This is a genomic window from Streptomyces sp. NPDC044044 (assembly GCF_056434405.1).
In genome coordinates this window covers 502,273-1,195,118 of sequence record NZ_JBWKFG010000001.1, presented here as the reverse complement: position 1 = coordinate 1,195,118, position 692,846 = coordinate 502,273, and the positions used below count along the sequence as shown (strand labels likewise).

Sequence of the window (692,846 nt, the reverse complement as noted above, 5' to 3'; positions counted from 1 at the left end):
ACGCCCTCCATGTGCTTGTCGGCCGTGATGTCCGCGATCCGGCCCACCGCGTGCCGCGCCGCCTCGACGGCGACCACGAACAGGATCGGGATGACGGCGTGCATGCCCACGCCCAGCGGGTCGGGCCAGGCCGCCGCGCCGTTGAAGGCGATCGTCGCCGCCGTCAGGAGCCACGCCGTCTGGCGCAGCAGCGGGAAGGGGATGCGGATCCAGGTGAGGAGGAGGTCGAGCGCCAGCAGGACGCAGATGCCCGCGTCGATGCCGATCGGGAAGACAGCCGAGAAGCTGCCGAAGCCCTTCTGCTCGGCGAGTTCGCGCACGGCCGCGTACGACCCCGCGAAACCGATGCCGGCGATGACGACCGCACCGGCCACGACCACACCGATCAGGATCTTGTGCGTCCTACCTAAGACAACAGGCACCTCTTGCCGCCCCCACTCACACACGACTCCCCTACCCCGACACGCACACGAGGAAAGCAAATCACATCCGCACACGATTGGTCAGCACCGCAGAATGATTGATTACGCCAACTGCCCACAACAAGGCTTGCCTGTATGGCTGTTAGCGCTGACCCCGAACAGAGCAGCGTGCCCCCTCCGACGATTCTCTGGTCACATTCGAAAAGATGATCTATCTCGTCAAGGTCTCTAAAGCGAGGGGCCGCCAAAGCGAGCAACGCCGCTGTTTGGGGAGGCCACGCCCGCCCAGCCGTAGAGGGAAGCCAGCTCGGAGCACCCACTGCCGCAGTCGCAGAAAACATCGCCGAGGAGATCACTGAAAATGTTGGGCTGTTCTGGTCCTGGATCATGCGGTCCGGGGCCAGTCCGGTGGGTATGCAGGGTGAGTGGACCGGAGTGCCGGTGGGACCTGATGTATGGGAAACCTGCCGGGAGTTGATACCTGAGCGGAGTGTGTTCGCGTTCCGGGCCGAGCAACGGGAGGCACTGTTTTCGGCGGGGATGTTCGAGGACATGTACCGCTCGTCTAACGGGCGATCTACGACGAGCAGAGCGCCCGCGCCGTCGCAGACCGGATCCGCGACTTCCAGGAGGCCATGACCGCGGTCATGCGGGCCTACGCGGAAGCTGCCCGGCCGCTCCTGGAAGAGGTCGGCCAGACGTTCCCGACCATGCGCGAAGCGGGACTCGTCGAGGACGACGGCACGCCAGCCAAGCGCCCGGACCGGCCCGCCTGGCAGTCGCCGTACGGGCCCCCTCCCGCCGCCGCTAGCCATGACGAAGGGGCGCCCTCACAGTCTCCCCAGAGCAGGACGCCCCTCAGGTGCTGATCACCGTACCGCCCCAGCCGCCGCAGGAGCAGCGATGACCACCACCGCCACCCACCTCCGCCCCATCGCGTTGCACTGGCGAGACCTCCACGACGCCCTCGGCGCCCCCACCGTCCACAACGGATTCGGCATCGGACTCCGCGGCCACCTCGTCGCCCTCTACCACCACGACGACGAACAGGCCACGTACGAGCGGCACATGGCCGCACACCTCCGCTCCCAGGAACGCGACCCGATCCAACTCGGCGAACGGCCGGCCCCGTTGCGCATCCCGATCCTCGACACGCGCACTCGTCGACTGTGCCGACGTCACCGCGGCCGAGGTGCAGCGCTCACTCCTGCCCAAGACCTACCCGTCCTCGGACCGCATCCGCCGCGAGCTCCTCGCCATGAAGGACGCCGCCGACCCCCACCGTTGGCGGTACAACGGAGCCCGCTCCGCGCCGAACACCGCACTCTGGCTCCTCGCCCGCATCGAAGGCGCGGGAGGCCCGTTCACCGCTCTCACAGACGAGCAGCGGGCCCACGTCGGCACCGTGGCGGCAGGAGCGTCCGAGCGTGTGGAGCGGGCCCTCGACATCGCCGCGCAGCGTCGCACCTTGGAACGGGCGTGCGGCTGCGGAGGGAAGATCGACATTCACGGCGGCGAGGGCCGACCACCGCTCGCACACTGCACAGGGTGCGAGCGGATCTGGACAGAGACTGGCAGCTTTGCCGCATACCTGTCACCAGTGCCTCCCCTCGATAGCCTCGAAAGCAGGGCGTTCTGGCTATACGGGGAGGGGAAGGCGCATATGGCGGCGGGAACGACTGATCCACCCAGCCCGGGGGGGGCCAACTCCACCTGATGGAGGCTATTTGGGTTGTTGTGGCAATGCGGTCATGCGCATCAGTGTTAGACCGTCGAAGTCAGCAGGCACCCGGCGGCGCGTTCCGGCCGTGCGGATGGCGTATCCCTGTTCGGTGGCAGAGGGGTGGACGAGGACGGCGGCGCCATCGCCGACTGCGTCTGTGACGGCTTTCCAGAGTTCTTCGCGTACGCGGGCAGAGACAGTGCCGACGAAGATGCCGGGGACGACCTCGGTGGTCCAGCGGCTGAGGGCGCCGCGCAGGTAGTCGGGGACGGCTGTGGTGGCGATGACCAGCATGGCGGGCATGTCAGGTGTCCTCCCCGGCGTAGTTGACACCGGCGGGGAGGGTGCCCGTCTGCGGGTCCCACAGGTACACCATGTCGACATCCTGCTGGTCCAGCCGATCCGTGATGTCCGCTCCAGGGGTCAGAAGGGTTTGGAGGTCCTGGACGATACGGGGCAGGAGGCGAACAAGGCGGAGCTCTTCGCGGAACTTGCGGCGGGCTTCTGGCTCGGGATTGTCCGATTGGTGCAGGGAGAAGGCAACCGGCAGGGTGATCTGCGCCTTGTATAGGTCAGCGATGTCGTAGACGAAGGCGTGTTGCTTGCCAGCGTGGACGAAACCGAGTGCGGGTGAGCAGCCAAGGGCAAGGACGGCGGCGTGGACGATGCCGTAGAGGCAGGTGTTGGCAGCGGACAGAGCGAGGTTGACGGGGTCCTGCTCGTGCCACTGGTCGGGGTGGTAGTTGCGGCGAAAGCGGCCGATGCCATGTTGCTGGGCAAGGATGCGGTAGAGGGATTTCATCCGGTGACCCTCCATGCCGCGCAGTTTGGCAAGGTTCACGTTCTCGGGTATGTCGTCGTCGAAGCGCATCGCGTACATGCGGATGGCCACGTCGAGGTGGCGGTCCGGGTCGCTCCAGGCACGCACCTGCTGCTCGAGCCAGTGGGTGGTCAGGGAGTCGGCGAGGATCGCGGCGTAGGCGCGGACGCCTCCCGATCCGGTGCAGAGCACGCTGGTGCCGTGACGGGCTAGGGTCGCCAGCGCTCTGGTGGTGATGGAGACGCCCGGACCCAACAGGAGGCAGGAGAGGGCGGCGGTGGGGATATAGACGGTGTCGGTGTGGTCGTCGTCGACTTGGATCTGAGCGCAGACGCCTGTGTCGTCCTGGACGACGCGGACCATATCGAGGTAGAGGAAGGAGAGGTTGTCGGCGACGCGGGGCAGCATGGCGAGGGTGGGGGCGGCGAGTCGTTTGCGGGCGTCGCCGCCGCGTCCGGGGGCGCTCACCCGCTGTTGGCAGGGGCCAGGCTGAGCAGGCCCGCGCCATAGGACTTGCCGCGTCCGATACCGGTGAGCAGCGCGGTGGCAAGGGCTTCGGGATCGGTGACCGTGGCGGTGCCGTCGTAGCGGATGAGGCTGTGGCGCATGGAGGCGGCGACCGTCGTGCGGGGCCGTACGGGGCGCTGGGGTGTAGGCAGCATGGCGTTGAGGTGCAGGCCAGCTTCGGTGGCGCGGCGGGTCCACCACTGATCTGCTTCTGGCCCGGCCAGCGGCACGATCTTGCCGCATTGGTTCTTCTGGTCCCGTGGCAGGCGTTCGCGCTTGGCGGGGTTGACGGTGATGCGGTAGCGGACGGCAAGTCCGGTGCGCAGGGCAGCAAACAGGGATGTCAAGGTTTTGACCTCGGTGTGGCCGTATCCCGTGGGCAGACGGCTGGGATCGAGGCGTGTGCTGGCCTGGACGAGCAGGGTGCTGTCGTCTTGGGTTTCGTCCAGGCGGAAGAGCAGTCCGGTGTCCTGGCGTGGGGTGGCGCCGAGGGCGTCGGGGACCAGACGCATGAGGGTCTTGTGCATCTGGGTGGCATCGCGCAGATCGCGCTGGACCTCTCGGCTGTGCGGGTTGAGGCGGATGCGGGCAAGGTTCGCGGTGATGTTCATGCGTCCTTCTTGGCGTAGTCGATCAGCCGCTGGTGCAGGGTGGCGTGGTCGCCGTACAGGTCGGCGGGCAACGGCTCGGTGGTGCGGTGAATGCTGCGTTTGCCGTGGCTTCGGTGGTGCTGGGCGAAGCTGACCGGGATGTCGTTGGCGGTGAGGGTGACGGCGTCGTCGGGCAGCTGACGGTGTCGGTAGCGCTCCCAGAGGAAGTCCACCGGGATGTCCGCCCCCTCGAAAGGCGGGGTGTACTCGCTGGCCTTGGGGAGGCTGAGCGGGACGCGTTCCATCAGTTCGCGCACGGGATCCTCCACACGGGCGCGCAGCAGGAACGGCTCGTCGGGCACGCAGGAGCCACGCCCCAAGTAGGGTGCCCAGCAAGGCTGGTGGAGGGCGGCGGCGATGCGGGCGATGTCATCGTCCGGGCCGGTGACGGCGAGGGTGAACACTGCGTCCGACAGGTAGTGGCGCCGGGTGATCACGGCATCACCTTTGTGGTCGCCGCCGCTGGTGGCGGCGGTCAGGTGCTTGGGCTGGCCGCCGCCGACGGTGTGATAGTCGATCATGCGGACGCCGGGGCGGTCGATGCGGATGGTGAACTCCAGGCCGGCGCAGCGGGCCAGCTCTTCGTCGCACGCATCGCGGCTCAGCCCTTGAGCCGCGCAGAACATGCCGATCAGCGCGGAACGTGTGGGGAAGGACGCCGTGTCGCGTACGGGGGTGAACGCCGAGCGCTCACCCCACGATTGCAGAGGTCCGGCCAGCCGCAGCAGCATTCCGCTCACTGCTGCTCCCCCGGCTCGGGCAGCGCGGCTTCGGTGGCCGCCTCGATCAGGTCGGGGAAGGACTCATACGCACTCCCGAGGCCCTCCAGCAGGGGTGCGCTGATGCCGGCGTGGCCGTGGAAGGGCCGGTTGCGGTTGCCTGTCAGGCGGTTGATGTCACTGGCGTAGGCGGCCAGGGCCTGGCGGGAGCGCGCGGAGTAGCCGCCGGCGCGATCGGCAGTGACGGGTGTTTCGAAGGCTGCGGCCAGCGAGATGGGCCGCTGGGTGCGCACGGCGAGGTAGGCGAGGTCGGGAATTGTGTGGGGTGCCGTGCTGTTCTTCTTGGCCTGCGGCAGCGACATCAGGAACTGATCCGCGAAGGACGCCAGAACGGTCCGAGCGGCCTTGAGGTCGCCCTCCAGATTGGTGAGCAGGTCGGTGACGTTGACGGTGGCGAAGCGGTAGAAGACACCTGCGCTGAACTCGGCCGTGTCCAGGTGGCCGCTGCCGGTCTCGCTCTCCCCCAACCAGTCGTCCACTGCCGTGAAGTAGTCCCGCTGGGGTTCGCTGGCGTGGGTGGTGAAGGCGTGGGCGACCTGGGCGGCTCCGTCGACGTTGGCGCCCGGGAGCTCGGCGAGCATGCGGCCGAGCAGGCTGATGGAGGCGGTGCGCCGTTTGAGGATCCCCTCGATGCGGGCGGTGGGCAGCAGCGCGCCGGGGTTCTTCTTGCTCAGTCCCTTCTCCAGCCCATCACGGTGTTCGGAGCACACGGCGGTCAACTCCTCGATGCCGGTCTCCGGCAGGAAGAGCAACACCGAGGTGTGCCCGGCTTTCTCCGTCTTGAGGGGCTTCTTCCCTGCGCTCGCGGCGACTTGGGCGCCGGCGAACTCGGCCAGCTCCGCCGGCCAGCCCTGCCTCTGCAGCGCTTCCTTGACCTTGATCGGCACCAGGCGGGTGCGGGCAGCTCGCTCCCCCAGATCCTGCTCCACGCCGTGGCGGATGACCCGCTTCCAGGACTGGCTGGAGACGCGGATGCGGGAGGCGTTGCCGTAGGTCACGGTCTTCGGCGAGCCAAGATCGTCACGGTTGAGGTTGGCGGCCGGGACCGCCTGAACGGCGCTGAAATCAACGAACAGTGACACTAGTGGTGCTCCTTGGCTGAGTCGTCGAGGTCTTCGAAGGTGCGCGCGCGGAAGTAGCTCTCCAGCCAGCGCGTGGCGATCCGGTCCCGGTCCTGGTTCCACCAGGCCAGGTCATCGAGCAGGACGGCCCAGTCCACGCTCGCCCCGCTGTTGAGCAGGTGCCGGGTCAGCGCGGGTAGTCGCGGGTGGATCGCGTCGCTGCTTTGGCGGGTCATCAGGTGCAGATCGCCCTCGGCCGACGCGGGCTTGAGGGCCTGCTTGTTCACCACGTGGGCCAGCGAGGCTCCCAGGTTGGGCCGCTTCCACCACTCCTGGACGAGCTGGGTATCGGAGGATTCCGCCGCGGCCGCAACGGCGGCTGCATCGGCGTCCCGCGCGCTGCGCGGCCGCCCAGCAATGAGTGCCGCAACCGCGTAGTGTGCCCGCCGGACATCCGCTGGCTGCCCCTCCTGAGGCAGCCGGGGCACGAGGTAACGGTGCAGGTAGTTGCAACGCTCAACGGGCAGGCCGAGCCCGGTACGCAGGTCGGCCTGCGTCTTCTTGTCCCGGCACAGGCCAAGGACATAGCCGACGAAGTCATCGCAGCGTTCGATCCGCTGCTGCTTCGCTGTCTTGGGCGGCGCGGTGGATGAAGTCATCTCACGTCCTCAGTTCGCTGGGAGAGCTGGCGGGAATGAGCGAACGGAGCGTGGCGCGGGCGCGGCTGCGTGCCCGCGCTGTCCGCACATCGGCTCGCGCGGATCCCAGCGCCTCATCGAGCGCGTTCAGCGCGGCCCGCACGAACGGAGCATGAGGCGGGACTTCGCACTGCTCTGGACGGGCCAGCTGCCAGAACACGCCTTCGGCGGCGGGCCAGTAGCGGGCAAGCGCCTGTCCGGCCCACGGCCCCGGCTTCTTGGCATCCAGCCGCACCTTCGCCGACGGGTCATCTCCCGCATCGGTGGTCAGCTTCCAGGCCAGCCGGGCCGCATACTGCAGCCGCCCGCCTACCTCCTCGGCGGCCTGGTGACAGCGGGCCACATGCAAGGCCATCTCCTCGTTGGTGTCCTGCTGCCAGCCCAGGACCGGCGGCGTAGTCGCCTCATACCAGCCGTGGTCCTTCTGCTGCCCGTCCTGGTCAAAGCCGTAGGCGCGTACCCGCAGGGCGGGGCGCAGCGCGCGGGGCAAGTCCTCGAAAATGTAGGGCCGCTTTGCCTGAGGGCTACCCGTCAGCAGTAGCGCGTCCAGGTCCCTCCACAGAGCGCGCTGCCCATCGGCAGGCCGGGCATAGGGGGCACCGCCGGCCTTGGGCATGTCCAGCACCACGTACGGGTCCGGGGTCGCGGGCGGGGGTTGATGGGTGGACCACGTCACATACGCGTCGCTGACCGAGGTGTGGTCGCCGGAGGGCATCAGCAGGGCGGCGTGCCGCGCCCGGCCGGTAAGCAGCCGGCCTGGCCAGCTCAGTGCGGTGGGGGCGGCAGGATCGGGGAGCGGGCCCTCCCACGGGCAGAGGTCCTCGCCAGAGTGGGAAGGCGTATCCAAAGGGGCGGGGACCGCGAGGACCAGCGTGGTGAACAGTTCCGGCGCCCAGACGTGGAACGACACGCTCTTGCGCAGCGGGCCCGCATCGCCGTTTCCCGGCTTGTGGGGGGTGATCCGGCGCGGTGTGCACTGCCCTGAGGGCCCGTAGTACAGCTGCGCGATCAGATGCCACGCTGCCTCCGCAGCCGCAACCGGCACTGGATCGCCGTCGGTGAAGTGACCGAACAGCACCGCCCCGTTGACTCCGGTGGGGCGGCCGAGAACGAGCTTGTTCACACCGGACGGATTGGGCTTCCCCCCGGCATCGACACACTCTGCGACCAGCCGCGGATCCTGGAGAAAGGGCCGCTGAGTGTCGAAGAGGTCGAACCGGCCGACCAGTGCCTCCTGGTCGAAATAGACATCCACCGCCTGCGGATCGAAACGCTTGCGCGCCAGGATCGTCGACCGCAGGGCGAACCAGTCCTCGATGTCGTCGGCGCCTGCCTCGTCGCCTAATCGCACACCACCGTCGTGAGCGATGCGCGCGGTCAGCGCGGCCAGGATGCGCAACAGCCCGGAGGCGGCCGGCGGCACCGGGAGCTCTACATCCTCGATCTCGTGCGCGCGTTGAAAGAGCTCTCGCAAACCCACCCGGACCGACCTCCCGGCCAGGCGGACGGGAATCCACGGTTGATCCCGTAGATCAAACCCCACTAGCCCTCACCCCTCCCCTGCCAGCCCGGCAACGGGCATGGCCATGCACATCGCTTCGCGTGAATAACCTCACTGCGAGAGTCAAACAGGCGCCACTGACAACGGCCCCACTCCGCATGCGTGACTGACAGTTGAGCAGACGTCACCGCCTGCCGTGTCCTAAAACGGGAAGGTGTTCAGCACCTTTCAACGACGCCATTCCAAGCCCAGATTCGGCATAACTCGCGCTAGCCGCAATGTTCTTGGGCTGTAGCCTTCTGCTTGCTGCCACTGCGGATACGGGATGAGCCGCGCCGCACCCCATCATTCCCGGACGAGCCCCAACTCCTCATCCATCCGCAGGCTCTTCCCGCGGACCCGGACCGCCTGGACTAGCCCATCGCGTACCGGCTGAGTGAGGACCACGAGGTCGCCGAGCATGGGATGGTCGGCCCAAGCAGCCGGGGGCCGGTGAGCTTTTTCCTCACCCTGGAACCAGTCCCCCCGCACCGGAATGGTCTTGCCCATCACGTGCCGTACATCATCGATCCCCATCTGACCGCCGGCGGCAGGCACCGGCCACGGGTCGGTGCCTGCCGTGTCGAGGGTGACCGCGCCATCGCGGTGCTCGTAGACGCACAGCAGGCGAACGGAGTCCGCCCCTAGCCGCGTCGCTGCCTCCCACTCGTCCTCAGTGCCATCCAGATGGTGCAGCCACCGCAGTCCCTTGACCCTGCGGGCCTGGGGAATGACGACAGCGCTCCCGGCGGTTCGGTGAGCAAGGCGCTCCCCGGCATAGGCCGACCAGGCCGCAGACTGCTCGGGGTGCTCCCAGTCGAACCGATGTGGGCAGTCCCCGTGTACCTCCTCTACCAGAGCTTGGACCTCACCGGGCACGGAGACGGGCCGCGTCCCCTGCCGTTTAAGCACCTGCGAGGTCTCCATCAGCAGGAACTCCGCATACACCGTCCCCCACTGCTTGGGGACCGCGCCGCCGCCTGCCAGCGGATCCAGAACGACGAGCCGGGGACCGGATGCGGCGGCCCAGGCGGGACGCGGCCGTCCGTCGGGCCGCCCGTGCCGGGCCCACCAGGTCTCGTGGCGCCAGCACCGCCCGGCCCGCTGCAGGAGAAGAGCCAGGGGGGCGAGGTCGCTGATCACCACATCGGCATCGAGGTCGAGCGACTGCTCCACCACCTGTGTAGCCACGATGATCCGGCGCCGCGGCCGCGGTCCGCCACGTCCCATCCCAGAGGTGACGCCCTGTGTCCGCGCCTCTCGCACATCGCCCGGGAACCTAGCGTGCAACAACTGCAAGTCCTCGCCGGCCAAACGCTGCCGCTCAAAGCGGGCTCGGAGCCGGGTGTACGTCGCCTGCGCCTCCCCCACCGTGTTGCACACCACGAGCGCACAGCCGCCCTCCGTGACCACCGGCTCCAGGCAGCGCTCGATGATCTCCAACCGGGCCCGGGCGCCACCGAAGGAGCTGTCCACCACGGGCTCCACCTGAATCTGCAGATCCATGGACCGCTGGGCAGCCTGCTCTGCCTGGCGGACCTTCGACATCTCCACACAGGAGACCGTGCGCTCTGCCGCCCCCTGGGCATCTACGTACAGCCAGCCCGGATAGGGGGCTGTGAACGACTGCCTTTTGAGGTCGGTGGCCCGGTGTCCGGCACCCTGCAGGTATTCCTTGATCAGCCGGTCGCTGACCGAAGCCGGCAGCGTCGCGGACAGCAAGATCACCGGAACCCCGTACGCACCCAGCCAGTTCAGCAACCGTCCGAGCAGCACCTGCATGTACGGGTCGTAGGCGTGCGCCTCATCGACAATGAACGTCTTGCCCGAAAGGGCCAGCAGCCGCAGTGCGTTGTGCCGTACCGGCAGCACCGCCATGAGCGCCTGGTCCACGGTGCCCACCGTGTACTGAGCCAGCAAGGGCCGCTTAGTCCCACGCAGCCACCGGCGTGGCCTCATCCGAGCCTGATCCCGACCCGGGCCACCGCCTGGGCTCTCCTCCCCGTCACAGACCAGCACCCGCGGGCCCTGACGGAGGTCATCGTCCGCGTACGCGCTGCTGAGCCAGGCCATGCTGTGGGTCAGGGTCAGCCCGGCGCCGCTCGCGTTCTGCCGAGCCAGCACTCCGGCGACCCGCGCATGCATCTGATCGCTGGTGGCCATGGTCGGCAGCAGGAACGCAAAGCCCTGTGTCCCAAAGGCGGCAGACAGCACCCGCTCCGCCTCCAGGGCCGCCTCGCTCTTCCCGTCCCCCGGCGCCGCGGTGACCAACAAGACCCCCGCCTTCCTAAGTGCCTCCCGCCGCTCAGGAATGGCAATGGCCAGCTCCTGGGCGATCGATCGCTGCAGCGGATTGGGCTCCCCGTCAATTGCATACGCCGCCGCGAACTCCTTGCGCTCCAGCTCCACCGGCAGCAGGCCAGCTTCCCGCACGAGTTGTGCCGCCTCAGCGCCGACCTCGGCGAAGTGCCGCTCCAGCGGGACATCCAACCGGCGCTGCCGGCGCTTGAGGAAGTCCTCCTGGCTGACCAGCCAATCGGCGAGGATCACCACCCCCGTCACCAGCACCGCCACGGGCGCCTTGAACTGCGCCGGCGGAAGGGGGGTCCGCAGCGCCCTGAACACCGCCGCCGCGTGAGCAGCGCGCTGCCGCACCCACGTTGAGCCGCCCAAGAGAGCCTGATAGTGCGGGGCATCGGTGACGTCGCGCTCCAGACGGTAGAACCGCCCGTGATGCCCCCCGATGATCTCCGCGACCCGGTCGGTCGCCCCTCGTTCGGTCATGCCGTCATCGAACCCGAGCGCCGCAAGCACCGCCGGTGCTGCCACCATGCCGGCCACATCGTGCGCCAGCTTCTCGACCCCGACGTTCCCCGGATCCTGGACGAGTTCCTCGCTCAGGTGTTCACGGCCGCGGGCATCACAGAACTGGAACCCGGATAACTTGCCGATGTCATGCAAGCCCGCACACAACCCCACCAGGGCCCGCGCCCGTTCAAGGTCATCCGCCAGCCCCAGCCCTTCGGCGATGCACCGCCGCTGGCTGTCGGAGAGATAGCGATCCCACAGGCACAAGGCCATCGCCGCAGCATCCAGCAGATGCCGCACCAGCGGATACGGCGGAAGCGACGGATCAAGACCACGCAACTTGGCCCACACCGACTCATCCGGAACCTCACACGACCCACGCGTCATCCCGCAGCCCTCACACCCTCGCCTCGAATCCAGTGCACCCCGACTCAATCAGAGGCCACTGACAAAACCCCCTCACAACCCCTTGTACGGTGAGCACATGGCCCACCGCCGCCCAGCATCCACCTCGGCAAAGAACCTGCAAAGCACCTCTTAAGGTGCAGGTCACAAAGTGTCCTCCCCACCGGCGTGGGGGTGTTCCGACGGGCGGTGCCCTGACGGGACGCTGTACGACGTCCTCCCCACCGGCGTGGGGGTGTTCCGGTCGCGGTCATCATCGCAGCGACCGGGATGATGTCCTCCCCACCGGCGTGGGGGTGTTCCGCGGGTAGAGCTCCCGCGCCTCCTGGACGTGGAGTCCTCCCCACCGGCGTGGGGGTGTTCCGTAGTTGGGGGCGGTGTCGATCCAGCCCGGCGGAGTCCTCCCCACCGGCGTGGGGGTGTTCCGTGGACGTGCCAGCCGTTCTCTCCGTGGGTGACGTCCTCCCCACCGGCGTGGGGGTGTTCCGGCATGCACCGCCTCAAGCGGCGCATGGAACACGTCCTCCCCACCGGCGTGGGGGTGTTCCGCTCAGAGCCTGGCCGAGCACCTGGAGGCCGCCGTCCTCCCCACCGGCGTGGGGGTGTTCCGCTTGCGGGGCTTCTCGCACCCGCAGATGGCCGGTCCTCCCCACCGGCGTGGGGGTGTTCCGGAGGAAGACGACGAGGAAGGCACCGGGCGCGGGTCCTCCCCACCGGCGTGGGGGTGTTCCGGCGAGTGCGTGAACCGCGTGCGGACCGTCCAGGTCCTCCCCACCGGCGTGGGGGTGTTCCGCACCACCCGCCGCCACCCGCGACCACACAGCAGTCCTCCCCACCGGCGTGGGGGTGTTCCGTCCGCCGGGCTGCCCCTTGGAGTCGAGGATGTGTCCTCCCCACCGGCGTGGGGGTGTTCCGGACTTCACGACCGATCGATCCCGTCGTCATAGGTCCTCCCCACCGACGTGGGGGTGTTCCGCAGAAAGCTGGGAATCGGGACCACCTCCGCCCGTCCTCCCCACCGGCGTGGGGGTGTTCCGGGGTGGGCATGGGCGCGAGAGGGTCGGCCGGAGTCCTCCCCACCGGCGTGGGGGTGTTCCGTCGTGGGCAGCGTCCATCTCGAAGAGCACGTCGTCCTCCCCACCGGCGTGGGGGTGTTCCGGCTCCGGCCCCGGTCGCAAGCTCCTCACCGCCGTCCTCCCCACCGGCGTGGGGGTGTTCCGGACGCCCGCCGCATCGGCAGCCTGCCCGCTGAGTCCTCCCCCACCGGCGTGGGGGTGTTCCGGTCGACGAGGCGATCCAGGACGCGCACGAGCCGTCCTCCCCACCGGCGTGGGGGTGTTCCGACCTGATGTGCGGCGTGGACGAGCTCACCGAAGTCCTCCCCACCTGCGTGGGGGTGTTCCGACACTTCCGCTGAACTCTTCAGACACGGTGCACTCCTCCCCACCGGCGTGGGGGTGTTCCGTTGTTGATGCTCGCGGCCTTGGTCATGTCGCTGTCCTCCCCACCGGCGTGGGGGTGTTCCGCCGTCCCCGTCCGCGTCCGTCTCGGACGCACCGTCCTCCCCACCGGCGTGGGGGTGTTCCGTCCTTGTAGGCGCCGTTGGTGTACGTGCTCCAGTCCTCCCCACCGGCGTGGGGGTGTTCCGGCTGGCTGCATCGTGGTCGCCGGGCTGAACCCGTCCTCCCCACCGGCGTTGGGGTCCGTCGGCACCGTGGGAGGTGACGAGGCTTGCCTCATCCTCCCCACCGGCGTGGGGGTGTTCCGTTCCCGTGGAAGATGGTCACCGGCCTGAAGGAGTCCTCCCCACCGGCGTGGGGGTGTTCCGAACTCGGAAGAGGATCTCTGGAGGCAGGGGGCGTCCTCCCCACCGGCGTGGGGGTGTTCCGAACTTCTTGTTATCGGCGTCCCCACCTGCGATGTCCTCCCCACCGGCGTGGGGGTGTTCCTGTGTATCTCGGTCCGAGGACTGCCCAGGCTGGGTCCTCCCCACCGGCGTGGGGGTGTTCCGGAGTTCACCCCGGCCACCGCTCCGCCCATCCCGTCCTCCCCACCGGCGTGGGGGTGTTCCGGCCCAGTTGGAGGCGGCGGCGAACGCTGCGGCGTCCTCCCCACCGGCATGGGGGTGTTCCGGCTTCGCGCTGGCCTTCGCGTTCGGTGCCGCAGTCCTCCCCACCGGCGTGGGGGTGTTCCGGCCAACGCCGAGGCCGTCACCGTCCCGCCGATGTCCTCCCCACCGGCGTGGGGGTGTTCCGCTCGCCGGGCAGCGCGACGCGATCGCCAAGAAGTCCTCCCCACCGGCGTGGGGGTGTTCCGGCTGCGGCGTAGCCCTGGCGCAGGCGCGGGTAGTCCTCCCCACCGGCGTGGGGGTGTTCCGAATAGGGGGCTGGCGTGCCCGAGAATGACCCGTCCTCCCCACCGGCGTGGGGGTGTTCCGGAGACCTCGCCGCTCCGCAGCAGCATGCTGATGTCCTCCCCACCGGCGTGGGGGTTGTTCCGACGTTGACCGCAGCGCAAGCCGTCACGCCCGCGTCCTCCCCACCGGCGTGGGGGTGTTCCGACGCTGCTCTCTGACGAGGAACACGCCCTCGTGTCCTCCCCACCGGCGTGGGGGTGTTCCGTTGCGGGGCTAGCCCCCCGAGCCCCGATCGTTGTCCTCCCCACCGCCGTGGGGGTGTTCCTGCGTTGTCGATGCTGCCGAGAACGTCGAGTGCGTCCTCCCCACCGGCGTGGGGGTGTTCCGTCGAGACGGCCATCCACCCAGACGACTGCCTCGTCCTCCCCACCGGCGTGGGGGTGTTCCGAGACGCGATGGGCTCACGGGGCTCGGGGGTGAGTCCTCCCCACCGGCGTGGGGGTGTTCCGTCGTCGCCGGTCATGATCAGGGCGAACTCGTCGTCCTCCCCACCGGCGTGGGGGTGATCCGGATCTGGTTCAAGTCCCGTCACTCACCCTGAAGTCCTCCCCACCGGCGTGGGGGTGATCCGCCGTCCGGTGGGATGACACGGCGCTGGACGCGGTCCTCCCCACCGGCGTGGGGGTGTTCCGCCGGGCGTGCTCACCTTCGGCCCGATGTCGGAGTCCTCCCCACCGGCGTGGGGGTGTTCCGCTGCCCTTGCGGACGGCTCCGTCCGGAGTGCCGTCCTCCCCACCGGCGTGGGGGTGTTCCGGGATCGGTGTACTTCGGTGGCTTCGGACCTGGGAGCGGGGCGACAGGGATCAGACAGCCCGTGTGTGGGAGATCCCAGCCGTCCGACTTATAGATCGGCGCTTGCCCGGGTCGCACACCGCGGCCGGCGTTCTTCGCCAGTTTTTGAATTGGATCACGCCAATCTGTACGTCTTGCCCCTCGGCAGTTGAGTCGCCTGTTAAATGTGGTGCTCCCGTGCCCCACGAGGAGAGTGCGGCGGAGCATTGAGGGGGGACGAGGCCGCCTCAGAGATCATCACCACCAGCGGGCCCATCGGGGCCAAGACGCCGGACCTCGCTGAACTGAGGAAGCCGGCGCCTGGGACAGGTACCTCAAGAAGGCCGCGGCTGCCGAGGCGCAGCCAACGGTGCCGCACGAAACGGTCGGCCCCGCGCGCTCTGGCGCAGCCCGGTCGCCCGAGGAATCGGCAGTGCCCCCTGCACAGCAGGACCCTGTATCCGCGCCACAGGTATCGCTGCCCGAGCCCTCTCACACCATGTCCAAGGTTGAGTGTCTCGAAGGTCTGGGGAGCAAAAAGTTCTTCATCAAGAGCCGCTTTGCCGTGTGCTCAGGACGCGAGTTCACCAACACGTGGTTCACGAACCGGGAACCGCTGGGGGTGAGCCATTTCACGGTATTGGCCATCGGGACCATTGCGAAGAACAGTCGCACCATGACCGTCACTTATCACTTCGTCTCCTTCAATGCTTCGAGGCGGCAGAATGCGGCTGCTCTGGGTATCACGACGAGGGCGAAGGTCGCACAGAGCTGGCCGAGCACCGCGAAGTACAAGCTCGGCGGGACTACCTTGCCCCTGAAGAAGACGTGGTCACAGCTCGTTGCTTTGGGCAGCTTCAAGCACACGGTTTATGCGGCCGCCGACCAGGGCTCCAGCGGATCCACGGACACCATATTTGCCGCCTACCAGCCCAACATCAAGTTGTCACCCCCGCCAGGTTGGACCATCGGCCTGCCCGGCAGCAGCGACATCTTCATGCTGCCGCCCCGCTGGGACAAGGCCACGTACCTGCCGAACAGAGCAAAGAGCTCGTAACGGGATCTTGCTGAACGGCCTGCTCGGGCGTGCCTGCTGTGACCATCTGACCATTTAGGTAGGTGTGATACGTCGCCGAGCAGACCTTCACCCTGCTCCACCATCAAGCTGCTCACGGTCCGGTGGGAGCGACGTGCCGAACTCCACGACGCCCTACTCTCGTTGGCCTGTAGCCCCATCTACTTGAGGGCGCCTTGAGAAGGCCAACTCATGATCCATTTACGAGCCCTATGCAGCCGTGCCGAGAGCCGCCCGCATAGCATCCCGCAGAGACTCGATAGCTCGGCGAAGCGCCGCTTGGACTGGGGACCGGGTGCCGCATTCGTCGCCGCTGATAAGCGCGTCCCGTAGGTCCCGCAGCTTATGCTGGGCGTCTTCGGTGACACGGACCACAGAATCCGGCGCAGTGATAGAGATCCGATGGGCCAGCTCGTAGGTGCCACCTTCACGGAAAGCGTCGCGGACCTGGCGCGCCCGCTCGTCGGGGCCTGGGTCCGGTAGTCGACGAAGGTCCTTGAGGTGGGTACGTGTGCGCTCTAGAGCAGCCAGGTAGTCCCCGTACAATTGCCGCTCGATCTCCCCCTGGCGAGTGTCCTTTTCCCGGCGCCAGCGGACCCGGTCGGCGAGCAGTGTAGAGCCGACGCCGACAATGGCGCCAAGTCCCGTACCGATAAGCGTTTCCCACCCCACTCGGCTACCGTACAGCTCGTAAAGCGATCTTGAGCGGATGTACTGGTCGAGCGTGCCCGATGTGATGATCTGACCGTTGGTGGCCATGTGAGTACTCGGCCGTGGATCGTGGACAATGCCCTATGGGAGCTGATCGAGACGTTGCTGCCGCCCTGGCCGGAGAGGTCGCCGGGGCCGAAACCGGTGGACGACCGGTTGTGCCTACAGGGCATCTTGTACGTCCTACACCAGGACATTGCCTGGCAACTCCTGCCGCTGGAGCTGGGGTTTGGCTCCGGGCAGACCTGCTGGCGCCGTCTGGACCGCTGGCAGCAGGCGGGAGTCTTCGAGCAGTTGCACCGGATCCTGCTCGCGAAGCTGCACGCGGCCGGCGAACTCGACTGGTCGCGTGCTTGCGTGGACGGCTCCCACGTCCGCGCGAAAAAGGGGGTGCCGCAACCGGTCCGTCGCCGGTCGATCGGCGCAAGACGGGCAGCAAACACCATCTGATCTGCGACGGCCGCCGCACCCCGTTGCACGTCATCACCACCGCCGCGAACGTCAACGACATCACCCAGACCCTCGCCCTGGTCGATGGGACCCCGCCGGTGGCCGGACGCCCCGGTCGTCCCCGCCGACACCCCGATGCCGTGCTCGGTGACAAGGCGTACGACGCCCGGGCCGTACGTCGCGAACTGCGCCGACGCCGGATCCTGCCGGTGATCTCCCGCAAGGGCTATCCGAACATCAAGGGCCTGGGCAAGCTCCGCTACGTCGTCGAGCAGACCTTCGCCCTGCTTCACCAGTTCAAACGCCTTGCCGTCCGATGGGAACGACGACTCGAACTCCACGACGCCTTCCTCTCATTGGGCTGCAGCCTGATCTGCTGGCGACGCCTCAAGAAGGCCAGCTCATAATCCTGTTACGAGCTCTAAGCGCGGCGAAGACTGATCTCGACGCTCGTCGCATAGGTGTAGATTCCCCCGTCTCCCGGCACCATGGAGAACGGGTCAGCATCACCCTTGGGGCAGGCCTTAGGCGAGAAGTCCGTGTCGAAAGTCCCTCCTCGCTTCCACTTGACCACGACTTGGGCGCAGCGTCCATCATCATGCAAATCCTGAACAGCGCCCTTGACTTGGGTTAGGCTCCACGTTCCAGCCGCCTTACCCCAGTCGTAGTTGATGCGCCAGTTCGTGGCGGCATTCGCCTGAGAAGGCAGAGCCAGAGTGAAGGCCAGCGCGGCGGGTACCGCGAGCAGAGCAGACTTGCGTGCGAATCGCACGTTCAGTTCCCCCTTAGACGTCGTTTCTGTTGGCGTGATCATTCGTTGGGCCATGTGTGACAGATCTGGTTGAGCGGTTGGTGCCGGACGAGTTGTGGATGCTGTTCCGGCGCGTGGTACCGCCCACTGAGGTGAAGCGTCGGCAAGGCGGTGGCCGGCGTCGGGCCGGTGACCGTGAAGCTCTGGCCGCGATCATCTCCGTGGCGACGTCTGGCTGCACCTGGTGGCAACTGCCGCCGGTGTTCGGACCGGCCTGGCCCACGGTCTACCGGCGCTTCGCCCAGTGGAGCCGGGACCGCGTCTGGGCCCGATTGCACCGGGTCGTGCTCGACGAACTCGGTGCCCGGGGTGAGCTTGACTGGTCGCGGTGCGCGATCGACTCGGTCAGTGTCAGGGCTGCAAAAGGGGGCCTTGACGGGACCGAATCCGACCGATCGCGGCAAGCTGGGATCGAAGATCCACCTGGTCACCGATCGCAACGGTCTGCCGCCGTCCCTGGGTATCTCCGGTGCAAACATGCACGACAGCCTGGGCTTGGAGCCGCTCGTGCGCGGGATCCCGCCCATCCGTTCCCGCTGCGGGCCGCGCCGTCGGCGTCCGGCGAAGCTGCACGCCGACAAGGGTTACGACTACGACCATCTGCGTCGGTGGCTTCGCAACCGTGGCATCTCCCACCGCATTGCCCGCAAGGGCATCGAGTCCTCGAAGCGGCTCGGCCGTCACAGGTGGGTAGTAGAGCGGACCGTGTCCTGGCTGGCCGGATGCCGACGGCTCCACCGTCGATACGAGCGCAAGGCCGAACACTTCTTGGCCTTTGTCGGCATTGCGGCAGTCCTCATCGGACATCGCCGCCTCGCACGCTGATCTGCCAGATCAGTCCGTCAACGGAGTCAGAGCATCCGGTCGGGACAGCGCCTCGGACAGCGCCAGTCCGTCTCTCGCGGCAATCGTCCGACGAACCCGAAGCTCAGCGCGTGTACGCGGTCGGTACTTGGGTTCCTTGCCGCACCCGCAGACCGACAGCCCTTCGTAGCGAAGCCCTTCGCCCAACACCGCTGCCACTACGGACCATCGGCGAACATCACGCCTGGGTGGCGGCGCGAAGTCATGACCAGCGCAAATGAGCGGCTGGGAGCAGTTCGGGCATAAGTGCTCCCGCTGCGGATGGGCGTGCTGCTTGAAGCTGACACGGCATGAGACGCACGCATAGTGCAGCTTGTAGTAGGTCATGGCGTAGAAGCACACCGGATCACCGTACCGAGCACTCCTCCAGGCGGACCACCTCTTTCAAGCAGTCAGCAGTCTGCCATCAGAAACGATGTCTTATTCCTGCATCAACATGCCGCGAACACCGGAGCGCAGAATTCGCTCCGGAATCAAGTAACTGCAGGGGCATGGCCTGTGAAGCCAGCGTCGCCTCCGAAGCCCCCGCCACCATGCCTGAGCGCCACATCCGCAGGGGCAGGATTGGCCAAAGCTACACAAGCGGGGGCGCAGCATCAGTCCAGCACCCCGAGCTCAGTGTCCGGTCGGCCTTGGAGGCAGGCGCGGATACCGCGGGCTAGCTCCCACCGCGCCTCGTCGCATGTGACGGCCGTGCGGCGTTTCCCTGCTTCGCCACGCCCGCACGCCAAACGTAGAGGGCAAACGATCAACTACGCGCAGGCCGGCCGCTCGGGTCTGGTTCACCTTCTGTCCCGCGGAGTGCGATGCGTGCCCAGACAGTCTTTCCGTGTCCGCCGGCGTCAGTGGTCCATCCCCAACTGACGGCGAGTGCTTCGACGATCGGCAGACCGCGATTGCGTTCCGACAGGGGTGCCGGTGGCGCGTACCGGGGGCGGCGGCGACTCGAATCGCGGACGACACAGAGAAGGGTGCGAGGGCGGGGGGCGAAGGCGAGCCATACCCCTGCTCTCCTGGCCGAGGTCGTACGTCCACGGCCGTGGCGGACGGCATTGGCGACGAGCTCAGAGGCGATCTGCACGGTGTCGTCGCCGACCGCCTGAAGGTTCCAACGCTGCAGGACGCTGCGCGTGAACTGGCGGGCGATGAAGCAGCAGTCGGTGGTGGCAGGGATGTTCCGGGCAGCGAAGGGGGTGCTGCCGAGACCTGCGTCGACGGCAAGGTTCGTCGTGGTGGCCACGGGCTCTCCGAGGAACAGCGGCGTGTGTCCGCTCACGGGCTGGGTGAATGCCGGTTGCGGCCACAGTGCGCCGCTCTGATGTGGCGTCATCGTCCGTCCCCCAGGAGCGTTGCCGCGCGTCGAGCACGACGTGCTGTCGCTGGCGTCACTATTCCGGCCGAACGCTCGTTACGGCAAGTGGGTCCCTGCAATTGCAGAGACCAGCAATTCGCACACTCGACCGACTTCGGCGATCGGTGACGGATCGCTCTAGCGGAGCAGCCGGAAAGAAGGGGCAAGACCGATGCAGCAGGTACACAACGGCATGGTTGCGAGCTCGATCGAAGGCGCCGCCTGGCGCAAGACCGCGCGCAGCGGAGGGAACGGAAACTGTGTAGAGGTCGCCAAGCTGCGCAGCGGTGAGGTCGCGTTCCGCAATTCGCGCTTCCCCGAGGGCCCTGCCCTGATCTTCACGCCCGGGGAGATCTCGGCGTTCCTGGGAGGGGCTAAAGACGGTGAATTCGATTTCACTCTCTAGTTACTTAGGGCTAGGTCATGGTTAGTTCCTGACGCGCCCGGCTCGCGCTGCCATACTCGGTCTTCTCGAGAGATCACAGAGGAGATTTCGGTATGGCAGCCGAACGGATGGCGCCGTCGATTCTTGGTTTTCCGCATCGACCGCAGTGGGGGCCAGGTGCGCATCGCAAGGCGCTGGCAGGGCACTTGCGGCGTTGTCGCGACCATGCAGGGGTGACTTCCCGGCAGGCCGCCCAGTGCGTTGAGACGTCGGAGTCGACGCTCAGCCGCATGGAGACCGGCCTGGCAGCGCTCAAGCAGGGAGACATCGAGCGGCTCCTGGACCTATATGGGGTGAGGGACCCGCACGAGCGGCAGCGGATCGCGCTCTTGGTGCACCAGGCGGCGCAGCCAGATGCGTGGCAGCCTCTCGCGCAGGCCGCGGCGCCGCATCTGCGGCCGCTGTTGGCCATGGAACCTGCCGCCCGGCGCATCATCTCCTACGAGCCCCAACTGGTGCCAGGGTGGCTACAGACCGAGGAATACGCACAGACCGTGATCCGCGCCTCCCACCCCACGGCGCCGGCCCGTGAGATTGAGGAGCGGACCCGGCTGCGGCTCCAGCGGCTGCAGATGCTGCGCCGGCAAGGCGATGCGCCGGTGCTCTTGGCGGTCATGGACTCCGAAGTGCTCCGCCGTCAGGTCGGCTCGCCAGGGGTGATGTTCCGTCAGATTCAACACCTGCTGGGCCTCCTGGATGAGCTGCCTTACCAGCTGCATCTGCGGATCGCCCCGCTGGAAGCAGGGGCTGCGGGCGCCATCGGACATCCCATCGTCCATCTGCGGTTCTTCGCTTCGGACTATCTGCCCGACATGGTGTACCTCGAGCAGTACGAGGGAGCGCTCTACGACGAGAAGCCGGCAAACTCCGAGCGGTACCTGGCAGTGCTCAACAACCTGTGCGGCGTGGCCTCGCTCGCCCAGCACACACGTTCCCTGCTGGCGGAGGCGTTGACCTACTGGCGCTGAGAGGTGGTCGAGCTTCGCCCAGCGCTCATCGCTTCACACAGCCGACGCCGCCGAACTCCTGCCACTCCCACGTCAGTTGTGCGGGTACGTCGTCGTTACCGGGCCGCCATGTCGAGACTTCCACCAGACCGGGGTCGAGCAAGTCCAAGGGGGCGCAGAAGTCGGCGACGTCGCTCTCCTCGCGGACGCGGCCCCAGTGCCCACGGGTCTGTTCGGCCATGAAGTCCGTGACAAACTGGCGGGTTTGAGATGAGTCGCTGACCAGCTGGCAGACCACCATCATGCTGCCGGCCGGGAGCCGGTCCGCCACGCGGGCCACCAGTTCGGCGGGCCGGTCGCAGTCGGGAATGCAGTGCAGGACGGAGACGAAGAGCACGGCGACCGGCTCGCTGAGATCGATCAGTCTGCGCACCGGTTCACTGTTGAAGATCTTCTCGGTCTCTCGCATGTCTTCTTCGAGAACGGCAGTGTTGGCGTTGCGCTCCAGGAGGAGACCGCCGATGCGGCGCACGATGGGGTCGTTGTCGATGTAGACCACCCGGCTGGCCGGGTCGACGCTCTGCGCGATCTCGTGGACGTTGTCTTGTGTCGGAAGGCCCGAGCCGTGGTCGATGAACTGGCGGATGCCGTATTCAGAGGCAAGGGTGCGCACGGCACGCCGCAGGAACTGGCGGTTGTTCAGAGCGAGTTCGCGCATGCTCGGCACCTGTTCCAGCAGGGCGTCGCAGGCGGCACGGTCGGAGGGGTAGTTGTCCTTGCCGCCCAGCAGGCTGTCGTACATGCGGGCCACGCTCGGCGTATTGACATCCACGCCGTACGGAAGGTCCATGTCCGCCCCCGATATCCCCGGCACGTCCGGTGACGTGCGCCACAGCAAAAGAGTGTAGGAGGAGGGCGACACCAGGACACCAGCTGTCGGCCAAATATCACCCCTTGGAGCAGCCGCCCGCTGCCAGCAGCCCGGCGAGATCAGCAGATCCGATCCCCATCACCTCGGCGGCCTTCTCGGAGCTGAGGTGCATCTGGTCGTGCAGCAACACTGCATCCCGCCGAAGCGCCCCCAACTCTCCCTCCTCTGCGATCCCCCCAAGCGCCCCATCGACGTGACCGTGCAGGATGCGCCACGCAATCGCTGCTGGTTCGGAACTGCGCAGCACCAGGTGCCAGGTCACTGCCAGCTCAGTGAATGCCGCGGCCACGGTTGCCTCGGCCGCATCCGTACAGCCAAGCCGTAAGAGGGTGTACCCCAGGTAGGGCTGGTAGTGACGCTGCCGGAAGGCATCAAAGGAGGCCAGTGCGGCGCGCTGCGACCGCGCTCGCCTGCTTCGGGGGTCACGCTCTGGGGGCGCGCCGCCGCCCGCTGCCGTCCTGGTCACAGGACGTGCTTGCTCGGAGGTCATCGCTGCGTCCCTCTCAGCTCGCCGATGTTCGCCGTCCCATCGGGAAGCCTGGGGTCATCGCACATCAGGAAGGCATAGTGCACCGCCTCCCACAGCGGTTTGATGTCCCCAGGGTGTCCCCCGAGAGCCGTGATCAGCGCGGCCAGCGCATCCCACTCCGGAATGTCGCGGCCCGCCAGGGTGCGGCGGGCCGCCGCCGCGCTGACCGCCCTGTAACTGCGTTGCTCAATCTGTTCCGCCGTGGGGCTGTGCGCGGCCAGGTGCAGTCCCCGCACCGCTGCGTGCAGCTGAGCGATCGCCCCGACCGCGGGCTGCCGCAGCGGCGTCGCGATGCCATGGGCCGCCTCGAACAGCACCCGCAGATCGGCCGGATCCGACTTGAAGAGCACCGCGAGGGAACACACCAGGTCCCAGGAAGGAAGCCGGTCCCCTGACAGGACCCGGGAGATGAAGGAGGGCGACAGGCGCGTGGAGTCCGCGACTTCCTTGATGGTCAGATGGCTCTCTGCCTGCAACTGGGCCAGGGCCGACGTCAGCTGGCCCACCGAATCCGCATGCCTGATGCCGCCCGGTTCCTCGGCCGGCCACAGGGATCCTCGCCCCTCCCCCTCGGCATGCCGGTGGGAGCGGCCTCTGCCTTGCCGAGCGGAAGCAATCCGTTTCTCGTTGGCGTGACGGTCTATCATCCGCACCACCCGCTCCGGCCCCCAGCGGGTCCGCGCCGTCTCCGGCGCCACGTGGGCGGCCTGTCCGACTGCCTCCCATTTCTCACCGCGGTGGCGGGCATCTTGGACCGCGGCCGCGGTGTAGATATCAAGCTCCCGCCGAATCACTTGGGCCCGCTCCAGCAGCGTGCCCAAGTCCTCTTCCCTCACTTCCCCGTCCACCAGCTGCCGCGCCAAACGCTGGACTTCCAGGGCAACCGCCTGCCCTAGCGGCCCCTGCCGCTCCGCAACCGGCGAGCTGCGCGTCTGGCGCTGCCGCTGGGCCTTGCGTCGGCATGCCGTGCTGCAATACCTGCGGCGACGCCCCGCTCCGGGCTTCTGTTCCAGCGGAGCGTCACATACGGCGCAGCTCAGCGGCTGCGACAGACCACTCGTCAAGGCGTTCTCCTCTCCCCTCCAGCCAGCGCGCGGAACCTGAGATCCAGGACCGCACCACGTCCGTCGGCGCCCTGGTGGGGGCGGGCACCTGCCCGGCCCCACCAGGCCGGTGGTCAATCCAGGCGTGCCCAGAGGAACTGGATCCTGGAGCTACGGGCTGCCGCTGCGGCAATCCCGGCAAGGGCCACGCAAGCCCCGGCCGAATACTGTGCGGCGCCGGGCAGCACAAGAGGCAGGATCACGACGGAAACGGGGCCCAGGCCGAGCGTGACAGCGAAGGCACGGAGACGTGCGGAATACCGGCCGGTATTGCTAGCGTCCAGAGGCGTCCCGGCAACCACTGCTCCGTGGACGATATTTTGCTCAGTCAATTTTCCCCTCCAAAGGAATTGACGACTGGCCAGAATACGGAGGGGCCCTGGTCGCCAATGGTGCCAACCTGAGACCGGGGCCTCCTCTCCGGCGTGACACTAGCGCCCCTCACACACACTCGGCCATCAGAGTGAGTCACTTCCGGGTAGGCGAACGCACCGGCGTACGAAATTCCTTTACCTCGCTCCTGTGCTGAACACCATTCGCACACTAAAGGCAATTTATGATCAGTCTGGATCGGCTCCGATCGCCCTCGTCTGATAAATGGTCGCCACCCTCCCTGCGCCCCAGTGTGAAAACCCAGACAATGCGCTCCGGCTCACCACAGCACCAGCCCCCCCAGGGCCAGCCTCTCCTCGCCAAAGGGCCTGCACCGATCACAGACCTCTGGCGTCGCCCCGTCATGACCGTCCGAGTCGCCGACCGATGGCGACACCGTGACCATCCGTTCGACGGCTACGCGACCACGATCGGCAAGTTCGAGACCACAATGAGAACTGCAGCTCTGGCACGGCTGCTTCGCGCATGTTCTGGATCTGCAAGAGATTGTGACCGTGCTCGAAGCGGCTGGCTCGTAAGCGCCGGCGCCGCGGACTGAACGACCGCGACGCAAGAGACCTTCCCCATCCGGGTGAACGAGGCCACAGGCCAGAAGGACCGCGAGGCTCCTGTCCGGTTCATTGCTGCTGCGGCTAACCACCGCTCCCCGGAGGCGCTTCGGCCCTCCTGTTCTCCACGCTCGGGCGAACCGGTCCCCAACCTTCCCCTTCTGCGTCTCCTTTTCGGATCCTCGGAACCCCTCCGATTCCCGCCGCCGTTTCACCGGCGCAGCAGGTCCTGGAGGTGCGGGTGCTGCTCGGCCTCCTGGGGTTCCGCAACGCCTACACGCGCTACCCGTTCGGCATCGTCTGGGTCCACCCGCAGCCGGACGGGATCGCTCTGCATGCGGAGAGCGAGCAGCCGAGATTCTGTTCAACCTGCTGCCCACCTGCGTTTCCGAGCAAGAGTTCACGACGTGCCCGGCATACGCATCACCAGGCGCAACCGCACGTCGATCGAGCTCAGCGTGCTGGGCGCCAGGGCAACGACATGGAACAGGCGTTCACCGCCCTGCGCAGCTACGCCCGCGCACACCACCGCCGTCTCTCCGACGTGGCCCGCGCCTTCATCGACGCCTCCAGCTCGCGGCCACCGGGCGTGTGCCACAGCACTTCGAGACGGTCGGGGTTGCCTGTCTGCAGTTCCATCAGCCGCTTTCCAGGGCTGACGCTGGTGCCGATCTTGACGCGGGTCGATCCAGCAGAGCCGATCACGTACACAAAGGAGTCGCCGCCCGGCGTGGACGAGGTCACGGCCGCGACTGTAGAGGGGCCCACTGACATCCCATGCCCCTCACGGGAGGTGGTTTCCGGCTTGCCGTACGTCTCCAAACCCGAGTTCGCCGTCAGGCCTGCCTCACTCTCGGCTTCGCGGAAGGGTCCAGGCTGTGTTGCCTAAGATCCGAGTAGATGGGGCTCGCGAAACAGGCTCTAACGGAGTTCCGTGAATCGACTGAATCGCCCACTATGGTGATTTCGTGACTCAATGCGGCTCGTGCGGAGATGAGTACCAAGACGCGAACGCCCACCAGTGCTCACCCGAGGGGCCGCCATGCCACCACAGCGAGTGCCGCACGAAGGACGTGCAAGCACATGCCGGGGTGGCGGAGGTCGTCGCAACGGCCGAATCCGCTTCCATTCAGACAACGACCCATCTCTGGCTGATCTGGGCCGACGTCGCGGTCGATCGCGCGCGAGCGGCACGTAGTGCCCGCAGTGCGGCGCTTCAGGCGAGTGACAGCGCGGAAATGTCGCACTGGATGCGTCGGGAGTTCGACGCATCGCTGGTCGCCGTAGCGGCCTCAGCCCATGCCCTCGATGCTCTCTACGGATCCACGGCCGTACCCCAATCGGTGCGAAACAACTGGGTCGATATGGACACTCCACGACCGGGGAAGATCCGCGAGGCGCTGAAGCTCGTCTTCGAAACAGGCCCCAGGAACACCCCATGGGTCACCGAATTCAAATGGCTTTTCAGTCTTCGGGATGCCGCAGCCCACGCAAGAGAGCGCCCGAGGCAGACGGTGCCTCACCCTCTGGGCACGGCCACCGCCGCCGAGTTCGTCGACTACTCAAAGGAATCAGCAGAGCGAGCCGTCGACCACATGATCTCGGTCCTCCGGTGGTGTGCTGACCACCCCCGGCCCTCCCAACCGACCGCCCAGCAGTGGGCAGTATCCCACCAGCCAGACATCGCTGGACTGGAAAGTCGCTGGACACAGACATAGAGCTAACGCCCCACTCCACGAGGCGGTCCGCACAGAGCCGCCGCCCCAGAAGGCCAGCCGATCAGCGGTCTCGGAGGCGACGGACACCGTCACCTCCCCCGGCGTACGGATACCCAGGTCGAGACCCATCAACGACCTGAGGCGGGTCAACTCGAGCCCCGCCAATCCCACTTCGCGCAGTCGTTCGTTGCGGTCCACATGGGGAAACTGTCCGAGAAGGCGCGAGGACCTTCCTGATTGATCGACGCCCGATATCTTGGTCAGGTGGACGATGAGGCTGGTGCATCGCAGGACGACGACCCCGTCACGAGCCGGGAGCAGGACGCCGTACGGATCCTGCTGCTGATCAACGGGGCGAGCGAGATTCCGACCGGAGCCGATCTCGCCGACCCCGGACTCGCGGGCGCGGTGGGAGTTGTCCGGACGCAGGTGAGATTGCAGAAGCTGGACTTTTGGCTACGCAATCCGGACTACCTGGCTGATGAGCTTCTCACCGACTACGAGAGCAGCCAGGAGCCGGGGCTTCTGCGATGGGCCAGCAGGATTCTGGACTCCGAGGAACCGGAAGTCCGCCGCTACCCCATGCTGCGCCATCACTTTGGTGCGTACGAACCACTCGACGATGCACTTGCTGTCCTGCGCAGTGCGGGCCTTGTGGTCCGCCGGCGCCGGGGCACCGTCAACCGTGTCCGTCAGCACGACTATTACCTGCTGGACGCCGGTCGGCAGGTCGTGCAGGACATCGTCAGCAGCGTGCCCGAATTCACGTACTACGTAGACAGAGTCGCTTTGGTCATCGCGCTCGCCGACGGGCTGGGGGGCAGCGACTTGAAGGCCCGTCAGTATCTGCAGCGGGAGTACGCCGAGACGGCCCGTGGCACGAGGATCGGCTCCGTGAGCGTACGCGCACGGGAGCGACTGGACAGATTGCGAGCGCAGGCCGAGATGAACAGCGTGGGGGCGGGGGAATCGTGAGGGACGCCGAGACTCCGCTGGAGTCCAGGATCGCCACTGCTTCGGGTGAGACCGTCGAGAGTGTCCGAGACGTCTTCAATACCTACGGCCTTCCGTTGGTGAACACCCCGGCCCGGCCGCGAGGGCTACGGCTGCATCGCCTGCGAGTGTCCGGTGTGCGTACAGGAAGCCTTGATCCAGGCCCCTTTGACACAACCCTGCACTTCGCCTCGGGGCTCACTGCCCTGGTGGCCGCGAACCTGAAGGGCAAGACCAGCGTCCTGGAACTGATCACCTGGTGCCTGCGAGGTACTCCGCGAGGCCTTCAGGCCGGAGTGCGGCACTGGCTCAGCGAGTTGGACCTCGACGTGGTCGTCGCCGGGCAGCCCATGGGCTTTCGGATCGACCTCGTTGACGGGGAGATCACTTCCGCCGTCGTTCTGATCTCCCCGGACGTCCAGGCTCTGGAGTCTGCACGAACGCCTGACCCGGCGCGCGACATCACGCCCGCTGTCCGGGCCAACAGCTCGGACAGCTTCGCCAGTCAGGTCCAGGCCCTCATGATGGACCGGCTCGATCTGCAGCCACTGGTCAACAGCTTCAACGAGACCAGTACCCAGACGCACGGCTGGCCTTCGTACTACGGATCGATCTACCTGCCCGCAGGCGGGGACAAGGCACTCCTGGGTGACCAGATCATGGGCGGTCTGCCGGGGCGGCTGCTGCAAGTGTTCCTGGATCTGCCGGCCGCAGCGACCCTGACCCGCGTCAAAACTGCCTTCGATGTCCGCAGCACCGCCTACAAGAACCGGCGAACCGCGGCAGAAGAGGCAGTCAGCGCACGCCAGGCCGAGCGGGAACAAGTCGTAGCCGACCTGGGCAGGGCTCGCGCACGACTTGAGGCCCTCGGTCCGGCGGACGAAGAAGAGTCGCTCGCCGGCCTTGCCGCAGAGGCCGCCGCACTGGCCCGCCAGGTCGCCAACGCCCAGGAATCCTGGGAAGAGCTGATGCAAGTGCACCGCCGGGCCCGCAAGCAGCGGCAGCGGGACGCCAAGATCCTCAACGATGTCACCGAGAGCGCTACGGCCCGTCTGCTCTTTCACGGCCTGGACCCCAAGGCATGCCCTCGGTGCGATCAGGAGATCGCTGAAGACCGCAAGTCCCATGAGCGGGACGCCCACGCGTGCGCCGTGTGTTCGCGGCCTGTCGCGGGGGATGACGAAATGCCTGAAGAGGTCACAGCCGAGGCCGGCCAGCGGCTGGCCGAGTCCGTCAGCGCGGAGAGCGAAGCACACGAGGCCCTGGAGGAAGCGGAGGCGACCCTCACCCGCCTCACCAATTCCCTGGCGGTCGTGGAAGACCGGCTGCGAAGCGCCCGCACCGTCACACAACTGCCTGAGCGCCTCCTGGCGCAGGAAACGGTGTTGCGCCTGGAGGGCGCGCTCTCGGTGTTCCCTCAGCTTCCGGCGGTGACGGACGATCCTGTCGAGGCAACAACCATCAAGGTCCTTGGGGCTGGCACCCGCGTACTCGAGGACGACAGCAAGAGCGCGGCCTCCCTTCTCTTCGACGAGGTCAACGAGCAGATCCTGCAGCTCGGACACCGGTTCGGCATCACCTCCCTGGAATCAGTGGAAATCAACCGTGCAGCTCAGCTGCGGGTGATCAAGGACGGCGGCGTCAAGGACACGTTCAGCAAGCAGAGTGCGGGTGAGCGCCTACGACTGCGCATCGCCGTGGTGATCGCACTGCTGCGGGTGGGAGCCAAGCACGGGATCTCCACGCATCCCGGGCTGCTCCTGATCGACAGCCCCAAGGCCGAGGAAGTCCAGGATCTGGATGCCCACACCCTGCTGGGCGAGCTGTCGTCCCTGGCCGCCGAATCTCAGCTACAGGTACTGGTCACAACGGCAGACTCGACGCTGGCCCACGACGTGCTCCGTGACGACCACATCGTGGAAGCCGCAGCAGGCAAACCCTTGTGGTGACGGTGAGACGACCGCTGAAGGAAGGTCAGCCATGACGCAACTCGCCGACCGATTGAGCGATCTGGCGGGCTCAGGCCAGACGATCAGCTTCGAAACCGTGGGTCTGCCCGAGAGCGTGGTGCACGGTGAAGTCGCAGAGGTCGCGGCCGGGCCTTATGCACCACTGCTTGCTGAGGCGATCACCCATGCCTTCGACCACGACGATCGCGCATGGGACCGGGCGGCAGAACAGTTCTCCGGCGGCTTCGCCCAGCAGCTCAGCGTCCTGCATCTGACCTCCGCTCTAGAGACGTTGCTCGGCAGTACGAACACGGCGAAGGCCCTAGCCAGGCCCCTTAACGGGGCCCTCCTGACCGGCCTCTACGAGGCTGTCCAATCCGTGCCGCTCCTGGCGGCCGCGCGGCTGGAGGGAGCGGTCCGGCTCGCGGTGTCCAAGGTCGTCAGCCCCATAAGAGTGTGGGGCACCCTCGAAGAACTGGACACGCACAGCCCGGAAGACTTCCTCGAGCGTCTTCCACGCATCCTCGGTCTCGCGCTGGACTGCTGGTCCCAGGACGAACAGCTCATCACCGAGACCGTGCGCGGTCTGCTCGCAGAGCTGGCCACCGATGAAGCCAGCGACGTCGATGCCTTCGTGGAACTCGGCTGTGATCACCTGCGGTCCGCTCTCTCCGCGCAGTCGCTGGACAAGGTCAGTGAGCACATCACCACCGCCCGAACATGGTTCAACGCGGCCGAGGCCGCCGAGGAAGCCCGCCACGATGCCCAGGCATACGCTGCCGTCTGTGACGCCGTCCTCGCCTTCACCGCCGAAGACGCAGCGGCAGTCACCGCTGCGGCGGCGCGCCTGGAAACGGCGCTGCACCTGAGGGACGCAGGGCACTGGGGCATGCACCAGCCCGTGTGGCTGCAGCCGCAACTCGCGGCGGAGGTGGCATGGGGGCGACTCGTCCTTCGCCTGCAGCGGGCCGCAGCACTCCTGGACGACGACGTCTGGATGGAGCCGTGGACGGCCCTCGACGACGTCCTGAGCGCCTACACCGCGGCCCGCACGGTGCGCCCCCTGGGAAGCCGAGACGGTTCCGGACTCGCCCTGTTGGTCGAGCCGGCATTGGAAGACTCCTTCGTGCGACGCCAGGCACTCCTGGCTCAACTGCGTCGAGCCGCTTCAGCACCGGAACAACACCCCGGCACCAGCTTCGACCACGCCACGGCTGCCGTCCTGGTGGCGAACATCGATCGCCGTATCGCCTCGGCGACGGCGCAGGCTAGCCGCGAAACCCACACCCCTGCCGGAGACGGCACCGGTGAAAGCGGCCCCTCCGAGAACGACGTCGAGCGTGCACACCGGTTTGCTCCCACCACCGTCAGAAAGCTCGGAATCGATTTCACCTCCGCCCTCGCGCGCAGCATCAGCGATGAGGACCTGGTGGCGATCGACGGTCTCACCCACACCGAAGACCTCGCCCGGCTGCGCAACTCCGATCCCGTCATCGTGCCCTTGCTCAACCGCTTCCTGAAAGAGCTGAGCGCTTTCCCTGACTTCACCGGCGAGACACGGCGCACGTTCTCTCTCCTGGTTGAACAGACCCTGTTGTTCCTCAAAGCGGCTGCTGATCTGGATTCCACCAGCGCGTTCGGCGAGGGCCGCTTCGACACCAACAACAAGAAGGTCAGAATCCGCGACTACCGGCGCCGCTTCAACAAGGCTGATGGCGATGCGGTACCCGTGGAGAACGACCTCCAACAACACTTCTTCTACTGGTTGCTCACCGGACAACTTGGCGCTCTGGTCCAGGTCGAGCCCATCAACCAGGCACTCGGCCGAGCGGACGTCCTCGTCAGCTTCGGACCCCTCCAGTACCTGACGGAGATCAAGAAGAATCACCAGAACACCGATCGGGACTACCTGGAAGGGAAGTACCTGACGCAGGCGGCTGAATACAGCAACACCAACGCCCCGTTCGGGCAGCTGCTGGTGCTCGACCTGACAGAGAAAACCAAGGCCGGCAGTCTGCGCGTGGATGAACTCGCCTGGGTGACCTCGCACCAACCGCCCGGCGCCTCCGTCAACCGTGCCGTGGTCGCAGGCATTGTCACCGGGAACCGCTTCACCCCCAGCGATTTTTCGTGACTCTGCCGACGTACGAACTCACCTGGGCGGCCCGCCGCGCGGGCCGCCCAGAACCATCGAGCCCTAGTCGCCGAGAAGCTCCTCGAAGAATTCCGCACCGTTTCCCGGACGGTCCCCTCGGCGGCACCCCGCGCGATGGAGTTCTTCAACCTGGAATCCCCGTTGCGGCCGTTGCCGTGCGGCGGGATCTCCGGAGGCTCACTGACAGGCATCGCCTCCCCCTGGCCGCTGACGGGAGGCTGAGCGAACGATCCGCGACCGAGAAGGCTCTTGATCTTGCTGAACAGGGACATGCGTCTTCCCTCGATACGAACCGAGGGGTGAGAGAAGGCGCGCTACTCGAAGCCCTCCCAGCGGGTGCGCGTGATCCCTGCCGCACCCAGGGCACGGGAAGGAAATCTCAACTGAGGGAAGCAGCAAGCCGACTGGGCTCAGGCTGTCGGAGGCGACCTCCCAGGCCAGGCGGCCAGAGCCAGTACCCGCACCTTCGGCCGCGGCTCTCGTTGATAGGGATTGCGCCCGCTGGCACGGGCCTGGACGTACCGCTTGACCGTCTTCTGTTCGTGTCTGGTCAAGGTCGCCGCTGACCAGACCGTCCCGGTCAGGTCGTACGCCGCGAGAATTTCCATGATCTCTTTGTCGGACTTCGTCACATGCCCTCTAGGCTCTGCAGATCCCCGATCACCCCTCCGCGATCATGAGCACCGTTCGAAGATCGCTGTCACCTGAGCGGCGGTGCGCGTGGCGGACGAGAACTGGGTTTCGGATCGGTCGTTTTGGGCCCAGTGGGTGTGGAAGGTGCCGGTCCGGTCGGTGCGCTGGTAAGTGCGGGACGGTGTGGCGGGCGAGGGCCTCACCCTCGACGTCGACGCGTGGCAGCAGCCGCTCCAGCGGACGCGGCAGCCACCAGGCCCGCTTGCCGAGCAGGGCCAGCACGGCGGGGACGAAGGCCATCCGGACTACGAACGCGTCGAACAGAACGGCGCTGGCCAGACCGAAGCCGACCATCATGACCATGGACTCGCCGCCGGTCATGAACCCGGCGAACACCCCCATCATGATCAGCGCGGCAGCCCCCACGACCCGGGAACTGTGGCGGAAGCCAGACACGACGGCTTCGGCGGCTCCCGGCTCGTGCTCGATCATGCCGACCATCCTCACCCGGCTTGACCAAACAGATAGGGGCCCCGCGCCAGTCACCGGGGCGAAACAACCAGAGAGCGCGGCGCGCATCAGGCCCTCCAGAGAGTGACTCAGCCGCTTCCCCCGGTTCCAGGTGCAGGCGGGGCGTGTCCGGGTCGTCGGAGCCGGTCTCAGACACGCGTGACCTGCTACTGGTCGCCTCGTTGATCTTGATGTGAAGACTCGAACTCTCCTCGGGACCGCGCTCGCCGCCGTCGCCCTGCCCCTTGCCGCCGCCTCCGCTGCCCACGCCGACCCCGCACCGCCTGCCCCTCCGGCTGCGGACTCAGCCGTCTCCGGGCTGTCGGACGCCGTCTCCTCCCACATCGGACACGTCTTCGAAAGCAACACGCAAATGTGGAGCGAAGGCACCGCCCCGGCACCGCCGCTCGACGTGCCCCAGCTCTGAACCCCCGGAGCGAGGCCCGCTCTCCGGTCAACTCGCGGCAGATCGATTACTGAGCCGACCCCCAACGGACGCGCACCACGCCCCGCCCCCTCTCCGCGGCGGGGCGTTCTCAGCACCAGCCTGTGGACGAACGGGAGATGGACCGCGATGGTTCACCTTGAAGGGCGGGCATATCCAACCCCTGCGCACTGGAGCCCTGAGTCCCGAGACTGGATCTTTCCTAACGGTCAGGTGTGGCAGTCACCCTCGGCGCATAGCTGAACTGAGTCAGTCGGCAGGTCCGGGCTACGCCGCCTCGTAGTGGTGCGCGCGCCCACCCCGCCACGTCACCCACACCGGGTCATCGAGCAGCCCCTCCACGTCCGGCAGACCGGCACGGCTCAAGAACTCGAGCATGTCGCGATCGGAGTGCGCGAGGCCCAGGATCTGCCCGCGCACCGTCACCCGTCGGCCACCCGTACCGGACGGCGGATGCACGGTTATGGGTGCGCTACTCATGTCTCCAGATTGAGCCAGCACCCTGCACGCACCCCGGCAGAGAGCCCCTGCAATACTGCTGGCGTGATGATCGCGGCGCGCTTGATCTTTGTCGTGACGGTGACGTGGACCGCTCTAATCGTGTCGTTCCTCGCGCCCTCTGCCCTGCCTGACTCATGGCAGTACTACGTGTACTCGCCGCTCAGCGCCTGGTTGTGGTTGCTCGCCATGCTCTTCGCTCCCTTTGTCGCCGTGGCAGTGAAGTGGCAGTGGATCAAGCACATGTAGCCACGGGGAACTTGGCTGCCCCTCAAGCACGCCGAGTGCTGCGTCGAGTCGGCAGTGCGAGCAGTCGCCTACCCCCTCATACAGGGCCCGGCGCGCCTGGTCCGCGATGATCCCTTTCGCGCGCGGCGGCTTGGCCGCCATGTCGCAGTGCCCCGCATGTACGTACACCGGTGGTCGCCCCTGGCCGATGCCCTGCTCGATCAGCCAGTCCGGGGCCGGCGGTCGGACTTGCTCGCCGCGGATCCGCTCGGCCTCACGATGCTCCTCGGCGGCGATCCACTCGTCGGTGCGCGCGAGGTCCCGCTCCTGCACGCATCGCAGGCCGAGGCGGGTAAGCGGAGCGTGATCGGTCACATGTTCGAGTCTGGCGGATTTCGGATCACTGGTCACGGCCTGAGGCTTGGCAGATCAAGCGCCATTGGACCCACGTGCAGGATCGACCCCCGGCGGCACCGGGGCCGAAGGGCCGGCCACCATCGCTTGAACCATCGCCGTCAGCACCTCCGCCCTCTGTTCAGCACTCAGCCCGCTTTGCATAGCGACGCGCTCCGCGGCCAAATAGCGAGCGAACTCCAATGGCTGATCAAAGTAGGCGCGCAGGTGGGATGCCGCGGCCTCCTGTGAACGCACGAAAGTCCGACTCACGTAGCCGGACAGGGCCGCAGCAACCGCACCCAAAGCACCCGCCACCACTGAGCCCGCGGTGGTGCTCGCACTAATCGCTACCAGCACGAATCCCACCAGGAGCAGGAACCCCAGAGCCATTGCCACCTGCGCGTTGCGGAACGAACGACGCGCCTGCCCCAGGGCGGTTTGGTGGTAGTGATCAAGCCGCGTATGTGTGAGCGCCCACAACGCAGGTAGCGCCATCTGGGAGGAATAGGAAATGTCGCCGGTGCGGGGACGCACGTCGTCAACGCCTTGAGTCGGCGACGGCGCCAGATCCCCAGGGGAGGTGGCCTTCGTCCCTTCTAGCCTCTCCCGCAACGCCTCCTCTACCTCCTGCTCAGCCTCGCGCACGCGAACTCGCGCTTCGGATTCCTCCGCCGGAACTGAGTGCCACCACGTCCGCACTGCCACGACAGCCCAGGCCGCTAGAAACCCTGATGCGGCGCCGATAGGCCCCGGCAGTTTTGGGTTGGAGATCAGGCTGTCAGCCGCCGCGCCTCCAGCGAAGAAGCAGAAGAGACCGATGAAGGTTGGCACCCCGTAGAGGTAGAGCAGGTTGGCCAGACGGCTGCCCGCTCGTTGGCCTACCTCGCGTACCCACCTCGGATCGATCCCCATGCCTCACAGCATGGCTACTCGGACCCAACGCTGTCTCGGCTTTGGCGCGCGAACCGGTTACTCGACCGGGTCCTCGTCCGCGTGCAGTACAGCCTTCTTCGCAGCCATCTCGACCACATGCCGCGGCTGCCCCGTCTCCGTGGCGTGCACCGTCACGGCCGTCTGGAACGCCTCGGCCGCTTCTGCCCAGCGGCGCCACTGCGCCGCATACTCCTCACCGTCGAGGCCTGCGAGTCCTGCCCGAGCTTCCTCGGAGGATCGTTCCAGCAAGATCAGTTCATCGGTGATGTCTGCCACGAGCGGATCTTAGACTCGGCTCGCGCCGATACGACTTACCGCCCATGCGGGTGACACGAACGCCATACACGGCACGTCGACCTGCCCCGGCTCGCTACGAAGATCACGACCAGTTCGCGATCTTCGAGGAGCCCCGTGCCCGCCATCACCCGTACAGCCATCCTCTTCGCCACCATCGCAGCCCTCGCCACCCCGACCACAGCCCAGGCCGCGACCCAGGCGCCCGAAGCCGGGGAGACCGTCACCCAACCCCTCCAGGCTGCCCTCAAGGCCCTCACCATCAAGGACGAGGACCGCGCCGGCTACGAACGCACGAGCTTCAAGCACTGGGTGGACGAGGACAAGGACAGCTGCTCGACCCGCAACGAAGTCCTGCTCGCCGAAGCACTCACCGAGCCCGAGCAGGGTACGAAGTGCAAGCTCACTGGAGGCCGTTGGTACTCCGAGTACGACGATCAGTACATCGACGGGCCGTCCGGTCTCGACATCGACCACCGCATCCCCCTAGCCGAGGCCTGGGACTCCGGCGCCAAGGACTGGACTGCGGCAGAGCGCCAGGCATACGCCAACGACCTCGGCGACGAGCGAGCTCTGATCGCCGTCACGGCGAAATCCAACCGCAGCAAGGCCGACAAGGACCCCTCGACCTGGATGCCGCCGGCCGAAGGCAACCGCTGCCAGTACGTGGCGCAGTGGGTCGCCATCAAGACCCGCTGGAAGCTCGCCATCGACCCGAACGAGGAGGCCGCCCTGGCCGAAAACTCCACCCGCTGCCCGAACACCCCGGTCAGGGTGCAGCTCGCCCGGTAACCCGGCCGCACGACGCTGAGCCCCACCGCCCGTGCCCGGGTGAGGGCTGGCGGTAGTGCGGTTGGGGACGCGTGGGTGCGGGAAAAGCTTGATCGCTTTATCCATCGCGGTGAAAGGAGCCCACCATGGCTAAGGAGAATCCGGAACCTGACCAGAGCGGTCCCTCGCCCAGGCAGGTGGCCGGCCCGGCGCTGCCGCGGAAGGCGAAGACCCCGGTCACGTACGCGAAGGGCCCGGCCCCCGACTCCAACGGCAGCAGCAAAAGCGGTTCCCCGAGCGGCTCCAAGAACGGCATTGAGAGCGGCGTTGGGAGTGACCCGACCGACACCGAGGAGCAGGAACAGCCAGGTGGCCGAGCGCTGCCGCGGAAGAAACGCCGCGGGAACAGCTAGCCCACGGGCAGACAGAGTGGGGGCGGGCCGCCACCCTGACCGGGCGGCGGCCCGCACTGCGTTCACTCCTCGCCGGTATCAGGGCTGCGGAGAGCCCAGCGCTGCTGTGGGGCGAGTTGTACATTCGCCCGTCATGGACCGAGCAAGCCCTCTGGGGCCTGCCGGAGTTGGCCTGGGACAGGTCCAGGGAACAGTCCGGCGCCCACGAGGTCGGGGCAGTCCTGACCCAGGTCCGCGGTGGCGACGACGGAGCCGAGGGCATCGGTGAGGTAGTAGTGCACCATTCCGTCACGGGTCATGGAATTGAGTGTGCCCCCGGGCTCCCGGTTAAAGCCCGTGTCAACACCGGCAGTTGACGTGGCCGACAGGCCACAGCGGCAGTGAGCCCAGATTTCAGGAGTGACTCTTCCGATGAGCGAGAAAGGAAAGCACTGCTAGCACCAGCCCGGATGCTACGGCAATCACCCCGAGTACGATCGGAACTGTATCGCCGGTGACTGCTCCCGCAATACACGCGCAGATTCCTCCAACAAGCGCAACTATGGAAAACCTTCGCGTCTTCGTTACAGCATCACCTATCGGCGCACTCTTCCGCTCCATAGTGCCGCTTCCCTCTCGTACCTTTGTGATGGCAGCCGGGCCGGAAGGTAGTCCCCCGGCCCGGCACTGTTGGGCTCATAGTCCAGATCTCAGGTTCCCAGTTACGTGCTAGCCATAGGTGAGGATGTCCGCACCGTAGTAGCCAGCAGTACCTCCGAGTGCGCAGCTTCCGGCCCAGACGGCGGTGGAGCATCAGCCAGCCGTAGGTCCGCTCGACCGTCCACCGTTTGGGGATCGGGATGAAACCCCTGGCCCCGGGGATGCGTTGGACGATTTCAAGGTCCATGCCGAGGGTGGCGGCGTGGTCGATGAAGTGCTTGCGGTACCCGCCGTCGACCCACACCTTGCGCAAGCCAGGGTGGTCGGCGGCGGCCTGCTCCAGGAGCGTGCGGCCGGCCGTGGAGTCCTGCACGCTCGCCGCGGTGACCAGCACCGCCAGCAGCAGCCCGAGTGTGTCGGTGATGATGCTGCGCTTGCGGCCCACGATCTTCTTGCCCGCGTCGATGCCCTGGCTGGTGGCGGGCACGGAGGTGGAGGTCTTCACGCTCTGCGCGTCGATCACGCAGGCCGACGGGTGCCTGTCACGCCCTTCCTGTTGGCGCACCAACTCCCGCAGCAGACCGTTGAGCTGGGCGAAGACGCCGTCCTTCTGCCACTTGGCGAAGTAGCCGTAGACCGACTACCAAGGCGGGAAATCGTGCGGGAGATAGGCCCACTGACAGCCGGTGCGGTCCACATACAGGATCGCGTTCATGATCTCGCGCAGGCCGTGCTGGGGCGGTCGGCCGAAGTCCAGGGCCCGGCCGCGGCGCTCAAAGCGCCAGGCGGACAGCACCGGCTCGATCAACTCCCAGCGGGCATCGGACAGATCGCTCGGATACGCACGACGGTCAGTCATGACCTGGGGATACCGCGGAGTGGGGGCGTGCGCCCAGGCGTGTGTCCGGCCTCGCTGAAGCACGGCCCAGACCAGGGCGTCCTGGAATGAGACAGGCGCAAGACGTCCGCTGCCTCAGACGCCACACCATCCGGCCCGGCATACACAGCCAGACCGACAGCCCCACCAGCACCAACCAATTGCCCAGCACAAACAAGTCAATATCACCGCACTACAGAGGAAAACGACCTCTACGAGCCCATCTTCGAACCTCTGTTGGTCTCGCACATCCGCCCCGCTGGAGGACTCCGTAGACACTGGGCTCTGCGTAGACACGGCGCTCACGCCTCTGTCACACAGCTGCGCCGGGACCTCGGCAGGGGGCAAGGATGGGTTCTGGTCAGTGGGTTGTCCACGCCTCGGGTGGCAGGAAGCTCACTGGTGCGTCCATGGCGTCTGCGGGGAGGAACACTGGTCGGGTGAGCAGGCGGTCACCTGCCCGCTGGACGCCGATCACCACGCCCAGGCTTCGTGATCCAGGTTCACCAAGGTTCACGTAGAACAGTTCGGAGAAGGGTTCGCGGATTCCGGCACGGTCGACGATCCACTGCTCGAGCTCCGACGGCGTGCGGCCGACCAACGGGACGCCGTCCGCGTAGAACTGAGGTCCCTTCAGAGCGTCGACCGATATTCCCCGCAGTCGCTCATCCAGGCCGTAGTAGAGCGTCAGCCCCAGCCCCCAGCACTCCCCCTTGACCGTGCCGTACCGATGCGGTGACAGTGCCGCACGTGTGTGGCGCTGGGGGGTCCGCGCGATGCCGCCCAGCGCTGCAGTGACCTTCTCAGGCCGCATCCCAAATCGCAGCGGCCCCACACTCACGAACGGTTCGAGTGACCAACGCCGCCGCCCGCTGTCTGCAAGCACATCCCACACGCCCCACCGGTCAAACATATGCTCAGTCCTTCATTCAAGATTCCTGCCCCCACGCGCCAGCCATCCGCATTCCGCTGCGCGGTAGTGCGAGCCGGACCCCGTGTGGGGCCTCACCCTCAACAGCAGGTCCGTCAAAGGCCCTGGCTGCCGGGAGGGACTGGCCGTGAACCTGTCCCTCCCGGTCCCCTACGTCAGTCGCCGGTCAGACGGTGTCACGGTGACGCCTGCGGGCGACGGCGGCCAGCGCTGCGCCCAGGGCGATCGAGGCACTGCCGACCCCGACCATCCAGCCGGAGGCAGCAGCGCCGCCGGTCTCGGCCAAGGTGGCACCCGTGCCGGCCCGGCCGGCGGAACCGTCGTCTGCGTCGAGCTGCCCGGTAGCCGGGCCGGCGGGGCCGCTCTTGGTGCCGGCGGCTACGGAGTCGCCGGTGACCGAAAGCTGCATCAAGTCGCCCTGCGGAGTTCGTTTGTTGCCCGGGGCCTGCGGCTTGCTGCCGAGCTCGCCCGTGACCGGCGGCTCGCTCTCCTCGACCACGATGTCGAAGTCGTAGCCCATCGCCACCGACACGCTGCGGGTGTCGTCCTCGTCGAGATATCTGCCGAGCGCCTGGGCGTAGCCGTCACCTATCGGCATGCCGCCATCGACCTTCATCCGCAACTTGATGTCGGTGTGCTCGCCGGGCGCCAACCCGGCGAGCGTGGTGAGGTAACTGAGGTCCGGATCGACCGTCTTCCAGACACCAGCGTCCTCGTCGTACCACTGCAGGGTCAGCAGGTGCCACCTGTCGCGACCACGGTGATCGATGGCCGCCAATTGGGTGTAGACCTCGACCGACCTAATCGCCTGGGCAGAGGAATTGATCGCGCGGAAGGTGAAATTCTTCCAGCCGGAGCCGGGCACGACCTTGCTGGGCAGACCGTGCAACGTAGTGCTCAGTGCCGCCGCGCCCAACTCCCCAGCATCGGCTGGGACGTTGTCGGACTCCCCAGCGGGCCTGGCGGCAGGCCGGGCCGAGGTGACGGGCTCGATGGTGCCGTCCGGGGCGGTGGCGGGGGAGGACAGCCCGGTGCCGCTGCCCGTCTCCTCTCCTGCGGCCGTCTCCACAGTGCCGGGGCCTTCGGGCTGCGCGGTGGGCGCGCCGGTCTCCACCGACCCGGCAGCGCCCGCCGTCGTTTCGGCAGGAGCCGCGGACGGGGGCGCCACCGCGCTGGTTCCTGCCTCGGGTGCCGCAGGGGCCTGGGGCGATGCCGCGGCACCGGGGCCGGCCGGATCCCCGGCCGCCGGCCCTCTTTCCCCTGTCGGGGGCTCCGGGTTCCCGGGCTCCGGAGCAGGCTCCGGTATGGAGAGGGCCGGCGGGCTGACCTCTGCCGCCGCCGCGGGTGCAGCAGCCAACAGCGTCGGGGTGGCCATCGAGACGGCAGCCAGGACTGCCATGCGTATGCACTTCAAGAGAAAACCACATCTGTCGCTATGAGTAGGAGTCACCCATCTTTCGCAGTTGCCCAGATTCCCACTACTTTGCATCAACTTATGGACTCATAAGATGCGTTTTCTACTATCGAGGTAGGGCACGCGGGGACGCGGCACTGCTGCCCATGGAGCGGGCACCGGACGCCGCGGAGCAGTCCGGTGAACCATCCGGACGTTGGCCGTCTGCGCCGTTCGATGTTGTCAGCTCCTCAACTGCATGTGCCGGGGAGCGGGTCCCATTCCGACGGAACGGCCACCACGGCTGGCTCCCCGCACAGCAGTGGCAGCAGTACCTGGAAGCGAACGGACCAGCCCTGGACGACAAGGAGCGTCCGTCCCCCATACGCCAGGGCGATCGCCACGACAAGTGCGCTGAGGACCGCTCAGCTTCCGAAGCACGGGCAGAACCGAAACAGAAGCGCGGCAGCCGCTCGACCGTGTTCGAATCCCGCCCAAAGGAAGCCGAAGCCATAGAAGTGTCGGTGGACGCGCAAGGGCAACCAATTCCGCCATGCCGCTTCTGCGGCCAACCCGCAAGTCTCCCAGGCCCGGAAGGACTACCTGAACACTTCTCATGCCGCCGAGAGTCCAAGCCATAAGCCGTCGCGCCGCACCACTGCCGCGTCGGTGCTTCCCCATGTCGGAAGAGCAACGCTGAACAAGCTCGCTCATAGCCAGCTCAGGTAGATGACCGGCCTACACCCCGATGAAGCCGTGGAATCGCGCAGGGGCCAGCCGGGGGCTCAGTCGCGGTAGCCGAGAGCGGCGCCTGAAAGGACGAGTTGGCAGATCGCGGAGGTCCTGCCGCACTGCGGCGGGACGGCTCCCTGCGCACCCCTGCCACACCTCCGTCCCCTCTCTGGCCGAACGCCCGTCCCGGCGCCGACGCGGTCGCCCGGCACGTCGCCCAACGCGACTCCGCCGCCCGAAGCAAGCGCTAGCGCCTCAAGATCATTACATTGCCGGGCGTGCCGGTGGCCTCACGGCGTCATCCACCGGACGGGACAGGGCTCGACGCGTCGCGAGTCGCACTGACACACATCGTCAACTGATTGATTCTCACGGGTCTGGTCACTGTCCCGGTCCTGCGCGAGGGTTCCAAGAAGGCGGCAGTGCGGCATGTGCGCACTCGATCTGCTGCTGCGCCGAGTGTTCAGGCGCACCCACGAGACTAGGAAGCACACCCCTTATGCGCGCCCTTGTGGTCGATCACAGTGAGGCCGGCCCCGTCCGGTTCGACGATGTCGATGAGCCCGTACCGTCCACCGGCGAAGCGTTGGTGGAGATACGGCACATCGGTCTCAACTTCGGAGAGCTGAATTACGTGCACCAGTGGCCGGCCGGCGCTGTGCACGGTCACGACGCGGCCGGCATCGTGGTGCGCGCCGCGTCCGACGGCTCGGGGCCGCCCGTAGGTACACGCGTCGCAGTGGGAATGGCTCCCCACGCGTGGGCGGAGCGGGTGGCAGTCAGCCCCGCCTCACTCGGCGCCGTCCCCGAGGGCGTGGACCTGGCCGACGCCGCCGCGCTGGGAATCGCCGGAGTCACCCCATTCCGGGTGCTGCGCACACGTTCCCTGCTGGCGCGCAACGTTCTGGTCACCGGCGCCAGCGGGGGCGTGGGGCACTTCGCCGTCCAGCTGGCGGCGCTGGCGGGCGCCCGGGTGACGGCACTCGTCGGTTCGCCGGAGCGGGCCGCCGGACTCCGTGAACTCGGCGCCGACAACGTTTTGACCGACCTGGCCGGGACCGGGGACAGGTTCGACCTCGTCCTGGACACGGTCGGCGGAACACTAGTGGCCCAGGCGTGGAGTTCGCTCGCCGAGGGCGGCACCATCCACCTGGTCGGTTACTCCTCGGGGCAGGAAACCACCTTCCCGGCAGGGGCCTTGTTCGGCTTCGGCGAACCCCGCAGCATCGCCACCTACGGGGACATGGCGCCGACCGGCGGGGAGCTGACGGACCTGTTGGGCCTCATGGCCGCCGGGAGGCTCTCGGCGCCGGTCGGACTGCGAGGCGACTGGCAGGGCGTGGACGACGCCGTCCAGGCGCTGTTCGCGCGGAAGGTGCACGGAAAGGCGGTTCTTGACGTGGCCTGACGCAGTGGACGAGGACACATGCGCCTCGCCCGCCGGTGGGCGGTTCGCGGCGGTGGAGGAGGATGGACCCATGGATGTGCTGGCGGAGGTCTTGCGCGTTTCGGGTGCGCGTGGAGGGCTCGGGGTCGTGCTGAAGGCCGGAGGAACCTGGGGCCTGCGGCTGGACTCCTCTCCAGGAGCGGCACTGCACGTGGTGTCCCGCGGCACCATGTGGCTGCACGCCACGGGCGAGAAACCTCTTCAGGTGCAGGCCGGAGACGCCGTCCTGGTGCCGCTGGGCACCGCACACGGGATAGCCAGCGGCGCCGGCATGACGATGGGTTCCTGCAACCGCGAGGCAGCGGCCCGGTCTTTTGCCGATGGCCAGGCCCTGCGGCTGGGCTCGGCGCCGGTGCAGACGGAAGTGATGGTCCTGCGCTACGAGCAGGACCCGGAGGTACGCACACCGGTGCTTACCTCCCTCGCCCGGCCAATGCATGTCACAGCCCGGGAGAACGCGCAGCTCAGAAGGACCGTCGAACTTCTCGCTGCCGAGCTCGCACAGCCGCAGATCGGCACCACCGCCGCCATCAACAGCATCGTCGACCTTCTGCTCGTCCAGTTCGTACGCGCCTGGCTGGCCCGCCACCCGCAGGAGGAGTCCGGCTCATGGCTGGGAGCGATGCGTGATCCGGTCGTGCGCGACGCTCTGGCATGCGTCCACGCCCAACCGGAACATCCCTGGACCACGGAGACCCTGGCCGCCGCTGCGAGCGTCTCCCGAGCGACGCTGTCCAGGCGTTTCCGGTCCGCCCTCGGACAGACGCCGGGCGCGTACGTGATGCAGTGGCGCATCGACCTGGCGTCGGTCCGGCTCCGCGATACCGATGAGCCGGTCGAATCGATCTCCGACGCGGTCGGATACGGCTCTCCGCACGCTTTCAGCCGTGCCTTCAGACGTGCCCGAGGCACAGCCCCGGGCGAATATCGTTCTCGACTTCGCAAGTGACCCGACCTCGACCGGTCGGGACATCGGCACAGCGGTTGGCACTGAGAACGATCATGGTCAGGGTGCGAGGGCGCTGACCCGGTTCTCGTACTCGACCGTGTTCTCGTAAAGCAACCCAGCAGCGGACCCGGCAAAGGCTGATTTTAGGTGCAGATCGCTACAGAGAGCTGCTTGTCACTCCACGGCGGCCCGGTGTCCCAGCTCAGACACCCGCCGCAAAGCGGCGATCCACTCCTAGAGGCAACTGTCGACGGGCGCCGCTGCGGCGCGGCGGACCCGGTTTCGTTGCGATCCAGGTATTGGATGCGATCATGACTATTCGACGCTGGGGCGCCCTCGCCGCCACCAACTCTGCGAAGGCGGCTGTGGTGGCCGCAGGTGTCGTGGCGGCTGTTCTGCCTCTGTCAGAGCTCAGCCCTGCGACTCACGCTGACCGGACCGCTGTTCAGGTCCTGGCAGCCCCCCCTCCCCCTCCCGGGTCTGGTTACGAGTGGGGTCACCACGTTCACGCAGACATCGACGAGAACGAAGTCCGGGTACCGACGTGTACCGAGGGCGACGAATCATGCATTGACCACATGGGTGAGGCGGCGGACGAGAGCTGATACCGCTGCACTGCCCCGTGGCGACCATTCTTGCCGCACACCTGCCCCCTTGGCGTCGGTAGGAGGATCCGAACGGTCAGTAGCGACATCTAGCCGATCTTGACTCCGGTTCGATGACTCGCCCTGTTTCCGCTGTTCAGCTGCCCTACGGTCCGGGTCATGCCAGTTGAATTTCTCTCTGATGACCAGGCCGTTATCTGGATTTCTTGCGCTCGGCTGGTGTGATGAGCTGGTCCTTTGTGTGGCTGACAGTGTCAGCCACCTCTCCTAGAGTTGCTCAGTGTCACCGGAACCGATCCGGCTGGCGCCGCACGCATGGGAGGCCTCACCCGCATGACCACCTCGTCGTCCGAGCAACTCCTCACCTACGCTGAAGACCTCCGACCCGAGGACGTTCACGCCTTGGAGACATTCCTCAACGTCCAGTTGGGGCGGGTGTACGAGGAGGTCGGCGAGGCAGGGGAGACGTCCTTCGCGATGCGGTCTTTGCTCATCCTGGTCTGCGACTCGGCCGGGCTCCTGCACACGCTGCTCGCGGTGGAGCGGCCGGAGACGTGGCAGCGGGCCGCGATCGTGCGCGAGTGGCAGCGGCTACGTAGTACGGCCCACGAGTTCAACCACTGCGAGGGCTATGACCATGACCGCTGGTGGAACCAGGTACGGCACTTCGACGCCGCCGACGAGACCGCCGAACAGGACCGGATTCGCCGCTTCACCGATGTCGGGCCGTACCCCGAGACTGATCACTAACCGCCCCCGGAATCCCAGCTCGGACATCAGGGAACAACTGACCGGCCAGTAGCTAAGGCGAAGCGGGTGTGACGCCCCGACCCTCGTATGCCGACCTGCGGAAACGACCCCAGGAGCCCGGAGACCCCCGGGCCGTTCCAGGCCGGGCGAGCGCCCCTCGGTGGGAAGCGCGGCTAGTCAGTGTTAGAGGACTGCATGACCTGCTGTGTCGCCTCCACGTAGAGAGCTGAGGATGTCTCCCAGGCCCGTATTGCCCTCAAATGGTTAGCGCGATGCTGGCCCGGAGGTTCTTCCGGTACCCGGCGCCAGGGAGGTGTCGGAAGTTCGCGCCAGACAGACACCACGCCGTACAGGGCCAGCTTCATGTTGCCTGCGCTCATGGTGACGCGTGCGGGGCCCACGACTGCGGCCGTGCGCGTGGCACGGTCGACTTCTCGGAGACCTTCATCCACCGCCTGCCAGGCCGTGATCCATGCTGCTGTCTCCTCGGCGAACGACGGCGGTCTGGTGGGTGGCTTGGTCTGGTCAATGACGATGTTCAGCGCGTCGTGGACGGCGTCGCAAGCGCTAAGCAGATTGGCGTATGCCTCATGTCTGCGCTCCCTGAGCCACTGACTAAAACCCTGCTCTGCCTGAATGCGGGACTGGCGGACCATCGCCCTTCCAGTTGCCAACGCAGCCAGGGCTGCACCACCGGCCCCCGATGCTCCCGCTATGACCGCGGCCCATCCCTCGTCCATGGGGCAGTCTTGCAGGGCTCGACTCTGTGCCGCGCGTTCTTACGGAACCCGCCGTCTTCCCAGCGGCCGGGCTCCGCCAATACGGCCCGGGGGTCTCCGGGCTCCTGGGGTCGTTTCCGCAGGTCGGCATACGAGGGTCGGGGCGTCACACCCGCTTCGCCTTAGCTACTGGCCGGTCAGTTGTTCCCTGATGTCCGAGCTGGGATTCCGGGGCCTAACCGCGCGGGGCGGGGATGCCTCGTCGAAGGTCCCGGAGCTGACCGAGGGCCACGGCAAGTTCGTTGCGGAGCCGTTCGTTCTCCTCGTTCAGTTTCCGGTTGGCGTCCCGCAGCGCTCGCACCACCGTCTCGTGCGACTTAGTGGTAATCCGCTGGTGGACTGGCAGGGCCGGTCGTCCCGTGGCGGGTTGCTTGCTCGCGAGGTCGCGCAGCCTGGCCAGCAACAGGGCCTGGGCGTCGTCGTAGAGAAAGGTGCGGGATACCCCGGCCCGGGAGGCGACCCCGGCGACGGTGACCGGGCCGCCATCGCGCTCCAGGCTGTTCAGGACTGCTTGGACGCGTTCAATGCAGTCCAGACGGCGCTGTTGAGCGGCTTCGGCCAGATGTGCCGAGGTCAGCCCGCATCAGATGCCCTCTCAGTCTCGTGGCGGACGGCTTCGCTGTCGGCCGGTGGCGGGGACAACTCGTCGTGTTCCTGGTCGGTGATGCTCGCGATGACATGCTCGACGGCGGTGGCCAGTCGCTCATTGACGGCGGCACCGCGAGGACGTTCCGCTGCCGTGGCGCTGATCTGCAGTTCGCGTGTGCGGGCGAGGGTGTCACGGTGGATCGGCAGGAACTGCCGGTCGGTTTAGAAGTCTTCGCAGAAGTAGCAACCATCGGCGGCGGTCTTGGGGCAGGGACGCGCGATGTGCCGTCCGCACCAGCCGCCGGCCACCGCGTGGAGCCGGCGCCCGATCTTCTCGGCGAGCCACTCGACGCCGGACAGGTCGGCGTCGCGGCGGACCCTGACGGCCTCGCCCTTGAGGTTGAACCGGACCTCGTACTTCTCCTCGTACTCACGGCGAAGCGTGTCGTCCGCGATGCGTGAGTAGTGCTCCTGCATCTCCCAGGAGGTATGCCCGAGGACTTCGCGGATGGTGCGTCCGGACACGCCAGCGTTCGCCATTCTGGTGCCCAGGGTGTGCCGGAACTGGTGCCAGTTGACGATGGCGGCGTCGCCGTTGGAGTCGATGAGCCGGATGCGCTTCAGCCAGGCGTCGAAGCGGGTGTCGACCGTGCCGTAGGGCATCGGATACTTTCTGTCCGGGTTGCCGCTGACCTTGGGGAACAGCCAGTGGCAGCCGTCGCTGAAGCGTCCCCGGACGCGGCCGTGCTGCCCGCGGATAGCGTCCACGACCACGAGGGAGGCTGGGATGGCGCGGAAGCTCTTGTCCTTGCTCTTGTAGTGGACCAGGGCCCAGCGGCCCGACGGGGTCTTCTTCAGGCAGTCGGTCTTCAGAGTGAGGGCTTCGCCGATGCGGAGCCCCTCGTCGCGGCAGATCAGCACCAGCGTGCGGGTCTCGGGGTCGAGCAGGGCGAGGTTCTCCTCGGACTCGATCTGCTCCATCAGGTACTCGTCGATGAAGTTGGCCTTCAGCCCGCGCTGGCGTGGGTACTCGTCCCGGTGGATCCGGGCATCGGGTGGCAGCACGGGCTGCCAGCCGTAGCGGCGCCAAGTTTCGAGCATGGTGGAGATCACCGACAGCAGGCGGATGCGGCTGCCGGGGCTCACTGGCTGCCCGTAGTAAGGGCCCTTCTTCTCTACCGTCCTGCGGCCGACCCAGCCGATGTACGACTCCAGCAACGCACGGTCCAGGACTGCCGGGTCGTTCTGCTGGTCGGGGCGGCTTTCGGCGATGAACCGGGAGAAGACGACGACGTCGTGGATGTTGCGCGCGACCGAGCGCAGTTCCGTGCGCGCGAGCCGCAGCCGCATGTAGCGCTTGGTCCTCTCCCGTAGCCAGGGCTGGGTGATGCCGGTGAAGTCCATGGGGGCGACCTGCCGCCGTTCCTCGATGCTGTAGCCGAGGCGTTCCGGACGCCACACGTCCCTGTCCCACTCCTCAGCAGGGCCGTCCAGGTCGCCGAGGGCTTCCAGCAGGTCCGTGAAGAGCTGCGGAACGGTGGTGTGGTTGAGCGACAACTGGCGCCAGTAGCAAGCGGGTTGGTCGCGTACCGAAGTGGCGCCGTCGGCGATGACGGTGTTCACCGCGCGGACCCAGGAACTGGGAACCACCTTCGACCGGCGCTGGTCGGTGCGGACCTGGAGCAGGTACTGGAACTCCAACGCCACCAGCGGCGGGAGTCCTGCAACGGAGAAGCTCGGGGTGGCGCGGCGCTCCAGTTCAGCGCGTAGCTCCGACAGAGGCGGCCGGCCGACTTTCGTCCAGCGGTAGTGGTGTCCGTCGCACAGACCGTGACGGCTGATCTCGTAGCCGCAGTCCGCGAAGCCGCACCGTCCGGCAGCAGGGCGTACGAGTACCTCCGCCGCAGCCGCGTACTGCCGGACGCTGATGCTCTGGCCGCGCGAGTGCAGACCATTACAACCGGAAAGGTGCAGTTCACACAGGCGCGACAGGCCCCCGGAGTAGGGGCATCCGGCGACCAGGCACGAAGCCACGTCCAGGCTCAGCCCGGCCGGCCTGTTCGCCGGGTCCGCGATCCATGCCTCGCGTTCGGGGCGCCCGGCTTTGCGCCAGGCCACGTCATGATCGGCGCACAAGCCCCGGGAGGCGTTCTTCCTCAAGCATGTGGTGATCACGCACGGAGTCGGGGCCAGAAGGTGTCCGGGCCGAGGGACGAACCGTTCGCCCCGGAACTCTAGCCGCACCACACCCAGAAGGGCGGCGGTTCGAGGGTCCCCCGGAAACGGGACAACGGCGGCCCTGCGGCCGCCCATGCTCACCGGGCGCCCCGGAAGCCGACACGGTCCAGCTCTTCGGCCAGGTCGTCAGCGACGAGATGGCCGTAGGTGTCTGCCGTGGTGTGGACCGAGCCATGCGTGAGCAATTCACTGGCCACCTCCAGCCGCACGCCCGCCCGCAAAAGCGCGGTCGCGTGAGTGTGGCGGAACAGATGCGGATGAAAGTCGACTCCCGCCCGCCGCCGCAGTCGCTTGACCAGGCTCATCGCAGCCCAGTACTTCATCGGTGCACCGACCGTCCCGTTCCACAGGTTCACGAACACGTAGTCGCAGTCCAGCTCTCCGTACTCGGCGAACAGGTAGTCGGTGTAGAGGTCGAGCAGCGTCTGCCGGACCGGGATCTCCTTGGGGTCCCGGCTCTTGCCGCGTGCCCGGTTGGCGTTGTTGTCCCGGGGCCGCAACGTCAGGGACCGCCGGTCCGTGTTGATGTCCTCGTGCCGCAGCCCCAATGCCTGCCCGATCCGGCAGCCGGTCTCGAACATCAAGGCCATCAGCAGCCGGTCCCGCAACCGCTCACAGGCGTCCAGAACCTGCTGCACCTCGGTATCCGACAGAGTCCCGGGCCGCCGCTTGACCTGCTTCAACCGGGTCGGCCGTCCAGTGACTTGGCGCTCGGCGATGCCGGCCAGGAAGCCACCGTGGTCGCCGATCGAGGCCGCCCGGCGATGCGTCAGTTGGGCGCCCATACCGACACCGCGGCGGGCGAGGAACTCGTAGAGCATGTAGACGCTGTTCAACGCGCGGTTCACCGTCGACGCTTCGCGGGCCGGCCCTTCATCGGTATCCGCCAGCCGCAGCCGTCCGGGCTGGATCGGGCGCCTCAGCCACCCGGCGAACTGGTCGACTTGTTCGGGGGACGCAGCCAGCAGATCGACGCCGAGGAGCTGCAGGAAGTCCAGCCACGCCTTCAGGTCGAAGGCCCGGGCGCGAAGCGTGTTCCGCGAGTGCTCCCGGTCGGTACACAGTGCGAGGTAGTCGTCCACCGGCTCGACGACCCGCCCCTCGTCGTCCACGACTGCGTACGTCTCCTGTCGCACCCCGGACCCCACGACCCGTCGCACGTACATCCCGGCCCCTCCCCACCCGGTGGATCCCTCGGATGGAGCAACGACCGTCGCGGACAACGGTCACGAGCAAGTGTCAGCGACGAAGGCAGGCACTCGGTTGGGCACTACGTGGCGTACGTCGCTGACACCGTCGGACCGGATACAGATAAAGGTCTCCCGCTGCGGCCGGTTCGCTGCCGCTCCGACGCCCGGGGAGCTGGAGCAGTTCTTCCGTCTGGACGCGCAGGCGCTCGCAGCCGCGCGGTCGAAGCGGGCGCCGGCGAACCGGCTGGGCGTCGGCGCTCACACCTCGCTCGAACGCCGGCTCGCCCAGACGGGACTGATCACTTCACTGGTACCGAATAGCGCACATCTCGAATGACGCTCCCCGCCAACTGGCGCCAAGGACTGGACTGCGGCAGAGCGCCAGGCGTACGCCAACGACCTCGGCGACGAGCGAGCGCTGATCGCCGTCACGGCGAAGTCCAACCGCAGCAAGGCCGACAAGGACCCCTCGACCTGGATGCCGCCAGCCGAAGGCAACCGCTGCCAGTACGTGGCGCAGTGGGTCGCCATCAAGACCCGCTGGAAGCTCGCCATCGACCCGAGCGAGGAGGCCGCCCTGGCCGAGAACGCGACCCGCTGCCCGAACACCCCGGTCAAGGAGCAGGAACAGCCAGGTGGCCGGGCGCTGCCGCGGAAGAAGCGCGGCGGGAGCAGCTAGCCCACGGGCAGACAGAGTGGGTGCGGGCCGCCACCCTGACCGAGCGGCGGCCCGCACCGTGTTCACTCCTCGCCGGAATCAGGGCTGCGGAGAGCCTTATCCGGCGACAGGCCACACCACGGGTGGCGCACGGTACACGCCTGCGGCTGTTCCCGGACCACGCCGCCTCGGAGATCGTCAAGGAACGCATCAACGCTTGGGCAAGTTCCCGTAGGGCGGTCCCCCCCCAATTGGAGAGGGGGACGGCCCTCTTCAAGTCCGCGTAATGAAAGCGTCGGGCGTCTCAGACCTTCTGCGGTTCAACGGGCGGATGGCGGTGGGCGCCTACGTCTTGGGCATCAGGACGGTGTCGATGAGGTTGACGGTGGCGTTGGAGGTCTTCACGTCGCCGCAGACGATGTTGGCCGAGTCGTTGATCTTGTACTTCATGTCCGACCCGGAGGTGGTGAGGTTGCTGCCCTCGAGGGTCTTGAAGGTGCCGTCGCTGAGTTTGTCGGTGGGGATCTTCTCGCCCACGACGTGGTAAGTCAGGACCTTCGTCAACTGAGCCTTGTCGGCGAGCAGTTTGTCGAGGTCCGCCTTCGGGATCTTCTCGAAGGCAGCGTTGGTCGGCGCGAAGACGGTGATGTTCTTGGCGTTGTTGAGGGTGTCCACCAGGCCGGCCTTCTTGACGGCTGTCACCAGGGTGGACAGTTCGGGGTTGTTGGACGCGGCCGTGGCGACGGGGTCATCGGCCATGCCTGAGGCGCTGCCTTCGCCGTCCTTGGGCAGAGACGAACAGGCCGGCCCGTACGCCTTGTCGGCCGAACTGGGTGCCGCGCTTGCGGCGGCTGAGCCGATGACGCCCAAGGAGAGCGTTAGGGCGGCAGCGGAGACCACAGTCGCGCGGGAAAGGGCAGTGATGTTCATGGGGAGGTTCCTCCCGGAGAGGGGCCGAACGGTGTCGTCACGCCCGGAGGAGCGGGAGACGTGTGCCAGCGGGCCTCACGCCGTGCCTGGATGCCGGTTTCCCCCGCGGCAGCCACGGCGCCACCCGATCCAGGACTTTCCCTAACAGGCTAACCACGCCTGTGGTTGTGACGCATTCGCAGCCTCATGGCCAGCACAAACGTGCTCTCTGTGCGCCTTCTTGATCTCAGCGCACCGGGCGGCGCCGACCGGAACGCCGCACGTGCAGGGCCAGGACGACGAGCGCACCGGCGAACACCACGACGCCGATGACCAGCAGGTAGAACAGCCCTTCGGCGACGACTCCGATGATGCCCAGTACGAGTGCCACAAGGACGAGGAGCAGGACGAGCGCCATGATGCCGTTGCCTCCGTTGCGGCTCAGCGACGGGCGAGCTGCCGCTCACCGTCGGCGCCGGGCTTGTAGGGCAGTTCGTAGTGCGCGAAGACCGCGGCCTCGTCTTCGGCTGGCAGAACGTCGTCCGTGCCGATCGCCGGGCCCTTCTTCACCAGCGACTTGGCGTAGTCGACTCTGACGTAGCCGGGGCCCGCGATCGCGCCGTTCAGCGGCACGAAGACCAGCTGGTGGCGTGTGGGCAGACCGATCTGGACGGTGGCCATGGCGGGCAGGTCGGTGCTGGTGTCCACGTAGACCGCTTCCAGCGTGCCGATCTTGTGACCCCCCGGGTCGACCACGTCGTGGGTCCGCCACTCACGGATGTCGGCTGCCTGGATCATCGCCTGTCCCTCCTGGACATCCTCCGGCCGACCGGGCCGCGCCACAGTCATCGCCGGGCCGCGGACCCGCGGATCCTGCTCTTCCAGGCTATCCGCAACCACCGCACAGCGCCCCCGAGCGACGGCGCCGAGGATTCGCGCAGCCACCCGACGAAAAGAGATCCTCCTGATCATCAGGTGAAGCATGCGGGTGGGGATGCGGGTGCGTCGGCATGCCGTCATGGGGGAGCGTACGTTTTTAGGGTCGGATCGGACCGTGACGACATCTCCGAAACTCTGGGTGCGCCTGCCGCTGGGCGCGTTGAGCGGGCTGCTGTCCGGGCTCGCGGCGCTAGCCGTCGCGGAGCTGGTCTCTGCCGCTGTCCGTCCCGAGGCCGGGCCGATCATCGCCGTCGGCGGAGCCGCCATCGACCGCACGCCCACGCCGGTCAAGGACTGGGCGATCCGCCACTTCGGCGAAGACGACAAGCTGGTCCTGCAGCTGGGGATCCTCGGCACCTTGGCGCTGCTTGCCCTCGTGCTGGGTGTCGTGGCGCTGCGGTTTCGGCGTATTGGCGCGGCCGGGGTGCTGCTGTTCGGTGTCATCGGCGGTGCCGCCGCCCTGTCCCGGCCCGACTCGTCGGGAGTGGCCGACGCGCTGCCCTCGGTGGCGGGCGCGGTGGTGGGCGCGGCCTTGCTCTACTTCCTCATTGGACGGCTGACCGCGTCCGCACGTCTAGCCGGCGCGGACGCGGAGCCGGATCGAGGGCCCGGTTGGGACCGGCGTGGGTTCGTCGTCACCGCTGCCGTGGCAGGCGCCGCGTCACTCGGCGTGGGTGCGCTCGGCCGCTACCTGAACGGCAATGCGGCGGAGGCGGCGGTGGAGTCGCGCAAGGGGGTGCGACTGCCGGCTCCCGCTTCTCCCGCACCTGCCCTGCCGGCCGGTGTGCAGCTCAAGGTTCCGGGCATCAGCTCGTTCCGGACCTCCAACAAGGCGTTCTACCGTGTCGACACCGCCTTGGTGGTACCCAAGGTCAACGCGAACACCTGGAGGCTGCGCATCCACGGCATGGGCGTGTCCCGCCCTCTGACCCTGACCTTCGACGACCTGCTCAAACGGGAACTGATCGAGCGTGAGATCACCCTGACGTGCGTGTCCAACGAGGTCGGCGGGCCCTACGTCGGCAACGCACGGTGGCTTGGTGCGCGGCTTGCCGACATCCTCGCCGAAGCCGGTGTACGCCCTCCCTCCAAGGGAGGCCCCGCCAATCAGCTCGTGGCACGTTCCGTGGACGCCATGACGCTGGGCACCCCGGTCGAGGCCGTCATGGACGGCAGGGACGCGATGCTGGTCGTGGGGATGAACGGGGAACCCTTGCCGTTCACGCACGGCTTTCCCGTCCGGATGCTGGTGCCCGGTCTCTACGGCTATGTCTCGGCCTGCAAGTGGATCGAGGACATCGAGCTCACCACCTTCGACGACTACGACCCGTACTGGGTCAAGCGGGACTGGGCCAAGGAAGCGCCGATCAAGACCCAGAGCCGCATCGACACCCCCAAACCACTGGCCCGCCTCAAGGCAGGAGCGGTGATGGTCGCCGGGGTGGCCTGGGCTCAGCACCGCGGCATCGACCGCGTACAGGTCCGCATCGACGACGGCCCGTGGGAGAACGCCAAGCTCGCCACGGAAGCGAACATCGACACCTGGCGCCAGTGGTCCTACGCCTGGGACGCCACGTCCGGAAGCCACACCGTGACGGTCCGGGCCACCGAACGCGGCGGCGAGGTCCAGACCGAGAAGCGCACCGGAACCGTCCCCGACGGCGCCAGTGGCTGGCCCTCCGTCGTGGTCACCGTCGAGTGACGCGAAACCCCGCTGATACAGGGGTAGACCCGGTCCCTAACCTCCGCTCCCAGGCCAGGCCGCAGCGATGGGCCCAATGACTCCACGAGCGTGCCGTGCTCTCTCCGAGGACTTATCCCCCGAACTCGGAGCCGACGATGTGCTGGAGGAACAGCACAGAGTTGGAATACTGCCTCTTCACCAGCCATCCACCGCCTCATGCCGGGCTGCCCCGCCATGGCCTGCTCCCCCGGCCTGTCCGATCATGACCAGGACCAGCAGATCGATCAGGCCGAGTGGGACCACGTCCTCGCCCAGATCGCCAAGGGGTGGGAGCGGATCGGCTTCCCGCGCCATGGCAGGTCCCTTCAGCGGAGGCGAACAAGAGATGATCACCGCTCACCGTGGGACCTGCCAGCCCTCACGTCACGTTGATCCGCGCGGCTCTCACCAGGACGGCCAAGGCAGGATCACCTGAGACAGACAACAGACCGTGGTCGGCCTGTTTGCTCGGCTGGAGACGGACCTGGACAGGTCCGGAGCACCTGAGGGACAGCCGTTCTTGATCGCTGCCGGACGGAAGCTACGAGCGCTGGCCGCTCAGGCGTCCGATCGCGCCCTCAACAGCGCGACCGTTCCCAAGGCGGCAATGCGGCCGGAGACCGTGATGAGAACGCGGGCTCCCCCCGGCTCTGCTGCCACTTCGACCAGGGCTCCGCACGCAGGCACCGGTGCACGCAGTTCCACACCCAGCCCAGCTACCCCCGCAGCGGTCATGCCGGAGGTCAGCATCGTGGCTTGTCGCACGGCTTCCAGCACCGCCAAGGCAGGCAGTTGGGCCGGACGGCCGGCGAGCAGGACGGGGTGGCCAGGATCGCGCGGGGCGATCACCAGGCGCCCCTGCGGCGCTCGTGCCAGCATGACGTCGGTGTCAGCGGCTGCGCCCACCGCGGCTGCCGGAGGGTGCATGAAAGCAAGTGAGGGCAGCGCAATCGCGTCGCGACCACCCAGACCCACCGGACATCCCAAGCGCATGGTGCACGATCCGAACGGCACTCCCTCGTGCTCAAACTCAGCAGTGATGCGGTAGGAGGAGAGTGTCCCGGCGTGTGCCGCGAGGTCACTGATACTCACCCGTGCTGCCACGTCAGTGGCGCTGTTCTGCTCCGTCGGCTGCGCCCATGCACGCAGACCAAGGTTGGCTGAGACGGGCTGGAGCGGGGCAATCGCCCCTGAGGACAGGTGGCGGCGCTCCATTGCGAGGGCGAGCTGGCGGGTGGACTCCGCCATGATCAGCGGATGGTGCGATACGGCGTTCGCGCGCTCGTTGAGCGGATGGAGACGCGGCCACTGGCACCGAGCGGTGAAGCCACGGCTGCCAAGGCGATGCAGGGACATGACGAGCAGGGACGCCATCGTATCCAGGCCGAGCGTGCGCCAGGTCAGCGAAGAGTCCGCCGGCTCAAGCTCAGGCCATTGCCGGCCGACGGTCAGAGCGTCCTGGTGTCCGGAGGCCGTCAGCGCTTGATCCCTCACCACACTGTCCATGAGTGTCTCCTGCTCAAAGAGGCCGGGGGCACCTCCCGTGGCCGGCCTGGCGCCTTGTAGGGCGGAGTTGGCGCGTGAGAACGCGGCCTCATTCATGGCGGGAACGCCAGTAGGGGTTGTCGTGGGGCAGAGTTCCGCTGACCCGGCCGTACATGCCGCCGGTCATCAGGAGCAGACCCACGGCGAAGCTGAACAGCACGTTCTGCATGCGGAAGTTGAAGATGTTGTAGCGGCCGTCCAGGGTGAACAGGCCGACGAAGCCTGCGAGAAGGAAGATGATGCCGATCGCCATGGTCAGGGCGGAAGCGGTGTTGCCTCCGCGGGCAGCGGCTGCCAGCAGGAGCGCACCCGCCGCGATGGACAGGATGCTCAGGGCTCCATTGGTGCTGAGGCCGAGCGTGGTGTGGCTGCCGGTGTCTAAAAAGCCGATGCGATGGATGAGCCCGAGGATTCCGAAGGCCATCAGAAACAGGCCCATGAGTCCTGCGGTGAACCGGTAGATCCGACTGAGGCGATGATCGACGGGCAGATGCTCGTCAAGCTTCACGTGCCCCAGCAGGTTCGGCCGGGCGTGGATGGTGGCCATGGAAGTAACCTCCTTGCCCCCTTGGGCTATGGGTGAGCGGGTCAGCAGTACGGCGGCTGCCATGCAGTGGGCTGGACGTAGGCGGCGCTGACCCAGCCGTGGGCGTTGTTGTCGAAGTACCACGTCGAGGACCCACCCATCCCGGAGCCACTGGTCTGGCAGAAGAGCTGGATGTGTGAGCCAGGGGCCAAAGTGGATGTCACTTGGGCAGTCTGGTTTGGAGCATCGCGGACTGCGGTCCATGCAGTCACCACGGCTGGCGCCTCGTGAGCGTGCGTGTCCCAACGCGATGACGCGCTGTGGCTTGCGGGGCTCGGCGCCCCGTCTGAGCCGTGGGCGCTCCCGGCGGTTGCCACAGTTCCCGCCAGAGCGAAGGCTCCTGCCATCACGGCGGTGCACCGCCCGGCACGGGATCCTCGTCTTCTCGTCATGGCCGGTCCCTTCCTTCTCCCCGTGTTCCCTCCACTCCGGGCCGACGTTGACCGGAAGCGCAGATTGAGGGCTGTTACGTCCCCCTGTAAGGAATTCGACACTGAAGGAGGTACGGATTGGAGCAAACCAAGAGAAATCCAGATATATATCTGATCGGTCCGTTCCAAGGCCACGGCGCCTTGATCGTGGCTCTGGACCCATCCGGAAAGCGTCGGGCAACGAATCACAGAGGCGAAGGCTCGTGAGGGGCCAACGCACCCAAAGCGCGGCGGGTTTTGGTGATCTCGGCCGAACGCGAGGCGACACTATTCCTCGGCCCGGATCCTGCCGCACACGTCTTCGGTCGGCGGGTGGGCTGCCGCGCGTACCACCTACGCGCGGCAGCCTCGCGTTCACCGGAGCACTACGCATCGCTCCGGTCCCGCAATGCACTGCTATGAACGTCCAGTTGGGCGGACGGAGAGAGGCGGGGCTTCAGGCCCTACGGCCAGTGGTTGTGCGCGCTACAGCCTGGTGGTTGTGCGCCCTACGGCCGGTAGTTGTGCGCACGGCGCAGAATCGAGCGGAGTTGCACTGCTGCCGAAGCCGGCGGCACACCGACGAGGTTCGCCGCCTGCCGGTAGGTGTGGCAGCCGAAGAGCACCAGCCCCAGCAACGCCTGTTCCTGGTCGCAGGGCCCACCGGACGGGTGAGCCTGGCGGCGCGTTCCATCCCCGCCCGCCAGCCGCGCAGGATCGTGAGCACATCGACGCCACAGGTCTGCCGCGAGTTGCTGGCGCTCGTTGTCCGGGGTGGCATTGGCCTCGGTTGCGCACGGCTCGGCGACGGTGGCGGCGACCGCGCCAACGGCCCTGTCGACATCTTGGCAAAGGAGCATGGCCAGGGAGAACAGGGCCTGGGCGTGGCGGTCGTACAGATCGGACGTCGAGCTCGCCCCCACCCATGCGTCTCGCGGCCCGCCAGGGCGTTGATCGGATTGGGTGGCCCTCGTAGGCGTCTGAAGAGCCATGCGGTACGCCATTGCCTTCACCCGCTTCGACCGTCCGCTCATGGACCGCCGGGGGCAGGGGCGTACTGACAGCGTAGACGTCCGCATAGGCGACGGCTACTCCGCGGACCGGGCGGAGTCCGACGCCAGACACTGAATCGACGCTCAGTGCACGCGAAATGCACTGCTGACGCGAACACAGATCCAGGTCGCATCGCAGACGCACGACGGACGGACGTGCCCAGGAAGCACGTCGCAACTGTGTTGGGGTGGGCGACTCACAACGGCGACTCACAGCTTCCCTCGGTACCTGCCGAGCAAAAACGCGACGCGCTGAGCATGCTCAGTACCGTCCTTCAGTGCCTTGTCCCCGTCGAGCCCCGGGACCAGGGATGGCGGGTCATACCGAGGGGTGTTTCAGGAAAGGGAACACGCTGACCAATCCAGCGATGCCGCCTCCTACGAATTACTGGTGAACAGGGAGGTGATGGAGATGACAGACGAAGAATTCGACGAACTGATCGCCGAGGCCCGCAGAGAGGCCCGCCGGCAGCGCTTTGCTCCGCCCCCTCCCCAAGGCGAGGACGGAGACGATACCTACGCCGCACATGCCCGGCACACGGAGTTCGGGGCGTGTGCCCACTGATACGGGTCCCGCTTCAACGGACCCCACGGCCACCCCTAGCCCAATGAAAAGAGACTACCGACTGCTCTTTCCCGACTTCACCAATCCAAGCGGCCGTGGGCAACGAATCATTATCACCACCAAGAAATGCCCGCCCTGAGTACATCCTCCTCAGGGCGGCGATGATGTCCGTAATGAAGCAAGTGGTGTTCATCGGCGGCAACCCGGCGACAAGCCAGATCTCGCCGCACTGGTGAAGCGGGTCGCTGACGGCGATGAGCGGTCCTTCGGCCGGCTTTATGAGTCTGTCGCGGTCCCTGCCTTCGGGATGGTGAGGACTGTGGTGCGTGACAGGGCACAGTCCGAGGAGGTAACGCAGGAGGTGCTGGTGGAGGTGTGGCGTCACGCCGCCGACTACCGGCCGGAACGGGGAGCAGTGATGAACTGGGTGCTCACTCTCGCGCACCACCGAGCGGTGGACCGCGTCCGCTCGGTGGTCGCCTCCACCGCCCGAGAGGAAAGGGCCGCGCTGCGCGATCGGCTGCCGGAGTCACTGGGCACGGTCAAGACCCGCATGCGGGACGGACTGATCCGGCTCCGCGACTGCCTGGGGGTGGCGACATGAGCACGGTCGAACCCCACACGCTGGGCGGAGCGTACGCACTCGATGCTCTGGAACCCGATGAGCGGGCAGCCTTCGAGAAGCATCTGAGCTTGTGCCCGGAGTGCCGCCAGGAGGTGGCGGAGTTCGCGGCCACCGTCGGCCGGCTGGCACGCGCCGTCAGCGTCATGCCGCCTCCCGCCCTCAAGCAGTCGACCCTCGGTAACATTCCCACCGTCCGCCAGGAGCCTCCGCGCACCAAACGCCAGGCACACGCAGTGGTGTCGCCCCGGAGGGTGCGCCGATTCATGCTGGCGGCCTGCGTGGCGGCCGCCGCCTCGGGCGGGGTGGCGACCTGGCAGCATCAGGAAGCCCAACAGGCCCGCGAGCAGGCAATCCAGACAGAGACCGGCATCGATCAGGTGGCGTCCGTGCTCGCCGCCGGTGACGCGCAGACGCACGCCGCGTCCCTGCCGGATGGCGCGCGTGGCGCCGTGGTCACCTCGGCGAGCCGGAACCGCGCGGTTTTCACGGCCACCGGCCTCGACGCCCCTCCCCAGGGCAAGGTCTACGAACTCTGGTTCAACGACCGCGGCACCATGCGTCCCGCGGGGCTCCTCGACCGAGACCGGAGCAACCAGATGACTCTCATGAACGGCACGCTCGGCCAGGCCACCGGCATCGACATCACTCTGGAACCTGCGGGCGGCTCCAAGACACCGACCCTGCCGCCTGTCGGTCTGATCGACTTCCCTGAATGACCGCCAGGCCGCCGCATTCAACGCCTCGCCGGAAAGACGCTGGGCCCCCTTAGGTCTACTCCTGAGCCTCACCGTAGGCGGAGACCCGTTCAATCACCCACCGTTGGGCTGAAGTCTGTAGGCGCTGATCACTCATATGCGCAGCAGGAGACCCGGGATGACGTGCCGACTCCAACCGAACCGAATACCAACCGTCGGCAACTCGGTGCGCTTTCCTGTGCGCGGTCCGGTACGGGATCGCGCCCCTTCACCGCCCTGAAGGTCCGCTTGCCACCCGAAGATTCCTTCTGGCCGAACGGCGCCGCACACTGAATGATGCGGCATGATTTCCGTCGGAGCGGAGTTACGGACGCTCGATCACGACTCGGAAGCAAATCGACGCCGAATGCGCAGGTCAGTTCCTCTGCCGCGCCGGACTTTGTGCGCATTTTGGGTGCGTGGGGGCGCTGAATCAACGGCAGTTTCCTATTAACCGATGAACACTCGGTATTACCCTGATGACATGCCGTAGGTATGTGAGATTTCAAGAGAACTTTTCGGTGCGCGCACCAATCCGGTTATTGGGCAGCCCCGAATTACCAGTGTGATAGAGGCGAGCCGGACACCGTGACTCTCTTCAGGGACGAGTCCTCATCTGGCTTCTCTCGCCCCTCAACCCACGAGCTCCACTGGAGCTCGCCTCGTCCCGAGGAGGAACTGATCATGACTACCCGGAACATGATCCGCACTGCCGCAGTCTCCGCAGCAGCGATCGCCCTGCCCGTGTCCCTGGGGCTTCTCGCCCCTGCCGTTCACGCCGACGACAGCAAGCCCTTCGGACCGGCATGCTCGTCGGTTCCCCAGGAGGGAGCCGGCAGCCTGGACGGCATGGCGAAGGACCCGGTCGCCACGGCCGCGTCCAACAACCCCGAGCTCTCGACCCTCGTGACTGCCGTCAAGAAGGCGGGCCTGGTCGACACGCTCAACAACGCGAAGGACATCACGGTCTTCGCTCCCTCCAACGACGCCTTCAAGAAGATCCCGAAGGCCGACCTTGACAAGGTCCTCGCTGACAAGGCCCAGCTCACCAAGATCCTCACGTACCACGTGGTCGGTGAGAAGGCCGCGCCGAGCCAGCTGGAGATGGGTTCGTTCAAGACCCTTGAGGGCAGCAAGCTCACCACCGAGGGATCGGGCGACAACTACAAGGTCAACGACATGGCGAAGGTCGTCTGCGGCAACGTCCAGACGGCCAACGCGACGGTGTACATCATCGACAGCGTCCTCATGCCGCCGAAGTAACAGTGGCTCTCAGGGATAGTTTCGGGCTGTGGCCTCATGAACGACGCCACAGCCCGAACCGTGCTTCGAAACTAAGTGGTCGGCTCCGTAAGTCCTTCGGGGGTTGATCATGCTGCCAGGGCAACGGAAGATTCTTGGTGTCGGTCGGTGGGTGTGTGCCGGTCGAGCCGGGCCAGCAGATCGTCCAGGTCGGAGGTGGTGAACTTCCGGCAAGAGCACCGCCGCAGCCGTACTCGTGGTTGACCCGCATCGCTCGGGCCTGGCCGGGGGCCAGGGTCGGGTGGCAGCGACAGCGGGCCTGCACAGAGGTCTTCTAGTCACTGGAGATGACATACTCGTCCGCGCCCAGCGCGACTCCGTCGAAAGTGCGGGCATACAGGTCAAGGACCCGCTGGGCCTTGGTGCGGAAGACGGGGCCGCGGATGAAGATCCAGGACCAGTACTGCCAGGGCTTGAGCGCGTCCTGGCGTAGCCAGCGGCGCACGGTGGATGCCGAGACGGTGTCGGCGATCCCGCGTGCCGTCAGCTCGGCGGCCAGGTCCGGGCACGACCAGCGCGCCAGCGGCACCCCGGTCTCGGCCGGGAGCTGGCAGGCCAGGGCCTTGGCCTCGGCGATCTGGACGGGGGCGAAGCGGGCCGGGCGGCCGCTGCGCCTGCGGTCGGCCAGGGCCGGCAAGCCGCCGTCGGCGAACCGGCCCCGCCAGGTGCGCACGGTGTCCACGTGCACACCCACCTCGACCGCGATCCGCGCGTTGGACCTGCCCCGAGTCGCCAGGAGAACGATCTGTGACCGGACCCTGGCTTGGTGCGGAGTCTTGTGACCGTGGACCGTCTTCCTCAATCGTTGCCGCTCGGCGGCCGTCAGGGCTATGGGGCGGGCAGCGGGAACAGGCAAGGCAGACAGGCCGATCAGCAGAAGTGGATCACAGCGCCATGGGGGGTCCTGCTCATGCCGTCTCGTGGTGGAGGCGGTCCAAGACGGTGAGTTCTTCCACCGACAGGCGCAGGGAGCCGGCGGCGACGTTCTGGGCGAGGTGGTCGAGGTCGCCGGTGCCGGGGATGGCCAGGACGTGGGGGCCCTGGTGGAGTGTCCACGCCAGCCGGATCTGGGCTGCGCTCACGCCGTGGGCGCGGGCGATGGCGTGCACCTCCGCGCTGTGGTCGGTGGTCGCACCAGCGGTGCGTCCGGTACCGGCGATCGAGTAGAACGGCACGAACGCGATGCGTTGTTCACCGCAGATGCCCATGAACTCCTTCTGCTCGGGCGATGCGCCGATGCCGTACATGTTCTGGACGCAGACCACCGGTGCGATGGTCTGGGCCTCGGCGAGGTGGTGGGGGCGGATGTTGGACAGGCCCAGGTGCCGGATGAGTCCGGCCTCGCGCAGTTCGGCGAGTGCGCCGAAGCGTTCGGCGATGGAGTCGGTGCCGACGATGCGCAGGTTCACCACGTCGAGGTGGTCGCGGCCGAGCTGGCGCAGGTTCTCCTCGACCTGGCCGCGGAGTTGCTCGGGGGTGGCGTGCGGCAGCCATTGGCCAGAGGGGTCGCGGCCCGGTCCGACCTTGGTGGCGATGACGAGGTCGTCCGGGTATGGGGCCAGTGCCTGGTTGATCAGCTCGTTGGCACAGCGCAGCGACGAGAAGTAGAACGCGGCGGTGTCGACGTGGTTCACGCCGAGTTCGACCGCGCGACGCAGCACACTGACCGCTTGGTCGCGGTCGCGTGGGACGGCATCGGCCGCGAATGCCTCGCCGTGCTGCGGCAGGCGCATCGCGCCGAAACCGATCCGGTCGACCGTCAGGTCGCCGAGCTTCCAGGTGCCCGATGCCGCCGCAGTGATCGTTTGTGAGGTCATGGCGGGATGATCTCCGCACGGTAGGCTGGCCCGCCATTGATTCGTACATGCCTGAATCTATTGAGGGGTGGTTGTCCTGGCAGAGCTGGCGTTCTCGACGAGCGATCTGGCGCAGGTGCGGTTCGCCGTCTCACCGATGTGGGAGGTCGCACCCAGCTTCCGGCTGCTGACGTCCGCCGCCGCGCATCCAATCCACCGGCCCTGGGCCGACCAGGTACGCCCGCGTATGGTGGCCGCCGGGCTGGACCGGGGCTGGCTCCGCGAGCTGGTCCCGCCCACCGGCGGCTACGTCCCCGACTTCCTCAACCCGGCCCCCGCCGGACCGTCCCCCACCCCGGCGGCAGAGCGGGTCACGATCCGGGCCTCTCCCGCCGACCGGGTACGCCAGGACCTCGACCACCTCGCCCGCCACCAGGGGAACCTCGGCCCCCGGCTGCGAGCCCTGCACAACGACCCGCAAGGCCTCCTGGCCAAGGTCGCAGAAGAGCTCGAAACGTACTGGGAGCTGGTGCTCGCCCCCTACTGGGCACGAATCCGGGCAGTCCTGGACGCAGACATCCTCTACCGGGCCCGCCTGGCCGCCGAGCACGGTGCGGGCCACCTCCTCAACGACCTGCACACGTCCGTGAGCTGGGACGACAACGCGCTCCGGATGTCCCGCCGAAAGCAGCCGCTGACCCGCACGACGGCAGGCACGGGACTGCTGCTGATCCCCTCAGCCTTCACCGGACCAGGGTTGCGCACCCGAACAACGCCGCCGGACCCGCCCCAACTCGCCTACCCAGCGCGCGGCGTCGGCTCACTATGGACGAAGCGCCCCGTCGCCCAGACAGACACCCTTTCCGCCGTACTCGGCCGCTCGCGAACCCTGCTGCTAACCGAGTTGGAGATCCCGGCCTCCACCACACAGCTGGCCCACCGCACCGGACTCTCCCCCGCAGGGGTATCCCAATACCTCACCGCGCTCCGCAACGCGGGCCTGGTCAGCGCCCACCGCGCCGGCCGCTCCGTCCTCTACGCCCGCACCGCCGCAGCCGAAGCCCTTCTCCAAGCAGCCTCCGCCTGACCTCATGTCAACCCCCGAAGGACTTCCGGAGCCGACCACTAAGTGGTCTGCGCAGGAAGTTCTTCGGGGGTTGATCAGGCTGCCAGGTCGACGGAGGATTCTTCTTGTCGGTCAGAGGCTGTGTGCCGATCGAGCCGGGCCAGCAGATCGTCCAGGTCGGAGGTGGTGAACTTCCGCTGGAAGGGCTGTGCCGTCGCTGTCGACGACCCAGAAGACGCGTTTCGCGCTGGCGTAGGGCTCCGTGGTCATGACCTGCCCGACCAGGTTCATGAAGGGGACGACGCCGGTCCTGGATTCGCACCGGCCGAAGACCTTCGCGCGGTGGACGTCATAGGCGGCGCGGTAGGCCAACGCACCGCCGCGGCCGTACTCGTGGCTGACGCGCATCACCCGGGCCCTGCCCGGTGCCAGTGTCGGATGACAACGGCAGCGGGCCTGGATGGAGGTCTTCTCGTCGCTGAAGAGCACGTACTCGTCCTCGCCCAGCAGGGCGCCCGCGAACGTCCGGGCGTAGAGATCCAGAACACTCTGGGCCTTGGCGCGGAAGTCGAGGTCGCGGATGAAGATCCATGACAGGTACTTCCAGGGCTCGAGCGCCTCCTCTCGCACCCAGCGGCGCACCGTGGAGGCGGAGACGCTGTCGGTGGCCCCGCGTCCGGTCAGCCCGACGGCTAGCTCCGGGCAGGACCAGCATGCCAGCGGCACGCCGGTCTCGGCGGGTAACCGGCAGGCCAACGCCTTGGCCTCGGCGACCTGCACGGGGGTGAAACGGGTCGGACGCCCGGAGCACTTGCGGTCGGCCAAGGACGGCAGACCACCTCCGGCGAACCGGCCACGCCAGGCACGAACCGTGTCCAGGTGCAGGCCCGTCTCGCGTGCGATCCGCGCGTTGGAACGCCCCCGCGCCGCGTGCAGGACGACCGGCGCGCACATCCGCAGCCGGTGCTCGGTCTTGTGGCCGTAGGCCATCTTCTTCAACCGCTCACGCTCGAGAGGCCGTGAGGAAGATCGGGCGTGCGGAACCGAGAGGCAACGCGGGAGCCGTTCATGAGAAGCGGATCGCCCTCCCCCAACCAGCGCAAGGCGCCGCGTCATGGACACGCAGGAAGCGCACTTCGACGTTGTCGCTCTCGGAGCCGGGCCCGGCGGGCGGTACATCGCTGTCGTTCTCGCCGCCGACCGGGCAGCGGGGCACCGTCGTTGAGGAGGACTACGGGTGCGGCGCCTGCCTGCACGTGGGCGGCATCCCGCAAGGCGCTGCTACCGGCCACCCGAGCACGCGCATCTGCTCACCGATGAGGTGAGACCTTCAAGTCAGTTGTTCCAGAAACCTTCTTCGGCGGCGGTGCGGGCGTCGTCGGCGAAGTCGCGGGGCCCACGGCCGAGCACCTTTTCCACGTCCTGGGTGAGCGTACCCAGGGTGCCGGAACGCACGTTCGCGTACAGTTCGACGGTCAACTGCACCCATTCCTCGGGCACTCCGCGCGCGCTGCTCGGCGGCGTATACCTCGGGGGTCAACGGCACGTAGCGAATGTCGCGACCGGTGGCATGGGCGATGTCCGCGACCGGAGACGGACCACCTCCTTGAACGCAGTGCCGAAATCGGCGCACACCACGTCGCTCGTCATCACCGAGCGATCTCGCTGCGTCGCATGAAAGCCGCCCTCTCAGCTCAGCCAGCGATTATCGCGCACGATCGCCATGCGCTCCCAGCCACGGCCCAGGCCCCACACACGGCCGGCATGGCCGAGAGCGAGCGCGATGAGGATCGCGGCGTACAGGACGTGATAGTCGACCAAGGGGTTGGACGACATGCTCGGCTCACCGTTGGAGAGGTGGCGGGCCGGCGGCCATTCGGCGGCCCACATCAGCGCCATCATCACCGTGCCGGAGACCGCTGCGAACCGCAGCGCCACTCCTGCCATCACGGCTACGCCGATGGCCAGCAGCCCGAGCATGAAGAGCCAGTTCACCCAGACTTCACCGGCCATGCTGTGGAAGGTGGACTCGAGCGGGCCTGCTGCGACGCTGCTGAGGAAGCCCTTGGTCGGTGAACCGCCCTCGATCCAGCCTTTTCCCGAGGGCGTCGCATAGCGCCACCCGAATGTCTTGTCGAGGAAGGCCCAGAGGAAGACGAACCCGGTCAGGATCCGCACTCCCGCCAAGACTGCGGCGAACGTACTCGACTGGGTGACGTCGTGTGCCGCGACTGATGCCGCTGCGGCTGGCGCCCTGTGACGCGCGGGGAACCGTACCCCCGCCCATCGGCTCGAATGATTGTGAACTGCCATAGCGATCCTGACCTCCCGGCGCCGCCACTGCGAGTGCGGTGACTCCCTCAATGTCCCGGACCCACCGCCGTCGCACTGTGGGCCGAAGGACTGCGATGGGGGCCAACCGGCCCTAAAACGAGGCGTGGTCAGGTTCTCAACACAAGCAGCTGCAGCCGTGGACTCCTGAAGTGGCACCGTGCAGCATCGATGCACAGCGAACCCTCTGAGAAAGCAGGCGCGTTCAGATGAACGATCGAGAGGTCTCGCAGCAGCACCATCCAGTCGTTGCTGCCCACCGGTCCAAGCGCGCGGGCGATACGCAGTTGCGTATCGCCGATTCGATCACCAAGTTCGCCGGCTCCATGCTCTTCGTCTATCTCCATGCGGCCGGGTTTCTGCTCTGGATGCTCCTCATCGAGGGCAATCCGTGGCCCATGCTGACTCTCGTTGTATCGCTTGAAGCGATCTTCCTGTCCACCTTTGTCATGATCGGCCAGAACCGGCAGGCAGAGTTCCAGCAGGCAAAGGCCGATCACGACTTCGTCGAGCAGGAAGTGGAGTTGAAGACAAACACCGAGCTGACCCGGGCCATCCACGCCATGACCACCGAACTCCACCGCCGTTTGGTATCAGACCCCGACCAGCACTGACCGGACTTCTCCTGCCGGACCGCGTGCAGTATCCGGGCTCGCCGAACGACCGGTTTGATGCGTCGCACTGCGGGCTGAAGGCCAGCGACTGAACTTGCCAACGCACGCCAGTACCGGAAGGGACCAACCGCCTCTCAGCGCTCTTCTTGGTGTCGCGCAGCATCCGGATCTGTGGAGTTCGATCGGGTTCATCAAGCTCTTCGCCCTCTTCTCGGGGGATCGGCCTACTGTTCAGCGGCCACTCTCCGAAGGGTCTGTTCGCGCTGGTCCTCGGCTTCAACCGCTGGGTCGTTCGCGTCACCGCGTACGCAGCACTGATGACTGATACGTATTCGCCGTTTCGCCGACATCATTGCGCAGGTGCGCGGCCCGTCGTGTGGCTGCGGCCCCACAGGGTCTCCGCTCGTGCGGCTCCGAAGCCGACGAGACCGGCCGCTGCTGCCAGTGCCAGGCCAGTTCCGGTAGGCCGCGAGGTCTCAAGGATGTCGGCCAGGAAGGGCACGTAAATCGCTGCCACACCCATCCCCGCAGCTGCCGCCACCGCTACCGGCAGATACAGGTTGCGGCGGGTGAACAACCGCTCCCTGAGGCCGAGAGACACGCCAAGCTGAGCGGCCAACAGAGCAAGGAAGAGAACGGTCTGCCAAGGCCCGCCGGTGTGCCGGACCCACAGGCTCGCGCCAAGGCTGGCCGCGGTCACCAGCACCGACAGACGCAGGACCCGTTGCCACAGCCCATCGCCGAGGATGTGCTGATGAGGCGGCCTCGGCGGCTGCCGCATGGCATCCGGCGAAACAGGTTCGGCGCCCATGGCCACACCCGTCAGGCCATGAGTGAGCAGGTTGATCCACAGGATCTGCCCCGCACGCAGGGGGAGAGCGAGGCCGAAAAGCGGTCCGGCGAGCATGACCAGGATTTCCGCTGCTCCGCCGGCCAAGGCGTAGATCAGGAAGCGTCGGATGTTGGCATAGACACGACGCCCCTCCTCCACCGCGGAAATCACCGACGGCAGTTCGTCATCCACCAGGACGAGATCAGCAGCCTGCCGGGCCACCTCGGTGCCCCGGCGGCCCATGGCCACACCAATGTCCGACTGCCTCAAGGCCGGACCGTCGTTCACCCCGTCACCCGTCATCGCGGTGACTTCGCCCCGGTCCCGCCACGCCTGGATGATGTCCAGCTTCTGCTGGGGGGTTGTCCGGGCGAAAACCTTGACCTCGGTCAGGTCAGCCACACGTCCTGCGGCCAACTCCTCTCCGGTGGCGACACGGTGGGCCGAATCGGCGTCCTCTCCGGTGAGGATGCCCACCCGGACCGCGATCGCACGCGCGGTGGCCGGGTGGTCTCCCGTGATGAGCACGGGGGTGATCCCCGCACGGCGGCAGGCTTCCACGGTGGTCACCGCGGCCGGCTTGGGCGGGTCGCTGATGGCAGTCAGACCCAGTAGCCGCAGGCCGGCCTCGGCGTCTTCGATGGGGTCAGGCACCGTGGCAAGGTCGCCGGATGCCACGGCCAGCACCCGATAGCCGTGCGCGGACAGCTCAGCGGCTTCCTCACGCGCCTGCTCCAGCAGGGCCGGGCTGTCGTCGAGCAGTGCGCTGTCGAGCACCGCTTCCGGTGCACCCTTGAGGAAGGCTCTGACTGTCCCTGACGGGGTGCTGTGTGCAGTCAGCATGCGCTTGCGGAGGCTGTCGAAGGGGACTTCGCCGAGACGTGGATGGGTGCGCACGAGGTCATCGTGCGCACAGCCCGCCTTCTCGGCGCCGGCCAGGAGGGCGGCTTCGGTGGGGTCGCCGAGCGCCGACCACTGAGGGTTGTCCGCAGTCGGCGGGATCAGCGAGGCGTCATTGCAGAGCATCGCCGCGACGAGCAGCTCCCGCGCCGCCGCCTCGGCGTTGCCGGGGGCTCGGTTGTCGCCATGGCCCAAGGCTTGGAAGTCGCCCACCGGCTCGTATCCGCTGCCACCGAGGGTGACGGTGCCGTGCGGGGTCCACACGCGTTCCAGAACCATGCGTCCCTCGGTCAGGGTGCCGGTCTTGTCGGTCGCCAGTACGGTCACCGATCCGAGTGTCTCCACGGCGGACAGACGGCGCACCACGGCGTTGCGTGCGGCCATCCGCCGGGCACCGAGTGCCAACCCGAGGGTGACGACGGCCGGCAGCGATTCGGGCACCGCGGCAACGACCAGGCTGATGGCGGTGACCGCCATGGTTTCGAGCGACTGCCCACGTACCAGCCCGAGGATCAGGACGACCAGGCACAGTCCCACCGTCACCAAAGCCAGCACGCGTCCGAGGCCGGCCAGACGCTTTTGCAGCGGGGTAAGTTGCTGTCGAGGATGCAGTGAGGCGGCAATCCGGCCCAGTGCACTGTGCGCACCGGTGGCGGTCACGGTAGCGACCGCCCTGCCTCGCAGCACGACCGTGCCGGCCTGCAACAACTCGGCCTGCGGGCCAGAGCCGTGGGCGTCCTTGTCCACGGGCACCGATTCGCCGGTCAGTGCCGATTCGTCCACGAGCAATGCGGCAGCGTAGGCAAGGGTCGCGTCGGCAGGGATGATGTCTCCCTCACCAAGAAGGAGCGCGTCGCCCGGGACCACGGTGGACGACGGGATCTGCTGTTCCGCGCCGTCGCGTGTGACGCGTGTGGTGGGGGCGGTCATGGCGGAGAGCGCGGCGACCGCGTTGTCCGCTCGTACTTCCTGCGCCACACCGACCGTGGTGTTGAAGAGGATGACCACGCAGATGACGACGGCATCGGCATAGTCGCCGGTGGCCACGGTCAAGGCCACCGCAACCAGCAGCACAAGGATCAGCGGGTCCCGCAACTGGGCGAAGATCCGGGACCGGAGTGCTGTCTTCTGCTGCTCTCCCAGCTCGTTGGGGCCGTGACGTTCGAGGAGGCGCTCGGCCTCCTGCTGAGTCAGACCGGTGTCTCGCACGTGTTCCGGAGCCGCGGCGGCGAACGGTTGCGGCGGATTCACTGCATTCCTCCTCAGAGTGACCGATCACGGCGATGCCGAAGCCCGAGCCGGCCCGGCACGTCGCCTCGGCTGGCGCCCCGTGCCGTTCGTTACTCCCTCTCCCAGGCGGTCGTTGGGCCTCAGAGGAGCGCCTCGTACGCGGTGCGGCCACCGTCACGCCCTGCCCCTGGGCAGGTGAGGGCGTGGATTTGGCCTTGCGGCGGCGCATCGCGCACCCCATGTGGCGGGTCAGTACGTGGCCAATCCGCCCTGAGGGGGAATGACGACCAGTGGGCAGGTGGCCTGATGCAGGAGAACGTGGCTCACCGAGCCGACCAGCATGCCCCGAAATCCCCCGAGTCCGCGGGAGCCGACCACCAGACACCGGGCGTGAGCGGCAGTGTGCGCGAGGGCTCGCGCCGGGTGTCCGTACTTCACCTGATACTCGACCTCCACCTGCGGGTACTTCTCCCGCCAGCCCGCCGTCGCCTCCGAGAGTTCAGCCCGGGTCTGGTTCTCCACGTCGTCCCCTTCGCCGCCGAGCGAACGACCAGGATCAAGGTGGCGCACCGCAACCGCTCTCAGCCGCGCCCCGCACACAGCCGCCTCCTCGAAGGCGAATGCCATGGCATCGCGGGAGTTGGCCGAACCATCGACACCGATGACAACGAGGTGCGGGTCAGCGGCCGGCAGCTGCGGTTGGCGTGCCACCGCCACCGGACAGCCTGCGTGCGCGGTCAGAGTGACACCCAGCGGAGAGACCGAGAACAGCTGCTCCACCACGTTCAGCGGCTTCGCCCCCACCACCAGCAGTGCCGCCTCCGCTCCTTGTTGGACCAACACGCGGGCTCGCGGACCATCAGCGGTACGCGCGTCAACCTTCAGGTCAGGATGGTGCTTGTGGACGAGCTCCGCCGCTTCGCGCAGCACCATCTCGCCACTGGAACGGAAGTGAGCGCTCCAAGTGCGCTCAGGGTGCGCCCCCTGCGGACAGGGTTCCGCTCCCGGGGGCCACTCAAGGGCGTGCACCAGACGCAGCGGCAGATGCCGCAGCACTGCTTCCTCCGCGGCCCAGGCAACGCCGATCTTGCTCGCCTCCGACCGGCTTACGCCAACGACGACAGGCTGGGGAGTCTGGGCACTGGATACGGAAGCCATCACAGGACTCGCCTTCAGTTGGCAGCGCCTACACGCCGGTCTCGTCCAGCCTCCTCACACCGAACTCCGACGACGAGGGCCGAAGGGGACACACCATGGGCCGAAGGTCCCTGGGTAAGGTCGTCGCTCCGCCCACCAGTGCGCGGGTCCTCAGGGGCCTGGGGGACGCGGGAGTGCCCCGGGCCAGATCAAGAGAACGTAAGGGCCAGGCCCAATCCGGAGGTGCCGAGGGCTCGTTCGGTGGTCCTTCATCGGGATCTCTGCCCGAAGGTAGCCGTTGAGTGACCGACAGGACTACGGTGGGAGGACTGGCCCCAGCCCCCGGCTCCGCGAAACAACCGAGCAAGGGTTGTCATGCAGCACACGTTGAGGACCTACGAGGAGCGCTGGTCTCGAAGAGAGTCGCTCGTCTGGGACGAGAGCAGTCCACCCGGCGAGATCGAGACTCTTCGCGCAGAGAACGTGGAACTGCGTCAACGGCTGCGCAGGCGTGCGGTCACCCTGCGGGCTCAGGGCATGGTTATGGGGCTCGTGCCCTGTTCCAGCGAACACGCCAAGGACTTTCTCGCTGATCTGGCCGCCCACTGCGGTCTCACGGTGCGCGACGTCGCCCGGGCCCTCGTCGGCACGTTCGAGGGCCATCCACTCACGGCGAAGATGCAGCGCGAGCTCAGCAGCGCGGTGGTGCGCCTCAAGGACAGCACTCCGGCCTGAACGGGTCAGCCGCTCCTCCTTCCGGCCGGGCACTCCTGCTCCCTCGCCCGAAGATGCACGACACGGACCAGACACGACGGCGGTGTCGGACGGACCCGCGCTGCCGGGCAGAGGCCACACCCCCCGTTGCGGCGGGGATTGGACCACGAGAGGTTCGCATGTCTGAGAATCAGATCCGTCCGCCGAAGATCGACCAGGCGTTCCGCGTTTCGGACGGTCAACCAGTGGAGTTCGAAGGCAAGACGGTGCACCTCGCCTTCGGTATTTCCATGAAATGGGCGACGGCCAGGCTGGCGATCGCCTTCACCTCTTCCGTGAGCAAACCGCCCCAGGGTGTGTGCCTGGAACTGTCGGAAGGCGAGCTGCTCGTCAACGGCTCCCGGTCGTCGGGCGTCTGCCTGTGGGCCGACTCGGCACCGCCGGTGGTACACCTCGAGCCGTTGATCAAGCCCACCTCCACCTCAACGCTGCAGGTCTGGAACTGCTGGCGAGGCGGGGACGGGGAGCCCCAGATGTGGAGGGGCAACGCCGGTCTGCTCGTCGACCTCAACCCCGGCGCCTCCTACCGCTTCAGCTGCAGCGACGGCACGGGCCATGCCGACTTCACCGATCTCATCTTCGGCCTGGAGATCCAGGAGAAGACCAGCGACCCGTGGCTGGAGCCGCTGCCGCCCCGGACATTCACCCTCGGCGCGCACTCCACCCACCCCCGCAGCGCCGACGCGTGACCGCCGGCGCCCGGCGCCTCAGTCAGCAACGTCGCCGTAGTCCTCACGCATGGGCCGCAGCCCGGAGCGCACGCCAACGGTCACCGACAGCTGATGCTCTGGCGGACTCTCGCGCGGCCTGACGGGACACCCTCAGTTCAGGGCGGGGCGCATGCTCCGAGCCTTGTCCCCTGGACGATGGCGCGAAGTGGCTCGTGCTGAACACGAGCGGGCTCCTGCTGCTGAACACGGGGATCGGCATCCTGGCCCTGTGGAGTCACCCTGCCCGCCTGCGGATGACGGAGCGTCGATCGCTTCGGCCGACCTGGACGTGCACCACGCGGCACGGCTGACCCGATGCGGGTACCGCAGGACCAGGACGCCGATCCGGTACCGAGAGCTTGTCACCGCCGAGGTAGCCCTTCAGGGCTCAGCCGGCAGCCTTCATAGGCTAAGCCCCCGCCTATTTGGGCCCACGGTCAACAACGCAATCGTCGCGGGTTCCAGCCATCGTTCACAGTCGGCGCCAGCGCGCGGAGGCGAAGGAGAAGACGCCGAAGAGGATCAGCCCGATGGCGACAGCGACCAGCAGCCACGGCCCCATGGGGGTGTCGGTGAAGCTGCGGAGTGTGCCGTCCACGCCTTTGGCCTCGTCCGCGTCGAATTGGATGGCCGCGATCAGGATGAAGATCCCGGCGGCGGCGAACACGATTCCGCGTGCCACGCCGCCACTGACGCCGAGGCCGGTGACGATCTGTTTCGTGCGGGGGCTCATGGCGGCGGTGTCCAGCTGTCGCAGGAACTTGCGCATGGCCGCCCGTGCCGCGAGGACCGCGCCGATCCCGATCAGCAGGCATCCTCCGGCGGCCACGAGGATCTGTCCGTAGGGCAGTTTCAGCACGGATGCCGTCCAGTCCTTCGACTGCGCATTACCGCTGGATCCCTGGCCGCCACCGGCGGCATAGGTGGCGGTGGCCCAGCAGATGAAGCCGTAGAACAGCGCCCGGCCGCCGTCCAGAAGCCGCGAGGGAGTCTTGCGGTCGGGGCCGCAGGTGAGCACCGCTCGGGACGCGCGCCACAGGGCCATGCAGCCAAAGCCCGCGACCAGGACCCACAGCATGATCTTCCCGAAGGGCTGTTCCGCGATCTTCGCCAGCGCGCCCTGTCGGTCGGCCGACTTGCCACCGCTGCCAAGCGCCATCTGGACAGCCAGGGCGCCGATGAGGACGTACACGACTCCCCGCGCGGAAAAGCCCGCCCCGCGGTGGACAACGTCTGGTTCTCCGCTTATGCGAACTCCCATCGGTGTCTCACGAAGCAGGTCGTCGAGCGTGAATCACCGGGTCGGGTGAGTTTGGATGGAGCTGCCCGCGAGCTCCTATTTGCCGCGGCAAGGTGAGTACGCCGCATCGGGTGAGGACGGGCAGGAGCACGCGTGACCACTTCCGTGATTGCGGATCTCTACTCCACGCGCCACGCGCGCCTGGCTCACTGCCCAGCCCTCCCGGACGTTGGAGGAGTACTTGATAGGGCTGGTGTGCGCGAGGGGCAGCCATTTGTGCTTGGCGCGAACGGTTCGTACGACGTGCACCTGAACCGCTTTCTGCGTGAGCTGCCGAGTTGGGGGGTGCGAGCAGATAACAGCGTGATGGCGTATGCCCGTGATGTGACGCTGTTCGTCCGGTTCCTGGAGACGTCTCGGCGTGGCAAGCGGATCTGGGACTGCGATGGCGAGGATCTGCGGGCATATAAGCGGGTGCGGCTGTGGACGGACGGGCCGCAGGCGGTGTCGGTGGGAACGTGGAACCGGTCGGTGGCCGCGCTGGACAAGTGGGTTGCGTGGTCGCTTGACGCCGGGCTGCTGCCGCGGGCTCCGTTCCGGTACGTCGACAAGACGGTGATGACTCCGGCGGGGCCGCGCCGGGTGCATGTGAACGCGGAGATGGAGTCGGACCCCCAGGACGAGCCGTTGCGGTCCGTGGCATTCGAGGACTACCTGCTGTGGCGGAACGTGGGGCTGCGAGGGGAACTTCCGGAAGGGCGATCGGACTCGCGGTGGCGGGGCCGGCATGGGGAGCGCAACGGGCTGTTCGCCGACGTGCTCGTACACAGCGGGATGCGTCTGGGTGAGGGGGCCAGTCTGTTGGTGCCGGAGGTGCCGCCGTTGAGCGGTCCTGGGGAGATCCGTGTGGCTGGCGCCGTGGCGAAGCGGGGCAGGGGGCGGCGGGTGTACCTGCCGCCGCGCAAGGTGCGCCAGGTCCACCACTTCCTGGCGGTCGAGCGGGACGCGATCGTGGTCCAGTGCGCGGCCGCGGGCGGATTTCCGGGCTGGTCGGACGCCCGACAGGTGGCACGGGCCGGCCGGTACACGCTGCTGGCGCAGGGCGCTCAGCGGAGCTGGCCGTATGCGAGGATCTCGCCGACTGAGCGGCGCCGGCTGGCATGGGATGACAGCGGCGTGGTCTCGGGAGAGCCGCTGTGGTTGTGGCTTGCCGATGACGGTCGGCCGCTGCAGTTCGCTGCCTGGCATGCGGCGTTCCGGCGGGCGATGCCGCTGCGGACGCCCCTGGCCGAAGGTCCGGCAAGTGCCGAGGAGCCGATGGGCTGCTGAACAGTCGGATCTGCGCTCCGTCAGCGCGGTCACCGACCGCACCATCACGTCATCGTCACCGCCGCCAAGGAGACGGGCGTGACACACCGTCCGCCATCGCCCTCGGCTCCTGTGCGTCTTCGTACAGCTAGCCATCGTGCTCGTCCTGGAGCATGTGACGACGTTCCTGTTCGCGCTTGGAGTAGGCGGCTGCTCGGATCGCCTCGTCGCTCTCCAACCCTGATCCCAGCGCGCCGCCCACTGTGGCAGTCGAAGCCACGAACCATGACAACGTCCAGTAGTCCGTTGCATTCAACGGGTCCCGTGTCATGGAGGCGAACACTTGGTCATTGAGGATGAACAGCGCCCACACAAAGTTGATGAGCATCAGGCCCACGTAGCAGACGAGCACCCCGATACCCACGGTCAGGACCGTCGAGACGTTGTAGAGCCTCGCCCTCTGCCTCGCCTCCTGCGAGCCCTGTGCTGAGCGGTGCCAAAGCTGCGCGTCAACGATCAGCCAGCCGATCATGAGCGCCACGGACCCGAGCGTGGCGAACACGAGGCGTGGCGCGCTCAGAGAGTCGGCCAGGATCCAGACGGTGGAGTTCACCGTGGCAACGGCTCCCGTGGCGAGTGCGGCCGCCAGGGCTTTCGAGAGACCCGGCACCAACCGCCACGGCCGGTTGGCGCGGACCATACCGACGAGAACCCGTAGATAACCGCGCGGCCCGCTGATGACGTACCGGAGATCAGCGCTCTCCTCCTCGCCGACCGGGCTCGGACGAACGGGTGTGAGACGGCCGTCGACGGATTCCAGAAGCTGGCTTCGTGGAGGCCCCTCAGGCGGGCCCGCCAAGCCGAGCACGGCTTCTTCCACGGCCCGGCGAGCCCTCTTCTGCAGCCGGAAGCCCCCCAGCGAAGGTAGTGACAGCAGGGCCAAGCCGTGTTCGTGGCTCACATTCGCGACAAGCTTGCGGCCGTGCGAGTGCAGCGGGAGATCGGTGAGGGCGACGATGATGTCCCAATTCTCCGCACTGCCACGGTCTATGATCCGGCGCATCAAAGCGGGCGGGTCCTCGGTTCCTGAAGTGAAGGGCTCACTGATCACTTCGATCTCGAACCGCCGCCCCTGGCCGGACTTGTCGGCGAGCCGAGCAGGGAGCGTCCGGGCCATACGCTTTGCAATGTCGGTCGGTGCGTCCGGATCCGCCAGGAGGGCCACGACCGTAACGCTCTGGGACGACCCTTGCATCACTGGCCCTTCTCGTCGGCTGTCCCCGCGATGGCACGTGCTCACAGGATGCCCCCAGGCAAAGTCGACGCTGGGATGACACGCTGTCCCCCCGTACCCGGTGGCGTGTTCGCCACGGCGCCGTTTGCTGCACGCGATCGACTGGCGTGAGACCCGTCCGATCGATCTCCTCGCCCGGGACCACCTAGTTCATTCACCTGCTTGTTCTGCGGGTTGGTGTCCGGCCGCCTGAGGGGCCGTCGAGGAGAAGTCAACGTCGTGCCACGAACCGGCCCGTCACGGGCCGAGGTCCGTCGGGGCCTGCGGTGCGGACCAGATTGCCGACACTTTCCCGGTGCTCGTGCACGAGGCGGATCGCCATGGCACCTTCACCGGTGGCCGAGGCAACTCGTTTGACCGAGCCGCTTCTGACGTCGCCGGCTGCGAAGACCCCTGGAAGGCTGGTCTCCAGCAGCAATGGACCACGGCCGAGCGAGTCCCACCGGGTCGCGTCGGCAGCAGCCTGGGCGTCCGCCCCGGTCAGGACGAAGCCCTTCTCGTCCAGCGCGAGCACGCCCCTCAGCCACTCCGTGCGCGGGCGAGCCCCGATGAACACGAACAGCGCGGCGGCCCGCAGCGTGCCGCGCTCACCATTTGCGTTGTCCTCAACGCTCAGCGACTCCAGTTTCTCCTTCCCGGAGACGCCCCGGACTTCGGTATGGAGCAGCACCTCGATCTTCGGGTGCCGTTCCACCTGGTCCACCAGGTAACGCGACATGTCCGCGTTGAGGTCGCTGCCCCGGACGAGGAGGTGGACTCCGGACGCGTGGTGGGCCAGGAACAGCGCCGCCTGTCCGGCGGAGTTGCCTCCGCCGACAACGGCGACCGGGTCCGCCTCGCAGAGACTGGCCTCGTGCACGGTCGCCGCGTAGTAGACGCTGATGCCCTCCAGGCGGTCGATGCCGGGCACCTCGAGTCTGCGGTACCGGACACCTGAGGCGAGCACCACGGCGTCCGCCCGGACTTGGGACCCGTCTGTGAAGGTGACTACGTACTCGTCGTCCTGCGGGATGAGCCTGTTGACCTCGGCCGGGACCATGAGGCGGGCACCGAACTTGTGGGCCTGGAGCACCGCGCGTTCGATGAGCTCGCCTCCGGAGATGCCCGACGGGAAGCCGAGGTAGTTCTCGATGCGGGACGAGGTGCCTGCCTGGCCTCCGGTGGCCACGGCGTCGACGGAAATCGTGGTGAGGCCGTCGGAGGCGCCGTACACGGCTGCGGCGAGTCCTGCGGGGCCCGCGCCGACGACCATCACGTCGCACTGGGCGGCCTCCGCCGTGGGGGCGGGCAGCCCGATGAGCCTGGCGAGTTCGGCGTTGCTCGGATTGCGCAGCACCTGCTCGCCCTTCCAGAGGACCACCGGAGTTTCCTCGGGGCGGATGGAGAACCGACGCAGCAACGCCTCAGCCTCCTTGTCCCTCTCCAGATCCAGCCAGCGGTGGGGCAGCCGGTTGCGGGCAGCGAATTCACGTAGCCGCAGCGTGTCCCGCGAGTAGCACGATCCCAGGATGCGGAAGCCTGCGCCGAGGCCGATGAGAAGATGCCGTCGGCCCAGATACGCGCGGAGGATCAGGTCGCCGAGTACGGGGTCGCGGCCGACCAAGGTGCGTTGGCGCTCCACCGGTACTGCCAGGATCTCACCTGCCTCACGCACCACGGCGGTGTCGAACGCCGCCTGCCCCTCCAGCATCCCCAGTTCGCCCAAGAACCTGCCGGGTCCGTGTGCCGCCACCGTGCGCTCTTCCGGCCCGCCGTGGTCCTGGAGGATCTCGACGGTCCCGCTGAGGATGGCGAGGAACTCCCGGAAGGGCTCGCCCTCCCGGTACAGCACCTCACCTTCCGTGGTCCTGCGGCGCTCACCGTGCGCGGTCAGGTCCTGAAGCTGTTCCGGTGTCAGGCGCGGGAACGCCCCGTACCGGTCCGGCGTCTCGCGCACCGCACCATTCTTGTGCTGGGCAGTACTCATCAGACCAAAGCCTCATGGACGTAGCACCAGCGCCAGTCCTCTCCCGGTTGGAAGGACTGCACGACAGGGTGCTCGGCGCTGCCCGCGTGTCGTCGGGCGTGTTTGAGGGGTGAGGAGTCGCAGCAGCCGACGTGCCCACAGGTGAGGCAGAGCCGCAGGTGCACCCACGGGGAATGCTCCCTGAGGCACTCCTCGCAGCCCTGCGGGGTACGCGGCGTCACGGGCCGCACCATTGCCAGGTGCGGATCCGGAATCGTGGCCATGACGTTCTCCTCTCGTGGATGGTTGCTCGTCCGCCGGCCCCCGCGATGGCGTCGCAGTAGACGCCGCGGATCAGATTCGGCGTCCATGGTGTTTCACCGCCCACCGGTGATGTGCCGCCCTTCCAGGGCCTGCTCGACCCACTCGCGCAAGACAGGCGCAGGTGCCGCACCGGCCTGTCGGGCGATCGTCTCGCCCTGGTCTTGAACGAGCAGCGTGGGCACTGCTTGGACCTCGAACCGCCGGCTGACTCCTGGGTTCTTGTCGATGTCGACCTTGACGAGCTTGATCTGCCCGGCGAGGTCGCGGGCGACCTGTTCGAGGGCGGGGCTGACCATGCGGCAGGGGCCGCACCAGGTGGCCCAGAGGTCGACGACGACAGGTTGAACGGCGTCGTCGGCGACTTCGGTGAAGTCATCGTCACTGGCATCGACGACCCAGGGCAGCGGTTGCTTGCAGTGGCCGCATTTGGGGCGCCCCTCGGCGGCGGCAGGAATCCGGTTGGCGCGCCCACAGTGCGGGCAGGTCACCGTCGTTGTACGGGTGGTGTTCACGCTGCCCTCGCTTCCGGGGCCTCTTCCCACTGGTCGTAGGTGACCACCAGCTCGCCGTGTTCGGCATCGACGCGGACCGTCGCGCCGTCCTGGACGTCGCCGCGCAAAAGGGCACGCCCGACCAGCGTCTCAACCTCGTGCGAGATGTATCGCCGCAGTGGCCGGGCCCCGTACACCGAGTCGTAGCCCTGGTGGGAAATCAGCTCTCGGGCCGCATCGGTGAGTTCTACGGCGATGCGGCGTTCCGCAAGACGCCGGCGCAGTTCGTCGAACTGCAGCTCCACGATTCGTTCGATCTGCCGCTCGCCCAGCGGCTTGAACAGCACGATGTCATCGACGCGGTTGAGGAACTCCGGACGGAAGTGCCCGCGAAGCTCGCCCATCACCAGGGCGCGGGCGTCAGGCTTGATCTCACCCTCGGCGGTGGCGCCATCGAGGAGGTGCTCGGAGCCGATGTTGGACGTCATGATGATCACGGTGTTGCGGAAATCGACGGTGCGGCCCTGAGCATCGGTGATGCGGCCGTCATCGAGGATTTGCAGCAGGGTGTTGAAGACGTCGCCGTGTGCCTTCTCGATCTCGTCGAACAGCACAACCGAGTACGGCTTGCGGCGTACGGCCTCGGTGAGCTGGCCGCCTTCCTCGTAGCCGACGTATCCGGGTGGTGCGCCCATGAGCCTGCTGACGGTGTGCCGCTCCTGGTACTCACTCATGTCGAGGCGGACCATGTTCTCCTCGGAGTCGAACAGCGCCCGGGCGAGAGTCTTGGTCAGCTCGGTCTTACCGACGCCGGTGGGGCCGAGGAAGATGAAGGAACCGATGGGGCGGCGAGGGTCGCGGATGCCGGAGCGGGCGCGGATGATCGCGTCGGCGACGAGCTGGATGGCCTCGTCCTGGCCGACGACGCGCTCGCGAAGGATCTCGTCGAGGCGCAGCAGCTTGTCGCGTTCCCCCTCCTGCAGGCGAGCGACCGGGATGCCGGTCCAGGCGGCGACGATCTCTGCGATCTCCTCTTCGGTGACCACTTCGCGCAGCAACCGGTTCTGTCCCTGCCTGGTGGCCAGCTGCTCCTCCTCCGCTGCGAGTCGGCGCTCCAGGTCCTGGAGGCGGCCGTATCGGAGTTCGGCGGCACGGTTGAGGTCGTAGGCGCGTTCGGCCTCCTCCGCATCGTGGCGGACCTGCTCCAGTTCCTGGCGCAGCTCCTGCACACGCCGGATCGCCTGCCGTTCGGCCTCCCACTGAGCGTGTTTGGCGTCGGCCTCACCGCGCAGGTCGGCCAGTTCCTTGCGCAGCTCCTCCAGGCGGGCCTTGCTGGCGGGGTCGCTCTCTTTGGAGAGGGCGGCTTCCTCGATCTCCAGGCGGGTGACGCGGCGGGTGACCTCGTCGAGTTCGGCAGGCATGGAGTCGATCTCGGTACGCAGCCGGGCGCATGCCTCGTCGACGAGGTCGATGGCCTTGTCGGGCAGGAATCGATCGGTGATGTAGCGGTGGCTGAGGGTGGCGGCGGCGACCAGTGCGGTGTCTTGGATCTTGACGCCGTGGAAGACCTCCAGGCGCTCACGCAGTCCGCGCAGGATGGAGATGGTGTCCTCGAGGCTGGGCTCATCGACCAGGACCTGCTGGAACCGTCGTTCGAGGGCTGCGTCCTTCTCGATGTGTTTGCGGTACTCGTCGAGGGTGGTGGCGCCGATCATGTGCAGTTCGCCGCGGGCGAGCATCGGCTTGAGCATGTTCCCCGCGTCCATGGCCCCTTCGGCGGCGCCCGCACCGACGACGGTGTGCAGTTCGTCGACGAAGAGCAAGATGCCGCCTTGTGCAGCCTTGACCTCGCTGAGCACGGCCTTGAGGCGTTCCTCGAACTCACCTCGGTATTTGGCGCCGGCGACCAGGGAGCCCATGTCGAGGGCGAACACGATCTTGTCGCGGAGCCCCTCGGGGACGTCGCCGCGCACGATGCGCTGGGCGAGGCCCTCGATGATGGCGGTCTTGCCGACGCCGGGGTCTCCGATGAGGACGGGGTTGTTCTTGGACTTGCGGCTCAAGATCTGGGTGACGCGGCGGATCTCGGCGTCCCGGCCGATGACCGGGTCCATCCTGCCTTCCTTGGCCTCGGCGACGAGATCGCGGCCGTACTTCTCCAGCGCCTCGTAGGCCACTTCAGGGTTGGCGGAGGTGACACGCTGGTTACCGCGGACCTGGGTGAGCGCGCCGAGGAACGAGTCCCTCGTGATCCCTGCCTGGTTGAGCAGACGCCCGGCGGCTGTTGATGCCCCCTCTTCAGCCAGGGCGAGCAGGAGGTGCTCCACGGACACGTACTCGTCCTTGAGGCGTTTGGCCTCCCGTTCAGCGGCGTCGAGCAGGCCGGCGAGGCGCTGAGTGACGAAGACCTGGCCGGGTGCCGCACCGGGGCCGGTGGCCTTCGGGCGGCGGGAGAGTTCCTCGCGCACGGCCGCGCGCAGTTCCTTCGGCTCGGTTCCGGCCTGTTGCAGCAGCCGTGGGATCAGACCGTCCTCCTGATCGAGGAGTGCGAGCAGCAGGTGTTCTCCGTCCACTTCGGTCTGGCCCATGCGGCCGGCCGCGGACTGGGCCTCCTGGAGGGCTTCTTGGGATTTCTGTGTGAGACGGTTCATGTCCATGGGGGTGTGTCACTCCTCGTGCCGCGGCCACGCAGGGCGGTTTCGAGCAGGCTGATGCGGTCGAGCAGGTCGAGCACCAGGCCGATGGATGCGTAATTGAGGCAGAGTCCGGAGCGCAGCCGCTGGATGCGGGCAAGTACCGCTGGGGCACCGGGGTCGAAAACCAGGTGGCCGGCGGCGTCGGGTTCGGCGTCGACCAGCCCGAGGGCGACGAACCGGCGGACCAGATCAGGATGGAGACCCGATCGACGGGCCACGGCCTCCAGGGAAAGCCTCGGGGCGGGAACAAGCGCATAGCGAGCGGCCGTCGAAGCGGTGGCGACATAGGTGACCGGCTGTACCGGACGGTCGCCTGCACCGGACCGGCTGATGCCTGCCTCTCTCGTGGGTCGGTCGTTCATCGCGTCCTCCTGGGGTCGAATGAGGAGGCCGCGGCGAGCTCCTCGAACAGTTCACGCTCCCGGTCGTCAAGCGTGGGCGGCACCATGACGCGCAGTTCGGCGTACAAGTCGCCGTTCGCACCGCGCGGGTTGGGCATGCCTTCGCCGCGCAGCCGCAGCCGACGGCCGCTGGACGAGCCGGCAGGCACTGTCACCTTGGCTGTGCCACCGCCGGGGGTGGGCACCGGCACGGTCGCACCCAGGGCGGCCTCCCAGGGGGTGACCGGAACCTGCACGTGGACATCGCGGCCGTCCAGCCGGAATCGGGGGTGGGGGCGAATCCTCACCCGCAGGTGCAGGTCGCCCGCGGGTGCGGCACCACTGCCACGCCCTCCCTCGCCAGCCAGCCGGATGCGCTGCCCGTCGGTGACGCCCGGCGGGACGTCGACCTCGTAGCGCCGCGGCTGCCCGGTGGGTCCGGCGAGTGTGACGGTACGGCGTCCGCCCTTGTACGCCTCCTCTACGGTGAGCGGCAGTTCGGCCTCCTGGTCGGCTCCCGGTACGCCTGCGGAGCCGGCGCCGGCTCCTGCGCCGAAGAGCGAGCCGAGCAGATCCTCGATGTCGACGTCCTCGGCTGAGAAGCCGTCGCCGAAGCCTGTGGTGTACCGGACTCCGGGGCCGCCTGCGCCTGCGTTCCGCCGGGTGCGGAATCCGCCACCCGCTCCGGCCCCGACCCGGTCGTCGAAGTCTTCGGGGATCTTGCGGAAGTCTTCGCCGAACCGGTCGTAGCGTGCCCGGGTCTTCGGGTCGGACAGGGCGCTGTATGCCTCGTTGAGGTCCTTGAAGCGTTCCTCCGCCCCCGGGTCCTTGTTGACGTCGGGATGGTGGCTACGAGCGAGCTTGCGATATGCCTGCTGAATCTCGTCCTGGCTCGCGGTCGGCGACACCCCCAGCACTTCGTAGAAGTCCCGTGCCATGACAGATCACTCCCGCTTCGCGACAGTCACGGTGGCGGGCCTGAGCTGCCGATCGCCGTCGCCGTACCCCGGACGCAGCACCTGGACGACGGTGCCCGGCTCGACGTCGGGGTCGTCGACCACGCTGACCACCTCATGCCGGGCCGGGTCGAAGGCGACGCCGGTTTCCGCGTGCCGCGGGTAGCCGAGCAGTTCGAGGACGTTCACCGCTTGGTCGCGGACTGCCCGGATGCCTTCCACGATCGCATCCGAACCGGCGTCGGCGTGGGACAGGGCGAGTTCGAGGTTGTCCAGGACGGGCAGGAAGGCCGCCGCGGTACGGGAACGCTCGACCGTCCGCTCCCGCTCCAGTTCCCTGGCGTGACGCTTGCGCAGGTTGTCGAGGTCGGCGAGCGCGCGCCGCCAGCGGTCCTCCAGTTCCTGCATCGCGGCTGTGTACTCGTCCTCCGCGGGTGCGGGGCGGACGGCATCGGGTCCCGTTTCGTCGTTCGCCGCGGGTGTCCAGGGAGGCGGGCCGGGTTGACGCGACTCCTCGCCCGGAAGGCGTGCGGCGCCTTCCGGGGCAGGTTCGGTCGGTGTGGCCCGGTCGGGTTCTTGGGGGTGGCGGGGCATGACGGCCTCAACCCTTGTCGAACTCGGCGTCGATGACATCGTCGTCACCGCTGCCACCACTCGGGGAAGCGCCGGTGGCGGCGTCCTGGCCCGGGCCTCCCGTGGCGGTGGCACCCTGCTGGGCAGTCAGTCCGGCGAGGACCTGCTGGAGTTCGGAGGCCAGTGGCCGCACGCGCTCCACGCCCGCCTCCTCCTTGACCGCCGCACGGGCATCGGAGACGAGCATCTCGGCGCGCGCCTTCTCGTGCGCGGGAGCTGCGTCGCCCAGTTCGGCGAGGCGCTTCTCGACCTGGTACGCGATGGCGTCGAGCTCGTTGCGGGCGTCGACGGCCTCGCGGAGCTCTCGGTCCTGGCCCTGGTTACGCTCGGCCTCCTGGACCATGCGCTCGACCTCGCTGCGGTCCAGATTGGAGCTTTCGCTGATGGTGATGCCCTGTTCCTTGCCGGTGTCCCCATCACGCGCCTTGACATTGAGGATGCCGTTGGCGTCGATGTCGAAGGTGACCTCGATCTGAGGTTCGCCTCGCGGTGCCGGCCGGATGTCGGTGAGCTGGAACCGGCCGAGCACCCGGTTGTCGGCAGCCCGCTCGCGCTCACCCTGGAGGACCACCACATCGACGGCCGGCTGGCTGTCTTCGGCGGTGGAGAACGTCTCGGTACGCCGCACCGGGATGGTGGTGTTCCGCTCGATGATCTTCGTCATGACTCCGCCGCGCGTCTCGACGCCCAGCGACAGGGGCGTGACATCGAGCAGCAGGACGTCCTTGACCTCACCCTTGAGCACCCCGGCCTGGATCGCGGCGCCCAGGGCCACGACCTCGTCGGGATTGACGCTCATGTTGGGGTCCTTGCCGCCGGTCAGCCGGCGGACCAGGGCCTGGACCGCCGGTATGCGTGTGGAGCCGCCTACGAGGATGACCTCGTCGATGTCGCTCTCACCTACCTTGGCGTCGGCCATTGCCTGCTGGACCGGCTCCAGGCACCGCTCCACGAGGTCGCCGGTGATCTGCTCGAACGTGGACCGCATGACGGAGTCGGTGAGGTGTTTGGGGCCCGCGGCGTCGGCGGTGATGAACGGCAGGCTGACCTGCGTCTGCGTCACCGAACTGAGCTCGGTCTTGGCCTTCTCCGCCGCCTCGAACAGTCGTTGCAGCGCCTGCGGGTCATTCCGCAGGTCGATGCCGTTCTCCTTCTGGAAGCCGTCCGCGAGATGGTCCACCAGACGTCGGTCGAAGTCGTCGCCGCCCAGGTGGCTGTCCCCGGCGGTGGAGCGAACCTCCACCACGCCGTCGCCGACATCGAGGATGCTCACGTCGAAGGTGCCGCCGCCCAGGTCGAAGACGAGGACAGTCTCGTGCTGCTTCTTGTCCATGCCGTACGCGAGGGCGGCCGCCGTCGGCTCGTTGATGATCCGCAGCACCTCCAGGCCCGCGATCCGACCGGCATCCTTGGTGGCTGTGCGCTGCGCGTCGTTGAAGTAGGCGGGCACCGTGATGACCGCCTCCGTGACGCGCTCCCCCATCTGCTTGGAGGCGTCGTCGGCGAGTTTGCGCAGCACTTGTGCGCTGATCTCCTCAGGCGCGTACAGCTTGTCACGCACTTTGAAGCGGGCCGCACCGCCGTCGCCCTCGACGACGTCGTACGCCACCGCTTTCGCCTCGTCGGAGATCTCGTCGAAGTGCCGGCCTATGAATCGCTTGGCCGAGTAGATGGTGCCCTTGGGGTTGAGGATCGCCTGGCGCCGGGCCATCTGGCCCACCAGGCGCTCCCCGGTGTCGGTGAAGGCAACCACGGACGGTGTCGTCCGGTTGCCCTCGGTGTTGGGCACGACGGACGGCTCGCCGCCCTCCCACACGGCGATCACCGAGTTGGTGGTACCCAGATCGATACCCACTGCCCTGGCCATGAGGAACTCCTCCCGGTGGTGCGGCCTGCGCCGATTCCCGGTTCGCTTTCGTTCAGGTGCGGATAGGACCTCCGCGAGTCGCCCTCGGCGCGCCAGGTACTGCGTCGTCGCCGCCACCTCGTACCGGCCCGACTTCGTCGAGGTACCGGCCTGGCTTCGTCGAGCGAAGCGAGGCACAACCCCGGCAACCGCACCAGCACGGCAGCGGCGTCGCCCTGCCTCTCGTGCCGGTTACGCGCGGAGGACTTCGAACGCTTCCCAGCATGGCGAAGCGCGTGGTTCCACGCCTCCGCCTGGCCTGCCAGAAATGCACGAGCCCGGTCACCCTGCGAGTACTAGAGTGGAAATACGGATATTTCATACAGGGTGGTTCATAATCGGGTGGCCGACACCGCTCGTCGCGCCCTTTGAAGGCTCGGGAGTGATCCCATGGCCAGGAGCCGGCCGCACAACCTGCACCGCCGTTCCGACCCAGCGGGCAGCATGTCCCAGGACAGCCCCCGGCCGGCCCCCGCAGCCGCGCGCGGAGAGCCCCACCTCCCGGCTCAGCCCCCCGCCGACCATGCCCTCCACGAACTCACGCTGCTGTCCTGCACCCTGTTCGACACCCCGGACGAGCACGAGATTCTGCGCCTGTCCATGGACCACATAGCCGCCATCGGGACGTACAGCGCCGAGGCCGGCTACCTCGAAGCGGACGGTGAGCTCGTCCCCAGCCCGAGGAACCGGAAGATGCACGCCTTGGCCGTGGGCCGGAGGCTGCGGGAGCTGGCTGGGCGAGACGGGTCTGTGACCGTGCCCGGCAGGACCGGGGGCCAGGCCCTGGGACTGCGCGGACTTGAGGGACTCCACGGCTACCTCGTAGTGACGTCCCGCTCCCGGCCCACCGAAGCCCAGCGGTCCCTGCTCGCCACACTCGTCCGGCACACCGCTGCTGCCCTGTCAGTCGCGGTCGCACACCGCCGCCGCCGTGAGGAGGCCCTGGAGCTGGACCGGCTGAGGGAGAAAGGCGCGGCCCTCCAGCGGCAGTTGATCACCGTCGTGGCTGAGCTGGCGTACGTGCGGACCGTTCACGCCCGCATGGCCGACGTCACCGCCTCGGGCGATGCCGAGGAGGCCGTCACCCACGCCCTGCACGGGCTGACTGGACTCCCCGCTCTGGTCGAGGACCGCTTCGGCCGGCTGAGATCCTGGGCCGGCCCCAGCCGACCCGACCCCTATCCGGAACCGGACCCCGTGCGCCAGGACGAACTGCTGAACGCCGTTGGCCGGAAGGCCGGGCCGGCGCGGATCAAGGACCGACTCGTCACTCTGGTCCGCCCGCACGGCGAGATCCTGGGCACGCTGGCTCTGGTCGACCCCCACGGCGAGGCAGACGAGCACACCGTACTCGCGCTGGAACAGGCCGCCACGTCGCTCGCCCCGGAGCTGGCACACTTGCGCAGCCTGGCCGAAGTGGAACTGAGGCTGCACCGCGAACTGGCCGACGACCTCCTGGCAGGAACGGACGAGACCAGCGCCTACGCCCGGTCTGAGGCCGTCGGACACGACCTGCACCGCAACCACTACATCGTCGTGGTGCAGTGGTCGGACCGGACGGACGATTCCTTCGCGCAGACCGTGGGCCGAGCGGCCTCTGCCGTGGGCATGCGCTCACTGCTGACCCGACGTGGCGAGAACGTGGTCCTGCTCGCTGATGAGAGGCCGCACGCCCGAGCGCTGTACGACGCGCTCACCCTGGAGACGGGAACACCGTCCGGAACCATCGGCGTGAGCGCCCGGTGCGATTCCCCCGATGACATCCCCCAGCGCTATCAGGAGGCGCAGCGCGCCCTGGAAGTGCGCCGCCACTCCCGCAAGCGATACGGCACGACGTTCTTCGACGAACTCGGCCTCTACCGCATCCTGGGGCCTGGCAACGATTACCGGGAACTGGAGGCGTTCGTCCGCGAGTGGCTCGGGCGACTCATCGACTACGACGCCCGACACAACTCCGCCATGACGGAGACCCTGGCCCGGTACTTCGACTGCGGCGGCAACTACGACGAGACCGCCACATCCCTCGCCATCCACCGCAGCACGCTGCGCTACAGACTTCAGCGCATCCGCGACATCAGCGGCAACGACCTCGCGAACGTCGAGGACCGGCTCAACCTCCAGGTGGCGACCCGAGTGTGGAAGATCGTGCTGGGCGGATCCGGCTGAGGGCTTGTGTAAGAGCTGGGCAAGCGCAGCACCCGCCCTGGAGAACGAAGGCCCAGCTCCCTCGACCGCGATGCGTGCGACCGGGCGTCGGATGCAGGCGGGCCGCGCGCTTCCGCCCCCGCCGGTCTCGTGACTGCGCAGCAGCGTGTTCGCCCGCTGCCCACGACGCCTGCGCTGTCTGCTGGTTGCGAGAGCGGCAGCAGCGCACGACCCCAGGCTGAGCAATGTTCATAGAACACGTCCAAAAGAGCTGGCACATCGTGGCCGCCGTTTGACCGGGATCCCTCGGCTTCTTCGAAGCATCGGATATCCCCGCAAGCGTCCGGCCCTGTGTGAACTCCGGACGCCGACGTGGCGGTGGCGTCGGCCCGCCTCAGCGGTGAGCCAAGAGAGCCCGGGTCTCAATGTTGATCTGCTGAGCCTCTCCGGTGGGGACGACCACGACGGGAACTCGCGCGCCGGGCTCGCTGATGATTTCGGGACGTTCGGCGACGAGTGGTCGCAGGCCGCCCGTGAGGCCGAACACAGACAGTCCGGCGCACACCTCTTCACGCACCTCAGGCTGGTCCTCGCCGATCTCGCCGGTGAAAACGAGAGCGTCCAGGCGGCTCAAGGATGCGGCCATGCCGGCGATGCCGCGGCGGCACTGGTGGGTGAAGACGTCAAGGGCGAGTGCGGCGCGCTCGTCGCCGGCCGCCCGGCTGCGGACCAGGTCGCGCGTATCGTCCGAAGTGCCGGAGAGGGCGAGGAGACCGGACCTGTGGTTCAGAGCGTCCTCGATCTCGTTCGCAGACACATTCTTCCGTGTGATCAGCCAGGTCAAGGCGCCAGGGTCGACGCTGCCGCTGCGGCGACTCATCACCAGACCCTCCAAGGGCGTAAAGCCCATAGTCGTGTCGACGCTGCGCCCATCACGCACCGCGCAGGCGGAGCAGCCACCGCCAAGGTGCACGATCACCAGGTGCAGCTGCTCGGGACGGCGGCCGAGGAGTTCAGCGGTGCGGGCCAGCGCCCAGGCGTAGGACAGACCGTGAAAGCCGTAGCGGCGCAGACCGTACTCATCGCGCCAACTGGAAGGTACCGCGTACTCCCTTGCCGCAACTGGCAAGCCGGCGTGGAAGACGGTATCGAAGCAGGCGACGTGGGGAACTCCCGGCAGTAGGTCCCGAGCCGCATCCAGAACGGTCAATGCTTGCGGGACGTGCAACGGCGCGAGGTCTGCCACCCGGTCCAGGCGGGCACGCACATCGTCGTCAAGCAGTGTGTGGCTGCGCAGCTCCGATCCGCCGTGGACGATGCGGTGACCCACAGCTGCAGGAGCCGGCCCTTCCTTCAGTAACTGCCGCAGCGATCCGGTTGCCCCCTCGTCAGGCGGAGAGTCACTGTGGTGTTCGTTAAGGACTTGACCACCGTCCCCGAAGACCGTCAGACGCAGGCTCGATGACCCCGCGTCAGTCACCAGTATCGGGCTGGTTCGTGTGCGCACACACCGATCCTCTCCCTCGTTCCGCAAACATCCCTCGAAAGAGTTTCATGACTTTCGTAGCGGGCTTCCACGACCCGGCACTGAGTACCCGATCCGATCGCACTGGAAACAGGACGGTGCGCCAAGCGAGCCCGGCAGACCAGCAATCGGCGTACCGATCAACAGGGCGCTCGGACCCACTGGCGACTTCCAATCGCCGCTACGGCCGACGTAGGGCAACGGAACAGGAGGGCAGCCCCCCTGGCCACACCTTCGTCCATGAAGGCCCACGCCGCGGTGTGCACGGCCACTGATCCATGTAGCCGAAGGACCCAACTGATCGCCCAGGCCACCACCTGCATGATCCTTTAGATCGCCCGGCCGGAGACCGGGCGGCGGAACTGCTGGCGTCGCTGACGCCGCCGGTTTCTCACCGGACCAGACGGGCAGGGCGTCACCGGTGAGTGGCTGGATCGACGGGCGGTTGTAGCTGGGTTGGCAGGGTCCGCCGCGAGTACGAAAACCGCGTCAGCGCCCTCGGAGAGTGACCTGCCCGCGCCCTACGCCCGCCTTCAGTAGCGCGACCGCAACCCGTGTAGTTACTCAGCGTTACTCGCCACTTGGATGCAGCTGTACGAGAACTGGGCCTACATCCGCGTCATCCCGGGGCCCCGGAAGGTGAGACACCAACTCGCTGAGACATACGCGCAGGTCACATAACGCCGTCGAGCGCCGGGTCGCGGCACCGCCGGTCCGCTTCTGACCAGATACTTGGGATGACGTCACGATGTCTCTCCTTGCAGCGTGGCCGGCGGTGAGCGTCTCGGCCCGCCGAGTGGCCGCTTGGTGTGTGATCAACGGCGTGCGAGTTGTCGCTCCCCGCGGGTACCCGGCTCATAGGTCAGGCCGTAGTGCTGGAAGACCGCCGCCTCCTGCTCGGCCGGCAGGACGTCGTCCGTGCCGATCGAAGGGGCCTTGCGCACCAGTGACTTGGCGTAGCGGATTTTGAGATAGCCCGGTGCGCACGGTGGCCATGGCCGGCTCGTCGGTGGTGGTGTCGACGTATACCGCTTCGAGTAAGCCGATCTTGTGGCCTTCGACGTCCAGGACGTCCCGGTCGCGCCTCTCGCGGACATCGGCTGACTGGATCATGGGCTTGCCTGCTCTGGGCGGTTGATTGGTGGCTGGCGCGGGATGTCACCGCCGGTCCTCCCCGTGAAGTCGTCGCAGTGCACGGTGCAGCTCCTTGTGCAGTGGTGCGGGGAACGCTGCGCCGTCGGCGGTGGCGACCAGGGCGGCGGCCACCTCGCGGAGATTCACGTTGCTGCGCTGCGATACGTCCGCCAGCAGACTTCTGGTCGTCCCGTTCGGACACGGAGCCGGGACCATCACCATGCCGATCGCCTGATCGGTCACCACCCGGCCGGCCAGCGCCCGCTGTAACTGATCGTTGGCTGCGCGCAGTTCCACGACGACCGGCTCCAGGGCCGCGTCACCCCAGGCCACCTCTTCTGCCCGGCCTCTGACTGCCTGGCCCATGAAGCCCGCCTCACCCCAACACGCTCGGGAATCGGATGCCCGAGTCGGCTACCGGTGGTGCTGTTCGTCCCGGCGGTCCTGGCGGTTCCAGCGCCCTCGGCGCTGGCGTCGGTAGCGGCGATCCCAGCGGTCCTGGCGATCCCGGTAGTCCCGATAGTCGCGGTACTCGGAATTGCCGCCCTGATCCCGGCTCCCCCGGCCACCCCGGCCGTAGTGGACAGCTCCGAAAATCAGCACGGCTGCGGCCGCCCACCACATGGGATTCAAGAATCCGAAACCGAGCAGAGCCACGGCAAGGATGACGAACAAGACGATCACGGCGGGCCTCCCGGGCGGAAAAGATCATCACTGCCGGGGTCCGGGGCCTTGCTTCGCAGCGTAGCCCTGTCAAGAGGTCGGGGATACCTTTCGACGGCACCACATATCGCCGTGCGCACAGGGCTACTTGACAGCTTGTCAGGAAATGAGGCGGCGATTAGCGTGCACGGTGCCGCCCCGGCCCCCGGCAGCATCGACTGGTTGCCGTGCCCCTCAGAGGCGCGGCTCGCGCACCGCAGGCGGCACCGCCGCAACACCACGTGGCCGCCTTCGCCCTCGCCGCGTCCCCACAGCGACCACGGCAACGGCTCGGTGCGCTTCACGCGGACATCCCAAGCCATGTCCGCCTCGCCGCACACGCCCTCAAGCAGGCGGTATCCATGTACGCGCTGGTCGCTCTCGTCCCCTTCATCCTGCTCGCCACCGTGATGGGACTGTCCTGGTGGGAGGACCGCATCCTGCCCCCGGCCGACCCCGCCCACGCTCCCCTCACATCGCCGATGACCTCAACAGCCCCGCATCCCGCACCCAACCCCACCCCGCTCAACGGCCGTTGACAGGAGTCATGAGCAGGCGTTGACTGACGGCACGGCATAGGGCTGTGCCACTCCGGACCGTTCGGTCGAGGCATTCCACCTTCCCGCTTCGCCCGGACCCCGCGGATACCAAGAACCTCTCCGCGCGATCTGGAGGCCCGGCGATGTTGTTCTGGATTCTTCTCCTTCTGCTGATCCTGGTGATCTTCGGGTTCGGCTTCACCATGCAGGTCCTTTGGTACGTCGCAGCGGTACTGCTGGCGGTCTGGCTCATCGCATTCGTCATGCGCGGCCGCAGCGGCCGCGGCGGCGGTAGTCGCAGCCGCGGCGGTGGCCGGGGACGGTTCAGCCGCAGCCGCGGATAGCCCGGCACTCCACCATCAAGGTCAAACAGAGGACAGCCATGAGTACAGGAAACACGTTCCGGAACAAAGTGCAGGCGCTCAAGGGCCGGGTCACTCAGCGCGTCGGCCGCGGCACCCGCAACAAGCGACTTGAGCGCGAAGGCAGGACCGACCGGATGTCGGGAAACCTGAAGCAGTCCGGCGACAAGGCCAAGAACGCCTTCCGACGCTGACCACAAACGCCCCGGGTGGTACTCACGCCACGTGGACGCCACCCGGCCGGCACCAACAGGGAGCAACTCAATAGAGGTTGAGGCAGATGAAGCAGAGCACCGAACAGAGCATGAGGCGGAGAAGGCAGCCATGTTCATCATCGTGATCATCGCTGTGGTGGTCATCGCAGCGACCGCCTTCTTCTTCATCAAGCAGACACGCACTCCCGGCGGTGGCAAGCGCGGCCTGCAGAGCCGCTTCGGACCCGAGTACCAGCGCGCGATCACTGACCACGACGGCGACGTAAAAGCCGCCGAACGGGATCTCGGCGAGCGTGTGAAGCGGCACGGTTCACTCCAGGAGATGCCGCTGTCGCCCGAGGAACGCGAGTACTACCTGGCTCAATGGGCCGACGTTCAGGATCAGTTCGTCGCATCGCCGCAGAAGGCGGTCACCGAGGCCGACATGCTGCTCGCGCGGCTGGCCAGGGACCGGGGATACCCCGATGGGGAGCAGTTCGAGGAGCGGATCGCCGCCCTCTCCGTCCACCACGCCCATTGCGTGCAGGGCTATCGCCGCATGCATACCGCGGCCCGTGGTCACAGCGGCACCGAGGAAATGCGAGAGGCCATGGTCGAGGCCCGCAGCCTCTTCGAGGCACTGGCCACCGCACAACCCACCCACAACGACCGGCACCATACGCAGTCCGTCAACGACCATGGCCGCCCGTCGCGGACACCCGGCAGGCGGCATGCCAAGGAAAGCGGCACATCATGAGGTACGACGAAGAACGCGCCCAGCAACCCTCAACCACGATCCCGGAATCCGCGAAGCAGCGCGCCCCACAGGCATCTCCGGCCGAACCGACCCGCCCCCCGCACCAGTCCGGCATCCATGCTGCCCAATCCGGTCAGACCCCGACGGCGATGCTGATCCCGCAAGGTGACCGGGACAAGATGACCATGCGCCTCCAGCAGGCCCTCAGTACCTTCGTCGAGAACCCGCACCAGGCGGTCCAAGAGGCCGACAGTGTCTTCGAGGAAGCCGCCACCCACCTGACCAACGTACTCACCGAACGACGCCACACCCTGCGCGCAAGCTGGCAGGACCAGGACACCGAAGCACAGACCGAGGAACTACGCCTCGCCCTGCGCCAGTACCAAGAGACCACGGAGCGGCTGCTGCGCATCTGAACCAGGACGGGCTGGTGGCACACAACCTTTTCGTACAGGCGCTGCGCAGCCTGCGCGTGTCAAGGCCCTTCGCCCACCGGCCTCACGGTCCAGCAGGTACCGCAGGGGGTTCCTGCTTGACCGGCGGCCGCGATGAGGAACTGCGGAGACCCGCACCTGGACGGCGATGTGGTGAACGCTCCGGCCGGACCGGAGGCTGAGGTGTGGGACACCGTTCCGGGGTCGGCGGGAGGTGCGGGTGCCTGGGCATCGAGCTTGGGGGCGGTCGGCTCCGGACCGACAGACCGGCGGGTGGAGCCCACAGCCACAGCACGTGAGCAGCTCGTGGAGCTGTATCTGGACAAGTACGAACGGTGGACCGAGAAGCCCTTCTTCAGGTCGCCGCACCTGTCCGAGAGACAGGGCGACGCCATGTTTCGGCTCAAGTGGGCAAAGGGGAACGTGTTCGCCACGGCGCCCTTGTGGAACGACGTCGTTTCCCAATGGGGTAAGCCGGGCAGGTGGCGGACGGCTGCCGCTCGTGAAGTTGCTCGCCAGGCGTTCAGCGAACGGCGGAGGCTTCGGCCCGGCCCATGGTCAACCGCCTCGCCTGCTCCACCGCGGCCGCCAGCCGGGCCTCCGGCAGCAAGACTGTGAGCGCCCGTCCTCCTCGTTAGCACCCCAGCACCGCCGCTCAAGCAGCTGGCCGGCCGGCGAATATAATCTGTCGCATGTCGAAGCCTGACGAGCTGCTCGTTAACGTCGCCGCCCTGGTGGAATCCGGGCAGAGCAACCAGATGTCCCTAACCGTGGTCACCGGTGGTGCTGTCATCACCGGCCGTCTAGCTCCCGAAGCAGTGTGGCGGCAGAGGGTGGCGGAGGTGCTGACGGACTCGGACCGCTTGGCAGAGTTCTCCGCCGTCTTCGACACCCCGGCGAAGAAGGACGGGCCGCCTACGTATCTGCACTTCCATGTCGCCCGGATCCTGCAGGGGACCGTGGGAATCCCCGAGACGGGCGGGATGTACCGCGTGGCAATCGAAGACATCAGCACCTGGACCGTGGGCGACTTCAGCTATTCCGACCACTGAACAGCCACTCAGCAAGAACCCTCCGCACGCAGTGTGGGCCCGACCGGCGCGTGCCGGTCGGGCCCACACTGCTGTCCAGGTACCGGACCCTCGCCACGGTTCAGGAAGCCCTCAACCACGAACACCGAACCTGCCATTGGCGCTCACCAAGCGGCGAGTCCCAATCGACGCGGGCATCAGGCATTGCTCGGCTATGTCGTGCCACCCTGAGATCTCGCATCCCATCTTGGTGAGGTGTTCTTGCCAGGCGGACCAGGGTTCCGCGCCGACCCTGAGTCATCCGCCTGACGATTGGTCAGAGCCTGGAGTATGAGCGCGCCCACGCACAACAGCGCGCTCAGTCCCCAGATCGTCAGATAGGCGGAGAGCACCGGGACGTCCGTATCCCCGACGACTAGGGAGCCGAGGACGACCGCCGAGCCCGCGCCCGCGACGCTGCCGCCCAGGGTCTTGAGGTTGTTGTAGACGGCGGTCGCGCTCGCCGTGCGGTCCGCGGTGCTGCGCTCCACGATCAGTGTGGGCAGGCCGCCCATGGCCAGGCCCATGCCGAAGCCGGCGACGGCGGAGGCCAGGGCGAACAGCGGCAGTGCGGTGTGGGCGGCGATCAGCCCCGCGCTGCCGCCCGCCATCAGCGTGAAGGCGAGCAGCAGGACGCGCCGGTAGCCGCAGTGGGCCGCCACCCGGGCCACAAGGCTCGCCCCGGCGAAGGCCAGGACGTGGGGTACCGCGCCCCATGCGCTGATCTCCCAGGTCGTGAGCCCGAAGCCGTACCCCTCGTCGGCCGGTGAGGCGGCAAGGTACGAGATGGCGACTGCCTGCCCGCCCAGCATCACGGCGCCGAAGATGAAACCGGAGATGTAGTACGGCGCGGACTGGGGGTGGGCCACCGCGCGGACGTCGACCAGGGCGTGCGGCCTGTCCCGTTCGAGCCGGACCCACCAGGCGAGGAGGGCCAGGGAGATGGCGAGGCCGCCCAGGGTGAGCGGCGAGGTCCAGCCCCACGCCTGGCCGCGTGCCGTCGCGCCGAGGAACAGCAGCAGCGCCAGACCGAGCAGCAGCGCCCCGGTCCAGTCCATCCGGCCGGGCGCGCGTGTGCGGGACTCGGGGATCGCGCAGTACGAGAGGGCCAGACAGGCGCACGCGATCGCGGCGAGGACGCAGAGCGTCGCCTGGACACCACCGGTGAGTTCGAGCAGAGGGCCCGCCAGACCGTGGCCGAGGAGCGAGCCGAGGGTGAGCGCGCCGACGAGAAACCCTACGGCCCGCCGCGCGCCCTCGAGGTCGAGCCGGTCCCGTACGAGACCGATCTCCAGTGGCAGCAGTGCCGCCAGCGGCCCCATCAGGGCACGGCCCACAAGGAGCACCGTCAGATTCGGTGCGAGGACCACCAGAACAGTGCCCACCGCGACGCAGGCCAGGGCGACCCGGATCAGCCGACGGTGCCCGTACAGATCGCCGAGCCGCCCGAACACCGGTACTCCCACCGCGGCGGCCAGGAATTGGACCGCCATGTACCACTGCGCCTGCGACGCGCTGATGGACTGCCAGTCCTGGACGGCCGGCACCAGCGCCGGGCCCGACCCCTGGAGGAAGCCGCTGACCAGCTCGAAGACGACCAGCAGACCGACAACGGCGGTGACCCGGGGCACCGCCACCTCCTCCGTCCCGTGCGGCGCCCTCACGCGGACGTCCCCGCGGCGAGCCGCCGCTCCGCGAGTTCGGCGAGCAGCGCCGCCTGGCGGTGGAGCACCCGGTCGTCGAACTCGGCCCGCGGCGAGTGATTCTGCGGCGCCTTCTCCACGTCCACGCCTTCGGGCGCCGCGCCGACCAGCAGCATCGCGCCGGGCACCTTGTTCAGGACCAGAGAGAAGTCCTCCGAACCGCTGGCGGGCTGCGGGGCGTGCCACACCTCGCCCGCGCCGAACAGGTCGCGTGCCGTCTCCAGGGCAAACTCCGTGGCGGCCGGCTCGTTGACCGTGACCGGGTAGAGCATCTCGTACTCCACCTCTGCCTCCAGGCCGTGCGCGGCCGCGATCCCGCGCACAAGGCGTGGCAGCCCCTGGGCCAGCCGTTCGTGGTTCGCCTCCGAGTAGCTGCGTACGGTCGCCTGGAACTCGGCCGTGTCGGGGATGACGTTCTGTTGCGTACCGGCGTGCAGCCGTCCGACGGTCACCACCACCGGGTCGAAGATGTCGAAGGTGCGCGTCACCCAGTTCTGCAGCGCGGTCACCATCTCGCAGACCGCGGGCACCGGGTCCTTGGCGTGGTGCGGAGCCGAACCGTGCCCGCCCTCGCCCCGCACCGTCACCCGCAGGACGTCGGACGCCGTCATGACGGTGCCGGGCCGGGACGCGACCCAGCCGCCCGGCAGCCGGTTGGCCGACACATGGAGAGCGAAGGCCGCGTCGAGCGGCTTATCCGCCGTGTCCAGGACACCCTCGGCTATCATCGCGCCCGCGCCGTTGTGCCCCTCCTCGCCCGGTTGGAACATGAACACCACGTCGCCCTGGAGGCTCTCTTGGCGGTCCGCGAGCAGCGTCGCCGCGCCGACGAGTCCGGCGGTGTGCAGGTCGTGCCCGCAGCCGTGCATCCGACCCGGCATCTCGGAGGCGTACTCCACCCCGGTGAGTTCGTCCACCGGCAGTGCGTCCATGTCGCCCCGCAGCAGGACCGCCCCACCGGGGCGGCCACCGCGCAGGACGGCCGTGACGGAGGACAGCTCCCGTCCGAGCGTGATATCGAGCGGGAGACCGTCGAGCGCGGCAAGGACCTTCTCCTGCGTACGCGGCAGCCGCAAGCCGAGCTCCGGCTCGCGATGCAGGGAGCGGCGCAGCCGCACGAGATCGGGCTGGAGTTCCCTGGCGCGTTCCAGTACGGACATGCTGCGTCAACCTCCTGATACGGTTCCGGCCTTCGGTGGGGCAAGACTGAAGTCCTGACCCTTCCATCGACCCCGAATCGCAGGAAACGCGCAAGGGACTTCGAATGACGCAGCATTCCGCGCACGGTCCGCTACGGACACTCGACGACGTCGACCAGGCCCTGGTGCACGCACTGCAGATCGCCCCACGGGCCGGGTGGAACGAGATCGGCGCCGTACTCGGCCTCGACGCCGTCACCGTGGCCCGCCGCTGGCACCGGCTCACCGAAGCCGGTGCCGCCTGGATCAGCTGCTCCCCGTCACCCGCCCTCGCCTCGGCGGGACAGGGACTGCTCGCCTTCGTCGAGGTGGACTGTGCCAGCGGCAGCCTGCTGACCGTGGCCCAGGCCCTCACCCAGCTGCCCCACGTCTCGACCGTCGAACACGTCAGCGGAGACCGCGACCTGCTGCTCACCGTGATGACCCCGGACCTCGCGGCGCTCACCCACTGGATGACCCGCGGCATCGGCGCCATGCCGGGCATCGTCGCCACCCGTACCCACCTCGCGAGCACCGTCTACGCGGAGGGCAGCCGCTGGCGGCTGCGCGTCCTGGACCGCACCCAGATCGCCCGCCTCGCCGACGCCGGCGCCGCCCGCGCCGAGGCCCCCGTCTTCCCGCTCACCGACCTGGACCACGCCCTCGTCGCCGCCTTGTCCATGAACGGCCGCGCCACCTACCGCGCACTCGCCGACGCCTGCGGGGCGAGCCCGGACACGGTCCGCCGACGACTCGGCCGGCTGTTCGCCGCCGGCATGCTCCAGACCCGCTGCGAGGTCGCACGCCCCTTGTCCGAGTGGCCGATCACGGTGATCCAATGGGGGCGGGCGGCCGCAGGAGAGCTGGAGCGCGTCTTCCGTGGTGTCACCGGCGCCCGTGAGGTGCGGCTGTGCGCCGGCGTCACCGGCCGGAACAACGTCCTCGTCGTCGCCTGGGTGAAGTCCCTCGCCGACGTGCAGCGCTTCGAGGTACGACTCGCCCAGCGCGTACCCGGCCTGGAGATCGCCGACCGGGCCGTGGCGCTGTGGCCGCTGAAGCTCAGCGGCCATCTGCTCGACGAACAGGGATACCGCACCGGCGGAGTCCCCCTGGACGTGCGCACGGCCGGATCGAGCCCCCGGCCACCGGAGCGTGGGGAGGACGGTTGAGGGGCGGGGCATGCAGCCCCAGCCAACGCGACGTATCAGTTCCAAAAGAGCTCGCCCTGTCCAGGTTTCTCGGCGTAGGGGAACACCCGGGTCTTCTTGGTGATACGGCGTGGGTCTGGGGTGACGGCCTTGCCATCCCGCAAGCGATGCGGTGCACGGCAGCGTTCGCCTTCCGTTCGCCGCCGTGGATGAGCCGGCGCGAGCTGTGCAACGGTTTCACCTGAAGTCACCGCACCTCGTATGTCATCGGGCCCTTTGCAGCAACCCATCGCAGACTCCCGATGTACGGAGCGTCGGTGGGGATACCCCTGAGCGGGTTCGCCCCCGCGATCGTGGTGTAACCCTTGCTCCGCAGCTCCCGGATGACGCCGTTCCAGCAAGACGAAGCGGCGTAGCCGCCGTGGACCAGCACGATGGTCGGCTTGGCACCCTGCGCGGGGCGGCTGCCGGTCGCGGCCGTGGCGCCGCTCGGGGTGAGGATCGCGGCCGACGCCGCGGCGGCCGCGCCGGTGGCGATGGCTCTGCGGCGGGTGAACGTAGGGCGGACGGACATGCGGATACTCCTGAGGTGGTGGACAGAGCAGGCGGGTACGAAGCGTCTGGTCCGGGCGGAAATGCCGCCCGGACCAAACGCGGGCGCGCAACTGCTAGGACCGGCCCTCCGAGCTCTCGGCGGCTTGTGAGATGACCGCGGCCACGACGGCCGGGCGGGAGACGTAGACGGCGTGGCTGCCCGGGGTTTCGGTGACGATCGCGCCGGCCCGTTCGGACATGCCCCGCTGCGCCGCTGGAGGGATCATGCGGTCGTCGGTGGCGACCAGGTACCAGGACGGCTTGGACTGCCAGGCCGGTTCGGAGACCGCTCCACCGAGCGCCTCGACGCCCCACGGGACCTGGGAGTCGGCCATGAACGCGGCCTGCTTCTCGGGTACGTCGGCGGCGAACGATGCCGCGAACTTGTCCCGGTCCAGGAGCAGGAATCCGTTCTGGGACGGCAGGATCGGCGGGACGGCTGCGCCGGGTGGCGGGTCGGCGATCAGCGTGCTGACCGACTCGCCCTTGTCCGGGGCGAACGCGGCGATGTAGGCGAGGGCGGCGACGTTCGGGTGGTTGCCGGCCTCGGTGATGACGGCGCCCCCGTAGGAGTGGCCGACCAGGACGGCTGGGCCGTCGAGGGTGTCGAGGACGTGCTGGGTGGCGGCGACGTCGCCGGCCAGGGACTCGGTCGGGTTCTGTACGACGGACACCCGGTAGCCGTCGGCGGTGAGGTGGTCGTAGACGCCCTGCCAGCCGGATCCGTCCACGAAGCCGCCGTGGACGAGCACGATGTTCCTGAGGGTTGCCATGGCCCGTGTCCCTTCTGACCGGACAGGCCCGGTGCCTGTCCGAGGGCTCCCATACAAGTCGTGTGCGCACCGGGTGAACACGCAGAGCAGCACGCAGAGTTGCGCACTGCCCGGCTTCCGCACCTCAGTCGCCGACCGTGGCCAGGGCGTGGCAGCGGTCGCGGGCTTCGGAGTCACCTGCCGCCGCGTACACCTGCGCCGCCCGCGCGTAGGTGTGCCGGCCCTGGTCGGTGCGGCCGTCTTCTGCGTGCAGGGCGGCCACGTCTTCCAGGGCCTGGGCCAGCCAGAAGTTCGAAACATGGAGGTCGTCCAGGAGGCCGATCGCCGCGTTGAGGGTGGAGAGGGCTTCGGGCCGTCGGCCCAGCAGGGCCAGTACCTGGCCTATGCGGATGATCACCACCGGGCGGCCGAGGGCGGCGATGTGGGGAGTCATGCCGGATTTCTCGTCCTCGACCAGGGAGCGCGCGAGAAGGTACTGCTCCAGGGCTTCGCCGTAACGGTCCTGGTCACGCAGGCAGTTGCCGATCCCGACGAGGCCCTGGGCGTGGGAGTCGATGTCGCCGAGCGCTTTGAAGGTCTCCGCCGCGCGTGAGGCTGCGTCGAGGGCCTCGTCGTGACGGCCGAGTGTGCTGAGGGCCTTCTGGCTGTAATGGTGTGACCAAGCGATTTGCATCTTCGCCCCGCTGTGTGTGGCCAGTTCCAGCGCCTGCGCGGTGTATCGCAGCACGGTGTGCGGGTCGCTGGGCGGTACGGACTGCACCCACGCCAGGTAGTTGAGTTGAGTTGCCTGTGCCGGGAGGTCGTCGAGGGCGGCTGCGGCTTGTGCTCCCAGAGTGAAGACTTCGCCCCAGTGCGGACCGTGTAGCCAGTGGTCGGAGAACCAGTGCATGGACTCCGCGCAGTCCAGGACGAGCGTGTGCCGTCCGTCGTCGGCCGCGGTGCGCATCGCGGCCATCCAGTTGCCCACGTTGGCGCGTAACCATTGCTCGGCCTCGTCTGCCGTGGCCAGGGCGGCGAGGTCTGCGGGCCTGTCGGGGCGTCCGTAGCCTGGTTCGAACCATCGCCCGGCCGTGGTGGCAGTTTGTAACAGCCACGAGGTCATCGTCGGGGTGATGGTCTCCCGGCCGGGCGAGGGTTCGTCGTGGCGGAAACGGTCGCGGGCGAACAGGCGGACCAGGTCGTGGAAGCGGTAGCGGCCCGCGGTGCCATCGTGCAACAGTCCGAGGTCGACGAGGTCGTCCAGCGCCTGCCAGGCGTCCTCGATCGGCATCCCCCCGGCCACCGCCGCCAGCGCTGCGTCGAAGTCCCGGCCCGGGATCACCGCCAGGCGCCGGAACAACCGCCGGGCACGCTCCGCGAGTTGCTCATACGACATGCCGAACGCGTTGGCGATCTTGAGGTCGCCGGCCGTGAACTGGTCGAGGCGGCTCTCCTCCCTGGCCAGCCGCCGGGCGAGTTCGTCCGCGTCCCATGCGGGTCGGCTGGCGAGCCGGTTTCCGATGATGCGCAGGGCCAGCGGCAGGCCGCCGCACAGATCGGCGATCCGGGACAGGGCCGCTTCGTCGTCGGACGCGGCACGCTCCCCCAGGATTCCGGTGAGCAGTTGCATGGACTGGGACAGCGGGAGAGGGCCGAGTACGAGTCGGCGTACGCCCTCCAGTCCGGCCAGCAGCCGCCGAGTGGTGATCAATACTCGGCCGACGCCGCTGCCGGGCAGCAGCGGGCGCACCTGTTCCTCGGACGCGGCGTCGTCGAGGACGACCAGGATCCGATTGTCGCGCAGCAGCGACCGGTACAGGGCGGCCCGTTCGGGCAGGTCGCCGGGGATCTGCTGGTCGGCGACGCCGAACGCGCGCAGCAGCATCCGCAGGGCGTCGCCCGCACCGATCGGGTGCGGGGACATGCCGAAGAGGTTGACGAAGAACACCCCGCCGGGGAAACTCGGCCGCTCGGCGTGCGCGGCCCGCACCGCGAAGCAGGTCTTGCCCAGGCCCGCCGCACCGGTGATGAGTCCCACCACCCCGACCCCCGGGGTGCTTTCGGCGTAGACCAGCTCACTCAGCCAGATCAGCTCCGTACCGCGGCCGGTGAAGTCATCGACCATCCGCGGCAGTTCACACAGACCGCCCGGACGTGACCAGTGATCCCGCAGCCGACCGCTGCGCGCCAGCTCGACCAGCTGCCGACGGGCCCCCTCGTCCAACGCGAGCGCATCCGCCAACGCCGTCACGGTGCGATGCTGAGGCCCCTTGCTGCGTCCGCGCTCCAAGTCCGACAGCGTCCGGGCGCTCACCCCGGACATCCCGGCCAACTGTTCCAACGTCAAACGTCCCGCGCGCCGGTGAGCGCGCAGCGCTTCCCCGAAACCAGGCTGTCCGGTCAACAGTCCCACCCCTCCCCTCCCAGCAGACAACGAACTGACCGCGCCGCACGCCTCCTCGCCCGCTCTGGCCACCCCGGCTGTGTACGTAATATGCCGCCCGCACACCGGCAGGGACATACCTGAGGCCGTCGTTGCCCCGCCGTGGGGTCAAGTACGCCCGTCCCCGAGCTCGCGGTATGTATGCGCAGGCACCGTCGGACAATCGTCACTACGACGAGAGCGCCGAGCAGCGGCTCGGCCAGATATCCACCGCCCATGACGCCTCGCGGCCGATCCGGATCAAACGGCCCTGTACGCGGCGCAGGTAGGCGGCGAGTTTGCGGAGTGACTAGCGGGTAAAGGGCTGCCCGAACTTGGTCGGGCGGATGGTGGCCCTCTGGACGACGACTGCGCGATCACCGGCGCCCTGCCGTACTGGGTGACTTTCCATCACATGGGGAGCGAGAACAGGCGCGCTGGCCCTGAGGGCCAGCGGGCGTCGTCGCGCAGGGGCGTCACCATAGTCCGCAGTGGCATGGTCACCAGGCGGCCTTCGGGTTGTTCGACCAGTACGACGTCGTCGAGCGGGTGCCATCCGAGGCGCCTGTAGAGCGACACGAGGGGAGGGCGGCAGAACAGGAGTGCGTGCTGAGGACCCATTGTGCGGGCGTGCTCCAGGGCAGCTGTGACGACGAGCCGAGCCAGGCCGTGGCCTTGCATGCTGGGTGCGACGGCCACCCCGCCGACGCCCACCACCTCTGTGGTGGCGCCACCAATCGCGACAGACAGTCGCAGCAGGCCAGCATGTGCCACGAGCCGGTCCTCGTGTCTGATGCCGAAGTGTTCTTCTTTCGGCAGCCAGGTCAGACCGGTCGAGGCGACACCGAAGGGATCACCACTGTTGCCAAGAATCTCTTCCTGGTTCGCCTTGGTGTATTGAGGGAGCCGCATCACAGTCGGTGTCACGGAGGGTCGGTTCTCAGACATGGCCCCATGATGATCTCTCCGCCGAGCACAGGCCAAGCGATTCTCCACCGACCTTGGGGACCCGACGTCCCTCCTTCTCCAACGATCCGCTCATTGAACTGACCCCGGCGCACCGGTCCGTCAGGACGCGCTTCACCAACAGTGACTACGACAACGGGTGCGACACCTTCGGCGGCGGATTCGACCGGCTGCCTCCATGGCGGTCGGTGGGCAACCTCCTGGCACACCGGCCGGGAGGGCACTTCGACGCCGACGAGGACCTGCAGTACCACTGCTACGACCACCCGCGAGCACTCCACATCCATCGCACCCGACACCGCCGCGGTGAAGGCCTGGCTGGACGGGCGCGAGGAGACCGCGCGCAAGCCAAGTGCCACTCTTCTCGAGATGTCGAGCGTGGACTCGTGGAAGTACCCCAAGCTGACGCCGGTCCGGCTCCGCGTCAGCTGGTCGGACGGCTACTTCTCCGACACCGCCGACTACTTGAGCGAGGCCAGCTTCGGCAAAAGCATGACTGAGAGGGTCAATGGCGCGGGAGAGATGATCTGCCGGCTCTCTGGAGCCCCGGTGCAGACCGCCAAGAACTGGACCTCTCCGCAGAGCTCGAAAGGTCCGCGATGAGTGCGTGTCTGAGAAGCCCGCTTCAGGGCAGGCGAGTTGGTCGTTCCTGCGCTGGTGGAGGCCGGGATGACCAGCGGACGACTTGCGTATCCGACGGATCTGACCGACGCGGAGTGGGCGGTGCTGGCGCGCGCCACTTGTGCCGCCGCCGAAACCGGGTGGACGGCCACCGAAGCACGAACGCCGGGAGATCATCGACGCCCTCGCGTACTGGGCGCGGGCCGGCTGTGCCTGGAGGCCGCTGCCACACGACTTCCCGCCCTACCAGACCGTCTACCACTACTGGCGGAAGTGGCGTATCGAAGACCGCTGGGAGGGGATCCTCTATGCCCTGCGGGCACGGGAAGGTACTGGCCAGGGACGTGATCCGACGCCAAGTGCCGGTGTGGTGGACAGCCAGAGCGTCAAGGCCACCGGGTGCGGCGGCTGGCACGGTTACGACGGCGGCAAGAAGGTACTGGGCATCAAGCGACACCTCCTGGTCGACACCCTCGGCCTCGTCCTGGCGGTCTGCGTCAGCCCGGCCGACGTCAGCGACCGAGACGGGGCGGCAGTGCTGCCGGCCCGGTGCGCCCACAAGTCCCCATGCCTGCAGCATCTGTGGGCTGACCAGGGCTATCGCGGCCGGGAGTTCCTGGCCTGGGTTCGCGAGGAGACCGGCATCACTGTCCAGGTTGTACAACGCAAGGACGGCTGCTTCCGCGGCACCTGGGCCAAGGCCGACGCCCCGCCACGCGAGGTGCCCATGTCCGCGGTGGTGCCACGGCGCTGGCTGATCGAGCGGAGTTTCGCCTGGCTCGGCCGCTACCGGCGACTCTCGAAGGACTACGAGTACTTGGCCGCGAGCCAGGAGAACGCGATCTACTTCGCCACGATCATGCTCTTCCTGCACCGCTCCGCAAGAACCCTGCCCTGAAGCGGGCTTTTCAGACACCCACTAGTCGCTGTCGGCGACGAGAATCGGGGGCACCGGTAGGAACTGTGTCACCAGCCGCAAGAGAACGGTCAGGGCTTCGTAGCCGCAGCCTCCTCGGCTGGGCACGGCGCGATCTTTGCTTGTCGAAGCGTGAGGAGCCCGTACCGCGCCGGGTAAATCCGTTTGCGTCCCCGGCTGGCTGACCTACTCTGTCGGAGGTCAGGTGCGGCGGGGCCACTGCCGCACCATTCGGCGCGTTCGGCGTCGATGCTTCGCGTGCCCGGCCGGGAGGAGGTGGGAAACATGGACTGGAACTGGACAACGAGTGTTGCGGCCATAGTTGCCCCCGGCCGTGTGCCCCCGTTCGGCGCGCGGTAGGACTCTCCCCCCTTGCGGCACCTCATGGTGGTGTCCGCTGCTCTCGCGATCCCTTGTGTCGCGTCCCGGGGTGTAGGACCGCGCGTCTGCTCCTACACCTCCGACACAGAATGTGATCGCCTTGACCAAGCAGTCCTCCCCCGGGGACACCGTGCCCACGCCGGTCCCCCACACCACCGCGAACGCGGCCGAGTTGCCCGATCCGAAGCGGTGGTGGGCCCTCGCCGTCATCGCAGGCGCCCAGCTCATGGTGATTCTCGACGGCACAATCGTGAACATCGCCCTGCCCTCCGTCCAGAACGGACTGGGCATGTCGGATGCGAACCGGCAGTGGGTGATCACCTCATACTCCCTGGCCTTCGGCGGCCTGCTCCTCCTCGGCGGCCGGATCGCCGACCTGGTCGGCCGCAAACGCACCTTCATGATCGGCCTGGTCGGATTCGCCGCCGCCTCCGCGCTCGGCGGCGCGGCCGACGGCCCCGGGACGCTGTTCGCGGCGCGGGCCCTGCAAGGGGCCTGCGCGGCCGTCCTGGCCCCCTCTGCACTGTCACTGCTGACGACGACGTTCACCGACCCCGCCGAGCGCGGCAGAGCGTTCGGGATCTACGGCGCGCTCGCCGGGGGCGGCAGCGCCATCGGGCTGCTGGTGGGCGGCCTGCTCACCGAGTACGCGACCTGGCGCTGGTGCCTGTACGTCAACGTCCCCATCGCGCTGGCCGCCCTCGGCGGCGCGCTGGCCCTCCTCAAGGACAGCCCCGGCCGGCGCGGGGTGCGCCTCGACGTCCCCGGCGCGCTGCTCGCCTCCGGCGGGCTCGTGGCGATCGTGTACGGCTCCAGCGTCGCCGAATCCGCCGGCTGGGCCGACCCGTTGGTCCTGACCCTGTTCGCGGCCGGTGTGGTCCTGCTCGCCGTCTTCGTGTGGTGGCAGTCCCACGCCAAGCATCCGATGCTGCCGCTGCACATCGTCAGGGACAGAACCCGTGCGGCGGCGCTCGCGACGATGGGCCTGGCCACCGTCGCCATGTTCGGCGCCTTCCTGTTCCTGACCTACTACCTCCAGGCCATCCTCGACTACTCACCCCTACGGACCGGACTGGCGTTCCTGCCGATGTCCGTCACGATCGTCATCGGCGCGACACAGATCGCCGCCCGGCTCCTGCCCCACACCGCCCCCCGCAACCTGATGGCCCCCGGCATGCTCCTCGCGGCCGTCGGCATGCTGCTCCTGACCCGCCTGAGCGTGAACTCCGCCTACGCCACAGGGGTGTTGCCCGCGCTGGTGCTGCTCGGCCTGGGCATGGGACTGACGTTCATGCCGGTCTATGCGACGGCGACCGCCGGGGTCGCCCCGAAGGACGCCGGGGTGACGTCCGCGACCGTCTCCACCTTCCAGCAGATCGGCGGCTCCCTGGGCACCGTCCTGTTGAACACGATCGCGTCGTCCGCCGCCACCCGCTACATCGACGCCCACCCGTCCCGCAGCCGGGGCCTGGGGGAGGCTATGGTGCACGGCTTCACCATCGCGGCCTGGTGGTCGGCGGGCGTCCTGCTCCTTGCAGCGCTGGTCGCGTCCATGGCCAAGACGCCTGAGAAACCCTAACGAAGTGATCTCCGAGGTCGTTGGACCACTCCGGACCGGATGGTATTCCAGTACATCCCGTTCGCCCTCCACACCGGGACCGCCTGGGAGCACCTGCCGCAGGAACTCGGTGTCGGCTCCGGCATGACCTGCTGACGCCGCTTGGCCAAGTGGTCCGAGTGAGCCGCTTGGCCGAGTGGGCCGACACGGGAGTGTTGCCCCGGCTGCACGAGGTCCACCTCGCCGAGATCCCTGCGCGAAGAACGCCGCGCCGAGATACCGGTCGGCCGCGCTCACCGCGGCGGCGAACCGCGCCACGGCGGCCGACGGCCACAGCGCGAACACCTCCTCCACCGCGTCGGCCCCGGACGGGCCGAGCGCGGCGCGCACCCGGTCGAGGAACGCGGGCGCGGTCAGGCAGGAGGGATCGAGCAGCTTCTCTCCCCATACGCCGGGCGGAACGGCCAGCACGGTCAGGTCCTCGCGCCACACGCCGGTGTGAGCCAGGGCATCGTCGGCGAACTCCGCATCCGACTCGCAGCACAGGACGAGAAAGTCGCCGGGGCGGGCGAACCAGAACAGGCGCTGGGTCAAGGCGCGCATGTCGCCGCGCGCCCGTGTAGAGGGGTCGATGTGGTTGCCGATCAGGATGCGCACGGCGGCTTCCAAGAGGTGGGCGTAAGGGTCAACGGCGGAAGGAGGACAGCGGGCAACGAGTCGCAGGCCCCGCCTGGGCGACCGTCGTCCCGATGTAGGAGTGCGGCCCCCACCCGTAGCCGAGGTGACGGTTCGGGGAGCGGTCGAGCACCAGGTCGTCCGGCCACTCGAAGGCGGCCGGGTCGCGGTTGGCCGCCGCGAACAAGGCGACGACCCTCTGCCCCGCCTCGATGTCGATGCCGCCGATCCGGCAGGCCCGCACGGCGATGCGCGTGGTGCCCTGCACAGGCCCGTCGAATTGACGTTCCTACAACACCCTGAAGTCGTATCGGTGGGTGGCCAGCCGGTGGCCTGAGCAGCACCGATGCTCTGGAATGGCGTCCAGCACCCACCAGACCCTGGCTGCGGTCTCTGACGACGAGGAACGCTGGGCGGCGATCAAAAAATCCGAGGGTCTGGCTCGTAAAACCCGGTCCGCAGGCGTCCGAGCGGTGGGCCGGGGTACACGACTGACCGGTCCGCCCATCGGCGCGGCCGAAACCCGGGAGAGGACACGATCAGCGTGAGCGACACCGAGCACCGGAAGCAGACCCCCGACGGAGCGGCCGAACTCCTGGTGCGCTGCCTGGAGAACGAGGGCGTCGAGGTGGTGTTCGGCGTGCCCGGCGAGGAGAACATCCGTTTCACCAACGCCCTCGCCCGCTCGGAGAAGATCCGCTACGTCCTCACCCGGCACGAGCAGGCCGCGTCCTTCATGGCGGAGATGCACGGCCGGCTCACCGGCTCGGCGGGTGTGATGTCCGCGACGCTGGGACCCGGCGCGATCAACCTGATGCTGGGCGTCGCCGACGCCATGACGAACAGCACGCCCGTCGTCGCGATCAGCGCGCAGGTCGGCAAGGAGCGCAACTACAAGGAGTCCCACCAGTTCGTGGACCTGGTGAGCATGTTCGCGCCGGTCACGAAGTGGTCGGCGGACGTCCCGGCCACCCGGGCCATCCCGGAGATGGTGCGGCGCGCGTTCAAGACCGCGGAGTCCGAGCGGCCCGGCGCCGTCTACCTCGCCGTGCCCGAGGATGTCGACGAGGCGACGGACGGCTCGGACCTGCGCCCGCTGCGCAGGAACGTCGTGCAGCCCGAGGCGCCGTCCCCGAATCAGATCAAGCGGGCGGCGAAGCTGCTGCGGGACGCCCGCCGGCCGGTGATCCTCGCCGGACACGGCGCGGCGCGCGGCGGCGCCGAGGAGTCGCTGACGGCGTTCGCCACCGCACTCGACGTGTCGACGGCGACCACCTTCCACGGCAAGGGCGTCCTGCCCGACGACCACCCCTGCGCGACCGGCACGTTCGGCTTCATGCGGCGCGACTACACCAACTTCGGGTTCGAGGAGGCCGACGTCATCATCGCCGTCGGCTACGAGCTGCAGGAGTTCGACCCGTCCCGGATCAACCCGGACGGCGACAAGAAGATTATCCACATCCACCGCTTCCCGGCAGAGGTGGACGACAGCTACTCGGTCGACGTCGGCATCATCGGCGACATCTCCGCCTCCCTCGACGCCCTCGCCACCGAACTCGACGGCCTGCGCTGGACGATCGACGACAAGGACACCACGGCCACCCGCGCGCTGCTGGCCAAGGAACTCGAGCAGGGCGCCGCGGACGAGCGCTACCCGCTCGCCCCGCAGCGCGTCATCGCCGACACCCGCGCCGCGCTCGGTCGCGAGGACATCGTGCTGGTCGACACCGGCGCGCTGAAGATGTGGATGGCCCGGCTCTACCCGACGTACGCGCCGAACACCTGTCTCATCTCCAACGGCTTGTCCACCATGGGCTTCTCGCTGCCCGGCGCGCTCGCGGTCCAGCTCGCCAGGCCGCAGACGAAGGTGCTGGCGGCGGTCGGCGATGGCTCGTTCCTCATGCACTCCCAGGAGATCGAGACGGCGGTCCGCGAGAACATCCCGCTGACCGTGCTGATCTGGGAGGACAACGGCTACGGGCTCATCAAGTGGAAGATGGACCTGGAGGTCGGGGAGAACTCCAACACCGACTTCGGCAACCCGGACATCGTCCAGTACGCCCGCAGCTTCGGCGCGAAGGGCTACCACATCGAGTCCGCCGGGGACTTGCTGCCGACGCTCCGTGAGGCACTGGCGGACCCGGGCGTGTCGATCATCAACTGCCCGGTGGACTACGCCGAGAACATGAACCTCATCGAGCACCTCGGGCACCTCGACTCGGCGCTCTGACCCGCCCGCGCGGCGCGGCCCGACCCCCGTACGGGCCGCGCTGCCCGGGCCGCTGTCACACCTCGCGCGCAGCGTCCCGCCCTGAGGACCGCCTCGGACAGGACTGCGCAAACTCGTCATGTCGCGTGCTGATCAGGCCGCAGTCGTATCTCCGCATCCCCGACGAGGGGGCAAGGACGTGCTCAGGCAGTGAGCAGCTCGGTGATCTCATCGGCGAGCTTGGGGCCGAGCGAGCCCCAGCCGTCCTTGTAGCCGTAGACGGTTGCCAGGGTGCGGGCGTCGTAGTCGCCGTTGAGGATGTCGATGTCGTTGGGGGTGATGAGCGAGGGATGGGCGACGCCGACGGCGCCCGAGACCCTCAGCAACTCCTTGCGCAGGGTGCGCAGGTAGCCCGCGGCCCGGATGGCCTTCGAGGGTGCGTCGATGCCGCGCGTCAGCCACGGGTTCTGGGTGGCGATGCCGGTGGGGCATGCGTCGGTGTGGCACTTCTGCGCCTGGATGCAGCCGATGGACAGCATCGCCTCACGGCCCACGTTGACCATGTCGACGCCGAGGGCGAACGCGACGACGGCGTTCTCGGGCAGGCCGAGCTTGCCGGAGCCGATGAAGGTGATGTCGTCGGTCAGCCCGCGCTCGGCGAACACGCTGTAGACGCGTGAGAAGCCCATGCGGAACGGCAGGGACACCGAGTCGGCGAAGATCAGGGGAGCCGCCCCGGTGCCGCCCTCGCCTCCGTCGACGGTCACGAAGTCGACCCCTCGATCACCTCGCTCCATCAAGGTGGCGAGTTCCTCCCAGAAGCCCATTTCCCCGATGGCGCTCTTGATCCCGACGGGCAATCCGGTCTCCGTGGCGAGCAGTTCCACGAAGTCAAGCATCGAGTCCACGTCGTGGAACGCGGTGTGCCGCGACGGCGACGCGCAGTCCTTGCCCGCGGGGATGTCGCGGATCCCGGCGATCTCGTCGGTCACCTTCGCACCCGGCAGCATGCCGCCGAGCCCCGGCTTCGCACCCTGCGAGAGCTTGATCTCGATCGCCTTCACGGGCCCGCTCGCGACCACGGACTTGAGCTTGTCCAGGTTGAACGTCCCGTCCTCGTTGCGGCAGCCGAAGTACGCCGTACCGATCTGGAGGACGAGTTCCCCACCGTTGAGGTGGTAAGGCGACAGGCCGCCCTCGCCGGTGTTGTGCATCGTCCCGGCCAGCGCCGCGCCCTTGTTGAGTGCCGTGACGGCCGCGCCGGACAGCGAGCCAAAGCTCATCGCCGAGATGTTGACGACACTCGCCGGACGGAACGCCTTCGCGCGGCCTCGTGGTCCGCCGAGCACCTTTGCCGAGGGCAACGGCGCCTGCGGGTCGTGCAGATCGGGCAGCCGACCGGCGAACGTGCGCTGCTTCACGTACGCGTGACCCTGCACGTGCTCGACGTCGTCGTCGGTGCCGAACCCGAAGTAGTTGTTCTCCTCCTTCGCCGACGCGTAGATCCAGCTGCGCTGGTCACGGCTGAAGGGCCGTTCCTCGTCGTTGGACGTCACGACGTACTGCCGCAGCTCGGGGCCGATCTTCTCCAGCAAGTACCTGGCGTGCCCCAGCACGGGGAAGTTCCTCAGCAGTGCGTGCTTCTTCTGCACGAGGTCGCGGGCGGCCACCAGCGCCAACGCCGTGGCGGCTGACGCGCCTATGTTCCGAGCACGCATGAAAGACGTTCCTCTCCTCGACTGGCCGAACCTCACCACGACCGGCTACCCCACGACAGCGAAATGTCACGGACGGCGGCGAAGGCTCTCCTCTTGCGCGCAGTCGGGGAAGCGGGCGCAGGGGCCGAGGCCGAGACCGGAGACCTTCTTGAGGGTGGCGTCCCAGCTGACCGTCAGTTGGTCGTCGTCCAGAACTCTCCAGCCGCGAGCAGATGAGCGCGGAACTCGAGGTCCTCTCCATCGACGTCTCCCAGCACCTGATGGACCACCATCACCGGCTGCTGCGCGAGCCGGCGCCACCGACGCCGTCCACCTCAAGAACCTGCACCGCGGCCAGAAGGTCCTGGTCGCTGGCGTACGCGCCTCAACTCAGACGCCGCCCATCCCCTCCAGCAAGCGGGTCATCTTCGTCACCCTGGAGACGGAGCACGGGCTCGTCGACCTTGCGTTCTTCGAGGACTCCCACGAAGCGTGCGCCCACACCATCTTCCATTCCGGATTGCTGCTGGTGCGCGGCACGGTGGAGGCGCGGGCCGCGCCGCACTGTCGTCGGCGAGATGGTCTGGGACCTGGAAAGCCGTGGCGGCCACTCGCCGTGATCACGGCCCGCAGGCCGCCCTCGACCTGCTCGGCCAGCCCGCCCTCGCCCCCACCCCGGCCCAGCCCTCCGCCCCCGCAGGCGTGGAAGAGCAGAAGCCGGGCCCGCTGGCAGCCGCTCCGCCGACCTGCGCCGCCTGGGCCACCGCTCCCCCGGCTCGGCAGGCTGACCATGAACAGCATCCCGGCTGCGGCAGGACCGCATCCTCAACGAAGCCCAGCAGACAGCTGATCCGGTCCGTCTCATGTGGTTCTTCGGTATCTCCCCAACATCCGCGGTTAAGTACGTCAACACTGCCCACCCCAAGCGGACGGGCTGCACTAGGGATCTGTCGGGGCAACCTCAATAGTCGGCCGATTTCGGTGCGGTGCTCGCCATACCCCCAGGGTGCGGCGCGCGGGCGCCTCGTGCAGGCCGGTGTCAGCCGGAGCCCTTGGGCCAGTACTCGGTGCCGAGGGCTCCGATGCTCACGTTGAGCGGGTAGTCCGGCAGCCAGCCCGCGATATCGCGGTACCCATCGGCACTGGCAGGCCCAACGCCCGAGCCCTTGGGCCAAGGTTCTTCGCCTGCGGGCGCGACGCCACCACCGCGGGGCCAGTACTCGTCGCCGAGGGCGCCCACGGTGCCGGTGAGGGGATAGTCCGGGTCAACGCCGTCAGTGACCGGAGCCACCCCACTGCCCCTGGGCCAGAACTCCTCACTTGCGGTGGCGGTGGTCGCGGTGAGCGCGAGAGCGCCACCAGCAAGAACGGCGACGACTACATACCGGATGGTGCTGCGCATGGCTTCCCCCGTGATGCTCGACGTTGCGTGCACCGCTGGAACATAGGACCGGAGCCGGTCCCTCAGAACCTCTGATGTCCGAGGGCGGCCAGTCAGCGTGCCCGCACGGCCGCCACCGTCACTCGCAGGTCCACCTGAGCTACTCCAGCGCGCCGAGCTCGGTGACAGGCCGGCAGTGCAGGCACGAGGCGGCCTGCTCATACAGCCCGGCGCGCCTGGTACTTGCGTGACGCACCCGCCCGCTCCCCCGCCTTCAAGCACTGGATCGACGAGGACAAGGACAGCGGCCGTCGGGCAAGGAGGCCCGCCGCACCGCCCAGGAACAGGCCGGTGGACGCAGCAGTTGGAACGGCGTGCTGCGGGAACAGACCCTGCTGGTCGAACAACCCGAGGATGCTGCTGAGCCGACCGGCTGAAGGATGAGCAACCTGCCGGTCTCCACCCCCATCCCTGATCTGGTGCGTTGGGCGAAGATGTGCTGGCGGATCGAGCACGATAACCGCGAGCTCAAGCACGGTCTGGGCCTGGACCACTTCGAGGGCCACACCTGACGCGGCTGGCATCACCACGTCACCCTCGTCACCGCCGCCCAAGCCTTCCTCACCCTGGGGCGCTATGGCCCAAAAGCCCCTATGGCGGCCTGAGCCTCTACCCAGTCCTCGACGCCCTCCAGGACCTGCTGCGGTGCTGGGCCGCACCTGCACGCCGCAGCCGAAGGTGCGGCAGGACCTGGACGTCAAACGATTTTGGCGCGCGTCCCTTCCCAGCGTAGAGACAGGCACGTACGGGCCGCAGGAGCCGCTGGCCCGCAACCAGGTCAACCTGAACAAGGTGATCACTCACTGGCCGGACACGCTCCGGTCGCCGGTTCCCTGGTCACCAACCAGGTCCGCGCCTACGACCTGCTGCGGATGTTCGGACGCGAGGGCCACCCGACCCCGCTGGGACAGGCGTTCGCCGAGTACGGTCGGATCGCCAAGACCGAGCACCTGCTCCGCGTCGTCGACCCGGTCGACGACACTACCGCCGCCAGATGAACCGCCAGCTCACCGTGCAGGAGTCCCCCCACAAGCTGGCCCGCGACGTGTGCCACGAGGTCCGGGACGAGGACATCGCCCGACTCTCCTCGCTGAAGCACCGCAACCTCAACGTCTTGGGCCGCTACAGCTTCACCGCCTCCGCCCCGGCAGGCGGGGCCTTGCGGCCGCTGCGCGAGCCGGACGCTGCCGGGCTTGACGATGATGACGACTGTGCAGCGGCGTGAGCGTCCCGGTCAGCTTCCGCAGCCGTAGCCGGTCGCGGACTCTGCTTCGGCGGCTGTCGCCGAAGAGTCGGTGGCCTACTCGTGGTCTGTGCAGAGCTGGGTAGTCAGGGCCACACATGCCCACTCCTCCCAGGCGTCGGGGGACCAGCCCCGGTCGCGGACGAAGATCAGGTATAGCTCCGGACTGAGCAGCCCGTACAGCAGGTCGGCGGCGCGGGCGGTATCGACGTCGGGGCGGGCGTCGGGCTTGGAGGTCAGTGCCTTCGCTGCGGCGTGCTGGACGGTATAGCGCGGGTCGGGGCCGGCGGGCCACTGCGCGGCGATCTCCGGGTCCGTGGCGGCCGCAGCCGCGATCAACGGCATGATCGGGGCGACCCGGCCGAGGATGTCGCGTACACCCCGTACGTGAGCGCGCAGTTGCCCGGCCGCGGTGGGCTCGGCGCACGCGGCGCGGAACCAGTCGCGGTCCATCGTGGCGACCGGTTCGACGTCGCCCGCGATGGACGTGTCGACGACGTCCTTGAACAGCGCGCGCTTGTTTCGGAACACGAAGTACACGGTCTGGACGGCCACACCCGCGCGATCCGCAACCTCCTGAAGGCTTGTCGCACCGTACCCCTGCGCGACGAACAGCTCCCGCGCCGCCGCAACGATCTTCTCGCGGGTACGCCGCGAGCGCTCGGCCCTCTTGTCGGGGCGCTTGATGTTCTGTCCGTCGGATCCCTTGACCGCATCCATGCCGGGAGTCTATCTCTAGAGTCAGTCACTAGAGATGAACTCTAATTTCTTGGAGGGGTAGCGATGAGTGAGACTCGGACGGCTGTTGAGCTCGAGCAAGAGGGTTATGTGCGCCGCGTGTTGGAGGACTTCTACCGGGACGGCAAGCCGCCGTGGGACAGCGGCATCACGCCGCCCGAGCTGGTGGCTCTGACAGAGGGGCCCGGTGCGCTGATGCCGGGCCATGCCCTCGAACTCGGCTGCGGCACCGGGACCAACGCGGTGTACCTGGCCCGGCACGGCTGGCGAGTGGCGGCCGTCGACCTGGTCGACCGCGCGGTACGGCAGGCTCGGGAGAAGGCCGACGCTGCGGGAGAGGACGTCACGGTGCTGTGCGGGGACGCTACCCGTCTCGACGAGGTGGGCGTGCCCGGTCCGTACGACCTGTTCTTCGACCTGAGCTGCTACTGCGGGATTCCACCGCACCGCCGCGACGCCTACGCAGCCGGCCTCACCAAGCGTGCCGCCCCCGGTGCGCGATTGCTGATGTTCGGGTACGGGCCCGGGGCGTTTGACGACTCGTGGTCCGGCGTCACTGCGGACGAACTCAGGGCCAGGTTCGCTGGGTGGCAGCTGGACGACGTGACGCCCGGCACGAACCCGGTCCCGACTTTCTGGTTCACGCTGCGCCGCGGCGCCGACTCTGCATGAGCTCAGTCGCACCGGGCAGCTTCGGGCTGCGGCTGTCGCGCGCGGCCGTTCTCATAAACGAACATCTGTGAGAGTTCTGCAAGAGCGCCGGAAGTGATCACGTTTCCGCAGGTCACCATTCGCAATGTCCTCTCGAAACCCGCGCGTTGTGCGAGGCACTTCTGAGAGACGGCCGCCATGGGGTCTCACGCCCGATCAGGCAGCATTGGCGGTAGAACATCACGAATACCCGAACTGTCTCGCCTTCGGCGCAGATCCAGAACTGCGTGATCCCTACGGGGACAGCCCGCTAGAGGTCGCAACGCAGTACGACCACCAGCCCGCGATCAAGCTGCTTCGAGAGCACATCGAGCGGCGCACCCTCGATAGCAAATGAGGGTGCTGGCGATCCCGGCGAAGGCGAGAAAGTGCTCGGGCTTGCGCTCGTAGCGGCGATGTAGGCGCCTGCATCCGTTCAACCACGACATCGTGCGCTCTACCACCCATCGGTGCCGGCACAGGCGGTTGGAAACTTCGACGCCACGGCGGGCGGTGCGGGGACCGATCTGGCGGCGGCGCAGCCAGTTGCGCAGATGGTCGAAGTCGTAACCCTTGCCTGCGTGCAGTTTGGCCGGGCAGCGACGTCGAGGGCCGTATTGGGAGCGGATCGGAGGGATGCCCTGCATCAACGGCACCAAGGCTTGGCTGTCGTGGAGATTGGCGCCGGAGACACCGACCGAGATCGGCAGCCCGTTGCGGTCACAGATGATGTGAATCTTCGACCCCCTCTTGCCGCGATCGGTCGGATTCGGTCCGGTCAGGAGCCCCCTTTGAGGGCCCCCTTTGACTGCGCGGACGCTCACGGAGTCGATCGCGCATCGCGCCCAGTCCAACTCGCCACGGGAGCCGAGTTCATCGAGCACGACGCGGTGCAGCGTGGCCCACACTCGGGCCCTGGACCAGTCCGTGAAACGTCGATGGACTGTCTACCGGGAAGCCCCGAACACCGGCGGCAACTGCCTCCAGGCACAGCCCGACGTGGCAACGAAGATGATCGCCGCCAGTACCGCACGGTCATCACACCGCCGTCGCCCGCCGCCCTGGACACGTACCGGCGACGCCGGACCTGTGAACCGGCACTCGGTGGACTCGGCGACCAGGATCCACTTTCACGACAAGCCCTAAACCTGATTCTTAACGCTGGTCTGGACCGTCACTCTTTGGGGTGACCGCCGGGCATGGAGACGACCCCCTCGTGATCCTGAACTCTGCTGGGGGCGCGGGGAGTTCACGAGGGGGTCGTGGGATGAGCGTGCTGGGACCGGTCTGCGAGGGGAAGGGATTCGCCGAACTGTTCCGGCTTCCGGACAGCCGTCTGCGGGTGTCCGTCCGCACGGGCGGATGCATTCTTCGAGCTGACCGACGCGCTGTTGTGTGCGGACGGGCCGGTGCGGACACCGGTCGAGCTGTCGCTGACGGCTGAACATCGCCGTGGCTACGGTTCGCTGTACGGCGCGCTCAACCACGGCCGCCTGGATACCGACCAGCTACGGGATCTGCTGGCATCGCTGCCGTTGCCTCGGTTCGACGGGCATCTCGTGCTCACCGTGGACGTCTCCCCTTGGTTGCGCTCGGACGCCGCCTGCGCGTCGGAGCGCCTCTTCCGCCACGTCCACGGCCGCTCGAAGGCAGCCCCACAGATCATCCCGGGCTGGCCGTACTCCTTCGTCGCCGCGTCCGTCACCGCCGACCAGCTCCGGCACATGACCGAAGGTCTCACCCTCTCCCGGCACGGGCCTCGCTTGCTCGCTCGCTCGCTCGCTAGTCAATGCGCTGAGCTGCGCCGCCGCGGAAGCGCTCCTTTCAGCGAGGTTAAAACTCAAGCTCAGTCAGGGGTGGAGGGCGTCGCGCAGGGTGCGTACCTGGTCGGTGAGGTTGTGCTCGCTGATGCGGGCCTGGGGGAAGAGAAGGTCGAAGCCGTGGACAGCACCGGGGACCTGGACGAGTTCGGTGGTGACGCCGGCGGCGGACAGGCGTGCGGCGTAGTCGCGGCCCTCGTCGCGCAGCGGGTCGATCTCGGCTACGGCGATGTAGGTGGGCGGCAGGCCGCTGAGATCGGTGGAGCAGATCGGGAAGGCGTACGGGTCGGCGTGGCCGTCCTTCGTGTAGTACTGCACGGCCAGTTCCAGCGCGCCCCGGTTGAAGACCGGGGTATCGGTGAACTCCCGTGCCGAGGCGCTGGTGAGACTGCCGTCGAGGCTGGGGTAGGTCAGGGACTGGAAGAGCAGGTGCGGGCCCGCCTGGTCGCGGGCGCGGAGCACGGTGGAGGCGGCGATGTTCCCTCCGGCGCTGCCGCCGGCCACCGCGATGCGTGTTGGGTCTCCGCCGAGTTCGGCCGGGTTGTCGGCGATCCAGGTCAGGGCGGCGTAGGCGTCGTCGGCTGCGGCCGGGTAGGGGTGTTCGGGGGCCAGGCGGTAGTCGACGGAGACGACGACGGCGTGGGCGTCGCGGGCGTAGCGCAGGGAGCGTCCCTCTTCGGCCTCGGGGGATCCGTAGGTGAAGGCGCCGCCGTGTATGTAGAGGATGATCGGCAGGTCTTCGGTGGTGTCGGGGCGGTAGACGCGCAGCCGCAGTTGTCCTGCGGGGCCGGGGATGTACAGGTCTCGCACCGTGACCTGGTCGTCGACGGGGGTGTCGGGGTGTGCACGCAGCAGTGCGTAGCGCTGGGGGTCGGCGAGGACGTCGTCCAGGCCATGGACGGGGAAGACGCCGGTGTCGGCGGTGTCGAGCAGGGTCTGGATCTCGGGATCGACAGCGGGGGCAGTCATGGCTGGATGGGCACCTTCCGGGTGTTCGACCGGGTGCTGCCCGGCCTGTTGTGCGGTCTGTTGTTCGGTCTGTTGTGCGGAACTGACATCAGTCTCTGCCGATCACGAGCGGTACAGAAGTGGCCCGAGGGCCACTATGTGCAACTATTGGGCCATGACTGTTGCGGCACCGCATCATGTGGCCGTCCTGGCCCTCGCACCGGTGGTGGCCTTCGACCTGAGCATCCCGGCCCAGATGCTTGCCTCGGTCGAAACCCGCGCGGGTACCGCGGCCTACGAGGTACGCACCCTCACCCCGGACGGGGCCCCGGTACCGACGGTGAACGGCTATGGCGTCACGCCGCAGGGCGACCTGTCCCTGCTGGAGCACGCCGACACGGTGATCGTCGCCGGCACCCGCTGCCCGGAGGTACTGGATGCCGGCGCGGTGGATGTCTCCGTCGCCGAAGCGCTGCGCCGTGCGGCCAGGCGCCGCGCCCGGGTGGTGTCCCTGTGCACCGGCTCGTTCGTGCTCGCGGCCGCCGGCCTGCTGGAAAGCCGCCGGGCCGCGACCCATTGGCGCTACGCACAGCAGTTCAGGCGGCTCTTTCCCGCAGTCGACCTCGACACCGACCCGCTCTACATCGCCGATCGCGGGATCCTGACGTCAGCCGGCGGCGCGGCCGCCATCGACCTGTGCCTGCACCTGGTCCGGGAGGACCACGGCAGTTCCGTGGCGAACCGGGTGGCGCGGTACAACGTCGTCGCGCCCATGAGAGACGGAGGGCAGGCACAGTACATCGAGCACCCGGTCCGGGAGGACGCGGGGACCTCGACGGCCGGGGCGCGGACGCTGATGACGGAACACCTGGATCGGCGGCCATCCCTCAAAGACCTCGCGGCCCACTGCCACATGAGCGTACGGACCTTCACCAGGCGGTTCCGACAGGAGACCGGACTCTCCCCGGCCGAATGGCTCGCCTCCGCCCGCTTGGCACACGTACGCCACCTGCTGGAGTCGACCGAACTGCCTGTTGACGACATCGCCGCCAGGGCTGGCCTGGGCAGCGGCACCAACCTGCGGCAGCACATGCGCACCGCTCTGGACATCACCCCGTCTGCCTACCGGAGGGCATTCCGCTCGGCCACCACTGCCTTCGCACCGCCCCTCTCCGAGGACCAGCGGGTCCCGTCCGCAGGCACGTGACGCCGTTCGGCGCGGGGTACCCCGGGAACACGACCGCTTGCACAGGGAGTCGGCGGCGCCGAGAGGCCGCGGAGCGCGGGCGGTGCGTCGGCGTTCCGGTCAGCGCGCGTGGCGCAGCGACGCGCTCTTGATGGTGAGGTGGGATCAGTCAGTCGTTGGTCAGGCTGCCCGCCAGGAGGCCGCGAACCAGCAGGCTAGACGCCCCTTCGCACATTCGATGGATGGATCAACAAGGTGTGTGACGGGTTCGTTCGCCGCGCCGACGCAGAGTAAGGAAGGGAACGGCGCGTAAGGCGGGTTGGTGACGATGACATCGTACGAACGCTGCGGCACGGCGGCGGTCAGGTCGCCCTGCCGGATCGCGACCGACTGCCACGGCTTCGCCCTCAAGAGAGATCGCCGCCCCGCACACTGCCATCTCGTGCACCCTGATGGCCTGTGCCCTTGCGGCGTAGAACCTCGCATCGCTACACCCGCCCCGTCTCGTGTGAGGCTGGCATCCGTAGCCTCCCCATGGCCATCGCCCCCACCTGCCTATGCCCGAAGCCGGGCAGGACGTCAAGTGAGGCCGACGGTGATGCAGGGCGGCGCACGCTTGCTTGCGGTCCTCACGGCAGATCGCTTCCAGCTCTCCGCTGCGTGTCCACCGACCCGTACACGGCGGCGCTTCCCTCCAAGCCAGCGACACGTTGAACTGTTCGCCATAGATCGGGTAGTTGATCGTTGTGCAGACTCACCGTCAGACTGTTCTCGCCGTCGAGGGTGGCGGCTCGCTGATCTTCCTCATCGTCGGCATCGTCGTGGTAGCAGGGCTGCTCGCCACGTTCATCAGCGGCCGGCGCCGCGCTGACCTCCGCACCGAACCAACTGCACCGCCCCACCGCACTCCCCCAGTGTCGACGATTCGAGACCGGCCGATCGTTATGCGGCACACAGGCCCACACCGTGGTTCAAGTTCGTCCACGACCGATACAGCTTCTCCACGGCTGCACCACGAGGCAGGGCACCACAGCGCGGGCATTCGGACCGATCCACAGCAGGACCCGGCCGAGTGGCTGCCTCCGGCAGCCGACGCCCACTGCACCTACGCCACCTGCAACGCCTAAGCCGGGAAGCCGCGCGACTCCCCTTCCTCATTCAGACCGTGGTCGCCGGGTTCTCTGATCCGGTGGCGCGGTGGTGTTCGGCGTTGATGCGCTGGGCCTCTTCGAGCTGGTCTTCGAGGATGACGATGCGGCAGGCGGCCTCGACGGGCGTGCCCTGGTCGACGAGTTCCCGGGCGCGGGCGGCGATGCGCAGCTGATAGCGGGAGTAGCGGCGGTGGCCGCCCGTGGAGCGCAGCGGGGTGATGAGGCGTGCTTCGCCGATGGCGCGTAGGAAACCTTGTGTCGTGCCGAGCATCTCGGCAGCTCGGCCCATCGTGTAGGCGGGGTAGTCGTCGTCATCGAGACGGCTGAACGAATCGTCTGCTGCCATCTGCACCTCTCTGTGGAACGCGTGGAGGGGCCCGGGTGCCGTACTGGCACCCGGGCCCCGAAGGAACTGCTACACCATCTGCCGACCCTGATACTGCGTCGGCCTTCTGTTTCCACAGACCCGACCGAGTGACTGTCGGGACTGCCGGGATCGCGGTTGCTTGACCGGAGACCACCTCACTATCGATGTCCTGCGGTACCCGGACTCAGAATTCCGCCCGGGCGATCCTGATGGCGCTCGGTTCCTCCGTTCTTCCCTCGGTGATCAACTGCTTACCAAGCGGGTACTGCGAACTGCACTTGCTCGTACTGCGGTACTGCTCGCGGCGGCCCCTGATCACTGCGGGCCCCCCGGTCCGGTCGTCAGTCCCGTCGCCGTCCTGCAACAGCCCTGGCTTCGAAACTCCACGACCGCACCGTCTCCTGTAACTGCAACGCACGTACCGATGCCCGGCTGTTCGTCTCTGCCAGGCGCTGCCGTGCCCTTGAGCTACGAGAGAAACCATAACCACACCACCACACAATGTCTATGCCAGCTGACATAGATTTCCGCGTGTTCGAGGGTGAGGTAGTCGACCGTGAACGGAGATGGAGGACGGGAATAGGCCGGATTAACGGGCCGCAGGCGGGGCACATGCACTTCTCAGAGACGGCCGGGCATGACGATCCAGGGAGCGGGGTGACTTGATGGACGCGATGAGCGTCAGCACCGCGGGCTTCCGCTCGGCGGCATTAATCGGCGACGCACGCGACAACACCCGGGCTTCCTTGATCGGCACGTGCCAGCGTGCGCACCCCCGGCCTGAGCGGGGCACCGGAGGATTCAGCTGGCTATGGTCAACCGCCTGCTCGCGCTCCCAGGCGCCCGACGGCAAGCCCGTAAGCGCACCCCTCGCCCGGTAGCACCAAGGACGACAACGCGTCGAGGGAGATCAGACTAGGGAGGATGGATGCTGAGCACGTATCGACGGGGTACTGACAAGGTGACCGGCTCTTGGCTTTTGTCCGGCGGTAGCGACCGCCCCCGGACGGTAGGGCTCGCCGGAGCGTTGGCCGCAGCGGAGGCTGCGCCGCCGGTGGAATCACTCGATGTCGTCGCCCATATGCTCGGGCAGCGCCTCGACGCGACCGGAGTTTCCTTCCTCATCATGGATTTCACCGGTACGTCAGTGGTACGTCTGGGCGCCGCCGGGGATGTGGAGACCGATAAACCGGCCCAGCGCATCAGCTTGACCGGGACCCTGTACGACGAGGTCATCCGCACCCAGCAGCCGGCCGCGGAGACCAAGGACGGCGGGTGCACGGTGCGGGTCATCGCTCCGGTCACCAACCGAGGGGACGCCATCGGTCTGCTGGAGCTCTTCTTGCCCTCGGCACCCGATGAGAGCGCGATGCGGGAGATCGGCGAGACCGCGCACGCACTGGCCTACATCGTCATCGCGAACCGTTCGTACACCGATGTGTACCAGTGGGGACGCCGCACCAGACCGCTGAGCCTGGCCGCGGAGATCCAGCACCGCCTTCTGCCCTCTTCTCTCGCCTGCGAAGCCGCACAGTTCACGGTCGCCGGAGCCCTGGAGCCTGCCGACCATGTCGGAGGTGACACCTTCGACTACGTGATCGACCGCGACACCGTGCAGCTGTCCGTCACTGACGCGATGGGCCACGACGTCGACGCCGCACTACTCGCCACCCTCGCCGTGGGCGCGCTGCGCGGGGCCAGGCGGGCGGGCGCCGATCTGGCCGAACAGGCCCGCCAGGCCCATCAGGCGATGCTCGACCACGGCAGACAGGCATACGTCACCGGTCAGCTCCTGCGCATCAGCCTGCTCGATGGTGCAGTCGAGTTCCTCAACGCGGGCCACCCCTGGCCGCTGCGATTGCGCGACGGGAAGGTGGAGCAGCTCAAGGTCGAGATCGACATGCCGTTCGGCTTCCCGTTCCCGCACACTTACCGGGTCCAGCCACTGGACCTGAGGGCCGGTGACCGGTTGTTCATGTTCACCGACGGCATGCTCGAGCACAACGCTGGTCATATTGACCTGGACAGCCTGATCGTGCGTACCGGCAACCTGCATCCGCGCGAGGCCGCCCGCACGGTGATCGCGAAGGTCGTCGCCGCACATGAAGGCCACCTCAGGGACGATGCCACCATCATGTGCCTGGACTGGCACGGCGTCAGGCGCTCCCGACGGCATGCCGCCACCGGGGCAGATCTCACCGGCGCATCTCCCTCACCGACACCAGAGTTCTGACCTCTGAGGAGCGCGGGCCACTTCGCGGTGACCGCCTGGGGCAGCAGCACAGATCCCATGACCGGGGGATCACACACCCTGATGGCGGGTGCGGAGTCACTCTGCCCATGGGGCAGGCCAAGGTTCTCTGCCCACCCGATCTCAGCGAGCTTGGCGGCGTCGAACACGACGAGGCCAACCACCACCGCGTACAACGGCCCCAGTTCAGGCTCGACGGCGCCGATCCACGCGCTATCTCGACAGCGAGCAGCATGAACACCGGAACGGCAGCAGTCTCATCATGAGCCAGCCCGAGGTGGGCGGCATAAGGTCACACGGTCCCGCGAGGGCCGGCACCCTGGACGCTACGACTGCAGACCGCGCGTCTGGAGTCGATTCGACAATAACGACACCGAAGCGCCGGCCAGCCGCGCCAAAAAGGACTTGCCAGCACGAGGTTCGACACCGGCGACGTGGGCGTGTTCCTCGGCCTGGACACCGGCAATACCGCTCACCCCGGCCACGGACTGCCCACGGCCGACAAGAAGGTCTTCGACGAACCGCAGCCCACCAGAGAGCCCAGGCCGCAGGCCGTGTTCGACAACCTGACCGCGAAGTACAGCACCGTTCGGCTGTGCTGCGCAGGGCCAGTAGCGATGGTGTCGTAGCCGGTGAGGCGGAGTGCGCCGATGGCCAGTTCGCGCAGCGTGGCCGTGGCCCGGCGCCCTTTCCGTGACATGAGCCGGTGCTGGCTCGACGCGAGCGCGATCGGCGGGGACATCGCAGCGCGAGGGATCAGGAGGTGAAAACCGCGTCCTCAGTGCGTGCGTGCGGGGACCGGCCAGGGGCGGCGGGCAGGTGCCCCTGGCCGGAGCGAGAGCGCGATGGTTCGCTTCGGGCAGGAAACCGGAGCGGACACGGTCAGTTGCAGGCGTGGCCCCAGCCCATGTCGGGGCGCCAGGTCTTGGTGCTCGCGGTCCCGCCCTGCTTCTTCCAGGTGAACTTCGCCTGCACCTGGAAACTGTTGGTCGGCCACCTGCACGGGTTGACCGACGAGGTGCCTGCCAGGTCTTGGGTGCGGTGCCAGCCGTCGTTGTCCTTGGCGGACTTCACCGTCAGCGTCCTGGTGCCGTTGAAGCGCAGGAGCTTCACGTCGTTGACCGCGACCGTGTAGTTGCCACCGCCGGCGGTGTCTGTGATCTTCGCCCGTGCCCGGTATGTGTCGGCCTCGTCGTCCCACCATACGGTCGCACAGCGCTTGACCTGCTTGCCGTAGCACTCCCAGGTGCTGTCCGCGGACGCCATGGACGGTGTGAAGACGATCGATGCGCCCACCGCTGCGACGGTGAGCCCACCAGCCGTACCGATCCGGCCGAGTTGCTTGAGCCTCATGAGGTTCCCTTCCAATTCCCGCGGCCGTTGGACGGCCGCCGGGTCTCCAGCGCTGGCGACGGGAACGCTAGCCGGGAATCCGGGGTGAACCGTGAGGCGTGCGGTGCTGTTGCGCAGCCGTGACAACGTCCGGATTCGGCTGCCGCCGCCAGCCGACCGAGCCCCAGATCTTCCAGGGCGCGAGCGACGGCCGGCCAGGAGGTGACGTCTGGGCAGTACCCGGTGCGGTGGTTGGTGACTTCACTCTCAGCCCACCGGCCTGCCATGCGAACGAAGCTGAGGTCAGCGGCGCGGTGTGCGCACCCCGCGTTTGGCTTCGGGCGCGGGGACGCAGCCTTCTGGGACGGCGCGTAGAGGGAGAAGGCCCGCAGCGTTGCCCGGACACCTCGTGCGGGACGTGTCGCCGCCTGCGGCGCGGGGCTCTGGGGTGCGAAAGCCCGGCCGGGCGTGGGTGCTTGGCGTCGGTGTGGCAGTCGTGAGCGTGTTGCTCGTCGCGCTGATCGTCGTCGTGGCGCCGCGCCATCTCCTGGCCCAGGACACTGCCGGCGCCCGCGTTCCAGACCGCGCGAAGGCAATCAACGACATTCGGACCACGCTGCTGCAGGGGCTGGCCGGGGTGGCATTGCTTGTTGGAGCCTTCTTCACCAGGCGGCAATTGCAGGTGACGCGGCACGGACAGCTCAGCGAGCGGTTTACCGCGGCGGTGGAGCAGTTGGGCAACCCTGGCGTGGAGGTGCGCAGCGGTCGCGTTCCTCGGCTTCGGCCTGCTGCTGGGCTGCGACAGCCCGGCTCTGACAGTCCTGGCACAGCTGCGGGTGGGGCTCGCGCGACTGACCCTCAGTCCCGTACGTCGACCGCCGCCCACCATGCGTCGGTGAACTTCCGCCGCAGTCCCTACACACCGGGCGCCAGGCTTCCCGCTCCGCGGCTTCCCGTGCCTCGCGGCGCCGTTGCTCTTCTCCCGCTTCTGCGCGGCATCGGGCGAGGGCGGCGTCCCGGCGGGGTTGCCGATCGCGTCCCGGAGCGGCTCGCGGTGGTCGCGGCCGAATCGCCAGAAGGCGGGCCCGGCCGGGCCGTGTTCGCGCAGCAACTCCAGGGCGGTCGCCGGGTCCACGGCGGGTGAGTCGACGGACCATGATGCCGATCATCGCCCAGCGGCCGAAAGCCAATGGGGCCAGGCTTGTGTGGAGTGTGACCCGAGGAATCGGCAACCGCCTGCACCGCCACCATCTGATGCCAGTAGAAAGACCGACGCGGATTCGATGAAGAGTCCCGACTGATCAGGGCCGGAGCAGGCTCGGGCCCGAGTCGGCCGGGACGGCGGCTGCGACTTCCGCATAGTCCTCAAGAATCTGCAGCAGGTGAGGTAGCGGGACCAGCTCGCGTTCGCGTCGCACGAACGGACCAATGGCCTCCCACGTGCGGACGACTCTGTTGTTGAGCGTCATCAAGTAGCGGTCGTCGATGATGCCCAGCCGCCTGAGGATCACGAAGTTATGCAGGAAGAAGGCGACGTCATAGATAGCCTCCTGTGCCTCAGCAGGCAGGCCGGAGATCCCAAGATCAGGATCGTGTTCGGCCCCGAGCCGCTGGACGACATATCTGTGGTGTTGATGGAACGTCGGTGACCGGAAATCATTGGGCAACGCCAGGTATGCCGGAAGGTAGTTGGCGCGCTTCATGGACGACACCTGCTGGAAGGCGAAGTAGGTCGAACTGAGCAGCGCCAGTACGGACAGGCCGATCGCCACAGTATTGAGAATCACCGTTCATCCCCTCGCCCGCGAACCCGTCCATCGATAGACAGACCGGGCGGGGCGCCCGGTTCCCCGAAGTGCACATGACGGCCACGCTGTGAGACGAAACTGGGAGGTCTCCGAGGACTTGGAGCCCGCGTGGCCGGTGACGACAGTCGACCAGCGACCGGTGCCGTGGCACGCGCACGCGAAAAGACCGCGGCCGCCATGACCGGCGCTGCCGCCGCCTGGCTGAGGGCTCCGAACAACGACCGGCTGCCCCTCGCTGGCGCCGGGCGCGGTCCTGGAGGGCGGTGAAGTCCAGCCGCCCGTCACGCGGCACGACGAGCTGGCCCCCGAGAACAGTCCTTGCCCCGCTCTGCCACGGCGTCGGCGAGGTCGGGGAAGCCAAGCCCGGCGATGACAACGGAGTGCGGAGCCCGCTGGAGCGACGCGGACGGGCGCGGGATTCAGGCGCCGTGGTGTGAGCGGGAGGTGGGGGGGGACGGCGAGCGGTGAGTCGGCCCCCACCCTGCCACCGGCCACCGGCCACCTGCCACCTGCCACCTGCCACCTGCCACCTGCCACCTGCCACCTGCCACCTGCCACCTGCCACCTGAAGACGGCTTCAGGTGGCTTCAGGTTGTCTTCAGGATCACTCCGTCACTGTGGATCTTGTCGAGCCCACCGCCTCGCACCAACCGACGCGCCGTCAATTGGCGTGCCAGGAGGAACTTTCCGATATGCAGCCCCTCATCGATCACGCCCGGTCCTTCTACCTACAGTCCGCGGCACGACCCGAGGAGTTTGCCCGTCTGGCCGAGGGCCAGTCCCCGCAGGTTCTGTTCATCACCTGTTCCGACTCCCGGGTCGTCCCCTCATTGATCACCGGGGCCCGTCCTGGTGAGCTCTTCGAGCTGCGGACCGCGGGCAACATCGTCCCTCCGTACGCCTCCGAGCAGCCCACGGGCGAGGCGGCCACCATCGAGTACGCGGTGGAGGTGCTCGGAGTCCAGGACATCGTCGTCTGCGGCCACTCGCACTGCGGCGCAGTGGGCGCTCTGCTACGCGGTGACGACCTGACCTCCGTCCCCGCGGTGCGCGACTGGCTCGCGCACGCGACGCCCCGGCCCGACGGGGAGGTGGAAGACCCGGCCGTCGCCCAGGCCGTGCAGAACCACGTGCTGACACAGCTGTTGCGACTTCGTTCCCATCCTTACGTCGAAAGCCGCCTCGCGCAGAACCAACTCCGCCTGCACGGTTGGTTCTACGAAGTGCACACGGGGTCCGTACTGGCCCATGACGTGCACGGCGACGCCTTCCAGGCCCTGTGAGCGCGACCATGGACCACCGGACGAAATTCCCTCATCTGCGGCAGGACTTCGCCGCCTCGCTCGTCGTGTTCCTGGTCGCCCTGCCGCTGTGCGTGGGCGTCGCCGTGGCCTCCGGTGTGCCGGCCGAACTGGGCCTGATCACCGGCATCGTGGGCGGTCTGGTCACCGGCATGATGCGCGGCAGCAGCTTCCAGGTCTCGGGCCCTGCCGCCGGACTGACCGTTCTGGTCTTCGAGGCCGTGCAGGAATTCGGGCTGCCCGCACTCGGGGTGATCGTGCTCGCGTCCGGCCTTCTCCAACTGGCCATGGGAGCTTTCAGACTGGGGAGCTGGTTCCGGGCCATCTCGGTCTCGGTCGTCGAGGGCATGCTCGCCGGCATCGGACTCGTGATCATCGCGGGCCAGTTGTACGCGGCGGCCGGCACGACGGCCCCGGCCTCCGGCCTGGGTAAGATCTCCGGGCTGCCCCGGGCACTGGTCGATGCCGCCGGGAACACTACTGCCCTCGCATCCCTCGCTCTCGGCGCGGGCACCATCGCCGTCATGCTGGTGTGGAAGCGGATGCCGCGGCCCATACGGTCCGTTCCGGCGGCACTCGCCGCGGTCGCGCTGGCCACACTGGCGTCTCTGGCATTCGCCATGCCGGTAGACACGGTCGAGGTGCAAGGGCTGGCCGGCTCCATTCAACTGCCCGGGCTCGACGCCATCGGTGGGCTCGCCGACGTGAGCGTGCTCGGGACAGTTCTGGCCTTCACCCTGATCGCGTCGGCCGAGAGCCTGTTCAGCGCGGCGGCCGTGGACCGGCTGCACGACGGGCCGCGCACCGAGTACGACAAGGAGCTCATCGCCCAGGGCACAGGCAACGTCGTGAGCGGGTTCCTCGGCGCGCTGCCGATGACCGCGGTCATCGTGCGCAGCTCCGCCAACGTCCAGGCAGGCGCGCGGACCAAGGCCTCGCGCGTCCTTCATGGCGTATGGCTGCTCCTGTTCGCGGCGTTGCTCCCCTTCGCACTGGCGCTCATCCCGATCCCGGCCCTCGCGGGCATCCTCGTCCATGCGGGGTGGAAGCTCATCCCGCTGCGTTCGACAGTGACGCTGTGGCGCGCGCACCGGGGCGAGGCGCTGATCCTGGTGGTCACCGCGGTGGCGATCGTCGCGGTGAACATGTTCGAGGGTGTTCTGATCGGCCTGGCGCTGTCCGTGGCGAAGACCGCCTGGCAGGCCTCGCACATCAGGCTGGAGGTCACCGACAAGGGCGCCGGCCCCATCGAGGCGCGTCTGACGGGCAATGCGACCTTCCTGCGGCTGCCGAAGATCCTCGACAACCTGGAGGCGCTGCCTCAAGACCGTCCCATCCGGCTGGATCTCTCGGGCCTGCACCACCTCGACCACGCGTGCGGGACGGCGCTGGAGAACTGGTCGGCGCGGCACAGTGCGGCCGGGACCGAGCCGGTGAAGGTCACTGAGCTGCCGTTGGAGCGGGCAACGTCCGGCTGACGCGCCCTCCCGCGGGAGCGTAGCGTCCCTCGCTCGGGCCCCTGTCTGACGTGGCGGGGCCCGAGAGAGGGACGCTGGTCGGCGATCGGGGCTCAGGTTCCGGGCGCCGCGGAGTGTCCTGGTGTCGCCGCTCCCCCCAGCGCCGACAAGGCGGTTCGATCGCTTTCCGGCGCCCTGACACAGTGGCGCACTGTGACAGACGTCGAGACTTTGACCGCTGCGAACGTGCAGCTCATGCAGGGCCTGGCTGGCACCCGGACGACCGAACGGACCAACCGCAGCGCTCAGTTGCAGGGCTGGCGGACGCTGGAGCGGCTGCCGGCCTACGCACCCGAACTCAATCCGATGGAACTGCTGTGGTCGGCGACACCATCTCCGGAGGGCCTGGCGACGACACCATCGACGGCGGCAACGGCGGCAACGGAGCCGACATCCTGATCGGCGGGCCCGGCAACGACACCAACTACGGCGAGACCCTCCTCGGCAGCCTGCGCTACCTGTTCGACAACGGCAACGACACCATCTACGGCGGCATCGGCACCGATACCATGAGCGGCGCCCTGGGCAACGACAACATCGACGTCCAGGACGGAGCGAGCAGCGACATCGCCAACGGCGGCCTCGGCTCCGACACCTGTGCCACCGACGCAGGCAACACCACCAGCCGCGGAAGCCGAGAAGTTCAACTTCTCGTCCAAGCCGCTCAAGGCCGCCCACAACCGTGACGCCGGACTCCTGCTCAAGAGCTTCTACGCCAAGAACAGGATGCTCGCCGACACCAAGGACGACGCGTTCCTCGTGAAGATCACATCCTGACGGCGTTGGGGGCGGCCGACGCACGGCGGCCGCCCCCAACCTCGGGTCAGCCCACGGGGAAGAACTGCACCAGATAGCACTCCACCCCAGCGACCCGCTCCTGTGACTCCCGCAGCTCAACAAGCTCGGAACGACCGGTGCAGTGCGCGCGCACCCGCCACAGGCCTTTCCTGCCGAGCTCGATCAGGTCGTCGGTGCGTCCCAACGAGGGTGTCCACACGGCGACATCACCGCTCACCAAGTCAAACCCCACCTCGCCCCGCACATCCCACGCCGCGTCATCCTCCACGGGCGGGTCCCCGTCCCAGACCTGCACCGTCACCGCCGCAGTGTGGGTGTGGCCGGCACTGCAGAGATCGAAATCCAAGCAGCCCTGCGTGAGTTCCTCAGCCACCCTGGGCCATCTCCTGGGGACTGGACCGCATTGCAGGCAATGCGGGAGCGAGTCGGTACTGCAGCCAGGGGGATTGCGGACGCGTTCCGCATTCGAGTGGCCGGCGATCTGGCCCGCATCGTCGAACAGGGCCGCACCAACTGAGGGCGAGCTGAGCTGACGGCGAACCCCGCCGCGGACACCTAACGTCCAGAGAGATCACTTGAGTCGAGGTATCCGGCCCGGATGCCTCCTTGAGTGGCGGTGCCTCGAGACAGCCAGGGCCGCACGTGCCAACCATGCGACACGCCACGTTCTTTCATCACCCCGCAGCGGTTAGACTTCACGTTGATTTCTGGATAAGCCGTCTAAGATGAATGGATAGATGGAAGGAAGGCTGCCTGCTGGGACGCGTGCCCCAGCGACACGACAGCAACTCGGAGCGAGTAGAAGCCGGAACCGCCCATGAACGCCGCACAGCAGTCAGCCCTCCCCCTCCCTGCCCTGTACGACCGTTCCGGAAAGCTCTACTCCCTGGACGATCCCCGCTGGCGCGGCGAGGATGGCAGTCCCTTGGCCGTCGATGCACTGCGGGGCCTTCGTCCCGAGCAGATCGACACCGCCGATCGGTCCCTGTGGCGTTACCACGCGGCCCTGCCCGTCTCGGCCGTCCGCCGGGTGAGCCTGGGCGAAGGGTGTACGCCGATGGTTCCGGTCGACTGGGCCGGCCGACGCGTCCACTTCAAGCTGGAGTGGTTCAACCCGACCTCCAGCTTCAAGGACCGGGGCGTATCGGTGATGATGTCGCACCTCGCGGCCCACGGCGCCGAGCGCGTATTGGAGGACAGTTCGGGCAACGGCGGTTCCGCGGTGGCCGCCTACGCCGCCGCGGCCGGAATCCGCGCCAAGATCATCGTTCCCGCCGCCACCTCGGCGGCCAAGATCCTCCAGGCCCGCGCCTACGGAGCCGAGGTCGAGCTCGTGGGCGGGACACGCGACGAAGTCTCCGACGAGGCGATCCGGCAGTCGGAGCAGATCCCCTACGCCAGCCACAACTGGCACCCCATGTTCATCCAGGGCACCAAGACCATCGCCTACGAGATGTGGGAGTCCCTCGGCTTCACCGCACCGGACAACGTAGTCCTCGTGGCCGGGGCCGGTAGCAACGTCATCGGGTGCGATCTTGCGTTCAGTGAACTGCTCGTCGCCGACCAGATCGACAAGCGCCCGCGCCTGTTCGTCGGACAGCCCGAGCACTGGGCGACCATCGCCGACACGTTCAACGGCATCGACCCGGCTGGCCACGGCGAGCGGGTGCCGACGATCGCCGAGGGCGCGTCCATCGCCCACCCGGTCCGGTTGCCCGAGGCGGTAGAGGCCATCCGCCGTTCCGACGGCGCCGCCTACGCCGTCCCCGAGGCGGAGATTCACGCCGCGGTCCGAGCCCTGAGCGCGCGCGGCCTGTACGCCGAACCGACCAGCAGCGTCGCCGCGGCGACTCTCGATCACTTCATCGCAACCGGGGAGATCGCTCCGGACGAGACGACCGTGGTCGTGCTCACCGGTGCGGGACTGAAGTCCGCCGAAAAGATGGCCGCGGTGTTCGCCGGACACGGTAACGATGCCCAGGAATCGAGCAGCACGCGATGACCCACTCCACCGGTCGGCCAGATGACGAACGCGCCAACCAGCCCGTCGTACCAAAAGACGAGCGCTTCGTACCGGAAGACGAGCACCTCGTGCGTGAGGCCGAGCGCATTGCTGTCGCCCTCGGCCGCATGTTTCCCGGTCTGTGCGAGGTCGTCCTGCACGATCTGCGCCGCCCCGACAACGCCATCCGCACCATCGAGAACAACCTGTCCGGACGGCAGATCGGCGACTCCGCCACCGAACTGGGCCTACGCCGCATCGCGGACCCTGACTATCCCAGCGTTATTCAGAACTACAGCAATCAGTTCCCCGACGGGCGCCCGGCCAAGAGCACTTCGATCGGCATCAAGAACGCCGAGGGACGGTACGTCGCGGCGCTGTGCCTGAACCTGGACGTCAGCACGCTGTCTCCGCTGGCCTTGACCCTCGCCAACCTCGTCGCCCCCGACACCGAACACCAGGGCGAGACCCTGGAGACGCTGCGTGCCCGCACCGGACGCGAACTCCGCTCGGCCATCGACTCCTTCGCGGCGCAGCGCTCCAGCACACCGCGCGGCCTGAACCGTGGCCAGAAACGCGAGCTGGTACGCCGACTACACAGCGAGGGCTTCTTCGAGACCCGCAGCTCCGCACAACTCATCGCCGACCAACTCGGCGTCTCCCGGGCGACCGTCTACAACTACACGAAGCAACCAGACCGATGAACACCCTGGCAACCGGCCGCGACATGCCCCCTGCCCCAGGAGGCGCATCCATGACGAACTCCCCGACCCACCGGACGACCGCCACCGGCAGCATCCCGCATCTACGACGACTCGACGTACGACAAGCATGGTTCGGGCAGTAGCGGGTCAGCCAAGGGCCAGAGCGGCCGCGCTCCCGCGAACGGCCAGGCTGCACTGGTCCGATCCATCCCGCTGGGCGACCCGAACAACCCTGCCAAATTCCGGCGCCTGGGCGTGGATCACGTCAACAACGAGATCGTGGTTCTTGACAGGCACGAGTACACAACCGACAAGAAACGGCAAGATCATCAATGATCAACAACCCCAAGAAGCAGAAGGTACGCCCGCCACCGTGCGACTGATTTCCGATGGAGGAGAGTCGATGCCGTCCAAGTGGGACTGGGAAAGCGGCGAGGGCGTGTCGCATATCGACGACCCCGCAGAGGTTGACGCCGCCTTTGAGCGAGGTGAGTGGCCACTCGGTTCGGCGGTGATCGGGCTGGCCTTCAACTGCTCGCTGGAGCAGGCATCACCTCGGATCGTCAGGGCGATGCAGTTGCCGGATCTCGATCAGCGCGGATTCGCGTTCACCGCAGTCGGTGCCGCGGCGCGACTCAATGGCCGATTGACCCCCGAACTGTACGCCGCGCTGGGCGCGGAGGGCCCCAAAAGCATCGCCGAGTACGCCATCAAGGACACCCTGACCTTCGTGCCGTTCCGGCAGCTGTCTCCGCGGTTCAAATGGTGGAAGGTCGCATCAGGGATCCGCAACAAGCTAGAGAGCTGGTGGCTTCGGTCCGGGGAGACGGTCGAAGACGTATGGAAGGCCCTGCGTCGACGACGCTGACATGAAGGAGCGCCGGTCGTGCCATCCGAGTGGAGCTGGGAGAGCGGCGAGGGTCTGCTGAGCCTCGACGACCCCCCGCCGAGTGGAACGCCGCGTACGAACGCGGCGAGCCGCGACTCGGTACGGCGGCCATCGGGCTGGCCTTCAACTGCGCGTTGGCAGAAGCCTTGCCGCGCATCGTCAGAGCGGTGCAGCTGGTGGACCACGGTCAGCGCGGGTTCGCCTACCCCGCGGTAGGCATGGCAGCACGCCCTATGAATCGCCGACGGCGCCAACAGAGTCGGGAATGCTGATTGAGTAGGGTCTTCAGGACGGTGTTCGCGTTGGGTGTGCGGCGTCGTAGCAGTGTCGGTTGTTGTTGATCTCGTGGCGGTGTGTGGTGGCCCATGCTCCGAGAGCGATGACGGAATCCAGGAGTGTCGCGCCGAGTTCGGTGAGCGTGTAGTCCACGCGTGGGGGAACGCTGGGGTGGACGGTGCGGGTCAGCAGGCCGTCGCGTTCGAGTTGCCGCAGTGTCAGGGTGAGCATGCGCTGGGAGATGCCGTTGACGGTGCGGTGTAGTTCGCCGAACCGCAGGGTGCGGTCGCGGAGTTGCCCGATGATCAGGATGCTCCACTTGTTGCCGATCAGCCCGAGGATCTGGAGCACCTGCCGGCACGCTTCCTCGTCCGGCTCGCGGCCGATGTCTGCTGCCGGGGGTTGCATGGAGTCGCGGTGCTGCGGGGCCGGGGAGGTGTTCCTGCGGGGCGCCAACGGTTACCTCCGTGTGCGTCACTGACATAAATGTGCCGTCTTGCTGCGGCCATCCTAGTAACAAATCATGGGGCCACGAACAGACAGTAAGTGACCGGCGCCGGGGCTAGGTAGCACCGGTCCGATCGCGGTGATCGGAGAGGATCTGTCGTGGTGAAGACGCTCGTTATTGTCGGTGCCGGTCCGGGGCTGGGGATGGGGGTGGCCCGCGCGTTCGGCCTCCAGGGGTTCCAGGTCGGGTTGATCGCCCGTACCGAGGGGAAGCTGGACACCCTGGTCGGTGAGCTGGCCGAGCTGGGCATCACCGCTGCCGCGTTTCCTGCCGATATCCGCGATCGTGACGCGCTCACCACTGCCCTCGCTGCGGCGAGGGACAGGCTGGGACCGATCGACGTGCTCGAATACAGTCCCAGCCCGACCGGACCGATCACCCACGCCGCACAGACCACGGCCGACTCCGCCTCCGCGCAGTTCGAGCTGCATGTGCTGGGCGCGGTGACGGCCGTAGGCCAGGTGCTGCCGGAGATGCTGGCCCGAGGCGACGGCACCCTGTTGCTCACCACCGGCGTCTCCTCGACGGTCCCCGCACCCTTTCTGGCCAACGTGGGCATGGCCATGGCCGGCTTGCGGAACTGGGCACACACCCTTCACGCCGAACTCAAGCAGCAGGGAATCTACGCGGGCACGGTGACGATCGCTTCCGGGGTCATCTCCGGTGGCGGCGAGGCCGACCCTGACGCCATCGGCGCCCGCTACTACAGCATGTACCAGCAGAGGAACCGCGTCGAAGAGGTCATCGGAGACCTGGACTCCTTCCGATCCCTCGTCGCCCAGACAGGTGGGCACGACACTCCGGCCGCACCGATCAGCACCGCACGCTAGGCGGCATCCTCGCCGGGGCGTTCAACCAGGCGACCGCGTTCGAAGCGGGCTCCGGTGCGGACGAGGGCGACGAGGTGGGGTGCATTCACGGCCCGGGCCTGGGCGGAACCTTGGTGCGCAGGCGGACGGTTGCAAAGGATATGTAGCTGTTGACTTCATCTTCCAGGGCGGCGGTCAGCATCCGCCGGGCGCCCTCGCGGAGGATCTCGTCGATCAGGGAGCCGTTTGGCGTGGAGCCGTCAGCATTGACTACCGTGAGCACGGGCGTGCCTTCCCTACCGACGCACCAACGTCGGACCACTCGATGACCATCACAGGATCATTCGGGAAGGTACGCCCTTCGCGTTGCGTCCCCGACACTGATCCACAGGTCATGAGCATTGCTCGACGAATTGGCTTCGCAACCCCCGTGCTGCACAGGAGGTCCTGTCTTCCTGCGCCCAACCGGCCGAAATCACCTGCCCAGGCAACCTGTTCGTCCAGAACCGCCCTCACGATCGATAGGACTACGGCTGCCGTGCAGGTTCGCCAGTGGTCGCCCACGACCGCCACTGTTGGTGTCAGCCGGTGATGTCAGCGGGCACTGGAGGCGGCCCGGGCAAGGGGGCGGAAGTTGATTCGTTCGCGCACCACGGGGAAACCGGCCTTGGTGAAGTTCGCGGCCATCGGGAAGTTGCCCCGGTCCGTGGCGCCGGTGACGACCTCCGCGCCCTGTTCCACCAGGAAGTGGGTGCACTCGGCGAGGAGGTCGTAGGCGTAACCATGGCCGCGATGCTCCGGCAGGACGCCGATGAAACCGATGGTCGGTCCGGAGGGGTTGTGCGCCGGGATGTGGATGCCGGCCAGTTCGCCTTCCGGGGTGCGGGCGAGCTGCCACCATTCCCGCGGGGACGGGCACCAGTGGAAGAATTCCAGTTCTTCCCGCGCGGCCTGGTCGAGGCCGCCCTCCTCGATGGCCTTCAGCGCGTGGGCGTCCAGCGTGGCCGCGTGGATGCGGCGCAGCGCGTCGAAGAAGAGCGCGTCGTCGGCTTCGGGGCCGAAGACGAGGCGTCCGGGCCGCTCGGGCAGCCCGCGTTCCGGGGTCCAGCGGTACAGGAAGCGTTCCACCAGAAGCTCGTAGCCGGCGGCCCGGGCGGCGGCGAAGCGAGTCTCGGCGGCCGCGGCCAGGGCGGGGTGCTCGCGCCAGTCGCCGGGCAGGTTGAGCTCGAGTTCGACCCGCCACGGGGCGGAGCGCAGGAGTTCGGCCCCCGCCTCGACCTCGCCCTCGGCGACGTCGAACCAGTTGAGGTTGATGGGTTCCTCGTCATCGGGACCGCCCCACCAGGCGCCGCGGGCGACGACGGCGCCGTCGCGCAGGGCCACCCGCTTCCAGTGGGGGCGGTGCGTGGTCCGCTGGTGCGCGGCACGGGCGTTCAATGGGTCGGGGTGCGCGTCGAACAGATGGGCGTCGCTCTCGGCGAGCGCGCGGATGACCGTATCGGTCATGGGTTCCTCCGGGATGCGTACGGCAGGAGCGCTCCCGGTCGAATCAGAGGTGCCACACCGGGGTAGCAGGGAGGGAGCGCTGGATGGTTGAGAACTGCACGGCACTCGCCTCCTTCCGTTCGCCTCACGCGGCGTGGTCCGGAGCCATACGCTACTTGGCCACCGACAGGTCCGTCCACGGAAATGGCGAACCGTGCCGACGAAGCCCCTAGCCTCGCCGTTTCACCTGGTTTGCGGCTGATGGGGCAGAAACCCGAAAGTGCCTTCCTGACCTGGGGCGATGAACTTCGCACTAGAACTGCGACAATAGGACCCCCAGGGCAGACGAGCTGGCTTGGCAACCCTAGTGCTGCAACGGAGGTCCTGCCTTCCTGCGCCCAACGGTCCCTGCATGCCGCGCACGATGGCGAGGGCGGCCTCCAGCTGACCTCGGGCGCGTCGCTGTTCATCAGGACCGTGGTCATCTCTGCCATCACGTTGTTCACGTTCGACGCCACCATGGTGTGGACCAGGCTGTTGCCCGCGAGCAGCCGCAGCGTGTCGGTGCGGGCTCGGTGCGCTTTGCGGGCGGCAGCCGCAGCCGTCCAATGGCCTGCCGCTTCTCGAGAACGACCACGTTTGCCCCGGCTGGCTTTCCCTATCCCGCCGCCCCCTTCAACCGTCGCTGCCCGAGCCGTACCCACCCCCGTTCAAGGCGACACGACGCGAAAACAACCACCCCACGTGGACCACGAGTTGGAGGATCAGGCGCCGCAACTGTGCTCCGTTGCGCGTCCGATGCGTCGTACGAAGGCACTCCTTCTGCCTCCAGCCCCGACGCTCCCACGTTAGAACTACGCAGGCCCGAAGCCCGCTTCCGCCCTGGGCACCCCCACACTGGTCCTGCGCATGCCCGCCTGGGGTTCCCGGTCCCCTCTCCCCGGAGGAAGACCGGCGTGGCCCCCCCCCGGTCACCCGGTCACCCGACGGACGGGGCTCTGCCGTCGTCGTGACAGCCCAGCCGCACTCCCTGCGAGCGTGTGTCGGCCTCCGGCCGGCAGCACACGAGATCTTGAAGCATCAGCTGTGAGCTTGCCGAACTTGAGGTACGTTCCGCCGAGTTCGCCCGCACCACCAGCTGCCCCATTGGCCACCAACTCCGCGGTTCTAGTTCGGTCATCCGCACGAAGGCGTGGGGTCGGATCTTGCGGCGTCACATGGCCCGACCGTCGCTGGACATGGAAGCGGCCCCGCTCCCCCACTGGTGCTGCGACCGGGATGGTCCAGTGTGATCGGAAGGCGGCTCGCGGGACGAGCGCACACGCAACGGCTGGTATTACTGGGGCATGCAGGAAGAGACGGCACGCTCCGCGATCGACACGTTCATCTCCGCGTTCAACGCCTCGGACGACAGCTATGTGACTGCCCTACTTTCCCAGGCCCTGACCTCAGACGTGGTCTTCTGGGGGCCGTTGGGTCGCAGCGAAGGAATCGCGGCGGTCGAGCGGTTCGTGCTGGACATCCGGCGCCACCCGGCGGGGACCGGCACGATGGTGCGCTGCTCAGCGGTGGACATGCCTGACGAGTGGGCCCGGTACCAGTGGGTCTTCACCACGCCGGATGGAGGCCCCCGCCTGGCGGGAACGGACGTCGTCCATCTGCGGCGGAGCCTCATCGACCAGGTCATCGTCTTCGCGGGGGAAATCAAGCCGTCCGCCTCCTGAGTCGTCCTTCTCTCGCTGTCCTTCTCGTGAACTTGTCCCCTTCGGCACTCCGGGGCTGCGGTTCGCGGGTCGGTCAGGCTGCGGCTTTGAGGGGGCGTCCGCCCCAGCGCATGCCCTTCTCGCTGCGGATGCGCGCGCGTTCCTTACGTTGGGCAGCAAGTACGTCGGGGTTGCGGGCGTTGGCGTTGCGCCGGCGCAGCTAGCGGTGCAGTGCCTGGGTTTGCGTGGGGTGGCTGCGGTGGTGGGAGTTGGCCAGGGCGAACTGCCGCAGCGGGCCGAAGTGGGCCTCGATCGAGTTGACCAGGGATGCGTAGGTCGGGGTGAAGCACAGCTCGACCTTGTTCTTCTTCGCCCAGCGGCGGATGTCGGGGCCGGTGTGGGCGGAGAGGTTGTCCAAGATGATGTAGATCGGGGCGCCGTCGGGTCGGGCGGCACGACTCGACTTGAGCGCGGCCAGGGTGTCGGCGGTGCCCTTGCGGTGGCGGTTGACGCCCCGCAGGCGGTCGTCGCCCACGGAGTAGCAGCCGTGGAAGTAGGTGACGCCGTGGGTGCGGCGGGGTAGGTCGCCGGCAGCCGGTTTGGCTTGCCCCGCTTCGCCCAGCAGGAGCCTGCGGTGGGCCGGATCCCCAACGGCCCGAACTCGTCGAAGGCGAAGACCTGGTCCGGAAAGCGGTCCAGAACCTGCTCGATCCGGTCGAGCTTGGCGTCGCGATGAGGGTCGGGCGATTCCTTCCATGTCTTGGTGCGCTGGAAGGTGATGCCGCGGCGCCGGAGCAGGCACCGTAAGGCTTCACGGCCGATGCGGATGACACGTCCGTGCACTTCCCGCAGGTAGGCGGCGAGTTTGCGGATCGACCAGCGGGTGAAGGGCTGGCCGAGCCTGGTGGGGCGGGTGGTGGCCGTCAGGATGACGAAGTCCTTGTCGCCAGGGGTGAGCAGGCGGGGACGCCCCCCGCCCGCTGAGGGGCCAAGCAGGCCAGGCCGATCTCGTTGAAGTGGCTTTGTTCACGAGAACCGGCTCCGGCACAGATCTTGGGGAGCCGTCGCGGAGCGTCATCGGGCAGATCGCTCCGCAGCTGAGCTCACACTTGTTCTTGGTAGATCCTGATCTGCTGGGGATGGGAGTGGCGGATGACTGTCCAGAATTCTTGGCGGCCAAGGCCGTCGGCCCAGCGGTCGAGTTCGTCGTCCGTGTCGTAGAAGAACCAGGACTCGAAGTGCCCCAGGTCCCGAAGCTGAGGGACGGGGTCGTATCGAAGTTCGCAGTGGAGCTGGATGTAATGATCATGCTCGCCGGAAGCGTCATTGATCTCGAACTGCCGGGCAAGGTCCAGCGTGAAGACGGGTGGTCCCTCGAAGGCGTGAGTCCCGTACTGGAAGAGAAGGCCATCAGCGTCCGGCGTGTCCGCGGTGTCGAATCGTTGGGAGCCGAAGCGTACGAACCTGAGCCACACCTCGTCCAAGTCCAGTTCGGCCAGGGGCTGCTGCCCACGGCTCAGCTCATGTTGAAGTCGCTCCTCGGCCCGGCCTATGGGCAGTCTCCTCGACATCCCTGTCCTTCGCGGTCTCGACGGAATCTGTGGCCTCGCGGCGATCTTCTCAGCCCACCACACTCGCTGAAGTGATCAGGGTTGGCTGCAGAACCCTGCGTCGGCCTGCATGACCAGCACCGTCACCGCTCACCGCGGTCACCGGAGAAGTCGAGCACAGATCTGACGGAGCGTCACTTCCTGCTGCAAGGCAGGAAGGCGTACGCCGTCTCACGTGAGTCTGGGTCCTTGCAATCGCCGCGGTGACGCTCCGCGACGACTCCCCAAGATCTGTGCCAGAGCCGAGAAATGACATTTGGGCGTGGGACGAACCGCTGTCCGGGGTATGCCCTGCGTGGTGACGCTGCGCGCTGTCGGTGATGCGTCAGTGGTTGATGAGAGCGGCGTGAGTGCGCTGACGCCTGCCCATGGAGGGCTTTCTGCAGCTTCACCGGTCACTTCTGGGATGCCGGGACGAGAGCGGGCGCGGCCTTGAAGGAGATGGCCTCCATGAGCGGCTTGCGCTTGGTGTTATGGAAGGCCGCGATGCGCCACTGGCCGTCCTGCTCCCGGACCAGGGTGTAGGTCTGGACCTTGGTCAGTTTCTTGGGCTTGCTGCCCTTGTAGCTGTCGCCGCGGCCGGTGATCACGGCGGTGTCCGGACCGTAGAAGCGGACGTCCAGGATCTCGTCGGCGAGCTGTGTGCCCTTGAGGAATTTGGCGAACAGCGTGCGGTGGCTGTCGGTGATGTCGCGGCGGCCCTGGTAATACGTGCCGACGAAGGTGACGTAGGTGGCGTCCTGCGTGAACTGCGCACCGTACGTGTCGGCGTCGTGGCGTCGCCAGGCGTCGATGAGTGAGGCGATCACCGTGGTGACGGCATTCCGGTCGTCCGTGGTGGGCATAGATTCTCCAGGTAGTTACACTGGTACAGATATTGCAGGTAGACAGTATCTGCACATGTGCAGCTATTTACGCAAGGGGCACCCAGGGACATGGCAGACCCGACGCCGGCAGACGAGCACTTGGCCTTCCGTCAGTACCTCGACGCAGTGGGACTCCACGGCATGGCCGGGGCGGAAGCGGTAGGGCTCAGCGCCTCCGAGTGGTATGCGCTCAGCCAGATCGCTTTGGAAGGCACGCTCACCTCGGGAGAACTGGCCGCACGCACCGGTCTCACCACCGGGGCGACCACTCGCCTGATCGACCGCCTGGAGCGAGCCGGATTCGTCCGCCGGGCCGCCGATCCGGATGATCGACGCAAGGTCATCGTCGAGCCGGTGGCCGACTCACTCGACCAGATCGAGAAGGTGATCGGGCCTGCCCGGCGCCAGATCGCCGAGGTTCTCGACCTATACACGCCAGACCAACGCGCCATTCTCTTCGACTACTTCGCTCACGCCGCCCCTGCTTTCCGAGCGGCCACCGAGGAGATCCGGGACGCAGCAGCACACGGTCGTCAGCGCAAGGGAGGCGCTGCGGCCCGCCGCTCGTGAGGGTGGCGGGCCGCCGAGTCAGAACCGGCAGGTGCCAGCTGGACTTGGCGGATCGTCGAGCGGTGGGCGCGCTGGCAGCCGCTGCGCCGCCTGCACCGGCAGACCGCGCACACCAGCCCAGGGCCACCTGCGGGATCCGGCAGGAAATTCGTTCCGTCGTCCGGCTGCTGGAATGGCTCCCAGCACAGGGCAGCAGTCAGCAGCAGTGCTTTCATCGTGTCCGTCATGTCGGTGCTCCGTCGGTTCGTGCGTGGCCACCCGTGGCGGTGGCGTGCTACCTGGCCGGCCGCACACGGTGCGAGGCGTCCGGCCAGGTTGCGGGCTACTTGCCGCTGTAGACGGGGAAGGCGGCGTGCTCGCCGTAGTCCCGCTCGTCCAGCGTGCGCAGCTCGGCCATGTCCGCTTCGGAGATCTCGAAGTAGACGTCGGCGTTGGCGCGCATATGGGCGGGATTCGCCGTCTTCGGCAGCGGCTGGGTGCCCAGCTGCAAGGCGTAGCGGATGCACAGCTGTGGGACGCTCACCTCGTACTTCTCGGCGATCTCGGTGATGCGGCGGCTGTCGAGGAGCGTGCCGTGGGCGATCGGCGAGTACGCCTGCACGAGGATGTCGCGGTCCTCGCAGAAGGCCAGCAGCTCGGCCGGGGTGTTCCCCGCGTGCAGGAGCACCTGGTTCACGTGCGGTGCCACGTTCCCGTGGACGAGGATGTTGTCCAGGTCGGACTGCAGGAAGTTCGACACCCCGATCGCGCGGATCTTCCCCGCCTTGTGGGCGTCCTCCAGCGCGCGCCACGCCTGGCGGTTGCCCTCGGTGTAGTCACCTTCACGAAAGTCGTCCCACGGCTGCGGCGCATGGATCAGCATCAGGTCGACGTAGCCGATGTCCAGCTTCGCCAGCGATCCGTCGATCGCCGCGGCCGCGGCGTCGTAGTCCTTGATCTCGGCGGCCAGCTTCGTCGACACGAACAGATCTTCGCGCGCCACACCGCTGGTGCGGATACCTTCGCCCACTCCGTGCTCGTTGCCGTACGCCTGCGCGGTGTCGATGTTGCGGTAGCCGGCCTCGATCGCCGCGCGCACGACGCCGGGTGCCTGGTCTTCGTCGATGAACCACGTGCCCAGGCCGAGCTTAGGTATCTCGACGCCGTGGGACAGGGTGTAGGTCTCGTTCAGGATGCTCATGCGTTCTCTCCGCTTTTCGGCAGCCGGCCGTACACCTCGTCGGTGACCGGCTCCAGCCACTCGTTGCTCACGTTTTCTCCCGGCGTGATGAAGGCGACGTGGGAGAACCACGCGTCGGCTTTCGCGCCGTGCCAGTGCTTGGTGCCCGCCGGGACACGAACCGTGGTGCCCGGTTCCATGCTCACCGGGGCCTGTCCTTCCGCCTGGTACCAGCCGCTGCCGGCCGTGCACAGCAGGATCTGATCCCCGCCGCCACCAGTCCCGTGGTGGATGTGCCAGTTGTTTCGGCAGCCCGGCTCGAACGACACATTGCTGACCGGGACGCTCCCCCCGGCCAAGGGAGCCAGGTAGCTCTGCCCGATGAAGTTCTCGGCGTAGGCGTCATTCGTCTCGCCGAGCGGGAAGATCTGCTCGAATCCCTGTGTGGCCATATCGGATGTCTCCTTGATCATTACAGTTCTGGTGGTGCTGCCCAGCCGCTGCGGGCTTGCCGCGGCCGGCTGGACCGGACCGGTACCGCGGCTATGCGGCGTCGGCGAGGATCGCCTTGAGCTGGGCAGCGGCACCCATCGCGTTGGGCCATCCGGCGTAGAAGGCCAGGTGGGTGATGGCCTCGCTCAACTCATCCCTGCTCAGCCCGTTGTCCAGGGCGAGCTGTAGATGGAAGCCGAGCTGGTCGGAGCGGTACAGAGCGATGAGAGCAGTGACGGTGATCAGGCTGCGGTCGCGCGGGGACAGACCGTCGCGCTCCCACACGTCTCCGAACAGCACCTCGTCGGTGAGGTCGGCCAGCTTGGGCGTGATGTCGCCGATGGCCTGCTGTGCCGCGGACTGCGTCTCCGTCATGATCTTCGCTCCCTTTTCGGTGACCTGCTGTCATGCCGAATTCCACGCTGACACGCATACCTGCATACGTGCAGAGGAGAGTGTTTTCCTGGGAGGAAAGCTTCCTGGGAAGGATTCCTCCCCCTCATGGTCGGCGTATTCACTGCCACACTGGAAATATGGCTTCCTCACCGCATCCGCACGAGCTGGGAGAGTTCCTCAAGGCGCGTCGCTCCGAGCTGACCCCTCGGGACGTCGGCCTGCCTGACAGTGCCGGCAAGCGCCGGGTGGCGGGCCTGCGCCGCGAAGAGGTCGCGCAGCTGTCCTCCATCTCAACGGACTACTACACCCGCCTCGAGCAGGGCCGCCTGCCCGCCTCTGCCCCCGTGCTCGAATCGGTGGCCCAGGCCCTCGACCTGGACGAAGACCAGCGCCGATACCTGTTTGGCTTGGCTGGAAAGGAGACGGCCAAGCCGCGCCGCCGGGCCCGTCAGAAGGTCCAGCCGCAGCTGCGCCGCCTCTTGGACGACCTCACGGCTACCCCAGCCATCGTCATGGGCCGCCGCATGGATGTCCTCGCGTGGAACCCCCTCGCTGCCGCTCTGGTCACCGATTTCGCAGCCGTTCCGGAAAAGCACCGAAACTATGTGCGCATCCTTTTCGCTGACCCGGCCATGCGAAATCTTTACGCCGACTGGAAAAGCGTGGCCCGCATGGCTGTTGCACAGCTACGAATGGAAGCGGCGAAATATCCTGACGACCCGCGGCTGACCGCCTTGGTCGGTGAACTCTGCGTTCAGGACGAGGACTTCCGCACCTGGTGGGCCGCCCACCACGTCGCCACCCTCAGCGTCGGCACCAAGACCCTCCTCCACCCCGTCGCCGGCGAACTGTCACTGGACTGGGACACCCTCACCGCCAGCACCGACCCCGACCAGCAACTCGTCGTATGGACCGCCGAAATCGGGTCCCCCACCCACGACGGGCTTCGCATCCTCGCCTCCTGGGCCTCCGACCACCACCCCACGCCCACAATCCAGTGAGCCGACCCCCGTACGAGCCTGCTCACCTGGACTCTTTTCGCATCACGCGCTGCCAAGTCAGCTGGTATTCCACACGTTGGAACATCTCGCTGTACCAGCAGCATGAATTCGCGGGTGGCCAAGCCCTCTGCTCTGTAACACTCAGCCGGATGACCAACTACCTGCGAGACAAAGGCATGGAACTGTACGGGCTCTAGGGACTCATGGCCGTGCGGCGGCTGACCTTGAGCTCCGGCTCCAGCTTGTCGCGGTGCGCCTTTCTGAGAGCTCGTACGCGCACCTGTGGGTCCAGGGCGCCTCAGCGTCAGCGGCGACAAAGCTGATCAAGGATCTGGCCAAGGCGAACCCCCACGTCACCGAGAACTAGCTCGCCGAGTTGGTGCCGCTCATCGCCCGAGTTGGGCCTCTACTGGAGAGGCGACACGGGTACGTACACGGAGCCTGGTCAGTGGACCAGAGCAATAATGCCTAGGGTCTCCGCCTCAACACTTTTCGCCGCTCTGGACCTGGGCAAGGACAAGCTCCACGGCCACGCAGCCCCAGCCCCGCCCTTGAGGCGCACGCGGTGTTGGCACCGAGGCGCAGCCCTGCGGCGCCCGCATTTTGACCCGCAGCTGGTGTTTCAGTGAGCGGACGGCGGCCGTTCAGGCAGCGCCGCCAGCCAGTCCTGCAGCTCACGGTGACGAAATTCGTAAGCGTGTCCGGACACACGCAACAGTCCTGTCTCGCATGCCCAGTCGCAGAACGCCCCGGTCCGCAGGGGTAGTCGATCACCCGCCCACAACCGGAAGGTCACAAACCACACGTACCAGCGGGCGGATTCCGGCAGCGCTATCAAGCCCAGGACGTAGAGCGGCAGCCACACAGCGAGCCTGGCCCAGAGGGGGAACACGGTGACGGCCAGGAGGGTGAGGGCAACCAGAGCGGCCAGGACAGCTGCTCCCGTCAGCAAAACACGGCGCAACGGCGCCCGCGGGTCGCTCACTTCTATGGAAGAGGACCGCGGAAGGGCGGCCACCGTTAATCGCTTGCCCGCCCGGGCGGCCACACTGCTGACGAGCAGGTAGCGGCACGCGGCCAGGAAGGCGACCAGCGGACCCCCCAGCACGAGGCCGACGACTGTCTGCAGCACCCCGTGGGGCCACAGAGGCGAATCGGCGCCGTCGAGTTCCTGTCGTATCGCCTCATGCAGGAGCGGCCAGCGGTCGTAGGCCCACACGCAAGCGGCCAGTGCCAAGGCATTGGCGATCAGCGCCACCAGGCACCACCCCAGGGCCGTTCTGCATGCCGCCACGGCCTGAGATCGTTGACCGACGCGCGTGAAATGCAGCACGCGAGGACCTGAGGGATCGAATGCGGCGAATCCTCCCAGGCCGGCGCCTGCAAGGGCCGCGATGGGGATGTCATAGCGATGAGCCAGGTATGCATTGGCAGAGCGATCGCTGGAAAAGAGCAGCAGGAGCGTCAGCGCCCCCAGGACCATGCCCACCAGGCCGGCGAGCGCTTGCGCCTTCCCTCCTCGGCTCAGGCCCCACAGTTCGTAAAGGACGATGGACTGTTTCCCGCTCTGATGGAGATAGCGGGCCAGGTGTGTCAGCCAGCGGGCGGTGTCCTGCGCGCTGTATCGGCCCTGCCGCGCGCAGGGGTGCAGGGCGACAGCCTCTGGAACGTACAAGTTCAGCAAATACTCGTCCACGCCGCCCTCGCGGTGTCGGGCAAGCAATTCGCAGGGGTCCCCGTTTCGCGCGTACACCGTCGAAACCATGGTGAGCCGCCATGGCGTGGACAGCCAGTTCGGCGGCGGCGCGTCCGCGGTCAACGTGTTCAAAAGTGCCGGCCACGGGTCCGGCCGTGCCGTATGCCTGCGCCGCTCGGAAAGATAGGTCAGGGCCTGGCCGGCGGTGACCGGTGATATCTGGATCCGGTCGGCTTCGCAGAGGCCATGGCCGGCGGCGACGAGCGCGCGGTAGCGCTGGGAGCGGCACGTGACCACGAACGGCGCCCCGTTCTTACCGTCGAGATAGCAGTTGAGCGCCTCGACGGCTGCGATGGCACGCGGAGTGGCGGCGTGCGGGTCGGCTGCCGCATCCATTTCGTCAAGCCCGTCCAGGATGGGGATGACGCGGCGCGCGGCGACCAGCTCCCGCGCACCGTGCAGGGGAACGCGGTACTCGGCGGCGATGCGCTGGGCGAGCCATGTACCGAAGTCGGTCTCGGTGTCCCAGTCCGTGAGGGTGAGACGGACGGGGACCGGATCGGCTGCGCTGCGGTCATCGCACGTGAGCAAGCCCAAAACGAGCTCGATGGCCATGAAGGTCTTGCCCGCACCCGGGGACCCTGTGATCACCAACTGGCGCGAGCGCAGGGTCTGATAGAACGCGGTGATGCTGCTCATGCACCCGTGACCGGCGACCGGAATCATCGTCCCGCGTTCACCTTCAACATCAAACGCAAGATCAATTGGAGCAATGAGCAGGGCCCGCTCACCCAGCAGCTGCCGGTGTTGTTCCCCGCACCTCAACTTCGATTCCTGCGCCAGAGCCTGCGCGAGCCTGTCCACATCCACCTCAGGCGTGCGCTGCCAGGCCCGAAGAGCCAGCCACACACCAAAAATAGCCCAGGGCAGGGCAACGACCGTGGCCACGTCCGGTGACGCCTGCCCGGCACGCCATGTCACTGCCAAGGACAACACCGCACAGCCAGCGACTGCTCCCAGCGCCCCGCGCCGGCCGCGATCTCGCTGTGCTCCCCCGGTCGGCATGAGGCGATGGTGCTACAACTGCCGCCAACCGAGCCGGGTTTCGAAGAAACTGCCCGGCCGGCGTTGATCGGGCATGGTCGCCCGGAACTTCGCCGCCACGACCCTACCGTTCGACGAGGAGATGACGCACTGCGAGGACTGGGACCTGTGGCTGGCCCTGCGCCGCACACTCGGCTACCGGTGCGAATTCCCCGGCGAGACCACCTGCGTCTACCACCAGCTCCCGCGCCCCAGCGTCGTCTCCACGGCCTACCTGAGAAGCCCCACCCCCTTCACCCGGGCCCGCACCCGCCTGTACGAGAAGTGACCGGCCGCCGATCCTCTCGCCACCCGCTACCGGACTGGTTCTGGAACTTCGACGCCCGCCTCGACGCCCACATCGAGCACCGACATCCGATCCCGCCCCACATCTACGAACACGCCGTCCGCAGCCTCCACCCGCACTTCACCACCTCCGCCCCGCCTGCGGCGCCGCTGCTCGACCCCCTCCTGCCCGCCGCAACACGCCAAGAGGGCTGGCCTCACCCGTCCAGCGGCCACGTCCAGGGAACAGCCCGTGCACAGCGGTGACGCCCGGCGCCCTATGGGCGTAGGTGTCACCGCACCTCAGATGAGCCAGAGCGAGCAGGGTCTGACGTGCCGCGGGAAGGCGCCGCCAGCGTGTCCCGATCTCCTGCCGCCTGGCTGCGAGTTGCCCGGTCAGGAACCGCAAGGTGCGGCTGGACAGATCAATCGAGGACGAGTGGACAAGCACGCGAAGCTCCTGGCAGACATGGGTGATCTTGGTCGAGAACCCGTCTACCAGGAGCTTCGTCGTTGCGCAGGACTGTTCAACTCGCGGCCAGCAACGCCAGTTCGGCAATGCCCGTCGCCCACACCGCGCCCTCGACCAAGCGGTACCGCTGCGACCGCTCCCAGACCCAGGAGACCCAGGCGGCAAGGTCACCCGTCACGATCTACTCGGCGGAGTAATCCGCCGATTTACGCAGGTCGTATAGGGCGGCCGTGTTACGGGCATCCGCACCCGATTACGCACGGCCGGTCTCATGGCTGTTTGTCAGGCGGAAGTCTCGGCGGTGGCGGTCAGGACCGCGCGGCCGAGGATGTGGCCGGCCATGGTGAAGCCGAGGGCGGCGGGGGTGGCGTCGGCGGGGACGCCGATGGTGTCGACGTCGAGGGCGTGCACCACAGTGAAGTAGCGGTGCGGGCCGTGTCCGGCCGGCGGAGCGGCGCCGATGAAGCGGGCCGCGCGGGCGTCGTTGGGCAGCTGGAAGGCGGTCTCGGGCAGGCCCGAGCCGGTGTCGTCGCCGGCACCTTCGGGCAGTTCGGTGACGGTGGCGGGGATGTCGGCGACCGCCCAGTGCCAGAACCCGGAGCCGGTGGGGGCGTCGGGGTCGTAGACGGTGATGGCGTAGCTCCTGGTGCCTTCCGGGGCGCCGCTCCAGGACAGTTGCGGGGAGACGTCCTTCCCGCCGGGAACGCCGGAGAGGCCGGAGTACTGCTCGATCGGCCAGGCAGCGCCGTCTGTGACGGTGGCGCTGACAACGGTGAATGAGGCCGCCTCGGGGAGGCGGGCGAAGGGGTCGTTGGCGCTCATGGCGTCGTTCCTTTCATGCCGTGCAGTGCTGTGGGGTGGCGGTGGTACGGCCGACGGTCCCGCCGCAGGGGCCCAGGAGGCACCGCCGTCGTTTCACTCACCACTGCGATCGACCATAACATCGATAATCGATTATCGTCTCGATCGTCTATTGTGTAGGCATGCCTCAGAAGACCCACACCTCGCCCTCGGCGGGGAAACAGATGCTCTCCGAGCAGGTCTACACACACCTGCGGGACGCGATCATGCGCGGGGACCACGCCCCCGGTGACGCCCTCAAGCCCCAGGACCTCGCCAAAGAACAGGGCGTGAGCCTGGCCGTCGTCCGCGAGGCGCTCGTGCGGGTGGTCGGCGAGGGCCTCGCCGACCGGCTGCCCAACCGCGGCTTCGCCGTCCCGGCCTTCTCCGACCGCCGCTGGCAGGAGGTCGCGGAGGCCCGCCGGACCATCGAACCGGTCATGCTGCGCCTGTCCGTCGAACGCGGCGACGTCGACTGGGAAGCCCGCGTACGAGCCGCCCACCACCGGCTGGCCCGCACCCCGGCGTACGCACCGCAGGAGGGCGAGCACTACAGCAACGCATGGGCCGAAGCCCACCGAACCTTCCACCGCACCCTGCTGGAGGGGTGCGGCAACCTCGTCCTGCTGGAGACCTTCGACCGGCTGTGGACCGCGAGCGAACTGGCCCGCCGCTGGTCGGCGCACCGCAACCCCGACCGGGACGGCGCCCTGGAACATCGCCGACTGGAGGAGGCCGCACTCGCCCGTGACGCCGACACCGCGGCTGAGGTCCTGACCCAGCACCTCACCCAGACCGCGGCCGGACTGACCGAGTCCTCCCACCACGAACCCACGGGCGAAGCCTGATGCGCCTCGCCCACCTGGCCGCACGACCACACATGATCACCGACACCGGAGCCCCAGCATGACCACTTTCGAGGCGAGCACAGGCCGCCACTGCCACAACGCCATCAGCCCCCTGCACACAGCCGTGTACTTCGCGCCGGAGCCGGCGGACGAACTCGCGGCGCTCGGGCTGGAGCGCGGAGCCATGGTCTACCTCGCCAGCCGCGCGGCACCGCTCGGGGCCGTCGATGCGGGCACCGTCACAGCGACGTTCTACAACTTCAACCACGAGCATGTGCAGCGGTACATCCCCGCCGCGTGGACCGTCACCACGCCGGAGGCGGTGCTCACGGCACGGCTCCGCGGCGCGGACCGAACGCTGCAGCGGATGCTCGGGAAGGAGACCCTCACGTCCACGGAAATGACCGAGGCGGCCGAACTGGCGCTGCACGCCACCGAAGCCTGCCGCCGAGAGGCACGGCCGCTCTACGCCGCCAACGCCGACCTCCCTGTACCCGAAGAACCGCACCTGGCCCTGTGGCACGCCGCGACGCTGCTGCGCGAACACCGGGGTGACGGGCACCTCGCCGCCCTGGCGGTCGCCGGCCTGTCCGGCATCGAGGCGCTGGTCCTGCACAACGCCACCGGCAAGGCCCCGACATCAGCACTGTTCATGCGCACCCGCGGGTGGTCCGCGCAGCAATGGGCCGCCACCCGGGACCAGTTGCGCGAGCGCGGCCTGCTGGACGAAGCAGGCAACCTCACGCAGACGGGCGCGACCCTGCGCGGCGAGGCCGAGATGCTCACCGACCGCCTCGACGCCGCCCCGTACGACCACCTCGGCCCGGCAGCCACCGCGCGCCTCACCGAACTGGCCGGCGGCTTCTCCGGAACCCTCAGAGCAGCGGGCGCCTTCCCCGCGGTGCACTTCGGCAAGGGCTGAGGGCCGGAGCCGGGAGCCCGCACCCTCGTAGTAGCTACGGCCAGGTGGCGTGCCGCGCTACGTGACGTTCGGTTCTGCAGTTGCTGCGACGGCTGGTGGCGCACCGCGGTAAACGCCGGTTTTACTGCGGCAGTGCCGGAAGGGCGGGACGGGCAGGACGGGCGGGACGATCGAACCGGTGACCGAACTCGGTGGCGGGAGCGCGTTGCAGTTGCCGCGCGCCCGCATCCTACCCATGTCCGCCCCTCCTGCGTCGTACACCGCGGCGGACGAGCGGTACCTCACCGACATGGGCATCGCTAAGTCCTCCGCGCTGATCCACCGGATCTCGCTGGCGACCGGGGGGGGGATGCTCGCCGATGAACCGGCGTCGACCAGGCCCGCCCGCCGGGGCGCGAAGCCGCCCGTCTCCCCCGTCACCGCGATTGACGCCCCGGCACTCCCGTAGGTGCTGGCCGAACTGGCGGCGGCGCGGGCGGACGAGATGGACGCCGACACCGTCAACCGGGTGCTGCCCATCGCCCGCAAGGCGTTCGGCTGGTGCGCGTCCGCCGCGCGGGCCGATGAGGCGCTGTGCCTGAACGTGGAAGACCTGCACCCGCGGAACAAACGCGGGAAGACCACCGCCAAGGGCGGGGCGGCGACCGAGTGGATGCACTGGCAGTCCGGCAGCGCCCGGCTCCTGCCCCGCCTCATCGCCCCGCCGGACCCGCGGCCCTCTGTTCCTCACCGACCGCAAAGCCCCGGCCGAAACGCCGACGCTCGACGTATGCCCGGAGACCGGCCGGGCCCGGCTCTCCTACCGCCGGGCCGAGGAAGTGGTGAAGCCCATCTTCGTCCTCGCCCTTCACCACACCTCAGCGTGAGGTTGGAAACCGCTCACTGCTGGGCGACTCAGTGCGCGGTCGGCTGCTGCGAGTCTCCACGTCGCGCTCACATCTTCTTCACTGACCTAAGCATGACTTTTTCGCCAACGCGGCTACGGCGTGGCGTACTTGACAAAGTGTCATGATCCTTTGGTGTTACAATCTCGGGCACATGCCACGTGGACTTTTTCCTCGGCTTGGCTACAGCCAGGGGGCTCTCCGGGTGGTGAAGGCTGCCCACGTCGAGAGTCCGCATGGATAGATTCCGAGAGCTGGACTCCAGCCGCTCAAAGAGAGTCACATGACAATTTTGCAGGATCCGACGGTCTGGGCGCTTGCTGCCGGCGTCCCTGTCGCCACCATGGTGGTCGTTCGCCAGCGAAAAACGAGTGAGTCGTTGCGCCGTCAGAAGCGGGGACTCGAAAGCGATCTGACCGAACTTCAGGGCAGCCACGCAGACCTCCAATCCACCATCGCAGAGCTCCGCAGGGGCTACGACGAGGTGGTCCGACAGGCAAAGGAAGAGGCGGAGAACGCCACCAACACCGTACTGAAGTCTGCGATGCAGACCCTTCAGGGCCTCGCGGCGGAACAGCAGCGGGCCATCTCCGGGCTGCAGAAGAAGTACGGCGATTCGGCCGTGCTGCGAGATCTGCTGGACGTCGACCACATGAACTCGCAGTTCAACCGGCGTGCACAGTCCATTGCCGTGCTCTGCGGCGGGTGGCTCGGCCGACAGCGGGATGCGGCATCCATCTACGACGTGATCCGCGCAGCTCAGGGCCGTATCCGGCACTACCAGCGCATCGACATCGCCTCGCGGGTGGACATCGCGGTGACCAGCCGCGCCGTCGAGCCGGTCGCGCTGACGGTGGCCGAACTGCTCGACAACGCCACCAGCTATTCGGCGCCGTCCTCCATGGTCGACGTCGAAGTGCGGACGGTGCCCAAGGGCATGTGCATCGTGATCGACGATGCAGGCGTCGGGATGAGCGAGGAAGAGAAGACGGCCGCCACAGCTCTGCTGTCCAGTGGGTCCGCGGTGAGCGTCGCCGAACTCGGCAATCCTCCCGCGTTCGGTTTCGCGGTGATCGGTGCGCTGTGTGCGCGCTTCGGGTTCACGGTCACCATCGACAGCACTTCTCCCTACGGCGGCGTCCGAGCGGTGGTGATGGTGCCGAAGGAGTTGCTGACCGACATGCCGGAACCCGTGAGGCCCGCCGCAACGCAAGGGGCCAACGCAGGTACAGGGGAAAGCGGTTCGGCTCCCGCGACGACAGCGGGCGACCTGCCCCGGCGACAGAACAAGCGCCGCGCCATGGCACTCGTGCCGGACAACCAGCCCGATGAAGCGACTGCGCCGCCGGCCCGGTCGGCGGAGGCACGGGTGGCGGCCATGGGCGCATTTCAGCGCGGCACTCTCAGCGGCCGAAGTGCGGGGGTACCGGCCGCCGAACGCGACACTCCTGCCGATACACACGAAGGATTCGATGCCCCGTGAGCGACGACCTGTCCTGGATGCTCGAGGACGCGCTGGCGATTCCCCATGCCCTGCACGCGGTCCTGATCTCTGCTGACGGCCTGCAGATGTCCCGCACCGCGGAGATCGGCCGGGACGACGCCGACAAGGTGGCCGCCGCCGTGAGCGGACTGCAGTCGCTCAGCCGGTCCGTCGGATTCTTCTGTGGTGACGACGGCACGACCTGGCGCCAGACGCTCATCGAGTTCGACGGTGGCTGGGTGTTCCTCAATGCCGCAGGAGGTGGCTCCTACCTCGCCGTGGCCGCGTCCGCCGAGGTCGACATGGGAGACATCACGTATCGGATGCAGCAGCTGGTCAGCCGACTGGGCAAGGCCATGTCGACCGGCCGCCGCACCGACACGGTCATCTCATGACGGATCCGGACCGTTCAGAGCCCGAGCTCGTGTCCGAGGCCGGAGAATTAGTCCGGCCCTATGTCATCACCCGTGGGCGTGACCTGCTCGACGAGGGCGCGTTCGCCCTCATCACTCTCGTCACGTCATCCACCGATGATCAGCAGCGTCCCCAGCGGCTCTCGCCCGAGGAGCAGCAGATCCTGGAGATGTGCTCCAGCGGCTACCTCTCGGTCGCTGAGATCGCCGCCCATTCTCAGCTGCCTCTGGGTGTCGTCAAGGTGCTGCTCAGTTCCCTCGCCGAGGGGGGCTATCTGGTCACCCGTGCGCCGGTGCCCTCGGCTCGTCTCGCCAACAAGGCCTTGCTTCAGGAGGTGCTCGATGGTCTCAAGGCTCTCTCTGTCTGAGGACGCCTACGTGCGCAGCGGTGCACAGCAGACTGCGGTGAAAATCCTGGTCGTCGGGCACTTCGCCGTCGGCAAGACCACTCTGATCGGCTCGCTCTCCGAGATCGCGCCGCTGTCCACCGAGGAGCAGATGACGAGCCTCTCGGAGAGAGTCGACGACCTCAAGGGAGTGCAGGGGAAGACCACGACCACGGTCGCCCTGGACTTCGGTCGCCTGACCCTCAGCGAGCGCATCGTGCTGTATCTGTTCGGGTCACCGGGCCAGCAGCGGTTCGTCAATCTGTGGGACGACATGGCCCGCGGAGCGCTGGGCGCCCTGGTCCTGGTGGACCCCGAGCGGCTGGCCGACAGTTTCGAGGTCATGGATCTGGTCGAGAGCTACGGCCTCGACTTCGCCGTGGCCCTCAACCAGTTCGACGGCAGCGCGGTGCACACCCCCGAAGCAGTCCGGGATGCGCTCGACCTGCTGCCCGACACCCCGGTCGTCACCATCGACGCGCGCGACAAAGCGTCGTCCGTCAACGCCCTGATCACCATGGTCCGCTATCTGCAAGAGCGCGCCGCCCTGGAGCACGCATGACAACCCCTCCCGTACCTCCGCCCGGCTGCCCCGCACACGGCAGCGGGCAGCGCATATCCCTTGACACCCCGGAGTTCGCCGCCAACCCGCACGCGTACTACCGTTACATGCACCAGCTCGGCCCCACGGCGCCGGTCACCATCGCGCCCGGCGTGGAGGCGACCCTGGTGACCGACTACAACGCGGCTCTTGGGCTGTTGCAGGATCCCACTACCTTCCGCAAGGACGCGCGCCGCTGGCGTGCGCTGAACGAGGGCCTCATCCGCCCTGACAGCCCGGTCCTGCCGTTGCTGGCCTACCGGCCGAACTGCATGTTCACCGACGGCGCCGAGCACGTGCGACTGCGGCAGGCCATCACCGAGAGCTTCGCCCGCGTCAGCAACAGCCGGCTGAGCCGCATCGTCAACCAGGCCGCCCAGTTCCTCATCAACCAGTTCAGCGCTCGCGGCAGTGCCGACCTTCTCAGGGACTACGCGCAACAGCTCCCCCTGTACGTCTTCAACGAACTCTTCGGCTGCCCGGCGGAGATCGGCGACCGGGTCCTGTTCGGCATCTCCGGCATGTTCGACGGCGTCAATGCCGAGCAGGCCAGCCAGGTCCTGCTCCAGGCGGTGGGCGAGCTGGTGGCGCTCAAGCGCGTCCATCCCGGGGAGGACATCACGTCCTACCTGATGCAGCACCCGGCACAGCTGACCGACGAGGAACTGGCGCACACGCTGGTGCTGCTCCTCGGCGCGGGCGGCGAGCCGGAAGGCAACCTCATCGGCAACGCCTTCTACACGATGCTGACCGTTGAGGAGTACGCGCGCAACGGGCAGTTCGACAAGGCCCTGGATGACACCCTGTGGCGCAACGCGCCCATGTCCAACTACGCGCCGCACTACCCGGTCTCCGACACAGACGTGGCCGGCGACAAGGTCCGCGCCGGTGAGCTGGTCCTGGTGTCCTTCGGTGCCGCCAATACGGCGCTCGCGGACCAGGGGGCCGACACCCGCGGTCACCTGGCCTGGAGCGCAGGCCCGCACGCCTGCCCGTCCAAGGAACCGGCCAGGCTCATCGCCCTGACCGGCCTGGAGGCTCTGTTCAACGCGCTGCCGGACGTTGAACTCGCGGTCCCCGCGGACAGCCTCGTCTGGCGGCCCGGCCCCTTCAACCGAGCTCTGGCCGGCCTGCCCGTCCGCTTCGGTGCGGTCACCCCGCGCCCCGCGGCCGCGCCTGAGCCGACGTCCTCGTCCCCTCGCCACCAGGCACACCCTCCCCTGGCGCCCACGCCCGCGCCCGCGGAGCCGCAGGCCACCGGCAAGCCGGCGCGCTGGAGCAGCTTCGTGAGGTGGCTGACGGGCCAGTAGCCGGTGCACCCCCTGTGATGCAGGCGACACGGGCAGTTGTTGTAGCCTGCATGAAAGATCAACTGCTGGGGTAGGACAGCGCGGAGTGTCTGGAGTGACACGAGATGAAGGAGAGGCAGTGAACCTCGCAACCTCCGCGCCCCGTTCCGCAGGCAACCGGCCGGGCCAACGGCGCACCACATCCAGCAGCAGGAACTCGTGCGGGTGCGACGACCCCGAAAAGGCGCAGGGCCGAATACCCGCGGCTTACGACGGATCGGCCCTCGTCTCCCGCCTCGTCGGCGCAGCACGTCCCCGTACCTCCGCGCCGTACAGACGCTTCTTGCGCCGTGCCGTGCGAGGAACGCGATGATGCCCCTGCCGGAGGCGGGCATACCGGCAGACGAACCCGGTGAGGCCACGCTCGGCGATCACGTGCTGGGTCAACTACAGCGCCTGGGCGCCGCGGTGGGCCTGAGTGAGGCGGACACCGCGCTGTACGGGCAGGTCCTGCTCGACTCCCTCGCGGACTGCGTCCGGCGACCGTTGTCTCTGCCCCCGGCGTCGCCCAGCTTCCTCTCCGACGACCACACCCCCGTCGAGTTCTCCCTGGCCTGCACGTCGGACGCCGCCCCGGCACTACGGGTGCTCGTGGAGCCCGGATGGACCCACGAGGACATGGGCGCCAGCGGCCGCGCCGGTCTCGAGGCCATCCACGCGATGGCCGCCCGCTGGAACTTTTCCACCGATCAACTCGACGCCCTGCACGACTTGTTCCTCCCCGCTACGGCCGAGGGGCCGCTGTCACTGTGGTACGCGCTCGATCTGCGCGCGGGAGGGGTCCCCGGCGTCAAGGTCTATCTGAACCCCTCCGCCGCCGGACCCGAGCACGCTGCGCACACCGTGCAAGAGGCGTTGCGCCGACTTGGCTACGACAAGGCCTTCGCGCAGCTTCCCCCCGCGGCGGGCTATCCGTTCCTCGCACTGGACCTGGGCTCCTGGGAGTCACCTCGCGTCAAGGTCTACGTGCAGCACCCGCGTATGTCGGCCGACGACGCCTGCGCGCTCAGCCATGCCTCCGGGGCCGCAGCGGCAGACATCCGCCACTTCTTCCACACGGCCGCAGGACCCCTCCCGGAATCCGGGCAGCAAGGGGACGGTACGCCGCGCCTGCTGCGGCGGTCCGCGCTCACCTGCCATTCCTTCACCGAAGGCGACAGCGACCCCAGCGGCTTCACGCTCCACATCCCCGTCCGTGACTACGTGCGCGACGACGAGGAGGCCCTCGACCGGGCAACCGCCCTGCTGACCCGGTTCGACATGGATCCCACGGTCCTGCGCCGGAGCCTGCGCGCTCTGACACAGCGACAGCTCACCGACGGTGCGGGGCTGATCGCCTACCTCGCTCTGGTGTACGAGCGAAACCGGCAGCCCCGCATCACGGCCTATCTGTCCTCTGAGGCCTATCTGACCAGGGCGCCGGCAGAGCAGTACGCGCAAGTCGGCCTGTTAGCTGCACAACGCACCCAGAGCGCTCCGAACTCCGGTCGCCAGGCCGCCGGTCATGCCATCCCGCACACTGCACCAAAGGAAGTCTCGTGGAACCGTATCGCATCAAAGTTGTAGAACCGATCGCGTTCACCACCCGAGCGGAGCGCGAGGCCGCGCTGAAGCGGGTCGCCTACAACCCCTTCGATCTGCGTGCCGACGAGGTCACCATCGACCTGCTGAGCGACTCGGGGACCGGTGCCATCTCCGCGGACCAGCTCGCCGCGGGCATGCACGGCGACGAGTCCTACGCCGGCAGCCGCAGCTACTACCGGTGGCACGAGGTCGTCTCCGAACTCACCGGATATCCCCACATCCTGCCGACACACCAGGGCCGCGCCGCCGAGCGCATCCTGTTCTCCGCCCTGCTCAAGCCCGGCACGAGCGTGCTGTCCAACACCCACTTCGACACCACCCGCGCCAACGTCGAACTGACCGGCTGCCAGGCCTACGACTTGCCCTGCGCCGAGGCGAAGGACCTCGACAGCGATTACCCGTTCAAGGGCAACATCGACCTGATCGCCCTTGAGCAGGCGTTGGAGAACGCGCATCAAACGCCCGTGGCGGCCGTACTGATGACCATCACCAACAATGGTGGCGGTGGCCAGCCGGTCAGCATGGAGAACCTTTACCGGACCGCCGAACTGTGCCGCCGCCACGACGTCCCCATGATCCTGGACGCCGCGCGTTTCGCGGAGAACGCCTGGCTGGTAGTCCAGCGCGAGCCCGGCTACGCCAACCGCACCCCCCGGCAGGTCGCCGAGGAAGCCTTCCGCCTTGCGGACGGCTGCGTCATGAGCGCGAAGAAGGACGGCATCGTCCACATCGGCGGCTTCATCGGTCTCAAGGACCCTGAACTCGCCGAGAAGTGCGCGGGCCTGCTCATCGCCACCGAGGGCTTCACCACCTACGGCGGCCTGGCCGGCCGTGACCTCGACATGATGGCCCGCGGACTGGTGGAAGTCACCGAATCGGCCTACCTCGCCGAACGCGCCGACATAGCCGCCTACCTCGCCGCGCGCATCCGCGAGGCCGGAGTCGACATCGTGGAGCCGGCAGGCCTGCACGCCCTCTACGTCAACGCCGGGCGGCTGTTGCCCCACATCCCCCCGCACCAGTACCCGGGCACCGCACTGGTCTGTGAGCTCTACCTGCGCGGAGGCATCCGCTCGGCGGAGCTGGGCAGCCTGTACCTCGGGGAAGAGGACGAACAAGGCAACTCCATCAAGACCGCACCTTATGAACTCGTGCGGCTGGCACTCCCCCGCCGGGTCTACACCCGCAGCCACTACGACCATGTCGCCGCCACCCTGGCCGACATAGCCAAGAACCCCGAATCGGTGCAGGGCTACCGCATCGTGGGTCAGTCGCCGATCCTTCGCCATTTCAGCATCAAGCTGGAGCCCGTGCAGTCCGGCGGCTGATCTCTACTCGACACGTCGCGTCGCGCAAGAGTGGGACCGGCAGCGCCGGCTCCCACTTCTTGTGGTCAACGGGCATGCTCGGGACCCCTACCGGTGGATCTCGCGCCAACGACAGCGGTCGGCAATGAGCCCTTCTCAAGTTGGCCACGTTGACCACGTGTTGGACGGGCTGACTGAACGAGCAGGGCAACTGGCCGCGCGGCGGCGCGAGATCGGCACTCGATGGCGACGTCCGGCAGCCGGGCGCCAGGCCCTGCTCGTCCTGGCTCATCTGCGGTGCGGTGACACTTACGCCCGGCTCGGCGCCGGATTCGGTGCCGGTATCGCGACGGTCTACCGCTACATACGCGAGGCCGTCGACCTCCTGTCCGCCCTCGCTCCCACCCTGGCCGAGGCCATGGACACGAACGCCACGGCATGAACGTCCAGGTCCTGACCGATCCGTTCGGCCGTCTGCTGTGGGCCTCGCCCGCCCTGCCCGACTCGACCCACGACCTGACGGCAGCCCGACGCCACGGAATCGTCGACGCGCTCGCGGCCGAGGGGCTCAAGTGCTGGTCAGACAAGGCGTACCAAGGTGCCGGACACCCCGTCCGCGTACCGTTCCGAGGCCGCCGGCCCAAGCAGTGGAGGCGACGCCACAACACCACCCACGCAAAGATCCGCTGCATCGACGAACAAGCCACGGCCACCCTGAAGGGCTGGCGCCACCTGCGGAAACTACACCGCAGCACGACCCGGACCACCGACATCGTGAAGACCGTCTTCGTCCTTCACCAAACACCAACGTGAGGATGAAAAAGCCTCACCGGACTGGGACACCCTCACCGCCAGCACCGACCCCGACCAGCAACTCGCCGTATGGACCGCAGAAGTCGGATCGCCCACCCACCACGGCCTACGCATCCTCACGTCATGGGCCGCCGGCCACGCCCGGCCCTCGACCGCCACGTAGGCGCGCGTGCGGCATGGCGCGGCTGTCCTACGAGGAGGGAGCTCCCGGTGTCTTCGATCCGGGAGCCGGGCTGTGCACCGGGCGGGGAGCGGCAATGTCGAGCAGGAGCAGGGCGTCGTGGTCCGGCGTCCCCGGTTCGGCGATGTAGACGCCGATGCGCTGGCCCGGCGTGCCCTCGACGTTGAGGGACTGCGAGGTCAGGGTGAGGGCTCCGACCAGCGGGTGCTGGAACGTCTTGTGGGCGGGTTTGCGTCCTGTCACCTCGTAGCGCTCCCACAGGCCCGCGAAGTCCGGGCTCTTCAGCAGGAGTTCGCCGACGAGGTTGGTCAGATCCGGCGCATCGGGTGCGGTGCCGGCGGTGGCGCGCAGGCGGGCGACGCAGGCGGTGATCTGGCGGTCCCAGTCGGGGAAGAGATCACGGGCGGCGGGGTGGAGGAAGAGGTAGCGGGCGAGGTTGCGGTGCTTGGCGGGCCAGTCCTCAAGTCCCGCGTACAGGGCGAGACCGCCGGGATTCCAGGCCAGCATGTCCATGCTGCGGCTGATCACATAGGCCGGGTTGGGGCGCAGGGACTCCAGCAGCAGCTTGAGGTGGGGGCGAACGGTACGGCTGGGCGCGGGCGGCGGTTCGGCGACGTAGCGGGCGGCGCGGGCGGCGAGCTCGCGCAGATGCTGGTGCTCCTGATTGTCCAGGCGCAGGGCGCGGGCGAGGGAGTCGAGGACGGCAGGGCTGGGGCGGGTCTCTTTCCCCCGTTCCAGGCGAACGTAGTAGTCGATGCTGATCCCGGCCAGCGTGGCCAGCTCCTCGCGGCGCAGTCCCGGGGTGCGGCGGGTGCCGGCGCCGGGCGTGAGGCCGACATGCTCGGGGCTGGTCTGGGTGCGGCGGGCGCGCAGGTAGCGGCCCAGCTCGGCGCCCTCGCTGTGTGCGCTCGTCGATGCCATGACCCCAGTCTCACCCGCCGTCCGCCCGCCGCGCAGCGGCGAGGGGGGCCCTGTCATTACCCCCGAAGAGCCCGCCCTGCCGCGCGCGCGTCATCCAGGCGAAGGTGGAGGAGCAAGACACCCCGGCCCTGCCTTTCGCCGGGCAGGCGCGACCTGCTCGGCCGGGCGAGAGTTAAAAGGGGCTGGGCACCGGCGACGCGGAAGAAGGGCGAGATGCGGTACATCAAGCTGCGTGACCTGGAGGTTTCCCGGATCGGTCTGGGCGCGATGGGCATGTCCCACGGCTACACCGGCTCCGGCTCTGACGATGCGGAGTCGATCCGGACCGTGCACCGGGCGCTGGAGCTGGACGTCACCCTGATCGACACCGCCGAGATCTACGGTCCCTATACCAACGAGGAGCTGCTCGGCCGGGCGCTGAAGGGGCGCCGGGACCAGGTGGTCCTGGCCACGAAGTTCGGCCTGGTCTCGCACGGCGGCGACGGCGTGTGGAACCCGGACTCCTCCCCGGCGAACATCCGCACGGCTGTCGAAGGCTCGCTGAACCGGCTCGGCACCGATCACATCGACCTGTACTACCAGCACCGCGTCGACCCGAACACGCCGATCGAGGAGACCGTCGGCGCCGTGAAGGAGCTGATCGCCGAGGGGAAGGTGCGTGCCTTCGGCCTCTCGGAGGCGGGCCCGGACACGATCCGCCGCGCGCACGCCGTCCAGCCGGTCACTGCGGTGCAGTCGGAGTACTCGCTGTTCACGCGCGGGATCGAAGAGCGGGTGCTGCCGGTGCTGCGGGAGCTGCACATCGGCCTGGTGCCGTTCTCCCCGCTGGGCCGCGGAATGCTGACCGGCACGGTGCGCTCCGCCGACCAGTTCGACGAGAACGACTTCCGCCGCGACAACCCGCGCTTCACCGGCGAGAACTTCCAGCGCAACCTGGCCCTCGCCGATCAGGTCAAGGCCCTGGCCGACGAGGTCGGCGCGACGCCAGGGCAGGTGGCGCTGGCCTGGCTGCTCGCCCAGGGCGACGACATCGCCCCGATCCCCGGCACCAAACGCGTGTCCCGGGTGGAGGAGAACACCGCCGCCGACACCGTCACCCTCACCCCACAGCAGATCGCGACACTGACCGCCCTCCCGCCGGCCTCCGGCGCCACCCACACCGAGGCCCAGGCCCGGATGCTGGAGCGCTGACCCCCGCACCCGCCGGAGAACCGCTCCGCCCCCTATACCTGTTTGGAGTAACACCGTCATGCGTGCAGCCGTGATGTACGGCGCCGGAGACGTCCGCGTCGAAGACCGACCCGACCCCAAGATCGACCAGCCCACCGACGCGGTCGTACGCGTCGTCGCCTCCTGCGTCTGCGGCAGCGACCTGTGGCCCTACGCCTCCCTGCCCGCCACCGACACCGGCCGCCCCATGGGGCACGAGTTCCTCGGCATCGTCGAGGACACCGGCGCGGACGTGACCGGACTGGCGGCGGGTGACCTGGTCGTCGCCCCGTTCACGTACAGCGACAACACCTGCGACTACTGCGCCAAGGGCCTGCACATCTCCTGCCGCCACGGCGGCCGGTACGGCTTCGACGGAGTCGACGGTGGCCAGGGTGAAGCCGTCCGCGTCCCGCAGGCCGACGGCACCCTGGTCAAACTGCCGGTGGGCGCGGACTCCGCGCTGCTGCCGTCCCTGCTGGCTCTGTCCGACGTGATGACCACCGGGCACCACGGCGCCGTCACCGCTGGCGTCGGCAACGGCGACACCGTGCTCGTCGTCGGCGACGGCGCGGTCGGTCTGTGCGCGGTCATCGCCGCCAAGCGGCTCGGAGCCGAACGGATCGTCCTCGCAGGACGCCACCATGCCCGTACGGATCTCGGCCGCGAGTTCGGCGCCACCGACGTGGTCGCCGAGCGCGGCGAGGAAGGCATCGCCCGCATCCGCGAGCTGACCGACGGCGTGAACAAGGTCATCGAGGCCGTCGGCACCCGCCAGACCCTCGACACCGCACTCGGAGCCATCCTGGACGGCGGCACCATCAGCCGCCTCGGCGTCCCCCAGTACGAGGAGGGCCCCATCGGCCCGGCCGTCTTCATGCGGAACATCACCCTGACCGGCGGCGCCAGCCCCGCCCGCGCCTACATCGAACAGCTGCTGCCCGATGTCATGGACGGCACCATCGCCCCCGGCCGCGTCTTCGACCAGGCCTTCCGTCTCGACCAGACCCCAGATGCCTACCAGGCCATGGCCGACCGCCAGGTACTCAAGGCCCTCATTCGCCCCTGACCACACCCGCACAGCAAAGGGCACCCCCTGATGAAGACCGTCACCCTCAACAACGGCGTCGTCATGCCACTGCTCGGTTTCGGCGTCTACCAGATCCCCGCCGAGGACACCGAACGCGCCGTCTCCGACGCGCTGGCGGCCGGCTACCGGCTGCTGGACACCGCCGCGGCCTACGGCAACGAAGAGGCCGTCGGCCACGCCATCAAGTCCAGCGGCATCCCGCGCGAGGACCTGTTCGTCACCACCAAACTGTGGGTCCAGGACGCCCCAGCCCAAGACAACACCCGCCGCGCCTTCGAGACCTCCCTGACCAAGCTGAGCCTGGACCACCTCGACCTATACCTGATGCACCAGCCCTTCGGCGACGTCTACGGCCAGTGGCGCGCCATGGAAGCCCTGAACCGCGAGGGCCTGACCCACGCGATCGGTGTCGCCAACTTCTACCCCGACCGGTTGATCGACCTGATCGTCAACAACGAGATCACGCCTGCGGTCAACCAGATCGAGACCCACCCCTTCTTCCAGCGCGCCGACTTCCACGCTCTGATGCGCGAGCACGGTGTGCAGCACCAGTCCTGGGGCGGCTTCGCCGAGGGCAAGAACGACCTGTTCACCAACCCCCTCCTCGCAGGCATCGGCAAGGAGCACGGCAAGTCCGTTGCCCAGGTCGTCCTGCGCTGGCTCACCCAGCGCGACGTCATCACGATCCCGAAGTCCGTACGCGCCGAGCGCATGGCCGAGAACTTCGACGTCTTCGACTTCGACCTGACCGACGAGCAGATGGCCAAGATCGCCACCCTCGACACCGGCGAGTCCCTCTTCTTCGACCACCACGACCCCGAGATCGTCAGCTGGCTCGCCAAGCGACGCCTCGACGCCTGAACCAAGTTCTCCGGCTACAGCAAGGGGCAGGCCGTCAGCCTGCCATCCTGCTCACTGCTCGAACCTCGTCTTGGGACCCACCTGTGATCCGAACCGACCGTCTACCGGCGCGGCGCGCACTCCTGCGGGCCGCGCTGCTGACCGGAGCTGCCGCCATGACCACCCCCGCGCTCGCCGCCTGCACAGGCGACCCCGACCGGCAGAACCCAGACCAGGCCACGACCTCCGCAGCACCCGAACCCACGAGTACGCCTCGCGGCCGGATCCTGCTCGCCTACTTCTCCCGCCCCGGCGAGAACTACTACTACGGCGACCGCACCTACCTCGAGACCGGCAACACCGAAGTCGTGGCCCGAAAGATCCAAGACCTGATCAACTGCGACCTCTACCGGATCGAGCCCGCCGACCCCTACCCCGGCGACTACGACGCCACCGTCCAACGCAATGTCCGCGAACAGGACACCGACGCCCGTCCCGCCATCAAGAACCACCTGCCTGACCTGGAGGGATACGGAACCATTCTGCTCGCCAGCCCGATCTGGAACGTCCGCGCGCCCATGATCATGACCACCTTCACCGACGGGCTGGCCTTCCGCGACAAGACCGTCCACCCCGTCACCACCTACGCCGTGAGCGGTCTGGGCACCACCGAACGCGACTACGCAGTCGCCTGTCCCGGAGCCGCCATCGGAGCCGGCCTCGCTGTCCAGGGCGAGAGAGCCAACGACGCCGAGTCCGCGATCAAGACGTGGCTCCAGCGCACCGGCCTGCTCCAGACGTAACCCCCTGCGCCATAGCGACGGCGGCCGCCCGCGGAGCGCAGCGGGGTGAGTTGCGAGAACGCCGGTCAGCCGTTCGCGAGGGCTGTCACACGGTCGAGACTGCCGTTGAACCGGTTGTGGTCACCGACGATCGCTCCCGTGGAGGTGTACTGCCACACGGTTTGGTACTTCCAGTCACCAGGCAGGGCTCCGACGGACGAACCGTAGCGCGGCACCCACAGCGGATTGGTCTTACTGAACCCGGCGTAGTTCCCTGTACAGGTCTTCCACCAGCTGGTGGAGGTGTACAGGACGACATCCCGGCCGGTCTTCGCCTTGTACGTCCTGAAGAAGTCCCTGACCCAGCTGACCATGCCCTGGTGGCTCAGTCCGTAGCAGGTGGCGCCGTAAGGGTTGTACTCCATGTCCAGAGCGCCGGGGAGGGTTTTGCCGTCCTTGGACCAGCCACCGCCGTGAGCGAGGAAATACCGGGCCTGGGTGGCGCCACTGGAGGTGTTGGGGGTGGCGAAGTGGTAGGCACCCCGGATCATGCCCGCATTGTGGGACCCGTTGTACTGCTGGGCGAAGAACGGGTTGCGGTAACTCCTGGACTCCGTCGCCTTGATGTAGGCGAACCTCACTCCGGACTTCCACAGCGGGGCCCATGCGACGTTACCCTGATGGCTGCTGACGTCCACCCCCTCGGTCCCCCCGGGCGCGGCGAGTGCGACACCGCTCTTGCTCATTCCCTCATGCTTGAGGATCTGGGAGCCGGCGAAGTCATCCTCGGGATGAGAGGGCTCGGGTGCACCAGGGACGGCGCCTGCCGTACCGGACAACACGAGGGCAAGGGCAGGAATACCCACACCCAGAGCCGCTAGAACAGTCGACATCCGGCGAGGTGCACAGGCGGACAAAGACATGAGACGCCTCCTAGGCTCGAGCTCAGCCTGAGTCCAGGCAGGGGTCAACACACCGTCAGACGCGCGAGGAGCGCGGCTCACATCACCTGATAAGCCCTACGGTGCACCGTGGCCGCAGCCCGCAACGGCCGAGGGGACGCATCGAGGAGGCTGCACCGGGCACATCCTCCGGCTCATCGAGCCCTGGGTTCAGATTCGAGAAGTTCCTCATCGCCCCCACCGGCACCGTCACCCGCACACTGCGCACCCCAGACCGAACCCGACGCCGACGCCGACGCCGACGGGGTCACTACGGCGATCGAAGCCGTCCTGCCGGTCCAGCGAAGGCCACCCATTGCCGCTCACCTTGGCCTCCGGAGTACCGGATCCAACGCGGGCCACCCCGCGCAGACGGCTCCCCTCACCGAACGCCCGCTCGCCCCGCCACGGTTCGGGGCTGTCGGCGCGCCCCCATATGATCAACATCCCGGCCGTGGCGGTGTGCCCGCGCTGGAAGCCCTGTGGGAGAGGAAAAGACGTGCGCAAGAGGGTCGTTGGAGTCGCGGTGGCCACGGCGGCTGGGCTGTTGCTCACGGGATGTGGCAGCGGGGGCGACGGCGCGAAGGCCGACGCGGGCAGCTCCCCCACTGCACCGAAGCAGTCGGCGAAGCCGACGTCCAAGTGGGGCAAGCCGAGGACCTACGAGGTGACCGTCGCGGTCGAGGGCAAAGGCAAGCCCAACGTCCTGTACATCACGGACACCAATCACTCCGCGCAGGTCTCTCTCCCCTGGAAGAAGACCACCGACGTGACGCTCGAGGGCGCCTACCTCAAGACGGGTACAACCGTGTCCGTGTCGTCCCAAGCCGTACTGACTTCCAGCGGTTCGTTCGACTTCCCGCCGTGCAGCATCAAGGTCGACGGCAAAACCGTCGCCCAGTACGCAGGGGGCGAGTCCGCGAAGGGCTGCAAGTACCACCTGAAGTAGCGGGGCAGCAGTTCGTGCGCGCAGTCACCCCGCACATCACGTCACCTAGGATCCGCCCCCGTGATCGCGAAACGAGGCGAGGCGCACGGCTGGCACTGGCCTGGGCATTTTCCGCTACGTCGTCGAACGCACCATCACCTGGCTGCATGGCTTTCCGCCGCCTGCGCATCCGCTGGTAACGACGCGACGACATCCACGAAGCCTTCCTCGGACTAGCCGTCTGCCTGATCACCGTCCGCCACGTCCAACGGCTTCGTCAGCGCCTTCAAGGGACGATCGAGCGCGGTCGGATGGCTGCCCGATCCGCACCATCTCCGAGGCGCAGCACTGAGATTCTTCGGTGCGGCACTGAAGGACGTACGAAATGAACCACGGTCGGCACGTCAGCTCTCAGGGCGTCCGCGCGGGCTCGGCAACGGACCTCGCCCATGGGGCTGCACTGACGAGGAACTGGAGAAGGGCCGGACGGTGGATTCCGGGCTCACGCGTGCCCCGGACGGTGTACGTGCGCCCTGCTCATGCCGAGCCGACGACCACGAAGGGGCCAAGACCGCGGCCCGCGGGCTTCTGAACGCCTACGGCTGGACGACGTACTCGGCTTCAGTCCCTGGTCGCGCTGGTCGGCCCGGCTGCGTCCGAGTCCGATGTGACGCGCGATCCGGGGTGGCGCAGCGCGCACAAGAACGCGATGCCGAGCGCGACGGCCATCCCGTAGAAAACCCACTGGTTTGCCTGGGCGAAGTCCATTTGGATGTCGCCCATCGCTTCGCGCATCCGTGTCGCCGCCGGTCCATCCCCGGTCGGAGCGCGGCCGTCCGCGTTCCCGGTTACCGCCTCGGCCACCGAGCGCCCAGTTTCCCGGGCCTCGTCCTTGGCCAGGCCCCGGCTCTCGAGGGTGTCCGCCACGCGGTTGGTGGTCATGTGCGTCAGCATCGTGCCGAAGACGGCGAGGCCCACGCTCGCCGCGAAGTTGCGCACCGTCTGGGTGATGCCGGTGACTTCGCCGTACGAGGCGCCGATGGCCCTGTTGACCGCGTCTGTGGAGGCCGGGGCCAGCAGGAACCCGATGCCCGCGCCGGCCAGGGCCACGTAAGGCCACTGGTTGTGCATCGACAGATCGGTCAGCTTGCCGGCCCAGAGCGCGAAACCGACCGCCCCGAGAGCCGTGCCGATCTTCAGGGCCGGTCGGGCACCCCTCTTGTCAAGGATCCGGCCGCCCCACTGGGAGGTGATCGCGAAGCCCACGAAGAAGTACAGCAAATACAGCGCCGCCTGGTTCGGCGAGGCACTGAGCGAGACCTGGGCGTACACGGAAGCGAAGAAGAACAGCGGGACGAACGCGAGCATCGCGAAGAACAGGACGAGGTTGTCCACCGTGAACGCCTTGTCCCTGAACACCTGCATCCTGATCAGGGGTTGAGCCACGGTCATCTCGTAGCGCACGAACACCGCGAGCACCACCAGGCCACCGATGATGCAGACCCAGGTCAGCACACTGCCCCAACCCCACGCCTGGGCCTGCTGGAGACCCAGCACACTCAGCCCCATACCCACCGCGACCAGCACGGCTCCCCGAACGTCGAGCTTCTCCGGCCGTCGAACGTTGGGGACGTGGGCGATGAAGGTGAGGATGAGCGCGATCACGGCGACCGGGACGTTGACCCAGAAGATCGCGCGCCACGTCCATCCGGTGAGCCAACCGCCCAGCAGGGGACCGATGGCGGTGAGAGCGCCCGACAAGCCGAAGAACAGGGCGAGTGCCCGCCCGCGTTTCTCGACCGGGAAGACGTTGACGACGACGGCGAGCGCCGCCGGGAACATCAGGGCCGCCCCCAGCCCCTGGGTGGCCCGGAAGATGATCAGCCAGGTCTGTGCGACATCGCCTTTGGGGACACACCCACAGAGCACCGATGAGATGACGAAGACGAGGGTGCCGATCAGCATGATCCGGCGGTTGCCGATGAGGTCGGCGAGACGGCCGCCGAGGGCGAAGAATGCCGCGAGGGCGAGCAGATAGGCGTTGACGACCCACTGCATCCCGGAGGATGTCAGGCCGAGCTCCTCGATGATGTCCGGCGCGGCGATGGACACGATGGTCTGGTCGATGAAGGTCATCGACACCGCGAACAGCATGGCCGCGAGCGCGAGCGTCTGGTTCGGCGCACCCGCCGACGAGGGGGCGACGGAGTCCGTCCGGGACCTTTTAGTTCCCATGTGATCAAGTCTGTACCCAACTGACGGCATACGCACGTTGCGTCGGCCGCCGCCGCCTCGGCCTGACATCTGCCGATACGCGACCGACAATCCGGCCCGTCCGGCGGGTACGAGTTCGCCCCGCGCAAGCCGCGTGAACCGGCAGGACCCGTCCGCGCCGCACAGCCCCGATGGGCGTTCGCCCCCCGAGGGCGTCGACATCGTCGTGGAGGTCGCACCGGGCACCAACACTGCCCTCGATATCGTGGCGGCCGCGCCGGGAGCTGTGGTGGCCTACTACTCGGGTGGCGTATCGCCGTACGCATCGCACCCGCCCGACGCCAACTGCGACTCGCCCAGCTCAGCACCTTGCTCGCGCAGCCGGTCGAGGTGGACGACGGCACCCTGGTCGACACCGCCGCGTCGATCGGGGCCGCCTCTCCTGACGCCATCGGCACCGACGACCTGGAGCTGCTCCAGCGTGCCGCCGACGCTGCCCTGCACGCGGGTAAGCACACCGGCCGCGCCCCCCTTGCCGGACCGCAGCACGCCGCCGTGTCGTCCATCAACGGCCGCCGCGCCGGACGGCCGGGCACCCACTGCTTGGGGCGGGTGGCATGAACGCTCCCCCGCTCCCCCAACCGGGCACCTGGATCTGGGCATTACGATCCGCCAGCCCTGGGCGACCTGCATCCTCGCCGGGAAAGACGTGGAGAACCGGCGCGCCCCTGATCCTGGCGCCGCTTGCTTCTCCTCCACGCCGGCCTGCGCATCGAACGGACCCCGCTACGTGACCCGCTGGACACTGCGGCGCCCGGTCGCGAGTAGTTGCGGTATCGAGGGTGCCGCTGAGGTTGATCTTGCTGAGCCCGGCCTGCTCTCCTGCACATCGCCGTTCGCCGGTAGCTCTGCACCGGTGATCTTGACGAGGCCGCGGCAAAGCTCGCTGGCTCATGCGTACTTGATGTGGAGTGGGTGTTACGAAACCAGCGATGGACGCCGCGCGACAGGCAGAACCGACTGATCCTCGACGGTTCGCTCCGCCCGATTGATCTGGATCTCGGCCCAGAGGGCGTCGGGAGACAGGCCGAGGGTGTCGGCGATCGCTGCGATGGCCGGGAAGGCGGGGGTGGCCACACGGCCGGATTCGATCTTCCGCAAGGTTTCCGGCGAGATGCGGGAAGCGAGCGCCACGTCCAGCATCGAGCGGCAGCCCCGGACTCGGCGGAGCAGGGCACCAAGGCGCTGCCCGCGTTCCACTTCGGCGGGGGTGAGCGGCAACCTGACCATGACCCCATTCTAATACCGGTACAGTTAGACCGGGATAGTTATTGGAAACACATGAGAGGTCCCCCATGATTGAGATCCTGAACTCCGCGCGGCTGGAGCGGGCAAGGGACACCGGCGCTCTGGTCGGAGACATCCTGCACACGCTGAAGCAGCGCAGCACGGTCGGGACGAACCTGCTGGACATCGACCAGTGGGCCAAAGAGATGATCACCGAGGCGGGAGCGCAGTCCTGCTACGTCGACTACGCACCTTCGTTCGGACGCGGCCCGTTCGGCCACTACATCTGCACGGCCGTCAACGATGGAGTGCTCCACGGGCGGCCTCACAACTACACGCTGGCAGACGGGGATCTGCTGACTCTCGACCTCGCTGTAGCCAGGGGCGGGGTGGCCGCGGACGCCGCGATCAGCTTTCTCGTGGGCAAAGCGAGGCCGGCAGAGAGCGTTGCGATGATCGAGACGACCGAACGTGCACTCGCCGCCGGCATCGCCGCCGCCAAGCCTGGGGCGCGCATCGGTGACCTCTCCCACGCCATCGGCACGGTTCTCAGCGAGGCGGGCTACCCGATCAACACCGAGTTCGGAGGCCACGGCATCGGCTCGACCATGCACCAGGACCCCCACATCGCGAACACCGGACGACCAGGCCGCGGATACAAGCTGCGCCCCGGACTGCTGCTCGCCCTGGAGCCCTGGGTCATGGACGACACTGCCACACTCGTCACCGATGCCGACGGTTGGACGCTGCGCAGCGCGACAGGTTGCCGGACCGCGCACAGCGAGCACACCATCGCCATCACCGACAACGGAGCCGAAATTCTCACCCTGCCCACGCAGGCACGGCCATAAGAGGGCGCTGTAAGCGCGTGTTTCTGATCTCCGGCACTGCTGATCAGCCATGGATTAGCCTCGGCTCCGCAGGATGTTGTCGCGGCGGAGGCCGTGATGAGTGCCGGAGAGCTCAGAGCTTTTTTCGTCCGATCCCCCTCAACCGGTTCGTGCAGGTAATAGGGCGTTCCGGATGAGCGGGACCGGCCCCGGGCCGTCGTCGATACCATCCTCGACATGTCTTCTGATGAGGTGCGCAGACCCGCAGCGCCGGTCGTGGCTGCAGTTGTGATCTATGCACTGCAGGCCACCGGACGAAACCAGCGGGACCGGTCGTAAGGGTTCACAGGGGGAGAGAAGACTTGTGATGCGGGAATGCTGGTTCTGCGGGAATGCCACACCGGCGTCGTGGCACGACCGCGTCCTTGGGCTGCACCAGGGCGCCGACACCACCATGACTCCATGGATCGTTGTTCTGCGCACCACATGGCGCCAGGAAGTTGTGCATGTGCCACGCTGCGCCCGCTGCTACACCGGACATCAGATCGAGCAGACCGCGGCGGTGCTCTCCACAGCCTCGTTGATCGCCTACGCCGCCAGCGGCGCGCTGGACCAACTCCTCGGCATTCTGCCGACTTCGGCCACAGAGCGGACGGTCGCAGCGATCTGGGCGGCCGTGGCCTGCCTGCCGGGACTCACCTGGATCGCCATCAGGCACGGTTGGCTGCCGTGGAGGTGCCTGGCACCCCACCGCCTGGGCTATGCCCGCCATCACCCGGAGTTCATCCAGCTCCTGCACGATGACTGGAAACCCAGGCCGGGCCCCTTCCCCTACTGGGGAAACCCGCAGAACCCCCATCACCCTCCGCCGCCGAGCCGATTCCGGCGACTGATCGGACGCGTCCTCGTCCTGGCAGGAACAACCTGCGTCATCGGCATCCCCATCTCCTACTTCCAGGGCTACGAGGAACTGGCCGGAGGTCTCATCGTGGCGGCGGCCGGACTGTTCTCCCTGTCCTCGAAGGTCAAACCCGACAACTGAACGCCGTCTCCGAGGCATTCTCGGCGTCGGCTGACGAGCTCATCGGTGGCCACTGCCTGTGGCAGTTCCGATCGACGCCAACAGCCTGCTGGTCGTGGCCATCGGGATCCCGCCGCAGAGGTCGGCCATCGCAGAACGCCACCAACCAAGAGATACGACACAGCTTCTTGCCGTGGCCTCCTTGTGGATCACATGAGGGCGTTATGCACAGGGACACCTGCACCAACTCCGAAGCCAGCAGCAGCTAGCAGCGCCACACGCCCCCAACTGCCTCCCCACCCTCCCACCACCACCGGCAAAAGGCTGGTGGGGCAGCGTCACGCGAACCAGTCGCCGGACAGTGCCTGCAGGGTGCAATGCGCGAGCAGGGCGCGCCGCTTGACGCATCCCCACGCCTGCGGCTGGAAGCCGGGCGAGGAGCGTAGCCGCCGCACGGCCTTCTTCGCGGCCATCTCGACCTCATGCCGCAGCTGGCTCGTTTCCTTCGCCTGCGGCCCGCTCCTGCCACCACCCCACCGCGAGCGCCCGGAGACTGGGGAGGGAGGGCGCAAGTGCCCGTCCACCGAGAATCTCAGCCCGCGGGGCTGAGACGGTAGAGCGAAACAGGTCTACTCCAGCATGCCGAGGTCGGTGTCCGGTCGGCAGTGCGGGCACGCGTCGACCCGCTCATGCGGCTTGGCGCGCCTGGTCCTGCATGATGCGTGGGACCACTTGCTCGTCATGTCGCATCCGCCGATGTGGACACAGGCCGCAGCCCTGCTCGATCAGCCAGTCCAGGCAGGAGCTCGTCCAGCAGGCTCCGAATGCGGCCCTCGATCTGATCGCGGATCGGTCGGACGGCGTTGATGCCTTGCCCGGCGGGGTCGTCGAGTTTCCAGTGCAAGTACCTCTTGCCGGGAAAGACGGGGCAGGCGTCCCCACAGCCCATCGTGATCACTACGTCCGATGCCTGCACCGCTTCACAGGTCAGCACCTTCGGTGTCTGGGCGGACAGGTCGACACCAACTTCGGCCATGGCCTTGATGACGGCCGGGTTGACGGAGTCGGCCGGATCCGACCCGGCGGAGCGGACTTCGACCCTGCCCTGGGCGAGGTGGGCGAGGAAGGCGGCAGCCATCTGCGAGCGTCCGGCGTTATGGACACACACGAACAGCACGGACGGCTTCGGAGCGGTGTCAGACACGGACGGGACCTTCCTCAGCGGCAGCAGCAGGGGCTGGCAGAGGCCCGGAATTCGGAAAGTATCGGCGGGCGGCCAGAGCGACATAGACCAGGCCGATCAGTACCGGCACCTCGATGAGCGGGCCGACTACTCCTGCCAGAGCCTGCCCGGAAGTCGCACCGAATGTCGCGATGGCCACCGCGATCGCGAGCTCGAAGTTGTTGCCCGCGGCGGTGAACGCCAGCGTCGTCGCCTTGGGATAGTCCAGGCCGACCGCCTTGCCCAGGACCATGGATCCGGCCCACATCACGGCGAAGTACACCAGCAGCGGCAGCGCGATCCGCACCACGTCGAGAGGCTTGGAGGTGATCGCGTCGCCCTGCAGGGCGAACAGCACAACGATCGTGAACAGCAGCCCGTACAGGGCGAACGGGCCGATCCTGGGGATCAGCTTCGATTCATACCAAACGCGTCCCTTGGCCTTCTCGCCGATCCTGCGGGTCGCGAACCCGGCGGCCAGCGGGATGCCGAGAAAGATCAGCACACTGCGGGCGATCTCCCACACCGAGATGTCCAGCGCGGTCTGGTCAAGGCCGAGCCAGCCGGGCAGGGCGGAGAGATAGAACCAGCCCAGTGCGGAGAACGCGATCACCTGGAACACCGAGTTCAGGGCGACGAGGACGGCGGCGGCTTCACGGTCCCCGCAGGCCAGGTCGTTCCAGATGATGACCATGGCGATGCACCGGGCGAGCCCGACGATGATCAGCCCGGTCCGGTATTCGGGCAGGTCCGGCAGGAAGATCCAGGCGAGCGCGAACATGACGGCCGGGCCGAGAACCCAGTTGATCACCAGCGAGGGGATCAGCAGGCGCTTGTCGCGGGTGACGGTGTCCAGACGGTCATAGCGGACCTTGGCGAGGACCGGATACATCATCACCAGCAGACCGAGCGCGATCGGCAGCGAGACCCCGGTGACCGTGACCTTCGCCAGCGCGTCCCCGAGCCCGGGGACCAGGCGGCCAAGTCCGAGGCCGGCAGCCATCGCGGCGAGGATCCACACCGCCAGGAACCGGTCCACCATCGACAGCCGTCCGGCCACCGAGCCGACCGGGGTGGTGGCCATGTTGCTCACGAAGCGGCCCCGGCAGGGTCAGCGAGGGGCTGAAGGGGCTGGGCATCCGGGTTGCCGGGGCGCGTCAGGATCGCGGCCAGCCGGTCCGTCTTCTCCGGCAGCAGCCGGTAATACACCCACGTTCCGCGACGTTCGGAAGCGATCAGACCGGCCTGCTTCAGCAGCTTCAGGTGATGGGAGATCGTCGGCTGCGACAGGTCGAAGGCCGGGGTCAGATCGCAGACGCAGATCTCGCCGCCCTGCTGGGAAGCGATCATCGACAGCAGTCGCAGCCGCACGGGATCGCCCAGGGCCTTGAACACCGGCGCCAGCTCGGCCGCCTGGTCCGCATCCAGCGGGGCACTCAACAGTGTCGGGCAGCACCCCCCGGCCTCATCGTCCCGGCCGAGCACCACAAGCTCTTGTTTCGACATGCTTCGATATTGACAGGCTTCGATTCAAGTCGCAAGGTTGCATCGAGGAACGTCAATGCAGCCCCTGGCGGGCTGCTCAACCCTGCCGTTTGAGGAGCCACGTCATGAGCGAGCAGAACACCGACCTGCGCGAGACCGTCCGTCAGCGCTATGCCGCGGCCGCCGTCCAGGTCACCGAAGGCGGCACCGCGTGCTGCGGCCCGGCCGCGATCGAGGTCGACGACAACTTCGGCGGAACTCTCTACGCCGCCGACGAGCGCGAGCAACTGCCCGCAGAAGCCGTCGCCGCCTCGCTGGGCTGCGGCAACCCCACCGCCGTCGCCGACCTCCACGAAGGCGAACGTGTCCTGGACCTCGGCTCCGGCGGAGGCATCGACGTCCTGCTCTCCGCGCGCCGCGTCGGCCCCACCGGCAAGGTCTACGGCCTGGACATGACCGAGGAGATGCTCGCCCTCGCACTCGCCAACCAGCAGAAGGCCGGCGCCGCCAACGTCGAGTTCCTCAAGGGCACCATCGAGGCCATCCCCCTGCCCGCGAACACCATCGACGTCGTCATCTCCAACTGCGTCATCAACCTCTCCACCGACAAGCCCGCCGTCTTCGCCGAGATGATCCGAGTCCTTGCTCCGGGCGGCCGCATCGGCATCTCCGACGTCATTGCCGACGATGCCCTCGACCCCGCTCAGCGGGCCGAGCGCGGCGATTACGTCGGCTGCATCGCGGGCGCTCTCTCCTTCGCCGAATACCGCGCCGGCCTCGAAGCAGCCGGATTCACGGCCATCGAGATCAGTTCCACCCACGCGGTCGCCGACGGCATGCACTCCGCCATCGTTCGCGCCGCCAAGTCGACTACGGCGGCCATATCGCCGCTGTTGCGGAAGCGGGTACTCCCCGCCCCGTGACGGACCGCTCCACGTCAGACGGCGGCTTTGGCCGCGACCCGCTTGAGCAGCGTTTCGCGCACAGCTGGCCACTCATCGGCGAGGAGGCCGTAGTAGAGCGAATCACGGCGCGTGCCGTCCTGGCGCATCATGTGGGCGCAGCGTTCCTTCATGGGCCAAGCTCCGCCAGGAGAACCTGGCGGGCCAGCTGATGGGCCTGAGCCCAGCCTGCGTCGGTGGACAGGGCCGTCCTTGCCCACCGGCCCGCGTTCTCTGCACCACTCATCTCGCAGAAGATCGTATCGATCTCACGCAGATCGGGCAGAGCATCAGGGCCGACTTGGTCCTCATCAGCCATCCGGAATACGTGATCGAAGTCCAAGGCGATCTCGTCCGTTACCACACGATGCATCTCCAGCCAGGCCACCTGGACAGAGGCATCAGCCGCCAGCACCGTCAGCGACTCGATCAGCAGACATCGTCGAAACGAAACGACGGACCAGGACTCTCCACCCAGCGATCGTCGCACGGAGCACCGCGAGCGAGCACTCCAATAGCGATCCAACTGAGCACGTTTATCCCTACTTACCTGAGCACCTTGCTCAGTACGCCAACAGCTACCGCGCCGGAAGGCGACGAAACCACGGAAACCCGGACTTGCATGACAGAAGGTCAACTCACGTCCGACGGACACCTGCGCCCCGCTGCGCGCCGAGCGGTGTCCATGAAGTACATCGAGGGAGTGGCGGCCACGCTTCCTGAGTGCGTGTGGAATGCTGCCAGCAGATGGGGTTGCTGTCGCGGCTCTGGGCGTGGTCTGACGAACGGCCCTCTGCATGGTGATCGTGCGACCCTTCGTTGGCCACCAGAGCCACGAGCAGAGATGAAGAACGATGGAGTACATCAACCTAGATGCGCAGGTCGGCAACATGTCAGGCGTCATATCCCCTGCTCGCTACCTGGATCGTCTGCCCTCGCTGGCTGACGATCTGCCAGCCGGAGCCCGGGACTTCGCGACTGCCCCAGGGCACTACGACTTTTCCAGCAGGCGGTGTGTGAAGGACCTGGACGTCCAGTACATCAGCACTCATAGAGCTGATGACCAGCAGGTGGAGATCCAGTTCGGGCACAACTGCTGGAAGCACGACGAAGACCTGGTCATCCGCTATGCAGGGGTCTCCAGATTCGATTCCGGAGGCGTCGAGAACAGCAACTGGGCATGCCTGGGGACCGTAGTCCTCGATGAGGTCCTGCCCCACCAGAGCGGTTGCAGCCACGAGATCGCGTTCTGGAACGGATCACTCACGGTCGTCTGTCGTGACCTCGTCGCGACCTGGACTGAGGCTGACTGCCCCGACAAGTAGGCCAGCAAGACCTCCCACTCACAGCCAACCTCCGTGTCGAAGTTTGAAGGCCCGACGTGACGGCCTGGCGCCGCCGGGCCGTCGCCGAGTACATCGTCCCCGCACCCGACCCGGCTGCGGCCGGTGTCGACGGCTTTCGCCCGCAGGACTCCTGACCTGCACTCCCCCGGCCCCGTGGGCAGGCAACGTGCGGTGACGAGGGCTCGCGCACTGCGCGATCCGCACTGGGGGCCGCTCCCGAGGAGAGCACGAGCAGACCAAAGGTCTCTGCCTCCCTTACTGGCATTCGACCAGCTGGGGGACTTCGACAGCGCAAGGCCCGGACCAGGTGTCCGGGCCTTCTGCAGGCACCCCGACAGTCGCGTGGTCGACAGCCGCACCACCGACGACGGCACCTCGATCCGCAGGCGCCGTCAGTGTCCCGACTGCTCCCGCCGTTTCACGACCGTGGAGACGTGTTCAACGCTGCTGCTGGAAGTGAACGAAGCCGGGTCCCACCACCGCACCCTGACCTCACATCGGCAGCATGGGTTCACCCGCGCATCTCACACATGAAGTACAGCATCATGCACCGTCCAACTCGTCCCCCTCTAGGACACGTTCCGGGGTATGAGAAGCGTCCCGATCCTCTTCGAGCCAGCGAACCAGCTTCGCCTGGCCGCTGAGAACCCAAGGGTGGGCCAGCCCTAGAACGCGCAGCTGGTCGGGCAGCAGCTCTTCGAGGGTGGCAACGGCGCCGGCCGAGTTTCCTGCTTTCCGCTGCCACTCCGCGAGGTTTCCACGTATGGCCAGCGTGTTGGAATGCTCCGGGCCAAATGTCTGCAGATGGTCGGCAACCAGCTGCGCGAAGGCCACTGCGGCGCCCCCTGGGTCCCCTGCCCGCCCTGTCCAAAGGGCGAGGTGGAAGCGAACGGGCAAAGTCCGGTGATGGTGAGGGCCATAGATGCGCACGGTGTCAGCCAGCAGCTCCTCGCACCCTGCCAGGGCAGCCGCCGCATCACCCGCCTCCCCCGTAAAGTTCGCAATGTTCAATCGGATCACTAGGCTCTGCGGGTGCCCAGGCCCAAGCACCCGCACTGAGTGGATCAGCAGCTCCTCGAAGGCCTGGACAGCAGCAGCCGGTTCTCCTGCATGCGCCTGCCAGCGGGCGACCTCACTACGAGTTGCCAACGTGCCCGGGTCATCCGGACCGCGCAGCCGCAACTGGTCATCTAGCAATTCGGCCAGTGCAGCCCGCGCACCGCTCATGTCCCCCGACATTGCCTGAAGATCAGTGAGATAGCGGCGGATAGTGAAGGTGTCCAGGTGGTAGCGGCCGAGATGATGCTGTGCCGCGTTGGACAGATCGCGGAAGTAGGTGAGCGCTGCGGTGGCGAGCCCGGCCTCTGCGAGGCTGGTCCCGGTTTGGATGAGCAGGGGGTGGGCGTCGGTCTGCCACAGTGCGCTCTGATCCTGGGCGATCAGGGTGTCGGCGTTGGCTCGCAGAACCTGGGCGAGGGCAGCATCCTGTTGGATTTCGGGCCACGCGCCGACGAGGGCGTCCGCGCAGGCGACCGCGAGGGGATCCCTCGCGTCAGGGGGCAGAGTTTCGCGCGTTGCCCGTTGGATGAGGCTGTGGACACGCACTGTGGGGAGAGCGGCGTCGGGAGTGTGGTCCGCAAGGCTGAGCCGGTGCAGGCAACGCAGGGCGGCGAACGCGCATTCCGCGTCTACAGCGGGCGTGCTTGAGGCGTGGTTGCCGCTCTCGTCTCGTGCACGGTGCTCGGTGAGGTAGGCCAGGGCCGCCTGGCTCGTGAGGACGGCTACAGGGATGCCGTTGGGGTCGAGCAGGCTGGCCAGGTGCAGCATGGGACGGGCCAGCCCCTTGGGCCGCAACCGGTCGGCGTGGTCGACGGACAGGGACCAGGTGGCGGCGATGGTCGTGTGGTGAGCGTCGGGCAGCGCGCCCTCTTCGGGGACCAGGTCGCCCAGGGTGCGGGTGCGGTCGGCCAGCCGGCGACGGTAGGTGCCGCAGTCCAGGTCGAGATCGATGAGGTAGGTGACAGCCTGGGCCAGGGCCAGTGGCAGATGGCCGAGATCACGGGCGAGCCCGGTGATGTGCTCGAGGTCGTCCCGGCGCTGTGCGGCATCGAGTTTGTCGGTCAGGTAGGCGCGTGCTTCGTCCGGGGTGAACGCGCCCACGTCGATGCGGCGGCCTGGAAGGGCGGCATCCCGGCGGCGGGTGGTGACGACGGTGTGTCCCTTCGGGCACGAAGGTGGCCACAGGTCGAGCTGGCCGCCCAAGCCACTCAGGTTGGCCGGGTCGCTGACGTCGTCCAGCACAATCAGCCAGCGCCGGTCGGTGCTCTGCGCCCAGGCCAGGAAACGGGCGGCTGCCTTCTCGGAAGCCTCGCGCTCGAAGCGATGCGCAGTCTCGGGGTCGGCGACGGCCAGTGCGGCTTCGGCGTAGATGCTCACGAGCATGTCTCTGCTGCTCGCGGTGGCCCAGAGCAGAAGGTCCACCGTCTGTGATTCCCAGATCCTGCGGGCCAGGTGGGCGGCAATCTGGGTCTTGCCGACCCCACCTGCCCCCGACAAGACCTGGCAGCGTGACGCCGCCTCGGTTTCGGCCATCGCCCGCTTCGCAGCGGCAGCGACATCGCGGGACTGGAAGCAGTCCGCCTGCCGGGGAACCACACCTACCCAGCGGGGCCAGGGCAGAGAGGGCCGGGGGGCGGCGTACTGCGTCACCGTCTTGGCATGGCCGACTGCTAGTCCACCGCTCTGCGCGTAGAGCGAGGAGTGCGCACTGATGCTCGGGGTCGGTTCTGCGCCGGACGCGGTCAGGCCCCTTCCGGGCCCGGCTGTAAAGGGTCTCCCACGCTGATATCCCCATGGACGACGCCACTGGCCACCGCGCCGTCCTCAGCACGGATCTCCACATTGCCCGAGACCGCCAGCCCTCCATCCCCCGCGCGGGCTTCATGGGTGACCGACGGACACAGGCCCACCAGTTCGCGCAGCTGCCCGGCCACCACCGCACGACGTGACTCGTCCGCAGATTCCAGCAAATCCTCAAACCGGGCCTGCCAGGAGGCTTCCAGACGTACCCGCGCGGTCTGCGAGCCCACACCCTCCAGTTCGGCGGCCGTCCGATCCAAACGCTCCAGCGCCACCAGACCGGCTGATGCGTCGCCGAGGCCGAAGAGGCGCGATACCCCCTCGCGCAATCCGGTCCAGGCATCAGTACCAGCCGCCTGAACCACTGCCGTTCCCGCTGCGGACGCCAACACCATCAACGCTTCTGGCAGCACGATGCCCTCCCTCGGCGCCAGCCCAAGACCACAGGCCCTGCAACTCCTTCTGAGAAAAGCGTACCGAGCCGACCACCGCACGGACCCGCACCTACGCAAGCCAGCAGCGACACCGTGCTCTGCGGGCGGCAACGGTCGGCGATCCCGATCCCGGTATGCGACGGACAGCGAACCGGGCCGGTGCAGGAACTGCGGCAGGAGGGCCTCGCCGTCCGCGATCCGGTCACGGATGGCTACGACGTCGAAGCAGGCGGCAGCCATGATCGCCTGGAACTCACGGTCGGAGTACCCGGGCTGGTCGGCCTGCTGGGCGTCCACGCCGTGCCCCGCTGCCCGACATAGTCCGCCACTTGGATGTCCAACCGGTCCTGGGTCGCAGCGCCGGCATGAGCAGCAGCGGGTCCTGCAGATTTTTGCGGGCCGACTTCTCGCTGCACGACTGTCCCCGGGGTACCAGATAACGCTGCAGATGACGCACCCGAAGCTCCTCCACGCAGTGGGCGGCTGGTCCATGAGCAGGAAGAACCGCTTGAACGACTGCCAGTGGGACGTCGCGCTCGCTGCGTACGGCGCCCGCCGCCCGGCCCGATCCGCGCACCGAGCGCGTGGGCGAAGTCCCGGTGCAGCCTCCTCCTGCGGTAGGGCGGGGCAAGAACGTCTCTTTACGGCTCTGGTGGAGGCGGCCTGACGTGCTCAGCACCAAGCCTGTGCTGCCCACCGTTCCCGGTGTCAACCGACTCCACACAGAGTGGGCCAGAGCCCTGGGGCTCTGGCCCACAAGAAGCGCCCCAACCGGCTGCCCGGCACCCACCACCGCGCCCACGGCGTGCGCTACTTCCACGGCTGCTACTCGATCAGCGACGACGCCCTGTGGGGCGTCAACCGCCGCAGAAAGGGCGCCGCCAACACGCTGGCCGCACTGAAGTCGATCCGCGCTGCCCGGCCAGACGGCGCCCCGATCTACGTGATCCTGGGCAACCTGTCCGCCCACAAAGGCGCCGACATCCGCCGCTGGGCCAGGAAGAACAAGGTCAAGCTGTACTTCACGCGACCTATGCATCCTGGGCGAACCCGATCGAAGCCCGCTTCGGACCGCTTCGGCAGATCACCATCGCCAACTCCCACCACCCCAACCACACCGTCCAGACACGGGCTCTGCACTCCTACCTGCGCTGGCGCAACGCCAACGCCAACGCCCGCCACCACGACGTCCTGGCCGCCGAACGGCGCGAACGCGAACGCGCCCGCATCCGCATCCGCATCCGCATCCGCATCCGCATCCGCAGCGAGAGAGGCATCCGCTGGGGCGGACGTTCCCTCAAGACCGCAGCGTGAGCACACTTCCCACCCAGTGCACTGCTCCTCGTGAAAGGCTGGGAGCATGATGGGTGAACCGGCTGAGAATCCAGAACTCTGGGCCTTCCTAGAATCACTGCACCGCGGCGAGTTCCTTTCCGGCACCATCACAGCGATCGAACGGTTCGGTGTGTTCGTTGCATTGGACAACGGCCCTAACCATCCGGTCTTCCCCGGCGTCGGGTTCATCTCCTTCGCTGAACTGTCCTGGCGACATTTCGAGGCAGCCTCCGATGTCGTGCAGATCGGACAGCGCGTCTCATGCGAGTTCCTCCAGTTCGACACGTGGAACCTGGAGGCCCGACTGTCCTTGAAAGCCACACAGCCAGACCCCTTTCAGATATTCGCTGACACCATCGCGGTGGGGCAGAAGCTGCCTGGCCAGGTCACCAAGCTGATCCCGTTCGGCGTCTTCGTCCAGGTCGCCGACGGAATCGAGGGACTGGTTCACCTGCGAGAGCTCGCCAGGACACCGGTGGAGACTCCATCAGATGTCGTCCAGGTCGGCGACAAGATCACGGTGGTCGTCACCGAGATCGACCGAGAGCGACGCAGGCTAGCCCTCTCCCGACGACAAGGCTCATCCCCCGGCGTGTGACGCGCTGCCTTCCTGCGACAGCTCCCTTGCGCGGGTGTTCCTGAACGTCTGCTCAGTCAAAGGAAGCGCACTCGCCAGGCCGGTGAACCTTTGTGGTCACAGCACCAGCGTGACGCCTTCGGTGAAGCCCATGGCCGCCCAGGGTCGGGAGGCGTCGATGTCGGCGGCGAGCACAGGGCTGTCCACCGGCTGGTGACCTTCCTTGTGGCTGCGACTTCCCGCCGAAACCGACGCCGATATTCCGTGTTGGTGGCGTGGTGAGGACTGATCAGCTTGACCGCTGTCATGTCACCCTGCGGCGAACGTGCGAGAAAGACGTCGCCCATGCCTCCACTTGCCCAGCCTCGCCAGGAGGCGAAAGTCGCCGGCCCACTGAGGGGCCTCGATGCGCAGGGACTGCACGTGCGGTCCTCCTTCTTCGGGTTCCACCCATCGTTGCAGGACACAACCGATTTCGTCAGGCGTACGGGTGGCCACCGTCCACCCTCCTGCTCGATCTGATCACCCGACCACAACAGGAGTTCTACGGCACCGAAGTCAGCACAGGCACCGGCCTCAAGTCAGGAACTGTCTATCCCCAGCAAGAGGCTCGAAGGAGCAGGCTGGCTCACTAGCTGACGAAGACAACGTCACCTGGAGCAGATCCACACCAGGCCGCGGACCCGGCAAACGCCGCACCTTCTACATGCTCACAGCCGAGGGCCATCGCACCGCTCGCCACGAGGCCCAACACTGCACTGCGGCCTGAAGAATCCGATAGGTCAGCCGGACAAAGCCCCGACAAGAAGCCTGGACTACACCCCGAAACACCAGGTCACGACGCCCCGACCGACAAAACAAATCGGAACCTACAGTGTTGCCGAGTATCTGAGTTGGCGGCAAAGGAACATGACGCCACCTCGTCCACCTCGACGGTCCCTTCTCCCCTATCACCAAACATCAAGGCGCCCGATGGACTCACCGCGGACGCAGACTCTCGCAACAGACCCTTCGCAGTTCCGGCCACACCGATACTCAGCTGTCGCCCCACACTGGACGTAGGGCAGGCACCAGCCGCCACGGGCACCGGCCGTCCAAGGACGCCTGGCCCACAACCGACGAATTGCAGCCTGACCTCAATAGGGTTACGTTTTCAGTTAGGCCACTTTGAGCCCTCGGGGCAGTTCAACGTCAGCTTCTTTCAAGGGAGCCATAATGACGTTCCCCGAGCTTGCTTTCGCGACTCTCGCCGTCGACCCCAGCCCCAGCCCCAGCCCCTCAGGTACTGGAACGCCCAAGAACCTTAACGACAACGGTACTGGCGGCGTAATCTGGGTTCTCATCTTCCTGCTTGTGTTCGCGGTAGTCGCCGTGATCATGGCGAAGTGGTACCAGATGGTTGCCCGCAAAGAGAATCCAACTTTCAGAAAGTCGATCGACGGGGGGATAGTCCGTGCCGCCATGGCGCTGATCTCAATCAGCGCCCTGGTCATCCTGACAGTTCTCTCCCTATACACGGGAGCGGTCGGCGACAACGAACTGAAGACAGCACTCATCACCATAACTGCGGCGATCACGGCCTTCTACTTCTCCTCGAAGAGTTCCGACTCGGCCCGGCAAGACATCATCCAGGCCATCAGGGATTACCCACCAGCGCCGGACATCACGGGAATTACCATTGCGCAAGCGCGGAAAGTTCTTGACAGCATAAATTTGCGACTCGACCCTCCTAAAGAAGCCGCAGACACGGCGGAGATAAGCAGTCAGGACCCTAAACCGGGGAACCCTGTGAGGGAGGGAAATATTCGCGTTCAGATCAAGCAGATCAAGGCATAACGACGGCCAACGTACGCGCAGGAAGATCCGGTCGAGTAGAGAGCCGGCGCCTCACGGACAGCCCTCTTTGAGCTTGGCGACGGTGAAGGTGACCGTGACACCCATATCGTGCTTCCCCGGATCTGGGGTCTGGGAGCAGACCGTCCAGTTGCGGTCCAGAACCTGGAACCGGTCTTGGCCCGTCACGTCCGTCGACTTCAAGTCATAGAAGCCGTGTGCCTGCGCTGTGTCTTGGGCCGTCTGCAAGTCCTTGCCGGTCAGGTCCGGCAGGGTCCCCTGCTCGTCGATTGTTTCGCTGCTCCCGGAAGGCTCGGCGGTTTTGGTGACGGTCTTCGTCGGAGCGGGTGACGACTCGTCGCCACCGCACGCAGTCACGCCTGTGAAGCACAGAACGAGTATCGCCGGGCCCAATGCCCACCGCCTCCGCCGCGAGGTCCGGAGGCTGTAGCGACTCGTATAACGATCGTGCTCTCAAGCCTCCGGTGACGCATCTCGAAGTCAGATCAGACTCGAGCGCGCGAACAAGCGTACTCCGCTTATCCGTCTCGACCTGCTCCGCTTCCTGCGGTGCGTGCAGGAGTGGGACCTCGCACGCACCGGCGAGTGGATCGCCACCGAGGAGCAGCGCGAGGCCGAGGGATTCCGCGGCGAGCAGGCCCGACCACCGTCCCCGGACTGGCTCGAGCAGAGCATCGGCGACGGACCGCTCGTGTGTGCAGCGAGGCGACTGCTGGAGCGGGAGGAAGCGCGCCCACGGCATCACGAGGAGCAGGCCCGACGCGCCCCGTACGGGCAGGTGCCCGCGTGCCCGCACTGCCACAACGACACGAAACTCGGCGTGCCGGAGTAGGCCCGTTTTCGCTCTAACGTCTCAGCCTCGTTGGCTTAGAGTCTCGGTAGAGGGGCACCCGTGCCCTGCCCCCAGTCCCTGGGCTCGCAGTGAAGTAAGACCCTAAGCGGCCGGGGCAACGCTTTGTAGCGAACGAAGCCCCGGCCTAATCGTCCTCACGGTTCAGCCCGGGGAACTCCCGCACCCCCGGACCCCCGAGGACGCTGGCGCGAGGGAGATGGGGGAGCCACTACCTCGCGCCTGTGCGGCCGCCGCTGTTTGGAGGAGCCCGGCGGCGGTCGCAGGCTCGCTGCCTGCTGCATTGCTCAACTGCCATATGTCATACACCGTGTGGTCGGTGACGGCTACCGCCCTCAACGCATCTCTGCCGAAGGTCTTGACTTCCGACCAGAGCAGCTTTCATTCGAAGACTCGGGCGAAGAAGGTCTGACGGTATGGACACTGACTGGTGGGCCCGAGGGGTCGCCATCGGTGCTGCGAGCGCAGCCACTGCCAACGTGATCTTTACAGGCATGACGTATCGGCGGATCCGTCCCAAGGTGAAAGTGCGGCTCTGGCGTACCGGCGTGACAACCGGTACTGAGAAAGACCCTGAAGCTACCGCGTATTGGTTCATCCTGCGGTTCACCAACTACGGAGCGACCCCGGTATCGGTGGAGCGCATGGAACTAGTTCGGTACGGCACACGGTCCCGAACCAAGACCAAAAACTTTGCGCTCGTCGCTCTCAAGAGATTCGAGGCATCCGACCCTGAGCGCCCTCTGGTCCCACCCTCGATGGAACCACGGCTCGGTTCCATGTATCTAAGGCTCACTGGCTGTCGGTGGCACCCAAGCCTCGCTGGTTGCCGGTGGCCAAGGAACACGTACACCTCAGGTGCCGCGTCCTGCTGTCGAACGGTGAGACGGCTGTCAGTCCCAAGCTCAAGGCGACGAGTGGCTTTAGCTGAGACCGGCATAGCGGCGCACTGGAACACCCCCGCCTCGCCCGGGGTACCGACAAGGGCTGACGAGATGCCCCTGAGGCCAGGGAGGCGGACATGCAGACGCCTGCGGATCGCCCCACCGTCAACGGCCCACCGGTTCGGGGTAGCGAGCGCGGCGGCGGTCCGGGGCGTCGAACCCCGCGCGGTGACGGCCGCGTTGCAGACCTCGTGCACGATCCGTACGGCCGCTCTGCGGCTGTCGGCCTGTCCGGTGAAGATGAGCACCGCGGACAGGCCGCTGTCGTGGCTATTGGGCCGTCGACCTCGAAGTAGGGCAGGGTCGTGACGTCCATCTCCTCTCGTGATTGCGGTGGTTGGGGGCCAGCGCGACCGCCCTGGCCAGGTGAGGCCGGGGCGGCACGGAGGAGCACGGCGCCGTGCAGGAGGGTCAGGGCTGGAAGGCAGCCACCCGCCGGAAGAGCTGCGGGGTGTCGGAGATCTTCACCCGCTGGCTGCCGGTGCTGCGCTTCCCGCCGTCACTGGGCGACTTGGCGCTGCCGCAGAACGCGTGGAGGAGCCGAGATGCCTGCTCCAGCGGTCGAAGTGTCGTCAGACGGTGATGGTCTGCTTCGGGGGTCGCAGTAGCGCTCGCCCTCGGGCACGTAGGACTCGATCAGGTTAAAGGTCTCGCCGATGCCCGGGGCGGATCGACTCAATGCGGCTGTACCCGGGGCCAGTTGACGGCACATCACGGCTCAGCGCTGCCAACACATTCATGACTATTTCCTGCCCCTTCGGCAGAGAAGGGTGATCAATACCACTAGGGCGAATTGATCTGTTTGCGCCTTCTATGTTGATCTTGCTCAATTCGTGATCTTCGGCGCGGGATAACTTCCCCTGCGAACACCTCCTTTCCTGACCAGATTGGGCCAATTCGCACATGCACCATCTGTAGTCCGCGCGTACGTCGCGCGGTCGCACTTCGGGCCGAATATCCCTACGCGCAGCGGCAGCCAGCAGGCTGTCCGCACTGACCGCGCTGGCCCTGCTCGGCTCTGCCACTCCCGCTCTTGCCGAGGGCACCGAAACCCCCTCAACGCCCGCCGCCCAGGAGCATGCTGATGAGAGCGGCACCACCACCGAGGCGAACACGCCCGAGGCCGCCATCGCCGCCGCTCAGGCGGGCCACCGCAAGGTAGAGGTGCTTGAACGCCGCACCGATACGTCCACGACCTGGATGAACCCGGATGGAGCGCTGACGACAACGCTCAGCGCGGGGCCCATCCGTATGGTGCGGGACCGCCCCGGCCAGTAGCAGGTCCTGCGGGTGCGCTTTCGCTGCGACGCTGCCGTCGGACTGGTGGGCCAAGGTGGCGTCGACATCGACCCACTTGGTCCAGCGCGGTAGTCACCGCCGGATACGCTGGCATGCTCTACACCTGCACAGCCGCAAAGATTCCGGCGAAGATCGCGGGTGTCACCAAGATGGTGTGCGGCGCGGCGTCCCTGAACGGCCTCAAGAACCTCTTGAAGATCCTCAAGCAGATCAAGAAGAAGAAGCTTGACTCGAAGGGCTGCTACCAGTCCAAGATCCTTCCCAGCAATGGGAAGCTGAGCAAAGTGAGCAAGAAGAAGTGCTAGCAGGTCACCGCCACGAAGGTCCTCCCGTCATCCTGCGCACACCCTGGTGGCTCAACCTGACTGCGCTGGCAACCGCGGTCGTCTCCTGTCTGGTCCTCGACCTCCCGTGGTACGTCGCCGCCGTCGCGGCGTTGATCACCGGAACCATCGCCGACCGGTCCTGGGCGGCGGTCGAACGCCGACGTAGCCAGAGAGGCTAGGCCCCAGGGCTCGCCGAACCGCCTCGGCGGTGCTGAGCGCGCACGGCCGGCCGAGGCCGCCGAGCACCCACTCCCGCCCGGCAGCCACGACCCCAGACCACAAGAGCCCCGGATCTCGTTCCCGAGATCCGGGGCCTCCGCATGCGCGCTGAGTGTGAACTTCGACATCAGCGGGCCTGCCGACTCGAGGGGGTATAGGGCTGAGCGACCACAGTGCCGCCCTGGCCATGGGAGGCCGGGCGGCACGGAGGAACGCAACATCTACGCGGGAGGGATCATTGGCCCGAGGCACCCGCAACGATATGGGCGTGGTCGAATGCGAGGGCGGGGAGCGCGTCCAGGGGCCACCAGCGGGCGGCGGTCGCGTCGTCTCCTGCCGTCGGCTGGACCAGCCTGGGCAGGGTGGCCGTGTAGGCGATGCTGACGCACGGCCGCGCCGGTCACAGCCGCGGGCGTCGAAGATGCCCACCTGCCGGAGGTCGGCGGCTGGGACGATGGTGACGGCCTCCTCCTCCAACTCGCGGGCCGCGGCGGCCTGGCTGATCTCTCCTCCCCGGTCCAGGTTGCCGCCGGGCAGATCCCACCGGCCCTTGAACGGGTCCCAGCCCTGGTCGATCAGCAGGATGTGGCGGGCGGCGAGCAGGACGACGTCAGCCGTGTGGCGAATCGGTTGCAGACCGGACATCAAGAAGGAAATCATCGGCCGCTCTCTCGACCGAGCTCCCTCCCCCAGCCTGACCGGCCGCTGTCCGGGGCGCAGTCGTGGCCGGATTCTGGTCGGGCGCTTTGTGCCCTTACCCCGAGTCCCGGCTGATCCACCGTCTCCCGTGTGGACGATCGCGTTATTCGGCTCTGTCGGCGATCTTGTGATGCGGCCTGCCCCGTCGCACGTGCTTCTACGCAGTCGGGGCATCGCGCGTTCGGCGGATCAGTAGCGGTGGCCGGGCCAGTGCGGGTCCTCCCAGCGGTCAAGTCCGGTGACCCCGAGCAGCCGTATCCGGTGAAGCAGTTCTTCGGATACGCCGATGGCACGCAACCGGGTCGGAGCATGGCGGACCAGCCAGACAGTCAGCTCGGCGCGCATCTTTTCCCCGTTCTCCCAAGCGTCCCAGGGCAGTTGGTCACCGAGCAGGTCGTACTCCCACTGTGTCGCCGCTTCGGCCAGGTGCTGGTCGGCCGCGGCTCCGGTCAGTGCTTCCCAGGTGTGGAGCCACGGGCTCAGCACGCCCGATGCCTCGGCGCACAGTATGAGGACCTCGTGCGCGGGTACGACAGGATCCGGATCGGTGAGCGTGTGCGCCCACCAGGCGTGCAGGAATTCCTCGACTGCTGCGGCCTGCTCGGCAGGCCACTGCTGCCAGTGGCCGAGTGCGAACGCGCGTCCAACCGTTTCCATGCCGAAGAGGGGCTCCACGAGGCCGCTGACGAGGGCCATGGCGAACTGGGGCAGAATCCTGCGGAGGACGGATGCGTGATCGCTCCAATCGATGGCCTCCCATGTGCGTCGCAGGAGGTCGGGGTCCAGCTCCGTGTCAGCCACCTTGAGCTGGGCAAGATCTTCCGCGCTGCCCCAGTGGCAGTCGCAGTTGTGCTCGTCGGGGTGGGCGGTCATCCCCCGGAAGGTGACTGTCAGGCCATCCATTGCGGCGTCGAGGCGTAGTCGGGCGCGGGATCGGTCGAGGTTCATCATGGACGTTCGCCTTCGAGGACTCCGGGAGGTAGCACCGCCCGAAGATCGCTAACTTACCGGGGCGAGCCGCGGCTCGCCATCAACATGACAGCATCCCGACTACTGCAGCCGCTCGCTCACCCGAGGATGGGGTCACGGACTGTGAAGGATGCGTCTGCGAAGGAGGTCGAGGTTGGCGCGTTCGAAGCCCATGCGTTTGAGGAGCTTCGCCCGGCAGACGTGACCCTCAACCTGGCCAGAACTCCAGGTAGTTGAGAGTCCGGTGGTGACCGCGTCGAAGTCGCGCTTGAGGCCCATCTGCAGGGGCACGGCACCTCCGGGCCGATCACTGGCATTCGCGCCACACCTTGGCCAAAGGCGGTCAGCGCCTCCTCCGCCCAGGGCCATCCCGACAGAAGACCCACACCCATCTACGAAACGACCTCCCGTGGTCTCGGCAACGCAGCGTCACGCCTCCACACAACCAGAGCCAGAGCCTCTGTTCTGACGTCAATCGGGGACTTGCTGCTGGACTGTGAAGTGTGACGCTGCAGCTGGGGTCTCATGGGTAAGCCGCAGTCGAAGGTCGAGCTGGCCGTGGTGATGCGCCAGGATCACCGGTTGGGGATGTCGCTGCGGGCGTTGCAGTGGTCCCATAACGTGACGTGGCGGACGGTGCGGCGGGTCCTGGACGGAAAGTGGCCGGAGCCGCACCGTACGGACAGCGATCTCCCGGGCCCTCACTCGACAGCCCCCAAACCACGCCGATGCTGTGGGTGCCGCGAGTTTGCCGGGTGTGCGGTGTCCGCCTGATGTCGGTGTGTGGCTTTGTGCCGCGGCAGTTGTCTAGGGGACATCGTTGTGGAGGTGGATGCGGCGGTCGAGGACATCGCGGGCGCAGGTGAGCAGGGTGAGGTTGTGGGTGTAGGCGTGGGCGCGGAGTCGTACGAGGGCCCTGGCGGGGGTGATGTCGAGTTGGTGGGCGAGGGCCCCGGCGGCTTGGTGGACTTCGGCGAAGTAGAGGTGTCCGCCGTCGGGGTCCAGCAGGGTGTGGGTGGCGTCGGGGCGGGCGGCGAGGTTGATGAGGAGTGCGGCCACGGCGTGGGCCAGGGCCAACGCATCGGCGAGGTGTGCTGCGGTCAGCGGGCCGCGGGTGGTCCGGTAGCCGGTGAGGACACCCAGGGCGGTCGTTCCGATCTTGAGGGGGAACGCGAAGAGTGCGGCCACGCCCAGACTCGACAGGCCGACGGGCAGGTCCGGCCAGTGCCCCGTGGGCAGGGCTGCGACGTCCGGCACCAGGATCATCTGGGTGTCCTGGGATGCCTGGACGGTAGGGCCCTGGCCGTGAATGCGTTGGAGGTCTTCCGCGGCGACGGCCAGGAGGCCGGCGTACTGCAGGAGCTCGGCGTCCTGGGCGGTGCCCAGTGTGAACGCGAGCCCGTCCAGGCCCAGCAGCCGGATACAGGACGACAAGGGCAGTAGGGGCATCCCCGCCCCCCGGTAGGTGTGCAGGGCGCGCAGGTGCAAGGACATCGGGCGGTCCGTCACCGCTACCAGCTTCTTCCCATCACCCAACGGCTCAGCTGCTGGTGGTGCCCCGCGGGGTCAGCAACGAGGGATCGATGGTGCCGTCCAGGACCTGGCGGGCCACCGCGGTGAGCGGGGCCTGCCGTGCGCGAGCGTGGGCGCGCATCAGGTGGAATGCCTCCTCGATGCCGATCTGGCGGGCGTGGGAGAGCGTGCCCTTGGCCTGCTCGATGAGGACCCTGCTGTCCAGGGCCTGTTCCAGTTGAGCGATGACGGCCATGCTCTCGTGCGCCTTCCGCTGCTGGAGGATGCCGATGGTCGCGGTGTCCGCGAGGGCCTGCCCCAGCCGGAGCCCGGCCGGCGACAGAGGCTGCACCTGGTTACGGAACAGATTCAAGGCGCCGATCACCTGGCCTCGCAGCCGCAGCGGCGCAGCCACCACCGAGGTGAAACCCGCCTGCTGTGCCCGGGGGGCGAAACGCGGCCACAGGCTGAGCGCGGCGGGCACGTTCAAGCGAGTCTCCGCCGCCGCGTCCCCGGTGCGGCAGCAGTCGTGGCAGGGCCCCTCGTCCCACTCCACCCCGGCCAGCTCCAGATCCCGCGTCGCCGCGTCCGACGCGGCTACCTCCAGCACCGGTCCCTGCGGCAGAGCGAGCACCACCCCAGCCGCTGCCACCTCCAGCAACTGCACACAGTGCTCCGTCAACTGGTGCAGCAGAGCGATCACATCGAAGTCCTGGACCAACGTGTCGGCCAAATTCACGAACGCGGCGGCCAGTTGCTCCTCGTACGAAGTTTCGGCATGGCGCTCTCAGCGCCCCTCTCCCACTCTGCGACCGGAACGAACAACGAGCGAGAGCCTGCCCGGGGTCTTCCGACCCCGAGGGCACGCCGTAGCCGTCCGGTAGAGGACCAGCCACAGGGGACCGGAGGTATTCCGCTGGCGGGATGTCACCTTCCAGAGGCCACTGCCTCCGGACACCAGGTCAATGCACGAACCTGCTGGAGGGGGGCACGGATTCTCTTCCACCGTACTCCCCTCCACCGCCGTAAAGTGGGCTTCTGTGCGGCCAGTTGCCGAAAGGTTCCGATCCGGAAGCAGTCGGGCGCGGTGCCAGAACACAGGAATATCCATGCATTCCCGTACTACGGCCAGCAACGCGATCCCGCATCCTGCCAGCAGGGCGTGATCGAACAACCCTGCGCACCCAGCTGGTTGCAGCATGCGTCAGCGGCGCAGAACCTACTGACCTATTCGAAGTGTTGTCGCAGTGGGTGACGAGTGGTGATGCCTGCGGCAGGCCGGTGGTATGCGCTAATCGCGCATCAGCCTGCCCACCAGGGCCGGTACCGTCTCGGCCCCGGAGCTGAGGCTGTATCCGATGCGCAGCGTGCCCAGTTCACCGTCCGCCGCGCTCCGGGCGGTGTCCCATGCCCGGTCCAGCGCCGCAAGCGCGGGCGGCGCGCACTCGGCCAGTGGCCGGTCGCCAGGGCCGTCACCGCCGTCGCCCCGAGACCCTCCTGGGCGACAAGGCGTACGACTCCCGGCCTGTCCACCGCGAACTGCGCAAGCGCCGGATCGTGCCGGTGATCTCCCGCAAAGGCGCCCCGAACATCAAGGGCCTGGGCAAGCTCCGCTACGTCGTCGAGCAGAACTTCGCCCTGCTCCCCCAGTTCATACGCCTAGGCGTCCGATGGGAACGCCGCCTCGAACTCCACGACGCCTTCGTCTCGTTGGCCTGCAGCCTGATCTGCTGGAAACGCCTCAAGAAGGCCCACTCATGATCCTTTTACGAGCTCTCAGGGCGCCGTCTCAGCCTGCATCGGAAGCCGTGAGCCGATGTTCTTGCCTTTCGCCAAGAGCCAGATCATGAGGATGAGTTCGCCTACACCGGTGAACACGGCCGCCTCGGCCGAGTATCCGGAGGAAAGGAAGGCGCCGAGACTGTCCACGAGGTAGCCGAGTCCCGCGAGGGCCAACAGGACGCCCAGCACCCGGGGTACGTAGCCCGACCTGAAGGCGAGCAGCCCCAACAGCAGCAGGTGGACGCCGAAGAAGATGAGCCCGGCGTCCCAGATGTCGTGGAAGGCATCGATGCGCATGACTGCTTCGGCGTCCAGTTGATCGGCGCTGTACGCCCCCAGGGACTCCGCGTGCTTGACCGGAGGCAACGCCCCGACGAGTTGGGCGACGGCGACGAGAAGCACCGCGGCGTAGGCGAGCCTGAACCAGGCCGCGAGCGTCGCGATTCCATCGTGCGCCGGTTGGAAGAAGACCCTCAGTGCCCAGGCCACCACCACATCCAGCACGGCGACCAGGAACAGGGCCACGACGCCGAAGCGGAACAGCGCCTCGGAACCGCGGATGTCCCGGGCGGTTCGTGCCGCGTCGTTCTCGGTGACAAGGTTCTCCAGCACGCCGAAATTGGCGAAGACCGCCAACGGGGCCATGGCCAGGATTCCCGTTCCCGCCACCAGAGCGGCATTGCGCACCGTCAGCGAGGTCCCACCGGGCGGGGTCATCCGCAGGCCCCCTTGGGCATCGGCCGCTCGCCACGATCGCCCGCTCCGGGCGCCGGCACGACGAGGAGCAACCCCTTGAAGATCAGCAGCAGCGGAAGCACCGCTTCGAACAGACCACCAGGAACGTAGAACGCCCTCCCGGCACCGGAGTTGATGTCCACGAGCCCCAGCAGGTCACACGCCACTCCCGTCAGCAGAACGGCGTAGCCCACGAGACCGAGTACCGAAAGCCACCGTGCGACCAGCCCGGAACGCAGCAGGAGGTAGGACAGGACCAGACCACCGGCGCCGGAGAACGCGTAGACCAGAAGATGGTAGTCCGTCAACTCGTTCTTGCTCACGAGGAAATAGCACCCGACCGCGATGATCGCAGCGCATTCCGCGCACCTGAGCATCAGATACCCGACCGTGAGGTGCCTTCCGTGCGGCTTCAGCACGGGGAACAGTGCGACACCGATCCCGGCAACCGCAAAAGCTGTATACCCCTCCAGCAGCACACCCGCAAGGAGCCCTCCCTCTCCTGAGTCCGTGCCCGAAAAGTAGTCCTCCAGGAGCGAGCTGCCGACTGAGAAGGTGAGCGTCGACGAGAGGAACAGCAATCCCACCAGCACAGCGGTCTTCCTGTACGGCATGCATCCGCTCCTTCCGTCCCGGCCCGCCGGGGGCCTGGAACCTGAGCCTTGCTGCGCCCAGGCCACGAGTCGGCCGCCGCCGAGCCATCGAGCGACGGCCTCCTGCCCGAGGAGTGTGCTTCTGGGCCCCAACTATCCTCCCTTTGCGGGCATACGCGCCGCCCGCGCGCGAGGAATCACCCCGGGCCCCACAGATGGCACGCCAACGGGGCCGGCCGATGCACGACCCCCAGCCACCTCACCCCGTGGAGTGAGCGTTTTCCAACCTCGACGAGACGTTGACCGCGAAGTGGACGCTCCTGCGGAACGACGAAGCTCCTGGTAGGCGGGTTCTCGACCAAGATCACCGTGTCCGCCAGGAGCTTCCGCCGGTCGACCGGCGACAGACCGGTCGAGGCCCCCCCGCGAGAGAGTCTTCAGGTGCGATGGAGGCCGCTTCGACGGCTCGGGCTCCGGCTCGAAGCGCCCCAAGGCGGCAGGCGAGGGGTAGCGCAGTGGCTCTAAGGCCGGTGACGGGGCAATGCCCCAGCTCGTGGTGCCGGCCGGGACGAGTGAGGAGGTGGCCGTCTATTGCCTGTTCGATGAGGCGGGCGGTCTGCTCTACCTGGGCATGGGGAGGAACCCCATGGTCCGGTGCGCCCCGCACGCGGTCCGCGGCCGGGGACGTCTTGGGCAGAGGCTCCATGGGCGAGCGCTGCACCTCGGCCGCGGTGACGTCGGCACAGTCGACGAGTGCGCTCTCGACGGCACGCATCGTGTCGAGGATCGGGATGCGCGCGGGCGACGGCCGTTCGCCGAGTTGGATCGGGGCGCGCTCCTGGGCGCGGAGGTGCGCGGTCATGTGCCGCTCGCACTCGGCCTGTTCGTCTCCTGGTGGTCGCGGGCGGCGAGGTGGCCGCGGAGCCCGATGCCGAACCCGTTGTGGACGGCAAGTGCGCCGAGGGCGTCGTGGAGGTCTCGCCAGTGGAGGGGGACGGTGCGGAGGTGGTTGGCGGTGGTTGGCGGTGGTGGTCATCGCTGCTCCTGTTGTGTCTGGGGCGGACGGTGATCAGCACCTAGGCCGCGTATCGAAAGTGGATCTTGAGCAGTGGATGATCACGGTTCATGGGTCGGGGAGATCTCACGGACGAGCAGTGGGTGGTGTTGGAACCGTTGTTGCCGAAGGGGACGAAGGTAGGGAGACCGCCCGTCTGGCCTCGGCGGCAGTTGATCGACGGCATACGGTTCCGGGTCCGGACCGGTGTTCCGTGGCGGGACGTGCCCGTCGAGTACGGGCCGTGGGGCCGGATCTACGACTTGTCCGTCGTTGGCAGCGGGACGGCACCTGGCACCAGGTCCTCACCTGCCTCCAGTCCCTGGCCGACGTGAAGGGTGCGATCACGTGGGACCTGAGCGTCGACTCCACGGTGTGCCGCGCCCATCAGCATGCAGCCGGGGCCCGCAAGCAGAGTGACTTGCAGAAGGATCCACCGGGCGGCGTCGTTGACGAGCCTCGCGATCACGGACTGGGACGCTCGCGCGGCGGGTTCACCACCAAGCTGCACCTGGCAGTTGAGCAAGGTCAGAAGCCCATGTCGATCGTGGTTACGGCAGGACAGCGCGGCGACTCTCCGCAGTTCGAACCCGTACTGGCAAAGGTCCGCGTGCCCCGCATCGGGCCGGGCCGACCACGCGTACGCCCCAACCGCGTGCGGGCCGACAAGGCGTACGCCTCCCGTAAGAACCGCGCCTATCTGCGCCATCGCGGAATCCGCTGCACCATCCCGAGCAAGGCCGACCAAGCCCGCAACCGCAAGAAGCTTGGTTCCCGCGGCGGCCGCCCGCCGATTTTTGATCTGGAGGATTACAAGGCCCGCCATGCGGTTGAGTGCGGCATTAATCGCCTCAAAAGGCACCGCGCTGTGGCCACAAGGTACGACAAGCTCGCGGTCCGCTACGAGGCGACCGTCCTCGTAGCGGCCATCAACGAGTGGCTGTGACCAGGGGGCATAAGCAGCCGGCCAAGATAGGGCGTGGGCGTCAGGAACTCATCGCGGCTCGGTCGGTCTCGCTGCGAAGAACGCAGAATTCGTTGCCTTCGGGGTCAGCAAGGACTGCCCATCCAGAGCCATCGGGATTCCTGTGATCGGTGACAAGGGTGGCACCTAGGCCGAGCAGCCGTTCCACCTCCTGCTCACGCGATGTCTCAGGGCGCAAACACAGATGGATCCGGTTCTTGATCTTCTTAGACTCGGGTACCTGGTTGAAGTACAGCACTGGGCCCTCCGCCAGCAGCACCTCGGTCTCCTGGTCGCCCGGTTTGTCCTCCAGATGCTGTGGACGGCCGGTCACTTTGCTCCAGAACCGGGCCAGCTCGTAGGCATCCGCACAGTCAATCGCCACGTTCTGCAATACCGAAACCATGCGCGCGAGCCTTCCTTACTTCCACTCCAGACGCTACCGAGTTGTGCTCAGCCTTCGCGCACACAGCTCAGGCACATGGCAGCACTTTCGATACACGGCCTAAAGGGTGTTGCAGAAGGCTCGGTTCTGGGCAATTCCCGAGTATGGGCGGGGTGTTGCGGGCTGAACCGGTGTGGGTGGAGACGTTCACAGGCTTGCGGATCGACCGGTTCGCGAAGCTGGTGAAGGTGGTGCGGGAGCGAGGTGGGAACGGGCCCGGTGGTGGCCGTCCCTGGTGTCTGCCGCTGGCCGAGCGGGTGCTGCTGGTGGCGGTGTACTACCGCACGAACCTCACGATGCGACAGCTCGCCCCGCTCTTCGGGATCTCCTCGGCCACGGTCTGCCGGGTCATCCAGCGCCTGCGGCCGCTGCTGGCGCTGGAGCCGGCCCCGCGGCCGGTCGCCGACGTGGACCGGTTGTGGATCGTGGACGGAACCTTGATCCCTGTGCGCGACCGCACGGTTGGCGCCTCGTCGAGGAACTACCGGTTCTCGGCGAACGTGCAGGTCATCATCGACGCGGACAGCCGCCTGGTCGTCGCGAGCGCCCGCCCGGCGCCGGGGAACAAGGCCGACGCTCACGTCTGGCGCGAGTCGGATCTGCCGGCTGCGGCAGCCGGAACGACGGTTATCGCGGACGGCGCCTAGCTGGGCACCGGCCTGATCGTCCCGCACCGCAGAAGGGTCGGACGGCCTCTCCTGCGCGGGCAGGAGGAGGACAACGCCGAACACCGCCGGGTCAGGGCACGCGTCGAGCACACCTTCGCCCGCATGAAGACCTGGAAGATCCTCCGCGACTGCCGCCAGAGGGGCGACGGCCTCCACCACGCCGTCCAGGCCGTCGCCACCATGCACAACCTCGCCCTCGCCGCATGAACCAGCAGGCCAGCCGCCCACATCAGGCTGCGTGATCACGGCCTTCTGCAACACCCTTTAGGGGGCGTCCTGGCCTGGGGAGACTGTGAGGGCACCGGGCGCCCCTTACTCATGTGCATTCAAATCGGGGGTAGTTGATGGCCTATGAGTCTTCCGAAACTCGTGAAGTACCTCTTGCTGTTCTTCGTGCTCTATGTGGTCGGTGTGGCCTACTTGCACTATCGGCCACGGAATCCATCAGGTTGGGGAGAGGCTTGCCTGATCTCGCTCGCCGCCACTCCTGTGGTGCTGGCGTGGTGGCGGATTCGAGACTGGATGATGAATCGCGCGCAGGAGGCCGGCGAGGGGATGCGCGAGGGGCGTCGGGCGCGAAAGCGAGCACGAGGACTCTGAGACCGTGTTTGAGATCTGTAGTGCGTAGTGGCCCGGGTGGTCGTTGAGTCTCACGTGAGTGCTGCTGAGGGTGGGTATCCGTCCGACCTGACGGATGAACAGTGGGTGCTTGTGGAGCCGTTGTTGCCGCCCGCGAGGGTGGGCTCGAAAGGCGGTCAGCGGGAGAAGCATCCGCGGCGGCGGATCGTGGACGCGATCTTCTACGTCGTGCGGACCGGGTGCGCTTGGCGGCAGATACCGAAGGACTTCGCGCCATGGCCCACGGTGTACTGGTACTTCACGTGGTGGCACGACGACGGGGCGGTCGAGCGGATCCACGACGCCCTTCGCGACCAGGTCCGCGAGGCCGAGGGCCGTGGCCCCGAACCGAGCGCGGGACTGATCGACTCGCAGTCCGTGCGCACCGCCGACACCGTCGCCGCGGCCACCAGGGGTTTCGATGCAGGCAAGAAGGTCAAAGGCCGCAAGCGGTTCCTCGTGACCGACACGCTCGGCCTCCTCCTGGCCGTCCACGTGGTCGCCGCGAACGTGCAGGACCGCGACGGCGGAAAACGCCCGCTACTGTGGGCCCGCCTCGACCATCCGAGCGTGCGGAAGATCTGGGCCGACCAAGGCATCGCCGGCCGCTTGGTGGACTGGGCCACCCAGATCCTCGACCGCGAGCTGGAAATTGTTCGCAAGGTCCGTAACCAGCGAGGCTTCCAAGTGCAACCGAAGCGGTGGGCAATCGAACGCACGCTAACGGCATCCCAGAGGGCGAGGATCTCGGCGGGTCGCAGAAGGCGAGAACGTCGACGTGGTAGCCGCCAGGTCGAACAGCGGCTCTGTCTTCGGTTCGGCACACGACCTATACGACCGGCTCGACGAACACCCCGTCCAGCAGTCGAAGAAGGCCCCCGGGGATTTCCCGGGGGCCTTCTTCGAATCCGCCGACGTCAGACCAGCGGAACGACCTCGGAGAGCGACCCTCATGCCCGCCGACCGCCGTCGACCGACATGGCGATCCCGGTGACGTAGGACGCGGCGTCCGAACAGAGCCAGACCGCCGCTGCGGCTGCCTCCTCCGGCGTGGCCAGCCGCCCGAGCGGCGTGCCCGCCTCCTGCCGCTCGGCCATGTCGGTGCCGGCCGCCACCTCCTCGAAGCCGGGTGTACGGGTCGGTCCTGGGCACACGGCGTTGACCCGGATGCCGTCCGGCGCGCAGTCGACCGCGGCGACCTTGGTGAGGCCGACGACGCCGTGCTTGGCGGCCACGTAGGCGGGGGCGGTCGGAATCGCGTACAGGCCGCCGTTGGAGGCGATGTTGACAATCGCGCCACCGCCCCGGCCGCGCAGCGCGGGCAGTTCGTGCTTCATGCACAGGAAGGTCCCAGTCAGGTTGACGCGGACCACGCGCTCGAACTCGTCCCGGGTCATCTCGTCGAGCCTGCGGCTGTGCGAGGCCAGTCCGGCGTTGTTCACCGCGAAGTCCAGGCCCCCGAACGCCGCGACCGTGCGCGCGACCGCCGCCTCGACGGCCGGTTCGTCGGCGATGTCGACGGCGAGGGCCAGCGCCTCCACTCCGTACTCCCTGACCGCCTCGGCGGTCCCGGTCGCCGCGCCCGCGTCGATGTCGAGTACGGCCACCGCGGCGCCGCTTCGGGCGAACTGCAACGCCGCCGCGCGCCCGATCCCGCTTCCGGCCCCGGTGACCAGCCCCGCCTTCGGGGAGGCGACCGGCTCCGTCCTGGGTGAGGCGCCGCTCATGCCAGCGCCTCGTGGTTGGCCCAGGCGACCTTGTACGGGTGCCGGGACTGCCAGCGGGCGATCATCTCGTGCAGGCCCGGCGCGGCGAACGCCTTCGCGAGGGCGCCGGTGTCAGCGACGGTCACCTGCACGATCGCGGTCGCGATGAGGGCCGGTATGGCCTCCTCGCCGGGGAGGGGAAGGTGGCGCCGGGCCGCGACCGACTCCACCGACCCGGAGCCGAGAAGGACTTTTTCGATATCCGCAAGATACCGATCGAGTTCGGCATCCGGCAGCGGCTGATCGAAGGAAACGAGCATCGTGTGGTGAATCATGCAGCGATTCTCGACTCCGCGCGGCGCCCACGTCCAAGACCGGTTGGCCATCCGGCGATAACCTGGAGGCATGATTGACCTGGAGACCCGCGAGCTGAGGTACTTCATCGCCGTCGCGGACGAGCTGCACTTCGGCCGGGCCGCCGTCCGTCTCTCGATCGCCCAGCCCGCGCTGTCGAAGGCCATCCGGCGCATCGAGACCCGGCTCGGCGTCCCGCTCTTCCTCCGCTCCAGCCGGAACGTCGAACTCACACCGGCCGGGGTGGCGTTGCGGGAACACGGCCGGCACGCCCTCAACGCGGTCAGCACCGCGGTCCAGCACGCCCGGCACGCCGGTGACACCCAGGCCCGTCTGCGCCTCGTACTCAAACCCGGCGGCGACGCGGGCCTGCTCTCCGATCTCATGGCCGCGTACGCGCACCAGCCCGACGCGCAGCAGGTGGACATCGTGTTCAGCGGTCCGGCCGACCGCGCCGACCATCTCCACGACGGCCGGGCCGACGTCGGCCTGCTCTACGCGCCGTTCGACGACCTCGACGGCCTGGCCCACGAGACGCTGCACACCGAGGACCGCGTGGCCATCGTCCCGGCCGGACACCGACTGGCCGGGCGCGCCTCGGTACGCATGTGCGACCTGGAGGGCGAGACGCTGCCACGCTGGAAGGGAGTGCCCGGCGGCGACGGCACAGGACCCGAGGTCGCCGACGCGGTCCAGCTGCTCCAGATGATCACGGTGGGCCGGATGATCGGGGTGCTGCCCCGCTCCCTGGTCTCGCCGGCCCCGGCTGGTCTGGTCTGCGTCCCGGTGTCCGACGCGCCGCCCAGCCGCGTGGTGCTCGCCTGGGTCGAGCAGGACCGCCGTCCGCTGGTGGCCTCGTTCGTGGCCGCCGCGGTCGCGCGGCGCGGGGATCGGCAACGGCCGACTTAATGCCGCCCCACCGGCGGGCAACTGCGGGTGGGGCGGCTGAAGTGCGCCTCATCGCCGCGGAGGGGGTCCGAACGGATACGCGGCCGGCCCGGGAATGATCCGCCACTGTCAGCAAGAGCCGTAAGAAACGACCTGCTCGACAATGGCGAGTTCACCCAGATCCTGAACCGCCTCGAAGAGGAAACTAACTGACGAGCCCCCCGGCTCATTCCGACATGATCAGTCAGTCGCCGTAACGGATGTACATCTTGTCACTGCACTTGTCGGGCCGGTTGTTGATCTGCTCACAGACCTTGATGTATTCGAGATCGCGCACAACGGCGTACGGGAAGTCACTGCTACAACCCGCAGCCGAGCCGTTCCGGTCGAAGTGTTTGCGGGATTCATTGGTCTCCGTCTTGATGTACATGTACGCCCCATGGCCGTCTGCTTCCTTGTCGCAGACTTCGATCCAGCCGTTGCTCCGGAGTTCACCCGAGTCGGCACCCTGTTTGGAGAAGGCCACCAGCGTGGACGCGTGTGCGGTGCCCGCCGTCGCGCCGAGGAAGAGCGTTGTCGCTGCCGCCCCCATCATGAGCGCTTGAAGCGAGCGTCGGTGCGTGAAGCGCCTGACAAGGCCCTCTCGGACGGTACTCATGCCATCTCCCCCATCACGACGTTCGTCTGCTTCGTGCGCCAGGTACCACCCCTCGCGCCGCGTTGAAACTGAGCATGACTGACGCGAGCATGACCGACCAGGGCATTTGGTTCTGCCTGAAAAGTGCAGGTCACAAGAGGGAAGCGAATGCTCCGAATCCACTCCACCGGTTCAGGAATCGATGTTCTCCAAGTCCGCGAGAAGGCTCGGTCGCGAGGGCTGCCAGCCGAGTATCTCGCGGGTGTGCCGGCTCGAAGCGGGCTGGTCAGTCGCGAAGACCGGTCCGAGCGGGCCGAACGTCTCCTGCGGTACGGATTTGACCGGCAGGTCGAGGCGGCGCCCGATCACCGCGGCGATGTCACGTACGGCGTCGCCTTCGTCCGCGACGGCGTGCCACGCGCTCCCGGCGGGAGCGTTCTCGAGTGCGAGCCTGAACAGGACGGCGGCGTCGAGCGCGTGCACGGCCGGCCAGCGCTGCGTGCCGTCTCCGGGGTAGCCGACGACGCCGGTGCGGCGGGCGATATCTGTGAGCAGGCCCGCGAACCCGCCCTCGCCCTGGTTGTGGACGGTGCGCGGCAGCCGAATTGCCGAGCTGCGCACCCCTTGGGCGGCGAGGTCGAGGGTGCGCATCACTGACTGGCTGCGTCCGCCTACGGGCCCGTCCGTCGGCAGCGGGTCCCCCTCGGTCGACGCACGTCCTGACGCCATCGGGGTGCCTGACACCGTGACGAGCGGCCGGTGCGTTCCCACGAGCGCGTCCCCGAGCGCTGCAAGTGCCGCACCCTCCTCGGCGATGGACCGTGTCAGCGCTTCAGGCGAACTGAAGTCGTTGCTGAAGGCCAGATGTATGACGCCATCTGCCCGTTCGGCTCCGGTCCGCAGCACCTCCAGGTCGGTGAGCTCTCCGTGAAGCGCTTCGGCGCCGGCGGCCTCGGCGCGTGCCGCCGAGGTGTCGGAGCGGGCGAGCGCGACGACCGAATGACCCGCGTCGAGCAGTTCGGTGACGACGGCCGAGCCGATCAGGCCCGTGCCACCGGTGATGAAGACACGCATGGCAAGCTCCCACAGGTGATGCGACAGGTGTCCCATCACTGTACGCCCGCGATGGGACACCTGTCGCATCACTTACGATGGACCCATGCCGAGATGGAAGCCGGATGCCCGTCAGCGCTTTGTGGTGGCCGCGCTCCACCTGTTCGCCGAGCAGGGATACGACGCCACGACCGTTGCCCAGATCTCCGAGCGCGCGGGACTCACCCGCAGCACGTTCCATCGCCACTTCACGGACAAGCGGGAGATTCTCACCGCCGGGCAAGAGACCCTCAGCCGCCTCCTCGCGGAGGGCATCGCGGCCGCGCCGGATGACGCGACACCCATGACGGCTGTCGCGGCCGGGCTTGAGCGAGCAGCGGGCGAGATGACCTCGTTCAACCGCGAACTCAGCCCGCTGCTGCACGCGGCGATCGAGGCGAACGAGGAACTGCGCCACCGGGATGCCATGAAGAGCGTCGGCATGGCCGCGGCGATGGTCGACGCCTTGACGAAGCGGGGCGTCGGCGAGATCGCCGCACAACTGGCCGCCGAACTCGGCATTCTCGCCTTCAAGATCGCCTTCACTCGATGGGCCGACCCCACCCGCGACGAAGATCCTGGCGAGCTGACCACTCACACACGCATCGCGTTCAATGAACTGCGCTCGGCGGCAGCAGAGTTGAACTAGCGCCGGATTCCTCTTTCGCTGGGTTACGTCCTGGTGGCGAGGTAGTTGACTGCGCTCGGGGCGGCCGCGTACCGGCCCCCCGCCACCGACCGCGGGCGTCTCGGCCAAGGGGGGCGAGTGGCTGAGCGGGCCGCCCGCGCCGAGGTCCCGCCGTATCACCACCCCGTATAACCACGCCGATGAGCGTCGGATTCTTCGGGGCCGGCAGAGGGCAGGGGGCATAAGAAAGCCACGACTGGTTCGGGGGATCCCCAGCCGGGGCCGATCGAGAGTGGGCGCGAAGGGCGGTCGCCTCGCGGCGGGGGCTCCATGAGGCTTCAGCCGAACGATCGTCCTCATGGGCAAAGGGTTAGGCCCGGGGTCACAGTTCCCTTCACGCCCACACACGGATCAACCGTGAAGCACTCTCGAATGTTCCCTTGGAGCGGCTCATACCGGCATACCGGGATTCTCGGGATGCCCCTTGCGCGGGGCCAGGTGGGCGCCTGTCGCGCGGTTCCCGGCGCGATCAGGTAATCAGGAACGGTGAACAAGGACACGAGCGACTCCTTCGTGCATGTCCGGGGCGCCAGTGAGAACAACCTGCGGAACATCGATGTCGACGTTCCGCGGGACGCGATGGTCGCCTTCACCGGCGTCTCCGGTTCGGGCAAGACATCGCTCGCGTTCGGCACGCTCTACGCGGAGGCCCAGCGGCGCTACTTCGAGTCCGTGGCACCGTACGTCCGAAGGCTGTTGCAGCAGGTCGGAGCGCCGCATGTGCAGGAGATCACCGGATTGCCACCCGCTGTGGCGCTGCAGCAGCGACGCGGGGCGCCCAGTTCGCGCTCGACGGTCGGCACCATCACCACGCTGTCCAATCTGCTGCGCATGCTGTACTCCCGCGCCGGCACCTATCCGCCCCGGGCCGCACGGCTGGAAGCCGAGTCCTTCTCACCCAACACCGCAGCCGGCGCCTGCCCGGAGTGCCACGGACTGGGTGTCGTGCACGACGTCGCCGAGGACCTGCTCGTCCCGGACCCCTCGCTGAGCATCCGCGAGGGGGCGATCGCCGCCTGGCCGGGCGCCTGGCAGGGTGCCAACCTGCGCAGTGTCGTGAGCGGCCTGGGGATCGACATCGACCGACCGTGGCGCAGGCTCAGGAAGAAGGACCGGGAGTGGCTGCTGTACACGGACGAGCAGCCTTCCGTGTACATCGAGCCGGAGGAGGACCGCGTCGACTACGGCTACCAAGGCAAATTCTGGAGCGCCCGCAAGCACGTCATGCACGTCCTCGCCGACTCCAAGAGCGAGAAGATGCGCGAACGGGCACTCCGGTTCGTCAGGAGCGTGCCCTGCCCCGAGTGTCACGGCAGCGGACTGCGGCCCGATGCGCTCGCCGTGACGTTCGCCGGACGTTCCATCGCCGAGATCAACGCGATGCCGCTCGCCGAGGTCGTGGCGCTGCTGCGGCCCGTCGCGGGCCGGGCCAAGGCCGACGCCACCACGTCGACCGCCCGATCCGGGGAGACGACCGAGGTCGCGGTCCGGATCTGCGGTGATCTGGTCGCGCGGGTCGACGTACTGCTCGACCTGGGCCTCGGATATCTCAGTCTGGGGCGCCGCTCGACGACCCTGTCGCCCGGCGAGGCACAGCGGCTACGGATCGCCACCCAGCTGCGCTCGGGGCTGTTCGGCGTCGTCTACGTCCTCGACGAACCCTCCGCGGGCCTGCACCCGGCTGACGCGGAACCGCTGCTGGACGTGCTGGACCGCCTCAAAGCGGCGGGCAACTCGCTGTTCGTCGTGGAGCACGACATGGACGTCGTACGGCGGGCGGACTGGGTGGTCGACATCGGCCCCGGCGCGGGCGAGGGCGGCGGCCGCGTGCTGTACAGCGGCCCGGTCGCCGGTCTCGAACGGGTCGAGGAGTCAGCCACGAGCCAGCACCTGTTCGGACGCGCCCAGCCACTCGATCACCGCCCGCGCACACCGCACGGCTGGCTGCACCTGCGCGGCGTCTCCCGCCACAATCTGCACGACGTGTCCGTCGACGTACCGCTCTGCGTCCTGACCGCGGTGACAGGCGTGTCCGGCTCCGGAAAGTCGACCCTGGTGACGCAGGTGCTCGCCGAGGTCGTCCGCGGCCATCTCGGACTCGTCCCCGAGGAGCCCGACGAGGCGCAGCTGGAGATCGACGTCCAGGATGCGTCGGGGGTCGAGTCGTTCGACCGGCTGGTCCGGGTCGACCAACGGCCCATCGGCCGAACTCCCCGGTCCAACCTGGCCACGTACACGGGGATGTTCGACGCGGTGCGCAAGCTGTACGCGGCGACGGACGAGGCCCGGGCACGCGGCTACTCGGCCGGGCGGTTCTCCTTCAACGTGCCCCAAGGGCGGTGCGAGACCTGCCAGGGCGAAGGATTCGTCGCGGTGGAACTGCTGTTCCTGCCCGGCACCTACGCGGCGTGTCCGACCTGCCAGGGCGCCCGGTACAACGCCGAAACCCTGGAAATCACCTACCGCGGCAAGAACATCGCGGAAGTGCTGGCGCTGTCCGTCGACGCCGCCGCCAAGTTCCTGTCCGCCGTCCCGGCCGCCTCCCGCAGTCTGGAGACGTTGCGCGAAGTGGGACTGGGGTACCTGCGGCTGGGCCAGCCCGCGACGGAACTCAGCGGTGGTGAGGCGCAACGCATCAAGCTGGCCACCGAACTGCAGCGGGCTCGCCGCGGACACGCGCTCTACCTGCTCGACGAGCCGACGGCAGGGCTGCACCCATCAGATATCGAGCTCCTGCTGCGACAGCTGCACCGGCTGGTCGACGCCGGCAACACGGTCGTCCTCGTCGAGCACGACCTGGCAACGATCGCCACCGCCGACTGGGTCATCGACCTCGGTCCTGGCGGCGGCGACTCGGGCGGGCGGGTGGTCGCGGCGGGCACTCCGACCAAGGTGTCAAGGTCCCGCCGCAGCGCCACCGCGCCCTATCTCGCGGCCCGGCTCGCGCGCCCCTGACGACGGCGCGAGAGCCTGAGCACCGGTCAGCCGGGGCGGAACGCAGGAGGCTGCACGCAGGAGGCGGAACGCAGGGGCGCGCGCGTCGCCATGCTGCGTTCCAGCTCGTGGCGCCGGATCTCACGGTTTGCCAGGGCGGTCAGCAGACCCAGTACGCCAGGGAGTGCGCCGAGCATGCACGCTACGTTCGCCGACCGAGCCGCACCGTCTGTCCTGTACGACAGCAAAGGCGACAGCCCCACCTTCCCCGGGAGTACGCAGGCAGGATCACCTCACAGTGCCCGCACGGAAGCGGAGCAGTTCGCGGCCGAGCAGAGCCGATGGAGGCGAGCGCCAACTCGCCCCGCCGCGCCAGAGTGGAGATGAGCCGAGCCGTCGGAGGGGCGGCTCGCGCCACAACACGATCGTCTGCTGCGCGAGTCGAGGCGGCCCTGCGCTGACTCCTCCCTACGATCAGCTGCTGTGGCACACACCTTCGAAGAGCTCGTCGAGATGCAGCGCGCAGCCGACGCGGCATACGCCCAGGCCGAGCGCCTACGGGACCAGTACGGCCCGCCGACCGCCCGCCCGTGGTCCGCACAGCAGTCACAGACCTACGAGACGGCATGGCGGGCGGCGCGTGACCTGGCCCGGGACGCCCAGAACGCGGCCACCACCTACGCCAAGGCGAAAGGCGAGGCCCGCCAGGACACCGAAACCCGGATGAAGAAGGCGGCCGGGCATCTTGAGTAGACCTGTGTGCCCCGCTACCGGACCGACTCCGCACGAAGGGCGGCGCGCGGAGTGGGTGTAGCGGGGCTGGCTGCTACGCCCCTGAGCGTCCCGTCGGCCACACCGGCGAAGTGAACTGGATGCGACCGAGCCACCTCTCCCCCGCCCGAGGCTGACAGAGGCCATCGGCACCGCCATTGGGCCGACAAATGACGGACGTTCACGCCCCGTTGACGTGTGCCGTCCAGCCCGCCAGGCTCGGAATGCACGTGCGCATCCCCCATCCCCCCCGCCCCTCATGGAGTGCTCTGATGCCCAGACGCACCGCACGACTTGTCCTATCGCTTGTCATGCTCATTGCTGCCACGCTGGGCAGTGTCGTCGCCTCCGCCGGAACCGCTCAGGCAGACGGCTGCTACACGTGGTCGCGCACCTTGTCCCAAGGCGCCTCCGGTGCCGACGTGACACAGCTGCAGATCCGGGTAGCGGGGCATGCCGGCAACGGCGCCGTGCTCGCGATCGACGGCGCCTACGGACCGGCGACGACTGCCGCCGTCAAACGGTTCCAGACGGCTTACGGACTGGCCGCCGACGGCGTTGCCGGTTCAGCGACATTCAGCAAGATCTACGCCCTCCAGGACAACGACTGCACTCCGATCCACTTCACCTACGCCGAACTCAACACATGCAACTCCACCTGGGCGGGCGGCGCAGTGAGCGCAAGCACCGCGAAGGCGAACGCATTGCGCACCATGTGGAAACTCGAGGCATTGCGACACGCACTCGGCGACCAGCCCATCCGCGTGACCAGCGGCTTCCGCTCGCATGCCTGCAACGACGCGGTCGGCGGAGCAGCCGGCAGCCGCCACCTGTACGGCGATGCGGCCGACCTCGGCGCGGGCCCGCACTCGCTGTGCCGCCTCGCCCAGCAGGCCCGCAATCACAGCTTCAACGGAATCCTCGGCCCTGGATACCCCGGCCACAGCGATCACACCCACCTCGATCACCGGGCAAGCCGCTTCTGGTCGGCATCGGCCTGCGGCATCTGAACGCGCCCGGCGGGGCATCCCCGACCTGCCCAGAGGGCGCTCTTCTCGAGTCACCTCTGGGCAGAATCGGGCCAGTTCCCTGATATAGCCGAACATCCGGCGGCCTGAGTGGCGAAGGCGCGCTGAGGCATGTCCAACGCTGGAACTGCAGTCTCCACCCAGGTGCGAAGGGCCGAGGCGGTCAGGACGGTGATGGCGCCCCGTCTTCGCTTCCAGGGAGAGCAGGAGGGGCGACGGGGCCACTGCCGGGGGTGCTGCCAGGGTCATCTGGGGACAGCTCCGCCGGGGGAAGGCCGGCGCGGGCGCGGATCATGTCGGCGTCGGCCCTTCTCATCTCGGCCTGTGCGCGGATGAGGTCGGCATCCACCTGTCCGCGGACCTGGACGATGTCGGAGGCGTTCTGCCCCCGGGCTCTGACGAACTTGGCGAGTCCGTTGAGGACGCCGCCGATGAGCACTCCGGAGGCTGTGAGAAGGCTGACGACGGCGACTACCGCCGGAGGCGCGTCGGCTGGCCCCAGTGAACTGTGTCTGGTGTCCGATAGGACCGCCCGCGTGCTGAGCCAGGCCGTCGTCAGCAACGCGATCACAACGATGGCCCACAGAATCACCGCGCTGCCTGGAACGGCCCGCAACGCCTGCCATGCTCGCTGCGGCCACGGCAACGTGGCTCGCCAGCGCCGCTGTTGAGCACGGCGGACCTGACGGGCGTCGGCGTCCTCGCCGGCGTTGCGCAGGACGGTGGCCAGCTGCTCGTACGGCTCGGGGTTGTACTCGGGGGTCGCGGCCGCCAGCCAGCTCAGCCGCCGGGACAGCGGGAAACTGCCCAGCGGGACGAGGTTCTCGTAGCTGAAGCCGCTCATCTGGAGGCCGCCGGGGCCCGGCCAACTGGTCGCCTTATCAGTGAGGTTGACGACCTTGGCGCCGGACAGAACGACCCTGCCGCGCTCGGGGGCCTCCCCCAGGAAACGGAGCTCGGGCGTTTGGAGGCGGCGCAGTGACACCTCCTGGTTCACCTCCAGGACGAAACGCGCCCGGTCCAGGTCGACACCGTCCCCGAAGACGCCGTCGTCGAGCCGTATGCCGCCCTGGCACTCGAAGGGCTGGACGCGGGTGCCGCGTGGGGAAGTCGTGCCGCTGGTCGTCAAGGGATCGCCGAGCGCGGCCGGCGTCATGCAGAGCGTGCGTGCCACGGTCATCTGCGGGGCGTTGAGCGCCCACTGGCCGTACGGATTGGCGAGCTTGCTCCCGCGCAGGCTGAAGGAGACACCGACCAACGCGCCACGCAGACTCAACTGCCCGTGCGACTCCAGCAACTCGGCCTGCAGATCCTGCCCCACCGAGAGACCGTCACCCATGATCGAGTTGCCGCGCCGGTCGCGGAACACCACGGACTGGTCGAACAGCAGGTCCCCGCCGATGCTGGCGTAGGTCAGGCAGACACCTCGCTGGAAGCGGCTGCGGGACAGGGCGAGGTCGCCCTCGGTGGAGAGGCGGTCCCCTGCCAGGCGCGGCACCGAGCAGTCCATGAGCCGCAGCGTGGTGAAGCGTGCCCTCGCGACCAACACCTCTGCCTCGAAGCGGCACTGCTTCATCTCGACGTACGGGACGACGGTGCCGCCCGCGACGTCGAGAACACCGGTGATCCGCACGCCCCTGAGCCTGAAGGAGGAGACCCTGCCCTCCACAGCGTGCGGCCGGTGGAGCAGCAGCCACGCCACGACCCCTGCACGCACGCTGCGCTCGGGGCCCCAAGGATGCTCGCCGTGCGGATCGTCGACGTCCCTCTCGCCCGTGCACAGGTCGTAGACGCTCCCCCTGCGAAACGCCTGCCACATCCCTGCCTCGGCCTCGGTCAGCCAAGCCGGTGGACCGCTGTCGCCTGCCGTGGCCATGTCCATCGTCGCGTACTTCTCCCATACTTGCCGACGTCAGTGTGTGCGCCCCATACCCATTACCGCGGGCTCGTATCAGAATGTAGTGGCAGGCTGATCAACCAACGCTCCCCCACGGGAACGGATTTGGCGGTCACCGACCTTCGGCCGGGCTCCTTGGAACAGCCTTGAGGGCTGACTGGTCTGTCTTCGTGCAGACCGTGTTGGTGTCCACTGACAGGTCGTCCGGCCGGTCGGTGACGGTCAGCTGACGGCGGAGATGACAGCGGCGTATCTTTGGCCGATCATCGAGCACCCCCCGTAGGACTCTCGCGCCATCAACCGACGACCGCAGCTGACAAGACAGCAGGACACCGATGAGCTCCACTTTGATTCGCTTGATCGAGCCGTCCGACGGCCCCGCACTGGCCGCCCTGCTCTCCCGGGACAAGCAGGCGTATGCACGCTGGCTGCCCGAGAGGCCCGCAGAGTTCTACACGCCCGACGGGCAAGCCGCGGTCATCGAATCCCTTCTTGTTTCTCATGACAACGGGCTCGCGTGGCCCGGCGTCCTGGTCTCCGACGAGACCGTCATCGGGCAAGTCAGCATCAGCTCGATCCTGCGCGGCCCGTTCCAGAAGGGATTCCTCGGCTACTGGACCTCTTCTCTCCACCAGGGACTCGGGCACACGAGCCGTGCAGTCGGCCTCGCGGTGCGGATCGCCGAGGACGAGCTGAACCTGCATCGACTCGAAGCACACACCCAGTTGGAGAACCTCGCGTCCCAGGCAGTCCTCCGCAAGCACGGATTCAGGTCCTGGGGCATCGCCCACGACCACTTCTACGCTGACGGCGCTTGGCACGATGAAGTGTTCTGGGAAAAGAAACTGACCGGCAGAACCGCCTCCTAGTGCCGTATCAGGCCACGTTCGCCCCGTTGTGGAGTGACGCGTCATCCAGGTCCTGGTCCTGGGCCTGGGCGCCCCACGGCCGTCAGGATGTGCGGGTGGCAGATCGAGTACACGTGCGTGAGATCGATGACGGTTCAACACCGACGGTTTCAACTCGCTGCATCCCAAGTACAAGGGCGGCCGGGCGAAGACCTTCACCCTGCCCGAGCGCCGCGAGATCAGTCTCTACGCGTCTCCGACGGCGAGGTCACACCTGAGGAGAGCGAGCCCGAAGTCGTCGTCTGCATGGACGAGTTCGGACCGCTCAACCTGATGCCTCACCCGGGTCGGCAGTGGGCCGAACGAGGCGGCAAGCACAAGGACCCCGACTTGCGGACCGCGCCGCAGGCGCCGGGCCACTTACAACCGCTACGGCGGAGTACGGCACCGGGGCAACCGCGAACAACGTCGAGATCGCCCACACCGCGACCCACAGCTCCTGGCTCAACCGCATCGAAGCCCAGTCCACCCCGCTGCGCTACTTCACCCTCGACGGCACCGACCACGCCGACCACAAGGAACAGGGCAGCATGATCCGCCGCTACATCATCTGGCGAAACCGCCACGCCGACGACCGACGCCTCCGCGCCGTCGTGAACAGGGTCAACGCCGCCTGATCCGGCGCTAGTCAGACCTGATGCCGAGCGGTACCGCAGTGGCGTCGCCGGGCCGCTCTGCGGCACCGGCCGCGTAGCAGGCTTCCGGACTGTCGCCTCCGGTCGGTGCCGTGGCAGCGATGACGGCGTCCAGCGAATCCCGGGCGGCCAGCAGGCCGGCCACGGCCTCGTTGATGCGTTCACGTTCCCGGTTCAGGTCGGGCAGCATGCCAGAACAGGCTGGCGCCAGGGTCTGCCCGTCGTCGACCATGCACGGCATCAGTTCGGCGATCGTGGCGGTGTTGAGTCCGGCGCCGAGCAGCATGCGGATACCCCGCACTGTCGCTATGTCCTCTTCCGTGAACTCGCGATACCCGCTTGGCCGCCGCGATGGCTTGAGCAGCCCCTGCTCCTCGTAATAGCGCAGCAGGCGCTGGCTGACCCCGGTCCGCCGAGAGAACTCCCCCATACGCATGTGACGACCACCACGTTCAGTTGACTCTCACACCGATGTGAGACAGGAGTCTATGCCGCATGACGAACCAGCGATCAGCAAGCCCGCAGCACGGACCCGTTACCGTCATCGGCCTCGGCCCCATGGGCGTCGCCCTCGCCGAGACGCTTCTGGAACACGGCCACCCCACGACCGTCTGGAACCGCACCCCGGAGAAAGCCAACAGCCTCGTCACCACGGGCGTCCACCGCGCGGCGACCGTCGCCGAGGCGGTGTCCGCGAGCCCTGTCACGATCATGTGCCTGAAGGACTACGAGACCATGTACGCGGTCCTCGACTCCGCTGGTGACGCCTTGGCGGGCCGCACATTGGTAAACCTCAACTCCGGTACCCCGAATGAGGCACACGCAGCGGTCAGTTGGGCAACCGAGCGAGGCGCCGCCTATTTGGACGGCGCGATCATGGTGCCGCCGCCGCTCGTCGGGCACCCCGACTCCGTCTTCCTCTATAGCGGTTCACAGGATGTATTCGACGAGCATCAGGCGACGCTGGCGAGCATGGGCGCCCCCCGGTACCTCGGCTCCGACCCCAGCCTGGCGGTGCTGTACAACGCGGCACTGCTCGACATGATGTACGCGACCATGAACGGCTTTCTGCACGCCACCGCGCTGGTCGGGTCAGCGAACGTCTCGGCGGTCACGTTCGCCGATCTCGCACTTAACTGGTTCATGCCCTCGGTGGTGGACTCAACCCTCACCGAGCAGGCTCCCGACCTGGACAAGGGCAACTACCCCGGCGACGTGGGCACCATGGAGATGAACCTCAACGCGCTTGAGCACATCACCCGCACTTGCGTGGAACAAGGCATTCACTCCGACCAGCCGCAGCTGATGAAGGCGATCGCTGAGCAGGCGATCGCCGAGGGCTACAGCGGCAAGAACTACCTGGCCGTGTTCGAAGTCTTCAAGAAGGCGACACAGGCTTCGTGACCTCATACGACGTCGAGGCGCACTACTGACAGGGCGAACGTTGCCTGATGCGGCACTAGCCTCGCCGTTTCGGTTGGGGGTGCGCCGACGAGCACGCTGACCGTAGATGTGTTCTTGGGCCTCGGGACTGAACCGCCTGCGCTCCGCCTCCGTCTCTCCCATCGGGCGACATCTGATCGCCCCATCGGCGTGGAAGCGAGCGGCCCCTACCGGGCCTGGATGGGTATGCAGAAAAAGACTCTGATCATCAGCGCAGCCTGCGTAGTAGGTCTCTGGGCCGTCGGCTCGGCCGTGACGCCCTTGCTGAAGGAACACAACGACGATTTCCCGGACGCGTTCAACGACCATGTGCTCCACGAACGCGTCAAGACGTTCCCCACCGAGCATGAGGCCCGAGAGTCCGCCGACGGTGAACTCATCTTCCGGCTTCCCGAGTGGGTGCCCAAGGGCGCGACGGACATCACGATCAAGGCGCAGACCACCGGCAACGCCAAGCTCATACGCTTCACGCTCGCCGACACCCCGCTGAAGCTGACCGGTGAGAAGGGCTGCTTGGAAGGCGCCTTCTCCGACGGGCCCACGCTAGTAGCGAGCTGGTGGCCACAAGACGTGGGGGCCGATGACGGAAGGCCCGACTGTTCCGGGCAGTACCAGCTACGGGTGGCAGTCAAGGGAGACAAGGTCTACGCCTGGAGCAACGGCGACATGGTCGAGAGATAGAAGGGTCGTCGGCCATGGCCAGGTAGGTCGGCGCAGCCACGCCCTTTGAGCGGGCCGGCGGGGCCCGCCTGTCCGGGGACGACGTCCTCATGGCCGCGGCACCCGAGCCGGAGGCTGGGGGTTCGCCCTCTCACTCGACGCGGCGGGACTTCTCGGGGCCGGTCTTGTCGTCGTCGTCATCGTCGTCGTCATCGGATCCCGGGACGTAGACGTCAAGAACCTTGATGTTGATCTCGACGACTTCCAGTCCGGTCATCGTCTCCACCGCGTCGGTGACATGGACACGGATCTTCTTCGCGGTCTCCGCGATGAGCGTGCCGTATTCCACCACCACATCGACGTCGATGGCGGCCTGCTTCTCACCCACCTCGACCTTCACCCCACGACCGGCGTCGTTGGAGCGGGACACCTTGCCCTTCACCGCTCCCACCGCCCGAGTGGCTCCCCCGCCCAGGGAGTGAATGCCGTCGATCTCGCGTATCGCTATCCCCGCGATCGTCGAGACGACGGAGTCGGCGATGACCGTGGTCCCCTTTGTTTCGCCCGTTTTCCTTTCGCCTGATGAGCCGGCCGAGCGGAGCGCCGTTGTGCCTTCAGTACCAATCGTCGCCATGAGTACCTCGCAGCGAGTGTTCCGTGCAGGGGCGAACCGGGTCAGCGAATTGTTCCGCCGCCCTGTGCCCCCTTTCCACACTGCTCCGTGATCCGCGCCTACGCCATTCGAGGCTGTCCCCCGGCAGCAGGGGGCCCACTGGGCGAGGCCAGGATTGAGGCCTTCCGGGCGGCCGAGACCGGAGGCCGGTGGCCGCCCGGCAGGTGGGTCAGTCGTACGGCAGCAGCGACCCGAGTGGGCCCAGGTCGAGGTTCAGATCCTCGCGGCGCAGGCCATGGCGCTCGCAGAGGTCCGTCATCCGTTCGTCGAGAAGCATGAGCGCGGTACCGACCCGCTCCTCCTGTTCCTCGGTGAGCTCGCCGGCGTCGAACCGGCGCACCGCTTGACGCTCCATCAGCTGGCGGAGCAGCTCGACGACCGTCAGGACCAAAGAGGCCAGGTCGCGGCCCACCTCCTCGGCGTCGAGGTCCACGCGGGCGGTACGACTCACAGCGGGCCCCCGTCCGCCCAGGGCGCGGGAACACGCTCGCTCACCGAGGCCAGCAGGGCATGCAACGAGATCCGTACGAGGGGGACTTCCGCGATGGCGATGACCAGATCCCCGCTGACCACCACCCCGGTGCCCAGAACCCGGTCGAGGAGGTCGACCAGGGGGACACCGATCGGGGCACCACTGTCCGGCCCCTGCCAGGCCACGGGTTGCGAGGCCGTGTGCGGGCTCATGCGCGGCTCCCCGCGGTGTCGTGAGCGCCTTGTCCGCCGGGTTGGCCGGCGAGCGCCGACCCGTCGTCCGGCGCATCGGTCACCTCCGTGAAGGAGGCGGCCTCGACGAACGAGTAGGGCACCCAGGGCCCGGTGACCTCGACCTCGGAGTCCTGGAACTCGGGCGCCGCCCGCAGCCGCTCCAGGAGTTCGAGCAGCTCCGCGCCACGCCCCTCGGGAACCAGGTAGGCGGCGTTCATGAGCTGGACGCGGTCCCGTCCGGTGATCTCCACGCTGTGTGGTCGCCGCCGTACCGTGGCGTCGGCGACCGAGAGGACCGCGCGGTCCAGCAGTTCGGCCGCTTGTACGGCCCGCTCCCTCCGCTGTTCACGATCCTGGCCTCGCTCGCGCAGTCGCGTGAGGTAGGCGCGGCCGCCGGACGGGGGCGCCTCGCCCGCTCCGGACGTGAGGGTCTGCGGGGCCGGGTCCGGGGCCGCGGCGGAGGCGGAGGCAGCGAGCAGGTTGACCTTCACCGCCCACTCCTCGCGGCCCGCGATCCGCGCCAGACTGCGCTCGAGGCGCGGCGTGTTCGCCAGCAGAGCCGACCGGGCACGCTCCTGCGAGTGGTAGAGCGTCGCCAGCGGAAGCGGGACCGCCCCACCCCGAGCGGCGAACGCCGTGACCACGGCATGGTGGGCGCGCACGCAGCGCTCGAGGGTCTCCGGCTCGGACAGCCTTCCGTGCAGCGACTCCTCCGAGTACGCGGCGGCCGGGACGTCCTGGACCACCGCCCACAACGCGCCCACGGGAACGAGTCGCAGCGGGCCGCCGCCCTCGTGACCTGACAGCTCCGGCGGCAGGTCGGGGCTGCGGCCTCGGCGGACGGCGAACACGCACACGGCGTGAGGAGTGGTCGGGATGTCGGCCATCAGCGGGGCGTCTCCTTCGTCCGGTCATGTCGCCGTAGCTCGCTGAGTCGACGGTCCGCGTCGTCGTCGGCAGGCTCCAGTTCGTCCAGCCGTTCACGCAGGCGGCGGTTCTCCTCGCGGAGGTCGTCGCGAGCGGCGCGCGAGGAGAGGGCGGGGTCCGTCTCCCACCAGTCGATGCCTGCCTTGCGCGCGGTGTCGACGGAGGCGATGAACAGGCGTACACGGATCGTGAGCAGTTCGATGTCCAGCAGGTCGATCTTGATGTCACCGGCGATGACGATGCCTTTGTCCAGGACGCGCTCGAGGATGTCCGCGAGACTGCCGTTGGCAGGGCCTGCGGTGTTCGGTGCCTCCGGGGAGCGCCAGGTGTCGAGATCGCTCATGACAGCCGGTCACCTTCTCCTTCGGGAAGGACGGGCCGGCTCGTCGTCCTCATCCTCGTCCTCGTAGTCCTCGTCAGGCTCGTCCTCGTCGTCCTGGTCCTCGGCCTCCGGGTAGTCGTCGTCCTCGGTCTCGCCGCCTTCTCCGTCCTCGTCCTGGTCCTCTTCCTCCGAGTCCGCGTACTCCTCCTCGCCCTCGTCCTCGTTGTCGGTCTCGCGGGCCTCGTCGTCCTCCAGGCCCTCCTCGTGGGACCGGACGACCTCTCCGTCACGGATCTCGCCGCGCCAGCCCTCCACCTCCTCGTCCGCGTTCAGCGTCACGTAGCGGGCGAAGTGCTTGAGGTCGAGCCGGAGGCGACGGCCCTGGGCACGCCACAGGTTGCCGGTCTTCTCGAAGAATCCGGCGGGGTAGTACTCGACGATCACGACGATGCGGGTCAGTGTCGGGGCGAGTTGGTGGAAGCTGACGGCGCCCCGGGTACTGCCCTTGCTGCCCTCTGACGACCAGACGATCCGGTCGTCGGGCAGCTGTTCCTGAACCGTGGCCTTCCAGCTGCGGTTGGACGGGCCCACCTTCAGCTTCCAGTCGGAGCTGACCTCGTCCGACGTCGACACGCTTTTGACGCCCTTGGTGAAGCCGCTGAACTCCTCGTACTGCGTCCAGTTGTCGTACGCGGTGCGCAAGGGGACGCCCACGTCGACGGTTTCCACGATGTTGGTGATTTTGGCGTCACCGCCTCCGCCTCCCCCACCCGACGAGAAGAGGTCCTTCGCCTTGCCGACGATGTTGTCCTTGATGTCCTTCGCCTTCTCCGCGAAGGCGGCCTTCGCGGGAGATTCGCCCTTCATCACCCGGGCCCCGATGCGTGGCATCGTGCCCCCGTTCTCCGCGGCGCCCTGCAGCTTGTCGGTGAGGCCGCTCAGCGCGTCGCCCGCCCGATCGGTCAGCTGCTCGGCCTGGGCCCCGAGGAAGTCCGTGAGCTCGCTGCGCAGCCGGTCCATGCCGGACTCGCTGCTGCCCTGCTTGCCACTCCTGGCACTGTGTTTCCGTTCGGCCATGGCCGGTCAGCTCCTCTGCCTCGAACGCGGCGTCGACTTCCCGGTCGCCCTCTTGCCGGCACCGGTCCTCTTGGCGGCGGTCTTCTTCGCCTGGGTGGTCTTCTTGCTCTGAGTGGCCTTTTTGCTCTGAGTGGCCTTCTTCGCCGCGGCTTTCTTCGCCGGAGCTGCCTTCTTCGCCGCGGCTTTCTTCGCCGGAGCTGCCTTCTTCGCTGCGGCCTTCTTCGCCGGGGATGCCTTCTTCGCCGTGGCCTTCTTGGCCGCGGACGTCTTCTTCACCGCGGCCTTCTTGGCCGGGGCTGCCTTCTTGCTGGACGCCGACTTCCTGCTCGTCGCCGAACTCTTGCTCGGTGTCGCCTTCTTCGCGGCCGACTTCGCCGTCCTCTTGGCGGGAGCGGCAGAGGCCGCCCTTTTCGCCGTGGTCTTCTTGGCTGCCGTCTTCTTGGCCGCGGTCTTCTTCGCAGGGGCTGTCTTCTTCGCCGTGGTCTTCTTCGCAGAGGCCGTATTCTTCGCCGCGGTCTTCGACGGGCTCGTCTTCTTCGCCGAAGCCGTCTTCTTCACCTGCGAGGAAGACTTCTTCGCAGCATGCTGACCGGAGGCCGTCCTCCCGGACCTCCCGGAGCCCCCTCCTCCGCGAGAACCGCCCGACGATTCCGCATCTGCCGATCGACCGGATGGCGACGAACGGCCGGACGCCTGCCGACCGGACTTACCCGACCTGCCTGTCTTGCCGGACGCCGACTTCTTGGCTGCGGCTCTCTTGGTCGAGCTCCGCTTCGTGGCCGAGCGCGCAGCCGAACGCTCCCGGCCCGTGTCCCGGCGCGACGCCGTCTGACGGTCCGGCTCCCTGCGCGACCGCTCGTTCCGCGCGGGAGCATGGCCGTGCCTGCGCGACGGCCCGCGACGCCTCGGTGATCCCTCGTCCTCGTCCTCCCTGTCCTCTCCGTCCTCTTCGTCCTCCTCAGGTCCGTATTCATCCTCGTCGCCGTCGTCGGAGCGGTCCTCCTGCTCGTACCGGTCCTCCGGCTCCTCGTCGTCCTCGTCGTCCTCGTACGCGTCCTGCTCGTCGTCGTAGGTGTCCTCGTCCCGCCCCGAACGCAGGGTCTGCGTACGCTCGTGCAGCATGTCGGCGAAGGACGCCAGGTGGCGGTCCGCGGCAGCCGACACGGCCGAGCGCCCGGCACCCATCAGCTCACCCCGCACCTGGTCGGTCAGGTCGGCGAACTGGGGCGTCTCACGCAGCCGTTGCACACCCTGATTGAGCAGTTCCTGCGGCGAGAGGCTGAACTTGCGACCGGCGAGGTACGTGCCCACCGCGAAGGCGAGCTTCGCCTTCTTCGTCCGGCCGAGGAGATATCCGCCCGCCACCGCGGCGCCGAGCGCGATTTTGCTTGCTTCGTTCATGAGGAAGTCCCGTATGGGTCGATGACGGACAACGTCGCGGAGACGTCAGGAGGCCGATACGTGAGGTCGCCGCTCGAGCAGGTCGAGCAGCTTCTCCTCCTCACGTTCAAAGTGGTCGAGCTCGATCTCGCCCTGGTCCAGGGCTTCGTTGAGAGCGGCGAGCCGGGCTCTGACCGCGTCCGGTGAATACAGCTCGTCCTCCGCCGCCTCGATCAGCCGGTCCGCCACCCAGCCCACGCCACGGACCGGGGCCAGAGGTAGCAGGAGCAGCCCGCTGATGAGCCCCACGTCAGGCACCCGTGGGTACGGCTTCGGCGGCCACGAAGCTGTAACAGGGCAAAGGGCCGGTGAGAGTCAGCGCGATCCGTCTCTGGTGGCGGGCCGCGAGTGTGTCGACGGCCCGCCTGAACGCGGTCTCAGCCGCGTGCGGCACCAGGAAGGAGGCGTTGAGTGCCCCACCGGTGATGTCCCGCCCCTCACTCACCTCGGCCGCCAGCGGGCGCAGTTGCGCCACCACTTCGGCGGCGGCCTGCTCGGCCCTGCGCTGCAGGCCCGCGGCCACGGCTTCGCCCAGACTCACGTTGGCCTCGTAGCCCGGCCGCCGCCGCGTGCTCTCCCGCAGGGCACGCAGGCTCGCGTCCTCTCGCATGAGGTCGGGCAGGGCCTCGGGGACGGACGCACCCTTGAGGTTCCACTCCGCCTTGCCGGCCAGCCGTTCCAGTGCGGCGAGATGGGCCGTCCTCGCGGAGTCGAGACCGGTCAGAACGGTCTCCGCGTCCGGGGCGATCACACCGAAACGCATGGGCAGAACGGGGCCGTTCGCGGCGAGCGCGCGGAGCACTTCCTGGTGAGCGCTCAGATCCCGGCGCCTGGCTCGCGGTCGGCCGTACACGCGGCTGACGACGGCGGCCAATCCGTCCTGACTCAGCAGGGACACCACGGCGTTCTCGTCCCCGACGGCTCGGCAGCGCTTCGCGTGCGCGGCCGTGTCGGAGGCAGCGATGGCGTACACATACAGGCTGTACGCGTCGGGTGGAGTCGGCACGATCAGTCCTCTTCGTCGTCTTCGTCACGGCGGCGCGAGCGGGCCCGCTGGCTGCCACCGCCGCCGGATCCACCGCGGGAGCGGGCGGACGTACGCGACGGGGCGCGTCGGCGCGGGCGGGACTCCTCGCGCTCGTCGTCCGCGTCGTCATCGTCGTCGTCCGACGCGTCGAGGCCCAGGGTGCCCTTGACCTTGTCTCCCACGGATCGTGCGGCCTTCTTGGCCCCGGCCTTGCCGATCGTCTTGGCGGCTGCCCCGCCACCAAAGAGCTCCGGGACGGTCTTGCTGCGGGAGTCGTTTTCGAGGTCGAGACGGTTGCACGCCTCGGCGAAGCGGAGGTAGGTGTCGACGGACGCGATCACGATGCGGGCGTCGATCTTCAGGATCTCGATGCCGACCAGCGACACGCGAACGAAGACGTCGATCACCATGCCGCGGTCGAGTATGAGCTCCAGTACGTCGTAGAGGGTGCCGGCGCGTGGTGCGCAGGCGACGACGTCCTCGCTGTAGGTGGTGGTCATGGCAGGCCCTGCTCCTTTCGACGGCGCACGAGAGGCTGCGCCTCAGCTGTCCGCCCAGCCGCGTCGGTAGCGGCGGATTCTGCGGTACTGCGTCAGGCGACCGTCCGCGTCCAGATCCACCTCGTAGGTGGCCAGGAGACTGGTGGTGTCGGGGATGCGCGGCACTTCCAGCACATCCACGCACACGCGCCAGCCGTCGCCCTCGGTCGGACAGACGGCGGACACCCCTTCGGCGGGGTGCCCGATGAGGTCGCTCAGCGTCTGGCAGGCGTCGCGGACCAGTTCCCGCATGTCGGCGGCGCCGCGCTCGGCGGACCGGCGAGGGGCGGCCTGGGAACGTCGTGAACGCTGCTCCGTCATGCGACCACTCTTGAACGGCGCGCCCGGGACGGCGCGGGCTGTTAGACCGAACAGGTAGCGGTCGAGTGAACGAAGCGGCGCGCGGCGTTCACACCCGCGGACCGAGAACCGAACAGGTCTGGTGGCGAGGACGGGGCAGGAATCGGCGCGTCGCTGTCCGTCAGCCGGGTGCGGTGCGGTGCGGTCGCCGAGTGGCACCTGCAGTGGCGTTCCGGGGAGCCAGTCTTCTCGGTGTCGCGGTGAGGTTTTCAGCGCTCTCTTCCTCAGGGCGCTGGAGGCCGTCCCCGAACTGCGCGCGTGCTGGCTGATGACCTGGTGGCGTACACCGTGTGCTGGGACGGGGCGCAGGGGTGTCGGTCCACCACTCGGATGTGGACCACCAGGCGGTCTTTCGCGCCGAGCCTGAGCACGCCGTGCAGGGGGCGTTCCTGTCAGGACGCGGCCGCCCGAGCTGCGGCGCAAGGAGCGCGGCCACGACTTCTACCTGGCTGGAGGGTGCCCACTGTCGTCCAGCGCCGCTGCAACCAGGCCCACGCGGTCGTCCTCGTCTACACCGCGCGGGGCAGGCGCTCTGGCCTGCGCAGCACCAAGTCCGCCCATCGAACGTGCACGGTCGAGCACGGCTTCGCCCACCTCAAGAACTGCCGGACCCTCACCAAACCGCGCGAGGGGATCAGTCCAGCCGGGGCCCGAGCCGCTCGGTCAGGAAGGCGATGATCTCGTTCTTGGCCTGCATGGTGGGGTGGCCCTCTTGGTCGACGAGGTGTGCCGTAACAACGCTGTGGGCGCAGCCGACGACCTCACGGAAGAAGGGCGGAGGGTTGGTGTTCGCTGTCTCGGCTTTGAGTACTCGGCCGTCGAATGCGTCCCCGAGCAGCGCTCGGTAGGCGGCGAACCGCTGGCCGGTGCACCAACTGTCGTTGTCGAAGCGGTAGGCGAGAACCTTCAAGCCGTCGCGCGTTACGCGGTCAGCCACCGCGGCGGCGTCTTCCTCGCTGATCTCCAGACCGCCGGGGTCGTCGAGCGGAAGGGACGGATGGTTGACGACGGGTGCGATGACAGCAGGTTCGAGCGCCATGGTCAGAGCGAAGTTTCCGGTGAAACACAGACCGACGGCGCCGACACCGGGTCCGCCGTGCTCTGCGTGCGCCAGGCGGGCGAGGCCACGCAGCCATGTGACGACGGGGCTGGTGCCGCCCCCGGCAAACGCTCGGAACTCGGCGCTGACGCAGGCGCGTCGAACGACGGTCTCGCGTGCCTCGGCGAGCGGATAAGCGCCGTCGACGCCAAAGAGGGAAGGCAGGTACACCGTGAAGCCTGCATCACGCACCCATCGCGCGAACCGGGCGACGTCAGGACTGATACCCGGCATCTCGGGCATGAGGATGACCGCCGGCCCCGACCCCGCCACGTACACGGTCTTGTCGACGTCATCGACGCTGACGTCTCTCCGCAGGAAGTCGTCGAGAGGGTCGCTCTGTTCTCGCACGATTGTCATGATCGAGATGATGGTGAGTGGCCGCCCTCCTGAGAAGCGGCGACATCGCCATGTATCCCGGTAATGTCGCCACTCTTCAAGGCGCGGAGGGGGACCGCATGAGTCCGCTACGAGTTGGTGTGCTGGCCTACCCCGGCTGCTTCGCGTCGGAGGTGTTCGGCGTGCCCGACCTCCTGACGATGGCAAGTCACGTCGCCGCGGCATACGGAGCGCACGAGCCGGCCTACGAGACGTCGGTCATCTCGCCTCGGAGGCAAGTGACCGCGTCCGCAGGCTCAGTCCTCCACGTCTCGGCGATGCGCCCCGTAGACGTCCTGATCGTGCCGGGCTTCGAGTCTTCGCCCACGACCGATCTCGATGCGACCATCGCGAACCTGAGACCGGAAGTCTCAGCGATTCGCTCACAGGCGGAATCGGGAACCGCCGTCGTCTCGATCTGCGTGGGCGCCTTCCTTGTTGCCGAGGCCGGGCTGCTCAGCGGACGCGAAGCGACCACGTCCTGGCTGTTCGCGGACCGCTTCGCCCTCCGCTACGCCGACGTCCGCCTCCGCCCGAAGAGCTTGGTCGTGACCGACCGTGGGGTCACAACCACTGCGGCCTTCAGCGCCATGTACGACTTCGCGCTGCAATTCATCCGCGAGCACGACGGCCCCCGCGTCGCCCGCGGCACCGCGCGTATCGCGCTGGTCGATGACGCACGCTCCACGCAAGCTCCCTACGTCGACTCAGGGCTCATGCCAACTCTGGGCAGGGAGTTCTCGCTCAGCGTCAAGCGGTGGCTCGACCAGAACCTCAATGCTCGCTACGACCTGCCCACGCTGTCCCAAGAGTTCCATGTGAGCACGAGAACCATGCTCCGCCGCTTTGGTCACGAAGCCGGGGAGACACCACTTGCGTACCTGCAGACGGTCCGGGTGCGTCGGGCCAGACACCTACTGGAAACCACCGACAAGACCGTCGCCGGCGTCGCTGCCGAAGTCGGATACCGCGACCCTGGAGCGTTCAGCGGCATTTTTGCCAGGCACACGGGCCAGCGGCCGAGGGAGTACCGCGCCAGATTCCATCGTCAGCACGATCACCCCGGTGCGATCCAACGACCGGAGCGTTGAGACCGGGACACAGGCCTCTCCGATCCTGCGGCCGAAGGGACGGCGGCAGCGCCGGTTCAGGTACCGATGCGGTGCCGTGCGGTGTCGGAGGAGGTCCAGTACCTGGGCGTCTTCCGTGAGGTACCCGAGTGCCAGCTCCCGTTCCCGAAGGAGGTACATTGCGTAGCGACCACCGCGGGAGCTCGGGAGTAGCCGGGCTGAGAGGGCGGACGGGACTTGATCCCCTTTCCGCCGACCGCATGAACCTGGACCGGGTAATGCCGGCGTAGGAAGGGTGTTGACGATGGATACTGCCTCCATATCTGCCCAGCACGGCTCTGCCGTCTCTCGTGATGCCGTGGCGGATGTGATCGCGGCCCTGCGGACCTCCGCACCCCTCGTGCACTGCCTGACCAACGTCGTGGTGTCGCAGCTCACCGCAAACGTGCTGCTCGCCGCTGGGGCTGCCCCCGCGATGGTGCACAGCGCGGAAGAGGCCGGAGCGCTGGCCCGGGTGGCCGGGGGCGTTCTGGTCAACCTGGGAACGGTGACCTCCGTGACGGCGGCGGCGATGCGCGTCGCGGTCACCGAAGCGGCCGGGGCCGGGCGGCCGTGGGTGCTCGACCCGGTGGCGGTCGGCCCGCTGCCCTGGCGCACCGAGCTCGCCCACGAACTGCTGGAGAGCGCGCCCCCGGCGGTCGTGCGCGGCAATCCTTCCGAGATCCTAGCCCTGGACGGCGGCACGGGCGGGCGCGGCGTGGACAGCACGGACGCCCCCGAGGCGGCGCTGGCCGCGGCGGGCGCGCTGGCCAGGCGCTACGGCTGCACGGTCGCGGTGAGCGGTCCGCAGGACGTCCTCACGGACGGGACGCGCGTGGTGCGCCTGGCCAACGGGCACCCGCTGCTGGCTCTGGTGACGGGGACAGGCTGCTCACTCGGCGCCCTGGTGGCCGCCTGCACGGCCGTCACCGGTGACGCGCTGCTGGCCGCCACTGCCGCGACCGGTCTGCTCACCGTGGCCGCGGAGGACGCCGCCACGCGCTCCGCGGGGCCCGGCTCGTTCGCGGTCGCACTCATCGACGCGCTGCACGAGCTCAGGCCGGAGCGGCTCGCCGAGGGGCTCAAGCTGCTTTGAGGGGGCGGGTGTTGAGGGGAGTTGCCGGGCTCGACGCCGGCCGCTGAACAACCCCCTCCCGCCCGGGGGGCGACCCCAACACCAAGTCTGCCATTCCCCGCAGACACACCCCCTCCCCCTGTGGACAACCCAAGGTTCCTGCACGTCAGGCCCCTCCCTCCCCATACCCCCTTCCCTCGTCCCTCCTCCCCCTCCCCCCTGTACCTCCGATGCGTTTCCCACGTCCTTCCCCGGCCGGGAGACCGCCAAGGAGCAACCCATGCGACCTCCGCTCGACTTGTCCCTCTACCTCGTCACCGACACCCGCCTCTGCGGCGAGCGCGGCGTCGCGGCCACCGTTGCAGCCGCCGTCAACGGCGGCGTCACCGCCGTCCAGCTGCGTGATCCGGACGCGGACGCCCGCACGCTGTTCTCGCTCGGCCGGGCGATTCAGGCCGAACTCGCGGGCACCGGCGTCCCCTTGATCATCAACGACCGCCTGGACGTGGCGGTCTGGTTGGACGCGGACGGCGTCCACCTCGGGCAGCGCGACGTCTCCCCCGAGACCGCCCGGCGCCAGCTCGGTCCCCATGCGTACGTCGGCCTGTCCGTCAGCCGTCCCCAGCAGCTGGCGCACGTGCCGGACGCCGTCGACCACCTCGGTGTCGGTCCGGTGTTCCCGCAGTCCACCAAGCCGGACGCGGACGCCCCGCTCGGTCTGGGCGGCCTGGCCCGGATCGTCCGGGAGAGCCCGCTGCCCTGCGTGGCCATCGGCGGGATCGGCGTGGCCGAGGCCGCCGCGGTCATGGCAAGCGGCGCGGCCGGGATCGCTGTCGTCAGCGCGGTCTGCGGCCAGCCCGACCCCGAGGCCGCAGCCCGTTCCCTCGTCCGCACCCTGCGACAGGAGATCCCCGCGTGACCAGCCCGCCCATCGCCCTCACCATCGCCGCCAGCGACCCCTCCGGCGGCGCCGGGATCCAAGCCGACCTGAAGGCGTTCTCCGCCAACGGCGCCTATGGAACAGCGGTTCTGACCGCCCTGACCGCACAGAACACTCAAGGCGTCACCGGCATCCATGCCGTCCCCCCGGCGTTCGTCACCGAGCAGCTCGACACTCTGTTCGCCGACGTCACGGTGGACGCCGTCAAGATCGGAATGCTGGCCGACGCCGCCATCGCCGCAGCCGTCGCGGACGCCCTGGAGCGGCACCGCCCCCGCAACGTCGTCCTCGACCCCGTCATGGTCTCGACCAGCGGCCACCGCCTGCTCGAGGCCGATGCGGTGGCGGTGCTGCGCGACCGTCTCCTGCCTCTCGCCGACCTCATCACCCCCAACCTCCCCGAGGCCGGCGACCTCCTCGGCACCACCGCCGCAAAGAACCGCGCCGAAGCCATCGAACAGGCCCACGCACTCCTCAAAACCGGTGCCAAGCGTGTCCTCCTCAAGGGCGGCCACCACACACACGACGCGGAATCCGTGGACATCCTCGTCGACTCCACTCACGCCACAGGCGCCTGTGCCGCGGGCGTCACCGAACTGTCCGCACCCCGCGTGAACACGCGCAACACCCATGGCACCGGCTGCACCCTCTCCGCCGCGATCGCCGCCCTGCGCCCGCAGCACGACGACTGGCACACCAGCGTCAGCGCTGCGAAGGCGTACCTGACCGGGGCCCTGCGCGCGGCCGACACCCTGCATATCGGCCGAGGCCACGGACCCGTCCACCACTTCCACCAGTACTGGAGCTGAGCCCCATGACCACGACGTTCTGCGACGAGCTGTGGACGGCCACGAACGAGATACGTGCGGCCATCGACAAGCTGCCGTTCGTCCTCGCCCTCGGCGACGGCACTCTGGACCGGGAGAAGTTCGTCTACTACCTGGCCCAGGACGCCCACTACTTGCGCGGCTACGCCCGTGCGCTGGCCAGCGCCGCCGCGAAGGCGGACCGGCCGCAGGACATCGCGTTCTTCGCGAAGTCCGCCCACGACGCCGTTGTCGTCGAGAGCTCCCTGCACGAGACCAACGTCGTCGACGTCGACGCCTGGACGCCCTCCCCCACCGGCACCGGATACACCTCCTACCTGCTCTCCGTGGCCCACACCCAGGGCTACCCGGAGCTGGCCGCCGCGGTCCTGCCCTGCTTCTGGATCTACGCCGAGGTGGGCCGAGCGCTCCTCGAGCAGGCCGGTGACCTCGCCACCCACCCCTACGGCGACTGGATCGGCACGTACGCAGACGAGGATTTCGAAGCCGCCACCGAACACGCCCGGCAGATCGTCAACCGGCTTGCGGACCAGGCCGACCCGGCCACCCGCGCACGGATGCGTACGGCCTTCACCACCGCGTCCACCTGGGAGTGGATGTTCTGGGACGCGGCCTGGCGCATGGAGTCCTGGCCCGTCGGCGCCGCTCCTGCCCAGGTCTCGGAGCCGGCGAAGTGACGACCACCACCGAACCCACCCCGAGCGCGGCACCGGCCAACGAGGCGCCGCTCACCCTCGACCAGCCCACACCCAAGGTCCTCAGCGGCCTCGACCAAGGCACCTTCTGGGCCAACCTGGGCGTCAGCCTGCTCGGCTTCAGCGGCATGCTGGTCGTCCTCGACCCCCTTGGCACCGGCAGTCCCACCCTGTCGTTCGCCGCCGCCGTCACCGCGTCCGTCGTCGGCACCCTGATCGGCACTGCCGCCCTCGGCCTCGCCGCCATCACCGGCGCCCGCACCGGCGCGCCCTCGATGGTCCTGCTGCGCGGCCTGTTCGGCGCGAAGGCGTCCTACCTGCCCACCGTCCTCAACGTCCTGCAGATGGTCGGCTGGGCCGTCTTCGAGCTGGTGGTCATCTCCACCGGCCTGAAGATCCTGGCCCGCCAGGCCTTCGGCGACCCAGGACCCGGCTGGCTGTACGTGCTCGTCGCGGGCGCGGTGACGACAGCGCTCACCCTGCGCCCGCTCGGCGCCCTGCGCATCATCCGCCGCTACGTCACCATCGCCGTCGTCCTGGCCATCTGCTACCTGGGCTGGGACCTGGCCGGCCGCGGCATTCCGATGGAGGGCGGCTCCTGGAAGGACTTCTGGTTCGCCGCCGACAGCGTGATCGCCGTGTCGATCTCCTGGCTGCCGCTGGTCGCCGACTACTCGCGGCACTCCCGCAGCGAGAAGGAGGCATTCGGCGGCCTGGTCGTCGGCCAGACCCTCGCGGGCGTCGCGGGCTCGGTCCTCGGCGTGGCCGCCCTCGCCATGATCGCGTTCGACACCACCGACCCGTACAAGGTCTTCGACCCCTTCACCGCCACCAGCGTCGGCGTGATCTGCTTCGGCGTCCTGGTCCTGCGCGAGGTCGACCAGTCCTTCGCCAACGTCTACTCCACCGCCGTCTCCGCCCAGAACCTGCTGCCCCGGGCCGACCGCCGCATCCTGTGCCTGATCAGCGGCACGCTGGCCACCGCCCTGGCACTTCTGGTGAACATGGACAGCTACGCCAGCTTCCTCTACCTGATCGGCGCGGTCTTCATCCCGATGTTCGCCGTCCTCGTCGTGGACTTCTTCGTGCTCGGCGGCCACCGCACCTGGGATGTCTCCGAACAGGCCCCCACCCGCTGGGTCATGCTGCTGCCCTGGGCACTCGGCTTCGCCACCTACCAACTGATCGCACCGACGAACATCGCCGGCTGGTCCGACTTCTGGACCTGGCTGCAGGACGCCGTGGGCTTCAGCGTCCAGCCGTGGATGAGTGCCTCCCTGCTCTCCTTCGCGGTAGCTGCCCTCACCACCCTTGCCGTGGGCCACAGGCGCCGGGACGTTCCAGCTTCGCCCGGGGCACCCCGGGTAGCGAACTCCTCGTAGACCCGCTCTGGTGCGAGCTTGCTTGCACGGCCCTCTCGGCAGGGACGACGGTCTATCTCGTGGGCAAGCTCGGCCGCGGTCCGGGAACTCAAGGCGCTGAGAGACCCAGTTGCCTGGACCGGCCGACCTCAGCCAACCCTGAGCAGGCCTTCCCCAAAGCACCGTGCACGCGGCTGCCCGTGCCGTCCCGCTCACCGCATCGCGGACAGCGGGACGGCACGGGCAGCCGCGTACAGATGGATCCGGCCCGGCTCGACTCAGACGATCGCTGCCTCGTACGCGCTCACGTCCTCCACCGAGGCGTTGCCGCCGCAGATGACCATGCCGAGCCTGGTCGCCTCGCCGGTCTTGGCGAGGACGCGGCGGGCGGCCGGGAGGAGGCAGCCCGCTGCCGGCTCCGCCCATACCTTGGCATGCTCGGCCAGCTCGAGTACGCCTGCGTAGGCCTCCGCCTCCGGCACGACCAACACCTCGTCGACCAGGTCACGCACCATGGTGTACGTCAGCGGGGACACAGTGGGCGCACTCAGCGTGCTGATGCGCGAGTCGACCTCCACGTGGACCGGCCCGCCGAAGGCCAGCGCCCGCGACATCGCGTCGGCGCCGGTGGTCTCCACGCCCCACACGCGCACGCCCGGCCGGCGTGCCCGCAGAGCCGCCGCCACCCCGGCGATCAGACCACCGCCGCCGATCGAGACCAGGACGTCCGTCAGTTCACCGGCGTCGGCGGCGAGTTCGAGTCCCACGGTGCCCTGCCCCGCGATGACCACGGGATCGGCAAAGGGGTGCAGCAGCGTCAGCCCCTCCGCCTCCAGCTGGTCCACCATCGCGAAGGCCCCGGCCATGGTCTCGGTCAGTCGGACGTCGGCTCCGGCTGCCCGGGCAGCCTGCACCGAGCGTCCCGGTGCGGTGCGCGGCATCACCACGGTGGCGCGCACGCCCAGCGCGGCCGACATCTCCGCCACGGCGACTCCATGGTTGCCGCCGGACACCGCGACCACGCCGGCCGCGCGCTGTTCACCGGTCATCGCCAGCAACTTGGCGACGGCTCCCCGCGCCTTGAACGACCCCGTGCGTTGCAGCAGCTCGAGCTTGACCGTGACCGGTACCCCGAGCAACGCGCTCAACCCCGGGCTGGACAGGGTGGGAGTGTGCACCACGTGCCCGGCAATCAGCGCCGCCGCGCTCTCCACGTCCTCGATACCAACCATGGCACCCCTCCCGGATGTCCCGCACGCCGTGTCCCGCACGCCGTGTCCCGTCCGCACGATACGCGGAGGATCCGGCCCGGAGGCAGTCGTTTTGATCACGGCTGTCCAACGCAGCGCAGCCCAAGCCGTCCGGCACCGGGCGACAGATCGGTGGGCGATGCGGGGTGGGTGGGCTGGAGATTCATCGTCAAGTAGCCGTACTTCTCCAGCTCCTCAAGCCCGAACCCCCTCGTTGCCATCATCCGCGGCAGCATGGTTCCCGCCACCGTCATCGCCCATCTCTTGCGTATACGCGACGTGCGATCCCTCCAGGTCAGACACACTGTCGGTGAAGCAATCGGCTCACCCAGGAGCGCGAGCCCGTCGATTCATCACCCGCATTCCTTGAGCGATGTCACAGATGGAGACGTGCTGATCGTCGATGACGTGGTCGGGTCAGGAAAGCCCCTGTCGCTCTCTGGCGATCTCCTGAACGGGCTGGGCGCCACCAGGATCCGCACAGCTGTATCCGGCGGTCAACCTGATCAACTGGCGCCGAGAACCCTGCTGGACTACGTCGGATCCCTCCACGAGGGCTGGACCATCCGTCCATGGGAACTCCAGTTGCGCCTCGCCGTGTCAGCGGGTGGGGACCGGGCGCAACGGGTGAGCGTAGGCTCCGCTGACCCATCCTCGCCTCCCCTCCAGCCGGTACCAGGCACGCGTGTTCCCGATTCGCTGGCCGGGCTCGCTGCGGATGACGGCGACGACCGTGCACGGCGGCAGGTAGCCCAGTACACGGCTGCGGGTAGTGGGGTACTCCCGGACACGCAGGTGCACGGGGGCGGTCTGTACCCACCCGGTGTTGGCGTCGGCATCCACCTTGGCCCGCGGGCAAGCCGCTGCCCCGCGGTCGGCAGGATCTACCGCAGCTGCGGGTCCGGCTCCAAGACCGACCAGTGCCACGAGCCAGGTAGTCACAAGGAAAAGAGACAGACTTGATCTCGGCACGTCGTGATTCCTTCGTGTGAAGCGGTTCAGGCCCCCACACTTGCTGAACCGTTTCCCCAGAGCCAGCTGCATCACCCCCCAGGGTGGACTCCTCCCTCGAACCGCTGATCCGCGCGCCCGTCGGCTGACGACCTCGAGTGATCGAACTGACCGGGTTGCATGGTGGGCCAAGACCTGGGGAGCGGGCCACTATCTGGTGTGCGCAGTGGCTCGGGGTGTTGTACCGTCGACCGGTTGCTGTGCCGAGGCTTCGGTGGCAGTGAACGAATCTCCTGTTCCTTCTGTGTCGATCTTGAGGTGACGTCTTATCAACCAGACCATGTAGTCGTCCGCGTTCCCCGCGTGCTGAGTTGTCGCACGTGTCCGGGGCGGACGTCGCGCTGGTCTGAGTTGCGTCACCCTTCCCCGCAGTCTTCTTTCCCGGGTGCAGCTCTGCCGTCTGCCCCGGGTTTCGTGTTTCCGGCCCCGGTGCGGCTGTCGGCAGGGCTCCCCCGATCTCTTTGGATCAGGAGCTTCCCGTCGTGTCTTTCTCCGCGCTCGACAACGAGCGTCAGCACACCACCCAGCCCCCAACCCACCCAGCACCTGGGCTGTCGAAGATGGGCCTGGCTGCCTGGATCGCCCTCCTGGTGCTACTGGGCGCCGAGCTGATGGACATGATCGACCAGTCGGTCGTCCTGACCGCGCTCCCCGCGATCCAGGAGTCCACCGGCGCCGGACCGGACGCGGTGCAGTGGCTGACCACCGGCTATTCCCTGCCCGTCGCCGTCGGGCTGATCACCGGCGGACGCCTCGGCGACCTCTACGGCCGGCGCAGGATCCTCCTCATCGGCACCGTCGTGTTCACCACGGCCTCGCTGCTGTGCGGCCTCGCTGCCGGGCCGGGCGTGCTGATCGGCGCCCGCGGGCTCCAAGGCGTGGGAGTGGCCCTGATGATCCCGCAGATCCTGGCCACCCTCCACGTGACCTTCGAGGGGCAGAACCGCAGCAAAGTGTTCGGTCTGTACGGGGCCGTCATGTCGCTCGCCAATGTCCTGGGCCCGGTGATGGGCGGTGTACTGACCGAGGCGGACCTGTTTGGGCTGTCGTGGCGACCGATCTTCCTGGTCAACGTGCCCGTCGGCCTCGTCGTGATCATCCTGGGACGCAGGTTCATCCCCGAGTCGACCGTGAAGAAGGCCGACCGGCTCGACCTGACCGGCATGCTGCTGTCCGCACTGGCCATCGTCCTGATCGTCTTCCCGCTCACCGAGGGGCACCTCCGTCAATGGCCGCTGTGGTGCTTCGCCCTGCTCGCCGCAGGCCTGCTCACGCTCGGCTTCTTCCTGCGCCACCAGCAGCGCAAGCAAGGCAACGCACCCCTCGTGGCCCTCTCCCTGTTCCGGAGCCGGCAGTTCTCCGGCGGCATGGCCGCGCAGCTGATGCACGGCCTTCTGTGCGGGCTGTTCTTCATGACCTGGACGCTCTACCTCCAGCACGGACTGGGCATGAGCCCCTTCCACGCGGCCCTGGCCTTCGTGCTGCTCTCCCTGGGAGAGCTGGCCGGTGCGACGGTCACTGCGAAGAGCGGCGGGCGCTTCGCCCGCCGGTTGCCGCAGGCCGGAGCACTCATCACGCTCGCCTCGATGGCCGCCTACGGAATCCAGGCCGACGCGGCACGGGCGGACCTCACCCTGGTGGCGATGACCGCTCCGGTGGGACTGATCGGCTTCGGCCTCGGCATGGTCGGCGGCCCGCTCGCCGACATGTCGCTGGCCCGGGTCCCGCACGAGGACGCCGGGTCGGCCTCGGGCCTGTTCAATACCGTCATGCACCTGGGCATCGCCCTCGGCACCGCGCTGACCGCCCTGGTGTACTTCGCCACCACCGGCGGCTCACCCGACGCCGGGCTCAACCGCGACGCGTTCATCACCGTGCTGTGGTGGGTCGGTAGCCTCCTCGCTCTGATGTGGGCTCTGATGTTCTGCCTGCCCAAGCACGCGAACAGCCAGGCCGACTGAGCAACTTCCCACGGCGGCGGCTCCTGCACTCCGGGTGCCGCCGCCCCTCAGCCCTTCGGTTCCAGGCCCGACAATGCCGCCGGATGGGGCCTCCACCAGGACGTCGTGCACCGATCGGTCGGCAAGGCGGGCCGTGCGATGCCGCACCGGCACCCACTATTGCGACGGCGGCAGGCGGTAGGCGGTAGGCGGTAGGCGGCAGTTGACGCGATGCAGCTGGAGGCGGCCGGGTATGGACGTCCCCTCGCCAGGCGGCCAGCCGTCGCGGAACGGCCAGGTGCCAGTGAGCCCCGTCGGCCCGGATGATCGACTCACACGGTCACCGCAACGTGACGCGTCGGCCCCGTCGGCGCCGTCGACGAACCAATGTGGTGCGGCGGGCAGGCCGCCCGCCGATCGGGCTGGGCGGGGTGGACCTCGCCATACAGGCTCAGCCCACCGGGGGTTGGGCCTCCTGGCTTAGCCGACCAGACACGGTCGCGGCCTTCCGGCCGGTGCCTGCCGGTGCGGCCGGGTCCGCCGTACGCCGCCGCCACAGCGCGAACAGGGCCATGGCAACCAGCAGATACACAAGCACGAGGAGCTCCGCGCCCGGCGCCGTCTGCACGGACCACCCCGCACCTCGCCGGTCGCCCTCGAACACAACGCGGTTGACGGTGAGGAACGTGAGATGCGCGCCGATACCGACCCACAGCGGAGCGTGCCGCACTGCCGTGCGGGCCTTGACGAGCATCAGGCCGAAGACCGTGAGAAGGATCAGGTAGTCGACCGGGTTCTGCCCTCCGGGCGCGAGGCCGACGGGCCCGCCCTCGCCGCCGACAAGGCGCGACGCGCCTGCCTCCACCACCGTCGAGACACCGGGCACGACAAGGAACACGGCCGTCGTCCCGAGCGCCGATATTGCCCCGCCGAACCGACTCCGCAGCGACGTCCACGTAAAGCCGCGCAGCGTCGTCTCCTCGGGCAGCGCCTCGAGGAGCAGAGCGATCACGGCGTTCGTCACGATGTATCCGGCGAGCGTGGGCAGATCAGGGCGTGACCAGTGCAGCATCCCGGCGGCTGTGCCGACACCGAGCACCAGCGCCGCGGACCCCGCCGTCACACCCACGCCGACGAGCAGAGCCCGCAGACTCGGGCCCACACCGCCGAACCCGATGTCAGCGAGCGAGCAGCGCCGCCGACGCAGCGCGAACACGACGAGCGGCATGGCCACCGCGCTGACGAGCGCGGCAGGCACCAGACGGGCCGCGAACCCGGTCACCCCGACGGCGTCGGCTACCACCGGGCCCACCCCGGTGCCGACCCCCAGCGCCACGGCCATGATGAGACCTCCGCCCAGAGCCCTGCTCAAAGCCCCGAATAGGGAAGGGGGCACCAGGGAGTGAACGGACGAGTCGGAGCGAGGGTCGGTCATTGCACTCTCCTTGCTGAACACCCGGTTACACCAGGGGTGTTCACCATCCTTGGTGCCCACGCGATCACCGGGGTCGTAGCGGCGGATGAAATGCAGATACATCTTTCGATGCAGGAGCCGCGACGCTTCGGCTCCCGTTACAACTACTGCGGCCTGCTCCGGACCACCGTCGCCGCCCCCGAGCCGCTCCCCGCAGGCACCCGCCAGGTCCGCGCCGAGTTCGCCTACGACGACGGCATCGGCAAGGGCGGCACCCTCTCGCTCTTCGTCGACGGCACCCAGGTCGCCCAGGGCGGCTCGACCGGCAAGGACACCGGCGGAACCGAGGTTCCCGCGGCGGTCGGCCCACTGGATTCGGCAGCGAGCGTTACGCGAAGCGCAACACGGTCGAGCGAGCCATCAACCGCCTCAAGGGGTTGCGTGCCGTCGACACCCGCTACGAGAAGCGCGCCTACATCTGCCTCGACACCGCCACCCTCGCAGCCCTCGCCATCTGGCTCCGCACATGATCCGAGAGAGGGCCTAATCGTGTTGACCGCCCCCGGCAGGCAGTGCTGGAGTCGGCACGTGGACAGCATCCCCGCCAACCGGCGGCTCTGGAACCAGATCAGCAGCGCCTACCAGCACGAGCACGACCCGCAAATCGGCGCCACACCCCGTCTGTGGGGCATGTACTCCATCCCCGACGCGCACCTGCACGCCCTGGGCGACGTCACCGGCAAGCGCGTCCTCGAACTCGGCTGCGGCGCCGGCCAGTGGTCCAGGGCGCTCGCCGCCGAGGGCGCCACCGTGGTCGGGCTCGACCTGTCCGAGGCCCAACTCGCGGCAGCAGCCCGCGCGATGGGAACGGCCCGCTACCCGCTGGTGCAAGGAGCCGCCGAACAACTTCCCTTCGCCAGCGAAAGCTTCGACCTGGTGTTCTGCGACTTCGGTGGACTCAGCTGGGCGCCCCCGCACCTGGCCGTCCCGGAGGCCGCACGTGTCTTGGGCCGAGGCGGGCGCCTGGTGTTCAACGTCGCCAGCCCATGGTTCGAGGCCTGCTACGACGAAGCCGCCAGCCGCGTGACCACGACGCTGCAGCAGGACTACTTCGGGCTGAACACCATCGCCGAGGACGACGGCGCGATCAGCTACCAGCTCACCTACGGCGACTGGGTCAGGGTCCTGCGCGACGCGGGTCTCATCATCGACGACCTCATCGAGCCGCGGCCCCAACTCGGAACACCCAACGGCTACAACGAAACCGACCCACCCGACTGGGCACACCGCTGGCCGGCGGAACTGCTCTGGGTAACCCACAAACCGTAAGTTCCACCGCGCCGAGACGTGAAGGCATCTACTCGCCGGGCAGGCCTGGGCGCGCCCGGACACTCCGGTCGGTCCCCAGGGAAACGCACCCTCTCCTGACAGGGCTATGACAGGGACTTCACCGGGGTCGCTCTTCATCGGCGGTGACCGCCCGACAGTCCTGCGCGGCGGCGGCCCGCTGTTCGCGGGCCTGCTCCCACCGGCGGGTCTTTGCCCATGCTGCGGCGGTCACGGCCTAGTGAGCTGTTGCTTGGTGGCCGTACGGCACCCCGGCGGACTCCCAGCCACACCGGCCAGTCGACCGTCGGCCGACGACCATCGCCCATCGACCGAGGGCTCTTGCCCGCCGCACCGGGGGCGGGTCACTTGACCTACTGCGGGCCCTACCGGAGGGGGTGTTGCGGCGTCTTCTTCGCCCCGGGCACACGGCCCAGCGCCGGCCGCAGAACCGGTGCACGGCGCTCCAAGAACTCCCACAGCTTGTCGGCGACCGGCCCGTGCGGCCGGTCGCGCCGGCGGGCTGCCGAGAGTTCCTCGACCACACCGGGAAAGTGCCGTCCAGCGATGGAAAGCAGCCTTCCGTCACGCAACTCGGTCTCGATCATGAACCGCGGCACGTGTCCCCATGCCATGCCGTGCAAGATCAGCTCCTTCTTCATGAGGTGGTCCGGAACGGAGCTTTGGGGCGCACCTTCGACCAGGAAGTGGCCCGGTTCGGCCGGATGCCGCGCCGAATCCCGGACCACGCACTGCGTGAAGGCCTGCATCCGCTGCGGTGTGATGTCGGTGTCCGGAAGGAAGGGCAGGAAACCGGGCGCCACAACGGGCACCAGCGCGACGCGGCCGAGAGCGATCCACTCCATCCGCACGTCACTCTTGGGGACTCGGTGCACGATGAGGTCGGCTTCGTCCTCCAGCAGCCGCTCCCAGGGGCCGGTGACCGTCTCGAACTGCAGGTGCAGTCGTGTCTGCGGGCACTGCGCGAAGAAGCCGCTGAGCATCTCCAACACCGGCGGAAGCGGGCACAAGTCCCCGAGCACCACACGCAGCTCGGTCTCTTCGCCCATCACCAGCTGCTCGGCGTAAGTCTGCAGCTCCTGGGCCTCGTGCAGCAGGAAACGCACCTTGCGGTGGAAGGCGTGACCCGCCTCGGTGAGCTGGACCCGATAGCCCGAGCGGTCCAGCAAGTCCAGGCCCAGCTGGCGCTCCAGCTTGGCGACTGCCGCGAACACAGAAGGGTGCGAGCGGTGCAGGCGCTCGGCGGCGGCCTGGAAACCGCCGTCGAGCACAACGGCGTTGAAGCACTGCAACTCGTGGAGCGTGAAGTTCGACATCGTCCAGGAAACCTACAGGGATCGTCCAATCTTTGTAATAGCAATCAGCCAGGCGGTGTTCATAGGCTGAGCACATAACCGCTGATTCACAGGAGCTGACATGACTTCCCAGACCCCTACTGCCATCACCACCGGCGATGGCGTGCGCATCGCCTACCGCTTCGACGGTGACGAGAACAAGCCGGTGCTGCTGCTCTCGAACTCCATCGGGACCGACCTGCACATGTGGGACGGACAGGTGCCGGCACTGACCGAGCACTTCCGACTGCTGCGGTACGACGCGCGCGGCCACGGCGCCTCCGATGTCCCGGACGGCCCCTATTCCCTGGACCGGCTGGGACGCGACGTCGTGGAACTGCTCGATACCCTGGGCCTGCAACGGGTGCACGTGCTGGGCCTGTCCCTGGGCGGAATCGTCGCGCAGTGGCTGGGGATCCACGTACCCGACCGCGTCGACCGCCTGATCCTCTCCAACACCGCCGCATCCCTCGGCCCGGCCAGCCAGTGGGACCAGCCGATCGCCGAACTTCTGCAGGCCCCCGACATGCAGGCTACCGCGGAAAGTTTCCTGCACAACTGGTTCCCGGCCCACATGCTGCAAGGCGACAACGAGGTCGTCGAGGGCTTCCGCCACACTCTGCTCGCCACCCAGCGCCAGGGCGTGGCCGGAAGCTGGGCCGCGGTGCGCGACTACGACCTGAGCCGCACGGCCACACTCATCGACAGCCCGACACTGGTCATCGCCGGCGAGTACGACACCGTCACCTCCGCCGACCACGGCAGAGAACTCGCCGCGACCGTCCCCGGCGCACGGTTCACCCTGCTGCCCACGGTGCACATGGCGAACGTCGAAGGGGAGAAGGAGTTTCTGGCCGCCGTGGTGGCCTTCCTCACCGAACAGCCCTGAGAGGTCCTCGCTGCCCCGTGTCCGGATACCCTTTCGAGTGGCGGTGTCTCATGAGACATCGTGATCAGGCTGGGGGTCGGTCACACACCCCGGCCGTGCGACCGCGTCGCCGTCGGACCCGACCGTGCGCCCGGAGGCGGGCTCGGCTCACGGTCCGCGCCAGAGGTTGGCGAAGGCCGCGTTCTCGACGGTCCGCCTCTGGCGTACGGCCTCCAGTTCCATCACCGCGTCATGGACGGCGGCCAGCACCGTCGTCACCGCCTCGTCATCGAGGCCGGGCTCATCGTCGGATCGTTCGTCGTCGATGCCCACGACCGCGGCGAGGGCGGCCAGGACTGGTTCCTTCCTCTTCCAGCGGTCGGCTGCACGGCGGCGCGCGGGCGTATCCACCGGTTCCACGCGTGCCGAGCCGAAGGACAACCGGCCGCTTCGCTGCGGCTTCAGCTCATCGTTCGCCTCCAGGGCGGCCTGGTACGCGGCCGAGAGATCGCGGCCCCGGCGCCACAGCCAGTCCTCGATCCGCTCGTACGGTGCCTGCCGAGTGAGTCCTGCCGCAGCCTCGCCCATGAACTGATCGTCCAGCGTCGGCTGTCCACCCGGCACGATGCGGTCGCCGTCCACGGCAACCGCCCCCGCACCGATGAGATCGATCAGCTCGGCTCCCGCGAGTGCGAGGGACAGGTCGCCCTGTCCCACGGAATGCTTCAGGTCCATGGCGGTGATGAACAGGTCTTTCGCCGTGGTCATGAACGGCTCCCCTCGGAGTCATCGACAAAGGTGCGTCCCCATCGCCGGTCAGGCCTGCGTCCGAGGCCTGACCGGAGGTGGGGGCGACTGTCACCATCAGTATCGCCCCGCCCGCGCGGCCGAAGCCTTCTCGCAAGGCGGCGGGAGTTTCTGCCGACGACGTCGGAACGGCGGGTCTTCAGCGTGGGGCATGGGAGCGACCTCCGCTGGCTCGACACTTGTAGGCCGAGCTCGGCGAACACCGGCTTGTCAGAGGCGGGTGCCATGATCTCGGGATGGTCGCCGACGCCCTTGCCTTTCAGCAGTTCGCCTCACCCAGCGACGTCAACTCGCAGCTCCGCTCTGCCATCACCGAGTGCTGGGTCGAGGTGACCAACGCGGGCGGGGCGGCTGGCTTCCCCTTCCCTCCTGTAGAGGCCACCACGGCGGCTCAGGCCCTCGATCGCATCGTCGGCCTGCTGTCCCCTGACACCAGCAGACTCCTGACGGCGACGGTGGACGGGAACCTCGCAGGCTGGCTCAACGTCCGTCGCGACCGGTTCGAGCTGATTGCGCACTGGGGCACGCTGCACCACGTCCAGACCCGCACTGCCGTACGTGGGCGCGGAGTCGGCCGTGCACTCATGCAAGAGGTACGCAGGGTGCCAGGGACGACATGGGCCTGGAACAGCTGCGCCTTGCCGCCCGCGGCGGGGGCTGGAGGACTTCTACGGGCGGCTCGGGTGGTCGGAAGTCGGCCGGTGGCCCGGCGCCCTCCGGTTCGCCGCAGGTGAGGACCGCGACGAGATCCTTATGGTGCTGGCGCCGCTCTGAAGCCACACCATCTCGCGGCATGCCGCAGCAGCCGAACTACTCAGGGCCTCCAGGCCAACTGAGACGCTCCGAGCGGCCAAGTGAAGCGCTCCCTACGTTGTTCTGCGGGACGTGGTGAGCCCTTCAGTCACTGTCCTGTGCCATCGAAGGTTGATCGCGTGTCACCGAAGACTGAGTGGCGCGCAGGTAATGGAGCCCGCAGCGTCAGTTCCGCGCGTCCATCCCCACCTTCGCCGCTGCGGTGAGCTTCGGGTCCCTGGCGGGGAACTTTGCCTTCCCTCCTGGGAAGAGCAGGAGACCGCCCGGCGTCTCGGCCACCACGTCCGCATACTTGTCGCCGTTGACGTCCAGCGGGGGCAGCGTGGCGCTCATCGATTCCCGGCCGTAGGTCGTCGCGTCGAAGGCGGTGGCCCGGGACGGGTCGGGGCCGGAGCCGTCGGTTGCGCCGGGCAACAGCGTGAAGCGGCCCGCCTTGTCCTCGCCCGGAGTGTTGACCACCAGGTCCGTATGCCCGTCGCCGTTCATGTCGCCGGTGCCGGAGACGGCACCGAACATGTCCTTGCCCTGCGAATCGCCGGGGATGCCCGGCGTCTCCTGGTTGTACACCGTGTTGCGGCGGCCCTTACCCGGGCCACCCGCGGCGCCGTAGACGATGGTGAGCTGTCCCGCGTCGAGGCCGTCGGCCGGTGACGAGACGCCCCCTCCTCCGACGAGGAGGTCGGTGACGCCGTCGCCGTCCACGTCGCCGGCCAGCGGCGTCAGGACTCCGTCCTCGATGCTGTTGTCCAGGCCCTCGGGCGGGGCGGCCTGGACAGGCCCGTCAGGGCTGCCGCGGAAGTAGGCGGCTGCCGGGATCGGGTCCGAGCTCGGCTCCTCGTCGTCCGCATACGGCGGGCTGCCGGTGAAGAGCAGGTCGTCGAAGCCGTCGCCGTCGAAGTCGCCGACGGTAGCCCCGCCTCCAGCGGCCTCCCAGTCCCGCCCCACCAGCCGGGCCGGGGCGCCGTCCCGGTCGAACGGGCCGTACGCAATCCGCCCTGGTATCCGGGAGGGGTCCTTCTCCTGCGCCCCCTTGCCGCGGTCGATCAGGTCGAGGGCCCCGTCACCGTTGACATCGGCCACGGCCATCGCGAGGAACTGGCCGCGGGCGGCCACGGTCACCGGTTTGCCGAGGCCGTTCTTGCCGCCGAACATGACGACCGCCTGGTAGGTGGCGCCCGGCTGCTCGGTCTTCCGGCCCGGTCGCGTCGGTTCACGGGTGGCGACCAGGTCCGTGAATCCGTCGCCGTCGAGGTCGCCGCGGAGCAGCGGGCCGCTGTAGACGTCGCTGTAACGCGTGGCGCGGGCCGCGTCCAGTCCGCTCTTCGAGCCCGGGACGACCACTACGTGCCAGGCTTGTGACCCGCCGGAGGCACGGTTCGCTTCGACGGTGACGAAGTCGTCGTAGCCGTCCTTGTCGAAGTCGCCGGTACCGGACTCGCTGCGACCGTCGCGATCACGCGGGGCCGGACGGCTCTCCCCCGTACCGTCGGCTGTCGCGTCCCGGCTCCCGCCATCGCCTGCGCAACCCGTGAGCAGTAGGGCTGTGCAGCCGAGCAGGACGAGAGTGAACCGGGGGGCAACCACGTGGCCTCCTGACGCAGGGGTGTTGTCGGAGGAGGCTGACCTGCCACGTGTCACAGCAGAGCCAAGATCCGGATCCGTGTACGCACCCGCGAGCTCCCCCACCGCCACCCCCTGACGACCAGCACCCCGTGCCACTCAGACTTCGATGGCACAAACCTAGTGATCGTCAACCTTCGATGGCAATGATCAAGGTTCGATGGCACAGGACACCAGTGACCAGATCGCCCTCAGTTCTGACGACTGGTACCCGAAGTGATGAGGCGCTCGACCTAGACGGGACGAGACGTGACGGGCGTCGCGGCCACGTGCCGCAGCGGCTGCTCAGAGATGACCGTCCAGGAAGTTCCGTACCTCGGCGATGGTCATGGGCCCCGTGCCGTGCGCCACCGCCTCTCCCTCCTTCAGCAGGACGTAGGACGGGGCTCCGGTGACCCCGTATCGCTCGGTCGCGGCCGGACAACGCGTGATGTCGGTGCGGACGACCGTCAGGCGGCCCGTGTAGTCGTCGGCGATGGCACCCACGACCAGGTCCATCACCCGGCAGGGCTCGATTGCCTTGGGCCATGTCCCGGTGAAGTACGCGAGAACCGGAACTCCGCCCATCCCGAGGATGAAATTGAACTCCGCGTCCTCGCGGGGTCGGTGAACCCGCTTCGCCATTTCAGCTCCTGACCTCACGTTGCGTCATTCCAGCCCCATCATCCCTCGCGGACACGGACACGGACGCGGTCGTGGACGACGGACGCGGTCGTGGACGGTCGACGTACGCGTCAGCCGGCCCCAAGACCGACCGCCAGCGTCAGTTCAAGGACCCGGTGGGGCGAGGCGAGGTCCGGAAACAGCTCCCGCAGCTGCGACATCCGGTACCGGACTGTCTGGGGATGGACGAACAACGCCGCCGCCACCTCCTCCCGTCTGCCCTGGTGCAGCAGCCACTCCCGCAACGTCTCCTCCAGCCGCCGTGCGGTCGAGTCGGGCAAGGCCCGCAATGGTGCGAGGGCTCGGGCACGCAGATCTGCGAACGCGTCGGCGTCGGCGCTCAGCACCAGCTCGGGCAGGTGGTCCTCGGTGTCGCGAATATCAGCGGAGAGGGAGCGCGCTCGTACGGCGCGTGCGTACGAGGCGGACGCACGAGTCCATGACCGGGCCGGGCCGACCACGGCGGTGCGGTCGGTCAGCTGCCGCAGGAGATGTGATCGGTCGGCATCGGGGACGAGCAGCACACCGGTGGCGTCCGGCAGATCGTCGAGGATGAGAGTGCTCGGGTCGAGCGTGCGGTAGGCGGGCCGGGCCTGGGCCGCGGGGAGCAGGACCGCGGTCAGGGAAACCGGAGGCTGCCACCCTGCCCGTTGAACAGAGGCCAGCAGTACGTCCTGGCTCGCGCCGGCGAGGAGGTCGCGGGCCAGCTGTTCCAGGTGGCGCTCGTGGGCCCTGCCCCGGGCGGCCAGCTCGTCGGCGTGGCCCGCCGCGCTCGCGGCGGAGAGCTCGTCGATGTAGGCGAAGGTCAGCTCGGCGAACTTGGCGACCTCGGCGGCGGGCAGACCTGCGGGTACGGCACCCGCTGCCAGGCATCGCCAGGCCACACGGGCGCCGACGCGGTAGGCGCCGAGCAGGGCGTCCATCGAGCGGCCGTCGCGCACCTCGCCGCGGCCCAGCTCATAAGCCGCGTCACCGGCGTCGCCGCCTGTGGCGTTCCCGCTCGCGAGGTCCAGATAGTGGCCCAGGGCGGTGCGGACGGCTCGGCGGATGGTACCGCCCATACGGCCCGAAAGGGCGTTGGCGTAAGGAGGGACCTCGTCGATGATCGCCTGGACGACCTCGTCGGCGGTGGTCTTCAGCACGGCCCGAAGTGCGGTGACCGTCGTCTCATCCAGGGCCAGCTCGCTGGCCCTCCGGGTTGCATGGCTCACGTTTTTGTTCCCTGCGAACAATTGAGTCGACCAGATTTACGTCCTGCGGTCAGGACTTTACGCCTTGAGGCGCACCAAGCTGGGGCCATGACGAGTACAGCCCTCCGCAGCAGGGCGTGGAAACTGCTGGAGATGGTCACGACGCCGCTGCTGCCGTCGGACTACCTCGACCTGGTCAGCCCGCTGCGTGCGGGCGCTGACCTGCGTGGGCGCATCGAGGCCGTGCACCCGGAGACGGATGACGCCGCGACCATCGTGATCAGGCCGGGACGGGGCTGGCGCGGCCACACAGCCGGTCAGTACGTGCGGATCGGAGTCGACATCGACGGGGTGCGCCTGTGGCGTGCCTACTCCATCACCTCGCCGACGAACCGCCAGGACGGCCGCGTCACGATCACCGTGAAGGCGATCCCGGACGGCAAGGTCAGCAACCACCTGGTCCGCAGGTCGAAACCGGGCACGCTGATCCAGCTCGACCAGCCGACCGGTGACTTCGTGCTGCCGCAGACCAAGCCCGCCAAGGTGCTCTACCTGACGGCCGGCAGCGGCATCACGCCCGTGATGGGCATGCTGCGCGACAGCGAGTTCGACGACGTCGTCATGGTCCACTGCGCGCCACAGCCGCACGACGTGATCTTCCGCAACGAACTGCACGACCTGGTCGCGGACAAGAAGCTGCGGCTCACAGAGGTGCACACCGACACGGACGGCATGCTCGACATCACCCGTCTCGACGAACTCGTGCCCGACTGGGCCGAGCGCGAGACCTGGGCTTGCGGGCCCGCGGGCCTGCTGGACGCCGCCGAGGAGCACTGGACCGAGCACGGCGTCCAAGAGCGCCTGCACACCGAACGCTTCCGCCCCAGCATCGTCGTCGCCGGTGACGGCGGCGAGGTCACGTTCAGCGTCACCGGCAAGGCCGTCGACGCGGACGGCGCCACGCCGTTGCTGGACATCGGCGAGGAGGCCGGTGTGCTCATGCCCTCCGGGTGCCGCATGGGCATCTGCTTCGGCTGCGTCACGCCGCTCAAGGCGGGCGCCGTCCGCGACCTGCGCACCGGCGAGATCACCGAGGCCGAGCCGGGCGTCCTCATCCAGACCTGCGTGTCCGCCGCGGCGGGCCCCTGCGACATCGAACGGTAGGAGCACCTTGACCGCCATCGACCCCACCGCCCACCTGACCGCGCAGCAGATCGAGGAGCTGGGCCGCGAGCTGGACGCGATCCGCGACGAGGTGATCGCCGACCGCGGCGAGAAGGACGCCGCCTACATCCGCAAGGTCATCTCGGCGCAGCGCAAGCTCGAGCTGGTCAGCAGGGGCGTGCTGCTGTTCTCGATCTTCCCGCCCGCGTGGCTGCTCGGCACCGCCGGGCTGTCCGTGGCGAAGATCATGGACAACATGGAGATCGGCCACAACATCCTGCACGGCCAGTGGGACTGGATGCGGGACCCGAAGATCCACTCCACCACCTGGGAGTGGGATCACGTCTCGCCGTCCGAGCAGTGGAAGCACTCGCACAACGAGCTGCACCACACGTACACCAACGTGATCGGCAAGGACAACGACCTCGGCTACGGCATCATGCGCGTGGACGAGGACCAGAAGTGGCACCCGTTCCACCTCGGCCAGCCGCTGTGGAACTTCCTCAACGCCTGCTTCTTCGAGTACGGCATCGCAGCGTACGACCTGGAGCTCGGCAAGAACCTGAACAAGCGGCGCCGCAAGAACCCGGAGTTCCACGCGCGGGCCAAGGCCGTGGGCCGCAAGATCCGCAAGCAGGTGCTCAAGGACTACGTGATCCACCCGCTCCTTTCGGGCCCGTCGTTCCTCACCACGCTCGGCGCCACGTTCACCGCGAACCTGGTCCGCAACATCTGGACCCACTCGGTGATCATGTGCGGGCACTTCCCCGAGGGCGTACAGGTCTTCGAGCGCCGGTCGATCAAGGGCGAGACGCGCGGCCAGTGGTACCTGCGCCAGATGATGGGCTCGGCGAACATCAGCGGCAGCAAGGCCATGCACTTCATGACCGGCAACCTGTCGCACCAGATCGAGCACCACCTGTTCCCGGACCTGCCGAGCAACCGGTACGCCGAGGTCGCGGTGAAGGTACGCGCGCTGTTCGAGAAGTACGAGCTGGAGTACGTCACCGGCCCGCTGCCCAAGCAGGTGTTCTCCGCGTGGCACAAGGTCTTCCGGCTCTCACTGCCGAACAAGAAGCCAAAGGTCAAAACGCCGGACCGCGAGCAGGATCTCGATCTCGTCGCCGCCTGATTCCCGGTATTGGTTCAGACCTCTCGGCCCTACCGGCGGCACTGTCGGCGCTGCGCGAGGCGTCCGGCGCCCGGTAGGAGTACAGCCCAGAGAGGACACCGCTGCTTTCCAGAACACGGCCTAATCGAGTACCGGTGGCCCCGCCTCGATGCGCCGCAGCACCGAAGCCAGGCAGTCCACGTCGGGGCCGGGATCGAGTTGCCTTTCGTCCCACCAGGTGGCACCCGCGTCGCGCAGCGGGCCGATCACGTCCTTGGCCTTGGCAGCGTCCGCCGGAGTGGCGCCGCCGACTACGAGGTCGAAGGAGCGCTGGGTGTCGCCTTCTCGATGACCGCGCACATAGGTGATCAACTCCCGCACATCCCCGCGGTCCGGCGGGTATCCGTGCAGGGCGTTCTTGAACAGAGGAACCGCGCCGTCCCACCGCGCGGCCCGTCGCATGGGCGGACGGTTCGGCCAGAATCCCCCGATCCACACCGGCGGCCGGGGCCGCTGCACGGTGGCGGGCTGCAGGCTCACGTTCCGCGCCTGGTAGTGCCGACCGTGATGGTCGACGGCCTCGCCCGTCCAGAACCGCGCCAACAGCTCCAGCCCTTCGTCCAGTCGCTCGGCCAGCACACGTCGATCGGTGGAGTCGCCGAAGCTGCCGTACTCGTCCTCGACCGGCCCGCCAAGCCCCGCGGCGAAGACGACCCTTCCTCCGCTGAGGTTGTCCAAGGTGGCCACGTGCCGCGCGAGTTGCTGCGGCCGATATCGAGCTACCGGAGTGAGCAGCGTCCCCACCCGGATCTGTGACGTCGCGAGTGCGGCCGCGGTCAGCAGCATCCACGCGTCCCCGAAGGGCCGCCCCGAGTACCCCCGGTAATGGACGTGGTCCCAGACGAAGAGCCCGTCCCACCCGCACTCCTCGGCCGCCGCCGCCACGGTTGCCACGTTTCGAGGGTCAGCGAAGTCGCCGAAGTTCGGGATATTGATCGAGAATCGCATCCGGGCATCGTGGGCTACCCCCACCTGCCCAGGCAACGGATTATGCGCGGTCACACAGTGGAATCCATCGGTGCCCTCGGCTGCGGGGCACAGCAGAACGAGCAGGCGTGGTCATGTGCGCGAAGTCCGGTCCCTTCAACCACAGAAGGTTCACGGGCCGCGAACGGAGTCAGGTCCCAGCTCCGCCCTGGTCTGCCGGTGCAAGCTCAACTCCCGTGCCAAGTCCTGGATCTGGGGCAGATCCGCACCGCCAACCCGACAACTGCGGCGCCGAAATACATACACCGTTCGAGGCGTCCAGTCAGGAAGATATGCGCCAAAAGCAGCAAAATACCCGGAGCGATGCGGATACGCCGCTACTTCAGGGAAAGGAAGGGAGACTAGAAAAGAGAGTTGAATGTTCGATGCCATCATTCTCATCGGCTTGGTCGTCGGTGTGTCTCTGCAGATTCAGGCAGTGTGGGACATGAGCCGCACCCCGTACGACGGTGAAGACGCGCTCGCCGTGCACTCGCAGGCGGTTGTTCTGGCGGCAGCGGGGTCCGTGTGCGCGCTCGGCGCCCTGGTCGCCGCACTCCTGGCCACCACCATGACCCCCTAGACCTCCACAGGCGGCGATCCGGCAGTCACCGTCGCCTCCACTGCCCCAGGTACGCACAGGATCTGAGCCGGCGACACCAATGTGTTGCCGGCTCAGACGTACTTGCGCGCCCTGTCAACGAAGCAGTTCAGATTTCGGCCCCATGACGATGACCGGCCGACGCTCTGGGTCCAGGAGTCTCAACAGCAGGCGCAGCTGCTGGCGCGGCAGAGAAATGCAGCCCTTTGTCGGCCCTCCGTGGTCGACGTGAACCCATACTCCCCCGCCTTTGCCCAGTCCGAGTGGGCGCACCTTGTCCAAGGGCGAGAATCCTGAGCGTCGGTTGTAGTCGATCGCCACGACGTAGTCGAAGGAACCGGCAAGCGATTCACCGTCGAAGCCGGTACCTGGCTCATCGAATTCCTCATCCATGTCGTACGGCAGCCGCGTTCCAGGGTTGGGCAGGAGACCGCCCGCGTCGCCGATCCGGAATACTCCGACAGGAGAGCGCAGATCTCCGGCGCGGTGATCGCCGGTCCACCCGAGCATCGCGTTGCGGGCTTGCCACGGCCCTGCCGTGCTGGTCCAGCGAGAAGACCGCTCTCTTGCGTAGAGAACGGCAGTAGCGTTGTTCTCTTTTGATTTACCGGTGACCACAAGGACCTGCCGCGTCTCGGGTCCGATCTGAGCTTGCGTATACGGTCCGAGGCCAGGAATGCGGTGAATCCCCGCGGCGTCCGGGCCGGGCCCCGGGAGCCCCACCGCCGGAACACGCGAGCCAGCGGCGGAAGGGCCATGAGACGGGGAGGTCGGGGGGCTTGCGCACCCGACCAGGAGAAGGCAACTGGCCACTGCGAGCCTACTCCAGCAAGGGCTATGGACTGTGGGGCGCATGCTCTGTTCCTTTTGGCGTGACCGCGGGCTACCCGGGATGGCTCATGGTTGGAATGAGGTGCGGAATGGACTGGTCAGCGAGATTTCCGCTGACACGCGGGGTGCACCGTATGGCTCATTCAGCCGGGCTTCGTGCGCTGACGCTCCATCAAATCCGCCCACCAGAGGAGAGAAAGGGGCTCGGGATGGCGCTTTTCCCTTCCCCTTCCCCTTCTTTCTTTCCCAGCCTTCTCTTCTCTTCCCGGATACAAGCGCGACCGTCACCCAACATCACCAAGTTGCTGCAATCAGCTGTCCCCTTCGGCACCACAACGCCGCCTCCGTACGCCGACGCACAGCGTACGGAGGCTTTCCAGGTTCCAAGTGGCATCCGGCTTCCGGCGTCCAGGATTTAACGGGCCGTTAGGTAGGACAGTGAGCATTTCAGCGCTGCCACTGATCGGGTGACGGTGGCAGGGCGAGGGCGAGGTCCGCACCGGACGGGGTTTCCGTGCCGTTGAGTGCCCGGCAGAGCGCTGAGGCTGTTCAGCACCACGGCAGCGTTCGGGGCCAGCAGCTGCCCGACCGACCACGTGGGCGGACCTTTGGGGGCGCCGGACTCCCTGAGTGAAGGTCAGCTGTCGCCGGATGCATCGACAAAGACGGCACCGGTCTCGGCCATGCGTTCGACCGAATAGGCCGGGTCGAGCAGCGCCTCGGGAGTGTGGATGCCCGGCGCGACGGCATCGCCGCGCAGTCCGAGCAATCGCTCGATGCCGAGGGCGATGCCGAGTGCGGTCAACGGGCGCTGACCCGCCGGGTGGACCAGGTAACTGCTCGTACTGATCGGTGCACCTCCGCGATGTGCTCCTTCGAGGTCGAGCCGGACCTCGAAGGAAGGGGGCTCGCCGCGGTGGCGGCCGGCGGATTCGCCGACGGCGAAGTCGAAGCGGACGTTCGGCGCGTCCGTCGCGAGGGCGAGACTTGGTACGTCGAGGATGGCGATGCTCTGGCCGGGAAGGACGGTGCCGTCGGTACTGCGTACATCCGTCTGTGCGTCGGGGCCGTTGATCCAGGTGAAGACGCCGTCTCGGCGCACCATTCCCGCCGAGGTGGCGGTGGACCACCGCTGCAGATCCGCTCTTCCCGCCGGCCCGCCGGTGTCCAGTTCGTCCAGGACGGCACTGATCCGGATGGTGTCGATCCGGTCGAACTGCCGGGCCGCGTGCAATGCCGCGAGGACGACAGTACCGGCGCAGTAGTGGCTGGCCACCAGGATCGGTGCGGCGCCTGCCCATTGGGCGCCCGCGACGACCTCCGGCGCGATGTCCGACAGACCGCTGGAGATGCTGAGATACGGCAGCCCGCGATGCTGCGCGTACCGCAGACCGTGCAAGCGGTCGTCCCACAGCGCGGCGACCACCGCGGAGTAGTGGTGATCGGCCTGATCGGCCGGGAGGCCGAGATCGCTGCGTCGCAGATCGGCGGTCACGGCCGTTGCGGTGCCCAGTTCGTCGGCCACCCGCTGGGCACGCTCGAGGTCACGGCCCGCGATCGTCAGCGGCAGCGCCGGGTGCCATTGGCGCAGGAGGGCAGCGGCCCCCGCGCCCGCCTGACCCGAACCGCCCAATATCAGTACCGATTCCGACTGTCCCACTGCGGGTTCCCCCTCACATCCATGAAGCTACATTTTGTAACCTACGTTTTGTAGCTTAGATTCGGAGGCGAACGCAAGGGAGGACCATGGCCACCACACCGACCCGCCTGTCCAAGCAGGCCAGGCGGGAGCAACTGCTCGACACCGCCATGGCGATCGTGCGCACCCACGGGACGGACGGCCTGACGCTGGTCACCCTCGCGGAAGCAGCCGGGGTGAGCCGACCGATCGCATACGACCACTTCGCAACCCGCCCGGGCCTACTGCTCGCGCTCTACCGACGGCTCGACGAACGCCACCGGGCCGCGATCACACAGGCGTTGCAGGACGCCGTACCCAACGCCGACGGGGTCGCACGCCTCATCAGCACCGCCTACTTCGCCTGCGCCACCGACATGCCAGAGCTCAGCGCCCTTACCGCCGCACTCAAAGGAAGCCCGGAAATAGAGGCGGTCCAGCACGAGTTGACGGACAGCTACACGGACTTGATGGCCACGACGCTGCTGCCGTACTCCGGCCTCCCGCCCCAAGCCCTCCGCCTGCACTGCGTCGGCATGCTGGGCGCGGCCGAGGCGATTGCCGCCGAGCTGAACCGAGAACGGGCAACCGACGCCGAAGCGGTCACCACGCTGACCGACCTCATCCTGGGCGGCCTCGACGCCAAGGCCGACCGCTAGGGCCTCAGTTGCCACTGCAACCCTGCAGTGTCAGTTGTTCCGGCAGTCGTCCAGGACACGCAGCGCTTCGGCCGCCGCCTCGCGTACGGAGTCGAATGGGTCTGAGTCCAGGGCGGTGAGCCGGTCACGCAGCCGCTCCTCGCCCGGAGGGAGCATGCCCGTCACCTCTGCCCAGTGGGCGATCCCCTCCGCGGCGGCCTGGCGCACCCACGTATCCACGTCGTCCAAGTGCCGTACGAAGAGCGGCAGATCGTGCGGGGTGCCGGCGTCCGTCGCATTGTGCGGGTCCAGGAGCGACAGCGCTGCGGCTCGGACAAGGGGGGAGGTGGTCCGGTCCACCAGTTCCCGCAGACCGGGCAGGGCTTCCACCAGGCCCGTGAGGACCCTCTCTGCCACCCCGACCAGAGTGGCGTCGACGCCGAGACGGGCCACCAGCGTCCGGGCGACCGCCGCGCGCTCCCACGGCCTGAACCCGGTGTCCGCCATGGCGTCCAGGCCGCGCAACGCACCTGCGTAGACCTCAGGAGCGGCATGGTTCAGCAGGGGGAGCAGCAGCCACACGGCGTCCCATCTCCCCATACCGCCGTAGGCCCTTGCTGCTGCCGCGAGCGTGGGGGCGGCCGTTGTCGGGTCGGTGAGGAGAGCCCGCAGGAGTCTCCTGGCGGCACTGCCGCCGACGTACCCCAGGGCAGTGGCGGCCGACGGCCCGGCCCGCTCGTCGCTCAGCCAGCGCGAGGCCGGACCCAGCAGCCGTTCGTCACCCGACCGCCCGAGCAGGAACAGCAGCTGTGTCGCCATCTCCCGGTCGCACTCCGCCTCCAGAACCGCGAACAACGCGTCCCGCGTCTCCGGGTGGTGCACGCGCGCCAGTCGGAAAGCCACGGCGCAGCGCACCTCGATGGAAGGGGCGTCGGTCAGATCTCTCAGCAGCGACGGCAGCAGCTGCTCGGCGTGCTGGTCCGGCAACATCCACAGGGCGTACACGCGGGCGGCGTCCGCGCCCCACTGGGCCGTACGGACCAGCTCCGCCTCGACGTCCGGGTCCTTCTCGAACATGAAGACCATGGCCCGCGCCCGACCCCAGATGCCGTACGCCGGATCACCCAACAGCCGGAGGAGCGCGGGAACATCACCGGGCACGCCCAGCTCCCGCAACGCCTCCAAGGCGTTGATCCGCAGGTGGTAGTCAGGATCGCCGAGCAGTCGCCCATAGGCGTCCACGACCTCACGATCGCGCAGCCCGAGCCGGATCGACGCCAAAGAGGCCTTCCTGCGCACCCACGGATCGTCGTCGTCCATCAGCGCGGGCAGGGTCTCCGCCCCGGCCTCGGGGACCCCCAGCCTGCCCAGGCCCACCGCCGCCCCTTCCCGCACCTCGGGCGCGGGGTCGGCGGCTGCCCGGACGAGCACCGCGGCGTGCTCGGGGTCGCCGAGTCTGCCGAGCCCCTTCGCCGCCGCTGCCCGTCGCCAGGTGTCGCCCGTCTCCAACTCCCTCAGGAAGAAGGCAATCTGATGCTCTGTCGTCATGTGCACCCCGGGAAGTAAGACTGCCGAACCGACGGGAGGTTGCCGTGTTGCCGGGAGTCGCGGAGGATCCTGCAGTTCTTCATCCGCCCGATCACGTGCTCGACGCGGGAGCGGACTTTACGGTGGGCCGCGTTGTCGTCCTCCTCGCCCGGCAGGAATCCGCTGTACTCGAACTTGACGACCAGGCGGCCATTCGCGTCCAACCCGAACTGGAAGTGGTCTCGGGTCAGTTCCGGGCGCTCCTCCGCACGGCGACGCCCCGGGCGGCTCAGGGTCACTCTCGTAGTGCAGCGGACGGGGATCGAACGCTGCGTCCTCGTACCACTCCCAGCGAACGACAAGCCTGTGCGCGGCCGTCTGCCAGAGTCTGAACTCCGGTGCCAGGCGGGCGAACCGCTCGTCGAGGCCGACCAGATCGATCACGGGTGGATCCTGGTGCGGTGGCGCCGACCGCCTGATCCACACCCCTCCAGTGGGAGCAGGGGCACGGCGCCTGTCTCCTGATGACGCCAACACCCCGGTCAGCCCGTCCGTTTGTCGACGAACTCGAGAAGGACCTCCTCGCCCGCCGGGACAGGGCCGAGCGGGGGGCTGGGCCGGTGAGATCGAAGCCCTGAACCTCACCCTCGCCCTCCTCCGCTCCAAGCGCGACAAGTCCCAGCGCGTGGCACGCCGATCCGCTGTCGACCTCGGCATCCCTGCACGCCGCCGTCCGAAGGAGTCGGAATGGCCCTGCCCATGCCGGCACCTGGAACCGACCATCGATCAACGAAGGATGACGCTCACGCCCCGTTCCTCCAAGATCTGCAGGAGCAGCTCGAACAGCGAAACCTCGCCATCGCCGGTGGGCACGCGCTCTGCCAACAGCGCCCTGGCCTCAGCCGAGGAATCCCAGTGCAAGGTGAACGGAGCGGTGGCGCCCCAGCCGCCTCTCAAACAGTCGTCCAGAGCATCAAGGTTCCAGCCGAAGTATCCGCCCGGCCCGTTGATGGCCTCACCGATCGCGCAGTAGAAACTGTCCCTGTCAACGATGTACCGGCCGTCCAAGGTGAACACCTGGCCTGCAGGAGCGTCGGGCCGTCCCTGGCGTTGGTACTCCCGAGACCACAGCGCCACCGACAGCCACGAATGGCGGCCTTCGGGCGCAAGATCGTGCCACATGCCGGTGCGATTCAGGTGCCCCGCGCGGATCAAGTCCCAGACCCGGTCCGCTCCAGCCAAGGCGTTCTCGCACCACAACGTCACCGTGAGGTCGACGAGGCCGGCTCCACGGGGTGACGGATTGACGCGGACGACCGTGACCTCGTTGACGAAGTAGGACCCCATGGTGGCGCCGTCGCCGTCGAGGAGATCGAACCAGGCGTTCCCCGCCACGGCACGACGACCGCCGACGTGCTCAACGCTCTTCAGTAGGCCGCCCTGCGGCAGGCAACCCATGAGGTGCACTCGGCGTGCTCCCTCTTCATCCGCCAGCGGCGTGAACAACTCCTCGGCCTCGTGAGCAGAACCCCAGAAGTCGGCATCGTCCTCGTCCGAGGTCAGCGCGTACTTCTGTCCCTCGCCACCCCGCCCTGAAGTTCGCATCGCACTCCCCATGAGGGCGCCGATCTTACCGGCGCCCCGCGACTTGCCAGGCGGTCGTCGACAACGCCACCACCTGGGCGCGGCACCCTGCGTCTCATCGGCTCCACCCGCCGCCAGGTCATGCGGATGCTCCGCTGCGTGTACGGATGCTTCGCAGCCACCGCCGGCGGGCTGACGCTGCTCGCCGTCACGATCCCGGCACGAGGAGCGCTACGCCGCTGGTCATAGCGCATGCACTTCGGGCGGGAGCCCGGCACCCGCACCCGCTCCCATACGGCCTCCCACACCGCGCGCCAACGGTGGAACGGCCAGCCCAGGAGCGGCGTGAGACCGGCACACGCGGGCTCCTGGAAGCGTCTCGAGCCGCGTCTCTTGGGTGCCGGGGGCTGGATACGGCGCGGGGGCGAGGGCGGGGGCGAGGGCGGATGCGAGTGCGGGTGATGGTGCGTCAAACGGCGTTGTCAGTGCCTGCCCATAGAGTGAAATCACTCGGGAAGCTGCAAAGAAGGAGCAGGACTGTGTCTGCCAACAAGATCCAGCACAAGGTGAATCACGTCGCGCTGGTAGTGGACTGTTCGGGTTCCATGCGTCCGCATCAGAGTCAGCTCGTGCGCGTGGTGGACGAGTTCGTGGCGGGGCTGAAGGCCGAGTCGGACAGCCTGGGCCACGAGACCCGGATCAGTCTCTACTCCTTTGACCACCGGGTGGAGAACCTGGTGTGGGACATGGACGTGAAGCATCTGCCGTCCATGCGGGGCCTCTACCGGGTCAACAATGGTGCGACGGCGCTCATCGAGGCTTCGCTGAAGTCTCTGGACGACCTGGAACACATCTGGGAGGAATACGGTGAGCACAGCTTCCTCCAGATCGTGGTGACGGATGGCGAGGAGAACGCCTCCGGCGGTGACAGGCGGCACGACGGAGACATGACCATCCTCGGCCCCTGGCTCGACAGGATCGCCGCGAAGATGAACGGGCTTGCGGGGCACTGGACTTCCGCCATCCTCGTTCCCAACTCCCTGGCCAAGCGGACCGCGCAGAACTACGGCTTCCCGGCCGGGAACATCGCCATCTGGGACGCGGATTCCCAGGAGGGCGTCGAGGAGGCCATCGGCACCGTGCGCGCCGCTGCCACCAGTTTCCTGCGGGCTCGCGAGCAGGGCGTGCGCGGCACGAAGAACCTGTTCGCCGTCGGCCAGGACATATCGGTCGACCAGGTGCGGGCGCATCTCGAACCGGTGCCGGCCGACATGTACCGGCTCCTGAAGGTCGACAAGGAGGTCGAGATCCGTCCGTTCGTCGATTCGCATCCGGGCGTGACCTACGAACGCGGTGCGTGTTTCTACCAGTTGGGTGCCCGGGCCCAGGTCCAGCCGGACAAGGAAGTCATCGTGGTCGAGAAGGACACCGACCGCGCCTACACCGGAGACGCGGCGCGCAGTCTCCTGTTCGGATCGGGCATCCAGGGGACCGTCTCGGTGAAGGCGGGAAACAATCCCAAGCTGGAGGTCTACGTGCAGAGCCGTTCGGTGAACAGGAAACTCAAGCCGAACACGCGTCTGCTCATCATGCTCTGACACACATGCTCTGACACCGGTGCGTCGACCCACCTGCCGGGCGGATCCCAGGAATGTGATAGGGCCCGGATCCTTGGGAGATCCGGGCCCTGTCGGGTGGTAGCGGGGACAGGATTTGAACCTGCGACCTCTGGGTTATGAGCCCAGCGAGCTACCGAGCTGCTCCACCCCGCGTCGGTGAGACCAACCGTACGCCATCACAGCAGCTGCCCAGGACCACGAAGACCGTTCAGCCTCCCCTCACCCCTCCGGGAACGTCCGCGTGCTCGTCACCGCAGGTCGCGTATGAGCTGTGCCAGGGCCGCGTCCACTCTGTCCTCGTCGAACTCCTCCGACCCCACCAGCAGGGTCACCGACCGCGTGCCGTCCCCGGTGGCGGCGTTGCGGAGCTTGTGTCCGGTCTCCATGAACCCGCTGTGGCCCCAGGTGACCAGCCCCGGTGTGTGCGCGTAGCGCTCGACGCCGAGGCCGTAGCGGCCGCCTTCGCCGTCGGGGACCGTGCGCTTCATCTCCGCCAGCTGAGCCGCGGGCAGCAACCTGCCGCTCATCAGTGCCGTCCAGAAGGCGGTCACGTCCGCTGCGGTGGAGACCAGCGCGCCGGAGGCGTCGGAGCCCGAGACGTTCCACTCGGTCCAGTCGCGGAGCTTGCCGCCGCGCTTCACGTAGGCCCGCAGGTCCGGCGAAGGGAGCGTGGTGCGGTCACCGGGCCAGGAGGTGTGGCGCAGGCCGAGAGGGTTGATGATCCGCTGCCGGATCTCGGTGGAGATGCTGCGGCCGGTGACCTTGGAGACGATCAGGCCTGCGAGGTTGTAGTTGGTGTTGGAGTACGAGAAGCCGGATGCGGGGCGGTCCTTGGGCGGGGGCAGCTCCAGCGCCTGCCGGACCGTCCACAGGGGCTCGAAGTGCTCCCAGCGGTGCTTGGTCTCGTCCTGCCAGTACGGGGCGTCCAGGTAGTCGGGGAGGCCGCTGGTGTGCTGAAGGAGCTGGCGGACGGTGATGCGGCGGCCGTCGTAGTGCTCGGTGCGGATGAGGCCGTGGAGATAGTGGTCGACGCTTTCGTCCAGCCGGATCCGTCCCTCGGCGACCAGTTGCAGCACGACAGTGGCCACCCAGGCCTTGGTGTCGCTCGCGATCCGGCTGTGCTCGTCGCCGGTGACCTTGCGGCCGGTACGCAGGTCGGCGAGGCCGACGCCGCCCTTCCAGCGTCCGCAGCGCGGGCTCTTCAGCGCCACGCTGATGCCCGAAGCGCCGGCGCCGCGCAGCGACTTCAGCGCGGACTCCAGGGGCCTGTGGTCGCATGCCGGGGTCGTGGTGGCGGAGGCCACGGGGGCGGCCGACAGACAGGCCGTGAAGGCCAGGGACAGGGCCAGGGACACGCTCGTCCTGCGTCGCATGAATCCTCCTGCAAAGGTCAGAGAACAAAGATCGGAGAACAAAGATCGGGGTGCCTGCGCCCACGATCTGCGCTCCGGGAGCACGCCCGGTATCCGCCGGTCTTCGCTCAGACCCCCGCCGACCGGCGGTTCTCGTGCGGAATCCGCATGCGCACGCGGTAGCCCCCGCCCTCGGTCGGCCCCGCCTCCAGGACGCCGCCCAGCAGCTCGGCGCGTTCCTTGAGGCCGACCAGGCCCTGGCCCGAACCGGGCAGCGCGAGCGCGGGACGGGTGGCGGGGGTGTTGGTGACGCTCACGCCATACGTGTCGGCCTCGTACCAGAGACGGACGGTCGCGGTGGCGCCGGGTGCGTGCTTGCGGACATTGGTGAGGGCCTCCTGGACGCAGCGGTAGACGGCGCGCTGCCCCGGCACCTCGAGTTCCGCGGGGAGCGCGCCGGTCAGCTCGGTCTCGATGCCACTGGCCGCGACGAGGCGGTCGAGGTCGGCGAGGGTCGGCTGCGGGGTGAGCTCCCGCGTGCGGCCGCCAGAGGCGCGCAGCAGCGCGACCATGTGGCGCAGCTCGTCGAGGGTGTCCGCGCTCAGCCTGCGGATCGTGCGGGCACCCTCCCTGGCACCGGGGTCCTTGGCGGCGACCTGGAGGGCGCCGGCCTGCACGGCGATCAGGCTGACCTGATGGGCGACCACGTCGTGCATCTCACGGGCCAGCTGCGCCCGTTCACCGGCGACGACAGCCTGGGCGTGCAGCAGCCGCTCATGTTCGCGGGCCTCCTCGATCTCCACCAGACGGCGCCGCAGATCCCGGCGGGCCTGGACGAGCTGGCCCAGCAGGACGGGCGAGGCGGCGGTGGCGAGGGTGTAGAAGAAGTTGACGGCCGTCCAGGTCCCCTCCCCCGCGGCGACGCCGTCCGGCGGCCAGGGCAGGACGGCCGCGAGCGCGAACAGCAACGCGCACAGCGCGGGCCCCCGCCGGCCACGGGACTGCTCGGCGAACGTGAACAGCGCCGCGAACGGGGCGAACACGATGTCCAGCACGAAGGTGGCGGGCAGGGTACACAAGAACACCACGAGTGTGAAGCGGCGCCGTGCGGCGAGCGCCGCACAGGCCAGGGCCGCCAGAGTGACCGTCACCGCGGACCCCCCGCCCGCGTCCCACAGCGCCACCGCGACGTCCACCGCAGCCAGGGCGACCACCAGCCCGTCGGTGCACCAAGGCCGTACGGCGCTCACAGCCCCGGCTCCCGGCCTGCCAGCAGTCCGGCCCGCTGGGCCAGCAGCGCGGCCTGCACCCGGCTGCTCACCCGCAGCTTGCCCAGGATCGCGCTGACGTGGTCCTTGACCGTGGCCGCGCTGAGGTGCATGCGGGCGCCGATCTCCCCGTTGGACAGCCCCCCGGCGACCAGCACGAGGACCTCCCGCTCACGCTCCGTCAGCCGCCCCACCCGCGCCACGCCCTCGTCCGCCTCCGGATGCCCCCGCAGCACCGCGTGCGAGGCCCTGGGCGACAGCACGACGCCGCCCGCGGCCAGCGTGCGCACCAACTGCGCCAGGTGCTCCGGCTCGGTGTCCTTGAGCAGGAAGCCGGCCGCCCCGGTGCGCAGCGCGCTCAGGACGTACTCGTCGGTGTCGAAGGTGGTCAGCATGGCCACGACGGGCGGCTTGGGCAGCGCGCGTACGGCACGCAGCACGCTCAGTCCGTCCACGTCCGGCATCCTGATGTCCAGCAGCAGCACGTCCGGACGCTCCCGGCGCACCGCGTCGAGGGCACCCGCACCCGCCGCGGTCGCCACGACCCGTACGTCCTGGGAGGCATTGAGGATCAGCTCGAACCCTGACCGGACGAGCGCCTCGTCGTCCACGACCACCACACGGATCACTCGGGTCATCCTCCGAGGCTAAGCCCCCGCACCCGGGCCACCCGCCATCGCCCGACACGGCAGCCGGTCGGCGGGGTGCCTCACGCCGACCGGCGGGGGTGCCTGCATACGGCCAGGTCCGGCAGGCGCAGGAAGGACGAGCTCCGCCACGCGGACAAGAACACACGCGGACAAGAACAAGCGGGCAAGAACAACCAGACGCGGACGCGGAGCAGACAGCGAGAAGCAGCCGGTGCAGCCACAACGTGCCGCAGCGGGGCGGAGGTCTTCAGCCGTGGTGCACCCGATGGACGCTGACGGCATAGCCGCCGCCCTCATACGGGTGGGCGTCCCACGTCGCGAAGCGGTCGACCAAGGTGAGGCCCGCCGCGGCGCAGCAGGCGTCGTACTCCGGCAGGGTGATGGCGGGCGCCACCGGCAGGTGGGCCTCGTCCAGGCCGAATCCGGCGACCAAGAGGCCGCCCGGGCGCAGGCTCGCGGCCAAGCGGTCGACCACCGCGGCCTCCGTACCCGTGGCAAGGAGCGGGAAGATGTTGCCGGCGGCGACGATGAGGTCGAAGTGGGCGCCACCATGAAGCTCGGCCGGGTCGAGCGTGGCCAGGTCGGCCTGGATCCAGCGCAGTTCGGGCGCCTGCCTGCGCGCCACGGCCAGCATGGAAGCATCGAGGTCGACTCCGACACAGTCGTAGCCAAACTCCGCCAGCCGGATCATGACCCGGCCCGTCCCGCACCCGGCATCCAGCACCCGCGCCCCGGCGGGCACCAGAGCGGCGCACAACCGTGCCTCACCGTGCATGTCCTTGCCACTGTCGGCCAGGGCCGCGAATCGGGCGGCGTAGTCCTCCCCGGACGTCCCACCGGTCAGCTCTTCCCAACGACTCATGAGGCACAGGGTAGGTGAGTGGCACGGGGGGCATCGTGCCGCCCGGCGGACGGCTAACGTGTCCGGCGGCATCTGAACACCGCACGGCATCGGAGATCGAGTTGGCTGAACGGCTGATCGGACAGCGCCCCACGCTCGAGGATGTCGCGCGCAGGGCCGAGGTGTCGAAATCCACGGTGTCACGTGTGATCAACGGCGAGCCCAGGGTGCGGGCAGCGGTGGCCGAACGCATCCGGGAAGCGGTGGCGGAGCTCGGCTACGTACCGAACCAGGCCGCCAGAAGCCTGGTCACCCGCCGCAACGACGCCGTCGCCGTGGTGGTCACCGAACCCCAGAACCGGCTGTTCGTGGACCCCTACTTCGACTGCCTTCTGCGCGGCATCCGACACGAGCTCGTTCAGCACGGCGCCCAGCCGGTACTCCTGTTCATCGAGGAGCAGGAGGACTATCCGCGCGTCTGCAACTTCCTGGGCGGCGGTCACGTCGACGGCGCCCTGCTGTTCTCCCTGCGCGCCGACGACCCGCTGCCGGACCTGGTGGAACAGATGGGGCTGCCCGCTGTCTTCGGTGGGCGCCCAGGCCCTGGCTCCGGACATCGCAGCGATGTCTACACGTACGTCGACGCCGACAACCGCGGCGGTGCCCGCGAAGCCGTGCGCCACCTGGTTTCGCTGGGGCGGCGGCGCATCGCGACGATCACCGGGCCCCTCGACCAGGCTTCCGCGACGGACCGGCTGGACGGCTACCGCGACGTGCTCCTGGACACCTCGCCCCGACTGCTTGCCGAGGCCGACTTCACGCTGCAGGGCGGCGCTGATGCCATGGCTCTGCTCCTCGATCAGGCGCCGGACCTGGACGCGGTGTTCGTCGCCTCGGACCTGATGGCTTCCGGGGCCCTGCGGACCTTGCGGGAGCGGGGGCGCACCGTGCCGGGGGACGTCGCCGTCGTCGGCTTCGACGACCTCACGCCCATCGCCGAGGCCACGGATCCGCCGCTCACGACGGTGCGTCAGGACATCGAGGGGATGGGACGGCTGATGGCCCGGCTGCTCTGCGACCGGACGTCGCGCCAGCCCCTCCAGAAGGACGGCGGCCGCAGCCTCCCGTCCGTGGTCACCCCCACGCATCTGGTGATACGGGATTCGGCCTGAGTGTCAGTGGTGTTCGGATGCCGCTGTGGGCTGGTTGGAGCAGAGCCGCGCGCGGGTTCCTGACCGGCGGGTGAAGCTGGGCGTCCCACCGCGCTCACTTCCCGGGAGTACTCCGTGCCCGTTCCCAGCTCCTCGCAGGTCCGCATGCCCCTTGTCGCTCTGCTGGCCGCCGCCTGTCTGACCGGTCTCGTGCAGGCCCCGGCCCGAGCCGCGGATGTCCCCGCCGACGACCACCGCGCGCTGCGACGGCAGTTGCAAGAGCTGACCACCACGCCCGGCGGTCCGCCCGGAGCGGTGGCCGTCCTCAAGCGCGGGTCCCGCACCGAGGTCTACCGGGCCGGCGTCGCCGAGACCGGCTCCGACCGTCCGATCGAGGTCTCCGACCACATGCGCATCGCCAGTACGGCCAAGGCGTACAGCGGCGCGGTCGCCCTCCAGCTCGTCGACCGTGGGGAGCTGCGTCTGAACGACACCATCGGCAAGGTGCTCCCCCACCTGCCGCGTGCATGGCACCGGGTGACGCTTCGGCAGCTCCTGAACCACACCAGCGGACTGCCTGACTTCAGCAAGGACCCCAAGTTCCTGGCCCTGGTGACCGAGGACCCGCGCCGCCGGTTCGACTCGCGCCGGCTGCTCGACTTCGTGGCCGACGAGCCGTTGGGGTTCCGTCCGGGCGCCCGGTACGCCTACTCCAACTCCGACAACATCGCCGTGGCACTGATGGCGGAGGCGGCGACGGACTGCCGCTACGAAGACCTGCTCGCCGAGCTCGTGTACCGCCCGTTGGGTCTGCGCCGCACCAGCCTGCCGCAGGGCTACCGGATGCCCGAGCCGTACATGCACGGATACGACGTCACCCCGCCGAACCCGCCCGAGGACCTCAGCGAAGTCCTGAGCGCGTCGGGCGTGTGGGCTTCGGGCGGGATCATCTCGACGCCGAAGGACATGACGGCCTTCATCCGCGGGTACGCCGGCGGAAAGCTGATCTCCGACCGGACCCGCCATCAGCAGCTGAAGTGGGTGAACGGCGCGTCCGAACCCGCGGGTCCCGGCAAGAACAAGGCCGGTCTTGCCATCTTCCGGTACACCACCCGCTGCGGCGTGGTGTACGGCCACACGGGCAACTTCCCCGGCTACACCCAGCTGATCGCGGCCACCCCGGACGGCAAGCGGTCTCTGACCGTCTCCCTCACCACGCAGATCAACAAGACGAACAAGCCGGAACTGCTGAAGCGGCTGCGGACCGTGGAAGAGAACTTCGTCTGCGCGCTGTTGCGCAAGCGGTAGTCAGGACGCGGTGGCGGGGCTGCTCGCCCAGACGTTCGGCGCGGTCACGTTCCTGGTTTCCGCGCTCCCCTGACTGGCGACGTCCGCGAGAGGGCACGTTGGAGGGATGAGCCCTCGTCTGCGCAACGGCCCGCACGGCTATGGCATGGTCACGAAGACGCTCCACTGGGTGGTCTTCGTGACCATGGCCGCGCAGTTCTCCGTGGGATATCTGCTCGACGTGGACGACAGCGGCCATGGGCGGGGCCGCGGGCGGGGGCGGGGTGAGAGCTCGGGCCGAGGACGAGGCCGTGGCGGGGGCGGGGAGGACGGGTACGACCCTTTCGGCGATGACGCGCTGCTCACCCTGCACGTCGTGCTCGGCGCGACGGTGCTGCTGCTCGGCGTCGTCCGGCTCGCCTGGCGGCTGGCCACGCCGCTGCCCCCGTGGGCACCGACCCTGACCCACCGCGAGCGACGCCTCGCGCACGGAACCGAGACCGCCTTGTACGTGTCCATGTTCGCCGTTCCGGCCACCGGTATCGCACTGCTGCTGTCGGGCGACGATCTGCTCGTCGTCCACATCGCCTCGCATGTCGTCTTCTTCACGGCGCTGGCACTCCACGTCGGGTTGGTGCTCAAGCATCAACTGATCGACCGAGACCACCTGCTGCGCCGCATCACCTGAAGCGGCACCCGGCCGCAGCGGGCCCCGCCGAAGCCGCGGCCCCTGTCCCCCACCTCGTACGACGTGCGATGCTCGGCACCGTGCACAGCAGTCGTACAAGCCCCGTGCAGCGCGTGGTGCGGATCGCCGCCGAGGGCGCCCCGGTTCGTACCACTGTGGGACGCGCAGGCCCTGATGACCGAGGCCGAGCTGCTCACCGCCGAGGGGCGCGACGCAACCGCCCACTGGACGCGGGCCGTCGCCGCCACCGAGAGCCTGGAGGCCCCGGTACCGGCGGCCACCGCCCGGCTGCGGCTCGCACAGGCGCTGATCACCGAGGGCGGCGCCACGTCCCGCGAGGCAGCCGGTGAGCTGTTGCGGCAGGCCGAGGCGGTGGCGCGTGAGCTGGGCGCGGTGCCGCTCACGACGGAGATCACCACGCTGGCAGGCCGCGCCAGGATCCCGCTGCACCGGGCCGACGGGGGTGCGGCCCCGCCCGCGGAGCCGGCTCAGGCGCTGGGGCTCACCGCCCGGGAGCGGGATGTGCTGCGGCTGGTCGCCGCCGGGCGGAGCAACCGCAAGATCGCGGAGGAGCTGTTCATCTCGCCGAAGACGGCGAGCGTGCATGTCTCCAACATCCTGGCCAAGCTGAATGCTTCAGGCCGAGGGGAGGCTGCGGCGATCGCGCACCGGTTGGGGGTTGTCCGACGAGTGACGCTCCGCCGAGGTGACGGTGTTCGATTCCGGCCCCTGCACATAGAGTCAAGGTCATGACATCTGATCGGCCCCCGACACCGGCCATGGCCTTCCTGGAATCACAGGAAATCACCACAACTGACTGCCGCCAGTGCGGCACCCAGGTATCAGGCGTCAACGGCCGCTACGCGTGTGGAGTATGCGGATGGGTCAACAACTGGAGCGAAGGCCACAACGAGCTCCCCAGCGGCGACGACGACGTCCAGCACGGTGACCCCACGGACTCACCACGCGTGCAGAAGGGTACGGAGGCCTGAGAGCTGCCGTCGTCGCCGCCGGTCCGGCACCTGTCGGCCTCGGCCTCGGCAGCCCTCAGAGGGTGTAGACCAGGGTGAGCACTTGGTACTCGCGCTCCATGGCTTGCCCCGAGATGCCGGTGAGGCCGTCGGTCCCGGAGTGGGGGACGATGCTCCCGCCGCTGCTCTGGTCGTCCCCATCGGCCAGCCCGCTGTGCTGGATGACGAAGGTGCCCTGACGGCCGTCGAGGGTGCCCTCGATCCGCTCGGACGCCACGTAACCGCCGCCCGCGGCTCCCTGCGCCGTGAGCACTTCGGCGACGCCGGTGCCGTCGATCACGCCGCTGTACTGCTTGCGAATCGTGACCCGGGTCAGTTTGGGTCCTTCGGCAGGTTCCTCGTACACCTTCTCGTCGAAGTCGACGATCTCGAACTTGGCCTCGATGGTTCGCTGTTGATCAGTCATGGCGAGCAAGGCTAACCCCGGCCGCGCCACCGTCGTCCGGCGGGCGCCCGTCTGCCACCGGTGCGCTGGTGGGCGGGCGATGTCAGACCCCTCTGCCACGATCGGCACATGGGATTCTTCGACGATCTGGTCTTACCCGAGGAACCGGCCGCGGAACGGACCGTGTTGGTCCAGTTGTGCCCGCCGGGAACGGACGACGGGCGTCACGCGCCGCCCGTCGACTGGTTCGCACCGGTGCTGTACTCGCAGTTGGAGGTGGCCGGTGCCGGGGCGCACGCCCGGGTGGTGTTGACGGGATGGTCTCTGTGGCCGCAGGCCGCGACCCTGCATCTCTCCGTCTTCCGCAAGGCCCGATGGTCCAGCGCGGATGCGGGGCGGCAGTCAGGACTCAGGATCGGCCTGCTGTTCTCCGACGGCCGCCGGGTGACCTCACTGGATGCCACGGTGCAGCGAGCCGTGCAGTGGACGAGGCCGGACGGAGAGGAGAGCACGGCCATCACGGACCAGGCCGTCGGGCTGATCCCGCAGGACCTTGGACTGCACCAGTCCCGCCGCTCCCTGTTCAAGTCCGACGTCGACCTGTATCTGGCCGAGCTTCCCCCGCCGGGCGAAGCACAACTGGTCGTCGAGTGGCCGGACGAGGGCATCGACGAGACGCGTACGTCGATCGACACAGCTGCGTTGCGTGCCGGGTCGGCGCGGGTGCTCGAGGTCTGGCCGGGCCTCGAACCACCCGAGCCGACGGAGCAGCCGAGCTCCTTCGCGACCTTCGAAAGGGGCGGACCGCCCAGCTTCCTGGCTCGGCCTCTGACGGGGCGCCAGCGCACGATGCTGCGCCGTCAGGAAGAGGAACGGCTGCGCTTCGTGCCGCGGGCCGACTGGGAACGGATGGCCTACGGGGACTGGGGGAACATGACGGTGATCGGGGCCCGGCTCGATGGGGGCGCGCCGCCCGACGCCCGTGTCGACGGGCATGGGTCGACCCCGTTGCACCTGGCGGCGGAGCGCGGGGCAGCGGAAGCGGTCGCCGCGCTCCTGTCCCATGGCGCGGAGGCCGACGCACACGACGCCGACGAACACACGCCGTTGTGGTACGCGGCCTGCACCGTGGACGAGGACAGCGTCCGTGCGCTGATCGCCGCCGGAGCGGATGTATGGACGCCACAGACAGGCCTCTGGTCGCCGGGCCGGCTGCTGCTGTCCACGTCGCTCGCGTCCCACGTCAGGCAACTGCCCGGGGCGGTGGAGCTGCCCGCCGACGAAGCCACCGCTTTCCGGGAGGCGGACGCGCTCATCACGGCGTTCAGCGGACAAGCGCTGTGGACCGAGGGGCTCGGTCTCTGCTTCGTGCGGGGGCTGAGCGAGGAAGAGGTGCTCCGGCGCCTGGGCGGTGACCTCACGCGCTGCCCGACGGCAGACCTTGAGCACGCTCCCTTCGACCTGACGGACGCTGACGAATCCCTCCGCTACGTGGGCGTGACCACCGTGCCCGGTGCACCCGGCGGCTGCGTGATCATGCAAGAGGGATACATGCCGAGCGACGACTCCGTGCTGCGGGCGATATCGGCGGGGACCGCGGCGTACGGCATCTACTTCAACCCCAAGGGCGGCACCTTCGGGACCCTTGCACAGAACGGCGAGACGTCCGTGCACGAGGAGATCGGCCTGTCGCCGGACGAGTCGGACCCGCCCGCCTACTGGCACTTTCGCTTCTGGCAGCGACAGCACACGTTCCCGCACGACGCCAACACTCTCGCCTACGCCGCCGCGGCAGTCGGTCTGCGTGTCAGTGACGCCCAGGACGTGGTGGATCGCCGCGCGCCGCGCCGCTGGGTGGAGTTGCCTTCGCATCTTCAGCGCTGAGGAGTCCAGAGCAGGTCGGGACTGATCAGGGCTCGTCAGGGCTAGACAGGGCTCGACAGGACTCAGCAGGACTCAAGCTCAGATGGCGAACTCGCCGAGCCAGCCGCCCCGCAGGAGGTGCTCGGGCAGGTACTCCGACTCGACCTCGACGGGCATCCCCCCGTCGTGAGCCAGGCACGCGATCGCCAACGGGCCCAGGGCGATGCTGCCGTCGAGGTCGCTCTTTCGGTCCTCGGTCTGGGTCCAGTACATCTGGTGCAGCTTCAGCGCATCGGCCAGGACCTCGCTGAAACCCATCTCCTCCTTGGTGACGAAGCGGTAGAAGAGGTTGATCGGCGGATGGAGGATGCCGTCCAGCAGGTCACGCGGGGCGACGTGCGGCACCGACGGGCCGCACGCCTCGAACGTGGCCGTGAGCTTCTCCACCAGGCCGGGGCGGCGCAACCAGTAGGTCTGCAGGGTGTCCACCCAGTGGTAGACGTACTCGTCGTACTGCCCTTCCGGAGCGCGCAAGCGGTCCAGCGGAATCTCGCACAGCTGCGTCATCCGTTCCTGTTCACGGCAGACGGCAGCAAGCCAGAAGGCCTCCAACCAGGGGCCGGCATCCGCTGTGGAGAGCGGACCGACGGCCCGCAAGCTGCGTACCTTGCGGGCGATGCGGCACTCCGCGGCGCCCTCGCTGATGCCGGTGACGGCAAACAGCGCGGATCCCATCTGCATGGCCGTGGCCGCGGCCTCCCACGTCTCGACCGCAGCTGCCCGTGGGTCAATCGCACAACGCGCTCGCAGGTTCAGGACCGATGTGCGGAAGTCCGCGTCGATGGTGGACGCGGACTCCTCAAGCCGATCGATCTTCCCGCTGAGGTACTCGCCGAGTCGTTCCGCATTCGCTTCGGCCTCAGGCCCTGACGGCAGTTGATGCCGGTTGATGCGTGCAGTCACGGAAGGGCCCCCTGCTGATGTCGAACGGGCAGAACTCGATGTCCGGCGGACAGGCCGAACGACCCCGTCGGACGATGCGGGGTCCGAAGAAGGCTCTCAGAGACCGGGTGGACCGGCGCAGCCGGGGCGTGCGGCCACTCGCCCCGGCCCGCGCCGGATCTCTGTTTCGGCCCGTCAGGGGGTCGGGCATTTCGCCTGGTCAGCACGTAGGCTGACCCCGGAATCGGTGATCAAGTCCCCGCGCGTTCACGGGGTCCGACGGCGGAGAGACCCGGTGGCCATGGCCGGTTCGTCGGTGGCCGCGGGACTGCGGGACGACAGAAGAAGGAGGCGGTTTCGGGTGGGCGGAGACGTTCTGCGCTGGAGCGAATATCGCAGCATGCCGTGGAAGAACGGCGGCGGTACGACCCGGGAGGTCGCGTCGGGCACCGTGCAAGCGCCCGTGGCCTCCGCGGGGCCCGCGGACGGCTTCGACTGGCGGGTGAGTGTCGCGGACGTGGACGCGGGAGGCCCCTTCTCGCCCTTTCCCGGGATCGACCGTGTGATCACCCTGGTCGAGGGCGAAGGCATGGTGCTGACCGTGGACGGGAGCCCGCAGCCGGTCGAGCCGTTGAGCCCCTTCGCCTTCTCCGGCGACGCGGTGACGGACTGCCGCCTGGAGGCGGGCGCGGTACGCGACATGAATGTGATGACCCGCAGAGGCCGGGCGACGGCACAGGTCCGGATGGTCAACGTCGCCGCCGCACAGGGGGCGGAGATGGCGTGCTCCGCGGGCGAGACGCTCCTCGTCATGGCCGCCACCGAGGGCGTCGCCGTCGGCGGACCGGACGGGCGGGAATCCGCGCTCGGCCGTCTCGACTGCGTACGTCACGAAGGCCCGGGAACGCTCACCCTGCGGGGCGAGGGAGCGGTGGCTGCGATCAGGATCACCGCTGCGCGCTGACGCCGGGGCCCGCCAACCCCTCCCGCACCGGCGAGAGTTGACCAACCGCGCCTCCCCACCCTCGACAGGGTGCGTCGCTGTCGGTCACGCGGCGATTCAACTGAGTACGGCGTTCGGCATCACGGTTGGCGGCGGGGCGCACAACGTGGCTGGATGATGGCGAGTTGAGGAAATCCACGCGGCGGCTTTCCGATTTCGCGGTGGCGGTCCGGCGGACCCGCGCACCCTTGATGCAGGCGTCAGTGAGCGGTCCACCCGCCATCGAGTACGAGATTCGCACCGGTCATGCACGAGGACTGGTCCGAGGCCAGGAACGGACGCGACGCTGACGGTGACGCCTCCCCCGGTGCCGCGCATGGCGGGCAGCGCGTGCTTGTCACCGGCCACGACGACTCGCGCCCCTGCAGCCGCCAGACGCCGGGCAATGGCACGCCCCAGTCCGCTTCCCGCACCGGTCACCACCGCACATCGGCCGTCCATGGGCATGCGCTGCTCCTGTCCGCTCGTCCCGCCGCCAACCTCAGGCACATGGCTCGCCTGCCGTTCATTGTCGATCCGTGACCCGTGACCCCCACCGACCAGCGACGCCCTGCCGTCCCGTCAGGCTCCAGCCGGCACCGGCTCCGCCTTGACCCAGGCGGCCTCACGCCCGCGCTCTTGGCCCTGCAGGTCTCCCGCGAGAGCAACTCCACGCCAGTTTCTCCTTGTTGAGGACAAAGTATGGACGTCGCGAGGCACTCTTCGTACTCTGGGCGTCGCTCTCGTACGGAAGTCTGCGCAAGGCGCGGCCGAAATGCCGCGGCCCGCACCACCGCTATGTGCACGAACTCCACTCCGCGGACGCGGGCCGAGGCGGGCCCGAGCCGCCTCGCAGCGCCCCAGCAGGAGACAGAGTGACGCCACACGAGAACCCCACGCGCCCACCCCGCATCAGCCGACGCACGCGTCTGAGACCGCGCAGAGCCACCGGGATACTCCTGGGGCTACTCCTTGCGGCCGGGCTCACCGCGCCGGCCGTCGGCGCCGAGAAGAAGCCCTTCGCCGATCTGCCGCCGCAGGAACCCGGCGTCACGCTGCGGGTCTTCGACGTCCAGTCGCCGCTCAGCAAGCTCTGTGACCTCAAGCCCGCCCAGACCCCCAACGTCGACAAGCTGATCCCCACCGTCGACTGGTCCTCCACCGAAGGCTTCGGGTTCAACGACAACTTCGTCTCGCAGATCATCGGCAACATCAACGTCCCCGCCGACGGCGCGTACGCCTTCCGTCTGATCAGCGACGACGGCTCTCGTCTGTTCATCGGCGACAAGAAGGTCATCGACCACGACGGCCTGCACGGCGCCGAGCCCAAGGACGGCGAGATCACTCTCACCCCCGGCTACCACCCGCTGCGCATCGACCACTTCGACCGGAGCAACGACCAGCAGGTCACCCTGCAGTGGAAGCCGCCGGGCGCCGACTCCTTCGCGCTCGTGCCCAACTCCGTGCTCAGCACGGACGCCGACGTGGTGCGGGTCACCGCGCCGGGCCGAAAAGAGTGCGAGGGCAGTTACGACACCCCCGGCGACGGCCTCCCGCTGAAGTCGGTCAACCCCGGATACACGCTGACCGACCTGCGCCCCAAGGGATTTGAACCGCAGGTGTCCGCCATGGACTGGCTGCCCGACGGCCGGCTCGCTGTCACTACTTGGGGCGGCAGCCTGGAGACCAAGGGCGAGGTGTACGTCCTCGACAACGTCACCGGCGACACCGGTCCCGACAAGGTCACGTACGAGAAGATCGCCGACGGGCTCAAGGAGCCGATGGGCATCAAGTACGTGGACGGAAAGCTGTATGTCTCCGAAAAGCACCAGCTGACCGAGCTCGCCGACATCAACGGCGACAACGACGCGGGCGAGCGGCGGAAGATCGCCGAGTGGCCCTACGGCGGGAATTTCCACGAGTTCGCGTTCGGGCTGCTCTACGAGAAGGGCGACTTCTATCTGAACCTCTCCGTCGCCATCAACTACGGCGGCGCGACGACCGATCCGCAGCCCGCCGCCAACCGCGGCACCACCATCAAGGTGAACAAGGCGAGCGGCAAGGTCAGTTATCTGGCCGGTGGTCTGCGTACCCCCAACGGCATCGGCCGCGGTCCGGACAACGAGCTGTTCGTCACCGACAACCAGGGCGGCTGGCTGCCCGCGTCGAAACTGATGCACGTCAAGCAGGACCGGTTCTTCAACCACTACACCAACCCCGAGGGCCCGTTCGACGACAAGAGCGTCACCAAGCCGGTGCTGTGGCTGCCGCAGAACGAAATAGCCAACTCCCCCAGCACCCCCATGACGGTGAAGAAGGGGACCTTCGCCGGGCAGCTGATGTTCGGCGACGTCACGTACGGCGGCCTGCAGCGCGCCGACCTGGAGAAGGTCAACGGCGAATTCCAGGGCGCGGTCTTCCGGCACACCCAGGGGCTTGAGTCCGGCATCACCCGCATCTCCACGGGACCGGACGGCGCCATCTACACCGGCGGGCTCGGTGCGGACGGCAACTGGGGCCAGGAGGGCAAACTCCGCTTCGGCCTGCAAAAGCTCACCCCGAACGGCAAGACCGCCTTCGACATCAAGACCATGCGTGCCACCCGCGACGGCTTCAAGCTCACCTACACCAAGCCGCTGTCGGACAAGACCGTCGAGAAGCTGACCAGCGGCGCCTACTCCGTCGAGCAGTGGCGCTACGCCCCCACCCCCGCCTACGGCGGCCCCAAGGTCGACGAGGAGTCCCTGCCCGTCACCGGCGCCCGCATCTCGGATGACCGCCGCACCGTCCAGCTGACCATCCCCGGCCTCAAGAGCGACCGCGTGGTGCACGTACGCTCACCGCGCCCGTTCTCCTCGACCGACGACGAGCAGCTGTGGTCCACCGAGGCCTGGTACACGCTGAACGCGCGCCCCGGCCACGACGATCCGGTCACCTCCTACGACGCCGAGTCGGCCCGTCTCTCGGGCGGCGCGGACATCGACACCGAGCACGCCGGCTTCACCGGCGGCGGCTTCGTCGACGGCTTCGGCGAGCCGGGTGCCTCCGCCACCTTCGACGTCCAGGCTCCGGCCAAGGGCACCTACTCCGTGGGCCTGCGTTACTCCAACGGACCCAACCCCGCCGCCGGAACCAAGACCCTCGGGGTCAGCGTGAACGGCGGAACGGCGCGCCAGACGAAGCTCCCCTCGACCGAGACGTGGAAGCGCTGGTCGACCAAGACCGAGCAACTCGCCTTGCGCAAGGGCCGCAACACCATCACGTACACCTACCGGCCCGAGGACACCGGCCACGTCAACCTCGACATGATCGAGGTGCGCAAGCCGGGCGGCCGTATCGACCTGTTCTCCGGCGGCAGCGCCTCCACCGCCTGGCAGCACACCGACGGCCGCAGCGTCGAGTGGCCGCACACCGCCGACAAGTCGATCGAGGTCTGCTGTGGGGACATCCGCACCAAGCAGGCCTTCGGCGACTTCAAGCTGCACGCGGAATTCCGCGTGCCGAAGCTGCCCGACGACGTGACGGGACAGGATCGCGGCAACAGCGGGATCTACCTTCAGGAGCGCTACGAGATCCAGATCCTGGACTCGTTCGGAGTGGAGAAGCTCGCCGCGAACGAAGCCGCGTCCATCTACACCAAGAAGGCCGCCGACCTCAACGCCTCCACCGCGCCGGAGACATGGCAGACGTACGACATCGTCTTCCGCGCGGCCCGCTACGACGCGGACGGCAAGAAGACGGCAGACGCCAGGGTCAGCGTGGTGTGGAACGGCAAGAAGGTCCACGACGACGTGGCCGTCGACGGCCCGACCGGGGCGGGCGATCCCGAATCCGCGGCGGCGGGCGCGATCCGGCTCCAGGACCACGGCAACAAGGTCCGCTTCCGCAACGTCTGGATCGAACCGGTCGACTGACCACCGGCACGACCGAGCGCTCTGCGGGCCGTCGAGTGACGGCCCGCAGAGCGCACATGTCACCCCTGCGGGGGATAGCCGATCACCGAACAGGGCAACGAGCCTGAGGTGACAACGGCCCGCACCTCACGGACTCGCGGGCCCTGATGACAGAGGCGGACAGGTATGCGCAGGGCCATGGCAAAGAGGAACAAGCTCTCCGTGCTGCTCGTGGCGGTGGCCGCGGCCACCGCCACCGCGGTGCCGCTCTCCACGGCCCACGCGGCCGATGGGTACGACCGGTGCCCGGACGGCTCGTACTGCATGTTCTCGGGCCTCGACGGAACCGGCGACATGATCGCCCTGAAGGGAAACACCCCGGACCTCGCGGCGCTCGGCATGTCCGACCGTGCCAAGTCGGACTGGAACCGCACGCCCTCCACCATCTACCTCTGGTCCGACGCGAACTACTCCGGCTGCACGGTCGTCACCTCTGCCGGGCCGACCGGCAAAGGCAACTTCTTCCCCGCCTACCGCGACTTCCTGAGCTCGGTGCGGTTCGACGGGCCGGGCGGTCAGAGCTGCGGCACGCCGCCCGGCGAAGACGGCTGAGCCAGGCTGAACGGCTACTTCGGCGGGTTGAGCTTGCGGAAGTACGTCCAGCTGGTCTCGTTCGGCTCGCTCCACTTCTCCGGGGCCTGGGCGAACTCCGGGTGGTGGTCGGCGATGTAGGCACGGGTGCGCTCGGGAACCTCGTCGTACGAGCCGAGCTTGCGACCGCGGCAGTGGTAGGTCAGACCGCCGGGCCGCTGGCCGCGGGCCATCCACGGGAGCCACTGGGACATCCGGGTCCACGACATGGTGGCCGGAACGCTGGGCGCCGGTCCTGCCAGGTCGGCCCGGTCGGCGAAGAACTGGAAGAGCTCCAGAGCCTTGTACGTGTCGCCGGCCGAGTGCACGGGGTACTCGGCCACCGGCAGCGGCGAGGGGTAGGACAGCGGGATCTCCAGGCTGAAGCAGACCTGCCCACCGAGATCGGTCGTCGGGATCGGGAAGGGGCGCCACTTCTGGTTCGCCGGGTCATTCCATATGTGCACCACCGGCAGGTCCTGCCAGGTCTCCAGGATCTCGCGCGTCACGGGGTCCAGGTAGAAGGCGGCCTCGCGCGTGAGCAGTTGGTAGGCGTCCGGACCGCCTTCGGCATCCTGGACGAGGCGGGCGACGTTGAGCCCTTCGAAGCCGAAGACGCGCTGGTAGGGCTCGTCGGGGGCCCAGGAGTACACGTCTCCGGACCACCAGTACGTGACCTCTTCGCCGTCGAGGGAGGCCCGGGTGCGGGCGAAGGAGCGGAGCAGCTCTGCCGGTGTCGTCATACGGAGAACTCTGCTCCACTGCCGAGCCGTCCGCGCGGGCGGGGCATGCGGCCGGAGTGGCGACACCCGGCGGTCACCTGTCGTCCACGGCTGCCGCCTGCTCCTGGAGAGCCCTGATCAGGGTCGCGAGCTGGGGGTCGTCGCGGCGGCGGCTGATCGTGGCGACGCCGATGTGCCGCGTCGGAACCGGCTCCTTGATCGGGACGGAGCGCACGCCCGGCACCTCCGGAGACAGCGCGATGGAAGGGACGAGCGAGATCCCCATGCCCGCGGCGACGAGCGAGCGCGCGAAGAAATAGTCGGTGGTCGTGCCGCGCATCTGCGGGCTGAAACCGGCCCGCTCGGCATAACGCCTCAGATACGCCTCTGTCTTGAGGCAGCCGAGCACCCAGGACTCGGCCGCGAGCTCGGAGAGGTCGAGCGCGGTGTGACCGGCAAGTCGATGGGCCTCGGGCAGCACGACGTGCAAGGGGTCGCTCAAGAGCGCGGTCCACTCCACGCCTGAATTCCCGCTCACCCGGCCGGGCAGCGGGCCGTCGAAGTGATAGGCGAGCGCGAGGTCCACGGCGCCCTGGCGGACCAGAGCCAGGCTGTCTTCGGGCTCGCCCTCCCTGACATGGAGCACGGTGTCGGGATGGGCCGCCGTCAGCCGGGCGAGGGCGCCGGGCAGCAGAAACCTGCCGCCGCTGGTGAACGTGGCGACGGTGAGCTGAGTGCGGCCCGTGCCGAGCCGCTCGACCTGCTGTTGTGCGTGCGCAAGCTCGGCGGTGACCGACTCGGCGGCCTGGACCATGATCCGGCCGGCCTGGGTGAGGGCTACCCCGCGTGTGCTGCGCGCCACGACCTGCGTGCCGAGGCTGCGCTCCAGGACAGCCATGTGCTGGGAGACGGCGGAGGGGGTGAGACGGAGCGCTGCCGCCGCCCGGTTGAAGCTGCCGTGCTCCGCCACCGCTCTCAGGACGCGAAGCCGCTGCACATCGATCAACAGTATTCCTTAATACGCATCCAGTAAGTCAGTACTTCTGCTGGTGACGTTAGACCTTCAGGGTGGGGGCATGCAGAGAATCTGTGTCATCGGAGGCAGTCGGTACTTCGGAAAGCTCCTGGTCCAGCAACTGCTGGCCGCCGGGCACCAAGTCACCGTGATCAACCGCGGCTCCACCCCGCCGCCCCCGGGCGTCGAGCACCTCGTCGCCGACCGCGACGACGAGACCGCCCTGACCACCGCGCTCGGCTCCCGCACCTTCGACGTGGTCGTCGACCAGGTCTGCTACACCCCCGTGCAGGCCGCCATCGCCGCCCGCGCCTTCCACGGCCGCACCACTCGGTACGTGATGACGTCCACGATCGAGGTGTACGACCCGGCGACCGCCGCGCTGCCCGCCGTCCCGCACGGCACCCCCGTGCCGGAAGACGTCGTGGAACCGGCCGCCTGGCAGGTGCGGGCGGACCTGCCCTGGCACGACTCGGCGTACCTCGAAGCCCACTACGCCGAGGGCAAGCGCCAGGCGGAGGCCGTCTTCACCCAGGAGGGCGGGTTCGCCTTCGCCTCCGTGCGCAGCGCCCACGTGCTCGGCGGCGGCGTGCGGGAGTTCACGGGGCGCCTCGCTCACTACACCGAGCGCATCGGCCAGGGCGCGGAGATCGCCGTGCACGCCGAGCTGCTGCCCACCGTGTTCATCCACTACGAGGAGCTGGCGGACCTGCTGCTGTGGGCGACCACGGCCACCGACTTCACCGGCCCGGTGAACGCCTGCTCGGACGAACTGCTCGACGTACGCGCTCTGTGCGCCGTCATCGCGACGCAGACCGGCCGGGAACCCGTGTACCGGACCGTCGCCGCGGGAGCCGCGGCCTCGCCGTTCTCCTTCGACCGCCACTACGCGATGAGCAACAGGCGTGCGAAGGAACTGGGTTTCACCTTCTCGCGCACCACCGACTGGCTGCCCGCCGCCGTCGCCGAAGCCCTCCATGCATCCGCCGCCCGATCCATCTGAGGAGCAGAGCCGCCATGCAGTACCGCGCCATCGGGAACACCGCCGTCAGCGCCGTCGGCCTGGGTGCCATGCCGCTGTCCATCGAGGAGCGACCGGACGAGGAGCGGGCCATCGCCACCCTCCACGCCGCCCTCGACGCGGGCGTCACGCTCATCGACACCGCCGACAGTTACCACTGGCACGCCGGAGAGAGCGGCCACAACGAACTTCTCGTCGCCCGCGCCCTGGCCCGCTACGGCAGCGACACCTCCGGCGTCCTCGTCGCCACCAAGGGCGGCCGCGGACGGCCCGGCGACGGCAGTTGGACGGTCACCGGCACCCCCGGACACCTCAGGAGCGCCGCAGAGGCATCCGTGAAGCGGCTGGGTGTCGAAGCCATCGGCCTCTACCAGCTGCACAAGCCGGATCCGGCGGTGCCCTGGACCGACTCCGTCGGCGCGCTGCTCGAACTCCTGGACGCAGGCACGATCCGTGCCGCAGGGATCTCCAACGTGAACGCCGACCAGATCCGCGAGGCGCACGCGATCCTCGGCGACAGGCTCGTCTCCGTCCAGAACCAGTACTCCCCCGCCGTGCGCGACAGCGAGCCCGAACTGCGGCTGAGCGCGGAGCTTGGCCTGGCCTTCCTGCCCTGGAGTCCACTGGGCGGCATCACCCGCAGCTCCCTCGACGGCCCCTCAGGCCCGACCTCGGCGGGCACCGCCTTCCACCACGTCGCGGCCGTGCACGGCGTCAGCCCGCAACAGATCGCACTGGCGTGGCTGCTCGCCCGCTCCCCGGCCATGATCCCGGTCCCGGGAGCCAGCCGCCCGGCATCCATCGCGGACTCGGCCCGGGCCACCGAACTCGAGCTGAGCTCGGCGGAGATGGCGGACCTCGACGCCACGCTGCCGCATTGAACCGGCCGGCAGTCCGACCGGTCGCCCGCTTGCGGTCGCACCTGATTGTGCGGACGGCCACCGCACAACAGCTGGACGTGCTGTCCTGGTTGCAGCCCGCCTCTCCGCCTCGAGGAGCTCTCGCATGCACCAGCCGCAGATACTTGTCCTGGACGCCACCGGGAGCGACCGGCACGCCGAGGATGCCGAGCTGCGCTCGCGCGGTCCGGCTGCCCGTGTCGATGTCCTGGGTGTCGAAGCGTGGGCGGTGACCGACCCGGCTCTTCTCAAGCAACTCCTCACCGACCCCCGGGTCTCCAAGGATCCCCGGCAGCACTGGCCGATGTTCCCCGACAAGATCGTCGGCATCTGGCCCCTGGCGCTGTGGGTGGCCGTCGACAACATGTTCACCGCCTTCGGCGGCGACCACCGGCGGCTGCGGCATCTGGTCAGTCCGGCTTTCACCTCGCGGCGTATCGCCGCGCTGCAGCCGCGCATCGAGGAGATGGTCCACGCGCTGGTCGATGAACTCGCCGCCCTTCCCTCCGGAGAACCCACCGACCTGCGCGAGCGGTTCGCCTACCCGCTGCCGGTCCGGGTCATCAGCGAGCTCATGGGGCTTCCCGACCACTCCCAGCGCAGCTTTCGCCGTACCGTCGACGGCGTCTTCGACACCACGCTCAGCCCCGATCAAGCCGCCGCGAACACTCAGGAGCTGTACGCGATCCTGGCCGACCTCGTCGCGGCCAAGCGCGCCGATCCCGGCGCGGACATGACCTCCGTGCTCATCGCCACCCGGGACGACGACGGCTCCGCGCTGACCGAGCAGGAACTGCTCGACACCCTCCTCCTCGTGATCAGCGCGGGGTACGAGACCACCGTCAACCTGTTGGACCAGGCCATCGCCGCGCTGCTCACCCATCCCGAACAGCTCGCCCTGGTGCGCGAGGGCAAGAGCACGTGGTCCGACGTCGTGGAAGAGACCCTGCGCTACGAGGCACCGGTCGCGCACCTGCCCATGCGGTTCGCGGTCGAGGACATCACGCTGGCGCAGGGGCTCACGATCCGTCAGGGCGAGGCGATCCTCGCCTCGTACGCCGCAGCAAGCCGCCACCCCGACCTCCACGGCCCGAGCGCCGGCTCCTTCAACGTGACGCGCGCGGGCAAGACCCATCTCGCCTTCGGCCACGGCGTCCACGTCTGCCTCGGCGCCGCCCTGGCCCGGATGGAGGCCGAGACCGCGCTCCGGGCGCTGTTCACCCGCTTCCCGGACCTCGCCCTCGCCGTCCCCGTGTCCACACTGCGCCCCGCGGAGTCATTCATCTCCAACGGGCACCGGGAACTTCCGGTCATCCTCCGCCCTCACACCGGAAACTGACTCAATCGCTCAAGATCCCGCCGAGTGAACGCCGTTGCCGACCGTCCTCAAGGAAGTTCTCCGGCGCCAGCCAGGCACGGAACGCCTTGCGAAGCAGCGGCCATTCGCCGTCGACGATCGAGTACCAGGCCGTGTCGCGGTTGCGCCCCTTGTACACCAGCGCCTGACGGAACACGCCCTCGAAGGTGAAGCCGAGACGCTCGGCCGCCTTGCGCGACGGCGCGTTGAGGGCGTCGCACTTCCACTCGTAGCGGCGATAGCCGAGCCCGTCGAAGGCGTAGGCCATCAGGAGGTACTGCGCCTCCGTCGAGACCGGGGTGCGCTGCAGCAGCGGTGAGAACACCACGTAGCCGACCTCGACGACTCCGTCGGCCGGGTCGTGCCGCATCAGCGACATGGTGCCCACCGCCCTGTCCGTCCTGCGGTCGATCACCGCGTAGTGCAGCGGATCGGCACTGCGGGCCGCGGCCTCGGCCCAGCGGCGGTACTTGTCGGCGGTGTCGAAGGGCCCGTCGGGCAGGTAGGTCCAGTTCCGGCCGTCGGTCTCGGTCGCATAGGCCGCGTAGAGCTCGTCCGCGTGCCGCCCGGCGTCAAGCGGCTCGAGGCGGCAGTACGCACCGTCCAAGTCGACCCTCGCGGGGGCCGGACGGGGCGTCCAGTCGGGAAGGGGCTCGCCGACGGGCTGGTCGAATGCGTTCAGACGTGGTGTCACAAGATCTCCAGGGTGTTTGCTCTCCGGCCACGCTACGGCCGGGGTCAAGATGCCCCGGGTCACGGGTCTGTCCCAACGGGCGGTGGCCTCGAACTGGTGCGCCAAGGTGGCGGGAGGCCGGTGACGGCGAGGTGTGACCGGTGATGGCGCTCGTGGTGGCGGTCCGTGCATGTAACAGGAATGTCTTAGGGGGCAGTTGGGGGGAACGCCTGATCGGTCTTGTGCGGTCCTGGTGATCAGAAATGCTCGCTCGTGCCCATGCGGACCGAGCAGCGCACCACATGGCACCGCACCACCCCGACTGACACTGAGGAAGAAACGATGCGCGTTCACAAGCTCACCTTCGCCGCCCTGGCCGTTGCCGCAGGTCTCTCACTGACGGCCTGCAACGGCGACGACACGGCACAGAGCGACCCGTCGTCCGCGTCCACCGAGTCTTCTTCGGGCGGCTCCGACTCGGGGGATGCGGGCTCGGGCGATGCGGGGCAGGACAGCGCGAAGGAATCCGGCGGGCAGGGTACGGCCGCCGGGAGCGGCTCCGAGGCGAACAGCAAGGTCGGCAAGTGCCGTACCGACGATCTGGACATCACCGCGTCGGACAGCACCATCGACGGCGACACCGACGGCTCGGTGGCGGTGACGTTCCAGAACGGCGGCGGCCGTGACTGCCTCCTGTCCGGTTTCGCGGGCGTCGACCTCAAGACCAGCGAGGGGGAACTGTCCGCCGAGCGCAGTGGCCAGGGAGCCGCCCCGATGACCCTCAAGGACGGCAAGTCGGTCTCCTTCAGCATCAGTTACCCGGTCAACGACTCGGGCGGCTCCGGCGTCGGGGTCACCGGCCTGGTCGTCACCCCGCCCGGCGAGACGAAGTCGTACTCCCTCGAATGGCCGGGCGCCGCCACCCTGCCCGTCACCGACGGCTCCGGCTCCCCGGTCAAGGTCTTCGCCATCGGCAGCGCCGGCCAGGGCGGGGCGAACTGACCCCTTCCGTGACAGAGGGGCGCACGGGGTCGTAGGCGACCCCTCCCCCGGTTCCGTGATCGTGCGAGGGTGGCCCCATGACGACAGAGCGATTCGAAGTGCAGCGTCAGATTGCCGCGTCCCCGGAGAAGATCTTCGCCTTGTTGTGCGATCCGGCCGGGCATGTGGCGATCGACAGTTCAGGAATGCTGCAGTCCGCCGAGGGCGAGCCCGCGCGCGGTACCGGCGACGAATTCGTCGTCCACATGGACCGCGAGGCGCTGAACGACTATCCGTTGGGCAAGTACGACGTCACCGTGATCATCACGAAGTTCGAGCAGGACGCCCTGATCGAATGGACGATCTCCGGCCAGGTGCAGCCTCCCATCCGGCACCTCTACGGCTACCGGCTCAAGGCCAACGAGGGCGGCACTCTGGCGACCTCGTACTACGACTGGAGCGAGATCGAGGAACGGTACCGGGACGCGGGCATCTTTCCCGTCATCCCTGAGGCGGGCCTGCGCGCGACCCTCGGGATCCTGGCGCGGAACGTGGAGTAACGACGGCCTCGTCGTGCGCGTTCGGCCCTGCTCGGCCGAGCTGTCAACCAGGAAGTTCAGCGCTCGGATCGTCAACAGTGGGACACCGGACGCGGGTGTGGACCACATCCGCTTCACCGCGGAGAAGTACTCGCCCCTCACGGGCAAGGCGCACAAGTACAAGGGCTGCCTGCACTACGCAACTTCGGACGGGTCGGGCGGCCAGTACAAGGTCGAACTCAAACCGACGAACAGCTACGGGTACACCGTGACGTCCCTGACGTGGGGCCCCGAATGCAGGCCCGGCGAAGAGGTGCTCGAGGGCGCCTGACCGGCCCGGAGGCGGCTGCCCCCGGCCAAGCGTGGCCCGGGGGCAGCGGTTCATCCGGTCAGGACCAGATCGTGAAGGTGACGGCGACGGAGGCCTTCTTGCCCGTCGCGTCGGTGACTGTCATCGTCGCATTGCGGAATCCCCAGCTCGTCGGGGTACCCGAGATCAGGCCCGTGGTCGGGTGAACAGCCAGCCCTGCGGGCAGATTTGTCGCGGTGAAGGTGTAAGGGGCCGTGCCGCCGGTCGCCTTCAGCGGCACGCTCACCAGGCGACCCACGTAGCCGTTCTGGCTGCCGGGATCGGCAAGCTTCGGTGCGCCTGAGCCGGGGGCCGTCACGGTCCACGTGAAGGATGTGGACCCCTTCTTGCCGACCGCGTCCGTCGCGGTCAGCGTCACCTGGTGCGTGCCGGCGGCCGTCGGGCTGCCCGAGACGGTGCCGGTGGACGCGTCGACGGACAGTCCTGCGGGCAGGCCTGTCGCGGTCCATGTGTAGGGGGCCGTGCCACCCTCCGCACGGTTGGGCAGCTCCACCCGGCCGCCGGTGGCGGTGGTCTGCGCGGACACCGCCGACACCGTCACCTCGCCGGGCTGAGGGTTCGAAGTCGCCAGCTGGGCCCCGAACTTGGCGAGAGCTTCGTTGACCGGCTGGAAGATGGTGTACTTCTCACCGCTTCCGCCGCTGCACGTCGCGCTGCCGCCGCCCGAGTGCAGACCCACGGCCCGGCCCCCGGCCGGCGTGACGTAGCTACCGCCCGAGTCACCCCCTGCTGAGCATGCGCTGGAGTAGGAGAGCCCGTCGATCACCACGTTGCCGTAGTCGACACTCTGGTCGACCTTGGTGACCTCACCGCATCGGTATCCGGTCGTCTGACCCGAGTGGCACACAGCCGTGCCCACGACCGCTTCGGCGGAGCCCGTCACGGCGACGTCGCCCGCGCCCCAGCCCGCCACCTTGGGCGCGAGCGACCAGCCCGCCTGGTCGACATCGACGATGCCCATGTCGCCCTCGCGGGCGTTGACCGACCCGGTGCCGTTCCTGTTCGACGTGCCGACGCGCGTGCCGTCCTTGCCGTACGCGGGCTGGCTGACGTCGTTCGTGCAGTGCCCGGCGGTGAGGAACGCCTTGCCGGCGCCACTCGTCCGCGTCACGGGAAAGCCGATCGAGCAGGGCGACTCGCTGCCGGGCGTCCACTTCTCACCGCCCACCACATCGCCGCCCTGCTGGCGGGGCACGTCGCGGGACTCGACCACCCGTATGAGACCGCCGAGCGAGGCGAGCCTGGTCCGCAGGGCCTTGGTCGCCGCGGTCGACGCGGCGGGGTCGACGACCACGTCGACCCGTCCCGCGCGGGCGTCAGGGCCCCACGAGCGCACGCCAGGCACCCCCCGGCTCCACGCGCCGACGGCCTGCGCCGCCGCCTCCAACTCGGCCTGTGTACGGCGTGCTTGGTGCGGCACCGCTCCGGCGGCCCGCGCGGCCTCGGTCGCCCGGGGTGTGGTGACGGCGGCGTGGAGACGCCCGTCGGCCGCGTCGAACCAGAGGGCGGTGGCCCGGTCGCCGACCTCGGCGCGGATCACGGTCGCCGCGCGCTGGGCACGGGATTCGTCGGCCAGCCGCTCAGTCACTTCCGCGGGGCTCACTCCGAGGTCTCGCGCCAGGGCGGCGCGGAGCTCGTCCGGCAGGCGCGGCTCGGCCGTCGTTCCGGGGGAAGGGGCAGCGGGGGTATCCGCATGGGCGGGCAGGGCGGCAAGGCCTGCGAGGGCCGCTGCAGCCACGAGGCCGGCCAGGAGCGGCCGTTGGGACAGGGGTCGCATGGGGGTTGTTCCTTTCCGGGAGGCGTCGCCGGTGACGAGGCATCAGCAGCGCTGTGGTGCGTCCGGGGTGAGGGTGGGCGGGCCGGTGGGCGGACCGCCCGGGACGGCCACAGCGTCCTGGTGCCGGGGCGTCGGCGGTATCCGGGAAGCCCCCTGTCGCGTACGTCCCGGAAACCGGACGGACCGGGACCTCGGGTACGGCCGCCCTCACCGGAAGGACAGGCGTGTCAGGGATGTCCCTCGTCCGGCAGGCGGACCGTGCGCAGGCGTTGTGGGAGGGCAGGCGGGCGCCTACGGTGCCCGGTGTGCGAGGACGTACGGGCGTGGACGGCGAGGCGTGGGCGGCGAAGGACGGCTGGGCCGCCGTGGTCCGCGACGCCGCCGCGCTGCTGGAGCGCCACGGGCGGTTGGCGGTCGGCGGTCCGTGGGGCGCGGGCAAGACCACCCTGCTGGACGCGCTGGCCGAGCAGTCGTCAACCGTGCAGGACACCGGGGTGGCGCGGCGCTGCCTGCGGGTGTGTACGCAGGAAAGCGAGGCCGGGGTCCGCTACGGCGCGCTGGTCCAACTGCTCGGTGCGGCCCGGACGCAGGGTGCCGACGCGGCGCGTCGTGACCCGCAGGGCCCTGGGCGCGGCGCTGACCGCACAGGCGCGACCGGAGTCCCTCCCTTGCCCTCGGAGTCCGCCGCGGCCGTACCGCTCCCCCGCGCCGCGGCACTCGCGCAGACCGCGACGGCGCCATCAGCCCTAGAAGCAGGGGCCGTTGACCGGGACAGCACGTGGAACCCCGCCTGGCTCTCGGGCGCCGACGAAGACCCGCTGAGGCTGCGCGTGGCCCTGACACGGCTGCTCGCCGAAGGCCCTCCGGTCCTGCTCCTGATCGACGGTGCGCAGTGGCTTGACCCCGCGAGCGCGGACCTCATCGGCTACGCCGTCCGCACCTTCGCCCCCGCACAGCTGACCGCCGTGGCGACCGAGCGCACCAGTGGCCACCCCGCAGCCGCGGCCGCGCTGCTCGGCGGACACCCGGTGGTGCTGCCCGTACCCCCCGCCGATCTCACCGAGACGGCTGCCGCCTGCGCGCGCCTCGGGCTGCCCGCGCGCTGGGCGGCGCCCGTTCACCGCTACTGCGGGGGCCACCGGGGACTGCTCGACGCCTGGGTACGGTTCCACCCCGCCGCCGTGCGGTCCGGCGACGCGCGGCCGGGCGACGCGGACAGCTGCGCCGGGCCGCCCGAACCGCCGCGGCAGGTGCGCGACCTCGCCGCCACGTGGCTCGCCTCCGTCCCTGCCGATGTCCGCGCCACGCTCCAGGTCGCGGCGCTCGCGGGCAGGTGCGACGCGGACCTGCTGCGGAACAGTGGGTGCTGCCACGCCGAAGACCATCTCGCCCATGCCATCGACGCCGGGCTCGTCACCGCGGACGGCGCCACGGAATCCGTCCCGGCCGGTGTGGCCCTCACGCACCAGTTCGCCGCGACGGCCCTGGCCGACGCCGCGGCCGCCACGGTCACCGGGGAGCGGCGCACCGCGATCCACCATGCCCTGGCCGCCTGCTCCCACGGCCCCGTCGCACCGGCCCTGCACACCGCGCTGGCCCAGGAATCCCCGGACCTGGCCGTCGCCGGTGACACCGCGCACGCGGCGGACGCGGCCCGCGCGGCGGGCGAACGTCTGCGCGCGGCCGAGTTGTTGTTCCTCGCGGCCCGCCTCACCCCCGCCGACCGGTCCCGCCTGCGGCTTGAACGGCTCGCCGAGGCGGCGCAGGAAGCAGCGGCCGCCGGCTCGGCCGCCTTGACCCGACTGGCGGCGGACCTGATCGTGGCCGAGCACGGCACTCCCGCACAGCAGGTCCACGCCCTGCTGGCCGTCGTCGACGCGCACGGCCAGGACACCGCCGGTACACGGCCGTTGCTCGCCACCGCGCGCAGGACCGCCGCCGAGGACCCCGCGCTGCTCGCCGCGGTCGAGCTGCGCACCGCGGTGCAGGCGAACATCTCCGGCGAGGACTTCGCCCGTGCCCTGCACCACGCCCAGGCCGCCACCACCCTGGCCGAAGCAGCTCACGCCGTGCCCCTGGAGGCAGCCGCGCTGACGATGACCGCCCGTATGCAGCGCGTCCTGGGCCGTCTCGACACCGCCGCGGCCACCCTGGACCGCGCCCTCTCGCTTGCCGTGCCGCCGACACGGCTGGGGATCCGCAACAGCCCGCAGTACCTCGCCGCCCGCCACGCGGTGTTCGACGCCCGTCTTCCCGAGGCCCGCGCTCTCCTGCTCCAACTGCTGCCCGCGGCCCAGGAGTCCGGGGAGCCCGAGGACCTGGTGGACCTGTGGCGCAGCCTCGCCGAGGTCGACGCGGGACGCGGTGCGTGCGGCCAGGCCCTGCACTGGTCGGCCCGCGCCGTCGACCTCACCGCGGCCGCCGGTCTGTCACCCGGCCCCGCCTGGTACACGGCCGCCACGGCCGAGACCTGCGGCGGCAGTTTCGCCCACGCGCTTCGCCACGCCGCCCACGGTGTGCGTGCCTCCCGTGAGGAGCAGGACGCGCTCCACACGACACGCGGCCTGTGGGCCCTGGGCGCCGCGCTCCTGCACACCGGCCGGGTCGACAGGGCCGCCGCGACGCTGGCGGAGGTCGCGGAGCTCGAGTCCCGCTCCGGGGCGGCCGATCCGGGCGTACTGCGGTGGCAGGGCGACGCGGTGGAGGCGTTCGCGCTCTGCGGGCGCATGGACGAGGCGCGCGGCCTGCTGGAGCGGATGCAGGAGCGGGTGGGCCCGCACCCCGCGCACGCCGCTCTGCGTGCCACGCTCACCCGGGCCCGCGCGCTCTGCCGCTACCTCGAAGGCGCCGGCGAAGAGGCCGCGGAGCTCCTGGCGGACACAGCATGCGTCTTCGCCGGGCTCGGTCTGCCGGTCGAGGAGGGCCGCACCCAGCTGCTGCGCGGCCGTGTCGAGCGCCGGCGCCGGCGCGCCGCCGCCGCGCGCACCGCGTGGGAGGGAGCCCGCACGCTCTTCGAGGACGCCGAGGCGCGGCCCTGGACAGCGCTCGCGAACGATCATCTGGCCCACCTGACGGGCCAGGCCTCCGCGCCCGGCGGCTCAGCGGGGCCGAAGGGCCGCCGCCTGACCGAACACGAGGTACGCCTGGCCGAACTCGTGCGCACCGGCGCGACCAACCAGGAAGCGGCCCAGCAGATGTTCATCTCGGTCAAGACCGTGGAAACGGTGCTGAGCCGCATCTACCGCAAGCTGGGCATCCGCTCCCGGACACAACTCGCCGCCGCCCTCACCCCGTAAGCCGCACTCGCCCCGTAACCGCTAGCACCGCCCCTGGCGGGCGACCGGGGGCGGCGGAGACGAGGGCGTCTGTGATTCGATCAGCCCGACCAGTGCAACGGAGCACGGCTGCCCCGGAGGTGTCGCAGTGATCGAGCGTTACGTGGTGGATCTTCAAGAGGCCAACGAGACGCAGCTCGCCGTCGTCGGCGGCAAAGGCGCGCATCTGGGCGCGCTGTCGAGGATCGAAGGCATCCGCGTGCCGGCCGGCTTCTGCGTGACGACCGACGCCTTCCGGCGGACCCTGGCGGCAGCGCCGTCGATGGACGATCAGCTCGATCGCCTTTCGCGCCTGGATCCGGACGACCGCGACGCGGTCCGCACGCTCAGCGCGGAGATCCGCCGGACCGTCGAAGGGATCGCCCTCCCGGACGATCTCGCGGAGGCGATCACCCGTGCGCTCGCCCGGTCCGGCGAGCAGGCCGCCTACGCCGTCCGTTCCAGCGCGACGGCGGAGGACCTGCCGACGGCCTCCTTCGCCGGCCAGCAGGACACGTACCTGAACGTCGTGGGTCCGACGGCGATCCTCCGGCACGTCAGCCGGTGCTGGGCCTCGCTGTTCACCGAGCGGGCCGTGACCTACCGCCGGCGGAACGGCATCGACCACCGTGCGGTCCACATGGCCGTGGTCGTGCAGCAGATGGTCTTCCCGCAGGCGTCCGGCATCCTGTTCACGGCCGACCCCGTCACGGGCAACCGGAAGGTCGCCACCGTGGACGCGGGCTTCGGCCTCGGCGAGGCCCTGGTCTCCGGCCTGGTGAACCCGGACGTCTTCAAGGTGCGGGACGGCGAAGTCGTCGCCAAGACGATCGCCGCCAAAGAGCGGGCCGTTCACGCCCTGCCGACCGGTGGTACGCGGGAAGTGGTGATCGACCCGCAGCGGCAGGAGCAGCCCGCGCTGACGGATGCGCAGGTCGTGCGGCTCGTGCAGCTCGGGCGTCGGATCGAAGCGCACTTCGGCCGCCCGCAGGACATCGAATGGTGCCTGGTCGACGACGGCTTCCAGATCGTTCAGAGCCGGCCGATCACGACGCTGTTCCCCGTCCCCGAGACCGGCGACCAGGAGAATCACGTCTACGTCTCCGTCGGCCATCAGCAGATGATGACCGACCCGATGAAGCCCCTGGGGCTCTCCATGTGGCAGCTGACCGCCATGGTTGAGATGCACGCGGCCGCCGGGAGGCTGTTCGTCGACGTCACCGGGCGCCTGGCCTCCCCCGCGAGCCGCGACGGCCTCCTGGAGGTCATGGGGAAGGGCGATCCGCTGATCAGGGACGCTCTGGAGACCATCCTTGACCGCAACGATTTCATCCCGCTGCTCCCCAGCGCCCCCGACGCGAGTCCCGGCGGGCCACCGCCCGGCGGAGCGCCCGCCCCCACCGCGGCCGATCCGGCCATCATCACCGAGCTGATCGAGCGCAGCCAGGCATCCGTCGCCGCCCTGGATCGCGACATCCGTACGAAGACCGGGCCGGCGCTGTTCGACTTTCTCCTGGAGGCCTTCAAGGAGCACAAGCAAGTCCTCAGTGATCCGCTGAACCTTCAGGCGATCATGGCCGGGATGGAGGCCACCTGGTGGCTCAACGACAAGCTGCAGGAGTGGCTGGGCGAGAAGAACGCGGCTGACACGCTCACGCTGTCCGCCCCCGACAACGTCACATCGGAGATGGGCCTCGCGCTGCTCGACGTCGCGGACGTGATCCGCCCGCGGCCGGAGGTGGTGGCGTTCCTGGAGGGCGTCGAGGACGAGGACTTCCTTGACGAGCTGGCGAAGGTCACGGGCGGGGCCGAAGCACGCGACGCCATCGAGGCCTATCTCGACCGGTACGGCATGCGCTGCGCCGGCGAGATCGACATCACGAGGCCACGGTGGCGCGAGCGTCCCGCCACCCTCGTGCCCGTGATCCTCGACAACGTCAGGAACTTCGAACCGGGCGCCGCCGAGCGGCGCTTCGAGCAAGGGCGGCAGAAGGCGCGGAAGAAGGAGCAGGAGGTGGTGTCCCGCTTGCGGGACCTGCCGGACGGGGAGCGGAAGGCGGACGAGACCCAGCGGATGATCGACCAGGTCAGGGCCTTCATCGGATACCGGGAGTACCCGAAGTACGGCATCGTCAGCCGCTCCTTCATCTACAAGCAGGCCCTGCTGGAGGAAGCGGGGCGACTCGTGCAGGCCGACGTGCTTCCCGAGCGGGAGGACATCTTCTACCTCACCTTCCAGGAACTCCACGACGTCGTGCGCTCGCACCGGGTGGACGAACAGCTCATCCAGCGGCGCAAGGAAGCGTTCCGGTCGTACCACGCGCTCACCCCGCCGCGCGTGCTCACATCGGACGGCGAGGCCGTCACCGGGTCCTACCGGCGTGACGACGCACCGGCCGGCGCCCTGATCGGCCTCCCGGTCTCCGCCGGGACCATCGAGGGAAGGGCCCGCGTCATCCTTGACATGGCGGAGGCCGATCTCGAAGCGGGCGACATCCTGGTCACGACCTTCACGGATCCCAGCTGGTCACCGCTGTTCGTCGGGATCGCGGGCCTGGTGACGGAGGTGGGCGGCCTGATGACCCATGGCGCAGTGATCGCCCGGGAGTACGGCCTGCCGGCGGTCGTGGGCGTGGAGCAGGCCACCCGGCTGATCCGGGACGGGCAGCGGATCCGCGTGCACGGAACCGAGGGGTACGTCGAGATCCTGCCCTGAACAGGCAGGAGAGCGATGAGTTCGGCGAACGCGGACGGTCTCTGTACGTACACACCGTGCTGTACGTACACACCGTGCTGTACGTACACACCGCGAGCCGGAGGCACTCATGACCGCAAAAGCACTGCCGCCCGTCGTCGACGCCGAGACCTGGCAGAGCCAACTCGACGACCTGCGTCTCAGGGAGAAAGCCGCGACCCGGGAACTCGACGCGATCGCCGCTCGGCGTCGGCGGATGCCGATGGTCGAGATGCCCGACTACACCCTTGAGGGCGAGGAAGGACCGGCCCGGCTTGCCGACATCTTCGAAGGCGAGCCGCAGCTGATCGTCTACAACCACATGTGGTTCCCCGGCGAGAAGTGGCAGTGCCCGGGCTGCACGGGCTTCACGTCGCAGTTCACCCGGCTGGAGTTCCTGGATGACTACGACGCGAGGTTCGTCATCGTCACCCAGGGGCCGATCGACGAGGCCCTGGCGTACAAACGGCAGGTCGGGAACAAGATGGCCTGGTACTCCACCGCGAACAGCCCCTTCGGCACCGACGTCGGCGCACCGCCCGGCGGCGGGTTCGCGGTCAACGTCTTCCTGCGTGACGGCGACACCGTCTACCGCACCTGGCACACCAGCGGCCGGGGAACCGAACAGCTCAGTCACACCTTCGCGCTGATCGACCTGTTGCCGTACGGGCGGCAAGAGGAGTGGCAGGACTCTCCCGAGAACTGGCCGAAGTCCCCCACCTACAGCCGGTGGGCCGGCTCCGAGGACATCGCCGCACGCTACGGCCCGGGGGTGTCCTGAGGCTCCCGGCCGGCCCCCGGACACGGCCGACGGCGCCCGCGGCGGCGCCCCAGGCTAGGGTTCCGCGAGAGCACACAGTGAACCGGAACAAGGAGCAGACGTGAGCGAGTCGGCGTCCATCGCCCTGCAGCAGGAGATCGCCAAGGAACTTCAGGTCGCCGAGACCTTCGAGGCCGAGCGGGAGATCGAGCGCCGGGTCACCTTCCTCGCCGAGCGGCTGACCTCGACCGGTCTGCGCTCCCTCGTGCTCGGCATCAGCGGCGGCGTCGACTCCACCACCGCGGGCCGGCTGTGCCAGCTCGCCGTCGAGCGGGCCCGCGCCGCCGGGCACGAGGCGCGGTTCTACGCGATGCGGCTGCCCTACGGAACCCAGGCCGACGAGCACGACGCGCAGCTCGCGCTCTCCTTCATCCAGGCCGACCACGTGCTGACCGTGGACATCAAGGCCGCGAGCGACGCCGCGCTCGATGCATCGCTGGCCGCCGGCGTGAGCTTCCGCGACGCCCACCACCAGGACTTCGTGCACGGCAACATCAAGGCCCGCCAGCGCATGATCGCCCAGTACGCGGTGGCAGGTGCGCACGGCGGCCTGGTCGTCGGCACCGACCATGCCGCGGAGGCGGTCTCCGGCTTCTTCACCAAGTTCGGCGACGGCGCCGCCGATCTGGTCCCGCTGACCGGCCTGACCAAGCGCCGGGTGCGCGCCGTCGCGGAGACGCTGGGTGCGCCCGCCGAGCTGGTGTGGAAGTCGCCGACGGCCGACCTGGAGACCCTCGACCCGGGCAAGGCCGACGAGGACGCGCTCGGGGTCACCTACGACGACATCGACGATTTCCTGGAGGGCAAGCCGGTGGACGAGCGGGCCTTCGAAACGATCACCGGCCGTTACCGTCTCACCGAGCACAAGCGCCAACTGCCCATCGCCCCCTGAGACCGCCCGCCCGATCGGTAAGGTCGACAGACATGACAGCAGAGTCACCGACGCAGACCGTGCAGCGCCTGTTCCCGCTGCTCGCCGAGGGCAGGAGTGCGGAGGCGGCGGCGCTGTTCGCCGACTCGGTGTCGTTCTCCATTCCGCACCCGCCGGGCATTCCGTGGGTGCCGGAGGTCGACTCGGCGCAGGGCATGCGGACGTTCTTCGAGCTGCTGCGGACCCATGTGCAGGCCAAGGAGTTCGACCTGCACCAGGTCATCGCCGAGGGCGACGACGTGGTGCTCATCGGGCGCATGGTCTCCGAGGTGAAGAAGACGGGCCGGGACATCGACACCGCGTTCGCCCTGCACACCACGGTCCGGGACGGGCGGATCACCCGCTACCACCTCTACGAGGACACCTACGCCGTCGCCAAGGCCTACTTCGAGGACTGATCGCCCAGCGGCAGCAGCTCGCCATTCGTAGGTCTTCTGAATAAATCGGTCAAATAATTGCTACCCATAGTTTCGCGGGCTTCTTCACGAATACGCCGCAAGATCAATTTCACCCCCTGGCGCCCATCCCGGACGGCCGTGTGGGCCACGGCGTGCGTGGTGGCCCTCGGATTCCTCGTCGCGCTGGAGATCGCCGCGCGTCGCTACGGCGGCGTACCCGGGCCGATCACCAACCAGGTGCGAGAGGTGATCTTCGCCCCCAAACCCGGTCCGCTGTACGGCGGCCTGGCCCTGATGATGGTGGTGCTCACCTGGCGGCAACGCTTCATCGCCGCTGGAGCCGCGATCGGCATCGACGCCGTCTTCGTCCTCGTGCGGTGGGCGGTCGACGCCGAGGTGCCGGACGGCCATTTCTTCGGCAATGGCGCGTTGTGGGTGATGCTGGGCTGTGGGGTCATCGCGATCACGCGCCGCACCGGCCAGGAACGCGTCCTGCTCCTCAAGGGTGTTGGCCTCGGCCTGCTCCTCGTGGCCGGCCGCAAGACCGGTGACACCTGGCTGCTCATCACCTCGAAGACCCGCCCGTCCGTGCTCGACCAGTACGTGGCCACCGCCGATCACGCGCTGGGCAACCCCTCGTGGCTGGCAGGCCGGATACTCAAGGCCAGCGGACCGGTCAGTACGCATGTCCTCGACCTGGTCTACGCCCAGCTCGCGGTGGCAGCGATCGTCGTCGCCCTGTACCAGCTGCGCAACGTGGCGGCGGAGCGCCGCTTTCCGCGCCACCACCTGGTGCGCACCTTCCTGGTGATCGGCCTCGTCGGACCGGCCGTCTACATGATCTTCCCGGTGGTCGGGCCGATCTTCGCCTATGGTCCGGGCACCTCCGGCACCGGCGGCGTGCAATGGGCGGTGGCCGACCTGTGGCCGCACACGCCGCCGCCGGTCAACATCCCGCACCCGGTGACCTACGACGGGATCACCCCCCGCAATTGTGTGCCCAGCCTGCACACGGCGTGGGCCACCGCCATCTTCATCCACTCCCGCAAGGGCCCACGACTTCTGCGATACGCGGGCACGTTCTGGCTGATGGCCACCCTCGGGGCGACGCTGGGATTCGGCTACCACTACGGCGTGGACCTCATTGCCGGCGTGGTGTTCGCGCTCACGGTCGAGGCGGGTCTGCGCTCGCTCGACCGCGGCTGGGACCGGCAAGGCGTCCAGCTGGTCCTCTACGGCACGACGGTCTTCGCCGCGCTCCTGGTGTCGTACCGCTATCTGCCGGTGGACATGGCCAAGCATCCCGAGGTGGCCGGACCACTGCTCGTTCTGGCCATGACTTCGGTGATCTACGGCTACGTACGAACGACCAGGCTGTGGGAGCCGAAGGCCGCACCAGCTCTCCGACCGGAGCCACAACCCGAAATGGTCTGAAGCCGCGGACGCGGTTGTTCCGTCGGCGATCAGTCGGCCGGATGCGGTCTGTTCACGGGTGGGTGAACGCCCCTAGGCTCTGCGACCTTCGCGCCCTGGGGGGTCTCGTGAACGGTCTCCGAGCAGTCCTTGTCTGCCTCGTGATCGTGTGCGCCGCAGCCATGTCGCCGGCCGCGGCGGTGACGCCGACCGCTGCCGCGCGGCCGAGCTGGTCGGAGCTGCCGGTGCCGGCCGCGGCCCCGCCGGTGACCGTGTCCGATCTCGCCGCCCGGGGGCCTGGCGAGGCATGGGCGACCGGGTACGAGCACGCCGCCGATGGGCTGCGGCCGATGCTGTACCGGTGGGACGGCAAGGCGTGGAGCCGGGACACCGGCTTCCCCGGCGCCGGTGAGCCGGGCTGGCTCGGCAAGGTGCAGTTCGTCGGCGATGAGGTGTGGATCCTCCACAACCGCGAGGGCGCGGGCGAGATCCTGCGCCGGTCGGCGGGAGGGTGGAGTGCCGTCCCGCTGCCGCAGACCCTGTGGACCTACCAGGACTTCACCGCGGTACCGGGCGCCGCGTGGGTGGTCGGCGAGGACGACACCGGGCTGAAGGTGCTGCACTACGACGGGTCCGGCTGGACCACGCAGTCCGTTCCGGACGGTGTGCTGTACCTGATGGGGATCAACGCGCGCACGGCCACCGACGCCTGGGCCTGGGCGGACACCAGCACCGGGACCAGCGTCCTGCGCTGGAACGGCACGGCATGGCGCGACGCGAAGGTGCCGCTGCCGCCCAACAGCAACGTGCACACGATCCTGCTCGAACCGTCGGGCCGGGTCACGATCGGCGGCAGCCAGTACACCGACGGCGTGGCCCGCACCTACCTGATGACCTTCAACGGACATGCCTGGCGCACCACTTACCCGCCGCTGGGTGACACCTACGCCGAGGCCGTGGTCCGCGGTCCGGACGGCGCCCTGTGGCTGCCGGTGCGCAGCGACCGGGCGTTCCAGTCGAAGTACGCACGGGTGGACGGCGCCCGCACCACCTTCTCCTACGGCCCCGAGCGCACGAACGCGATCGACGTCAAGCCGCGTGTACTGGCGAAGGCCGGGTCATCACTCCTGTCCTTCGGCACCGTCGAGATCTACGGCTCGAAGCCGAACCTGATGAGCGAGCGGCTGGGAGGCTGACCATGGCACGCAGACTTCTCGTCGCGGCTCTGGCCGTCGCCATGACCGTCGTGACCGTCCTGGCCTCGGCCGCGGCGGAGACCCGGTCCTGGCAACACGTTGCGGTCCCGGCCCAGGTCCGCCCACAGGCCGGGCTGAACGAGGCCGTGGCGTTCGGGCCCGGCCAGGTATGGGCGGTGGGCGCCGACGCCGTCGGCCGCGAGGCGCCGGGCTTCCCGCTGGTGCTGCGGTGGGACGGAAGCGAGTGGAAGCGCCAGAGTCTGCCCGGGATCCGCTGGCAGGGAGAGCTGCTGTCCATTGCCGCGACCTCACAGGCCGCGGTCTGGGCGGTCGGCCGCGACTCGGCGGGCGCCGCCCGCCTGCTCCGCCACGACGGCACCGCCTGGTCCGAGAGCCGGCCGCCGCGCGGCGTCGCGCTCACCAAGGTCGTCGCGGGCGGCGGTGAGACCTGGCTGATCGGTTCGCGGGACGGCGCGCAGGCATTGCTGCGCTGGGACGGGCGCGGCTGGCGGGACGTGCCCGTACCGCCGGGATACGTGCACGGCCTGCACCTCTTGGCGGCCGACGACGTCTGGGCCGCGGGCGCCACCGATTCGGGTGCGGCCGTGTCGCACTGGGACGGGCAGGCATGGCAGCAGACGGTCGTGGACGGGTTCCCGCGGTCGGCCGTGAGCAGTGTGCTGGCGGTCTCGCCGACGGAGGTGTGGGCGGGTGGCACGGCCGGGTTCGTCGGCGGCCCGCCGGGCAAGCCGATTCCGCCGCTGCTGGTCCGGTTCGACGGGCAGCAGTGGAACCGCGTGACCATGCCCACCGACTTCGGATCGGTCAGCTCACTTGCGCCTGCCGCGTCCGGCGGGCTGGGCTGGGTCTCGGTGACCCGCTCGCAGAAGTGGGGCCCGCCGGGCAGCTCTCCGCCGCTTGTCCCCGGGCCGGACTTCCTTGCCTGGGACGGCCGGTCGTTCACCGAGTACAGCGAACCGGCGGTGGCCGGGGAGGGCGACTCCTCAAGCCTGCGGCTCACGCCGGTGCCGGGCAGCGAGACGGTGTGGTCGGTCGGCCGCGCCAACGGTCCGGAAGGCACCTTCGCCCCGCGCATCCTGCGGTTCGACTGAGGCGGCTTCCCCGTCAACTCGTGCCGGGCAGGGCGCGTTCAAGGAGGACCTCTGCCGCTGCCCGCGCATGCCGACCGTAGTCCGCTTCGTCGAGGACCATGGCTCGGCTGGCCGCGCCGTCCGCGAGGGTGACCAATTGCTCGGCGAGCGCGGCGGGTTCGCGGCAGCCCAGTTCCGCCACCAGGGCGGTGACCAGCCCCACCATCCGAAGCTTCTGCTCTCGGGCGTAGGAGTGCACCGCGCTCGCCGGGTCGGGGAACTCCGCCGCGGCATCGATGAACGGGCACCCGCGCACCGGAGCCACGTCCGTCGCGAGCGGGCCGAAGAGCCCGAGGATCCGTTCCTGCGGCGGGATGTCCTCGCGGGTCAGCACGCTCTCCAGCGTGACTCCCGAGGTCACCAGGTCCTGGAGGTGGGCGACCACCAGGTCGCTCTTGGTCCGAAAGTGCGCGTAGAGCGTGCGCTTGGACACCGGTGCTTCCTCGGCCACCTGCTCCATGCCGGTCGCGTTGATCCCCTGGGTCGCGAACAGATGGGCGGCGGCGACCAGGATCCGCTCCCGTCCGCCGCGTCCCCGCCGTTGAGATGTCGTCGTCGCCGCGCTCATGACCGAAGTATACGCACGCGTTTACTTAAGTGAGGGCCACCTGCTAGCGTCAGCTCCGCAAGTAAACGCATGCGTTTACATCAATTACATCAATCGATTGAGGGGTGCCCCATGAGCCGGCCGGTTTCCACCGAGTTGAGCGGCAGTGCGGAGAAGCTGATACGCGGCCGTCACGCGACGCGCGCGTTCCGTCCGGACCCGGTGCCCGAGGACACCCTGCGCGCGATCTTCTCGCTGGCCGGCGCCGCGCCGTCCAACTCCAACGCACAGCCGTGGCGGGTGGAGGTGGTGAGCGGCGCGGTGCGCGAGCGCCTGGCGGATTCCCTGCAGGCGGCCCACGCCGCTCAGGGCACCTCGGTCGACTTCCCGTACTCCGCGGACATGTACGCACCGGTGCACAAGGACCGACAGGCCGCGTTCGGTGCCGAGCTGTACGGAGCGCTGGGCATCGGCCCCGACGACCACGCGGCACGTGTTGCGTACGACGCGGAGAGCCTGCGCTTCTACGGCGCGCCCCACGCCGCGTTCCTGTTCGTCACCGGTGACGGTGGTCCTCGACTGGCGGCGGACGTCGGCGCCTACCTGCAGACACTGCTCCTGGCGATGACCGCGTACGGCGTGGACAGCTGCCCGCAGGGACTGCTGAGCTTCTACGCCGACACCATCCGGGCCGAACTCGGCGTCACCGGAGGAAAACTGCTCGTGGGTGTCTCCTTCGGCCATGCCCAGGAGACCGCACCGGTGAACCGCGTCACGACCGGGCGCGCCGCGCTCGACGCGACCACTGCCTTTCACCACTAGACAGCTGAACGGGCCGCCGCAGACCCGCCCCAAGGTCGTGTGCCGGCAGCCGTGGCGGATCGTCCCGGCGTCCAACAACCCCGGCGCCGTTCACCTCGGGCAGTACTCCGCCTCGATGACCGCCTGGCTGTTCCCCGCCCAGTCGCCGTTGAAGTTGAGGGCGAGCGAGTGCTTGCCGTCCGGTGTGGTCACGGCCTGGGACGCCGATCCCTGGATGTTGCCGCCGTGCCCCCAGACCGAACCACCGCAGGACGGCTCGAACTTCATCAGCCCGAGACCGTAGCCCGTGATCAGACCGGCCCCGCTGACCGGGACGGTGGTCTTCATTTCCTTGAGCTGCTCCGCGGGCAGCAGCTTCCCGCCCAGCAGGGCCGAGTAGAAGCGGTTCAGGTCACCGGAACCGGAGACCATGGCACCAGCCGAACCCGCGGCCGACGGGTTGAGCTCGGTGACGTCATGGGTGGGGTCCGTCGGCTTCGGTGCCAGGGAGAGCTTGGAGTACGCGCGGGAGCTCGGCTTCGGCATCGACGACGCGGTGCGGGGTACGGAAGTGGCGTACAGGCCAAGTGGCTTGACGATGCGCCGCCCGATCTCGTCCTCGTACGGGTGGCCCGAGACCTTCTCGACGATCATTCCGGCCAGTGTGTAATTGGTGTTCGAGTAGCTCCAGCCCGTACCCGGGTCGAAGAGCGGTTGGTGGCGCATGGCGATTCCCACCAACCGGGCGGGGGTGTAGGTGTCGTAGCGGTGCTCCAGAAACTTCTCGGTGAAGCCCCGCTCCAGGAAATCCGGGTCTCCGGTGTAACTGAAGATTCCGCTGGTGTGGTTGAGCAGCTGCCGCACGGATATCCGGCGGCCGTCATGACCGTTGCCCTCGACCACACCGGGCAGCCACTTGTCGACCTTGTCGTCGAGGTCGAGTCTGCCCTCCGCCTCCAGCTGGAGGAGCACGGTGGCGACGAAGGTCTTGGTCATGCTGCCGATCCGGTAGCGGTCGACCGCCGAGCGCGGCGCGCCCGTCTTGAGGTCGCCGACGCCCGAAGTGCCCGTCCAGATCGAGTACCGGTCGTCGACCTGCCCGGTGGCCCCGGGCACCCCGTCCTTGACCGCGGCGTCCAGGGCTTCCTGAGTCCGCGCATGTCCCACGCCGGCGTCGGCCGCCGCGGGCGACGTGAGCGAAGCGGCGGTCAGGGCCGCCGCTGCCGCCAGCCCCACCGCCCCCATCCGTGCTGTGTGCCCTGCCATCTGCTGACCCCTTCGGTCGCTGCGGTCATCCGGTTCCTGAACCGGATGACCGGAAGCTAGGGCAGTGGGCCCGACCCCGGCTTCGTCGTGGCGGACGACATGGGGCGGGGCTCTCATCGGGGGCTACGAAGAGCGCAGAAGGCCGGGGCGGGTCGTGGACCCGCACCAGCGGGGACTCACGCCGGATCCGGCAGGTCCATCAGCTTGAGCTTGTCCGGGTCGATCATGGCCGTGATGCCGGTGATCCGGCCGTCGACGACGGTGAACGCGAGGACCGAGGCAGGGGCACCGTCCTCGCGCCAGGAAATGACCCCCGGGAGGCCGTTGACGAGCACCGACCGCCCCGATGCGGCCGCGCTGGCGGACAGTTGCGCACCGGCCGCGACCCGGGTGGCGCCGAGCACGACGACTTCGCCGGACGGGGTGTCGAGGGTCAGTCTCACCTCGGGGTCGAGCACCCGCAGCAACTCCTCGAAATCGCCGATTCGAGCCGCGGTCAGGAAGGCCTGGACCACCTCCCGCTGCTCCCGTCCGGCGCTCGTCGGCCGCTCCGTCGTCTGTACCTTCCTGCGGGCGCGGCTGGCGAGCATCTTCGTCGCGGCGGTGGACTTGCCGAGGATCTGGCCGATCTCGTCGAACGGCACCGCGAACAGGTCGTGCAGCACGAACGCCAGCCGCTCGCTCGGCTTGAGGGACTCCAGGACGACGAGCAGCGCGAGCCCGACCGAGTCGGCGAGCACCGCGTCGTCCTCGGGAGCAGGCCCGTCGTCGAGCGTCACCACGAGCTCGGGGAGGCGGTCGTCGTAGGACGCCTCCGGGCGGGCCTGGCGCGATCGCAGGACGTCGAGGCTGATCCGGCCGACCACCGTGGTCAGCCAGCCGGCGAGGTTGTGGATGGCCGTCGCGTCCTGTCGGGAGAGGCGAAGCCAGGCCTCCTGGACCGCGTCCTCGGCGTCGGCGTGCGATCCGAGCATGCGGTAGGCGACCGCGCGCAGCCGCTCGCGCTGGGCCTCGAACGTCGCGGCCATCGGGTCCGTCGGCCTGGTGTCAGTCATGTCGTTACCTTCCTCGGCGCTGCTCCGTCATGGGTGATGACGGGCCCCAAGGGGCGCAGGTAACCGATCAACCCAGCGATGAACCAGCGACGAAGGAGCAGGACCGATGGAAGCACGCTTGAACAGCCCGGCCGACCCCGACGTGATCACAGCAATTCAGCACCTCTACAAGGCGATTCACGCAGGGGGCGTGGACGGCCGGCTGCTGTCCCTGGTCCATCTGCGGACCAGCCAGATCAACGCCTGCAGCCCGTGCGTTTTCGCCTCGACCGAGGCGGCGAAGAAGGCCGGTGAGACGGACGAGCGGCTGCACAATGTGGTCGCGTGGCGCGAGACGCCTTTCTACACCGAGCAGGAGCGGGCGGCACTCGCCCTGACCGAGGCCGCCACCCGCATCCAGGACGGCGCACCGGGCGTGACCGATGAGATCTGGGACGCCGCCGCCGACCATTTCAGCGAGCAGCAGTTGGGCGCGATCACCCTGGAGATCGCGCTGACCAACTTCTTCAACCGGCTCAACCGCACGGTCCGGGAGCAGGCGGGCAAGACCTGGTGAGCCGGGCGGGGCGTCATCCGCCGGAGGCCGCGTCTTGGTGACGTCGACACGGCCCCGCTCGGCCCGCACGGTGGCGCCCGTCACCCCGTCACCCCGTCATGCCCGAAAGGACGTTCCTCTCGTCTCCCCCAGGTGTGCCCGAGCGTGGGCAACCTTGCCCTTGTGGACCTCCCGGGTGCCGTGCGTTCGCTGCTAGACCTGGCGTGACGACGTCAACAGAGAGGTGGCCCGTCGTGCGTGCAAGCGAGCGGGAAGAACGGCCCGACTCCGTTGCCCGACTCCCCGCTTCTCGGACGGAGCCCGCGTCCGGAATCACCCCGTCGGGCGCGAGCGTGGCGGCTCCGGCGATCCCCGGCCGTTCGATGGACGGGGCTCGAATGCTGGCGCTCCAGCAGGACGTCGGCAACACCGTGGCGACGCGGGTCATTGAGGCACAGCGGCATGTTCACGGTGCCCGCCCCGGACACGGGTCGACCGTGCAGCCGGCCGGGGCCACGGCGCCGTCCAACGCGCTGGTGAACGATGTGCGGGAATTCGGCCCGGGTCAGCTCAAGCCGCCGAGGCCGGAGGACCAGGCCCACCTGGAGAGCATCTTCCCCAAGACTCAGGGCGGCGGGTACGAGCAGTTCCCCGACCCGACCGCGTTCGGCTACTCCCTCGTGGGTCCGCTCACCCAGAAGCTCAACAAGATCGACCCCAAGGGTCCCTTGACCAGCTCCGGCGGAGCTGCGGACTGGTTGAAGGCGGTCAACCCGAGGAGGGACGAGGAGGGCGGTGCGTACCCGCCGCAACTGCTGCGACGCGGTACGCAGTTTCCTGGCGTCCTGGTCCGGCAACCCCACGGTGGCCGCCGGGGTCCACAACTCGGGGGACATGGAACTCGAGGCGGACGGCGCTGTCCGCACCAAGCGTTGGCTGCGGAGCAACTGGAGAACGACGGAGTCGAACCCGAAGGATCAAGTCCAGGACGTGTGGCAGGCGGTGGCGAGCCGGCTGAAGAGTGCGGGGCACGGCTCCGCAAGCATGATCGTGTTCAGGCACGGGGAGAGGGGGCACGTACACGCCGTCGCCGGCGTCAACTACCAGGGCAAGGTCGTGTGGATCGATCCCCAGATGGGACGGGTCAGCGCGACGCCCATGTACAAGGGCGATCTCTTCATGTCGATCACGCTGGACCCCCAGTTCGCCCCGGTGGACGCGCCGGCGAGCCACCCCACGGCGCTGCATGTCTAGCCCGGCCACCGGCAGGTTGGGGCATGCGCGGCCCGCCGCAGCAGGGGGATCCGCGGAAGCCCCGCACCCTTGCGCCGGACGCCGCCCGAGTGGTCCGCTGATGCGCATGGGGAAGAGGAGCATTGCCGCAATGACCGCCGCCCTCGTCGCGGGGTCCCTTCTGACGGGCGTACCGCATGCCGGTGCGCAGGCCGCCGAGCCTGGCACCGACAGTTCGTCGGCGCCGGCCGGGTCGGCGCTCTCACCTGGAGTCGACCTGGACACCGTGACGATTCCGCAGTTACAGGCACGCATGGCGGCCGGCTCGCTGACCTCGTCGACGCTGACCCGGGCCTATCTGCGGCGGATCGAGGACGTCGATCCCAAGATCCACGCGGTGCTGCGCACCAGCCCGACGGCCCTGCGCCAGGCGGCCGCCAGCGACGCCAGGCACCGGCACGGCAAGACCCTTGGGCCACTGGACGGCATCCCCGTCCTGCTCAAGGACAACGTGAACACCCGTGACATGCCGACCACAGCCGGATCGCTCGCGCTCGCCGGGAGGCCGCCCGGCACCGATGCCACGCTGGTGACCCGGCTGCGGAAGGCGGGGGCGGTGATCCTCGGCAAGACCAACCTGTCCGAGTGGGCCAACTTCCGCGCGGCGAAGCCGACATCGGGCTGGTCGGCGGTGGGCGGGCAGACCAACAACCCCTACGTCCTCGACCGCAACCCGTGCGGTTCCTCCTCCGGCTCGGCGGCCGCGCTCGCCGCGTCGTTGTCGCAGGTGGCGATCGGCACCGAGACGGACGGCTCCATCGTGTGCCCGGCCGGGATGAACGGCGTCGTCGGCCACAAGCCCAGCCTCGGCCTGGTCAGCCAGTCGGGGGTGGTGCCGATCTCGGCCGAGCAGGACACGGCCGGGCCCATGGCACGCAACGTGATCGACACCGCGCTCACGCTCTCGGTGCTGAGCGGTGGCAAGGGCTCGCGTGGTGACGGCGACCGCTCGGACGCCCTTCAGGGGCTCCCGGGACTCCAGAGCAACCCGAGTCCGTCCGGCCTCCCGGCCAAGGACGCTGCGGCGGAGCACGGAACCAGCCTCCGCGGCAAGCGGATCGGCCTGTGGCGCCTGCCCTCGCTCGGAGCCGACGTCGACGCGGTGATGACCCGTACGGCGAAGAAGCTGCGCAAGGCCGGAGCGGTGGTCGTCGAGGTGACACCCCCGTACCAGGCGCGGCTCGCCGAACTCGAATTCCCGGCGCTGCTCAGCGAGTTCCACCGGGACATCGACGCCTACCTCGGCACGCGCGAAGGAGCACCCCGGAACCTCGCCGAGCTGATCGAGTTCAACCGCAGCCACCCCGAGGAACAGACCTGTTTCGCCGGCCAGGAACTGTTCGAGCAGGCACTCGCCGCACCGCCCACCACCGACCCCAAGTACCGGGCCATGCGGGCCGAGTTGAAGGACCTGTCCCGACGTTCCACCGACGAGACCATGGCCACCCATCACCTGGACGCCATCACCGCGCCCACGAACCCACCCGCCTGGACGACGGACTGCGCGCGCGGCGACAACGACGTCATCCCCTCCTCCACACCTGCGGCCGTCGCCGGATATCCGTCCCTTTCGGTACCCGCCGGGTCCGTGAACGAACTGCCGGTCGGCCTGCTCCTGATGGCCGGCGACCACCAGGACGCCAAGCTCCTGTCTCTGGGCGCCGCGGTGGAGCACCGGCTGAAGGCCTGGCGCGCACCGCGCTACCTGCCGACGGCCGGACACGTCGCGCCGCGGGCCGGGACCTTCGACGCGATCAGGTAGTCGTCGATCGTCCGCTGTGCGCAGGGGCTGCTGGAGTACGTCCCGTGGCCCCAGCCCTCGTAGGTGTGCAGGACCGCGTTGCGGCCGAGTTGACCGGCGACATTGGTCGCCCAGTTGTAGCCGGCTGCCGGGTCGTGGAGCGAGTTGGTCAGCAGGATGGTCCTGCTGTTCCGCACCTTCAGCCGATGCTGCGGATTGTCGGGTGCCGGGGCGCCCAGGCAGGCCGAGACGGACATCAGGGCTCGGGGATACCTCATGTCCGGCGCGACCCTGGCGACGCGCCGCAACTCCCGTCTGTAGTCCCCGTAATCGCGGACCGGAAGGCTCCAGTCCTGGCAGAAGATCTCAAACGGACTGGATCCGAGGGCGGGTTCAGGCTTGCCCTCGGCCTCTGCGGCCACCCGACCCGTCCCCGCCTTGCTCTCGCTCAGCCCCTGCAGGAACTCCCCCAGCTCCGCCCACTTCGGGTCGTACAGCATCTTCATCACCAGGACGTTCAGGTCGAACGGAGCCAGCACCTTGCCGTTGTCCCGCAGCTCCCCACGCTCGGCCCGGTCCAAAAGTTCCGCCCAGAGCGCCCGCACATCCGAGCCGTGCAGGGCGCAGCTCTTGGTCCGTCCGCACCAGGCCACGAACTCGTCGAAGGAGTCCTGCAGCGTGGCGGCCTGGGTGGTGAGGAAGTCCCTCGTGCCCAGGCTGTGGTCCACCACTGACTCCAGGACCAGGGCGCGCACCCGTTTCGGGTACTGCTCCGCATACTGCTCGCCGAGCAGCGTTCCGTACGAACTGCCGTGGAAGGTGAGGGTCCGCTCGCCGAGTGCTGCCCTCACGGCGTCGAGGTCCTTCACCATGCTGAGGGTGTCGACGTGATCGAAGAGCCCCTTCTCGGTGTTCCTCCTGCAGTCCTCGCGCAGGCCGCGGTTGTACTTCACCGTGGCGTCGAACGCGGCCTGGCTCTGGATGACGGTCGGCGGACGCCGGTCGAGGCGCTCCCGCGAGCAGCGGATCGGGTTGCTGATCCCCACGCCGCGCGGGTCGAAGCTGACGATGTCGAAGCGGCTGCGGAGGTTGTCGCTGAACCGGCGCATGTTGCCCTTGTCCACGATCCGCTCCACACCCGAGTCCCCGGGCCCGCCAGGTCCGAACACCATGGAGCCCACCCGTGCACCGGAGTCGGTGGCCTTGCGCCGGGCGAGCCGGAGGTCGAACCTCTCCCCGTCCGGCTCGCCCCAGTCCACCGGCACCGAGAGGCCACCGCACTCCGCTGAGGCGTCCTCCTCGCACGGCTTCCAGATGATGCGCGAGCCCGCCCCCGCGGGCCCCGGCACCCGCGCCTCGCCCGCCTCTCCGCCCTCCCGTCCACCGGGCGCCCCGGTCGCAACCTCCACACCCAGGAAACTGACCATCACAGCGAGCGTCGCACCCCAGACAAGGGGCAACCGCCCTCTCCCACGGCGGCTGCCCCGCCCACCCGATCCATGACCGTCGACCACGGTGCCTGCTCCCTCGGCTCGTCCAAGGTCTCGATCTTCACCCGCCGCGGGCTCCGCCCGACATCCGGCAAGACCCTGAATGACCCCGTAGGGGTCGGACCCAACCAGCCCTGACCGCAACCGAGTTCAGGACCGACTCACCTGCTCAGGGCGAAGATCCTCACCGGCGCCACTCAATTCAGCCTGCCGGTGCCGTGAACTCACCGGTTGCCGTGAACTCACCGGTGCCGCGGACTGAGCAGTGCCGCGAACCGAGCAGGCAACGGCTCAGACGACGATGACCCGGCGCCCGCGCGTGTGGCCCGTACGGCTGTCGATGTGCGCCGCCGCGGCCTCTGCGAGCGTGTACGACTTCTCGACCGGGATGTGGAGCTTTCCCCGCGCGATGAGGTCGGCGGCCTCGGCGAGCGCTTCCGGCACGCTCCCGGCCACGCCGGAGAACCGGACGCCGAGTTCCGGCGCGGCGAGGTCGGCGATGGAGATGACCTTCCGCGGGTCCCCGGTCAGTTCGACGAGTTCGCGGATGACACCCGTCCCGGCCAGGTCGAGAGCAGCGTCGACATGACCGAGCTGCCGCACCCGCTCGACCCAGCCCTCGCCGTACGTCGTCGCGAGAGCACCCAGGCTGCGCAGATAGTCCTGATTCGCTGCCCCACCCGTGCCGATCACCGTGATGCCCCGGTCACGGGCAACCTGCAGCACCGCCGATCCGACTCCCCCGGACGCGCCGCTGACCAGCAGCGTCTGTCCGGGCCGTACACCGACCTCGCGGATGATGCGCAGCGCGGTCTCCACCACGGAGGGGTACCCCGCCGCCTCTTCGAACGTCAGGCCCTCGGGCATACGGGCCCAGGCGGACAGCACGGCGAACTCGGCGTAGGTGCTCGGCCCTTCGCCGAAGACGTGGTCGCCGACCTCGACCCCTTCGACGCCCTCCCCGATCTCATCCACCACCCCGGAGGCATCCAGCCCCACGCCGGCAGGCAACTCGATCGGGTGGGCCTTCAGGAGCTGGCCTTCACGGATCCTCCAGTCGACGGGGTTCACGCCCGCCGCCCGCACGGCTATGCGTACCTGGCCGGGGCCCGCGTGGGGCTCCTCGGCGTCTATGAGTTGCAGAACGTCCGGACCGCCGAACTCGGCGAAGCTCACTCTCTTCATGCGAACAACCGTAGCACTAACGGTTAGTGTTTTGGAGTTGTTATGGCTTTGTATCTGATAGCGTCAGGTCATGACCGAGCCGCCCGGACGCCGCGAACGCAAGAAGGCCGCGACCCGTCAGAAGATCGCTGACAGCGCCCTGCGGCTCTTCCTGGAACGCGGATACGACGCGGTGGGCATCCGCGATGTAGCCGCCGATGCCGATGTGGCCGTGACCACGCTCTTCTCCCACTTCGCCTCGAAAGAGGCCCTGGTGTTCGAGCAGGACGCCGACTTCGAGCAACGCCTCACGCAGGCGGTCACCGGCCGGGCGCCGCACGAACCGCTCATCCCCGCGCTGCGCCGCGAGATCCTTGCCCTGGTGCTCCACTGCACGGCGAACGGCGCCGCCCCGATCTGGCGCATGATCGACGCCTCACCCGCCCTGCGGGAGTACGAGGAGTCGATGAGGCTGCGCCACGCGGAGTCGCTGGCCACGGCCATCGCCGCCGATCCCGGCCTGTCACGGTCCACGACGGCCTGCCGGACGATCGCCAGGTTCGCGATCGACGCTCATTCACTGGCCCGCGAGGCGGCCGATCCGGAGGCCGCCGTGGACGAGATCTTCCAGATGATCGAAGCGGCCTGGGAGGTCACGCACCTGCCTCACCGTGCTTGAGGAACTGCTCCTCGCGCCGCCAGGGCCGCGACTGCGGGGATCGCCGCGAAGGCTTCACGCACGTTCCCGATGAGTGCCGCGCGGTCCTGCCGAGCGGCGTCCGATGCGGTCCAGGCCTCCAGCGCACAGCGCCAGGCGGCGAGCATGAGGTCGAGCAGCAGGCGCAGTTCGGTGCGGCCGAGGGAATGCGGTGCCAGTCGGTCCGCCACGATCCGGACGACCCGCTCGGACACCTCGGAGCAGTCGCGCAGACTGTGTGCGGTCAGCGCCGGGGTGCGGTCGGCGAGGCTTCGGCTGACCAGGAAGCGCCGTTCCCACCCGTCGGCCATCTGCTCCACCGCCGCGAACAGCGCACCTTCGTAGGCACTCAGCAAGTGCTCGCCGGACAGGGGCCGGGACTCGATGTCCGCGGTGTAGGCCGCCCACAGCTCCTTCTCCGGGGCCAGCGCCACGTCTTCCTTCGAGGGGAACGTACGGAAGAAGGTGCGCTTGGAGACCTCCACCGCATCGACGATCTCGTCCAGCGTGACGGCGGCGAAGTCCCGCTCGGCGAACAGCTCCAGGGCCGTGTCGACCAGAGCCTGGCGAGTGCGCAGCTTCTTGCGCTCGCGCAGCGGTAGGTCCTTCGGGGCGTTCTCCACGGGCGCAGCCTATCAGCAGCTATTGCCCCTTGTGGGCTTATGCCACTCAGTGGCACTATCTCCGACCATGAAGGCACTGACGATCGATCACACGGCACCCGGACATCTCGCTCTCACCGAGGTCGCCAACCCCGAACCCACCGCCCACCAGGCCCTGGTACAGGTCCACTCGTTCTCCCTCAACTCCGGCGAGGTCCATCACGTCGTCCCCGACGGCGAAGCCGGCACGGTGCCCGGCTGGGACGCCGCAGGCATGGTGGTCCGGGCGGCCGCCGACGGCTCCGGCCCGCCGGTCGGCACACCCGTCGTCACCTTGGGAACGGACGGCGCATGGGCCGAACTGCGCGCCGTGGAAACTGAGTTGATCGGCACGGTGCCCGAGGGAGCCGACCTGGGCCCGATCAGCGCACTGCCCGTCGCGGCGGGCAGTGCGCTCCGTGCGCTGCACCGCATCGGCCCCATCCTGGGACGGCGGGTCCTGGTGACCGGCGCGGGCGGCGGTGTCGGCCGCTTCACCCTGCAGCTCGCGGCCCGGGGCGGCGCCCATGTCACCGCGGTGACCAGCGACCCGGCGAAGGCCGACTCACTGCGTGAGCTCGGGGCCCACGAAGTCGTCACCGACCTGGCCGCACTTCAGCACATCGAACCGGTACACGGCGTGGTCGAACTCGTCGGCGGCGCGCACATGGTCGCCGCGCACGGCGCCCTGGCCGAGCACGGGGTGCTGGTCGCCGCGGGGCACATATCCGGTGAGGGTGAGCAGTTCCCCTTCGGCGCCCTCTTCGGCAACGCCCATCGCCACAACCGCCAGATCGCCACCTTCTACCTGCTGGACGATTCAGCCGGCCTTGGGGCCGATCTCACCTGGCTCGCCGCGCTCACCGCCCGCGGCGAACTGGACCCGCAAGTCGCCCTGCGCACCGACTGGACGCAGGTGGCACGGGCGGCCACCGAACTGGTCGACCGCCGTGTGCCGGGCAAAGCCGTCATCGACGTCCGCTGACAGGCGGGGCGGTCCCGCCGCGGCGCCACCGGCCCGCGGCGGGCGTGAGCATCATCGGCCCGCGGCGGGCGTGAGCATCCGGGGCACGGGCGGTCTTCGCCCGTGCATGCCCGCTCGCCGCCTGGTTCTACGGCGCCAGGGTGCGCAGGACGTCGAACTCGTTGCCCTCGGGGTCGGCCATGACCACCCAGTTCCGGTCGGGCCCCTGGCCCACATCCGTCGTGGTGGCGCCGAGCCCCAGCAATCTGGCCACCTCGTCCTCGGTGCTGGCGTCGATCGGGCTGACGTCGAGGTGAATGCGGTTCTTCACTGTCTTGCCCTCGGGCACCTGGATGAACTGCAGGGTGGGCGGCATCTGGCGGGCCCGGACATCCTCGACGGTCGGCACCCAGGAGCCGATCTCGACCTTGCCCTCGCTCCGGTCGATCACCTTGAAGTCCAGGACCGCGCACCAGAAGGCCGCGAGCCTCTCCGGATCGTGGCAGTCAACGGTCAACTCGGTGAACCTACTTGTCATGACTCTCCCCGATCGTGCGGACGCGGCTCAGAGTATGCCGCCCGAGGGAGCAAGCCGCTCGACGGCCGCAAGGACGTGACGCGCGCCGTCCTCGTGGGCGAGTGCGGCGGCGATGTCGCGGGCGCGTGCGCGGAAGCCAGGGCCCTGCACGGCTGTGGTGATCGCCTGGGAGAGGTGGCGCGCGGTCAGGTGCTGGTAGCGCATGGGGCGCGGTGCGGCACCCAGGGCGTGGAGGCGGGCGGCCCAGAAGTGCTGGTCAAGTTGGACCGGAACGGGCACGGAGGGGACTCCCGCGCGCAGTGCGGCCGCGGTGGTGCCCGCCCCCGCGTGGTGGACGACGGCAGCGGTCTGGGGGAACAGCCAGGCATGGGGCACTTCTTGCACGGTGATCAGGTCGTCGCTCTCGGCGTGCAGACCGCTCCAGCCCGCCTGGATGATGCCGCGTACCTTCGCACGGCGCATGGCGTCGGCGAGCAGGGTGCTCAGGCGCTCGGCATCGGCGGTGACAAAGCTGCCGAAGCCGGCGAACACCGGTGGCGGGCCCGCGCCGAGGAAGTCCAGCAACCGCGGGTCGGGCTCCCAAGAGGGCGGGACCTGGGGCCACCAATAGCCCCCGACCTCGTGCCCTTGGGGCCAGTCCGCCGGGCGAGGGACGACCCGCGGGCTGAAGCCGTGCAGGACGGTGCGCCCGCGCGGCAGGCCCCGCATGCCGCCGAACCTCCTTCGCGGCAGGCCCAGTTCGCGGCGCAGCGCACCGACGGCGGGGGCGAAGATCCGGTCGGCGCCGGCCCACAGGGCATAGGAAGCCAGGCGGTTGCCGTGCGATCCGAACGAGCGAGCACCGGTGACCACCGGCGGAAAGGCGCCCGTGGGCTGGACCGGCTGGAGGTAGACCCCGATGCTCGGCAGCCCCAGCGCCTCACCGAGCGTCGCGCACATGGGGTCGGTGACCGTGGAGCTGAGCACGACGTCCGTGCCTTCCCGTACGGCGTCTGCGACGCCGTGGCTCAGCCGGGGCATGAACGCCCTCGCCATGCGCGCCACTCGTGCCATGGCCACGGGTGGACTGACCGCTCTGGCCAACCCCTGGCCGGCCTGCGAGGCCAGCTCCTGGCGCGGGTCGACAGGCAAGGCACGGAAGCCGAGTCCGTGCGCGGTCACCGCCTGCTCGAAGCGCTCATGGGTGGCGAGGGCGACCTCATGCCCCGCGGAGCGCAGCCGCACGCCCAGCCCCGTGTAGGGGGCGACATCACCCCAGCTGCCTGCCGTCACGATCAGTACGCGCACCTTGACAGGATGTCAGATCACCTCCGGCGAACGGCATCGCATGCCCCTGACCGACGGCCGGCTTGAGGTACCCCACCAGCTCGACAGCTGGGCGAAGGGCATCACCTGCGGCCGTCGCGCAGTTCGAACCGCTCCCCCGGGAAACGCTCGCGGAAGCCGCGGTCGTGGGAGACCGCGACCACCGCCCCTGGGTAGGCCGCGAGAGCCGCCTCCAGGTCCTCGACCAGGTCGAGCGCGATGTGGTTCGTCGGCTCGTCGAGTACGAGGAGGTCCGCGGGCCGGGTCACCAGCCTCGCGATCTGCAGGCGCCGCTGCTGCCCCGCGGACAGCGCCGTCACCGGGACGTCCAGGTCCTGCTCACGGAACAGCCCCAGTGCCAGCAGCTCATCGGCGTACTCCTCCGGCAGACCGGCCCGCCCCGCCGCGAAAGCGGCGAGCAGCGGGAGCCGCGTGGAGCGTGCGGGCAGTTCCTGCGCGAGGTACCCGATCCGGGCCGGTCGGCGCACCGTTCCCGCGTCCGGCTCCAGGTCGCCCGCGAGGACACGCAGCAGCGTCGTCTTGCCTGCCCCGTTCTCGCCCGCGACCAGCAGCCGCTGTCCGGGCGCGATCGCCAGGAGTCCCTCCACACGCAGCCGCTCGCCGACGCGTACTCCGTCGAGCTCGGCAAGCGGGAATCCTCCGCCCGAGCCGGGCCGAGAGCCTGGCGCAGGGCACTCTCCTGGATGCGCGCCGCCCACCGCGGACAGGGCCGCGGTGAACCGCAGCGGTTCGGGCGGCGGAGCCACCGGGTTGCGCCGCAGGTGGGCAAGACGCTCCCGAACGGATCGCACCTGCCCGCCGAGCTTCGCCTCGTGCGAGCGGCGATGCTTGCCGAAGCCCTGCCGCGGATCCCCGCCGGTCGTGGCAAGGCGCCTTCCGGCGGCCTCCAGCAGCTCCTCGGCATGGGCCACCTCCTCACGCCAGTCGGCGTGCGCCTGCTCCGCGCCGCGTCGGGCGCTTGCCTTCGCCGCGCGGTAACCGGCCCATCCGTCGCCGTACCGGTGCACCGTGCGCGCGTCCCGGTCGACCTCGAGGATCGTGGTGGCGATGCGCTCCAGGAAGCCGCGGTCGTGGGTGACCGCGACGACGGTGCCGCGGTGCGCGCGCAGGTGCTCCTCCAGCCAGCGCACCGCGGCCGCGTCAAGATGATTCGTCGGCTCGTCCAGGAGCAGCAGCTCGGGAGCGGCGGCCAGCACACAGGCGAGCGCGAGCCGCGACTGCTCGCCACCGGAGAGCGAACCGAGCGCACGCTCGCGCGTGACCCCGGCAAGACCGAGCCCGTGCACAGCGGCATCGACGCGGGCGTCCGCCTCGTATCCGCCTCGTTCCTCGTACGCGATCAGCAGCTCGCCGTACGCGTCGAGTTCCTCCTGCGACGCCTCGCCGAGGTGCTCCTCCGCCGTGCGCAACCGGCACTCCATGTCGCGCAGTTCGGCCAGCGCGAGGTCGACGGCGTCCTGCACGGTGCAGTCCGGGTCGAGGTCGAGGGTCTGGGCAAGGTGGCCGGTGCCGCCGGGGAAGCTGACGGTGAGCTCCCCGGTGTCCGGCGCCTCGGCCGCGGCGAGCAGCCGCAGCAAGGTGGACTTGCCGGAGCCGTTCTCACCGATGACGGCGGCCTTCTCCCCCGGGCGGACGGTGAAGGAGACCTGGTCGAGGACGGTTCGGGTGCCGTAGGACTTGGTGACGTCTTTGACGGACAGCTGCGCCACGGCAGCGGGCACAGCGCTATGGGTGCGTTCGGGCATGAGGCTTCCCTGGGAATGCGAAGGGTCTACGGGCAGCAGAAACGGCGGCATCGGCCGTGCCCGGACTCAGACGTAGTAGTAGAAAGCCATGCCCCCACCATACAAGACGATGCGTCTCGTCTCCACTCGTATGTGTCACGGATTCCGCGATGGCACCGGAATGGGGGCGCGGCAGCCGCCCGCCGCCCCATCCATCTGACAGCCCTCACCGATCGTCGCGATGGCAACTCCCAACTCCCGTGACGGCATCGCCGATCGCGCACAGTGGCGGCACCGAACTCCCCTGTCCCCGCTGGAGATGAGGGTGAGTCTGCGCCCAGTCCGTCCCGCTCGCGGTCACAAGCACGTAGCCTTCGCTAACCGCACATGAGTTACTGCTGGTGCAGGTTGGGGAGCCAACTTGCAGGGGTGCGCTCAGATGCCCCCGTCAGGAGTGCTCAGTCGTGGGCACGACCCGCCCCCGCACGACCGCGTGCGCTCACGAAAGGTCACTGCCATGTCAGACGTTCAGCCGGAAACTGCCGGAGTGCAGGCCCAGTACGCCGCCCGCGTAGCCACGGACCTGGAGACCAACCGCACGGAACAAGAACGCATCGGTGCTGAAGTTGCCGCCCTGCAGGAGCAGTTGCAGGCGCTGGAGAAGGACCACGCGTTGTTGTTGAGCATGCAGCAGGCACTGGGCTCGCCGAGCACCCCGGCGACCGCCGCAAAGAAGACGTCAACCCGCAAGAAGGCGGTGCCCGCTCCCCGGGCAAGTGCGAACAACTCCGGCGCGGCCCGAACAAAGAAGCCCACAGCTGCCAAGCCCAAGGACAAAGACAAGGCCAAGGACAAGGCGCCCAGGAGTGCGCCCAAGGCTGCGGCGAAGAAGCCTTCCGCGGCGGCGGCAGGGCCGACCCTGGTCGAGCTGATCGACAACCATCTCGGCCGGCAGAACGAACCGCGCTCCGCCGCCGAGATCACAGCCGCACTCGCTCAGGACCGCCCCGACCGCACCATCAAGACCACCGTGGTGCGCACCACGGTGGAGGGTCTGGTCGCCAAGGGCCGGGCCCACCGCACCAAGCAGGGCTCCTCCGTCTTCTACACCGCGGTCACCCCGGCGGAAGAGCCCGCCGCACCGCAGCCGGAGGCGACCTCCACCAGCTGACCGGATGTCTGCCGGGGTCTGCCGGGACATTGCCTGACGGCGTCTGACAGCGTCTGACGGCTCACGCGGTGCGGCAGAGGGCGTGGTCGATCAGGTCGCGCAGGGCGTCCTCCTGGCGGGCCGCCGTGTGCGGATCCGCCGGGCGGCTGTGTGCGGAGACGGTGATCGAACGTCGGCCGTCCGTCGTGGTGGCGCCCCGGATGAGGTAGCCGAAACCGCTCCCACCGTGCCCGAGGTAACCACCCCCGCACGACAGAGGGGTGAAGAACAGCCCCAGGCCGTCCCGGGTGCCCGCAGGGTGGCCACTGCCCTGCGGCACCGGGACCTCGGTTCGCATGGCGGCGAGAGCGGCGGGCGTCAGCAGCCGTCCGCCGGCCAGGGCCGTGAGGAAGTGATTGAGTTCGCGGGCCGTGCCGGTCATCGAACCGTCGGCACCGCTGTCGAAGGGGCGGTAGGGGATCGTGGTGTCGACCATCGGGCCGTCCTCGGCGAACTGCTGATGGTTGGCCGCGTGCGGATGCGGGAGGAAGGGCGAGGTGCCGGGGGTGTCCGTATGGCGCAGCCCGAGAGGGCGCAGGATGCGGTCGTGGACCTCCTGTTCCCAGGAGCTGCCGGTGACCTTCTGGATGATCATTCCGGCGAGCACGTAGTTCGTGTTGGAGTACGCCCAGTCCGTACCTGGCGGGAAGGCGGGCTTGTGGCGCATGGCCATGGCGACCAGTTGTCCGGGCCGGTAGGCCTGCCACCGCTTGGTGTAGTACGTCCGGGCGCTCGGGTCGGGAAACACATCGGCCGTGTAGTCGTACAGGCCGCTGGTGTGCCGCAGCAGATCGCGGACCGTGACGGTCCGGCCGTCGTTGCCCGCACCGGACACGACCCCGGGCAGCAGCTGCTCCACCGGCTGGTCGAGCGTCAGCCGCTTCTCGTCCACCAGTTGCAGGACGACGGTGGCGACGAACGTCTTGGTGATGCTGCCCAGACGCAGATAGCCGTTCTTCGGAACCGGGCGGCGATCGACCAGGTCACCGACTCCGGAGCGGGCCGTGACGGTCCCGCGCGGGGTCTCCAGACGGACCGAGACCCCCGTGACCCCGGCATCGCGCAGCGCGTCGGCGTCACGCTGCACAGAGGGGTCCACCGACGGGTCCACGGACGAGGGGCGCGGCGTGGCCGCGGAGGCCCCGGCGGTCGGCGGAGCCGACACGGCCAACGTCAGGACAGCGGCTGACACCCATGTACGACGAAAGATCATGGGCCGAGGCTAGGAGTGGTCAGGTACGGCCGGCCATCCAGGCCACCCCCCGATACATCGGGGTGCTACCTGGAGGAAACCCCGGCAACAAGGTCCGCGCCCGTGCACGCGGCGGTGCACCCGGTGGCGCACGAGGGCGGTCCCGCTCAAGGGCGGGGCGTGTCCTGGGCCCATGTCTCCGGCTGCCAGATCCCCGCACGCCGCAGCGACTGCGAGCAGTGCAGGAAGATCTCGTCTATCTCGACGACGAGCGCCAGTTGGGGACGCTTGCCCTTGACGGTCATCGAGTCGAAGAACGGGGCGTCCGTCAGGATCCGTGCTCGGCCGTTGATGCGCAGGATGTCGGCACTGCCCGGCACCAGGTGGAGCAGCCCCACGTGCGGGTTCGAGAGGATATTGCGGAAGCTGTCGCCCCGCCGGTTGCCCGGACGGTCGGGCAGGGCGATGGTGCGTGCGTCCAGGTGGTGCACGAAACCTGGTGCGTCGCCGCGCGGGGAAGTGTCGCAGTTGCCTTCCGCATCCGAGGTCGAGAGGACGCAGAACGGGGAGCGGGCCAATATCCCCAGGTCGTCCGAGGTCAGTTCGTCGTGGACTTTGTCGATGACGATCGGGTGCGGCTCGCCGAGCAGTTCGGTCAGCTCTTCGCCCGAGCGGAGTTCTTGCCAGGTGTGCGGCGCCGTGGCGTTACCGCCGAAGGACGGGACGGTCATGGGTGTCGCGGCGTCGGGCACGGGGTTCCTCAAGGTCGGCGAGCAGGCGAACAGACTGACGGGTGCACAAGTTAGGCTCACCTTACTGGAGCGTGAAACGGCTGCTGCGCGTGGGCACCGATCGCGCCAAAGGGGGCAGGAATCCCCGTGGGCCTGCCTACTTTTGACGTATGGAATCTGTGTCGCGTGATCTCGTCATGCCGGACGAATCGAATCCGCTGCGCCGCCTCTCGCTGGAGCAACTGCGGCGGCGTACGAGCATGAAGTGGCGGACCTACCCGCACGACGTGCTGCCGCTGTGGGTCGCCGAGATGGATGTCCCACTGGCCGAGCCCGTGGCCGAGGCGATCACCGACGCCGTGGCGCTCGGTGACACCGGCTATCCCGCCGGGACGGCCTACGCGGAGGCGCTGGCCGAGTTCGCACACAAGTGGTGGAGCTGGGACGGCCTTGCCGTCGAGCGCACGGCGATCGTGCCCGACGTGATGCTCGGCATCGTGGAGATGCTCAAGCTGGTCTCCGCGCCGGGCGACCCCGTCATCGTCAACTGTCCGGTGTACCCGCCCTTCTACCAGTTCGTCGGGAACCTGGACCGACCCGTCGTCGAGGCACCCCTGGGGCCGGACCTGCGCATCGATTTCGCCGTACTGGAGGACGCGTTCCGGGGAGCGGCGCGGGGCTCGGCACAAGGTGTGGCGCAGGGTGCGGGACGGGGTCCAGGACGAGGTGCGGGACGAGGTGCGAACCGTCCCGTGTATCTGCTGTGCAGCCCGCACAATCCGACCGGGACCGTGCACACCGCCGCCGAGTTGACGCGGATCGCGCATCTGGCGAGGGAGCACGGCGTACGCGTGGTGGCGGACGAGATCCACGCCCCCATCGTGGCTGCGGACGCCTCTTTCGTCCCCTTCCTGAGCGTGCCCGGAGCAGAGAACGGGTTGTCGCTGATGTCGGCGTCGAAGGCCTGGAACCTGGCCGGGCTCAAGGCCGCCCTGGCCATCGCGGGACCCGAAGCCGCCGACGACCTCGCCCGCATCCCGGAGGAGGTCAGCCACGGCCCCAGTCATGTCGGCGTCATCGCCCACACGGCGGCCCTGCGGGACGGGGGCGCCTGGCTCGACGCGCTGCTCCGTGGCCTCGACGACAACCGTCGGCTGCTGGCTTCTCTGCTGGCCGAGCACCTGCCCTCCATCGGCTATGCGCCCGCGCAGGGCACCTTCCTGGCCTGGCTGGACTGCCGGGAACTGGACCTGGGCGACGACCCGGCCGAGGCCTTCCTGCAGCGCGGCCGCGTCGCTCTGAGTTCGGGGAGAGCCTTTGGCACCGGCGGCGAGGGCTTCGTACGTCTCAACCTGGCCGCCTCACCGGAAGTGATCACCGAGGCGGTCCGGCGGATGGCGTCGGCGGTCGTCTGACTCGCCGGAAGGCCAAGAGGTGGCCGTCGGCGGACGACGCCCGGCCGGACGGCCAACGGGCCTGGCTCCGCGCGGCGCTCTGGGCGCCGCTCTGAGCGCCTCTCTGGGCGCCTCTCTGGGCGCGCGGGCCACTCCCCCGGCCACTTCCACCGCGGCGGTGGCCGGTCGGTCGGTCGGGGTTCTCCGCACGCCGACATCGCGGGCGCGCAAACCCCGTCCGCCGTCGTCCAGGCCGCCCCCACTCAGCGGCGGTCCCGTGCGCGCCATACGAGATCGGCCGCCGCGTCCGGCCATGCGGCGTAATCGAACGTGAAGCCCTCGTCGAGCAGTCGGCCCGGGACCACGCGGCGGCTCTTGAGGAGCAGTTCGGTGTCCGTGCGCAGGACGAAGGCACCGATCTCCGCCATCCACTCGGTGGCGGGGAGCCCCACCCGCGCGCCTGCCGCGGTCCGCAGGTCCCGCATGAACGCCCGGTGCGGGAGCGGGCCGGGGGCGGCCAGGTTCACCGGGCCCTCGATGTCGTCGCGGCTGATCAGGAACTCCACCGCGCGCACGAAGTCCCGGTCATGGATCCAGGACAGGTACTGGGCTCCGCCCGCGACCGGCCCACCCAGGCCGAGCCGGGCCATCCGCAGCAGGACGTCGAAGACACCGCCCCGGTCGGGGCTCATCACCATGGCGGCGCGCAAAGCGACTTTGCGGGTGTGCGGGGTGGCGGCCTTCCGCTGGGCCCGCTCCCAGTTCTTCGCGATACGTACGCTGTACTCCCAGTACTCCGGAACTCCCGCTTCCGTACCGCCGATGACGCCCGTCGCCTCGTCGTGAGGTGCGTCGAAGCGGTGCGCGTAGATCGTGGCGGTGCTCATCTGGAGCCAGAGCGCCGGCGGTTTCGCCGCGGAGGCGATCGCCGCGCCGACGGCCTCGGCGGACTGCACCCGCGAGTCCATCATGTCCCGCAGATTGGCCTCGGTGTAGCGACAGCTCACGCTGCGCCCCGCGAGGTTGACCACGACATCACTGCCGTCGATCTCCGCCGCCCAGGAGCCCGATGTCCGTCCGTCCCAGGCGACTTGGCGCGCACGCACGGGATTCCTGGTCAGGACGACGACATCGTGCCCGGCGGCCGTCAACGCACGGTCCAGGACGGCTCCGACCTGCCCGGTGCCTCCTGCAAGCACTACCTTCATCGCGCTTCCCCCTCGCTCGGTGAGCACTCGGCAGGCACGAGCCTAGACCTGCCCCACCAGCGGTTTTGTCCGGGGCCCCGCAGTGCTGTTCGGTGCGTGAGCAGACAGGAAATCCGACGTGACCGGACGCCGTCGGGTGCATCAGCATCAGTGCTGGATCAGACCGCCGACCGGGACAGGAGCGACGTGGCCGGTCGCCGGGCGGGTCCGCGCCAGGTCGAGGCCGATGTCGACCAGCGATGACCGGCGCAGGCCGTCGACGTCGGAGATCGGAGTCCAGACCGACTCGGCGATCTCGCCGCCCGGCTCGGGCCGGAGTGGGCCACCGGTGATGCGCACCTGGTAGAAGATGCCGACATTCTGGTGCTCCGGTCCGCCGGGGACGGTGCGTTCGGCCGCGGGGATGACCCTTGAGTCCACGCCCAGGAGGCGTTCCACCAGCGCCGAGCAGCCCGTCTCTTCGGCGACCTCCCGGATCACCGCCTCGTACGGATCTTCCCCGTGCTCGACTCGGCCGCCCGGAAGCGTCCAGTTGGACTCGCCATGGGGTGAGACGTGCCGGGCCAGGAGGACCCGCCCCTCCTCTACGCAGACGGCGTATGCCGCCAGCCTGAAACTCATCACCGCACCTCCCGTCGGCCCCATCTTGGCATCGAGCTCCGTGAGCGAATGCCGGGTATCAGCGTGCGATGGAGACGACGAACGGATGGAATCCGCCGCGGCGCAGCAAGTGCGTCTTGACGACCTGCGTGGCGGGCAGGGCCTCCTGGCGCTGCTCGGCGAGGCTGCTGCCGGGGTAACAGAGCTCCGCCGGGAGCCCGTAGGGGTTGTGGCTCGTGGCGTTGGAGACGTCGATGGACGGCGCGCACCCGAGGGCGGGAAGCGTCCACATCGCACGACCCCCTCTTCGAATCGGCCTCGAAGGCCTATAGGCCGCTGGTCATCGCTTGCGTGCCCACCGGATCCGACGGCGACGGCGCCCGGGGGGGAAAAGTGCTCAAGTCGCGCGGGGACGTCGTCATCGTGGAAGACCCCGCGACGGCAGCATTCCAAGGGATGCCCCAACCCGGCGATGAGTTCCTCCCGTGCTTCGGGTCTCCCTGACAGACACTGGAGTCGAACAAAGGAACAGCCGTGAAAGATGATGTCTGGTCGCTGGTACACGCCGAGCGTGCGGCGCTGATCGAGGACCTCGCCGCCCTCGATGACAAGCAGTGGGATCTCCCGTCCATGTGTGCGGGCTGGACCGTGCACGACGTGGTCGCCCACCTGGTCGACACGGCTCGCACGACCCGCCTCGGTTTCGTGAGTGGCATGGTCCGGGCACGTTTCGACTTCGACCGGCAGAACGCGCGCGGTGTGGATCGCGAGCGCGGTGCCTCACCACAAGAGACGCTGGAGCGGCTGCGTCAGGTGGCCTCACGCAGATCGGGCCCTCCCGCACCCCTCGACACCCGGCTCATCGAGGAAGTCGTCCACGGTGAGGACATCCGTCGCCCCCTGGGACTCACCCACTCGTACCTGCCGGAGGCTGTCGTCAGGTCGCTGCGCCTGCAGGCTCGTACGTCAGCGTCCTTCGGTGGAGCCAAGGAGCGCGTGTCCGGTGTCCAACTGGCGCCGACCGACGCCGACTTGCGCGTCGGCGAAGGCCCGCAAGTGCGCGGAACCGCGCTTTCCCTGCTGCTGGCCATCTCCGGGCGGCAAGAAGCACTGGACGAGCTCGACGGCCCGGGAGTCGACACACTGAGGGCGGCCTCTTGACGAAAGGGGCAGTCATGACCGCCCCTGGACGCGCTGTACTCGACGCCTCCCAACTCGCCGGAAACGGAAGCCCCCTTCGCCTACCGGGAGGGGGAGGAGTGCTCGGAGGAGCCACTCCTCCCCTCCATCACGAACAACGCAAGGCGGAGGCGCGTCACAGGACCGGTGGCCCCTGTTCGACACGCCGCAGCACCGGGGCGAGCCGGTCGAGGCCGTCGTCGGTCTGGATCTGTCGCTCGTCCCACCAGGTGGCTCCCGCCTCGGCCAACGGGCCGATCAGGTCACGGGACTTGGCGGCGTCGTCGCCCGGTGTGGCGCCGCCGAGGACGATGTCGAAGGGAGTGCCGGACCGGCCCGCGTCCTCGCGCTGCCGTCGCACGTACGCCACCAGGTCGCGGACCTGTTCGATCGGCGGCGCATGGCCGTGTCTGGCGTCGGCGAACAGCGGGACCGCGCCGTCCCAGCGGGCGGCCCGGCGCGTGGGAGGGCGGTTCGGCCAGAAGCCGGCTACCCAGACCGGCGGCCGAGGTCGTTGCACCGTGGCGGGCAGCAGCGTCACGTCCCGTGCCTGGTAGTGCCGTCCGTCATGGTTCACCGGATCGCCCGACCAGTAGCGCTGGAGCAGGTCCAGTCCCTCGTCCAGCCGCTCTGCCAGCTCCTTCGGGTCCGTGGTGTCGCCGAAGCTCGCGTACTCGTCCTCGACGGGTCCGCCGAGCCCCGCCCCGAAGGTGACCCGGCCGCCGGTGAGGGCATCCAGGGTCGCCACCTGGCGGGCGAGTTGCTGTGGGCGCCTGCGGGCGACGGGAGTGACCAGCGTCCCCAGCCTGATCCGGGAGGTCGCGAGCGCGGCGGCGGTCAGCAGCATCCAGGGGTCTCCGAAGGGCCTGCCCCCGTGCCCGCGATGCAGCACGTGGTCCCAGACGAACAGCCCGTCCCACCCTGCCTGTTCCGCCGCCACGGCCACCTTCGCCACGGTCCTGGGGTCCGCGAAGTCGCCGAAATTCGGAATGTTGACCGAGAAGCGCATCTCCGCATCCTGCGGCACCGCACCCAGTCCGGCAACCGATCAACGGCACGCGTGACCGTTGGCCGCGTGTTGGTGATCCGTTGGTCATCCCTGATCGGATCAATACGTAAAGCCTGGCCCCGCCGGCACTCGCGCGGAACGCGTGCAGGCCGGGGCCGGATCCCAACGACAACGGGGGCTCACCTGATGTCACATCAGCGCAAGTTTCTCACCACCGCACTGGTATCCCTTTCACTGGCTGCCGCAGGGGCGCTGGCCACCGCGCCTCAGGCACAGGCCGCCGGAGTCCATGGGCTGCGGTGCGGCAAGACGTGGCTGAAGGAACTCGACACGTCCGGCGAGAACATCGACATCGAGTACGCGAACTGCATCGGCTGGACCTCGACGAAGTTCCGCGCCGAGGGCTACGGCCGCGTCCTGGACACCGGCGGTGCCCGGAAGGTCGACTCCTTCATCGTGGAGATGCGCGTGGACCGGGGCAGCGTGACCATCCAGCGCAGCCGGTGCAACTTCACGAAGGCCATCAACACGCAGGAGGACGGCGTCAACATCGACTGCGACAGCAAGGCCGTCATCGGACGCCAGGGGCTGACCGGCGACAGCCGGATCTACGTCGACCTGGACTCCGACGGCCGGGGCGGCAAGTGGTACAACCTCGCGGGTTCCGGCCGCGCCTGATCGACCGCACCTGCCCGCCCGCCCTCTGGCGCCCGGCCTCGGAGGCCGGGCGCCGCTCGGCGTCAGCCCGCGCGCCGTGTACTGAAAAACGTCATCCTTTGTGACCGTTTCCCGCAAGGGGATGTGGCCACGCGCCGCGGCACTGCAAGATAGGAGGGTGGTAGGCAACCTCCCAGCTGTGATGACCACTTTCGTCGGCCGCAGCAGCGAACTCGACGTCATCGCTTCGGCGTTGACCGAACACCGGCTCGTCACCCTCACCGGGGGCGGCGGTGTCGGCAAGAGCCGCCTTGCGCTGCGCGTCGCCGAGCAGGTGCAGGGCGCGTACGCCGACGGGGTCTGGTGGGCTGACCTGTCCACCCTGCACGACGACCGATTGTTCACCGCCACGGTCTGCGACGCCGTCGGCCTCCTGGACCACAACCCGCGCGCTCCCATAGAAGGACTGTGCGAATGGCTGACCGGCCGGCAGGTCCTGCTCGTCCTCGACTGCTGCGAGCGGGTGCTCTCCTCCTGTCTGCACCTCGTCAGTGAACTTCTCGCCGCCGCCCCTCAGCTGACCGTCCTCGCCACCAGCAGGCAACCTCTGGCCACCCACGGCGAGCACTGCATCGAGGTCGCCCCGCTCTCCACGGAGGACGGCGGAGAGGCGGTACGCCTCTTTCGGGAGCGGTGCGCAACGGCCGCCCCCGGGGTGTCACTCGCCTCCCCCGCCGACGCCGAGGTCATCTCCGGCATCTGCAACCGACTGGAGGGAATCCCCCTCGCCGTCGAGCTCGCCTGCGCGCGTCTGGGCGAGAACAGCCTCGTCGAGATCGCCGAGCGCCTGAGCTCGCGGCTCGACACGCTGATCGACGAGACCGTATGGCCCATGCGCCACCGAGCCCTTCGCACCGCGATCGGCTGGAGCCACGAGCTGTGCGCCCCGCTCGAACGCCTGGTCTGGGCCAGGCTCTCCGTCTTCCACGGCCCCGTGGAACAGGCGGACGCCCAGTCCGTCTGCGCCGGCGGCCCTCTCAGCACCCGCGAGATCCCTCGGATCCTGGAGCGGCTCGCCGACCAGTCCGTCCTCCAACGGGACGGCACCCGCTACCGCATGCTCGACACCCTGCGCGAGTACGGAGCGATGTGGCTCGACGAACTCGGTGAGACGCACGCCCTCACTCAGCTCCATGCCGCGCACTTCGCCACCTTGATCGCGAGCGCCGAGGCGGGCTGGCTCAGCGACCGGCAGGTCGCCTGGTACGCCAGGATCTCCGACAGCCACGCCGACGTGCGCGCCGCACTCGACCACCTCATCGCCGAGGACCCGGACGCCGCCATCGAGATGGCCGGTCGAACGGGCCTCTTCTGGCCCTGTTGCGGACACCTGCACGAATCACGCGACTACCTCGAACGCGCCCTCGCTCTCGACGCCCCCGACGGTCCGCCCCGCACACGCGCACTGTGGGCCCTTGGCATCACGCTCACCCTCCAGGGTGACCATCAAAGCGCCCTGCGCGTCGGGGAGGAGTGCGCCGTCGCCGCACAGCAGGACCAGGACGGCACACCCCAGTCCGCGCTCTTCGCCGCCCACACCCTGGGCCTCACCCACCTCATGGCCGGCCGCCCCCAGGCCGCCTACGAGGTGAGTGACCACGCCCTGGTCACCTACGCCAGCTCTCCCCCGGCAGGCGCGCCACAGCTCTGCTGCATGGTGATCAGGATCTTCGCCCAATCGGCGCTCGGCCGGCTGGAGGAGGCCTACGAAGGGGCCACCGCCCTGCGCAGTCTCAGCCACCAGTACGGCGAGCACTGGGCACGGTCGTACGCGTTCCACCAGCTCGCCTTCATCGACCTGCGCCGCGGCCACCCACAGGCTGCCGAGCGCCATGCGCGAGCCATGCTCACCAGCAAGCACCACCTCAACGACAACCTTGGCATCGCCCTGGCCCTCGACCTGCTCACCGGTGCGAACGCGGCTCAGGGCAACGGAATCCGAGCCGCATGCACCTCCGGCACCGGACTCACGTACTGGCGCATGCTCGGGCACCCGAATCGCGGCACGCCCGAACTCTCCGAGATCCGTGAGCAATGGGAGCACCAAGCGCGTGAAGCGGCTGGTGCCAACGCCTACGACAAGGCTTTCCGCAACGCGGTCAACGACGACGCCGAACAGGGCCTCGCCCTCGCGCTGCGGGTACCGCCGGCGTCCTGACCGACTGTTCCCCGAAGCGTGGTTCGGGGAACAGCCCCTGCATCTTGCGCTATCGCACTTCAGGAATTCAGATGCGCTTGCAGGTCTTGGTCCACGTGTGGAAACTGGAGTAATACCGTGGCCACTTGAGGCTCTTTCGCGTCACCTGCCCGTACTGCCCGTCGTCATCGATCCCCTCGACACCCTGGGCGTATGCGAGCGCCTTCTTGGTGTTGTCGCCGAATTCCCCGTCGATGACGATGTTTCGCTTGTAGCACTTCACCAGGGCGTGCTGGAGCGCGTAGACCTCGTTCCCGGTGAAGCCGGGGCCCATGTTGCACATGGTCAGGCCGCCCGTGTACGAAGGCAGCTTGAGATGAACGTTCTGCCCGTTGTAATTGCCGTCCGCCCATTGGAAGACGGTGTTGCAATTGGGCGTTGCCGCAGAAGCTGATGTCGACGTGGCGACGACACCGACGCCGGCCAGAAGGCTTGCACCCATCGCGAAACTGGCCACAATGCGCACGGATTGACGTGTCATCTGCTGAAGATCCCCCTTTTGTCAGATCCTTGCGACGCCTGGAATCGCACCCTCGCGCCGCGTTGAACCTGAGCATGGCTGACGCGAGCATGGCCAGCCAGGGCTTTCCACTCTGCCTGAAAAGCCCTGGCCACAGGGGGGAAACGAATGCTCCGCATCCACTTCACCGATGCCGATCTGGGCCGGACCCGCATGGCGAGCAGGCCCGACCCGCTATGGGAGATCTGCACGAGCCTCCACCGTTTTCAGTCCCGCCAAGGGCGTTGGGCCTATGCGGACTGGTTCCGCGGCGCCCGCACCCGCCTGCACGCCGCGGGGTTCGGCCACGCCCTGCGCACCCTCTTGCTGCCGTTGGCCCCGCGCGCCCGCTACTTCCCCGACTTCCTCACCCCTCCGGAGGGCGCCGAAGGACTCGACGCCGGTCTGGAAGCCATCCTGAGCATGCCGCGCCGCAGGATCCTGCACGAGGTGAGCATCCTCGACCGCACCAGCGGCGCCCCCACCTGGGCGCCCCGCCTTGCCGAGCGGGACACGCGCAAGGAACTCGTCCGAGCGATGCGTACCTACTACAACACCGTGATCGCCCCGTACGGCGACCGCATCCATGCCCGCGTCGAGGCCGAGCGGTCCGCGCACGCCCGCGCCATACTCAGCCACGGAACCGAAGGGATCCTCCAGGGCCTGGGGACAAACGTTCAATGGCGGCGCCCTGTCCTGCAGACCTCCTATCCCAAGGACCGTGACCTGCACCTCAAAGGCCGCGGAATCCTTCTGATCCCGTCCTACTTCTGCTGGGGAACCCCCGTGGCCTTCGCCGACACGAACCTGGAACCCGTTCTGCTCTACGCGCTCAACCACGAGCCCGGCCACGCGTCGCTCCCGGAGGACCTCGGCTCCGGCGCGCCCCTCGCGGCGCTGCTCGGCCGCACCCGGGCCACGGTCCTGCGCGCCGTCGCCGCCGGATCCACCACCGGCGAACTCGCCCGTGCGGCAGGCGTCTCGGCGTCATCCGCAAGCCAGCACGCCACGGCACTGCGCGACGCGGGCCTCGTCGTCAGCCACCGGCACGCCGCGTCCATGTTGCACACCCTCACCCCGCTGGGCGCTTCCCTCCTGCGTGCCAATTCGCCGACGCCGCTCGCACGAGGTCACGGACGCTGATGCCGATGAGGTTCTGGCCTGGGCCAGGGAACGAGCAGAGGCCGAGGGGTGGGCATACACCGCCTACGTGGTCGTGGAGTCCGACGGGGCTGCCGGACTCGTCCGCATCAGTGGCGTCCTCGGCGATCCGTGGGCCGCCCCGCAGGCGTAGGGAACTCCTCGCCAAAAGGATCGGCCCCGGTCAGTCCCTGCGGGGTGACCGGGGCCGATCCTCGAAAGGCGGCTGTGCTGGGGCGTCGGCTCAACTGGCCAGCATCGACTCGGTGTTCTTGCCGTCGCCGTCCGGCTGCGCGCCGTTCTCCTGTGCGAGCCGTTCCATGCCGCTCGTCGTCTTCAGCGGCTTCTCCTTGATGAAGATCACCGCGACCAGCGCAAGCGCCGCGAACGGAGCCGCGAGCAGGAAGAGGTCGGCGGTCGCCAGGCCGTAGGCGTTCTCCACGATCTCCCGCATCGGCGCGGGGAGTTTCGTCATGTCGGGTACGGCACCCTCGCCGCCGCCGGAACCGTCGGCGGCGGCACCGCCCGCCGCGCCCACGCTCTTGGAGATCTCCGAGGCCACGCGGTTGGCGAGGACCGCGCCGAGGACGCTGGTGCCGATCGTGCCGCCCATGCTGCGGAAGAACGACAGGACGGAGGTCGCCGCACCCAACTCGGTTGCCGGTACGTCGTTCTGCGCGGCGAGCACCAGGTTCTGCATCAGCATGCCGACACCGATGCCGAGCACGGCCATGTACAGGCTGAGCAGTCCGAAGCCGGTGTCCGCGTCGATGGTGGCGAGCAGCCCCAGACCTGCGGTCATGATGACGGCGCCCGAGACCAGGTACGCCTTCCACTTGCCGGTCCTGCTGATGAACTGGCCGGCGATCGTGGAGGAGACCAGCAGTCCCAGGATCATCGGCAGACTCATCATGCCCGCCACCGTGGGCGACTTGCCGAGCGCGATCTGGAAGTACTGCGAGAGGAACACAGTGCCGCCGAACATGGCCACGCCCACCAGCAGGCTCGCGACGGTCGTCAGCGTGACGGTCCTGTTGCGGAAGATGGCCAGCGGAATGATCGGCTCCGGCACCCGGGACTCCACGAACACCGCCGCCACCAGCAGGACCACACCGGTTGAGGTGAGCGCCGCGGTCTGCCAGGACGCCCAGTCGAACTGCTGGCCCGCCAGCGAGGTCCAGATCAGGAGCGCGCAGACGCCGGCCACGATCAGGAAGGCGCCCAGGAAGTCGATCTTCACGTCACGGCGCACGGTCGGCAGTCGCAGGGTGCGCTGCAGGATCAGGATGGCCAGGAGCGCGAACGGCACGCCGATGAAGAAGCACCAGCGCCAGCCCAGCCAGGACGTGTCCACCAGGACACCGCCGACCAGCGGTCCCGCCACCGTGCCCACGGCGAACACGGCGCCGAAGATGCCCGCGTACTTGCCGAGCCTGCGCGGCGGAATGACGGCCGCCATGACGACCTGCGCGAGCGCGGTGAGGCCACCGGCACCGATGCCCTGCACGACGCGGCTGAAGATGAGCAGCCCCACGCCCTGCGAGAACCCGGCGAGCAGGGAGCCGACGATGAACATGGCGAGGGACAGCTGCAGGAGCAGCTTCTTGTTGTAGAGGTCCGAGAGCTTGCCCCACAGGGGGACGGTCGCCGTCATGGCGAGCAGTTCGGAGGTGACGACCCAGGTGTAGGACGACTGGCTGGCGCCGAGGTCGGCGATGATGCGCGGCAGGGCGTTGGCCACGACCGTACCGGCCAGGATGGCGACGAACATGCCCGCCATCAGCCCGGACATGGCCTGGAGTATCTGCTTGTTGCTCATGGAGGTGGGCGCCTGATCGGGCGCCTCTGCTGTGCTCAAGGTGTCCTTCTCGGAAGTCGATCCGTGGATCGGGCAGGAAGCGGGGTTCAGGGGTGATGGGGGCTCAGGAGTCGGCCGCGGGGGCGGCCAGGCCTGCGGACAGGTGCTCGAAGGTGAGGCGGAAGACCTCGACGAAGGCGACGTCGGCCGTGCGCCCGCACCAGTCCTCGATGGCGACCCGGATGGCGGTCGTGGAGACGGCGGCGACCAGCCGGGGGTAGAGCCCGACCGCCTCGCCCGGGGCTCCCCCCAGTCGCTCGGCGATCGCCTGCGCCAACTCCGACTCCTCGGCCATGTGGGCCCCCAGGCCACGGACGAGGAGGTGCGGCGAGCGCTGGAAGACCTTGGCCCGCAGGCTCCAGATCTCGTGGCGCTCCTCTATGTCCACCAGTTCCGCGGCGAACGCGTCCCGCAGCACGTCGAGGAGGGACAGCTCGGCGGGTGCCTGGCGCACCGTGCGCCGGAGCCGCTCGCCGACCTCTTCGTCGATCATCAGGAAGGCGTCGTCGTGGCTGTCGAAGTAGTTGAAGAACGTGCGCGGAGAGACTCCCGCCGCGCTGCTGATCGCCTCGACGGTGACGTTCTCCGCCCCGTGCTCGGCTGCCAGCCGCACCGCGGCATCGGACAACGCCGCCCGCGTGGCCCGCTTCTTGCGCTCACGGAGTCCGGGCGCAGCGTCTTTGCTCGTCACATCTTGCAGAGTACGCAAAGATGCAGAGTGCGCAAAATTAGGCCCCCAGCGATACACCGGCCCCGGCAATCCGCCCCGTACCGCCTGGTGTTCCCCACCCCATTCATGGGTTAGGTTAGGCATACCTAAGTACGAGGCTTGGGTCTCTTCAACGGAAACGGCATGGAGCATTTGGATGCGCCCACACAGCACCCGCATCACACAGCCGACCCCCGCCGAACGCGTGCACGCGATCCTGCACGCGGCACAGTCGATGACAGTGATCAGCGACGGGTGTCACACCGAGGTCCACCGGCTCGACGGCGCGGGTGCGGGACACATCCACCTGCACGCCCCAGGCCAGGACACCCCGGCTTCGCCGCAGGAACGCCGCCCGGTCCGCCTGGAGTTCACCGACATCGCGCCCACCGCCGTACGCGATCGCCTGCGTGCCCGCGTCACCGTCACCGGGCTGCTGACGGCCCCGTACAGCGATGAGTCGGATCAGAGCACCTGCATGGAGTTCGGTCAGGCGCTCCTCGAAGACGATCAGGGCCGCCACTTCGTCTCCCTGGACGAGCTCTGCTCGGTCCCCCCGGATCCGATCACGGGCAGCGAGGCGGACATGCTGACCCATCTCGTGGACAGTCACCAAGAGCTCGTCCCTCTCCTGGTCCGGCTTGTGCAACCGCAGCCGGAGAAGGGCATGTTGCGCGCGGTCCCGCTGGCCATGGACCGCTACGGAGTGACGTTGCGTCTGGAGTACCCCACCACGCATCTCGATGTCCGGCTGCCGTTCGCCACTCCCGTCAGCGACATCGACCAGGCAGGACCTCAGATCCGGGGGCTCCTGGCCGCGGCGCGCCGCGCCTCCCACCGCAATCGACTGACCGCCTGAACGCCTGGCCGCCTGAGCGGCACAGGCGCGTGTCAGGTCAGCGGTGGATGTCCGCGCCGGGCCCAAGTGGCAGGCCCAGGCCGTAGAAGAGGCCGAGGACCGCAAGCCAGGCGATCAGGAACGGGACCACGAATACGGAGAGCCGGGCCATGACCGTGCCGAGCTGCGCCCCGGGTTCGTAGCGGCGCAGGATCGTCAGCATCAGGAAGACGTACGGATTGAGCGGCGTGATCATCTGGGTCGCGGAGTCGCCGATCCGGAACGCGGCCTGGGTGACGGCCGGTTCCATGCCGATGAGCATGAACGCCGGGACGAAGACCGGCGCGACCAGGGACCACAGGGCCGAGCCCGAGGTGACAAACAGATTCAGGACACAGACCAGGAGGACGAACAAGGCCAGGCCCGTGAAACCCGTGAGGCCCGCGGAGTCCAGGAGGTTCGCGCCCTTCACCGCGAGCAGCGTGCCGACGTTGGACCAGTCGAAGACGCCGATGACCTGTGAGATCACCAGGATCAGGACGATGTAGCCGGACATGCCGGTGATCGAATCGGCCATCATGCGCGGAACGTCGTCGGCGCGCTTGAGCGTGCCGACGGTGCGGCCGTAGACGATGCCCGCAAGGACGAAGGCGACGAACAAGAGCGGCACGATGCCGTCGAGGACCGGCGAGGGGACCAGCGCACCGCCCTCGCCGCGCAGCGGGGAGCCCGGCAGCAGCCAGCAGGTGACCACGACGGCCGCGTAGAGCAGGACGGCCAGGCCCGAACGCAGCAGGCCCGTGCGCTGCCTCGCGCTCACGGTGACCGTGACCGTGACCTCCGAGCCTGCGCCGGCCCCATCGGTCTCGGCCTCGCCGTCGGCGGCCGGATCCGGCTGGGGCAGCCGGGGTTCCAGGACGCGGGAGATGAGGAAGCCGCCGATCAGGGCGAGCACGCAGCTGGCGGCAGCGGTGAAGAAGTAGTTGATGAGGATGTGCGTGGGGGCGCTCTCGCCGCCGGGCACGACGGCGGCGGCCTGATGCGTGATGCCGGTGTAGAGCGCGTCCAGCGCGCCGATCGAGAAGCCTGCCGCGTAGCCGGCACAGACGCAGGCGAAGCCGCCCATGAGACCGGCGATCGGATTGCGGCCCGCGTTCTTGAAGGCGAGTGCGGCCAGCGGCGGGATCACCAGGATCGCCACGTCGCTCATCAAGTGCGCCTGGCACGCCACGAACGCGACCAGGTAGGGCAGCAGCCGCCGGGGCGCCCGCGCGATGGAGGCGCGTACGGCTGTTTCGAGCAGGCCTGTCTTCTCGGCGACGCCGACCGCGGCCATCATCAGCAGCACGGTCCCGAGCGAGGGGAAGCCGGTGAAGTTCGGGATGAAGTTCTCGAGCAGCCAGCGCACGCCCTCGCCGCTGAACAGGCCCTTGACCGCGAGCGTCTCGTCCTCGCCCGGCACCGTGACAGTGGTGCCGGTGGCGGCGAGGACCGTCGACACCGTGCCGATGATCAGGAAGAGGCCGAGGAAGAGCAGCACCGGGTGCGGGAGCTTGTTGCCCGCACGCTCGATGCCGTTCAGGACCTTGTCGAGCACGGACGGCTTCGGCGGGCCGCCCGTCGGCGTCTTCGCGGAGGTGACCGAGGTGCTCATCCGGCGGCTCCTTCCGATGGCGCGCCGCTCGCCGCCGGAGCGGTCCGTGCCAGGCCGAGCGTGTCCTTGCGTACGGCACCGCGCTGGGCGACGAGCACGATGCGCGCCGGGTCGGACAGGATCGAGACGTCCGCGAGCGGATCGCCGTCGCACATCACCAGGTCGCCGTGCTTGCCCGCTTCGAGCGTGCCGATCTCCGCGGAGAGACCGAGGAGTTCGGCGGCGCTGCGGGTGCCCGCCTCGATGGCCCGCTCCGGGCTCATGCCGAGTGCCACGAGATGGGAGAGCTCGCGCAGGTTGCGGCCGTGGGGCACCATCGCGGCGTCAGTGCCCATCGCCATGCGTACGCCGTCGGCGATGGCCGCGGCGATGTTCTCCCGGGTGATGCCGGACCAGCGGACCTTCTTCTCGTAGTGGAAGGGCTGCATGGTCGAACGGTCGATGCCGTCGAACACCGTCGACAGGGTCGGCACCACGAACGTGCCGTGCTCGCCCGCCAGTTCGCGTGCCTGCGCGGTGAGGCCGTAGCCGTGCTCGACGCTGCTCACGCCGCCGCGGATCGCGTTGACGATGCCCGCGGTGCCCTGTGCGTGGGCCGCCACGGGGCGGCCGCCGTGCCGGGCCACCTCGTCGACGACCGTGCGGATCTCCTCGACGGTCAGGCCCTCGTCGTCGGGCTGGTCATAGGGGCTGCTCATTCCGCCGGTCGCGCAGACCTTGATCACGTCGGCGCCCGAGCGGAGCAGGCGGCGCACCGCGACCCGTACCTCGTCCGGGGTGTCGGCGATCTCGCCCACTCCGGCGCTGGGGTCGAAGCCGCACTCCGAGCGGAAGTCGGCGTGGCCACCGGTGTGGCTGAGGATGCGGACGGCCGTGTGCAGGCGAGGTCCTGTGGTGAGGCCCGCGGCGACCGCGTCCCGGTAGCCGGCCGGAAGACCGCCCAGGTCACGGGCGGTGGTGATGCCCGCTTCCAGGGTGATGCGCAGGCGCTCGGCGGTCCGGAACGTCTCCAGGGTCTGGTCGCTCTCGTGCCGGCGGACCATCTGCCGGGGCGATTCGATGGCGAGGTGGACATGGGTGTCGATGAAGCCCGGCAGGACCGTGCGTCCTGCCGCGTCCACGGTCCGGGCCCTGGCGGGGGCCTCGGGCGCGGTGGCGGCCGGTCCTGCGTGGACGATCGTGCCGTCCTCGTCGATGTCGACGACTGCGTCCGTGACGGGGGCCGCACCGGTGCCGTCGACGAGTCGGGCCCGGATGATGCGCAAGGAGGAGAACAGTGCGTGGCTCATGGCCGACGATCCTCGGTATCAGGGATCACGACTGTGTAAAATCGCCGGAATCCTTCACCACGACGCCTTTGACGCAGGATTCGGCACCCCTCATGGACACGCAGCGGACGCACACCCTGGACGAACTGGATCTGTCGATCGTGCACGCCCTGCAGATCCAGCCCCGGGTGCCCTGGGTGCGGATGGGTGAGGTCCTGGAGGTCGACGCGGTGACGGTCGCCCGGCGCTGGGAGCGCCTGGTGCGCGCGGGCGTGGCCTGGGTGGACGGCTATCTGTCGCCCGGCCACGACGAGGGCGTCTACGCCCAGATCGAGATCGACATGGACGGCCGGCTGAGCGAGGACACCATCGGGCAACTCGCCCGTGATCCGCATGTGTTGAGCCTCAAGCAGACCTCGGGCGGGCGTGATCTGCTCGCCATCGTCGCCGCCGCCGACCTCGACGGCCTCGCCAGGCTCTCCGGCGACCGGGTGTCGCAGCTGCCCGGGGTGCGTGCCGTACGCAGCCACGTCATCACCGCGGCGCCCTTCGAGGGCGCCTCGTGGCGGCTGCGCATCCTCACCCGGCAGCAGCGCGCCGCGCTCACCGTGGAGCGGCCCGCGCTGCCCGACGAACCACTGCGGCCCCTCGACCGCCGCATCGCCCTCGCACTCGGCACCGACGGCCGGATGCCCCTGACGGAGCTTGCGGAGACCGTCGGCGTCTCCGCCGCGACCGTCCGGCGCAGGCTGCGCGTCCTGACCGGCACCGGGCGGCTCTCGCTGCGCTGTGCCCTTGCCAGGCCGCTGACCGGATTTCCGGTCTCGGTCGTCTACTTCGGATCGGTGCCCGCCCAGCATCTCGACGAGACGGTGAGCGCCCTGCGCACCCTGCCGGGCCTGCGCATGTGCAGCATCACGGCGGGCGCGCACAATCTGATGCTCGACATCTGGCTGCCGGCCCTGTCCGAGGTCCACACCACCGAGGCACTGCTCAACAGCCGCCTCGCGCACCTGGATCTGCGGATCACCGAGCGCGCCGTGGTGCTGCGCACGGTCAAGCACGTGGGGCGGGTGCTTGACCGCAGAGGGCACAGCGTGGGGTCGGCGCCGCTCAACTACTGGGACGCGTAAGGGTGTTCCGGTCGGCCGTGCTCCGGTCCGCCGCGCTCCGGCTCGCGGGTCGCGGATCGCAGGGCGAACAGCCGGGTCAGCGGGTGGAAGCGGTAGCGTCCCGGAGCCGGGGACTCCAGGAACTGGACGTCGACCAGCTGCTCCAGGATCACCTCGGTCACCGAGGGCGCCTCGCCGGTCGTCGCCGCCGCCCGCGCCACCGTCAATTCGCCCTGCCCCGCCGCCAGCAGGGGGAGCGCGAGCGCCGCGGTCCGACCGGTGGCGCCGCGGGCCAGGAGCTCCCGGTGGCCCACCTCCAGGGCCGCACGCATGTCCAGATCCGCGAAGGACAGCTCCGCCAGGCGCCGCGCGGGGTCGGCCAGCCGGTCGGCGAGTTCCCGCACCGGCCACCGGGGCCGTGCCGCCAGGCGGGCTCCCGCGATGCGCAGGGCCAGCGGGAGGTGACCGCAGTGCTGCGCGATCGCGTCGGCGGCGCCGGCTTCGGCGGCCAGCCTGCCCGGTCCCGCCCAGAGGCCGAGCACCTCGACGGACGCCGGGGGCGGCAGCGGCGTCAGGTGGAGGTGGGCGGCGCCGTTCAGGGCGGCGAGGACACCGCGGCTGGTGACGAGGACCGCGCAGCCGTGCGCCGCCGGCAGCAGGGGACGTACCTGGGCGGCGTCCAGGGCGTTGTCGAGGACGATGAGCACCCGGCGCTCGGTGAGCCGGGTGCGGTAGGCCGCCGCCGCGTCCGCCTCACTGCCGGGAGTCGGCCTCGGCGCACCCAGCGCGCAGAGGAACCGCCGGAGGACGACAGCGGGCGGCACGGGATGCTCGTCGTGGCGTGAGCCCCGTAGGTCGGCATAGAGCTGGCCGTCGGGGTACCGCTCGGCGAGCCGATGGGCCGCGTGCACGGCGAGCGCCGACTTGCCGACACCGCCGGGGCCATCGAGCGCGACCACCAGGGGGCCGCTGCCCCGCGGCATCGGACGGAGCGCGTCGAGCACCTCCAACTGCCCATCTCTCCCAGGGAGTTCGGTGATGTCCGCGGGCAATTGGCGGGGCACGGCAGGCGGGCAACCGGCGCTGTCCGTGCCGGGCGGGCCCGCGCGGCCGTTGGCAGCCGTGCGCGAGCGGCGCGTCTCCTCCACCCGGTCGCGGGCCGTCGCAAGCAGCCGCAGCTCGCGCCCGGTGGCCCCGAGCAGTTGGACCAGGGTGTCGAAGCGGTCGGTCGGCGGAAGCGTCTTGCCCGCGAAGTAGTCGCCGATCACCCCGTGCGCCCAGCCCGTCCGCGCCGCCAGCTGACGGTAGGTGAGCTGGGCGCCCCCGTCCCTGCGCGCGGCGCGCCTGCGCAGCTGCCGCAGCAGCGCGGCCAACGCGTCGGCCGTGTGCACGGATTCGACCGGGCCGACGTCCGCCGCCGCATCCCGCGCTCCCCCGTCCGGCGGGTGTCCCGCCGCCCCTGTTGACATGGTTGGCATCCTCCGCATCGGCTCGCGCCGGGCGACCTCGTGTGACCGTCGCCTGGCCGAGACCATCCGGACCTGTCCGGTGGTGCCCGGTTTCGGGGATCTCTCCCCGGGATGCGCTGCGAGCATCCGTCTACCGCTCGGATCCCGCGTATCGGCGACCGGGCACCGCACCGGCTGTCACCACGGCATTCGTGGAATATGGCGCTCCGGTTTGGTGCGGCTTCCCGGCGGACGCCGCGGGCCGTGCGTCGCGACACCGCACGACCGACATCGGACAACCGACATCGGACAACCAAGGAGGCACGACCTATATGAGTAGGGTCTGCAACAAAGCCCCCAGCCTGCCTGACGGCAGCGTGGCCGAACAGTCTCTGTACGAGCGCGTGGACGGCCCCATCGCCACCGGCTCGGCCCACTTCATGCGGGCGGGCAGTGAGCTGCACCTGATGCACTCCGACCTGGAACTCAACGACGTGCGCCAGGCCGCCCTGCGGGTGCGCTGCGCTGCCGCCGCCGTCCGGGCCGCACTGGTGGAATACCGCACCTCGCACCGCGTCGCCCAGGAACTGGGGTTCTACCCGGTCCACGACGAGCGGCTGCGGGTCGCGGGCGGCGGGACCGCTCCGGTACGCGAGACGCTCGGCGCCGCCCGCGACGCCGACCTGGTCCAGCTGGACCGGGGAGCCATCGAGGCCGTCGCGCGGCGCTACGAAGAGGGCGGGGACGAGGCGGCGTTCGGCCACTTCGTGACCGCGCTGACCGGCTTCTCCGCCGAGCTCGAGGGCTTCGCGGCACAGGCCACCGAAGCCGGTCCTGCCGACTGGCAGCGCCTGGCCTGGCAGTTGCTCACCGGGTTCGACCGCATCCGGATCTACGGCCAGGCACTGGCCGTCGTCAACATCCTCGGCATGACCCCCGGAGCCGTCGCTGTCGCCGGCGCCGGGCAGGAAAGGAGCACCAGGATATGAGCGCAGTCTGCAACAAGCTCCTCAGCCTCGGTGAGGAGGACCTGCGCAGCAAGAAGCAGCTCGCGCAGGCAGCGGGCACCGAAGTGACCGCGGCCACCAGTGAGTTGTGCCGTGCCCTGGAACTCGCCGAGCACGGCGACGGGGTGGCCGGTGCCGCGGTGTACGCCGCGGCGGCGCGGGACCGGCTCGACGGCGCCGCCCGGATGCTGGCCCAGGTGGCCGAGATCCTCGCGAAGGGCAGCCTCAGCCCGGAGTCGGCCGCGTGGTACAGCAGGCTCGACTACGACCGGCTCTACCGCTCGGGCATCAGCCTGGGCGCGGTGCCGCACGCGGCCGAGCTGTGGCAGGCGTACACCCGGCAGGCCCTGACCGGTGGCCCGCTCGGCATCTGCCACGACATGCGCGAGCGCACTCTGGCCGTGGCCGCGCTCATCGGTGAGTGGCTGGAGCGGATCGACGTCCCGGCGGCGGACACCGCGCTGCCGCGGATCCAGTCCGCGATGACCGACCTGGCCGCGTACACACAACTCGTCGCCTTCGCCAACAAGGTGGAGCCGCGGGACCCGGCATGGGTGGTGGCGCAGGACGCCGCGGCGTAGCCGTCCGTACGCACGACAGGGGAGCGTCGGCCCGTGCCGGCGCTCCTTCTGTGCGCCATCAGCCGGGGTCAGCACACGGCACTTGGCCAAGACGCCCGCATCATGAACGCGTCTTCGGATACCGCACGAAGAGAATGCCCTGGACCTCTCCGTCCGGCGCTCTGTAGAAGTGCGGGACGTCGGCAGGCCAGTGGGCGTGGCCGCCGGGCCCGGCCGTCTGCGGCGCGTCGGGCAGGCCGACGACCGCCGTTCCGGAGAGCACCATCAGGCTCTCCGTGGTGAGCGGGACATGCGCGGCCGACTCCTGGGTCGCGCCCTCGGCGATGGTGACGCGGAAGACGTCCGTGGCCGCGGCCTCGTCCTCGTACCGCTCCAGGAGGACCGCGGTGACGGCACTGCCGGATACTCCTCCCGCACCCGCCGCGACGCCGGGCGCCGGGTCGTCGAGCACGGCGCTGACCGGGAGGCCGAGCGCGGTCGTCAGGGCGTAGAGCGTTTCCAGCGTGGGGTTGCGCCGGCCCGTCTCGAGCTCCGAGAGCGTGCCCTTGCCGACGCCCGAGCGGCGCGAGAGCTCCGACAGCGACAGGCCGTCGTCCTGCCGCAGCCGTTTCAGCCTGCGCCCCACCTCGTCATTCAGACCCATCCGCCCCGTTCCGTCCGTTTCTACGCCCACCGGCGCTTTGACGTGCCGCCACCTGCGTCCTTAGTGTTCCACAAACAGAACGTTCCGTATAAGGAACGCCTGCAGCCTGCTCTCCCACCCCCCTCCGGAAGTGATGCCCGCATGTCCCCGCTCGCCCGCATACGCGCCATCGCACCACCCTCGGCCGTGGCGGCGGCGCTCATCGCGGTCACCGTCGGGGTGACCAGTGCCGCTGCCCTCGTGTTCACCGCGGCGCGGGCCGCGGGGGCGGATGCGCGGGAGGTCTCCTCGTGGATGCTGGCACTCGGCGTCGGCATCGCCGTGACCTGCGTGGGTCTGTCGCTGCGGTACAAGGCCCCGATCGTCACCTCCTGGTCGACGCCAGGAGCCGCGCTTCTGGCCACGAGCCTGAGCGGGGTGTCCATGGGCAAGGCCGTGGGCGCCTTTGTGTTCAGCGGTGCGCTGATCGCGGTGAGCGGTCTGACGGGATGGTTCGCGCGGATCATGGACCGGATCCCGGTCCCCCTGGCGTCGGCGCTGCTCGGCGGTGTGCTGCTCGATTTCGGTACGGGGCTGTTCTCCCAGATGGGCGGCAGCTTCGCGATCGCGTTTCCGGTGTTCGTGCTGTACCTCCTCGCACGCCGGCTGCTCCCCCGCTACGCCGTCCTCATCGCACTCGGCGGCGGAGTCGTCGCCTCCGTCCTCACCGGGGGCTGGCATCTGGAACGGGTCCGTCTTTCGCTCGCTCATCCGGTGTTCACGGCTCCCGAGTTCGACTGGAAGGTCCTGATCAGCGTCGGCGTGCCGCTGTTCGTCGTCACCATGGCCTCGCAGAATCTGCCGGGTGTCGCCGTGCTGCGGGGGTCCGGCTACGAGGTGCCCGTCTCGCCCGTCCTGACGTGGACCGGTGCCGTGCAGGCAGTGCTCGCGCCGTTCGGGGCGTTCGGTATCAATCTGGCGGCGATGACCGCCGCGATCTGCACCGGCGAATCGGCCCACCCCGACCGGCAGCGGCGCTACCTCGCAGCCGTGTGGGCGGGCGTCTTCTACCTGTGCGTCGGGCTGCTCGGCGCCACCGTCGCCTCGCTGCTCACCGCGATGCCCCACGCGCTCGTCCTGGCCGTCGCCGGGGTCGGCCTGCTCGCCACGATCGAGGCGTCCCTGGCCAGTGCCCTGTCGGACCCCGCGGCCAGGGAGGCGGCCGTCGTCACCTTCCTCGCCACGGCCTCCGGTGTGACGCTGCTCGGTATCGGGTCCGCGTTCTGGGGGCTGCTCGCGGGCGTGCTCACCAGCGTCATCGCATCGGTGGGACGCAGGCGCCGGGCCGCAGCATCCGCGCCTGCACCCGCACCCGCCCCGCAGGCGGTCACGTCGGCCTCGCGCACGCCTGAGCGAACCTCCGCGTGAGGCAGCCACGGCATCCACGGCCAGGGCTCGCGTCAGGCCTCGCGTCAGGGCTCGCATCAGGCCTAGCGTCAGGGCCGATGGAACCGCACTTCCGGATAGCGCGCCGACGGACCATCCAGCAGTCGTGTGTCACTGCCGCGCAGGTGCTTGTCGACGAATGCGGTGACGTAGGCGCGGGTGACGGCGTCGCTGCGATCCCCGTCCAGGTCCTGGAGCGGCCTGCCGAGCTGCTTGGCCAGGGGCGCCAAGTCGGTGAAGGAGAGATGCTCCGTGCCCTCGACACTCAACCAGCTTTTCCATCCGGCCAGTTCGGTCCACGTCTCGTCCCACGTCGGCTCGGCGCCCGGCACGTGGCTGGACTTTCCCAGCATCAGGAACGGCCGGTCCAGCGGGGTGTCATCGGGGAAGCGGAAGTTGCCGTCCATGTTGACCCCGGCCTTGATGCGCGGGTCGCGCAGCATGGCCGGGATCGCGCTGAACCCGCCGGCCGAGTGCCCGACCATGGCGATGCGGTCCGCGTCGATGAGCGTGCCGCCCTTCCCAGCCGGTCGTTCCGAGGTGAGTTCGTCGAGCACGAACGAGATGTCCTCGGCGCGGACCGCGCCGACCTTGGGGTAGTCCGGGTCCTGGCACACCGTGCAAGGGGTGGTGTGCCCGTCGGGGAACGAGATGCCGCTGGCCTCGTAGTTGTGCCCGATCCCGGCGACGGCGTAGCCACGGCTCGCGAGTTCCTCGGCAAGTCCCGTGAGAGTGGCGCGCGGCATGCCGAAGCCAGGGGACAGCACGACGAGGGGCAGCCCGCGCCGGGTCCTGGACGGCATGGCATCTGCGGTGGAGTGGGTGACCACTTTGCTGAACAGGTCGGGTGGCAGGCCCAGTTCGTTGGCCTCGATGTACTGCTTGGACTCGTCGGGGGTCATATAGGGGGCGGGTGTGCTGGACGCCTTCACGGCTGGATACCAGAGGGAGACCATCAACTCCCGGTCGGCCGAGGGAACCCAGGGGTCGGGCCGGCCCTCGTCCTGCAGGTGGACGGTGGTCCTGCCGACCGGGTGGTGCCCCGATGGCTCCGGCACCACCAGTGCCGTCTTGGGCGACGGGTCCGCCGTGGTGTCGGCATGGGCAGTCGGCGCGCTCACGGATCCCGCCAGAGCCATGGCTACGGCGGCCCCCACCAGGGATATGCGTCTCACTGAAGTCCTTTCGTCGACCGGTGCCTCCACGCTAGGGACGGCGGGCGCGTTCCCCATCACCCTGTGGTCCACATCCGGCTGAGAGGTACTCACCCCAGGGATTACGTCCCCGGATGGATCCACCCGGGCGAGGTGCTCGCGCTCAACCCCCCCTGCCGCCCCAGCCCCGCCACCGCCCATTTCGCACGCGTGGACAGCGGACCGAGCGCCTTCGCCGACTCCTTGCCCAGAGAGGCCAGCAGGTGTCGGGCCTGCGCCATCGTCGTCCGTGCGAGGTCCTCGTCACCCGCATCGATCGCGGCCAGCGTCAGCTCCAGGTGCTGCTCCGTGATGAGCCGGCCGAGCCCTCGCCGGTGCCACTGATCCACCGTTCCGTCCGGGGCTGCCCCCTCCGCGCCGACCGCCTCCCGAGCCCGCTTCAATGCGCGCCCCGCTGCGGCGAGGTCGCCCTTGAGGCGCTCAAGACGGGCGAGGACGTAGGCCTCCGAGGCCCGGTCCCAGCCCGTGTCCTGGAGCGAGACGAGGAAGAACTGGGCGCGCGCCGCCTGCGCGTGGTCGCCGATGCGCTCCAGCGCGCGGCTCAGCTCCCGGAGGCGGTCCGCCTGCGGGCCCGTGTCGTCCAGCATGCGGATGAGTGCGACCCTGGCGTGCTCGACGTGCCCCTGCCGGTGGGCCAGTTCGACCCAGGTGAATTCGCTCTCCGCGGCCACCTCACGCCCGGGCCGCCTCGCCTCCTGCCCGTGCGACGCCACCAGGTCCGCGGCGAGCCGCCGTTCCTCGGACCACTCGGTGTGCTCGGCACTCTCGCACGCCAACAGGAACCTCAGCAGCGGCAGGTCGCCCTCACGCCGGTCGAACTGCGCCGCCCGCAGTACCCCTGCCCGGAGCACCGGATCCGCCGCTGCCGCGTCGCGGGCGCCCGGGTCGCCTATGCGCATCCGCTCCAGGTTCTCCCGTCCTGGCCCGAGCACGAACTCCCGCAACGGACGGCGGTAGGACTCGTGCAGTCGATACGCCAGGAGGTCACGGGAGTTGAGCAGGACGTGGTCCGGCTCGGTGCGCCCCGCGGCCGACTCCGTCAGCGCGAAGAGCTCCACCAAGGGCCGCTCCGGCAGGCCGAGGCCACTGATCAACGCCGCTCGCTGCTCGTCCAGGTCGGGGGCGAACTCCTCGCGCGCTTCGGCGTCCGCCGCGCGCACTTGGGCGCGAAGGCCCTCCTCGTCCAGCTCGGAGGTCAGCTCCTCGCACCACTCGGGCAGCCGGACGAGCATCTCGAGCGCCTCGGTGACGCTGTCGGCGATGAGCACGGCGTCCCCTTCGGACGACGCGTGGAGCACGGCCGATCCCGCGCAGAGGAAGTACGTGCCGCCGGTGTCGTCCCCGGCGATCGGCTCCAGCGAGGCGCCGGAGGCCAGGTGCACGTCCTCGACGTGGTAGGCACGGCTCACGTCGAAGTTGAAGGGGAACGCGGCCAGTTCGGCCAGGTCGGCGCGGGTGCGCAAGAGCTCCAGAACACGATCGGTCATACGTCCGCACCCTAGCGCCGTGATCGCCGAGGACCGCAGGACGGCCAGGTGCGCCCTGCGTCCCGGAGCGGACGGACCCCCGGCGTTCGGCGACCGCGGCGCCTACGGCGTCGTCAGGGCCGCGCTCGCCCACTCGGCACGCAGCGCCTTCTTGTCCACCTTGCCGACCTTGGTCGTCGGCAGCCGGTCCAGCAGGACCGTCTTCCGGGGCGTGTACAGGTCGCCCAGCTCTGCGGTCACAGCCGCGCCGACCGTGATCGGGTCGACGTCAGCCCCGTCGGCCGTCGCCAGGAAGATCTGCACGGCCTCCCCGTACTCCTCGTCCGGCACGCCGAGCGCCGCCGCGTTGCGCACACCGGGGATCGTGAGCAGGAAGTCCTCGAGGACTCGGGAGTAGACGTTGTCACTGGTGCTGCCGGTGACGATGATGTCCTTGGCCCGGTCGACGAGGTAGAGGTATCCCTCGGCGTCGAGATAGCCCATGTCCCCGGTGCGCAGCCAGCCGTCGCGCAGCGCCTCCGCGGTGCGCTCCGGGTCCTCGTAGTAGCCGAGCATCACCGCCTTGCCCCGGACACACACCTCGCCGACCTGCCGCACGGGCAGCGCCGTCACGCCGTCATCGGCACGGATCTCGATCCGGGTGTCGGATATCGCGCGACCGCAGCTGCGCCAGAGCTCGGGGCGACGGGCGCCCTCCACGGCAAGGTCCTCCGCCCCGAAGGCGGCGATGCCGAGCGCCTCCGACTGCCCGTAGCCCTGGCTGAGCACGGGCCCGAAGACCTCGACCGTCTGCTGCAGTCGGCTGGGCGACGAGGCCGCGCCGCCGACGACGATGCGCCGCAGCGCGGGCAGGACGCCCGGGACGCACTCCGGGTGGTCGAGAAGCGCGTACAGCATGGGCGGTACGAACATGGTGGCGGTGATCCGCTCCTCGCGCAGCACCTCCAGCGCCGCGCCCGCCTCGAACTCGGGCAGCACGACGAGGACGGACCCTGTCACCAGCGCCTGGATCGAGGTGAGATGGCCGCTGCCGTGCGTGAGCAGTGTGGCGGCCAGCACCCGGTCCGCGTCCGCGTCCATGGTCGGGAAGAAGGCGGATCCGGAGTCCTCCGGGGCGCCGTCCGCCAGGTCCACCACCGTGTCGTAGAGCCGGTGGGTGTGCGCGGCGAGCTTGGGGTGGCCCAGGGTGCCGCCGGTGTAGAGAACGGTGACGGCCTCGTCCGCTCCCGGTGCGGGCACGCCATCGGGGCGCACCGTGGGGCACTCGGCCGCCAGGGCCAGCAGGTCCGCGCACGGCTGTTCACAGGCCCCGACGCTGAGCAGTACAGGCGCGTGGACGCTGCGTCCCGCGGCGTCGGCGGCCCGACCGGCGAAGACCGGGTCGGTGACCACGGCGCGCGCCCGGGACTGCTCGACCAGTGCGGCGAGCTCGCCGGGGCCCGGTTCAGGCGGCAGGAACACGACGCGGCAGCCGATGAGATGGACCGCGAGCTGCACCAGGACGGAGTCCACGCGGTTGGCCAGGAACAGTCCCACTCCGTCGCCGGGTTCGAGGCCCTGCCGGCGCAGCGCGTGCCCCAGAGCGAACAGCCGCCGCCGAGCCTCACCCCGGGTCAGCCGCTGCGCACCCTGGACGAGCGCTTCGGCGTCCTCGTCCTTGTTCCAGTGCTCCAGGATGCGGTCCACGTACGTCGGCTGCTCGGATGTTTGCTGTGCAGTAATGATCATGGACACATGCAAACATGCCTCTCACAATCCATGGTCACACAGGGGTCAACTTCGGCCATCAGCAGGCGGAGTACCATGCCCCACCCTCGAAAGACAGGTCAGTTGAGCGGGACCTCCGGTGCAGGTCTCTTCCCTCTCACAGGTAGGCGCGCGCCTGGAGCCCGTACATCTGCGCGTAGAGGCCGCCCCGCGCCAGCAAATCCTCGTGACCGCCCGTCTCCGCGATCCTGCCGTGGTCGAGTACGACGATGAGGTCGGCGCCGCGTACGGTCGAGAAGCGGTGAGAGACCAGCAGCGTGACCGTGTCCGGACGGCCGCCGTCCCGCCGGGGTCGGCGCGCGGCCTCGATGTAGCGCTCGAAGATGACGTGCTCGGTCTCCGCGTCCAGGGACGCGGTCGGCTCGTCCAGGATGCGCAGGAGCGGGGCCGGCCGCATCAGGGCACGCGCGAGCGCCAGCTTCTGCCACTGGCCCGTCGACAGATCGGTCCCGCGCTCCCAGCGGCTGCCCAGCTGGGACTCCAGACCGTCCGGCAGCGTGCCGGGCAGGTCGGTGGCCCCGGCCCGGCCAAGAGCGCCGACGGCCGCGCTCGGGTCGGCGATCCGCGACAGATCCCCGACGCCGACCGTCTCGCGGAGGACGAACTCGAAGCGTACGAAGTCCTCGAAGGCGGCGCCGAGACGCTCGCGCCACTGCTCCGGGGCCAGGGCGTCGAGGCGCACCCCGTCGACCGTGATCCGGCCCAGCGTCGGCTCGTACATCCGGCACAACAGCTTGACCAGGGTGGTCTTTCCGGAGCCGTTCTCGCCGACCAGGGCCACCACTCCCCCGGCCGGGAGCCGTAGATCGACGTCTTGCAGCGTGGTCGCGGCCGTGCCCGGATAGCGGAAGGTCAGACCCTCCACGGCGATACCCTGCCGCAGCATCGACGGCACGGCCGCCCAGGCGGTGCCCGAGGCCGTCGTGGGGGAAGCTGCTGTCACCGCGGGCGCCGGATTCGCCCGCTCCGCGTAGGTCCGCAGCCAGCGCAACCGCTCGGCGCTCTGCAGGAGTTCGACGACGGCCCCCGTGGCCTGCACGAGACCGCCGACATGACCGGTGAACCGTCCGGCCAGAACGACGGCGAGCAGTACCGCGCCCAGGCTGGTGTGCCCGGTCACCGCGAGATGCACGACGAAGCCGACCGCGCCGATCAGACCGAGCGAGTTGAGCAGTCCTGCCGCGCAGCCGATCGCGGCGAACCGCCACTGCGCCCGGCTCGCGACACCGTCCGCGCGGCTGCGCAACTCGACCACCCTGGACCACAGTTCGGGACCCGCTTCGAAGATGCGCAGCTCTTTTCCCGCCTCCGGTGAGGTGGCGAGGCGGGCGAGGCGCGCGGCGAGCCGGTAGTCGGCCGCCGTGGCCTCTTGGGCGCGGGCGATGGCGCCGCGGGCGGAAATCTGCAGGCGCAGGGCGAGTGCCCCGATGAGCGGCAGCACCAGCAGGGCGGGGTGGACGGTGGCAAGGAGCGCGGCGGTCACCAGGAAGCCGCCGAGCTGTTCGAGCAGGTTGAGTACCCAGTTGAGCAACGCTCCCATGGCCAGGGTGCGGTCGCGCAGCAGGTGGAGCCGGTCCTGGAACGCGGGCGACTCCTGGTGGCGCAGCCCGGGGATGCCCGCGGCGATGCGGGCCAGCAACCGGTCGAAGGCGAAGCCCACGCGCTCACTGAGCCCGATCCTGGCCCCGATGGCCGCCAGTTCGACCGCCTCCCACACCCCGAGGCTCACCACCAGCAGGAGCGCCGCCGTCAACGTGGACTCCAGCAGCTCCTGTTGTGCGCCCTCGGCCATGGACCGCAGCCACAGGGCCTGCAGTGCCGCGAGTCCGGCCGCGGCGGGCACGAGCAGCAGCCCGAGCACGGCGAGTTTCCACGACTCACGGAAGGATTCGGCGACCAGGGTGCGCAGCGCGTCGAGCACGCTGCGCCAACCGCGTTCGGACATCTCGGGAGGGTCGCCGCCGCCGGGGTCTTCCGGCGCCTCGTGCTCCTGCCCGCGTACCCGGGGCGACGCCACCGATCCCGCCGGCGGCAACGCCTTGTGTGCGCGGGCAGGAGCACGAGCGTCCCGGGCGCCGACACCACCAGCACTGCAGGCACCACCAGCACTGCCCGCACCATCGGGGCCCGCGTCATCGTCGACGAATCGCTCCGCCTGCAGCCGGTACATCCGGGCGTACTTGCCGCCAAGCGCCATCAAGGCGTCGTGTGTGCCGCTCTCCACTATCCGCCCGCCGTCCATGACGTGGATGAGGCTCGCCTTGCGTACGCCGGAGAAGCGGTGCGAGACCAGGACCGTGGTGGCGCCCCCGCTGACCGTCAGAAGGCGGTCGAAGAAGTCGGCCTCCGCCCGCGCGTCGAGATGCGCGGTGGGCTCGTCGAGGACGAGCACGGCGCCCGAGCGCGCGGCCAGGAGCGCGCGGGCGAGCGCGACCCGCTGCCACTGCCCTGCGGACAGGTCGGCACCGCCCGCGAACTGCCGCGAGAGCACGGTGTCCCAGCCCGCGCCGAGCCCGCGGGGCAGCTCGGCGCCGTCGGCAAGTTCCAGGGCGCGCTCCAGGGCGCCCGGGTCACCGCCGATGTCCGGGGCGCCCATCGCCACGTTGTCGCGCAACGTCAGCGGATACTTCACGAAGTCCTGGAAGACGACGGAGATTCCTCGGCGCCACTGCCGCGCGTCGCACTCCCGCACGTCCACGCCGTCCGCCGTGATGCACCCGGCATCCGGCTCGTAGAGCCGCGCGAGGAGCTTGATCAGCGTCGTCTTGCCGCATCCGTTCGCCCCGACGATCGCCACGGAGGCCCCGGCCGGGATCTCCAGATCGAGCCCGCGCAGGACGGGCTTGTCCGTGCCGGGATAGGTGAAGTCCACGGATGCGAAGGCGATGCGGCCGTGGGCGGCCGGAGCCCGGCCGTTGCTGTGACCGTCGCGGGCCGGCCTCTGTCCGTCGGCGCGGAAACCACCTCGGTCGCCGACAGCAGTGCCCTGCACGTCGCCCCGGCCCCTGCTGTCGGCGGTCCCCCGCAACTCCAGCGCGGCGAGCGACCTCAGCCCCAGCAGCGCGTCACGCACCATGAGGTCGTCGTCGCCGACCCAGCCCAGCGCGGGCAGCGCGAGCGCCGCCTGGGCGCTGATCACGAGCTGGGTGAGCCCCAGTTCGCCGCGCGCGGCGGCGAAGGCCGCGTACCCCAGGACCACGCCCTCCGCGAGGACCACGAACGCCACGGCCCCATACGCTCGCCGCGCGGCCTTTCCTCGGGTGGCCCAGACCCTGGCCATGCCCGACTGCCAGACGGCCGTCATCCGGCCGGCGAGCCAGTCACCGAGCCCGAAGACGCGTATCTCTTTTGCGGGCTCGGGATCCACGGCAAGTGACCGCAGATAGCCCGCCCTTCGGATCACCGCGCTCGCCGCCTCCATGCTGCCGTGCACCTGGCGCGACAGGCGCAGGTAGGAGCGGTAGGTCAGCACCGCGGCGAGCCCGAGCAGCACAGGCGCCCACCAGGCGAGCGGCGCCAACAGGACGAGCAGACCGATCCCTTCGAGCCTGGGGCGCACGATCTCGGGCAGCAGGGAGGCGAGTTGGTCCGGCCGGGTGCCCTGCTCGGTGGCCAGGCGCAGGGTGTCGGCGTAGCCCGGCTCTTCGAGGTGTCCGATACCGTCCGGACCGGTCCCGGCCGCGATGGCCCGGTCCTCCACCACGCTGGCCGCACGCAGCCGCAGCACCGCAGCGAGCCCGCTGTCCAGGGCGCGCAGTCCCGTGCGTACGAGGGTCAGCGCGCCGAAGGCGATCAGGGCGGCCAGTGCGCGCCGGGCATCGGCCGACCCGGCGCCCGCGTCGACGGCGCCGGGCAGCTCGCCCACGAGCCGCCCGGTCGCGACCACGATGAGCGGGCCGGTGAGCGCCCCGCAGACCACGGTCACGGCGAGTGCGACGGTGTGCCGGGGCCCGGCTCGCCACAGCAGCCGCACCGCTGCCGTCCATTCCTGCCACGTACGCATTCCGGCCTCCCGAGCCGCGCGCCACCGCTGGGAGGTCGATGCTCACAGAGGAGCCGGGCGGCCGGGGGAAGGTCCCGGTCGCGACCGGACGCAGCCGGTCGTGCGCCGAGCCGTGCTGCGAGGCCGATGGCCTTCACCGGCGGCGCACGGGCGGCGGCTCAGCTGCCGGCGAGGCCTCGCCGGCCTGCTTTGACGCCGGCCTGGAATCGCGAGTCGGCCGCCAGAGCCGTCATCAGTTCGGCGACCCGCCTGCGGTAGGTCCGCACGGACATGCCGACGCTGCGCGCGCCCACGGCGTCGGTGAGTCCGGCAGCCAGCGCCTGCAGCACGGCGAGCGAGTCGGCGTCCAGGCCCTCGGTCTCACGCCGCAGGTAGTCCGTGAGAGGGGTGCCCGCGTCCCAGGTCGCGCACATCAGGGCGTGGACGCCACCGACGAGGGCCGGTGCGGTCGTGATCGTGAACTCGCGGCCGCGTGCGCCACTGCGCCCGGCGAGGATCATCACCCGGCGGTCGATGATGATCGTCTCGTGCGGCAGCGCCGCGGCCCGGACGCGCACCTGGCCGCCGGCGGCCTCGATGTCGAACAGGTGCAACCGCTGTCCCTCGTCGGCCAGTACGGCAGGTGTGTAGAGCTTGCGTACGACCATGCCTCCGGCGGTCCGGGGGCGCAGGCTGCGCACGATCGCCTCTCTGGCCTCGGGGCGCGTCCAGGTGTGCAGGTCGTTGGCGGCGCAGAAGAACTCCCGCGTCGTCTCGCCGAAGAGCTGGGCGGTCAGCTCGGCCAGCTGTCTCTCGCCGTGCACTGTCTGCGTGGTGGGGTCGGTCACCCTCCCAGTCTTACGCACGCTCGTGGCAGGACGTTGCCATCCGGTCCTCGACCGGGCCTCACGGGCCGAGGGTGGGGACATGACCACACAGATCACGGCCGCGGCGAGCGGCCAGTTCATGCTGGGCGGCGACCGCCGCGTCAACCGCCTCGGCTTCGGCGCGATGCGCCTGGCGGCAGGCACGTTCACCGGTCCGGCACGCGACCCGCGGACCGGGGCCGCGGTCCTGCGGCAGGCAGTCGAGGCAGGTGTCGACCACATCGACACGGCCGGTTTCTACGCTCGGGGCGAGGTGAGCGCCAACCACCTGATCCGCACGGCTCTCGCGCCGTACTCGACCGAGCTGTTGATCGCCACCAAGGTCGGCCCGCTGCGTGGAGCGGACGGCATGCCCACCGGCCAGGCAGGACCCGAGCAGTTTCGCGATCTTGTGACCGAGGACCTGCGCGCTCTCGGTCTCGACCGCCTCGACCTCGTCTACCTGCGGGTCGGGGGCATGAGCGAGCCGGGCGGCGAGAGCGTGGCCGACCGGTTCGCGGCCCTGGCGGAACTGCGCGAGGAGGGCCTGATCCGCCACCTGGGGGTCAGCAACGTCGATGCGGCGCAGCTCGACGAGGCGCGGGGCATCGCACCGGTAATCGCGGTGCAGAACCAGTACCACGTGCATCATCCCGATGACGCCGCCGTGCTCGCGCGCTGCGAGGAGCATGGCATCGCCTACGTGCCGTTCTTTCCTCTCGGTGGCGGCTTCGATCCGATCGAGCACGACCGCCTCGCGCAGGTCGCCAAGAGGCACGAGGCGACGACCGCGCAGGTCGCCCTCGCCTGGTTGCTCGCGAGCTCGCCGAACATGCTGGCCATCCCCGGCACCGGCTCACCCACCCACCTCGCCGAGAACCTCGCCTCGGCCGGGCTGCGCCTCGACGCCGCCGACCTCGCCGAGCTGACCGCCTGACCCCGGCCGACCACCTGATGGCCTGAACTGTCACGGAGCGCTGCAGCGGCCGGTGGCCTGTCGACGCACGGCAAGGTCACCGGCTCGCGCCTGTGGAGGACGGGTGCATCACCCCGCAGCTTCCTGCCGCTTCCTCAGCGCCTCGCCGAGAGCCGCGCGGATCGCCGCGGGCAGCTGCTCGCCCTCCGTCGTGGCGATCAACTCTTCCGCCACGGCTCGCAGCTTGGTGTTGGAGTTCTGCGACACCTCGACCAGGATCCCCCACGCCTCGTCCGCGGTACACGGGCCCAGCGACATCAGCATGCCCCGCGCCTGGTCGATGGCGGGATGGGACTCCATGGCGCGATGCAGGTCGTTCACCTCGGTGCGCAGCGCCTTGATCTCGGCAGCCTCTTCCGCGCAATCACCTTCGGGAGCCTGTTGCCCGGGGACGCGATGGGGGGTCAGTGCCTGTGTGTTGAGGGAGTCCGATGAGGAAGCCACCCGCTCTGCCTCTCGTGTGCTCACGCCGCCTCTGTCGGGCCGGCAGGACCGCTGATGAGGTGAGCATCGCAGATCCCACACATTCGTGGCCAGAGTTTGTTGTTTCCGTGCATGCGGCAGCGCCGGTGGCTGTCTGTCCCAACCGACCGGCGCCTACGTCGCACAGCGCTGTGCCTTCGCTGTGATCGAGTAGCCATCTCCATTGATCTCAAACAGGTGCAGTGCCCATTGGCCGATCGAACGGGCCCTTTCTGTTCGCTTGTTCGCGTGTTCGACTGCCCCTGTCCCCACCCTGATTTCGGGCGTAGACAACCTCAACAGCACCCCTACGGCCATGCGCGCACGCTAGCGTCACGGCAACGCACCGTTTGGCGGGAGGGGCAGGGATGCGGCGCTCGGCCGGGCATTACGCGCTGCTGCAACACGTGGCTGACGTGCAGCGCACAACTGATGGATGGGCCACGGCAGGGCCCGGACTCGACGAACGCACCACGGGCCCCCTGGTGAGGCTCGGGCTGCTTCGGGTGGCACCCCGCGAGGATCAGGCGGAGCTGCCCGCGACAGCGGGCCGGTCGGCCCCGTGGGCGGTGCAATTGACGGACGACGGGTGGGACGCGCTCCTCTACGCACAGGTGCGGGCCGCTCCGCCGACCGCCGATGCTCCCGTGCCCGGACTGCAGCAGGTGGGCCTGCGCCGCTCGGAGCTGGACGCCCTGAGGCGGTTCCTCGCGCTGCGCGGACGGCTGCGGCGCGGCCCCGCGCCGGGTCTGGAGTCGGCCGTGGACGCCGCCCGCTTCAACGCGGCGTCCAACCGGTGGGTCGTGTACGTGAGCGGTGAGCAGATGGATTCGATGGCGCGCGCGTTCTTCCTGGAGCGGCTCGGCGGATCGGCGGCCCCCGCCAACCGGTTCGCCCGTGTCTACGGGGTGAGCTATACGCCCCCTCACCCAAGCACTTTTACGGACGCACACTGACTCATGGCACCGGAGCCACTGCGACCTGCCGGGCGGGTGGCGGGTGGCGGGAGTGCGCCGGTGCGAGATCTATAAGCTGCGCCTGTGGCCAGTACAGAGGATTCAGCGTTCAGCGGCAGTGCGGCATCGGACCAGGCGCCGACGGATCTGCAGTCGTTCGCGGTGCAGCTGCGGCGCATGAACGGCGAGATCAACCGGCTGATCCACGGCTTCGCCGCCGGTCACGACCTGCACGCGACGGACGTCCAGGCCCTGGCGGCCATTCTGGACTCTGACAGTCCCCTCACTCCCGGACGGCTGCGCGACCATCTGGGGCTGACCTCAGGTGCCGTGACCGCCTGTCTGGACCGCCTTGAACGGGCCGGACACATCCGCCGCTCGCGGGACAGCGAGGACCGCCGGGTGGTGCATCTGCACTACGCCCCCGGAGCCAAGTCGGCGGCGCGCACCTTCTTCCAGCCGCTGGCCGCTGCGACGGAGAGCGCTCGCGTGCGGTTCAGCGAGGACGAACTGTCCGTGGTGGTGCGCTTCTTGGCCGCCATGAACGAGGAGCTCTCCGAGCTGCGAGGGCGTCAGCGCTAGGTTCGCCCGCCGCCGCGGGCGTCCGTATCCGTCGTCCGCCCCCGACTCCGTTGATCGGTGTGCCCGCCGACTGGTGTACCCGCCGGGCACCCGTGACGAACGAGATGCTTCAATCATTGAGATTCTTATCCATTGAGGTATCGAGTCCGCAAGGAGATCCATGTCCACAGGTACGCGCGTGGCACGCTGGCTTGCCCCCGTCGTCCTGCTCGTCGCCTGGCTCGGCATCGGCGGAACGCTCGGGCCGTACGCCGGGAAGCTCGGCGAGGTCGCCACCAACGATCAGTCCGCCTTCCTGCCGCAGAACGCCGAGTCCACGCAAGTCATCGACGCACAACGGGAGTTCCGTCAGGAGGAGACCCTCCCCGCGATCGTCGTCTGGACCGCGGACGGCGGCACTCGGGCCGACGGAATCGATCAGGCCCAGAAGACCGCCGCCACCCGGGCGCTGGCTTCCCTGCGTGACGTGTCAGGGGTCGCCGGTGCGGCATCCCCGGCCGTGCTGTCCAAGGACGGACAGGCGTTGCAGGGTGTCGTCCAGCTGCGGCCCGACCTCGGCGAGGAACTGGAGGGCACCCTGGAAAAGGTCAGGGACGCGGCGGCCCAGGTGCCCGGGACGGACGCCCAGGTGGCCGGTCCCGCGGCCAGTCAGGCCGACCTGTCGGACGCCTTCGGGGGCATCGACGGCCTCCTGCTCGGGGTCGCACTGATCACCGTCCTGGTGATTCTGCTGCTCGTCTACCGCAGCCTGCTGCTTCCGCTGGTCATCATCCTGGGAGCCGTCTTCGCCCTGGGGCTCGCCTGCGGAATCGTCTACGTACTGGCCGACCACGACATCGTCCGGGTCGACGGCCAGGTCCAGGGCATCCTCTCCATCCTGGTCATCGGCGCCGCGACCGACTACGCGCTGCTGCTCACCGCGCGCTTCCGTGAGGAGCTGGCCGTCAGCCGCGACAGGGTCGCCGCCATGCGGGCGGCGCTGCGCCGTTCACTCGGCCCCATCGTCGCCAGTGGCGCCACGGTCGCGCTCGGCCTGCTCGCCCTGCTCCTGAGCGACCTCACCAACAACCGCGCGCTCGGGCCCGTCGGTGCCATCGGCATCGCCTGCGCCGTCCTGAGCACGCTGACCTTCCTGCCCGCGGTCCTGATCCTCCTGGGGCGTAAGGCGTACTGGCCCGCCAGGCCCAGGTCGGCCACGGAGAAGTCCGCGGGGCAGGGCGTGTGGACCAAGATCGCCTCGCTTGTCGACCGGGCGCCGCGCAAGGTCTGGGCGAGCACGCTCGTGGGCCTGTTGATCTGCACTGCCTTCGCCCCCACGCTCAGCTCCAAGGGTGTACCCCTGGACGAGATCTTCGTCAACGACGCGCCCTCGGTGGCCGCACAGCAGACGCTCGGCGCGCACTTCCCCGGAGGCTCGGGCAATCCGGCGGTCGTGATCGCGGACGCGGACCGGGCCGAGCAGGTCACGGCCGCCGTCGAACGCACAGACGGGGTGTCGTCCGCCGCGGCCGTGGGCGCGTCCGGCCGGCCGGTCGCGGGAGGAGCGGGCGCGGGTGAACTGCTCGTCGTCGACGGCCGCGTACGCGTCGACGCCACTCTGCGGGACGCCGCGGACAGCGACGCGGCGAAGGACACCGTGGCGCGGCTGCGCGACGCCGTCCACGCGGTGAAGGGGGCCGACGGACTGGTCGGCGGCTACACCGCGCAGCAGTACGACACGCAGCGGACCGCCGAGGACGACCGCCTGCTCATCGTCCCGGTGGTCCTCGCGATCATCCTGGTCATCCTGATCGGACTGCTCAGGTCGCTGCTCATGCCGGTGCTGCTGGTCGCGACGGTGGCGCTCAACTTCCTTGCCACGCTGGGGGTTTCCGCGCTCGTCTTCCAGCACGTGCTGGGATTCAGCGGCACGGACTCCTCCGTACCCCTCTACGGATTCGTCTTCCTGGTGGCCCTCGGCGTGGACTACAACATCTTCCTGATGTCCCGGGTCCGCGAGGAATCACTGCGCCACGGGGCGCGCGAAGGAGTGTTGCGCGGACTGACCGCGACCGGAGGCGTCATCACCTCGGCCGGGGTCGTCCTCGCGGCGACCTTCGCGGCGCTCGGCATCATCCCTCTGGCCTTCCTCGTCCAGATCGCCTTCATCGTCGCCTTCGGTGTCCTGCTGGACACCCTGGTCGTACGGTCGCTCCTGGTGCCGGCCCTCGTGCGTGACATCGGCCCGGCGGCGTGGTGGCCGGGTGTCCTCAGCCGCGGCCACGACTCCCCGAAGCCGGGGCGGTCAGAGGCCGGCTGAGGAACCGGGGCAGGCCGCATACGGGTCAGGTACCGGCCGTCACCGGCGAGTCGGTCCTGTCGCCCACCGAGTCCTGCGTCGCGGACTTCGGGATGGGCCGGTCATGGCGCAGCGCGGTCCACACCTTGTGCGACGCCTTGTCCAGCGGCAGGACACGTCCCGCGTCCTGGGCGTCGTAGGTGACCGGCATGGTGACCATGTTGGTGCGCTCGGGGCTGATGCCCTTCAGCTCCTTGGCCAGACCGAGGAGCTTGTCCGCGGAGGCCAGTTCGGAGTCCGCGCTGATGGTCTTGGTCGCGGTGTCCGCCAGGTCGTAGGACTTGGCGGGGCTGCCCAGCGGGTCGACCGTGTCGGCGCGGTGGATCAGCGCCTTGATGAACGCCTGCTGGAGCTGGATGCGGCCCAGGTCGCTGCCGTCGCCCACACCGTGCCGGGTCCGCACGAGCTCCAGTGCCTGCTTGCCCTTGAGCGTGTGCTTGCCCGCGCTCAGGGCGAGGCCGCTGTTGGGGTCGTGTATCGCCTTGCGGGTGGTGATGTCCACGCCGCCGAGCTCGTCGATGAGCTTCTGGAATCCCTTGAAGTCGACTTCGAGGTAGTGGTCCATGCGGACGCCCGACATCTTCTCGACCGTCTTCACGGTGCACGCCGGTCCGCCCACTTGATAGGACGAGTTGAACATGGCCTGCTGCGCGCCGGCCGCCTTGCCGCCGTGCGGCTTCGCGCACTGGGGCCGCTCGACCATCGTGTCGCGCGGGATGCTGACGACCGAAGCCTTCTTGTGGGTCTTGTCGACGTGCAGGACCATCGCCGTGTCGGCGCGCGCTCCACTGACGCCGCTGCCGAACTTGCCGTGGGTTCCCGCCCGGGAGTCGGACCCGAGCAGGAGGATGTTCATCGAGCCGTTCTTCTGCTGGCTCGGCCGGTCTTTCCCGAGGGCCGCGTTCATGTCCGTGCCCTGGATGTTGCCGTTGAGGTGCTGCCAGGCGTAGGCCACACCGCCTCCGCCGATCAGGACCACTCCCAGGGCGCCCCATGCGACGTAGCGCAGAGTCTTCTTCCGCGGCTTGCGCCGGGAGCGCCTTACACGCGCGGGCCCGTAGGCGGGCACTGCGGGGCCGTCGGCCAGGTGCGCCTGCTGCTCGTCACCGCTCTCGTGCGGCATGCGCTGCCCCTTTTCGTTCTGCTTCAGCCGGTTGCTCAGTACGCGGAGTCGACGTTGTCGATCGAGCCGTACTTGTCGGCGGCGTAGTTGGCGGCCGCGGTGATGTTGGCGACCGGGTCGGTCAGGTTATTGGGGGTGCCCGCGACGTGGTACGCGTCGAAGGTCGGCTGGATGACCTGCAGCAGTCCCTTGGACGGGGTGCCGTTCTGCGCGTTCACGTCCCAGCCGTTCTGGGCGTTCGGGTCACCGGCGGACTCGCGCATGATGTTGCGGTGCAGGCCCTCGTAGGAGCCGGGGATGCCCTTGGCCTTCATGATGCCCAGGGACTCCTTGATCCAGCCGTCGAGGTTGTCAGCGTAGGGCTTGTCGGCCTTGGCGGCCTGGGCTGCCTTGGTGCTCGCCGCGGTCGGCTCGGCGGCCTGGGCGGACGAGGGGACCAGCGTCAGGGCCGCTGCCGCGGCACCGGCGGTGGCGATGCCTGCGACGGAGATCTTGCGCAGTCGGGTGATGCGGCTGGTGCGGGTCTGCGTCTCGGTGATGGCCATGCGGGGGTAACTCTCCAATGCGAAGTCTGTGTGGGGGGCTCGGTCGACCCGAGCGGATTCGCCCGGTGCGATCCCGGCTCCCCCGGAACTTCAGCAAGGGTTAGCGGTGGCCGGAGCGGGACGCAATGATGTGACGTACTACCCCGGTACGCAGGACGCCCTGGTCAGACGCCTCACAGGAGACTCACGGCCGTCCCCGGGCGCCTCGGCGGTCCTACTACCGTCGTTAGCATGTGACGTGGCTCCTATGGGTGGGCTCACAGCCACGGCGACGTTTTACGGGTCTGCGGGGCTTGAAAACGGCTTCTGCGGGGTATGCGGCCCCGCTCACGGCCGATCCAGGCTGGTTTCGCCGCAAATGTGCAGGTCAGGCGGCCGTCGACCTCGTGGTGAAGCGCGACGGGGGCACACCGAAGGCGCGGGTGAAGGCGGCGGTGAACGCTGCGGGCGATGCGTAGCCGACGCGGGCGCCGACCTCGCTGACCGACGCGGTGCGCAGCAGCGGGACAGCCGCGAGCAGGCGTGCGCGGCCCCGCCAGACGGCGGGACTGTCACCCGTCTCGGAGCGGAAGCGCCGGGTGAAGGCCCGTTCGCTCATGGCCGTCCTGGCGGCCCAGGCGGCGTTGGTGGCGTCGGCGTCCGGGGCTGACAGATACGCGCGGCAGAGGCGCGCGAGGTCGGCGGAGGCCGGGATCGCCACATGGAACGGGAGCGGGGCGCGCTCGGCGATCTCGTGGAGCAGGAGCGCGGCGATGCTCCCCTCGCGCCCGGAGAGGCTGTAGTCGGCGTCGAATTCGACTGCGGCCAGGAGCAGCTCGCGCAGCAGCGGCGGAACGTCCACGACCGTGCAGGTGGCCGGCCACCAGGGGACGGCATGCGGCTCGACGTAGAGGCTCCGGGTGCTCACCCCCAGCATGCGGACGTGGTGCCGCGTGGCGGGCGGGATCAGCACGGCGCGCTCGGGCGGAACGGTCCAGGTCCCCTCGGCGGTGTCGACGACCATGACGCCGGTGGCGCCGTAGAGGAACTGCGCGCGCCGGTGTTCGTGCCAGTCCAGTACGTGGCCGGGCGGGTAGTCGGTGCCGATCGGCAGGACGGCCCGGTCGACGTGGTCGACATCGGCCAGCGGGACGTTCTTCACCCGCCGATCCTAGTGGCTGACATGGCTGACACACGAAAGAAGACGGCCGACCATCGCATGCGGGACGGCCGTCGCGACTGGTGGGGTGGGCCCCATGGACTTCGTGATGTTGATCGGGGTGGGGCTCCTCACCGGAGTGACGACGGTGTTGTTCGGCTTCGGTGGAGGGTTCGTCGCGGTGCCGGTGGTGGTGTGGGCGGACGCCGCGCTCGGCGGCGACGCGATGCGGGTGGCGACGGCCACCTCGGCCCTGGTGATGGTGGTGAACGCGGCGTTCGCGACAGCCGTCACACCGCGCCGGGTGCTGCTCGCGCTCCGCGGCAGCGGCAGGCTGCTGGTCCTGCTGGCGGCAGGGGCCTCGGTCGGGGCGCTCGCCACGCGCCTTGCTCCCGCCGATGTGGCGAGCTGGGCCTTCATCGCGTACGTCGGCCTCACCATCACCGATCTGCTCCTGCGCCCCGGCTTCCTGCGCCCGCACAGCCCGGTCGATGCGGCATCCGATGACGCCCCACGTCCGCTGCCGGTCTCTCTCGGCGCACCCATCGGTGCGGTGGCCGCCTTTCTCGGTGTGGGAGGCAGTGTCATGACCGTTCCCGCGATGCGGCGGACCGGACACACGATGCGGGTGGCGACCGCGCTGGCCAACCCCCTCACCCTGGCCATCGCGCTGCCCGCCACCGCGGTGTCCCTGGGCGTGGCCGCGGTTCCCGCGGCCACGAACGCCCAGGTGCACCTGGTGGGTCTCGTCGACGTCCGGGCCGCTTCGGCCCTGCTCCTGGGAGCTCTGCCGGTCGTCGCACTGCTGAGACGCCGCCCGCTGCGCATCCCCGACCGCGTCCACGCCTGGGCCTACATCGGCCTGCTCGGCATGGTGACGGTGGCGATGCTGCTCTTGGCCTGACGGGGGTCCTCCCCGAGACGGCTCGTGGCGGGGAGCGGGAGATGGCCGAGGTCGCGTCGGCTAGCGAGTGGTGCCGAGCCAGTCCTCGTAGCGGGTGGCGGCCACGCGCGCGTCGGGGCCCGCGACAAGAACGTCGCCTTCGACGGCGGCGAACATGCCCGCCTTCTCGTCGGTGACGACACCGCGGGGGTCCTTGCGGGCCGACAGCGTGAGGCGGCCGAGATCGTCGAGCGGGAAGACATCGGGGCCTGCCACGTCGAGCGTGCCGTTGAGCGGCGGGGCGGTGGCGACGTCGGCGAGTGCCTGGACCACGTCGGCCGTCGAAACGGGCTGGAGGCGCGTGGCGGGCAGCCGGACGGTCTCTTCGTCGGCGGTCCAGGACATGACCGCGTCCATGAACTCGAAGAACTGGGTGGCGCGCACGATCGAGTACGGGGTGGGTCCCTGCCGCAGCAGGTCCTCCTGGAGCGTCTTCGCGCGGTAGTAGTCCAGCTGCGGCACCTGGTCGACTCCGACGATGGAGAGGATGACCTGATGGCGGACGCCGGCGCGCTCCCCCGCGGCGAGCAGCTGCTCCATGGTCGTGCGGAAGAAGTCCGTGGACGCTTCGTCGAACGTGGGCGAGTTCGACACGTTGACGACCGTGTCCGCGCCCTTCAGCGCCTGGTCGAGGCCCGCGCCGGTGAGCAGGTCGACGCCGGTCGACAGGGATGAGGCGACCACCTCGTGGCCTGCCTCACGGAGCCGGGAGACGAGCTGGGAACCAATGAGTCCGGTGCCGCCGATGACCGTGATGTTCATGACCGTGCCCTTCTGTGAACCGAGTCTCATTGCAGTCACAAACTCGGATATCTAATGTCCGAGATAATACTCGGATAGCCTGTGTCCGAGTCAACTGGGAGGACGCATGAAACTGTCCGGCGGCGTGGAGTGGGCACTGCACTGCTGTGTGGTGCTGACCGCGGCAACCGAGCCGGTCCCGGCCGCGCGACTGGCGCAGCTGCACGACGTCTCGCCCAGCTATCTGGCCAAACAGATGCAGGCCCTGTCCCGGGCCGACCTCGTGAAGTCCATCCAGGGCAAGACCGGCGGATACGTCCTGACCAGGGCGGCCGCCGACATCGCGGTCCTGGACGTCGTACTGGCCGTCGACGGGGCGAGCCCGGCCTTCACCTGCACGGAGATCCGCCAGCGCGGCCCTTTCGGCACACCACCGCAGGACTGCACCAAGCAGTGCCCCATCGCCCGCGCGATGAGCGCGGCCGATGCCGCCTGGCGCGCATCGCTGCAGGCGGTCTCCATCGCGGACCTGGTCGGCTCGGTCGAGCAGGACAGCGGGCCCGAGGCTCTTCCGAGCATCGGTACGTGGCTCGACGCGGCGAACGGCTCCGACGGCTGACGGACACGCGCTCGCGCCCATCGGCGATGTCATCGTCGATGGGCGCGAGCGTCTCTTCGTCTACGCCTAACTACGCGCGGCGGGGTCGCGGTTGGCCGCGGCCCTGAGGCCGGCGACCGTGAACGCCACGACCAGCAGTGCGGCCAGCGCGGCCACCACGGCGGACAGGGCCGGGAGGGGAGCTGTCACCCCGTCGGGCCGCAGCACGTAGGCGAGCGTCTTGGAGTCGACCCGGTCATCCACGAGGTGACTGACGGCCAGCGCACCGGCCACCAAGGTGCTCGACACGGCCACGACCGGTGACCCGCTCAGGAACAGCGCCACACCCGCCAGAGCGCAGATGACGGAGACGCCGAGCGCGACGGAGAGGCCGAGGGCGGACGCGTCCGACCAGTTCACCGGGAAGTGAGCCGCCGCGCAGAGCAGAAGAAGTACGCCTGCCACGCGACGCAGCCAGACCAGAGGAGTCGCGCCCTGTGCGGGCGTGGCTGCGGCTGCCGGGACGGGTGCGGGGCGGGCGGCCTTCTCGGCGGACCTCGCGGCCGGCGCTTCCGGGGCCTTGGCCTCGATGTCGTCCCGAAGGCTGCTCTGAGTGCTGCTCCGAGTTCTGTCCTGAGTGCTGTCCGGAGCTTCGGTCTTCGTGGCGTCGGCGCCCTTCTGTTCCCTCAGGCTGCCGATCAGCTGCATCAGGTCCTCGACAGACCTGGTCGTCCCCGCGGCGTGCACCGCCTCGGCGCCGCTGTGCGGATCGTGCGGAGGGCGGGACAGCAGGTGGACGAGACGGCTCACCTCCGGAATGGGCCGTTCCTCGGCGGCGTGCCGGATGGCCTCGTCCATGTGCTCGGCGGGGTGTTCCGGCGGGCCCAGCAGTTCCACCAGCCGGGTGACGTCGTCGACGGAGCGGGCCACGGCCGCCAGACGCAGCACCGAGGCCGCGGTCGGCACACCGTCAGGTGACTGCTCCAGGAGGGTGACGAGGTCGACGACGTCGTCCAGGGGCCGGGACACCACGGCGACGCGTATGAGCTCTTCCACCGCGTCGTCCTCGGTGTCGGACGGCGCCACTTCCGGGGCTCCGTCGTCGGTGTCGGGCGGTGCTTGTTCCGAGCGGCCACCATCGGCGTCGTACGCGGTCGGTTCCGCGGGAACGCCGTCGGTGTCGTGGTCGACTTCCTGCGGCCACGGGGCGGGCTGGTCCCGCGTCGGGGCGCCGAGCTGCGCGGTGCCCCAGTGAACCGACGTCGCAACCAGAGGTTCGCCGGTCCCGGAAGTTTCCCCCACGGCAGAGAATGACTCAGCGGCCATTTTCACTTCTCCATTTCAGCGGGACGTCCTCGTCCCACGCGTGTACGTGTCTCCCGTTGTATGCACGCTTCTTTCCACCCGCCACTGGAGGAGCCGCCCGTCGGCAGGTACAGCGCCGACGTGCCGTTGACCATGGATTTCATTTACGCGATGGCGATCAGTTGTCAGCGTCTGATCCGGCGGTCCGACGGGCCGGGGGGACGCGCGGCGCCCCCACCCGGCGGACTCCCTGAACCACAGCCGCTGCGCCCGGAGTTGGCACCCCACCGGCAGCACACCGCCCGGCCCGCCGCGCCAGCAGCGGTGGATAGGATGATCCAATGAGAAATCGGGGGCGCACACTCAAGGTCACAGCAACGCTGGTGCTATCGGCGCTCGCCCTGACCGGCTTCACGACAGGCCGGGGCCACGGCGGTGGCAGCCGCCACAGCAGCGGTGGCGGAGGCGGCTGCAGCAGTTCGAGCCAGAACCACGACAGTTCGTCGTCGACCAGCTCCGGCAGCAGCGGGTCATCGGGGTCGACGACATCGGGTTCGAGTTACGACGATGACGATGACGATGCGTACGGCAGCAGCGGCGACGGAAGCAGCACCAGCGGCGGCAGCTACAACCGGCGGCCGACCAACGACTCCACCTCCTCCAGCTCCCCGGGCGGCGAGCGAACGGAGGACGCAAAGGCCACGTTGGTGAGCTGTGCGACCAAGGCGGCTCCGTACGCGACGGTCAAGGTCACGAACGGCAATGAGAAGACGGGCCGCTTCTGGGTGTCGGTCACCTTCCTCGACGCCGACGGCATCACGATCATCGAGGAGAGCGAAGAGGTCAAGGTGCCCGGGAAGGGCAGGACGACCGCCCGGATCGAGATCGGCGGCGAAGGCCTTGTCGACTCGGTCGATCACTGCGAAGTCACCCCGTACGCCGTTCCCACCACCAGCTGAGCGGCATGGCCCCCTGCCGCGACGGCAGGCCTCCACCCCCCCCGGTGACCGGGACATCGCCGGCCATGACTCAAGCCCGTGGCGCTCTCCGGTGTCGATGTGCTGCCCCTGGAGGAGCAGCCGTTCGTCGTGGTGGCCGGTCCCGGCGGTGACGTGCCGGACGGGGCCACCCTGCGCCCCGATGACCTCGGCGGGCGCAAGCTGATCGCCGCCCGGGGCGGCAGCCTGATGCGCTCCATCGTCGACGACATCACCGCGCAGACGGACGGCACCGACATCGTCGCGGTCGTCGACCACCGCACCTCCGTCCTGCCCCTGGTCCTGGCCGGGGTGGGCATCGCGGTCCTGCCCGCTTCCTGGACGCGGCTCGCCCGCCGCTGCGGTGCGTCGGTCGCCGCGATCGAGCCGACCGCGCACTTGCACGTCGCGATGATCAGCCTGCCCGCCCATCTCACCCCGGGCGCCCGCGCCTTCCTGGAGCTGACCCGCTCGTACGCGCGGCACAAGCAGGTTCCCGCGCCCTGACCGCCATGGCCGGGAACGGGACCGCGACGGCGACGGCGACGGCGACCGGGCGAACTGATCGGTCGGGCCTATGGGTTGTATCGGAACCTCGTCTTGAACGGGGCACGGCCCCACTGGGTTGACTCAAGTGCATCGATCGAAGACGTCGATCCACTCGTCGGTCCCCGCCTCGCTCCGAGCCGGGGACCCACATGACCGGAGGCTCCTGTGACCGCACCCCGCACCTTCCGCATCGCCGCCATCCCCGCCGACGGTGTCGGTACCGAGGTCGTCGCCGCGGGCCGCGCCGTCCTCGACGCCCTCGCGGCCGACTCGCAGGGCGCGTTCGCCTTCGAGTGGCAGGAGTTCCCCTGGGGCTGCGGCTACTACGAGCGAACCGGGAAGATGATGGACGACGACGGCCTCGACCGGCTCAAGGACTTCGACGCGATCTACTTCGGCGCCGTCGGCTGGCCCAGCGTCCCGGACCACGTCAGCCTGTGGGGCCTGCGCCTGAAGATCTGCCAGAGCTTCGACCAGTGGGCCAACGTCCGCCCGGTGCACTTCCTGCCCGGCATCACGAGCCCGCTGCGCAAGGCGGACGACACCGACCTGGACTGGGTCGTCGTCCGCGAGAACAGTGAGGGCGAGTACGCGGGCCTGGGCGGGCGCAATCTCTCCGGCCGCGGGCCGGGCGGCGAAGTCGCCCTCCAGTCGGCCCTGTTCACCGAGGTGGGCTGCGAGCGGATCATGCGGTACGCCTTCGACCTGGCCCGCACCCGTACGCACCGCAAGGTCTCGTCCGTCACCAAGAGCAACGCCCAGCAGTACGGCATGGTGCTGTGGGACGACGTGTTCAAGCGGGTCGCCGCCGACTACCCGGACGTGGAGACCGAGAGCGTCCTGGTCGACGCCATGGCCGCGAAGTTCGTCCTGCGCCCGGAGGAGCTCTCCGTCGTCGTCGCCTCCAACCTCAACGCCGACATCCTCTCCGATCTCGGCAGTGCCCTGGCGGGCAGCCTGGGCCTCGCGGCCAGCGCCAACCTCAACCCCGAGCGCCGCTTCCCGAGCATGTTCGAGCCTGTGCACGGCTCGGCTCCCGACATCGCCGGGCAGGGGCTGGCCAATCCGATCGGGGCGGTCGGCAGCGCGGCGCTGATGCTGGAGCACTTCGGTCTGGCCGACGAGGCGGCCCGCCTGCACAGGGCGATCGAGGCCACCACCGCGGTCGGTGTCCTCACCCGTGACGTCGCGGGCACCGCTTCCACCGAGTACGTCACCAAGGCCCTGATCGACGCACTCGGCGCCTGATCTGCTCCCTCGCTCCCCCGCGCCCCCGCGCCCCCGCGCCCCGGCGCACCCTTGATGTCCGGCCCGTCCTCATGTCGCGCCGACGGACCGGATCAGGCCGCCTGACGACGAGCGGCCACACCATGTGCCGGGCCCAGCGGAACAGTCATCGCCGCTGCGGCCCGGCACATCGCGTGCGCGCCCACTGCGGATACTTCAGGAGAGCACACACCTTGACGTCCATTCGCCCGGCCGTCACGGCCCGCCCCGACGATCAGGATTCCCATGGCCCCGAACACCGCGCCCACGCCTTCCGACGACGAGTCGGCCGCCGGCGCACATCACGACGCGTTCCACCCGGACCTTCCCGGCCAGGGCGCCGGTTCACCGCCCCTGGGCGCCCGCCTTCACCACATCCGCGCCGATGCCCTCGACGGCGACACCGCGCAGACGGGCGGCATGCGGCGCTTCGCCGCGATCAGCGGCGGGAGTGTCGGTTCGGAGCGCATCTGGATGGGCCAGACCCACGTCGCCCCGGACACCGCGTCCTCCAACCACCACCACGGGGAGTCCGAGACAGCTATCCATGTCATCAAGGGACACCCGGAGTTCGTCTTCCTGGACGACTCCGGCGGAACGCCCGAGGAGATCCGTATCCGCACGGCTCCGGGCGACTACATCTTCGTCCCTCCGTACGTCCCGCACCGCGAGGAGAACCCGAGCCCCGACGACGAGGCCGTCGTGGTCATCGCCCGCAGCACGCAGGAGGCGGTCGTGGTGAACCTGCCGGAGCTGTACGTCCTGGGCAGCGAACCCGACGCTCGATAGCCTCCCCGTATGCCTGAGAAGCCTTTCGTCCCCGGCGACTTCGCCGTTCCCCTGAGTCTTGCTGCCGATGGTTTCCGCCTGGAGCCTCTCGGCCCGCAGCACAACGACGCCGATCATGCCGCCTGGATGTCGAGCATCGAGCACATCCGTGCCACCCCCGGCTTCCAGGAGCGGAGCTGGCCGCCTCCGGCGGGAATGAGCCCGGCCGACAACCTCGGTGATCTGCACAGCCATGCCGACGACTTCGAGAGACGGACCGGTTTCACCTACACGGTCCTCGACGACGCCGGGAAGGTGATCGGCTGCGTCTACATCTACCCGTCGCACTCGGACGAGCACGTGACGGATGTCCGCTCGTGGGTGAGTGCGGACCACGGTGATCTGGACGCGCCACTGCACCGAGCAGTGGCGACCTGGCTGACAGCCGACTGGCCGTTCGAGGAGGTTCGCTACCGGTCAGATGCGTAGCCGCAAGGCCCCGCGGTGCCCGGGACCACGTGGTAACTTCCGTATACAAGGTGTATGCGATCTCTGGGGGTAGTGGTGGCGTCCGGTCGGGAGAAGGCGTACGCGTATCTCAAGGACACGGTGCTGACGGACCCGGCGATGCAGGGTGAGTACCTCTCCGAGCAGGACATCGCCGATCGGATCGGTGTCTCGCGCACCCCGATCCGCGAGGCGCTGCTCCTCCTGGCCGCCGAGGATCTCGTCGAGTTGGTGCCCAAGCGCGGTGCGCGCGTCGCGCCCCTGTCGGGGCGCGAGATCACCGAGCTGATGCAGCTGCGCGGGATCGTCGAGCGGTACGCGGCGCAGCACGTCATCGGCACGGGCCAGGCTCCGGTGCGGGAGCTGGGGGAATTCCTGCAGCGCCAGCGCGTGCTGGGCGGTCCCGACCAGGCCAAGGAGTTCATCGACGTGGACCACCTGTTCCACTCGACACTCGTGTCGGCCGTGGGCAACGCCCTGCTCGACCGGCATTACGAGGGGCTGCGCAGCCGTCAGGTGCGTGCCGGTGTCGTGGCCCTGTACAACCAGCAGGGCCGTCAGGAAGCGGTGCTCGACGAGCACCAGGCGATCGTGGACGCGCTCGCGGCCGGTGACGCGCAGGCCGCGTGCGCCGCGATCGACAGCCATCTGGAGTCGACGCTGAAGGTGTTGCTGGCCGGGTAGGTGCGTGGAGTTGCCGGGTTCCTCGGCATGCCGTCGGGCCGGAGGGCTCTGACGGGAGCCCTCCGGCCCGACGAGGAGAGGGAGTTGCGGGACCGGTCGGTCAGATCTGCTCCCCCAGGCGGCGGTTGGCCAGCACCGGGATCTTCTTGCGGACGGCCTCGACCTCGTCGGTGTCCACCTCGGTCACCGTGAGCTCCGGCCCGGCTCCCAGGCGGTGGCGCACGGTCCCGTCCGGGCCGACGAGCATGCTGTGCCCCACTCCGGTGGGTGCCGTGCCCCGCGCCTCGACTCCCCCGGCGGCCGGATCTGCCTGGCCGACGGCCGCGACCCACAGCGTGGCGTCCAGGGCCCGGGCCCGCACCAGCAGCTCCCACTGATCGAGCTTGCCGGGTCCCGCGCCCCAGGAGGCTGCCAGCAGGGTCGCGACGGCCCCCGCGTCGGCATGGGCCCGGAACAGCTCCGGGAAGCGCACGTCGTAGCACGTGGCCAGGCCCAGGCGGACGCCGTCCACGTCGATCGTGACGACCCGCGATCCGGCGGCCACGGTGTCGGACTCCGCGTAGCCGAACGCGTCGTAGAGATGGATCTTGTCGTACGTCGCTTCGACGCCGCGGCCCGTGGCCAGCAGGGTGTTGGCCACCCGGCCACCCGGCGCGGGGGTGAACATGCCCGCCACGACCGTGATGCCCGCCGCCTCCGCGATGGCGCGGACCCCGGTGGCCCAGGGGCCGTCCAGGGGTTCGGCGAGCGGCGCCAGGGGCGTGCCGAAGCAGGCCATCGATGCCTCGGGGAACACGACGATGTCCGCGCCCGCGTCCGCCGCGCGTGCGGTCCATTCCTCGATGAGGGCGAGGTTCTTGCTGGGCTCGGGGCCGGTGGTGAGCTGGCTCAGTGCGATGCGCACGGTGGACCGCCTTTCGGCGTCGGGACGGGTGGGTGAGGTGAGGTGGAAGCCAGGAGGGCGGTGCCGCCGGTCACGGCACTCGGGTGGCGGGCACGGCCGCCTCCGTCGCGCCGTCGCCTGCGCCTGCGCCGACGCCCGCGAGCAGCGCGTCCTCCTTCTCGGCGTGGGCGGAGTCCCTGCCCAGGCAGAGGCCGATGAGGGTCACGGCTGCCGCGGCGGCGAGGTAGAGCGCCAGGGGGACCCAGCTGTCGTACGAGCTGAGCAGGGCGGTGAACAGCAGCGGGGCGACCGCTCCGCCGATGAGGCCCGCCAGAGTGTAGGCGAGCGAGGAGCCGGTGTAGCGCAGGCGGGGCGAGAACTGCTCGGCGACGAAGGCCGCTTGCGGGCCGTACATGAAGGAGTGGATGGCCAGGGCCACCACGACGCCGCACACCAGCAGGATCCAGCTGCTGCCGTCGACCACGAGGAAGAACACGAAGGGCCACGCCCCCGCGGCGAGGGCGGAACAGCCGTACAGCAGACGGCGGTTGACCCGGTCGGACAGGGCGCCGGCCAGCGGGATGAGGAAGATCTGCAGGAAGGAGCCGAGCAGGACGGCCGTCAGGGCGGAGCCGCGGCTCATGCCCAGTTCGTCGGTGGCGTAGGTGAGGACGAACACGGTGAACATCGCGTAGAGCACATCGGGCGCGACCCGGCTGAGGATCGCGGCGCACAGGGCGCGGGGCTGGGTGGTGAAGACCTCGCGGATGGGTGCCTCGGGCCGGGATTCCTCGGCTTCCATGGCCTTGAAGACCGGGGTCTCCTCCAGCTTCGCCCTGATCCACAGCCCGAAGGCGACCAGGACGCCCGAGAGCAGGAAGGCCACGCGCCAGCCCCAGGAGAGGAACTGCTCCTCGGTGAGCAGTACGCCCAGGGCTGCCAGCACGCCGTTGGCCAGGAGGTTCCCTGCGGGCGGTCCGACCTGTGCGGCCGAGGCGTAGAAGCCACGGCGGCGGGGGTCGCCGAACTCGCTGGACAGCAGGACCGCGCCGCCCCATTCGCCGCCGACCCCGACACCCTGCGCGAACCGCAGCACGACCAGGGCGATGGGGGCGATGGCGCCCGCGGTGGCGTGCGTGGGCAGGACACCGATCAGGAACGTGGCCGCGCCGATGAGGACCAGGGTGGCGATGAGGACCTTCTTGCGGCCGATCACGTCACCCAGGCGCCCGAAGACGAACCCGCCGAGCGGGCGCGAGACGTAGCCGACGGCATAGGTGGAGAACGCCAGGAGGGTGCCGGTGAGGGGGTCCTCCGAGGGGAAGAAGAGATCACCGAAGACGAGTGCCGCGGCGGCGGAGTAGACCGCGAAGTCGTACCACTCCAGAGCGGTCCCGGTGAGGCTGGCGAAGAAGGCCCGGCGGATGCCGGAGCGGTCCGGCGAGACCGCCGGTGGGCCCTGTGGGGTGTGCTGCATGCTTCCCGATCCTTGCGTCGAGGGACATCGACCTGGACATCGACCTTCCGGCATACTTCTTGTATACAGGTCGTATGCGCAACCCCCTCGCCGGAAGTTAACCGTGTCGAGACTCGAGACCCGCCCTCATTTCTGGAGTGCCCCATGACCGTGCTGACCTTCGAACTCCCAGACGGCTCCACCCGCGCTGTCGACGTCGTGCAGGTGCTCAACGCCGGATACGCCGGACGCGAGCAGGCCGACGTCGCCGCGCACGTCGCCGAGCTCGCCCAGCTCGGGGTGCCCGCGCCGTCGGTGACCCCGGCGCTCTACCCCGTCTCCCCCTACCTGGCCCAGCAGACCGACCGGGTCGCCGCCCCGCACGCCCGCACATCGGGCGAGGCCGAATGGGCACTGGTCGTCGCGGACGGCGGCGAGCTGCTCCTCACGGCCGCCTGCGACCACACCGACCGCGACCTCGAGGTCCACGGCGTGGCCTGGAGCAAGAACGCGGCACCGGACGTCCTGGCCCGGCAGGCCTGGCTTCTGGCCGACGTCGAGTCGCGCATCGACGAGCTGACCCTGCGCGCCTGGGTCACCCACGACGACGGGGAGGCCGAGATCCAGGACGGCACGCTCGCCGAGCTGCTCACCCCCGGCTACTGGGCTGGCGTACTGCGCGAACGCGGCGCCCTGACACCCGGCACCGTCCTGATCTCGGGCACCATCCCCATGGCCGACGGCGTGGATCAGTTCGCCGACGGCTGGCGCGTGGAGCTTGGCGACCCCGTCACCGGCAACACGATCCGGCTCGCCTACGAGGTGGCGCCCCTGCCCCAGCCCATCGGCTGAGCCTCACGGGCCGACTGCCCCCTTGCGCGCGCCGGGAGTGCTGTGGCGGCCGGTCATGTGGCGACCGCCTCGTCCCCCTCGCGGCGCGCGTCGGGCAGGCGCAGGCGGTGAGTCATGAAGGGGGTGCCGGTGATGAACTCCCGGAACTTCAGGGCGGCTTCGGACAGGTAGCTGTCGCGGCTCCACACCAGGGTCAGCACCCGTTCGCAGTCGGGCGCTTCCACCTCGACCCAGGCCACCGGGACGCGTGTCTCCGTTCCGGCCTCGCGGGACATCGCCGGGATGAGACCGATGCCGAGTCCCGCGCTGATCATGTCCTGGCTTGCGCCCGGCTCGTCGCCCTCGCAGGAAAGCAGCGGCGTGAGCCCCTCGGCCGCGAACAGCCGGTCCAGGAGGGCGCGTTGCCAGTGGCCCGTGCGCGTGGTGACGAAGGGTTCGTCGGCGATCTCGGGGATCGTCACGCTCTCCCGCCCGTCGAGCCAGTGCCCCGGCGGCACCGCGAGCAGCACATCCTCGCGCGCGAGCTCGACCGACTCGAGGTTCGCGCCGGTCAGCGGCTGTGACGCCACACAGAAGTCGACCTCTCTGGTGCGCAGCCGACGGTCCATCTCCTGCGCGGTCGACTGGAAGAGGCGCACATCGGCCCGGGGGTGATCGGCCCGGAAACTGCCCAGCAAATGAGTGACCGTCAGAAGTGTCTCGGAGGCCACGCTGACGCGGCCGAGGCCGGTGTCACGGGCCTCACGCACGGCCCTGCGGCCGTCGTCGAGCTCGCTCAGGGCGCGCTCGACATGCCGCAGGAACATCGCGCCGTACGGATTGAGCCGGATGCGGCGGCCCTGCCGGTCGAAGAGCGGGGAGCCGAGTTCCGACTCCAGGCGCGCGATGGTGCGGCTGAGTGAGGGCTGGGCGACGCGCAGTTCCTGCGCGGCGCGGCTGATGTGCTCGTAACGGGCGACGGCCTGGAAGTAGCGCAACTGCAGAAGATCCATGGTCCACCTTCACTTATGCCTTCTGGGTCATCTTCACATGGCAAAACAGGTCTTGGAATGCATAAGCGATCCTCCCTACGGTCTTCAGCAGGGCCCCTTGAAGGCCCGCGAAGGTCCTGCGAAGGCCGCGCGAAGGCCCCGCTCCGGCAATCGGCCGACGGGGCGCCTCGCGGCGGCATCGCGCATCCGGCCGGCCGCACGACCGGCCACCCGTCCCGTAGGAAGGTCCCCCCATGAGCGCTGCGGATCTGGCCCGACTCCAGTTCGCGGCCACGACCGGCATCCACTGGCTGTTCGTGATTCTCACCATGGGGCTCGTCCCCCTCGTGGCGATCATGCACACCCGGGCCGCGTACACCCGAGATCCCGCCAAGAGAGCCGTCCGGGAGCGCATGACCCGCTTCTGGGGCCAGCTCTACGTCATCAACTACGCGGTCGGCATCGTCACCGGCCTCGTCATGGAGTTCCAGTTCGGCCTCAGCTGGAGCGGCCTGAGCAAGTTCGCGGGCAACGTCTTCGGCGCCCCACTGGCACTCGAGACACTCATCGCCTTCTTCGCCGAGTCCACCTTCCTCGGCATGTGGATCTTCGGATGGGGGCGCATGCGCAGGGGCGTGCACGTCACGCTCATCTGGCTGGTCGCCCTGACCGCGTACGCCTCCGGGTACTGGATCATGGTCGCCAACGGCTTCATGCAGCATCCCGTGGGCTACGAAGTGCGCGACGGCGCCGCCTACTTGACCGACTTCGGGGCGCTGCTCACCAACTCCAGCGCGCTGGTCGCCCTCCTCCACATCGCACTGGCCGCGCTGACGACGGGCGGTGTCTTCATCGCCGGGGTCAGCGCCTGCCACTTCCTCCGGCGCACCACGGAGACCGAACTCTTCCGCGGCTCCATGCGCCTGGGGCTGTGGGTCGCCATGGTCACCTCCTTCTTCGTCGTCATCGTCGGCGAGATGCAGCGGCCCGTGATCGAGCGGACCCAGCCCATGAAGGACGCGGTCCTGGAGAACAGCGGCGTCGCCGAGGCGCAGGCACAGCTCGTCGAGCAGCACGGGCCCGGCGACTACGTGCCCTGGCAGGACACGATGCGGATCTCCATGGACGTGATGACGATCATCGGCAACACCGTCTCCACCATTACGCTCATCGCCGTCATCCTGCTGTGGAAGAACCGGCTGATGCGCTGGCGCCCGGTGCTGTGGGTGCTGGTGGTGACGGTGCCGTTCCCCTTCATCGCCTCCGTGGGCGGCTGGGTCGTGCGTGAGGTCGGGCGCCAACCCTGGCTCGTGTACGGCGAGTTGACGGTCGAGGACGCGCTCTCCCACGTCAGTACGGCCGCGCTGGCCGTGTCCTGCACCGTGTTCATCGCCATCTTCATCGCCCTGGCGGTGACGAACTGGACGCTCATCACCCGCTTCGCCCTCCGCGGCCCGGACGCCACCCAGCTCGGCTCCACCGAGCCGCTCCCCGACGACCTGCCCGAGGGGCCAGGGGGCGACGCCGAGGAGAAGCTGCCGGTTCCGGCCTTCTGACGCGGGTCGACGACCGGCACACACGAACACCGCACCGGCTACCGGCATGAGCTCCCCTGCCGCACCTCCCCTGCCACAACGGAAAGTTGAGCGAGATGAGTCTGGAGACCGCCTGGCTGGCCCTCCTCGGCCTGCTCCTCGCCGGGTACTTTGTGCTCGGCGGCTACGACTACGGCGTACAGATGCTGCACCCCTTCCTCGGCGACCGAGGTGACCGGAGCGATCCGGGTGACCGGAGCGCCGCGCTCGATGCCATCGCACCCTTCTTCCTGGGCAACGAGGTCTGGCTGGTCGCCTTCGCGGGCGTCCTGTTCGGCGCCTTCCCGCACCTGGAAGGCACCCTCCTGTCCGGCCTGTACCCCCTGATCGTGGCGATCCTCGTCGGCCTGGTCCTCGGCAACGCCGCGATCCAACTGCGCCGCCGCGCCCACAGTCCGCGCGGGCGACGACGGTGGGACGTCCTGATCGTGTTCGGCGGGGCACTGCCCGCCGTGTGCTGGGGACTTGTCGTGGGCCTGTTGCTCCACGGCGTGCCCCGCCGGGCCGACGGGAGCTTCCACGTCGGATTCGGCGACGTGTTCTCGCCGTTCACACTGGCCTGCGGCATCACGACCGCGCTGCTCTTCGCGGCGCACGGAGCGGCCTTCGTCGCACTGCGCTCGGGACCCGACCTCGCCTCCACAGCAAGCCACTTGGGTGCCTCTTTGCTGCGTGGGGCCGCCGCCGTGGGCACCCTCGCCCTGCTCCTCACGCTCTTCGGAGCGGGCGCCTCGATGACGAACCGCGCCACCTCGGTGGTCATCGCCGCCCTGTTCGCGGCGGCACTCGCCAGCGCCTGGTGGCACTTCTCCCACGGGCACAACGTCCTCGCCTTCGCGGCCACTTGCTGCACCGCGGCGCTGCCCGTGCTGCTCGTGGGAGCCGGCCACTACCCCTACCTCCTGATCAGCTCGGCGGGTGCGGGGCTGACCGTCGACCACGCCGTCACCGACGGCGCCACGTTGAAGATCCTCAGCGCGTTCGGGGTCCTGGTGATCCCTGTGATCCTCGCGTACCAGACATGGAGCTGGTGGGCCTTCCGAGGACGGACCGGCCGCCGTCACCCCAGCTACTTCTGAGCCCCGGAACGCGACGGAGAGAAGGAACCACGGATGAAGCCCGTCGAACGCCGCCTGATGCGGGAACTCCCGGTACTGCGCCGCCACATGACGTACTCCTCGATGCTGGCGCTCCTCGGCGCCGGGCTCGTCGTCGCCCAGGCGGTCCTGCTGGCGACGGTCCTCGCGGACGGCTTCGACGGGCACCCACTCCGGTTCACACCGCCGGCCGCACTGGCCGCGCTGGCCGCCGTCATGGCGCTGCGCGCGCTGCTGACCTGGGCCCGCGGAGTGCTCGCGCAGCGCACCGCCGCCGAAGCCAAACGCAGCCTGCGCGAGCGCATCACCGGCCGGCTGCGGCACACCAGCCCTCTGCGGCTGACGGCCCGGCGCCACGGCGAGACGGCCACCCTGCTCACCCGTGGCCTCGACGCCCTGGACGCGTACGTCGTCGGCTATCTGCCCACGATGACGGCCACCGCGGTGGTGCCCCTCACGGTCGTCGCGTGGCTGGCGTGGACGGACTGGACATCGGCGCTGATCATCGTCGTGACGCTGCCGCTGATCCCCGTGTTCGGGGCGCTGGTCGGCGCCCACACCGCCCGGCGCACCGCCCGGCAATGGCAGCTGCTGTCCCGGCTCGGCGGTCACTTCCTGGACGTGGTGGCCGGGCTGCCGACGCTGCGTGCGTTCGGCCGCGAGCGGCACCAGGCGAGGGTGGTGCACGAGATGGCCGACGCCCACCGGCGGGCCACCATGCGCACGCTGCGCGTGGCGTTCCTGTCCTCCTTCGTCCTGGAGACGGTCGCCACTCTCTCCGTGGCGCTGGTCGCCGTTCCGGTCGGACTGCGGCTGCTCGATGGCGAGTTGGACCTTCGTACGGCCCTGGTCGTCCTGTTCCTGGCCCCCGAGGCCTATCTGCCGCTGCGTGCGGCGGGCGCCGCCTTCCACGACAGCTCCGAGGGCATCGCCGTGGCCGAACGTGTCTTCACCATCCTCGACGATCCGGACGACCGGGACTCGCCCACCGAGCATGCCGCCGAACGCACCCCGGTGCCCGCCGCCGGTGCGGCACGACTGTGCCTGGAGCGGGCCACGGTCCACTACCCGGGCCGCGCCGAGCCCGCCCTGCGCGACGTCTCCCTCTCGCTGCGCCCCGGCGAACACGTGGCCCTCGTCGGCCCGAGCGGCGCGGGCAAGTCCACGCTCCTTGCGCTGCTCCTCGGCTTCACGGCCCCCGTCTCGGGCCGGGTCACGGTCGACGGCACCGACCTCGGCGACCTCGACCCCGACCCATGGCGCGCCCAAGTGGCGTGGGTGCCCCAGCGCCCGCACCTGTTCGCCGCCACTGTCGCGGACAACATCCGCCTCGCACGCCCCGACGCGAGCGACACCGAGGTCCGCAGGGCGGCCCGCGCCGCCTTCGCCGACCTCTTCATCGAGGAACTGCCTCAGGCGTACGACACGGTGCTCGGCGAGCGAGGCGCCGGGCTCTCCGCGGGGCAACGCCAACGAATCGCCCTGGCCCGCGCCTTCCTCAAGGACGCCCCCGTACTGCTCCTGGACGAACCGACCGCCCACCTCGACCCGCAGAGCGAGGCCACCGTCACGCGCGCCACCGTCCGCCTCATGCGCGGCAAGACCTCGATCGTGGTCGCCCACCGCACGAGCCTGCTGCCGCATGTCGACCGGATCGTCACGGTAGAGGCGGGCCGCATCGTCTCGACCCGACCTGCCCCACCGGACCACCACCCTGCCCACTCAGCCCATCCGACCCAACCGGTCCTCGTAGAAGGGCTGCTGGCCCCATGACCCTTCACGCCGACGTCGCCTGCTCCTCCCCGGCGCGGACGCCACGTCCCACCCTCCGCCTCCTGCGCCACCTCCTGCCGTACTGGCGGCGACTGCTGCGCGGCACGCTTGCCTCGGCGGGCAGCGAGCTGGCCGCCGCCGCGCTGATGTCCACCGCCGCCTGGCTGATCACCCGCGCCGCTGAACAGCCGCCGCTCGCCTCGGTGAGCCTGGCCATCGTCGCCGTCCGCGCCCTCGCGCTGGGGCGCGGAGCACTGCGCTACACCGACCGGCTCCTTGGCCACGACGGCGTGCTGCGGGCCGTCGCGGGCTTCCGCACCCAGGTGTACGAGGCGCTCGTGCCCCTCGCTCCCGCGGGCACCCCCGCCTTCCGCAGCGGCGACCTGCTCACCCGCCTGGTCGACGACGTCGACGCCGCGCAGAACCTCCTGCTGCGGGTCCTGATCCCGGTCACGGCCGCCTGCGCGGTCGGCGCCTGCGCCACCACCTTGACCGCGGCGCTGCTGCCGCAGGCGGGCGTGCTCCTGGGGCTGCTGCTTGCCGTCGCGGGACTACTCGTACCCGCTCTCGTACTGACGCTGTCCGGCCGTACGAGCCGCGCCGAGAGGACAGCGCGTGCCGAACTCGCCGCACTCACCGTGGACTTGACGCAAGGCGCGGCGGACCTCGCCGCCTGTGGCGCCCTGGACCGCGCTCACGAACGGACCAGTCTCACCTCGGCACGGATCGCCGCGCTGGAGCGCAGGGCAGCCTGGACCACCTCGCTCGCCTCGGCCACGGCCCTGCTCCTCCAGGCCGCGGCGACGGTCGGCGTCACCTGGCTCGCGCTCCGCGCCCACGCGGCGGGGGAACTGCCCGCCGTGCACCTCACCGTTCTCGCGGTCCTGGCGCTGGTCTCCTTCGACGCCCTCGCCCCGCTGCCCGCTGCCGCCCGCCACCTCGCTCAAGTGCGTGTCAGCGCAAGCAGGTTGGCCGATCTGCTCGACACTCCGCCCCCCGTCGCCGAGCCGCCCTCACCAAGCCCACTCCCCATGCACGGAACCCGCGGACCACTCGGTGTGGACATCACGGACCTGCGCGTACGCCACCGTCCCGACGGCCCCCCGGCCCTGGACGGAGTGAGCCTGCGCCTGCCACCCGGGCGCCTGACCGTGCTCCTGGGCCCCAGCGGCTCCGGCAAGTCGACGCTGATCGCCACGCTCATGCGATTCGTCCCCTACGAGGCCGGAAGCATCCGTATCGGCGGACGCGAACTGCACGACTGCGCGGGCACCGACGCCCGCCGCGCGATCACCGGCATGACCCAGGACGCCCATGTCTTCCACACGACCATCCGGGCCAACCTCCTCCTGGCGCGCCCCGATGCCACGGACGGCGAGCTGCACGAAGCAGCCCGCGGAGCCCGGCTCCTGGAGTGGATCGAATCCCTTCCCGACCGCTGGAACACCCTCCTCGGCGAGAACGGCTCCACCATGTCCGGCGGCCAGCACCGACGCCTGCTCCTGGCCCGAGCCCTGCTCGCCGACCCGCCGGTCCTGGTCCTGGACGAACCGACGGAGGGCCTGGACCCCGAGACCTCCGCTGCCGTGCTCGCCGACATCCTCCAAGCCACCGACGGCCGCACGACCCTCCTGATCACCCACGACACTTCGGGCCTCACCACGGCCGACCAGACCCTCACCCTCGACCACGGCCGCATCCGCTCCCTCACCTCCACGCCAAGGCACCGGCAGGATCAACATGAGGGCCCTCGCGCCGTGTCGGCCCAGCCCCGTGCACGAGGCCCGCTATAGATGGAACTCCGTGTTCCTCCTGCCCCAAGAGGCCCCATGTCACTGCGCCAGGCTGCCACGGCCATCGCCGCCTCGCTGTTCCTGCTCACCGCACCGGCCGCCGACGCGTTCGCCGCACCGGACGAGACGGTGACCGTCGACCCCACCGGCCGCCTCGCCCCGGACGGCACCGTCACCCTCTCGGGCACCTATCGATGCACCGGCGGGAACGGCAGCGTCTTCGTGTCCTCATCCCTCGCACAGAACGATCGCCGTGTCCGGCACGGCATCGGCGGCACCCGCGCGGTCTGTGACGGCATGGAGCACGCCTGGACCAACACGGGGCGGCCCTCTCCCGCCGGCCTCAAGCCCGGCACCGCCCACGTCGAAGCCACCGTGATGGAGCTGACGACCCAAGGCGGCCTTCCGCTCCCGCACTTCCACGCCGCGCAACGGCAGGACGTCACGCTCACCGAGAGCTGACACGTCGACGTCGGCCCAGGTCAAAGCGCTCTTCTACCGGTGCTGCTCCGTGTAGTGCGCGCGTAGCAGGTCAGCGCCCCAGTCGTGGCGCACGTGCCGCCAGACCGAGTGGGCGTGATTGCCGCCGTCCTGGGTGTTGTCGTACTCGATGAGCAGGTCCGGGGCCCGAACGCAGTAATAATGCCGGTCCCCGGGTGCGCGGCCACCGGCCCAGGCGAAGGACAGGGCGTCCAGCCCCCGCGCCACGGTCTCGGACCAGCATTCCCGCGCGTACGCCGCGGGCGCGCGGTCGAGGTAGCGGCGCACCAGGCGTTCGAGCAGCCGCTGCTGACCGGGGGTCATCTCGCCGTAGGGCAGGCCGGCAGGCAGCAGGTCCGGATCGGCGAACGGGTCGGCGCGGGTCAGGATGTCGTCCGGCGGAACGGCGGAGAAGACGGCCACCGCTCGCCGACCCACGTCCAGGTCCGTGACCAGCTCCCGGGCCAGGTCCTCCTCCGGGCCCAGCAACCGGCGGCCGGCCTGCGGACCGTCGACGATGCGTGCCGGTTCCGCCCCGACGAAGTGCGGCGTCACCCGCATCCCGGCCGCCGTGATCACTACGTGTACGGCGAGATGGTGTCCGTTCATCCGCCAGCCCCAGGGGCCGTCGCCGTCCGGGTCGCCCAGCAGCCGCACCCAGTAGCGGTCGGCCCCCGTGGCGCCGACCATGGCGCGGCGGTGCCGCTCCACCTCGATGGCCCCGCGCGCCAGCTCCGCTCCCGCCGCACTGTGCGCCGCCGACAGGAGCGCGTCGACGGCCTCGCGCTGCTCGCCGCCCAGACCCTCGGTGGACAACCCGGGGCGCGAGCCCGGCAGATACGTCCACTCCCGCAGCTCGGGCGCGTCCAGCCGGGCGGGCCCCGCGCGCAGCTCGCGCACCTGCTCCGGCTCGAGGACCGACAGCAACGCACGCACCGCCTCCCGCATCTGCGCGGCAGGCTCCTCCGATCGGTCCACGTCCACCGTCCGCCCGTCCCTTCAGTCCTCCGCGCCGCCGCCGAATCCGATCTCGTTGCCGTCCGGATCGCGGAAGGTGGCCTTACGGACGCCGTTGGCGTACGTCTCGCGTGTGTCCGGCTTCAGACCGCGCTCGGCGATCTCGGAGATGCGGGTGTCGAAATCCCCGACGAAGACGGTGTGCAGGGCGTGCCCCGCGTGCTCGGGCCGCACCTCGATGAACACGTACCGGTGCTCGGCGAGCTCCCACACCGCCTCGGTGTCGTTGGGCAGGAAGGACGGTGGCTTGCCGAGAAGTCGCTCGTACCAGGCCACCGCCACGGTGTAGTCGCCGACAGGAATTCCCGCGAACAGGTCTACGGTCATGCGGCCATGCTAAGCACGCCGCGCGCCTGGGCAGGGGATCCCCACGTCATCCGTGCCGGACGAAGATCTCCCGGACCTCGGCCAGTGCTTCGTCCTTCTCCTCGGCGCTGTCGTACCAGTTGTCGGCATCGCGGTACGCGACGAACGCCTCGGGAGTGAACTCCTGGCCGAGCAGGTAGTCGTCGAGGCAGTAGCCGAATCCGGACTCGGCCATCGGGTCGATACCCTCCTGGTCGCAGTGGTCCAGGAATCCCTCGGCGGCCCGCCACTGCTTGCCGTCGAACCAGAACACGCCGCCGGCGTAGTGGATCGTCTCGTCCGTCCCCGGCTCCGTGAGGTTCAGGGATTCGTAGTTCTCCGGACGGTTGCGCACCAGCTGGACGAGGTCCGCGGGGACTCCGCCGTAGAGCGACTCCTGCTCGGCGTAGCTGCCTTCGGCGTAGAGGTTCAGGTCCGACTCGTGATCGAAGGTCAGCAGCATCGCGCGGCCGTCCGGCGCGAAGTACCACACGGCCGACTGCCCACCGCCGTCGTTCCAGGCGAACCTCTCCGCGCCCTCGACCGCCGTCGGCGAGACATCGACAATGGTGTGGATGATCGCGGCGCGGCGCCGTATCTCCGCGATCGGGGTCGCCTTCAGGGCGTCCCAGGTGTCTTCACTCATGGGCACAGATTAATGACCGGCTTCCGTCACTCCCCGGCAGGGCCTGCCTGCGGGCCGAGGTCACCCCACCGGCTGCGTCCCCCACGGACGTATCCGATTCGCGCTTGTTCCGAAGATCCGTTCGTTAGAGGCTATGGGGATGCAAAATCAGCCGACATTCGTACTTGTCCACGGCGCTTTCGCCAACTCGTTCTCGTTCGCGCCGCTGCAGGCCGAACTCGCCCTGCTCGGGCACCGCTCCGCCGCGCTCGACCTTCCGGGGCACGGGTTCGACGCGACCTTCGCCGCGTCCTACCAAGCGCCTCAGGATCTGGACGCGCTCGCAGCGGAACCAGGGAGAATCAAAGGGGTCACGCTTGCCGACAATGCCGCCCGCGTCATCGAGGTCCTCGAGCGGGCGAAGCAGAACGGGCCGACCGTCCTCGTCGGCCACAGCAGGGGTGGCGCCACGATCACCGCGGTCGGCAACGCCCGGCCCGATCTCATCGACCGGATCGCTTACGTCGCTGCCTGGTGCCCCGTCGACCTGACCGTCGGCGACTACTACGCCGAACCGGAGATGGCCGGCGTCGACCCGGGTTCCTTCGCGGCCGCCCTCGTCGGGAACCCTGCCGAGCTCGGTGTGCTGCGGGTCAACTTCCGCACGGCGGCGCCCGAGCCGCTCGCCGCGATGAAGCAGGCCTTCGCCGCCGATCTCACCGATGACGAGTTCCGTACGTTCCTGAACACCTTCCAGCCCGACGAGAACCTCGACGTCGGCACGTCGGCCGACAGGACGCAGGCCGCGACGTGGGGTCGCATTCCCAAGTCGTATGTACGCCTGACCGACGACGCCAGCATCCCGCTCGCCATGCAGGACCGCATGATCCGTGAGGCCGACGCGCTCACCCCCGACAACCCCTTCGATGTCGGGACCGTCGAGTCGAGCCACCTGAGCTGGCTCGTCCACCCCAAGTCCGCGGCCAAGGTGCTCGTGGGCCTCGCGGAGCGCTGACGGTTCCCTTCTGGCCGTCGCGGTACGTGACGCGGCCCGGCGTGGTGGTCGCGCCGGGCCGCCGCTTCACCTAACCCCACAGTTCGCGCAAGGCGGCGTTGACGGCGGCGGGTTGCTGGGTGTGCGGGTAGTAGCCGTCCACGCGCAGCAGCCGGGCCCCGACGGCGTCGGCCACGGCTTCGGCGCAGGCGATCAGCGGTTCGCCGGCGTACGTGCGGTACATCTCCGGCGCGTCCTGCCAGGTCCCGCAGATCACCAGCGCGGGCCACGACGCGGCCCGCAACGGCTGCAGGGGCACGGTCGCTTCCCATACCGGACGTTCGCGCATCGAGGTGGCCACGGCACGCAGGCGCTGCGGGGTGGGGTCGGGCATGGCCATGCCCAGACCTTCTGTGGAGGCACGCAGGTACTGCTCCGGTGTCACCGATTCCGGCAGGCCCGCACTGCCTCGCACCCGTTCCAGCATGGCCTCGACCACCGGGTGACCGGCGGCAGCGGAGAAGGCCGCGGGCTGAATCAGCGTCAGGGACCGTACGAGGTCGGGGCGGCGCCCGGCGGCGAGCATGGCTGCCAGGCCACCATTGCCGTGACCGACCAAGTGCGCGCCGGTGTCCTGCCGTTCGAGGAGTTCCACCAAGTCGTCGGCGTCGGTGTCGAAGTCACTGCGGTCGGTGTCGGGGCTGCGGCCGTAGCCACGGCGGTCCACCAGCAACAGCCGGTGGCGATCGGCCAAGGGCCGCTGGGCCGCGAACCCGTACGCCTCGTCACTGCCCCACGTGAAAATATTGTGGGCGAAGACCGCGGGGGCCGCTGCTCCATCACCACCGGTCTGGTCCCACATCGTCACGTGTATCGCACTCATCGCCGATCTCCCTCCCTCGTCCAGGCTCGGCACCTGCTGCCGGAACTCTTGTGGCCTGCCGTGGTCACGGATGCTGACCGGGCCCCCGGTGGTTGTCGGCGAGTCTGCTGGGTGAGAGGTCCGTCGGGTCCTCGTCCGCCTCCAGGAGCGTGTCGGCCGGGCCGATGATGAGCGGGTCCGCCTCCCCCACCGCGTCTTTGTCCATGGCCGCGTAGTCGACACGCAGCAGCAGGTGCCGGATGGCCTCAAGGCGCCCGCGGCGCTTGTCGTTGAACTTGATGACCGACCACGGTGCGTGGACGGTGTCCGTGGCACGGAACATCTCCACCTTGGCGTGGGTGTAGGCGTCCCACAGATCCAGCGATGCGAGGTCCGTGGGCGAGAGCTTCCACTGACGTACGGGGTCCACCTGGCGGATCGCGAAGCGTGTGCGCTGCTCCGCGCGGGAGACGGAGAACCAGAACTTGACCAGCACGATGCCGTCATCGGTGATCATTTTCTCGAACAGGGGGGCCTGCCGGAGAAAGTCCTCGTGCTGTCGCGGGGTGCAGAAGCCCATGACGGGCTCGACGCCGGCCCGGTTGTACCAGGAGCGGTCGAAGAAGACGATCTCCCCCACGGCCGGCAGTTGCGCGACGTAGCGCTGGAAGTACCACTCGCCCGCTTCCCGTTCCGAGGGCTTGTCCAGCGCCACGACGCGGGCCCCTCGGGGGTTGAGGCGCTCGGTGAAGCGCTTGATCGTGCCGCCCTTGCCCGCCGCGTCCCGCCCCTCGCACACGACCACGACGCGCTGGCCCTGCTCGCGCACCGATCTCTGCAGCTTCAGCAGCTCGATCTGCAGGATCCGTTTCTGGCGCTCGTAGGCCTTCCGCTTCAGCTTCTCCGCGTAGGGATAGTTCTCCCGCCAGGTCTGCAGCGGCTCCCCCTGCCCGTCGAGCAGCACCGGACGCTCGGGCCGGGCCTCGTCCACCGACAAGCCGTCCAGCAGGCCTTCCCCGTCCTTGTCGCCCGACGTCACGCCGTCTCCTCTCATCGACACCTGCATCTTTCCACTTCCCCCATCGAACGCTACTCCGTAGAAATCGCCACATCCCCAGGGGCGCGTCCCAGCCGTCGCCCCCTCTTCACAGCAGGCCTTCCAGCCGCCGCAGGCTCCGCTCCCCCTCCCGCCGTACGCCCAACGGCACCAACGCCGCACGCCCCGGCACGCGCACCCCGCCGGTGAACGCCACCCGGGTGCCGTCCCCGTCCGGCGCCGCGGCGGCGCCGATCAGCAGGAACCGGCTCTGCAGCCAGCACCAGCCGGGCCGCTGCTCTCCGCGCAGCCGGGCCCGCATCCCGTACTTGCTGCGGGCCAGCGCTTCCACCCGCGCACCGTCCCGCCGTACGACCCTGAGCCCTCGCATGTCGGGCGCGATCTGCCCGAACGCGCTCTCCAGGTCTCCCAGCAGTGCCGTGACGCGATCGCATCGGGCCGCCACGAAGCCCTCGGTGACATGTGCGCCGGGGATGGCGGCGGCAAGCACACGCAGTCGCCGCACCGGGTCCAGGTCGGCGACGGGCCACTCGCTGGTCGTGTCATGTCCGCTCATGAGGTCCACGCCTTCCGGAAGGTGTCGCGCGCCCGGTGCAGCCGGGACTTGACGGTGCCGACGCGGATGTCGAGCAGTTCGGCCGCGGTCCGCTCGTCCAGGCCCTCCACGTCTCGCAGGACGAGTACCGCCCGGTGCTCGGGGGACAGTCGCTCCAGTACGTCCCTGATGTCGGCGGCGAGTTGGGGGTCGCCGCGCGCGGGCAGGGTGCTCAGGTCCGCGGGCACCGCGCGGGCGGCACGCCGGGCCAGGCGGACCGCCTCGCGCACCGCGATGGCACGAGCCCAGCCGCGCAGTGCGGCCGGGTCCTTGAGAGTACGCAGCGAGCGGAACACCGCCACCAGGGCCTCCTGCGCCGCGTCCGGGCCCTGGTCCAGGGCGATGGGTCCGCAGATTCGGCCTACGTAGGGGGCGAGTTCGTCCAGCAGCTCGGCCATGGCCAGCGTGTCGCCGCGCTGCGCCGCGCGCACCCGGCGCGCCATCTCGTCATCGGACACGTACGACATCTTCCCAACGGGCGGCCCTCTCGGGGTGGTTGGGTGCCTCGCGACGGGCGACCCGCAGCACGGCCGCACACAGCAGGGCGCACAACGGGGTGTAGAGCCCGAGGTTGAGCCAGTAGAAGGCGGACCCGGTGTCCTGCGCGAAGAGCCAGTAGATGCCCGCCAGCGTGCGCAGGCACAACCCGCCCGCCACCGCGAGGGTACCGAGCCGGAGCAGGCGGTGCGGGCGCCTGGACTGTGCGACGACGATGCCTGCGGCCGTCAACAGGAGTACGGCCAACGGCAGGACGACGGGCGGGGTGAAGGGGGCATCGGTGCCCAGGACCGCGTACGACAGGCTCTCCGCGTCATCAGCCGGCCAGGTGGAACCGGTGGCCCAGGAGAGGTGAAACAGGGCGTCCACGGTGAGCACCGAGGCGACAACTGCGGCGGCTCGGTATGCTGTTCGGTCGGGCATGATGCCTCCTGCGTTGGGAATCGACACCCAACAGAGGAGGCGAACGCGGGATACGTTCCCGCGGATGTCACGGAATTTCGTCCGCGTCGAAGCCGCGGAGTCGGTTACCTGTCGAGGGCCTTCGGTCGCGTGACCCCTCGCAGGATCGGACCGGCCGGACTCTTGGCTAATCTGCACAGGTGACCACCGACCTGACCCTGCTGCCGCGTGTCGCCCATCGCGGGCAGGAGGTCACCGCGCCCCGGCTCCGCGGTCTGCTCGCGCTGCTCGCGGGCGACGTGCGCGCCGGTTGCAGCACCGAGCGGTTGGTGGCCGGGCTGTGGCCGGACGCGTTGCCGGAGCGGCCCGGGAAGGCGCTGCAGGTTCTCGTGTCCAGGGCGCGGGCGCAGCTGGGCGCCGATGTCATCGCGAGCACGCCGACCGGATACCGGCTCGCCCTCGCCGAGGATCAGGTCGACAGCTCCGCCCTGCTGCTGCACGCCGCCCTGAGCGCGGAGCGGGCCAGGGCCGGGGATCACGCGGGGGCGCTGGCCGCGGCCGAGGCCGGGCTCGCGTTGTGGGAGGGCACCACTGAGGGGGCGGGCGACACCGACGACCCCGTGGCCGCGTTGCGTGCGGAGCGCGCCCCCGTCCGCGGCGCCCTCGTACGCGCGCAGGCACTCGCGCTCGCCCGCCTCGGCCGGCATGCGGAGGCTGCCGGGCCGCTGGACGTGGCCGCTTCGGAGTATCCGCGTGACGAGGAGGTGCTCGCCGAGTTGTTGCGCGGCCAGGCGGCGACGGCGGGTCCGTCCGCCGCGCTGACGCGCTACGAGGCATACCGCCGTGAGCTGCGCGAGGTGCTCGGCACGGATCCGGGCGCCCAACTCAAGTCCGTGCAGCGGGAATTGCTGCGCGGGGAGGCACCGGCCGTCAGGCACGGTGTGCCGCACGAGCCGAACCCACTGCTCGGCCGTGACGAGGACATCGCCGCGGTGGAGGGGCTGTTGCGCGATGCGCGTGCCGTCACCGTCGTCGGCCCCGGCGGCCTCGGCAAGACCCGGCTCGCGTACGCGGTCAGCCGCAGGGCCGAGCAACGCGTGGTGCATGTCGTGCCGCTCGCCGGGCTGACCACCGACCAGGACGTGGCGCTGGAGGTGGCTCTGGAGGTGGCCGCCGCGCTCGGCGCGGGCGAGGGACGGCACGGCGTCGTGAGCGGCCACGCCGCGGCCGACCCGGTGTCCGGCATCCTGGGCGTGCTGGGATCGGGGCCCGCTCTGCTGGTGCTCGACAACTGCGAGCAGGTCATCCGGGGCGCCGCGGGTCTCGTACAGACCCTGGTCGCGTCCTCGAAGGAGCTGCGGGTGCTCGCCACGAGCCGGGCGCCCCTGGACCTCACCTCGGAGGCTGTGTACGCGCTCCCGGAGCTCGGTCTCGACACCTCGGTCGAGCTGTTCACGCAGCGGGCCCGTGCTGCCAGGAGCGGCGTGGAGCTGCCGCCGGACGCGATGGCCGAGCTCTGCCGCCACCTCGATGGGCTGCCGCTTGCCGTGGAGTTGGCCGCGGCGCGGGTGCGGGTGCTTTCCGTGCCGGAGATCGCCCGCCGTCTCGGCGACCGGTTCGCGCTGCTGCGCGGCGGGGCACGGGACGCGCCGGAGCGCCACCGCACGCTGCACGCGGTCGTGGAGTGGAGCTGGAACCTGCTCGCGCAGGACGCCAGGGCGGCGCTGCGCACACTGTCCGTCTTCCCCGGCGGCTTCTGCGGCGACGCGGCGGAGCAGGTGCTGGGCGGGGACGCACTGTTCCTGCTGGAGCAGTTGACCGGTCAGTCGCTGCTCACCGTCGCCGAAACGCCGGTCGGCGTGCGGTTTCGGATGCTGGAGACCGTACGGGAGTTCAGCGCGGCGCGGCGCGCCGAGGCCGGCGAGGAGGACGAGGCCGTCGGCCGGTTTCTCGCCTGGGCCCGGGACTTCGGGGTCGCGTACACCGACGCGCTCTTCGGCCCGGAGCCCTCCCCGAGCTCTCGGCCCCGTCCGAGCAAGCAAGACCCCATCGCCGCCAGGGAACGGATCAGGGCCGAGCAGGACAACCTCGTACCGGCCCTGCGGCACGCCCTGGCCCGCGCGGACGACCCCACGATCGCCGCCCTCACCGCCGTCCTGGCCGCTCTGTGGTCCACCGACTCCAACTACCCGCGCCTCGCCGCCCTCGCCGCGGACACCGGCCCGCCGCTCTCGCACTACCGCCCCGCGCCCGAGTACGTCGAAGTCGCCCGTGCCGCCGCGGTGTTGTGCACGGCGGGCCTGTTCATGAACTACGGCCCGCATGCCGTTCGCCAGCTCGTCACCCTCCGGCGGCTGCCCGCGGCCCCGCCGGACACGCTGCCGCGCGCCACCGCGGCAGTGCTCGGCGCGGTGCCCGAGATGCGGCCTCCCGACTACGCCGTGCTGCACCGGCTCTGCGACGGCCACGGCGATGGCGGCGGTGATCAGCCGCTCGTCGCCGCCATCGCCGAGTGCGTGGCCACTTACGTGTGGGAGTACGAGCACGACATCGACCGCGCGCTGGCCTCGGCTCACCGGATGGTCGCCGCGCTGGCGCCGGTCGACAACCCGTCCCTGCAGCTCATGGGCCATTCCCGGCTGAGCGAGCTGAGCCTGCGGACGGGACAGGGCGAGACCGCCTACGAGCACCTCAGGGCGGCACTGAAGGTGCTGCCGCGGCTCGGCGACGAGCACGACTACATCGGCATCCGCTCGGCCCTGGTCCTCGCCTGCCTGCAGCGCGGCGACCCCGACGAGGCCGAGTACTGGCTGCGGCAGGCGGAGGGGGACGGCGCCCCGCAGGAGGACACCTTCTACAGCCCCGACCTCGGCGGCCGCGCCGAGATCGCGCTGGCCCGCGGGCTGACGGAGGCCGGGCTCGGCCTGTGGCGCGGTGCCGTGGAGCGGATGCCCGAGACCGGGTCGATGTACGCCGGTGACCCCTGGCTCGACCCGTGGGCGCTGCAGATCCAGTCGGCGGCGGTGACGGCGCACGCGCACGCCGACCGTCTCGAGCTCGTCGCACAGCCGGTCGACCGGCTGCGACAGCGCCTGCGGACCCTCCTTGACGGCCCGCTCCGTTCGCCCATGGAGCTCCCTGTGTTCGGGACGGTGCTGCACGCGCTCGGCATGGCCGGGCTCGCGTCCGGTGACGTGTCCGCCGTACGGATGGTCGCGCTGGCCGAACGGCTGCGGGTGCAACGCGAGTTCCAGCCGACGATGTCGGCGGCGCGTGCCCGGCGGGCGGCCGAGGCCGCGGACCGGGCGGCGTACGCCGACGCCGTGTCGGAGTACGCCGCCCTGGAGCGGGACGACCTGTGGGACGCGGCCCGCGCGCTTACTTCGGGTCGCGGTTGAACAACGACGTGGACCAGCTGTAGCCGAGTGCGGCAAGGCCCAGGCACCAGCCGACCGTGATCCAGCCGCTGTTGCCGATCCCGCTGCCGAGCAGCAGGCCGCGCAGCGTCTCGATGGCCGGTGTGAACGGCTGGTACTCGGCGATCGGCCGGAACCAGCCCGGCATCGCGTCGACGGGGACGAAGGCGCTGGAGATGAGCGGCAGGATCATGAGCGGCAGCGCGTTGTTGCTGGCGGCCTCGGGGTTCGGACTTGCCATCCCCATCCCGACCGCGATCCAGGTGAACGCCGTGGCGACCAGCACCAGCAGCCCGAACGCCGCGAGCCACTCCAGGGCCGTGGCGTCGGTGGAGCGGAATCCGATGGCCACGGCGACGGCGCCGACGAGGACCACGCTCATGATCCCCTGCAGCACGCTGCCGACGACATGCCCGATGAGCACCGCGCCGCGGTGGACGGCCATCGTGCGGAAGCGGGCGATGATGCCCTCGGTCATGTCCATGGAGACGGACACCGCGGTTCCCGCCGGGGTGGCGCCGATGGTCATCAGCAGGATGCCCGGGACGAGATAGGCGACGTAGTCGGAGCGGTCGGCGCCGCCACCCCCGATGCCCGCGCTCATCACGTCGCCGAAGACGTAGACGAAGAGCAGCAGCAGGACGATCGGTGTCAGCAGGATGTTCAGGGTGAGGGAGGGGTAGCGCCGGGCGTGCAGGAGGTTGCGGCGCAGCATCGTGGACGAGTCCTGTGCGGCCAGGGAGAGGGTGCTCATCGGACGGTCTCCTTGGCCGTGTCGGGCCGGCTCGGCACGGGTGTGCCGCCGGTCAGGGCGAAGAACACGTCGTCGAGGTCGGGGGTGTGCACGGTCAGTTCGTCGGCCTCGATGCCCTCGGAATCGAGCCGGTCGAGGATCGAGCGCAGCTCGCGCTGGCTGCCGTCGCTGGCGATCTGCAGCGTGAGCATGGCGTCGTCCGTGGTGACTTCCCGCAGGGCGCGGGCGGCGGATCGGTGGGCGGCCGGGTCGGTGAAGCGGAGTCGGACGTGTCCGCCGGGGATGAGCCGCTTGAGCTCGTCGGCGCTTCCCTCGGCGGCGATCGTGCCGTCGTTCAACACCGCGATGCGGTCGGCGAGTTCGTCGGCCTCTTCCAGGTACTGCGTGGTCAGAAAAGCGGTGACGCCCCCGGAGACCAGCTCGCGGATGATGGCCCACATGGTGTGGCGGGAGCGCGGGTCGAGGCCGGTGGTCGGCTCGTCGAGGAAGATGATGCGCGGGTTGCCGACCAAGGTCATGGCGAGGTCGAGACGGCGCTTCATGCCGCCGGAGTAGGTGGAGGCAGGCTTCTTCGCGGCTTCGGTGAGGTCGAAGCGTGCCAGCAACTCGGCGGCGGCCAGCCGCCCTTCGCGCTTGGGGAGATGGTGCAGGTCCGCCATGAGGAGCATGTTCTCCTCGCCGGTGATGAGCCCGTCGACCGCGGAGAACTGCCCGGTGACGCCGATCGCGGCCCGCACCGCGTGCGGGTCGGTGGCCAGGTCGTGGCCACCGACCCGCAGGTCCCCGGCATCGGCACCGATGAGGGTGGAGAGGACCTTGACGGCGGTGGTCTTGCCGGCGCCGTTCGGGCCGAGCAGGGAGAAGACGGTACCGGTCGGCACCTCCAGGTCGATGCCGTCGAGGACCGTCTTGTCCCCGTAAGCCTTGCGCAGCCCCGTGGCCGCGATGGCGAGGGAGGGCGATGTCGTTGTCGTCATGCCGCAGAGATTGCGGCAGGCCGCATTCAGCGGGGTTTCACGACGGTTTCAGCGTCCTGGAACCGGACGCGGCTCGGGCCGCCGCCGGGCAGGGACTCAGCAGCTCGGCATGGACTCGATCCGTTCGCGGTTGAGCAGATACGTGGGCAGGTAGGGCTGCTTGAGGGCGACGGGGAATCCGTGGTCGTACGCCAGACTGGCCATGGCCAGCGGCCCCAGCGCCACCCGGGCGCGCGGCGCCGCCGAGTCGCCCCAGTAGGTGCCGTGGTGGGCGAGGGCTTCGGCCAGTGCCTCGGCGAAGGCGTCGTGGTCGCGGGTGACCAGACGGTGGAAGAGAGCGACCGGCTGGTGGTCGATGAGGTCCGCGAGGTCCTTCGGTGTGTGGGTCAGGGACGCGGGCTGGGACGTCTCCATGGTGGTGATCAGCTTGCCCACGACGTCGTCCATCGGGCGCTCGGCCCAGTAGGTCTGGAGCGTGTCGATCCAGTGCAGTATGTACGCGTCGACGGAGTCGTCCTGCCGCAGGACCTCAAGCGGTACTTCGCACAGCCGGTCGGCCCGGTCCTTCTGACGGCACGCGACGGCGACGTAGAAGGCGTCGAGCCAGGCACGCGCGTCCGCGGGCGGCGCCGCGGGGGTGGCGGGCAGCTGCCGCACGCGATCCTCACCCAGACGGCACTCCTGCGCCTGCGCACCGGTGAACAGCGCCGAGCCGAGCTGCACGGCAGTGGCCCAGGCATCCCAGGTGTCGACGTGAGCCGCGTCGGGGTCGGTGGCGCAGTGGGCGTGGCTGAGCGTGAGCGCCGAGGCGAAGGCGTCGCCGAGTCCGGACGGGTCCTCGTCCTCGGCGAGGCGGGCTATCGCCTCGGCCGTGGTGCGGGTGAGTGCGGCGGCGTCGGGCGCCTTGGCAGCCGTGGGGGTGTCCATGCGCCCGGCACGGTCGAGACGGACCAGGCCCTTCATCAGGGCGAGGAGTTCCGGCGGCGGCCGCAAGGAGAAGGAACGGGTGTCGTGGTCGATGGCCGTGAGCGAGGTCAGGCCGCCCCGGTGCCACCAGTAGACCCGCGGTGACAGCTCGCCCGGACCGTCCTCATGGGCACCGAGGGCGTACGCGGCAAGGCTGTTGACGGCGTCGACCACGGAGCCGTCGACGATCGGGTGGTACGCCAGCAGATGCCGGGTGGGCACCACGACGAGAGCCCCGGCGTCCGGGAGCGACTCGCCACTGACCTGCCGGGCGACCTCGGACAGGAACAGCGCCTTGCTCGCGACGAACGGGGAGTCGCCGTACACGGAGTGCAGCAACGCCCCTCCCTGGAGCGGCACTTCCTCGTGCTGGACGGGCACGCGCATCAGGTTCGCGTGGGCCGCCTGTCCCAACTCCTCCATTCCGGCACGCTCCACGTCGGTGTCGGTGAGCATCCGCACGCTGGTGGGCATGTCCAGGGCGTACGCGAACACCAGCCCGTCGGCCACCACGCGGGCGTAGCGCATGGCACCTGCGATCTCCGGGGTGAGCGAATCCGTGGGCAACAGCCGCGCGTGCACGCCACGAAGGAGATCCGCGGCGCTCTCGCCGCCGCGGCTGCCCGCCTGCAGGGCGCCGAAGTGGGCGGCGACCACCTCGGGCCAGCGCTCTTCCGGCGCCTGGCGGCATTGGTGCGCCAGGTTGTGCAGGGAGTAGCTGTGGCCGTCCTGCGCGTACGGGGCGGTGAGGCCGCGCAGACGGGCGGCCTGGGCGGCGGTCAGCATCGGCAGGTCGCGATCGGGAGCGCCCGGGGTGTCAAAGGTGTTGTTCTCGTTCACTGTTGCGACTCTACGAGCTGTGCGCGTACGGGTCTCATGCCGGGTCGGGCGGGAGGAGGTCAGCGCCTCCACCTGCCGTACCACCGGCCGTTGGAAGGCCTCTCGTACGAGTGAGGTGCAGCCTGTCGCCACCCTGCCTTCGCCGTCGGCACGCTACGAAGATTCCACAGCGTGCCCATCGAACGGAGTCCTGTGCCCTCACGCCTTCTGCCGACTGCCCGCCCCGCCCGAGTCCCTGCCGGTCGCCCGCCAACCAACCTTGGCGCCCTGCGCGATCCCCATCCGCGGGCCGTGGGCCCAGGGCCTGGAAGCGCCCTGCTCTCCGCCACAGCGCTGGCTCTGGTCATGGTCACCGCGCAACCCTCCTCCGCCCAAGCCACGGCCCTTGCCGCGTGCGTGAACGGACTGAAGGACTCGCGGGGGCGGTCGTCAGTCGACGGCGGGGAGATCGCCTGGGAGGACGCGACGCGGTTCGACGGCGCACGACGGCACGCCCAGAAGGCCTGGACGGCAAACGGGCTCGATCGGGTGAAGTTCCCCGCCGACGACGCGACGCGCTACGCCGATCTGGAATGGTCGGACGTCAACACCTCCAGGCCTCCGTGGAAGAACATCCTCGGGCTCTGGAAAGGGCTTCAGGGCACCGACAGTCTGCGGCTGAACAAGGCGTACCTGGGGCCCGGCAAGCAGTACGGGGACACCAGGTCCCGGCAGAAGATCGCCGCGCATGAGCTCGGCCACGCCCTGGGGTTCTGCCACAAGAACCCTTCGTCCTACGGCTCGTTGATGGCTCCACACATCTACGACATGTCCTCCGACGGAACGCCGACGTCGCGAGACCGGCGGAACTACCACGCGCTGTGGGGCTGAAAGGCAGAGCAATGAGCGAGGTTCGCCGCCGTCTGGCCGTCGCCGCGGCAGCACTGACGGTACTGGGAGGCGCCGTCTGGAGTCTGTACAGCCTCACCGGGCCCAGGGAGAGCAGCGGCCCCACGGAGGCGGTCACTCTTTACGACCCCCAGGATGCCCGGCAGGTGGCGGGCACGGCCGACGACGTCTTCCTCGGCACGGTGGTGAGCCGGACGGGCGAGCGTGACATCTACGGCGTCTTCTCCGACCTGTACGCCGTCCGCGTCGGCCAGGTCTTCAAGGGGGCCGTTCGCGACACCACCACGGTCAGCTACTACCAGGGAGACGAGCCGTTGACGGAGGGCGCCTCCTACGTCTTCGCGACCGGACGTGTACCGGACGGACAGAGCCACGCCGTCCTCCTGGAGACCACCCCGGCCCTTGTCACCGACCTCAACGCTCCGGCCCGGACGATCGCCGCGGTCGCCGCGTCCGACGGCCGGACGATCAGGGAGTACTGGAAGTGGGCGGTGGACCATGAGATCGACGTCTCCCCCCGCCAGGAGCAGTGAGAAGCAGCCGCTATCGCCCGCACCGCGCCCGCTGCCCACCGACCCCGGATCCGGCAGTTGTCAGGGGGTGTCGCCGGACCAGTCCCAGCGGCGCCGGTCACAGGGGCGCGGATCGCCCGACCGCGGGTCGTACATCGCCCGCCCGCCGGCACCGAACTGCCCGAGCTCCGTGGGCAGGGCGACGCCGGTGTCGATCTCGCCCTTCGTCCAGCCGGTGATGTCGAGCAGCAGGCCGTCGAGCGGGCCGCCGACCAGCTCGGCGTAGTCCCGTCCCGGCTGTGGGCCCTGCCGGGGGTCGTCGTGGTCCTGGCCGTAGACCCGGCCGCGCAGCAACTCCTCGTCCCTGTCCATGCATCCCACACTCCCAGCCACCACTGACAATCGGCCCCGCTCGGCTCCTCCCGGGCTTCTCCCGGGCTCCTCCAGTGAGGAAATCGTCGTCGGACCAGGTCACCCGTACCCTGAGGGGCCTTGCTGCCGTGCCGCACTCCAGGAGACCCCGAGACCCCTTTGATGACCACACCGCTCCCGTCGCTCCTGGAGGAGCACCCGGTCGTCGCCGGCGTCAAGGCCGACGGCCGGGTCGTACTCGTCAACGAGGACCTGACTTTCGACATCTTCGGCTAGTCACTCCCGCCCGGCGACGGCAACGGCAGCTCCGGATGGTGGCGCAGCGCCTCCAGCACGGCGCTCACCGCCGCGCGGGGCGGTGAGCCTCGCCGGATCGCCGCCGTGATGGTGCGTGTCACGGGAGTCGCGAGTTCTCTGGTGGCGACGTGATAGCGGCGGTCGACCGCAAGGCCCGGCAAGAGGGCGATCGAAAGGCCGGCCTCGACGTGCTGCAAGGTCATCATGTAGTTGCTGAACCGGCAGACCACGCGCGGCTCGAAGCTCGACTGACGGCACAGACGCAGCGCGAGATTGGCCATGTACGACTGCGGGATGTCGAACGCCCACGGCTCGTCAGCGTAGGCCGCGAGGTCCACGGCGCCGCGCCCGGCCGCGGGGTGATCGGGCGGGACGACGAGCAGGACCGGGTCCGTGGCCAGCGGCACGATATCCAGGTCCGGCCCCAGCGGCAGCTCGTCGAAGTCCGTGGTCGTGATGATGATGTCCGCGTCGCCGCCCCGCAGCGCGGGCATGCTCGCGTGCGGCTCCAGCTCGAGCAGTTCGACGTCGAGGTGCGGATGCTCGCGCGCCAGCCGGCTCACCGCCGGAACGGCCATGGTGTGAATCGCGCTCTGGAACGCCCCGAGCCGCACCAGACCGGCCGGTTCCTCGCCGAACCCGCGCAGCTCCGCCTCCACGCTGCCCATGTGATCGAGGATCGCCCGCGCCCGCCGCGCGAGGATCAGCCCGGCCGGGGTCAGCCGGACCCTGCGCCCTGTGCGTTCGAGGAGCTGCGTGTGCGTCTCGGCCTCGAGCACGGCGAGCTGCTGCGACACGCTCGACGGGCTCAGGTTGGCGGCTTGGGCGACCGCCCGGACGGTTCCGAGCATGTCGAGCTGGCTCAGCAGTCGCAGTCTCCAGGGGTTCATCACGCTCCCATTGTTGTGCGGTTCTGCCGAACAGGAAAGCCGGAATCGTGAGATGGACGTGTCGCTCGGCTGCCGCCTACCGTCGGCGACATGACCGCTTCGACGACCGCTCCCGCGTCCACCGACACCTTCTGGGCCGATGCCGAGAGGCATCTCGTGCGCTACGGCGGCGAGTTCACCCACGAGATCATCGAACGTGCCGCCGGGAGCTTCCTGTTCACCGCGGACGGCCGGAAGATCCTCGACTTCACCTCCGGCCAGATGAGCGCGATCCTGGGCCACTCGCACCCGGAGATCGTCGCCACCGTCCAGCGGCAGGTCGCGTCGCTCGACCACCTCTTCAGCGGCATGCTCAGCCGCCCGGTGGTCGACCTCGCCCGACGCCTTGCCGACACGTTGCCCGCGCCCCTGGAGAAGGCTCTGCTCCTGACGACCGGCGCCGAGTCCAACGAGGCCGCGATCCGGATGGCCAAACTCGTCACGGGCAAGCACGAGATCGTCTCCTTCGCGCGGTCCTGGCACGGCATGACGCAGGCCGCCGCGTCCGCGACCTACAGCGCGGGGCGCAAGGGCTACGGACCGGGCGCACCGGGCAACTTCGCCATCCCCGTGCCGAACACGTACCGGCCCGACTTCACGACGGACGACGGCTCGCTTGACTGGCGCCGCCAGCTGGACTTCGCCTTCGACCTGATCGACGCCCAGTCGACCGGCAGCCTGGCCGCGTGCCTCGTCGAGCCGATTCTCAGCTCGGGCGGAATCATCGAGCCCCCGGCCGGATACTTCGCGGCCCTGCACGCCAAATGCAGGGAACGCGGCATGCTCCTGATCCTCGACGAGGCCCAGACCGGTCTGTGCCGGACCGGGACCTGGTACGCGTTCGAGCGCGACGGCGTCGTCCCCGACATCCTCACGCTCTCCAAGACGCTGGGAGCGGGGCTGCCCCTGGCGGCCGTGGTGACCAGCGCCGAGATCGAGCAGGAGGCGTACGAGCGCGGGTTCCTGTTCTTCACCACGCACGTCGCCGACCCGTTGGTCGCCGCGGTCGGCAACACCGTCCTCGACGTCCTGATCGGCGAGCGGCTCGACGAACGCGCCCGGTCGCTGGGCGCGTTCCTCCACCAGGGCCTGACGGACATCGCCGAGCGGCACGCGGTCGTCGGCGACATCCGCGGCAGGGGTCTGCTGGCCGGGCTGGAACTCGTCGTCGACCGCGAGACGAAGCGGCATTCGAACGAGCTGGGGGCGCGGGTCACACGGCGCTGCCTCGAACTGGGCCTGCACATGAACATCGTCCAACTCGCGGGCATGGGCGGGGTCTTGCGGATGGCGCCGCCGCTGACGGCCACCGAGGACGAACTCTCGCTCGGCCTGACGATGCTGGACCAGGCGATCGGCGAAGCCTGCGCCGAGCTCTGAGACACCGGACGCGAGAGGGCCGTGGCGGTATGCCGCCCTCAAGCCCTCAAGCCCTCAAAGTGTCGGCCTTGGCGGCCCGTTGCGCGAAGACGTCATCGCGGCGGTCTTCCATCTGCCGCAGGGCGTCCCTGCGGTCCCGCTTGGAGAGGCGGTCAAGATACGTGTGGCCGACGAGATGGTCGGCCTCGTGCTGCAGGCACCGGGCGAAGTAGCCCGTCCCCTCGATGACGAGAGGGTTGCCGTCCTTGTCCGACCCGCGCACGACGGACCGATCGGTGCGGGACACCGCCATGGTGGCACCGGGCACCGACAGGCAGCCCTCGAACTCGTCGACGAGTCGGCGGCTGCCCGGATCGGGCAGGTCCAGAACGGGGTTGACGATGTGGCCGACGTGCCGGATCCCGTCGTCGTCCGGGCAGTCGTACACGAAAAGCCGCAGGGCGACGCCCACCTGGTTGGCGGCGAGGCCTGCGCCGTCGGCCACGTACATCGTCAGGAACATGTCGTCGATGAGCGCCGACAGTTCCGCGGTTCCGAACTCGGTCACCTCCAGGCACGGACGGCTCAGGACGTCCTCCCCCACCACCGTGACCCGGCGCACCGAACCCCGTTCCGCCTCCGGCGACAGGGCGGGATACGTGTCGACGGGCCGGCCCTGCACACGGACTCGCCGGTCCACGGGACGGGACGGAACAGACATGACGCCTCCCCTTCTGCATACGCCATACGCCGCACGCCATACGCCGCACTCCGCGGATGACGGACGACACCGCGGCCCAACCCCTTGCACTTGGCTTTGCAAAGTACCAGACTTTGCAAAGTGACTGAAGATGACCTCACCCCCTCTCCCTCCCCAGGCCGCCGGACGCGGGACACCGGCGACGAACTGCGCGAGCACGAGGTGCGTACGGCCCTGATGGACCTGCTGGCCGAAGTCGGCACCGTCACGGCGACCGAAGCCGCCGCCCGGCTCGGCCACAGCTCGGGGCTCTGCTCGTTCCACCTGCGGCAGCTCGCACGGCACGGACACATCGAGGAAGCTCCTCACCACGGGGGACGCGCACGCCCCTGGCGCCTGAAGCAGCACCACCCCGCCGCCGGCGCACCCGCCGAGGAGCAGTTCGGTGACTTGGCTCGCGGCCTCGAGGACGAGAGCTGGCAGCGCTGGCTCGCCCAGCGCGACCAGGCGCCGGCCGAATGGCGCCGCGACGAGGCCTTCAGCGCCATCGCCTACCTGACGCCCGAGGAGATGAACCAGGTCGCGGACACCGTCCGCCGAGCACTGACCCCCTACCAGGCCCGCGAACAACGCCCGCTGGCCAGGCCGGACGGCGCCCGCCCGGTGGCCCTCATCACCAGGCTCTTCCCCTTGCTGCCACAGCCCGATTCCGGCGCTGTCGGGGGAGACACTCCCCCGACAGGTACCTAGTTGGTACCTTGGAGACATGCCGTCTCTGAACGTGACTTTCACCGACGAGGAGCTCAAGGGCGTCCGCGCGGCCGCGGCGGCCGAGGGCAAGAGCCTCAAGCAGTACCTGCACGACCTCGGGATCCGTGAAATGGAGCGCCAGAAGTTCGTCGCAGGCGCCTCCCTGTGGGCCGACAGGCTGCGTGCCGAGTTCGACGCGGCCAACCCCGAGGAGATTCCCCCCTCCGCGCGTCACGAGGGGTCCGCGGCCGCCTGATGGTTCTGTTCGTCGACGTCGCCTGGCTCTTGGACGTCCAGGAGTTCGCCGTCTCCCCCGAGGACATGTCCGTGTCGGACTACTCCGCGCTGGTCGCCGCGGTCGCCCGCCACAAGACGAAACTGCCGACCCTGGAATCCGCCGACCCGGACGCCGCCTGGCGCGCCGCCGCCCTGCTGCACACCATCGTGCGCCTGGAACCACTGCCGTACCGCAACAGCCTGTACGCGGCGTTCGTCGCGGCCCAGTACATGGACCAGTCAGGCGAGGGCATAGACCCGCCCTACGGAGCACTGTCCGACCTCGTACGAAAGATCCGCGAGAGCCGCATCAGCGTCTACGCGGTCGCCGATCAAATCAGGTCCTGGAAGGTCTGACGAGGCTCCGGCGAGGGTCCGGCGAGGTGCTGCACGCCGCGGCGGTACAGCGGCATCGCCCATGGGCGCCGATCAGGGCTGCGGCGGTATCCGCCACAGCCTGGTCTGCGCACGGGCCCGGTCGGCGGGGAGTTCACGCACGAGGTGATAGAGGTTCTCGAAGTACTCCTGCCAGCGATTCGGGTCCGGCATGGCCTGCGCGGCTCGTTTCCCGCGCTCCGCTTCCACGAGCGGCATCATGCCTTCCCACACGGAGATCACCGAGCCGCCGAGGTATCCGGAAACAGGCTCGATGTCCACGACTCCATGAGCCACCAGAGCGCCCAGGTTGTCGTAGAACCAGGCCAGGTCACGGACGAGGTCCCGCTGCTCTTCCGGCAGTCCGGCCAGCCCTGCCGACATGTCACAACCGGGAAGCTGATCGTGCACGAACTGCCGCGCGTGGGCCAGACGGTGGCTGCGGTGCTTCCGGAAGAGACCGGCCAGGGCCGGGAGGGTAGCGGCAATCGTGCGCACTCCCGGGCGCCCAGTGCGCAGGTGGAGGAGCGGGCGTCTCACTCTCCAGAAAAAGATTCGGCCGACGATGTCGAGAATCCGTGGCCCGCTCCGTCCCCGTGGTGAATGTGACCACAATGGGTCGCACCAGTACCGAGGAGAAACACGATGCCCAAGTACCTGCTGCTCAAGCACTACCGCGGCGCTCCGGCTTCGGTCAACGACGTGCCCATGGACCAGTGGACGCCTGAGGAGATCTCGGCCCACGTGCAGTACATGAGGGACTTCGCGGACCGGCTCGAGGGGACCGGTGAGTTCGTCGACAGTCAGGCGCTCGCGCCCGAGGGGACGTTCGTCCGGTTCGACGGTGAAGGGCGCCCGCCGGTCACCGACGGGCCGTTCGCCGAGACCAAGGACGTCATCGCCGGGTGGATGGTGATCGACGTCGACAGTTACGAGCGCGCCGTCGAGCTGGCCGGGGAGCTGTCGGCCGCCCCCGGCGCGGGCGGGAAGCCGATCCACGAGTGGCTGGAGCTGCGTCCGTTCCTGGGCGCGCATCCCACCGTCACGGAGTGACCTCCGACGTGGACGAGGCCCTGCTCCGGAGCCTCACGCCGAGCGTGCTCGGCATTCTCGGCCGCCGCGGAGCCGACTTCGCGGCGGCCGAGGACGCCGTGCAGGAAGCGCTGGTCGAGGCTGTCCGCGTCTGGCCGGCCGACCCGCCGCGGGATCCCAAGGGCTGGCTTGTCACCGTGGCCTGGCGCAAGTTCCTCGACGCGACGCGGGCGGACACCGCCCGCCGTCGGCGTGAGGACCTCGTCGAAGAGGAGCCGGTGCCGGGGCCCGCTCCCACCGTGGACGACACGCTCCAGCTCTACTTCCTGTGCGCCCACCCGTCGTTGACTCCGTCGTCCGCGGTCGCGCTCACGCTGCGCGCCGTCGGCGGGCTCACCACCCGGCAGATCGCCCAGGCCTACCTGGTGCCCGAGGCGACCATGGCGCAGCGCATCAGCCGGGCCAAGCGCACCGTCTCCGGCGTGCGGTTCGACCGGACCGGCGACGTCGCCACCGTGCTGCGCGTCCTCTACCTGGTCTTCAACGAGGGCTACTCCGGCGACGTCGACCTCGCCGCCGAGGCCATCCGGCTCACCCGGCAGCTAGCGGCCGCGATCGACCACCCCGAGGTGGCGGGGCTGCTCGCCCTCATGCTGCTCCACCACGCCCGGCGCGCCGCACGGACCGCGCCCGACGGCAGCCTGGTGCCGCTCGCCGAGCAGGACCGCGGCCGGTGGGACACGGAGTCGATCGCCGAGGGCATCGGCATCCTGCAGGCGGCCCTCGCCCGTGACCGCCTTGCCGAGTTCCAGGCCCAGGCCGCCATCGCGGCGCTCCACGCCGACGCGCCCACCGCCGAGGAGACCGACTGGGTGCAGATCGTCGAGTGGTACGACGAGCTCGCACGACTCACCGACAGCCCGGTCGTCCGGCTGAACCGCGCGGTGGCCGTCGGCGAGGCGGACGGAGCACGCGCCGGTCTTTCGGCGCTCGCGACGCTGGACGACTCGCTGCCCCGGTACGCCGCGGTGGCCGCGTACCTCCACGAGCGTGACGGCGACCTGGCGACGGCGGCAAAGCTGTACGCCGAGGCGGCCCAGAAGGCGCCCAACCTCGCCGAACGCGACCACCTGACGCGCCAGGCCGCCCGGCTCAACGCCCACCGGCGTCACTGAGGGCACCGCCGCACCGGGCGACCGTGCCGGACGTCCGCGTCAGGCCTTCGTGCCAGGCCCCCAGGCCCCCGTGTCAGGCGGCACATCGGCGCGAATGCGACGGTCTGTCCTTCCGCTTCCGGGTACTCGGCGCCTCGCTTTCCCGCCGGACGCCGAACGCCGAGGAGACCCGCATGACGTTCCATCCCCGTGAGCAGCAACTCATCAAGGGCGCCGCGCACAGGGGCGCGGACCGGTGAGAGGGCGGTCCCTGCTCTCCGGGGCGCTGGTCGGCGTCGGGCTCGCGGCCTTCGTCGACGAGACGGTGTTCCACCAGCTGCTGCACTGGCACCACTTCTACGACAAGGCATCGAGCGAGGCCGGGCTGGTGTCCGACGGGATCTTCCATGCCTTCGGCTGGCTGGCGATGGTGGCGGGCCTGTTCCTGTACGCGGATCTGTGGCGCCGGAGTGCCCGGCACCTCACCGCCTGGTGGTCGGGCCTGTGTCTGGGCCTCGGTGGCTTTCAGCTGTACGACGGCACGTTCCAGCACAAGGCTCTGGAGCTGCACCAGATCCGCTACGGCGTGGACCTCGCACCCTACGACTGGACCTGGAACGTGATCGCCGTGCTGTTCCTGCTCGTCGGCGCACTGCTGCTGGTCCGGGCCCGCCGATGACGGCCTTCGCGCTGGTGGTGGCCGCGGGCTGCCTCGGCTATGTCGCGGCGGCCGGGCGGTTGCGCCGGCGCGGCGACCGCTGGCCGCACCGGCGTGACGCGGCGTTCTGCGCGGGCGGCGCGGTGCTCGTCGTCTCGCTGGTCGCTCCATGGGACGGGTGGCCGCCGTTCACCGGGCACATGGCCACCCATCTGGGCATCGGCATGACCGCGCCGCTGCTCTTCGTGCTCGGCCGGCCCGTGACGCTGGCGCTGCGCGCCCTGCCGGTGGGACCTCGGCGGCGGCTGCTGTCCTGCGTACGCTCCCGGCCCGCGTCCCTGCTCGTGTGGCCGCCGTCGGCCGCGCTCCTGCACAGCGCGGGACTGTGGGCGGTGTACCGCACGCCGCTCCTTGCCGCCGGCCACCACCGGCCCTGGCTGCACGCACTCGTCAGCGCTCATCTGCTGGCCTCAGGCGTGCTGTTCGCCTTCGCCGTCCTGGCACTGGACCCGCTGCGCCACCGGGCAGGGTTCGCGCTGCGGGGCGTTGCCCTGCTGGCCGCGGCGGCCGCGCACGGCATCCTGGCCAAGTCGCTGTACGCCACGGGCCCGCCCGGCACCTCCTATGCCGCGTCCGACCTGCACCTCGCGTCGTACGTCATGTACTACGGCGGGGACGTGGTCGGCATCGCCCTTGCCGTGCTGCTCGGGCACCAGTGGTACGCCGCCGGGGGCCGTGCCCTCGTCCGGGCCCGGCGCGCTCTCGACGCGGAAACGGCGGGGCCGGGGCAGCCGTGGGGCGAAATGCCTTCCCGGCGCACGTCGCGGACCCGTCCCCGCTGATCCCGAGCGCGTCCTGGCCTCCTCACCAGCGCACCCCCAGAGGTCGCCGCGTAGTGAGAACCGCGCGGGGTACCCGGCACACACCCGTCCCCGGAATCCGGAGGTCCTATGCTGTCCGAGACCGTCACCGTGTCCAGCGGCGAGGGGGCAATCATCGGTGAACTGACCCTTCCGGACACGGTGCTCGGCGTCGCGATCATCGCCCACGGCAGCGACAGTTCCCGGCGCAGCCCTCGCGACCGGGCCGTGGCCGACGCGCTGCAGGACGCCGCGCTCGGGACGCTGCTCATCGACCTGCTCACCGCCGACGAAGAGGCCGCGGACTGGGCGACCGCCCGGCATCACTGCGGCATCGGTCTGCTGACGCACCGTCTGATCGCTTCCGTGGACTGGCTCGCCGCCCGTGCCACCGATCTGCCGCTCGGCCTGTTCGGGGCCAGCACGGGCGGGGCTGCCGCGCTCGGCGCCGCGGCCGCCCGGCCCGGCATCGTGGACACGGTGGTCTGCCCCGACGGCCGCCCCGATCTGGCAGGAGACGACGTGCTCGGCCAGGTGTGCGCGCCGGTCCTGCTGCTCGCAGGGGGCCGCGACACCGAGGTGCTGCGGCTCAACCGGCAAACGGCCAATCGGCTGCGTCCCCTCAACCGGCTGCGCGTGATCCCCGACGCCACGGACCTGTTCCAGGAACCGCAGGCACTGGACGAGGTCGCCGCCGTGGCGGCCCGATGGTTCGCCGGCATGGGGCAGACGCACTCCTGAAGGTCCGCCGGCCAGGCTCCGCCCGCACGTGCACGTACGCCAGGGCAGTCGCACCCGTCGTACGTCACCGGTGACTGACACCACGTCAAGTGGCTGCCGGGCGAGGGGACTTGCGCGCCGGTCGCCGAGAGCGGCCGGACGCACTCCTCACCCGTCAGGCAGCCACCGGCCACGCCATCACCCGGCATGTGACCGGCATCACAGTGCGCCATCCCACATCCTCAGGTCATCATATGACCCGATCGCCGCACGGATTCAGAGCCGGGCCGCACCCCGGACGGCACAGCACAGCGAGACGAGGACGGGCATGAACGACCACGACAGGCCGGCACTGCCACGCGTGGGCGTGGTGGGGCTGGGGGCCATGGGGCTCGGCATGGCGCGCAGCCTGCGGGACGCGGGCTTCGATGTGGGTGTTCATGACCTGCGCCCCGATGTGGCATCGGCCTTCGCCGAGGACGGCGGCACCGCCTTCGCCTCCGCCGGTGACCTTGCGGCCTCGGTCGACGTCCTGGTCGGCGTCGTGGTCAACGCGGCGCAGGTCGAGTCGGTCCTGTTCGGCGCCGACGGCGCGGCCGAGCGGCTGCATCCGGGTTCCGTCTACGTCATGTGCTCCACGGCCGACCCCACCTGGTCCGCCGAGCTCGAACGGCGTCTGGCCGAGCGTGGCGTGCTCTACCTGGACGCCCCCATCTCCGGCGGCGCCGCACGGGCCGCGAGCGGCGAGCTCACCATGATGACGTCGGGCGCCCCCACGGCGTACGCGATCGCCGATCCGGTGCTCGAAGCCATGAGCAGCACGGTCTACCGGCTGGGCCACGAAGCCGGGATCGGCTCCAAGGTCAAGGTCGTCAATCAGCTCCTCGCGGGTGTGCACATCGCCGCGGCGGCCGAGGCGATGGCGCTCGGCATCAAGGCGGGCGTCCCCGCCGATGCGCTCTACGAGGTCATCACGCACAGCGCGGGCAACTCTTGGATGTTCGAGAACCGCATGGCGCACGTGCTCGCCGGGGACTACACGCCGCTGTCCGCGGTCGACATCTTCGTCAAGGACCTGGGGCTCGTGCTCGACGCGGCCCGACCGGAGAAGTTCCCCCTCCCTCTGGCGGCCACCGCCCATCAGATGTTCCTGCAGGCGTCGGCCTCCGGTCTCGGCGGCGAGGACGACAGCGCGGTGATCAAGATCTTCCCGGGCATCGAGCTGCCCGGACAGACCGAGAAGTCGGAGGGCTGACATGGGAATCCGACTCGGTTGCATCGCCGACGACTTCACCGGCGCCACGGACCTGGCCAACAACCTGGTGCGTGCGGGCATGCGCGTGATCCAGCTGATCGACGTACCGCGGACCGGAGCCGATGGACCGCTCGACGCTGACGCGGTCGTCATCGCGCTCAAGTCGCGGACCACCCCGGCCTCCGACGCCGTCGAGGCCTCGCTGCGGGCGCTGGAGTGGCTGCGGTCGGCGGGCGCGGAGCAGATCTACTTCAAGTACTGCTCGACCTTCGACTCGACGCGGGCCGGCAACATCGGGCCCGTCACCGAGGCCCTGATGGACGCCCTCGGCACCGATTTCACGGTCGCGACCCCGGCGTTCCCCGACAACGGGCGCACCGTCTTCAAGGGCCATCTCTTCGTCGGGGACGTGCTGCTGAGCGAGAGCGGCATGCGCCATCACCCCCTGACGCCGATGACCGACTCCAACCTGGTCTCCGTGCTCGGCGCGCAGACCGCGCGCCCGGTCGGTCTCATCGACCACACCGTGGTCGCCGCCGGTGCCGAGGCGATCGGGCAGCGCATCGATGCGCTGCGCGAGGAGGGCATCGGCGCCGCGATCGTCGACGCCGTCTCGAACGACGATCTCGTACGCCTTGGCACGGCGGTCAAGGGGCTGCCGCTGGTGACCGCAGGGTCGGGTCTGGCGATCGGCCTGCCCGCGAACTGGGGCTTCGAGCCGTCCCCCGCCGCGGCCCGGCTGCCCCGGCCCACCGGGCATCAGGCGGTCGTCTCCGGATCGGTCTCCAGTGCGACCAATGGTCAGGTCCGGGAGTTCCTGCGGAGCGGCAGGCCCGCGTTCAGCGTGGATCCGCTGCGGATCGCGGACGGCGACGACGTGGCCGGGCAGGCCCTGGCCTTCGCCGCCGCCCATCTGGCCGACGGGCCGGTGCTCGTCTACTCCACCGAGGCGCCGGACGCGGTCAAGAACGTCCAGGGCCGCCTCGGTGTCGCCGAGGCCGGTGAGCTCGTCGAGCAGACCCTGGCCCGCGTCGCCCAGGGGCTCGTGGGGCTCGGTGTCCGGCAGCTCGTCGTCGCCGGCGGCGAGACCTCGGGCGCGGTCGTCCAGGCGCTGGGCCTGACGGGTCTGCGCATCGGACCGCAGATCGACCCCGGTGTGCCGTGGTGCGCCGCGGCCCTGCCCGGCGGGGACACGCTCCACATCACGCTGAAGTCCGGCAACTTCGGCGGCCCCGACTTCTTCACCTCGTCCTTCACCCACCTCGCCCGGGAGTCGGCATGACGCAGCTCCCGAGCCCGGCCGCGCGCGACGTCGACGACGCGCGCGCCGAGATCGTCCGGGTGGGCACAAGCCTCTTCGCCCGGGGCTATGTCCACGCCAGCGCGGGCAACATCAGCGCACGGCTCGGCGACTCCCACCTGATCACCCCCACCGACGCCGCCCTGGGTTTCCTCGACCCGGAGCGCCTGGCCCTGGTCGACGCCGCAGGCGAGCAGATCGCGGGCGACCGTGCCAGCAAGACCCTCACCCTGCACCGGCGTATCTGTGCCGCCGACCCCACGGCACGGTTCGTCATCCACACCCACTCCACGCAGCTGGTCGCACTCACCCTGGCCGGAGTGTGGAGCACGGACGACGTGCTTCCGCCCCTCACTCCGTACTACGTCATGAAGGTCGGACACGTCCCGCTCATCCCCTACCACCGGCCCGGCGATCCCCGCGTGGCCGACCTGGTGACCGGCCATATCGCTGATCGTGCCGCGGGACGCACGCCGATCAGAGCCGTACTGCTCGACCGTCTGGGCCCGGTGGTCTGGGGCCCGGACGCCGCATCCGCTCTCGCCGTCCTCGAAGAACTCGAGGAAACGGCACGCCTCTGGCTCCTGACCGACCGTCGCCCCGAGCCGCTCCCCTCCCCCGCTCTCGACGAACTCAAGGCCGTGTTCGGCGCCTCTTGGTGATCGCGCACCGCCCGTCGGAGAATCCCCTGAGCCGCAGTAAGGATTCCGCATGTCCACGTCCACCACCACGGCGGAGACACCCGACCTCGCCCGTGAGAACGCCGTGTTCCGCAAGGTCGTTCTCCGCATCGTCCCCTTCCTGATCCTCTGTTACGTCTTCTCGTACCTGGACCGCGTCAACGTCGGCTTCGCGAAGCTGCAGATGTCCGACGACCTGGGCCTGAGCGAAGCGGCGTACGGCCTCGGCGCCGGACTGTTCTTCATCGGCTACTTCCTCTTCGAGGTCCCCTCGAACCTGATGCTGCAGCGTGTGGGCGCACGCACCTGGATCGCCCGGATCATGATCACCTGGGGTCTGATCTCGGGAGCCTTCGCGCTCGTCACCAGCGAGACGATGTTCTACGTGCTGCGCTTCCTGCTCGGCGCCGCGGAGGCCGGGTTCTACCCGGGTGTCATCCTCTACTGCACCTACTGGTTCCCCTCCCACCGCCGGGCCCGCGTCATCGCGATGTTCATGTCGGCGATCCCCGTGGCCGGGATCTTCGGCAACCCGCTCTCCGGCTGGATCATGGACCGCTTCCAAGGGGTCGGCGGATGGCAGGGCTGGCAGTGGATGTTCCTGCTGGAAGCGATCCCGGCGCTCCTCATCGGCGTCGCCACGCTGTTCTACCTCGACAATGGTGTGCGCAGCGCCAAGTGGCTCTCCGACGAGGAGAAGGACATCGTGGAGGCGGCGATCGCCAAGGACACCGCGCACCAGAAGCACAGCCGGGTCTGGGACGGCTTCCGCGACCCGAAGGTGTGGCTGATGTGCCTCATCTACTTCTGCTTCGTGATGGGCCAGTACGCCCTGACGTTCTGGATGCCCACCTTCGTCAAGTCCACCGGCATCGACGACAACTTCACCATCGGCGTGCTCAGCGCCGTGCCGTTCCTCGCCGCGCTCGTCGCGATGAACCTGTTCGGACGCTCCGCGGACAAGCGCCGTGAGCGCCGCTGGCACCTGGTCGTCCCCAGCCTCATGGGTGCCGTCGGCTTCTCGCTGGCCGCCAGTTGGAGCGGGTCGACGGTGCTGTCCCTGATCGCCCTGTCCTTCGCCGCGGCCGGCGTGCTCACCTGCGCCCCGCTGTTCTGGTCGCTGCCCACCGCGTTCCTCGGCGGCACCGCCGCTGCGGCCGGGCTCGCCCTGATCAACTCGGTCGGCAACCTGGCGGGCTTCGTCAGCCCGTACATGATCGGCGGCCTCAAGGACGCCACCGGCTCGACCTCCATCCCGATGTACGTCCTTGCCCTGAGCCTCGTCGTCGGCGCGGTCGCCGTGCTGAGCACCAAGAAGGACGTCGTCAACCGATGACCGGGACTCGACCTGGCCCCAACGGCCCTGGCCCCACCACAGGAGCACGCATGCCGAGGTTCGCCGCGAACCTGTCCATGATGTACACGGAAGTCGACTTCCTCGACCGCTTCGCCGCGGCATCGGCGGACGGTTTCCAGGCCGTCGAGTACCTCTTCCCCTACGCCCACGAACCCGCCGAGCTGCGCGGCAGGCTCGACGACCACGGCCTGCGGCAGGTGCTGTTCAACGCACCTCCCGGATCCTGGGAGTCCGGCGAGCGGGGCATCGCCTCGCTGCCCGGCCGCGAGGCCGAGCACCGCTCCGGGATCGAGCGGGCACTGGAGTACGCCGCGGCGCTCGGCTGCGGCCAGGTGCATGTGATGGCCGGTCTCCTGCCGCCGGACGCGACGGCCGCCGAGCGAGCCGCGCACCGCGCCACCTACCTGACCAACCTGGCCTGGGCCGCCGAGCAGGCCGCCGCCGCGGGGGTCGATCTCCTGATCGAGCCGATCAACGGCCGTGACATGCCGGGCTACTTCCTGCACCGGCAGGCCGAGGCGCACGCGATCGTGCAGGAGGTGGGCGCGCCGAACCTCAAGGTGCAGCTCGACCTTTACCACTGCCAGATCGTGGAGGGCGACCTCACCACGACACTGCGCCGCGACCTTCCCACCGGTCGCGTCGGTCATCTGCAGATCGCGGGCGTGCCCGACCGCCACGAGCCCGACCAGGGCGAACTCGACGTCCACCATCTGTTCGCCGTCGTCGACGAGCTCGGCTTCGACGGATGGATCGGCTGCGAGTACAACCCCCGGGCCGGCACGAGCGAGGGGCTCGGCTGGCTCAAGAACTACCGAGGAGAACGCGCATGAGGATCGTCATCACCGGTGGCTTCGGCTTCCTGGGACGGCAGGTCGCCGACGCCCTGCTGAAGCGGCGGACCCTGTGCGGAGCGCCCATCGACCGTCTTGTGCTCGCCGACCGGTTCGTGCCGAGCGAGTCGCCTCTGTCGGCCGATCCGCTGGTGGACGTCGTCCAGGGCGACCTGAGCGAGCGCCTCGACGAGATCTTCGCGCAGCCTGTGGACGTCCTGATCCACCTGGCGGCCGCGGTCTCCTCCGAGTGCGAGGCCGACTTCGACCTCGGCATGAGCGCCAATCTGGACACCACCCGCGCGCTGCTCGACGCCGCCCGCGCGCAGGCGGCCACCGGCGGTCCCACGCCCCGGGTGGTGTTCTCCAGCAGCGTCGCGGTCTACGGCTCCGATGCCGCGCTGCCGCTGCCGGAGGTGGTCGGCGAGTCGACGCTGCCCACGCCGCAGTCCAGCTACGGCACGCAGAAGCGCATCTGCGAGCAGTTGGTCGCCGAGTACACCCGCCGGGGCTTCGTCGACGGGCGCGTGGCGCGCCTGATGACCGTGTCGGTGCGGCCGGGCAAGCCCAACGCGGCCGCGTCCAGCTTCCTGTCCGGCATCGTCCGCGAGCCCCTCTCCGGTCTGCCCGCCACCTGCCCGGTCAGCCCTGATCTGCGGGTCGCCCTGGCCTCGCCGAGGCGCACCGTCGAGGGCATCCTGCGCATCACCGAGGCCGAGCGCGGCAGTGGTCCCGGCGAGCTCGACGGAGGGCTGCCGGTCAATCTTCCGGCGCTCACGGTCACGGTCGCCGGGATGCTCGACACCCTGCGCCGGGTGGCCGGTGACGCCGTCGCCGACCTGGTGACGGTCGCGCCCGACCCCGCCGTCGAGGCCATCGTCGGCTCCTGGCCCGCCGCCTTCGACAACGCGCGCGCCACGGCGCTCGGCCTGCTCCCCGACGAGAGCTTCGAGTCGGTCGTACGGGCCTACGCCGAGGACCACCCCGAGGCGGTCACGGCCGCGGCGCTGCCCGCAGCCGTGGCGATCAGGCCCTGACGGATAGACTGACGAGCATGTTCTCCAAGGTGAGTGGCCCCATTCGGCTCGCGGACCGGGTCGCCGCGATCCTCTCGGAGGAGATCGAGTCCGGACGTCTGGCCGAGGGCGACAAGCTGCCGACCGAGGTCGAGTTGGTCAAGCAACTGGGCGTCAGCCGCACCGTGATCCGCGAGGCCGTCTCCCGGCTGCGCAACGCGGGCCTGGTCGAACCGCGCCAGGGCCGGGGCGTGTTCGTGATGCCCCGGCGCACCCGGCCGCTCGACCTGGAGGCCGAGGCCTCCGGCACCAAGTCCAAGGTCATGCAGATCGTCGAGGTCCGCCGTGCCATGGAAGGCGAGGCGGCCTCGCTGGCGGCGACCCGGGCGACACCGGACGACGTCGCCCGTATGCGCCAGTCCCTGGCCGCGATCGACAAGGCGGTCGCGGCCGGCGGTGACGGCGTGGACGAGGACCTGGCGTTCCATCAGTCGATCGCCGAGTCGACCGGGAACGCGGTGATGGTCTCCACCGTGCGGTACCTGGGCGAGGTCATGCGCGGCGGCATCCGCGTCACGCGCGCCAACGAGGCGCGGCGCGACGACTTCATCGAGGCGGTGCGGGTCGAGCACCACGCGATCCTGGCGGCCGTCGAGTCGGGCGACGCGGCGGCGGCCCGCAGCGCCGTTCGCCGCCACATGAAGCACGCCGCGTCCCGGTTGCAGGACGCGGACGAGGGCTTCTGGACGGAGACGGACGATCTCGGGGTGGACCTGGATGCGGCGCCGTGATGTGAGTGCGTACGCCTGATGTGCGCCGAGGGGCGGGCCATGTGGCCGGCCCCTCGGCGCATCAGTGGCTCACACCGTCGCCGCCCGGCGACTTCCGGGCGACTCGGACGCCCACCCGGCAGGCACCGGGCAGGATGTGACCATGCATCGTCAACAGATCAGCTCCATCGCCCACTCCGGACACCCCATCGCCGCTCCACTGAGCGACGATTCAGTGCACGTACTCCTCGACCGCGCCCTTCCGCACGGTGAGGCACGGATCCTCGATCTCGGGTGCGGGGCGGGCACTTGGCTGGCGCGGGCACAGGCCATGCGTCCCGGCCTCCGTGCCGACGGCGTGGACAACGACACGGGGGCCATCGCCACGGCCAGGCGTGCCGCCGACGAAGCGGGTCTGGGTGACCGGGTCGCGTTCCACGCCCAGGACGCCGCGGAGTTCACCTCCCCGCACCTCTACGACGTGGTGGTCAGCGTCGGTGCCACACACGCCTTCGGCGGCCTGCTGCCCACTTTGAAGGCCGCCGGCCGTCACCTCTCCCCCGGCGGGAGCATTCTCGTCGGCGAGGGCTTCTGGGAACGCGAGCCCGATCAGGGGACGCTCGACGCCGGTTTCACCGCTGATGAGTACGTCGACCTGGCCACGACCGTCGACCACGTCATGGCCGACGGTTGGGTCCCTGTGTACGGACACGTCAGCACCCTCCAGGAATGGGACGCCTACGAATGGTCCTGGACGGGCGACCTCTCCCGATGGGCCCTCGACCATCCCGAGCACCCCGACACCGGCCAGGCCCTCGAAGCCGCCGCCGCACACCGCGACGCCTGGCTGCGCGGCTACCGGGGCACGCTCGGATTCGTCACGCTGCTCCTGCGCCGGGCGCCCACGTCCTGACCGCTGTTCAGGCCTGTGGCTGCGCCTCCGGGTCCTCGCTCATGAACTCCGTGACCAGCTCGGGCGGGTTGGCGGCCGCGGTCAGCGCGAACATCGCGTCAGGGTCGAACATGTTGTAGAGGATCACTGGCAGGGGCCGCCCGAAGATGCCGACGAGGCGGCCGTCCGCGTGGAGTTGGCGCGCCAGGTCGACGCAGAGCGCGTCGAAGTGCTCTGCGAGCTGTTCGTCGCGCTCGTCCTGTTCCTCCTCGGAGAGGTCGTCCTCGTCCTCGTACCAGAGGTCTTGGACCACCGCTTCCCGCCGGTACAGGTCGGCGCCGACCGGATCGTGTTCGGGATGGTGGCCGGCGATGCGGATGCCTTCGAGGCCCGACGGCGGGAAGTAGGCGTAGTTCCAGCGCGCCTCCCACGGCTCGGCGGAGTTTGTCTCCGCGAGCAGCCGGGCCACCTCGGTCTCGGTGTTGTAGCCGATCGCCACGTAGGGGTGTCGGGGGTCCTGGTCGACGCTGTCGATGCGGAACGTGACCACGTAGATGTCGGGGATCAACCCGTCGGGGAACCCGCCCAGGGTGCGCAGCGCCATCTGCTCCAAGTGGCGTCGGAATGTCGTCAACGGCTCTTCTCCCCTGCCGTGCGGCGGGCCAGGTCTGCGGCGTCGAAGGATGCCATGTCCCTGCCTGCACCGTCGATGATCCACCAGTCCCGGCCGAGGTTGGTCTGGTAGGCGGTGGCCAGGACGAGTTCGTCGCGGCTGTCCCCGTCGAAATCGGCCGCGCTCACCGGACTGCCCGTCCAGTGCTGCGAGTTCAGGGGATCGGGGTCGGGCACATGGCGCGAGCGGGGCACGTGACGCCATGGCTGGGAGCCGAGGCCGGGAGAGGAGCCGCCCCGCAGGATGTCGACGCTGCCGCTGTCGCCCCAGCGGTCACCCGCGCTGTGCACCGCGAGGTCGTCGCAGCCGTCGCCGTTCAGGTCCCCGGCGACCAGACCGATGCCGAAGCCGCCCTTGCGGGCGCCGCCCTCGATGACGACGCGGGCTTCGGGTGCCTTGCCGTAGCGGATGGTCACCGTGCCCTTGCGGTCGGCCGGTTCCAGCTCCTCGTCGTCGGGAATGCCGCTGTCGCCGATGGCGATGTCGGGCCGGTGGTCGCCGTCGAAGTCGCCGACGGCGATGCTTTCGCCCTTCGGTAGCCGTTCGGGTTCCTTGCCGAGACCGGTCGCCGTGTCGGCGCCGCCGGTGAGGAGCAGGGGCGTGCCCGGCGCTGCGGGCTCGTAGACGAAGAGGTCGGTGGCGCGGTCGCCGGTGGCCTCCGCGGCGATGAGCTGGAGATCGACCACCGCATTGGCCCCGCGCGGGTCCGGGTCGGCGCGCTCGCTGGTCCGTGCGGGCTCTCCCGTACGTGTGAACGGGCCGTGCAGCACCACAAGGCGCCGCTTGTCCGTATCGGTGCGGAAAGTGGCCAGGTCGGCGTGGCCGTCCCCGTCGAAGTCACCGGCCACCGGCTGGTCCCCGTAGACGCCGTGACCCTTGCCGTCGATCGCGGACTCGCCCTTCCCGACGTGCGGCAGCCGGACGCGGGCGGGCCGGTGAGCGGGGTCCGGGCCGTCGGGGTCGCCCCACTGCACATGGGCGCTTCCGCCCGCGACGAGGTCGAGGTGTCCGTCGCCGTCCAGGTCGGCGACGGTGGGACCGGACAGTCCGTAGGACATGCCGTCGTGTGCGGGCAGCCGGAAGTCCTTGGGCGTGAACACCGTCCGGTGTGCGGGGCGCGGACCGTGCGCCGAGCCGTACACCAGGGCAATACGGCCGGTCTCGGAGACGTCTCCGTTGCCGGCCGGCACCTCGGCTGCCAGGTCGGAGTGGCCGTCGCCGTCGAAGTCGGGAGCGGGTGTGCCCACCCGGCCCGCGGGTCCGGACGTGCCTGCCGACGCCGCCGGACGGCAGGCACTGTCCGGGATCGGCGGGCGGACCTCGTGGTTGTACGCACCCGTGGCGGTGCCCATCACCAGTGCGGCGGCGAGGAGGCCGAGCCCCCCTCGCCGCCGCAAGCCCTTGCAATTGCCCTCTGCCCGCTCGTGCTTCATGCGGCCACTAGATCCGATGTACGCGCCCGGTACCAAGGCCCGAGATCACTCCGTTACGCCACCCCGACCCGCGTCCCGGTGCCCGTGCAGGGCAACACGCCCTGAAAGAGCAGCACTTGCTCAGTCGATGACCGCCGTGGCTTCGACCTCCACCAGATGGCCGGGCACGTCCAGCGCCGCCACGCCCACCAGCGTGCCGGGCGGTACCGGAGTGACCCCCAGTTTCGCGGCCGCCCGCGCGACTCCCTCCCCGAAGAGAGGCATCTTGTCGGGCGTCCAGTCGACGACGTACACGGTCAACTTCGCCACGTCGTCGAAGGAACCCCCGGCCCCCGCCAGGGCGGTGGCGACGTTGAGGTAGCACTGCTCGACCTGGGCGGCGAGGTCCCCTTCGCCGACGGTGACCCCCTCGGCGTCCCAGGCGACCTGCCCGGCGACGAACACCAGCTTCGACCCGGTCGCGATGGACACCTGCCGGTAGGCATCGATCTTCGGCAACCCGTCGGGATTCACCAGGGTGATGGCCATGCTGACTGTCTCCTCGTCCTGAGAGCTCGCGGGCTCGCGGGCTCGCGTCCACCGAACCGAGACACTCGTGGTCTCCGGCGGTTACCTGGAAACCCTAGGAGAGTGGCCGCTGACCTGGAAGAACGCACTTTCCGGTGACTGGGTAACCGTAAGGTGACCAAGGAGTTCAGGGGCGTGCGCGCGAACGCGGGCCGTCTGCGGTGACACCGAAAGCACCGATGGCCGACGATGTCAGGATGACCCGACCCCGACTGCCCGGAGCCCGGCCTCGCACACGTGTCGCCGCCTACGTGATCCGGTACCGCGCCGTTCCCGAAATCCTGGTGTTCGACCACGTCGACATGCCCGATGCCGGCACCCAGGTTCCTGCGGGAGGGGTCAGGCCGGGCGAGGGACTGGAAGAAGCCGTCCTTCGCGAGGTCTCCGAGGAGACGGGGCTGCTGTCAGCCACCGTGGTCCGGCGGATCGCCGTGGAGAACAAGCCTCACCCCGAGACGGGTCAGCCCCGCCGGACCACGTTCTTCCTGCTACAGGCTCTGACAGACACCGCCGACGCCTGGGAGCACCACGTCGTCGGCGATGGGGACGACGCCGGTCTTGCGTTCGCCTGCTGGTTCCGCCCGCTTCCTCTCGGGCAACCCCTGGCTGACGATCAAGACGCATGGCTGGGTCACGTCGACCCACGATTCACCACGGTGGCCGACAACAACACCCCATGACCGCATGACCCGCCGTCACAACCTCTGCGCGGTGTACGTCAAGGCCGAAGGTGCTTCAGCGTGAACTCGGGTGTGGCATAGGAGCCGGCTTGCGGTGCTGAGGGGTCGGTCGGTAGGTCCGCACCCGGGATGTGTGCCGCGTGCGATTCGGCGTCGTCGAGAGGTGTGTAGTCGAGCTCCGCCACATCCGGAAGCTCCCAGAAGCGCCGGGTGTTGGCGGAGACGGCGTACACGGTGGTGAAGCGCGTGGCGGGCGGGGCGGTCAGCGCGGCCCGGATGTAGCCGACAGCGTCGCGGGGGCTCAGCCAAGTCGCCAGGTGGCGTGGCTCGGTGGGCGCCTGCTCGAAGCTGCCGATACGCAGGCAGATCACCGAGAGCCCGAACTTGTCCGCGTACAGCTGGCCCAGGGCCTCGAGCGCCACCTTGCTCACCCCGTACAGGCCATCGGGGCGGGCGGGCTCCTGGGGGCCGGTGAGGTGTCCGGTGGGGTAGAAGCCGGTCAGACGGTTGCTGCTGGCCAGCACCACCCGTGCGATTCCGTTGCGCCTCGCGGCTTCCAGGACGTGGTGGGTGCCGAGCACGTTGGCTTCCAGCAGGTCAGGAAGAGGGGCCTCGTCCGGTACGCCGCCCAGGTGGAGCACGCGATCGACTCCCGAGAGCGCCGACTGCACGGCTGCCGCGTCCCGCAGGTCGACGGTGTGGGCCTGTTCGTTGTCGGCCACCGGGTGGATCGGGACACGGTCGAGCAGCACCAACCGGCTCGCCTCGTGCCGCAGTGCCTCACGCGCCACCGATCCGATGTTCCCCGCCGCGCCCGTGATGGCCACCGTTCCGATTGCCACTGCTCTCCCCCTCGCATCTCGACGGTCGTTCATCCTTAAGTCGTGATGCTCCCACTGCCGGGTGGTGCGGTCTTCTCCGTGCGGATCACAGGTCCAGGACGATGCGCGGTGACCGCGCACGGGACACGCAGGGGTACATGCGGCCCGCGGGAGCGCCGATGTCGTCACGGTGGTCGATCTCGCCCTCTACTACGGCGAGTTCGCAGCTTCCGCAGACGCCCTCCCGGCATCCGGCGGCCAGCGGGTACCCGGCGTGGGTCAGGACGTCGAGCAGCGACTCGTCGGCGGGTACCGGCACCGTACGGCCCGATCTGCGGCACACGGCCTCGAAGGCGGTGTCGGGTCCGAATGTCCTGGGCGAGGGACGGAATCGCTCCGCGTGCAGCCGCCCCGCGGGGAACACCTCCTGCGCCGCGGCCAGCAGAGGCGCGGGACCGCAGCAGTAGACCAGGGTGTCCTCGTCCAGGTCGGCGGCCAGCGCCTTCAGATCCGGCCTGCCCTCGCTCCGGGTGGCGACGACGCGCACCGAGTCCCGGTGTTCGGCGAGCAGTTCGGCGGCGAAGGGCATGGCGTCGAGCGACGGTCCCACGTACACCAGCTCGGCGGGCACGCCCGCACGCGCGGCGGCCCGCAGCATCGGCACGACAGGGGTGATGCCGATCCCGCCGGCGAGGAACAGGTACCGCGGCGCGGGCAGCAGCGGGAAGTGGTTGCGCGGGGTCGAGAGGGTCAGAGGGCGGCCCCGGCGCAGGAAGCGGTGGACGTACTCCGAGCCGCCCCGGCTGAGGCGCTCGTGGCGTACGGCGACGCGATAGGTGTCCCGCTCGGCGGGGTCGCCGCACAGGGAGTACTGCCGGGTGAGCCAGTTGGGCAGGCGGAGGTCGACGTGGGCGCCGGGCTCCCAGGGCGCGAGCGGGCCCTCGGTGCCCCTCAGGGTCAGGGAGACGACGTCCTTCGCGACGTGGTCGATGCGGTCGACGACGGTCGCTTGCGTCGGTGATGTCATCGGCGGTTGTCCTTCGGGGCTGGTCATCTGGTCAGTAGAGCTTGCGGTAGCCGTCTTGGAACTTGCGCTCGATCTCCTCCAGGGGGATGTCCAGGCCGAATTGCTCGGCGGCGACCTCCCCGACCGACGGCATCTCGTCGGCGAGCGACTGGCTCGCGGGGTCCCACAGCCGGGACCGGATGAGGGCGCGGCCGCAGTGGAAGTACACCTCTGCCACGTCGACCACGACGGCCAGGACCGGTCGCCTGCCCTCCGTCTCCATCCGGGCGAGGACATCGGCGTCGTCGGTGGCGTGGGCGCGGCCGTTGACCCGCAAGGTCTCGCGCATGCCAGGGATCAGGAAGAGCAGTCCGATGCCGTCGTTCTCGGCGAGGTTGCCGAAGGAGTCGGCGATCTTGTTGCCGGGCCGGTCGGGGATGGCGAGGGTGTGGTCGTCGAGGACTTTCACGAAGCCCGGGTAGTCACCGCGGGGCGAGCAGTCGGCACGCCCTTGGGCGTCCGCCGTCGCCATCGTCAGAAACGGCGAGTGGGCGATGAACCGGCGGAAGTGCTTGTCCAGACGGTCGGTCTTCTTCGACGCGGTCAGGGCGTCGGGCTCACCCAGGCGGGCCCGGACCTCGTCCGGGGCGACCCACCGGGGGCGGGTGGCGGCGTGCGTCATGAAGGGGTCCTTCCGGGGGTTCGGCAGGAGCGGCGGGCCGACGGTCGCGGCGGTCGGCGGCGCTCTGTGCGCACCTCGCCCGACGGCGACCGTCACTGACGGCTCCGCCGCAGCTCATGGCACTATTGTGAGCAATCATTCAGGTCGTTCGCTACTCGCTTTTGCGGTGCTGACCAGGAGGTTCCATGCCGTCCGACCGACGCGGCCTCACCCCACGTAAACAGCCCCGACAGGTCCGGGCGGAGCTGACCCGTGAGCGCATCCTCGACGCGGCTGCTCACGTTTTCGGCGAGTACGGCTATGCCGCGGGGACCACCAACCGGATCGCCGAGCGGGCGCGTGTCTCGATCGGTTCGCTCTATCAGTACTACCCGAACAAGGACGCGATCCTCGTCGAGCTGGTGACCCGGCACCTCGACTCCGGCGGAGCCGCCGTCACGCGCTCCCAGGCGCAGGAGCTGCCCGACACCCTGGAGGGGGTCCTCCGCCTCTTCGTCCGGACCGCGATCGACAACCACCTCGACGATCCGCGGCTGCTGCGCGTCATGGCGGAACAGGCCCCCCGGTCCGCCGAGTTGCTCGCGAAGGTGGAGGCCCACGAGACGGAACGCTTCGCGTACATCGAGAAGTTGCTGGCCAATCACCCGGAGGTCCGGGTGACCGACACCTATACCGCCACCCGGCTTCTCGTGACGACGGTCGAGTTGGTGGTCCACAAGATCATCGCGGCCCCCGACCCCATCGACCTGCGCCGGTTCGAGGACGAACTCGTGGCCATGCTCCACCGCTATCTCACCGGCCCGTCCGAGCCGGTGGGACCCCGTACGGCATGACGCACAGTCCGGCCTCTTCCCGGCGGCACGTTCAGCGCGAGGATCCCGCGATCTGCACGCGGCAGCTCTCCTTGTCGGAGAGGAACTCCGCCAGTGCCCGCCCCTCCTCCCCGACCGCTGTCCGTTCGGCGCGGGTGAAGCGGCCCAGCGGGGTGACCGTCACGGTGCCTTCCTCGACGGTCCAGGTCGCGGCGACCCGGCCGTCGACCAGGACGACGCGGGCGCCGGAGACCGACAGGCCGCGGTGGGCGTCGTCGATGATCCGGGTGCGGTCCTGGAAGCCGAGGATCGCGTTGTCGAACGCCGGCAGGAACCGCACCGGGGCGGGGGTGTCGGGATCCGGTCGCGGCGCGTCGGGGAGGTCGAGGAGTTCCCTGCCCCGCTCGTCCCTGAAGCTGATCAGCTCGCCGCGCAGCGCGGCGACGGCGGCCGGCAGTCCGGCGAGTCCGCACCAGGCGCGCAGGTCGGCCGAGGCGGCGGGGCCGAACGCCGCCAGGTAGCGCCGGAGCAGCGCCTGCCCCACGGGATCGGCGCCGTCCGCGGACAGCGGGTCGACCTCGCGCCCCAGCAAGGACGACAGCGGGGCGTTGCGCACTCCTGCCTTCGTCCGCCAGAGCCCGCGCGGCGGCAGCTGCGCCATCGGGACCAGCGCCATCAGCATCTCCCCCAGTGCCCGCGGCCCCGGCGTCGGCCAGCGCTCGGCGAGCGCCCGCGCGAGTTCGGTCATCGAGCGCGGCTCGCCGTCGGCCATGACCGCCCGGCCCGCCGCAGCGAGCTCGTCGAGGTCCGTCCCGTCGAGCTCGCTGCGGTAGACCCCGAGCACCCGCTGGCGCAGCATCGCGTCGTGGCGGGCGCGCCAGGCCAGAGCGTCGTCGGCGGTGACGAGGTGGACGGTGCGGCGCATGAGGTGGGTGCGCACCACGCGCCGCTGGACGAGGTGGTCCGAGAGCTCCGCCGGGTCGAAGCCGTCGAGGCGCGACCAGAGGCCGACGAACGGCTCCTGCGGTTCCTGCGCCTGCAGCCCCCCGAGGTGCGCGACGGCGTCGAGGACGGGTACGTCGGCGCGATCGAGCAGCAGCTGCCGGGCGAGCGTCGCGCGGTTGAGCGCGCGGGTGTCGAGAACAGTCATCGGGATACTCCTGCGGTGTGCTGGTCGGTGGACCTCGGGTCGTACTGGACCTCGGAACCGGGCCGGCCGGGCGGCGACACGCGGCCACCGCCCGGCCGACCCCTCTTTGCTCCGCGCTCAGGTCGACTTCTGGCCGTCGAGCGTCTCGCGCAGGATGTCCGCGTGGCCCGCGTGCTGCGCGGTCTCGGCGATGACGTGGATCAGCACCCCGCGCACGCTGCGCACGGCTCCCGGCTCGTGCCAGGGCGCCTCCGGCAGCGAGTGCGTGGCCGACAGGTCGGGTACGGAGGTGATGACCCGCTCGCTACGGGCGGCGACCTCCTCGTAGCGCGCGACGATTCCGGCCAGCGTCTCGCCGGGCAGCATCCGGAAGGCGTTCTGGTGGTCGATCGCCCACTGCGGGAACTCGCGGGCCGTACCGGCAGCGAGGTCCTCCCAGCTGACACCGTCGGGCAGGTCGTAGCGCAGCGCGGACGGGCCGTCGACGACGAACCGCAGCCATCCTTCCTCGATGGACGCGACGTGCTTGATCACACCGCCCAGACACAGTGCGCTGACGGTCGGCTGCCGGTCCGCCTCCGCGTCGCCGAGTCCGCGCACCGTGTTGGTCAGGGCCGACCGGGCGTCGGCGAGCGCGGCGAGCAGGTCGGCGCGCTCGGCGTCGAGAGGCGCGGGGTGCGCGGAGTGCGCGGAATGCGTGTTCGTGTTCGTGTTCGTGGTGGTCACGGTGATCGGGCCTTCCGGTCGTGCTCGGTGTCTGGCACGACCGACTCTCGCAAGAGAAGCGGTCAGGTTGTGGCCGCTTCTCGGGGCACCATGAAGTCATGCCGAAAACCTCAGGGCGCCTGCTCTCACTGCTCTCGCTGCTCCAGGCGCGCCGGGAGTGGCCGGGGGCGCTGCTGGCCGAGCGACTGGCCGTCAGCCCGCGCACCGTGCGCCGTGACGTCGATCGCCTGCGCGAGCTCGGCTATCCGGTCGCGGCCATCAAGGGACCCGACGGGGGCTACCGGCTGGACGCGGGCACGGAACTGCCCCCGTTGCTGTTCGACGACGAGCAGGCCATCGCGCTGGCCGTCGCACTCCAGATCGCCACCACCACCGGCGCCGGGATCGAGGAAGCCGCGGCGCGTGCGCTGACCACCGTCCGGCAGGTCATGCCGGCCCGGCTGCGCCGCCGTGTCGACACCCTCCAGGTGACCGCCGTCGAGCGGCCGTCGACCCGGCCGAACCCGCAGGTCGACAGCCGCGTGCTCCTGGCGCTCGCCGCCGCCGTTCACGCCTGCGAGGAGCTGCGCTTCGACTACACGCCCGTCTCCCCGCTCGAGGCCGACCACGGCGACAGCGCCGGTCCCCCGCCGCGCCGGGTGCACCCCCACCACCTCGTCACCTGGAGCGGGCGCTGGTATCTCGTCGCATGGGACCTCGACCGCGAGGACTGGCGCACGTTCCGCGCGGACCGGATCACACCGCGTACGCCGACCGGGCCTCGCTTCAGCCCGCGCGACGTGCCCGGCGGCGATGTGGCCGCCTTCGTCGCCGGCAGGTTCCAGGGCTACGACGGCTCGGGCGACTGGCCCTGCCGCGGCGAGGTGATCCTGGACCTGTCCGCGGCCGAGGTGTCCCGCTACTCCCGCGAGGGGATCGTCGAGGAACTGGGCCCGAACCGCTGCCGACTCATCCTGGGCTCGTGGTCCTGGCCGGGCCTTGCGGCCGCCATCGGCATGTTCGACGCCGACATCGAGGTCGTAGGACCGACCGAACTCAAGGACACCTTCGCGCACTTGGCCCGCCGCTATGCCGACGCCGCGACCGACGCGCCCGCCCGGCCCGCCGCCCGCGGTCCGGATCGGCTCCCACGGTGACCCCCAACCCTCCTGCGCGGAACCTCAGCGCGCCTCGGCCTGGCGCCCGGGGCTCGCGGCCAACAGGGCGACCACCGCGGCCAGCGCGGCGGGCCATCGGTGTCGTACCCCACCGATGATGTCGTCGACGGCGTTCAGGACGAGCAGCACCGCCATGAGGCAGGAGCCGCCGAACTCGTCGTCCCAGCCGGTCGCCGTGCCCCGGCCCCGACGGCGAGCACCGCCAGCCAGATCCCCACCAGCTGCCAGCAGGGCGTCGGGGGCTTGCGTCCCGCGTCACACGGAAGCCAGAAGAACCGCCTGACGCGCTGGTCGACCGTGGCCTTCTCGATGGACGGCGTCCCGTTCCCCCGTGACCCGCCTCTGCCGGTGCTCGCCAACAAGACGCGCGAGGGCGCGCCGCGGTCGTGGCGTGCCCCTGAAAGGCGGAGGGCTGACGCCAGCGCGCGCTACTTGTTCGGGTCCCGGAAGCGGCCGAACGCCTTGGTCAGCGCGCTCAGCGGCGAGCCGTCCGCCTTGACGTGGCCCGGCGCGCCCGGCCGGGGCACACCGTCGCCTCCGGTCACCTCGGCCAGCGCGGCCTGCGCCGCCTCGGCCGCCTGCTGGTACAGGTCGCGGGAGTTCGTCATGGCGTCGAGCGCCTCGGCGTACCTGGTGACCATGCCCTGGGCGTGGGCCAGTTCCTCGTCCGGCGTGAGCAGATGCCAGCCCTGGCGCAGCTGGGTCAGGGCCCGCTCGGCCTCCGCCGGCAGCGGTCGCGGCAGTACGGCGAACTCCTTGATCCTGTCGAGGAGTTCGGTCGGTTCCGAACCGTCGAGGAAGACGCTGCGCACGGTGAAACGCTCCGCGTCGTAGTCCGGGCTCTGCGGCGCCGTGGGCAGGACGACGGCGCCGCCGCGCGGCATCCGCACGCTCAGCTCCCGCTTCATCGCGAAGTCGGCGATCTGTGCCTGCTCCGGCGTGCCCCGGTGCTCGATCACCCGGTGACGCAGGCTCGGCGGCAGGAACATCGAGATCGGCTGCTGCCCGATCGCGTCCGGCGTCATCGCCTCGTGCACCACGACATGGATGTACCAGCTCTGCCGGGTGCAGTCCCGCAGCAGGTGGCGCAGCTCGTCGTCGTCCTTGGGCAGGTGGTTCGCCTTCCGCAGGCGCACGCCCCCCACCGTGTCGTGGTCCCAGGCGACCCGGTCGCTGTCGGGCCAGAACATGAGGGCAGGCGAGGGCCAGTGCGCGTCCCACGCCCGCTCCGCCTCGGCGGCGAGGACCCAGGTGACGCCCTCGCCCTCCTTGCGGCGGGCCTCGGGGTCGTACAGGGTCAGCTGCGCGCGCACCGTGACGTCGTCGGCCACGCGCCAGCGGGCCTCGAAGAGGCGGCGGGCCGAGGGGCCGGGGTCGGCGGACTCGTCCCGCGGGTGCAGGACAGTGGAGCGCGCCGCCTCGACGGGGTCGAGGTCCAGGAAGTCGTCGAGCACCCCGGCCGCCTTGAGGGCGATCAGGTTGCGCCGGACGTCCTGCTCGGGCTCGGGCCCGAGGTGGCGCCCGCGCCCCAGCCACGCGGTGTCGGGGACGGTGGTCGAGGTGCTGCTTTTCTTGGCCATGAAATCGTTCTGTGAGTGGTCGGGGCCCGACCAGTATGGCTCGTGGACCTGGCGAGGGAAGCGGTACCCCGCCCACGGCTCCACCACGCCGGACGGACGGTACGTAGAGGCATCAAGCCGCTCCGATCCGGCCATCACAGGTCAAACAAGGGGGGCGGCTTCAGGGCCCAACGAGCTCACCGCGAACCGGAAACGGTGTCACGATGGCTGAAGAGAGGGCGAATCGGACACGCCCCCCGGCCGGAAAGTGGTGCGCGATGAGGTTGGTGCTGCAGGAGTTCCTGTCCCTGGACGGCGTGTACCAAGGCCCGGGGGCGCCGGACGAGGACACCAGCGACGGGTTCACCCGGGGCGGCTGGTTCGTACCGCACCTGGACGAGGAGTTCGAACGGGTGGCGGGCACCTGGCTCGGCGAGGCGGACGCCCTCCTGTTCGGCCGCCGCACGTATCTGAACTTCGCACGGGACTGGCCCAAGATGACCGAGCACCCGTTCGCCCGCATCTTGAACGGCCTGCCCAAATACGTCGCGTCCCAGAGCCTGACCACGGCCGAGTGGGACCCGACCACGATCCTGTCCGGCGACATCCCCGCCCAGGTCGCCGAGGTGAAGCGGCGGCCCGGCCGCGAACTGCAGATCCACGGCAGCGGCCGGCTCGGCCAGTCCCTGCTGGCCGCAGGCCTGATCGACGAGCTGCGGCTCGCGATCGCCCCCGTCATCGTGGGCTCAGGCCGCCGCCTGCTCCCGGACGGCGGCGCTCCCGCCGGACTGCGGCTCCTGAGCAACGAGACGACTCCGGGCGGACTGGCGATTCACGTCTACGAATCGACGGGACGTCCGGAGTACGGAACGTACGGGGAAGGCGCGTAGGCATTTCCGCGCGGGGCGGCAGGGGTATCAGCCGCCGCGCTTCAGACGTACGACGACGGGGGCGCCGAAGGGGTCGCCGGACTGGTTGACCTGGACGTGTCCGGCGCCAAGCCACTCGTCGGTGCCCGGCACCCGGTGGATGTCCTTCAGCCACAGCGACTGGTTGGACTCCTTGCGGGCGCCGGTCGACAGGGGCAGGCGGTGGCGCTTGATCTTCACGCAGCGGTTGTCGTCGGTGACGTACCAGTTCCCGTCGAGGAACAGACCCTCGTCGTCCTGACCCACCGGGGTCCGCAGGGCGCACCCGCCGGGCGCCTCCTCCTGCTCGACCCACTTCGAGCCGTCCCGGCGCAGCCGGATGAACTCGTCCGCGGGTTCGTTCTCGACCTCACCGTGGTTGAAGGAGTTGCTGCCGTACGCGCGCACTTCGCCGCTTTCGAGCGCGAAGACCTGGCCGAGGGCCGCGCCGGGCTCCGGCGGGAGCGGCTCCTCGAAGCGGGCCTGCGGGGTCTCCACCGCCTTCCAGGACGTGCCGTCCCAGTGCATCGACGCGGGCTGGCTGTAACTCTCGCCGCCCTCCATCTCGGTGCCCGGCCCGGTCGAGCGGCTGCCGACCGCCCAGACGTCGTCCGGTCCCACCACGGCCAGGTCTGCGGCGCCATGGGGCAGCCGGGTCGTGGTCCAGCGGGCTCCGTCCCAGCGCTGGGCGGTCCGCTCGCTGTCCAGGGCCCAGATGTTGTTCGGATCCGCGCCCTCGAAGTCACCGGGACTGCCCGGCGGGGGGTTCGGCACCGCTGACCAGCGGGTGCCGTCCCACCGCGCCCAGCGGCGCAAGGCCGCACTGTCCTCGGAGGTCTGCGGCCGCAGCCACAGTTCTTCCTCACCGACCTCTTCGAGCAACGGCGGATGGACACCGGCGCCGAGAGCTTGGGGAAGGGGCTCGCGCTTCCACCGCCTACCGTCGTAGTGCAGCAGGTGGGCGTTGGACTCACCGTTGTTCTCGGTCCCGACCGCCCAGATGTCGTCCTCGGCCAGGGCGGCGACGTCGGTGAGCTCTCCGCTGAAGTCCGCGATGTGCTCGAACTCCCAAGTCAGCGCCCCCGCAGGGTCCTTCGCCCTGTCGACCCCGCCGCCGGTGCCCGTGGTCCGGGAGCCGTTCGGCCCGGATTCCGTGCCACACCCCGCGGCCATGAGCACAGCGGCCAGCGCGACGACGGCCACCGCTCCCTTGCGCCTGATTCCCACAACTCCGCGAATGACCGCTCCCCCTTGTCGCTCTCAGCGAGCGGGCAGCCTACCCGGAGGACCCGCACCGCACGTGCTCCGGCCCTTCGGCCAGGCGCTCGGGGTGCTTGAGCGAGCAACAGGGAGCACCCTGGAGACATGCAGACCGCGCCGATAGTCGTCCACGCGCTCTCGCCCACGGGCGGGCGCAGGGTGACGGCACGCGGCGAGATCCTCGGCCTCGCGCACTCGGATGCGGACGTGATCGAGTTCCTGCGCCGGGCCGGGCTGCCGGACGCCGAGGTACTGCTCGACGACGCGGCATGGGTGAAGTGGCGGGGCGGCCGCGCCCACCACTACGAAGCGGCTTGAACGCGCGGCTGCCCGCCTCCTTCGTGTCTGCGCTCCGGCAGGCCCCACCCATCCCCTGCGAGCTCTAAGCCGGGCCGGAATCGCCGGCGAAATGCGACAACACCATCTCGACCAGTGCATCGACGTCCGCGTCGGCCATCGGCTCGCCTGTCATGCCCATCCGGTGGAGCAGGACTCCGACCACGACGTCGATGAAGAACAGGACCCGGTGCTCCGGCTCACCGAGCGCGTCCTGGAGCGCGAGTCGGTACGGGTCCTGCAACCGCGTGGACAGGATCTCGCGCAGGGCAGGGTCGCTCACGGCATCGCTGAACACGCCGGCGAACGCGTCGCCCACCCCCGGCTCGCCGACCTTCGCCGCGACCCAGCGGATGGTCGAGGACATGAGTTCGGCCCGGCCGGCGCCCGTCAGCGGCGCCGGGCCGAAGGCGTCCAGGAGACAGTCCACGATCAGCGCGCCCTTCGACGGCCAGCGCCGGTAGACCGTCGACTTCGCGATCCCGGCCTCGACAGCGATGCGTTCGACGGTTGCGCGCGCGTAGCCGAGCTCGTGGACCGTGCTCAGGGTAGCGGCGAAGACCACTTCGTTGACGCCGGTACGCGGGCGACCGGGCGGTCTGGCGGATGTGGGCGATGGCATAGCCACACGCTACCTGGTTTCGCTACCTTAGGTTTCGATACCTGAAGTCGCGTAATTATCTGGACGAGGAGAAGGCATGAGTGAGGTCACGACTACGGGCCGACCGCCTGAGCCGGACTGGGCAACGATGACGGCCGAGGAGCTGGTCGCCTACCGCGGCGCGGAGAACCGCTTCCGGGCCTCCGCCACGGCCCGGGCGATCCTCGGAGATCCTGATCCCGGCGCCTCGATCGACTGGCAGCACGTGGCGCTGCCCGGCCGTGAGATCCCGGTCCGGGTCCACCGGCCGTCGCACGGGCGCAGCGGCGAAGACGCCGGTCAACCAGACCTGCCCCTCGTGCTCCACGTGCACGGAGGAGGGTTCGTGGGCACGGCGGTGCAGAGCGACTGGGTCAACAGTCACCTGGCCGCCCAACTGCCCGCAGTCGTCGTATCGGTCGAGCACCGGCTCCTCGACCCCGACCATTCACTGGCGGCCGCCGTCGACGACGGCTGGGACGTACTCCAGCACCTGGCGCGCCGTTCCGCGCAGTGGGGCATCGACCCGGCGCGGATCGCGGTCTTCGGCGAGAGCTGCGGCGGACTGATCAACGCCCTGGCGGCGATCCGGGCCAACGGGACCGGCTTGCACCTTCGGGCGCAGGTGCTGGTCAACCCCGCCGTCGATGTGACCGAGAGGATGCTCGACCACGCCTCGGTCAGGGAGCACGCCCGCACCCCGACCCTCGCCGTGCCGCAACTGCAGCTGTTCCAGCGGCTCGCCGTGCCGCCGGGAACCGACCCGCGCGCGCTCTCGCCCCTGTGCGCCGACCACCTGAACGGTCTCGCACCGGCGCTCGTCGTGGTGCCGACCCACGACCCACTGGCCGATCACGGCCGCCGCTACGCCGAACGACTGCACGCGGCCGGGACGCCCGCGCGTCTCACCGAATACCCCGAAGCGGGGCACGCGTTCCTCAGTACGCCGGGCTTGGCGCCGCAGGCCGAGGCCGCGAGGGCGGAGATCTTCGAGTTTCTCCGAGCCTGCCTCGCCCCGCGACCGGAAGCGAAACACTCTGACGACGAAGGCACGTCATGAGCGAATCGCCCGCACTCTTGGAGGAAGACGCAGTGAAGCGCATCGGCATCATCGGAGTTGGCGAGATCGGCCGGGCCATGGTGGTGGGCCTGTGCGATGAAGTCGACAAGTCGCCAGAGGTGTTCCTCTCCCCGCGAGGCGCCCGCACGGCCGCGGAGCTGTCCTCGCGCTACGAAGGCGTTCAGGTCTGCGCCGACAACCAGGAGGTGGTGGACCGCTCCGACGTGGTGATCATCGCCGTACGCGGACAGGACCGGCACGAAGCGCTGCCCGGCCTGCGGGTGGACGACGACAAGATCGTGGTCAACGTGATGTCCGGCGTCGCCAACGACGACCTGCGCCACATGCTCGGCACCGACGCCGTGCTGGTACGAGCCATCCCCCTGCCCTCCGCACGCGAGCGCCGCTCCGTCACGGTGACGTTCCCGTCCCACCCGGTGACGGACGCGCTCTTCGAGCGGCTGGGCGGGGCGCAGCCGGTCGCGGACGAGGCGGCCTTCAACGTCTTCTCCACGCTGACGGGGACGCTGACCACCCACTACGCGTACCTCGCCGCACTCACATCGTGGGCCGTCGGCCAGGGCGTCGCCCCCGCCGACGCCGACCGCTACGTCCGCGGACTCTTCCAGGGCGTGGGCCGCGCCCTGAGCGACGAGACCCGCTCCCTGCACCAGCTCGCCGCCGACCACGAGACCCCGAAAGGCAACAACGAAAGAATCCGCACCACTTGGTTCGACGCGGCCAACTCCCAAGCCCTCGACAAGGCCCTCGACGGCCTGCTCACCGACCTGTAGCAGCCGGTGCGGCGATGGCCCCACCGCCCATCGGCTGGTGAGGCCCTCTCGCTGTCGGGTGGCGCCGGGATCAGACGGACAGGGAGATCTCGGTCGACTTGATCAGCGCGACGACGGAGGAGCCGGAGGCCAGCTTCAGGTCGGCGACGGCGTCCTTGGTGATGGCGGCGGTCAGTTCGCCGCCCCGGACGGAGACCTTCACGGAAGCCATGGCGCCACCGGTGGCGACGTCGGTGATGGTGCCGGGAATCTGGTTGCGAATGGACAGACCCTCGACCGGGCCCGTCGCCAGGGAGACCTCCGTGGACTTCACGAGGGCCTTGACCGCGGAGCCCTCGGCGAGACCGAGCTCCTTGACGGCCTCCAGGGTGATCGCGGCGGTGACGTCCTGACCGCCGTCGAGACGGACCTTGACGGTCGCCATGACCTCGCCCGGGGTGACGGCGGTGACGGTGCCTGCGATCTGGTTGCGGATGCTCAGGCTCATGAAGAGATGCCTCACAGGGAAATGGGTGGGTTTTGTCAGGCTGTGTGCCTGTGGTGATTCACACGTTAATGCCCTGAATCGGCACCGGAGCGGAGCGTGTCGCATCCGCAAGGCCGTCCCCCCGCTGCGCCTGGCAGATGGCGGCCTATCCGAAGGTGAAGGCGTAGCCCTGGACGCCGGGGGCCACACGCAGTTCGAGTCTCGCCTGGGCCGGGGTGTCGCCGTCGACGAGGGAGTACAAGGACGGGGTGCCGTGCACCTGCACCGTCTTGGTGACCTTGCCGTCGACGAGGACCGTCACGGGCCCTTCCCCTGCCATCACCAGGTTGACGTTCTTGGCGCGATAGGTGAAGGCCGGCCTGGCGTCCTCACCCGCGGTGAAGTGGTCGTACCCGGCGGTCCAGACGCCGTCCAGGGAGAGGGAGTTGAGGGGGATGTCGGCCGGGAAGCGGTAGGCGGTCGCCTTGTCGTCGACGAGCGGGGTGCCGACGTAGCCGCGGATGCGCAGGTTGCTGAGGTAGGTCTCCGGCGTGCGGTCCTCGGTCAGCTCGTCGGCCTTCTGGCCCGTCTTGGGCGGCAGTTGCACCTGCGGGTCCGCCTGCTTCAGGAGGGTGCGGATGAGGTCCTCGGTCTGGTCGTACTCGCCCTCGCCGAACTTGAAGTACCGCACCGTGCCCTTGTCGTCGATGAGGTACTTGGCGGGCCAGTACCGGTTGCGGTAGTTGTCCCAGGTGGTCAGGTCGTTGTCGAGGGCGACCGGGTAGGTGACGCCGAGCTTCTTCGCCTGGTCGGCGACGTTGCCCGCGTTCTTCTCGAAGGGGAACTCCGGCGAGTGCACCCCGATCACCTCAAGGCCGTACGCCTTGTACGCGTCGTTCCACGCCTCGATGTGCGGCAGGCTGCGCTGGCAGTTGATGCAGGAGTACGTCCAGAAGTCGATCAGCACGACCTTGCCGCGCCGGGACGCCAGGTCGACCGGCGCGCCACCCGGGGTGTTGAGCCACTTCGCGATGCCGTCGATGGCAGGCGCCTTGCCGCACGAGCGCAGCGCGTCGGCACCGTCCTCGCAGCGCGAGAGCTCCTTGTTGGAGTTGTTGTACAGCCCCGACAGCTGCTGGCGGGCGGTGTCGCTGTCCTCGATCTTCTTCTGCGCCGCCGAGGTGTAGTCGGGCAGGGCACGCTGGATGGTGACGTTGAAGGCGAGCGCGAACGCCAGGACGACCATCAACAGGCCGGCGGCGATGCGCAGCTTGCGGGCCCGTGTGCGAAACGCCGCCACCCGCTCGGCCACACGCCGCCCCGCCAGCGCGAAGACCAGCAGAGGGATCGCGGTGCCCACGGCGAACGACACCGTCAGTGTGACGATGTCTCCGCTGATCTCGCCCCGCGCGCCGCGCCCCCGCCACCGTGATCGCGGCAAGCACCGGCCCGGCACACGGCACGTACAGGAGCCCGAGGCCCAGGCCCAACACGAAGGCGCTGCCCTCCTTGTTGACCTGACGCTGCGGGATCCGCGCGAACGGCTTCTCCATCAGCCGCTCGACGGGCGGGAAGATCAGGCCGAGGCCGATCAGCACCAGGAGCGCGAGGCCCACGTAGCGCAGGATGTCCTGCGGCAGACCGAGCGCGGACAACAGGGTCACACCCAGCAGCGTGAAGAAGCTGAAGCTGATGACCAGGCCCGTCACCACCGCGTACGGACGCCGGTTGCGCATGCGTGAGGACTTCGGCGGGGCGAGGGCGGTGAGGGTGTCGTGTCGCGGGCCGCGTCGGCAGGACCGGCGGCCGATGACGTCTCCGTCTCCGCCTGTGGGTCCGCGGCGGGCTTCCCCGCCGATGGCGTGTCGCTCCCTGGGCCCCCGGCCAGGAAGACGACCGGCAGGACGGGCAGGATGCAGGGCGAGACGGCCGTGATCAGTCCTCCGAGCAGCCCTATCAAGATCAAGGTGAGCATGAGGAGCGCCCTCCGGTCAGGAGATCGGCGTACCCGCTCTCCCCACGTGTGATTCGGAGGGCCTCCCCCCGCCGGATTGGTCCCACCAGGCACTCAGGGTCACTCGTGAGAGGCCGGTGGCCCTGGGGCGATGGCGACCGGCCAGGTCCCCAACACGGTGGGACAGCCGGTCGGCCGACCCCGACGCGGGCACCTATCCTTGCGGCATGCAGCGTTACACGATCGGGCAGGCGGCCCGTCTGCTGGGCGTCAGCCCGGATACCGCACGTCGGTGGGCCGATGCCGGGCGCGTGACCACCCAGCGCGACGAGGGCGGACGTCGCCTCGTCGACGGGAAGGACCTGGCCGCCTTCTCGGTCGAGCTCGCCCAGAACGGTGGTGAGGAGTACGCCTCCTACACCTCGGTCCGCAACGCCTTTCCCGGCATCGTGACCGCCGTGAAGCTGGGCGACGTCGCGGCCCAGGTCGAGATCCAGGCCGGGCCGCACCGCCTGGTCTCGCTGCTGACCCGGGAGGCCGTGGAGGAGTTGGGCCTCGAGGTCGGCATGGAGGCCACCGCCCGCGTGAAGTCGACCAACGTACATATCGACCGGACCTGACACACCTCCCGCCGCCCTGTGCGCGTGGCGTCCCGCCCGAGTCCCGGGACCTCGCCTAGAAACACCTCCATGTGCCACTACTGCGGTTGCCGAGAGATCCCTCTCATCAAGGAGTTCATCGCCGAGCACGAGCGCGTCACGGACGCCGCGGGAGACGCGCTCCGCGCCCTTGAGCAGAGCGACACGGGCCGCGCCCGCGCTCTCGTGGACGTCATGGCCCGCGAGCTGGACACCCACTGGCGGGGCGAGGAGAAGGGCCTGTTCGCCGTGATGCGCACAGATCCCGAGTACGCGGAGTACATCGCGAGCCTGGAGCGCGAACACCGCGAGCTGGCAGCCCTGTTGCCCGCGCTGGACCTGGCGGACCCCGCCGACGTACGCACCCTCGTCGGAGCCGTCGACGAACTGCACCGGCACATCGCCAAGGAGGAGGACGGCCTCTTCCCGGCCTCGCTCACGGCGCTCGACGGCGACGACTGGAACCTGTCGATGGCGGCCTGGCGCGAGGCGCACCCGCCGTGCGCCGGGGCATGACCGGCACCATGGTCGCGGTGGCCTCGTGGCGGTGGCCTGGTCGCGGTGACCTCGTCGCGGTGACCTCGTCGCGGTGACCTCGTCGCGGAGAGCGGTCGTGGAGAGCTGGTCGTGGTGAGCCGCTGATTACTGGTCTCTGGACCGGCCGGACGCCGCCGCGAGCTCGATGCCGCGAATTCTGCGGAGCCAGCCAACGAACAGCCGGAGCGCGATTCCGCACCCCGCGCACCAGCCCCAGCCCTCGGTGACCAGCGCGTGCAGACCGTCCTCGTGCCGGATGTACAGGATCTGCGCACCGACGGCCAGCGCGATGAACCCGTGCGTACGCGACTCCACCGAAAGGAGCCAGTCCACCGGCATCCACAGGGGAGCGGCGAAGTCGCCGAGCCGCATCCTGAGTGCCGCCCAGAGGAAACCGGTGGCGTAGCGCATCCTGCGGCGCGAAGAGAGGGTGATGCCGTTCCCTGGGTCGCCGGCGAGGACCGCGGCCCACTCCTCCCGGAGGTGTGCCCTGCGGGCCCCGGCGACGAAAGAGGCGAAGTCCACCGTGCGAAGTCCGGCCCTGCTGCCCCGGGCGGCATCCGATTCCGCAGGGGCGGTATCCATTTCCGCAGAGGCGGCATCCGGCCCCTCCTCCAGCGCCCGCGTGCCCTTGCGCAAGGCGGTGAGCAGCAGGCCGACCGCCGCGGCCAGGATCGCGGCCGCCGTCAGCGCGCCGAACAACCAGCCGCCGATGACCATGGTCCGGGTGATCGCCGGTTCCAGGCCGAGCAGCTTCAGGATGTAGCCGACGAGCAGCAGTGTCGCTGCCACGACGCCGCACAACACCGGTGCCAGCACGGCGACAACAGCGGCCGGTCCGGCGCCGGCGGCCTCCGGAGGGCGTTCGTCGGTGCTCACGCCGTTCCCCCTTCGGCCGCCGTGTGCAGCCCGAAGAGCCGGGGCTTGCGCTCCCTCGCTTCCCGGGCCGCACGCTGGCCCACGGCGGTGAGTTCGTAGTAGTACCGCTTCGGCCGCCCCGGGTGCTCGCCCGTCTCCTCGTACCGCGTGGCCCATCCCGCGTCGACCAGACGCTCCAGGATGGGGTACACGGTCCCGGACCCGAGGTCGGCCTCCTCGCAGATCTTCAGCCCCCACGCCGGATCGTCCGCGGAGGACGCCAGCAACACTTTGATCACCTCAAGTGTCGGGCGCGTAAGACGAATTGATGCCATGTCACGAGTGAAGCAGCACACTCACCGTATGTCGAGTACGACAGTCGGTGGCTCGGGCTCCTCCCACCGCCTTCTCCACGTCAGCGCAGCTGACGCAGGAAGACATCGGACGCGCTGTTGGTGTCGTCAGGGACGAGGTTTCCGGCCGCGGAGTCGAAGACCACCGCGCCACCCTCTTCGCTGACGCCGGTCCGCGGTCCTGGGTCGGTGTCCTCGGACACCGGCTCGCTCTCGCCGCTGATGAGCCGCACCTCCCCGGTCTGCATGTCCCGCAGGAAGACGTCCGCGCTGCTGTCGCCGTCCGCGTCAGGGTCGAGGTTGGTGGCCGCCGAGGTGAACGCCGCGTAGCGCCCGTCCCGGCTCAGTGAGACGTCGTCGCTGTCCCCGTTCGCCGGTGTGCCGTCCGGGGCGGCGCTGACCAGGCGCATGCGCTTCGCCTCGCGGTCGTAGAGGAAGACGTTGTGCGAACTGGTCGGGGCCGGGCCCTCGGCACTCAGCGCTCTGGAGGTCGAGGTGAACGCCACCTGGCGGGCGTCACCGCTGAGGGCCGCGCCCCAGGACGGGGTCTTGCGGTTGTAGCGGTGCGGGATGCTGATGAGTTCCGTGGTGTTCTTCTCGCGGTCGCGCAGGTAGATGTCCGTCGCGGAGGAGTGGTCCTCCACCCCGGCCAGGCCGAAGGCGTTGGAGGTGAAGGCGAGGTACCGGCCGCCGCCGTCGGCCGCGAACGCCGGGCCGAACGCGTCGCCTTCACCCTGCTTTCCCTCGTTGGTGAGTTGCGCAAGCTCCGTGGTCTTCTTCTTGCGGTCGTAGAGGAAGACATCGTCCCGCTTGTTGGCGTCCCCCGCGACGAGATCCTCGGCACCCGACGCGTACGCGACGTAGCGACCGTCCCCGCTGACGGCGGGGTCGTACGTCAGGTTGCTGCGCAGTCCGTCGTAGGACGCGCCCGTGGGGCTGATCCGCTGGGTCTTGCCCGTGCTCCGGTCGTGCAGGAAGACGTCGTCGAGGTCGTTCGGGTCGCCACCCACGAGATCGTCGGCGGTGGAGGTGAAGACCACGTACCGCCCGTCGGGGCTGAGCGAGATCTCCCGTACGACGCCGTGGCTCGCCTTTCCGTTGCTCTTGACGCTGACGCGCTCCGTCTTCCCGGTGCGCACATCGCGTACGAAGGCGTCGGGTGTGCCGTTCGTGTCGTTCGCGACCAAGTTGCGGGACGCCGAGACGAATGCGACGTAGCGGCCGTCGGCGCTGATGGCGGGGTTCGTGGAAGCGGCGTTGCCCTCGGCTCCTGCCGCGCCGACGCTCACCCGCTCGGTGCCCGGCGCGGAGGTGGGGCCGGCGGCGGACGCGCCCGCGGGTGAAAGCACGGTCACTGCGCAGAGGGCGGCGAGCGCGGCGCTGGCGGCCGTCACGCGCTGATGAACGGTCATCGGTTCCTCCTGTGTCGACAGCGATCTCCGTGTGCTGTCCGGGCACGCCCGGGAGGAGGAAGTGAAGGAAGGCGCGCCGGAGCGCGCGTCGTTCCCCGTGTGATGTCCCCGTGTGATGTCCCCCGTGCGCCGCCCTCGCGGGGACTCTGCCCCGGCCGGTGCGAGCGGGACGGTCGAGAAGGCCGCACGCCCGCGCCGGAACCCCGGCCATCAGCCACTGCGGCGATCGGTCATGACCAGGTGCACCGTAGGCGAGCGAACACCGCGGAACCCGGGGGGTCAATGTGTCGCGTGCCCTCCGCGGTGCGGATGCGTCGGTTGCATCAGTGGCGCGGGGCGCTTCGGCGGACTTTTGTGCCGTACTCGCGCGGAATGGGCAACCATCGCGGCTGGGGGCGTGGGGGCGCGCCCCCACGCCCCCATGGAAAACCGCGACGCCCCACCCCCCCGTCAGGGGTCGGGTGAGGCGCCGCGGTCAGGGCCCGCCAGCCCTAGAAGTCCAGGTCGCCGCCGGGCTTGCGTCCGGGCTCGGGGCGCTGGTTCTTCTCGCCCCTCTCGACCTCGGTCTGCTCGTCCTGACGACGGGGAGCCTGCTTGCTGCGCTCCTGGGCGCGAGCGGCGCGCTTCTTGTCCTGCGGGGTCTGGCGGTTACCCATGATCGATCCTCACTTTCGGTGCACGCACCCTTGCGTGCGGTAACGCATCCAGTGCAACCCCACCTCTGAAAGCTGGCCGATACATGTACTGTCGGCCCAGGTCAGAGGCCACTTCCGAGGCGAAATCACCTAGGCGCCGCCGACCCCGCCGACCACCGCCCCCGCCTGGAACGTCTTCCGGTACACCTGCGGCGACACCCCGATGGCCGCCTGCAAGTGCTGGCGCAGCGATGTCCCGGTGGCGAAACCGACCTCCGCCGCGATCCGGTCGACCGGCAGGTCGCTGGACTCGAGGAGGTGCCTGGCCCGGTGCACCCGCTGCTGGATCAGCCACCGGCCGGGACTTGTGCCCGTCTCCTCCTGGAAGCGGCGCGCGAAGGTGCGCGGGCTCATCCGGGCGTGGTCCGCCAACTCCCGCAGGGAGAGCGGCCGGTCGAGGTGTTCCAGGGCCCAGACACGGGTGGCGGCGGTGCCGGTGGCACCCTCGTCCGGTATCGGCTGCTCGATGTACTGGGCCTGGCCGCCCTCCCGCCACGGCGGCACCACGCAGTGCCGTGCGACCCGGTTGGCGACCGCGCTGCCGTGGTCGGAGCGCACCACGTGCAGGCACACGTCGACTCCGGACGCGGCGCCCGCCGAGGTGAGCACGTCGCCGTCGTCGACGAACAACACGTCGGGATCCAGGGCGACATGGGGGAACATCTGCCGGAAGTGGTCCGCGAGCGCCCAGTGCGTCGTCGCGGGCCGCCCGTCGAGCAGTCCCGCCGCGGCGAGCGTGAACGCCCCCGTGCAGATGGAGACGAACCGCGTGCCGGGCCTGATCCGGGCGAGCGCGTCGCGCACGGGATCCGACAGTTCGGCGGTGATGCGCTGCAGGTCGTAGGGCGGCAGGACCACCGTGTCCGCGCTCTCCAGCGCCTCGGGGCCGTGCCCGACGGTGATGGTGAAGTCGGCGTTGGTGGCCACCGTGCGGTCGTCCGTCGCCGCGCAGGTCACCACCTCGTACCCCCCGGGGACCAGCGGGAAGACGCGGTTCGGGATGCCCAGCTCGAAGGGGTAGACGCCGTCGAGCGCGAGGACGACCACGCGGTGCGGGCGGTCGGCGAGGAATTCCATCGAAGCCATGGCACGATCCTATCGCTGAATGGCAATCTTGCCATTGCCCAGGTCAAGCCGGTGCCGCACGCTGGACCCATGACCAAGAACACCGCTTCCCAGCCCGCAGAGCCGAGCAAGTCGCCCTCGCCGTCCTCGTCGCCCTCGTCGACCTCGTCGTACGAACCGACCATGAAGGCCGTCCGCCAGGACACCCTGGGTGATCCCGACGTCCTGAAGGATGTCGAGGTCGCGCGCCCGAAGCCCGGCGTCGGTCAGATCCTCGTGGCCGTGCACGCGGCGGGCGTGAACCCGACCGACTGGAAGCACCGCAGGTTCGGCGCCTTCCTGGGCGAGCCGCCGTTCACGCTCGGCTGGGACGTGTCGGGCGTCGTCGAGGCGGTCGGCATCGGCGTCTCGCTGTTCCAGCCGGGCGACGAGGTGTTCGGCATGCTGCCCTACCCGTACGGGGCCGGTTCGCACGCCGAGTACGTGACCGGGCCCACCCGCGCCTTCGTGCCGAGGCCCGCCGGGCTGAGCCACATCGAGGCCGGGGCGCTGCCGCTTGTCGCGCTCACCGCCTGGCAGGCGCTCGTCGACAACGCCCACGTGGAGGCGGGGCAGCGGGTCCTCGTGCACGCGGCGGCCGGCGGCGTGGGCCATGTCGCGGTGCAGATCGCCAAGGCACGCGGCGCGTACGTCATCGGCACGGCCTCCGCCGCCAAGCACGACTTCGTACGTGGTCTTGGCGCCGACGAGGTCATCGACTACCGCAACGCCGACTTCGTGAAGGAGGCCCGCGACATCGACGTGGTCCTCGACCCGCTGGGCGGCGATGACCGGCTGCGCTCCCTCGAGGTGCTGCGGCCCGGCGGCATCCTGGTGTCGATCCTGCCGGGCGACTTCGGCGACGTGGCCGAGCGCGCGGCCGCGTTGGGCGTGCGGGCCACGGACATGCTGGTGGAGCACGACCAGGCGGGCATGACGGCGGTCGCGGCGCTGGCCGAGTCCGGACAACTGCGCGTCCACGTCTCGGACACGTACCCGCTCGCCGACGCCGCCAAGGCGCACGCGCAGGGCGAGACGGGCCGCGTCACGGGGAAGCTGGTGCTCACGGTCCGCCCGTAGGCGCCCCCTCCCCCGCCCCCGGCCGACGCATCGGCCGGGGGCGGTCTGCAGGCCCGGCACGTCAGCCCCGCTCCCACCGATCGAGGACGTCACGGCACAGGGCGGTGTGCTCGTCGGCCGCGAGCAGGACGAGATTGCCGGCGTGATCGCTGTACTGGACGCGGACGTTGACCCCTGCATCGCCCAACAGGCGTGTCAGCTCGCCGAGTTGTCCGGGTTTCTCCTGGTCGAGCCTGGTCATGGCCACGTCGCGCACGACGGCGGGGCCGAGCCTCGCGGCGACGACAGCGGCCAGGGCCGCGGGGCCGTTGTCGACGAGGTAGTGCGCGACGGCCCGCCCGTCGTGCGTGAACACGCCACCGCCTTCCAGGCTCACCCCACGGCCGCCGAGCGCCTGGCCGAGGTCGGCCAGCGCGCCGGGCCGGTCGGGCAAGTGCACCTCAAGGTCCTGCAGGCGCGCGCTCACGAGGTCACCACGGTGGTCGTGACCTCGACAGGGACGGACAGACTGTTGGCGATGTAGCAGTCGCGATGAGCCTGCACGGCGAGCTCCTGGACCGTGGCCGGGTCGGTCCCTGCGGCAGCCCTGACGGTCACGTGCAGGCGGATCGCGGCCAGGCGGGCGGGCCGCGCGGTCAGGTCGAGGTGACTGGTGGCCTCGTCGTCGTAGGCGAGCACGTCCACCCCGGCGCGGGCGGCGGTGCCGAGGAAGGACAGCATCTGGCACGACGAGGCGGCCATCACCACGAGCTGTTCGGGGTTGAGCCGGTCAGGGTTGCCGCGGAAGGCCGCATCCGCGCTGAGGTCGATCTGGGGAGCGGGCTCGGCGTGGGCGGTGTGGTCGCGTGAGTAGGCGCGGATCCCGACGGCGGTGGAGCCGTCCCAGTGCAGGCGGGCCCGGTAGGCGTGCGTGTGGGTGCTCATGGCCGCACCGTAGGGCCGGGAAGCTTCGGCACCGGCCGAAGCGTCGTCGTCGCATCCGTGGACCGTGCGGCAATCGGCACCGCGCGGCGCACGCCCTGGCGCGGAGCGCGCGGAGTGCACAGAGCGCTCGGAGAGCCCGAGCGCGACCTAGCGGGCGGCGCCGCCCCCGTGCCGCCCGCTCCCCCTAGCCGCACGGTCTACGAATAGAACGCGGGTCGCTCGACCAGCGCGACCTCCACGCGCCCGCCCTCCCGCTGAGAGGCCACGCCCGCCTCGCACACGGCCGCGGCCGCATAGCCGTCCCAGGCGGACGCTCCGGTGGTCTCGCCCCGGCGGGTGGCATCCACCCAGGCCTGCACCTCGCGGTCGTAGGCGTCCTCGAAGCGCTCGATGTAGTCCGGAGGGACCCGGCCTCCCCAGCGGCCATCGGCGCTCACCCGGGGCCCCGGCTCGTCCCCGATCCGGACGGTGCCCCGCTCGCAGACCGCCTCGGCCTGCACCTGGTATCCGTAACCGCAGTGGCCGAAGATCTCGACGTCGACGAGCGCGCCCGCCGAGGTCTCGAAGAGGACGAACTGAGGGTCGTTCATACCGGCCGGGGCGTGCGACGACGCCGCGGGCTTGTGCACGGTGACCGCCGTGATCTCCTGGCCGAGCAGCCAGCGGGTCGCGTCCACCTCGTGGGCGACCGAACTGCTGATGAGCATCGCGTCGGTGAACCCGGGCGGCATCGTCAGGTTGCGGTGCCGCTGGTGCAGCATCAGCGCCGCGCCCAACTCCCCGCTGTCGAGGAGCCTTTTGAGCTTGACGTACTCGGCGTCGAAGCGCCGCATGAAGCCCACCGAGACGCGCCGGCACCCCAGCCGCTGCTCCGCATCGAGGACCCGCAGGGCGGACGCCATGTCCGGAGTCATCGGCTTCTCGCACAGGACCGGCAGATCACGGCCGAGCGCTTCGATCAGGGCCGCCTCGTGGGCGGGGCCGGGCGAGGCGATGAGTACGGCGTCCACGTCTTCCGCGGCGATGGCGGCCGCCGGTTCGGTGTAGGCCGTGCACCCTTCGATCGCGTCGGCGAGCGACTTCGCCCGGTCCGCCTCGATGTCGACGACCGCCGTCACCCGCGCTCCGCTGATGACGTCATGGAGCCGGCGCACATGGTCCGCGCCCATCTTCCCCGTGCCGATGACGGCCACACCGAGTCCTCGCTGAAGTGCCATGACTGGGATGTCTCCCCTCCCGGCGGGGGAATCTCCCGCACCGCATCTCCCGCGAGGGAACCCCCATTCCGTCGCACCGTCAACGTCAGCGGGCAGGGGCGACGTCGTGTCCGGTGAACATGTCGATCAGGCCGTGCGGTGCGTTGTCTCCGAAGAGGAGCTCGTGAAGGTCGGCGCCGTCGGCTGCGGCGGCCTCGCTGCGGGGGAACATGGCCTGCTCGTACTCGGTGAGCGCGGCCCCGACGTCTTCGGGGTGCGCGGCCAGGGCCTTGCCGAGTTCGGCGCCGTCGTACATCGCCAGGTTGGCCCCTTCGCCGTTCGGGGCCGCGAGGTGGGCGGCGTCGCCGATCAGCGTCACCCCCGGCACCCGATCCCACCGGAGCCCGACGGGCAGGGCGTTGAGGGTGCGCAGGACCGGCGCGGTCTCGCCGTCGGTGATCAGCGCGGTGAGCTCCGGGGCCCAGCCGTCGAACTCCTTCACGACCCGCGCGGCGGCCGCGTCGGCATCGGTGAAGTCGATCCCGGCGAACCAGTCCTGTGACTTGGAGAGCGCCACGTAGGAGTGCAGGTTCCCGCCGCTCTCCCGGTGCACGGAGATCCCCTTCCCCGGCGCGAGCACGAACAGCGACCCGCCGCCGACCGCTTTCGCGCTGGCCGGGTGCCGGTTGTCGCCGTCGAGCAGGTAGGTCTCGACGTACGAACTGCCGATGTACTCGGGGGTCACATCGGTGAGCAGCGGCCGCACCCGCGACCACGCGCCGTCCGCGCCGACCAGCAGGCTCGTGACGACCGAGGTGCCGTCGGCGAAGCTCACCTCGTGGCGGCCCTCGCCGAGGGCACGGGTGCTTGTGACCTTGCGGCCCCAGCGGACGGTGCCGGCCGGGAGCGAGTCGAGCAGGATCTGTCGCAGCTCGCCGCGCTGCACCTCGGGGCGTCCGCGCGTGCTGTCGTCGTCGAACAGAACGGTCCCGTCCGAGTCCAGGACGCGCATCGCCTCGCGGCCCTCCAGGATGAGGCCGTGGAACTCGTCGGTCAGGCCTGCCGCCCGCAGAGCCGGCTGGCCGTTGTCCTCGTGGATGTCGAGCATCCCTCCCTGCGAGCGCGCCGTCGGTGAGGCCTCCGCCTCGTAGACCGTGGCCGGGATGCCGTGCAGGTGCAGGACGCGGGCGAGGGTCAGCCCCCCGAGCCCCGCGCCGATGATCGTGACGTCGATGGTCATGGTGGTTCCTTTCCTGTGGCACGCCTGCCGGGTGGATGCCGGGCCAGTGGATGCGTGCCCCGCGAGTGGATGCCCGGCGAGTGGATGCGTGCCGGGCGAGTGGATGCCCGGCGAGTCACGTCTGGAACGTTGTTCCACAACCACACTGGAACGGCGTTCCACGGATGTCAAGCTGGAACAGCGTTCCAGGCATGTGTCAGGATGTGCCCATGGCAACCAGGACACGTCGTCCAGAGCGACGAGAGGAACCGCTCTCCCGGGAGCGCATCGTCGAGGCCGCCATCGAGCTTCTCGACACGGCGGGCGAGGGCGGGCTCACGTTCCGCGCACTGGCCGAGCGCCTCGCCACGGGGCCCGGTGCCATCTACTGGCACGTGACGGGCAAGAACGAACTCCTCAATGCCGCCACCGACGCCGTCGTCGCCGACACCATGCGCGCCGACACCGCGGCCACGACGCCGCAGGAAGCGATCCGGGCCCTCGCACTCGGCGTCTTCGACGCGATCGACGTCCACCCGTGGATCGGCTCGCAGATCTCCCGGACCCCGTCGCAGTCACCGATGCTGCGCGTCTTCGAACACCTCGGACGCCAGGTCCAAGCGCTCGGAGTCCCCCGCGCCGCCCAGTTCACCGCCGCATCCGCGCTCCTGAACTACATCCTCGGAGTGGGCGGCCAGAACGCGGCCAACGCCCGCGGAGTCCAGCCGGGCACCAACCGGACCGAGTTCCTCGACGCCGCCGCGACAGCATGGGAGAACCTCGACCCCGACGCGTTCGCGTTCACCCGTGACGTCGCGGACCAACTACGCGATCACGACGACCGGACGGAGTTCCTCGCCGGCATCGACCTCGTCCTCACCGGAATCACCGCCCTTCAGGAGCCGACCGGCCCGGAGCCTTCCTAGTCGGCATCCGCGGGCAGCAGTGCCAGCGTCGCGACGACCGCCCGGTGGTCGGTGCCAGGTACGGTCCGCTCCGCGACCGAGATGCCCGCGAGGCCGGGGCCGTGCAAGACGTGGTCGAGCTGGACGAGCGGCGGCAACAGGCCCCTGCCCGCGGGCCAGGTCCGAGCCCAGCCGTCGCCGAGTTCGGCATGCGTGTCCGTGAGCCCGCCCGAAGCGAGCAGGTCGCGCATCGGCGCGTGGTCGAGAGAGGCGTTGAAATCGCCCAGGAACACGGTGTCGGGGCCGCTGTCGCGGGCGACGGAGGTGAGGGCGGTCATGTCCCGCGTCCAGCGCTTCGCGTCACCGAGCGGGTAGTAGGTGTGAACGGCCACCAGCCGTACGGCGCGTCCACCGACCGTCACCTGAGCGGTGGTCTGGGGCCAGGCGGTGTCCGCCCGGACTGGGCCGCCGCGCGTCAGCGGAATCCGTGAGTAGAACGAGGAGTCGTTCTCGGGGTGGAGCTCCTCGTACGGCAGAACCTTGTTCATGCCGGCTTCGGCGAGCGCGGCGATCCCGGCGGACGGCAACTCCTGCACGGCCAGGACGTCTATCCGTTCGGACTTCACCAGCCGTACCAGCGCACGCGCGTCCTCCCTGCCCACATGGGTGTTGAGGGTGGCCACACGCAACTCGGGTGCCTGCGCCGGGATGTGCTGCCGGTCGTCCGGGATGAACCGCGGCACCAGCAGCACAAGGTGGGCCGCTGTGAGCAGTGCGGCGCCGATGACCAGCCGGCGAGAACGCAGAGCGGGGATGACGAGGGTGGCGGCCAGGGCGAGCACGCCGAGTACGGCGGCATAGGGGAAGAGAACCACCGGCACGGCGAGCGGAGTTCCCGCGTCGAGCCCTGTCAGCCGTACGACAATCAGGGCGAGAAGCAGGGCGAGCAGCGCGCCACAGCCGAGCCGTGCCCACCTGGGTCCGCGGCGGTCGGTGCCCCGCTTCTCCTCGGCCGCGCGACCCGTGCACACAGCAGTACCCATGATCCCTCCCGCTTCCTCTCGCCAGAGTACGGTCGGCGATCACCGCGGATCCCGCAGGGGGTTGGCGTCAGTGGCTGGACGGTGCGAGATGTGCGCGCTCTCCCTGCGCGCCGAACAGGGCGAGCAGTTCCGCCGGTTGGCTGTCGGCGCTGCCGATCCAGTGCGGGACGCGAGTGTCGAACTCCGCGGCTTCCCCCGGGCCGAGCTGGAACTCCTGCTCGCCGAGCACAAACCTGACGTGGCCGTTGAGGACGTAGAACCACTCGTATCCCTCGTGGGTCTGCAGCTTCAAGGTGGGCGGCCGGCCCGCGGGCGGATAGATCACCTTGTAGGCCTGGATACCGCCGGCCCGCCTGGTCAGCGGCACCATCACAAGGCCTGAACGCCGCACTGGTCGCAGGTGGACGCGCGGGTCGCCGGTGGGCGGCGCCGCGACGAGGTCGTCGAGCGGGACGCCGTGCGCCCGGGCCAGGGGCAGTAGTTGCTCAAGTGTGGGACGGAGCTTGCCGTTCTCCAGGCGGGACAGGGTGCTCGCGGTGAGGCCGGTCTCGTCTGCGAGCGCCGCCAGTGTGGCGCCCTGCGCCTGGCGCAGGGCGCGCAATCGCGGCCCGACTCCGGCCAGGACGTCCGCTGCCTCTGCGGAGTTGTTCGTGCCTGGATCCACGTCTCGTTCCATGCCTTGGTCCATCCCTCGTTCCACGCCTTGCTCCATGCCTTCGTCCATGCCTGCTCCAGGCCTTGGCCCATGCTCGATGATGCGGATCCGCAACTTTTCTTGCAAGGGTGAAACAGCGGTGCCGATGCTGTGGATACACCGCCGGTGGCGAAGGCGCGTATCGGAATCGCTCTCCGCACACCGGCCGACGAAGGGCACCCTCATGGAATCCACCCGACGCCGACACCCCTCCCCCGACACCACGGGCGACCAGGGCGCAGCGAGCGAGGAAGCCGCGCTGTTCTGGGAGCGGCACTACCGGACGCAACGCACCGGTGGCGGACGCGTGAACCCGCTGCTCGCCGAGACCGCCGCACCGCTGGATCCCGGCACCGCCCTGGATCTGGGCTGCGGCGCCGGCGGCGACGCCGTCTGGCTCGCCCAGCAGGGCTGGCAGGTCACCGCCGTGGACATCTCCGCCACCGCCGTGGAGCGCGTGCGGGAACGCGCCCGCGACCTCGGCATCCTGGACCGGGTCACCGCCGAACAGCACGATCTGGCCCGCAGCTTCCCGGCCGGACGGTTCGATCTCGTGTCCGCCCAGTACTTCCACACCCCGTTCGCGCTGGCCCGCAGCCGGGTCCTGCGCACCGCCGCACGGTCCCTGCGGCCGGGAGGTCTCCTCCTGATCGTCGACCACGGCTCCACAGCACCCTGGTCATGGAACCAGGACGCCGACAACCACCACCCCGCACCCGCCGAGATCGCCGCCGAACTCGATCTCGACCCGGCGCACTGGTCCGTCCTGCGCGCCGACATGCCCCGTCGGCAGGCCACCGGACCCGCCGGTGAGACCGCCACCGTCATCGACAACGTCCTGCTCTTCCGACGCACCGCCGAATGACCGCCACGTGACCGCCCCATGACCTCCCGCACCGCACCACACCCACACGACGTCACGTCGGAGCGGAGCGACTCGATGCCAGGAAACCGTGCGCAGCCACCTCGGACTCGGGCGAAGGACGCCGGACCACCGCGGACCGGCGCCGACAAGGGAGCCGACGAGGTAGCCGACGAGAAGGCCACTGTGCGGGGCATCCTCGACCATCTGCGGGACTCGGTCGCCGCCAAGGTCGCGGACGTGCCGGAACCACAAGTCCGAACGGGCGGAGTGCCCTCGGGCACGAGCTTGCTCGGGCTGCTCAAGCATCTGGCGTGCGTCGAACGGTTCTACTTCCTCGGTGAGGACGTCGATCAGTGGCCCGCGACCATGCGGCCCTCCCCGCAGGACACCGTCGACGGTGTGCTCGCCGACTACCGGAGGACCGTCGAGCGGGCGAACCAGGTCATCGACGCCTGCCCGGACCTGACACTTCCCGCCCCGCGACCGCCGCGCCGGGGGCCTGCGCCGTCGATGCGATGGGTCCTGGTGCACATGATCGAGGAGACCGGCCGCCATGCCGGCCACGCAGACATCCTCCGCGAGCAGATCGACGGATCCACCGGCCGCTGAAGGCATCCCGATCGCGTACGTGCAGGGGGCGGGGCACATGCACACGGCCCACGGCCCACGGCCAAGTCTCGGAAGGGAAACATATGTTGGTTGTCGCCTCCGCACCCGGCATGGAAGTCTGAGCCGCCGTGATCGAATTCCTCACTCGGCACCCGGACGGAGTCTGAACCCATGCTGGACGGCTGCACCCCGCACCTGCCCGAGACCCTCGGCCGCTACTACGACCAGGGGTACTACCGGGGCGCAGCCCTGCCCCAGCTCCTGGCCGAGCACGCCCGCACGTACGGCACCCGCACCGCCCTCGTCCACGGCGAACGCCGCCTCACCTACCGCGAGCTGAACCGCCGCGTCGACCGCCTGGCTGCCGGGCTCACGCTCCGGGGCATGCGCGCGGGCGACCGGGTCATCGTCCAGCTCCCGAACGTGCCCGAGTTCGTCGTCACCGTCTACGCCCTCATGCGGGCCGGGGCCCTCCCGGTGTTCGCGTCCACCTCTTGCCGCGCCGACGAGATCGGGCACCTCGCCCACATCACCGAGGCGGCCGCCTACATCGGCCCCAGCCTCCACCGCGGCTTCGACCACGCCAAGATGGTCGAGCAGGTCAGCAACGACCATCCGCGCCTGCGCCGCGCCTTCACTCTCGACAGCCCCGACGGCGACCAGGGAGGCTTCTCCACCGCTGCCAGCGGTTGCCTGTTCTTCCCTCTCAGCTCCGTGGACGCTCCGATGGATCCGGAGCGCGCGTACGACCCCAACGACGTCGCGTTCCTCCTGCCGTCGGGCGAGAGCACGGCCTCACCCCATCTGGTCCCGCGCACCCACAACGACTACGCGTACCAGACCCGGGCCGCGGCCGAGCTGATCGGCCTCGGTCCCGAAGACGTCTACCTCTCGGCCCTCCCCACCGAGTCCAACTTCGCCTTCGGCTGTCCAGGCATCGTCGGCACGCTCGCCACCGGCGGCACCGTCGTGCTGATCGACGCCCCTGGCTCCGACACCGGCTCCGACACCGGCTCCGACTCCGACTCCGACTCCGGCTCCGAATCTGAGTCCGGCTCCGAATCTGAGTCCGGCTCCGCCGATGCCTTCCGCGCGATCGAGACCGAGAAGGTCACCGTCACGTCCCTGGACCCCGGCGCCGCACGTCAGTGGCTCGACGCCCTTCCCGACAGCAAGTACGACCTCTCCAGCCTGCGCCTCGTCCAGATCGACGGTGCGGGTCACGATCCCGAACTCGTGGCCGGCCTCCACAAGGCCCTCGGCTGCCGCCTCCAACAGGTCTTCGAGCTGGCCGAGGGAGTGCTCTCCCTCACCCGCCTCACCGACACCGACGACGTCATCCAGCACACGCAGGGCCGCCCCCTCTCGCCCGGGGACGAGATCCGCATCACCGGCCCGGACGGCACCGAAGTACCGGTGGGAACTCCCGGGCAGCTCCGGACACGCGGCCCCTACACCCTGCGCGGCTACTACAAGGCCCCCGATCTGAACGTCGGCGCCTTCACCCCCGACGGTTTCCACAAGACCGGCGACATCGCCCACCTCACCGACGACGGCAACCTCGTCGTCGAAGGCCGCGTGCGGTAGGGGTCGTTCGGGAGGCGTGGCCGAACCCGGTTGTCACATCCGGAGGGCCGCCGGTGTCTTCATGCCGAACAGGCAAGCAGACACCCGTGCAAGGAGTACGCCATGACACCACGTCTCCCGAAAGCCGAGCTCCCCTCCGAGCTCGTTGAAAACATGATCAAGCAGCTCGGTGCCGTGCCCGAGAACGTCGAGGTGCTGTGGCACAACCCCCAACTCGCTCAGGACAACCTGGAGTTCGGGGCCAAGGTGGGCGCCTGGGACGCTGCGGACGCGAGCCTCAAGTCCTTCGCGCACATGGCCGTCGCGGCACAGGTCGGCTGCAGTTGGTGCCTCGACGTCGGCTACTTCCAGGCGCGGAACGAGAACCTGGACCTGTCCAAGGCGAGCCAGGTGCCGCGCTGGCGGCAGTCGGACGTGTTCACCTCCCTTGAGCGGGACGTGATGGAGTACGCCGAGTCCATGACGGACACACCGCCGACCGTCACCGACGAGCAGTACGCACGTCTGCTGGAGCGGCTCGGCCCGGCGGCGATGGTCGAACTCACCGCACTCATCGCCTATGTGAACCTCGCGACCAGGGCCAACGTGGCGAACGGCGTCACCTCGCAGGGATTCTCCGATGCCTGCGAGATTCCGCTGGCGGGGCGTCCCGGGGCGTCCGGCATGGCGTCGACCGCATGATCGAGGACCCGTTCGTGGCCCATCGCAGCCTGCTGTTCACGGTCGCCTACGAGATGCTCGGGTCGGGGGCCGACGCGGAGGACGTACTGCAGGAGTCCTGGCTGCGATGGGCCGATGTCGCCCAGGCTCAGGTGCGTGACCCGCGGGCCTATCTGGTGCGGATCGTCACGCGGCAGGCGCTCAACCGGTTGCGTACGTTGGCGCGCAGCCGCGAGGACTATGTCGGCGAGTGGCTTCCGGAACCGCTCCTCACGAGCCCCGATGTCGCCGAGGACGTCGAACTCGCGGAGAGCGTCTCGATCGCGCTGCTGACCGTCCTTGAGACCCTCGGGCCGACGGAGCGGGCCGTGTTCGTGCTCCGCGAGGTCTTCGAGTTGCCGTACGGCGAGATCGCCGACGCCATCGGCAAGTCCGCGGCCGCGGTGCGGCAGACCGCACGCAGGGCACGCGAGCACGTGGCGGCCCGGCGGCCCCGGGTTCAGGTGAGCCGGTCGGAGCAGCAGACAGTGGTGGAACGGTTCCTGGCCGCGTTGCGCTCCGGGCAGGTGCAGGAGCTGATGGAGGTCCTGGCACCGGACGTGATCCTGATCGCCGACGGCGGCGGGCTCGCATCCGCGGCCCGGACTCCCCTCCACGGCGCGGAACTCGTCGCGTCGTTGCTCGCGCGACCGGACCGGATGGTGTCGGCCGTGTGGATCAATGGCGCGCCCGCCGGCCGGATCGAGGCCGACGGCCAACTGGCCGCGGTGAGCGTCGTCGTGGAGAACGGCCGGGTCACCCGGATCCACGCGGTGGCGAACCCGCGGAAGCTGACGCGGCTGGAGGAGCCGGCCGAGCTCGCGAGGTAGGACCGAGGCCGTGAGTAGGACCGAGGCCGCGCAAAGCCATGGCGAAGGGCAGACTGTGGGTTCCTGCGCGGCCTCGCCTGCTTGGAGGAAGAGACTTGAGGATTACGACCCGAACGGTGCGTTACGCCACCGGCAGCGACAGCAAACTCCTCGACATCTACACCTCTGGTCGGCAGGACGATCGGCATGTGCTGCTGTGGCACGGCATGGGACCCGACGAGCGGGACGTGCTGGCCCCGCTGGCCAGGGCGATCTCCGAGTTGGGCCCCACCGTCCTTGTCCCCGACTGGCGTTCGGACCGGCCCGACGGCGGCTGGGAACACCTCACCGACGCCTTGGGGTTCGGCCGCGACTACGTACGCGATGCCACCGACGGACGCGGACGACTGATCCTCGCCGGATGGTCGGCGGGGGCGAGCGCCGCGATGGGCGTGGCCCTGCAGCCGGAACTCTTCGACGGCTGGCGGCCCGCCGCGGTGGTCGGCATCGCGGGCGGCTACCGGCGTCCGGCACGCACCACCGACACCGTGCCCCTCCAGGCAGTTGACCGCGCGGTGGCACCGGTGCCCGTACGGCTCGTGCACGGCACCACGGACACCGTCGTGCCCTGCGCATCCTCTCGCGAACTGCACGACGCCCTGCTCGCACACGGCTGGAACTCACAACTGTCCGAGCCCACCGCCGACCACGCCGGGGTGCTGGGCTGCGCGTACGAGCCCCCGGCACAACGATGCCTGCCGGCGACCGACCCTTACGTGGCGGAGCTCGGACGAGAGACGGCCCGCGCCATAGCCGGCGCGGTGCCACCGCTCACCCGTGAACAGGACCAGTTCTAGGACCAGTTCTAGAACCGGTTCGCCCTCGCACAGGGTCAGTTGATGCGGGTCATGGTCGACTTGTAGCCTCCGCCGCCCGGGTAGACCCATTCGCTCTCCATGACGTCGCCGTCGGCGTCGAAGGTGCCGCGCATATAGGCGGGTGCCCCCTTCTCGCCGCCCCAGATGGTCAAGGTGTCGCCCTCGATCTCGTAGACGTAGTCGAGCGTGTTCCCGTGGTTGTCGTAGAACCGGGACCACACGTCCTCACTGGGTCCCTCATGCCCCGCGAACGGGTTGAAGAGGTGACCGATGACTTCCAGACCCCGGATGTCCATGCCGTCCTGGTGGAGGTCGATGTGCTGGAGGAGGAAGAACTTCCCCGCCGCCCACTCGTATGTGACCGTGCCTTCGACTCCGCCGCTGACCCGCCAGCTTCCGACCAGGCAGTCCAGCGCCCGCACCTTCGTGCTCGGCTCAGAGGGGGTGGGCGGTGTCTGGTTCTCGCTCATGGTGGTCTCCCTGGGGCTGAAGTGGTCTTGTCCGTGGCAGACCGCCCGGAGCGCAGGAACTCATCGCGACGGGCAGGCACTCATCGCTGCGGCCGACGCCGCCCCTTGACACATCCAGAGGGACCTCTAAATTTAGAGAGCTCTCTAAATTTCAGCGAAGGGGCGTGCTCGAATGCAGACGGCCGAAGAAGGGCTGCGTGAACGGCACAAGGCCCAGCGACGGCGCCGGATTCTCGATGCGACGCGCGAACTCCTGCGTGAGGACCCGGAGTCGGTGATCAGCACCGAGCGGATCGCCGAGCGGGCGGAGGTCGCCCCGGCCACCGTGTACAACCTGATCGGGCCGCGCGACAAGATCTGGGAGGCGCTCGCCGCCGGGTTCATGGACGAACTCGAGCGCCGCCTGGCCTCGATGGGAGCCAGTGACGCGCGGGAGGTCGTCAGGTCGACCGTCGGGCTGTTCGTGGACGACCCGGTGGTGTCGCGTCGCATGGTGCGTGAGTGGGAGGAAAGCGGCCTCGTGCTCGACCGCAGTCCCCTCACCCAGCTGCGACGGGCGATGGCGGATGCACAGACACAGGGCCTCCTGCGCACCGACATCGACATGGACGCGTTGGCCACAGTTGTCGGCACCTCGTGCGTGGGCGCGCTGCATCAGTGGGTCGCCGCCCTCATCGATGACGACCGGTTCCTCGCACGTGCGCTGCTCGGGCTTGACGTCGCGCTCGCCGCGGCGGCTGCGGACCCCTGCCGCGACCAGCTGTTGGCGCCCCTGCGCACCCGAGGCGCGGCATGACGGCCGGCGCGCCGCCGCGCCCCCGGACCTTCGTCGGCCACGGCGGGATCCTGCTCACCGCGGATGTGTGGGGCGAGGCGTCGTCGCCCCCTCTTCTCCTGCTGCACGGCGGCGGCCAGACGCGGCACGCCTGGGACAGGACCGGCCCTCGGCTGGCCGCGCTGGGGTGGCGGGTCATCGCCCCCGACCTGCGCGGGCACGGCACCAGCGGATGGTCGCCCGACGGTGACTACGCCCTTGACCTGTTCGCCGGGGACGTCCGTGCCCTCGTCGCCGAACTCGGCGGCCGGCCCGTGCTGATCGGTGCCTCGCTCGGCGGCCTGAGTTCGCTGCTCGCCGCCGGAGAGACGCCCAGGGCGGCGGTTCGCGCTCTGGTGCTTGTCGACGTCGCCCATCGACCGGACCCCGGCGGGGCGCGCCGGATCGTCGAGTTCATGCGCGGCAGGCCGGACGGGTTCGCCAGTGTCGCGGATGCGGCCGCCGCGGTGGCCGCCTACCTGCCGCATCGCCCACCTCCCCAGGCCCCCGAGAGGATACGGAACAACCTGCGACGCCACGGCGACCGCTGGGTCTGGCACTGGGACCCCCGGATGCTGGACAGCTTCGAGGGACGGATGGACCCGCCCGGCATGGCGGAGCGCCTGCTCGACGCCGCGCGTCACGCCGGCGTACCGATCCAGCTCGTCCGCGGCGGGATCAGCGACGTGGTGCGCGAGGACATCGCCCAGGAGTTCTGCGACCGGGTGCCCCACGCTCGGCGCGTCGATGTGGTCGACGCGGGGCACATGGTGGCCGGCGATCGCAACGACCACTTCATCCATGCGATCGTCCCGTTCCTGGAAGGGATCGAGTGCGCGTGAGCCTCCGCCGGAATCAGCGGGCGAACTTCTCGATCGCCGCCGGGGTGACCGGCGTGAAGAAGTTGACGAGGTTGCCGTCGGGGTCGCGGAACAGCAGCGACCGGTTGCCCCAGGGCATCGTGGTGGGCTCGTTGACGAAGTCGGTGACGATCCCCGTCAGGTTCTCGTGCACGCGGTCCACGTCGTCCACGAGGAATTCGAGGATCACGCTGTGGTTCTCGGCAGGGCGGGACGAACCCGGCGCGAACAGCGGGACCGTACGGGTGCTTGCGATGGCGAGCGTGGCGCTGGGGGTCTTGAGTTCGGCGAAGTCCTCGGTGAACCAGGTCGCCTGCACCCCGGTGACCTTCTCGTAGAACGTGACGAGGCGTGCGGCGTCGCCGGTGATGATCCGGATCGAGACGAAGTCCATGGTGTTCTCTGTTCTCCCTGGAGGGGTGGAGCCCTTGCGTGGATGGATGCAGCCCCTCGGTGGATGGGTGCATCCCTTGCGCCACGCACGCTAGAACAAATAGTGGACAGAATCGGTCCACTATTCGCGCTAGCCTCGGAACATGTCCCGACCCACCGGCCGTGTGCTCACCCTCCTGGAACTGCTGCAGTCGGGCGGCACCCGGACGATGGCCGAACTCGCCGAGCGGCTCGGCGTCGACGCACGCACCGTGCGTCGGTACGTGAATCAGCTGACCGATCTCGACGTGCCCGTCGAGGCCGTACGCGGCCGTTACGGCGGCTACCGCCTCGCACCCGGCTATCGGCTGCCGCCGCTCATGCTCAGCGACGACGAGGCGATCGCCGTGCTGCTCGGCCTGGTCGCCGGCCGCCGAGCGGGGTTGACGACGACGACAGCCACCGCGAGCGAGACGGCAACGGCCAAGATCCGGCGGGTGCTGCCCGAGCGCCTCGCCCGCCGAGTCGACTCGGTCCTGGAGTCACTCGCCTTCACGGAACCGCCCGGCGAGTTCGACACCCCGGACGCGGAGGTCCTGCTCGCGATCGCCGATGCGGTACGCCACCGCCGACCGGTCCAGATCGGATACACCGACCGCGACGGCCGACGCAGCGCCCGCACCCTGCACCCGTACGGGGTCGTGGCCCACTCGGGCCGGTGGTACGTCACCGGGGCGGACCCCGGAATCGCGGAGGACCGGACCTTCCGGCTCGACCGCATCACGGACGCCAGAGCTCTGCCCGGGTCGTTCGACCCACCCGACGGACCGGACCCGACGCGGCACGTCCTGACCGGGTTCGCCACGGCGGCGTACCGGCACGAGGTGACCTTGCGGATCCACGGGACGGTCGAGCAGATCCGCGCCCGATTTCCCGCGAGCGTCGCGAGCGTGGAGGCGCCCGCGTCCGCGGCGGGCACGGATCCTGCGACCGAGGACTGGCTGCTCGTCGAAGTACGGGCGGAGCGGCTCGACTGGCTGCCTCCGCTGCTCGCCTCCCTCGACCGGCCGTTCACCGTCGAACGCCCCGACGAACTGCGTGACCTCGTCATCGCGTTCTCGGACCGCCTCGCGGAGCGTGCCCGTCAGACCTGACGCCGAGCCCGCGCCTCGCACACCCGCAGCGGCCGTGCGAGGCCGGACACAGAACCTCAGACGCCGGCCAACTCGGCGTTCGCGCGCTCCGTGAGCAGCGTCAGCACGCGGCCCGCGACCGCCAGGTCATCGGCCGGAATGCCCGCGTACAGCCGGGCGGAGATCTCGGCGGTCTCGGCGCCGGTGGTGTCGTGCAGCTCCCGCCCGGCATCCGTGACCCGCAGCCGGGACGCCTGCGCCGGATCCCCTTCCACGAGTTCCACGAGCTTCGCCGCCGTCAGCTCCTCGACGACGCCACGCACGACCGACTCCCCGGTCTTCAGGTATCCGTCGACCTCCGCGACAAGCTCGTCGCGGTCCACGGACTCGCCCGCGGCCACGAGGGCCCGGAGCGTCACACTCTGGTGGAACGTGGCGCCATGGCGGACCAGTACGCCCTCCAGGAGGGCACGCCCGGCGTAGTGCGCCAGGGCAATGACCCGGCCATTGGTTGTGGGTGCGGTGGTCGGTGCGGTGGCGGGTGTGGTGCTGGGTGTGGGTGTGGGTGTGGGTGTGGTGGTCATGACTGCTCCTCGTCGTTCTCGGTATGCGGATTGAGAGGTGCGTCGAGCAGGGTTGTCAGTTCGCGGGTGAACTGCCGTGTGCGGGTGCTGTCTTGGCCCCCGAGCGGCTCGAGCAACTGGTCGAGGAGGCCCTGGACCACCTTGATCGCGCGGCGTGTGACGTCGCGTCCCTGCTCGGTGAGCGACAGTTGCATGGCGCGCGGGTCGTTCGGATCCCGGGTCCGGGCGACGAGTCCGGCGGACTCCAGGGCGCGGGCGAGCTTGGACACGTAGAGCGGTTCGAGGCCCGTGTGGTCGGCGAGCCCGCGCTGACTGGGCTGCAACCCGGAGCGCGACATGCCGTAGAGCGACGCCATCAATGCGTACTGGGCATGGGTCAGGCCCAGCGGCGCGACCGCCCGGTCGACGGCCACTCGCCACTTCATCGACAAGCGCCAGACCAGAAATCCCGCCGTGGCACCTTCAGTTGCTGAACTCACTCGACTTACAGTACATGGCTACTATGTACATGGCTACTATCGGGAAGGGCCGTCAGGCCCGGCTGTTGGGTGGCCCGAAGCCGCGGTGATCCCGGCCCGCCGCTAACCTGCGGCTTCATGATGCGCGCCTGGATATTGCCGATGCTGTTCGTGCTCTGCGGCGCAGTCGTCGCGACTGGGCTGGCCTTCAGGGGGAGCCCCGGGTCGGCCGCCACGTTCCTGTTGGTGTTCGTGCTGCTCGCGGCCGCGTACTCGTCGATGGTCTTCCCGAGGTCGATCAGTGCGGCGGAGGCTCAGCGCCGCAGCGCGGTCGATGGCCGGCCGGTCGTCTTCTGGCGGCCAGGCTGCACGTACTGCCTGCGGCTGCGCTTGCGATTGGGGCGCCGTGCCCGCCAGTTGCACTGGGTCGACATCTGGCGTGACCCGGCCGGAGCCGCAGCGGTGAGGGTAGCCAACGGCGGCAATGAGACCGTGCCGACGGTCGTCGTGGCGGGCCGACCTCATGTCAACCCCGATCCCGCATGGGTGCGCGAACAGCTCTTGCCTTTCGCTTGATCAGGAGGGGCACCGTGGTTCCCTCGAACGCCGAACAGAGTGGTGGCAGGCCGCGTTATGGTCGCCCTGTCGTGTGAGGAGCAGGTGCCGCCAGGGGAGAGAACATGACGAACATTCCGTCTGCGCCGCCGCCCGGCCATCAGCCACCGTCTCAGCGCTTCCCCTCCCCCAGGGACGAGACGGAACAGCTGCGAGCCACCGCCGAGCAGCTGCGCAAGCAGGTGTCCGAGCTGGAGATCCAGGCGCGTGCGCGCCCCAGGATCGCTCTGGCCGAGGGCATCTTGGTCGAGCGCTACCGCCTGGCGGACGAGCAGGCGGCGTTCACGCTGCTGCGCCAGGCCTCGCAGCGGGCCAACATCAAGCTGCACCAACTGGCCTCCGCCGTGGCCCGCACGCCGGGACCGGCGCCGGGTGCCAAGGCGTGGCTCAGCGGACGGACACGGCTCCCGATGCCCGACCTGACGGCACTCGATGCCGGCACGCTCAACGCAGCCAACCAGGGCGAGGTCCTGGGCGCCGCCTTGCATCGCGTCCTGACCGTCACCGGCACGGACATGGGAAATGTGCAGCTGATCGAGGACGGCGTCCTGCGCATGGCCAGACACGCGGGCCTGCCACGGCAGTTCACCGACTACTTCGCGTTCGTCGACGGGAACACCTCGTGCGCTCGGGCCGCGGCCGCAAGCAGCCAGGTCACCGTCAAGGAGGTGGCCTCATCGGCCGGTTTCGACGACGAAACGCGACGCGTGATTCTCACGGCCGGCAGCCGCGCCTGCCACAGCGTTCCGCTCGTCGACGACCACGACACCGTCCACGGTGTCATCTCCTCCCATCACTCCCGCCCCCTGATCGGTTTCACCCAGGCACAGCTCCAGGCCCTGCACACCACCAGCCGCGCCCTCGGCACCTGGATCAGGTGGCACCAGCGCACCGTCCTTCTCGACGCGCTGGAAGACCTGCACCAACTGGCCCTCGAATCGCGTCAGTAGCCGCGAACCCCGGCGCAGTTCGAGCGTGATCAGCGGCTCAGGGCACTGAGGCGCCGGTGCGCCGGCGGCCCGGCGGGCACACCCCGGGACGCCGTCACGGGTCGAGTATCAACTCACCGATCAGCCGGTGGCCAAGGTGCCGCCGAGGAGAGGGAGCAGCCGGTCCCAGTGACGCTGCAGTGCGGAGGCACTGAAGGCGTCGGTGTCGGACATGGTGAAGCCGTGGGCGGTATCGGGGTAGATCTCGGTGGTGTAGGAGACACCCGCGGCATCGAAGGCCTTGTTGAGCTCACTGATGGCCTCGGGCGTCAAGTCTCCTTCCGCGAGGCCGATGTGGACCTGGGCGGTGAGCTCCGAGACGAGGCGGTGCGGGCTGTCGGGCGCGTCGGTGACCAGGAACCCGGGGTGGAACCCCGCGACGGAGGCCACCCGACCGGGATGGGCCGTGGCCGTGCGCATCGCCAGCGCGGCGCCCATGCAGTAGCCGACCACGCCGACCGGTCCGGCGCTGACCTCGGGCTGTGCGGTAAGGAACCCGAGGTAGGCGTCGGCGTCGCGCAGGATGCGTTCGGTGGTGTGAGCCTCGACCAACGGCATGAGTTGGGCGAAGATCCCGGGCCGGACGTCATTGCTGATGTGGTCGGGAAGGTCGATCACCGGTGCCGGGCCGTGCCGGTAGAAGAGGTTGGGGACGAGCACGTAGTACCCGTGCCCGGCCAGTTCGCGGGCCTTCTGCTCCATCTCGGGCCGCGGGCCGAAGACGTCCGGGTAGAGCAGCACGCCCGGGTGCCGCTCGCCGCGGTCGGGGAAGGCGACGAAGGCGTCGGCCTGGCCGTCCGGGGTGGGAATCTGCACTGTCTTGGTGGGCAAGATCTTCCTTTCTTGGGCTGATGCCGGTGCACAGCTCTTGGGCTGATGCCGGTTTACAGCCTCTGCCAGGGGTGCGGTCAACAAGAGATCGCCCCGGCTACGACCTTACGATCACCGGGCAAACAGCTACCGGCGGAGGATCGGCTCAGCTGTCGCGCGGTGTGCCGAACTCCTCGATCAGCACGGGATACTGCTCCCCGCCGTGACCGGCGGCGATGGAGCGGTCGGCCATCGCCTTGATCAGTTTCGGCAGTTCGGTGTTGACCCCCACCGCCTCGCTCTCCTCGATCAGGTGCGCCATCGCCCGCGCGTCTGTCTCCAGGGCCGACACCTCGGCCGGGAAGGAACCGCTGTCGATCTGCTCGGCGTACCCAGGCAGCCATTCGGCCACCTCGGCAGCGATCTGCCGCGCGAACGGCGCGTACGTCGCGGCATCGACACCGGCCGTCCTGAGCAGGGCAGTTCCCTGGAGCCAGGCGTTCAGGACACTCCACATCATGGCCAGGCCGGCCACGTCGTACAGGGACGCGAGCCCATGGTCCGCGCCAAGGTAGGTGACGGTGCCGAGCGCTTCGAGCGTGGACTCGTGTGCCTCGAAATCCGGCTGGGCCCCGCTGTGCAGAATCACCGCCTGGTCCGTCCCGATCACCTGCGGGATGGCCATGATCGCGCCGTCCAGGTAGTGGGCGCCGCGCTCCTCGGCCCATCGGGCGGCGTCCCGTGCCTGGGCCGAGTCGCCCGAGGTCAGGTTGATCAATGTCGTGCCCTCCAGGTCGACATCGCTCGCGCCGAGCAGCTCGTACATGGCCGGGTAGTCGCTGACGCAGATGATCGTCAGAGAACCCGCATTGAGCGCGTCGCCGACCGTCGGCGCCAAGTGCGCGCCCGCGGCGACCAGTTGGTCGGCCTTGGCTGCCGTACGGTTCCACACGGTCGTGGGATGCCCGGCTTTCAGGAACGCACCGGCCAGTGCCTGGCCCATCCGGCCAAGTCCGATGACGTTAATGGGTGTATCCGTTTTGTTGTTCATGGCAGCATCGTGAACGTTGATACCGGTGTGAAGGTCAAGTGAGGTTCGATGCGGATCGGGGAACTGGGGCGTCGGACGGGCGTCAACGCCCATCAGCTGCGCTACTACGAGGCCCAGGGCCTGCTGGAGGCGGACCGCGGGGCGAACGGGTATCGCGAGTACGACGAGAACGCCGTACTGCGGGTGAAGCAGATCCGGCACCTGCTCGGCGCCGGTCTGTCCTCCGAGGACATCGCGTACCTGCTGCCCTGCGCGGTCGGAGAGACTCCGGAGTTGCCCGGGTGCACGGAGCTTCTCGACGCGATGCGGTCACGGCTGCGCCGACTGGACGACCAGATGGCCAGGCTCGCCCAGTCCCGCGGCGCTCTCGTGAACTACATCGATGCGGCCGAGCAGGTGGGCGGGGAGAGCTATCCCCCCTTCGACGATTCCGAGCGGGAGCCCGTCCCCGCCTGATGACCGAGGACGGGCAGGCGTCCGTCCGCCAGCAGGCGTCCGTCCGCCAGCAGGTGTCCGTCCGCCAGCAGTCGCGCGGCCGAGCTGAGCTCGGCCGGTTCCAAGGCCGGGGTGGGACCGTCGTGTCCCGCTCCGATGCCCGACGCGGCCACGCGGTCGGCCCAGTACGGCTGTTCCGCCCCCCCCTGGGGCCACGCGGCGTCCCTGCGCGCGGACCGCCTCGATGGTCACCCGGGCCACGTCCTCCGGGGCGCGCAGGGGCGTGCTGCCGAAGCCCACGTACACCGGTGGTTCGCAGGCGTCCATGAACGCCGACAACGCCGCGGGCAGCGGGCGCTCGTCGGCAAGGACCCACGTGCCGGTCTGCACGACGTCGAGGTCCGCCGACTCCTGCCACGGGGACAGGACCGGATCCGTTGCCGGCCACGGCCGCCGGTGCCGCCTACTTGGACTCGACTCGCCCGACGGCGCCAGGGCCGGTGGTCAGCGCGTCCTGCGCCTCCTGCCACGCGTTGTCATCCTCGTGGAACCGGCTACGGAGGTAGGCCGCCGTGAGCCGTCCGAGCGCGGCGACTCGCTCGGGGTTCTCGTCCGTGGTCTCGGCGGCGTCGTACCCGCTGATCCCGCCGAGTCCGTGCTCCGCGTCGACCAGGGAGAGCAGCGTCTTGGGGCCGGGAGCGAGGTGGTACGGATCGGCGTGCCAGTCCGGCCCCATCTCCGTGAAGTGCCGCGAGTCGTCCTTGTCACCGGCGACGACGAGCGCGGGCGTGGTCATCCGGGAGAAGTCGGTGCTCCGGAAGACCGGGAACAGCTCGGCCATGGCTCCGGTCAGGATGTCGCCTCCCCTGCCGGGAGCGGCCAGCAGTACACCCTGCTTGATCCGGGGCTCGAAGAGGTTCACCTCCTGTACGTCGTCGGGGTCGGTGACCCGAGCCCCGAGCAGGAGGGCGGCGGTGAAGCCGCCCAGCGAGTGTCCGGCCACGGCGACGCTGTCGTGGTCCATGCGCCCGGCGAGCTGCGGCACGGTGTCCTCGATCGCGTCGAGCCGGTCGAGGATGTGGGACATGTCCTCGGCGCGTGAGCGCCAGAACAGGGGTGCTTCGGGGATGTCCGCGTGGAGGTGACCGAGGGTCTTGGAGCTGAGGTGGGTGGGCTGGATGACGACGAAGCCGAGTTGCGCCCAGAGGTTGGCGAGCGGGCCGTAGCCGTTGAGCGAGGAGAGGTGGTTCGAGTTGCCGTGTCCGTGGGAGAGGAGGATGACCGGCAGGTCGGTTCCGTTCGCCGGTGCTGTGACGCGCAGTTGTAGGTCAACGGGGCGTCCGGGCACGGGCAGCACCACCGGGCTGAACGAGAGCACGGGGGTGGGCGAGCCGATAGTGTCGCCGCCGATTCCGGTATCCGTCTCCGTGTCAGTCTCAGTGTCGGTGTCGGTGTCGGTGTAGGTCGCGGAAGTCGATGCGCTCACGATGCGTCTTTCCCTTCGGTTGTCCCTTTGGGGCCTCTGCCGCAGCTGTCATGGGGCGGCGCGTGGGAGGCAGGGAGGAAGGTCCGGCTTCAGCTAGACTGAAGCGGAACGTTGCTCCGCTTACGATACGGAGCGCTGTTCCGTTTCACAAGCGGAGCAGCGCTCCGGCTTTTCGGCGGCTACAGGAAGGAGAGCGCGGTGCCCACTGCAGGCCAGTCCGGAGAGGTGCCGGCCCCCAGCAAACGGGCCGACGCGGTGCGCAACCAGCAGAAGCTGCTTGCGGCCGCCGCCGAGGTGTTCGTCACCTCCGGCGTCGACGCGCCGATCCGCGAGATCGCGGCCAAGGCGGGCGTCGGGATGGGGACGATCTACCGTCACTTCCCGACCCGGGCAGATCTCGTCGTCGCCGTCTTCCGCCACCAGGTCGAGGCGTGCGCCGAAGCCGGTCCGAGCCTCCTGGCCGGTGCCGGATCACCGCTCGCGGCGCTGCGTGAGTGGATCGACCTCTTCGTCGACTTCCTGGTCACCAAGCACGGCCTCGCCAACACGGTGCAACCGGACAGCAGCGGCTTCACCGCGCTCCACACCTACTTCCTCGACCGCTTGCTGCCCGTCGCCGAGGAGTTGCTCGACGCCGCGGTCGGCTCGGGCGAGATCAGGCCCGGTACGCAGCCCTATGAACTGATGCGCGGCATCGGCAACCTCTGCATCGGAACCGACGGCGACCCCCGCTACGACCCCCGCCGACTGGTCGCGCTACTCCTTCAGGGGCTCCAGCAACCTCAGGCGTCCTGACCGAGGTTGTACCCCGGAGCGACCGGAACGCTGGGACGAGCGCAACGCCGGAGCGACCGGAGCGACCGCAGTGATCTGCGGCCGCTCGCCCAGGTGTGAAGAAAATCTAACACTGCCAAATTCCCCACCGCCTCACTAACGTCGTTCGCGGCGACGCAAGAGGAGCGTCCCAGCCCCGCGTTCCAGGCGGCATGCGTTTGCGCTGGTCAAGGGCCCTCTTCGCGTTCCAGCGTCCCCAACTGCCTGGATTTCATGGCGGTCGGGACGCATCGCCCCACAAGCTCGATGCGTGCTCGACAGCCACGACATGAGGAGTTCGTACATGCTTCGCAAGCGCTCACGCCTGATCGCCGCCCCGGTCGCGGCCGTCGCTCTGACCCTGACTGCCGCCGGCTACCAGGCAAGTGCCGCCCAGTCACCGGCCTCGGGCAGCGCGGCGCGGTCCGGCGACGCCGCCACGGCGACAGCGCCCTGCCTGGCCGCCGCCACGACGCTGGTCGGTGACCTCGACGGCGACGGCCGCCCGGACAAGATCGTGAACCCTGGGCACACCGGCACCAAGACGACGGTCCAGTGGGGGGCCGCGGACGGCTCGTTCGGCAGCAAGCAGGCCGTCAGCAAGCTTCTCGGCGCGAAGACGGGTGAGGTCACGTCCGCCGCGGTCGCCGACTTCCAGAACGACGGCACCCTGGACATCGTCGTCAACCTCGTCACGCCGGCCGGCGGGGACGACCCCGCGACGGCGCGTGTCTCCGAGTACCGCCAGGGCCCACTCAAGCGCGCGAACCTGGGCTCCGCCCACTCCCGGCACTCCGACATCGGCGACATGGGCGAGGCCAAGCAGCTCCGGATCGCCAACTACGGCGACGACGCCTACCCGGACCTCGCCATCCTCAACAACTCCGGTGACGGGTCGCTGGACCGGGACGTGCGTCTGTCGGAACCGGGCACCGGCCCGGGGGACTTCGACTACGAGCTGGAGATGAAGTACGGCCAGCGCGGGACCCCCGCCGAGCCACCGACCATGCCCACCGACGGGTGGAAGCACTTCTACAAGTCCTGCTCCTGACCTCACCGGGCGCCGCCGACGCTTCGGACACCGGCGGCGCCCGGCGCCCGTCACCCGTCGCGGTCGCCGTCCCGTCCCGTCGCCGTCGCCGTCGCTCAAGCCCAGAACTGAGGAACCTCGCGTGTCCGGCTCGCCCCCGGCCTCCCCCGCCGCACCGGCCTCCGCACCGATCTCCGCACCGACGACGAACCGGGTTCGGGTCACCGTCACCGCCCCCGACCCCATCAGCCGCGAGGGAGTCCTCAGCCAGCTGCGTCGGCACCCCGAGGTCGAACTGGAAGGGGACTCCGGCCCCGTCGGCGTCGCCCTGCTCATCGAGGACGCCCTCGACGAGGCCGCGCTGACCCGGCTGAGGCGCGCCGTGCGCAGCGAGGGCACGCGTGCGGTGCTCGTCACGGGCACGGTCCGCGAGCACGAGCTCCTGGAGGTCATCGACTTGACCACTTCCTGCCCCTCGACAAGGACGGACCCATCGACTTGGCCCGCGCCCGGGAGCTCTACTCCTGACCCTTGCCCATTTATGGCATTCGCATATAGACACCCCTCGGATGAGTGAAATCTTCCGACAAAAGCGGAGGCGAATCGCGCCTATCTGCCGTCTCGACTGCCGCGCATGGTGCTGTCATCCCTGACCTTTTCTCCGTCGCGAGGCCGTCGCGACGTGGGCGACAAGAGGCCGGGGCCAACTCATGCGCAGCCGCAATCGGCAGTACCTCGTGTCCGTTGATCATTTGCGTGCCTACGCCGCCGTGTTGGTGCTCCTCTGCCACGGTACGCAGATGGTCTCTCCGCACCTCAGAGAGATCCCGAACGGCGCCCCGCACGGCTGGCTGTATTCGGACAACCCCCTGGCCACTCTGGTATTGGAAGGCCATACCGGGGTGGCCCTCTTCATGGTGTTGTCCGGTTTCATCTTCACCATCGGCACGCTGGGCAAGGACATTCGCTACGGCCGGTTCCTGGGCAACCGGGTGCTGCGCATCTTCCCGCTCTACATGGCACTGATCATTCTGGGCGTCGGCGCGCACAAGCAGGGTGCGAACCTGCTCGCCGTACTCCAGTCCCTGGCCGGTCTCGGAAACCTGCCCGGGTCCCTCGACCTGGGGGCCGTGTCGAGGATGTGGTGGGCGATCGCGGTCGAGTTGCAGTTCTACCTCCTGTTCCCGCTGCTCAGCAGACTCCTCACCAAGCACGGCCCGTTGGCCCTGTTCAAGCTCCTGGCCGCCATCACCGTGATCCGGACCCTGGTGTGGGCCTCGGCCGCCGGCGGCATCAACGTGAACTCGATGCTCTACTACAGCCTCGCCGGGAGAATCGACCAATTCCTGATGGGCATGGTGGCCGCATGGTTCTTCGTGCACCATCGAAAGCGGTTCCAGGGGCCGCTGAAGGTCGGCATCGCAACAGCCCTGGCCGCAGGCGCGATCTGGGTCTTCAACCAGACCCATTCCTTCCATGAAGGGCACGCGACACGTCTGCTCTGGGTCGACATCGAAGGAACGCTCTGGTCCCTGGTGGTACTGACCTATGTGGCCACCGTCTCCTCGACCGGGCTCGTGTCGAGAGGAATCGCCAAAGTCGGCGAAATGAGCTTCTCGGTCTATCTGCTCCACTACATGGTCGTCACCACGTTCATCTCCCACCGCTGGTGGATCGAGCCGACGGGGCGTCCGGTGATGGATGCCTTCATCACCACGACAGCGGCGGTTCTGCCCATCACCTTGACCGCAGCCGTGGTCACGTTCCACGGCATCGAACGCCCCTTTCTGCGATGGCGTCGCGCCTACCTCCTCACGGAACAGCCCCAGCCCACGGCGCATCCCCCTGCTCCCAAGGTCGCGCTCGTATCGCCCCGATAGCCGCGCCCAGGAGTTCACTTGCTGCCCTCGCAACCCAAAGCGGGGAGCTGTCCCCGCTTCATGCTACGGTCACCTCCGACATGTAAACGGGGAGCAATCCCCACTTCTGTCCGGGAGCCGCCCCATGCGTACGCAGCACCCCACCGTCCAACTCGCCGACCTCACCGACGACTTCACCGCCGACCCCTACTCCGTCTTCAGCGCGCTGCGCTCCCGCGGGCCCGTCCACCATGCGCGTTTCCCCACCGGGGACGAGTCGTGGCTGGTGGTCGGGCACGAGGAAGCGCGTGCCGCGTTCGTCGACCCCAGGCTGCGCAATGACGTGCGGCACTCCGCCGACTTCGAGGACGACGGGCTGTACGCCGTGGGCCTCAACATGCTCCAGGTCGATCCGCCCCATCACACCCGCCTGCGGACGCTGGTGGCCCGCGAGTTCACCGCTCGCCGCGTCCAGGCTCTGCGGCCCCGCGTCCAGGAGGCGGCCGGTGACCTCCTGGACGCCGTGGCCGCCGACGGCCGTGCCGACCTGGTGGCCGCATTCGCCTATCCGCTGCCGCTCACCATCATCTGCGAGCTGCTCGGCGTACCGGACACGGACCGGGCCGCCTTCCGGGAATGGTCCACGAAGGTCGTCTCCCTCGACGACCCTGAGCAGTCCGCCCGCGCCTCGCAGGAGATGGCCGCGCACCTCGCCGGTCTCGCGGAGGAGAAGCGGCGGCTGCGGGACGCGGCGGAGAGCGATCTGCTGCACGCCCTGGTCCGCACCCACGACGGGGACGGCACCGACCGGCTCACCCCGGAGGAACTGCTCGGCATGGCCTTCCTCCTGCTCGTCGCGGGGCACGAGACCACCGTCAACCTCATCGCCAACGCCGTCCACCTGCTGCTCAGCCATCCCGGGCAGCTCGCAGCCCTGCGCGCCGACCCCGAGTTGCTGCACGGCGCCGTGGAGGAGACGCTCCGCTTCGAGTCGCCCGCACCGGCGGGCACGTACCGCTACACCGCCGAAGCGATGGACATCGGCGGTGTCCGGATACCCGCGGGCGCGCGCGTGGTGCTCTCCATCGCCGCCGCCAACCGCGACCCCGCGCGCTTCCCCGACCCCGAACGGTTCGACATCCACCGCGATCCGGCCGCGACCCGCGCCCACCTCGCGTTCGGGCACGGCCTGCACCACTGCCTGGGCGCCCCGCTGGCCCGCCTGGAGGCGACCCTGGCCCTGCGCATCCTGCTGGACCGCTTCCCCCGCCTGGCCTTCGACGGCGACGGCACACCGCAGTGGCGCACCAGTCTCATGCGGAGCCTGCGAGAGCTCCCGGTGCGCTGGTAGCCGCCGGACCTCGCCCTTCCCCGGCTAGGTCGCGCCAGGGCCCTTCACCCGCTCCGAAGCACCGGCCCGCGTCACGCCGCTCGAAGCCACCACCCGGCCCGTTCGCGTGCCCGAGAGCGCCGCGAGTGCCACCGCCGCCAGGGCGAGCACGACGCCGGCGACGGTGGCCGCCGTGACGCCTGTGCCGCCGTGCGGCAGCAGCAGGTCGAGGGCCAGCGAGCCGACCAACTGGCCGGTGATCGTGCAGAGTCCGAGCAGCAGGACGCCGAGCCTCTGCACCGTGGCGACCGCGATGGTGATGAAGGAGATGCCGACCAGGCCACCGAGGTAGAGGTACGGCTCGGACGGCAGACGGGAGGGAAGCCCCGCGGCCACGGCGTGCGCCAGGAAGATCACACTCAACGCACCGGCACCGGCGGCGAAGTTGAAGAACGTGCCCGCGTACGCGGATCCGGCGGCGTTCTTCACATGCCCGTTGACCGCCTGCTGCCAACTCACGCAGACACCCGCCACGAGCGGCAGCGACAGCATCACGTACGGGAAGCCACCGCCCAGCTTGTCCGCCATCGACAGGCCCACGGCCGCGAGCACCAGCACCGCGCCGACGACCCGTCGCCGCGTGGGCCGCTGAGGTCCGGCAGGTCCGAGCCCCACCCGGTCGAAGAGCAGGCCTCCGGTGACCTGGCCCGCGACGATCGCGACCGTGAACAGCGCGACCCCGAGCACCCCGACGGTCAACCCTTGCGCGAGCAGGAAGGCCGCACCGCCGAAGCCGCCGAGCACCTGCCACCACTTGAGCCGCCGTGTGCGTACGTCCGCCAGCACCAGGCCGACGCCACGGCGCGGCTTGCGCAGCACGAGCAGGCCGAGGGTCAGCACCACGAACCCCGAGCCGAACGAGATCACCGCCGCCGCGAATCCGTCACCGCCGAGCCCGGCGGCGAGTTCGCCGGTGATCCGCGCCTGCAGGGATATCAGGGTGCCGGAGAACACGGCGAGGAGCAGCCAGGGGGCTGCGGCGGCGGGCATGTGCGTACGACCTCTGGGTGTGGATCGGCAGTGGGCATGGTGGTCCGGAGGCGCCTGGCGAGGCGACCGGGCCCGAACCTTTCTAACTGATCAGCCCGTCGGCGGGCAGGGCGGGCCGGATGACGAGACAGCGGCCGTGTCATTAGGCCGGGCGCGCCGGTTCGGCGTCACGCTGGTGGGAAACCGCAGTGTGACCATGAAGAGTTGGTCAGTACACGAAGAGCTCGCACGATCGCGCGAGGAAACAAGCGCGAGGAAACGAAGGAGACGGCAGATGCTGTTCGGCAAAGAGCACGTCGAGCGTTATGTGGCGACGGATGGCGCGGAAGGCCACGACTGGCAGAACACCACGGTGCTGATCCTCACCACCACCGGCCGCAAGAGCGGTGAGCAGCGCAGCACTCCGCTGATCTACCAGCCCTACGGCGACGCGGTGCTCGTGGTGGCCTCCAACGGCGGAGCCGACCAGCCGCCCCTGTGGTTCCGCAACATCGAGGCGGATCCCGAGGTCCAGGTGCAGGTGAAGGGCGACCGCTACACCGCCCGTGCGCGCCAGGCCACCCCGGACGAGAAGCCGGACATGTGGCGGACCATGGCCGCCACCTGGCCGGCCTACGACGACTACCAGCGCAAGACCGACCGGGACATCCCGGTGATGGTCCTGGAACGCGTCTGAGTCAGGCCGGCAGAGGCGGGCCGTCGCAGTGGCCGCGTACGCGAGTCGTGTGCTGGCGTGCGCGGCCTCACTCGGCGGAGACCTTGTGGACGGCGGTGTCGCCGGGGTCAAGCCGTCGCCCGTCCGCAGCAAGCACTTCCAGCGGGCGGAGCCCCTCTCCCTTGCGGCGGTCGACCAGCTGTGAGTGTGGTTCGCCGGGAGCGAAGAAGTTCTGCTCGCCCCACTGCCGCAGCGCCACGATGACGGGGAAGAGCGCCCTGCCCTTCGGAGTCAGCACGTACTCGCGATAGGCGCTGCCGTCCGAGGCCGGGACGGATTCGAGGACGCCACCGGCGACCAGGCTGCGCAGCCTCGCGGTGAGGATGTTCTTCGCGACGCCGAGGCTGCGCTGGAACTCCCCGAAGCGCCGGCTTCCGTCGAAGGCGTCCCGCACGATCAGCAGGGACCACCAGTCACCGATCGCGTCCACCGACCGGGCGACCGGACATTCACTGTCGTCGAAGCGCGTCCTGGTCACCATCGCGTCCCTCACTCTCCCAACAACGGTTGCAACATGCTACCAAACAGGGCTACCGTCGCCGTCATCATTGGTAGCAAGTTGAAACCAGATACGTGGAGGGGTGCCGATGCCCGGCAACTGTGAGGCCATGCCACGACGGCCCGAGGCCCGCGAACCCGTGGCTCATCAGCCCCAGGACCATCAACCCGAAGCCCACGATCCCGTGGCGCGCACAGGGGATAGCCCTGCGGTCGCCCTGTCCCGAGGCGTCGTCCTGCTGTTCGCTGTCGCCTGCGGTGCCGCGGTGGCCAACGTCTACTTCTCCCAGCCGCTCCTGGTGACGATGGGCCACGACCTCGCCATGAGCCCGGCACTTGTCGGCAGCGTGGTCACCCTCACGCATGTCGGATACGGCCTGGGACTCTTCCTGCTCGTGCCGCTGGGCGACATGCTCAACCGCAGACGGCTCATCGTGGCCCAACTGCTGCTCCTGGTGGGGGCGCTGGCCGTGGTGGCCACCGCCCCGACCGCGGCGGTCCTGCTCGTGGGCATGGCCGCGACAGGGCTTCTCGCCGTCGTCACGCAGACGCTGGTGGCCTTCGCCGCATCACTGGCACCCGCCGCAGTGCGCGGACGGGTCGTCGGCCTCGTCACCAGCGGCGTGGTCATCGGAATCCTCCTCGCCCGCACCGCATCCGGTCTCATGGCGGACCTCGCGGGCTGGCGCTCCGTCTACCTCGCCTCGGCGTCGCTCACCGCTCTGCTCGCCCTGGTCCTGTACCGCGTACTGCCGCGCCACAGCGACGCTCCCCCGGCAACCCTGCGCTACGGACAGCTCCTGCGCTCCACGGTCACCCTGTTCGCACGGGAACGAGTGCTGCGGCTCCGGGCCCTGTTCGGTCTGCTGATCTTCGCCGCCTTCAGCACGCTGTGGAGCAGCGTCGCGCTGCCGCTCAGCGAAGCCCCGTACTTCCTGTCCCACAGCGCGATCGGGGCGCTGGGTCTGATCGGTGTCGCCGGCGCCGTGGCCGCGACCGCGGCGGGCCGCCTGAACGACCGCGGCCTTTCCCGGCGGACCACGGGCATCGCGCTGGCTCTGCTCACCGCCTCGTGGCTACCGTTGGCCTTCACCCGCAGCTCGCTGTGGGCCCTGGTCGTCGGGGTGGTCCTTCTCGACCTCGCCGTGCAGGCGGTCCATGTCACCAACCAGACGCTGATCTACGCGCTGCACCCGGACGCGGGCAGCCGGCTGATCGGCGGATACATGGTCTTCTACTCGATCGGCAGCGCCACCGGCGCCCTTGCCGCGACCTCCCTCTACACGGTGGCCGGCTGGGGCGCCGTCTGCGCACTGGGGGCCGCGTTCAGCTGCCTCGGGCTCGTGCTGTGGGCCTTCACCTTCACCCGGCACAGCGGCACTCCGGGCTGACCAGCACAGCCGACGCTCAGGACAGCACCTTTCCGGGGTTCAGGACTCCGTACGGATCGAGCGCCTGCTTCACGGCCCGTTGCATGGCCATGGCCTCCGGCGTGACCTCCGCAGCCAGGCCCGGTCGTTTGAGCAGGCCCACCCCGTGCTCTCCGGTGACCGTGCCGCCCAGGGCGATGGCGTCGGCGATGATCTCGGCAAAAGCCTCCTGGGCGCGCGTGCGTGCGGCGTCGTCGCCGGGCCGGGTGATCAGCAGCGGGTGCAGGTTTCCGTCACCGGCGTGCGCGATGTTGGCGATGAGGATGTCGTGCCGGGCGGCGGTCTTCTCGATGCGGCCGAGCATCTCCGCGATGCGCTCCTTGGGCACGCAGACGTCCTCGGTCAGTACCGGGCCCAGGCGTTCAAGGGCGGGGTAGGCGAGCCGGCGGGCCGCGAACAGGGCGTCGGCCTCGTGCTCGTCGGTGGACCGCTCGGCCCAGGACGCGCCGGCCTCCCGGAAGCAGTCGACCATGCGCTCGGCCTGGGCGGCACCGGTCTCGCCCGGCTCGTCGATCCGGCCCAGGAGCACCACGTCCGCGTCGACCGAGAGGCCCATGTTCTTCCACGCGTCGACGGCGCGGAGGCAGTGCCGGTCGATCAGTTCCAGCGCCGACGGGGTCAGCCCCGCCGCGGCGACGGCCCGCACGGCGGCTCCGGCGTCGACGACGGAGCCGAAGTGGCCGGCGACCGTGACCGCGGCCGGCGGCAGGGGCCGCAGGCGGACCGTCACCTCCGTGATGATGCCGAGCGTCCCTTCAGAGCCGACGACGAGTCCCGTCAGGTCGTAGCCCGCGACGCCCTTCGCGGTGCGGCGGCCGAGCCGTACGATCTCGCCGAGCCCGTTGACCATCTCCAGAGCCAGGACATAGTCACCGGTGACGCCGTACTTGACGCAGCAGACCCCGCCCGCGTTGGTGGCCACGTTGCCGCCGATGGTCGACCACGGGGAGCTGGCGGGGTCGGGCGGATACCAGAGCCCGTGCTCGGCCACCGCGGCCCGCAAGTGGTCGTTGACCACGCCGGGTTGGACGACCGCGAGCCGCTCCAGGGGGCTCACCTCGACGATCCGGTCCATGGCCTCGAGCGCCACGACCACGTGCCCGTCCCCCGAGTTGGCGCCCCCGGACAGTCCGGTGCCCGCTCCGCGGGCGACGACCGGGGTGCGGTGACGGATGCAGGCGCGGACCGTCTCCGCGACATCTTGGGTGGATGTCGCGCGCACGACGGCCGCGGGGCGACCGCTGGGCGCCCATGCCGCCTGGTCACGGCGGAAGGCCTCGACGCTGTCCGGATCGGTGAGCACCCGGTCGGCCGGGATGTGCTCATGGATCGCTCGGACGACCGTGGCGCTCAATGTGTGTCCTCTCGGTGTGTTCGCCCCGAGGCGGGGCCTTCCGGTGGTGTGCGTCCTGCAAGGGTGCGTGGTGATCCGTACGGAGACAATCTCCGCGCTCCCGCCCCCCTGCCGGGCGCCTGCCCGCCGACTGCTCGGCCCCGGCAGAGGCTGCCCTCGGCTTCGGTCGGCCATCCGGCGGCCGGTGGGCAGTGACGGGACCTTTCACGTCGAATGGCAGGCTGGCCACACGCATTCATGAAGGAAGGCCGGCCCGAACGCCTATGAACAGCAGTGCCACCAGCGCCTTGGAGCGTGCCGCCGGTCACCAGCAGCGGTTCGATGTGTCCTTCGAGAAGTACTTCGCCGCACTCGCCGGTGACCTCAACGGTGCGCAGCTGGGCCGCTTCCCGCCCCGATGTCTGGAACTCCTTGCGCAGTTGTCACTGCGCGGCGGGAAGCGGATCCGGATCGCCCTGCTCTACGAGGCGGCAGGCCTCGTCACCCGGGAAGAGGTACCGGGGCTGGCGGAAGCCGCACTGAGTCTTGAGCTGCTCCACAGCCACGCGCTCATCCTCGACGACATCATGGACGACTCGCCGGTGCGCCGCGGTGGCCCATCGACGTACTACGCATGCCGCGAAGAGCTCCCGAACCACCCGCAGGCCGCGCTCGGCCTGGCCATGATGGCGGGTGACCTCGCCGGCTTCCTGGCTCTGCGCGTGCTGTTCCAGGCCGAGCTGCCGGCCGACCGCAAGCAGGCCATGATCGATGTCCAGCTCGGGGTGACGACCGACACCGTCATCGGCCAGGCCCTCGACCTCGAACGCGACGTGAACTCCTCGGCCGACGAGGAGTTGCTGGAGACGGTGTGCGAGTACAAGACCTCTCGCTACACCATCCTGGCCCCCTTGCGCCTCGGTCTCCTGGCCGCGGGGCAGGACCTGGCGCCACACGAGGAGAGCCTGCGCCGCTATGCGCGACTGGCCGGTCTCAGCGGCCAGATGCGCGACGACTACCTCGACCTCTTCGGCGACCCCGCCATCACCGGCAAACCCGAGGGCGCCGACCTGCGGGCCGGCCGCCACACCTATCTGACCCGCGAGCTCCTTGCCCTCACGAGCGACGACGATCACGACACCGTCAAGACCGCCCTCGGCAACCCCGACTGCACACCACGGACCATCGACCGCATTCGTGACATCGCCCACCGCCACAACGTCCACACCCGCCTGCAGACCGCCATCGACCACCACGCCCAAGCCGCGGCAGCCGAAGCCGGCGCGTGGCACCGGCACTGGAACGACGAGGCCGTCACCCTCTTCGAGCAGCTGCCCCTTTGGGGCGCCCGCAGAAAGCGATGACCGACCGCCCAGCAGCCCCTCAGTCGCGAGTCCAGCCCGGTCCGCAGCGAGCGAGCGCGGCACGAACCCGGTCGATCCCCTCCGCTCTCCAGTGGTCCCGGTCAGGCATCTGGTCGTCCCGGCGCCAGCGCCAGGCCGAGAAGAGCGCCCAGTTCACGGCGCGGCACCGGTGCATCAGATCGTGGTCGGCCCCTGGATAGTGCTTCCCCACTTCTTCGGGCGCATGGGCGAGGTCGAACTCGATCGGCCCACGGCAGCACGTGCCGAGGTCCACGAAGAGCGGCCCTCTGCTCGTGTTGAGGAGGTTGCCCGGATGCGGCTCGCCGTGCAACAGCTGGTCGCCGGCGCTGCCGCTGCTGATCGCGGCGCTCAGTCCGCTGAGGGTGGCCCTGAGGAACTCCCGTTCAGGATCCGGCAGTTCAGGGGACCGCTCCCGGTCGTTCACCTCCCTCAATGCCGCGGCGACGCGATCAGTGAAATGCGGTGCGCCCAGATCGATCCGGCGCAGGGCGGCATGGTGCCGCAGGAACACGTCCGCGTAGTCGGCCGGGGCGATCTCTGGTCCCACGGGTTCGTAGTAGGTCCAGAGCGAGATGGCGAAGGCATCGCGCACATGAACTCGGGGCTCGACCCGAGGATCGAGCTCGGCCACCGGAGCGCCGACGTCTGCGAGACGGCGAGCAACCTGAACTTCGAACTCGGAATCGGCCAGATGCCCCGAAGGCGCGACCCGAGCCAGAACGCCGCAAGGGGCCAGGCGCAGCGCGACACGGTCCGAGTTGTGGATGACGGCCACATCGTCGACCTGAAGGCCGAGCTCCGAAGCGACCTCCCGTGCGACCTCGACTGCGCGGCTGAGTTCTCCTGGCTCCATGCGGTTCTCCCTCCGGGTTACGTCGGCTTCAGGTCGGCGTGCACCACGTCATGGTCCGAGTACTGGGTGAGATGCACACCGTGCTCGATCGGGACGAAGCCTCGCAGGAAGATGTAGTCGAACTTGCTGCGCCAATCCGTGGTTGGCTCGCACATACCGGTGCCCGACGGACCGCACTCGGGGTCCACGTCCGTGGCCAGACCCCACATCCTGGTGAGTTCGGGGGCGTCCGGCACCGCGTTGAAGTCGCCGAGAACGATCGCGCGGTCGTGCCGGGCGACCGCCGCCGCGAGCACGCCGGTCTGTTCCGCGCGGACTGCTTGCTGCTCCCGTTGGGCCAGGTGCGTGTTGAAGACCCGGACGGGCCGGCCTTCCACGAGGGTGGTGACGGCCATGTACCCACGGTCCTCGGATCCGCCGTCGGGGTACTCCACGTTCACATGGTCTGTCATGGGCGCCGCCGAAAGCACAGCCTGGCCAAAGCCCCCCGGGCTCCAGGGCAGTCCCCCGCAGCGGCTCCAACTGTCCACAACCGAGCCGTACTCGACGTGGTAGACCAGCCCGTACAAGTACTGCAGATGGTCCCGGATCCTCTCGACGTCACGCACGCACGCCTCTTGCAGGCCGACGACCTGGGGCGCGTACGTGGCGATCTCCGCCGCCCGGCCGCCGTTGTACCCACTCGCATTGCAGGGATTGCAGATGTTCCACGTCATGACCCGGTTCGGCACGACATCCTTGGGGGCGTCGGCCGGAAGTGGGTTGGCGATGGGGACACCGCTCGGTGCGCTGGGGCCGACAACCACCATGCAGGCCACAACCATGGCACCCGCGAGCCACCGCGCGCCGGTTCCGGTCACCATCGCCTCCTCGAAGTGGAGACCCACGGCATCACATGAGGTCTCCCCGCACGAGGTTATGGGACGAGCTGTATGTGGCACATCAGGTGCCTGAGTCTCGTGGCGCCGACGGGGTCCCGGCCGAACGAGCCGGTCGGCGACTGGCATTGGTGGGCCCGGGACACGCCGGCTCAGGGATGTTCGAGTGCAGCGCCGCAATCCTCACCGCTTGGCGGCCCGGTCGTACACCTTCTTGGCCGTGGCTCCCCACACCTCTCCGTACATCTTGGTCGGCGACAGGGAGTCCAGCGAACTGTTGACCGAGACCAGGGTGCCCTTCCCCGTGGTGGCGTTGAAGTCGGCCAGCCACGGGCCGCCGCTGGAGCCGCCGCTCATGTCGCAGGGGATGGCCTGTGTGCCGTTCTCCTTCTTCGCCGTACCGACACAGCGCAGCAGTTCCTCGCCCAGCTGCGGGCGGGTGGCGGAGTAGCCGAAGGAGGAGATGGTGCCGCCGACCGGGCGGTTGAAGGCGATAGCCTGGGCGCCCACGACGTCGGTGAGTTTCTTGCCGTTCTTGTCGCTGTCCACGGTCAGCGCGGACATGTCGTTGGTGGAGTCCGTCTCCCAGGTGCGCGGGGACGCTGCCGAGCGGACCGCGAACGCGCCGTACGGAGCCTTGCCCTTGCTGTAGGCGGGGACGAACACCATGGAGAAGTTGGTGTTGCCGGGCGAGGAACCCCGGCGCACGCAGTGGGCCGCGGTCATCACCGCAGAGCGGTTGTCGCTCTGCACGGCGGTGGCCGTGCACCAGGTGTCGGCGCCGTTCGCGTTGACGAAGAACAGCCGCCCCACGGTCTTGAGGGTGGTGCCTCGCCACGGCTTGGCCTTCGGTCCTGTCGGTCCGAGGTCCACGGACTTCCCCACGGCCTTCATGCGGGCGGGCGTCCAGTAGGCGAGGGCTTCCTGGCGTTCCTGCGCGGTGTACTTCAAGACGGAGACCGGGTCGGCCGGTGCGGCGCTGGCAGGGATCGGGGCGGTGAGGGCGAGGGCCGTGCCGGCCACGGCGAGTCCCGCGGCGCGGCCGCGGAGACGCCGGCTCTTGGAAGGAGTGGGTGTCCTGGGCATGGTGGGTGTCTCCTCAGTAAGGGCTGCACGCGGCGGAGTTGGGGATTTCGGTCGGTTCCCCGTTCCGCAAGAGAAGAGATCCGTCTGTTCGGTTGGCTGTTCGGTTGGGGCTGTCGACGATCTGTGACACAGGGCGTGCGGCGCGCGGATGTCAGGCGTGGTCGGGGCCGGCAGGAGAGAGCGCGGCGTCGGCGTCGTCCCCCTGCTCGCGGGCCACATCCGCGCGTTGCGGCACGGCGGGCTCGGGCAGGGTGCGGAACAGCAGCCAGCTCAGTGCGGGCATCAGGACCAGGGGCGCCAGGGCGGTCTTCAAGGACGTCGCGTCGGCGATGCTGCCGATGAGGGGGCTCGCCAGACCGCCGATGCTGACCGTCAGTCCGAGCGTGATCCCGCTGGCGGTGCCGATGCGGGAAGGCAGGTAGTCCTGCCCGAGCGTGACCTGCAGCGAGAACGGGACGTACAGGCCGGCCGAGGTCAGCGCCACGAACAGGTAGAACGCCGGGCCGGGCACGAACACCACGCCCGCGACCCATCCGACCGAGAGCAGGTACGACCAGCGGGCAACGGTGACTCGGTCCCAGCGGTCGGCCAGCGTGCCACCCAGTACGGAGCCCACCGCGCCACCGAGGTAGAGCACGAACAGCGCCGCGGTCCCCGCCGCCGTGCTGCCGCCCATACGTTCCTTGGCGTACAGGGAGAGGAAGGTGCTCAGGCCGATGAAGACGATCGACCGGCACACCACGGCCAGCGACAGTTTCACGAACGACGCTTTGTCGTCGTCCCGCGCCGGTACCTCCGTACTGGTCCCGGCGGCCTTCTGTCGCTCCATCGCCCGCAGCACGGGCAGGCACAGCACCGCACCGACGAGCGCCGGCAGCACCAGCAGGGGCGTCAGGCGCAGACCTCCCGTGGCAACCACAGCGGCGACCATGAGCGGGGCCACCGCGAAGCCGATGTTGCCGCCGAGCGAGAACCAGCCCATCCCCCTGTGACTGCCCCCGGCGGCAAGCCGGGCGACCCGCGCGGACTCGGGGTGATAGGCGGCCACGCCCACCCCGGACACCGCGACGAACACAAGGGTCAGCGCGTAGGAGCCGCTGACCCCGCTCAGCGCGATGCCCACACCGCCCAGCAGCGTGCTGACCGGGAGCAACCACGGCATCGCCCAGCGGTCGGTGAGGACACCGAACACCGGTTGCGCCACCGACGACAGGAGCGAGGCGGCGAGCACGATGCCCGAGACGGCGGCATAGCTGTAGGCGCGCTCGGCGACGAAGAACGGCACCAGGGACGCTACGGCGCCCTGGTACACGTCGACGCAGGCGTGCCCGGCGGACAACAGAGTGATGGGTGTATTCCTTCGCACCCCGTCATGGTCGACGCGAGAGGCCGTGTCGCACTTCCGATAATCTGCCAGACGATGACGAGCATCCGCCATGAGCCGGTCGCCCCGACCCGCACCCAGTCGCTGGCATCCGGAGCCGCGATCGACACCCACCGCCACGACGACCACCAGATCGTCTACGCCGGCCGCGGAGTCCTGGCCGTCACCACCGACGCCGGTTCCTGGGTCGCCCCTGGCACCCGTGCCATCTGGATCCCGGCCGGCACGCTGCACGCCCATCAGGCCCACGGTGAACTCGAACTGCACTTGGTGGGACTGCCTGCGACCGAGAACCCGCTCGCCCTGCAGACGCCGACCGTGCTCGCGGTGGGCCCTCTGCTGCGCGAACTGATCGTCGCTTACACCCACGCCCCCGGCGACGAAAGCCCCGAACGGGAGCGGCTGCGCGCGGTGTTGCTCGACCAACTGCGGGCCTCGCCCCAAGAACCGCTGCACCTGCCCACCCCGGCCGCGCCCCTGCTGCGGACACTGTGCGGCATCCTGTGCGCCGACCCGGCGGACAGCCGGACCCTCGCCGAGCTGGGGCGTGAGGTGGGGGCGAGCGACCGCACCCTGTCCCGGCTGTTCCGCAGCGATCTCGGCATGACGTTCCCGCAGTGGCGCACCCAGTTGCGGCTCCACCACGCGCTGGTCCTGCTGGCCGAGCACACCCCCGTCACCGCGGTCGCGCATCTGTGCGGCTGGTCGTCCGCCAGCGCGTTCATCGACGTCTTCCGGCGCGCCTTCGGCCACACACCGGGCACGCACCCGAAGGGCTGAGCAGCCGCGGACCGCCGGGACGGCTGCTTCCCTTCCCGCCCGCTTCCCTCCCCGCCCGCTTCCCTCCCCGCCCGCTTCCCTCCCCGCCCGCGCCGACGATCCGCCGTCGGTCAGACCACCGTCTTCTCCTGCTGCCGACGCACCAGCTCGGTGATCCAGGTGGGCGCGAACGGAGACGTACAGCCCGGGGACGTCGGGTAGTCCTTGAGCACCTCCAGGCGCTCACCGATGTCGATGGCACGGGCGCGGTGCCCGGCGTGCTCGATCCCGATCTGCGCCAGGCAGTGGTTCATCGCCCACTGAAGGCGCTCCGGGGCGTCCTTCATCTCCGCCTCGATGACGTCGAGCAGCCCCGCGAGGTCGAGGCCGTCGGGCTTCTTCGCCACGCGTTCGGTGGTCAGCGCCCAGCCGGCGCTCGCGACCACCGGATCCGGATCGGCGGACCAGGAGAGGCGCAGAGCCTCGGCGTGCGGGCTCTTCTTCACCACGTAATTCACGAGCCAGTCGTGCACCTTGGGTGTGCGCGCCTGGCGCAGCATGACGTCCAACTCGTCACGCCCGAAGGCCTTCGGGCGGCAGATCAGGATCGCGAGCAGTCTCTCCGCGGTGTCCTCCGTCTCCCAGAGCCCGAGCGCGAGTTCCTGCTGCGTCTTCAGCCGCTTCGCGAGCGCGCGCAGCTTGCTGAGGTTCACGCCGTGATCGTCACCGTGTCTCTCGTTCACCTCGCGTGCCTTCGGGTCCTCGAGTGCGGCCAGCTCGGCCATCACCTCGGCCACCATCGCTTCGGCCACCTCAGTCTCCTGTCCTTCGTGTACGGGATTCAGCCTATGAGGGAAGCAGGACCAAGGCCGCCTTCGAGGACGGCCCGGATGATCCGGGGCCGGTCCCAGAGGGCGAGGATTTCGTTGGCGACGGCCACGGTGGGCAACGGGTCCGCGTCGCCGTGCACCTTGATGACGGCGGCCGACAGGCTGCGCGGGACGGCTCCCGCGTCGAGCAGGACGCGCCATTCCTCCGGGCCGAGCTCCAGGTACTCCAGCGTCGTGAGCTCGGCTATCTCCAGAGGATCGCCGAGCGTGCCGGGAAAGGCGGCGAGTGTCCGCAGGCGGGGCAGCCCGGTGACCGGGGCGAGGCTGAGCGGCTCGCCGTCCCACACGCCGATGGACAGGACCTCCAGACCGGGGTGTGCGGCGGCCTCGACGCTCGGCACGCCTCGGACATTGACGTGGGCCACGGCCGGCGGCCGGTCGCCGCCCGAGTCGCCACGTCGCTCGCTGGGCCGGTCCAGCACCAGGTCGGTGAGCGAGTCGGCGACCAGGGCCGCGCCGATGTTCCCCTCGTGACTGAGGATGATGATCTGCCCGATGTGGCCGCACGGTCCGGGTGTCAGATCGACCGCCAGCCGGTCGCCACCGCCGTTGTCCCCGAAGGCGATCCAGCCGGGCGAGCCGACCAGGCCCTGCACCGCGGCGTCGGGCGGGGTGACGACCGCTTCCATCGCCGCGAACTCCCAAGGGCATGGACGGGAGGACGCGTCGGCGACGTACAACTCGTCCAACGGGAAGAGTTCGCAGCCGACCGCCTCGCAGGCACGTTCCGCGGCCTCGTCGTCGTCCTCCCGGTCTTCCCGGCCCTCCCAGTCCTCCCCCCGTGCCCGTGTCACCTGGTAGAGCACCTTGAGCTCCGCGGGCAGGGCGACGCCGAGGCGCGCCTCCGCGGCGGCGATCTCCTCGTGCGTCGCGCCGATGGCGTCGGGCAACCGCTCACGGAGCGTCCGCTCCAGCAGAGCCGGATCCGCCGAAGGCGCGGGCACCGCCGCGGGCACCGGATCGGGGGCCCGGCGCCAGGGCTGCGGAACGGCGCCCTCGACCAGGAGGAGCGCCGGATGCGGGGTGCCGCTGTCGGACTCCACGGCAGGGCTGGCCCCGCGCAGGCGGAGGGTGCTCTTCCCGTCGGGCGACATCTTCGCCGTGAACCAGATGTCGTCGACACCGGCGTCCACGAGCGCCTGACGCACCCGCTCGACCGCCTCCGTCTCGCCCCGCGTGTCCTGTCGCCGCAGGGGCAGATTCCAGCTCTGCCTGCCGATCCGTCCCCCCACACGGATGACCGGGACAGCCTCCTCCTGCGCCCGGCCGTCCCGCAGAAGCCGCAGCACGGGCTCCCAGGTCGCGAAGTCGAGCACCGGGGGCAAGGAAGGACGCTGATCAACCATGCGCTGACCGTACGCGGAGCCACTGACAACGCGGGCAGCCGAGCCGCATACCCCCGGCAGGCAGCCAAGTGCCGTTCGTCGCGCCGGAGGTGGTGGGGTTCTCCGGCGGATTCAGCGCTGGCGCACGGGCCGTACGACGATTTCGTTGACGTCGATGTCGGACGGCTGCGCGAGGGCGTACGAGACGGCTCCGGCGATGGCGTCGGGCCCGATCGCGTGGGCCCGGTAGCCGCGCATGGCCTCGGCAGCGCTGGTGTCGGTGATGGTGTCGGCGAGCTCGGATTCGACCACTCCCGGCGAGACGGTCGTGACCCGGACCGAGGGGTCGGACTCCTGGCGCAGTCCCTCGGTGATCGCCCAGGCCGCGTACTTCGTGGCGCAGTAGACGGCGGCGGTGGGCACGACCTCATGGGCGCCGATGCTCGCGACTGTGACGAAGTGTCCGGCGCCCTGCGCGGTGAAGACGGGCAGGGCCGCGGCGACCGCGTGCAGCAGGCCGCGGACGTTCACGTCGATCATCCGGTCCCACTCGTCGACGAGCAGCGAGTCCAGCCGCGACAGCGGCATGACTCCGGCGTTGGCGACGAGGACGTCGACGCGGCCATGCCGCTCGCGGGCGCCCTGGACGAAGGCCGCGACGTCCGCGCGGTCCGTCACGTCCAGCTGTACGAGGTGCAGGCTGCCCCCGGAGCGGGCGGCCGCCTCGGCCGTGCTCTCCGCCAGGGCCCGCAGGCGGTCGGTGCGGCGTGCACCTGCCACCACTCGGTGTCCCTCCCCCACGAGTCGCGCGGCGACGGCCGCGCCGATGCCGCTGCTCGCGCCGGTGACGAGGACGACCTTGCGGCCGGCCGACGCGGCGTTGTCCGATGCTTGTTCTGCTTGCTGTGTGGTCATGGACTTGAGACTGGCCCGGCCGCGGGGCCCGCGGGAGAGGCGGCATCCTCCTGGGTGCAGCGCACCCAGGAAGAGCGGCGGACCCCGGCCTACGATGGCCGCATGGCACGCTCAGAGCTCGGCGCCTACCTCACGGCCCGGCGCGCCCACGTCACCCCGGCCGACGTGAACCTCCCCTCCACGGGGCACCGCCGGGTGCCGGGGCTGCGGCGCGAGGAGGTGGCCCTGCTCGCCGGGGTCAGCGCCGACTATTACGTACGCCTGGAACAGGGCCGGGAGCGCACGCCCTCCGCGCAGGTGCTCGACGCCCTGGCCGCAGCCCTGCGGCTGCACGAGGACGGCCGCCTGCACTTGTTCCGGCTCGCCGGCATCGGCCCACGCACCAGGGCCGCCGCGGTGACCGACCGGGTCGAGCCGAGCCTCCTGGCGCTCATGGACGCCTGGCCGCACAACCCGGCGATCGTCTACAACCGCGCGTACGACGTGCTGGCATCCAACGCGATCGCCGACGCGCTCTTCCACGGCTGGGCGCACTCGCGCAACCTCCTGCACGTCGTGTTCACCGACCCGGAAGCCCGTGCCTTCTACCGCGACTGGTACGAGGTGGCGCGCAACTCCGTGGCCGGCTTCCGGCTCGGCCACGGCACGGCGCCCGACGACCCGCGGGTGCGCCGCGTGCTCGGTGAACTACTGGACCAGAGCCCGCACTTCGCCGACCTGTGGTCCCGCCACGACGCCCGCGGCAAGGCGCTGGAACGCAAGAGCTTCGAGCACCGCGACGTCGGGCCGCTGACGCTGACCATGCAGACCTTCGACGTCCGCGCGGCCCCGGGCCAGGAACTCGTCGTCTACCACGCGGAGCCGGCCTCGCCCAGCAGCGAGGCACTCGCCCTCCTCGGCTCGCTGGCCGCGACGTCGCGCCGGGAGTCCTGATCCGTGGCGGTCGACTACAGAACGCGTACCTCGCCCTCGGGAAGCTTCGCCCACCAGTGGTGGTAGCGGCTGTAGACCGCCGCCTCGCGGTCGCCGAGGAAGGACCGCAGAGACCGGGCCTCCTCGGCGAGTCCGTCCCACGTGTCCGGGCTCAGCGGGTGGAAGGCCGTGGCCTCGACACCGCCGTCGACCGGGCGCCACACACCGGCGACATGACCATCCACCAGGAGGGTGGGCAGTACGTCGCCGTTGCGCCGGATGACCCAAGGGCGGTAGTCCGGGGGTATCACCCGGGCGCGGTCGGCGTACGCCAGCAGAACGCTGTCCCACATGGCCATGAGCCGGGGAGGAGCAGGGGTTTCGGCGGGCGGCCGCGAAGCACCCGGGATGTCGAACAGCGTGCCCCCGTCCGGTCCCTGGAGCTGCTCGACGGCGTCCCCCATGCCAAGGAGCGCCGCACGGACGGGTGTTCTCTGCACCATGGCGAACTGCGCCACGTCCGCGACCGAAGCGGGCCCGAACCCCGCCAGATAGCGCAGGATCAGGGCCCGCAGCGCCGGAGGATCCACTGCCCGGCCCGTGGGCACGGGTCCGCCCGGTGCTGCGACGAAGGACGGCCGGACACCGAAGGACCAGGGTGCGTCCGTCGGGGCATGGTGCAACGGCGCGTACCCCTTGAGCCCCCACCACGCCCCGTCCTTCTTCTCGGCGCCGAACCGCTCCTCGACCCATGCCTGCATCTGCGCCGATGTCCTCGGCCTGCGGGCGAAGTCCAGCAACTCCGGCACCAGTTCGTCGGCATCCGCGGGACTCAGCCCCGCGGCGGCGAATCGGGAACCGAGCCGGGAGGCGTACAGCGTGGGCTGCAGCGCCGAGCGGAAAACGGGGTAGTCCTCGGCGTGCACGGCGTGCAGCGTGATGCGCATCAGGGTCGCCTTGACCACTGAACGTGCGGTGAACGCGGCATCGAGTTCGGCCGGGGCGAAACCGGCGAGCCGGTTCCACAGGGCGAGATACGGCGATGCCGGGTGCTGCGCCTGGAGCGCGACCACCCGCCGCACCCCGTCCTGGACGGTCAAGGGCTCACGTTCCAGGAGCAGTTGACGGCTGAGGGTCGCCCGGTTGAGTTCACGCTCACTGATCATCACAGTCCTGGATTCTGCCCTCCCCGCACTCCTTTCTCCTCAGTTTTCTCCTCAGTTCCGCCGGTCCGACTCCGACCCGGCGAGCTCGTCGAAGAGCAGGGCGCAGTCGCCGGTCTGTCCCGTGCGGTAGGCCACGCGCGCCACCAGGTGCGCGGCGACGGGGTTGGTCAGCAGTTGGAAGAACACGACCAGAGCGAGCGTGCCCAGGTCCGCCCACGAGCGCAGCCGCAGTGCGACGCCCGCGGTGAGCAGGAGGATGCCGAGCGTCTGGGGGTTGGTCGCAGCGCTGCTCCGGGCGAGGACATCCGGCAGGCGCAGCAGCCCGATGACTCCGGTCAGACAGACCAGGGCGCCGAGGAGGAGCAGGGCCGCGCCGGCCAGGTCGGCCACCTCGTGCCAGGTGGTCACGGGCCCTCCTTGGGCGGGAGGGGACGAGGGACGCGACGCGGGGTGGGGCGGTCGCGTACGGCGATGAAGCGGGCGATGCCCACCGAGCTGGTGAAGCCGAGGAAGGCGATCACCAGCATGATCGACAGGTAGTAGCGGGTGCGGGTGGAGGCCGCCTGTACTCCGATCCCTGCCACCATCAGCGCCGCCGCGACATCGACGCCCACCGCGCGGTCGAGCATGGACGGGCCGCGCCGGATACGGATCAGCAGGAGTGCGCCCGCGAGCAGGATCACCGCCAGGGCGGCGTCGAGCAGGATGTTGTCCAGAGAGGTCATGGCCGGGGGTCCTTTCCTGCGGGAGGCTGCGGATCGGGGTCCACGGCCACGCGCTCGATCTCGTCACGGGTGCCGAAGGCCCGCACGACCAGGGCCTCGAGTCGCCACACGTCACGGCGGGTTCGGCGCACCGCGTCGCGGTCGTCGGCGTCGGACATGTGCAGGTACAAGGTGGCGGTGGCGCCGTTCACCTCGATCAGGGCGCCACCCGGCACACAGGAGACGGCGACGGCGGTCGCGGCGATCATCAGGTCGGTGCGGCACCGCAGTTGGACGGCGATGACCGCGGCGGGGCGCCTGCGGCCGCTCAGCGCCTGGCGGGTCACCGTGGCGCTGGAGGCCACCATGTCGTACACCAGGTACCCGGCAAGGCGCACGATGCCGAGCGGTCGCAGGCGCAGCGCGAGGTCGACGGCCGGCAGCGGGAAGACGAGACAGAGCGCGACGGCGACCAGGACGCCGCTGACCAGGTTGCCCCAGGTCGGCCCCGACCACAGCAGCATCCAGATCACCGTGAGCCAGGCGATCAGGGACAGGTCGAGGCGGCGCGGGCGGCTCTTGGAGTCGGCGGGAGAGCTCACGGGCCGAGCACCGCCGTGATGTACGGGGTCCTGGCCAGGAGTTCGGCGGCCGAGCGGTCGGCCAGACCCGTCAGGGGGGTGGCGAGCACGGTGTAGGACAGTCCGAGCAGCACCGCACCGATGGTCGCGGCGATCATCACGCGCGGTACGCGGGCCGTGGTGCGCACGCAGACGGCGGCGGGGACGACGACCACCGCGCCTCCATTCCCGGCGCCCACGGTGACCACGGAATCGTCGTCGTCATCGATGTCCTCCAACACGGTTCCCTCCAGGGGGAGTTGGGAGGGTGCGGCCCGCCAGAACGCCAGGTTCCACACCTTGGCCATCACGTAGAGCGTCAGGAGGCTGGCGACGGCGCAGGCGCCGAGCAGCACGTACGCGTAGCCCCCGCCGTCCGCCGCGCCCGCCCGCATGAGCCCCAGCTTGCCGAGGAAGCCGGACAGCGGTGGGATCCCGGCGAGGTTCATGGCGGGCACGAACCACAGGGCGGCCAGCAGGGGCGCGGTGCGTGCCGCGCCTCCCAGCCGGGTCAACTCCGTTGTCCCATAACGCCTTTCGAGCAGCCCCGCGGCCAGGAACAGCGTCGTCTGTACGGTGATGTGGTGCGCCGTGTAGACGATGGCGCCGCCGATGCCGCCCCGGCTGCCGAGCGCGAGCCCGAAGAGCATGAAGCCGATGTGGCTGACGAGCGTGAAGGAAAGCAGCCGCTTGAGGTCGGTCTGGGCCACCGCTCCGAGGATGCCGATCAGCAGGGACGCGAACGCCACGGCCATCAGCAGGGTGGAGAGCCGGTTGCCGGGGAACAGCAGGGTCTCGGCGCGCAGTATCGAGTACACGCCGACCTTGGTGAGCAGCCCCGCGAAGACGGCCGTCACCGGGGCGGGCGCGGTCGGATAGGAGTCGGGCAGCCAGGCGGCCACCGGGAAGGCGGCGGCCTTGACCCCGAACACGGTGAGGAGCAACGCCTCGATCAATGTCCGTACACCGAGGGGCAGTTCGGCCAGGCGGACGGCGAGCTGCGCGAAGTTGGCGGTGCCGCAGGCCGCGTAGGCGACCGCGATGCCCGCCAGGAACACGAGCGACGAGACGAGGGAGACGACGACATACGTCGAACCGGCCCGCAGGCGCGGTTCGGTGCCGCCCACCGTGAGCAGCACGAAGCTGGCCATCAGCATGATCTCGAAGCCGACGTAGAGGTTCACGAGGTCGCCGGCGAGGAACGTGAGCGACACCCCGGAGACCAGGACCAGGTAGGCAGGGTGGAAGACGGCGATCGGAGCGCGCTCCTCGCGGTCGACCATGTCCTGGCCCAGGGCGTAGATCAGGACGATCAGGGTGACGGCGCCGGACACGGTCAGCATCAGCGCGGCGAGCCGGTCGGCGACCAGCGTCACCCCGAGCGGCGGGGCGAAGTCGCCGAGGTGGACGACGAGCGGGCCGCCGCGGTCGGCCTCGACGAGGAGGACGATGTCGACGGCGAGGACGGCGGCCAGGACGCCGATGCCGATCAGCCGGTGCAGCATGCGCAGCCGGGGCCCGATGAACAGGCTCAGGCCGCACGCGGTCAGCGGCAGCACGACGGGCAGCGGGACGAGGGCGTTCACCGGGGGTCGTTCTCCTGCCGTACGGGGCTTGGCGGTCGGGGCGGGTCCGCGCCGAGGATGTCGTCCCACAGGTCACCGGTGGCGTCCCGGGCGCGGGCCTGAAAGGCACGCTCGGCGCGCACCCTGCGGCGCTGCTCGCGGCGTTCGTCGCGCCAGGCGCGCGGCCCCTCGCCGCGGTGCAGTTCGCGCAGTTCGGCGCGCTCCTCCGCGATCTCCGCGCGCAGGACGACACGCCGGTCCTCCACGTCGTCCGGCACGAAGTCGGAGCCGGTCAGCTGGCTGCTGCGGTAGACCATGGCGAGCACGAACGCCGTGGTGGCCAGGGTGATGACGACGGCGGTCAGCACGATGGCCTGGGGCAGCGGATCGGTGACCCGGGTGTGGGGGACGCCGGGGTAGAGCAGCGGCGGAACTCCGGCCCGCCCTGTGGTGGTGAGGACGAACAGATTGACGCCGTTGCCGCACACGATGACCCCGATGAGCACCCGGGTCAGACTGCGCGTGTGGATGAGCACCCCGCCGACGGCGGTCAGGACGACGGCGCAGACCAGCAGACTCAGGCTGACGGTCACCGCTCCCCCGCCCCGGCGAGCGCGAGCCCGGCCCTGTGCTCCGTCTGCTGGTCGATCTTCGATCCGAGGGCGCGGACGACGTCGAGGACCACGCCGAGGACCAGCAGATACACCCCCAGGTCGAAGAGGACCGCGGTGCCCATGTGCCAGTCCCCGATGAGCGGCAGATGCCCGTGCCAGGTCCAGGCGTGCAGCACGGTCCCGTCGGCGAGACCCAGGAGCGCGACGCCGGTGGACAGGGCCAGGCCGAGACCGGTGAAGAAGCCGGGATGGACCGGGGCCGCGGCCTCCAACTCGTGGCGCCCGCCCGCCAGGTAACGGATCATCAGGGCCACGCCCGCGACGAGCCCGCCGACGAAGCCGCCGCCCGGCAGGTTCTCCGCGCACAGCAGCAGATACACCGACAGCATCAGGATCGGGTGGAAGACGAGGCGGGCGATCACCTCGAAGACGACGGAACGGTGTTCGGGCGCGAGCGTGTCACCGGCCATCAGCCAGCTGCGTTCGGGCGCGGTCTGGCGGTACTTGAGCGGCACCTGGATGGCGGGCGCCGCCAGCGACCAGGCGGTCACGCCGCCGGGCAGTGCGGGTGGCGCCCCCGGTGTCGGCCCCTGTCTGCGGTGTACGTACAGCAGGCTCGTCACGCCCAGGACGGCGACGGCGAGGACGGCCGACTCGCCCATCGTGTCCCAGGCCCGGAAGTCCACCAGGATCGTCGCCACGACGTCCTTCAGGCCGTGGTGCGCGGTCTCCTCGGTCATCGCCGCTCCGGCCGGATCCGCTGTCCGCGCGGCCGCCGCGAGCCACACCGCGCAGGCGACCACGACGCTGCTGCCGAGCGCGAGCAGCAGACTGGCCACGCGGCGCCAGGACCGCGCCGTCTCCCCGAAGTGCACCGGCAGCCGCCGCAGGACGAGGACCAGGACCACGGTCGACACGGTCTCCACGCCGAACTGCGTGAGCGCCAGGTCCGGTGCGCCCTGGACGACGTAGAGCAGCGCCGTGCCGTACCCGGTAAGGCCCGCGAGCACGGCCGCCTTCATGCGGCGTTGCACGGTCAGGCACATCAGGGCGCAGGCGCAGGTCAGCGCGGCGACCGCGGCTTGCCACGGGGTGTCCCAGACGCGAGGTGCGGGGGCGCCGTGCCAGGGCCGGTCCGTGACGAGGACCGCGACGAGCCCGGCGAGCATGACGGCCAGGATGGTGGCCACGTACGCGGGCAGTGATCCCTTCTGCACCGCGCCCGTCACCTGCAAGGCCGTCCGCTCCACGCCGAGCACGATCCGCCCGAACCCCTCGTCCGCCTTCGGCCACGCGAGCCGCCGCCCGAGGCGCACCACCCCGTCGCGGCCCACGAACAGCGCCGCGCCGCCCACCCAGGCGAGCGCGGACAGACCGAGCGCGGGCCCGAAACCGTGCCACAGCGCGAGGTGGTAGGGGTGCGGAGGGACGGGGTACTGCGCCGCGTACGCCTCGAAGAGAGGTACCACCCACCCGACCCCCGGGCCGAGCAGCAGGGAGCCGACGGCGAGCACGGCGGGCGGCGCGAGGAAGGCGGGACCGACGCGGTGCACGGCGGTGTCGGCGAGCCCCGGCTTGCGGGCGAACGCGCCCCACAGGAAGCGCAGTGTGTACGCGGTGGTGAGCGCGGAGCCGACCACGATCAGGGCGAGCACCCACTGTTCGGCGACGCTGCCGTGCAGCAGGGCCTCGAACGCGGCCTCCTTCGCGACGAAACCGAGCAGCGGCACCAGCGCGACCATCGACGCGCCCGCGACGGCGGCGACCGCGGCCACCCAGGGCAGCGACCGCCCCACACCGGAGAGCCGCCGCAGATCGCGTGTCCCCGCCGCGTGATCGACGATCCCGGTCACCAGGAACAGCGGTGCCTTGAACAGGGCGTGCCCCAGGATCATCGCGATGGCCGCGAGCGCGGTGTTGTAGGTGCCGTCCCCCGCGAGCACGATCAGGAAGCCGAGTTGGCTGACGGTCCCGTAGGCGAGCACGAGCTTGAGGTCGTTCAGGCGCAGCGCGCGCCAGCCGCCGAGCAGCATCGTCGCCGTGCCCAGCGTCAGGAGCACCGGCCGCCACGGCGCGACGTCCGCGAACGCGGGGGCGAGGCGCGCCACCAGGTACACGCCCGCCTTCACCATCGCCGCCGCGTGCAGATAGGCGCTGACCGGGGTGGGCGCGGCCATCGCGTTCGGCAGCCACAGACTCAGCGGCCACACCGCCGACTTGGCGATCGCCCCGGCCAGGATCAGGACCAGCGCGGCCGAGAGCGTGCCGCTGGCCTCGGGCGGCGAGTCCAGGATCCGGGAGATCCGGTACGTGCCTGCCGCGTGACCCAGCATCAGGAATCCGACGAACATGGCGAGTCCGCCCACCGAGGTCACCATCAGGGCCTGCAGCGCGGAGCGGCGGCCGGCCCGCTTCTCGCTGTCGTACCCGATCAGGAGGAAGGACAGGACGGTCGTCAGTTCCCAGAAGAGATACAGGATCATCAGGTCGTCGGCGAGGACGAGCCCCAGCATCGCTCCGGCGAAGGCCAGGAGGTTCCCGCCGAACGCCCCCAACTGCCGTGTCCCCGGGGCGAAGTAGCTCACGCAGTACAGCAGCACGAGCGCCCCGATCCCGGCGGCGAGCAGCACCATCACCAGGGACAGCGCGTCGAGCCGGAACGCCACGTCGACGTCGTACGCCTCGATCCACGTCCACGCCTCGTCACGCGTTCCGCCGCCGGTGAGCGTGCCCCACTGGCAGAGTGCCCAGGCGAGGGCTGCCGCGGGCGGCAGCGCGAGCCCGACGAAGGCGCGCGGGCCGAAGCGGCGGACGAGCGGGGCGGCGCAGAGCGCGACGACGAAGTGGGCCAGGACCAAAACGGTCATGGGTCATGCATATCGGCAAGTAAGAGACATATAGGGTGGGCGCGCCGAGCGGCGGTGGCGCGGCACAACTCCCGGGGGCGCAGCGACAGCTGCCCGTGCGGCAGGCGCCGCCGCACGTCAGTCGCACGTCATCAGTGGCCGCGCAGGGCCTTCCAGTCGTCCTCGAGAATGGAGTACTGGACGATGTCGTGCCATACACCGTCGACGTGGCCGTAGTGCCGCAGCCGTCCCTCCCGGACCATGCCGGCCTTCTCGATGGCCCGTTGCGCGGCGATGTTGGACGGCATGAATCCCGACCAGACGCGGTGCAGTCCGAGCCGGTCGAAGCCAAGGACGCCCAGCAGGAAGCCGATCTCGACGCTGTGGCCCACGCTGACCCGATCGGCGCGCAGCGCCAGGCCCACCTCCGCGCTGCGGTAGCCGACGCGGACCATTCCGCCTTCGCCCGACTGGTCCTCGACGATCAGCTTCGCCGAGCCGATCAACTCGCCCGTGGCGATCTCGCTGACGCCGAGGCGGTAGTGCGAGCGCGGAGTGCGCCGCGCACCCGCCCTGGCCTGCTCGACCAGTGCCGCTGCGTCGGTGCGCCGGAAGGGCGGCATGCCGAACTCACGGGTCGTGCGGGGGTCGCCGAAGATGCCGAGTACGCCCTCGACATCGCTGGGCAGGAATTCCCGTAGTCGCAGCGTGGCGCCTTCGATGAGCACGGAACGCTGTTCCGAGACGGGCGGTGGCCGTTCATCGAGCAGCGCCTGGCGCGGCTCTCGCGGCCCCCACAGGGGGGCTTGCTCCCGCTCGGCTTCCAGGCGATCCGTCATCTGCTGACTCCTTGGTGATGTTTCGTCGGGCCGAACGACACGCGCGTGACCCAGAGTGGTCTGCGCGTGCGGGCCACAGGGAGAAGGCTGGCCAGAGGCAGGAGCCATCCGCAGAGGAAGCCCCGGCCCCGGGGTTCGCGCACCGCTCGCACGGCGGCGACGTTCGGGTGCACCGCGCGCAGCTTCCGCTGTTCCGCCGGTGTCATCCCCCAGAGCATCGGCGGCGGCCGGTACCCGGCGGGGTACTTCCACCGGCCCCGTTCGGTGCGGGCGGCCATCCAGGCGGGCGGGGTGTCGAAGACCAGCTCCGCTCCGGGAAAGCGGGCGGCGCACCCCTCGATGAGCCGGTGAACCACGTCCCGCGGGAGATACATCAGCATCCCCTGGGCGAGGATCAGCACCCCGCGCGAGGCGTCGACCTCGTCCATCCACCGTGCGTCGGTGGCCGAACAGGGCAGCGTGCGGTGGCGCGGCGCGTCCGGCAGCAGCCGCTTCCGCAGCGCCGCGACCTCGGGCAGATCGACCCCGAGCCAGTGCACCCTGCCGTTGTCCACCCGCCAGAACTGCGTCTCAAGGCCCTCTCCGAGCGAGACGACCGTGCCGTCCGGGTGGTCCCTGAGGAAGCGGCGCACCTCCCGGTCGTAACAGCGCGCGCGTACGGCCATCCCTTGCGCATAGCCCCAGTTGCCGGTGCCGAACCGCCGCTCGAAGGGGTAGTCGACAGCGTCGATCACCTCGATCGCCTTCGGGTCGAGCAGTGCCGAGCCAGGGTCCTTCGCGGCCAGAGCGCGGTGGTGCAACGTCCATAGCGTCGTCTCGGCGACGCCATCCAGCTGGGCCTTCCGCTTCTGTCCGTCCATCCGGCGATGGTCACAACACGGGCGGTGGCCCAGCAAGGAGCGTCACTCCTCCGAGCGCATAGATCACTCCTTCAGTTGGGATTTCCCACCGGGGACGAGCTCGGCAAGGTGATGCAGCGACTTGGGGAGATGCTCGGGGCCGAACGGCGGGAACCGGAGGTACTCCCGGATGTACTGCGGGACCGCCGACCAGTCGTACGTGAGCGTGACCTCGGTCTCGGACGGGCCGAGCGGCACCAGGTCGTAACGCCAGGTCCAGCCGCCGAACTCCAGGTGGCCGTCCGCCTTCTCCTCCCCCGTCAGCCAGCCGATGGCGCGCGGCGGGTCGAGCACCTGGACCTTGTTGGCCACCTGGTAATCACCGTCCGGATGGTCAGCGTGGTACATGCCCATCCGGAAGATCTGCCCCACCTCGGTCAGCGGCGCCCGGTCGGCGGCTTTCCGGACCCAGCCGGTGCCATCGATCGAAGCATGGGCCGTCGGGTCCGCAAGGACCGCGAACACCCTCTCGGCGGGCGCGGCCACGGTCAGGGTGGCGCTCACGTTCTCCTGGTCCACGGAGTCCACGCTCCTTGTCATCTCGTCGTCAGCTCAGGCGCCTCCCACGGGCGGGGAGGCGAACGTCCTCGCGGAAGGAAAACGTCCTCACCGTGCAGACGATGCGGCGATGCGGAACTCATCGGTCGTGTCGTCGGAACCCGCAGCCGTGCCGCCCCCGCCCTGCGGTCCTCGCGCCACGACGTACAGGAACAGCACGGCCATGACGGCGACGCCCGCCCACATGGCCTGCTGCCAGCCGTCGACGAACGACTCCTGGGCCGCACGGATCAGCTCCTGGCCGTGGGCACCGGCTCCGTCCGCGGCCCCGATGGCGTTGGCGACGCCTTCGCGTGCGGTGTCGCCGGCTCCCCGGGGAAGGTCTTCGAGCCGGGAGTCGATGGCGCTGCGGTAGCCGGAGGACAGCAGTGCGCCGAGCAGGGCGACGCCCAGCGCTGTACCGAACTCCCGGGTGACGTCATTGAGTGCGGAGGCGACACCCTGGCGCTCACGCGGCAGGGAGCTGGTGATGGCCTCGGTCGAGGGAGTCATCGACAGGCCCATGCCCGCCCCCATGGCGAGCATGCCGGGAAGGACGGAGAGGTAGCCGCCGTCCACGGAGACGAAGGCGGCCATGAGCGCCAGACCGGCGCCGGCCAACAGGATCCCCGCCGCCATGGTGGCGCGGGCGCCGATGCGGGCGGCCAGCCTGGGGGCCAGGCCCGAGGTCATCATCATCAGCACGGCCATGGGCATCAGCGCCAGCGTGGACAGCAGGCCCGACCAGCCGAGCACGGCCTGGAGGAAGGGGAAGAGGACCACGAAGATGCCCGCCTGGACACCGAAGACCGCCAGGAGCGTGATCGAGCCGCCGGCCAGCGAGCGCTCGCCGAACAGGCGCACGTCCAGGAGCGCGCCATCCCCGCGGCGCAGTTCCCAGGCCACGAAGCCGACGGCGGCGATGACACCGACGGCGAGGCCGAGCAGGGTCACGGGCGAGGTCCAGCCGCGCTCGGGGCCCTCCTGCAGGACGAAGATGAGCGCGACCACCGCGACGACGGAGGTCAGAGCGCCGACGGTGTCGAAAGCGTGCCGGGACTTCTCGCGGGAGTCGGGAACGGACCGCACCGCCATGGCGAAGGCCACGACGACCAGCGCGACGGGCAGGACGAACAGCCAGCGCCAGCTCGCCACGTCGACCAGGGCGGCGGAGAGGAACATGCCCAGGATGCCGCCGCCTCCGGCGACGCCGGTCCACACGCCGATCGCCCGGCCGCGCTCTTCCTTGGGGAACGTGGAGGTGATGACGGCCAGGGTGACCGGCATGATCATCGCCGCGCCGACGCCGCTGAACAGGCGTGCGGCCAGCATGACTTCGGCCGACGACGCGAGGCCGGCCACCACGTTGGCGACACCGAAGAGGACCAGTCCCGCGAGCAGCATGGGCTTGCGGCCCCAGCGGTCGCCGAGCGCGCCCAGGGGCAGGAGCAGGGCGGCCAGACTGAGCGTGTAGATGTTGATGATCCACAAGATGGTGCTCTGCGAGGCCCCGAAGGAGACGGCGAGGTCGGGCTGGGCGACGTTCAGCCCGGACACCGAGGCGATCACGGCCATCAAGGCGATGCAGACGGCGATCAGGATGGTGCGGCGCCTGCGCGCGTCCGGTACGCCCTCGCCGGGTGCGCCGCCGGGATCAGCGGCACTCAGCTGTGGGGGCTGGTTCGTACTCATGGGTTCCTCTCCTAGGGCATGCGGATATCGGCGCCGGATCGATTGATGGGCGGGCGCCAGGGGTTGGGACCTGAGCCGGCCCCACGCGAGCTCTCAGGCGCGGGTGCGGCCACGCTGTGTGGCGGCGAGGGCCGCCTCGGTGTCGGCGGCGGCCAGGTCGGCATTGATGTGCGCGCCGGCCAGGGCACCCGCCGCGGCGGAGGCGCCGACCTGGGCGGTCAGGTCGGTGGCGTTGCCGGCCACCCACACCCCCGGCACCACGGTGGCGCCGGCCTTGCCTGCGGCGAAGTGGCGGCCCGTGCCGCCGGGCAGGTCCTGCATCGGGAGCCCCAGTTCCTCCAGGCCGTCGGTGCGGGCCCGCATGGTGGTGGCGACGGCGAGGACACGCCGGGCCACCAGCTGTCCGTCACTCAGGCGTACGCCCGCGATGCCGCCGTCCTCGGAGGCCACGACCTCGGTCACCGGGGCGTCGACGAGGTGGATGCCCCGCGCGGCGAAGCGCGCACGGGTGTCCTCGTCGAGTTCGGTGCCGCGGGTGAAGTAGACGAGGTCGTCGGTCAACTGGCGGAACAGCAGGGCGTGGTGGACGGAGGCCGGGCCGACGGCGAGGATCCCGATGGGCTCGTCGCGCACCTCCCAGCCGTGGCAGTACGGGCAGTGCACCACACCGTGGCCCCAGTGCTCGGCCAGCCCGCGCACCTCGGGCAGGACGTCGCGCAGTCCGGTGGCGACGAGCAGGCGGCGTGCTGACAGGGTGCTGCCGTCGGTGAGGGTGACCGTGAAGCGCGGGTCGCCCCCGGCGGCGGAGGCGACTTCCCCGGTCACGACCAGGCCGCCGTAGCGGCGCACCTCGGCCCGCCCCCTCCGCAGCAGTTCGGCCGGCGCGATGCCCTCCAGACCGAGCAGGCCGTGCACGCCGTCCGCGGGTGCGTTGCGCGGGGTGCCGCTGTCGATCACGACGACCGTGCGGCGGGAGCGGGCGAGCATCAGCGCGCCGTTCAAGCCCGCGGCTCCCCCGCCGATCACCACGGCATCGACGGTCTCGCCCGGCAGTTCGTCGGTCGCACGGGCGGCAGTGGCTTCGACCGCACGGGCGGCTGCGGTCTCGGCCGCATGCACAGCAGTGGTCTCGGCCGCATGCACGGCAGTGGTCTCAGGCATGGCGTCGCACCTCGTTCCTTCACGCGAGCCCCCAGCGGTCCGGTCGGTTCGGGGGCTGCGCTCACGACGATAGGCACGCCTTGCGGGCAAGGCATATGATGTTGCCCATGACGCAAGACAATGGCGAGATGGACAGCCTGGTACGCAAACGGATCCGCGCCCTGCGGGTGGCGCAGGGCTGGTCCCTTGAGGAACTTGCCACCCGCGCCTCCGTCAGCCAGTCCACGCTCAGCCGCATCGAGAACGGCCAGCGCCGCCTGGCCCTCGACCAGCTCGTCACGCTCGCGCGGGCCCTGGACACCTCCCTGGACCAGCTCGTCGAGACGGCCACCGACGACGTCATCACCAGCCCGGCGATCGACGGGGCCCATGGACTCATGCGCTGGCCGATCAAGGCGGAGCCCGGCATGAGCGTCGTACGTCAGCGCATGACGAACCCGCCGCCCGACAGCCCCTCACGCATGCGCGCCCATCCGGGCCGCGAATGGCTCGTCGTCCTGTCCGGCACCGCGATCCTGCTCCTCGGCAACCGGCGCCTTCGCGTCGAGACCAACCAGGCGGCGGAGTTCCCCACGATGCTTCCGCACGCCATCGGCGCCGAGGGCGGGCCGTGCGAGATCCTGGGCATCTTCGACCGCGACGCCCGCCGCGGCCACCAGCGCGAGGACAACGGCGACAGCGACCGGCCCCGCCCGTGACGGACACGGGCGGGCGCCCCGCCCCTGGCGGCACCGAACCGCGATGGCCTACCGGTTGCGCGTGCGGCAGCGCGGCGGGCCATCTTCTTGCGCACTCCGGGATCCATGGTGCCGCCACGGCATGATCGATCTAGCGTCGCTGTCATGACCCACACCTCCCCGCACGCGGCCCACGACAGCGCCCACCACCGCCTTTCCTCGCACGATTCGGACGACGACGGCCAGGCGGAGATCCTCGATCTGGACGCGGAAGTACTCGCCGAGCACATCGCGTCCATCACCGCGTGGCTGCCCCTCGACAAGGCCCCGCGCCACATCGTGGACCTGGGATGCGGGACGGGCACCGGCACGTTCGCCCTACTCGCGCGCTTCCCCGGGGCGGAGGTGACCGCCGTCGACGCGTCGGCCCGTCACCTGCACCGTCTGCAGGAACGCGCCGAGGCGCTCGGGGTGGCCGACCGGGTACGCACGGTGCCCGCCGATCTCGACGCGGGCTGGCCCGTGCTCGGTGAGCCCGAGCTGGTGTGGGCGTCGGCGTCGATGCACCACGTGGCCGACCCGGACCGCACCCTGCGCACGGTCCACGATCTGCTCGCGCCCGGCGGCCTGTTCGCCGTCGTAGAGCTGGCCGACTTCCCCCGTTTCCTGCCCACCGATGCCCCGAAGGAGCGGCCTGGTCTCGAGGATCGCTGCCACGCCGCCCTCGCGCACCACGACGCCGAGCACGTGTCGCACCGCGGCGCGGACTGGGGTCCGAAGCTGACTGCTGCCGGGTTCACCGTCGAGGGCGAGCGGACCATCACCGTGAACGTCGACGGCTCCCGCGGCGCGGTGGTCGGCCGGTACGCGCTCAGCAGCCTGAAGCGCCTGCGCGCCGGCGCCGCCCACGCCCTGACCGCGGACGACCTCAGTGCCCTCGATCAACTCCTCGACACCGAAGGCCCGCACAGCATCGTGCGCCGCAGCGACCTCGCCGTGCGCACCGAGCGCACCGTGTGGGCCGCACGCCGCGCCTGACCTCGCCGAGGCCGATTGTCAGTGCCTCCGGGCACGATGGCCCCCATGACAACCTCAGCTCCTGTGTTCGCCGATGCCGCTGCCTACGCGCAGGCGGTCGAGGACGCATCGAAGGCCGCGGCCGCCTACTACACGGGCGGCACGTCGGCGTGGGACGACGACGCGTACGACCGCCTGGTGCGGGCCATCGCGGAGTTCGAGGCCGAGCACCCCGACCAGGTGCTGCCCCACTCGCCGACCGGGAAGGTCGCAGGCGGCGCCGTGCAGGGCGACGTGCCGCACACGGTGGCCATGCTCAGCCTGGACAACGTCTTCACGCCCGAGGAGTTCACCACCTGGACCGCCTCCGTGGCCCGCCGCATCGGCCGGGAGGTGACGCGGTGGAACGTCCAGCCCAAGCTGGACGGCCTGGCCATCGCCGCCCGCTACACCGACGGCCGCCTCACCCGGCTGGTCACCCGCGGGGACGGCACGGCCGGAGAGGATGTCTCGCACGCCATCGGCACCATCGAGGGCCTGCCCGGCCGGCTCACCGAGCCGGTCACCGTGGAGGTGCGGGGCGAAGTCCTGATGACCACGGGCCAGTTCGAGCACGCGAACACGGTGCGCACCGCGCACGGCGGCGCCCCGTTCGCCAACCCGCGCAACGCCGCGGCCGGCACCCTGCGCGCCAAGGACCGCGCGTACACGGTGCCGATGACGTTCTTCGCCTACGGCCTGCTGCCCCTGCCCGCCACGCCTGCCGACGCCGCCGGGCACCTGACCGAACTGGCCCACGGAGACCTCCTGCGGTACGCCGCAGGCCTCGGCGTGCACACCCCGGCCGGCACACCGGTGCCCGGGGTCACGCTGGAGAGCGTCGAGGACATCCTGGCCCGGGTGGAGGAGATCGCCGCGCTGCGGGCCGAACTGCCCTTCGGGATCGACGGGATCGTCATCAAGGCCGACCTCGCCGCCGACCAGCAGGCCGCCGGGTCCGGAAGCCGGGCCCCTCGCTGGGCGATCGCGTTCAAGCTGCCCGCCGTCGAGAAGATCACCAAGCTGATCGAGGTGGAGTGGAACGTCGGCCGCACCGGCATCATCGCCCCACGCGCCGTCCTGGAGCCGGTCGACATCGACGGCTCGACCATCACGTACGCGACGCTGCACAACCCCTCCGACATCACCCGGCGCGACCTGCGCATCGGCGACCACGTGATGGTCTACAAGGCGGGCGACATCATCCCCCGCATCGAAGCCCCGGTCGCCCATCTGCGCACCGGAGACGAGCAGCCGATCGCCTTCCCCGAGGTGTGCCCGCAGTGCGGCTCCCCCATCGATGCCGGCGAGCAGCGCTGGCGGTGCGAACGCGGCCGCGACTGCCACCTGGTCGCCTCGCTGTCGTACGCCGCCGGGCGCGACCAGCTCGACATCGAGGGCCTCGGCGCGAGCCGCGTCGTCCAACTCGTCGACGCGGGCCTGGTCGCCGACATCGCCGACCTCTTCACCCTCAGCCGCGAACAGCTTCTGGGCCTGGAGCGGATGGGCGAGACCAGCACGGACAATCTTCTGGCCGCGATCGAGACGGCCAGGACCCAGCCCCTTTCCCGGGTCCTGTGCGCACTGGGCGTGCGCGGCACCGGCCGCTCCATGTCCCGCCGCATCGCCCGGCACTTCGCCACCATGGACCACATCCGCTCCGCCGACGCGGAGGCGATGCAGCAGGTCGAGGGCATCGGCAGCGAGAAGGCCCCCGTCATCGTGTCCGAGCTGACCGAACTCGCCGCGGTCATCGACAAACTGACGGCGGCCGGTGTGAACATGACCGAGCCCGGCGCCACACCCCCTTCCCCCGACGACCGGACCGAGACCGGCACGCAGGCGGGACCGGGCACGGGCCCGCTGGACGGCATGACCGTGGTCGTCACCGGCGCCATGACCGGCCCGTTGGAACAGCTCAGCCGCAACGAGATGAACGAACTGATCGAACGCGCCGGCGGCAAGTCGTCCTCCAGCGTCTCCAAGCGCACCAGCCTGGTCGTCGCCGGAGAAGGCGCGGGGTCCAAGCGCGCCAAAGCCGAGGCGCTCGACATCCGTCTGGCCACCCCGGACGAATTCGCCGAGCTCGTGGCCGCCCTGCTCACCTGACCGCCGCACGCACAAGAAGGGTGGGCCCGCCACGTGCGAACGGAAACGGGCCCACCCACAGCGTCCTTGGGAACGCATGCGGCCACCGTACGATCACCCGCGCCGACCCGCATGCCGAGCACCCCGGTGCTGACTGGGCAGGTGGTCCCGCCGGTCATCAGGATCGATGCCGGTGTCGGCCGGCGCCGCCGCTCTCGCCCGGCTCGGAGCCCGCGGTGAGTGACCCGGCTCGCCCGGGGCGACATTGATGTGCAGGAGTGGCAATTCTCTTTGCCGCTTCTGCTGAACGTCGCAGACAGTGGGCGTACTTGCCGCACCGATCACCCGCCGCGACGGGAGCCCAGCGCCGTGCAGAGCGCCACGGCTGGTGCAGCTGCTCCAACGCCCATACAGGAGAGCTCCGATGGAGAACCACTACTTCGTGATCATCCCGATCGAGATCGACGAGGACAACGAGGGCGCCTACCTCGGGATCTGGCAGGACGGCGCCGACCTGATGGCGTCCCAGCCCGGGTTCGTCCAGACCTCCATGTTCCGCACGGTCCTGCCGGGCAGCAGGTTCCGCCTCGTGAACGTCGCCGAGTGGGAGTCGTACGCCGACTGGGAACAGGCGATGAACGTGTGCCCGATGATGGGCCAGCAGTTGGCCGTCGTTCACGCATCGGGGTACGAGGCGATCCGGACCGTCGACCCGGTCGCGGGCCGCGGGCCGGTTGCCGACCACGCCCATGAGGTCGCCGAGATGTCGCCGGTAGAGGCACGGCGCCGCCTGGCCGACGGTGAACTCACCTTGGTCGACGTCCGGCAGGACGACGAGTGGGCGGCCGGCCGGCCCGCGGGCGCCGTGCGCGCCGCGCTCGACACGGTGGCGGCCTCCCCTTCCGCGCTGCCCGACGGGCCGCTGGCGTTCATCTGCCGCACCGGCCGGCGCAGCACGCAGGCCGCGGCGCAGGCGGTGGGCCTCGCCCGTTCCGCGGTTTTCAGCGTCACCGGTGGGATCGCAGCCTGGGAAGCGGCCGGTCTGCCGCTCGTCTCCGGCCCCACGGGGAAGTAACCGGGTACAGGACGACGCCCCTTGCACCCGCGTCGGCCGGGCGGCAAGCAACACCCCCTCTGCGACGGGCCGACCTTTCCGTACCGCCCCCGAAAAGGTCCGGCTCGGCCGGCCCGTCACGTGATCAGCCACTGTCTCCGAAGGGAACCATGGCCATGTTTTTCGTCGACACCCTGACGTTCGAGGGCCTGGGAAACCGCAGCTATCTGTCCGGCGGCCCACGTGCCGCGGTCGTCGTCGACCCGCCGCGCGACATCGACCAGTTGATCGAGGCAGCGGCGAGGCGCGGGGTGCGCATCGCCTACGTGGCGGAGACCCACGTCCACAACGACTACGTCACCGGCGGTCTGGAGCTGGCTCGCGTCACGGGCGCCGTCTACCTGGTGCCGTCGGCGGCTCACGTGTCCTTCGCCCGTACGCCGGTCACCGACGGAGACACGGTCACGGTGGACGAGGGGCTGGTGCTGCGTGCCATCGCCACACCCGGTCACACGCCCCACCACACCTCCTACGTCCTGGAGGAGGACGGCCGCGGTGTGGCGGCGTTCACCGGCGGCTCCCTCCTGATCGGCACGGTGGGGCGCCCGGACCTGGTGGAGCCGCGGCTGACCGAGCAACTGGCGCGGGCCCAGCACGCCTCCGCGCACCGGCTGGCCGACGAGCTCGACGACGCGGTGCCGGTGCTCCCCACCCACGGCTTCGGCAGCTTCTGCTCCTCCTCCCAGGCCGAGGGGGACGCGACCACGATCGGCAAGGAACGCAGGGCCAACGACGCGCTCACCCTCGATGTGGACACCTTCGTCGCCCGGACGCTGGCGGGCCTGGAGGAAGTGCCCGCGTACTACACGCACATGGGCCCGATCAACGCCGCCGGTCCCGCCCCTGTCGACCTCACCCCGCCCGCGCCCGCCGACGCAGGACAGATCGCCGGGCGGCTGGCCGCTGGCGAGTGGGTGGTGGACCTCCGCAACCGGGTCGCCTTCGCCGAGGGACACGTGGCCGGGACGTTCAACTTCGAGGGCGATGGCAAGCTCGCCACGTATCTCGCCTGGCTGATCCCCTGGGGCAAGCCCGTCACGCTGCTGGCCGAGACGGCCGCTCAGATCGCCGACGCACAGCGCGAACTGACCCGCGTGGGCATCGACCGGCCGGCCGCCTGCGCCACCGGCGGCCCGGCGAGCTGGCTCCGCGAGGGCGAACAGCCGGCGTCGTTCCCGCGCGCCACCTTCTCCGACCTCGCCGAGGCCCGCCGGCGCGGCGGAGGGGCACTGGTGCTCGACGTACGCCGTGATTCCGAACGCGCCGCCGGACACATCTCGGGCTCGGTGCACATCCCGGTCCATGAACTGCGCCTGCGCATCGGTGAGATACCGGAGGGCACGGTGTGGGTCCACTGCGCCGGAGGGATGCGCGCCGCGATCGCCGCTTCTCTCCTGGACGCCGCCGGACGGCAGGTCGTCGCGGTCGACGACGGCTTCGAGGCCGCGGGCGACGCGGGTCTGCCCCTCACCACCCGTTCCTGAACACCATCTGACCCGCAAACGCGAAGGCCCATGATGTCCCACCTCGACAGTGGTCACAGCCTCCCTGCCCTTGAACAGGCCCCGCGCCACGCCGGCGACAGAACCGCCCTGCTGCCGGGTACCGTCCGCTGCAGCGCGGAACGAACTCCCGGTCGGGGCGGCCGAGCAGCGTGAGCGCCCTCGTCCTCGCCTTGCTCGCCGGGGCCGTGGTCGGCCTGGCGCTCGGCGCTCTCGGTGGCGGGGGCAGCGTCCTCGCCGTGCCCGCGTTGATCTACCTGCTCGGCTTCACGCCCGCGGCGGCCACCACCGCGAGCCTGGTCATCGTGACCGCCACCTCGCTGACCGCCCTGTACGGCCACGCCCGGTCCGGACACGTGCGGTGGAAGGCCGGAGCCCTGTTCGCCGCCGCCGGTCTCCTGCCCGCGGCGCTCGCCGGAGCCGCCGCGAGCCGGCTGCCCCAGGCCGCCCTCACCATCGCGTTCGGCGTCATAGCCGGCCTCGCCGCGCTCAGGATGCTGCGTCCGGCGCCGGCGAGCGGTGCGGGGGACGGCACGGTGCGGCCGGCTAAGGCGGCGGGCACGGGGGCCGGCCTCGGTGTGCTGACCGGCCTCCTGGGAGTAGGGGGAGGCTTCCTCGCGGTACCGGTACTGGTCACGGTGCTGGCGTTCGAGATGCAGGCCGCGATCGGTATCAGTCTGCTGGTCATATCGGCCAACTCAGTGGCTTCCCTGGCCACCCGAGGGGCCACCGTCGCGGGCCTCGACTGGTCGGCCATCGGCCCGTTCGCCGCCGCCGCGCTCCTGGGCGCGTGGGACGGCAAACGCCTGGCCCTCAAGGTGTCCGGCCCCCTGCTGCAGCGTGCCTTCGCGTCCGTGCTGCTGGCGGTGGCGGCGTTCATGCTCCTCGACGCCGTGCTTTGACTCGCCGCCGCGAGAATCTCAGTGGTGCTGCGTCATGTGGGCGAGGGTCTGTGCGGCGCTGTCGGGGGCGAAGGCGCCGTTGATGCCCTCGGCGGCTCCTGCGGCGGCTTCCACGGAGCGCGGCAGAAGGACCTTCTCGTACGCGGTGATGGCCTGGTCGACGGTGGGGTTGTCGATGAGCGCCTGGGCGAGGTCGGCGCCGTCGAGCATGGCGAGGTTGGCGCCCATCCCGGAGAAGGGGGACATGAGATGGGCGGCGTCGCCGAGGAGCGTGAGGCCGGGGGTGTGGGGCCAGGTGTGCGGGACCGGAAGGGCGTACAAAGGGCGGTTGGTGTAGCCGGTGTCGGTGGCGGTGATGAAGCCGAGCAGGTCGGGGCTCCAACCGGTGAACTCCTTGAGGAGAGCGTCGCGTACGGCTGCTGTGTCGGTGAGGTCGAGGCCTGCCTGCCGGTGCCAGTTCTCGTCGGTGCGCATGCCGATGTAGATGCGGATGTGTCCGCCGCTGTTGCGCTGGGCGACGAGGCCCTGGTTGTTGTCGAGGGCCATCATGGTGCCGTCGCCGGTGAGTTCGGCGAGGCCGGGGTGGCGGCGGTCGGCATCACTGAGCCCGGCCTCGACGAAGGTGACACCGGTGTAGACCGGCGCCGCGTCGGACAGGAGACGGCGGACCTGGGACCAGGCACCGTCGGCCCCGACGACGAGGTCCGCGTCGGCGTGGGCGATCGTGGCGTCGGCGAAGTGCAGGCGGTGGGTGCCGTCCTTGAGCGGGTCGACGCGCGTGAGCTTGTGACCCCAGCGCACCGTGCCCGGCGCCAGGGAATCGAGGAGGAGGCCGCGCAGTTGGCCGCGGTCCATCTCGGGGTTGCCCTCGGTGACGTCGGCCGCGGGCGGGGCGGCGTCGAACAGGATCCGCCCGTCCCGGCCGACCAGTCGCATCTGCTGCCCCTCGGGGCGGGCCTCGGCCAGGAAGTCGTTCAGCAATCCGGCTGTACGCAGGGCGTGTTGACCGGAATCGGGATGCATGTCGAGGGTGCCGCCCTGGTCGCGGGCGGTGCGGGAGGCGTCGGCGTCGTAGACGGTGGCGGCGATGCCGTGCTCCTGCAGGACGCGGGCGCAGGTCAGGCCGCCGGGACCGGCACCGATGATCGCGATGCGGGGTGTGGGAGTGGGGGCGGGTGTGGGTGTGGGGGTGGTGGTCATGGTGGTTCTCCGTTCCTGGGGCACGGCAGGGCCGAGCCGCGGTGTGGCTTCGCTGTGCGGGGGTGTCTTCGACGAATCGCGCGGTATGGCGGCAAGGGCGTTACGGGAGCGGTGTGGCGGCAAGGGTGTTCCGGGGCCGGACAGTGCACCTCACGGCCGCCGCCACCCCAGAAGAGCACACCAACTCAATAAGTGCAACGACTAAACTTTTGGAGCTGGGCAACCAAAGGGTAGAGTCCAGGTATGACCGACACGGACAGCGATAGCGATAGCCATAGCGACAGCGAGGCAGGGGCCCCGGCCACGCCGATCGGGCGCCGCGAGCGCAAGAAGGCCGCCACCCGCCAGGCCATCGCGGATGCGGCACTGCGCCTTTTCCTGGAGCGCGGATACGACGATGTCGGCATCCGGGAGATCGCGGATGCCGCCGACGTGTCCACCACCACGCTGTTCAAGCACTTCCCGGTCAAGGAAGCTCTCGTCTTCGACGAGGACGCCGCCCAGGAAGCCGCACTGCTCGCCGCCGTACGCGAGCGCCCCCAAGGCCGGTCCATCCCCGCGGCGCTGCGCGAGCACGCGCTGCGCCACCGCATGGCGGCCACGGACGGCGACGACCGTTTCACCGCCTTCTCCGACCTGGTCAACGACACTCCGGCCCTGCGCGCCTACCTCCAGAACATGTGGCTGCGCCACACCTCCGCCCTGGCCCTCGCCATCGCCGACGCAAGCGGCCTGCCCGCAGGCGATCCCGCCTGCACCGCCCTGGCCCACTTCGCCCTGGAAGCCCCCCGTGCCGCCCGCGGCCACGACGACCCCCGCCAGGCCATCACCCGCGCCTTCGAGATCCTGGAAATCGGCTGGCGCGACCTCGCCTGAGGAGTCCCCTCTGATCGCGGCGTACAGGACAGCCCTCGCCCGCTCCCTCTGTGACGCGGCTCACGAGGAAAGGGTGACAGGACGTTGTCGCGGACAGCTGCGACCGTCGGCGGCATGACGATCACAGACGAGGACTGCCTCACCGAGACCCTGAAGTTCAACGAGAGTTTCGCCGCCGCCGTCGCGAGCCGCCCGGCCCGCGAAGTGATGCCGGACGCAACCCTGCTGGCCACCCTGCGGCGCAACCGGCTCGGCGGCGACACACCCCCGGTGAGACTTCCGCAGGGGCAGGACCGCGTCGTCACGGGCGGGGTGAAGGTCCGGGCGTTCGTGCCCGACCACGTCGACGGCGTGTACCTGCACATCCACGGCGGCGGCTGGGCATTCGGCTCCGCGGACGGGCAGGACGAGAAGCTCTGGCGCCTTGCCGAGCAGACGCGACTGGCCGTGGTGAGCGTGGAGTACCGCCTCGCTCCGGAACACCCCTTCCCCGTGGGCCTTGACGACTGCGAAGCGGCCGCCCGGTGGCTGGTGGACCACGCCACCGTCGAATTCGGCACTCAACGGCTGCTGATCGGCGGCGAGTCGGCCGGTGCGCACCTGAGCGTCGGGACACTGCTGCGCCTTCGCGACCGGCACGACATCACCGGCGCGTTCCGAGCGGCTCACCTGCTCTTCGGCCCGTACGACCTGTCGATGACACCCAGTCAGCGATCGTTCGGATCCCGGCAGTATCTGAGCAACACCGACACGCTCCTACGGACCTACGAGCAGTTCACGCCGGACATGAGTGCGGAACAGCGCCGCGCTCCCGAGGTCTCACCGCTGTTCGCCGACCTGACCGGACTGCCGCCCGCCCGGATCGTCGTCGGCACCGAGGATCCGCTGCGGGACGACTCGCTGTTCCTGGCCGCACGCTGGCAGGCGGCGGGTGCGCCCGTGCAGCTAGGTGTCGTCGCCGGTGCCATGCACGGCTTCACTCTGTTCCCGCTGACCATCACCGAGCGGGAACTACGGCGCGAGCGGGACTTCCTGTCCGCAGCGGGACGGTAGCGTCGGCGGCGTGAACCGCACTGCTCGGCTCTACGCGCTGGTGGAAGAGTTGCGCGCGGCCGCGCCACGGCCGCTGACGGTCGCGGCGCTCGCCGCGCGATTCGAGGTGAGTACGCGCACGGCGCAGCGCGACCTCCAGGCGCTGATGGAAGCGGGCGTGCCGGTACGCACCACACCCGGTCGGGGCGGGGGCTGGTCGATCGACCCGGAGATGACCCTGCCCCCGATCCGGTTCACCGCCGACGAAGCCTCGGCCCTGGCCGTCGCGCTCGCCGCGGCCGACGCCTCCGCGCCGTACGCCGGTGCGGCCCGCACCGCGGCGCAGAAGATCGCGGTCTCGATGACCGGTCCCGCATCGGCGGCGGCACAAGAACTCGCCGCACGGATCGTCGCGCTGCCGTCACGGGCCGACTCCACGGTCCGCGCCGCGGTGGAGAAGGCCCTCACCACCAACACGGTGCTGCGGCTGTCCTACATCGACGCGGCGGGCCGCGAGAGCGACCGGGTGGTGGAACCGGCCGGACTGCTCACCGCCGACGGCCGGTGGTACCTCATCGCCTGGTGCCGCATGCGACGGGCCGGCCGGGGCTTCCGGCTCGACCGCGTCGCGGCGGCGACTCCGACCGACGAGCAGGCTCAGCCCCATGACCTGACCGAACTGCTGCTGGGCTCGGCCGCCGCGGGCGCGGTGCGGCCCGCCGCGCTGGCTCCGCTCACGCCCCCGCCCGAGTACCCCCGGGCCGCGTCTCAGGCCGCCGGAACGGTGGCTTCCCCCGCCGGTCCGCTGTCCTCGGGCGAGTCGCCTTCGGGACCCAGCGGGCTGCCCTCCCAGACCAGGGTCCGCCAGCCCTCGTCGGGTGAGCCCGTGAGGACGACCACGCCCGTGTTGCCCAGCGGGTGACTCGCCGCGTACGCCACGTCGACGTTGGCCGCCCGAGCGGCCACCCACGTGCGGATCGCGGCGCCGTGGCTGACCATCGCCACCGTCTCCACACCCGTTGCGGCCGCCTCTGCGACGACTGCGTCGAAGCGCCCCAGGGCCTCCACGCCGTTCTCGCCGCCGGGCATCCGGCGCTCGGTGTCACCCCCGGACCAGGCGAAGGCAGTGGCGAGGTAAGCGGCGGCGGCCTCGTCGTCGCCGCGCATCTCCAGGTCACCGGCGACCAGCTCCCGGATCCCGTCCCGGACCTGGACCTCAAGACCTGTCGCGGCGGCCAGCGGCGCGGCGGTCAGCTGGGTGCGCACCAGCGTGGACGCGTAGAGGGCAGCGATCTTCTCCCCCGCCAAGGCCTGCGGCAGCGCACCCGCCTGTTCCTGTCCGAGCGGCGTCAGCCCCGGGCCCGGCGCCCCGGTGTCCAAGAGGTGCTTGACGTTGGACGGGGTCTGGCCATGACGTATGAGCAGCAGGCGCATGCGGGACTACCTCCACTGGACGGAACAAGCCCTTCCACTCTGCCACCCGGGCCCGCCGCCGCGACGCGTGGATACCGGCAGCAGCCGTCCGGGCCTTGCGGGACGGGTTACGTGTCACGCCGGTTGCCCTCGTCGTCGCAGGGCAGGTCGGCGGCCTCGTGGTGCACGAGGAAATCGCGGGTGGCCTGACGTTCGACCTCTGCGATCGCAGTGGGCTTGACCTTGATGATGCCGTGGAAGGGCCGGTCGACGTCACGGATGATGCACAGCGTCACCGTCAGGAGCGCGGTGATCACCGTCAGGACGACGAGCTGGCCGCGGTTGTTCCTGCGGGGCAGGCAGACGGCGAGAGCCACGACGGTGATGGCGAGGGTGGCGAGCAGGAACCAGAAGATGGCGCTGGGGATGCTGGCGGTGGCCTGCGTGAGGCGTTCCTCGCGTTCGTCGGACCGCTTGTTGTCGGCGGCGATCAGCATGCCGAAGACAGGCTTGCCCTCCAGACCGCGGAACGAGCGCCGGACGTCGGTCGACCACACGCTGGGCGCTGCCGCCCCGCTGCCGTCGGCCATGGCGGGCCACTCCTGGGTGCGGACGGCACGTGCGTAGCAGACGGCGTCCGCCTGGACCCGTTCCCGCTCCTCCGCCGACGCGTATTCGGCGATCTCGGTGAGCTGGTCGAGCGCGCGTGCCTCGCCGCGCGACGCGACCTCGGCCTTGCCGTAGGAGCCTGATGCGGTGACCAGCACGAAGGCGAGCAGGAGGACGGTCAGCGTCAGCAAGGGGCCGACAAGATCCTTGACGGCCATACCGGTGTCGTCGTCGGGCATCAGCCGCGGCCGCAGGAATCGGTTCGCCGCGAGCCCTGCGCACAGAGCGAGTACGGCGACGACGATGACGAGGGCCACTGACACCTCCTGAGCAGACGACGGAGTCCGCCATTGCGCGAATCCGCGGTGATCATGACCTGCTCCGCGGCGCCCGAAAGCGCCGAACGTTCGATCGCCCTCGAAAGGGCGATGCACTTGCGCCGGAAGCCTCACTGGCCCGCTGGATCACCGGCTCACTGGCCCGCTGGATCACCAGCTCACTGGCGAGGCGACGACCATCAGCGCGAGCCCTGACGGATCAGGCAGTGCGCCGCGGTTTCCTCGCGGCCGTCTTCTTGCCCGCGGTCTTCTTGGCGGTGGAGGACTTCTTCGCCGCGGTGGTCTTGGCTGCCGTCTTCTTCGCGGCTTTCGTGGCCGCGGTCTTCTTCGGCTTCTTCGGCATCTCGTGGACCGTCGCGTCCTCGCCGGTCTCGCCGCGGGCCGACTGGGCCTTCTGTACGGACTCCTGGAGCGCGGCCATGAGGTCGAGCACCTGTCCGGCGGGTGCCTCCTCCTCTTCCGTCTCGGGCGGCTTCTTCCCCTCCGCCTTCGCCTGGATGACCCGCTCGAGGGCTTCGGTGTAGCGGTCGGTGGCCCAGTCCTGGTCGGCGATGCCGTCCGTGGTCATGGAGTCGATGAGCAGGATCGCCCGGTCGATCTCGTCGTCGTCCAGCTCCATCGCCTTGGGCGCCAGCTCCTTGGGATCCCGGACCTCGTCGTCCCACTTCATGGCGTGCAGCAGGATCACGTCGTCCTGCACCCGCAGCAGGCCCAGCCTCTCGCGCCCGTGCCACGCGAACTTCGCGACGGCGGCCTTGCTGTTCCGTTCGAGGGCTTTGCGCAGGAGTGTGTAGGGCTTGTTCGCGACCTGCCCGTCGGCCTGCAGGTAGTAGCCCTCGCCGATCCGGATCGGATCGATCGATTCGTAGGGCACGAAACCAGCGATCTCGATCGCCTTCGCGGTCGGGAGGGGCATCTCGTCGAGCTCGGCATCAGTGACCGCGACGATCGTGTCCTTGCTGACCTCGAACCCCTTGCCGATCTCGGCGTTCGTGAGCTGCTTGCCGTCGAGATCGCAGATCTTCCGCGTACGGACCCGGCTCATGTCCTCCAGGTGGTACTGGTGGAACGAGATCGAGTGGTTCTCGGTGGCGGGCAGCACCTTGATCGGGATCGTGACGAGGCCGAACGAGATCGCGCCGGACCAGACGGGACGGGGCATGAGGTACCTCCGGAGTGCGTCGGACCTGAGGCTGATGCGGGATCTCAGATCTCGTGGACGAATCTCAGGAAGTGGCCAGTCGGTGGCCGCTCGGCCACGGAGTCGAGACTGCCTGGTCAGCCTGTTCACCCTTCGGAGTGCGTCAGACGTGATCGAGACTTCCTAGGGACAGTCTCCTAGCAGCACGGCCGGTCAGCATCCGGCCAGCGCCGGGGGTACGCCATGGACAGCCCTGCAGTCACTCTCAGTATGCGCGGTACAGGGGGTAGAGGCACTGCGCGGGAAGAGGTGGCGGATGCTCAGCGGTGACTGGGCCCGCCGGTCAGTCGATGCCTTCGATGATGCGGAAGTCACGCTCGAAGCCGTCGGGGAGGGCCACCAGCGCCTTCTGGTATTCCTCGCTCTCGTATGCCGCGACGGCCTGTTCGAAGCTGTCGAACTCGATCAGGACGACGCGTTGCGTGTTTCCGGCCTCGTGGGCCACGACTCGACCGCCACGGGACGGGATCCGGGACAGGACGCGCCCGCCCCCGGCCTGGACAGCCGGACCGGCCAGGTTGTCGTAGGCAGCCAGCGTCTCAGGGCCGGAAACGGCGGGGTAGACACTGACCCAGTAACCCTTGGCCATGGAAACCTCCTGGGTTCGGCCGGACACGTCCGACGTCGAATTGAGACCCGCAGGCTAGGGCTTGATGTGCGTTCGGGGGAAAGACCGGTCCTGGATAGGCTCAGAACGGATCGTTATCAATCGGCAGGGAGGGCACGTGGCGCCGGATACGGTGAGCCTGCGCTACTTCCTGGTGCTGGCGCAGGAGTTGAACTTCACCCGCGCGGCCGCACGGATCGGCATCGCACAGCCCGCACTCAGCGCCCGGATGCGCCGATTGGAGGCGGAACTCGGTACGGCCCTGCTGGTCCGCAACACGCGCAGCGTCGTATTGACCACGGCCGGTGCGGCGTTGGCGGAGTCCGCGCCGCCCGCGCTTGCGGCGCTGGACCGGGCATGGGACACCGCCCGGAGCGCGGCGGCCGGTGAACTGGGCACGCTGCGCATCGGATACAGCCTCAGCACCGGGGCCGAGACGGTACCGGCGCTGGTGGACAGGCTGATGCGCGACAACAGCGGACTTGAGGTCGGCGCGGTCCCGATGGCGACACCGGAGATCTCCCCCGCGGTCGCCGACGGCCGCATCGATGCCGGGATCACCCGCGGTGAACAGCCGGGCCATGACGTGCGCCGGTTCCTGCTGCGGCGTGCGCGCATCGGGGTCCAGCTGGCGCAACACCATCCGCTGGCCGAACACCCGGAGATCGAGATCGCCGACGCGGCCGCGTATCCCCTGCGACTCCCGGACCGTGCGGCCAACCCCGTGATCCACGATCAGCTGTCCGCACTGTTCCGAGACACCCGACCGCACCTCCGATTCCACACGCCCGCAGTCTCGTTCGACATGTCTCAGCGCGACCTGCGCGACGGGGTCACCCTCGCCCCGGCCGGAGAAGCCGCGGCCACGGCACAACCGGCCGGTCTCACCTGGCGACCGCTGCGAGGCGCACCCAGCCTCACGATCCACCTGGTCCTGCCACGCGAGCAGTCACCACTGCACCGCCGTATTCGTGCCGTCGCCAAAACCCTGGCGCACGAGCTGCACTGGCTGCCGGACTGACGCGCGGGAACGCCCGCCGTCAACGGCGTCCATGGCGTCCATGGCGTCGGTGAATGCTCAGCGCCAACCACTGTTCCCTTGGCGCACCGGCCGGACCACCGGCTTCCTGGGTGGTGTTTGGTCACCTTCAGCCAGGTTGGAAGAACGCGAGCAATCTCTGGGCGGCGTCCGGCGACATCAGCAATTCCTGCATGTCCGCGGACATACGGGCGGCGGCGCTGGTGCGCTCGAACATCTCGCGTTCGTATTCGTTGACGGCGGCGGGAAAGTCGTCCGGATGCGCGGCCAGCGCGAGACCGAGCAGGGCGCCGTCGAGCAGCGCCATGTTGGCACCCTCTCCCACCGGCGGCATCACGTGCGCGGCATCGCCGAGCAAGGTGACGTCCGGCGCCGACGGCCAGGTCAGGCCGGTCGGGAGAGTGACGATCGGCCGCGGCACGACCGAGTCGTCGCAGGCCGCTATCAGCGCGATGAACCGTGGGTCCCAGCCGGGGAGCAGGTCGATCAACCGTGCCCGGGCGGCCGCCGGGTCGTCGAACGGGATCCCGCTGGTGGCGAACCAGTCCTCGGCGGTGTTGTAGAAGCTGAGGCCGATGCGAACGCGGCCGTCGCCGTTGCGCTGGGCCGCCAGGGACAGTCCGTTGCCGAGCACCCAGTAGGTGCCGCGCCCGACCATCGCCGCGAGGTCGGGGTGCGTGCGGTCGATGTCAGGAATGCCGACCTCGACGACGTTCTGGCCGATGTGCACCGGCCGGGCGTCGGTGAGCAGCGCACGGACCCGGGAGTACGCGCCGTCCGCGCCGACCAGCAGGTCATACGTCGCACTGCTGCCGTCGGCGAAGTGCAGCAGGCCGTTGTCGGCGGATGTGAACGCACTCCCCCAGCGCACAACTCCTTCGGGGAGGGAGTCCAGGAGCAGGTCGCGCAGATCGGCGCGGTCGACCTCGGGGCGATCGAGCGGGGCGTCGTCGGGTGTGTCCTCCTGGAGCAGCAGAGTGCCGTCCGGCTGGAGAAGGCTCATGTCCTGGCCTTCACCGCGGGCGATCTCGTAGAACCGGTCGATCAGACCGGCCTCGCGCAGCGCCCGCTGACCGGAGTGGATGTCGAGCATGCCGCCCTGGCCACGCGCACCACGTGACGATTCCCGTTCATACACGACGGAATCCATGCCGTTCACATGCAGCACACGGGCGAGAGCCAGGCCGCCGAGGCCGGCTCCGACGATGGCGATGGTCATGGTTGCCTCTTCCCATTCCTCGATACACCGTACTGAGCGATACACTGTATCGCCCGATGCAATGTACTGTGAGCGGCATGTTGGTGTGGGAGAGGCCGGAGCCGCCGAATCGACCCGTCCCGGCCCAGCTGAGCCGGGAACGGATCGTGCGAGCGGCGATCCAGCTGGCCGATGGGGACGGCCTGGAGGCGGTGTCGCTGCGCAAGGTCGCCACCGCGCTGGGCGTCGGGCCGATGCGGCTGTACAGCTACATCGTCGGCAAGGAGGAGTTGCTCGACCTGATGGTCGACGCGGTCCACGCCGAGATCCGGCCGACCGGGGACAGCTGGCGGGAGGCGCTGCGGTCCCTTGCCGAATCCACCCGGCAGGCCGCTCATGAGCACGAATGGCTCGCCGACCTGCTCGGTGGACGACCGCAGCTCGGGCCGAACGCGCTGGCCAGCGGGGAGGCCGTCATGGCCGCACTGGGCGACGTGGACGTCGACGCCGTCATGCCGGTGGTCGCCACAGTCAACGCGTACGTGATCGGTGCGGTGCGGCGGGAGATCTCCGAGCGGCGTGCCGAGCGGGCCACCGGGATGGACGAGAAGCGTTGGCAGGCTTCGCTCGGGCCCTATCTGGAGCGGACCTTCGCCACCGGCCGATTCCCCGCGCTGGCCACGGTGGTGCGCGATGCCGCCCACCTGGACGCCGACCAGACCTTCCGGACCGGCCTCGACTTCCTGCTCGACGGCATCGAAGCCCGCATCTCAGGGTGACGCGGAGGCCGCCGGTCAGGCGGCGAAGACCTGGGAGTCGTCGGCGAACGCCTTGAACTCCAGGGCGTTGCCGGCCGGGTCGAGGAGGAACATCGTCCACTGCTCGCCCTTCTGGCCCTGGAAACGGACGTAGGGCTCGATGACGAACTCGATGCCCGCCGCGTACAGCCGCTCGGCGAGCTCCTGGAACGCGGGGATCGCCAGGATCAGCCCGAAGTGCGGCACCGGGACGTCGTGGCCGTCGACCGGGTTGTGGATGCGCTGGGCACGCTCCGGAGCGAGGTGCGTCACGAACTGGTGGCCGTGCAGATTCCAGTCCACCCAGGTGTCCGCGCTGCGGCCTCGCTCCAGGCCCAGTACCTCGCCGTAGAAGTGACGGGCAGCGGCCAGGTCGTCGACCGGCATGGCCAGGTGGAACCGCGGTATCGGAGACTCAAGAGCGGTCATGACACGCCTTCCTGACAACGGGGCAACATGCGACAACACGTGAATGTTAACATTCCGACATTCATCGAGGAGGCGTTCACCGGACATGAGTGATCAGGGCAAGGTGTCCCCGGCTCGCCGTCGAGGTCTGGCCGACGAGGTCGCGGACCGCATTCGCGAGGCCATCTTCAGCGGCGCCTACGCCCCCGGCGCGCAACTGCGCGAGGTGGAGCTGTCCGGCGAGATGGACGTCAGTCGCGGCCCTGTGCGCGAAGGGCTGCGGCTCCTTGAGCGCGAGGGGCTGGTCCACTGCGCATGGCACCGGGGTACGAGGGTGACGACTCTGTCCGCCGAGGACGTCGCCGAACTCGACAGCCTGCGCGGCGCCCTGGAGGATCTCGCCGTCCGCCAGGTGATCGCTCGCGCATCGGACGAGCATCTCGCGTCGGTCGCGAAGACGGCCGACATGATGGAGCGGGCCGTGGACGCGCACGAGATGGTGCGCTGCGACATCGCTTTCCACGACGCGGTGTTCGCGGCCGCGGGACACCAACGCCTCGCCGACGCCTGGGACGGCATCCGGTGCCAGGTCCACCTGTTCCTGCTGACCCGGATCGGCCGCAGCACCAAGGGCTACCTCGACTGCATCCCGCGCGAGCACCGCGGGCTCGTCGACGCACTGCGCGCCCGCGACTCCGGTACCGCCCTCGACCTGTTCGCCGCGCACCGCCGCCACGCCGTGGACGTGATCACCGGCACCGCGGACACGAGCTGACCGAAGCGGACGGTACGGAGACCGGCGGACCGGCCCAAGCGCCGACCGGAAATCTCAGTTGGCGGGGATCAGGCGACCAAGTGAACCCATCCGCACCACTCCGCTAACATGATCGAACTCACAACGAGTGCCCTGATCGCCCGTACTTCACCAGAAACCATGCTATCTAGCACGAAGAGTGAGCTATTTAACTAACATCTAACAAATCGGCCAAACCATTGATATCTATAGCATCTCAAGTGTTTTCGCGAAAAAACTGTAGAGCGGTATTCGCCGCGTGGCGTCAGCCACGGGCGATGCTGTGGACCGCGGCAGCCGTGGTGGCCCTCGGGTTCCTCATCGTGCTGGAGATCGCCGCGCGTCACTACGGCGTACCGGGGCCGATCGCCAATCAAGTGCGAGAGGTGGTGTTCGCCCCCAAATCAGGCCCGTTGCTCTACGCCTCGATGGCGTTGATGATGGTCGTGCTCACCTGGCGGCAACGGTTCATCGCGGCCGGTGTCGCGGTCGGCATCGACATCGTCTTCTTCTTGGTGCGGTGGGCTCTCGGCGCCGAGATGATGTTCGGCAACGGGGCGTTGTGGGTGATGTTGGGCTATGCCGTCATCGCTGTCACGCGCCGCACCGGCCCGGAACGTGTCCTGCTCCTGAAGGGCGTCGGTCTCGGCCTGCTCCTTGTGGCCGGACGCAAGACGGGCGACATCTGGCTGCTCATCACGTCGAAGACCCGCCCGACGGTGCTCGATCAGTACGTGGCCATGGCCGATCACGCGCTGGGCAACCCCTCTTGGGTGGTGGGCAGGATGGTCAACGCCACCGGCCCGATCGGCGCTCACGTACTCGACTACGTCTACATCCAGCTCGCGGTGGCCGCGGTCATCGTCGCGCTGTACCAGCTGCGCAATGTGGCGGCCGAGCGCCGCTTCCCGGGCCACCATCTGGTGCGCACCTTCCTGGTCATCGGCCTCCTGGGGCCGGCCATCTACATGATCTTCCCGGTGGTCGGACCGATCTTCACCTACGGCGACGGCGCCTTCGGCACCGGCGGTGAGCACTGGGCCCTGGCCAACCTGTGGCCGCACACACCGCCGCCGATCGCCGCACCGCACGAGATACCCTTCGACGAGATCACCCCGCGCAACTGCATGCCCAGCCTGCACACGGCGTGGGCCACCACGATCTTCATCCACTCCCGCAAGGGCCCACGACTTCTGCGATACGCGGGCGTGTTCTGGCTCACGGCCACGCTCGGCGCGACGCTGGGATTCGGCTACCACTACGGCGTGGACATCATCGCCGGCGTGGTGTTCGCGTTCACGATCGATGCGGCGCTGCGGGCACTCGACCGCGGCTGGGACCGCTCAGGAATCCAGTTGGTCGCCTACGGCACGACGGTGTTCACGCTGCTCCTGGTGTCGTATCGCTTCCTGCCGATGCAGATGGCCAGACACCCGGAGGTGTTCGGGCCGCTGCTCATTCTGGCGATGTCCTCAGTGGTCTACGGCTATATGCGGACCACCAGGCTGTGGGAGCCGAAGGTCGCACCCGTTCAGCAATCGGAACCGCAACCTGAACTAGTTTGAGGCGGCGGGGCCTTGGCTTTCCGCACGAGGCCCCGGCTGGCGCCGGAAGCGATCAAGAGCCGTGGCGCGCTCGTGGTAGGGGATGCGTGACAGGCGGGAGACCATGGACCACATCTCCCGTTCGGCGGCCAGCTCCTGGGGAATTTCGAGGCCCAGAGTGTCCGCCAGAGGATGCCGGCCGACGTTGACGAGGGCCCGTACGGCCGCGGCCCATTCGTCGGTGGCGACGACGGCGCTGCGGTACCACACGGGGATGAGCGTCAGGAGCACGGCTGCCGTCGTGATCACGACGGGGGTGTCGGCGCCCGGCGAGGCGAAGGTCGCCAGGGCGCCGAGCAGGACGACGACGTGGCCGTAGAGCAGGCAGACGAAGAAGTCGACGCTGGTGCGGGCCGTGTCGACCTGGCGGCGTGCCTGCTCGGGGGCCGTGGCGCTCAGCTCGTTCCACAGCAGCTGCGAGTCGAGCCGGTAGCGGTCGTAGGCGTACTCCTCGAAGCGGCGGATCGCGTTGCCGAGCTGGGTGGGCGCCAACTGGCCGTCGTCGACGGGATAGCGCGCGAGGCGCTCCTGCAGCAGAGCGCGGCGGATCACGGTGCTGCGGAGGTCGCTGTGACGGTGCCGGGCCACACGCGGGTGGCTTCTGAGGCGGGCGAGGTCCGCCGCTTGAGCGGGCGACAGCGCACTCTCGGCCTCCCGCCTCTCCAGGCGCATGACCGTCAGGCGGTCGGCGAGGCTCTGGCTGCGCTCACGGTGACGGCGGCAGCCGTACGCATAAGCGACGGATGGCCAGAGCAGATAGCCCTCCAGGATCCGGTAGAGCGGATTCTGCAGGGCGTTGAGGACCAGGCCCAGCATCAACGAAGCGGTGAGGAAGGCGAGCGCCCACCTGCCATCGGCCAGGCCCGCGAGGCGCGCGAAGGGCGGCAGGCCGCGCAGACCGGGCAGCAGGGCCGCACTGAGGACGGCGAGGTTGAGCGCGGTCGGCAGGATCCAGCCGACCAGCAGGCTCCAGGCACCGCCGAGCGCTCCCTTCGCGATGTCTCCCATCAGTCGCGGGCACTTGGCTGTGAAGGGTGCGGTGTCGCCCGCGGGGTGGGTGCGGGGGCTGCAGCCGGGTCGGGCCACTCGTCGTCGTCCGGGGCGGGGGAAGGTCCGGGCGATGTGTGCAGGAAGGGTCCGCGCGCCTCTGCTCCACCGATCCGTCCGACCGGAGGCGTGAGCGGATGGCCGAGCGGCTCCACCGGCCCGTCGCCCCACGGGCGACGGACCCTGTACGCGGCCCGGTAGGCGGCGGGCGAGGAGCCGAGCTCGCGGCGGAAGGCCTCGCGAAAAGCCGACGCCGACCGGAAGCCGCAACGGCCCGCGATCTCGTCCACCGAGTAGTCCGACGTCTCCAGGAGCCGTTGCGCCTGCAGAACTCGCTGGGTGGTCAGCCACTGCTTGGGCGCGCTGCCCGTCAAGGCGCGGAAGCGACGGTCGAAGGTACGCCGTGCCATGTACGCGCGTGCGGCCAACGTCTCCACGTCGAACTGCTCGTGGAGATGTCCCAGGGCCCAGACGACGGCCTCGGCGAGCGGGTCGGAACCGATCTCCTCAGGCAAGAACCTGTCGGGCCGGAGCTTCTGGCCGACGGTCCTGCGCGCAGGCACGACGAGCCTGCGGGCGAGCGCGGCCGCCGCCTCGTCGCCGTGGTCGGTGCGCACGATGTGCAGGCACAGATCAATTCCGGCCGCGGTCCCCGCGCTCGTGAGCACATCCCCGTCGTCCACGAACAGCTCACGTGGATCCACACGCACCGACGGGTAACGCTTGGCCAGCGTCGGCGCGTACATCCAGTGCGTCGTCGCCGGACGGCCGTCCAGCAGACCCGCCGCGGCGAGGACGAAGGCTCCCGTGTCCAGCCCGACGATGCGGGCTCCCTCTTCGTGCGCGTGGCGCAGCGCGTCGAGCGCCTCCTGCGGAGGCGGCGATGTGATCGACCGCCAGGCCGGCACGACGACCGTGCCCGCACGCTCCATCGCCTCCAGGCCACGTGGCGCGGTGAGTTCGAGCCCCCCGGTCGTACGCAGCGGACCCTCTTCACCGGCGCACACCAGCAACCGGTATCGGGGGACCCCGGCGTCCTGCCGGTCGATCCCGAACACCGACAGCGGTATGGAACTCTCGAAGATGGGGCCACCGCTGAACAGCAGCACCGCGACAACCTCCCTGCGGCGGCGCCCCGAGAGATTCGGGGCCCCGGCGTCGCGCGCGGCGGCGACGGACGACGCCCGGGGCCGGACGACCGGGCCGGGGCTCGGGGCCGCCGACGAGCCGACTTGAGGGGCCGGGGGCGAAAGATGACGCAGGAGCGATTCGAGTCGCTCGGCGGCCCTTGGGGCGTCTCGCAGCGCACGCCACACGTGCATGCGCCACTCGGCCTGCACGTCGGCGGCTATCTCCCGCTCTCCCCGGTCCCTGGCCCGGATCAGGTCCGCACGGGCCCGGTCCAGCCTGTCCCGGGCCTCCCGGGCCTCGTCCGCACGGATACCGCCCTCGGAGTCGTCGGCCGCCAGCACTTCGACCAGGGCGTCACGGACCGTTCGCCAGGAACCCGTCAGCATGTGCTCGACCAGCAGGGCGGCACCAGCCGCAGCGAGCTCCCTCAACGTGCCTACCCCCGTGGTCCGGTGCGGAAAGGACGACCGTGGCATCCCAGGAACTTGGTACTCCTGATCTACGGCAGCCACGGTAGGAGGCCACGGCCCCTCTTGAACAGGCAATCGCAGAACCGCCGCGCCTGTCCCGGTGCGCCCGCTCCCACTGCGGCCGAGAGCGCCGAATTCGGTGCGGCGGCCTTACGTTTCTGTCGTCATTCGCAGGGAAACCGGCAGAAGACAAAGCGAGTCGACGAGCAAGTCGAGTAAAGAATTTCTATGGAGGTCCCGACATGCTGAAGGCCATTGCAGACGTTATCCGAGCCATCGGTGGGGCCATTGCCACGGTGGTCACGCTTCCCTTCCGAGCCGTCGCACGGCTCTTCGGCGGAGCCTCTTCCAGCGCCCGCGGCCACCATTGATCCCGTAAAAGGGATCACGCCTCTTGGCCGACGTGCCGTTGGAGCACATCGCAGGCGTGCTGAAATTCCTCCATCAGGCGGGTGGATTCGACGACGAGAACTCCGTAGGGGCGGGCCGGGTCGGCCAGTGGGAGGCCGGCCCGGTCCGCTCCGTCGGTCACGTCCCTGCAGCGTCCCTGGGCCTCGTCGGCCAGGTGACACAGCTGCCGGGACTGCTCCGTCAGGGAGTCCTCGTCCAGCCCTCCGAGCACCTGGGCGATCTGTGCGAGGGACTCGAGGAAGTCGGCGTAACCGAGGAGGAAGGCCCGGTCGTCGTGCCGGTCCCCCTCATCTTCGTGCCACTGGTGCAGACCGCGCGTCAGGGACGCCACCTGGTGCAACGAGCGTTCGAGGGCTCCCAGCACCGCACCGTACCCGTCGAAGGAGGTCCGGCCCCGATGCCTGCGCAGCAGCCGACGGGGGTTGAAGTACAGGCTCTCCTCCGCGGTACGGAGGCCTTCCCTCGCCTGGGTGATCAGCCCTCCGGTCTGCTCGGCCCTCCTGCGCCACTGTCGGCAGCGCTCCTCGTCCAACTCGCCTTCGCGCAGCACCGGATACATCTCGCTCACCAACTCGCCCAGAGCGGTGGACAGCGAGCGGATTCCGTACTCGGCGCTGCGGTAGCGGATCGGCGGGGCCACCGTCACGTTGACGACGACGCCGATGCCGCAGCCGATGAGGACCAGCAGGAGGATCTGCGCGAGCTGGCTGACCTTCTCGGTGGCGGACGTGGCGGCGGCGTAGGTGGAGAAGGCGAAGAACGCCGCGGTGGCGACCTGCGATCCTTGCGCGCCGAGCGCGGGCCAGCGTCCGATGGACAGACCCACCAGCGCGACCAGCGCGAATGTCAGCAGGTCGGGGCCGCCGAGGAAACCCAGGGCGGCCACCATGACCACGCCGGCCGCCACCGCAGCCAGGTAGCGAAGCGATTGCAGCACGGACTGATACACCGTCACCTGCATGATCAGCACCGCGGAGAACGGCGCGAACGCCGGGGACGGCGCGTCGAGCAGGTAGTAGGAGACCACCCAGGCCAGGGTCGCGGCCAGCGTGCTCTTGAGGACGAGGAGCAGGGTGTGGCGCTCGTAGCCCGGCATCTCCCGGGCCCGCCTGCACCATCGCCGCACACGGTCGAACCACCCCTGGGCCACGGCACGCGGCCGCTGCCCTCCGCCTTCGCCGGCCATGCACCGACTCCGTTCCGTTCAGCAGGTCATCGAGCTCAGCCTGCTACCCGGCGGGGTCGGCCGCATGCGGACTTCGGGGCGTGAGATGAATCCGGCCTACGCGAGGATTCCGTTTCCGCTGCCGTGGAAACGCCTACCGCCTACCAATAGTGCTTTCGCCCGCCCACCGCGTGGCCGACAGCACCGAGAATCCACAGGACCGCACCGATGACGACGAGGACGACGCCAATGGTCCACAGGATGGAGATTCCGGCCAAGAGACCGATGACGAGAAGGATGATACCGAGTGCGATCATTGCGCCCTCCGAACCTCAGAATTATTTCAAGTATGCGCCTTTAAATGCCGATTGCGTCCCCAGGGACGGAACTAATCGCGACGGCCGCCTCATTTCCGCCGACGCGTGCGTGCACCGCAGCCGCAATTGTGACCGTGCGTGACGCGGAGCCACCCAACCGTGCATCCACATCCGTGCCGATCTTGTGCATCTTTGCAGTCAGCAGCATGGAACCCGGACGAGACCTCCCATCTTGCTGAGCGGTGCCTGTCGACTGCGTGATAACACGGAGTGATCAAATTCAAGGAGACGACGACATCATGGGTATCTTCAGCCGTCGCCAGACCGCGACCCTCGAACCGACGCCGTCCGCCGGCACCGGTTCGCCCTTTTCCGCGGCCGCGGCCGCCGGTGCCGCGCTCGACCCCGCGCTCCGTGCGCTGACCGGGCAGTGGACCATCGACCGCCCGCACAGTCGCATCGGGTTCTCCGTGCGGCACGCGATGGTCACGACGGTGCGAGGTGCCTTCGCTGACTACGACAGCACGCTGTACTTCGACGGCGCTCGGCCCTCCGAGTCGCGGGCCGAGATCGTCATCCGGATCGCCAGCGTCGACACGGGTGTGGAACAGCGGGACTCCCACCTCATAGGCGCCGACTTCTTCGACGCGCGCCGTCACCCGGAGATGTCGTTCCGCAGCACCTCCACGGTCCACGAGGGCGGGGAGACCTTCCGCATGGCGGGCGACCTGACCATCCGGGGCGTGGCACGCCCCGTCGAGCTGCAGCTCGACTATCTCGGTTCGGTCGTGGACCCGTTCGGCTTCGAGAGAGCAGGCTTCGACGGCACCACCACCATCGACCGCACGGACTGGGGTCTGGTCTACAACCAGCGCCTGGAGACGGGTGGCTCCATGGTGAGCGAGAAGGTCCGGCTGCAGTTCGACATCTCCGCGATCAGGGCCACGCCCATGGCGTAGTGCCCCGGCCGTCGTGCTCGGCGACGGCCCGCACACCACGAAGGGAGGGCCCCATCCCGACACCGGGATGGGGCCCTCCCTTTCGTCCGTCGGCCGCGAGGCCGGTCCTCAGTCCTCGCCCTCCAGGTTGCCTTCCGTCTCCAGGTACGCCTGGCGCAGGGCCTCCAGCACCGCGGGGTCCGGCTTGGCCCACATGCCGCGGGACTCGGCCTCCAGGAGACGCTCGGCGATGCCGTGCAGGGCCCAGGGGTTGGCCTGCTGGAGGAATTCACGGTTGGTCGGGTCCAGGACGTACGTCTCGGTGAGCTTGTCGTACATCCAGTCGGCGACCACGCCCGTCGTGGCGTCGTACCCGAAGAGGTAGTCGACCGTGGCGGCGAGCTCGAAGGCGCCCTTGTAGCCGTGGCGGCGCATCGCCTCGATCCACTTGGGGTTGACCACGCGGGCGCGGAAGACGCGGGACGTCTCCTCGACCAGGGTGCGGGTGCGGACCGTCTCAGGACGTGTGGAGTCGCCGATGTACGCCTCCGGGGCGCTGCCCTTCAGCGCGCGGACCGTGGCCACCATGCCGCCGTGGTACTGGAAGTAGTCGTCCGAGTCGGCGATGTCGTGTTCGCGGGTGTCGGTGTTCTTCGCCGCGACCTCGATGCGCTTGTACGCCGTTTCCATCTCCTCGCGCGCCGGACGTCCGTCGAGTTCACGGCCGTAGGCGTAGCCGCCCCACACCGTGTAGACCTCGGCGAGGTCGGCGTCGGTGCGCCAGTCGCGGGAGTCGATGAGCTGGAGCAGACCCGCGCCGTAGGTGCCGGGGCGTGAGCCGAAGATGCGGGTGGTGGCGCGGCGTTCGTCGCCGTGCACCGCCAGGTCGGCCTGGGCATGGGCGCGGACGAAGTTCGCGTCGTCGGGCTCCTCCAGCGAGGCGGCGAGGCGCACCGCGTCGTCCAGGAGGCCGATGGTGTGCGGGAAGGCGTCGCGGAAGAAACCGCTGATGCGCAGCGTGACGTCGATGCGCGGACGGCCCAACTCATCGGCGGGGATGGCCTCCAGGCCCGTGACACGGCGCGACGCGTCGTCCCAGACCGGGCGGACGCCGAGGAGGGCGAGCGCTTCGGCGACGTCGTCACCTGCGGTGCGCATCGCGCTCGTACCCCACAGGGAGAGGCCCACCGAGGTCGGCCAGTCGCCGTTGTCGGTGCGGTAGCGCTCAAGGAGCGAGTCGGCCAGGGCCTGTCCGGTCTCCCAGGCGAGGCGGGACGGCACCGCCTTGGGGTCGACCGAGTAGAAGTTGCGGCCGGTCGGCAGGACGTTGACCAGGCCGCGCAGCGGGGAGCCCGAGGGTCCCGCGGGGACGAAGCCGCCCTTCAACGCGTGGACGGCGTGGTCCAGTTCGTCGGTCGTGGCGGCGAGACGCGGTACGACCTCGCGGGCGGCGAAGCCGAGGATGTCGGCGACGGACTGCGGGTGCCCGTCGGCCACCCGCGCCACGGCATCCAGGGCCCAGTCGGCGTCGTCCATCGCCTGGACCAGGGCGCGGGCCTTCTCCTCGACCTCGTCGGCGGCGGTGCGGGTGGCCGCCGACTCGTCGAGGCCAAGCGCCTCGCGCAGGCCGGGAAGCGACGCCGTACCGCCCCAGATCTGACGGGCACGCAGGATCGCGAGGACCAGGTTGACGCGGTCGGCACCGGCCGGGGCGCCGCCCAGGACGTGCAGGCCGTCGCGGATCTGGACGTCCTTGATCTCACAGAGCCAGCCGTCGAGATGCATGATGAACTCGTCGAAGCCCTCGTCCTCGGGTCGGTCTTCGAGCCCCAGGTCGTGGTCGAGCTTGGCGGCCTGGATCAGGGTCCAGATCTGGGCGCGGATCGCCGGCAGCTTCGCCGGGTCCATCGAGGCGATCTGGGCGTGCTCGTCCAGGAGTTGTTCGAGGCGGGCGATGTCGCCGTAGCTGTCGGCACGGGCCATCGGCGGTACGAGATGGTCCACGAGGGTGGCGTGGACGCGCCGCTTGGCCTGCGTCCCCTCCCCCGGGTCGTTGACCAGGAACGGGTAGATCAGGGGCAGATCGCCCAGGGCCGCGTCGGGGCCGCAGGCGGCGGACAGGCCCGCGTTCTTGCCGGGCAGCCATTCGAGGTTGCCGTGCTTGCCCAGGTGGATCATCGCGTCGGCGCCGAAGCCGTTGTCGTCGGCGGATGCGGCGATCCAGCGGTAGGCGGCCAAGTAGTGGTGCGAGGGCGGCAGATCGGGGTCGTGGTAGATCGCGATCGGGTTCTCGCCGAAGCCGCGCGGCGGCTGGATGAGGATGAGCAGGTTGCCGCGGCGCAGGGCGGCCAGGACGATGTCGCCCTCCGGGTTGCTCGACCGGTCCACGAACATCTCGCCGGGGGCCGGGCCCCAGTGCTGCTCCACGGACTCGCGCAGCTCGGCGGGGAGCGTGGCGTACCAGCGGCGGTAGTCGGCCGCCGGGATGCGGACGGGGTTGCGGGCCAGCTGCTCCTCGGTGAGCCACTCCTGGTCGTGGCCGCCCGCCTCGATCAGGGCGTAGATCAGCTCGTCGCCGTCGCCGGAGGCCAGGCCGGGCACTTCCTCCGTACCGAAGTCGTAGCCCTCTTCGCGGAGTCGGCGCAGCAGGGCGACGGCGCTCGCGGGGGTGTCGAGGCCGACCGCGTTGCCGATCCGCGAGTGCTTGGTCGGGTAGGCGGACAGGACCAGCGCGATGCGCTTGTCGGCGGCCGGGATGTGGCGAAGACGCGCGTGCCGCACGGCGATGCCGGCCACGCGGGCCGCGCGCTCGGCGTCGGCCACGTACGCGGGCAGACCGTCCTCGTCGATCTCCTTGAAGGAGAACGGCACCGTGATCAGGCGGCCGTCGAACTCGGGGACCGCGATCTGGCTGGCGGCATCGAGCGGCGACACGCCCTCGTCATTGTCCTCCCAGTCGGTGCGCGAGCTGGTGAGGCACAGCGCCTGGAGGATGGGGACATCGAGGCCGCTGAGGGCTCCGGCGTCCCAGGACTCGTCGTCGCCGCCCGCCGACGCTTCGGCGGGCCGGGTGCCGCCCGCCGCGAGGACCGTGGTCACGATCGCGTCGGCGGCGCGCAGCTCGTCGATGAGTTCGGGCTCGGGGGTACGCAGCGAGGCGACGTACAGCGGCAGCGGGCGCGCTCCGGCGTCCTCGACCGCGCGGCACAGGCTCTCGACGAAGGCGGTGTTGCCGCTCATGTGGTGGGCGCGGTAGTAGAGCACCGCGACGGTCGGTCCCTCGACCTGACGGGCGGTGCGCTCCAGCGGGCCCCACGAGGGCGCGGGGGCGGGTGGTTCGAAGCCGTGGCCGGTGAGCAGGACGGTGTCCGAGAGGAACCGGGCCAGCTGCTCCAGGTTGTCGGGGCCGCCGTGGGCCAGGTAGGCGTGGGCCTCGGCGGCGATGCCGATGGGCACGGTCGACGCGGCCATCAGCTGGGCGTCGGGGGCCTGTTCGCCGGTGAGGACGACCACGGGGCGTCCGGTCGCCACGACTTGGTCGAGACCCTCCTGCCAGGCGCGCACGCCGCCGAGGAGGCGTACGACGACCAGATCGGCGCCGTCCAGGAGCTGCGGAAGGTCCTCGAGCGGGAGCCGTGAGGGGTTCGCGAAGCGGTAGTCGACCGGGCCGGCGGCGGCGCGGGCGCTGAGCAGGTCGGTGTCGGACGTCGACAGGAGCAGGATCATGCGGCGTCGGGCCTTCCTCGGGGTGTCCACGCCCCGGGTGGTGTCGATGGCGTCTCCCCTGCTCGAGCGGACGAGAGCTCGGGGAAGGGAGTTCCTGACTCACCCGGCATGCGCACCGGGTTCACAGTGGCGGGACCGCGCCGGAATCTCACCGGGCTTCCTCCCCTTGTCGCCGTCTGTGGCGACGACGGGCCGGCTGGCCCGTCACCAGGAATACTAAGGGCCGATCAACTACCGGGGGGCAGGCGGACCTGCTGCGATGGGTCGGTATGCTCGCCGCCATGCCCCCATCGGTCCCCTCGCCCGCGCTCTCGGGAGACGAGTCTGCCCGCGGCCGCGGTGACGCCTGCCCCGGGACGCTGCGCCTTCACCGGGCGGACGACGGGGCGCTGGCCCGCGTCCGCATCCCGGGCGGTGTGCTGAGCGCGGGGCAGGCCGACGTGCTGCGGGACGCGGCGGAGCGGCTGGGAGATGGGGAGTTGCATCTCACATCGCGCGGCAATGTGCAGTTGCGCGGGCTGCCCGCGGACTGCGGCGGTGAACTGGCTTACCTGCTGGGCGAATCGGGACTTTTGCCCTCCGAACGCCATGAGCGGGTACGCAATGTCGTGGCCTCACCGCTCGCGGGACTCGACGGCCGGGGCGAGGCGGACATCCGCCCGTGGCTTTCCGCCCTGGACGAGCTGCTGTGCGCCTGCGACCGGGCCGCCGACCTGTCCGGCCGGTTCCTTTTCGCCCTCGACGACGGCCGCGGGGACGTGGCGGCGCTCGGCGGCGACGTGACCCTGACGGCGCGGGGCGGGGACCAGGCGCTGCTGCGGATCGGCCCGGCGCACGACGCCGTCCTGATCGCGTCCGCGCAGGCGCCGCGGGCCGCGCTCATCGCGGCGCAGACCTTCCTGGAGCAGGCGCCCGACGCGAGCGCCTGGCGGGTGACCGATCTGCCCGGCGGCATCGCCCCGCTCATCGACGCGGTCCTGCACCGCCTGCGACAGGCCGGGCTCGGCGCCACCCTCACCACCGCGCCCCTCCCCCAGGATGCGGGCGGTCCCGCCCTCGGCGTCGTGTCCGGCCCGCACCGGACGGTCGCGCTCTCCCTCGGCCTGCCCCTGGGATCCGTCAGCGCCCCCCAGTGGCTGACCCTGACGGACACCGCCCGCCGTCACGGCAGCGGCGAGCTGCGGCTGACCCCTTGGCGCGGAGTCGTCCTGCCGGAAGTCGAGCGGACACGGGCCCCGCAACTCCTGGAGGAACTGGGGGCCAGCGGTCTCGTCACCGGACCCGAATCGCCCTGGACCGGAGTGGGGGCCTGCATCGGCAGGCCCGGCTGCGCCAAGGCTCTGGACGACGTACGCGCCACGGCGAAGGCCGCGTCGGGCCCCGTCGGGGCGCTGCCCATCTACTGGTCCGGGTGCGAACGCCGGTGCGGACATCCGCACGGGGAGTGGATCGACGTCGTCGCCACTCCCGACGGACATCAGATCTCCCGCGTACGCGGCGAGAAACGGGACACGCCGGCGACCGTCCCCGGCAGTCCGGGCGCACTCGCCGCCGCCGTGGCCGCGTACCGCCGCTGACCACACATGAACACATGATCAACCCAGCAACACCCGACTGTTCCCTGCCCTATCAAGAGAGCGAACGCACTGTGCACCAGTACGAGAAGGACGGACCGGCGATCTACCGCCAGTCCTTCGCCACGATCCGCGCGGAGGCGGATCTGTCGGGCCTGCCCGCCGACGTGAGCCAGGTCGCGGTCCGCATGATCCACGCCTGCGGCATGGTCGACCTCGTACGCGACCTCGCTTTCACCCCGGACGTGGTGGCCAGGGCCCGCGAGGCCCTGCGCGCGGGCGCCCCCATCCTGTGCGACGTGGCGATGGTCGCAAGCGGCGTCACCCGCAAGCGGCTGCCCGCCGACAATGACGTGGTGTGCACGCTGTCCGACCCGGCGGTGCCCGATCTGGCGGCCGAGCTCGGCACCACCCGCAGCGCCGCCGCCCTGGAACTGTGGCGCGATCGCATGGAAGGCGCGGTCATAGCCGTCGGCAACGCGCCCACCGCCCTGTTCCGCCTGCTCGAAATGATCGAGGAGGGCGCGCCGCGCCCCGCCGCCGTCATCGGTGTGCCCGTCGGCTTCGTCGGCGCCATGGAGTCCAAGGACGCCCTGGCCGCGCACCCGTCCGGCCTGGAACACATGATCGTGCGGGGCCGACGTGGCGGCAGCGCCATCGCGGCGGCCGCACTCAACGCGATCGCCAGCGAGGAAGAATGAGCGTGAGCGAGCAGAACACAGGCCGTCTTTACGGCGTCGGGCTCGGCCCCGGCGATCCGGCCCTCATGACCCTGCGGGCGGTCCAAGTCATCGCCGAGGCCGATGTCGTCGCCTATCACAGCGCCCGGCACGGACGTTCCATCGCGCGGTCCATCGCGGCCGAGCACCTGCGCGCCGACCACATCGAGGAGGCGCTGGTCTACCCCCTCACCACGGAGACCACCGACCACCCGGGCGGCTACCGGGGCGCGATGGAGGACTTCTACACCGAGGCGGCGGCCCGCCTCGCGGTGCACCTCGACGCCGGGCGCACGGTCGCCGTCCTGGCCGAGGGCGACCCGCTCTTCTACGGCTCGTACATGCACATGCACAAGCGGCTCGCCGACCGGTATCCCACCGAGGTGATCCCCGGTGTCACCTCCGTCAGCGCGGCGGCCGCCCGCCTCGGCACGCCGCTCGCCGAGGGCGAGGAGGTGCTGACCATCCTGCCCGGCACCCTGCCGGAGGAGGAGCTGACCGCGCGTCTGGCCGCCACGGACGCCGCGGTGGTGATGAAGCTGGGCCGCACCTTCCCCGCCGTGCGCCGCGCCTTCGAGGCCTCCGGGCGGCTGCCCGAGGCCCACTATGTCGAGCGCGCCACCATGGCCGGTGAGCGCATCGACGAGCTTGCGGCGGTCGACGCCGACTCGGTGCCGTACTTCGCCGTCGCGGTCCTGCCGAGCCGCATCGACGCGCCCCGGCCCGAGCGCGCCCCGGACGCGGGCGAGGTGGCCGTGGTCGGCACCGGTCCCGCCGGGCCGCTGTGGCTCACGCCCGAGACCCGTGGCGTGCTGGCCGCGGCCGACGACCTGGTCGGTTACACCACCTACCTGGACCGGGTGCCGGTCCGCCCGGGGCAGGTGCGCCACGGCTCCGACAACAAGGTCGAGTCGGAGCGCGCCGAGTTCGCCCTGGATCTGGCCCGGCGCGGCCGGCGCGTGGCCGTGGTCTCCGGCGGAGACCCGGGCGTCTTCGCCATGGCGACGGCCGTCCTGGAGGTGGCCTCGCAGAAGCAGTACGCGGATCTGCCGGTACGGGTGCTTCCGGGGGTGACCGCGGCCAACGCGGCCGCCGCCCGCGCGGGCGCTCCACTGGGCCACGACTACGCCGCGATATCGCTCTCGGACCGGCTCAAGCCGTGGGAGGTCATCGCCGAGCGGCTGCAGGCGGCCGCCTCCGCGGACCTGGTGCTCGCGCTGTACAACCCCGGCTCCCGCAGCCGGACCTGGCAGGTCGGCAAGGCTCGCGACCTGCTGCTCGAGCACCGCTCACCGGAGACGCCGGTGGTCCTCGGCCGCGACGTCGGCGGACCGACCGAGAGCGTACGTACGGTGCGGCTAGCCGATCTCGATCCGGCCGAGGTCGACATGCGCACGATTCTGCTTGTCGGTTCCTCGCAGACGCGCTGGGAGCAGCGGGGCGACGGACAGCAGATCGTGTGGACGCCCCGCCGTTACCCCGAGGACTGAGCCTGCCCGTCCGCTAGGCCTGGCTGCCGCCGTGTGCGCGCAGCCAGGTCAGGGCCTGCTCGGGGGTGTCCGCCACCGCCACGCCCTCGGGCACCGGCGGCCTGCGCACCACGACCACGGGGATCCGTGCCTCACGGGCCGCGGCGAGTTTAGGGGCGGTCGCGGCGCCACCGCTGTCCTTCGTGACGACGACGTCGATGCGATGGCGGCGGATCAGCTCGCGCTCCCCCTCCAAGGTGAAGGGGCCCCGGTCGAGCAGCACCTCCATGTGTGCGGGGTGCGGTGCCTCCGGGGCGTCCACCGAGCGCATCAAGAACCACAGCTGGTCCAGTTCGGCGAAGGCCGCGAGGCCCATGCGCCCCGTGGTGAGGAAGACGCGCCGCCCCAGCGCGGGCAGCGCCGTGGCCGCGTCGGCCAGGGAGCCGACCGTGTGCCAGGCGTCGCCCTCGCCCGGCACCCAGCCGGGCCTGCGCAGCGCGAGCAGGGGAACATGGGCGGCAGCGGCGGCAGCGGCCGCATTGAAACTGATCGTCTCGGCGAAAGGATGGGTGGCATCGATGAGCGCGCTCACCTGGTGCGTACGCAGCCAGGCGGCCAGCCCTTCGGCTCCGCCGAAGCCGCCCACGCGCACCTCGCCCGGCGGCAGCTTCGGGCTCGCGACGCGCCCGGCCAGTGAGCTTGTCACCTTCGCCGCGGCAGGAAGCGTGTCCACCAGGGCCTCGGCGAGGCGGCGGGCCTCCGTCGTCCCGCCAAGTACCAGTACGTGCATCGGATCCATCCATGGGTGAGGCGAAAGGCGGGCGCAGCGCCCAACTCAAGCACACCGGTCTGCGGCCCGGCTGGACGACCGGTGCCTGTGCGACCGCGGCCGCCACGGCCGCCTACACGGCCCTGCTCAGCGGCGACTTCCCCGACCCGGTGACCATCACGCTGCCCAAGGGCCAGACTCCGGCCTTCGCCCTGGCGATCGAGGAGCTGGCCGGCGGCCGGGCGACGGCGGGGGTGGTCAAGGACGCGGGCGACGACCCCGACGTGACGCACGGCGCGCTGGTGCGAGCCACCGCGCGGCGGCTGCCGCCGGGTTCGGGTGTGGTCTTCAAGGCGGGGCCCGGCGTGGGCACCGTCACCCTGCCGGGGCTGCCTCTCGACGTCGGCGAGCCCGCGGTCAACCCCGTGCCGCGCCAGATGATCCGCGACCATGTCGCACGGGTCGCGGCGGAGCACGGGGGTTCGGGAGACGTCGAGATCACCGTCTCCGTGGACCACGGCGAGGAGATCGCCCGCTCCACCTGGAACCCCCGCCTCGGCATCCTGGGCGGTCTGTCGATCCTGGGCACCACCGGCATCGTGGTGCCCTACTCCTGCTCGGCATGGATCGACTCGATCCGCCGCGGTGTGGACGTGGCGCGCGCCGCCGGGCATACGCATGTGGCGGGCTGCACGGGCTCGACCTCGGAGAAAACGGTGGTGGCCGAGTACGGGATCCCGGAGATCGCCCTCCTCGACATGGGGGACTTCGCGGGCGCCGTGCTCAAGTACGTGCGCCGGCACCCGGTGGACCGCCTCACGGTGTGCGGCGGTTTCGCCAAGCTGTCGAAGCTCGCCGCCGGCCACCTCGACCTGCACTCGGCCCGCTCCCAGGTCGACAAGCCCTTCCTCGCCGCGCTGGCCCGCCAGGGCGGCGAGGACGAGGCTCTCGCGGCCGAGGTGGCAGGCGCCAACACGGGCCTGGCCGCGCTCCAGTTGTGCCAGGCCCGGGGTGTTCCGCTCGGGGACCTGGTGGCCGTGGCGGCACGCGACGAGGCGCTGTCGGTGCTGCGGGGCGCGCCGGTCGCCGTGGACGTCATCTGCATCGACCGGGCGGGCACGGTCGTCGGGCGCAGCAGCGTGCGCTGAGCGGAGCGCCGGGCAGGGCGTGCCGCGACAGGCGTGGCCCTCAGCAGACGTGGCGGTCGCGTGCGGGTGAGTAGAGGTGGCTGTCGCGGAACTGCTCGGCGCCCAGGGTGCGGCCCACCATGATGACGGCGGTACGGATCACACCCGCCGCCTTGACCTGCTCGGCGATCTCGTCCAGGGGCCCGCGCAGGATGAGCTCGTCGGGTCGCGAGGCCAGCGCCACGACCGCCGTGGGGCAGTCGGCCCCGTAGTGCGGCAGGAGTTCCTCCACCACGCGGTCCACGTACTTGGCGGCCAGGTGGAGCACGATCAGGGCTCCGCTGCGGCCCAGCGTGGCCAGGTCCTCGCCCTCGGGCATCGCGGTGGCCTGCTGGGCGATGCGGGTGAGGATGACGGTCTGGCCGACGGTCGGCACCGTCAGCTCCCGCTTGAGCGCCGCCGCGGCGGCCGCGAACGCGGGTACGCCCGGCACCACTTCGTAGGGCACGCCCGCCTCGTCCAGGCGCCGCATCTGTTCGTTGACGGCGCTGAAGACGGACGGGTCGCCCGAGTGCAGCCGGGCCACGTCCTGGCCCCGCTCGTGCGCGGCGACGAGCTCGGCGGTGATCTGGTCGATGTCCAGCTGCGCGGTGTCGACCAGGCGGGCGTCATCGGGGCACTCGGCGAGCAGTTCGCGGGGCACCAGACTGCCGGCGTACAGGCACACCCCGCAGGCGGCGAGCGTGCGTGCGCCGCGCACCGTGATCAGGTCGGCCGCACCGGGGCCCGCGCCGATGAAGTAGACGGTCATCCGTTGTCTCCTGAGGGTTCTGCGGGGGCCTCTGCTGAGCGTTCCGCGGTGGGGGCGATCGAAGGTTTGCGTACGGACCACTGGGTGACCGGCATCGCCTGGCGCCAGCCGGTGAAGCCGCCGACGGGCACGGCGTGCGCGACGGCGAGGCGGACCAGGTCACCGCCGTGCCGGCGGTACCGCTCGGCGAGCAGTGCCTCCGACTCCAGCGTGACGGTGTTGGCGACGAGACGGCCGCCGGCGGGCAGCGCGTCCCAGCAGGCGTCGAGCAGGCCGGGCACGGTGAGGCCGCCGCCGATGAACACGGCGTCGGGCGTGGGCAGTTCGGCCAGACTTTCGGGCGCCTTGCCGCTGATCACACGCAGGGCGGGCACTCCGAGGTGTGCGGCGTTGCGCTCGATGCGCTGCGCCCGTACCGGATCGCGCTCCACGCTGATCGCCCGGCAGGAGGGGTGGGTGCGCATCCATTCGATCGCCACGGAACCCGAGCCGCCGCCGATGTCCCACAGGAGCTCGCCGGGTGCCGGCGCGAGCACGCCGAGCGTGGCGGCACGGACGTGGCGCTTGGTGAGCTGCCCGTCGTGTTCGTACGCGTCGTCGGGCAGGCCGGGGACGGCGCCGAGGCGCAGGGCGTCGGGGGCACGTCGGCATTCGACCGCGATGACGTTCAGCGGGTCCCCCGGCGGGTGCGCCCAGGTGTCCGCCGTGCCTTCCGCGTACGCCTCGTGCTCGCCGCCGAGCTGTTCAAGGACGCGTATCAGGCTGGGTCCGAAGCCGTGTTCGCGCAAGTGCGCGGCGACGACGGCGGGCGTGGTGGCGTCCGCGCTCAGGACAAGCAGCCTGCGGCCGTCGTGCAGGGCCGCGGCCAGCCGGGCGGCAGGGCGCCCGACCAGGGTGATGACCTCGGTGTCCTCCACGGCCCAGCCGACGCGGGCGCAGGCGTAGGACACGGACGACGGGTGCGGCACGACGCGCAGCCCGTCGGCGCCGAGGATCTCGGTCAGAGCACGGCCGATGCCGTAGAACATCGGGTCGCCGCTGGCCAGTACGGCGATCCTGCGGCCCTCGTGCTCGGCCAGCAGGCCGGGAACGGCGGGCCGCAGCGGAGAGGGCCACGGCACGCGTCGTCCTGCGCATTCCGGTGGGAGCAGGCCCAGTTGGCGCTCGGCTCCGATCAGGACCTGAGCCGCGGTGAGTTCCGTGCGTGCCGCTTCGGGGAGCCCTGCCCACCCGTCGGCTCCGATGCCCACCACGCTCACAGCAGGCGGGACGGGGGGTACGGCGGGTGCGGGGGTCACGGACGGTACCTCGGTGTTCGGGGGCTGACGCACCCGAACTCTACTGTCCGGCCGTGGGTGGACACCGGCCAGGTGGTCATGGCCGTACCCTTATTGCACATAGGTTGCAACAAGGGTACGGAAAGATCGGGAGTCGGGACGTGGAGTCTCCAGTGGTCCTTGGCATCGAGTCCTCGTGCGACGAGACCGGCGCGGGTCTCGTACGTGACGGACACCTGCTCGGACACGCGGTGGCGTCGAGCATGGACGAGCACGCCCGGTTCGGCGGGGTGGTCCCGGAGATCGCGGCGCGGGCGCACGTGCACTCCTTCACGCCCGTCGTGCGCGAGGCCCTGGACCGGGCCGGACTGCGGATGGGCGACATCGGGGCGGTGGCCGTCACCACCGGGCCCGGCCTCTCGGGGGCGCTCCAGGTGGGTCTTGCCGGGGCCAAGACCCTGGCGTTCTCGCTCGGAGTGCCGCTGTACGGGGTGCACCACCTGGCCGGGCACGTCGCGGCCGACACGCTGGAGCACGGCCCGCTGCCGGATCCCTGCATGGTGCTGATCGTCTCCGGCGGGCACACCTCTCTGCTGCTCGTGCGGGATCTGGCGCGGGACCCGATCGTGCACCTGGGCGACACCATCGACGACGCGGCGGGCGAGTGCTTCGACAAGGTGGCCCGGGTGTTCGGCCTTCCCTACCCGGGCGGCCCCGCCATCGACCGCACCGCACGGCAGGGTGACCCGGGCGCCGTGGCGTTCCCCCGGCCACTGACCGGGCCGCGGGACGCGCGCCACGACTTCTCCTTCTCCGGGCTCAAGACGGCCGCCGCACGCTGGGCCGAACAGCACCGGCTGCGCGGCGAGGAACTGCCGCTGGCGGACGGGGCGGCGTCGCTGCAGGAGGCCGTGGCCGATGTGCTGACGCGCAAGGCGGTGGCCGCCTGCCGCGAACACGGTGTGGGCACGCTGGTCGTGGTGGGCGGGGTGGCCGCCAACTCGCGTGTGCGGGCACTGGCACAGGAGCGCTGCCGGGCCGCCGGGATCGCGCTGCGGGTGCCGCCGTTGAAGCTGTGCACCGACAACGGCGCGATGATCGCGGCCGTCGGTGACCTGCTGGTCCGCGCGGGGGCCGAACCCGCCCCGCTGGACGTGTCCATCGACCCGTCCGCACCTCTGGAGTACGCGGCCCTGCACCCTGTGGCCCGCGCCGCCAAGGCCGCGTGACGGTCGCGGGCACCCTGGATCCGGCGCCGGGCGGCGGAGGTCCTGCGTCATGCCGGGCGAGGGCGCACCGTCCAAATGCGCTTGTCCGGCTTCGCGGCACCGCACTACGTTGGCGAGGTGGATCTCTTCTCGCGCTCTTGGGCGGCGCTGCGCGCGGCCGTCGCCGAACTCCCGGACGAGGACTTCGCGCGGCCCTCGGGCTGTACGGGCTGGCTGGTGCAGGACCTGGTCTGCCATCTGGTCGTCGACTCCCAGGACGTCCTGATCACCCTCGTGACGCCCGCCGACGCGGAGCCGACGCGCGACGCGCTGACCTACTGGGACATCACCGAAACGCCGCCGACCGGTGAGGACCCGCTCGACGCGCTGACCGTCCGGCTCGCCGCCGCCTACGAGGAGCCCTGGCTGCTCAAGTTCCACCTCGACGACGTCGGATCGGCCGCGGGACGCGCCGCCGAACTCGCCGATCCCGCCGCCCGGGTGAGCACCCGCGACGAGGTCCTCACCACGGGCGACTACCTCATGACGTACGTCATGGAGTGGACCCTGCACCACCTCGACCTGATCGCGCACCTCCCGCACGTGGCCGGACCACCGGCGGAAGGTCTCGCCCGGAGCCGCGAGATGCTGGAGAAGATCGCGGGCACCGCGTTCCCCGCGTCGTTCTCCGACCAGGACGCGCTCCTCGTGGGCACCGGACGGCGCGCCCCGACCGAGGCGGAGAAGGCCGAACTGGGCGAGCTGGCCGCGAGACTCCCGTTCGTCCTCGGGTGATCACCGCCTGGCCGCACGGGATCCGCGGCGCGGGTCAGAGACCGGCGCGGCTCCCGGCGCGCGCGACAAACAACGAGTCCAGGCGCAGGCCGAGTTCCTCCCCCGCGTGCTCCGGCTCCGCCAGGGTGATGGTCACAGGGGTGACCTTCCCGCCGGGGACGGAGAAGGGGCCTACGGCACGTCGGGGCAGGTCCGCGCCCTTCACCAGCCGGGAGTGCTTGCCGACCTGAACCCGGTAGAGCGCGTCCGGCCGCGCCTCGCCCCGGACCGCCACCGACAGCCTCGCGGCACGGTCGGCGGTGATGTGGGCGGTGTGCCGCACCGTGGTCCGGTGGGTGCTGTAGTAGCTGCCGTCGTCGGCGTAGCTGTAGCCGTGCTCGATGTCGGCTGCGTCCAGGACGGCTGACGTGTCCGGGCCGAGGTCGACCGTGCGCTCCGGAATGATCCGCAGCTCGCCGCCGAGTTCGACCTTGACGACGGGCAGCACCTCGTCGCGCGGCCGGTCGGGCAGCGTCACCACGAGGTCGTCCCCGTCCCGGCGCCACTCCAGCCGTTCCGTCGAGCCGTCCTCGCGGACATCGCGTACGGAGGTGGCAAGGCCCGGCAGCCGGAGTTCACCGTCACCGGACTCGGGCCACTTGCTCACGTGCAGGAACAGGTCGCGGTCGTTGACCGTGACCTCGCCCCACGGCTGACCGCCGAAGCGGGTGGCCGATGCGCCGAGCACGGCGTCGGGGTGCCGGTCGAGCCAGTCGCCCATGCCGCGCAGGACGTCGGCCTCGAACTCCACGACCGAACCGTCCCCGCGCGGGCCGATGTTGAGCAGGTAGTTGCCGCCGCGGGCGCGTACGCCGGTGAGACCGCCGACCAGGTCCCTGATCTTGCCGGGCAGGTCCTCACGCTTCTGCCAGCTGCGGTACCCCCAGGTCTCGTGGTAGATCGACGCGGGTGTCTGCCAGGCGCCGTCGAGGGCCACATCGGGAATCTCGTTGTCGCCGAGGGTGCGGAAGTCGCCCTGGTTGTTCCACACGCGGCTGTTGATCGCCGCCTTCGGCTGCAGTTCGCGGACGATACCGGCGAATTTCCGGCTCTGGGCAGCGGTGGGCGACGACATGTCGAACCACACCTCGGCGATGTCCCCGTACCGGGTCATCAGCTCACGGAGCTGTCCCTCGATGACGGGTTCCATCGACGCGGGGATCGGATTGTTGTTGTTGCCGTCGAAGTCGTGGCCCTGATGCCAGTCGACGAGCGAGAAGTAGAAGCCGAACTTCAGGCCCTGGCTGCGGCATTCGTCGGCGAGCGCATTCAGCGGGTCCTTGCCGTAGGGGGTCGCGTCGACGACGTCGTAGCCGGTGGTGTCGGTGTCGAACATGGAGAAGCCGTCGTGGTGCTTGCTGGTGATGACCACGTAGCGCATCCCCGCCTGCTTCGCGAGGGAGCAGATCTCCGCGGGGTCGAAACGGTCGGGCCTGAAGCGCTGGGCGACTTCGAGGTACTCCTCCTCGGAGATGTCGGCCCACATCTGGATCTGTTCGCTGTAGCCCTTGGTGACGGGCTTGCCCTTCCACACTCCTCCCAGTTCGGAGAACAGGCCCCAGTGGATGAACATCCCGAACTGGAGCTTCTGCCAGGCCGCGAGGTCCTTGTCGTCGCTGGGTCCGATCTCGCCGGGTATGCCTTGCGTGCGGGGGCCGCCGGCCGGGTCCGCCTGCGTGGCGACCGCCGCGGGAGGGCTTGCCACGGCTGCCGCGACGGCCAACAGGAGCGCGAGCACGACGCCGATCACCTTGCGCATCACGAGTCTCCTCTACAACTGCCCCAGGTCGATTCATCCGACGTTAAGAGCCAGAACCGGCGCTCCATGCGTCACGAGTGAGAAATGGGGGCGGGTACATCGGATGTTAGATGCGTGAGGGCGTGGCGTCACCACCCCCGACAGACCCACTTGCCACAGATACCGGTTACTGCTGGGCAGCGCCCAACTGACGCTTCCCTATTGAGTGTTCAGCCGCAGCCATGCTAGAAACCGCTTACTCTCAGCCCGTCGCACGGATGGCACACAGCCACGCGAGCCCCTCCCCCCACTCGCAAGGAGCCCCCTCATGCGCAAACGAACCGGCACCCTCACGGCCGCCGCCTCCTCCCTGGTCCTGCTCACCGCGGCACCCGCCGACGCCTCCGTCATCTGGGACGGGGACGCCTCCGGAGGCACCGGCGTGTTCTCCTCGACGCTGTGCGACGCACCCGGCAGCGTCACCGCACAGGACAACGGCGACGGGCGCGGCCAGGTCTTCAAGTTCAACAAGCCACTGGGCCTCGAGCGTTGCGAGGCACACGGGATCAGCGTCGGCGGCTCGCGATACACCTTCAAGAACAACTCGACGTACTGGATCGGCTGGGACACCTCCACCAACACCCCGGACGCGGGCACGATCTTCCAGTGGAAGTCGTACGGCACCAACGCCCAACACCAGCAGAACTACCCGGTGTTGATGAAGGTCGAGGGCGGCACGCTGAAGCTGTTCCACATCGAGGTCGGCGAGAAGTGGACCCTGAAGTGGTCGACACCCGTCACCACCAGTACGTACAAGCGCATCGTGCTCGGCATCCACACCTCGTCCGACGCCTCCGCCGGGTGGGTGACGGCCTTCTACAACGGCACCAAGGTCGCCGAGTTCTCCGGCCGCACCTGGGACGACCTGGGCAACGACACCCGCTTCGGCTCCTACGGCTCCGAGGTCAAGGACAAGCGCGTCATCAACTGGATCGACGGGCTCAAGGTCGGCACGGCGTACGGGGACGTGGACAACTGACCTGACTCACACCACTGATCTGACTCACGCCGCTGGCCTGGCTCACGCCGCTGGCCTGGCTCACGCCGCTGGCCTGGCTCACGCCGACGGGACCAGCCGCCCCTCGGCCAGCTCCAGCAGGTTGTCCCGATGATGTTCGCGCAGCGCCCGGTCGTGGGTGACCATCACGACCGGGCCCATGAACTGAGCGATCGCCCGCTGGAGTTGCTCCACCAGGGCGAGGCTGAGGTGATTGGTGGGCTCGTCGAGCAGCAGCAGGTGCGGACGCCGTGAGAACAGCAACGCGAGTTCGAGCCGCCTCAGTTGACCCACGGAGAGGCGATTCACCGGAACGTCGAAGTCAGCGGCCCCGAACAGACCGAACCGGGTCAACTCCCTCGCGGCGTCGTCGACATAGGCCGAGCGGTGCGCGGCGAAGGTGTCCAGGACGCCCCGCCGCTCCTGGGAGAAGTGGCTCTCCTGCGGCAAGTAGCCGACGCGCAGCCCTGGTTCCCGTACGACCGCCCCGGCATCGGGCACCCGGAGGCCCGCCAGGACGGACAGGAGGGTCGACTTGCCCGCGCCGTTCGCTCCGGTGATCACACGCAGCGAGCCGGGAGCGAGCTCCAGGTCCACGCCACGCACCACATCGCCGACGACCAGGCCCTCACCCCGGAGCAGCACCCCCGCGGGCGGCTCCGCACCCTCACTCTCCGGCGGCTGGAAGGCCAGAGGCTCGGGCGGGCGGTGCACTTCCTCGTCCAGGAGGCGCCCCAACTGCTGCCGGGCCGCACGGGTCGCGCGGGCCGCGGCGGCCTGGGCACCGCCTCCGGCGAGGTTGTAGGAGAGCTTGTCGCTGTCCCGCATGCCGCCGAACGTGCGGCCGGTCCTGGTGGCCCTGTCGAGTTTCCGCCGGGTCTCCGCAAGCTCCTGGCGCCAGTCGCGGTACTGCTGCCACCATCGCGCCTGCGCCGCGGCGCGTTCGTCGAGGTAGTCGCGGTAGCCGCCGCCGTAGCGCACGGTGGTGCCGCGGGGGCCGTCCAGGTCGACGATGGCGGTGACGGCGGTGTCGAGCAGCAGACGGTCGTGCGAGGCGATGAGGCAGGGCCCCTGATACCGGGCCAGCCACTGGACCAGCCAGTCGACCGCACGGTCGTCGAGGTGGTTGGTCGGCTCGTCGAGCAGCAGTCCGGCGGGTTCGGCGAGGACCAGCTCGGCGAGCGCCAGGCGGGATCGCTCACCACCCGACAGCGTCTCGGTGGGCCGGCGCCGGTCCAGGGTGCCGAGACCGAAGACGTCGAGGACCTCGCCGACGCGGGCATCGAGTTCCCACCCGCCGCGCCGGTCGAACTCGTCCTGGAGGCGGCCGTACTCACTGAGCACCTCGCTCAGATCGCCCTTGTCACCCTTGCCGGAATCGCCCTTGTCGGAAGCGCCCCTGCGGGAATCGTCGTCGCCGGAGTCGTCATGGCCGACGGTGGACATCAACTCCTCGGCCGCGCGCATCCGTTCGGCCATCTCGCCGAACTCGGCGGTCGCCCGCGCGAGCACGGCCTCGATGGTGGCGTCGGCCGGGAAGCCGGGCTGCTGCGGCAAGAACCCCACCTGGCCCGCGACCGCCCGTACGACCTGGCCGCGCTGCAGCGCAAGTTCACCGGCGATGGCGCGCAGCAGCGTCGACTTGCCCCTGCCGTTCTCGCCGATCAGGCCCACCCGCTCACCCCGGGACACCTTCAGCGAGACATCGCGCAGCACGAGGCGGTCCCCGAGCGCACAGTGCACATTCTCGGCGACGAGGTGCGCGGAACCGTGGTCACCGGACAGGACGTCCTGGGCACCGGCCTGCCCCGCCTTCGATACAGACATCGTGAGGGACTCCTGTCCTACGCCGAGGCATCGGCCAGCGGCGTTCCGCAGCGGGCGCAGTAGCGGGCGTCTCGTTCGGCGGCGAGGCGGCCGCACTCGGGGCAGACATGTTCCAGCAGGCAGACCGGCTCGCCCGCGTCGGAGCCGTCGGCCTGACCGGTACCGAGGGCCGGACGCCGACGGTGGGAGGTCGTGTAGACGAGCCCCTTCTCCCCCGCGTCGACGCAGCGGGTGATGCCCGGGGGGAGCCAGGCGAGGGCGCCGGGGGCGAGCTGCCAGGTCGCGTCCGGCGTGCGGAGTTCACCGGCGCCGGTCAGCACGGTGAACAGGACTCCGAACTCCTCCTCCGTGTGCTCGCCGATGCTCGCGCCCGGAGCGAGCCGCACGACGTCGGCGTCCAGATCCCTCGCACGGTCGCCGAGCGACCACAGGACACTGATCCGCCCTCGCCCGACGGCCGCGGTCTGTTCCGGCCCGACGAACACCGGGGCGGCGGGGGCGGGCGTGCTCATGCGAACTCCAGTCGGCGGAGGCGGAAGCGGAAGCGGAGGCGGAGGCGGGGACGGGTACGGAGAGGGGACGGAGGCGGCGGGTCGGCTGCGGTGCCGGCGGGATTCGAACCCGCGGGCGAGGAAGGGCAAGGCCCGCCCTGCTCTCACCAGTCGACGCGAGAGGGGCTTCCCCCACGCCGATCGCATTGGGCCGCTCTGCCACGGCTCCGCAACCTTGCGGGACTGCGCGATCCCGCTCCGGTGAGGATAGGGACAGCGCACGGCGGGGAGCGAGTCGATTTTCGCCGCGGAGCCGTCGGCCATCGCCGCGGAACCAACGCCCGGGACTCGGCACCCCGCTGTCGGGATCAGGGGCGCGGCCCGAGGAACAGGCCACCACTCGCGTCGATGACCTGGCCGGTGATCCAGCGCGCTTCGTCGGAGGCGAGGAACGCCACCACGTCGGCGACGTCGTCGGGCCCACCGAGATGGCCGAGCGCCGTCGCGCCGGCTATGAACTCGGCAAGGCCCGGCGCCTCGAAGGCCGCGCCGTTGGTCGCCGTCCGCGTGGCGCCGGGAGCGACCGCGTTGACCGTGATGCCTCGGGGACCGAGTTCGGACGCGGTGTTCCACGCCCAAGCGGCGGCCAGCGCCTGTCTGGGCGCCATGCACACGGCGTTGGTGCGCTGGGCCGAGGACGACGGACGGGCCGAGCTGCCCGATCTGATCGCGAAGGCGCTTGCCGCCGCCTTCGGTGAGGGCATCGTCGACGCCGATCCGGAGGCGTGAGGCGGACAGCCCCGGCGGCGAGACCCCGAACTGCCCTTGGGGAGCGCCCCATCGGCCTTCGCGAGCGAGGGGGGACCCCCGCCGGCCGACGAAGATCATCGCGTGCAGAATGGCCCGTATGTCGATATCGAATACTCCCAAGACGGCATCGATCGACGACGCCTCGCCGATCGGCCGCACGCTGGCTCGCGCTTTCGACGACGACCCGATGATGCGCTGGTTCTTCCCCGACGACGCCACGCGTGAGGCGGGGCTCGACCGCTACTTCGCCACGATCTTCACGCGGCAGTACGTCCGCCACGGCGTGTGCGAACACACCCCGGCGGCGGCCGCCTACTGGGTGCCGCCGGGCGCGCAGGACAAGGCCGTTCCCGACACGGAGACCATCCAGGAACTCACGGCGATCCTGGGCGACCAGGCTCCGCTGTTCCGGCAGGCCGTGGAGGCGGCCGCCGGGCACGGTCCCCAGGAGCCGCACTGGTACCTGGCCGTGCTCGGCGCGGACCCCGCCGTCCAGGGGCAGGGGCACGGAGCCGCCCTCCTGCGCTCGGGCCTCGCCAAGGCCGATGCGGACGGCCTGCCCGTGTACCTGGAGTCTTCCAAGCCGTCCAACCTCCCCGTCTACGAGCACTTCGGCTTCACGGTGCTCGGCGAGGTCCAACTCCCGGGCGGCGGACCGACCTTGTGGGCGATGCGCCGCGAACCGCGCCGCACGGCCGAGAGCGCGTGACGGTTCGGCTGCTCGGCGCGGTGTCGATCTCGCGCCACGACACGGGCCGTCGGCCGGGGGCGGATGTCACGCCCCCGGCTGCCCTTCGGTCAGTCGCCGATCCGTGGCAGAAGGGAGACCGTCATGGCACCCTTCTGGGCGACCAGCACATCCCCATAGAGCACGAGTTGGGGCGGGTTCGCGAAGCCGGGCCCCTGCTGCTTGCCGATGTCGACGTGATCGCGCCAGACCTTCTCGCCCGTGCGCAGGTCGAGGCCGGAGAGGTCTCCGTTCGGGCTGAAGAAGTAGACGACTCCCTGCCTCTCCGACACCACGGGAGGCGCGATCCCCGTCACCGTCTCCTCACCGGGCATCTCGACGCCCACCGGTGCGGTCCACAGCTTCTTTCCCGTGGTCAGTGAGTAGGCCGACGCGTTGCCCTCCCAGCTCACGGAGATCAGATGATCGCCGACGACGTCCGATCCCGCCACCTTCCCCTCGACCCGACGGGAGTGTGAGGTCTGCTCCCCCGAGCTGTCGACGGTGGTCACGTGCATGACCTTGTCGCCCGGATCCCTCTGTTCGATCAGGACCATCCGGTCCCCCGAGGTTCCCATGAGCTGGTGCCTGCCGGGAATGGTCGTGATCTTCTCGGCGTCGCCGGTGGCAGGGTCGAGACGGATGACGTCGGTGTCGCCCGGCTTCTCCGTTTCCGGCGTGCACAGGAGATGGGGTACGCCGCTCAGGACCGCCCGCTGGCACGAGATGCCCTTGTCCCAGGTGTGGCGCCACTTCTCCTCACCTGTCCGTGGGTCGAGGGCCGACATCGTGCGAAGCGACGGGGTGTTGGCGAGGACCGCGCCGTCGATGAGCATCGCGGCCTGGTCGGTGCGGTCGTCCTGGGGCATCTTCTTCTTCCACAGCACGTCGCCGTTGTCGGCGTCCACCGCCATCAGATCGGTACCGCCCATGTAGTCACCGTTCGGCAGCTTCTTGTCGGTGTGGTTGCGGTAGGCGTAGACGACGCCGTCGCGCACGGCGAACGGGTGGTCGGGGCCGTCGCCTTCGCGGTTGACCTTGACGGTCCACAGGCGCTCGCCGGTGTTGGCGTCGAACTTCGCGGCGTCGTACTTGGACCCGGCGCAGTACAGCGCCGAACCGTCCACCAGACAGCCCCGGTCGGCGACACCCGCGGCGTCGTTCCGCCACGGCTCCCAGCCCTCCGGCGACGCCGCAGGACGCACGGGCCGGTCCTCCTCGCCGCCGGCGCCGCCCCCGAAGCCGAGCACCGCCCCCACGGTGATCGCGGCGACGGCCACCGCCGCCCCCGCGGCCTGCGAGAAGCGGCGCCTGCCGCGCCGGCGTACAACCTGCTCGACCAGATCCCCGGGCGCCCGCACCCGGTCAAGGGCGACCGCATGCAGCGTCTCCCGGACCTTCTCCTCGACATGGTCCGTCGTCATCCCTGCATCTCCTTCGGCGCATAGCTGAGCGGCTGGACCTGGTCCGCGGGCCTTTCGGGCCCGAGTTCCGGTACGAGGACACGGAGCTTGGCGAGCGACCGGTGCGCCGTACTGCGCACCGTGCCGACCGGGCATCTCAGCAGCGCCGCGACCTCGGCCTCCGGCAGGTCCTCGAAGTAGCGCAGCACGACCACGGCCCGCTGCCGCTTCGAGAGGCGACGCAGCGCCGCCCACAGCGCGATCCGCAGCTCCGATTCCGACTCCGCGCCCTCCGTGCCGTACTCGGGCAGCACGGGCACCGTCGTCTCGGCCCGGTGTCCGCGCAGTCGCCAGCGGTTGACCTGCTGGCGATACAGGATCTGGCGGACGTACGCCTCGGGCTGTTCGATGCGCGCCCAGCGTCCGTAGGCCTTCATCAGCGCGATCTGCAGCAGATCCTCCGCCGCGTGCCGATCCCCGCCGGTGAGCAGCACCGCGAGTCGCAGCAGCGCGGTGGAGCGCATCGCTACGAACTCGCGGAACTCGTCGTGACTTGAGGCCTCCATCGACCCTCCCCTTCTTGGCAACCATCACGACGCGATGGACCACCCGCGGCTATCCCTCTGCGGGCGAGATTGTGTGATCACACCAAGTGGCACGACGGGAGATGGGCGGATCCTCAGCCCTGGCGGCGCGGCAGGCGTACGACCTGGACGAAGAAGTCATCGATCTGGCGTACCGCGGCGATGAACTGATCCAGGTCGACCGGCTTGGTGACGTAGGCGTTCGCGTGCAGTTTGTAGCTGCGCAGGATGTCCTCCTCCGCCGCCGACGTGGTGAGCACCACCACCGGGATGTCCTTCAGGTCCTGGTCCGACTTGATCTTCTGCAGGACCTGGCGCCCGTCGTACTTGGGGAGGTTGAGGTCGAGCAGGATCAGATCGGGTCGCGGCACGTGTGTGTACGCACCCCGCTGGTAGAGGAAGTCGAGCGCTTGCTCGCCGTCCCGGGCCACGTGCAGCTTGTTGCGGATCTTGTTGTCCTCGAACGCCTCGCGCGTCATCAGCTCGTCGCCCGGGTCGTCCTCCACGAGGAGCACGTCGATCGGCGTGGCGGAAGGGGTGCTCATGTCAGGGCCTTCTCCTCGGTGCGGGATGCGGTGTCCAGTGCGGTGTCGGGGCCCGCATCGGCGTCGGCGTCGGACGGCAGGGTGAAGCACATGCGCGTCCCCCCGGTGTGGCCGCTGTCGATCCAGATGTGGCCGCCGTGATGCTCGACGATCTTCTTGCACAGCGCCAGGCCGATGCCCGTGCCCCCGTAGGCGTCGCGGCCGTGCAGCCGCTGGAAGATCACGAACACCTTCTCCGCGAACTCCTCGGGGATACCGATGCCGTTGTCGGTGACACAGAGGTTCCAGGTGCCGGAGCTCTTGTCCTGCTCGCAGGTGATCCGGATCCGCGGGGTGCGTTCGGGGTGGTGGAACTTGATGGCGTTGCCGACGAGGTTCTGCCAGAGCATCGTCAGGAGCGTCGGGTCGCCGACGGTCTCGGGCAGCTTCTGCGGACGTTCGACGAGCGCGCCGGTGTCCCGGACCGAGGTGTCCAGGTTGGCGAGGGCCTTGGTGAGGGCCTGGTCGAGATCGACGGGCACCCGGGCGTCGTTGAGACGCCCTACGCGGGAGAAGGTGAGCAGGTCGTTGATGAGGACCTGCATGCGCTTGGCGCCGTCGACGGCGAAGTCGATGTACTGCTTGGCCCGGTCGTCGAGCGTGTCTCCGTACCGCTTCTCCAGGAGCTGGCAGAAGGAGGCGACCTTGCGCAGCGGCTCCTGGAGGTCGTGCGACGCGACGTAGGCGAACTGCTCCAGTTCGGCGTTGGAGCGCCGCAGTTCCACGGCCTGGGCGTCGAGTTCGGCCGTCTGCCGGCTCAGCACGTCCCGCTGGCGACGTGAGGCTTCCAGTTCCTCCACCATCTGCTGCCGCATGCCCTCCACGTCCCCTGCCACCGCCCTGAGGTCCACTGGACCGTCGACCGTGATGACGTGGCCGAAATCGCCGCGCGCCACCTGGCGTGACGAGACGCGCAACGTCTCCAAGGGGCGGGCCACCAGCGTGCGCACCAGGAACGCCAGGGCGATCCCGGCGAGCAGGAAGACCGCCACCATGGCGCCGAGGATCACGGTGCGCACCGTGCGGGTGCTGTCCAGCTCGTCCTTGCCGTCCTCCACGGCCCGCGCCAGGTCGGCGTTCTGCGCGGCCCACACCGTGCGGATCCGGTCGAAGACCTGCTTGCCACGCTCCGCGTTCGTCGCCGCGACGGCGCGTGGCTCACCGGGTGTCACATCGGCCACCAGCGGCTCGGCGTAGGCGCGCCGCCAGTCCGCCGCCTCCCGCTGGACCACCTTGAGGTCCGCCATCAGGCGGGGCCGGTCGCCGATGAGGTCGCGCAGCCGAGCGGCGGCGCGGGCCTCGTCCCGCTTGCCCTGGGCATAGGGGTCGAGGAACTGGCGGTCGGCGGTGATGGCGTAGCCCCGGACACCGGTCTCCTGGTTCACCAGAGCGGCCTGCAGACGGTACGCCTGCGTCCGGGCGGGCTGGAGGCGGTCGGTCAACTGGTCGGTCACGTCCGCGGTCTGTCCAAGGAGGCGGGCGCCGACCACGGTGCCGACGACCACCAGGAGCGCCATCAGGGCCAGCACCAGATGGAACCAGCCCTGCACCGTCAGCCGACGGCCGATCCACGCCCTGCTCTTCGTCTCACCCACGGCGTTGCTCTCCGACGCTGCTCTTGTAGCGCCCCTCGGCCACCGCGCGCGTCGGCCCGTCGCCGTCCCTGTGCCAGTGCAGGTGCACCACGGCCACGTCGTCGGCAAGGCCGCCCTGGTCCTCGGCGAGGTCCTCGGCCCGCTGGATCAGCGTGTCGACGAACGCCTCCGGTGCCAGCGCGGCCAGCTCCCGTGCGAGGACGAGGAGTCCTTCCTCGCCGAGGCGCCGACCGCCCTTGCCCACATGCCCCTCGAACAGGCCGTCGGTGAACAGCACGAGTGCCGATCCCACGGGAAGGGGCACCTCCTCGACCGGCCAGCGCAGCGCCCCGGGCACGACACCCAGGGCGGGACCGCCGGCCACCTCCACCCACTCCACGCCGCCCTCCGCGGTGCGCAGCAGCATCCCGGGATGACCGGCGCGGGTGAGCCGCACGTGCTGTGCCCCCGCCGGAACGGAGAGGCTCGTCAGCGTGGCGAAGATGTACGGCTTCGCCCGCTCCGCCAGCATGATCTCCTCCAGCCTGCCCACCTGTTCGGGGCCGGTGACGCCGCTGAGCACCAGCGTGCGCCAGGCGATGCGCAGTGCGACGCCGAGGGCCGCCTCGTCCGGACCGTGGCCGGAGACGTCCCCTATGAGCGCGTGCACGGTGCCGTCCGCGCCCTGGACGATGTCGTAGAAGTCGCCGCCGAGGAGGGCCTGGGCGCGGCCGGGGCGGTAGCGGGCCACGACGTCCACACCCGCGCTGTTCAGGAGCGGCCTCGGCAGCAGTCCCCGCTCCAGGCGGGCGTTCTCCTGTGCCTGCATCTGGCTGGCCTTCAGGGCGACGCCCGCCTGCTCGGCCTGCTTGCGCTGGATCGCGTAGCGCACGGCCCGGCCGAAGAGCTCCGGTTCCACCCGGCCCTTGACGAGGTAGTCCTGGGCCCCCGCGGTCACGGCGGCGAGGCCGGTCTCCTCCTCGGCGAGACCCGTGAGCACGACGACCGCGACCTGGTCGGCATGGGACTGGACCATGGACACGGCTTCCAGTCCCTGGGCATCCGGCAGATGCAGGTCGAGCAGCACGCAGTCCGGCACCTCCAAGGCCAGTGCCGCACGCGCCTCGGACATGGAACGCACCCACCGCAGACGCATCTTCAGGGCGCTGTCGGCGACGAGTTCCTCGACCAGCAGCGCGTCGCCGGGATCGTCCTCGACCAGCAGCACCGACGGCGGCCACTGCCGTGCCGGTGCGGTGTCGTCCTCGGCCGCCAACCGCGCGCCGGAAGTCCATGGCTGTGACGCCACCGTTATGCTCCCGCCTTCCCCACCCGGTAAGTCCGCCTGGCCACTGGGCCGTTTCCGACGGCACCACGGAGGCGAGTCCGCTCGCAGCGACCGTCGAATGGTCTCCGGATCTTCGCACAACGCACACACCGCTCGGTAGCGAAACGTCGAGGCCGCCGGACCGCAACGAGCAACGGGCGCGGGCAGAGGAACCCCCGTAAGGGGGTGCCGGGTTGACGCTACTGACCCACCCTGCCGTCGATGCACTCACGCAACAGGTCGGCCTGCCCGCAGTGCCGGGCGTACTCCTCGATCCTGTGCACCATGAGCTCCCGGACCGCGAACCCGTCCTTGCCCAACCGCTCGCCCAGGTCCGGGTGTTCGGCCAGCTCGGCGTCCATCGCGGCCTGCTCGCGCGCCAGATCGGCGTATGCGGCATCGACCTGGGCCTGCTCGCCGACCGCTCCGTCGAAGTCCGCGTCGCGCTCGCCGTACAGCTTGGGCAGCTGATCGCCGTCGCGGATCCAGTTGCGCCAGTCCCGTTCGACCTCGGCGAGGTGCCGCACCAGGCCGAGCAGCGACATCGTCGACGGTGGCACCGAACGGAGGGCCAGCTGCTCGGGCGTCAGCCCCTCGCACTTCATCCGCAGGGTCAGGCGGTACCCCTTGAGGAAGTCCTCCAGCGTCGCCAGCTCGCCGTCCGGGCTGACTCCGTCGCTGTTGCGCGGGTCGTCGTCCGGGTCGGCCCACATGTCGGGATAGGTGGTCGCCTGCGTCCATCGTTCGGGTCGGTCGCTCATGCGGGTCATGGTCGTCCGCGCCGGGACGACGCGCCACCGACTTTCGCGGACCGTCAGCGCCAGTCGGGGGCGCCCGAGACGGGTGCCAGGAGGTTTTCGATCTTCGTCTGGATCTCCCGCATGACGGAGACGACGCGGCTCTGGTGTTCGCCGGTGAGCCGGGCCACGGGCACCGAGCAGCTGATGGCGTCGACGGCCGGCGCGTCGTACCGCAGGGCGAAGCCGAAGCCCGCGATGCCGCTCACCGTCTCCTCGCGGTCGATCGCGTAGCCGCGCTCACGCACCCGTCCGAGGTCGGCGAGCAGCACGGCGCGGTCGGTGTGCGTGCTCTGCGTGAATGCCGTCAACGGGCCCTCACCGAGCGGCAGTTCGCCGTCCGGGCGCTCGGCGAGCAGCGCCTTGCCGAGGGCTCCGGCGTGTGCGGGGACGCGGCGGCCGACCCGGCTGATGGTGCGCAGGTACTCGTGGGACTCACGGGTCGCCAGGTACACGACGTTCGAGCCGTCGAGCCGCGCCAGGTGGATCGTCTCGCCCAGGGCGTCCGATGCCTCGTCCAGATACGGGCGGATGGCGCGCACCCGCGCATCGCCGTCGAGGTAACTCGTGCCGGTGAGCAGCGTGCGGATCCCGATGCCGTAGAGGGATCCGGTGGTGTCCGTGCGCACCCAGCCGCAGTCGACCAGGGTCCGCAGCAGTTGGTACATGCTGCTGCGCGGCACGTCCATCTCTTCGGCGAGCTCATCGAGGCGGGCCGGCCGGTCGGCGCGTTCGGCGAGCAGTTCGAGCAGCGCGACGGTGCGCAGCGCCGACTTCACCCCGCGGACTCCCGGGCCGGCCCCGCGGTCCGTTCCGCTGCTGTCCGCCATGCGCCCATCGTAGATCCGCGGCGCCCGCCCATTGACCCCTGTTGTTCATGACTCTAGCCTCCATTCTCATACATGGACGCCATCTGCATATAGAGATGAGATTCATGAACGAGCACGGTTCTATGAACGAGCCCAGTACGACGCCCCGGAGCGTCGCCCAGCGGCTGCGGGAAGGCATGGCGCGCGGCGTGCTGTCCTTCCCTCTGACGAGCATGGGCAGCGACGGCGGCCTGGACCTGGAGTCCTACCGCTCCTATCTGACGGCCCAGTTGGCGGCGGAGCCGGGCGCGGTGTTCCCCGCGTGCGGAACCGGCGAGTTCTTCTCGCTCGACGAGGAGGAGTACCGCGCGGTCATCAGGGTCACGGTCGAGGTCGCCGACGGCCGCCTTCCGGTGGTGGCGGGCACCGGTTACGGGTGGGCCCAGTCGCTACGGTTCGCCCGGATCGCGGAGGAAGAGGGCGCGGACGCCCTGCTGGTGATGCCCCATTACCTGGTCGAGGCGCCGCAGGACGGCCTGGTGGAGCAGCTGCGCCGCCTCTCCGCAGGCACCCGGCTTCCGCTCATCGCCTATCAGCGCGGCCAGGTCACCTTCCATGCCGATGCCCTGCGCCGGATCGCCGAGATCCCCACCGTCATCGGCCTCAAGGACGGGCACAGCGACCTCGACCGGCTGCAGCGCCTCACCCTTGCCGCCCCCGACGGCTTCCTCTTCTTCAACGGCGCCGCCACCGCGGAGATCCAGGCCCGTGCGTACGCCACCGTCGGCGTCCCTGCCTACTCCTCCGCCGTCCACGCCTTCGCCCCCGAGATCGCGAACGCCTTCTTCAGCGCGCTGCGGGAAGGGGACGACACCGCGGTGGACCGGCTCCTTCGGGAGTTCTATGTCCCGCTCGTCGAGCTGCGCGACCGGGCTCCCGGATACGCCGTCTCGCTCGTCAAGGCCGCCGCCCGGCTGCGCGGCCTCCCGGTCGGCCCGGTGCGCGCGCCCCTCACCGACCCCGGCCCCGAGGACATCGCCGACCTGGAGAAGGTCCTCGACGCCGGTCTTGACCTGGTCCGGGCCACGCGGCACAGGCCCTGAACCCACCCGCATCCACAGTTCAAAGGGGAACTGAAATGCCGCTCGTCGTAGTCGGGATCAGCGTCCTGGTCCTGCTGTTCCTCATGACCCGGCTGAAGCTGAACGGTTTCGCCGCCCTTCTGTTCGTGGCGGTCGCCGTCGGCCTTGTGCAGGGGATTCCGGTCGCCACGATCCCCGACGTCCTCTCCGAGGGCATCGGCGGCCAGATCGGCGACACGATGCTCGTCATCGGGCTCGGCGCCATGGTCGGCCGGGTCATGGGGGACTCCGGTGCCGCACAGCGCATCGCCAACAGGATGCTGGACGCCTTCGGACCGCGATGGGTCCAAGTGGCCATGGTGGTCACATCCATGCTCATCGGCGTCACCATGTTCTACGAGGTCGCCTTCATCATCATCGTGCCCATCGCCTTCACCCTCGTACGCGTCACCGGGGCGAAGCGGCTGTGGATCGGGCTTCCGATGTCGATCACGCTCTCCACGATGCACAGCTTCCTGCCGCCGCATCCGGGCCCCACCGCCGTGGCCGCGACGTTCCACGCCTCCGTCGGACTCACCCTGGTCTACGGCCTGTTCATCGCGATACCCGCCGGTGCGCTGATCGCGCTGGTGTGGCCGCGGCTTCCGTTCATCAAGGCGATGAACCCCTCCATCCCCAAGGGCCTTGTCAGCGAGCGCGAGTTCACCGACGAGGAGATGCCCGGCCTGGGCTGGGCCCTGACCGTGGCGCTCTTCCCCGTCGTGCTGATCGCCGGCGCCTCGGTGACCGAGATGGCCGCCTCCGGCGAGAGCCCGTTCCTCCACTTCATCACCTTCATCGGCTCGGCACCCATCGCGCTCCTTCTGACCCTCCTTCTGGCGATCTGGGCGTTCGGGCCGCGCATCGGCCGCAGCCTGGCCGACGTCAGCGCTTCCTGTACATCGGCGGCGCAGGCCATGGCGATGATCCTGCTGGTGATCGGAGCGGGCGGCGCCTTCAAGAACGTCCTCGTCGAAGGCGGCATCTCCGACCACATCAAGGACACCACCGACAGCTGGTCCATCTCACCGCTCATCCTCGCGTGGCTCATCGCGGTGATCCTGCGCATCGCCCTCGGCTCCGCCACGGTCGCCGTCGTCACCGCCTCCGGTGTGGTGCTGCCGCTCCTGGCGAACAGCGGCGTCCACCCCGAGATCCTGGTGCTCGCCGTCTCCTGCGGATCGATCGCCTTCTCGCACGTCAACGACCCCGGATTCTGGCTGTTCAAGGAGTACTTCAACCTCTCGGTCATCGAGGCGATCAAGGTCCGCACCACCTATACGACGGTGCTCGCGATCCTCGGCCTCGGCGGCGTACTCGCGGTGGAGTGGGCCCTGGACGTCCTCAGCCTCTGACCCACCCGACCAGCACCCCACTCCCCATACACCCGACAACCGACACCCGAGGAATTCGTGATCATGAACAGGCAGCCGACCGTCACCGCGTTCAGCGTCTACCCGGTCGCGGGCCGGGACTGCATGGAGCTGAACCTCTCCGGCGCCCACGGCCCCTACTTCACCCGCAACATCGTGGTCCTGCGGGACTCCGAAGGCCGCACCGGCCTGGGCGAAGTGCCGGGCGGCGAGAAGATAACCCAGACCCTGCGCGACGCCGAGTCCCTCGTCGTCGGCGCCCGCGTCGGTGACTACAAGCGTGTGCTGCGCGAGATCGGCGACCGCTTCGCCGACCGTGACGCCGGCGGACGCGGCGCCCAGACCTTCGACCTGCGCACCGCCGTCCACGCCGTCACCGCCGTCGAATCCGCACTGCTCGACCTGCTGGGCCAGCATCTGGAGGTGCCCGTCGCGGCGCTGCTCGGCGACGGACAGCAGCGCGATTCCGTCCGCGTCCTCGGCTACCTCTTCTACGTCGGCGACCCCGACCGCACCGATCTGGAGTACGTTCGCGAGCCCGATTCCCCCGTCGACTGGCACCGCATCCGGCACGAGGAAGCCCTCTCCCCCGACGCGATCGTGCGGCAGGCCGAAGCGGCCTACGACCGCTATGGCTTCCGGGACTTCAAGCTCAAGGGTGGCGTCCTGGCGGGCGCCGAGGAGGTCGCGGCCGTACGCGCGCTCAAGGACCGCTTCCCCCAGGCCCGCATCACCCTCGACCCCAACGGCGCGTGGTCGCTGCGCGAGGCGATCGAGCTGTGCACACCCCTGACCGACACGCTCGCCTATGCCGAGGACCCCTGCGGCGCCGAGGACGGCTACTCCGGCCGCGAGGTCCTTGCCGAGTTCCGCCGTGCCACGGGGCTGCCGACCGCCACCAACATGGTCGCCACCGACTGGCGGCAGATGACCCACGCCCTGGCCCTGCAGTCGGTCTCGATCCCCCTCGCCGACCCGCACTTCTGGACCATGCAGGGCTCCGTGCGCGTGGCGCAGCTGTGCAACGCGATGGGCCTCACCTGGGGTTGTCACTCCAACAACCACTTCGACATATCCCTGGCCATGGTCACCCACTGCGGGGCCGCGGCCCCCGGGGACTACAACGCCCTGGACACCCACTGGATCTGGCAGGAGGGCCTGGAGCGCCTCACCACCGCCCCGCCCCGCATCGTCGACGGGGAGATCGCCGTACCCGACGCCCCCGGCCTGGGCGTCGAACTCGACATGGACCGTCTCCTCGCGGCCCACGACCTGTACCTGCACAAGGCACTGGGCGCGCGCGACGACGCCACCGGCATGCGCTACCTCGTCCCCGACTGGCAGTTCGACAACAAGCGTCCCTGCCTGGTGCGTTGACGACCTTCAGGACGGCCCGGGGGACGCTCTAGCGGTCGATGAGTTCCCCGACTCCGTCAAGCAGCCGTTCGAGCCCGAACTCGAAGAGCGTGCCGAGCTCCAGGTCGAATTCGTCCTCGCCGAAGAGCGTCGACAGGATCGGATAGGCCCCGGTGATCTGGATCGCGTCCATACGGGGCTCGTGGGACGCCATCCACTCCTCGGGGGTCATGCCGGTGTCCTGCCGCGCCTGGGTCTCCAACTCGATGGCCATCGCGACACCTTGGGCATACGCGAGGAGCGAGAGGTGGACGTGGATCATTTGGTACGGGGTGAGGCCCACTCCGCTCAAGGCGGCGAGGACACGCTCCGTGTACCGCATCGCATGGGGCGAGGCGATCGGCCGGGTGAGGGCGGCCATGGCCCGCCCCAGCCAGGGGTGACGCTCGTACAGACCCCACAACCACCGCGCCTCCCGGGCCAGTTGCGCCCGCCAGCCTGCCGGTCCCGGGCCCGGCGGTTCCTCGCTGAACACCGCCTCCGACATCAGCCGTACGAGTTCGCCCTTGCTCGGGACGTGCCGGTACAGGGCCATGGTGGAGGTGCCGAACTCGGCCGCGACGCGCCGCATGGACAGCGCCGCGAGCCCCTCCGTGTCGGCGAACGCGATCGCGGTACGGATGATGCGCTCGCGACTCAGACCCTGGCCGGGGGCCATTCGGCGCTCCCGCACCGGCTCCGCGACCACCGTGCCGACGCCGGGCACGGCGCGCACCAGGCCCTCCTGGTTCAGTGCGGCGAGCGCCTTCGTCGCGGTCGCCATCGCGACGCCCCACTCCTGGGTGATGCTCCGGGTGGAGGGGACGCGGTCGCCGGGAGCGAGCTCGCCGGAGTCGATCCGGCGGCGGATGTCCCGCGCGATGCGGAGATAGGGCGGATCGGCGGCCATGGGCCTCACTGTACTAGTGCACTACGCGCACCGACACCGTACTGAGCAGCGGTATTGAGGGAGGTGCACTAGGTCATTGTTTGCGGCGTACGCGCCGATCCGATTCCGTACCGGGCATGGAGAACACACCCAACCCCCGCGCGGGCCGCCGGGAATGGACGGCCCTCGGCGTCCTGATGCTGCCCCTGCTCCTGGTCTCGATGGACGTCTCGATCCTCTACTTCGCGATTCCCTACATCAGCCAGGACTTGGAGCCCAGCGCCACACAGCAGCTGTGGATCCTCGACATGTACGGCTTCGTCCTCGCCGGCCTGCTCATCACCATGGGCGCCCTCGGCGACCGGATCGGCCGGCGCACGCTGGTGCTCGGGGGCGCCGCGGTCTTCGGCGCGGCATCGGTCGCCGCCGCGTACGCACACTCGGCCGAACTGCTCATTGCCGTACGGGCGTTGCTGGGTCTTGGCGGCGCCGCCCTGATGCCCTCGACACTCGCCCTGATCCGCAACCTGTTCCGCGACGCGAGGCAGCGCGCCCAGGCGGTGACCCTGTGGACGGGCGTCATGACCGCGGGCATCTCCCTGGGCCCCGTGGTCAGCGGTCTGCTCCTGGAGCACTTCTGGTGGGGTTCGGTCTTCCTGATCAACCTGCCCGCGATGGTGCTCCTGCTCGTCCTGGTGCCGTTCCTGGTACCGGAGTTCAAGGCACCGCAGCAGGGCCGCTTCGACCTCCTGAGCGCGGCGCTCTCGCTCGCCGCCCTGCTCCCGGTCATCTACGGAATCAAGGAGCTGACCCAGCACGGCTACGAGCCGCTGCCCGCTCTCGGCGTCACATCGGGACTGGTGCTCGGCTTCGTCTTCGTGCACCGCCAGAAGCGTCTGGCGCACCCGATGATCGACCTCGGCCTGCTGGGCCGACGCGCCTTCGGCGGCCCGGTGGTCGCCAATCTCCTCGCCATGTTCGCCACGGTGGGCATGGCCGTCTACCTCACGCAGTATCTGCAGTCCGTCCTCGGGATGAGCCCGTTCAAGGCCGCCCTGTGGAGCCTGGTGCCGGCCGCGGGTCTGGCCGTCATGGCGCCGACCGCGGCCGCGCTCGCCCAGCGCGTCGACCGTGCCTACGTGATGGGCGGCGGGTTCCTCGTCTCCGCCTGCGGGTTCCTCTGGCTGACCCAGGTGCACGCCGACACGGCACTGTGGGTCACGCTGACCGGCGCATCGGTCTACGCGGGCGGCCTGGTCGCCTCCATGACACTCGCCAATGAACTCGCCCTCGGCGCCGCACCGCCGGAACGCGCGGGCTCGGCCGCGGCCGTCCTCGAGTCGGGCCAGGAGCTGGGCGGAGCCCTGGGCATGGCGATCCTCGGCTCCATCGGCGCGGCGGTCTACAGCCGGGACATGGCCGACGCTCTCCCGGCGGGCGTTCCGCACGCCGAAGCGGTACGCGAAACCCTGGGCGGTGCGACGACCGTGGCCGCACGACTCCCCTCGGACACGGCGGGCACCGTGCTGTCGGCGGCACGTGACGCCTTCACCCACGGGATGGGCTTCGCCGCGCTCGGCGCGGCCGTCGTCATGGCATCGGCAGGCCTCTTCTGTCTCGCCCTGCTGCGGGGCGCGGGCATGGCCGAGCACCCGACTAATCCGCACCCCGAAGCCACCGTGACACCACTGGCGACGCACGTGGCGCCATAAATGACTCCCCTTGGCGCCACTCATGTGCCATGATGGCACCAAGGGGGGCGCCCCTCGGCCTCGCAGGCCGAGGGGCGCGCGTTTCGCGGAGTGAGTCATCAAAGGGGTCGGGCCATGAAGACAGCACAGAATCAGCAACAGGCGGGGCCCGGCGCCTTCACCGCGTTCGCCCGCTTCGTGCTCTGCGGCGGCGGCGTGGGGCTCGCCTCCAGCTTCGCGGTGGTGGCCCTAGCCTCCTGGATTCCCTGGGCCCTGGCCAACGCATTTATCACCGCGGTCTCCACGCTCCTGGCCACCGAGCTGCACGCCCGCTTCACGTTCGGTGCGGGCGGGCGCGCGACCTGGCGCCAGCATGCCCAGTCGGCCGGGTCCGCGGCGGGCGCGTACGTGGTGACCTGCGGGGCCATGCTCGTCCTGCAGCAGCTGGTGACGTCGCCCGGCGCGGTGCTGGAGCAGGTCGTCTATCTGTCGGCCTCCGCGCTCGCCGGTGTCGCGCGGTTCGCGGTACTGCGCCTCGTCGTCTTCGCACGCAGCCGCTCGCAGGCCGCGGCCACGGCCCGTCCCGTGCGCACGGCCGTGGCCCGCGTCGCGGCCACGGCCGATCCCGCAGCGCTCTGCCACGCCGCCTGACCCTCCCGCCGGGCGCGGTCCAGCCCAGCAGCCCACGCACCCCCGCAACAGCTCATCCCGCGCGCGGCCCCGGTCCGCCATCGCCTGCTTCACGGCTTCGCCGTCGTGTCGCACGTCGAATGACCACTGCATTGGTCCTGGTGCATTGGTCCTGGTCAGCACAGTGATCACCGGACCTGGCCGCGAGCGGCGCGACAGGGCTTCGTAGGATCTCGGGTGAGTACGCGGACGCCCCGACCCCGGGCCGCCGATGTGCCAGCGCCCCCCTGCCGACCGCACGGGCGGCCGTGGCGGCTCCTGCCCTCTGTCACCCCGCCGTCCGGGTCCCCCGCCGGCTGAAGTCCGGAACGTCCTTCTCTTGAGCACCGACGAAATCATCGAGGCGCCGCCCGCGCCTGCCCAGCCGCAACCCCGTACACGTTCACGTCCGCGCGTCCTGCCCCGCCTCGTGGGCCGCGCCCCCGCCCCACCGCCCGCGGGTACCGCCCTGCACAACATCAGTGCCGTCACCGCTGTTCTGCTGGCACTCGTCGCCGTCGGTTCCGTCGTCCACGAGCCGGTCCTGATACCCCCGCTCGCCGCGTCCGCCGCGATCGTGCACAGCGTCCCCCGGCTGCCGCTGGCCCAGCCGCGCAGCGTGATCGCCGGGCATCTGCTGTGCGCCGGCGTCGGATACGCGGTCCTCGCCGCCCTGGGCAGCGCCCCCTGGGCCGCCGCGCTGGCCGCGGGCATCGGCCTTGCCGTGATGACCGTGGCGCGCACCCCGCACTCGCCGGCCTGCGCCACCGCCGTCGTCATCGTCCTGCACCATCCCCGGCCCGCCACCTTCGTTCCCCTGCTCGCCGGGGCGGTCGTCGTGGTCGTCCTGGCGGGGTGGGCCGCCTCGTGCGCCCGTCCCAGCGCGCCGCGCTATCCCGCGTACTGGTGGTGATCAGTTGTGCGACGGCACGTGGGCGTGGTGATGTTCGTGGCGAAGCGGAGAACAGAGAGCAGCAGTGCGAGAAGGGGTACGTGATGGCAGCGGCTAGGACAGTGACCTTCCCCTCCGGCGTGAGTGTGCCCGCCCTGGGCCAGGGCACCTGGCGCATGGGAGACGATCCTTCGCGCCGCGCCGAGGAGTTGGCCTCTCTCCGCAGGGGTCTGGACCTGGGCATGACGCTGATCGACACGGCGGAGATGTACGGGAGCGGCGCCTCCGAGGAGCTGGTCGGCGAGGCGATTCGCGGGCACCGCGACGACGTGTACCTGGTGAGCAAGGTGCTGCCGTCGAACGCCGACGCCCGCGGCACCGTCGAGGCCTGCCACGCGAGCCTGCGCCGTCTTGGCACCGACCGGATCGACCTGTATCTGCTCCACTGGCGGGGCGGTGTCCCGCTCTCCGAGACCGTCGAGGCGCTCGAAGGTCTCGTGAGCAGCGGCAGCATCGGCGCCTGGGGGGTGAGCAACCTCGATGTCGACGACCTGGCGGAGCTCCCCGAAGGCGCCCTCCCGCAGACGGACCAGGTGCTCTACAACCTCACCCGCCGCGGCCCCGAGTACGACCTCTTCCCCTGGTGCCGCGCACGCTCGGTGCCCTTGATGGCGTACTCCCCGCTGGAGCAGGGTCGGCTGCTCGGCCATCAGGCCCTGGAGTCGGTGGCGTCGGCACACGGGTGCACACCGCTGCAGGTCGCGCTCGCCTGGGTGCTGCGCCACGACGACGTCATCGCCATTCCGAAGGCCTCCACCGCGGCGCACGTGGAGGAGAACCACGCCGCCCTCGACCTCAGCCTCACCGACGAGGACCTCGAGGCGCTGGATGCCGCGTTCCCCGCGCCGGTGGGCAAGGAGCCCCTGGAGATCCTCTGACGGGCCACTCCCGAGGAACCCGGCCGGCAAAAGGAAGTGTGCGCTCCGCATGTCAGGGCACCCGTCAGGTCGCTGCACATGCTTGCCCGAGCATGTCGCTCTAGGGTGAATCCCGGGGCCCGCAATGCCCGGAGCCACAGACTTCGGGACTTATAGGAGGCCATTCATGCCCCTCGCCGCAAGCGGAACCGCGTCGCTGATGCTGATCATCGGCGTGGTGATCGTCGTCGTCCTGATCGGTCTGTTCATTTTCGGACGGCGACAGGTCACTCGACGCCCCGAACCGCCACAGGAACCCCAGCCGCGCGCGGATTCCTGGGAGGAGCCCCACGAGGATCCTCCCGAGTCGCGCTAGGCGTCCCAGGAGGAACGGCATGCCCATCGCCACGGTCGACCCCGCCACCGGTGAGACGCTCGAGACTTTCGAGCCGCTCGATGACGCGAAGGTCGAGGCCCGTCTGGCGGCCGCCCACGCCGCGTTCGGCCGGTACCGCACCAGCGACTTCAGCGAGCGTGCCCGGCTGATGAACCGGGCCGCGGATCTCCTCGAGGAGGACAACGCCTTCATCGCCCGCACCATGACCACCGAGATGGGCAAGCCCGTCAAGGCGGCGAGGGCCGAGGCGGCCAAGTGCGTCAAGGCCATGCGCTGGTATGCCGAGCGGGCCGAGGGGCTGCTCGCCGATGAGCAGCCCGCGCAGGCCGACGTCGCGGATTCCGGCGCGGCGCGGGCCATCGTCCGCTACCGCCCGCTCGGCGTCGTGCTGGCCGTGATGCCGTGGAACTTCCCGCTCTGGCAGGTCGTACGGTTCGCGGCCCCCGCCCTCATGGCGGGCAACGTCGGTCTGCTCAAGCACGCGTCGAACGTGCCCCAGACGGCCCTCTACCTCCAGGACCTCTTCCGCCGCGCAGGATTCCCCGAGGGCTGCTTCCAGACGCTGCTGGTCGGCTCGGGCGCCGTCGAGGCCATCCTGCGCGACAGGCGGGTGGCGGCGGCGACCCTCACCGGCAGCGAACCGGCCGGGCGGTCGGTGGCGTCCATCGCCGGCGACGAGATCAAGAAGACCGTCCTGGAGCTGGGCGGCAGCGACCCCTACCTCGTGCTGCCGAGCGCCGACATCGAGCGGGCCGCCGCGACCGCGGTGACCGCACGGGTGCAGAACAACGGGCAGTCCTGCATCGCCGCCAAGCGCTTCATCGTGCACGCCGATGTCTACGACGCCTTCCGCGACCGGTTCGTCGCGGGCATGCGGGAGTTGACCGTCGGCGACCCGGCGGACGAGGACACCGACGTCGGCCCGCTCGCCACCGAACAGGGCCGCGAGGATCTGGAGGAGCTCGTCGACGACGCGCTCGCCCGCGGCGCCACCGCACTGTGCGGCGGGCAGCGCCCCAAGGAGCAGGAGCGGGGCTGGTACTACTCCCCCACCGTCCTGGCCGATGTGACCCCTCAGATGCGCATCCACCGGGAGGAGGCGTTCGGCCCGGTGGCGACGCTCTATCGCGTGGCGGACCTGGACGAGGCCGTGACCCTGGCCAACGACTCGCCGTTCGGGCTCAGCTCGAATGTGTGGACGCGCGACGACTCCGACATCGAACGCTGCGTACGGGATATCCAGGCGGGCGGCGTCTTCTTCAACGGCATGACCGCCTCCCATCCGGGCCTGCCCTTCGGCGGCATCAAGCGCTCGGGCTACGGACGCGAGCTGGCGGGGCACGGCATCCGCGAGTTCTGCAACGCCACGACGGTCTGGTACGGCCCGTCCGACCCGGGCGCCAAGGGCTGACCCGGACGCTAGGGACCGCCGGAGGCCGAGTCACACGGGACGGCCCGCGTGGTTCCCCGCCCACACCGCAGGGGTGCGGCCCGACCACGGACTTGCCTGTTCGAGTTGGCCTGCGAGGCGGAAGAGGCGGCCTTCGCACCCGTAGCCGGCGGCGAACTGCATGCCGATCGGCAGCCCCGTCCCGGGATCGGCCGTCACGGGCACGGACATGGCAGGCGTGCCCGCGACGTTGAACGCCATGGTGAACGGCGAGCGGTCGTTGAGGCGGTCGATCCAGCCGAGGCCGTCAAGGGCCTGCGTACCCTCGGCGTAGGCACCCAGGGGCATGGGAAGCTCCGGCAGGGTCGGGGTGAGCAGCAGGTCGCGGGCGTCGAAGTACCGGGCCAGGCTTCGAGCGACCCTGTTGCGCATCGCGAGGGCGGCGACGAACTGGGGTCCGCTGACCCGCTGGCCGTAGTGGTAGCCGGCCAGGGTCTCCGGCTCCAGGGTCGAGGAGTCGGCGGGCCGGTCGAAGGCGGCGGCGAGACCGTCGACCAAGGCCGTGAGATTCACCGTCATCAGACGGGCGTTGGCCAGGACGAACTCTTCCCAGTCGACCCCGAGGTCCACCGTGACCTCCTCCACCTGATGGCCGAGGGATTCGAGCAGACGCACGGTACGGGTGAGAGCGTCGGCCACCGGCTTCGTGGTTCCGCGTCCGCCCCATGCCCGGGTGAGGACACCGATCCGCAGCGCGCCCGGGTGGCGGGTGACTTCCTGCGCGTAGGGCCGGGACGGCTGCTCGGCGAAGTAGGGATCGCCCGCTTCCGGGCCGCGGATCTGGTCGAGCAGTGCCGCGCTGTCGCGCACCGTGCGGCTGACGCTCCCGTGCACGGCGAGGCCGCTGAAGATCTCGTCGACGTCGGGGCCCATGGAGACGCGGCCACGGGTGGGCTTGAGACCGAAGAGGCCGTTGCAGGCGGCGGGTATGCGGATCGAGCCCGCGGCGTCGGTGCCGTGAGCGATCGGGACCACCCCGGCCGCGACAGCCGCGCCCGCTCCCCCGCTGGATCCGCCCGCGCTCCGCTCCGGATCCCAGGGGTTGCGGACCGGGCCGTGCAGGAGTGGTTCCGTCGTGATGCTGTACGCCAACTCCGGTGTCGCGGTGCGCCCGAACGTCACGAGACCGGCGTGGCGAAGACGCACCATCAGGGAGGAGTCCGCACCGGCGACGTTGCCGGCCGCGAGACGGCTGCCCAGCTCCATGCGCCGCCCCGCCATGGAGACTCCGAGGTCCTTGATCAGGAAGGGGACCCCGGCCAGCGATGTGCTGCCGGGGGCGGGCTCGTCGTCGGTCGGCCAGGTCTCGACGATGGCGTTGATCTGCGGATCGACCGCACGCGCGGCCTCACGTGCGGCTGCTTCCAGTTCGGCGGGGGTCACCTCGCCTCGGGCCACGAGCTCCGCGAGCCCGACCGCGTCGAAGGTCACGTATTCGGCGATGCGCACTGTCACTCCCGGCGGAAAGAAGAACGATACCGTTGAGTCCCCAACGATACCGATCGGTATCGCATGGGACGGACTGGTACCGTAGCAGGCGCCAAAAGCCCCACAACTGACCGGACGTCACGGAGCAGGCATGACATCGACCGCCGGCAGGCCGAGCAGAGTGGCGAAACTGCCGCCTCGTGAGCGCATCCTCGACGCGGCGGAGGAGCTCTTCCAGAGCGAGGGGATCCGGCGCGTGAGCGTCCAGGCGATCGCCGACAGGGCCGAGACCACCAAGATGGCGATCTATCGGCACTTCGAGACCAAGGACGCCCTGGTCGCGGAGTGGCTGCGGATCGTCGCCGCCGACTACCGGGCGGCCTTCGACCGTGTCGAGGCCCGACACCCCGGGCAGCCCAGGGAGCAGATCCTGGGCCTGGCCCGTTTCATCGCCGAGGGGCTCCCGGCGATCTCACACCGGGGCTGCCCCTTCATCAACTCCATCGCCGAACTGCCGGACCGCGCCCACCCCGCACGGCAGGTGATCGAGCAGCACAAGGCCCACCAGACCCGCAGGCTGCTCGCCGTGTGCGCCGATGCGGGGCTGCCCGACCCCGAACAGGCCGCGGCCGAGATCACCTTCGTGCTCGAAGGCGCGCAGGTCAGCACGCAGAACGGAAGCATCGACCAGGTGGGGGACCGGCTGATGCGCATCGTCGAGGGCGTCATCGATCAGCACGGCTCCCCGCGCGAGGCGTCGCGGACGACCACCGGCTGACCTCAGTGTTCCGGGAGCGGCGGCTCCCCGTGCTCGGCTCCCGTCAGGCGCAGTTGCACCTGCACCTCCTGGTCGCCGGAGACCGTGCCGGTGTCCGCGGCGACGAAGGCCGATGCGAGCGTGGCACGCAGGCGGTCCACCGCCACCGGGCCGCCCTGCAGGTCGGCGGTGACCGGGCCCGCGAGGAGCACGCCCCGGACGGGCCCCGTGCTGTGGGCGGCAATGAAGGCGCCGGTCCAGACCGCGGGCCGTGGCTGCTCCGTCCGATGCGGCGCGTCCTCGCCGCGGTCGGAGGGGAAGTGGGTGCGCAGCACGCCGAACACGGCGTCCGCGTCGGCCGCGGAGCACTCCCCGAGGACCACTTGCACGAGGTCGGGCGAGTCGGGCTGCGCGGTGGGGGAAGCCGGGCCGGATGTGTCGTTCACGCTGTTCTCCCATGGGTCGCGGGTGTGTGAGATCGCGGGTGTGTGAGGTGCTCAGAGATCGCGCAGGGCGGGCAGCAGCTTCTGCTCGGCCCAGTCGATGAAGGGGCGTTGGTGGTCGCCGCCGACCTGGACCAGGGCGACTTCCGTGAAGCCCGCGTCGACGTAGGGGCGTACGGCGTCGACGAAGGTGTCGACGTCGTCGCCGCACGGGATCTGGTCCGCGATGTCCTGCCGGGTGACGTGCTGGGTGGCGCCCGCGAAGCCGGAGGGTCCCGGCAGTTCGGCGTTCACGGGCCAGCCGCCCGCCGACCAGCGGAACTGGTCGTGGGCGCGGGCGACGGCCGCGTCCTTGTCGGTGTCGTAGCAGACGGGCAGCTGGCCCACGCGCGGCTTGCCGCTGCCGCCGTGCCGGTCGAAGGAGTCGAGCAGCTCGGCCTTGGGTTCGGTGGCGATGACCAGGTCGGCAAGGCGGCCGGCCAGGGCGCAGGACCGTCCGCCGGAGACCGCCACTCCGATGGGCGGCAGCTCGTCGGGCAGGTCCCACAGGCGGGCGTTCGCCACGTCGAAGTGGGTGCCCTGGTGGTTGACGTTGTCGCCGGTGAACAGCGCGCGGATGATGCCGACCGCTTCCTCCAGCATCTCGAGGCGGACCTGAGGCGACGGCCAGCCCTCGCCGACCACGTGCTCGTTGAGGTTCTCGCCCGAACCGAGTCCGAGCCGGAAGCGCCCCTCGGAGAGCAACTGCATCGTCGCGGCCTTCTGGGCCACCACAGCCGGGTGGTAGCGGACCGTCGGGCAGGTCACATACGTCATGAGCGGGATCCGCGAGGTCGCCTGGGCCGCCGCGCCGAGCACGCTCCACGCGTAGGGCGCGTGCCCCTGCGAGTCGAGCCAGGGGAAGTAGTGGTCGGACGTGACCGAGAAGTCGAATCCGGCCCGTTCCGCCGCCACCAGGTCGTCGACGAGGGCACGGGGTCCTGCCTGCTCGGTCATCATCGTGTAGCCGATTCGCACCATATTTGTACGCTTTGCCGAACCGTCCTCCCTGAAACATCAGCATCAGCCGGCACATGAGGCTGCTGCCCCCGCGGCGCGGGACCACTCGGCCCCTTCCGGCCCTATTTCCAGTCGTACGCGTACGCGGCGACCCAGGTGATCTCCAGCTGCGCACTGCTGCCGGGCTCGGCCCCCGGACCTTCCAGGGCGCTCTCGTTCTGCAGGATCCACGACAGCGGCTGGTCCGGCACGCCCCTCGTGTCCTGCCCCGTCTCCCGTCCGTCCACGAAGAAGCGCACGCGTCCGGGGGTCCACTCGGTCGACACCGTGTGCCACTCGGTCCACTCGTCGGCACCGCGGAACGAACCCTGTTCGCCGCCGCCGCACGGGTGGTGGAAGGCGGTGAGGGATCCGGCCCAGTTGCCCTCGGGGTGGTCCATCTCGCAGCCCCCGCCGTAGTGCAGCCACGCCGACTTGTACCCGGCGGCCGGTTTGGTCACCTTGATGCGGGCGCTGTACTTGCCGTACTTCATCTGCATGACGGCACGCGGTACGACCGCCGCCGCGTGCACCGGCCCTCCGTCGTCGGGCCGCCACATCCGGATGCGCATACGGCCGTCGCCGTTCTCCGCAGGGCCGACGCTCACGGTGTCCTCCGGGTGGTAGACACCGACGACGTCACGGCCCCGGTCGTTGGCCGTGTCGCGCCAACCGGTCGGGTAGGCCCACCAGTTGTCGCGGTAGGAGCCCGTGAGGCCGTCGCAGTACGCGGCGGACGTGTCGGCGTGATGATCGCAGTCGCTGAACGCGCCGAGCGGCACCCGGTCCCCGTTGAAGTCCTCGGCGACGACCTGCCAGAACGGCCCGCAGTCGCCGCGCGGCAGCTCGGTGCCGACGCTGCCGCAGGCGTCGGCCGACCGCGGGGCTCCCCCGGCGCTCGGGATGGCCAGCAGGGCGGCGAGCAGTGTGGTGCCGAGCGCCCCGAGCACGACCGGCCTGCGCCGTCTCGCCGCCGCGTGTGATCCCATCGCGATGCCCTTCCTCCCGGCCGCGCACGCACGCCCCACAGGACCCGGCGGACTCCTCGCGCGGAGGGGTCATCCTCGCGGAGGCCGGGAGGTCCCGCCATACCCCTGACACCACCGACCCCGGCCTCGGTCACGCTCCCGGCCCCCGTCACGACTCGACCCCGGAACGCGCCGACAACGTGAACTGGTGTACGTGTCGGGACGGTTGGGACGTAAGTTGTGCGTCGAACAGTTCACACCTCGGTGGAAAGACGGACGCTACCCATGACCGACGACGCCACGACGCCCGGATCCGCGGCGCATCAGAAGATCGACACATCGGTGCCGCACTCGGCCCGGATCTGGAACTACTGGCTGGGCGGGAAGGACAACTACCCCGTCGACGAAGAAGCGGGCGACGCCTACAGCGCCGTGTTCCCCGGCATCGTCACGGTCGCCCGCAGCAGCCGCGCCTTCCTGCGCCGCAACATCACCCACCTGGTCACCGAGGCGGGCATCGGGCAGTTCCTGGACATCGGCACCGGCCTGCCGACCGTGGACAACACCCACGAGGTCGCCCAGCGGCTCGATCCCCGCACCCGGATCGTGTACGTCGACCACGACCCGATGGTCCTCGCGCACGCCCGCGCCCTGCTCACCTCGACGCCCGAGGGAGCGACCGCGTACGTCGACGCCGATCTGTCCGACCCCGACCGCATCCTGGCGGCCGCGGCCGCGACGCTCGACCTCAGCCGCCCCACCGCCCTGATCCTCAGCAACATCCTGGGCCACGTCGCCGACTACGACCAGGCCCGCGCCATCGTCACCCGCCTGATGGAGGGCCTGCCGTCCGGCAGCTACCTCTCCATCAACGACGGTTCACGGGGCACCGACGCCACCTACGAACAGGCCCAGGACGCCTACAACGAAACCGGCGCCGTCCCGTACTTCCTGCGCCCCGTCGACCAGATCACCGCGTTCTTCGACGGCCTGGAACTCCTGGCCCCGGGCGTCGTCTCGGTCCCCTTCTGGCGCCCGGACTCCGGCTCCCCCGCCCTGGAGCCCATCGGCGAACACGGCGGCCTCGCCCGCAAGCCGTGACGAACGGACCCATCGGTCCGGGTCACCAGGGCAACGGACCCTCGGCGTCGAGGTAGCCGCCCGTGGGTCCTTCCGGGCCCACCTGTGCCATGCGGACGATGATCTCGGCGCCCTGTTCGACGGTCTGGACCCCGGTGTTGCCGTTCAGGTCGGTCCTGGTGAACCCGGGCTCGACGGCGTTGATCCGCATGCCGGGGAACGCCTTCGCGTACTGCACGGTGAGCATGTTGACCGCGGCCTTCGACGCCGGGTAGGCCACGCCCGGGTAGGCGAACGCCGGGGTGCCCGCCTCCGCGACGCGGTGCAGGGAGGCAAGGCCGCTGCTGAGGTTGACGATGACGGGGGCGGGCGAGCGCCGCAGGAGCGGCAGGAACGCCTGGGTGACGCGCACCATGCCGAAGACGTTCGTCTCGAACACCTCCCGCATCTGGTCGGCGGTCACGTCGGCGGCGCCGGGCACGTTGTTGCCGGAGTCCCGGCTCTCGATGCCCGCGTTGTTGATCAGTACGTCGAGGCCTCCCCCGGCGTCGACCGCCTTGGCCGCGGCCGCCACGGACGCGTCGTCGGTGACGTCGAGCAGGACGGTCCGCGCGCCCACCCGCTCGGCGGCGCTGCGGCCCCGGTCCGCGTCCCTGCTGCCGATGTAGACGGTGTGGCCCGCGGCGACGAGCCTGCGGGCGGTCTCGAGGCCGAGGCCCTTGTTCGCTCCGGTGATCAGTGTCGTGGTCATGGCTCCAGGCTGCGGCGGCCTGCCGGGAGCAGCCAGGAGTCCCTTCTTCCTGGGACTGCCGGTACCAGGAAGTTCCGCACGCCGCGGTGCACAGTGGGGGCATGGCGAGCACGGAGTTCGGGCGGGTGGTGCGGCGGTGGCGCGACCGGGTGCGCCCCGAGGCCGCGGGGCTGCCCGCGGGCGGGCAGCGGCGCACGGCCGGGCTGCGCCGCGAGGAGCTCGCGATGCTGGCGGGGATCTCGGTGGACTATGTGACCCGCCTTGAACAAGGCCGGGCGACCCACCCGTCGGAGCAGGTGGTGGAAGCGCTCGGACGGGCGTTGCGTCTTTCCGCTGCCGAACGCGAGCACCTGTTCCACGTGGCCGGGCTCGTGCCGCCGGGCCAGGGCACGGTGCCCGCGTACATCACGCCGAGCGTGCACCGGATGCTGGACCGGCTGACCGGGACACCGGTGGCCGTCTCCGACGCGTCGTGGACCCTGCTCCTCGCCAACCCTCTGTACACGGCGCTGATGGGCGAGCGGCACGGCCGCGAGCGCAGCGGCGCCTGGCGCGCCTTCCTGGGTCCTGGCGGCCGCGTGCGCCACTCCTCGCAGTCCCAGCTCGCGATGGAGACCGCTGTGGTCGCGGACCTGCGCGCGGCGGCCGGCCGGTACCCGGCGGACCAGCGGCTGCGGCAGCAGATCGCGGAACTGCGGGCGCACAGCGAACGGTTCGCCGACCTGTGGGACTCCGGCGCGGTGGGCCGTCACGAGGCGTCCCGCAAGACGATCGACCACCCCCAGGTGGGCCCCGTCACGCTGGACTGCGACGTGCTCAGTGTCGCGGGCAGCGACCTGCGCATCATGATCTACACGGCCGAACCCGGCAGCCCGGACGCCGAACGCCTTGAGCTTCTGGCGGTCCTCGGCAACCAGACGCTCACCCCCGGCTAGCCTCGCGAGAGAGCTCGACGCGCTGACGACCGGCGGGGCGCCCACGCGGCAACAGCGCCGCGGGCAGCAGGCCAAGGGCGGCGATTGCGGCCAGGATCAGCAGGGTTGAGCCCATCTCGGGGACGGGTACGGCCGGGTTCCGGAGCGTCGCCGGTGGCCCGGTGTTTGCCGCCTTCGGCAGCATCACGCCGGCGGCGACGGCGATGCCCAGGGTCGGACCGACGTTCATGGCGGTCTGCTTGAGCCCGCCGACGACCCCGGCGTACCCGGGCGGCGCGTCACCGACGACGGTGCCGGTCGCGGTGACCATCACGACCGCGAATCCCGCGCCGAGCAGGGCGACCGCCGTGCCGGTGAACATCCATGTGCTGGTCGGGCCCAGCCGGGACAGCGCCGCGATGCCCAGGACGACGAGGCCGATACCGGCGATCGCGGTGGCGCGCGGCCCGTGCCTGCGCAGCGCGACGTCGGCGAGGGGCGCGCCCAGGACCATGAGCGCGGTCAGCGGAAGGACCCGCAGACCGGTGGCGAGCGGGTCGAGCCCGAGGGTGTCCTGAAGGTAGAACGTGGTCACGAAGAGCGCCCCGAACATGCCGCCGCTGGTGACCAGGAGCAGCGCCATCGAGGCCGCCACCGGTCGGGAGCGGGCCACGGCCCGGGGCACGATCGGGTGCGCGGCGCGGCGTTCGTGGACGACGAGCAGCACCGCGATGCCCGCGGCGGCGAGCAGACCGAGCCACGTCGGTGCGGCGGTCCATCCGTGCGCGGGCACGCCGGCCAGGGTGTGCACCAGGATCGCGAGTGCGCCCGCGAGCAGGGCCGCACCGGTGACGTCGAGGCGCTGGGCCCCGGCGCGCGAAGGCTGCGGCACCCGCAGGGCGAGGGTGAGCCCGGCGATCGCGAGAGCGACGGGGACGTTGATCCAGAACACGGCGCGCCAGCCCAGGTGCGCGACGAGGACACCGCCGAGCAGGGGGCCCGCCGCCGCGGCGACCCCGATCGCGCTGGTCCGGACGGCAACGGGCCTGCCGAGCCGGTCCGGTGGATGGGTCAGCCTCAGCAGGGCGAGGGTCGCCGGCTGCAGCAGTGCGCCGAACACACCTTGTACGGCGCGCAGGACGATCACCCAGCCGACCTCGGGCGCCAGCGCGATACCGGCCGATGCGCCCCCGAAGCCGAGTACGCCGACGAACATCAGCCGCGCGTGCCCGTACCGGTCTCCGAGACGCCCGGCGATGACGAGGAGCCCGGCCACCGCGAGCAGATAACTGGTGCTCGTCCACTGCACCTGTGCCACGCTCGCGCCGAATTCGTGTTGCAGGCTGGGCTGCGCCACGAGCAGCACGGTGCCGTCCAGCGCGACGATCATCGCGCCGGCCGCGCTGACCACGAGCGCGAGATGACGCCGCAGGATCCTGGTCATATGGCCGCCGGGCCGAGGTGGGCGTCCAGGGCCGCGGCGACCACCGCGTCGAGGTGATCTCGCCCGGCGCCGCCGCCCGCAGGCGGGGCGTCAAGTGCGAGCTGCATGCTGTCCCATGCCCACAGCTGGGCGATGCCGTGCAGGTTCGCCCAGAGCGCCGCGGCCACCACCGGTGGTGGCGGCAGGGCACTGCTGCGCGCGCCGCTCCGGTCCGCGGCCTCCTGCTCCGTCCGGCATCGGGCGACGAGCGCGACGATGCCGTCGAAGAGCGGGAGTGTGGATTCCCGGAGGCGCGGGTGGTCCGCGTCCGACGGGTGCTGTCCGCTGTCGAGCAGGTCGTGACGGAACATCAGCTCGAACATGCCGCGGTGTGCCAGCGCGTACCCGACGTAGGTCCGTGCGAGCGCCTCCAACTGGCCGCGCGGCGATGTCGCGCGGCCGCTCGCGATCTCGAACCGGGCCTTGAGGTCCTCGAAACCGCGCCGGGCGATCGCCGAGAGCAGGGCGTGATGCGTGGCGAAGTGCCGCCGTGGCGCCCCGTGGGACACCCCGGCCCGGCGGGCGATCTCACGCAGCCCCAGCGAGGCGGTCCCGTCCGTCATGACGATGTCCACCCCGACATCGATCAGCCGTTCCCGCAGGGAGTCTTCTTGCGTCATGGACCCTGTCTACCGGAGGCGAGTAGACACTGTCTACTTCCGATCGAACGGGGATCCGGCGGAGAGCCGGCGGGAGGAGCCCCCGGGGAGCCCCGGAGGGACGGCGTCGAGGGACGATCCGGTCATCCGACCGATGAATTCGGTCGCTCCCAGGCCCTTCCCGTGCGCCCTCGAACCGATCGCGTCGATCTCGCGCATGTCCCCCTGGAAAATGCCAATTCTCCCCAGAACCTGCACAGCCTTACGTACCTTCCTCGTCACGGACGGTGGGGACCGTCCGAGACGGGCGGTGGGGACCGCCCGGTTTCACCCTGGGGAAGGGAAGCCGCGTGCCCGGAATCGACGAGTGTCTGCTCGAGGCGATGACACTGCCCGGTGCACGCGGGGCCGCGATCGTCGACTGGACCAGTGGGCTCGCCCTTGGTTCGGTCGGCGAATCGCCCAACGGCGACCACGAGGCGACCGCCGCCGAGACCGCGGAGGTGGCGCGGGCGGCCGCCGAGTACCAGGCGTTCGCGCCGGTCGACGGGGCGTTCGAGGAACCGGACGTCAAGGGGTTACCGGTCGAGGACCTGATGCTCACCACCCGCACCGGTTTCCACCTGATCCGGTTCGTGGAGACCACGTTCGACAGCAGCGTCTTCCTGCACCTGTGGCTCGACCGGCACACCGGTAACCTCGCGCTCGCCCGCATCCGGCTGCGCGACATCTCCGACCGTCTGGCCCTGGTATGAGTACCGCTCGGGCCCGCGTCGCCACTTCCCCGATGCTGCTGCGGCTCGCCGAGGAGCACGCCACCGGCGCGCTGCTGCGCGACCAGGGGGTCCTCTACCTCTCCCAGGGGCACGTCGTGCATGCCGAGAGCCCCGCGTCGCCCGGCATCGACGTACTGCTGACCACCGGCGGCGCGCTGCCCCAGCAGGGCTGGCAGGACGCCCTTTCGCAAGCGGGGTCCCGGCACGCGGTCGGCCAGCACCTGATCGACAGTGGCCGAGTGGCCGCGGGCGAGCTGGAGCTGTGCCACCTCGGCGCGCTCTTCGACGCCGCGTTCTTCGTCCTGGAGCCGCCCGGGGGCGCCACCCGGTTCCGCTACGGCGCCGCCCACTGGCTCGGGCAGATCCATCCCGTACCGGCCACGGTCGTGGCCCGGGAGACGCGGCGCCGACGGGAGCTGCTCGACAGCGTCTGGCCCGACTCGGTGATCGACACGGCCCCCGTCGTGCCCCGTGCGCCCGCCCCCGGCCAGACGGTCGGCGACCGCCAGCGGGAGGTACTCCGGCTCGCCGACGGCAGTCGTACGCCGACCCAGATCGCCTGGGCGCTCGGCCGCCCCGCGTTCCACACCCTCCTGGAGGTCCGGCGCCTCGCCGCGGCCGGACTCGTGCACACGCCACGGCCTCCGGAACCTGTGGAGCCCCCGGTCGCCCTGTGGTGCGTGGAGTCGTCCGAGGACCCGGACATCGCTCTGCTGCGCCGGGTGCGCGACGCACTGGAGGCGAGCCCATGACGCCTCGCCGCGCACACCGGGCCGGGCACCAGCCGTCATGAAGCTCTTCGCGCTCTGGAAGCGCGCCGAGAGGAGACACCTGATGGGCGCCGAAGCCGACGTACTGAGCGAACTGAGACGCCTGCGCACCCGGATTCCGCAGCTCAGGGGCGCGCTCGCGGCCAGCGTCGACGGCCTTGTACTGGCCCAGGACGCCGCGGACGTGGAGGCCGAAGGCGTCTCGGCACTCACCGCGGCGGCGCTGGGGGTGGCCCTGCGCCTGTCCGAGGCGACCCACCAGGGCGGCTTCCGGGAACTGCTCATCCGGGGTGAGCACGGATACGTCGCCACGTACGCCGCCGGTTCATCCGCCGTCCTGACGCTGCTGGCGGAGCCCCGCATCAACGTGGGCCGGCTGCACCTGGAGGCCCGCCGGTCCAGCGCCTGCATCGGAGAGCTGGTCGACGCCGCCGTCGAACGAGCGGAGGAAAGCTGACCCATGCCCCCCACCTCATCCTCATCACCTTCAACGCCCTCATCACGGGCATCCAGCAGACGGAAAGGGAGCAAACTCATGAGCAACACGGAAACCGCGCTCAAGGAAGCCACCACCTCCATCGAGGGCGTCATCGGCGCCGCCCTGGTCGACTACACGAGCGGCATGGCCCTGGGGACCCTGGGCGGCGGCAAGGACCTGGACCTGTCGGTCGCCGCGGCGGGGAACACGGACGTGGTGCGCGCCAAGCTGCGCACCATGGAAATGCTCGGCCTCAAGGACGAGATCGAGGACATCCTGATCTCGCTCAGCAGCCAGTACCACCTGATCCGGCTCATCAAGGGCCGCAACAACAACGGGCTCTTCCTCTACCTGGCCCTCGACAAGGACCGCGCCAACCTGGCCATGGCCCGTCACCAACTCAAGCGGATCGAGGCGGACATGGACATCTGACCCGACGTCCCCTTCCACGGCGCCTCCCCCGTCCCTCGGCGCCGCGCCCCGCACGGCGCGGCGCCGTCCGCTGCCGCCGATACGCCACACGCGTGATCCCGGCATGCCGTAACGGGTGTCCTGACTCAGGCTGGATACGCGGTCACCTCCTGACCACGCGTCGACCAGGGAGCAGAGCACCATGGGAACCGATGTGTTCCACGCACAAGTGCGCCTGACGGTGAACGGCGAGCCGCACGGCCTCACCATCGACCACCGTTCGACGCTGCTGGACGTCCTGCGCGAGCAGCTGGGTCTCACCGGCGCCAAGAAGGGCTGCGATCACGGCCAGTGCGGTGCCTGCACCGTCCTCGTCGACGGGCGCCGCGCGAACAGCTGCCTGCTCCTCGCGGTCGCCCACGAAGGGCGTGAGATCACCACCGTCGAAGGGCTGCACGGCCCCGACGGCGAGGGCCTGCACCCCGTGCAGCGGGCCTTCCTGGAACGCGACGCCTTCCAGTGCGGCTACTGCACGCCGGGACAGATCTGTTCGACCGTCGGCGCCCTGGCGGAGGCCGCGGCGGGCCACGCGTCGCACGTCACGGATCCGGGAGCGGACACCGGCAGGCCCGTGGAGCTGACCCGGGACGAGATCCGTGAGCGGCTCAGCGGCAACCTGTGCCGGTGCGGCGCCTATCCGCACATCGTCGAGGCCGTCGAGGACGTGGCCCGGTGAAGCCCTTCCGGTACGTGCGCGCCTACAGCGTCGAAGAGGCGGCAGCGGCCCACGCGGGACGGCCGGGCTCCCGCTACCTGGGCGGCGGCACCAATCTCGTCGACCTGATGAAGCTGGGCGTGGAACGCCCCGGGACGCTGATCGACGTGAGCAGGCTGCCGCTGGACACGGTGGAGGAGCTGCCCGACGGGTCTCTCCGCGCCGGCGCCACGGTGCGCAACAGCGACCTCGCCGCCCATCCGCTGGTGCGCAGCCGCTACCCCGTGCTGTCGCAGGCCCTGCTCGCGGGGGCTTCGGGCCAGCTGCGCAACGTGGCAACGACCGGGGGCAACCTGCTCCAGCGGACCCGCTGCCCCTACTTCCAGGACCTGAGCAAACCGTGCAACAAGCGCGAGCCGGGCACCGGATGCGGGGCGCGTGACGGCATCCACCGCGACCACGCGGTCCTGGGCCACTCGCCGCAGTGCATCGCCACCAACCCCTCCGACATGGCGGTCGCGCTCAGCGCCCTCGACGCCCAGGTGGAGCTGCACGGTGTGCGGGGGCGGCGCACCCTGCCCGTGACCACATTCCACCGGCTGCCCGGTGACCGCCCTGATCTGGACACCGAGATCGCACCCGGCGAGCTGATCACCGGTGTGCTGCTGCCTGCCGCGCCCGCGGGGCTGCCCTCCGCCTACCGCAAGGCCCGCGACCGCGCCTCGTACGCCTTCGCGCTCGCCTCGGTGGCCGTGGTCCTTGACGTCGAGGACTCCGTCGTACGCCAGGTACGGATCGCGTTCGGCGGCCTGGCCCACCGGCCCTGGCGTGCCCGGCGTGCCGAGCGCGAGCTGCTGGGCGGCCCGCCGGGCGACGAGGCGTTCCTGCGGGCCCTGGACGCCGAGCTCTCCGCTGCCGAGCCGCTGCGGGACAACGCGTTCAAGGTGCGCCTCGCCCGCAATCTCGCCTGTGACGTCCTGCGGCGCCTGGCCGCATCGCCCTCCGCCTCCTGACCAAGACCACGTCTGTCCTCCGCTCCCAGGGAGAACCCCATGCCGGACACCGCAAGCGCCCTCGGGGCGCCCGCCGAGCGCAGGGAGGGCCCCCAGAAGGTGACCGGGACCGCCCGCTACGCCGCCGAGCACACTCCCGAAGGGTGCGCCTACGCCTGGCCGGTGCCCGCCACGGTGGCGCGGGGCGCGGTCAGCGCCGTCGACGCCACGGCGGCCCTGGCGGTGCCCGGCGTCGTCGAGGTCCTCACGCACCTGAACGCGCCGCGCCTGGGGAAGCCGGACGACGCCACCCTCTCCGTGCTGCAGGACGCGCGCGTCCCGCACCGGGGCTGGTACGTCGCGCTCGTCGTCGCCGACACCCTGGAGGCTGCACGCGAAGGCGCGGCGGCGGTCCAGGTCACGTACGCCGAGGAACCGTACGACGTCGTCCTGAAGGCCGATCATCCAGGGGCCTACGTGCCGGAGGACTCGGACGGCACCTCGGGCGAGCACGTGCGCGGCGACGCCGAGGACGTGTTCGCCTCCGCCGCCGCACGCGTCGATGTCCGCTACCGCGTGCCGCCGCTGCACAACCACCCCATGGAACCGCACGCGGCCACCGCCCAGTGGCAGGACGGCCGGCTGACCGTGCACGACAGCAGCCAGGGCGCCACCACCGTCCGCGACGTCCTGGCAGGGCTGTTCGCGCTGCCCAAGGAGCAGATCACGGTCGTCTCCGAACACGTCGGCGGCGGCTTCGGATCCAAGGGCACGCCACGCCCGCACGTGGTGCTCGCCTCCATGGCGGCCCGCATGACCGGCAGGCCCGTCAAACTCGCCCTGCCACGGCGCCAGTTGGCTGCCGTGGTGGGCCACCGCTCGCCGACCCTGCACCGGGTGCGCCTCGGCGCGGACGCGGACGGCACGCTGACCTCCGTGATCCATGAAGTCACCGCGCACACCTCGCGCGTCAAGGAGTTCGTCGAGACGGCCACCGCCGCCACGCGCATCATGTATCCGTCGCCGCACGCCCGCACCACCCAGCGCGTGCTGCCGCTCGACGTGCCGAGCCCCTCCTGGATGCGCGCCCCGGGCGAGGCGCCCGGCATGTACGCCCTGGAGTCGGCGATGGACGAACTCGCCGTGACCCTCGGCATCGACCCCGTCGAACTGCGGCTGCGCAACGACACGCAGACGGAACCCGACAGCTCCCTGCCCTTCAGCAGCCGTCATCTCGCCGAGTGCCTGCGCGAGGGCGCCCGCCGCTTCGGCTGGTCCGAGCGCGACCCGCGACCCCGCTCACGCGCCGACGGTCCCGTCCTGGTGGGCAGCGGGGTCGCGGCGGCCACGTACCCGGTGATCGTCTCGCCGAGCCGGGCGAGCGCGCACGCCTACCCCGACGGCAGCTTCGTGATCCGCGTCAATGCCACCGACATCGGCCAGGGCGCCCGCACCGTGCTCGCGCAGATCGCCGCCGACGTGCTCGGCGTCCCGCTGGACTCCGTGCGCGCCGACATCGGCAGCAGCGACCTGCCGGCCGCGCCGCTGGCGGGCGGTTCCTGTGGGACGGGCTCCTGGGGCTGGGCCGTCCACGAGGCCTGTACGCGGCTGGCCGAGCGCCTGGCCGGACAGCAGGGGCAGCAGCTGCCGCCGGAGGGGGTGGGCGCCACCGCCGACACGGCGGGCGAGGCCGACGCGGACAGCGACTACTCCCGCCACTCCTTCGGCGCCCACTTCGCCGAGGTCGGCGTCAACACGGTGACCGGCGAGGTCCGGGTGCGCCGACTGCTCGGCGTCTACGCGGCCGGGCACATCCTCAACTCCCGTACCGCGCGCTCACAGTTCATCGGCGCGATGACGATGGGCCTGGGCATGGCGCTGACCGAGGGCAGCACCATGGACGCGGCCTTCGGCGACTTCACGGAGGCGGACCTCGCCGCCTACCACGTACCGGCGCACGCGGACGTACCCGCGATCGACGCGCACTGGATCGACGAGGACGACCCCCACCTCAACCCCATGGGCAGCAAGGGCATCGGCGAGATCGGCATCGTCGGGACGGCCGCGGCCATCGGCAACGCGGTGCATCACGCGACCGGTCTGCGGCTGCGCGAACTGCCCCTCACGCCGGACCGGCTCCTGGCGGGCGGCATCTGAATCCGGCGAGGGCGCAGGGATGCCGCCGCGCCCTCACGCCGCGGCCCGGTTCTCCCGCGTCCAGGCCAGCAGCTTCTCGGCCGTCCAGGTCGTCACCACGCGCTCGGCGGGCACCCCGCACTCCTCGGCGCGGGCGCACCCGATCACCTGCCAGTCCAGCTGACCGGGCGCGTGCGCGTCGGTGTCCACGGAGAAGAGCACTCCGGCGTCCACGGCACGGCGCAGCAGCCGACGCGGCGGGTCGAGCCGCTCCGGACGGCTGTTGATCTCCACGGCCGTGCTGGAGGCCGCGCACGCGGCGAACACCGCGTCCGCGTCGAACTGCGACTCCGGCCTGCCGCGCCCGGTGACGAGCCGCCCGGTGCAGTGCCCGAGCACGTCGGCCCGGGGATTGCTGACGGCGGCGACCATGCGCCGGGTCATCGCGGCGGCGTCCATGCGCAGTTTGGAGTGCACGGAGACGACGACCACGTCGAGCCGGTCGAGCAGCTCGGGCTCCTGGTCGAGCGAACCGTCGTCGAGGATGTCGCACTCGATGCCCGTGAGCAGCCGGAAGGGGGCCCACCGCTCGTTGAGATCGGCCACCACCGCCAGCTGCTCGCGCAGCCGCTCCGGGGACAGGCCGCGTGCGACGGTCAGCCGGGGCGAGTGGTCGGTGAGCACGGCCCACTCGTGGCCGAGCGCCCGTGCCGCACGGCCCATCTCCTCGATCGGGCTGCCGCCGTCGGACCAGTCGGAGTGCAGGTGGCAGTCGCCGCGCAGGAGGGCCCGCAGCCGGGTGCCGCCCTCGGCGAGCGGGGCGTCCGCCTCGCCTTCAAGCCGCTCCAGGTATCCCGGCACCTCGCCTGCCAGCGCCTCGCGGACCACCCCGGCGGTCTTGGGGCCGATCCCCTTGAGCGACTCCAGGGACCCGTCGGCCACGCGCCGCGCCGCCTCGCCGTCGGGCAGATCGCCGATCACCTCGGCCGCGGCGCGGAAGGCGCGCACCCGGTAGGTCGGGGCGCGGCCTCGCTCCAGCAGAAAGGCGATCCGTTCCAGCGCCTCCACGGGGTCCATCGGCACCTCCGGCCGTCGGGGACTGCCGACGGCGTACGTGTGCTTCCAGCGTCGCCCACAAAGGGCGGCGGGGCACCCGAGGGCCGGGGCCTTCGTCGCCCCGGGGACGCCTACGCCGCGGGTTCGGCGGGTGCGGCGTCCGGGACGGACGCGATCGGCCCCCTGAAGTCCAGCACGGCCTCGGCTCTCTGCTGCGTCTCCTCGGCGGCCTTGCGGGCTGTCGCGAGGACGTCGCCGTGCTCCTGGACGAGGGTTTCGTAGATCGGCGCCTCAGCGGCGTCATTGGCTGGCATGACCAGCGGCTCCTTGTTCGGGTGACTGTATTGGTCGGTACGGCCGCATGCGGCCGGTCCGCGACCTTACGCTGCGCTTGCGGGCCTCCGCGGACCGGGGTCGACCGCTGAGACGGCCGGCCCGGTGTACCGGGGAGGGTGTTCGCAGGCCGGAAATCCGGCGGGCGCAAGCGAAATGCGCCTCCCGCGCGCAGGCAGCCGGGCGGGATCCGGGGCCCGGTGTGAGACTGCTGATGAGGCGGTGATCACAGATGTCGAGCCAGCCTGCGGAGCCCGAAGCCGGAAACTCCGGCTCCGGAAGCACCGTCCCCGAAAGCACCGGTTCCGAAAACACCGCTTCCGGAAGCACCAGTTCCGAAAGTTCCGGTTCTGGCAGGCAAGGCCCCCGGCAGCCCGGCCCGGGGGAACAGCTGTTTGAACAACTGCTCGCTGCGGCGCACGCAGCGGCGCCGATGGAGCTTCCCGCACTGGCCCAGCGGTTCGCCGAGGCCGTCGGGCTCGACCGGATCGACGTGTACCTCGTGGACCTCCAGCAGCGGTGCCTGGTGCCGCTGGCCGAGGGGCCGCCCACCCTCGATGTGGACAGCTCCGTCGCCGGTTCGGCCTACCGGGCGCACGCGCTGCGCGTCGAGGAACTGGCCCAGGGCAGGATCGTCGCCTGGCTGCCGCTGATCGACGGCGCCGAACGCCTCGGCGTGATCGGCGCCACCGCGGCGGTCATCGACGTCGCGCTGCTGCGCCGCTGCCGCATGCTGGCCTCCGTGATGGCCATGACGATCACGTCGAAGCGGGCCTCGAGCGACAGCTTCGCGCGCCGGACACGCTCCGAGGACATGCAGCTGCCCGCCGAGATGCTCCGGGCCTTCCTGCCGCCCAGGACGATCGGCAACTCCCATGTGATCTCGACCGCCGTGCTCGAACCGGCGTACGAGATCGGCGGCGACGCCTTCGATCACTCCCTGACCCCTTCGACCCTGCACGTGGCGATCCTGGACGCCATGGGCCACAACCTCGCGTCGGGTCTGACCACCGCCGTGGCCATGGCCGGCTGCCGCAACGCCCGGCGGGCCGAGGCCGAGCTGCCCGAGCTCGTCGACACCGTCCAGCACGCGCTGGCCGGATGGCTGCCCGAGCAGTTCTGCACCGGGATCCTCGCGCAGCTCGACCTGGCCGACGGCCTGCTGCGGTGGATCAATTGCGGCCATCCGCCTCCCCTGCTGATCCGGGACCACCGCGTGCTCGACCGCGCCCTCGAGCGGCCGGCCCAGCCGCCCATGGGCACACCCGCCCTGCTGGCCGACGTGGAATGGCAGGTCCACGAGGAGGCGCTCCAGCCGGGCGACCGGGTGCTGATGTACACCGACGGCGTCACCGAGCTGCGGACCGGGGGCGGCGCCGAGTTCGGCCTCGAGCGGTTCACGGACAGCATCATCCGCGCGACCGCGGCGGGCGAACCGGCACCTGAGGCACTGCGCCAGCTGATCCACGCCATCCTCGACCGGCAGGACAACCAACTGCGCGACGACGCGACGCTGTTGCTCCTCGAATGGCGCCCGCCCGGAACGCGGTGACCTGCAGGGCCCGGCATGCACTGACCGCCTCACCCCCTCCCCACATGCCGGAACGTGTGTTCTGGATCAGGGTGGATACACGGCACAGCAGCACCATCAGTCGCGCGTGAAGGAGGACGAGCACCGTGGGAAACGACGAGGTCATGGGCGACGACGTCTACCAGCCCGATGCGGAGGAGGTCCGCGAGGACGAGGGCATCCTCGACGCGGAGGACACCCTCAGCGACCGCGGGGCGGATCCGTACGACGAGGGCTGGTCACCGCCCGAGCGGCCCCTGGGGGTGGCCCACACCGGCACCACCGCGCAGGAGCAGCAGGACGGCGAGAGCCTGGCGGAGCGCCTCTCCGAGGAGCGGCCCGACCCCGCGCTCGCGGTTCCCGGCCCTGCCGAGGATGACGACGGCATCGGGGACACGACCGACACCGACGGCGAGCCGATCGACGAGACGGAGGTCGGAGACGCCCGCGCCGGGCGCCTGTTCGCCCCCGACGACGGGGCGAGCGACGACCCGGAGTCCGACGCCGCGCAGGACATGATCGGCGAGGACATGGGCATCGACGGCGGGGCGGCATCCGCCGAGGAGGCGGCGGTGCATGTCATCGACGCGGACGCCGCCGACCGGGCGGACTCCGCGGGCTGATGTGCGCCGCAGCGGCCCGGGGCTGCCGAGTCAGCGCAGGTCGAGCCGCATCAGGACCCGGGGATGACCGGCCAGCACGGAGGTCGTGTCGGCGGCGTGGGTGAATCCGGCGCGCTCGAAGTTCTTGCGGAGCCCGGCGTACGCCATGGTCAGGTCGACCTTTGCGTCGCCGTTGTCGAGCGGGTAGGCCTCGACCGCCAGTGCGCCGTGGGCGCGGGCGAACTCGACCGCCCCGGCGATCAGGGCGTGCGAGATCCCCTGCTTGCGATGGCCGGGCCGCACACGGACGCACCAGAGGGACCAGACCGGCAGGTCGTCGACGTGCGGGATCTTCCGGTTGCGCGCGAAGGACGTCTCCGAGCGCGGCGCCACGGCCGCCCAGCCCACCGGCTCTTCCCCGTCGTAGGCGAGCACCCCTGGAGGGGTCTTGGCACGGCACAACTCGGCGACGTACTCACCGCGGGCCGGCCCGCGGAGCTCGTTGTTGAGCTTGGACGGGATCCGGTAGCTCAGGCACCAGCAGACATTGGCGGCAGGTGACTTCGGGCCGACCACGGCACGGACATCCTCGAAGACCGAAGCCGGGCGTACGTCGATGGGCATGACACCAGAGTGGCACGCGCACCTCACGCGCACCCGCGGTCGCGGTGACACGACGTACGGGGCCGTGCGCTGAAGTCACGGGCCCGCCTGCCCGTCCCCTGCCGCATCGGCCACGGACGCGGCGGCGCGGACCAGCGCCGCCGTGGCCCTCGAACGGGACTGCTGCGGCCAGGCGATGGCGAGGATCGCGGGCGGTGCGTCCGGGACCGGCCGGTAGACGACGCCGGGGCGCGGGTAGCGGGCGGCGACGGAGGCGGGCAGCAGCGGCACCAGGTCCCCGAGGCTCACGAGGGTGAGCAGTTGGGCCAGGTCGCGGCTCTCGCTGCGGACCTCGTCGAGGTACTGGTGCAGGTCACCGGGGCGCAGACCGAGGTCGGCGAGGGCCAGGCCGTCCCGGGCGGCGAGGGGATGGCCGGCGGCGAGGGCGGCGACGCGCGGTTCGGCGGCCAGTGTCTCGGCGTCCAGGCCGGTGCGGTCGAACGGCTCGTGGACCAGGGCCGCATCGGCTTCGCCCTGACGCAGCAGCCGCGGCTGTTCGTTCCAGCCGCACAGCCGGACGACGACGGGCAGGGCGGCCGGCTGTGCCGCGAAGCGCGCCAGGATCGGTTCAAGGAGCCCCGCGTCCCCGTCCGCCTTCACGGCGAGGACCAGCTTCGGATCCGTCGCGGCAGCGCGCTGGGCCCGCCGTCCGGCGGCCTGCAGGGCGTCCAGGGCGATGCTCGCCTCCGCGAGGAGCACCGTCCCGGCGGGGGTCAGAGCCACGCTGTGGGTGGTCCGCTCGAAGAGGGTGACGCCCAGCTCCGTCTCCAACCGGCGGATCGCGCGGGACAGCGGTGGCGGGGAGATACCGAGCCGCTCGGCGGCGCGGGCGAAGTTGAGCTCCTCGGCGACGGCGAGGAAGTAGCGCAGCGGTCGGGACTCCACGCTTCCCACTCCCCTTCCTGCCGGTATTGACCTGAGGGTATTGCCCTGAGGGTAACAAGCCGGAGCGGATCGATCCTTCAGTTCGAACGCGCGACGCAGCAGGCTCGACGGCATCCGACCCACGTCCCCGGGAGCCCTTTCATGATCGTCGTCACCACCCCCACCGGCCAGATCGGCCGGCAGGTACTCGACCACCTCCTCGAATCCCCGGACGCCTCCGCGGGAATCCGGGTGATCGCCCGCGACCCGGCCCGTCTGCCGGCGCGGGTGCGCGCGCAGACCGAGGTCGTACGCGGCTCGCACGCCGACCCCACCGTCCTGAAGGAGGCATGCGCGGGCGCCGACCGCGTGTTCTGGCTGGTTCCGCCGACCCCTGAGGCCGACAGCGTCGATGGCCACTTCCGCCACTTCACCGAGCCGCTGCGCGAGGTGATCGGCAGTCAGGGCGTACAGCGCGTCGTCGGCGTCTCCAGCCTGGGCCGCGGCGTGGCGAAGAACGCCGGCCAGATATCCGCGTCGCTCGCCATGGACGAGGCGATCGCGGCCACGGGCGCGCACTACCGGGCGCTGTGCCCGCCGTTCCTGATGGAGAATCTGCTGGGCCAGGCCGAGTCGATCCGCGACGCGGGCGCGTTCTTCCTGGCGCTGGCGGAGGACCGCGTACTGCGCACCTGTGCCACCGGCGACATCGCCGCCACGGCGGCCCGGCTGCTCCTGGACGACGCCTGGACCGGACAGGAGGACGTCCCGCTGGTCGGCCCCGACGATCTGTCCCCCCAGGGCATGGCGCAGATCATCTCCGAGGTCCTCGGCCGCCCCGTGCGCGTCCGGCGCACCAGCAGCGAGGAGTACAAGGCGACGATGCTGCGCCACGGGGCGAGCGAGGCCTGGGCCCAGGGACTGGCCGACATGACCCGGGCCATGGACGCCCAGGGCTTCTACGGCGCCGACGCACCGAGCACCCCCGAGTCCGCGCCCACCGGCTTCCGCCAGTGGTGCCAGGAGGTGCTCAGGCCGGCCGTCCTGGCGTAGGCGTTCCTCAGCGGGTTCTCTCGAACTCGGGCAGGGTGAGAGCCGAGTGGGCCGGTTGTCCCTCCGGGGAGGGGGGCACGGCGCTGAGCCTGCGCAGCATGTCGTTGCGCTGCTCCAGGGCCCGTGCCGTGGTGGGGAAGAGCGTGGCGTCGCCCTCGCCGACCTTCGCCTGGTTCACGGCCACGAACTCACGGGTGGTGTGTTCGTAGGCGGCGAAGCCCGCGGCGTGGTCCCGGTCGGCCAGGGAAGCGGCGAGCATGTACGCACCGACGAGCGCGAGGCTGGAGCCCTGCCCGGTGAGGAACGAAGGTGCGTACGCGGCGTCGCCCACCAGCGCGACCCTGCCACTGGACCAGCGGGGCATGCGGATCTGGCTGACCGCGTCGAAGAACAGGTCGTCCGCGTCGCGCAGGGCGGCGAGCATGCCGGGGACCTCCCATCCCGCGTCGGCGAAGACCGCGGCGACCAGGTCCCGTTGGGCCTCCGGGTTCCGGAACGCGTCGAACGGCGGTTCCGGATGCGCGAAGTTCAGGAAGGCGTGCACGTCGTCGCTGTCCCCCACGGCGTAGAGCGCCGCGGCTCTGCCCGGGGTGTTCCACATGACGGTCTCGTGCGACAGCCCGAAGGTGTTGGGCAGGGTGAACACGGCGAAGCAGTAGCCGAGATACCGGTGGAACTGCTCCTCGGGGCCGAACAGGGAGGCGCGGGTATGTGAGTGCAGACCGTCGGCACCGAACACCATGTCGAACGTACGCCTGCCGCCCCCGCGGAAGGTGACGTCGACCCCGTGGCCGGACTGGTCGAGGGTGTCGATGGAGTCGTTGAACAAGAACTCCACGTCGTCACGGACCGCCGCATGAAGAGCGCGGCTCAGATCCCCGCGCCGCACCTCCAGGTCCCGTCCCGCGACACCGCCGGTGACGGTGTGCGGATGGAGCGAGGTGACCTCGCCGCCGTCCCCGTCGAGGAAGGTCAACCGGCGCAGGTCGATGTGCGCGTCCCGCAGGCGCGGCAGGATTCCCATCCTCCGGACGACCTCCAGCGCGGTGCCGCGCACGTCGATGGGATAACCACCGTCACGAAGCGTGCCCGCCTTCTCGACGACCGTGACCGCGAATCCGCGGCGGTTCAGCCAGTACGCGAGTGCGGGACCCGCGATGCTGGCACCGGATATCAGGACCTTGCGCCTCGACGCCGTACGGCAATGCGTGGGGACATCCGTCAACAGATCAGTGCGGGTCATTCCTTGACTCCTTTGCTCATGGTGCGGGTGACCAGCAGGGACAGGGCCGTGACGGCGCCCGCGACGACGAAGCCGGTGACGAAGGCGGATTCGGCCGGGATGTCCGACCCGGAAGGGGTCCCGGCGGTGAGGATCGCTCCACTGACCTGGACGCCGACGGCGAAGCCGATCACGCGAGTCACCAGGACCAGGCTGGTGGCGATGCCGGTGTCGCTCCGATCGACGGATGTGGCGGTCCTTGTCACCATCGCCGTGACGCACAGGCCGTTGGCGAGCGCGACCAGCATCTTGCCGACGACGAGGTGCCAGACCTGGGTGTGCACAGCGGCCAGGGCGATCAGGGCGGTGGCCATGATGACGATCCCGGCGGTGACCACGGCACGCGAGCCGAAGCGCCGCGCCCCGATCCCGCCGATCGGTCCGGCCAGCGTCGCGGCCACGGCGCCGGGCAGCAGGAAGAACCCGATCTCGGTGGCACTGGCCCCGAAGCCGTACGCGTCTTCTGACACCTCGAACAACTGCGGGACGAGATAGACCGCCCCCGAGGTACCGACGCAGATCACGAACGTCAGCACGCACGACTTCCACACCGCGGGCCGTGCCAGCATGCGCAGATCCACCATCGGCGAGGCCGCACGGCGCTCGACGGCTGTCCATCCGGCCGCGAAGGCGGCCAGCACCACGACGAGGGCGCCGAGCACGAGTGGCTGCGAGCCGATCTCGGGTGCGATGGCGAGCGCGAGCATGAGCGTGACCAGCGTGCCGCTCAGGAGAAACAGGCCCGGCCAGTCGAATCGGGCGTCGTCCGACCGGGCCGGAGGATCAAGCGGCATCAGCCGGCTCACCAGCAGGGTGGCCCCGATGACCGCGAACGTCGGCAGCGCGAACATCCAGTGCCGGGAGAGCCCTTCCGCCACGGGACCGGCCGACAGCGTCCCCGCCATCCCGCCCCCCACGAACAACCCGCTGACCACCCCGATGGCCACCTTCGCCTCTCCCGCGGGGAGGTGTTTGCGCACCAGGATGAACGACAGGGGCAGCGCGCCCACCATCGCTCCCTGCAGTACCTGGCCGAGCAGCAGCACGGGCAGGTTCGGCGCCAGGGCGGACACCAGGCCACCGGCCGAGACCACCGCCATCAGCCGTATCAGGACTCGTTTTCCGCCGTAGCGGTCGCCGAACTTGCCTGCGACCGGCGTGATGAGCGCGCCGGTGATGAGGAGCACGACGCTGAGTAACGCCCCTTCGGCCCGGCTCATGCCCAACTCGCGTTGCAGGAGCGGGAGGGTCGGTGTCACCACCGACTCCAGGGCCCCGGTGGCGACCGCCAGCATGCCGAGGGCCCAGACAGTGGCCTTCCCGATGCGGACCGGGGGAGCCAGCGTTGCAGTCATGGACGTCCTTTCCGTCGTTGCCGGGCGAGTTGTCCGAGGACAGGTCCGTACTCACCCGGCGAGATGAACTCGGGGAAGCGGTAACCGAGATGACGCCTGCACGGCTCCGTCGGGCGGAGCGGGTGCACGGGGACGGCACGCCATGAACCGGAGATTACACTACACCGTGCAGTGTAGGACGGTTAAGATGTGGCCATGCCGACCACGAAGACACCGACGACGAAGACACTGCGCGAGGGGTCCACGCGCAAGCGGGCCGCCATCCTCTCGGCGGCCCGGGAACTGTTCCTCGCCGACGGCTTCGACCGGTCCAGCGTCGACGCGGTCGCCGCCCGGGCGGAGGTCTCCAAGCGGACGGTCTACGACTACTTCGGCGACAAGCAGACGCTGCTGCAAGCCGTCGTCGACGGCGTCGGCCAGTCACTGATCACCACGATCCGGCGCACCCTCGACGACACCCTCAGCGACCTCACCGAGGCCGCCGAACTCGAGGACGCCCTGGTCGCGTTCTCGATGCGCATCGCGACCGACATGCTCGGCTCGGCGGAGTACGCGACGCTGCAGCGACTGGTCCGAGCGGAGTCCGGCCACCTGCCGCACCGGGGCTACAACTCCATGGCCGACACCCCCGACGAGGCGATCGCCGAGCGGTTCGCCGCCTTGGGTGCCGCCGGGCTGCTCGACGTCCCCGACCCCCGACTCGCGGCCGACCAGTTCATCGCGCTGGCCTTCGGCGTCGCACTGGACAGGCTCGGTTCCGCGAACGCGGCGGAGGACACCCGTGTTCAGCCACTTGTCGTCGAGGGCGTGCGGACTTTCCTGCGGGCATACCGGACCAATCAGGTCTGAGCGGTACGCAAGACCAGTGCGCCGTCAGCCAGATCAGCCGCTGCGGACAGAGCACGGACGGCACAGGCAAGTCGTCGCGACTGCAAGCGTGTGCGAACAGAACGGCCGCGCGGACTCCACATGATCTCCACATGAACCTTGCCCAACGGTTGAGAGTTCGACCAACTCCCAGTTCAGGGGCGTTTATTACTCAATCTTTGGCAGATTTTTGCTCTGTCATCAGAGGTTAATGCGATGGCAAAGTGAGAGTCACAGCCGCAGTACAGGCTGTCTCTCGGGGCGACGTGGAACCCGCTGTCACTCAGCGGCCCGCGCCGCCTCACTGTCACCATCGACCCGACCACACCGCGTCCCGGCTCCGCCGCAGTGACGCAGGAGGCAGGCCATCATGAAGTCCCTGATCGACAACGCCCGTTCCTTCGCCGCGACACACGTCGCGGCCCCGCAGAACGCCGCGGCCTTCCAGGCCCTCGGAACCGGGCAGTCGCCCGAAGCCCTCTTCGTCACGTGCTCCGACTCACGCGTCGTACCGGCCCTGATCACCGGAGCACGCCCCGGCGAACTCTTCGAACTCCGTACGGCGGGCAACGTCGTACCGCCGTACCCCACCGGCAACGACGCCGGCCGGGAAGGCCGCCCCATGAGCGAGGCGGCCACCATCGAGTACGCGGTGTGCGTGCTCGGAGTCCGCGACATCGTCGTCTGCGGACACTCGCACTGCGGCGCGGTGGGCGCCCTGGTGCGGGGCGAAGACCTGTCGGCCGTACCGGCCGTGCGCGACTGGCTGGACCACTCCGTCGCCCCTGACGCCACGGTGCGCTCCCTCGCCCCGGCCTCAGCGGACGTCGCGGAAGCCGTGCAGACACACGTGCTCGCGCAGGTGGAGAGGTTGCGCGCGTACCCATGTGTGAGAGAGCGGATCGAGGACGGCTCGCTCACCCTGCACGCCTGGTACTACGAGGTGCACACCGGCACCGTCACCGCCCATCGCCCGTCGTCCGACGACCGGCCGGCGTTCGGTCCGCTGTGAGGGCCGCCGCGCCCCACCGACCGGCCCGCTTCCACGACAGGACCCCCCACCCTCATGTCCTCCTTCCTCTCCTCCCTCCGCTCCCCCTTCCGCCCGCTGCGTGAACCGGGCGTCCTGCGCCAGGACTTCCTCGCCTCGCTCGTCGTCTTCCTGGTCGCCCTGCCGCTGTGCGTCGGCGTGGCCGTCGCCTCGGGTGTGCCCGCCGAACTGGGCCTGGTCACCGGCATCGTCGGCGGTCTTGTCGTCGGCTTCCTGCCGGGCAGCGCCCTGCAGGTGAGCGGGCCGGCCGCCGGACTCACCGTGCTCGTCTTCGAGGCGGTACAGGAGTTCGGGCTCGGCATGCTCGGCGCCATCGTGCTGCTCACCGGCGCCCTGCAGATCATCCTGGGCCTGCTGCGCTGCGGCCGCTGGTTCCGCGCCATCTCCGTGTCCGTCGTACAGGGCATGCTCGCGGGCATCGGACTCGTGCTGATCCTCGGCCAGCTGTACACCATGGCCGGGGCCGAGCAGCCACGCTCCGGGCTCGACAAGATCGCCGGGCTTCCCGGCCTTCTCGCCGACGTGCTGGCCGACACCGCCTCACTGACCGCCGCGGCCCTGGGCCTTGGCACCATCGCCGTGCTCGTGCTGTGGCCGAAGCTGCCCGCGGCCGTGCGCGTGGTGCCCGCCCCGCTGGCCGCCGTCGCTCTGGCCACCGCGGTCTCCGCCGGGCTGAGCCTGGACGTGGCCAATGTGACGGTGCGCGGACTGGTCGATGCCATCCAGCCGCCGGGGTTCGGCGACCTCGCCGCCCTGGGCGGCGTGGCCGTACTCGGCACGGTCCTGGCCTTCACTCTCATCGCCTCGGCCGAATCACTGTTCAGCGCGGCCGCGGTGGACCGCATGCACGACGGTCCGCGCACGCAGTACGACAAGGAGCTGGTCGCCCAGGGCATCGGCAACGCGGCGTGCGGTGTGCTGGGGGCGCTGCCGATGACAGCCGTCATCGTGCGCAGCTCGGCCAACGTCGAGGCCGGCGCGCGTACGCCGCTCTCCCGTGTCCTGCACGGCGCGTGGCTGCTGCTGTTCGCCGTGCTGCTTCCGGCCGCGCTCGGCATCATCCCGCTGGCGGCGCTCGCCGGTGTCCTGGTCCACGCGGGCTGCAAGCTGATCCCCGTCAAGGAGATCGTCCCGCTCGCCCGCGCCCACCGGGGCGAGGCCCTGGTCCTTGCCACCACCGCGATCGCCATCGTCGTGACCAACATGTTCGAGGGCGTCGTGCTCGGCCTGGTGCTCGCGGTGGTCAAGTCCGCCTGGGACACCTCCCATGTGCACCTGGACGTACGGGAGTTGACCGGTGGCCGGATGGTGGTCACCCTCACCGGCAACGCCACCTTCCTTCGGCTGCCACGCATCCTGGAGACCCTGGAGGCCCTGCCCAAGGACCGGCCCATCGAGCTGGACCTGACCGCGGTGCGCCATCTGGACCACGCCTGCCGTACGACGCTGGAGAACTGGGCCTTGCGGCACAACGACAGCGACACGGAAGCCGTGCGGATGAAGACGTCTCCGGTGGCCGCTTCCGGGACCGAGAGTTCCACCGCGCAGGCACCCGCACGGCACTGAAGCCGGGCATCCACCCCTGATCGCCGTCTGCCGCCCGCCCCGGCGGCAGACGGTGCGCGGCCCGCGGCGGGCCCCCTCGGCATGCCCACTGCGGCCTCCCTTGCCGTGCCCGCCTTGACATGCCCGCGGGCGCACCTGGATCTGGGCAACAACCGCGCTTCGGCATGCGGTTCAGCCATCCAGCCCACCCCCATTGACTTTCCCTTGACCATCTCTTTACCTTCAAGGGGATGGGACGAAAGCCGATAAACCCATCAAAAAAAATCAATCCGTCAGTTATCGCTACATATCAATCGCCTATGGAGGTTCACCATGGAGCAGCTCATCAAGCGCATGACCGAAGAGTCCGTGTGGCAGAAGTGGGTCGCCACCAACTCGGCCCAGCCGGGCTCCGGGCAGGGCTCGAAGGACGGCTGCATCAGCTCGGCGCCCAAGAGCGGCTGCATCAGCGCCACCGGCAAGAGCGGCTGTATCTCCTGAGCCGCTGATGCCGCGGGGCCGCCGCCGCACCCTTCGCGGCGGCGGCCCCGCCCCGCTCCCCCACCCCCCGCCTGCACCGGAGCCGCCTTGAACCGCCTGCCGAGCGCCGACGTCCTGGACCGCGTACGCGACATCCCCCTATACCGCGCCTCGGCCGAGCGCGGCGAGTTCCCGGTCCTGGAGAAGCCGGACATCGCCCGGGGCTTCCCCGACAACTGGATGACACCCGAACTGGCCCGTGCCCTGGAGACGGGCGAGGCCGAGTTCGTGCTCTCGACCGGGACCAACCACGCCCGCATGCAGATCATCCGGCCGCCGTACTTCCTGCTCCGCTCCTACTACCGCCTGTGGAGCGAACACCCCGACCTCGGCACCACCTGGCACGCCGGCGCCCGGCGCATCTCCCTGACCACCGTCCTCGCCACCGAACACGTCGCGCGCGTCAACGCCGCCAAGCCGGGAGCGACTCCGGGCGAACGATGGCTCGACGACCGCACCCTGTACCTCAACCGGCAGCTGGACCCGGCCGGTTGGGAGCGTCCGGAGGTCGAGCGAATGCTCGCCGAGATCCGTGAGGTCGCCGCCGCACACCCCGACGGCTCGTATCTCCTTGACTGCTCCGGGTATCACCTGGCGCATCTGGTCCGCAGAGTCAACGAATGGGGCCTGTGGGACGGCTTTCCGCGACCGGCAGGCATCGTGCACGCCTACGAATACACGCCGTTGAACGTCCGCGCCTACCTGCGCGCCCACTTCGACTGCCCCGTGGTCGACCTCTTCGGCAGCACGGAACTCGGCTACCTCTTCTACAGCGATGCCGAAGGCCGCTATCAGCCCTATCTGCACGACATGAGCGTGGAGTTGATCCCGGTGGAGCCGGGCAGCGGCATCCACAGCCTCATCGTCACCAGCATCCGCAATCCCTACATGCCCCTCGTGCGCTACCGGTCCGGCGACTGCGTCCGCACCCGCGACGGCAGCACGGACCCCAAGGAGATCGTCTCCTTCTGCGGCCGCGAGAAGGAACTGCTGGCCACACCCGGCGGCGGCCCCGTCGCCCAGGCCGACCTGGATGCCCGCATCGCCGCCGTCTGCCCCCGCGTCTTCCTGCACCAACTGCGGCTGACCGGCGAGGACCAGTGCCTGCTGTGGTGCACGACCTTCGACGACGTGCCGCTGACGCCCGCCGAGGAGAGCGAACTCGCGGCATCCGTCGGTGTCCTGACGGGCCGCTCCTGCCGTGTCGAGCACCGCACGCACGTACCGATCGGACGCTCGGGCAAGTACGCCTGGCTGTCCACGCCCGATCCCTCCTGACTCTCCCCTGCCTCCTCCCTTCTGACCACCGCCCGACTCCCGCCCGCAGCACCGACGCCCGGCGCCGACTCTCCGGCGTTCGCGGCCGGTTGCCCCGCCCAGGCGCGGCCGGTCGCCCCGCCTCCGCGCCGCCGTGCCTCCGCCGACAGGACGACGCCATGTACACAACTGCCGCCCCCGCCTCTTCCGAAGCCAGCCCGGAGACAGCCCCCACCGCCCACGAGCTGCTCGGCAGCGCTCTGCACGACGAGGTGGTGGCCCATTTCGCGGCGAAGCCCGGCGCTCCGGACGCCTCCGTCGTCACCCACCAGGTCCGCGAGTGTCTGCGCTATCTCTACCTGGTCTCGCGCCATCCCGACCGGCTCGGCGGCCTCTTCCTCCCCGTCGAGCAGGACATCGACGAGATCTGGCACTACCTCATCCTGCAGACCCGCGAGTACCACGACCTGTGCGAACAACGGCTGCCCGGCGGCCACTTCATCCATCACCGCAGCATCTCGTACGACGCCTACCAAGCGGCCCCGGGGCGTGAGACGGCCGCCGAGGAGGCCCTGCGGTGGATTCCCCTCTACACCGCCGCGTTCGGGCCGTTCGACGAGGACGCCCTGCCGCACTGGACGGTCGTGCGGTTCCTGCACGACGTGCTGGACCTGTCCCTGGCGCAGATCGCCGACATCGCCGTCGACGGGAAAGCGCCGGTGCGGGGAACGGCATGACCACCACCGTCACGCGAACCGGAGAAGAGGCGTCGCCGCACGTGCTGCGGCGCGTGTTGTCCGTGCTCGTCCTCTCCCAGGCACTCGGCGGCGCGGGCATGGCGGCCGGCATCACGGTCGGCGCACTGCTCGCCGAGGATCTGCTCGGTTCCACGGGTCTTGCCGGGCTGCCGACCGCCCTGTTCACCGCGGGCGCGGCCCTGGGGGCCGCGTTCATCGGGCGGGTCTCGCAACGCCACGGGCGGCGCCCCGGCCTGGCGCTGGGGCACGGCATCGCCGCGCTCGGCAGCGCCGGAGTCGTGGCGGCTGCCGCGGGCCAGTGGGCGGGGCTGCTCCTTGCATCGCTCTTCGTGTACGGAGTGGGTACGGCCACCGGGCTGCTCGCCCGGTACGCGGGAGCCGACCTCGCGCCGCCCGAGCGGCGGGGCCGCGCCACCGGCACGGTGCTCCTTGCCACGACGCTGGGCGCTGTCGCGGGACCCAACCTCGTCGGCCCCACCGGTGCACTCGCACACGCCTGGGGCATCCCGCGGCTTGCCGGGCCCTTCCTGCTCGCGGCGCTCGCCTACACGGCCGCGGGTCTTGTGCTGTGGGTGTGGCTGCGTCCTGACCCGTTGTTCCTGGCCCGCCTCCAGCAGCCGCGGAGCACCGCGAGCCCCGGGAGCACCAACGTACAGGCGTCGGCGCGAGCGCCTGTGCCTGTCCCTGCGCCGGAGGCCGTGGCCACCTCACCGGCATCCCGGGCGTCGGAACGCTCCTCCCCCGGGGTCGTCACCGGCGCCACCGTGATGATCACCGCCCAGCTGGTCATGATCGCCGTGATGACGATGACTCCCCTGCACATGACCGGGCATGGCCACAGCACGCAGGCCGCGGGGTTTGTCATCGCGCTGCACGTGGGCGCGATGTTCCTGCCCTCACCGCTGAGCGGCCTGCTCGCCGACCGGATCGGCAGACTGCCCGTGGCGGCAGCTTCCGGAGCCGTCCTGCTGGGCGCGGGCGTGCTCGCCGGCCTCGCACCGCCGGACAGCATGCCGCTCCTGTCCTGTGCGCTGGTCCTGCTCGGCCTGGGCTGGAACCTCGCGCTGGTCAGCGGCACCGCCCTGATCACTGATGCCGCCCCGGCCGACCGCCGTGCCTCGGTGCAGGGCCTGGCCGACGTGGGCATGTCCTTGGCGGGCGCGACGGGTGGCATGGCCTCGGGCCTTGTGGTGGCGGGCGGCGGCTATCCGCTGCTGGCGGTCACCGCGGGAACCCTGGCCCTCGCGGTGATCCCCGCGGTGGCCCTCCGCGGCGCTTCACGCTGACGTGGTGCTCCGGCGAATCTCATCGGAAGTCGAATGCGTGACCCGCGTTTTCCGGGGCACCCGCCCAGTGAGCCCCGCCGCGTCCCCCCGTCGCGGCGGGGCCGCTGCGTGCCACACAGGTGGACGGCGCCGCTAGTCGACGATGGCCCCGCAGGAGATGTTCACGTCCGTCGACGTCAGCGTGCGGGCCCGGTCAGAGGCCACGAACGCGGCCACGTGGCCCACGTCGCTCAGCTCGGCGGTCCGCCCCAGCAGCGTCATCCGTTCAAGTCCTGCGGTGATCTCGTCGCGTCCGGGGAAGCCCTCCGAGATGGACTGGGGCACGCCTCCCGACTTCAGGGTGACCACGCGGATGCCGTGCGGCCCGAGTTCACACGCCCACTGGCGGCGCAGCCCTTCCAGGGCGTCCAGGGCGACCTTGAAGCCGCCCAGGCCGGGCAGGGTCTGCGTCCCACCTCCGCCGAAGGCCAGGATGACGCCCGCGCCTCGGGGAACCATGTGCCGGGCGGCGGCCCTGGTGGTCAGGAACTGCGAGCGCAGCACGGTGGTGACGGGCTGCAGGAAGTCGTCCACCGAGATCTCGGCGAGCGGCTTTTGTACATCGGCCGCTCCGATGGCATTGAACGAGATGTCGATCTGCCCGGCTTGGGCGACGACGCCCTCCACGCACTCGTCCACGGCCCGTTCGTCCAAGGCATCGACGACGACGGACTGCGCCTGGCCGCCTGCCGACCGGATCTCCGCGGCAAGCGCGTCCAGGGTGTCCTGCGTGCGTCCGGCGACGAACACCCGGGCCCCTTCCTCGGCGAAGGCTCGGGCCGCTGCTCCTCCGATCGTCCCGCCGGCCCCGTACACCACAGCGACCTTGTTCTCCAGCAGCATCTTCACCACGCCCTTGCGACACCGACGTCTCCGGAACATTCCGGCTTCCATGAGATACGTCGGAGCCGCTCACCGGAATTCGACACGGCACGCGGCCGCCGCCCGCTAGCGGCGGCTGCGCACCAGCAAGTACACGAAGTAGGGCGTCCCGACGACCGCCGTCATGAGTCCCGCGCCCAGCTGGGCCGGGGCGATGACCGTCCGGCCCAGCAGGTCCGCGAGGCAGACGAGGGCCGCGCCGAGCAGCATCGCGACCGGGACGACGCGTACGTGCCGTCGTCCCACCAGGGCGCGTGCCGCGTGCGGTGCCACGAGTCCCACGAAGCCGATCGTGCCCGCCGCGGCCACCGCGGTGGCGCTGAGCAGCACGCTCACGATGAGGAAGCCGAGGCGTCCGCGAGCCAGGTCGAGGCCCAGGAGCCGGGGGGTGTCCTCGTCGAGCGACACGAGGTCCAGTTCCTTGCGGCGTGCGACGGCGACGGCGGTCGCCACCACGAGCACGCCCGCGACCGGCAGGAGGTCGGTGCCGGAGCGGCCGTAGGTGGAGCCCGAGAGCCAGATCAGCGCCTTGGTCGCGCTGAACCGGTCGGTGAGCACGATCAGGAGGCTGATGAGCGCCATCGTCCCGGTGGACACACCGAAGCCGACGAGGACGAGCCTGCTGTTCTGGAAGCCGCCCTTCGCCGCGAGTCCGAAGACGACCACGGCGCTGACCGCGGCGCCCGCGAACGCCGCGCCCGCGATGCTCCACGAGCCGGAGCCCGGTGCCGTGGTGACCAGGAGGATGGCGCCGAGCGCCGCTCCCCCGGAGACGCCGAGGACACCGGGTTCCGCGAGCGGATTGCGGGTCACGGACTGCACGAGGGTGCCGGACAGCGCGAGCGCGGCACCCGCGAGGAGCGCGGCGAGCACCCGTGGCACGCGGGTGTCGAGGACGAAGGTGATGGCCTGGCCTGATTGGCCCCGGACCCAGTTGGCCACGTCGCCGAGCAGGAACGTGCTGTCGCCGACGAGCACCGCGGTGATCGTGACGCCGACCAGCACGGCCACGAGGAGCACCACAGTGATGACGTACGCGGTCCGGCTCGGGATGCGCAGCCGGTCCGGCGCCGCCGCGCCGGCACCGTCGCGGGTGCGCATCGCCATGATGACGAGGAACACGGCGCCGACGACACTGGTGATGACGCCTGTGGGCACGGTGACCGCGGTCTGGGACGACGTCACGGCGCGCAGCATCACGTCGGAGCCCAGCACGAGTGCGGCGCCGACGAGCCCCGCGACGGGGATGCGGGTCCGGTGGCGCAGGAGGGCACGGACGCGTCCGGCGAGCGGTCGCACCAGGGCAGGGGCGCACAGACCCACGAAGGCGATCGGCCCGGCCAGCGTCACCGTTCCCGCGGCCAGCAGCGACGCGAGGACGACGGCCGTGACGCGGGTGCCGCGGACCGGGATGCCGAGGCCGCGCGCGGCGTCGTCGCCCAGGGCCAGGGCGTCGATGCGGCGGGCGATCAGCAGGAGGCCCACGAGTGCGGCCGCGATGACGGGGGCCATCTGGGCCACGCCGTCGAATCCGTTCTGGCTGATGCTCCCCTGGCCCCACTGGTAGAGGCCCTCGGTCCGTTCGGGGAACAGCAGGAGCAGCGCCTCGGTGATGGCGTTGAGCCCGAGGGCGAGCGCACTGCCCGCGAGGACGAGGCGCACCGTTCCGGCGCTCCGTCCCGCGAGTGCGAGGACGACGGCGGCAGCGGCGAGGCCGCCGACGAACGCCACTCCCGACGAGGCGAGCAGCGGAGCCGTCGCACCGCTGGCGACCAGGAGGGTCAGCGCGAGGTACGAACCGGCGTTGACGGCGAGGGTGTCCGGCGCGGCGAGCACATTGCGGCTGATGGCCTGGAGGGCGGCACCGGCCGCGCCGAGCGCGACGCCGACGAGTATCCCGGCGATCATGCGCGGCAGGCGTGAGGCGATGACGACGGAGGAGTCGCCCTGCTCGGCCTGGCCCGTGAGGGCTCTCCACACCTGGCCGGGACCGACGGATGCGGTGCCTTGCGTGATGTCGACGACGGCGAGGACGGCGACCAGAAGAACGAGACCGGCCGTCACCGCGACCGCGCCCGTGGGGGACGCGACCGCGCGCTCGGGCGTGGTTGAGGGCGTTGCGGTGACGGCCACGGTCTCCTACTTCTTCAGGCTGTCGACGAGGGCGTCGATGTACGCCTCCATCGCCTCGGGGCCGCCGAACATCCAAATACCGTCGGGCAGGCGGTGGACCTCGTCGTCCTTGACGAACGGCAGGGACTTCCAGACGGAGTTGTCGGCGAGCTCGTCGGTGAACACGTCGGAGCTGTCGTCGCTCTTGTTGCCGAGGTAGACGAACTTCACGTCGTCACCGAGCGCCGTGAGGCCCTCGACGTCGGTGGTGGCCAGGCCGTAGTCCTTGTCGCCCTTGATCTTCCAGGCGTTCTTGAGGCCGAGCTCCTCGTTGACGGCGCCGAGCAGGGAGTTGCTGGTGTATCCGCGGATGGAGACCTGGTTGGAGGCCGCGTAGCCGTCCGCGAAGGCGACCTTCGAGCCGTCGAGCTCGGCCTCCTTCAGCGCCTTCTTGCCTTCGGCGACCTTCGCCTCGTACGACTCCTTGGCCTTCTTGGCCTCGCTGGTCGTGCCGGTGGCCTTGGCGATGACGTCCAGGGTGTCGAACATCTGGCCCACCTGGTCGGCGCCGTCGGCGGCCTTGACCTGGAGGACGGGGGCCACCTTCTTCATCTGCTTCACCGCGGAGGCCGACATGTCGGTCGTGGTGACGATGAGGTCAGGGGTGAGACCGGCGAGGGTGTCCATGCTCGGCTCGCCGCGGGTGCCGATGTCCTTGGGGTCGTTCTTCAGCGGAACTGCGGAGTCCCACGCCTTGTATCCCTTGACGTCGGCGACACCGACGGGGTCCACGCCGAGCGTGACCATGGATTCGACGACGTTCCACTCGGTTCCGACGACCTTCTTGGCCGGGCCGTCGAGCTTCACCGAGGCGCCATTGGCGTCAGTGAGGGTGATCGGTTCGGACTTCTTGTCCGAACTGGCCTTCTCGGGCTCGGACGTGCCACAACCGGACAGGATGAGGGCAACGGCGGTGGCGGCCGCCGCGGCAAGGAGGGGGCGTCTCATGAGGAGGTGTGGAGCCTTTCGCTTCTGCTGTGGTGGCGGCCTATCGCGCGGGTGCGCAGCCGGCCGGTGAGGGGGTCGGTGTCGACCTCGATGCGGATGCCGTACGTCTCGGACAGGCGCTCCGGCCGCAGTACGTCCTCGGGGGCGCCGTCGGCGACGATGCGCCCGGCGTCGAGGAGGGCGATCCGGTCGGCGACGGCGGCCGCCTGGTCGAGGTCGTGCAGGACGACGCCGACCGCGATGCCGCCGTCGTCCGCGAGGTCACGCATCAGGTCGAGGAGTTCGATCTGGTAGCGCAGGTCGAGGTAGGTGGTCGGCTCGTCGAGGAGGAGCACGCCGGTCTCCTGGGCGAGGCAGCTGGCGAGCCACACCCGCTGCAACTGCCCGCCGGACAGCTGGTCGACGGCGCGGTCGGCCAGGTTGTCCACGCCGGTCAGGGTGAGCACGCGCTCCACCACGGCGGCGCCCCCGACATCCGCCTGGCCCCAGCGGCCCCGGTAGGGGTAGCGGCCGAACTCCACGACGTCACGGACGGTCAGGCCGCCGGGCGTGGGGCGTCCTTGGGTCAGGAGCGCGACGCGACGGGCGAACTGGCGGGCGGTGAGGTCGAAGCCGTCGGCGGCATCGGCCGTGCCGGAATCGAGGGTCAGCGTGCCGAGCCGTGCGCCCTGCAAGCGGGCGACGGTACGCAGAAGCGTCGACTTGCCGCTCCCGTTGGGGCCGACGAGAGCGGTCACTTCGCCGGGCCTGAGCTGGATGGCAGCGTCGTGCACGACATCAACACCGTCGTACGACACCGTCATGTGCTCGGCGGACAATTCGTGACCGCGCGGACGTGTGGCGCTACCTGCGCGTTCACCTGATCTCACGGCGTGCAGGTTAGCCTAACCTTAGTCTGGCTGGAAGTAGGGGGTCCGAACCCGGGCGAAGGCCACGAGGCGGCACACCCCTGGCGAAGGCTGCGGCTCATCCCCCTTATGCCGTTCAACCAGGCGGCTTGTCAGTCCAGTTGAAGCGCGCGGCCCACGCGCGCATAAGATCGGCGGCATGGCGACACGGCTTGTTCAAATCGCAATGAACGCTCGGGACGACTCCGCCCTCGGCGGGTTCTGGGCCGAGGTGCTCGGCTGGGGCGTTTCCAGCGAAGGCCCCGGCGTGACCAACATCGAACCCGAGGGTCTCGACTATCCCGACCCCACGGCCCTCTTCCTGGACGTCCTGCGCGTCCCGGAACCGAAGACCGTCAAGAACCGTGTGCACATCGACCTGGCCAGCACCTCCGCAGCCCATCAGGCGGAGCTGGTCGCACGCCTCAAGGGGCTGGGTGCGAAGCCCGTGGACGTGGGCCAGGGCGATGTCCCCTGGACGGTCCTGGCGGACCCGGAAGGCAACGAGTTCTGCGTCCTTGAGCCTCGGGAGATCTATCGCGACACCGGGCCGATGGCCGCGGTGGTGGTCGACTGTGTGGATCCGCGCGTCATGGCCCGGTTCTGGGGCGAGGCGATGGACTGGACCGTGCACGAGGTGACCGACGACCGTGCGGCGCTGCGCTCCGCCCAGGGCGTCGGCCCGTATCTGGAGTTCCTCCGCTCTTCCGACGCGAAGACCGTGAAGAACCGCATCCACTTCGACCTCCGCCCGTACTCCGGTGACGATCACGAGGCGGAGGTAGCGCGGCTACGAGCTCTGGGCGCCATCGACGTCGACCTCGGTCAGGGCGATGTGCCGTGGGCGGTCCTTGCCGACCCTGAAGGAAACGAGTTCTGCGTCCTCACCCCGCGCTGAGGTCCGCCCGATGCGGCCGGCACCGGTGACATGTCGGTGCCGGCCACACACACGCGCCGTCAGTACAGCTTCGCGACGGCCTTGATGGTCGTGGTCTTGAAGTCGGCCACCTGCGCGTGGGCGAAGTTGCCCATCTGGCCCCACTGGACCACTGTCACCGTGTTCCCGTCCCGGCCGACCGAGAACAGGTTGATGTCGGAGGCTCCCCACGTGGCCTCGGTGTGGACGCCGTAGACGTGGGCACCCTCCTCGACGTTCAGCTTTCCGTAGTACTTCTGCGTCGCGGTGATCTCGGGATCCTGCTCCATCACCTTCGCCGCGCAGCCTGCGAGGTCCTTGCGCAGCAGGGCCGCGAAGTCCTTGGCGCGCTGCTCGCTGCGCTCGACCACCGTCACCTGGAGGGCGCCGGTGTCGTAGTCCGTGCGGTAGGCGCGGTGCACGGAGATCGACGGCAGCGCCTCCCCCACACACATCGGCAGCGGGTCGGGCTGCCCCGCGGTCACCGGTCCCGCGCTCCACGCCGACGTCGCGTGCGGCGGCAGTTCGGCCGGAGCAAGGAACCGGGGCGAGTCGGCGGCAGCCGCCGGACCCGTACCGGCGACCACACCCGCCACGGCCACAGCGGCCCCCAGCGCACACAGTCCTCGGCTCATGCGAACACTCATGATCGTCAACTCCCCGTTCTCGGAAGCACAGCCTGCCTGTTGCTCCCACGCCACGTACGACCCGCGACACCCCGAACCCGTTGCCCTCGCCCACGTCACAGGCCTGTCCGCGATGTCACCGAACGGTAATACGCACACCTGGGGCGCCTGCGGCCGACAAGCGGGGGCAGGGGAAGATTGTGTGCCGCCCGCATCCGCGTAACGGACACGGGCGACCGGCGTCCAAGGGTGGAGCGGGGATGGCGGTGCGACAAGCCGCCGGCGACAGACAACGAGGAGTAGCCCATGGACAGTTCCGCGACGCCTGCGCGTGCGACGTCCGCCCGCGTCTCGGACGGGTCCGGCACGATTCCCGCCCCGGCCGGGCGGGCCGGTTCCCCGTCCCCGTGGGGGCGACGGGGCGCCGCGCTGCGCCGCACCCCGGTGGCGATGTGGAACGACGACGTGTCGGACTGGGCGGCGGCGCTGACGTACTACGCGATTCTGGCTCTGCTGCCCGCGCTCCTCGTCACGGTCAGCCTGATCAGCCTGGTGAGCCCCGGCACGACCCAGACGCTGATCGCCGAGGTCACCGACTGGGCGCCCGCGCAGTCGGGCAGCGCCTTGAACGACGTGCTCACCGAGATGGCCGGTGCGCGTTCCGCGGCCGTGACGGTCGTGGTCGGCGGCGGTGTCAGCGCGCTGTGGTCCGCCTCCAGCTATGCGGCCGTCTTCCGGCGGGCCCTGCACGCGATGCACGGCGTGAAGGACACGCGGCCCGTGTGGCGCAAGGCGCACCGGGTGCTGATGACCGCCCTCGCGCTGCTCGCGCTGCTGGCCGCCAGTGCGGTCGTGCTCGTCCTGAGCGGCTCACTCGTCAAGGCCGTCGGACGGCGCGCGGGCGTCGGCGACGCGGGGCAAGCCGTGTGGAGCGTCATGAGGTGGCCCGCCCTGGTCTGCCTGGTGGTCCTGCTCGTCCTCGTGCTCTTCCGCAACGCGCCGCCCTCCGCACGCGGTTGGCGCCACAGCCTGCCCGGCGGATTGCTGGCCGCGCTGCTGTGGCTCCTGTCCTCGGGCCTGTTCACCCTGTATGCCTCGGGGTTCGGCACCTACGGCAAGCTGTACGGCTCGCTCGCGGGCGTGGTGGTCTTCCTGGTCTGGCTCTGGATGTCCAACCTGGCACTGCTGGCCGGAGCGCAGTTCACGGTGGAGATGGCCCGCGCCCCGGTCGCCGTGCCCACGAGCTGACACATGGCCCGAGTCGTGCGCCCCCGGGCGGAAATCCGGGTCCGTGTGCCCGCGTGTGCCCTTCCCTGCGCGCCGTGTGCGCTCCCCCCGCAGGGGTTCGGGGCAGGCACACACCGGTGATACGCCTGAAGGACAAACTACTCGTGTACGTGTTCGCCCACGCGGCATCGAAGAGGAGTGATCCCATGGCCTCGTTCGACACGGGACGGTTGTGTGCGATCGTCAAAATCCTGGACCAGGCAAGCACCCACCTCCGGCTGGCGGCACGCGACTGTGCCCTCGCCGGACCCGCGACAGCCGTCCCCCGGCCGGTCGCAGGACCCACCCCCACCGCATCCGGCATCACCGCCCTCCTGAGCGTCTCGGAACAGGCATCAGGCAGCGTCCGGCGCGCTCTGGTGCACATCCACAACGGCGAGGTCCAGCGCGCCCAGCACGAACTGGACCGGGCACGGACCCAGCCGTGCTCGGCCGCCCTCACCCCGGCGGGGCTGCCCCGCCCCCTCCCTCAGCGCGTTGCCACGGCGCTGCGCCTGATGCAGGGGATCACCAATTTCTTCCCGTCCGAGACGGAACAGGTCCTGGTGCGGGCGGCCCATCCCTAGCCGGCCCCGGCTCACTCGCATGGGCTAGTCGGCGGGCCGGTGGACCCGATCGCCCCGATCGCCGCAAACAACCCGCCGTAGTGCTGCCGTCGAGCTGTCCGTGCACCCTCCGTGACTCTCCTAGTTGCGTCGCGCGCCTGTGGGGCGCGCGATGGAGGGGACGCGTGCGACGTCCGTGGCGAGATTCGATTCTGCCCGTCGCGCGCCGCGAGGGAGTGATCACCCATGGCTCAGGGCGAGGCCTTCACCAGCGCTGACGGGCTCGCGGGCCTGACGGCCTACGACCGGACCGGCGAAAAGATCGGCAGCGTCGAGCAGGTGTATCTCGACGACCGAACTGGGCGTCCCGAGTGGGTGACCGTCAAGACCGGTCTCTTCGGCATGAAGCAGAGCTTCGTGCCGCTCACCGGAGCCCGCCGCGAGGAGGACCAGCTGCACGTGGCGGCCACGAAGGAGGCCGTGAAGGAGGCCCCGCGCGTGGACGCCGACCAGCACCTGGAGCCCGGCGAGGAGCAGGACCTCTACACCCACTACGGGCTCACCCGGCCCGGCGGCACTCAGACGCGTACCGCCCCGGCGACAGGTGGTCGCGACCGCGCCGGGACCGCGGGCATGGCCGGAGCGGGCGCGGGCATGGGCGACGGCCACAAGGCCGGCGCGCGTGAGTTCGCGACGCGCTCCGCCGCGGGCGACGACAGCAAGGCGGACGAAATGGTGCGCTCCGAGGAGCGGCTGCATGTCGGGACGGAGGAGCAGGAGGTCGGGCGTGCCCGACTGCGCAAGGTGGTCGTCACCGAAGACGTGAAGACCTCTGTCCCCATCTCCCACGAGGAGGTGCGCGTCGTACGCGAGCCCATCCGCGAGGGCGACCGCACCCGTGCCGACATCGGCGAGGCGGAGACCGAAGTGACTCTGCACGCCGAGAAGGCGGTGACCCGCAAGGAGACCGTGCCGGTCGAGCGCGTCCGCCTGGAGACCGAGAAGGTCACCGAGACCCAGGAGATCTCCGACACGGTGCGCAAGGAGCAGATCGAGTTCGACGACGCCAAGGGCGAACGCGGCGCGCAGGGCGAGGCCTTGCGCGACCGGAAGCAGGGCCCGCGGCACTGACGTCTCTCGGCACGCCCTGATCGAGGGCAGCTGACGGCGGAGGAACGGTGGAGGGAGGGAGCACTCGCCAGGAGTGCTCCCTCCCTCCACCTCTGCCGGGTGCCTCCTCCCCTGCCGGGCGCCTCTTCTCCTGCTGGGCACCTCTGGATCAGCCGGGGGAAAGCTGGTTTGCTGGGGCACCGTGAGCCGCGCCGCCGAGGAGACCAACCGCCGTATGCTCCGGGCCCGGGACGCGATGGACCGGTCCTACGCGCAGCCGCTGGACGTCCCCGCCCTGGCCCGGATCGCCCATGTGTCGCAGGCGCACTTCACGCGTACCTTCCGCGCCACGTTCGGCGAGACGCCGCACCGCTATCTGCAGCGCCGCCGCATCGAGCGGGCGATGTCCCTGCTGCGGGACACCGACCGCAGTGTGACGGACATCTGCTTCCAGGTCGGCTTCGGCAGCCCGGGAACGTTCAGCCGCACCTTCCGCGACATCGTCGACCGGTCGCCACGGCAGTACCGCAAGGAAGCGACGGCCACGGACGTACCGACGTGCTTCACGATGGCATGGACGCGCCCGAGAACCGACCGCCCACTGAGCAGCTTTGGACAAGTTTCCGTCCGGCGTGCCCAGTAGCGTGACGGACATGTTCAACGCCATCACGCACTCGCAGATCTACGTACTCGACCAGGACGAGGCCATCGAGTTCTACGTCGGCAAGCTGGGCCTGAAGGTCAGCGCCGACGTCGACCTGGGCTTCATGCGCTGGCTGACCGTCAGCATCCCCGGCCACCCGGAGCGCCAGATCCTGCTGGAGAAGCCGGGCCCTCCGGCGCTGTCCGACGAGACGGCCCAGCAGGTCCGTGAGCTGGTGACCAAGGGCGCGATGGGCGGCTCCCTCATCTTCAGCACGGACGACTGCCGCAAGACGTACGAGACGCTGCTGGGCCGGGGCGTCGAGTTCACCGAGGAGCCCACCGACCGCCCGTACGGCACCGATTGCGGCCTCCGTGACCCCTTCGGCAACAGCATCCGCTTCACTCAGCCGAAGGCCTGAGGGGGCGCGGGGGCCGAACCGGCTATGGGCCTTCGCCCTCCGACCGGTCGCGGCCCGCGTCCGCGCACTCGAGGCAGGCAGGCTCGCCGTCGATCGTCACCCCGTCCTCGGATGCGGCCTCGCAGATGCCGGGCCGGCCGGGGTGGTTGGCCCGGCAATGGCAGGTGCAGGTGTCGGTGACTGCTTCCAGGTCGGAGGCGCGTTGCGGGGCCAGACCCATGTGGATGTCGTGGCAGTTGCGGCACAACGGCACGCGCCGCGTGCCGGTGGTGGGCGAGTTGGCGACGATGGTGTGGCCCGGTTCGGCGTAACCACGGCACGTTCCGGGGAATTCGGGGTGGGTGCCGCACGCGCAGTGACAGGAGCCGGGCTCGGGGGGCCGGCCCATGAGCGGAGCCGGGTCGTGCTCGCGCCGGTCGGCCATCGGCATCATCGCGGTGTGCAGGGCCTGGGCCTGGTCGGCCATCCGCCGCACGGCGGGCACCATCGCCCGTCTGAGCGCCTGGGCGCAAGCCTGGAGCTGCTCTGCGTTCGGCGCGGGTGCAGGCTTGGTCATGGATCCATTGTTGCGCCAAGTCGGGGATCAGGGGCGGTACCTGAAGAACGCCGTCCTCTTGTGCGGCACCCACTGCTCGGCGCTGGGGCCGATGCTGGAGGGGAAGCTCACCGCGCAGGCGATGGGCGTCGCCCCGAAGAGGAGAGAGCGAGCCGTGACCAAACGTATGGGCAAGGTGATCTGCGACATCACGATCTCGGCCGACGGGTACTCGGCCGGGCTCAACCAGACCGAGAAACGGCCGTTCGGCGACGACGGCGGCGACGGCACGGGCGCCGGGCTGCACGCCTGGATGTTCGACACTCCCGACGAGAACCGGGCCGAGGTCGACCAGATGGCCGCCGCCGGGGCATTCATCATGGGGCGCAACATGTTCGGCCCGGTGCGCGGCGAGTGGGACCGGCAGTGGAACGGCTGGTGGGGCGGCGATCCGCCGTTCCACGCCCCGGTCTTCGTGCTCACCCACCACGCGCGCGAGCCGCAGCCGATGGACGGCGGCACCACGTACCACTTCGTCACCGACGGCATCGAGTCGGCTCTGGCACAGGCACGCGCGGCAGCCGGTGACGGCGACGTCCTGGTCCTGGGCGGCGCGACCACCATCAACCAGTACCTCGCCGCCGACCTGATCGACGAGCTGCGGCTGCACGTCGTGCCGCTCACGCTCGGCGCCGGCACGCGGCTCTTCGAGGGCGTCCCGCCGCTGAAACTGGAGCAGGTGGCCTCGCGGGGAGCGGAACTCGTCACGCATGTGACCTACCGCGTGCTGTCCTGATCCGGAGGGCGGAGCCGGGTGTGGTGCGACCACCGCGGGGGCGGACACCGCGGTGGTCGTCCGGTCAGGCGAGCGTGACGGCGCCGGTCCGGCACGCCGCTGCCGCGGCGGTGAAGACCCTCTCGTACTGGCCGTCGTCGAGAAGGACGGCGAGCCCGCAGGCGGTCGCCCACGCGACCTGAGCGGCGTCCTCACCGAGGGACTGATCCTGCTTGTGCAGTTCCCGGCCCAGGTGCTGGCCGTGGAGGTCCCTGGAGTCCTGCCCTTCCGCGCGCCGCCGGATGGCTTCGACGGCACCTTCCACGAACGTCTCGTAGTCGGTGTCACCGAGCAGTCTGCGCAGTTGCTCGAGCTGGGCGTGGGCGGCACGCAGGTGCAGCGGCCAGTCCCGGCAGGTGCCGAACCGCTCTTCCATGGCCTGCGTCAGGTCGATCCGCCGGAACATCTCGTCGAGAGGGTCGTAGGTCATGATCTCTCGGTAGCGGCTGCCGAGGTCAGAGCGGCGAAGGCTCGCTGCGGGCTCCCCCGTGTGGCTGCACACCGGACGGCCCCGCGGCCTTCCGACCGCCGCAGGTGGACCTCGCGACCGCTGTCCCGGGCACGCGTCCTCGTCTCCGTACCTGAATAAGAATCATGTACATGACCATTGACGCGCTCATGGCATGGCAATAGCTTCCAGGAAAGCGCTTTCCAGCGGCAGGTGCAAGGCCTGGCCACTTCGCTCATTCACCCTGCCGAACCATCCGTGATCGACCGCCCATGCCCGCGCCGTCCGACGAGCCACTCACCCTGGAGACCATCGATGCGAACCAGACCCATCACCGCCTGCTTCGGCTTACTCGCCGGCACGCTCGTCGCACTGTCCGGCCATACGGCGCAGGCCGCGCCGACGGGCACCCACGCGCAGTCCACCGTGAACGCCTCCGCGCTGTACGTGGCACCGACCGGAAGCGACAGTGCCGCCGGGACGGAGTCGGATCCCACGACACTCACCTCCGCGATCACCCGCATCACTCCCGGCGGAACGATCTACCTGCGCGGCGGGACCTACCGCCACTCGCAGACGGTCACCATCCCGCAGGGCAACAACGGCACCGCGAGCGACCGCACCGAACTGGCCGCCTACCCGGGCGAGAAGCCCGTCCTGAACTTCTCCGCCCAGAGCGAGGGCACGTCGAACCGCGGGCTCGCCGTGAACGGGTCGTACTGGCACGTCAAGGGCATCGTCGTCGAGCGTGCCGGTGACAACGGCATCTTCGTCGGTGGCAGCAACAACATCTTCGAGCGCACGGTGACGCGCTACAACCGCGACACCGGCCTGCAGCTCTCACGGACGCTCTCCAGCACCCCCAGCAGCCAGTGGCCGTCCAACAACCTCATCCTGAGCGCGGAGTCGCACGACAACGCCGACTCGGACGGTGAGGACGCCGACGGCTTCGCCGCGAAGCTCACCTCCGGGCCCGGGAACGTCTTCCGCTACGCCGTCGCCCACAACAACATCGACGACGGATGGGACCTGTACACGAAGTCGGACACCGGCCCCATCGGCGCGGTGACCATCGAGGACTCACTCGCCCACGACAACGGCACCCTCAGCGACGGCTCCCAGGCCGGCAACGGTGACCGCAACGGCTACAAGCTCGGCGGCGAGGACATCGGGGTCAACCACGTGATCCGGCGCAACATCGCCTACAACAACGGCAAGCACGGATTCACCTACAACAGGAACCTCGGGAAGATGTCGGTGTCGGACAACGTCAGCATCGACAACGACGAGCGCAACTTCTCCTTCGACGGCGGCACTTCGGTGTTCCGGAACAACACCTCGTGCCGCGGCGGCAGCGGCACGAACGACAGGATCGTCGGCAACTCCGACAGCTCGAACCAGTTCTGGTCCGGCTCGAACGGGTCCCGCTGCTCCTCGTACTCCGGGGCCTTGAAGTGGTCCTTCGCCACGGACGGACGCCTCGTCGTGACCTTCGGCGGCACCGCGCTCGCGCCCTGAGCCACCCCCGCCCGGTGTTTCTGCCCCCCTGCCGGTGCCCCACGTGCGCACGTGCGATCTGACCGCCGTGCGCACGCGGGGCACCTCCACGCTCAGGCGGCAGGGACCGAACCGGTGGCGAAGTACGGCTTGCAGACCGAGCCGGACCAGTCCGTGGCGATTTCGAGGAGCCTGTTGCCGTCGGCCGACGGCAGCAGGCTGGAGCTGTAGTTGGGGCAGTAGTCCACGGTCGTCGACTCGACGGCGACCGGGGCGGGGATCTCGCGCCAACTGCCCGCGCCACCGGCGCTGTTGACCCAGACGGTGCGCCCGCTGCCGGCCGCCTTGCTGCCGTCGCGGTTGTACATGACCTGCCCGACGAGGAAGAGCCTGCCCTTCGGGTTGCCCGCCTCGGGCGCCCACGCCAGGTTCGGCGCGTGCTTGAAGTACTTGCCGTCGGCGGTCTCCGGGCGGATGCCAAGGGAGGTGACGGCGCCCCAGTTCCAGCCGTCGGACGAGGTCCGGTAGTGCACGACGCACTGGAACTGGCCCGCGGCCGCGCAGATCTCGAACGACATGAAATAGGTCCCGTCGCCCATCTTGCGCACCACCGCCATGCCGGGCCGGTCCGATGCGAGCGTGCTGGCGACGGTGTCGTGGTGGCCCGTCCAGGTCACCCCGTCCGCGGTGCGGGCGGCCACCAGCTTCTGGCTGTGCGCGGCATCGGTCTCGTCGGAGTAGTGCGCCACGAGTTGCCCCGACGCGTCGACGGAGAACTCCGGCTCCCACAGCCCCCTGTCGTTCGACGCCGTGGCGATCGTGGACAGATGGCTCCAACTGCGGCCCACGTCCGTGCTCTTGAAGACCCGCAGGGCCATGCGCCGGTTCGGCTCGTCCTGCCCGACCGATGCCGCCCACAGCAGCGTCCCCGCGGGCATGTCGCCGATGCGCCGCGGGAGTTCGTACAGCGTCGAGCAGCACAGCCCCTGCCCGCCCGCGGCCTCGGGGTCCCGCACCGTGCCGACTTCACGGAACGACGTACCCCCGTCCGTGCTCTCGTGGATGGCGCCGAGCCCGTCGTTCCCGGAGAACGTGACCACCGAGGCCAGGATCCGGCCGTTGGCGTCACCGCTGTGGGCGAGCCTGACGGCGCGCGGGTAGAGCCCGGTGCCGTCCCGAAGCAGGGTGCCGGTCGCGGCGTCGGCCGACGACCCGGACTGCGTGACGAACAGTGCCGCCAGGAGGGCGAGCAGCAGGGGGAACAGGACAGTGGGGCGGAGGAGACGTGGTCGTGCGGGGTCGTGCGCTGACATGGGCCTCTCCTGACTCTGCGATGGATGGGGGGACGTACGTAAGGAATGGCCTGAACACCCGGTGTCCTCAGGCGACTTGGGGCGCGAGCCGGATGACGTTCCAGGAGACCGGCGGCAGCTCGGCCGCCAGCGCGCCCTCGGCGGTGATGTGTGTGCCGGACGCGCGGCGCGGCACCACCCGGTCCGGTTCCGCCTCGGTGTTGACCGCGTCCGGGTCCTGGTCGGCGAGGACCAGGTGCTCCACGACGCGGTAACCCGTGGCCGCTCCGCGCAGCGCGGCTTCGAGGCGCAGCGGCTGCTCCTGGTCGCGGTTGACGGCGAGGACGGTGAGCGCGCCGCTCTCCTCATCGTGCGTCACCACGGTGTCGAGGGTGGACACGTCCCCGTACTGAGGCGTGTCGATGCGGGGTCCGGTGGCGTCCGTGCGCAGCACGCGGCCGGTCGCGAAACGGGCCGCCTGGGCGAACGGGTGGAAGATGGTCTGGCGCCAGCTGGCGCCGCCCGGCTCGGTGCGGATGGGCGCGATGACGTTCACCAGCTGGGCGAGGCAGGCGATGGCCACCCGGTCGGCGTTGCGCAGCAGCGTGATGAGCAGCGAGCCGACCACGGCGGCGTCGGTCACGCTGTACGTGTCCTCGATGAGCCGGGGCGTCTCGGCGGTCTCCAGATTGCGCTCGCCGGGGAAGCGGGCGGCGTACCAGACGTTCCACTCGTCGAAGGAGAGCTTGATGTGCTTCTTGGCGCCCCGCACCGCACGGACGTGGTCGGCGGTCGACACCACGTCGCGGATGTACTGGTCCATGTGCGCGCCCGATGCGAGGAAGCTGGCGCGGTCGCCGTCGAACTCCTCGTAGTAGGCGTGCAGGGAGAGGTAGTCGACCTCGTCGTAGGTCTGCTCCAGGACCTCCCGCTCCCAGGTGCCGAACGTGGGCATCCGTGAGTTGGAGCTGCCGCAGGCGACCAGCTCGATCGACGGGTCGACCTGGCGCATCGCCTTTCCGGCCTCGGCCGCGAGCCGACCGTACTCGGTGGCCGTCTTGTGGCCCGTCTGCCACGGTCCGTCCATCTCGTTGCCCAGGCACCACAGCTTCACGCCGTGCGGATCGGTCACGCCGTGCTTGATGCGCAGGTCCGACCAGGCGGTGCCGCCCGGGTGGTTGCAGTACTCGACCAGGGCTCGGGCGGCGTCGATGCCACGCGTGCCGAGGTTCACTGCCATCATCGGGTCGAGGCCCAACTGGCGTGCCCAGCCGAGGAATTCGTTGGTGCCGACCCGATTGGTCTCGATGGAGCGCCACGCCAGGTCGAGCCGCCGCGGACGGTCGGCGACGGGGCCGACGCCGTCCTCCCAGTGGTAGCCGGAGACGAAGTTGCCCCCGGGGTAGCGCACGAGGCCGGTGCCCAGTTCGCGTACCAGCTCGGCGACGTCGCCGCGGAATCCGTCGGCGTCGGCGGTGGGGTGCCCGGGGTCGTGGATGCCGGTGTAGACGCAGCGCCCCATGTGCTCGACGAAGGTTCCGTACAGGCGCGGGTCGACGTCGCCGACGCTGAACTCGGGGTCGATGACGAACCGTGCGGTGTGCGGCATGTTCGGGTGCCTCTCTCTGTGGTGTCTCTCTGTGGTGCGGAGTGCTGACCGGGACAAGGGGTGGGCTATTTGAGGCCGGTGCCTGCGATGCCCTCGACGATGCGGCGCTGGAACAGCGCGAAGACGGCGAGCAGCGGGATCGCGCCGAGCACGGCGGACGCCATGAGCTGGGCGTAGGGCACGCCGAACACGTCCTGGACGGAGGTGAGTCCGACGGGCAGCGTCATCATCTCCGGGTCGGTCACCACGAGCAGCGGCCACAGGAAGTTGTTCCAGACGCCGACGAACACGAAGATCGTGACGGCGGACACGGCCGGACGGGAGATCGGCATCACGATCTGCCAGTAGGTGCGCAGCCAGCCCGCGCCGTCCGCGCGCGCCGCGTCGATCAGCTCCCGCGGGATCCCGTCGAAGAACTGCTTGAAGACGAACACCGCAACGACATTGGGGACTTGGGGCAGCACGACGCCCCAGTAGGTGTTCAGGAGCCCGGCTGACTGGAGGGCGAGGAACTGCGGGATCATCAGGACCTGTCCCGGGATCATGATCCCGGCGAGCAGCATCACGAACGCCGCCCGGCGCATCCGGAAGCGCGTCTGCGACAGGGCGAACGCGGCGAGGGAGGCCATGATCACCGTGAGGACGGTGGTGAGGATCGAGGTGATGAAGCTGTTGGCGTACCAGTAGGGCAGCTTGCCCGCGTCGAATATCTCCCCGTACGCGTCCAGGGTCGGATGCGCGGTGAACCATCCCGTCGGGTTGGTGACGACTTCCTGGGCGGGCCGGATCGACGTGGCGAGCGCCCACGCCAGGGGGACGAGCCACAGCAGCGCGAGGGCGATGAGCGTGCCGAGCGCCACCCGGTTGAACAGGCGCTCCGAGTCGCGGGGGCGGGCCGGAGGGGCGCTGGTGCCGCGCTGTCCGGTCTCGGGGCGCGTGGCGATCGCGGTCATGGTCAGTTCTCCTTCTCGGCACGGCGTACGAGGGCGAACCAGACGAGGGAGACGAGCAGGATCACCAGGAACAGCAGCAGTGACACGGTCGAGGCGTAACCCACGCGGCCCTCGACGAACCCGGTGTCGTAGATGAGCTGCAGCGAGGGGCGGGTGCTGCCGTCGGGGCCGCCGCTGGTCATCATGTAGATCTGGTCGAAGACCTTCAGCGATGCGATGACCTGCAACACCGTCACCAGCGTCGTCGTACGGCCCAGCATCGGCACGACCACGTGACGGATGCGCTGCCAGGGTCCGGCCCCGTCGATGGCGGCCGCCTCGTGCACCTCGCGCGGCACGTCCTGCAGACCGGCCAGGTAGAGCACGAAGTTGAAGCCGATGGTCCACCACACCGTGGCCGCCGCGATGGAGATCATCGCCCAGTCCGGGTCGCCGAGCCAGGAGGGTGGGGTGTCGACGCCGAACCACTTCACCGCCTCCTGGGCCAGGCCCAGTTGATCGGCGTAGATGAACATGAAGAGCAGCGAGACGACGGCGGACGGCAGCACGAACGGCGCGAAGAACGCGAACCGGAAGAACCAGCGGCCGCGCACGAACCGGTCGGCGAGCAGGGCCAGGACCAGACTGAGCAGCACAAGCGGCACCGTCGTCAGAACCGTGAACCACAGCGTGTTGCGCAGGGTCCGCCAGAACTCCGCGTCGCCGAGCACCGCCGTGTAGTTCGAGAGGCCCGCGAAGTCACCGAGGCCGCTCTTGAGAAGGCTCGTCTCGAAGAACCCGGCGACCACGGTGTAGATCAGCGGCCCCACCAGGAACACCAGGTAGAAGAGGGCGAAGGGCAGGAGCATCCCCGGTCCTGCCCAGCGGTCGCCTCTGCTGGACGTCGGGGAGGGGGCGGTCGTCGTGGCCACGGTTCGGCCTTTCGGTCAAGGCGTACGGGATCCAAGGGCGGGTGGAACAAGGGGGGTTGGGCGGCGCTCGCGGGTGGTGCCGCTCACACGGGAGCGGGGCGCGACGCCAGGGTGCGCAGATCGCGGCGCAGGCGTGCGGCGCCGGCCGTGGGGCTGGTTTCGCCGGTGAACACGGATGTCACCGCATCGCCCACCACGTTCTGCATGGTGCTGCCCGCGCCGCCGTACCAGGCTGCCGGGTCGTAGACCGCTCCGTCGGCGGCCGTGGCGTAGTGCGACTGCGGCACCAGTTCCTTGTACGCGCGCGATCGCTGCGTCGGCAGCCAGGCCGGCACGTGGCCGCCCTCCGCCCACAACTTGCTGGAGTGCAGCATCGAGGCGACGAACCCCAGGGAGAGGCCGAGGCGTTGGGCCGTCTCGGTGGGCGCCTTCGGCAGCACCAGGGCGTGCGAGTCGGCGGCGCAGGCGTAGGGCGCGTCCTTGAAGATGCGCGGCAGAGGCCTCATGTCGAACTTCACCTTCGCCGACTGGACCGCGAGGGCCTGCCAGACGCCGTCCATCAGGAATCCGGCCTTGCCGGTGGTCAGCAGCGTGATGGCGCCCTTCCCGTCGGTGTTGGCGGGGACCACCTTCTCCTGGCTGAGGCGGCGGATGTACGCGAGCGCCTCGGCGGCGGCAGCCGTGTCGATGACCACCCGCTTGCCCCGGTCGGCGACGAGATCCCCGCCTCCGACCTGCCGGTACAGCGACCAGAAGAGCCGGAACTGCATCGAGGCCTCCTTCACCGAGGCGATCGAACCGCCCCAGGCTCCGGTCACCTCCTTCGCCGCACGCAGCGCGTCGATGAACGCGTCGGGTCCGTCCACGTCCACCAGCTGGCCCCGCCCGTCGAGCAGTCCGGCCTTCTGCGCGATGTCCGTGCGGAAGAAGAGCACGAAGGGGTGCGTGTCGAGCGGCACGGCGTGCGGCGCCCCGCCGAACTGGGACTTCCGCCACGGCCGTGCGTCGAACTTGTCCTCGGTCAGACCGTGCCGGGCCAGCTCCTCGGTGTGCAGCTCGGTCAGCAGCCCGGCCTCGGCGAGCGTGGGCAGCTTCGACAGATGGACCACCGCCACCTGCGGCGGCCGGTCGCCGAGCGTGGAGAGGGTCAGCTTCGTGTAGTACGGGTTGCCCCACAGGAACGTCGCCGATTTCAGTTCCGTCGAGCGATGGGCGGCCCGGTAGGCGTCCTGCATCGCCAGCATCCGCTCGCCGTCGCCGCCGGTGAACGGGTTCCAGAAGTTGAGCCGCGACGGCGAGGGCGCGCCGCCGGTGAACCCCTGCGCGAGCGTGCTGCCGCAGCCTGACGCGGTGAGCGCGGCGGCGCCGGCCGCGCCGAGCGCGATCCCTCCGCGCAGCACACGGCGGCGGGACGGGGCGGGCGGCGACGGGGTCGGTATGCGGTCCCGCATGGGCATGCGTCCTTCCACGGCGGAGTGCAACGTTGGAATGCTCGGCGACGACAACCGCACTGCGTGGCTGCCTGCTGCGTTTACAACGTTGTACTCAGCTGGCAATACGGCGTCAACACCTAGGCCTGCATTACCTGTTCACGCACTCGAAGGACCCTGCCCCCTCCTCACCAGTTACAACGTTGGACCATGACGTACGCTGCTGCTGTCGGCGGAGGTCAGGGGGAGGGAGAAAACCGTGGCAGGCACACGCCTGAAGGACGTCGCGGAGCGCGCCGGGGTATCGATCAAGACGGTGTCCAACGTCGTCCGCGGCGAGACCCGAGTCGCCGACCGGACACGCGAACGCGTCCTGCGCGCGATCGCGGACCTCGACTACCAACCCAACGCGTCGGCACGTCACTTGCGCACCGGACGCAGCGGGATCATCGCGCTCGCCGTCCCCGAACTCGTCGCACCGTACTTCGCCGAGCTGGCCGCGCAGGTCATCGCCGCCGCGAAGAAGCGCGGCTGCACCGTGCTCATCGAGGACACCGGCGGCAGCGCGGACGAGGAACTCCGCATCGCCTGCGGGCTCAGCGACCCGCTCATTGACGGCGTGCTGCTCAGCCCGCTGCGCCTCGACGAGCAGGCACTCGCCGCCCGCGAACGCCGCGTACCGCTCGTGCTCCTGGGCGAGCGGTCGTACGAGATCCCCGCCGACCACGTCCTGATCAACAACTCGGCGGCGGCGCGCGAGGCCACCGACCACCTCCTGTCCCTCGGCCGGCGCCGCATCGCCGTCATCGGACAGCCATCGGGGCCCGCCCACGCGACGACGGTCCAGCGCATGCACGGCTACCTGACCGCGCTGCACGCCGCGGGCGTCCCGCATGACCCCCGACTGGCCCCGGACACGAAGGCGTTCACGCGCACCGAGGGCGCGAACGCGATGCGGGCGCTCCTGGCCCTCGACGACCCGCCGGACGCCGTCTTCTGCTTCAACGACCTGCTGGCCTCCGGTGCACTGCGGGTGGCGCACGAGCACGGCCTGCGCGTCCCGCACGATGTGGCCGTGGCCGGGTTCGACGACGTGGAGGAGTCCCGCTACAGCGTGCCGAGCCTGACCACCGTCGCCCCCGACAAGCGGGGCATCGCGGAACTGGCCGTGGACGCACTGCTGCGCAGGATCGACGCCGGAGCGATGGCCCCGCACACGCGGCTCACAGCGGGCTACGAGCTCGTGGTGCGGGAGAGCACGCGCGCGACCGACTGACGACCGCGACCGCGACGCTGTTCCGACGCAAGTACGGCGCCGCCACCTAAGGAGACCACCGACTACCGGCTACCGGCTACGGGTCACCGGATAACCGAAGGAAGGCCCACACCAACCCTCACCCTCACCCTCACCTTGAGGGTGAGACGCCACTCGATGAGCCCAGCAGGAAACGCCCAGAACCGCCCCCGCATCACCGTGGCCAGATCCTTGCACTCCCTGGCCATCTGGCCACTCGTCCCCCGCCCGGCCGCGGCGGAGGATCGAAGGCATGAAGATTCTTTGGGTATTCGCACACCCCGAACCGCAATCCCTCAACGGCTCCTTGCGTGACGACGGGATCCGGGAGCTGCGCGACCTCGGGCACGAGGTCCGCGAGTCCGATCTCTACGCCATGGACTGGAAGCCCGTGGTGGACTCCGGCGACTTCCACCGCGAGACGGTCGACCGGCTCCTGGTCGGCGCCGAACAGGAGCACGCGTACAGCGCGGCCAAGCTGACCGACGACATCACCGCCGAGCAGGAGAAGATCGCCTGGGCCGATGCGCTGGTGTTCCAGTTCCCGCTGTGGTGGTTCGGACCGCCCGCCATCCTCAAGGGATGGTTCGACCGGGTCCTCGTACAGGGCTTCGCCTTCGGGCTCCAGGACCCCTCCGGACGCACCCTGCGATACGGCGACGGCGGCCTGGCAGGGAAGCGCGCCATGGTCGTCACCACCGTCGGAGCGCGGGAGTCGGGCTTCGGGCCACGCGGGATCCACGGCCAGCTGGACGAGGTGCTGTTCCCGCTGCTGCACGGCACGTTCTGGTACACGGGGATGGACGCCTTGCCGCCCTACGTCGTCTACGGCGCCGACCGCCTCACTCCCGCCGCCTACCGCACCCGCGCAGCCGAACTCCGCGAGCGCCTCCGCACACTGCCGGTCACCGAACCACTCCCCTACCGCCACGAACACCGCGGCGACTACGACGACGCACTGGTCCTGCACCCAGAGATCGAGCCGAACCTCACCGGCGTCGCGGCACACCGGTCGCGGACATCGGGCCGCTGACGCATCTCACTCAGCCCTGGAGCCGTTCGGCCAGCTGCCGCAGGACGCCGGCAGGCAGGGCCGGGTGCCGGGCCGCGTCTCGTGCGGTGTCCCTGTCCCCCAGGAGCCGGACCAGCACGCGTGCGGGCAACTGCGGGTGCCGGGCGGCGGCCTGGCGCACGCAGTCATGCGGATCGTCGAGCAGCCGTATCGCCGACGCGGTTGTCAGCCGTGGGTCGGCTGCCGCTCGGTGGCGCACTTCCTCGCTGGGGTCGCGGCTCAGTCTCTCCACCAGGTCCGGTGTCGACTCCGGGTCGTCCAGGGCCAGTTGACTCATGCGGGGGTTCGCGTCGTCGGCGTAGCGCAGGAGGTCGCCGCGGGGGAAGTTCGGGTGTCCGCGGGGGCGATCGGGGGCGCTGAGACTGCCGGTCCACCATTGCCATACCTCCAGGAGCATGGCGGCGGGTGCGTCGTCGCAGGACTCGGCCAGGAAGAGGCGTACGACTCGGTCCTCGTCCTGGGCGAGGAGTTCGACGACATCCGGTGGGAGGTGGCGGGCGCGGGCGACGCTTCTGCGTACCAGGGGGTGAGCCGAAGCGGCCAGGCGGCGCAGGGCATCGGGGTCGTCGTGCAGCTCCACGACCCAGTCGAGTGCGTGGTGGTGGACGCCCGGATCGAAGGTGATGGGGATGGCTGCCCGCTGCTCCTCGGTGAGGTCGGGACGCTGGGCCACCTCCCCGCGAACGCCTTCCTCGGGGTCCTGGGCGAGAAGGGCGACAAGGTCCGGGTCCAGACGCGGATTGCGTGCGAGGGAGCGGCGCTGGGCCGCATCACCGTGGCGGACCAGGTGTTCGGCGAGGTCCCGCTCCAGGCTGCAGGTCTCCACCGCGCGATCCGTGAGTCCCTCGGCATCGCAGACCGTCCGGGACAGTGGGTGATCTTGATGGTGCCGCAGCAGCGCCGTGGCGCGGACCTTGCTGTCGGGGTCGGCCAGGAGTCCGTGCCGCGCAAGGTCGTCGAGATGCGTCCACGCGGCGCGGCAGGCCGCAGCGCGTACGCCCGGCTCGGGGTCGTCGGCCAGGGCGACCAGGATCCGTGCGGGCAGTCCAGGAAGACGAGCGGCCTCTTCGCGGATGGGGGCGTACGGGTCGGCGGCCAACTGCTCGTACGCGGTGTCGCTCAGCTCGGCGCGCCGGTCCGCCGCGATCATGGTGAGGCCCCACCGGCGCCGGACGTTCTGCTCGCCGATCACGAGGCGGGTCCACTGCTCGGCCGTGAGGGGCTGGGCCTCGGCCAGCAACTGCCGCACTTTCCATTCCGGATGGGCGATGGCCGCCTCCACGACCGCGGCCGGAAGCCGACTCCACAGCAGGTGGTGCGAGAGCCCCAGCAGATCGCCCCGCAGGTCATCGGGGGTGGCCGGGTTGAGCGTCAGCCCATGCGCCCACGCCTCGCGCAGCGCCGCCGAAGGGGCCGCCCCCTCGAACAGCGAGGCCCAGGCAGCCGCCCGCTCCTGCGAGGTCTCCCGGGCCTGCGCCTCGGCAGCCGCCTCCTGCCGCTCGCGGACCCCCTCCACGGCGATGATCCGGACGGCGGATTCATCGGCGGTCACGCCGAGCAGCGCGTCCCCGCCCGTCGAGAGCGTGACGAACTCCGGCCGCCCCGCGCGCTCACCCGCCACCGAGGCGAGGCTCCAGTCCACGGCGAGCCGCACCCGCGTCCAGCGCCGGGGCGTACAGCCCGTCCAGCCCCCGGCGACATCGATCAGGAACACACCGTCCTCGCCCAGGATCCCGAGGTCGACGGCGAGCCGGTGCCACTGCGCGTCGACCTCGGCGCTCAGGTCGGAGCGGTCTGCCCGCACGGCGACGACCGGCCGGGCTTCGCTGGAGCCGATCCCCCGCCACGCGGCCGACGGCCGCAGTACGTTCTCGACCCGGCTCTCCCCCACGACGTCCAACCCCGCGCGCCGCAACAGCTCCGCAAGTTCGTCTCTCCCATCCGTCATGGGGACTCATCCTGCCGTAGCCACTGAGTTCGTCCGCGGCCCTGCCCCGGAGTCACCGCCGCGGTTCCCAGCGGAAGAGCCGGGAGGCCAGTGCGACCGACACGGCGACCCAGCCCAGTGTGGGCAGCAGCAGCGGCAAGGACTCCGCCACGGGAACGCCGCCGTTCCAGGCGTTGAGGACCAGTTCGGTGGCCGAGCCGCCGGGGAGCAGTCGCTTGAGCAGCGTGAGCTCCTCCGTGCCGGTGATGGCCACCCAGTTGGCGACAGCGATGGCGCCGAGGCTGACGGGCAGCGTCGTCACCTGGGCGTGCTCGGGGGAGTTCGTCAGGCCCGCCGTGGCAAGGCCCAGGGCGAGCATCATGATCAGCGTCGAGAGGACCGCCGCCGCCAGGAGGAGGATGCTGTCCGGCTCACCGGCGACGACGGCCAGCACCGCGAGGATCACGGTCACCTGGACCAGCGCGAGAACGGTGACCGGGAGCATCAGCCCGGAGAGAATGCCGGCGTCGCCCGCCGGGGTCGAGCGCAGCCGCTTGAGGAAGAGGGTCTGGCGGCGCGAGGCGAGCGTGGTCACCGTGGTGGCGTAGAGCCCGAAGGCCGCCACGGTGAACATCACCACCGCCGCGATGTATCCGAGGCTGCGCAGGTCCGCGAAGGTTTCGTGCTGGTGGACGAAGAACGCGCAGGCCGCCACGGGAATGATGAAGCTGTTGAGCAGGATCAGCCGGTTCCGGAAGATCTGGGTGAGCTCGCTCCGAGCGATGGAGAGCATGGTGAAGGTCCTCTTCTGGGAAGTTCCGGGAGTGGGAGCGGGCTATGCGCTGCCGATGGCACGGAAGACGTCGTCCAGCCGAGTCGGCCCGGCTTCGAGCTCCCGCAGCTCCACCGCGTTGGCGTGCGCCCAGCCGAGCAGGATGTGGAGGTCCTTCTGCAGGCCGAAGGTCTCGACGACGACCTTCCCGTCACTCTCGTGGTGCGCCCGCAGCGGTAGCGCGGGCGCGGTGGCAGGCAGGAAGAAGCGGATGGCGGCCGGCAGGGTCCGCGTCAGCTCGGCGACCGTCCCTTCCTGGTGGAAGGCGCCCTGGTGCATCAGCCCGATGCGATCGGCGCGCTGCTGTGCCTCTTCCAGGTAGTGCGTGGTGAGCACGATGGTGGATCCGTCCTCGCGCAGTTTCTCCACGGCGTCCCACAGAGCGTCCCGGGACCGGATGTCCAGGCCGGTGGTCGGCTCGTCCAGGAAGATCAGCTCAGGGCTGCCGTACACGGCGGTGGCGAAGTCCAGGCGTCGCTTCTCACCGCCGGACAGCTGGGAGACCTGGGTTCCGGCCTTGTGCGTGAGGTCGACGATGCTGAGCACGCGTTCGACCCGGTCCCTGCGCCGGGAGAGGCTTCCCATCAGGCCGACCGATTCCTTCACGGTCAGGTCCGGTGAGAATCCGCTCTCCTGCAGCATGATGCCCATCCTGGGCCGCACGGCGCGCCGGTCCCGCGGGCTCTGCCCGAAGACCCGCACGGTGCCCGACGTGGCCGCACGGTGGCCTTCGATGGTCTCCAGGGTCGAGGTCTTGCCGGCGCCGTTCGTGCCGAGCAGGGCGTAGAGCTCCCCCTTCGCCACCTGGAAGGACAGGTCTTTCACGGCATGGAAGTCGCCGTAGCTGAGGTTGAGGCGTTCAACGTCGATGACGGGTGTCGAGGCGGATGTCGAGGTCATGCATCGATCTCAGCCGTCGTCACGCCCGTCCGGCAGGGGCGTGGTGTCACCACTGCGCCATGACATTCCTCGGGCTCGGGGTGAAGGCATGACGCGGTGTCACTGGTGACACCCTCGGAGCCGGAAGAATACTGCGGGCAGACTCTGCAGTTCTGCAGCTCTCAGCTCTCAGCTCTGCAGTTCTCAGCTCTGCAGTTCTCAGCTCTGCAGTTCGATCCCGGAGACCCGGAGACCCACCCATGGAGCCCACGGCCGAGCACGCCCGGACGACGCAGGGACGGCTGCGCAACGTCAACCTCACCATGTTCATCCCGCCGCTCGCCGTCGTGGGAGCGGTGCTGGTGGCCATCGATGCCCAGAGCTTGTGGGAGGCCGCCGTCCTGGCCCTCGGCGTGGTGGCGGGCCTGGTGATCGTCGAGCGGTGGACGGCCGGCGACACCTCCCGCGTCGTGCTCCCCTGCCTGGTCATCGCCGCCGCCGTATGGCTGGTCGGCGTGCTCGTGACCGACAGTCGCACGGCGTGCTACGGCATCACGATCGTGGGGCCGTACTTCATCTCCCAGTTGCCGCGCCACCACGCCGCGGCGACCCTGGGCCTTGGCGCCTTCATCGCCGCGGTGGGCGCGGCGAGGCTGCTCGAATCACCGGACGACGTCGTCGGCACCCTGATCGTGTACGTCCTCCTGCCCACGGGCATCACCCTCGCGGCGACCGGCCTCATGTTCGTCAACCAGCGCTTCTACAAGGTCATCGAGCAGTCGCGGGAACGTGAGGCGGAGCTGGCGGTCGTCCGGGAGCGCATGCGCTTCGCCAGCGATCTGCACGACATCCAGGGCCACACCCTGCACGTGGTCAAACTGAAGATCACGCTGGCCGAGAAGCTGCTGCGCAGCGACGTCGGGCGCGTGGAGGAGGAACTGCGGGAAGTGCACGCCCTGGTCAGCGACACCATCACCCGGACCAAGGAGCTCGCCTACGCACAGCGGCGGCTCAACCTGTCCGTGGAGCTGGAGAACGCGAAGAACCTCTTCGAGGCCGCGGACATCCGCGTGCGCGTCAACCGCGAGGCCGACGTCAACGTCGACGTCGACGTCGACGAGAGAATCAACGGTCTGCTCGGCCAGGTCCTCCGCGAGACGACGACCAACATCCTGCGCCACGCGCAAGCCACGCGGGTGCGCATCACTCTCTCGGAATCGGGCATCACGATCACCAACGACGGCGCTCCGGAGACTCCCCTTCCCGCCCTCGGCGGACTGGCCGCCCTCAGGGAGCGGGTGGGCGCCGACGGAGGCGAGCTGACGGTGGAGCAGAAGGACGGGCGCTTCCTCACGGCCGCGGACTTTCCCTCGCTTGCCTCAGGTCCCTCGCTCTCCTCACGTCCCTCACGTCCCTCGGCGACGCGGCCCTCCGCCGCGCGGGAGGGCGACCGATGACCAGCGTGGTGCTCGCCGACGACGAGGCCCTGCTCCGTAAGGCCCTTGCGGCATTGCTGACGCTCGAAGGCGAGATCACCGTGCTCGCCGAAGCGCAGGACGGCGCCTCGGCCGTCGAGGCCACCTTGCGGCACCGGCCCGACGTACTCGTCATCGACCTGGAGATGCCCGGTCTGGACGGCCTCGGCGCCGTCGCGGAGATCCGCCGCGTTCAGCCGGACCAGGTGATCCTGATGCTGACCCGCCACGCCAGGCCCGGGGTGCTCCGCAAGGCACTGAAACTCGGCGTCCAGGGCTTCGTCAGCAAATCGGCGGAACCCGCGCACATCACGGAGGTCATCAACACGCTGCACGAGGGCAGGCGTTGGATCGACCCGGACGTCTCCGCGCTCGCCGTCGTGGACGACTGCCCCCTCACCGACCGGGAGATCGACGTCCTGCGGGTGACCGGTGACGGCTACTCGGTCGCCGAGATCGCCATCCGTCTCCGCCTCGCGCAGGGCACCGTACGCAACTACCTCTCGAACGCCATGCAGAAGACCCAGACACGTACCCGGCACGACGCGGCGCGTTACGCGCGTGAGCACGACTGGCTCTAGGCGCGCGCACGCGACGGAGTGCGTACGATCCTGGACCAGCTCGGAGGGGTCACGCGGCAGTGGTCGCTCCAACGCGCCTGACGGGGACGGGAGTTGCCGCACCACGACCGGCTCCAGAAGCTCCAGCAGCCGCGGGCCACGGGAGATTGACCCACCCCGGATGCACACTGATCATCCGGACACGTCGGCCGACTGCTCGGAGGCACCTGTGCCCCCGCCGCCCATCCGCGCAAGGTACTCGTCGACCAGCGCGATCTGCCGCTCGGCGGGGAACTCCTGAGGCGCGAACAGCGCCTGGACGACAAGACCGAGGACGAAGCTCTGGGCCGCCGCAGCGGTGTCATCGGGCCGTGGGCCGAGCGGGAGTTCGCCCAGCTCCTGGGCCTCGGCGATGTGCCGGGCCTTTCGCTCGCGCGCTCGGCGGTAGCGCTCGGCGTGCTCCCGCGCCAGCTCCGGGTCGGCGAGCGCCACGTCCCAGGAGGCCACCCAGATCCGGTTGCTCGCCGCGCTCTCCGCGTCCAGCGGGAGGATGTCGAGCAGCGTCGCCCGCAGCATCACGAGCCCCGATGCCTCACCGGCCCGCTCCGCCGCCGGGCGCGGGCGGTCGGCCGAGCGCCGGTCCAGTACCTCCAGGGCGTGCTGCAGCAGTGCGCGCTTGCTGGGGAAGTAGTGCGTCAGCAGGCCGGTGGTGGCCCCCATCTCCGCGGCGACCGCACGCAGGGTCAGTCCGCCGAAGCCGTGGGCGGCCAGGACGCGCCACACCGCCTGGGAGACCTCGGTCCTGCGGGCGTCATGATCTGTACGGGCCGGGGGCGTCATAACCGTTAGAGTACATACCCAACGTTCGTTACGTACCTGGTGCGCAGCGCCCGACACCGCTCCCGCCCAGCCGGACAACCGCATAGGACCAGCCATGTACGCCATACCGCTGACCGAGAATGCCGAGCTCCGCACGCTGGAGCCCTGGCAGGACGCCGAGTTCCTGGCCCACATCGACCGGGCCCGGTCCCACACCGACCCCTGGATCCCCTGGGCCTCCCGCTCCACCGATCTGGAGTCCGCCCGCGCCACCCTCCAGAGCTACGCGGACAAGCAGGCCGCCGACTCCGGACGGATCTACGGGATCTGGCGGGACGGCATCCTGCTCGGCGGCGTGATGTTCGTGCAGTTCAACGCGGAGTCCGGCACCTGCGAGATCGGTGTCTGGGCCGAACCGGCGGGCGAGGGCCACGGCTTGATCAGCGCCTCGGTCCGGCACTTGATCGCGTACGCGTTCGGCGAGCGCGGCATGCACCGCGTCGAGTGGTGGAACAGCGCAGGGAACGCCCGCAGCCGTGCCGTCGCCCAGCGGATGGGCATGCATCTGGACGGCACCTTGCGCGAGCAGTCCCTGTACAAGGGGGTCCGCCATGACATGGAGATCTGGTCACTGCTCGCGCACGAGTGGAGCGGCGAGCCGAAGCCCGCGTGACGTACCCGCCTGAGCGCGCGGCGGGCCACCTCAGGGCTTGCGCCGGTCCCGCCTGAGGGCGCGCGGCGGGCCGCCTCAGGGCTTGCGCCGGTCCCGCGTCAGGCTGCGAGGCGTTCCGCGAGCAGCAGTACGCCGATCACGATCATGGCGGCGCCCGACACACGGGTGACCATGCGCGCGGCTGTGGGGCGTGCCCGCAGGATGGTGCGGGCCAGTACGCCCACGCACAGATAGATCGCGGCGCAACTGAGCGTGTGGACCAGGCCGAGCGTGCCGATCTGGGCTGCCAGTGGCCAGCTGGCGTGCGGGGCGGTGAACTGCGGCAGCAGGGCAAGGAAGAGCAGGAGCGCCTTGGGGTTGAGGCCGCTGATGCCCACCCCCTTGAGGACCCGGGCCCCCACCGCCCCGCTCTCCGCGTCCTGCGATCCGGTCCCGGCCACGGCGGGCCTGGCCAGCGTCGTGGCGCCGAGCCACACGAGGTAGAGCGCGCCGAGGACGGTCAGGGCGGTGAGGACGGACGGCGTCCGTGCCACGACCGCCGCCACCCCGGCGGCGACCACGGCGGTCAGCGCGACGTAGCCGAGCAGGAGACCGCTGACGGCCGGCACCACGGACCGGTCACGGAGCCCTGCGTTGATCGCATAGGCCCAGTCCGCCCCCGGCACGAGGATGAGCAGGACTGAGACCGCCCAGAAGGCGGTGATGGAGCTGACTGCCACGACGCACTTCTCCCTCTCAAACAGGTTCTGAGTAGGAGATTAGTTCTGATACGCCCAAAGGTGTTTCCAAGTATTGCCAGCTGAGGCGGCCTTCGTGGCAGGATCTTCCCCATGGACGATGTGGACCGGAAGATTCTTGCGGAGCTCCAGGACGACGGCCGTCTGACGGTCACGGAACTGGCCGCCCGCGTGCGGCTCAGCCTCTCCCCCTGCCACCGCCGGCTGCGCGAACTGGAACGCAGCGGGGCCATCCGCGGCTACCGCGCGATCCTGGACGCGCGCGCCGTGGGCCTGAGCTTCGAGGCGCTGGTCTTCGTCACCATGCGCCAGGAGGACCGCGACACCGTCTCCGCCTTCGAGCACGCTCTCACCGAGATCCCCGAGATCCAGCAGGCCGAGCGCCTGTTCGGGGATCCCGACTATCTCGTACGCATCGTCAGCAAGGACCTGCCCGCCTTCCAGCGGCTCTACGACGACAAGCTCGCCACCCTGCCGGGCGTGCAGCGCCTGAGCTCCACGCTCGTCATGAAACACGTGGTGAACGAGCGCGCCCTGCCCCTGTGAAGGCGAGGAGCAGAACAAGCGGGTTCCACCAGGCCGTTGGGGCGGCGTATCCGTGGATCAGCACCAGGGCGGGCATGTTCGGCGGCGATCCGCACGCGACGGCGTGCGCCTCGACACCGCTCCCAGGGTCATGGCTCTGCATGGCCCCACCCTCACCGGCCGCGGCGCGTCACGTCTTGGACGAATGTTCCCCGCCACCGGTTGTCGCGCTCGTCGTCACACGTGGCTGCCGCCTGCCGTGTCCGTGCCCGTACCCATGTCCGCGTCCGTGTCCGGCGGCGGGCCCAGCGCGCCCGGCGTGCAGCCCGCGAAGGCCAGTACGTCGCGATGCAGATGGGACTGGTCGACGTACCCGCACGCCACCGCGACCTCGGCGGCGCCCCGGCCCGCCGACAGGCCTCGTACAGCGCGGTCGAAGCGTACGAGCATCGCGGCGCGCTTGGGTGTCAGGCCGACCTGGGCGGTGAACCTCGACCACAGGCGCTTGCGGCTCCACCCGCAGGACACCGCCAGGTCACCGACCCGCACCTGGCCCCGGCGGGAGACGATGTGCTCCCAGCTGGCGACGACCTCCGGGTCCATCGACCGCGACGACGCGTGGCGCCGCGCCAGGAACTCGTCCATCAGCGCGAAGCGGCCTTCCCGCTCCTTCGCCCCGGTCAACTGCTCGCGGAGCCGGGGCTCATGGCGCCACAGCTCGTCGAGGCCGATCACGAGGCCGTTCAGATCGGAGAGCGAGACACCCAGCAACGAGTAGGCGCTCACCGGCGACATGCGCAGCTCGACGCAGTCCACACGCTCCCCCCGGATGCGGACTTCTCCCGGGGCGAGCCCGGCGGCGAGGCTCCTCAACGCCCTGCTGCCGCTGGTGTTGTCGACGGCCAGGGCGTCGTCGCCCAGTTCGATCACGACCGTCACGAGCGGCTGCGGGATGACCCGCATGTCCAGTCCGGCCGCCGACCGGTCGCGGAATCCGGCCACCTCCACGCCGTCGAACGGCGACGGGCGGCGCGGGCGCGCGACCTCCCACCCGCGCAGGCGGTCGCCCTCGTACTGAACCGGGTCCACGCCTCCCAAGCTACCGGCTCGCCCTCCGCGGCGCGGTCTTCGCACGTGCCGCCCTCTCCTGCCCCGCTCCCCTCACCACTCGGCTCACCACTCGGCGAACGAACCGTCCTCGTGCCGCCACACCGGGTTGTGCCAGTCCGCCTGGCTGTCGTCGGCCGCGCGCACGGCCTTCTCGTCGATGTCGATGCCGAGCCCCGGTCCGGTCGGGCGTAGCAGATGGCCCTGGTGGAAGCGGAACACCTCGGTGTCGGCGAGGTAGGACAGGACGTCCGCGCCGGTGTTGTAGTGGATGCCGATCGACTGTTCCTGGATCAGGAAGTTGGGCACGCTGACCGCGATCTGCAGGCTCGCGGCCAGCGAGACGGGGCCCAAGGGGCAGTGCGGGGCGATGAGGGTGTCGAAGGTCTCGGCGAGCGAGGCGATGCGGCGGACCTCGGAGATGCCGCCCGCGTGGGACAGGTCGGGCTGCAGGACCGCGACACCGGCCTGCAGGACGGGCAGCACGTCCTGACGCGAGAACAGGCGCTCGCCGGTGGCGATCGGCACGGGCGACGAGGCGACCAGGGCGGGCAGCAGGTGGTCGTACTCGGGCAGGATCGGTTCCTCGACGAACATGGGGGCGAGCGGCGCCAGGTGGGGCAGCAGGCGGCGGGCGTTCGCGGCGTGGAAGCGGCCGTGGAAGTCGAGGGCGAAGTCCCGGTCGGGGCCCAGGACTTCGCGGGCCGCGGTGGCACGGTCGACGATCTCGTCGACGTCCGCGACGGTGGCAAGGCGGTTCATCCGGCCGCTCGCGTTCATCTTGACCGCGGTGAAACCCGCCTCGACCTGGGACGCCACCTGATCGGTGATGTGGGCGGGGGTGTCACCACCCACCCAGCTGTAGGCGCGGACCCGCTCGCGGACCGGACCGCCGAGGAGCACGTGCACCGGCACGCCGAGCCGTTTGCCCGCGATGTCCCACAGCGCCTGGTCGAGCCCGGCCACCGCGCTGGAGAGAACGGGGCCGCCCCGGTAGAAGGAACCCTTCGTCATCACCTGCCAGTGGTCCTCGATGCCCGACGGGTCTTTGCCCATGAGGAGTTCGGCCAACTCGCCGACGGCCGCACGGACCGTGGCCGCGCGTCCTTCGACCACCGGCTCGCCCCAGCCGACCACTCCCTCGTCGGTCTCCACGCGGCACAGCAGCCAGCGGGGCGGCACCGAGAACGTCTCGATACGGGTGATCTTCATCAGGTGAACCTCCTTGAGCGGCACGGCAGATGGCCGACGGCGGCGGGCAGCAAACAGCGGGCAGCAGGACGGCGGGCAGCAGGACGGCGGCGGTTCGGCTCAGGCGGACGTCTCAGGCGGACGTCTTGTACACGCTCCAGCCGCCGTCCACCACGAGACTGGCCCCGGTGACGAAGGACGCCTCGTCGCTCAGCAGGAACGCGGCGCTCGCCGCGACCTCGTCCGGGCGTCCGAGGCGGCCCGCGGGCGTCTGCTCGATGCTGCGCGCCCGGTCGTCCTCGCCGATCGTGTCCCAGGCGCGGGTCAGGATGGGCCCCGGCAGCAGGGCGTTGACCCGTACGACGGGTGCGTACTCCACCGCCAGCTGGCGCGCCAGACCGGTCAGGCCCGCCTTCGCCGCCGCGTAGGCGGGACGTCCGGGCAGCCCCATGACAGCGTGCACGGACGAGACCAGGACCACCGCGCCGCGCGTGGCGCGCAGGTCGTCGAGACAGGCCCGTACGCCCAGGAAGGCACCGGTCAGCATGACCGACAACTGCCGGTTCCAGTCCTCCGGTTCGATGACATCGGCCGCGCCGCCGCGCACTGTGTAGGCGTTGCTGAGCAGGCCGGTCACCGGACCGAAGTGGGCGCGGGCGACCGCCACCGCCCGCGCCCACGCCTCTTCGTCGGCCACGTCACACGGCTCGAAGACCGCACGCCCGCCGTCCTTGCGGATGGCGTGCGCGGTGCGCTCGCCCTCCGCGACATCCACGTCGGCGATCACCACCCCGGCCCCTTCGGCCGCGACCCGCCGGGCCGTCGCGGCACCGATTCCCTGGGCTCCCCCGCTGACCACCACACAACGACCGACGAACCGCCGAGACGAACCTGACGCCCCCGGAGAACCGAGCGATCCCGATGCCCCCGGCACCCCTGACGAACCTGACGACTCACCACTCACAGGCAACTCCAGCCCTCGCACCGGCACACACGACAGCAGGCACTCCCCACCCACGCCATTAACCACCACGCGACACCCTGCCGCCAACACCCCCTCCACCCCCGGTCCACCGAGCGAAAGCTGGTGGACACGGCCGTGCCGTGTGGTCGACGATCAGCTGGTGGAACGACGCATCGATCTCGACGAGGCGGCCGCCCAGATCAGCGCACGTAGGCAGCAGTGGACGACCGCCGGCCTCCTGCCCGGGCCGCTCACCTGGCGTGACGCGGCTGCGACTTGGCCGTGGCGGCTGGAGCGGGACCGTGCGCGCGTGGAGGATCCCGACTCCGTCGGCATCAGCATCGCCGGGCCTGAGGATTCTGAGCTCCTCGTGGTTCTGTTCCGGGGCGGCTGGGCTGACGTGGACTTCCTTGCGAGTCTCGACGAGGCCCTCGTGAGCGAGGCGCCGGAGCCCGCTTCACCACAAGAGTTCGGGGAACTCCTCGACGGCTATGTGCTCCGAGCGTTCGGTTCGCCGTCGGCAGTGAACCCCGGGTGAGTCTCAGCATTGCCGGTGGGGCTCTCTAGGCTGCTCGCATGTGGAGAGAGGTTGCAGGCAGGGCGTTTTCCGGGGCCGGGTTCAGTGCGCCGGTCGACTCGGCCGGTGTGGCCGCCGCTGAGCGAAGGCTGGGGTGTTCCCTGCCGTCCGGGCTCGTGAGTCTGTTGCGCGAGACCGACGGCATCGTGGGGCATTGCGGCGTGGATACGGTCTGGCCCCTGGAGCGGATCGTCGAGGAGAATCTTCTCTTCTGGTCCGACAGGTCCTTCGCCGACCTGTACATGCCTTTCGACGCGCTCCTCTTCTTCGGTGACAACGGAGGCGGCGATCAGTTCGCTTTCGTACGGAGGCCTCCGCGAGCCGACATCTTCGTATGGGAACACGAGAACGACAGTCGGCGCTGGGTCGCCCGGGACCTGGAGGACTACCTCGGACGGTCACTCTCGGGGGACGGAGACGACTGGTACGACGACTCGTACAAGGAGCGGGGAGTCGGCGCTACGTAGCCGTGCCAGGGGGGGGCGGTTGACCAGGTTGTCCCAGTCCAGGGTGCTCGAACCCTCCCCGCGGCCGGTGGAGCGGCGGATGCCGTACCAGACGACGACGTGCCCGTGCGGCATGCGGGTGCGGTTGTAGGCAGCACAGACCCTGGTGCCCGCTCGCGGCACCTCCTCCTCATGCACGAAGTAGGGCTGACCGGCGTCCAGGCCCTCGCGCAGAAGCGAGGTCCGCGGCCGGACCGGCACCGGCTGCGTCGTGGCTCCGTCGAGCACCCGGGGCATGGCGCCGCGCTGGAGCTGGATCTCCCGGTTGCTGCCGGGCACGTGTACGGGGATGAACGGGATCCAGTTCTCCGGCACCGTGTTCATCGCCTCGTAGGCGATCGGCGCCGACGGGGGCGGCGGCGTGTGGGCAGGGGCGAGGCGCCTGCGGTGGGCCAGGGTCTCCTCCGCCGCCTCCTCGCCGCGCAGCGGATCCCCGGTGGCGAGCAGCACCGACCGTTCGACGCCCCACACCATGTTGGCGGCCTCGTCGCGGATCAGCACGACCTCTTCCATCGCAGGTCCGTCCGCCACCTGCGGCACACTCGGCGGCAGGAAAAGACCCGTGTCGGCGGCGCCGGAGTCCGCTCCCTGGATGTCCAGGTCGCACGGCAGCACGAACCAGTCGCTGCTGTAGACGAGCGCGAACTCCGTGAAGAGCAGCCGGATCAGGTCGGTGGTGTCGGCAGTGACCGCACCGAAGTCGGTGCGCCCGTCCTCCATCGCCCACAGCCGCGGCAGCGGCATGCCGGAGAATCGGACGGTGCCCGGCACCACCGTGCGGATCGTCTCTCCCGGCGCGCCGGTGGCGCCCAGCGTCAGGCCGGACTTGTCGTAGGAGAAGGCGTGCCAGTCCTGGTGTCCGCCCGCGTATTCCTCCGAGGCGAGCACCGACTCCCCGGCGCCCTCGGGTGCGGCCAGGTCGAATCGGTGCTCCAGGCGGGACGGGTCGTAGGCCGACGCGGCCGCCGGCTGCGTGATCAGGTCGTCGAACCAGCCCGTCAACTTCGGTATCAGCGCGTCGAGTTGCCGCTTCTGGGACTGGCCGGTCACCCCAGTCTCTGCTTACGGCAGGTTCATGCCCGGGGGCTTCCACGCATGCTCCATGGTCCCTGAGTGGTCCTGCGACGGCTGGGACAAGGCGCGGTACCGGTCGAACGCCTCACGAGCATCGGGCACAAACACCTCGTGGCGCACCAGGTCGGCAAGCTCGTGCTCCGTCAACCAGGCGTGCCAAGCGATCTCCGAGGCGGCAGGTCGCACCGGATCCTCCACGGCAACCGTGTGCAGCCCGAGCCAGTAAGGGCTGATCGCGCCCGCGCAGCGGAACTTGAACACGAACTGCGGCTGTCCCTGCACACCCAGTTCTTCCGACAACTCCCTCGCGGCAGCGTCCTCGTACGACTCCCCCACCTCTGTGGCCCCACCCAGCATCCAATTGAACTGCCCCAGGAAGCGCGACACATCATCGGGACGGCGGTGAACAAGGATCCGCCCGGCGGTGTCACGGCACACGATGCCAGGCAGCACATCGATGGATCGCTCCTGCCCTAACGGTGGAGCCCGCCTCCCCTCAGCCCCTGAGGAGAAGGGGTCAGTTGGCAGGACGTGTCGTTCAGCACGCGTTCGAGCGCCGGGCTCCTCCACCGTCGGCCGAGTAAAACCAAGTGCGGCCGGTCGCCGCGGTGGTGTGAGATGCGGGACATGACGATCGTTCTGAACATGCCCGGCGTCGACGGGTTGACCGGGGCCGTGGATGCCCTCCGCGTATGGCAGGACGACCGCACGCCGCTGCAACTCCATCCGGGAGACCTCGGCTGGGCCTGGGCGCTGGGCGCGGAGAGCCTGGCCGCGGCCGTCCGCACCTGGAGCGTGGACGGACGCATCGTTGCCGTGGGATACCTGGACGGCCCTGATGTGCTGCGCCTGACGACCGCGCCGGACCTGCGACAGGACGGTGATCTGGCGCGCCAACTGCTGGCGGACCTCGATGATCCGGAGCGCGGGGTCCTGCCGCCCGGGAAGGTCGGCCTCGAAGTCCCCAACGGCGCCCTGCTCCGCGAGGTCCTCTTGGAGGCGGGCTGGAATCCGGACGAACCGTGGACGCCGCTGCGCCACGACCTCGCCGAGCCGGTGAAGGACTCCGGCCTGCGGATCAAGGTAGCCGGTCCGGAGACGGCGGGGGTACGGACCGCGGTGCACCGATCGGCGTTCAACAGCCCGGCGTTCACCGAGGAGATCTGGCACGTCCTCGCGGCCGGGCCGGTCTACGCCGACGCCCGCTGCCTGATCGGCTACGACGACCAGGACAACGCGGTGGCCGCGGCGACGGTCTGGTCGGCCGGGCCCGGCAAACCCGGCCTGCTGGAGCCGGTGGGCGTACACGCCGACCATCGCGGTCGCGGCTACGGGACGGCGATCAGCGTCGCCGCTGCGGCAGCGCTACGTGAACTGGGCGCATCAAGCGCACTCGTCAGCACCCCCAGCTCGAACGCTGCCGCCGTCGCCGCCTACAGGGCAGCTGGATACGAGCCGTCGTCCGAACGGCTGGACGTCAGCCGAGCCGCCTGAAAAAGATCAGGCGGCGGTATCGGACAGGCCGCGTCGCTGCCCCTGGCTGGGGCCGAACGCCCCTTGAGGACATGGGGCAGGTCGGGGCGTCGTGGCCGGTGGCGCCGGTCGGCGGCTGCCCTAGGCCGATGCCTCGGCGCAGGCCGTCACATGTGCATTGCGCGCCTCGATGAGCTTCCGCATGTACCGGCCGAGGGCAACCGCCTCCACGCCCGCCCCCAACAGGCCGAACGGCGCGGCGAACTCGATCACGTCACGCATCACCGTGCCCCCGCGCCCGTCCGGCGCGAAGTAGTGCGTGTGGTGCCACCGCTTGAACGGCCCGGCCACCTGCTCGTCCACGAATCTTCCGGGCCGCTCGTACGCGCTGATGCGCGAGGTCATCCGCCACCGCATACCGAAGTGCCTGGCCTCCCAGGTCACGGTGTCACCGAGCGCCATACGTCCGGCCCGGATGCCGCCGACGATCCGCTCCCCGGAGCGGGCCATGGACGCGGTGTGCAGATCCACGTCCAACGACAGGTCGAAGACGGTCGCCGGAGACGCGGCGATGTGCGTGACGGTCTCGAAACACCTCATACCGGGATGCTCGCACGAGCACCCGATCGAGGAATCACCGGCTGCGCCCGCCTGGCCTCTGCCGCTCCTCCCTCTCTTACGGGGCCAGGCCGGCACCGTCCCTTTCGCGTCCCGGCCCGGCGGCAGCGGCAGGCATCTCACGCGCCGTCAGGGCCTCGCGCGAGGGCGCGCCGTCCAGATCTTCCGCTCGCACTGCGGGAGAACGGAGGCGATCACCGGGACGGTCCGGCGCGACCGGCTCGGATCCGTCACAGCAGCCGACCTCGGCATACCGCTTGTGCACGTCGCCGTGCTCGGTCGAGTCCGGCGAGGGCCGTCGACCTTCGCCCTTCGCCCCGTCACCCTTCGCTCCGTCGCCCTTCTTCCCGTCGCCCCTCGGCCCGTCGCCCCTCGGCCCCGGCCCCTGCGCTCCGGGCGATGGCGGCCCGCAAGTCGCGCCGGTGCAGGTGTCGCCGTCCGCACGCCGTTCGTCAGGGCCGGACTTCACCGAGGCGCCGCCCTTTCCGTCGATCGACCTGGTGTCCGGTGATGCCGTCGAGGGGTCGAGCATCCATCGCTGGTCGGCAGATCCGTCACGGACCTTGACCACGACATCCGCGCCCTTGCGCGAGGAGGCAGGCGTGACCGCGAGACCTTCGTGCCACCGGGGCAGCAACTCCCCCAGCACGGTCAGGTCGTAGCGCACCTCATCGGCGTGCGCGTCCGACGGCGCCACACATCTGCCGAGGGTGGTCACGCCGTCGTTCGCGTGGGAGTCCAGGCAGAGTTCGGGACGGGCGACGCTGCTCAGCAGTCCGTTCTTCGCGTACGACCACTGCTGATCCGCCTCGTCCGAGCACTCGGCCAGCTTCGTCTCGGCACCGGGCCTGGCCTTGCCGCCCCGGATGTCGAGGCACAGGTCCGCCGCCACGTTGCGGAGTCTGCCCTGGTCCGACCTGTCGGGATACCCCGCGGATGTGGGAGGGGGTGAACCTGCGGGCGGCGCCTCGGGATCCACGCTCGGGTGGGTTTCACGGCTTCCGGCCATGTCGGTCGGGGGCACGGACCCGCCGTCGCCGCCGTCACCCGACGAGAGGATGGCGACGAGCACCGCCGCGAGCAGCGCGGCGGACCCCAGGGCAGCTCCGGTACGCAGCGCCTTGGAGTATGTCCGCGCGGGCCCGAGCGCACCGCCCGGCAGGGAGATGCGCGACGGAGGACGATGGCGTCCGCCGCCGCCCGAGTGCCTGCCGCCGCGCCCGGCGGCTGCTCCGCCACGCGTCGCGGGGCGCCCGCGCCCCGGCCTCGACTCCAGGTAGCGACGGGCACCCCAGCCGAGTACCGCTTCGGCGAGAAGAGTTCCCAACCCGCTCTCTACAAGGCCGAGTTGGTCGGAAACGTCACGACAGTGGCCGCACTCCGTCAGATGGTGTTGAACATCGGGAAGTAAGGCGCCACCGCGGCGAATCGTGACGTCGATGAGTCGGTTGTAGAGGGGGCATTCCTTGGTCGGTGCAAGTTCCCGGTGGGCGCGGACGATGCCCGCCCGGAATTGTTCCCGTGCCTGCTCGAGGGCGTCGACCGCGAGGTCGGCACTCAAGCCCGACAAACCAGCGGGTATGGATATGTGCTCGGCCTCGACCGCGGTGTGCCACAGGAGGCACTGGGCCACTCCCGGAAGGGCCCAGAAGGAACGCGCGGCGAGTTGCCGCTTCGTGGGTGTCATGGAGGTTGCCGCACGCATGCCGCGACCGCCGGTCGGTTTGCGGAGTTCCGGCATGAGAGCGGATATGTGGTCGTCGACGCACCAGCCCCTGACCGTCTCCCTCACGGTCACCAGGAGAAGGGGACGCAGGGCACCGCCCGGCTCGCCGCGCGCCATGTGCCCGAGTACCTGATGGAAGGATGCCGTGGCGACCATCGAGGCCGAACTCGCCCACGTGGCGAGGCAGATGGCCGAGTAGTCGTGCGCCGACTGCCAGTGCCGCGCGAGCAGGAGGGCGACGGGCCGGTCCGACTCTTCCTCTGTCCGGCCTCGCAGTCGGGCGGCGAGGCTCATGTCGGATTCCGCGGGGCTCACACCGGGACGAGGGGGGTAGGACGGGCGTGGGGGGTGGGGCGCTTGCACAGAACCTTTTCCTTCCAAACCGAAGGACGGCACACGGGATATCGCGCCCATCGAAATGCGGGCGGCTGATTGGTTCATACCTGGGACTCACCAAGGCGGGAATTAGATCAACGAACCGCGAGCCTGAACCGCGATACTGAACCACAAGACTGTCCGAATACGGCCAACTGACGACCTTTTGGGTCGACGACCGGCACGAAATCGCGAACAAGAAAAGCGGGCCTGACCATTGCCTCGGCGCGAGGACGCTCACCTTGACACAGGCGACTCACGGGAAACAAGAAGTTCGAGCGACATCCATTCAAGTCGAGAGAGTACGGCCGACGTTACCGGCAGTACTCGCACCCGCTTTCGAAGAATGTCGCGGATCGCCCTCCCACAGGGCCGTCAACCGCAGGCACGGAACGTCCACTTGCACTCGCGTACACGCCAACTCCCTTGCCTGAGAGCCGCCTTCCCCTCCCCCGCCCGCATGCTCCACGTACCTCACGCGCCCTACGCGCCTACGAGGCAGCGAGTGCGTCTCGCCAGACGGGGCTGTTCACGTAGTGGTTGTCGAAGCGCTCCGAGGACTCCGCGATCTTCTTCGGGTCACTCTCGCCGCGCATCACGCTGCCCAGCAGGCGCAGGTAGTCGAAGCGGGCCATGCCGGGCGTGAAGAGGAACAGTACGTCCGCCTCGCAGCCCGGAGCCGCGGCGAAGGCGTGCGGGGTGTGCGGCGGCACGGCGAGGAAGTCGCCGGCGTTCAGGACGGTGATCTCCTCGCCCACCAAGACCTGGAGGGAGCCACTGATCACGAAGAAGAGCTCCGTCGCCTTGGTGTGGAAGTGCGCGGGAGCCCCGACGGCCCCCTGGGCGAACGAGGAGCGGTACGCGGTGAACCCCCCATCCGGTCCGTCCGTGTCGGCCAGCAGCGTCATCACACTGCTCGGGTCGGCGGAGGTCTCAGCTTCCGCGGCGCGGGTGAGGAGGGCGGCGAAGTCGGCGTTCTTGCTGTTCATGGTGGTGTTCCCTTCGATTCGGCAGCGGACCCGCTGTCGTTGTGATCACCACTCTACGAAGCCGAAAGACCTGCCACAGAGTGCAATTTGACGCCGAAATGCAGGGTCAATCCTCCGCGTCACGGCGGCCGTCGCTCATCAGACATCACCCCTCAGCCGATCGCGCTGGATCTCCCGGGCGATGGCGCGACGCACGGAAGCCGAGCCGGTGGTGGCGGTGGCAGTGGCGTTCTCGGGGATGTCGAGGCGGCGGCTGATCTCGTCGTACGCCTGCCGGTGGCTGCTCGGCAGTTGTGCCTGATGCCGCCTCAGGTCCTCTTCGAGGAGGCGTCGCAACTCGTCGACGTTCTGGGGCGTGAAGCGCTTCCTTCCCCGGGCGAGGGCATGGACGTATCGAGTGCAGTGCGCACCGTCGTCCAAGGCCTCCGAGACACCCTCGGTCAGACCCCACAGACGCCCCTCCAGCCAGGGGAGGTCCCGCTGGTCGAGGTGGAGATCCATCGGCGGCAGCATGTGCTCGCCCGCCCTGGACTTCGCCATCTGCTTGGACACGGCGGGCTGACTCATGTCCGCGAGCTCGGCGATCTTGTCCTGCGTCCAGCCGAAGCCTGCGAAGAGCTGGATCATTTCCGCGCGCAGCTTCCGCATCTCCTCGCCCGCACGGATGACCTCGTTCATGCCGGCGAGCATCCGCTCGGCCTGCCCCTCGGTCAGCGCCCCGGCGTTCTGGTGAGTGCCCTCGTCAGCTGCCATGGCTCGGTTATACCGTCCAGCCCCTCCGGCGTCATAACCGGGTTCTATAACGAGGTTGTATAACCTGGTTGTGAGTGCCACGATGGGCGCATGCCCACCTACTCCGCGCCTGACGGAACCCGGCTCGCCTACCACGTACAGGGAGACGGTGCCCCCGTCGTCTGCATCCCCGGCGGCCCCGCGGATTCCCGCTACCTCGGCGATCTCGGCGGCCTGGCCGCGCACCGGCAGCTGATCGTCCTGGACAGCCGCGGCACCGGACGGTCCGCGGTTCCCGAGGATCCCTCCTCCTACCGGTGCGACCGCCTCGTCGAGGACGTCGAGGCCTTGCGCGACCATCTCCGGCTCCCCCGAATGGACCTGCTCGGCCACTCCGGCGGCGCCAACGTCGCGACGCAGTACGCGGCCCGGCACCCACAGCGCCTCGGCAAGCTCGCCCTCATCAGCCCGGGGACCCGGGCCGTCGGGGTGGAGATCACCGGTGAGGTGCGACGCGAGCTCGTTCAACTGCGCGCGAACGAACCGTGGTTCCCGTCGGCGTTCGCCGCCTTGGAGGCGATCACCGAAGGCACCGGCACGGACTGGGAGGCCATCAGCCCCTTCTTCTACGGCCGGTGGGACACCGCCGCACAGCAGCACCATGCGGCCAGCCGGCCGGGCAACGAGGAAGCCGTCGCCGGCTTCGCCGCGGAGGGCGCCTTCGACCCGGAGACCACGCGTAGGCAGCTGGCACGCTGCGCGATGCCCGTCCTGCTGCTCACCGGGGAGTTCGACGTCAACAGTCCCCCTCGGCCGGTGGCCGAGTTCGCGACGCTGTTCCCCGACGCCGCTCTCGTGGTGCAGCCGTCAGCGGGTCACTATCCCTGGCTCGACGACGCAGAACAGTTCGTGACGGCCACCGCGACGTTTCTGGAGTAGTCAGCTCCAGCCCTCGGCGTGAGCAAAACGGAAGGCTCGCCACGTATTGGCGGCGCCAAGTCGGGCACTCGGTCAGGGTCCCGCGAAACTCCGCGTCCGGAAGCACGTGAACAAATGGCCACACCCGCATAAAAGACGCAAGATGGACACGATGCCGATGCACTGCCGAATCCGCCCAGCCACCAGCCACGAGCCGGGAGCAGACCCCTCGCACACGGCCCTTCGCAGCTGCTGACCCGGACCCTCGCGGCGCAGAGAACACCACCCACCGAAAGGCACTCGTCACCCATGAGCGACGTCACAGGTAAGGCGACCACCACGGACGCCGGCGTTCCGGTCGAGAGCGATGAGCACTCGCTCACGGTCGGCGCCGGTGGGCCGATCCTCCTGCAGGACTCCTATCTGATCGAACAGATGGCGCAGTTCAACCGGGAGCGGATTCCTGAGCGGCAGCCGCATGCCAAGGGCAGCGGCGCCTTCGGCCACTTCGAAGTCACCCAGGACGTCAGTGCCTACACGAAGGCAGCCCTCTTCCAGCCGGGCACCCGGACCGACCTGGTGACGCGCTTCTCCACCGTCGCCGGTGAGCGCGGAAGCCCGGACACCTGGCGTGACCCGCGCGGATTCGCGGTGAAGTTCTACACCACCGAGGGCAACTACGACATGGTCGGGAACAACACCCCGGTCTTCTTCGTGAAGGACCCGATGAAGTTCCAGCACTTCATCCGGTCCCAGAAACGCCGGGCGGACAACAACCTCCGCGACCACGACATGCAGTGGGACTTCTGGACCCTCTCCCCCGAGTCCGCCCACCAGGTCACATGGCTGATGGGCGACCGAGGCATCCCGCGCACCTGGCGCCACATGAACGGCTACACCTCGCACACCTACATGTGGATCAACGCGCAGGGTGAGCGGTTCTGGGTCAAGTACCACTTCAAGACCGACCAGGGGGTCGAACACTTCACCCAGCACGAGGCCGACCAGATGGCCGCGGCCGACACGGACTATCACACCCGGGATCTCTTCGAGCACATCCGGGACGGTGAGTACCCCAGCTGGACCCTGCACGTGCAGGTCATGCCGTACGACGACGCGGCGACCTACCGCTTCAACCCGTTCGACCTGACCAAGGTGTGGCCGCATGCCGACTACCCGTTGATCGAGGTCGGCAGGATGACCCTGGACCGCAACCCCACGGACAACCACGCCGAGATCGAGCAGGCGGCCTTCCAGCCGAACAACCTGGTCCCCGGCATCGGTCCGAGCCCCGACCGCATGCTCCTGGCGCGGCTGTTCTCCTACGCCGACGCACACCGCCACCGCATCGGCGGCAACTACCAGCAGCTGCCGGTCAACGCCCCCGTCGCGCCCCTGCGGACGTACTCCAAGGACGGGGCCATGGCCTACCGCAAGACGGAGGACCCGGTCTACGCGCCCAACTCCAAGGGCGGCCCTGCAGCCGACACGAGCCGCTACGCCCCGCCGAGCTGGTACGCGGACGGTGACATCACCCGCGCCGCCTACGTCGACCACGCCGAGGACGACGACTGGGGCCAGCCCGGCACCATGGTGCGCGAGGTCCTCGACGATGCCGCGCGCGAGCGCCTCGTGGACAACGTCGTCGGACACCTGCTCAACGGCGTGAGCGAGCCCGTGCTCGCCAGGGCCTTCGAGTACTGGTCGAACATCGACAAGTCCATCGGTGAGCGCATCGCGCAGGGAGTGCGCGCCAAGGCGGACGAGAAGGACCCCAAGGCCGGCGAACAGGCCAACCCGGCTCGCAGCAGCATGCAGGACAAGGCCTGAACCCTGGCCTACTGGCCTACTGGCCCGCTGGCCTGCTCGCACGACTGAGCCGCAATACGTCTGCCGCTGCCTGAGAGGGCAGCGGCAGACGTATTGCAGCGGGCAGAGGTGTGCAGCGGAGGCGTGGAAGACCATGTGAGCCGGGCCGTTCACGCCTCCGGCGCGGCGAAGTCGCACCAGACGGCCTTGCCCTCGCCACGTGGCTCGATTCCCCAGCGCGACGCGACCGCCTCCACCAGGAGCAGTCCTCGGCCGGAGGTGGCGGTCTCCACCGGGGACCTCTTGCGGGGCCGGGTGCTCGAGCGGTCCTTCACCCACAGGCGGACGTGGCGAGGCGGGCCGGTGAGCACCTCCAGCGTGAGGATGGCGCCCCCGTCGGTGTGGACGAGGGCGTTGACGAGGAGTTCACCGGCGGCCACCTCGACATCGTCGGCGACCGCTCCCAGCCCCCACGAAGCGAGGTGTTCGCGCAGCGCCGCGCGTGCGTCGGCGAGTCCTTCGGGGTCGGCCTGGTGGACGTACCGGTGGATGCGCGGCTCCTGGAGCGTGCCGGGGTCGGGGAGCCTGCGCAGGACCAGGAGCGCCACGTCGTCACTGCTGCCCCATCTCTTCCACAGCACGCGCGAGAGATGGTCCGCCAGGTCCTCGGCCGACTCGGGTCCGGTGGACAACACCTCGGCGAGGTGCTGGATCCCGGTGTCGAGGTCGAGACCGGCGTCCTCCACGAGCCCGTCCGTGCACAGCACCAGGGTCTCGCCCGGCACGAGGTCGAGCCGTACCTCGGGGTAGTCCTCCATGTCGAAGTCGGTGGCAATGCCCAGCGGCAGCCCGCCGCGGACCCGTGGCACGCCCACGCGGCCGTCCACATGGCGCACGAGGGGCGGCAGATGTCCGGCCCGCACGGCGCGCACGATGCCGGTGGTGGGGTCGAACTGGGCATAGGTGCAGGTGGCGAACCGCTCGGTGTCCAGCTCTGCCAGGAAGCGTGAGGCGCGCGAGACCACCGTCGCGGGCGGGTGCCCCTCCCCGGCGAAGGCCCGCAGGGCAATGCGCAGCTGCCCCATGATGGCCGCGGCGTGGGTGTCATGTCCTTGTACGTCGCCCACGACCACGCCGATCCGCCCGCGGGGCAGAGTGATGACGTCGTAGAAGTCTCCTCCGACGTCACGACCGCCCCAGGCGGCGTGATAGCGCACGGCGACCTCGGAGTCCGGGACATCGGGGACCCCGCGCGGCAACATCGTGGCCTGCAGACTCCTGGCGAGGTCCCGTTCCTCGTCGAACAGCATGGCGCGCTGCAGCGACTGGGCGACGATGCCGGAGAGACCGATGCAGAGGTTGCGGTCCGCGTCGCTGAAGTCCTTCCGGCCGCGGTAGAAGAGCGCGAGCCCGCCGATGGCACGGTCCTGGGCGACCAGGGGCAGGAACGCCGCCGAGTCGAGCTCCATCTCCGTGATGTACGGCCCCAGGCGGGAGAAGCGCCGCCCGAGGTCGGGCAGTGAGCCCACGAAACGGGGCTGGCGGGTCATGACGGCCTCGGCCAGCGGCAGCGATTCGTCGACCTTGTGCAGCTTGAGTTCGTCGAGGGCCTGCATCGTCTGGCCCACCAGGGCGATCAGCTTCAGGTTCTCCCCCTCGACCAGGCCGAGGACCAGGCCGTCGGCGGCGAACCGGTCGAGGCCGCTCGCACCCGACAGCACGGCCACCACGTCGTCGACCGTGACGGCCCGGGAGAGGGCTTCCGTGGTGCCCTGCACCATCAGGGCGATGCCTTGACGGCGCTCCTCCCTGGGGTCCGTGGCCGCGAGCTCCTGCCCGTCGTTCGAGGCCGTCCGCACGATGCCGACGGCACGCACGGCATGGCCCTCGTCGTCGCGCAGGATGTGTCCACGGGCGTGGCTGAGGTGCCGCGTGCCGTCACGGTGGCGGACACGGAAGTAGACGCCATAGGCGTCGACGCCCGTGCTGACCGCCTCGGTGACGGCGAAGCTGACGCGTACGGCCTCCTCTGGTGGCACCCGTCTCTGCAGAGAGGTGACCAGGCCGTGGAACTCATCGGGACGCAGGTCGAGTACCGCCAGGGCACTGGCGTCGAGACTGAGCTCACCGCTGTCCAGGTCCCAGTCGAAGCTGCCCATGCCGGTCAGGAGCAGGCACTGCTCCAGGTCGATGTGTGACTTCTTGGCTGACGTCATGGCTGTCTCCGTATGCCCTCGGTCACCATAAGCTCCAGGCGCCCCAGGCGCGCGGCCGTCGCGTCCTCGTGCGGCCGTCGCGTCCTCGCGCGGTCGCCCCGGCCGCACCCTCATCTCCTCTCCCTGCCGACACCCCACGCTCCACCGGCACAGAAAGTGGACATCACCCTTCCGGTGATCTATCGCGGCAGCGGGGTAACCGGGTGTTCCGCGGCCCCGACGGCCGCGGAACGACCGGAGGGCGCAGACGCGCCCCCAGGAGGGAGCAGACATGGCGAGGGGCAGCAGAACTCTGACGGCCGCGGTGACCGGAGCGGCCTTAGTGGCGCTGGCCGGATGCGGTGGCGACAGCTCGGACGACAAGAGCGGGCCGTTCGAGGGCAAGAGCGCCGATCAGATCGCCGCTGACGCGGTCAAGGCCACCCAGCAAGCCGACTCGATGCACATGAAGGGGACCACGCAGCAGTCCGCGGGTTCCTCAATGACCATCGACCTGTCCGTGGACCGGAACAAGAACTGTGACGGCTCCATCGAGACGGAGGGTGCGTCCGCGGATGTGCGGAACACGAAGGGGACGTTCTACCTGCGGGGCGACGAGAAATACTGGAAAACCGCCCTCAAGGGCCAGCCCGGCGGTGACAAGATCGTGCCGAAGATTGCGGACAAGTGGGTGAAGGCACCCGCGGACGACGCCACGGCGAAGAACGTGTGCGACAAGAAGGCGCTGACGGCTGCCATGGACAAGGACAAGTCGGAACGCAAGGGCATGAAGAAGGGCTCGACGACGAACGTCGACGGCGCCGAGGCGATCCGGCTGACGAAGAAGACCTCCGGCGGCGAGACCCTCACGCTGTACGTGGCCACCGAGGGCAAGCCGTACATCCTGCGCACGACGTCGACCGGCGGCAAGGAGCCCAACACCGCCACCTTCAGTGACTACGGCAAGTCCGTGAGCCCTGAGGAGCCCGCGCCCGGCGAGACCGTGGACCTGCAGAAGCTCGCCGCATCCGGCGAGAAGGCCTGACGCCCGCGCGACGACGTGACGTCTCGCATGGGCGGCCCTTTGAGGGGTACCGGAGTCCCATGCTCCACCGGCCCGGAGATCCGTGGCCACTCCCCACCCGGAAGACCCCGTACAGAAAGCCCCGTACAGAAAGAGGTGCGTATGTCCGCGTCCCTGCTCGAGTCCGTCGACATCAAGGCGCCGGTTTCCGTCGCCTGGGCGCTGTGGAGCGACGTGACACGCTGGCCCGCCTTCCTCAGTCACGTACGCCTGGTCGAGCCGATGGACGAGCGCCGCTTCGCCTGGCAGCTGGAGCTGCCCGGTGCGGAGAAGAACTTCGTCGCCGAGCTCACCGAAGTGGTGCCGGAGAACCGGATCGCCTGGCACACCGTCGAGGGGGTGGATCACGCCGGCGTGGTGACCTTCCATCGCCTCAGCGACACCACGAGCCGGGTGACACTTCAGATCGAGTACGACCCCAAGGGCTTCGTGGAACGCCTCGGCGCCCTCACGAACCTCGACTCCACCCTGGCCAACTACGACCTGGGTGAGTTCCAGAAGCTCGCCGAGAAGACGGCGCGATAGCCCCCGGAGTCGGGGACCCCTGACACACGGGGAAACGGCACCGCGCCCGCATCCACAGAAGTGGGCGCGGCGCCGTTTCCTCGCACGTCAGGCCGCGTCGCTGTGGTGCTCGGCGGCCGGATCTCGATGGCGTCCCGCGTGTCCGCCCCCGTGGATGAGGCGAAGGTGACGTACACGCCGATCGGTTCTCGGCCACGCTTGTCCGTTCATCAGGTCCTCGATGCGGTCCATGGCGACCATCAGGAGCCCCATGACCGGCAAGAGCAAAAGAGCGACAACTAGCATCGGCAGCGTCCTCCTCGCGGCTTCTCTTTTCGCCTGCCCTTGGCTGACATGCCCACGGCACCGAAGAGATGGAGAGCCTGCAACGCTCTCTTCACATCCGCGGCATGGACCGCGGTCTTCACCCTGCGGGCCGCCAAACGAGTGACGTTGTTCCCGCGGCTGATGACCCTGGTCCCGCGTGAGACGCCCTCGGCCGGACAGCCGTCCCAGTGCCGGACGGCGGATCAACCACCGACATGCGCACCGGGGAAAGGAACGTGCTCGTGAGCATCATCGCCCGAAACCCGATCAGTCTCATCTCGGGAGCCGTCGCCGGCGGCTACAGGTCCAGCCGTGAGCGGTCGAGTGTGGCCGCTGAGCTGGTGATGAATTCCTTGCGGGGTGCGACGTCGTTGCCCATCAGGAGATCGAAGACCTGCTCGGCGGCGTCCAGGTCACCGATGTTGACCCGCCGCAGCGTGCGATAACGCGGGTCCATCGTCGTCTCCGCGAGCTGGTCCGCGTCCATCTCACCCAGACCCTTGTAACGCTGGATGGAATCCTTGAACCGGATCCCCTTGCGCTGATACTCCAACAACGTCTCACGCAGCTCGTTGTCCGAGTACGTGTACACGTACTTGTCCTGGCCCTTCTTGGGCTGCACCAGCTCGATCCGGTGCAACGGCGGCACCGCCGCGAAAACCCGGCCCGCCTCCACCATCGGACGCATATAACGCTGGAACAGCGTCAGCAGCAGAATCCGGATGTGCGCACCGTCCACATCGGCATCCACCAGAAGAATGATCTTCCCGTAGCGAGCCGCATCGATGTCGAAGGTCCGCCCCGACCCCGCCCCTATGACCTGGATGATCGCGCCGCACTCGGCGTTCTTCAGCATGTCCGTCACGGACGCCTTCTGAACGTTGAGGATCTTCCCGCGAATCGGCAGGAGAGCCTGGAACTCCGAGTTCCGCGCCAGCTTGGCCGTACCCAGCGCCGAATCACCCTCCACGATGAACAGCTCGCTGCGCTCCACATCATCACTGCGGCAATCCGCCAGCTTCGCCGGCAGCGACGACGACTCCAGGGCCGTCTTACGGCGCTGGGCATCCTTGTGCTGACGGGCCGCGATCCGCGTGCGAGCCGCCGCCACCGCCTTGTCCATCACCGCCCGCGCCTGCGCCTTCGCATCACGCTTGGTCGACGTCAAAAACGCCTTGAGCTCCTTGGCGATGACATTGGCGACAATCCGGTTGGCCGCCGAGGTGCCCAGCACCTCCTTGGTCTGCCCCTCGAACTGCGGCTCGGCAAGCCGCACCGTGACCACCGCGGTCAGCCCCTCCAGGGCGTCATCCTTGACGATGTCGTCCTCAGCCACCCGCAACACCTTCTGCGAGCGCAGCACCTCATTCATCGTCTTCGTCAGTGAACGCTCGAAGCCCGACACATGCGTGCCGCCCTTGGGCGTGGCGATGATGTTCACAAAGGACCGCAGCGTCGTGTCATAGCCCGTGCCCCAGCGCATCGCCACATCCACGACGAGATCACGCGTGACCTCGGTGGGCGTCATCTGACCGTGATCGTCCAGGACCGGCACCGTCTCCTTGAAACTGCCCTGCCCGGACAGCCGCAGCACATCACACACCGCCTTGTCCTGCGCCAGATACTCACAGAACTCGCTGATGCCACCGTCGAAACGGAAGGACTCCTCACCCTTGGAGCCGCCCTCCCCCAGACCGTACTCATCACGCACCACAATCGTCAGACCCGGCACCAGGAACGCCGTCTGCCGCGCACGCTGATGCAACGTCTCCAGACTGAGCCTGGCGTCCTTCAGGAAAATCTGGCGATCGGCCCAGTACCGCACACGCGTACCCGTACGGGTCTTGGGGATCTTCTTGGCCTTGCGCAGGCCACCGGCGGGTGTGAAGTCCGCCGTGGGGCCGTTGCCGTTGTAGATGCCGGGGGTGCCGCGGAGGAAGCTGACGGCATGGGTGTGACCGTGCCGGTCGACTTCCACGTCCAGGCGGTGGGCCAGGGCGTTGACCACGGAAGCGCCCACACCGTGCAGACCGCCGGAGGCAACGTACGAGCCACCGCCGAACTTCCCGCCCGCGTGCAGCTTGGTGTAGGCGACCTCAACACCCGAAAGTCCTGAACGGGGTTCGGTGTCGACGGGGATGCCTCGGCCGTTGTCCCGGACCTCCACGGAGGCGTCGTCGTGGAGGATGACTTCGATGTGGTCGCAGTAGCCGCCCAGGGCCTCATCGACGGAGTTGTCGATGATCTCCCAGAGGCAGTGCAGCAGGCCACGGCTGTCCGTCGAGCCGACGTACATCCCCGGACGCTTACGAACCGCCTCCAGGCCTTCCAGAACCATCAAGTGGCGTGCGGTGTAGTCGGATCCGCCCGTCACGGCCCCGGCCAGGGCGGCGGCGGATGAGGGGAGCGGGGATGCACTCACGCGGGTTTTCCTCCGATGCGGCGGCAGTTGGGATCGGGGGTCTCGGACATCTCAGGTGTCTCAGATGTCGAGGAAACGGACGTCCTTGGCGTTGCGCTGGATGAAGGAGCGGCGTGCCTCGACATCCTCGCCCATGAGGACGGAGAAGAGGTCGTCGGCGACGGCGGCATCGTCCAGGGTCACTTGTCCAAGGACACGGTGATCGACGTCCATCGTGGTGATGCGCAATTCCTCGGCGTTCATCTCGCCCAGGCCCTTGAAGCGCTGGATGGAGTCGTCCTTGATGCGCCGTCCCTCCTGACGGCCCAGTTCGATGAGGGCGTCGCGTTCCCGGTCGGAGAAGGCGTACTCGGCGTGATCCCGGCTCCACTTGACCTTGTAGAGGGGCGGGCGCGAGAGATAGACGTGGCCGTGCTCGATCAGCGGCCGCATGAAACGGAACAGGAACGTCAGGAGCAGCGTGTTGATGTGCTGACCGTCGACGTCGGCGTCCGCCATCAGAATGATCTTGTGATAGCGGAGCTTCTCGACATCGAAGTCCTCATGCACGCCCGTGCCGAAGGCCGAGATCAACGCCTGGATCTCCTGGTTGTGCAGGATCTTGTCGATCCGCGCCTTCTCGACGTTCAGGATCTTGCCCCGGATCGGCAGGATCGCCTGGAACTCGGGATTGCGGCCGGACTTGGCCGAGCCGCCGGCGGAGTCGCCCTCGACGATGAAGATCTCGGACCTGCTCGGGTCGTTGGACTGGCAGTCGGACAACTTGCCCGGCAGAGCCGTGGATTCCAGCAGGCCCTTGCGACGGGTCAAGTCCCGGGCCTTGCGGGCCGCCACCCGCGCCGTGGCCGCCTGAACTCCCTTGCGGACGATGTCCGCGGCCTCGTTCGGGTTGCGGTCGAACCAGTCCGCCAACTGCTCGTGCACGACCTTCTGTACGTACGTGCGCACCTCGGTGTTGCCCAGCTTGGCCTTGGTCTGGCCCTCGAACTGGGGCTCGCCCAGCTTGACCGAGATGATCGCCGTCAGGCCCTCGCGGATGTCCTCACCGGCGAGGTTGTCGTCCTTGTCCCGCAGCAGCTTCCTGTCGCGGGCGTACCGGTTGACGATGGTCGTCAGCGCGGTGCGAAAGCCTTCTTCGTGGGTGCCGCCCTCGTGGGTATGGATGGTGTTGGCGTAGGAGTAGACGCTGTCGGAGAACTGGCTGTTCCACTGCATCGCCACCTCCACCGACAGCAGACGCTCGCCGTCCTCGGCGGCGAAATCGACGACGGTGGGGTGGACCGGTTCGCCCTTGCGGGCATTGAGATGCCTGACGAAGTCGCTGATCCCGCCTTCGTAGCGGTAGGCCACCGTCTTCGCCCGCTGCTCCTCGACGGTGTCGGAGCCTGCCTTGTCCGCGGTCGCGGTGGCCCGCGCCGCGGGCCGCTCGTCGGTGAGGGTGAGGGTCAACCCTCTGTTGAGGAACGCCATTTCCTGGAAGCGGCGGGACAGAGTCTCGAACGAGTACTGGGTGGTCTCGAAGATGGACCCGTCGGCCCAGAAAGTGATCGACGTGCCCGTTCGCTCCGTGGCCTCATGGCGGGACAGCGGAGCGATCGGCACGCCGGCCTTGTACTCCTGGGTCCAGCGGTGGCCTTCGGTCCAGATCTCCACGGACAACCGCGTGGACAGGGCGTTCACCACCGAAAGGCCCACGCCGTGCAGTCCGCCGGAGACGGCGTAGCCACCGCCGCCGAACTTGCCGCCCGCGTGCAGGACGGTGAGCACCAGCTCCACCGCGGGTTTCTTCTCCACCGGGTGCATGCCCACCGGAATGCCACGGCCGTTGTCGACGACCCGCACCCCGCCGTCCGCGAGGATCGTCACGTCGATCCGGTCCGCCACTCCGGCCAGGGCCTCGTCCACCGAGTTGTCGACGATCTCCTGCACCAGGTGGTGCAGCCCCCTCTCCCCCGTGGAGCCGATGTACATGCCCGGCCGCTTGCGGACCGCGTCAAGACCGTCCAGAACGGTGATGGCGTTCGCGTCGTAGGACGACCGGCCACCGGCGCCGGGCTGGGCAGGCGTGGCGGTGGAGGTACCAGCTTCGGTCACGGATGCTCCTTCTTCGGGCACGACGAACAGCGCCCCCGGCAAGGCAGCCGGAAACGCCAGATCACTGACAGAGAGATCGCCCCGCGGGCAGGCAAAGCCCTCCCACGCAGGCGGGAACCGGCCTCAGCACTCCAGACCGGAACAGCCTCCAGACTACCGGTCGCGCCACCACTCACCATGGCAGGAAGGCCCCTGAATGCCACCGAGAGGCGAGAACAGGGGTATCAATTACTCCCCCTACCGCAACCGAACGGCTAGGGCGCCAGAGGGGCCGCCAGGGGCGTCCGAGCGGGCGAAAATCTCGGCCAGTGACGCGGAACTTCAGCGCCCGTGCGCAGGCGGCGATTCGGGCTGGTCCGAGCTGCCTGATGGAAGACTTCCGCGTCGCAGAGAAGCAGGCGTACGCCCGAGGAAGTCCCGCGCGGTACGGGTGAGATGGGCCTGGTCGGCAAAGCCTGCGGCGGCTGCGGCCAGGGCTGTCGTGGAATTCGGCAGGTCGGCGATCGCGGTGCGGAGCCGGCTCCATCGGCGCAAGCGGGCCAGTGCGATGCCCACGTCCTGCCGGACCAGGGCGCGCAGCCGCGGGGCCGAAAGGCCGACCTCGTCGGCGACGAAGGTGATGGGCATGTCCGGATCGCGCACCGTGCACAGGTCGACGGCGTGGGCGACTCTCGGATCGAGCGGGGCCGGACACCCGGCGCGATCCCGCACCTCGGCGTATCCGGCGGCCAGGTCCACGCGGCTGCCCGGGGCGTCGGAATCGGTGGTGCCGAGCGCGGCGAGCAGGCGGCGGACCTCGCCCGCGTCGAGCCGGATCGGCCCCGGGCAGGGCGGCAGCCGCCACGAGTCGATGAACAGAGCGACGTACGGCGAGGTCGCCCCGCAGGTGTGGGCCAGCTGGGGCGGCACGATCAGCCCGGGGGCCGCCACCATGGGCCCCACCGACTGCAGGAGTTCGGCGCGGCCGCCGATCGGCAGCACGGCTTTCCACACGGGCAGCCGGTGTCGGGCGACGCGGAACGGGTGCGACTCGGCGAACATCGTCGCCTCGGCGCCGGAGGCGAAGACGATGCGGCGATCGTTTTGTTCAAGTGCCCAGGCACGAGGTGAACGGATCATCGTGCCATGCACGCTATCGCCGCCATCGGATTGACCGTCTTCCTGGCCGTCACAGGGGTCACGCACTTCCTGGCCCCCGGCTACTTCCGCACGCTGGTTCCCGCATGGCTCCGCCGGGAGCGGCTCCTCGTAGCCGTCAGCGGGGCGGCGGAGGTCGTGGTGGGTGTGCTGGTGCTGGCTCCCTGCACCAGACAGGCCGGGGGCTGGGCTGCCGCCGCCCTGATCAGCTGCTACCAGGTGTCCCATGTGGACGCGCTGCGACGCGCGCGGCCGGACCGTCCCCGGCTGCTGGAGCGGCCGGTCGGTGCGGTGGCTCGGCTGGTGGTGAACGTCCTCTACATCGCCTGGGCGGTCGCCGTGGCCAGGTTCGCGGCGTGACGGCCCCTGGTCACCATGCCTTGATGACCGGGACGTCCGGTTCGTGCTGGCTCCAGGCCTCGTTGACGCGCACGAGCCGGTTCGCGGCGGCGATGCCGCGCAGGGACGCGACCTTGCCGTCGCTGACTTCGAAGGCCACGGCGCCCACGACCCGGCCGTCGATCACGGCGAGGACGGCCGGGGAGCCGTTGACCACCCCGACATGGAGCGCGGGCGAGCCGCCGGCGAGGCGTCGCTTCGCCGGAGTGGGCCGGAAGCCGGCGCGCACATAGGAGGCCACCCGCTCGCGCGTCTTGTACCGCAAGAGGCGCTTGGCAAGCCCCGCGCCGTCCGAGACCGCCGTCACGTCGTCGGTGAGCAGCTCCACGAGCCGTTCGGTCCGCCCCGACATGGCGGCGGCGAGGAACTCCTCGACGACCCGGCGCGCGGACGCGGGGTCGGTCTCGCCGCCGCGCCGACGCTCGGCGGCGACCCGGACGCGGGACCGGTGGACGTGCTGCTGGCTCGCGGACTCGGTGATGTCGAGGATCCCGGCGATCTCGGCATGGCTGTACGAGAAGGCCTCACGCAGGACGTAGACGGCCCGCTCGACCGGCGAGAGCCGCTCCAAGAGGGTCAGTACGGCCAACGACACCGATTCGCGCTGCTCGAAGGTGTCGGCAGGGCCGAGCATCGGGTCGCCGTCGAGGAGCGGCTCGGGCAACCAGGCACCGGCCGCTCGCTCGTGGCGCACCTGTGCCGAGCGGAGCCGGTCGAGGCAGAGGTGGGTGACGACCTTGGTCAGCCACGCTTCCGGCACCTCGATCCGTTCGCGGTCCGCGGCCTGCCAGCGCAGGAACGCGTCCTGCACGGCGTCCTCGGCGTCGGCGGCCGAGCCGAGCAGACGGTACGCCAGCGAGGCCAGCCGGCCGCGGCTGGCCTCGAACCGATCGATGGCTGCGCTGTCCATGCGGAACAACCTAGAACACCCTCGAACGACCTACGCGGCGACCCCCACACCGGCCCGGTCGGACGAAGTGGCCAGGCGGCGCCTGCGCTTCGGCATGCCGAACGTCGGGTGGGCGATGCTCAGGGCGGACCCCTTGAGGATGCCCGCCTTGAAGCGCCTGGCGGCCCAGCCGCCCAGGTACCAGGACTTCGACCGGGCCTCCCCGTCCACCGCCTGGAAGATCGCGTCCCGCCGGCCGAGGCTGATGTGGTTGCCGACGTACTTCAGTCCGACGGTCGGGGCCTCGCCGCCCGTCAGACGCGCGATGATCGCGGCGGTCGCCTGCATGTTGGTGAAGCCGGCCGAGGCGCAGGACATCGGCAGCGGCCGGCCGTTGTCGCCGATCGCGTAGACGGCGTCACCGGCGGCGTAGACATCCGGGTGCGAGACCGAGCGCATGGTGCGGTCGACGAGGATCTGGCCGGTCTCGGCGACCTCCAGACCGCTGGCGGCCGCGATGGGGTGCACCGCGAACCCGGCCGTCCACACGGTCACTTCGGCGGGAATGGACGTACCGTCGGCGGTGATCGCCCGAGTCGGCTCGACGGCTTCGATGCCGGTGTGCTCGTGGACGGTGACGCCGAGCCGGTCGAAGGCCTGGCGCAGGTGGCGGCGGGCCTTCGGGGAGAGCCAGGCGCCCAACTCGCCGCGGGCGGCGAGCGCGACCGACAGGTCGGGCCGGGACTCGGCGAACTCGGTGGCGGTCTCGATGCCGGTCAGCCCCTCGCCGACGACGAGGACGGTGCCGCCCGCCTCCAGGCCGGCCATGCGCTCGCGCAGCCGTAGCGCCGATGGCCGCCCGGTCACATCGAAGGCGTACTCGGTCACGCCGGGGACGCCATGGTGGGCCACGGAGCTGCCGAGCGTGTAGAGAAGCGTGTCGTACGCGAGCTCCCCGTCGCCGTCCTCGCCGGTCACGGCGACGGTCCTGCGTTCGGGGTCGACGCCGGTGACGCGTGCCAGGCGCAGTCGCACCCCGGTGCCCGCGAATATGTCGGCGAGCTTGCGGAATCCGAGGTCCTGGCCGATCGCGAGCTGATGGAGCCGCATCCGCTCGACGAAGTCGGGCACAGCGTTGACGACGGTGATCTCGGTGTCGGCGGGGGAGAGCCGACGGGCCAGGTTCCCGGCGGCGAAGGCCCCGGCGTATCCGGCGCCGAGGACGACGATGCGGTGCTTCATGGCGTTGCTCCTGTCTCGTTCGCGTGCCCTCTGAACGAGACGGCGGCCCGATTGCTGACAGGAGCCGGATGTGACGCGCGTCACCGACTGGGGCGAGACATGCACATTAGTTCATACGTTCGAATCATTGGGTACACTGGCAGCATGGCGACGCACCAGCTCCAGGGATCACTCTTCGATCAGAGCGACGACGTGCGCCTGGGCCCCCTGAACGGAATCCGCAGGACAGTCCTCGGCGACGGGGCATGGATAGACCTCCTGCCGGGCTGGCTCGGTGGCGCCGATGTCCTGTTCGAGCGACTGGCAGCGGACGTCCCGTGGAAGGCCGAGCGCCGGCAGATGTACGAAAGGGTCGTGGACGTACCGCGGCTGCTCGCCTTCTACCGCGCCGGCGAACCACTCCCCCACGCCATTCTCGACGAGGCCCGCCAGGCCCTCTCCGCGCACTACGCCGCCGAGCTGGGCGAGGCGTTCACGACGGCCGGCCTGTGCCACTACCGCGACGGACGCGACAGCGTGGCCTGGCACGGCGACCGTATCGGCCGGGGCGCCCGCGAGGACACGATGGTCGCCATCCTCTCGGTCGGGGCACCCCGCGACCTGCTGCTCCGCCCGCGCCACGGCGGCGAGACCGTCCGGCGCCCGCTCGGGCACGGCGACCTGATCGTGATGGGCGGCTCCTGCCAGCGCACCTGGGAGCACGCCATCCCCAAGTCGACCCGGGCGGCCGGAGGGCGCATCAGCATTCAGTTCCGCCCGCACGGCGTGCAGTGACGAGCCCGCCTAGCGCCGGAGGCAGGCGGCGGCCGACTCCGCCAGTGTGCGGACCGCCGGGTGCCAGGGGCCTGTGCGAGGGCCGGTCAGTGCGAGGTCGCGTGACATCTCCGGCTTCAGGGGCAGCAGGACCAGGTCGGGCGGGAGCAGGGAGCGCGAGACCTCGGACAGGACCGTCACGCCCACACCTGCCTGCACCATGCTGATCAGCGTCGCCAGGTCCCGCACTCGGTGAGCGGGGGTGAAGGGCAGCCCTGCCTGGGCGTGAATCGCGCGGATGCGCGCTTCACAGTTGTTCGGCGATATCAGGAACTGGTCGTCCTCCAAGTCCCCGATGCCGACGAGCGGTTCGTCCGCCAAGGGATGGTCCCGGGGCAGCACGGCCCGGTAGCGGTCCTCCGTCAGGTGGATCCCCTGGCCGGGCGGCGGGTCGATCACGATGGCCGCATCCGCCACGCCGTCCGCCAGCCAGGCCGCGATCTCGGTGCTTTCGCCCTCGAAGACCCGGACTGTCACCTGCGGTTGGGCCTCGTTCCAGTGCCGGAGCAGGTCCGGGACCAGTCCCTGGCAGACCGTCGGTGTACAGGCAAGACGTACGGTGCCCGTCATCGTCCCGACGGCTTCGGCCGCGATCTCCGCCACGGACCGGGCCGCCGACAGTGCGGTGCGGGCGTGCGGCAGGATCCCCTCCCCCAGCGCCGTGGTCCGTACCGGCGCGGCGCGGACCAGCAGCGGGGCCTTCAGCTCGCGTTCGAGGGAGGCCACGGCGTGCGAGACCGCGGATTGGCTCATGCCCAGCTCCGCGGCGGCCGCGCTGAAGCCGCCGGCTTCGACGACGGCGAGGAAAGCTCTCAGCTGGGGAAGGTTCACGGTCATGCGGCGGCCTCATATGACTATGACGTTGGTGCGTTGGATCCATCGTTGCAGGTCGGCCAGGCTTGCTCCGTGCCGCCGACTCCGGCAGGCGCCCACCGAGCACGTACCCGAGGAGAGCCATGCCGTACATCCGCGTCACCGTCACCGACGCCGACCTGCCCAGCGACGTACAGCGCGCCCTCGCCGAGGGGCTCACCGGCCTCGCGGTCTCGGCCCTCGGCAAGTCCGGCGCGCGCACCATCGTCCACATCGACGTGGTTCCGGCCGCCCGCTACTTCGTCGACGCCAAGCCCCTGAGCGGTGGCCTCGACGCGCACGTCGAGGTCAGCATCACCCTGGGCACGAACAGCTCCGCGGAGAAGGCCGCGTTCATCGCCGGGGCCGATCAGCTCCTGACCGACCTCCTCGGCCCGCTCGCCCGGTGCGGCGTCGCACTGCACGAACTGCCTCCCGAGAGCTACGGCTACCACGGGGTGACCCAGTTCGATTACTACCGTCAGGCGGGCTGACCCTCGTCCATCAGCACCGCGGGTGTCGGGCCGTCCGGGCGGACCGTGATGCTGTAGGTGGCCTTCGCCGGGGTGGAGTGGAAGCGCGGGGTGTGGGCCGGCAGCAGGTGTTCCAGGAGGGTGGTCGACTCCTTGAGGGCGAACTGCAGGCCCAGGCAGGCCCGGGGGCCGATACCGAACGGGTAGTAGCTTCCCGGGTCGGTGGGGCGTCGACCTGGAGTGGTGAAACGCTTCGGGTCGAATTCGCCCGGGTCTTCCCAGAGTTGGGGGTCCCGGTGCGTGAGGTAGGGGCAGACCAGGACGTCGGTGCCCGCCTCGATCTCGTACCCCGCGAGGATGTCGTCCTGTGCCGCGCAGCGCGGCAGTATCCAGGCCGACGGGTAGAACCGCAGCGTCTCGTGGACGAGCGCCTGGACGGCCTGTCGCCGCTCGGACGAGCCGTCGGGGCCCGCGGCGAGAGCCTGCTCACGCGCCTTGGGGTTCTGGTCCAGCAGGAGGTAGAGCCAGGTCAGGGTTGTCGCGGTGGTCTCGTGTCCGGCGACCAGCAGGGTGACCAGCTCGTCGCGGATCAGCCGGTCCGTGTACTCGGGGCGCGTCTGGGCCGCGTCGAGCAGGACATGCAGCAGACCTGGACCGTCCGGTCCGGCCTGGCCCTCGCGCGCGGCGGCGATGGCCAGGCTCGCCACCGCGTCGATCCTGGCCAGATCGGCGGCGACCGCACCTTGGGCTGCGGCGCCGTCGGCAGGCAGGCTCGGCAGCGCGGCCACCACGGCGGCCACGGCGGCCAGTTCGCGCTCCGATGCGGGGTCGAGGGCATGTCCCGTCAGGGAGCGCCAGATGGTGTCCAGGGCGAAGCGGCGCATCTCGTCGCCGACGTCGAAGACCTGACCGGTGGCGGCGTACCCGGCCCAGCGCTCCGCTGCGGTCCGGGCGGCCTCGGTGATCCGCTGCTCGTAGCGGCGCATGCCACGGCCGGTGAACTGGGACTGCAGCAGCCGTCGTTGCCGCTGCCACGCATCGCCCGTCGCGGCCAGGAGTCCGTCGCCGATCAGCATCCGTGCGCGGTGCGAACGCTTCACGTACCGGTCGGGATGGAGCGCGAGCACGTGCTGCACGGCCTCGGGTGCGGTGACCAGGACGGTTGGCCGCGGACCGAGCCGGAAGGCTGCGATGCCGCCGAGCTGATCGCGCGCCTGAGCGAACAGCTCGATGAGTTCCCCTCCCCCGGCCTGCCACTGTCCGACGACGGCGGGATCGAGCTCCGGCACCCGGCGCCCGGGAGGCGACGGGAGGGAGCCGGGGCGGGCGTGGGTGGCCACGGGGCTGCTCCTGTTCGGCGGCTGTACGTCGACACGGACGGTGCGGCGGGCTGTACGTCGGCACGGACGGTGCGGCGGCCGTGCCTCGTCACGGACGGGTGGAGGCGTCACGCACTGTAGGGGAGGTGGAGCGATCCGCGACAGCCCGCGTCGCCGCGCGCGCAGGGGCCGGACCGCGCGGTGACGGTCCGGCCCCTGCGGTCGGCGTCGGTCAGACGCGGTCGGCCGCGATCAGGACGTACTGGAAGGAGCCGTCCTTGTAGGAGTTGATGAACGCCTCCTCGATGCCGGTGACCAGGGACGACGTGGCCCGCAGCTCCCAGTAGGGCAGGGTCGCCGGTGTGAGGTCGACGATGGCCTGCGGCACCAGACGGTTGTCGGCCATGGCGCGCAGGTACTCCCTGCGGGAGTGGATGTTGCACTCGAAGTGCGCGTTGATCTGGGAGACCCACTTCGAGGGCTGGCCGTAGCGCGGGTTCCAGCAGCCGGTGATGGTCACATAGCGGCCGCCCACCTCCAGGACCCGGGAGTGCTCGGAGAAGAGGTCGTGCAGGTCGACGTACATGCTCGACTCGTTGTTCCACGAGCCCGCGGCCTGGCCCGTCTCGAAGGGCATGTCGAGCATGTTGCACACGCGGGCGCGGACGTGGTCCTGGATACGCAGTTCGTCGGCGCGCTGGTTGGCGAAGTCGGCCTGTTTGGCCGACAGGGTCACGCCCTCGACCTTGCATCCGAACCGCTGGTGGGCCATGACCATCGAACCGCCCCGGCCGCAGCCGGCGTCCACGAGTGTGTCGTCGGGCCCGACGGAGCCGAGGTGGTCGAGCAGGACTTCGGCCTGCGCCGACTCCAGGCGGTGCAGCTCGGTGATCAGCTTCTTCTCGTGCTCGCTGTCGGCGGCATCCCCCAGGGCGGCGTGGTCGACGTCGCCGATGCCGTAATGGTGGTGATAGAGCCCGTCGACGTCGCCGAGGCGCAGATTCACGGGCCGCGCCTCGTTGTTCCAGTAGCGCGCGATGTCGCCCTGGTAGGGCGTCGCCGGGGCGGGGACGAACGCGGATGCGCTGTCGACAGTGGTGAACTCAGTGCTGGTCACAGGTGATTCCGTCCTTACCAGAAATCGGGCAGGCTGTATCGGTAGGTGTTGGTCTGGTGCCAGTAGTGGTTGCCGTCGACCCACACGGCCACGCCCCGCAGGAAGCGCTGCACGCTCGGGACGGGGCAGGAGGCGGCCAGCTCGGCGGCTTCGGCCTCGAAGTCGCGCATGAGGTCGTTGTGGACCTCGACCGCCTTCAGATAGGCGTCCCGCTCGGAGACGTCCTCGCGCTCGGCGATCACCACGGGCAGGTTCAAGTGCCGCCCGGGGCTGGCGAGTTCCTTGGTGTACGAGTACAGGTCGTTGACGATGGTGCTCGCGTTGCCGGCGAGTGCGAGGACCCGCTGCATGGCGGGCTGCGCGTGGAGGTCCGCCGGCAGTTCATAGCCGCCGACGGTGTCGGTGATGGTGGGGCAGGGGCGGAAGTTGTTGAACTGGCGCATCGCCAGGTACTCCCACACCTCGGGTGTGTGGTCCGTCTGGGCCCAGGCGGCCTCCGCGAGGTACCCCAGGTGCAGTCGGGCCATGTCGTGGCGGTACCGGTCGGCCTGGGATGCGGTGGACTGCCGGACGAAGTAGTCCATCGCGGAGCGGTAGGCGCGCCGCGGGGCGTCCGCGTGCAGCGACTCCGCCCACTGCGGCTGGTACTCCTTCGTCACGTGCAGGTGATCGAGGGCGGTGTGTGCCAGAAGAAGGCGCCCCCCGAGGCCGATCGGCGAGCCTCCGTGGTCCTCGCAGTAGCAGTCGTCGACCGCGTTCTCGGCGACCATGAGCCGGGTGGCGACCATCAGGTGGTCGACGGTCGGAGCATCGGGATGGCAGGCGACCATGTAGCGCCCGACGGAGAAGCCGTCGAACTGGCCCTCCCACTCGTCGGGGAACAGCTCGACCTCGTCCACCGCCCAGTCCTTGACCCTGCGGCTGACCTCCTCCACCCGCGCGGGGTCGGGCTCCGGCACGGGGTGGTAGTAGAGGCCCGGGATGTGAAGGGCCTCCGCCGGGGCCTCCGTTGCGGCAGGCTCCGACGGCTCCGAAGGCTCCGACTCCCCCGACACTTCCGACAGCTCCGGCAGTCCCGGCGGCTCCTCGCGCCGGGCCAGGTGCAAGCTCGCGGTGCCGAGGCCGCTGGGGCCGCGCAGGATCCGCTCCAGGTCGGGGAGAGGGGCCGATGCCAGGGCGGACAGGACGCCGTCGGCGTGGGCGGAGGTGGGGGTGGGGACGTGGTCCCCGAAGAGGGCCGCAGCGGCAGGCGGGCTCGACTGCGGAGGGGAGAACCCGGGATCGGGCATCCGTGGCTCCTTGGTGGGGTGGGTGGCCTCTCCCGGATCCGGGCACACTTGCCCGGCCCGGGGGGTTCCGGGCTGTCGTGGCCGTACGACGGATGCGCTAGGCGCGCCTGTGGGCGATCTGCACGTTCTCCAGGATGCCGAGCGCGTTGGGCACCAGGATGGCGGCGGAGTAGTAGGTGCTGACCAGGTACGAGATGATCGCCTGCTCGCCGATGCCCATGAAGCGCACCGACAGGCCGGGTTCGTACTCGTCCGGCAGTCCGGTCTGATGCAGCCCGATGACGCCCTGGTTGTCCTCGCCGATGCGCATGGCGAGGATCGAGCTGGTCTGCTCCTTGGTGATGGGGATCTTGTTGCAGGGCAGGATCGGGACCCCGCGCCAGGCCGGCACCTGCTGCCCGCCGAGGTCGACGTGATCCGGGTAGATCCCCCGGGCGTTGAGCTCGCGCCCGATCGCCGCGATCGTCCTGGGGTGGGCGAGGAAGAGCTTCGTGCCGCGGCGGCGGCACAGCAGCTCGTCGAGGTCGTCCGGGGTGGGCGGGCCCGAGTGGGGCTGGATGCGCTGCTTGAAGTCGGCGTTGTGGAGCAGGCCGAACTCACGGTTGTTGATCAGCTCGTGCTCCTGGCGCTCTCGCAGCGCCTCGATGGTGAGCCTGAGCTGCTCCTCGGTCTGGTTCATCGGCCCGTTGTAGAGGTCGGTGACCCTCGTGTGGACCCGCAGAACGGTCTGCGCGACGGAGAGTTCGTACTCGCGCGGCTTGAGTTCGTAGTCGACGAAGGCACCGGGCAGTGCGGCTTCGCCGACATGTCCGGCCGACATCGCGATCTCGGCCTCGCCGTGCTTGTTCTGGCGCTGCTTCGGGAGCCGGCTGAGCTCGTGGAGGTGGGACTGCAGGCTCGGGGCCGTGGACAGCACGGCGGCGAAGTCGGCGCGGGACAGGGTGAGCAGGGTGCCCGCGGTCTCGGCCGTCGCGGTCGATTCCCACCTGGCGTCGGCGTCCTGGAGGGAGCTCTCCCCGAACCGGTCGCCGTCGGCGAGGACCGCGACGCCGACGTCGTCTCCGTACTTCCCCACGGAGTGCTGGCTGATCCGGCCGTGGGCGATCAGGTGGAGGGCATCGGCGGGGGCACCGCGCTCGACCAGTACCTCACCGGCGCGGAAGTCGCGCTGGACGCACCGGCCGGCGAGCGCGGTCAGCACCTCCACGTCGTCGAAGCCGCGCAGCAGGGCCAGTTCGCCCAGTTCCCGGGGGATCACCCGGACGTCGACACCGTCCTGGACGAATTCGATGCGCCCGTCGCCGACGGTGTAGCTCAGCCGGCGGTTCACGCGGTAGGCGCCGCCCTTGGTCTCCACCCAGGGGAGCATCCGCAGCAGCCACCGAGAGGTGATCTCCTGCATCTGCGGGGCGGACTTGGTGGTGTGGGCGAGGTTGCGGGCAGCGTCGGTGCTCAGGCTGGAACGCCGGGGCGGTTGCAGATGTGCTTCCGGGCTGGTCTCAACGGTCATCGGGGCGAGCTCTCCTTCACGAGGGAGGTAATCGGCGTAGGCGCGCCAACCGGCGAAAGCGGAGGTAGAGGCGTAATGTCACGGAATTCGTCTTGATCCGGTGACCATTTAACGGCCGTTGCGCCTGGCTCGCCCGATAAGCCCGTGGGCAGCACACGAAACAGTGATCTTGTTTCGTACGGGGTTTATCCCGGCGACCGGCGACGTTCCGGCCACCTGGCCGAGAGGGCATGCACGGACGTGCGGGCACAAGAGAACACCGCCTTCGGCTCCGAAGGCGGTGTTCTCCAACTGACGTGCTGCTGGATGGATTTGGCTTCGCGGCGCCGAGCACGGCGTTCATGCCCAGCTCGACGGGCCGTTGTTACGGGATGAGGGCTTCCCTCAGCCGCTCGGGCGTGGTGAAGAGGTGGCCGCGTATGCCGACCTTCTCGGCGGCCCGGATGTTCTCGTCGCGGTCGTCGACGAACAGGACGCGGTCCGGCGCCGTGCGCAGGGCGTTCAGGCACCACTCGTACGCCCCGGGGTCCGGCTTCGCGTGGCCGATGCGGCAGGAGAAGGCACGGAGGGGGAAGTGCTTGAGCCAGGGGTGGTGCTCCTCGTAGTAAGTGGCGAGCTCCTCGGGGATGTTGGACAGGAGCGCGATGCGGCGGTCGGACGCCGCGAGCTCCTCGACCAGGGCGACCATCGTCTCGTCCACGGCGCTCCAGCCGGCGATGTCGGCCTCGATGAGCTCCGCGATCCGGTGCTCGTCGAAGCGGACGGCGAGGGAGTTGGCCACCTGGCGCCAGTAGGCGTGGCCGGTCAACTCGCCCTGGTCGTAAGGCTGCCTACAGGCCCAGTAGGCGTCCCAGAACGCAGCGGCGGGGACCTCGGCCGTGCGGACGAGGCGGTCCTTGCCCTCGATGGACTGATGGCGTGCGATGACCCCGAACAGATCGAAGAGCACGACATCAGGCGAGGAGGGCGGGTGGGGTGAGCGGGGCGAGTGGGGAGAGTCGGGAGAGTCGGGAGAGTCGGTCACGGGTTCACACCTTTCGTACGGTGACGCCTGCGGCGGACAGCGCGTCGGTCTCGTCCTGCGCGGCGGCCTCGTCGGTGACGACGGCGTGCAGGGCCGCGGCCGGGGCGACGAAGGCGAGGGCCGTGCGGGAGAGCTTGGGGGCGTCCGCGACGGCGATGACGCGGCGGGCCGATGCGATCGCGGCGCGTTTGACCGCTGCGTCGTCCAGGTCGTACGCGGTCAGGCCGTGTGTCGCGTTCAGTCCGCAGCAGCCGATGACCGCGGTGTCGAAGCGCAGGGCGGCCAGTGACGCCTCGGTCAGCGGTCCGGTCAGCGCCAGCTCGCCGGGCCGGGGCCTGCCGCCCGGGACCAGGAGCGTCAGCTGCGGCGCCCCCGTGAGTGCGTTCACCGCGTGGAGGGACAGCGGCATCACGGTCAGGCGGCGCTGCTCCAGCGCGCGGGCCACTTCCAGGCAGGTGGTGCCGCTGTCGATGACGACGGACTCGCCGTCCGCGATCAGGCCCGCGACCTCGGCGGCGATGCGCCGCTTGGCCTCGATGCCGTCCTGCGCCCGGAGCGCGAAGGGCGGTTCCTCGCCGCGCAGCAGCAGGCTTCTCGCGCCGCCGCGGTAGCGCTCCAGGACGCCCTGGTCCGCCAGGGCCTCCAGGTCGCGGCGGATGGTCATCTCCGATGCGCCGGTCAGCTCCGCGAGCTCCGCGACGCCCATCCGGCCGGCCTCGCGTACGGCATCGGTGATCTGCCTCAGTCGGTCTGTGCTGCTCGCCATGTCGATATTGAACATGATTGATGTGCGATACGCAATCTTCCGAACAGCTCACATGTTCGTTATGTTCGATGGCATGGAAAGATCGCTGCGCTCGGGCCGACTGGCCACCTTCGTCTACTTCACTCTCAACGGCTTCCTCATGGGGATGTGGATCGTCCACATCCCGGCCGTCGAACACCGCGCCGACGTCAGCCATGCCGTGCTCGGCTGGCTCCTGCTGCTGCTCGGCGCGGGCGCCTTCGCCGGGATGCAGCTCGTCGGTCCGCTCACCGACCGCTTCGGCGCCCGCACCGTCGTACCGCTCAGCGCGGCCCTGTGCAGTGCGGCGGTGGTCCTGCCGGGGCTCGCCGCGAGCGCCTGGGCGCTGGGGGCGGCGCTGCTGGTGCTGGGCTTCGGCAACGGCTGCCTGGACGTCAGCATGAACGCCCACGCCATCCAGGTCGAGCGCGGCTACGAACGCCCCGTCATGTCCGCCTTCCACGCCACCTTCTCCATCGGCGGCGTCCTCGCCGCACTGGTCGGCGCCCGCACGCTCAGCTGGGAGCTGAGCCCGTCGCTGACCCTCGGCGCTGTGGCGCTCTTCGGCCTCGCCGTCGCCGCACTGGCCGCGCCCGCGCTGCTGCGCCCCGAGACCGACCCGCCCGAACCGGCCTCCACCACCGAGAAGTCGGCCCGGCGCAGGACGCCCCGGCGCATCTGGATGCTGGCCGCGCTCGCCCTGATGCTCATGCTCTGCGAAGGCGTCGCCAACGACTGGAGCGTGCTCCACCTGCGGGACGCCCTGGACGCGCCCGCCGCGACCGCCGCCCTCGCCTACGGCGCCTTCGCCACGGCGATGACCGTGGGCCGGCTGCTCGCCGACCGGGTGTCCGCGCGCTACGGCCCGGTGGCCGTACTGCGCCACGGCGCTTCGGTGGCCGCCGTGGGCATGACGGTGGCCGCTCTGTCCCCGTGGATACCGCTGGCCCTGCTCGGCTGGACGGTGTTCGGGATCGGGCTCTCCGGCTGCATCCCACAGCTCTTCAGCGCCGCGGGCCATGCCGATCAGGACGCCGCCGGAGCCAATGTCTCCCGTGTCGCGGGCCTCGGTTACCTCGGCATGCTCGCCGGGCCCGCCGTCATCGGACCGCTCACGCACGCCGTCCCGCTCAACCTCACGTTCTTCCTGCCCGTGGCGTTCTGCGTCCTGGCCGCCTGCACCGCCGGGATCCTGCGCACCCGGCCCACCGCCGCCGCCCCTGCAGACAACAGCGACAGCGCGGTCATCACGTAAGCACTCATGAGGGGATCCGGCGGTGCATGTCCTCGACCAGGTTCCGCATCGCCATGCGGAAGATCTCGGCCTGGTGTTCGCCGAGGAACGAGGTGTGGCCGAACACCTCCAGGACCACGAGGCCGTGGAGGTGTCCCCACGCGCTCAGGATGAGTGCGGTCGCGGGGGCCGGCAGATGCCCATGACCGAAATGCGGAAGCTGTTCCAGGTACCCCCGCAGTGACGGCGAGAGCACGGGGGCCTCGGCCGCGGCGAGTTGCTCCGCGGTGAACCCGTCGAACAGCTCGCGCTCGAAGATCGCGCTCATCCTGCGCGAGGCCTGGGTGGTCGAACCCTCGGCGGGTGCCGCGTAGTCCCTCAGCGGCGTCCCGTAGAGGAGCTGGAAGTGCTCGGGATGGGCGATGGCCCACCTGCGATAGCCCTCGGCAGCGACCACCAGACCCGGCAGGTCCGAGTCGTCCGCCGCGCTGTCGACGGCGGCCTGCACCGCATCGGTGAGGTCGTCGTACGCCTTGGTGACGACCGCGGTGACCAGGGCGTCCCGGCTCGGGAAGTAGTGGTAGAGCGCCTGCACGGTCATCTGGAGGCTGCGGGCTATCGCCCTCAACGACAGGGCCGCGGGGCCGTGTTCGGCGATGTGGCGCTCGGCGGCGTCCAGGATCTCCTGCGTGGCGGCGGCCCGGCGTCGCTGACGCAGGGTGGTCGGGGCCATGGCGTGCTCCTTCGCGGGCATGCGGCGACCGTACGGCGGTCGCCCCGGTGGGCCACCCGGAAGCTTGGGGGTGTGCGGAAAATCTAACACTGCCAAATTTGCCGCCGCCTCACTAACGTCGTCAGCGGCGACGAAGAGTGCGACACCGCACCTGTTCTGACGGAGCGAAAGGCGCCCCGCCGAGCACCACGCCGGCCCTTCTTCACTCAACTCCGGCTGCTTCGCGTCGTTTTCGCCGTACGGACACCAAAGGAGAGCGTGCGTGTTTGAACGCATTGCCGAACTGGCCATTCGCCGGTCCCGGCTGATACTCGTCGTCGCCGTCGTGGCCATGGCCCTCATGGGCGCCCTGGGCGCCGGCGCCTTCGGCAAGTTGCTGGGAGGCGGCTACGACGACCCCGCCTCCCAGTCCACCCGGGCCGGCGAAGTCATCGACGAGAAGTTCGGCGGGGAGACCAACCTCGTCCTGCTGGTCCGCGCCTCCGAAGGCCGCATCGACGACCCGGCCGCCCGGCGGAGCGCCAAGGCCCTGGTGACCGACCTCAGGAAGGAAGAGCACCTTGAGAACGTGGTCTCGTACTGGGACACGGCAAGTCCCGACCTGCGTGCCAAGGACGGCCGCGAGGCCATGGTGCTCGCCCATGTGCAGGGTGAGGACCTGGAGCGGGACGAGAACGCCAAGGACGTCATCGACACCTACACCGGCCCGTACGAGGGCACACTCAGCGTCGAGGCGGGCGGCGCCGCCGCCGTGACCAGTGAGATGGGCACGCAGTCGGGCAAGGACCTCGTCCTTGCCGAGGCCATCGCCGTGCCGCTCACCCTGCTCCTGCTCCTGCTCGTCTTCGGCAGCCTGGTGGCGGCCCTGCTGCCGCTGGTGATCGGCCTCGTCGCCATCGCGGGCACGTTCGCGGAGCTCTTCGTCCTCGGCAGTGTCACCGATGTGTCCGTCTTCGCGATCAACCTGACGACGGCCCTGGGACTCGGGCTCGGCATCGACTACGCCCTGCTCATGGTCAGCCGCTTCCGGGAGCAACTGGCCACCGGCGCAAGCGTGGACGACGCCGTCCGCCGGACGGTGAGCACGGCGGGCCGTACGGTCGCGTTCTCCGCCGCGACCGTGGCGGCCGCACTCGCGGCGCTCCTGGTGTTCCCGCAGTACTTCCTGCGCTCGTTCGGCTATGCCGGGGTCGGCGTCGTCGCCATCGCCGCCATCAGCACCCTGTTCGTCATGCCTGCCCTGTTCGTCGTCCTGGGGCACCGGGTCAACAGCGGACGCCTGCCGTGGGCGAAGCGCAGGCGCCCCGCGTCCCGGGCGCCCCTGTGGGGTCGCCTCGCCGGCACCGTCATGCGGCGCCCCGCGCTCACCGCACTGCCCGTGCTCGCGGTCCTGCTCCTCGCGGCGAGCCCGCTCCTCGGCATCACCTTCGGCACGCCGGACGATCGGGTCCTGCCCGAGAACGCCGAGAGCCGCCAGGTCTCGTCCGTACTGCAGGAGAAGTTCAACGGCAACGACGACGCGGCCCTCCACGTCGCCATCGACGAGCCCCTGGGCAAGGCGCCACTGGAGACGTACGCGGCCGAGCTGTCCGGCCTCAAGGACGTCGTCCGCGTCGAGACCAGCCAGGGCACCTACGCGGACGGACGGTCCGAGGCGGGCGCCCCCGGCAACAAGGCCCTCGGCCGCCCCGACGCGCAGCGGATCACCGTGGTGAGCACCCTGGCACCGAAGTCGGACGAGGCCCAGAGCCTGGTCGCGGAGGTGCGGGCGGTCTCACCGCCCGCCGGGGCAGACCCCCTGGTGGGCGGAGTCGACGCCGAACTGGTCGACTCCAAGGACTCCATCGGCAGCCGGCTCCCGATCGCCGTGGCCCTGGTCGCCCTCACCACCTTCCTGCTGCTCTTCCTGTTCACCGGCAGCATCGTGCAGCCGCTGCGTGCGCTGCTCCTGAACATGATCAGCCTGGGGGCGACCCTCGGCGTCATGACCTGGATCTTCCAGGACGGCAACCTCTCCTCCCTGCTCGGCTTCACGGCGCAGCCCATGGAGGTGTCCATGACGGTGCTGATGTTCTGCATCGCCTTCGGCCTCTCGATGGACTACGAGGTGTTCGTCACCAGCCGCATCAAGGAACTCCACGACCTGGGCGAGGACAACGAGTCCGCCGTGACCAACGGCCTCGGTCACACCGGCCGCATCGTCACCGCCGCGGCCTGCCTGCTCGCGGTGAGCTTCTTCGCCTTCGGCACGGCCAAGCTCAGCTTCATGCAGATGTTCGGCCTGGGCAGCGGTCTCGCCATCCTCATCGACGCGGTCGCCGTGCGCGGGATCCTCGTACCCGCCGCGATGCGCCTGCTCGGCCGCTCGGCCTGGTACGCGCCCGGTTTCCTGCGCAAGGTCCACGGGCGGTTCGGCCTCAGCGAAGGCGGCCCCTCGCCGGAGCCCTCGCCCGAGTCGCCGTACGCGAAGGACTCGGCGCGCGTCTGACCCCACCAGCGACGCGCGCCCCGCCCGCCGGCACCTGCCGTGAGCGAGCGGGGCGCGCGGCTCGTCAGGAGAGGTACGCCTCCACTTCGCTGAACTGTGCCGCGGGCCAGCCCGTGTTGGCCGTGACACGCAGCCGCAGGTGGCGGACGCTCGGGGCGGAGGCGGGCAGCGTGACGGTGACCTTGTTGCCGCTCGCCGGGTCGAAGCGGTAGCCCTTCGAATCGGCGAGCGTGCTGTAGGTGGTTCCGTCGGTGCTGCCCTGGACCGACAGGGTCTGGGTCCTGGCCTCCCAGGCCCCGGGCGGCGGCAGCTTCAGGACGACCCTGCGCACCGCTTCGGCCTTGCCGAGGTCGACGGTGATCGACTGCGGGAAGGCGTTGTTGGTGGACTCCCAGTACGTCCCCGCGTCACCGTCGACCGCCTTGGCCGGGGTGTAGACGTCGGCGGAGCCGGTCGCGGTGGCCGGGCGGCTCTTGGCGAGGTTGCGGTCCGGGTCGGGGTCGGGGTTGCCGCCGCCGGGCTGCGGCCAGGTCGAGCAGTCGTCCCAGGTGCTGTCCCAGCCGGAGTTGCCGCCGCCGTCGGTGAGGGCGAAGGTGCCTGAGCCGGTCGGGTAGGGGCAGTTGTAGACGCCGGCCGCGCCGACGCCGGTGGCCTTGACGTTCGACATCTTCACCGCGCCGGGCGTCTCGGCCTGGACGACGACCGTGCCCACCTTGTCGATGGTCGAGCGATCGACGGTGACGTTCTTGACCGCCTTGCCGGTGCCGCCGCCCGACACGAATTCGTACGCGCTCCAGGGGCTGTCGGTGATCGTCGTGTCGGTGATGTTCACCGTGGCCTCGATGGGGCTGTCGTACGCGTCCACGCGCAACGCGCCCATCGGGTGCTGCCAGTTGGGGTTCATGGCCCCGGTCCGGACGAGGGTGTTGCCGGAGACGGTGATGGTGCCGGCCAGCGGGAAGAACGGGTCCAGGAACTTCTGGTTGGAGATGGCGATGCCGCTGCCCAGGGCGTTGGTGTCGAGGATCAGGTTGTCCTTGACGGTGATGTCCCTGCCGCCGTAGATGGCGATGCCGTTGGCCAGGTTGGGCTGCGAGATGGTGTTGCCCGCGAAGGTCGAGTCACTGTTGGTGGTGTTGAGGGACCACATGGCCAGGGCGTCGTCGCCGGTGTTGCGCAGGAAGTTGTTGCGTACCTGGACGCCCTTGGCCGTGCCGTTGAGGTTGAGGCCGTCGGCCGTCATGTCGAGGAAGCGGCTCTTCTCCACGACCAGGTTGTCGTTGTTGCCGGTCAGCCAGAGGCCGACCTTGAGGTGCTGCAGCCACATGCCCGAGACGGTGGAGTTCGGGCCGAGCGATCCGTTGACGAAGTTGTCCGGGTTGTTGTCGACCCGCTCGGTGACCTCGCCCAGCACCGCGAAGTCGTGCAGGCCCACTTTCCCTGTGGGTGCGCCCGACTGGTCGATGAAGCGCGAACTGCGCACCACCGAATGCCAGTTGCCCGCTCCGCGGATCGTGACGTCGTCCACGTTGTTGAGCGACTGGGTGAGCTTGTACTCGCCCGGCGGGATCCACACCGTGCCGCCCTTGGCCGCCGCGATGGCCTCGCGGAAGGCCTGGGTCGAGTCGCCCTGACCGGTGGGGTCGGCGCCCTTGTCGGTCACCGAGAGCGCGCCGGAGGGCTTGGCCGCGGCCGGGGCAACCTGCTCGAAGTCGGCGACGTCGACGGTGACTTGCGTGGACGAGGCCTCCAGTTTCACCTTGTCGCCGGACTGCAGGTTCTGGCCGAGCTGCAGCCGTGCGTTGTCGAAGAGGTGGTGGGTCTTGGAGCCCGCGATCCAGGAGGTGTCGACGTAGCTGTACTTCGACGTGACGGCCAGCGTCCTGGAGATCTTCTGCCCGTTGACGTACACGGCCATCGAACCCGACTGGCCGTCGGGCACGTTGTAGGCGACGTTGAGCGCGTTCGCGGCCTTGGTGAGCGTGAACTCGACGCTCTGGCCCGCCGCGAGGCGTACCGCCTGGCGGCCCGACGCCTCGGATGCGAGTGTGCCCTGCGTGTAGTCCGGACCGATCTTGGTGCCGTTCGTGGTGGCGCTCTCCGCCTCGACGGAGGTGAAGGGCAGTGTGGCGCCCGCGGCTGCCTCGGCGGCGTGCGCGCTGGTGCCCGCGATGCCGGTGACGAGGGTGCCGACGAGACCTGCGGTGGCCACGGCGGCACACCACGCGCGGCCGGGTCTTGTCGTGCTTCTTCTGGTGCTTCTTCTGGTGCTCCTGTCAGGTCTGTCCATGGGGTGGTGCACCTTCCTTGTGAGTGGGGAGGTCAGTGCTCGGTCTCGGGTGAGAGTCAGACGCGCAGCCAGACCGCCGTGTCCCGCGGGAGGCGGCCCGCCTCGTCCAGGGGGCCGCTGGCCAGCAGGAGGCGCGTATGGGCGGGGAGTTCGCAGGGCTCGGGGGCGAGGTTGACCACGCAGGCCAGGCCCGGCTCGCGTACGAAGGCCAGGACACCGTCGGTGCTCGGCAGCCAGGTCAGCGGGCCGTCGCCGAAGCCCGGTTCGATGCGGCGCAGGCGCAGGGCGGCGCGGTAGAGCGTGAGCATGGACCCGGGGTCCATGGCCTGGAGGTCGGCGGCGTACGCGGGCCAGCCCTCGGGCTGCGGCAGCCAGGGTGCTGTCATCGACCCGAAGCCCGCGTGCGGTTCGGTGGCCGCCCAGGGCAGGGGCACCCGGCAGCCGTCGCGGCCCGGATCGGTGCCGCCGGAGCGGAAGTGCATGGGGTCCTGGATGCGGTCCAGGGGGATGTCGGCCTCGGGCAGGCCCAGTTCGTCGCCCTGGTAGATGTAGACCGCGCCGGGCAGGGCGAGGGTGAGCAGGGCGGCGGCGCGGGCGCGGCGGGTGCCGAGTTCCAGATCGGTGGGGGTGCCGAAGGCCTTGGTGGTGAAGTCGAAGCCGGTGTCGTGGCGGCCGTAGCGGGTGACCGTGCGGGTCACGTCGTGGTTGCACAGGACCCAGGTGGCGGGGGCGCCCACCGGTGCGTGCTCGGCGAGGGTGGCCTCGATGGACGTACGCAGCTTCTCCGGATCCCAAGGGCAGGACAGAAAGGAGAAGTTGAAGGCGGTGTGCATCTCGTCGGGGCGCAGATAGCGGGCGAAGCGCTCGGCGTCCGGGAGCCAGACCTCCCCGACGAAGACGCCCGCGTACTCGTCGGCGACGGCCCGCCAGGAGCGGTAGATGTCGTGCAGTTCGTCGCGGTCGATGAAGGGGTGCGGGTCGACTCCCTCGGTGAAGTCGGGCAGGGCGGGGTCCTTGGCGGGCAGGGCGGCGGAGTCGATCCGTACACCTGCCACGCCCCGCTCGAACCAGAACCGCAGTACGTCCTCGTGCTCCTGACGGACCGCCGGGTGGGCCCAGTTGAGGTCGGGCTGCTCGGGTGCGAAGAGGTGGAGGTACCACTCGCCGTCCTCGACGCGGGTCCAGGTCGATGCGGTCGCGGAGAACTGGGACGGCCAGTCGTTGGGCGGGAGTTCGCCGTGTGCGCCGCGGCCCGGGCGGAAGTGGAAGAGTTCGCGTTCGGGGGCGCCGGGGCCCGCGGCCAGGGCCGCCTTGAACCAGGCGTGCTGGTCGGAGACGTGGTTGGGGACGATGTCGACGATGGTGCGGATGCCGAGCGCACGGGCTTCGGCGATCAGCTTCTCGGCCTCGGCGACGGTGCCGAACGCGGGGTCGATGACGCGGTAGTCGGTGACGTCGTAGCCGCCGTCGACCATGGGCGAGAGGTACCAAGGGCTGAACCACAGCGCGTCGACGCCGAGTTCGGCGAGATAGGGCAGCTTGGCCCGGACGCCCGCGAGGTCGCCGGTGCCGTCGCCGTCACCGTCCGAGAAGCTGCGTACGTACACCTGATAGATGGCGGCCGAGCGCCACCAGGAGGCATCGGTCGGGGAGGGGACTGCCACGTGAGGTTCCTTTCGGGCAGGTGGGACCCCGTCGCCGCGGCGCAGGGCGGGGGCGAGGGCGGGGTGCGCGGGATGGGCCCGGGGGTCAGCCCTTGAGGCTGCCGGCGGTCAGGCCGCTCATGATGTTGCGCTGGAAGATCAGGAAGACGATCAGGGTCGGCAGCGACGCGATGGCGAGGGCGGCCAGGAGCCAGTTCTCGGAGACGCTCGCGGCCAGGGAGTAGATGCCGACGTTGACGGTCTGCTTGCCGGGGTCGGGCAGGGTGAGCATCGGCCAGAGGAAGTCCTTCCAGACCGCCACGACCGCGAAGATCGACACCACGCCGAGGATCGGCCGGGACAGCGGCAGGACCACGGAGCGCAGGGTGCGCAGGGACGAGGCGCCGTCGATGGAGGCGGCGTCCAGGAGCTCGCGCGGGATGGAGTCGAAGAACCGCTTGAGCAGGAAGATGTTGAACGCGTTGGTGACCGACGGAAGCCAGATCGCCCAGGGCGAGTTGATGAGGTTTCGCTCCACGATCGGCACGTCGAGGACGGTCAGGTACTGCGGTACGACCAGGACGGTGGCCGGGATCATCAGGGTGAGCAGCATCATCCCGAGGATCGCCTTGCCGAAGACGGGCCGCAGCTTGGAGAGCGAGTAGGCGGCGGCCACGTCGAAGATCAGCTGGAAGGCGAGGGCGCCGAACGCGTAGTACAGGGTGTTGAACAGGAGCCGGGCCAGGTCCATCACGCCCCACGCGTCCGCGTAGTTCTGCGGGTGGACGGCATCGGGGACCAGGGTGGGCGGTGTCTGGGCGAATTCCTGCGGGGACTTGAGGCCGCTGGTGACCATCCAGTACAGCGGGCCGATGAAGACCAGGGTGAAGACGATCGTCACCACGGTGAAGGCGGTCCAGTACAGGACCTTGCCGCGGGGCCGGGCCAGTTGGGCCGGGGAGATCAGGGTGCGTGTGCTCATGTCCGTGCTCTCCCCCGGCTAGTCTTCGCTGCCCGCGCGGCTCAGCCGTGCGTACGCCGCCGAGAATCCGGCGAGCAGTACGAGCAGGACCAGGCCGAGCGCCGCCGCGCTGCCGTAGTTGTTGAAGGTGAACGCGTACTGGTAGATGAGGTGGACGACGGTGAGGGTCGCGCCCTCGGGGCCCGCGCCACCGGTGAGCAGGAACGGCTCGACGAACACCTGCATGGTGGCGATGATCTGCATGAGCAGCATCAGCGAGAGGATCAGCCGGGTCTGCGGGATGGTGACGTGCCAGATCCTGCGCAGTACGCCCGCGCCGTCCAGCTCGGCCGCCTCGTACAGCTCGCCGGGGATCGACTGCAGCGCGGCGAGGTAGATCAGTGTCGCGCCACCCATGTTCATCCAGGTGGCGGCGATGACCACGGAGACCATGGCGGTGTCGGTGTCCTGCAGCCATGCCTGTCCTGGCAGGCCGATGGATTCCAGGATGCGGTTGAACAGGCCGTACCCGGGGTCGTAGAAGTACTTGAAGAGCAGCACCGAGGCCACCGGCGGCAGCATCACCGGGAGGTAGACGAGCAGCCTCAAGTAGCCGCGGCCGTGCCGGAATTCATTAAGGACGAGGGCGACGGCGAAGGGCACGGCGAAGCCGAGGAGCAGTGCGAGGCCGGTGAACAGCAGGGTGTTGCGCCAGGCCTGCCAGAAGGCCGGGTCGTTGAAGATGTAGGTGAGGTTGGACCAGCCCGCCCAGACGGTCTCGCCGTTCTCGGTCTTCTGGAAGGCCAGGATGAATTCCCTGACCATCGGATACCAGGAGAAGAGCGAGAAGCAGAGCAGGGCGCCGATGAGGAAGGCGTGGGCGGTGAGATTGCGCTTCAACGCCTGGACGAACGCGCCGCGTTGGGGGCGGGCGGCCCGGCCGTCCGTCTGCGGGGACGGCCGGGCCTTGTTCCTGGAGAGGGTGGGTGCCGACATCACTGGTTGGCCAGAACCTGGTTGACCTGTTGTTCGGCGGTCTTCAGGAGCTTGTCCGCGTCGGCGTCCTTGTTCGTGAGGACGGCCGACATCAGCGTGTCAAGGACCTTGTAGACCTCTTGGGCCTTGGGCGGCTCGGCCTTGCCCGTGACCGGCTTGTCGGTGAAGGCCTGGAAGTTCTCGACGGGCATGGTCGCGCTGGCCTTGCGGGCCTTGTCGTCCGTGGTCTTGCTGTCACCGGTCCAGAAGTTCGGCTGCGGCAGACCCACGGGCAGTCCGTCCGCCTTGGAGCGGGCCCAGTCGAACTGACCCTGGCCCGGCTTGAGGAACTTGAAGTTGATCCAGGCGATCGCGGCCTTGATCTGGTCGGGCGAGGAGCCCTTCTTGATCATGTAGTCGTTGCCGCCGAAAAGGGTGGCCTTCTGACCGGGGATCGGGCCCATCCCGAAGTCGTCGTACTTCGCGCCGAGGTTCTGCACCATGTACGTGATGTCGTCGGGCGCGGCGAGGAACATGCCCAGCTTGTCGGCGGCCATCTGCTTCTGCAGGTCGCCCCACTTCAGGAGCTGGGTCTTGCCCATGCTGTTGTCGTCCCAGCGCATGGCCTTGAGGTTGTCGACGATCTGCTTGCCGGTGTCGTTGTTGAAGGCGGCCTTGGTTCCGTCCTCGCTCACGATGTCGCCGCCGAGGCCGTACGTGGTGGCGGTGAAGTGCCAGCCGCCGTTGTTGCCGGCGCTGTACTCGCCGAAGCCCGAGACGCCGTCGCCGAGTGCGGCGATCTTCTTGGCGGCCGTGCGGACCTCCGCCCAGGTGGTCGGGGGCGAGTTGGGGTCGAGGCCGGCCTTCTCGAAGAGCTTGCGGTTGATGAGCAGGCCCATCGTGTAGTTGCTGTAGGGCAGGCCGTAGAGCTTGCCGTCCTTCTTCATGACGTTGAGGACGTTCGGGTCCATGTCCTTCAGGGCCGGGACGGACTTGTCGTTGACGTAGGCGCTGATGTCCTGGGCGCCGTCGTTGTCCATGACCTGCTGCAGGTCGGTGAAGTAGGTGTAGAAGACGTCCGGTTGGGACTTGGCCTTCAGCATCGCCGTGAAGCGGGGAGGCTCCAGGCAGGGGTCGGTCTGCTTCCCCTGGATCGTGACGTTCGGGTACTTCTTGTTGAACGCCTTCACGTCCTCCTTCCACTGCCCCAGCTCGGCCTTCTCGGCGGCCGGCGGCATGCAGTCGATGGTGAGCGTGACCTTGGTCTTCGGGTCAAGGGGGGCGGCGGCGTTGGCCGCGTCGGCGCCCTTGTCCCCGCCGGAGTCGCCGTCGTCGCTGCTGCTGGTGCCGCAGGCCGCGAGGGCGGTGAGGGCGAGCGCGGAGGCGACGGCGACCGTGGCCGTGCGGGCGCGGTGGGTGCGGAGCCTCGTGCGGGCTGCCGCACGGCTGGTGGCACCGCCTGCCGCACGGCTGGTGGTGCGGCGGCGGATACGTCGGAGATACGGCATTCCGGAGCTGCTCATCGGTGGACCCCTTTGGACAGCGCCGCCTGCCCAGGGGGCAGGGACGGCATGGCAGGAGCAGGAAGCCCACAGCTGCGCGGACTGTGTGGCGGCGCTTACTCAAGCACCGTCGACAGATCAGCGCAATATCTCGCGCGATGATTGAAAGAAATTGACAGGGGAGTGACGACGGCTCTCCGCGGCGGCTCTCCGCGGCCCCACGAAACGGACCCCTCTGCTCCTACTCCTGCGGGGGCTGCCCCGTCGAGCCGCGCACCACCAGCTCCGGCTCGAAGAGCAGCTCCTCCGTGGGCACCGCGCTCCCGGCGATCTGCAGCGCGAGGAGCTCGACCGCGGCGCGCCCCATGGCCTCGATCGGCTGACGCACCGTGGTCAGGGGCGGTTCGGTGCACGTCATGAACGCCGAGTCGTCATAGCCGACCACCGAGACGTCGCGCGGGACCCCGAGCCCCCGGCGGCGCGCGGCGCGCACCGCCCCGAGCGCGAGGGGGTCGCTCGCACAGACGATGCCGGTGACCCCGGCGTCAAGCAGCGCCGCGGCGGCGGCCTGGCCGCCCTCGATCGAGAACATCCCCCGCGCGACATGCTCTTCCGGCAGCACCCCGCCGGCCTGCTCGGCGATCACGCGGGCAGCGGCGAGCTTGCGCTGCGACGGCATGTGGTCGGCGGGCCCGAGCACCAGACCGATGCGCCGGTGGCCGAGCGAGGAGAGATGCCGCCAGGCCTGCTCGACGGCGACCGCGTCGTCACAGGAGACCGCCGGAAAACCGAGGCGCTCGATGGCCGCGTTCACGAGGACCACCGGGATCTTGCGCGCCGAGAGCCGCTTGTAGTGGTCGTGCGGGGCGTCCGCCTGCGCGTAGAGGCCACCGGCGAACACGACGCCGGACACCTGCTGTTGCAGCAGCAGCTCGACGTAGTCCGCTTCGGAGACCCCGCCCTTGGTCTGGGTGCACAGCACGGGGGTCAGCCCCTGCTGGGCGAGCGCTCCGCCGATCACCTCCGCGAACGCCGGGAAGATCGGGTTCTGCAGCTCGGGCAGCACCAGACCCACGAGCCGGGCCCGCTCGCCGCGCAGCTGGGTGGGCCGCTCGTACCCCAGGACGTCCAGGGCCGAGAGCACGGACTGCCGGGTCGCGTCGGAGACCCCCGGCTTGTTGTTGAGCACGCGGCTGACCGTGGCCTCACTGACCCCGACCTTCCGCGCCACCTGAGCAAGTCGTCGCGTCATGCGCGCAAGAATAGTGCAATTCTTGCGTCCTGTTTGCGTGCTTGCTGAATCCGTTCGGGATCGTCACATGTGACCGGCAGACCGATCCGCCGGGGACCGAACGGGTGAGGGCGGATCGTTTCGGCGGCGGATCCTCGTCGGTTCAGGTATTCCTGCTGGTCAGGACGGGAATGCGGGATGCGTTCACGTGCCGTACCCAGCAAAGGAAAACGATCCATGCGTCTTCGTCACTCACTGGCCGCCGCGGCCGGTGCCGCTGTGCTGATCCTGACCGTGCCCGGCTCCGCGTACGCGGCCGAGGGCGACTTCAGCTACACGTACATCAACAGCAGCGGCAACGAAGAGCGGGCCACGCTGCACGACCCGGCCAGCGGCGAGTGCATCACGCTCGCCGAGGCGGCCCAGGAGTACAGCCAGCCGCCCGCCCACTCCCCCAAGAACCGCACCGACTCCTTCGCGATCGTCTTCACGAACGCCGACTGCTCGGGCGACGACTTCACGCTGCGCCCCCACACCGGCGGCGCGAGCGAGCGGTTGAAGCTCAGGTCGGTCCTGTTCTCCTGATCCGGCGCAGCGGTTCCCTGCCCGGACCATCGGCCTGGGCAGGTGCCCGCGTCACACCTCAGGGGATGCGGGCCACCGCGACGTAGAAGCCGCTCAACTCGGCCTTCGGTGCGGGTGATTCCTTGTACCAGTGCGTCGCCGTCACCAGGCCGGGCTCGACCAGTTCAAGGCCCTCGAAGAAGCGCTCGACCTCCGCGCGGCGCCGCATCCTCAACGGCACCTGGCCCTTCTTGTAGGTGTCGGTGACGGAGTCCGCGAGCTCGGGGTGCTCGTCGGTGGTGCCGTGGGACAGCACCAGATAGCTGCCGGATGGCAACGCGTCCACGAGGGTGCGCGTGAGGGCGTAGGGGTCCTCTTCGTCGGTGATGAAGTGCATCAGGGCGATGAGGGAGAGCGCGATGGGCTGGTCGAAGTCCAGGAGTTCGCGGGCGTGGTCGAGGATCGCCTCGGGTCGGCGCACGTCGGCCTGGACGTAGTCCGTGGCACCTTCCGGGCTGCTGACCAGCAACGCTTCCGCGTGCCGCAGCACGATGGGGTCGTTGTCGGCGTACACGACCCGGGAGCTGGGAGCGATCGCCTGGACGATCTGGTGGAGGTTCGGCGCGGTGGGGATGCCGGTGCCGATGTCGAGGAACTGCCTGACACCGTTGTCAGCGAGCCAGGCCGCGGCGCGGTTCATGAACGCCCGGTTCCGCGCCGCGTTCGCGCGCGCCTCGGCCGGCAGCTTCTCGCCCATCTCCTGATCGACGAGGTAGTTGTCCTTGCCGCCCAGAAGCCAGTCGTAGACACGCGCGGGGTGCGGCTTGCTGGTGTCGATGTGGACGTTGGTGTCGTCTGCAGTCATCCGTGGCTCCACTACGTGTCCGACCGGGTTCAGTGCGCGGCGGGCGACGTACGTCCCGTCCCAGCCGACAAGGATCTTCCGACCCTACAGGCCCGAACGTCAACTGTTCTGGCTGGTGAGGCAGTTCGTCGCGCGCTCGCCGGGGCTCCGCACGAGGCAGGTCCTACAGCTGCCGGAGGTGGTCGCGCAGGGTGCGGGCGGCCTGCGCCATGAGGGCGTCGGCGCCGGGCTGCGCACTGGCCGGCACGAGGGATTCGGTCAGGACGGCGATCGCGAAGGACTGGCCGTCGGAGTGCTCGACGACACCGATCTCGTGGCGCAGGTTGAGCAGGGTGCCGGTCTTGGAGGACCAGGTGCTCGCGTCGGAGCTGAAGTCCGGGGTGAGCCGGTGGCGCAGCACGTTGTGGGCCATGAGGTCGCGCAGTCGCTCGGCCACGTCCGGGTGGATCTTCGACGGCGTCCACAGCGCTTGCAGCAGGTCGGCGTAGGTGCGCGCGCTGCCGGTGTTGGCGCGGGTGGTGTCCAGCTGCGGAACCCGGTGTCCGCGCCCGCTGGTGCCCGCGTCGATGGCCAGGGCGTGGGCGAGATGGACCTGGTCGGCATCGAAGCGTTCCACGGGGGTGTCGAACAGCTCGCCCACGCAAGTCCGGACGGCGATGCCGCGGATATCGAGCTCGTGGAGGATGTCGGTGACCTGGGCGGGCGGGGTGAGCTCGAACAGGGCGTCCGCGGCCGTTCCGTCGCTCAGGCAGGTGCTCAGGTAGAGCAGGTCGTCGATCGCGATCCGGGCGGGGTGGCGGAAGCGACTCAGCCCGGTGGGGCCCGGCGTGGTGACCCGACCTGGCTGCACCTCGAGCAGCGTCGCTCCGTCGAGCTCGCCCCGCCGGATCCGCTCGACCGTCGCGAGCGCGAGCGGGACCTTGACCAGGGAGGCGGAGGGCAGGTGGGTGTCCGCCTCGATCCCCAGCTCGTCGCCTGTGTGCAGGTCCCGCACGAGCAGGCAGCCGTGCAGGCCGCCGTCGCGCAGCTGCAGGCGTATGTCGCGCAGCAGCGCCTCGGTGTTCGCTCCGGCCCCCATGCCGCTGCCCGCGCCACCACCCATGCCGACCCCCATACCGCTGCCCATGTCACCGCCCGGTCGCCCGTTCGTCCCGCCGATCATCGCGCCGTCCCTCCCCCGATCATCGCGCCGCCCCTCCCCCGACCCCTGCCGGGGCATCCACGCCCAGGCAGCGGGCCATGGCCTCGCCAAGGCGCGCTTCGATGTGCTGCGGATTGCCGTCCGCCGCGGCGGCCAGGGCGAACCCCCGGCCGAACGTGATCTCGCCGATGGGCCGCCAGGTCAGGGCGAGTTCCTCGGCCTGTGCGTGGGAGCACAGCAACAGGTCGCCCGAGCAGAGGACTTCGGCCGCCGCGCTCGTCAGGTCGGCCGCCGCGACCAACTGCGCGGGCCGCAGGCCCACCGCGTCGCGCAGGCGTGTCAGCGGATCGCGGATGTGCGGCACGTCGTCCTCGGGCTGGATCCAGACGCGGCGGGCAGGACCCGGCGAGGCGCGTCCGACCCGCAGCGTCTCCAGGTAGACGCGCCGCACACCAAGATCCTGGGCACCGGCGAGCCCCAGCGGCACGGACCACGTCGCCTCGTCCGCGGGCACCGCGAGCAGGGCGGCGCGCACCTGCTGCGCGTGGAGGAGTTCCCTGCGCTGTGTCGGCCCCGCGACCCGCAGGTCGAGCGTGACTCCGTGGCCGCGCGCCTCGGCGACGAGCCGGGCCAGACCGACCGTGGAGCAGATGCCGGGCACCGCGAGGCGCCACGGCTTGCGCTTGACGGCTTCCGCCTCGTCAAGGACCACGTCGGCAGCCTGCACGAGCTGCCGGGCCGCCGGCAGCATGTCCCGCCCGAAGGGGGTGAGGACGGCGCGCCGCGACGTGCGCTCGAACAGCGGCTCACCGAACCGTTCCTCGAGCGCGGCGACGCGACGGCTGGCCACCGACTGGGACATCCGCGCCGCCGCGGCTCCGTCGGTGAAGCTTCCGTACTCGCTCACGCTCACGAACGCGCGACACGCTCCCACCAGATCCACGCCCGGAACCCTATGCCAGATCAGCATGGAACCGCGCATGAGCGTATTGGACCGCATACGCACCCGCGAGCCAGGGTGGCTCTGGCACTCACGACCACGTACCGGGACGGAGCCGTGCCGCTCCGTCCCCTATGCGCCCTGCCTCTGGGGCGCCCCGGAGGTTTGGCCCATGCAGTACACCCGTGTCCGTAGCGCCGTGCTCGGTGCGTTCGCCACGATCTGCCTCGTCCCGCTGGTGGCCTGCTCGGACGGCGGCTCCTCGGCCGCGTCGTCGTCCTCCAAAGCGGCCACGAAGCCCGCGGGGACCGCGAAATCCGCTACGGCGGCCAAGCCGTTCGCCCGCGATTTCAAGGCACTTGAGCGCAAGTTCGACGCGCGTCTCGGCGTCTACGCCGTCGACACCGGCACCGGGCGCGAGGTCGCCTACAACGCCGGTGAGCGCTTCGCCTACAACTCCACGTTCAAGGCCCTGGAAGCCGGAGCCGTCCTTCGCAAGTACTCCCTGAGCGGCCTCGACCGGAAGATCACGTACTCCAAGGACGATCTGGTCGCCAACTCCCCCGTGACCGAGAAGCACGTCGAGACCGGAATGACCGTGGGCGAACTGTGTGACGCCGCCGTCCGCTACAGCGACAACACCGCGGCCAACCTGCTCTTCGACACGCTCGGCGGCCCCAAGGGCCTGGACGCCGTTCTCGAAGAACTGGGCGACGACGTGACGCGGATGGATCGCCGCGAGCCCGATCTGAGCACGTGGGTCCCCGGCGAGAAGCGGGACACCAGCACGCCGCGGGCGCTGGCCAAGGACCTGCGCGCGTTCGTGCTCGGGGACGCCCTGCACAAGGGCGAGCGCGCACAGCTCACCAAGTGGCTGCGGACCAACACCACCGGGGACCACACCATCAAGGCCGGTGTGCCCAAGAGCTGGGTGGTCGGCGACAAGACGGGAACCGGCTCCTACTACGGAGCCCGCAACGACATCGCCGTCGTGTGGCCGCCCGACGGTGCCCCCATCGTCGTGTCGATCCTGTCGAACCGCGCCGAGAAGGACGCCGAGCCCGACGACAAGCTGATCGCGGAGGCGGCCTCCGTGGTCGTCGACTCGCTGTCGTAGCAGGAGCTACGCCGTTCGCTGTCGTAGCGGGCGGCACGCCTTTCGCTGTCGTAGCAGGAGGTACGCCGTCGGGGCGCGCGCCCCGGCGGCCGAGCACCGAATCGTGCGCGCGGCGGGCCCCGCAGCGCCAAGCCACTCCAAGGAGCCCTTGATGACGGATGTCGCACCGCTCACCGGACCCGGCCACAGACCCGGCCGCAGCCCCGGCCGCGAACCCGCGAGGAAGGGACCCCGCGTGGTGGTCGCGGTGGGGCTGACGCTCGCGCTCGCCGCAGGCATCGGCTACGCCGCGGAGCTGGGCCCCTTCGACCCCGGGCCCCAGATACCGGACCCGGAGGCGAAGAAGCAGGCGCGTGCCTTCCTGGCCGACTGGGAGGCGGGCCGCATGGATAGGGCAGCGGCGCTGACCTCCAGTCCCGAGCAGGCGGAGCGTGTCCTGCAGAGCTTCACCGCCGGGCTCGACATCAGCAAGCCGACGCTGACCCCGGGGGCGGCCTCGGTCGGCGACGACGGCGCCGTGACCGTGGCCTTCACCGCCAAGATGCCCGTGACCGAGCTGGGCACCTGGACCTATGACTCGGCCCTGCCCCTGCGCAAGCAGGACGACGGCGCCTGGAAGGTGGACTGGGCGCTGTCCCTCGTCCACCCGAAGCTGAGCAGCACGGAGAAGTTCCGCCTGGAGCGGGAGGACACGGCCGGGCCCACGATCACGGACCGCGACGGGAGCGACCTGTCGGCCGAGACGCACCCGTCCCTCGGCCCGCTCCTCCCGCAGATCGCCGGGGGCAGCGGTGCCGGTCCGCGCGGCGCGGTCCAGCGCGTCGACCGGGCCACCGGTGACGTGAAGGGCACGGAGGCCTCCTTCGGCAAGAAGTCCGACCGCCCCGCCGACCGGCCGGTGGCCACCACCCTCGACGCCACCTGGCAGTCCGCCGCGGAGAAGGCCCTGGCCGCCGAGGCCGACGGCAAGGACGCCGCGCTCGTCGCCCTGCGGATCGACGACGGGGAGATCCTGGCCGTGGCCAACTCCCCCTCCTCCGGGTTCAATCGCGCCGTCTCGGGCACCTACGCGCCCGGCTCCACCTGGAAGATCGTCACCACCAGCGCGCTGCTGCTCAAGGGCGCGGTCGCCCCCGGCGATGTCGTGGACTGCCCCCAGTACCTCACCGTCGGGAAGCGGTTCCAGAACGTCGAGACCTCCGAGTACCGGGGCGCCACCTTCCGCAAGGACTTCACCGCCTCGTGCAACACCGCGTTCATCAGCCTGCGCGACAAGGTCGGTGACCAGGAGCTGGGCGATGTCGCCGGCAAGTACTTCGGGGTCGGGCAGAAGTGGAGGGTCGGCATTCCCTCCTACGACGGGTCGGTTCCGGCCCCGCGTGACCAGACCGAGAAGGCCGCGTCGATGATCGGGCAGGGCAGGGTGCAGGCCAACCCGCTGATCATGGCGTCCGTCACCGCCACGGCGGTGTCGGGCACCTTCCATCAACCCACCCTCACCAGCGGCAAGGACACGACCACGACCACCCCGCTGCCGCGCGAAGTCGTCAAGCAGCTGCGCGAGTTGATGCGTGCGACGGTCACCGACGGCACGGCCTCGGTCCTTGCCGATCTGCCGGGCGACGTGGGGGCGAAGACCGGCACGGCCGAGGTCTCCGACGACGCCCCCAACAACGGCTGGTTCGTCGCGCACCGCGGCAACGTCGCCGTGGCCTGCGTCGTCGAGAAGGGCGTCACCGGCGGCGCCTCCGCCGGGCCCGTGGTCCGCAGCCTCCTGGGCGCCGTGCCCGACGACCCCTCTTGACGGCGGCCTGACCGATGACCGGACGGGTGGCGGCCCAGGGCTGCGTCGCCCCTCAACACCGCCCTCGCCCAGGGCTGCCCCGACCGCCTGAGGTCCGCGCGCGGACCTCAGGCGTCGCGGCACTCCACGTGGCCCCAGCCGTGCGCGTTCTTCGCGATCTTCTCTCCGGCGGCGTAGGGCTTCTGGCAGTGGCAGCGGCCGGGGAACTTGGCCTTGATGACCGCGCCCGAAGCCCCCTTGCCCGCACGCGCGGCGGAGCTCTTGCGCGGCCGGGCTGCGGGTGAGGCCGTCATGCGCTCGGGCCGCGGCTCCGGGATCGTGAGCGCCCCGTGGACGGTGCCCGCGGGCTCCTGCGAGGTGGCCGCGTCGCTGGCCGCGACGTCGGCGATCGCGTTGAGGTGATCGCCGTCCACCTGGTGGGCGGCGACGTGCCGGAAGGTCACCGCCCGGCCCTGCAGCAGCGCGTCGATGCGTACGACGAGTTCCTTGTTGGCGACCGGCTTCTTCGCCGCCGTGAGCCATCCGTTGCGCTTCCAGGACGCGATCCACTTGTTGACCGCGTTCATCGCGTACTGGCTGTCCATCCGGACCTCCAGCGGCACCGCGGGGTCCGTGGACTCCAACAGCTCGGCCAGTGCGGTCAGTTCGGCCACGTTGTTCGTGGCGTGGCCCAGCGGACCGGCCTCCCAGCGCTGCGGGCGCTCATCGGCATCGGCGACCACCCAGGCCCAGGCCGCGGGTCCGGGGTTCTTCTTCGCGGCTCCGTCACAGGCGGCGATGATCAAGTCAGACATCCCTCGATGATGCCAGCCCGCGGACGGTACGAAGGCCACCGCCCCTCCGGCACCGGCCCGCCGAGTCCTACGCTCCGCCGTCCAGTGCGGGGGCGATGACGGCGAACGCCCGGTCGATCAGATCGGCGGGATCCTCGGTGCCGTCACTGTCGCTCCACCGCTGCAGCACGGCGTCGAAGGCGGTCAGCGCCATCCCGGCGGCAAGGCGTGGGTACAGGTCGGCGCCCGCGTCGCGCCCCACGCGCCGCGCCACCTCCCCCGTGAGGTCGTCGCTCCACTGCGCCTGGCGCTCCAGGAAGCGTGCACGCAGGGCCGGGGTACGCAGAATCAGCTGCACCACGGGCAGCACCCGCTCGGAGTGGTCTCCACAGGCGGCGAGCGGAACCCATACGGCGTGCCGCAGCGCCACGGAGGGCTGCTCCTTCGCGGGGCGAGCCGCCAATTCCGCGTGGATGCCCACACCCATGTCGGCCAGGAACTGGACGACCACGTCCTCCTTGGACGCGAAGTACCGGAAGAACGTCCGCCGGGAGACCCCGGCGCTGGTCACGATCTCGTCGATGGTGACCGCGTCGAACCCCTTCCGGGCAAGGAGTTGCAGCGCCGCTTCGGTCAACTCGTTCGAGACGAGCTGCCGTTTGCGCTCGGCCATGCTCACTTCGGGGCGGGAACTCACCGGGCCATGGTACACGCCATGCCTTGCATGGCACTCAGGATCCTCTTGACACTGAGTGCCACGAGCGACAACATGTGCCGCATGACGCAGCAACAGCGCTGGACAGCCGAGCAGATACCGGACCAGACCGACCGGGTATTCGTCGTCACCGGGGCCAGCAGCGGCCTCGGCCTGGCGACCACACGGGCGCTCGCCCGGCAGGGCGGGCACGTGATCCTCGCCGTGCGCGACGAGGAAAAGGGCCGCCGGGCGGTCGCCGAGATCACCGCCGAACACCCCGAAGCAAGCCTGGAAGTACGCCGCCTGGACCTGGCCGACCTCGACTCGGTACGCGGCTTCGCCGATCAGCTGCACGCCGACCATCCACGCCTCGACGTGCTCATCAACAACGCGGGTGTGATGGCGCCGCCCCGCACGCTCAGCGCGCAGGGCCACGAGCTGCAGTTCGCCTGCAATCACCTCGGCCACTTCGCACTCACCGGCCTGCTGCTCGATCTACTGGCAGCCGGGAGCAACTCCCGTGTGGTGACGGTGAGTTCGATCAATCACCGGCAGGGGCGCATCCGCTTCGACGACCTGCACGGCGAACGCGCCTACAAGCCCATGGGCCACTACAACCAGTCGAAGCTCGCCAACGCCGTGTTCGGCCAGGAGCTCCACCGCCGGCTGACCGAGTCGGCAAGCCCGGTGCGCAGCGTGCTCGCCCACCCCGGCTACACCGCCACCAACCTCCAGAAGGGCACACCGACCGGCCTGTGGCGAGTGGTGCTCGGCCGCATCGGCAACCCGCTCTTCGCGCAGCGCCCGGCCGACGGCGCACTGCCCCAGCTGTTCGCGGCGACCGAACCCGGAGTGGAGAGCGGCCAGTTCATCGGTCCGGGCGGCCTGGCCGAGCTGCGCGGCGCGCCGACGCGCGTACGGCTGGCGCCCGTGGGTGCGGACGCCGAGACGGGCCGCCGCCTGTGGCAGCTGTCGGAGCAACTGACCGACGTACGCTTCCCGTTCCCCGCCACCGTCTGACGGCGCCCGGGTCAGCGGGCGGCGGCGGGGCGGGTCAGCTCCCAGGCCTGGAGCGCGAAGTCGAGGGTCATGCCATGGCGTTCGTACAGGGCGAGCGCGCCGGTGCTGTTGTCGGTGTCCACGCCGAGACCGATCCGGTCACGGCCCAGCGCCGCGTAGTGGCCGAAGGCATGACGCAGGAGATGGCTGCCCAGGCCCCGGCCACGGGCCTGGCGCAGCACCCCGAGGGCGCTGATCCAGGCCATCGAGGCGCGGTCGTTGTGGGTGTGCAGCACCGCCGCGTCGCCCAGGCCGTCGACGTGCGCGATCCATATCCGCGACCAGTCGGCGCGCTCGGCGTCGATGTCGTCCAGCCACTGCTCGTACGTACGCGGGTGGTAGTCGAAGTGGTCGACGAACGTCTCCTGCAGCAGCGCGTGGGCGCGCCTGCGGTCCGGCTCGTCCAGGCAGGGACGCAGCGTCACACCGGCCGGCGGCTCGGGCACCCGGTCCGCGCCGGTGGACAGGGGACGGACCATCGAGTTGTAGCGCCGGACCGGGGTCCAGCCCCGTCCGCGCAGCGCGCCCAGGTCCACGGTGGGGGCGGTGTTGAGGTGCAGGTGCACCACTGCGCGCTCCGCGCCGTTGGCGGCGGCCCGCTCGGCGCTGCGCGCCTCCATCAGGTCGAGCAGATGCCCGGAGGCCTGGGGCCGGTCGGGCAGCGTGAAGTACTCCACGTCGATCCGCTCGCCGCCGGACTCGTCCCACAGCAGGCCGTACGCGATCAGCCTGCCGTCGTCGAACAGCAGCCAGGAGTCGTTGCGCAGGTCCACTTCGGGGTGCTTCAAGTCGGCCTGGATCTCGGAGAGTTCGGTGTCGGCGCGACCGATCTCCAGCAGGTCGATGTCGTTGAGCAGCGCGCATACCGCCGCCGCGTCGTCGAGCGTCGCCGGACGCACGGTCAGGCCGGACGGGAGGGTGGTGGGCGCGGTCATGAGCCCACTCTCCGCTGCCGGGGGCCTCGGCCGCAACGGACTTTTCCGGGCCGTGCCGGGGCCACGGGGCCCCGGCACGGCGGGCTCCGGCTAGATGCCGAACGGCGCGGCGTAGCGCACCGTGCCGCTGGGCAGCGGGTGACCGGCGTCGAGGGCGAGAGCCATCATGGCCTCGTCCGGGACGTCGATGCTGATGCCGATGCCGTACGCCGATGCACGGCTGAAGCCGAACCGCGGGTAGTACTCCGGGTGTCCGAGGACGGTGACGAAGCGCTCGCCCCTTTCCTTGGCGGCGTCGAGCGCGGCACGGATGGCCACGGACCCGGCGCCGGTCTTCTGATACTCGGGGAGTACGGCGACGGGGGCCAGGCACAGGGCCGGGGTGTCCCCGATGTGGCAGCGGGTCAGCAGCGCGTGGCCGACGAGCTTGCCGCCCCGGTCGGTGGTGACGATGGACAATCCGTCGATCCAGGCGACGTCGGCGCGCAGCGCGTCGACGAGGTCGGCCTCCGCCGGGGTGTCGAACGCGGCGGCGTTGATGGCGTGGACGGCAGGGATGTCAGCGCTGGTCTCGGCGCGCGTGATCCAGGCATTGTTCATGACGGTATTGCTCATGATGGACGGAGATCCGTTTCATGGTGGGTTCGTGTGGGTGCCGCCCCGCGAGCTCACGCTCCCAGCGAGGCGAATACGGCTGAAGTCAGGCCACGACCCGGGACGTGAGGGTGGTCCGGGCGGTGCGCATGGCAGTGGCCTTGTGCGCGGTCATCAGCCCCAACTCCCAACATCCTCGATCCGGATCACACACGAACGCGAGCAATCTTATCATCCGGCGGCTTTGCGGCCTGAGACGCACACACCGAAGGCGGGCGGGCCGGGGGCCGGCACCCAGCCCGCCCCGGCCCGCCCGCCCCATGCGTTCAGGAGAAGATCGCGTGGACCTGGTCGACCGCCTCAGGCCCATACCCGACCACGCCCACCGGGACCGCGCCGTCGATCGCCTCGATGATGCGCCCCGCCCACACCGGCCCGAACCCTCCGCACAGCTCGATCAGCTGAACCCCCTCGCCGACCAGGCGGCGCGCGGCCTCGATCCCGTCCTCCGGCTTGGCCACCCCCACCAGCACCGTGCGGCACTGGCCGGTGTCGACGACGTTCACGTCACCGCTCGCGTCACTGCCCGCCGCAGTGTAGATGAAGCCCCAGCTGGTGAGCGCCATGAATGTTCCCCCTCAATTCCGGTCACCCGGATCCGTCCGTCGACGTCGGCACCACACGAGCGGCCCGACCTCTTGCATGTCTATGCCACGCCCCATAAGTTACCGATAAGTAACCACGCCCTGCCCGAGGGAGTCTCCATGCCCATGCTCGACCGCCAGGACGATGTCTTCATCCTCGACCTCGGAGACGGCGAGAACCGCTTCCACCCCGACTGGCTCACTGCCGTCGACGCGGCGCTCGACGAGGTGGAGAAGGCGGAAGGGCCCCGCGCCCTGGTGACCGCCGCGACGGGGAAGTTCTTCTCCAACGGCCTCGATCTGGAGTGGCTCATCGCCCACGCCGACCAGCGGCACGACTACGTCCTCAGGGTCCACGGCCTCTTCGCGCGGATGCTCTCCCTGCCGGTCGTCACCGTGGCCGCGCTGCAGGGCCACACCTTCGCGGCCGGGGCGATGCTCTCCCTGGCCCATGACTTCCGGGTGATGCGCGCCGACCGCGGCTACTGGTGCCTGCCCGAGGTCGACATCCACATCCCCTTCACCCCGGGCATGTCCGCGCTGATCCAGGCCCGGCTGACCCCGCAGACCGCACACGAGGCCATGACGACCGGCCGCCGCTACGGCGGCCACGACGCCCTGGCCGCCGCCCTGGTCGACCGGGCGGTGGACGAAGAGGCCGTACGCCGGACGGCAGTGGAGATCGCCCGTTCCCAGGTGGGCAAGGCAGGCCCCACCCTCGCCGCCATCAAGACCCGCATGTACGCACCCGCCCTTGCCGCCTTGCGGGACAAGGACAACACGCTCGACTGACACCAGAAGCAGGCGTAGGGAGGGGTGGACGGGGGACTCGGGAGCGGGCGAGGCGGGTCGTGGTGTTCTCCCCGTGGAAGTACAGCCACATCTCCTTGGCGTCCTCGTTCCACAGCACATGCGGCGACGAGACGTGGCTGACCTTGTAGTGCGGCTGCCAGTCGTTGGTGACGAGCGGGTTGGCCGCGTACTCGGTGAAGGGCCCGTCGATCGAGTCGCCGTAGGCCAGACAGATGCCGCCGGGGGCGTCGTGCGGGGCGTAGTAGAGGTAGTAGCGGCCCAGTGCGCCGGAGATGCGGCCGACGGTGCCGCGCAGGCACGGGAAGATGATCTCGCCCGTGGGGTTGTACGCGAGGTCCGACGGCTTCAGGACCGTCCTCACGTAGGTGTAGTCGGGGAAGCCGCCGGGCGCCGCCGCGGCCGGTCCCGCCGTTCCCGCGCCGATCGCCAGGGCCGTGCCGGTCGCGGCGGCCCCGCGCAGGAAGACGCGGCGTGGGAAGGGGGGCTTCGACTGCTCGGTGGGGCGCTGGGCGTTCTGCTGCGGCTCGTTCATTTCTGTGCTCCGTCCCGGGAGTTGAAAGTCAGAGGTGGTCAGCGGTCGGTCAGAGATGGGTGGCTGCGGTGACGCAGAATCCGCCGAGGGCGACGGCCCACACGTACGGCAGGGTCCGCACCATGACCTGCTGGGGGCCGACGCCGGCGTACTGGGCGCTCCATACGGTCTGGGTGCTGGTGGGGTCGGCGACGCCGAAGACCTGGTTGTAGGAGGCGGCGAGGCCGAGCACGGCGACGGCGGGGTAGATGCCGGCCGCGATGAGGACGCCCGCGATGCCCGCACCGAGGCCGTAGACGTTGAGCGGACCCCGGTAGAGGCACAGCGGCACCAACAGGGTGAAGACCAGGACGAACAGCACCGGGTTCTGCGGGCTGACGGCCTTGACCAGGGGTTCCAACGCTTCGATGGCGCCCGGCAGTTTGACCGCGGCGAGCAGGATGCCGATGGCGATGAACAGGGCGATCGGGGGCGCGGCGACCTCGAAACCGCCGTACAGGGTGCGCAGCAGGCGCTTGTTCATCTCGCGCGGCCGGGTCGTGGTGACCAGGGCGTAGAGCACACCGGCCAACAGCGAGGGAATGATGGCCAGTTCGAATCCGAGGGCCAGGACGAGCGGCACGACGGGGGTGAGCAGCGCGTACCAGGGTGCGTCGCCGAGGCGTTCGCGACGTGACCGGCGCTTGTCGACGGCCGTCTTCAGCGCCCACGTGTGCTCGACTCCGCGGCGGCGTGACTCGACGAGGACGAAGGCGACGGCCGCGACCAGGGCCAGCGGGAACAGCTTCACCATGAAGCCGCGCACCGTCGGAACCGGCAGGTCCAGGGCGGTGGAGAAGAACTGCCAGATGGGCAGTTCGAACGGAACCCCGACGGCGATGCCCATCAGGATGGTGCCCGCCGCGGTGACCTTCGGGATGCCCACGGCGACCATCGCCGGGATGCCGATGATGCCGGCCAGCATGGCGGCGGGGGCCGAGCCGGTGACCGTGCCGATCAGCGCGGACACGGCGAGGACGCCGAGTGCCACGACCGTGGGCCGGTCGCCGCCGAACTCCACGATCTTGCGGACGATGGTCCCGGCGATGCCGGTCTCGTCGAGGAGTCTGCCCAGCCACGACCCGAGCAGCACCGCGATCATCGTCGAGGCGAGCATCGGGGCGCCCTCCTGGAGGACGGTGTCGAAGACGCTCTCCTTGCCGGTCAGCGGCGCACCGGCGACGAGTGCGATGACGACGCCGAGGAGGACGAGGGCGAAGGCGGTGGGGAGCTTGCGGGTGAGCATCGCTGCGACACCCACCGCCATGACGATCAGGATGACAACGCCCATGGCGCTACTTCTCTCTGTGGGTCACGGCGTCGGCGAGCGCGGCCGTGAGAAGAAGGGGGCTGCGGCCGAGACCGCAGACGGTCCGGGCGTGGGCGTGGGCCGCGATCTCCTCCGCGCCCGCCACGTGCCCGTACAGCCGGAACCGTCCCGCACGCAGGACGACATGACCAAGGGCCCGCTTCAGCGCGGCCTTCGCCGGACCGTGGTGGAGGTGTTCGTGCACGGATTCGTGGGCGAGGGCCGCCGCGCGCACCGAGCCCGGCGGGTACCAGTGCCGCCAGCCGCGTTCGTCGATCAGTGCCTCGGCCGCCGCGAGGGTATCGGTGTAGAGCTCCACCGTGGGTGTCGGCCGTGAGATGTAACGGGCGAGGAGGCCGCGCTCCAGGCCGTCGGCGCGCTCGACGATCCTGGCCAGGCACGGCACGGGGGCCAGCGCCGAGCCGAACTCCTCGGCCGTGCGCGCCCAGTGGCGCAGCAGCCGCGGGTCGCGGCCCTCGTGGGTGGGGGTCGCAGCAAGCAGGTCGACCGCGTGGTCCAGGTCGTCGCGGGTCTCGGGCCCCGGAGCCGTGGGCGGGCTCCTGTGCGGACCACCGGCCGTGCTCATGTGCGGACCTCCAGCACGGCTATGACCGGCTCGTCGGCGGTACGCGCATCGAGTTCGCTGCGGGCGAGCGCGAGCAGCGGCCCGGGATCGAGGACGCCTGACAGGTCCGCGATCCGGGAGCCGAGCAGCAGCCGCACGGCGGGGGCCCTGACACCGCCGTCGCCGTACGAGGTGGTCTCGCGCACCAGCTTCGCGAGGACCTCGGGGGCGTCGGCGACCCGGGTGGTCTCCACGCGGGCGTCGGGGACGTGCAGGCGTATCACCCCGTCGGCGTCGACGATCCGCACCGGATGCCGGGTGGCGCGCAGGGTGCGCCGAATCTCCGTGCCGTACACGGTGTGGGCGGCGGTCCTCGCGAGGACCGTCACCTGGGACGGGTCGCTCTTGAGGCTGGCCGCCGCCGTGCGCAGCCGCTCCGCCTCGTCCGCGCGGTGCGCCCGGTCCTGGGTGCGCAGCTCGGTGGCGCCGGTGGCGACGGCCCGCACGGTGCTGGTCTGCGGGTCGACGGTGACCTCGACCTCGACACCGTCGGCGGCGGCGCCCTGCGCGATGACGGCGGCCTCCGCCTCGGCCCGTACGGCGAGGATCTGTTCCTGTCCCGCGCCGGGGATGGTCCGCTCGATCTGCTCGCGGACCAGGGCGAGCGCGACGCCGATCGGGCTGATCACCTCGCTGTGCCGGGCGATGCGCCCTTCAAGGCCGCTGACCTCGGCCAGGTGCGGGGTGACGGACGCGGCCCCGCCGCCTCCGCCGACGAGCAGGGCGGTGTCCTGGTCGAGCCGGTAGTCACGGATCATCGTGTCGACGACCTTCTTGACGTGAGCCGTTCCCACGTCGAGGATCCGGGCCGCCGCGGTGGCGATGTCCACGCCGAGAGCGGCGGCGAGCGGGGCAACGGCCGCTCTGGCGACCTCCTGGTCGCTGCGGGCGAAGTCGCCCTCCGGCACACGTCCCGCCGCGTTGGCCGCGCACGTCATGGTGAGCGCGAACCGGCCGCCCGCCGCGTCGAGCACGGCGTAGTCCTCCGGGTCGTCGGCCATCGGGCGCACGGTGGTGAGCTCGGCGTCGCGCAGATCGCCGAGGGTCGCGAAGCACGCGTAGGGAAGCCCGGCGATGTGGGCGCTGCGCGGCCCGACCCCGGTCACCTTCCCGCCGCCGATCCGCACCATGGAACCGCCGCCGACTCCGACGGTGCGTACGTCCAGGGCGTTGAGGTAGGACTTCTTGCCCAGGATCGTGGCGTGCTGGACGGCCACCTTGCCGCGCCGTACGACGCTGATGTCGGTGGAGGTGCCGCCCGTCTCCAGGAACACTCCCTCGCTGATGCGTTCTTGCATCAGCGCGCCGGCCACGCCCGCCGCCGGACCCGAAAGGACCGTCAGGAGCGGTCTGCGCCGCATCTCGTCGAGGGACATCACGCCGCCGTCGCAGCGCATCACCATGAGCGGCGATTCGACCCCGGCCTTGGTGATGGAACCGTCGACGAGGTCGGCGGTGGCCAGCATGCGCGGCAGGATGGCCGCGTTGACCACCGCCGTGCGGGTGCGCTTGCGCAGCCCGTACAGCGAGGTGATCTCGTGCGCGGCGGTCAGCGGAAGACCGGCGGAACGCGCCGCGTCCACGACGGCCCGCTCACCCTCGGGGCGGTCCACGCTGAACGGCTCGGTGGCCACGAGGACTTGGGCGCCCTCCCGCGCCAGCGTGTCCGCGGCGCGCCCGACCGCCGCCGCGTCGTCCGGGTCCGTCACGTGGGCGTAGGCGAGCGGAAGGCTCTTGCCCGGGGTGAGTTGGAGCCTGCCGAGCGCGGCGAGCCTGCGGGTGAGGGCGGCGGCGGGTCCGGTGCCGATGCCGATCAGGCCCACGGTGGCGACATCGCCCTCCAGCAGGGCGTTGGTAGCCTGGGTCGTGCCGTGCGCCAGAAAAGCTACGTCCTCGGGCGCGCGGCCGGTCTCTGCCAGCAGACGGTCGAGGGCCTCCACGATGCCGTGGGCCACGCCGTCCTCATGATGGTGGCTGGTGGGGACCTTCACCTGTCCCAGGAGTTCCAGGGTCGTGGCGTCGACTGCCACGGCGTCGGTGAAGGTTCCGCCCACGTCGATGCCGACGCGGATGCGGTGGGTGGTCATGGTTGGGCACCTCCTTGTGCGGGTTGGCGGTGCGCGGGCGGGCCGGGTGGGACAGGTGGAGCTGTCCCACCCGGCACTTCCGCGTGGTGCGTGAACCGTCTTTGCGTCTTTGCGTGAACCGCCTTTGCGGGAACCGTCCTTGCGTGGCAGTCCTTGCGTGACCGTTCTGGTGTGCTCCGCTCTCAGTAGCCGCGTACGTCGGGCCAGTGGCGCTGCACGCCGTCGCGGTCCAGCAGCCGGGCGAACTCGTCGAACCGCTTGTCCTCGCCCTGGACCTGGTGGGGTTCGACGCCTTCGGACACGCAGTGCGCGGCCAGGGCGCCTGCGACCTCGCCGATGTTCCACTCCACGGGGTGGAGGCGGTAACAGCCGTTGGTGATGTGGGTGGTGCCGATGTTCTTGCCCGCCGGGAGGAGATTGCGGACCCGGCGGGGCACGAGGGCGCCGAGCGGTATCTCGAACGGCACCGAGCCGATGTCGATGTAGTTGTCGCCACCGGTGGAGGGGTGCAGGTCGATCCGGTAGTTGCCGACTCCCACGGAGTCCCGGTAGGCGGTCCGCCCGTAGGGACCGACGACGTCGATGGCCACGTCCTGCTCGGTGACGGTGGTGACGGCCTTGATCCGGCGCGACTCCCGGACGTAGGGGGCCTTGGCCAGGCCGTCCGCCGTGCCCGTGATGTCTGGGCGCAGCCGCAGTCCGGGGAAGCCGGTCCCGCCGTCCTGGCGGGGCGCCTCGGTCTGGAGCCAGTACAGGACCGAGAGCGACAACTGCCGTGCTTCCGCGAGTGCCTGGGCCGAGGTCTCCCGGCCACCCCCGATCAAGGGCTTCAACCAGTAGTCGTTGAGCGGCCAGTTGACCAGGGTGATGTCGGAGTCGAAGGCTCCGGGCCTGTGCAGCTTGCGGGCGAGGATACGGCGGAAGCCCCACAGTTCCTTGTCGCCCGCGTCGGCGCTCTGGTCGGCGTTGACGGCGAGCGGGTCGATCTCCGGGTTCGGCACGAACGTACGCGGCACGGCTTCGAGCGATCGCGGGTCGGGGGCGAGGAAGCCGAGGAGCGGGCCCGGCCAGAAGTCGGGCTTGTAGGAGCGCCAGAAGTCGTAGTCGACGGGGCGCTCGATGACGTGGTTCTCGCCCTCGTGGTGGGAGAGCGCGAAGCAGACGGTGATGCCCTGCTGGTTGAGGGGCTGTGCTTCCTCGGGTGCGTGCGGCTCGCCGAACTCGGCGCGCGACTCGGCGCCGATGGCGTGCTCGACGCCGCCCAGTTCGAGCAGTTCGCCGGTCTCGGTGGCGTCGATGACGTACCGGGCGTGCAGGGTGGTGCGGTCGCCGTCGCGCAGGTTCTCCAGGGTCACCGAGGTGATGACATCGTTGTCGGACTCGGCGGCGACGGCCCAGTGCTCGGTGAGAAGGGTCAGCCGCCCGGACGCGAGATGGGGCGCGAGCATGCCTTCCATGACGGCGAGGGCGACGCGGGGCTCGTGACAGAGCTTGCTCACGCGGCCTGCGCCCGGATTGAGACCGGTCAGGGACAGGGCCTCCGAGCGCAGGGGGTACCACTGGCGGTAGTAGTCCCTGATGGACTCGCGCAGCTTGCGGTACGAGGCGGTCGTACCGAACTGCTCCACCCACGGGTGCTCGTCCGGCGGGACGGCCTGGGAGGTGAGCTGGCCGCCGATCCAGTCGGTCTCCTCGGTGAGGACGACGGTCCGGCCGGCCCGGCAGGCGGCGAGCGCGGCGGCCACGCCGCCCAGACCGCCGCCGACGATGAGGATGTCCGGTTCAGGGATCACGGTTCTCCTTGTGCTGTACGGGTCGTGCTGTGCGGTACGGGTCGTGCTGTGCTGCACGGTCCTGCTGTGCGGTACGGCTGGTGGAGTGCAGTACGGGTGGTGGAGTGCGGGTCATGCTCCGTACGGGTCCTGCGGCCGGAGCCGCTCCGGACACCTGGACGGGGTCATGCGCTGTCCGGCAGCGCCTCGGGCGGTGGCCCCGTGCTCGCGCCGGGCCGGAAGGAGCAGGCCACCAGCGGATCGGGGGCGTCCTCGCCGGCGACGAGCGTGGCGAGCAGGCGTACGGCCGCCGCGCCCAACTGCGCGCGGGGGATGTCGAATCCCGTGGGCTGGGGCACGTCCGCGAGGTCGGGCGGCGGACTGCCGAGTACCGCCAGGGAGATGTCGCGCGGGCAGTCGAGACCGGCGTCGCGGGCAGCCGCGCTCAGCGCCCGCCAGGCCGCTCCGCTGTCGGTCTCCTCGGCCACCACCGCGGTGACGCCCTGTGCCACCCACTGCCGCAACTGCTCGGGGCCGAGGGCCCGTTCCGGATCGGCACGGCGGAACACGGCATCGGCACCGCCGGGCAGGCCCTCGCTCTTCAGCCCTTCCAGGAAGCCTCGCTCACGGTCGGTCGAGGCGGGCGCGTCGTCGTCCTCGCGCACGAGGACGATGCGACGGTGCCCGAGCGCGGCGAGCCGGTGGACGACTTCGCTGCTGGCGCTGACGTAGTCGGCACCGACCCAGGCGAGACCTTCCGGTTCGTCCCTGCGGCCCAGGTGGACCACGGGGAACCCGTCGTCCACGAGCCTGCGCAGTTCGTCCACCGGGGCGTGGCGGCCCAGGAAGAGACAGCCGTCGGCGAGTCTCGCCCTGTTGAGCGCGTGCGGCCCGGTGGCCCCCGCGCCGCCGGTACTCGACCCGGTGAAGAGCACCAAGTCGTATCCCTGCGCGGCGGCTTCCTGCTCCACGCCCACCAGGAACGGGTAGTACGAGTGCTGCACATCCGTGGGGAACGTGGCCGTGAAACTGAAGACGCCGAGCAGGCCGTTGCGCGCCGCCGCGAGACGCCGGGCGGCGGGGTCGGGCACGTAGCCCAGCTCGGCTGCCGCGTCGAGCACCTTCCGCCGGGTCTCGTCCGAGATGGCGATCCCCTGCTTCTTGCCCGCGAGCACCAGCGAGACCGTGGCCTGCGACACTCCCGCGAGCCGGGCGACCTCGGCCTGGCGCGGACGTCCGGTGCGCCCTGTCGCGGCGGGCGCCCGACCTCGTCCGGCCCGCTTCCTGGGTTCGTCCACCGCTGCCCCTCCGTCGTTAATGCGTATTAGTCATGCGCATTAACGAGTACTGTGCGCGGCACGGAACCACCGGTCAAGAGGCGGAACGAACTTTCTTGGCCTTGCTCAGGCGCTGACAGCGGGCCGGGACCGATAGGGGCTGTGCATGGTCAGGAAGCGGATGTCGAGGTCGGACTGCAGGTAGTCCATCCGCCGCTCCCAGAAGGCCCGCATGTGCGGGAGCGCCAGGTGGGCGTCGAGGTCGGCCTGGGAGCGCCAGGCCTCGTAGAAGACGAAGACGCCGGGCTCGTCCCGGTCCTCGTGGAAGTGGTACTCCAGGCAGCCCGACTCCTGCCGCGTCGGCTCGACGAACGAGAGCAGGAGCTCTTTCAGTTCGGCGGCGCGCTCGGGCTTGGGGCGGGCGGTGCCGACGAGCGTGAACGGCTGGTCCATGAGGGTTCTCTCCTCGCTAGAGACGATAGGTACGATCAATCTCATACCTAGGCGCCGGACGTTAGCGATCCCAGAGGTACGATGCAAGTCATACCTGAAGGGAGGCGCCCGGAATGCCCGACGACGAAGGCCACCCGACCGTCGAGGAGATGCGGCTCGGCCCGGTGCTCGCCGCGCTGGCGGACCCGCTGCGCCGACGCGTGGTGCGCGAACTGGCGGCCGCACCCGACGGAACCGCGCGCACCTGCAGCTCCTTCGCGCTGCCGGTCTCCAAGGCGACCGTCACGCACCACTTCCGCGCGCTGCGCGAGGCCGGGCTGATCCAGCAGGTCTCCCGCGGCAACAGCCGGATGGCCAGCCTGCGCCGGGCGGATCTGGAGCAGCGGTTTCCCGGGCTCCTGGGGATGGTGGCGGCCGAACCCGAGGGGTGAGCCGCGGGCGCGTCGACGCTCCTGGGTGCGTCTGCCGCAGAGCGGGGACCTGGGGAAATGCCGTAGTGCCACGGAACGGGGGTCCCGTAAGGTGCGGCAGCATGACCCACGTTTCCCGCGCTGCCGTCCGTCCGATACGTGCCGATGAGTGGCCCCAGGTGAAAGCGCTGCGGCTCTTGGCGCTCCAGGATCCGGCGGCTCCGATCGCCTTTCTCGAGACGCACGAGAAGGCCGCCGCCGAGCCGGACTCCTTCTGGCAGAAGCGGGCCGAGGGAGCGGCCGACGGGACGCGCGTACGCCAGTTCGTGTCCGAGGACCGGGACGGGACCTGGAGCGGCACGGTGACCGTGCTCATCGAGGAGGCGGGCGACGGCGATGTGTTCGGCGGGGCCATCGACCGGCGTCAGGCGCATGTCGTCGGTGTCTTCGTCCGCCCCGAGCACCGCGGAAGCGGTGTGATCGACGCGCTCTTCGAGACGGCCGTCGAGTGGGCGTGGTCGGTGACGGACGTGGCGCGGGCGCGCCTGTACGTCCACGAGGACAACGCGCGGGCCGAGACCTTCTACCGGCGCTTTGGATTCGAGCGCTCAGGACAGACCGTCCCGATGCAGGGCGATCCCGCCAAGCTGGAGCACGAGATGCTCCTCGACAGGCCCGCGCTTCCGTCGGACAACACCCAGGACTCCCTGGCAGGGGCCTAGTTCCTGGAGACCCGCGCGTCCCACGCAGAGGTCCCGCAGGTGGGCCGGGCTCCGCTCGGCAAGCGGACGCAGGGCCGCGGCCACGGCACGGGCATCGGCCCGCAGCCGGTCCTCGGCACCGGCGCCGAGGACCTCCACGGCTTCAGTGGCGAAGGACGGCTCGGCGAGCCAGTCGTCGAGGAGGCCGGGGGTGGCCTCCAGGAGGAGTTGGTCACCCAGGCACACGCCCAACGTCGGGATCCCGTCCCGCAGCGCGTCGGCCGGGAGGTCCCGCTCCAGCTTCAGCGCCGGATGCGCCACCACCTCGTCGGCGTTCATGGGACCGCCCAGCACGGCATCAGTGCCGGATGCGGACTCCATGGCGGGTGCGCATGCGGTGCAGCTCCCACAGGGCCACCGCGGTCACGGACACCGGGCCGCCGAGAACCGCGCACCACTGAGCGGCCGGCGGCCCGTACGGCAGTCCGCCTTCGAGCGCGACGCTGCAGAGCATCAGTTCCCAGACGAGTACGACGGTGAGCGCGGCCGGGAGAGCGGCGTGCACGTTGGACGTGTTGAACGCGTAGCGGGCGGCGTAGGCCGAGGCGAAGAGGAGGAACGGCAGCAGCCAGACGAGGCCGATGAGCAGCGCGAGCGCGATCAGGCCGTTCACGAGCGTGCCGTAGTTCTGTTTGAGCACCACGGCGCTGCCGGCCAGGACGAGTACGACGCCCACCAGGATGCCCACGTACCAGCCCACGGCCTTGAGCGGCGCGCGCAGCCGGGAGCGGAGCACGCGGCGCTGCTCGGCGGGCGCGTAGCGGATGAAGCCGAAGACGACCAGGGGCCCGGTGAAGATGAGCAGGAGCGGGGCGAGGATCAGCTTCACTACGCCGTCGTTGGCGACCCCGCTCCAGCCGTCGTCCGCGCCGTAGGTGTAGACGAGGAGAAGACTGGCGATCGCACCGACGATCGCGCGCCCCAGCTGCACTCGCGTCACGAGCCGGTCCGCGACGTGACCGGCGCCGGGCTGGTTGAAGATCGCCTCGGCGCGGCGGCGGGCGGAGCGGATCACCGGGATGAGCGGCGAGACGAAGAGGAACCCGAGTCCGGTACGCCGCCGCCGGACGGGCTGCGGCGGGTACGGGTACGGCTGCGGTGGCGGGTACGGACCAGGTTGCGGCGGTCCGTACGGAAGCGGGTCGCCCCCGCCCTGGGGCCGGCCGTTCCCCGGTCCCCAGCCCTGATATCCCCCGTGTGCCACGGTTCCCCCTAGCCTCCTGCGTCGCTTCTGAGCTGGCGCAGTTTACTGGCCGGAATTGGGTGGGCGACACCGGAGCCGAGGCACAAGAGCGTGAACATGTCGTATAGGTCGGTCAGTTGCTCCGATATGTGACACGGCCGAGGGTTCGCCCCCCTCACGGCCGAGGGGAAGGCGACCGAGGAGAGGTCGGGGCGGTGCCCGCCACGCCATCATCGGCGTGACGGGCACCGCCCCGCCCTTGTCGCCCCCCTGCGACGAGGACCTAGCTGACGCTGACCCGCTGCTCGTACCCCACGAGCCGTACGCACACGGCGAGTCCCGCGATGGCCTGCTCGAGCTCCGTGAGGCTCGGGTAGCTGGGCGCGATGCGGATCGTGGCGTCGCGCGGGTCGTCGCCGTGCGGGTGGGTGGCGCCGGCCGGGGTCAGCACGATGCCGGCATCGGCGGCACGGCGTACGACCTCCTTGGCGCCGCCGTCGGTCAGTTCGAGGGTGACGAAGTAGCCACCCTTGGGGTCGGTCCACCGGGCGAGGCCGGTGGAGCCGAGCTCCGCCTCCAGGATCCGGGCCACCGCCTCGAACTTCGGCTGGAGCAGGGCGCGCTGGCGCTCCATGTGGGCGCGGACCCCGTCGGCGTCCCGCAGGAACATCACGTGCCGCAGCTGGTTGACCTTGTCCGGGCCGATCGAGCGCTTGGCGTTGTTGGCGAGGAGCCACTTCAGGTTCGCGGGCGACGAGCCGAAGAAGGCGACGCCCGAGCCCGCCGCGGTGATCTTCGAGGTGGACCCGAAGACGAAGACGCGGTCCGCGTTCCCGGCGTCCGCGCAGGCGGTCAGCAGGTCGGCGATCGCGACGGGCTCGTCGGTGAGGTGGTGAGCGGCGTAAGCGTTGTCCCAGAAGATCCGGAAGTCGGGCGCGGCGGCCTGCATCGAGGCGAGGCGGGCGACGGTCTCATCGCTGTAGGAGACGCCGTCGGGGTTGCTGTACTTCGGGACGCACCAGATGCCCTTGACCGTCGGGTCCTCGGCGATGAGCCGCTCCACGACGTCCATGTCCGGACCCTCGGGAGTCATCGGCACCGGAATCATGTCGATCCCGAACCGCTCGCAGAGCCCGAAGTGCCGGTCGTAGCCCGGAACGGGGCACAGGAACGCGATCCGCTCCTGGTCCACCCAGCGCGACTCGGCCCCCGGCACCACGCTCAGCAAGGCGTGCACCAGGCAGTCGTGCATCAGCTCGAGGCTGGAGTTGCCGAGCGCGAGGAGCTGCGCGGCAGGCACCTGGAGCACGTCCGCGAAGATCTCCCGGAGCTCCGGCAGGCCCTGCAGACCGCCGTAATTGCGTACGTCCGTGCCGTCGGCGGAGGTGTGCCGCCCGCCCGGCAGGCTCAGCAGGTCCTCGGAGAGGTCGAGCTGCTCCGGCGCCGGCTTGCCGCGCGTGAGGTCGAGCGAGAGCCCGCGCCCTGCGAGGTCCTGGTAGTCCTGGCGGGCCCGCTCAAGGAGCCCGGTCAAGGAGTCGGGGCTCAGCTCGGTGGTCATGATGTGTCCTTACGTTGTCGGCGCTGCCGGGGCCTGTGAGCTGCCTCGGCCGGCGACGGGGGCATCGGCACTGCCTGCCGAGGATACAAAGCGATGGCCTGCCCATGGCCGGGCAGGTGGCGCTCGTCACCCTTCAGGGACCGCCCACACCCAAAGGATCAAGGCCAGCGGCACTAGTACGGCGACCCCGGCGCCCCCTCCCTCCCCGTCGCCTACATTCCATGCACACGCAAGAGCTGTACGCGCATCTATCATGGATACGTTGAGCCGAGACGCGGAGTTGAGACATGAGCCACGGTGACTCTGAACGCTGGACCCACCTGGTGACGCTGCACAGCCGCGTCGAGCAGCACCTGACCGAGGTTCTGCACCGCCGCTGCGCGCTGGGCCTGCGCGAGTACCGCACGCTCAGCCACCTGACGGGCGCCCCCGAGGGCGAGCTGCGGATGCAGGAGCTCGCCGAGGCGGTCGGCCTCGACCAGAGCTCGGCGTCCCGCCTCGCCGGCCGCCTGGAGCGCGCCGAACTGGCCGAGCGCTGCCACTGCCCCGGCGACCGGCGCGGGGTCTTCCTCGGGATCACCGAAGCCGGACGCGATCGCCAGGCCCAGGCGCAGCCGATCTACGAGGCCGCCTTGAGCGAGGCGCTGGACGAGGCCGCATCCGCCACCGACCCGATGCTCGCCACCCTGGCCAAGAGCCTCCGTACGTCTGCCTGACCCGCACCCCCACCCCCCTCACTCCCCACTCACTCCCGCCCTCGGCATTCCCTCCTCGCCCCCTGATGACAGATCGGCGGCAGACTCGTTAGTATTTGCATGCACCTGCATTTGTTGTAGGTACATGCACATGCTGCCGTGAACGTGAACGTGAAGGAGAACCGTGAACTCGCCCCTGCTCGCGCCGTACCGCGGACCCGCCCTCCACCTGCCCAACCGGACGGCCATGGCCGCGATGACCCGTGCCCGCGCGGACGACGCCACCGGGGTCCCCACCCCGCTCATGGCCGAGTACTACGCACAGCGCGCCAGCGCCGGGCTCATCGTCAGCGAGGGAATCTGGCCGCACCGCCTCGGCAAGGGCGGCCCCGGCGTCCCCGGCCTGACCGAGCAGGCCCACGTCGAAGGCTGGCGCCGGGTGACGCGGGCCGTGCACGCCGCCGGAGGTCGCGTCTTCGCCCAACTGTGGCACGTGGGACGCGTCAGCCACCCCGACATCCTCGGCGGTGAGCAGCCGGTCGCCCCTTCCGCCGTGGCCGTCTCACCCGGCCACGGCCAGATCTACACCGCCTCCGGGCCACAGGATTACGTCGTCCCGCGCGCACTGACCACGGCCGAGGTCACCGAGACCGTCGAGGCCCACGCCTCCGCCGCCCGCAACGCGATCGACGCGGGCTTCGACGGGGTCGAGATCAGCGGCGCCTACGGCTACCTCCTCGCCCAGTTCCTGTCCGACAACGCCAACCTGCGCACCGACGGATACGGCGACCACGTCCGGTTCGCGGTCGAGGTGGTGGAAGCGGTCGCCGCCGCGATCGGAGCGGACCGCACCGCCCTGCGCGTCTCCCCCGGCAACCCGCTCCTCGACACCGTCGAGACCGACCCGGCCCCGCGCTACCACCGCCTGCTGGACGCGCTGAACGGAAAGGACCTGGCGTACCTGCACGTGGTGCAGTCCGGAAAGTACGCCGCCCTGGAAGACCTGCGCCCCCGCTGGAACGGCACCTTGGTGGCCACCTACGACGGGCCCGAGCCCGGCAGCCGGGAACAGGCCGAGCAGGCGCTGCGCTCGGGGCTCGCCGACGTCTACTCCTTCGGCCGGCTCTTCCTTGCCAACCCGGATCTGCCCCGGCGCATCGCCGACGGCGCCCCGCTCAACCCGCAGCGCGCGAGCGGCATGTACGGGGGCGGCGGGGAGGGATATGTGGACTACCCCGTCCTCGAAGGGAGTTCGGCGGGTTCCGCGTCGGCCGGTGACAGCCGCTGAGTGATCCGGTTGAACAAGTCCGTCAGCGGCTCGCCGATGTCCTGACCGAACTCGGTCAGTCCGTAGGTGACTTGGGGCGGCGTCGTCGGCTCGACCTCCCGCCGGACCAGGCCGTCCTGGACCAGCCCGCGCAGGGTCTGAGCGAGCATCTTCTCGCTGATGCCCTGGATGCTGTCGCGCAGCTCGTAGAACCGAAGGTCGGTGCTCCGCAAGGCGATCAGCACCCAGACACCCCACTTGCTGGTCACATGGTCGACCACGTCGCGGGCGGGGCAGTCGGTGTGAAACACGTCATAGCGGTTGCCCGTCTCGGCCTGTGTCAGCTGCGCGCCTTCCCTCATGTCCGGAGCTTACCTCTGGGTATGTCCTTACGGAAAGTAAGCCCGGCTCCTAGCGTCAACTGCCGTAGTGCACAACGGACTAGGAGCTGAACATGATCGTGGTGACCGGGGCTACCGGGAATGTGGGCATGCCTTTGACGCAGGCCCTGACTGAGGCGGGCGAGCAGGTGACAGCGGTCTCACGGCACGCGGTGGCGATGCCGGACGGCGTCCGTCACGTGACCGCCGACCTGACTGAACCGGCGGGCCTCGCGCCCGCGTTGGACGGGGCGAAGGCGTTGTTCCTCCTGCTCTCCGGTGACCTGCACGCGCCCGAAGCAAGGCCGGCCGACATCATCGGCCTGGCCGCGGCCAGTGGGGTCCGCCGAGTGGTCCTGTTGTCCTCGCAGGGCGTGGCGACCAGACCGCTCGGCCCGTCCCGGGTCGCGATGCGCGCGGTGGAGGACGCATTGCGGGGGTCCGGTCTGGACTGGGCCGTCCTGCGTCCTGGCGGCTTCGCCTCCAACGCCTTGGGCTGGGCGGAGTCCGTCCGCACGCAGGGGACGGTCGCCGCACCCTTCGGTGACGTCGGGGTGCCGGTCATCGACCCGGCCGACATCGCCGAGGTCGCGGCGGCCTGCCTGCTGGACGACCGGCACACCGGCGAGGTGTACGCGCTGACCGGGCCGGAGGTGATCACGCCGCGTCAGCAGGCGGAGGCGATCGCCGCCGCGCTCGGCTCGCCCGTGCGGTTCCAGGAACTCACCCGCGACGAGGCCAAGGCCGCGATGACCCGGTTCGTGCCGGCGGAACTCGCCGACGACACCCTGGACATCATCTCCGCGCCGAACCCGGCCGAACTGCGGATCAGCCCGGACGTGGAACGAGTCCTCGGCCGCGCCCCGCGCCCCTTCGGCGACTGGGTCTCCCGGAACATCACCGCGTTCCGCTGAGACACCACTCGACGGCGCGGGCACCGGAGCCCGGGGCGAGGTCGGCACGTACGAGCCCTCACGAGGAGAAGAGCTCGGCCGCCTTGGTCATCGGCCCTCCGGCGTCACCGGTGTTCATCGTCCCCGTCGGCTCGAAGAGCAGGATGGCGGTCTCCTCGTCCGCCACCGGGCAGTGCTCGACCCCGCGGGGCACGACGAACAACTCCCCCGGAGCCAGGACCACATCGCCGTCCCTGAGCTGGATGGTCAGCCGCCCGCTGATCACCAGGAACAGTTCATCGGTCTCCTCGTGGCTGTGCCAGACGAACTCCCCGTGCAGTTTGGCCAGCTTGACCTCGTAGTCGTTGAGGACGGCCACCGTCTTCTGCGACCACAGCTCGCTGAACCCCGCGAGCTTGTCGGCGATGTTGACGGGTGCGGGGTCGGCGGGTGCGGGGATGGCGGGTGCAGGGTCGGCGGGAGCGGGGTTCCTGGACATGCGGCATTCCTTCCTCATGGCCGGCAGCGGGAGGACCCTTGGCCTTCCGGGACTCCCGCTGTCCGGCTGATGCCATGAGCCTGCCGCGCCCGCACTCCGCCGGTCTTGTACGTTCCTGGCATGACCGGAGAGCGACCCCGCACGTCGATCAGCGCCTGGCAGCCGTCGGTCCCGGGGATCGCCGAGGTCTTCCACGCGCACTTCACCGACCACGCCTATCCGGCCCACACCCACGACACGTGGGACCTGATGATCCTGGACGACGGGGCGGTCGACTTCGCGCTCGACCGCCGCCGTCATGACGCGACCGGCACGGCCAGTGTCCTGTTGCTTCCTCCGGGCGTGCCGCACGACGGGCGGACGGTCACCGCGGCAGGCTTCCGGAAACGCGTGCTCTACCTCGATGACTCCGTGCTCCCCCAGCGGCTGGCCGGTGGCGCGGTGGACGGCCCCGTCCTCGACGACCCCTTGCTGCGCCACCGGATCCACCAACTGCACTCTTCCCTGGGGCACATGGGAGAGGAATTCGAAGCCGAGTCACGCCTGTCCTTCGTCCGTGAACGCCTCCACGTCCACCTCGACGCGCTGCGGCCCCGCACACCGGGCTTCGAGGCCAACCGGCTCGCGGCCGCACTGCGTGAGCTCCTGGACTCCCGGATACCCTCCGGCATCTCGCTGCAGCAGGCATCCACCGTCCTGCACGCGCACCCCACCCACCTCATCCGCTGCTTCAGACAGACCTACGGCCTGCCGCCGCATGCCTACCTCACCGGCAAGCGCATCGACCGGGCACGCCGCCTCCTGCTCGGCGGCCAACGCCCCGCCGAGGTCGCGACCGCCGTCGGATTCCACGACCAGGCCCACCTGAACCGGCACTTCACCCGCCATGTGGGCACGACGCCCGCACGCTTCGGGCGGGGCGGGGGCCAGCCCCCGTATCCATCGACCAGGTGACCCGATGTCCCGTCACCGCCCATGCTTCTAGCGTCGACTCCATCCACTTTCGCGGGCCGGTTTCCGTCTTGAGCCGGTCGAATCCAAGGAGCACGATGCGCGGCGTCACCCCCTCACTCGTGGTCGGCCTGAGCCTGGCAGGACTCCTCGCCGGAGCCGTCCCGTCGACGGCGACCCCGTCCAAGTCCCCTCACCCGGCTCACCCGACCCACGCGATGTCGCCCTACGAGCACCAGCGACTCACCTGGGGCCCCTGCTCGAAGGCGCAGACCGAGCTGAACGCCGCGGGGGCGCAGTGCGCGAAAGTGACCGTCCCCCTCGACTACTCCGCTCCCGGCGGCCGCACCCTCAAGATCGCGGTCTCGCGCATCAAGGCCAAGTCCACGTCCCACCGGCGCGGCATCCTGCTCTCCAACCCCGGCGGCCCCGGAGGCAGCGGTCTCGCCAACACCCTGGCGCTGCGGCCCGCGTTGAAGCAGGTGGCCGACGGCTACGACCTCATCGGCTTCGACCCGCGGTTCCTCGGCGAGAGTTCCCCGATCACCTGCGCACCGGCCGGGCCGCCGACCCCGCCCGCACCGTCGACCTCACCCCGTGCGGACTTCGACGCATCGGTGCGGGACGCACGGAACACGGCGCTGCGCTGCCAGGAGCACGGCGACAACGCGCGACTGCTTCCGCACGCGTCGTCCCGCAACGTGGCCCGGGACATGGACGTGATCCGAGCCGCCATCGGCGAGCGGAAGCTCTCCTACTACGGCATCTCCTACGGCGCCGATCTGGGCGCCGTCTACACCCAGATGTTCCCCCGGCGCACCGACCGCATGGTCATCGACTCCTCCACGGACCCGTCGGCCACGCAGTACGAACTGTTCCAGAGCGCCGGTGAACCGGCCGAGGAAGCACTGGACGAATGGGCCGCCTGGACCGCCCGGCACCACGGCACCTACCGCCTCGGCCGCACGGCCTCCCAAGTCCGGCTGCGTGTCGAGCACTTGCTCGCGCAGGCCGAGCGTCACCCGGTCGGCATCGGCGGTCAGCGTCTCAACGCCCCTGTCCTGCGGCTGCTGTTGAAGCAGCCCGTCCAGCACGCGGAGAACGATCCGGCGCTTGCCGCGATCGTGCGGGACCTGGTCGACGCGGCGGCGGGCAGGCCGGTCGAGCCCGGCCCGGAGCTCGCGGCCATGCTGGAGCTCCTCGCTTCGCCCGATCTCGCGGACAGCATGGTGGGCGGGGCGCTCTTCATGTGCGGCGACGGGGGCTGGCCCGCGGGCGGTTGGCCGAAGGATCCGGAGACATACTGGAAGAACAGTGTGCGCAGCCGCACCACCCAGCCCGTGTTCGGACCGTACGTCAACGGCATGATCGCCCCGTGTGCGTTCTGGTCCGCCGAGCCCCGCGAACCGGGCACCGCGATCGCCAACGACGTACCCGTCCTGATGCTTCAGGCCCGCCACGACAACAACGTCCCCTACGAAGGCGCCCTGGCCCTGCACCGCAAGCTCACCGGCTCACGCCTTGTCACCGCGGACATCCGCTCCCACGGCGTCTACGGGCGCGCGCTCGAAGGCCACCGCCCTGTCCCCTGCGCCGACCGCGCGGTCAACGACTATCTGCGCACGGGAGACCTGCCCGCCCACGACATGACGTGTGCTCGGCGCTGACTCCCGACCCGCCTTGTGTGCGGGAGCGATGGACCGGGCCGTTCGCGGCGGGTGTCATGTCAGGTGCCTCATTCTCCTCCTGCGCCCGCCGCCGCCCCTGGCTTACCATCGGTCGGACATGGCCATACGGGAGAGGCGACCTCAGGGCAGTGCGGTGTGCACTGTCCTCCTGGCCATGGCCTTCCTCTTCCTCATCCCCCTGCTCGGAGTCGACGGGCCGTCAGGGACCGCCCTCGCGTCGGTCACCGAAGAACGCGGCGCGACCGCCGTCGCCTTCGGACCGTACGACGGGAGCCGTGACAGCGGCGGTGACCGAGTCGGCGGCCGCGGCTGTCACGAGGGCCAGAACAGGACCCCGCGCGAGGCGTTGCCCGCCCCCGAGCGGACCACCTCACCTGTCTTCGGGGCGGCACCCGCGTCGTACGAACCGCGGGACGACGTCCCCGCGCTGCCCGGAGCCTCGCCCCCGGACGCGACATCCGTCGACCTCTACAGAACCCAGGTCATCAGAACGTAGCCGGGATCTCTCCACCCGCACCCACGCCGACGAGACCGATCGGCATCGCACCACCCCATTCACCGATCACACCGATCACACCGATCGCATCGATCAACTGGAGAGATCCGCATGCCCCTTTCCTCTTCCGCCGGTTCCACCGACACGCACACCGCCGCTCCGGGCGGCACCGGCTCCCCGCTCGCCGCCTCGCAGTCCGGCATGGACATCGGACTCCTGCTGCTGCGCTGCGCCGTCGGCCTGACCATGGCCGTCCACGGCACCCAGAAGCTGTTCGGCTGGTTCAACGGCGCCGGCCTCGACAGCACCGCGGGGTTCTTCGCGAGCGACGGCTACTCCGCCCCGAAGGCCATGGCCACGGTCGCCGGCCTCACCGAGACGTTCTGCGGCCTGGGCCTCGCCATCGGCCTGCTCACGCCGCTCGCCGGGGCGGGCATCCTCGGCATCATGCTCAACGCCATCGCCATGAAGTGGGGCAACGGCTTCTTCAACCCCTCCGGCATCGAGTACGACCTGGTCCTGCTCACGGCTGCCGTGAGCCTGGCACTGGCAGGACCCGGCAGGTACGCCGTCGACCACTTCCTGCCCGTCCCGCGCACCCACCGCCTCTCCCACGGCATCGCCGCCCTGGCACTCGGCGCCGCCTCGGCCGCCGTCGTCCTGGTGGCCCTGCACGACTGACCGCACCGCACCGGGCGGTTGCTGCCGGGCGGGCCACGGCGCCGTGCGCCGTGGCCAGCGCTCGCCTCACTCGGCGGGCAGGCTCCAGATGGCGGGCTCGGCGTCGTCCTTCTCCGCCCAGTGCACTTCCAGGTTCTTCGCGGACTGGGGAACCAGGTAGGTCTCGCACAGGACGTGACTCTCGCCCTTCTTCCAGCCCTCGAGGTCCAGCGGGTCCTCGCAGCCCTGCGCGTCCTCGGCCGCGCCGATGAGCAGGCCGCCGCGGGTGCCGTCCGCCCAGATCTCCGTGGTGTCCGCCACGTCGGGGGTGTCGGTGAGCGGGGCACCGCCCTTGTGCGTGAACTTGATGTGGGCGACCGCGGGGACCAGGCCCTTGGCGTCCTCGGGGTCCTGGACCAGCTTCTCGGCGTCGGCTGCCGTGCCCAGTTCGACCTTCTGGGCGGCGACGTCGTAGGTGACGGCGGCCCCGTCCTCCTCCACCTTCCCCGTGGTGCTCGCGCCGGCGGCCAGCTTCTCCACCTTGGGCTGGGAGCTGGCGGCGCCGTCCTTGGGCTTGCCCTCGGAATCCTCCGACTTCGAGTCGCCGCCGCCGCAGGCCGTCAGGGCCAGGGCGAGCGCGGCGGTCGGTACGGCGAGGCGCAGTGCGGTGTTGCGGTGGAACAAGGTGACCTCCTGGTCGATGGCCGGGCTGTTCCCGGCGTGTGTGGGGGGGCGTGGGGGGGGCGGGAGTTGGGGTGCTCCTCCGCGTAGTGCAGCGGTGGGCGGGGGTCAGGCAGCCGTACCTCGGTAGAGGCCACGGCGCTCGGCCGACCTGATGGCCCGGTGGTCTCTGTCGACGTCCGTGCGGCTGTCGGCTGCCAGGACCAGCTCGCCCGGGGAGCTGGCCCTGTCCACTGTTCTTCGCACCCCGGCACCGGGGCGCAGGTCGCCCACGGCCTGCCGGACGGTGGGGAGCGTCGTGACCGTACGCAGCAACTCCTCGTCGAGCGCGCCGTCCTGCGGAGCGATCAGGGACACGCGTGCGACGTGCGGCCGGGGCGAGGAACCTGTCGCGGTCCGGGGGCTCTCGGGGAGCACCGCCTGTACGGCGTCCTGCACGAGGTTGCTCCCGGTCAGCTCGCGCAGGACGCGGTCGGCGGCGTCCATCGGCGGCCCGGACTCGGCGCGCACCAGGACCGGTCCCTGCCCGTGCACGACCACGAGTCGGCTGCGGAGTGCGCCCGTGGTCACCCCGAGGATGTCCAGGACCCGCTGCATGTAGAGGGTCAGGACGCGGGGCGCGTGACCGCGCGGGTCGACCAGGTCCGACCTGTCGTGCAGTCCGGAGGGGGTCCGGGTCTCGGCCCAGACACGGGTGACGCGGTGCTGCACGGCGCCGAAGGGGCCGCTACCGGTGACGGTGTCGAGGTGGTAGACGGCCCCGGACAGATGCTCCTGGAGGACCAAGTGCGGGTCGAGGCCCTGCTGATGGGCGATCCTGCGGATCGCGCGCCAGGCCACGGCGAGGTCGTAGCCCGACCGGCACCGCCGGACGGGAGCGTCGAGCGCCGTGTCGGCTGCTGCGACGACGTACTCCGGCAGGTCGTAGAAGGCGGCCCAGTCGAGCGCGGCGGCCAGGTTCGCGGTGCGGATGCCGCGCGGGGCCGCGACGCCGGCGGCCGCCAGTGTCTCGGCCTGGAGGCCGATGTCGTGGCGCAGCGGCGAGCTGGAGGGGTCGTTGCCCGTGCTCCGCAGCCGCGCGGCCAGTTGGTCGGCGAGGTCGATCCCCAGGGAGCTGCCGGGGACCACCGCGCCCACCTGGTGGGGCGCCAGTAACTTGACGGTCTCGCGCAGGGATCCGGTGTGCACGATCCGGCGGCGGTACTCCCCGCTGACGGTGGAGCCCGCGAGCTCCGGCGGGAGCGTCTCGGGGGCCAGTTCGATCGCCACGCAGGGCCAGCCGCGAGCGGTGAACTCGCCTGCGTACGCGCCGTCATCACCGTAAGGGGCCACGACCACCGCCACGCGGTCCGGGTGCGATGCGGTCTCAAGGGCAGCGGGCGCGACCGGCTGGAGGGCCATGACGGATGTGCTCCTCAAGGATTGACGATCAGCACCTCTGCGGTGCTCGGCGGGGCCCGGTGGGGTGCGGGCGGCCGCGGAGTCACGGGGTGAACCGAAGCACCCTGGAGTTCGGGGGGTCGACCGAGCCTGGGATCACGTAGATCTTTGTGTATGCCCGACGACCTGTCAACAATTGGGGCACTCAGGGGGTGATCGCCTACTCGTCCCGTGATTCCGGCATCGCCCGCCGCGCACGCTCCTGGAGCGCGAGGGTGTCGAGGGCGGGGAGGATGTCCCGCAGCACGTCGACCTCGCCGTTGCTGCGCAGGGCGAGACTGTCGGCCCCGAGCCGCTTGAGGGCCACCTTGGTCGCCAGCTTCGGCAGATCTTCGTTGACCATGCGCCTCAAATGCTCGACCAGCGCCTCGCCCTCACTGCGGAAGCAGAACCCGAGGGGGGCGTGGAAGAAGTTCTCCAGGGTGCCGACCATGTCGTGCCGAGGCTTGCGCTCGCCGTTGAAGATGTTCCAGACGGTCTGTCGCGTGATGCCGGTCCGGGCGGCGATGTCGGCGTCCTTGTACGGCCTCTGAGTTGCCGGGTTGAGTCGCGTGGCCCTGAGGAAGCTCAACCGCGGCAGAAGCAGGGCCAGTCGGAAGCCTTCCCGCTCCCTGGCCTCCGCCGGCTCCTCCTCGGTGAGAGGCGCGCCGTTCAGCAGCGCTTGCGCGCGCTCGGCGGCGATCCCCGTCATGTAGGAGACGTGCTCGGGAGGCAGCAGGTCCCCCCGCGTCTTCCCCAACCGGCCCGCGTAGGCGTCGACATCGACCAGGAAGCGGTCGATGGCAAATCTCAGAAGGTACTCCCGGGGCGCCTCTTCCCGATGGGCGTCCGGGTGGGTACCGGCCGGCAGGCGGTCGATGTCGCCGCCTCTGGGGTCGGCGTCTGCGTTCACCTGTAGGTCTCCAAGGGCCACGGGACACGATGGGCTGTTGTGAGGATAGCCACTGACGAGCCACCCCTCTCTGCGTGCTTCCCCGATCGTTGACACCCTGTCGCGGGGTGCTGGAAGATCACAGACCAGATCAGGGCCGCAGCCCGGCCGGTCGCGCCAGCCGCAAGCTGCGAAATTCCCCAATTGTGGACAACGAAATCGGTGTCATGACTTCATATCCTGATTCTCCCGCTGGTGCCAGCACTCTCTTACCTCCCGCCGCCTGCCCCGCTCACCAGGCGGCGCTGCCGCTGGCGGACATCGACGCCCACCCGGACCCGCGGGAGATGTACCGCATGATGCGGGCCGAGCACGGCCCCGTCGTTCCCGTCACCCTGGACGGCGTATTCGGCTGGCTGGTCATCGGGTTCGGGGAGACGAAGCGGGTGATGCGCGAGGGGGTGCTCTACAGCCGGAGCCCCCGGCACTGGCGGCCGCGCGGTCCGGTACCCGCCGACTGGTCGCTGGCGCTGCACACGCAGGAACGCCCCAACGCCCTGTTCGCCGCGGGCGAGGAACACACACGGCTGCGCGGGGCCCTCACCCGCAGCCTGGGCCGGACCCGGCCGGGGACCGTGCGCCGCTACACCCGCGACCGAGCGAACCGCCTGATCGACGAGTTCTGTGAGACCGGGAGCGCGGACCTCGTCGCCCACTACGCCGCGCAACTGCCCCTCATGGTCCTGATGCGGATCTTCGGGTTCTCCGAGCGGGCGGCGCTGCAGCTGGTGACGGCCCTGCCCGCGCTGCTCGACGGCGGGGACAAGGCGCTGCGGGCCAACCAGCAGATCATGAACGTCATCGAGGGCCACATCGCCCACCGGCGGCGCGAGCTCGGTGCCGACGCGATCGCCTGGCTCATCGAGGAGGGCGACGCCCACAGCGCGGAGGAGATCGCCCGCAGCAACGAGGAGATCCGCGAACAGGTGTGGCTCACGCTGGCCTCCGCCATGGGCGCCATGGGCAACTGGATCTCGAACGGCCTCGAGCGGCAGGTCAACAGCGCCAAGATGCGCAACGACGTGAACCACGGCCTGGCCGACATCGAGGGCGCCATGCGGGCCACGCTGTGGGAGCAGCCTCCACTGCAGCGCGTCATCGGCCGCTGGGCCACGCGGGACACCCGCCTGGGCGAACGGGACATCGCGGCCGGCGACATGCTCGTGCTCGACCTGGCCGCC

At 69.6% G+C, this 692,846-nt stretch carries 661 protein-coding genes, 1 tRNA gene, 30 pseudogenes, 1 CRISPR repeat array and 2 riboswitches (1 of these 695 running past the window's edge); of the genes and pseudogenes, 323 read left to right on the top strand and 369 right to left on the bottom strand.

Translation table 11 applies throughout. The features are described from left to right. The 10 genes from AC07AG_RS05820 to cas3 all read right to left on the bottom strand — a co-directional run. A partial coding sequence (locus tag AC07AG_RS05820; protein ID WP_478752133.1) for a DUF2637 domain-containing protein occupies positions 1-422 on the bottom strand: 422 nt, incomplete at its 3' end. Between the two features lie 858 nt (positions 423-1,280). Continuing rightward, the gene (locus AC07AG_RS05815) at positions 1,281-1,604 is read right to left on the bottom strand and encodes a hypothetical protein (RefSeq protein ID WP_478752131.1); all 324 of its coding nucleotides are present in this window, start codon (positions 1,602-1,604) and stop codon (positions 1,281-1,283) included. Positions 1,605-2,145: 541 nt separating this feature from the next. Further along, complete coding sequence (gene cas2e, locus AC07AG_RS05810) at positions 2,146-2,448, bottom strand: type I-E CRISPR-associated endoribonuclease Cas2e (RefSeq protein ID WP_478752129.1); 303 nt, start codon at positions 2,446-2,448, stop codon at positions 2,146-2,148. Position 2,449: 1 nt separating this feature from the next. Further along, positions 2,450-3,373 carry a type I-E CRISPR-associated endonuclease Cas1e gene (gene cas1e, locus AC07AG_RS05805; RefSeq protein WP_478752254.1) on the bottom strand — a complete coding sequence of 308 codons (924 nt, stop codon included), beginning with the start codon at positions 3,371-3,373 and terminating at the stop codon, positions 2,450-2,452. 56 nt (positions 3,374-3,429) lie between these two features. Next, positions 3,430-4,083, bottom strand: a complete 654-nt coding sequence (gene cas6e, locus AC07AG_RS05800) for a type I-E CRISPR-associated protein Cas6/Cse3/CasE (RefSeq protein WP_478752127.1) — start codon at positions 4,081-4,083, stop codon at positions 3,430-3,432. After that, positions 4,080-4,853 carry a type I-E CRISPR-associated protein Cas5/CasD gene (gene cas5e / locus AC07AG_RS05795; RefSeq protein ID WP_478752252.1) on the bottom strand — a complete coding sequence of 258 codons (774 nt, stop codon included), beginning with the start codon at positions 4,851-4,853 and terminating at the stop codon, positions 4,080-4,082. The genes cas6e and cas5e overlap by 4 nt, the downstream gene beginning before the upstream one ends. Before the next feature lie 5 nt (positions 4,854-4,858). Further along, a complete protein-coding gene (gene cas7e / locus AC07AG_RS05790) occupies positions 4,859-5,983 on the bottom strand; it encodes a type I-E CRISPR-associated protein Cas7/Cse4/CasC (RefSeq protein ID WP_478752125.1) in 1,125 nt (374 codons plus the stop codon). After that, complete coding sequence (gene casB, locus AC07AG_RS05785) at positions 5,983-6,621, bottom strand: type I-E CRISPR-associated protein Cse2/CasB (protein ID WP_478752123.1); 639 nt, start codon at positions 6,619-6,621, stop codon at positions 5,983-5,985. The genes cas7e and casB overlap by 1 nt, the downstream gene beginning before the upstream one ends. A gap of 1 nt (position 6,622) precedes the next feature. Beyond that, on the bottom strand, positions 6,623-8,203 hold the full coding sequence (gene casA / locus AC07AG_RS05780) for a type I-E CRISPR-associated protein Cse1/CasA (protein ID WP_478752121.1): 1,581 nt from the start codon (positions 8,201-8,203) through the stop codon (positions 6,623-6,625). A 303-nt stretch (positions 8,204-8,506) separates the two neighbouring features. Further along, complete coding sequence (gene cas3, locus AC07AG_RS05775; protein ID WP_478752119.1) at positions 8,507-11,359, bottom strand: CRISPR-associated helicase Cas3'; 2,853 nt, start codon at positions 11,357-11,359, stop codon at positions 8,507-8,509. Between the two features lie 207 nt (positions 11,360-11,566). Then, a CRISPR array of direct repeats spans positions 11,567-14,583; the repeat unit is 29 nt; unit sequence GTCCTCCCCACCGGCGTGGGGGTGTTCCG. Between the two features lie 516 nt (positions 14,584-15,099). Between cas3 and AC07AG_RS05770 the strand changes: the two genes are divergently transcribed. Further along, a complete protein-coding gene (locus AC07AG_RS05770; RefSeq protein ID WP_478752118.1) occupies positions 15,100-15,657 on the top strand; it encodes a hypothetical protein in 558 nt (185 codons plus the stop codon). A 228-nt stretch (positions 15,658-15,885) separates the two neighbouring features. On the opposite strand, the gene AC07AG_RS05765 is transcribed toward AC07AG_RS05770, so the two are convergent. After that, positions 15,886-16,434: a hypothetical protein gene (locus AC07AG_RS05765; RefSeq protein ID WP_478752116.1), complete on the bottom strand. Its 549-nt coding sequence runs from the start codon at positions 16,432-16,434 to the stop codon at positions 15,886-15,888. Positions 16,435-16,452: 18 nt separating this feature from the next. Here AC07AG_RS05765 and AC07AG_RS05760 point away from each other — a divergent pair. Continuing rightward, positions 16,453-17,243 (top strand): IS5 family transposase gene (locus AC07AG_RS05760; protein WP_478752250.1). Its coding sequence is split into 2 segments (ribosomal slippage): positions 16,453-16,768 and positions 16,768-17,243, totalling 792 coding nucleotides; the frame shifts between segments, so codons are not numbered across the junction. Positions 17,244-17,257: 14 nt separating this feature from the next. Here AC07AG_RS05760 and AC07AG_RS05755 read toward each other — a convergent pair. Beyond that, on the bottom strand, positions 17,258-17,608 hold the full coding sequence (locus tag AC07AG_RS05755) for a hypothetical protein (RefSeq protein WP_478752114.1): 351 nt from the start codon (positions 17,606-17,608) through the stop codon (positions 17,258-17,260). A 98-nt stretch (positions 17,609-17,706) separates the two neighbouring features. Between AC07AG_RS05755 and AC07AG_RS05750 the strand changes: the two genes are divergently transcribed. Next, a protein-coding gene (locus AC07AG_RS05750) for an IS5 family transposase (protein WP_478752248.1) occupies positions 17,707-18,472 on the top strand; the annotation gives its coding sequence in 2 pieces (ribosomal slippage) (positions 17,707-18,020 and positions 18,019-18,472; 768 coding nt in all). A gap of 787 nt (positions 18,473-19,259) precedes the next feature. Here AC07AG_RS05750 and AC07AG_RS05745 read toward each other — a convergent pair. Continuing rightward, positions 19,260-19,841, bottom strand: coding sequence for an ATP-binding protein (locus AC07AG_RS05745; protein ID WP_478752112.1), 582 nt, complete (start codon positions 19,839-19,841; stop codon positions 19,260-19,262). Between the two features lie 193 nt (positions 19,842-20,034). Here AC07AG_RS05745 and AC07AG_RS05740 point away from each other — a divergent pair, with 193 nt between their 5' ends. Next, positions 20,035-20,268, top strand: coding sequence for a DUF397 domain-containing protein (locus AC07AG_RS05740; RefSeq protein ID WP_478752110.1), 234 nt, complete (start codon positions 20,035-20,037; stop codon positions 20,266-20,268). 92 nt (positions 20,269-20,360) lie between these two features. Next, the gene (locus tag AC07AG_RS05735) at positions 20,361-21,275 is read left to right on the top strand and encodes a helix-turn-helix domain-containing protein (protein ID WP_478752108.1); all 915 of its coding nucleotides are present in this window, start codon (positions 20,361-20,363) and stop codon (positions 21,273-21,275) included. Positions 21,276-21,300: 25 nt separating this feature from the next. Here the strand turns inward: AC07AG_RS05735 and AC07AG_RS05730 are convergent, their stop codons facing one another. The 4 genes from AC07AG_RS05730 to AC07AG_RS05715 all read right to left on the bottom strand — a co-directional run bounded on the left by AC07AG_RS05730 (position 21,301) and on the right by AC07AG_RS05715 (position 25,502). After that, entirely contained in the window at positions 21,301-22,104 is an 804-nt protein-coding gene (locus tag AC07AG_RS05730) for an SAM-dependent methyltransferase (RefSeq protein WP_478752106.1), read from the bottom strand. A 97-nt stretch (positions 22,105-22,201) separates the two neighbouring features. Beyond that, positions 22,202-22,675, bottom strand: a complete 474-nt coding sequence (locus tag AC07AG_RS05725; RefSeq protein WP_478752104.1) for a hypothetical protein — start codon at positions 22,673-22,675, stop codon at positions 22,202-22,204. Then, complete coding sequence (locus AC07AG_RS05720) at positions 22,672-23,535, bottom strand: helix-turn-helix domain-containing protein (RefSeq protein ID WP_478752103.1); 864 nt, start codon at positions 23,533-23,535, stop codon at positions 22,672-22,674. The genes AC07AG_RS05725 and AC07AG_RS05720 overlap by 4 nt, the downstream gene beginning before the upstream one ends. A 1,733-nt stretch (positions 23,536-25,268) precedes the next feature. Further along, complete coding sequence (locus AC07AG_RS05715) at positions 25,269-25,502, bottom strand: GIY-YIG nuclease family protein (RefSeq protein WP_478752101.1); 234 nt, start codon at positions 25,500-25,502, stop codon at positions 25,269-25,271. A 1,238-nt stretch (positions 25,503-26,740) separates the two neighbouring features. Between AC07AG_RS05715 and AC07AG_RS05710 the strand changes: the two genes are divergently transcribed. The 3 genes from AC07AG_RS05710 to AC07AG_RS05700 all read left to right on the top strand — a co-directional run bounded on the left by AC07AG_RS05710 (position 26,741) and on the right by AC07AG_RS05700 (position 31,552). Next, positions 26,741-27,451, top strand: coding sequence for a hypothetical protein (locus AC07AG_RS05710; protein WP_478752100.1), 711 nt, complete (start codon positions 26,741-26,743; stop codon positions 27,449-27,451). A gap of 227 nt (positions 27,452-27,678) precedes the next feature. Continuing rightward, complete coding sequence (locus AC07AG_RS05705) at positions 27,679-29,418, top strand: hypothetical protein (protein ID WP_478752099.1); 1,740 nt, start codon at positions 27,679-27,681, stop codon at positions 29,416-29,418. A gap of 31 nt (positions 29,419-29,449) precedes the next feature. Beyond that, positions 29,450-31,552 carry a hypothetical protein gene (locus AC07AG_RS05700; protein WP_478752098.1) on the top strand — a complete coding sequence of 701 codons (2,103 nt, stop codon included), beginning with the start codon at positions 29,450-29,452 and terminating at the stop codon, positions 31,550-31,552. An 816-nt stretch (positions 31,553-32,368) separates the two neighbouring features. Here AC07AG_RS05700 and AC07AG_RS05695 read toward each other — a convergent pair. Further along, positions 32,369-32,710, bottom strand: a pseudogene (locus AC07AG_RS05695) (MMPL family transporter); the annotation flags it as partial. Positions 32,711-32,909: 199 nt separating this feature from the next. Here AC07AG_RS05695 and AC07AG_RS05690 point away from each other — a divergent pair. Further along, positions 32,910-33,143, top strand: a complete 234-nt coding sequence (locus tag AC07AG_RS05690; protein ID WP_478752096.1) for a hypothetical protein — start codon at positions 32,910-32,912, stop codon at positions 33,141-33,143. A 285-nt stretch (positions 33,144-33,428) separates the two neighbouring features. Here the strand turns inward: AC07AG_RS05690 and AC07AG_RS05685 are convergent, their stop codons facing one another. From AC07AG_RS05685 to AC07AG_RS05670, 4 genes are all read right to left on the bottom strand, one after another. Next, on the bottom strand, positions 33,429-33,641 hold the full coding sequence (locus tag AC07AG_RS05685) for a hypothetical protein (protein WP_478752095.1): 213 nt from the start codon (positions 33,639-33,641) through the stop codon (positions 33,429-33,431). Between the two features lie 153 nt (positions 33,642-33,794). Further along, a complete protein-coding gene (locus tag AC07AG_RS05680; RefSeq protein ID WP_478752093.1) occupies positions 33,795-34,298 on the bottom strand; it encodes a DUF6233 domain-containing protein in 504 nt (167 codons plus the stop codon). Between the two features lie 18 nt (positions 34,299-34,316). Beyond that, the gene (locus AC07AG_RS05675; RefSeq protein WP_478752091.1) at positions 34,317-35,195 is read right to left on the bottom strand and encodes a TRADD-N-associated membrane domain-containing protein; all 879 of its coding nucleotides are present in this window, start codon (positions 35,193-35,195) and stop codon (positions 34,317-34,319) included. A 57-nt stretch (positions 35,196-35,252) separates the two neighbouring features. Continuing rightward, positions 35,253-35,492: a hypothetical protein gene (locus tag AC07AG_RS05670; RefSeq protein WP_478752089.1), complete on the bottom strand. Its 240-nt coding sequence runs from the start codon at positions 35,490-35,492 to the stop codon at positions 35,253-35,255. 135 nt (positions 35,493-35,627) lie between these two features. On the opposite strand from AC07AG_RS05670, the gene AC07AG_RS05665 reads away from it, so the two are divergent. Together AC07AG_RS05665 and AC07AG_RS05660 are read left to right on the top strand one after the other, a co-directional pair. Then, positions 35,628-36,302: an HNH endonuclease family protein gene (locus tag AC07AG_RS05665; protein ID WP_478752087.1), complete on the top strand. Its 675-nt coding sequence runs from the start codon at positions 35,628-35,630 to the stop codon at positions 36,300-36,302. 125 nt (positions 36,303-36,427) lie between these two features. After that, on the top strand, positions 36,428-36,694 hold the full coding sequence (locus tag AC07AG_RS05660; protein ID WP_478752085.1) for a hypothetical protein: 267 nt from the start codon (positions 36,428-36,430) through the stop codon (positions 36,692-36,694). Between the two features lie 131 nt (positions 36,695-36,825). On the opposite strand, the gene AC07AG_RS05655 is transcribed toward AC07AG_RS05660, so the two are convergent. The 4 genes and pseudogenes from AC07AG_RS05655 to AC07AG_RS05640 form a co-directional block, all read right to left on the bottom strand. After that, a complete protein-coding gene (locus tag AC07AG_RS05655; RefSeq protein WP_478752083.1) occupies positions 36,826-36,993 on the bottom strand; it encodes a hypothetical protein in 168 nt (55 codons plus the stop codon). Between the two features lie 458 nt (positions 36,994-37,451). Beyond that, a pseudogene (locus AC07AG_RS05650) lies at positions 37,452-38,192 on the bottom strand (IS5 family transposase); the annotation flags it as partial. A 379-nt stretch (positions 38,193-38,571) separates the two neighbouring features. Next, complete coding sequence (locus tag AC07AG_RS05645; protein ID WP_478752081.1) at positions 38,572-39,123, bottom strand: hypothetical protein; 552 nt, start codon at positions 39,121-39,123, stop codon at positions 38,572-38,574. A gap of 184 nt (positions 39,124-39,307) precedes the next feature. After that, positions 39,308-40,309, bottom strand: a complete 1,002-nt coding sequence (locus AC07AG_RS05640) for a hypothetical protein (protein ID WP_478752079.1) — start codon at positions 40,307-40,309, stop codon at positions 39,308-39,310. 1,456 nt (positions 40,310-41,765) lie between these two features. Here AC07AG_RS05640 and AC07AG_RS05635 point away from each other — a divergent pair. From AC07AG_RS05635 to AC07AG_RS05625, 3 genes are all read left to right on the top strand, one after another. Continuing rightward, a complete protein-coding gene (locus AC07AG_RS05635; RefSeq protein WP_478752077.1) occupies positions 41,766-42,674 on the top strand; it encodes a zinc-binding dehydrogenase in 909 nt (302 codons plus the stop codon). 70 nt (positions 42,675-42,744) lie between these two features. Next, positions 42,745-43,662 (top strand): cupin domain-containing protein, encoded by a 918-nt coding sequence (locus AC07AG_RS05630; RefSeq protein WP_478752076.1) that lies wholly within the window; start codon positions 42,745-42,747, stop codon positions 43,660-43,662. Between the two features lie 938 nt (positions 43,663-44,600). Next, positions 44,601-45,017: a hypothetical protein gene (locus tag AC07AG_RS05625; RefSeq protein ID WP_478752074.1), complete on the top strand. Its 417-nt coding sequence runs from the start codon at positions 44,601-44,603 to the stop codon at positions 45,015-45,017. A 173-nt stretch (positions 45,018-45,190) separates the two neighbouring features. Here the strand turns inward: AC07AG_RS05625 and AC07AG_RS05620 are convergent, their stop codons facing one another. From AC07AG_RS05620 to AC07AG_RS05605, 4 genes are all read right to left on the bottom strand, one after another. After that, entirely contained in the window at positions 45,191-45,673 is a 483-nt protein-coding gene (locus tag AC07AG_RS05620; protein ID WP_478752072.1) for a hypothetical protein, read from the bottom strand. A gap of 298 nt (positions 45,674-45,971) precedes the next feature. Further along, positions 45,972-46,301: a DUF6262 family protein gene (locus tag AC07AG_RS05615; RefSeq protein WP_478752246.1), complete on the bottom strand. Its 330-nt coding sequence runs from the start codon at positions 46,299-46,301 to the stop codon at positions 45,972-45,974. A gap of 305 nt (positions 46,302-46,606) precedes the next feature. Further along, on the bottom strand, positions 46,607-48,502 hold the full coding sequence (locus AC07AG_RS05610; RefSeq protein ID WP_478752070.1) for a tyrosine-type recombinase/integrase: 1,896 nt from the start codon (positions 48,500-48,502) through the stop codon (positions 46,607-46,609). Positions 48,503-48,699: 197 nt separating this feature from the next. Continuing rightward, positions 48,700-49,734, bottom strand: a complete 1,035-nt coding sequence (locus AC07AG_RS05605; RefSeq protein ID WP_478752068.1) for a tyrosine-type recombinase/integrase — start codon at positions 49,732-49,734, stop codon at positions 48,700-48,702. 442 nt (positions 49,735-50,176) lie between these two features. Between AC07AG_RS05605 and AC07AG_RS05600 the strand changes: the two are divergent. Then, a pseudogene (locus AC07AG_RS05600) lies at positions 50,177-50,491 on the top strand (hypothetical protein); the annotation flags it as partial. A gap of 324 nt (positions 50,492-50,815) precedes the next feature. On the opposite strand, the gene AC07AG_RS05595 reads toward AC07AG_RS05600, so the two are convergent. The 3 genes from AC07AG_RS05595 to AC07AG_RS05585 form a co-directional block, all read right to left on the bottom strand. Next, entirely contained in the window at positions 50,816-51,400 is a 585-nt protein-coding gene (locus tag AC07AG_RS05595) for a fasciclin domain-containing protein (RefSeq protein WP_478752066.1), read from the bottom strand. A gap of 226 nt (positions 51,401-51,626) precedes the next feature. Next, positions 51,627-51,797 (bottom strand): hypothetical protein, encoded by a 171-nt coding sequence (locus tag AC07AG_RS05590; protein WP_478752064.1) that lies wholly within the window; start codon positions 51,795-51,797, stop codon positions 51,627-51,629. A 23-nt stretch (positions 51,798-51,820) separates the two neighbouring features. Continuing rightward, positions 51,821-52,177, bottom strand: a complete 357-nt coding sequence (locus tag AC07AG_RS05585; protein ID WP_478752062.1) for a PRC-barrel domain-containing protein — start codon at positions 52,175-52,177, stop codon at positions 51,821-51,823. A 220-nt stretch (positions 52,178-52,397) separates the two neighbouring features. Between AC07AG_RS05585 and AC07AG_RS05580 the strand changes: the two genes are divergently transcribed. Then, positions 52,398-54,020, top strand: a complete 1,623-nt coding sequence (locus AC07AG_RS05580) for a molybdopterin-dependent oxidoreductase (protein ID WP_478752060.1) — start codon at positions 52,398-52,400, stop codon at positions 54,018-54,020. A 177-nt stretch (positions 54,021-54,197) separates the two neighbouring features. On the opposite strand, the gene AC07AG_RS05575 is transcribed toward AC07AG_RS05580, so the two are convergent. The 5 genes from AC07AG_RS05575 to AC07AG_RS05555 form a co-directional block, all read right to left on the bottom strand. Then, positions 54,198-54,356 carry a hypothetical protein gene (locus tag AC07AG_RS05575; protein WP_478752059.1) on the bottom strand — a complete coding sequence of 53 codons (159 nt, stop codon included), beginning with the start codon at positions 54,354-54,356 and terminating at the stop codon, positions 54,198-54,200. 243 nt (positions 54,357-54,599) lie between these two features. Further along, positions 54,600-55,547 carry an AfsA-related hotdog domain-containing protein gene (locus tag AC07AG_RS05570; protein WP_478752058.1) on the bottom strand — a complete coding sequence of 316 codons (948 nt, stop codon included), beginning with the start codon at positions 55,545-55,547 and terminating at the stop codon, positions 54,600-54,602. 88 nt (positions 55,548-55,635) lie between these two features. Beyond that, the gene (locus AC07AG_RS05565) at positions 55,636-56,133 is read right to left on the bottom strand and encodes a DUF4383 domain-containing protein (protein WP_478752056.1); all 498 of its coding nucleotides are present in this window, start codon (positions 56,131-56,133) and stop codon (positions 55,636-55,638) included. A gap of 41 nt (positions 56,134-56,174) precedes the next feature. After that, positions 56,175-56,336, bottom strand: coding sequence for a hypothetical protein (locus AC07AG_RS05560; protein ID WP_478752055.1), 162 nt, complete (start codon positions 56,334-56,336; stop codon positions 56,175-56,177). Positions 56,337-57,091: 755 nt separating this feature from the next. Further along, the gene (locus tag AC07AG_RS05555; protein WP_478752054.1) at positions 57,092-57,505 is read right to left on the bottom strand and encodes a hypothetical protein; all 414 of its coding nucleotides are present in this window, start codon (positions 57,503-57,505) and stop codon (positions 57,092-57,094) included. 541 nt (positions 57,506-58,046) lie between these two features. On the opposite strand from AC07AG_RS05555, the gene AC07AG_RS05550 reads away from it, so the two are divergent. The 4 genes and pseudogenes from AC07AG_RS05550 to AC07AG_RS05535 all read left to right on the top strand — a co-directional run bounded on the left by AC07AG_RS05550 (position 58,047) and on the right by AC07AG_RS05535 (position 60,821). Further along, entirely contained in the window at positions 58,047-58,199 is a 153-nt protein-coding gene (locus tag AC07AG_RS05550) for a hypothetical protein (protein ID WP_478752053.1), read from the top strand. Between the two features lie 173 nt (positions 58,200-58,372). After that, positions 58,373-58,803 (top strand): annotated as a pseudogene (locus tag AC07AG_RS05545) (sigma factor). Beyond that, positions 58,800-59,540 (top strand): anti-sigma factor, encoded by a 741-nt coding sequence (locus tag AC07AG_RS05540; protein ID WP_478752051.1) that lies wholly within the window; start codon positions 58,800-58,802, stop codon positions 59,538-59,540. The pseudogene AC07AG_RS05545 and the gene AC07AG_RS05540 overlap by 4 nt, the downstream one beginning before the upstream one ends. Positions 59,541-60,242: 702 nt before the next feature. Continuing rightward, positions 60,243-60,821: a fasciclin domain-containing protein gene (locus AC07AG_RS05535; RefSeq protein WP_478752050.1), complete on the top strand. Its 579-nt coding sequence runs from the start codon at positions 60,243-60,245 to the stop codon at positions 60,819-60,821. A 313-nt stretch (positions 60,822-61,134) separates the two neighbouring features. On the opposite strand, the gene AC07AG_RS05530 is transcribed toward AC07AG_RS05535, so the two are convergent. Then, on the bottom strand, positions 61,135-61,662 hold the full coding sequence (locus AC07AG_RS05530) for a helix-turn-helix domain-containing protein (protein WP_478752245.1): 528 nt from the start codon (positions 61,660-61,662) through the stop codon (positions 61,135-61,137). 106 nt (positions 61,663-61,768) lie between these two features. Continuing rightward, complete coding sequence (locus AC07AG_RS05525) at positions 61,769-62,677, bottom strand: aldo/keto reductase (protein ID WP_478752048.1); 909 nt, start codon at positions 62,675-62,677, stop codon at positions 61,769-61,771. Between the two features lie 67 nt (positions 62,678-62,744). Here AC07AG_RS05525 and AC07AG_RS05520 point away from each other — a divergent pair, with 67 nt between their 5' ends. Then, positions 62,745-63,743, top strand: coding sequence for an ArsR/SmtB family transcription factor (locus AC07AG_RS05520; protein WP_478752046.1), 999 nt, complete (start codon positions 62,745-62,747; stop codon positions 63,741-63,743). Positions 63,744-63,854: 111 nt separating this feature from the next. Here AC07AG_RS05520 and AC07AG_RS05515 read toward each other — a convergent pair whose 3' ends face one another. From AC07AG_RS05515 to AC07AG_RS05505, 3 genes are all read right to left on the bottom strand, one after another. Next, positions 63,855-64,712, bottom strand: coding sequence for a helix-turn-helix domain-containing protein (locus AC07AG_RS05515; protein ID WP_478752243.1), 858 nt, complete (start codon positions 64,710-64,712; stop codon positions 63,855-63,857). 345 nt (positions 64,713-65,057) lie between these two features. Beyond that, positions 65,058-65,201, bottom strand: coding sequence for a hypothetical protein (locus AC07AG_RS05510; protein ID WP_478752044.1), 144 nt, complete (start codon positions 65,199-65,201; stop codon positions 65,058-65,060). A 210-nt stretch (positions 65,202-65,411) separates the two neighbouring features. Next, complete coding sequence (locus AC07AG_RS05505; protein WP_478752042.1) at positions 65,412-66,035, bottom strand: hypothetical protein; 624 nt, start codon at positions 66,033-66,035, stop codon at positions 65,412-65,414. 227 nt (positions 66,036-66,262) lie between these two features. Between AC07AG_RS05505 and AC07AG_RS05500 the strand changes: the two genes are divergently transcribed. After that, entirely contained in the window at positions 66,263-66,667 is a 405-nt protein-coding gene (locus tag AC07AG_RS05500; RefSeq protein ID WP_478752040.1) for a DUF1003 domain-containing protein, read from the top strand. A gap of 349 nt (positions 66,668-67,016) precedes the next feature. Here the strand turns inward: AC07AG_RS05500 and AC07AG_RS05495 are convergent, their stop codons facing one another. Next, entirely contained in the window at positions 67,017-69,650 is a 2,634-nt protein-coding gene (locus AC07AG_RS05495) for a cation-translocating P-type ATPase (protein ID WP_478752038.1), read from the bottom strand. 228 nt (positions 69,651-69,878) lie between these two features. Beyond that, the gene (locus tag AC07AG_RS05490) at positions 69,879-70,787 is read right to left on the bottom strand and encodes a universal stress protein (protein ID WP_478752036.1); all 909 of its coding nucleotides are present in this window, start codon (positions 70,785-70,787) and stop codon (positions 69,879-69,881) included. A 354-nt stretch (positions 70,788-71,141) separates the two neighbouring features. Here AC07AG_RS05490 and AC07AG_RS05485 point away from each other — a divergent pair, with 354 nt between their 5' ends. Further along, positions 71,142-71,501, top strand: coding sequence for an ANTAR domain-containing protein (locus AC07AG_RS05485; protein ID WP_478752035.1), 360 nt, complete (start codon positions 71,142-71,144; stop codon positions 71,499-71,501). Positions 71,502-71,659: 158 nt separating this feature from the next. Continuing rightward, positions 71,660-72,229 carry a hypothetical protein gene (locus tag AC07AG_RS05480; protein WP_478752033.1) on the top strand — a complete coding sequence of 190 codons (570 nt, stop codon included), beginning with the start codon at positions 71,660-71,662 and terminating at the stop codon, positions 72,227-72,229. A gap of 493 nt (positions 72,230-72,722) precedes the next feature. On the opposite strand, the gene AC07AG_RS05475 is transcribed toward AC07AG_RS05480, so the two are convergent. Next, the gene (locus tag AC07AG_RS05475) at positions 72,723-73,511 is read right to left on the bottom strand and encodes a DUF1206 domain-containing protein (protein ID WP_478752031.1); all 789 of its coding nucleotides are present in this window, start codon (positions 73,509-73,511) and stop codon (positions 72,723-72,725) included. Positions 73,512-73,766: 255 nt separating this feature from the next. Between AC07AG_RS05475 and AC07AG_RS05470 the strand changes: the two genes are divergently transcribed. Beyond that, on the top strand, positions 73,767-74,819 hold the full coding sequence (locus tag AC07AG_RS05470) for a site-specific integrase (protein ID WP_478752029.1): 1,053 nt from the start codon (positions 73,767-73,769) through the stop codon (positions 74,817-74,819). Between the two features lie 127 nt (positions 74,820-74,946). On the opposite strand, the gene AC07AG_RS05465 is transcribed toward AC07AG_RS05470, so the two are convergent. The 9 genes from AC07AG_RS05465 to dnaK form a co-directional block, all read right to left on the bottom strand. Next, positions 74,947-76,023, bottom strand: a complete 1,077-nt coding sequence (locus tag AC07AG_RS05465; RefSeq protein WP_478752028.1) for a hypothetical protein — start codon at positions 76,021-76,023, stop codon at positions 74,947-74,949. A 280-nt stretch (positions 76,024-76,303) separates the two neighbouring features. After that, a complete protein-coding gene (locus tag AC07AG_RS05460) occupies positions 76,304-78,058 on the bottom strand; it encodes an FAD-dependent oxidoreductase (protein ID WP_478752027.1) in 1,755 nt (584 codons plus the stop codon). Continuing rightward, positions 78,058-78,321 carry a UBP-type zinc finger domain-containing protein gene (locus tag AC07AG_RS05455; protein WP_383278451.1) on the bottom strand — a complete coding sequence of 88 codons (264 nt, stop codon included), beginning with the start codon at positions 78,319-78,321 and terminating at the stop codon, positions 78,058-78,060. Before AC07AG_RS05455 ends, AC07AG_RS05460 begins: the two co-directional genes overlap by 1 nt. A 93-nt stretch (positions 78,322-78,414) precedes the next feature. Then, positions 78,415-78,873, bottom strand: a complete 459-nt coding sequence (gene trxA / locus AC07AG_RS05450) for a thioredoxin (protein WP_478752025.1) — start codon at positions 78,871-78,873, stop codon at positions 78,415-78,417. Then, positions 78,870-81,509: an ATP-dependent chaperone ClpB gene (clpB, locus tag AC07AG_RS05445; protein ID WP_478752023.1), complete on the bottom strand. Its 2,640-nt coding sequence runs from the start codon at positions 81,507-81,509 to the stop codon at positions 78,870-78,872. Before clpB ends, trxA begins: the two co-directional genes overlap by 4 nt. Next, on the bottom strand, positions 81,500-81,910 hold the full coding sequence (locus AC07AG_RS05440) for a chaperone modulator CbpM (RefSeq protein WP_478752021.1): 411 nt from the start codon (positions 81,908-81,910) through the stop codon (positions 81,500-81,502). Before AC07AG_RS05440 ends, clpB begins: the two co-directional genes overlap by 10 nt. Next, the gene (locus AC07AG_RS05435) at positions 81,907-82,866 is read right to left on the bottom strand and encodes a DnaJ C-terminal domain-containing protein (RefSeq protein ID WP_478752019.1); all 960 of its coding nucleotides are present in this window, start codon (positions 82,864-82,866) and stop codon (positions 81,907-81,909) included. The genes AC07AG_RS05440 and AC07AG_RS05435 overlap by 4 nt, the downstream gene beginning before the upstream one ends. A 6-nt stretch (positions 82,867-82,872) precedes the next feature. Further along, positions 82,873-83,478: a nucleotide exchange factor GrpE gene (locus AC07AG_RS05430; RefSeq protein WP_478752017.1), complete on the bottom strand. Its 606-nt coding sequence runs from the start codon at positions 83,476-83,478 to the stop codon at positions 82,873-82,875. Positions 83,479-83,485: 7 nt separating this feature from the next. Continuing rightward, complete coding sequence (gene dnaK / locus AC07AG_RS05425; RefSeq protein ID WP_478752015.1) at positions 83,486-85,384, bottom strand: molecular chaperone DnaK; 1,899 nt, start codon at positions 85,382-85,384, stop codon at positions 83,486-83,488. 429 nt (positions 85,385-85,813) lie between these two features. On the opposite strand from dnaK, the gene AC07AG_RS05420 reads away from it, so the two are divergent. Next, entirely contained in the window at positions 85,814-87,589 is a 1,776-nt protein-coding gene (locus AC07AG_RS05420; RefSeq protein WP_478752013.1) for a PucR family transcriptional regulator, read from the top strand. 373 nt (positions 87,590-87,962) lie between these two features. Here the strand turns inward: AC07AG_RS05420 and AC07AG_RS05415 are convergent, their stop codons facing one another. The 4 genes and pseudogenes from AC07AG_RS05415 to AC07AG_RS05400 form a co-directional block, all read right to left on the bottom strand. Further along, positions 87,963-88,898 carry an acetate/propionate family kinase gene (locus AC07AG_RS05415; protein WP_403444557.1) on the bottom strand — a complete coding sequence of 312 codons (936 nt, stop codon included), beginning with the start codon at positions 88,896-88,898 and terminating at the stop codon, positions 87,963-87,965. A gap of 1,010 nt (positions 88,899-89,908) precedes the next feature. Further along, positions 89,909-90,206: pseudogene (locus tag AC07AG_RS05410) on the bottom strand (PRC-barrel domain containing protein). Between the two features lie 45 nt (positions 90,207-90,251). Then, positions 90,252-90,593, bottom strand: coding sequence for an ANTAR domain-containing protein (locus tag AC07AG_RS05405; protein ID WP_478752011.1), 342 nt, complete (start codon positions 90,591-90,593; stop codon positions 90,252-90,254). A gap of 48 nt (positions 90,594-90,641) precedes the next feature. Beyond that, positions 90,642-90,911 carry a hypothetical protein gene (locus tag AC07AG_RS05400; protein ID WP_478752009.1) on the bottom strand — a complete coding sequence of 90 codons (270 nt, stop codon included), beginning with the start codon at positions 90,909-90,911 and terminating at the stop codon, positions 90,642-90,644. A 206-nt stretch (positions 90,912-91,117) separates the two neighbouring features. On the opposite strand from AC07AG_RS05400, the gene AC07AG_RS05395 reads away from it, so the two are divergent. From AC07AG_RS05395 to AC07AG_RS05370, 6 genes are all read left to right on the top strand, one after another. Further along, positions 91,118-91,468, top strand: coding sequence for a hypothetical protein (locus tag AC07AG_RS05395; protein WP_478752007.1), 351 nt, complete (start codon positions 91,118-91,120; stop codon positions 91,466-91,468). Positions 91,469-91,611: 143 nt separating this feature from the next. Further along, positions 91,612-91,812: a hydrophobic protein gene (locus AC07AG_RS05390; protein ID WP_478752005.1), complete on the top strand. Its 201-nt coding sequence runs from the start codon at positions 91,612-91,614 to the stop codon at positions 91,810-91,812. A gap of 38 nt (positions 91,813-91,850) precedes the next feature. After that, entirely contained in the window at positions 91,851-92,024 is a 174-nt protein-coding gene (locus tag AC07AG_RS05385) for a CsbD family protein (RefSeq protein ID WP_478752003.1), read from the top strand. A 130-nt stretch (positions 92,025-92,154) separates the two neighbouring features. Continuing rightward, the gene (locus AC07AG_RS05380) at positions 92,155-92,781 is read left to right on the top strand and encodes a hypothetical protein (RefSeq protein ID WP_478752001.1); all 627 of its coding nucleotides are present in this window, start codon (positions 92,155-92,157) and stop codon (positions 92,779-92,781) included. After that, on the top strand, positions 92,778-93,197 hold the full coding sequence (locus AC07AG_RS05375) for a hypothetical protein (protein ID WP_478751999.1): 420 nt from the start codon (positions 92,778-92,780) through the stop codon (positions 93,195-93,197). Before AC07AG_RS05380 ends, AC07AG_RS05375 begins: the two co-directional genes overlap by 4 nt. Positions 93,198-93,907: 710 nt before the next feature. Then, complete coding sequence (locus tag AC07AG_RS05370; protein WP_478751997.1) at positions 93,908-94,267, top strand: hypothetical protein; 360 nt, start codon at positions 93,908-93,910, stop codon at positions 94,265-94,267. 191 nt (positions 94,268-94,458) lie between these two features. Here the strand turns inward: AC07AG_RS05370 and AC07AG_RS05365 are convergent, their stop codons facing one another. Both AC07AG_RS05365 and AC07AG_RS05360 read right to left on the bottom strand, forming a co-directional pair. After that, complete coding sequence (locus tag AC07AG_RS05365; protein ID WP_478751995.1) at positions 94,459-95,916, bottom strand: MFS transporter; 1,458 nt, start codon at positions 95,914-95,916, stop codon at positions 94,459-94,461. 29 nt (positions 95,917-95,945) lie between these two features. Beyond that, positions 95,946-97,148 carry a M20 metallopeptidase family protein gene (locus AC07AG_RS05360; RefSeq protein ID WP_478751993.1) on the bottom strand — a complete coding sequence of 401 codons (1,203 nt, stop codon included), beginning with the start codon at positions 97,146-97,148 and terminating at the stop codon, positions 95,946-95,948. Positions 97,149-97,252: 104 nt separating this feature from the next. On the opposite strand from AC07AG_RS05360, the gene AC07AG_RS05355 reads away from it, so the two are divergent. Beyond that, positions 97,253-98,335 carry an Lrp/AsnC family transcriptional regulator gene (locus AC07AG_RS05355; RefSeq protein ID WP_478751991.1) on the top strand — a complete coding sequence of 361 codons (1,083 nt, stop codon included), beginning with the start codon at positions 97,253-97,255 and terminating at the stop codon, positions 98,333-98,335. A 226-nt stretch (positions 98,336-98,561) separates the two neighbouring features. Here AC07AG_RS05355 and AC07AG_RS05350 read toward each other — a convergent pair whose 3' ends face one another. From AC07AG_RS05350 to AC07AG_RS05335, 4 genes are all read right to left on the bottom strand, one after another. Continuing rightward, positions 98,562-98,888, bottom strand: a complete 327-nt coding sequence (locus AC07AG_RS05350; protein ID WP_478751990.1) for a hypothetical protein — start codon at positions 98,886-98,888, stop codon at positions 98,562-98,564. 94 nt (positions 98,889-98,982) lie between these two features. Further along, positions 98,983-99,681: an alpha/beta fold hydrolase gene (locus AC07AG_RS05345; RefSeq protein WP_478751988.1), complete on the bottom strand. Its 699-nt coding sequence runs from the start codon at positions 99,679-99,681 to the stop codon at positions 98,983-98,985. Positions 99,682-99,805: 124 nt separating this feature from the next. Beyond that, the gene (locus AC07AG_RS05340) at positions 99,806-102,181 is read right to left on the bottom strand and encodes a helix-turn-helix domain-containing protein (RefSeq protein ID WP_478751986.1); all 2,376 of its coding nucleotides are present in this window, start codon (positions 102,179-102,181) and stop codon (positions 99,806-99,808) included. Between the two features lie 312 nt (positions 102,182-102,493). Further along, the gene (locus AC07AG_RS05335) at positions 102,494-103,030 is read right to left on the bottom strand and encodes a GNAT family N-acetyltransferase (RefSeq protein ID WP_478751985.1); all 537 of its coding nucleotides are present in this window, start codon (positions 103,028-103,030) and stop codon (positions 102,494-102,496) included. A gap of 324 nt (positions 103,031-103,354) precedes the next feature. Between AC07AG_RS05335 and AC07AG_RS05330 the strand changes: the two genes are divergently transcribed. The 3 genes and pseudogenes from AC07AG_RS05330 (at position 103,355) to AC07AG_RS05320 (ending at position 106,545) form a co-directional block, all read left to right on the top strand. Beyond that, positions 103,355-103,651 (top strand): hypothetical protein, encoded by a 297-nt coding sequence (locus tag AC07AG_RS05330; protein ID WP_478751983.1) that lies wholly within the window; start codon positions 103,355-103,357, stop codon positions 103,649-103,651. 66 nt (positions 103,652-103,717) lie between these two features. Beyond that, positions 103,718-104,567, top strand: a pseudogene (locus AC07AG_RS05325) (IS5 family transposase). 499 nt (positions 104,568-105,066) lie between these two features. After that, on the top strand, positions 105,067-106,545 hold the full coding sequence (locus tag AC07AG_RS05320; protein ID WP_478751981.1) for an MFS transporter: 1,479 nt from the start codon (positions 105,067-105,069) through the stop codon (positions 106,543-106,545). A gap of 285 nt (positions 106,546-106,830) precedes the next feature. Here AC07AG_RS05320 and AC07AG_RS05315 read toward each other — a convergent pair. Continuing rightward, positions 106,831-107,127: pseudogene (locus AC07AG_RS05315) on the bottom strand (preATP grasp domain-containing protein); the annotation flags it as partial. 82 nt (positions 107,128-107,209) lie between these two features. Next, positions 107,210-107,467 carry a hypothetical protein gene (locus tag AC07AG_RS05310; protein WP_478751979.1) on the bottom strand — a complete coding sequence of 86 codons (258 nt, stop codon included), beginning with the start codon at positions 107,465-107,467 and terminating at the stop codon, positions 107,210-107,212. A gap of 88 nt (positions 107,468-107,555) precedes the next feature. Here AC07AG_RS05310 and AC07AG_RS05305 point away from each other — a divergent pair, with 88 nt between their 5' ends. Together AC07AG_RS05305 and AC07AG_RS05300 are read left to right on the top strand one after the other, a co-directional pair. Then, entirely contained in the window at positions 107,556-107,747 is a 192-nt protein-coding gene (locus AC07AG_RS05305; RefSeq protein ID WP_478751977.1) for a hypothetical protein, read from the top strand. Next, positions 107,744-109,429: an acetolactate synthase large subunit gene (locus AC07AG_RS05300; RefSeq protein ID WP_478751975.1), complete on the top strand. Its 1,686-nt coding sequence runs from the start codon at positions 107,744-107,746 to the stop codon at positions 109,427-109,429. The genes AC07AG_RS05305 and AC07AG_RS05300 overlap by 4 nt, the downstream gene beginning before the upstream one ends. A 182-nt stretch (positions 109,430-109,611) precedes the next feature. On the opposite strand, the gene AC07AG_RS05295 is transcribed toward AC07AG_RS05300, so the two are convergent. Next, on the bottom strand, positions 109,612-111,126 hold the full coding sequence (locus AC07AG_RS05295; RefSeq protein WP_478751974.1) for an FMN-binding glutamate synthase family protein: 1,515 nt from the start codon (positions 111,124-111,126) through the stop codon (positions 109,612-109,614). 188 nt (positions 111,127-111,314) lie between these two features. Between AC07AG_RS05295 and AC07AG_RS05290 the strand changes: the two are divergent. After that, positions 111,315-111,893, top strand: a pseudogene (locus AC07AG_RS05290) (DNA polymerase III subunit alpha); the annotation flags it as partial. A 251-nt stretch (positions 111,894-112,144) separates the two neighbouring features. Here AC07AG_RS05290 and AC07AG_RS05285 read toward each other — a convergent pair. Further along, positions 112,145-112,507: a hypothetical protein gene (locus tag AC07AG_RS05285; RefSeq protein ID WP_478751972.1), complete on the bottom strand. Its 363-nt coding sequence runs from the start codon at positions 112,505-112,507 to the stop codon at positions 112,145-112,147. Between the two features lie 284 nt (positions 112,508-112,791). On the opposite strand from AC07AG_RS05285, the pseudogene AC07AG_RS05280 reads away from it, so the two are divergent. Both AC07AG_RS05280 and AC07AG_RS05275 read left to right on the top strand, forming a co-directional pair. Then, positions 112,792-113,151: pseudogene (locus AC07AG_RS05280) on the top strand (IS701 family transposase); the annotation flags it as partial. Between the two features lie 40 nt (positions 113,152-113,191). Continuing rightward, positions 113,192-113,771, top strand: a pseudogene (locus AC07AG_RS05275) (Tn3 family transposase); the annotation flags it as partial. Positions 113,772-113,846: 75 nt separating this feature from the next. On the opposite strand, the gene AC07AG_RS05270 reads toward AC07AG_RS05275, so the two are convergent. Beyond that, positions 113,847-114,509, bottom strand: a complete 663-nt coding sequence (locus AC07AG_RS05270) for a TetR/AcrR family transcriptional regulator (protein WP_478751970.1) — start codon at positions 114,507-114,509, stop codon at positions 113,847-113,849. Between the two features lie 63 nt (positions 114,510-114,572). On the opposite strand from AC07AG_RS05270, the gene AC07AG_RS05265 reads away from it, so the two are divergent. Beyond that, on the top strand, positions 114,573-115,199 hold the full coding sequence (locus tag AC07AG_RS05265) for a class I SAM-dependent methyltransferase (protein ID WP_478751968.1): 627 nt from the start codon (positions 114,573-114,575) through the stop codon (positions 115,197-115,199). A 326-nt stretch (positions 115,200-115,525) separates the two neighbouring features. On the opposite strand, the pseudogene AC07AG_RS05260 reads toward AC07AG_RS05265, so the two are convergent. Next, a pseudogene (locus AC07AG_RS05260) lies at positions 115,526-116,302 on the bottom strand (IS5 family transposase); the annotation flags it as partial. 182 nt (positions 116,303-116,484) lie between these two features. Between AC07AG_RS05260 and AC07AG_RS05255 the strand changes: the two are divergent. Continuing rightward, positions 116,485-116,911, top strand: a pseudogene (locus AC07AG_RS05255) (transposase); the annotation flags it as partial. Between the two features lie 156 nt (positions 116,912-117,067). Here AC07AG_RS05255 and AC07AG_RS05250 read toward each other — a convergent pair. Then, positions 117,068-118,006: an alpha/beta hydrolase gene (locus AC07AG_RS05250; RefSeq protein ID WP_478751966.1), complete on the bottom strand. Its 939-nt coding sequence runs from the start codon at positions 118,004-118,006 to the stop codon at positions 117,068-117,070. A gap of 154 nt (positions 118,007-118,160) precedes the next feature. Between AC07AG_RS05250 and AC07AG_RS05245 the strand changes: the two genes are divergently transcribed. Further along, positions 118,161-119,192, top strand: a complete 1,032-nt coding sequence (locus AC07AG_RS05245; RefSeq protein ID WP_478751964.1) for a GlxA family transcriptional regulator — start codon at positions 118,161-118,163, stop codon at positions 119,190-119,192. A 1,137-nt stretch (positions 119,193-120,329) separates the two neighbouring features. On the opposite strand, the gene AC07AG_RS05240 is transcribed toward AC07AG_RS05245, so the two are convergent. Then, on the bottom strand, positions 120,330-120,668 hold the full coding sequence (locus AC07AG_RS05240) for a helix-turn-helix domain-containing protein (protein WP_478751962.1): 339 nt from the start codon (positions 120,666-120,668) through the stop codon (positions 120,330-120,332). A gap of 1,075 nt (positions 120,669-121,743) precedes the next feature. Here AC07AG_RS05240 and AC07AG_RS05235 point away from each other — a divergent pair. Continuing rightward, on the top strand, positions 121,744-122,922 hold the full coding sequence (locus tag AC07AG_RS05235) for a PP2C family protein-serine/threonine phosphatase (protein WP_478751961.1): 1,179 nt from the start codon (positions 121,744-121,746) through the stop codon (positions 122,920-122,922). Between the two features lie 452 nt (positions 122,923-123,374). Beyond that, positions 123,375-123,569: a hypothetical protein gene (locus tag AC07AG_RS05230; RefSeq protein ID WP_478751959.1), complete on the top strand. Its 195-nt coding sequence runs from the start codon at positions 123,375-123,377 to the stop codon at positions 123,567-123,569. Between the two features lie 253 nt (positions 123,570-123,822). Here AC07AG_RS05230 and AC07AG_RS05225 read toward each other — a convergent pair whose 3' ends face one another. Beyond that, positions 123,823-124,293, bottom strand: coding sequence for a hypothetical protein (locus tag AC07AG_RS05225; RefSeq protein ID WP_249592611.1), 471 nt, complete (start codon positions 124,291-124,293; stop codon positions 123,823-123,825). Positions 124,294-124,768: 475 nt separating this feature from the next. Between AC07AG_RS05225 and AC07AG_RS05220 the strand changes: the two genes are divergently transcribed. Then, positions 124,769-125,416, top strand: coding sequence for a hypothetical protein (locus AC07AG_RS05220; RefSeq protein ID WP_478751957.1), 648 nt, complete (start codon positions 124,769-124,771; stop codon positions 125,414-125,416). Positions 125,417-125,573: 157 nt separating this feature from the next. Here the strand turns inward: AC07AG_RS05220 and AC07AG_RS05215 are convergent, their stop codons facing one another. After that, positions 125,574-126,044 (bottom strand): hypothetical protein, encoded by a 471-nt coding sequence (locus AC07AG_RS05215; protein ID WP_478751955.1) that lies wholly within the window; start codon positions 126,042-126,044, stop codon positions 125,574-125,576. 728 nt (positions 126,045-126,772) lie between these two features. Here AC07AG_RS05215 and AC07AG_RS05210 point away from each other — a divergent pair. From AC07AG_RS05210 to AC07AG_RS05200, 3 genes are all read left to right on the top strand, one after another. Continuing rightward, the gene (locus AC07AG_RS05210; protein WP_478751953.1) at positions 126,773-127,363 is read left to right on the top strand and encodes a carbonic anhydrase; all 591 of its coding nucleotides are present in this window, start codon (positions 126,773-126,775) and stop codon (positions 127,361-127,363) included. Positions 127,364-127,371: 8 nt separating this feature from the next. Continuing rightward, positions 127,372-128,859 carry a SulP family inorganic anion transporter gene (locus AC07AG_RS05205; protein ID WP_478751951.1) on the top strand — a complete coding sequence of 496 codons (1,488 nt, stop codon included), beginning with the start codon at positions 127,372-127,374 and terminating at the stop codon, positions 128,857-128,859. A 356-nt stretch (positions 128,860-129,215) separates the two neighbouring features. Beyond that, complete coding sequence (locus AC07AG_RS05200) at positions 129,216-129,584, top strand: hypothetical protein (protein WP_478751949.1); 369 nt, start codon at positions 129,216-129,218, stop codon at positions 129,582-129,584. A gap of 137 nt (positions 129,585-129,721) precedes the next feature. Here AC07AG_RS05200 and AC07AG_RS05195 read toward each other — a convergent pair whose 3' ends face one another. Beyond that, the gene (locus tag AC07AG_RS05195) at positions 129,722-130,069 is read right to left on the bottom strand and encodes a hypothetical protein (protein WP_478751947.1); all 348 of its coding nucleotides are present in this window, start codon (positions 130,067-130,069) and stop codon (positions 129,722-129,724) included. 444 nt (positions 130,070-130,513) lie between these two features. On the opposite strand from AC07AG_RS05195, the gene AC07AG_RS05190 reads away from it, so the two are divergent. The 3 genes from AC07AG_RS05190 (at position 130,514) to AC07AG_RS05180 (ending at position 133,270) form a co-directional block, all read left to right on the top strand. Then, positions 130,514-131,698, top strand: a complete 1,185-nt coding sequence (locus AC07AG_RS05190) for a threonine synthase (protein WP_478751945.1) — start codon at positions 130,514-130,516, stop codon at positions 131,696-131,698. Then, on the top strand, positions 131,695-132,402 hold the full coding sequence (locus AC07AG_RS05185) for a helix-turn-helix transcriptional regulator (protein ID WP_478751943.1): 708 nt from the start codon (positions 131,695-131,697) through the stop codon (positions 132,400-132,402). The genes AC07AG_RS05190 and AC07AG_RS05185 overlap by 4 nt, the downstream gene beginning before the upstream one ends. 286 nt (positions 132,403-132,688) lie before the next feature. Continuing rightward, on the top strand, positions 132,689-133,270 hold the full coding sequence (locus AC07AG_RS05180) for a hypothetical protein (protein ID WP_478751941.1): 582 nt from the start codon (positions 132,689-132,691) through the stop codon (positions 133,268-133,270). 306 nt (positions 133,271-133,576) lie between these two features. Here the strand turns inward: AC07AG_RS05180 and AC07AG_RS05175 are convergent, their stop codons facing one another. Beyond that, the gene (locus tag AC07AG_RS05175; protein ID WP_478752241.1) at positions 133,577-133,975 is read right to left on the bottom strand and encodes a winged helix-turn-helix transcriptional regulator; all 399 of its coding nucleotides are present in this window, start codon (positions 133,973-133,975) and stop codon (positions 133,577-133,579) included. Positions 133,976-134,173: 198 nt separating this feature from the next. Here AC07AG_RS05175 and AC07AG_RS05170 point away from each other — a divergent pair, with 198 nt between their 5' ends. Further along, complete coding sequence (locus tag AC07AG_RS05170) at positions 134,174-134,905, top strand: SDR family NAD(P)-dependent oxidoreductase (protein ID WP_478751939.1); 732 nt, start codon at positions 134,174-134,176, stop codon at positions 134,903-134,905. A 136-nt stretch (positions 134,906-135,041) separates the two neighbouring features. Here the strand turns inward: AC07AG_RS05170 and AC07AG_RS05165 are convergent. Further along, positions 135,042-135,167, bottom strand: a pseudogene (locus AC07AG_RS05165) (IS256 family transposase); the annotation flags it as partial. A gap of 311 nt (positions 135,168-135,478) precedes the next feature. Then, positions 135,479-136,390 (bottom strand): GNAT family N-acetyltransferase, encoded by a 912-nt coding sequence (locus AC07AG_RS05160; RefSeq protein WP_478751937.1) that lies wholly within the window; start codon positions 136,388-136,390, stop codon positions 135,479-135,481. Positions 136,391-137,715: 1,325 nt separating this feature from the next. Here AC07AG_RS05160 and AC07AG_RS05155 point away from each other — a divergent pair. Beyond that, complete coding sequence (locus tag AC07AG_RS05155) at positions 137,716-138,093, top strand: nuclear transport factor 2 family protein (RefSeq protein ID WP_053663874.1); 378 nt, start codon at positions 137,716-137,718, stop codon at positions 138,091-138,093. A 73-nt stretch (positions 138,094-138,166) separates the two neighbouring features. On the opposite strand, the pseudogene AC07AG_RS05150 reads toward AC07AG_RS05155, so the two are convergent. The 3 genes and pseudogenes from AC07AG_RS05150 to AC07AG_RS05140 form a co-directional block, all read right to left on the bottom strand. Further along, positions 138,167-139,088 (bottom strand): annotated as a pseudogene (locus AC07AG_RS05150) (IS630 family transposase); the annotation flags it as partial. Between the two features lie 87 nt (positions 139,089-139,175). Then, a complete protein-coding gene (locus AC07AG_RS05145; RefSeq protein ID WP_478751934.1) occupies positions 139,176-139,643 on the bottom strand; it encodes a hypothetical protein in 468 nt (155 codons plus the stop codon). Positions 139,644-140,077: 434 nt separating this feature from the next. Then, positions 140,078-140,527, bottom strand: a complete 450-nt coding sequence (locus AC07AG_RS05140; protein WP_478751932.1) for an SgcJ/EcaC family oxidoreductase — start codon at positions 140,525-140,527, stop codon at positions 140,078-140,080. A gap of 90 nt (positions 140,528-140,617) precedes the next feature. Here AC07AG_RS05140 and AC07AG_RS05135 point away from each other — a divergent pair, with 90 nt between their 5' ends. Continuing rightward, positions 140,618-141,118: a MarR family winged helix-turn-helix transcriptional regulator gene (locus tag AC07AG_RS05135; RefSeq protein ID WP_478751931.1), complete on the top strand. Its 501-nt coding sequence runs from the start codon at positions 140,618-140,620 to the stop codon at positions 141,116-141,118. Positions 141,119-141,440: 322 nt separating this feature from the next. On the opposite strand, the gene AC07AG_RS05130 is transcribed toward AC07AG_RS05135, so the two are convergent. The 3 genes from AC07AG_RS05130 to AC07AG_RS05120 all read right to left on the bottom strand — a co-directional run bounded on the left by AC07AG_RS05130 (position 141,441) and on the right by AC07AG_RS05120 (position 143,144). Further along, positions 141,441-142,298, bottom strand: a complete 858-nt coding sequence (locus AC07AG_RS05130) for an aldo/keto reductase (RefSeq protein ID WP_478751930.1) — start codon at positions 142,296-142,298, stop codon at positions 141,441-141,443. Then, positions 142,295-142,729 (bottom strand): cupin domain-containing protein, encoded by a 435-nt coding sequence (locus AC07AG_RS05125; RefSeq protein ID WP_478751928.1) that lies wholly within the window; start codon positions 142,727-142,729, stop codon positions 142,295-142,297. Before AC07AG_RS05125 ends, AC07AG_RS05130 begins: the two co-directional genes overlap by 4 nt. A gap of 91 nt (positions 142,730-142,820) precedes the next feature. Beyond that, positions 142,821-143,144: a carboxymuconolactone decarboxylase family protein gene (locus AC07AG_RS05120; protein WP_478751926.1), complete on the bottom strand. Its 324-nt coding sequence runs from the start codon at positions 143,142-143,144 to the stop codon at positions 142,821-142,823. Positions 143,145-143,302: 158 nt separating this feature from the next. On the opposite strand from AC07AG_RS05120, the gene AC07AG_RS05115 reads away from it, so the two are divergent. After that, positions 143,303-144,166 carry a helix-turn-helix domain-containing protein gene (locus AC07AG_RS05115; protein ID WP_478751925.1) on the top strand — a complete coding sequence of 288 codons (864 nt, stop codon included), beginning with the start codon at positions 143,303-143,305 and terminating at the stop codon, positions 144,164-144,166. A gap of 622 nt (positions 144,167-144,788) precedes the next feature. On the opposite strand, the gene AC07AG_RS05110 is transcribed toward AC07AG_RS05115, so the two are convergent. Beyond that, a complete protein-coding gene (locus tag AC07AG_RS05110) occupies positions 144,789-146,810 on the bottom strand; it encodes an NACHT domain-containing protein (protein WP_478751923.1) in 2,022 nt (673 codons plus the stop codon). Between the two features lie 190 nt (positions 146,811-147,000). Between AC07AG_RS05110 and AC07AG_RS05105 the strand changes: the two genes are divergently transcribed. Then, on the top strand, positions 147,001-147,234 hold the full coding sequence (locus AC07AG_RS05105; protein WP_478751921.1) for a hypothetical protein: 234 nt from the start codon (positions 147,001-147,003) through the stop codon (positions 147,232-147,234). A 264-nt stretch (positions 147,235-147,498) separates the two neighbouring features. Here AC07AG_RS05105 and AC07AG_RS05100 read toward each other — a convergent pair. From AC07AG_RS05100 to AC07AG_RS05090, 3 genes and pseudogenes are all read right to left on the bottom strand, one after another. Beyond that, positions 147,499-147,681: pseudogene (locus AC07AG_RS05100) on the bottom strand (IS5/IS1182 family transposase); the annotation flags it as partial. Between the two features lie 76 nt (positions 147,682-147,757). Next, on the bottom strand, positions 147,758-147,880 hold the full coding sequence (locus AC07AG_RS05095; RefSeq protein WP_478751919.1) for a hypothetical protein: 123 nt from the start codon (positions 147,878-147,880) through the stop codon (positions 147,758-147,760). A gap of 104 nt (positions 147,881-147,984) precedes the next feature. Continuing rightward, entirely contained in the window at positions 147,985-148,524 is a 540-nt protein-coding gene (locus AC07AG_RS05090; protein ID WP_478751917.1) for a YbhB/YbcL family Raf kinase inhibitor-like protein, read from the bottom strand. A gap of 161 nt (positions 148,525-148,685) precedes the next feature. On the opposite strand from AC07AG_RS05090, the gene AC07AG_RS05085 reads away from it, so the two are divergent. From AC07AG_RS05085 to AC07AG_RS05030, 12 genes and pseudogenes are all read left to right on the top strand, one after another. After that, the gene (locus AC07AG_RS05085; protein WP_478751915.1) at positions 148,686-149,390 is read left to right on the top strand and encodes a GntR family transcriptional regulator; all 705 of its coding nucleotides are present in this window, start codon (positions 148,686-148,688) and stop codon (positions 149,388-149,390) included. A 58-nt stretch (positions 149,391-149,448) separates the two neighbouring features. Beyond that, complete coding sequence (locus AC07AG_RS05080) at positions 149,449-150,312, top strand: SCO6745 family protein (RefSeq protein WP_478751913.1); 864 nt, start codon at positions 149,449-149,451, stop codon at positions 150,310-150,312. Between the two features lie 235 nt (positions 150,313-150,547). Further along, a complete protein-coding gene (locus AC07AG_RS05075; protein WP_478751911.1) occupies positions 150,548-150,760 on the top strand; it encodes a hypothetical protein in 213 nt (70 codons plus the stop codon). 719 nt (positions 150,761-151,479) lie between these two features. Then, positions 151,480-152,679 (top strand): ATP-binding protein, encoded by a 1,200-nt coding sequence (locus tag AC07AG_RS05070; protein ID WP_478751909.1) that lies wholly within the window; start codon positions 151,480-151,482, stop codon positions 152,677-152,679. Next, positions 152,676-153,074, top strand: coding sequence for a roadblock/LC7 domain-containing protein (locus AC07AG_RS05065; RefSeq protein WP_371749953.1), 399 nt, complete (start codon positions 152,676-152,678; stop codon positions 153,072-153,074). The genes AC07AG_RS05070 and AC07AG_RS05065 overlap by 4 nt, the downstream gene beginning before the upstream one ends. Further along, on the top strand, positions 153,071-153,460 hold the full coding sequence (locus AC07AG_RS05060; RefSeq protein ID WP_371749952.1) for a DUF742 domain-containing protein: 390 nt from the start codon (positions 153,071-153,073) through the stop codon (positions 153,458-153,460). Before AC07AG_RS05065 ends, AC07AG_RS05060 begins: the two co-directional genes overlap by 4 nt. Beyond that, positions 153,435-154,040 carry a GTP-binding protein gene (locus tag AC07AG_RS05055; RefSeq protein WP_478751907.1) on the top strand — a complete coding sequence of 202 codons (606 nt, stop codon included), beginning with the start codon at positions 153,435-153,437 and terminating at the stop codon, positions 154,038-154,040. The genes AC07AG_RS05060 and AC07AG_RS05055 overlap by 26 nt, the downstream gene beginning before the upstream one ends. Next, positions 154,037-155,389, top strand: a complete 1,353-nt coding sequence (locus AC07AG_RS05050; protein WP_478751905.1) for a cytochrome P450 — start codon at positions 154,037-154,039, stop codon at positions 155,387-155,389. The genes AC07AG_RS05055 and AC07AG_RS05050 overlap by 4 nt, the downstream gene beginning before the upstream one ends. 348 nt (positions 155,390-155,737) lie before the next feature. Next, positions 155,738-156,994, top strand: a complete 1,257-nt coding sequence (locus AC07AG_RS05045; RefSeq protein ID WP_478751903.1) for a tryptophan dimethylallyltransferase family protein — start codon at positions 155,738-155,740, stop codon at positions 156,992-156,994. Continuing rightward, the gene (locus tag AC07AG_RS05040) at positions 156,967-158,340 is read left to right on the top strand and encodes a tryptophanase (protein ID WP_478751901.1); all 1,374 of its coding nucleotides are present in this window, start codon (positions 156,967-156,969) and stop codon (positions 158,338-158,340) included. The genes AC07AG_RS05045 and AC07AG_RS05040 overlap by 28 nt, the downstream gene beginning before the upstream one ends. A 124-nt stretch (positions 158,341-158,464) precedes the next feature. Further along, positions 158,465-159,132, top strand: a pseudogene (locus AC07AG_RS05035) (transposase family protein). A gap of 13 nt (positions 159,133-159,145) precedes the next feature. Continuing rightward, positions 159,146-159,295 (top strand): annotated as a pseudogene (locus AC07AG_RS05030) (transcriptional regulator); the annotation flags it as partial. Between the two features lie 27 nt (positions 159,296-159,322). On the opposite strand, the gene AC07AG_RS05025 reads toward AC07AG_RS05030, so the two are convergent. After that, the gene (locus AC07AG_RS05025) at positions 159,323-160,234 is read right to left on the bottom strand and encodes a helix-turn-helix transcriptional regulator (RefSeq protein ID WP_478751900.1); all 912 of its coding nucleotides are present in this window, start codon (positions 160,232-160,234) and stop codon (positions 159,323-159,325) included. A gap of 213 nt (positions 160,235-160,447) precedes the next feature. On the opposite strand from AC07AG_RS05025, the gene AC07AG_RS05020 reads away from it, so the two are divergent. The 4 genes from AC07AG_RS05020 (at position 160,448) to AC07AG_RS05005 (ending at position 164,176) form a co-directional block, all read left to right on the top strand. Next, positions 160,448-161,425: an aldo/keto reductase gene (locus tag AC07AG_RS05020; protein ID WP_478751898.1), complete on the top strand. Its 978-nt coding sequence runs from the start codon at positions 160,448-160,450 to the stop codon at positions 161,423-161,425. A gap of 58 nt (positions 161,426-161,483) precedes the next feature. After that, on the top strand, positions 161,484-162,512 hold the full coding sequence (locus tag AC07AG_RS05015) for a zinc-binding dehydrogenase (protein ID WP_478751897.1): 1,029 nt from the start codon (positions 161,484-161,486) through the stop codon (positions 162,510-162,512). A gap of 30 nt (positions 162,513-162,542) precedes the next feature. After that, complete coding sequence (locus tag AC07AG_RS05010; RefSeq protein WP_478751896.1) at positions 162,543-163,394, top strand: aldo/keto reductase; 852 nt, start codon at positions 162,543-162,545, stop codon at positions 163,392-163,394. 83 nt (positions 163,395-163,477) lie between these two features. Next, complete coding sequence (locus tag AC07AG_RS05005; protein ID WP_478751894.1) at positions 163,478-164,176, top strand: flavodoxin; 699 nt, start codon at positions 163,478-163,480, stop codon at positions 164,174-164,176. 65 nt (positions 164,177-164,241) lie between these two features. Here AC07AG_RS05005 and AC07AG_RS05000 read toward each other — a convergent pair whose 3' ends face one another. Beyond that, positions 164,242-165,078, bottom strand: coding sequence for a lysozyme (locus AC07AG_RS05000; RefSeq protein WP_478751892.1), 837 nt, complete (start codon positions 165,076-165,078; stop codon positions 164,242-164,244). A 544-nt stretch (positions 165,079-165,622) separates the two neighbouring features. Between AC07AG_RS05000 and AC07AG_RS04995 the strand changes: the two genes are divergently transcribed. Next, positions 165,623-166,045, top strand: a complete 423-nt coding sequence (locus AC07AG_RS04995) for a hypothetical protein (protein ID WP_478751890.1) — start codon at positions 165,623-165,625, stop codon at positions 166,043-166,045. Between the two features lie 600 nt (positions 166,046-166,645). Here AC07AG_RS04995 and AC07AG_RS04990 read toward each other — a convergent pair. Continuing rightward, positions 166,646-168,259: an MFS transporter gene (locus AC07AG_RS04990; RefSeq protein WP_478751889.1), complete on the bottom strand. Its 1,614-nt coding sequence runs from the start codon at positions 168,257-168,259 to the stop codon at positions 166,646-166,648. Between the two features lie 348 nt (positions 168,260-168,607). Between AC07AG_RS04990 and AC07AG_RS04985 the strand changes: the two genes are divergently transcribed. Further along, positions 168,608-168,859: a hypothetical protein gene (locus AC07AG_RS04985; protein WP_478751887.1), complete on the top strand. Its 252-nt coding sequence runs from the start codon at positions 168,608-168,610 to the stop codon at positions 168,857-168,859. A gap of 357 nt (positions 168,860-169,216) precedes the next feature. Here AC07AG_RS04985 and AC07AG_RS04980 read toward each other — a convergent pair whose 3' ends face one another. Further along, on the bottom strand, positions 169,217-169,528 hold the full coding sequence (locus AC07AG_RS04980) for a helix-turn-helix domain-containing protein (RefSeq protein ID WP_478751885.1): 312 nt from the start codon (positions 169,526-169,528) through the stop codon (positions 169,217-169,219). Positions 169,529-169,593: 65 nt separating this feature from the next. Here AC07AG_RS04980 and map point away from each other — a divergent pair, with 65 nt between their 5' ends. Both map and AC07AG_RS04970 read left to right on the top strand, forming a co-directional pair. Further along, positions 169,594-170,376, top strand: a complete 783-nt coding sequence (map, locus tag AC07AG_RS04975; protein ID WP_404704553.1) for a type I methionyl aminopeptidase — start codon at positions 169,594-169,596, stop codon at positions 170,374-170,376. A gap of 346 nt (positions 170,377-170,722) precedes the next feature. Further along, positions 170,723-171,397, top strand: coding sequence for a hypothetical protein (locus AC07AG_RS04970; RefSeq protein WP_478751882.1), 675 nt, complete (start codon positions 170,723-170,725; stop codon positions 171,395-171,397). A gap of 317 nt (positions 171,398-171,714) precedes the next feature. Here the strand turns inward: AC07AG_RS04970 and AC07AG_RS04965 are convergent, their stop codons facing one another. From AC07AG_RS04965 to AC07AG_RS04945, 5 genes are all read right to left on the bottom strand, one after another. Beyond that, positions 171,715-171,849 (bottom strand): hypothetical protein, encoded by a 135-nt coding sequence (locus AC07AG_RS04965; RefSeq protein ID WP_478751881.1) that lies wholly within the window; start codon positions 171,847-171,849, stop codon positions 171,715-171,717. Positions 171,850-172,005: 156 nt separating this feature from the next. Further along, positions 172,006-172,119, bottom strand: coding sequence for a hypothetical protein (locus AC07AG_RS04960; RefSeq protein ID WP_478751879.1), 114 nt, complete (start codon positions 172,117-172,119; stop codon positions 172,006-172,008). After that, positions 172,116-172,580: an arsenate reductase ArsC gene (locus AC07AG_RS04955; protein WP_478751878.1), complete on the bottom strand. Its 465-nt coding sequence runs from the start codon at positions 172,578-172,580 to the stop codon at positions 172,116-172,118. The genes AC07AG_RS04960 and AC07AG_RS04955 overlap by 4 nt, the downstream gene beginning before the upstream one ends. Beyond that, positions 172,573-173,682, bottom strand: a complete 1,110-nt coding sequence (gene arsB / locus AC07AG_RS04950; protein ID WP_478751876.1) for an ACR3 family arsenite efflux transporter — start codon at positions 173,680-173,682, stop codon at positions 172,573-172,575. Before arsB ends, AC07AG_RS04955 begins: the two co-directional genes overlap by 8 nt. Positions 173,683-173,687: 5 nt before the next feature. Further along, a complete protein-coding gene (locus AC07AG_RS04945; RefSeq protein ID WP_478751874.1) occupies positions 173,688-174,104 on the bottom strand; it encodes an ArsR/SmtB family transcription factor in 417 nt (138 codons plus the stop codon). A gap of 104 nt (positions 174,105-174,208) precedes the next feature. Between AC07AG_RS04945 and arsM the strand changes: the two genes are divergently transcribed. Beyond that, positions 174,209-175,006, top strand: coding sequence for an arsenite methyltransferase (gene arsM, locus AC07AG_RS04940; RefSeq protein WP_478751872.1), 798 nt, complete (start codon positions 174,209-174,211; stop codon positions 175,004-175,006). 14 nt (positions 175,007-175,020) lie between these two features. On the opposite strand, the gene AC07AG_RS04935 is transcribed toward arsM, so the two are convergent. After that, on the bottom strand, positions 175,021-175,158 hold the full coding sequence (locus AC07AG_RS04935; protein WP_478751870.1) for a hypothetical protein: 138 nt from the start codon (positions 175,156-175,158) through the stop codon (positions 175,021-175,023). After that, positions 175,155-175,514 (bottom strand): hypothetical protein, encoded by a 360-nt coding sequence (locus tag AC07AG_RS04930; RefSeq protein ID WP_478751868.1) that lies wholly within the window; start codon positions 175,512-175,514, stop codon positions 175,155-175,157. Before AC07AG_RS04930 ends, AC07AG_RS04935 begins: the two co-directional genes overlap by 4 nt. Positions 175,515-175,878: 364 nt before the next feature. Between AC07AG_RS04930 and AC07AG_RS04925 the strand changes: the two genes are divergently transcribed. Together AC07AG_RS04925 and AC07AG_RS04920 are read left to right on the top strand one after the other, a co-directional pair. Then, on the top strand, positions 175,879-176,349 hold the full coding sequence (locus AC07AG_RS04925; RefSeq protein WP_478751867.1) for a hypothetical protein: 471 nt from the start codon (positions 175,879-175,881) through the stop codon (positions 176,347-176,349). A 294-nt stretch (positions 176,350-176,643) separates the two neighbouring features. Further along, positions 176,644-176,826, top strand: a pseudogene (locus tag AC07AG_RS04920) (NrdR family transcriptional regulator); the annotation flags it as partial. An 87-nt stretch (positions 176,827-176,913) separates the two neighbouring features. Here AC07AG_RS04920 and AC07AG_RS04915 read toward each other — a convergent pair. Both AC07AG_RS04915 and AC07AG_RS04910 read right to left on the bottom strand, forming a co-directional pair. Then, complete coding sequence (locus AC07AG_RS04915) at positions 176,914-178,962, bottom strand: tetratricopeptide repeat protein (RefSeq protein ID WP_478751866.1); 2,049 nt, start codon at positions 178,960-178,962, stop codon at positions 176,914-176,916. A gap of 209 nt (positions 178,963-179,171) precedes the next feature. After that, positions 179,172-179,960, bottom strand: coding sequence for a hypothetical protein (locus tag AC07AG_RS04910; RefSeq protein ID WP_478751864.1), 789 nt, complete (start codon positions 179,958-179,960; stop codon positions 179,172-179,174). A gap of 469 nt (positions 179,961-180,429) precedes the next feature. Here AC07AG_RS04910 and AC07AG_RS04905 point away from each other — a divergent pair. The 3 genes and pseudogenes from AC07AG_RS04905 to AC07AG_RS04895 form a co-directional block, all read left to right on the top strand. Further along, positions 180,430-180,977, top strand: a pseudogene (locus tag AC07AG_RS04905) (transposase); the annotation flags it as partial. A gap of 46 nt (positions 180,978-181,023) precedes the next feature. Continuing rightward, positions 181,024-181,596 carry a S1 RNA-binding domain-containing protein gene (locus AC07AG_RS04900; RefSeq protein ID WP_478751862.1) on the top strand — a complete coding sequence of 191 codons (573 nt, stop codon included), beginning with the start codon at positions 181,024-181,026 and terminating at the stop codon, positions 181,594-181,596. Positions 181,597-182,790: 1,194 nt separating this feature from the next. Further along, the gene (locus tag AC07AG_RS04895; RefSeq protein ID WP_478751860.1) at positions 182,791-183,411 is read left to right on the top strand and encodes a PASTA domain-containing protein; all 621 of its coding nucleotides are present in this window, start codon (positions 182,791-182,793) and stop codon (positions 183,409-183,411) included. Positions 183,412-183,462: 51 nt separating this feature from the next. Here the strand turns inward: AC07AG_RS04895 and AC07AG_RS04890 are convergent, their stop codons facing one another. Further along, positions 183,463-183,786, bottom strand: coding sequence for a PASTA domain-containing protein (locus AC07AG_RS04890; protein ID WP_478751858.1), 324 nt, complete (start codon positions 183,784-183,786; stop codon positions 183,463-183,465). 196 nt (positions 183,787-183,982) lie between these two features. Here AC07AG_RS04890 and AC07AG_RS04885 point away from each other — a divergent pair, with 196 nt between their 5' ends. Both AC07AG_RS04885 and AC07AG_RS04880 read left to right on the top strand, forming a co-directional pair. Next, complete coding sequence (locus AC07AG_RS04885) at positions 183,983-184,261, top strand: DUF6233 domain-containing protein (RefSeq protein ID WP_478751857.1); 279 nt, start codon at positions 183,983-183,985, stop codon at positions 184,259-184,261. Between the two features lie 2,353 nt (positions 184,262-186,614). Continuing rightward, positions 186,615-186,827: a hypothetical protein gene (locus AC07AG_RS04880; RefSeq protein WP_478751855.1), complete on the top strand. Its 213-nt coding sequence runs from the start codon at positions 186,615-186,617 to the stop codon at positions 186,825-186,827. A 135-nt stretch (positions 186,828-186,962) separates the two neighbouring features. On the opposite strand, the gene AC07AG_RS04875 is transcribed toward AC07AG_RS04880, so the two are convergent. From AC07AG_RS04875 to AC07AG_RS04860, 4 genes are all read right to left on the bottom strand, one after another. Continuing rightward, positions 186,963-187,712 carry an NUDIX domain-containing protein gene (locus AC07AG_RS04875; protein WP_478752239.1) on the bottom strand — a complete coding sequence of 250 codons (750 nt, stop codon included), beginning with the start codon at positions 187,710-187,712 and terminating at the stop codon, positions 186,963-186,965. Positions 187,713-187,955: 243 nt separating this feature from the next. Continuing rightward, entirely contained in the window at positions 187,956-188,639 is a 684-nt protein-coding gene (locus AC07AG_RS04870) for a hypothetical protein (RefSeq protein WP_478751853.1), read from the bottom strand. A gap of 903 nt (positions 188,640-189,542) precedes the next feature. Continuing rightward, positions 189,543-190,244: an ANTAR domain-containing protein gene (locus AC07AG_RS04865; protein WP_478751851.1), complete on the bottom strand. Its 702-nt coding sequence runs from the start codon at positions 190,242-190,244 to the stop codon at positions 189,543-189,545. A gap of 31 nt (positions 190,245-190,275) precedes the next feature. Beyond that, a complete protein-coding gene (locus AC07AG_RS04860; RefSeq protein WP_478751849.1) occupies positions 190,276-190,986 on the bottom strand; it encodes an ANTAR domain-containing protein in 711 nt (236 codons plus the stop codon). Positions 190,987-191,699: 713 nt separating this feature from the next. On the opposite strand from AC07AG_RS04860, the gene AC07AG_RS04855 reads away from it, so the two are divergent. Continuing rightward, complete coding sequence (locus tag AC07AG_RS04855) at positions 191,700-192,008, top strand: transposase family protein (protein WP_478751847.1); 309 nt, start codon at positions 191,700-191,702, stop codon at positions 192,006-192,008. A gap of 15 nt (positions 192,009-192,023) precedes the next feature. On the opposite strand, the gene AC07AG_RS04850 is transcribed toward AC07AG_RS04855, so the two are convergent. Continuing rightward, positions 192,024-192,746, bottom strand: coding sequence for a DUF4386 domain-containing protein (locus tag AC07AG_RS04850; RefSeq protein WP_478751845.1), 723 nt, complete (start codon positions 192,744-192,746; stop codon positions 192,024-192,026). After that, entirely contained in the window at positions 192,743-193,378 is a 636-nt protein-coding gene (locus AC07AG_RS04845) for a DUF4386 domain-containing protein (RefSeq protein ID WP_478751843.1), read from the bottom strand. The genes AC07AG_RS04850 and AC07AG_RS04845 overlap by 4 nt, the downstream gene beginning before the upstream one ends. 1,104 nt (positions 193,379-194,482) lie before the next feature. Between AC07AG_RS04845 and AC07AG_RS04840 the strand changes: the two genes are divergently transcribed. Further along, positions 194,483-195,357 (top strand): IS5 family transposase gene (locus AC07AG_RS04840; RefSeq protein ID WP_478751841.1). Its coding sequence is split into 2 segments (ribosomal slippage): positions 194,483-194,678 and positions 194,678-195,357, totalling 876 coding nucleotides; the frame shifts between segments, so codons are not numbered across the junction. 40 nt (positions 195,358-195,397) lie between these two features. On the opposite strand, the gene AC07AG_RS04835 is transcribed toward AC07AG_RS04840, so the two are convergent. Next, positions 195,398-195,781, bottom strand: coding sequence for a VOC family protein (locus tag AC07AG_RS04835; protein ID WP_478751839.1), 384 nt, complete (start codon positions 195,779-195,781; stop codon positions 195,398-195,400). 143 nt (positions 195,782-195,924) lie between these two features. Here AC07AG_RS04835 and AC07AG_RS04830 point away from each other — a divergent pair. Together AC07AG_RS04830 and AC07AG_RS04825 are read left to right on the top strand one after the other, a co-directional pair. Next, a pseudogene (locus tag AC07AG_RS04830) lies at positions 195,925-196,695 on the top strand (transposase family protein). A gap of 447 nt (positions 196,696-197,142) precedes the next feature. After that, positions 197,143-198,105: an IS5 family transposase gene (locus AC07AG_RS04825; RefSeq protein WP_478751837.1), complete on the top strand. Its 963-nt coding sequence runs from the start codon at positions 197,143-197,145 to the stop codon at positions 198,103-198,105. On the opposite strand, the gene AC07AG_RS04820 is transcribed toward AC07AG_RS04825, so the two are convergent. Together AC07AG_RS04820 and AC07AG_RS04815 are read right to left on the bottom strand one after the other, a co-directional pair. Continuing rightward, entirely contained in the window at positions 198,057-198,833 is a 777-nt protein-coding gene (locus tag AC07AG_RS04820; protein ID WP_478751835.1) for an SDR family NAD(P)-dependent oxidoreductase, read from the bottom strand. The two genes, AC07AG_RS04825 and AC07AG_RS04820, sit on opposite strands and share 49 nt — an antisense overlap. Beyond that, a complete protein-coding gene (locus AC07AG_RS04815) occupies positions 198,830-199,147 on the bottom strand; it encodes a hypothetical protein (protein ID WP_478751833.1) in 318 nt (105 codons plus the stop codon). Before AC07AG_RS04815 ends, AC07AG_RS04820 begins: the two co-directional genes overlap by 4 nt. Positions 199,148-199,217: 70 nt before the next feature. Between AC07AG_RS04815 and AC07AG_RS04810 the strand changes: the two genes are divergently transcribed. Then, complete coding sequence (locus AC07AG_RS04810) at positions 199,218-200,075, top strand: LysR family transcriptional regulator (protein WP_478751831.1); 858 nt, start codon at positions 199,218-199,220, stop codon at positions 200,073-200,075. A gap of 223 nt (positions 200,076-200,298) precedes the next feature. Here AC07AG_RS04810 and AC07AG_RS04805 read toward each other — a convergent pair whose 3' ends face one another. Together AC07AG_RS04805 and AC07AG_RS04800 are read right to left on the bottom strand one after the other, a co-directional pair. Continuing rightward, on the bottom strand, positions 200,299-200,712 hold the full coding sequence (locus AC07AG_RS04805; RefSeq protein WP_478751829.1) for a hypothetical protein: 414 nt from the start codon (positions 200,710-200,712) through the stop codon (positions 200,299-200,301). 171 nt (positions 200,713-200,883) lie between these two features. Further along, on the bottom strand, positions 200,884-201,765 hold the full coding sequence (locus AC07AG_RS04800) for an SDR family oxidoreductase (RefSeq protein WP_478751827.1): 882 nt from the start codon (positions 201,763-201,765) through the stop codon (positions 200,884-200,886). A gap of 85 nt (positions 201,766-201,850) precedes the next feature. Between AC07AG_RS04800 and AC07AG_RS04795 the strand changes: the two genes are divergently transcribed. From AC07AG_RS04795 to AC07AG_RS04780, 4 genes are all read left to right on the top strand, one after another. Next, positions 201,851-202,432 carry a TetR/AcrR family transcriptional regulator gene (locus AC07AG_RS04795; RefSeq protein WP_478751825.1) on the top strand — a complete coding sequence of 194 codons (582 nt, stop codon included), beginning with the start codon at positions 201,851-201,853 and terminating at the stop codon, positions 202,430-202,432. 525 nt (positions 202,433-202,957) lie between these two features. Continuing rightward, entirely contained in the window at positions 202,958-205,426 is a 2,469-nt protein-coding gene (gene uvrA / locus AC07AG_RS04790; RefSeq protein WP_478751823.1) for an excinuclease ABC subunit UvrA, read from the top strand. A gap of 462 nt (positions 205,427-205,888) precedes the next feature. Further along, positions 205,889-206,158: a hypothetical protein gene (locus AC07AG_RS04785; RefSeq protein WP_478751821.1), complete on the top strand. Its 270-nt coding sequence runs from the start codon at positions 205,889-205,891 to the stop codon at positions 206,156-206,158. 290 nt (positions 206,159-206,448) lie between these two features. Then, complete coding sequence (locus AC07AG_RS04780; RefSeq protein ID WP_478751819.1) at positions 206,449-207,186, top strand: D-Ala-D-Ala carboxypeptidase family metallohydrolase; 738 nt, start codon at positions 206,449-206,451, stop codon at positions 207,184-207,186. A gap of 181 nt (positions 207,187-207,367) precedes the next feature. Here AC07AG_RS04780 and AC07AG_RS04775 read toward each other — a convergent pair whose 3' ends face one another. Continuing rightward, complete coding sequence (locus AC07AG_RS04775) at positions 207,368-209,080, bottom strand: oxidoreductase (RefSeq protein WP_478752237.1); 1,713 nt, start codon at positions 209,078-209,080, stop codon at positions 207,368-207,370. 377 nt (positions 209,081-209,457) lie between these two features. Here AC07AG_RS04775 and AC07AG_RS04770 point away from each other — a divergent pair, with 377 nt between their 5' ends. Then, on the top strand, positions 209,458-209,970 hold the full coding sequence (locus AC07AG_RS04770) for a GNAT family N-acetyltransferase (RefSeq protein ID WP_478751817.1): 513 nt from the start codon (positions 209,458-209,460) through the stop codon (positions 209,968-209,970). Positions 209,971-210,103: 133 nt separating this feature from the next. Next, positions 210,104-210,626, top strand: a pseudogene (locus AC07AG_RS04765) (IS630 family transposase); the annotation flags it as partial. A gap of 7 nt (positions 210,627-210,633) precedes the next feature. Here AC07AG_RS04765 and AC07AG_RS04760 read toward each other — a convergent pair. After that, positions 210,634-211,080 (bottom strand): MerR family transcriptional regulator, encoded by a 447-nt coding sequence (locus tag AC07AG_RS04760; protein WP_478751815.1) that lies wholly within the window; start codon positions 211,078-211,080, stop codon positions 210,634-210,636. Positions 211,081-211,139: 59 nt separating this feature from the next. On the opposite strand from AC07AG_RS04760, the gene AC07AG_RS04755 reads away from it, so the two are divergent. Together AC07AG_RS04755 and AC07AG_RS04750 are read left to right on the top strand one after the other, a co-directional pair. Further along, complete coding sequence (locus tag AC07AG_RS04755) at positions 211,140-212,048, top strand: NAD(P)-dependent oxidoreductase (RefSeq protein WP_478751813.1); 909 nt, start codon at positions 211,140-211,142, stop codon at positions 212,046-212,048. Between the two features lie 219 nt (positions 212,049-212,267). Next, positions 212,268-212,768: a hypothetical protein gene (locus AC07AG_RS04750; protein WP_478751812.1), complete on the top strand. Its 501-nt coding sequence runs from the start codon at positions 212,268-212,270 to the stop codon at positions 212,766-212,768. A gap of 130 nt (positions 212,769-212,898) precedes the next feature. Here the strand turns inward: AC07AG_RS04750 and AC07AG_RS04745 are convergent, their stop codons facing one another. The 12 genes from AC07AG_RS04745 to AC07AG_RS04690 all read right to left on the bottom strand — a co-directional run bounded on the left by AC07AG_RS04745 (position 212,899) and on the right by AC07AG_RS04690 (position 221,267). Then, positions 212,899-213,381, bottom strand: coding sequence for an Asp23/Gls24 family envelope stress response protein (locus AC07AG_RS04745; RefSeq protein ID WP_478751810.1), 483 nt, complete (start codon positions 213,379-213,381; stop codon positions 212,899-212,901). A gap of 208 nt (positions 213,382-213,589) precedes the next feature. Further along, the gene (locus AC07AG_RS04740) at positions 213,590-213,871 is read right to left on the bottom strand and encodes a gas vesicle protein K (RefSeq protein WP_478751808.1); all 282 of its coding nucleotides are present in this window, start codon (positions 213,869-213,871) and stop codon (positions 213,590-213,592) included. After that, a complete protein-coding gene (locus AC07AG_RS04735; RefSeq protein WP_478751806.1) occupies positions 213,868-214,104 on the bottom strand; it encodes a gas vesicle protein in 237 nt (78 codons plus the stop codon). Before AC07AG_RS04735 ends, AC07AG_RS04740 begins: the two co-directional genes overlap by 4 nt. Beyond that, positions 214,101-215,012 carry a GvpL/GvpF family gas vesicle protein gene (locus tag AC07AG_RS04730; RefSeq protein ID WP_478751804.1) on the bottom strand — a complete coding sequence of 304 codons (912 nt, stop codon included), beginning with the start codon at positions 215,010-215,012 and terminating at the stop codon, positions 214,101-214,103. Before AC07AG_RS04730 ends, AC07AG_RS04735 begins: the two co-directional genes overlap by 4 nt. Further along, entirely contained in the window at positions 215,012-215,395 is a 384-nt protein-coding gene (locus AC07AG_RS04725) for a gas vesicle protein (RefSeq protein WP_478751802.1), read from the bottom strand. The genes AC07AG_RS04730 and AC07AG_RS04725 overlap by 1 nt, the downstream gene beginning before the upstream one ends. A 9-nt stretch (positions 215,396-215,404) precedes the next feature. Further along, on the bottom strand, positions 215,405-216,451 hold the full coding sequence (locus tag AC07AG_RS04720; protein ID WP_478751800.1) for an SRPBCC family protein: 1,047 nt from the start codon (positions 216,449-216,451) through the stop codon (positions 215,405-215,407). A gap of 6 nt (positions 216,452-216,457) precedes the next feature. After that, positions 216,458-217,852 (bottom strand): hypothetical protein, encoded by a 1,395-nt coding sequence (locus tag AC07AG_RS04715; RefSeq protein ID WP_478751799.1) that lies wholly within the window; start codon positions 217,850-217,852, stop codon positions 216,458-216,460. A 45-nt stretch (positions 217,853-217,897) separates the two neighbouring features. Further along, positions 217,898-218,140, bottom strand: coding sequence for a gas vesicle protein GvpG (locus tag AC07AG_RS04710; protein ID WP_478751797.1), 243 nt, complete (start codon positions 218,138-218,140; stop codon positions 217,898-217,900). Between the two features lies 1 nt (position 218,141). Beyond that, positions 218,142-218,897 (bottom strand): GvpL/GvpF family gas vesicle protein, encoded by a 756-nt coding sequence (locus AC07AG_RS04705; RefSeq protein WP_478751795.1) that lies wholly within the window; start codon positions 218,895-218,897, stop codon positions 218,142-218,144. A 2-nt stretch (positions 218,898-218,899) separates the two neighbouring features. After that, on the bottom strand, positions 218,900-219,418 hold the full coding sequence (gene gvpJ, locus AC07AG_RS04700; RefSeq protein WP_478751793.1) for a gas vesicle protein GvpJ: 519 nt from the start codon (positions 219,416-219,418) through the stop codon (positions 218,900-218,902). Between the two features lie 42 nt (positions 219,419-219,460). Further along, complete coding sequence (locus tag AC07AG_RS04695) at positions 219,461-219,778, bottom strand: gas vesicle protein GvpO (RefSeq protein WP_478751791.1); 318 nt, start codon at positions 219,776-219,778, stop codon at positions 219,461-219,463. A gap of 673 nt (positions 219,779-220,451) precedes the next feature. Next, positions 220,452-221,267 (bottom strand): dienelactone hydrolase family protein, encoded by an 816-nt coding sequence (locus tag AC07AG_RS04690; protein ID WP_478751790.1) that lies wholly within the window; start codon positions 221,265-221,267, stop codon positions 220,452-220,454. Positions 221,268-221,293: 26 nt separating this feature from the next. Here AC07AG_RS04690 and AC07AG_RS04685 point away from each other — a divergent pair, with 26 nt between their 5' ends. The 6 genes from AC07AG_RS04685 to AC07AG_RS04660 all read left to right on the top strand — a co-directional run bounded on the left by AC07AG_RS04685 (position 221,294) and on the right by AC07AG_RS04660 (position 227,322). Then, positions 221,294-222,385, top strand: a complete 1,092-nt coding sequence (locus AC07AG_RS04685; RefSeq protein WP_478751788.1) for a GlxA family transcriptional regulator — start codon at positions 221,294-221,296, stop codon at positions 222,383-222,385. A 164-nt stretch (positions 222,386-222,549) separates the two neighbouring features. Continuing rightward, positions 222,550-222,675, top strand: a riboswitch (TPP riboswitch). 47 nt (positions 222,676-222,722) lie between these two features. Continuing rightward, positions 222,723-223,499, top strand: a complete 777-nt coding sequence (thiM, locus tag AC07AG_RS04680; protein ID WP_478751786.1) for a hydroxyethylthiazole kinase — start codon at positions 222,723-222,725, stop codon at positions 223,497-223,499. A 259-nt stretch (positions 223,500-223,758) separates the two neighbouring features. Continuing rightward, positions 223,759-224,397, top strand: coding sequence for a thiamine phosphate synthase (gene thiE, locus AC07AG_RS04675; RefSeq protein ID WP_478751784.1), 639 nt, complete (start codon positions 223,759-223,761; stop codon positions 224,395-224,397). Beyond that, positions 224,394-225,227, top strand: a complete 834-nt coding sequence (gene thiD, locus AC07AG_RS04670) for a bifunctional hydroxymethylpyrimidine kinase/phosphomethylpyrimidine kinase (RefSeq protein WP_478751782.1) — start codon at positions 224,394-224,396, stop codon at positions 225,225-225,227. Before thiE ends, thiD begins: the two co-directional genes overlap by 4 nt. 5 nt (positions 225,228-225,232) lie before the next feature. Then, positions 225,233-225,922, top strand: a complete 690-nt coding sequence (gene tenA, locus AC07AG_RS04665) for a thiaminase II (protein ID WP_478751780.1) — start codon at positions 225,233-225,235, stop codon at positions 225,920-225,922. Further along, complete coding sequence (locus AC07AG_RS04660; RefSeq protein WP_478751778.1) at positions 225,919-227,322, top strand: purine-cytosine permease family protein; 1,404 nt, start codon at positions 225,919-225,921, stop codon at positions 227,320-227,322. The genes tenA and AC07AG_RS04660 overlap by 4 nt, the downstream gene beginning before the upstream one ends. A gap of 257 nt (positions 227,323-227,579) precedes the next feature. On the opposite strand, the gene AC07AG_RS04655 is transcribed toward AC07AG_RS04660, so the two are convergent. Then, positions 227,580-228,533, bottom strand: a complete 954-nt coding sequence (locus AC07AG_RS04655; RefSeq protein WP_478751776.1) for a threonine/serine dehydratase — start codon at positions 228,531-228,533, stop codon at positions 227,580-227,582. 237 nt (positions 228,534-228,770) lie between these two features. On the opposite strand from AC07AG_RS04655, the pseudogene AC07AG_RS04650 reads away from it, so the two are divergent. After that, positions 228,771-229,112, top strand: a pseudogene (locus AC07AG_RS04650) (phosphoribosyltransferase); the annotation flags it as partial. A 39-nt stretch (positions 229,113-229,151) separates the two neighbouring features. Here AC07AG_RS04650 and AC07AG_RS04645 read toward each other — a convergent pair. After that, on the bottom strand, positions 229,152-229,595 hold the full coding sequence (locus tag AC07AG_RS04645; RefSeq protein WP_478751775.1) for an SH3 domain-containing protein: 444 nt from the start codon (positions 229,593-229,595) through the stop codon (positions 229,152-229,154). A 449-nt stretch (positions 229,596-230,044) separates the two neighbouring features. On the opposite strand from AC07AG_RS04645, the gene AC07AG_RS04640 reads away from it, so the two are divergent. Then, positions 230,045-231,523: an MFS transporter gene (locus tag AC07AG_RS04640; protein ID WP_478751773.1), complete on the top strand. Its 1,479-nt coding sequence runs from the start codon at positions 230,045-230,047 to the stop codon at positions 231,521-231,523. A gap of 430 nt (positions 231,524-231,953) precedes the next feature. On the opposite strand, the gene AC07AG_RS04635 is transcribed toward AC07AG_RS04640, so the two are convergent. Further along, entirely contained in the window at positions 231,954-232,844 is an 891-nt protein-coding gene (locus tag AC07AG_RS04635; protein ID WP_478751771.1) for a CPBP family glutamic-type intramembrane protease, read from the bottom strand. Positions 232,845-233,504: 660 nt separating this feature from the next. On the opposite strand from AC07AG_RS04635, the gene AC07AG_RS04630 reads away from it, so the two are divergent. After that, positions 233,505-234,245: a class I SAM-dependent methyltransferase gene (locus AC07AG_RS04630; RefSeq protein WP_478751769.1), complete on the top strand. Its 741-nt coding sequence runs from the start codon at positions 233,505-233,507 to the stop codon at positions 234,243-234,245. Positions 234,246-234,628: 383 nt separating this feature from the next. On the opposite strand, the gene AC07AG_RS04625 is transcribed toward AC07AG_RS04630, so the two are convergent. Beyond that, positions 234,629-235,579: a LysR family transcriptional regulator gene (locus AC07AG_RS04625; protein WP_478751767.1), complete on the bottom strand. Its 951-nt coding sequence runs from the start codon at positions 235,577-235,579 to the stop codon at positions 234,629-234,631. A 100-nt stretch (positions 235,580-235,679) separates the two neighbouring features. Here AC07AG_RS04625 and pcaD point away from each other — a divergent pair, with 100 nt between their 5' ends. After that, positions 235,680-236,486, top strand: a complete 807-nt coding sequence (pcaD, locus tag AC07AG_RS04620; protein ID WP_478751765.1) for a 3-oxoadipate enol-lactonase — start codon at positions 235,680-235,682, stop codon at positions 236,484-236,486. A 147-nt stretch (positions 236,487-236,633) separates the two neighbouring features. Here the strand turns inward: pcaD and AC07AG_RS04615 are convergent, their stop codons facing one another. Further along, positions 236,634-237,233, bottom strand: coding sequence for a GOLPH3/VPS74 family protein (locus AC07AG_RS04615; RefSeq protein ID WP_478751763.1), 600 nt, complete (start codon positions 237,231-237,233; stop codon positions 236,634-236,636). Between the two features lie 275 nt (positions 237,234-237,508). Here AC07AG_RS04615 and AC07AG_RS04610 point away from each other — a divergent pair. Beyond that, positions 237,509-238,046, top strand: a pseudogene (locus tag AC07AG_RS04610) (N-acetyltransferase family protein). A gap of 204 nt (positions 238,047-238,250) precedes the next feature. On the opposite strand, the gene AC07AG_RS04605 reads toward AC07AG_RS04610, so the two are convergent. The 3 genes from AC07AG_RS04605 to AC07AG_RS04595 all read right to left on the bottom strand — a co-directional run bounded on the left by AC07AG_RS04605 (position 238,251) and on the right by AC07AG_RS04595 (position 241,579). Further along, on the bottom strand, positions 238,251-239,669 hold the full coding sequence (locus AC07AG_RS04605) for an FG-GAP and VCBS repeat-containing protein (RefSeq protein ID WP_478751761.1): 1,419 nt from the start codon (positions 239,667-239,669) through the stop codon (positions 238,251-238,253). Positions 239,670-239,990: 321 nt separating this feature from the next. Next, on the bottom strand, positions 239,991-240,329 hold the full coding sequence (locus AC07AG_RS04600) for a thioredoxin family protein (protein ID WP_478751759.1): 339 nt from the start codon (positions 240,327-240,329) through the stop codon (positions 239,991-239,993). 110 nt (positions 240,330-240,439) lie between these two features. Beyond that, complete coding sequence (locus AC07AG_RS04595; protein ID WP_478751757.1) at positions 240,440-241,579, bottom strand: PucR family transcriptional regulator; 1,140 nt, start codon at positions 241,577-241,579, stop codon at positions 240,440-240,442. An 87-nt stretch (positions 241,580-241,666) separates the two neighbouring features. Between AC07AG_RS04595 and AC07AG_RS04590 the strand changes: the two genes are divergently transcribed. Further along, positions 241,667-242,722, top strand: coding sequence for a ferredoxin reductase (locus tag AC07AG_RS04590; protein WP_478751755.1), 1,056 nt, complete (start codon positions 241,667-241,669; stop codon positions 242,720-242,722). Between the two features lie 7 nt (positions 242,723-242,729). Beyond that, positions 242,730-243,854, top strand: coding sequence for a fatty acid desaturase family protein (locus AC07AG_RS04585; RefSeq protein WP_478751753.1), 1,125 nt, complete (start codon positions 242,730-242,732; stop codon positions 243,852-243,854). Between the two features lie 120 nt (positions 243,855-243,974). On the opposite strand, the gene AC07AG_RS04580 is transcribed toward AC07AG_RS04585, so the two are convergent. Next, positions 243,975-244,841: an LLM class flavin-dependent oxidoreductase gene (locus tag AC07AG_RS04580; protein ID WP_478751751.1), complete on the bottom strand. Its 867-nt coding sequence runs from the start codon at positions 244,839-244,841 to the stop codon at positions 243,975-243,977. Between the two features lie 397 nt (positions 244,842-245,238). Here AC07AG_RS04580 and AC07AG_RS04575 point away from each other — a divergent pair, with 397 nt between their 5' ends. Beyond that, positions 245,239-245,442, top strand: a complete 204-nt coding sequence (locus AC07AG_RS04575) for a hypothetical protein (protein ID WP_478751749.1) — start codon at positions 245,239-245,241, stop codon at positions 245,440-245,442. Between the two features lie 114 nt (positions 245,443-245,556). Here the strand turns inward: AC07AG_RS04575 and AC07AG_RS04570 are convergent, their stop codons facing one another. Both AC07AG_RS04570 and AC07AG_RS04565 read right to left on the bottom strand, forming a co-directional pair. Further along, on the bottom strand, positions 245,557-246,078 hold the full coding sequence (locus AC07AG_RS04570; protein ID WP_478751748.1) for a L,D-transpeptidase family protein: 522 nt from the start codon (positions 246,076-246,078) through the stop codon (positions 245,557-245,559). Between the two features lie 850 nt (positions 246,079-246,928). Then, positions 246,929-247,951, bottom strand: coding sequence for a saccharopine dehydrogenase family protein (locus AC07AG_RS04565; protein ID WP_478751746.1), 1,023 nt, complete (start codon positions 247,949-247,951; stop codon positions 246,929-246,931). 86 nt (positions 247,952-248,037) lie between these two features. On the opposite strand from AC07AG_RS04565, the gene AC07AG_RS04560 reads away from it, so the two are divergent. Then, positions 248,038-248,628, top strand: a complete 591-nt coding sequence (locus tag AC07AG_RS04560; protein WP_478751744.1) for a TetR/AcrR family transcriptional regulator — start codon at positions 248,038-248,040, stop codon at positions 248,626-248,628. Positions 248,629-248,658: 30 nt separating this feature from the next. On the opposite strand, the gene AC07AG_RS04555 is transcribed toward AC07AG_RS04560, so the two are convergent. The 3 genes from AC07AG_RS04555 to AC07AG_RS04545 form a co-directional block, all read right to left on the bottom strand. Further along, a complete protein-coding gene (locus tag AC07AG_RS04555; protein WP_478751742.1) occupies positions 248,659-250,155 on the bottom strand; it encodes a HEAT repeat domain-containing protein in 1,497 nt (498 codons plus the stop codon). Beyond that, entirely contained in the window at positions 250,152-250,433 is a 282-nt protein-coding gene (locus AC07AG_RS04550) for a hypothetical protein (RefSeq protein WP_478752257.1), read from the bottom strand. Before AC07AG_RS04550 ends, AC07AG_RS04555 begins: the two co-directional genes overlap by 4 nt. A gap of 487 nt (positions 250,434-250,920) precedes the next feature. Next, the gene (locus AC07AG_RS04545; protein ID WP_478751740.1) at positions 250,921-251,739 is read right to left on the bottom strand and encodes a barstar family protein; all 819 of its coding nucleotides are present in this window, start codon (positions 251,737-251,739) and stop codon (positions 250,921-250,923) included. An 81-nt stretch (positions 251,740-251,820) separates the two neighbouring features. Between AC07AG_RS04545 and AC07AG_RS04540 the strand changes: the two are divergent. Both AC07AG_RS04540 and AC07AG_RS04535 read left to right on the top strand, forming a co-directional pair. Then, a pseudogene (locus tag AC07AG_RS04540) lies at positions 251,821-251,967 on the top strand (ABC transporter permease); the annotation flags it as partial. 290 nt (positions 251,968-252,257) lie between these two features. Beyond that, positions 252,258-253,316 carry a vWA domain-containing protein gene (locus AC07AG_RS04535; RefSeq protein ID WP_478751738.1) on the top strand — a complete coding sequence of 353 codons (1,059 nt, stop codon included), beginning with the start codon at positions 252,258-252,260 and terminating at the stop codon, positions 253,314-253,316. Between the two features lie 97 nt (positions 253,317-253,413). On the opposite strand, the gene AC07AG_RS04530 is transcribed toward AC07AG_RS04535, so the two are convergent. From AC07AG_RS04530 to AC07AG_RS04510, 5 genes are all read right to left on the bottom strand, one after another. Continuing rightward, positions 253,414-253,490: transfer RNA gene (locus AC07AG_RS04530), tRNA-Met, on the bottom strand. A 95-nt stretch (positions 253,491-253,585) separates the two neighbouring features. After that, positions 253,586-254,710: a serine hydrolase domain-containing protein gene (locus AC07AG_RS04525; RefSeq protein ID WP_478751736.1), complete on the bottom strand. Its 1,125-nt coding sequence runs from the start codon at positions 254,708-254,710 to the stop codon at positions 253,586-253,588. A gap of 107 nt (positions 254,711-254,817) precedes the next feature. Continuing rightward, entirely contained in the window at positions 254,818-255,939 is a 1,122-nt protein-coding gene (locus AC07AG_RS04520) for a sensor histidine kinase (RefSeq protein ID WP_478751734.1), read from the bottom strand. After that, a complete protein-coding gene (locus AC07AG_RS04515) occupies positions 255,936-256,595 on the bottom strand; it encodes a response regulator (protein WP_478751733.1) in 660 nt (219 codons plus the stop codon). The genes AC07AG_RS04520 and AC07AG_RS04515 overlap by 4 nt, the downstream gene beginning before the upstream one ends. A gap of 259 nt (positions 256,596-256,854) precedes the next feature. Next, positions 256,855-257,469, bottom strand: coding sequence for a class I SAM-dependent methyltransferase (locus tag AC07AG_RS04510; RefSeq protein WP_478751731.1), 615 nt, complete (start codon positions 257,467-257,469; stop codon positions 256,855-256,857). Positions 257,470-257,570: 101 nt separating this feature from the next. Between AC07AG_RS04510 and AC07AG_RS04505 the strand changes: the two genes are divergently transcribed. From AC07AG_RS04505 to AC07AG_RS04490, 4 genes are all read left to right on the top strand, one after another. Continuing rightward, positions 257,571-258,620, top strand: a complete 1,050-nt coding sequence (locus tag AC07AG_RS04505) for a LacI family DNA-binding transcriptional regulator (protein WP_478751729.1) — start codon at positions 257,571-257,573, stop codon at positions 258,618-258,620. 144 nt (positions 258,621-258,764) lie between these two features. Then, positions 258,765-259,907 (top strand): serine hydrolase domain-containing protein, encoded by a 1,143-nt coding sequence (locus AC07AG_RS04500; RefSeq protein ID WP_478752235.1) that lies wholly within the window; start codon positions 258,765-258,767, stop codon positions 259,905-259,907. A 106-nt stretch (positions 259,908-260,013) separates the two neighbouring features. Then, positions 260,014-260,574, top strand: coding sequence for a cytochrome b (locus tag AC07AG_RS04495; RefSeq protein ID WP_478751727.1), 561 nt, complete (start codon positions 260,014-260,016; stop codon positions 260,572-260,574). A 174-nt stretch (positions 260,575-260,748) separates the two neighbouring features. After that, positions 260,749-261,327 carry a helix-turn-helix transcriptional regulator gene (locus AC07AG_RS04490; RefSeq protein ID WP_478751725.1) on the top strand — a complete coding sequence of 193 codons (579 nt, stop codon included), beginning with the start codon at positions 260,749-260,751 and terminating at the stop codon, positions 261,325-261,327. Between the two features lie 294 nt (positions 261,328-261,621). Here the strand turns inward: AC07AG_RS04490 and AC07AG_RS04485 are convergent, their stop codons facing one another. After that, positions 261,622-262,011 carry a DUF3224 domain-containing protein gene (locus AC07AG_RS04485; protein WP_478751723.1) on the bottom strand — a complete coding sequence of 130 codons (390 nt, stop codon included), beginning with the start codon at positions 262,009-262,011 and terminating at the stop codon, positions 261,622-261,624. A gap of 108 nt (positions 262,012-262,119) precedes the next feature. Here AC07AG_RS04485 and AC07AG_RS04480 point away from each other — a divergent pair, with 108 nt between their 5' ends. Then, positions 262,120-263,874, top strand: coding sequence for an ankyrin repeat domain-containing protein (locus AC07AG_RS04480; RefSeq protein ID WP_478751721.1), 1,755 nt, complete (start codon positions 262,120-262,122; stop codon positions 263,872-263,874). A gap of 78 nt (positions 263,875-263,952) precedes the next feature. Here AC07AG_RS04480 and AC07AG_RS04475 read toward each other — a convergent pair whose 3' ends face one another. Beyond that, complete coding sequence (locus AC07AG_RS04475; protein ID WP_478751719.1) at positions 263,953-264,816, bottom strand: immunity 49 family protein; 864 nt, start codon at positions 264,814-264,816, stop codon at positions 263,953-263,955. Positions 264,817-265,096: 280 nt separating this feature from the next. Between AC07AG_RS04475 and AC07AG_RS04470 the strand changes: the two genes are divergently transcribed. Then, entirely contained in the window at positions 265,097-265,759 is a 663-nt protein-coding gene (locus AC07AG_RS04470) for a HutD/Ves family protein (RefSeq protein WP_478752233.1), read from the top strand. 96 nt (positions 265,760-265,855) lie between these two features. On the opposite strand, the gene AC07AG_RS04465 is transcribed toward AC07AG_RS04470, so the two are convergent. Next, positions 265,856-266,239: an SDR family NAD(P)-dependent oxidoreductase gene (locus tag AC07AG_RS04465; RefSeq protein WP_478752231.1), complete on the bottom strand. Its 384-nt coding sequence runs from the start codon at positions 266,237-266,239 to the stop codon at positions 265,856-265,858. A 449-nt stretch (positions 266,240-266,688) separates the two neighbouring features. Here AC07AG_RS04465 and AC07AG_RS04460 point away from each other — a divergent pair, with 449 nt between their 5' ends. After that, a complete protein-coding gene (locus AC07AG_RS04460) occupies positions 266,689-269,691 on the top strand; it encodes a 3-keto-alpha-glucoside-1,2-lyase-like domain-containing protein (protein WP_478752229.1) in 3,003 nt (1,000 codons plus the stop codon). A gap of 177 nt (positions 269,692-269,868) precedes the next feature. Next, positions 269,869-270,282, top strand: coding sequence for a peptidase inhibitor family I36 protein (locus AC07AG_RS04455; protein ID WP_478751717.1), 414 nt, complete (start codon positions 269,869-269,871; stop codon positions 270,280-270,282). 14 nt (positions 270,283-270,296) lie between these two features. Here the strand turns inward: AC07AG_RS04455 and AC07AG_RS04450 are convergent, their stop codons facing one another. Together AC07AG_RS04450 and AC07AG_RS04445 are read right to left on the bottom strand one after the other, a co-directional pair. Beyond that, positions 270,297-271,043 carry a DUF1838 family protein gene (locus AC07AG_RS04450; protein ID WP_478751715.1) on the bottom strand — a complete coding sequence of 249 codons (747 nt, stop codon included), beginning with the start codon at positions 271,041-271,043 and terminating at the stop codon, positions 270,297-270,299. 73 nt (positions 271,044-271,116) lie between these two features. Beyond that, positions 271,117-272,028, bottom strand: a complete 912-nt coding sequence (locus AC07AG_RS04445; RefSeq protein WP_478751713.1) for a LysR family transcriptional regulator — start codon at positions 272,026-272,028, stop codon at positions 271,117-271,119. Positions 272,029-272,098: 70 nt separating this feature from the next. Here AC07AG_RS04445 and AC07AG_RS04440 point away from each other — a divergent pair, with 70 nt between their 5' ends. From AC07AG_RS04440 to AC07AG_RS04430, 3 genes are all read left to right on the top strand, one after another. Next, positions 272,099-273,040 carry an NAD-dependent epimerase/dehydratase family protein gene (locus AC07AG_RS04440; RefSeq protein ID WP_478751711.1) on the top strand — a complete coding sequence of 314 codons (942 nt, stop codon included), beginning with the start codon at positions 272,099-272,101 and terminating at the stop codon, positions 273,038-273,040. A gap of 14 nt (positions 273,041-273,054) precedes the next feature. After that, complete coding sequence (locus AC07AG_RS04435) at positions 273,055-273,939, top strand: aldo/keto reductase (protein WP_478751709.1); 885 nt, start codon at positions 273,055-273,057, stop codon at positions 273,937-273,939. 124 nt (positions 273,940-274,063) lie between these two features. Then, entirely contained in the window at positions 274,064-275,296 is a 1,233-nt protein-coding gene (locus AC07AG_RS04430; protein ID WP_478751707.1) for a cytochrome P450 family protein, read from the top strand. A gap of 1 nt (position 275,297) precedes the next feature. Here AC07AG_RS04430 and AC07AG_RS04425 read toward each other — a convergent pair whose 3' ends face one another. After that, a complete protein-coding gene (locus AC07AG_RS04425) occupies positions 275,298-276,008 on the bottom strand; it encodes a GNAT family N-acetyltransferase (protein ID WP_478751705.1) in 711 nt (236 codons plus the stop codon). A 321-nt stretch (positions 276,009-276,329) separates the two neighbouring features. On the opposite strand from AC07AG_RS04425, the gene AC07AG_RS04420 reads away from it, so the two are divergent. The 3 genes from AC07AG_RS04420 to AC07AG_RS04410 all read left to right on the top strand — a co-directional run bounded on the left by AC07AG_RS04420 (position 276,330) and on the right by AC07AG_RS04410 (position 277,838). Continuing rightward, complete coding sequence (locus AC07AG_RS04420) at positions 276,330-276,989, top strand: DUF4232 domain-containing protein (RefSeq protein ID WP_478751703.1); 660 nt, start codon at positions 276,330-276,332, stop codon at positions 276,987-276,989. Positions 276,990-277,066: 77 nt separating this feature from the next. Next, positions 277,067-277,528, top strand: a complete 462-nt coding sequence (locus tag AC07AG_RS04415) for an SRPBCC family protein (protein WP_478751701.1) — start codon at positions 277,067-277,069, stop codon at positions 277,526-277,528. 13 nt (positions 277,529-277,541) lie between these two features. Continuing rightward, positions 277,542-277,838, top strand: coding sequence for a hypothetical protein (locus tag AC07AG_RS04410; RefSeq protein ID WP_478751699.1), 297 nt, complete (start codon positions 277,542-277,544; stop codon positions 277,836-277,838). Between the two features lie 58 nt (positions 277,839-277,896). Here the strand turns inward: AC07AG_RS04410 and AC07AG_RS04405 are convergent, their stop codons facing one another. Next, positions 277,897-279,654 carry a putative Ig domain-containing protein gene (locus AC07AG_RS04405; RefSeq protein ID WP_478751697.1) on the bottom strand — a complete coding sequence of 586 codons (1,758 nt, stop codon included), beginning with the start codon at positions 279,652-279,654 and terminating at the stop codon, positions 277,897-277,899. Between the two features lie 305 nt (positions 279,655-279,959). Here AC07AG_RS04405 and AC07AG_RS04400 point away from each other — a divergent pair, with 305 nt between their 5' ends. From AC07AG_RS04400 to AC07AG_RS04365, 8 genes are all read left to right on the top strand, one after another. Next, positions 279,960-282,950, top strand: coding sequence for a helix-turn-helix transcriptional regulator (locus AC07AG_RS04400; protein ID WP_478751695.1), 2,991 nt, complete (start codon positions 279,960-279,962; stop codon positions 282,948-282,950). 127 nt (positions 282,951-283,077) lie between these two features. Then, entirely contained in the window at positions 283,078-285,684 is a 2,607-nt protein-coding gene (gene rph, locus AC07AG_RS04395) for a rifamycin-inactivating phosphotransferase (RefSeq protein WP_478751693.1), read from the top strand. Between the two features lie 109 nt (positions 285,685-285,793). Next, on the top strand, positions 285,794-286,483 hold the full coding sequence (locus tag AC07AG_RS04390; RefSeq protein ID WP_478751691.1) for a DUF899 domain-containing protein: 690 nt from the start codon (positions 285,794-285,796) through the stop codon (positions 286,481-286,483). A 100-nt stretch (positions 286,484-286,583) separates the two neighbouring features. Then, entirely contained in the window at positions 286,584-287,414 is an 831-nt protein-coding gene (gene nadE / locus AC07AG_RS04385; RefSeq protein WP_478751689.1) for an ammonia-dependent NAD(+) synthetase, read from the top strand. Positions 287,415-287,446: 32 nt separating this feature from the next. Beyond that, on the top strand, positions 287,447-287,851 hold the full coding sequence (locus AC07AG_RS04380) for a nuclear transport factor 2 family protein (RefSeq protein WP_478751688.1): 405 nt from the start codon (positions 287,447-287,449) through the stop codon (positions 287,849-287,851). Positions 287,852-288,007: 156 nt separating this feature from the next. Continuing rightward, positions 288,008-289,285 (top strand): phosphatase PAP2 family protein, encoded by a 1,278-nt coding sequence (locus AC07AG_RS04375; RefSeq protein WP_478752228.1) that lies wholly within the window; start codon positions 288,008-288,010, stop codon positions 289,283-289,285. 107 nt (positions 289,286-289,392) lie between these two features. Beyond that, the gene (locus tag AC07AG_RS04370; RefSeq protein WP_478751686.1) at positions 289,393-290,460 is read left to right on the top strand and encodes a hypothetical protein; all 1,068 of its coding nucleotides are present in this window, start codon (positions 289,393-289,395) and stop codon (positions 290,458-290,460) included. A gap of 2 nt (positions 290,461-290,462) precedes the next feature. Further along, entirely contained in the window at positions 290,463-291,572 is a 1,110-nt protein-coding gene (locus tag AC07AG_RS04365; protein ID WP_478751684.1) for a beta propeller repeat protein, read from the top strand. 13 nt (positions 291,573-291,585) lie between these two features. Here the strand turns inward: AC07AG_RS04365 and AC07AG_RS04360 are convergent, their stop codons facing one another. Next, the gene (locus tag AC07AG_RS04360) at positions 291,586-292,179 is read right to left on the bottom strand and encodes a TetR/AcrR family transcriptional regulator (RefSeq protein ID WP_478751682.1); all 594 of its coding nucleotides are present in this window, start codon (positions 292,177-292,179) and stop codon (positions 291,586-291,588) included. A 111-nt stretch (positions 292,180-292,290) separates the two neighbouring features. On the opposite strand from AC07AG_RS04360, the gene AC07AG_RS04355 reads away from it, so the two are divergent. After that, a complete protein-coding gene (locus AC07AG_RS04355; RefSeq protein ID WP_478751680.1) occupies positions 292,291-292,980 on the top strand; it encodes a nitroreductase in 690 nt (229 codons plus the stop codon). Positions 292,981-293,070: 90 nt separating this feature from the next. Here the strand turns inward: AC07AG_RS04355 and AC07AG_RS04350 are convergent, their stop codons facing one another. Together AC07AG_RS04350 and AC07AG_RS04345 are read right to left on the bottom strand one after the other, a co-directional pair. Next, entirely contained in the window at positions 293,071-294,225 is a 1,155-nt protein-coding gene (locus AC07AG_RS04350) for a serine hydrolase domain-containing protein (protein WP_478751678.1), read from the bottom strand. Positions 294,226-294,401: 176 nt separating this feature from the next. After that, positions 294,402-295,280, bottom strand: a complete 879-nt coding sequence (locus AC07AG_RS04345) for a sigma-70 family RNA polymerase sigma factor (protein ID WP_478751676.1) — start codon at positions 295,278-295,280, stop codon at positions 294,402-294,404. Positions 295,281-295,386: 106 nt separating this feature from the next. On the opposite strand from AC07AG_RS04345, the gene AC07AG_RS04340 reads away from it, so the two are divergent. The 3 genes from AC07AG_RS04340 to AC07AG_RS04330 all read left to right on the top strand — a co-directional run bounded on the left by AC07AG_RS04340 (position 295,387) and on the right by AC07AG_RS04330 (position 298,870). Beyond that, positions 295,387-295,836 carry a carboxymuconolactone decarboxylase family protein gene (locus tag AC07AG_RS04340; RefSeq protein ID WP_478751675.1) on the top strand — a complete coding sequence of 150 codons (450 nt, stop codon included), beginning with the start codon at positions 295,387-295,389 and terminating at the stop codon, positions 295,834-295,836. 774 nt (positions 295,837-296,610) lie between these two features. After that, positions 296,611-297,069 (top strand): toxin glutamine deamidase domain-containing protein, encoded by a 459-nt coding sequence (locus AC07AG_RS04335; protein ID WP_478751673.1) that lies wholly within the window; start codon positions 296,611-296,613, stop codon positions 297,067-297,069. 106 nt (positions 297,070-297,175) lie between these two features. Further along, on the top strand, positions 297,176-298,870 hold the full coding sequence (locus tag AC07AG_RS04330) for an amidase family protein (RefSeq protein ID WP_478751671.1): 1,695 nt from the start codon (positions 297,176-297,178) through the stop codon (positions 298,868-298,870). On the opposite strand, the gene AC07AG_RS04325 is transcribed toward AC07AG_RS04330, so the two are convergent. Together AC07AG_RS04325 and AC07AG_RS04320 are read right to left on the bottom strand one after the other, a co-directional pair. Continuing rightward, positions 298,810-300,276, bottom strand: coding sequence for an alpha/beta fold hydrolase (locus AC07AG_RS04325; RefSeq protein WP_478751670.1), 1,467 nt, complete (start codon positions 300,274-300,276; stop codon positions 298,810-298,812). The genes AC07AG_RS04330 and AC07AG_RS04325 overlap by 61 nt on opposite strands. Before the next feature lie 354 nt (positions 300,277-300,630). Further along, positions 300,631-301,524, bottom strand: coding sequence for an NADP-dependent oxidoreductase (locus AC07AG_RS04320; RefSeq protein WP_478751668.1), 894 nt, complete (start codon positions 301,522-301,524; stop codon positions 300,631-300,633). 70 nt (positions 301,525-301,594) lie between these two features. On the opposite strand from AC07AG_RS04320, the gene AC07AG_RS04315 reads away from it, so the two are divergent. Beyond that, positions 301,595-302,182, top strand: coding sequence for a TetR/AcrR family transcriptional regulator (locus AC07AG_RS04315; RefSeq protein ID WP_478751666.1), 588 nt, complete (start codon positions 301,595-301,597; stop codon positions 302,180-302,182). On the opposite strand, the gene AC07AG_RS04310 is transcribed toward AC07AG_RS04315, so the two are convergent. Further along, positions 302,170-302,823, bottom strand: a complete 654-nt coding sequence (locus tag AC07AG_RS04310) for a TetR/AcrR family transcriptional regulator (protein WP_478751665.1) — start codon at positions 302,821-302,823, stop codon at positions 302,170-302,172. The two genes, AC07AG_RS04315 and AC07AG_RS04310, sit on opposite strands and share 13 nt — an antisense overlap. A 67-nt stretch (positions 302,824-302,890) precedes the next feature. Between AC07AG_RS04310 and AC07AG_RS04305 the strand changes: the two genes are divergently transcribed. Beyond that, complete coding sequence (locus AC07AG_RS04305) at positions 302,891-303,826, top strand: zinc-binding dehydrogenase (RefSeq protein WP_478751664.1); 936 nt, start codon at positions 302,891-302,893, stop codon at positions 303,824-303,826. Between the two features lie 127 nt (positions 303,827-303,953). On the opposite strand, the gene AC07AG_RS04300 is transcribed toward AC07AG_RS04305, so the two are convergent. The 3 genes from AC07AG_RS04300 to AC07AG_RS04290 form a co-directional block, all read right to left on the bottom strand. After that, entirely contained in the window at positions 303,954-304,343 is a 390-nt protein-coding gene (locus AC07AG_RS04300) for a VOC family protein (protein WP_478751663.1), read from the bottom strand. A gap of 27 nt (positions 304,344-304,370) precedes the next feature. Further along, a complete protein-coding gene (locus AC07AG_RS04295; protein WP_478751661.1) occupies positions 304,371-305,630 on the bottom strand; it encodes a glycosyltransferase in 1,260 nt (419 codons plus the stop codon). A gap of 101 nt (positions 305,631-305,731) precedes the next feature. Further along, complete coding sequence (locus tag AC07AG_RS04290; RefSeq protein WP_478751659.1) at positions 305,732-307,414, bottom strand: ABC-F family ATP-binding cassette domain-containing protein; 1,683 nt, start codon at positions 307,412-307,414, stop codon at positions 305,732-305,734. Between the two features lie 496 nt (positions 307,415-307,910). Here AC07AG_RS04290 and AC07AG_RS04285 point away from each other — a divergent pair, with 496 nt between their 5' ends. Then, positions 307,911-308,564: a hypothetical protein gene (locus AC07AG_RS04285; protein WP_478751657.1), complete on the top strand. Its 654-nt coding sequence runs from the start codon at positions 307,911-307,913 to the stop codon at positions 308,562-308,564. 61 nt (positions 308,565-308,625) lie between these two features. Here the strand turns inward: AC07AG_RS04285 and AC07AG_RS04280 are convergent, their stop codons facing one another. Together AC07AG_RS04280 and AC07AG_RS04275 are read right to left on the bottom strand one after the other, a co-directional pair. Beyond that, complete coding sequence (locus tag AC07AG_RS04280; protein WP_478751655.1) at positions 308,626-309,816, bottom strand: serine hydrolase domain-containing protein; 1,191 nt, start codon at positions 309,814-309,816, stop codon at positions 308,626-308,628. A gap of 146 nt (positions 309,817-309,962) precedes the next feature. Further along, positions 309,963-310,526, bottom strand: coding sequence for an MSMEG_1061 family FMN-dependent PPOX-type flavoprotein (locus AC07AG_RS04275; protein ID WP_478752226.1), 564 nt, complete (start codon positions 310,524-310,526; stop codon positions 309,963-309,965). A gap of 170 nt (positions 310,527-310,696) precedes the next feature. On the opposite strand from AC07AG_RS04275, the gene AC07AG_RS04270 reads away from it, so the two are divergent. Further along, positions 310,697-311,941: a MalY/PatB family protein gene (locus AC07AG_RS04270; RefSeq protein ID WP_478751653.1), complete on the top strand. Its 1,245-nt coding sequence runs from the start codon at positions 310,697-310,699 to the stop codon at positions 311,939-311,941. A 242-nt stretch (positions 311,942-312,183) separates the two neighbouring features. On the opposite strand, the gene AC07AG_RS04265 is transcribed toward AC07AG_RS04270, so the two are convergent. The 3 genes and pseudogenes from AC07AG_RS04265 to AC07AG_RS04255 form a co-directional block, all read right to left on the bottom strand. Further along, a complete protein-coding gene (locus tag AC07AG_RS04265) occupies positions 312,184-313,128 on the bottom strand; it encodes a TIGR01777 family oxidoreductase (protein ID WP_478751651.1) in 945 nt (314 codons plus the stop codon). A 147-nt stretch (positions 313,129-313,275) separates the two neighbouring features. Then, the gene (locus tag AC07AG_RS04260) at positions 313,276-313,749 is read right to left on the bottom strand and encodes an NUDIX hydrolase (RefSeq protein ID WP_478751649.1); all 474 of its coding nucleotides are present in this window, start codon (positions 313,747-313,749) and stop codon (positions 313,276-313,278) included. A gap of 112 nt (positions 313,750-313,861) precedes the next feature. Further along, positions 313,862-313,984: pseudogene (locus AC07AG_RS04255) on the bottom strand (NADPH-dependent F420 reductase); the annotation flags it as partial. A gap of 80 nt (positions 313,985-314,064) precedes the next feature. Between AC07AG_RS04255 and AC07AG_RS04250 the strand changes: the two are divergent. Both AC07AG_RS04250 and AC07AG_RS04245 read left to right on the top strand, forming a co-directional pair. Next, the gene (locus AC07AG_RS04250) at positions 314,065-314,232 is read left to right on the top strand and encodes a chemotaxis protein CheB (RefSeq protein ID WP_478752224.1); all 168 of its coding nucleotides are present in this window, start codon (positions 314,065-314,067) and stop codon (positions 314,230-314,232) included. A 30-nt stretch (positions 314,233-314,262) separates the two neighbouring features. Further along, positions 314,263-314,889, top strand: a complete 627-nt coding sequence (locus AC07AG_RS04245) for a maleylpyruvate isomerase family mycothiol-dependent enzyme (RefSeq protein WP_478751647.1) — start codon at positions 314,263-314,265, stop codon at positions 314,887-314,889. Positions 314,890-315,043: 154 nt separating this feature from the next. On the opposite strand, the gene AC07AG_RS04240 is transcribed toward AC07AG_RS04245, so the two are convergent. Beyond that, positions 315,044-315,916 carry an LLM class flavin-dependent oxidoreductase gene (locus tag AC07AG_RS04240; RefSeq protein WP_478751645.1) on the bottom strand — a complete coding sequence of 291 codons (873 nt, stop codon included), beginning with the start codon at positions 315,914-315,916 and terminating at the stop codon, positions 315,044-315,046. Between the two features lie 186 nt (positions 315,917-316,102). On the opposite strand from AC07AG_RS04240, the gene AC07AG_RS04235 reads away from it, so the two are divergent. Then, the gene (locus AC07AG_RS04235) at positions 316,103-316,594 is read left to right on the top strand and encodes a hypothetical protein (protein WP_478751643.1); all 492 of its coding nucleotides are present in this window, start codon (positions 316,103-316,105) and stop codon (positions 316,592-316,594) included. A gap of 181 nt (positions 316,595-316,775) precedes the next feature. Next, on the top strand, positions 316,776-318,791 hold the full coding sequence (locus AC07AG_RS04230) for an ATP-binding protein (RefSeq protein WP_478751642.1): 2,016 nt from the start codon (positions 316,776-316,778) through the stop codon (positions 318,789-318,791). Between the two features lie 67 nt (positions 318,792-318,858). On the opposite strand, the gene AC07AG_RS04225 is transcribed toward AC07AG_RS04230, so the two are convergent. Beyond that, positions 318,859-319,311 (bottom strand): peptidoglycan-binding domain-containing protein, encoded by a 453-nt coding sequence (locus tag AC07AG_RS04225; RefSeq protein WP_478751640.1) that lies wholly within the window; start codon positions 319,309-319,311, stop codon positions 318,859-318,861. A 147-nt stretch (positions 319,312-319,458) separates the two neighbouring features. On the opposite strand from AC07AG_RS04225, the gene AC07AG_RS04220 reads away from it, so the two are divergent. Next, positions 319,459-320,472 (top strand): ArsR family transcriptional regulator, encoded by a 1,014-nt coding sequence (locus tag AC07AG_RS04220; RefSeq protein WP_478751638.1) that lies wholly within the window; start codon positions 319,459-319,461, stop codon positions 320,470-320,472. 241 nt (positions 320,473-320,713) lie between these two features. Here the strand turns inward: AC07AG_RS04220 and AC07AG_RS04215 are convergent, their stop codons facing one another. After that, a complete protein-coding gene (locus AC07AG_RS04215) occupies positions 320,714-322,288 on the bottom strand; it encodes an MDR family MFS transporter (protein WP_478752222.1) in 1,575 nt (524 codons plus the stop codon). Positions 322,289-322,391: 103 nt separating this feature from the next. Next, on the bottom strand, positions 322,392-323,027 hold the full coding sequence (locus tag AC07AG_RS04210) for a TetR/AcrR family transcriptional regulator (RefSeq protein WP_478752220.1): 636 nt from the start codon (positions 323,025-323,027) through the stop codon (positions 322,392-322,394). 166 nt (positions 323,028-323,193) lie between these two features. Here AC07AG_RS04210 and AC07AG_RS04205 point away from each other — a divergent pair, with 166 nt between their 5' ends. Further along, on the top strand, positions 323,194-323,895 hold the full coding sequence (locus tag AC07AG_RS04205; protein ID WP_478751636.1) for a DUF2470 domain-containing protein: 702 nt from the start codon (positions 323,194-323,196) through the stop codon (positions 323,893-323,895). 37 nt (positions 323,896-323,932) lie between these two features. On the opposite strand, the gene AC07AG_RS04200 is transcribed toward AC07AG_RS04205, so the two are convergent. After that, a complete protein-coding gene (locus tag AC07AG_RS04200; RefSeq protein WP_478751634.1) occupies positions 323,933-325,528 on the bottom strand; it encodes an AbgT family transporter in 1,596 nt (531 codons plus the stop codon). Continuing rightward, complete coding sequence (locus AC07AG_RS04195; protein ID WP_478751632.1) at positions 325,525-326,817, bottom strand: metal-dependent hydrolase family protein; 1,293 nt, start codon at positions 326,815-326,817, stop codon at positions 325,525-325,527. The genes AC07AG_RS04200 and AC07AG_RS04195 overlap by 4 nt, the downstream gene beginning before the upstream one ends. 92 nt (positions 326,818-326,909) lie before the next feature. Between AC07AG_RS04195 and AC07AG_RS04190 the strand changes: the two genes are divergently transcribed. Beyond that, positions 326,910-327,929: an Lrp/AsnC family transcriptional regulator gene (locus tag AC07AG_RS04190; RefSeq protein ID WP_478751630.1), complete on the top strand. Its 1,020-nt coding sequence runs from the start codon at positions 326,910-326,912 to the stop codon at positions 327,927-327,929. On the opposite strand, the gene AC07AG_RS04185 is transcribed toward AC07AG_RS04190, so the two are convergent. Beyond that, a complete protein-coding gene (locus AC07AG_RS04185; RefSeq protein WP_478751628.1) occupies positions 327,914-329,377 on the bottom strand; it encodes a helix-turn-helix domain-containing protein in 1,464 nt (487 codons plus the stop codon). The two genes, AC07AG_RS04190 and AC07AG_RS04185, sit on opposite strands and share 16 nt — an antisense overlap. A 356-nt stretch (positions 329,378-329,733) precedes the next feature. Here AC07AG_RS04185 and AC07AG_RS04180 point away from each other — a divergent pair, with 356 nt between their 5' ends. Beyond that, on the top strand, positions 329,734-330,345 hold the full coding sequence (locus tag AC07AG_RS04180; protein ID WP_478751626.1) for a hypothetical protein: 612 nt from the start codon (positions 329,734-329,736) through the stop codon (positions 330,343-330,345). Next, positions 330,342-330,944, top strand: a complete 603-nt coding sequence (locus AC07AG_RS04175; RefSeq protein ID WP_478751624.1) for a hypothetical protein — start codon at positions 330,342-330,344, stop codon at positions 330,942-330,944. The genes AC07AG_RS04180 and AC07AG_RS04175 overlap by 4 nt, the downstream gene beginning before the upstream one ends. Positions 330,945-331,044: 100 nt before the next feature. Here AC07AG_RS04175 and AC07AG_RS04170 read toward each other — a convergent pair whose 3' ends face one another. Continuing rightward, on the bottom strand, positions 331,045-331,587 hold the full coding sequence (locus tag AC07AG_RS04170) for a helix-turn-helix domain-containing protein (protein WP_478751622.1): 543 nt from the start codon (positions 331,585-331,587) through the stop codon (positions 331,045-331,047). A gap of 141 nt (positions 331,588-331,728) precedes the next feature. Here AC07AG_RS04170 and AC07AG_RS04165 point away from each other — a divergent pair, with 141 nt between their 5' ends. Next, positions 331,729-332,994 carry a benzoate/H(+) symporter BenE family transporter gene (locus AC07AG_RS04165; protein ID WP_478751620.1) on the top strand — a complete coding sequence of 422 codons (1,266 nt, stop codon included), beginning with the start codon at positions 331,729-331,731 and terminating at the stop codon, positions 332,992-332,994. Positions 332,995-333,062: 68 nt separating this feature from the next. Here AC07AG_RS04165 and AC07AG_RS04160 read toward each other — a convergent pair whose 3' ends face one another. The 5 genes from AC07AG_RS04160 to AC07AG_RS04140 all read right to left on the bottom strand — a co-directional run bounded on the left by AC07AG_RS04160 (position 333,063) and on the right by AC07AG_RS04140 (position 342,310). Next, a complete protein-coding gene (locus AC07AG_RS04160) occupies positions 333,063-334,187 on the bottom strand; it encodes an alpha/beta hydrolase family protein (RefSeq protein WP_478751618.1) in 1,125 nt (374 codons plus the stop codon). 101 nt (positions 334,188-334,288) lie between these two features. Further along, a complete protein-coding gene (locus tag AC07AG_RS04155; RefSeq protein WP_478751616.1) occupies positions 334,289-335,713 on the bottom strand; it encodes a hypothetical protein in 1,425 nt (474 codons plus the stop codon). Positions 335,714-335,815: 102 nt separating this feature from the next. Then, positions 335,816-337,441 (bottom strand): class I adenylate-forming enzyme family protein, encoded by a 1,626-nt coding sequence (locus AC07AG_RS04150; protein ID WP_478751614.1) that lies wholly within the window; start codon positions 337,439-337,441, stop codon positions 335,816-335,818. A gap of 136 nt (positions 337,442-337,577) precedes the next feature. Then, the gene (locus AC07AG_RS04145) at positions 337,578-341,483 is read right to left on the bottom strand and encodes an ATP-binding cassette domain-containing protein (RefSeq protein ID WP_478751612.1); all 3,906 of its coding nucleotides are present in this window, start codon (positions 341,481-341,483) and stop codon (positions 337,578-337,580) included. A gap of 158 nt (positions 341,484-341,641) precedes the next feature. Beyond that, complete coding sequence (locus AC07AG_RS04140) at positions 341,642-342,310, bottom strand: helix-turn-helix transcriptional regulator (RefSeq protein WP_478751610.1); 669 nt, start codon at positions 342,308-342,310, stop codon at positions 341,642-341,644. A gap of 79 nt (positions 342,311-342,389) precedes the next feature. Here AC07AG_RS04140 and AC07AG_RS04135 point away from each other — a divergent pair, with 79 nt between their 5' ends. Beyond that, positions 342,390-343,265: an oxidoreductase gene (locus AC07AG_RS04135; protein WP_478751608.1), complete on the top strand. Its 876-nt coding sequence runs from the start codon at positions 342,390-342,392 to the stop codon at positions 343,263-343,265. Positions 343,266-343,373: 108 nt separating this feature from the next. On the opposite strand, the gene AC07AG_RS04130 is transcribed toward AC07AG_RS04135, so the two are convergent. Beyond that, the gene (locus AC07AG_RS04130; RefSeq protein WP_478751606.1) at positions 343,374-343,772 is read right to left on the bottom strand and encodes an ANTAR domain-containing protein; all 399 of its coding nucleotides are present in this window, start codon (positions 343,770-343,772) and stop codon (positions 343,374-343,376) included. Positions 343,773-344,173: 401 nt separating this feature from the next. Between AC07AG_RS04130 and AC07AG_RS04125 the strand changes: the two genes are divergently transcribed. The 3 genes from AC07AG_RS04125 to AC07AG_RS04115 all read left to right on the top strand — a co-directional run bounded on the left by AC07AG_RS04125 (position 344,174) and on the right by AC07AG_RS04115 (position 347,603). Then, entirely contained in the window at positions 344,174-344,722 is a 549-nt protein-coding gene (locus AC07AG_RS04125) for a DUF6417 family protein (protein ID WP_478751604.1), read from the top strand. Positions 344,723-344,806: 84 nt separating this feature from the next. After that, positions 344,807-345,304, top strand: coding sequence for a MarR family winged helix-turn-helix transcriptional regulator (locus tag AC07AG_RS04120; protein ID WP_478751602.1), 498 nt, complete (start codon positions 344,807-344,809; stop codon positions 345,302-345,304). A gap of 160 nt (positions 345,305-345,464) precedes the next feature. Next, positions 345,465-347,603 (top strand): MMPL family transporter, encoded by a 2,139-nt coding sequence (locus AC07AG_RS04115; RefSeq protein WP_478751600.1) that lies wholly within the window; start codon positions 345,465-345,467, stop codon positions 347,601-347,603. Positions 347,604-347,628: 25 nt separating this feature from the next. On the opposite strand, the gene AC07AG_RS04110 is transcribed toward AC07AG_RS04115, so the two are convergent. From AC07AG_RS04110 to AC07AG_RS04100, 3 genes are all read right to left on the bottom strand, one after another. Further along, complete coding sequence (locus AC07AG_RS04110; RefSeq protein WP_478751598.1) at positions 347,629-348,765, bottom strand: LCP family protein; 1,137 nt, start codon at positions 348,763-348,765, stop codon at positions 347,629-347,631. Between the two features lie 35 nt (positions 348,766-348,800). Next, a complete protein-coding gene (locus AC07AG_RS04105; RefSeq protein WP_478751596.1) occupies positions 348,801-349,310 on the bottom strand; it encodes a transglycosylase SLT domain-containing protein in 510 nt (169 codons plus the stop codon). 367 nt (positions 349,311-349,677) lie between these two features. Then, positions 349,678-350,451, bottom strand: a complete 774-nt coding sequence (locus tag AC07AG_RS04100) for an AraC family transcriptional regulator (protein WP_478751594.1) — start codon at positions 350,449-350,451, stop codon at positions 349,678-349,680. Between the two features lie 94 nt (positions 350,452-350,545). On the opposite strand from AC07AG_RS04100, the gene AC07AG_RS04095 reads away from it, so the two are divergent. Beyond that, entirely contained in the window at positions 350,546-351,352 is an 807-nt protein-coding gene (locus AC07AG_RS04095) for a sulfite exporter TauE/SafE family protein (protein ID WP_478751592.1), read from the top strand. 60 nt (positions 351,353-351,412) lie between these two features. Here AC07AG_RS04095 and AC07AG_RS04090 read toward each other — a convergent pair whose 3' ends face one another. After that, positions 351,413-352,153 (bottom strand): SDR family oxidoreductase, encoded by a 741-nt coding sequence (locus AC07AG_RS04090; RefSeq protein WP_478751590.1) that lies wholly within the window; start codon positions 352,151-352,153, stop codon positions 351,413-351,415. Between the two features lie 106 nt (positions 352,154-352,259). Here AC07AG_RS04090 and AC07AG_RS04085 point away from each other — a divergent pair, with 106 nt between their 5' ends. Then, positions 352,260-352,751, top strand: coding sequence for an RrF2 family transcriptional regulator (locus AC07AG_RS04085; RefSeq protein ID WP_478751588.1), 492 nt, complete (start codon positions 352,260-352,262; stop codon positions 352,749-352,751). Positions 352,752-352,817: 66 nt separating this feature from the next. Here AC07AG_RS04085 and AC07AG_RS04080 read toward each other — a convergent pair whose 3' ends face one another. Further along, complete coding sequence (locus AC07AG_RS04080) at positions 352,818-354,056, bottom strand: hypothetical protein (protein WP_478751587.1); 1,239 nt, start codon at positions 354,054-354,056, stop codon at positions 352,818-352,820. A 320-nt stretch (positions 354,057-354,376) separates the two neighbouring features. Here AC07AG_RS04080 and AC07AG_RS04075 point away from each other — a divergent pair, with 320 nt between their 5' ends. The 6 genes from AC07AG_RS04075 to AC07AG_RS04050 all read left to right on the top strand — a co-directional run bounded on the left by AC07AG_RS04075 (position 354,377) and on the right by AC07AG_RS04050 (position 358,786). Beyond that, entirely contained in the window at positions 354,377-354,994 is a 618-nt protein-coding gene (locus AC07AG_RS04075) for a hypothetical protein (protein WP_478751585.1), read from the top strand. Positions 354,995-355,072: 78 nt separating this feature from the next. Beyond that, positions 355,073-355,519, top strand: a complete 447-nt coding sequence (locus tag AC07AG_RS04070; RefSeq protein ID WP_478751583.1) for a LysR family transcriptional regulator substrate-binding protein — start codon at positions 355,073-355,075, stop codon at positions 355,517-355,519. Between the two features lie 207 nt (positions 355,520-355,726). Next, the gene (locus AC07AG_RS04065; protein WP_478751581.1) at positions 355,727-356,809 is read left to right on the top strand and encodes a tartrate dehydrogenase; all 1,083 of its coding nucleotides are present in this window, start codon (positions 355,727-355,729) and stop codon (positions 356,807-356,809) included. Between the two features lie 264 nt (positions 356,810-357,073). Beyond that, positions 357,074-357,616 (top strand): cupin domain-containing protein, encoded by a 543-nt coding sequence (locus AC07AG_RS04060; RefSeq protein WP_478751579.1) that lies wholly within the window; start codon positions 357,074-357,076, stop codon positions 357,614-357,616. 9 nt (positions 357,617-357,625) lie between these two features. After that, positions 357,626-358,084 (top strand): GNAT family N-acetyltransferase, encoded by a 459-nt coding sequence (locus AC07AG_RS04055; RefSeq protein WP_478751577.1) that lies wholly within the window; start codon positions 357,626-357,628, stop codon positions 358,082-358,084. A 54-nt stretch (positions 358,085-358,138) separates the two neighbouring features. Then, complete coding sequence (locus AC07AG_RS04050) at positions 358,139-358,786, top strand: GntR family transcriptional regulator (RefSeq protein WP_478751575.1); 648 nt, start codon at positions 358,139-358,141, stop codon at positions 358,784-358,786. A 100-nt stretch (positions 358,787-358,886) separates the two neighbouring features. Here the strand turns inward: AC07AG_RS04050 and AC07AG_RS04045 are convergent, their stop codons facing one another. Further along, on the bottom strand, positions 358,887-359,690 hold the full coding sequence (locus tag AC07AG_RS04045) for a carbon-nitrogen hydrolase family protein (RefSeq protein ID WP_478751573.1): 804 nt from the start codon (positions 359,688-359,690) through the stop codon (positions 358,887-358,889). Between the two features lie 70 nt (positions 359,691-359,760). Next, positions 359,761-361,146: an MFS transporter gene (locus tag AC07AG_RS04040; RefSeq protein ID WP_478751571.1), complete on the bottom strand. Its 1,386-nt coding sequence runs from the start codon at positions 361,144-361,146 to the stop codon at positions 359,761-359,763. Between the two features lie 144 nt (positions 361,147-361,290). Between AC07AG_RS04040 and AC07AG_RS04035 the strand changes: the two genes are divergently transcribed. Next, the gene (locus AC07AG_RS04035) at positions 361,291-361,977 is read left to right on the top strand and encodes a DUF2848 domain-containing protein (protein WP_478751569.1); all 687 of its coding nucleotides are present in this window, start codon (positions 361,291-361,293) and stop codon (positions 361,975-361,977) included. 53 nt (positions 361,978-362,030) lie between these two features. On the opposite strand, the gene AC07AG_RS04030 is transcribed toward AC07AG_RS04035, so the two are convergent. After that, the gene (locus AC07AG_RS04030; RefSeq protein ID WP_478751567.1) at positions 362,031-362,969 is read right to left on the bottom strand and encodes a LysR family transcriptional regulator; all 939 of its coding nucleotides are present in this window, start codon (positions 362,967-362,969) and stop codon (positions 362,031-362,033) included. Between the two features lie 233 nt (positions 362,970-363,202). Here AC07AG_RS04030 and AC07AG_RS04025 point away from each other — a divergent pair, with 233 nt between their 5' ends. The 5 genes from AC07AG_RS04025 (at position 363,203) to AC07AG_RS04005 (ending at position 369,668) form a co-directional block, all read left to right on the top strand. Further along, a complete protein-coding gene (locus tag AC07AG_RS04025; protein WP_478751565.1) occupies positions 363,203-364,504 on the top strand; it encodes a cytochrome ubiquinol oxidase subunit I in 1,302 nt (433 codons plus the stop codon). Positions 364,505-364,599: 95 nt separating this feature from the next. Then, on the top strand, positions 364,600-365,622 hold the full coding sequence (gene cydB, locus AC07AG_RS04020) for a cytochrome d ubiquinol oxidase subunit II (RefSeq protein WP_478751563.1): 1,023 nt from the start codon (positions 364,600-364,602) through the stop codon (positions 365,620-365,622). A 33-nt stretch (positions 365,623-365,655) separates the two neighbouring features. Continuing rightward, positions 365,656-367,413, top strand: coding sequence for a thiol reductant ABC exporter subunit CydD (cydD, locus tag AC07AG_RS04015; RefSeq protein WP_478751561.1), 1,758 nt, complete (start codon positions 365,656-365,658; stop codon positions 367,411-367,413). Continuing rightward, entirely contained in the window at positions 367,410-369,206 is a 1,797-nt protein-coding gene (cydC, locus tag AC07AG_RS04010; RefSeq protein WP_478751559.1) for a thiol reductant ABC exporter subunit CydC, read from the top strand. Before cydD ends, cydC begins: the two co-directional genes overlap by 4 nt. A gap of 36 nt (positions 369,207-369,242) precedes the next feature. After that, positions 369,243-369,668 carry a DUF6299 family protein gene (locus AC07AG_RS04005; protein WP_478751557.1) on the top strand — a complete coding sequence of 142 codons (426 nt, stop codon included), beginning with the start codon at positions 369,243-369,245 and terminating at the stop codon, positions 369,666-369,668. Between the two features lie 33 nt (positions 369,669-369,701). On the opposite strand, the gene AC07AG_RS04000 is transcribed toward AC07AG_RS04005, so the two are convergent. Genes AC07AG_RS04000 through AC07AG_RS03990 form a run of 3 tightly spaced genes read right to left on the bottom strand, consistent with a single transcriptional unit; the run spans position 369,702 to position 371,694 of the window. Further along, complete coding sequence (locus AC07AG_RS04000; protein WP_478751555.1) at positions 369,702-370,664, bottom strand: DUF3500 domain-containing protein; 963 nt, start codon at positions 370,662-370,664, stop codon at positions 369,702-369,704. Positions 370,665-370,685: 21 nt separating this feature from the next. After that, on the bottom strand, positions 370,686-371,030 hold the full coding sequence (locus AC07AG_RS03995) for a VOC family protein (RefSeq protein ID WP_478751553.1): 345 nt from the start codon (positions 371,028-371,030) through the stop codon (positions 370,686-370,688). 46 nt (positions 371,031-371,076) lie between these two features. After that, positions 371,077-371,694 carry a hypothetical protein gene (locus tag AC07AG_RS03990; RefSeq protein ID WP_478751551.1) on the bottom strand — a complete coding sequence of 206 codons (618 nt, stop codon included), beginning with the start codon at positions 371,692-371,694 and terminating at the stop codon, positions 371,077-371,079. A gap of 139 nt (positions 371,695-371,833) precedes the next feature. Here AC07AG_RS03990 and AC07AG_RS03985 point away from each other — a divergent pair, with 139 nt between their 5' ends. Then, positions 371,834-372,688, top strand: coding sequence for an alpha/beta fold hydrolase (locus tag AC07AG_RS03985; RefSeq protein WP_478751549.1), 855 nt, complete (start codon positions 371,834-371,836; stop codon positions 372,686-372,688). Between the two features lie 70 nt (positions 372,689-372,758). Here AC07AG_RS03985 and AC07AG_RS03980 read toward each other — a convergent pair whose 3' ends face one another. The 5 genes from AC07AG_RS03980 to AC07AG_RS03960 form a co-directional block, all read right to left on the bottom strand. Continuing rightward, positions 372,759-373,550, bottom strand: coding sequence for an alpha/beta fold hydrolase (locus AC07AG_RS03980; RefSeq protein ID WP_478751547.1), 792 nt, complete (start codon positions 373,548-373,550; stop codon positions 372,759-372,761). 64 nt (positions 373,551-373,614) lie between these two features. Next, positions 373,615-374,595, bottom strand: a complete 981-nt coding sequence (gene ppk2, locus AC07AG_RS03975) for a polyphosphate kinase 2 (protein ID WP_478751545.1) — start codon at positions 374,593-374,595, stop codon at positions 373,615-373,617. Between the two features lie 79 nt (positions 374,596-374,674). After that, on the bottom strand, positions 374,675-375,142 hold the full coding sequence (locus AC07AG_RS03970; protein ID WP_478751543.1) for a hypothetical protein: 468 nt from the start codon (positions 375,140-375,142) through the stop codon (positions 374,675-374,677). Further along, positions 375,139-375,648, bottom strand: a complete 510-nt coding sequence (locus tag AC07AG_RS03965) for an RNA polymerase sigma factor (protein ID WP_478751541.1) — start codon at positions 375,646-375,648, stop codon at positions 375,139-375,141. The genes AC07AG_RS03970 and AC07AG_RS03965 overlap by 4 nt, the downstream gene beginning before the upstream one ends. Beyond that, positions 375,629-376,102, bottom strand: a complete 474-nt coding sequence (locus AC07AG_RS03960; RefSeq protein WP_478751540.1) for a DUF3995 domain-containing protein — start codon at positions 376,100-376,102, stop codon at positions 375,629-375,631. Before AC07AG_RS03960 ends, AC07AG_RS03965 begins: the two co-directional genes overlap by 20 nt. Before the next feature lie 179 nt (positions 376,103-376,281). Here AC07AG_RS03960 and AC07AG_RS03955 point away from each other — a divergent pair, with 179 nt between their 5' ends. Continuing rightward, entirely contained in the window at positions 376,282-379,479 is a 3,198-nt protein-coding gene (locus tag AC07AG_RS03955) for an ATP-binding protein (RefSeq protein ID WP_478751538.1), read from the top strand. Here AC07AG_RS03955 and AC07AG_RS03950 read toward each other — a convergent pair. The 3 genes from AC07AG_RS03950 to AC07AG_RS03940 form a co-directional block, all read right to left on the bottom strand. Next, positions 379,460-380,251 (bottom strand): ABC transporter permease, encoded by a 792-nt coding sequence (locus AC07AG_RS03950; protein ID WP_478751536.1) that lies wholly within the window; start codon positions 380,249-380,251, stop codon positions 379,460-379,462. The genes AC07AG_RS03955 and AC07AG_RS03950 overlap by 20 nt on opposite strands. Then, positions 380,248-381,228, bottom strand: coding sequence for an ATP-binding cassette domain-containing protein (locus AC07AG_RS03945; RefSeq protein WP_478751534.1), 981 nt, complete (start codon positions 381,226-381,228; stop codon positions 380,248-380,250). The genes AC07AG_RS03950 and AC07AG_RS03945 overlap by 4 nt, the downstream gene beginning before the upstream one ends. Positions 381,229-381,324: 96 nt before the next feature. Then, positions 381,325-383,034 carry an immunity 49 family protein gene (locus AC07AG_RS03940; RefSeq protein WP_478751532.1) on the bottom strand — a complete coding sequence of 570 codons (1,710 nt, stop codon included), beginning with the start codon at positions 383,032-383,034 and terminating at the stop codon, positions 381,325-381,327. Between the two features lie 345 nt (positions 383,035-383,379). On the opposite strand from AC07AG_RS03940, the gene AC07AG_RS03935 reads away from it, so the two are divergent. Next, a complete protein-coding gene (locus tag AC07AG_RS03935; RefSeq protein ID WP_478751530.1) occupies positions 383,380-383,904 on the top strand; it encodes a matrixin family metalloprotease in 525 nt (174 codons plus the stop codon). Positions 383,905-383,915: 11 nt separating this feature from the next. Then, positions 383,916-384,455, top strand: coding sequence for a hypothetical protein (locus AC07AG_RS03930; protein ID WP_478751529.1), 540 nt, complete (start codon positions 383,916-383,918; stop codon positions 384,453-384,455). A gap of 60 nt (positions 384,456-384,515) precedes the next feature. Here AC07AG_RS03930 and AC07AG_RS03925 read toward each other — a convergent pair whose 3' ends face one another. Together AC07AG_RS03925 and AC07AG_RS03920 are read right to left on the bottom strand one after the other, a co-directional pair. Then, positions 384,516-384,806: a hypothetical protein gene (locus tag AC07AG_RS03925; protein WP_478751527.1), complete on the bottom strand. Its 291-nt coding sequence runs from the start codon at positions 384,804-384,806 to the stop codon at positions 384,516-384,518. Positions 384,807-385,078: 272 nt separating this feature from the next. Further along, a complete protein-coding gene (locus tag AC07AG_RS03920; protein ID WP_478752218.1) occupies positions 385,079-385,993 on the bottom strand; it encodes a LysR family transcriptional regulator in 915 nt (304 codons plus the stop codon). A 90-nt stretch (positions 385,994-386,083) separates the two neighbouring features. On the opposite strand from AC07AG_RS03920, the gene AC07AG_RS03915 reads away from it, so the two are divergent. Then, on the top strand, positions 386,084-387,412 hold the full coding sequence (locus AC07AG_RS03915) for an aspartate aminotransferase family protein (protein WP_478751525.1): 1,329 nt from the start codon (positions 386,084-386,086) through the stop codon (positions 387,410-387,412). A gap of 46 nt (positions 387,413-387,458) precedes the next feature. Here AC07AG_RS03915 and def read toward each other — a convergent pair whose 3' ends face one another. Beyond that, positions 387,459-388,112: a peptide deformylase gene (gene def / locus AC07AG_RS03910; RefSeq protein WP_478751524.1), complete on the bottom strand. Its 654-nt coding sequence runs from the start codon at positions 388,110-388,112 to the stop codon at positions 387,459-387,461. 120 nt (positions 388,113-388,232) lie between these two features. Here def and AC07AG_RS03905 point away from each other — a divergent pair, with 120 nt between their 5' ends. The 3 genes from AC07AG_RS03905 to AC07AG_RS03895 are packed head-to-tail and all read left to right on the top strand — an operon-like array spanning position 388,233 to position 389,474. Beyond that, on the top strand, positions 388,233-388,841 hold the full coding sequence (locus AC07AG_RS03905; protein WP_478751522.1) for an ArsR family transcriptional regulator: 609 nt from the start codon (positions 388,233-388,235) through the stop codon (positions 388,839-388,841). Positions 388,842-388,857: 16 nt separating this feature from the next. Continuing rightward, positions 388,858-389,097: a hypothetical protein gene (locus AC07AG_RS03900; protein ID WP_249585344.1), complete on the top strand. Its 240-nt coding sequence runs from the start codon at positions 388,858-388,860 to the stop codon at positions 389,095-389,097. Beyond that, the gene (locus AC07AG_RS03895) at positions 389,097-389,474 is read left to right on the top strand and encodes a toxin Doc (protein ID WP_361039155.1); all 378 of its coding nucleotides are present in this window, start codon (positions 389,097-389,099) and stop codon (positions 389,472-389,474) included. The genes AC07AG_RS03900 and AC07AG_RS03895 overlap by 1 nt, the downstream gene beginning before the upstream one ends. 72 nt (positions 389,475-389,546) lie before the next feature. On the opposite strand, the gene AC07AG_RS03890 is transcribed toward AC07AG_RS03895, so the two are convergent. Beyond that, complete coding sequence (locus AC07AG_RS03890) at positions 389,547-389,876, bottom strand: DUF4760 domain-containing protein (protein WP_478751519.1); 330 nt, start codon at positions 389,874-389,876, stop codon at positions 389,547-389,549. A gap of 261 nt (positions 389,877-390,137) precedes the next feature. Between AC07AG_RS03890 and AC07AG_RS03885 the strand changes: the two genes are divergently transcribed. The 13 genes from AC07AG_RS03885 (at position 390,138) to AC07AG_RS03825 (ending at position 402,040) form a co-directional block, all read left to right on the top strand. Further along, positions 390,138-390,545, top strand: a complete 408-nt coding sequence (locus AC07AG_RS03885) for a YciI family protein (protein ID WP_478751518.1) — start codon at positions 390,138-390,140, stop codon at positions 390,543-390,545. 8 nt (positions 390,546-390,553) lie between these two features. Further along, positions 390,554-391,699, top strand: a complete 1,146-nt coding sequence (locus AC07AG_RS03880) for an RNA polymerase sigma factor (RefSeq protein ID WP_478752216.1) — start codon at positions 390,554-390,556, stop codon at positions 391,697-391,699. Between the two features lie 235 nt (positions 391,700-391,934). Next, positions 391,935-392,357, top strand: a complete 423-nt coding sequence (locus tag AC07AG_RS03875; RefSeq protein ID WP_478751516.1) for a DUF2243 domain-containing protein — start codon at positions 391,935-391,937, stop codon at positions 392,355-392,357. After that, entirely contained in the window at positions 392,354-393,178 is an 825-nt protein-coding gene (locus AC07AG_RS03870) for a cytochrome c oxidase assembly protein (RefSeq protein ID WP_478751514.1), read from the top strand. Before AC07AG_RS03875 ends, AC07AG_RS03870 begins: the two co-directional genes overlap by 4 nt. A gap of 108 nt (positions 393,179-393,286) precedes the next feature. Then, on the top strand, positions 393,287-393,937 hold the full coding sequence (locus AC07AG_RS03865; protein ID WP_478751513.1) for a dienelactone hydrolase family protein: 651 nt from the start codon (positions 393,287-393,289) through the stop codon (positions 393,935-393,937). 307 nt (positions 393,938-394,244) lie between these two features. Then, positions 394,245-395,171 (top strand): L-threonate dehydrogenase, encoded by a 927-nt coding sequence (gene ltnD / locus AC07AG_RS03860; protein ID WP_478751511.1) that lies wholly within the window; start codon positions 394,245-394,247, stop codon positions 395,169-395,171. Between the two features lies 1 nt (position 395,172). Continuing rightward, on the top strand, positions 395,173-396,453 hold the full coding sequence (otnK, locus tag AC07AG_RS03855) for a 3-oxo-tetronate kinase (RefSeq protein ID WP_478751509.1): 1,281 nt from the start codon (positions 395,173-395,175) through the stop codon (positions 396,451-396,453). After that, the gene (locus AC07AG_RS03850) at positions 396,450-397,133 is read left to right on the top strand and encodes a class II aldolase/adducin family protein (RefSeq protein WP_478751507.1); all 684 of its coding nucleotides are present in this window, start codon (positions 396,450-396,452) and stop codon (positions 397,131-397,133) included. Before otnK ends, AC07AG_RS03850 begins: the two co-directional genes overlap by 4 nt. A 49-nt stretch (positions 397,134-397,182) precedes the next feature. Then, a complete protein-coding gene (locus tag AC07AG_RS03845; protein WP_478751505.1) occupies positions 397,183-398,487 on the top strand; it encodes an MFS transporter in 1,305 nt (434 codons plus the stop codon). Positions 398,488-398,537: 50 nt separating this feature from the next. Then, on the top strand, positions 398,538-399,341 hold the full coding sequence (otnI, locus tag AC07AG_RS03840; RefSeq protein ID WP_478751503.1) for a 2-oxo-tetronate isomerase: 804 nt from the start codon (positions 398,538-398,540) through the stop codon (positions 399,339-399,341). Next, positions 399,338-400,378 (top strand): D-erythronate dehydrogenase, encoded by a 1,041-nt coding sequence (denD, locus tag AC07AG_RS03835; protein ID WP_478751501.1) that lies wholly within the window; start codon positions 399,338-399,340, stop codon positions 400,376-400,378. The genes otnI and denD overlap by 4 nt, the downstream gene beginning before the upstream one ends. 17 nt (positions 400,379-400,395) lie before the next feature. Next, complete coding sequence (locus AC07AG_RS03830) at positions 400,396-401,148, top strand: FadR/GntR family transcriptional regulator (RefSeq protein WP_478751499.1); 753 nt, start codon at positions 400,396-400,398, stop codon at positions 401,146-401,148. A 142-nt stretch (positions 401,149-401,290) separates the two neighbouring features. Further along, positions 401,291-402,040, top strand: a complete 750-nt coding sequence (locus tag AC07AG_RS03825; protein ID WP_478751497.1) for an SAM-dependent methyltransferase — start codon at positions 401,291-401,293, stop codon at positions 402,038-402,040. A 7-nt stretch (positions 402,041-402,047) separates the two neighbouring features. On the opposite strand, the gene AC07AG_RS03820 is transcribed toward AC07AG_RS03825, so the two are convergent. The 3 genes from AC07AG_RS03820 to AC07AG_RS03810 form a co-directional block, all read right to left on the bottom strand. Next, positions 402,048-402,653, bottom strand: coding sequence for a hypothetical protein (locus tag AC07AG_RS03820; RefSeq protein WP_478751495.1), 606 nt, complete (start codon positions 402,651-402,653; stop codon positions 402,048-402,050). After that, positions 402,650-404,125 carry an FG-GAP and VCBS repeat-containing protein gene (locus AC07AG_RS03815; protein WP_478751493.1) on the bottom strand — a complete coding sequence of 492 codons (1,476 nt, stop codon included), beginning with the start codon at positions 404,123-404,125 and terminating at the stop codon, positions 402,650-402,652. The genes AC07AG_RS03820 and AC07AG_RS03815 overlap by 4 nt, the downstream gene beginning before the upstream one ends. Before the next feature lie 120 nt (positions 404,126-404,245). After that, positions 404,246-404,653, bottom strand: coding sequence for a RidA family protein (locus AC07AG_RS03810; protein ID WP_478751491.1), 408 nt, complete (start codon positions 404,651-404,653; stop codon positions 404,246-404,248). Positions 404,654-404,871: 218 nt separating this feature from the next. Here AC07AG_RS03810 and AC07AG_RS03805 point away from each other — a divergent pair, with 218 nt between their 5' ends. Then, positions 404,872-405,372: an NUDIX hydrolase gene (locus tag AC07AG_RS03805; protein ID WP_478751489.1), complete on the top strand. Its 501-nt coding sequence runs from the start codon at positions 404,872-404,874 to the stop codon at positions 405,370-405,372. A gap of 38 nt (positions 405,373-405,410) precedes the next feature. Here AC07AG_RS03805 and AC07AG_RS03800 read toward each other — a convergent pair whose 3' ends face one another. The 3 genes from AC07AG_RS03800 to AC07AG_RS03790 all read right to left on the bottom strand — a co-directional run bounded on the left by AC07AG_RS03800 (position 405,411) and on the right by AC07AG_RS03790 (position 407,881). After that, the gene (locus tag AC07AG_RS03800; protein WP_478751487.1) at positions 405,411-406,214 is read right to left on the bottom strand and encodes an NAD-dependent epimerase/dehydratase family protein; all 804 of its coding nucleotides are present in this window, start codon (positions 406,212-406,214) and stop codon (positions 405,411-405,413) included. 85 nt (positions 406,215-406,299) lie between these two features. Continuing rightward, complete coding sequence (locus AC07AG_RS03795) at positions 406,300-407,220, bottom strand: PDR/VanB family oxidoreductase (protein ID WP_478751485.1); 921 nt, start codon at positions 407,218-407,220, stop codon at positions 406,300-406,302. A 31-nt stretch (positions 407,221-407,251) separates the two neighbouring features. Continuing rightward, a complete protein-coding gene (locus AC07AG_RS03790; protein WP_478751483.1) occupies positions 407,252-407,881 on the bottom strand; it encodes an MSMEG_1061 family FMN-dependent PPOX-type flavoprotein in 630 nt (209 codons plus the stop codon). Between the two features lie 185 nt (positions 407,882-408,066). Here AC07AG_RS03790 and AC07AG_RS03785 point away from each other — a divergent pair, with 185 nt between their 5' ends. After that, complete coding sequence (locus tag AC07AG_RS03785; protein WP_478751481.1) at positions 408,067-408,714, top strand: TetR/AcrR family transcriptional regulator; 648 nt, start codon at positions 408,067-408,069, stop codon at positions 408,712-408,714. A 31-nt stretch (positions 408,715-408,745) separates the two neighbouring features. Here AC07AG_RS03785 and AC07AG_RS03780 read toward each other — a convergent pair whose 3' ends face one another. Together AC07AG_RS03780 and AC07AG_RS03775 are read right to left on the bottom strand one after the other, a co-directional pair. Further along, a complete protein-coding gene (locus AC07AG_RS03780) occupies positions 408,746-409,843 on the bottom strand; it encodes a winged helix DNA-binding domain-containing protein (RefSeq protein ID WP_478751479.1) in 1,098 nt (365 codons plus the stop codon). Positions 409,844-409,960: 117 nt separating this feature from the next. Further along, positions 409,961-410,569 carry a DinB family protein gene (locus AC07AG_RS03775; RefSeq protein ID WP_478751477.1) on the bottom strand — a complete coding sequence of 203 codons (609 nt, stop codon included), beginning with the start codon at positions 410,567-410,569 and terminating at the stop codon, positions 409,961-409,963. 98 nt (positions 410,570-410,667) lie between these two features. On the opposite strand from AC07AG_RS03775, the gene AC07AG_RS03770 reads away from it, so the two are divergent. Then, positions 410,668-411,705: a helix-turn-helix transcriptional regulator gene (locus AC07AG_RS03770; RefSeq protein WP_478751475.1), complete on the top strand. Its 1,038-nt coding sequence runs from the start codon at positions 410,668-410,670 to the stop codon at positions 411,703-411,705. Positions 411,706-411,729: 24 nt separating this feature from the next. On the opposite strand, the gene AC07AG_RS03765 is transcribed toward AC07AG_RS03770, so the two are convergent. Beyond that, positions 411,730-411,861 (bottom strand): hypothetical protein, encoded by a 132-nt coding sequence (locus AC07AG_RS03765; protein WP_478751473.1) that lies wholly within the window; start codon positions 411,859-411,861, stop codon positions 411,730-411,732. Between the two features lie 293 nt (positions 411,862-412,154). Beyond that, on the bottom strand, positions 412,155-413,306 hold the full coding sequence (locus AC07AG_RS03760) for a hypothetical protein (RefSeq protein ID WP_478751471.1): 1,152 nt from the start codon (positions 413,304-413,306) through the stop codon (positions 412,155-412,157). Positions 413,307-413,563: 257 nt separating this feature from the next. Between AC07AG_RS03760 and AC07AG_RS03755 the strand changes: the two genes are divergently transcribed. After that, entirely contained in the window at positions 413,564-414,175 is a 612-nt protein-coding gene (locus AC07AG_RS03755) for a dihydrofolate reductase family protein (RefSeq protein ID WP_478751469.1), read from the top strand. 27 nt (positions 414,176-414,202) lie between these two features. Here the strand turns inward: AC07AG_RS03755 and AC07AG_RS03750 are convergent, their stop codons facing one another. Beyond that, positions 414,203-415,396 carry a hypothetical protein gene (locus tag AC07AG_RS03750; RefSeq protein ID WP_478751467.1) on the bottom strand — a complete coding sequence of 398 codons (1,194 nt, stop codon included), beginning with the start codon at positions 415,394-415,396 and terminating at the stop codon, positions 414,203-414,205. A 162-nt stretch (positions 415,397-415,558) separates the two neighbouring features. Here AC07AG_RS03750 and AC07AG_RS03745 point away from each other — a divergent pair, with 162 nt between their 5' ends. Further along, positions 415,559-415,771 carry a hypothetical protein gene (locus AC07AG_RS03745; RefSeq protein ID WP_478751465.1) on the top strand — a complete coding sequence of 71 codons (213 nt, stop codon included), beginning with the start codon at positions 415,559-415,561 and terminating at the stop codon, positions 415,769-415,771. Positions 415,772-415,835: 64 nt separating this feature from the next. Here the strand turns inward: AC07AG_RS03745 and AC07AG_RS03740 are convergent, their stop codons facing one another. Then, entirely contained in the window at positions 415,836-416,411 is a 576-nt protein-coding gene (locus AC07AG_RS03740) for a TetR/AcrR family transcriptional regulator (RefSeq protein WP_478751463.1), read from the bottom strand. A 76-nt stretch (positions 416,412-416,487) separates the two neighbouring features. Between AC07AG_RS03740 and AC07AG_RS03735 the strand changes: the two genes are divergently transcribed. Next, positions 416,488-417,489: an alpha/beta hydrolase gene (locus AC07AG_RS03735; RefSeq protein WP_478751461.1), complete on the top strand. Its 1,002-nt coding sequence runs from the start codon at positions 416,488-416,490 to the stop codon at positions 417,487-417,489. Beyond that, positions 417,486-418,283: an NAD(P)-binding domain-containing protein gene (locus AC07AG_RS03730; protein WP_478751460.1), complete on the top strand. Its 798-nt coding sequence runs from the start codon at positions 417,486-417,488 to the stop codon at positions 418,281-418,283. The genes AC07AG_RS03735 and AC07AG_RS03730 overlap by 4 nt, the downstream gene beginning before the upstream one ends. Positions 418,284-418,353: 70 nt before the next feature. On the opposite strand, the gene AC07AG_RS03725 is transcribed toward AC07AG_RS03730, so the two are convergent. Together AC07AG_RS03725 and AC07AG_RS03720 are read right to left on the bottom strand one after the other, a co-directional pair. Beyond that, on the bottom strand, positions 418,354-418,770 hold the full coding sequence (locus tag AC07AG_RS03725) for a TOBE domain-containing protein (protein ID WP_478751459.1): 417 nt from the start codon (positions 418,768-418,770) through the stop codon (positions 418,354-418,356). A gap of 145 nt (positions 418,771-418,915) precedes the next feature. Further along, entirely contained in the window at positions 418,916-420,109 is a 1,194-nt protein-coding gene (locus AC07AG_RS03720; protein WP_478751457.1) for a thioredoxin family protein, read from the bottom strand. On the opposite strand from AC07AG_RS03720, the gene AC07AG_RS03715 reads away from it, so the two are divergent. The 3 genes from AC07AG_RS03715 to AC07AG_RS03705 all read left to right on the top strand — a co-directional run bounded on the left by AC07AG_RS03715 (position 420,102) and on the right by AC07AG_RS03705 (position 421,857). Then, positions 420,102-420,491 carry a hypothetical protein gene (locus tag AC07AG_RS03715; protein ID WP_478751455.1) on the top strand — a complete coding sequence of 130 codons (390 nt, stop codon included), beginning with the start codon at positions 420,102-420,104 and terminating at the stop codon, positions 420,489-420,491. The two genes, AC07AG_RS03720 and AC07AG_RS03715, sit on opposite strands and share 8 nt — an antisense overlap. A 439-nt stretch (positions 420,492-420,930) precedes the next feature. Continuing rightward, positions 420,931-421,323 (top strand): TOBE domain-containing protein, encoded by a 393-nt coding sequence (locus tag AC07AG_RS03710; RefSeq protein ID WP_478751453.1) that lies wholly within the window; start codon positions 420,931-420,933, stop codon positions 421,321-421,323. A gap of 69 nt (positions 421,324-421,392) precedes the next feature. Then, positions 421,393-421,857 (top strand): hemerythrin domain-containing protein, encoded by a 465-nt coding sequence (locus AC07AG_RS03705; protein ID WP_478751451.1) that lies wholly within the window; start codon positions 421,393-421,395, stop codon positions 421,855-421,857. A 126-nt stretch (positions 421,858-421,983) separates the two neighbouring features. On the opposite strand, the gene AC07AG_RS03700 is transcribed toward AC07AG_RS03705, so the two are convergent. From AC07AG_RS03700 to AC07AG_RS03680, 5 genes are all read right to left on the bottom strand, one after another. Continuing rightward, the gene (locus tag AC07AG_RS03700; RefSeq protein ID WP_478751449.1) at positions 421,984-422,757 is read right to left on the bottom strand and encodes a hypothetical protein; all 774 of its coding nucleotides are present in this window, start codon (positions 422,755-422,757) and stop codon (positions 421,984-421,986) included. Further along, on the bottom strand, positions 422,754-423,026 hold the full coding sequence (locus tag AC07AG_RS03695) for a PadR family transcriptional regulator (RefSeq protein ID WP_478751447.1): 273 nt from the start codon (positions 423,024-423,026) through the stop codon (positions 422,754-422,756). Before AC07AG_RS03695 ends, AC07AG_RS03700 begins: the two co-directional genes overlap by 4 nt. Positions 423,027-423,151: 125 nt before the next feature. Continuing rightward, on the bottom strand, positions 423,152-424,501 hold the full coding sequence (locus tag AC07AG_RS03690) for a TolB family protein (RefSeq protein ID WP_478751445.1): 1,350 nt from the start codon (positions 424,499-424,501) through the stop codon (positions 423,152-423,154). 491 nt (positions 424,502-424,992) lie between these two features. Then, entirely contained in the window at positions 424,993-425,157 is a 165-nt protein-coding gene (locus tag AC07AG_RS03685) for a hypothetical protein (RefSeq protein WP_478751443.1), read from the bottom strand. A gap of 129 nt (positions 425,158-425,286) precedes the next feature. Next, positions 425,287-426,282, bottom strand: coding sequence for a GlxA family transcriptional regulator (locus AC07AG_RS03680; protein WP_478751441.1), 996 nt, complete (start codon positions 426,280-426,282; stop codon positions 425,287-425,289). Positions 426,283-426,351: 69 nt separating this feature from the next. Here AC07AG_RS03680 and AC07AG_RS03675 point away from each other — a divergent pair, with 69 nt between their 5' ends. Then, positions 426,352-427,380, top strand: coding sequence for an NADP-dependent oxidoreductase (locus AC07AG_RS03675; protein ID WP_478751439.1), 1,029 nt, complete (start codon positions 426,352-426,354; stop codon positions 427,378-427,380). A 61-nt stretch (positions 427,381-427,441) separates the two neighbouring features. Here AC07AG_RS03675 and AC07AG_RS03670 read toward each other — a convergent pair whose 3' ends face one another. The 4 genes from AC07AG_RS03670 to AC07AG_RS03655 form a co-directional block, all read right to left on the bottom strand. After that, positions 427,442-427,846, bottom strand: coding sequence for an ACT domain-containing protein (locus tag AC07AG_RS03670; RefSeq protein ID WP_478751438.1), 405 nt, complete (start codon positions 427,844-427,846; stop codon positions 427,442-427,444). Then, complete coding sequence (locus tag AC07AG_RS03665; RefSeq protein WP_478751436.1) at positions 427,843-428,304, bottom strand: OsmC family protein; 462 nt, start codon at positions 428,302-428,304, stop codon at positions 427,843-427,845. Before AC07AG_RS03665 ends, AC07AG_RS03670 begins: the two co-directional genes overlap by 4 nt. Positions 428,305-428,501: 197 nt before the next feature. Beyond that, positions 428,502-429,521, bottom strand: coding sequence for a Gfo/Idh/MocA family protein (locus AC07AG_RS03660; protein WP_478751434.1), 1,020 nt, complete (start codon positions 429,519-429,521; stop codon positions 428,502-428,504). 85 nt (positions 429,522-429,606) lie between these two features. Next, on the bottom strand, positions 429,607-430,740 hold the full coding sequence (locus AC07AG_RS03655) for an FAD-dependent oxidoreductase (protein ID WP_478751432.1): 1,134 nt from the start codon (positions 430,738-430,740) through the stop codon (positions 429,607-429,609). A gap of 209 nt (positions 430,741-430,949) precedes the next feature. Between AC07AG_RS03655 and AC07AG_RS03650 the strand changes: the two genes are divergently transcribed. Continuing rightward, the gene (locus AC07AG_RS03650) at positions 430,950-431,645 is read left to right on the top strand and encodes a TetR/AcrR family transcriptional regulator (RefSeq protein ID WP_478751430.1); all 696 of its coding nucleotides are present in this window, start codon (positions 430,950-430,952) and stop codon (positions 431,643-431,645) included. Here the strand turns inward: AC07AG_RS03650 and AC07AG_RS03645 are convergent. Both AC07AG_RS03645 and AC07AG_RS03640 read right to left on the bottom strand, forming a co-directional pair. Continuing rightward, positions 431,642-432,667 carry an endonuclease/exonuclease/phosphatase family protein gene (locus tag AC07AG_RS03645; protein ID WP_478751428.1) on the bottom strand — a complete coding sequence of 342 codons (1,026 nt, stop codon included), beginning with the start codon at positions 432,665-432,667 and terminating at the stop codon, positions 431,642-431,644. The two genes, AC07AG_RS03650 and AC07AG_RS03645, sit on opposite strands and share 4 nt — an antisense overlap. A 67-nt stretch (positions 432,668-432,734) precedes the next feature. Next, on the bottom strand, positions 432,735-433,343 hold the full coding sequence (locus AC07AG_RS03640) for a helix-turn-helix domain-containing protein (RefSeq protein WP_478751426.1): 609 nt from the start codon (positions 433,341-433,343) through the stop codon (positions 432,735-432,737). Between the two features lie 202 nt (positions 433,344-433,545). Between AC07AG_RS03640 and AC07AG_RS03635 the strand changes: the two genes are divergently transcribed. The 6 genes from AC07AG_RS03635 to AC07AG_RS03610 all read left to right on the top strand — a co-directional run bounded on the left by AC07AG_RS03635 (position 433,546) and on the right by AC07AG_RS03610 (position 438,787). Beyond that, positions 433,546-434,226, top strand: coding sequence for an SAM-dependent methyltransferase (locus tag AC07AG_RS03635; RefSeq protein ID WP_478751425.1), 681 nt, complete (start codon positions 433,546-433,548; stop codon positions 434,224-434,226). Between the two features lie 75 nt (positions 434,227-434,301). Then, positions 434,302-434,835: a DinB family protein gene (locus AC07AG_RS03630; RefSeq protein WP_478751423.1), complete on the top strand. Its 534-nt coding sequence runs from the start codon at positions 434,302-434,304 to the stop codon at positions 434,833-434,835. Between the two features lie 171 nt (positions 434,836-435,006). Continuing rightward, positions 435,007-436,422, top strand: coding sequence for an AMP-binding protein (locus AC07AG_RS03625; RefSeq protein WP_478751421.1), 1,416 nt, complete (start codon positions 435,007-435,009; stop codon positions 436,420-436,422). Between the two features lie 102 nt (positions 436,423-436,524). Continuing rightward, positions 436,525-437,103, top strand: a complete 579-nt coding sequence (locus AC07AG_RS03620; RefSeq protein ID WP_478751419.1) for a carboxymuconolactone decarboxylase family protein — start codon at positions 436,525-436,527, stop codon at positions 437,101-437,103. Then, complete coding sequence (sigJ, locus tag AC07AG_RS03615) at positions 437,100-437,951, top strand: RNA polymerase sigma factor SigJ (protein WP_478751417.1); 852 nt, start codon at positions 437,100-437,102, stop codon at positions 437,949-437,951. The genes AC07AG_RS03620 and sigJ overlap by 4 nt, the downstream gene beginning before the upstream one ends. A gap of 95 nt (positions 437,952-438,046) precedes the next feature. Further along, positions 438,047-438,787 (top strand): alpha/beta hydrolase, encoded by a 741-nt coding sequence (locus AC07AG_RS03610; protein ID WP_478751415.1) that lies wholly within the window; start codon positions 438,047-438,049, stop codon positions 438,785-438,787. 35 nt (positions 438,788-438,822) lie between these two features. Here the strand turns inward: AC07AG_RS03610 and AC07AG_RS03605 are convergent, their stop codons facing one another. After that, complete coding sequence (locus tag AC07AG_RS03605) at positions 438,823-439,278, bottom strand: hypothetical protein (protein WP_478751413.1); 456 nt, start codon at positions 439,276-439,278, stop codon at positions 438,823-438,825. Positions 439,279-439,450: 172 nt separating this feature from the next. Here AC07AG_RS03605 and AC07AG_RS03600 point away from each other — a divergent pair, with 172 nt between their 5' ends. Both AC07AG_RS03600 and AC07AG_RS03595 read left to right on the top strand, forming a co-directional pair. Next, positions 439,451-440,074, top strand: coding sequence for a TetR/AcrR family transcriptional regulator (locus AC07AG_RS03600; RefSeq protein WP_478751412.1), 624 nt, complete (start codon positions 439,451-439,453; stop codon positions 440,072-440,074). Beyond that, entirely contained in the window at positions 440,071-440,934 is an 864-nt protein-coding gene (locus AC07AG_RS03595; protein ID WP_478751410.1) for an alpha/beta fold hydrolase, read from the top strand. Before AC07AG_RS03600 ends, AC07AG_RS03595 begins: the two co-directional genes overlap by 4 nt. Positions 440,935-440,947: 13 nt before the next feature. Here AC07AG_RS03595 and AC07AG_RS03590 read toward each other — a convergent pair whose 3' ends face one another. Further along, positions 440,948-441,346, bottom strand: a complete 399-nt coding sequence (locus tag AC07AG_RS03590; protein WP_478751408.1) for a VOC family protein — start codon at positions 441,344-441,346, stop codon at positions 440,948-440,950. A 142-nt stretch (positions 441,347-441,488) separates the two neighbouring features. Between AC07AG_RS03590 and AC07AG_RS03585 the strand changes: the two genes are divergently transcribed. Then, positions 441,489-442,478, top strand: coding sequence for a helix-turn-helix transcriptional regulator (locus tag AC07AG_RS03585; RefSeq protein WP_478751406.1), 990 nt, complete (start codon positions 441,489-441,491; stop codon positions 442,476-442,478). Between the two features lie 56 nt (positions 442,479-442,534). Here AC07AG_RS03585 and AC07AG_RS03580 read toward each other — a convergent pair whose 3' ends face one another. Next, complete coding sequence (locus AC07AG_RS03580; RefSeq protein ID WP_478751404.1) at positions 442,535-443,041, bottom strand: MarR family transcriptional regulator; 507 nt, start codon at positions 443,039-443,041, stop codon at positions 442,535-442,537. Further along, positions 443,038-443,520 (bottom strand): MarR family winged helix-turn-helix transcriptional regulator, encoded by a 483-nt coding sequence (locus tag AC07AG_RS03575; protein ID WP_478751402.1) that lies wholly within the window; start codon positions 443,518-443,520, stop codon positions 443,038-443,040. Before AC07AG_RS03575 ends, AC07AG_RS03580 begins: the two co-directional genes overlap by 4 nt. A 117-nt stretch (positions 443,521-443,637) precedes the next feature. On the opposite strand from AC07AG_RS03575, the gene AC07AG_RS03570 reads away from it, so the two are divergent. Together AC07AG_RS03570 and AC07AG_RS03565 are read left to right on the top strand one after the other, a co-directional pair. Then, positions 443,638-444,075, top strand: coding sequence for a glutaredoxin domain-containing protein (locus tag AC07AG_RS03570; RefSeq protein WP_478751400.1), 438 nt, complete (start codon positions 443,638-443,640; stop codon positions 444,073-444,075). Between the two features lie 104 nt (positions 444,076-444,179). Further along, the gene (locus tag AC07AG_RS03565) at positions 444,180-445,064 is read left to right on the top strand and encodes an ANTAR domain-containing protein (RefSeq protein ID WP_478751398.1); all 885 of its coding nucleotides are present in this window, start codon (positions 444,180-444,182) and stop codon (positions 445,062-445,064) included. A 120-nt stretch (positions 445,065-445,184) separates the two neighbouring features. On the opposite strand, the gene AC07AG_RS03560 is transcribed toward AC07AG_RS03565, so the two are convergent. Beyond that, positions 445,185-445,934 (bottom strand): dienelactone hydrolase family protein, encoded by a 750-nt coding sequence (locus AC07AG_RS03560; RefSeq protein ID WP_478751396.1) that lies wholly within the window; start codon positions 445,932-445,934, stop codon positions 445,185-445,187. Positions 445,935-446,079: 145 nt separating this feature from the next. Then, complete coding sequence (locus AC07AG_RS03555; protein WP_478751394.1) at positions 446,080-446,964, bottom strand: NAD(P)-dependent oxidoreductase; 885 nt, start codon at positions 446,962-446,964, stop codon at positions 446,080-446,082. 48 nt (positions 446,965-447,012) lie between these two features. On the opposite strand from AC07AG_RS03555, the gene AC07AG_RS03550 reads away from it, so the two are divergent. Next, complete coding sequence (locus tag AC07AG_RS03550; RefSeq protein ID WP_478751392.1) at positions 447,013-447,420, top strand: MerR family transcriptional regulator; 408 nt, start codon at positions 447,013-447,015, stop codon at positions 447,418-447,420. On the opposite strand, the pseudogene AC07AG_RS03545 reads toward AC07AG_RS03550, so the two are convergent. Beyond that, positions 447,375-447,852: pseudogene (locus AC07AG_RS03545) on the bottom strand (hypothetical protein); the annotation flags it as partial. The gene AC07AG_RS03550 and the pseudogene AC07AG_RS03545 sit on opposite strands and share 46 nt — an antisense overlap. A gap of 10 nt (positions 447,853-447,862) precedes the next feature. After that, a complete protein-coding gene (locus AC07AG_RS03540) occupies positions 447,863-448,810 on the bottom strand; it encodes an alpha/beta hydrolase family protein (RefSeq protein WP_478752214.1) in 948 nt (315 codons plus the stop codon). 273 nt (positions 448,811-449,083) lie between these two features. Here AC07AG_RS03540 and AC07AG_RS03535 point away from each other — a divergent pair, with 273 nt between their 5' ends. The 5 genes and pseudogenes from AC07AG_RS03535 to AC07AG_RS03515 all read left to right on the top strand — a co-directional run bounded on the left by AC07AG_RS03535 (position 449,084) and on the right by AC07AG_RS03515 (position 453,938). Continuing rightward, positions 449,084-449,680, top strand: coding sequence for a TetR/AcrR family transcriptional regulator (locus AC07AG_RS03535; protein ID WP_478751390.1), 597 nt, complete (start codon positions 449,084-449,086; stop codon positions 449,678-449,680). A gap of 322 nt (positions 449,681-450,002) precedes the next feature. Then, positions 450,003-450,749 carry an FG-GAP repeat domain-containing protein gene (locus tag AC07AG_RS03530; protein ID WP_478751388.1) on the top strand — a complete coding sequence of 249 codons (747 nt, stop codon included), beginning with the start codon at positions 450,003-450,005 and terminating at the stop codon, positions 450,747-450,749. Between the two features lie 169 nt (positions 450,750-450,918). Then, positions 450,919-451,185, top strand: a pseudogene (locus AC07AG_RS03525) (DNA-binding response regulator); the annotation flags it as partial. Between the two features lie 253 nt (positions 451,186-451,438). Continuing rightward, positions 451,439-452,608 (top strand): acyltransferase family protein, encoded by a 1,170-nt coding sequence (locus tag AC07AG_RS03520; RefSeq protein WP_478751386.1) that lies wholly within the window; start codon positions 451,439-451,441, stop codon positions 452,606-452,608. Between the two features lie 124 nt (positions 452,609-452,732). Further along, positions 452,733-453,938 carry a cytochrome P450 family protein gene (locus AC07AG_RS03515; protein WP_478751384.1) on the top strand — a complete coding sequence of 402 codons (1,206 nt, stop codon included), beginning with the start codon at positions 452,733-452,735 and terminating at the stop codon, positions 453,936-453,938. A 24-nt stretch (positions 453,939-453,962) separates the two neighbouring features. Here the strand turns inward: AC07AG_RS03515 and AC07AG_RS03510 are convergent, their stop codons facing one another. Continuing rightward, positions 453,963-454,967, bottom strand: coding sequence for a DMT family transporter (locus tag AC07AG_RS03510; protein ID WP_478751382.1), 1,005 nt, complete (start codon positions 454,965-454,967; stop codon positions 453,963-453,965). 274 nt (positions 454,968-455,241) lie between these two features. Between AC07AG_RS03510 and AC07AG_RS03505 the strand changes: the two genes are divergently transcribed. Beyond that, positions 455,242-455,643, top strand: a complete 402-nt coding sequence (locus AC07AG_RS03505) for a nitroreductase family deazaflavin-dependent oxidoreductase (RefSeq protein WP_478751380.1) — start codon at positions 455,242-455,244, stop codon at positions 455,641-455,643. Positions 455,644-455,710: 67 nt separating this feature from the next. On the opposite strand, the gene AC07AG_RS03500 is transcribed toward AC07AG_RS03505, so the two are convergent. Then, entirely contained in the window at positions 455,711-456,163 is a 453-nt protein-coding gene (locus AC07AG_RS03500) for a winged helix-turn-helix transcriptional regulator (protein ID WP_478751378.1), read from the bottom strand. 106 nt (positions 456,164-456,269) lie between these two features. On the opposite strand from AC07AG_RS03500, the gene AC07AG_RS03495 reads away from it, so the two are divergent. Further along, positions 456,270-457,571 (top strand): MFS transporter, encoded by a 1,302-nt coding sequence (locus tag AC07AG_RS03495; RefSeq protein ID WP_478751376.1) that lies wholly within the window; start codon positions 456,270-456,272, stop codon positions 457,569-457,571. Positions 457,572-457,587: 16 nt separating this feature from the next. Here AC07AG_RS03495 and AC07AG_RS03490 read toward each other — a convergent pair whose 3' ends face one another. Beyond that, a complete protein-coding gene (locus AC07AG_RS03490; protein WP_478751374.1) occupies positions 457,588-458,964 on the bottom strand; it encodes an FAD-binding oxidoreductase in 1,377 nt (458 codons plus the stop codon). 263 nt (positions 458,965-459,227) lie between these two features. On the opposite strand from AC07AG_RS03490, the gene AC07AG_RS03485 reads away from it, so the two are divergent. Further along, entirely contained in the window at positions 459,228-460,307 is a 1,080-nt protein-coding gene (locus tag AC07AG_RS03485) for a polyprenyl synthetase family protein (protein ID WP_478751372.1), read from the top strand. Between the two features lie 19 nt (positions 460,308-460,326). On the opposite strand, the gene AC07AG_RS03480 is transcribed toward AC07AG_RS03485, so the two are convergent. From AC07AG_RS03480 to AC07AG_RS03465, 4 genes are all read right to left on the bottom strand, one after another. Beyond that, the gene (locus tag AC07AG_RS03480) at positions 460,327-461,181 is read right to left on the bottom strand and encodes a phosphotransferase (RefSeq protein WP_478751370.1); all 855 of its coding nucleotides are present in this window, start codon (positions 461,179-461,181) and stop codon (positions 460,327-460,329) included. Between the two features lie 17 nt (positions 461,182-461,198). Then, positions 461,199-462,044: an endonuclease/exonuclease/phosphatase family protein gene (locus AC07AG_RS03475; protein ID WP_478751368.1), complete on the bottom strand. Its 846-nt coding sequence runs from the start codon at positions 462,042-462,044 to the stop codon at positions 461,199-461,201. A gap of 198 nt (positions 462,045-462,242) precedes the next feature. After that, on the bottom strand, positions 462,243-463,145 hold the full coding sequence (locus AC07AG_RS03470; RefSeq protein ID WP_478751366.1) for a trypsin-like serine peptidase: 903 nt from the start codon (positions 463,143-463,145) through the stop codon (positions 462,243-462,245). A 151-nt stretch (positions 463,146-463,296) separates the two neighbouring features. After that, positions 463,297-464,511, bottom strand: a complete 1,215-nt coding sequence (locus AC07AG_RS03465; protein WP_478751364.1) for an MFS transporter — start codon at positions 464,509-464,511, stop codon at positions 463,297-463,299. Positions 464,512-464,565: 54 nt separating this feature from the next. Here AC07AG_RS03465 and AC07AG_RS03460 point away from each other — a divergent pair, with 54 nt between their 5' ends. Next, positions 464,566-465,309, top strand: coding sequence for an AraC family transcriptional regulator (locus AC07AG_RS03460; protein WP_478751362.1), 744 nt, complete (start codon positions 464,566-464,568; stop codon positions 465,307-465,309). Between the two features lie 110 nt (positions 465,310-465,419). Here the strand turns inward: AC07AG_RS03460 and AC07AG_RS03455 are convergent, their stop codons facing one another. From AC07AG_RS03455 to AC07AG_RS03445, 3 genes are all read right to left on the bottom strand, one after another. Further along, positions 465,420-466,088 (bottom strand): DNA alkylation repair protein, encoded by a 669-nt coding sequence (locus AC07AG_RS03455; RefSeq protein ID WP_478752212.1) that lies wholly within the window; start codon positions 466,086-466,088, stop codon positions 465,420-465,422. A gap of 41 nt (positions 466,089-466,129) precedes the next feature. Next, entirely contained in the window at positions 466,130-467,524 is a 1,395-nt protein-coding gene (locus AC07AG_RS03450) for an SMI1/KNR4 family protein (protein WP_478751360.1), read from the bottom strand. 111 nt (positions 467,525-467,635) lie between these two features. After that, positions 467,636-468,418, bottom strand: a complete 783-nt coding sequence (locus tag AC07AG_RS03445) for an SDR family oxidoreductase (protein WP_478751358.1) — start codon at positions 468,416-468,418, stop codon at positions 467,636-467,638. Between the two features lie 102 nt (positions 468,419-468,520). On the opposite strand from AC07AG_RS03445, the gene AC07AG_RS03440 reads away from it, so the two are divergent. After that, positions 468,521-469,351 (top strand): helix-turn-helix domain-containing protein, encoded by an 831-nt coding sequence (locus AC07AG_RS03440; RefSeq protein ID WP_478751356.1) that lies wholly within the window; start codon positions 468,521-468,523, stop codon positions 469,349-469,351. A 14-nt stretch (positions 469,352-469,365) separates the two neighbouring features. On the opposite strand, the gene AC07AG_RS03435 is transcribed toward AC07AG_RS03440, so the two are convergent. The 12 genes from AC07AG_RS03435 to AC07AG_RS03380 all read right to left on the bottom strand — a co-directional run bounded on the left by AC07AG_RS03435 (position 469,366) and on the right by AC07AG_RS03380 (position 481,973). Next, positions 469,366-470,496: a winged helix DNA-binding domain-containing protein gene (locus AC07AG_RS03435; RefSeq protein ID WP_478751354.1), complete on the bottom strand. Its 1,131-nt coding sequence runs from the start codon at positions 470,494-470,496 to the stop codon at positions 469,366-469,368. 51 nt (positions 470,497-470,547) lie between these two features. After that, entirely contained in the window at positions 470,548-470,904 is a 357-nt protein-coding gene (gene mnhG, locus AC07AG_RS03430) for a monovalent cation/H(+) antiporter subunit G (RefSeq protein WP_478751352.1), read from the bottom strand. Next, complete coding sequence (locus AC07AG_RS03425; protein WP_478751350.1) at positions 470,901-471,221, bottom strand: MrpF/PhaF family protein; 321 nt, start codon at positions 471,219-471,221, stop codon at positions 470,901-470,903. The genes mnhG and AC07AG_RS03425 overlap by 4 nt, the downstream gene beginning before the upstream one ends. Then, on the bottom strand, positions 471,218-471,802 hold the full coding sequence (locus tag AC07AG_RS03420; RefSeq protein WP_478751348.1) for a Na+/H+ antiporter subunit E: 585 nt from the start codon (positions 471,800-471,802) through the stop codon (positions 471,218-471,220). The genes AC07AG_RS03425 and AC07AG_RS03420 overlap by 4 nt, the downstream gene beginning before the upstream one ends. After that, positions 471,799-473,406 (bottom strand): Na+/H+ antiporter subunit D, encoded by a 1,608-nt coding sequence (locus AC07AG_RS03415; protein WP_478751346.1) that lies wholly within the window; start codon positions 473,404-473,406, stop codon positions 471,799-471,801. The genes AC07AG_RS03420 and AC07AG_RS03415 overlap by 4 nt, the downstream gene beginning before the upstream one ends. After that, positions 473,403-473,978 (bottom strand): Na(+)/H(+) antiporter subunit C, encoded by a 576-nt coding sequence (locus AC07AG_RS03410; RefSeq protein WP_478751344.1) that lies wholly within the window; start codon positions 473,976-473,978, stop codon positions 473,403-473,405. The genes AC07AG_RS03415 and AC07AG_RS03410 overlap by 4 nt, the downstream gene beginning before the upstream one ends. Then, the gene (locus AC07AG_RS03405; protein WP_478751342.1) at positions 473,975-476,866 is read right to left on the bottom strand and encodes a Na+/H+ antiporter subunit A; all 2,892 of its coding nucleotides are present in this window, start codon (positions 476,864-476,866) and stop codon (positions 473,975-473,977) included. The genes AC07AG_RS03410 and AC07AG_RS03405 overlap by 4 nt, the downstream gene beginning before the upstream one ends. Positions 476,867-476,997: 131 nt before the next feature. Next, entirely contained in the window at positions 476,998-477,684 is a 687-nt protein-coding gene (locus tag AC07AG_RS03400; RefSeq protein ID WP_478751340.1) for a GNAT family N-acetyltransferase, read from the bottom strand. Beyond that, entirely contained in the window at positions 477,681-478,544 is an 864-nt protein-coding gene (locus AC07AG_RS03395; RefSeq protein WP_478751338.1) for a class I SAM-dependent methyltransferase, read from the bottom strand. The genes AC07AG_RS03400 and AC07AG_RS03395 overlap by 4 nt, the downstream gene beginning before the upstream one ends. Before the next feature lie 63 nt (positions 478,545-478,607). Then, positions 478,608-479,102, bottom strand: a complete 495-nt coding sequence (locus AC07AG_RS03390) for an SRPBCC family protein (protein WP_478751336.1) — start codon at positions 479,100-479,102, stop codon at positions 478,608-478,610. Between the two features lie 87 nt (positions 479,103-479,189). Continuing rightward, a complete protein-coding gene (locus tag AC07AG_RS03385; protein ID WP_478751334.1) occupies positions 479,190-480,812 on the bottom strand; it encodes an MFS transporter in 1,623 nt (540 codons plus the stop codon). A 93-nt stretch (positions 480,813-480,905) separates the two neighbouring features. Continuing rightward, entirely contained in the window at positions 480,906-481,973 is a 1,068-nt protein-coding gene (locus AC07AG_RS03380; RefSeq protein WP_478751332.1) for an NAD(P)/FAD-dependent oxidoreductase, read from the bottom strand. Between the two features lie 107 nt (positions 481,974-482,080). On the opposite strand from AC07AG_RS03380, the gene AC07AG_RS03375 reads away from it, so the two are divergent. The 6 genes from AC07AG_RS03375 to AC07AG_RS03350 all read left to right on the top strand — a co-directional run bounded on the left by AC07AG_RS03375 (position 482,081) and on the right by AC07AG_RS03350 (position 489,312). Further along, positions 482,081-482,671 (top strand): helix-turn-helix domain-containing protein, encoded by a 591-nt coding sequence (locus tag AC07AG_RS03375; protein WP_478751330.1) that lies wholly within the window; start codon positions 482,081-482,083, stop codon positions 482,669-482,671. Positions 482,672-482,815: 144 nt separating this feature from the next. After that, complete coding sequence (locus AC07AG_RS03370; RefSeq protein WP_478751328.1) at positions 482,816-483,688, top strand: methyltransferase; 873 nt, start codon at positions 482,816-482,818, stop codon at positions 483,686-483,688. Between the two features lie 36 nt (positions 483,689-483,724). Continuing rightward, positions 483,725-485,815 carry an NAD-dependent DNA ligase LigA gene (ligA, locus tag AC07AG_RS03365; RefSeq protein WP_478751326.1) on the top strand — a complete coding sequence of 697 codons (2,091 nt, stop codon included), beginning with the start codon at positions 483,725-483,727 and terminating at the stop codon, positions 485,813-485,815. Between the two features lie 403 nt (positions 485,816-486,218). Beyond that, positions 486,219-486,869 carry a rhodanese-like domain-containing protein gene (locus AC07AG_RS03360; RefSeq protein WP_478751324.1) on the top strand — a complete coding sequence of 217 codons (651 nt, stop codon included), beginning with the start codon at positions 486,219-486,221 and terminating at the stop codon, positions 486,867-486,869. 155 nt (positions 486,870-487,024) lie between these two features. After that, the gene (locus AC07AG_RS03355) at positions 487,025-488,392 is read left to right on the top strand and encodes an MBL fold metallo-hydrolase (RefSeq protein WP_478752211.1); all 1,368 of its coding nucleotides are present in this window, start codon (positions 487,025-487,027) and stop codon (positions 488,390-488,392) included. 170 nt (positions 488,393-488,562) lie between these two features. After that, the gene (locus AC07AG_RS03350) at positions 488,563-489,312 is read left to right on the top strand and encodes a sulfite exporter TauE/SafE family protein (protein WP_478751322.1); all 750 of its coding nucleotides are present in this window, start codon (positions 488,563-488,565) and stop codon (positions 489,310-489,312) included. Between the two features lie 18 nt (positions 489,313-489,330). Here AC07AG_RS03350 and AC07AG_RS03345 read toward each other — a convergent pair whose 3' ends face one another. Continuing rightward, positions 489,331-490,512 carry an FAD-dependent oxidoreductase gene (locus AC07AG_RS03345; RefSeq protein WP_478751320.1) on the bottom strand — a complete coding sequence of 394 codons (1,182 nt, stop codon included), beginning with the start codon at positions 490,510-490,512 and terminating at the stop codon, positions 489,331-489,333. A 243-nt stretch (positions 490,513-490,755) separates the two neighbouring features. Here AC07AG_RS03345 and AC07AG_RS03340 point away from each other — a divergent pair, with 243 nt between their 5' ends. The 3 genes and pseudogenes from AC07AG_RS03340 to AC07AG_RS03330 all read left to right on the top strand — a co-directional run. Continuing rightward, positions 490,756-491,388: a TetR/AcrR family transcriptional regulator gene (locus AC07AG_RS03340; protein ID WP_478751318.1), complete on the top strand. Its 633-nt coding sequence runs from the start codon at positions 490,756-490,758 to the stop codon at positions 491,386-491,388. Between the two features lie 114 nt (positions 491,389-491,502). Then, positions 491,503-492,441, top strand: a complete 939-nt coding sequence (locus AC07AG_RS03335) for an alpha/beta hydrolase (RefSeq protein ID WP_478751316.1) — start codon at positions 491,503-491,505, stop codon at positions 492,439-492,441. Between the two features lie 10 nt (positions 492,442-492,451). Beyond that, positions 492,452-493,048 (top strand): annotated as a pseudogene (locus tag AC07AG_RS03330) (helix-turn-helix transcriptional regulator); the annotation flags it as partial. Positions 493,049-493,188: 140 nt separating this feature from the next. Here AC07AG_RS03330 and AC07AG_RS03325 read toward each other — a convergent pair. From AC07AG_RS03325 to AC07AG_RS03310, 4 genes are all read right to left on the bottom strand, one after another. After that, a complete protein-coding gene (locus tag AC07AG_RS03325; protein WP_478751314.1) occupies positions 493,189-493,854 on the bottom strand; it encodes a histidine phosphatase family protein in 666 nt (221 codons plus the stop codon). 107 nt (positions 493,855-493,961) lie between these two features. Continuing rightward, complete coding sequence (locus tag AC07AG_RS03320; protein ID WP_478751312.1) at positions 493,962-494,759, bottom strand: bestrophin-like domain; 798 nt, start codon at positions 494,757-494,759, stop codon at positions 493,962-493,964. 220 nt (positions 494,760-494,979) lie between these two features. Continuing rightward, on the bottom strand, positions 494,980-495,942 hold the full coding sequence (ku, locus tag AC07AG_RS03315) for a non-homologous end joining protein Ku (protein ID WP_478751310.1): 963 nt from the start codon (positions 495,940-495,942) through the stop codon (positions 494,980-494,982). Between the two features lie 322 nt (positions 495,943-496,264). Beyond that, positions 496,265-496,570, bottom strand: a complete 306-nt coding sequence (locus AC07AG_RS03310) for a DUF1330 domain-containing protein (RefSeq protein ID WP_478751308.1) — start codon at positions 496,568-496,570, stop codon at positions 496,265-496,267. Between the two features lie 136 nt (positions 496,571-496,706). On the opposite strand from AC07AG_RS03310, the gene AC07AG_RS03305 reads away from it, so the two are divergent. After that, a complete protein-coding gene (locus AC07AG_RS03305; RefSeq protein WP_478751306.1) occupies positions 496,707-497,609 on the top strand; it encodes a LysR family transcriptional regulator in 903 nt (300 codons plus the stop codon). Between the two features lie 127 nt (positions 497,610-497,736). Here AC07AG_RS03305 and AC07AG_RS03300 read toward each other — a convergent pair whose 3' ends face one another. Next, on the bottom strand, positions 497,737-498,846 hold the full coding sequence (locus AC07AG_RS03300) for an FAD-dependent oxidoreductase (RefSeq protein WP_478751304.1): 1,110 nt from the start codon (positions 498,844-498,846) through the stop codon (positions 497,737-497,739). A 77-nt stretch (positions 498,847-498,923) separates the two neighbouring features. Here AC07AG_RS03300 and AC07AG_RS03295 point away from each other — a divergent pair, with 77 nt between their 5' ends. Next, positions 498,924-499,604 (top strand): TetR/AcrR family transcriptional regulator, encoded by a 681-nt coding sequence (locus AC07AG_RS03295; RefSeq protein ID WP_478751302.1) that lies wholly within the window; start codon positions 498,924-498,926, stop codon positions 499,602-499,604. 15 nt (positions 499,605-499,619) lie between these two features. Here AC07AG_RS03295 and AC07AG_RS03290 read toward each other — a convergent pair whose 3' ends face one another. After that, a complete protein-coding gene (locus AC07AG_RS03290) occupies positions 499,620-500,051 on the bottom strand; it encodes a VOC family protein (protein WP_478751300.1) in 432 nt (143 codons plus the stop codon). A gap of 85 nt (positions 500,052-500,136) precedes the next feature. Between AC07AG_RS03290 and AC07AG_RS03285 the strand changes: the two genes are divergently transcribed. Together AC07AG_RS03285 and AC07AG_RS03280 are read left to right on the top strand one after the other, a co-directional pair. Next, a complete protein-coding gene (locus AC07AG_RS03285; RefSeq protein WP_478751298.1) occupies positions 500,137-500,805 on the top strand; it encodes a GntR family transcriptional regulator in 669 nt (222 codons plus the stop codon). 296 nt (positions 500,806-501,101) lie between these two features. After that, positions 501,102-502,388 carry a phosphatase PAP2 family protein gene (locus AC07AG_RS03280; protein ID WP_478751296.1) on the top strand — a complete coding sequence of 429 codons (1,287 nt, stop codon included), beginning with the start codon at positions 501,102-501,104 and terminating at the stop codon, positions 502,386-502,388. Here AC07AG_RS03280 and AC07AG_RS03275 read toward each other — a convergent pair. Both AC07AG_RS03275 and AC07AG_RS03270 read right to left on the bottom strand, forming a co-directional pair. Next, on the bottom strand, positions 502,380-503,435 hold the full coding sequence (locus AC07AG_RS03275) for a hypothetical protein (RefSeq protein WP_478751294.1): 1,056 nt from the start codon (positions 503,433-503,435) through the stop codon (positions 502,380-502,382). The two genes, AC07AG_RS03280 and AC07AG_RS03275, sit on opposite strands and share 9 nt — an antisense overlap. After that, a complete protein-coding gene (locus AC07AG_RS03270; RefSeq protein ID WP_478752209.1) occupies positions 503,435-504,583 on the bottom strand; it encodes a GlxA family transcriptional regulator in 1,149 nt (382 codons plus the stop codon). Before AC07AG_RS03270 ends, AC07AG_RS03275 begins: the two co-directional genes overlap by 1 nt. A 734-nt stretch (positions 504,584-505,317) precedes the next feature. On the opposite strand from AC07AG_RS03270, the gene AC07AG_RS03265 reads away from it, so the two are divergent. Further along, positions 505,318-505,446, top strand: coding sequence for an LPFR motif small protein (locus AC07AG_RS03265; protein ID WP_478751292.1), 129 nt, complete (start codon positions 505,318-505,320; stop codon positions 505,444-505,446). Positions 505,447-505,460: 14 nt separating this feature from the next. Here AC07AG_RS03265 and AC07AG_RS03260 read toward each other — a convergent pair whose 3' ends face one another. Next, on the bottom strand, positions 505,461-506,672 hold the full coding sequence (locus AC07AG_RS03260; RefSeq protein WP_478751290.1) for an FUSC family protein: 1,212 nt from the start codon (positions 506,670-506,672) through the stop codon (positions 505,461-505,463). 140 nt (positions 506,673-506,812) lie between these two features. Beyond that, positions 506,813-506,968, bottom strand: a complete 156-nt coding sequence (locus tag AC07AG_RS03255; RefSeq protein ID WP_478751288.1) for a DUF6131 family protein — start codon at positions 506,966-506,968, stop codon at positions 506,813-506,815. Between the two features lie 299 nt (positions 506,969-507,267). On the opposite strand from AC07AG_RS03255, the gene AC07AG_RS03250 reads away from it, so the two are divergent. After that, complete coding sequence (locus AC07AG_RS03250; protein WP_478751286.1) at positions 507,268-507,927, top strand: YceI family protein; 660 nt, start codon at positions 507,268-507,270, stop codon at positions 507,925-507,927. A 108-nt stretch (positions 507,928-508,035) separates the two neighbouring features. On the opposite strand, the gene cobN is transcribed toward AC07AG_RS03250, so the two are convergent. Beyond that, entirely contained in the window at positions 508,036-511,632 is a 3,597-nt protein-coding gene (gene cobN / locus AC07AG_RS03245; RefSeq protein WP_478752207.1) for a cobaltochelatase subunit CobN, read from the bottom strand. Positions 511,633-511,701: 69 nt separating this feature from the next. Continuing rightward, positions 511,702-511,853: riboswitch (cobalamin riboswitch) on the bottom strand. 48 nt (positions 511,854-511,901) lie between these two features. Between cobN and cobG the strand changes: the two genes are divergently transcribed. From cobG to AC07AG_RS03230, 3 genes are all read left to right on the top strand, one after another. Next, positions 511,902-513,209, top strand: coding sequence for a precorrin-3B synthase (cobG, locus tag AC07AG_RS03240; RefSeq protein ID WP_478751284.1), 1,308 nt, complete (start codon positions 511,902-511,904; stop codon positions 513,207-513,209). Between the two features lie 71 nt (positions 513,210-513,280). Then, on the top strand, positions 513,281-513,907 hold the full coding sequence (locus AC07AG_RS03235; protein WP_478752205.1) for a precorrin-8X methylmutase: 627 nt from the start codon (positions 513,281-513,283) through the stop codon (positions 513,905-513,907). Next, complete coding sequence (locus AC07AG_RS03230) at positions 513,904-515,415, top strand: precorrin-2 C(20)-methyltransferase (RefSeq protein WP_478751282.1); 1,512 nt, start codon at positions 513,904-513,906, stop codon at positions 515,413-515,415. Before AC07AG_RS03235 ends, AC07AG_RS03230 begins: the two co-directional genes overlap by 4 nt. Before the next feature lie 13 nt (positions 515,416-515,428). Here the strand turns inward: AC07AG_RS03230 and AC07AG_RS03225 are convergent, their stop codons facing one another. After that, a complete protein-coding gene (locus AC07AG_RS03225; RefSeq protein ID WP_478751280.1) occupies positions 515,429-516,184 on the bottom strand; it encodes a cobalt-precorrin-6A reductase in 756 nt (251 codons plus the stop codon). Between the two features lie 11 nt (positions 516,185-516,195). Here AC07AG_RS03225 and AC07AG_RS03220 point away from each other — a divergent pair, with 11 nt between their 5' ends. After that, positions 516,196-517,311 (top strand): cobalt-precorrin-5B (C(1))-methyltransferase, encoded by a 1,116-nt coding sequence (locus AC07AG_RS03220; protein WP_478751278.1) that lies wholly within the window; start codon positions 516,196-516,198, stop codon positions 517,309-517,311. Between the two features lie 40 nt (positions 517,312-517,351). On the opposite strand, the gene cobM is transcribed toward AC07AG_RS03220, so the two are convergent. Together cobM and cbiE are read right to left on the bottom strand one after the other, a co-directional pair. Next, positions 517,352-518,101: a precorrin-4 C(11)-methyltransferase gene (cobM, locus tag AC07AG_RS03215; RefSeq protein WP_478751277.1), complete on the bottom strand. Its 750-nt coding sequence runs from the start codon at positions 518,099-518,101 to the stop codon at positions 517,352-517,354. Beyond that, positions 518,098-519,399, bottom strand: a complete 1,302-nt coding sequence (cbiE, locus tag AC07AG_RS03210; RefSeq protein ID WP_478751275.1) for a precorrin-6y C5,15-methyltransferase (decarboxylating) subunit CbiE — start codon at positions 519,397-519,399, stop codon at positions 518,098-518,100. The genes cobM and cbiE overlap by 4 nt, the downstream gene beginning before the upstream one ends. A gap of 140 nt (positions 519,400-519,539) precedes the next feature. Between cbiE and tsaD the strand changes: the two genes are divergently transcribed. Then, positions 519,540-520,607: a tRNA (adenosine(37)-N6)-threonylcarbamoyltransferase complex transferase subunit TsaD gene (gene tsaD / locus AC07AG_RS03205; RefSeq protein WP_478751273.1), complete on the top strand. Its 1,068-nt coding sequence runs from the start codon at positions 519,540-519,542 to the stop codon at positions 520,605-520,607. A gap of 117 nt (positions 520,608-520,724) precedes the next feature. After that, positions 520,725-521,381, top strand: coding sequence for a maleylpyruvate isomerase N-terminal domain-containing protein (locus tag AC07AG_RS03200; protein WP_478751271.1), 657 nt, complete (start codon positions 520,725-520,727; stop codon positions 521,379-521,381). A 34-nt stretch (positions 521,382-521,415) separates the two neighbouring features. On the opposite strand, the gene AC07AG_RS03195 is transcribed toward AC07AG_RS03200, so the two are convergent. Next, positions 521,416-523,179 carry an alpha-L-fucosidase gene (locus AC07AG_RS03195; RefSeq protein ID WP_478751269.1) on the bottom strand — a complete coding sequence of 588 codons (1,764 nt, stop codon included), beginning with the start codon at positions 523,177-523,179 and terminating at the stop codon, positions 521,416-521,418. A 307-nt stretch (positions 523,180-523,486) separates the two neighbouring features. Between AC07AG_RS03195 and AC07AG_RS03190 the strand changes: the two genes are divergently transcribed. Beyond that, positions 523,487-524,197 carry a polysaccharide lyase family protein gene (locus AC07AG_RS03190; RefSeq protein ID WP_478751267.1) on the top strand — a complete coding sequence of 237 codons (711 nt, stop codon included), beginning with the start codon at positions 523,487-523,489 and terminating at the stop codon, positions 524,195-524,197. Positions 524,198-524,275: 78 nt separating this feature from the next. Here the strand turns inward: AC07AG_RS03190 and AC07AG_RS03185 are convergent, their stop codons facing one another. From AC07AG_RS03185 to AC07AG_RS03175, 3 genes and pseudogenes are all read right to left on the bottom strand, one after another. Then, positions 524,276-526,042 (bottom strand): ABC-F family ATP-binding cassette domain-containing protein, encoded by a 1,767-nt coding sequence (locus AC07AG_RS03185; protein WP_478751265.1) that lies wholly within the window; start codon positions 526,040-526,042, stop codon positions 524,276-524,278. A gap of 17 nt (positions 526,043-526,059) precedes the next feature. Beyond that, positions 526,060-526,554, bottom strand: a complete 495-nt coding sequence (locus AC07AG_RS03180) for a hypothetical protein (protein ID WP_478751263.1) — start codon at positions 526,552-526,554, stop codon at positions 526,060-526,062. Positions 526,555-526,901: 347 nt separating this feature from the next. Continuing rightward, positions 526,902-527,156, bottom strand: a pseudogene (locus AC07AG_RS03175) (SDR family NAD(P)-dependent oxidoreductase); the annotation flags it as partial. A 43-nt stretch (positions 527,157-527,199) separates the two neighbouring features. Here AC07AG_RS03175 and AC07AG_RS03170 point away from each other — a divergent pair. Both AC07AG_RS03170 and AC07AG_RS03165 read left to right on the top strand, forming a co-directional pair. Beyond that, positions 527,200-527,322: a hypothetical protein gene (locus tag AC07AG_RS03170; protein ID WP_478751261.1), complete on the top strand. Its 123-nt coding sequence runs from the start codon at positions 527,200-527,202 to the stop codon at positions 527,320-527,322. A 109-nt stretch (positions 527,323-527,431) separates the two neighbouring features. Continuing rightward, positions 527,432-528,052 carry a GNAT family N-acetyltransferase gene (locus tag AC07AG_RS03165; protein ID WP_478751259.1) on the top strand — a complete coding sequence of 207 codons (621 nt, stop codon included), beginning with the start codon at positions 527,432-527,434 and terminating at the stop codon, positions 528,050-528,052. 89 nt (positions 528,053-528,141) lie between these two features. Here AC07AG_RS03165 and AC07AG_RS03160 read toward each other — a convergent pair whose 3' ends face one another. The 7 genes from AC07AG_RS03160 to AC07AG_RS03130 all read right to left on the bottom strand — a co-directional run bounded on the left by AC07AG_RS03160 (position 528,142) and on the right by AC07AG_RS03130 (position 535,169). After that, a complete protein-coding gene (locus AC07AG_RS03160) occupies positions 528,142-529,494 on the bottom strand; it encodes an outer membrane protein assembly factor BamB family protein (RefSeq protein WP_478751257.1) in 1,353 nt (450 codons plus the stop codon). Beyond that, positions 529,491-530,039: a SigE family RNA polymerase sigma factor gene (locus AC07AG_RS03155; RefSeq protein WP_478751256.1), complete on the bottom strand. Its 549-nt coding sequence runs from the start codon at positions 530,037-530,039 to the stop codon at positions 529,491-529,493. Before AC07AG_RS03155 ends, AC07AG_RS03160 begins: the two co-directional genes overlap by 4 nt. A 113-nt stretch (positions 530,040-530,152) precedes the next feature. Next, positions 530,153-530,602: a response regulator gene (locus tag AC07AG_RS03150; protein WP_478751255.1), complete on the bottom strand. Its 450-nt coding sequence runs from the start codon at positions 530,600-530,602 to the stop codon at positions 530,153-530,155. Continuing rightward, the gene (locus AC07AG_RS03145) at positions 530,599-532,158 is read right to left on the bottom strand and encodes a sensor histidine kinase (protein WP_478752203.1); all 1,560 of its coding nucleotides are present in this window, start codon (positions 532,156-532,158) and stop codon (positions 530,599-530,601) included. The genes AC07AG_RS03150 and AC07AG_RS03145 overlap by 4 nt, the downstream gene beginning before the upstream one ends. 70 nt (positions 532,159-532,228) lie before the next feature. Beyond that, positions 532,229-533,491 (bottom strand): PP2C family protein-serine/threonine phosphatase, encoded by a 1,263-nt coding sequence (locus AC07AG_RS03140; protein ID WP_478752201.1) that lies wholly within the window; start codon positions 533,489-533,491, stop codon positions 532,229-532,231. 251 nt (positions 533,492-533,742) lie between these two features. Further along, positions 533,743-534,312: a DinB family protein gene (locus AC07AG_RS03135; RefSeq protein ID WP_478751253.1), complete on the bottom strand. Its 570-nt coding sequence runs from the start codon at positions 534,310-534,312 to the stop codon at positions 533,743-533,745. 44 nt (positions 534,313-534,356) lie between these two features. Then, complete coding sequence (locus AC07AG_RS03130) at positions 534,357-535,169, bottom strand: IclR family transcriptional regulator (RefSeq protein ID WP_478751251.1); 813 nt, start codon at positions 535,167-535,169, stop codon at positions 534,357-534,359. Positions 535,170-535,291: 122 nt separating this feature from the next. Between AC07AG_RS03130 and AC07AG_RS03125 the strand changes: the two genes are divergently transcribed. The 3 genes from AC07AG_RS03125 to AC07AG_RS03115 all read left to right on the top strand — a co-directional run bounded on the left by AC07AG_RS03125 (position 535,292) and on the right by AC07AG_RS03115 (position 539,019). After that, positions 535,292-536,251, top strand: a complete 960-nt coding sequence (locus AC07AG_RS03125; protein WP_478751250.1) for a 5-dehydro-4-deoxyglucarate dehydratase — start codon at positions 535,292-535,294, stop codon at positions 536,249-536,251. A 35-nt stretch (positions 536,252-536,286) separates the two neighbouring features. Further along, positions 536,287-537,624, top strand: coding sequence for a gluconate:H+ symporter (locus tag AC07AG_RS03120; RefSeq protein ID WP_478751248.1), 1,338 nt, complete (start codon positions 536,287-536,289; stop codon positions 537,622-537,624). Positions 537,625-537,687: 63 nt separating this feature from the next. Next, positions 537,688-539,019 carry an enolase C-terminal domain-like protein gene (locus AC07AG_RS03115; protein ID WP_478751246.1) on the top strand — a complete coding sequence of 444 codons (1,332 nt, stop codon included), beginning with the start codon at positions 537,688-537,690 and terminating at the stop codon, positions 539,017-539,019. Positions 539,020-539,047: 28 nt separating this feature from the next. Here AC07AG_RS03115 and AC07AG_RS03110 read toward each other — a convergent pair whose 3' ends face one another. Continuing rightward, a complete protein-coding gene (locus tag AC07AG_RS03110; protein WP_478751244.1) occupies positions 539,048-539,947 on the bottom strand; it encodes a TetR/AcrR family transcriptional regulator in 900 nt (299 codons plus the stop codon). A 116-nt stretch (positions 539,948-540,063) separates the two neighbouring features. Here AC07AG_RS03110 and AC07AG_RS03105 point away from each other — a divergent pair, with 116 nt between their 5' ends. The 6 genes from AC07AG_RS03105 (at position 540,064) to AC07AG_RS03080 (ending at position 545,903) form a co-directional block, all read left to right on the top strand. Beyond that, a complete protein-coding gene (locus AC07AG_RS03105; protein WP_478751242.1) occupies positions 540,064-541,638 on the top strand; it encodes an MFS transporter in 1,575 nt (524 codons plus the stop codon). Between the two features lie 114 nt (positions 541,639-541,752). Continuing rightward, a complete protein-coding gene (locus tag AC07AG_RS03100; protein ID WP_478751240.1) occupies positions 541,753-542,268 on the top strand; it encodes a GtrA domain-containing protein in 516 nt (171 codons plus the stop codon). A gap of 358 nt (positions 542,269-542,626) precedes the next feature. Further along, entirely contained in the window at positions 542,627-543,199 is a 573-nt protein-coding gene (locus AC07AG_RS03095) for an HPP family protein (protein WP_478751238.1), read from the top strand. Between the two features lie 83 nt (positions 543,200-543,282). Then, a complete protein-coding gene (locus AC07AG_RS03090; protein ID WP_478751236.1) occupies positions 543,283-544,116 on the top strand; it encodes an aldo/keto reductase in 834 nt (277 codons plus the stop codon). A 166-nt stretch (positions 544,117-544,282) separates the two neighbouring features. Next, a complete protein-coding gene (locus AC07AG_RS03085) occupies positions 544,283-544,471 on the top strand; it encodes a DUF6479 family protein (RefSeq protein ID WP_478751234.1) in 189 nt (62 codons plus the stop codon). A 19-nt stretch (positions 544,472-544,490) separates the two neighbouring features. Beyond that, the gene (locus AC07AG_RS03080; protein ID WP_478751232.1) at positions 544,491-545,903 is read left to right on the top strand and encodes an NADP-dependent succinic semialdehyde dehydrogenase; all 1,413 of its coding nucleotides are present in this window, start codon (positions 544,491-544,493) and stop codon (positions 545,901-545,903) included. Between the two features lie 30 nt (positions 545,904-545,933). On the opposite strand, the gene AC07AG_RS03075 is transcribed toward AC07AG_RS03080, so the two are convergent. Continuing rightward, positions 545,934-547,391: an amidase gene (locus tag AC07AG_RS03075; protein ID WP_478751230.1), complete on the bottom strand. Its 1,458-nt coding sequence runs from the start codon at positions 547,389-547,391 to the stop codon at positions 545,934-545,936. 130 nt (positions 547,392-547,521) lie between these two features. On the opposite strand from AC07AG_RS03075, the gene AC07AG_RS03070 reads away from it, so the two are divergent. Then, positions 547,522-548,148 (top strand): TetR/AcrR family transcriptional regulator, encoded by a 627-nt coding sequence (locus tag AC07AG_RS03070; RefSeq protein ID WP_478751228.1) that lies wholly within the window; start codon positions 547,522-547,524, stop codon positions 548,146-548,148. 2 nt (positions 548,149-548,150) lie between these two features. Here AC07AG_RS03070 and AC07AG_RS03065 read toward each other — a convergent pair whose 3' ends face one another. The 3 genes from AC07AG_RS03065 to AC07AG_RS03055 form a co-directional block, all read right to left on the bottom strand. Beyond that, positions 548,151-548,573 carry a hypothetical protein gene (locus AC07AG_RS03065; RefSeq protein ID WP_478751226.1) on the bottom strand — a complete coding sequence of 141 codons (423 nt, stop codon included), beginning with the start codon at positions 548,571-548,573 and terminating at the stop codon, positions 548,151-548,153. A 51-nt stretch (positions 548,574-548,624) separates the two neighbouring features. Further along, entirely contained in the window at positions 548,625-549,590 is a 966-nt protein-coding gene (locus AC07AG_RS03060; protein ID WP_478751224.1) for an LLM class F420-dependent oxidoreductase, read from the bottom strand. A gap of 101 nt (positions 549,591-549,691) precedes the next feature. Continuing rightward, positions 549,692-550,597: a glycoside hydrolase family 16 protein gene (locus AC07AG_RS03055; RefSeq protein ID WP_478751222.1), complete on the bottom strand. Its 906-nt coding sequence runs from the start codon at positions 550,595-550,597 to the stop codon at positions 549,692-549,694. Positions 550,598-550,861: 264 nt separating this feature from the next. Between AC07AG_RS03055 and AC07AG_RS03050 the strand changes: the two genes are divergently transcribed. Next, on the top strand, positions 550,862-551,677 hold the full coding sequence (locus tag AC07AG_RS03050; RefSeq protein WP_478751220.1) for an SAM-dependent methyltransferase: 816 nt from the start codon (positions 550,862-550,864) through the stop codon (positions 551,675-551,677). 22 nt (positions 551,678-551,699) lie between these two features. On the opposite strand, the gene AC07AG_RS03045 is transcribed toward AC07AG_RS03050, so the two are convergent. Then, positions 551,700-552,407, bottom strand: a complete 708-nt coding sequence (locus AC07AG_RS03045; protein ID WP_478751219.1) for an SDR family NAD(P)-dependent oxidoreductase — start codon at positions 552,405-552,407, stop codon at positions 551,700-551,702. A gap of 101 nt (positions 552,408-552,508) precedes the next feature. On the opposite strand from AC07AG_RS03045, the gene AC07AG_RS03040 reads away from it, so the two are divergent. After that, the gene (locus tag AC07AG_RS03040) at positions 552,509-553,342 is read left to right on the top strand and encodes a helix-turn-helix transcriptional regulator (RefSeq protein WP_478751217.1); all 834 of its coding nucleotides are present in this window, start codon (positions 552,509-552,511) and stop codon (positions 553,340-553,342) included. Here AC07AG_RS03040 and AC07AG_RS03035 read toward each other — a convergent pair. Further along, complete coding sequence (locus AC07AG_RS03035) at positions 553,329-554,765, bottom strand: MFS transporter (RefSeq protein ID WP_478751215.1); 1,437 nt, start codon at positions 554,763-554,765, stop codon at positions 553,329-553,331. The two genes, AC07AG_RS03040 and AC07AG_RS03035, sit on opposite strands and share 14 nt — an antisense overlap. Next, positions 554,762-555,424 (bottom strand): TetR/AcrR family transcriptional regulator, encoded by a 663-nt coding sequence (locus AC07AG_RS03030; RefSeq protein WP_478751213.1) that lies wholly within the window; start codon positions 555,422-555,424, stop codon positions 554,762-554,764. Before AC07AG_RS03030 ends, AC07AG_RS03035 begins: the two co-directional genes overlap by 4 nt. Positions 555,425-555,753: 329 nt before the next feature. Here AC07AG_RS03030 and AC07AG_RS03025 point away from each other — a divergent pair, with 329 nt between their 5' ends. The 7 genes from AC07AG_RS03025 (at position 555,754) to AC07AG_RS02995 (ending at position 561,702) form a co-directional block, all read left to right on the top strand. Then, the gene (locus AC07AG_RS03025; protein ID WP_478751211.1) at positions 555,754-556,158 is read left to right on the top strand and encodes a hypothetical protein; all 405 of its coding nucleotides are present in this window, start codon (positions 555,754-555,756) and stop codon (positions 556,156-556,158) included. Beyond that, entirely contained in the window at positions 556,155-556,931 is a 777-nt protein-coding gene (locus AC07AG_RS03020) for a transcriptional regulator (protein WP_478751209.1), read from the top strand. The genes AC07AG_RS03025 and AC07AG_RS03020 overlap by 4 nt, the downstream gene beginning before the upstream one ends. An 82-nt stretch (positions 556,932-557,013) precedes the next feature. Further along, complete coding sequence (locus tag AC07AG_RS03015) at positions 557,014-557,406, top strand: roadblock/LC7 domain-containing protein (RefSeq protein ID WP_478751207.1); 393 nt, start codon at positions 557,014-557,016, stop codon at positions 557,404-557,406. A 78-nt stretch (positions 557,407-557,484) separates the two neighbouring features. Beyond that, positions 557,485-557,859: a hypothetical protein gene (locus AC07AG_RS03010; RefSeq protein WP_478751206.1), complete on the top strand. Its 375-nt coding sequence runs from the start codon at positions 557,485-557,487 to the stop codon at positions 557,857-557,859. 181 nt (positions 557,860-558,040) lie between these two features. After that, positions 558,041-558,574, top strand: coding sequence for a 2Fe-2S iron-sulfur cluster-binding protein (locus tag AC07AG_RS03005; RefSeq protein WP_478751204.1), 534 nt, complete (start codon positions 558,041-558,043; stop codon positions 558,572-558,574). Beyond that, on the top strand, positions 558,571-559,566 hold the full coding sequence (locus AC07AG_RS03000; RefSeq protein WP_478751202.1) for an FAD binding domain-containing protein: 996 nt from the start codon (positions 558,571-558,573) through the stop codon (positions 559,564-559,566). The genes AC07AG_RS03005 and AC07AG_RS03000 overlap by 4 nt, the downstream gene beginning before the upstream one ends. A 39-nt stretch (positions 559,567-559,605) precedes the next feature. Further along, positions 559,606-561,702, top strand: coding sequence for a xanthine dehydrogenase family protein molybdopterin-binding subunit (locus AC07AG_RS02995; RefSeq protein ID WP_478751200.1), 2,097 nt, complete (start codon positions 559,606-559,608; stop codon positions 561,700-561,702). A gap of 33 nt (positions 561,703-561,735) precedes the next feature. Here the strand turns inward: AC07AG_RS02995 and AC07AG_RS02990 are convergent, their stop codons facing one another. Then, complete coding sequence (locus tag AC07AG_RS02990) at positions 561,736-562,758, bottom strand: PHP domain-containing protein (RefSeq protein ID WP_478751198.1); 1,023 nt, start codon at positions 562,756-562,758, stop codon at positions 561,736-561,738. A 110-nt stretch (positions 562,759-562,868) separates the two neighbouring features. Continuing rightward, positions 562,869-563,051 carry a hypothetical protein gene (locus AC07AG_RS02985; protein ID WP_478751196.1) on the bottom strand — a complete coding sequence of 61 codons (183 nt, stop codon included), beginning with the start codon at positions 563,049-563,051 and terminating at the stop codon, positions 562,869-562,871. Positions 563,052-563,503: 452 nt separating this feature from the next. On the opposite strand from AC07AG_RS02985, the gene AC07AG_RS02980 reads away from it, so the two are divergent. Further along, positions 563,504-564,622 (top strand): PP2C family protein-serine/threonine phosphatase, encoded by a 1,119-nt coding sequence (locus tag AC07AG_RS02980; RefSeq protein WP_478751194.1) that lies wholly within the window; start codon positions 563,504-563,506, stop codon positions 564,620-564,622. Between the two features lie 143 nt (positions 564,623-564,765). Beyond that, positions 564,766-565,263: a DUF5709 domain-containing protein gene (locus AC07AG_RS02975; RefSeq protein WP_478752199.1), complete on the top strand. Its 498-nt coding sequence runs from the start codon at positions 564,766-564,768 to the stop codon at positions 565,261-565,263. 30 nt (positions 565,264-565,293) lie between these two features. Here AC07AG_RS02975 and AC07AG_RS02970 read toward each other — a convergent pair whose 3' ends face one another. Then, complete coding sequence (locus AC07AG_RS02970; RefSeq protein WP_478751192.1) at positions 565,294-565,866, bottom strand: GNAT family N-acetyltransferase; 573 nt, start codon at positions 565,864-565,866, stop codon at positions 565,294-565,296. A gap of 75 nt (positions 565,867-565,941) precedes the next feature. Then, complete coding sequence (locus AC07AG_RS02965) at positions 565,942-566,790, bottom strand: LysR family transcriptional regulator (RefSeq protein ID WP_478751190.1); 849 nt, start codon at positions 566,788-566,790, stop codon at positions 565,942-565,944. 141 nt (positions 566,791-566,931) lie between these two features. Here AC07AG_RS02965 and AC07AG_RS02960 point away from each other — a divergent pair, with 141 nt between their 5' ends. Beyond that, a complete protein-coding gene (locus AC07AG_RS02960) occupies positions 566,932-567,822 on the top strand; it encodes an NAD(P)H-binding protein (RefSeq protein WP_478751189.1) in 891 nt (296 codons plus the stop codon). Positions 567,823-567,829: 7 nt separating this feature from the next. Here the strand turns inward: AC07AG_RS02960 and AC07AG_RS02955 are convergent, their stop codons facing one another. Both AC07AG_RS02955 and AC07AG_RS02950 read right to left on the bottom strand, forming a co-directional pair. Next, the gene (locus AC07AG_RS02955; RefSeq protein WP_478751187.1) at positions 567,830-569,065 is read right to left on the bottom strand and encodes an FAD-dependent monooxygenase; all 1,236 of its coding nucleotides are present in this window, start codon (positions 569,063-569,065) and stop codon (positions 567,830-567,832) included. Continuing rightward, positions 569,062-570,459, bottom strand: coding sequence for an MFS transporter (locus tag AC07AG_RS02950; protein ID WP_478751185.1), 1,398 nt, complete (start codon positions 570,457-570,459; stop codon positions 569,062-569,064). Before AC07AG_RS02950 ends, AC07AG_RS02955 begins: the two co-directional genes overlap by 4 nt. A 195-nt stretch (positions 570,460-570,654) precedes the next feature. On the opposite strand from AC07AG_RS02950, the gene AC07AG_RS02945 reads away from it, so the two are divergent. The 7 genes from AC07AG_RS02945 to AC07AG_RS02915 all read left to right on the top strand — a co-directional run bounded on the left by AC07AG_RS02945 (position 570,655) and on the right by AC07AG_RS02915 (position 577,763). Then, positions 570,655-571,308: a TetR/AcrR family transcriptional regulator gene (locus AC07AG_RS02945; protein ID WP_478751183.1), complete on the top strand. Its 654-nt coding sequence runs from the start codon at positions 570,655-570,657 to the stop codon at positions 571,306-571,308. Positions 571,309-571,696: 388 nt separating this feature from the next. Then, on the top strand, positions 571,697-572,338 hold the full coding sequence (locus AC07AG_RS02940) for a carbonic anhydrase (RefSeq protein WP_478751182.1): 642 nt from the start codon (positions 571,697-571,699) through the stop codon (positions 572,336-572,338). 54 nt (positions 572,339-572,392) lie between these two features. Beyond that, on the top strand, positions 572,393-573,943 hold the full coding sequence (locus tag AC07AG_RS02935) for a SulP family inorganic anion transporter (RefSeq protein WP_478751180.1): 1,551 nt from the start codon (positions 572,393-572,395) through the stop codon (positions 573,941-573,943). A gap of 312 nt (positions 573,944-574,255) precedes the next feature. Further along, positions 574,256-574,423 (top strand): hypothetical protein, encoded by a 168-nt coding sequence (locus tag AC07AG_RS02930; protein ID WP_361039581.1) that lies wholly within the window; start codon positions 574,256-574,258, stop codon positions 574,421-574,423. An 87-nt stretch (positions 574,424-574,510) separates the two neighbouring features. Beyond that, on the top strand, positions 574,511-575,740 hold the full coding sequence (locus AC07AG_RS02925) for a hypothetical protein (protein WP_478751178.1): 1,230 nt from the start codon (positions 574,511-574,513) through the stop codon (positions 575,738-575,740). Positions 575,741-575,898: 158 nt separating this feature from the next. Continuing rightward, entirely contained in the window at positions 575,899-576,456 is a 558-nt protein-coding gene (locus tag AC07AG_RS02920) for a glycine-rich domain-containing protein (RefSeq protein ID WP_478751176.1), read from the top strand. Continuing rightward, positions 576,453-577,763 (top strand): MFS transporter, encoded by a 1,311-nt coding sequence (locus tag AC07AG_RS02915; RefSeq protein WP_478751175.1) that lies wholly within the window; start codon positions 576,453-576,455, stop codon positions 577,761-577,763. The genes AC07AG_RS02920 and AC07AG_RS02915 overlap by 4 nt, the downstream gene beginning before the upstream one ends. A 132-nt stretch (positions 577,764-577,895) precedes the next feature. Here the strand turns inward: AC07AG_RS02915 and AC07AG_RS02910 are convergent, their stop codons facing one another. The 4 genes from AC07AG_RS02910 to AC07AG_RS02895 form a co-directional block, all read right to left on the bottom strand. After that, on the bottom strand, positions 577,896-578,645 hold the full coding sequence (locus AC07AG_RS02910; protein WP_478752197.1) for an SDR family NAD(P)-dependent oxidoreductase: 750 nt from the start codon (positions 578,643-578,645) through the stop codon (positions 577,896-577,898). A 105-nt stretch (positions 578,646-578,750) separates the two neighbouring features. Continuing rightward, positions 578,751-580,817: an iron ABC transporter permease gene (locus AC07AG_RS02905; protein ID WP_478751173.1), complete on the bottom strand. Its 2,067-nt coding sequence runs from the start codon at positions 580,815-580,817 to the stop codon at positions 578,751-578,753. Between the two features lie 6 nt (positions 580,818-580,823). Beyond that, a complete protein-coding gene (locus tag AC07AG_RS02900; protein ID WP_478751171.1) occupies positions 580,824-581,804 on the bottom strand; it encodes an ABC transporter substrate-binding protein in 981 nt (326 codons plus the stop codon). After that, positions 581,801-582,607: an ABC transporter ATP-binding protein gene (locus AC07AG_RS02895; RefSeq protein ID WP_478752195.1), complete on the bottom strand. Its 807-nt coding sequence runs from the start codon at positions 582,605-582,607 to the stop codon at positions 581,801-581,803. Before AC07AG_RS02895 ends, AC07AG_RS02900 begins: the two co-directional genes overlap by 4 nt. A 244-nt stretch (positions 582,608-582,851) precedes the next feature. Here AC07AG_RS02895 and AC07AG_RS02890 point away from each other — a divergent pair, with 244 nt between their 5' ends. Further along, a complete protein-coding gene (locus tag AC07AG_RS02890) occupies positions 582,852-583,589 on the top strand; it encodes a VOC family protein (RefSeq protein ID WP_478751169.1) in 738 nt (245 codons plus the stop codon). A 59-nt stretch (positions 583,590-583,648) separates the two neighbouring features. Here the strand turns inward: AC07AG_RS02890 and AC07AG_RS02885 are convergent, their stop codons facing one another. Continuing rightward, the gene (locus tag AC07AG_RS02885; protein WP_478751167.1) at positions 583,649-584,242 is read right to left on the bottom strand and encodes a hypothetical protein; all 594 of its coding nucleotides are present in this window, start codon (positions 584,240-584,242) and stop codon (positions 583,649-583,651) included. A gap of 297 nt (positions 584,243-584,539) precedes the next feature. Here AC07AG_RS02885 and AC07AG_RS02880 point away from each other — a divergent pair, with 297 nt between their 5' ends. From AC07AG_RS02880 to AC07AG_RS02860, 5 genes are all read left to right on the top strand, one after another. Beyond that, positions 584,540-585,481, top strand: coding sequence for a YihY/virulence factor BrkB family protein (locus AC07AG_RS02880; RefSeq protein ID WP_478751165.1), 942 nt, complete (start codon positions 584,540-584,542; stop codon positions 585,479-585,481). A gap of 185 nt (positions 585,482-585,666) precedes the next feature. Further along, positions 585,667-586,086, top strand: a complete 420-nt coding sequence (locus AC07AG_RS02875; RefSeq protein WP_478751163.1) for a hypothetical protein — start codon at positions 585,667-585,669, stop codon at positions 586,084-586,086. 225 nt (positions 586,087-586,311) lie between these two features. Next, positions 586,312-587,196 carry a DUF2382 domain-containing protein gene (locus tag AC07AG_RS02870; RefSeq protein ID WP_478751161.1) on the top strand — a complete coding sequence of 295 codons (885 nt, stop codon included), beginning with the start codon at positions 586,312-586,314 and terminating at the stop codon, positions 587,194-587,196. 181 nt (positions 587,197-587,377) lie between these two features. Further along, complete coding sequence (locus AC07AG_RS02865; RefSeq protein WP_478751159.1) at positions 587,378-587,818, top strand: helix-turn-helix domain-containing protein; 441 nt, start codon at positions 587,378-587,380, stop codon at positions 587,816-587,818. A gap of 10 nt (positions 587,819-587,828) precedes the next feature. Further along, the gene (locus AC07AG_RS02860) at positions 587,829-588,239 is read left to right on the top strand and encodes a VOC family protein (protein WP_478751157.1); all 411 of its coding nucleotides are present in this window, start codon (positions 587,829-587,831) and stop codon (positions 588,237-588,239) included. 22 nt (positions 588,240-588,261) lie between these two features. Here the strand turns inward: AC07AG_RS02860 and AC07AG_RS02855 are convergent, their stop codons facing one another. Further along, on the bottom strand, positions 588,262-588,795 hold the full coding sequence (locus AC07AG_RS02855; RefSeq protein ID WP_478751155.1) for a hypothetical protein: 534 nt from the start codon (positions 588,793-588,795) through the stop codon (positions 588,262-588,264). A 166-nt stretch (positions 588,796-588,961) separates the two neighbouring features. On the opposite strand from AC07AG_RS02855, the gene AC07AG_RS02850 reads away from it, so the two are divergent. Beyond that, positions 588,962-589,570, top strand: coding sequence for a dihydrofolate reductase family protein (locus tag AC07AG_RS02850; protein ID WP_478752193.1), 609 nt, complete (start codon positions 588,962-588,964; stop codon positions 589,568-589,570). Between the two features lie 64 nt (positions 589,571-589,634). Here AC07AG_RS02850 and AC07AG_RS02845 read toward each other — a convergent pair whose 3' ends face one another. Then, a complete protein-coding gene (locus AC07AG_RS02845) occupies positions 589,635-590,039 on the bottom strand; it encodes a hypothetical protein (RefSeq protein WP_478751153.1) in 405 nt (134 codons plus the stop codon). A 333-nt stretch (positions 590,040-590,372) separates the two neighbouring features. On the opposite strand from AC07AG_RS02845, the gene AC07AG_RS02840 reads away from it, so the two are divergent. Continuing rightward, positions 590,373-591,575 (top strand): right-handed parallel beta-helix repeat-containing protein, encoded by a 1,203-nt coding sequence (locus AC07AG_RS02840; RefSeq protein ID WP_478751151.1) that lies wholly within the window; start codon positions 590,373-590,375, stop codon positions 591,573-591,575. A gap of 92 nt (positions 591,576-591,667) precedes the next feature. Here AC07AG_RS02840 and AC07AG_RS02835 read toward each other — a convergent pair whose 3' ends face one another. The 5 genes from AC07AG_RS02835 to AC07AG_RS02815 form a co-directional block, all read right to left on the bottom strand. Continuing rightward, positions 591,668-592,867, bottom strand: coding sequence for a sialidase family protein (locus tag AC07AG_RS02835; RefSeq protein ID WP_478751149.1), 1,200 nt, complete (start codon positions 592,865-592,867; stop codon positions 591,668-591,670). Between the two features lie 67 nt (positions 592,868-592,934). Beyond that, entirely contained in the window at positions 592,935-594,455 is a 1,521-nt protein-coding gene (gene arfA, locus AC07AG_RS02830) for an arabinosylfuranosidase ArfA (RefSeq protein ID WP_478751147.1), read from the bottom strand. Between the two features lie 65 nt (positions 594,456-594,520). Next, positions 594,521-595,408 (bottom strand): carbohydrate ABC transporter permease, encoded by an 888-nt coding sequence (locus AC07AG_RS02825; RefSeq protein ID WP_478751146.1) that lies wholly within the window; start codon positions 595,406-595,408, stop codon positions 594,521-594,523. Between the two features lie 2 nt (positions 595,409-595,410). Next, complete coding sequence (locus AC07AG_RS02820; protein WP_478751144.1) at positions 595,411-596,319, bottom strand: carbohydrate ABC transporter permease; 909 nt, start codon at positions 596,317-596,319, stop codon at positions 595,411-595,413. An 83-nt stretch (positions 596,320-596,402) separates the two neighbouring features. Further along, entirely contained in the window at positions 596,403-597,770 is a 1,368-nt protein-coding gene (locus AC07AG_RS02815; protein ID WP_478751142.1) for an extracellular solute-binding protein, read from the bottom strand. A gap of 238 nt (positions 597,771-598,008) precedes the next feature. Here AC07AG_RS02815 and AC07AG_RS02810 point away from each other — a divergent pair, with 238 nt between their 5' ends. Next, the gene (locus AC07AG_RS02810) at positions 598,009-599,025 is read left to right on the top strand and encodes a LacI family DNA-binding transcriptional regulator (protein WP_478751141.1); all 1,017 of its coding nucleotides are present in this window, start codon (positions 598,009-598,011) and stop codon (positions 599,023-599,025) included. A 271-nt stretch (positions 599,026-599,296) separates the two neighbouring features. Next, entirely contained in the window at positions 599,297-600,076 is a 780-nt protein-coding gene (locus AC07AG_RS02805; protein WP_478751139.1) for an NAD(P)H-dependent oxidoreductase, read from the top strand. 10 nt (positions 600,077-600,086) lie between these two features. Here AC07AG_RS02805 and AC07AG_RS02800 read toward each other — a convergent pair whose 3' ends face one another. The 3 genes from AC07AG_RS02800 to AC07AG_RS02790 are packed head-to-tail and all read right to left on the bottom strand — an operon-like array spanning position 600,087 to position 603,774. Beyond that, positions 600,087-602,063 carry a PE-PGRS family protein gene (locus tag AC07AG_RS02800; RefSeq protein ID WP_478751137.1) on the bottom strand — a complete coding sequence of 659 codons (1,977 nt, stop codon included), beginning with the start codon at positions 602,061-602,063 and terminating at the stop codon, positions 600,087-600,089. Between the two features lie 52 nt (positions 602,064-602,115). Then, positions 602,116-602,835, bottom strand: coding sequence for an ABC transporter permease (locus AC07AG_RS02795; RefSeq protein ID WP_478751135.1), 720 nt, complete (start codon positions 602,833-602,835; stop codon positions 602,116-602,118). 42 nt (positions 602,836-602,877) lie between these two features. Continuing rightward, entirely contained in the window at positions 602,878-603,774 is an 897-nt protein-coding gene (locus AC07AG_RS02790) for an ABC transporter ATP-binding protein (RefSeq protein ID WP_478751133.1), read from the bottom strand. 239 nt (positions 603,775-604,013) lie between these two features. Here AC07AG_RS02790 and AC07AG_RS02785 point away from each other — a divergent pair, with 239 nt between their 5' ends. Next, positions 604,014-605,210 carry a sensor histidine kinase gene (locus AC07AG_RS02785; RefSeq protein WP_478751131.1) on the top strand — a complete coding sequence of 399 codons (1,197 nt, stop codon included), beginning with the start codon at positions 604,014-604,016 and terminating at the stop codon, positions 605,208-605,210. Continuing rightward, positions 605,207-605,809, top strand: a complete 603-nt coding sequence (locus AC07AG_RS02780; RefSeq protein ID WP_478751129.1) for a response regulator transcription factor — start codon at positions 605,207-605,209, stop codon at positions 605,807-605,809. The genes AC07AG_RS02785 and AC07AG_RS02780 overlap by 4 nt, the downstream gene beginning before the upstream one ends. Positions 605,810-605,980: 171 nt before the next feature. Here AC07AG_RS02780 and AC07AG_RS02775 read toward each other — a convergent pair whose 3' ends face one another. After that, positions 605,981-606,628 carry a TetR/AcrR family transcriptional regulator gene (locus AC07AG_RS02775; RefSeq protein ID WP_478751127.1) on the bottom strand — a complete coding sequence of 216 codons (648 nt, stop codon included), beginning with the start codon at positions 606,626-606,628 and terminating at the stop codon, positions 605,981-605,983. Between the two features lie 94 nt (positions 606,629-606,722). On the opposite strand from AC07AG_RS02775, the gene AC07AG_RS02770 reads away from it, so the two are divergent. Then, positions 606,723-607,280, top strand: a complete 558-nt coding sequence (locus AC07AG_RS02770; protein ID WP_478751125.1) for a GNAT family N-acetyltransferase — start codon at positions 606,723-606,725, stop codon at positions 607,278-607,280. A 98-nt stretch (positions 607,281-607,378) separates the two neighbouring features. Here the strand turns inward: AC07AG_RS02770 and AC07AG_RS02765 are convergent, their stop codons facing one another. Beyond that, positions 607,379-607,999, bottom strand: a complete 621-nt coding sequence (locus AC07AG_RS02765) for a LysE family translocator (protein WP_478751123.1) — start codon at positions 607,997-607,999, stop codon at positions 607,379-607,381. A 111-nt stretch (positions 608,000-608,110) separates the two neighbouring features. Between AC07AG_RS02765 and AC07AG_RS02760 the strand changes: the two genes are divergently transcribed. Beyond that, the gene (locus tag AC07AG_RS02760; RefSeq protein WP_478751122.1) at positions 608,111-608,563 is read left to right on the top strand and encodes an Lrp/AsnC family transcriptional regulator; all 453 of its coding nucleotides are present in this window, start codon (positions 608,111-608,113) and stop codon (positions 608,561-608,563) included. 216 nt (positions 608,564-608,779) lie between these two features. On the opposite strand, the gene AC07AG_RS02755 is transcribed toward AC07AG_RS02760, so the two are convergent. From AC07AG_RS02755 to AC07AG_RS02745, 3 genes are all read right to left on the bottom strand, one after another. Next, positions 608,780-609,631: a helix-turn-helix domain-containing protein gene (locus AC07AG_RS02755; RefSeq protein WP_478751120.1), complete on the bottom strand. Its 852-nt coding sequence runs from the start codon at positions 609,629-609,631 to the stop codon at positions 608,780-608,782. An 84-nt stretch (positions 609,632-609,715) separates the two neighbouring features. After that, positions 609,716-610,861, bottom strand: a complete 1,146-nt coding sequence (gene dgoD, locus AC07AG_RS02750; RefSeq protein ID WP_478751118.1) for a galactonate dehydratase — start codon at positions 610,859-610,861, stop codon at positions 609,716-609,718. Positions 610,862-610,973: 112 nt separating this feature from the next. Continuing rightward, on the bottom strand, positions 610,974-611,702 hold the full coding sequence (locus AC07AG_RS02745) for an SDR family NAD(P)-dependent oxidoreductase (RefSeq protein ID WP_478751116.1): 729 nt from the start codon (positions 611,700-611,702) through the stop codon (positions 610,974-610,976). Between the two features lie 262 nt (positions 611,703-611,964). On the opposite strand from AC07AG_RS02745, the gene AC07AG_RS02740 reads away from it, so the two are divergent. Further along, on the top strand, positions 611,965-612,342 hold the full coding sequence (locus tag AC07AG_RS02740) for a hypothetical protein (RefSeq protein ID WP_478751115.1): 378 nt from the start codon (positions 611,965-611,967) through the stop codon (positions 612,340-612,342). Between the two features lie 38 nt (positions 612,343-612,380). After that, positions 612,381-612,848: an SMI1/KNR4 family protein gene (locus AC07AG_RS02735; protein WP_478751114.1), complete on the top strand. Its 468-nt coding sequence runs from the start codon at positions 612,381-612,383 to the stop codon at positions 612,846-612,848. Here AC07AG_RS02735 and AC07AG_RS02730 read toward each other — a convergent pair. Together AC07AG_RS02730 and AC07AG_RS02725 are read right to left on the bottom strand one after the other, a co-directional pair. Continuing rightward, positions 612,780-613,937: a hypothetical protein gene (locus AC07AG_RS02730; protein ID WP_478751112.1), complete on the bottom strand. Its 1,158-nt coding sequence runs from the start codon at positions 613,935-613,937 to the stop codon at positions 612,780-612,782. The genes AC07AG_RS02735 and AC07AG_RS02730 overlap by 69 nt on opposite strands. 12 nt (positions 613,938-613,949) lie before the next feature. Further along, positions 613,950-614,414, bottom strand: coding sequence for an NUDIX domain-containing protein (locus AC07AG_RS02725; RefSeq protein ID WP_478751110.1), 465 nt, complete (start codon positions 614,412-614,414; stop codon positions 613,950-613,952). 174 nt (positions 614,415-614,588) lie between these two features. Between AC07AG_RS02725 and AC07AG_RS02720 the strand changes: the two genes are divergently transcribed. Next, a complete protein-coding gene (locus AC07AG_RS02720; RefSeq protein WP_478751108.1) occupies positions 614,589-615,455 on the top strand; it encodes a GNAT family N-acetyltransferase in 867 nt (288 codons plus the stop codon). 120 nt (positions 615,456-615,575) lie between these two features. On the opposite strand, the gene AC07AG_RS02715 is transcribed toward AC07AG_RS02720, so the two are convergent. The 4 genes from AC07AG_RS02715 to AC07AG_RS02700 form a co-directional block, all read right to left on the bottom strand. After that, the gene (locus tag AC07AG_RS02715) at positions 615,576-616,034 is read right to left on the bottom strand and encodes an SRPBCC family protein (protein WP_478751106.1); all 459 of its coding nucleotides are present in this window, start codon (positions 616,032-616,034) and stop codon (positions 615,576-615,578) included. 76 nt (positions 616,035-616,110) lie between these two features. Next, a complete protein-coding gene (locus AC07AG_RS02710; RefSeq protein WP_478751105.1) occupies positions 616,111-618,072 on the bottom strand; it encodes an RICIN domain-containing protein in 1,962 nt (653 codons plus the stop codon). Positions 618,073-618,644: 572 nt separating this feature from the next. Next, complete coding sequence (locus tag AC07AG_RS02705) at positions 618,645-619,142, bottom strand: cupin domain-containing protein (RefSeq protein WP_478751103.1); 498 nt, start codon at positions 619,140-619,142, stop codon at positions 618,645-618,647. Between the two features lie 138 nt (positions 619,143-619,280). Then, positions 619,281-619,895 carry a sigma-70 family RNA polymerase sigma factor gene (locus tag AC07AG_RS02700; protein WP_478751101.1) on the bottom strand — a complete coding sequence of 205 codons (615 nt, stop codon included), beginning with the start codon at positions 619,893-619,895 and terminating at the stop codon, positions 619,281-619,283. A 90-nt stretch (positions 619,896-619,985) separates the two neighbouring features. Here AC07AG_RS02700 and AC07AG_RS02695 point away from each other — a divergent pair, with 90 nt between their 5' ends. Both AC07AG_RS02695 and AC07AG_RS02690 read left to right on the top strand, forming a co-directional pair. Next, the gene (locus tag AC07AG_RS02695; protein ID WP_478751099.1) at positions 619,986-620,813 is read left to right on the top strand and encodes an alpha/beta fold hydrolase; all 828 of its coding nucleotides are present in this window, start codon (positions 619,986-619,988) and stop codon (positions 620,811-620,813) included. 288 nt (positions 620,814-621,101) lie between these two features. Next, positions 621,102-622,622, top strand: a complete 1,521-nt coding sequence (locus AC07AG_RS02690) for a catalase (protein WP_478751097.1) — start codon at positions 621,102-621,104, stop codon at positions 622,620-622,622. Positions 622,623-622,771: 149 nt separating this feature from the next. Here AC07AG_RS02690 and AC07AG_RS02685 read toward each other — a convergent pair whose 3' ends face one another. After that, positions 622,772-624,817: a SpoIIE family protein phosphatase gene (locus AC07AG_RS02685; RefSeq protein WP_478751095.1), complete on the bottom strand. Its 2,046-nt coding sequence runs from the start codon at positions 624,815-624,817 to the stop codon at positions 622,772-622,774. 271 nt (positions 624,818-625,088) lie between these two features. Between AC07AG_RS02685 and AC07AG_RS02680 the strand changes: the two genes are divergently transcribed. Beyond that, complete coding sequence (locus AC07AG_RS02680; RefSeq protein ID WP_478751093.1) at positions 625,089-625,841, top strand: hypothetical protein; 753 nt, start codon at positions 625,089-625,091, stop codon at positions 625,839-625,841. A gap of 141 nt (positions 625,842-625,982) precedes the next feature. Then, complete coding sequence (locus tag AC07AG_RS02675) at positions 625,983-626,405, top strand: SRPBCC family protein (protein ID WP_478751091.1); 423 nt, start codon at positions 625,983-625,985, stop codon at positions 626,403-626,405. 604 nt (positions 626,406-627,009) lie between these two features. On the opposite strand, the gene AC07AG_RS02670 is transcribed toward AC07AG_RS02675, so the two are convergent. The 3 genes from AC07AG_RS02670 to AC07AG_RS02660 form a co-directional block, all read right to left on the bottom strand. Next, on the bottom strand, positions 627,010-629,133 hold the full coding sequence (locus AC07AG_RS02670; protein WP_478751089.1) for a DNA gyrase/topoisomerase IV subunit B: 2,124 nt from the start codon (positions 629,131-629,133) through the stop codon (positions 627,010-627,012). A gap of 60 nt (positions 629,134-629,193) precedes the next feature. Then, positions 629,194-631,227 carry a DNA topoisomerase (ATP-hydrolyzing) subunit B gene (gene gyrB / locus AC07AG_RS02665; RefSeq protein WP_478751087.1) on the bottom strand — a complete coding sequence of 678 codons (2,034 nt, stop codon included), beginning with the start codon at positions 631,225-631,227 and terminating at the stop codon, positions 629,194-629,196. Between the two features lie 321 nt (positions 631,228-631,548). Further along, positions 631,549-632,346, bottom strand: a complete 798-nt coding sequence (locus AC07AG_RS02660; RefSeq protein ID WP_478751085.1) for a helix-turn-helix domain-containing protein — start codon at positions 632,344-632,346, stop codon at positions 631,549-631,551. Between the two features lie 6 nt (positions 632,347-632,352). Between AC07AG_RS02660 and AC07AG_RS02655 the strand changes: the two genes are divergently transcribed. After that, positions 632,353-632,724: a hypothetical protein gene (locus AC07AG_RS02655; RefSeq protein WP_478751083.1), complete on the top strand. Its 372-nt coding sequence runs from the start codon at positions 632,353-632,355 to the stop codon at positions 632,722-632,724. Positions 632,725-632,734: 10 nt separating this feature from the next. Here the strand turns inward: AC07AG_RS02655 and AC07AG_RS02650 are convergent, their stop codons facing one another. Next, on the bottom strand, positions 632,735-633,673 hold the full coding sequence (locus AC07AG_RS02650) for a sigma-70 family RNA polymerase sigma factor (RefSeq protein WP_478751081.1): 939 nt from the start codon (positions 633,671-633,673) through the stop codon (positions 632,735-632,737). A gap of 30 nt (positions 633,674-633,703) precedes the next feature. After that, entirely contained in the window at positions 633,704-634,894 is a 1,191-nt protein-coding gene (locus AC07AG_RS02645; RefSeq protein WP_478751079.1) for an NAD(P)/FAD-dependent oxidoreductase, read from the bottom strand. Positions 634,895-635,038: 144 nt separating this feature from the next. Here AC07AG_RS02645 and AC07AG_RS02640 point away from each other — a divergent pair, with 144 nt between their 5' ends. Continuing rightward, positions 635,039-635,668 carry an alpha-ketoglutarate-dependent dioxygenase AlkB gene (locus AC07AG_RS02640; RefSeq protein WP_478751077.1) on the top strand — a complete coding sequence of 210 codons (630 nt, stop codon included), beginning with the start codon at positions 635,039-635,041 and terminating at the stop codon, positions 635,666-635,668. A gap of 9 nt (positions 635,669-635,677) precedes the next feature. Here the strand turns inward: AC07AG_RS02640 and AC07AG_RS02635 are convergent, their stop codons facing one another. Then, a complete protein-coding gene (locus AC07AG_RS02635) occupies positions 635,678-636,544 on the bottom strand; it encodes a LysR family transcriptional regulator (RefSeq protein ID WP_478751076.1) in 867 nt (288 codons plus the stop codon). 119 nt (positions 636,545-636,663) lie between these two features. On the opposite strand from AC07AG_RS02635, the gene AC07AG_RS02630 reads away from it, so the two are divergent. Further along, positions 636,664-637,053: a tautomerase family protein gene (locus tag AC07AG_RS02630; protein ID WP_478751074.1), complete on the top strand. Its 390-nt coding sequence runs from the start codon at positions 636,664-636,666 to the stop codon at positions 637,051-637,053. Here the strand turns inward: AC07AG_RS02630 and AC07AG_RS02625 are convergent. The 6 genes from AC07AG_RS02625 to AC07AG_RS02600 all read right to left on the bottom strand — a co-directional run bounded on the left by AC07AG_RS02625 (position 637,041) and on the right by AC07AG_RS02600 (position 644,057). Continuing rightward, positions 637,041-638,372, bottom strand: a complete 1,332-nt coding sequence (locus tag AC07AG_RS02625) for a cytochrome P450 (RefSeq protein WP_478751072.1) — start codon at positions 638,370-638,372, stop codon at positions 637,041-637,043. The genes AC07AG_RS02630 and AC07AG_RS02625 overlap by 13 nt on opposite strands. A gap of 211 nt (positions 638,373-638,583) precedes the next feature. Then, on the bottom strand, positions 638,584-639,468 hold the full coding sequence (locus AC07AG_RS02620; protein ID WP_478751071.1) for a geranyl diphosphate 2-C-methyltransferase: 885 nt from the start codon (positions 639,466-639,468) through the stop codon (positions 638,584-638,586). Positions 639,469-639,482: 14 nt separating this feature from the next. After that, a complete protein-coding gene (locus tag AC07AG_RS02615) occupies positions 639,483-640,757 on the bottom strand; it encodes a family 2 encapsulin nanocompartment cargo protein terpene cyclase (RefSeq protein WP_478751069.1) in 1,275 nt (424 codons plus the stop codon). Between the two features lie 97 nt (positions 640,758-640,854). Beyond that, positions 640,855-642,267, bottom strand: a complete 1,413-nt coding sequence (locus AC07AG_RS02610; protein WP_478751068.1) for a family 2B encapsulin nanocompartment shell protein — start codon at positions 642,265-642,267, stop codon at positions 640,855-640,857. 364 nt (positions 642,268-642,631) lie between these two features. After that, positions 642,632-643,216, bottom strand: coding sequence for an HAD family hydrolase (locus AC07AG_RS02605; RefSeq protein ID WP_478751066.1), 585 nt, complete (start codon positions 643,214-643,216; stop codon positions 642,632-642,634). 79 nt (positions 643,217-643,295) lie between these two features. Further along, positions 643,296-644,057 carry a DeoR/GlpR family DNA-binding transcription regulator gene (locus AC07AG_RS02600; RefSeq protein WP_478751064.1) on the bottom strand — a complete coding sequence of 254 codons (762 nt, stop codon included), beginning with the start codon at positions 644,055-644,057 and terminating at the stop codon, positions 643,296-643,298. 73 nt (positions 644,058-644,130) lie between these two features. Between AC07AG_RS02600 and AC07AG_RS02595 the strand changes: the two genes are divergently transcribed. Further along, entirely contained in the window at positions 644,131-645,330 is a 1,200-nt protein-coding gene (locus AC07AG_RS02595) for an MFS transporter (protein ID WP_478751062.1), read from the top strand. 4 nt (positions 645,331-645,334) lie between these two features. Here AC07AG_RS02595 and AC07AG_RS02590 read toward each other — a convergent pair whose 3' ends face one another. After that, positions 645,335-646,063, bottom strand: a complete 729-nt coding sequence (locus AC07AG_RS02590) for a TetR/AcrR family transcriptional regulator (RefSeq protein WP_478751060.1) — start codon at positions 646,061-646,063, stop codon at positions 645,335-645,337. A gap of 241 nt (positions 646,064-646,304) precedes the next feature. Between AC07AG_RS02590 and AC07AG_RS02585 the strand changes: the two genes are divergently transcribed. Next, positions 646,305-648,530 carry an MMPL family transporter gene (locus AC07AG_RS02585; protein ID WP_478751059.1) on the top strand — a complete coding sequence of 742 codons (2,226 nt, stop codon included), beginning with the start codon at positions 646,305-646,307 and terminating at the stop codon, positions 648,528-648,530. A 64-nt stretch (positions 648,531-648,594) separates the two neighbouring features. Here the strand turns inward: AC07AG_RS02585 and AC07AG_RS02580 are convergent, their stop codons facing one another. The 6 genes from AC07AG_RS02580 to AC07AG_RS02555 all read right to left on the bottom strand — a co-directional run bounded on the left by AC07AG_RS02580 (position 648,595) and on the right by AC07AG_RS02555 (position 657,153). Beyond that, positions 648,595-650,820: a discoidin domain-containing protein gene (locus AC07AG_RS02580; protein WP_478751057.1), complete on the bottom strand. Its 2,226-nt coding sequence runs from the start codon at positions 650,818-650,820 to the stop codon at positions 648,595-648,597. Between the two features lie 56 nt (positions 650,821-650,876). Continuing rightward, complete coding sequence (locus AC07AG_RS02575; protein WP_478751056.1) at positions 650,877-652,484, bottom strand: glycoside hydrolase family 13 protein; 1,608 nt, start codon at positions 652,482-652,484, stop codon at positions 650,877-650,879. An 85-nt stretch (positions 652,485-652,569) separates the two neighbouring features. After that, on the bottom strand, positions 652,570-653,445 hold the full coding sequence (locus tag AC07AG_RS02570) for a carbohydrate ABC transporter permease (RefSeq protein ID WP_478751054.1): 876 nt from the start codon (positions 653,443-653,445) through the stop codon (positions 652,570-652,572). A gap of 18 nt (positions 653,446-653,463) precedes the next feature. Beyond that, positions 653,464-654,420 carry a carbohydrate ABC transporter permease gene (locus tag AC07AG_RS02565; protein ID WP_478751053.1) on the bottom strand — a complete coding sequence of 319 codons (957 nt, stop codon included), beginning with the start codon at positions 654,418-654,420 and terminating at the stop codon, positions 653,464-653,466. Further along, positions 654,420-655,922 (bottom strand): extracellular solute-binding protein, encoded by a 1,503-nt coding sequence (locus AC07AG_RS02560; protein WP_478751051.1) that lies wholly within the window; start codon positions 655,920-655,922, stop codon positions 654,420-654,422. The genes AC07AG_RS02565 and AC07AG_RS02560 overlap by 1 nt, the downstream gene beginning before the upstream one ends. A gap of 220 nt (positions 655,923-656,142) precedes the next feature. Continuing rightward, positions 656,143-657,153 carry a LacI family DNA-binding transcriptional regulator gene (locus AC07AG_RS02555; protein ID WP_478751049.1) on the bottom strand — a complete coding sequence of 337 codons (1,011 nt, stop codon included), beginning with the start codon at positions 657,151-657,153 and terminating at the stop codon, positions 656,143-656,145. A 216-nt stretch (positions 657,154-657,369) separates the two neighbouring features. Here AC07AG_RS02555 and AC07AG_RS02550 point away from each other — a divergent pair, with 216 nt between their 5' ends. Beyond that, the gene (locus AC07AG_RS02550; protein WP_478751048.1) at positions 657,370-657,717 is read left to right on the top strand and encodes a hypothetical protein; all 348 of its coding nucleotides are present in this window, start codon (positions 657,370-657,372) and stop codon (positions 657,715-657,717) included. A 58-nt stretch (positions 657,718-657,775) separates the two neighbouring features. Here the strand turns inward: AC07AG_RS02550 and AC07AG_RS02545 are convergent, their stop codons facing one another. From AC07AG_RS02545 to AC07AG_RS02535, 3 genes are all read right to left on the bottom strand, one after another. Beyond that, the gene (locus AC07AG_RS02545) at positions 657,776-658,561 is read right to left on the bottom strand and encodes an SAM-dependent methyltransferase (RefSeq protein ID WP_478751046.1); all 786 of its coding nucleotides are present in this window, start codon (positions 658,559-658,561) and stop codon (positions 657,776-657,778) included. 163 nt (positions 658,562-658,724) lie between these two features. After that, positions 658,725-659,639, bottom strand: a complete 915-nt coding sequence (locus AC07AG_RS02540) for a serine hydrolase (protein ID WP_478752191.1) — start codon at positions 659,637-659,639, stop codon at positions 658,725-658,727. 103 nt (positions 659,640-659,742) lie between these two features. After that, entirely contained in the window at positions 659,743-660,645 is a 903-nt protein-coding gene (locus tag AC07AG_RS02535) for a LysR family transcriptional regulator (protein ID WP_478751044.1), read from the bottom strand. A 169-nt stretch (positions 660,646-660,814) separates the two neighbouring features. Between AC07AG_RS02535 and bla the strand changes: the two genes are divergently transcribed. Together bla and AC07AG_RS02525 are read left to right on the top strand one after the other, a co-directional pair. Then, on the top strand, positions 660,815-661,759 hold the full coding sequence (gene bla / locus AC07AG_RS02530; RefSeq protein ID WP_478751042.1) for a class A beta-lactamase: 945 nt from the start codon (positions 660,815-660,817) through the stop codon (positions 661,757-661,759). Positions 661,760-661,910: 151 nt separating this feature from the next. Beyond that, positions 661,911-663,563, top strand: a complete 1,653-nt coding sequence (locus AC07AG_RS02525) for a penicillin-binding transpeptidase domain-containing protein (RefSeq protein ID WP_478751041.1) — start codon at positions 661,911-661,913, stop codon at positions 663,561-663,563. Between the two features lie 107 nt (positions 663,564-663,670). Here the strand turns inward: AC07AG_RS02525 and AC07AG_RS02520 are convergent, their stop codons facing one another. Together AC07AG_RS02520 and AC07AG_RS02515 are read right to left on the bottom strand one after the other, a co-directional pair. After that, on the bottom strand, positions 663,671-664,357 hold the full coding sequence (locus tag AC07AG_RS02520) for a ribonuclease H family protein (RefSeq protein WP_478751039.1): 687 nt from the start codon (positions 664,355-664,357) through the stop codon (positions 663,671-663,673). A 67-nt stretch (positions 664,358-664,424) separates the two neighbouring features. After that, positions 664,425-665,009 (bottom strand): acyl-CoA-like ligand-binding transcription factor, encoded by a 585-nt coding sequence (locus AC07AG_RS02515; RefSeq protein WP_478752189.1) that lies wholly within the window; start codon positions 665,007-665,009, stop codon positions 664,425-664,427. Between the two features lie 105 nt (positions 665,010-665,114). Between AC07AG_RS02515 and AC07AG_RS02510 the strand changes: the two genes are divergently transcribed. Beyond that, a complete protein-coding gene (locus tag AC07AG_RS02510) occupies positions 665,115-666,053 on the top strand; it encodes an oxidoreductase (RefSeq protein ID WP_478751037.1) in 939 nt (312 codons plus the stop codon). Positions 666,054-666,064: 11 nt separating this feature from the next. Here the strand turns inward: AC07AG_RS02510 and AC07AG_RS02505 are convergent, their stop codons facing one another. The 3 genes from AC07AG_RS02505 to AC07AG_RS02495 form a co-directional block, all read right to left on the bottom strand. Next, positions 666,065-667,027, bottom strand: a complete 963-nt coding sequence (locus AC07AG_RS02505) for a GNAT family N-acetyltransferase (RefSeq protein ID WP_478751035.1) — start codon at positions 667,025-667,027, stop codon at positions 666,065-666,067. Positions 667,028-667,117: 90 nt separating this feature from the next. Beyond that, positions 667,118-667,627, bottom strand: a complete 510-nt coding sequence (locus tag AC07AG_RS02500; RefSeq protein ID WP_478752187.1) for a GNAT family N-acetyltransferase — start codon at positions 667,625-667,627, stop codon at positions 667,118-667,120. 320 nt (positions 667,628-667,947) lie between these two features. Then, positions 667,948-668,247 carry a DUF6506 family protein gene (locus AC07AG_RS02495; protein WP_478751034.1) on the bottom strand — a complete coding sequence of 100 codons (300 nt, stop codon included), beginning with the start codon at positions 668,245-668,247 and terminating at the stop codon, positions 667,948-667,950. Between the two features lie 138 nt (positions 668,248-668,385). Between AC07AG_RS02495 and AC07AG_RS02490 the strand changes: the two genes are divergently transcribed. Next, positions 668,386-669,057, top strand: a complete 672-nt coding sequence (locus tag AC07AG_RS02490) for an enoyl-CoA hydratase-related protein (RefSeq protein ID WP_478751032.1) — start codon at positions 668,386-668,388, stop codon at positions 669,055-669,057. A 37-nt stretch (positions 669,058-669,094) separates the two neighbouring features. On the opposite strand, the pseudogene AC07AG_RS02485 reads toward AC07AG_RS02490, so the two are convergent. The 7 genes and pseudogenes from AC07AG_RS02485 to AC07AG_RS02455 form a co-directional block, all read right to left on the bottom strand. After that, positions 669,095-669,610, bottom strand: a pseudogene (locus AC07AG_RS02485) (hypothetical protein); the annotation flags it as partial. Between the two features lie 49 nt (positions 669,611-669,659). Further along, positions 669,660-670,940 (bottom strand): TRAP transporter large permease subunit, encoded by a 1,281-nt coding sequence (locus AC07AG_RS02480; RefSeq protein ID WP_478751030.1) that lies wholly within the window; start codon positions 670,938-670,940, stop codon positions 669,660-669,662. Between the two features lie 4 nt (positions 670,941-670,944). After that, complete coding sequence (locus AC07AG_RS02475) at positions 670,945-671,544, bottom strand: hypothetical protein (RefSeq protein ID WP_478751028.1); 600 nt, start codon at positions 671,542-671,544, stop codon at positions 670,945-670,947. After that, positions 671,541-673,670, bottom strand: coding sequence for a hydantoinase/oxoprolinase family protein (locus AC07AG_RS02470; RefSeq protein ID WP_478751026.1), 2,130 nt, complete (start codon positions 673,668-673,670; stop codon positions 671,541-671,543). The genes AC07AG_RS02475 and AC07AG_RS02470 overlap by 4 nt, the downstream gene beginning before the upstream one ends. A gap of 182 nt (positions 673,671-673,852) precedes the next feature. Beyond that, entirely contained in the window at positions 673,853-675,463 is a 1,611-nt protein-coding gene (locus AC07AG_RS02465; RefSeq protein WP_478751025.1) for an FAD-dependent oxidoreductase, read from the bottom strand. 164 nt (positions 675,464-675,627) lie between these two features. Next, entirely contained in the window at positions 675,628-676,740 is a 1,113-nt protein-coding gene (locus AC07AG_RS02460; protein ID WP_478751024.1) for a LacI family DNA-binding transcriptional regulator, read from the bottom strand. Between the two features lie 105 nt (positions 676,741-676,845). Further along, the gene (locus tag AC07AG_RS02455) at positions 676,846-677,172 is read right to left on the bottom strand and encodes a putative quinol monooxygenase (RefSeq protein ID WP_478751022.1); all 327 of its coding nucleotides are present in this window, start codon (positions 677,170-677,172) and stop codon (positions 676,846-676,848) included. 113 nt (positions 677,173-677,285) lie between these two features. Between AC07AG_RS02455 and AC07AG_RS02450 the strand changes: the two genes are divergently transcribed. Then, positions 677,286-677,603 carry an ArsR/SmtB family transcription factor gene (locus tag AC07AG_RS02450; RefSeq protein WP_249585602.1) on the top strand — a complete coding sequence of 106 codons (318 nt, stop codon included), beginning with the start codon at positions 677,286-677,288 and terminating at the stop codon, positions 677,601-677,603. 101 nt (positions 677,604-677,704) lie between these two features. Then, positions 677,705-678,304, top strand: a complete 600-nt coding sequence (locus AC07AG_RS02445) for a GNAT family N-acetyltransferase (RefSeq protein ID WP_478751020.1) — start codon at positions 677,705-677,707, stop codon at positions 678,302-678,304. Here the strand turns inward: AC07AG_RS02445 and AC07AG_RS02440 are convergent. From AC07AG_RS02440 to AC07AG_RS02430, 3 genes are all read right to left on the bottom strand, one after another. Next, the gene (locus tag AC07AG_RS02440) at positions 678,191-678,664 is read right to left on the bottom strand and encodes a hypothetical protein (protein ID WP_478751018.1); all 474 of its coding nucleotides are present in this window, start codon (positions 678,662-678,664) and stop codon (positions 678,191-678,193) included. The two genes, AC07AG_RS02445 and AC07AG_RS02440, sit on opposite strands and share 114 nt — an antisense overlap. Then, a complete protein-coding gene (locus tag AC07AG_RS02435; protein ID WP_478751016.1) occupies positions 678,642-679,358 on the bottom strand; it encodes a hypothetical protein in 717 nt (238 codons plus the stop codon). The genes AC07AG_RS02440 and AC07AG_RS02435 overlap by 23 nt, the downstream gene beginning before the upstream one ends. A 451-nt stretch (positions 679,359-679,809) precedes the next feature. Further along, positions 679,810-681,084 carry an aspartate aminotransferase type Ic gene (locus tag AC07AG_RS02430; protein ID WP_478751014.1) on the bottom strand — a complete coding sequence of 425 codons (1,275 nt, stop codon included), beginning with the start codon at positions 681,082-681,084 and terminating at the stop codon, positions 679,810-679,812. A 287-nt stretch (positions 681,085-681,371) separates the two neighbouring features. Here AC07AG_RS02430 and AC07AG_RS02425 point away from each other — a divergent pair, with 287 nt between their 5' ends. Further along, positions 681,372-681,800, top strand: coding sequence for a MarR family winged helix-turn-helix transcriptional regulator (locus tag AC07AG_RS02425; protein WP_478751013.1), 429 nt, complete (start codon positions 681,372-681,374; stop codon positions 681,798-681,800). A 163-nt stretch (positions 681,801-681,963) separates the two neighbouring features. Then, complete coding sequence (locus AC07AG_RS02420) at positions 681,964-683,067, top strand: oxidoreductase (protein ID WP_478751011.1); 1,104 nt, start codon at positions 681,964-681,966, stop codon at positions 683,065-683,067. Here the strand turns inward: AC07AG_RS02420 and AC07AG_RS02415 are convergent. Further along, on the bottom strand, positions 683,010-683,408 hold the full coding sequence (locus tag AC07AG_RS02415) for a winged helix-turn-helix transcriptional regulator (RefSeq protein WP_478751009.1): 399 nt from the start codon (positions 683,406-683,408) through the stop codon (positions 683,010-683,012). The genes AC07AG_RS02420 and AC07AG_RS02415 overlap by 58 nt on opposite strands. Before the next feature lie 92 nt (positions 683,409-683,500). Here AC07AG_RS02415 and AC07AG_RS02410 point away from each other — a divergent pair, with 92 nt between their 5' ends. Next, complete coding sequence (locus AC07AG_RS02410) at positions 683,501-684,340, top strand: NAD(P)H-binding protein (protein WP_478751007.1); 840 nt, start codon at positions 683,501-683,503, stop codon at positions 684,338-684,340. 58 nt (positions 684,341-684,398) lie between these two features. On the opposite strand, the gene AC07AG_RS02405 is transcribed toward AC07AG_RS02410, so the two are convergent. Beyond that, positions 684,399-684,818 (bottom strand): cupin domain-containing protein, encoded by a 420-nt coding sequence (locus tag AC07AG_RS02405; protein ID WP_478751005.1) that lies wholly within the window; start codon positions 684,816-684,818, stop codon positions 684,399-684,401. A gap of 120 nt (positions 684,819-684,938) precedes the next feature. On the opposite strand from AC07AG_RS02405, the gene AC07AG_RS02400 reads away from it, so the two are divergent. The 4 genes from AC07AG_RS02400 (at position 684,939) to AC07AG_RS02385 (ending at position 688,634) form a co-directional block, all read left to right on the top strand. Further along, entirely contained in the window at positions 684,939-685,772 is an 834-nt protein-coding gene (locus tag AC07AG_RS02400) for a helix-turn-helix domain-containing protein (protein ID WP_478751003.1), read from the top strand. 95 nt (positions 685,773-685,867) lie between these two features. Continuing rightward, positions 685,868-687,436 carry an alpha/beta hydrolase gene (locus AC07AG_RS02395; RefSeq protein WP_478751002.1) on the top strand — a complete coding sequence of 523 codons (1,569 nt, stop codon included), beginning with the start codon at positions 685,868-685,870 and terminating at the stop codon, positions 687,434-687,436. Positions 687,437-687,554: 118 nt separating this feature from the next. After that, positions 687,555-687,953 (top strand): hypothetical protein, encoded by a 399-nt coding sequence (locus tag AC07AG_RS02390; protein ID WP_478751000.1) that lies wholly within the window; start codon positions 687,555-687,557, stop codon positions 687,951-687,953. Between the two features lie 111 nt (positions 687,954-688,064). After that, entirely contained in the window at positions 688,065-688,634 is a 570-nt protein-coding gene (locus AC07AG_RS02385; RefSeq protein ID WP_478750998.1) for a DoxX family protein, read from the top strand. 66 nt (positions 688,635-688,700) lie between these two features. Here AC07AG_RS02385 and AC07AG_RS02380 read toward each other — a convergent pair whose 3' ends face one another. From AC07AG_RS02380 to AC07AG_RS02370, 3 genes are all read right to left on the bottom strand, one after another. Next, a complete protein-coding gene (locus tag AC07AG_RS02380; protein ID WP_478750996.1) occupies positions 688,701-689,297 on the bottom strand; it encodes a hypothetical protein in 597 nt (198 codons plus the stop codon). Positions 689,298-689,402: 105 nt separating this feature from the next. Beyond that, positions 689,403-690,695, bottom strand: a complete 1,293-nt coding sequence (locus AC07AG_RS02375; protein WP_478750994.1) for a hypothetical protein — start codon at positions 690,693-690,695, stop codon at positions 689,403-689,405. Between the two features lie 199 nt (positions 690,696-690,894). After that, positions 690,895-691,626, bottom strand: coding sequence for a helix-turn-helix domain-containing protein (locus AC07AG_RS02370; protein ID WP_478750993.1), 732 nt, complete (start codon positions 691,624-691,626; stop codon positions 690,895-690,897). Between the two features lie 335 nt (positions 691,627-691,961). On the opposite strand from AC07AG_RS02370, the gene AC07AG_RS02365 reads away from it, so the two are divergent. Continuing rightward, positions 691,962-692,846 carry the 5' portion of a cytochrome P450 family protein gene (locus tag AC07AG_RS02365; RefSeq protein WP_478750991.1) on the top strand. 300 nt of this gene lie beyond the right edge of the window, so the window shows 885 of its 1,185 coding nt (coding positions 1-885); the start codon lies at positions 691,962-691,964; its stop codon lies off the right edge, out of view.

What these genes read in the sequence shown, in the direction of transcription:
- AC07AG_RS02660 (WP_478751085.1), bottom strand. Translation starts at nt 632,346, where the DNA reads ATGATCCGTTCACCTCGTGCCTGGGCACTTGAACAAAACGATCGCCGC.
- AC07AG_RS03150 (WP_478751255.1), bottom strand. Translation starts at nt 530,602, where the DNA reads ATGAGCACCCCTTCCGCCACGCCGATCGACGTGCTCCTCGTGGAGGAC.
- AC07AG_RS04580 (WP_478751751.1), bottom strand. Translation starts at nt 244,841, where the DNA reads ATGCGATTCTCGATCAATATCCCGAACTTCGGCGACTTCGCTGACCCT.
- AC07AG_RS03690 (WP_478751445.1), bottom strand. Translation starts at nt 424,501, where the DNA reads ATGACCGTTCATCAGCGCGTGACGGCCGCCAGCGCCGCGCTCGCCGCC.
- AC07AG_RS05145 (WP_478751934.1), bottom strand. Translation starts at nt 139,643, where the DNA reads ATGTCGAGGAGACTGCCCATAGGCCGGGCCGAGGAGCGACTTCAACAT.
- AC07AG_RS03005 (WP_478751204.1), top strand. Translation starts at nt 558,041, where the DNA reads ATGGGAACCGATGTGTTCCACGCACAAGTGCGCCTGACGGTGAACGGC.
- AC07AG_RS05505 (WP_478752042.1), bottom strand. Translation starts at nt 66,035, where the DNA reads ATGGCAGTTCACAATCATTCGAGCCGATGGGCGGGGGTACGGTTCCCC.
- cas2e (WP_478752129.1), bottom strand. Translation starts at nt 2,448, where the DNA reads ATGCCCGCCATGCTGGTCATCGCCACCACAGCCGTCCCCGACTACCTG.
- AC07AG_RS03885 (WP_478751518.1), top strand. Translation starts at nt 390,138, where the DNA reads ATGCCCAAGTACCTGCTGCTCAAGCACTACCGCGGCGCTCCGGCTTCG.
- AC07AG_RS02825 (WP_478751146.1), bottom strand. Translation starts at nt 595,408, where the DNA reads ATGACCGCGATCGCCACGCGCCCCGAGACCGGACAGCGCGGCACCAGC.
- AC07AG_RS05500 (WP_478752040.1), top strand. Translation starts at nt 66,263, where the DNA reads ATGAACGATCGAGAGGTCTCGCAGCAGCACCATCCAGTCGTTGCTGCC.
- AC07AG_RS03915 (WP_478751525.1), top strand. Translation starts at nt 386,084, where the DNA reads ATGACCGCTTCGACGACCGCTCCCGCGTCCACCGACACCTTCTGGGCC.
- map (WP_404704553.1), top strand. Translation starts at nt 169,594, where the DNA reads ATGATTGAGATCCTGAACTCCGCGCGGCTGGAGCGGGCAAGGGACACC.
- AC07AG_RS03585 (WP_478751406.1), top strand. Translation starts at nt 441,489, where the DNA reads ATGTCCCGACCCACCGGCCGTGTGCTCACCCTCCTGGAACTGCTGCAG.
- AC07AG_RS02935 (WP_478751180.1), top strand. Translation starts at nt 572,393, where the DNA reads ATGTCCTCCTTCCTCTCCTCCCTCCGCTCCCCCTTCCGCCCGCTGCGT.
- AC07AG_RS04230 (WP_478751642.1), top strand. Translation starts at nt 316,776, where the DNA reads ATGACCACTTTCGTCGGCCGCAGCAGCGAACTCGACGTCATCGCTTCG.
- AC07AG_RS03795 (WP_478751485.1), bottom strand. Translation starts at nt 407,220, where the DNA reads ATGACATCACCGACGCAAGCGACCGTCGTCGACCGCATCGACCACGTC.
- AC07AG_RS04435 (WP_478751709.1), top strand. Translation starts at nt 273,055, where the DNA reads ATGCAGTACCGCGCCATCGGGAACACCGCCGTCAGCGCCGTCGGCCTG.
- AC07AG_RS04810 (WP_478751831.1), top strand. Translation starts at nt 199,218, where the DNA reads ATGATTGACCTGGAGACCCGCGAGCTGAGGTACTTCATCGCCGTCGCG.
- AC07AG_RS02630 (WP_478751074.1), top strand. Translation starts at nt 636,664, where the DNA reads ATGCCGTACATCCGCGTCACCGTCACCGACGCCGACCTGCCCAGCGAC.
- AC07AG_RS04325 (WP_478751670.1), bottom strand. Translation starts at nt 300,276, where the DNA reads ATGGTCAGTTTCCTGGGTGTGGAGGTTGCGACCGGGGCGCCCGGTGGA.
- AC07AG_RS05730 (WP_478752106.1), bottom strand. Translation starts at nt 22,104, where the DNA reads ATGGACCTTCCGTACGGCGTGGATGTCAATACGCCGAGCGTGGCCCGC.
- AC07AG_RS03460 (WP_478751362.1), top strand. Translation starts at nt 464,566, where the DNA reads ATGACGAGCATCCGCCATGAGCCGGTCGCCCCGACCCGCACCCAGTCG.
- AC07AG_RS05210 (WP_478751953.1), top strand. Translation starts at nt 126,773, where the DNA reads ATGCAGCCCCTCATCGATCACGCCCGGTCCTTCTACCTACAGTCCGCG.
- AC07AG_RS02955 (WP_478751187.1), bottom strand. Translation starts at nt 569,065, where the DNA reads ATGACCCGCACTGATCTGTTGACGGATGTCCCCACGCATTGCCGTACG.
- AC07AG_RS04490 (WP_478751725.1), top strand. Translation starts at nt 260,749, where the DNA reads ATGACCGAGGCCGAGCTGCTCACCGCCGAGGGGCGCGACGCAACCGCC.
- AC07AG_RS02880 (WP_478751165.1), top strand. Translation starts at nt 584,540, where the DNA reads ATGGACAGTTCCGCGACGCCTGCGCGTGCGACGTCCGCCCGCGTCTCG.
- AC07AG_RS03455 (WP_478752212.1), bottom strand. Translation starts at nt 466,088, where the DNA reads ATGGTGGCCGAGGTGATGGCCGAGCTGGCCGCACTCGAGGACCCGAAG.
- AC07AG_RS05070 (WP_478751909.1), top strand. Translation starts at nt 151,480, where the DNA reads ATGACAATTTTGCAGGATCCGACGGTCTGGGCGCTTGCTGCCGGCGTC.
- AC07AG_RS02945 (WP_478751183.1), top strand. Translation starts at nt 570,655, where the DNA reads ATGCCGACCACGAAGACACCGACGACGAAGACACTGCGCGAGGGGTCC.
- AC07AG_RS03405 (WP_478751342.1), bottom strand. Translation starts at nt 476,866, where the DNA reads ATGACCGTTTTGGTCCTGGCCCACTTCGTCGTCGCGCTCTGCGCCGCC.
- AC07AG_RS03950 (WP_478751536.1), bottom strand. Translation starts at nt 380,251, where the DNA reads ATGAGCACCCTCTCCCTGGCCGCACAGGACTCGTCCACGATGCTGCGC.
- AC07AG_RS02475 (WP_478751028.1), bottom strand. Translation starts at nt 671,544, where the DNA reads ATGAGCACGGCCGGTGGTCCGCACAGGAGCCCGCCCACGGCTCCGGGG.
- AC07AG_RS04615 (WP_478751763.1), bottom strand. Translation starts at nt 237,233, where the DNA reads ATGACCACGGCGAAAGACCTGTTCATCACCGCCATGGACCTGAAGCAT.
- AC07AG_RS03120 (WP_478751248.1), top strand. Translation starts at nt 536,287, where the DNA reads ATGCCGCTCGTCGTAGTCGGGATCAGCGTCCTGGTCCTGCTGTTCCTC.
- AC07AG_RS02735 (WP_478751114.1), top strand. Translation starts at nt 612,381, where the DNA reads ATGTGGAGAGAGGTTGCAGGCAGGGCGTTTTCCGGGGCCGGGTTCAGT.
- AC07AG_RS05735 (WP_478752108.1), top strand. Translation starts at nt 20,361, where the DNA reads ATGGCAGCCGAACGGATGGCGCCGTCGATTCTTGGTTTTCCGCATCGA.
- AC07AG_RS04200 (WP_478751634.1), bottom strand. Translation starts at nt 325,528, where the DNA reads ATGAGCACCTCGGTCACCTCCGCGAAGACGCCGACGGGCGGCCCGCCG.
- AC07AG_RS04900 (WP_478751862.1), top strand. Translation starts at nt 181,024, where the DNA reads ATGATGGGTGAACCGGCTGAGAATCCAGAACTCTGGGCCTTCCTAGAA.
- AC07AG_RS05740 (WP_478752110.1), top strand. Translation starts at nt 20,035, where the DNA reads ATGCAGCAGGTACACAACGGCATGGTTGCGAGCTCGATCGAAGGCGCC.
- AC07AG_RS04880 (WP_478751855.1), top strand. Translation starts at nt 186,615, where the DNA reads ATGCTCTACACCTGCACAGCCGCAAAGATTCCGGCGAAGATCGCGGGT.
- bla (WP_478751042.1), top strand. Translation starts at nt 660,815, where the DNA reads ATGCAGTACACCCGTGTCCGTAGCGCCGTGCTCGGTGCGTTCGCCACG.
- AC07AG_RS03745 (WP_478751465.1), top strand. Translation starts at nt 415,559, where the DNA reads ATGCAGACCGCGCCGATAGTCGTCCACGCGCTCTCGCCCACGGGCGGG.
- AC07AG_RS03375 (WP_478751330.1), top strand. Translation starts at nt 482,081, where the DNA reads ATGACGCAAGACAATGGCGAGATGGACAGCCTGGTACGCAAACGGATC.
- AC07AG_RS02900 (WP_478751171.1), bottom strand. Translation starts at nt 581,804, where the DNA reads ATGAGACGCCCCCTCCTTGCCGCGGCGGCCGCCACCGCCGTTGCCCTC.
- AC07AG_RS05515 (WP_478752243.1), bottom strand. Translation starts at nt 64,712, where the DNA reads ATGGCCTACGGCCACAAGACCGAGCACCGGCTGCGGATGTGCGCGCCG.
- AC07AG_RS03890 (WP_478751519.1), bottom strand. Translation starts at nt 389,876, where the DNA reads ATGTCGGCAGGGCTGGCCGGACTGCCGGAAGAGCAGCGGGACCTCGTC.
- AC07AG_RS02700 (WP_478751101.1), bottom strand. Translation starts at nt 619,895, where the DNA reads ATGGCAGCTGACGAGGGCACTCACCAGAACGCCGGGGCGCTGACCGAG.
- AC07AG_RS04635 (WP_478751771.1), bottom strand. Translation starts at nt 232,844, where the DNA reads ATGGCCGTGGCGCTGGGGGTCGGCACCGGGGTGGGCCCGGTGGTAGCC.
- AC07AG_RS05185 (WP_478751943.1), top strand. Translation starts at nt 131,695, where the DNA reads ATGACCCACTCCACCGGTCGGCCAGATGACGAACGCGCCAACCAGCCC.
- AC07AG_RS02415 (WP_478751009.1), bottom strand. Translation starts at nt 683,408, where the DNA reads ATGAGGGAAGGCGCGCAGCTGACACAGGCCGAGACGGGCAACCGCTAT.
- cydB (WP_478751563.1), top strand. Translation starts at nt 364,600, where the DNA reads ATGAGTCTGGAGACCGCCTGGCTGGCCCTCCTCGGCCTGCTCCTCGCC.
- arsB (WP_478751876.1), bottom strand. Translation starts at nt 173,682, where the DNA reads ATGGCCACCACCCCGGTCGGCTCGGTGGCCGGACGGCTGTCGATGGTG.
- AC07AG_RS04280 (WP_478751655.1), bottom strand. Translation starts at nt 309,816, where the DNA reads ATGATCTTTCGTCGTACATGGGTGTCAGCCGCTGTCCTGACGTTGGCC.
- AC07AG_RS05355 (WP_478751991.1), top strand. Translation starts at nt 97,253, where the DNA reads ATGACGCAGCATTCCGCGCACGGTCCGCTACGGACACTCGACGACGTC.
- AC07AG_RS04935 (WP_478751870.1), bottom strand. Translation starts at nt 175,158, where the DNA reads ATGAAGGAACGCTGCGCCCACATGATGCGCCAGGACGGCACGCGCCGT.
- AC07AG_RS03550 (WP_478751392.1), top strand. Translation starts at nt 447,013, where the DNA reads ATGCGGATCGGGGAACTGGGGCGTCGGACGGGCGTCAACGCCCATCAG.
- AC07AG_RS04835 (WP_478751839.1), bottom strand. Translation starts at nt 195,781, where the DNA reads ATGGTTTCGGTATTGCAGAACGTGGCGATTGACTGTGCGGATGCCTAC.
- AC07AG_RS04290 (WP_478751659.1), bottom strand. Translation starts at nt 307,414, where the DNA reads ATGCCCGAACGCACCCATAGCGCTGTGCCCGCTGCCGTGGCGCAGCTG.
- AC07AG_RS02405 (WP_478751005.1), bottom strand. Translation starts at nt 684,818, where the DNA reads ATGTCCAGGAACCCCGCTCCCGCCGACCCTGCACCCGCCATCCCCGCA.
- AC07AG_RS05015 (WP_478751897.1), top strand. Translation starts at nt 161,484, where the DNA reads ATGCGTGCAGCCGTGATGTACGGCGCCGGAGACGTCCGCGTCGAAGAC.
- AC07AG_RS03185 (WP_478751265.1), bottom strand. Translation starts at nt 526,042, where the DNA reads ATGTCTGTATCGAAGGCGGGGCAGGCCGGTGCCCAGGACGTCCTGTCC.
- AC07AG_RS03395 (WP_478751338.1), bottom strand. Translation starts at nt 478,544, where the DNA reads ATGGACGGACAGAAGCGGAAGGCCCAGCTGGATGGCGTCGCCGAGACG.
- AC07AG_RS04545 (WP_478751740.1), bottom strand. Translation starts at nt 251,739, where the DNA reads ATGCGAACTTCAGGGCGGGGTGGCGAGGGACAGAAGTACGCGCTGACC.
- AC07AG_RS04095 (WP_478751592.1), top strand. Translation starts at nt 350,546, where the DNA reads ATGGACTTCGTGATGTTGATCGGGGTGGGGCTCCTCACCGGAGTGACG.
- AC07AG_RS02640 (WP_478751077.1), top strand. Translation starts at nt 635,039, where the DNA reads ATGGCGACGCACCAGCTCCAGGGATCACTCTTCGATCAGAGCGACGAC.
- denD (WP_478751501.1), top strand. Translation starts at nt 399,338, where the DNA reads ATGAGGATCGTCATCACCGGTGGCTTCGGCTTCCTGGGACGGCAGGTC.
- AC07AG_RS04915 (WP_478751866.1), bottom strand. Translation starts at nt 178,962, where the DNA reads ATGGCCGAAACCGAGGCGGCGTCACGCTGCCAGGTCTTGTCGGGGGCA.
- AC07AG_RS03920 (WP_478752218.1), bottom strand. Translation starts at nt 385,993, where the DNA reads ATGAACCCCTGGAGACTGCGACTGCTGAGCCAGCTCGACATGCTCGGA.
- AC07AG_RS05240 (WP_478751962.1), bottom strand. Translation starts at nt 120,668, where the DNA reads ATGGCAGCAGACGATTCGTTCAGCCGTCTCGATGACGACGACTACCCC.
- AC07AG_RS02875 (WP_478751163.1), top strand. Translation starts at nt 585,667, where the DNA reads ATGGCCTCGTTCGACACGGGACGGTTGTGTGCGATCGTCAAAATCCTG.
- AC07AG_RS02780 (WP_478751129.1), top strand. Translation starts at nt 605,207, where the DNA reads ATGACCAGCGTGGTGCTCGCCGACGACGAGGCCCTGCTCCGTAAGGCC.
- AC07AG_RS04845 (WP_478751843.1), bottom strand. Translation starts at nt 193,378, where the DNA reads ATGCCGTACAGGAAGACCGCTGTGCTGGTGGGATTGCTGTTCCTCTCG.
- AC07AG_RS04145 (WP_478751612.1), bottom strand. Translation starts at nt 341,483, where the DNA reads ATGCGTACGTGGCAGGAATGGACGGCAGCGGTGCGGCTGCTGTGGCGA.
- AC07AG_RS03925 (WP_478751527.1), bottom strand. Translation starts at nt 384,806, where the DNA reads ATGGACAGGGACGAGGAGTTGCTGCGCGGCCGGGTCTACGGCCAGGAC.
- AC07AG_RS05370 (WP_478751997.1), top strand. Translation starts at nt 93,908, where the DNA reads ATGTCGAAGCCTGACGAGCTGCTCGTTAACGTCGCCGCCCTGGTGGAA.
- AC07AG_RS03225 (WP_478751280.1), bottom strand. Translation starts at nt 516,184, where the DNA reads ATGCACGTACTGGTACTTGGCGGGACGACGGAGGCCCGCCGCCTCGCC.
- AC07AG_RS04625 (WP_478751767.1), bottom strand. Translation starts at nt 235,579, where the DNA reads ATGTCGAACTTCACGCTCCACGAGTTGCAGTGCTTCAACGCCGTTGTG.
- AC07AG_RS02570 (WP_478751054.1), bottom strand. Translation starts at nt 653,445, where the DNA reads ATGAGCACACGCACCCTGATCTCCCCGGCCCAACTGGCCCGGCCCCGC.
- AC07AG_RS03830 (WP_478751499.1), top strand. Translation starts at nt 400,396, where the DNA reads ATGTTCTCCAAGGTGAGTGGCCCCATTCGGCTCGCGGACCGGGTCGCC.
- AC07AG_RS03310 (WP_478751308.1), bottom strand. Translation starts at nt 496,570, where the DNA reads ATGGCCAAGGGTTACTGGGTCAGTGTCTACCCCGCCGTTTCCGGCCCT.
- AC07AG_RS05190 (WP_478751945.1), top strand. Translation starts at nt 130,514, where the DNA reads ATGAACGCCGCACAGCAGTCAGCCCTCCCCCTCCCTGCCCTGTACGAC.
- AC07AG_RS05685 (WP_478752095.1), bottom strand. Translation starts at nt 33,641, where the DNA reads ATGAGTAGCGCACCCATAACCGTGCATCCGCCGTCCGGTACGGGTGGC.
- AC07AG_RS04655 (WP_478751776.1), bottom strand. Translation starts at nt 228,533, where the DNA reads ATGGTTGGTATCGAGGACGTGGAGAGCGCGGCGGCGCTGATTGCCGGG.
- AC07AG_RS03565 (WP_478751398.1), top strand. Translation starts at nt 444,180, where the DNA reads ATGACGAACATTCCGTCTGCGCCGCCGCCCGGCCATCAGCCACCGTCT.
- AC07AG_RS04380 (WP_478751688.1), top strand. Translation starts at nt 287,447, where the DNA reads ATGACAGCAGAGTCACCGACGCAGACCGTGCAGCGCCTGTTCCCGCTG.
- arfA (WP_478751147.1), bottom strand. Translation starts at nt 594,455, where the DNA reads ATGCCGCACACCGCACGGTTCGTCATCGACCCCGAGTTCAGCGTCGGC.
- AC07AG_RS05265 (WP_478751968.1), top strand. Translation starts at nt 114,573, where the DNA reads ATGAGTGAGACTCGGACGGCTGTTGAGCTCGAGCAAGAGGGTTATGTG.
- AC07AG_RS03635 (WP_478751425.1), top strand. Translation starts at nt 433,546, where the DNA reads ATGGAATCCACCCGACGCCGACACCCCTCCCCCGACACCACGGGCGAC.
- AC07AG_RS02920 (WP_478751176.1), top strand. Translation starts at nt 575,899, where the DNA reads ATGTACACAACTGCCGCCCCCGCCTCTTCCGAAGCCAGCCCGGAGACA.
- AC07AG_RS04525 (WP_478751736.1), bottom strand. Translation starts at nt 254,710, where the DNA reads ATGCGACGCAGGACGAGCGTGTCCCTGGCCCTGTCCCTGGCCTTCACG.
- AC07AG_RS05420 (WP_478752013.1), top strand. Translation starts at nt 85,814, where the DNA reads ATGGCCAGGAGCCGGCCGCACAACCTGCACCGCCGTTCCGACCCAGCG.
- AC07AG_RS02590 (WP_478751060.1), bottom strand. Translation starts at nt 646,063, where the DNA reads ATGCCCGCGAAGGAGCACGCCATGGCCCCGACCACCCTGCGTCAGCGA.
- AC07AG_RS02565 (WP_478751053.1), bottom strand. Translation starts at nt 654,420, where the DNA reads ATGTCGGCACCCACCCTCTCCAGGAACAAGGCCCGGCCGTCCCCGCAG.
- AC07AG_RS02480 (WP_478751030.1), bottom strand. Translation starts at nt 670,940, where the DNA reads ATGGGCGTTGTCATCCTGATCGTCATGGCGGTGGGTGTCGCAGCGATG.
- AC07AG_RS03290 (WP_478751300.1), bottom strand. Translation starts at nt 500,051, where the DNA reads ATGACCGCTCTTGAGTCTCCGATACCGCGGTTCCACCTGGCCATGCCG.
- pcaD (WP_478751765.1), top strand. Translation starts at nt 235,680, where the DNA reads ATGACTTCCCAGACCCCTACTGCCATCACCACCGGCGATGGCGTGCGC.
- AC07AG_RS04315 (WP_478751666.1), top strand. Translation starts at nt 301,595, where the DNA reads ATGACCGAGCCGCCCGGACGCCGCGAACGCAAGAAGGCCGCGACCCGT.
- AC07AG_RS05020 (WP_478751898.1), top strand. Translation starts at nt 160,448, where the DNA reads ATGCGGTACATCAAGCTGCGTGACCTGGAGGTTTCCCGGATCGGTCTG.
- AC07AG_RS05000 (WP_478751892.1), bottom strand. Translation starts at nt 165,078, where the DNA reads ATGTCTTTGTCCGCCTGTGCACCTCGCCGGATGTCGACTGTTCTAGCG.
- AC07AG_RS03055 (WP_478751222.1), bottom strand. Translation starts at nt 550,597, where the DNA reads ATGGGATCACACGCGGCGGCGAGACGGCGCAGGCCGGTCGTGCTCGGG.
- AC07AG_RS02720 (WP_478751108.1), top strand. Translation starts at nt 614,589, where the DNA reads ATGACGATCGTTCTGAACATGCCCGGCGTCGACGGGTTGACCGGGGCC.
- AC07AG_RS04960 (WP_478751879.1), bottom strand. Translation starts at nt 172,119, where the DNA reads ATGACGAGCAAGTGGTCCCACGCATCATGCAGGACCAGGCGCGCCAAG.
- AC07AG_RS03935 (WP_478751530.1), top strand. Translation starts at nt 383,380, where the DNA reads ATGGTCACCGCGCAACCCTCCTCCGCCCAAGCCACGGCCCTTGCCGCG.
- AC07AG_RS04850 (WP_478751845.1), bottom strand. Translation starts at nt 192,746, where the DNA reads ATGACCCCGCCCGGTGGGACCTCGCTGACGGTGCGCAATGCCGCTCTG.
- AC07AG_RS02960 (WP_478751189.1), top strand. Translation starts at nt 566,932, where the DNA reads ATGATCGTCGTCACCACCCCCACCGGCCAGATCGGCCGGCAGGTACTC.
- AC07AG_RS05225 (WP_249592611.1), bottom strand. Translation starts at nt 124,293, where the DNA reads ATGAGGCTCAAGCAACTCGGCCGGATCGGTACGGCTGGTGGGCTCACC.
- AC07AG_RS04205 (WP_478751636.1), top strand. Translation starts at nt 323,194, where the DNA reads ATGCGCCCACACAGCACCCGCATCACACAGCCGACCCCCGCCGAACGC.
- AC07AG_RS03020 (WP_478751209.1), top strand. Translation starts at nt 556,155, where the DNA reads ATGAGTACCGCTCGGGCCCGCGTCGCCACTTCCCCGATGCTGCTGCGG.
- AC07AG_RS04870 (WP_478751853.1), bottom strand. Translation starts at nt 188,639, where the DNA reads ATGACCGCCCACCCCGACGAGCACAACTGCGACTGCCACTGGGGCAGC.
- AC07AG_RS04030 (WP_478751567.1), bottom strand. Translation starts at nt 362,969, where the DNA reads ATGGATCTTCTGCAGTTGCGCTACTTCCAGGCCGTCGCCCGTTACGAG.
- AC07AG_RS03780 (WP_478751479.1), bottom strand. Translation starts at nt 409,843, where the DNA reads ATGACTGTTCTCGACACCCGCGCGCTCAACCGCGCGACGCTCGCCCGG.
- AC07AG_RS02520 (WP_478751039.1), bottom strand. Translation starts at nt 664,357, where the DNA reads ATGTCTGACTTGATCATCGCCGCCTGTGACGGAGCCGCGAAGAAGAAC.
- AC07AG_RS03960 (WP_478751540.1), bottom strand. Translation starts at nt 376,102, where the DNA reads ATGCCCGACCGAACAGCATACCGAGCCGCCGCAGTTGTCGCCTCGGTG.
- AC07AG_RS05380 (WP_478752001.1), top strand. Translation starts at nt 92,155, where the DNA reads ATGTTCATCATCGTGATCATCGCTGTGGTGGTCATCGCAGCGACCGCC.
- AC07AG_RS05625 (WP_478752074.1), top strand. Translation starts at nt 44,601, where the DNA reads ATGACCACCTCGTCGTCCGAGCAACTCCTCACCTACGCTGAAGACCTC.
- AC07AG_RS03230 (WP_478751282.1), top strand. Translation starts at nt 513,904, where the DNA reads ATGAGCGTGAGCGAGCAGAACACAGGCCGTCTTTACGGCGTCGGGCTC.
- AC07AG_RS02470 (WP_478751026.1), bottom strand. Translation starts at nt 673,670, where the DNA reads ATGACCACCCACCGCATCCGCGTCGGCATCGACGTGGGCGGAACCTTC.
- AC07AG_RS05245 (WP_478751964.1), top strand. Translation starts at nt 118,161, where the DNA reads ATGACTGTTGCGGCACCGCATCATGTGGCCGTCCTGGCCCTCGCACCG.
- AC07AG_RS05045 (WP_478751903.1), top strand. Translation starts at nt 155,738, where the DNA reads ATGATGCCCCTGCCGGAGGCGGGCATACCGGCAGACGAACCCGGTGAG.
- AC07AG_RS04360 (WP_478751682.1), bottom strand. Translation starts at nt 292,179, where the DNA reads ATGAGCGCGGCGACGACGACATCTCAACGGCGGGGACGCGGCGGACGG.
- AC07AG_RS05455 (WP_383278451.1), bottom strand. Translation starts at nt 78,321, where the DNA reads ATGGCCACGATTCCGGATCCGCACCTGGCAATGGTGCGGCCCGTGACG.
- AC07AG_RS04235 (WP_478751643.1), top strand. Translation starts at nt 316,103, where the DNA reads ATGTCACATCAGCGCAAGTTTCTCACCACCGCACTGGTATCCCTTTCA.
- AC07AG_RS02970 (WP_478751192.1), bottom strand. Translation starts at nt 565,866, where the DNA reads ATGCCCATCGACGTACGCCCGGCTTCGGTCTTCGAGGATGTCCGTGCC.
- AC07AG_RS05525 (WP_478752048.1), bottom strand. Translation starts at nt 62,677, where the DNA reads ATGACCTCACAAACGATCACTGCGGCGGCATCGGGCACCTGGAAGCTC.
- AC07AG_RS03845 (WP_478751505.1), top strand. Translation starts at nt 397,183, where the DNA reads ATGTCCACGTCCACCACCACGGCGGAGACACCCGACCTCGCCCGTGAG.
- AC07AG_RS03100 (WP_478751240.1), top strand. Translation starts at nt 541,753, where the DNA reads ATGAAGACAGCACAGAATCAGCAACAGGCGGGGCCCGGCGCCTTCACC.
- AC07AG_RS02840 (WP_478751151.1), top strand. Translation starts at nt 590,373, where the DNA reads ATGCGAACCAGACCCATCACCGCCTGCTTCGGCTTACTCGCCGGCACG.
- AC07AG_RS05360 (WP_478751993.1), bottom strand. Translation starts at nt 97,148, where the DNA reads ATGTCCGTACTGGAACGCGCCAGGGAACTCCAGCCCGATCTCGTGCGG.
- AC07AG_RS02425 (WP_478751013.1), top strand. Translation starts at nt 681,372, where the DNA reads ATGAGCCACGGTGACTCTGAACGCTGGACCCACCTGGTGACGCTGCAC.
- AC07AG_RS02690 (WP_478751097.1), top strand. Translation starts at nt 621,102, where the DNA reads ATGAGCGACGTCACAGGTAAGGCGACCACCACGGACGCCGGCGTTCCG.
- AC07AG_RS02995 (WP_478751200.1), top strand. Translation starts at nt 559,606, where the DNA reads ATGCCGGACACCGCAAGCGCCCTCGGGGCGCCCGCCGAGCGCAGGGAG.
- ppk2 (WP_478751545.1), bottom strand. Translation starts at nt 374,595, where the DNA reads ATGCAGGTGTCGATGAGAGGAGACGGCGTGACGTCGGGCGACAAGGAC.
- cas1e (WP_478752254.1), bottom strand. Translation starts at nt 3,373, where the DNA reads ATGCTGCCCCGCGTCGCCGACAACCTCTCCTTCCTCTACCTCGATATG.
- AC07AG_RS05565 (WP_478752056.1), bottom strand. Translation starts at nt 56,133, where the DNA reads ATGGCCACCATCCACGCCCGGCCGAACCTGCTGGGGCACGTGAAGCTT.
- AC07AG_RS02430 (WP_478751014.1), bottom strand. Translation starts at nt 681,084, where the DNA reads ATGACCACCGAGCTGAGCCCCGACTCCTTGACCGGGCTCCTTGAGCGG.
- AC07AG_RS02635 (WP_478751076.1), bottom strand. Translation starts at nt 636,544, where the DNA reads ATGACCGTGAACCTTCCCCAGCTGAGAGCTTTCCTCGCCGTCGTCGAA.
- AC07AG_RS03990 (WP_478751551.1), bottom strand. Translation starts at nt 371,694, where the DNA reads ATGAGTGAAGACACCTGGGACGCCCTGAAGGCGACCCCGATCGCGGAG.
- AC07AG_RS04590 (WP_478751755.1), top strand. Translation starts at nt 241,667, where the DNA reads ATGACGAGTACAGCCCTCCGCAGCAGGGCGTGGAAACTGCTGGAGATG.
- AC07AG_RS02595 (WP_478751062.1), top strand. Translation starts at nt 644,131, where the DNA reads ATGGAAAGATCGCTGCGCTCGGGCCGACTGGCCACCTTCGTCTACTTC.
- AC07AG_RS03275 (WP_478751294.1), bottom strand. Translation starts at nt 503,435, where the DNA reads ATGGGAGACATCGCGAAGGGAGCGCTCGGCGGTGCCTGGAGCCTGCTG.
- AC07AG_RS02975 (WP_478752199.1), top strand. Translation starts at nt 564,766, where the DNA reads ATGGGCGACGACGTCTACCAGCCCGATGCGGAGGAGGTCCGCGAGGAC.
- AC07AG_RS02895 (WP_478752195.1), bottom strand. Translation starts at nt 582,607, where the DNA reads ATGACGGTGTCGTACGACGGTGTTGATGTCGTGCACGACGCTGCCATC.
- clpB (WP_478752023.1), bottom strand. Translation starts at nt 81,509, where the DNA reads ATGGACATGAACCGTCTCACACAGAAATCCCAAGAAGCCCTCCAGGAG.
- AC07AG_RS04560 (WP_478751744.1), top strand. Translation starts at nt 248,038, where the DNA reads ATGGCCACCACACCGACCCGCCTGTCCAAGCAGGCCAGGCGGGAGCAA.
- AC07AG_RS05375 (WP_478751999.1), top strand. Translation starts at nt 92,778, where the DNA reads ATGAGGTACGACGAAGAACGCGCCCAGCAACCCTCAACCACGATCCCG.
- AC07AG_RS04970 (WP_478751882.1), top strand. Translation starts at nt 170,723, where the DNA reads ATGCGGGAATGCTGGTTCTGCGGGAATGCCACACCGGCGTCGTGGCAC.
- AC07AG_RS03345 (WP_478751320.1), bottom strand. Translation starts at nt 490,512, where the DNA reads ATGACCACCACCCCCACACCCACACCCGCCCCCACTCCCACACCCCGC.
- AC07AG_RS03440 (WP_478751356.1), top strand. Translation starts at nt 468,521, where the DNA reads ATGGCACGCTCAGAGCTCGGCGCCTACCTCACGGCCCGGCGCGCCCAC.
- AC07AG_RS04730 (WP_478751804.1), bottom strand. Translation starts at nt 215,012, where the DNA reads ATGGCCGACATCCCGACCACTCCTCACGCCGTGTGCGTGTTCGCCGTC.
- AC07AG_RS04495 (WP_478751727.1), top strand. Translation starts at nt 260,014, where the DNA reads ATGAGCCCTCGTCTGCGCAACGGCCCGCACGGCTATGGCATGGTCACG.
- AC07AG_RS04150 (WP_478751614.1), bottom strand. Translation starts at nt 337,441, where the DNA reads ATGATCATTACTGCACAGCAAACATCCGAGCAGCCGACGTACGTGGAC.
- AC07AG_RS03085 (WP_478751234.1), top strand. Translation starts at nt 544,283, where the DNA reads ATGCCCCTCGCCGCAAGCGGAACCGCGTCGCTGATGCTGATCATCGGC.
- AC07AG_RS04060 (WP_478751579.1), top strand. Translation starts at nt 357,074, where the DNA reads ATGGCCCCGAACACCGCGCCCACGCCTTCCGACGACGAGTCGGCCGCC.
- AC07AG_RS04945 (WP_478751874.1), bottom strand. Translation starts at nt 174,104, where the DNA reads ATGTCGAAACAAGAGCTTGTGGTGCTCGGCCGGGACGATGAGGCCGGG.
- AC07AG_RS04470 (WP_478752233.1), top strand. Translation starts at nt 265,097, where the DNA reads ATGGCCGGTTCGTCGGTGGCCGCGGGACTGCGGGACGACAGAAGAAGG.
- AC07AG_RS04980 (WP_478751885.1), bottom strand. Translation starts at nt 169,528, where the DNA reads ATGGTCAGGTTGCCGCTCACCCCCGCCGAAGTGGAACGCGGGCAGCGC.
- AC07AG_RS04300 (WP_478751663.1), bottom strand. Translation starts at nt 304,343, where the DNA reads ATGACAAGTAGGTTCACCGAGTTGACCGTTGACTGCCACGATCCGGAG.
- AC07AG_RS03355 (WP_478752211.1), top strand. Translation starts at nt 487,025, where the DNA reads ATGTTTTTCGTCGACACCCTGACGTTCGAGGGCCTGGGAAACCGCAGC.
- AC07AG_RS04115 (WP_478751600.1), top strand. Translation starts at nt 345,465, where the DNA reads ATGTCCACAGGTACGCGCGTGGCACGCTGGCTTGCCCCCGTCGTCCTG.
- AC07AG_RS04990 (WP_478751889.1), bottom strand. Translation starts at nt 168,259, where the DNA reads ATGGGAACTAAAAGGTCCCGGACGGACTCCGTCGCCCCCTCGTCGGCG.
- AC07AG_RS03400 (WP_478751340.1), bottom strand. Translation starts at nt 477,684, where the DNA reads ATGACGGATCGCCTGGAAGCCGAGCGGGAGCAAGCCCCCCTGTGGGGG.
- AC07AG_RS03015 (WP_478751207.1), top strand. Translation starts at nt 557,014, where the DNA reads ATGGGCGCCGAAGCCGACGTACTGAGCGAACTGAGACGCCTGCGCACC.
- AC07AG_RS05155 (WP_053663874.1), top strand. Translation starts at nt 137,716, where the DNA reads ATGCAGGAAGAGACGGCACGCTCCGCGATCGACACGTTCATCTCCGCG.
- AC07AG_RS03220 (WP_478751278.1), top strand. Translation starts at nt 516,196, where the DNA reads ATGGGTGAGGCGAAAGGCGGGCGCAGCGCCCAACTCAAGCACACCGGT.
- AC07AG_RS04085 (WP_478751588.1), top strand. Translation starts at nt 352,260, where the DNA reads ATGAAACTGTCCGGCGGCGTGGAGTGGGCACTGCACTGCTGTGTGGTG.
- AC07AG_RS04340 (WP_478751675.1), top strand. Translation starts at nt 295,387, where the DNA reads ATGGAAGCACGCTTGAACAGCCCGGCCGACCCCGACGTGATCACAGCA.
- AC07AG_RS05270 (WP_478751970.1), bottom strand. Translation starts at nt 114,509, where the DNA reads ATGGATGCGGTCAAGGGATCCGACGGACAGAACATCAAGCGCCCCGAC.
- AC07AG_RS04175 (WP_478751624.1), top strand. Translation starts at nt 330,342, where the DNA reads ATGAGCGCAGTCTGCAACAAGCTCCTCAGCCTCGGTGAGGAGGACCTG.
- AC07AG_RS05725 (WP_478752104.1), bottom strand. Translation starts at nt 22,675, where the DNA reads ATGACCTCCGAGCAAGCACGTCCTGTGACCAGGACGGCAGCGGGCGGC.
- AC07AG_RS02775 (WP_478751127.1), bottom strand. Translation starts at nt 606,628, where the DNA reads ATGACGCCCCCGGCCCGTACAGATCATGACGCCCGCAGGACCGAGGTC.
- AC07AG_RS04500 (WP_478752235.1), top strand. Translation starts at nt 258,765, where the DNA reads ATGCCCCTTGTCGCTCTGCTGGCCGCCGCCTGTCTGACCGGTCTCGTG.
- AC07AG_RS02835 (WP_478751149.1), bottom strand. Translation starts at nt 592,867, where the DNA reads ATGTCAGCGCACGACCCCGCACGACCACGTCTCCTCCGCCCCACTGTC.
- AC07AG_RS02860 (WP_478751157.1), top strand. Translation starts at nt 587,829, where the DNA reads ATGTTCAACGCCATCACGCACTCGCAGATCTACGTACTCGACCAGGAC.
- AC07AG_RS02890 (WP_478751169.1), top strand. Translation starts at nt 582,852, where the DNA reads ATGGCGACACGGCTTGTTCAAATCGCAATGAACGCTCGGGACGACTCC.
- AC07AG_RS03630 (WP_478751423.1), top strand. Translation starts at nt 434,302, where the DNA reads ATGCCAGGAAACCGTGCGCAGCCACCTCGGACTCGGGCGAAGGACGCC.
- AC07AG_RS04365 (WP_478751684.1), top strand. Translation starts at nt 290,463, where the DNA reads ATGGCACGCAGACTTCTCGTCGCGGCTCTGGCCGTCGCCATGACCGTC.
- AC07AG_RS04135 (WP_478751608.1), top strand. Translation starts at nt 342,390, where the DNA reads ATGACCACACAGATCACGGCCGCGGCGAGCGGCCAGTTCATGCTGGGC.
- AC07AG_RS04780 (WP_478751819.1), top strand. Translation starts at nt 206,449, where the DNA reads ATGCCCAGACGCACCGCACGACTTGTCCTATCGCTTGTCATGCTCATT.
- AC07AG_RS04185 (WP_478751628.1), bottom strand. Translation starts at nt 329,377, where the DNA reads ATGTCAACAGGGGCGGCGGGACACCCGCCGGACGGGGGAGCGCGGGAT.
- AC07AG_RS03815 (WP_478751493.1), bottom strand. Translation starts at nt 404,125, where the DNA reads ATGAAGCACGAGCGGGCAGAGGGCAATTGCAAGGGCTTGCGGCGGCGA.
- AC07AG_RS02675 (WP_478751091.1), top strand. Translation starts at nt 625,983, where the DNA reads ATGTCCGCGTCCCTGCTCGAGTCCGTCGACATCAAGGCGCCGGTTTCC.
- AC07AG_RS03645 (WP_478751428.1), bottom strand. Translation starts at nt 432,667, where the DNA reads ATGGGTACTGCTGTGTGCACGGGTCGCGCGGCCGAGGAGAAGCGGGGC.
- AC07AG_RS03995 (WP_478751553.1), bottom strand. Translation starts at nt 371,030, where the DNA reads ATGACCGTAGACCTGTTCGCGGGAATTCCTGTCGGCGACTACACCGTG.
- AC07AG_RS05385 (WP_478752003.1), top strand. Translation starts at nt 91,851, where the DNA reads ATGAGTACAGGAAACACGTTCCGGAACAAAGTGCAGGCGCTCAAGGGC.
- AC07AG_RS05295 (WP_478751974.1), bottom strand. Translation starts at nt 111,126, where the DNA reads ATGCGTGCTCGGAACATAGGCGCGTCAGCCGCCACGGCGTTGGCGCTG.
- AC07AG_RS02515 (WP_478752189.1), bottom strand. Translation starts at nt 665,009, where the DNA reads ATGGCCGAGCGCAAACGGCAGCTCGTCTCGAACGAGTTGACCGAAGCG.
- AC07AG_RS02710 (WP_478751105.1), bottom strand. Translation starts at nt 618,072, where the DNA reads ATGAGCCTCGCCGCCCGACTGCGAGGCCGGACAGAGGAAGAGTCGGAC.
- AC07AG_RS05660 (WP_478752085.1), top strand. Translation starts at nt 36,428, where the DNA reads ATGGCTAAGGAGAATCCGGAACCTGACCAGAGCGGTCCCTCGCCCAGG.
- AC07AG_RS03685 (WP_478751443.1), bottom strand. Translation starts at nt 425,157, where the DNA reads ATGGGTAACCGCCAGACCCCGCAGGACAAGAAGCGCGCCGCTCGCGCC.
- AC07AG_RS03965 (WP_478751541.1), bottom strand. Translation starts at nt 375,648, where the DNA reads ATGTCGTACGTGTCCGATGACGAGATGGCGCGCCGGGTGCGCGCGGCG.
- AC07AG_RS04755 (WP_478751813.1), top strand. Translation starts at nt 211,140, where the DNA reads ATGACGAACCAGCGATCAGCAAGCCCGCAGCACGGACCCGTTACCGTC.
- AC07AG_RS03070 (WP_478751228.1), top strand. Translation starts at nt 547,522, where the DNA reads ATGACATCGACCGCCGGCAGGCCGAGCAGAGTGGCGAAACTGCCGCCT.
- AC07AG_RS03730 (WP_478751460.1), top strand. Translation starts at nt 417,486, where the DNA reads ATGAGCGAATCGCCCGCACTCTTGGAGGAAGACGCAGTGAAGCGCATC.
- AC07AG_RS03760 (WP_478751471.1), bottom strand. Translation starts at nt 413,306, where the DNA reads ATGGCCAAGAAAAGCAGCACCTCGACCACCGTCCCCGACACCGCGTGG.
- AC07AG_RS04450 (WP_478751715.1), bottom strand. Translation starts at nt 271,043, where the DNA reads ATGACGACACCGGCAGAGCTGCTCCGCTCCTTCGCCCGCACCCGGGCC.
- AC07AG_RS04600 (WP_478751759.1), bottom strand. Translation starts at nt 240,329, where the DNA reads ATGGCGAAGCGGGTTCACCGACCCCGCGAGGACGCGGAGTTCAATTTC.
- AC07AG_RS03195 (WP_478751269.1), bottom strand. Translation starts at nt 523,179, where the DNA reads ATGCGCAAGGTGATCGGCGTCGTGCTCGCGCTCCTGTTGGCCGTCGCG.
- AC07AG_RS02990 (WP_478751198.1), bottom strand. Translation starts at nt 562,758, where the DNA reads ATGGACCCCGTGGAGGCGCTGGAACGGATCGCCTTTCTGCTGGAGCGA.
- AC07AG_RS03425 (WP_478751350.1), bottom strand. Translation starts at nt 471,221, where the DNA reads ATGACCTCTCTGGACAACATCCTGCTCGACGCCGCCCTGGCGGTGATC.
- AC07AG_RS04800 (WP_478751827.1), bottom strand. Translation starts at nt 201,765, where the DNA reads ATGCGTGTCTTCATCACCGGTGGCACGGGCCTGATCGGCTCGGCCGTC.
- AC07AG_RS03500 (WP_478751378.1), bottom strand. Translation starts at nt 456,163, where the DNA reads ATGGTGACCAGGACGCGCTTCGACGACAGTGAATGTCCGGTCGCCCGG.
- AC07AG_RS03035 (WP_478751215.1), bottom strand. Translation starts at nt 554,765, where the DNA reads ATGACCAGGATCCTGCGGCGTCATCTCGCGCTCGTGGTCAGCGCGGCC.
- AC07AG_RS03625 (WP_478751421.1), top strand. Translation starts at nt 435,007, where the DNA reads ATGCTGGACGGCTGCACCCCGCACCTGCCCGAGACCCTCGGCCGCTAC.
- def (WP_478751524.1), bottom strand. Translation starts at nt 388,112, where the DNA reads ATGTCTGTTCCGTCCCGTCCCGTGGACCGGCGAGTCCGTGTGCAGGGC.
- AC07AG_RS05700 (WP_478752098.1), top strand. Translation starts at nt 29,450, where the DNA reads ATGACGCAACTCGCCGACCGATTGAGCGATCTGGCGGGCTCAGGCCAG.
- AC07AG_RS05655 (WP_478752083.1), bottom strand. Translation starts at nt 36,993, where the DNA reads ATGACCCGTGACGGAATGGTGCACTACTACCTCACCGATGCCCTCGGC.
- AC07AG_RS03285 (WP_478751298.1), top strand. Translation starts at nt 500,137, where the DNA reads ATGAGTGATCAGGGCAAGGTGTCCCCGGCTCGCCGTCGAGGTCTGGCC.
- AC07AG_RS02785 (WP_478751131.1), top strand. Translation starts at nt 604,014, where the DNA reads ATGGAGCCCACGGCCGAGCACGCCCGGACGACGCAGGGACGGCTGCGC.
- AC07AG_RS02545 (WP_478751046.1), bottom strand. Translation starts at nt 658,561, where the DNA reads ATGACTGCAGACGACACCAACGTCCACATCGACACCAGCAAGCCGCAC.
- AC07AG_RS04725 (WP_478751802.1), bottom strand. Translation starts at nt 215,395, where the DNA reads ATGAGCGATCTCGACACCTGGCGCTCCCCGGAGGCACCGAACACCGCA.
- AC07AG_RS05480 (WP_478752033.1), top strand. Translation starts at nt 71,660, where the DNA reads ATGTCTGAGAATCAGATCCGTCCGCCGAAGATCGACCAGGCGTTCCGC.
- AC07AG_RS03725 (WP_478751459.1), bottom strand. Translation starts at nt 418,770, where the DNA reads ATGAGCCTGAGCATCCGCAACCAGATCGCAGGCACCGTCACCGCCGTC.
- AC07AG_RS02850 (WP_478752193.1), top strand. Translation starts at nt 588,962, where the DNA reads ATGGGCAAGGTGATCTGCGACATCACGATCTCGGCCGACGGGTACTCG.
- AC07AG_RS03530 (WP_478751388.1), top strand. Translation starts at nt 450,003, where the DNA reads ATGCTTCGCAAGCGCTCACGCCTGATCGCCGCCCCGGTCGCGGCCGTC.
- AC07AG_RS02695 (WP_478751099.1), top strand. Translation starts at nt 619,986, where the DNA reads ATGCCCACCTACTCCGCGCCTGACGGAACCCGGCTCGCCTACCACGTA.
- AC07AG_RS03900 (WP_249585344.1), top strand. Translation starts at nt 388,858, where the DNA reads ATGCCGTCTCTGAACGTGACTTTCACCGACGAGGAGCTCAAGGGCGTC.
- AC07AG_RS03335 (WP_478751316.1), top strand. Translation starts at nt 491,503, where the DNA reads ATGACGATCACAGACGAGGACTGCCTCACCGAGACCCTGAAGTTCAAC.
- AC07AG_RS05120 (WP_478751926.1), bottom strand. Translation starts at nt 143,144, where the DNA reads ATGACGGAGACGCAGTCCGCGGCACAGCAGGCCATCGGCGACATCACG.
- AC07AG_RS03740 (WP_478751463.1), bottom strand. Translation starts at nt 416,411, where the DNA reads ATGCCATCGCCCACATCCGCCAGACCGCCCGGTCGCCCGCGTACCGGC.
- AC07AG_RS04510 (WP_478751731.1), bottom strand. Translation starts at nt 257,469, where the DNA reads ATGAGTCGTTGGGAAGAGCTGACCGGTGGGACGTCCGGGGAGGACTAC.
- AC07AG_RS03045 (WP_478751219.1), bottom strand. Translation starts at nt 552,407, where the DNA reads ATGACCACGACACTGATCACCGGAGCGAACAAGGGCCTCGGCCTCGAG.
- AC07AG_RS03325 (WP_478751314.1), bottom strand. Translation starts at nt 493,854, where the DNA reads ATGCGCCTGCTGCTCATACGTCATGGCCAGACCCCGTCCAACGTCAAG.
- AC07AG_RS03495 (WP_478751376.1), top strand. Translation starts at nt 456,270, where the DNA reads ATGCCCGGCAACTGTGAGGCCATGCCACGACGGCCCGAGGCCCGCGAA.
- AC07AG_RS04485 (WP_478751723.1), bottom strand. Translation starts at nt 262,011, where the DNA reads ATGACTGATCAACAGCGAACCATCGAGGCCAAGTTCGAGATCGTCGAC.
- AC07AG_RS02915 (WP_478751175.1), top strand. Translation starts at nt 576,453, where the DNA reads ATGACCACCACCGTCACGCGAACCGGAGAAGAGGCGTCGCCGCACGTG.
- AC07AG_RS04155 (WP_478751616.1), bottom strand. Translation starts at nt 335,713, where the DNA reads ATGACCGATCGTGTTCTGGAGCTCTTGCGCACCCGCGCCGACCTGGCC.
- AC07AG_RS03485 (WP_478751372.1), top strand. Translation starts at nt 459,228, where the DNA reads ATGAACAGCAGTGCCACCAGCGCCTTGGAGCGTGCCGCCGGTCACCAG.
- AC07AG_RS04090 (WP_478751590.1), bottom strand. Translation starts at nt 352,153, where the DNA reads ATGAACATCACGGTCATCGGCGGCACCGGACTCATTGGTTCCCAGCTC.
- AC07AG_RS03190 (WP_478751267.1), top strand. Translation starts at nt 523,487, where the DNA reads ATGCGCAAACGAACCGGCACCCTCACGGCCGCCGCCTCCTCCCTGGTC.
- casB (WP_478752123.1), bottom strand. Translation starts at nt 6,621, where the DNA reads ATGACTTCATCCACCGCGCCGCCCAAGACAGCGAAGCAGCAGCGGATC.
- AC07AG_RS05645 (WP_478752081.1), bottom strand. Translation starts at nt 39,123, where the DNA reads ATGTTTGACCGGTGGGGCGTGTGGGATGTGCTTGCAGACAGCGGGCGG.
- AC07AG_RS02685 (WP_478751095.1), bottom strand. Translation starts at nt 624,817, where the DNA reads ATGACGTCAGCCAAGAAGTCACACATCGACCTGGAGCAGTGCCTGCTC.
- AC07AG_RS05090 (WP_478751917.1), bottom strand. Translation starts at nt 148,524, where the DNA reads ATGAGCGCCAACGACCCCTTCGCCCGCCTCCCCGAGGCGGCCTCATTC.
- AC07AG_RS02510 (WP_478751037.1), top strand. Translation starts at nt 665,115, where the DNA reads ATGACGCAGCAACAGCGCTGGACAGCCGAGCAGATACCGGACCAGACC.
- AC07AG_RS04225 (WP_478751640.1), bottom strand. Translation starts at nt 319,311, where the DNA reads ATGACACGTCAATCCGTGCGCATTGTGGCCAGTTTCGCGATGGGTGCA.
- AC07AG_RS03580 (WP_478751404.1), bottom strand. Translation starts at nt 443,041, where the DNA reads ATGACCACCACACCCACACCCACACCCACACCCAGCACCACACCCGCC.
- AC07AG_RS04695 (WP_478751791.1), bottom strand. Translation starts at nt 219,778, where the DNA reads ATGACGGAGCAGCGTTCACGACGTTCCCAGGCCGCCCCTCGCCGGTCC.
- AC07AG_RS04735 (WP_478751806.1), bottom strand. Translation starts at nt 214,104, where the DNA reads ATGAGCCCGCACACGGCCTCGCAACCCGTGGCCTGGCAGGGGCCGGAC.
- AC07AG_RS03655 (WP_478751432.1), bottom strand. Translation starts at nt 430,740, where the DNA reads ATGACCATCGACGTCACGATCATCGGCGCGGGGCTCGGGGGGCTGACC.
- AC07AG_RS05580 (WP_478752060.1), top strand. Translation starts at nt 52,398, where the DNA reads ATGGGGGAGCGTACGTTTTTAGGGTCGGATCGGACCGTGACGACATCT.
- AC07AG_RS03160 (WP_478751257.1), bottom strand. Translation starts at nt 529,494, where the DNA reads ATGACGACGGACCATGTCGAGGAGAAGGTCCGGGAGACGCTGCATGCG.
- AC07AG_RS04305 (WP_478751664.1), top strand. Translation starts at nt 302,891, where the DNA reads ATGAAGGCACTGACGATCGATCACACGGCACCCGGACATCTCGCTCTC.
- AC07AG_RS02705 (WP_478751103.1), bottom strand. Translation starts at nt 619,142, where the DNA reads ATGAACAGCAAGAACGCCGACTTCGCCGCCCTCCTCACCCGCGCCGCG.
- AC07AG_RS02940 (WP_478751182.1), top strand. Translation starts at nt 571,697, where the DNA reads ATGAAGTCCCTGATCGACAACGCCCGTTCCTTCGCCGCGACACACGTC.
- AC07AG_RS02760 (WP_478751122.1), top strand. Translation starts at nt 608,111, where the DNA reads ATGGACGATGTGGACCGGAAGATTCTTGCGGAGCTCCAGGACGACGGC.
- cobG (WP_478751284.1), top strand. Translation starts at nt 511,902, where the DNA reads ATGCTCGCCGCCATGCCCCCATCGGTCCCCTCGCCCGCGCTCTCGGGA.
- AC07AG_RS04345 (WP_478751676.1), bottom strand. Translation starts at nt 295,280, where the DNA reads ATGACTGACACCAGGCCGACGGACCCGATGGCCGCGACGTTCGAGGCC.
- AC07AG_RS02615 (WP_478751069.1), bottom strand. Translation starts at nt 640,757, where the DNA reads ATGCCCGATCCCGGGTTCTCCCCTCCGCAGTCGAGCCCGCCTGCCGCT.
- AC07AG_RS02410 (WP_478751007.1), top strand. Translation starts at nt 683,501, where the DNA reads ATGATCGTGGTGACCGGGGCTACCGGGAATGTGGGCATGCCTTTGACG.
- AC07AG_RS03475 (WP_478751368.1), bottom strand. Translation starts at nt 462,044, where the DNA reads ATGGTGACCGGAACCGGCGCGCGGTGGCTCGCGGGTGCCATGGTTGTG.
- AC07AG_RS04390 (WP_478751691.1), top strand. Translation starts at nt 285,794, where the DNA reads ATGACCGCAAAAGCACTGCCGCCCGTCGTCGACGCCGAGACCTGGCAG.
- AC07AG_RS05485 (WP_478752035.1), top strand. Translation starts at nt 71,142, where the DNA reads ATGCAGCACACGTTGAGGACCTACGAGGAGCGCTGGTCTCGAAGAGAG.
- AC07AG_RS04270 (WP_478751653.1), top strand. Translation starts at nt 310,697, where the DNA reads ATGGAATCTGTGTCGCGTGATCTCGTCATGCCGGACGAATCGAATCCG.
- AC07AG_RS04465 (WP_478752231.1), bottom strand. Translation starts at nt 266,239, where the DNA reads ATGGACGGCCGATGTGCGGTGGTGACCGGTGCGGGAAGCGGACTGGGG.
- AC07AG_RS02680 (WP_478751093.1), top strand. Translation starts at nt 625,089, where the DNA reads ATGGCGAGGGGCAGCAGAACTCTGACGGCCGCGGTGACCGGAGCGGCC.
- AC07AG_RS03370 (WP_478751328.1), top strand. Translation starts at nt 482,816, where the DNA reads ATGACCCACACCTCCCCGCACGCGGCCCACGACAGCGCCCACCACCGC.
- AC07AG_RS05435 (WP_478752019.1), bottom strand. Translation starts at nt 82,866, where the DNA reads ATGGCACGGGACTTCTACGAAGTGCTGGGGGTGTCGCCGACCGCGAGC.
- AC07AG_RS05585 (WP_478752062.1), bottom strand. Translation starts at nt 52,177, where the DNA reads ATGATCCAGGCAGCCGACATCCGTGAGTGGCGGACCCACGACGTGGTC.
- otnK (WP_478751509.1), top strand. Translation starts at nt 395,173, where the DNA reads ATGGGAATCCGACTCGGTTGCATCGCCGACGACTTCACCGGCGCCACG.
- AC07AG_RS03145 (WP_478752203.1), bottom strand. Translation starts at nt 532,158, where the DNA reads ATGGCGCTCCTGGTGGTCGTCGGCACCGTGGTCGGCGCCCGCCTCCTT.
- AC07AG_RS04050 (WP_478751575.1), top strand. Translation starts at nt 358,139, where the DNA reads ATGCGATCTCTGGGGGTAGTGGTGGCGTCCGGTCGGGAGAAGGCGTAC.
- AC07AG_RS04430 (WP_478751707.1), top strand. Translation starts at nt 274,064, where the DNA reads ATGCACCAGCCGCAGATACTTGTCCTGGACGCCACCGGGAGCGACCGG.
- thiE (WP_478751784.1), top strand. Translation starts at nt 223,759, where the DNA reads ATGCGACCTCCGCTCGACTTGTCCCTCTACCTCGTCACCGACACCCGC.
- AC07AG_RS04405 (WP_478751697.1), bottom strand. Translation starts at nt 279,654, where the DNA reads ATGCGACCCCTGTCCCAACGGCCGCTCCTGGCCGGCCTCGTGGCTGCA.
- AC07AG_RS05080 (WP_478751913.1), top strand. Translation starts at nt 149,449, where the DNA reads ATGACCACTTTCGAGGCGAGCACAGGCCGCCACTGCCACAACGCCATC.
- AC07AG_RS05205 (WP_478751951.1), top strand. Translation starts at nt 127,372, where the DNA reads ATGGACCACCGGACGAAATTCCCTCATCTGCGGCAGGACTTCGCCGCC.
- AC07AG_RS04750 (WP_478751812.1), top strand. Translation starts at nt 212,268, where the DNA reads ATGGGTATGCAGAAAAAGACTCTGATCATCAGCGCAGCCTGCGTAGTA.
- dnaK (WP_478752015.1), bottom strand. Translation starts at nt 85,384, where the DNA reads ATGGCCAGGGCAGTGGGTATCGATCTGGGTACCACCAACTCGGTGATC.
- AC07AG_RS05570 (WP_478752058.1), bottom strand. Translation starts at nt 55,547, where the DNA reads ATGGACAGTGTGGTGAGGGATCAAGCGCTGACGGCCTCCGGACACCAG.
- AC07AG_RS05745 (WP_478752112.1), bottom strand. Translation starts at nt 19,841, where the DNA reads ATGACGCCACATCAGAGCGGCGCACTGTGGCCGCAACCGGCATTCACC.
- AC07AG_RS04275 (WP_478752226.1), bottom strand. Translation starts at nt 310,526, where the DNA reads ATGACCGTCCCGTCCTTCGGCGGTAACGCCACGGCGCCGCACACCTGG.
- AC07AG_RS03605 (WP_478751413.1), bottom strand. Translation starts at nt 439,278, where the DNA reads ATGAGCGAGAACCAGACACCGCCCACCCCCTCTGAGCCGAGCACGAAG.
- AC07AG_RS03665 (WP_478751436.1), bottom strand. Translation starts at nt 428,304, where the DNA reads ATGAGCACCCACACGCACGCCTACCGGGCCCGCCTGCACTGGGACGGC.
- AC07AG_RS05535 (WP_478752050.1), top strand. Translation starts at nt 60,243, where the DNA reads ATGACTACCCGGAACATGATCCGCACTGCCGCAGTCTCCGCAGCAGCG.
- AC07AG_RS03340 (WP_478751318.1), top strand. Translation starts at nt 490,756, where the DNA reads ATGACCGACACGGACAGCGATAGCGATAGCCATAGCGACAGCGAGGCA.
- AC07AG_RS02645 (WP_478751079.1), bottom strand. Translation starts at nt 634,894, where the DNA reads ATGAAGCACCGCATCGTCGTCCTCGGCGCCGGATACGCCGGGGCCTTC.
- AC07AG_RS03590 (WP_478751408.1), bottom strand. Translation starts at nt 441,346, where the DNA reads ATGGACTTCGTCTCGATCCGGATCATCACCGGCGACGCCGCACGCCTC.
- AC07AG_RS03985 (WP_478751549.1), top strand. Translation starts at nt 371,834, where the DNA reads ATGCAAAATCAGCCGACATTCGTACTTGTCCACGGCGCTTTCGCCAAC.
- AC07AG_RS03260 (WP_478751290.1), bottom strand. Translation starts at nt 506,672, where the DNA reads ATGGCCGGCGAAGGCGGAGGGCAGCGGCCGCGTGCCGTGGCCCAGGGG.
- AC07AG_RS05620 (WP_478752072.1), bottom strand. Translation starts at nt 45,673, where the DNA reads ATGGTCCGCCAGTCCCGCATTCAGGCAGAGCAGGGTTTTAGTCAGTGG.
- AC07AG_RS05350 (WP_478751990.1), bottom strand. Translation starts at nt 98,888, where the DNA reads ATGTCCGTCCGCCCTACGTTCACCCGCCGCAGAGCCATCGCCACCGGC.
- AC07AG_RS04215 (WP_478752222.1), bottom strand. Translation starts at nt 322,288, where the DNA reads ATGAGCAACAAGCAGATACTCCAGGCCATGTCCGGGCTGATGGCGGGC.
- ltnD (WP_478751511.1), top strand. Translation starts at nt 394,245, where the DNA reads ATGAACGACCACGACAGGCCGGCACTGCCACGCGTGGGCGTGGTGGGG.
- AC07AG_RS03755 (WP_478751469.1), top strand. Translation starts at nt 413,564, where the DNA reads ATGAGGTTGGTGCTGCAGGAGTTCCTGTCCCTGGACGGCGTGTACCAA.
- AC07AG_RS05345 (WP_478751988.1), bottom strand. Translation starts at nt 99,681, where the DNA reads ATGGCAACCCTCAGGAACATCGTGCTCGTCCACGGCGGCTTCGTGGAC.
- AC07AG_RS05595 (WP_478752066.1), bottom strand. Translation starts at nt 51,400, where the DNA reads ATGAACATCACTGCCCTTTCCCGCGCGACTGTGGTCTCCGCTGCCGCC.
- AC07AG_RS05060 (WP_371749952.1), top strand. Translation starts at nt 153,071, where the DNA reads ATGACGGATCCGGACCGTTCAGAGCCCGAGCTCGTGTCCGAGGCCGGA.
- AC07AG_RS03040 (WP_478751217.1), top strand. Translation starts at nt 552,509, where the DNA reads ATGGCGAGCACGGAGTTCGGGCGGGTGGTGCGGCGGTGGCGCGACCGG.
- AC07AG_RS04455 (WP_478751717.1), top strand. Translation starts at nt 269,869, where the DNA reads ATGGCAAAGAGGAACAAGCTCTCCGTGCTGCTCGTGGCGGTGGCCGCG.
- AC07AG_RS03010 (WP_478751206.1), top strand. Translation starts at nt 557,485, where the DNA reads ATGAGCAACACGGAAACCGCGCTCAAGGAAGCCACCACCTCCATCGAG.
- AC07AG_RS04815 (WP_478751833.1), bottom strand. Translation starts at nt 199,147, where the DNA reads ATGATTCACCACACGATGCTCGTTTCCTTCGATCAGCCGCTGCCGGAT.
- AC07AG_RS03850 (WP_478751507.1), top strand. Translation starts at nt 396,450, where the DNA reads ATGACGCAGCTCCCGAGCCCGGCCGCGCGCGACGTCGACGACGCGCGC.
- AC07AG_RS02650 (WP_478751081.1), bottom strand. Translation starts at nt 633,673, where the DNA reads ATGGACAGCGCAGCCATCGATCGGTTCGAGGCCAGCCGCGGCCGGCTG.
- AC07AG_RS04355 (WP_478751680.1), top strand. Translation starts at nt 292,291, where the DNA reads ATGAGCCGGCCGGTTTCCACCGAGTTGAGCGGCAGTGCGGAGAAGCTG.
- AC07AG_RS04075 (WP_478751585.1), top strand. Translation starts at nt 354,377, where the DNA reads ATGAGAAATCGGGGGCGCACACTCAAGGTCACAGCAACGCTGGTGCTA.
- AC07AG_RS03050 (WP_478751220.1), top strand. Translation starts at nt 550,862, where the DNA reads ATGACCGACGACGCCACGACGCCCGGATCCGCGGCGCATCAGAAGATC.
- AC07AG_RS04260 (WP_478751649.1), bottom strand. Translation starts at nt 313,749, where the DNA reads ATGAGTTTCAGGCTGGCGGCATACGCCGTCTGCGTAGAGGAGGGGCGG.
- AC07AG_RS05460 (WP_478752027.1), bottom strand. Translation starts at nt 78,058, where the DNA reads ATGAGTACTGCCCAGCACAAGAATGGTGCGGTGCGCGAGACGCCGGAC.
- AC07AG_RS04040 (WP_478751571.1), bottom strand. Translation starts at nt 361,146, where the DNA reads ATGCAGCACACCCCACAGGGCCCACCGGCGGTCTCGCCGGACCGCTCC.
- AC07AG_RS03680 (WP_478751441.1), bottom strand. Translation starts at nt 426,282, where the DNA reads ATGGCTTCGATGGAATTCCTCGCCGACCGCCCGCACCGCGTGGTCGTC.
- AC07AG_RS05440 (WP_478752021.1), bottom strand. Translation starts at nt 81,910, where the DNA reads ATGAACGACCGACCCACGAGAGAGGCAGGCATCAGCCGGTCCGGTGCA.
- AC07AG_RS04805 (WP_478751829.1), bottom strand. Translation starts at nt 200,712, where the DNA reads ATGAGTACCGTCCGAGAGGGCCTTGTCAGGCGCTTCACGCACCGACGC.
- AC07AG_RS05430 (WP_478752017.1), bottom strand. Translation starts at nt 83,478, where the DNA reads ATGCCCCGCCACCCCCAAGAACCCGACCGGGCCACACCGACCGAACCT.
- AC07AG_RS04555 (WP_478751742.1), bottom strand. Translation starts at nt 250,155, where the DNA reads ATGACGACAGAGCATCAGATTGCCTTCTTCCTGAGGGAGTTGGAGACG.
- AC07AG_RS02440 (WP_478751018.1), bottom strand. Translation starts at nt 678,664, where the DNA reads ATGGAGTCCGCATCCGGCACTGATGCCGTGCTGGGCGGTCCCATGAAC.
- AC07AG_RS03265 (WP_478751292.1), top strand. Translation starts at nt 505,318, where the DNA reads ATGCTGAAGGCCATTGCAGACGTTATCCGAGCCATCGGTGGGGCCATT.
- AC07AG_RS03555 (WP_478751394.1), bottom strand. Translation starts at nt 446,964, where the DNA reads ATGAACAACAAAACGGATACACCCATTAACGTCATCGGACTTGGCCGG.
- AC07AG_RS04480 (WP_478751721.1), top strand. Translation starts at nt 262,120, where the DNA reads ATGGGATTCTTCGACGATCTGGTCTTACCCGAGGAACCGGCCGCGGAA.
- AC07AG_RS03865 (WP_478751513.1), top strand. Translation starts at nt 393,287, where the DNA reads ATGCTGTCCGAGACCGTCACCGTGTCCAGCGGCGAGGGGGCAATCATC.
- AC07AG_RS04415 (WP_478751701.1), top strand. Translation starts at nt 277,067, where the DNA reads ATGACGACAGAGCGATTCGAAGTGCAGCGTCAGATTGCCGCGTCCCCG.
- AC07AG_RS05250 (WP_478751966.1), bottom strand. Translation starts at nt 118,006, where the DNA reads ATGACTGCCCCCGCTGTCGATCCCGAGATCCAGACCCTGCTCGACACC.
- AC07AG_RS05405 (WP_478752011.1), bottom strand. Translation starts at nt 90,593, where the DNA reads ATGGGCCAGGCAGTCAGAGGCCGGGCAGAAGAGGTGGCCTGGGGTGAC.
- AC07AG_RS04350 (WP_478751678.1), bottom strand. Translation starts at nt 294,225, where the DNA reads ATGGCAGGGCACACAGCACGGATGGGGGCGGTGGGGCTGGCGGCAGCG.
- AC07AG_RS03155 (WP_478751256.1), bottom strand. Translation starts at nt 530,039, where the DNA reads ATGGAGGCCTCAAGTCACGACGAGTTCCGCGAGTTCGTAGCGATGCGC.
- AC07AG_RS03980 (WP_478751547.1), bottom strand. Translation starts at nt 373,550, where the DNA reads ATGAGTGCGATACACGTGACGATGTGGGACCAGACCGGTGGTGATGGA.
- AC07AG_RS02505 (WP_478751035.1), bottom strand. Translation starts at nt 667,027, where the DNA reads ATGACCGCGCCCACCACCCTCCCGTCCGGCCTGACCGTGCGTCCGGCG.
- AC07AG_RS03675 (WP_478751439.1), top strand. Translation starts at nt 426,352, where the DNA reads ATGACCAAGAACACCGCTTCCCAGCCCGCAGAGCCGAGCAAGTCGCCC.
- AC07AG_RS03735 (WP_478751461.1), top strand. Translation starts at nt 416,488, where the DNA reads ATGAGTGAGGTCACGACTACGGGCCGACCGCCTGAGCCGGACTGGGCA.
- AC07AG_RS02445 (WP_478751020.1), top strand. Translation starts at nt 677,705, where the DNA reads ATGACCCACGTTTCCCGCGCTGCCGTCCGTCCGATACGTGCCGATGAG.
- AC07AG_RS04265 (WP_478751651.1), bottom strand. Translation starts at nt 313,128, where the DNA reads ATGAAGGTAGTGCTTGCAGGAGGCACCGGGCAGGTCGGAGCCGTCCTG.
- AC07AG_RS03360 (WP_478751324.1), top strand. Translation starts at nt 486,219, where the DNA reads ATGGAGAACCACTACTTCGTGATCATCCCGATCGAGATCGACGAGGAC.
- AC07AG_RS04645 (WP_478751775.1), bottom strand. Translation starts at nt 229,595, where the DNA reads ATGCAGCTGGCTCTGGGGAAACGGTTCAGCAAGTGTGGGGGCCTGAAC.
- AC07AG_RS02550 (WP_478751048.1), top strand. Translation starts at nt 657,370, where the DNA reads ATGCGTCTTCGTCACTCACTGGCCGCCGCGGCCGGTGCCGCTGTGCTG.
- AC07AG_RS03640 (WP_478751426.1), bottom strand. Translation starts at nt 433,343, where the DNA reads ATGGAACGAGACGTGGATCCAGGCACGAACAACTCCGCAGAGGCAGCG.
- AC07AG_RS03090 (WP_478751236.1), top strand. Translation starts at nt 543,283, where the DNA reads ATGGCAGCGGCTAGGACAGTGACCTTCCCCTCCGGCGTGAGTGTGCCC.
- AC07AG_RS03170 (WP_478751261.1), top strand. Translation starts at nt 527,200, where the DNA reads ATGCACACGGCGTTGGTGCGCTGGGCCGAGGACGACGGACGGGCCGAG.
- AC07AG_RS05130 (WP_478751930.1), bottom strand. Translation starts at nt 142,298, where the DNA reads ATGAGCATCCTGAACGAGACCTACACCCTGTCCCACGGCGTCGAGATA.
- AC07AG_RS03705 (WP_478751451.1), top strand. Translation starts at nt 421,393, where the DNA reads ATGTGCCACTACTGCGGTTGCCGAGAGATCCCTCTCATCAAGGAGTTC.
- AC07AG_RS02815 (WP_478751142.1), bottom strand. Translation starts at nt 597,770, where the DNA reads ATGCGGGACCGCATACCGACCCCGTCGCCGCCCGCCCCGTCCCGCCGC.
- AC07AG_RS03620 (WP_478751419.1), top strand. Translation starts at nt 436,525, where the DNA reads ATGACACCACGTCTCCCGAAAGCCGAGCTCCCCTCCGAGCTCGTTGAA.
- AC07AG_RS04820 (WP_478751835.1), bottom strand. Translation starts at nt 198,833, where the DNA reads ATGAGCGGCGCCTCACCCAGGACGGAGCCGGTCGCCTCCCCGAAGGCG.
- AC07AG_RS03520 (WP_478751386.1), top strand. Translation starts at nt 451,439, where the DNA reads ATGCGCAGCCGCAATCGGCAGTACCTCGTGTCCGTTGATCATTTGCGT.
- AC07AG_RS03385 (WP_478751334.1), bottom strand. Translation starts at nt 480,812, where the DNA reads ATGAGTACGAACCAGCCCCCACAGCTGAGTGCCGCTGATCCCGGCGGC.
- AC07AG_RS02385 (WP_478750998.1), top strand. Translation starts at nt 688,065, where the DNA reads ATGCCCCTTTCCTCTTCCGCCGGTTCCACCGACACGCACACCGCCGCT.
- AC07AG_RS03515 (WP_478751384.1), top strand. Translation starts at nt 452,733, where the DNA reads ATGCGTACGCAGCACCCCACCGTCCAACTCGCCGACCTCACCGACGAC.
- AC07AG_RS04025 (WP_478751565.1), top strand. Translation starts at nt 363,203, where the DNA reads ATGAGCGCTGCGGATCTGGCCCGACTCCAGTTCGCGGCCACGACCGGC.
- AC07AG_RS03505 (WP_478751380.1), top strand. Translation starts at nt 455,242, where the DNA reads ATGCTGTTCGGCAAAGAGCACGTCGAGCGTTATGTGGCGACGGATGGC.
- AC07AG_RS03435 (WP_478751354.1), bottom strand. Translation starts at nt 470,496, where the DNA reads ATGATCAGTGAGCGTGAACTCAACCGGGCGACCCTCAGCCGTCAACTG.
- AC07AG_RS03790 (WP_478751483.1), bottom strand. Translation starts at nt 407,881, where the DNA reads ATGACGCACGCCGCCACCCGCCCCCGGTGGGTCGCCCCGGACGAGGTC.
- AC07AG_RS02495 (WP_478751034.1), bottom strand. Translation starts at nt 668,247, where the DNA reads ATGGCGCTCACCAGCTGGGGCTTCATCTACACTGCGGCGGGCAGTGAC.
- AC07AG_RS03970 (WP_478751543.1), bottom strand. Translation starts at nt 375,142, where the DNA reads ATGAGCGGACATGACACGACCAGCGAGTGGCCCGTCGCCGACCTGGAC.
- AC07AG_RS03895 (WP_361039155.1), top strand. Translation starts at nt 389,097, where the DNA reads ATGGTTCTGTTCGTCGACGTCGCCTGGCTCTTGGACGTCCAGGAGTTC.
- AC07AG_RS05160 (WP_478751937.1), bottom strand. Translation starts at nt 136,390, where the DNA reads ATGACCGATACGGTCATCCGCGCGCTCGCCGAGAGCGACGCCCATCTG.
- AC07AG_RS05335 (WP_478751985.1), bottom strand. Translation starts at nt 103,030, where the DNA reads ATGTCTGAGAACCGACCCTCCGTGACACCGACTGTGATGCGGCTCCCT.
- AC07AG_RS03805 (WP_478751489.1), top strand. Translation starts at nt 404,872, where the DNA reads ATGGCCGACGATGTCAGGATGACCCGACCCCGACTGCCCGGAGCCCGG.
- AC07AG_RS05105 (WP_478751921.1), top strand. Translation starts at nt 147,001, where the DNA reads ATGGTCGCCCGGAACTTCGCCGCCACGACCCTACCGTTCGACGAGGAG.
- AC07AG_RS03765 (WP_478751473.1), bottom strand. Translation starts at nt 411,861, where the DNA reads ATGGCGGTGCTGCTCGTCCTGAACGCCGTCGACGACATCATCGGTGGG.
- AC07AG_RS03470 (WP_478751366.1), bottom strand. Translation starts at nt 463,145, where the DNA reads ATGCCCAGGACACCCACTCCTTCCAAGAGCCGGCGTCTCCGCGGCCGC.
- arsM (WP_478751872.1), top strand. Translation starts at nt 174,209, where the DNA reads ATGAGCGAGCAGAACACCGACCTGCGCGAGACCGTCCGTCAGCGCTAT.
- gvpJ (WP_478751793.1), bottom strand. Translation starts at nt 219,418, where the DNA reads ATGACCACCACCTACAGCGAGGACGTCGTCGCCTGCGCACCACGCGCC.
- AC07AG_RS02400 (WP_478751003.1), top strand. Translation starts at nt 684,939, where the DNA reads ATGACCGGAGAGCGACCCCGCACGTCGATCAGCGCCTGGCAGCCGTCG.
- AC07AG_RS05050 (WP_478751905.1), top strand. Translation starts at nt 154,037, where the DNA reads ATGACAACCCCTCCCGTACCTCCGCCCGGCTGCCCCGCACACGGCAGC.
- AC07AG_RS02655 (WP_478751083.1), top strand. Translation starts at nt 632,353, where the DNA reads ATGCACGCTATCGCCGCCATCGGATTGACCGTCTTCCTGGCCGTCACA.
- ligA (WP_478751326.1), top strand. Translation starts at nt 483,725, where the DNA reads ATGGCCCCCATGACAACCTCAGCTCCTGTGTTCGCCGATGCCGCTGCC.
- AC07AG_RS02395 (WP_478751002.1), top strand. Translation starts at nt 685,868, where the DNA reads ATGCGCGGCGTCACCCCCTCACTCGTGGTCGGCCTGAGCCTGGCAGGA.
- AC07AG_RS04195 (WP_478751632.1), bottom strand. Translation starts at nt 326,817, where the DNA reads ATGAGCCACGCACTGTTCTCCTCCTTGCGCATCATCCGGGCCCGACTC.
- AC07AG_RS04190 (WP_478751630.1), top strand. Translation starts at nt 326,910, where the DNA reads ATGGACACGCAGCGGACGCACACCCTGGACGAACTGGATCTGTCGATC.
- AC07AG_RS03255 (WP_478751288.1), bottom strand. Translation starts at nt 506,968, where the DNA reads ATGATCGCACTCGGTATCATCCTTCTCGTCATCGGTCTCTTGGCCGGA.
- AC07AG_RS05115 (WP_478751925.1), top strand. Translation starts at nt 143,303, where the DNA reads ATGGCTTCCTCACCGCATCCGCACGAGCTGGGAGAGTTCCTCAAGGCG.
- AC07AG_RS03870 (WP_478751514.1), top strand. Translation starts at nt 392,354, where the DNA reads ATGACGGCCTTCGCGCTGGTGGTGGCCGCGGGCTGCCTCGGCTATGTC.
- AC07AG_RS02450 (WP_249585602.1), top strand. Translation starts at nt 677,286, where the DNA reads ATGCCCGACGACGAAGGCCACCCGACCGTCGAGGAGATGCGGCTCGGC.
- AC07AG_RS05770 (WP_478752118.1), top strand. Translation starts at nt 15,100, where the DNA reads ATGTCCAAGGTTGAGTGTCTCGAAGGTCTGGGGAGCAAAAAGTTCTTC.
- AC07AG_RS03295 (WP_478751302.1), top strand. Translation starts at nt 498,924, where the DNA reads ATGTTGGTGTGGGAGAGGCCGGAGCCGCCGAATCGACCCGTCCCGGCC.
- AC07AG_RS04925 (WP_478751867.1), top strand. Translation starts at nt 175,879, where the DNA reads ATGGAGTACATCAACCTAGATGCGCAGGTCGGCAACATGTCAGGCGTC.
- AC07AG_RS04320 (WP_478751668.1), bottom strand. Translation starts at nt 301,524, where the DNA reads ATGAAGAGAGTGAGCTTCGCCGAGTTCGGCGGTCCGGACGTTCTGCAA.
- AC07AG_RS02500 (WP_478752187.1), bottom strand. Translation starts at nt 667,627, where the DNA reads ATGAACAATGCCTGGATCACGCGCGCCGAGACCAGCGCTGACATCCCT.
- cobN (WP_478752207.1), bottom strand. Translation starts at nt 511,632, where the DNA reads ATGATCCTGCTCCTGTCGACGTCCGACACCGACCTGCTCAGCGCCCGC.
- AC07AG_RS03135 (WP_478751253.1), bottom strand. Translation starts at nt 534,312, where the DNA reads ATGACCCGCATGAGCGACCGACCCGAACGATGGACGCAGGCGACCACC.
- AC07AG_RS04330 (WP_478751671.1), top strand. Translation starts at nt 297,176, where the DNA reads ATGGGGAAGAGGAGCATTGCCGCAATGACCGCCGCCCTCGTCGCGGGG.
- AC07AG_RS04965 (WP_478751881.1), bottom strand. Translation starts at nt 171,849, where the DNA reads ATGGCCGCGAAGAAGGCCGTGCGGCGGCTACGCTCCTCGCCCGGCTTC.
- AC07AG_RS02715 (WP_478751106.1), bottom strand. Translation starts at nt 616,034, where the DNA reads ATGAGGTGTTTCGAGACCGTCACGCACATCGCCGCGTCTCCGGCGACC.
- AC07AG_RS03130 (WP_478751251.1), bottom strand. Translation starts at nt 535,169, where the DNA reads ATGGCGGACAGCAGCGGAACGGACCGCGGGGCCGGCCCGGGAGTCCGC.
- AC07AG_RS03710 (WP_478751453.1), top strand. Translation starts at nt 420,931, where the DNA reads ATGCAGCGTTACACGATCGGGCAGGCGGCCCGTCTGCTGGGCGTCAGC.
- AC07AG_RS02375 (WP_478750994.1), bottom strand. Translation starts at nt 690,695, where the DNA reads ATGGCCCTCCAGCCGGTCGCGCCCGCTGCCCTTGAGACCGCATCGCAC.
- AC07AG_RS05550 (WP_478752053.1), top strand. Translation starts at nt 58,047, where the DNA reads ATGACAGACGAAGAATTCGACGAACTGATCGCCGAGGCCCGCAGAGAG.
- AC07AG_RS02985 (WP_478751196.1), bottom strand. Translation starts at nt 563,051, where the DNA reads ATGCCAGCCAATGACGCCGCTGAGGCGCCGATCTACGAAACCCTCGTC.
- AC07AG_RS03060 (WP_478751224.1), bottom strand. Translation starts at nt 549,590, where the DNA reads ATGGTGCGAATCGGCTACACGATGATGACCGAGCAGGCAGGACCCCGT.
- AC07AG_RS02540 (WP_478752191.1), bottom strand. Translation starts at nt 659,639, where the DNA reads ATGGGGGCCGGAGCGAACACCGAGGCGCTGCTGCGCGACATACGCCTG.
- AC07AG_RS02455 (WP_478751022.1), bottom strand. Translation starts at nt 677,172, where the DNA reads ATGGACCAGCCGTTCACGCTCGTCGGCACCGCCCGCCCCAAGCCCGAG.
- AC07AG_RS02560 (WP_478751051.1), bottom strand. Translation starts at nt 655,922, where the DNA reads ATGAGCAGCTCCGGAATGCCGTATCTCCGACGTATCCGCCGCCGCACC.
- AC07AG_RS04745 (WP_478751810.1), bottom strand. Translation starts at nt 213,381, where the DNA reads ATGGCGACGATTGGTACTGAAGGCACAACGGCGCTCCGCTCGGCCGGC.
- AC07AG_RS05475 (WP_478752031.1), bottom strand. Translation starts at nt 73,511, where the DNA reads ATGGGAGTTCGCATAAGCGGAGAACCAGACGTTGTCCACCGCGGGGCG.
- AC07AG_RS05085 (WP_478751915.1), top strand. Translation starts at nt 148,686, where the DNA reads ATGCCTCAGAAGACCCACACCTCGCCCTCGGCGGGGAAACAGATGCTC.
- AC07AG_RS04715 (WP_478751799.1), bottom strand. Translation starts at nt 217,852, where the DNA reads ATGAACGAAGCAAGCAAAATCGCGCTCGGCGCCGCGGTGGCGGGCGGA.
- AC07AG_RS04720 (WP_478751800.1), bottom strand. Translation starts at nt 216,451, where the DNA reads ATGGCCGAACGGAAACACAGTGCCAGGAGTGGCAAGCAGGGCAGCAGC.
- AC07AG_RS04110 (WP_478751598.1), bottom strand. Translation starts at nt 348,765, where the DNA reads ATGCCGCACGAGAGCGGTGACGAGCAGCAGGCGCACCTGGCCGACGGC.
- cydC (WP_478751559.1), top strand. Translation starts at nt 367,410, where the DNA reads ATGACCCTTCACGCCGACGTCGCCTGCTCCTCCCCGGCGCGGACGCCA.
- AC07AG_RS03450 (WP_478751360.1), bottom strand. Translation starts at nt 467,524, where the DNA reads ATGGTTGATCAGCGTCCTTCCTTGCCCCCGGTGCTCGACTTCGCGACC.
- AC07AG_RS04440 (WP_478751711.1), top strand. Translation starts at nt 272,099, where the DNA reads ATGCAGAGAATCTGTGTCATCGGAGGCAGTCGGTACTTCGGAAAGCTC.
- AC07AG_RS05140 (WP_478751932.1), bottom strand. Translation starts at nt 140,527, where the DNA reads ATGCCCACCACGGACGACCGGAATGCCGTCACCACGGTGATCGCCTCA.
- AC07AG_RS04760 (WP_478751815.1), bottom strand. Translation starts at nt 211,080, where the DNA reads ATGCGTATGGGGGAGTTCTCTCGGCGGACCGGGGTCAGCCAGCGCCTG.
- AC07AG_RS04775 (WP_478752237.1), bottom strand. Translation starts at nt 209,080, where the DNA reads ATGGCCACGGCAGGCGACAGCGGTCCACCGGCTTGGCTGACCGAGGCC.
- AC07AG_RS04285 (WP_478751657.1), top strand. Translation starts at nt 307,911, where the DNA reads ATGTCAGACGTTCAGCCGGAAACTGCCGGAGTGCAGGCCCAGTACGCC.
- AC07AG_RS03280 (WP_478751296.1), top strand. Translation starts at nt 501,102, where the DNA reads ATGCTGTGGACCGCGGCAGCCGTGGTGGCCCTCGGGTTCCTCATCGTG.
- AC07AG_RS03300 (WP_478751304.1), bottom strand. Translation starts at nt 498,846, where the DNA reads ATGACCATCGCCATCGTCGGAGCCGGCCTCGGCGGCCTGGCTCTCGCC.
- AC07AG_RS02930 (WP_361039581.1), top strand. Translation starts at nt 574,256, where the DNA reads ATGGAGCAGCTCATCAAGCGCATGACCGAAGAGTCCGTGTGGCAGAAG.
- AC07AG_RS03570 (WP_478751400.1), top strand. Translation starts at nt 443,638, where the DNA reads ATGATGCGCGCCTGGATATTGCCGATGCTGTTCGTGCTCTGCGGCGCA.
- AC07AG_RS02805 (WP_478751139.1), top strand. Translation starts at nt 599,297, where the DNA reads ATGAAGATTCTTTGGGTATTCGCACACCCCGAACCGCAATCCCTCAAC.
- AC07AG_RS03080 (WP_478751232.1), top strand. Translation starts at nt 544,491, where the DNA reads ATGCCCATCGCCACGGTCGACCCCGCCACCGGTGAGACGCTCGAGACT.
- AC07AG_RS02555 (WP_478751049.1), bottom strand. Translation starts at nt 657,153, where the DNA reads ATGACGCGACGACTTGCTCAGGTGGCGCGGAAGGTCGGGGTCAGTGAG.
- AC07AG_RS04575 (WP_478751749.1), top strand. Translation starts at nt 245,239, where the DNA reads ATGTTCGATGCCATCATTCTCATCGGCTTGGTCGTCGGTGTGTCTCTG.
- AC07AG_RS03595 (WP_478751410.1), top strand. Translation starts at nt 440,071, where the DNA reads ATGACGGCCGGCGCGCCGCCGCGCCCCCGGACCTTCGTCGGCCACGGC.
- AC07AG_RS03785 (WP_478751481.1), top strand. Translation starts at nt 408,067, where the DNA reads ATGCCGTCCGACCGACGCGGCCTCACCCCACGTAAACAGCCCCGACAG.
- AC07AG_RS03030 (WP_478751213.1), bottom strand. Translation starts at nt 555,424, where the DNA reads ATGACGCAAGAAGACTCCCTGCGGGAACGGCTGATCGATGTCGGGGTG.
- AC07AG_RS05390 (WP_478752005.1), top strand. Translation starts at nt 91,612, where the DNA reads ATGTTGTTCTGGATTCTTCTCCTTCTGCTGATCCTGGTGATCTTCGGG.
- AC07AG_RS02600 (WP_478751064.1), bottom strand. Translation starts at nt 644,057, where the DNA reads ATGGCGAGCAGCACAGACCGACTGAGGCAGATCACCGATGCCGTACGC.
- AC07AG_RS04105 (WP_478751596.1), bottom strand. Translation starts at nt 349,310, where the DNA reads ATGGCCATCACCGAGACGCAGACCCGCACCAGCCGCATCACCCGACTG.
- AC07AG_RS02525 (WP_478751041.1), top strand. Translation starts at nt 661,911, where the DNA reads ATGACGGATGTCGCACCGCTCACCGGACCCGGCCACAGACCCGGCCGC.
- AC07AG_RS05675 (WP_478752091.1), bottom strand. Translation starts at nt 35,195, where the DNA reads ATGGGGATCGATCCGAGGTGGGTACGCGAGGTAGGCCAACGAGCGGGC.
- AC07AG_RS02790 (WP_478751133.1), bottom strand. Translation starts at nt 603,774, where the DNA reads ATGACCTCGACATCCGCCTCGACACCCGTCATCGACGTTGAACGCCTC.
- AC07AG_RS03945 (WP_478751534.1), bottom strand. Translation starts at nt 381,228, where the DNA reads ATGACGACAACGACATCGCCCTCCCTCGCCATCGCGGCCACGGGGCTG.
- AC07AG_RS04035 (WP_478751569.1), top strand. Translation starts at nt 361,291, where the DNA reads ATGACCGTGCTGACCTTCGAACTCCCAGACGGCTCCACCCGCGCTGTC.
- AC07AG_RS03510 (WP_478751382.1), bottom strand. Translation starts at nt 454,967, where the DNA reads ATGCCCGCCGCCGCAGCCCCCTGGCTGCTCCTCGCCGTGTTCTCCGGC.
- AC07AG_RS02795 (WP_478751135.1), bottom strand. Translation starts at nt 602,835, where the DNA reads ATGCTCTCCATCGCTCGGAGCGAGCTCACCCAGATCTTCCGGAACCGG.
- AC07AG_RS05135 (WP_478751931.1), top strand. Translation starts at nt 140,618, where the DNA reads ATGGCAGACCCGACGCCGGCAGACGAGCACTTGGCCTTCCGTCAGTAC.
- AC07AG_RS02770 (WP_478751125.1), top strand. Translation starts at nt 606,723, where the DNA reads ATGTACGCCATACCGCTGACCGAGAATGCCGAGCTCCGCACGCTGGAG.
- AC07AG_RS03125 (WP_478751250.1), top strand. Translation starts at nt 535,292, where the DNA reads ATGAACGAGCCCAGTACGACGCCCCGGAGCGTCGCCCAGCGGCTGCGG.
- AC07AG_RS03770 (WP_478751475.1), top strand. Translation starts at nt 410,668, where the DNA reads ATGCCGAAAACCTCAGGGCGCCTGCTCTCACTGCTCTCGCTGCTCCAG.
- cas5e (WP_478752252.1), bottom strand. Translation starts at nt 4,853, where the DNA reads ATGCTGCTGCGGCTGGCCGGACCTCTGCAATCGTGGGGTGAGCGCTCG.
- AC07AG_RS02855 (WP_478751155.1), bottom strand. Translation starts at nt 588,795, where the DNA reads ATGACCAAGCCTGCACCCGCGCCGAACGCAGAGCAGCTCCAGGCTTGC.
- AC07AG_RS03250 (WP_478751286.1), top strand. Translation starts at nt 507,268, where the DNA reads ATGGGTATCTTCAGCCGTCGCCAGACCGCGACCCTCGAACCGACGCCG.
- AC07AG_RS05765 (WP_478752116.1), bottom strand. Translation starts at nt 16,434, where the DNA reads ATGGCCACCAACGGTCAGATCATCACATCGGGCACGCTCGACCAGTAC.
- AC07AG_RS05635 (WP_478752077.1), top strand. Translation starts at nt 41,766, where the DNA reads ATGCGCGCCCTTGTGGTCGATCACAGTGAGGCCGGCCCCGTCCGGTTC.
- AC07AG_RS04795 (WP_478751825.1), top strand. Translation starts at nt 201,851, where the DNA reads ATGCCGAGATGGAAGCCGGATGCCCGTCAGCGCTTTGTGGTGGCCGCG.
- AC07AG_RS03105 (WP_478751242.1), top strand. Translation starts at nt 540,064, where the DNA reads ATGGAGAACACACCCAACCCCCGCGCGGGCCGCCGGGAATGGACGGCC.
- AC07AG_RS04875 (WP_478752239.1), bottom strand. Translation starts at nt 187,712, where the DNA reads ATGTCCGGTCTGCAACCGATTCGCCACACGGCTGACGTCGTCCTGCTC.
- dgoD (WP_478751118.1), bottom strand. Translation starts at nt 610,861, where the DNA reads ATGAAGATCACCCGTATCGAGACGTTCTCGGTGCCGCCCCGCTGGCTG.
- AC07AG_RS05305 (WP_478751977.1), top strand. Translation starts at nt 107,556, where the DNA reads ATGGCGTCCAGCACCCACCAGACCCTGGCTGCGGTCTCTGACGACGAG.
- AC07AG_RS04220 (WP_478751638.1), top strand. Translation starts at nt 319,459, where the DNA reads ATGCTCCGCATCCACTTCACCGATGCCGATCTGGGCCGGACCCGCATG.
- AC07AG_RS05490 (WP_478752036.1), bottom strand. Translation starts at nt 70,787, where the DNA reads ATGGCTTCCGTATCCAGTGCCCAGACTCCCCAGCCTGTCGTCGTTGGC.
- AC07AG_RS04170 (WP_478751622.1), bottom strand. Translation starts at nt 331,587, where the DNA reads ATGGGTCTGAATGACGAGGTGGGGCGCAGGCTGAAACGGCTGCGGCAG.
- AC07AG_RS03445 (WP_478751358.1), bottom strand. Translation starts at nt 468,418, where the DNA reads ATGACCACACAGCAAGCAGAACAAGCATCGGACAACGCCGCGTCGGCC.
- AC07AG_RS04005 (WP_478751557.1), top strand. Translation starts at nt 369,243, where the DNA reads ATGTCACTGCGCCAGGCTGCCACGGCCATCGCCGCCTCGCTGTTCCTG.
- cobM (WP_478751277.1), bottom strand. Translation starts at nt 518,101, where the DNA reads ATGACCGTCTACTTCATCGGCGCGGGCCCCGGTGCGGCCGACCTGATC.
- AC07AG_RS03650 (WP_478751430.1), top strand. Translation starts at nt 430,950, where the DNA reads ATGGCAACCAGGACACGTCGTCCAGAGCGACGAGAGGAACCGCTCTCC.
- AC07AG_RS05010 (WP_478751896.1), top strand. Translation starts at nt 162,543, where the DNA reads ATGAAGACCGTCACCCTCAACAACGGCGTCGTCATGCCACTGCTCGGT.
- AC07AG_RS02885 (WP_478751167.1), bottom strand. Translation starts at nt 584,242, where the DNA reads ATGAGCCGAGGACTGTGTGCGCTGGGGGCCGCTGTGGCCGTGGCGGGT.
- AC07AG_RS02845 (WP_478751153.1), bottom strand. Translation starts at nt 590,039, where the DNA reads ATGACCTACGACCCTCTCGACGAGATGTTCCGGCGGATCGACCTGACG.
- AC07AG_RS05630 (WP_478752076.1), top strand. Translation starts at nt 42,745, where the DNA reads ATGGATGTGCTGGCGGAGGTCTTGCGCGTTTCGGGTGCGCGTGGAGGG.
- AC07AG_RS05175 (WP_478752241.1), bottom strand. Translation starts at nt 133,975, where the DNA reads ATGCAACCCCCGGCAGCAGACATCGGCCGCGAGCCGGACGAGGAAGCG.
- AC07AG_RS02950 (WP_478751185.1), bottom strand. Translation starts at nt 570,459, where the DNA reads ATGACTGCAACGCTGGCTCCCCCGGTCCGCATCGGGAAGGCCACTGTC.
- AC07AG_RS02910 (WP_478752197.1), bottom strand. Translation starts at nt 578,645, where the DNA reads ATGCTGCTGGAGAACAAGGTCGCTGTGGTGTACGGGGCCGGCGGGACG.
- AC07AG_RS03180 (WP_478751263.1), bottom strand. Translation starts at nt 526,554, where the DNA reads ATGAGCACGCCCGCCCCCGCCGCCCCGGTGTTCGTCGGGCCGGAACAG.
- AC07AG_RS05075 (WP_478751911.1), top strand. Translation starts at nt 150,548, where the DNA reads ATGTCCGCCCCTCCTGCGTCGTACACCGCGGCGGACGAGCGGTACCTC.
- AC07AG_RS05055 (WP_478751907.1), top strand. Translation starts at nt 153,435, where the DNA reads ATGGTCTCAAGGCTCTCTCTGTCTGAGGACGCCTACGTGCGCAGCGGT.
- AC07AG_RS02490 (WP_478751032.1), top strand. Translation starts at nt 668,386, where the DNA reads ATGCCCATGCTCGACCGCCAGGACGATGTCTTCATCCTCGACCTCGGA.
- ku (WP_478751310.1), bottom strand. Translation starts at nt 495,942, where the DNA reads ATGCCCCGTCCCGTCTGGTCCGGCGCGATCTCGTTCGGCCTCGTCACG.
- AC07AG_RS05590 (WP_478752064.1), bottom strand. Translation starts at nt 51,797, where the DNA reads ATGGCGCTCGTCCTGCTCCTCGTCCTTGTGGCACTCGTACTGGGCATC.
- AC07AG_RS02800 (WP_478751137.1), bottom strand. Translation starts at nt 602,063, where the DNA reads ATGACGGATGGGAGAGACGAACTTGCGGAGCTGTTGCGGCGCGCGGGG.
- AC07AG_RS02610 (WP_478751068.1), bottom strand. Translation starts at nt 642,267, where the DNA reads ATGACCGTTGAGACCAGCCCGGAAGCACATCTGCAACCGCCCCGGCGT.
- AC07AG_RS03825 (WP_478751497.1), top strand. Translation starts at nt 401,291, where the DNA reads ATGCATCGTCAACAGATCAGCTCCATCGCCCACTCCGGACACCCCATC.
- AC07AG_RS03110 (WP_478751244.1), bottom strand. Translation starts at nt 539,947, where the DNA reads ATGGCCGCCGATCCGCCCTATCTCCGCATCGCGCGGGACATCCGCCGC.
- cydD (WP_478751561.1), top strand. Translation starts at nt 365,656, where the DNA reads ATGAAGCCCGTCGAACGCCGCCTGATGCGGGAACTCCCGGTACTGCGC.
- AC07AG_RS03600 (WP_478751412.1), top strand. Translation starts at nt 439,451, where the DNA reads ATGCAGACGGCCGAAGAAGGGCTGCGTGAACGGCACAAGGCCCAGCGA.
- AC07AG_RS04080 (WP_478751587.1), bottom strand. Translation starts at nt 354,056, where the DNA reads ATGGCCGCTGAGTCATTCTCTGCCGTGGGGGAAACTTCCGGGACCGGC.
- AC07AG_RS04420 (WP_478751703.1), top strand. Translation starts at nt 276,330, where the DNA reads ATGCGCGTTCACAAGCTCACCTTCGCCGCCCTGGCCGTTGCCGCAGGT.
- AC07AG_RS03165 (WP_478751259.1), top strand. Translation starts at nt 527,432, where the DNA reads ATGGCCCGTATGTCGATATCGAATACTCCCAAGACGGCATCGATCGAC.
- AC07AG_RS05125 (WP_478751928.1), bottom strand. Translation starts at nt 142,729, where the DNA reads ATGGCCACACAGGGATTCGAGCAGATCTTCCCGCTCGGCGAGACGAAT.
- AC07AG_RS02580 (WP_478751057.1), bottom strand. Translation starts at nt 650,820, where the DNA reads ATGGACAGACCTGACAGGAGCACCAGAAGAAGCACCAGAAGAAGCACG.
- AC07AG_RS04055 (WP_478751577.1), top strand. Translation starts at nt 357,626, where the DNA reads ATGCCTGAGAAGCCTTTCGTCCCCGGCGACTTCGCCGTTCCCCTGAGT.
- AC07AG_RS03660 (WP_478751434.1), bottom strand. Translation starts at nt 429,521, where the DNA reads ATGGCACTTCAGCGAGGACTCGGTGTGGCCGTCATCGGCACGGGGAAG.
- AC07AG_RS04240 (WP_478751645.1), bottom strand. Translation starts at nt 315,916, where the DNA reads ATGCGCTTCTCGGTCAACATTCCGAATTTCGGCGACTTCGCGGACCCC.
- cas6e (WP_478752127.1), bottom strand. Translation starts at nt 4,083, where the DNA reads ATGAACATCACCGCGAACCTTGCCCGCATCCGCCTCAACCCGCACAGC.
- AC07AG_RS05540 (WP_478752051.1), top strand. Translation starts at nt 58,800, where the DNA reads ATGAGCACGGTCGAACCCCACACGCTGGGCGGAGCGTACGCACTCGAT.
- AC07AG_RS04165 (WP_478751620.1), top strand. Translation starts at nt 331,729, where the DNA reads ATGTCCCCGCTCGCCCGCATACGCGCCATCGCACCACCCTCGGCCGTG.
- AC07AG_RS03380 (WP_478751332.1), bottom strand. Translation starts at nt 481,973, where the DNA reads ATGCCTGAGACCACTGCCGTGCATGCGGCCGAGACCACTGCTGTGCAT.
- AC07AG_RS03115 (WP_478751246.1), top strand. Translation starts at nt 537,688, where the DNA reads ATGAACAGGCAGCCGACCGTCACCGCGTTCAGCGTCTACCCGGTCGCG.
- tenA (WP_478751780.1), top strand. Translation starts at nt 225,233, where the DNA reads ATGACCACGACGTTCTGCGACGAGCTGTGGACGGCCACGAACGAGATA.
- AC07AG_RS04895 (WP_478751860.1), top strand. Translation starts at nt 182,791, where the DNA reads ATGACGTTCCCCGAGCTTGCTTTCGCGACTCTCGCCGTCGACCCCAGC.
- AC07AG_RS05285 (WP_478751972.1), bottom strand. Translation starts at nt 112,507, where the DNA reads ATGCGCAGCACCATCCGGTATGTAGTCGTCGCCGTTCTTGCTGGTGGC.
- AC07AG_RS05025 (WP_478751900.1), bottom strand. Translation starts at nt 160,234, where the DNA reads ATGGCATCGACGAGCGCACACAGCGAGGGCGCCGAGCTGGGCCGCTAC.
- sigJ (WP_478751417.1), top strand. Translation starts at nt 437,100, where the DNA reads ATGATCGAGGACCCGTTCGTGGCCCATCGCAGCCTGCTGTTCACGGTC.
- AC07AG_RS03480 (WP_478751370.1), bottom strand. Translation starts at nt 461,181, where the DNA reads ATGGAGCCAGGAGAACTCAGCCGCGCAGTCGAGGTCGCACGGGAGGTC.
- AC07AG_RS02980 (WP_478751194.1), top strand. Translation starts at nt 563,504, where the DNA reads ATGGAGCTTCCCGCACTGGCCCAGCGGTTCGCCGAGGCCGTCGGGCTC.
- otnI (WP_478751503.1), top strand. Translation starts at nt 398,538, where the DNA reads ATGCCGAGGTTCGCCGCGAACCTGTCCATGATGTACACGGAAGTCGAC.
- AC07AG_RS03930 (WP_478751529.1), top strand. Translation starts at nt 383,916, where the DNA reads ATGAGCGAGGTTCGCCGCCGTCTGGCCGTCGCCGCGGCAGCACTGACG.
- AC07AG_RS05340 (WP_478751986.1), bottom strand. Translation starts at nt 102,181, where the DNA reads ATGTCCCTGCCGGTGTGCGGGCGGCATATTACGTACACAGCCGGGGTG.
- AC07AG_RS05575 (WP_478752059.1), bottom strand. Translation starts at nt 54,356, where the DNA reads ATGGCGCGGGAAGCCGATCCGCTCCCACCCCTTGGCGATCTGGGCGAG.
- AC07AG_RS04515 (WP_478751733.1), bottom strand. Translation starts at nt 256,595, where the DNA reads ATGACCCGAGTGATCCGTGTGGTGGTCGTGGACGACGAGGCGCTCGTC.
- AC07AG_RS02390 (WP_478751000.1), top strand. Translation starts at nt 687,555, where the DNA reads ATGGCCATACGGGAGAGGCGACCTCAGGGCAGTGCGGTGTGCACTGTC.
- AC07AG_RS02870 (WP_478751161.1), top strand. Translation starts at nt 586,312, where the DNA reads ATGGCTCAGGGCGAGGCCTTCACCAGCGCTGACGGGCTCGCGGGCCTG.
- AC07AG_RS03810 (WP_478751491.1), bottom strand. Translation starts at nt 404,653, where the DNA reads ATGGCCATCACCCTGGTGAATCCCGACGGGTTGCCGAAGATCGATGCC.